General features: G+C 61.7%; 812 protein-coding genes, 17 tRNA genes, 3 rRNA genes, 1 other RNA gene, 13 pseudogenes and 2 riboswitches (2 of these 848 running past the window's edge). Of the genes and pseudogenes, 473 read left to right on the top strand and 373 right to left on the bottom strand.

What is annotated here, in order from left to right:
- From lnt to miaB, 5 genes are all read right to left on the bottom strand, one after another.
- Positions 1-210: the 5' end (the start) of an apolipoprotein N-acyltransferase gene (gene lnt / locus ABVN20_RS10250; RefSeq protein WP_368555517.1), read on the bottom strand. It extends 1,314 nt beyond the left edge of the window; the window shows 210 of its 1,524 coding nt (coding positions 1-210); the start codon lies at positions 208-210; its stop codon lies off the left edge, out of view.
- 13 nt (positions 211-223) lie between these two features.
- Entirely contained in the window at positions 224-1,063 is an 840-nt protein-coding gene (locus ABVN20_RS10245) for an HlyC/CorC family transporter (RefSeq protein WP_368555516.1), read from the bottom strand.
- Positions 1,064-1,068: 5 nt separating this feature from the next.
- Positions 1,069-1,563, bottom strand: coding sequence for an rRNA maturation RNase YbeY (gene ybeY / locus ABVN20_RS10240; protein WP_368555515.1), 495 nt, complete (start codon positions 1,561-1,563; stop codon positions 1,069-1,071).
- Complete coding sequence (locus tag ABVN20_RS10235; protein ID WP_368555514.1) at positions 1,556-2,563, bottom strand: PhoH family protein; 1,008 nt, start codon at positions 2,561-2,563, stop codon at positions 1,556-1,558. Before ABVN20_RS10235 ends, ybeY begins: the two co-directional genes overlap by 8 nt.
- A gap of 232 nt (positions 2,564-2,795) precedes the next feature.
- On the bottom strand, positions 2,796-4,124 hold the full coding sequence (gene miaB / locus ABVN20_RS10230; RefSeq protein ID WP_368555513.1) for a tRNA (N6-isopentenyl adenosine(37)-C2)-methylthiotransferase MiaB: 1,329 nt from the start codon (positions 4,122-4,124) through the stop codon (positions 2,796-2,798).
- Positions 4,125-4,259: 135 nt separating this feature from the next.
- Here miaB and ABVN20_RS10225 point away from each other — a divergent pair, with 135 nt between their 5' ends.
- Positions 4,260-4,589, top strand: coding sequence for a DUF1820 family protein (locus ABVN20_RS10225; protein WP_047736335.1), 330 nt, complete (start codon positions 4,260-4,262; stop codon positions 4,587-4,589).
- Positions 4,590-4,700: 111 nt separating this feature from the next.
- Here ABVN20_RS10225 and ABVN20_RS10220 read toward each other — a convergent pair whose 3' ends face one another.
- From ABVN20_RS10220 to ABVN20_RS10205, 4 genes are all read right to left on the bottom strand, one after another.
- Positions 4,701-5,255 carry a tetratricopeptide repeat protein gene (locus tag ABVN20_RS10220; protein ID WP_368555512.1) on the bottom strand — a complete coding sequence of 185 codons (555 nt, stop codon included), beginning with the start codon at positions 5,253-5,255 and terminating at the stop codon, positions 4,701-4,703.
- Between the two features lie 226 nt (positions 5,256-5,481).
- Positions 5,482-6,765, bottom strand: a complete 1,284-nt coding sequence (hemL, locus tag ABVN20_RS10215) for a glutamate-1-semialdehyde 2,1-aminomutase (RefSeq protein ID WP_368555511.1) — start codon at positions 6,763-6,765, stop codon at positions 5,482-5,484.
- A gap of 16 nt (positions 6,766-6,781) precedes the next feature.
- Positions 6,782-7,405, bottom strand: coding sequence for a thiamine phosphate synthase (gene thiE, locus ABVN20_RS10210; RefSeq protein WP_368555510.1), 624 nt, complete (start codon positions 7,403-7,405; stop codon positions 6,782-6,784).
- 18 nt (positions 7,406-7,423) lie between these two features.
- Positions 7,424-8,221, bottom strand: coding sequence for a hydroxymethylpyrimidine/phosphomethylpyrimidine kinase (locus ABVN20_RS10205; RefSeq protein ID WP_368555509.1), 798 nt, complete (start codon positions 8,219-8,221; stop codon positions 7,424-7,426).
- A 307-nt stretch (positions 8,222-8,528) separates the two neighbouring features.
- Between ABVN20_RS10205 and ABVN20_RS10200 the strand changes: the two genes are divergently transcribed.
- The 4 genes from ABVN20_RS10200 (at position 8,529) to ABVN20_RS10185 (ending at position 14,994) form a co-directional block, all read left to right on the top strand.
- Positions 8,529-10,910 carry a 7TM diverse intracellular signaling domain-containing protein gene (locus tag ABVN20_RS10200; protein ID WP_368555508.1) on the top strand — a complete coding sequence of 794 codons (2,382 nt, stop codon included), beginning with the start codon at positions 8,529-8,531 and terminating at the stop codon, positions 10,908-10,910.
- A 73-nt stretch (positions 10,911-10,983) separates the two neighbouring features.
- On the top strand, positions 10,984-12,630 hold the full coding sequence (locus ABVN20_RS10195) for an acyl-CoA dehydrogenase family protein (protein ID WP_368555507.1): 1,647 nt from the start codon (positions 10,984-10,986) through the stop codon (positions 12,628-12,630).
- A 160-nt stretch (positions 12,631-12,790) separates the two neighbouring features.
- A complete protein-coding gene (gene amn / locus ABVN20_RS10190; protein ID WP_368555506.1) occupies positions 12,791-14,290 on the top strand; it encodes an AMP nucleosidase in 1,500 nt (499 codons plus the stop codon).
- 68 nt (positions 14,291-14,358) lie between these two features.
- Positions 14,359-14,994 (top strand): pseudouridine synthase, encoded by a 636-nt coding sequence (locus ABVN20_RS10185; protein WP_368555505.1) that lies wholly within the window; start codon positions 14,359-14,361, stop codon positions 14,992-14,994.
- Here the strand turns inward: ABVN20_RS10185 and ABVN20_RS10180 are convergent.
- Together ABVN20_RS10180 and ABVN20_RS10175 are read right to left on the bottom strand one after the other, a co-directional pair.
- Complete coding sequence (locus ABVN20_RS10180; RefSeq protein WP_016773053.1) at positions 14,989-15,198, bottom strand: DUF2788 domain-containing protein; 210 nt, start codon at positions 15,196-15,198, stop codon at positions 14,989-14,991. The genes ABVN20_RS10185 and ABVN20_RS10180 overlap by 6 nt on opposite strands.
- A gap of 228 nt (positions 15,199-15,426) precedes the next feature.
- A complete protein-coding gene (locus ABVN20_RS10175; protein ID WP_150744035.1) occupies positions 15,427-15,906 on the bottom strand; it encodes an Lrp/AsnC family transcriptional regulator in 480 nt (159 codons plus the stop codon).
- Positions 15,907-16,343: 437 nt separating this feature from the next.
- Here ABVN20_RS10175 and ABVN20_RS10170 point away from each other — a divergent pair, with 437 nt between their 5' ends.
- Positions 16,344-17,390 carry a DUF6515 family protein gene (locus ABVN20_RS10170; protein WP_368555504.1) on the top strand — a complete coding sequence of 349 codons (1,047 nt, stop codon included), beginning with the start codon at positions 16,344-16,346 and terminating at the stop codon, positions 17,388-17,390.
- On the opposite strand, the gene ABVN20_RS10165 is transcribed toward ABVN20_RS10170, so the two are convergent.
- Together ABVN20_RS10165 and ABVN20_RS10160 are read right to left on the bottom strand one after the other, a co-directional pair.
- Complete coding sequence (locus ABVN20_RS10165; protein WP_368555503.1) at positions 17,384-18,283, bottom strand: cation diffusion facilitator family transporter; 900 nt, start codon at positions 18,281-18,283, stop codon at positions 17,384-17,386. The two genes, ABVN20_RS10170 and ABVN20_RS10165, sit on opposite strands and share 7 nt — an antisense overlap.
- A gap of 29 nt (positions 18,284-18,312) precedes the next feature.
- Positions 18,313-18,732, bottom strand: coding sequence for a polyribonucleotide nucleotidyltransferase (locus ABVN20_RS10160; RefSeq protein ID WP_368555502.1), 420 nt, complete (start codon positions 18,730-18,732; stop codon positions 18,313-18,315).
- 107 nt (positions 18,733-18,839) lie between these two features.
- Between ABVN20_RS10160 and hrpB the strand changes: the two genes are divergently transcribed.
- Positions 18,840-21,356: an ATP-dependent helicase HrpB gene (gene hrpB, locus ABVN20_RS10155; protein ID WP_368555501.1), complete on the top strand. Its 2,517-nt coding sequence runs from the start codon at positions 18,840-18,842 to the stop codon at positions 21,354-21,356.
- Between the two features lie 133 nt (positions 21,357-21,489).
- Here hrpB and ABVN20_RS10150 read toward each other — a convergent pair whose 3' ends face one another.
- Positions 21,490-22,404, bottom strand: coding sequence for a LysR substrate-binding domain-containing protein (locus ABVN20_RS10150; RefSeq protein ID WP_368555500.1), 915 nt, complete (start codon positions 22,402-22,404; stop codon positions 21,490-21,492).
- A 227-nt stretch (positions 22,405-22,631) separates the two neighbouring features.
- Between ABVN20_RS10150 and ABVN20_RS10145 the strand changes: the two genes are divergently transcribed.
- The 5 genes from ABVN20_RS10145 (at position 22,632) to ABVN20_RS10125 (ending at position 28,506) form a co-directional block, all read left to right on the top strand.
- Complete coding sequence (locus ABVN20_RS10145) at positions 22,632-24,122, top strand: aldehyde dehydrogenase (protein WP_368555499.1); 1,491 nt, start codon at positions 22,632-22,634, stop codon at positions 24,120-24,122.
- Between the two features lie 21 nt (positions 24,123-24,143).
- On the top strand, positions 24,144-25,514 hold the full coding sequence (locus tag ABVN20_RS10140; RefSeq protein WP_368555498.1) for an aspartate aminotransferase family protein: 1,371 nt from the start codon (positions 24,144-24,146) through the stop codon (positions 25,512-25,514).
- Between the two features lie 368 nt (positions 25,515-25,882).
- The gene (locus ABVN20_RS10135; RefSeq protein ID WP_368555497.1) at positions 25,883-26,869 is read left to right on the top strand and encodes an ABC transporter substrate-binding protein; all 987 of its coding nucleotides are present in this window, start codon (positions 25,883-25,885) and stop codon (positions 26,867-26,869) included.
- Between the two features lie 9 nt (positions 26,870-26,878).
- Positions 26,879-27,682, top strand: a complete 804-nt coding sequence (locus tag ABVN20_RS10130) for an ABC transporter permease (protein ID WP_368555496.1) — start codon at positions 26,879-26,881, stop codon at positions 27,680-27,682.
- Positions 27,670-28,506 (top strand): ABC transporter ATP-binding protein, encoded by an 837-nt coding sequence (locus tag ABVN20_RS10125; RefSeq protein WP_368555495.1) that lies wholly within the window; start codon positions 27,670-27,672, stop codon positions 28,504-28,506. Before ABVN20_RS10130 ends, ABVN20_RS10125 begins: the two co-directional genes overlap by 13 nt.
- A 100-nt stretch (positions 28,507-28,606) precedes the next feature.
- Here ABVN20_RS10125 and ABVN20_RS10120 read toward each other — a convergent pair whose 3' ends face one another.
- Entirely contained in the window at positions 28,607-29,686 is a 1,080-nt protein-coding gene (locus tag ABVN20_RS10120; protein ID WP_368555494.1) for an endonuclease/exonuclease/phosphatase family protein, read from the bottom strand.
- Between the two features lie 72 nt (positions 29,687-29,758).
- The gene (locus tag ABVN20_RS10115; RefSeq protein ID WP_368555493.1) at positions 29,759-30,433 is read right to left on the bottom strand and encodes a YciC family protein; all 675 of its coding nucleotides are present in this window, start codon (positions 30,431-30,433) and stop codon (positions 29,759-29,761) included.
- 178 nt (positions 30,434-30,611) lie between these two features.
- On the opposite strand from ABVN20_RS10115, the gene ABVN20_RS10110 reads away from it, so the two are divergent.
- The 5 genes from ABVN20_RS10110 (at position 30,612) to ABVN20_RS10090 (ending at position 35,218) form a co-directional block, all read left to right on the top strand.
- The gene (locus tag ABVN20_RS10110; RefSeq protein ID WP_368555492.1) at positions 30,612-31,352 is read left to right on the top strand and encodes a DUF2076 domain-containing protein; all 741 of its coding nucleotides are present in this window, start codon (positions 30,612-30,614) and stop codon (positions 31,350-31,352) included.
- A gap of 146 nt (positions 31,353-31,498) precedes the next feature.
- On the top strand, positions 31,499-31,978 hold the full coding sequence (locus ABVN20_RS10105) for an NYN domain-containing protein (protein ID WP_368555491.1): 480 nt from the start codon (positions 31,499-31,501) through the stop codon (positions 31,976-31,978).
- Positions 31,979-32,000: 22 nt separating this feature from the next.
- Complete coding sequence (locus tag ABVN20_RS10100; protein WP_368555490.1) at positions 32,001-32,612, top strand: PolC-type DNA polymerase III; 612 nt, start codon at positions 32,001-32,003, stop codon at positions 32,610-32,612.
- A 276-nt stretch (positions 32,613-32,888) separates the two neighbouring features.
- Entirely contained in the window at positions 32,889-33,815 is a 927-nt protein-coding gene (gene yedA, locus ABVN20_RS10095) for a drug/metabolite exporter YedA (protein WP_368555489.1), read from the top strand.
- 65 nt (positions 33,816-33,880) lie between these two features.
- Positions 33,881-35,218 (top strand): DEAD/DEAH box helicase, encoded by a 1,338-nt coding sequence (locus ABVN20_RS10090; RefSeq protein WP_368555488.1) that lies wholly within the window; start codon positions 33,881-33,883, stop codon positions 35,216-35,218.
- 108 nt (positions 35,219-35,326) lie between these two features.
- Here the strand turns inward: ABVN20_RS10090 and ABVN20_RS10085 are convergent, their stop codons facing one another.
- Entirely contained in the window at positions 35,327-36,565 is a 1,239-nt protein-coding gene (locus tag ABVN20_RS10085; RefSeq protein WP_368557692.1) for a TIGR03862 family flavoprotein, read from the bottom strand.
- A 271-nt stretch (positions 36,566-36,836) separates the two neighbouring features.
- On the bottom strand, positions 36,837-37,757 hold the full coding sequence (locus ABVN20_RS10080; protein WP_368555487.1) for a histone deacetylase: 921 nt from the start codon (positions 37,755-37,757) through the stop codon (positions 36,837-36,839).
- Between the two features lie 86 nt (positions 37,758-37,843).
- On the opposite strand from ABVN20_RS10080, the gene ABVN20_RS10075 reads away from it, so the two are divergent.
- The 3 genes from ABVN20_RS10075 (at position 37,844) to ABVN20_RS10065 (ending at position 39,977) form a co-directional block, all read left to right on the top strand.
- Complete coding sequence (locus tag ABVN20_RS10075) at positions 37,844-38,413, top strand: GNAT family N-acetyltransferase (protein WP_368555486.1); 570 nt, start codon at positions 37,844-37,846, stop codon at positions 38,411-38,413.
- A 104-nt stretch (positions 38,414-38,517) separates the two neighbouring features.
- Positions 38,518-39,387, top strand: a complete 870-nt coding sequence (tesB, locus tag ABVN20_RS10070) for an acyl-CoA thioesterase II (protein ID WP_368555485.1) — start codon at positions 38,518-38,520, stop codon at positions 39,385-39,387.
- Entirely contained in the window at positions 39,384-39,977 is a 594-nt protein-coding gene (locus tag ABVN20_RS10065) for an HAD family hydrolase (protein ID WP_368555484.1), read from the top strand. Before tesB ends, ABVN20_RS10065 begins: the two co-directional genes overlap by 4 nt.
- A 115-nt stretch (positions 39,978-40,092) precedes the next feature.
- Here ABVN20_RS10065 and ABVN20_RS10060 read toward each other — a convergent pair whose 3' ends face one another.
- Both ABVN20_RS10060 and ABVN20_RS10055 read right to left on the bottom strand, forming a co-directional pair.
- Positions 40,093-41,052, bottom strand: a complete 960-nt coding sequence (locus ABVN20_RS10060) for an alpha/beta hydrolase (RefSeq protein WP_368555483.1) — start codon at positions 41,050-41,052, stop codon at positions 40,093-40,095.
- Positions 41,053-41,946 (bottom strand): neutral zinc metallopeptidase, encoded by an 894-nt coding sequence (locus ABVN20_RS10055; RefSeq protein WP_368555482.1) that lies wholly within the window; start codon positions 41,944-41,946, stop codon positions 41,053-41,055.
- Positions 41,947-42,218: 272 nt separating this feature from the next.
- Here ABVN20_RS10055 and ABVN20_RS10050 point away from each other — a divergent pair, with 272 nt between their 5' ends.
- Positions 42,219-43,097: a DMT family transporter gene (locus ABVN20_RS10050; protein ID WP_368555481.1), complete on the top strand. Its 879-nt coding sequence runs from the start codon at positions 42,219-42,221 to the stop codon at positions 43,095-43,097.
- Between the two features lie 148 nt (positions 43,098-43,245).
- Here ABVN20_RS10050 and ABVN20_RS10045 read toward each other — a convergent pair whose 3' ends face one another.
- Positions 43,246-44,562, bottom strand: a complete 1,317-nt coding sequence (locus ABVN20_RS10045; protein ID WP_368555480.1) for an MFS transporter — start codon at positions 44,560-44,562, stop codon at positions 43,246-43,248.
- Positions 44,563-44,855: 293 nt separating this feature from the next.
- Here ABVN20_RS10045 and quiC point away from each other — a divergent pair, with 293 nt between their 5' ends.
- Together quiC and ABVN20_RS10035 are read left to right on the top strand one after the other, a co-directional pair.
- Positions 44,856-46,757 (top strand): 3-dehydroshikimate dehydratase QuiC, encoded by a 1,902-nt coding sequence (quiC, locus tag ABVN20_RS10040; RefSeq protein ID WP_368555479.1) that lies wholly within the window; start codon positions 44,856-44,858, stop codon positions 46,755-46,757.
- A gap of 102 nt (positions 46,758-46,859) precedes the next feature.
- Complete coding sequence (locus ABVN20_RS10035) at positions 46,860-47,537, top strand: TetR/AcrR family transcriptional regulator (protein WP_368555478.1); 678 nt, start codon at positions 46,860-46,862, stop codon at positions 47,535-47,537.
- Between the two features lie 42 nt (positions 47,538-47,579).
- Here the strand turns inward: ABVN20_RS10035 and ABVN20_RS10030 are convergent, their stop codons facing one another.
- The 3 genes from ABVN20_RS10030 to ABVN20_RS10020 form a co-directional block, all read right to left on the bottom strand.
- Positions 47,580-48,434 carry a shikimate dehydrogenase gene (locus tag ABVN20_RS10030; protein ID WP_368555477.1) on the bottom strand — a complete coding sequence of 285 codons (855 nt, stop codon included), beginning with the start codon at positions 48,432-48,434 and terminating at the stop codon, positions 47,580-47,582.
- Positions 48,435-48,439: 5 nt separating this feature from the next.
- Positions 48,440-48,880 carry a type II 3-dehydroquinate dehydratase gene (gene aroQ / locus ABVN20_RS10025; RefSeq protein WP_368555476.1) on the bottom strand — a complete coding sequence of 147 codons (441 nt, stop codon included), beginning with the start codon at positions 48,878-48,880 and terminating at the stop codon, positions 48,440-48,442.
- Between the two features lie 131 nt (positions 48,881-49,011).
- A complete protein-coding gene (locus ABVN20_RS10020) occupies positions 49,012-49,923 on the bottom strand; it encodes a LysR family transcriptional regulator (protein WP_368555475.1) in 912 nt (303 codons plus the stop codon).
- A 215-nt stretch (positions 49,924-50,138) separates the two neighbouring features.
- On the opposite strand from ABVN20_RS10020, the gene ABVN20_RS10015 reads away from it, so the two are divergent.
- Together ABVN20_RS10015 and ABVN20_RS10010 are read left to right on the top strand one after the other, a co-directional pair.
- Complete coding sequence (locus ABVN20_RS10015; protein WP_368555474.1) at positions 50,139-50,567, top strand: DUF4160 domain-containing protein; 429 nt, start codon at positions 50,139-50,141, stop codon at positions 50,565-50,567.
- Positions 50,564-51,010 carry a DUF2442 domain-containing protein gene (locus ABVN20_RS10010; protein WP_368555473.1) on the top strand — a complete coding sequence of 149 codons (447 nt, stop codon included), beginning with the start codon at positions 50,564-50,566 and terminating at the stop codon, positions 51,008-51,010. The genes ABVN20_RS10015 and ABVN20_RS10010 overlap by 4 nt, the downstream gene beginning before the upstream one ends.
- A 54-nt stretch (positions 51,011-51,064) precedes the next feature.
- Here ABVN20_RS10010 and trmA read toward each other — a convergent pair whose 3' ends face one another.
- Together trmA and ABVN20_RS10000 are read right to left on the bottom strand one after the other, a co-directional pair.
- Positions 51,065-52,144, bottom strand: coding sequence for a tRNA (uridine(54)-C5)-methyltransferase TrmA (gene trmA, locus ABVN20_RS10005; protein ID WP_368555472.1), 1,080 nt, complete (start codon positions 52,142-52,144; stop codon positions 51,065-51,067).
- The gene (locus tag ABVN20_RS10000; protein ID WP_368555471.1) at positions 52,141-53,436 is read right to left on the bottom strand and encodes an NCS2 family permease; all 1,296 of its coding nucleotides are present in this window, start codon (positions 53,434-53,436) and stop codon (positions 52,141-52,143) included. Before ABVN20_RS10000 ends, trmA begins: the two co-directional genes overlap by 4 nt.
- Before the next feature lie 222 nt (positions 53,437-53,658).
- Between ABVN20_RS10000 and ABVN20_RS09995 the strand changes: the two genes are divergently transcribed.
- Positions 53,659-54,105, top strand: a complete 447-nt coding sequence (locus tag ABVN20_RS09995; RefSeq protein WP_368555470.1) for a DUF4879 domain-containing protein — start codon at positions 53,659-53,661, stop codon at positions 54,103-54,105.
- A 66-nt stretch (positions 54,106-54,171) separates the two neighbouring features.
- Positions 54,172-54,723, top strand: coding sequence for a DJ-1 family glyoxalase III (locus ABVN20_RS09990; RefSeq protein ID WP_368555469.1), 552 nt, complete (start codon positions 54,172-54,174; stop codon positions 54,721-54,723).
- Between the two features lie 6 nt (positions 54,724-54,729).
- Here the strand turns inward: ABVN20_RS09990 and ABVN20_RS09985 are convergent, their stop codons facing one another.
- Together ABVN20_RS09985 and ABVN20_RS09980 are read right to left on the bottom strand one after the other, a co-directional pair.
- Complete coding sequence (locus tag ABVN20_RS09985; RefSeq protein WP_368555468.1) at positions 54,730-55,017, bottom strand: HigA family addiction module antitoxin; 288 nt, start codon at positions 55,015-55,017, stop codon at positions 54,730-54,732.
- 13 nt (positions 55,018-55,030) lie between these two features.
- Positions 55,031-55,309, bottom strand: coding sequence for a type II toxin-antitoxin system RelE/ParE family toxin (locus ABVN20_RS09980; RefSeq protein WP_368555467.1), 279 nt, complete (start codon positions 55,307-55,309; stop codon positions 55,031-55,033).
- A 196-nt stretch (positions 55,310-55,505) separates the two neighbouring features.
- Between ABVN20_RS09980 and ABVN20_RS09975 the strand changes: the two genes are divergently transcribed.
- From ABVN20_RS09975 to ABVN20_RS09965, 3 genes are read left to right on the top strand one after another with little or no spacing between them, the layout of a single operon-like run.
- A complete protein-coding gene (locus ABVN20_RS09975; protein ID WP_368555466.1) occupies positions 55,506-56,039 on the top strand; it encodes a (2Fe-2S)-binding protein in 534 nt (177 codons plus the stop codon).
- On the top strand, positions 56,036-57,025 hold the full coding sequence (locus ABVN20_RS09970) for a xanthine dehydrogenase family protein subunit M (RefSeq protein WP_368555465.1): 990 nt from the start codon (positions 56,036-56,038) through the stop codon (positions 57,023-57,025). The genes ABVN20_RS09975 and ABVN20_RS09970 overlap by 4 nt, the downstream gene beginning before the upstream one ends.
- The gene (locus ABVN20_RS09965; protein WP_368555464.1) at positions 57,022-59,223 is read left to right on the top strand and encodes a xanthine dehydrogenase family protein molybdopterin-binding subunit; all 2,202 of its coding nucleotides are present in this window, start codon (positions 57,022-57,024) and stop codon (positions 59,221-59,223) included. The genes ABVN20_RS09970 and ABVN20_RS09965 overlap by 4 nt, the downstream gene beginning before the upstream one ends.
- Here ABVN20_RS09965 and ABVN20_RS09960 read toward each other — a convergent pair.
- Complete coding sequence (locus tag ABVN20_RS09960; protein WP_368555463.1) at positions 59,220-60,458, bottom strand: MFS transporter; 1,239 nt, start codon at positions 60,456-60,458, stop codon at positions 59,220-59,222. The genes ABVN20_RS09965 and ABVN20_RS09960 overlap by 4 nt on opposite strands.
- A 501-nt stretch (positions 60,459-60,959) precedes the next feature.
- On the opposite strand from ABVN20_RS09960, the gene ABVN20_RS09955 reads away from it, so the two are divergent.
- From ABVN20_RS09955 to ABVN20_RS09945, 3 genes are all read left to right on the top strand, one after another.
- Positions 60,960-62,399, top strand: a complete 1,440-nt coding sequence (locus ABVN20_RS09955; RefSeq protein ID WP_368555462.1) for a cytochrome ubiquinol oxidase subunit I — start codon at positions 60,960-60,962, stop codon at positions 62,397-62,399.
- 3 nt (positions 62,400-62,402) lie between these two features.
- Positions 62,403-63,410 carry a cytochrome d ubiquinol oxidase subunit II gene (gene cydB / locus ABVN20_RS09950; protein WP_368555461.1) on the top strand — a complete coding sequence of 336 codons (1,008 nt, stop codon included), beginning with the start codon at positions 62,403-62,405 and terminating at the stop codon, positions 63,408-63,410.
- A 63-nt stretch (positions 63,411-63,473) separates the two neighbouring features.
- Positions 63,474-63,641, top strand: a complete 168-nt coding sequence (locus tag ABVN20_RS09945; RefSeq protein ID WP_368555460.1) for a DUF2474 domain-containing protein — start codon at positions 63,474-63,476, stop codon at positions 63,639-63,641.
- A gap of 88 nt (positions 63,642-63,729) precedes the next feature.
- On the opposite strand, the gene ABVN20_RS09940 is transcribed toward ABVN20_RS09945, so the two are convergent.
- Positions 63,730-64,854, bottom strand: a complete 1,125-nt coding sequence (locus ABVN20_RS09940; RefSeq protein ID WP_368555459.1) for a methyltransferase — start codon at positions 64,852-64,854, stop codon at positions 63,730-63,732.
- 157 nt (positions 64,855-65,011) lie between these two features.
- Entirely contained in the window at positions 65,012-65,740 is a 729-nt protein-coding gene (locus ABVN20_RS09935) for an autoinducer binding domain-containing protein (RefSeq protein WP_368555458.1), read from the bottom strand.
- A gap of 332 nt (positions 65,741-66,072) precedes the next feature.
- On the opposite strand from ABVN20_RS09935, the gene ABVN20_RS09930 reads away from it, so the two are divergent.
- On the top strand, positions 66,073-66,849 hold the full coding sequence (locus ABVN20_RS09930) for a ferredoxin--NADP reductase (protein ID WP_368555457.1): 777 nt from the start codon (positions 66,073-66,075) through the stop codon (positions 66,847-66,849).
- A 42-nt stretch (positions 66,850-66,891) separates the two neighbouring features.
- Here ABVN20_RS09930 and mscL read toward each other — a convergent pair whose 3' ends face one another.
- A complete protein-coding gene (mscL, locus tag ABVN20_RS09925) occupies positions 66,892-67,308 on the bottom strand; it encodes a large-conductance mechanosensitive channel protein MscL (RefSeq protein WP_368555456.1) in 417 nt (138 codons plus the stop codon).
- Positions 67,309-67,868: 560 nt separating this feature from the next.
- Here mscL and radA point away from each other — a divergent pair.
- Entirely contained in the window at positions 67,869-69,236 is a 1,368-nt protein-coding gene (radA, locus tag ABVN20_RS09920; RefSeq protein WP_368555455.1) for a DNA repair protein RadA, read from the top strand.
- Positions 69,237-69,247: 11 nt separating this feature from the next.
- Here radA and ABVN20_RS09915 read toward each other — a convergent pair whose 3' ends face one another.
- Positions 69,248-69,616, bottom strand: coding sequence for a PilZ domain-containing protein (locus ABVN20_RS09915; RefSeq protein ID WP_368555454.1), 369 nt, complete (start codon positions 69,614-69,616; stop codon positions 69,248-69,250).
- A gap of 159 nt (positions 69,617-69,775) precedes the next feature.
- Between ABVN20_RS09915 and ABVN20_RS09910 the strand changes: the two genes are divergently transcribed.
- The 3 genes from ABVN20_RS09910 (at position 69,776) to yjiA (ending at position 73,195) form a co-directional block, all read left to right on the top strand.
- The gene (locus ABVN20_RS09910) at positions 69,776-71,842 is read left to right on the top strand and encodes a carbon starvation CstA family protein (RefSeq protein ID WP_368555453.1); all 2,067 of its coding nucleotides are present in this window, start codon (positions 69,776-69,778) and stop codon (positions 71,840-71,842) included.
- A gap of 14 nt (positions 71,843-71,856) precedes the next feature.
- On the top strand, positions 71,857-72,054 hold the full coding sequence (locus tag ABVN20_RS09905) for a YbdD/YjiX family protein (protein ID WP_368555452.1): 198 nt from the start codon (positions 71,857-71,859) through the stop codon (positions 72,052-72,054).
- A 169-nt stretch (positions 72,055-72,223) separates the two neighbouring features.
- Complete coding sequence (gene yjiA, locus ABVN20_RS09900) at positions 72,224-73,195, top strand: GTPase (protein WP_368555451.1); 972 nt, start codon at positions 72,224-72,226, stop codon at positions 73,193-73,195.
- 67 nt (positions 73,196-73,262) lie between these two features.
- On the opposite strand, the gene ABVN20_RS09895 is transcribed toward yjiA, so the two are convergent.
- The 4 genes from ABVN20_RS09895 to ABVN20_RS09880 form a co-directional block, all read right to left on the bottom strand.
- Positions 73,263-73,826 (bottom strand): hypothetical protein, encoded by a 564-nt coding sequence (locus tag ABVN20_RS09895; RefSeq protein WP_368555450.1) that lies wholly within the window; start codon positions 73,824-73,826, stop codon positions 73,263-73,265.
- A 22-nt stretch (positions 73,827-73,848) separates the two neighbouring features.
- Positions 73,849-74,376, bottom strand: coding sequence for a hypothetical protein (locus tag ABVN20_RS09890; RefSeq protein ID WP_368555449.1), 528 nt, complete (start codon positions 74,374-74,376; stop codon positions 73,849-73,851).
- Positions 74,377-74,586: 210 nt separating this feature from the next.
- Complete coding sequence (gene glyA, locus ABVN20_RS09885) at positions 74,587-75,840, bottom strand: serine hydroxymethyltransferase (RefSeq protein ID WP_368555448.1); 1,254 nt, start codon at positions 75,838-75,840, stop codon at positions 74,587-74,589.
- Between the two features lie 221 nt (positions 75,841-76,061).
- Entirely contained in the window at positions 76,062-79,907 is a 3,846-nt protein-coding gene (locus ABVN20_RS09880) for an EAL domain-containing protein (protein ID WP_368555447.1), read from the bottom strand.
- Between the two features lie 282 nt (positions 79,908-80,189).
- Here ABVN20_RS09880 and ettA point away from each other — a divergent pair, with 282 nt between their 5' ends.
- Both ettA and gdhA read left to right on the top strand, forming a co-directional pair.
- On the top strand, positions 80,190-81,854 hold the full coding sequence (gene ettA / locus ABVN20_RS09875; protein ID WP_368555446.1) for an energy-dependent translational throttle protein EttA: 1,665 nt from the start codon (positions 80,190-80,192) through the stop codon (positions 81,852-81,854).
- 360 nt (positions 81,855-82,214) lie between these two features.
- Entirely contained in the window at positions 82,215-83,552 is a 1,338-nt protein-coding gene (gene gdhA, locus ABVN20_RS09870; protein ID WP_368555445.1) for an NADP-specific glutamate dehydrogenase, read from the top strand.
- On the opposite strand, the gene ABVN20_RS09865 is transcribed toward gdhA, so the two are convergent.
- From ABVN20_RS09865 to ABVN20_RS09850, 4 genes are all read right to left on the bottom strand, one after another.
- Positions 83,549-84,043, bottom strand: a complete 495-nt coding sequence (locus ABVN20_RS09865; protein WP_368555444.1) for a GreA/GreB family elongation factor — start codon at positions 84,041-84,043, stop codon at positions 83,549-83,551. The two genes, gdhA and ABVN20_RS09865, sit on opposite strands and share 4 nt — an antisense overlap.
- Before the next feature lie 70 nt (positions 84,044-84,113).
- Entirely contained in the window at positions 84,114-84,470 is a 357-nt protein-coding gene (locus ABVN20_RS09860; RefSeq protein ID WP_368555443.1) for a hypothetical protein, read from the bottom strand.
- A gap of 198 nt (positions 84,471-84,668) precedes the next feature.
- Positions 84,669-86,522, bottom strand: a complete 1,854-nt coding sequence (locus ABVN20_RS09855) for a DUF4105 domain-containing protein (protein ID WP_368555442.1) — start codon at positions 86,520-86,522, stop codon at positions 84,669-84,671.
- A 93-nt stretch (positions 86,523-86,615) separates the two neighbouring features.
- On the bottom strand, positions 86,616-87,104 hold the full coding sequence (locus ABVN20_RS09850; protein ID WP_368555441.1) for a DUF3015 domain-containing protein: 489 nt from the start codon (positions 87,102-87,104) through the stop codon (positions 86,616-86,618).
- A gap of 275 nt (positions 87,105-87,379) precedes the next feature.
- Between ABVN20_RS09850 and ABVN20_RS09845 the strand changes: the two genes are divergently transcribed.
- Positions 87,380-89,818 carry a Lon protease family protein gene (locus tag ABVN20_RS09845; RefSeq protein ID WP_368555440.1) on the top strand — a complete coding sequence of 813 codons (2,439 nt, stop codon included), beginning with the start codon at positions 87,380-87,382 and terminating at the stop codon, positions 89,816-89,818.
- A gap of 314 nt (positions 89,819-90,132) precedes the next feature.
- On the top strand, positions 90,133-90,462 hold the full coding sequence (locus ABVN20_RS09840; RefSeq protein WP_368555439.1) for a hypothetical protein: 330 nt from the start codon (positions 90,133-90,135) through the stop codon (positions 90,460-90,462).
- Between the two features lie 9 nt (positions 90,463-90,471).
- On the opposite strand, the pseudogene ABVN20_RS09835 reads toward ABVN20_RS09840, so the two are convergent.
- Positions 90,472-92,300: pseudogene (locus tag ABVN20_RS09835) on the bottom strand (hypothetical protein).
- Between the two features lie 159 nt (positions 92,301-92,459).
- Between ABVN20_RS09835 and ABVN20_RS09830 the strand changes: the two are divergent.
- From ABVN20_RS09830 to ABVN20_RS09820, 3 genes are all read left to right on the top strand, one after another.
- Positions 92,460-92,948, top strand: a complete 489-nt coding sequence (locus ABVN20_RS09830; RefSeq protein WP_368555438.1) for a TIGR00645 family protein — start codon at positions 92,460-92,462, stop codon at positions 92,946-92,948.
- A gap of 114 nt (positions 92,949-93,062) precedes the next feature.
- The gene (locus ABVN20_RS09825) at positions 93,063-93,374 is read left to right on the top strand and encodes a DUF6482 family protein (protein WP_368555437.1); all 312 of its coding nucleotides are present in this window, start codon (positions 93,063-93,065) and stop codon (positions 93,372-93,374) included.
- A gap of 106 nt (positions 93,375-93,480) precedes the next feature.
- On the top strand, positions 93,481-94,098 hold the full coding sequence (locus ABVN20_RS09820) for an FKBP-type peptidyl-prolyl cis-trans isomerase (protein WP_368555436.1): 618 nt from the start codon (positions 93,481-93,483) through the stop codon (positions 94,096-94,098).
- Between the two features lie 160 nt (positions 94,099-94,258).
- Here the strand turns inward: ABVN20_RS09820 and ABVN20_RS09815 are convergent, their stop codons facing one another.
- From ABVN20_RS09815 to ABVN20_RS09805, 3 genes are all read right to left on the bottom strand, one after another.
- On the bottom strand, positions 94,259-94,516 hold the full coding sequence (locus tag ABVN20_RS09815) for a hypothetical protein (RefSeq protein ID WP_368555435.1): 258 nt from the start codon (positions 94,514-94,516) through the stop codon (positions 94,259-94,261).
- Between the two features lie 206 nt (positions 94,517-94,722).
- Positions 94,723-95,064 (bottom strand): zinc ribbon domain-containing protein YjdM, encoded by a 342-nt coding sequence (locus tag ABVN20_RS09810; RefSeq protein ID WP_368555434.1) that lies wholly within the window; start codon positions 95,062-95,064, stop codon positions 94,723-94,725.
- A gap of 190 nt (positions 95,065-95,254) precedes the next feature.
- On the bottom strand, positions 95,255-96,223 hold the full coding sequence (locus tag ABVN20_RS09805) for a polyprenyl synthetase family protein (protein ID WP_368555433.1): 969 nt from the start codon (positions 96,221-96,223) through the stop codon (positions 95,255-95,257).
- Positions 96,224-96,462: 239 nt separating this feature from the next.
- On the opposite strand from ABVN20_RS09805, the gene rplU reads away from it, so the two are divergent.
- The 5 genes from rplU to ABVN20_RS09780 all read left to right on the top strand — a co-directional run bounded on the left by rplU (position 96,463) and on the right by ABVN20_RS09780 (position 100,224).
- Positions 96,463-96,777: a 50S ribosomal protein L21 gene (rplU, locus tag ABVN20_RS09800; RefSeq protein ID WP_007950961.1), complete on the top strand. Its 315-nt coding sequence runs from the start codon at positions 96,463-96,465 to the stop codon at positions 96,775-96,777.
- A gap of 35 nt (positions 96,778-96,812) precedes the next feature.
- Entirely contained in the window at positions 96,813-97,070 is a 258-nt protein-coding gene (gene rpmA, locus ABVN20_RS09795) for a 50S ribosomal protein L27 (RefSeq protein WP_003281574.1), read from the top strand.
- Positions 97,071-97,265: 195 nt separating this feature from the next.
- Complete coding sequence (gene cgtA, locus ABVN20_RS09790; protein ID WP_368555432.1) at positions 97,266-98,492, top strand: Obg family GTPase CgtA; 1,227 nt, start codon at positions 97,266-97,268, stop codon at positions 98,490-98,492.
- Between the two features lie 136 nt (positions 98,493-98,628).
- Positions 98,629-99,747, top strand: coding sequence for a glutamate 5-kinase (gene proB, locus ABVN20_RS09785; RefSeq protein WP_368557691.1), 1,119 nt, complete (start codon positions 98,629-98,631; stop codon positions 99,745-99,747).
- A gap of 12 nt (positions 99,748-99,759) precedes the next feature.
- Positions 99,760-100,224 (top strand): CreA family protein, encoded by a 465-nt coding sequence (locus ABVN20_RS09780; protein ID WP_192309038.1) that lies wholly within the window; start codon positions 99,760-99,762, stop codon positions 100,222-100,224.
- 183 nt (positions 100,225-100,407) lie between these two features.
- Here the strand turns inward: ABVN20_RS09780 and rpsT are convergent, their stop codons facing one another.
- On the bottom strand, positions 100,408-100,686 hold the full coding sequence (gene rpsT / locus ABVN20_RS09775; RefSeq protein WP_368555431.1) for a 30S ribosomal protein S20: 279 nt from the start codon (positions 100,684-100,686) through the stop codon (positions 100,408-100,410).
- Positions 100,687-100,938: 252 nt separating this feature from the next.
- On the opposite strand from rpsT, the gene murJ reads away from it, so the two are divergent.
- The 6 genes from murJ to ispH all read left to right on the top strand — a co-directional run bounded on the left by murJ (position 100,939) and on the right by ispH (position 108,439).
- Complete coding sequence (gene murJ, locus ABVN20_RS09770) at positions 100,939-102,477, top strand: murein biosynthesis integral membrane protein MurJ (RefSeq protein ID WP_368555430.1); 1,539 nt, start codon at positions 100,939-100,941, stop codon at positions 102,475-102,477.
- A 129-nt stretch (positions 102,478-102,606) separates the two neighbouring features.
- Positions 102,607-103,545 carry a bifunctional riboflavin kinase/FAD synthetase gene (gene ribF, locus ABVN20_RS09765; RefSeq protein WP_368555429.1) on the top strand — a complete coding sequence of 313 codons (939 nt, stop codon included), beginning with the start codon at positions 102,607-102,609 and terminating at the stop codon, positions 103,543-103,545.
- Positions 103,546-103,558: 13 nt separating this feature from the next.
- Positions 103,559-106,390 carry an isoleucine--tRNA ligase gene (gene ileS, locus ABVN20_RS09760; protein WP_368555428.1) on the top strand — a complete coding sequence of 944 codons (2,832 nt, stop codon included), beginning with the start codon at positions 103,559-103,561 and terminating at the stop codon, positions 106,388-106,390.
- On the top strand, positions 106,383-106,895 hold the full coding sequence (gene lspA, locus ABVN20_RS09755; RefSeq protein WP_368555427.1) for a signal peptidase II: 513 nt from the start codon (positions 106,383-106,385) through the stop codon (positions 106,893-106,895). Before ileS ends, lspA begins: the two co-directional genes overlap by 8 nt.
- Positions 106,888-107,340, top strand: coding sequence for an FKBP-type peptidyl-prolyl cis-trans isomerase (gene fkpB / locus ABVN20_RS09750; RefSeq protein WP_368555426.1), 453 nt, complete (start codon positions 106,888-106,890; stop codon positions 107,338-107,340). Before lspA ends, fkpB begins: the two co-directional genes overlap by 8 nt.
- Before the next feature lie 151 nt (positions 107,341-107,491).
- Positions 107,492-108,439 (top strand): 4-hydroxy-3-methylbut-2-enyl diphosphate reductase, encoded by a 948-nt coding sequence (ispH, locus tag ABVN20_RS09745; protein WP_368555425.1) that lies wholly within the window; start codon positions 107,492-107,494, stop codon positions 108,437-108,439.
- A gap of 1 nt (position 108,440) precedes the next feature.
- Here the strand turns inward: ispH and ABVN20_RS09740 are convergent, their stop codons facing one another.
- On the bottom strand, positions 108,441-108,959 hold the full coding sequence (locus ABVN20_RS09740) for a GspH/FimT family pseudopilin (protein ID WP_368555424.1): 519 nt from the start codon (positions 108,957-108,959) through the stop codon (positions 108,441-108,443).
- Between the two features lie 132 nt (positions 108,960-109,091).
- Between ABVN20_RS09740 and ABVN20_RS09735 the strand changes: the two genes are divergently transcribed.
- Genes ABVN20_RS09735 through thiO form a run of 7 tightly spaced genes read left to right on the top strand, consistent with a single transcriptional unit; the run spans position 109,092 to position 115,874 of the window.
- Positions 109,092-109,565 (top strand): GspH/FimT family pseudopilin, encoded by a 474-nt coding sequence (locus tag ABVN20_RS09735; protein ID WP_368555423.1) that lies wholly within the window; start codon positions 109,092-109,094, stop codon positions 109,563-109,565.
- Entirely contained in the window at positions 109,562-110,011 is a 450-nt protein-coding gene (gene pilV, locus ABVN20_RS09730) for a type IV pilus modification protein PilV (protein ID WP_368555422.1), read from the top strand. Before ABVN20_RS09735 ends, pilV begins: the two co-directional genes overlap by 4 nt.
- Positions 110,008-110,721, top strand: a complete 714-nt coding sequence (locus tag ABVN20_RS09725) for a PilW family protein (RefSeq protein WP_368555421.1) — start codon at positions 110,008-110,010, stop codon at positions 110,719-110,721. The genes pilV and ABVN20_RS09725 overlap by 4 nt, the downstream gene beginning before the upstream one ends.
- An 11-nt stretch (positions 110,722-110,732) precedes the next feature.
- Positions 110,733-111,194 (top strand): PilX N-terminal domain-containing pilus assembly protein, encoded by a 462-nt coding sequence (locus ABVN20_RS09720; protein WP_368555420.1) that lies wholly within the window; start codon positions 110,733-110,735, stop codon positions 111,192-111,194.
- Complete coding sequence (locus tag ABVN20_RS09715) at positions 111,181-114,294, top strand: pilus assembly protein (RefSeq protein WP_368555419.1); 3,114 nt, start codon at positions 111,181-111,183, stop codon at positions 114,292-114,294. The genes ABVN20_RS09720 and ABVN20_RS09715 overlap by 14 nt, the downstream gene beginning before the upstream one ends.
- A gap of 14 nt (positions 114,295-114,308) precedes the next feature.
- Entirely contained in the window at positions 114,309-114,710 is a 402-nt protein-coding gene (locus tag ABVN20_RS09710; RefSeq protein ID WP_368555418.1) for a type IV pilin protein, read from the top strand.
- 57 nt (positions 114,711-114,767) lie between these two features.
- Positions 114,768-115,874 (top strand): glycine oxidase ThiO, encoded by a 1,107-nt coding sequence (gene thiO, locus ABVN20_RS09705; protein WP_368555417.1) that lies wholly within the window; start codon positions 114,768-114,770, stop codon positions 115,872-115,874.
- Positions 115,875-116,305: 431 nt separating this feature from the next.
- On the opposite strand, the gene ABVN20_RS09700 is transcribed toward thiO, so the two are convergent.
- From ABVN20_RS09700 to ABVN20_RS09685, 4 genes are all read right to left on the bottom strand, one after another.
- Complete coding sequence (locus ABVN20_RS09700; RefSeq protein WP_368555416.1) at positions 116,306-117,637, bottom strand: sigma-54-dependent transcriptional regulator; 1,332 nt, start codon at positions 117,635-117,637, stop codon at positions 116,306-116,308.
- A gap of 2 nt (positions 117,638-117,639) precedes the next feature.
- Positions 117,640-119,229: an ATP-binding protein gene (locus ABVN20_RS09695; RefSeq protein ID WP_368555415.1), complete on the bottom strand. Its 1,590-nt coding sequence runs from the start codon at positions 119,227-119,229 to the stop codon at positions 117,640-117,642.
- Entirely contained in the window at positions 119,219-119,452 is a 234-nt protein-coding gene (locus tag ABVN20_RS09690) for a PP0621 family protein (protein WP_368555414.1), read from the bottom strand. Before ABVN20_RS09690 ends, ABVN20_RS09695 begins: the two co-directional genes overlap by 11 nt.
- 129 nt (positions 119,453-119,581) lie before the next feature.
- A complete protein-coding gene (locus ABVN20_RS09685) occupies positions 119,582-120,604 on the bottom strand; it encodes an outer membrane protein assembly factor BamD (RefSeq protein WP_368555413.1) in 1,023 nt (340 codons plus the stop codon).
- 151 nt (positions 120,605-120,755) lie between these two features.
- Here ABVN20_RS09685 and rluD point away from each other — a divergent pair, with 151 nt between their 5' ends.
- The 8 genes from rluD (at position 120,756) to ABVN20_RS09645 (ending at position 127,631) form a co-directional block, all read left to right on the top strand.
- Positions 120,756-121,718 (top strand): 23S rRNA pseudouridine(1911/1915/1917) synthase RluD, encoded by a 963-nt coding sequence (rluD, locus tag ABVN20_RS09680; RefSeq protein ID WP_368555412.1) that lies wholly within the window; start codon positions 120,756-120,758, stop codon positions 121,716-121,718.
- Positions 121,715-122,440 carry a peptidoglycan editing factor PgeF gene (pgeF, locus tag ABVN20_RS09675; protein WP_368555411.1) on the top strand — a complete coding sequence of 242 codons (726 nt, stop codon included), beginning with the start codon at positions 121,715-121,717 and terminating at the stop codon, positions 122,438-122,440. Before rluD ends, pgeF begins: the two co-directional genes overlap by 4 nt.
- Positions 122,441-122,569: 129 nt before the next feature.
- Positions 122,570-125,134, top strand: coding sequence for an ATP-dependent chaperone ClpB (gene clpB, locus ABVN20_RS09670; protein WP_368555410.1), 2,565 nt, complete (start codon positions 122,570-122,572; stop codon positions 125,132-125,134).
- A 298-nt stretch (positions 125,135-125,432) separates the two neighbouring features.
- A tRNA-Asn gene (locus ABVN20_RS09665) sits at positions 125,433-125,508 on the top strand.
- 9 nt (positions 125,509-125,517) lie between these two features.
- Positions 125,518-125,594 (top strand) — tRNA-Pro (locus ABVN20_RS09660).
- Between the two features lie 5 nt (positions 125,595-125,599).
- Positions 125,600-125,675, top strand: a tRNA-Lys gene (locus ABVN20_RS09655).
- Between the two features lie 95 nt (positions 125,676-125,770).
- A tRNA-Pro gene (locus ABVN20_RS09650) sits at positions 125,771-125,847 on the top strand.
- A gap of 158 nt (positions 125,848-126,005) precedes the next feature.
- A complete protein-coding gene (locus tag ABVN20_RS09645) occupies positions 126,006-127,631 on the top strand; it encodes a methyl-accepting chemotaxis protein (RefSeq protein ID WP_368555409.1) in 1,626 nt (541 codons plus the stop codon).
- A 105-nt stretch (positions 127,632-127,736) separates the two neighbouring features.
- Here the strand turns inward: ABVN20_RS09645 and ABVN20_RS09640 are convergent, their stop codons facing one another.
- The 5 genes and pseudogenes from ABVN20_RS09640 to ABVN20_RS09620 all read right to left on the bottom strand — a co-directional run bounded on the left by ABVN20_RS09640 (position 127,737) and on the right by ABVN20_RS09620 (position 131,166).
- Positions 127,737-128,135: an EF-hand domain-containing protein gene (locus ABVN20_RS09640; protein ID WP_368555408.1), complete on the bottom strand. Its 399-nt coding sequence runs from the start codon at positions 128,133-128,135 to the stop codon at positions 127,737-127,739.
- A gap of 283 nt (positions 128,136-128,418) precedes the next feature.
- A complete protein-coding gene (locus ABVN20_RS09635; protein WP_368555407.1) occupies positions 128,419-129,717 on the bottom strand; it encodes an NAD(P)/FAD-dependent oxidoreductase in 1,299 nt (432 codons plus the stop codon).
- Positions 129,718-129,777: 60 nt separating this feature from the next.
- Positions 129,778-129,951, bottom strand: coding sequence for a DUF3094 domain-containing protein (locus tag ABVN20_RS09630; protein ID WP_368555406.1), 174 nt, complete (start codon positions 129,949-129,951; stop codon positions 129,778-129,780).
- A gap of 62 nt (positions 129,952-130,013) precedes the next feature.
- Positions 130,014-130,543: pseudogene (locus tag ABVN20_RS09625) on the bottom strand (MOSC domain-containing protein).
- A pseudogene (locus ABVN20_RS09620) lies at positions 130,540-131,166 on the bottom strand (DUF1780 domain-containing protein). The pseudogenes ABVN20_RS09625 and ABVN20_RS09620 overlap by 4 nt, the downstream one beginning before the upstream one ends.
- 118 nt (positions 131,167-131,284) lie before the next feature.
- On the opposite strand from ABVN20_RS09620, the pseudogene ABVN20_RS09615 reads away from it, so the two are divergent.
- The 3 genes and pseudogenes from ABVN20_RS09615 (at position 131,285) to ABVN20_RS09605 (ending at position 132,718) form a co-directional block, all read left to right on the top strand.
- A pseudogene (locus ABVN20_RS09615) lies at positions 131,285-131,751 on the top strand (FAD/FMN-containing dehydrogenase).
- Positions 131,748-132,438 (top strand): annotated as a pseudogene (locus ABVN20_RS09610) (energy-coupling factor ABC transporter permease). Before ABVN20_RS09615 ends, ABVN20_RS09610 begins: the two co-directional pseudogenes overlap by 4 nt.
- A gap of 64 nt (positions 132,439-132,502) precedes the next feature.
- Entirely contained in the window at positions 132,503-132,718 is a 216-nt protein-coding gene (locus tag ABVN20_RS09605; RefSeq protein ID WP_368555405.1) for a hypothetical protein, read from the top strand.
- A gap of 9 nt (positions 132,719-132,727) precedes the next feature.
- On the opposite strand, the gene yacG is transcribed toward ABVN20_RS09605, so the two are convergent.
- Genes yacG through pilB form a run of 5 tightly spaced genes read right to left on the bottom strand, consistent with a single transcriptional unit; the run spans position 132,728 to position 137,345 of the window.
- The gene (gene yacG / locus ABVN20_RS09600; protein WP_368555404.1) at positions 132,728-132,937 is read right to left on the bottom strand and encodes a DNA gyrase inhibitor YacG; all 210 of its coding nucleotides are present in this window, start codon (positions 132,935-132,937) and stop codon (positions 132,728-132,730) included.
- Entirely contained in the window at positions 132,934-133,557 is a 624-nt protein-coding gene (coaE, locus tag ABVN20_RS09595) for a dephospho-CoA kinase (protein ID WP_368555403.1), read from the bottom strand. The genes yacG and coaE overlap by 4 nt, the downstream gene beginning before the upstream one ends.
- Positions 133,554-134,426, bottom strand: coding sequence for an A24 family peptidase (locus ABVN20_RS09590; RefSeq protein ID WP_368555402.1), 873 nt, complete (start codon positions 134,424-134,426; stop codon positions 133,554-133,556). The genes coaE and ABVN20_RS09590 overlap by 4 nt, the downstream gene beginning before the upstream one ends.
- 1 nt (position 134,427) lies before the next feature.
- A complete protein-coding gene (locus tag ABVN20_RS09585; protein ID WP_368555401.1) occupies positions 134,428-135,645 on the bottom strand; it encodes a type II secretion system F family protein in 1,218 nt (405 codons plus the stop codon).
- A 2-nt stretch (positions 135,646-135,647) separates the two neighbouring features.
- On the bottom strand, positions 135,648-137,345 hold the full coding sequence (gene pilB, locus ABVN20_RS09580; protein ID WP_368555400.1) for a type IV-A pilus assembly ATPase PilB: 1,698 nt from the start codon (positions 137,343-137,345) through the stop codon (positions 135,648-135,650).
- Between the two features lie 225 nt (positions 137,346-137,570).
- On the opposite strand from pilB, the gene ABVN20_RS09575 reads away from it, so the two are divergent.
- Positions 137,571-137,984, top strand: coding sequence for a pilin (locus tag ABVN20_RS09575; RefSeq protein ID WP_368555399.1), 414 nt, complete (start codon positions 137,571-137,573; stop codon positions 137,982-137,984).
- Between the two features lie 305 nt (positions 137,985-138,289).
- Positions 138,290-138,640, top strand: a complete 351-nt coding sequence (locus ABVN20_RS09570; protein ID WP_368555398.1) for a BON domain-containing protein — start codon at positions 138,290-138,292, stop codon at positions 138,638-138,640.
- A gap of 630 nt (positions 138,641-139,270) precedes the next feature.
- Here the strand turns inward: ABVN20_RS09570 and ABVN20_RS09565 are convergent.
- The 15 genes from ABVN20_RS09565 to dksA form a co-directional block, all read right to left on the bottom strand.
- The gene (locus ABVN20_RS09565; RefSeq protein WP_368557690.1) at positions 139,271-139,567 is read right to left on the bottom strand and encodes a DUF2845 domain-containing protein; all 297 of its coding nucleotides are present in this window, start codon (positions 139,565-139,567) and stop codon (positions 139,271-139,273) included.
- Positions 139,567-142,518 (bottom strand): DUF748 domain-containing protein, encoded by a 2,952-nt coding sequence (locus ABVN20_RS09560; RefSeq protein ID WP_368555397.1) that lies wholly within the window; start codon positions 142,516-142,518, stop codon positions 139,567-139,569. The genes ABVN20_RS09565 and ABVN20_RS09560 overlap by 1 nt, the downstream gene beginning before the upstream one ends.
- 93 nt (positions 142,519-142,611) lie before the next feature.
- Complete coding sequence (locus ABVN20_RS09555; protein ID WP_368555396.1) at positions 142,612-143,628, bottom strand: class I SAM-dependent rRNA methyltransferase; 1,017 nt, start codon at positions 143,626-143,628, stop codon at positions 142,612-142,614.
- Positions 143,629-143,764: 136 nt separating this feature from the next.
- Complete coding sequence (acs, locus tag ABVN20_RS09550) at positions 143,765-145,702, bottom strand: acetate--CoA ligase (RefSeq protein WP_368555395.1); 1,938 nt, start codon at positions 145,700-145,702, stop codon at positions 143,765-143,767.
- Between the two features lie 213 nt (positions 145,703-145,915).
- Entirely contained in the window at positions 145,916-147,580 is a 1,665-nt protein-coding gene (pgi, locus tag ABVN20_RS09545; protein ID WP_368555394.1) for a glucose-6-phosphate isomerase, read from the bottom strand.
- A gap of 219 nt (positions 147,581-147,799) precedes the next feature.
- Positions 147,800-148,180, bottom strand: a complete 381-nt coding sequence (gene panD, locus ABVN20_RS09540; RefSeq protein WP_119956178.1) for an aspartate 1-decarboxylase — start codon at positions 148,178-148,180, stop codon at positions 147,800-147,802.
- 146 nt (positions 148,181-148,326) lie between these two features.
- Complete coding sequence (panC, locus tag ABVN20_RS09535) at positions 148,327-149,184, bottom strand: pantoate--beta-alanine ligase (protein ID WP_368555393.1); 858 nt, start codon at positions 149,182-149,184, stop codon at positions 148,327-148,329.
- Entirely contained in the window at positions 149,181-149,981 is an 801-nt protein-coding gene (panB, locus tag ABVN20_RS09530; RefSeq protein WP_368555392.1) for a 3-methyl-2-oxobutanoate hydroxymethyltransferase, read from the bottom strand. Before panB ends, panC begins: the two co-directional genes overlap by 4 nt.
- A gap of 356 nt (positions 149,982-150,337) precedes the next feature.
- On the bottom strand, positions 150,338-150,823 hold the full coding sequence (gene folK / locus ABVN20_RS09525) for a 2-amino-4-hydroxy-6-hydroxymethyldihydropteridine diphosphokinase (protein ID WP_368555391.1): 486 nt from the start codon (positions 150,821-150,823) through the stop codon (positions 150,338-150,340).
- A gap of 4 nt (positions 150,824-150,827) precedes the next feature.
- Complete coding sequence (locus ABVN20_RS09520; protein ID WP_368555390.1) at positions 150,828-152,231, bottom strand: polynucleotide adenylyltransferase PcnB; 1,404 nt, start codon at positions 152,229-152,231, stop codon at positions 150,828-150,830.
- 672 nt (positions 152,232-152,903) lie between these two features.
- Positions 152,904-154,340 (bottom strand): sigma-54-dependent transcriptional regulator, encoded by a 1,437-nt coding sequence (locus tag ABVN20_RS09515; RefSeq protein WP_368555389.1) that lies wholly within the window; start codon positions 154,338-154,340, stop codon positions 152,904-152,906.
- Between the two features lie 22 nt (positions 154,341-154,362).
- Positions 154,363-157,317 carry an ATP-binding protein gene (locus ABVN20_RS09510; protein ID WP_368555388.1) on the bottom strand — a complete coding sequence of 985 codons (2,955 nt, stop codon included), beginning with the start codon at positions 157,315-157,317 and terminating at the stop codon, positions 154,363-154,365.
- Positions 157,301-157,477, bottom strand: a complete 177-nt coding sequence (locus ABVN20_RS09505; RefSeq protein ID WP_003176118.1) for a hypothetical protein — start codon at positions 157,475-157,477, stop codon at positions 157,301-157,303. Before ABVN20_RS09505 ends, ABVN20_RS09510 begins: the two co-directional genes overlap by 17 nt.
- Before the next feature lie 77 nt (positions 157,478-157,554).
- Complete coding sequence (gene gluQRS / locus ABVN20_RS09500; protein ID WP_368555387.1) at positions 157,555-158,442, bottom strand: tRNA glutamyl-Q(34) synthetase GluQRS; 888 nt, start codon at positions 158,440-158,442, stop codon at positions 157,555-157,557.
- Positions 158,443-158,631: 189 nt separating this feature from the next.
- The gene (dksA, locus tag ABVN20_RS09495; RefSeq protein WP_368555386.1) at positions 158,632-159,066 is read right to left on the bottom strand and encodes an RNA polymerase-binding protein DksA; all 435 of its coding nucleotides are present in this window, start codon (positions 159,064-159,066) and stop codon (positions 158,632-158,634) included.
- A 336-nt stretch (positions 159,067-159,402) separates the two neighbouring features.
- Between dksA and ABVN20_RS09490 the strand changes: the two genes are divergently transcribed.
- Positions 159,403-160,575 carry a pyridoxal phosphate-dependent aminotransferase gene (locus tag ABVN20_RS09490; RefSeq protein ID WP_368555385.1) on the top strand — a complete coding sequence of 391 codons (1,173 nt, stop codon included), beginning with the start codon at positions 159,403-159,405 and terminating at the stop codon, positions 160,573-160,575.
- Positions 160,575-161,288 carry a DNA/RNA nuclease SfsA gene (gene sfsA, locus ABVN20_RS09485; protein WP_368555384.1) on the top strand — a complete coding sequence of 238 codons (714 nt, stop codon included), beginning with the start codon at positions 160,575-160,577 and terminating at the stop codon, positions 161,286-161,288. Before ABVN20_RS09490 ends, sfsA begins: the two co-directional genes overlap by 1 nt.
- Here the strand turns inward: sfsA and ABVN20_RS09480 are convergent.
- Positions 161,285-161,602: a Rieske (2Fe-2S) protein gene (locus ABVN20_RS09480; protein ID WP_368555383.1), complete on the bottom strand. Its 318-nt coding sequence runs from the start codon at positions 161,600-161,602 to the stop codon at positions 161,285-161,287. The two genes, sfsA and ABVN20_RS09480, sit on opposite strands and share 4 nt — an antisense overlap.
- A gap of 168 nt (positions 161,603-161,770) precedes the next feature.
- Here ABVN20_RS09480 and ABVN20_RS09475 point away from each other — a divergent pair, with 168 nt between their 5' ends.
- From ABVN20_RS09475 to ABVN20_RS09460, 4 genes are read left to right on the top strand one after another with little or no spacing between them, the layout of a single operon-like run.
- Complete coding sequence (locus ABVN20_RS09475; RefSeq protein WP_368555382.1) at positions 161,771-162,643, top strand: hemin ABC transporter substrate-binding protein; 873 nt, start codon at positions 161,771-161,773, stop codon at positions 162,641-162,643.
- 50 nt (positions 162,644-162,693) lie between these two features.
- Complete coding sequence (locus ABVN20_RS09470) at positions 162,694-163,677, top strand: FecCD family ABC transporter permease (RefSeq protein ID WP_368557688.1); 984 nt, start codon at positions 162,694-162,696, stop codon at positions 163,675-163,677.
- On the top strand, positions 163,677-164,444 hold the full coding sequence (locus ABVN20_RS09465; protein ID WP_368555381.1) for a heme ABC transporter ATP-binding protein: 768 nt from the start codon (positions 163,677-163,679) through the stop codon (positions 164,442-164,444). Before ABVN20_RS09470 ends, ABVN20_RS09465 begins: the two co-directional genes overlap by 1 nt.
- Before the next feature lie 16 nt (positions 164,445-164,460).
- The gene (locus ABVN20_RS09460; protein ID WP_368555380.1) at positions 164,461-165,315 is read left to right on the top strand and encodes a ChaN family lipoprotein; all 855 of its coding nucleotides are present in this window, start codon (positions 164,461-164,463) and stop codon (positions 165,313-165,315) included.
- A gap of 221 nt (positions 165,316-165,536) precedes the next feature.
- On the opposite strand, the gene ABVN20_RS09455 is transcribed toward ABVN20_RS09460, so the two are convergent.
- From ABVN20_RS09455 to ABVN20_RS09440, 4 genes are all read right to left on the bottom strand, one after another.
- On the bottom strand, positions 165,537-166,346 hold the full coding sequence (locus ABVN20_RS09455; RefSeq protein ID WP_368555379.1) for a Crp/Fnr family transcriptional regulator: 810 nt from the start codon (positions 166,344-166,346) through the stop codon (positions 165,537-165,539).
- Positions 166,347-166,361: 15 nt separating this feature from the next.
- The gene (locus ABVN20_RS09450; RefSeq protein ID WP_007971093.1) at positions 166,362-166,634 is read right to left on the bottom strand and encodes a TfoX/Sxy family protein; all 273 of its coding nucleotides are present in this window, start codon (positions 166,632-166,634) and stop codon (positions 166,362-166,364) included.
- Between the two features lie 243 nt (positions 166,635-166,877).
- Entirely contained in the window at positions 166,878-167,222 is a 345-nt protein-coding gene (locus ABVN20_RS09445; RefSeq protein ID WP_368555378.1) for a pentapeptide repeat-containing protein, read from the bottom strand.
- 91 nt (positions 167,223-167,313) lie between these two features.
- Positions 167,314-168,870, bottom strand: coding sequence for an AAA family ATPase (locus ABVN20_RS09440; protein ID WP_368555377.1), 1,557 nt, complete (start codon positions 168,868-168,870; stop codon positions 167,314-167,316).
- A 117-nt stretch (positions 168,871-168,987) separates the two neighbouring features.
- Here ABVN20_RS09440 and mrcB point away from each other — a divergent pair, with 117 nt between their 5' ends.
- From mrcB to ABVN20_RS09425, 3 genes are read left to right on the top strand one after another with little or no spacing between them, the layout of a single operon-like run.
- A complete protein-coding gene (mrcB, locus tag ABVN20_RS09435) occupies positions 168,988-171,312 on the top strand; it encodes a penicillin-binding protein 1B (RefSeq protein ID WP_368555376.1) in 2,325 nt (774 codons plus the stop codon).
- 16 nt (positions 171,313-171,328) lie between these two features.
- Positions 171,329-172,069, top strand: coding sequence for a hypothetical protein (locus ABVN20_RS09430; RefSeq protein WP_368555375.1), 741 nt, complete (start codon positions 171,329-171,331; stop codon positions 172,067-172,069).
- Entirely contained in the window at positions 172,069-172,404 is a 336-nt protein-coding gene (locus tag ABVN20_RS09425; protein ID WP_368555374.1) for a YqcC family protein, read from the top strand. The genes ABVN20_RS09430 and ABVN20_RS09425 overlap by 1 nt, the downstream gene beginning before the upstream one ends.
- Before the next feature lie 108 nt (positions 172,405-172,512).
- Here ABVN20_RS09425 and ABVN20_RS09420 read toward each other — a convergent pair whose 3' ends face one another.
- Positions 172,513-172,935: a DUF4124 domain-containing protein gene (locus ABVN20_RS09420; protein WP_368555373.1), complete on the bottom strand. Its 423-nt coding sequence runs from the start codon at positions 172,933-172,935 to the stop codon at positions 172,513-172,515.
- 400 nt (positions 172,936-173,335) lie between these two features.
- On the opposite strand from ABVN20_RS09420, the gene ABVN20_RS09415 reads away from it, so the two are divergent.
- From ABVN20_RS09415 to ABVN20_RS09350, 14 genes are all read left to right on the top strand, one after another.
- Positions 173,336-175,060 carry an acetolactate synthase 3 large subunit gene (locus tag ABVN20_RS09415; protein ID WP_368555372.1) on the top strand — a complete coding sequence of 575 codons (1,725 nt, stop codon included), beginning with the start codon at positions 173,336-173,338 and terminating at the stop codon, positions 175,058-175,060.
- Positions 175,061-175,062: 2 nt separating this feature from the next.
- Positions 175,063-175,554: an acetolactate synthase small subunit gene (gene ilvN / locus ABVN20_RS09410; protein WP_040064172.1), complete on the top strand. Its 492-nt coding sequence runs from the start codon at positions 175,063-175,065 to the stop codon at positions 175,552-175,554.
- Positions 175,555-175,602: 48 nt separating this feature from the next.
- Complete coding sequence (gene ilvC / locus ABVN20_RS09405) at positions 175,603-176,619, top strand: ketol-acid reductoisomerase (RefSeq protein ID WP_085726188.1); 1,017 nt, start codon at positions 175,603-175,605, stop codon at positions 176,617-176,619.
- Positions 176,620-176,764: 145 nt separating this feature from the next.
- A complete protein-coding gene (gene pssA, locus ABVN20_RS09400) occupies positions 176,765-177,619 on the top strand; it encodes a CDP-diacylglycerol--serine O-phosphatidyltransferase (RefSeq protein WP_368555371.1) in 855 nt (284 codons plus the stop codon).
- A gap of 58 nt (positions 177,620-177,677) precedes the next feature.
- Positions 177,678-178,691: a protein-methionine-sulfoxide reductase catalytic subunit MsrP gene (msrP, locus tag ABVN20_RS09395; protein WP_368555370.1), complete on the top strand. Its 1,014-nt coding sequence runs from the start codon at positions 177,678-177,680 to the stop codon at positions 178,689-178,691.
- On the top strand, positions 178,691-179,311 hold the full coding sequence (msrQ, locus tag ABVN20_RS09390) for a protein-methionine-sulfoxide reductase heme-binding subunit MsrQ (protein WP_368555369.1): 621 nt from the start codon (positions 178,691-178,693) through the stop codon (positions 179,309-179,311). Before msrP ends, msrQ begins: the two co-directional genes overlap by 1 nt.
- Positions 179,312-179,854: 543 nt before the next feature.
- A 16S ribosomal RNA gene (locus ABVN20_RS09385) occupies positions 179,855-181,391 on the top strand.
- Positions 181,392-181,472: 81 nt separating this feature from the next.
- A tRNA-Ile gene (locus ABVN20_RS09380) sits at positions 181,473-181,549 on the top strand.
- 30 nt (positions 181,550-181,579) lie between these two features.
- A tRNA-Ala gene (locus tag ABVN20_RS09375) sits at positions 181,580-181,655 on the top strand.
- 245 nt (positions 181,656-181,900) lie between these two features.
- Positions 181,901-184,794: ribosomal RNA gene (locus ABVN20_RS09370) — 23S ribosomal RNA — on the top strand.
- A 141-nt stretch (positions 184,795-184,935) separates the two neighbouring features.
- Positions 184,936-185,051: ribosomal RNA gene (rrf, locus tag ABVN20_RS09365) — 5S ribosomal RNA — on the top strand.
- Together the 16S, 23S and 5S rRNA genes with 2 tRNA genes alongside form the textbook arrangement of a ribosomal RNA operon.
- A gap of 146 nt (positions 185,052-185,197) precedes the next feature.
- Positions 185,198-185,857, top strand: coding sequence for a paraquat-inducible protein A (locus ABVN20_RS09360; RefSeq protein ID WP_368555368.1), 660 nt, complete (start codon positions 185,198-185,200; stop codon positions 185,855-185,857).
- On the top strand, positions 185,844-186,467 hold the full coding sequence (locus tag ABVN20_RS09355; protein WP_368555367.1) for a paraquat-inducible protein A: 624 nt from the start codon (positions 185,844-185,846) through the stop codon (positions 186,465-186,467). The genes ABVN20_RS09360 and ABVN20_RS09355 overlap by 14 nt, the downstream gene beginning before the upstream one ends.
- A complete protein-coding gene (locus tag ABVN20_RS09350; protein ID WP_368555366.1) occupies positions 186,460-188,763 on the top strand; it encodes an intermembrane transport protein PqiB in 2,304 nt (767 codons plus the stop codon). Before ABVN20_RS09355 ends, ABVN20_RS09350 begins: the two co-directional genes overlap by 8 nt.
- A 182-nt stretch (positions 188,764-188,945) precedes the next feature.
- Here ABVN20_RS09350 and mksF read toward each other — a convergent pair whose 3' ends face one another.
- The 3 genes from mksF to mksB are packed head-to-tail and all read right to left on the bottom strand — an operon-like array spanning position 188,946 to position 193,766.
- On the bottom strand, positions 188,946-191,786 hold the full coding sequence (mksF, locus tag ABVN20_RS09345) for an Mks condensin complex protein MksF (RefSeq protein ID WP_368555365.1): 2,841 nt from the start codon (positions 191,784-191,786) through the stop codon (positions 188,946-188,948).
- Entirely contained in the window at positions 191,783-192,496 is a 714-nt protein-coding gene (mksE, locus tag ABVN20_RS09340; protein WP_368555364.1) for an Mks condensin complex protein MksE, read from the bottom strand. Before mksE ends, mksF begins: the two co-directional genes overlap by 4 nt.
- Entirely contained in the window at positions 192,486-193,766 is a 1,281-nt protein-coding gene (gene mksB, locus ABVN20_RS09335; RefSeq protein WP_368555363.1) for an Mks condensin complex protein MksB, read from the bottom strand. The genes mksE and mksB overlap by 11 nt, the downstream gene beginning before the upstream one ends.
- Before the next feature lie 238 nt (positions 193,767-194,004).
- Here mksB and ABVN20_RS09330 point away from each other — a divergent pair, with 238 nt between their 5' ends.
- Positions 194,005-194,745, top strand: a complete 741-nt coding sequence (locus tag ABVN20_RS09330) for an energy transducer TonB (protein ID WP_368557687.1) — start codon at positions 194,005-194,007, stop codon at positions 194,743-194,745.
- Positions 194,738-195,189 (top strand): annotated as a pseudogene (rimI, locus tag ABVN20_RS09325) (ribosomal protein S18-alanine N-acetyltransferase). The gene ABVN20_RS09330 and the pseudogene rimI overlap by 8 nt, the downstream one beginning before the upstream one ends.
- A gap of 102 nt (positions 195,190-195,291) precedes the next feature.
- Here rimI and ABVN20_RS09320 read toward each other — a convergent pair.
- Complete coding sequence (locus tag ABVN20_RS09320; protein ID WP_368555362.1) at positions 195,292-195,699, bottom strand: serine kinase/phosphatase; 408 nt, start codon at positions 195,697-195,699, stop codon at positions 195,292-195,294.
- Positions 195,700-195,858: 159 nt separating this feature from the next.
- Here ABVN20_RS09320 and can point away from each other — a divergent pair, with 159 nt between their 5' ends.
- On the top strand, positions 195,859-196,503 hold the full coding sequence (can, locus tag ABVN20_RS09315) for a carbonate dehydratase (RefSeq protein ID WP_368555361.1): 645 nt from the start codon (positions 195,859-195,861) through the stop codon (positions 196,501-196,503).
- A gap of 6 nt (positions 196,504-196,509) precedes the next feature.
- Here the strand turns inward: can and ABVN20_RS09310 are convergent, their stop codons facing one another.
- The 3 genes from ABVN20_RS09310 to ABVN20_RS09300 all read right to left on the bottom strand — a co-directional run bounded on the left by ABVN20_RS09310 (position 196,510) and on the right by ABVN20_RS09300 (position 199,912).
- Positions 196,510-197,034 carry an SET domain-containing protein-lysine N-methyltransferase gene (locus tag ABVN20_RS09310; RefSeq protein WP_368555360.1) on the bottom strand — a complete coding sequence of 175 codons (525 nt, stop codon included), beginning with the start codon at positions 197,032-197,034 and terminating at the stop codon, positions 196,510-196,512.
- 184 nt (positions 197,035-197,218) lie between these two features.
- Complete coding sequence (locus tag ABVN20_RS09305) at positions 197,219-198,394, bottom strand: hypothetical protein (RefSeq protein ID WP_368555359.1); 1,176 nt, start codon at positions 198,392-198,394, stop codon at positions 197,219-197,221.
- 99 nt (positions 198,395-198,493) lie between these two features.
- A complete protein-coding gene (locus ABVN20_RS09300; protein WP_368555358.1) occupies positions 198,494-199,912 on the bottom strand; it encodes a short-chain fatty acid transporter in 1,419 nt (472 codons plus the stop codon).
- Between the two features lie 278 nt (positions 199,913-200,190).
- On the opposite strand from ABVN20_RS09300, the gene ABVN20_RS09295 reads away from it, so the two are divergent.
- From ABVN20_RS09295 to ABVN20_RS09285, 3 genes are all read left to right on the top strand, one after another.
- Entirely contained in the window at positions 200,191-201,504 is a 1,314-nt protein-coding gene (locus tag ABVN20_RS09295; RefSeq protein WP_368555357.1) for an MFS transporter, read from the top strand.
- Between the two features lie 126 nt (positions 201,505-201,630).
- Positions 201,631-202,947: a methyl-accepting chemotaxis protein gene (locus tag ABVN20_RS09290; protein WP_368555356.1), complete on the top strand. Its 1,317-nt coding sequence runs from the start codon at positions 201,631-201,633 to the stop codon at positions 202,945-202,947.
- A gap of 58 nt (positions 202,948-203,005) precedes the next feature.
- Positions 203,006-203,605, top strand: a complete 600-nt coding sequence (locus ABVN20_RS09285) for a flavin reductase family protein (RefSeq protein WP_368555355.1) — start codon at positions 203,006-203,008, stop codon at positions 203,603-203,605.
- 12 nt (positions 203,606-203,617) lie between these two features.
- Here ABVN20_RS09285 and ABVN20_RS09280 read toward each other — a convergent pair whose 3' ends face one another.
- Both ABVN20_RS09280 and ABVN20_RS09275 read right to left on the bottom strand, forming a co-directional pair.
- Positions 203,618-203,986: a cupin domain-containing protein gene (locus ABVN20_RS09280; protein ID WP_368555354.1), complete on the bottom strand. Its 369-nt coding sequence runs from the start codon at positions 203,984-203,986 to the stop codon at positions 203,618-203,620.
- Between the two features lie 76 nt (positions 203,987-204,062).
- A complete protein-coding gene (locus tag ABVN20_RS09275) occupies positions 204,063-204,872 on the bottom strand; it encodes an AraC family transcriptional regulator (protein WP_368555353.1) in 810 nt (269 codons plus the stop codon).
- A 155-nt stretch (positions 204,873-205,027) separates the two neighbouring features.
- On the opposite strand from ABVN20_RS09275, the gene ddlA reads away from it, so the two are divergent.
- Complete coding sequence (gene ddlA, locus ABVN20_RS09270) at positions 205,028-206,122, top strand: D-alanine--D-alanine ligase (RefSeq protein WP_368555352.1); 1,095 nt, start codon at positions 205,028-205,030, stop codon at positions 206,120-206,122.
- Positions 206,123-206,164: 42 nt separating this feature from the next.
- Positions 206,165-206,593, top strand: coding sequence for a molybdopterin-binding protein (locus tag ABVN20_RS09265; protein ID WP_368555351.1), 429 nt, complete (start codon positions 206,165-206,167; stop codon positions 206,591-206,593).
- Positions 206,594-206,617: 24 nt separating this feature from the next.
- Here ABVN20_RS09265 and ABVN20_RS09260 read toward each other — a convergent pair.
- From ABVN20_RS09260 to ABVN20_RS09200, 13 genes and pseudogenes are all read right to left on the bottom strand, one after another.
- Positions 206,618-206,990 (bottom strand): annotated as a pseudogene (locus ABVN20_RS09260) (type II toxin-antitoxin system HigA family antitoxin).
- 221 nt (positions 206,991-207,211) lie between these two features.
- A complete protein-coding gene (ggt, locus tag ABVN20_RS09255; protein ID WP_368555350.1) occupies positions 207,212-209,038 on the bottom strand; it encodes a gamma-glutamyltransferase in 1,827 nt (608 codons plus the stop codon).
- 658 nt (positions 209,039-209,696) lie between these two features.
- Complete coding sequence (locus tag ABVN20_RS09250) at positions 209,697-212,129, bottom strand: TonB-dependent siderophore receptor (RefSeq protein WP_368555349.1); 2,433 nt, start codon at positions 212,127-212,129, stop codon at positions 209,697-209,699.
- A 130-nt stretch (positions 212,130-212,259) separates the two neighbouring features.
- Positions 212,260-213,228, bottom strand: coding sequence for a FecR domain-containing protein (locus ABVN20_RS09245; protein ID WP_368555348.1), 969 nt, complete (start codon positions 213,226-213,228; stop codon positions 212,260-212,262).
- A gap of 82 nt (positions 213,229-213,310) precedes the next feature.
- Positions 213,311-213,808: an RNA polymerase sigma factor gene (locus ABVN20_RS09240; protein ID WP_368555347.1), complete on the bottom strand. Its 498-nt coding sequence runs from the start codon at positions 213,806-213,808 to the stop codon at positions 213,311-213,313.
- A gap of 187 nt (positions 213,809-213,995) precedes the next feature.
- Positions 213,996-214,418 (bottom strand): hypothetical protein, encoded by a 423-nt coding sequence (locus ABVN20_RS09235; RefSeq protein WP_368555346.1) that lies wholly within the window; start codon positions 214,416-214,418, stop codon positions 213,996-213,998.
- 7 nt (positions 214,419-214,425) lie between these two features.
- On the bottom strand, positions 214,426-214,869 hold the full coding sequence (locus ABVN20_RS09230) for a Panacea domain-containing protein (RefSeq protein WP_368555345.1): 444 nt from the start codon (positions 214,867-214,869) through the stop codon (positions 214,426-214,428).
- A gap of 314 nt (positions 214,870-215,183) precedes the next feature.
- Positions 215,184-215,260, bottom strand: a tRNA-Met gene (locus ABVN20_RS09225).
- Between the two features lie 80 nt (positions 215,261-215,340).
- Entirely contained in the window at positions 215,341-216,801 is a 1,461-nt protein-coding gene (locus ABVN20_RS09220) for an amidase (protein ID WP_368555344.1), read from the bottom strand.
- Between the two features lie 61 nt (positions 216,802-216,862).
- On the bottom strand, positions 216,863-217,897 hold the full coding sequence (locus ABVN20_RS09215) for an extracellular solute-binding protein (protein ID WP_368555343.1): 1,035 nt from the start codon (positions 217,895-217,897) through the stop codon (positions 216,863-216,865).
- 28 nt (positions 217,898-217,925) lie between these two features.
- Positions 217,926-218,735, bottom strand: a complete 810-nt coding sequence (locus tag ABVN20_RS09210; protein WP_368555342.1) for an ABC transporter permease — start codon at positions 218,733-218,735, stop codon at positions 217,926-217,928.
- Positions 218,732-219,652, bottom strand: coding sequence for an ABC transporter permease (locus ABVN20_RS09205; protein ID WP_368555341.1), 921 nt, complete (start codon positions 219,650-219,652; stop codon positions 218,732-218,734). Before ABVN20_RS09205 ends, ABVN20_RS09210 begins: the two co-directional genes overlap by 4 nt.
- Before the next feature lie 15 nt (positions 219,653-219,667).
- Complete coding sequence (locus ABVN20_RS09200; RefSeq protein WP_368555340.1) at positions 219,668-220,786, bottom strand: ABC transporter ATP-binding protein; 1,119 nt, start codon at positions 220,784-220,786, stop codon at positions 219,668-219,670.
- A gap of 225 nt (positions 220,787-221,011) precedes the next feature.
- Between ABVN20_RS09200 and ABVN20_RS09195 the strand changes: the two genes are divergently transcribed.
- On the top strand, positions 221,012-221,917 hold the full coding sequence (locus ABVN20_RS09195) for a LysR substrate-binding domain-containing protein (protein ID WP_368555339.1): 906 nt from the start codon (positions 221,012-221,014) through the stop codon (positions 221,915-221,917).
- Positions 221,918-221,924: 7 nt separating this feature from the next.
- Here ABVN20_RS09195 and ABVN20_RS09190 read toward each other — a convergent pair whose 3' ends face one another.
- Entirely contained in the window at positions 221,925-223,982 is a 2,058-nt protein-coding gene (locus tag ABVN20_RS09190) for a methyl-accepting chemotaxis protein (protein ID WP_368555338.1), read from the bottom strand.
- A 416-nt stretch (positions 223,983-224,398) separates the two neighbouring features.
- Between ABVN20_RS09190 and ABVN20_RS09185 the strand changes: the two genes are divergently transcribed.
- Positions 224,399-225,616, top strand: a complete 1,218-nt coding sequence (locus ABVN20_RS09185; RefSeq protein ID WP_368555337.1) for an MFS transporter — start codon at positions 224,399-224,401, stop codon at positions 225,614-225,616.
- Positions 225,617-225,793: 177 nt separating this feature from the next.
- Here the strand turns inward: ABVN20_RS09185 and ABVN20_RS09180 are convergent, their stop codons facing one another.
- Both ABVN20_RS09180 and ABVN20_RS09175 read right to left on the bottom strand, forming a co-directional pair.
- Positions 225,794-227,179: an ATP-binding protein gene (locus tag ABVN20_RS09180; RefSeq protein ID WP_368555336.1), complete on the bottom strand. Its 1,386-nt coding sequence runs from the start codon at positions 227,177-227,179 to the stop codon at positions 225,794-225,796.
- Positions 227,176-227,886, bottom strand: coding sequence for a response regulator (locus ABVN20_RS09175; protein ID WP_368555335.1), 711 nt, complete (start codon positions 227,884-227,886; stop codon positions 227,176-227,178). The genes ABVN20_RS09180 and ABVN20_RS09175 overlap by 4 nt, the downstream gene beginning before the upstream one ends.
- Positions 227,887-228,113: 227 nt before the next feature.
- Here ABVN20_RS09175 and ABVN20_RS09170 point away from each other — a divergent pair, with 227 nt between their 5' ends.
- The 5 genes from ABVN20_RS09170 to ABVN20_RS09150 all read left to right on the top strand — a co-directional run bounded on the left by ABVN20_RS09170 (position 228,114) and on the right by ABVN20_RS09150 (position 234,167).
- The gene (locus ABVN20_RS09170; protein WP_368555334.1) at positions 228,114-230,501 is read left to right on the top strand and encodes a TonB-dependent receptor; all 2,388 of its coding nucleotides are present in this window, start codon (positions 228,114-228,116) and stop codon (positions 230,499-230,501) included.
- 18 nt (positions 230,502-230,519) lie between these two features.
- A complete protein-coding gene (locus ABVN20_RS09165; protein WP_368555333.1) occupies positions 230,520-231,200 on the top strand; it encodes a Fe2+-dependent dioxygenase in 681 nt (226 codons plus the stop codon).
- A 65-nt stretch (positions 231,201-231,265) separates the two neighbouring features.
- A complete protein-coding gene (locus ABVN20_RS09160; RefSeq protein WP_368557686.1) occupies positions 231,266-232,342 on the top strand; it encodes an ABC transporter substrate-binding protein in 1,077 nt (358 codons plus the stop codon).
- Entirely contained in the window at positions 232,339-233,400 is a 1,062-nt protein-coding gene (locus tag ABVN20_RS09155) for a FecCD family ABC transporter permease (protein WP_368555332.1), read from the top strand. The genes ABVN20_RS09160 and ABVN20_RS09155 overlap by 4 nt, the downstream gene beginning before the upstream one ends.
- Positions 233,397-234,167 (top strand): ABC transporter ATP-binding protein, encoded by a 771-nt coding sequence (locus ABVN20_RS09150; protein ID WP_368555331.1) that lies wholly within the window; start codon positions 233,397-233,399, stop codon positions 234,165-234,167. Before ABVN20_RS09155 ends, ABVN20_RS09150 begins: the two co-directional genes overlap by 4 nt.
- 78 nt (positions 234,168-234,245) lie before the next feature.
- Here the strand turns inward: ABVN20_RS09150 and ychF are convergent, their stop codons facing one another.
- From ychF to ABVN20_RS09110, 8 genes are all read right to left on the bottom strand, one after another.
- On the bottom strand, positions 234,246-235,346 hold the full coding sequence (gene ychF, locus ABVN20_RS09145) for a redox-regulated ATPase YchF (protein ID WP_368555330.1): 1,101 nt from the start codon (positions 235,344-235,346) through the stop codon (positions 234,246-234,248).
- Positions 235,347-235,368: 22 nt separating this feature from the next.
- A complete protein-coding gene (gene pth, locus ABVN20_RS09140) occupies positions 235,369-235,953 on the bottom strand; it encodes an aminoacyl-tRNA hydrolase (protein WP_008037207.1) in 585 nt (194 codons plus the stop codon).
- A gap of 166 nt (positions 235,954-236,119) precedes the next feature.
- Complete coding sequence (locus ABVN20_RS09135; protein ID WP_368555329.1) at positions 236,120-236,719, bottom strand: 50S ribosomal protein L25/general stress protein Ctc; 600 nt, start codon at positions 236,717-236,719, stop codon at positions 236,120-236,122.
- A 139-nt stretch (positions 236,720-236,858) separates the two neighbouring features.
- A complete protein-coding gene (locus ABVN20_RS09130) occupies positions 236,859-237,800 on the bottom strand; it encodes a ribose-phosphate pyrophosphokinase (protein WP_003171603.1) in 942 nt (313 codons plus the stop codon).
- A gap of 47 nt (positions 237,801-237,847) precedes the next feature.
- A tRNA-Gln gene (locus ABVN20_RS09125) sits at positions 237,848-237,922 on the bottom strand.
- A 36-nt stretch (positions 237,923-237,958) separates the two neighbouring features.
- Positions 237,959-238,810, bottom strand: coding sequence for a 4-(cytidine 5'-diphospho)-2-C-methyl-D-erythritol kinase (gene ispE, locus ABVN20_RS09120; protein WP_368555328.1), 852 nt, complete (start codon positions 238,808-238,810; stop codon positions 237,959-237,961).
- A gap of 1 nt (position 238,811) precedes the next feature.
- Complete coding sequence (lolB, locus tag ABVN20_RS09115; protein WP_368555327.1) at positions 238,812-239,429, bottom strand: lipoprotein insertase outer membrane protein LolB; 618 nt, start codon at positions 239,427-239,429, stop codon at positions 238,812-238,814.
- 4 nt (positions 239,430-239,433) lie between these two features.
- The gene (locus ABVN20_RS09110; protein WP_368555326.1) at positions 239,434-241,158 is read right to left on the bottom strand and encodes a tetratricopeptide repeat protein; all 1,725 of its coding nucleotides are present in this window, start codon (positions 241,156-241,158) and stop codon (positions 239,434-239,436) included.
- 235 nt (positions 241,159-241,393) lie between these two features.
- On the opposite strand from ABVN20_RS09110, the gene hemA reads away from it, so the two are divergent.
- The 6 genes from hemA (at position 241,394) to ABVN20_RS09080 (ending at position 246,759) form a co-directional block, all read left to right on the top strand.
- Positions 241,394-242,683 (top strand): glutamyl-tRNA reductase, encoded by a 1,290-nt coding sequence (gene hemA / locus ABVN20_RS09105; RefSeq protein WP_368555325.1) that lies wholly within the window; start codon positions 241,394-241,396, stop codon positions 242,681-242,683.
- Complete coding sequence (gene prfA, locus ABVN20_RS09100; RefSeq protein WP_368555324.1) at positions 242,680-243,759, top strand: peptide chain release factor 1; 1,080 nt, start codon at positions 242,680-242,682, stop codon at positions 243,757-243,759. Before hemA ends, prfA begins: the two co-directional genes overlap by 4 nt.
- Positions 243,756-244,586 carry a peptide chain release factor N(5)-glutamine methyltransferase gene (gene prmC, locus ABVN20_RS09095; protein WP_368555323.1) on the top strand — a complete coding sequence of 277 codons (831 nt, stop codon included), beginning with the start codon at positions 243,756-243,758 and terminating at the stop codon, positions 244,584-244,586. The genes prfA and prmC overlap by 4 nt, the downstream gene beginning before the upstream one ends.
- Entirely contained in the window at positions 244,580-245,335 is a 756-nt protein-coding gene (locus ABVN20_RS09090) for a molybdopterin-synthase adenylyltransferase MoeB (RefSeq protein ID WP_368555322.1), read from the top strand. Before prmC ends, ABVN20_RS09090 begins: the two co-directional genes overlap by 7 nt.
- Positions 245,328-246,119: a glutamate racemase gene (gene murI, locus ABVN20_RS09085; protein WP_368555321.1), complete on the top strand. Its 792-nt coding sequence runs from the start codon at positions 245,328-245,330 to the stop codon at positions 246,117-246,119. The genes ABVN20_RS09090 and murI overlap by 8 nt, the downstream gene beginning before the upstream one ends.
- Before the next feature lie 121 nt (positions 246,120-246,240).
- Positions 246,241-246,759, top strand: coding sequence for an acyloxyacyl hydrolase (locus ABVN20_RS09080; protein ID WP_368555320.1), 519 nt, complete (start codon positions 246,241-246,243; stop codon positions 246,757-246,759).
- A gap of 166 nt (positions 246,760-246,925) precedes the next feature.
- On the opposite strand, the gene ABVN20_RS09075 is transcribed toward ABVN20_RS09080, so the two are convergent.
- The 11 genes from ABVN20_RS09075 to ABVN20_RS09025 all read right to left on the bottom strand — a co-directional run bounded on the left by ABVN20_RS09075 (position 246,926) and on the right by ABVN20_RS09025 (position 256,582).
- Positions 246,926-247,231 carry a YkgJ family cysteine cluster protein gene (locus ABVN20_RS09075; protein ID WP_368555319.1) on the bottom strand — a complete coding sequence of 102 codons (306 nt, stop codon included), beginning with the start codon at positions 247,229-247,231 and terminating at the stop codon, positions 246,926-246,928.
- A 53-nt stretch (positions 247,232-247,284) separates the two neighbouring features.
- Positions 247,285-247,788: a DUF2878 domain-containing protein gene (locus tag ABVN20_RS09070; RefSeq protein WP_368555318.1), complete on the bottom strand. Its 504-nt coding sequence runs from the start codon at positions 247,786-247,788 to the stop codon at positions 247,285-247,287.
- The gene (locus tag ABVN20_RS09065; RefSeq protein WP_368555317.1) at positions 247,781-249,052 is read right to left on the bottom strand and encodes a class I SAM-dependent methyltransferase; all 1,272 of its coding nucleotides are present in this window, start codon (positions 249,050-249,052) and stop codon (positions 247,781-247,783) included. Before ABVN20_RS09065 ends, ABVN20_RS09070 begins: the two co-directional genes overlap by 8 nt.
- Complete coding sequence (locus ABVN20_RS09060) at positions 249,039-249,854, bottom strand: DUF1365 domain-containing protein (protein WP_368555316.1); 816 nt, start codon at positions 249,852-249,854, stop codon at positions 249,039-249,041. The genes ABVN20_RS09065 and ABVN20_RS09060 overlap by 14 nt, the downstream gene beginning before the upstream one ends.
- Positions 249,851-251,098: an NAD(P)/FAD-dependent oxidoreductase gene (locus tag ABVN20_RS09055; RefSeq protein ID WP_368555315.1), complete on the bottom strand. Its 1,248-nt coding sequence runs from the start codon at positions 251,096-251,098 to the stop codon at positions 249,851-249,853. Before ABVN20_RS09055 ends, ABVN20_RS09060 begins: the two co-directional genes overlap by 4 nt.
- Positions 251,095-251,877 carry an SDR family NAD(P)-dependent oxidoreductase gene (locus tag ABVN20_RS09050; protein ID WP_368555314.1) on the bottom strand — a complete coding sequence of 261 codons (783 nt, stop codon included), beginning with the start codon at positions 251,875-251,877 and terminating at the stop codon, positions 251,095-251,097. Before ABVN20_RS09050 ends, ABVN20_RS09055 begins: the two co-directional genes overlap by 4 nt.
- Before the next feature lie 21 nt (positions 251,878-251,898).
- Positions 251,899-253,344 carry a deoxyribodipyrimidine photo-lyase gene (phrB, locus tag ABVN20_RS09045; protein ID WP_368557685.1) on the bottom strand — a complete coding sequence of 482 codons (1,446 nt, stop codon included), beginning with the start codon at positions 253,342-253,344 and terminating at the stop codon, positions 251,899-251,901.
- A gap of 18 nt (positions 253,345-253,362) precedes the next feature.
- Positions 253,363-254,304: a MerR family transcriptional regulator gene (locus ABVN20_RS09040; RefSeq protein ID WP_368555313.1), complete on the bottom strand. Its 942-nt coding sequence runs from the start codon at positions 254,302-254,304 to the stop codon at positions 253,363-253,365.
- Complete coding sequence (locus ABVN20_RS09035; protein WP_368555312.1) at positions 254,304-255,263, bottom strand: YbgA family protein; 960 nt, start codon at positions 255,261-255,263, stop codon at positions 254,304-254,306. Before ABVN20_RS09035 ends, ABVN20_RS09040 begins: the two co-directional genes overlap by 1 nt.
- A 120-nt stretch (positions 255,264-255,383) precedes the next feature.
- Positions 255,384-255,599: a TIGR02450 family Trp-rich protein gene (locus ABVN20_RS09030; RefSeq protein WP_368555311.1), complete on the bottom strand. Its 216-nt coding sequence runs from the start codon at positions 255,597-255,599 to the stop codon at positions 255,384-255,386.
- The gene (locus ABVN20_RS09025) at positions 255,596-256,582 is read right to left on the bottom strand and encodes an NAD(P)/FAD-dependent oxidoreductase (protein ID WP_368555310.1); all 987 of its coding nucleotides are present in this window, start codon (positions 256,580-256,582) and stop codon (positions 255,596-255,598) included. Before ABVN20_RS09025 ends, ABVN20_RS09030 begins: the two co-directional genes overlap by 4 nt.
- A gap of 197 nt (positions 256,583-256,779) precedes the next feature.
- Between ABVN20_RS09025 and ABVN20_RS09020 the strand changes: the two genes are divergently transcribed.
- Positions 256,780-257,682 carry a TIGR01777 family oxidoreductase gene (locus ABVN20_RS09020; protein ID WP_368555309.1) on the top strand — a complete coding sequence of 301 codons (903 nt, stop codon included), beginning with the start codon at positions 256,780-256,782 and terminating at the stop codon, positions 257,680-257,682.
- Positions 257,683-257,695: 13 nt separating this feature from the next.
- On the top strand, positions 257,696-258,718 hold the full coding sequence (gene hemH / locus ABVN20_RS09015; protein ID WP_368555308.1) for a ferrochelatase: 1,023 nt from the start codon (positions 257,696-257,698) through the stop codon (positions 258,716-258,718).
- A gap of 87 nt (positions 258,719-258,805) precedes the next feature.
- Here the strand turns inward: hemH and ABVN20_RS09010 are convergent, their stop codons facing one another.
- Entirely contained in the window at positions 258,806-260,080 is a 1,275-nt protein-coding gene (locus tag ABVN20_RS09010) for a uracil-xanthine permease family protein (protein WP_368555307.1), read from the bottom strand.
- A 2-nt stretch (positions 260,081-260,082) separates the two neighbouring features.
- Positions 260,083-260,721 carry a uracil phosphoribosyltransferase gene (gene upp / locus ABVN20_RS09005; protein ID WP_192305009.1) on the bottom strand — a complete coding sequence of 213 codons (639 nt, stop codon included), beginning with the start codon at positions 260,719-260,721 and terminating at the stop codon, positions 260,083-260,085.
- A 162-nt stretch (positions 260,722-260,883) separates the two neighbouring features.
- Between upp and ABVN20_RS09000 the strand changes: the two genes are divergently transcribed.
- The 4 genes from ABVN20_RS09000 to ABVN20_RS08985 all read left to right on the top strand — a co-directional run bounded on the left by ABVN20_RS09000 (position 260,884) and on the right by ABVN20_RS08985 (position 262,930).
- Positions 260,884-261,441, top strand: coding sequence for a hypoxanthine-guanine phosphoribosyltransferase (locus ABVN20_RS09000; protein WP_368555306.1), 558 nt, complete (start codon positions 260,884-260,886; stop codon positions 261,439-261,441).
- A 3-nt stretch (positions 261,442-261,444) separates the two neighbouring features.
- Positions 261,445-261,918, top strand: a complete 474-nt coding sequence (locus ABVN20_RS08995) for a WbuC family cupin fold metalloprotein (protein WP_368555305.1) — start codon at positions 261,445-261,447, stop codon at positions 261,916-261,918.
- 175 nt (positions 261,919-262,093) lie between these two features.
- Complete coding sequence (locus tag ABVN20_RS08990; RefSeq protein ID WP_368555304.1) at positions 262,094-262,579, top strand: hypothetical protein; 486 nt, start codon at positions 262,094-262,096, stop codon at positions 262,577-262,579.
- A 63-nt stretch (positions 262,580-262,642) separates the two neighbouring features.
- The gene (locus ABVN20_RS08985; protein WP_368555303.1) at positions 262,643-262,930 is read left to right on the top strand and encodes a PA4642 family protein; all 288 of its coding nucleotides are present in this window, start codon (positions 262,643-262,645) and stop codon (positions 262,928-262,930) included.
- Positions 262,931-263,099: 169 nt separating this feature from the next.
- Here ABVN20_RS08985 and mqo read toward each other — a convergent pair whose 3' ends face one another.
- Positions 263,100-264,608, bottom strand: a complete 1,509-nt coding sequence (gene mqo, locus ABVN20_RS08980; RefSeq protein ID WP_368555302.1) for a malate dehydrogenase (quinone) — start codon at positions 264,606-264,608, stop codon at positions 263,100-263,102.
- 751 nt (positions 264,609-265,359) lie between these two features.
- Complete coding sequence (locus ABVN20_RS08975) at positions 265,360-265,593, bottom strand: hypothetical protein (protein WP_368555301.1); 234 nt, start codon at positions 265,591-265,593, stop codon at positions 265,360-265,362.
- Between the two features lie 204 nt (positions 265,594-265,797).
- On the opposite strand from ABVN20_RS08975, the gene ABVN20_RS08970 reads away from it, so the two are divergent.
- Positions 265,798-266,382 carry a YajG family lipoprotein gene (locus ABVN20_RS08970; protein ID WP_368555300.1) on the top strand — a complete coding sequence of 195 codons (585 nt, stop codon included), beginning with the start codon at positions 265,798-265,800 and terminating at the stop codon, positions 266,380-266,382.
- A gap of 158 nt (positions 266,383-266,540) precedes the next feature.
- On the opposite strand, the gene ABVN20_RS08965 is transcribed toward ABVN20_RS08970, so the two are convergent.
- The gene (locus tag ABVN20_RS08965) at positions 266,541-266,747 is read right to left on the bottom strand and encodes a hypothetical protein (protein ID WP_368555299.1); all 207 of its coding nucleotides are present in this window, start codon (positions 266,745-266,747) and stop codon (positions 266,541-266,543) included.
- A gap of 188 nt (positions 266,748-266,935) precedes the next feature.
- Here ABVN20_RS08965 and ABVN20_RS08960 point away from each other — a divergent pair, with 188 nt between their 5' ends.
- Positions 266,936-267,214 carry a hypothetical protein gene (locus ABVN20_RS08960; RefSeq protein ID WP_368555298.1) on the top strand — a complete coding sequence of 93 codons (279 nt, stop codon included), beginning with the start codon at positions 266,936-266,938 and terminating at the stop codon, positions 267,212-267,214.
- A 68-nt stretch (positions 267,215-267,282) separates the two neighbouring features.
- Here ABVN20_RS08960 and ABVN20_RS08955 read toward each other — a convergent pair whose 3' ends face one another.
- Positions 267,283-268,446, bottom strand: a complete 1,164-nt coding sequence (locus ABVN20_RS08955) for a 1-acyl-sn-glycerol-3-phosphate acyltransferase (protein WP_368555297.1) — start codon at positions 268,444-268,446, stop codon at positions 267,283-267,285.
- Between the two features lie 142 nt (positions 268,447-268,588).
- Here ABVN20_RS08955 and ABVN20_RS08950 point away from each other — a divergent pair, with 142 nt between their 5' ends.
- Genes ABVN20_RS08950 through ABVN20_RS08940 form a run of 3 tightly spaced genes read left to right on the top strand, consistent with a single transcriptional unit; the run spans position 268,589 to position 269,702 of the window.
- Positions 268,589-268,771, top strand: coding sequence for a CPXCG motif-containing cysteine-rich protein (locus tag ABVN20_RS08950; protein WP_007947091.1), 183 nt, complete (start codon positions 268,589-268,591; stop codon positions 268,769-268,771).
- Between the two features lie 11 nt (positions 268,772-268,782).
- Entirely contained in the window at positions 268,783-269,043 is a 261-nt protein-coding gene (locus tag ABVN20_RS08945) for a DUF2007 domain-containing protein (RefSeq protein ID WP_368555296.1), read from the top strand.
- A 35-nt stretch (positions 269,044-269,078) separates the two neighbouring features.
- Complete coding sequence (locus ABVN20_RS08940; RefSeq protein WP_368555295.1) at positions 269,079-269,702, top strand: SOS response-associated peptidase; 624 nt, start codon at positions 269,079-269,081, stop codon at positions 269,700-269,702.
- 98 nt (positions 269,703-269,800) lie between these two features.
- On the opposite strand, the gene ABVN20_RS08935 is transcribed toward ABVN20_RS08940, so the two are convergent.
- Complete coding sequence (locus ABVN20_RS08935; protein WP_368555294.1) at positions 269,801-271,942, bottom strand: methyl-accepting chemotaxis protein; 2,142 nt, start codon at positions 271,940-271,942, stop codon at positions 269,801-269,803.
- A gap of 262 nt (positions 271,943-272,204) precedes the next feature.
- Between ABVN20_RS08935 and ABVN20_RS08930 the strand changes: the two genes are divergently transcribed.
- Positions 272,205-273,023: a M48 family metallopeptidase gene (locus tag ABVN20_RS08930; RefSeq protein ID WP_368555293.1), complete on the top strand. Its 819-nt coding sequence runs from the start codon at positions 272,205-272,207 to the stop codon at positions 273,021-273,023.
- 148 nt (positions 273,024-273,171) lie between these two features.
- Here the strand turns inward: ABVN20_RS08930 and ABVN20_RS08925 are convergent, their stop codons facing one another.
- The 3 genes from ABVN20_RS08925 to ABVN20_RS08915 form a co-directional block, all read right to left on the bottom strand.
- Positions 273,172-273,756, bottom strand: a complete 585-nt coding sequence (locus ABVN20_RS08925; RefSeq protein ID WP_368555292.1) for a TMEM165/GDT1 family protein — start codon at positions 273,754-273,756, stop codon at positions 273,172-273,174.
- Positions 273,757-273,845: 89 nt separating this feature from the next.
- A riboswitch (yybP-ykoY riboswitch) is annotated at positions 273,846-273,968 on the bottom strand.
- A gap of 52 nt (positions 273,969-274,020) precedes the next feature.
- A complete protein-coding gene (locus ABVN20_RS08920) occupies positions 274,021-275,019 on the bottom strand; it encodes a methyltransferase (RefSeq protein WP_368555291.1) in 999 nt (332 codons plus the stop codon).
- Between the two features lie 33 nt (positions 275,020-275,052).
- Positions 275,053-276,018, bottom strand: a complete 966-nt coding sequence (locus ABVN20_RS08915; protein WP_368555290.1) for a 2-hydroxyacid dehydrogenase — start codon at positions 276,016-276,018, stop codon at positions 275,053-275,055.
- Between the two features lie 227 nt (positions 276,019-276,245).
- Here ABVN20_RS08915 and ABVN20_RS08910 point away from each other — a divergent pair, with 227 nt between their 5' ends.
- The 5 genes from ABVN20_RS08910 to ABVN20_RS08890 all read left to right on the top strand — a co-directional run bounded on the left by ABVN20_RS08910 (position 276,246) and on the right by ABVN20_RS08890 (position 285,511).
- A complete protein-coding gene (locus ABVN20_RS08910) occupies positions 276,246-276,875 on the top strand; it encodes a LysE family translocator (protein ID WP_368555289.1) in 630 nt (209 codons plus the stop codon).
- 254 nt (positions 276,876-277,129) lie between these two features.
- Entirely contained in the window at positions 277,130-278,812 is a 1,683-nt protein-coding gene (locus tag ABVN20_RS08905) for a fatty acid--CoA ligase (protein WP_368555288.1), read from the top strand.
- 336 nt (positions 278,813-279,148) lie between these two features.
- The gene (locus tag ABVN20_RS08900; RefSeq protein WP_368555287.1) at positions 279,149-281,086 is read left to right on the top strand and encodes a DUF1302 domain-containing protein; all 1,938 of its coding nucleotides are present in this window, start codon (positions 279,149-279,151) and stop codon (positions 281,084-281,086) included.
- A gap of 28 nt (positions 281,087-281,114) precedes the next feature.
- Complete coding sequence (locus ABVN20_RS08895) at positions 281,115-282,479, top strand: DUF1329 domain-containing protein (protein ID WP_368555286.1); 1,365 nt, start codon at positions 281,115-281,117, stop codon at positions 282,477-282,479.
- 299 nt (positions 282,480-282,778) lie between these two features.
- Complete coding sequence (locus ABVN20_RS08890) at positions 282,779-285,511, top strand: LuxR C-terminal-related transcriptional regulator (protein WP_368555285.1); 2,733 nt, start codon at positions 282,779-282,781, stop codon at positions 285,509-285,511.
- 54 nt (positions 285,512-285,565) lie between these two features.
- Here the strand turns inward: ABVN20_RS08890 and ABVN20_RS08885 are convergent, their stop codons facing one another.
- Both ABVN20_RS08885 and ABVN20_RS08880 read right to left on the bottom strand, forming a co-directional pair.
- Entirely contained in the window at positions 285,566-286,915 is a 1,350-nt protein-coding gene (locus tag ABVN20_RS08885) for a hypothetical protein (RefSeq protein ID WP_368555284.1), read from the bottom strand.
- Positions 286,916-286,927: 12 nt separating this feature from the next.
- Positions 286,928-287,623, bottom strand: coding sequence for a DUF6875 domain-containing protein (locus ABVN20_RS08880; RefSeq protein ID WP_368555283.1), 696 nt, complete (start codon positions 287,621-287,623; stop codon positions 286,928-286,930).
- 387 nt (positions 287,624-288,010) lie between these two features.
- On the opposite strand from ABVN20_RS08880, the pseudogene ABVN20_RS08875 reads away from it, so the two are divergent.
- Positions 288,011-288,184, top strand: a pseudogene (locus tag ABVN20_RS08875) (response regulator transcription factor); the annotation flags it as partial.
- A gap of 48 nt (positions 288,185-288,232) precedes the next feature.
- Here ABVN20_RS08875 and ABVN20_RS08870 read toward each other — a convergent pair.
- From ABVN20_RS08870 to ABVN20_RS08860, 3 genes are all read right to left on the bottom strand, one after another.
- A complete protein-coding gene (locus tag ABVN20_RS08870; RefSeq protein ID WP_368555282.1) occupies positions 288,233-289,279 on the bottom strand; it encodes an AraC family transcriptional regulator ligand-binding domain-containing protein in 1,047 nt (348 codons plus the stop codon).
- Complete coding sequence (locus ABVN20_RS08865) at positions 289,276-290,190, bottom strand: GGDEF domain-containing protein (RefSeq protein ID WP_368555281.1); 915 nt, start codon at positions 290,188-290,190, stop codon at positions 289,276-289,278. Before ABVN20_RS08865 ends, ABVN20_RS08870 begins: the two co-directional genes overlap by 4 nt.
- A 78-nt stretch (positions 290,191-290,268) precedes the next feature.
- The gene (locus tag ABVN20_RS08860; RefSeq protein WP_368555280.1) at positions 290,269-291,672 is read right to left on the bottom strand and encodes a metallophosphoesterase; all 1,404 of its coding nucleotides are present in this window, start codon (positions 291,670-291,672) and stop codon (positions 290,269-290,271) included.
- Positions 291,673-292,057: 385 nt separating this feature from the next.
- Here ABVN20_RS08860 and ABVN20_RS08855 point away from each other — a divergent pair, with 385 nt between their 5' ends.
- The 7 genes from ABVN20_RS08855 to ABVN20_RS08825 all read left to right on the top strand — a co-directional run bounded on the left by ABVN20_RS08855 (position 292,058) and on the right by ABVN20_RS08825 (position 300,118).
- Positions 292,058-294,523 carry a TonB-dependent receptor gene (locus ABVN20_RS08855; RefSeq protein WP_368555279.1) on the top strand — a complete coding sequence of 822 codons (2,466 nt, stop codon included), beginning with the start codon at positions 292,058-292,060 and terminating at the stop codon, positions 294,521-294,523.
- A 23-nt stretch (positions 294,524-294,546) separates the two neighbouring features.
- Positions 294,547-296,442, top strand: a complete 1,896-nt coding sequence (locus tag ABVN20_RS08850; RefSeq protein WP_368555278.1) for a phytase — start codon at positions 294,547-294,549, stop codon at positions 296,440-296,442.
- A gap of 88 nt (positions 296,443-296,530) precedes the next feature.
- Positions 296,531-297,247 (top strand): protein TolQ, encoded by a 717-nt coding sequence (gene tolQ, locus ABVN20_RS08845; protein WP_368555277.1) that lies wholly within the window; start codon positions 296,531-296,533, stop codon positions 297,245-297,247.
- A gap of 13 nt (positions 297,248-297,260) precedes the next feature.
- Complete coding sequence (gene tolR / locus ABVN20_RS08840) at positions 297,261-297,704, top strand: protein TolR (RefSeq protein ID WP_368555276.1); 444 nt, start codon at positions 297,261-297,263, stop codon at positions 297,702-297,704.
- A gap of 1 nt (position 297,705) precedes the next feature.
- Complete coding sequence (locus tag ABVN20_RS08835) at positions 297,706-298,500, top strand: TonB family protein (protein WP_368555275.1); 795 nt, start codon at positions 297,706-297,708, stop codon at positions 298,498-298,500.
- A gap of 151 nt (positions 298,501-298,651) precedes the next feature.
- Entirely contained in the window at positions 298,652-299,296 is a 645-nt protein-coding gene (locus tag ABVN20_RS08830) for an MBL fold metallo-hydrolase (RefSeq protein WP_368555274.1), read from the top strand.
- A 93-nt stretch (positions 299,297-299,389) separates the two neighbouring features.
- Complete coding sequence (locus tag ABVN20_RS08825) at positions 299,390-300,118, top strand: OmpA family protein (protein ID WP_368555273.1); 729 nt, start codon at positions 299,390-299,392, stop codon at positions 300,116-300,118.
- A gap of 459 nt (positions 300,119-300,577) precedes the next feature.
- Here ABVN20_RS08825 and ehuA read toward each other — a convergent pair whose 3' ends face one another.
- The 4 genes from ehuA to ehuB form a co-directional block, all read right to left on the bottom strand.
- Positions 300,578-301,372, bottom strand: a complete 795-nt coding sequence (gene ehuA, locus ABVN20_RS08820; RefSeq protein WP_368557684.1) for an ectoine/hydroxyectoine ABC transporter ATP-binding protein EhuA — start codon at positions 301,370-301,372, stop codon at positions 300,578-300,580.
- A gap of 80 nt (positions 301,373-301,452) precedes the next feature.
- Entirely contained in the window at positions 301,453-302,109 is a 657-nt protein-coding gene (ehuD, locus tag ABVN20_RS08815) for an ectoine/hydroxyectoine ABC transporter permease subunit EhuD (protein ID WP_368555272.1), read from the bottom strand.
- A complete protein-coding gene (gene ehuC / locus ABVN20_RS08810; RefSeq protein WP_368555271.1) occupies positions 302,106-302,765 on the bottom strand; it encodes an ectoine/hydroxyectoine ABC transporter permease subunit EhuC in 660 nt (219 codons plus the stop codon). Before ehuC ends, ehuD begins: the two co-directional genes overlap by 4 nt.
- Positions 302,766-302,827: 62 nt before the next feature.
- A complete protein-coding gene (gene ehuB / locus ABVN20_RS08805; RefSeq protein WP_368555270.1) occupies positions 302,828-303,685 on the bottom strand; it encodes an ectoine/hydroxyectoine ABC transporter substrate-binding protein EhuB in 858 nt (285 codons plus the stop codon).
- 280 nt (positions 303,686-303,965) lie between these two features.
- On the opposite strand from ehuB, the gene ABVN20_RS08800 reads away from it, so the two are divergent.
- The 8 genes from ABVN20_RS08800 (at position 303,966) to ABVN20_RS08765 (ending at position 313,484) form a co-directional block, all read left to right on the top strand.
- The gene (locus ABVN20_RS08800) at positions 303,966-305,360 is read left to right on the top strand and encodes a PLP-dependent aminotransferase family protein (protein ID WP_368555269.1); all 1,395 of its coding nucleotides are present in this window, start codon (positions 303,966-303,968) and stop codon (positions 305,358-305,360) included.
- Between the two features lie 106 nt (positions 305,361-305,466).
- Positions 305,467-306,438, top strand: coding sequence for a hydroxyectoine utilization dehydratase EutB (eutB, locus tag ABVN20_RS08795; RefSeq protein WP_368555268.1), 972 nt, complete (start codon positions 305,467-305,469; stop codon positions 306,436-306,438).
- 36 nt (positions 306,439-306,474) lie between these two features.
- The gene (gene eutC / locus ABVN20_RS08790; RefSeq protein ID WP_368555267.1) at positions 306,475-307,467 is read left to right on the top strand and encodes an ectoine utilization protein EutC; all 993 of its coding nucleotides are present in this window, start codon (positions 306,475-306,477) and stop codon (positions 307,465-307,467) included.
- Positions 307,468-307,521: 54 nt separating this feature from the next.
- Positions 307,522-308,712: an ectoine hydrolase DoeA gene (doeA, locus tag ABVN20_RS08785; RefSeq protein ID WP_368555266.1), complete on the top strand. Its 1,191-nt coding sequence runs from the start codon at positions 307,522-307,524 to the stop codon at positions 308,710-308,712.
- 4 nt (positions 308,713-308,716) lie between these two features.
- On the top strand, positions 308,717-309,718 hold the full coding sequence (gene doeB / locus ABVN20_RS08780) for a N(2)-acetyl-L-2,4-diaminobutanoate deacetylase DoeB (RefSeq protein WP_368555265.1): 1,002 nt from the start codon (positions 308,717-308,719) through the stop codon (positions 309,716-309,718).
- A 134-nt stretch (positions 309,719-309,852) separates the two neighbouring features.
- Positions 309,853-310,332: an Lrp/AsnC family transcriptional regulator gene (locus ABVN20_RS08775; protein ID WP_368555264.1), complete on the top strand. Its 480-nt coding sequence runs from the start codon at positions 309,853-309,855 to the stop codon at positions 310,330-310,332.
- 268 nt (positions 310,333-310,600) lie between these two features.
- On the top strand, positions 310,601-312,073 hold the full coding sequence (locus ABVN20_RS08770) for an NAD-dependent succinate-semialdehyde dehydrogenase (protein WP_368555263.1): 1,473 nt from the start codon (positions 310,601-310,603) through the stop codon (positions 312,071-312,073).
- 25 nt (positions 312,074-312,098) lie between these two features.
- Positions 312,099-313,484: an aspartate aminotransferase family protein gene (locus ABVN20_RS08765; RefSeq protein ID WP_368555262.1), complete on the top strand. Its 1,386-nt coding sequence runs from the start codon at positions 312,099-312,101 to the stop codon at positions 313,482-313,484.
- A 182-nt stretch (positions 313,485-313,666) separates the two neighbouring features.
- Here the strand turns inward: ABVN20_RS08765 and ABVN20_RS08760 are convergent, their stop codons facing one another.
- Positions 313,667-314,104, bottom strand: a complete 438-nt coding sequence (locus tag ABVN20_RS08760) for a YhcB family protein (RefSeq protein WP_368555261.1) — start codon at positions 314,102-314,104, stop codon at positions 313,667-313,669.
- Between the two features lie 144 nt (positions 314,105-314,248).
- Between ABVN20_RS08760 and ABVN20_RS08755 the strand changes: the two genes are divergently transcribed.
- The 3 genes from ABVN20_RS08755 to zapE all read left to right on the top strand — a co-directional run bounded on the left by ABVN20_RS08755 (position 314,249) and on the right by zapE (position 317,443).
- Positions 314,249-314,878 carry an alpha/beta hydrolase gene (locus ABVN20_RS08755; RefSeq protein ID WP_368555260.1) on the top strand — a complete coding sequence of 210 codons (630 nt, stop codon included), beginning with the start codon at positions 314,249-314,251 and terminating at the stop codon, positions 314,876-314,878.
- 24 nt (positions 314,879-314,902) lie between these two features.
- Positions 314,903-316,258 (top strand): tryptophan--tRNA ligase, encoded by a 1,356-nt coding sequence (locus ABVN20_RS08750; RefSeq protein ID WP_368555259.1) that lies wholly within the window; start codon positions 314,903-314,905, stop codon positions 316,256-316,258.
- A 90-nt stretch (positions 316,259-316,348) separates the two neighbouring features.
- Positions 316,349-317,443 carry a cell division protein ZapE gene (gene zapE, locus ABVN20_RS08745; RefSeq protein WP_368555258.1) on the top strand — a complete coding sequence of 365 codons (1,095 nt, stop codon included), beginning with the start codon at positions 316,349-316,351 and terminating at the stop codon, positions 317,441-317,443.
- Between the two features lie 342 nt (positions 317,444-317,785).
- On the opposite strand, the gene ABVN20_RS08740 is transcribed toward zapE, so the two are convergent.
- The 5 genes from ABVN20_RS08740 to ABVN20_RS08720 form a co-directional block, all read right to left on the bottom strand.
- Positions 317,786-318,766 carry an asparaginase gene (locus ABVN20_RS08740; RefSeq protein WP_368555257.1) on the bottom strand — a complete coding sequence of 327 codons (981 nt, stop codon included), beginning with the start codon at positions 318,764-318,766 and terminating at the stop codon, positions 317,786-317,788.
- A gap of 63 nt (positions 318,767-318,829) precedes the next feature.
- Positions 318,830-320,023: a hypothetical protein gene (locus tag ABVN20_RS08735; RefSeq protein WP_368555256.1), complete on the bottom strand. Its 1,194-nt coding sequence runs from the start codon at positions 320,021-320,023 to the stop codon at positions 318,830-318,832.
- Between the two features lie 15 nt (positions 320,024-320,038).
- Positions 320,039-320,926: a nitrilase family protein gene (locus ABVN20_RS08730; RefSeq protein WP_368555255.1), complete on the bottom strand. Its 888-nt coding sequence runs from the start codon at positions 320,924-320,926 to the stop codon at positions 320,039-320,041.
- Between the two features lie 203 nt (positions 320,927-321,129).
- A complete protein-coding gene (locus ABVN20_RS08725; protein WP_368555254.1) occupies positions 321,130-323,076 on the bottom strand; it encodes a flavin monoamine oxidase family protein in 1,947 nt (648 codons plus the stop codon).
- A gap of 136 nt (positions 323,077-323,212) precedes the next feature.
- On the bottom strand, positions 323,213-324,109 hold the full coding sequence (locus ABVN20_RS08720) for a GlxA family transcriptional regulator (RefSeq protein ID WP_368557683.1): 897 nt from the start codon (positions 324,107-324,109) through the stop codon (positions 323,213-323,215).
- A 242-nt stretch (positions 324,110-324,351) separates the two neighbouring features.
- Here ABVN20_RS08720 and ABVN20_RS08715 point away from each other — a divergent pair, with 242 nt between their 5' ends.
- A complete protein-coding gene (locus ABVN20_RS08715) occupies positions 324,352-325,488 on the top strand; it encodes an acyl-CoA dehydrogenase family protein (RefSeq protein WP_368555253.1) in 1,137 nt (378 codons plus the stop codon).
- Between the two features lie 108 nt (positions 325,489-325,596).
- On the opposite strand, the gene ABVN20_RS08710 is transcribed toward ABVN20_RS08715, so the two are convergent.
- Positions 325,597-326,637 (bottom strand): NADP(H)-dependent aldo-keto reductase, encoded by a 1,041-nt coding sequence (locus ABVN20_RS08710; RefSeq protein WP_368555252.1) that lies wholly within the window; start codon positions 326,635-326,637, stop codon positions 325,597-325,599.
- A 244-nt stretch (positions 326,638-326,881) separates the two neighbouring features.
- Here ABVN20_RS08710 and rplM point away from each other — a divergent pair, with 244 nt between their 5' ends.
- From rplM to ABVN20_RS08675, 7 genes are all read left to right on the top strand, one after another.
- On the top strand, positions 326,882-327,310 hold the full coding sequence (gene rplM / locus ABVN20_RS08705) for a 50S ribosomal protein L13 (protein ID WP_085724052.1): 429 nt from the start codon (positions 326,882-326,884) through the stop codon (positions 327,308-327,310).
- A gap of 14 nt (positions 327,311-327,324) precedes the next feature.
- The gene (gene rpsI / locus ABVN20_RS08700) at positions 327,325-327,717 is read left to right on the top strand and encodes a 30S ribosomal protein S9 (RefSeq protein ID WP_119427677.1); all 393 of its coding nucleotides are present in this window, start codon (positions 327,325-327,327) and stop codon (positions 327,715-327,717) included.
- Between the two features lie 266 nt (positions 327,718-327,983).
- Complete coding sequence (gene petA, locus ABVN20_RS08695; RefSeq protein ID WP_368555251.1) at positions 327,984-328,577, top strand: ubiquinol-cytochrome c reductase iron-sulfur subunit; 594 nt, start codon at positions 327,984-327,986, stop codon at positions 328,575-328,577.
- Complete coding sequence (locus tag ABVN20_RS08690; RefSeq protein ID WP_368555250.1) at positions 328,577-329,788, top strand: cytochrome bc complex cytochrome b subunit; 1,212 nt, start codon at positions 328,577-328,579, stop codon at positions 329,786-329,788. Before petA ends, ABVN20_RS08690 begins: the two co-directional genes overlap by 1 nt.
- On the top strand, positions 329,788-330,570 hold the full coding sequence (locus tag ABVN20_RS08685; RefSeq protein ID WP_368555249.1) for a cytochrome c1: 783 nt from the start codon (positions 329,788-329,790) through the stop codon (positions 330,568-330,570). Before ABVN20_RS08690 ends, ABVN20_RS08685 begins: the two co-directional genes overlap by 1 nt.
- Before the next feature lie 150 nt (positions 330,571-330,720).
- Positions 330,721-331,338 (top strand): glutathione S-transferase N-terminal domain-containing protein, encoded by a 618-nt coding sequence (locus ABVN20_RS08680; protein ID WP_368555248.1) that lies wholly within the window; start codon positions 330,721-330,723, stop codon positions 331,336-331,338.
- 16 nt (positions 331,339-331,354) lie between these two features.
- Positions 331,355-331,774, top strand: coding sequence for a ClpXP protease specificity-enhancing factor (locus tag ABVN20_RS08675; RefSeq protein WP_368555247.1), 420 nt, complete (start codon positions 331,355-331,357; stop codon positions 331,772-331,774).
- A gap of 159 nt (positions 331,775-331,933) precedes the next feature.
- On the opposite strand, the gene ABVN20_RS08670 is transcribed toward ABVN20_RS08675, so the two are convergent.
- The 4 genes from ABVN20_RS08670 to ABVN20_RS08655 all read right to left on the bottom strand — a co-directional run bounded on the left by ABVN20_RS08670 (position 331,934) and on the right by ABVN20_RS08655 (position 335,368).
- On the bottom strand, positions 331,934-332,512 hold the full coding sequence (locus ABVN20_RS08670) for a BON domain-containing protein (RefSeq protein ID WP_368555246.1): 579 nt from the start codon (positions 332,510-332,512) through the stop codon (positions 331,934-331,936).
- On the bottom strand, positions 332,509-333,102 hold the full coding sequence (locus ABVN20_RS08665) for a phosphoheptose isomerase (RefSeq protein WP_368555245.1): 594 nt from the start codon (positions 333,100-333,102) through the stop codon (positions 332,509-332,511). The genes ABVN20_RS08670 and ABVN20_RS08665 overlap by 4 nt, the downstream gene beginning before the upstream one ends.
- Positions 333,103-333,200: 98 nt before the next feature.
- Positions 333,201-333,557: a YraN family protein gene (locus ABVN20_RS08660; protein ID WP_368555244.1), complete on the bottom strand. Its 357-nt coding sequence runs from the start codon at positions 333,555-333,557 to the stop codon at positions 333,201-333,203.
- A complete protein-coding gene (locus tag ABVN20_RS08655; protein WP_368555243.1) occupies positions 333,557-335,368 on the bottom strand; it encodes a penicillin-binding protein activator in 1,812 nt (603 codons plus the stop codon). The genes ABVN20_RS08660 and ABVN20_RS08655 overlap by 1 nt, the downstream gene beginning before the upstream one ends.
- A gap of 209 nt (positions 335,369-335,577) precedes the next feature.
- Between ABVN20_RS08655 and rsmI the strand changes: the two genes are divergently transcribed.
- The 18 genes and pseudogenes from rsmI to lpxC all read left to right on the top strand — a co-directional run bounded on the left by rsmI (position 335,578) and on the right by lpxC (position 355,082).
- Positions 335,578-336,450, top strand: a complete 873-nt coding sequence (gene rsmI / locus ABVN20_RS08650; protein WP_368555242.1) for a 16S rRNA (cytidine(1402)-2'-O)-methyltransferase — start codon at positions 335,578-335,580, stop codon at positions 336,448-336,450.
- Positions 336,451-336,525: 75 nt separating this feature from the next.
- Positions 336,526-336,879, top strand: an RNA gene (gene rnpB, locus ABVN20_RS08645) — RNase P RNA component class A.
- 354 nt (positions 336,880-337,233) lie between these two features.
- Positions 337,234-337,689, top strand: a complete 456-nt coding sequence (mraZ, locus tag ABVN20_RS08640) for a division/cell wall cluster transcriptional repressor MraZ (protein WP_368555241.1) — start codon at positions 337,234-337,236, stop codon at positions 337,687-337,689.
- Between the two features lie 2 nt (positions 337,690-337,691).
- Complete coding sequence (gene rsmH, locus ABVN20_RS08635) at positions 337,692-338,633, top strand: 16S rRNA (cytosine(1402)-N(4))-methyltransferase RsmH (protein WP_368557682.1); 942 nt, start codon at positions 337,692-337,694, stop codon at positions 338,631-338,633.
- On the top strand, positions 338,630-338,923 hold the full coding sequence (ftsL, locus tag ABVN20_RS08630; RefSeq protein WP_368555240.1) for a cell division protein FtsL: 294 nt from the start codon (positions 338,630-338,632) through the stop codon (positions 338,921-338,923). The genes rsmH and ftsL overlap by 4 nt, the downstream gene beginning before the upstream one ends.
- Positions 338,923-340,662, top strand: coding sequence for a peptidoglycan D,D-transpeptidase FtsI family protein (locus ABVN20_RS08625; RefSeq protein ID WP_368557681.1), 1,740 nt, complete (start codon positions 338,923-338,925; stop codon positions 340,660-340,662). Before ftsL ends, ABVN20_RS08625 begins: the two co-directional genes overlap by 1 nt.
- Positions 340,662-342,125 (top strand): UDP-N-acetylmuramoyl-L-alanyl-D-glutamate--2,6-diaminopimelate ligase, encoded by a 1,464-nt coding sequence (locus tag ABVN20_RS08620; protein WP_368555239.1) that lies wholly within the window; start codon positions 340,662-340,664, stop codon positions 342,123-342,125. The genes ABVN20_RS08625 and ABVN20_RS08620 overlap by 1 nt, the downstream gene beginning before the upstream one ends.
- A complete protein-coding gene (gene murF / locus ABVN20_RS08615; RefSeq protein WP_368555238.1) occupies positions 342,118-343,485 on the top strand; it encodes a UDP-N-acetylmuramoyl-tripeptide--D-alanyl-D-alanine ligase in 1,368 nt (455 codons plus the stop codon). Before ABVN20_RS08620 ends, murF begins: the two co-directional genes overlap by 8 nt.
- Complete coding sequence (mraY, locus tag ABVN20_RS08610; protein ID WP_368555237.1) at positions 343,485-344,567, top strand: phospho-N-acetylmuramoyl-pentapeptide-transferase; 1,083 nt, start codon at positions 343,485-343,487, stop codon at positions 344,565-344,567. The genes murF and mraY overlap by 1 nt, the downstream gene beginning before the upstream one ends.
- A 6-nt stretch (positions 344,568-344,573) precedes the next feature.
- A complete protein-coding gene (gene murD / locus ABVN20_RS08605; protein WP_368555236.1) occupies positions 344,574-345,920 on the top strand; it encodes a UDP-N-acetylmuramoyl-L-alanine--D-glutamate ligase in 1,347 nt (448 codons plus the stop codon).
- Positions 345,921-345,922: 2 nt separating this feature from the next.
- A complete protein-coding gene (gene ftsW, locus ABVN20_RS08600) occupies positions 345,923-347,134 on the top strand; it encodes a putative lipid II flippase FtsW (protein ID WP_368557680.1) in 1,212 nt (403 codons plus the stop codon).
- Positions 347,124-348,194, top strand: coding sequence for an undecaprenyldiphospho-muramoylpentapeptide beta-N-acetylglucosaminyltransferase (murG, locus tag ABVN20_RS08595; RefSeq protein ID WP_368555235.1), 1,071 nt, complete (start codon positions 347,124-347,126; stop codon positions 348,192-348,194). The genes ftsW and murG overlap by 11 nt, the downstream gene beginning before the upstream one ends.
- Positions 348,187-349,647, top strand: coding sequence for a UDP-N-acetylmuramate--L-alanine ligase (gene murC / locus ABVN20_RS08590; RefSeq protein ID WP_368555234.1), 1,461 nt, complete (start codon positions 348,187-348,189; stop codon positions 349,645-349,647). The genes murG and murC overlap by 8 nt, the downstream gene beginning before the upstream one ends.
- Positions 349,644-350,612, top strand: coding sequence for a D-alanine--D-alanine ligase (locus ABVN20_RS08585; protein WP_368555233.1), 969 nt, complete (start codon positions 349,644-349,646; stop codon positions 350,610-350,612). Before murC ends, ABVN20_RS08585 begins: the two co-directional genes overlap by 4 nt.
- Before the next feature lie 4 nt (positions 350,613-350,616).
- Positions 350,617-351,487: pseudogene (locus ABVN20_RS08580) on the top strand (cell division protein FtsQ/DivIB).
- A gap of 14 nt (positions 351,488-351,501) precedes the next feature.
- On the top strand, positions 351,502-352,761 hold the full coding sequence (ftsA, locus tag ABVN20_RS08575) for a cell division protein FtsA (protein WP_368555232.1): 1,260 nt from the start codon (positions 351,502-351,504) through the stop codon (positions 352,759-352,761).
- Positions 352,762-352,864: 103 nt separating this feature from the next.
- Entirely contained in the window at positions 352,865-354,058 is a 1,194-nt protein-coding gene (gene ftsZ, locus ABVN20_RS08570; RefSeq protein ID WP_368555231.1) for a cell division protein FtsZ, read from the top strand.
- A gap of 112 nt (positions 354,059-354,170) precedes the next feature.
- Positions 354,171-355,082 (top strand): UDP-3-O-acyl-N-acetylglucosamine deacetylase, encoded by a 912-nt coding sequence (gene lpxC, locus ABVN20_RS08565; protein ID WP_368555230.1) that lies wholly within the window; start codon positions 354,171-354,173, stop codon positions 355,080-355,082.
- A 180-nt stretch (positions 355,083-355,262) separates the two neighbouring features.
- Here lpxC and ABVN20_RS08560 read toward each other — a convergent pair whose 3' ends face one another.
- From ABVN20_RS08560 to ABVN20_RS08535, 6 genes are all read right to left on the bottom strand, one after another.
- The gene (locus ABVN20_RS08560; RefSeq protein WP_368555229.1) at positions 355,263-356,747 is read right to left on the bottom strand and encodes a diguanylate cyclase; all 1,485 of its coding nucleotides are present in this window, start codon (positions 356,745-356,747) and stop codon (positions 355,263-355,265) included.
- Positions 356,748-357,022: 275 nt separating this feature from the next.
- Positions 357,023-357,247: a hypothetical protein gene (locus tag ABVN20_RS08555; protein ID WP_368555228.1), complete on the bottom strand. Its 225-nt coding sequence runs from the start codon at positions 357,245-357,247 to the stop codon at positions 357,023-357,025.
- A 130-nt stretch (positions 357,248-357,377) separates the two neighbouring features.
- Positions 357,378-358,742, bottom strand: coding sequence for a heavy metal sensor histidine kinase (locus ABVN20_RS08550; RefSeq protein WP_368555227.1), 1,365 nt, complete (start codon positions 358,740-358,742; stop codon positions 357,378-357,380).
- Positions 358,732-359,409, bottom strand: a complete 678-nt coding sequence (locus ABVN20_RS08545; RefSeq protein ID WP_368555226.1) for a heavy metal response regulator transcription factor — start codon at positions 359,407-359,409, stop codon at positions 358,732-358,734. Before ABVN20_RS08545 ends, ABVN20_RS08550 begins: the two co-directional genes overlap by 11 nt.
- Positions 359,410-359,419: 10 nt before the next feature.
- Complete coding sequence (locus tag ABVN20_RS08540) at positions 359,420-362,521, bottom strand: multidrug efflux RND transporter permease subunit (protein WP_368555225.1); 3,102 nt, start codon at positions 362,519-362,521, stop codon at positions 359,420-359,422.
- Positions 362,518-363,678 carry an efflux RND transporter periplasmic adaptor subunit gene (locus ABVN20_RS08535; protein ID WP_368555224.1) on the bottom strand — a complete coding sequence of 387 codons (1,161 nt, stop codon included), beginning with the start codon at positions 363,676-363,678 and terminating at the stop codon, positions 362,518-362,520. Before ABVN20_RS08535 ends, ABVN20_RS08540 begins: the two co-directional genes overlap by 4 nt.
- Before the next feature lie 161 nt (positions 363,679-363,839).
- Here ABVN20_RS08535 and ABVN20_RS08530 point away from each other — a divergent pair, with 161 nt between their 5' ends.
- Both ABVN20_RS08530 and ABVN20_RS08525 read left to right on the top strand, forming a co-directional pair.
- Complete coding sequence (locus ABVN20_RS08530; RefSeq protein WP_368555223.1) at positions 363,840-364,067, top strand: hypothetical protein; 228 nt, start codon at positions 363,840-363,842, stop codon at positions 364,065-364,067.
- Between the two features lie 120 nt (positions 364,068-364,187).
- Positions 364,188-365,771: a methyl-accepting chemotaxis protein gene (locus tag ABVN20_RS08525; RefSeq protein ID WP_368555222.1), complete on the top strand. Its 1,584-nt coding sequence runs from the start codon at positions 364,188-364,190 to the stop codon at positions 365,769-365,771.
- Here the strand turns inward: ABVN20_RS08525 and ABVN20_RS08520 are convergent.
- The 5 genes from ABVN20_RS08520 to norR all read right to left on the bottom strand — a co-directional run bounded on the left by ABVN20_RS08520 (position 365,768) and on the right by norR (position 370,200).
- Entirely contained in the window at positions 365,768-366,517 is a 750-nt protein-coding gene (locus ABVN20_RS08520; protein ID WP_368555221.1) for a YkgJ family cysteine cluster protein, read from the bottom strand. The two genes, ABVN20_RS08525 and ABVN20_RS08520, sit on opposite strands and share 4 nt — an antisense overlap.
- Positions 366,518-366,600: 83 nt before the next feature.
- On the bottom strand, positions 366,601-366,927 hold the full coding sequence (locus ABVN20_RS08515) for a hypothetical protein (protein WP_368555220.1): 327 nt from the start codon (positions 366,925-366,927) through the stop codon (positions 366,601-366,603).
- A gap of 136 nt (positions 366,928-367,063) precedes the next feature.
- A complete protein-coding gene (locus ABVN20_RS08510; protein ID WP_368555219.1) occupies positions 367,064-367,546 on the bottom strand; it encodes a GNAT family N-acetyltransferase in 483 nt (160 codons plus the stop codon).
- A 1-nt stretch (position 367,547) separates the two neighbouring features.
- A complete protein-coding gene (locus ABVN20_RS08505) occupies positions 367,548-368,450 on the bottom strand; it encodes a chemotaxis protein CheV (RefSeq protein WP_368555218.1) in 903 nt (300 codons plus the stop codon).
- 199 nt (positions 368,451-368,649) lie between these two features.
- Positions 368,650-370,200, bottom strand: a complete 1,551-nt coding sequence (norR, locus tag ABVN20_RS08500; protein WP_368555217.1) for a nitric oxide reductase transcriptional regulator NorR — start codon at positions 370,198-370,200, stop codon at positions 368,650-368,652.
- A 156-nt stretch (positions 370,201-370,356) separates the two neighbouring features.
- Between norR and hmpA the strand changes: the two genes are divergently transcribed.
- Entirely contained in the window at positions 370,357-371,538 is a 1,182-nt protein-coding gene (hmpA, locus tag ABVN20_RS08495) for an NO-inducible flavohemoprotein (RefSeq protein ID WP_368555216.1), read from the top strand.
- A gap of 141 nt (positions 371,539-371,679) precedes the next feature.
- Here hmpA and ABVN20_RS08490 read toward each other — a convergent pair whose 3' ends face one another.
- The 5 genes from ABVN20_RS08490 to ABVN20_RS08470 form a co-directional block, all read right to left on the bottom strand.
- Complete coding sequence (locus tag ABVN20_RS08490) at positions 371,680-372,306, bottom strand: transcriptional regulator (RefSeq protein WP_368555215.1); 627 nt, start codon at positions 372,304-372,306, stop codon at positions 371,680-371,682.
- Between the two features lie 90 nt (positions 372,307-372,396).
- Entirely contained in the window at positions 372,397-373,524 is a 1,128-nt protein-coding gene (locus ABVN20_RS08485; protein WP_368555214.1) for an NAD(P)/FAD-dependent oxidoreductase, read from the bottom strand.
- A 135-nt stretch (positions 373,525-373,659) separates the two neighbouring features.
- The gene (locus ABVN20_RS08480; protein WP_368555213.1) at positions 373,660-374,607 is read right to left on the bottom strand and encodes an ornithine cyclodeaminase family protein; all 948 of its coding nucleotides are present in this window, start codon (positions 374,605-374,607) and stop codon (positions 373,660-373,662) included.
- A gap of 123 nt (positions 374,608-374,730) precedes the next feature.
- A complete protein-coding gene (rhlB, locus tag ABVN20_RS08475; RefSeq protein WP_368555212.1) occupies positions 374,731-376,218 on the bottom strand; it encodes an ATP-dependent RNA helicase RhlB in 1,488 nt (495 codons plus the stop codon).
- An 87-nt stretch (positions 376,219-376,305) separates the two neighbouring features.
- Complete coding sequence (locus ABVN20_RS08470; protein ID WP_368555211.1) at positions 376,306-376,962, bottom strand: alpha/beta hydrolase; 657 nt, start codon at positions 376,960-376,962, stop codon at positions 376,306-376,308.
- Between the two features lie 469 nt (positions 376,963-377,431).
- Here ABVN20_RS08470 and ABVN20_RS08465 point away from each other — a divergent pair, with 469 nt between their 5' ends.
- The 4 genes from ABVN20_RS08465 (at position 377,432) to ABVN20_RS08450 (ending at position 381,610) form a co-directional block, all read left to right on the top strand.
- Positions 377,432-378,463 (top strand): amino acid ABC transporter substrate-binding protein, encoded by a 1,032-nt coding sequence (locus ABVN20_RS08465; protein ID WP_368555210.1) that lies wholly within the window; start codon positions 377,432-377,434, stop codon positions 378,461-378,463.
- A gap of 65 nt (positions 378,464-378,528) precedes the next feature.
- Entirely contained in the window at positions 378,529-379,710 is a 1,182-nt protein-coding gene (locus ABVN20_RS08460) for an amino acid ABC transporter permease (RefSeq protein WP_368555209.1), read from the top strand.
- Positions 379,711-379,720: 10 nt separating this feature from the next.
- Positions 379,721-380,818, top strand: a complete 1,098-nt coding sequence (locus ABVN20_RS08455; protein WP_368555208.1) for an amino acid ABC transporter permease — start codon at positions 379,721-379,723, stop codon at positions 380,816-380,818.
- Positions 380,819-380,845: 27 nt separating this feature from the next.
- On the top strand, positions 380,846-381,610 hold the full coding sequence (locus ABVN20_RS08450; RefSeq protein ID WP_034096008.1) for an amino acid ABC transporter ATP-binding protein: 765 nt from the start codon (positions 380,846-380,848) through the stop codon (positions 381,608-381,610).
- Positions 381,611-381,791: 181 nt separating this feature from the next.
- Here ABVN20_RS08450 and ABVN20_RS08445 read toward each other — a convergent pair whose 3' ends face one another.
- The 3 genes from ABVN20_RS08445 to ABVN20_RS08435 all read right to left on the bottom strand — a co-directional run bounded on the left by ABVN20_RS08445 (position 381,792) and on the right by ABVN20_RS08435 (position 384,392).
- Positions 381,792-382,274: a type II toxin-antitoxin system MqsA family antitoxin gene (locus tag ABVN20_RS08445; protein WP_368555207.1), complete on the bottom strand. Its 483-nt coding sequence runs from the start codon at positions 382,272-382,274 to the stop codon at positions 381,792-381,794.
- Positions 382,271-382,582 (bottom strand): type II toxin-antitoxin system MqsR family toxin, encoded by a 312-nt coding sequence (locus tag ABVN20_RS08440; protein WP_368555206.1) that lies wholly within the window; start codon positions 382,580-382,582, stop codon positions 382,271-382,273. Before ABVN20_RS08440 ends, ABVN20_RS08445 begins: the two co-directional genes overlap by 4 nt.
- 181 nt (positions 382,583-382,763) lie before the next feature.
- Positions 382,764-384,392: a S8 family serine peptidase gene (locus tag ABVN20_RS08435; protein WP_368555205.1), complete on the bottom strand. Its 1,629-nt coding sequence runs from the start codon at positions 384,390-384,392 to the stop codon at positions 382,764-382,766.
- Positions 384,393-384,626: 234 nt separating this feature from the next.
- On the opposite strand from ABVN20_RS08435, the gene ABVN20_RS08430 reads away from it, so the two are divergent.
- A complete protein-coding gene (locus ABVN20_RS08430; protein WP_368555204.1) occupies positions 384,627-385,286 on the top strand; it encodes a FadR/GntR family transcriptional regulator in 660 nt (219 codons plus the stop codon).
- Positions 385,276-386,583 carry a CynX/NimT family MFS transporter gene (locus ABVN20_RS08425; RefSeq protein WP_368555203.1) on the top strand — a complete coding sequence of 436 codons (1,308 nt, stop codon included), beginning with the start codon at positions 385,276-385,278 and terminating at the stop codon, positions 386,581-386,583. The genes ABVN20_RS08430 and ABVN20_RS08425 overlap by 11 nt, the downstream gene beginning before the upstream one ends.
- Position 386,584: 1 nt before the next feature.
- Here the strand turns inward: ABVN20_RS08425 and ABVN20_RS08420 are convergent, their stop codons facing one another.
- The 8 genes from ABVN20_RS08420 to ABVN20_RS08385 form a co-directional block, all read right to left on the bottom strand.
- Positions 386,585-387,235 carry a DUF1120 domain-containing protein gene (locus ABVN20_RS08420; RefSeq protein ID WP_368555202.1) on the bottom strand — a complete coding sequence of 217 codons (651 nt, stop codon included), beginning with the start codon at positions 387,233-387,235 and terminating at the stop codon, positions 386,585-386,587.
- A gap of 71 nt (positions 387,236-387,306) precedes the next feature.
- Entirely contained in the window at positions 387,307-387,927 is a 621-nt protein-coding gene (locus ABVN20_RS08415) for a DUF1120 domain-containing protein (RefSeq protein ID WP_368555201.1), read from the bottom strand.
- Between the two features lie 78 nt (positions 387,928-388,005).
- On the bottom strand, positions 388,006-389,145 hold the full coding sequence (locus ABVN20_RS08410) for a DUF1120 domain-containing protein (protein ID WP_368555200.1): 1,140 nt from the start codon (positions 389,143-389,145) through the stop codon (positions 388,006-388,008).
- A 10-nt stretch (positions 389,146-389,155) separates the two neighbouring features.
- Positions 389,156-391,621, bottom strand: coding sequence for a fimbria/pilus outer membrane usher protein (locus ABVN20_RS08405; RefSeq protein ID WP_368555199.1), 2,466 nt, complete (start codon positions 391,619-391,621; stop codon positions 389,156-389,158).
- A gap of 130 nt (positions 391,622-391,751) precedes the next feature.
- A complete protein-coding gene (locus ABVN20_RS08400; RefSeq protein ID WP_368555198.1) occupies positions 391,752-392,462 on the bottom strand; it encodes a fimbria/pilus chaperone family protein in 711 nt (236 codons plus the stop codon).
- Between the two features lie 31 nt (positions 392,463-392,493).
- Positions 392,494-393,060 carry a DUF1120 domain-containing protein gene (locus ABVN20_RS08395; RefSeq protein ID WP_368555197.1) on the bottom strand — a complete coding sequence of 189 codons (567 nt, stop codon included), beginning with the start codon at positions 393,058-393,060 and terminating at the stop codon, positions 392,494-392,496.
- Between the two features lie 141 nt (positions 393,061-393,201).
- Positions 393,202-393,825 carry a DUF1120 domain-containing protein gene (locus tag ABVN20_RS08390; RefSeq protein ID WP_368555196.1) on the bottom strand — a complete coding sequence of 208 codons (624 nt, stop codon included), beginning with the start codon at positions 393,823-393,825 and terminating at the stop codon, positions 393,202-393,204.
- 39 nt (positions 393,826-393,864) lie between these two features.
- A complete protein-coding gene (locus ABVN20_RS08385) occupies positions 393,865-394,488 on the bottom strand; it encodes a DUF1120 domain-containing protein (RefSeq protein ID WP_368555195.1) in 624 nt (207 codons plus the stop codon).
- 465 nt (positions 394,489-394,953) lie between these two features.
- On the opposite strand from ABVN20_RS08385, the gene ABVN20_RS08380 reads away from it, so the two are divergent.
- The 5 genes from ABVN20_RS08380 (at position 394,954) to ABVN20_RS08360 (ending at position 398,293) form a co-directional block, all read left to right on the top strand.
- Positions 394,954-395,586, top strand: a complete 633-nt coding sequence (locus tag ABVN20_RS08380) for a response regulator (protein WP_368555194.1) — start codon at positions 394,954-394,956, stop codon at positions 395,584-395,586.
- A gap of 125 nt (positions 395,587-395,711) precedes the next feature.
- On the top strand, positions 395,712-396,332 hold the full coding sequence (locus ABVN20_RS08375; protein ID WP_368555193.1) for a DUF1120 domain-containing protein: 621 nt from the start codon (positions 395,712-395,714) through the stop codon (positions 396,330-396,332).
- Between the two features lie 120 nt (positions 396,333-396,452).
- Complete coding sequence (locus tag ABVN20_RS08370; RefSeq protein ID WP_368555192.1) at positions 396,453-396,923, top strand: nuclear transport factor 2 family protein; 471 nt, start codon at positions 396,453-396,455, stop codon at positions 396,921-396,923.
- Positions 396,924-396,962: 39 nt separating this feature from the next.
- Complete coding sequence (locus ABVN20_RS08365) at positions 396,963-397,280, top strand: GIY-YIG nuclease family protein (RefSeq protein WP_368555191.1); 318 nt, start codon at positions 396,963-396,965, stop codon at positions 397,278-397,280.
- 77 nt (positions 397,281-397,357) lie between these two features.
- The gene (locus ABVN20_RS08360) at positions 397,358-398,293 is read left to right on the top strand and encodes a glutathione S-transferase family protein (RefSeq protein WP_368555190.1); all 936 of its coding nucleotides are present in this window, start codon (positions 397,358-397,360) and stop codon (positions 398,291-398,293) included.
- Between the two features lie 122 nt (positions 398,294-398,415).
- On the opposite strand, the gene ABVN20_RS08355 is transcribed toward ABVN20_RS08360, so the two are convergent.
- Positions 398,416-398,766 carry a glutaredoxin family protein gene (locus ABVN20_RS08355; protein WP_368555189.1) on the bottom strand — a complete coding sequence of 117 codons (351 nt, stop codon included), beginning with the start codon at positions 398,764-398,766 and terminating at the stop codon, positions 398,416-398,418.
- Entirely contained in the window at positions 398,766-399,770 is a 1,005-nt protein-coding gene (gene yejK / locus ABVN20_RS08350) for a nucleoid-associated protein YejK (protein ID WP_368555188.1), read from the bottom strand. The genes ABVN20_RS08355 and yejK overlap by 1 nt, the downstream gene beginning before the upstream one ends.
- Positions 399,771-400,164: 394 nt before the next feature.
- Between yejK and ABVN20_RS08345 the strand changes: the two genes are divergently transcribed.
- Positions 400,165-400,446 (top strand): HU family DNA-binding protein, encoded by a 282-nt coding sequence (locus ABVN20_RS08345; protein WP_368555187.1) that lies wholly within the window; start codon positions 400,165-400,167, stop codon positions 400,444-400,446.
- Positions 400,447-400,616: 170 nt separating this feature from the next.
- Here the strand turns inward: ABVN20_RS08345 and rlmF are convergent, their stop codons facing one another.
- From rlmF to ABVN20_RS08320, 5 genes are all read right to left on the bottom strand, one after another.
- Positions 400,617-401,639: a 23S rRNA (adenine(1618)-N(6))-methyltransferase RlmF gene (rlmF, locus tag ABVN20_RS08340; RefSeq protein ID WP_368555186.1), complete on the bottom strand. Its 1,023-nt coding sequence runs from the start codon at positions 401,637-401,639 to the stop codon at positions 400,617-400,619.
- Positions 401,640-401,902: 263 nt separating this feature from the next.
- The gene (locus ABVN20_RS08335) at positions 401,903-404,749 is read right to left on the bottom strand and encodes a valine--tRNA ligase (RefSeq protein WP_368555185.1); all 2,847 of its coding nucleotides are present in this window, start codon (positions 404,747-404,749) and stop codon (positions 401,903-401,905) included.
- A 220-nt stretch (positions 404,750-404,969) separates the two neighbouring features.
- Positions 404,970-405,341 carry a DNA polymerase III subunit chi gene (locus tag ABVN20_RS08330; protein ID WP_368555183.1) on the bottom strand — a complete coding sequence of 124 codons (372 nt, stop codon included), beginning with the start codon at positions 405,339-405,341 and terminating at the stop codon, positions 404,970-404,972.
- Positions 405,342-405,349: 8 nt separating this feature from the next.
- Complete coding sequence (locus ABVN20_RS08325) at positions 405,350-405,778, bottom strand: DNA polymerase III subunit chi (protein ID WP_368555181.1); 429 nt, start codon at positions 405,776-405,778, stop codon at positions 405,350-405,352.
- A gap of 60 nt (positions 405,779-405,838) precedes the next feature.
- Positions 405,839-407,329, bottom strand: coding sequence for a leucyl aminopeptidase (locus ABVN20_RS08320; protein WP_368555179.1), 1,491 nt, complete (start codon positions 407,327-407,329; stop codon positions 405,839-405,841).
- 346 nt (positions 407,330-407,675) lie between these two features.
- On the opposite strand from ABVN20_RS08320, the gene lptF reads away from it, so the two are divergent.
- The 8 genes from lptF (at position 407,676) to pdxJ (ending at position 416,064) form a co-directional block, all read left to right on the top strand.
- Positions 407,676-408,794: an LPS export ABC transporter permease LptF gene (lptF, locus tag ABVN20_RS08315; RefSeq protein WP_368555177.1), complete on the top strand. Its 1,119-nt coding sequence runs from the start codon at positions 407,676-407,678 to the stop codon at positions 408,792-408,794.
- On the top strand, positions 408,787-409,848 hold the full coding sequence (gene lptG / locus ABVN20_RS08310; protein WP_368555176.1) for an LPS export ABC transporter permease LptG: 1,062 nt from the start codon (positions 408,787-408,789) through the stop codon (positions 409,846-409,848). Before lptF ends, lptG begins: the two co-directional genes overlap by 8 nt.
- A 170-nt stretch (positions 409,849-410,018) precedes the next feature.
- A complete protein-coding gene (gene lepA, locus ABVN20_RS08305; RefSeq protein ID WP_368555174.1) occupies positions 410,019-411,818 on the top strand; it encodes a translation elongation factor 4 in 1,800 nt (599 codons plus the stop codon).
- A gap of 5 nt (positions 411,819-411,823) precedes the next feature.
- Entirely contained in the window at positions 411,824-412,678 is an 855-nt protein-coding gene (gene lepB / locus ABVN20_RS08300; RefSeq protein ID WP_368555172.1) for a signal peptidase I, read from the top strand.
- A 177-nt stretch (positions 412,679-412,855) separates the two neighbouring features.
- The gene (gene rnc, locus ABVN20_RS08295) at positions 412,856-413,545 is read left to right on the top strand and encodes a ribonuclease III (protein WP_368555171.1); all 690 of its coding nucleotides are present in this window, start codon (positions 412,856-412,858) and stop codon (positions 413,543-413,545) included.
- Entirely contained in the window at positions 413,538-414,440 is a 903-nt protein-coding gene (era, locus tag ABVN20_RS08290) for a GTPase Era (protein ID WP_368555169.1), read from the top strand. Before rnc ends, era begins: the two co-directional genes overlap by 8 nt.
- A gap of 139 nt (positions 414,441-414,579) precedes the next feature.
- Positions 414,580-415,269: a DNA repair protein RecO gene (gene recO / locus ABVN20_RS08285; protein WP_368555167.1), complete on the top strand. Its 690-nt coding sequence runs from the start codon at positions 414,580-414,582 to the stop codon at positions 415,267-415,269.
- A gap of 51 nt (positions 415,270-415,320) precedes the next feature.
- On the top strand, positions 415,321-416,064 hold the full coding sequence (gene pdxJ / locus ABVN20_RS08280) for a pyridoxine 5'-phosphate synthase (RefSeq protein ID WP_368555166.1): 744 nt from the start codon (positions 415,321-415,323) through the stop codon (positions 416,062-416,064).
- 236 nt (positions 416,065-416,300) lie between these two features.
- Here the strand turns inward: pdxJ and mltF are convergent, their stop codons facing one another.
- Positions 416,301-417,761: a membrane-bound lytic murein transglycosylase MltF gene (gene mltF / locus ABVN20_RS08275; protein ID WP_368555165.1), complete on the bottom strand. Its 1,461-nt coding sequence runs from the start codon at positions 417,759-417,761 to the stop codon at positions 416,301-416,303.
- 274 nt (positions 417,762-418,035) lie between these two features.
- Between mltF and purL the strand changes: the two genes are divergently transcribed.
- Entirely contained in the window at positions 418,036-421,932 is a 3,897-nt protein-coding gene (gene purL, locus ABVN20_RS08270) for a phosphoribosylformylglycinamidine synthase (RefSeq protein ID WP_368555163.1), read from the top strand.
- A gap of 4 nt (positions 421,933-421,936) precedes the next feature.
- On the top strand, positions 421,937-422,248 hold the full coding sequence (locus ABVN20_RS08265) for an NGG1p interacting factor NIF3 (protein WP_368555161.1): 312 nt from the start codon (positions 421,937-421,939) through the stop codon (positions 422,246-422,248).
- Positions 422,249-422,543: 295 nt separating this feature from the next.
- On the opposite strand, the gene ABVN20_RS08260 is transcribed toward ABVN20_RS08265, so the two are convergent.
- The 3 genes from ABVN20_RS08260 to ABVN20_RS08250 all read right to left on the bottom strand — a co-directional run bounded on the left by ABVN20_RS08260 (position 422,544) and on the right by ABVN20_RS08250 (position 428,579).
- Positions 422,544-427,259 (bottom strand): DUF4329 domain-containing protein, encoded by a 4,716-nt coding sequence (locus ABVN20_RS08260; protein ID WP_368555160.1) that lies wholly within the window; start codon positions 427,257-427,259, stop codon positions 422,544-422,546.
- A gap of 213 nt (positions 427,260-427,472) precedes the next feature.
- Entirely contained in the window at positions 427,473-427,979 is a 507-nt protein-coding gene (locus ABVN20_RS08255; protein ID WP_368555158.1) for a murein L,D-transpeptidase family protein, read from the bottom strand.
- A gap of 48 nt (positions 427,980-428,027) precedes the next feature.
- Complete coding sequence (locus ABVN20_RS08250; protein ID WP_368555157.1) at positions 428,028-428,579, bottom strand: NUDIX hydrolase; 552 nt, start codon at positions 428,577-428,579, stop codon at positions 428,028-428,030.
- Between the two features lie 165 nt (positions 428,580-428,744).
- On the opposite strand from ABVN20_RS08250, the gene ABVN20_RS08245 reads away from it, so the two are divergent.
- The 5 genes from ABVN20_RS08245 (at position 428,745) to purT (ending at position 432,042) form a co-directional block, all read left to right on the top strand.
- On the top strand, positions 428,745-429,344 hold the full coding sequence (locus tag ABVN20_RS08245) for a CoA pyrophosphatase (protein ID WP_368555155.1): 600 nt from the start codon (positions 428,745-428,747) through the stop codon (positions 429,342-429,344).
- 43 nt (positions 429,345-429,387) lie between these two features.
- Positions 429,388-429,912 (top strand): gamma carbonic anhydrase family protein, encoded by a 525-nt coding sequence (locus ABVN20_RS08240; protein WP_368555154.1) that lies wholly within the window; start codon positions 429,388-429,390, stop codon positions 429,910-429,912.
- Entirely contained in the window at positions 429,909-430,124 is a 216-nt protein-coding gene (locus ABVN20_RS08235) for a DUF1289 domain-containing protein (RefSeq protein WP_368555152.1), read from the top strand. The genes ABVN20_RS08240 and ABVN20_RS08235 overlap by 4 nt, the downstream gene beginning before the upstream one ends.
- Before the next feature lie 171 nt (positions 430,125-430,295).
- Positions 430,296-430,763, top strand: a complete 468-nt coding sequence (locus tag ABVN20_RS08230) for a preQ0 transporter (RefSeq protein ID WP_368555151.1) — start codon at positions 430,296-430,298, stop codon at positions 430,761-430,763.
- Between the two features lie 97 nt (positions 430,764-430,860).
- Positions 430,861-432,042 (top strand): formate-dependent phosphoribosylglycinamide formyltransferase, encoded by a 1,182-nt coding sequence (purT, locus tag ABVN20_RS08225; RefSeq protein WP_368555149.1) that lies wholly within the window; start codon positions 430,861-430,863, stop codon positions 432,040-432,042.
- A 156-nt stretch (positions 432,043-432,198) separates the two neighbouring features.
- On the opposite strand, the gene ABVN20_RS08220 is transcribed toward purT, so the two are convergent.
- From ABVN20_RS08220 to ABVN20_RS08210, 3 genes are all read right to left on the bottom strand, one after another.
- Positions 432,199-433,515: an MFS transporter gene (locus ABVN20_RS08220; RefSeq protein WP_368555148.1), complete on the bottom strand. Its 1,317-nt coding sequence runs from the start codon at positions 433,513-433,515 to the stop codon at positions 432,199-432,201.
- Between the two features lie 195 nt (positions 433,516-433,710).
- A complete protein-coding gene (locus ABVN20_RS08215; RefSeq protein ID WP_368555146.1) occupies positions 433,711-434,946 on the bottom strand; it encodes a transporter associated domain-containing protein in 1,236 nt (411 codons plus the stop codon).
- Between the two features lie 12 nt (positions 434,947-434,958).
- Entirely contained in the window at positions 434,959-435,771 is an 813-nt protein-coding gene (locus ABVN20_RS08210; RefSeq protein ID WP_368555145.1) for an inner membrane protein YpjD, read from the bottom strand.
- Between the two features lie 194 nt (positions 435,772-435,965).
- Between ABVN20_RS08210 and ffh the strand changes: the two genes are divergently transcribed.
- The 10 genes from ffh to ABVN20_RS08160 all read left to right on the top strand — a co-directional run bounded on the left by ffh (position 435,966) and on the right by ABVN20_RS08160 (position 445,047).
- A complete protein-coding gene (gene ffh, locus ABVN20_RS08205; protein WP_368555144.1) occupies positions 435,966-437,342 on the top strand; it encodes a signal recognition particle protein in 1,377 nt (458 codons plus the stop codon).
- 249 nt (positions 437,343-437,591) lie between these two features.
- On the top strand, positions 437,592-437,843 hold the full coding sequence (rpsP, locus tag ABVN20_RS08200; protein WP_262114813.1) for a 30S ribosomal protein S16: 252 nt from the start codon (positions 437,592-437,594) through the stop codon (positions 437,841-437,843).
- Positions 437,844-437,848: 5 nt separating this feature from the next.
- On the top strand, positions 437,849-438,385 hold the full coding sequence (gene rimM, locus ABVN20_RS08195; RefSeq protein ID WP_368555143.1) for a ribosome maturation factor RimM: 537 nt from the start codon (positions 437,849-437,851) through the stop codon (positions 438,383-438,385).
- A 2-nt stretch (positions 438,386-438,387) separates the two neighbouring features.
- On the top strand, positions 438,388-439,140 hold the full coding sequence (gene trmD / locus ABVN20_RS08190; protein WP_368555141.1) for a tRNA (guanosine(37)-N1)-methyltransferase TrmD: 753 nt from the start codon (positions 438,388-438,390) through the stop codon (positions 439,138-439,140).
- A gap of 45 nt (positions 439,141-439,185) precedes the next feature.
- Entirely contained in the window at positions 439,186-439,536 is a 351-nt protein-coding gene (gene rplS / locus ABVN20_RS08185) for a 50S ribosomal protein L19 (protein WP_003175895.1), read from the top strand.
- Positions 439,537-439,635: 99 nt separating this feature from the next.
- Positions 439,636-440,532 carry a site-specific tyrosine recombinase XerD gene (gene xerD / locus ABVN20_RS08180; RefSeq protein ID WP_368555140.1) on the top strand — a complete coding sequence of 299 codons (897 nt, stop codon included), beginning with the start codon at positions 439,636-439,638 and terminating at the stop codon, positions 440,530-440,532.
- A 281-nt stretch (positions 440,533-440,813) separates the two neighbouring features.
- A complete protein-coding gene (gene dsbC / locus ABVN20_RS08175) occupies positions 440,814-441,545 on the top strand; it encodes a bifunctional protein-disulfide isomerase/oxidoreductase DsbC (RefSeq protein WP_368555138.1) in 732 nt (243 codons plus the stop codon).
- A gap of 133 nt (positions 441,546-441,678) precedes the next feature.
- Entirely contained in the window at positions 441,679-442,983 is a 1,305-nt protein-coding gene (locus ABVN20_RS08170) for a homoserine dehydrogenase (protein ID WP_201194139.1), read from the top strand.
- A gap of 60 nt (positions 442,984-443,043) precedes the next feature.
- On the top strand, positions 443,044-444,453 hold the full coding sequence (gene thrC / locus ABVN20_RS08165; protein ID WP_368555137.1) for a threonine synthase: 1,410 nt from the start codon (positions 443,044-443,046) through the stop codon (positions 444,451-444,453).
- A 309-nt stretch (positions 444,454-444,762) separates the two neighbouring features.
- Complete coding sequence (locus ABVN20_RS08160) at positions 444,763-445,047, top strand: DUF3509 domain-containing protein (RefSeq protein ID WP_368555135.1); 285 nt, start codon at positions 444,763-444,765, stop codon at positions 445,045-445,047.
- Positions 445,048-445,222: 175 nt separating this feature from the next.
- Here ABVN20_RS08160 and ABVN20_RS08155 read toward each other — a convergent pair whose 3' ends face one another.
- Both ABVN20_RS08155 and ABVN20_RS08150 read right to left on the bottom strand, forming a co-directional pair.
- Complete coding sequence (locus tag ABVN20_RS08155) at positions 445,223-446,212, bottom strand: TIGR02285 family protein (protein WP_368555134.1); 990 nt, start codon at positions 446,210-446,212, stop codon at positions 445,223-445,225.
- The gene (locus tag ABVN20_RS08150; protein WP_368555132.1) at positions 446,139-447,338 is read right to left on the bottom strand and encodes a CaiB/BaiF CoA transferase family protein; all 1,200 of its coding nucleotides are present in this window, start codon (positions 447,336-447,338) and stop codon (positions 446,139-446,141) included. The genes ABVN20_RS08155 and ABVN20_RS08150 overlap by 74 nt, the downstream gene beginning before the upstream one ends.
- 147 nt (positions 447,339-447,485) lie before the next feature.
- On the opposite strand from ABVN20_RS08150, the gene ABVN20_RS08145 reads away from it, so the two are divergent.
- From ABVN20_RS08145 to ABVN20_RS08135, 3 genes are all read left to right on the top strand, one after another.
- Positions 447,486-448,028 (top strand): YaeQ family protein, encoded by a 543-nt coding sequence (locus ABVN20_RS08145; protein ID WP_368555131.1) that lies wholly within the window; start codon positions 447,486-447,488, stop codon positions 448,026-448,028.
- Between the two features lie 57 nt (positions 448,029-448,085).
- Positions 448,086-449,795 carry a single-stranded-DNA-specific exonuclease RecJ gene (recJ, locus tag ABVN20_RS08140; RefSeq protein ID WP_368555130.1) on the top strand — a complete coding sequence of 570 codons (1,710 nt, stop codon included), beginning with the start codon at positions 448,086-448,088 and terminating at the stop codon, positions 449,793-449,795.
- Between the two features lie 294 nt (positions 449,796-450,089).
- The gene (locus ABVN20_RS08135) at positions 450,090-451,196 is read left to right on the top strand and encodes an NADH:flavin oxidoreductase/NADH oxidase (protein WP_368555129.1); all 1,107 of its coding nucleotides are present in this window, start codon (positions 450,090-450,092) and stop codon (positions 451,194-451,196) included.
- Positions 451,197-451,303: 107 nt separating this feature from the next.
- Here ABVN20_RS08135 and ABVN20_RS08130 read toward each other — a convergent pair whose 3' ends face one another.
- Entirely contained in the window at positions 451,304-452,425 is a 1,122-nt protein-coding gene (locus ABVN20_RS08130) for an OpgC family protein (RefSeq protein ID WP_368555127.1), read from the bottom strand.
- 298 nt (positions 452,426-452,723) lie between these two features.
- Here ABVN20_RS08130 and ABVN20_RS08125 point away from each other — a divergent pair, with 298 nt between their 5' ends.
- Positions 452,724-453,098: a GtrA family protein gene (locus ABVN20_RS08125; RefSeq protein WP_368555125.1), complete on the top strand. Its 375-nt coding sequence runs from the start codon at positions 452,724-452,726 to the stop codon at positions 453,096-453,098.
- 16 nt (positions 453,099-453,114) lie between these two features.
- On the opposite strand, the gene ABVN20_RS08120 is transcribed toward ABVN20_RS08125, so the two are convergent.
- On the bottom strand, positions 453,115-454,734 hold the full coding sequence (locus ABVN20_RS08120; RefSeq protein ID WP_368555124.1) for an FMN-binding glutamate synthase family protein: 1,620 nt from the start codon (positions 454,732-454,734) through the stop codon (positions 453,115-453,117).
- A gap of 157 nt (positions 454,735-454,891) precedes the next feature.
- Positions 454,892-455,692 (bottom strand): response regulator transcription factor, encoded by an 801-nt coding sequence (locus ABVN20_RS08115; protein WP_368555123.1) that lies wholly within the window; start codon positions 455,690-455,692, stop codon positions 454,892-454,894.
- Between the two features lie 126 nt (positions 455,693-455,818).
- On the opposite strand from ABVN20_RS08115, the gene ABVN20_RS08110 reads away from it, so the two are divergent.
- The 4 genes from ABVN20_RS08110 to ABVN20_RS08095 all read left to right on the top strand — a co-directional run bounded on the left by ABVN20_RS08110 (position 455,819) and on the right by ABVN20_RS08095 (position 459,431).
- Positions 455,819-456,640 carry a carbon-nitrogen hydrolase family protein gene (locus tag ABVN20_RS08110; protein ID WP_368555122.1) on the top strand — a complete coding sequence of 274 codons (822 nt, stop codon included), beginning with the start codon at positions 455,819-455,821 and terminating at the stop codon, positions 456,638-456,640.
- Positions 456,641-456,862: 222 nt separating this feature from the next.
- Positions 456,863-458,188: an APC family permease gene (locus ABVN20_RS08105; RefSeq protein ID WP_368555121.1), complete on the top strand. Its 1,326-nt coding sequence runs from the start codon at positions 456,863-456,865 to the stop codon at positions 458,186-458,188.
- Between the two features lie 162 nt (positions 458,189-458,350).
- Complete coding sequence (locus tag ABVN20_RS08100; RefSeq protein WP_368555120.1) at positions 458,351-458,773, top strand: NUDIX domain-containing protein; 423 nt, start codon at positions 458,351-458,353, stop codon at positions 458,771-458,773.
- Between the two features lie 19 nt (positions 458,774-458,792).
- Positions 458,793-459,431: a LysE family translocator gene (locus ABVN20_RS08095; protein WP_368555119.1), complete on the top strand. Its 639-nt coding sequence runs from the start codon at positions 458,793-458,795 to the stop codon at positions 459,429-459,431.
- A gap of 22 nt (positions 459,432-459,453) precedes the next feature.
- Here ABVN20_RS08095 and metR read toward each other — a convergent pair whose 3' ends face one another.
- The gene (gene metR, locus ABVN20_RS08090) at positions 459,454-460,371 is read right to left on the bottom strand and encodes a transcriptional regulator MetR (protein WP_368555118.1); all 918 of its coding nucleotides are present in this window, start codon (positions 460,369-460,371) and stop codon (positions 459,454-459,456) included.
- A 215-nt stretch (positions 460,372-460,586) separates the two neighbouring features.
- Positions 460,587-465,836, bottom strand: a complete 5,250-nt coding sequence (locus ABVN20_RS08085; RefSeq protein WP_368555116.1) for a DUF6543 domain-containing protein — start codon at positions 465,834-465,836, stop codon at positions 460,587-460,589.
- A gap of 208 nt (positions 465,837-466,044) precedes the next feature.
- On the opposite strand from ABVN20_RS08085, the gene ABVN20_RS08080 reads away from it, so the two are divergent.
- From ABVN20_RS08080 to ABVN20_RS08065, 4 genes are all read left to right on the top strand, one after another.
- Positions 466,045-467,076: an alpha/beta fold hydrolase gene (locus ABVN20_RS08080; protein WP_368555115.1), complete on the top strand. Its 1,032-nt coding sequence runs from the start codon at positions 466,045-466,047 to the stop codon at positions 467,074-467,076.
- 130 nt (positions 467,077-467,206) lie between these two features.
- Positions 467,207-467,872, top strand: coding sequence for a DsbA family oxidoreductase (locus ABVN20_RS08075; RefSeq protein WP_368555113.1), 666 nt, complete (start codon positions 467,207-467,209; stop codon positions 467,870-467,872).
- Between the two features lie 100 nt (positions 467,873-467,972).
- Complete coding sequence (locus tag ABVN20_RS08070; protein ID WP_368555112.1) at positions 467,973-468,668, top strand: hypothetical protein; 696 nt, start codon at positions 467,973-467,975, stop codon at positions 468,666-468,668.
- A complete protein-coding gene (locus ABVN20_RS08065; RefSeq protein ID WP_368555111.1) occupies positions 468,665-469,573 on the top strand; it encodes a hypothetical protein in 909 nt (302 codons plus the stop codon). The genes ABVN20_RS08070 and ABVN20_RS08065 overlap by 4 nt, the downstream gene beginning before the upstream one ends.
- A 135-nt stretch (positions 469,574-469,708) precedes the next feature.
- Here ABVN20_RS08065 and ABVN20_RS08060 read toward each other — a convergent pair whose 3' ends face one another.
- From ABVN20_RS08060 to ABVN20_RS08010, 11 genes are all read right to left on the bottom strand, one after another.
- Positions 469,709-470,038: a GlpM family protein gene (locus ABVN20_RS08060; protein ID WP_368557679.1), complete on the bottom strand. Its 330-nt coding sequence runs from the start codon at positions 470,036-470,038 to the stop codon at positions 469,709-469,711.
- 8 nt (positions 470,039-470,046) lie between these two features.
- Positions 470,047-471,375 carry a sigma-54-dependent transcriptional regulator gene (locus ABVN20_RS08055; protein ID WP_368555110.1) on the bottom strand — a complete coding sequence of 443 codons (1,329 nt, stop codon included), beginning with the start codon at positions 471,373-471,375 and terminating at the stop codon, positions 470,047-470,049.
- Entirely contained in the window at positions 471,372-473,273 is a 1,902-nt protein-coding gene (locus ABVN20_RS08050) for an ATP-binding protein (RefSeq protein ID WP_368555108.1), read from the bottom strand. Before ABVN20_RS08050 ends, ABVN20_RS08055 begins: the two co-directional genes overlap by 4 nt.
- Positions 473,274-473,439: 166 nt before the next feature.
- A complete protein-coding gene (locus ABVN20_RS08045) occupies positions 473,440-474,174 on the bottom strand; it encodes an amino acid ABC transporter ATP-binding protein (RefSeq protein WP_368555106.1) in 735 nt (244 codons plus the stop codon).
- On the bottom strand, positions 474,171-474,842 hold the full coding sequence (locus tag ABVN20_RS08040; protein ID WP_368555104.1) for an amino acid ABC transporter permease: 672 nt from the start codon (positions 474,840-474,842) through the stop codon (positions 474,171-474,173). Before ABVN20_RS08040 ends, ABVN20_RS08045 begins: the two co-directional genes overlap by 4 nt.
- On the bottom strand, positions 474,842-475,588 hold the full coding sequence (locus ABVN20_RS08035; protein ID WP_368555102.1) for an amino acid ABC transporter permease: 747 nt from the start codon (positions 475,586-475,588) through the stop codon (positions 474,842-474,844). The genes ABVN20_RS08040 and ABVN20_RS08035 overlap by 1 nt, the downstream gene beginning before the upstream one ends.
- A gap of 190 nt (positions 475,589-475,778) precedes the next feature.
- Entirely contained in the window at positions 475,779-476,693 is a 915-nt protein-coding gene (locus ABVN20_RS08030; RefSeq protein WP_368555100.1) for a glutamate/aspartate ABC transporter substrate-binding protein, read from the bottom strand.
- Positions 476,694-477,139: 446 nt separating this feature from the next.
- Complete coding sequence (gene glpD / locus ABVN20_RS08025; protein ID WP_368555098.1) at positions 477,140-478,678, bottom strand: glycerol-3-phosphate dehydrogenase; 1,539 nt, start codon at positions 478,676-478,678, stop codon at positions 477,140-477,142.
- A gap of 288 nt (positions 478,679-478,966) precedes the next feature.
- Positions 478,967-479,722, bottom strand: coding sequence for a DeoR/GlpR family transcriptional regulator (locus ABVN20_RS08020; protein WP_368555096.1), 756 nt, complete (start codon positions 479,720-479,722; stop codon positions 478,967-478,969).
- A gap of 94 nt (positions 479,723-479,816) precedes the next feature.
- Positions 479,817-481,322 (bottom strand): glycerol kinase GlpK, encoded by a 1,506-nt coding sequence (gene glpK / locus ABVN20_RS08015; RefSeq protein WP_368555094.1) that lies wholly within the window; start codon positions 481,320-481,322, stop codon positions 479,817-479,819.
- A 56-nt stretch (positions 481,323-481,378) separates the two neighbouring features.
- Entirely contained in the window at positions 481,379-482,230 is an 852-nt protein-coding gene (locus ABVN20_RS08010; RefSeq protein ID WP_368555092.1) for an MIP/aquaporin family protein, read from the bottom strand.
- A 370-nt stretch (positions 482,231-482,600) separates the two neighbouring features.
- Between ABVN20_RS08010 and ybaK the strand changes: the two genes are divergently transcribed.
- Both ybaK and ABVN20_RS08000 read left to right on the top strand, forming a co-directional pair.
- Complete coding sequence (ybaK, locus tag ABVN20_RS08005) at positions 482,601-483,071, top strand: Cys-tRNA(Pro) deacylase (protein WP_368555090.1); 471 nt, start codon at positions 482,601-482,603, stop codon at positions 483,069-483,071.
- Between the two features lie 16 nt (positions 483,072-483,087).
- A complete protein-coding gene (locus tag ABVN20_RS08000) occupies positions 483,088-483,870 on the top strand; it encodes a PhzF family phenazine biosynthesis protein (RefSeq protein WP_368555088.1) in 783 nt (260 codons plus the stop codon).
- Between the two features lie 177 nt (positions 483,871-484,047).
- Here the strand turns inward: ABVN20_RS08000 and ABVN20_RS07995 are convergent, their stop codons facing one another.
- Positions 484,048-485,157 carry an ABC transporter ATP-binding protein gene (locus ABVN20_RS07995; RefSeq protein ID WP_368555086.1) on the bottom strand — a complete coding sequence of 370 codons (1,110 nt, stop codon included), beginning with the start codon at positions 485,155-485,157 and terminating at the stop codon, positions 484,048-484,050.
- Positions 485,154-486,074 carry an ornithine carbamoyltransferase gene (argF, locus tag ABVN20_RS07990; RefSeq protein ID WP_368555084.1) on the bottom strand — a complete coding sequence of 307 codons (921 nt, stop codon included), beginning with the start codon at positions 486,072-486,074 and terminating at the stop codon, positions 485,154-485,156. The genes ABVN20_RS07995 and argF overlap by 4 nt, the downstream gene beginning before the upstream one ends.
- Positions 486,075-486,479: 405 nt before the next feature.
- Here argF and ABVN20_RS07985 point away from each other — a divergent pair, with 405 nt between their 5' ends.
- The 3 genes from ABVN20_RS07985 to grxD all read left to right on the top strand — a co-directional run bounded on the left by ABVN20_RS07985 (position 486,480) and on the right by grxD (position 489,440).
- Positions 486,480-486,770: a hypothetical protein gene (locus ABVN20_RS07985; protein ID WP_368555082.1), complete on the top strand. Its 291-nt coding sequence runs from the start codon at positions 486,480-486,482 to the stop codon at positions 486,768-486,770.
- 134 nt (positions 486,771-486,904) lie between these two features.
- Positions 486,905-489,010: a molybdopterin oxidoreductase family protein gene (locus ABVN20_RS07980; protein WP_368555080.1), complete on the top strand. Its 2,106-nt coding sequence runs from the start codon at positions 486,905-486,907 to the stop codon at positions 489,008-489,010.
- A 97-nt stretch (positions 489,011-489,107) separates the two neighbouring features.
- The gene (gene grxD, locus ABVN20_RS07975) at positions 489,108-489,440 is read left to right on the top strand and encodes a Grx4 family monothiol glutaredoxin (RefSeq protein WP_368555078.1); all 333 of its coding nucleotides are present in this window, start codon (positions 489,108-489,110) and stop codon (positions 489,438-489,440) included.
- A gap of 232 nt (positions 489,441-489,672) precedes the next feature.
- Here the strand turns inward: grxD and bfr are convergent, their stop codons facing one another.
- The gene (gene bfr, locus ABVN20_RS07970) at positions 489,673-490,149 is read right to left on the bottom strand and encodes a bacterioferritin (RefSeq protein ID WP_368555076.1); all 477 of its coding nucleotides are present in this window, start codon (positions 490,147-490,149) and stop codon (positions 489,673-489,675) included.
- A 200-nt stretch (positions 490,150-490,349) separates the two neighbouring features.
- Positions 490,350-490,568 carry a bacterioferritin-associated ferredoxin gene (locus ABVN20_RS07965; RefSeq protein ID WP_368555074.1) on the bottom strand — a complete coding sequence of 73 codons (219 nt, stop codon included), beginning with the start codon at positions 490,566-490,568 and terminating at the stop codon, positions 490,350-490,352.
- 314 nt (positions 490,569-490,882) lie between these two features.
- Between ABVN20_RS07965 and ABVN20_RS07960 the strand changes: the two genes are divergently transcribed.
- Positions 490,883-491,485 carry a peroxiredoxin gene (locus ABVN20_RS07960; protein WP_368555072.1) on the top strand — a complete coding sequence of 201 codons (603 nt, stop codon included), beginning with the start codon at positions 490,883-490,885 and terminating at the stop codon, positions 491,483-491,485.
- 68 nt (positions 491,486-491,553) lie between these two features.
- Here the strand turns inward: ABVN20_RS07960 and rnt are convergent, their stop codons facing one another.
- Both rnt and pyrC read right to left on the bottom strand, forming a co-directional pair.
- Positions 491,554-492,228, bottom strand: a complete 675-nt coding sequence (gene rnt / locus ABVN20_RS07955; protein ID WP_368555070.1) for a ribonuclease T — start codon at positions 492,226-492,228, stop codon at positions 491,554-491,556.
- Positions 492,225-493,271 carry a dihydroorotase gene (pyrC, locus tag ABVN20_RS07950; protein ID WP_368555068.1) on the bottom strand — a complete coding sequence of 349 codons (1,047 nt, stop codon included), beginning with the start codon at positions 493,269-493,271 and terminating at the stop codon, positions 492,225-492,227. Before pyrC ends, rnt begins: the two co-directional genes overlap by 4 nt.
- A gap of 157 nt (positions 493,272-493,428) precedes the next feature.
- On the opposite strand from pyrC, the gene ABVN20_RS07945 reads away from it, so the two are divergent.
- Both ABVN20_RS07945 and ABVN20_RS07940 read left to right on the top strand, forming a co-directional pair.
- Positions 493,429-494,337 carry an OmpA family protein gene (locus ABVN20_RS07945; RefSeq protein ID WP_368555067.1) on the top strand — a complete coding sequence of 303 codons (909 nt, stop codon included), beginning with the start codon at positions 493,429-493,431 and terminating at the stop codon, positions 494,335-494,337.
- A gap of 129 nt (positions 494,338-494,466) precedes the next feature.
- On the top strand, positions 494,467-495,684 hold the full coding sequence (locus tag ABVN20_RS07940) for an argininosuccinate synthase (RefSeq protein ID WP_368555066.1): 1,218 nt from the start codon (positions 494,467-494,469) through the stop codon (positions 495,682-495,684).
- A 126-nt stretch (positions 495,685-495,810) separates the two neighbouring features.
- Here the strand turns inward: ABVN20_RS07940 and ABVN20_RS07935 are convergent, their stop codons facing one another.
- Positions 495,811-496,422 carry a hypothetical protein gene (locus ABVN20_RS07935; protein ID WP_368555065.1) on the bottom strand — a complete coding sequence of 204 codons (612 nt, stop codon included), beginning with the start codon at positions 496,420-496,422 and terminating at the stop codon, positions 495,811-495,813.
- A gap of 492 nt (positions 496,423-496,914) precedes the next feature.
- Here ABVN20_RS07935 and ABVN20_RS07930 point away from each other — a divergent pair, with 492 nt between their 5' ends.
- The gene (locus tag ABVN20_RS07930) at positions 496,915-497,541 is read left to right on the top strand and encodes a response regulator (RefSeq protein ID WP_368555063.1); all 627 of its coding nucleotides are present in this window, start codon (positions 496,915-496,917) and stop codon (positions 497,539-497,541) included.
- Between the two features lie 87 nt (positions 497,542-497,628).
- On the opposite strand, the gene ABVN20_RS07925 is transcribed toward ABVN20_RS07930, so the two are convergent.
- The 8 genes from ABVN20_RS07925 to metG form a co-directional block, all read right to left on the bottom strand.
- Complete coding sequence (locus tag ABVN20_RS07925; protein ID WP_368555061.1) at positions 497,629-497,808, bottom strand: PA3496 family putative envelope integrity protein; 180 nt, start codon at positions 497,806-497,808, stop codon at positions 497,629-497,631.
- Between the two features lie 107 nt (positions 497,809-497,915).
- The gene (gene nth / locus ABVN20_RS07920; RefSeq protein WP_368555059.1) at positions 497,916-498,554 is read right to left on the bottom strand and encodes an endonuclease III; all 639 of its coding nucleotides are present in this window, start codon (positions 498,552-498,554) and stop codon (positions 497,916-497,918) included.
- Positions 498,555-498,579: 25 nt separating this feature from the next.
- Positions 498,580-499,083 carry an Rnf-Nqr domain containing protein gene (locus ABVN20_RS07915; protein ID WP_368555058.1) on the bottom strand — a complete coding sequence of 168 codons (504 nt, stop codon included), beginning with the start codon at positions 499,081-499,083 and terminating at the stop codon, positions 498,580-498,582.
- Complete coding sequence (locus ABVN20_RS07910; protein ID WP_368555057.1) at positions 499,076-499,681, bottom strand: RnfABCDGE type electron transport complex subunit G; 606 nt, start codon at positions 499,679-499,681, stop codon at positions 499,076-499,078. Before ABVN20_RS07910 ends, ABVN20_RS07915 begins: the two co-directional genes overlap by 8 nt.
- Complete coding sequence (locus ABVN20_RS07905; protein ID WP_368555056.1) at positions 499,678-500,667, bottom strand: RnfABCDGE type electron transport complex subunit D; 990 nt, start codon at positions 500,665-500,667, stop codon at positions 499,678-499,680. The genes ABVN20_RS07910 and ABVN20_RS07905 overlap by 4 nt, the downstream gene beginning before the upstream one ends.
- On the bottom strand, positions 500,654-501,868 hold the full coding sequence (rsxB, locus tag ABVN20_RS07900; RefSeq protein ID WP_368555054.1) for an electron transport complex subunit RsxB: 1,215 nt from the start codon (positions 501,866-501,868) through the stop codon (positions 500,654-500,656). Before rsxB ends, ABVN20_RS07905 begins: the two co-directional genes overlap by 14 nt.
- Positions 501,865-502,434, bottom strand: a complete 570-nt coding sequence (locus ABVN20_RS07895) for an Rnf-Nqr domain containing protein (RefSeq protein ID WP_368555052.1) — start codon at positions 502,432-502,434, stop codon at positions 501,865-501,867. Before ABVN20_RS07895 ends, rsxB begins: the two co-directional genes overlap by 4 nt.
- Positions 502,435-502,565: 131 nt before the next feature.
- Complete coding sequence (gene metG / locus ABVN20_RS07890; protein ID WP_368555050.1) at positions 502,566-504,617, bottom strand: methionine--tRNA ligase; 2,052 nt, start codon at positions 504,615-504,617, stop codon at positions 502,566-502,568.
- A 185-nt stretch (positions 504,618-504,802) separates the two neighbouring features.
- On the opposite strand from metG, the gene apbC reads away from it, so the two are divergent.
- A complete protein-coding gene (gene apbC / locus ABVN20_RS07885) occupies positions 504,803-505,897 on the top strand; it encodes an iron-sulfur cluster carrier protein ApbC (RefSeq protein WP_368555048.1) in 1,095 nt (364 codons plus the stop codon).
- A 126-nt stretch (positions 505,898-506,023) separates the two neighbouring features.
- Here apbC and ABVN20_RS07880 read toward each other — a convergent pair whose 3' ends face one another.
- The gene (locus ABVN20_RS07880; RefSeq protein WP_368555047.1) at positions 506,024-506,782 is read right to left on the bottom strand and encodes an SDR family oxidoreductase; all 759 of its coding nucleotides are present in this window, start codon (positions 506,780-506,782) and stop codon (positions 506,024-506,026) included.
- Positions 506,783-506,945: 163 nt separating this feature from the next.
- Between ABVN20_RS07880 and ABVN20_RS07875 the strand changes: the two genes are divergently transcribed.
- The 4 genes from ABVN20_RS07875 to groL all read left to right on the top strand — a co-directional run bounded on the left by ABVN20_RS07875 (position 506,946) and on the right by groL (position 510,459).
- Positions 506,946-507,677 carry a HugZ family protein gene (locus ABVN20_RS07875; protein ID WP_368555046.1) on the top strand — a complete coding sequence of 244 codons (732 nt, stop codon included), beginning with the start codon at positions 506,946-506,948 and terminating at the stop codon, positions 507,675-507,677.
- 66 nt (positions 507,678-507,743) lie between these two features.
- Positions 507,744-508,220 (top strand): FxsA family protein, encoded by a 477-nt coding sequence (locus ABVN20_RS07870; protein ID WP_368555045.1) that lies wholly within the window; start codon positions 507,744-507,746, stop codon positions 508,218-508,220.
- 249 nt (positions 508,221-508,469) lie between these two features.
- Positions 508,470-508,763 carry a co-chaperone GroES gene (locus ABVN20_RS07865; RefSeq protein WP_368555044.1) on the top strand — a complete coding sequence of 98 codons (294 nt, stop codon included), beginning with the start codon at positions 508,470-508,472 and terminating at the stop codon, positions 508,761-508,763.
- A gap of 49 nt (positions 508,764-508,812) precedes the next feature.
- Positions 508,813-510,459, top strand: coding sequence for a chaperonin GroEL (gene groL / locus ABVN20_RS07860; RefSeq protein ID WP_368555043.1), 1,647 nt, complete (start codon positions 508,813-508,815; stop codon positions 510,457-510,459).
- A gap of 223 nt (positions 510,460-510,682) precedes the next feature.
- On the opposite strand, the gene ABVN20_RS07855 is transcribed toward groL, so the two are convergent.
- Positions 510,683-511,426 carry a phosphatase PAP2 family protein gene (locus ABVN20_RS07855; protein WP_368555042.1) on the bottom strand — a complete coding sequence of 248 codons (744 nt, stop codon included), beginning with the start codon at positions 511,424-511,426 and terminating at the stop codon, positions 510,683-510,685.
- Between the two features lie 219 nt (positions 511,427-511,645).
- Between ABVN20_RS07855 and colR the strand changes: the two genes are divergently transcribed.
- The 5 genes from colR to ABVN20_RS07830 all read left to right on the top strand — a co-directional run bounded on the left by colR (position 511,646) and on the right by ABVN20_RS07830 (position 515,362).
- Positions 511,646-512,329 carry a two-component system response regulator ColR gene (colR, locus tag ABVN20_RS07850; protein WP_368555041.1) on the top strand — a complete coding sequence of 228 codons (684 nt, stop codon included), beginning with the start codon at positions 511,646-511,648 and terminating at the stop codon, positions 512,327-512,329.
- Complete coding sequence (locus tag ABVN20_RS07845) at positions 512,319-513,596, top strand: sensor histidine kinase (protein ID WP_368555039.1); 1,278 nt, start codon at positions 512,319-512,321, stop codon at positions 513,594-513,596. The genes colR and ABVN20_RS07845 overlap by 11 nt, the downstream gene beginning before the upstream one ends.
- 149 nt (positions 513,597-513,745) lie before the next feature.
- Positions 513,746-514,414, top strand: coding sequence for a class I SAM-dependent methyltransferase (locus ABVN20_RS07840; RefSeq protein ID WP_368555037.1), 669 nt, complete (start codon positions 513,746-513,748; stop codon positions 514,412-514,414).
- Between the two features lie 4 nt (positions 514,415-514,418).
- On the top strand, positions 514,419-515,132 hold the full coding sequence (locus ABVN20_RS07835) for a lipopolysaccharide kinase InaA family protein (protein ID WP_368555035.1): 714 nt from the start codon (positions 514,419-514,421) through the stop codon (positions 515,130-515,132).
- A gap of 2 nt (positions 515,133-515,134) precedes the next feature.
- Positions 515,135-515,362 (top strand): hypothetical protein, encoded by a 228-nt coding sequence (locus ABVN20_RS07830; RefSeq protein ID WP_368555034.1) that lies wholly within the window; start codon positions 515,135-515,137, stop codon positions 515,360-515,362.
- Positions 515,363-515,685: 323 nt separating this feature from the next.
- Here ABVN20_RS07830 and ABVN20_RS07825 read toward each other — a convergent pair whose 3' ends face one another.
- The 10 genes from ABVN20_RS07825 to ABVN20_RS07780 all read right to left on the bottom strand — a co-directional run bounded on the left by ABVN20_RS07825 (position 515,686) and on the right by ABVN20_RS07780 (position 530,289).
- Positions 515,686-518,712, bottom strand: a complete 3,027-nt coding sequence (locus tag ABVN20_RS07825; RefSeq protein ID WP_368555033.1) for a multidrug efflux RND transporter permease subunit — start codon at positions 518,710-518,712, stop codon at positions 515,686-515,688.
- Positions 518,713-518,725: 13 nt separating this feature from the next.
- Positions 518,726-519,874 carry an efflux RND transporter periplasmic adaptor subunit gene (locus tag ABVN20_RS07820; RefSeq protein WP_368555032.1) on the bottom strand — a complete coding sequence of 383 codons (1,149 nt, stop codon included), beginning with the start codon at positions 519,872-519,874 and terminating at the stop codon, positions 518,726-518,728.
- Positions 519,875-520,007: 133 nt separating this feature from the next.
- Positions 520,008-521,108 (bottom strand): DUF1513 domain-containing protein, encoded by a 1,101-nt coding sequence (locus ABVN20_RS07815; protein ID WP_368555031.1) that lies wholly within the window; start codon positions 521,106-521,108, stop codon positions 520,008-520,010.
- Between the two features lie 14 nt (positions 521,109-521,122).
- Positions 521,123-522,187: an imelysin family protein gene (locus ABVN20_RS07810; protein WP_368555030.1), complete on the bottom strand. Its 1,065-nt coding sequence runs from the start codon at positions 522,185-522,187 to the stop codon at positions 521,123-521,125.
- 21 nt (positions 522,188-522,208) lie between these two features.
- Positions 522,209-523,636, bottom strand: a complete 1,428-nt coding sequence (locus ABVN20_RS07805; RefSeq protein WP_368555028.1) for a di-heme oxidoredictase family protein — start codon at positions 523,634-523,636, stop codon at positions 522,209-522,211.
- A 313-nt stretch (positions 523,637-523,949) separates the two neighbouring features.
- Positions 523,950-525,296 carry an imelysin family protein gene (locus tag ABVN20_RS07800; protein ID WP_368555027.1) on the bottom strand — a complete coding sequence of 449 codons (1,347 nt, stop codon included), beginning with the start codon at positions 525,294-525,296 and terminating at the stop codon, positions 523,950-523,952.
- A 235-nt stretch (positions 525,297-525,531) separates the two neighbouring features.
- On the bottom strand, positions 525,532-527,583 hold the full coding sequence (locus ABVN20_RS07795) for a putative bifunctional diguanylate cyclase/phosphodiesterase (protein WP_368555025.1): 2,052 nt from the start codon (positions 527,581-527,583) through the stop codon (positions 525,532-525,534).
- 919 nt (positions 527,584-528,502) lie between these two features.
- Positions 528,503-529,099 carry a superoxide dismutase gene (locus ABVN20_RS07790; RefSeq protein ID WP_103396359.1) on the bottom strand — a complete coding sequence of 199 codons (597 nt, stop codon included), beginning with the start codon at positions 529,097-529,099 and terminating at the stop codon, positions 528,503-528,505.
- A 179-nt stretch (positions 529,100-529,278) separates the two neighbouring features.
- On the bottom strand, positions 529,279-529,881 hold the full coding sequence (locus ABVN20_RS07785; protein ID WP_368555024.1) for a LysE/ArgO family amino acid transporter: 603 nt from the start codon (positions 529,879-529,881) through the stop codon (positions 529,279-529,281).
- Positions 529,882-529,887: 6 nt separating this feature from the next.
- On the bottom strand, positions 529,888-530,289 hold the full coding sequence (locus ABVN20_RS07780) for an ACT domain-containing protein (protein ID WP_368555023.1): 402 nt from the start codon (positions 530,287-530,289) through the stop codon (positions 529,888-529,890).
- Positions 530,290-530,385: 96 nt separating this feature from the next.
- Here ABVN20_RS07780 and ABVN20_RS07775 point away from each other — a divergent pair, with 96 nt between their 5' ends.
- From ABVN20_RS07775 to ABVN20_RS07760, 4 genes are all read left to right on the top strand, one after another.
- Positions 530,386-531,285, top strand: coding sequence for a LysR family transcriptional regulator ArgP (locus ABVN20_RS07775; RefSeq protein ID WP_368555022.1), 900 nt, complete (start codon positions 530,386-530,388; stop codon positions 531,283-531,285).
- A 94-nt stretch (positions 531,286-531,379) separates the two neighbouring features.
- The gene (locus ABVN20_RS07770; protein ID WP_368555021.1) at positions 531,380-532,372 is read left to right on the top strand and encodes an NAD-dependent epimerase/dehydratase family protein; all 993 of its coding nucleotides are present in this window, start codon (positions 531,380-531,382) and stop codon (positions 532,370-532,372) included.
- 116 nt (positions 532,373-532,488) lie between these two features.
- Positions 532,489-533,364, top strand: a complete 876-nt coding sequence (locus ABVN20_RS07765) for an ATPase (RefSeq protein WP_368555020.1) — start codon at positions 532,489-532,491, stop codon at positions 533,362-533,364.
- A gap of 91 nt (positions 533,365-533,455) precedes the next feature.
- Positions 533,456-534,310, top strand: a complete 855-nt coding sequence (locus ABVN20_RS07760) for a cache domain-containing protein (RefSeq protein WP_368555018.1) — start codon at positions 533,456-533,458, stop codon at positions 534,308-534,310.
- Positions 534,311-534,414: 104 nt separating this feature from the next.
- On the opposite strand, the gene ABVN20_RS07755 is transcribed toward ABVN20_RS07760, so the two are convergent.
- On the bottom strand, positions 534,415-535,932 hold the full coding sequence (locus ABVN20_RS07755) for an MDR family MFS transporter (RefSeq protein WP_368555016.1): 1,518 nt from the start codon (positions 535,930-535,932) through the stop codon (positions 534,415-534,417).
- A gap of 220 nt (positions 535,933-536,152) precedes the next feature.
- Between ABVN20_RS07755 and ABVN20_RS07750 the strand changes: the two genes are divergently transcribed.
- Entirely contained in the window at positions 536,153-537,049 is an 897-nt protein-coding gene (locus ABVN20_RS07750) for a helix-turn-helix domain-containing protein (protein WP_368555015.1), read from the top strand.
- Positions 537,050-537,058: 9 nt separating this feature from the next.
- Here ABVN20_RS07750 and ABVN20_RS07745 read toward each other — a convergent pair whose 3' ends face one another.
- A complete protein-coding gene (locus tag ABVN20_RS07745) occupies positions 537,059-537,262 on the bottom strand; it encodes a hypothetical protein (protein WP_368557740.1) in 204 nt (67 codons plus the stop codon).
- A gap of 196 nt (positions 537,263-537,458) precedes the next feature.
- Positions 537,459-538,364: a LysR family transcriptional regulator gene (locus ABVN20_RS07740; RefSeq protein ID WP_368555013.1), complete on the bottom strand. Its 906-nt coding sequence runs from the start codon at positions 538,362-538,364 to the stop codon at positions 537,459-537,461.
- Positions 538,365-538,603: 239 nt separating this feature from the next.
- Here ABVN20_RS07740 and ABVN20_RS07735 point away from each other — a divergent pair, with 239 nt between their 5' ends.
- Both ABVN20_RS07735 and ABVN20_RS07730 read left to right on the top strand, forming a co-directional pair.
- The gene (locus ABVN20_RS07735; protein WP_368555012.1) at positions 538,604-539,470 is read left to right on the top strand and encodes an MBL fold metallo-hydrolase; all 867 of its coding nucleotides are present in this window, start codon (positions 538,604-538,606) and stop codon (positions 539,468-539,470) included.
- 50 nt (positions 539,471-539,520) lie between these two features.
- Positions 539,521-540,135, top strand: a complete 615-nt coding sequence (locus tag ABVN20_RS07730; protein ID WP_368555011.1) for an NAD(P)-dependent oxidoreductase — start codon at positions 539,521-539,523, stop codon at positions 540,133-540,135.
- A 164-nt stretch (positions 540,136-540,299) separates the two neighbouring features.
- On the opposite strand, the gene ABVN20_RS07725 is transcribed toward ABVN20_RS07730, so the two are convergent.
- The gene (locus ABVN20_RS07725; protein WP_368555010.1) at positions 540,300-541,163 is read right to left on the bottom strand and encodes a LysR substrate-binding domain-containing protein; all 864 of its coding nucleotides are present in this window, start codon (positions 541,161-541,163) and stop codon (positions 540,300-540,302) included.
- Between the two features lie 159 nt (positions 541,164-541,322).
- Between ABVN20_RS07725 and ABVN20_RS07720 the strand changes: the two genes are divergently transcribed.
- Complete coding sequence (locus tag ABVN20_RS07720) at positions 541,323-542,960, top strand: 5-guanidino-2-oxopentanoate decarboxylase (protein ID WP_368555009.1); 1,638 nt, start codon at positions 541,323-541,325, stop codon at positions 542,958-542,960.
- On the top strand, positions 542,957-544,405 hold the full coding sequence (locus tag ABVN20_RS07715; RefSeq protein WP_368555007.1) for an aldehyde dehydrogenase family protein: 1,449 nt from the start codon (positions 542,957-542,959) through the stop codon (positions 544,403-544,405). The genes ABVN20_RS07720 and ABVN20_RS07715 overlap by 4 nt, the downstream gene beginning before the upstream one ends.
- 214 nt (positions 544,406-544,619) lie before the next feature.
- On the opposite strand, the gene ABVN20_RS07710 is transcribed toward ABVN20_RS07715, so the two are convergent.
- A complete protein-coding gene (locus ABVN20_RS07710) occupies positions 544,620-545,549 on the bottom strand; it encodes an AraC family transcriptional regulator N-terminal domain-containing protein (protein ID WP_368555006.1) in 930 nt (309 codons plus the stop codon).
- A 405-nt stretch (positions 545,550-545,954) separates the two neighbouring features.
- Here ABVN20_RS07710 and ABVN20_RS07705 point away from each other — a divergent pair, with 405 nt between their 5' ends.
- Together ABVN20_RS07705 and ABVN20_RS07700 are read left to right on the top strand one after the other, a co-directional pair.
- A complete protein-coding gene (locus tag ABVN20_RS07705) occupies positions 545,955-546,299 on the top strand; it encodes an antibiotic biosynthesis monooxygenase family protein (RefSeq protein ID WP_368555005.1) in 345 nt (114 codons plus the stop codon).
- Positions 546,300-546,340: 41 nt separating this feature from the next.
- Positions 546,341-546,574 (top strand): hypothetical protein, encoded by a 234-nt coding sequence (locus ABVN20_RS07700; RefSeq protein ID WP_368555004.1) that lies wholly within the window; start codon positions 546,341-546,343, stop codon positions 546,572-546,574.
- Here the strand turns inward: ABVN20_RS07700 and ABVN20_RS07695 are convergent, their stop codons facing one another.
- The 6 genes from ABVN20_RS07695 to ABVN20_RS07670 all read right to left on the bottom strand — a co-directional run bounded on the left by ABVN20_RS07695 (position 546,575) and on the right by ABVN20_RS07670 (position 558,810).
- Positions 546,575-547,204 carry a flavin reductase family protein gene (locus tag ABVN20_RS07695; protein WP_368555003.1) on the bottom strand — a complete coding sequence of 210 codons (630 nt, stop codon included), beginning with the start codon at positions 547,202-547,204 and terminating at the stop codon, positions 546,575-546,577.
- A gap of 177 nt (positions 547,205-547,381) precedes the next feature.
- On the bottom strand, positions 547,382-548,698 hold the full coding sequence (locus tag ABVN20_RS07690) for an MFS transporter (RefSeq protein ID WP_368555002.1): 1,317 nt from the start codon (positions 548,696-548,698) through the stop codon (positions 547,382-547,384).
- 560 nt (positions 548,699-549,258) lie between these two features.
- A complete protein-coding gene (locus ABVN20_RS07685) occupies positions 549,259-550,590 on the bottom strand; it encodes a sigma-54-dependent transcriptional regulator (RefSeq protein ID WP_368555000.1) in 1,332 nt (443 codons plus the stop codon).
- Positions 550,587-552,350 (bottom strand): ATP-binding protein, encoded by a 1,764-nt coding sequence (locus ABVN20_RS07680; protein WP_368554998.1) that lies wholly within the window; start codon positions 552,348-552,350, stop codon positions 550,587-550,589. The genes ABVN20_RS07685 and ABVN20_RS07680 overlap by 4 nt, the downstream gene beginning before the upstream one ends.
- Before the next feature lie 105 nt (positions 552,351-552,455).
- On the bottom strand, positions 552,456-557,105 hold the full coding sequence (locus ABVN20_RS07675; RefSeq protein ID WP_368554997.1) for a SpvB/TcaC N-terminal domain-containing protein: 4,650 nt from the start codon (positions 557,103-557,105) through the stop codon (positions 552,456-552,458).
- A 181-nt stretch (positions 557,106-557,286) separates the two neighbouring features.
- Complete coding sequence (locus ABVN20_RS07670) at positions 557,287-558,810, bottom strand: fumarate hydratase (RefSeq protein WP_368554995.1); 1,524 nt, start codon at positions 558,808-558,810, stop codon at positions 557,287-557,289.
- Positions 558,811-559,133: 323 nt separating this feature from the next.
- On the opposite strand from ABVN20_RS07670, the gene ABVN20_RS07665 reads away from it, so the two are divergent.
- The 3 genes from ABVN20_RS07665 to ABVN20_RS07655 are packed head-to-tail and all read left to right on the top strand — an operon-like array spanning position 559,134 to position 561,947.
- Positions 559,134-560,240, top strand: coding sequence for a diguanylate cyclase (locus ABVN20_RS07665; RefSeq protein WP_368554993.1), 1,107 nt, complete (start codon positions 559,134-559,136; stop codon positions 560,238-560,240).
- Complete coding sequence (locus tag ABVN20_RS07660) at positions 560,233-561,168, top strand: iron-sulfur-binding ferredoxin reductase (RefSeq protein WP_368554992.1); 936 nt, start codon at positions 560,233-560,235, stop codon at positions 561,166-561,168. Before ABVN20_RS07665 ends, ABVN20_RS07660 begins: the two co-directional genes overlap by 8 nt.
- A gap of 29 nt (positions 561,169-561,197) precedes the next feature.
- Positions 561,198-561,947: an enoyl-CoA hydratase-related protein gene (locus tag ABVN20_RS07655; protein WP_368554991.1), complete on the top strand. Its 750-nt coding sequence runs from the start codon at positions 561,198-561,200 to the stop codon at positions 561,945-561,947.
- 181 nt (positions 561,948-562,128) lie between these two features.
- Here ABVN20_RS07655 and pyk read toward each other — a convergent pair whose 3' ends face one another.
- Entirely contained in the window at positions 562,129-563,580 is a 1,452-nt protein-coding gene (gene pyk, locus ABVN20_RS07650; RefSeq protein WP_368554990.1) for a pyruvate kinase, read from the bottom strand.
- 172 nt (positions 563,581-563,752) lie between these two features.
- Between pyk and ABVN20_RS07645 the strand changes: the two genes are divergently transcribed.
- The 5 genes from ABVN20_RS07645 (at position 563,753) to ABVN20_RS07625 (ending at position 574,604) form a co-directional block, all read left to right on the top strand.
- Positions 563,753-564,136 carry a tol-pal system YbgF family protein gene (locus ABVN20_RS07645; RefSeq protein ID WP_368554989.1) on the top strand — a complete coding sequence of 128 codons (384 nt, stop codon included), beginning with the start codon at positions 563,753-563,755 and terminating at the stop codon, positions 564,134-564,136.
- Positions 564,137-564,368: 232 nt separating this feature from the next.
- A complete protein-coding gene (locus ABVN20_RS07640) occupies positions 564,369-564,728 on the top strand; it encodes a PilZ domain-containing protein (protein WP_368554987.1) in 360 nt (119 codons plus the stop codon).
- Between the two features lie 308 nt (positions 564,729-565,036).
- On the top strand, positions 565,037-570,145 hold the full coding sequence (locus ABVN20_RS07635) for a Tc toxin subunit A (RefSeq protein WP_368554986.1): 5,109 nt from the start codon (positions 565,037-565,039) through the stop codon (positions 570,143-570,145).
- A gap of 106 nt (positions 570,146-570,251) precedes the next feature.
- Complete coding sequence (locus ABVN20_RS07630) at positions 570,252-573,986, top strand: neuraminidase-like domain-containing protein (protein ID WP_368554984.1); 3,735 nt, start codon at positions 570,252-570,254, stop codon at positions 573,984-573,986.
- A gap of 96 nt (positions 573,987-574,082) precedes the next feature.
- Positions 574,083-574,604: a hypothetical protein gene (locus ABVN20_RS07625; RefSeq protein WP_368554983.1), complete on the top strand. Its 522-nt coding sequence runs from the start codon at positions 574,083-574,085 to the stop codon at positions 574,602-574,604.
- 1,097 nt (positions 574,605-575,701) lie between these two features.
- Here ABVN20_RS07625 and ABVN20_RS07620 read toward each other — a convergent pair.
- Genes ABVN20_RS07620 through ABVN20_RS07595 form a run of 6 tightly spaced genes read right to left on the bottom strand, consistent with a single transcriptional unit; the run spans position 575,702 to position 582,418 of the window.
- Entirely contained in the window at positions 575,702-577,033 is a 1,332-nt protein-coding gene (locus ABVN20_RS07620; RefSeq protein ID WP_368554982.1) for a DUF58 domain-containing protein, read from the bottom strand.
- Positions 577,030-578,031 carry an AAA family ATPase gene (locus tag ABVN20_RS07615; protein ID WP_368554980.1) on the bottom strand — a complete coding sequence of 334 codons (1,002 nt, stop codon included), beginning with the start codon at positions 578,029-578,031 and terminating at the stop codon, positions 577,030-577,032. The genes ABVN20_RS07620 and ABVN20_RS07615 overlap by 4 nt, the downstream gene beginning before the upstream one ends.
- On the bottom strand, positions 578,028-579,191 hold the full coding sequence (locus ABVN20_RS07610) for a DUF4350 domain-containing protein (protein ID WP_368554979.1): 1,164 nt from the start codon (positions 579,189-579,191) through the stop codon (positions 578,028-578,030). The genes ABVN20_RS07615 and ABVN20_RS07610 overlap by 4 nt, the downstream gene beginning before the upstream one ends.
- Positions 579,188-580,732: a DUF4129 domain-containing protein gene (locus ABVN20_RS07605; RefSeq protein ID WP_368554977.1), complete on the bottom strand. Its 1,545-nt coding sequence runs from the start codon at positions 580,730-580,732 to the stop codon at positions 579,188-579,190. Before ABVN20_RS07605 ends, ABVN20_RS07610 begins: the two co-directional genes overlap by 4 nt.
- On the bottom strand, positions 580,719-581,696 hold the full coding sequence (locus tag ABVN20_RS07600) for a stage II sporulation protein M (protein WP_368554975.1): 978 nt from the start codon (positions 581,694-581,696) through the stop codon (positions 580,719-580,721). The genes ABVN20_RS07605 and ABVN20_RS07600 overlap by 14 nt, the downstream gene beginning before the upstream one ends.
- Positions 581,693-582,418 (bottom strand): RDD family protein, encoded by a 726-nt coding sequence (locus ABVN20_RS07595; protein ID WP_368554972.1) that lies wholly within the window; start codon positions 582,416-582,418, stop codon positions 581,693-581,695. Before ABVN20_RS07595 ends, ABVN20_RS07600 begins: the two co-directional genes overlap by 4 nt.
- A 167-nt stretch (positions 582,419-582,585) precedes the next feature.
- Between ABVN20_RS07595 and sbcB the strand changes: the two genes are divergently transcribed.
- Positions 582,586-584,016: an exodeoxyribonuclease I gene (gene sbcB / locus ABVN20_RS07590; RefSeq protein ID WP_368554970.1), complete on the top strand. Its 1,431-nt coding sequence runs from the start codon at positions 582,586-582,588 to the stop codon at positions 584,014-584,016.
- A gap of 89 nt (positions 584,017-584,105) precedes the next feature.
- Here sbcB and mvaT read toward each other — a convergent pair whose 3' ends face one another.
- Positions 584,106-584,483: a histone-like nucleoid-structuring protein MvaT gene (mvaT, locus tag ABVN20_RS07585; RefSeq protein ID WP_368554969.1), complete on the bottom strand. Its 378-nt coding sequence runs from the start codon at positions 584,481-584,483 to the stop codon at positions 584,106-584,108.
- A 330-nt stretch (positions 584,484-584,813) separates the two neighbouring features.
- On the opposite strand from mvaT, the gene purU reads away from it, so the two are divergent.
- Together purU and ABVN20_RS07575 are read left to right on the top strand one after the other, a co-directional pair.
- Positions 584,814-585,662 (top strand): formyltetrahydrofolate deformylase, encoded by an 849-nt coding sequence (gene purU / locus ABVN20_RS07580; RefSeq protein WP_368554967.1) that lies wholly within the window; start codon positions 584,814-584,816, stop codon positions 585,660-585,662.
- 86 nt (positions 585,663-585,748) lie between these two features.
- Positions 585,749-585,928, top strand: coding sequence for a hypothetical protein (locus tag ABVN20_RS07575; RefSeq protein ID WP_368554965.1), 180 nt, complete (start codon positions 585,749-585,751; stop codon positions 585,926-585,928).
- A gap of 354 nt (positions 585,929-586,282) precedes the next feature.
- Here the strand turns inward: ABVN20_RS07575 and ABVN20_RS07570 are convergent, their stop codons facing one another.
- From ABVN20_RS07570 to ABVN20_RS07555, 4 genes are all read right to left on the bottom strand, one after another.
- Positions 586,283-587,278, bottom strand: coding sequence for a YbhN family protein (locus tag ABVN20_RS07570; protein ID WP_368554963.1), 996 nt, complete (start codon positions 587,276-587,278; stop codon positions 586,283-586,285).
- Positions 587,275-588,051 (bottom strand): DUF2334 domain-containing protein, encoded by a 777-nt coding sequence (locus ABVN20_RS07565; RefSeq protein WP_368554962.1) that lies wholly within the window; start codon positions 588,049-588,051, stop codon positions 587,275-587,277. The genes ABVN20_RS07570 and ABVN20_RS07565 overlap by 4 nt, the downstream gene beginning before the upstream one ends.
- The gene (locus tag ABVN20_RS07560) at positions 588,044-589,165 is read right to left on the bottom strand and encodes a glycosyltransferase family 4 protein (RefSeq protein WP_368554961.1); all 1,122 of its coding nucleotides are present in this window, start codon (positions 589,163-589,165) and stop codon (positions 588,044-588,046) included. The genes ABVN20_RS07565 and ABVN20_RS07560 overlap by 8 nt, the downstream gene beginning before the upstream one ends.
- Positions 589,166-589,340: 175 nt before the next feature.
- Entirely contained in the window at positions 589,341-591,230 is a 1,890-nt protein-coding gene (locus tag ABVN20_RS07555) for a methyl-accepting chemotaxis protein (RefSeq protein WP_368554960.1), read from the bottom strand.
- Positions 591,231-591,397: 167 nt separating this feature from the next.
- On the opposite strand from ABVN20_RS07555, the gene ABVN20_RS07550 reads away from it, so the two are divergent.
- Positions 591,398-592,876, top strand: coding sequence for a helicase HerA-like domain-containing protein (locus ABVN20_RS07550; RefSeq protein WP_368554959.1), 1,479 nt, complete (start codon positions 591,398-591,400; stop codon positions 592,874-592,876).
- Positions 592,877-592,935: 59 nt separating this feature from the next.
- On the opposite strand, the gene ABVN20_RS07545 is transcribed toward ABVN20_RS07550, so the two are convergent.
- Entirely contained in the window at positions 592,936-593,391 is a 456-nt protein-coding gene (locus tag ABVN20_RS07545) for a DUF721 domain-containing protein (protein WP_368554958.1), read from the bottom strand.
- Positions 593,392-593,698: 307 nt separating this feature from the next.
- Here ABVN20_RS07545 and secA point away from each other — a divergent pair, with 307 nt between their 5' ends.
- The 4 genes from secA (at position 593,699) to ABVN20_RS07525 (ending at position 599,491) form a co-directional block, all read left to right on the top strand.
- Positions 593,699-596,434, top strand: coding sequence for a preprotein translocase subunit SecA (gene secA / locus ABVN20_RS07540; protein WP_368554957.1), 2,736 nt, complete (start codon positions 593,699-593,701; stop codon positions 596,432-596,434).
- 122 nt (positions 596,435-596,556) lie between these two features.
- Positions 596,557-597,774 (top strand): bifunctional glutamate N-acetyltransferase/amino-acid acetyltransferase ArgJ, encoded by a 1,218-nt coding sequence (gene argJ, locus ABVN20_RS07535; RefSeq protein WP_368554956.1) that lies wholly within the window; start codon positions 596,557-596,559, stop codon positions 597,772-597,774.
- A gap of 137 nt (positions 597,775-597,911) precedes the next feature.
- Positions 597,912-598,544 carry a glutathione S-transferase family protein gene (locus ABVN20_RS07530; protein ID WP_368554955.1) on the top strand — a complete coding sequence of 211 codons (633 nt, stop codon included), beginning with the start codon at positions 597,912-597,914 and terminating at the stop codon, positions 598,542-598,544.
- Positions 598,541-599,491, top strand: a complete 951-nt coding sequence (locus tag ABVN20_RS07525; protein WP_368554952.1) for a Nudix family hydrolase — start codon at positions 598,541-598,543, stop codon at positions 599,489-599,491. The genes ABVN20_RS07530 and ABVN20_RS07525 overlap by 4 nt, the downstream gene beginning before the upstream one ends.
- Positions 599,492-599,658: 167 nt before the next feature.
- Here ABVN20_RS07525 and ABVN20_RS07520 read toward each other — a convergent pair whose 3' ends face one another.
- From ABVN20_RS07520 to ABVN20_RS07510, 3 genes are read right to left on the bottom strand one after another with little or no spacing between them, the layout of a single operon-like run.
- Positions 599,659-600,228, bottom strand: coding sequence for a cob(I)yrinic acid a,c-diamide adenosyltransferase (locus ABVN20_RS07520; protein WP_368554950.1), 570 nt, complete (start codon positions 600,226-600,228; stop codon positions 599,659-599,661).
- A 2-nt stretch (positions 600,229-600,230) separates the two neighbouring features.
- On the bottom strand, positions 600,231-602,267 hold the full coding sequence (locus tag ABVN20_RS07515; protein ID WP_368554947.1) for an ATP-binding protein: 2,037 nt from the start codon (positions 602,265-602,267) through the stop codon (positions 600,231-600,233).
- 46 nt (positions 602,268-602,313) lie between these two features.
- Complete coding sequence (locus ABVN20_RS07510; RefSeq protein ID WP_368554945.1) at positions 602,314-603,231, bottom strand: putative 2-dehydropantoate 2-reductase; 918 nt, start codon at positions 603,229-603,231, stop codon at positions 602,314-602,316.
- A gap of 140 nt (positions 603,232-603,371) precedes the next feature.
- Here ABVN20_RS07510 and ABVN20_RS07505 point away from each other — a divergent pair, with 140 nt between their 5' ends.
- Together ABVN20_RS07505 and ABVN20_RS07500 are read left to right on the top strand one after the other, a co-directional pair.
- Positions 603,372-603,857 (top strand): YajQ family cyclic di-GMP-binding protein, encoded by a 486-nt coding sequence (locus tag ABVN20_RS07505; RefSeq protein WP_368554943.1) that lies wholly within the window; start codon positions 603,372-603,374, stop codon positions 603,855-603,857.
- A 184-nt stretch (positions 603,858-604,041) separates the two neighbouring features.
- The gene (locus tag ABVN20_RS07500) at positions 604,042-604,884 is read left to right on the top strand and encodes a mechanosensitive ion channel family protein (RefSeq protein WP_368554941.1); all 843 of its coding nucleotides are present in this window, start codon (positions 604,042-604,044) and stop codon (positions 604,882-604,884) included.
- A 75-nt stretch (positions 604,885-604,959) separates the two neighbouring features.
- Here ABVN20_RS07500 and ABVN20_RS07495 read toward each other — a convergent pair whose 3' ends face one another.
- Complete coding sequence (locus tag ABVN20_RS07495; RefSeq protein WP_368554939.1) at positions 604,960-606,300, bottom strand: OprD family porin; 1,341 nt, start codon at positions 606,298-606,300, stop codon at positions 604,960-604,962.
- A 477-nt stretch (positions 606,301-606,777) separates the two neighbouring features.
- Between ABVN20_RS07495 and ABVN20_RS07490 the strand changes: the two genes are divergently transcribed.
- Genes ABVN20_RS07490 through ABVN20_RS07480 form a run of 3 tightly spaced genes read left to right on the top strand, consistent with a single transcriptional unit; the run spans position 606,778 to position 607,810 of the window.
- Positions 606,778-607,146: a hypothetical protein gene (locus tag ABVN20_RS07490; RefSeq protein ID WP_368554937.1), complete on the top strand. Its 369-nt coding sequence runs from the start codon at positions 606,778-606,780 to the stop codon at positions 607,144-607,146.
- A 28-nt stretch (positions 607,147-607,174) separates the two neighbouring features.
- Positions 607,175-607,600, top strand: a complete 426-nt coding sequence (locus ABVN20_RS07485) for an HIT domain-containing protein (RefSeq protein WP_368554935.1) — start codon at positions 607,175-607,177, stop codon at positions 607,598-607,600.
- A 3-nt stretch (positions 607,601-607,603) separates the two neighbouring features.
- Entirely contained in the window at positions 607,604-607,810 is a 207-nt protein-coding gene (locus ABVN20_RS07480; protein WP_368554933.1) for a SlyX family protein, read from the top strand.
- 75 nt (positions 607,811-607,885) lie between these two features.
- On the opposite strand, the gene ABVN20_RS07475 is transcribed toward ABVN20_RS07480, so the two are convergent.
- Positions 607,886-608,488 carry a cold shock domain-containing protein membrane protein gene (locus tag ABVN20_RS07475; protein WP_368554932.1) on the bottom strand — a complete coding sequence of 201 codons (603 nt, stop codon included), beginning with the start codon at positions 608,486-608,488 and terminating at the stop codon, positions 607,886-607,888.
- A gap of 307 nt (positions 608,489-608,795) precedes the next feature.
- On the opposite strand from ABVN20_RS07475, the gene ABVN20_RS07470 reads away from it, so the two are divergent.
- From ABVN20_RS07470 to nadA, 19 genes are all read left to right on the top strand, one after another.
- Positions 608,796-609,263 carry a Dps family protein gene (locus ABVN20_RS07470; RefSeq protein WP_368554929.1) on the top strand — a complete coding sequence of 156 codons (468 nt, stop codon included), beginning with the start codon at positions 608,796-608,798 and terminating at the stop codon, positions 609,261-609,263.
- Positions 609,264-609,509: 246 nt separating this feature from the next.
- Positions 609,510-609,848: a ribbon-helix-helix domain-containing protein gene (locus tag ABVN20_RS07465; protein WP_368554926.1), complete on the top strand. Its 339-nt coding sequence runs from the start codon at positions 609,510-609,512 to the stop codon at positions 609,846-609,848.
- Between the two features lie 135 nt (positions 609,849-609,983).
- Positions 609,984-610,205 carry an FmdB family zinc ribbon protein gene (locus ABVN20_RS07460; protein ID WP_368554924.1) on the top strand — a complete coding sequence of 74 codons (222 nt, stop codon included), beginning with the start codon at positions 609,984-609,986 and terminating at the stop codon, positions 610,203-610,205.
- Between the two features lie 108 nt (positions 610,206-610,313).
- Positions 610,314-612,089: an aspartate--tRNA ligase gene (aspS, locus tag ABVN20_RS07455; protein ID WP_368554923.1), complete on the top strand. Its 1,776-nt coding sequence runs from the start codon at positions 610,314-610,316 to the stop codon at positions 612,087-612,089.
- 138 nt (positions 612,090-612,227) lie between these two features.
- Positions 612,228-612,974, top strand: a complete 747-nt coding sequence (locus ABVN20_RS07450; RefSeq protein ID WP_368554922.1) for a YebC/PmpR family DNA-binding transcriptional regulator — start codon at positions 612,228-612,230, stop codon at positions 612,972-612,974.
- A 154-nt stretch (positions 612,975-613,128) separates the two neighbouring features.
- Positions 613,129-613,653: a crossover junction endodeoxyribonuclease RuvC gene (ruvC, locus tag ABVN20_RS07445; RefSeq protein WP_368554921.1), complete on the top strand. Its 525-nt coding sequence runs from the start codon at positions 613,129-613,131 to the stop codon at positions 613,651-613,653.
- 114 nt (positions 613,654-613,767) lie between these two features.
- A complete protein-coding gene (ruvA, locus tag ABVN20_RS07440; protein ID WP_368554920.1) occupies positions 613,768-614,382 on the top strand; it encodes a Holliday junction branch migration protein RuvA in 615 nt (204 codons plus the stop codon).
- Complete coding sequence (gene ruvB / locus ABVN20_RS07435) at positions 614,383-615,444, top strand: Holliday junction branch migration DNA helicase RuvB (protein ID WP_368554919.1); 1,062 nt, start codon at positions 614,383-614,385, stop codon at positions 615,442-615,444.
- 127 nt (positions 615,445-615,571) lie between these two features.
- Positions 615,572-616,039, top strand: coding sequence for a tol-pal system-associated acyl-CoA thioesterase (gene ybgC, locus ABVN20_RS07430; protein ID WP_368554918.1), 468 nt, complete (start codon positions 615,572-615,574; stop codon positions 616,037-616,039).
- On the top strand, positions 616,029-616,724 hold the full coding sequence (tolQ, locus tag ABVN20_RS07425) for a protein TolQ (RefSeq protein ID WP_368554916.1): 696 nt from the start codon (positions 616,029-616,031) through the stop codon (positions 616,722-616,724). The genes ybgC and tolQ (ABVN20_RS07425) overlap by 11 nt, the downstream gene beginning before the upstream one ends.
- Before the next feature lie 23 nt (positions 616,725-616,747).
- Positions 616,748-617,200, top strand: a complete 453-nt coding sequence (gene tolR, locus ABVN20_RS07420) for a protein TolR (RefSeq protein WP_368557678.1) — start codon at positions 616,748-616,750, stop codon at positions 617,198-617,200.
- Positions 617,200-618,279, top strand: a complete 1,080-nt coding sequence (tolA, locus tag ABVN20_RS07415; RefSeq protein WP_368554914.1) for a cell envelope integrity protein TolA — start codon at positions 617,200-617,202, stop codon at positions 618,277-618,279. Before tolR (ABVN20_RS07420) ends, tolA begins: the two co-directional genes overlap by 1 nt.
- The gene (tolB, locus tag ABVN20_RS07410; RefSeq protein WP_368554913.1) at positions 618,276-619,577 is read left to right on the top strand and encodes a Tol-Pal system beta propeller repeat protein TolB; all 1,302 of its coding nucleotides are present in this window, start codon (positions 618,276-618,278) and stop codon (positions 619,575-619,577) included. The genes tolA and tolB overlap by 4 nt, the downstream gene beginning before the upstream one ends.
- A 52-nt stretch (positions 619,578-619,629) precedes the next feature.
- Positions 619,630-620,127, top strand: a complete 498-nt coding sequence (gene pal, locus ABVN20_RS07405; RefSeq protein ID WP_150772357.1) for a peptidoglycan-associated lipoprotein Pal — start codon at positions 619,630-619,632, stop codon at positions 620,125-620,127.
- Positions 620,128-620,133: 6 nt separating this feature from the next.
- The gene (gene ybgF, locus ABVN20_RS07400) at positions 620,134-620,979 is read left to right on the top strand and encodes a tol-pal system protein YbgF (RefSeq protein ID WP_368554911.1); all 846 of its coding nucleotides are present in this window, start codon (positions 620,134-620,136) and stop codon (positions 620,977-620,979) included.
- Between the two features lie 165 nt (positions 620,980-621,144).
- Positions 621,145-621,792: a 7-carboxy-7-deazaguanine synthase QueE gene (queE, locus tag ABVN20_RS07395; RefSeq protein WP_368554910.1), complete on the top strand. Its 648-nt coding sequence runs from the start codon at positions 621,145-621,147 to the stop codon at positions 621,790-621,792.
- A gap of 1 nt (position 621,793) precedes the next feature.
- Positions 621,794-622,486, top strand: coding sequence for a 7-cyano-7-deazaguanine synthase QueC (gene queC, locus ABVN20_RS07390; protein ID WP_368554908.1), 693 nt, complete (start codon positions 621,794-621,796; stop codon positions 622,484-622,486).
- Positions 622,487-622,549: 63 nt separating this feature from the next.
- Positions 622,550-622,625, top strand: a tRNA-Lys gene (locus tag ABVN20_RS07385).
- 264 nt (positions 622,626-622,889) lie between these two features.
- Positions 622,890-623,948 carry a quinolinate synthase NadA gene (nadA, locus tag ABVN20_RS07380; RefSeq protein WP_368554907.1) on the top strand — a complete coding sequence of 353 codons (1,059 nt, stop codon included), beginning with the start codon at positions 622,890-622,892 and terminating at the stop codon, positions 623,946-623,948.
- Positions 623,949-624,904: 956 nt separating this feature from the next.
- Here the strand turns inward: nadA and ABVN20_RS07375 are convergent.
- The 12 genes from ABVN20_RS07375 to arcD (ABVN20_RS07320) form a co-directional block, all read right to left on the bottom strand.
- Positions 624,905-625,393 (bottom strand): RDD family protein, encoded by a 489-nt coding sequence (locus ABVN20_RS07375; RefSeq protein ID WP_368554906.1) that lies wholly within the window; start codon positions 625,391-625,393, stop codon positions 624,905-624,907.
- A 96-nt stretch (positions 625,394-625,489) separates the two neighbouring features.
- A complete protein-coding gene (locus ABVN20_RS07370; protein ID WP_007977299.1) occupies positions 625,490-625,702 on the bottom strand; it encodes a cold-shock protein in 213 nt (70 codons plus the stop codon).
- Positions 625,703-626,103: 401 nt separating this feature from the next.
- Positions 626,104-627,228 carry a glycine cleavage system aminomethyltransferase GcvT gene (gene gcvT, locus ABVN20_RS07365; protein ID WP_368554905.1) on the bottom strand — a complete coding sequence of 375 codons (1,125 nt, stop codon included), beginning with the start codon at positions 627,226-627,228 and terminating at the stop codon, positions 626,104-626,106.
- A gap of 33 nt (positions 627,229-627,261) precedes the next feature.
- Positions 627,262-628,638 carry an L-serine ammonia-lyase gene (locus tag ABVN20_RS07360; RefSeq protein WP_368554904.1) on the bottom strand — a complete coding sequence of 459 codons (1,377 nt, stop codon included), beginning with the start codon at positions 628,636-628,638 and terminating at the stop codon, positions 627,262-627,264.
- A gap of 211 nt (positions 628,639-628,849) precedes the next feature.
- Positions 628,850-631,702 carry an aminomethyl-transferring glycine dehydrogenase gene (gcvP, locus tag ABVN20_RS07355; RefSeq protein WP_368554902.1) on the bottom strand — a complete coding sequence of 951 codons (2,853 nt, stop codon included), beginning with the start codon at positions 631,700-631,702 and terminating at the stop codon, positions 628,850-628,852.
- Positions 631,703-631,713: 11 nt separating this feature from the next.
- Positions 631,714-632,097: a glycine cleavage system protein GcvH gene (gene gcvH / locus ABVN20_RS07350; protein WP_368554900.1), complete on the bottom strand. Its 384-nt coding sequence runs from the start codon at positions 632,095-632,097 to the stop codon at positions 631,714-631,716.
- Positions 632,098-632,532: 435 nt separating this feature from the next.
- Complete coding sequence (locus ABVN20_RS07345; protein ID WP_368554898.1) at positions 632,533-634,041, bottom strand: sigma-54-dependent transcriptional regulator; 1,509 nt, start codon at positions 634,039-634,041, stop codon at positions 632,533-632,535.
- Positions 634,042-634,253: 212 nt separating this feature from the next.
- Complete coding sequence (locus ABVN20_RS07340; protein ID WP_368554895.1) at positions 634,254-634,616, bottom strand: DUF5064 family protein; 363 nt, start codon at positions 634,614-634,616, stop codon at positions 634,254-634,256.
- A 12-nt stretch (positions 634,617-634,628) separates the two neighbouring features.
- Positions 634,629-635,558: a carbamate kinase gene (gene arcC / locus ABVN20_RS07335; protein ID WP_368554893.1), complete on the bottom strand. Its 930-nt coding sequence runs from the start codon at positions 635,556-635,558 to the stop codon at positions 634,629-634,631.
- Positions 635,559-635,707: 149 nt separating this feature from the next.
- On the bottom strand, positions 635,708-636,718 hold the full coding sequence (locus ABVN20_RS07330) for an ornithine carbamoyltransferase (protein WP_368554892.1): 1,011 nt from the start codon (positions 636,716-636,718) through the stop codon (positions 635,708-635,710).
- Positions 636,719-636,735: 17 nt separating this feature from the next.
- On the bottom strand, positions 636,736-637,992 hold the full coding sequence (arcA, locus tag ABVN20_RS07325) for an arginine deiminase (RefSeq protein WP_368554890.1): 1,257 nt from the start codon (positions 637,990-637,992) through the stop codon (positions 636,736-636,738).
- A 28-nt stretch (positions 637,993-638,020) separates the two neighbouring features.
- Positions 638,021-639,448, bottom strand: coding sequence for an arginine-ornithine antiporter (gene arcD / locus ABVN20_RS07320; protein WP_368554888.1), 1,428 nt, complete (start codon positions 639,446-639,448; stop codon positions 638,021-638,023).
- A 459-nt stretch (positions 639,449-639,907) separates the two neighbouring features.
- On the opposite strand from arcD (ABVN20_RS07320), the gene arcD (ABVN20_RS07315) reads away from it, so the two are divergent.
- Both arcD (ABVN20_RS07315) and ABVN20_RS07310 read left to right on the top strand, forming a co-directional pair.
- Positions 639,908-641,335: an arginine-ornithine antiporter gene (gene arcD / locus ABVN20_RS07315; RefSeq protein ID WP_368554887.1), complete on the top strand. Its 1,428-nt coding sequence runs from the start codon at positions 639,908-639,910 to the stop codon at positions 641,333-641,335.
- A complete protein-coding gene (locus ABVN20_RS07310) occupies positions 641,332-642,195 on the top strand; it encodes a DNA-3-methyladenine glycosylase (RefSeq protein ID WP_368554885.1) in 864 nt (287 codons plus the stop codon). Before arcD (ABVN20_RS07315) ends, ABVN20_RS07310 begins: the two co-directional genes overlap by 4 nt.
- Positions 642,196-642,316: 121 nt before the next feature.
- Here ABVN20_RS07310 and ABVN20_RS07305 read toward each other — a convergent pair whose 3' ends face one another.
- The 7 genes from ABVN20_RS07305 to ABVN20_RS07275 form a co-directional block, all read right to left on the bottom strand.
- Positions 642,317-643,666 (bottom strand): CoA transferase, encoded by a 1,350-nt coding sequence (locus tag ABVN20_RS07305; RefSeq protein WP_368554884.1) that lies wholly within the window; start codon positions 643,664-643,666, stop codon positions 642,317-642,319.
- Positions 643,667-643,824: 158 nt separating this feature from the next.
- A complete protein-coding gene (locus ABVN20_RS07300; protein WP_368554882.1) occupies positions 643,825-645,963 on the bottom strand; it encodes a methyl-accepting chemotaxis protein in 2,139 nt (712 codons plus the stop codon).
- Between the two features lie 281 nt (positions 645,964-646,244).
- Positions 646,245-646,640: a YbaN family protein gene (locus tag ABVN20_RS07295; protein ID WP_368554881.1), complete on the bottom strand. Its 396-nt coding sequence runs from the start codon at positions 646,638-646,640 to the stop codon at positions 646,245-646,247.
- A 135-nt stretch (positions 646,641-646,775) separates the two neighbouring features.
- A complete protein-coding gene (locus tag ABVN20_RS07290; RefSeq protein WP_368554880.1) occupies positions 646,776-647,375 on the bottom strand; it encodes a biliverdin-producing heme oxygenase in 600 nt (199 codons plus the stop codon).
- A gap of 112 nt (positions 647,376-647,487) precedes the next feature.
- Positions 647,488-650,079: a TonB-dependent receptor gene (locus ABVN20_RS07285; protein WP_368554878.1), complete on the bottom strand. Its 2,592-nt coding sequence runs from the start codon at positions 650,077-650,079 to the stop codon at positions 647,488-647,490.
- Positions 650,080-650,199: 120 nt separating this feature from the next.
- Entirely contained in the window at positions 650,200-651,165 is a 966-nt protein-coding gene (locus tag ABVN20_RS07280; RefSeq protein ID WP_368554876.1) for a FecR family protein, read from the bottom strand.
- An 80-nt stretch (positions 651,166-651,245) separates the two neighbouring features.
- Complete coding sequence (locus ABVN20_RS07275) at positions 651,246-651,764, bottom strand: RNA polymerase sigma factor (RefSeq protein WP_368554875.1); 519 nt, start codon at positions 651,762-651,764, stop codon at positions 651,246-651,248.
- A gap of 647 nt (positions 651,765-652,411) precedes the next feature.
- Here ABVN20_RS07275 and ABVN20_RS07270 point away from each other — a divergent pair.
- Positions 652,412-652,519, top strand: a pseudogene (locus tag ABVN20_RS07270) (outer membrane lipoprotein carrier protein LolA); the annotation flags it as partial.
- A gap of 22 nt (positions 652,520-652,541) precedes the next feature.
- On the opposite strand, the gene gap reads toward ABVN20_RS07270, so the two are convergent.
- Positions 652,542-653,543 carry a type I glyceraldehyde-3-phosphate dehydrogenase gene (gene gap / locus ABVN20_RS07265; RefSeq protein WP_368554874.1) on the bottom strand — a complete coding sequence of 334 codons (1,002 nt, stop codon included), beginning with the start codon at positions 653,541-653,543 and terminating at the stop codon, positions 652,542-652,544.
- A 219-nt stretch (positions 653,544-653,762) separates the two neighbouring features.
- Here gap and edd point away from each other — a divergent pair, with 219 nt between their 5' ends.
- From edd to ABVN20_RS07210, 11 genes and pseudogenes are all read left to right on the top strand, one after another.
- Complete coding sequence (gene edd / locus ABVN20_RS07260) at positions 653,763-655,589, top strand: phosphogluconate dehydratase (RefSeq protein WP_368554873.1); 1,827 nt, start codon at positions 653,763-653,765, stop codon at positions 655,587-655,589.
- Positions 655,586-656,535: pseudogene (locus ABVN20_RS07255) on the top strand (glucokinase). The gene edd and the pseudogene ABVN20_RS07255 overlap by 4 nt, the downstream one beginning before the upstream one ends.
- A gap of 195 nt (positions 656,536-656,730) precedes the next feature.
- On the top strand, positions 656,731-657,459 hold the full coding sequence (locus tag ABVN20_RS07250; protein WP_368554872.1) for a response regulator: 729 nt from the start codon (positions 656,731-656,733) through the stop codon (positions 657,457-657,459).
- Positions 657,449-658,918: an ATP-binding protein gene (locus ABVN20_RS07245; RefSeq protein WP_368554871.1), complete on the top strand. Its 1,470-nt coding sequence runs from the start codon at positions 657,449-657,451 to the stop codon at positions 658,916-658,918. Before ABVN20_RS07250 ends, ABVN20_RS07245 begins: the two co-directional genes overlap by 11 nt.
- 228 nt (positions 658,919-659,146) lie before the next feature.
- Complete coding sequence (locus tag ABVN20_RS07240) at positions 659,147-660,406, top strand: AGE family epimerase/isomerase (protein WP_368554870.1); 1,260 nt, start codon at positions 659,147-659,149, stop codon at positions 660,404-660,406.
- Between the two features lie 118 nt (positions 660,407-660,524).
- Complete coding sequence (locus ABVN20_RS07235) at positions 660,525-661,817, top strand: ABC transporter substrate-binding protein (RefSeq protein ID WP_368554868.1); 1,293 nt, start codon at positions 660,525-660,527, stop codon at positions 661,815-661,817.
- A gap of 161 nt (positions 661,818-661,978) precedes the next feature.
- Complete coding sequence (locus ABVN20_RS07230; RefSeq protein WP_368554867.1) at positions 661,979-662,887, top strand: carbohydrate ABC transporter permease; 909 nt, start codon at positions 661,979-661,981, stop codon at positions 662,885-662,887.
- Positions 662,880-663,725, top strand: coding sequence for a carbohydrate ABC transporter permease (locus tag ABVN20_RS07225; protein ID WP_368554866.1), 846 nt, complete (start codon positions 662,880-662,882; stop codon positions 663,723-663,725). Before ABVN20_RS07230 ends, ABVN20_RS07225 begins: the two co-directional genes overlap by 8 nt.
- Before the next feature lie 4 nt (positions 663,726-663,729).
- Positions 663,730-664,890 carry an ABC transporter ATP-binding protein gene (locus ABVN20_RS07220; RefSeq protein WP_368554865.1) on the top strand — a complete coding sequence of 387 codons (1,161 nt, stop codon included), beginning with the start codon at positions 663,730-663,732 and terminating at the stop codon, positions 664,888-664,890.
- Between the two features lie 174 nt (positions 664,891-665,064).
- Positions 665,065-666,411, top strand: coding sequence for a carbohydrate porin (locus ABVN20_RS07215; RefSeq protein WP_368554864.1), 1,347 nt, complete (start codon positions 665,065-665,067; stop codon positions 666,409-666,411).
- A 117-nt stretch (positions 666,412-666,528) separates the two neighbouring features.
- Complete coding sequence (locus ABVN20_RS07210) at positions 666,529-667,383, top strand: D-hexose-6-phosphate mutarotase (RefSeq protein WP_368554863.1); 855 nt, start codon at positions 666,529-666,531, stop codon at positions 667,381-667,383.
- 127 nt (positions 667,384-667,510) lie between these two features.
- Here the strand turns inward: ABVN20_RS07210 and ABVN20_RS07205 are convergent, their stop codons facing one another.
- Entirely contained in the window at positions 667,511-668,371 is an 861-nt protein-coding gene (locus tag ABVN20_RS07205) for a MurR/RpiR family transcriptional regulator (RefSeq protein WP_368557677.1), read from the bottom strand.
- 226 nt (positions 668,372-668,597) lie between these two features.
- On the opposite strand from ABVN20_RS07205, the gene zwf reads away from it, so the two are divergent.
- Genes zwf through ABVN20_RS07190 form a run of 3 tightly spaced genes read left to right on the top strand, consistent with a single transcriptional unit; the run spans position 668,598 to position 671,450 of the window.
- A complete protein-coding gene (gene zwf, locus ABVN20_RS07200; protein WP_368554862.1) occupies positions 668,598-670,067 on the top strand; it encodes a glucose-6-phosphate dehydrogenase in 1,470 nt (489 codons plus the stop codon).
- Complete coding sequence (gene pgl, locus ABVN20_RS07195; RefSeq protein WP_368554861.1) at positions 670,054-670,767, top strand: 6-phosphogluconolactonase; 714 nt, start codon at positions 670,054-670,056, stop codon at positions 670,765-670,767. The genes zwf and pgl overlap by 14 nt, the downstream gene beginning before the upstream one ends.
- A 17-nt stretch (positions 670,768-670,784) precedes the next feature.
- On the top strand, positions 670,785-671,450 hold the full coding sequence (locus tag ABVN20_RS07190) for a bifunctional 4-hydroxy-2-oxoglutarate aldolase/2-dehydro-3-deoxy-phosphogluconate aldolase (RefSeq protein WP_368554860.1): 666 nt from the start codon (positions 670,785-670,787) through the stop codon (positions 671,448-671,450).
- Positions 671,451-671,654: 204 nt separating this feature from the next.
- Here the strand turns inward: ABVN20_RS07190 and ABVN20_RS07185 are convergent, their stop codons facing one another.
- Together ABVN20_RS07185 and ABVN20_RS07180 are read right to left on the bottom strand one after the other, a co-directional pair.
- Positions 671,655-672,836 (bottom strand): aminotransferase class V-fold PLP-dependent enzyme, encoded by a 1,182-nt coding sequence (locus ABVN20_RS07185; RefSeq protein ID WP_368554859.1) that lies wholly within the window; start codon positions 672,834-672,836, stop codon positions 671,655-671,657.
- 9 nt (positions 672,837-672,845) lie between these two features.
- The gene (locus ABVN20_RS07180) at positions 672,846-673,082 is read right to left on the bottom strand and encodes a DUF3820 family protein (protein ID WP_368554857.1); all 237 of its coding nucleotides are present in this window, start codon (positions 673,080-673,082) and stop codon (positions 672,846-672,848) included.
- A gap of 202 nt (positions 673,083-673,284) precedes the next feature.
- Here ABVN20_RS07180 and ABVN20_RS07175 point away from each other — a divergent pair, with 202 nt between their 5' ends.
- Positions 673,285-673,752, top strand: coding sequence for a PA2169 family four-helix-bundle protein (locus ABVN20_RS07175; protein ID WP_368554856.1), 468 nt, complete (start codon positions 673,285-673,287; stop codon positions 673,750-673,752).
- Positions 673,753-673,891: 139 nt separating this feature from the next.
- Here the strand turns inward: ABVN20_RS07175 and ABVN20_RS07170 are convergent, their stop codons facing one another.
- Positions 673,892-674,362: a MaoC family dehydratase gene (locus ABVN20_RS07170; protein WP_368554854.1), complete on the bottom strand. Its 471-nt coding sequence runs from the start codon at positions 674,360-674,362 to the stop codon at positions 673,892-673,894.
- A 38-nt stretch (positions 674,363-674,400) separates the two neighbouring features.
- Entirely contained in the window at positions 674,401-675,345 is a 945-nt protein-coding gene (locus ABVN20_RS07165) for a lysophospholipase (protein WP_368554853.1), read from the bottom strand.
- Between the two features lie 268 nt (positions 675,346-675,613).
- On the opposite strand from ABVN20_RS07165, the gene fadD2 reads away from it, so the two are divergent.
- Both fadD2 and fadD1 read left to right on the top strand, forming a co-directional pair.
- Complete coding sequence (gene fadD2, locus ABVN20_RS07160; protein ID WP_368554851.1) at positions 675,614-677,302, top strand: long-chain-fatty-acid--CoA ligase FadD2; 1,689 nt, start codon at positions 675,614-675,616, stop codon at positions 677,300-677,302.
- Positions 677,303-677,790: 488 nt separating this feature from the next.
- Entirely contained in the window at positions 677,791-679,491 is a 1,701-nt protein-coding gene (fadD1, locus tag ABVN20_RS07155; RefSeq protein WP_368554850.1) for a long-chain-fatty-acid--CoA ligase FadD1, read from the top strand.
- A 122-nt stretch (positions 679,492-679,613) separates the two neighbouring features.
- Here the strand turns inward: fadD1 and ABVN20_RS07150 are convergent, their stop codons facing one another.
- Complete coding sequence (locus ABVN20_RS07150) at positions 679,614-679,991, bottom strand: hypothetical protein (RefSeq protein ID WP_368554848.1); 378 nt, start codon at positions 679,989-679,991, stop codon at positions 679,614-679,616.
- Between the two features lie 200 nt (positions 679,992-680,191).
- On the opposite strand from ABVN20_RS07150, the gene ABVN20_RS07145 reads away from it, so the two are divergent.
- The 3 genes from ABVN20_RS07145 to def all read left to right on the top strand — a co-directional run bounded on the left by ABVN20_RS07145 (position 680,192) and on the right by def (position 682,038).
- Positions 680,192-680,383, top strand: a complete 192-nt coding sequence (locus ABVN20_RS07145) for a CsbD family protein (RefSeq protein ID WP_075945392.1) — start codon at positions 680,192-680,194, stop codon at positions 680,381-680,383.
- Between the two features lie 162 nt (positions 680,384-680,545).
- Entirely contained in the window at positions 680,546-681,502 is a 957-nt protein-coding gene (locus ABVN20_RS07140; protein WP_368554847.1) for a YihY/virulence factor BrkB family protein, read from the top strand.
- Positions 681,499-682,038 carry a peptide deformylase gene (gene def, locus ABVN20_RS07135; protein WP_368554845.1) on the top strand — a complete coding sequence of 180 codons (540 nt, stop codon included), beginning with the start codon at positions 681,499-681,501 and terminating at the stop codon, positions 682,036-682,038. Before ABVN20_RS07140 ends, def begins: the two co-directional genes overlap by 4 nt.
- Before the next feature lie 127 nt (positions 682,039-682,165).
- On the opposite strand, the gene ABVN20_RS07130 is transcribed toward def, so the two are convergent.
- Entirely contained in the window at positions 682,166-682,588 is a 423-nt protein-coding gene (locus ABVN20_RS07130) for a GNAT family N-acetyltransferase (RefSeq protein ID WP_368554844.1), read from the bottom strand.
- Positions 682,589-682,718: 130 nt separating this feature from the next.
- On the opposite strand from ABVN20_RS07130, the gene ABVN20_RS07125 reads away from it, so the two are divergent.
- The 5 genes from ABVN20_RS07125 to ABVN20_RS07105 all read left to right on the top strand — a co-directional run bounded on the left by ABVN20_RS07125 (position 682,719) and on the right by ABVN20_RS07105 (position 687,411).
- Positions 682,719-683,660, top strand: coding sequence for a fatty acid desaturase (locus ABVN20_RS07125; protein ID WP_368554842.1), 942 nt, complete (start codon positions 682,719-682,721; stop codon positions 683,658-683,660).
- A 31-nt stretch (positions 683,661-683,691) separates the two neighbouring features.
- Positions 683,692-684,474, top strand: coding sequence for a phosphate/phosphite/phosphonate ABC transporter substrate-binding protein (locus ABVN20_RS07120; RefSeq protein ID WP_368554841.1), 783 nt, complete (start codon positions 683,692-683,694; stop codon positions 684,472-684,474).
- Between the two features lie 255 nt (positions 684,475-684,729).
- Positions 684,730-685,647 (top strand): IS110 family transposase, encoded by a 918-nt coding sequence (locus tag ABVN20_RS07115; protein WP_368554840.1) that lies wholly within the window; start codon positions 684,730-684,732, stop codon positions 685,645-685,647.
- Between the two features lie 220 nt (positions 685,648-685,867).
- Positions 685,868-686,401: a sigma-70 family RNA polymerase sigma factor gene (locus tag ABVN20_RS07110; RefSeq protein ID WP_368554839.1), complete on the top strand. Its 534-nt coding sequence runs from the start codon at positions 685,868-685,870 to the stop codon at positions 686,399-686,401.
- Positions 686,398-687,411 carry an ABC transporter substrate-binding protein gene (locus tag ABVN20_RS07105; RefSeq protein ID WP_368554838.1) on the top strand — a complete coding sequence of 338 codons (1,014 nt, stop codon included), beginning with the start codon at positions 686,398-686,400 and terminating at the stop codon, positions 687,409-687,411. Before ABVN20_RS07110 ends, ABVN20_RS07105 begins: the two co-directional genes overlap by 4 nt.
- A 106-nt stretch (positions 687,412-687,517) precedes the next feature.
- On the opposite strand, the gene gstA is transcribed toward ABVN20_RS07105, so the two are convergent.
- On the bottom strand, positions 687,518-688,120 hold the full coding sequence (gene gstA, locus ABVN20_RS07100; RefSeq protein ID WP_368554837.1) for a glutathione transferase GstA: 603 nt from the start codon (positions 688,118-688,120) through the stop codon (positions 687,518-687,520).
- 99 nt (positions 688,121-688,219) lie between these two features.
- Here gstA and ABVN20_RS07095 point away from each other — a divergent pair, with 99 nt between their 5' ends.
- Together ABVN20_RS07095 and ABVN20_RS07090 are read left to right on the top strand one after the other, a co-directional pair.
- Positions 688,220-689,092, top strand: a complete 873-nt coding sequence (locus ABVN20_RS07095) for a LysR family transcriptional regulator (RefSeq protein ID WP_368554835.1) — start codon at positions 688,220-688,222, stop codon at positions 689,090-689,092.
- A 410-nt stretch (positions 689,093-689,502) separates the two neighbouring features.
- Positions 689,503-690,822, top strand: a complete 1,320-nt coding sequence (locus tag ABVN20_RS07090; protein WP_368554834.1) for a methyl-accepting chemotaxis protein — start codon at positions 689,503-689,505, stop codon at positions 690,820-690,822.
- Positions 690,823-690,937: 115 nt separating this feature from the next.
- Here the strand turns inward: ABVN20_RS07090 and ABVN20_RS07085 are convergent, their stop codons facing one another.
- The 3 genes from ABVN20_RS07085 to ABVN20_RS07075 all read right to left on the bottom strand — a co-directional run bounded on the left by ABVN20_RS07085 (position 690,938) and on the right by ABVN20_RS07075 (position 693,409).
- The gene (locus ABVN20_RS07085) at positions 690,938-691,516 is read right to left on the bottom strand and encodes a hypothetical protein (RefSeq protein WP_368554833.1); all 579 of its coding nucleotides are present in this window, start codon (positions 691,514-691,516) and stop codon (positions 690,938-690,940) included.
- A 159-nt stretch (positions 691,517-691,675) separates the two neighbouring features.
- Positions 691,676-692,308 (bottom strand): glutathione S-transferase family protein, encoded by a 633-nt coding sequence (locus ABVN20_RS07080; RefSeq protein ID WP_368554832.1) that lies wholly within the window; start codon positions 692,306-692,308, stop codon positions 691,676-691,678.
- Between the two features lie 69 nt (positions 692,309-692,377).
- Complete coding sequence (locus tag ABVN20_RS07075) at positions 692,378-693,409, bottom strand: LacI family DNA-binding transcriptional regulator (protein WP_368554831.1); 1,032 nt, start codon at positions 693,407-693,409, stop codon at positions 692,378-692,380.
- Between the two features lie 215 nt (positions 693,410-693,624).
- Between ABVN20_RS07075 and ABVN20_RS07070 the strand changes: the two genes are divergently transcribed.
- Complete coding sequence (locus ABVN20_RS07070; protein ID WP_368554830.1) at positions 693,625-694,158, top strand: gluconokinase; 534 nt, start codon at positions 693,625-693,627, stop codon at positions 694,156-694,158.
- Between the two features lie 81 nt (positions 694,159-694,239).
- Positions 694,240-695,592, top strand: coding sequence for a GntP family permease (locus ABVN20_RS07065; RefSeq protein ID WP_368554829.1), 1,353 nt, complete (start codon positions 694,240-694,242; stop codon positions 695,590-695,592).
- 190 nt (positions 695,593-695,782) lie between these two features.
- On the opposite strand, the gene alaC is transcribed toward ABVN20_RS07065, so the two are convergent.
- On the bottom strand, positions 695,783-696,997 hold the full coding sequence (gene alaC / locus ABVN20_RS07060) for an alanine transaminase (RefSeq protein WP_368554828.1): 1,215 nt from the start codon (positions 696,995-696,997) through the stop codon (positions 695,783-695,785).
- Between the two features lie 139 nt (positions 696,998-697,136).
- On the opposite strand from alaC, the gene ABVN20_RS07055 reads away from it, so the two are divergent.
- From ABVN20_RS07055 to ABVN20_RS07045, 3 genes are all read left to right on the top strand, one after another.
- The gene (locus ABVN20_RS07055; protein WP_368554827.1) at positions 697,137-697,799 is read left to right on the top strand and encodes a LysE family translocator; all 663 of its coding nucleotides are present in this window, start codon (positions 697,137-697,139) and stop codon (positions 697,797-697,799) included.
- Between the two features lie 67 nt (positions 697,800-697,866).
- Positions 697,867-698,352 (top strand): GyrI-like domain-containing protein, encoded by a 486-nt coding sequence (locus ABVN20_RS07050; protein WP_368554826.1) that lies wholly within the window; start codon positions 697,867-697,869, stop codon positions 698,350-698,352.
- 97 nt (positions 698,353-698,449) lie between these two features.
- Positions 698,450-698,938 carry a GNAT family N-acetyltransferase gene (locus tag ABVN20_RS07045; protein WP_368554824.1) on the top strand — a complete coding sequence of 163 codons (489 nt, stop codon included), beginning with the start codon at positions 698,450-698,452 and terminating at the stop codon, positions 698,936-698,938.
- A 140-nt stretch (positions 698,939-699,078) separates the two neighbouring features.
- On the opposite strand, the gene ABVN20_RS07040 is transcribed toward ABVN20_RS07045, so the two are convergent.
- A complete protein-coding gene (locus ABVN20_RS07040) occupies positions 699,079-699,564 on the bottom strand; it encodes a GNAT family N-acetyltransferase (RefSeq protein ID WP_368554823.1) in 486 nt (161 codons plus the stop codon).
- Positions 699,565-699,705: 141 nt separating this feature from the next.
- On the opposite strand from ABVN20_RS07040, the gene ABVN20_RS07035 reads away from it, so the two are divergent.
- Genes ABVN20_RS07035 through ABVN20_RS07025 form a run of 3 tightly spaced genes read left to right on the top strand, consistent with a single transcriptional unit; the run spans position 699,706 to position 701,753 of the window.
- Positions 699,706-700,131 carry a nuclear transport factor 2 family protein gene (locus ABVN20_RS07035; RefSeq protein ID WP_368554822.1) on the top strand — a complete coding sequence of 142 codons (426 nt, stop codon included), beginning with the start codon at positions 699,706-699,708 and terminating at the stop codon, positions 700,129-700,131.
- A 21-nt stretch (positions 700,132-700,152) separates the two neighbouring features.
- Positions 700,153-700,503 carry a YciI family protein gene (locus tag ABVN20_RS07030; protein WP_368554821.1) on the top strand — a complete coding sequence of 117 codons (351 nt, stop codon included), beginning with the start codon at positions 700,153-700,155 and terminating at the stop codon, positions 700,501-700,503.
- Positions 700,504-700,517: 14 nt separating this feature from the next.
- The gene (locus ABVN20_RS07025) at positions 700,518-701,753 is read left to right on the top strand and encodes an RNA polymerase sigma factor (protein WP_368554820.1); all 1,236 of its coding nucleotides are present in this window, start codon (positions 700,518-700,520) and stop codon (positions 701,751-701,753) included.
- Between the two features lie 216 nt (positions 701,754-701,969).
- On the opposite strand, the gene ABVN20_RS07020 is transcribed toward ABVN20_RS07025, so the two are convergent.
- The gene (locus ABVN20_RS07020) at positions 701,970-702,824 is read right to left on the bottom strand and encodes a LysR family transcriptional regulator (protein WP_368554818.1); all 855 of its coding nucleotides are present in this window, start codon (positions 702,822-702,824) and stop codon (positions 701,970-701,972) included.
- 90 nt (positions 702,825-702,914) lie between these two features.
- Here ABVN20_RS07020 and ABVN20_RS07015 point away from each other — a divergent pair, with 90 nt between their 5' ends.
- Entirely contained in the window at positions 702,915-703,337 is a 423-nt protein-coding gene (locus tag ABVN20_RS07015) for a multidrug/biocide efflux PACE transporter (RefSeq protein ID WP_368554817.1), read from the top strand.
- A gap of 125 nt (positions 703,338-703,462) precedes the next feature.
- On the opposite strand, the gene ABVN20_RS07010 is transcribed toward ABVN20_RS07015, so the two are convergent.
- Complete coding sequence (locus tag ABVN20_RS07010; protein ID WP_368554816.1) at positions 703,463-705,076, bottom strand: inorganic phosphate transporter; 1,614 nt, start codon at positions 705,074-705,076, stop codon at positions 703,463-703,465.
- Positions 705,077-705,324: 248 nt separating this feature from the next.
- Positions 705,325-706,347 carry a transporter gene (locus ABVN20_RS07005; RefSeq protein WP_368554815.1) on the bottom strand — a complete coding sequence of 341 codons (1,023 nt, stop codon included), beginning with the start codon at positions 706,345-706,347 and terminating at the stop codon, positions 705,325-705,327.
- A 276-nt stretch (positions 706,348-706,623) separates the two neighbouring features.
- Here ABVN20_RS07005 and ABVN20_RS07000 point away from each other — a divergent pair, with 276 nt between their 5' ends.
- On the top strand, positions 706,624-708,249 hold the full coding sequence (locus ABVN20_RS07000) for a methyl-accepting chemotaxis protein (RefSeq protein ID WP_368554814.1): 1,626 nt from the start codon (positions 706,624-706,626) through the stop codon (positions 708,247-708,249).
- Positions 708,250-708,409: 160 nt separating this feature from the next.
- Here ABVN20_RS07000 and ABVN20_RS06995 read toward each other — a convergent pair whose 3' ends face one another.
- Positions 708,410-708,718: a PepSY domain-containing protein gene (locus ABVN20_RS06995; RefSeq protein ID WP_368554813.1), complete on the bottom strand. Its 309-nt coding sequence runs from the start codon at positions 708,716-708,718 to the stop codon at positions 708,410-708,412.
- 227 nt (positions 708,719-708,945) lie between these two features.
- Positions 708,946-710,073 carry a glycerophosphodiester phosphodiesterase gene (locus tag ABVN20_RS06990; RefSeq protein WP_368554812.1) on the bottom strand — a complete coding sequence of 376 codons (1,128 nt, stop codon included), beginning with the start codon at positions 710,071-710,073 and terminating at the stop codon, positions 708,946-708,948.
- Positions 710,074-710,291: 218 nt separating this feature from the next.
- Here ABVN20_RS06990 and ABVN20_RS06985 point away from each other — a divergent pair, with 218 nt between their 5' ends.
- Positions 710,292-710,618, top strand: coding sequence for a DUF2025 family protein (locus ABVN20_RS06985; protein WP_368554811.1), 327 nt, complete (start codon positions 710,292-710,294; stop codon positions 710,616-710,618).
- 127 nt (positions 710,619-710,745) lie between these two features.
- Here ABVN20_RS06985 and ABVN20_RS06980 read toward each other — a convergent pair whose 3' ends face one another.
- The gene (locus ABVN20_RS06980; protein ID WP_368554810.1) at positions 710,746-711,069 is read right to left on the bottom strand and encodes an antibiotic biosynthesis monooxygenase; all 324 of its coding nucleotides are present in this window, start codon (positions 711,067-711,069) and stop codon (positions 710,746-710,748) included.
- Positions 711,066-711,773, bottom strand: a complete 708-nt coding sequence (locus tag ABVN20_RS06975) for a CTP synthase (RefSeq protein ID WP_368554809.1) — start codon at positions 711,771-711,773, stop codon at positions 711,066-711,068. The genes ABVN20_RS06980 and ABVN20_RS06975 overlap by 4 nt, the downstream gene beginning before the upstream one ends.
- Before the next feature lie 15 nt (positions 711,774-711,788).
- Between ABVN20_RS06975 and ABVN20_RS06970 the strand changes: the two genes are divergently transcribed.
- On the top strand, positions 711,789-712,724 hold the full coding sequence (locus ABVN20_RS06970; protein ID WP_368554808.1) for a LysR family transcriptional regulator: 936 nt from the start codon (positions 711,789-711,791) through the stop codon (positions 712,722-712,724).
- Between the two features lie 213 nt (positions 712,725-712,937).
- On the opposite strand, the gene ABVN20_RS06965 is transcribed toward ABVN20_RS06970, so the two are convergent.
- The gene (locus ABVN20_RS06965; RefSeq protein WP_368554807.1) at positions 712,938-713,999 is read right to left on the bottom strand and encodes a diguanylate cyclase; all 1,062 of its coding nucleotides are present in this window, start codon (positions 713,997-713,999) and stop codon (positions 712,938-712,940) included.
- A 159-nt stretch (positions 714,000-714,158) separates the two neighbouring features.
- Positions 714,159-714,767, bottom strand: coding sequence for a TetR/AcrR family transcriptional regulator (locus ABVN20_RS06960; protein WP_368554806.1), 609 nt, complete (start codon positions 714,765-714,767; stop codon positions 714,159-714,161).
- 210 nt (positions 714,768-714,977) lie between these two features.
- Here ABVN20_RS06960 and ABVN20_RS06955 point away from each other — a divergent pair, with 210 nt between their 5' ends.
- Together ABVN20_RS06955 and ABVN20_RS06950 are read left to right on the top strand one after the other, a co-directional pair.
- Positions 714,978-716,018: an MBL fold metallo-hydrolase gene (locus ABVN20_RS06955; protein ID WP_368554804.1), complete on the top strand. Its 1,041-nt coding sequence runs from the start codon at positions 714,978-714,980 to the stop codon at positions 716,016-716,018.
- 137 nt (positions 716,019-716,155) lie between these two features.
- The gene (locus ABVN20_RS06950) at positions 716,156-717,670 is read left to right on the top strand and encodes an amidase family protein (RefSeq protein ID WP_368554803.1); all 1,515 of its coding nucleotides are present in this window, start codon (positions 716,156-716,158) and stop codon (positions 717,668-717,670) included.
- Positions 717,671-717,799: 129 nt separating this feature from the next.
- On the opposite strand, the gene ABVN20_RS06945 is transcribed toward ABVN20_RS06950, so the two are convergent.
- From ABVN20_RS06945 to ABVN20_RS06935, 3 genes are all read right to left on the bottom strand, one after another.
- Positions 717,800-718,120 carry a helix-turn-helix domain-containing protein gene (locus ABVN20_RS06945; protein WP_368554802.1) on the bottom strand — a complete coding sequence of 107 codons (321 nt, stop codon included), beginning with the start codon at positions 718,118-718,120 and terminating at the stop codon, positions 717,800-717,802.
- A 176-nt stretch (positions 718,121-718,296) separates the two neighbouring features.
- On the bottom strand, positions 718,297-718,590 hold the full coding sequence (locus ABVN20_RS06940) for an XRE family transcriptional regulator (protein WP_368557676.1): 294 nt from the start codon (positions 718,588-718,590) through the stop codon (positions 718,297-718,299).
- Positions 718,591-718,728: 138 nt separating this feature from the next.
- Entirely contained in the window at positions 718,729-719,706 is a 978-nt protein-coding gene (locus ABVN20_RS06935) for a hypothetical protein (RefSeq protein ID WP_368554801.1), read from the bottom strand.
- 240 nt (positions 719,707-719,946) lie between these two features.
- Between ABVN20_RS06935 and ABVN20_RS06930 the strand changes: the two genes are divergently transcribed.
- Positions 719,947-720,312, top strand: coding sequence for a hypothetical protein (locus ABVN20_RS06930; protein WP_368554800.1), 366 nt, complete (start codon positions 719,947-719,949; stop codon positions 720,310-720,312).
- A gap of 35 nt (positions 720,313-720,347) precedes the next feature.
- Here the strand turns inward: ABVN20_RS06930 and ABVN20_RS06925 are convergent, their stop codons facing one another.
- The 8 genes and pseudogenes from ABVN20_RS06925 to ABVN20_RS06890 form a co-directional block, all read right to left on the bottom strand.
- Positions 720,348-721,058, bottom strand: coding sequence for an HNH endonuclease (locus ABVN20_RS06925; protein ID WP_368554799.1), 711 nt, complete (start codon positions 721,056-721,058; stop codon positions 720,348-720,350).
- A gap of 115 nt (positions 721,059-721,173) precedes the next feature.
- Positions 721,174-721,658, bottom strand: a pseudogene (locus tag ABVN20_RS06920) (Bro-N domain-containing protein).
- Between the two features lie 376 nt (positions 721,659-722,034).
- Entirely contained in the window at positions 722,035-722,721 is a 687-nt protein-coding gene (locus tag ABVN20_RS06915) for a hypothetical protein (protein ID WP_368554798.1), read from the bottom strand.
- A complete protein-coding gene (locus tag ABVN20_RS06910; RefSeq protein ID WP_368554797.1) occupies positions 722,721-723,161 on the bottom strand; it encodes a hypothetical protein in 441 nt (146 codons plus the stop codon). Before ABVN20_RS06910 ends, ABVN20_RS06915 begins: the two co-directional genes overlap by 1 nt.
- A 34-nt stretch (positions 723,162-723,195) precedes the next feature.
- Complete coding sequence (locus tag ABVN20_RS06905) at positions 723,196-723,774, bottom strand: ParA family protein (protein ID WP_368554796.1); 579 nt, start codon at positions 723,772-723,774, stop codon at positions 723,196-723,198.
- A 101-nt stretch (positions 723,775-723,875) separates the two neighbouring features.
- Positions 723,876-725,123, bottom strand: a complete 1,248-nt coding sequence (locus tag ABVN20_RS06900) for a ribonucleotide-diphosphate reductase subunit beta (protein ID WP_368554794.1) — start codon at positions 725,121-725,123, stop codon at positions 723,876-723,878.
- Positions 725,124-725,640: 517 nt separating this feature from the next.
- Positions 725,641-725,976 (bottom strand): hypothetical protein, encoded by a 336-nt coding sequence (locus ABVN20_RS06895; RefSeq protein ID WP_368554793.1) that lies wholly within the window; start codon positions 725,974-725,976, stop codon positions 725,641-725,643.
- A 192-nt stretch (positions 725,977-726,168) separates the two neighbouring features.
- Positions 726,169-726,432, bottom strand: coding sequence for a DUF2790 domain-containing protein (locus tag ABVN20_RS06890; protein WP_085578243.1), 264 nt, complete (start codon positions 726,430-726,432; stop codon positions 726,169-726,171).
- A 493-nt stretch (positions 726,433-726,925) separates the two neighbouring features.
- Between ABVN20_RS06890 and acs (ABVN20_RS06885) the strand changes: the two genes are divergently transcribed.
- The 7 genes from acs (ABVN20_RS06885) to argR all read left to right on the top strand — a co-directional run bounded on the left by acs (ABVN20_RS06885) (position 726,926) and on the right by argR (position 734,888).
- Positions 726,926-728,881 carry an acetate--CoA ligase gene (gene acs, locus ABVN20_RS06885; protein ID WP_368554791.1) on the top strand — a complete coding sequence of 652 codons (1,956 nt, stop codon included), beginning with the start codon at positions 726,926-726,928 and terminating at the stop codon, positions 728,879-728,881.
- Between the two features lie 620 nt (positions 728,882-729,501).
- Positions 729,502-730,275 carry an ABC transporter substrate-binding protein gene (locus ABVN20_RS06880; RefSeq protein ID WP_368554790.1) on the top strand — a complete coding sequence of 258 codons (774 nt, stop codon included), beginning with the start codon at positions 729,502-729,504 and terminating at the stop codon, positions 730,273-730,275.
- A 91-nt stretch (positions 730,276-730,366) separates the two neighbouring features.
- Positions 730,367-731,056: an ABC transporter permease gene (locus ABVN20_RS06875; RefSeq protein WP_368554789.1), complete on the top strand. Its 690-nt coding sequence runs from the start codon at positions 730,367-730,369 to the stop codon at positions 731,054-731,056.
- Positions 731,053-731,751 carry an ABC transporter permease gene (locus ABVN20_RS06870; RefSeq protein ID WP_368554788.1) on the top strand — a complete coding sequence of 233 codons (699 nt, stop codon included), beginning with the start codon at positions 731,053-731,055 and terminating at the stop codon, positions 731,749-731,751. Before ABVN20_RS06875 ends, ABVN20_RS06870 begins: the two co-directional genes overlap by 4 nt.
- A gap of 1 nt (position 731,752) precedes the next feature.
- Positions 731,753-732,865, top strand: coding sequence for a M14 family metallopeptidase (locus ABVN20_RS06865; RefSeq protein WP_368554787.1), 1,113 nt, complete (start codon positions 731,753-731,755; stop codon positions 732,863-732,865).
- 27 nt (positions 732,866-732,892) lie between these two features.
- On the top strand, positions 732,893-733,657 hold the full coding sequence (locus ABVN20_RS06860; RefSeq protein WP_368554786.1) for an ABC transporter ATP-binding protein: 765 nt from the start codon (positions 732,893-732,895) through the stop codon (positions 733,655-733,657).
- A 250-nt stretch (positions 733,658-733,907) separates the two neighbouring features.
- Entirely contained in the window at positions 733,908-734,888 is a 981-nt protein-coding gene (argR, locus tag ABVN20_RS06855) for a transcriptional regulator ArgR (protein ID WP_368554785.1), read from the top strand.
- A 7-nt stretch (positions 734,889-734,895) separates the two neighbouring features.
- On the opposite strand, the gene ABVN20_RS06850 is transcribed toward argR, so the two are convergent.
- Entirely contained in the window at positions 734,896-739,587 is a 4,692-nt protein-coding gene (locus ABVN20_RS06850; RefSeq protein ID WP_368554783.1) for a DUF6543 domain-containing protein, read from the bottom strand.
- Between the two features lie 230 nt (positions 739,588-739,817).
- Positions 739,818-746,690 (bottom strand): DUF6543 domain-containing protein, encoded by a 6,873-nt coding sequence (locus ABVN20_RS06845; protein WP_368554782.1) that lies wholly within the window; start codon positions 746,688-746,690, stop codon positions 739,818-739,820.
- 288 nt (positions 746,691-746,978) lie between these two features.
- Here ABVN20_RS06845 and ABVN20_RS06840 point away from each other — a divergent pair, with 288 nt between their 5' ends.
- From ABVN20_RS06840 to astE, 7 genes are all read left to right on the top strand, one after another.
- On the top strand, positions 746,979-748,199 hold the full coding sequence (locus ABVN20_RS06840) for an aspartate aminotransferase family protein (RefSeq protein WP_368554781.1): 1,221 nt from the start codon (positions 746,979-746,981) through the stop codon (positions 748,197-748,199).
- A gap of 252 nt (positions 748,200-748,451) precedes the next feature.
- Positions 748,452-749,471, top strand: coding sequence for an arginine/ornithine succinyltransferase subunit alpha (gene aruF / locus ABVN20_RS06835; protein ID WP_368554780.1), 1,020 nt, complete (start codon positions 748,452-748,454; stop codon positions 749,469-749,471).
- Positions 749,472-749,542: 71 nt separating this feature from the next.
- Positions 749,543-750,571: an arginine N-succinyltransferase gene (astA, locus tag ABVN20_RS06830; RefSeq protein ID WP_368554779.1), complete on the top strand. Its 1,029-nt coding sequence runs from the start codon at positions 749,543-749,545 to the stop codon at positions 750,569-750,571.
- On the top strand, positions 750,568-752,034 hold the full coding sequence (gene astD / locus ABVN20_RS06825) for a succinylglutamate-semialdehyde dehydrogenase (protein ID WP_368554778.1): 1,467 nt from the start codon (positions 750,568-750,570) through the stop codon (positions 752,032-752,034). The genes astA and astD overlap by 4 nt, the downstream gene beginning before the upstream one ends.
- 148 nt (positions 752,035-752,182) lie before the next feature.
- Positions 752,183-753,529 carry an N-succinylarginine dihydrolase gene (gene astB / locus ABVN20_RS06820; RefSeq protein ID WP_368554777.1) on the top strand — a complete coding sequence of 449 codons (1,347 nt, stop codon included), beginning with the start codon at positions 752,183-752,185 and terminating at the stop codon, positions 753,527-753,529.
- 19 nt (positions 753,530-753,548) lie between these two features.
- Positions 753,549-753,839 (top strand): topoisomerase II, encoded by a 291-nt coding sequence (locus tag ABVN20_RS06815; RefSeq protein ID WP_368554776.1) that lies wholly within the window; start codon positions 753,549-753,551, stop codon positions 753,837-753,839.
- 12 nt (positions 753,840-753,851) lie between these two features.
- Positions 753,852-754,862: a succinylglutamate desuccinylase gene (astE, locus tag ABVN20_RS06810; protein WP_368554775.1), complete on the top strand. Its 1,011-nt coding sequence runs from the start codon at positions 753,852-753,854 to the stop codon at positions 754,860-754,862.
- A 134-nt stretch (positions 754,863-754,996) separates the two neighbouring features.
- Here the strand turns inward: astE and ABVN20_RS06805 are convergent, their stop codons facing one another.
- Positions 754,997-755,506: a 6,7-dimethyl-8-ribityllumazine synthase gene (locus ABVN20_RS06805; protein WP_368554774.1), complete on the bottom strand. Its 510-nt coding sequence runs from the start codon at positions 755,504-755,506 to the stop codon at positions 754,997-754,999.
- Between the two features lie 100 nt (positions 755,507-755,606).
- Positions 755,607-755,777: riboswitch (FMN riboswitch) on the bottom strand.
- A 187-nt stretch (positions 755,778-755,964) separates the two neighbouring features.
- On the opposite strand from ABVN20_RS06805, the gene ltaE reads away from it, so the two are divergent.
- The 7 genes from ltaE to ABVN20_RS06770 all read left to right on the top strand — a co-directional run bounded on the left by ltaE (position 755,965) and on the right by ABVN20_RS06770 (position 761,926).
- A complete protein-coding gene (ltaE, locus tag ABVN20_RS06800) occupies positions 755,965-756,969 on the top strand; it encodes a low-specificity L-threonine aldolase (protein ID WP_368554773.1) in 1,005 nt (334 codons plus the stop codon).
- 146 nt (positions 756,970-757,115) lie between these two features.
- On the top strand, positions 757,116-759,740 hold the full coding sequence (alaS, locus tag ABVN20_RS06795; protein WP_368554772.1) for an alanine--tRNA ligase: 2,625 nt from the start codon (positions 757,116-757,118) through the stop codon (positions 759,738-759,740).
- A 91-nt stretch (positions 759,741-759,831) separates the two neighbouring features.
- Positions 759,832-761,073 carry an aspartate kinase gene (locus ABVN20_RS06790; protein ID WP_192305806.1) on the top strand — a complete coding sequence of 414 codons (1,242 nt, stop codon included), beginning with the start codon at positions 759,832-759,834 and terminating at the stop codon, positions 761,071-761,073.
- A 179-nt stretch (positions 761,074-761,252) separates the two neighbouring features.
- Positions 761,253-761,441, top strand: coding sequence for a carbon storage regulator CsrA (csrA, locus tag ABVN20_RS06785; protein ID WP_002554426.1), 189 nt, complete (start codon positions 761,253-761,255; stop codon positions 761,439-761,441).
- 62 nt (positions 761,442-761,503) lie between these two features.
- A tRNA-Ser gene (locus ABVN20_RS06780) sits at positions 761,504-761,594 on the top strand.
- Between the two features lie 107 nt (positions 761,595-761,701).
- Positions 761,702-761,778: transfer RNA gene (locus tag ABVN20_RS06775), tRNA-Arg, on the top strand.
- 71 nt (positions 761,779-761,849) lie between these two features.
- Positions 761,850-761,926 (top strand) — tRNA-Arg (locus ABVN20_RS06770).
- A 19-nt stretch (positions 761,927-761,945) separates the two neighbouring features.
- Here ABVN20_RS06770 and ABVN20_RS06765 read toward each other — a convergent pair.
- Complete coding sequence (locus ABVN20_RS06765; RefSeq protein ID WP_368554771.1) at positions 761,946-762,455, bottom strand: cell envelope protein SmpA; 510 nt, start codon at positions 762,453-762,455, stop codon at positions 761,946-761,948.
- A 320-nt stretch (positions 762,456-762,775) separates the two neighbouring features.
- Here ABVN20_RS06765 and mgtE point away from each other — a divergent pair, with 320 nt between their 5' ends.
- Complete coding sequence (gene mgtE, locus ABVN20_RS06760) at positions 762,776-764,218, top strand: magnesium transporter (protein ID WP_368554770.1); 1,443 nt, start codon at positions 762,776-762,778, stop codon at positions 764,216-764,218.
- 117 nt (positions 764,219-764,335) lie between these two features.
- Here the strand turns inward: mgtE and ABVN20_RS06755 are convergent, their stop codons facing one another.
- A complete protein-coding gene (locus ABVN20_RS06755; protein ID WP_368554769.1) occupies positions 764,336-764,662 on the bottom strand; it encodes an Arc family DNA-binding protein in 327 nt (108 codons plus the stop codon).
- A 386-nt stretch (positions 764,663-765,048) separates the two neighbouring features.
- Here ABVN20_RS06755 and phnN point away from each other — a divergent pair, with 386 nt between their 5' ends.
- Positions 765,049-765,621 carry a phosphonate metabolism protein/1,5-bisphosphokinase (PRPP-forming) PhnN gene (phnN, locus tag ABVN20_RS06750; RefSeq protein WP_368554767.1) on the top strand — a complete coding sequence of 191 codons (573 nt, stop codon included), beginning with the start codon at positions 765,049-765,051 and terminating at the stop codon, positions 765,619-765,621.
- Here phnN and ABVN20_RS06745 read toward each other — a convergent pair.
- A complete protein-coding gene (locus ABVN20_RS06745; protein WP_368554766.1) occupies positions 765,596-765,775 on the bottom strand; it encodes a PA3371 family protein in 180 nt (59 codons plus the stop codon). The two genes, phnN and ABVN20_RS06745, sit on opposite strands and share 26 nt — an antisense overlap.
- A gap of 21 nt (positions 765,776-765,796) precedes the next feature.
- Positions 765,797-766,027 (bottom strand): hypothetical protein, encoded by a 231-nt coding sequence (locus ABVN20_RS06740; RefSeq protein WP_368554765.1) that lies wholly within the window; start codon positions 766,025-766,027, stop codon positions 765,797-765,799.
- 292 nt (positions 766,028-766,319) lie between these two features.
- On the opposite strand from ABVN20_RS06740, the gene ABVN20_RS06735 reads away from it, so the two are divergent.
- Positions 766,320-766,396, top strand: a tRNA-Arg gene (locus tag ABVN20_RS06735).
- Between the two features lie 138 nt (positions 766,397-766,534).
- On the top strand, positions 766,535-766,912 hold the full coding sequence (locus ABVN20_RS06730; RefSeq protein WP_368554764.1) for a c-type cytochrome: 378 nt from the start codon (positions 766,535-766,537) through the stop codon (positions 766,910-766,912).
- Between the two features lie 54 nt (positions 766,913-766,966).
- Here the strand turns inward: ABVN20_RS06730 and ABVN20_RS06725 are convergent, their stop codons facing one another.
- Entirely contained in the window at positions 766,967-768,607 is a 1,641-nt protein-coding gene (locus ABVN20_RS06725; protein WP_368554762.1) for a methyl-accepting chemotaxis protein, read from the bottom strand.
- A gap of 404 nt (positions 768,608-769,011) precedes the next feature.
- Between ABVN20_RS06725 and ABVN20_RS06720 the strand changes: the two genes are divergently transcribed.
- The 7 genes from ABVN20_RS06720 (at position 769,012) to ABVN20_RS06690 (ending at position 777,574) form a co-directional block, all read left to right on the top strand.
- On the top strand, positions 769,012-770,397 hold the full coding sequence (locus ABVN20_RS06720; protein WP_368554761.1) for a cytochrome c: 1,386 nt from the start codon (positions 769,012-769,014) through the stop codon (positions 770,395-770,397).
- A gap of 3 nt (positions 770,398-770,400) precedes the next feature.
- A complete protein-coding gene (locus ABVN20_RS06715) occupies positions 770,401-770,943 on the top strand; it encodes a sugar dehydrogenase complex small subunit (RefSeq protein ID WP_368554760.1) in 543 nt (180 codons plus the stop codon).
- Positions 770,940-772,574 (top strand): GMC family oxidoreductase, encoded by a 1,635-nt coding sequence (locus tag ABVN20_RS06710; RefSeq protein ID WP_368554758.1) that lies wholly within the window; start codon positions 770,940-770,942, stop codon positions 772,572-772,574. Before ABVN20_RS06715 ends, ABVN20_RS06710 begins: the two co-directional genes overlap by 4 nt.
- Before the next feature lie 178 nt (positions 772,575-772,752).
- Entirely contained in the window at positions 772,753-773,799 is a 1,047-nt protein-coding gene (locus tag ABVN20_RS06705) for a LacI family DNA-binding transcriptional regulator (protein ID WP_368554756.1), read from the top strand.
- Between the two features lie 253 nt (positions 773,800-774,052).
- Entirely contained in the window at positions 774,053-775,345 is a 1,293-nt protein-coding gene (locus ABVN20_RS06700; protein ID WP_368557675.1) for an MFS transporter, read from the top strand.
- Between the two features lie 26 nt (positions 775,346-775,371).
- Positions 775,372-776,532, top strand: a complete 1,161-nt coding sequence (locus ABVN20_RS06695; protein ID WP_368554755.1) for a mandelate racemase/muconate lactonizing enzyme family protein — start codon at positions 775,372-775,374, stop codon at positions 776,530-776,532.
- Positions 776,533-776,617: 85 nt separating this feature from the next.
- A complete protein-coding gene (locus ABVN20_RS06690; protein WP_368554754.1) occupies positions 776,618-777,574 on the top strand; it encodes a 2-hydroxyacid dehydrogenase in 957 nt (318 codons plus the stop codon).
- Here ABVN20_RS06690 and ABVN20_RS06685 read toward each other — a convergent pair.
- The gene (locus tag ABVN20_RS06685) at positions 777,529-778,581 is read right to left on the bottom strand and encodes a c-type cytochrome (RefSeq protein WP_368554753.1); all 1,053 of its coding nucleotides are present in this window, start codon (positions 778,579-778,581) and stop codon (positions 777,529-777,531) included. The genes ABVN20_RS06690 and ABVN20_RS06685 overlap by 46 nt on opposite strands.
- A 214-nt stretch (positions 778,582-778,795) precedes the next feature.
- Here ABVN20_RS06685 and ABVN20_RS06680 point away from each other — a divergent pair, with 214 nt between their 5' ends.
- The 4 genes from ABVN20_RS06680 (at position 778,796) to ABVN20_RS06665 (ending at position 784,009) form a co-directional block, all read left to right on the top strand.
- Positions 778,796-780,400, top strand: coding sequence for a response regulator (locus tag ABVN20_RS06680; RefSeq protein WP_368554751.1), 1,605 nt, complete (start codon positions 778,796-778,798; stop codon positions 780,398-780,400).
- Positions 780,397-781,089, top strand: coding sequence for a sensor histidine kinase (locus ABVN20_RS06675; protein WP_368554750.1), 693 nt, complete (start codon positions 780,397-780,399; stop codon positions 781,087-781,089). The genes ABVN20_RS06680 and ABVN20_RS06675 overlap by 4 nt, the downstream gene beginning before the upstream one ends.
- 196 nt (positions 781,090-781,285) lie before the next feature.
- On the top strand, positions 781,286-782,527 hold the full coding sequence (locus tag ABVN20_RS06670) for a glutamine synthetase family protein (protein WP_368557674.1): 1,242 nt from the start codon (positions 781,286-781,288) through the stop codon (positions 782,525-782,527).
- Between the two features lie 69 nt (positions 782,528-782,596).
- Positions 782,597-784,009 carry an MFS transporter gene (locus ABVN20_RS06665; RefSeq protein WP_368554749.1) on the top strand — a complete coding sequence of 471 codons (1,413 nt, stop codon included), beginning with the start codon at positions 782,597-782,599 and terminating at the stop codon, positions 784,007-784,009.
- A 76-nt stretch (positions 784,010-784,085) separates the two neighbouring features.
- On the opposite strand, the gene ABVN20_RS06660 is transcribed toward ABVN20_RS06665, so the two are convergent.
- From ABVN20_RS06660 to flgA, 4 genes are all read right to left on the bottom strand, one after another.
- Entirely contained in the window at positions 784,086-784,832 is a 747-nt protein-coding gene (locus ABVN20_RS06660) for a flagellar brake protein (RefSeq protein ID WP_368554748.1), read from the bottom strand.
- An 87-nt stretch (positions 784,833-784,919) separates the two neighbouring features.
- Positions 784,920-785,387, bottom strand: coding sequence for a flagella synthesis protein FlgN (locus ABVN20_RS06655; RefSeq protein ID WP_368554747.1), 468 nt, complete (start codon positions 785,385-785,387; stop codon positions 784,920-784,922).
- A 48-nt stretch (positions 785,388-785,435) separates the two neighbouring features.
- Positions 785,436-785,762 (bottom strand): flagellar biosynthesis anti-sigma factor FlgM, encoded by a 327-nt coding sequence (gene flgM, locus ABVN20_RS06650; protein WP_368554746.1) that lies wholly within the window; start codon positions 785,760-785,762, stop codon positions 785,436-785,438.
- A gap of 165 nt (positions 785,763-785,927) precedes the next feature.
- The gene (gene flgA, locus ABVN20_RS06645) at positions 785,928-786,689 is read right to left on the bottom strand and encodes a flagellar basal body P-ring formation chaperone FlgA (RefSeq protein WP_368554745.1); all 762 of its coding nucleotides are present in this window, start codon (positions 786,687-786,689) and stop codon (positions 785,928-785,930) included.
- Positions 786,690-786,770: 81 nt separating this feature from the next.
- Between flgA and ABVN20_RS06640 the strand changes: the two genes are divergently transcribed.
- The 6 genes from ABVN20_RS06640 to flgE all read left to right on the top strand — a co-directional run bounded on the left by ABVN20_RS06640 (position 786,771) and on the right by flgE (position 791,881).
- Positions 786,771-787,703: a chemotaxis protein CheV gene (locus tag ABVN20_RS06640; protein ID WP_368554744.1), complete on the top strand. Its 933-nt coding sequence runs from the start codon at positions 786,771-786,773 to the stop codon at positions 787,701-787,703.
- 46 nt (positions 787,704-787,749) lie between these two features.
- Positions 787,750-788,577 (top strand): protein-glutamate O-methyltransferase CheR, encoded by an 828-nt coding sequence (cheR, locus tag ABVN20_RS06635; RefSeq protein ID WP_368554743.1) that lies wholly within the window; start codon positions 787,750-787,752, stop codon positions 788,575-788,577.
- 362 nt (positions 788,578-788,939) lie between these two features.
- Complete coding sequence (gene flgB, locus ABVN20_RS06630) at positions 788,940-789,347, top strand: flagellar basal body rod protein FlgB (protein ID WP_368554742.1); 408 nt, start codon at positions 788,940-788,942, stop codon at positions 789,345-789,347.
- A gap of 3 nt (positions 789,348-789,350) precedes the next feature.
- Positions 789,351-789,794, top strand: coding sequence for a flagellar basal body rod protein FlgC (gene flgC, locus ABVN20_RS06625; RefSeq protein ID WP_368554740.1), 444 nt, complete (start codon positions 789,351-789,353; stop codon positions 789,792-789,794).
- A 15-nt stretch (positions 789,795-789,809) separates the two neighbouring features.
- Entirely contained in the window at positions 789,810-790,535 is a 726-nt protein-coding gene (flgD, locus tag ABVN20_RS06620) for a flagellar hook assembly protein FlgD (RefSeq protein WP_368554739.1), read from the top strand.
- A 32-nt stretch (positions 790,536-790,567) separates the two neighbouring features.
- On the top strand, positions 790,568-791,881 hold the full coding sequence (gene flgE, locus ABVN20_RS06615; RefSeq protein WP_368554738.1) for a flagellar hook protein FlgE: 1,314 nt from the start codon (positions 790,568-790,570) through the stop codon (positions 791,879-791,881).
- Positions 791,882-792,312: 431 nt separating this feature from the next.
- Here the strand turns inward: flgE and ABVN20_RS06610 are convergent, their stop codons facing one another.
- Positions 792,313-795,207, bottom strand: coding sequence for a ribonucleoside-diphosphate reductase subunit alpha (locus tag ABVN20_RS06610; RefSeq protein ID WP_368554737.1), 2,895 nt, complete (start codon positions 795,205-795,207; stop codon positions 792,313-792,315).
- Between the two features lie 736 nt (positions 795,208-795,943).
- Here ABVN20_RS06610 and ABVN20_RS06605 point away from each other — a divergent pair.
- Both ABVN20_RS06605 and ABVN20_RS06600 read left to right on the top strand, forming a co-directional pair.
- Positions 795,944-796,666, top strand: a complete 723-nt coding sequence (locus tag ABVN20_RS06605; protein WP_368554735.1) for a response regulator — start codon at positions 795,944-795,946, stop codon at positions 796,664-796,666.
- Positions 796,663-798,273 (top strand): ATP-binding protein, encoded by a 1,611-nt coding sequence (locus ABVN20_RS06600; RefSeq protein WP_368554734.1) that lies wholly within the window; start codon positions 796,663-796,665, stop codon positions 798,271-798,273. Before ABVN20_RS06605 ends, ABVN20_RS06600 begins: the two co-directional genes overlap by 4 nt.
- A gap of 117 nt (positions 798,274-798,390) precedes the next feature.
- Here ABVN20_RS06600 and ABVN20_RS06595 read toward each other — a convergent pair whose 3' ends face one another.
- Entirely contained in the window at positions 798,391-799,116 is a 726-nt protein-coding gene (locus ABVN20_RS06595; RefSeq protein WP_368554733.1) for a 4'-phosphopantetheinyl transferase, read from the bottom strand.
- A gap of 157 nt (positions 799,117-799,273) precedes the next feature.
- On the bottom strand, positions 799,274-800,065 hold the full coding sequence (locus ABVN20_RS06590) for a dienelactone hydrolase family protein (RefSeq protein WP_368554732.1): 792 nt from the start codon (positions 800,063-800,065) through the stop codon (positions 799,274-799,276).
- Positions 800,066-800,203: 138 nt separating this feature from the next.
- Here ABVN20_RS06590 and ABVN20_RS06585 point away from each other — a divergent pair.
- The 3 genes and pseudogenes from ABVN20_RS06585 to ABVN20_RS06575 form a co-directional block, all read left to right on the top strand.
- A pseudogene (locus tag ABVN20_RS06585) lies at positions 800,204-800,533 on the top strand (hypothetical protein); the annotation flags it as partial.
- A 39-nt stretch (positions 800,534-800,572) separates the two neighbouring features.
- Complete coding sequence (locus tag ABVN20_RS06580; protein ID WP_368554731.1) at positions 800,573-801,250, top strand: response regulator; 678 nt, start codon at positions 800,573-800,575, stop codon at positions 801,248-801,250.
- Positions 801,247-802,593, top strand: a complete 1,347-nt coding sequence (locus ABVN20_RS06575) for an ATP-binding protein (RefSeq protein ID WP_368554730.1) — start codon at positions 801,247-801,249, stop codon at positions 802,591-802,593. The genes ABVN20_RS06580 and ABVN20_RS06575 overlap by 4 nt, the downstream gene beginning before the upstream one ends.
- A 41-nt stretch (positions 802,594-802,634) precedes the next feature.
- On the opposite strand, the gene ABVN20_RS06570 is transcribed toward ABVN20_RS06575, so the two are convergent.
- Positions 802,635-803,633, bottom strand: coding sequence for an AraC family transcriptional regulator (locus ABVN20_RS06570; protein WP_368554729.1), 999 nt, complete (start codon positions 803,631-803,633; stop codon positions 802,635-802,637).
- A gap of 337 nt (positions 803,634-803,970) precedes the next feature.
- On the opposite strand from ABVN20_RS06570, the gene ABVN20_RS06565 reads away from it, so the two are divergent.
- Together ABVN20_RS06565 and ABVN20_RS06560 are read left to right on the top strand one after the other, a co-directional pair.
- Entirely contained in the window at positions 803,971-805,305 is a 1,335-nt protein-coding gene (locus tag ABVN20_RS06565) for a dicarboxylate/amino acid:cation symporter (RefSeq protein ID WP_368554728.1), read from the top strand.
- A 144-nt stretch (positions 805,306-805,449) separates the two neighbouring features.
- Positions 805,450-806,631, top strand: a complete 1,182-nt coding sequence (locus tag ABVN20_RS06560; protein ID WP_368554727.1) for a CaiB/BaiF CoA transferase family protein — start codon at positions 805,450-805,452, stop codon at positions 806,629-806,631.
- Positions 806,632-806,750: 119 nt separating this feature from the next.
- Here the strand turns inward: ABVN20_RS06560 and ABVN20_RS06555 are convergent, their stop codons facing one another.
- The gene (locus tag ABVN20_RS06555; protein ID WP_368554726.1) at positions 806,751-807,245 is read right to left on the bottom strand and encodes a SprT family zinc-dependent metalloprotease; all 495 of its coding nucleotides are present in this window, start codon (positions 807,243-807,245) and stop codon (positions 806,751-806,753) included.
- 159 nt (positions 807,246-807,404) lie between these two features.
- Positions 807,405-808,007 carry a Yip1 family protein gene (locus ABVN20_RS06550; protein WP_368554725.1) on the bottom strand — a complete coding sequence of 201 codons (603 nt, stop codon included), beginning with the start codon at positions 808,005-808,007 and terminating at the stop codon, positions 807,405-807,407.
- A gap of 298 nt (positions 808,008-808,305) precedes the next feature.
- Between ABVN20_RS06550 and ttcA the strand changes: the two genes are divergently transcribed.
- Together ttcA and ABVN20_RS06540 are read left to right on the top strand one after the other, a co-directional pair.
- Positions 808,306-809,130 (top strand): tRNA 2-thiocytidine(32) synthetase TtcA, encoded by an 825-nt coding sequence (gene ttcA, locus ABVN20_RS06545; RefSeq protein WP_368554724.1) that lies wholly within the window; start codon positions 808,306-808,308, stop codon positions 809,128-809,130.
- A 21-nt stretch (positions 809,131-809,151) separates the two neighbouring features.
- Positions 809,152-809,826, top strand: a complete 675-nt coding sequence (locus ABVN20_RS06540) for a DNA-3-methyladenine glycosylase I (protein WP_368554722.1) — start codon at positions 809,152-809,154, stop codon at positions 809,824-809,826.
- A 102-nt stretch (positions 809,827-809,928) separates the two neighbouring features.
- On the opposite strand, the gene ABVN20_RS06535 is transcribed toward ABVN20_RS06540, so the two are convergent.
- Genes ABVN20_RS06535 through arsC form a run of 3 tightly spaced genes read right to left on the bottom strand, consistent with a single transcriptional unit; the run spans position 809,929 to position 811,303 of the window.
- The gene (locus ABVN20_RS06535) at positions 809,929-810,354 is read right to left on the bottom strand and encodes a DUF2069 domain-containing protein (protein ID WP_368554721.1); all 426 of its coding nucleotides are present in this window, start codon (positions 810,352-810,354) and stop codon (positions 809,929-809,931) included.
- A 2-nt stretch (positions 810,355-810,356) separates the two neighbouring features.
- Positions 810,357-810,953, bottom strand: coding sequence for an NAD(P)H:quinone oxidoreductase (gene wrbA / locus ABVN20_RS06530; RefSeq protein ID WP_368554719.1), 597 nt, complete (start codon positions 810,951-810,953; stop codon positions 810,357-810,359).
- Positions 810,950-811,303: an arsenate reductase (glutaredoxin) gene (gene arsC / locus ABVN20_RS06525; protein ID WP_368554718.1), complete on the bottom strand. Its 354-nt coding sequence runs from the start codon at positions 811,301-811,303 to the stop codon at positions 810,950-810,952. Before arsC ends, wrbA begins: the two co-directional genes overlap by 4 nt.
- 114 nt (positions 811,304-811,417) lie before the next feature.
- Here arsC and ABVN20_RS06520 point away from each other — a divergent pair, with 114 nt between their 5' ends.
- On the top strand, positions 811,418-811,885 hold the full coding sequence (locus tag ABVN20_RS06520; protein WP_368554717.1) for a TlpA disulfide reductase family protein: 468 nt from the start codon (positions 811,418-811,420) through the stop codon (positions 811,883-811,885).
- Positions 811,886-811,930: 45 nt separating this feature from the next.
- On the opposite strand, the gene ABVN20_RS06515 is transcribed toward ABVN20_RS06520, so the two are convergent.
- The 4 genes from ABVN20_RS06515 to ABVN20_RS06500 form a co-directional block, all read right to left on the bottom strand.
- Positions 811,931-812,335, bottom strand: coding sequence for an META domain-containing protein (locus tag ABVN20_RS06515; protein WP_368554716.1), 405 nt, complete (start codon positions 812,333-812,335; stop codon positions 811,931-811,933).
- Positions 812,335-812,769 carry a hypothetical protein gene (locus tag ABVN20_RS06510; protein WP_368554715.1) on the bottom strand — a complete coding sequence of 145 codons (435 nt, stop codon included), beginning with the start codon at positions 812,767-812,769 and terminating at the stop codon, positions 812,335-812,337. Before ABVN20_RS06510 ends, ABVN20_RS06515 begins: the two co-directional genes overlap by 1 nt.
- Before the next feature lie 71 nt (positions 812,770-812,840).
- The gene (locus ABVN20_RS06505) at positions 812,841-813,839 is read right to left on the bottom strand and encodes a 2-hydroxyacid dehydrogenase (RefSeq protein WP_368554714.1); all 999 of its coding nucleotides are present in this window, start codon (positions 813,837-813,839) and stop codon (positions 812,841-812,843) included.
- 144 nt (positions 813,840-813,983) lie between these two features.
- A complete protein-coding gene (locus ABVN20_RS06500; protein ID WP_368554712.1) occupies positions 813,984-816,737 on the bottom strand; it encodes a response regulator in 2,754 nt (917 codons plus the stop codon).
- Positions 816,738-816,952: 215 nt separating this feature from the next.
- Here ABVN20_RS06500 and ABVN20_RS06495 point away from each other — a divergent pair, with 215 nt between their 5' ends.
- The 7 genes from ABVN20_RS06495 (at position 816,953) to ABVN20_RS06465 (ending at position 825,447) form a co-directional block, all read left to right on the top strand.
- Positions 816,953-817,678 carry a response regulator transcription factor gene (locus ABVN20_RS06495; RefSeq protein WP_368554710.1) on the top strand — a complete coding sequence of 242 codons (726 nt, stop codon included), beginning with the start codon at positions 816,953-816,955 and terminating at the stop codon, positions 817,676-817,678.
- Positions 817,665-819,089 (top strand): histidine kinase sensor domain-containing protein, encoded by a 1,425-nt coding sequence (locus tag ABVN20_RS06490; protein ID WP_368554709.1) that lies wholly within the window; start codon positions 817,665-817,667, stop codon positions 819,087-819,089. The genes ABVN20_RS06495 and ABVN20_RS06490 overlap by 14 nt, the downstream gene beginning before the upstream one ends.
- Before the next feature lie 189 nt (positions 819,090-819,278).
- On the top strand, positions 819,279-820,181 hold the full coding sequence (gene cysM, locus ABVN20_RS06485; protein WP_368554708.1) for a cysteine synthase CysM: 903 nt from the start codon (positions 819,279-819,281) through the stop codon (positions 820,179-820,181).
- Positions 820,181-821,533 (top strand): 23S rRNA (uracil(1939)-C(5))-methyltransferase RlmD, encoded by a 1,353-nt coding sequence (gene rlmD / locus ABVN20_RS06480; protein WP_368554707.1) that lies wholly within the window; start codon positions 820,181-820,183, stop codon positions 821,531-821,533. The genes cysM and rlmD overlap by 1 nt, the downstream gene beginning before the upstream one ends.
- Positions 821,534-821,653: 120 nt before the next feature.
- Positions 821,654-823,897, top strand: a complete 2,244-nt coding sequence (gene relA, locus ABVN20_RS06475) for a GTP diphosphokinase (RefSeq protein WP_368554706.1) — start codon at positions 821,654-821,656, stop codon at positions 823,895-823,897.
- A gap of 145 nt (positions 823,898-824,042) precedes the next feature.
- On the top strand, positions 824,043-824,876 hold the full coding sequence (mazG, locus tag ABVN20_RS06470) for a nucleoside triphosphate pyrophosphohydrolase (RefSeq protein WP_368557673.1): 834 nt from the start codon (positions 824,043-824,045) through the stop codon (positions 824,874-824,876).
- 28 nt (positions 824,877-824,904) lie between these two features.
- Positions 824,905-825,447: a DUF2058 domain-containing protein gene (locus ABVN20_RS06465; RefSeq protein ID WP_368554705.1), complete on the top strand. Its 543-nt coding sequence runs from the start codon at positions 824,905-824,907 to the stop codon at positions 825,445-825,447.
- Between the two features lie 65 nt (positions 825,448-825,512).
- On the opposite strand, the gene ABVN20_RS06460 is transcribed toward ABVN20_RS06465, so the two are convergent.
- From ABVN20_RS06460 to ABVN20_RS06435, 6 genes are all read right to left on the bottom strand, one after another.
- Positions 825,513-825,701: a hypothetical protein gene (locus ABVN20_RS06460; protein ID WP_368554704.1), complete on the bottom strand. Its 189-nt coding sequence runs from the start codon at positions 825,699-825,701 to the stop codon at positions 825,513-825,515.
- A gap of 381 nt (positions 825,702-826,082) precedes the next feature.
- Complete coding sequence (gene fabB / locus ABVN20_RS06455; protein ID WP_368554703.1) at positions 826,083-827,303, bottom strand: beta-ketoacyl-ACP synthase I; 1,221 nt, start codon at positions 827,301-827,303, stop codon at positions 826,083-826,085.
- Between the two features lie 11 nt (positions 827,304-827,314).
- The gene (gene fabA, locus ABVN20_RS06450) at positions 827,315-827,830 is read right to left on the bottom strand and encodes a 3-hydroxyacyl-[acyl-carrier-protein] dehydratase FabA (protein WP_003227150.1); all 516 of its coding nucleotides are present in this window, start codon (positions 827,828-827,830) and stop codon (positions 827,315-827,317) included.
- Between the two features lie 247 nt (positions 827,831-828,077).
- Positions 828,078-829,979, bottom strand: coding sequence for an ATP-binding protein (locus ABVN20_RS06445; RefSeq protein ID WP_368554702.1), 1,902 nt, complete (start codon positions 829,977-829,979; stop codon positions 828,078-828,080).
- Complete coding sequence (locus ABVN20_RS06440; RefSeq protein WP_368554701.1) at positions 829,976-830,908, bottom strand: ABC transporter substrate-binding protein; 933 nt, start codon at positions 830,906-830,908, stop codon at positions 829,976-829,978. Before ABVN20_RS06440 ends, ABVN20_RS06445 begins: the two co-directional genes overlap by 4 nt.
- Positions 830,909-833,032 (bottom strand): TonB-dependent receptor plug domain-containing protein, encoded by a 2,124-nt coding sequence (locus ABVN20_RS06435; RefSeq protein ID WP_368554700.1) that lies wholly within the window; start codon positions 833,030-833,032, stop codon positions 830,909-830,911.
- A 197-nt stretch (positions 833,033-833,229) separates the two neighbouring features.
- Here ABVN20_RS06435 and ABVN20_RS06430 point away from each other — a divergent pair, with 197 nt between their 5' ends.
- From ABVN20_RS06430 to ABVN20_RS06390, 9 genes are all read left to right on the top strand, one after another.
- Positions 833,230-834,255 (top strand): NAD(P)H-dependent glycerol-3-phosphate dehydrogenase, encoded by a 1,026-nt coding sequence (locus ABVN20_RS06430; RefSeq protein ID WP_368554699.1) that lies wholly within the window; start codon positions 833,230-833,232, stop codon positions 834,253-834,255.
- A gap of 31 nt (positions 834,256-834,286) precedes the next feature.
- Positions 834,287-834,634, top strand: a complete 348-nt coding sequence (locus ABVN20_RS06425) for a DUF4389 domain-containing protein (protein ID WP_368554698.1) — start codon at positions 834,287-834,289, stop codon at positions 834,632-834,634.
- Positions 834,631-835,083 (top strand): phosphohistidine phosphatase SixA, encoded by a 453-nt coding sequence (sixA, locus tag ABVN20_RS06420; protein WP_368554696.1) that lies wholly within the window; start codon positions 834,631-834,633, stop codon positions 835,081-835,083. Before ABVN20_RS06425 ends, sixA begins: the two co-directional genes overlap by 4 nt.
- 234 nt (positions 835,084-835,317) lie before the next feature.
- Positions 835,318-836,985 (top strand): AMP-binding protein, encoded by a 1,668-nt coding sequence (locus ABVN20_RS06415; RefSeq protein ID WP_368554695.1) that lies wholly within the window; start codon positions 835,318-835,320, stop codon positions 836,983-836,985.
- Positions 836,986-837,017: 32 nt separating this feature from the next.
- Positions 837,018-837,461 (top strand): hotdog fold thioesterase, encoded by a 444-nt coding sequence (locus tag ABVN20_RS06410; RefSeq protein ID WP_368554694.1) that lies wholly within the window; start codon positions 837,018-837,020, stop codon positions 837,459-837,461.
- Between the two features lie 121 nt (positions 837,462-837,582).
- On the top strand, positions 837,583-838,389 hold the full coding sequence (locus ABVN20_RS06405; RefSeq protein ID WP_368554693.1) for an alpha/beta fold hydrolase: 807 nt from the start codon (positions 837,583-837,585) through the stop codon (positions 838,387-838,389).
- Positions 838,386-839,240, top strand: a complete 855-nt coding sequence (locus ABVN20_RS06400; protein ID WP_368554692.1) for an alpha/beta hydrolase — start codon at positions 838,386-838,388, stop codon at positions 839,238-839,240. The genes ABVN20_RS06405 and ABVN20_RS06400 overlap by 4 nt, the downstream gene beginning before the upstream one ends.
- Before the next feature lie 106 nt (positions 839,241-839,346).
- Positions 839,347-840,153, top strand: a complete 807-nt coding sequence (locus ABVN20_RS06395; protein ID WP_368557672.1) for a DUF4892 domain-containing protein — start codon at positions 839,347-839,349, stop codon at positions 840,151-840,153.
- A 69-nt stretch (positions 840,154-840,222) separates the two neighbouring features.
- Complete coding sequence (locus ABVN20_RS06390) at positions 840,223-841,263, top strand: AI-2E family transporter (RefSeq protein ID WP_368554691.1); 1,041 nt, start codon at positions 840,223-840,225, stop codon at positions 841,261-841,263.
- A 176-nt stretch (positions 841,264-841,439) separates the two neighbouring features.
- Here ABVN20_RS06390 and xopAW read toward each other — a convergent pair whose 3' ends face one another.
- From xopAW to ABVN20_RS06375, 3 genes are all read right to left on the bottom strand, one after another.
- The gene (xopAW, locus tag ABVN20_RS06385) at positions 841,440-842,111 is read right to left on the bottom strand and encodes a XopAW family type III secretion system calcium-binding effector (RefSeq protein ID WP_368554690.1); all 672 of its coding nucleotides are present in this window, start codon (positions 842,109-842,111) and stop codon (positions 841,440-841,442) included.
- Positions 842,112-842,330: 219 nt separating this feature from the next.
- On the bottom strand, positions 842,331-843,371 hold the full coding sequence (locus ABVN20_RS06380) for a sensor histidine kinase (RefSeq protein ID WP_368554689.1): 1,041 nt from the start codon (positions 843,369-843,371) through the stop codon (positions 842,331-842,333).
- Complete coding sequence (locus ABVN20_RS06375; RefSeq protein WP_368554688.1) at positions 843,371-844,129, bottom strand: response regulator; 759 nt, start codon at positions 844,127-844,129, stop codon at positions 843,371-843,373. The genes ABVN20_RS06380 and ABVN20_RS06375 overlap by 1 nt, the downstream gene beginning before the upstream one ends.
- A gap of 293 nt (positions 844,130-844,422) precedes the next feature.
- Here ABVN20_RS06375 and pyrF point away from each other — a divergent pair, with 293 nt between their 5' ends.
- Positions 844,423-845,121, top strand: a complete 699-nt coding sequence (gene pyrF, locus ABVN20_RS06370) for an orotidine-5'-phosphate decarboxylase (RefSeq protein ID WP_368557671.1) — start codon at positions 844,423-844,425, stop codon at positions 845,119-845,121.
- Positions 845,122-845,250: 129 nt separating this feature from the next.
- Here the strand turns inward: pyrF and ABVN20_RS06365 are convergent, their stop codons facing one another.
- Complete coding sequence (locus ABVN20_RS06365; protein ID WP_368554687.1) at positions 845,251-846,255, bottom strand: NADP-dependent oxidoreductase; 1,005 nt, start codon at positions 846,253-846,255, stop codon at positions 845,251-845,253.
- A gap of 227 nt (positions 846,256-846,482) precedes the next feature.
- Between ABVN20_RS06365 and ABVN20_RS06360 the strand changes: the two genes are divergently transcribed.
- The 3 genes from ABVN20_RS06360 to ABVN20_RS06350 all read left to right on the top strand — a co-directional run bounded on the left by ABVN20_RS06360 (position 846,483) and on the right by ABVN20_RS06350 (position 850,945).
- On the top strand, positions 846,483-847,244 hold the full coding sequence (locus tag ABVN20_RS06360) for an SDR family oxidoreductase (RefSeq protein ID WP_368554686.1): 762 nt from the start codon (positions 846,483-846,485) through the stop codon (positions 847,242-847,244).
- Between the two features lie 254 nt (positions 847,245-847,498).
- Positions 847,499-848,875 (top strand): PLP-dependent aminotransferase family protein, encoded by a 1,377-nt coding sequence (locus tag ABVN20_RS06355; protein ID WP_368554685.1) that lies wholly within the window; start codon positions 847,499-847,501, stop codon positions 848,873-848,875.
- Positions 848,876-848,983: 108 nt separating this feature from the next.
- Positions 848,984-850,945: a methyl-accepting chemotaxis protein gene (locus ABVN20_RS06350; protein ID WP_368554684.1), complete on the top strand. Its 1,962-nt coding sequence runs from the start codon at positions 848,984-848,986 to the stop codon at positions 850,943-850,945.
- Between the two features lie 532 nt (positions 850,946-851,477).
- Here the strand turns inward: ABVN20_RS06350 and ABVN20_RS06345 are convergent.
- Complete coding sequence (locus ABVN20_RS06345) at positions 851,478-852,230, bottom strand: hypothetical protein (RefSeq protein ID WP_368554682.1); 753 nt, start codon at positions 852,228-852,230, stop codon at positions 851,478-851,480.
- A 392-nt stretch (positions 852,231-852,622) separates the two neighbouring features.
- Here ABVN20_RS06345 and ABVN20_RS06340 point away from each other — a divergent pair.
- From ABVN20_RS06340 to ABVN20_RS06325, 4 genes are all read left to right on the top strand, one after another.
- Positions 852,623-852,698: transfer RNA gene (locus ABVN20_RS06340), tRNA-Glu, on the top strand.
- 2 nt (positions 852,699-852,700) lie between these two features.
- Positions 852,701-852,776 (top strand) — tRNA-Gly (locus tag ABVN20_RS06335).
- A gap of 104 nt (positions 852,777-852,880) precedes the next feature.
- Positions 852,881-852,956 (top strand) — tRNA-Glu (locus ABVN20_RS06330).
- A gap of 3 nt (positions 852,957-852,959) precedes the next feature.
- Positions 852,960-853,035: transfer RNA gene (locus tag ABVN20_RS06325), tRNA-Gly, on the top strand.
- Positions 853,036-853,151: 116 nt separating this feature from the next.
- Here ABVN20_RS06325 and ABVN20_RS06320 read toward each other — a convergent pair.
- The 3 genes from ABVN20_RS06320 to ABVN20_RS06310 form a co-directional block, all read right to left on the bottom strand.
- The gene (locus tag ABVN20_RS06320; protein ID WP_368557670.1) at positions 853,152-853,790 is read right to left on the bottom strand and encodes a LysE family translocator; all 639 of its coding nucleotides are present in this window, start codon (positions 853,788-853,790) and stop codon (positions 853,152-853,154) included.
- A 4-nt stretch (positions 853,791-853,794) separates the two neighbouring features.
- Complete coding sequence (locus tag ABVN20_RS06315) at positions 853,795-854,565, bottom strand: 2OG-Fe(II) oxygenase (RefSeq protein ID WP_368554681.1); 771 nt, start codon at positions 854,563-854,565, stop codon at positions 853,795-853,797.
- 82 nt (positions 854,566-854,647) lie between these two features.
- The gene (locus ABVN20_RS06310) at positions 854,648-855,274 is read right to left on the bottom strand and encodes an alanyl-tRNA editing protein (protein WP_368554680.1); all 627 of its coding nucleotides are present in this window, start codon (positions 855,272-855,274) and stop codon (positions 854,648-854,650) included.
- Between the two features lie 91 nt (positions 855,275-855,365).
- Here ABVN20_RS06310 and ABVN20_RS06305 point away from each other — a divergent pair, with 91 nt between their 5' ends.
- Positions 855,366-856,304 (top strand): LysR substrate-binding domain-containing protein, encoded by a 939-nt coding sequence (locus ABVN20_RS06305; protein ID WP_368554679.1) that lies wholly within the window; start codon positions 855,366-855,368, stop codon positions 856,302-856,304.
- 193 nt (positions 856,305-856,497) lie between these two features.
- Here ABVN20_RS06305 and ABVN20_RS06300 read toward each other — a convergent pair whose 3' ends face one another.
- Both ABVN20_RS06300 and ABVN20_RS06295 read right to left on the bottom strand, forming a co-directional pair.
- On the bottom strand, positions 856,498-856,905 hold the full coding sequence (locus tag ABVN20_RS06300; protein WP_368554678.1) for a PA2817 family protein: 408 nt from the start codon (positions 856,903-856,905) through the stop codon (positions 856,498-856,500).
- 74 nt (positions 856,906-856,979) lie between these two features.
- On the bottom strand, positions 856,980-859,427 hold the full coding sequence (locus tag ABVN20_RS06295) for an acyl-CoA dehydrogenase (RefSeq protein ID WP_368554677.1): 2,448 nt from the start codon (positions 859,425-859,427) through the stop codon (positions 856,980-856,982).
- A gap of 248 nt (positions 859,428-859,675) precedes the next feature.
- Between ABVN20_RS06295 and ABVN20_RS06290 the strand changes: the two genes are divergently transcribed.
- The 4 genes from ABVN20_RS06290 (at position 859,676) to ABVN20_RS06275 (ending at position 862,834) form a co-directional block, all read left to right on the top strand.
- Complete coding sequence (locus ABVN20_RS06290) at positions 859,676-860,335, top strand: transglutaminase family protein (RefSeq protein ID WP_368554676.1); 660 nt, start codon at positions 859,676-859,678, stop codon at positions 860,333-860,335.
- A gap of 43 nt (positions 860,336-860,378) precedes the next feature.
- Complete coding sequence (locus ABVN20_RS06285; protein WP_368554675.1) at positions 860,379-861,002, top strand: glutathione S-transferase family protein; 624 nt, start codon at positions 860,379-860,381, stop codon at positions 861,000-861,002.
- A 123-nt stretch (positions 861,003-861,125) separates the two neighbouring features.
- Positions 861,126-862,058, top strand: coding sequence for an ABC transporter ATP-binding protein (locus tag ABVN20_RS06280; RefSeq protein WP_368554674.1), 933 nt, complete (start codon positions 861,126-861,128; stop codon positions 862,056-862,058).
- On the top strand, positions 862,055-862,834 hold the full coding sequence (locus ABVN20_RS06275; RefSeq protein ID WP_368554673.1) for an ABC transporter permease: 780 nt from the start codon (positions 862,055-862,057) through the stop codon (positions 862,832-862,834). The genes ABVN20_RS06280 and ABVN20_RS06275 overlap by 4 nt, the downstream gene beginning before the upstream one ends.
- A 559-nt stretch (positions 862,835-863,393) precedes the next feature.
- Here ABVN20_RS06275 and ABVN20_RS06270 read toward each other — a convergent pair.
- On the bottom strand, positions 863,394-863,912 hold the full coding sequence (locus tag ABVN20_RS06270; RefSeq protein WP_368554671.1) for a DUF2062 domain-containing protein: 519 nt from the start codon (positions 863,910-863,912) through the stop codon (positions 863,394-863,396).
- A 136-nt stretch (positions 863,913-864,048) separates the two neighbouring features.
- On the opposite strand from ABVN20_RS06270, the gene ABVN20_RS06265 reads away from it, so the two are divergent.
- The 12 genes from ABVN20_RS06265 to ABVN20_RS06210 all read left to right on the top strand — a co-directional run bounded on the left by ABVN20_RS06265 (position 864,049) and on the right by ABVN20_RS06210 (position 875,498).
- On the top strand, positions 864,049-866,271 hold the full coding sequence (locus ABVN20_RS06265) for a DNA internalization-related competence protein ComEC/Rec2 (protein ID WP_368554670.1): 2,223 nt from the start codon (positions 864,049-864,051) through the stop codon (positions 866,269-866,271).
- A 98-nt stretch (positions 866,272-866,369) separates the two neighbouring features.
- Positions 866,370-867,008 carry a MotA/TolQ/ExbB proton channel family protein gene (locus ABVN20_RS06260; RefSeq protein WP_368554669.1) on the top strand — a complete coding sequence of 213 codons (639 nt, stop codon included), beginning with the start codon at positions 866,370-866,372 and terminating at the stop codon, positions 867,006-867,008.
- Entirely contained in the window at positions 867,005-867,436 is a 432-nt protein-coding gene (locus tag ABVN20_RS06255; protein WP_368554667.1) for an ExbD/TolR family protein, read from the top strand. Before ABVN20_RS06260 ends, ABVN20_RS06255 begins: the two co-directional genes overlap by 4 nt.
- On the top strand, positions 867,436-868,446 hold the full coding sequence (lpxK, locus tag ABVN20_RS06250; protein ID WP_368554666.1) for a tetraacyldisaccharide 4'-kinase: 1,011 nt from the start codon (positions 867,436-867,438) through the stop codon (positions 868,444-868,446). Before ABVN20_RS06255 ends, lpxK begins: the two co-directional genes overlap by 1 nt.
- Positions 868,447-868,470: 24 nt before the next feature.
- A complete protein-coding gene (locus ABVN20_RS06245; RefSeq protein ID WP_187677807.1) occupies positions 868,471-868,656 on the top strand; it encodes a Trm112 family protein in 186 nt (61 codons plus the stop codon).
- On the top strand, positions 868,653-869,417 hold the full coding sequence (kdsB, locus tag ABVN20_RS06240) for a 3-deoxy-manno-octulosonate cytidylyltransferase (RefSeq protein ID WP_368554665.1): 765 nt from the start codon (positions 868,653-868,655) through the stop codon (positions 869,415-869,417). Before ABVN20_RS06245 ends, kdsB begins: the two co-directional genes overlap by 4 nt.
- Positions 869,417-869,881 (top strand): low molecular weight protein-tyrosine-phosphatase, encoded by a 465-nt coding sequence (locus ABVN20_RS06235; RefSeq protein ID WP_368554664.1) that lies wholly within the window; start codon positions 869,417-869,419, stop codon positions 869,879-869,881. Before kdsB ends, ABVN20_RS06235 begins: the two co-directional genes overlap by 1 nt.
- Entirely contained in the window at positions 869,878-870,897 is a 1,020-nt protein-coding gene (gene murB, locus ABVN20_RS06230) for a UDP-N-acetylmuramate dehydrogenase (protein WP_368554663.1), read from the top strand. Before ABVN20_RS06235 ends, murB begins: the two co-directional genes overlap by 4 nt.
- Before the next feature lie 248 nt (positions 870,898-871,145).
- Positions 871,146-871,616, top strand: a complete 471-nt coding sequence (locus ABVN20_RS06225) for a (2Fe-2S)-binding protein (RefSeq protein ID WP_368554662.1) — start codon at positions 871,146-871,148, stop codon at positions 871,614-871,616.
- Entirely contained in the window at positions 871,613-873,934 is a 2,322-nt protein-coding gene (locus ABVN20_RS06220; protein WP_368554661.1) for a molybdopterin cofactor-binding domain-containing protein, read from the top strand. The genes ABVN20_RS06225 and ABVN20_RS06220 overlap by 4 nt, the downstream gene beginning before the upstream one ends.
- Positions 873,934-874,908 (top strand): XdhC family protein, encoded by a 975-nt coding sequence (locus ABVN20_RS06215; RefSeq protein WP_368554660.1) that lies wholly within the window; start codon positions 873,934-873,936, stop codon positions 874,906-874,908. Before ABVN20_RS06220 ends, ABVN20_RS06215 begins: the two co-directional genes overlap by 1 nt.
- On the top strand, positions 874,905-875,498 hold the full coding sequence (locus tag ABVN20_RS06210; protein ID WP_368554659.1) for an NTP transferase domain-containing protein: 594 nt from the start codon (positions 874,905-874,907) through the stop codon (positions 875,496-875,498). The genes ABVN20_RS06215 and ABVN20_RS06210 overlap by 4 nt, the downstream gene beginning before the upstream one ends.
- Before the next feature lie 493 nt (positions 875,499-875,991).
- On the opposite strand, the gene rne is transcribed toward ABVN20_RS06210, so the two are convergent.
- A complete protein-coding gene (gene rne / locus ABVN20_RS06205; protein ID WP_368554658.1) occupies positions 875,992-879,213 on the bottom strand; it encodes a ribonuclease E in 3,222 nt (1,073 codons plus the stop codon).
- A gap of 702 nt (positions 879,214-879,915) precedes the next feature.
- Between rne and rluC the strand changes: the two genes are divergently transcribed.
- Genes rluC through ABVN20_RS06190 form a run of 3 tightly spaced genes read left to right on the top strand, consistent with a single transcriptional unit; the run spans position 879,916 to position 882,544 of the window.
- Positions 879,916-880,875, top strand: a complete 960-nt coding sequence (gene rluC / locus ABVN20_RS06200; RefSeq protein ID WP_368554657.1) for a 23S rRNA pseudouridine(955/2504/2580) synthase RluC — start codon at positions 879,916-879,918, stop codon at positions 880,873-880,875.
- Positions 880,862-881,524 (top strand): HAD-IA family hydrolase, encoded by a 663-nt coding sequence (locus ABVN20_RS06195; RefSeq protein WP_368554656.1) that lies wholly within the window; start codon positions 880,862-880,864, stop codon positions 881,522-881,524. The genes rluC and ABVN20_RS06195 overlap by 14 nt, the downstream gene beginning before the upstream one ends.
- Before the next feature lie 24 nt (positions 881,525-881,548).
- Positions 881,549-882,544 carry a S49 family peptidase gene (locus ABVN20_RS06190; RefSeq protein ID WP_368554654.1) on the top strand — a complete coding sequence of 332 codons (996 nt, stop codon included), beginning with the start codon at positions 881,549-881,551 and terminating at the stop codon, positions 882,542-882,544.
- 58 nt (positions 882,545-882,602) lie between these two features.
- On the opposite strand, the gene ABVN20_RS06185 is transcribed toward ABVN20_RS06190, so the two are convergent.
- The gene (locus ABVN20_RS06185; RefSeq protein ID WP_368554653.1) at positions 882,603-883,181 is read right to left on the bottom strand and encodes a nucleoside triphosphate pyrophosphatase; all 579 of its coding nucleotides are present in this window, start codon (positions 883,179-883,181) and stop codon (positions 882,603-882,605) included.
- Between the two features lie 105 nt (positions 883,182-883,286).
- On the opposite strand from ABVN20_RS06185, the gene ABVN20_RS06180 reads away from it, so the two are divergent.
- From ABVN20_RS06180 to ABVN20_RS06050, 27 genes are all read left to right on the top strand, one after another.
- Positions 883,287-883,814 (top strand): YceD family protein, encoded by a 528-nt coding sequence (locus tag ABVN20_RS06180; protein WP_368554651.1) that lies wholly within the window; start codon positions 883,287-883,289, stop codon positions 883,812-883,814.
- A gap of 13 nt (positions 883,815-883,827) precedes the next feature.
- Positions 883,828-884,010 carry a 50S ribosomal protein L32 gene (gene rpmF, locus ABVN20_RS06175; RefSeq protein WP_003179396.1) on the top strand — a complete coding sequence of 61 codons (183 nt, stop codon included), beginning with the start codon at positions 883,828-883,830 and terminating at the stop codon, positions 884,008-884,010.
- Positions 884,011-884,014: 4 nt separating this feature from the next.
- Positions 884,015-885,025 (top strand): phosphate acyltransferase PlsX, encoded by a 1,011-nt coding sequence (plsX, locus tag ABVN20_RS06170; RefSeq protein ID WP_368554649.1) that lies wholly within the window; start codon positions 884,015-884,017, stop codon positions 885,023-885,025.
- A gap of 126 nt (positions 885,026-885,151) precedes the next feature.
- Positions 885,152-886,090: an ACP S-malonyltransferase gene (fabD, locus tag ABVN20_RS06165; protein ID WP_368554647.1), complete on the top strand. Its 939-nt coding sequence runs from the start codon at positions 885,152-885,154 to the stop codon at positions 886,088-886,090.
- A gap of 16 nt (positions 886,091-886,106) precedes the next feature.
- Positions 886,107-886,847: a 3-oxoacyl-ACP reductase FabG gene (gene fabG / locus ABVN20_RS06160; RefSeq protein ID WP_368554646.1), complete on the top strand. Its 741-nt coding sequence runs from the start codon at positions 886,107-886,109 to the stop codon at positions 886,845-886,847.
- 197 nt (positions 886,848-887,044) lie between these two features.
- The gene (acpP, locus tag ABVN20_RS06155; RefSeq protein WP_368554645.1) at positions 887,045-887,281 is read left to right on the top strand and encodes an acyl carrier protein; all 237 of its coding nucleotides are present in this window, start codon (positions 887,045-887,047) and stop codon (positions 887,279-887,281) included.
- 108 nt (positions 887,282-887,389) lie between these two features.
- Positions 887,390-888,634 carry a beta-ketoacyl-ACP synthase II gene (fabF, locus tag ABVN20_RS06150; RefSeq protein ID WP_368554643.1) on the top strand — a complete coding sequence of 415 codons (1,245 nt, stop codon included), beginning with the start codon at positions 887,390-887,392 and terminating at the stop codon, positions 888,632-888,634.
- Positions 888,634-889,449 carry an aminodeoxychorismate lyase gene (gene pabC, locus ABVN20_RS06145; RefSeq protein WP_368554642.1) on the top strand — a complete coding sequence of 272 codons (816 nt, stop codon included), beginning with the start codon at positions 888,634-888,636 and terminating at the stop codon, positions 889,447-889,449. The genes fabF and pabC overlap by 1 nt, the downstream gene beginning before the upstream one ends.
- A gap of 3 nt (positions 889,450-889,452) precedes the next feature.
- A complete protein-coding gene (mltG, locus tag ABVN20_RS06140) occupies positions 889,453-890,664 on the top strand; it encodes an endolytic transglycosylase MltG (protein ID WP_368554640.1) in 1,212 nt (403 codons plus the stop codon).
- A gap of 19 nt (positions 890,665-890,683) precedes the next feature.
- Positions 890,684-891,316: a dTMP kinase gene (tmk, locus tag ABVN20_RS06135; protein WP_368554639.1), complete on the top strand. Its 633-nt coding sequence runs from the start codon at positions 890,684-890,686 to the stop codon at positions 891,314-891,316.
- Positions 891,309-892,295: a DNA polymerase III subunit delta' gene (locus ABVN20_RS06130; RefSeq protein WP_368554637.1), complete on the top strand. Its 987-nt coding sequence runs from the start codon at positions 891,309-891,311 to the stop codon at positions 892,293-892,295. Before tmk ends, ABVN20_RS06130 begins: the two co-directional genes overlap by 8 nt.
- A 42-nt stretch (positions 892,296-892,337) precedes the next feature.
- The gene (locus tag ABVN20_RS06125; protein ID WP_368554635.1) at positions 892,338-892,694 is read left to right on the top strand and encodes a PilZ domain-containing protein; all 357 of its coding nucleotides are present in this window, start codon (positions 892,338-892,340) and stop codon (positions 892,692-892,694) included.
- A 14-nt stretch (positions 892,695-892,708) separates the two neighbouring features.
- On the top strand, positions 892,709-893,494 hold the full coding sequence (locus tag ABVN20_RS06120) for a TatD family hydrolase (RefSeq protein WP_368554634.1): 786 nt from the start codon (positions 892,709-892,711) through the stop codon (positions 893,492-893,494).
- Positions 893,495-893,835: 341 nt separating this feature from the next.
- Entirely contained in the window at positions 893,836-894,474 is a 639-nt protein-coding gene (locus ABVN20_RS06115; RefSeq protein ID WP_368554633.1) for a TetR/AcrR family transcriptional regulator, read from the top strand.
- Positions 894,475-894,612: 138 nt separating this feature from the next.
- On the top strand, positions 894,613-895,581 hold the full coding sequence (locus ABVN20_RS06110) for a GTP 3',8-cyclase MoaA (RefSeq protein ID WP_368554632.1): 969 nt from the start codon (positions 894,613-894,615) through the stop codon (positions 895,579-895,581).
- A gap of 167 nt (positions 895,582-895,748) precedes the next feature.
- Positions 895,749-896,357 carry a DUF4823 domain-containing protein gene (locus ABVN20_RS06105; RefSeq protein ID WP_368554631.1) on the top strand — a complete coding sequence of 203 codons (609 nt, stop codon included), beginning with the start codon at positions 895,749-895,751 and terminating at the stop codon, positions 896,355-896,357.
- Between the two features lie 16 nt (positions 896,358-896,373).
- A complete protein-coding gene (locus ABVN20_RS06100; protein ID WP_368554630.1) occupies positions 896,374-896,934 on the top strand; it encodes a DUF1285 domain-containing protein in 561 nt (186 codons plus the stop codon).
- Positions 896,935-897,147: 213 nt separating this feature from the next.
- Positions 897,148-897,864, top strand: a complete 717-nt coding sequence (locus ABVN20_RS06095; protein WP_368554629.1) for a FadR/GntR family transcriptional regulator — start codon at positions 897,148-897,150, stop codon at positions 897,862-897,864.
- A gap of 41 nt (positions 897,865-897,905) precedes the next feature.
- A complete protein-coding gene (locus ABVN20_RS06090; RefSeq protein ID WP_368554628.1) occupies positions 897,906-898,781 on the top strand; it encodes an SMP-30/gluconolactonase/LRE family protein in 876 nt (291 codons plus the stop codon).
- Positions 898,782-898,979: 198 nt separating this feature from the next.
- Positions 898,980-899,798, top strand: a complete 819-nt coding sequence (locus ABVN20_RS06085; protein ID WP_368554627.1) for an SDR family oxidoreductase — start codon at positions 898,980-898,982, stop codon at positions 899,796-899,798.
- 124 nt (positions 899,799-899,922) lie between these two features.
- Positions 899,923-900,927, top strand: a complete 1,005-nt coding sequence (locus ABVN20_RS06080; RefSeq protein ID WP_368554626.1) for a substrate-binding domain-containing protein — start codon at positions 899,923-899,925, stop codon at positions 900,925-900,927.
- 65 nt (positions 900,928-900,992) lie between these two features.
- Positions 900,993-902,537: an L-arabinose ABC transporter ATP-binding protein AraG gene (araG, locus tag ABVN20_RS06075; RefSeq protein WP_368554625.1), complete on the top strand. Its 1,545-nt coding sequence runs from the start codon at positions 900,993-900,995 to the stop codon at positions 902,535-902,537.
- A 12-nt stretch (positions 902,538-902,549) separates the two neighbouring features.
- Positions 902,550-903,518, top strand: a complete 969-nt coding sequence (araH, locus tag ABVN20_RS06070) for an L-arabinose ABC transporter permease AraH (protein WP_368554624.1) — start codon at positions 902,550-902,552, stop codon at positions 903,516-903,518.
- Positions 903,519-903,691: 173 nt separating this feature from the next.
- Positions 903,692-904,405, top strand: a complete 714-nt coding sequence (locus ABVN20_RS06065; protein ID WP_368554623.1) for a GntR family transcriptional regulator — start codon at positions 903,692-903,694, stop codon at positions 904,403-904,405.
- Positions 904,402-905,400, top strand: coding sequence for an ADP-ribosylglycohydrolase family protein (locus ABVN20_RS06060; RefSeq protein WP_368554622.1), 999 nt, complete (start codon positions 904,402-904,404; stop codon positions 905,398-905,400). Before ABVN20_RS06065 ends, ABVN20_RS06060 begins: the two co-directional genes overlap by 4 nt.
- A 227-nt stretch (positions 905,401-905,627) precedes the next feature.
- A complete protein-coding gene (locus tag ABVN20_RS06055; RefSeq protein ID WP_368554621.1) occupies positions 905,628-907,094 on the top strand; it encodes a cytosine permease in 1,467 nt (488 codons plus the stop codon).
- Positions 907,087-908,010 (top strand): PfkB family carbohydrate kinase, encoded by a 924-nt coding sequence (locus tag ABVN20_RS06050; protein WP_368554620.1) that lies wholly within the window; start codon positions 907,087-907,089, stop codon positions 908,008-908,010. The genes ABVN20_RS06055 and ABVN20_RS06050 overlap by 8 nt, the downstream gene beginning before the upstream one ends.
- A gap of 184 nt (positions 908,011-908,194) precedes the next feature.
- Here the strand turns inward: ABVN20_RS06050 and ABVN20_RS06045 are convergent, their stop codons facing one another.
- From ABVN20_RS06045 to ABVN20_RS06030, 4 genes are all read right to left on the bottom strand, one after another.
- Positions 908,195-908,572 carry a Rho termination factor N-terminal domain-containing protein gene (locus ABVN20_RS06045; RefSeq protein ID WP_368554619.1) on the bottom strand — a complete coding sequence of 126 codons (378 nt, stop codon included), beginning with the start codon at positions 908,570-908,572 and terminating at the stop codon, positions 908,195-908,197.
- A gap of 63 nt (positions 908,573-908,635) precedes the next feature.
- A complete protein-coding gene (locus ABVN20_RS06040; RefSeq protein WP_368554618.1) occupies positions 908,636-908,890 on the bottom strand; it encodes a hypothetical protein in 255 nt (84 codons plus the stop codon).
- A 40-nt stretch (positions 908,891-908,930) separates the two neighbouring features.
- Positions 908,931-909,260 (bottom strand): hypothetical protein, encoded by a 330-nt coding sequence (locus tag ABVN20_RS06035; RefSeq protein ID WP_368554617.1) that lies wholly within the window; start codon positions 909,258-909,260, stop codon positions 908,931-908,933.
- Between the two features lie 84 nt (positions 909,261-909,344).
- Positions 909,345-910,547, bottom strand: a complete 1,203-nt coding sequence (locus ABVN20_RS06030; protein WP_368554616.1) for an MFS transporter — start codon at positions 910,545-910,547, stop codon at positions 909,345-909,347.
- A 192-nt stretch (positions 910,548-910,739) separates the two neighbouring features.
- Here ABVN20_RS06030 and ABVN20_RS06025 point away from each other — a divergent pair, with 192 nt between their 5' ends.
- On the top strand, positions 910,740-910,785 hold the 5' portion of the coding sequence (locus ABVN20_RS06025) for an N-acetyltransferase family protein (protein WP_368554615.1). 437 nt of this gene lie beyond the right edge of the window; 46 of the gene's 483 nt are visible here — the first part of the coding sequence; it begins with the start codon at positions 910,740-910,742; the stop codon falls past the right edge of the window.

Raw genomic sequence — 910,785 nt, 5'->3', positions numbered from 1 at the left:
GGTGCCGGCACCAAATAGGCCGAAACCGAAGCACCAGCCACGGCCCAGGGCCTGGCGCGGGCTCAGCTCGCGCAAGCCTGTGTAAAACAGGCCGACCGCCAGCAACGCCAGCGGCCAGATGTCGAACGGCGCCAGGGCCAGGGTCGTGATTGCACCGGCCGCCACGGCCAGCAGGTTACCGGGCCAGCCGGGGCGGGTCATACGATGCATTTCAATCCTTGGATCAGCGGGCGATAGGGGTCAGGCGCAGCAAGTGGATCCTACGGCTGTCGGCGTTGAGGATACGGAAACGGTAAGGGCCGATTTCGGTGATTTCGTTGCGCTTTGGCAGATGCCCGAACGCGCTCATCACCAGGCCGCCCACGGTATCGAACTCATCGTCGGAAAACTCGCTGTCGAAGAACTCGTTGAAGTTCTCGATCGGCGTCAGCGCCTTGACCAGGAAGTCGCCGCTGGGCAAAGGCTTGATGTAGCTGTCTTCTTCAACGTCGTGCTCGTCTTCGATGTCGCCGACGATCTGTTCCAGCACGTCTTCGATGGTCACCAGGCCTGCCACACCGCCGTACTCGTCGATGACGATGGCCATGTGATTGTGGTTGGCGCGGAACTCGCGCAGCAGCACGTTCAGGCGCTTGGACTCGGGCACGAAGGTGGCCGGGCGCAGCAGGTCCTTGATGTTGAAGTTGTCGCCGTTCTCCTTGAGGATCAACGGCAGCAGGTCCTTGGCCAACAGCACGCCCATCACGTCATCGTGGCTTTCGCCGATGACCGGATAGCGCGAGTGGGCCGAGTCGACCACGGCGGGCAGAAACTCGCGAGGTGTCTGGGTCGCCTTGATGCTGACCATTTGCGAGCGCGGCACCATGATGTCCCGCACTTGCAGGTCGGCCACCTGGATGGCGCCTTCGACGATGGCCAGCGCTTCGCTGTCCAGCAACTTGTTTTGATGCGCATCGCGCAGCAGCTCCAGCAGCTCCTGGCGGTTCTTCGGCTCGTGGGCAAAAGCCTGGGTGAGCTTACCCAGCCATGACTTTTGCCCGTTGCTCGATCGATCTTCGCTCATAGCGATTACTCTGAATCCTTTGTTGTCACGATAGTGGATGTTTCGATGTCGTCGTCCGCGTACGGATCGGGGTAGCCCAACTCTGCAAGCAAGGTGCGTTCCAGCGCTTCCATTTCTTCGGCTTCGTCGTCATCTATATGGTCGTAACCCAGCAGATGCAAGCAGCCGTGGATGACCAGATGCGCCCAATGGGCCTTGAGTTCCTTGCCTTGTTCGGCCGCTTCGCGCTCGACCACCGCCACGCAGATCACCAGATCGCCCAGCAGCGGGATATCGAGAAACTCGTCGGGCACGTCGGCGGGAAACGACAGGACGTTGGTGGCGTAGTCCTTCTGCCGCCAGGTGTTGTTCAGTTCGCGGCCTTCGGCTTCATCGACCAGACGAATGGTCATCTCCGAGTCGGCGGTCCGCTGGCGCAGGGCCAGTTCGCACCATTGGCGGAACTCGGCTTCGCCGGGGGCGGCTGCCTGTGTCGCGATTTGCAGGTCAAGCTCAAGCATCGCGGCGGCTATCCTTGGCGGCTGCATCTTCAGCCACGCGGGTTTCGAAGCGTTCATAGGCTTCGACAATGCGTTGTACCAGCGGATGGCGTACGACGTCCTTGGGCTGGAAGTGCGTGAAGCTGATGCCTGGCACTTCCTTCAGGACTTCGATCACGTGGTGCAGCCCGGACTTGGTGCCGCGCGGCAGGTCGACCTGGGTGATGTCGCCGGTGATGACGGCGGTGGAGCCGAAACCGATCCGGGTCAGGAACATTTTCATCTGCTCGACCGTGGTGTTCTGGCTCTCGTCGAGGATGATGAAGCTGTTGTTCAGCGTACGGCCACGCATGTAGGCCAGCGGCGCAACTTCGATCACCTGGCGCTCGATCAGCTTGGCCACGTATTCGAAGCCGAGCATTTCATAGAGTGCGTCGTAGAGCGGGCGCAGATAGGGGTCGATCTTCTGCGACAGGTCACCCGGCAGGAAGCCCAGCTTCTCGCCCGCCTCGACCGCCGGACGCACCAGCAGGATGCGGCGCACCTGTTCGCGCTCCAGCGCGTCGACCGCGCAGGCCACGGCCAGATAGGTCTTGCCGGTACCGGCCGGGCCGATGCCGAAGTTGATATCGTTACCGAGGATTTCCTTGACGTAGCGCAGCTGATTCAAGCCGCGGGGGCGAATCATGCCTTTCTTGGTGCGCAGGGCCACGGAAGGTTCGGAGGCAGACACGTTGTCCAGTTGCTCGACGGCCGATTCCTGCAGGAACAGGTGAACCATGTCCGGCGACAGCTCGGTACCCTTGGTTTCACGGTACAGGCGGCGCAGCAGGTTTTCCGCGGAGGTGGTGTGCTTGGGATCGCCGATCAGCTCGAATTGATTGCCGCGGTTGCGGATCTCGATGGTCAGGCGCTGTTCGATCAGGCGCAGGTGCTCGTCGAATTGCCCGCACAGATTGGCGAAGCGGCGGGCCTCAAAGGGCTCGAGAATAAAACGATGTGGTTCTATGGGTGCGTTCAAGGTCGTATTTAGCCGCCCTGGGGCAATTAAGATGAAATCAAGGATAACGCCAGTGGCGCGGGTGCGAAAGGTCTTAAACCATCCCGGTAGCAACCACTGACATTGTGGGAGCGACGGTGCGACGACTCGACCTGCTCGCGATAGCGATTTGTCAGTTTCATCAATGCTGCCTGACACTCCACATCGCGAGCAGGCTCGCTCCCACAGTTCTGGTCCACATGTTTTTGTGCCGTTATTGGATCAGCGAACCCCGCAGCGAGTGCGGTTGTGCGGAATCAATGTGCACGTCGGTGAACTGTCCGATCAGCGTCGGATTATCGCAGCGGAAGTTGACGATCCGGTTATTCTCGGTGCGCCCCTGCAATTCGCCGGGGTCTTTTTTCGAATAGTCGGTGACCAGGATCCGCTGCACCGAACCGACCATTTGTCGGCTGATCTCGAAACCCTGCTGGTTCAGGCGATGTTGCAGGGCATTCAGGCGCTCTTTTTTCAGTTCCTCCGGCGTCTCGTCGGCCAGGTCGGCGGCCGGTGTGCCCGGGCGCTGGCTGTAGACGAACGAGTAGGAGAAGTCGAAACCGACGTCTTCGATCAGTTTCATGGTCTGTTCGAAGTCTTTTTCGGTCTCGCCCGGAAAGCCGACGATGAAGTCCGAGCTGATGCAGATGCCCGGCACGGCGGCGCGCAGTTTGCGCAGCTTGGACTTGTACTCCAGCGCCGTGTGATTGCGTTTCATCGCCGCCAGGATCCGGTCGGAGCCCGACTGCACCGGCAAGTGCAGGTGCTTGACCAGTTCCGGCACCTCGGCGTGGGCCTGGATCAGGCTGTCGGAAAACTCCAGCGGGTGGGACGTGGTGTAGCGGATGCGGTCGATGCCATCGACGGCCGCAACCACCCGAATCAGCTCCGCCAGGTCTGCCAGGCGTCCGTCGTGGGTGGTGCCGCGATAGCCGTTGACGTTCTGGCCGAGCAGGGTCACTTCACGCACGCCGTTTTCGGCCAGGTGGATGATTTCGGCAATCACGTCATCGAACGGCCGGCTGACCTCCTCGCCGCGGGTGTAGGGCACCACGCAGAACGTGCAGTACTTGCTGCAACCTTCCATCACCGACACATAGGCGCTCGGGCCATCAATGCGCGGCTCGGGCAGGTGGTCGAATTTTTCGATCTCAGGGAACGACACGTCGACCTGTGGCAGTTTGCTCACGCGCGCCGCGTCGATCATTTCCGGCAGACGGTGCAGGGTCTGCGGGCCGAATACCACGTCGACATAGGGCGCGCGGTCGCGGATTGCCGCGCCTTCCTGGCTGGCCACGCAACCGCCGACGGCGATGACCATGTCCGGGTTGGCCAGTTTCAGTTCGCGCCAGCGACCCAGTTGCGAGTACACCCGGTCCTGGGCACGTTCGCGGATCGAACAGGTATTGAGCAGGATCACGTCGGCGTCTTCGGCGCGAGCGGTGACTTCCAGGGCCTGATGTTCACCCAGCAGATCGACCATGCGCGAGCTGTCGTACTCGTTCATCTGGCAACCGTGGGTTTCGATGTAAAGCTTCTTGGCCATGGATACAGTCATCACGTGATTCAAAGAACCGCGCATTATAGGGAACAAGCCCCCAGGTTCCTACCGCTGTGCGTCCGGTGGCTATGCTATAGTTCGCGCCCTCATTTTCAGCCCCCGATGTGTTGCCCGCCCGCCATGACCAAACGTGAAGCTCCAATCTACAAGGTGATTTTCCTCAACCAGGGCCAGGTGTTCGAAATGTACGCCAAGCAGATCTACCAGAGCGATCTGTGGGGTTTCCTGGAAGTGGAAGAATTCGTCTTTGGCGAGCGCACGCAGGTGGTGGTCGACCCGAGCGAAGAGAAGCTCAAGGCCCAGTTCGAAGGGGTGGTGCGCAGCTTCGTGCCGATGCATTCGATCGTGCGCATCGACGAAGTCGAGCGCCTGGGCACGCCGAAAATCAGCGAAGCCCGCGCCGGGGTTGGCAATGTGATGCCGTTTCCGATGCCGATGCCTGAGAAGTAAGGCTTAAGACCGAGTCGCGCCCATCGCGAGCAAGCTCGCTCCTACAGAAGGAAGTGGATCTCTGTAGGAGCGAGCTTGCTCGCGATGGCGCCGGCAAGACCGGCAAAAAAATCAGGGCAACGGCGCAAACGGCGTGCGCCCATCCGCGCTCTGCAATTCCATCAGGTATTTGCGGAAGATCTGCCCCAGCACCTGGGTGGCGACTTCCAGCTCTTCGCGGGGCATCTTCTCGGAGACTTCGTCGGCGGTGTCCAGCGCGTCTTCAGCGCCGTTGACCGCGGCCATTTTCAGCACGATGTAGGCCTGGACGTTATTGGCTTGTACGCCTTCGCCGTGGAAGAACATGGTGCCGAGTTTGAATTGCGCCTGGGCGTGGCCTTGCAGGGAGGCCTTTTCGAAATAGCTCAGGGCCTTGTTGAGATCGCGTGAGGTGTTTTTGCCGTCGTAGTAGAACTCACCCAACTCGTATTGCGCCTGCGCATCCCCTTCATCCGACGCTTTCTGGCAGGCAGCGAGTGCCTGTTCCAGGTCTTGCGGCTGGGTATTGAGGGTGCAGCGACCCATCGCTGGGATCAACAACGAGTTACCGCCTGCTTGTGCGAACGCGAGCAGCGGTTGAAGGAGCAACAGGCAGCCCAGTGCAAGGATGCGGCCGGTGCGGTTCATGGGAATCGACTTACCTCTGAAGGGCACGCGGACCCGTCGAGGGGATCCAATAAGCGCGCATTATGAAATAAGCAGGGCCAACCTTACAAAGTCTTTACTCGTTTTTCTGCTGCGCGGGGAATATATCGCCCGGTTGACGGGGGATTATCGGCAGATCGGTAGGAAAATACGCGCGAGTGTAGGTGGAAGCTGACGCTGGCAATCGCCAACGTCAGCGGCAGTGCGCTTACTTCAGGGCTGCGAAGGCGCGCTCGGCGGCATCCAGCGTCAGTTTCAGCTCGGCTTCGCCGTGGGCGATCGAGGTGAAGCCGGCTTCGAACGCGCTCGGCGCCAGGTACACGCCACCTTCGAGCATCAGGTGGAAGAAGCGCTTGAACAGGTTGGCATCGCTGGCCATCACGTCATCGAAGGTCACGATGTCATCGGCACCGCTGAAGTACAGGCCGAACATGCCACCGGCCTGGGTGGTCACGAACGGAATGCCGGCGGCATCGGCACGTTGTTGCAGGCCATCGAGCAGGCGGCTGGTGTAGTCGCTCAGTTCGTCATGGAAGCCTGGGCGGCTGATCAGGCGCAGGGTGGTCAGGCCAGCGGCCATCGCCAGCGGGTTACCCGACAGGGTGCCGGCCTGGTAGACCGGGCCCAGTGGCGCGATGTGCGACATGATTTCGCGCTTGCCGCCGAAGCAGCCGACCGGCATGCCACCACCGATGATCTTGCCGAAGGTGCTCAGGTCCGGGGTGACGCCGTAGTGCGCCTGGGCGCCGCCGAGGGCGACACGGAAACCGGTCATCACTTCGTCGAAGATCAGCACCACGCCGTGCTTGTCGCACAGGCTGCGCAGGCCTTCGAGGAAACCCGGTGCCGGCGGCACGCAGTTCATGTTGCCGGCCACCGGCTCGACGATGATGCACGCCACGTCCTGGCCGACTTCGGCGAGCATGGTTTCCACGGCGTCGATGTCGTTGAACGGCAGGGTCAGGGTGTGTTTGGCGAATGATGCTGGCACGCCGGCCGAGCTTGGCACGCCCTGGGTCAGCAGGCCGGAGCCGGCCTTGACCAGCAGGCTGTCGGAGTGACCGTGGTAGCAGCCTTCGAACTTGATGATGCTGTCGCGACCGGTGAAGCCACGGGCCAGGCGAATCGCGCTCATGGTCGCTTCGGTGCCGGAGCTGACCATGCGCACCATTTCCATCGACGGCACGATCGAGCAGACCAGGTCCGCCATCTCGGTTTCCATCGCGGTCGGGGCGCCGTAGGACAGGCCGTGCTCCAGTTGCTTGCGCACCGCGTCCAGCACGTCCGGATGGCTGTGGCCGAGGATCATCGGGCCCCAGGAGCCAACGTAGTCGACATAACGCTTGTCGTCTTCGTCGGTGACGTAGGCGCCTTCCGCGTGTTTGAAGAACAGCGGTGTGCCGCCCACGCTCTTGAACGCGCGGACCGGCGAGTTCACGCCACCGGGAATGTGTTTCTGGGCATTGGCAAACAGTGTTTCGGAACGAGACATGGTCGGACTCTCACTATCAGACTTTCAGTAATTCGTTGAAGGCGCGGGCGCGGCGGGTCACCTCAGCGGTGTTTTCGGCGCCAAACAGGCCGTGCACCACCGCCAGCAGGTCGACCCCGTGGGCCACCAGCGGCGCGGCGTTGTCGAGTGTGATGCCGCCGATCGCGCAGATCGGCAGGTGCAACCGGTTGCGGGCCTGGTCGAGCAGTTCGAGGCTGCAACTCGGCGCACCGGGCTTGGTACTGGAGTTGAAGAAGCGGCCGAAGGCGACATAGCTGGCACCCTCCCTGGCCGCCTGTTCGGCGAGTTCGATCTGCGCGTGGCAGGTCGAACCGATGATCGCCTTGGGGCCGAGCAGGGCGCGGGTCGGCGACAGCGGGCCGTCGGTCTGGCCCAGGTGCACGCCCACGTTCAGGCGCGCGGCCAACTCGGCGTCGTCGTTGATGATCAGTTGGGTCTTGTAGCGCTCGCACAAGTCCCTCAGCGCTTCGGCCTCCCGCAGCCGGCGGGCCTGGTCGTCACTCTTGTCGCGATATTGCAGCAGGGTGACGCCACCCTCCAGCGCTGCTTCCACGTACGAGAGGAATTTACCCGCCAGCAACTGGCTGTCGGTAATGGCGTAAAGGCCGCGTAGTTTCATCAAGCAAGCCCCATGGTGTTACGAACAGAAATCCAGCGGCAGGCGACGCGGGACGAACTGGCCTTTACCCAGTCGTTCGGCATCGCGCAGGGTGCGCCACGTGTAGTTAAGTGCAGTCTGTACCGCGCTGGCGAGGTTTTCGCCCTGGGCCAGACGGCCGGCGAGGGCGCTGGCCAGGGTGCAGCCCGAGCCGTGATAACTGCCGGGCAGACGCTGGCAGATGAAGGTTTCGCGCAGGCCGTCGCGGCTGTACAGGCGGTTGTGGATTTCGCTCTCTTCGCCATGCCCGCCGGTGATCAGCAGGTGTTTGACGAACGGCAGGAGTTTTTCCGCGCACTCGTCCGCCGTGCCTTCGGGCAGTTCGGCGAGGATGCGCGCTTCCGGGAGGTTGGGCGTGGCGATGATCGACAGGGGCAGCAGGCGTTCGCGCATGGCGTAGCCGACTTCATCCTTGCCCAGGCGTCCGCCGCCACCGGCGCGCAGCACCGGGTCACAGACCATCGGCAGGTGCGGGTGCGCCTGGAGCAGTTCGACGACGGTGTCGACCATTTCCAGGGAACCGAGCATGCCCAGCTTGACCGCTGCGACTTCGGAATCGTTGAGCACGGCATTGGCCTGGGCCAGTACCCACTCACGGTCGAGGACGCGGAAGTCCGTGACGTTGACCGTGTCCTGCACGGTCAGGGCGGTGACGGCCGGGGCCGCATGACAGCCCTGCGCGAGCAGGGCTTCGATATCTGCCTGCAAGCCGGCGCCACCACTGGGATCATGGCCGGAGAGACAGAGGACAACGGGGCGAGAGCTGTAGATATTCATGGTGCGCGAGCTTACCACCAGTCGCCCAGCGAGTCATGAAAGCGACGTCTGCGGCGGCGACAGGAATTCGCCCGGCGGTCGATGCCCCGCGGCGAGTTGACCGGTCACGCAGTTTTGACCACCTTTGCACCGCTGGAACGACCGTACTAGAGCCTTTTCAGAAAATATTTCAATGGTGTTCAATGGCCATCAATGGCTATGCTAGAGTGGATCCAAACCAATAACAGGTAATGCCGGTTTTACGTCTGCTCAAAGGGAATGAGGGGCTTTTTGAGAATTTAACCGGACAGGCCACGCTGGGGCTTCAATGCGCTATTTGCTGATGTTGCTGTTCTGCTTGCCCCTGATGGCCAGCGCAGTCGAGTTCGATGAGTTCACTCAGAGCCTGCCCCTGGGCCAGTCCCTGCAAGTATTCGAAGACGCAGGTGGCCAGGCGACCATCGACGACGTCCGTGCGCAAGCGGCGGCCGGACACTTCAAGCCCCACCACAAGGACACGCTCAACGCGGGCTACTCACGCTCGGTGTTCTGGCTGAAAATCGACCTGCACTACCGCCCGACCAACCCGGCCGCCCAGCGCACCTGGTTGCTGGAACTGGCGTACCCGCCCCTCGATCGACTTGACCTGTATTCGCCAGACGCTGCCGGTAGCTATCGCCTGGTGCGCCAGACCGGCGATGCCCTGCCGTTCGCCAGCCGCGAAATTCGCCAGAACAACTATTTGTTCGACGTGAACTTCACCGCCGATCAAGCGCAAACCCTGTACCTGCGCCTGCAAAGCGAGGGCTCGATCCAGGCGCCGGTGACCTTGTGGTCGAGCACGGCATTTCTCGAGGAGCAGCCGGTTCGACTCTACGTGCTGGGCCTGATCTACGGCGTGTTGCTGGGCATGCTGGTCTACAACCTGTTCATCTACCTCAGCGTGCGGGACACCAGCTACCTCTATTACATCTTCTACATTGCCTCCTTCGGCATGTATCAGTTGTCGGTAAACGGTGCGGCGGTCCAGTATTTCTGGCCGAACGACCCCTGGTGGGCCAACGCCGCCACGCCGTTTTTCATTGGTTGCGCCGGGTTGTTCGGCAGCCAGTTCGCTCGCAGCTTCCTGCAAACGGCCAACATCAATCGCTGGCTCGATCGCCTGTTGCTGGCGTTGATCGGCTTCGGTGCGCTGGTGGTCGGCTTGTCACTGATGACCAGTTACGCCCTGGCCCTGCGCCTGGCGACGGCGCTGGCGTTGACGTTCACCGTGGTGATTTTCGGTGCAGGGATCTTCGCCTGGTGGCGCGGCCTGCGGGTGGCGCGCTACTTCATCATCGCCTGGTCGGCGTTCCTGCTCGGCGGCATTGTCAACACGCTGATGGTGCTGGGTTACCTGCCGAACGTATTCCTGACCATGTACTCCAGCCAGATCGGCTCGGCCATCGAAGTGGCGCTGTTGTCGCTGGCGCTGGCCGACCGCATCAATGCCATGCGCGAACAGCAGGCGCAGACCTTGCTCGATGCCGGGCAGAAACTCGAAGTGCTCAACCAGCAACTGGCGCATGGCAACAAGCTCAAGGATGAATTCCTCGCCACCCTGACCCATGAATTGCGTACGCCGATGAACGGCGTAATCGGCTCGCTGGAGCTGATGCAGACCGTGGAGATGGACCCTGAGCTGGAGCAGTACCAGCAGACCGCCGCGGGGTCGGCGCGGGACATGATGCGCATGGTCAACGGCATTCTCACCCTCACCGAATTGCAGGCCGGCAAGCTCAAGGCCAACCCTTCGGTCTTCAGCTTGCGCAGCGTGATCGACGCCCTGCGTGTGCAGTTCGAAGGCAATGCTTCGGGCAAGTCGCTGGATTTGAAGGTCGATATCGCACCGGGCGTGCCCGACCGGGTGCACGGCGACAGCAGCAAACTGGCGCAGTGCCTGGAATGCCTGCTGGACAACGCGATCAAGTTCACCCGGGTGGGCGGCGTGGCGTTGCGAGTCACCGGCAAGCCCCTGGCGTCGGGCCGCCTGGCGTTGAGCTTCGCGGTGATCGACACCGGGATCGGCTTCACTGACCTGGGCGAGGCGACGTTGTACCAGCGCTTCTTCCAGCTCGATGGTTCAATGACCCGTGAATATGGCGGCCTGGGTGTCGGCCTGGCGATCTGCCGACAACTGGTCGAGTTGCTCGGCGGGCAGCTGACCCACCGCTCCGAGCCCGGTCACGGCAGCCGCTTCCAGCTCGATGTCGAATTCGACCTGCCGGTGACAGAACGCGCGGCTACGCCGATGGCACGGGACCTGGCGTGCCTGCGCCTGCCTCAGGACTGCACCGTGCTGTTGGTGGATGACAACGACATCAACCAGTTGCTGCTGCGCGGCATGTTGCTCAAGCTCGGCTTCCGCGTACGCACGGCCGACGATGGCGTCGCGGCGCTGGATTTCCTGCAACGTGAAACCTTCGACGCGGTACTGCTCGACAGCGAGTTGCCGCAGATGAATGGCGTGTCGCTGTGCTGCCAGATCCGCTCGCTGCAAGGCTGCGAGCAGGTGCCGGTCTTCATGATCGCGCAGAGCGTCGACCGCGAGCGTTGCCTGAGTGGCGATCTGATCGACTACCTGAGCAAACCGGTGAAGTTCGAAGACTTGCAGGCGGCCCTGTATCGACGGGTGCTTTGTCCACAGCAGGGCGAAAGCGCCGACAGTTAGGCGGATATGCCACTTTGTTCGGCCTCGGGGCGGTGCTTAACTGAACCCCCTGGCTGACCCAAGGAGCCCCGTCATGAACCTGCATCAGTTCGCCGAAACCCACGAAGTCACCAACCAGCCACCGTCGCTGGACGGTACCAACCTGTACCGCATCGACCTGCCTTTGCAGGAGTGGTCGCGGCGTTTCGGGGCCGGTTGGGCCGAATCGCGGATTGACGCCTACGGTGCCCTGGCCGGCGGGCCCCTGATGGCGGCGGGTTTTCTGGCCAACCAGAACAAGCCGGTGTTCGCCAGTCATGATCGTTACGGTCATCGCATCGACCTGGTGGAGTTTCACCCGGCCTACCACGAGCTGATGCGCACGGCGGTCGAGCATGGCCTGACCTCCTTGCCGTGGGCACACCCGCAATCCGGTGCGCATGTCGCCCGTGCCTCCATGACCTATCTGCACAGCCAGGCCGAAGCCGGCAGCGGTTGCCCGCTGACCATGACCTTCGCCAGTGTGCCGGCCTTGCAGCTGCAACCGGAACTGGCCGAGCAGTGGCTGCCGAAAATCCTCGCCACCGAATACGACCCGCGCAACGTCGGCATGGCGCACAAGGCGGGCGTGACCATCGGTATGGCCATGACCGAGAAGCAGGGCGGCACCGACGTGCGGGCCAACACCACCAAGGCCTATCCGGTGGGCGCCAGTGGTCCGGGCCAGGCCTACGAGCTGGTGGGTCACAAATGGTTCTGTTCGGCGCCGATGTGCGATGCCTTCCTGACCCTGGCCCAGACCGACAAGGGCCTGACCTGTTTCCTGCTGCCGCGCCACCGGCCGGATGACACCCGTAACCAGTTCTACATCCAGCGTTTGAAGAACAAGCTCGGCAACTGCTCCAACGCTTCCAGCGAAGTCGAGTTTCGCGGTGCGCTGGCGTGGATGGTCGGCGAGGAAGGGCGCGGCGTGCCGACCATCATCGAAATGGTCGCCATGACCCGCTTCGATTGCATGGTCGGTTCCAGTTCGTTGATGCGCCAGGCACTGACCCAGGCCAGCCATCATTGCGCTCACCGCCGCGTGGGCGGCAAGCCCCTGAGCGAGCAGCCGCTGATGCAGAACGTGCTCGCCGACCTGGCGCTGGAAAGCGAAGCGGCCCTGGCCTTGAGCCTGCGCATGGGCAAGGCGCTGGACCACCTGGATGACCGTCACGAGGCGAAATTCGCCCGCCTGGTGACCGCCGTGGGCAAGTACTGGATCTGCAAGCGGGCGCCGGCCATGATCAACGAAGCCGCCGAGTGCATGGGCGGCGCGGGGTATGTCGAAGACAGCATCCTGCCGCGCCTGTACCGTGAGGCGCCGGTCAATTCGACGTGGGAAGGTTCCGGCAACGTGCAATGCCTGGATGTGCTGCGGGCGCTGTCGAAGGAGCCGGGCGTGCTCGACGTGCTGTTCGGCGAGCTGGGCGACGGCCACGGCGACAAGCGCCTGGCCGCGCATATCAACCAGCTGCACGCGGCGTTCAAGGACACCAGCGACATTCAGTACCGCGCCCGCCAATTGACCGAAGACATCGCCCTGGGCTTGCAGGCCAAATTGTTGCTCGAGGCGGGCAATGCGGCGGTGAGCGACGCGTTCATTGCCAGTCGCCTGGACGGCGCGGGGCGGGTGTACGGCGCGTTGCCGCGGGGGTTGGATGTCGAGGCGATCGTGGCGCGGGCGACTCCGCTTCTCTAAACCGCACAGATAACCCCTGTAGGAGCGAGCTTGCTCGCGATAGCGGTGTGTCTGATCCACCGCTATCGCGAGCAAGCTCGCTCCTACAGGGGCTGTGTGGCGAATGGAATGAGGCACATCCGACACACCACTGTTCCCGTCGGACCACGATGCAGGCAAGATGAAAGCCTGCAAGTCAGAACACAGGATGCTGATCGTGACCGAAGCTTTTATTGTCGTCCAAACTGCCGAGCAAGCCGTGGATCGGCTTGCGTATTTGCACAATCGTGCAACCACCGCGCTGAATCAGGCGCTGATGCGTTACCTCAAGGACCGTGTCGAGCCGGACGCCGAACAGCGTGCGATGTTTCGTTATCCTGAACTGCGTCTGACCTACCACTGCCAGGGCGAAGTCCCACAGACCACGCGGGCCTACGCCAAAGTCCAGTTGCCGGGTACTTACAGTGTCACCGTCACCCACCCGGCGGCGTTCCGCAAATACCTGCTGGAACAGCTGGTGCCGTTGATGCACGACTTCACCGTGACCGTGGAAGTCGGTATCAGCCAGCAGAACATTCCTTATCCGTACGTGGTCGAGCAGGGCGATGAGCTGGCCGGCTCCGGCGTGACCGCTGCCGTGCTGGCGCGGGTGTTCCCCAGCACCGACCTGTCCGCCGCCACCGACGGCATCGCCGATGGCCTGTACGACTGGGAAAACACCGACCCGCTGCCACTGGCGCTGTTCGACGCCGCGCGGGTGGATTTCTCCCTGCGCCGCCTGGTGCACTACACCGGCAGCGACTGGCGCCATGTGCAGCCGTGGATCCTGCTGACCAACTACCACCGCTATGTCGACCAGTTCATCGTGCATGGCCTGGAACAGCTGCGCAGCGACCCGCGTTTCGTGCGCATGGTGTTGCCGGGCAACGTGATCATTGAAAAGAGCATGGACCACGGTGAAGCCTCGGCGATTGCCGCCGGCGTGGTCTGGCACCGCTACCAGATGCCGGCCTACCACCTGATCGCCAGCGACGGCCACGGCGTGACCCTGGTGAACATCGGCGTCGGCCCGTCCAACGCGAAGAACATCACCGACCACCTGGCGGTGCTGCGTCCGCATTGCTGGCTGATGATCGGTCACTGCGGCGGCCTGCGTCAGTCGCAGACCATTGGCGACTATGTACTGGCCCACGCCTACATGCGCCGTGATGGCATTCTCGACCGGGTGGTGCCGCCGAACATTCCGATTCCGGCCCTGGCCGAAGTGCAACTGGCCCTGCAACAGGCGGCCGCCAACATCACCGGCGAGAAGGGCGACGAGCTGAAGAAACGCCTGCGCACCGGCACCGTGCTGACCTACGACGACCGTAACTGGGAATTGCGCTGGGCCCAGGAGCGACCGTTGATCAACCTGTCCCGCGCCGTGGCGGTGGACATGGAAAGCGGCACCATCGCCGCCCAGGGTTATCGCCTGCGAGTGCCGTATGGCACCTTGCTGTGTGTCTCGGACAAGCCGTTGCACAGCGAAATCAAGCTGCCGGGCTCGGCCAACGCGTTCTATCAGCGCGCCGTCAGCCAGCACTTGCAGATCGGCATCGAGGCGGTGGACCTGCTGCGCACCGAGCTCAACTCGCTGCACTCGCGCAAACTGCGCAGCTTCGACGAGCCGCCGTTCCGCTGACAGTCATGGCCATTTGGCGGTTGGGGCACTAGCATGGGCAGCCCTGACCGCCAGATGTTCCAGCCCCCATGTCCCGTCCTCAACGTCCTGTGTCCCGCCGTCCCGGCGTGCACACCCCGTCATCCGCCCCGCGCCGGGTCGCCAAGGCTCCACCGGCCGAGCCGAAGCTGATCCTGTTCAACAAACCCTTCGATGTGCTGACCCAGTTCAGCGACGGTGAAGGGCGGGCGACGCTCAAGGATTTCATCACCATGCCCGGGATCTACCCGGCCGGGCGGCTGGACCGCGACAGCGAAGGTTTGCTGCTGCTGACCAACGACGGCCAATTGCAGGCGCGGATTGCCGACCCGAAGCACAAACTGGCCAAGACTTACTGGGTGCAAGTGGAAGGCGAACCGAGCGCCGAGCAGTTGCAGCGCCTGCGTGAAGGCGTTGAACTGAACGACGGCATGACCTTGCCCGCCGAGGCGCGCCAGCTCGATGAGCCGCAGTTGTGGCCGCGCAACCCGCCGGTGCGTTTTCGCAAGAGCGTGCCGACCAGTTGGCTGGAGTTGGTCATTCGCGAAGGGCGTAACCGCCAGGTGCGGCGCATGACGGCCGCGGTCGGCTTGCCGACGTTGCGGCTGGTGCGGGTTCGGATTGGTGACTGGACGATCGAAGGGCTCGATCAGGGCCAGTGGAAGGAAGTGCCGGCGCGCTTATAGCGCCCCGGATTCGATCAGGCCGATCACCACGCTCTTGATGATGAACGCCGCGACCCCGAGGCCCAGCACGAAGAACAGGATGAACGAACCGAAGCGTCCTGCCTTGGATTTTTTCGCCAGATCCCAGACGATGAAACCCATGAAAATGATCAGGATGCTGACGAGTCCAGTCATCATCCACTCTTCAAACAGTGCAGGATCCATCAAACATCTCCAGCGCGGGTGAGGCTAAAAAGGCGGGGGCGAGTATACGCCATGCGCGATTGGCACAGCATTGACCTGCGTCGGTGTGTCGCATGCACGCCCATGACCACCGCAATCCCCTGTAGGAGCGGACTTGTCCGCGATGGTAGCCCAGGCACCGCTGGCAATCAGACAGCCAGCGTTATCGTTGACGACCATCGCGGACAAGTCCGCTCCTACAGGGGGGGGTCAGCTGCGCAGATGCGTGAGCGGCAACTCGGTACTGTTGAGCACCTGGTTGAGCACGAAGCTGGAACGCACGCTGGTGACCCCGTCGATGCGAGTCAGGTGCCCCAGCAGCAGTTTCTGGTAGTGATCCATGTCCGGCACCACCACCTTGAGCTGGTAGTCGGCGTCCATCCCGGTCACCAGGCTGCATTCCAGGACCTGGGGCAAGGTGCGGATCGCCGCTTCGAAGTTCTCGAAACGCTCGGGCGTGTGCCGGTCCATGCCGATCAGCACGTAGGCGGTCAGGCTCAGGCCGAGCATCTTGCGGTCGAGCAGGGCCACCTGGCGGGAGATGTAGCCATCGTCCTCCAGTTGTTTGACCCGGCGCGAGCACGGTGAAGGCGACAGGCCGATGCGTTCGGCCAGTTCCTGGTTGGAAATGCGCGCGTCGCGCTGCAATTCCGCCAAAATACTGAGGTCGTATCGGTCGAGTTTGCTCATGAATCAGGCCTTTCTCTTATCAATTGCGGCAGATTATCTATCCAGGGTTAAAAATTGCGCAAGTCATGTTTATTTGAGCAATCTTCGCAATCCTCTGCCGGTGCCTGCGGCCTATCCTTATCACCAGAATCACTGCTCGGACACACAGTCCACGGCGACTCGCCCAATCAGGCCAGTCGCGGCCGCCACCCCCACAGGGGATGTGCCCGGCCCCCGAGCTGCACACTGTCCAGAAGACGGCGTGAGGTGAGCCGACGTCAAAAGCGTCGAGCACGGACGAAGTTCTCAAGGGGAGGCCGACGGGTCTCCCTTTTCTTTTGCCTGCGATTTAATGCTGGCCGCTCAATAAATATGTTTCACGACTGATAACCTGTTGCAGAACCGGCCTGTGCTTTCCCAGTCTTATGTACAAGCCCTAACCCGCAGTGAGGATAAGCATGAAGTCGCGCATCTGGCGTTTGGCCGGTGTTGGTGTGTTGTGTGTCAGTGTCACTGCGCAAGCGCTGGCCGATGAGCCACAGAACCGTGGCCCGGATAACGGCCAGCGCGGCGACGGCCATCAGGGCAACTATCAAGGGCATGGCGGCAACAATCAGCCGCGTCCACAGAACAACCCGCAGCAGAATCAGCCACGGCCGCAGAACAACGAGATCATTCGCGGCGACAACAGCCGTCAGTTCGAGAACAACGGCCAGCCGCGCAATGGCGGGCAGTGGCAGAACAATCCGCCGCGTGATTACAACAACCCGGTGCGCCCGCCACCACCGCCACCCCAGTTACCGGCCAATGACCTGCCGATCCAGGGCCGGCCCGACACCGTGCGCCAGACCCAGCAACCCCAGCGGGGTTACTATCAGGACGTGCCTCGGCGCAACGACTACAACCAGCACTGGCAGAACAACGGCCCGCGCCCCGACGATCATTACTGGGCCGGTCGCCCCAGCGGCCATGGCAACGGTTGGGGGCCCGGCCCGCAATACCGTCCAGGCCATGTAATCGACCGCTTCCCGGACCGTGACTACCGCGTGCCTTACCGTGGCCAGGATTACTTCTTCTCCGGCGGCTACTGGTATCGCCCGCTGGGGCCGCGCTATGTGGTGGTGCAGCCGCCGCGCGGGATTCGCATCGGCTACCTGCCCGATTACGCCCGTGAAGTGTGGGTGGGCGGAGCGCTGTTGTTCCTCGCGGCCGGTTCCTACTATGCCTACCAGGAAAGCACTCAGGACTACATCGTGGTCGAGCCGCCCGTGCAACCGCAGCCGCAACCGGCCAGCAATGGTTTTGATGTGGTGGCCTATCCGGCGGCCGGGCAGTCGCCGGAGCAGGTCAACCGGGACGGCTACGAGTGCTATCAGTACGCGGTGCAGCAGAGTGGCTTCGATCCGCGCACGGCCACCTACCAGCCGGCGCCCGAAGTCGTGCAGGCCTACCGCCAGGCTCAGGGTAATTGCCTGAGCAGTCGCGGTTATCAGGTGAGTTACTGAGCGGCCCTGGCGGCCTTCACCACTTCCTGCGGGTCGGCGTGCACCAGCACTTCGGCTCGCGGGTAGGCGTGGTGGATCGCGGCGGCGGCCTGGTCGCTGATGCCGTGGGCGACTGACAGGGTCAGTTCCCCCGGCAGCTCCAGGTGCAATTGCACGAACCACTGGTTGCCGGAAATCCGCGTGCGCAGGTCATGCGCCCCCAATACCCCGGGTACGCTGCATGCCAGTTCGAGCATGTGCTGGCTGACGTCCGGCGGCAACTCCTGATCCATCAGCACGGTGAAGCTTTCCCGTGCGATCTGGACCGCGCTCCAGAGAATGTAGACGGCGATCCCCAGGCCGAACCAGGCGTCCACCTGATGCCAGCCAAACCCGGCCAGCACCAGTGCGACCAGGATGCTGCCGTTGAGCAGCATGTCCGAGCGATAGTGCAGGGAGTCGGCACGCACCGCGTTGGAGCCGGTGGCCTTGACCACCCGATGCTGCAACATCAGCAGGGCCAGGGTCAGCACCAGGGAGAACACGATCACGCCGATGCTGAGCCACGGTGCGCCCACCGGTTCCGGATGCTTGAGCCGTTCGAAGGCCTGCAACGCGATCAGCACCGCACTGCCGCCAATGAACAGCGCCTGCGCCATGCCCGCCAGGGATTCGGCCTTGCCGTGCCCGTAGCGATGATCGTCATCGGCGGGGCGCAACGCGTAGTGCACCGCCAACAGATTGAGCAGCGAGGTGACGCCATCAAGGGCCGAGTCGGTCAGCCCGGCGAGCATGCTCACCGAACCGCTCAACCACCACGCGATGGCTTTGGCGACGACCAGGGTGCACGCCACCACCACCGAGGCGCGGGTGGCCAGCCGCAGCAGGCGGGCGTGTTCGGAGCTGGAAACCATAGGAGCGGTTTATCCTTTCAGGGGCTGGATCACGCGGCAGGTTGCAGGCCCAGGGCGGCCAGTTGCTGAGTGCTGCCCTTGTGCTGGATCAGGCGTGGATCGTCCAGCGGGAAGCTGCGGCCCAGCTCGGTTTCCAGGATGGTCTGCAACTTGTGGGTATCGACCTTGCCGTCGGCGCCAATGGCTTCCTTGAGCTTTTCCGGCGCCACGTGCGCGGTCTCGCCTGGCGCGTAGTAGATCGCGCCGGTGGCGAAGTCCACGGCAAACGCGATCAGGCCGGGAATGATGTAGAACAGCAGGCCCACGGCATCGAGCACGGCAATCGCCGGGTCGATCTTGCCATCGATCTGGCCACGGCGGTCGGGGTAGAAAATCGAACCGCAGGCGGTCACCTGGGTCAGCAGGGTGGCCACCAGTACACCGCCAATCAGGCGAAAGGGAATACGCATGGGAAAACTCCTGTCATCGGTAAACAAAGCGTCGTCGGTATGAATTAGGACCGTGATAAACGCCGGGCAGTTCGCCGTTATACTCGGCCCTCTGTTTGGGAGCCAGCATGATTTCTTTGCCGATTGATGAAGTTTTACCCGCCCTGCGTGAAGCGTTGGCGACACGCCACGAAGCCGTGCTCGAAGCGCCGCCCGGTGCGGGCAAGACCACTCGGGTTCCGTTGGCCTTGCTCGATGAGGCGTGGCTGGCCGGGCAGACCATTCTGATGCTCGAGCCGCGGCGTCTGGCGGCGCGGGCGGCGGCGGAGCGGTTGGCCAGTGAGCTGGGGGAAAAGGTCGGGGAAACGGTGGGCTACCGGATACGCCTGGACAGCAAGGTCGGCCCCAGCACGCGCATCGAAGTGGTCACCGAAGGCATCCTCACCCGGCGCTTGCAGGAAGACCCGGCGCTCGATGGCGTGGGCCTGCTGATCTTCGACGAATTCCACGAGCGCAGCCTCGATGCCGATCTGGCGCTGGCCCTGAGTCTCAATGGCCGCGAGCTGTTTCGTGACGAGCAGCCGCTGAAGATCCTGCTGATGTCGGCCACCCTCGAAGGCGAGCGCCTGGCGGGGTTGCTCGACGATGCGCCGATCCTGCGCAGCGAAGGGCGCATGTACCCGGTGGCGATGCGCTGGGGGCGACCTTTCCAGCCGGGGGAGTTCATCGAGCCGCGTGTGGTGCAGACCGTCCTCGAAGCCCTCAATGATGAAACCGGCAGTCTGCTGGTGTTCCTGCCCGGGCAGGCGGAAATCCGTCGTGTGCATCAACAACTGGCCGAGGCACTGGGCACGGACTCAACGGTGCTGCTTTGCCCGTTGCACGGCGAACTGGACCTGGCCGCGCAGCGCGCCGCGATCGACCCGGCCCCGGCCGGCAAGCGTAAAGTGGTGCTGGCCACCAACATCGCCGAGACCAGCCTGACCATCGACGGCGTGCGCGTGGTGATCGACGCCGGGTTGGCGCGAGTGCCGCGTTTCGACCCGGGCAGCGGCATGACGCGCCTGGACACCCAGCGCATTTCCCGAGCCAGTGCCACCCAGCGCGCGGGCCGGGCCGGGCGCCTGGAGCCCGGCGTGTGTTATCGCCTGTGGTCGCAGGATCAACACGAGCAACTGGCGGCCTACGCCAGCGCGGAAATCGTCTCGGCGGACCTGGCCGGCCTTGCGCTGCAACTGGGTCGCTGGGGCGTGGCGCCGCAGCAACTGGTGTGGCTCGACGTGCCGCCGGCAGCGGCTTACGCACAGGCGCAGGACCTGCTCGAACGCCTCGGCGCACTGGACGGTGAAGCGCTGAGTCGGCACGGGCAGGCCATGGCCGAACTGCCGGCGCATCCGCGCATCGCCCATCTGCTGTTGCGCGGGCAGGCATTGGGCCTGGCCGAGATGGCCTGTGACGTCGCCGCATTGCTGGGCGAGCGCGACATCCTGCGCGGTGCCGGCGCCGACCTGCACAGCCGATTGGTGCTGTTGTCCGGGCAAGAGCGAGCCGCCCGTGGTGCCCAGGGTGGGGTGCAGCGCGCCCGGCAACTGGCGCGACAATACCGGGGTTATCTGCGTGGCAAGGCGTCGGAGCCGGTCAGCGATCCGGATCACCCGCGGTGGCTGGGTGCCTTGCTGGCGCTGGCGTATCCCGACCGAGTGGCCCAGCAGCGCCGCGCCGGTGGTGCGGAGTATCGCCTGGCCAACGGCCGCGCCGCGTTGTTCGCCGAGGCGGACAGCCTGATGAAGCAGGCGTGGCTGGTGATCGCCGATCTGGGCAGTCGCCAGGGGCAGCGCGAAGAACGCATTTATCTGGCGGCGGATTTCGATCCGGCGTTGTTCGATTCGGTGCTCGCCGAACAGGTGCGAGTGGTCGATCAACTGGATTGGGACGAGCGCGAGGGCGTGTTGCGCGCCGAGCGTCAGCGCAAGGTCGGCGAGCTGGTGCTCAGCCGAGAACCCTTGAGCGGCCTGGATGAAGCCGCGCGCAGTCAGGCCTTGGTCAACCTGGTGCGGCGCAAGGGTCTGGAGTTGTTGCCGTGGACGCCAGAGCTGCGTCAGTGGCAGGCGCGGGTGGCGTTGTTGCGGCAGCTGGACCTCGATGCCAGCGGCGAAAGCGAATGGCCGGATGTCAGCGACGCCGCGTTGCTCAAGGGGCTTGAACACTGGTTGCTGCCGTACCTGGGCAAGGTGTCGCGGCTCAGTCATTTTGCCAACCTCGACCTCTCCAGCATCGTTCGCAACCTGTTGCCGTGGCCCTTGCCGCAACGCCTGGATGAGCTGGCGCCGCATCACCTGAGCGTGCCCTCGGGCTCGTCGATTCGCCTGGACTACAGCGAGCAGCCGCCGATCCTGGCGGTGCGCCTGCAGGAGCTGTTCGGCCTCGCCGAAACCCCGCGCATTGCCGGCGGCCGGCAGGTGGTGAAGTTGCACCTGCTGTCGCCGGCGCGTCGGCCGGTGCAGGTGACCCAGGACCTGGCGAACTTCTGGCGCAGCACCTATGCCGAGGTGAAGAAGGATTTGAAGGGGCGCTATCCCAAGCATTACTGGCCGGATGATCCGCTGGTGGCCGAGGCGACGGCGCGGGCCAAGCCGCGTAAGTAATTCCCCCGTATCTGTAGGAGCGAGCTTGCTCGCGATGGTCGTCAACGATAACGCTGGGCATCAGATAGCCAGCGTCGCCCGAGCTTCCATCGCGAGCAAGCTCGCTCCTACAGGGAACTGGGGCAAGGAAGGCTCAACGCACAATCTTGGCCGTCAACTGCTCCCGGCAGTAATCGGCGAACAGCTGTGCCGGTTTGGTCAGTTGCCCGCGCTTGAGCCAGGCCGCCACCAGCCCGGAGCCGGTGACGTCTTCGATGATGTCCACGCACACCACTTTCTTGCCGTCGTAGGTGCATTCCGAGTGCGGGCGGGTGACCAGGATCGAGAAGCCGAACCCTTGCCCGACCATGCCCCGGACCATCTCGATCGAGGGCGAGCTGAAGGCGATCTGCGGTTGCAGGCCCAGCTCCTCGAACAGGCTGACGAAGTAGGTGCGGCTCGGTTGCACGTCCAACAGGATCATCGGCTCCAGGCACAGGTCGCGCAGTGACACCTGCTTGAGCTGGGCAAAACGGTGGTCGGCGGGCAGCAGGGCGTAAGGGCGTTGCGCCGGCATCAGTGGCTCGGTTTCGATGGTGGCATCCAGGTCGTGCTCATACAGGATCGCCAGGTCGAAGTTGCCCGAGGTCAGGCCCTGCACCAGTTCCTGTTGTTCGCCGTCGCGGATACGGATTTTCACCCCCGGGTACAGCGCGGAAAACCCGGCGATCAATTGTGGCAGGTACAGCGGTGCGACGGTTTCGAAGCAGCCGATGTCGATCTGTCCGGCCACCACGTCGTTGTCGGCCAGGGCGTTCTGCTCGAACTCCTTGGCCATGCGCAGCAGTTCCTGGGCCTTGCGATAGAAGCGTGCGCCGCTGGGGGTCAGGGACACGCCCTGGGCGTGATGGCGGATCAGCAGTTGCACGCCAAAGCTGTCTTCCAGGCCCTTGATCGCCGTGGAAATCGCCGGCTGGGCGATGTACAGCTTGCGCGAGGCCTCGGCGACACTGCCGCATTCGACGGTGGTGATGAAGTACTTCAATTGACGCAGGTTGTAGGCAGCCACGGCAAACCTCTGGGTGGATGGACACAACATCCAGGCAAATTTTGCGCCGACTGCATCCGTTTCTGACGACGGTGTTTGTTATGCCTGAACAATAACCACATCGTGCGCCGGCAGGGAGATGACCTGCCCAGTTTTTTCATGGTCTGCGATGACATTTTTACTATTTTTGCTTGCCAGGGCCCTGAGCGACTATCCACTGCACAAGAAAGCCCATGGAGCATCTGAACGTGTTCGAGCTTGCATATTGGCAAAAGAAAGCCGCAGCCCTGGCGCTTCCCGACCAGGCCATGATCGGCGGCAAACAGCGTGCGGCGCAGTCCGGCCAGACCTTCGCGGCGATCAACCCGGCCACCGGCCAGCGCCTGGCGAACGTCGCAGCCTGCGGCTTCGAAGACGTGGACAGCGCGGTCCGCAACGCACGGCAGGTGTTCGAGGCCGGGACCTGGTCGGCGCGTGCGCCGGGTGAACGCAAGCAGGTGCTGCTGCGCCTGGCCGAGCTGATCCTCGAACACCGCGAAGAGCTGGCGCTGCTGGACTCGTTGAACATGGGCAAGCCGGTGATGGACGCCTACAACATCGACGTACCGGGCGCCGCAGGCGTGTTTCGCTGGTACGCCGAAAGCCTCGACAAACTCTACGACCAGGTCGCGCCCAGCGCGCAGAACGTGCTGGCCACCATCACCCGCGAAGCGCTGGGTGTGGTCGCCGCCGTGGTGCCGTGGAATTTTCCGCTGGACATGGCCGCGTGGAAACTCGCTCCGGCCCTGGCCGCCGGCAACTCGGTGATCCTCAAACCCGCCGAGCAATCGCCGTTCTCTGCCCTGCGCCTGGGCGAACTGGCGCTGGAAGCCGGGCTGCCCGCCGGGGTGTTGAACGTGTTGCCGGGGCTGGGCGAGCAGGCGGGCAAGGCGTTGGGCCTGCATCCGGACGTTGATTGCCTGGTGTTCACCGGCTCCACCGAGGTCGGCAAATATTTCATGCAGTATTCCGCGCAGTCGAACCTCAAGCAGGTCTGGCTGGAATGCGGTGGCAAGAGCGCCAACCTGGTGTTCGCCGACTGCCAGGACCTGGACCTGGCTGCCGAAAAAGCCGCGTTCGGCATCTTCTTCAACCAGGGCGAAGTGTGCTCGGCCAACTCGCGACTGCTGGTGCAGCGTTCGATCCACGATCAATTCGTCGAACGCCTAAAGGCCCAGGCCGAGCGCTGGCTGCCGGGCGATCCGCTGGACCCGTCGAGTCGCGCCGGGGCCATCGTCGACAGTCGCCAGACCGCACGCATCATGCAGTTCATCGAGCAGGCCGAACGCCAGGGCGCCACCCGCGTCTGCGGCGGTCGGCAGTCGGTGTTCAACGGTTCCGACAACTTCATCCTGCCGACCATCTTTACCCACGTCAGCCCGGACATGCCGCTGTTTCGCGAGGAAGTGTTCGGCCCGGTGCTGGCCATCACGCCGTTCGATGACGAGGCACACGCTTTGCAATTGGCCAACGACAGCGTCTACGGCCTGGCCGCGTCGCTGTGGACCGACGACCTCAACCGCGCGCACCGCGTGGCCCGGCAATTGCGCGCGGGCACGGTGTCGGTGAACAGCGTCGATGCGCTGGACGTGACCGTGCCTTTCGGTGGCGGCAAGCAGTCCGGATTCGGCCGCGACCTGTCGTTGCACTCATTCGATAAATACACCCAGTTGAAGACCACCTGGTTTCAACTTCGCTGACAAAAAAACGGAGAACTGGCGATGACCACCCCACGTGAAACCCGCGATTACCAGGCCGCCGATGCTGCGCACCACATCCACGCCTTCGTCGACCAGAAGGCCCTCAACGACGAAGGGCCGCGCGTGATGGTCCGTGGCGAACGCCTGCACCTGTGGGACAACGACGGTCGGCGTTACCTCGATGGCATGTCCGGGCTGTGGTGCACCAACCTGGGCTACGGTCGCCAGGATCTGACCGCAGCGGCGGCCCGGCAGCTTGAGCAGTTGCCGTACTACAACATGTTTTTCCACACCACTCACCCGCAGGTGATCGAGCTGTCCGAGCTGTTGTTCAGCCTGCTGCCGGGGCACTACAGCCACGCGATCTACACCAACTCCGGCTCCGAGGCCAACGAGGTGCTGATCCGTACCGTGCGCCGCTACTGGGCGATCCTCGGCAAGCCCGAGAAGAAGATCATGATCGGGCGCTGGAACGGCTACCACGGTTCGACCCTGGCGGCGACGGCGCTCGGCGGCATGAAGTTCATGCACGAAATGGGCGGCATGCTGCCGGACATCGAGCACATCGACGAACCGTATTTCTTCGCCCATGAAGGCAACCTGACCCCGGCCGAGTTCGGCCTGCGCGCGGCGCAGCAACTGGAAGCGAAGATTCTTGAACTGGGCGCGGACAAGGTCGCCGGCTTCATCGCCGAGCCGTTCCAGGGCGCCGGCGGCATGATCTTCCCGCCAGAGAGCTACTGGCCGGAGATCCAGCGGATCTGCCGCAAATACGACGTGCTGCTGTGCGCCGACGAAGTGATCGGCGGCTTCGGTCGCACCGGCGAATGGTTCGCCCACGAGTACTTCGGGTTCGAGCCTGACACCCTGTCGATCGCCAAGGGCCTGACCTCCGGCTACATCCCCATGGGCGGCCTGATCCTGTCGAAGAAAATGGCCGAGGTGCTGGTGGAGCAGGGCGGTGTGTTCGCCCACGGCCTGACCTATTCCGGGCACCCGGTGGCGGCGGCGGTGGCCATCGCCAACCTCAAGGCCCTGCGCGACGAAGGCGTGGTGACGCGGGTCAAGGACGACATCGGGCCCTACCTGCAACAGTGTCTGCGCGAGGTGTTCGGCAATCACCCGCTGGTGGGTGATATCCAGGGCACGGGTCTGGTTGCGGCCTTGCAACTGGCCGAAGACAAGGCCAGCCGCAAGCGCTTTGCCAACGAGAACGACATCGCCTGGCGCTGCCGCACCATCGGCTTCGAGGAAGGGGTGATCATTCGCTCGACACTGGGACGGATGATCATGGCTCCGGCCCTGATTGCCAGCCGTGAGGAAATTGACGAGCTGGTGGGCAAGACGCTGAAGGCGGTGGATCGTACTGCGCAGGAGTATGGTCGGCTCTGATTTGGTCTGAATATCCAGTAAACCTTATCGCGAGCAGGCTCGCTCCCACAGAGGTGCTGTGTACACAGTCCTGATGTGGGAGCGAGCCTGCTCGCGAGCTTTTAGCCCATTCCAGCTTTTTGCCCCCACCCTGTGCATCCCCCATCACCCCGCCCCATCCCCGCGCACGCTACCCAGTTTTTTCATCACTCCCACCGACATATTTCCTAATTTTCCTGCGCCAGGTGTTGGTCCAACATCGACCTTGCCAGCCAGCCGAACGCTGTCCGCCCTCAAGTCCGGCAGAGACCCCAGGCGAACACCCATCCCCCCGAAGCTGCTGGCCGTACTGCCCATGACAACTAAATCAACAGCTTTGGGAGTGCTTCATGATCAAGTCCTTGCTTACCGGTGTTGCGCATCCACTGGCGGTCACCGCCCTTGCCGTCACGGTCGCCAGCGGCGCCCAGGCCGGCACCCTGTCCATCGGCCATACCACCTGGGTCGGCTACGGCACGCTCTATCTGGCCCAGGACCTGGGTTACTTCAAGGAAGGCGGCCTGACCGTCGAATTGCCCGTCGTCGAGGAGGCCGCGATGTACATGGCCGCGCAGGCGTCGGGGGAGTTGTCCGGCTCGGCGTCGACCATTGATGAAGTGCTCAAGTACCGCCCGCAATTCTGCTTCAAGGCCGTGGCCGCGCTGGATGACAGCCATGGTGGCGACGGCGTGCTGGTGGGCAAGGACGTCAAGAGCCTGCAGGAACTCAAGGGCAAGGCCGTGGCGGTGAACGAGGGCTCGACCTCGCAGTTCTGGCTGTCGTACCTGCTGAAAAAACACGGCATGAGCATGAGCGACATCACCGTGCAGAACATGACCGCTGACGATGCGGCCACCGCGTTCATCGCCGGTCGCGTGCCGGCTGCCGTGACCTGGGAACCGCACCTGTCGATGGTGCGCGACAAGCAGCAGGGCAAGGTGTTGATCGACAGCAGCAGTACGCCGGGGGTGATCGTCGACGTGGTCGCGCTCAATTGCTCGGTGATCGAGAAACAGCCCGAAGACGTCAAGGCCCTGGTCGCCGGTCTGTACAAGGCCGTGCAGTACACCAAGGACCATCCGCAGGAAGCCTACAAAATCATGGCCAAGGGTGTCGGTGGTTACCTCTCCGATCCCAAGGAGCTGGAAGCTGCCGCCCAGGGTGTGCGCTTCTACGATCAGGCCATGAGCGAAAAACTCCTCGGCTCGCCGGGCAAGCCGGGCGACAGCGCACCGCTGATCAAGCTGGCCAACGAAACCGCCAGCGAATTGCAGGGCAAACCCTACAACGTCAGCAATGACGATCTGGTCGACAACCGCTTCGTCAGCCCGCTGTAGGAGGTTCCCATGTTCAAGCGCAATTCATGGCTGGGCCGCTGCATCACGCCCAAGACCGGCTTGCCGATTCCGGTTATCTGGAGCGCAAGCGGGCTGGCCTGGGTGATCCTGATCGGCTTGTGGGCGGGGCTGTCCTATGGCGGCGTGGTGCCGGGCATGTTTCTCCCCACCCCTGGTGCGGTGGCTGAAGCCGCCCTGCGCCTGGGGCGCGACGGCACCCTCGGCCAGCATGTGTGGGCGAGTGTCGAAGTGGTGATGGTCGGGTTTATCGTCTCCTCCCTGGTGGCGGTGCCGCTGGGGTTGCTGATGGGCAGCTTCCGCATCGTCCAGGCGTTCCTCGAACCGATGGTGAATTTCATCCGCTACCTGCCGGTGACCTCGTTCGTGCCGCTGTTCATCCTGTGGATCGGCATCGGCCTGGAGCAGCGGGTGTCGGTGATCATCTTCGGCGTGTTCTTTCAGCAACTGGTGATGATCGCGGACGTGTCCAAGGGCATCTCCAAGGACCTGATCAACGCCTCGTACACCCTGGGCTCCAGCCGCCGCGATGCGGTCCTGCATGTGATCGCTCCGGCCTCGCTGCCGGGCGTGCTCGACACCCTGCGGGTGACGATGGGCTGGGCCTGGACCTACCTGGTGGTCGCTGAACTGGTCGCGGCCTCCAGCGGCCTGGGTTACCTGAGCCTCAAGGCCATGCGCGGCTTTCAGGTCGACGTGATTTTCCTCGCCATCGCGATCATCGGCCTGTTGGGCCTGGTCACCGATCAACTGTTCCGTTTCCTTCGCCTGAGGATTGCCGCATGGGCTCAGTAACCGCCGTCAACCCACGTGTCGTCACGCCAATGGCTACCGCGGCACCCAGCGCGCCACGCTTGCAGGTCGACAAGGTCAGCCTGCGTTACCAGAAGCCCGGTGGTGGTGTGTTCACCGCCCTGGACCAGGTGTCGTTCGAGGTGCCGGACCAGCAGTTCGCGGTACTGGTCGGGCCCTCGGGTTGCGGCAAGTCGAGCCTGTTGTACCTCACCGCCGGGCTCAACGAGCCCACCGAGGGCGAGATCTATGTGGGCGGCCAGCAGGTGCAGGGCCCCGGTGCCGATCGCGGCATGGTGTTCCAGAGTTACACGCTGTTCCCGTGGCTGACCGTGCGCCAGAACGTCGAGTTCGGCCTCAAGCGGCGCGGCATGCCGGCGGCCCGGCGCAAGGAGATCGTCGACTACTACGTCAATGAAGTCGGCCTGGGCGGTTTTGCCGACAACTACGCCAAGCAACTCTCCGGCGGCATGATGCAGCGCGTGGCGATTGCCCGGGCGCTGGCCAACGACCCGCAAATCCTGCTGATGGACGAACCGTTCGGCGCACTCGACAGCCAGACGCGCCTGCAAATGCAGCAGCTGTTGTTGCGGGTGTGGGGCAACAGCAAGAAGACCGTGCTGTTCGTCACCCACGATATCGACGAGGCGATCCTGCTGGGCGACCGCGTCTACGTGATGGGCGCGCGACCGGGGCGGATCAAGCAGATCCTCGACGTGCCGATCGAACGCCCGCGGACCCTGGACATGGTCATGGAGCGCTCATTCATCGAGATGAAGCGCAACATTTTCGGGCTGTTGCATGATGATCTGGAGGAGGTGCATTGATCGTCCTGCCGTGCCGTTTCAACCTGTGGGAGCGAGCCTGCTCGCGATAGCGGTGTGTCAGGCACAACCATCGCGAGCAGGCTCGTTCCCACAAGGGGCACTACGGCGCTGCTGGCAACAGAAACCGCCCGATCACCGGCAGGTGATCGGATATGCGCAACGTATCGTCCTGCCGCACCGTCGCTGCGACTCGCTTGATCCGCGGGCTGTAGAACAGGTAGTCAACGGTGCGGTCCGGACCGTTCAGCCCTGGATCGTTGGGGTAATGCGTCAGCCAGCGTCCCCGGTCGATCCCGCCGGCTTCATTGTTGGTCGGGATCATCGGGTATTTGTCCCACAACAGGTGCAGGGCGCTGTCGGCGGAGTAGGGTGTGCGCTGCTCCGCGGGCAGGCGTCGGTATTGGCCCAGCGGCAGCAGATTGAAGTCACCGCCGATCAGCCATGGCGTGCCACGGCTTTCGAACCGGTCGAGCACCTTGGCCACCGCGGTTATCTGGTTTTGCAGGGTGTCGTCAGGTTGCCGGGCGCGATCCAGATGGGTGTTGAGCACGGCCATCTGGCCACCATCGCTCAGCGGAAGGTAGCTGACCAGCAGGGCGTTTCTCGGTTTGAACTGGCGACTGATGAAGTTGGCTGGCGCGAGGGGCAATTGCAGGCGCTCGGCATGCTCGATCTGGTAGCGGCTGAGTGTCGCCAGTTGCCGGCCGACGCTGCCGAAGATCGGTGGCAGGGGTACGAAATCGGCCTTCCAGTCGAAGGCATGGGTGCTGCACGGATACAGGTCGGCGACCCGCTCCTGAAGCAGTTTCAATTGGTTCTGGTAATCGCTGGCCTTGGCGCCGTCGTCGAGTTCCTGCAACAGCACGATGTCCGGCTGTTCGTCACGTATCACCCGCGCCACTTCATCGAGGCTGAAGGCCATGTCGGCGTCGGTCGGGCCTTCGTCGGTGCCGGCGGCCAGGTCGTTCCAGAACACGTAGCGTTTACCCGCCAGGTACTGGACGTTCCAGGTCATGACTTTCAGCGCCTGGCCGGGCACCAGGGATGGCGCCTTGGCATTGCAGCTGACCGGCATTGCCTCTTTGGCCTCGGGGCGCCAGGTCAGGCTGTAGAGCAGCAGGGCGAGCAGGCCGATGGCGGTCAGCAGGCCGAGCAGGGTGTAGCGCAGTAGACGGGTCATGGCTCGCTTATAGCGTTACAAAAGAAGGCCCGAGCATACCGAGGCGAAACGCCCTGCGCATCCCTTCTGTGCTCAGAGCGGCCGGTCGATTTTTTCCGGAACATCGCTGATCAGCATGAACAGACGGAACAGCACCACGCTGGTAAACAGCTGCAAAAAGCTGTGGGCGCTGTCGATCAGCAACGAAATCACCGGGTTCTGCGGGTCCGGGTATACCTGCAGGGTCAGGCCCTTGAGCACCCACAGCGGCCCCATCACACACAGAATGCACACCAGGATGCGCAGGAAATGGCCGCGGGTCAGACGCAGGCTGGCCTTCATCGCTGCCAGTGGCGCCAGGCCTCGCAGCACCAGCAAATACTCACCGAAGGCCAGGGTCACCATCAGCCAGATGCCGGGCAGGAAATACAGCGACAGCCCGAGCAGGATCAGCAAAGTGTTGAGCGCCGTCAGCAGCGCGAAGCGCGGCCACAGGCTCGCCGACATGGCCAGCAGGTCGCGGGTGCGCGGGGATTCACCGCGACTGCGGGCATCGAGAAACAGAATCAGCGCGGCGGTGTACAGCGGATACACCAGCAGACCGACGATCACACTGATGCCGGGGAAACTGTCCGGCTCGGTGGAGCGATCGACCACCTGTTGCAGCAACGCCTCGAAGACCACCAGCGGCAGGCACAGCTGCACGATCTGGCCCAGATTGCGTTTGAAGAAATACAAAGAGTCACGCAGTACATCGAACGGATTCATCAGTCGGTATCGCAGGTGGAAAGCAGTGGCCCACTTTAACCGATGCAGCGCGTGGGGGCGCAAACGTAAACGTTCAGTAAAGGTTATTGAATCAAGTTGTTTCAGCCTCCATTAAGGTCAGGCACCGTATCCTCAAGGGGGACGGGCACTGATTTCCCCGGCAATCTACGAGGTCGCCATGAATAGCGAAGAACAAACCCTGATCGACGGACTGTTTTCCCGGCTGCAACAGGCCGAAAAGGACGCAGCCCCGCGTGACGCCCAGGCCGAGACGCGGATCAAGGAACACATGACTCGCCAGCCTGCGGCGGGTTACTTCATGACCCAGGCGATTCTGGTGCAGGAGGCCGCGATCAAAAACCTCGATGCACAGAACCAGCAACTGGCGCAGCAAGTCCAGCAATTGCAGGTCGAATTGCAGTCGGCCAAGGCTTCGGCGCCCGCTGCAGCGCCGAGCAGCGGCGGCTTCCTGTCGAGCATTTTTGGTGGCAGCTCACGCGAGACCCCTGTACCAAGCGCAGCACCGTCCGGTGGCGGTTGGCGTGAGCCGGGACGGTCGTCGTTCAACGCGCCGCCGCCTCAACAGAATTACGCGGCACCGCCACCTCCACCCAACTACGCGCCGCAACAGCCGGCGGGCAGCGGATTTCTCGGTGGCGCGCTGAAAACCGCCGCCGGTGTCGCGGGTGGCGTAATGCTGGCGCAGGGCATCAGCAGCCTGTTCCACCACAACCAGCAACCGGAAGTGGTCGAAGTGATCCGCGAAGAGCCGGCCCAGGTCAACGATCAGCGCGGCGATAGCGGCTGGGGCGATGACCAGCGCGTTGCGGACAACTCCTACGACCAGGGCGGTTACGCCGATACCGACTACAGCGATGACAGCTCGTTCTTTGGCGGCGACGACGATTCCTTTGTCTGACCGGCAGGTCTGACCGGCCTGTCTGACATGCCATTCGTCTGGAGCGCTGCGGCGCTCCGGGCTGATTATTCGCGGAACAATCCTTGAGGCTGGCATACTGGGTCACTTTTCGTGCCAGGTGGCTGATTCAGCCTTGAGGACAACCGGTGAAAAAAATAGCGGTGTTCGCCGACGTTCAAAACCTCTATTACACCGTGCGTCAGGCCTACGGTTGCCACTTCAACTACGCCGCGCTGTGGGCTGATGTCAGCAAACACGGCGAGATCGTCGAGGCTTACGCCTACGCGATAGATCGCGGCGACAGCAAGCAGCAGCAATTCCAGCAGATCCTGCGCAACCTGGGCTTCACCGTGAAGCTCAAGCCCTACATCCAGCGCAGTGACGGCTCGGCCAAGGGCGACTGGGATGTGGGCATAACCCTGGACATCATGGACGCGGCGGACCACGTCGACGAAGTGGTGCTGGCTTCCGGCGACGGTGATTTCGACATGTTGCTCGAACGCATCATCAGCAAGCACGGGGTGCAGGCGGTGGCCTATGGCGTGCCGGGCCTGACCGCCAACTCGCTGATTCGCGCGGCCAGCCGCTACGTGCCGATCGAAGGCGCGTTACTGCTCAAGAATTGATCAATACGGAGTTGAAACAGGTTTGGAACGCATCGCAGTCATCGACTTTGAAACCACCGGAATCTCCCCGAGCAGCAGCTGCCGGGCCACGGAAATTGCCGTGGTGATCCTCGAACAGGGGCGCATCGTCGAGCGTTACCAGAGCCTGATGAACGCGGGCGTGCGCGTCCCGGCCTTCATTGAACAACTGACGGGCATCAGCAACGCCATGCTGCGCAGCGCGCCGTCGGCCGAACGGGTGATGAACGAGGTCAACGAGTTCGTCGGCACCACGCCGCTGCTGGCGCACAACGCCGCGTTCGACCAGAAGTTCTGGGACTTCGAGCTGGGCCGCATCAAGCGCACACGCCTGCAGAACTTCGCCTGCTCATTGCTGCTGGCCCGCCGCCTGATGCCGGCGGCGCCGAACCACAAGCTCGGCACCCTCACCACCTACGCCAACCTGCCCCACACCGGCAAGGCCCACCGGGCCATGGCCGACGCCGAGATGGCCGCCAACCTGACCGCGCACCTGGCGGATGAGCTGCGCGGTACGCACGGGCTGCGCGAACTGTCCCATGAGTTGCTGTGCAAGTTGCAGAAAGTGCCGGCGGCGAAGGTGGGGGAGCACCTCAAGCGGTATCGTGGCGCCTGAAACCAACACGACTCCTGTAGGAGCGAGCTTGCTCGCGATGGTCGTCAACGATAACGCGGGCTGTCTGGGTGCCAGCGGTGCCTGGTCCACCATCGCGAGCGTGCTCGCTCCTACAGGAGATCGCGTGCGCCATTGATTTTCTGTGGGCGCGGGGACGGGCGGGGTCGCAGCGGGATTTGAAAGTGTACCGGCGCTATAAACAGGTTTTGTAACTTAATTTTACTCGTCGGCCTTTCTAGAATAGCGATTCTTCTGCCCTGCCTGCGAGCTTCTCCCATGTCTGCCCCGCGCCGTTTTCCCTTGCCGTTGATCGCTGCCTTTTTCGCGTTGTACGTGATTTGGGGATCGACGTATCTGGTGATCCGCATCGGTATCGAGTACTGGCCACCGCTGTTGCTGGCCGGCATTCGTTTCGTGATCGCCGGTTCCCTGATGTACGCCTTCCTGCGCTGGCGTGGGGCTCCGGCGCCGACCTGGGCGCAGTGGAAAGCCGCCGGGATCATCGGGGTGCTGTTGCTCAGTTGCGGCAACGGCGCGGTGAGCGTGGCCGAGCATACGGGCGTGGCTTCCGGAGTGGCCGCGCTGGCGGTGGCCACGGTGCCGCTGTTCACCTTGCTCTGCGGTTATTTCTGGGGCGCGCGCAATACCCGCCTGGAATGGGCCGGGATTGTGCTCGGGCTGATCGGCATCGCGATGTTGAACCTGGGCTCCAACCTGCAATCGAGCCCGCTGGGCGCGATGTTGCTGGTGTTCGCCGCCGCCACCTGGGCGTTCGGTTCGGTCTGGAGCAAACACCTGCCGTTGCCGCAAGGGGCGATGGCCAGTGCCGTGGAAATGCTGGTGGGCGGCGTGGTGCTGTTGATCGGCAGTGCGGTCAGTGGCGAGCACCTGCCCGCCATGCCGCCGCTGGAAGGTTGGGCGGCGTTGGCGTACCTGATTTTCTTCGGCTCGATCATCGCTTTCAACGCTTACATGTACCTGTTGAAAAACGTACGCCCGGCGGCTGCCACCAGTTATGCCTACGTCAACCCGGCCGTTGCGGTGCTGCTGGGGATCGTGTTCGCCGGTGAGAGCATTGGTATCGAGGAAGGCCTGGCCATGTTGGTGATCATCAGTGCCGTGGTGCTGATCGGTTTGCCGCAGTGGCGTCGTACACCGCCACGACCGGCTGCGGTGGCGCAGACAGAATCGAGTGTGAATTAGGGTAAACTGCGCGGCATTGCACATCCATTTCGCATAACCGCGCTGATTTTTCCTACGGTAATCCCATGACTTTCGCCACCCTTGGCCTGATCGACCCCTTGCTGCGCTCTCTCGAGAAGCTCGGCTACCAGACCCCGACGCCGGTCCAGGCGCAAGCCATTCCGGCGGTGCTGGCCGGTCGCGACCTGATGGCCGCCGCCCAGACCGGTACAGGCAAGACCGCCGGTTTCGCCTTGCCGCTCCTGCAATTGCTGGCCATGGAAGGGCCGAAAGTCGCCGCCAACTCGGTTCGTGCGCTGATCCTGGTGCCGACCCGCGAGCTGGCCGAACAGGTTCACGAAGCTGTGCGCCAGTACGCCGAGAACCTGCCGTTGCGCACCTACGCGGTGTACGGTGGCGTCAGCATCAACCCGCAGATGATGAAGCTGCGCAGCGGCGTCGATCTGCTGGTCGCGACCCCCGGCCGCCTGCTCGACCTGTTCCGCCAGAACGCGCTGAAGTTCAACCAGCTGCAGACCCTGGTGCTGGACGAAGCCGACCGCATGCTCGATCTGGGCTTTTCCGAAGAGCTGGCGAACATCTACCGGGCGTTGCCGAAGAAACGTCAGACGCTGTTGTTCTCGGCGACCTTCTCCGATGACATTCGCCTGCTGGCCGGGCAAATGCTCAACGACCCGCTGAGCGTCGAAGTCAGCCCGCGCAACGTGGCGGCCAATACCGTCAAGCAGTGGGTGGTGACGGTGGACAAGAAGCGCAAGCCGGAACTGTTCGTGCACCTGATGCGCAAGGGCAAGTGGAAGCAGGTGCTGGTGTTCGCCAAGACCCGTAATGGCGTCGATGCGCTGGTGGAAAAACTCCAGGGCCTGGGCGTCAATGCCGACGGCATCCATGGCGACAAGCCGCAGGCCACCCGCCAGCGTGCGCTGGACCGCTTCAAGGTTGGCGAAGTGCAGATTCTGGTGGCCACCGACGTCGCGGCCCGTGGCCTGGATATCGAAGACCTGCCGCTGGTGGTCAACTTCGACCTGCCGATCGTCGCGGAAGACTACATCCACCGCATCGGCCGCACCGGGCGTGCGGGCTCGACCGGCGAGGCGATTTCGCTGGTGTGCGCCGATGAAGTGAATCTGCTGTCGGCCATCGAGATGCTGACCCGTCAGACCTTGAAGCGTCAGAACGAGCCGGAGTTCGAGCCCGAGCACCGTGTGCCGGAAACCGATGCCAGCGGCCAGGTGATCAAGAAACCGAAAAAGCCGAAGAAACCGAAGACGTCCGGCGGTGGCGGCAAGCGCAACCTCGGCAAGTGGGTGGACAGCGGCGACAGCGGGCCGGTGGAACCTTCGATCAAGCCTGTGCGAAAAGTGCCGGTGTTCAATACGGGGCCGCGTAAGCGTAAGCCTTGAAGGTTTGCGGTGCGCCCATCGCGAGCAGGCTCGCTCCCACAGGGAATTTGTGAACGACACTGATCCCCTGTGGGAGCGAGCCTGCTCGCGATGGCGGCGCCGCGGATCTCAGCCCTTGCGCCGCAACCACTCCACCATCCCCAACCCCGCCGCTCGCCCACTGGCAAAACAGGCAGTCAGCAGATAGCCCCCGGTCGGCGCCTCCCAGTCGAGCATCTCCCCGGCGCAGAACACTCCCGGCAACGGCTTGAGCATCAGGCGCTCATCCATCGACTCGAACTTCACACCGCCGGCGCTGCTGATGGCCTCGTCCAGTGGGCGGGTTTTCACCAGCGTCAGGGGCAGGGCCTTGATCGCCCGGGCCAGCAGCGCCGGGTCGGCAAAGCATTCGGCGCCGGTCAATTCCCGCAGCAGCGCCGCTTTCACGCCGTCGAGCCCCAATTGACTGTGCAGGTGCTTGGCCATCGAGCGTGACCCGCGCGGTTTGCTCAGGGCGGCCTGGATTTTATCCACAGGCCGGCCGGGCAGCAGGTCGAGGTGAACGGTAGCCGAGCCCTGTTGATTGATCGCCTCGCGGATCGGCGCCGACAGCGCGTAGATCAGGCTGCCTTCGACGCCGGTAGCGGTGATCACGCATTCACCGAGGCGGGGGATGTCGTCGTTGAGGCCGATGGCGATGTTTTTCAGCGGTGCACCGGCGAATTTGCTGACCATCAACTCGCTCCAGGCCTGCACCTCGAAGCCGCAGTTGCTCGGTTGCAGGGGCGCCAGTCCTACGCCGTGCTTTTCCAGTTGCAACATCCAGGCGCCATCCGAACCCAGGCGCGCCCAGCTGCCGCCACCGAGGGCGAGCAGGGTGGCGTCGGCCTGGATGGTTTTTTCACCGTCGGGGCTGTGGATAAGTAAATTGCCCTGTGGGTCCCAGCCCAGCCAGCGATGGCGGGTGTGGATAACCACGCCGCTGTCGCGCAGGCGCTTGAGCCAGGCACGCAGCAGGGGCGCGGCCTTCATGTCTGTGGGGAACACCCGGCCGGAGCTGCCGACGAAGGTTTCGATACCCAGGTCGTGGATCCACTGGCACAGCGCTTCGGCGCCAAAAGCGCGCAGCAGCGGGGCGATCTGTGGGGCGCGTTCGGCATAGCGTGAGAGAAACGCCGGGTAGGCTTCGGAATGGGTGATGTTCATGCCGCCGACCCCGGCGAGCAGGAATTTTCGGCCCACGGACGGCATGCCGTCGTACAGATCGACCTTGACCCCGGCCTGGCTCAGCACCTCCGCGGCCATGAGGCCCGCGGGGCCACCGCCGATGATGGCGACCTGGGAGAGGGGAGTGTCGGGCTGGGTCATGGGCAGTGCTGCGGTCTGGCGGAATAGGCCGGGCATTCTAGCAGCACATAAACCCTGTAGGAGCGAGCTTGCTCGCGATAGCGCAGTGTCAGTCGAAGTCGATGTTGACTGACACGCCGCCATCGCGAGCAAGCTCGCTCCTACAGGAGGGTTCGGGTTGATCAAAAAATGATCGCTGCTCTGCAGGCCTTGCTCTCTGTGGTCTGTACGACATTTCTCTCAGCTTATCCACAGGCAGTTCCACAGCCATTGTGGGTAAAGCATCCACAACTCAGTGACAGCCTGATGACGTCCAGACGCGCTGCGCACTGTGGTGGAGGATGCCGTGGCGGCGGGCCAGGGCCATGCGGTCCTTGCTGTAGCCACCGCCGATCACCCCCATCACCGGAATATCCCGGCCCAGGCAATGGCGCATCACGCTCTCATCCCGTGCGGCCACGCCTTCGTCCGTCAGCTTCAGGTAACCGAGGGCGTCATCCTTGTGTACGTCGACACCGGCGTCGTACAGCACCAGGTCGGGTTGATACAGCGGCAACAGGTAGTTGAGCGTGTCATCGACGATTTTCAGGTAGTCGGCATCACCCATGCCCTTGGGCAGTGGGATGTCCCAGTCGCTTTGTGCCTTGCGTGCAGGAAAGTTCTTTTCGCAGTGCAGGGAAACGGTGATCGCCTCCGGGGTATCGTGCAGGATGCGCGCGGTCCCGTCGCCCTGATGCACATCGCAATCGAAGATCAGCACCCGGTTCACCCGGCCGCTTTGCAGCAGGTAATGGCTGATCACCGCCAGGTCATTGAAGATGCAGAAGCCGGCCGGGTAGTCGTAGTGCGCGTGGTGGGTGCCGCCGGCCAGGTGGCAGGCCAGCCCGTGTTCCAGTGCCTGCTCCGCCGCCAGCAGCGAGCCGCCGACCGCGCGCACCGTGCGTCGGGCCAGGGCTTCGCTCCAGGGCAGGCCGAGGCGCCGCTGGTCTTCGCGGGACAACTCGCCGCTCATGTAGCGCTCGATATAGCCAGCGTCATGTGCGAGAGCGAGAATTTCCGGTGGGCACAGTTGCGGGCGCAGCAGGTCGGCGTCCCGGGTCAGGCCGCTGTCCACCAGGTGATCGCGCAGCAAGCGAAACTTGTCCATGGGAAAGCGGTGATCCGCCGGGAACTCGGGGCTGTAGTCTTCGTGGTAGATCAACGGCAATGGCATGACAGGACTTTCAGGGCTTCAGGCAGGAATGCAGGAAGGATCCTACCAGCGTTGTAGACTGGCAGCATGGGAAGGGGGAGAACTCGATGGAGCCAATTCTGGAGCTGGAAAGCGCTCGACTGCTGCTGCGACAGTGGCGTGACGATGATTTGCCGGCATTTGCGGCGATGTGCGCCGATCCACAAGTGATGCGGTATTTTCCGGCGCCATTGAGTCGGCTGGAAAGTGCTTCGCTGATCGGTCGTGTGCGCGGGCATTTTGCCGAGCACGGTTTTGGTTTGTGGGCACTGGAGCGCAAGGACACCGGGGCATTCATCGGATTTACCGGGTTGGGGGTGGTCGGTTTCGATGCGCCATTCACCCCGGCCGTGGAAATCGGCTGGCGCCTGGCCCGTGAACATTGGGGGTTGGGCTACGCCAGTGAAGCGGCGTGGACCGCTCTGCGCTGCGGCTTTGACCGCCTGGCGCTGGACGAGGTGGTGTCCTTCACCAGCGCCAGCAACACCCCGTCGGAAAAAGTCATGCAGGCCATCGGCATGCAGCATGACCGGGCGGATGACTTCGAACACCCCAAACTCGCGGCAGACCATCCCCTGCGCCACCATGTGTTGTACCGCATCAGTCGTGAGCAATGGCTGCAAACCTTGCATGGCTAAGCCGGCCGGGACGTTTACAATGGCCATCATTGGCCTCGGCCAGAACCTGAATAGGCCGCTTCAGCCATGGCTGCGCGGCATTGCGTTGTGTGAGGAGAGTCTGAATGAGCCACGTGTTGGAAGATCTGGTCGATTTGCTGACCCTGGAACCGATCGAGGAAAACCTGTTCCGTGGTCGTAGCCAGGACCTGGGGTTCCGCCAGCTGTTCGGTGGCCAGGTGCTCGGCCAGTCCCTGTCGGCGGCCAGTCAGACAGTCGAGGAAGCACGGCATGTGCACTCGATGCACGGTTATTTCCTGCGCCCTGGGGATGCCGGGCTGCCGGTGGTTTATCAGGTGGACCGGGTGCGTGACGGCGGCAGTTTCAGCACCCGTCGGGTCACGGCGATCCAGAAGGGCCACCCGATCTTCACCTGCAGCGCTTCGTTCCAGTACGACGAGAAAGGCTTCGAGCACCAGAGCCAGATGCCCGTGGTGGTCGGCCCGGAAAACCTGCCGTCGGAGCTGGAACTGACCCAGCAGCGGGCGCACCTGATTCCCGAGCATATGCGGGAAAAATTTCTGTGCCCCAAGCCGATTGAATTCCGACCGGTAACCGGGGAAGACCCTTACAACCCCAAGCCCAATGATCCGATCAAATATGTCTGGTTCCGGGCCGACGGTGCCCTGGCCGATTCGCCGGCGCTGCACAAATACCTGCTGGCCTATGCTTCGGACTTCGGCTTGCTGACCACGTCACTGCTGCCCCATGGCAAATCGGTGTGGCACAAGGACATGCAGGTGGCCAGCCTCGATCACGCGCTGTGGTTCCACGCCGACCTGCGTGCCGATGACTGGTTGCTCTACGCCATGGACAGCCCATGGGCCGGCAATTCCCGTGGCTTCTCCCGCGGCAGCGTGTTCAATCGCTCCGGGCAACTGGTGGCCTCGGTCACGCAGGAAGGCTTGATCCGCCATCGCAAGGACTGGGCATGAGCCTGACCGACATACGTCATTGGGTGTTCGACATGGACGGCACCCTGACGGTGGCCGTGCATGATTTCGCGGCCATCCGTGTGGCGCTGGCGATCCCGCCCGAAGACGACATTCTTACGCACCTGGCGGCATTGCCCGCCGATGAAGCGGCCGCCAAGCACGCCTGGTTGCTGGAGCATGAACGAGACCTGGCGCTGGGTTCGAAACCGGCGCCGGGGGCCGTGGAGCTGGTGCGTGACCTGGCCGGGCGCGGTTATCGGCTGGGGATTCTCACCCGCAATGCGCGGGAGTTGGCGCACGTGACGCTGCAGGCCATCGGCCTGGCCGACTGCTTTGCGGTGGAGGATGTGCTGGGTCGCGATGAAGCGCCGCCCAAGCCGCATCCCGGTGGCTTGTTGAAGCTGGCTGACGCCTGGCAGGTGCCGGCGAGCGAGATGGTCATGGTCGGCGATTACCGCTTCGACCTGGACTGCGGCCGGGCGGCGGGCGCGCGCACGGTGCTGGTGAATTTGCCGGACAACCCGTGGCCCGAGCTGACCGATTGGCATGCGGCGGATTGTGGCGAGTTGCGGCGGATGGTTTTGGGTTGAGATTTGCGGTGTCTGTGAGGGCCTCATCGCGGGCAAGCCCGCTCCCACAGAGGATCACGCCGTACCTGTAGGAGCGGGCTTGCCCGCGATGAGGCCCTTACAGACACCACAAAGCCTACTGATTGAACAACGCTTTCTGCCCCTCCACCGACATCAACATCTCCCCCCCATTGTGTCCAACCCCAGGCACTTCCAGCAGTTGCTGGTTCAACCCCTGGGGATGACGGCGCTTGAGGTACTCAAAATAATTGCGCCCGCGAGCCAGTCGGTTCGGGCCCTGGGCCTTGGCTTCGCAGCTCTTGTCCAGCGCCGGATGATTCGGGTCGATGTCCTGCTGCCCCAACAGGTAAACGATGTCGCGTTGCACGTAATTGTCTTCCAGTTGCCGGGGCGTTTGCCCTTCGGCGTAGGCGGGTAAATCCGCCAGGCCATACTTCCAGCGGTTGTAGTCCGCACAGCGTGCATGGCTGAACGCCACGGGACGGCGCTCATCGAAGTAGGCATAGGACGATGGATTGGCAACGACATAGCGCACATGCACACCCGCCGCCTCAAGCTCCGGCTGCTTATGACCGAGCATTGCGTAGCGCTGAACCACCTGGGCGCCGCCGGAGTGACCGACAATCACCACATCCTTCACATCGGGAAACTGCCGACGATCACCGAGCCGGGCGATGATCTGGTCCAGCGCGGCAAAGGAACTGACGGCGAAGGGCGCGGTGGACAAGCCGCCGGCCATCCAGTCATTGCCCTGCCAGCGCAGCACGCTGTCGGCCACGGGGTGGCTGGCCGCGTCGGTGTCATTGAGGAACTGCGGGGCGATCACCAGGGTGTTGGCGCTTTGCCCGGCCTGCTCGACGGTTCGTTCGGCGTTCTGCCGATAGGTTTCGGCATTGCGCAGGCGACCGTGGATGACGATCAGCACCCGCTCGATTTTCGTCGGTGCCGGGCCGATGCCCACCGCCATCTCGCCTTCTTTCAACAACAGCCGTCCCGGGCTGATTGCTTTGACTCCTTGTTCGACGGCCTGGGTACTTGCACTGGTCAACAACAACATCAACAGCCAATTTTTCATCTACAGGTTTTTCGCCGCAAAGGTATCGCACTGGCCCACCTGGCCTTGCGCAAATCCGGTTTTGAACCAGCGCACCCTTTGCGCCGACGTGCCATGGGTAAAGGAGTCCGGCACCACGCGGCCCTGACCCTGTTGTTGCAAACGGTCATCACCGATGGCGTTGGCGGCGTTGAGGGCTTCCTCGACGTCGCCCGGTTCCAGCCAGTTCAGGCGCTGCTGCGCGTGGTTGGCCCAGACGCCGGCCAGGCAATCGGCCTGCAACTCCTGACGCACCAGCAGCCCGCCATCACCTTCCATTTGCCGGCCTTGCTGACGGGCCGCCTGAATTTTCGCCGAGACACCGAGCAAGGTCTGCACGTGGTGTCCGACTTCGTGAGCGATCACGTAGGCCTGGGCGAAGTCGCCGGCGGCGGAAAAGCGTCGCGACATCTCATCGAAGAACGCCATGTCCAGGTAGACCTTCTGGTCCGCCGGGCAATAGAACGGGCCGGTTGCCGAGGTGGCCAGGCCGCAGGCCGAGTTCACCCGGTTGCTGAACAGCACCAGGGTCGGCTCCTTGTACTGTCGGCCGGCCTGTTGAAAGATCTGGCCCCAGGTGTCTTCGGTGTCACCCAGGATCGAGCGCACGAACTCTGCACTTTCATCATTGGCCGGTGGCGCCCTGCGCGTTTGCGTCGAGGCCGGTGCCGATGGCTCGCTCATTTGTCCGGTCAGTTGCCCGAGGATCTGCAAAGGGTCCTGGCCGGTGATCCAGCCGATGCCGACGATCAGAATGATCGCTGTCAGGCTCAGGCCCTTGCCGCCACCGAAGCGCATCCCGCCGCCACCACTGCCGATGTCATCGCCGCGGGCATCGACCACGTTGTCGCTGCGCCGGCCTTTTCTCCATAGCATGTGGGAATCCTCTGAGTATCCGTGGGATGAGTGTTGCTGGTGAGTGGGAGCCGCGCCAGTCCGGTCGTCCGGCTTTTCCGACCTCGAGTGCGTTGCCGAGTGGTATTGAACGTGGATAACCCGGCGAATTCCGTCTGGGGCCGGTTTTTTATAATCGTTCGATAAACGGCTGGAACATCTGGTCAAAGCGGCCCCGTCACGGTTACGGTAGGCGCAGTTGCAGGATGTTGCGCAACGCTACTGATCCTGATGTGGGCCACAAGGAATACCTGATGACCGTCAGCACCCCGCTTTCCGGTGTAAACCAGCCCTTCAAAGGGATTTTGCTGATCGTCCTCGCCACCTTTCTCTTTTCCAGCCACGACGCTTTTTCCAAGTACCTCTCGGGGTTCTACCCGATCGTCATGGTGGTCTGGGCGCGTTATGTGGTTCACACCCTGTTGATGGCCGGGATTTTTTTGCCGCAATCAGGGCTGCGCGTGTTGCGCACCAAAAGGCCGATCCTGCAGGTGGTCCGCGCGCTGTGCCTGCTGGGCACCAGCCTGTTTTTCACCACCGGCTTGTTGTACATCCCGCTGGCCGAAGCCACCGCGGTGAACTTCCTCGCCCCGGTGCTGGTGACCGCGCTGTCAGTGCCGCTGCTGGGTGAGCGGGTGACCCGTGGCCAATGGATCGCGGTGATCTGTGGATTCATCGGCGTGCTGATCATCGTTCACCCCGGCGGAGAGCTGTTCACGCCAGCGGTGTTGCTGCCGTTCTGCTCGGCGATGTTTTTCTGCTTCTACCAATTGCTCACCCGCAAGCTCGCCAGTGTCGACAGTCCGACCACCAGCAACTTCTTTGCCGGGCTGTGCAATACCCTGGTGATGAGCGCGTTGGTCCCGTTCTTCTGGCAGGTACCCAGCCCGGTGCACGCCCTGATGATGGTGGCGCTGGGTGCGTGCGGCATGACCGCCCACCTGTTCCTCACCCAGGCTTTCCGCTTCGCCGCCCCGGCGCTGCTGGCGCCGTTCGGTTACTGCCAGATCATCTTCGCTGGTTTGCTGGGCTGGTTGCTGTTCTCCCACACGCCGACGCTGACCACGGTGATCGGGATTGCGGTGATCTGTTGCAGTGGGTTGGCGGCGGCTTGGCAGCAGAGTCGGCGGTAGCCGCGAAACTCTTTGCCTGACTCAAAAACACTGTAGGAGCAGCCGGTCGACGCTCGATTGCTCGCGATGGCGGAGTGTCAGTCAACATTGATTTCGACTGATGTATCGCCATCGCGAGCAAGCTCGCTCCTACAGGGGGTAAATCCGGTTATTCGCTAACGGTCGGAATCTTGCGCGGTGCCATGAAGTACATCCAGGTCAGCGCAATGAAGTACATCGCCGGAATCAGGGTGAACAGCACCGTGTAGTTGTTGTTGGTGACCGTCAGGATGTGGCCGACCAGTTGGGTCATGAACATCCCGCCGATGGCCGCGCACATGCCGCCAAAGCCGAACACGGTGCTCATCATGTGTTTGGGCGTGTAGTCCATCACCAGGCTCCAGATGTTCGCCGTCCAGGCCTGGTGCGCACCGATCGCCAGGGAGATGGCGAACACCGCGACCCACAGGCTGCTGGAGCCGGCGGCCATGACCACGCCGATGATGCAGCAGGCGAACAGGAACATGGACAGCAACCGCGCCTTGATCGGGTTGACGCCGCGACCGATCAGGAACGAAGACAGGATGCCGCCGCCGACGCTGCCGAAGTCTGCCGTCAGGTAGATGATGATCAGCGGGATACCCATCTGGGTCACGTTGATCCCCAGGTTGTATTGCTGATTGAGGAACGGCGGCAGCCAATACAGGTAGAACCAGAACACCGGCGCGGTCATCGAGTAGGCGAGGGCGAAGGCCCAGGTGCCACGCATGCGCAGGATTCGCGAGAAGGGTACGCGGGTCTGCTCCGGTTCCACTTCCTTCTGGATGTAAGCCAGTTCAGCGGCATTCACGCTCGGGTGATCTTCCGGGTTGAAATACTTCAGGCCCCAGCACAGCAACCAGATACCGCCCAGTGCCGCCATGCACAGGAACGCGGCCTGCCAGCCCCAGGCGTGCAGGATCAGCGGCAACAGCATCGGCGTGAACATCGCACCGACGTTGGTGCCGGCATTGAAGATGCCGGTGGCCACGGCGCGTTCGCCGGCCGGGAACCACAGCCGCGTGGTTTTCACGCAGGCCGGGTAGTTGGCGGCCTCGGTCAGCCCGAGGATGAAGCGGCAGACCATGAAGCCGGCCGCCGAAGTGGCCAGGCCGTGGGCGCCGGTCGCCAGGCTCCAGAGCAGCACGGCGCAGAAGAACACGCGCTTCACGCCGACCCGGTCGATCAGGCGGCCTTGCAGGACGAAACCGATGGCATAACCGACCTGGAACCAGAAGTTGATGTTGGCGTAGTCCATCGCCGTCCAGCTCATTTCCTTGGCCAGGATCGGCTGCATCACGCCCAGTGCGGCGCGGTCGATGTAGTTCAAGGTGGTGGCGAAAAACACCAGCGCCAGCATGCCCCAGCGGGTCTTGCCGACCGCCATGGCACCGCGGATCTTGTCGCCGATGCCGCTGTGGGCAGAGGACATGGAGGGACGCTCCATGGGAGAGCTTTGAGAAGGAGTCATGTAGGCCACCCGATTATTTTTATGAGGTGTGGTACTTCGTTGGTAACCGAACCCGGCGATTCACGAAGGGCTCAATGTGGGATTGATGTTGCGCAGTGGACAAAAAATCGTCAATTCGCCAACGGGCATTGTGTTCGATAATCGCACGCAAAACTAACCGGATAGTACACTTTGAATTGCCCAAAGAAAAACGCAGCTCAATAATCGACTCATTCTTTCAAAAGCGGCGCGAATTCCCAGTAGCCGCAGCTTCCCCCGGGAGTCGAACCATGCAACGTTCCATTGCCACCGTGTCCTTGAGCGGCACCCTGCCGGAAAAACTCGAAGCCATTGCCGCCGCCGGATTCGACGGGGTGGAGATTTTCGAAAACGACCTTCTCTACTACGACGGCAGCCCGCGGGAAATTAAACAGATGTGCGCCGATCTCGGGATCGCCATCACCCTGTTCCAGCCGTTCCGCGATTTCGAAGGCTGCCGCCGTGATCGCCTGTCGCGCAACCTGGAACGGGCCGAGCGCAAGTTCGACCTGATGCAGGAGCTGGGCACGGACCTGGTGCTGGTGTGCAGCAACGCTTCGGCGGATTCAGTGGGCGATGAGCAGATTTTAGTCGATGACTTGCGCCTGCTGGCCGAACGCGCCGGGGCGCGGGGCCTGCGCATTGGTTACGAGGCGTTGGCCTGGGGCCGGCATGTGAACACCTATCAACAGGTGTGGAACATCGTGCGTCAGGCCGATCACCCGAGCCTGGGCGTATTGCTCGACAGCTTCCACACCCTCTCGCTCAAGGGCGATCCGCGTGCCATCGCCGACATTCCCGGCGACAAGATCTTCTTCGTGCAAATGGCCGACGCGCCGATCCTGGCCATGGACGTGCTGGAGTGGAGCCGGCATTTCCGCTGCTTCCCGGGCCAGGGCGAATTCGATTTGCCGGGGTTTCTCGCGCCGATCATCCAGAGCGGCTACACCGGGCCGTTGTCCCTGGAAATTTTCAACGACGGTTTCCGCGCTGCGCCGCCACGGGCCAACGCCGCCGACGGCCTGCGTTCGTTGCTGTACCTGGAAGAGAAAACCCGCGAGCGCCTGGCGCAAACCACGCCACCTGCGGTGAACACCGACATCCTCTTCGAGACCCCGGCCGCCTGCGAATACAACGGCGTCGAGTTCCTCGAGTTTGCCGTGGACGACGCCCTGGGCGCCAAGCTGGCCCATTGGCTGGAGCGGCTGGGCTTCGTCAAGGCCGGACTGCACCGCTCGAAAAACGTGAGCCTGATGCGTCAGGGCGACATCAACCTGATTCTCAACTCCGAGCCCTATTCGTTTGCCCACAGCTTTTTCGAGGCGCACGGTCCGTCACTGTGTGCCACGGCTGTGCGGGTCAAGGACAGCGCCAGCGCACTGGCGCGGGCGGTGGCCTACAAGGGCCAGCCTTATCGCGGGCTGGTCGGCCCCAACGAACTGGAACTGGCCAGCGTACGAGCCCCCGATGGCAGTCTGATTTACCTGGTGGACCAGCAGGCCGACGTCTATGGCACCGATTTCCATCTGCAAGCGAACGCGGTGGCTGGTGGCGGTCTCAAGCGCATCGACCACATGGCGATGGCCTTGCCGGCGGACAGCCTCGACAGTTGGGTGCTGTTCTACAAGAGCCTGCTGGATTTCGAGGCCGACGATGAAGTGGTGCTGCCAGACCCTTACGGGCTGGTGAAGAGCCGGGCCTTGCGTAGCCGCGACAGTTCGATTCGCTTGCCGCTGAACATTTCCGAGAACCGCAACACCGCCATCTCACACGCGCTGTCGAGTTATCGCGGCTCCGGCGTGCATCACATCGCGTTCGACTGCGACGACATCTTCGCCCAGGTCAGCCGCGCCAAGGCCGCCGGTGTGCCGCTGCTGGACATCCCGCTCAATTACTACGATGACCTGGCGGCACGGTTCGATTTCGACGATGAGTTCCTCAGCGAACTGGCTTACTACAACGTGCTGTACGACCGCGATACCCAGGGTGGCGAGCTGTTCCACGTGTACACCGAACCCTTCGAAGGCCGGTTCTTCTTCGAAATCATCCAGCGCAAGAATGGCTATGCCGGGTACGGAGCGGCCAACGTCGCGGTGCGCCTGGCGGCCATGGCCAAGTCCCGCAGCGGAGCGATTCGTCAGGCAAAGTTGTAGGAAATTGGTAAGCACGAGAGTAAACCCGTGCCGCGCGGCTTCCTTCGCTGTGCGGTGCGGCTCATAATCGCCAGCTTGTACAGTGATGGCCGTGAGCCCACGATGACCTTTATTTCAGAACTTTCCGCAGCGCCCGACGAACCCTTGGCCGAGCCGCGCAAGAGTCGCAAGAACAACCCGGAAAAGACCCGCGAGAACATTCTTCAAGAAGCCATTGTCGAGTTCGTCCAGCAGGGCCTTTCCGGTGCTCGCGTCGACGCGATCGCCGAGCGTATCCACACCTCCAAGCGCATGATTTATTACTATTTCGGCAGCAAGGAGCAGTTGTATCTCGAGGTGCTGGAGAAGCTCTACGGCGACATTCGCAACACCGAGAGCCGCCTCCACCTGGCCGAGCTGGCGCCGCAGGATGCGATTCGGCGCCTGGTCGAGTTCACCTTCGATCACCATGATCGCAACGTCGATTTCGTGCGCATCGTCAGCATCGAGAACATTCACAACGCCGAGTATGTGAAGCGCTCCGATGCGATCAAGGCGATGAACAACACCATCCTCGATTCGCTCGGCGAGATCCTGCAACGCGGTGTCCAGGAAGGCGTGTTCCGTCCGGGGCTGGTGCCGCTGGACGTGCACCTGCTGATCAGCTCGTTCTGCTTCTATCGCGTGTCGAACCGGCACACGGTCGGTGAGATTTTTCAGATCGAGTTGCCGGAAGAGGGCGTCAAGCAACGCCATCGGGAGATGATCTGCGAATCGGTGCTGCGCTATCTGCAAGCCTGATCGCATTTTCCCGGAGCCGGTCAACCGGCTCCGGAACGCCTGTCAGCCATTCATGCGCTGAAAATGCGCGAGCATGCGTTGTGCGTCTGGCACCACATCGCTGAACAGTTCAAACGCCTTCACCGCCTGGAACACCGCCATGTTGCCGCCGTCGAGCGTCCGGCAACCCAGGGCGCGGGCGTGGCGCAGCAGCTCGGTTTCCAGTGGGAAGTAAACGATCTCGGCCACCCATAATTGCGCCCTGAGCCATTCGGCGGGCACCGGCATGCCTGGCAGTTTCTGCATGCCCATGGGGGTGGTGTTGACCAGGCCGTCGGCCTGTTCCAGGGTCGTCGGCAAATCATGCCCGGCCACGGCGCGCCCGGCGCCAAAATGCTGATTGAGGTTGTCCGCCAGGCTTTGTGCGCGGCGGATCTCCACGTCGAAAATGCTCAGTTGTTGTACGCCTTCGCTCAGCAACGCGTGGGCCACCGCCGCACCTGCGCCGCCGGCGCCCATCTGGACGACACGTTCGCGCGCCACGTCCGGCAAGCCCCGTCTGAATCCTTCGGCGAAACCCAGGCAATCGGTGTTGTGGCCGATACGTTTGCCGTCCTTGAGCACCACGGTGTTCACGGCGCCGATGCCTTGGGCTTCGGCGGACAGTTCGTCGAGCAGGGGGATGATCGCCTGCTTGCACGGGAAGGTGATGTTCAACCCGGTGAAGCCCATCTGCTCGGCTGACTTCAACAGGTCGGGCAGGGCCTGGCTGTCGAGTTGCAACTGATCGAGGTCGATCAGGCGATAGAGGTAGCGCAAACCCTGGGCGTCACCCTCGTGTTCGTGCAGGGCGGGCGTGCGCGAGGCCTGGATGCCGGCGCCGATCAGCCCGGCCAGTACAGTGCTGTGCTGAGTCACAATGGTTACCCCTTCAAGCGCAGGCTGAAATGCTCCAGCGCCAGGCGATAGCCGTGGCTGCCGAACCCGGCCATCACCGCGGTGGCAATCGCGGAAACGAAGGAGTGATGGCGGAAAGGTTCGCGGGCATGCACGTTCGACAGGTGCACTTCGATCACGGGCAGTTCGCTGGCCACCAGAGCGTCACGAATGGCGACCGAGGTGTGGGTCCAGGCGGCGGGATTGATGACGATCCCGGCGCAACGCCCGCGTGCGCCATGAATCCAGTCGAGCAGTTCGCCTTCGTGGTTGGTCTGGCGAAACTCCACCGTCAGACCGAATTCCTCGGCGGCGCGTCCGCACAGTGCCGAGATGTCTGCCAGGGTTTCGTGGCCGTAGGTGTCTGGCTCACGGGTGCCCAGCAGGTTCAGGTTCGGGCCGTTGAGCACCAGAACGATAGGGGACATCGCATCTCTCCACTTTTTATTGTTGGAATGGGCCGGTGAACCAGCCTGTGGAGATAAAATGTACCGAATGGTTAATTTGGTCAATTGACCGACGGCCGTCTCGGGCGGTTGTGTGCGGTGATCGGACGGTTTCAGCGGGGCATCTGTTCCAGCAGAAAGTCGATGAACGCCCGCAGGCGCAGCGGCATATGACGGTTTTGCGGGTAGAGCAGGGTGAAAGGACGCGAGCGTCCGCCATAGGGTTTGAGGATTTCCACCAGCGAGCCGTCCGCCAGCTCCTTTTCGACGATAAAACGGTAGGTCTGGAACAGCCCTGCACTGTGCTTGGCCAGGGTCACGCCGCCCAGCACATCGTCCGAGCAACTGAGGTTACCTTCGGCGAGAATCTCGCGCTGTTCGCCGTTGTCATTGAACAACCAGGCAATGCGCCGGCCGCTGCTGGGCAACTCGTACTGAATGCATTCGTGTTGCTTGAGATCGTCCAGCGTTTGCGGGGTGCCGGCACGCTTGAGGTATTCGGGCGTGGCGATCATCACCAGTGCTGCATCTTCCAGCTGGCGGGCGATCAGTCCTGAATCGGGAATGGCGCGCACGCGGATGGCCAGGTCATAGCCTTCACCGACAAAGTCGATGTTGCGGTTGCTGATGTGCGACTCGACCTTGACCTGGGGGAACCGCTGCCGAAAGGCCGGGAGCAGCGGCAGGATCCGGTGATGGGCATAGGTGGTTGGAATGCTGATGCGCAAGGTGCCCGAGGGCTCCTGCTGCTGGCCCATCACTTCGCGCTGCGCTTCCACCAGCTGCGCCAGCGCCTGACGGCACTCCTCGTAATAGCGGCGCCCGCTGTCGGTCATTTTCACGCTGCGGGTGGTGCGTGCGAACAACCTGACGCCCAGGCGCTCCTCCATGCGCGACACCGAGCGACTCACCGCCGCCGGTGTGACCCCTGCCACAAGGGCTGCGGCAGTAAAGCTGCCGGCTTCGGCCGCCAGGCAAAACAGTTCGATGCTGCCGAGCTGAAGATCGTCGAAAGTGCGCTGCATGATTGATTACACCGGGGATCAAATGAAGGGGTTGAGACAGTGTTTACCAAAGAACCGAAAGGATTGCTTACCATTTTTGCGCGTAATGGGCCCACCCATGCTCGGTTCGATGGCTAGCCTGAAGGGCGGGTAATCGAATGCCGCTCTGCACCGATTATCGGATTGTTCAAGGAATGGTGAGCCATGAGGCTCAATAACCTAACGGATGGGTTAGTATGAAATTGTTCAGCTACAAAGGCCTTTCAGTCGTGATCCTGTTGCGTGATGAACACTGCCCGCCCCATGCCCATGTGGATGCCGGAGCCTGGAGTGCACGCTTCAAATTCAGCTTCTGGCGCAACAGCGTCGAGCTGTGGGATGTGGTCCCACTGTTCAAGCGGCCGCCAGTGGCAGTACTGGAAGGGTTGCGTCACGCGCTCGGGCAACCCGCCCAGTTGCGTCACGCCCGGCGTATCTGGTGGGAAAAGTTGCAAACGGTCTGTCTCGATCATCAGGTGTGGGACTGGCAGACCAGCGAAGTCGTAGTGGTGAAGCGAGTCGCCAGCACCACCCACATGATTTATTCGGCGTCTTATGAGCCCGAGACAAACAAGACCCTGCTGGCGCTGTTGGGCGCTTCGGAAGGGGTGGAGATCCAGCTATGAAAACCGTTGAAGCCGGCCTGCGGGTCGATCGTCCTGTCACCGAGGCCTCGCTGGCCGAGGCCATACAGCGTGGCCAGCTACGCCAGAAAAGCAGTTTGCGGGTCACCTCGGTGGCGTTTGTCGATCCATGCCTGGCGGTCAGTTTCATCGACGGCAGTGGCGTGCTGCTGCCTGTGCGCAACTATGCCGAGTTCGATGATTTCGACGTTGAGGACTACGCCGACCTGACGGTGGGTTTTTCCGGGACGGCTCTGTGCCATGAGCGCAAGGACCTGCAGGTGTCCATTGCCGGGATGATTTCGGCGAGCAAACCGCTGATGGACATGGCCGCTTCGGTTGTCGCCTCGCGCAATGGGCGCCAAAGCAGCGCTGCCAAGGCCGAGGCGGCAAGGGCGAATGGCCGCAAGGGCGGGCGTCCGCGCAAGGCTGAAGTCACTGAATGAGCGCGCGCAAAAAAGCCGTCTTCATGACGGCTGTTTTGTCGCGTACTTAGGCTATCAACGCCGGGTCAGCAACACGCCGGATTCCATGTGGTGAGTCCACGGGAACTGGTCGAACATCGCACAGCGGGTGATGCGATGGGTGTCGTGCAACTGGGCGATGTTGTCGGCCAGGGTCTGCGGGTTGCAGGAGATGTACAGGATGTTGTCGAAGCGCCGGGTCAGTTCACAGGTGTCCGGGTCCATGCCGGCACGCGGCGGGTCGACGAACACACTGCCAAACTCGTAGCTCTTGAGGTCGATGCCGTGCAGGCGTCGGAACGGGCGGACTTCATTCAGCGCTTGCGTCAGCTCTTCGGCGGACAGACGCACCAGCGTGACATTATCCACAGCGTTTTCGCTGAGGTTGCTCAGGGCTGCGTTGACCGATGTCTTGCTGATCTCGGTCGCCAGCACCTTGCGCACACGGGTCGCCAGGGGCAGCGTGAAGTTGCCATTGCCGCAATACAGTTCCAGCAGATCGTCGCTGCGGTCGCCCAGCGCGTCGTAGGCCCAGTTGAGCATTTTCTGGTTCACGGTGCCGTTCGGCTGGGTGAACGCGCCTTCCGGCTGGCGGTAGCTGAATGTGCGGCCACCGACTTCGAGCTTTTCGACCACGTAGTCGTGACCGATCACTTCGCGCTTGCCCTTGGAGCGGCCAATGACGCTGACGTTCAGGTCCGCGGCCAGCTTCGACGCCGCTGCATGCCAGTGTTCGTCCAGCGGGCGGTGATAGCACAAGGTGATCATCGCATCGCCGGCCAGCGTGGTCAGGAACTCCACCTGAAACAGCTTGTGGCTCAGTGCGGCGCTGGCTTGCCAGGCGGCCTTGAGCTGCGGCATCAGCTCATTGATGCGCAGGCTGGCAATCGGGAACTGCTCGATCAGGATCGGCGTGCGTTTGTCTTCCTGGGAAAACATCGCGTAATGACGCTCACCGGCTTCGCGCCACAGGCGGAATTCGGCACGCAGGCGGAAATTCTGCAGCGGCGAGTCGAACACCGCAGGCTCGGGCGCATCGAACGGGGCCAGCAGGTCACGCAGACGCGCGACCTTTTCTTCTAGCTGAACGGTGTAGGCCTGGGAATCAAAAGTCATGCGTTGAACCAACCCAACTTGATCACGAACAGAATCGACAGAATCACCAGCGCCGGGTTCAGCTCACGGCCGCGACCGGACATCAGTTTGATGGCGGTCCAGGCGATGAAGCCGAAGGCGATGCCGTTGGCGATGGAATAGGTGAACGGCATGGCCAGGGCGGTGATCACCACGGGGGCGGCAACGGTGATGTCTTCCCAGTCTATTTCGGCCAGGCCGGATGTCATCAGCACGGCGACGAACAGCAGCGCCGGCGCGGTAGCGAACGCCGGGACACTGGCGGCCAGTGGCGAGAAGAACAGCGCCAGCAGGAACAGGATCGCGACCACGATGGCGGTCAGGCCGGTACGGCCACCGGCGCTGACGCCGGCGGCGGATTCGATGTAGCTGGTGGTGGTCGACGTGCCCAGCAGCGAACCGGCCATGGCCGCGGTGCTGTCGGCGATCAGGGCACGGCCCATTTTCGGCATGTGGCCGTCCTTGCCCATCAGGCCGGCGCGCTTGGCGACGCCGATCAGGGTGCCGGAGTTGTCGAACAGGTCAACGAACAGGAAGGCGAAGATCACACTGACCAGGCCGATATCCAGCGCACCCTTGATGTCCAGTTGCAGGAAGGTCGGTGCCAGGGAAGGTGGCATCGACGTCACGCCGCCGAATGGCGTGAAGCCCATCAGGATCGAGACGATGGTCACCGCCAGGATGCCGATCAGCACCGCACCGCGGACCGCCAGGGCTTCCAGGGCCACGATCAGGGCAAAGCCGATGGTGGCGAGGATCGGCGCGGGTTGTTTCAGGTCACCCAGGCCCACCATGGTCGCCGGGTTGCTGACCACGATACCGGCGTTGTGCAGGGCGATCAGCGCCAGGAACAGGCCGATACCGGCGGCAATCGCCGAGCGCAGGGGCAGCGGGATGCTATTGATGATCCATTCGCGAATACGGAAGATCGACAGCAGGAAGAAGCACACGGCGGAGATGAACACCGCACCCAGCGCCACTTGCCACGTGTGGCCCATGTGCAGGACCACGGTATAGGTAAAGAAGGCATTGAGGCCCATGCCCGGTGCGAGGGCGATCGGATAGTTGGCGATCAGGCCCATGACCGTGGAGCCGATGGCGGCCGCCAGGCAGGTCGCGACGAACACCGCGCCCTTGTCCATGCCGGTCTCGCCGAGAATGCTCGGGTTGACGAACAGAATGTAGGCCATGGCCAGGAACGTCGTGACGCCCGCAAGAATTTCGGTGCGCACATTGGTGTTGTGTGCCTTGAGTTGAAACAGCCTTTCCAGCATGTCTGCTCCCCGTGGCGCGCCCGGCGCCGTGAATGTATCGACCTCAACAGCAAAGCACAGACCGTTACGGGCGCCTGGGAATTTTCTGTGGGTCGGAAAAAGCCGCGCATCATACCAGCAGCGTAGCGTTGTGGCTGCTTATGGCCGTGATCGTCGTCGATGTTTTGCGTTAAAGCCAAGTGCGCCATACTGCGCGCTGGTTTTGGGGCGATGGGGATTTGCATGAAAAAGTGTCTGGTTAGCTTATTGGCCGTATCGGCGGGCTTGTTGCTGGGGGCGCCAACTGCGATGGCGGCATCGGCGGCACCGCTGACCCAGGTCAAGGTGCTCAAGGTCGAATCGCCCGGCTGTGGTTTCGAGAGCATCGACGAAGGGCAGGAGAGGACCCGCTGCGATCACTCCGGGCCGAACATCAAGGTCTACGTGCTGGAAGTCGGGTATGGTCGAGCGGCCCAGGTCGGGCTGGACGGTTTTGTGGTGAACGGCACCCGCACGCCTGTCTGTGCCTACGATAATGGCAACCTCACCGAGTGCACGGTCGGGCGAAGAACGGTGGGCTACCTGTATGTCTTCGATCTGGCTGGCAAGCAGGAAGGCACGTTCACCTTCCGCAATACGTCGATCAATGCCCCGGGCAACACCCTGTCGACGCAGCTTTACATCAAGTAACGGCGCGCTCGAACGACCGTCAGCAAAGCTGGCTACGCTTTAAGGATCATCCTGCGGATTGCGCCCATGACCTTTAGAGCCCTGATTACCCTCGCCGAGGGTATTGATGACTTGCAGACCGTGACCCTGATCGACGTGCTGCGCCGCGCCAGGGTGGAAGTGGTGGTCGCGAGCATCGAGGGGCGACGCATGCTCACCTGTGCCCGTGGTACGCGTATTACGGCCGATGGCATGCTGGTGGACGTACTGGCGCAGCCGTTCGACCTGATTGCATTGCCCGGTGGTGCCGTCGGCGCGCAGCACCTGTCGGCCCATCAACCCTTGCAGCAATTGATCAAGGACCAGGCGGCCGCCGGCCGCTTGTTCGCCGCCATCGCCGAAGCCCCGGCCCTGGCCCTGCAAGCCAGCGGCGTGCTGCGTCAACGCCGCATGACCTGCCTGCCTTCGGCCAGCCATCACCTGTCCGGCTGCCATTTTGTCGATCAAGCGGTGGTGGTCGATGGCAACTGCGTGACCGCCCAGGGTTCCGCAGGCGCACTGGAGTTCGCCCTCACGCTGGTCGAGCAACTCTGCGGCAAGGCCACCAGAGTGGCCGTGGCGGGGGAAATGGCGGGGTAGAAAATCTCAGGCGTGATTGGCAAGCAGCTCGATGACCGGCTGCTCACGCTGTTCCGCTTGCCAGAGATCATAATCAGACTGCACGGCGAGCCACATCCGCGCCTTGCCAATCCCGGCGCGCTCCAGGCGAACGGCCAGGTCCGGGCTGATCGGAGCATGCCCATGCAGCACCCTCGACAGGTGCGGGCGCGCAAAGCCCAGGTGCCGGGCAAGCGCTGTCACGCTGAGACCCAACTCGGGCAGTACATCCTGCAGAAGCGTATCGCCAGGGTGTGGCGGGTTGTGCAAGGGCATCTCCTGCCTCCTGTCAGTGGTAGTCCAGATAGTCGACGCATTCGATATCCGAACCGATAAAACGAAAAATGACCCGCCAATTTCCCGAAACACTCAGGGACCAGTATTCAATCCATTGACCCCGGAGTGGGTGTAATCGCCATCCAGGGATGTCGAGATCGTCAGGCACCAGTGCCCGGTCCATGAATTGCAGCATTCGTGACAGCCGTTTTGCATGGTCTGCCCGAATTCCACGCGTCGAACCTGTTTCATAGAAGCCGCGAAGGCCTTTGTGCTGAAAGGATTTGATCATGGGGCAAGTGTAAGGCGATACATTACACTGAATGCGGTAACCATGTACCGCACTTGATCGGGAAAAACGTGCAAGGTGATCTTCGCCGAGTGCTCCTGATCAATCCCCTTGAACGCTCAAACACCCCCGAAGTCGTACCCCTTATGACGGCGGTTTGCCAAAACGCCGCGAACGTACGACCAACCGTGAGGTGTTTATGAGCGCGAGCTTTTGCGAAGCGACGCCAGCGTCGTTTGTCCGTCATCCGTTGGCCCTGACGCTCAACGGCAAGGAACTGCGGCTTGAGGTCCTGCCCTGGACCACACTGCTGGACTTGCTGCGCGAGCAACTGGACTTGATCGGTACTAAAAAGGGTTGCGATCACGGCCAGTGCGGTGCCTGCACGGTGCTGCGCGATGGTCGGCGTGTGAATGCCTGCCTGACCCTGGCAGTGATGTGCCAAGGTGCGCAACTGACCACGATCGAGGGCCTGGCGAGTGGCGATGAGCTGCACCCGATGCAGCAGGCTTTCATCAGGCACGATGCCTTTCAGTGCGGCTATTGCACGCCGGGGCAGATCTGTTCTGCGGTGGGGCTGGCCAATGAAGGTCGGGCGCATTCCACGGCCGACATTGCTGAACTGATGAGCGGCAACCTTTGTCGCTGCGGTGCCTACAGCAACATCCGTGATGCTATCGAGGAAGCGTTGCCAGCCTGCGGTTCACCCACTGAGCCTGGAGGTGAGCGATGAACCCGTTCCAATACAGCAAGCCCGAGTCGGTTCAGGAGGCGGTGCAACTGGCCGGTCCCGCATCGCGGTTCATTGCCGGTGGCACCAACCTTCTGGATTTGATGAAGGAAAACCTCACACGACCAGAGCATCTGATCAATATCACCGGGCTTGCCCTGAACAACGTCAGCGAAACCGCTGGCGGCGGGGTCATGATCGGTGCCTTGGTCAGCAATGCCGATCTTGCCTGGCATCCCTTGATCGAACAGCGTTACCCGATGCTGTCCCAGGCGATTCTCGCCGGCGCTTCGCCGCAATTGCGCAATATGGCCAGCACCGGCGGTAATCTGTTGCAGCGTACGCGTTGTTATTACTTCTATGACGCCAGCGTGCCGTGCAACAAGCGCGAGCCGGGCAGTGGTTGTCCGGCGCGGGCAGGGCTTAACCGGATTCATGCGATTCTCGGCGCCAGTGCCCAATGCGTGGCCACGCACCCTTCAGACATGTGCGTGGCGCTCGCTGCCTTGAGTGCTGTGGTGCATGTCCAGGGCCGTGACGCTGCGCGGACTATCGAGTTTGCGGACTTTCATCGTCTGCCGGGCGATGCCCCCGAGCGGGATAACCAGCTGGCGGACGATGAACTGGTCACCGCCATTGAACTGCCTGCGGCAGGTTTTGCCGAGCACAGCCATTACCTGAAAATCCGCGATCGCGCTTCCTATGCCTTTGCCCTGGTGTCAGTGGCGGCTGCGTTGGATCTGACAGGGCCGATCATCCGCGAGGCGCGACTGGCGCTGGGTGGTGTGGCGCACAAACCCTGGCGTGATGAAGCGGTGGAGCGTGCACTGGTGGGCAAGGCACCCAGCCATGAAACCTTTGGCAACGCGGCGGACACTCTGCTGCAAGACGCCGAACCACTCGATCACAACGCCTTCAAAGTGGCGCTGGCCCGTCGAGCCATCATTCGCGCGCTGAACACCGCCGCGCAGGGAGGACGGGTCCAATGAACACCTTTACCCAAGCCATCGGTCAGCCGCTGGATCGCGTCGACGGTCGCCTCAAAGTCACGGGTCAAGCCCGGTACGCCGGGGAGTTCCCCGAACAGGGGTTGCTGCATGGCAGTGTCGTGTCGAGCTCCATCGCCCGAGGCCGAGTGATCCGCATCGACGCCTCGAAGGCGCTGGCTTTGCCTGGTGTGGTCGCGGTCATTGACCACACCAATCGGCCGAGCGTCGCCAGTTACGACAAAAGTTACGAGGACGCGGATTCGGCCGATGGTTCGCCGTTCCGTCCGTTGTACAACGATAGAGTGCTGTACAGCGGACAACCGCTGGCATTGGTGGTCGCGGATAACCTGGAGCTGGCGCGGCACGCGGGTTCATTGATCAGCGTTGAATACGAAGCACAATCCCATCAGACAGATCTGTTGAGTCTGCAGGGCGATGCGCATCCAGCCCCCGCCGAATTGCCCAAGCCGCGTGGGAATTTCCAGGCGGAGTTCGCCGGTGCGGCCCTGAGCCTGGATCTGCACTACAGCACGCCCATCGAACATCACAACCCGATGGAACCGCACGCCAGTACGGTGCTGTACCAGACCGACGGCAGCCTGCACATCCACGACAAGACTCAAGGCACGCAGAACTGTCAGTCCTATGTGCAGAAAGTCTTCGGCCTGGAGAAAGAGCAAGTCAGAATCTTCGCTGCATACGTCGGTGGCGCATTCGGCTCCGGTCTGCGTCCGCAATATCAGTTGCCGCTGGCAGTGATGGCCGCGTTACACCTCAAGCGTTCTGTACGTGTAACGCTGACTCGCCAGCAGATGTTCACCTTCGGGTATCGTCCCCGCACCCTGCAACGCCTGCAGTTGGGCGCGGCGGCCAATGGGCGTTTGCTCGCGGTCGCGCACACGGCCATTGGCCAGACTTCGCGTTTCGAGGACTTCACCGAACACGTGGTCGAGTGGAGCGGCATGCTTTATCACTGCGACAACGTGCAGTTGACCTACAAACTGCTGCCGCTCGATGTATTCACCCCGCTGGACATGCGTGCTCCCGGTGCGGCGCTGGGGCTGATCGGCCTGGAGTGCGCGATGGACGAGCTGGCCTGTGCGCTGGCGATTGATCCTGTTCAGTTACGGTTGAACAACTATGCCGAGCGGAACCAGAACGAGGACAAGCCCTACTCCAGCAAAGAACTGCGCGAATGTTATGCCCAGGGCGCGCAGCGTTTTGGCTGGGAGCAGCGCAATCCCGAGCCGCGCAGCATGCGCCAGGGCCGCCATTTGGTCGGTTGGGGCATGGCCGGTGGTGTCTGGGAGGCGATGCAACAGAAAGCCAGTGCCAGGGCAACGCTCGACGAGCAGGGTAAACTGACAGTCAGCAGCGCGACCACCGATATCGGCACCGGAACCTACACGGTGATGACGCAAATCGCAGCCCAGTCGTCGGGCGTGTGCCTGGAAGACGTCACGTTCGTTCTCGGTGACTCTTCATTGCCGAAGGCGCCGTTGCAGGGCGGTTCGTTCACTGTGTCGTCGGTCGGCACCGCCGTCCAGCGGGCCTGCGCAGCGCTGAAGGAAAAACTGCTGGCCGTGGCGCGGCAGAGCTCGGCGGATTTCAGTGCCGTGACGACTGAACAGGCTGTTTTTGAAGCGGGCTACCTGTCGTGGGGAGGCGCACGAATCGAGCTGGCCGAACTGGTTCGCAACAGCGGTGAAGAGCGGATCGAGGTGCAGGTGGATGCCGAACCCGACCAAAAGCGCCAGGCCTATGCCACCGCGACCCACTCGGCGGTTTTTGTCGAAGTGCTGGTGGATGAGGACCTGGGCACGGTCAGGGTCAATCGCGTGGTCAGCGCCATCGCGGCAGGGCGGGTGGTCAATCCGAAAATGGCCCGCAGCCAGATTCTCGGTGGGGTGGTGTGGGGGATCGGCATGGCCTTGCAAGAAGAGACGCAAACCGACCATGGGCTGGGGCGTCACATGAACCACAGCCTGGCGGAATATCACATCCCGGTGAATGCCGATATCGGCGACATTGATGTGCTGTTCGTCGAAGAACGCGACGAGATTGTCAATGCGCTCGGGTCCAAGGGCGTGGGTGAAATCGGCATCGTCGGGGTCGCGGCGGCGGTGGCCAACGCCATCTACCACGCCACCGGCAAGCGGGTGCGGGACTTTCCCATCACCCTCGACAAACTGCTCTAGACTTTGGCCTCTTCCACCGGCACATGCATGCGGTCACGGTTGGCCAGGGTCGGGAACAGCTTGATCCACACCCCGGTCACCACCAGCGTGCCGACGCCGCCCATGACCACCGCCGGCACGGTGCCGAACCAGTGGGCGGTGAGGCCGGATTCGAATTCGCCCAACTGGTTCGAGGCGCCGATGAACAGGCCGTTGACGGCGCTGACCCGGCCGCGCATTTCGTCTGGTGTTTCCAGCTGCACGAAGGAGGCGCGAATGACCATGCTGATCATGTCCGCCGCGCCCAGCACCACCAGCACGCCCAAAGAAAACCAGAACGACGTCGAGAGGCCGAAGGCAATGGTGGCGACGCCGAACACTCCGACAGCGGTGAACATCACGCGACCGACATGGCGATCCACCGAGAACCGCGCGAGCCACAACGACATCAGCAGTGCGCCGACGGCGGGCGCCGAGCGCAGCAGGCCCAGGCCCCAGGGCCCGGTCAGCAGGATGTCCTTGGCGAACACCGGCAGCAGCGCCGTCGCCCCGCCGAGCAACACGGCAAACAGGTCCAGGGAGATCGCCCCGAGGATGTCCGGGCGGCTGCGAATGAAACGGATGCCGGCCAGCAGCGAGTCCAGGGTTGCCTTGCCCTTGTTCAACGGCGTTTGTCGGGCTGGCAGGTTGAGCATCAGCGTGCAGGCGATCACGTACAGGATCACGGTCGGCCCGTACACCCAGACACTGCCGAAGGCGTAGAGCAGGCCGCCCAGGGCCGGGGCGACGATGGTGGCCGACTGTTGCGCCGACTGTGCCGCGGCCACGGCGCGGGGAAACAGCGCGGGAGGCACGATGCTCGGCAGCAAGGCCTGGGTCGTCGGCATCTCGAAGGAGCGGGCGGCGCCGAGCAGGAAGGCGAGGATGAAGATCATTTCCCGGGTAACGTGGCCAGTGGCGCCGCCAATCGCCAGGGTCAGGGCGATCAGGGCTTGCAGCGACTGGCAGATGGCCGCGACCTTGCGTCGGTCATAGCGGTCGGCGACATGCCCGGTGTGCAACATGAACAGCACGCGGGGCGCGAATTCCACCAGGCCGACCAGGCCGAGGTCGAGCACGTTGCCGGTCAGCTGATAGAGGTTCCAGCCGATCGCCACGGTGAGCATCTGAAAGCCGCTGGCGGTGAAGATCCGGGCCAGCCAGAACGCGATGAAAGGGCGGTGATGACGTAACAGCAAGGGCGCTTGGCTGGGCATCTGGAGCAGGTCTTGAGCGGAGGGAAAGGCGAGGTTATCACCAACCTGTAACCAAAAGTTGCAGCGCTGAAAAAATTGTTAGCAAGACATCTATCTGGCCTAGGATCCTCTCCCCTGTAGGAGCGAGCTTGCTCGCGATGGACTTAAGGTCACCGCGGGGTACCTGCCTTTCTGCGTCATCGTTGACGACCATCGCGAGCAAGCTCGCTCCTACAGGGGAGGGCGGGGGAGGGAAAGGCACCCCGTCAAGTCGCTGAGGCAACCTGTCACGCGGCAAAAGACCACACCGTCCATCGGCAAAAACCGGACTACTCTTTTACTCAAGCTTGATCCAGATCAATGCCAGTTTCGCAATTGATCCGGCGGCCGGATGGCCAGACTCCCTACGTTGTGATGTTTGTAAAAAAAGAACGAATCGAAATTCGCCACACTCCATATCCGTGGGGGCAGTGGGTGTAGGCCGCAAGCCTTCAGCCGGTATTACCTGACAGAGGAAGACTTATGTTCGGTTTGGAGGCGCTTGATCTCGCCCGAATTCAGTTCGCGTTCACCATCTCGTTCCACATCCTGTTCCCGGCCATCACCATCGGCCTGGCGAGTTACCTGGCGGTACTCGAAGGTCTGTGGCTGAAAACCAACAACGACACCTACCGCGACCTGTATCACTTCTGGTCGAAAATCTTTGCCGTCAACTTCGGCATGGGCGTGGTGTCTGGCCTGGTGATGGCCTATCAGTTCGGCACCAACTGGAGCCGCTTCTCGGACTTCGCTGGTTCCGTAACCGGGCCACTGCTGACCTACGAGGTGCTCACCGCCTTCTTCCTCGAGGCCGGTTTCCTGGGGGTCATGCTGTTCGGCTGGAACAAGGTCGGGCGCAACCTGCACTTCTTCGCCACCGTCATGGTCGCCATCGGCACGCTGATCTCGACGTTCTGGATTCTCGCGTCCAACAGCTGGATGCAGACCCCGCAGGGCTTTGAAATCGTCAACGGCCAGGTGATCCCGACCGATTGGCTGGCAGTGATCTTCAACCCCTCGTTCCCCTACCGCCTGATGCACATGGCCACGGCGGCCTTCGTGGCCACGGCGTTCTTCGTCGGTTCCTCGGCGGCCTGGCACTTGCTGCGCGGCAGGGACAACCCGGCGATCCGCAAAATGCTGTCGATGGCCATGTGGATGGCGCTGATCGTCGCGCCGATCCAGGCGGTCATCGGTGACTTCCACGGGCTCAACACCCTGGAACACCAGCCAGCGAAGATCGCGGCGATCGAAGGCCACTGGGAGAACAAAGGTGATGAGGCGACGCCACTGATCCTGTTCGGCTGGCCGGACATGAAGGAAGAAAAAACCAAATTCGCCGTCGAGATTCCGTACCTGGGCAGCATCATCCTGACCCACTCGCTGGACAAGCAGGTGCCGGCGCTCAAGGAGTTCCCGCCCGAAGACCGGCCGAATTCGACCATCGTGTTCTGGTCGTTCCGGATCATGGTGGGCCTGGGCCTGCTGATGATCTTCACCGGCCTGTGGAGCCTGTGGCTGCGCAAGAGCGACAAGTTGTATACGTCGCGGCCGTTCCTGCACCTGGCGTTGTGGATGGGGCCGTCCGGCCTGATCGCGATTCTCGCCGGTTGGTTCACCACTGAAATCGGCCGCCAGCCGTGGGTCGTCTACGGCCTGATGCGCACGGCGGATGCGTCCTCCAATCACAGCGTCATGCAGATGAGCATCACCCTGGTGCTGTTCGTGGTGGTGTATTTCGCCCTGTTCGGCGCCGGCCTGGGCTACATGATGCGCCTGGTGCGCAAGGGGCCGAAGATCGACGAAGGCAAGGAAACCAACGACGGTGGGCCTGGCAAGAAACGCACGCCGGCACGTCCCTTGTCCGCTGCCGACGACGATGGCGCCGACGACCACCGCCCCAGCCTGACCAAGGAGATTTGAATCATGGGTATTGATCTTCCGCTGATCTGGGCCGTGATCATTATCTTCGGCATCATGATGTACGTGGTCATGGACGGTTTTGACCTGGGCATCGGCATCCTTTTCCCGTTCATTCCGGGCAAGACCGACCGTGACGTGATGATGAACACCGTCGCGCCGGTCTGGGACGGCAACGAAACCTGGCTGGTGCTGGGCGGTGCGGCGCTGTTCGGCGCCTTCCCGCTGGCGTATTCGGTGGTGCTCTCGGCGCTCTACCTGCCGCTGATGTTCATGCTGATCGGCCTGATTTTCCGCGGCGTGGCGTTCGAATTCCGTTTCAAGGCCAAGGACGACAAGCGTCACTTGTGGGACAAGGCATTCATTGGCGGTTCGGTGGCGGCCACGTTCTTCCAGGGCGTGGCGCTGGGGGCGTTCATCGACGGGCTGCCGGTGGTCGATCGCCAGTTTGCCGGGGGCTCACTGGACTGGCTGACGCCGTTTACCATGTTCTGCGGTGCGGCGCTGGTGGTGGCTTACGCGTTGCTGGGCTGCACCTGGCTGATCATGAAAACCGAAGGCAAGTTGCAGGAGCAGATGCACGACTTGGCGCGGCCCCTGGCATTCGTGCTGTTGGCGGTGATTGGCATCGTCAGCATCTGGACCCCGCTGGCCCATGAGGAAATCGCCGCGCGCTGGTTCACCCTGCCGAACCTGTTCTGGTTCCTGCCGGTGCCGATCCTGGTGCTGGTGACGATGTATGGCCTGATCCGCGCCGTAGCCCGCAATGCGCATTACACGCCGTTCCTGCTGACCCTGGTGCTGATCTTCCTGGGCTACAGCGGTCTGGGCATCAGTCTGTGGCCGAACATCGTGCCGCCGTCGATCTCGATCTGGGACGCCGCCGCACCGCCGCAGAGCCAGGGCTTCATGCTGGTCGGCACCCTGTTCATCATCCCGTTCATCCTGGGTTACACCTTCTGGAGCTACTACGTGTTCCGCGGCAAGGTCACCCACGAAGATGGTTACCACTAGTCGCCTGCCTGGATGGCGTCGCAGCAGACGCCGTCCATCTTCAATACCGAGGAGTGCAATGCCATGAGCGGTAAACACACTTTGCAGGACATCGAGGCCGCCGAGAAAAAGCCGCTGTGGAAGCGGCTGGGCTGGCTGGCGATGATCTGGGCTGGCAGCGTGCTGGCGCTGTTCATCGTCGCCAGCCTCATGCGCCTGTTCATGAACGCTGCGGGTCTGTCGACCCACTGAAGCGACACATCCCATCCCGATGCCTCAGGGCACGGATTTCACACCCTCCCGCACCGGAGGGTTTTTTTTGCCCGCTGTCGAGGGCGGGTTATTTGCGCGCCTTGAGAATGACGAACTTGGGCGTGGCCGCCACTTGTTCGACGCCCCGGAACAGCCGCGCCAACTTGCTGTGATAACCCAGGTGACGGTTGCCGACAATGTAGAGCGCGCCGCCCACCACCAGCGCTTCCCGTGCCTGCTGGAACATCCGCCAGGCGAGGAAGTCACCCACCACCTGTTGCTGGTGGAAGGGTGGGTTGCACAACACCACGTCCAGGGACTGCGCATCCTGGCCGGCCAGGCCGTCACCGGCCCGCACGATCACCTCCCGGTCACCCAGTGCGGCGTGCCAGTTTTCGGCGGCCGATTGCACCGCCATGAACGATTCGTCCACCAGCGTGTAATGCGCCTGCGGATTGTGCAGGGCGCTGGCAATGGCCAGCACGCCATTGCCGCAACCGAGGTCGGCCACGCGCGCCGTACCCAGATTGTTCGGCAGGTGCGGCAGAAATGCACGAGTGCCGATGTCCAGGCCTTCACGGCAAAACACGTTGGCGTGGTTGAGCAGTTCGATGGCGGGTGTGTCGAGCCTGTAGCGGGTCGGGTAGGGCGATGTGGCCAGGGATTTAGCCTCTGCGCTGGCGATCAACAGCCGCGCCTTCTTTACCGCCAATGAGGCTTGCACTGGGCCGATGTAGCGTTCGAGCAGATCCCCGGCGGCTCGGGGCAGGTGTTTGATCATGGCGCCGGCGATTACCTGGGCACCGGGGGCCAGTTGGGTTTGCAGGCGGATCAGTTGTTCTTCCAGCAGGGCGAGGGTCTTGGGGACGCGGATCAGCACCCGATCGAACGGGCCGCTGAGTGCTGCGCTGGCCGGTACATGGGGGACCGCATCAAACGGCTGGCCGTTACGCACGAGGTTTTTTTCCAGGCCCAGCAAGGCCAGGAACGAATCGCCGCTGCTGGTCACCTGGACCTTGCCGGCCAGGCTGGCGGCCAGGGCGCCGAAGCTGTCGTTGAGCACCAGGACGCGGGTCTGCGGGGACGGATGCTGTTCGGCCAGGTGATTGAGCAGGTATTCGTCGGCCGCATCGAAGGCTTGCAACGGTTCGTTCTGTTGTTCCGGCTGGCGGATCAGGTCGAGTCGGGCGAAAGGTGTTTCAAGCAAAGGCATGGGGCGGGGCTCTGGGTGATCAACGGGTATCCCGCGGCCCAGGGGCGTTGTAGCGGGCGAAACCGTCCGAGTGTACTGCGCCGTGGACAATGCACGTTCAACACTCTGGAGGCATCGCAAATGGTACGTTTTTTTCCCTTGGATTACTTGCAGGTTTTCATCGGCTCGGCACCGAGGGGCTATTGAGGTAGCCGGCCTTGATGGCAGCGATGATTGCCGAGATCTTGTTATTCACGCCCAGTTTTTCGATGGCGCTCTGGATGTGGAAATGAATCGTGCGCGGGCTCAGGTTGAGAATTCTGGCGCTTTCGTCTGCCGTCTTGCCTGCCGCCGCCAGTTCCAGGACGTCGATTTCCCGGGGAGACAAGTGCGGGGCGGGCGGCCGGCGAGGCAACGATTGCATGACCAGGCTATGCAGGTGGCGGCCCATGAATACTGAAAAACCCAGGTTCTCATACAGCTCCAGTGGATTGATCGGGCAATGGGTCCTGGCCAGGCTCAGAATGCTGCACAAACCACTTTCCTCGTCATGCAGCGCTTGTGACCATCCGTGCTGAATACCCTGTGCCTGAAGCGCCTCCCATAATGCGGGCGCCTTGGCGAACACTTGCTCGCTCCATAAAACCGGAAGCGCGGAATGATTGCAATGCGCCATTACTGGATCAATTGAACTCAGGTTTCTGTGCGCATGTTCCGTATTCCATCCCGCCGGGAAGTTATTACGACCAATTGTATTGGATTGGTTGTTTTTGGTTTTGTAGGTTGTTGAAAAGGCAAAAAATTTAAAGCCGATGTTTTTTGCAAACCCGAGTGCGATTTGATACGCGGAATCTATATCCGTCGTGCACGACAGTTGGGTGAGCTGAGACTCCTTCCATCGCTCCATGTTAATTCTCCACGGGGGACTTTTTATATGGGGGGTGCGTTTTGGATCCGGGATCCTGCACGACTGGAAGTGTAGGACGAATCCTATATATGAGGTGAGAATTTTTGGCTTTACACGTCCGCTAAAATTTAAATATCTGGTTCTATTAAACAGTATGTTGATGTTAATCCTACAAGCTGTATTTATTAACCGAGTATTAACTCTAGATAGATGAATGTGTTTCTCAAATGAAACTGTTTAAAGAGGGGAGGGCTTAAAGACATTACAAAATGTCCGTGTTTAAGGCGCTCGCTTTGGGGGACACTGAAGCCATCTGTCCTATGGAGCGCCCCATGACTGCCAGTGCGGAGAAATTCACTCATCAGACCCTGCTCGATGTCCGGCCGTTAACCCCGAACCTGTTTACGCTGCGCACGACAAGAGACCCGGGCTTTCGTTTCCGTGCGGGACAGTTCGCCCGCCTGGGCGTCACCAAGGCGGATGGCAGCACGGTGTGGCGCGCCTATTCCATGGTGTCTTCGCCTTATGACGAATTCATCGAATTCTTTTCCATCGTGGTGCCGGGCGGCGAGTTCACCAGCGAGCTCAGCCGTCTGGGCGTGGGTGATACCCTGCTGGTCGAGCGCCAGGCCTTTGGTTACCTGACGCTCGATCGTTTTGTCGATGGTCGTGACCTGTGGTTGCTGGCCACCGGCACCGGGGTGGCGCCGTTTCTTTCGATCCTGCAGGACTTCGAAGTGTGGGAGCGCTTCGAACGCATCATCCTGGTCTACAGCGTACGTGAAGCGGCCGAACTGGCTTATCAGGAGCTGATTGCGGGGTTGGCGCAGCGGGATTACCTGGCCGAATACGCGCATAAATTGCAGTTCATACCGACGGTGACGCGCGAGAAACACCCGGGCGCCTTGAATGGCCGGATCACCGCCTTGCTGGACAATGGCGAACTGGAGCGGGCGGCGGGTGTGGACATGACGGCCGAGCATTCCCGGGTCATGCTCTGTGGCAATCCGCAGATGATCGACGATACGCGCAAGCTGCTCAAACAGCGCGAGATGAACCTGAGCCTCAGTCGCCGTCCCGGTCAGGTGGCAGTGGAAACCTACTGGTAAAAAAAACGGCGCCCCGAAGGCGCCGTCAGGGGCTGTGTCGCGTTACTCCGGGCGTTGATTCTGTGCCTTGAGCAGATCGCGAATTTCTCCCAGCAGCTCCTCTTCCTTGGTGGGAACAGGTGGCAGTTTGGGGGCGACGGCCTCTTCGCGTTTCAACCGGTTGATCGCTTTGACGCCCATGAAGATCGCGAAGGCGACGATGATGAAGTCGATCACGGTCTGGATGAATTTACCGTACGCCAGCACGACGGCGGGGGTGGCGCCCTCGGCGGCCTTGAGCGTCACCGCCAGGTCGCTGAAGTCCACGCCGCCGATCAGCAACCCGAGTGGTGGCATGATCACGTCGCCGACGAACGACGACACGATCTTGCCGAACGCGGCGCCGATGATGATGCCGACGGCCATGTCGACCACGTTTCCCTTGACCGCGAAGGCCTTGAACTCACTTATCACGCCCATAGGTTATTTCCTTGTTACAGATGAGGTTGGTAACGCAGTGTAAGTCAGGCAAAGGCTTCTCGCTCGAAACAACTGCTTACAGGGCTTGCCTGCAGTCGACCGGCCTAGCGTTAAAAAGTTTACCCGAGGGCCTCCTCGGAGCCTCCCCGCCCGGACGGCGTGAATCGGTTTTATCAATGTGATGAATGATAGTGAATGATCCGGCAGGAAACATTATTTTACATCCTTATATTAAAAATATAATCCATTGAGTTTGGAGGAGTTTGATGGCCATTATATTGCCATTAAATAATCCGTATTCATTGAAGGGTTATCTGTGGCACGTTGTACTTCAGCTGGGAAGTCTGAGGAAGTGTTGTATAACTTTTGTCGGTTAATAATGAAGTGTGGTCAGGGGTACTCCTGTTTTTCTGGGTGGCAAACTTGTACAAGTTGCCTGGGTGGGCCGTCACACTTGCTGCGGACATTACCCGCCTTATGCAGCAAGTTTGATTCGTCCGGTGTGACGCGCCGAATCAGTCCAGCTGAGCTATCATCGCGTTTTTTTGCCGGGAGTTCAGATGGCCAAGGCCAAGCGCATGTATGGCTGCACCGAGTGCGGCGCAACGTTTCCCAAGTGGGCCGGCCAGTGCGCAGAGTGCGGAGCCTGGAACACCCTGACCGAAACCATGGTCGAGAGTGGCGGCGCCGCAGCACCCAGCGGTCGCACCGGCTGGGCTGGCCAACAGGCACAGATCAAGACCCTGGCTGAGGTCAGCGTTGAAGAAATCCCGCGTTTCTCCACCGCCTCCAGTGAACTCGACCGGGTGCTGGGCGGCGGCCTGGTGGATGGCTCCGTGGTGCTCATCGGCGGAGACCCCGGCATCGGCAAGTCGACCATTCTGCTGCAAACCCTGTGCAACATCGCCAAGGGCATGTCAGCGCTTTACGTCACGGGCGAAGAGTCCCAGCAACAGGTGGCCATGCGCGCCCGGCGCCTGGGTTTGCCCCAGGACCAACTACGGGTCATGACCGAAACCTGTATCGAGACCATCATTGCCACTGCCCGGGTGGAAAAACCGAAGGTCATGGTGATCGACTCGATCCAGACCATCTTCACCGAGCAACTGCAATCGGCTCCCGGTGGCGTCTCCCAGGTCCGCGAGAGCGCGGCGCTGCTGGTACGTTATGCCAAGCAGAGCGGCACGGCGATTTTCCTGGTCGGCCACGTGACCAAGGAGGGCGCCCTGGCCGGCCCGCGTGTTCTCGAGCACATGGTCGACACCGTGCTGTACTTCGAGGGCGAATCCGATGGACGCCTGCGCCTGCTGCGGGCGGTGAAGAATCGTTTCGGCGCGGTCAACGAGCTGGGCGTGTTCGGCATGACGGACAGGGGCTTGAAGGAAGTCTCCAATCCATCGGCGATTTTTCTCACCCGTGCCCAGGAAGAAGTGCCGGGCAGTGTAGTCATGGCGACGTGGGAAGGCACCCGGCCGATGCTGGTGGAAGTCCAGGCGCTGGTCGATGACAGTCACCTGGCCAACCCGCGACGGGTCACGCTGGGGCTGGATCAGAACCGATTGGCGATGTTGCTGGCGGTATTGCACCGCCATGGCGGCATTCCGACCCACGACCAGGACGTCTTCCTCAACGTGGTGGGCGGGGTGAAGGTGCTGGAGACCGCTTCCGATCTGGCGCTGATGGCGGCGGTGATGTCCAGCCTGCGCAATCGGCCATTGCCCCATGACCTGCTGGTTTTTGGTGAAGTCGGCCTGTCTGGCGAGGTGCGTCCGGTGCCCAGTGGCCAGGAGCGTTTGAAAGAAGCCGCCAAGCACGGTTTCAAACGCGCCATCGTGCCCAAGGGCAACGCACCGAAAGAGGCCCCGGCGGGATTGCAGATCATTGCGGTCACGCGCCTGGAACAGGCTCTCGACGCACTGTTTGAATGAACCCCGGGGGCTCAGGCTTCAATCAGGGCCCCCAACTCCCGTTCTAGTTCCTGCGGATCGCCCAGGTTGAGCTCGATCAGGCGCCGCAGGCGCTGGATGGATTCCAGGCTGATGTGTTGGCAGACGAAACCGAGCTGGCCATGGTCTTCATGGGTCAACTGCACATCCATCTTGATGTCGACGTCATCGCTCAGGTGAATATCGACGCAAAAGCCTTGTTCCCTGTCACCCAACCAGGGTTCGGGGCGTTCGACCAGCAAGCCCTTAAGCGACAGGTCGAGCAATTTCACTGGCCAGATGAATGCCCCCTGCATCAATTCGGTTCGGGCGTCGAACGCAATTCGTTTGAAGCGGCGGCGATCGGCAGGGTGCTCGCTCATGGCGCAATCCTCCAGTAGGTTCGCTGACTATAGACCCGCACAGTCCAGGCCTGCCAGCCAGGACCGGTTGCTAGACCAATGTCGGGTATGGTCTTTGGCGTCAGGAGAGCTAAACTCGGGGTGGCTGTCTTTCTTGTCCACCCTGGCTGGAATAATAAAATGAAAAATAACAATAGCCTGCTACGCCACATACCCTGGCTGCTGCTGGCAATCGTAGGAGCGTGCGCCCTCGGCGTAGTGGCATTGCGTCGAGGCGAGGCGATCAACGCCTTGTGGATTGTGGTCGCTGCGGTGGCCATCTATCTGGTCGCCTACCGCTATTACAGTCTGTTCATCGCCAACAATGTGATGCAACTCGATCCACGTCGGGCCACCCCCGCCGTGCTCAACAACGACGGTCTGGACTATGTGCCGACCAACAAGCACATTCTGTTCGGTCACCACTTCGCCGCCATCGCGGGCGCCGGCCCTCTGGTCGGCCCGGTCCTGGCTGCGCAGATGGGTTACCTGCCCGGCACCCTCTGGCTGATCGCCGGCGTGGTACTGGCCGGTGCGGTGCAGGATTTCATGGTCCTGTTCCTCTCTACCCGTCGCAACGGGCGTTCGCTGGGCGACATGGTCCGTGAGGAAATGGGCCGCATCCCTGGCACCATCGCGCTGTTCGGCTGCTTCCTGATCATGATCATCATCCTCGCGGTGCTGGCGCTGATCGTGGTCAAGGCCCTGGCCGAGAGCCCGTGGGGCATCTTCACCGTGATGGCGACCATCCCGATCGCGATGTTCATGGGCATCTACATGCGCTACATCCGTCCGGGTCGCATCGGCGAAATCTCGGTGATCGGCGTGCTGTTGCTGCTCGGTTCCATCTGGCTGGGCGGGCAGATCGCCGCCGACCCGGTCTGGGCCAAGGCCTTCACCTTTACCGGGGTGCAAATCACCTGGATGCTGATCGGTTACGGTTTTGTTGCCGCCGTATTGCCGGTATGGCTGATCCTGGCGCCACGGGACTATCTCTCCACCTTCCTCAAGATCGGCACCATCATCGCCCTGGCGATCGGTATCCTGGTGACCATGCCCGAGCTGAAAATGCCGGCGCTGACCCAGTTCGTCGACGGCACTGGCCCAGTATGGAAGGGCGGTCTGTTCCCGTTCCTGTTCATCACCATCGCCTGCGGTGCGGTGTCCGGTTTCCACGCGCTGATCTCTTCGGGCACCACGCCGAAACTGCTGGATAACGAAACGAACGCTCGTTACATCGGCTACGGCGGCATGCTGATGGAGTCCTTCGTCGCCATCATGGCCATGGTTGCCGCTTCGGTGATCGAGCCAGGCGTGTACTTCGCCATGAACAGCCCGGCCGCCGTCGTCGGCGGTGACGTGGTGGCTGTGGCGCAAACCGTCAGCAGCTGGGGCTTCACCATCACCCCGGAAGCGCTGCAAGCGGTGGCCAAGGACATCGGTGAAACCACCATCCTGGCCCGTGCCGGCGGTGCACCGACCCTGGCGGTCGGTATCGCGCAGATCCTGCACAGTGTCCTGCCGGGTGAAAACACCATGGCGTTCTGGTACCACTTTGCGATTCTGTTCGAAGCGCTGTTCATCCTGACCGCCGTGGACGCTGGTACCCGTGCCGGTCGTTTCATGCTGCAGGACCTGCTGGGCTCCTTCGTGCCGGCGCTGAAACGCACCGAATCCTGGACCGCCAACCTGATCGCCACCGCCGGTTGTGTGGCCATGTGGGGCTGGTTGCTGTACCAGGGCGTGATCGACCCGCTGGGCGGCATCAACACCCTGTGGCCGCTGTTCGGTATCTCCAACCAGATGCTGGCCGGTATCGCGCTGATGCTCGGCACCGTGGTGCTGATCAAAATGAAACGCCAGCGTTATGTGTGGGTAACCATGCTGCCAGCCGTATGGCTGCTGATCTGCACCTCCACCGCTGGCTTCATCAAGCTGTTCGACGCCAACCCGGCGATCGGCTTCCTGTCGCTGGCGAAGAAATACAGCGACGCGCTGGCCAACGGTCAGGTGCTGGCCCCGGCCAAGAGCGTCGAGCAAATGCAGCACGTGATCTTCAACGCCTACACCAACGCAACGCTGACAGCGCTGTTCCTGTTCGTGGTGTTCAGTATCCTGTTCTATGCGCTCAAGGTCGGCATCGCCGCCTGGGGCAAAAAAGAGCGTACGGATAAAGAATCGCCATTCCAGGCCGTGCCGGATGCGTGATCGAGGAGTGCAGCATGTTCAATGACCTGAGTCGCCTGGGCAAATACCTGGGGCAGGCCGCCCGCCTGATGGTCGGCATGCCCGACTACGACACCTACGTCGAGCACATGCAGAACAAACACCCGGACAAACCGGTGATGAGCTACGAGGCGTTCTTCCGCGAACGCCAGGAAGCCCGTTACGGTGGCAAGGGTGGGCCGAAGTGTTGTTGAGCCGCTGAGCGGCTCATGCAATAAGGAAAAACTATGGGAGCGAGCCTGCTCGCGATGGCAAGCTGTCAGTTGACGCATATGTCGACTGACACACCGCAATCGCGAGCAGGCTCGCTCCCACATTTGTTTAGTCTTGAATTCAGAATTTTTGCAGACAGGAGACTCGCCTTTGTCCTCCCCCATCCCCGTCACGATCCTCAGCGGCTTCCTCGGTGCCGGCAAGACCACGCTGTTGCGCCACCTGCTCAAGGCCGAACACGGGCTGAAAATCGCCGTGATCGAGAACGAATTCAGTGACGCCGGTATCGACACCCAACTGCTGGGCGACGAGCCGGTGCAAGTGATGACGCTGTCCAACGGCTGCGTCTGCTGCACCATCCACACCGACCTGACCAAGGCGCTGTATCTGCTGCTGGAGCGCCTGGACAGCGGTGAACTGGCCTTCGATCGCCTGGTGATCGAGTGCACCGGCCTGGCGGACCCGGCGCCCGTGGCACAAACCTTCTTCATCGACGAGGAACTGCGTGAGCGTTACATCCTCGACGGCATCATCACCCTGGTCGATGCGGCGCACGCCGATGTGCACCTGACCCAGACCATCGCCCAGGCGCAGATCGGGTTCGCCGACCGCCTGCTGGTGAGCAAGCGCGACCTGGTCGACGAGGCCACCTTCACCGCCTTGAGCGAGCGCCTGACCCGCATCAACCGCCGCGCGCCGATTCGTCTGGTGGATCACGGCAAAATCGACCTGGCTGAGCTGCTCGACGTACGCGGTTTCAACCTCAATGCCGATCTCGGCGGCGGCATGAGCTTGCGTCCGGTCAGCGCTGCACCGTCGGTCGATCGTATTTCCAGCCTGGTACTGCGCACCGACAAACCGCTGGATATCGACAAACTCAGCGAGTTCATGAACGAGCTGCTGGAAGACCATGGCAAGCAATTGCTGCGTTACAAAGGGGTGTTGAGCATCCAGGGCGAACCGCGACGCATGGTGTTCCAGGGCGTCCTGAAGCTCTACGGCTTCGATTGGGACACGGAGTGGGCCGAGAATGAGCCGCGTGAAAGCGTGATCGTTTTCATCGCCGATGATTTGCCGCAAGAGAAGATCCAGGCGGGGTTCGCCAGGATGGCGGCGGATTGACGGCTGGCATTGCTCCCGCGATGAAGCGGGCGAGTTGACTCGCCCGCTGAAACCGGTTCCTGGCGCATCAGACCTCGTCAGGATGGTTAATGTAAGGTGCGTTTCTTTCGAGAATCTTCAGTTTGAAGGGCAACGGCAGTCCACCGGTGTTCCCGATAAACAGGTGTTTGGAGTTATGGGAGTTTTGCACGTGAAGCACGCCGGTCTTCTTGAGTTTCAGAAAAACCGTCGTTTCATCTTCTTTTATATGGTCCAGGTTGATCGACGAGTTCTGGAAGTTCAATAAGTCGAACAAAGAGGCTTCCCCTGGCGGGAATGCGCCCACCAGATCTCTTTCATGGCTCAGGCACTTTCCGTAGTGTTGTCCGGGTGTTCGTATATAAAGCGTATAACCATAGTCGGCATGTCTGAAGTAAATCGTCAGGGGAACTTCTGGCGGTGCAGATGTCTTGGCACGCAATGACAGGAAGTGGGAGTAGTCCACTTTTCGAGGGCGGCCGGTAAAAGCACCGCCACTGAAATGTGGATTGGTGATGTAGACCGGTTCACCGTGAAACACGTCGAGAAAGTGCAAATGTCGGTTGTCGACACTCAGGGTTGCAATGAAGGATTTCTGTCTGTCAGTACTCATGGTTGGCTCCTTGCCGGTTTGATCAAGCCGCGCCGCGGCTCAGAATGTCGAGTTTGAAATCCAGCGGTTTCGAGCGGAAGGACTCGGTGCACACCAGGCCGCCGACCCGGGTCTTGCCTCGCACACTCAGGAGTTTTCCACCCCTGGTCTGGATCCTGATGGTCGGGTTGTCACCGCGTAAATCATCAAGGGTAATGATGCGCCCCTGCTCATCGAGCAGGTTGTAGGTGGTTTGCTCGCGATCGGGTGGGATGGTGGCGATGAAATCCTTGTCCTCGTTACTCAGCGCCTGACGGTGATAAGCGGCGTTGGTCAATACATAGATGGAGTAGTAGTCGTCGATACAGTAGAAGTAGAACCTGGCTCTCTGCGGTGCATCCGGCAAGACGCAAAGGTAGTTCGAAACATCCATGTTGGCTTCAAATGACAGGACATCGTAATCCAGTTTCCTGACGCGCATGGTTTTGCCGTAAGTGAGTCTGGGTAGATGCAGGTTTCCGTGATTAGTGCTGATTGTGGCTACAAACGAGCGCTCTTTATTCTGGCCCATTGAATTTATTCCATTGTTGAGTTTTTGATAATTCCGGAGTGTCCGGATAATTATTAAACTAACAGCAATGAAGTTGGGGCGAGTTGTTGTTTTGGTGATCTTATATTTCAGCTTTAACTGTCCAGGCAGCAAGCGTTGTCTTCGGTGCAGTCAAATCCCGGGCAAAAAAAATCCCGGCCACCGGGGCCGGGATTTTTCCGTGACCTGCTATCAGGCGCCGTAAACCGGCAGCTTCTTGCAGATGGCTTTGACTTTCTCACGAACGGCGTCGATCACCGCTTCGTTGTTCAGGTCAGCCAGGATGTCGCAGATCCAGCCGGCCAGTTCCTTGCACTCGGCTTCCTTGAAGCCACGAGTGGTCACGGCCGGGGTGCCGAAGCGCAGACCGGAAGTGACGAACGGGGAGCGTGGGTCGTTTGGTACGGAGTTCTTGTTCACGGTGATGAAGGCCTTGCCCAGTGCGGCGTCAGCATCTTTACCGGAGATTTCCTGCTTGATCAGCGACAGCAGGAACAGGTGGTTCTGAGTACCGCCGGAAACCACGTCGAAACCGCGCTCGATGAATACGCTGGCCATGGCCTGGGCGTTTTTCACCACTTGTTGCTGGTAGGTCTTGAACTCAGGCTGCAGTGCTTCCTTGAAGCAGATCGCCTTGGCGGCGATGACGTGCTCCAGCGGGCCACCCTGGGCGCCCGGGAATACCGCGGAGTTCAGCTTCTTCTCGATGTCGGCGTTGGCGCGAGCCAGGATCAGGCCGCCACGTGGACCGCGCAGGGTCTTGTGGGTGGTGGTGGTCACCACGTCGGCGAATGGCACCGGGTTCGGGTAGACACCGGCGGCAACCAGGCCAGCCACGTGAGCCATGTCGACGAACAGGTAGGCACCGACCTTGTCCGCGATGGCGCGGAAGCGTGGGAAGTCCAGAACCTGCGAGTAGGCAGAGAAACCGGCCACGATCATTTTTGGCTTGTGCTCGACCGCCAGGCGCTCGACTTCGTCGTAGTCGATCAGGCCGTTGGCGTCGATTCCGTACTGAACGGCGTTGTACAGCTTGCCCGAGGACGAAACGCTGGCACCGTGGGTCAGGTGACCGCCGTGGGCCAGGCTCATGCCCAGGATGGTGTCACCGGCTTGCAACAGGGCCAGGTAAACGGCGATGTTGGCTTGCGAGCCTGCGTGTGGCTGAACGTTGGCGTAGTCGGCGCCGAACAGCTCCTTGGCGCGGTCGATGGCCAGTTGCTCGACCACGTCGACGTACTCGCAACCGCCGTAGTAGCGCTTGCCTGGGTAACCTTCGGCGTATTTGTTGGTCAGCACCGAGCCTTGAGCTTCCATCACCGCAGGGCTGGTGTAGTTTTCCGAAGCGATCAGCTCAATGTGCTCTTCCTGGCGCTGGGCTTCTTGCTCCATGGCGGCAAAGAGATCGGCGTCGTACTTGGCAATAGTCAAATCACGGCTGAACATGGCGGTCCTCAAGGATCGGGGGCAGAAAAGGGGGGCATTCTAACCCAATGGGTTTTAGATGGCATATGAAAGGACGTCATGTCATGGACAAGCGGGCTTCATGAGCGGATATGTGGCGCCCGCAGCGGCCTCATCGCGAGCAGGCTCGCTCCCACAAAGGCGCAGCAGAACCCTGTGGGAGCGAGCCTGCTCGCGAGATGTCCGCCCAGGCACCGCAAAAATCAATCGAAGACGAACAACGCATCATTACTGAACTGCGCCTCGAACCGCCCAGCCGCCATCGGCCGCCCGAACAGATACCCCTGAACCTCGTCGCACCCATGCTCACGCAGGAAGTCGAGCTGTTCATGGGTTTCCACACCCTCGGCGATTACCGCCAGGTTGAGACTGTGGGCCATGGCGATGATCGCCCGGGCGATCTGCGCGTCCTGCTCGCCCGAAGGCAGGCCATCGACGAAGGTGCGGTCGATTTTCAGCACGTCGATCGGGAACTGCTTGAGGTAGTTCAGCGATGAATAACCGGTGCCGAAGTCATCGACGGCGATGCTCAGGCCGAGGTTTTTCAGGCCGTCGAGAATCTGCATCGCCTCGCTGACCTCGCGCATCAGGATACTTTCGGTCAGTTCCAGCTCCAGGCACGCCGGCGGCAGGCCGGTTTCCTTGAGGATGGTGGCGATGCGCGTCCCCAGTTGGCCGTCGGAGAACTGCCGGGCGGAAATGTTCACCGAGACCTTCGGCACGCGCACCTTGGCCTGATGCCAGGTCTTGAGCTGGCGGCACGCCTCGCTGATCACCCAGTCGCCGACATCCACCACCAGCCCCAGTTCTTCGAGCACCGGGATGAAGTCCCCCGGCGGCACCAGGCCGCGGCGCGGATGACGCCAGCGCAACAAGGCTTCGGCACCGGTCAGGCGCTTGCCGTCGCCACTGAACTGCGGCTGGTAGTAGAGGATGAATTCGTTCTGATCCAGCGCATGGCGCAGGTCGCTTTCCAGCTCCAGGCGCTCCAGGGCGCTGGCGTTCATGTCGGTCTGGTAGAACTGGAAGTTGTTCTTGCCGCGCTCCTTGGCGTGGTACATCGCGGTGTCGGCGTTCTTCATCAGCTGGCTGAGTTCGTTGCCGTCCTGCGGGCTCAGCGCGATGCCGATACTCGCCGTCACGAAGAACTCGCGGCCTTCGAGCACGAACGGCGTGACCAGGCTGGCGAGGATCTGTTCGGCCACGTGGATCGCCCGGTTCAGGGCCGCCTCACGGTTGACCCGCGGTTGCAGGAGCAGGGTGAACTCATCGCCGCCCATACGCGCTACGGTATCGTCATCGTCGACACAACCGAGCAGGCGCGTGGCCATTTCCTTGAGCATGCGGTCGCCGGCGGCGTGGCCCAGGGAGTCGTTGATCGGCTTGAACCGGTCGAGGTCGAGGAACATCAGCACCACCCACGACTTCTGCCGCTCCGCCGATTGCAGTGCGGTGTGCAGGCGATCCTGGAACAGCGTGCGGTTGGGCAGGTGGGTCAGGGCGTCGTAGTAGGCCAGGCGGTGAATGCGCTGTTCGCTGGCCTTGCGCTCGCTGATATCGGTGAAGAAGCACACATAACTGGCCAGGTCGCCTTCATCGTCGAGCACCGCGGTAATACCGACCCACGCAGGGTAGTGCTCGCCGTTGCGACGCTTGAGCCAGACTTCGCCTTCCCAGGTGCTGTTCTGGTTCAGTTGCTTGAGCACATAACGCAGGTGCGCTTCCTGCTGCTCGTCCACCGTGAGGATGTTCGGCAGCTGGTCGAGCACCTGTTCCACCGCATAACCGCTGACGCGGCTGAAGGCCTCGTTGGCCTGGACGATATAGCCGGCCGGGTCGGTGATCAGGATCGCCGAGGTCGAGTGCTCGAATACCGTGGCGGCCATGCGCAGGTCTTTCTCGGCGCGGCGTTGCTGGCTGATGTCGCGACCGACCCCGAGCACGCCCTCGAAGGCGCCGTGTTCATCCCAGACCAGTACCAGGCGCAACTCGATCGGGATCTTGCGCCCATCGCCGCGCAGGCAGTCGAACACAAACAGTTGGGTCTGCACCTGGCTGCGCAGCAGCGCCAGTTGATCAGGCTTGTCCAGCGCCTTGCTGACGCGATCCATCAGGCTGAAGATGCCGGACAGTTGCTGAGGGTTGGCAATGGTGCTCTGCCAGCCGTTCTGGAAGATCCAGTCGACGTCATAGCCCAGCACGCCTTGCACCGACGGGCTGACATAGTTGAGCGCGAGCTTGCTGTCGGTGGAGAAAATCACGTCGCTGATGCTCTCGGCGAGCATCCGGTAGCGTTGTTCGCTGTCGCGCAGCGACTCGCTGGCTTCGATCTGTTCGGTAATGTCCTTGGCCACACCGATGATCCGCGTGACCTGATCGTATTTGTCTCGCGCCAGGGCTTGTTCGCGAATGTCGAAGCGCCGCCATTTGCCGTCGCGATGACGGAAGCGCAAATGGCATTGCAGCAGTTGGGCGTAGCCCCCGTGGCGCTGGGTCTGGCGCAAGCGGTGATAATGGTCGGCGTCTTCGGGGTGCAGCAGGATTTCCCAGAAGTACTCGCCCATCTGGTGCAGCTCGGTGCGGTTGTAACCGAGTGTCTGGCCCAGGTGGTGGTTGCTGAAGATCATCCGCTGGCTGATCACATCCTGCACGTACAGGTGATCGGGTACGGTGCGCACCACGTCGGACCAGAAGCCTTCGCGTTCGAGCAAGGACAGTTCGATGAGCTTGCGACTGGTGATGTCGTTGATGCTCAGGATCACCGCCTTGTAGTCGTCCTGGTCTTCCGGCAGGCGCAGTACCAGCCACAAATGCTGGTCGCGGCCATCGGCGTCCGGCAGTTTGATTTCCAGTTCAAGCTGTTTCTGCTGATTGAGGACGGCCTCGAGCACCTGATTGCCAATGGCGGTGCTGTCCAGTGGCTGGCCGTCGATCAGCAGTTTCCAGGCCTGCTCACTGGTGCTGACGTTGAGCAGTTGCAACGCCACCTGATTGACTTCGGCGATGCGCAGCTCCTGCAGCATCTGACGTCGCTGTTCCGGTACCGCCAACCAGGCCTGCAACGCTTCGCTGTCATGCAGGTTGGCCTTGTCGAACGCGCTGCGCAGGCCCGACACATCGAGCACGCACAGCGCAACGCCGGTGCCTTCGAAAATATCCTGGTAGCGCCGGCGACCTTCCGTCACCTGGCGCTGGCGACGGCGCAGGTTCAACAGGGCGATCAGCGGCAGCAGGGAGAACGCCAGGCCCAGCAGGCATTTGCCGATGAAGGCCGGCAGCAGTTCCTCGATGACCCGCTGACGGTCGAACAGCCCGCGCAATTGCCAGTCGCTGTAGCTCAGCGGCACGGTCAGCACGCTGTTGGCCACATCGACCTCGGTCAACTCGCCGGGCTTGGTCAGGGCCCCTTCGTCGCGGCTGATCACCTGGTGATTGACGCGGTTTTCCACCAGCCACAGGGGGCGCACGCCGGCTTCGTTCTGCTGGGTCAGTACCGAGAAAAAGCCCGGTTTGAGCCGCAGCGCCCAATAACCGCGACTGCTGCCGCTGGACTGATGCAACAACAGGTGCACCATCGTGCCGTTATCGGCATTGCTGAAGTAATGGACCTGGGCACGGCTGCGACGAACCAGTTCGGCCAGGTAGTCGGCGTCCTCGCTGTCCGGGGCGCTGTCACTGAGGATTTTGCCCGAGGGGCTCAGCAGCGCGATGCTGAGCAGGTCAGGCAGGCTTTTTTGCAGCTTGCGCAACAGCTCCTGCTGTTCGTCGAGGCTTTGCGGTTGTTCGACGATCGGCAGCAGATTGAGGGCGATCTGCGCGTTGAGCGACATGTTCAGGCTGACTTGCGCGGCCAGATCGGCCGTATAGTCGATGGTGTACTGGCGCTGGTTCTTCTGGGTTTCGCGCAGTTGATCCAGCAACTGCCAGAACAGCAGGGCGAGCAGCAGCAACACCAGGGTCGCCAAGGCGCCTTTCAGGGTTCCGCGCAGGGGCGAGCCGGGCGCGGCAGTCGGGGCACGGGTGGTCAGGGGCGGCGTGACGTTGGACAAGCTGTGATCCTGGGGTTTGGCTGGACTGGCGCGACGTGCACTATAAGCCGGACGCCCGAAGGGCGGCTAGCATGCCTTGAGTTGTGGCAAAGTGCCAGCCCCGTTCGGCTGGACTGCCTCTCGTCATTCAGGTAGCTTTGCCGGTTACGCGGGAGCGTTCCAGCTCCTAGAATCAGGTTTTTTTCAGCGCGCGGCATTGATAGTCATCAAGCGACGGCGCGCACGGCCTGGCCAGGCATCGCCTGCTCCAATCATTTATCAGTCACTGACCCAAGGTTCTCCATGGCTCAATACGTCTTCACCATGCATCGGCTGGGCAAAGTTGTTCCGCCGAAGCGGGAAATCCTGAAAAACATTTCGCTGTCCTTCTTCCCTGGCGCCAAGATCGGCGTGCTCGGCCTCAACGGTTCGGGTAAATCCACGCTGCTGAAAATCATGGCCGGCGTCGACACTGAGTTCGAAGGTGAAGCCCGCCCGATGCCGGAACTGAACATCGGTTACCTGCCACAGGAACCGCTGCTGGACCCGACCAAAACCGTACGTGAAGTGGTCGAAGAGGCCGTCAGCGTGATCAAGGACGCCCAGGCTCGCCTGGATGAGGTCTACGCCGCCTACGCCGAGCCGGATGCCGACTTCGACAAGCTGGCCGCCGAACAGGCCAAGCTCGAAGCCATCCTGCAGGCGGGCGACGGCCACAACCTGGAGCGCCAGCTGGAAGTCGCCGCCGATGCGCTGCGCCTGCCGGCCTGGGACGCCAAGGTCGAGCACCTGTCCGGTGGTGAAAAACGTCGTGTGGCCCTGTGCCGCCTGCTGCTGTCCGCGCCGGACATGCTGCTGCTCGACGAACCGACCAACCACCTGGATGCCGACTCCGTCGCCTGGCTGGAACACTTCCTCCACGACTTCCCGGGCACCGTGGTTGCGATCACGCACGACCGTTACTTCCTGGACAACGTCGCCGGCTGGATTCTGGAACTCGACCGCGGCGCGGGCATTCCTTACGAGGGCAACTATTCGGGTTGGCTGGAAGCCAAGTCCGATCGTCTGGCCCAGGAATCCAAGCAGCAATCGGCTCACGAAAAAGCCATGAAGGAAGAACTGGAGTGGGTGCGCAAAGGCGCCAAGGCCCGCCAGTCGAAATCCAAGGCTCGTCTGCAACGCTTCGAAGAAATGCAATCGCAGGAATTCCAGAAGCGCAGCGAAACCAACGAGATCTACATCCCGGCCGGTCCGCGCCTGGGCGACAAGGTCATCGAATTCAAGAACGTCACCAAGGGCTACGGCGATCGCGTGCTGATCGACAACCTGTCGTTCGCCATGCCTAAAGGCGCCATCGTTGGCGTGATCGGTGGTAACGGTGCCGGTAAGTCGACCCTGTTCCGCATGCTGATGGGCAAGGAAACACCGGATTCGGGCAGCATCGAAATCGGCGAAACCGTGCAACTGGCCTGCGTCGACCAGAGCCGCGAAGACCTCGACGGCAGCAAGACCGTGTTCCAGCAGATCTCCGACGGTTCGGACCAGATCCGCATCGGCAACTACGAGATCCCGTCGCGTACCTACGTCGGTCGCTTCAACTTCAAGGGCGGCGATCAGCAGAAGTTCGTCAAGGACCTGTCCGGTGGTGAGCGTGGTCGCCTGCACCTGGCCCTGACCCTGAAAGAGGGCGGCAACGTCCTGCTGCTCGACGAACCGTCCAACGACCTCGACGTCGAAACCCTGCGTTCCCTGGAAGAAGCCCTGCTGGACTTCCCGGGCGCCGCCATTGTGATCTCCCACGATCGGTGGTTCCTGGACCGCGTGGCTACACACATCCTGGCGTACGAAGACGACTCGCAAGCGGTGTTCTTCGAAGGCAACTACACCGAGTACGAAGCCGATCGCAAGAAACGCCTCGGCGAGGCGGCTGCCCAGCCGCACCGTGTACGGCACAAGAAACTGGCCTGATTTCGGGTTGGTGGCATGAAAAAACGGAGCCTTCGGGCTCCGTTTTTTGTGCCTGGCCGTTTGACCGCAGTGGATTCATCGCGAGCAGGCTCGCTCCCACAGTAGGCTGTCTTTTGGCCTTGATTTTGTGACCATTGGGATCTTCTCTGTGGGAGCGAGCCCGCTCGCGATTACGGTGTCACTGCTGGTGCAATTCTCAAGTCGGAGCTCCTTTTTCTGGTGCAAAAACTCCTGAAAACCCCAATCAATTTATACAAATGCACCATTTAATTTCATAACTGCGACATTTTGCGCTGTTCCAGTGCGTGAATCCTTTGTTACAGTCCGGCCCAATGACAACAAATGTGCCGAGACTTTTCCATGATCGAATCCGTCGACTCCTTCCTTGCCCGACTGAAAAAACGCGACCCGGACCAGCCGGAATTCCACCAGGCGGTGGAAGAAGTCCTGCGTAGCCTGTGGCCGTTTCTGGAGGCCAATCCGCATTATCTGACCTCCGGCATCCTGGAGCGCATCTGCGAGCCGGAGCGGGCGATCACGTTCCGCGTGTCCTGGGTCGATGATGCGGGCAAGGTGCAGGTCAACCGCGGCTTCCGCGTGCAGATGAACAGCGCCATCGGTCCGTACAAGGGCGGTTTGCGCTTCCACCCGTCGGTCAACCTCGGTGTGCTGAAATTTCTCGCGTTCGAGCAGACCTTCAAGAACTCGCTGACCTCGTTGCCCATGGGCGGCGGCAAGGGCGGTTCGGACTTCGATCCGAAAGGTAAGAGCGATGCTGAAGTCATGCGCTTCTGCCAGGCCTTCATGAGCGAGTTGTACCGCCACATCGGCGCCGACGTTGACGTGCCGGCCGGTGACATCGGCGTCGGTGCCCGCGAAATCGGTTTCCTGTTCGGCCAGTACAAGCGCCTGAGCAACCAGTTCACCAGCGTGCTGACCGGCAAGGGCCCCAGCTACGGCGGCAGCCTGATTCGCCCGGAAGCCACCGGTTTCGGCTGTGTGTATTTCGCCGAGGAAATGCTCAAGCGCAGCGGCCAGGCCGTCGAAGGCAAGCGCGTGGCGATCTCCGGTTCCGGCAACGTGGCGCAGTACGCGGCGCGCAAAGTCATGGACCTGGGCGGCAAGGTGATTTCGCTGTCCGACTCCGAAGGCACGCTGTACTGCGAGACCGGTTTGACCGAGGAGCAATGGCTGGCGCTGCTGGAGCTGAAAAACGTCAAGCGCGGGCGCATCAGCGAGCTGGCCGCGGCGTTCGGCCTGGAGTTCCGTGCCGGCCAGTGCCCGTGGGAGCTGCCGTGCGACATCGCGCTGCCCTGCGCGACCCAGAACGAGCTGGATGCCGACGCCGCGCGCACGCTGCTGCGTAACGGCTGCGTGTGCGTGGCTGAAGGCGCGAACATGCCGACCACCCTGGACGCCGTGGACCTGTTCATCGAGGCCGGCATCCTGTTTGCGCCGGGCAAGGCCTCCAACGCTGGCGGTGTCGCGGTCAGCGGCCTGGAAATGTCGCAGAACGCCATGCGCCTGCTGTGGACCGGTGGCGAAGTGGACAGCAAGCTGCACGCGATCATGCAGTCGATCCACCATGCCTGCGTGCATTACGGCGAAGAGAATGGCCGGATCAACTACGTCAAGGGCGCGAACATCGCCGGTTTCGTCAAGGTCGCCGACGCCATGCTCGCCCAGGGCGTGGTTTAAGCCGGCTCGATGCGGATGATCTCGATCGTCTGATCACCGGCCGGGCGTTGCCACAGCACCTCGTCACCGAGTTGCGCCCCGAGCAGCGCCCGCCCCAGCGGCGAGCCCCAGTTGATCAGGCCGGCGGTCGCGTCGGCCTGGTCCTCGCCGACAAGTTGCACGGTCCTTTCGGTGTCATGCTCGTCGGCGAAGGTCACGCGGCTGCCGATCTGCACTTTTTGCGTTGAGCTTGGCGCCGGCACCACTTGGGCGCTTTGCACACGTTGATTGAAGTAACGCAGGTCGCGCTCCAGGTCGGCCAAGCGTTGCTTGTCGGCCTGTTCACCCTTGGCCGACTGCTCGCCGTGGCGCAGTTGCAACTCGGCGACCTTTGCCTGCAATTGGGCAAGACCTGCCGGCGTAACGTAATTGGGCTGCGCGCTGACCTGCCGTTCGACGGGCTGGTCGGCTTGCGCAGCGGCGTTATCTTCATTGACGAAGGCGCGACTCATGGTGTCCTCCCGTTATAGGGTTTGGGCCATGGTCACAGGCTATTGGTTTCAATGGATGTCTGATAGCGACTCATTGCGAGCGAAATGCCCGGGCGGTGTCCTGGTCTTTCTGCTGCTGCCAGGCCTTGTCCCGCTCGTCCCAATGACGGCTGTAATAGTCCTCGCGGTCCTGGCTCTCGCGCATGGCCTGGCACTGGCGAAAGCCATCGCTCCAGCCTTCGGCGTATTGCGCGTCCTTGAGGTAGCGCGGGACATTCTTGCGAAACTCGCCACTGATCGCCCCAGCCGCCTGGCGCCCGCTGCTGCAACCGTCATCGAAACCGTCGGCGAACGCCGGTGGATAACCCCTGGCAATCAAATCTTCGTGGGTCGTCTGGCACCCCGCGATCAACATCAACACACCCACTACCGCTGCACAACGCCACATCATCGACTCCCGGCTAATGAAGCAAGTCTAGGCGCCGGTTCGTGAGCCATTCGTGAAAGGGGTGTGATGGATCCGTTGAATGCTGATTTCCCTGTAGGAGCGAGCTTGCTCGCGATAGCGTCCGTTCAGACATCATTGAGCGCCTGATCGACCGCCATCGCGAGCAAGCTCGCTCCTACAGGGTCAGGGGCAAAATTCTTAATAGTGATACCACTTCACCTCAAGCATCACCTCGTTTTCCGGGGTGGCCAGGTGGCTGAACTCGCGCTGGGCGCTCAGGCGCAGGCCCAGGTTGCGCGACAGCTCCCACTGCTGGTTCAGGCTCAGGCTACGGCGTACTTCGCCATTGGTGAAAAAGTCGCCCTTGGCCTCCAGGCTGAAATTGCCCAGCGGGTTTTTCCACAGCAGGCCGCTGTTGAAACCGGCAGCGGGCGAGATGAATTCGGCAAAATCGTTGTTGTGCTCCACGCGCACGGTGCCCAGGGCAAACCCGAGCATGTCTTCGCTCAGTTGCCAGGTGCCGCCACCGCCACCGTTGACGTGGCTGACCAGTGTTTCATCGTCATGCTTGCCAGGCACCCGCTCCAGGCCGCCGGTCACTTGCCATGACAGCGGTTGCAGCAGCTCGTTGCGCGGCGTCAGGGAGCGGATGGTCGCCAAGTCCAGTTGCTGCAATTGCCACTCGTTGCCCTCGTACTGGCGCAGTTTCATTTGCAGGATTTCGATCTGCGCGCCCAGGGGGAAGCTCTCGGCATTGTCGTTGAGGTCGTGATAGGCCATGCGCAGGCCGTACTCGCCAAAAGCCTTGTCGCCGCGGGTGCCGAGGCCGGCTTGCCAGGTGCGGGATTCATGACCGTCCTCGGGCAGGCCGGGTTGCGCGATGTCCAGCTCCGGCGCCGGGTTCTGGTTGATCGCCCGCAGCAGCTCGAAACTGCGCTGGGCCCGTTGCGGGTCACGCTCCTGGCCGTTGGCGCGGTAGCGTTCCAGGCGGTAGGCGGCGTCGATGATCAGCGCCTGGCGTGCCCGGGGCAGGGCCTTGAACGCGGGATCCTGCAATTGTTTCTGATCGGCGCTGACCTTCAGCACCCATTGCTGTTCTTCCGGGTCCAGCGCCTCGGCGCGGCTGAGCAATTCGCGCTCGCGTGATGGCCGGTACTGGATCGACTCCACCAGGCCTGCGTCCTTCACCGCTTTCACGGTGTCGGTGGGAATGGCGGTCAGGGGGAATTGTTCGGTCAGGCGCAGGCTCGGGCGCGCCACCTGCAACAGTTCCAGCAGGCGGTAGGAGCAGTTTTCATCGAAGAAGAAGTAGTCGAACTTGATCTGCTTCAGCTCCCAGACGTGCTCGACCATGCGCTCGGTTTCCTGTGGTGTCAGGTTCAACCGGTACTCCCACAGGTCGCGGTTTTCCAGGCTGCGGTACTCCGAGAGTTTTTCCTGGTAGGGCACCAGCGCGAACAGCCCCGGATAACCGCCCATCAAGCCTTTCCAGGCGTACAGGATGCTGTTGTCCGAACCTTCGATGTAGGCGCCGAAGTTGATCGCGTAGCTGAGCAGCGAGGTCTTGTCGTTCTGCACGTCCGCCTGGTCGATGCGCAGCAGGGTGTGGCCGAACATCGACGACGGGCTGTTGAGGTAGGCCGCCGGGAAAATCATCACCGCGCTGTGGGGCGAGACATCCTTGAACCATTTCTTGAACTCGGCGCAGTCAGGCGCCGGCAGGTCGGTCAGGTTGAGTTGCGCCTTCAGCCAGCGGGTGCGCGACGGGTACACGCACTGGGCATGCTGCTCGCCGGCACTGGCCGGGGCATACAGCGCCTCTACGGTCGCCGCCAGTTCGCGGTCGGGGTGTTCGTTACCGTCGGGCGCCAGGAAGAACTTGCTGTCGCTGACATAGCTGCGCCAGCCGCCGAGTTTGGCGGTTTCGTAATGGCCTATGGAAATCCAGAAAGGGTCGTTGGCCAGTTGCTGCAAACGTTGATGGTCGAGGTGAGGCGCGGCGGACAGCGGGGCGCAGGCACACAGCGCCAGCCAGGCAAGGCGTTTGAGCATAGTGGGCAACTTAAAGTCGAAAAAACAAAGACCCAAAGAGGGGCAGGTCAAAAAAATAAAGCCCGCTCCCCAAAAGGAACGGGCGGCTCGAGCTTAAGCCTGAGTAGCGTACTTGGCCAGACGCGGATCGTTCTTCAGGACGGCCAGGGTGTTGGTATGCACGTCTTCAGCGGTCACGTCAGCCTTGCTGAAGATCTGCTGGAAGTGCTCGTGAGTCACGGCGGCGAAGTGCGCACGGTCCTCCGGCGCCACGCCCAGTACCACGGCGTAGGTTGTCAGCGCTTCGCCGTTACCTTTGGCCATGTCTTCGGACAGCTCGTTCATCATGCCATTCATGGCGAACCAGGATTTGCCGCCATAGGTCAGCGACGCATTGGTCGAGCAACCGTTGGTGCCGGAGGTCATACCGAACGTTGCGTTGCCGGAAGTGCCGTTGGTGGTGGATGCCAGGAAGTGAGCCGGAGTACCACGCTGACCTTCGAACAGCATGTTGCCCCAACCGCAATCCGGGCCGCCTGGCGCTTGTGCCATGGCGTTGAGGGATACAGCGGTGAAGAGAGTACCGAGAAGAATCCGTTTCATAGCTTTGTTCTCTTTATGTGCATACCAATGGACAAGGGTTTGGCCCGAACTGGCGCCAGTGGACCGGTTATTGTTCCAGTCGCGCAGTTTGGAGTTTAGGCACGATCCCGGGGTTCCGTTGTTTTTTGCAAAATATTCGTTGCAAACACGGATTTGGAGCCGGCCCGCCTGGGGGCGAACGGTTGGCTATGCTTTGGCACAAGGCGCGCCTTGCCAGTGGGGCATGGGCAGCGCCAGAATGCCGCTATCTGCCCCGCCTGATGTAAGGAAGCCCGATGCCTGATCCTGTTGCTGCCAGCCTGCGTCTGCCGCCTGAAGCGCTGACTCGTCCGTTTTCCGCTGAACAGTTCAGCTTCTCTACCACCAATGATCTGGAGCCCTTCCGCGGTGTGCTTGGCCAGGAACGTGCGGTCGAAGCCTTGCAGTTCGGCGTGGCCATGCCGCGCCCCGGTTACAACGTATTCGTCATGGGCGAACCCGGCACCGGCCGGTTCTCGTTCGTCAAACGCTACCTGAAGGCCGAAGGCAAGCGTTTGCAGACCCCGTCGGACTGGGTCTACGTCAACAACTTCGACGAGCCGCGCGAGCCCCGTGCCCTGGAGTTGCCGTCGGGCAGCGCCGGCGCGTTCATCGGCGACATCAACGGCTTGATCGACAACCTGCTGGCGACCTTCCCGGCGGTGTTCGAGCACCCGTCCTACCAGCAGAAGAAAAGCGGCATCGACCGCGCCTTCAACCAGCGCTACGACAAGGCCCTGGACGTCATCGAGCGCCTGGCGCTGGAGAAGGACGTCGCGCTGTACCGCGATGCCAGCAACATCGCGTTCACCCCGATGCTGGACGGCAAAGCCCTGGATGAAGCGGAATTCGCCCAACTGCCGGAAGCGGATCGCGAACGCTTCCATGACGACATTTCCGCCCTCGAAGAGCGCCTCAACGAAGAACTCGCCAGCCTGCCGCAGTGGAAGCGTGAGTCGAGCAATCAACTGCGCCACCTCAACGAAGAAACCATCACCCTGGCCTTGCAGCCGTTGCTTGCGCCGTTGTCGGAGAAATACGCCGAGAACGCGGCGGTGTGCGGCTACCTGCAAGCGATGCAGGTCTACCTGCTCAAGACCGTGGTCGAGCAACTGGTGGACGACAGTAAGGCCGACGCCGTGGCGCGCAAAATGCTCGAAGAGCAATATGCGCCAAGCCTGGTGGTGGGGCATTCGGCCAGCGGCGGCGCGCCGGTGGTGTTCGAGCCGCACCCGACCTACGAGAATTTGTTTGGTCGCATCGAGTACAGCACGGATCAGGGCGCGCTCTACACCACCTATCGGCAGTTGCGTCCGGGGGCCTTGCACCGCGCCAATGGCGGCTTCCTGATTCTTGAAGCGGAAAAAATGCTCGGTGAGCCATTCGTGTGGGATGCGCTCAAGCGCGCCCTGCAATCGCGCAAGCTGAAGATGGAATCGCCACTGGGCGAGCTGGGGCGTATCGCCACGGTGACCCTGACGCCGCAACACATTCCGTTGCAGGTCAAAGTCATCATCATCGGTGCGCGCCAGCTGTACTACACGCTGCAGGACCTCGATCCGGACTTCCAGGAGATGTTCCGGGTCCTGGTGGATTTCGACGAAGACATCCCGATGGTCGACGAGAGCCTGGAGCAATTCGCGCAGTTGCTGAAAACCCGCACTTCCGAAGAAGGCATGGCACCGCTGACCGCCGATGCGGTGGCGCGCCTGGCCACTTACAGCGCGCGGCTGGCTGAGCACCAGGGGCGTTTGTCGGCACGTATCGGTGATCTGTTCCAGCTGGTCAGCGAGGCGGATTTCATCCGTCACCTGGCCGGCGACGAAATGACCGACGCCGGGCACATCGAGCGCGCGCTCAAGGCCAAGGCCACCCGCACCGGGCGCGTCTCGGCACGGATTCTCGACGACATGCTGGCTGGGATCATCCTGATCGACACCGATGGCGCGGCCGTCGGCAAGTGCAACGGGCTGACGGTGCTGGAGGTCGGTGACTCGGCCTTCGGGGTGCCGGCGCGGATCTCCGCCACGGTCTACCCCGGTGGCAGCGGCATCGTCGACATCGAGCGCGAGGTCAACCTCGGCCAGCCGATTCACTCCAAGGGCGTGATGATCCTGACCGGGTACCTGGGCAGCCGCTACGCTCAGGAATTCCCGCTGGCGATTTCCGCGAGTATCGCCCTGGAGCAGTCCTACGGTTACGTCGATGGCGACAGTGCATCGCTGGGTGAGGCCTGCACGTTGATCTCGGCCTTGTCGAAGACGCCGCTCAAGCAGTGTTTTGCGATCACCGGCTCCATCAACCAGTTCGGTGAAGTGCAGGCGGTGGGCGGGGTCAACGAGAAGATCGAAGGCTTCTTCCGTCTCTGCGAAGCACGCGGGCTGACGGGCGAGCAGGGGGCGATCATCCCTCACGCCAACGTCGCCACGCTGATGCTCGACGAGAAAGTGCTGGCGGCGGTGCGCGCCGGGCAGTTCCACGTCTACGCGGTGCGCCAGGCAGACGAGGCCCTGAGCCTGCTGGTGGGCGAGCCAGCCGGTGCGCCGGATGAGAACGGCGAGTTCCCGGAAGGCAGCGTCAACGCGCGAGTGGTCGAGCGCCTGCGTGTGATCGCCGAGATGATCAGCGAAGAAGACCTCAAGGAAGCCGAGAAGGAAGCGGCACAGGAAGCGCTGGCGGAGGCGAAGCCGGCGTAACCGCACCTGAGGTCAACGCAATACCCTGTGGGAGCGGGCTTGCTCGCGATGAGGGAGTGTCAGCCGACATCATCGTGTCTGACACATCCTCATCGCGAGCAGGCTCGCTCCCACAATTGCTTCTGATCTGCGCTGAAAAGTGCCATCACCCTGACGTCAAAATTCACACAATGACCATTCGGCGCCTTCTGGTCTCGGTGAGCATGCGGGTCGAACTTTTCTTCTATCCTCAGCTCAAGGATAAGGAGAGTCATCACTGGATCGAGACAGCTCCCCGGGGGAGTTGAACAGCGGATCTACCGAGGGTCGCCGCCATGTCGCGCAACCTCTGCCTCACCCGTCAATGCCTGGGCCTTGTGACCCGTATCGAATGTGCCATCCGCCCTTTGGCGGGGGATACGGGCATGTGGACCCTGCTCTTCGCCGCCGGAATGGCCGGCGAACAACCTTCAGCCATCAAAGCCCAGGGGCCGTTTCCCGGACCCTTTGCAGCGGAGTCGATCCTCGACACCATTGTCGAAAGCCTGACCCTGCACGGTTACGAGCTGGCGGACGACCCGCAGATCTGGTGCCTGCACCTGCAAGCCCAGTTGCGGGAAATCAACGGCGGACGCTGCCGTAACCAGGGCGGCTTTCCGTCCTGATCGACAGGATCATTGGGCGAGGTTGGAAAGGTCGGCCTTGTCGAGCTTGACCTCGAAACCGTATTGCACGGTGGTGAGGTCGGTTCGCTGGTAGGTTTCCAGTCGGGTCGGCTGGCCGTAGAAGTAATGTACGCCGAACAACGCCGGGCCTTCCGTGCTCGCGTCATGGCTGACCGAGAGAATTTCCTTGAGATAATGGCCGCTGTCGTCACTGACGAAAAAGCGCCAGTCCTGGGCGGGGAACCGTTTCAGGTCCACCACCAGCGCATTGCCCTTGAACTCCAGCCCGTGGGGCAGTGCGTGAGCCTCGAAGGTGTTTTTGTCCACTGTGGCCAGGAACATCGGCATTGAGCCCACGGCATAGGCCGGCGTTTGTGCGAACAGGTTCAAGTCGTAAGTAATGAGGCCGCGCAGAGGATCAATTTGGTAGGCCTCTTCCGGTAACTCAATGGGCTCGTCGCGTTTGCCGCTGCTGTCCTCGGTGAAGAACGTGACCGGGCTGTCGCCAGGGTTGAAAGAGGTCCCCAGCATCTCGTCATTGAAGGTGCGGGTGTGGTCGAACTCGATCAGCGCGGCGCTTGGCTCCTCGACCGATTGCCGGATGCTGACGCTTTTTTTCAGTTGCTCTTCGCTCAGTGTCGCGCCTTTGAGCCATAGGGGAGCCTGATCGTCGTACACCACCACGGGCAGTGTCAGCGGCTGGATGGCTTTTTCGGTGGTGTGCTGATCGAAGCGGCGGACCGGCAGGTCGAGCTCTCTGCGTGTCACCGTGGCGCTCGAGAAGTCCAGCAGGCTGACTTCGAGGCGGTCGATCGGGCCGTTGAAATACACCTTGGAGTACAGGTTCTTCTGCTGTTTCTCGAAGGCCTGCTGCTCTTCTTCGAGTTGTTTTTCCAGGGCCTCGCTCCAGGCCTTCTCCTTCTGCATCCGGGTCAGTTGCTGGTGGTAGAAGGCAATTTGTGCGGCGCTCTGGTTGATCGAGCCCGAGCGCGAAAGAAATTGCCCGGTGGTGTCCCTGGCCTGGACGATCAGCGGGACCACGGGTGTCTCGGCGACCTCCGGAGCCAACGGTGCGCTGTTGTGGTATGCGATTTCCGCGTAGTTGTTGGTCAGGCTCAGCAGGGTGACGCTCAGGTTTTCGTTGCTGCGGGTCTGGCCGATGTCCTTGCTGGTCAGCTCGAAGCTGTAGAGCCGACGCGGTGCGATGACCTCTACCTTGCCTTTCAGGCTGACCGGTTGTGGCTGGTGCTGGTTCTGCACCTCCAGGCCCTCGATGAAAGGGTAGGTCACCGTGAGGTCGTCGGGGTTGGTCACGTTCGAACTCGATGGGCTCAGTTGAATGCCTGGATCGGTTTCCGACCATTCCGGCTGAAACGCAATCACGCGTTTGTTGCTCAGGGTCACCGATTGCCATTCCACCCCGTGGGGGAAGAGGAACCCGGCGGGGAGATCGAAGTTGAAGGGGAACAGCGGTTGCAGGTCGGTCAGGTAATCGGAGCTGGAATCCTTGTGCAGCACGATCAGGCCGTTGATGTAGGTGTCGACCAGCGCTTGGGGCGTGGGGTAGTGCTTGAGCACGGCAAGAATGTCCTCGCCGTATTCGGTTTCCACCGGTTTGCTGTCGAGCTTGAGTTGCGCACGTTCGAGCAATAGCAGCGAGCTGCCCAGCTCGGTCACGGCATCCTTGAGTTTGGGGTCGTGAATCGACTCCAGAGCCGTTTCGAACTGCGCGGTCTTTTCTTCCAGGCTGACCTGGCGTGCTCATCACCGGGGGAGCAGCCGCCCATCAGCAAGGTCAGACAAATCCCAAGGCTCCTCAACGGCACTCGCCCATCCATTTCCAGTCTTCCTGTCTGATATCACTTGGCTGTCAATGGTTTGGACACTAGCAGAAAAACCTTGTCATACACGTGCAGGTCGCGGATTTCCCGACGGTTTCTGGGTGTAACAGGCGACTGGTATACTCGCGGCCATTTCCAACCCACGTGTGAGATTCAATGGAACGCTTTATCGAAAATGCAATGTACGCCTCCCGCTGGCTGCTGGCGCCGATCTACTTCGGCCTGTCCCTCGGCTTGCTGGCGCTGGCACTGAAATTCTTCCAGGAAGTCTTTCACGTCATCCCCAACGTGTTCTCGATGGCCGAGTCGGACCTGATCCTGGTCCTGCTGTCGCTGATCGACATGGCACTGGTGGGCGGTTTGCTGGTGATGGTAATGATTTCCGGCTACGAAAACTTCGTGTCGCAGTTGGACATCAATGACTCCAAGGAAAAGCTCAACTGGCTGGGCACCATGGACTCGTCTTCGTTGAAGATGAAGGTCGCGGCGTCCATCGTGGCGATTTCGTCCATTCACCTGCTGCGCATCTTCATGGACGCCAAGAACGTCGATCCCGAGCACCTGATGTGGTACGTGATCATTCACATGACCTTCGTGGTCTCGGCGTTCGCCATGGGTTACCTGGACAAGGTCACCAAGCACTGATTGGCAGGCGCCACCGCTTGAAACAGACCAGCGGTGGCGCTTTTGGCTTGTACTTTGATGTTCTGACGCCTATGCCTGTAGGAGTATTGTCTCGCCTGTGCGTGGGGTGCGTTCATGAACTTTGAAGAACTACATGCTTATGCCATCGCCGGAAAGGTCGAAGAGCTGAACGTGCTCTCGCTGGAAGGCGGGATCTACCTGATCGAGGCGCGCATGCACGGTGCGGCCTACCCGCTGAGCGATGCCCGTGGCCAGATGTACCACCTGCGTTCGATCGAGCACGCGCGTGAGGTGCTGCGCTCCTTTCCTGACCTGCCACTGAACCTGGTGCACACCTCGGTCCAGGATGAAATGTGCGGCATGGCGGCAGGCGAGGAAGATTGCCTGAAGGTGCCACTGGGCTTCGGTTCCGCCTGGCATCACTGATACGCCTCATCTGTGCTAGTCTGCTGACCCTTTTTGGTTCCGGGCGCTCCGGGGTAGCTGTGCATGCGCGGCAAACCCACGGTCGCCCGCACAGCGGAGCAGTGTCATGTCTGAAGTAAATCTGTCCACCGACGAAACCCGCGTCAGCTACGGCATTGGCCGTCAGTTGGGCGACCAACTGCGCGACAACCCGCCACCGGGCGTGAGCCTGGACGCGATCCTGGCCGGCCTGACCGACGCATTCGCCGGTAAGCCAAGCCGTGTGGGTCAGGAAGAACTGTCCGCGAGCTTCAAGGTGATCCGTGAAATCATGCAGGCTGAAGCTGCAGCCAAGGCTGAAGCCGCTGCCGCAGAAGGCGTTGCGTTCCTGGCGGAAAACGCCAAGCGCGACGGCATCACCACCCTGGCTTCCGGTCTGCAATTCGAAGTGCTGACCGCCGGTGAAGGCGCCAAGCCATCCCGTGAAGACACCGTGCGTACCCACTACCACGGCACCCTGATCGACGGTTCCGTGTTCGACAGCTCCTACGAGCGTGGTCAGCCGGCAGAATTCCCGGTCGGCGGCGTGATCGCTGGCTGGACCGAAGCCCTGCAACTGATGAACGCCGGTAGCAAATGGCGTCTGTACGTGCCGAGCGAACTGGCTTACGGCGCTCAAGGCGTTGGCAGCATTCCGCCCCACAGCGTACTGGTGTTCGACGTCGAACTGCTCGACGTTCTGTAATACCCAGCCTGTCGGGTTGACGGGCTAATGTGGGAGCGAGCCTGCTCCGGGCGGCGTTCCGACGATGGCGTCCTTTCAGCCAGCGATCTGTTGTCTGAGCCATCGCCATCGCGAGCAAGCTCGCTCCTACAGGTACAGTTACAGCGTTTAACGAGGTGTCTCATGGGTGAAACTTGCCGTTGAGATCCCCCGCCGGGCGCAACGCCCGCGCATAGCAGAACAGAAACAGATTGCGCACCAGTTCCTTGAGCACCACCGGCTCGCTGGAACTCAAGCCGTTGACGTCCAGGTCACCCTGATCCTGCAGCTCGTTCAAGGCTTCCTCTTCAAGTACCGCACAGACTTCACCGGTTTCCCGATGCAGGATCCGCAGGTAAGGGTGTGGGCGGTCCAGCCAGGCATCGATCAAATAAGTCATGGGGCTCATCTCCATTGATTGGGTTCAATGAGAATAATTCTTATTCAATAAATAGCAAGGGCCTATTGGCGGTTTGTGCTTTTTTCCGGGTAAAGGTTGTGTCAGGTCAACACGGCTGGCGTTTGGCTATTGCGAGGAAAGACTGGGGGAGGCGGGGGAGGGCGAAGCTCCATCCCACGCCGGGCGCGGGATGGAATACGAAAGGATCAGACCTTTCTGACGAACTCGGATTTGAGCTTCATCGGGCCGATACCGTCGATCTTGCAGTCGATGTCGTGGTCTCCATCGCACAGGCGGATGTTCTTGACCTTGGTGCCGACCTTGACTACCAGCGACGTGCCCTTGACCTTGAGGTCCTTGATCACGGTGATGGTGTCGCCGTCCTGCAGGACGTTGCCCACCGAATCCTTTTTCACGGCGTCATCGGACGAAGCTTCTGCTTCACCGCTGGCGGACCATTCGTGGGCGCACTCCGGGCAGATCAGCTGGGCGCCGTCTTCGTAGGTGTATTCGGAATTGCATTTCGGGCAGGGTGGCAACGTGCTCACTAAAGCTCCTTGGTTTCAGGATCGCTAAAAAGCGCACATTGTATAGGGTTTTTGTTCGAGCGTGGCATAACGCAAATGCCTGTGGGAGCGAGCCTGCTCGCGAAAGGTCTATCAGGCAATAAGTGTTGTCTGACAGGACGCTATCGCGAGCAGGCTCGCTCCCACGGGTTCACCTATGCAGGCGGCAGGATCAATGCGTACGCGCGACCGCGAACTCGCTCAATTCCACCAGCGCATCGCGATATTCGCTGGCAGGCAGCGCTTCGAGGCATTTGATGGCGCGGGCGACGTAGTCACGGGCCAGTTGGGCGGTGTAGTCCAGCGAGCCCGAGGCTTCCACGGCGGCACGGATGCTTTCGAGGTCTTCGATACCGCCTTTCTGGATCGCCTGGCGCACCAGGGCAGCCTGTTCCGGCGTGCCTTCGCGCATGGTGTAGATCAACGGCAGGGTGGGCTTGCCTTCGGCCAGGTCGTCGCCGACGTTCTTGCCCAGGGTGTCCGCGTCGCCCTTGTAGTCCAGCAGGTCGTCGACCAGTTGGAAGGCCACGCCCAGGTGATCGCCGAAAGTGCGCAGGGCTTCGGCCTGCTCAGGCGTTGCTTGGCACAGGGCCGCGGCGCTGTGGGTCGAAGCTTCGAAGAGCATCGCGGTCTTGCCGCGGATGACTTCCATGTAGGTTTCTTCGGTGGTGCTGGCGTCACGCACCTTCGACAACTGCAGTACTTCGCCTTCGGCGATGATGCGCGTGGCCTGCGAAAGGATCTTCATCACCGGCATGGAGCCCAGCTCGACCATCATTTCGAAGGAGCGCGAGTACAGGAAGTCGCCCACCAGCACGCTGGGCGCGTTGCCCCACATGGCGTTGGCGGTCGAGCGGCCACGGCGCATGCCGGACATGTCGACCACATCGTCATGCAGCAGGGTGGCGGTGTGCAGGAATTCGATGGTGGCGGCCAGCAGGCGCAGGTCGTCGCCTTCGCGGCCGAGGGCCTTGCCGCACAGCAGCACCAATAAAGGACGCAGACGCTTGCCGCCAGCCGAGGTAATGTAGTCGCCGATTTTCGACACCAGCGGCACTCGGGAAGTCAGCTGCTTCTTGATGATGTCGTCAACGGCGCTAAAATCGTCCGCCACCGCGCGGTAGAAAGCTTGGGGTTGCATCAGCGACAGTCGCTCCAGAAGGGTTGCGCGGCATGCTAGGACCCACGTCCGGGCCTGTCAAGGCGCGATGGACGGCCTATTGCAAGGCGCCCGTGCCTTGCGTACAATCGCGCACCCTGAACTTCCTGGGCAGCACCTGCCTTACGCAATTGCAACGGGCCTTCCAGCCCAATGCAGCCATGCCAGCCAATACCTCTTCCTATAAAGAGCTGGGTGAGCAGGATTATCGGAGAAATACCATGTCTTATGCAGTAATCGTTACTGGCGGCAAGCAGTACAAAGTCGCCCCAGGTGAATACCTGAAGATCGAAAAACTGGAAGTCGCTACCGGCGAATCCGTTACCTTTGATCGCGTTCTGTTGGTTGCTAATGGCGACGACGTGAATATCGGTGCTCCAGTTGTTGCTGGCGCTACCGTTGTGGCTGAAGTGATCTCCCAAGGTCGTCACGATAAAGTCCGCATCATCAAGTTCCGCCGCCGTAAGCACCACATGAAGCGTATGGGCCACCGCCAGTGGTACACCGAGATCAAAATCACCGGTATTCAGGCTTAATTTCAGCCTAATTCCTCACTAGGAGAATTGAACTCATGGCACACAAAAAAGCTGGTGGTAGTACCCGTAACGGTCGCGACTCAGAAGCCAAACGCCTTGGCGTGAAGATGTATGGCGGCCAGGCTATCAAAGCAGGCAACATCATCGTGCGTCAGCGCGGCACCCAATTCCACGCTGGCTACGGCGTTGGCATGGGTAAAGATCACACCCTCTTCGCTAAAGTCGAAGGCGTGATCAAGTTCGAAGTAAAAGGCGCCTTCGGTCGTCGTTACGTGAGCGTAGTCGCAGCTTAATTGCGCACTCGCTGGAAAAGCCCTGTCTCGCGACGGGGCTTTTTCGTTTGTGGGGTGAGTCTCTTGCAAAACTGTTTGTATGGGCTGTCGGCGCGCTGGATTCGCGCTCGGTGATCGAGGTCGCTACGCTCATTTTTGCAAGAGTCTTATGTCTGGATTTTTTCGGCTCGTCCGTACGGCGAGAGGCGTTGTGTTATGAAGTTTGTTGATGAAGTATCCATTCGAGTAAAGGCCGGTGACGGCGGCAACGGTTGCATGAGCTTCCGTCGCGAGAAATTCATTGAGAACGGTGGCCCGAACGGCGGCGACGGTGGTGACGGTGGCTCGGTCTACATGATCGCCGACGAAAACCTCAACACCCTGGTGGACTACCGTTACACCCGGCACTTCGATGCTGAGCGTGGCTCCAACGGCGGCAGCACCGACTGCACCGGCAAGAAGGGTGAGGAGCTGGTGCTGCGCGTGCCGGTTGGCACCACCGTGATCGACTCCGCCACTCAGGAAGTCATCGGCGACCTGACCAAGGCTGGCCAGAAGTTGCTGGTTGCCCACGGCGGCTGGCACGGCCTGGGTAATACCCGCTTCAAATCCAGTACCAACCGGGCGCCACGCCAGACCACGCCAGGCAAGCCGGGCGAGCAGCGTGATCTCAAGCTGGAAATGAAAGTGCTGGCGGACGTGGGCCTGCTGGGTCTGCCGAACGCCGGTAAAAGTACCTTCATCCGTTCGGTGTCGGCCGCCAAGCCGAAAGTTGCCGACTACCCGTTCACCACCCTGGTGCCGAACCTCGGTGTGGTTTCCGTGGATCGCTGGAAAAGCTTTGTGATCGCCGACATTCCCGGCTTGATCGAAGGCGCTTCCGATGGTGCCGGCCTGGGTATCCGTTTCCTCAAGCACCTGGCGCGTACCCGTCTGCTTCTGCACCTCGTGGACATGGCGCCGCTGGATGAAAGCAGTGCACCGGATGCGGCCGAAGTGATCGTCAGCGAGCTGACCAAGTTCAGCCCGTCTCTGGCTGAGCGTGATCGCTGGCTGGTGCTGAACAAGTGCGACCAGATCCTTGAAGAAGAGCACGATGCGCGCGTCAAGGAAATCGTCGATCGCCTGGAGTGGACCGGTCCTGTCTACGTGATCTCGGCAATCTCCAAGCTCGGCACCGAGCGCCTGTGCCACGACATCATGCGCTACATGGAAGACCGCGCCGATCGCCTGGCGAACGACCCGGCCTATCAGGAAGAGCTGTCCGATCTCGATCAGCGCATCGAAGACGAAGCGCGCGCGCAGTTGCAGGCTCTGGATGACCAGCGTGCCCTGCGTCGCAGCGGCGTGAAGTCGGTCCACGACATCGGCGACGATGACGACTGGGACGAAGAAGACGTGGATGATGACGATGGTCCGGAAATCATTTACGTGCGCGACTGACGTGTTGCGATAAACTGAAGCGCCGCTCAATCGAGCGGCGTTTTAGTATCTGGAAATCGTATCTGGGAACTGGTAGACACGAATAACGTTACGGGCAGCGCCAGGTCGCGTTGCCCTCAAGCTAAGGTTGAAGATGATGCGGAGCAAGGTGACAGGTGCGCAGCGTTGGGTCGTGAAGATCGGCAGCGCTTTGCTGACGGCGGACGGCAAGGGCCTGGATCGCGCGGCAATGGGTGTCTGGGTTGAGCAGATGGTGGCCTTGCACGAGGCGGGCGTCGAGCTGGTGCTGGTATCGTCCGGCGCGGTGGCGGCGGGCATGAGTCGTCTGGGCTGGACCGTACGACCCAGTGCGATGCACGAGCTCCAGGCTGCCGCTGCAATCGGTCAGATGGGCTTGGTGCAGGCCTGGGAATCGAGCTTCGCCGAGCATGGCCGGCACACCGCGCAGATTCTCCTGACCCATGACGACCTGTCTGATCGCAAGCGCTATCTGAACGCCCGCAGCACCTTGCGTGCCCTGGTCGAGTTGAAAGTGATTCCGGTGATCAATGAAAACGACACCGTGGTCACCGATGAGATCCGTTTTGGCGACAACGACACCCTGGCGGCGCTGGTGGCCAACCTGGTGGAGGCTGACCTGCTGGTGATCCTGACGGATCGCGATGGCATGTTCGACGCCGACCCGCGCAACAACCCGGATGCCCAGCTGATCTACGAAGCGCGTGCCGATGATCCGGCGCTCGACGCGGTAGCGGGCGGTACCGGTGGCGCGCTGGGGCGTGGCGGCATGCAGACCAAGCTGCGTGCAGCGCGTCTGGCGGCGCGTTCCGGTGCGCACACCATCATCGTTGGCGGGCGCCTTGAGCGTGTGCTCGATCGCCTCAAGGCTGGCGAGCGCATTGGCACCTTGCTGTCGCCTGAGCGCGGCATGCTGGCGGCGCGCAAGCAGTGGCTGGCCGGGCACCTGCAAACCCGTGGCACCCTGGTGCTGGATGCGGGTGCGGTGACGGCGCTGTCCCAGGGCAACAAAAGCCTGCTGCCGGTGGGCGTGAAGCTGGTCCAGGGCAGTTTCCGGCGCGGCGAAATGGTGGTCTGCGTGGCGCCGGACGGTCACGAGATCGCCCGGGGTCTGGCCAACTACAGCGCGCTGGAAGCGCAAAAAATCATTGGTCAGTCGTCTGATGCGATTGTCGGTCTGTTGGGTTACATGGCGGAGCCGGAACTGGTTCACCGCGACAACCTGATCCTGGTCTGAGGGAATATTTGAATGCGTGTGGCAAAAGGATTGTTGGGGTTGCTGCTGGCGATGCCGCTGCTGGCTTCGGCCGAGGAGATCGGCCAGGTGTCGACGGTGTTCAAGTTCGTCGGCCCGAACGACCGTATCGTCGTTGAAGCGTTTGACGATCCCAAGGTCGAGGGCGTGACCTGTTACCTGTCGCGCGCCAAGACCGGTGGCGTGAAGGGTGGTCTGGGCCTGGCCGAAGATCGTGCCGAGGCCTCGATTGCCTGCCGGCAAGTTGGCCCGATCAACTTCAAGGGTCAGCTCAAGGATGGCGAGGAAGTGTTCAAGGAGCGCACCTCGCTGGTGTTCAAGACCATGCAGGTGGTGCGCTTTCTCGACAAGAAGCGCAATACGCTGGTGTACCTGGTGTACAGCGATCGCCTGATCGAGGGCAGCCCGCAGAATGCGGTGACGGCGATCCCGATTTTGCCGTGGGCCAGCGCGCAGTAAGTCCAGCGCAAATCTAAGTGTGGGAGCGGGCTTGCTCGCGAATGCAGTGTGTCATTCAACATTAATGTCGACTGACACGCCGCATTCGCGAGCAAGCCCGCTCCCACATTTTTTTGCGGTGATCAATAAATCACAGGCAATAAAAAACCGACCCTTGGGTCGGTTTTTTAGTGAACGCGTCGCTTAGGCAGCAGCGGCAACGTTCAGGGCCTTTACGTGGCCATTCAGACGGCTCTTATGACGAGCAGCCTTGTTTTTGTGGATGATGCCTTTATCGGCCATACGGTCGATAACTGGCACAGCCAGGGTGTAAGCGGCTTGAGCTTTTGCAGCGTCTTTTGCGTCGATGGCTTTAACTACATTCTTGATGTAGGTACGAACCATGGAACGCAGGCTGGCGTTGTGGCTGCGACGCTTCTCAGCCTGTTTAGCACGTTTTTTGGCGGAAGGTGAGTTGGCCACCGTCGAGCTCCTCGAAAGACTTTTTAGGAAATAGCAAACAAAATAGGCCGCGAATCATGCCGATGAGTTGATGTCTTGTCAAGGGCGGTTGAGACGTTCCGCTAAGTGGTAGGTATAACGAGGCGGGAGATTTATTTCCGGCGTTTGACCTGTAAACTCGCGAGCTTTGGCTCTGTGCTGTTGCGGCGCGGAGTATCGCACAAGTAGGCGCATTGTTCGCCTGCTGTTTATCGACAGGCACGAACTCTTTTAATGAATCTGCTCAAATCGTTGGCCGCCGTCAGCTCTATCACGATGATTTCCCGGGTTCTGGGGTTCATTCGTGACACCCTCATCGCGCGCACGTTTGGCGCGGGCATGGCGACGGACGCCTTCTTCATTGCCTTCAAGCTGCCCAATCTGCTGCGCCGGATCTTCGCCGAAGGTGCGTTTTCCCAGGCGTTCGTGCCGATCCTGGCCGAATACAAGAACCAGAAGGGCGAGGAGGCGACACGGACCTTTGTTGCCTACGTGTCCGGCCTGCTGACTCTGGTGCTGGCGCTGGTGACCGCGCTGGGCATGCTCGCCGCGCCCTGGGTGATCTGGGTGACCGCCCCCGGCTTTACCGACACGCCGGAAAAATTCCAGCTGACCGCCGATCTGTTGCGCGTGACCTTTCCTTATATATTGCTGATCTCCCTGTCTTCCCTGGCAGGCGCGATCCTCAATACCTACAACCGCTTCTCGGTGCCGGCGTTCGTGCCGACCCTGCTCAACGTCAGCATGATTATTTTCGCGGTGTTCCTGACGCCGTATTTCGATCCGCCGGTCATGGCCCTGGGCTGGGCGGTGCTGGCTGGTGGCCTGGCGCAGCTGTTGTATCAACTGCCGGCCCTGAAAAAGATCGGCATGCTGGTGCTGCCGCGCCTGAATCTGCGTGACAGCGGCGTCTGGCGGGTCATGAAACAGATGCTGCCGGCCATTCTTGGAGTCTCGGTCAGCCAGATTTCGCTTATCATCAACACCATCTTCGCTTCATTTCTGGTCGCAGGCTCGGTGTCGTGGATGTATTACGCCGATCGCCTGATGGAGTTGCCGTCCGGTGTGCTGGGCGTGGCGCTGGGGACGATCCTGTTGCCTACCCTGGCCAAGACCTATGCGAATCAGGACCGGACCGAATATTCACGGATTCTCGATTGGGGCCTGCGCCTGTGCTTCGTGCTGGTGTTGCCCTGCGCGCTGGCATTGGGGATTCTGGCGGAGCCGCTGACGGTCTCGCTGTTCCAGTACGGTCAGTTCAACGCGTTCGATGCGGCGATGACCCAGTGTGCCTTGATTGCCTATTCAGTCGGGCTGCTCGGTATTATTGTGATCAAAGTGCTGGCGCCGGGCTTTTATGCGCAACAAAACATCCGTACGCCGGTAAAAATCGCGATTTTCACTCTGGTCGTCACGCAGTTGTTCAACCTGCTGTTGATCGGCCCGCTGGCCCATGCCGGCCTGGCCCTGGCCATCAGCGCCGGTGCCTGCCTGAATGCCGGGTTGCTGTTCTATCAATTGCGCAAGCAGCAGATGTATCAGCCGCAACCGGGCTGGGCGAAATTCGCCGCCAAGCTGGTGATTGCCGTGCTGGTGATGTCGGCGGTGCTGCTGGTGGGCATGCATTTCATGCCGGCGTGGGACGAGGGGCACATGCTCGAACGGTTCCTGCGCCTGGGTGTGTTGGTGGTCGCGGGTGTGGTTTCGTATTTCGGCATGTTGCTGTTGCTGGGCTTCCGTTTGCGCGACTTCAATCGCAAGGCGTTGAGCTGAAGTCTTCGCCTTGAAAATCACGGGCGGGCCGGCGGTTTTGTCGGTTCGATTACTTTGGGTTACGGTGCTGCCTGTCGTCGGCCGCCGGGTGTGGTTATAATCGACCACTTTATGAGCAAGAAGCGCGTTATGCAGCTGGTTCGAGGCCTTCACAACCTGCGCCCCCAGCATCGGGGCTGTGTCGCCACTATTGGCAACTTTGACGGTGTTCACCGTGGTCACCAGGCTATCCTGGCGAGGCTGCGTGAGCGTGCGCGCGAGTTGGGCGTACCCAGCTGCGTGGTGATTTTCGAGCCGCAGCCGCGGGAGTTCTTCGCGCCTGATACGGCGCCAGCACGCCTGGCCCGCCTGCGGGACAAGCTGCAGCTGCTGGCCGGCGAAGGCGTTGATCGCGTCCTGTGCCTGGCCTTCAACCAGCGCCTGAGCAAGCTCAGTGCCAGCGAATTCGTCGATACCATCCTGGTCGACGGCCTCGGCGTAAAGCATCTGGAGGTCGGCGACGACTTCCGTTTCGGCTGTGACCGGGTAGGGGACTTCGAGTTCCTGCAACAGGCCGGGGTCATGCAGGGCTTCACGGTGGAAGCGGCGCAAACCGTCGAGCTCGATGGCATCCGTGTCAGCAGCACCCAGGTGCGAAATGCCCTGGCTGCCGCCGATTTTGCCCTGGCCGAGCGTCTGCTCGGGCGACCGTTCCAGATCACCGGGCGGGTGCTGCATGGCCAGAAACTGGCGCGTCAACTGGGTACGCCCACCGCCAACATTCAACTCAAGCGTCGTCGCGTGCCGCTGACCGGGGTGTTCCTGGTCAACGTCGACATCGACGGCAAGGCCTGGCCCGGCGTCGCCAACATCGGTGTACGACCAACGGTCCAGGGAGATGGCAAAGCCCATCTCGAAGTACATCTTCTGGATTTTGCCGGCGATCTGTACGACCGGCGTCTGACGGTGGTTTTCCACCACAAGCTGCGTGAAGAGCAGCGTTTTGCCTCCCTGGAGGCCTTGAAAACGGCGATCAACGCGGATGTCGCCGCCGCCCGTGCACTAGCCGCACCTAGCGCCCATCGCTAATGAAGAGCCTTAAATGACCGACTATAAAGCCACGCTAAACCTTCCGGACACCGCCTTCCCAATGAAGGCCGGCCTGCCTCAGCGCGAACCGCAGATTCTGCAGCGCTGGGACAGCATTGGCCTGTACGGAAAGTTGCGCGAGATTGGCAAGGATCGTCCGAAGTTCGTACTTCACGACGGTCCTCCGTACGCCAACGGCACGATTCACATCGGTCATGCGCTGAACAAGATTCTCAAGGACATGATCATCCGCTCGAAAACCCTGTCGGGCTTCGACGCGCCTTACATTCCGGGCTGGGACTGCCACGGCCTGCCGATCGAGCACAAGGTCGAAGTGACCCACGGCAAGAACCTGGGCGCAGACAAGACCCGCGAACTGTGCCGTGCCTACGCCACCGAGCAGATCGAAGGGCAGAAATCCGAATTCATCCGTCTGGGCGTGTTGGGCGACTTCGCCAACCCGTACAAGACCATGGACTTCAAGAACGAGGCCGGTGAAATCCGCGCCCTGGCCGAAATCGTCAAGGGCGGTTTCGTGTTCAAGGGCTTGAAGCCGGTGAACTGGTGCTTCGACTGCGGTTCGGCCCTGGCTGAAGCGGAAGTCGAGTACGAGAACAAGAAGTCCTCGACCATCGACGTAGCGTTCCCGATTGCCGACGAAGCCAAGCTGGCTGCCGCATTCGGCCTGCCGTCGCTGGTCAAGCCGGCCTCGATCGTGATCTGGACCACCACCCCGTGGACCATCCCGGCCAACCAGGCACTCAACGTTCACCCGGAATTCACCTACGCCCTGGTCGATATCGGCGACAAGCTGCTGGTACTGGCTGAAGAACTGGTCGAGTCCTGCCTGTCGCGCTACGGCGTCGAAGGCTCGGTGCTGGCTACTGCGCCAGGCTCGGCGCTGGAACTGATCAACTTCCGTCACCCGTTCTACGACCGCCTGTCGCCGGTTTACCTGGCTGACTACGTCGAACTGGGCGCCGGTACCGGCGTGGTTCACTCCGCCCCGGCCTACGGCGTGGACGACTTCGTGACCTGCAAGAAGTACGGCATGGTCAACGATGACATCCTCAACCCGGTGCAGAGCAACGGCGTGTACGTGCCGTCCCTGGAGTTCTTCGGCGGCCAGTTCATCTGGAAGGCCAACCCGGCCATCGTCGAGAAACTGACCGAATTCGGTGCGCTGATGCACACCACCGTCATCGAACACAGCTACATGCACTGCTGGCGTCACAAGACCCCGCTGATCTACCGCGCCACCGCGCAGTGGTTCATCGGCATGGACAAGCAGCCAGCCACCGGCGAGACCCTGCGCCAGCGTTCGCTCAAAGCCATCGAAGACACCAAGTTCGTCCCGGCCTGGGGCCAGGCGCGCCTGCATTCGATGATCGCCAACCGTCCGGACTGGTGCATTTCCCGTCAGCGCAACTGGGGCGTGCCGATCCCGTTCTTCCTCAACAAGGAAAGCGGCGAGCTGCACCCACGCACGGTCGAACTGATGGAAGAGGTCGCCAAGCGCGTCGAAGTCGAAGGCATCGAGGCCTGGTTCAAGCTGGACGCCGCCGAGCTGCTGGGCGATGAAGCACCGCAGTACGACAAGATCAGCGACACCCTGGACGTCTGGTTCGATTCGGGCACCACGCACTGGCACGTCCTGCGTGGTTCGCACCCGATGGGCCACGAGTCCGGCCCGCGTGCCGACCTGTACCTGGAAGGTTCGGACCAGCACCGCGGCTGGTTCCACTCGTCGCTGCTGACCGGTTGCGCCATCGACAACCACGCGCCGTACCGCGAACTGCTGACCCACGGCTTCACCGTGGATGAAGCCGGTCGCAAGATGTCCAAGTCCCTGGGCAACGTGATCGCGCCGCAAAAGGTCAACGACACCTTGGGCGCCGACATCATGCGCCTGTGGGTGGCATCGACCGACTACTCCGGCGAAATGGCGGTGTCCGAGCAGATCCTGCAGCGCAGCGCGGACGCCTACCGGCGTATCCGTAACACCGCACGCTTCCTGCTGTCGAACCTGACCGGCTTCAACCCGGCCACCGACCTGCTGCCGGCCGAAGAAATGCTGGCCCTGGACCGCTGGGCCGTGGACCGCACCCTGCTGCTGCAACGCGAGCTGCAAGAGCACTACGGTGAGTACCGGTTCTGGAACGTCTATTCCAAGATCCACAACTTCTGCGTGCAGGAGCTGGGCGGCTTCTACCTCGACATCATCAAGGACCGCCAGTACACCACCGGCGCCGACAGCAAGGCCCGTCGCTCCTGCCAGACCGCGCTGTTCCACATCAGCGAAGCGCTGGTGCGCTGGATCGCGCCGATCCTGGCGTTCACCGCCGACGAGCTGTGGCAGTACCTGCCGGGCGAGCGCAACGAATCGGTGATGCTCAACACCTGGTACGAAGGCCTGACCGAACTGCCGGAAGGCTTCGAGCTGGATCGTGCGTACTGGGACCGGGTCATGGCGGTCAAGGTCGCGGTCAACAAGGAAATGGAAATCCAGCGTGCGGCCAAGGCCGTCGGTGGCAACCTGCAAGCCGAAGTGACGCTGTTCGCCGAAGACGCCCTGAGCGCCGACCTGGCCAAGCTGAGCAACGAACTGCGCTTCGTGCTGATCACCTCCACCGCCAGCGTTGCACCGTTGGTGCAGGCGCCGGCCGATGCCGTGGTCACCGAAGTCAGCGGCCTGAAACTGAAAATCGTCAAATCGGCCCACGCCAAGTGCGCCCGTTGCTGGCACTGCCGTGAAGACGTCGGCGTGAATCCGGAGCATCCGGAAATCTGCGGGCGTTGCGTCGACAACATCAGCGGTACTGGCGAGGTTCGTCACTATGCCTAATGGCGTTGGTCGTTTCGGACGGCTGAGCTGGCTCTGGCTGAGTTTGCTGGTCCTGGTCATCGACCAGGCCAGCAAGTTCTACTTCGAGGGCTCGCTGAAGATGTACCAGCAAATCGTGGTGATCCCCGATTACTTCAGCTGGACCCTGGCCTACAACACCGGTGCGGCATTCAGCTTCCTGGCTGACAGTTCCGGCTGGCAGCGCTGGTTGTTCGCGCTGATCGCCATCGCGGTCAGTGCGGTGCTGGTGGTATGGCTCAAGCGCCTGGGGCGCAACGAAACCTGGCTGGCCGTCGCCCTGGCGCTGGTGCTGGGTGGCGCGCTGGGCAACCTGTATGACCGCATTGCCCTGGGCCATGTGATCGACTTCATCCTGGTGCATTGGCAGAACCGCTGGTACTTCCCGGCGTTCAACTTCGCCGACAGTGCAATCACTGTGGGTGCCGTGATGCTGGCGCTGGACATGTTCAAATCCAAAAAGACTGGAGAAGCCGTTCATGACTGAACAGGTAGTGGCTGAACAACGCATCCGCGAGCACACGGAAGTGACTCTGCACTTCGCATTGCGCCTGGAGAACGGCGACACGGTCGACAGCACTTTCGACAAGGCCCCGGCGACCTTCAAGGTCGGCGACGGCAACCTGCTGCCAGGTTTCGAGGCTGCACTGTTCGGCTTCAAGGCCGGCGACAAGCGCACGCTGACCATCCAGCCGGAAAACGCCTTTGGCCAGCCCAACCCGCAAAACGTGCAGGTCATCCCGCGCTCGCAGTTCAAGGACATGGAACTGTCGCCAGGCTTGCTGGTGATCTTCAACGATGCGGCCAATACTGAACTGCCAGGCGTGGTGAAAGTGTTCGATGACGAGCAAGTGACCATCGACTTCAACCACCCGCTGGCCGGCAAGACCCTGACCTTCGACGTGGAAATCATTTCCGTTACGGCGCTCTAACAGGCCTGACGCGGTCGAAATAAGGTGGGAGCGGGCTTGCTCGCGAAAGCGGTCTTACAGTCGACAATGATGTTGAATGTCAAACCGCTTTCGCGAGCAAGCCCGCTCCCACAGGGTGTTTTCAGCGCTTTTGCAACACACGAGGCACACCATGCAAATCAAACTCGCCAACCCCCGTGGCTTCTGTGCCGGTGTGGATCGGGCGATCGAAATCGTCAACCGCGCCCTGGAAGTCTTCGGGCCGCCGATCTATGTGCGCCACGAAGTGGTCCACAACAAGTTCGTCGTCGAAGACCTGCGCGCGCGCGGTGCGATCTTTGTCGAAGAACTGGATCAGGTGCCGGACGACGTCATCGTGATCTTCAGTGCCCACGGCGTATCCCAGGCCGTGCGCACCGAGGCGGCCGGTCGAGGCCTCAAGGTCTTCGACGCAACCTGCCCGCTGGTGACCAAGGTGCACATCGAAGTGGCGCGCTACAGCCGCGACGGCCGTGAATGCATCCTCATCGGCCATGCCGGCCACCCGGAAGTCGAAGGCACCATGGGCCAGTACGATGGCAGCAATGGCGGTGCGATTTACCTGGTGGAAGACGAGAAAGACGTCGCTGAGTTGCAGGTGAACAACCCGGAAAAACTCGCGTTCGTCACCCAGACCACCCTGTCCATGGATGACACCAGCCGCGTCATCGACGCCCTGCGTACGCGCTTCCCGGCCATTGGTGGCCCGCGCAAGGACGACATCTGCTACGCCACGCAAAACCGTCAGGACGCGGTCAAGACCCTGGCTGACGAGTGCGACGTGGTCCTGGTGGTCGGCAGCCCGAACAGTTCCAACTCCAACCGTCTGCGTGAACTGGCCGAACGCATGTCCACCCCGGCCTATCTGATCGACGGTGCCGAAGACCTGCAAAAAAGCTGGTTCGATGGCGTCGAGCGTATCGGCATCACCGCCGGTGCTTCCGCTCCGGAAGTTCTGGTGCGTGGCGTGATCCAGCAACTGCAGGCCTGGGGTGCCACCGGTGCCGATGAGCTGGCAGGGCGCGAGGAAAACATCACGTTCTCCATGCCCAAAGAGCTGCGGGTCCGCTCACTGACCTGATTCACTGCTCGCATAACGCCTGCTCGGCCCTTTCGTCGAGCAGGCTGACGCGACCGGACGGGGCCAGTACGATCTGTCGCCGGCTCACCGGTTCGCGCGTATCACACAGATGCAGCGTCCCTGCCTGAAAGGCCCGCTCGGGCATCAGCGGCATTCCCAGGCTGCTGAAACGTATATAACGCCTCACCCACCAGTTTCCCGCAATCGGCACCCCGGTATTGCTCGCGTGCTCGGCGATCAACGGATTGTCGCGGTCATCGGCGCCTTTGCCGCTCAGGTCGAGAATGATGCGCCAACCCCGGCCCCAGTCCCCGTCAATGCCATGGATCACCACGGCCTGATTTCGTGTCATCGCCAGGGTACGCGCGTTGCGAATGCCGGCGATCAGTGACCGGGAGGCCTCGTCCCGACGGCTCGATTCCGTGAACGCCGCCAGCGCCGGACTGATCAGATACAGAACAATCCCGACAATCGTCAGTCCCATAAGCAGTTCGATCAGACTGAACCCGTGCTGATGCATGGCATCTCCCTCCATGGAGTGGGGTGGCTCGCGCAATCCTTGCGTGAGTAATGGCAAAACAACCGTACATCTGTCGGTCGAATGTTCTAGCGTGTAACAGCAGGTATAGCCGACGGCAACGGAGGGCATCGAATGGATCATCGTACAAAAGGTTTCACGCTGATCGAGTTGCTGGTCGCGCTCGCGATCTTCCTGATTCTGATTACCCTGGCAGTGCCGATGTTCACCCAGTCCGTACAAGGCTCCCGGGCCGATACCGAGGTCGGTGATCTGCAGCGTGCGTTGAATTTCGCCCGGCTGGAAGCCATCGACCGAGGCGTCACTACCCGTTTGCGGCCGAAGGAACCAGGTACTCCCTGGACCGCAGACCTGGCGGTACTCGACGGTACCAGCAACGCGGCCAATGTATTGCGGATTGTGCCCGCGATGAGCAGTGGCGCCACTCTGACGCTAACCTCAGGAGTGACCACCATCGACTTCAACAATCTGGGCGGTCTCTCGGCACCTTCCACGGCGGTGGTGATCAACTATGTACTGGGGACGCAAAGCAGGACGCTGAACGTGTGTTTGAACGGACGAATTCTATTGGGTGGAAGTTGCGGATGAGGCAATGGAGCACGCGTGCACAGGAAGGCACCACACTGATCGAGGTTCTGGTGGCGTTGTTGATTCTGACGGTCGGCCTGCTCGGTGCCGCGGCGTTTCAGCTCAACGCGCTGAAATACACCGACAGTTCGCGGATGACCAGCCAGGCCAGTTTCATCGCCTACGACATGCTGGACCGGATCCGCGCCAATTCCGGTGCCGATTACACCGTTACGCCACCGACTTCCGGCAACCTGAGCGTCGCGCGGGACCAGGACCTCTACGATTTCACCTCCAACATCACCACGTTTCTCGGCAACACCGCCACCGGCACCGTCACCCTGAACCAGCGGGTGTACACCATTACCATCACCTGGGACGATTCCCGGGCTGCCAATGCCGCCAACTCCCGGCGCAGCCTGGTGGTGACCAGTCGCGCCGCCGTCGACCCGGTGGTGACACCATGAAGCAACCTAATCGTGGCTTCAGCCTGATCGAACTGCTGGTGGCCCTGGTGTTGGGGCTGATCGTGGTGCTCGGTGTGGCGCAGGTTTTCATTGCGGCGAAGAACACCTACGTCAGCCAGAATGCCGCGGCCAACATGCAGGAAGATGCGCGCTTCGTGCTGAGCAAGATGATCCAGGAAATCCGCATGGTGGGGATGTTCGGCTGCCTGGCCACGGTGACCGACTCCAGCAGCGGGTCGAGCTTCGGCACCAGCCAGCTCACGCCGATCAGTTGGGACAACACCAATCTGCGGCTGACCCTGGTCACTGCCGATGTGGGCACCTATGGCGGTACGCCAACATGGACGGTGGTGTCCGATTGCCGCAACACGGCCACGGCGTATTCCGGTGCGCAGGCCGCCACCGGACAGCTGCAGCAGTTTCCGATCCGGCGGCTGATTTACAGCCTCAGGAACAACCAGCTGACCATGGGCGTCGGAGTCGGTACGCCGACCCAGGCGGTGCTGGTCGACAACGTCAGCGCCTTCAACGTCAGCTTCGGCCTCGCCAGCTCGGCCACCGATGGCGCTGCGTCCAGCTACAGCAGCAACCCTTCGGACCCGGCACGAATCCGCAGTGTGCGCCTGTCGCTGACCCTGAGAGATCCGAACCAGCAGGTGCGCGATCAGACGTTCAGCGTGGTTGCCGCCTTGCGCAACCGACTGCCATGAGGGGAGGGCCGATGTATTCGCATAACCAGCGCGGCATGGCGCTGTTGGTCAGCCTGGTGTTCCTGTTGCTGCTGACGCTGATCGGTATTTCGTCGATGCAGAACGCCAACCTGCAGGAGAAAATGGCCAGCAGCGTGACCCAGCGCAATCAGTCGTTCCAGGCCGCCGAAGCCGCGCTGCGTGTCGGTGAAAGCGCTGTGCAAGTCAGTACTTACAGCTTGCCGGTCTGTACCGGCTCGTGTGGACCACCCAGCGAGGCACTGACATTGACCGGTGCCGGGCTCAACTCCAACTCAGGGGTAACCTGGGTCGCGGCCGCCAACGGGTTCTACGGGGTGCAGAACATCGGCACCACGCTGAACGCGGTCAATGTGCCGAGCAACACCTCTGCGACGCTCTATCGGGTCACGGCCGTGGCCATCGTCGGCAATAACGTGCGCAGTGTGGTGGAGAGCATCTATGCCAAGTACTGACAGGCTCTCGCGGATGTGGCAGTGGCTGGGGGGCATGGCGGTGGGCCTGTATCTGTCGGCCCCGGTGTACGCCTTCACGCCTTCGGAGTCGCCCTTGCTCAGCGCTGCGGCGGTGCCGCCCAACGTGATGCTGCTGATCGACGATTCCGGCAGCATGAACAACATCATCTGGGCGGCGGGGTTCGACCCGACCGTCAGTCGGCCGCAAATTGCCACCTGCAACTCCGCGTTTTCATGTTTTGGTGGCCAGAACCTGGACATGACCGACACCAACGTCTTTTTGTCGAGCCTCAACCGTGGCGGTTGCTCGACCGGCTGGTACGGTTTCAACCGCGGGCTGTTGGGGTTGGGTTCTATCTGCCTGAAACTGCCTGACCCTGTGGGTAACCAGAACACGCGGTACACGGCGAACTACCTGTCCTATCTGGTCACGCTGGCCAACGGGGTCAGCCGGGACTTCACCACGGGCAGCGGGGCAATCCCCAACGATTACCGGATCAGCGTCGCGCAGGATGTGTCCACCAGCCTGGTCAGCAACAACCGCTCGCTGCGCATCGGCCTGTCGACCTTCAACCCACCTGTCAGCGGCAACCCTGGCCCCGGTGGTTTCATCGCCCGAGGTATCAGCGACCTGTCTCCCGTCAGCGGCAGCGTCACCCAGGCGCAGGCGGATGCCAACTACAACGCACTGATCAACTCGATCAATGGCTTGAGCGCGATCGCCAATACCCCGCTGGCGGAAACCTACTACGAAATCACCCGCTACATGCGCGGCATGGCGCCGTATTACAACTCGACGCCCTCGACCTACACCAGTCCGATCCAGTACCGATGCCAGAAAAACTACGGCGTGGTGATCACCGATGGTTTGCCGACGTACGACCGGACCTTCCCCACCAACGATCCACTGGGGGGCACACGCCTGCCGAACTGGGACGGCAACAGTGCCAACGATGGCGACAACCTGAACGGGGACGGCGAAGGCGATACGCTTTACCTGGATGACATCGCCAAGTTCGCCTTCGACATCGACATGCGCAGCACCGGTACCGACGCAGCGGGCAAAAGCTGGAATGCCGTGGACTTCCCCAAACAGAACATGAACACCTACACGGTGGGCTTCACCGCCGCCAATCAGATGCTGTCGGATGCGGCGAGCTACGGCCAGGGCAAGTATTACCAGGCAACGGACAGTGCCGGCCTCAGCACGGCCCTGGCCTCGGCGTTGAGCGACATCACCTCGAAGGCGGGCTCGGGGGGCAGCGGCACCACCAGCAGCGCCATCGTCGGTACCGGCTCTGCGTACTACCAGACCAGCTACGACCCCAAGGACTGGCGCGGCACGATCAGGTCCTATGGCTTCACCTCCACCGGTACGGTCAACACCGCCTCGGTGCTCTGGACCACCGACACCGCCATCGTCCCCAGTGCCACCGCGCCGACCTACCAGTCGTGGAACACCGCGAGCACTCCCCCGGCGGCTATCACCCTGACCTACGGGAATTTCTCCGCCGCACAGAAAGCAGTGCTGGATCAGGGGCTGCCCACCGGGATCACCGGCACCGACCTGGTGGAGTGGAGCAAGGGCACCAACAAAACCGGCTTGAAAGTGCGCAGCGTATTGCTTGGCGACATCATCAACTCACCGCTGGTGCTGGCCTCGCCGACGGAACAGACCGCGTCCGATCTGGTGAACGACACCAGCTATAGCACCTATCTGGCCACCAAGGCCCGCAACATGAACAGCAGCCTGGTGGTCAACGCCAACGACGGTTTTGTCAGTGTCATCAACTCGGGCAACGGCGCCAGGCGTTATGCCTACATGCCTTCCAGCGTGCTGCCGTCGCTGCGCCTGATCGCTGACCCTGCCTACATCAATGGGGTCAGCCACAAGTTTCTGGTCGACGGCCAGGTCGGTGTGTTCGATGCGCAAGTCGAGGGTGCCTGGAAAACCCTGGCGCTGGGCGGCACCGGTGCGGGCGGCAAGACCTACTACGGGTTGCAGTTGTTCGACGCGTCGGCCGGTAACGTGACCAGGGCGCTGTGGGAAATCAGTGCGCCCGCTACGGCAAATGCCGCGAACGCTTTCAATGATTTGGGTTATGCCTACGCGCGCCCGGAAGTGGCACGCTTGCCCAATGGCAAATGGGCGGCGTTCATCTCCAACGGATACGGCAGTAACTCGGGAGTGGCGGCGTTGTATGTGGTGGATATCGCCACCGGGGCGCTGATCAAGAAAATTGTGGTCGACAGCAGCGACACCAACAATGGCCTGTCTTCGGTGGAACTCAGGGTCAATGCCCAGAACGTGGTGCAGGCCGCCTATGGCGGTGACTTGAAAGGGCAAATGTGGAAATTCGATTTGAGCAGCACCTCTACCGACAGTTGGGGAGTGGCCTTCTCCGGCAGGCCGCTGTTCACCACCGCCGGTGGTACGACTCAGCCGATCACGGCGCAGCCATTGCTGGCGGACAATACCCTGGGCGGCAAAGTGGTGTTTTTCGGTACCGGCAAATTCAACGAGTCCGTCGACAAGACCAACAAGGATCTTCAGGCGTTTTATGCCGTCTGGGATGCTGAGGGGGGCTCCGGCCAGATCACCACGTCCAGTTTGCAGGCGCAGTCGATCACGGGCGTGTTCTCGGGAAGCTCGGGGCAATTCATCACCACCAGCCAGAACGAAGTGATCTATCCGGGCAAGAAGGGCTGGTACCTGCCGCTGGTCTACAACAACCTGCTGACCGGTGAGCGGGTGATCAACCAGGCGTCGCTGGTGCTGGGGAGGATCGTCTTTACCACGGCCGCCGTCGATACCACAGACCCCTGTGCCAGTTTCGGCACCGGCAAGCTGATCGAACTGGATGCGTTCAGCGGTAAGATGCTCAACTATGCGGTGCTCGACACCAACGGCGACGGAGTTGTCGACAGCGCGGACACGATTTCCAGCGGGGTGATCTTCTCCGGCGGGATGCCCACGTTGAACGCCATCGTCAACGGCGGCGCCCGCAAAGTCGTCAACGACTCCAGCGGAACGCCCACCACGCTGGTGGAAAAAGCCGGCGGCGGCAGTCGTCGCATCATGTGGCGGCAAATTCAGTGAGTGAGAGTTCAGGCATGCGCACATCCAACCGAGGTTTTACCCTGATCGAAATCATGATCGTGATTGCGATCATCGGTATCTTGATCACCATTGGCTACCCGAGCCTCACCGAATACGTGAAGAAGGGACGTCGGGCGGAAGTGACCGGGCTGCTTTCCGAACAGGCGCAGATTCTCGAGCGGTATTACTCGAGGAATAACCTCTACACCAATGCCACCGGTCTGAGCGCCGGTAACGACTACTACACCATTACCCCGACCCTGGCGGATCAGACATTCCTGCTGACTGCTACGCGCAAGACCGGCAGCAGCATGGCCACGGACAAGTGCGGCGATTTCACCATCACCAACACCGGTGTCAGGAGCATGGTCAATGCGGCGTCCGGGGTGGGCACCAAGGATTGCTGGGGTCGTTGAGTTTCTTTTGTCGGGCGCCTTTTGTGCCCCCTGTCTATCTAACGGTTGGATTCAAGCATGACCATGCAACAGCAAGTAGTGATTGTCGGCGGGGGCGTGATTGGCCTGCTGACGGCGTTCAATCTCGCCTCCGAAGTGCAGAGCGTTGTGCTGCTGGATCGGGCGGGTGTCGGGCAGGAGTCGTCCTGGGCCGGCGGCGGCATCGTTTCGCCGCTGTACCCTTGGCGCTACAGCCCGGCGGTCACGGCGCTGGCGCATTGGTCGCAGGACTTTTATCCACAGCTCGGTGAGCGGCTGTTCGCCAGTACCGGTGTCGATCCCGAAGTGCATGTCACCGGCCTTTACTGGCTGGACCTGGAGGATGAAGCCGAGGCCCTGGCCTGGGCCAAACGGGAAAACCGTCCGTTGCGGGCTGTGGATATCTCGGCCGCCCGTGATGCGGTGCCGGTATTGGGCGATGGTTTTTCCCGGGCGATTTACATGGAAGGTGTCGCCAATGTGCGGAATCCACGCCTGGTCAAATCGCTCAAGGCCGCGTTGCAGGCACTGCCGAACGTGACGATCCATGAGCAGTGCGAAGTCAGCGGATTTGTGCGTGAGGGCGACAAGGTCGTCGGCGTACAGACCGCGACGGGCGACATTCGCGGCGATCAGGTCGTCCTGACCGCGGGCGCCTGGAGTGGTGATCTGCTTAAAAGCCTGGGACTGGAACTGCCGGTCGAGCCTGTCAAAGGGCAGATGATCCTGTACAAATGTGCCGCGGATTTCCTGCCGAGCATGGTGCTGGCCAAGCGTCGCTATGCCATCCCGCGCCGCGACGGGCACATCCTGATTGGCAGTACGCTGGAGCATGAAGGCTACGACAAGACACCGACCGACTCCGCGTTACAGAGCCTGAAAGCAACAGCCGTGGAGCTGATCCCGGCACTGGCGGATGCCGAAGTGGTCGGGCACTGGGCCGGACTGCGACCGGGCTCGCCAGAAGGCATCCCCTACATCGGCCGGGTACCGGGCTTCGACGGCCTCTGGCTCAACTGCGGGCACTACCGCAACGGCCTGGTACTGGCACCCGCCTCCTGCCAGCTGTTCGCCGATGTGATGCTGGGCCGCACCCCCATCATCGACCCAACCCCCTACGCCCCAGCCGGACGCCTGCATCTGTAGGCGCGAGCTTGCTCGCGATAATCGTCAACGATAACGCTCGGCATCTGAATGCCCGCGTCATCGTTAACGCCCATCGCGAGCAGGCTCGCTCCCACAGAAACAGAAACCGAGCCACGATTTCACAGGCGACGCAGATTGCCCCGTCGGAAGGCCGAGTGGAGGTTCTGCGCAGTGGGCAACCCGGCATGGATGCCGGGTTAGCCGCCCTCGGCCAAGGATGGCCGATGGCGGCGGGCCCACGGAGCAGGACCGGAGCGAGGGAACCCGGAGCGTCAGCGAAGGGCCGTACGTCAGGGGCCAAGCGTTTTGGTTACTTTGGCGCGACAAAGTAACCCGCCGTAAGGGCGGAACCAAAAGCGGCCGTTACCGCAGAAACGGATATGTACACCTGTCAGGCCGCCATCGCGAGCAAGCCCGCTCCCACAAAAAAATCAATCCAGCCCGAATTTCTTCAACCGATACCGCATCGACCGAAACGACAAATTCAACCGCTGCGCCGCCGCCGTCCGGTTCCAGCGGGTTTCCTCCAGCGCCTGGAGAATGAGCTTGCGCTCGACGTTATCCAGATAATCTTCCAGATTGTCGATCTGCGTCAGATCCGGCACGCCACTGTCAGCACTGCTGTTACCCTCGACCAGGCGCAGGTCTCCCGCTTCGATCTGCTTGTTCTCGCACAAGGTGTGCGCCCGCTCGAGCATATTCTCCAGCTCCCGCACGTTGCCCGGGAAGCGATAGCGCTTGAGCGCGTCGAGAGCCTGGGGGTGGAGTTTGGTGGCAGGTTGACCACTGCCGGCGGCGAGACGCTTGAGCATATGCCCCGCCAGGGATTCGATGTCGTCGCGGCGCTCGCGCAAGGGCGGCACCCTCAATTCAATGACATTGAGCCGGTAATACAGATCCTGCCGAAAGCGCTCGGCAGCGACTTCGGCATCAAGGTCCCTGTGGGTGGCGCAGAGAATGCGCACATCGACCACGGTCTCCTGCTGCCCACCGACGCTGCGCACGGCCTTTTCCTGGATCGCCCGCAACAGTTTGACCTGCATCGCCAGCGGCAGGTCCGCCACTTCATCGAGAAACAGCGTGCCGCCATGGGCCGCCTGAAACAGGCCGGGCTTGTCCTCGATGGCGCCGCTGAAACTGCCTTTGCGATGGCCGAAAAACTCGCTTTCCATCAGATCCGAGGGGATCGCCCCGCAGTTCACCGGGATGAACGGCTGGTTGGCCCGCGCACCTTGTTCGTGGATCAGCCGTGCCACCAGTTCCTTGCCGCTGCCCGATTCACCGCTGATGTACACCGGGGCCTGGCTGCGGGCCAGCTTGTCGATCTGTTTGCGCAAGCTGCGCATGGGCAGTGAGTCGCCCAGCAGGCGGCGATCGACGCTGCCGCCCGGCGCGGGCATGCGCAGGGCGCTGCTGACCAGTTCACGCAAGCGCGAGAGATCCACCGGTTTGGTCAGGAAGTCGAACGCCCCGGCCTTGAGCGCATTGATCGCGGTTTCCAGGCTGCCATAGGCCGTGATCATGGCGACCGGCAATTGTGGGTAGCGTTGCTGGATGTGTTGCACCAGATCGAGACCGTTGCCGTCCGGCAGGCGCATATCGGTCAGGCACAGGTCGAAGGTCTCGCGCTTGAGCAAGAGCTGTGCTTCCCCCAGGTTGCGAGCACTGAAGGTGTCGAGTTTCATGCGTCCCAGGGTGATTTCCAGCAGTTCGCGGATATCCGGTTCATCGTCGACGATCAGGATTTTTTGCCGTTGGCTCATGTTCAACTTTGTTTCCGTCCGTGAGCAAAGGTGATGCGAAAGCAGCCGCCGCCTTGGCGTGCCTTGAAGTCTAGGCGGGCTTGATTGCTTTCGCACAACTCACGGGACAGATAAAGACCCAGGCCGGTGCCTTGAGCGCTGGTGGTGAAGAACGGCTCGAACAGGTGCGCCTGTTGTTCCGCGGGCACGCCGGCGCCATCGTCCACCACCTCGATGATCGGCAATTGCGTGTCGACATCAATAAACAGGTCCAGCCAGACCTGCGCCTGTTCATGCAACTGGCCACTGTGGCGCCAGGCATTGCGTAACAGGTTGTCGAGGATCTGGGTGAGCTGGTTGGGGTCCATCAGGGTGTTGAAGTCCCCTTCGCCGATGCGCAGGTGGATCTGCTGGCGGTCGAGCGCGCCTTCGCGGCTTTCGGCGACGAACCGTTCCAGCCACGGCTTCAGATCGAGCCGTTGCGGCACTGTCTGTTGGCGGCGAGACAATTGCAGGACGTTTTCGATGATCCGGTTCATGCGCTGGGAATGATCTTGAATGATCTGCGTCAGACGCCGGTCCGCCGCGTTCAGTTCCTCTGATTCCTGCAATAGCTGGGCGGCGTGACTGATAGCGCCCAGCGGGTTGCGTATTTCGTGGGCGATCCCGGCGGTGAGGCGGCCCAGGGCTAGCAGCTTGAGTTGTTGCGCATGCTGGGTGATTTGCGCGAGGTCTTCGAGAAACACCAGGGTCTGGCGTTGCGCGCTCTGGTCCAGGGCAATGAAGCTCGGTTGCAGCTCCAGGCCGCTGTCGGCGACTTTCAGGCTCTGGGGCCGCAACGTCGGATTGTTCTGCCACAGTTGCAGGCGTTCTATCAGGGCGGGCGAGCAGTCGGCGATGGATTGGCCTTCCAGCGTGTCGCGACCCAGCAGTAACAGGGCGCTGTGGTTGGCCAACTGCACCCGCTGCTGGTCGTCGAGGACCAGGATGCCGGTGCGCATGCGTTGCAGGATCAGCGCATTGAGGGCTTCGAGCTCCACCACTTCACTGGCCCGTTGTTCGGCCAGTGTTTCGCTGACCTCCACGCGTTGCATCAGCCCCTGCACCAGTAACGCGGCGGCAAAGCACAGCGCCCCCAGCGTGGCCGCTTGCAGGTAGTCGTTGGGGCTGGCGGGATGATTGAGGCTCAGGAGAAACGTCTGCCCGACGATGCCCAGCGCGCCGACGGCGGCAATCAGCAGGCCGACGCGTCCTCGCAGCAGAGCATTGCTGATCGCCACCGAAACCACCAGCAAGTTGCCAAAGGCGCTGGCGACACCGCCGGCGGCATAGAACAGGCCGCACAGCAGCAGGACGTCGATCAGTGCCAGGCTGAACAATTGCGCCGGGCGGCGGATGTTCTCGAGGAACACCACCAGCAGGATGTTGAGCACCAGATACACCCAACTGCCGTTGCGCAGCAGGCTGTCATCGGTGGAGGTCAGCAACTGGTTGTCCAGGTTGCTGGAAATCAGCAGCACCAGCGTGATGCCGATGCTTAAACGATAGAGATGGTAGAGGCGCAGCAGTCGCTGGGCTTGTTTGCTGTCGGGGCTGGAGGCCTCAGCGATCACTGGAGCCCGGGCCTTGCTCAAGGTGAGCCTGGCTGCAATACCACTGTTGTTGGAGGTTCAGCGCGCGGTCACGGGGCAGGTGCACGCCACAGTGGGCGCAGCGGACCATGGGGGCTGCATCCGGTTCGGCGGAGGACTTTGGCGCGTTGGTCGGTGCCTTGAACTTGCGCCAGAACCATACGGCTGCGGCAATCAGGGCAATCCAGAACAATAAACGAAGCATGATGGGCTGCTTTATGACGAGAGATTCAGCAGTTTAGCCAAGGACATCGGCAGCGCACAGTCCATTAGCCTTCAACAGGCAACAAAAAAGGAGCCTCGGGAGGCTCCTTTTTCGTCACATCCGGCGGTGTCAGTCGAACACGCCGAAGGTCATGTAGCTGAACCACGAACGGTCTTCGTTGTTGCCTGCCGCTTCGTGCTCTTCTTCTTCGATCACGTCGCCATTTTCGTCTTTAGGCTTGAGTTCGTTCGGAATCGCGTCCTTGGCGTCCTGGAATTGCTTCTGCACGTCCTGGTTGGCGCGGGTCTCTCCCGGCGGCAGCGGCGGACGGGATTCGATCAGGCCGAGGGTGGCCTTGCTCAGCCACGAACGGTTGTCAGCTTCGTCCACCGAAGGCACGAACTGACCGTCCACCAGGCTTGGGTGGTTCGGGTAGTTGAGCTTCAGGGTTTCCAGGCTGGTGGCAGCCAGGTCGTCCAGGTGCAAGCGCTGGTAGGCTTCGGTCATCACCGCCAGGCCGTCAGCGACCGAAGGGGTTTCCTGGAAGTTTTCCACCACGTAGCGGCCACGGTTGGCGGCGGCGACATAGGCCTGACGGGTCAGGTAGTAGTCGGCCACGTGAATTTCGTAGGCCGCCAGCAGGTTGCGCAGGTAAATCATGCGCTGCTTGGCGTCCGGCGAGTAACGGCTGTTCGGGAAACGGCTGGTCAGTTGGGCGAACTCGTTGTAGGAGTCGCGGGCCGCACCCGGGTCACGCTTGGTCATGTCCAGCGGCAGGAAACGCGACAGCAGGCCGACGTCCTGGTCGAACGAGGTCAGGCCCTTGAGGTAGTAGGCGTAATCCACGTTCGGGTGCTGCGGGTGCAGGCGAATGAAGCGCTCGGCGGCAGATTTTGCAGCCTCAGGCTCGGTGTTCTTGTAGTTGGCGTAGATGAGCTCGAGTTGAGCCTGGTCAGCATAGCGACCGAACGGATAACGCGACTCCAGCGCCTTCAGCTTGGCTGTGGCGGCGGTGTAGCTATTGTTATCCAGGTCGTGTTGAGCCTGTTGGTACAGCTCCACTTCACTGAGGTTTTCGTCTACGACTTCCTTCGATGAGCAAGCGGCGGTCAATGCGAGGATGGCGATCAGCAGCAGGTGTTTCACTTGCATGGCGGCTTGCGTCCCTATGACGGCCGCTGTCTTGGGCGTGGCCGTCCTGTTATGATGAGCGCCCCGTTGAATAGCCTCGGGGCAAAAGACGCCGTATTTAACCACAAGCGCGCAGCCGAAACCAAAGGCTGTGCCGACGCCCAGTCCGAGCATGTCCGATAAAATTGAACTTCGCGCAGAGGTGCCGTCCGAATTGGGCGGCCAACGCCTCGATCAAGTCGCCGCCCAACTCTTCGCCGAGCACTCGCGCTCGCGCCTTTCCGCCTGGATCAAAGAGGGCCGCCTGACGGTGGACGGCGCGGTCATCCGCCCGCGCGACATCGTCCATGGTGGGGCCATCCTCGAGCTGACTGCCGAGCAGGAAGCCCAGGGCGAATGGGTTGCCCAGGACATCGAGCTGGACATCGTCTATGAAGACGACGACATCCTGGTCATCAACAAACCGGCGGGCCTGGTGGTCCACCCGGCTGCTGGCCATGCTGATGGCACCTTGCTCAACGCCTTGCTGCACCACGTGCCGGACATCGTCAATGTGCCCCGTGCCGGTATCGTGCACCGCCTGGACAAGGACACCACCGGCCTGATGGTGGTGGCCAAGACCATCCAGGCGCAGACAAAACTCGTCGCACAATTGCAGAGCCGCAGCGTCAGCCGTATCTACGAGTGCATCGTGATCGGCGTGGTGACCGCCGGCGGCAAGATCAATGCGCCGATCGGGCGTCACGGCCAGCAGCGCCAGCGCATGGCCGTGATGGAAGGCGGCAAGCAGGCCGTCAGCCATTACCGCGTGCTCGAGCGTTTCCGTTCCCACACCCACGTGCGGGTCAAACTGGAAACCGGTCGTACCCACCAGATTCGCGTGCACATGGCGCACATCAACTTCCCGCTGGTGGGCGATCCGGCCTACGGCGGTCGTTTCCGGATTCCGCCGGCCGCGAACCCGACCATGGTCGAGTCGCTGAAGAACTTCCCGCGTCAGGCCCTGCATGCACGGTTCCTGGAGCTTGAGCACCCGACCACCGGTCAGCGCATGAGCTGGGAGTCGCCATTGCCGGAAGATTTCGTCTGGTTGCTGACCCTGCTCAAGCAGGATCGCGAGGCCTTCGTCGGATGAGTGACTGGCTGATTCCCGACTGGCCCGCGCCTGCCGGGGTCAAAGCCTGTGTGACCACCCGCGCCGGCGGCGTCAGCCTGGCGCCGTTCGACAGCCTCAACCTTGGCGATCATGTCGAGGACAGTCCCGAAGCGGTCGCCGAGAACCGGCGGCGCCTCACCGAGCATTTTTCCATCCAGCCGGCCTGGTTGAAGCAGGTGCATGGCATTGCCGTTGCGCACGCCGACCCCACCCAAGTGGCCACCGCCGACGCGAGCTGGACCTCCACGCCCGGTATTGCCTGCGCAGCCATGACCGCCGACTGCCTGCCGGCACTGTTCTGTGACCGCGCCGGCACCCGTGTTGCCGCCGCCCACGCCGGCTGGCGCGGCCTGGCGGCGGGCGTGCTGGAAGCGACACTCGACGCTTTAGCCGTCGCCCCCGAGGACGTGCTGGTGTGGCTTGGCCCGGCCATCGGCCCGCAAGCCTTCGAAGTCGGCCCGGAAGTGCGGCAAACCTTTGTCGAACAATTGCCCGACGCCGCCCACGCGTTCGTCCCCAGCCACAACGCCGGCAAGTTCATGGCCGACATCTACCAACTGGCCCGCCTGCGCCTGGCGGCCCGTGGTGTCACCGCCGTGTACGGTGGTGGTTGGTGCACCGTGACCGATCCGCGCTTCTTTTCCTACCGCCGCAGCCCGCGCACCGGTCGGTTTGCCTCCCTGGTCTGGCTCGAACGCTAGACTAGGCTGATCTGCATCAACGTCAGGACGCTTGAAACTCCCAGAATCGACCGCATCTATAACGGTATCTGGCAGGCTTCTTCATTCAGGATGTTTATTGGTCCGGCCTGCTCCATAGGAAGGTGACCCATGCGTATAGATCGTTTAACCAGCAAATTGCAGTTAGCCCTATCCGACGCCCAATCCCTGGCCGTCGGCCACGACCATCCGGCTATCGAGCCCGCACATTTGATGCAGGCCATGCTGGAGCAGCAGGGTGGTTCGATCAAACCCCTGCTGATGCAGGTCGGTTTTGACGTCAACAGCCTGCGTAAAGAGCTGACCAAAGAACTCGACCAACTGCCGAAAATCCAGAATCCAACTGGCGACGTGAACATGTCGCAGGATCTGGCGCGCCTGCTCAACCAGGCCGATCGCCTGGCACAGCAGAAGGGCGACCAGTTCATTTCCAGCGAGCTGGTGCTGCTCGCCGCGATGGACGAGAACAGCAAACTGGGCAAATTGCTGCTCGGCCAGGGCGTGAGCAAGAAAGCCCTGGAAAATGCCATCAATAACCTGCGTGGCGGCGAAGCGGTAAATGACGCCAACCACGAGGAATCGCGCCAGGCGCTGGACAAATACACCGTCGACCTGACCAAGCGTGCCGAAGACGGCAAGCTCGACCCGGTCATTGGCCGTGACGACGAGATTCGTCGCACCATCCAGGTGCTGCAACGCCGTACCAAGAACAACCCGGTGCTGATCGGTGAGCCTGGTGTGGGTAAAACCGCCATCGCCGAAGGCCTGGCCCAGCGCATCATCAACGGTGAAGTGCCGGACGGCCTCAAGGGCAAGCGCCTGTTGTCCCTGGACATGGGGGCGCTGATTGCCGGGGCCAAGTACCGTGGCGAGTTCGAGGAACGCCTCAAATCCCTGCTTAATGAGCTGTCCAAGCAGGAAGGGCAGATCATCCTGTTCATCGACGAGCTGCACACCATGGTCGGCGCCGGTAAAGGCGAAGGCTCGATGGACGCTGGCAACATGCTCAAGCCCGCCCTGGCGCGTGGTGAGCTGCACTGCGTTGGCGCAACCACGCTCAATGAGTACCGCCAATATATAGAGAAGGATGCGGCCCTCGAGCGGCGCTTCCAGAAAGTGCTGGTGGACGAGCCGAGCGAAGAAGACACCATCGCCATCCTGCGTGGGCTGAAAGAGCGCTACGAAGTCCACCATAAAGTGGCGATTACCGACGGTGCGATCATTGCCGCGGCCAAGCTCAGCCATCGCTACATCACCGATCGTCAGTTGCCCGACAAGGCCATCGACCTGATCGACGAAGCGGCCAGCCGTATCCGCATGGAAATCGACTCCAAGCCGGAAGTGCTGGATCGCCTGGAACGCCGCCTGATTCAGTTGAAGGTCGAATCCCAGGCGCTGAAGAAAGAAAGCGACGAAGCGGCGATCAAGCGCCTGGAAAAACTCCAGGAAGAAATCGTTCGCCACGAACGCGAGTATTCGGACCTCGAGGAAATCTGGAACTCGGAAAAAGCTGAAGTCCAGGGTTCGGCGCAGATCCAGCAGAAAATCGAACAGTCCCGCCAGGAACTGGAAGCGGCCCGGCGTAAAGGCGACCTGAACCGCATGGCCGAGTTGCAATACGGGGTGATCCCGGACCTGGAGCGCAGCCTGCAAATGGTCGACCAGCATGGCCAGAGCGAAAACCAGTTGCTGCGCAGCAAGGTGACCGAAGAAGAGATCGCTGAAGTCGTGTCGAAGTGGACCGGCATTCCCGTGTCGAAAATGCTCGAAGGCGAGCGCGACAAGCTGATGAAGATGGAAAGCCTGTTGCACCAGCGCGTCATCGGCCAGGAAGAGGCGGTGGTCGCGGTGTCCAACGCAGTGCGGCGCTCGCGCGCCGGGTTGGCCGACCCGAATCGCCCAAGCGGCTCGTTCATGTTCCTCGGCCCGACCGGTGTCGGTAAAACCGAGCTGTGCAAGGCCTTGGCCGAATTCCTCTTCGACACCGAAGAGGCGATGGTGCGCATCGACATGTCCGAGTTCATGGAGAAACACTCCGTGGCCCGCCTGATCGGTGCACCACCGGGGTACGTCGGTTATGAAGAGGGCGGTTACCTGACCGAAGCGGTGCGTCGCAAGCCTTATTCGGTGATCCTGCTCGATGAGGTGGAGAAGGCCCACCCGGATGTGTTCAACATCCTCCTGCAAGTGCTGGAAGATGGCCGCCTGACCGACAGCCATGGCCGCACGGTGGACTTCAAGAACACCGTGATCGTCATGACCTCCAACCTGGGGTCGGCACAGATCCAGGAACTGGTCGGTGACCGTGAGGCACAGCGTGCTGCGGTGATGGACGCGATCTCCACGCACTTCCGCCCCGAGTTCATCAACCGGGTCGATGAGGTGGTGATCTTCGAGCCATTGGCGCGGGATCAGATCGCCGGCATCACCGAGATCCAGCTGGGCCGCCTGCGCAGTCGCCTGAGCGAGCGCGAGCTCAAGCTCGAACTCAGCCCCGAGGCGATGGACAAGCTGATCGCGGTGGGTTACGACCCGGTCTATGGCGCACGGCCGCTCAAACGAGCGATCCAGCGCTGGATCGAGAACCCGCTGGCGCAGTTGATCCTGTCGGGGCGTTTCATGCCCGGCGACATCGCCAAAGGGGTGGTGGAGAACGACGAGATCGTCTTCGTCTGATCGCTGCCTGCAAAAAAATGAAGAGGCCTCGCATTGCGAGGCCTTTTTTTCGTCAGGTTGTTGAACTCAAAGGAAAAGGCTTGTAAAGTGCGCCCCGCAGTCAGTCACCCCGAAGGGTTTCAGCTCACTGGGCAGAAATCTGAATTAAGTTGCAAATCATTAACTTGAAAGCGATTTAGGGGGTTGACAGAGGCGCTTGAGATTGTAGAATAGCGCGCCTCAGACACACGAACGCAGCGATGCGAACGGGTCGAAGAGGTGAAGTAAAGCTGCAAAGTTGTAACTTGAAATATGTAGTTCCGTGATAGCTCAGTCGGTAGAGCAAATGACTGTTAATCATTGGGTCCCAGGTTCGAGTCCTGGTCACGGAGCCAATTTCAAACCGGGGTATAGCGCAGTCCGGTAGCGCGCCTGCTTTGGGAGCAGGATGTCAGGAGTTCGAATCCCCTTACCCCGACCATATTTGGGTCGTTAGCTCAGTTGGTAGAGCAGTTGGCTTTTAACCAATTGGTCGTAGGTTCGAGTCCCACACGACCCACCATTTTTGAAACCAGTTAACCCTGGAATCGAATCTTAAGATCAGAGGCCAAAAGCGCTGATCGAAGAAGGCGCCTTTTAAAGGTGCCTTTTTTTTACCGGGGTATAGCGCAGTCCGGTAGCGCGCCTGCTTTGGGAGCAGGATGTCAGGAGTTCGAATCCCCTTACCCCGACCATATTGAAGATCCCCGTATCGAAAGATACGGGGATTTTTTTTGCCTGCGACAAAGTGGCCGCTTAAGTCGTCATACAACTTGCCGATAACGAGGCAACGGGGTACTGCCAATCAACACACCCCCACACCTGGTCATTACAAGAAAAAAGGTCGCTAGTCATGTTGCTTCGTCAGTTGAATATCGCTCCTCGGGCGGCCCTGGGGTTCGCTTTGATCGCCGTACTGGTGGCGTTGCTCGGTATCTTTGCCCTGGGGCAGATGTCGAGCATCCGTGAAAGCGAGGTGGCGGTGGAAAAACAATGGCTGCCAAGCATCCGCGGTGGTGACGAGATTCGCGAGCTGATGCTGCGTATCCGCACCATTTCCCTGCGCATGGCGCTGGACCAGGACCCCAAGAACATCCCGGTCTACCGTGGCCAGATGGACACGCGCGACAGGGAACTGAGCGAGAAAATCGCCGCCTACGACCATCTGGTCGACACCCCGGAAGGGCGCGCCTTGTATGACCAGTTCAAAACCACCTTCGCCGCTTATCGCACCGGTATCGCCCAGTCGTTCACCCTGGCCGAACAGGGACGCCGTGACGAATTGACCAAATTGCTGCTGGTGGACATGAAGACCGTGGTCGATGGCTCCGGCAAGCAGCTCAACGACCTGGCGGAGCTGTTCGCCAAGCAGGTGGTTGTGGAAAGCGAAAAGTCGGCGGCGCACTACGAAACATCGCGGACCATTGTCAGCCTGTTTATCGGCCTGGCGGCGCTGGCAACCGTGGCATTGGCGATGTTGCTGACCCGCAGTATCGTCCGTCCGTTGAACGAAGCCTTGAGCGCCGCGGAAAGCGTGGCCCAGGGCGATCTGACCCGACCGATCGCCACCCATGGCAGTGACGAAGTCAGCCGCCTGCTCAAGGCCCTGGCGACCATGCAGCAAAACCTGCGTGAAACCCTGCAGGCCATCAGCGGCTCGGCCACCCAACTGGCTGCGGCGGCGGATGAACTCAACGCTGTCACCCTCGACAGCACCCAGGGCTTGCAGCAGCAGAACAACGAAATCGAGCAGGCGGCCACGGCGGTCAATGAAATGACCACGGCCGTGGAAGAAGTCGCACGCAATGCGGTATCGACCTCCGATGCCACGCGTCAGTCCAGCGAGTCGGCGCACCTGGGGCAGGAGCGTGTCAGCGAAACCGCCCAGGCCATTGGTGCCCTGGCCAGTGAAGTGCAACACACTGGTGAGTTGGTGCAATCGCTGGCCAACCAGTCCCAGGACATTGGCAAAGTGCTGGAAGTGATCCGGGCCATTGCCGAGCAGACCAATTTGCTGGCGCTCAACGCGGCCATCGAAGCGGCGCGTGCGGGGGAGAGTGGCCGTGGCTTTGCGGTGGTGGCTGACGAAGTGCGGGCCCTGGCGCATCGCACCCAGCAATCGACCCTGGAAATCGAGCAGATGGTGCAGGGCATGCGCAGCGGTTCGAGCCTGGCGCTGGATTCCATGAACGCCAGCGCGTCCCGGGCTGCCAGCACCCTGCAACTGGCCGAGCGCGCCGGTGAGGCCCTGGTTGCCATCACCTCGTCGGTGCATGAGATTCACGAGCGCAACCTGGTGATCGCCAGCGCCGCCGAAGAGCAGGCACAAGTGGCGCGGGAAGTGGATCGCAACCTGGTGAACATTCGTGATCTGTCGGTGCGTTCCGCCACCGGCGCCGACCAGACCAGCGCCTCCAGCCATGAGCTGTCGAAACTGGCCAACACCCTGCAGGGCATGGTCCAGCGCTTCCGGGTGTAAATCCACCCAGTTGTCACTGAAGTTCCCCCTGTGGGAGGGGGTAATCACCAGACGAAAAAAAGCCGCGCTTTGCACAGGGCAAGCGCGGCTTTTTCATGTTCAGGCTCAGGCGCCGTCACGGTCCTTCAAGTGTTCGAACAGGCCCTTGGGCATTTTCTTGCCGTTGGCTTCGAAGTTGGCTTTGACGTTGTCGTAAGCCTCTTGCTCGTCGATGAAGCCATCGTGGTTGGTGTCGATCTTGTCGAAGTCGGAGTTGGGCGCGACTTTCGCGAACTCTGCACGCGAAACCTTGCCGTCGCCGTCAGTGTCGGTTTTTGCCATCGAGGCATCACCGCACTTGCCTTCGCCGCATTTGCCTTCAGGGGTTTTCACCACTTGCTCGGCCGAAGCCAGCAGGTAGCCCTGGCTCAGGGGCTGCGAAGCGAAAGCGGTGCCGGTCAACATCATGCCGCCCGCCAGGACAGCACCCAGCAGGCCAATCGTGTTTTTGGTGGTACGGGTCATTTTGATTCTCCATCACCTGAGCGGGCGGGGTTGCCTTGCTCGGATGTGGCCATTTAAAAGGCGGGGTGTATCGCTACTGTGTCGCGCAAGGGGGGAGTTTGTAAGCAAAGGGGCGAAAGGGTGGGGGAGATACACTGAGACACAGAATCTCGATCTCCCCCCAAAACTGTGACAAACAAAAACTGTGGGAGCGAGCCTGCTCGCGATAGAGGTCTGACAGTCACTGATGAAATGTCTGTGTTGCCGTCATCGCGAGCAGGCTCGCTCCCACAGAAGTAGCTAATCAGTGCAGCTTCAGGCGCGGCTCGGTGCCGCGGCCGATCTTGCTGCCCAGCATCAGCATCGCCGTGCGGAATGTGCCATACAGCGCCATCTGGTGCATGCGGTACAGCGACACGTAGAACATCCGCGCCAGCCAGCCTTCGAGCATCACACTGCCGGTGAGGTTGCCCATCAAGTTACCCACAGCGGAAAAACGCGACAGCGAGATCAGCGAGCCATAGTCGGTGTACTTATACACAGGCAGCGACTTGCCTTCGATGCGCAGCTTCAACGATTTGGTCAACAACGACGCCTGCTGATGCGCCGCCTGGGCACGCGGCGGCACGTTGCGGTCGGTGCCCGGTTGCGGGCAAGCCGCGCAGTCGCCAAAGGCGAAGATGTTTTCGTCGCGGGTGGTCTGCAGGGTTGGCAGCACCTGCAACTGGTTGATGCGATTGGTTTCCAGGCCATCAATATCCTTGAGGAAACCCGGCGCACGAATCCCGGCGGCCCAGACTTTGAGCCCGGCATTGATCACATTGCCGTCGGCGGTAATCAGGCTGTCGGCGGTCACCTCACTGACGGCCGCGTTGGTCATGACGTTGACCCCGAGTTTCTCCAGGGTTTTATGCACAGGCCCGCTGATGCGTTCCGGCAGCGCCGGGAGTACCCGTGGGCCGGCCTCGATCAAGGTAATGTGCATGTTTTCCGGCTTGATCCGGTCCAGGCCATAGGCCGCCAGTTCGTGGGCCGCGTTGTGCAGCTCGGCGGCCAGTTCCACGCCCGTGGCACCGGCGCCGACGATGGCCACGCTGATCTGTTGCACGGCGTCGGTTTGCCCGGCGTGAGCGCGCAGGTAATGGTTGAGCAGTTGCTGGTGGAAGCGCTCGGCCTGTTTGCGGGTGTCGAGGAACAGGCAGTGCTGCGCTGCGCCCTGGGTGCCGAAGTCATTGGTGGTGCTGCCGACGGCGATCACCAGGGTGTCGTAAGGCACTTCACGGGCGGGCACCAGTTCCAGTCCGGCCTCGTCGTAGGTGGCTGCGAGCTGGATTTTCTTCAGGGTGCGATCAAGCCCGCTCATGCGCCCCAGCTGGAACTCGAAGTGGTTCCATTTGGCCTGGGCGACATAATTGAGTTCATCTTCGGAAGAGTTCAAGGAGCCGGCAGCCACCTCGTGCAGCAGCGGTTTCCAGATGTGGGTCAGGTTGGCGTCGACCAGCATCACGCTGGCGGTGCCGCGCTTGCCCAGAGTCTTACCCAGACGGGTAGCCAACTCCAGACCGCCGGCGCCGCCGCCGACAATAACGATACGATGGGACATGGGGATAACTCGCAAGGCTAAAGGAAATCGGTGCGGTTACCCGAGCGAGCGCGAAGCAGCTCATAGCGTCAGGTAACTGATAAGGCGGCTCAACAGGCCCAGGCCAATGGTCACTGCCAGTACCATCACCAGGAGCATCCACGGCCGAAAAGGCCGGCGCTCGACTTGGTGCTGGGACAGTTGCAGGTACTCTTCGACATGCTTTTGGTCGTCGGGGTTCAGGCGGCTGGTCATATCGGGCCTCGTCAGGGGTAGACGTTGCTGAATGTGTGGAAGCTACATGCGAGTCGCTGCGTTCATCGACCCGCATTGAACGGAGCATAGCCGCTGGCCGGAATCGGCTCGACCTGGATGGTGTCATCCAGGCGAATGATCCCTCCTTGTAACACCCGGGCGGTGATTCCGCCATGCCCGCGCACGGCCTGGAAGGTGCCCGGCCCGAGGTTGTCCTGCAGGCGCGCGCAAGGCTGGCACCAACCAGTCGTTTCGAAAATGGCCTGGCCGATCCTGAACCGTCGGCCCTTGAGACTGAACAGGTTGATTGCGCTGACGACAATGTTGCGCCGCAGGTCCGCAGGCAATATGGGGTGATCTTCCGGGCGGCCCATCAGCGAACTGATAACGGCAAGGTGTTCCCATTGAATCAGCGTCACCTGGCGTGCATTCCGTACGCCAGGACGGGCGCGATCACCCGTCAGGCCGGCCTCCAGGCGTGCTTCCACGGCGTCCAGTTCAATCATCGGGCGTGGGGCTGTGGCCGCACGCCAATCCAGCGAACGCGACCCTGCTGTGGCACTTCGGCCAGTAACGCCTGCAATGGGCTCACAGGCTGATACCCACATCGAACAGGATGCTGCGCCCCAGGTTACTGCGCAGAAAGTCTGGCGCATCCGGGTGGGCGAACAGCACACGGGCGAACGTCGGGCCGACCAGCGACAACGAGCGCCAGCCCTGGCGCAGGTACTCGGGTAGGCGGGGGAAAATGGCTGTTGAGGTCGAGCACTTCGCGTTTGAGGCTGGTGAAGGCGATGATGTCCAGCTCGCCCAGGTCCATGCCGCGTTCCTTGTAGTTGTGCGCTTTCTTGCGCAGGGTCGGCGCCAGTCTCTGCAAGACTCATTGGCCGGAATGCGCCGGGGCTTGGCCTCGCGTCGCACCAGCGAGCTGAGGGAGAACGCACTGCGCCGGCGTTGCAGTTCGTCGCGCCATTCATCATTGAGGCGCCGGCCTTCGTCGAGCACGAAAAACACTTCGAAGTTCGCGTCGCGAAACAGCACGTCCGGCGGCTCGCCGGCCGGGGCGAATTCATCGACGCGGTAAGGAATGTTCAGGCCTTGCAACAGGCGCTGGCAGACCCAACGCTCACGCTCCCATTTGCGGGCATTGGACAGGAATGCGTTGGCTTGCTCGGCCGCGATGGTCAGCAGGCGCAGATAGTCTGAGTCATCCATAGGCCCAAGCTTAGCGTTCAATTGCGACAAGCTGAAAGCGTTTGACCGCAAAGGACATCCGCAGCGCCGGTGTAGACTGATGGCCATTACGCGCAAGCGATCGAACGAGGGATCAGACGTGAAATGTTGGCCGTTGTTGCTGCTCAGCCTCTTGCCCCTGTGGGCCCATGCATTGGAAGTCGGCGACCGGCTGGCGCCCTGGACGTTACTCGATCAGTTCGATCAGGCCTACAGCCTCGACGATCAGACGCAGACGCTGCTGGTGGCACGGAGCATGGACGCGGCCAAGTTGGTCGATGCGGCGCTGCAAGGCCAGCCAAAGGGCTACCTGGAAGCACGCCATGCCGGTTTGTCGCGGACATCGAGCGCATGCCTCGGTTGATTGCGAAGATGTTCGCGGTGCCCGCCATGCGCGGCTATGACTATCGGATCATGCTTGACCGGGACGGTCGAGTGGCGCCGCGCTATCCGGGCGCTGTGGATAAGGTGTTGTGGCTGACGCTCGAGAAGGGGCGACTGGTCGCCCGGCAGGAATTTCCCACGGCGGCGCAATTGCGTGAGGCACTGGAGCAGGCCGGTCGATGATCGGCGCGCCGTTGCTGTCGCCCGAAAGCCTGATGGGCGGCTGGCTGATCTACGTCCCGGTGATTCTCTCGGGCCGTCGCGCGCGCCCCCTGGGTCGAGTTGTTCAGCGATCGTCGACGTCAGCATCTGCTGTTCGGTACGGTCGTCGCGCTGTTCATGTTGTGGCTGGTGCGACGGGATTTCGATACCGGCGTGTCCTATCACTTTCTTGGCATGACCGCCGTGACCCTGCTGCTCGACTGGCCGCTGGCAATCGTCGGCGGGCTGGTCGCGCAAGTCGGCCTGGTGTTGCTCGGGCGCCAGGATCTCGCTGCCGTCGGGGTCAACGGTGCCCTGTTGATCGTGCTGCCGGTGCTGGTCACCGAGTGCTGCGCGATTCTGGTCGAGCGTGCGCAGCCGCGTAATCTGTTCGTCTACATCTTCGTTTCCGGGTTCTTCGCCGCGGCGCTCTCGGCGCTGTTGTGCCTGCTGCTGGCGTTGTGGCTGTTGTGGTTTGACGGCCTGTTCGCCATGCCCTACTGGCTGGAGGATTTTGTCGGTTACCTGTGGCTGATCATCTTTCCGGAGGCGTTCATCAACGGCATGGTGGTCAGCGCGCTGGTGGTGTTCTGCCCCGAGTGGCTGGAGACCTTCAACCGCACCCGCTACCTTTCGGCGCCCTGGAAGGATGACGACCCGAAATCTTGATCCACATCAAAGGCAAAAAAACCGGACGAATCCATGCTCGCGCAAAACCTTCAGGAGCATCGAAATGAGTGTCTACGAATGGGCAAGGCAGGAACTGCGCCACAGTCTGGATGCAGCGCAGGAAGTGGGGTTCGATCCGGGGCTGAGCCTGCGCGCGATGCTCAGCGCGGTGGTGCAGCAGAGCAAGAAAGTGCGCAGCGTCGAGGACCTGGCCGACGAGTTGCAGTTTCTCGCCGAGAACCTCGATGACGGTCAGGACTACGGTTTCATGCGGCCCTGACCGCTGGCCTCAGTGACGGGGCTGACGGGGTTCGAAGTCTTCGCTGAACAGCTCGTCCTCGGCGTCGGGGCCCACCGGGATCTTGTGTTCTTCCGATGCCCAGGCACCGAGGTCGATCAGTTTGCAACGGTCCGAGCAGAACGGCCGGAATTTGCTCTCGGGCGCCCATTCGACGGGCGCGCCGCAGGTTGGGCAATTGACGGTTGGGGTCTGGCTCATGACTGGCCTCCACGCAATGTTAGGTAAAAGTGATGCAGGCGCTCGACCTCGCTGTGCAGCCAGGCGAGGTCACGGTCATTGACCACCACGTCGTCGGCATGGCTCACGCGATCCTGACGGCTGGATTGCGCCTTGAGGATCGCCTGGACCTGCTGTTCGCTGGTCTGGTCGCGTTGTAGGGTGCGTTCGATCTGTAACTGTTCAGGCGCATCAATGACCAGCACGCGCTGGGTCATGGCGTATTGCCCGGACTCGATCAGCAACGGCGAAACCAGAATGGCGTAGGGCGATTGTGCCTTGCCCAGGTGTTCGGCGATTTCCCCAGCGATCAACGGATGCAGCAGCGCTTCGAGCCACAGGCGTTTTTGCGGGTCTTCGAAGATCAGCTTGCGCAGCGCCGCGCGATCCAGTTGCCCGTCCGGGTGCAACACGCCAGGGCCGAAGTGCTCGGCGATCTGCGCCAGTGCCGGGCGGCCCGGTTCCACGACCCAGCGGGCCGCGTGATCGGCATCGACCACATGGATGCCCAGGTCGATGAAGTGCTGGGCCGCCGCGCTTTTGCCGCTGCCGATGCCGCCGGTCAGGCCAAGAATCCAGGGTTTTTCCACAGGGGTATTCATTTCAAACCGACAAACTGCCAATAGAAGTCGGTTATTTGACCACCCCAGAGCAAGGCAATCCAGCCGGCAATTGCCAGATAGGGGCCGAAGGGCAGCGGCGTCGAGGTTTTTGCGTTGCGCAGCCTCAGCACAATCACCCCGACGACGGCGCCCACCAGCGACGACAGGAGGATGGTCAGCGGCAGAATCTGCCAGCCGCCCCAGGCGCCCAGCATGGCCAACAGCTTGAAGTCGCCGTGGCCGATGCCCTCCTTGCCGGTGATCAGCTTGAACAGCCAGAACACCGTCCACAGCGCCATGTAGCCGGCGATTGCGCCCCACAACGCCTCGTGCAAAGGCACGAACAGCTCGAAGCTGTTGACGATCAATCCCAGCCACAGCAGCGGCAGCACCAGGATGTCCGGCAATAATTGGTGCTCGGCGTCGATCAGGCTCATGGCCAGCAACCCCCAGCTCAGCACCAGCACCATCAACGCCTGCCAGCCGAAGCCGAAATGCCAGGCGATGAAGGCCGACAGCAGGCCGCAGGCCAGCTCGGTCAACGGGTAGCGTTTGCTGATCGGCGTTGCACAACTCGAGCAACGCCCGCGCAGCACCAGATAACTGAGCAGCGGTATGTTTTCCCAGGCCCGGATACGGTGCCCGCAGTGCGGACACTGGGAATGGGGCAACAGCAAGTTGTAGGTGGGCAGCGGCGTCTCGCCCGGTAGGCCGAGAATCTCGTTGGCCTGCAAGCGCCATTCGCGTTCGAGCATCTTCGGCAGGCGCCAGATCACCACGTTGAGAAAGCTGCCCACCAGCAAGCCCAGGACCAGGGCGATGATGACGAACGACAGTGGGTAGAAGATCAGGATTTCATTCCAGGGCATGTCAGATCGCAGCGCCGAGTTGGAAAATGGGCAGGTACATTGCCACCACCAGGCCGCCGACGATAACACCCAATACCACCATGATGAACGGTTCCATCAGGCTGGTGAGGTTATCGACCATGTTATCGACCTCGGCCTCATAGAAACTCGCCACCTTGTCGAGCATGTCGTCCAGGGCGCCGGACTCTTCGCCGATCGCCGTCATCTGTATCGCCAGGCTGGGAAAGATGCCGGAGCTACGCATGGAAAAGTTCAGCTGCATCCCCGTCGAAACGTCCTGCTTGATGCGCTGCACCGCACGCCGGTACACGACATTGCCGGTGGCCCCGGCGACCGACTCCAGCGCTTCCACCAGCGGTACGCCGGCGGCAAAAGTGGTGGACAACGTACGGGCGTAGCGCGCCACGGCGGACTTGTACAGCAAGGTGCCAATCAACGGCAGTTTCAGCAGCCAGGTGTCCATTCGGTCGCGGAACCCCTGGGAGGTTTTCAAGGCGCGGCGCACGCCGAAGATCGTCGCGACCAGCCCGCCCAGAACGACCCACCACCATTCCTGGAGGACTTTCGACAGGCCGATGACCATCACCGTGAAGGCCGGCAATTCTGCGCCGAAGTTCTTGAACACCGACTCGAACTGCGGCACCACTTTCACCAGCAGGATGCCGGTGACGATGATCGCGACCACCACCACCGCTGTCGGGTACGTCATGGCTTTCTTGATCTTGGCCTTGAGGCTTTCGCTCTTTTCCTTGTAGGTCGCCACCCGTTCCAGCAGGGTATCGAGCGCACCGGCCTGTTCACCGGCGTCCACCAGGTTGCAGTAGAGCTCGTCGAAATACTCCGGCTTCTTGCGCAGCGCGGCGGCGAAGCTGTTACCCGCCGCGACCTCCTGTTTCACCTCGTCCACCAGCTTGCGCATGGCCGGGTTATCGAAGCCTTCGCCGATGATGTCGAACGACTGCAACAGCGGCACGCCGGCTTTCATCATGGTCGCCATCTGCCGGGTGAACAGGGCGATGTCCTGGGCCTTGATACGCTTGCCGAAGCTGAGGATCGAGGCGGATTTCTTGCGCACCTTGCCGGGGTTGATGCCTTGCTTGCGCAGTTGTGCCTTGATCAGCGCCGGGTTCTGGCCGCTGAGTTCGCCCGACATTTTCGTGCCTTTGCGGTCGGTGCCTTCCCACGCGTATACGCTGACTTTCGCTGCTTTGACCGCCATGTTCAGTCCTTGGTGACCCGGTTGATTTCCGCCAGGCTGGTAATGCCCTGCATGGCCTTGATCAGTCCCGAGGTTCGCAGGTCGTTGAAACCGTCCTTGCGCATCTGGATATCAATTTCCAGCGCGTTGCCTTCGGCCATGATCAGGCGTTGCAGCTCAGCCGTGTTCTTGACCACTTCATAAATCCCCACACGGCCCTTGTAGCCGCCGTTGCAATGATCGCAACCGACCGGCTCATAGATCGTGAACTGACCGAGGCGTTCCTCGGGGAAACCCTCCGTGAGCAACACTTCGCGAGGAACATCCTGGGGCTTCTTGCAATGGCTGCAGAGTTTGCGCGCCAAGCGCTGGGCGATGATCAGGCTCACCGAGGTGGCGATGTTGAAGCCGTGAATGCCCATGTTGTGCAGGCGGGTGAGGGTTTCCGCCGCGCTGTTGGTGTGCAGGGTCGAGAGCACCAGGTGACCGGTCTGGGCGGCCTTGATGGCGATCTCGGCGGTTTCCAGGTCGCGGATCTCACCGACCATGATCACGTCCGGGTCCTGCCGCAGGAACGAGCGCAGGGCCTGTGGAAACCCCAGGCCCTGCTTGGCATTGACGTTGACCTGATTGATGCCTTCCATGTTGATTTCCACCGGGTCCTCGGCGGTGGAGATGTTGATGTCCACGGTATTGAGGATATTCAGCCCGGTGTACAGCGACACGGTCTTGCCCGAACCGGTGGGGCCGGTCACCAGAATCATGCCCTGTGGCTGCTTCAGCGCCTCCAGGTACAACGCTTTCTGGTCCGGCTCATAGCCGAGGGCGTCGATGCCCATCTGCGCGCTGGACGGGTCGAGGATCCGGATCACCACTTTCTCGCCCCAGAGGGTCGGCAGGGTGTTGACCCGGAAGTCGATGGATTTGCTCTTGGACAAGCGCATCTTGATCCGCCCGTCCTGGGGTTTGCGTCGTTCGGAAATGTCGAGGCTGGCCATGACCTTCAGGCGCGCGGCGATGCGGTTGGCCAACTGGATCGGCGGCTTGGCCACCTCGCGCAGCATGCCGTCGGTGCGCACCCGTACGCGGTAGGTTTTTTCGTAGGGCTCGAAATGCAGGTCGGACGATCCGCCCCTGATGGCGTCGAGCAGCATCTTGTGAACGAAGCGCACCACTGGCGCGTCGTCGGCATCCTGCCCGGCGATGCCGTCCTGGCGGTCGTCGATCGACTCGATGTCCACGCCATCGAGGTCGACATCGGCCATTTCCTCCAGGCCGGTAGAGTGATTGTCGAAGAACTTCTCGATGGCGTCGCTGAGTTTGTCGTCCTCCACCAGGATCGCTTCGGTGGTGAGCCCGGTGCTGAACTGGATATCGTTGATGGCCTGGTGATTACTCGGGTCAGAGACCCCGACGAACAGTTTGTTGCCGCGTCGCCACAGCGGCAGGGCATGGTGCTGGCGAACCAGTTTTTCGCTGACCAGGTCTTTGGGTTGCGCTTCCTTGTCCAGCTTGTGCAGGTCCACCAGCGGCGTGCCGAAATGCTCCGAGGCGATTTCGGCGACCTGGCGGCTCCTGATCATCTTGTTCTGCACCAGATAGCTGACCAGCGAGATCTTCTGGCGTTGGGCTTGCTGAGAAGCCTGTTGCGCGCTTTTGTCGGTGAGCAGTTCGGCGAGGACCAGTTGTTTGGCCAGGCCGCTTAGAGCGATGTCATTCATGGGAATACCGGACGCAGACAGTTCATGACTTATAGCCTAGACAACCGATCGAGCCAAACCCGCGGCGTTGAAGTGACAAAAAGTGTCAGATAGTGCGGATCCTCGGGCCGCCAGGCTGTAGGTCAGGCGCGCCGTGCCCTGTAAAAAAGGCCATGAAAGGGTTGGCATGGGCTGTGCTGAGCTTGTTCCGATCATGAGATTTCGACTCATGCATGGAGCTTGTCTATGAATACTCAGAAAGGTTTCACCCTTATCGAACTGTTGATCGTGGTGGCGATCATCGGGATTCTGGCGACGTTCGCGATTCCGGCTTACTCCAAGTATCAGGCGCGGGCGAAGGTGACGGCGGGGTTGGCGGAGATTTCTGCTTTGAAGATCAATTTTGAAGATCAGATCAATAAGGGGACTGACCCGACGCTTGCTCTGGTTGGTGGCACCCTGACCACAACAAACTGCACAACAGCCGTTACAGGTTCAGCTTCCGCGGGTACAGGTTCGCTTGAATGCACGATCCTTAATGCCCCGGCACCGGTGCTGAACAAGAAGGTTACTCTGGCCCGTAACGCGACCACCGGTTGGGCTTGTACCTCTACCGTGGGTGCCGAGTATCTGCCAGGCGGTTGCGTCGCTGTCCCATGATTTTGTGATTGTTTCCGTGAGAAGGCCTCGTCTGATGACGAGGCCTTTTTTGTTGGGCTCAACGGGTAGTCCGGAAAACCTCGACAATTCATGGCCTTACGCCCATCAAAAAATCTGCAACTTGCATGTAGAAATTTCCCAAGTCATGCAATTTGCATGATTCCGGAATTTGCGAAAAAACATAACTATTTGATTTTTATGGATTTTATCTCTGTTTCAAAACTGGCACACCGTTCGCAATGTACTGAGTAACCCTGCTGACAAAACAACCAGCAGACTTTTCCAGAAAAACAGGAGTTACTCGTATGAAGAAGTTCGCTATCGCTGCTGCCACTGCTACCGCGCTGACTCTGACCATGGCCAACGCTGCGTTCGCTGCCCAGGCAACCCAGGCTCCAATGGTGTTGGCTGCCGGTGAAATGACTCAAGCCAAGGAAGCCACTTCCGATACCTGGATCACCACCAAAGTCAAAGCTGACCTGGTTACCGAGAAAGGCATTCCGGGTACCGATATCAAGGTTGAAACCAACAAAGGTGTGGTTTCCCTGTCGTCCACCACCGCGGTGACCGAGTCGCAGAAAGACGTTGCGGTGGCTATCGCCAAGAAAATCAAAGGCGTCAAGGCGGTTTCCGCTGACGGCCTGAAAGCCGAGTAAGGCAAAGGCTTCTCGCCTGGACCGGGAGAAGACGCGGTAGACGGGCCGAGTCATACGTCTGCCGCCGTTTTTGAGTTCATGCGAACGGCCATAGGGATGTGGCCATTACAGGCCCTGGGCATTCGGTGTTCGGGGCTTGTTCTATTTGGGGGGAGGGAGTACATATCCGTTTTTTTGGTAACGGCCGCTTAGGGTTCCGCCCTTACGGCGGGTCCCTTTTGGCAAACGCCCCAAAAGGAACCAAAAGGTCTCGCCCCAGCGTACGGCCCCTCGCCAGGGCTCGGGGTTCCTTCGCTCCGGCATCCATCCGGGGACATCGCCTCCGGTTTGCTGCGCTGCACCTCCTCTCGATGTGTGCGGCTACGCCGCACGGCGCTGCGCGCCTTCTCCCCGGATGAATGCCTCCACTCAGCCTGCCGAAGGGGCGGGTGGATCAAGAGCAAGATCAAAAGCTTTCAAGGCGAGCTAACGCTCGGCCTTGTGGTTTGGTTTGGTTTGGTTTGGTTTGGCTGGCGCTGTCCCTGTGGGAGCGGGCTTGCTCGCGATGGCGGTGTGTCAGCTGCATTGAGGGTGGCTGATGCGACGCTATCGCGAGCAAGCCCGCTCCCACAGGTGATTTGTGTGGGGGGATCAGTTGCCGCGTTTGCTGGTGATTTGCCGCAGGCGGTTGCCTTCGAAGCGCAGGTATTGGTACATGCCGCCGTTGGGGCCGTAGGTCCATTCTTCGACCTGGAATTCTTCCCGGCGGTTGGCGCTGCGTTTGTAACCCAGCAGGTCACGGCTGACGGGTTCGCCGCATTTTTGCAGCACTTCGCTGGAGCGATCCCCGACGCTGACCAACTGGCTGCCGCAGCGCAGGGTGTCGGCGGCCGAGGCATGGGCCGCGGTGATCGCCAGGGTCAGGCCGAACAACAGGTGCTTGATCATCATTCGGCATCCAGGTGCATGGGTGTCACCACCCGGCCATCGCTTTCCGCCTGGCCGAGGCTGGCGTCGATGAAGTACACGCGATCGTCGGCCAGTTGGCCCTTGTCCACCAGGTAATCCTTGATGCTGCTGGCGCGGTCCTGGCCCAGTTGGCGCAGGAGCACGTCGCTTGAGCTCCAGAACTTGATCACGTCGGCGCGCATTTTTGCCGTGCGCTCTTCCTTGCCCAGATCGGTCCATTCAGCCGGTGGCTGGGTTTTCAGACGGGTCCGGTAGATGCCTTCGAGCAGCGGACCTTTCTCGCCCTCCGGGACTTGCAGCAACGATGCTTGCGCCGGCACTTTGTCGCCGCGACGCTGGAGCATTTTGTAGTAGTTGTATTGGTACTCGCGCTCCAGGCGCTGTTCGGCAATCAGCGGGCCATCGCTGCTGGCGGCGGCCGTGCCTTCGATTTCCAGGCGCAGGGCCGGACGTTCTTTCAGGGCCTGGGACAGTTTGACCAGAGAACCTTCGGCGTCTTTGCTCAGGTCGCTGGAACCCGGCGCGAACGACACCGTGCCCAGGTCTTCGGAACCGCCGCCGCTGATCAGCCCGCCAATCATTTTGAACGGTGCAGCCGCTGCCTTGACGATCAGGTTGCGCAGGGTCTGCCAGACAATCGGCATGACGCTGAATTGTGGGTTGTTGAGGTCGCCGGTTACGGGCAGTTCGATGGAAATTTTGCCGTCGACGTCCTTGAGCAAGGCGATCGCCAACTTCAATGGCAGGCTGACGGCGTCGGGGCTGTCGACCTTTTCCCCGAGCTGCAACTGCTCGACCACCACTTTGTTTTCCGCTTTCAGTTGGCCCTTGGTGATCAGGTAGTGCAGGTCGAGGTTGAGCCGGCCCTTGCGGATGCGGTAACCGGCAAACTTGCCGGAGTAGGGCGTCAGCGTGGTCAGTTCCACGCGTTTGAAGCTGGTGGCGATGTCGAGGCTGGCCATCGGGTCGAACGGGTTGACCGCGCCTTTGATGGTCACCGGCGCGTAACGGTCGACCTTGCCCTTGACGTCCACCGTCGCCGGTTTCGCCTGGCGGCTGTCGATGGTGCCGATCTGGCCGTTGAGCTGCTGGATGGCGGTGGCGAAATTCGGCGTCAGGCTGAAGTCGGCGAAGTTGGCCGAGCCGTCGTTGATGGCAATGCCGCCGATATGGATCCCCAGCGGTTTGTCCTTGCCGGCCGCCGGTTTCGCCGCAGAGGTCTTGGCGCTGGAATCAGCCGGCTGCGGGATCAGCAGGTCATCGACGTTGGTGGTGCGGTCATCGTTGATCATGAAGCGCACGTAGGGCTGGAACAGGTTGATCCGGTCGATCGACAGGCTGTCGCCATGCTGGTAGTTCAAGCCTTCGACCACCACCTGTTGCCACTTGAGGAAGTCGCGGGTTTTCAGGGTGTCGAGGGTGTGCAACTGGTCGATCTGGGCGCGACCGGTGACGCTCAGCGCCAGGGGCTCGACGCTCTTCAGGTTGACCGCCAGGTCGCTGCCAAGCATGCCGCTGCGCAGTTCAAGGCGAATGAACGGGTTGATGTAGGACTGGGCGACGCGCAGGTCGATGTCCTGGGTCTTGACCTTGAGGTTGGCGCTGACGGGCGCCAGGTTGACCTCGCCCTCGGCGTTGATCCGGCCTTGTTTGCCCACGCCGGTATCGAGCTTGAGGGTGAAGGGCGAACCGTTGAGGCTGTCGAAATTCTGCAGGTCCAGGTTCAGCGGTTTCAGGTCCAGGGCCACGGCCGGCTGTGCCTTGCGGTCGGCCAGGTGCACTTGGTAATCGCGCAACTGCACATCCTTGAGCAGCACTTGCCAGGGTTTGGCAGGGGCGGGAGGCTCTTTTGGCGAGTCGGCTGCGGCGGGTGTTTCGGCGGGTTCCGACTTGGCCTTCACGGCTTCCTTGGACGGCTGGCTGGCGAACAGCTTTTGCCAGTCGAGCTGGCCGTCGGCTTCCAGTGCCGCCCAGGTTTCCAGTTTCTGGCTGCGGATTTTGCCAACCTCCACTTGCTGTTTAGCCAGGTCCACGGTGGTGTCGGTGACGTCCAGGCGCTCGAGTCTGGCCAGCGGACGACCGTCCGGAGCCTTGATGGCAAACGGCGCGACACTGACGGCGACGTTGCTCAGCAGCAGCTCGGTTTCCTTGGACAGGTTGAGCTTGTAATCCGTACTCAGGCTGACCACGCCGTCTTCGAGGACCAGCGGCACGGCGTCACGCACGTAGGGCCAGAAGGCTTTCATCTTGCCGTCGGTGATCTTCAGCGTGCCCTCGGAAGCGATCGGGATAAGGCTGAAATTGCCGCTCCAGTCGATCTGCCCGCCGTTGGGGCCCACGGCCACCAGGGTCATGTCGGCGCTGTCTTCGGGCAGGGTGCTGAGGTTCTTCAACTCGAAGTCGAGTTTGTCGTAGACGAATTCGATCGGTTCGCTGGGGCGCTCGTCGAGAAAATGCACGGCGCCACCGGCCAGGTTGATCCGGTCTATGCGCAGCGGAAAAGGCTTGGCGTCGGGGTCGGCGGGTGTGGGCTCGCTGGCTGGCAGCTTGAACAGGCCGAGCAGATTGAGCTTGCCGTCCTTGTCGAAGAGGATTTCAGTCTTGGGTTTGTCCAGCTCGATGTCGGCCAGGTGCAGGGCCTTGGTCCACAGGCTGTCGAGTTGCAGGTTGGCGTACAGGCGTTCGAAGCCCACCTGTTCCTTGCCCGGCTCGCCAATGTTCAGGCCCCACAGGGTCAATTCGAGGCTGAAGGGATTGAGTTCGATTCGCTGTAGCGTGGCGGGCGTCGTTGCGTAGTTGGCCAACTGCTGGTTGACGATGCGCAGGGCGATGCCCGGCAAAATCAGAAAGCCCAGCAGGCTGTAGAGGGCCAGAGCAGTCAACAAGGCGCCGACGGCGCGAATCAATCCTTTGTACATGTGTGGCTTCATCTGTCTGAATCGGAGTGCCTTGGAGTATGGCACGCGTTTCCGGTTCCGAAGTAATCCGGCCACTCACGACTTTTCGGATTTATCCGACAGGGTTCACAGCTGCAGGATCAGGGTTTTCAGCGGTGGTTGCTGGTCCATCGACGGGAAGTCGGCGGCGGGCTTCATCACTGACCATTCACGCACCGGGCGCCCGGCTTTCTCGGCGCAGCGCAAGACCTGCTCGCGCCATTCGTCCATGCCGACTTTCGCCAGGTTATTGCAGCAGATCAGCACGCCGTCCTCGGCGGTGGTCAGCAGGGCGGGCTTGAGCAGGCTCTGGTAGTCGCGCAGCAGGTCGACGGTGCCGAACGCACTCTTGGCCCAGGCGGGCGGGTCGAGCAGCACCAGGTCGTATTGGCGCTGTTCCATGCGAGGGTAGCTGGGCAGTTTCTGCCCGCGACGCTGGCTGATGGGCAGGCCGGCCAGTTGGCGGATCGCCGGGAAATAATCGGACTGGATGAATTGCATGGTCGGCAATTGCGGGTTGAGCAGGCCGTTTTCGCGACCGACCGCCAGGTTGCCTTCAGCGAAATCCAGGTTGCACACCTCACGCGCACCACCGGCCGCCGCGCTCAGGCCGACGCCGCAGGTGTAGGCGAACAGGTTCAGCACGCTCTTGCCCTGGCTGTGTTCCTTGACCCAGCCACGGGTGTTGCGCAGGTCGAGAAACAGCAGCGGGTCCTGACCGGCATGGCGGCCGCGCACGCGGTAGTTCAGGCCCCATTCATGCCCGACCAGGTCTTGCAGGGCGGCGTCCTCGGCTTTGTAGACGGCGTCTTCGCGGTCGATCCGCGAGTTGCCCCGGGAACGGTCGTTGTAGACCAGCAGGGTGTCGAGCCCCAGGTGCTGATTGATGATCTGGTGCGCTTGCAGCAGCTCGTCGTGTTCCAGTGTCTGGTGAAAGCTCTGCACCAGCAATTGCGGGCCGTAACGGTCGATGGTCAGGCCGCCGGCGCCTTCCTGGCTGCCATGGAACAGGCGATAGCAGTCGGTGCCCTGCTGGTGCAGTTCGGACAGCAGCTCCTGGCGATTGTCGAGGGCGGCGCGCAGCGCCTGGTTCAAGGAAGACATGCTGGGCGCCTTGCAGGAGGAATGGGGCGCGGGAGTTTAGCAGTTTGGCGTCAGGCCGAGGTGAAGCTATCGCGAGCAAGCTCGCTCCTACAGGGGTATGCAGATTCCCTGTAGGAGCGAGCTTGCTCGCGATCTTTTACTGGTTCAGGCGCTTATCAACCAGCTCCTGCACCACGCTCGGATCGGCCAGGGTCGAGGTATCCCCCAGGCTGTCCAGCTCATTGCAGGCAATCTTGCGCAGGATCCGCCGCATGATCTTGCCCGACCGGGTCTTCGGCAGGGCCGGTGCCCACTGGATCAGGTCCGGTTTGGCGAAGCTGCCGATTTCCGAACTGACGTGGGCCAGCAGGTCCTTTTTCAGCTCGTCGCTGGGCTGGGTGCCGTTCATGGGCGTGACGAAGGCATAAATGCCCTGGCCCTTGACGTCATGGGGGTAACCGACCACGGCGGCCTCGGCGATGCTGTCGTGCAGCACCAGGGCGCTTTCCACTTCGGCAGTGCCGATGCGGTGCCCGGAAACGTTGATCACGTCGTCGATCCGCCCGGTGATCCAGTAGTCGCCGTCCTCGTCGCGGCGGGCGCCGTCGCCGGTGAAGTAGTAACCGGGGTAGGGCTTGAAGTAGGTGTCGACCATGCGTTGCGGGTCGCCGTAGACGCTGCGGATCTGCGCCGGCCAACTGGACTTGATCGCCAGCACGCCGCTGCCGGGTCCCTTGATCTCCTTGCCGACTTCGTCCAGCAGCACCGGCTGCACGCCAAACATCGGTTGTGTGGCGCAACCGGGCTTGACCTGCTGGGCGCTGACCAGGGGACTGAGCATGATGCCGCCGGTTTCGGTCTGCCACCACGTATCGACGATGGGGCAGCGCTGCTCGCCGACGGCGTTGAAGTACCATTCCCACGCTTCCGGGTTGATCGGCTCACCGACACTGCCGAGCAACCTGAGGCTCGCCCGCGAGGTTTCCTTCAGCGGTCCCGCCCCTTCGCGCATCAGCGAACGCAGGGCGGTCGGCGCGGTGTAGAAGATGTTCACCTTGTGTTTGTCGATGACCTGCCAGAAGCGTGAGCTGCTTGGGTAGCTCGGCACGCCTTCGAAGACCAGCGTGGTCGCGCCGTTGGCCAGCGGGCCGTAGACGATGTAGCTGTGGCCGGTGACCCAGCCGACGTCGGCGGTGCACCAGAAGACTTCTTCGTCGCGATAGTCGAGCACGTACTTGAAGGTCATGGCCGCTTGCAGCAGGTAGCCGCCGGTGGTGTGCAACACGCCCTTGGGTTTGCCGGTGCTGCCGGAGGTGTAGAGGATGAACAGCGGGTCCTCGGCGTCCATCGGCTCGGGCGGGCAGTCGTCGCTGACGTCGCGCAGGGCCTGGTGATACCAGATATCGCGGCCCTCGACCCAGTTCACCTGGCCCTGGGTGCGCTCGACCACGATCACCGTGCTGACGTTCGGGCAACTCAGCAGCGCCTTGTCGACTTTCTCCTTGAGGGACACGTATTTGCCGCCGCGCACGCCTTCATCGGCGGTGATCACCGTGCGGCAGTCGGCGTCGAGAATGCGGTCCCGCACCGAATCGGGAGAAAACCCGCCAAACACCACCGAATGCACCGCACCGATGCGCGCACAGGCGAGCATCGCGTAGGCGGCTTCGGGAATCATCGGCATGTAGATGCACACCCGATCGCCTTTCTTCACGCCACGGCTTTTCAGCACGTTGGCCAGGCGGCAGACGTGGTGATGGAGTTTTCGATAGGTGATCTGCGCGGATTCGGCGGGGTCGTCGCCTTCCCAGATGATGGCAGTCTGGTCGCCGCGGTCTTTGAGGTGGCGGTCGATGCAGTTGTAGCTGACATTCAACTGGCCGCCGGCAAACCAGCTGGCTTCACCGGTTTTCAGGTTGTAACGCTGGACGGTGTCCCAGGGTTTGCTCCATTGCAGAAAGCGCGTGGCCTGTTCCGCCCAGAATTTGCTGGGGTGTTCGACGGATTCTTTATACAGGCGCTGGTAGTCGTCTTGACTCAATTGTGCAGCCCGGCGGACGGCATCGGCTTTGGGGAACGTGCTGATATCGAACATGACGGTTCCTTATTCTTGTTTTGCGACAAGAGTAAAGATGCGCCGAGAAGGGAAAGGGTTCAACCCGGTTGCCCAAATCTCGGTTTCCCCGCAATACAACTGTGGGAGCGAGCCTGCTCGCGATGGGTAGTTCAGCCAACATCAATGTTGAATGAAAGACCGCAATCGCGAGCAGGCTCGCTCCCACAGGGGGGGTAGCAGTGAGGCTCTGGATCAGCCGCGGTGACGACCGCGGAAGTAGTTGATCAGGCCCTGGGTGGACGCATCCTCGGCAGCCGTTTCTTCGCTGCCGACCAGGCGGTTGTACACGCCCTTGCCCAGTTCCTTGCCCAGCTCCACGCCCCATTGGTCGAAGGCGTTGATGCCCCAGACCACGCTTTGCACGAACACCTTGTGTTCGTACATCGCCACCAGTGCACCCAGACGACGGGGGCTGATGCGTTCGACCACCAGGGTGTTGCTCGGACGGTTGCCCGGAATCACCTTGTGCGGCGCCAGTTTTTGCACGTCGGCTTCGGCCATGCCCTTGTCGCGCAGCTCGGCCTCGGCCTCGGCGCGGGTCTTGCCGAGCATCAGTGCCTGGCTTTGCGACAGGCAGTTGGCGTACAGCCACTGGTGGTGGTCAGCCACCGGGTTGAAGCTGACGATCGGCACGATGAAGTCGGCCGGGATCAGTTGGGTGCCCTGGTGCAGCAACTGGTGATAGGCGTGCTGACCGTTGCAGCCGACGCCGCCCCAGATCACCGGGCCGGTATCGGTGGACACCGAGGTGCCGTCCTGGCGCACGCTCTTGCCGTTGGATTCCATGTCCAGCTGTTGCAAGTGCTTGGTGATGTTACGCAGGTAGTGGTCGTACGGCAGGATCGCGTGGCTCTGCGCACCCCAGAAGTTGCCGTACCAGACACCGAGCAGGGCCAGCAGCACCGGCATGTTCTGTTCGAACGGCGCGCTCTGGAAATGCTGGTCCATGGTGTAGGCACCGGACAGCAGCTCCTTGAAGTTCGACATGCCGATGGCCAGGGCGATCGGCAGACCGATGGCCGACCACAGCGAGTAACGCCCGCCGACCCAATCCCACATCGGGAAGATGTTTTCTTCACGAATACCGAAGGCCACCGCTGCCGCGTTGTTGCTGGAAACGGCAATGAAGTGCCGGTACAGCTCGGCTTCCGAACCGCCCTGCGCCAGGTACCAGGAGCGAGCAGCCTGGGCATTCTTCAGGGTTTCGAGGGTGTTGAAGGATTTCGACGACACGATAAACAGCGTCGTTTCGGCGCGCAGCTTCATGGTCAGTTCGTGGAACTCACTGCCGTCGATGTTCGCCAGGTAATGGCAGCGCACGCCTTTTTGCGCGTAGGACAACAGCGCTTCGGACACCAGCTCAGGGCCGAGGAACGAGCCACCGATGCCGATGTTCACCACGTCCGTGATCGGCTTCTCGGTGTAACCGCGCCACAAACCATCGTGGATACGGCCCACGAGGTCGGTGATCTGGTTCAGTACCTTGTGAACTTCCGGCATCACGTTGACGCCGTTGACCGACAGTTTGTCGCCGACCGGGCGACGCAGCGCGGTGTGCAGGGCCGGGCGGCCTTCGGACGAGTTGACGATTTCGCCTTCGAACAGTGCCTTGATCGCGCCTTGCAGATCCACTTCGTTGGCCAGGCCGACCAGCAGGTTGCGCGTCTCGGCGTTGATCAGGTTCTTCGAGTAGTCGAGAAACAGGCCGCAACTGCTGAGGGTAAATTGAGTAAAACGCTGCGGGTCGGCATTAAAGGCCTCGCGCATGCTGAAATCCTGCATGGCTTGGCGGTGATCATTCAACGCCTGCCAGGCGGGCAGAGCGGTCACATCGTGAGGAGTGCGGTAGTACGCCATCGCTGCGGGTTTCCTTTTTACTTGAACGGCCTTTTGAACACTAAAAATCCCGGAGCGCTGCGGGTGGGCGTCCGGTCAGCTGCGTCGACACGATTTCATGGCACAGGGCGAATACAGTAAACCTCGCGCTGCAATCTGTCTTGACTTTGTCTGACCCGTTCCCGGTACTTTTTTGTACCTGAGGCCGGGAACGGTCCGACAAACGGAAAGGCGCGGCGGTCAGGCGACCTGGACCGGGATGGCGTTACTGGTGTGGCTCAGCTCATTGCCTGGCGCCATGTAGAGCATGCGCGGCTTGAAACTGGCCAGCTCGGCCTCGCTGTAGTGGGCGTAGGCGCAGATGATCACACGGTCGCCGACCTTGGCCTTGTGGGCGGCGGCACCGTTGACCGAAATGATCCGCGAACCCTCTTCGCCACGAATCGCATAGGTGGTGAAGCGCTCGCCGTTGTCGACGTTGTAGATCTGGATCTGTTCGTACTCGCGGATGCCGGACAGGTCCAGCCATTCGCCGTCGATGGCGCAGGAACCTTCGTAATCGAGAACAGCGTGTGTGACTTCGGCGCGATGCAGCTTGGCCTTGAGCATGATGGCGTGCATGAGTGTTTCCCAAGTCTAAAGGAACGTTACATCCCTGTAGGAGCGAGCTTGCTCGCGATAGCGGTGTGTCAGCCAGCCTTTTCGTGACTGACACACTGCCATCGCGAGCAAGCTCGCTCCTACAGGTTCAGGATGGATACCCAGGTTCAGGAAGCGTCGAGATCCAGGTGCAGGTTGTCGATCAGGCGCGTGGTGCCGAGGAACGCGGCCACCAGGATCACCAGGTCGCGATCCTCTGCCGTTGCCGGGCGCAGGGTCAGGGCATGCCGGATTTCCAGGTAGTCGGTGCGCAGGCCGGCGGCTTCGAGCTGCTGGCGTTGCGCGGCGATCAGGGCTGGATAGTCGCGTTCGCCCTGTTTGATGGCTTCGGCAATTGCCGACAACGTGCGATAGACCACGGGTGCCACCGCGCGCTGCTCTTCATTGAGAAAACCATTGCGCGACGACAGCGCCAGGCCATCGTCGGCGCGTACGGTCGGCTCGCCGATGATCTGGATCGGCATGTTCAGGTCCTGCACCAGCGCACGAATCACCGCCAGTTGCTGGAAGTCTTTCTGGCCGAAGATCGCCAGGTCCGGCTGGACCATGTTGAACAGCTTGCTGACCACCGTCGCCACACCTTCGAAATGCCCCGGACGGCTGGCGCCGCACAGGCCTTCGGACAATTGCGGAACGCTGACGCGGGTCTGGCCGGTCATGCCGCCCGGGTACATTTCGTCAACGGTCGGCGCGAACAGCAGGTGACAACCGGCTTCGAGCAGTTTTTCCTGGTCGGCCGCGAGGGTGCGCGGGTACTTGTCGAGGTCTTCGCCGGCGCCGAACTGCAACGGGTTGACGAAAATGCTCGCCACCACGAAGTCCGCCCGTTGCGAGGCCTTGGTGATCAGTGCGACGTGACCGCTGTGCAGGTTGCCCATGGTCGGGACGAAGGCGATGCGCTTGCCCTCGCTGCGGGCGCGAGCCACGGCTGCGCGCAGTTCACGTACGGTTTTTACGGTGTTCATGCAGAGAATCCGTGTTCGATGCCAGGGAAAGTCGTTGCCTTGACCTCGGCGACATAGGCGCCGAGCGCCGCCTGAATGCTGGTCTGGCCGTGCATGAAGTTCTTCACGAATTTCGGCACGCGGCCGGTGATCGACAGGCCGAGCATGTCGTGCAGCACCAGCACCTGGCCGTCGGTGCCGTTACCGGCGCCGATACCGATGACCGGGATGCCCACGGCCTGGGTGATTTCCTGGGCCAGTTCGCTCGGTACGCACTCCAGCAACAGCATGGCTGCACCGGCCTGCTCCAGGGCGATGGCGTCGGCGCGCATCTGCCGTGCCTGGTTTTCGCTGCGGCCCTGGACTTTGTAACCGCCCAGAATGTTCACCGCCTGTGGTGTCAGCCCCAGGTGCGCGCACACCGGAATACCGCGCTCGGCCAGCAGACGGATCGAGTCCGCCAGCCACAGCGCGCCTTCGACCTTGACCATGTGCGCACCGGCCTGCATCAGCGTGGCGCTGTTGCTCATGGTTTGTTCGAGCGTGGCATAGGCCATGAAAGGCAGGTCGGCGAGGATCAACGCGTCAGTGTTACCGCGTTTCACGGCGGCGACGTGGTAAGCCATTTCGGCAGTGGTGACCGGCAGGGTGCTGTCGTGCCCTTGCAGAACCATACCAAGGGAGTCGCCCACCAGCAGCACTTCGACACCCGCCTCATTGCAGGCGTGGGCGAAAGTGGCGTCATAGCAGGTCAGCATGGTGATTTTTTCACCTTTTTGCTTGAGACCTTGCAGCGTGGTCAGGGTGATGGCTGGCATGAAAAGTTCCTCGTTCAGGCGCTATGGAAACTACTGCGAGTAACGCGCGTGATTCTTCGTTAAATACAGGCGCACGCTCTGTTGTCGTGCTTATAAGGCCTGGATTGCGCCCTTTAGCGCCTTGTTGGCGGCAGCGGGACGCCTATAGTCGTGAGGAGAACTCGGGAAGTCAATTACGTGTGTTACCGCAATGTTACGACTGGGGTGTTACCGAAGGGGACTGATGCGATTCAGCACTGGCAGCACATGACTCCCCTGTAGGAGCGAGCTTGCTCGCGATAGCGGAGTGTCAGTCACTGCTGAGGTGACTGTCCTATCGCAATCGCGAGCAAGCTCGCTCCTACAGGGGGGCGTTTTCAGTGCTGCGGGAGGCGTTCCAGCCCGACGAACGGGCAGGCAGCGAGCAGGTCGGCCAGTGGGCGGCCATCCGCCAGGCGCAGGTCGGCGGGCGCCAGCTCGGCCAGCGGGTACAGGACGAAGGCACGTTCCTGCATGTGGTAGTGGGGCACTTTCAGGCGGGGCTCGTCGATCAGTCGATCGCCAAACAGCAGGATATCGAGGTCCAGCGTACGGGGCCCCCAGCGTTCGAGACGCTCGCGGCCCTGGCCGTTTTCGATCGCTTGCAGCGCATCCAGCAGCGTCAGCGGCGCCAGCGCGCTGTCGAGGGCCGCCACCGCGTTGGTGTAGCGCGGCTGGCCAGGCAGCAGCGAATCGCTCTGGTAAAACGCCGACACCCCGGCCAACTCGGTTTGCGGCAACTGCGCCAGCGCATCGAGCGCGCTGCGCAATTGTTCGGCAGGGTCGGCCAGGTTGCTGCCCATGCCGATGTAGATGCGCTCCATAGGGTTACTCGCCCGAGGCGCTCGGTGCACCGGCGGCGCGTTTGCGCTTGGCGCCGCTGCTGCGACGACGCTTGCGCGGAGCACCCGGAGCGCCGTCTTCCTTGCCGCTGAGGTCGCGGATCATGTCCCGACGCTCGCTGTCGTTGGCGTCCTGGTAATCGGTCCACCACTCGCCCAGGCCATCGGTCTGTTCGCCGGCGCTTTCACGCAGCAGCAGGAAGTCGTAACCGGCGCGGAAACGCGGGTTGTCCAGCAGCAGGTCGGCGCGTTTGCCGCTGCGGCGTGGCAGGCGTTCCTGCATGTCCCAGATTTCCCGGATCGGCATGGTGAAGCGTTTTGGAATCGCAATCCGCTGGCATTGTTCGGCAATCAGCTCGTGCGCCGCTTCCTGCATCGCCGGAATCGGCGGCATGCCACGCTCCTGCAGGCGCAGTACGCGAGCGGGCAGGGCAGGCCAGAGCAAGGCGGCAAACAGGAACGCCGGGGTCACCGGTTTATTCTGCTTGATGCGCAGGTCGGTGTTGATCAGCGCTTCGCTGATCAGGGTGTGGGTGTACGTCGGGTTGTATTCCAGGGCTTCGGCACTGGCCGGGAACAGCGGATCGAACAGTTGCAGGTCGACCAGCATCTCGAAGGTGTCCGCAGCGTAGCCGGAGAGGAACAGCTTGAGCACTTCTTCGAACAGGCGCGCCGACGGGATTTCGCGCAGCATCGGTGCCAGGCCGCGGATCGGCAAGGCGCTGTGTTTTTCGATGCCGAAATTCAGCTTGGCGGCAAAACGCACGGCCCGCAGCATGCGCACCGGGTCTTCCTGGTAACGCTGTTTCGGGTCGCCGATGAGGCGGATCAGGTGGTTGCGGATGTCGTGTACGCCGTTGGCGTAATCGAGGATGCGCTCGCTGACCGGATCGTAATACAGGGCGTTGATGGTGAAGTCGCGACGTTGGGCGTCTTCCTCCAGTGTGCCGTAGACGTTGTCGCGCAGAATGCGCCCGCTTTCATTACGCGAAGACTGATTGCTGTCTTCTTCCTCGTCGTTTTGCGGGTGATTGGCGCGAAAGGTTGCCACTTCGATGATTTCGCGACCGAAGTGAATGTGCACCAGCTTGAACCGGCGACCGATGATTCGCGCATTGCGGAATTCGGCGCGCACCTGTTCAGGTGTGGCGCTGGTGGCGACGTCGAAATCCTTGGGCGTGATGCCCAGCAGCATGTCGCGCACGCAACCGCCGACCAGATAAGCCTGGTAACCGGCGCTCTGCAGGCGTTCGACGATATTCACCGCGTATCGGCTGAATTGCGCCTTCTGCAGCGAATGTTGACCGCTGTTAAGCACTTCAGGCGTGCTGCGGATGTGTTGCGTAATACGCTTGGGAGAACGGAATGACTGGAACAGCTTCTTCAGCATGGGATGCACTGTTTGAAGGAATGTTCGGCCAAAAACGAAGAATGACCGCATGATGGGCGGGGATTCTAGCATTTAGTCAGAGGATGGTGTAGGAGACCGTAGGAAGAGGTCCAGGAGGGCGGAAACTACAAGGGGAGCCGAAGCTCCCCAAGAAGTAGTTGCATGCTCTATTTTTGTTATTGGTTTCGGGCTTTTTGTTTTTGTTGAGTGCCCATGCCATGAGGTTTTCCCTTCATGACCCTCCCAATCGGGAGCCAAGAGCAAACGGATTGCTTTGGTCGCTGAGTTGCAGTGATCTTGCGATCCAACCAGTACAGGCTCTGTCTTAGGACAGTTTTTGTTGTTCTCGGCCTGGTCGTGGGGCACGCCCCAAATACAACGCCTCTCCAAAAGAATCAGTTAGCTGCGCCTCTCGCCGTCTTGTTTTTATTGTGCGTGAGTCGATTCGTCTTATTTTTATTGTCTTATGCATTGCTTGTTATTGTTCTTGTACCAAACATATAGCAGGGTGCGTGCCAACTTTTGCGAAACCCAGTAAAACAAGGGGTTACGTGCATCCGGCAGGTTTTTCGGGGCGAAAAAAAGCCGGGGTTTCGTTACCGTAAGCCCCGGCTTCTGTTACGTGAAAAAACTGCGGTAACAGTTTTTTCACACAATCATGCGTTACCGCGCTCAGCTTTCGCTGGCCACTCCGGTCTTGCGCCGTGGAATGCCCAGGCGCTGGCGGCGTTCCCACAGGCATTTGCGGCTGACGCCCAGTTTGCGCGCCAGCTCGGTTTCGGTCATGTGGTCCTGGTGTTCGAGGACGAAGTGCTGGAAATAGTCTTCCAGTGACAGGTCCTCGGTCGGCTCGTGGCTGCTGTTGGCGGCGCCATTGCCCTGTTGCGGCGCCAGGCCGATGAACTCGTCATCTTCGAGGTCGCCCAGTTCGATGTCGATGCCCAGCAGTTCGGCGGAAATTTCCGGGCTCTCGCACAGGATGACCGCGCGCTCGACCGCGTTTTCCAGTTCGCGCACGTTACCCGGCCAGGAATAGTGACGAATCGCCTGCTCGGCGTCCGGGGCGAACTTCAGGTCGGTGCGGTTGATCCGCGCGCTCTGACGGGCCAGGAACGCGTTGGCGATTTCATTGACGTCGGCACCGCGCTCACGCAGTGCCGGCAGTTTCAGGGCAATCACGTGGAGGCGATAGTACAAGTCCTCACGGAACTGGCCGATTTTCGCCAGGCTCTTGAGGTCGCGGTGGGTCGCGGCGATCAAACGCACGTCAACCTTCTGCGATTGCACCGAACCGACCCGGCGAATCTCGCCTTCCTGCAATACGCGCAGCAGGCGGGCCTGGGCTTCGAGCGGCAGTTCGCCGATTTCATCGAGGAACAGGGTGCCGCCGTCCGCGGCTTCCACCAGGCCGGCACGCCCGGCGCTGGCGCCGGTGAACGCGCCTTTCTCGTGGCCGAACAGCTCGGATTCGATCAGGCTTTCCGGAATCGCCGCGCAGTTCACCGAAATCATTGGTGCCTTGGCGCGCCTGGACAGGTTGTGCAGGGCGCGCGCCACCAGCTCCTTGCCGGTACCGGACTCGCCCTGGATCAGCACGTTGGAGTCGGTCGGTGCGACTTTGCGAATCTTGCCGTAGAGGTCCTGCATCGGTGGGCATGAGCCGATGATGCCGATTTCGCCGTTGCTGCTGTCGGTGCCCGATTTCGCCGCACCATTGGCAGCTTTGCCGGCCACTGCTTCGCCGGCAACGGGGGCCGACTGGCGATCGCGCAGGATGCGGGCCACGGCCTGGAGCATTTCATCGTGGTCGAAGGGCTTGGCGATGTAGTCCACCGCGCCCATCTTCATCGAGTCGACCGCCGAGCGCAGGCTGGCGTAGCTGGTCATGATCAGCACCGGAGTGCCCTGGCCAAGCTTGATCAATTCGGTGCCCGGTGCGCCTGGAAGGCGAAGGTCACTGACGATCAAGTCGAACGTGGGAATGGTGAAGCGTTCTTGTGCTTCCTGCACTGAACCGGCTTCGCTGACCTGGTACTGGTTGCGTTCCAGCAGGCGGCGCAAGGCGGAGCGGATAATGGTTTCGTCTTCGACGATCAAAATGTGCGGCATTGATTCGATACTCTCGACGGTCTCAGTTCACAGCGGACGTCGCTTCGACATGACGCGGCAAAGTCACCCTGATACGGGTGCCGCGTTGGCTCTGAACATCAGCCGGGCTGTCGATGGTGATTTGTCCATAATGCTCTTCAACGATGGAATAGACCAGTGCAAGGCCCAGACCGGTGCCTTCGCCAGGGTCCTTGGTGGTAAAGAATGGTTCGAACAACCGGTCCATGATGTTCTTGGGAATACCGCTGCCTTCGTCCTCCACGATCAGGTCGACCGTGTGCTCGAAAGCCTCGCTCTTGACGCGCACCGCACTGCCGGGAGGCGAGGCGTCACGGGCGTTTGAGAGCAGGTTGATGAGTACCTGGGCGAGGCGCTGCGGGTCACCTTCGACCCAGTGTTCGGGGTCGCACAGGTTGTAGAACTGCACCTCGAAATTGCGTCGGTTCAGGGCCAGCAGGCCGATTGCATCCTGGGCCACTTCGGCCAGACAGACGGCTTCATCGTTGTGCTGGTGGCTGCCGGCATGGGCGAAGCTCATCAGCGACTGGACGATGCGCGACACACGTTTGGTCTGTTCGAGAATCTGCCCGCTGATTTCCTTGAGTTCGCCGTCTTCTTCGCGTTCTTCGCGCAGGTTCTGCGCCAGACAGGCAATGCCGGTGATCGGGTTGCCGATCTCGTGGGCCACGCCCGCGGCCAGCCGGCCGATGCTGGCCAGACGCTCGGAGTGCACCAGCTTGTCTTCGAGCATCTGCGTTTCGGTCAGGTCCTCGACCAGCAGCACCAGGCCGCTGTTACCCGGCGCGAGCGGCTCGTCGATGGCCGCCTTGTGCAGGTTCAGCCAGCGGGTCTGGCCATCGAGGGCCAGGTGCTGTTTGTGCAAGTGCTCGTCGGGCACGTTGATGAAGCCCTGCAGCAGGCCTTTCCACGGCTCGGCGATGGTCATCAGGCGCGAGCCGACCACGCGCTGCGCAGCGATCCCGGTCAGCTCCTCCATGGCCTTGTTCCACATGAGGATTTCCTGGTCCTTGGCCAGGGAGCAGACGCCCATCGGCAGTTCCTGCAAGGTCTGGCGGTGATAGCGGCGCAGGGCATCGAGCTCGGCGGCCAGGCCGGTCAGGCGTGAGTGGTAATCCTCGAGGCGACTTTCGATGAAGTGAATGTCTTCGGTCACGTAGTTTTCGCCGCCAGCCTTGTACGGCAGGAAGGTTTCGACCATGTCCTGCGCCACGCTCGGCCCCATCAGGCCGGAGAGGTTCGCCTCGATGCGGTCACGCAGACGGCGCAGCGCATATGGGCGACGTTCGTCGAAGGGCAGGTAGAGATCGCGCAGGGCCTGCTCGACTTCCTTCTGCGCCGCCTTGGCGCCCAGGGGCTTGGCCAGTTGCGTGGCGAACTCCTGCGGCGAGGCGGCGTGCAGTTCGCGGCGTTGCGGGCGACGCACGTTGTCCACGGCGCAGGCTTCGGCGGCGCTGGCCTCTTCGGTACTGGCATTGGTGAACAGCGAAATCAGGGTGAACATCAGCACGTTGGCGGCCAGCGAGGCGATGGCCGCCATGTGCCAGCTGGTGTCGTCCAGCACGTAGATCATGTTCAGCAGCGGAATGTAGAAGCCCTGCAGATTGCCCACCAGCGGCAACAGCATGGTCACCAGCCAGACGAAGATCCCCGCCAGCAGGCCGGCGATGAAACCGCGCCGGTTGGCGGTCGGCCAGTACAGGACCGAGAGCACGCCCGGGAGGAACTGCAGGGTGGCGACGAAAGCGACGATACCCAGGTTCGCCAGGTCCTGCTCGGCACCCAGCAGCAGGTAAAAACCGTAGCCGGCCATGATGATCGCGACGATCAGCGCGCGGCGGGTCCATTTCAGCCAGCGGTAGATGTTGCCCTCGGCCGGCGGCTGGTACAGCGGCAGGACCAGGTGGTTGAGGGCCATCCCGGACAGGGCCAGGGTGGTGACGATGATCAGGCCGCTGGCGGCCGATAGCCCGCCGACATAAGCCAGCAGCGCCAGGGCCTGGCTGTTGGCGGCGATGCCGATGCCCAGGGTGAAGAATTCGGGGTTGGTGGTGGCGCCCAGCTTCAGGCCGGCCCAGAGAATCAGCGGCACCGCCAGGCTCATCAGCAGCAGGAACAGCGGCAGGCCCCAGCTCGCGCTGACCAGCGAGCGCGGGTTGAGGTTTTCGGTGAAGGTCATGTGATACATGTGCGGCATCACGATGGCCGAGGCGAAGAACACCAACAGCAGCGTGCGCCATGGGCCTTCCTGCAACGGCGTGTGCAAGGCGGCGAGGGCGGTCTGGTTTTGCAGCAGCCACAGTTCCAGCTGTTGCGGGCCGTCGAACACGCCGTACAGCGCGTACAGGCCGACGCCGCCGATGGCGATCAGCTTGATCACCGACTCGAAGGCGATGGCGAACACCAGGCCTTCATGTTTCTCGCGGGTGGCGATATGCCGCGAACCGAAGAAAATCGTGAACAGCGTGATCAGCGCACAGAAGCTCAGCGCCACGCGATGTTGCACCGGCTCGCGGGTCAGAATGCTGATGGAGTCGGCCACCGCCTGAATTTGCAGGGCTAGTAACGGCAGCACGCCGATGAGCATGAAGATCGTGGTCAGCGCGCCCGCCCAGGTGCTGCGAAAACGGAACGCGAACAGATCGGCCAGCGACGACAGCTGATAGGTGCGGGTGATTTTCAGGATCGGATACAGCAACACCGGCGCCAACAGGAAGGCCCCGGATACCCCCAGGTAACTGGACAGGAAGCCATAACCATACTGGTAGGCCAGGCCCACCGTGCCGTAGAACGCCCAGGCGCTGGCGTAGACCCCCAGCGACAGGGTGTAGGTCAGCGGGTGGCGAATGATCGCCCGCGGGATCATGCCCCGTTCGCTGACCCAGGCCACGCCGAACAGCACCGCCAGGTAGGCGGCGCTGATCAGGATCATCTGGGTCAGGCTAAAGCTCATCGGCATCTTTTTGGCTCTGCAGGATGAAGGTCACGACGATCAGGATCAGCCAGAGCAGATAAGGGCGATACCAGGCGCCTGTGGCGTCGATCCACCAATCCATGATGGCTGGGGAGAACAGATAGATCCCCACTACCAGGAGCAGGACCAAGCGATAGATGTACATCCCGGCCTCTCTTTTTTATGTGCGTGCCCGAAAACGTGCGGCGATGGTAACGGATGGCGGCGCCACTGCAAGTCTGATCACTGTAGTTGCGCTTCCGGCAGGGTGAGTGTGCGCGGGATCTTCAACGCATCCCAGTGGGCGATGCCCCAGTCCAGCACTTCCCGCGGGGTTGCGTAGGCCAGTTCGGGCCCCGGATTCTGCCCGAGGGCGCGCAATGCCCGCAGCAACAAAGGTGTTGCCTGGTCTTTGGTCAGTGGTGGCGAGCGATAGGACTTGCCGAGTTTGTTACCGTCGGGCTGGGTGATCAGCGGCAGGTGCAGGTAACGCGGTTGCGAGAAACCGAGCAGTTCCTGCAAGTACAGCTGGCGTGGCGTCGAGTCCAGCAGGTCGGCGCCGCGCACGATGTCGGTTATGCCTTGCCAGGCGTCATCGAGCACCACCGCCAGTTGGTAGGCGTACAAGCCATCGCGGCGGCGGATCACGAAATCGCCGACCTCGCGGCCCAGGTGCTGGCGGTACTCGCCTTGCACGCGGTCGATGAAGTGGTATTCGAGTTCGGGCACCCGCAGACGGATCGCTGCGTCCTCCGTGCCGTGGCCGGCGTTGCGGCAGATCCCCGGATAGATGCCGTGATAGGGCTCGAGTTGTTTGCGCGAACAGGTGCAGGCATACGCCAGGCCATGGTTGAACAACTGATCGAGCATGTTGGCGTAGGCGTCGTGGCGCTCGCTCTGGCGGACCATGTCGCCATCCCACTCGAAACCGTAGCTTTCCAGGGCCTGGAGAATCGCCGCCTGGGCGCCGGGCTCTTCCCTTGGCGGATCGAGGTCTTCCATGCGCACCAGCCAGCGCCCACCCACCGCACGGGCGTCGAGGTAAGAGGCCAGCGCGGCGACCAGCGAACCGAAATGCAGGTGGCCGCTGGGGGTGGGGGCGAAGCGTCCGATGTAGGTACGGGATTTCATGGGGGCGATATCAATTTCAGGTGTGCACCACGCCCCTGTAGGAGCGAGCTTGCTCGCGATGCGATGTGTCAGTCACTTCCTATTTGAATGTCAGACCGCATCGCGAGCAAGCTCGCTCCTACAGGGGGCAGGGAATATCAGAAACAAAAACGGAGCGTTCGCACGCTCCGTTCTTCATTCAAGCGGCCATTACTTGCCGACTTGTTTTTCCTTGATTTCCGCCAGGGTCTTGCAGTCTACGCACATGTCGGCGGTAGGGCGGGCTTCCAGGCGCTTGACGCCGATCTCGACGCCGCAGGATTCGCACCAGCCGTATTCTTCGTCTTCGATCAGTTGCAGGGTCTTGTCGATCTTCTTGATCAACTTGCGCTCACGGTCGCGGGCGCGCAGTTCGAGGGCGAACTCTTCTTCCTGGCTGGCACGGTCTGCCGGGTCTGGGAAGTTGGCTGCTTCGTCCTTCATGTGATCAACCGTGCGGTCGACTTCCTGCATCAAGTCCTGTTTCCACTTGTTCAGGACCTTGGTGAAGTGAGCGCGCATGGGCTTGCCCATGTACTCCTCGCCCGCTGTTTCCACGTAGGGTTCGAAGCCGCTGATTGGTTGTTGCTTTGCTTGGGTGGACATGAAATAGACCGCCTCTACTCTTGTAATCCATCTGCGCAGGATTGCTCCATCACCGGCACCCGCCGGCCCTGCGGCTGCAAGCGGGCGAACTTACCAGATCAAATCGGACCGCGCTACTCCCGGATGTCGAGGGCACGGCCCGTGGGGCTTGCAAATGATTGCAAAGTCCGCTCTGGTGGTGATGGAGGCCTGATCAATTAATGATTTTAGTCAAACCTTGCGCACTCGCATGAGTCGTTTGTGGCCAGGGTTTCAAGGTGTGTGACCGCTTTTGGTTCTCGCTCGTTCCTGCGCTTGGGTAGAATCGGTTTTTTCCCCTTTGTTGAAGGAAGGCCAATGGCTCAGTCCTACAGTGCCCGCAGTCGCGCAATCGAACCGTTCCACGTCATGGCGCTGCTGGCGCGAGCCAATGAACTGCAGGCCGCCGGCCTAGATGTGATCCATCTGGAAATCGGCGAGCCGGACTTCACCACAGCCGAGCCGATCATCCAGGCCGGCCAGGCCGCTCTGTCGGCGGGAAAGACCCGTTACACCGCCGCCCGCGGCATTCCCGAGCTGCGTGAAGCGATCTCGAGCTTCTATGAGCAGCGTTACGGTTTGAATATCGACCCACGGCGCATCCTGATCACGCCGGGCGGTTCCGGTGCGCTCCTGCTGGCCAGCGCGTTGCTGGTGGATCCGGGCAAGCACTGGCTGCTGGCAGACCCGGGTTACCCCTGCAACCGGCATTTCCTGCGGCTGGTGGAAGGCGCGGCGCAACTGGTGCCGGTGGGGCCGGAGGTGCGTTATCAACTGACACCGGACCTGGTCGAGCGCCATTGGGATCACGACAGCGTAGGTGCGCTGGTGGCATCGCCGGCCAATCCGACCGGGACGATCCTGACCCGCGATGAATTGGCTGGGCTGTCGAAAGCACTCAAGGCGCGCCATGGCCATCTGGTGGTCGACGAGATCTACCACGGCCTGACCTATGGCACCGATGCCGCCAGCGTGCTGGAGGTGGATGACGATGCCTTCGTCCTGAATAGTTTTTCCAAGTATTTCGGCATGACCGGTTGGCGCCTTGGCTGGCTGGTCGCACCGGATGCCGCGGTCGGTGAGTTGGAAAAGCTGGCGCAGAATCTCTACATCAGTGCCCCGAGTGTGGCGCAGCACGCCGCGCTGGCCTGCTTCGAGCCGGCGACCATCGCCATCCTGGAAGAGCGCCGGGCAGAATTCGGCCGACGCCGGGACTTCCTGCTGCCGGCTTTGCGAGAGCTGGGCTTCAATATCGCCGTGGAGCCGGAAGGCGCCTTTTATTTGTACGCCGATATCAGCCAGTTCGGCGTCGATGCCTTCGCGTTCTGCAAACATTTCCTGGAGACCGAACATGTGGCGTTCACCCCGGGTCTGGACTTCGGGCGCTACCAGGCCGGCCATCACGTTCGTTTTGCCTATACCCAGAGCCTGCCGCGCCTGCAGGAAGCGGTGGAGCGCATCGCGCGCGGTTTGCGGAGCTGGCAAGGCTGATGCGTTTTGATCCTCCACTGGAAGAAGGGCGCCTGATCCGGCGCTACAAGCGGTTTCTCGCGGACATCGAAACCGTCCACAGCGAGCTGTTGACCATTCACTGTCCGAATACCGGCTCGATGCTCAATTGCCAGGTGGCAGGCGGGCAAGTCTGGTTCAGCCGCTCCAACGACCCGAAACGCAAATTGCCGGGGACCTGGGAGATCGGTGAAACCCCGCAGGGCCGGCTGTTTTGTGTGAACACCGGACGCGCCAACGGCTTGATCGAAGAGGCGCTGCGCAGCGGCATCATTACCGAACTCGACGGCTTCACCGGGCTCAAGCGTGAAGTGGCCTACGGCCAGGAGAGCAGTCGTATCGACTTCCGTCTCGATTACCCGGCCGGGCCGGCGTACGTGGAAGTCAAAAGTGTAACCCTGGGTTTCGATGGCTCCTCGGTCGCGGCGTTTCCCGATGCCGTGACCCAGCGCGGCGCCAAGCATTTGCGCGAGCTGGCTCACCTGGCGCGGGACGGCATTCGTGCGGTGCAGTTGTATTGTGTGAGTCTGACCGACATTGATGCCGTGCGTCCCGCCGACGAGATTGATGCGGCGTACGCGTCGGCCTTGCGTGAAGCGGTGGCAGCCGGGGTCGAGGTGTTGGCTTATGGCGTGCGTTTGAGTCACGAGGAAATGCGTGTGGAGCGGCGTCTGGACGTGTTGCTCGGCGGTTAAAGGCCGACCCAGATCCCTTGCTCGTCTTCTCGGCTGTCCACGCGGCTCAAGGATTGTCCGGCGCAGGGGCCGGCCACGCACTCGCCGTCCTCGATCAGGAACAGTGCGCCGTGGGTGGCGCACTGGATCAGGCTGTTGCTGGGGTCGAGAAACTGGTCGGGCGTCCATTCCAGCCCCACCCCACGGTGCGGGCAGCGGTTGAGGTAGACGTAGACCTGGCCGCTGCGGCGCACGGCGAACAGCTTCTGGCCATCGACGTCGAACCCGCGGCTGCTGGAGTCGGCCAACTCGGCGCCTGCGCAAAGAAACTTCATGGCTATCCTCAACGTCGGTGGCTCGTGACCAGATATGTCCGAGCTTGACGTTCAAATGCAAACAATTATCAAATGGCCGCCTTGTCCGCAGGACAGAGGTGCCAAACGCCGAGGATACTTGGCTCGACACCTCAATGCCTGGGAAAAACCCTACAAAGGAAGCTGTTTATGCGTCTGAGTGCCCGCGTTGTTGCGTTTTGTGTCGGACTTATCGTCAGCCACCACGCCGCAGCGGATGAGCTGCCGCAACGTTGGGTCAGCGCCGGTGGTGCGCTGTCGGAGTGGGTCAGCGCGCTGGGCGGCGAAGCGAAACTGGTCGGTGTCGACACCACCAGCCAGCACCCGGAATCGCTCAGGGCGTTGCCCAGCATCGGCTATCAGCGGCAGTTGTCGGCGGAGGGCGTCCTGAGCCTGCGCCCGCAAATACTCGTGGGCACTGAAGAAATGGGGCCGCCACCGGTGCTGTCGCAGATCCGCACGGCGGGTGTGCAGGTCGAGTTGTTCTCCGCCCAGCCTGATCTGCCGACGTTGCAGGGTAACTTGCAGCACCTGGGCAAGTTGCTCGGCGCCGAAGCCAAGGCAGGGCAGGTGTTCCAGGATTATCAGCAGCAACTTCAGCAGCAGAAAGTCCGTGTGACCAAGGCTCAGTTGACCCAGGCATCACCCGGTGTGCTTTTGCTGGTCGGTCATGCCGGCGGCAAACCGCTGATTGCCGGCAAGGACACCGCGGCCGATTGGCTGATCCAGCAGGCCGGTGGGCATAACCTGGCGACTCACACCGGCTACAAACCTTTTTCCAACGAATCGCTGATCAGCCTCGATCCCCAGGTATTGGTGTTCGCCGACCGTGCGCTGACGGGCGAGGCGGCCCGCGCTGCGTTGTTCAAGGAAAACCCGATCCTGTCTTCGACCCGCGCGGCGAAGGATGGGCGCGTCATGGAGCTTGACCCGACGCTGCTGGTGGGTGGCCTCGGCCCGCGACTGCCCGTTGCGCTGAAAAAGGTCAGTGACCTGTTTTACCCCGGCACCCCCACCCCATGACCGTACTGGTCAAACCCCGTGCATTGTTCATCGGCCTGAGCCTCCTGTGTCTGCTGGCGATCTGGTTGTCACTGGCGTTGGGGCCGGTGAGCCTGCCGTTGTTCGACACCTTGCGCGCAACGTTGCGCATGTTGGGGCTGCCGATCGCCGCTGATGGCTTGGAACAGGCCGAGCTGATTCTCGGGCAGATCCGCCTGCCACGCACCCTGCTGGGGCTGGCGGTGGGCGGTGTGCTGGCGCTGTCGGGCGTGGCGATGCAGGGCCTGTTCCGCAATCCGCTGGCCGATCCGGGCCTGGTAGGTGTTTCCAGCGGTGCGGCATTGGGCGCGGCGATTGCGATCGTCGGTGGCTCGGCTTTCGGTGGTTTGCCCGAGTCTTTCGGCCCGTACCTGTTATCGCTGTGTGCGTTCCTCGGCGGCCTTGGCGTGACTGCGTTGGTGTATCGGCTGGGGCGCCGCAACGGCCAGACCAATGTCGCGATCATGCTGCTGGCCGGTATCGCCCTGACCGCACTGGCCGGTTCTGCGGTCGGGCTGTTCACCTATCTGGCGGACGACGCAACCCTGCGCACGCTGACCTTCTGGAACCTGGGCAGCCTCAACGGTGCCAGCTATGCGCGACTCTGGCCGCTGTTATTGATCAGCGTCGGCGTAGCGTTATGGCTGCCGCGCCGGGCCAGGGCGCTGAATGCGTTGTTGCTGGGCGAGTCGGAAGCCGGTCACCTGGGTATCGACGTCGAAGGGCTCAAGCGTGAACTGGTGTTCTGCACGGCACTGGGCGTCGGTGCGGCCGTGGCGGCAGCGGGGATGATCGGTTTCGTCGGGCTGGTGGTACCGCATCTGGTGCGTCTGCTGGCGGGGCCGGATCACCGCGTCCTGTTGCCGGCCTCGGTCTTGGCGGGGGCCAGCCTGCTGCTGTTTGCCGATCTGGTGGCACGCCTGGCGCTGGCGCCGGCCGAACTGCCGATTGGTATTGTTACCGCGTTTATCGGGGCGCCGTTCTTTCTATATTTGCTGCTGCGGGGGCGTGCCTGATGTTGCGAACGCAAGACCTGCACATCCGCCGTGGCCAGAAAACCGTGCTGACCGACATCACGCTCGAGCTCAAACCCGGCGAAGTGCTCGGTGTGCTGGGGCCCAACGGTGCGGGCAAAAGCACGTTGCTCAGCGCCCTGGCTGGCGAATTGCACGCGGAGCGACCCAGCGTATGGCTCGATGATCGCGAGTTGCGCGAGTGGACCGGGGCCCGACGTGCACAGCGCCTGGCGGTGTTGCCGCAGGTGTCGACCCTGGACTTCGCCTTTCGCGTCGAAGAGGTGGTCGGCATGGGGCGCCTGCCGCATCAGAGTGGCCGGGCCAGGGATGAGGAAATCGTCGCCGATGCGTTGCGCGCGGCCGATGCCGGGCATCTGATGGGACGAAGTTATCTGGCGTTGTCCGGCGGGGAACGTCAGCGGGTGCATCTGGCTCGCGTCCTGGCGCAACTCTGGCCGGGTGAAACGGGGCAGACATTGCTGCTGGATGAACCCACCTCGATGCTCGATCCGCTGCATCAGCACACCACCCTGCAAGCGGTGCGCGAATTTGCCGACCGCGGCGCTGCGGTGCTGGTGATCCTGCATGATCTGAACCTGGCGGCGCGCTATTGTGATCGTCTGCTGTTGCTCGAAGGCGGGCGCCCGGTGGCGCTCGACACACCCGAGCAGGTGTTGCGTCCGGAGCCGCTCAAGGCCGTGTTCGGGCTGGACGTTCTGGTACAACGACATCCGGAGCGCGGGCATCCGCTGATCATCGCCCGCTAAGTGGAAGGGTAAGCCCATGCGTCTGATGGTGATTCTGGCTGTATTGATGCTCAGCGCCTGTCAGCATGTGACAGCACCTGCGCCGCCGGTGGTCGGCCAGATTGTGGATTTGCGCAGCGGTCAGGTATTGACCGCGCAGGAGCTGATCGGACAACTGGCGCCCTCGTCGCGATTGATCGTGGGCGAGCAGCATGACAACCGCGATCACCATGAATTGCAGCGTTGGCTGTTGCAGGCACTGGGGGACCAGCGAGCGCAAGGCAGTCTGTTGCTGGAAATGCTCACGCCGGATCAGCAGGCGCGAGTCGATGACGTGCGCCAGGCGGCCAGCTTGCCGGCGGATTTGCCCGGCGCCTTGGCCTGGCAGGCGGGGTGGGACTGGGATTTGTACGGGCCGATCGTCCGCTTCGCCCTGACCCAGCCGTACCCCTTGCTGGCGGCCAATCTGCAAGCCACCGAGGTTCGCGCCATCTACGCCGATCCGCCGACGTTGAGTGGCACGCGCAGCAATGCCGCGTCGGTCTGGACGCGGTTGTTGGCCCAAGTCAGCGAATCCCATTGCGGTCTGCTGCCCGAATCGCAGATGCCGGCGATGCTCGCCGTCCAGCAGCAGCGCGACCGCCGGATGGCCGAGCGACTGCTGGCAGCGCCTGCGCCAAGCCTGTTACTGGCGGGTGCTTACCACGCACGCAAGGATGTCGGTGTACCCCTTCACGTGCTGGATCTGGGGGCAGCCCAGGCGCCAACTGTATTGATGCTGGCGCAGCAGGGCAGTGAGGTCACGGCGGCGATGGCCGATTATGTCTGGTACACGCCTGTAATACCGGCCCCGGATTACTGTGCGCAGATGCGCAAGCAGTTCGGACAATAGACGCGGCTTTTCTGCGGGCAAAAAAAGACCCGGCAAGAGCCGGGTCAAATAACCGTGATTAGCCTGATGAGGAGATATCTGAGAGTCCGAACCAAGGGCTTTTCAAATATCGACCAGTCTCGCGACCAGTTGTGATAATCATAGCGATTCTCATTACCAAGTCAACTGGTGATTCTGCATTTATTTGAAATTCTCCACCCAAATCCTGCACGGCCGCGTATTCATTGGCTTGTGGGCGTGTTTTTCGACGTGCTCAGATATGTAACCTGTTTATTCAGCAGGTCGATTCTGCGGGCCATGCTCTCGATCAGGCTGTGGGCGATCCGGGGGTTGCTGCGGGTCAGGCTGAGAAACTGGTCCTTGGGAATGAGCATGACGGTACTCGGTTCGCTGGCGATCACGCTGGCATTGCGTTTTTCTCCGGTGAACACCGCCATCGCGCCAAAAATCTCGTCCCTGGGGATGTCTCCGACCTTGTGTCCGTCGACGAACGCTTCGGCGTGGCCTTCGATGATCACGAACACGTGATCGGCTTCATCGCCTTGATGGATCAGCGTGTCGCCCCGCGCAACGCGCTGGAAACCGTTGGTGCTGCGAAATTCCGGTTGTTTGAGGCGGGCGACGGCATCGGACAACAACGCGTTCTGGCCGGACAGGTATTGCAGGAACAGCTCCGAGCGCTGCGGGTCGGCGTAGATGTGCCGGAAAACCTCGGAGCGCAGATAAGGGGTCAGGGCCATGGGGCTGTCGGTGCACAGCCGGCAGCGCGGGAGATCGGCGTCCTGGCGCAAGCCGACCAGATCACCTTCATGCAGATAAAACAGCGGGCGCTCGTCGATGCATCCGTGCAGCAAGCCGTTTTTCAGGACAAACAACTGATCGCCAGGCAGCTCGGCGGCCAGGTCGTCAACCGCCGAGAACTCCAGCGCCGGGCCACACGGGGATAATTGTTCCAGCAGGCGCGCCGGAATGTTTTGCAGGCGGTTGATGAGTGCGTCGGCGTAGGCCGGTTGTTCCCCAAGCAGATACATGGCGGCAGAACCCGTTCAGTTCTTGTGGCGTGACGAAATGGCTTCCAGCTGTTTGTTCAGGGCTTCCTTGCGCTCGGCGGGGATGTCGTTCCAATGCACATCCATCAATGCCCCTTCGATTGCATACAGCAACACCTTTGACGCCCGGAACCCGCGGGTGCGCACGGCTCGATAGGCATCTACCGCGCCCAGGCGACGCAAGTCCGAGGCGCTGTGGATGCCCACGGCATGCAGCCACTGCGCCGACGTCTTGCCAAGATTCTTCAGATGCTGCAGTTCATCATTCATCAAGCCTCCTTGCGACGGCCGAACGGTGCGTGGGCGAGCTTCTGAGGAGTGTAGCCATCAGTAGGAAAAGCGTGATTGTTTGGCGAGTTTCGGAGCAAAAGCTTCTAAGAAACAGGCTGAGCGAGGGGCATGCAACTGCGCGGAGGCAGTGAAAAAGGTGGGATGCAGTCAGGTTTCGGGCGGGAAACTACTCGCCGTCCAGCGCAAAGCGGGGGCGCCGGACTTTTTAATGGCCAGATGTGGTTAGCGTGGGCGATAGCGCAGGCGAGTACCGAAATTCATCGACATGAGAATTTCGTCGGCACTCAGCTCTGGCGGGAAGTAAGCACCGGAGATTTGCGCGTGTGCCAGGCTTGCGCCTTCCAGCTTCGAGCGGGTGAAGTCGATGCCACGAAGGTCGGCGGAACGGAAGTAGGCATTGGTGAAGTCAACGCCTTCGGCATTCAACTCGCGCAGGTCCAGGCCACGGAAATCACCACCGACCATGTCGATGGCGCCGTCTTTCGGGCGTTCGTTGTTGAAACCTTTGATGTCGTCCTTGTGCAGCAAAGCGTACAGCGGAGTGTCGAGAAGTTTGGGCTGGCTCATGTCACGTCACCTGTTGGTTTTATGACGCCAGTATAATGCCACCACATTACAGTCGTGAAGCCGGCAAGGGCCTCACGACTGAAATAGTTTTTTACAGGCCCGGCAAGCGCTGGCGGATTTGCGCAACGACGGTGTCGAGGGTCCCGCTTTCGTTGGTCTGGACGCGTTTGCTGCACAGAATCTCCGCAGGCGTCAGTGCTTCACGATTGGCCTGTTGCGCGGCGATAACGGCCAGGTTGGCGTCGGAAGGGTCCTTTTTGTCCGCCTGGCGCATCGCCAGCCAGCTTTCGATCACGGCTTGTGGGGCATTGCAGTCGAGGATCAGGAAAGGCGCACCGGTGGCTTCGGCGATTTGTGCGGCGCCGTCACGCTGATCGCGCTTGAGGTAAGTGGCGTCGATCACTACCGGGAAGCCGGCATGCAGGATCTCGGCGGCGATTTCATGCAGGCGGTCGTAGGTCGCGGCGCTGGCATCAGCGCTGTAGATGCCGGCCTGCGGGTCGTTGGCCACGGTTTGCTCACCGAACAGGCGCTTGCGCTCGACGTCGGAACGCAGGCGAATGGCTCCCAGTGCTTCGACCAGGCGCATCGCGACATGGCTCTTGCCAACGGCGGAAACCCCGTGGGTGATGGCCAGGAAGCGTGAAGGAATGGTGCTGTAGCTTTCCGCCAGGTTGGCGTAATTGCGGTATTGGCGCAGCGTGGTGGCGCGCTGTACCGCGTTGGCCTCGGCCGGCATGCTGAACAGGCTGACCTTGGCACGAACCAGGGCGCGGTAAGCCTTGTAGAAGTTCAACACCTCGAGGCCCTGGTAATCGCCGGTCAGCTCCAGATATTGGCTGATGAAACGGCGGGCCAGGCATTTCAGGCCGCGGTCTTCGAGGTCCATCGCAAGGAAGCCGGTATCGGCGTAAACGTCGGTGAAGCGAAACGGTTCGTTGAATTCGATGCAGTCGAAAATCACCACCTTGCCGTCGATCACGGTGGCATTGCCCAGGTGGATGTCACCATGGCACTCGCGGGTGTAGCCCTCGGCCTTGCGTTGGGCGAACAGCGGCTTGAGGCGATCGAAGCTGCTTTCGGCCCAGGCTTGCAGTGCGTCGAGTTGCAGCAGGTCGGCCTTGTCCGTGAGGAACGGGCGGATTTGCTCGAAGTTCTGACGGACCGGCGCCATCACGCTGTCCGGGGTGCCGGCTTCGTGCTCGGCCGGGACCTTGGGAGCGTTGAGGTGGAAATGCGCGATCTGCGCCGCCATTTCGTCGATGTGCTGGGTGGTCAGTTCGCCGTTGGCTTGCAGGGTGCTGAGCAATCCGCTTTGCGGGAACTGGCGCATCTTCAGCGCATAGTCGAGGACCGGGCCGTCGCCGCCCAGCTGTGGCGCTTCGGCACTGCCAGTGATTGGCAACACTTCCAGATACAGATCATCGGTCAAACGCTGGTTCAGGCGCAGTTCTTCAGCGCAGAAATGTGCGCGGGCGTCGAGGCTGGTGAAGTCGAGGAAGCCGAAGTTCACCGGCTTCTTCACTTTATAGGCAAAGGGACCTGTGAGAATGACCCAGGAAATGTGGGTCTCTATGACCTGGAACCCGTCTACCGGATGCGGGTAGAGGGCCGGGTTTTGCAGGGCAGTGATCAGGGACTGGCTCACAGGCTTTCCTTTGGAGTTTGGGGAATTTAATGGCCGTTATTATGTCCACAACTGCGCTCGAGGCAAACCTCGGAGCGTTCCTGTTGACTATGAATAAAGTGCGTATAATCCGGCGCCATGACTCGTACCCGATCCCCCCGTACCCCAAAAAAACCACCTTCCCGGGGCCTGCGTCCCTGGCTGGGCTGGGCCATTAAACTCAGTCTGGTGGGCCTTGTGCTGCTCGCCGGGTTTGCCGTTTATCTCGACGCTATCGTCCAGGAGAAGTTTTCCGGCAAGCGCTGGACCATTCCGGCCAAGGTATATGCACGCCCGCTGGAGCTGTTTACCGGGCAAAAGTTGAGCAAAGAGGACTTCCTGACGGAACTCGATGCCCTGGGCTATCGCCGTGAAAGCGTGAGCAACGGCCCCGGCGCCGCGTCGGTGAATGGCAACACGGTCGACCTCAACACCCGCGGCTTCCAGTTCTATGAAGGCCTGGAAAAACCGCAGCCGGTGCGCGTGCGCTTCTCCGGCGACTACGTGGCCGAGCTTTCGGCGACCAACGGTGCTAAGTTGTCGGTGGTGCGTCTGGAGCCGCTGCTGATCGGCGGGATTTACCCGAAAAACCTCGAAGACCGTATCCTGATCAAGCTCGACCAGGTGCCGCCGTACCTGCTCGAAACCCTGGTGGCCGTGGAAGACCGTGATTTCTACAGCCATTGGGGCGTCTCGCCCAAGTCGATTGCGCGTGCCATCTGGGTCAACACCTCGGGCGGCAAGATGACCCAGGGCGGCAGTACGCTGACACAACAGTTGGTGAAGAACTTCTATCTGACCAGCGAGCGCAGCCTGACCCGCAAACTCACTGAAGCCATGATGGCGATGTTGCTGGAGCTGCACTACGACAAGCGTGAAATCCTCGAGGCTTACCTCAACGAAGTGTTCGTCGGTCAGGATGGGCAGCGTGCGGTGCACGGTTTCGGTCTGGCCAGCCAGTTCTTCTTTGGTCAGCCATTGTCCGAACTCAAGCTGCATCAGGTGGCCATGTTGGTGGGGATGGTCAAGGGGCCTTCCTACTACAACCCGCGTCGCAATCCCGAGCGTGCGCTGGAGCGCCGCAACCTGGTGCTCGATGTGCTTGAGCAACAGGGCGTCGCCACGGCGGAGCAAGTCGCGGCGGCGAAGAAGATGCCACTGGGCGTGACCACTCGGGGCAAGCTGGCCGACAGCTCGTTCCCGGGCTTTATCGACCTGGTCAAACGTCAATTGCGTGAAGACTACCGCGACGAAGACTTGACCGAAGAAGGCCTGCGGATTTTCACCAGTTTCGACCCGATCCTGCAGATGAAGGCCGAAGCCTCGGTCAACGACACCTTCAAACGGCTGGCCGGGCGCAAAGGCTCGGATGACGTGGAAGCGGCGATGGTCGTGACCAACCCGGAAACCGGTGAAGTCCAGGCCATGATCGGCAGCCGCCAGGCCAGCTTCGCCGGCTTCAACCGCGCGCTGGATGCGGTGCGGCCGATTGGTTCGTTGATCAAGCCGGCGGTTTATCTGACCGCTCTCGAGAAGCCGAGCCAGTACACCTTGACCAGTTGGCTGTCAGACGAGTCGTTCTCGGTCAAAGGCGCTGACGGACAGGTCTGGAAACCACAGAACTATGATCGTCGCTCCCATGGCACGGTATTCCTTTACCAGGGGCTGGCGCATTCCTACAACCTGTCGACCGCGCGCCTCGGACTGGCGATCGGCGTGCCCAATGTCTTGAAGACCCTCGGGCGGCTGGGCGTGAATCGCGAGTTTCCGGCCTTCCCGTCGATGTTGCTGGGGGCCGGTGGCATGACCCCTATCGAAGTGGCGACGATGTACCAGACGCTCGCCAACGGTGGTTTCAACACGCCGATGCGCGGCATCCGCAGCGTGCTCACCGCCGAGGGCGAACCGCTCAAGCGCTACCCGTTCCAGATCCAGCAGCGCTTCGATCCGGCCGCCATTTATCTGATTCAGAACGCCATGCAGCGGGTCATGCGTGAAGGTACGGGCAGTTCGGTTTACAACGTGTTACCGAAAACCCTGACCCTGGCCGGCAAGACCGGTACCAGTAACGATTCGCGCGACAGCTGGTTCGCCGGGTTCAGCCAGGACTTGCTGGCGGTGGTCTGGTTGGGCCGCGATGATAACGGCAAGACGCCGTTCACCGGGGCCACCGGTGCGTTGCAGGTGTGGACCAGTTTCATGCGCAAGGCCGATCCGCTGCCGCTGGATATGCCGCAGCCGGATAACGTCGTTCAGGCCTGGGTCGACTCGCGTACTGGCCAGGGTTCCGATGCCAATTGCCCGGGCGCCGTGCAGATGCCGTATATTCGCGGCAGCGAACCGCCTCCCGGCGCCGCGTGTGGTGGCGAAAGTCCTGCTTCCGGCGAAACGGTGATGGATTGGGTCAAAGGCTGGATGAACTAAGCAAAGAGGGTTTCAAGTGAACAAGTGGTTGATTCCAGCGGTTACCGCCGTGGCTTTGCTGAGCGGTTGCTCCACGGTACAGCGTGGTTCCATTCCGGTGGTGGATTCCGGCAGCGCCGTATCCAACAGTGAGCGGGTATCGGCCAGCGGCGGCTACCGGCAGACGACGGTGCAGCGCCCTGTGCAATCCCAAAGCCAGGCAATTCCGCAGGGTGATTCCGGTGTCGTGGTGATGGTGCCGGGTGGCGGTGCGGTGACATCGACGCCGATCAGCACTTCGCCGATCACTCCGGGCCCTGCAAGCTCTGGCCCGATCACGCCAGGTCCGATCGACACTTCGCCGGCGCCGATCAACCAGGGCAGCTACAGCATGCCGTCGACCCCGAGCGGGATTCCTTCGGCGAGCGCCGGTGGCCTGTCCGCCGACGAGCAACTGGACGGCCCGGTGCTGGCCTTGCTGACAACGGCACAACAGCAACAGGCCGGTGGCGACCTCAATGGCGCGTCTTCCAGCCTGGAGCGCGCCCAGCGCGTTGCGCCCCGTGAACCACAAGTGCTTTATCGCCTGGCCCAGGTGCGTATGGCTCAAGGCGATGCGCCGCAAGCCGAGCAATTTGCCCGTCGTGGCCTGACGTTCGCCAATGGTCGTCCGGCGCTTCAGGCCAGCCTGTGGGAATTGATCGGTCAGGCGCGTGAGAAGCAGGGTGATTCGGCCGGCGCTGCACTGGCCCGTCAAAAGGCCAAGGTTGCTTCGTGATGGACGTACGCTTTCCACAAATCGCCGAACAGCTGCTGCTGATCGAGCGTGAGTTGCGTGTTCAGGGCTGGTGGGACGATGTCCAGCCGTCCGCCGAAGCGCTGTCCAGCGTCGAACCCTTTTCGGTCGATACGCTGGATTTCGAGCAATGGCTGCAATGGATCTTCCTGCCGCGCATGAAAATGATCCTGGAACAGGATCTGCCGCTGCCCAATGCCTCGGGCATCCAGGAAATGGCCGAGATGGTTTTCGCCTCGCGCAATGTCCAGGGGCGGGACCGGCAGTTGCAGGCGCTACTCAAAGAGTTCGATCAACTGATCACCGCCACCCGCTGAAATCCCGTACCTGTAGGAGCGAGCTTGCTCGCGATGAACGCCCAGACACTGCTGGGTGTCTGACACTCTGCAATCGCGAGCAAGCTCGCTCCTGCAGGGGCGGTGTCGTTATTGGCAATTCTCGTCAATCTGCCGCCGCGTCTCGGCCGTGCGCTCCTGACGTTGTTCCTCGCTCAGGCGGCGTAATTCCCCATCGACATCCTCGCGCAATCGCGGATTGTTCTGCAGTTGAGCCAGGTTCGTCCGGGCCTGCTCGCAGAACACCTTCAGCTGCGCCTGCTGTTCGGAAACCTGCTGTTTGACGGACTTGTCGATGGCCTGCTGGTCGCCGATGGTGGTGTCGGGTGCAGGCCGCGACGGCGCGCTCGTGGCGGGGGAGGGCGTGACCACGGTTTCGGCGCTACGGCCCTGTGGCGGCTGCGCATCGAAGTGGGTGACACCCTGCTCATCCACCCATTTATAAATCTGCGCGGCCATGCACATTGGGCTCAGGCCAATCAGCAGGCCGGCGGTCAGGAAAAACGTTCGCATGCCATTTCCTTGTGTTGGGTTGCGCAATTGAAGCTAACACAGTTGCGGTTTCGCGGTTTTTTCTTGCTTTCTCATGTGCTTACTTCAATAAAGCACATACACGACTTGACTTGCAGGGGACGAAACAGAAGAATCCAAAGTCCGCTGTAGAGGGACTGCCAGAAGCAGACCCACTCAGCAGATCATGAGGCGCACATCCGCGTCGACCTGTTACACCCGCAACGCGTTACCTCGCGCTGGGTGGGAAAAGCCCGCAACACTTGGGACGATCCCAATACTTGCTCAGTCAGTGCTGACGTAGTCGGCGACCACCGTCGCTCATGCTCTGCCGAGAAGTAAACCTATTAAGACCCGTCCTTTCTGACATGGACGGTATTCTGGCGTTTTAGAGGTGAACAACGTGGAGCTTTTATCTGGCGGTGAGATGCTCGTCCGCTTCTTGCGTGACGAAGGCGTCAAATATATCTACGGGTACCCGGGTGGTGCTCTTCTTCATGTCTACGATGCCCTGTTCAAAGAACCGGAAGTGACCCACATCCTGGTTCGTCACGAGCAAGCGGCGACCCACATGGCTGACGGCTATGCCCGTGCCACCGGTAAAGCCGGCGTGGTACTGGTTACTTCCGGCCCGGGCGCAACCAACGCCATCACCGGTATTGCCACGGCCTACATGGACTCCATTCCGATGGTGGTCATTTCCGGCCAGGTGCCGAGCACCATGGTGGGTACTGACGCGTTCCAGGAAACCGACATGATCGGTATCTCCCGGCCAATCGTGAAGCACAGCTTCATGATCAAGCACGCCTCGGAAATTCCGGAAGTCATGAAGAAGGCTTTCTACCTGGCGCAATCCGGTCGTCCTGGTCCGGTCGTCGTCGACATTCCGAAAGACATGACCAACCCGGCCGAGAAGTTCGAATACGTCTTCCCGAAAAAAGCCAAGCTGCGTTCCTACAGCCCGGCCGTTCGTGGCCATTCCGGGCAAATCCGCAAGGCAGCCGAAATGCTCCTGGCGGCCAAGCGCCCGGTCATGTACTCCGGCGGCGGCGTCATCCTCGGTGGTGGCTCCGCGCCGCTGACCGAACTGGCGAAGATGCTCAACCTGCCAGTGACCAATACCCTGATGGGGCTCGGTGCCTACCCTGGCACTGACCGTCAGTTCATCGGCATGCTCGGCATGCACGGCAGCTACACCGCCAACCTGGCGATGCACCATGCCGACGTGATCCTGGCGGTCGGTGCGCGTTTCGACGATCGCGTGATCAACGGCGCGTCCAAGTTCTGCCCGAATGCCAAGATCATTCACATCGACATCGACCCGGCTTCGATTTCCAAGACCATCAAGGCCGACGTGCCGATCGTTGGTCCGGTGGAGAGCGTCCTGACCGAAATGGTCGCGATCCTCAAGGAAATCGGCGAGACCCCGAACAAGGACTCCGTTGCCAGCTGGTGGAAGCAAGTGGATGAGTGGCGCGGCGATCGCGGCCTGTTCCCTTATGACAAGGGCGACGGCAGCTTGATCAAGCCGCAGACCGTGATCGAAACCCTGTGCGAAGTGACCAAGGGCGATGCCTTTGTTGCCTCCGACGTGGGTCAGCACCAGATGTTCGCGGCGCAGTACTACAAGTTCAACAAGCCTAACCGCTGGATCAACTCCGGTGGCCTGGGCACCATGGGCTTCGGTTTCCCGGCGGCCATGGGTATCAAGTTGAGCTTCCCTGACTCCGATGTCGTCTGCGTGACGGGCGAAGGCAGTATCCAGATGAACATCCAGGAGCTGTCCACCTGTCTGCAATATGGCCTGCCGGTCAAGATCCTCATCCTGAACAACGGCGTTCTGGGTATGGTTCGCCAGTGGCAGGACATGAGCTACGGCAGCCGTCATTCGCACTCGTACATGGAATCGCTGCCTGACTTCGTCAAGCTGGCCGAAGCCTATGGTCACGTTGGCGTGCGCATCACCGAATCGAAGGATTTGAAGTCGAAGCTGGAAGAAGCGTTCGCCATGAAGGATCGCCTGGTGGTGATCGACGTTGCGGTCGACACCAGCGAGCACGTCTACCCGATGCAGATCAAAGACGGCTCGATGCGCGATATGTGGCTGAGCAAGACGGAGCGTACCTAATCATGCGGCACATTATTTCCTTGCTTCTGGAAAACGAACCTGGCGCTCTGTCTCGTGTAGTCGGCCTGTTCTCGCAGCGCAACTACAACATCGAAAGCCTGACCGTGGCCCCGACCGAAGACCCGACCCTGTCGCGTCTGACGCTGACCACCGTAGGGCACGATGAAATCATCGAGCAGATCACCAAGAACCTGAACAAGCTGGTCGAAGTGGTCAAGCTGGTGGACCTGTCGGAAAGCGCTCACATCGAGCGCGAACTGATGTTGGTCAAGGTCAAGGCCACTGGCGCCCAGCGCGCCGAGATCAAACGCACGACCGATATTTACCGTGGGCAGATCGTCGATGTCAGCGCTAGTGTCTATACCGTTCAACTGACCGGTACCAGCGATAAGCTCGACAGCTTCATTCAGTCCATCGGCACCGCTTCGATCCTGGAGACCGTCCGTAGTGGCGTCACCGGTATCGCTCGCGGCGACAAAGTACTCAGCATCTAAACCAAATTAGCGAATGGCCTGAACGGCCTGGATATATAGGGGAAATTCATGAAAGTTTTCTACGATAAAGACTGCGACCTGTCGATCATCCAGGGCAAGAAAGTTGCCATCATCGGTTACGGTTCCCAGGGTCACGCTCAAGCGTGCAACCTGAAAGATTCCGGTGTCGACGTTACCGTTGGCCTGCGTAAAGGTTCGGCCACCGTTGCCAAGGCTGAAGCTCATGGCCTGAAAGTGGCTGACGTGGCTACTGCCGTCGCCGCTGCCGACCTGGTCATGATCCTGACCCCGGACGAGTTCCAGGGCGCGCTGTACCGTGACGAGATCCAGCCGAACATCAAGAAAGGCGCCACCCTGGCCTTCTCCCACGGCTTCTCGATCCACTACAACCAGGTTGTGCCGCGTGCTGACCTCGACGTGATCATGATCGCGCCGAAGGCTCCAGGCCACACCGTGCGTTCCGAGTTCGTCAAAGGCGGCGGTATTCCTGACCTGATCGCGATCTACCAGGACGCCTCGGGCAACGCCAAGAACGTTGCGCTGTCCTACGCTGCCGGCGTGGGTGGCGGTCGTACCGGCATCATCGAAACCACCTTCAAGGATGAGACCGAAACCGACCTGTTCGGCGAACAAGCCGTTCTGTGCGGCGGTACCGTCGAGCTGGTCAAAGCCGGTTTCGAAACCCTGGTTGAAGCGGGCTACGCGCCAGAAATGGCCTACTTCGAATGCCTGCACGAACTGAAGCTGATCGTTGACCTCATGTACGAAGGCGGTATCGCCAACATGAACTACTCGATCTCCAACAACGCCGAATACGGCGAGTACGTGACCGGTCCGGAAGTGATCAACGCCGAATCCCGTCAGGCCATGCGCAACGCCCTGAAACGTATTCAGGACGGCGAATACGCCAAGATGTTCATCAGCGAAGGCGCAACCGGCTATCCTTCGATGACCGCCAAGCGTCGTAACAACGCTGCGCACGGCATCGAAATCATCGGTGAGCAACTGCGCTCCATGATGCCGTGGATCAGTGCCAACAAGATCGTCGACAAAGCCAAAAACTAAGTCGAACTCTTGTGCGAAAAACGCGGCCCAGGCCGCGTTTTTTCGTTTGAGGGGGTTGGTTCTGGTATAAAGCTGCTTCGTTTGCGGCCGAACCGTCGTCCCAGACACTTGTCGAAACTTTCCACCCCGTTGCAAGGTAATGTCCATGAGCGAACGCCCCGAAGAGCCAAACCAGGCTTCCGACGCCGAAAGCCTGTTGCCCATCGATGAGCACGTCGAAGAAGGGCATGACGCCGAAGGCCGTAAAGTCAGGCATCGTGGTATCTATCTTCTGCCGAATCTTTTCACCACGGCGAACCTGTTCGCCGGGTTCTATTCCATCATCAGTTCGATGAGTGCCCAGAGCGCGTTGAGCGCTGGCGATGCCGCCGGTGCCAGCAAGTATTTCGCCTTTGCCGCCATCGCGATTTTCGTGGCCATGGTGCTTGACGGCCTGGATGGCCGTGTTGCCCGCATGACCAACACCCAAAGTGCTTTTGGTGCCGAGTACGACTCGTTGTCGGACATGGTCGCCTTCGGTGTTGCGCCGGCCTTGCTGGCGTTCGGCTGGGCATTGGGCGATATGGGCAAGGTCGGCTGGATGGTCGCCTTCATTTATGTCGCGGGTGCGGCACTGCGCCTGGCACGTTTCAATACCCAGGTCGGCACCGCCGACAAGCGCTATTTCATCGGTCTGGCCAGCCCGGCTGCGGCGGGTGTGGTCGCCGGTATCGTCTGGGCATTCAGTGATTACGGCATCCAGGGTTCCAAGATGTCTTTCCTGGTGGCGCTGCTGGTTGCGGCGGCCGGCATGCTGATGGTCAGCAACATCAAGTACAACAGCTTCAAGGAGCTGGACCTGAAAGGGCGCGTGCCGTTCGTGGCCATTCTTGCCGTGGTGCTGGTGTTCGCCGTGGTCTTCAGCGATCCGCCGCGCATCCTGCTGCTGGTGTTCCTCGCGTATGCGGCGTCTGGTCCAGTGCAATATCTGTTACGTCTTCGCCGGAACAAAAGCGCGTAATTTCCTCCATACTCCGCAGTCTATTGGTGCATCTGTTCTCCAATGCTGCGGAGTTACCATGCTGATCAAAGTTCCCAAGGCGTCCGACTGCCATGAGTCGGACGTCACGCCTGAATCGCTCTATCTCTCTCGCCGAAATGTCCTGGGTGCTGCCGTTGCCGGTCTGGCAGTGAGCACTCTGCCGCGCTGGGCCGGTGCTGCCGATGCTGCGCGTTATGCCGATGTCGAGCCTGGCAAGGCGCCGGCCTGGTTCACCGAGAAGCTTTCTTCCGTTCAGTGGGGAGCGGTCAACGTCAAGGACGAGGCCATCACACCGTTCAAGGATGCGACCCACTACAACAACTTCTATGAGTTCGGCGCCGATAAAGGTGATCCGGCGGCCAATGCCGGTGCGCTGAAAACGGAGCCGTGGAGTGTGGTGGTGGACGGCGAGGTGGCGAAGCCCGGGCGTTATGCGCTGGAAGACTTCATGAAGCCCTACCAGCTGGAGGAGCGTATTTATCGTCTGCGCTGTGTCGAAGCCTGGTCGATGGTCATTCCCTGGATCGGTTTCCCGATCTCGGCATTGCTAAAGGAAGTCGAGCCGACTTCCAAGGCTAAATTCATCCGCTTCGAAACATTGCAGGACCCCAAGAGCATGCCGGGGCAGCGGTCGGGTTTCGCCCTGATCGACTGGCCTTATGTAGAAGGGTTGCGATTGGATGAAGCCATGAATCCCTTGGCCATTCTGGCGGTGGGCATGTATGGGCGCGAACTGCCCAACCAGAACGGTGCGCCTTTGCGCCTGGTGGTGCCGTGGAAGTACGGCTTCAAGAGTATCAAGTCCATCGTGCGCATCAGCCTGGTCAGTGAGCAGCCGAAAACCACTTGGCAAAGTATCGCGGCGGATGAGTATGGCTTTTATGCCAACGTGAACCCGACGGTCGATCATCCGCGCTGGACGCAGGCGCGTGAGCGTCGGTTGCCCAGCGGACTGTTCAAACCCAATGTGCGCGACACCCAGATGTTCAATGGCTACGCCGATGAAGTCGCTTCGTTATACACAGGGCTCGATCTGCGGAAGAACTACTGATGCGTTTTGCGTTGTGGCGGGTGGGTGTCTTTATCGCAGCAGCGGTGTGGCCGCTATTGTGGCTTTATCAAGCGTGGACCGATGCACTGGGGCCGGACCCGGGCAAGGTGCTGGTCGACCGACTGGGGCTGGGCACGCTGGTTCTGTTGCTGATCACCTTGAGCATGACGCCGTTGCAAAAGCTCAGTGGTTGGGCAGGGTGGGTGGCTGTCCGGCGCCAACTGGGTTTGTGGTGCTTCGCTTATGTGCTGCTGCATCTGTGCAGTTACATGGCATTCGTTCTTGGCTTTGATTGGTCACAGCTGGGGGTGGAGCTGCGCAAGCGACCGTACATTATTGTCGGCGCGCTGGGCTTCCTGGGTTTGCTGGCGTTGGCGCTGACCTCCAATCGTTATAGTCAGCGGCGCCTGGGCGCTCGCTGGAAGAAGTTGCATCGACTGGCCTACGTGATTCTTGGGCTCGGATTACTGCACATGTTGTGGATTGTGCGCGCTGACCTGGAAGAGTGGGTGGTGTATGCCTCTATAGGGGCGCTGCTATTAGTGTTGCGCCTGCCGCCGGTTGCTCGCCGAATTCCCCGTTTAATGGGCAAAAAAACATCTTCTGCAAGAAAAGCGTAATAAAGGGTTGACGGCAGATTCTGGAGGTCTATAATTCGCCCCACTTCCGGCGCAGTCGAAACGGAAAACTCCTTGGTAAACAACGAGTTACGCGAATTTCGGCAGTGTTCGGCTTCAAGTTATCGAGGCCTGGAAGGAGTCGGTCAGGCAGCAAGTTGTCGCTTGATTGACGGTTCGGTCTTCTCGATCGAAAGCGGAGAAAAATAGGTGTTGACAGCAGCGAACAACGCTGTAGAATTCGCCTCCCGCTAACGAGAGATCGGAAGCGCAAGTGGTTGAAGTTGCAAAGGAAACTTTGAAAACTTCTTAAAATAACCGCTTGACAGACACGGGGGACGCTGTAGAATGCGCGCCTCGGTTGAGACGAAAGATCTTAACCAACCGCTCTTTAACAACTGAATCAAGCAATTCGTGTGGGTGCTTGTGGAGTCAGACTGCTAGTCAACAGATTATCAGCATCACAAGTTACTCCGCGAGAAATCAAAGATGTAACCAACGATTGCTGAGCCAAGTTTAGGGTTTTCTCAAAACCCAAAGATGTTTGAACTGAAGAGTTTGATCATGGCTCAGATTGAACGCTGGCGGCAGGCCTAACACATGCAAGTCGAGCGGTAGAGAAAAGCTTGCTTTTCTTGAGAGCGGCGGACGGGTGAGTAATGCCTAGGAATCTGCCTGGTAGTGGGGGATAACGTCCGGAAACGGACGCTAATACCGCATACGTCCTACGGGAGAAAGCAGGGGACCTTCGGGCCTTGCGCTATCAGATGAGCCTAGGTCGGATTAGCTAGTTGGTGAGGTAATGGCTCACCAAGGCGACGATCCGTAACTGGTCTGAGAGGATGATCAGTCACACTGGAACTGAGACACGGTCCAGACTCCTACGGGAGGCAGCAGTGGGGAATATTGGACAATGGGCGAAAGCCTGATCCAGCCATGCCGCGTGTGTGAAGAAGGTCTTCGGATTGTAAAGCACTTTAAGTTGGGAGGAAGGGTTGTAGATTAATACTCTGCAATTTTGACGTTACCGACAGAATAAGCACCGGCTAACTCTGTGCCAGCAGCCGCGGTAATACAGAGGGTGCAAGCGTTAATCGGAATTACTGGGCGTAAAGCGCGCGTAGGTGGTTTGTTAAGTTGGATGTGAAAGCCCCGGGCTCAACCTGGGAACTGCATTCAAAACTGACAAGCTAGAGTATGGTAGAGGGTGGTGGAATTTCCTGTGTAGCGGTGAAATGCGTAGATATAGGAAGGAACACCAGTGGCGAAGGCGACCACCTGGACTGATACTGACACTGAGGTGCGAAAGCGTGGGGAGCAAACAGGATTAGATACCCTGGTAGTCCACGCCGTAAACGATGTCAACTAGCCGTTGGGGACCTTGAGTCTTTAGTGGCGCAGCTAACGCATTAAGTTGACCGCCTGGGGAGTACGGCCGCAAGGTTAAAACTCAAATGAATTGACGGGGGCCCGCACAAGCGGTGGAGCATGTGGTTTAATTCGAAGCAACGCGAAGAACCTTACCAGGCCTTGACATCCAATGAACTTTCCAGAGATGGATTGGTGCCTTCGGGAGCATTGAGACAGGTGCTGCATGGCTGTCGTCAGCTCGTGTCGTGAGATGTTGGGTTAAGTCCCGTAACGAGCGCAACCCTTGTCCTTAGTTACCAGCACGTTATGGTGGGCACTCTAAGGAGACTGCCGGTGACAAACCGGAGGAAGGTGGGGATGACGTCAAGTCATCATGGCCCTTACGGCCTGGGCTACACACGTGCTACAATGGTCGGTACAGAGGGTTGCCAAGCCGCGAGGTGGAGCTAATCCCACAAAACCGATCGTAGTCCGGATCGCAGTCTGCAACTCGACTGCGTGAAGTCGGAATCGCTAGTAATCGCGAATCAGAATGTCGCGGTGAATACGTTCCCGGGCCTTGTACACACCGCCCGTCACACCATGGGAGTGGGTTGCACCAGAAGTAGCTAGTCTAACCTTCGGGGGGACGGTTACCACGGTGTGATTCATGACTGGGGTGAAGTCGTAACAAGGTAGCCGTAGGGGAACCTGCGGCTGGATCACCTCCTTAATCGACGACAGCAGCTGCTCCATGAGCTCCCACACGAATTGCTTGATTCATTGAAGAAGACGAAAGAAGCAGCCCGAAATTGGGTCTGTAGCTCAGTTGGTTAGAGCGCACCCCTGATAAGGGTGAGGTCGGCAGTTCGAATCTGCCCAGACCCACCAATTTTGTGTGGGAAACGCCTGTAGAAATACGGGGCCATAGCTCAGCTGGGAGAGCGCCTGCCTTGCACGCAGGAGGTCAGCGGTTCGATCCCGCTTGGCTCCACCACTACTGCTTCTGAAGTGTAAAGCTTAGAAATGAGCATTCCATCGCCGCGATGATGAATGTTGATTTCTAGTCTTTGACTAGTTCGTTCTTTAAAAATTTGGGTATGTGATAGAAAGATAGACTGAACGTTACTTTCACTGGTAACGGATCAGGCTAAGGTAAAATTTGTGAGTGACTCTTAAGAGTTTTGCGAATTTTCGGCGAATGTCGTCTTCATAGTATAACCAGATTGCTTGGGGTTATATGGTCAAGTGAAGAAGCGCATACGGTGGATGCCTTGGCAGTCAGAGGCGATGAAAGACGTGGTAGCCTGCGAAAAGCTTCGGGGAGTCGGCAAACAGACTTTGATCCGGAGATCTCTGAATGGGGGAACCCAGCCAGCACAAGCTGGTTATCTTAAACTGAATACATAGGTTTAAGAGGCGAACCAGGGGAACTGAAACATCTAAGTACCCTGAGGAAAAGAAATCAACCGAGATTCCCTTAGTAGTGGCGAGCGAACGGGGACTAGCCCTTAAGTGGCTTTGAGATTAGCGGAACGCTCTGGAAAGTGCGGCCATAGTGGGTGATAGCCCTGTACGCGAAAGTCTCTTAGTCATGAAATCGAGTAGGACGGAGCACGAGAAACTTTGTCTGAATATGGGGGGACCATCCTCCAAGGCTAAATACTACTGACTGACCGATAGTGAACTAGTACCGTGAGGGAAAGGCGAAAAGAACCCCGGAGAGGGGAGTGAAATAGATCCTGAAACCGTATGCGTACAAGCAGTGGGAGCAGACTTTGTTCTGTGACTGCGTACCTTTTGTATAATGGGTCAGCGACTTATATTCAGTGGCGAGCTTAACCGAATAGGGGAGGCGTAGCGAAAGCGAGTCTTAATAGGGCGTTTAGTCGCTGGGTATAGACCCGAAACCGGGCGATCTATCCATGGGCAGGTTGAAGGTTAGGTAACACTGACTGGAGGACCGAACCGACTACCGTTGAAAAGTTAGCGGATGACCTGTGGATCGGAGTGAAAGGCTAATCAAGCTCGGAGATAGCTGGTTCTCCTCGAAAGCTATTTAGGTAGCGCCTCATGTATCACTGTAGGGGGTAGAGCACTGTTTCGGCTAGGGGGTCATCCCGACTTACCAAACCGATGCAAACTCCGAATACCTACAAGTGCCGAGCATGGGAGACACACGGCGGGTGCTAACGTCCGTCGTGAAAAGGGAAACAACCCAGACCGTCAGCTAAGGTCCCAAAGTTATGGTTAAGTGGGAAACGATGTGGGAAGGCTTAGACAGCTAGGAGGTTGGCTTAGAAGCAGCCACCCTTTAAAGAAAGCGTAATAGCTCACTAGTCGAGTCGGCCTGCGCGGAAGATGTAACGGGGCTCAAACCATACACCGAAGCTACGGGTATCATCTTCGGATGATGCGGTAGAGGAGCGTTCTGTAAGCCTGTGAAGGTGAGTTGAGAAGCTTGCTGGAGGTATCAGAAGTGCGAATGCTGACATGAGTAACGACAATGGGTGTGAAAAACACCCACGCCGAAAGACCAAGGTTTCCTGCGCAACGTTAATCGACGCAGGGTTAGTCGGTCCCTAAGGCGAGGCTGAAAAGCGTAGTCGATGGAAAACAGGTTAATATTCCTGTACTTCTGGTTATTGCGATGGAGGGACGGAGAAGGCTAGGCCAGCTTGGCGTTGGTTGTCCAAGTTTAAGGTGGTAGGCTGAAATCTTAGGTAAATCCGGGGTTTCAAGGCCGAGAGCTGATGACGAGTTACCTTTCAGGTGACGAAGTGGTTGATGCCATGCTTCCAAGAAAAGCTTCTAAGCTTCAGATAACCAGGAACCGTACCCCAAACCGACACAGGTGGTTGGGTAGAGAATACCAAGGCGCTTGAGAGAACTCGGGTGAAGGAACTAGGCAAAATGGCACCGTAACTTCGGGAGAAGGTGCGCCGATGAGGGTGAAGCACTTGCTGCGTAAGCCCACGTCGGTCGAAGATACCAGGCCGCTGCGACTGTTTATTAAAAACACAGCACTCTGCAAACACGAAAGTGGACGTATAGGGTGTGACGCCTGCCCGGTGCCGGAAGGTTAATTGATGGGGTTAGCTAACGCGAAGCTCTTGATCGAAGCCCCGGTAAACGGCGGCCGTAACTATAACGGTCCTAAGGTAGCGAAATTCCTTGTCGGGTAAGTTCCGACCTGCACGAATGGCGTAACGATGGCGGCGCTGTCTCCACCCGAGACTCAGTGAAATTGAAATCGCTGTGAAGATGCAGTGTATCCGCGGCTAGACGGAAAGACCCCGTGAACCTTTACTATAGCTTTGCACTGGACTTTGAATTTGCTTGTGTAGGATAGGTGGGAGGCTTTGAAGCGTGGACGCCAGTCTGCGTGGAGCCATCCTTGAAATACCACCCTGGCAACTTTGAGGTTCTAACTCAGGTCCGTTATCCGGATCGAGGACAGTGTATGGTGGGTAGTTTGACTGGGGCGGTCTCCTCCTAAAGAGTAACGGAGGAGTACGAAGGTGCGCTCAGACCGGTCGGAAATCGGTCGTAGAGTATAAAGGCAAAAGCGCGCTTGACTGCGAGACAGACACGTCGAGCAGGTACGAAAGTAGGTCTTAGTGATCCGGTGGTTCTGTATGGAAGGGCCATCGCTCAACGGATAAAAGGTACTCCGGGGATAACAGGCTGATACCGCCCAAGAGTTCATATCGACGGCGGTGTTTGGCACCTCGATGTCGGCTCATCACATCCTGGGGCTGAAGCCGGTCCCAAGGGTATGGCTGTTCGCCATTTAAAGTGGTACGCGAGCTGGGTTTAGAACGTCGTGAGACAGTTCGGTCCCTATCTGCCGTGGACGTTTGAGATTTGAGAGGGGCTGCTCCTAGTACGAGAGGACCGGAGTGGACGAACCTCTGGTGTTCCGGTTGTCACGCCAGTGGCATTGCCGGGTAGCTATGTTCGGAAAAGATAACCGCTGAAAGCATCTAAGCGGGAAACTTGCCTCAAGATGAGATCTCACTGGAACCTTGAGTTCCCTGAAGGGCCGTCGAAGACTACGACGTTGATAGGTTGGGTGTGTAAGCGCTGTGAGGCGTTGAGCTAACCAATACTAATTGCCCGTGAGGCTTGACCATATAACACCCAAGCAATTTGAGTCGAACGACCAGATTGCGGTGTTGTGAAGACGAAACAAACCGAAAGTTTGCAACTCACAAAACACCAAGTCACATACCCGATTCGCTGGAATGTCGAAAGACACGTCAGCTCAAGAATTTCTTGACGACCATAGAGCATTGGAACCACCTGATCCCATCCCGAACTCAGCAGTGAAACGATGCATCGCCGATGGTAGTGTGGGGTTTCCCCATGTGAGAGTAGGTCATCGTCAAGATTAAATTCCGAAACCCCAATTGCGAAAGCAGTTGGGGTTTTGTTTTTGCCGGAACAAAATCCGGCTTCGACCCCTCACAAATTTGCACAGTTATTTTCACCCCGTGACACTAGAATAGGTCGATCTTTTTCGGAGCCAGAGCCTTTATGCCAGATCCGGTTGGCGCCTGTGGGCTGTCAGAATTACCACTGGACGACTTGGTAGCGTGCCATGAGTGCGACCTGCTGATGCGCAAGCCTGTGCTTGCCCATGGTGAGAAAGCCCTTTGCCCGCGATGTGGTTACGAGCTCTACGCGCATCGGCACAATGTGGTGCACCGTAGCCTGGCCCTGGTCATCGCCGCGCTCTTGCTGTACGTACCGGCGAACTTTTTACCCATCATGCAGCTCAATCTACTCGGGCAGGAATCGCAAGACACTGTCTGGACGGGTGTTGTCGGCCTGTTCGATACCGGCATGCAAGGTGTTTCGGTGATCGTCTTCCTGTGCAGCATGGCTATCCCGTTACTCAAGTTGTTGTGCCAGTTGGCCGTGCTGTTGAGTATTCGGTTTGATGTCGGTCGTAGCTACGGACTGCTGCTCTATCGGATTTATCACCACTTGCGTGACTGGGGGATGCTTGAGGTCTACCTCATGGGCGTCCTGGTGGCGATCGTCAAACTGGCCGATATGGCAGCGCTGACGGTCGGCCTTGGTTTGGCGTGCTTTATCGGCTTGTTGTTGGTCCAGGTCTGGCTGGAGGTGGTGATGTCGCCGCACCAGATCTGGCAGGCGCTGTCAGGAGAAGATGCCCATGCGGGCGATTGATGCAGGCATTCTGATCTGTACCGAATGCCATGAGCTGAACCGGCAGGAAGCCGGCACCGATGAACAGGTCTGCACCCGATGCGGTGCGCGGGTTCACGCTCGCCGGCCCAACAGTATCGTGCGTACCTGGGCGTTGCTGATCACCGCGGCGATTCTCTACATTCCGGCCAACGTCCTGCCGATCATGACGGTGCGCTCCCTCGGTCAGGGCGATCCCAGTACCATCATGTCCGGGGTGATCCAGCTGGTTCAGCACGGCATGATTCCTATCGCGGCCGTGGTGTTCATTGCCAGTATCCTGGTGCCCACGTTCAAGCTGGTGGGCATCGCGCTGCTGTTGTTTTCGGTGCAACGCCACCAACCGCTGTCGGCCCGCCAGCGTATCTGGATGTACCGTTTCATCGAGTTCATCGGACGTTGGTCGATGCTCGATATTTTTGTGATTGCGATCCTTGTCGCAGTGGTGAATTTCGGCCGGCTTGCCAGTGTCGAAGCCAATCTTGGCGCCATCGCTTTTGCCAGTGTGGTGATTCTGACGATGCTTGCCGCAGTAACTTTCGATCCCCGACTGATTTGGGATAACACGGAGTCGGACGACGACCATGACTGATTTGCCTACCGCAAGAACCCGACCGGCTTCGAACTGGTCCGCTATCTGGGTGTTGCCCCTGATCGCCCTGATCATCGGAGGCTGGCTCGGCTGGCGTGCCTATAACGAAACCGGCATTGAGGTTCAGGTGCGTTTCGAAAGCGGCGAGGGCATTCAGGCCAATAAGACCGAGGTGGTCTACAAAGGCATGTCGGTCGGCAAGGTGAAAGCCCTCAAGCTCGATGATGAAGGCGCCTCCAAGGCGGTGATTGCCACCGTCGAGATGAACAAGGACGTCGAGCAATACCTGCGTACCAGCACACGCTTCTGGCTGGTCAAGCCGAGTGTGACCCTGGCCGGTATCTCCGGTCTGGAAACGCTGGTCTCCGGCAACTATGTGGCGATCAGCCCGGGCGAGGGGGAGCCTGCGCGCAAGTTCAAGGCGTTGTCCGAGGAGCCGCCGTTGTCAGACGCGCAACCGGGCCTGCACCTGACCATCAAGGCTGATCGCCTCGGCTCGCTCAACCGCGGCAGCCCGGTGTTCTACAAGCAGATCCGCGTGGGTCAGATCAAAAGCTACGTGTTGTCCGAAGATCAGAGCACCGTTGAACTCAAAGTGTTCATCGAGCCGACCTATGCCAAGCTCGTGCGCAAACACACGCGTTTCTGGAATGCCAGCGGCATCAGCATCGACGCCAACCTGTCCGGTGTGAAAGTGCGCAGCGAGTCCCTGGCCAGTATCGTCGCCGGCGGTATCGCCTTCGCCACACCGGAGAATCGCAAGGACAGCCCGCCCACCGATCCGAGCCTGCCATTCCGCCTCTACGAGGACTTCGATGCCGCGGCCGCCGGGATCAAGGTCAAGGTCAAGCTCAGCGACTTCGAAGGCCTACAGGCCGGCCGTACGCCGGTGATGTACAAGGGCATCCAGGTCGGCAGCCTGAAGGCATTGAAGATCGACCCCGATCTGTCCGGCGCCTCCGCTGAGTTGACCCTGGACCCACTGGCCGAAGATTACCTGGTCGAGGGCACTCAGTTCTGGGTGGTCAAGCCGTCGATCTCCCTGGCGGGGATCACCGGCCTGGAAGCGCTGGTCAAGGGTAACTACATTGCCGTGCGCCCAGGCGACAAGGGCGCGTCGCCGCAACGTGAGTTCGTCGCCAGGGCCAAGGCGCCGCCGCTGGACCTGCGCGCACCTGGCCTGCACCTGGTGTTGTTCACCGAAAACCTCGGTTCGCTGGATGTCGGCAGCCCGGTGCTCTACAAACAGGTCAAGGTCGGTTCGGTACAGAGCTATCAGTTTTCACGCACCAAGAAACAGTTGGTGATTGGCGTGCACATCGAGAAGGAATACGAAGGGCTGGTGAACGCCTCGACCCGTTTCTGGAATGCCAGCGGCATTACCCTCACCGGCGGCTTGACCGGTGGCATCCAGGTCAAGAGCGAGTCGCTGCAAAGCCTGATGGCCGGCGGTATCGCCTTCGAAACCCCGCTGGCGAAAGCCCCCCTGCAAAAACGCATTCCGCGTTTCCGCCTGTTCGCCAACCATGACGAGGCCAACCAGAAAGGCGAAATGATCACCATCAAGGTCGACCGCGCCGATGGCCTGCGCAGCGGCACGCCGATCCGCTTCAAGGGCCTGGATGTCGGCAAGATCGAAGATGTCGACTTGAGCGATGATCTGCAATCGGTGCTGCTCAGCGCCCGCATCACCGAGGTGCCGGAGCGCATTGCCCGGGCCGGCAGTCAGTTCTGGGTGGTCAAACCCGAGCTGGGCCTGATCAAGACGCAGAACCTGGAAACCCTGGTGACCGGCCAGTACATCGAAGTGCAGCCGGCGGCGAAGAACACGGCACCGCAGAAGAACTTCGTCGCGCTGGCCACGCCACCGGAGATTGCCAAGCCGGAAGACGGGCTGAGCCTGGTGCTGAGCGCCGCCCGCCGTGGTTCGTTGAAGATCGGCGTGCCGGTCACCTACCGCGAAGTCACGGTGGGCAAGGTCACGGGGTACGAGTTGGGGCAGACGGCGGACCGCGTATTGGTGCACATCCTGATCGAGCCTAAATACGCGCCGCTGGTGCGCAGTGGTACGCGCTTCTGGAATACCAGCGGTTTTGGTTTCGACTACGGCTTGTTCAAGGGCGCGACGGTCAGGACCGAGTCGCTGGAAACGTTGTTGCAGGGCGGGATCGCTTTCGCCACGCCTGATGGGGATCGCATGGGCGGGCCGGCGCGGCCGGAGCAGACGTTCCCGTTGTTCGACAAGTTCGAGGATGAGTGGTTGACCTGGGCGCCGAAGATCTCGCTCGGCAAGTAGGGCGCTATCGCGAGCAGGCTCGCTCCCACAGGGGGAGGTGGTGTGTATTTAATCCAGGACACACCACAAAAACTTGTGGGAGCGAGCCTGCTCGCGATGGAGCCAGCACAGGCAATCCATAACCACAAGACAAAAAAAGGGCCGCCATCCAATGGACAGCGGCCCTTTTTTATTGCCTCGGATCAGACCGCATCCAGCTCCGGCTCATCCGACTCGACATTGACCACGGCCTTCACCTGGTCGTGACGGCGGATGTACTTCCAGTCCGCCTCGTCGATGTAGATGCCGTTCGGCCCGCTGCCGCCTTCCAGGTCGATGGCGACACTGGCGCAGACCTGTGGCTTCACACTCGCCAGGATCGGCACGAAGCCCAGTTGCAGGCTGGTTTCCAGCAGCGCCGCCTGGTTGCGTTCGTCGATGTCCGCCGCCTCGTCGAGGTAGTACGGCAGGCGCACGCGACCGGCCTGGTCGCGGTCCATCAGGTGCAGCAACAGGTACATGTTGGTCAGCGCCTTGATGGTCATCGTCGTGCCGTTGGACGCGGCGCCGTCGATGTCGGTGTGGATCACCGGCTGGCCGTTGACCTTGGTGATTTCGAACGCCAGCTCGAACAGGTCCTTGAGGCCGAGCTGGTTGTGGTTCGCCGCCACCAGGCGCGCCAGGTATTCCTTGGCTTCCTCGTTCTTGTTGTCCTGCTCGGCGCTCTGGCTCAGGTCGAACACGGAAAGGGTCTCGCCCTCTTCGTACTGGCCGGCACTGTGGATGATCTGGTCGATGTGCTTGAGCGCTTCCTTGTTCGGCGCGAGCACGATGCGGAAGCTCTGCAGGTTGGACACCTGACGCTTGTTGATCTCGCGGTTGAACAGCGCCAATTGATGTTCGAGGCTGTCGTAGTCGCTGCGGATGTTGCGCAGGGTCCGGGCGATGTCGGTCACCGCCGCGCGGCGGGCCTTGCCCAGGGTCAGGGCTTCGTCGGTACGGTGCGCGTAGGCGTTGATCAGCAATTGCAGGCGACGCTCCATGTCGTCTTCGCTGTCGAACTTGGCCACGCCCTTGAGGCGCACCTGCGCGTACAGCGCCTCGATCTGACCGTCGGCGCGTTGCAGGCCTTGCCAGCTGTCCTGGTAGTCGTTGAGCAGCGGCAGCAGGTTGTCCATGGAATCGTCGATCGGGTCCATGAACGGCGTGCCGAACGGCAGGTCGGCCGGCAGCAGTTGGCGGCGACGCAGGGCGTCGTCGAGGGTGCGCTGCTTGGCTTCCATGTCGCCGATCTGCCGACCGACCAGTTGCAGCTTGGCCGAGAGTTGCTGGACGCGTTCGGTGAAGGCATCGCTGGAACGCTTCAACTCGTCCTGGGCGGCTTCCATCTGCGCCAGTTGCTCGAGCTTGTCGCCTTCTTCGGCACTCAGGGTTTGCGAACGGCGGAAGTCTTCCAGGGCTTTCTGTGCATCCAGCACCTGCTGGTACAGCGCTTCGGTCTGGGTCTTGCTCGCCGCACGGTCGGCGGCCACGGCCTGCTGGGTCTTGAGTTGCTTGAGTTCTTTTTCCAGGCGCTCTTTCTGATCGCGCAACGCGGCGCGGTCGGCCAGGGCTTGCAGTGCCGGAGGCTCGATGTGCGAAAGGTCGATGGACAGGCCCGGCACTTCGAAGCGCTCGCCCTTGAAGCCATCGAGGATCAGTTCCATGGACTTGACCCACTCGCCGTCCTCGTCCAGCGCAATCCCGTGCTCGCCCAGCGGCAGGCTGAACAGGGCGCTGTTGAACAGGCGCATCAGGCGCTCGACGTCCTGCTGCGAGAACTCTTCACGCAGGCGCGCGTAGCTGTTGTTGTCGGCGTGATCGAGTTGCTGCTTGACCGACTTCAGGCGTTTTTCCAGGTCGCGCAGACGTTCGTCCAGGTCTTCGGCGGAGAACTGCCGCGACTGCGCCAGGGCGCCGGCCAGTTCGTCGTGGGCGTCCTTGGCGGCGAGCAGTTGCTGCTCCAGCACCTTGACGTCATCGACCAGGGCGAAGCGGTTCTTCAGTGCCGAGAGTTCGCCGAGCCAGCGCTGGATGCCGGTGATTTCCCGTTCCAGGCGCATCAGTTCCTGGGTGCCGCTGCGCTGGTCGTTCTGCAGGGCGTCCTGTTCGTTGCGGTAGTGCTCGGCCTGGATGGTCAGCTCTTCCTTGCGGGCACTGGCGTAATCCGACCAGGTGCCGAGCAGCGAGTCGAGCACCGGCGAGATGCTGTGCAGCTTGCCGCGCAGGATGTTGCGCTGGGCCACGCCCGCCGACAGGGCCTCGACCAATGGGCCGGCGGTGACCAGCGAGTTGTAGTCCTGCTCCATGCGGCGTACGTCGCGGAACGCTTCTTCGCACGCGGCGATGTAGTCGACGCTGCCGGAGCGCAGGCTGTGTTCGAAGGCATCGAGGAACAGCTGCTTGAGCTTGGCCGCGGTGATTTCACGCATGTGCAGCAGGTTGATGAACAGGGCGCGGAAAGTCTTCAGGCTCTGTTCACTGGTGGAGCGCAGCGGGATCAGGGTCAGGTCCAGCGGAATCGAGGTGTGGCCGCCAACCAGCAGGCGCCGCAGTTCATCCGGTTTGAGCTCGTAGGCTTTCAAGCCTTCGCGCTCAAGATTGGTGAACAGCTCTTTCTGGCGCAGGCAGGTGTCGTTCTTCTGGTAGTGGGCCAGGTCGAGCTTGCCGGCGTAGGCGAAGAACTGGTGACCGAAACCGCCACCGGGGCCGCGACCGACCACGCCGATCACGTGCGGGCCGTGGGGCAGCGACACTTCGACGAGGATGTAGCTGGTGTCCGAGGCGAAGTAGAAACGCCGGGATTGTTCCAGGCTGTACTTGCCGAAGCTCATGTCCGACATGCGCGCCAGGATCGGGAACTGCAAGGCGTTGATCGACGCGGACTTGCCGAGGTTGTTGGCGCCGTAGACCGACAGCGGTTCTTCCAGCGGGAACAGGCCAAGGCTGTAACCGGCGGTGTTCAAAAGGGCAAAGCGGCGGATGCCGTAGCGTTCCTGGCTCATGCATCGGACTCCTGTTCTTCGGCAATGGCGCGGGCCAGAGCGTCTTCTTCGCTTTCCTCGGCGCTCTCGCCGGCAAATTCGCTCAAGTCCAGCGGGTCATCGGTTTGCAGCAGTTTCTCGTCGCTGTCTTCATCAATCAGCACCGGCGCCGGCAACGGCAGCACGCTGTGCAGGCTGGCCGCCAGGTCGCGGTCCTGCTGGACCGACAGGCAGACGTCGAGGAAACGGTGCATCGGCGGCAGGAAACGATAGATCCCGTTTTCTTCACTGGCGAAACCGAGCTGGGTCATGCGGCGCATGATCTTTTCTTCGAGCTCGTCCTGGGTCTGCACTTCGGCCTGGATGAACAGGTCGCGGTACTTTTCCAGCAGTGACGGCAGTTCGTCGCGACCGAGGCTGCCGCCGTCGAGTACGGCGATCGGGTCGCGGCCCTGGTCGGCCAGGTGCTCGACGAGGATGAAGGTGAACAGCGCCAGGCGTTGCGCGGTCTTGTTCACGGCCGCTGCGGCGAGGTCCGGCACGAAGTAGTAGAAACCACGGGTGTCGCACACCAGCTCGAAACCCAGGGCCTTGAACAGCGTTCGGTACTGGTCCTGGAAGTTGGACAGTTGGGCGTACAGCTCCGGATCGCGGCGGCTGACGTGGTAACCCTTGAACAGCTCGCGAAAGATCGGCGCCAGCTGGGACAGTTCGGATAGATCAAGATGCATGTGGTTTGCTCGCAGAATTCTCGGTGGCATCGGCAGCGGCCGAGAGCAGGGCGAAGGAGCGCAGGCTGACCTGGTGCTCATGTGTGTAGTAGTCGCGGCGTTCCAGACGCTCGCGCTTGAAGCGTTTCTCGCGGGACAGGCGCGAGAACCAGTAGAGCAATTCGTCGGTGGCGCCGTCCGGTTCCTGCTCCAGCAGCCAGGTCATCAGGTCCGGCATCGGCAAGGCGTCTTCGCAGCGGTCGAGCATCTCCCGGACGGTGCGTGGCGCGCGTGGGGCGCCAACGCCGCTGTGGGCTTTGTGGGCCTTGGGGAAACGCGCCGGTTTCGGCTCGAAGCGGGCCAGGGCGTAAACGTAGGCCTCCACCTGGCTGGCACTGCCGAGGAAGGTGCTTTGCGGCCGGGTGAACATCGGCATGGCCGCTTGCGGCACCGCGTCGATGCCCTTGCGCCGGATGGCCGCCAGCGCCAGGGCGGCACCGCGGGTTACTGCGTTGTGGCGGCGCGCTTCTTCGCGCAGTGGCAGCAGCAGCTCGCGGGCGTGACGCAGGGTCAGCTGGGCGCTGGTCTGCATTTCGAGAATGCGCGCGTGGGTGCGCAGCAGCATGTCGTCGTCGACCAGGTGGCCGAGGCGTTGCTGTTCGGTGAGCATTTTCAGCAGCACCGTTTCGACCTTGCGCACGCCTTGCTCGAAGGCGCCGTCGGCGTTCACCAGTTGAATCATCGGCTCGACGTATTCATCCCAGGTCGCCAGGACTTCGGCGTAACGCTGGCGCAGCGGAATCTGCCGGTCGCTGGTCTTGGCCCGTTCGGCGACGGCCACCAAAGCCTGTTCGTCGTTGGCGAGTTTTTTCAGTACATCGCGTACGCGCATATCGAGCAGGCGCAGTTGGCGCGCCAGGTCATGGCCGTCGCGCACGTCGAAGGCATCCTGGATGTAACCGGCCAGGCGTTCGAGGTGGCGCAGGTAGGCTTCGATTTCCAGGCACAGGCCCAGGCGGTGTTCCCGGCGCAGGTAGGCGAGGAAGTCATGGATCTGCGCATTCAGCTCGAAACGGTTCGGGCTTTTGGCCACGGGCACCAGGATGTCGAGGCGGATCCACACGTCCAGCAGGTTGGTGATGTCCTGCGGGGTGCTGTCTATTTGCTGGCTGGCCAGTTGCGTGCGCAGTTCGTTGAGGCTCAGTGTGCCCTGGTCGAAGTGCTCGCACAGTGGCTCCAGAAGTGCCCAGTGTTCAGCGAGGGCGCGCAAGACGCGCTTGGGTTCGATCATCGGAATGGCCGGCTGGTTGGCAATTAAAAGCCGCGATTGTACTGCATCGCAGCGGTGTCCATTCATTCTCGGGACGGGCTGTCGCCATTTTTCGCGGCTGCAAGGGCTCCCGGTGAAGTCAATTCGATCAACAGCGGGCGATCTTGAGCGAAGGGCGGTAGAATCAGCGCACTTTCAGTTATCCACAAGTGGCCGACCCTTGCTTATCGAGTCCCGTCGCCGCGCCTATCTGACCGCCATGCAGGTGGTCAACTGGCTGCCGCGTACCGAATTGCCCTTTGCCGCCCCCTCGCGGCCCGAGCTGCTGGAAATGCCGGCGCCGATGGCCGAGGCGCCGGTCACGCCGGTTGTCGTGGCGGATGCCCCTGCGCAGCCGGTAGCCCGGCCGGCGGAACGGGTAAAGATCGAAGCGCCGCGGCCCTCATCGCCAGGCACGCGCGCCGTCGCACCGCCGGTCGAGGAAGAGGCACCGGTGGTGGCCAAGCCCGCGCCCGTGCCGCCGCCGCGCTTCGCCCTGCAATTGCTGCGAGCCGGTCGTTGCCTGCTGCTGGTGGAGTTGCCCACGGGCGAAGCCTTCCAGAGCCGCGACCCGGCCTACCTGCTGCTCAAGGACATGCTGCGCGCCGCAGGCCTGCCGGACAGCCCGCAGATCATCGGCGAACCGATGCGCTGGCCGCTGCTGGTGCGGGGCAACATGGACCAGGGGCCGGAAGCGGCACGCGATTTCGTCCAGGGATTTCTTTCGGCCCGGCTGGAGGATGCGCCCTGCGTCTGCGTGTGGCTGATCGGTCTGCCCGCCGTGCGTTTTGCCGGCGAGGCCAACGCCGAATCGTATAACCGCGAGCTGCAGGTCGAAGGCCTGGGTTCGGTCTGGGCCTTGCCGGGTCTGGAATTGTTGATGGAAGAGCCACAGCGTAAGGCTGATGTCTGGCAAGCCATGCGTCGGCTGATGGCGCGCTGGAAAGAATCGAATGAATGACGCTGTAACGTTCCGCCCGATGACCGAGGCGGACCTCGAGGCTGTGCTGAAGATCGAATACGCGGCGTACAGCCATCCCTGGACCCGCGGAATTTTTCTCGACGGGCTGGGCAAGTACCAGATCTGGCTGATGTTCGAAGGTTCGCAGCAGGTGGGGCACGGGGTGGTGCAGATCATCCTCGATGAGGCGCATCTGCTGAACATTACCGTCAAACCGGAAAACCAGGGCCGTGGCCTCGGGTTGACGTTGCTCGAGTACCTGATGTCGATCGCCTACAAGGCCGATGCCCGCGAGTGTTTCCTCGAGGTTCGCGACAGTAATACTTCGGCGTTCAGGCTTTATGAGCGTTTTGGATTCAACGAGATTGGCCGGCGCCGGGATTATTACCCGGCGGTGGGGGGCGTGAGGATGCGGTGGTGATGGCCTGTACTCTGGTTGAGTGAAGGCCCAAAAGCATCGCGAGCAGGCTCGCTCCCACAGTGGGCCGGGTTTCTTCAAGTGAAATGCGGTCAAAATGTGGGAGCGAGCCTGCTCGCGATAGCGATCTACGAGCGCTTACCATCCAAAGGCCTGCGCCGCGCCAGCTCCGCCTCATCCAGCCCATCGCCGGCGCCGATCTCATCCTCGCCGACAATGCTCAAATCCCAGTCGGTCCGACGATCATCCCCAGCCTCATGGGCATCGCGCGCGCCATCCTCGCGGATCAGGGTTTCCGGGCTCAGGTCGTCGTCAGTGACCTCGTGATCGGCGGTCGAAGCGCCCGTCATCCCGGCTTCGCGCACACGCTCTTCGGGCAGCAGGTGCCTGCGCTCCTTTTCCGGCAGTTCATCGCCGATCTTCGCGCTGGGCTCTTCATCGTCGAAATCCAGCTCATGCACCGAGCCCATGCGGTCTTCGTTGTCGTCGATGGGCTCGGGTTGCGCTGCGTCAAACGGACGTCGTGAATCAGTCATGGCAATTCCTCATACTGTGATCCTTACTAGGGGTGGACCCACTGGGTTGCCCAGAATTCCGCCGGCATGGAACACCGGTAATCGGCAATCTGCATCGGATGCGTGACCCCGACGGACGGTTGTCTGTCATACCTGCGCATCATTATCGAGGCTTCATGCATGAACGAATTACAAGATCTGATTGATAACAATGAGCGTTGGGCTGACGCGATCAAGCAGGAAGATCCTGATTTCTTCGCCAAACTGGCCCGTCAGCAAACCCCGGAATACCTGTGGATTGGCTGCTCCGACGCCCGTGTGCCGGCGAACGAGATCGTTGGCATGCTGCCCGGCGACCTGTTCGTACACCGCAACGTCGCCAACGTGGTGCTGCACACCGACCTCAACTGCCTGTCGGTGATCCAGTACGCTGTTGACGTGCTCAAGGTCAAACACATCCTCGTCACTGGCCACTATGGCTGCGGTGGCGTGCGGGCCTCGATGCAGGACCGCCAGTTCGGCCTGATCGACGGCTGGTTGCGCTCGATTCGTGACCTGTACTACGAAAAGCGTGAAGAGCTGGCCACGTTCGCCACCGAGGAAGAGCGGGTCGATCGCCTCTGTGAACTCAACGTGATCCAGCAAGTGGCCAACGTCGGGCACACCAGCATTGTGCAAAACGCCTGGCACCGTGGGCAGAAACTGTCGATCCACGGCTGCATCTACGGCATCAAGGACGGTCGGTGGAAGAGCCTCAACGCCACCATCAGCGGTTTCGAGCAATTGCCGCCGCAATACCGCTTGCGTCCGATCGACGCCCCGTAAGCCGTTTCAGCCCTTGCCGGGGCGACGCCGGTTGCGAAAATACAGCTGGCCATTGGCATTCGGCAGCTCGTCGTAGCCAGTGATCCAGCCCCGGCAGCCTGGACAACCGCAGCGGCAGGCGAACTGCCGTTGCAGTTTGTCTTCCGTCGTGGCGAAGTCCATCGTCAAGCGGTCGCCTTTGTGGATGTCCTTCAACGCCCATAACCACAATTCACTCATGTCGAGAAACACGTTGGGGTCGCAGCTGTGGTTGAGCAGGCTGCAGAACAGCGGGTCGAAGACGTGAATGCCCGGCGCGAGCTGGCGGGTATGTCCGCAACGGTAGGGCAACAGTTGGCCTGAGACCCGGCAGATCCGGCCAAGGCGCAGGAAATCGCGTCGGGCGATGAGCGCGACGGAGAAGCCTTTGGCGTTGTAGACGACTTCGAAATCGTCCTTCGACGGAAAACCACGGTGAACAGGCAGGTGCCTGGACGGATAGATTCCGTCGATGGGTGGTTTGATCAGCGACTGCTTGGTGTGGGCTGTCATAACGGTCCCTGTTGGCTGAGTGCTGCGACCTCCGTCCAGCTGACATCCTGTCAACCCCTGCGGCACATGGGTGTGGCGCAAGACTCTCGCAATTCGGCCAATGGGTCTACTGTCACATCTGACAGGCGAAAAACGCGCCTTTACGTGTCAGCCAGGGCTTACACGTAAAGGCGCGTTCGTGGTTTTACAGGTGCGCGCCGGCCGGTATCGCGGTCACGGGTGTCGGCGTCTTGAGTTGCTTGAGCTGAGGCTTGATGGTTGCCGAAGCGCATTTGGCTGCGGCTTGCGCCGGCGTCAGTTCGCGGATCGAGGTGTAGAACAGCTGGCAGGTTTTCTCGGCCTGGGCGACTTGCCAGGTCTGGGTGCAGCTTTTCAGTTCCAGGTCCGGGTTGCTGTCGAGGTCACGGGCCATTGCGGCCTGCCAGCACGAAGCGCTCAAGTCCTGGCCCATGACTTTCAGGCCGGCCGCGTCGGCCTGCGCCTGGGCATCCTTGCCGGTGTAGCTGGCCGGGTCGGCGGCGTACCAGATGTAGCTCGGGTGGTTGGCGCCCAGGACCGGCACCTTGAGCGACCCGGTCGGGTTGATGCTGACCAGGCCCAGCACGTTTACGGTCGGCCCGTATTGCTCTTTGATCCAGGTGCGCACGGGGGAACCGAAGGCGACCATGGGCAAAGCCACCCCGCTGGCTGTCTGGCTGAGCTGCTTGACCATGGTGGTCTGGTAGTCCTTGAAGTAGTCGTAGACGCCTTCCAGGTCCTTGCCGGCATTGGACGGTGCGGCAATGGGTGCGATGTCGATGATGGTCTGGTAGGCCGGTGTCTGTTCGGCCGCGACACCGTTGACCGTCAACAGCGAGGCCCAGCGATCAGTGGTGGCCGACTTCAGGTAGTCCTGCGCCTGGGTCAGCGAATAATCCGGCGGGAAATGCAGCAGCTCGACACTTCTACGGTTTTCCAGGGCCATGCCCAACGGCAGGAACAAGTACCAGTTGTAGGCCCATTTGCCGTCGGCGTTGAGCTTGCTGGCGCCGTTGTAGGCCAGGTCGCCGGCATCGAGCAACGCTGTCAGGGGTTTGGCATAGCTGGCGGGCACGCCGATGATTTCGGCGTGGAGCTGGCCGTTATCGGTTTTGACCTGGACCTTCGCGTCGCTATAGCCATCGCGCTGCACGCTTTGCGTCAGGTAATGCTCGACGGTCTGCTCCAGTGTCCAGTTGCGAAAGCAGATGACGTTGCAGTTGTTGGGGTAGGCGAACAGGCGGGTGACGCGCTCGGTGCTGCCCAGCTTGAGACCGACTTCCGCTTGGGCAGCGGTGCTCAGGGCGAGGGCAGCGAGGGTAAGTCCAGCGAGTTTCAACATGCTCAGATCCTTGTCAGCGTGTGGGCCCGATAGAGCGGGCGGACAGAAACAGACCAGCCAGAAGTGGGGCCGATAGCACTATCGGCCCTTATTTTTACGTTATGGCATGACGGGTGGCGTGTAGGCCAGCGTCGTGCCCAACGCCCAGAGCAAAAACAGCACCAGCGGCGTGTGCACCAGCAGTTGCACGAAGGAGAAGCCGATCAGGTCGCGCGCCTTCAGGCCCAGCACGCCGAGCAGCGGCAGCATGTAGAACGGGTTGATCAGGTTCGGCAGCGCCTCTGCGGCGTTGTAGATCTGCACCGCCCAGCCCAGGTGATAGTTGAGGTCGGTGGCCACCTGCATGACATACGGCGCCTCGATGATCCATTTGCCGCCACCCGACGGAATGAAGAAACCGAGGATCGCCGAGTACACGCCCATCAGCAGCGCGTAGGTGTCATGCGATGCGATCTGTACGAAAAAGGTCGAGATGTGGTGCGCCAGGGTTTGCGCGTCGGTGCCTTTGACGGTGGTCATCAGCGCCGCGATCGAGCCATACAGCGGGAACTGGATCAGCACGCCGGTGGTGGTCGGCACCGCACGCGCCACGGCATCGAGGAAGCTGCGTGGGCGCCAGTGCAGCAGCGCGCCGAGCATGATGAACAGGAAGTTATAAGTGTTCAGCCCGGAAATCGCGGTGATCGCAGGTTTGGTCGAGAACTCGTGGAACAGCCAGCCGGCAGCCAGCAACACCAGCACGATGATCAGCAGCGGGCTGTGTTCCAGCCATTCGCCGGGACGGGTGCGCGGTTGCAGCGGCGGCAGGTTGAAGCTCGGGTCGATGCCACAGGCCTTGGCATCACGGGCCGAGTTCGGTCCCGGCGCGGTGGCGTAGGCAATGATCAGCGAGATCACGATCAGCGCCAGCAACATCACCCCCGACTGCCACAGGAAGATGGTTTGCGTGAAAGGAATCACCCCGGTGATCGACAGAATCGACGGCGGCAGGCTGGCCGGGTTGGCCTGCAGTTGCGCGGCGGACGACGACAAGCCCAGCGCCCACACGGCCCCCAGGCCCAGGTAGGCGGCAGCACCGGCGGCGCGGTAATCCATTTTCAGGTCGGTGCGGCGGGCGAGGGCGCGAACCAGCAAGCCGCCGAATACCAGCGACAGGCCCCAGTTGAGCAGCGACGCGACCATGGAGATCAGCGCCACCCAGGCCACGGCGGAGCGGCCGTTTTTCGGAATGCGTGCCAGACGGTCGATCAGCTTCACCGCCGGTGGCGAGCTGGCGACCACATAACCGCCAATCACCACGAACGCCATCTGCATGGTGAACGGGATCAGGCTCCAGAACCCGTCACCGAAGGCCATGGCGGCATCGGTGGGTTTGGCGCCCATGAACAGGGTCGCGACGGCGACGATGATGACGGCCAGGGCGGCGAACACCCAGGAGTCGGGGAACCAGCGTTCGGCAAAGTCGGAACAACGCAGGGCAAAGCGGGCAGAGCGGGTATCTTCGATATCAGCGGCCACAGGCGTACCTCGATTTTTATGTTTGTTATGGTCTTGAGGGCTGCAATGGCCCCTTTGGACAGGTGCCCACAGTAAAACAATCGGTCATGTTTTGTGACGAAGTTTCTGTGCAACAGGACTTTGGTCTAACGTGGCGGTTGCAATCCCATCGTCGGAACGCCGCCCGGAGCAAGCCCGCTCCTACAGGTTCGTCAACGATATCGCGCAGCGGGTTGTCCATTGGCGCATTTGCGTAGACCATGGGCGCCTTGGTTTTTGCCTACGCCAGAGTTCTTTAAATGACTGCCCATCACGAATCGCGCCCGGCCCCGTTCAGCCGCTCGGACTACAAGACCCTGGGTCTTGCGGCCCTGGGCGGTGCGCTGGAAATCTACGATTTCATCATTTTCGTATTTTTCGCCCTGACCCTCAGTCAGCTGTTCTTCCCGCCGGAAATGCCCGAATGGCTGCGTCTGCTGCAAAGCTTCGGGATTTTCGTCACCGGTTACCTGGCGCGGCCGCTGGGCGGGATTCTGATGGCCCATTTTGCCGACCGGCTGGGGCGCAAGAAGGTGTTCAGCCTGAGCATCCTGATGATGGCCTTGCCCTGCCTGCTGATCGGCATCATGCCGACCTACGCGCAAATCGGCTATTTCGCACCGCTGCTGCTGTTGCTCCTGCGCGTCCTGCAGGGCGCAGCGGTGGGCGGTGAGGTGCCGAGTGCCTGGGTGTTCGTCGCCGAGCATGCGCCGGCCGGACATCGCGGCTACGCCCTGGGCTTTTTGCAGGCCGGGTTGACCTTTGGTTATTTGCTGGGCGCATTGACCGCGACGTTCCTGGCGCAGGCTTTCACCCCCGAACAGATCCTCGATTACGCCTGGCGTTACCCGTTCCTGCTGGGCGGCGTGTTTGGCGTAATTGGCGTGTGGCTGCGCCGCTGGCTCAGCGAAACGCCGGTGTTCATGGCCATGCAGGCCAAACGCGAGGCCGCCGTGGAGCTGCCGCTGCGCACAGTGCTGCGCGAACATCGCCTGGCGATCCTGCCGGCGATGATCCTCACCTGCGTGCTGACCTCGGCGGTGGTGGTGTTCGTGGTCATCACGCCGACCATGATGCAGAAGACCTTTGGCATGACCGCCAGCCACACCTTCGCGCTCAGTGCCCTGGGCATCGTGTTCCTCAACATCGGTTGCGTACTGGCCGGCCTGCTCGTCGACCGCATCGGTGCCTGGCGCACGGTGATGCTCTACAGCCTGCTGCTGCCATTGGGCATCGGCCTGCTTTACACCTGCCTGATCATCGGCGGCAGTTGGGTCGGCCTCGCCTATGCCGTGGCCGGGCTGTGCTGCGGGGTGGTTGGCGCCGTGCCATCGGTGATGGTCAACCTGTTCCCGGCGCGAATTCGCGTCTCGGGGATTTCCTTCACCTACAACATTGCCTACGCCGCGTGGGCGAGTGTCACGCCGCTGGTGTTGATCGGCCTGATGCCTTGGAGCCCGTGGATCTGTGTGATTTTCTGCAGCGTAATGGGGGCTGTGGGGATCAGCAGCGCGATGTACTTCGGTGCGCGGATGCCGACGAGCGGTCGTTGCCCAGCGCCCGAAGCTGTTTGAGCCCGATGGAGCATTGCGCTGTAACACTATTTGCGCAGGACAACCCTGAAAGGCGCTTCAGAAAATACCCCGAGTGCCGATGGTTAAGCTGTAAGCCGCTTTTTTTCCAGCCCATCGGTGCTTTCCATGTTCAACAAACGCTTGAAGCAAGAATTGTCGGATCTTCGCGAAGAACTGTCCTGCCTGAAACAGGTCAAGGAGAGCCTGGAAAGCGAGATGCTGGTCTTCACGCTGGATGCCGATGCACGGATTCAATCGGTGAACCCGAACTTCCTCAACGAGATGCTCTACAAGGAGAATGATCTTGTAGGTCGTCCTCTCGAGGAGTTCGTGCCGGCCCACGTCAAGTCGAACGAGTTCCACATTCGCTTCCGGCAAGCGCTGACCCGTGGCGAGCACTTCGTAGGCGCGGTGCGCCTGTTGCGCGGCAATGGCCAGGAAGCCTGGTTGCGTTCGATCCTGCAACCGGTGCGCACTTCGGACGGAAAGATCCGCAGTTTCTCGATTTTCTCCAGCGACCTCACCCGCACCATCGAGGCATCGCGTGAGCATGAAAACCTGATCGGCGCCCTGGTGCGGTCGACCGCGGTGATCGAGTTCGACTTGCAGGGCAACGTGCTGACGGCCAATGACCGTTTTCTCAACGCCATGGGTTACAGCCTGGCGCAGGTCAAAGGCAAACATCACCGCACTTTCTGCGAGGCGCAGGAATACAACAGCCCCGAGTACCAGGAATTCTGGCGTCGCCTGAATTCCGGTGAATTCGTCGCAGGACGCTTCAAGCGTCTCGATAGCCACGGACGTGATGTGTGGCTGGAAGCGTCGTACAACCCGGTGATCGACGCCAACAACAAGCTCTACAAAGTGGTGAAATTCGCCACGGTGATTACCGATCAGGTCAATCAGGAACTGGCTGTGGCCGAAGCGGCCAACATCGCCTACGGCACCTCGCAACTGACCGATCAAAGTGCCCAGCGTGGCACCACCGTGGTGACCCAGGCCGTCAACGTGATGCGTGACCTGGCCAGGCACATGCAAACCGCCGGTGATGGCATCGAAGCGCTGAACGAGCAGTCGATCGTGATCGGCACCATCGTCAAGACCATCAGCGGCATCGCCGAACAGACCAACCTGCTGGCGCTCAACGCCGCTATCGAAGCGGCCCGCGCCGGTGAGCAAGGGCGCGGTTTTGCCGTGGTCGCCGACGAAGTCCGGCAACTGGCCTCGCGCACCAGCCAGGCCACCGATGAAATCGTCCTGGTGGTGCGGCAGAACCAGGACATGGCGCGCAATGCCGTGTCGCTGATGACCGACGGCAAGCTCCAGGCCGAACAGGGGCTGGCGCTGGCGGCCGAGGCGGGCACGGTGATCGTCGAGATTCAGGATGGCGCGCAGAAAGTGGTGAATGCCGTCGGGCAGTTCGCCAATCAGCTATCGAGTTGATACCTGCCAACCGGGCGGAAATCGCTACAATCGGCTCTTTTCCCAGGAGCAGATGTCCATGAGCGCTTCCCACCGCCGCCCGGTTCCCTTGGCCAAGGCCTACCGCCTGCTCAATCACGGGCCGACCGTGCTGGTCAGCGCGGCCCACGACGGGCAGCGCAACATCATGGCGGCGGCCTGGGCCATGCCGCTGGATTTCGAGCCCCCCAAAATCGCCGTGGTACTCGACAAGTCCACCTGGACCCGACAACTGCTGGAAGCCTCGGGCACGTTCGTGTTGAACGTGCCTTGCGCGGCCCAGGCCGATATCGTGCAAACCGTCGGCTCGACCTCTGGCCTGGAACTGACCCGGGACCAGGGGCACGACAAATTCCAGGCCTACAACCTGCAAACGTTCAGTGGCGAACTGATCGACGCACCGCTGCTCGAAGGTTGCGTAGCCTGGCTGGAATGCCGGCTGCTGCCGGAGCCCGGCAACCATGAGCGCTACGATCTGTTCCTGGCCGAGGTGATCGCCGCTCACGCCGACGAGCGTGTGTTCAGTGACGGTCGCTGGCACTTCGAGGGGCACGATTCACTGCGCACCTTGCACCACGTCGCGGGCGGGCATTTCCTGACCATCGGCGATGCCATCGACGGCAAGACACTGGCGCCTTGACGTCCAGGCCCCTCAGATCCAGACGTCGTTCTGCGCTGTGCGTTCTCCGCCTTCGGCACCGGTATTCAACACGCCCCGGGGTTCGATCAACAGGAGTTTCACCTCCTGCGCGGCGGACGGTTTGTGCTCGATGCCCTTGGGCACCACATACAGTTCGCCGGCATTGACCAGCACGTGGCCGTCACGAAAGTCGATGCGCAACTGGCCTTCAAGGACGATGAAGGCTTCGTCGGTATCGACGTGGTCATGCCAGATGAAATCCCCCAGCAACTTCACCACCTTGAACTGGTAGTCGTTCATCTCGGCAATGACCCGCGGACTCCAGTGCGGGTCGATCCGGGCGATTTTTTCGGCGAAATTCAGGCTTTGATAGGCGTTCATGCAACGGTACTCGTGGTTGTTGGTGCGACCACGGTAGCCAGTGCGCCGGCGGCTTTCTTGAACGATCGTGCGTGGCTCAGCGGCGGTGCATCTTCATCCAGCGCGCCGGCGACAGGCCATAGGCCTTGCTGAACTGGCGGGTCATGTGGCTCTGGTCGGTGAAGCCGGCGATCAATGCCGCGTTCACCAGCGGCTGGCCCTGAATCAACAGCGAGCGGACCAGGTCGAGGCGGCGCATGGTCAGGTAGCGATAAGGGCTGGTACCGAACAACAGGCGAAAATCCCGCGACAGGCTCCAGCGGTCCCGGCCACTGTGATGCTCCAGTTCTTCGAGGGTGACCTTACGCTCCAGTGCGCTGTGCATGTACTCCCGTGCGCGCTGCGCCGCCACATAGTCGAAGTTGTGGTGTTTGGCGGGGCTGCCGCCGGCGCTGTTCAAGGCCTGCGCCAGATCGAACAGCGCATCCTGCGCTTCCAGGGGTTCGAGCGGGCAGTCAAGGCTGCGCAGCAATGCCGCGCTGGCGGCGAACAGGCGTGGGTCGTTCGACATCCCGTCCTTGATGAACGGAAGCGGTTGACCACCGAGCATCTGCTGGATCAGCGCCGGTTCGATGTACATCATCCGGTACTGAAAGCCTTTTTCGGTCCCGGCTTCGCCGTCGTGGGCTTCATCCGGGTGCAACACGATCGTCCCGCCGGGCAGGCTATGGCGCCAGCCGCCGTGATACTGAAACCGTTGCACGCCGGACAGGGTATGGCCGATGGCGTAGGTGTCGTGGCGATGCATCTCGTAACCATGGCCGGCAAAGAACGCCTCGAAGCGCTGCATGCCGCCGACGTCGGGCGCGCGGTGGAACCAGTCATTGCGCGGTATGGGGCTGGCCATGGCAGGTCGGGTCCTGAACGTGATGCGCACTACGGTAACCCACTGAGCCGCCGACTGTCTTGCGGCTGGGGGAATGGCTCGCCTCAGTGGCAAATCCACGGCAAATGTTGCACTGTGTGGCGAGAATCCATGGTGGTGGTGCAGGGGCGGTTCGAATGAGCAAGCTGCGGGTAGGCATTATTTTTGGTGGCCGTTCGGCTGAACACGAAGTGTCGCTGCAATCGGCGAAGAACATCGTCGATGCGCTGGATCGGTCGCGCTTCGAGCCGGTGCTGATCGGTATCGACAAACAGGGCCACTGGCATCTCAACGACCCGTCCAACTTCCTGCTCAACCAGGAAAACCCGGCCCTGATCGCCCTCAACCAGTCCAGCCGTGAACTCGCCGTGGTGCCTGGCAAGCCCAGCCAGCAATTGATGGAAACGTCCAGTCAGGAGCTGCTCGGCCACGTCGATGTGATCTTTCCCATCGTGCACGGCACCCTTGGCGAAGACGGTTGCCTGCAAGGCTTGCTGCGCATGGCTGACCTGCCGTTTGTCGGCTCGGATGTGCTCGGTTCGGCAGTGTGCATGGACAAGGACATCAGCAAGCGCCTGCTGCGTGATGCCGGGCTGGCGGTGACGCCGTTCGTGACGCTCACGCGCAGCACGGCCAAACGTCATGGCTTCGCCGAAGTCCAGGGCAAGCTGGGCCTGCCGTTGTTCGTCAAACCGGCGAACCAGGGATCTTCGGTGGGCGTGAGCAAGGTCAACGACGAAGCGCAATACCTGGCGGCAGTTGAGCTGGCCCTTGGTTTTGACGAAAAGGTGCTGGTGGAATCCGCTGTCAGCGGACGCGAGATCGAATGCGCGGTGCTGGGCAACGAAGATGCCATCGCCAGTGGCTGCGGAGAAATCGTGGTGAGCAGCGGTTTCTACTCCTACGACAGCAAATACATCGACGCCCAGGCCGCACAAGTGGTGGTGCCCGCGGACATCAGCGTCGCCGCCAGCGAGCGCATTCGGGCCATGGCCGTCGAAGCGTTTCAGGTACTGGGCTGTTCCGGCCTGGCGCGGGTCGATGTGTTCCTGACCGACAGCGGTGAAGTGCTGATCAACGAGATCAACTCGCTGCCGGGCTTCACCCGCATCAGCATGTACCCCAAACTGTGGCAGGCCACCGGCATGACCTACAGCGAACTGGTCACTCGCATGGTCGAACTGGCGCTGGAGCGGCACAAGACGCGACAGGCCTTGAAGATTTCCCGCTAGTGGGCAAGCGTCAAAACACATTCAATGTCAGGAGACAACATCATGAAGGTCAGTGCACGTAACGTATTCAAAGGCACCATCAGCCAGTTGCTGCCCGGTGCAGTCAACGCCGAGGTTTCGCTGAAGCTGCCGGGCGGTAACCAACTGGTGGCCGTCGTGACCATGGAAAGCGTGAAGAGCCTCGGCCTGGCCGTCGGCAAGGAAGCCATCGCACTGGTCAAGGCGCCGTGGGTGATGCTGATGACCGAGTCCAGCGACATCCGCCTCTCGGCGCGCAATTGCCTGGAAGGCAAGGTCACCAGCGTCATCGACGGCGCGGTGAATGCCGAAGTGGTCATCCAGCTCGATGGCGGCGACGAGGTGTACTCCATCGTCACCCGCCAGGCCGTGGCCGAACTGGGCCTGGCAGCCGGCGTGAGCGCGACAGCCGTGATCAAGGCCTCGCATATCATCCTCGGCGTCCCGGCCTGATCCGAGGCCTCGACCGGTGGTGGATCAAGCCTGTTTGACAGGCTTGATCAGGCTTTCGGCCGGGATGCCGAACAGGTCATGCAGTTTCCAGATCATTGGGAGTGTCAGTGCTCGTTTGCCGTTCAGCACTTCATACACCCGGTTGGTACGGCCAATGGCAGGAGCAAGGTCTGCAGCTCAAAGCCCCGATTGCTCCATACGGAATTTGATCGCATTCGATCGGATTGGGTAAGTCGACCGGAAACTGCCTGGCCTCATAGGCTTCAATCAGCGTGATCATGATGTCGAAGTAATCACCCTCGGGGGTTCCGGGCTCAGGCTCGTTATCGAACAACACTGAAACACTCTTCAGGGCGGCACGATAATCCTCGTCAGTGTGGATCGGGCGAATGTCCATGATTTACTCCATCTCGACGGTGTTGGCGTCGATCGCGTCGTACTGCTTGTGAGTGCCGACAAATTTTCTGAACTGGAAAAGAGAAAGTTGCTCTCCATGTACTCTATCCAGGCAGCAATCATTTGCGGGTAGGAAAAAGCAGCGCGAGTCCGGCGATCTGTATTTGTTACCCATAAAAAAGGGCCTACCTCTTGGTAAGCCCTTTCAAGGTTGTGTGGAACTCAATCCCCCAACGCCTCTCCTTCCCGCCGCGGGTCCGCGCCGCCGGCAAGCGTTGCATGGCCGTTTGCATCCCTGACCCGGACAATCGCCTGGGTGCCGCTGGTCATGTCGATCTCGGTCACGTTGTGGCCCTTGGCTTTCAATGCCTGAATCAAGCCAGCGCTGAACTGCCCTTGTTCCAGTTCGGTCGGGCCGTTGCGGCTGCCGAAATTGGGCAGGTTGATGGCGGTTTGCGCGTCGAGGTTCCAGTCGAGCAGGCCGATGGAGGATTTGACGACGTACTCGATGATTTGCGAGCCGCCGGGAGAGCCGAGGGTGGCGAGGAGTTCGCCGTTCTGGCGGTCGAAGATCAGGGTCGGCGCCATGGAGGAACGTGGGCGTTTGCCAGGTTCGACGCGGTTGGCGACTTTTTTCCCGTTTTCTTCGGGAATGAATGAGAAGTCGGTCATCTGGTTGTTGAGCATGAAGCCCTGGACCATCAGGTGAGAGCCGAAGGCGGATTCCACGGTGGTGGTCATCGACACCGCGCCACCCTGGTCATCCACCGCCACCACTTGTGAGGTGGAAATGCGCAGGGGTGAGCGGTCAGGGGCGTAGGCGACCTGAATGCCGGGCGGGGTGCCGGGTTTGGCGGTGCCCATGCTGCGTTCGCCAATCAGGGCGGCGCGGCTGGCCAAATAAGTGGAGTCCAGCAGACCTTTGACCGGGACCGGTACGAAGTCGGTGTCGGCGACATACTGCGCGCGGTCGGCATAGGCGAGGCGCTCGGCTTCGGCAATCAGATGCACGGCTTCGGGGGCGGGTTCGATGCCGGCCGGTTGGGCACTCTTCACCGGTTTCAACGCAGCCAGGGTGTAGCGCGGGTCGCGGGCCTCCAGTGCTTGCAGGGTGCCGAGGGTCTGCGCCACGGCGATACCGCCCGAGGAGGGGGGCGCCATGCCGCACACCTGCCAACGTTTGTAGTCAGTGCACAGGGGCGCACGTTCCCTGGCGACATAACCTTTGAGGTCGTTCAACGACAGGCTGCCGGGGTTGGCGTGGCCCTGCACCTTGGCGACGATTTCTTCGGCGATGGGGCCTTGGTAGAACGCATCGGCCCCTTCGTTGGCAATGCGCTTGAATACCGCGGCCAGCGCCGGGTTTTTCAGCGGTGTGCCAACGGCCTTGGGGCTGCCGTCGGAGTTGCGAAAGTACGCCATCATGTCCGCTGAGCGCGTCATCGACGAATCGGCAGCGATCAACTGATGCAGGCGTGGCGAGATGGGGAAGCCTTGCTCGGCGAGTTTGATCGCAGGCTCGAACAGTTGCGCCCAAGGCAGGCGACCGTATTGCCGGTGGGCTAGCTCCAGCGCCCGCAGGACCCCCGGGGTGCCGACGGAGCGCCCGCCAATCTGCGCCTGGGTGAACCCCATCGGTTGCCCGTCGGCTTGCAGGAACAGTTTCTCGGTGGCGCCGGCCGGCGCTGTTTCGCGCCCGTCGAAAGTGCGCACCTGCATACCGTCCCAGAACACGATAAAAGCACCGCCGCCGATGCCCGATGACTGCGGTTCAACCAGGGTCAGCACCGCCTGCATGGCAATGGCCGCATCAATCGCCGAACCACCCTGGCGCAGCATTGCGCGTCCGGCTTCGGCGGCGAGCGGGTTCGCGGCGGCGGCCATGTGCCGGGTGGCGTGGCGGGTTTGCAGGTCGGTACGAAAACCCGATGCGGCTTCCGGTGCGATGGGCAACGTCGAGGCGGGTGGAGCGTTGCACGCCGTCAGCGTGACAGCGAGCAGCGAAAGGGCTGACAGGCGAAAGCGATTCAGGTGCAGGGCTGAAATCACGCGAGGGCACTCCGTCCGTGGGAAAGGTCACAGGACTGTATCGGCGGACGCCAAACGACGCAAACCTCTGTAGGAGCGAGCACGCTCGCGATGGAGGCTCAAACACCGCGGGGTGTCAGGCTGTCAGCGTTTTCGTTGACGACCATCGCGGGCAAGCCCGCTCCCACAGGGGAATGTGTATGCCTGTCTGTAGGAGCGAGCTTGCTCGCGATGGCCGGCTCAAACACCGCGGTGTATCAGGCTGTCAGCGTTATCGTTGACGACCATCGCGAGCAAGCCCGCTCCCACAGGGGAGTGCGTATTCCTGTCTGTAGGAGCGAGCTTGCTCGCGATAAAGGCTCAAACACCGCGGGGTGTCAGGCTGTCAGCGTTATCGTTGACGACCATCGCGAGCAGGCTCGCTCCCACAGGGGAGTGCGTATTCCTGTAGGAGCGAGCTTGCTCGCGATGGAGGCTCAGGCACTGCGGTGTATCAGGCTGTCAGCGTTATCGTTGACGGCCATCGCGAGCAGGCTCGCTCCCACACGGGAATGCGTATGCCTGTCTGTAGGAGCGAGCACGCTCGCGATGGAGGCTCAGGCGCCGCGGGGTGTCAGGCTGTCAGCGTTTTCGTTGACCACCATCGCGGGCAAGCCCGCTCCTACAGAGGGGGCGTGGGTCAATATTTCCAGGTCAGCGACGCGGTCAGGTTGCGCGGTGCGCCGTAGTTGGTGGAGCCCGCGGCCTGGTACAGCGACAGCAGGTATTTCTGGTCGGTGACGTTGTTCATGTTCAGCGATGTGCTCCAGTGCTCGTCGAAGTCATAGCTGGCCATCAGGTCCACCAGGGCATAGGCACTCTGTTTCACCCGGTCGTTGCTGTCGACTTCGGTCGAGCCTTGCCATTGGACGCGGGTGCCGACCTTGGCCTGAGGCAGGCTCGGCAGGCGGTAGGTCAGGCTGCCACGCAGGCTCTGGGTGGGCACGTAGCGGCGGGCTTTTTCACCCTGGTTGTCTTCGATGTGCACGTAGGTGTAACCCCCTGCCAACTCGAGCCCCGGCAGCAGCTCGCCGGACGCTTCCAGCTCCAGGCCGTTGCTCTTGAAGTCCACGCCGCGATACAGGTACTGGCCGCCGACGATTTCCCCGGTGGTTTCGGCGACGTTCTGCTGTTCGGTCTTGAACACCGCAGCGGTAACGGTCAGGCGCTCGTCGAACAGTCGGCCTTTCACACCGGCTTCAATGCTGGTGCCTTCCAATGGCTCGATCAGGCCGCCGGCCGTGCTTCTCAGGTATTGCGGCTTGAAGATCTCGGTCCAGCTGGTATACAGGCTCCACTGAGGAGTCAGGTCATAGACCAGCCCGGTGTAGGGCGTCACCTTGCCGTGAACGCGGGTGTCATGGGGCGAGCCATAGCCCGCGCCGTCGCCATCGGCGCTGAGCATGCGTGCCCCGGCGATCCAGTGCAGGTCGTCGGCCAGGCTGAAGCGCGCCCCGGCGTACAGGCTTTTCTGGCGGTCGGTGAACAGCTGGGTGTTGAGGTCGTCGGTGTAGTTCATCTCGGGCTGCACCACGTTGCCGGCCAGCACGTCGGCCAGGCTTTCAACCTGATTGCCGGAAGCATCGCGATAGTGACCGCGCTCGGTGTGATGCAGGCGACCGTAATTGGCGCCCAGGGTCAATTCATGTTCGCGGCCAAGCAGGCTGAAAGGCCCGGACAATTGCGCCTCGCCGGTCAACTGGGTTTCACGGCTGGTGGTGCGGTTGATGTAAGCCAGGACCGAGTCGGCAGTGAAGGGAATGGCGTACAGCATCTTGGTATCGGAATGCTGTTTGGTCCCGGTCAGGGTGATCGTGCTCGCCCAGCCATTATCGAATTCGTGCTTGAGCTCGGCGAAGGCGCGCTGGGTCTGGATGTTCCAGTAGGTCCAGGGCTGGCCGACGCTGGAGCTGCGGCTGCTGTAGTGAATGCGGTTGCCGGCGTAGTCGGCGATCGGCAAACCACCCCAGGTACTGCCGTTGGAATAGCTGTCCTGCTGGGAGAAACCCACGGTCAGGGTGTCGGCGTCGGACAAGTCGAAGGCCAGCAGCCCGGCCATTACGTTGACCTCGTGGCTGTAGTGGTCCAGGTAGGAATTGCCCTTGTCGTGAGCGGTGATGAAACGTCCGCGCACATTGCCGCTTTGCGTCAGCGGGCCTGCGACGTCGAGCCCCAGGCGGCGGTTGTCCCAGGAACCGATGCTGGTGTCGATTTCCGCCTGGAAGGTGTCGGTCGGGCGCTTGCGCACCAGGTTGACCGTCGCCGAAGGATCGCCAGCTCCGCTCATGAGGCCGTTGGCACCGTGCAGCACGTCGATCTGCTCGAACTCGGTCATGTCCTGTTCGCCCATCAGCACACCGCCGGAGAAGGGCATGCCCATGCCATCGTATTCGAAGTTCTCGATCTTGAAGCCGCGTGAGGTAAACGCGGTGCGGTCGGTTTCGAATTGCTCAACGGTGACCGACGGCGCGCTGCGCAACGCATCCTTCACGCTGTTGAGCTTGAAGTCGTCCATTTGCTGGCGGGTCACCACGGTGATGGCTTGTGGGGTTTCCCTGTCGGTCAGGCCGAGGCGGGTGGTGCTGGAGACGGGCTTGCCCTGATAGCCCTCACTCTGAACGCCGTCCTGGGTGGTGTGGGAGTGGATCTGCGTGGCGGGCAGGGTCATTTCACTGGCCTGGGATGAAGCACTCTTGTCGTTCGCCACCGGCACCAGGTAGACCGTGACCGCATCGGTGCGCGCGTAACCGTAGCCACTGCCGCGCAGCAAGGTGGCCAATGCATCCTCGGCGGAGTACGAGCCCACCACCGCCGAGCTGCGCAAGCCGGCATCGAGGTTGCCGTCGAGCAGCACGTTCTGCCCCGATTGCTGGCTGAACATCAGCAGCGCCTGGCGCAAGGGCTGGGCAGGGATGTTGAGTGACAATTTATCCACAGACGTTGCGCTCGCCGGCGCCGGTGCGCCGTGCGCCTGGACGGTGCCGACAAGCAGGGTGCAGGCCAGTGCCGCGCGCAGGGCGTTGGAGCGCCATTGCACGGCAGGTGTGCGTCCGGGTTGGTAGTGCTTTGCCATTCAGGTGTTTCCCCGTGAGAAAGTGCGTGAGTATGCGAATCAGTCCCATTAGGACGGATGAGCTGTCGCGATACCTGATGGCAATGTGAAATTTGTCCGCGGGGGTGTATCGGGCCTGTGGCGAATGGGCTCAGGCGGAATGAATCAGCGTGACCAGGTCGGTGTACTGCGTCATGCGTACCGCCAGGGCTCTGGACAGCACGTCGAGCATCTGGTCGGGGCGATTGAGGTTGAGGATCAGGCTCACGCGTCGTGCGGCAAGCTTCTGGTCGGGGATAAAGATTTTCCCTTCGCGCCAGCGTTGCAGTTCATTGACCACCGTGAGCAGCGGGGTGTCGAAGAACACCAGGCGACCATTGCGCCAGGCGAGCACCTGATCGAGTTCCGCCCGTTGAATCGCCCCGGTTTGCATGGCGCTGAAGCGCAGGGACAGGCCTTCGCCCAACTCCGTCTGCTGGTTCGTGGTGATGACTTGCACCGCGTGACGACTCACCGACAGCGTCGCCGTGTCGCCATCGCAAGACAGGCAGAACTCACCTTCGCGGGCCAGCACTCGCCCGGCTTCGGTGTTGATCGACAGGTCACCGCTGGCGTCAGGCACGACATTGAAAAACGCCTCGCCCCGAAGCAACTCCACCGAGCGCCGCGTGCCGGAAAAATCCAGGTTCAGCGCGGTATTGCCGGCCAGTTCGACGCTGGAGCCATCAGGCAGTTGCAACGTGCGGCGTTCGCCGACGGCGGTGCGCACGTCGGCGAATGGCGAGCCCGCACCCTTGAGCCAGAGAGTGGTGGCGCTGGTGGTCAGGGCCGCGGTGCAAGCGGCGATGCCCAGGCCGACAAACCGCCGTCGTGACAAGGCTGGCGGCTGTGCGACCGCTGGGCGCGGCTGCGCCAGCAGTGCGGCCGAGGCTGCCCATAACCTTTCCAGGTCGGCAAAGGCCTGCGCATGCCGAGGGTCGGCTTGCAGCCAGGCCGCCAGTTGATCTCGCTCGGCCTGACTCGGAGTGTCGCCCTGGATCAACGCGAACCACTCACTGGCCTGATGGCTTATGTCATCAGGCTGGGCAGGAGAGGGCATGCGTGCAGGTTCAACGCTCATGGGGTCATCAATTCAGGCGAGGGCCATTCGGGCGGCCGATTATAAGCCAGCGCGAGGGCAGAAGTCCGAAAGCAGCGGGCAATCACTCGGACATTCCCTGCTTCAACAAATCCAGCGCCCTGACCATGCGGCTGTAAGCGGTCTTCGGAGAAATCCCCAGGCGCTCGCCAATTTCCACATACGTCAGGCCTTCGACCCGTACCAGCAGAAACACCTCACGGCAAATCTGCGGCATGTTCTGGATCACCTCGTTCAAGGTCGACAACTGCTGGTTGGCGATCGCCGCCTGTTCCAGCGTCGGGCTCGCCGGTTCGACGGTGGCCGGTTCCTGCAAATCCAGCGACTCGGCCTGGCGGTGTTCCTGGCGACGGGTGTAGTCGATGAACAGATTGCGGGCGCTGGAGAACAGGTAGGCGCGAAAATTCTTGATGGGCGTGTGGCCCATCTGCTCGGACAGGCGAATGAAGGTGTCTTGCGTCAGATCGGCGGCGGTCTCCTTGCAGCGCAGGCGACGGTCCAGGTACGCCTGGATTTCTCCGCGATGGGCGAGGTACAACGCCTTGAGATCTGAGCCGGACATAACCCTACCTGACAGCCATGGAAACCAGTGCGGCGCAATATAGCAAACGAGAATCATTTGTAGTATTGAATTGTCATCGCATTGGGCATGCAGGATGGCTGGGCACGTGCGGCCTGTGTTTTTTTACCTGCCTCAAGCACAGGAAAACCGCTGAGGGTGCGCTTCTTTGGAGGTTCTAGGAGCAGCGTCAGCCGTGGTCGTAAAGGTCGCCGAATTGCTGCTCTATCCAGAGGATGTTTAGAACCCTTCCATCCCGGAACCCTACGAAAGGCAATTTCCCTTTCCAGCGGAAAACCAGCAGGTTGACGTCCGCAGTGACACAGGAAGGTATTTTGGCCTTGATTTGTCTGGCCGGCATGCGCTCGGTGCCCAATCCATGTCGAGGTGCCGAGTTGATCTGCGACCAGGACATGCGGCTCAGTGTGAAGAGTGCGTCCATGAACAAGCCGCGCTCTGACCTGTCGACAATTTCTGAAACGCAGTGGCTGGCCTGCAGGTGTTCAAGTGAAAAAATCGGTGAAAGCTGCTCGGGGCTGCGCTTTGTCGAAGCATCTTTGGATTTGAGTAGCTTGCTGTGTCTTGAAGGCGAAGACCGAATCCTTTTGGTCATGGCTCACTCAATGTATGACTTGGGTCTCAAAGTATCGGGTCATGGAATCCTGGCTGATCACCCGATTGTTTCCCTCTCTGTAGTTTTCAATCCAGGGGGATTCATCGTGAGTCAATTGACGGAGTCTCCAGGCTGAATACTGACCGTAGGCCTCATACACCTCGTCAAGCAGTTCCCGTTCTTCTGCGGAAAAAGTGCCAAAGTCGAATGCTTCCGGATGAGGAATATGGCCTGACCCGAACGCTTTGTAATGATGATAAAGATCCGGAACGACAGGACCGTGAAGCCAGGCCTCGATCCGCTCGGCGAAGAGCGGTTGACCGTTAAGCGCGAGGCTGAAGCCTTGGGCGTAGTACACCAGTTTCTGCAGCTTGAGGTTCGAGATCAGGTCGCCAGCATCCTCGCTGGATTGAGCAAGGAAATACTTGGCCACGTCAAAGCAGTTGTGCATAACCTCTCCTTGTTTGAGCAGCTGCGCTTCATTGCGTAGCAGAAGACATCGAGTGGCCGATTATCGTCGCGACTGTTTCACAGTCAACGCAATGCCGACGCAGGGCCAGACTTTACTGAGACAAAGCATTGCTTGCTGCGAACCTGGGCGCGCAATCGAACGGCAACTGTGCATGCCGACCCAGCTTGTTGCCGGTCGTGTGAATGAAATAGACAGAGCTGGCGAAGAGAAAAGAAAACACCCAGGCACAAAAAAGCCCGCGCAAGGCGGGCTTTCCTGTTTGATCTACAGAGCGAGGTCTGTAGATCGGTACTTGGTGGCTACACAGGGACTTGAACCCCGGACCCCAGCATTATGAATGCTATGCTCTAACCAACTGAGCTATGTAGCCAAGTGGCGCGCATTATTCGCGGGAAACGAATATGCGTCAAGCGCTTTTTCAAAAAATTTATCTACGCTATCAACCGTTTATCAAATTCCTCCCCTCAACAACGGCGAAGGGCAACGCTGGAACCAGCGGCTGGCCTGTTCGTAGGCGTGGGCCAGTTGCAGGACGGCGAAGTCGGCGTGGTGGCGGCCGATGATCTGCAGGCCCATCGGCAAGCCGTTGGCGTTGAAGCCGGCCTGGACGTTGGCCACCGGGCAGCCGGACAGGGTGGCCGGGATCACCACTTCCATCCAGCGGTGATAGGTGTCCATTTCCACCCCTTCGATGGCGGTCGGCCAGGGCAGGGTCTTGTCGAACGGGAACATCTGGGCGCTGGGCAGCAGCAGGTAGTCGAAGCGTTCGAACAGGCGCGAGATCGCGCGGTACCAGTCGCTGCGTTGTGCCGAGGCGGTGAACACCTCGCTGGCGGACAGTTTCAGGCCGTTTTCGATTTCCCAGCAGGCTTCCGGTTTCAGTTGGGCGCGTTTCTGCGGGTCGGCATAGGTGGCGCCCAGGGAGCCGGCGACCATCCAGTGACGCAGGGTGCGCCAGCTGCTCCACAGCGTTTGCGGAGCGAAGTCCGGCTGCACCGCTTCGATCTGGCAGCCCAGGCTTTCAAAGTCGGCGAAGGTTGTTTCGCAGAGTTCGACAATGCCTTTTTCCATCGGCAGGTAGCCGTTGAAGTCCCCCAGCCAGCCCAGGCGCGTGCCTTTGAAGTCGCGTTCCAGTGGCGCGGTGAAGGCGCTGCCGGATTCGGCGATGGACAGCGGTGCCCGCGCATCGAAACCGGCCTGGACCGACAGCAGCAGGGCCGCGTCGCGCACGCTGCGGGCCATGGGCCCTTCGTAACCCAACTGGTCGATGAACAGGTCGGCGCTGTCGTCGAAGGGCACTCGGCCCTGGGATGGGCGGAAGCCGAAAATATTGTTGAAGGCCGCCGGGTTGCGCAGCGAACCCATCATGTCGCTGCCATCGGCCACGGGCACCAGATGCAGCGCCAGTGCTGCGGCGGCACCCCCGCTGCTGCCACCGGCGGTCTTGCTTGGGTCGTAGGCGCTGCCGGTGGCGCCGAACAGCGGGTTGTAGCTTTGCGAGCCGAGGCCGAATTCCGGGGTGTTGCTCTTGCCGATGATGATCGCCCCCGCCGCCTTGAGGCGCTCGACCATGATGCCGTCACGGTCGGGGATGTAGTCCTTGTACAACGGCGAGCCCAGGGTGGTGCGAATGCCCTGGGTCAGCGACAGGTCCTTCACCGCGTGGGGCAGGCCGTGCATCCAGCCACGGTACTCGCCGCGGGCCAGTTCGGCGTCGCGCTGGTCGGCCTGGGCCAGCAGGTCCTCGGGCGATTGCAGGCTGATCAACGCGTTGACCTGCGGGTTGAAACGATCAATGTGGGCCAGGTAAGTCTGCATCACTTCCCGGCAGGAAACCTGGCGCAGGCGAATGCGTTCGGCGAGTTCATGGGCCTGCAGCAGGACCAGTTCGCTGATGTTATTGGATGTCATGGCAACGCTGCCTTTCGAACGGCTTGGAAAAACACCCCGCCACGGGACGGGGCGGTAGAGATCAACGCATCAGACTGGTCCAGAGACGGTCGGCCAGACGGATCGCGCCTTCGCCACAGGTCTTGCTGAACACCACCGGAGTGCCTTCTGGAATGTGCAGCTCCGGGGCCTCCTTGAGGCTGGCGTCGAGGAACGGTTCGACGCCCTTGATCGGGCTCTGGTGCTTGAGGAAGTTCTGGGTCATCGCGGCGTTTTCAGGCTGGCTGAGGAAGGCGATGAAGGCCTTGGCGTTCGCCGGGTTCTTGCTGCCGGTCGGGATCACCATGTTGTCGACCCAGGCCAGTACGCCTTCTTTCGGGTACAGGTATTTCAGGCTCGGTTTCATCTCGCGGGCACGCATCGACGAGCCACCCCAGAAGGTCGACATGTCGATTTCACCGGAAGCGAGGTTCTCACGTATCGAGCCGGCCTTGGAGCTGTAGGTCTTGACGTATGGCTTCTGCGCCTTGAGCAGGGTCAGCACCTGTTGCATCTGCTTGGGGTCTTCGCTGCACAGCGGGATATTCAGGTACAGGCTGGCCATGTCGATCACGTCGCTGACCGAGTCGAACATGTTGATCCGCCCCTGCAACTCGGCCGGCGGTTCATACAGCACCTTGTAGCTGTCGGTCGGGCCCTTGTAGCGCTCGGTGTTGAGCACCACGCTGGTGGTGCCCCAGATGAAGGGTACGGAGTAGCCGCCCTCCGGGTCCCAGGTCGGTTTCTTCAAGTTGTCGGCGATCCCGGCGTAGTAGGGCTCCTTGATCGGGTCGAAGCGCTCCAGCAGGTTTTCCTTGATCAGGATCGGAATGAACTGGTGCGACGGGATCGCCACGTCGTAACCGGCGCCGCCCTGTTTGAGCTTGGCCAGCAGGGTTTCGTTGGAATCGTAGGAGTCCACGGTGACTTCGATGCCGGTCTGCTTCTGGAACTTGGCGAGAATCTGCGGCGAAAAGTAGCCGCTCCAACTGACCACGTTGAGCTTTTCGGCGGCCTGGACGCTGCCGGCCAGGGTGAGTAACAACGAGGTTCCGATGCCTGCAATCAACTTGCTCATGCTATTTCCCCACGGTACTTGAAAAGGTTCAGTTGTGTTTTTTGCCCAGCAGATACGAGAGGCTGACGAACAGCACCGAGACGCCCAGAATCAGGGTCGACACGGCGTTGACGTCGGGTGTCACGCCCATGCGCAACAGGCCGAAAATGAAGATCGGCAAGGTTGTGGTGCCGGCCTGGGAGACCATCATCGAGATCACGAAGTTATCCAGCGAGACGATGAAGGCCAGCATCAGCCCGGAGAAAATCCCTGGCATCAGCAGCGGCAGGGTGACCTTGCGAAAGGTCCGCCATGGCCCGGCGTAGAGGTCGGAGGCAGCCTGTTCGAGCGACAGGTCCATGTCGTTGAGCCGGGCGCGAATCGGCAGGTAGGCGAACGGAATGCAGAACACCGTGTGGGCGATAATCAGGTTGCCGTAGCCCAGGGACAGACCCAGGGTGGAGAACAGCGCCAGGGTGGCGACGCCCACGACGATCTCTGGCAACACCAGCGGCAGCATGATCGCGCCCATCGACAATTGCAGGCCCTTGAACTTGGCCCCTCGCGATGTGCCAAGGGCGGCGAGGGTGGCAATGGCCGTGGCGATCATGCTCGCGCACACGGCGATCAGCAGGCTGTTGCCGGCGGCCTGGCGCAAGGCCTGGTTGGCGAACGCGGCGCGGTACCAGTCCAGGCTGAAGCCGGTCCACACGGTGGCGGACTGGTTGGCGTTGAACGAGAACACCACCAGCACCACGATCGGCGAATAGAGGTACAGATAGAACAGGAAACTGAAGCCGCCGAAGCCGGGAAAGTCCTGCACACCCAGGCCGCTACGTTTGAACAGACGCATCATCATGCACCTCCCTTGGCGATGCGCTGGCGTTCGGCCCGCAGGGCATACACGGTCAGCACCAGCATCACGGCCGCCATCAACACCAGCGACAAGGCCGCGCCGAACGGCCAGTTACGCGCATCGCTGAACTGCCGGAAAATCAGGTTGCCGAGCATCATGCGCGTACCGCCGCCGAGCAGTTCCGGCGCGATCATCGCCCCCAGGCACGGCACGAACGTGAGGATCGCACCGGCCAGAATTCCCGGCTTGGCAATCGGCAGCACCACTTTGCGCAGGGTGCGCAGGCGCCCGGCGTAGAGGTCCTGGGCCGCTTCGAGCAGGCGGGTGTCCATCTTTTCCAGGGTCGCGTAGATCGGCAGCACAACGAATGGCGCGTAGGTGTAGACCAGGCCCAGCAGCACCGCGCCGTCGGTGTAGAGCAGTTGCAGCGGCTGGTCGATCAGCCCCAGGCCCATCAGGCTGTTGTTGATCACGCCGCTGTTACGCAGCAGCAAAATCCAGGCGTAGGTGCGGATCAGCAGGTTGGCCCAGAACGGCACGGTGATCAGGAAGATCAGCAAGCCGCGTCGATGGGCCGGCTGCATCGCCAGCCACACCGCCACCGGAAACCCGATCAGCAGGGTGATGACGGTGGTCATGGCGGCGATGCCGATGGAGCGCAGGGCAATCAGCAGATAGGAGTCGGCGAAGGCCAGGCTGTCATCCAGCTGGCGTTCGAACAGCAACGAGGTGTAGGCGTCGCTGCTGAACACCCGGTTGACCCCGCCGTAGGGGTTGGCCTCCATCAGCGAGTAGCCGATGACGATCAGGATTGGCACGAGCAAAAACAGGCCGATGGCGATCAGCGCCGGGCTGACCCCAAGGAAGTTCTGGAAGGCCCGACGGCGCTCCAGGGTGTTGGCAATCGGTAAGGCGTGCATGGTCAATCCTCGGGCTCAATCGTGCAGGACGCTGGCGCTGCCGCTGTCGAACAACAGGCCGGCCTGGGTACCCACGGCAAAGCGCAGGCTGCGGTCGACGCAGTTGGGGGTGCGCACGGTGAGCCGCGAGCCATCGTTGAGGCTGACCTGGTATTGCAGGTCGGTGCCGAGGTAGATCTGCGCTTCGACCTGACAGGGCAGTGCGCCCGGCGTGCCGACGGGCACCAGGTGCAGGCGCTCGGGGCGTACCGACAAGGCGACGTTGCTGCCGACTGAAACATCGCTGCACGGTTGTGCCGGCAGCGGATGCCCGGCGGGACCTGCGAACCAGGCCTGCCCGTTTTCAACGCGGGTGACCGTGCCTTCGATGAAGTTGGTTTCGCCGATGAAGTCCGCGACGAAGCGATTGCGCGGGCGTTCGTAAATGTCCTCCGGGCGCCCGACCTGCTGCACTTCGCCTTCGGACAGCACGGCGATGCGGTCGGACATGGTCAGCGCTTCTTCCTGGTCATGGGTGACGAAGATGAAGGTGATGCCGGTCTTGGCCTGGATGGTCTTGAGTTCTTCGCGCATGGCCTGGCGCAGCTTCAGGTCCAGGGCCGACAGTGGCTCGTCGAGCAGCAACACCTTGGGGTGCGGCGCCAGGGCCCGGCCCAGGGCGACGCGTTGTTGCTGGCCGCCGGACAGTTGCGCCGGCTTGCGATTGGCGAAGCGTTCCATCTGCACCAGGGCGAGCATCTCGCGCACCCGCTCGGCGATCTGCGCCTTGTTCATGACCTTGCCCATCGGGTGCGATTCCAGGCCAAAGGCCAGGTTTTCGGCGATGGTCATGTGCGGGAACAGGGCGTAGTGCTGGAACACCGTGTTGACCGGGCGCTCGAATGGCGGGCGGTCGGCGATGTTTTCGCCGTAGAGCAGGATCTCGCCCTGGGTCGGAAATTCGAACCCGGCGATCATCCGCAGCAGGGTGGTCTTGCCGCAGCCGGAAGGGCCCAGGAGGGTGAAGAATTCGTTGTCGTGGATGTCCAGGTCGATGCTTTTCAGCGCCACCGGACCGGTCTGTGGATCACCGTAGACTTTGCGTACCGAGCGGATCGACACCGCCAGCGTTTGCAGCGAATGCAGGGCATTCATGCGTTTCCTCCGATTCCCCCATCGCCTGTGAAACGCCAATACCGGCGTTGCCATCGGGCCATGGATATTATTTTTTTGGGCAGGATCGAGATGAGTACAGGTGTAGCCAGCCAGCTGTTTTTTGTTGTGCTGTGTCTGGATTATCAGTGAGGGGTTGCGGGGGCGAAACTTCAATTTTAACATACGAGCTGTTAAATAATTTAATGGCCAGGGGTGTGCGCGACCATGTCGGATCACCGTTTGCCGCCGTTGAATGCCGTGCGAGCCTTTGATGCGGCCGCGCGTTTGGGGAGCTACGTCGAGGCGTCCAAGGCGCTGCACGTGACCCAGCCGGCCATTGGTCGCCACGTGAAATTGCTGGAGGACTGGCTGGGTGTGCAACTGTTCGAGCGCACTTCCCGTGGCGTGACCCTGACCCTGGCGGGCGAGAAGTACCACCGCAAGATCGCCGCCGCCCTGCAACTGATGATCGAGGCGGGGAAGGAGGTTCGCCCCCGGGAAGCCGAGCGCTGGTTGCGCATCATGGTGGTGCCGGGCTTCGCCAAGCGCTGGCTGATGCCGCGCATCGAGGCCATGCGCCATTTGCGCCCCGGCCTCAAGTTCGCCATCGAACCCAACTCGACCTTCACCGATGTCGATGGCAAGAGCGCCGACCTGGGCATCGTCTACGGCCTGGACGGGCAGTACGCCCATTCGCGCGTGAGCCTGATCTGCCCACGGGTGTTCCCGATCTGCACCCCGGGTTACCTGGCGAGCATCGAGCCCATCGACGCCGTGGCCGACCTGATGCAACACAACCTGATCCACGTCGACGACGGCGAATGGTGGAACCTGTGGTTCGCCGCCCACGACCTGGATGCGCACCTGAGTTCGGACATGCTCTACGTCAACAATGACCACGCGTTGTCGGTGGCCGAGAGCGGGCAGGGCATCGCCCTGGCCAACGAGGTGCTGGTGCGCGAAGAGCTGCGCAGTGGTGCGCTGGTGCGAGTGCTGCCGGCGCAGGTCAAGCTGGAAAGCTATCGCGTGCTGACGCCATCCGCCGAACTGTCGGCGGATGTGGCGTGGTTCATCCAGTGGCTGAAGACCGAATTGGAGCAGGACTTCCCGCAAGCGGTCATCAGCGCCTGAGATCGCCTCAGCTCAAGCGGAAGCGCCCGGTGTTGTCGCTGAGCACCTTGCTGCCGTGGCTCAGGGTGTCCGCCGCCAGGTTCACTGCCCGCGCGCCTTCGAGCAAGCGTACCGCCGCCTGATCGACCTGTTGGATATTGCCGCTGACCTCGTCGGCGGTGCTGGCCTGTTCGTCCACCGCCGTGGCGATCTGCGCCAGGGTGTCGGTGACGCTCTGCACCGCATTGGCAATTTCCCCCAGGCGTTCGCCCAGGCCGGTGACCGCTTGCGCATCGGATTGCGCCTGGCCGCAGGCTGCTTCCATCAGGCTCACGGCTTCGTTCACCGTGTTACGCAGGCTGTCGACGGTGCCGGCGATTTGCGCGGTGGATGACTGGGTACGTTGCGACAGGCTGCGCACTTCGTCGGCGACCACCGCGAACCCACGGCCCTGTTCCCCGGCCCGCGCCGCCTCGATGGCGGCGTTGAGCGCGAGCAGGTTGGTCTGCTCGGCGACCCCGCGAATGGTATCGACCACCAGCTGGATCTGCTGGCCCTGTTCACTGACGCGCCCGAGTGCCGCCGCCGTGTCGTTCAGGCGCTGGTTGAGTTGCTGGATGCTCGCGGTGGTGCGTTGGCTGTCGCGGCTGCTGTCGGCAGCGATGCGCCGGGTGTGCTGGGCGCTGCCGGAGGCCTGCTCGCAACTGGCCGCCACGCCCTGGGAGGTGGCGGCCAGTTGCGTAGCGGCGGCGGCAATCTGGCTGATCTGCAATTGCTGCGCTTCGACTTCGCTCAGCGCACCGCTGGAGTGCTGATTGAGCGTACGTACGGCATTACTCAGCTGCAGGGTTTCGTGATCCACCCCCAGCAGGCTGTTGCGCAACTGCACCACGGCGACGTTGAGTGCGGTGCTGATTGCCGCCAGCTCATCGCGACCGGTCACCGCCACTTGCAGGCTCAGGTTACCGTCACGCAGGGCTTCGGCCAGCAGGGTGATGCCGCTGGCACTGCGGCGAATCGAAGCCTGCAGGCAGATGAACAGGTACAGCGCCGCCAGCAGCAGGCAGCCGAAGATGGCCGCCACCACGATGAACTGGCGGATGGCCGAGCTGTAGTAGTAATCCAGACGCTGATCCAGCGACACCAGCGATTGCTGGCGCAAGGTCGCGAGATCGCCGAGCAGGGCGTCCAGGCCACGCTCGAACTCCTCGGGCTTGAGCTGGATGCTGCCGCCAAACACGCCGTCGTCGAGGACTTTGAGCTCGGCATCGAGGTTTTTCAGGCTTTCATGGTACTGCCCGGCCCAGGTTTGCAGGGCGCTGGGCAGACGGGCTTCCAGCAGGCTGGCAGTTTTGACCAGTTGCTCGCGGGCGTCGCCGATGCGGCTGCGCAGGTCGCGCAATTGCAGGCGGCTTTGCAGGGTGAACTGTCCGGACACCACCGACGCCTGGCCGACACTGGCCAGGCGGCCAACGCGCTCGATCAGGTCCGGTGCATGCTGGGTCGAGATCTGCGTCAGCAAATAGGTTTCCAACCACGGCGCCAGGGTCAGGCGGTTGTCCATGGCGATCTGCTCGCGCAACGCTTGCAAGGCACTCAAGGCATTGGTGAAGCGCTCGTAGCCGTCCGGCCACCAGCCCACGCTGCTCAGGCTTTTCGAGTCCAGGCCGTTGAGCGCGGTTTGCAGGGCTTGATAGCGCGCCAGGGTTTCACCTTCGGCGCCTTCGGTTTGCAGGGTATTGGCCAGGTCCGTGGTGGCCTGGACGACCGCCGGCTGCACCGCGTCGAATGCCGACACGGCCGCGAGGGTGGCGGGCGTCGGCTGGCGATTGGTCTCGGTGGCGCGCCAGCGGGCGGCGCGGTCACGTTGGGCAGACAGCAGGTTATCCAACGTATCGAGGGCCAGCAGTTGCCGCACGCCGGCCCGTTCGCCGGAGATCAGACTCAACTTGGCCCGGTAGTCCTGGCCAATCATCAGCAGGCTGCCCGCCAGCGGCAGGATAAACAGCAGGAACAACAACTGAAACTTGCGGGCAAAGCCAAAACGGCCCAACAACGAGATACCCGGAGATAAAAAAGCCTGCATGCCCCACGACTCCTGTGGGCACCACGCACCAATGGCGTGCGTCGAAGTCGTTGCGACCGCGACTCGTGCCCCTTTTAAAGGCCTCGAAAGTTCACCCTGGTCAGCTCTGTAGGCCGATTCTGTAGCGAAACTTCCCATTCTCGGCGCCCTTTGTAAGGCCACCGCGTTGAAGCCAATAACAAGGCAAGATTCAGACCATGGCGATGGGCTATTACCCTGTGGGAGCGGGCTTGCTCGCGATTGCGGTGTGTCATACGCAAATGAATGGCCTGACACGCCGCCATCGCGAGCAAGCTCGCTCCTACAGGTCAACATGTTCCGTTCGTTAGCTGCCTAAGGGGATGGCGCATCTGCACCGAAAAATGGCACATTGACGCACCTGCCTGTGTGCACCCATCTGTTGTACGGAAATTCCCATGGCTATCAGCAATGCCCAGACCGGCACGACGCCGGCGTCCGCGACCCCACAAAGCAGTCCCCTGGTCATGTCCATCATCGGCGCCGTGGCGCTGGCGCATTTGATCAACGACCTGATCCAGTCGGTCCTGCCGTCGATCTACCCGATGCTCAAGGACAATTACGGCCTGACCTTCACCCAGGTTGGCCTGATTACCCTGACCTTCCAGTTGACCGCCTCGCTGTTGCAGCCATGGGTCGGCTACCACACCGATCGCCACCCCAAGCCCTGGCTGTTGCCGGCCGGCACGGTGTGCACGCTGATCGGCATCCTGATGATGTCGGTGGTCGGCAGCTTCCCGCTGATCCTGCTGGCGGCCGGGTTGATCGGTATCGGTTCGTCGACCTTCCACCCGGAAGCCTCGCGCATCGCACGCCTCGCTTCGGGCGGGCGCTTTGGTCTGGCGCAGTCGACCTTCCAGGTCGGCGGTAACGCAGGTTCGGCGTTCGGCCCGTTGCTGGCGGCGGCGATCATCATTCCGTTCGGCCAGGGCCATGTGGCGTGGTTCGGCCTGTTCGCAGTGTTTGCCCTGTTCGTGCTGTACCGCATCAGCCGCTGGTACGCCAACCACCTGAACCTGTTCAAGCTCAAGCAAGGCCACGCGGCCACCCACGGTCTGTCCAAGGGGCGGGTCATCAGTGCCCTGGTAGTGCTGGGCCTGCTGGTGTTCTCCAAGTACTTCTACATGGCCAGCCTCACCAGCTATTTCACCTTCTACCTGATCGAGAAGTTCGACCTGTCGGTGGCCAGCTCGCAACTGCACCTGTTCCTGTTCCTCGGCGCGGTGGCGGCGGGCACCTTCTTCGGCGGGCCGATCGGCGACAAGATCGGCCGCAAGGCGGTGATCTGGTTCTCGATCCTCGGCGTGGCACCGTTCACCCTGATCATGCCGCACGTCGACCTGTTCTGGACCAGCGTGCTCAGCGTGGTGATCGGCTTCATCCTCGCCTCGGCATTCTCGGCCATCGTGGTGTACGCGCAGGAGCTGGTGCCGGGTAACGTCGGCATGATCGCCGGGGTGTTCTTCGGCCTGATGTTCGGCTTCGGCGGGATCGGCGCGGCCTTGCTGGGGCACCTGGCGGACATCCACGGCATCGAGTACGTGTACTACCTGTGCTCGTTCCTGCCGTTGTTCGGGGTGCTGGCGATTTTCCTGCCGAGGACCAAGAAGGTCTGATAGGCCCTGCCTGTGAAAAATCCCCGTGGGAACAGGACCTGTGGGAGCGAGCCTGCTCGCGATTGAGGTGTGTCATTCAGCAATGCAGTACCTGACACACCGCCATCGCGAGCAGGCTCGCTCCCACAGGAATTGCTCCCACAGGGATTGCTTCCACAATTTCAGATAGTGCTCAGTTCAACCATCCGCCTTGAGCCTGATCGTCGCATCCAGCCCACCCTGCTCGCGGTTGTACAGCGACAGGTGACCGCCATGGGCCCTGGCGATGGTTTGCGCGATGCTCAGGCCCAGGCCGTAGCCGCCGGTGTCGCTGTTGCGTGAGTTTTCCAGGCGGTAAAACGGTTCCATGACCTGCAGCAACTTGGCCACCGGAATTCCCGGGCCGCTGTCGCGCACGGTGATCAGCAGCCAGCCCGGCTGCTCCTCGATGATCAGTTCGACATCGCGAGCGTAGCGCAGGGCATTTTCCACCAGGTTTTCCACGCAGCGCTTGAGGCTGCGGGCGTAGCCGGAGATCGGGCGCGAGGCCTGCCCCGTCACGCTGATGACCTGGCCGACATCCTGCTGATCGACCTGCACGCTCTGCAGCAGCGCATTGATGTCGATGCTGCGCCGCTCTTCATGAATCTCACCACTGCTGACGAACTCCAGCGTGGCCGAGACCATCGACTCCATGTCTTCCAGGTCCTTGCGAATACGTTGCTTGACGCGGTCATCGGCGAGCATTTCGATGCGCAGCCGCAGACGCGTGATAGGGGAGCGCAGGTCATGGGAAACGGCGGCGAGAAAGCGCGTGCGCTCGCCAATGTTGGTCAGCAGTTGCTGCTGCATGCGGTTGAACGCTTCGGCTGCGCGCCGCACTTCCCGTGGGCCCTTGAGTGACAGCGGTGGGCGTTGGATGTCGTGCCCCAGGGCCTGGGCGGCGAGCGCCAGTTCCTTCAAGGGGCGGATCGCCAGGCGCACGGCGAGCAGGACGATAATCACCACCAGGATGATGCGCACCAGGTAGATGCGCAGGAAGTAATCGAGCACCACATCCTTGGGCGCCAGGCTGGTCCAGCCCTGGTCTTCGCAGGCTTTGACATGCAGCCAGCGGCCATCGGGCAGGCGCAGCTCCAGGGTGAACTCGCCCACGGCGGGGCTGGAGCCGAACAGCGTGCCGATCCCGGCTTTTTTCCCCTGGTCATCGCGTAGGGCCAGGTTGAGCAGGTTCAGCTCGACCTGGCGGTTGGTCTTCTTGTCGATGACATCGCGCAGCAGGTGTTCGGTGGCGGCATCCTGGCGATTGAGCGGCGGGCGTTCAGGCGCCGGCTCCTGCTCGATGCTCAGGAGAAAGTCCGCGGTGTTCAGGCCCTGGATCAATTGCGCCGCGCCTTGCGGGTCGCTGGCGCTGATGCGCACGATGTCGGCCAGGCGACTGGCGATCAGACGGGTGGGAATCTCCAGCACCTGGCTGTGGCGCACGTCATACCAGATGCTGCTGGTCAGTACCTGGGCCGCGAGCATGCCGGTCACCAGGATGAGCACCAGCCGTCCGTACAGGGTGCGTGGCAGCAGGTTCATGACTCGCTCGCCACGGTCGCGCAGGTCAGCATGTAACCTTCGTTGCGCACCGTCTTGATCAGGCCGGGGGCGAGCTGCTGGCGCAAGCGGCTGACGCAGACGTCGATCGAGCGGTCGAAGGGCGTGCTGTCTTTTTCGAACACGTGGTTGAGCAAAAAGTCGCGGCTCAAAGGCCGGTTGGGGTGCTGCAACAATAGGCGCAGCAGGCGATAGTCGGAGTTGCCCAGGGAAATCACCACACCTGACGGCGACAGCACCTGCCGCGCACGGGTGTCGAGCTGCCAATCGTCGAAGCGCACGAAGGCCGCCTCGTCGACCCGCGCCCGGGTCGGGAAACTCTGCACCCGGCGCAACACCACCTTGATGCGCACCAGCAGTTCGCGCGGGTCGAACGGCTTGGGCAGGTAATCGTCCGCGCCCATCTCCAGGCCGATGATCCGGTCGATCAGGCTGCCCCGCGCCGTCAGCATGATCACCGGCGTGTTGGACGTCAGGCGCAGCTGGGTGCACAGGCTCAAGCCGTCTTCGCCCGGCATCATCAGGTCGAGCACGATCAGGTCGATGACGTTCAGCTCCAGCCGCCGGCGCATTTCCTTGCCATCGCACGCCGTGGAAACCTGGTAACCGGCGTCGCGCAGGTACTCGGCCAGCAACTGACGGATTTCAGGGTCGTCGTCGACGATGAGCAGATGATCGGGTTTGGACATGGCAGTGAATGACACCTTGGATCGGTTGAGCGAGCGGCGGTGAGGGCACCGTGCGGGTCGCAGATATAGCGAATCGACCAGGGGCTGGCCGGGCGAAATGTAATGGAATGTGTTGAGCGTGCTTATTCGTGCATGACCGATACAAAGTCCGGCAATCGACGAGGGCGGCTCTCATTAGACTTCAAAATCTAAATGCGAGTCATTGTAATTAAGGATTGAAGAGTCAGATGCCATCGTCACCTGTCATGCCGGTCGTTCGCAACACCCCCAATGCCTTGAACCGCACCCTCGCGCCGTTGCTGGGCGTGGTGGCGATGGGCGGTATCAGCCCGATTACCCAGGCGGCCGAGCAGGCAGCGGCGGAGCCGGGCGTGCTGAACCTGCCGGACGTCACCATCCAGAGCACCTACCAATCGCCGTTCAAGGTCGATGAAGTGCAGTCGCGCAAAGTCATGACGCCGCTGCTCGATGCGCCGCAGAGCATCACCATCGTCCCGGAGCAGGTGCTCAAGGAACAGAACGCCCAGAGCCTGCAGGACATCCTGCGCAATGTGCCCGGCATCACCTTCATGTCGGGCGAGGGCAACCTCGGCTGGGGCGACCTGTTTTCCATTCGCGGGTTTTCCTCGGAACAGAGCCTGACAGTGGACGGCGTGCGCGATGCCGGCATGTCCAGCCGCAACGACACCTTCAACCTGCAACAGGCCGAGGTGTTCAAGGGCACGGGCGCCATCGAGTCGGGCATTTCCGCGGTCGGCGGCAGCGTCAACCTGGTCAGCAAGGAAGCGCACCTGGGCGACGCCAACCGCGTCTTGGCGGGCGTCGGCACCGACGGTTATCGGCGCCTCACCGCCGACCTCAACCATGAGCTGAACGACACCAGCGCCCTGCGCATCAACCTGATGAAGCATGAAAACCAGGTGGCCGACCGCGATGTGGTCGACTACGACCGCTGGGGCATTGCCACGTCGCTGGCGCTGGGGCTCTCGACCCCGACCCGCGCCTACCTGAATTTCTTCTACCAGAAGGATGACAACACCCCGGACGGCGGCCTGCCGATCCTGCGTGGCAGCAATGGCAAGCGCATGCCGGGGGTCAAGCGCGACAACTGGTATGGCGACTCCAGCCTCTACACCCAGCAGACCGAAACCACCTCGCTGACCGGGCGCCTGGAACACGACTTCGACAACGGTGCGCAGTTGAGCAACCAGTTGCGCTGGCAGCGCACCGACAACTTCTCGGTGCTCTCGCCCGCGCGGTTCACCGCGGCGAACGCCGATGGTTCGAAAACCTGCACCGGCGCACGCTGCGCGACCCTGGGTTATGTCGGCGTCGGACCGGTGTCGAACATCAATGGGGTGAACAGCTACACCCAGTACAACAACACCGGCAACACTGCCTACGGCATCCTGCGTGGCAGCGACTTCGGCCTGTCCAAGCGCTACACCATCGTCGATAACCAGACCGACCTGAAGTTCGCCTTCGACACCGGCAGCCTCAGCCACAAGGCGGTGGCCGGCCTGGACCTGTACCACGAAACCTACGGCGGCCTTAAACGCAACGCCGAGGTGCCGGCGGCGAACATGCTGTTCGACATGGCCGACCCCCAACATCATTTCGACTCGGTCTACACCACGAAGGGCGTCGGCGAACCGCGTTCGGCCGTGGACAACGCCGGTGCCTATTTCGGCGACACCATCACCCTCAACCAGTGGTGGCAAGTGATGGGTTCGTTGCGCTACGACCGCTGGACCGCCGAGACCACGCAGCGTGGCCAGGCGGACATCAAGGACACCTCGGGGGCCTGGAGCGGGCGCACCGGCATCGTCTTCAAGCCGCAACCCAACGGTACGATCTACGCCTCCTACAGCGAGTCGGCGCAACCTTCGGCGCTCGGCGCCTCGACCAACAACCAGATCTACGGCGCGGCCAGCACCACCAGCTACACACCGGCCAAATCCAAGACCTATGAACTGGGCACCAAGTGGGAGCTGTTCGACAAGGCCGTGAGCGTCACCGGCGCGATCTTCCGTACCGAGCTGGAAAACTCCTGGGAGTACGCCGAAGGCGAAGCCTCTCCGGTGCGGGCGTTGCCGGCCAAACGTGTCGACGGCGTGGAACTGGGCCTGCAAGGCAACCTGACCGATCGCTGGACAGCCTACAGCGGCTTCTCTGCGCTCAAGAGCAAGCAGACCAAAGGCGTCAACAAAGGCGCCGAGGCGAAGAACGTGCCCGACCTGACCGCCAACCTCTGGACCACCTACGCCCTGAGCGACGACCTGAGCCTGAGCTACGGCGCCAACTACGTCGGCCGTCGCCGCTACAGCGACAACGAATACGTCGGTGGCCTGAACAACAACAGCAGCTACGCCAACGGTCCGTCCGGCGTGCTCGCCATCTACACCCGCGACCGCGAAAAAGCCCCGGGCTACTGGGTGCACTACGCCGCCGCGCAGTACCAGTTGAACAAGCAGACCACGCTCAACCTGAACGTCGACAACCTGTTCAACAAGTTCTACTTCAGCCGCGTCGGCGCCTCGCTGGACGGCTTCCAGCTGTATGGCGTGCCGGGGGCCGGGCGGACGCTGACGGCGAGTATCGACTATGACTTCTAAGACGTTTGGCGGTGCCGCATGCTGATCGAGATCGCCAGCCTGTTCACCCCCGATGAAGCGCAAGCCATGCGCCAGGCCTTGCTCGAACGGCCCTGGGTCGACGGCAAGGTCACCGCCGGGCAACGCTCGGTGCGCGAGAAGTACAACCGCCAGCTCGCCGAGGATGACGAGCTGGGCATACGCCTGGGCGAGCGGATTCTTCAGCGTCTGTCCGACAACGCCTTGTTCATGTCGGCGGCGTTGCCCAAGCGCATCTACCCGCCGCTGTTCAACCGTTACGGCGGTGGCGAGGCCTTCGGGTTTCACATCGACAATGCCATTCGCGGCATCAAGGGCGTGCGCGAAAGGGTGCGCACCGATCTGTCCGCCACGTTGTTCCTGGCCGACCCCAACACCTACGACGGCGGCGAACTGGTGATCCGCGACACCTTCGGCGAGCACAGCGTCAAGCTGCCCGCCGGGCACATGGTGCTGTACCCCGGCACCAGTGTGCACAAGGTCAATCCGGTCAACCGTGGCGAGCGCATCGCTGCGTTCTTCTGGATCGAAAGCCTGGTCCGCGAAGACAGCCAGCGCAGCCTGTTGCTGGACATGGACGTGGCGATCCAGCGCCTGAGTGCGCAACAAGCCGATGACGACTCACTGCTGCAATTGAGCGGCGTGTACCACAACCTGCTGCGCCGCTGGAGCGATGTATGAAGCGCGCATTTACCCGGAGAAACCCTGTGTTCAAATCGTTTTCGCAACTCTGCGCCACGGCGGCCCTGTGCCTGGCGGGCACCTTCGGCGCGGTGGCGGGCGCTGCCGCCAAGGATGTCACCGACGTGCTCGGACGCACGGTCCACGTCCCCGATCATGTGCAGCGGGTGGTGCTGGGGGAGGGCCGACTGATGTCGGCGTTCGCCCTGCTGGATCGCGACAAACCCTTCGAGCGCATCGTCGGTTGGCAGAACGACCTGCGCAAGCTCGACCCCAATACCTACAACGCCTACGTGGCGAAGTTTCCCGAGGTCAAGGACATCCCGTTGATCGGCCAGGCCTCGGAACAGAGCGTCAGTGCCGAGCAGATTCTCACCCTCAAGCCTGACCTGGCGGTGTTCAGTATTTCCGGGCACGGGCCGACCGAGCACAGCCCGGTGGCCGATCTGTTGGAGAAAGCCGGAATCGCGGTGTTGTTCGTCGATTTCCGCATCAACCCGGTCAAGGGCACCGAAACCAGCCTGGCCGCACTGGGCCAGGCATTGGGACGCGAAGCCCAGGCCAGCGAGTTCCTCGGTTTCTACCAGGAGCACGTCAAGCGCATCACCGACCGCTTGGGCAAGCTTGAGAACAGCAAGCGCCCGAGCGTTTTCCTCGAATTGCTCGCCGGTGTCTGGGCAACGCCCGGGCACACCACCGGCAAGAGCGGCCTGGGCGAGCTGATCGACATGGTCGGCGGGCGCAACATCGCGGCGAACGTGGTGCCGGGTGCCCTGGGCGACGTCAGCGTGGAGTACGCGCTCAAGTCCGACCCTGACATCTACATCGTCACCGGCAACCAGAAGCCGGGCGTGATGCTGGGCGCCGGCATCGACGAAGCGACCGCGAGCTCGACGCTGAAAACCGTGCTCGCCCGTCCGGAGTTCGCCGACCTGCGCGCGGTTGAGCAGGGCAACGTGCACGGCCTGTGGCATGACTTCTACAACTCGCCCTACAACATCCTCGCCATCGAGCTGCTGGCCAAGTGGATTCATCCCGAACTGTTCGCCGATGTGGACGCGCAGCAGACCTTCGAGGACATCAATCGCCGCTTCCTCGACACGCCGCTGGCGGGCCATTACTGGATCAGTGCACGGCCATGACCGCCACACTCGATCCGGCGCTGATCGGTGTCAGCCAGGGCTATCGCCGCCTGCTGCTCAGGCGTAGTGCCTGGCTGGGCGCGATGGGCCTGGCGCTGATCGTCGCGCTGCTACTCGACCTGTCCACCGGCTCGTCCGGCATGGGCCTGGGCGATCTGCTCCATGGCCTGTTGCACCCGCAGGCGCTGTCGGTGACCGACCGCATCATCATCTGGAACTTGCGCCTGCCGTACGCGCTGATGGCGATTCTGGTCGGGGCGTCGCTGTCGCTGGCTGGCGCGGAAATGCAGGCGATCCTCAACAACGCGCTGGCCAGCCCGTTCACCCTCGGGGTGTCGTCGGCGGCGGCGTTGGGCGCCTCGCTGGTGATCGTGTTTCCGCTGGGCGGTGCGCTGCTCAGCCAGGACAGCGCCGTGGCGTTGTCGGCATTCGTGTTCGCCTGTTGCTCGATGTTCCTGCTGCATGGCCTGTCGCGCCTGCGTGGTGCCGGGGTGGAAACCCTGGTGCTGTTCGGCATCGCTCTGGTGTTCAGTTGCAACGCACTGGTGGCCTTGCTGCAATTGCTGGCCACCGAGGATGTGTTGCAGCAACTGGTGTTCTGGAGCCTGGGCAGCGTGGCGCGGGCCAATTGGGACAAGCTGGGGATCCTTGCGTTGGTGCTGTTTCTCACCGCACCGTTTTCCTTCCAGGCCTCGGCGAAAATGACCCTGCTGCGCATGGGCGAAGATCGCGCCCAGAGCTTCGGCGTGGACGTGCGCCGCCTGCGCTTTTTCTCGTTGCTGCGCATCAGTGTGCTGGCGGCCACGGCCGTGGCGTTCGTCGGCACCATCGGTTTCATCGGCCTGGTCGGGCCGCACATCGCGCGCATCCTGATCGGCGAAGACCAGCGCTTCCTGTTCCCCGCCAGCGCTCTGACCGGCGCGTTGCTGCTGTCGCTGTCGTCGGTGGTGAGCAAGCTGATCATGCCGGGCGTCATCGTGCCGGTGGGCATTGTCACCGCGTTGGTGGGTGTGCCGATTTTCGTGGCGCTGGTGTTCAAGCGCGGGAGGCAGTTATGAGTGCACAGGGCCTGTTGATCGAAGGCATCAACGTCAGTTACGCCCGCCGGCCGGTGGTGCACGACGTGTCGTTGCCAGCCTTGCGGCCCGGCACCCTTACGGCGTTGATCGGCCCCAACGGCGCCGGCAAGTCCAGCCTGCTGCGGGCCCTGGCCGGGCTCGAACGCATGAGCGGCAGCGTGCGGCTCAAGGGGCAGGAGTTGACCGGCACCTCCATCGCCCAGCGCGCGCGAAACATCTGCTACATGCCGCAGAATCTGCCGCCGGGGCTGGCCCTGAGCGTGATCGAAAGCGTGATCGCCTCGGTGCGGGTCGATGGCGGTGGCGATGTACTGTCGCGTTCCTGGGCGGCGTTGCAGCAGATCGGCATCCAGCACCTGGCCGATCAGTGGCTCAATGCCCTGTCGGGCGGGCAACGCCAGTTGGTCAGCCTGGCGCAACTGATTGCCCGGCGCCCCAGCGTCATGCTGCTGGACGAACCCACCAGCGCACTGGACCTGAGCTATCAGTTGCGGGTGATGGAGTGCGTCAAGGTGCTGGTGCGCCAGCACCACCTGATCGCGGTGATCGTGCTGCACGACATCAACCTGGCCGCGCGGTATGCCGACCACATCGCCGTGTTACGCGAGGGCAGGGTGATGGGGTTTGGCGAGCCCGAGCAGGTGCTGTCCGAGCAATTGTTCGCCGACGTCTACGGCGTGCGGGCGAGGATCGAGCGGTGCAGCCGGCAGACGTTGCAGGTACTGGTGGATACGCCGGCGCGGTAGTGATTCAGGGGCAAAGAAAAACCCCCTGGGAGGTTGAGTCCCAGGGGATTTTGTCTGTCCGCCGTGTAAGAAAGCGACTTACACGTTGAAGCGGAAGTGCATCACGTCGCCGTCTTTGACGATGTAATCCTTGCCTTCCAGGCGCCATTTACCGGCTTCCTTGGCACCGGCTTCACCCTTGAACTGGATGAAGTCGTTGTAGGCGATCACTTCGGCACGGATGAAGCCTTTTTCGAAGTCGGTGTGGATCACGCCGGCAGCTTGTGGTGCGGTGGCACCGACGCGCACGGTCCAGGCGCGGACTTCTTCGACACCGGCGGTGAAGTAGGTCTGCAGGTGCAGCATTTCGTAGCCGGCGCGGATCACGCGGTTCAGGCCAGGTTCTTCCAGGCCCAGGGCCTCGAGGAACATGTCTTTCTCTTCGCCGTCGTCGAGCTCGGCGATTTCCGCTTCGATCTTGTTGCACACCGGTACAACCACGGCGCCTTCTTCTTCGGCGATGGCCTTGACCACGTCCAGGTGCGGGTTGTTTTCAAAGCCGTCTTCAGCGACGTTGGCGATGTACATCACAGGCTTGGTGGTCAGCAGGTGGAAACCCTTGATCACTGCCTTCTCGTCGTTGCCCATGTTCTTCATCAGGCTGCGCGCTGGCTTGCCTTCGGTGAAGTGAGCGATCAACTGTTCCAGCAGGCCTTTCTGGACCACGGCGTCCTTGTCACCACCCTTGGCGTTGCGCGCGACTTTCTGCAGTTGCTTCTCGCAGCTGTCGAGGTCGGCGAAGATCAGTTCCAGGTCGATGATCTCGATGTCGCGTTTCGGGTCGACGCTGTTGGAGACGTGAATCACGTTCTCGTCTTCGAAGCAGCGGACCACGTGGGCGATGGCATCGGTTTCACGGATGTTGGCCAGGAACTTGTTGCCCAGGCCTTCACCTTTCGACGCGCCGGCCACCAGGCCTGCGATGTCGACGAATTCCATGGTGGTCGGCAGGATGCGTTTTGGGTTGACGATGGCGGCCAGGGCATCCAGGCGCGCATCCGGCATCGGTACGATGCCGCTGTTCGGCTCGATGGTGCAGAAGGGGAAGTTCTCGGCCGCGATCCCGGACTTGGTCAGGGCGTTGAACAGGGTGGACTTGCCGACGTTAGGCAGGCCGACGATGCCGCAATTGAATCCCATGGTGTATCCCCTCGGGTAAGAGTCAGGCCTTCTGGCTGTGCAGGTTTTTCATCGCGCGGTTCCATTCACCGGCGAGGATATCCGGCAGCACGCCGAGGGCAAAGTCGATGCTGGCATCGAGTTTTTCCTGTTCGGCGCGAGGCGCGCGACCCAGGACGAAGTTTGAAACCATACTGGCTACGCCCGGATGGCCAATGCCAAGCCGCAAGCGGTAGAAGGTATTCTGATTGCCCAGTTGCGCAATGATGTCGCGCAACCCGTTGTGACCGCCATGGCCGCCGCCCTGCTTGAGCTTGGCAACGCCCGGAGGCAGGTCGAGTTCGTCGTGTGCCACCAGGATTTCTTCGGGCTTGATGCGGAAGAAACCAGCGAGTGCCGCCACGGCCTGGCCGCTGCGGTTCATGTAGGTGGTGGGAATCAGCAGACGAACATCCTGACCCTGATGCGAATAGCGTCCGGTCAGGCCGAAATATTTGCGATCGGCCACAAGGTTGACCCCTTGGGCGTTCGCGATGCGCTCAACAAAAAGGGCCCCTGCGTTATGCCGGGTCTGTTCGTATTCAGCGCCTGGATTTCCCAGGCCAACGATCAGTTTGATGGCAGTCACGATAGGGGCCCTTCCTTGAAGTGGTGGATAACATCGCCGCCTGTGCCAGCGGCGAAAGTGGACGAAAAGTGCTCATTTACCATGAATGTAAACTCCGCGTTCCCGCCCGCTTTCTCGCTACGTTCCAGTCCGCGATGTTTCCGTCACTCCGGCGTACAGAGTGAAATTACTCTGCAGCGCCTTCTTCGGTAGCTTCTGGAGCAACACGTGGAGCGTGGACGTTGGCAACAGCCTTGTCATCGCCGTGTGCCAGAGCTACGAACTCAACGCCTTTAGGGGCTTTGAGGTCGGACAGGTGAATGATCGCGCCGACTTCGGCGTTAGCCAGGTCAACTTCGATGAATTCAGGCAGGTTCTTGGCTTCGCAGGAAACTTCGATCTCGTTCACAACGTGAGAGATTTCGCCGCCTTTCTTGACCGGGGCTTCTTCGTTGATGAAGTGAACCGGTACTTTGGCAGTCAGTTTCTGGCCAGCAACAACACGCACGAAGTCAGCGTGCATGATGAATTGCTTGGCTGGGTGACGCTGCATGGCTTTAACGATGACGTTTTGCTTTTTGCCGTCAACGTTCAGCTCGATCACGTGGCTGTAGGCAGCTTCGTTTTCGAACAGTTTGGCGATTTCCTTGGCCACGATGGTCAGGGATTCAGCAGGCTTGTCACCACCGTAGACAACGGCAGGGATGTTCAGAGCGTGACGCAGGCGGCGGCTCGCACCTTTCCCCAGGTCAGTACGCGCTTGAGCGTTCAGAGTAAAGTCAGTCATTTTGTATCTCCAAAATAGCCATTACCGGTTGGCGTTTGCGACCAGCGCCAGACTCGGTATGGGCAAAAAAGCCCCGCCCCGGCAGTGATGCCGGGGCGGGGCGCTTTTCGTCAACGGGTTGTTCGAAAGGGCAGGGCCCTTAGCGGAACATCGCGCTGATCGATTCTTCATTGCTGATGCGGCGGACCGCCTCGGCAACAACCGGTGCGATATCCAGTTGACGGATACGCGCACAGGCTTGTGCTGCAGCGGACAACGGGATGGTGTTGGTCACCACCAGTTCGTCCAGCACGGAATTTTCAATGTTCTCGATCGCCCGACCCGACAGCACAGGGTGCGTGCAGTAGGCGAAAACCTTGGCTGCGCCATGCTCTTTCAAGGCCTTGGCCGCGTGGCACAGGGTGCCGGCGGTGTCGACCATGTCATCGACCAGAATGCAGGTACGCCCTTCGACATCACCGATGATATGCATCACTTCAGAGTGATTGGCTTTCTCACGGCGTTTGTCGATGATCCCGAGATCCACGCCCAGGGATTTGGCCACGGCACGTGCACGCACGACGCCGCCAATGTCCGGGGACACGATCATCAGGTTTTCGAAGCGCTGATCTTCGATGTCATCCACCAGAACCGGGGAGCCGTAGATGTTATCTACCGGAATATCGAAGAAGCCCTGAATCTGGTCAGCGTGCAGGTCAACCGTGAGAACACGGTCGATACCCACCACGGTCAGCATATCAGCCACGACTTTCGCGCTGATGGCCACACGTGCGGAACGCGGACGGCGATCCTGACGGGCATAACCAAAGTAAGGAATAACAGCAGTGATACGAGTAGCCGAGGAGCGGCGGAAGGCATCAGCCATCACTACCAGTTCCATCAGGTTATCGTTGGTCGGAGCGCAAGTCGGCTGAATAATGAAGACATCTTTACCGCGGACGTTTTCATTGATCTCGGCAGTAATTTCACCGTCGGAGAACTTACCGACAGAGATGTCACCGAGAGGGATATGCAGCTGACGTACGACACGCCGAGCCAGATCGGGGTTAGCGTTCCCCGTAAAGACCATCATCTTGGACACGCGCAGTACCTGAAGGCTGAGGGTATACCTGGATGAGTATAGGAAAATGGCAGGGGCGGCTGGATTCGAACCAACGCATGGCAGGATCAAAACCTGCTGCCTTACCGCTTGGCGACGCCCCTGTATCTGTTGCAACGAGTACCTGGTACTCGGTTCCTTTAGAGCAGACTTTGCAGCTTGCGATGCAACATCGAAACGTTGCTTCCTTTTGCTACAAACCCTGTAAGGGTCTCTGTAAGAAGGGCCGAGACTTTATCAGCTTCAGCTTTGCTTGGGAAGCCCCCAAACACACAACTTCCAGTTCCGGTGAGTTTTGCTTCGGTAAAATTACCTAACAAATTCAATGCGTTACGAACATCTGGGTAACGCCTTGCTACCACCGGTAAGCAGTCATTTCGACTGTTTCCCTTGGGAACGGGGCGCACTTTAATGGGAGGAGAGTTACGTGTCAACAGTGGATCTGAAAAAATTTCTGCTGTACTTACAGATACTTGCGGCACAAGCACGAGATACCACGGTTCCTCGGGCTCTACCGGGGTGAGTTTCTCGCCCACGCCCTCGGCGAAAGCCGCGTGGCCACGCACGAAAACCGGGACATCGGCCCCCAGCGACAGGCCCAGCGCGGCCAGCCGATCCTCATTCCAACCCAGTTGCCAGAGATGATTGAGGCCGAGCAAAGTGGTCGCGGCATTTGAACTGCCGCCGCCGATACCGCCGCCCATGGGCAGGATTTTTTCGATCCAGATGTCGATCCCCAACGTACAACCGGATTGCTCCTGAAGTTTTTTTGCTGCGCGAACGATCAGGTTGCTGTCGTGGGGCACGCCTTCGAATTCGGTGTGCAGTCGGATCACGCCGTCGTCGCGTACGGCAAAAGTGATTTCATCGCCGTAGTCGAGAAACTGAAAAATCGTCTGCAGCTCGTGATAACCGTCGTCGCGACGGCCGAGGATGTGCAGCATCAGGTTGAGTTTGGCCGGGGAGGGCAGGGTCAGGCGTGCAGCGGTCATCTCATTGCCCCAGCTTGCGCGGTTGCCATTCCTTGATCACCAGGGTGACATCAAGGTCGGCGCCATGCAGTTTGATCCGCTCCGGCAGCCAGAAGCCGTTCTGTTCGGCGTAACTCAGGTACTCGACCTGCCAGCCGTCCTGGTCCAGATTGGCCAGGCGACTGTCGGCATCCAGGGTCAGGCGACTCTTGCTGTCCGGTGCCGGCAGCCCGCGTACCCACCAGTTCAGGTGCGACACCGGCAACTTCCAGCCCAGTTGTTCTTCGAGCAGCACTTCCGGCGTCGGCGCTTCGTAGCGCCCCTGGTTGGCAACCTCCAGCGACACCTTGCCCGGCGAACCGGTCAGGCGCGCCGCGCCGCGGCCCAGGGGGCCAGCGAGGCGAATGTCGAAGTAATCCTGGCGTTGCAGCCAGAACAGCGTGCCGCTGCCCGAGTCCTTCGGTGCGCGAATGCCGATCTTGCCGTTGATCTGCCAGCCGTCGATGCCGGTCAACTGTTCCTTGTGTACGCGCCATTGGGCCTGGTTGCCCTGGCCCTGGACCGACTCACGGGCGCCGAAGCCCGCGCAACCGGCGAGCAGGGCGATGAAGCTGAAAACGATGAGGTGGCGCAAAAACATAGTCTTAAAGAGTCTCTGATCCGGTCAGGCGCTTGATGGTGTCGCGCAGGATGGGGCTGTCGGGCTGTTCCGTAAGGAATTTGCTCCAGATTTGCCGGGCTTCGCGTTGCTTGCCGTTGACCCACAGGACTTCACCCAGGTGAGCGGCCACTTCCTGGTCGGGGAAGCGCTCCAGGGCCTTGCGCAGCAAGGCTTCAGCCTCGTCGAGGTTGCCCATGCGGAAATTCACCCAGCCAAGGCTGTCGAGTACCGCCGGATCTTCCGGGTTGATCTGGTGCGCCTGCTCGATCAGGGCCTTGGCTTCGACGTAACGCGTCGTACGGTCGGACAAGGTGTAACCGAGGGCGTTCAGTGCCATGGCGTTGTCGGGGTCGCGCTTGATGATCAGGCGCAGGTCTTTTTCCATCTGTGCCAGGTCATTGCGTTTTTCCGCCTGCATGGCGCGGGTGTACAAAAGATTCGGGTCGTCCGGGTATTGCTGCAGCGCCTTGGCCAGCACGCCCCAGGCCTTGTCTTCCTGCTTGTTGGCCGACAGGGTCTCGGCTTCGATCAGGTACAACTGAATCGCGTAGTCGGGCTGTTCGTCACGCTGGGCCGCCAGGCGGCTTTGCGCTTCGGCGGTGCGGCCATTGTTCATCAGGATATCGGCCTGACGCAGTTGCGCCGGCAGATAGTCGTTGCCAGGTCCCACCTGGGCGTATTCGATCAGCGCGCCCTGCGGGTCGTTGCGTTCTTCGGCGATGCGACCCAGGTTCAGGTGCGCCGAGTCGACATGGCTTTCCCGGGCGATCAGGTCTTCCAGATAACCCTTGGCTTCTTCCCAGGCCTTGGCTTCCAGGCACACCAGCGCCAGCGAATAACGCAGTTCGTCGTCTTCCGGGTATTGCTGGACCAGGCTGGAAAACTCGACCTTGGCGTCGTCCATGCGGTCCTGTTCGACCAGCATGCGCGCGTAAGTCAGGCGCAGGCGCTTGTCGTCCGGGTACTGCTTGATGCTTTTGCGCAGCAGCGGCAGGGCTTCATCGCCACGCCCGAGGGTTTGCAGCAGGCGCGCCCGCAGCAGGATCGGCGCGATTTCGCCTTCGTCCGGGGGGTTGTCTTCCAGCAGGGTCAACGCACCTCGACTGTCGCCGTCCTGTTGCATCAGCAAGGCCTTGCCGAAAATCAACTGGCTGTTGTTCGGGTGGCGTTGCAACAAACGGTCAAAACTTTTCATCAGGCCGTTGCGGGTTTCCTGATCGGTATCGGCCGCCGACAGGGCGAGAAAGTCGAAATGCGTGTCGCCCTTGCCTTGCAGGACCTTCTCCATATAGACCATGGAGTCGTCATAACGCCCGGCGCGGGCCAGTTGCACGGCGGCGGCGCGCTGCGCCTCGAGGTCGTCCGGGGCGTTTTTCGCCCAGATCAGCGCCGTATCGAGGGCGGCCTGGTCGGCGCCCAGGTATTCGGCGATGCGAAAGGCCCGCTCCGAGATGCCCGGATCCTGGGTGTTGATGGCCTGGGTCACATAGTTGTCCAGGGCAATGTCGAAACGATTGCGCTGGCCAGCCAGTTCGGCGCTCAACAGGCTGAAGACGGTTTCTTCGCTGAATGAGCTGTAGACCTTGGGCTTTTCAGGGGTCGGAGTGCTGTCTTCGACCGGCGGCGTACCGTCCGACGAAACGGGTGCCATGGCCTGGCAGCCGCTGAGGAAGACAAAAGCGAGGAGCAACGCGGAAGATCTATTCATATAGGAAGAGGACGACTAACCTGCGGTCGGGCCATCATGACACAAGCCATCTTGCAAACATAACCGCCCAACCAATTTCCCGTTTGCACGGAGGATGGCGGGCATGGACCTCGTGTAAACGAGAAGCGCTCGCAAACCGGGGCGCTGCCTACCGGGTCAATAGAAATCGGGTAGTTGTTCTCGTTGTGTCGAAGTAGGACAATTGCCGGCTTCACGTCACCATCAGCGACTTTGAATGGCCTTCCTTGCACTCGGTATTAACCACAAGACTGCTTCAGTAGACGTCCGCGAGCGCGTGGCCTTTACCCCTGAGCAACTGGTTGAGGCCTTGCAGCAGCTCTGCCGACTCACCGACAGCCGCGAAGCTGCGATCCTCTCCACCTGCAATCGCAGTGAACTGTATATAGAACAGGATCAGCTTTCGGCTGACATCGTGCTGCGCTGGCTGGCCGATTATCACCAGTTGAGCCTCGATGAGCTGCGTGCCAGCAGTTATGTGCACGAAGATGATGCGGCAGTTCGTCACATGATGCGGGTCGCCTCCGGGCTCGATTCGCTGGTGTTGGGCGAACCGCAGATTCTCGGTCAGATGAAATCGGCCTACGCGGTCGCGCGGGAGGCCGGTACCGTCGGTCCGCTACTGGGGCGCCTGTTCCAGGCGACGTTCAACGCCGCCAAACAGGTGCGTACCGACACCGCCATCGGTGAAAACCCGGTGTCCGTGGCGTTTGCCGCGGTCAGCCTGGCCAAACAGATTTTCAGCGACCTGCAACGCAGCCAGGCCCTGCTGATCGGCGCCGGCGAGACCATCACCCTGGTCGCCCGCCATTTGCACGACCTGGGGGTCAAGCGCATCGTCGTCGCCAACCGGACCCTGGAGCGCGCCAGCATTCTCGCCGAGCAGTTCGGCGCCCATGCCGTGCTGCTCTCGGACATCCCGGCAGAACTGGTGCGCAGCGACATCGTCATCAGTTCTACCGCCAGCCAGTTGCCGATCCTCGGCAAGGGCGCGGTGGAAAGCGCCCTGAAGCTGCGCAAGCACAAGCCGATCTTCATGGTGGACATCGCCGTCCCCCGGGATATCGAGCCGGAAGTCGGCGAGTTGGACGACGTTTACCTCTATAGCGTCGACGATCTCCACGAAGTGGTCGCCGAGAACCTCAAGAGTCGCCAGGGCGCCGCGCAAGCGGCCGAGGAAATGGTCTCGGTGGGTGCCGAGGACTTCATGGTGCGCCTGCGCGAGCTGGCGGCGGTAGATGTGCTCAAGGCTTATCGTCAACAGAGCGAGCGCTTGCGCGACGAAGAGTTGCAAAAGGCCCAGCGCTTGCTGGCCAACGGCGGCAACGCCGAAGAGGTGCTGGTGCAACTGGCCCGCGGCCTGACCAATAAACTCTTGCACGCGCCAAGCGTTCAATTGAAAAAGCTCTCCGCCGAAGGTCGCCTCGATGCGCTGGCCATGGCCCAGGAACTCTTTGCCCTCGGTGAGGGCTCATCGAACAGCTTTTCGGATAAAAAACCGCAATGAAAGCGTCACTGCTCAGTAAGCTGGACGTGCTCCAGGATCGTTTCGAAGAATTGACCGCGTTGCTGGGCGACGGCGAAGTCATCTCCGATCAGACCAAATTCCGCGCCTATTCCAAGGAATACGCGGAAGTCGAGCCGATCGTCGCTACCTATAAACAGTTGCTCAAGGTGCAAGGCGACCTCGAAGGCGCCCAGGCCCTGCTCAAGGACAGCGACGCCGACATGCGTGAAATGGCCGTGGAAGAAGTCCGCGAAGCCAAGGAGCAACTGGTCGAAATCGAAGCCGAACTGCAACGCCTGCTTCTGCCCAAGGATCCCAACGACGGGCGCAACGTCTTCCTGGAAATTCGTGCCGGCACCGGTGGCGACGAGGCGGCGATCTTCTCTGGCGACCTGTTCCGCATGTATTCGCGTTACGCCGAGCGGCGCGGCTGGCGGGTGGAAATCCTCTCGGAAAGCGAGGGCGAACATGGCGGCTATAAGGAAGTCATTGCCCGGGTCGAAGGCGAGAACGTCTACGGCAAGCTGAAATTCGAATCCGGCGCGCACCGTGTGCAACGGGTGCCGGCCACCGAATCCCAGGGGCGCATCCACACCTCGGCCTGCACCGTGGCGGTACTGCCCGAGCCGGACGAACAGGAAGCGATCGAGATCAACCCGGCGGACCTGCGCATCGACACCTACCGCTCTTCCGGTGCGGGCGGCCAGCACGTCAACAAGACCGACTCGGCGATCCGCATCACCCACTTGCCGTCCGGCATTGTCGTGGAGTGCCAGGAAGAACGTTCCCAGCACAAGAACCGCGCCCGGGCGATGGCCTGGCTGTCGGCCAAGCTCAACGACCAGCAGACCAGTGCGGCGGCGAATGCCATCGCCAGCGAGCGCAAGTTGCTGGTGGGCTCGGGCGACCGCTCCGAGCGCATCCGCACCTACAACTACGCCCAGGGCCGGGTCACCGATCACCGGATCAACCTGACCCTGTATTCGCTCGACGAAATCCTTGCCGGTGGCGTCGAGGCGGTCATCGAACCGCTGCTGGCCGAATACCAGGCCGATCAACTGGCGGCCATCGAATGACGATCATCGCCAGTCTGTTGCGCGCCGCCGAGCTGCCTGACTCGCCCACCGCGCGCCTGGATGCCGAACTGTTGCTGGCCGCCGCGCTGGGCAAGTCGCGCAGTTTCCTGCACACCTGGCCGGAGCGCATCGTTCCCAGCGAAGCGGCCTTGCAGTTTGCCGAGTACCTGCAACGCCGTCGCAGCGGCGAGCCGGTGGCCTACATTCTGGGCCAGCAGGGTTTCTGGAAGCTCGACCTGGAAGTCGCGCCGCACACGCTGATCCCGCGCCCGGACACCGAGCTGCTGGTGGAAGCCGCGCTGGAATTGTTGCCAGCGACTCCGGCCAGGGTCCTCGACCTCGGCACCGGCACCGGTGCCATCGCCCTGGCCCTGGCCAGCGAACGCCCTGCGTGGCAAGTCACCGCCGTGGACCGTGTACTCGAAGCCGTGGCCCTGGCCGAACGCAACCGGCAGCGCCTGAACCTGGGCAACGCCACGGTGCTCAGCAGCCACTGGTTCAGCGCCTTGGCCGGTCAGCGTTTTACCTTGATCATCAGCAACCCGCCCTACATCGCCGCGGCCGATCCGCACCTGGTGGAAGGCGATGTACGCTTCGAGCCGGCCAGTGCGCTGGTCGCCGGTGACGATGGGCTGGACGATCTGCGCCTGATCGTCGCCCAGGCGCCGGATCACCTGGACGCGGGCGGCTGGTTGATGCTCGAACACGGTTACGATCAAGCCGGCGCCGTGCGCGATTTGTTGCAGACCCGCGGTTTTGTCGACGTTCACAGCCGCACCGACCTGGGCGGCCATCAACGAATCAGCCTGGGACGCCTGCCGTGCTGAATGATCAGGAGTTGTTGCGCTACAGTCGGCAGATTCTGCTGCAACACATCGACATCGACGGCCAGTTGCGCCTCAAGCAAAGCCGCGTACTGATCGTCGGCCTGGGCGGGCTCGGTTCGCCCGTGGCGCTATACCTCGCCGCTGCCGGCATCGGTGAGATGCACCTGGCGGACTTCGACACCGTTGACCTGACCAACCTGCAACGCCAGATCGTCCACGACACCGCCAGTGTTGGCCTGACCAAGGTCGATTCGGCGATGGCCCGCCTGAGTGCGATCAACCCCGAGATTCAACTGGTCGCCCATCGCCAGGCGCTGGACGAAGATTCCCTGGCCGCGGCCGTAACGGCGGTGGACCTGGTGCTCGACTGCTCGGACAACTTTTCCACCCGTGAAGCGGTGAATGCCGCGTGCGTCGCCGCCGGCAAACCCCTGGTCAGCGGCGCGGCGATCCGCCTTGAAGGGCAGTTGTCGGTGTTCGACCCCAGGCGCGCGGAAAGCCCGTGCTACCACTGTTTATATGGGCACGGCAGCGAAGCCGAACTGACCTGCAGCGAAGCCGGGGTGATCGGGCCGCTGGTGGGGCTGGTCGGCAGCCTGCAAGCGCTGGAGGCGATGAAGCTGCTGGCGGGCTTCGGTGAGCCGCTGGTAGGCAGGCTGTTGTTGATTGACGCCCTGGGCTCGCGTTTCCGTGAGTTGCGGGTCAAGCGCGACCCGGCTTGCAGCGTTTGCGGGCCCAAACATGCGTGAAGCGCCAATCGGCGTATTCGACTCCGGCGTCGGTGGGCTGTCGGTGCTGGCCGAGATCCAGCGGCTGCTGCCCAACGAAACACTGTTGTACGTCGCCGATTGCGGCAATGTCCCCTACGGCGAGAAAACCCCGGAATTCATCCGCCAGCGTTGCAGCGTGATGGCCGGCTTTTTTCAGGAGCAGGGCGCCAAGGCCCTGGTGCTGGCCTGCAACACGGCGACAGTGGCCGGGGTGGCCGACCTGCGTCGAGATTACCCCGACTGGCCCATCGTCGGCATGGAACCGGCGGTCAAGCCGGCAGCCGCCGCCACCCGCAGCGGTGTGGTCGGCGTACTCGCCACCACCGGCACCTTGCAGAGTGCCAAATTCGCCGCCTTGCTCGATCGTTTCGCCACCGATGTGCAGGTGATCACCCAGCCCTGCCCGGGTCTGGTGGAACTGATCGAAAACGGCGACCTGCACAGCCCCGCCCTGCGCCAGTTGCTGTCCAGCTACGTTGCGCCGTTGCTGGCCGCCGGTTGCGACACGATCATTCTGGGCTGCACCCATTACCCGTTCCTGAAACCGTTGCTGCGGCAGATGATCCCCGAGGACATCAGCCTGATCGACACCGGGGCCGCCGTGGCGCGGCAACTTCAACGGCTGTTGTCAGCGCGCGACTTGCTCGCTGAGGGCTCGGCCCGGGAAGCGCAGTTCTGGACAAGTTCCGATCCGGTTCATTTCGGTCATATTCTGCCGATACTGTGGAAAGGGCTTGGTGTTGTGGATCGTTTTGGCCGATAAACAAATATTGGGGAGAGCGTTAATTAGAATGAACTTCTGATTAAACGCCGATTTCTATAGGCTGGTTCTGCTCAACAAAGAAAAAAATCTAACGTGATGGGTTCGGAAAAGGAAGTTTCTAATGAAGCGACTGTTCTGCTTGGCCGCGATTGCGGCTGCATTGGTGGGGACCAGTTTTACCGCTCAGGCGGCAGGTGTGGAGTTCGCAGTCGGCCAGACCAGCGATTCGACCATGACCTATCGACTGGGGATGAACTTCGATTGGGACAAGAGCTGGCTGCAAAGTGACGTCGGTCGCCTGACCGGTTACTGGAGCGGCGCTTACACCTACTGGGAAGGTGACAAGACGTCCAGCAACAACAGCCTGTCGTTCTCGCCGGTGTTCGTTTATGAATTTGCCGGGCAGAACGTCAAGCCGTATGTCGAACTTGGGGTCGGCGTGGCGTTGTTCTCCAACACTGAACTTGAAGACAACAAATTGGGTGGTTCCTTCCAGTTCGAAGACCGTTTCGGTTTCGGCCTGCGCTTCGCCGGCGGACATGAAGTCGGGATTCGTGCGACGCACTATTCCAATGCCGGGCTCAGTAGCGACAACGACGGCGTAGAAAGTTACGCGCTGCACTACACGATGCCGTTGTAATTGGTAGCTGCTCGAACCCTGTAGGAGCTGGCTTGCCAGCGATGGCGGTCTATCAGTGACGTCAGCGTCAACTGACACTCCCTCATCGCGGGCAAGCCCGCTCCTACAGGTTCAGCGGTCCTGTAGGAGCGGGCTTGCCCGCGATGGCATCAGCCCAAAACATCAATTACCGATACGCCGTACTTATCCCCCGACGCTCCTCGATGCACTCCGGTGCCCCCATCTCGAACTCCCGGCAAATCAGCGGGCGCTTCTCGTAGATCGTGCACAGCATGCTGTTGCGATCCAGCGCCGCACACCAGCCATCGTCCAGACGCAGCATGACTTCCCCGCCCCAATCATCGGTGTCGATAAACCGTTCGGGCACGCCCGTGTCGGTGATCAGCATGACTTCGAGCTGGCAGCAGCAGGCGGCGCAGGTCGAGCAGGTGACTGCAGGCTCGTCGATTTGCTTGTGGGGGATGGTGTTCATGGCGCGCAGTTTAAGCGAGCCGCCCCTTGCTGTGTGAAAGGTCTGACAGACGCTCAAGTCCGATCGTTAGCCGCCAGCCGTTGCGCCATGAAATGCAGCGTCGGAAACAGCAGCGCCCAGAGCAGGCCAAGACCGATCAATGTCGGCCATTGCCCGTAGGGAAAATTCACACCGGCCAATCGCCCTCCGGCGTAGTACGACAATGGCCCGCCCACGGCGCCCAGCAGGCTGCCCAGCCACCACGGGCTGGCGGTCCATTTCAGGCAATGGCGCAAGGTGGTGGCCAACAAGGCCCACAACAGCATCAGCCACAGCGGAATCAGCGGCGCGACATCGTTGAAGTCGAACACTCCCAGCCAGCGCAATGAGCTGTCGACGGTGGTGCCGAGCAAGACCACGCTGAGGATCAGCCGGCCTTCGTCCGCCCAACGACTGATCCACAGCAGATGAACCACCAGCATGCCCAGTGCCGCCAACAGCCACAGGCTGTTGCCACCCAACACGCAGGCCAGCCAGCCGAGCTGGAACAACAGCGCGTTGATCAGACGCTCAGGCATCGAAACGCCCGAGCAGCGGTGCCGGCATCGCCCCCGGTTTGGCCAGCAACAATTGCGCGGTGCCGATGGTGCGTTCCAGGAAGCCGCCTTCGCAGTAGCACAGGTAAAACTCCCACAGCCGCAGGAAGCATTCGTCGTAACCCAATTCGCGCAATTGCCCTTGGGCACGACGAAAATTCTCATGCCACAGACGCAGGGTTCGTGCGTAATGCAGGCCGAAATCCTCCATGTGCAGCAGGTTCATGTCGGTGTCGCGGCTGACGATTTCCAGCATTTTCTGCACGCTGGGCAGGGCTCCACCCGGGAAGATATAGCGTTGAATGAAATCGACACTGCGCCTGGCCTGTTCGTAACGCTGTTCACGGATCGTGATCGCCTGCAACAACATCAAACCGTTGCTCTTGAGCAGATGCGCGCATTGCTTGAAGTACACGGGCATGAAGCGATGGCCCACCGCTTCGATCATCTCGATCGACACCAGTTTGTCGTACTGTCCGGTGAGGTCGCGATAATCCTTGAGCAACAACGTGACCTGGTCTTGCAGCCCCAACGCTTCGATGCGGCGGGCGGTGAAGTCGTACTGTTTCTGCGAGAGCGTGGTGGTGGTGACCGTACAGCCATAGTGCTGCGCCGCGTACAGCGCCATGGTGCCCCACCCGGTGCCGATTTCCAGCAGGTGGTCGCTCGCTTTCAGGTCGAGCTTGCGACAGATTCTTGCGAGCTTGTTCAACTGAGCCTGTTCAAGGCTGTCCTCGAAGCTGTGGAATTGCGCCGCTGAATACATCATGGTCGGGTCGAGAAATTGTTCGAACAGCTCATTGCCCAGGTCGTAATGGGCGCTGATGTTTTTCCGCGAACCCTGCCGCGTATTGCGGTTGAGCCAGTGCAGCCCCTGGACGAACGGCCGGCCCAGTTTGGCCAGGCCACCTTCCAATGCGTCCAGCACGTCCAGATTGCTCACGAACACCCGGACCACCGCGGTCAGATCCGGTGAACTCCAGTAACCATGGATGAACGCTTCCCCGGCGCCGATCGAGCCGTTGCTGGCCACCAGTCCCCAGGCGGCTGCGTCGAGAACATGAATTTCGCCCTGCAACGCGCTGCCGGCACTGCCGAACACGCGCCGTTCACCGTCTTCAACGATCACCAATTGCCCCTGCTTGAGGTGTGCCAGTTGGCGCAGCACGCCGCGGCGCAGCAGTGAGCTGCTCAAGCTGTTGATCGCCAGTAGGTTGGTTCTGGCCGAAACGCTAATGGATTTCATGGCGGCGATCTCTGGGCGCAACTTTGGCGGTCTGGAAGCTGCCGTCGGCAGGTTCATGGGTAAAGATCGGCAGGCGTTTTAACAGCAGGCGCAACGCTTGCCAGTAAATCGCCAGGCAGGTTTTCGCCGTCATCCACGGGAAGCGCCGCAGGTAACGGTGCAGGCTGGCGCTGTCGAGCGCTTCGCGTTTGAGGTTGAGCGTGGCGTCGAACAATTTCAGGTCGCCTTGCCAGTCGGCCATGTGCACGCCGATTTTTCTCGCCACCGGGCTGAAGCTCATGCGGTGTTCGAGATCGCGCGGCAAAAAGGGTGACACGTGGAAGGCTTTCGCCACGGCAAAATGCTGATGAAAGTCGTGCAGGTCTTCGGGTGTCCTGGCCGGCAAGACGTAGTGATAGCGTTCGCCCCAGGGGGTGTTGGTGACTTCGGCGAGAATCGCCGCCAGTTGGCCATCGACTTCGTAGCAGTAGAAAAAACTCACCGGGTTGAAGGCCAGGCCCCAGCTGCGTGGTTGGGTCAGCAAGCAGATTGAGCCTTGCGGCGCATGGCCCGTGGCCTGGCGAACCTGTTCACGCACGGCATCAATCAGGCGAACGCCGTTGCCGGTAAACATCTTGAGGTAGTCGTGTTCGCGAAATGAAAAAGGCGAGAAGCGCCGTTTGCCGGACAGCGGCGACAGCGCGAGTACCGCCTCTTGCTCGTCGAGATCCAGATACAGCAGGCCGATCCGATAGCGGAACTCATGCGCCTTGGGGGCGAACCGCCGATGATGGATCCAGCCGCTGTAGAGGGCGCTGTTCATAGCGATTGCCCGAACGAGTGCGCCACGCGCAACGCACTCACCACGCCATCTTCATGGAAGCCGTTGGCCCAATAGGCGCCGCAATAAAACGTGTGTCGTGCGCCGTTCAGCTCTTCCCAGCGTTGCTGTGCGCCCACTGCGGTCACGCTGTATTGCGGGTGCGCGTAGGTAAAGCGGTGCAGCACTTTCGAGGGGGTGATGCCGGCACTCTGGTTCAGGCTGACGCAGAACGTGGTGTCGCTCTCGATGCCTTGCAGAATGTTCATGTTGTAGGTCACGGCGGCGTGCGTGTGGCCGCTGCCGCCCAGGCGGTAATTCCAGCTGGCCCACGCCAGTTTGCGCATGGGCAACAGGCGAGTGTCGGTGTGCAGCACCACCTCGTTGTTGGCGTAGGGCAGGGCGCCGAGGATCGACTGTTCGGCGGCGCTTGGGTCGGCCAACAGGTTCAACGCCTCATTGCTGTGGCAGGCGAACACCACTTTGTCGAAGTGCTCGCTGCCGCCGGCGCTGTGGATCAGTACGCCATCGGCCGTACGCTCGACTCGCGTCACCGGGCAGTTGAGGCGGATGCGCTCGCTGAAGCTGGCGGTCAAGGGTTCGATATAAGCGCTCGATCCGCCCTCGATCACGCACCATTGCGGGCGATTGCTGATGGACAGCAAGCCATGGTGGTCGAAGAACCGCACGAACAGTTGCAGCGGAAAACCGAGCATGTCCGCCATCGGCATGGACCAGATCGCCGCCCCCATCGGCACGATGTAATGCAGGGTGAAGCGCTCGCCGTAGCCGTTGACTTGCAGGTAGTCACCGAGCCGGGTGTCGGCGCTGATCCGGCCTTCTGCCAGGTCACGTGGCGCTTCTTTATTGAAGCGCAGAATATCGCGCAGCATCCCCAGGAAACCGGGCGAAAGCAGGTTGCGGCGCTGGGCGAACAGGCTGTTGAGGTTGTTGCCGTTGTATTCCAGGCCGCTGTCGGGGTCGGTGACCGAGAAGCTCATCTGTGTCGGCTTGAAGCGCACGCCGATCTGGGCCAGCAGGCGCATGAAGTTCGGATAGGTGCGGTCGTTGAACACAATGAAACCGGTGTCCACGTTGTACGTCCGCCCTTCGACGGTCACGTCCACGGTATGGGTGTGGCCACCCACCCGGTCATCGGCCTCGAAGAGGGTGATGTCGTGGTGACGATTGAGCAGGTAAGCGCAGGTCAGCCCCGAGATACCGCTGCCGATGATCGCGACTTTCATGTCCGGTCCTTGATCGGCGGGCTGCTGCGCACCATGCGTTTGCCGATCGCATACTTCACGCCGTTGGGCATTTTCGACAGGGGCCAGAGTGCCGCCATGAACAGCGCGGGAAAGGCGATCTCCAGCGGCCGATCCTTGAGCTTGGCAAAGATGTGCCGTGCCGCCTTCCCCACTGGCCAGCTGAGGGGCATGGGGAAATCGTTTTTCGCCGTCAGCGGGGTCTCGACGAAACCCGGGCTGACCACCGTGACTTCGATGCCTTCCGGTGCCAGGTCCAGGCGCAGGGATTCGAACAGGTAACGCAGCCCGGCCTTCGAGGCACCATAGGCTTCGGCCCGAGGCAGCGGCAGGTAGGTCACGGAGCTGGCGACGCCCACCAGGTGCGGCGCGACGCCTTTGCGCAACAGGGGCAGGGCGGCTTCGATGCAGTAACTGCTGGCCAGCAGGTTGGTGCGCACCACGTGCTCGATGATCGACGAGTCGAACTGGTGGGCATCGACGTATTCACAGGTGCCGGCATTGAGAATCACCGAGTCCAGGGCGCCCCAGAACTCGGCGATCTCTTCGCCGATTTCGCGCACGGTCTGGCTGTTGGTCAGATCGCCGGGCACCACCAGCACTTGCCCCGGATAGCGCTGGGACAGAACCTTCAGCGGCGCCACCGAGCGTGCGCTGACTGCCAGCTGCGCACCGGTTTTCAGAATCTCTTCGGCCAGCGCGGCGCCAATGCCGCTGCTGGCGCCGGTCAGCCAATAACGTCTCGGAGGTGTACGACTCATCCCATTCTCCTTTTCAGCAAATCAATCATTTGGCTCTGCGGCGCTCTGGCGTGACGGCAGGTCCTTGAACGCCGCCAGTGCGCGGGCACGGGAGGTGCTCAGGTTGACAATCGGCGAGGGGTAGTCCGCCACGCCGAACAGGCCGCCAAGGTTGGCCGGGTTGTGCACATCCTTTTTATTCAGTTCGGCCAGCTCCGGCAGCCAGTGCTTGATGAACAGGCCCTCGCGGTCGAATTTTTCCGATTGGCTGAGCGGGTTGAAAATCCGGAAGTAGGGCGCCGAATCGGTGCCGGTGGAGGCGCTCCACTGCCAGCCACCGTTGTTGGCGGCGAGGTCGCCATCAATCAGGTGGCGCATGAAAAATCGTTCGCCTTCGCGCCAGTCGATCAGCAGGTTCTTGGTCAGGAACATCGCCACGACCATGCGCAGGCGGTTGTGCATCCAGCCGGTTTCCAGCAATTGGCGCATCGCCGCGTCGATGATCGGCAGGCCGGTGCGGGCTTCCTGCCAGGCCTGCAGTTCCTTGGGCGCCTGGCGCCAGGCCAGCGCTTCGGTTTCCGGGCGGAAGGCGCGATGCCGCGAGACACGCGGGTAACCCACCAGGATGTGTTTGTAGAACTCGCGCCACAGCAACTCGTTGATCCAGGTGACCGCGCCGACCTTGCCGCTTTCGAATTCGCCCTGATTGCTTTGCAAGGCCGCGTGCAGACACTGGCGCGGGGAAATCACCCCGGCGGCGAGGTACGCCGAGAGCTGGCTGGTGCCGGGTTTGGCCGGGAAGTCGCGCTCGCTCTGGTAGTAGTCGATCTGCTGGTCGGCAAAGGTGTCGAGGCGGCGCTGCGCTTCGGCTTCGCCGGCGGGCCAAAGGGCGCGCAGGGTGTCGCTGGGGAGCTCGAAACCTTTGACGCTGGCGGGGATTTCATCGCTTTTGATGTTCAGCTTCTGCTGCGCCATCGGCGCCTTAACCCGGCCCGGCAGCGACCGATGCAGGCGTTCGTAACACACTTTGCGGAACTGGCTGAACACCTGAAAGTACGTGCCCGTCTTGGTCAGCACACTGCCGGGTTTGAACAACAACTGATCCAGATAACTGTTGAAGGCGATGTCGTGACGGCCCAGCAGATCGGCCACTGCCGCGTCGCGATCACTCTCGTTGACGCCATATTCCTCGTTGACGTGCACCGCCTCGACGTTCAATTCGCGGCAGACATCGAGCAGCACCCTGGGCGCCTTATCCCAATGCTCGGCCGTGCGGATCAGCAACGGAATGTGCAGCTTGCCCAATGCCTTGCTCAAGTGAGCGAGGTTGCGCAGCCAGAAATCCACCTTGCACGGCGCGTCGTCATGGGCCTGCCATTGTCCGGGGCTGAGCAGGTAAATCGCGACACAGGGGCCACGGTCCGCTGCCGCCGAGAGGGCGGTGTTGTCATGCAGGCGCAAGTCGCTGCGCAGCCAGATCAATTGCATGGTGGTGTCGGCACTCATCTAGAGAAGTTCGCGCCGAACCCATTCCTGGTGTGCCGAGAGCGGGTCTTCGGCCAGGAACAGATCAGCGATGTCAGAGGTTTTTGCGGCCAGCTCGGCGTGATGGATGCACACCGCCGGGCCGGCGATCATTTTCGGGCAGCCGACGCCGTGCAGCAGTTTGGGTAACTGCGCCAGGTTGATGGCTTTGCTTGAATACAGCAGCACGCCACGGGCTTGCAGGTGATCGACGGCCAGCGCCAGTTCGCCGGGCGGCAGTGGCCAGTCGAACACTTCCACCGGGCAATCGGCGCTGCTGAACAGCCACGCGGTCAGCCACAGATGCGGCTCCAGTGGCCGGTCCGAGTGATTGACCAGCAGCAGCGGCGCGCTGCGCAACTGGCGATTGTTGTGATAAAGGCGCGCGCCGAACTTGCTGCGCAGCCAGGAGTGAAAAAACACCCGCTCCATCTGCGCACCGAACTGACCTTGCCAGCGTTGTTCCAGTTCGGTCAGCAGCGGCATCAGCAGGTGTTCGCACAAGGTCCGTGGCGGGTACAAGGCAATGGCCTGGTTGACGGTGTCATCGAGACTGCGTTCATTCAATTGCGTGATCGCTTGCAGCAAGGTGTGGCGCAGCACGTGCCAATCGTTTTCCACCGAGGCGCTGGCGGCCTGGGGGGTGTCGAGCAGGTGTTTGACCTGGCTGACGGCCACACCGCGATTGAGCCAGGTGAGTATCGTCAGGATGCGTTGCACGTGTTCGGCGCTGAACAACCGATGCCCCTTGGGCGTGCGTTGCGGCACGATCAGGCCATAACGACGTTCCCAGGCACGCAGGGTGATGGCGTTGACGCCGGTGCGTCGGGCCACCTCACGAATCGGCAGCCAGCCTTCGTCCAGGGCTTTCTTGAAATCGGCGCCAAGGTCTTCGCCGGCGCTGCTGTCGATGGCGGTTTTCATCAGATGGCGTTTCGCAGGCTGAGGTTTTCCGGGTGCGGTTGCAGGTAAACCTGTTGCGCGATGTACGGATCGGGGTGTTGGCGGAAGTAGTGCTTGAGCAGCGTCAATGGCACCACCAGCGGCACGATGCCGAGGCGATACTGGCCAATCACGTGCTGCATTTCCTGCTTGTCTTCGGCACTGATGCACCGCTTGAGGTAACCGCTGAGGTGTTGCAGGACGTTGGTGTGCGTGCCGCGCGTGGCGCACTGTTTCAACGCGGCCATCAGCGCGCTGAAATAGCGCGGGCCGAGTTCCTGTGGATCGGTGTGGCCCATGTTGCCGAGCAAATTGCCCAGGACTTTGTACTGCTCGGGATGGTGGGCCATCAGCAGGTATTTGTAGCGCGAGTGAAAGTCGGTGAGGGCGCGGCGGGAGAGACCCTCCCGGCGTAGTTGTTGCCAGTCGCTGTAGGCAAATACGCGGGTGAGGAAGTTTTCCCGCAACACCGGGTCATTCAAACGACCGGCTTCTTCCACCGGCAAATCCACATGCCGGGCGCAGAATGCTTCGGCGTAGATGCCGCGGCCACCGCCATCGACCGGGGCGCCGTTGGCGTGATAGACCTTGACCCGCTCCAGCCCGCACGACGGCGATTTCTGCATGAAGATATAGCCGCAGATATCGTCCAGCTCGGTGGCCATCTTTTCACCGAACTCAGCCAGCGGCCGGGTGACGTTCAACGCGGGGTCAACGGTGCCTACGGCTTCGGGGTGGCGGGTGTCGCCGACCAGGCGGATCGGCTGGCGAGGGATGCCCAGGCCGATCGCAACCTCGGGGCACACCGCAACGAAATCAAAGTAGTCGGTGAGGGTGTGACTGCACAGCTGCGATTGCTTGTGCCCGCCGTTGAAGCGCACCTCGGCACCCATCAGGCAGGCGCTGATGGCGATTTTAGGTTTCACACGGGTGTCGGACATCTGAGCACCTCGAATCAGAACCTGTACAGATTGATTATTCTGTACAACATAACTTCATCATAGATTCAAAGGTGTACAAGTCAAATTGTTTGTATAGCTTTTCGGCGCGGCGCCAGCGGATCACTTCCAGCCCGGCATCCAGACGTCGCTGTCTTTCAGGGCCTTCCAATCCAGGCGTTCACTGCGCCTGGTCAGCACTGCCTGCAATTCCACGTGCAGCACCGTGCCGGCATCATCGCGGTACAGGTCGGTCACCAGAAAGTGTTTTTCGCGGTTTTGCGGATGGGCTGCTGTCCATTTCGACAGCAGCAATTTACTCGGGTTGATCGGGTTCACTGCAGGTGTGCGTGCAGGCGACGTGCGGCTTCCTGACCACTGAGCCAGGCGCCTTCGACACGGCCCGACAGGCACCAGTCGCCGCAGGCGTAGAGACCCAGGTCGGCATCGGCCAGCGTGGCCCATTCATGGCTGCTGGCGGGGCGGGCGTAGAGCCAGCGGTGGGCCAGGCTGAAGGTGGGCGCAGGCATGCTGCTGTGCAGCAGTTCGGCGAACGCGCCGTGCAGGTGCTCGATCACGGCTTCCTTGGACAGGTCGATGTGTTGCCGGCTCCACGCGCTGGTCGCGTGCAGTACCCAGGTGTCGAGGATGTTGTCGCGCCCGGGTTTGCTGCGGTTTCGGGCCAGCCAGTCGAGCGGGCTGTCCTGCACGAAGCAGCCTTCCATGGGGGTGTCCAGCGGTGTTTCGAACGCCAGCGCGACCGCCCAGGTGGGGTCCATTTTCACCCCGGCGGCGGCACCGGCGAGCTTCGGCGCGCTGGCCAGCAGCGCCGTGGCCTGTGGGGCCGGGGTGGCGACGATGACATGGCTGAACGGGCCGTGGGTGAAGCCCTCGGCATCCTGCAGATGCCAATGCTCTTCACCGCGATAAACCTCGGTGATGCGGCAGGCGAACTGCACCTGCAAATCGCCCAGCAGGCCCCGAGTGATGGCGCTCATGTGCGGGCTGCCGACCCAGCGAGTCTGCTCGTCCGGCGACAGATTCAGTTGCCCGCCATGGTAGGTGTAGAGCTGCGGTGCCCATTCGGCGACCCAGCCTTTGCTTTGCCAGCGCTGGACTTCGGTGACGAAGCGGCGGTCGCGCGCGGTGAAATATTGCGCGCCCATGTCCAGGGCCCCCGCATCGCTGCGTTTGCTCGACATGCGTCCACCGCTGCCACGGCTTTTATCGAAAAGTTGAACGACATGCCCGGCCTCGGTAAGGGCCTGGGCGGCTGAGAGTCCGGCGATGCCGGTGCCGATGATTGCGATAGGTACAGTCATAGGGGCCTCGTTTGCCTTTCTGTACAGACTACGCCGCGGTTTAAACCTGTACATAATTATTTTTTGGTATAGCTTTTGATGTTCTCGTTCTGACAGCTTGGCCTATTGTTAAACACAGAGCCTGCTCGATATCAAAGATTCCCTGCTTATAAAAATAGACTAGTGATCAGGGGAAAACGCCACGCGAGGAAGAAGTCATGCACATATTGCTGACCGGCGGTACTGGTTTGATAGGACGCCAACTCTGCAGGCACTGGTCGAGTCAGGGCCATCGCCTGACCGTCGTGAGCCGTACGCCTGACAAAGTCGCGAAAATCTGCGGGCCCCAGGTTCGCGGTATCGCGCTGTTCGAAGACCTGGGACAGGAACCGGTGGATGCGATCATCAACCTCGCGGGTGCGCCGATTGCCGATCGCCCGTGGACATCACGGCGCAAGGCGCTGCTCTGGAGCAGCCGGATTACCCTGACCGAAACCCTGCTGGCCTGGCTGGAACACTGCGAGCAAAAACCCCAGGTGCTGATTTCCGGCTCCGCCATTGGTTGGTACGGCGATGGCGGCGAGCGTGAGTTGACGGAAGACTCGGCGCCCGTCATCGACGACTTTGCCAGCCAGTTGTGCATTGCCTGGGAAGAAACCGCGCAGCGTGCCGAGGCGTTGGGCGTTCGGGTCGTGTTCATTCGCACCGGGCTGGTACTGTCTGCCGAGGGCGGCTTTTTGTCGCGGCTGTTGCTGCCGTTCAAACTGGGGCTGGGCGGGCCTCTGGGCAATGGTCGGCAGTGGATGCCCTGGATTCATATCGACGACGAAATCGCCCTGATTGATTTTCTTCTGCATCAGAAAAGCGCCAGTGGTCCTTATAATGCCTGCGCGCCCAAACCGGTGCGCAATCGCGAGTTCGCCAGGACGCTGGGCAGCGTGCTGCACCGACCGGCGTTCATGCCGATGCCGGCGCTGGCGTTGAAAGTCGGCCTGGGGGAATTGTCATCGCTGTTGCTGGGCGGCCAGAAAGCCTTGCCGGCTCGCTTGCTGGAAGCGGGCTACACCTTCAAGTTCACTGATCTGCGCGCGGCACTGGACGACTTGTCCCGCCGCCTTTGAAATAGGATGTTGCATGACCGATCACGCGTTGCTTCTGGTCAACCTGGGCTCTCCGGCCTCCACCTCGGTGGCGGACGTGCGCAGCTACCTCAATCAATTTCTGATGGACCCGTATGTGATCGACCTGCCCTGGCCGGTGCGTCGTTTGCTGGTCTCGCTGATCCTGATCAAGCGTCCGGAGCAGTCGGCCCACGCCTACGCCTCGATCTGGTGGGAGGAGGGGTCGCCGCTGGTGGTGCTCAGCCGCCGCCTGCAACAGGCCATGACCGCCCAATGGCGCCATGGGCCGGTGGAACTGGCGATGCGTTATGGCCAGCCCTCGATCGAGTCGAAACTGCTGCAGTTCGCCGCCCAGGGGCACAAGCGCGTCACCCTTGCGCCGCTGTATCCACAGTTCGCCGACAGCACCACGACCACGGTGATCGAGGAAGCCAAGCGGGTGATCCGCGAGCACAAGCTCGACGTCACGCTGTCGATTCTCGAACCGTTCTACGATCAGCCGGAATACCTCGATGCCCTGGTGGCGAGCGCCAAACCGCATTTGCAGCAGGACTTCGATCACCTGTTGCTGAGCTTCCACGGGTTGCCGGAGCGTCACCTGAAAAAACTCAACCCCGGCCACCGCTTCGACGGCGCGGGTGATTGCTGCGCCGGAGCGCCGCCGGAGGTGGTTGCGACCTGCTACCGCGGCCAGTGCCTGCGCACGGCGGCCGAGTTCGCCAAGCGCATGGGCCTGCCGGACGGCAAGTGGTCGGTGTCCTTCCAGTCGCGCTTGGGCCGGGCGAAGTGGATCGAACCCTACACCGAAGCCCGTCTGGACGAGCTGGCCAAGAGCGGCGTGAAGAAAGTGCTGGTGATGTGCCCGGCGTTCGTGGCCGACTGCATCGAGACCCTGGAAGAGATCGGTGACCGCGGCAAGGAGCAATTCTGCGAAGCGGGAGGGGAGGAGTTGGTGCTGGTGCCGTGCCTCAATGATGATCCGCAGTGGGCGCGGGCGTTGAGTGCGCTGTGTGAAAGAGCGCCGTTGGCCCTTTAAAAGCATCGCGGGCAAGCCCGCTCCTACACCTGTAGGAGCGAGCTTGCTCGCGATAGCTATCTAACTGACAACCAATGACTTGAAACCTTACAACAGCGGCTCATCCGCCTTGTTGTTCTTCCAGCCATCATTGCCCGGCAAAATCAGGTTCAGCGCAATCGCCACAATGGCGCACAGCGCGATGCCCTTCAGGCCGAAATCGTCCGGACCCGTGCCGGTACCCACCAGCACACCGCCAATGCCGAACACCAGCGTGACCGAGACGATCACCAGGTTGCGCGCTTCGCTCAGGTCGATCTTGTGGCGAATCAGCGTGTTCATCCCCACGGCCGCGATCGAACCGAACAGCAGGCACAGGATCCCCCCCATCACCGGCACCGGGATGCTTTGCAGCAGCGCACCGAACTTGCCGATGAACGCCAGGCTGATGGCGAAGATCGCCGCCCAGGTCATGATTTTCGGGTTGTAGTTCTTGGTCAGCATCACCGCGCCGGTCACTTCGGCGTAGGTGGTGTTGGGCGGACCACCGAACAGGCCGGCTGCGGTGGTGGCAATGCCATCGCCGAACAGCGTGCGGTGCAGGCCAGGTTTCTTCAGGTAGTCGCGACCGGTCACGCTGCCGACTGCGATCACGCCGCCGATGTGCTCGATGGCCGGAGCCAGTGCCACCGGAACGATGAACAGGATCGCCTGCCAGTTGAACTCCGGCGCCGTGAAGGCCGGGATCGCGAACCAGGGGGCCGCGGCGATCTTCGCCGTGTCGACCACACCGAAGTAGAACGACATGGCAAAGCCCACCAGCACACCGGAGATGATCGGCACCAGGCGGAAAATGCCCTTGCCGAACACGGCGACGATCAGGGTGGTCAGCAGCGCTGGCATCGAGATCATCATGGCGGTCTGGTAATGGATCAGCTCGGTGCCGTCGCCGGCCTTGCCCATCGCCATGTTGGCGGCAATCGGCGCCATGGCCAGGCCGATGGAGATGATCACCGGGCCAATCACCACTGGCGGTAGCAGGCGGTCGATGAAACCGGTGCCCTTGATCTTCACCGCCAGGCCCAGGAAGGTGTAGACGAAACCGGCCGCCATCACGCCGCCCATGGTCGCCGCCAGGCCGAACTGGCCCTTGGCGAGAATGATCGGGGTGATGAAGGCGAAGCTCGATGCCAGGAACACCGGCACCTGACGCCCGGTGACGATCTGGAACAGGATCGTGCCCAGGCCCGCAGTGAACAGCGCCACGTTGGGATCGAGGCCGGTAATCAACGGCATCAACACCAGGGCACCGAACGCCACGAACAGCATCTGGGCGCCGGACAGCACCGTGCGCCAGAGCGGATCGTTGAACTCTTGCTGCATGCTTACGCGTCCTTCTGCTTGGTGCCGAAGATCTTGTCGCCGGCATCGCCCAGGCCCGGGATGATGTAGCCGTGTTCATTGAGTTTCTGGTCGATGGACGCGGTGTAGATGGTCACGTCCGGGTGCGCCTTCTCGACGGCGGCGATACCTTCGGGGGCAGCCACCAGCACCATGGCGCGGATGTCGCGGCAACCGGCCTTTTTCAAAAGGTCGATGGTGGCGACCATGGAGCTGCCGGTGGCGAGCATCGGGTCGATGATCATCGCCAGGCGCTCGTCGATTTCCGGCACCAGTTTTTCCAGGTAGGTGTGGGCCTGCAGGGTTTCTTCGTTGCGGGCCACGCCCACGGCGCTGACCTTGGCGCCCGGGATCAGGCTCAGCACGCCTTCGAGCATGCCGATGCCGGCACGTAGGATCGGCACGACGGTGATCTTCTTGCCGGCGATTTTTTCCACCGACACGGTGCCGCACCAACCCGGAATATCGTAGGTTTCCAGTGGCAGGTCTTTGGTGGCTTCGTAGGTCAGCAGGGCGCCGACTTCCTGGGCGAGTTCACGAAAATTCTTGGTGCTGATGTCTGCGCGGCGCATCAGGCCAAGTTTATGACGGATCAGCGGATGGCGGATCTCGAGGATGGGCATGGGAAAGGCTCCGGCGGCGGGCAAAAAAACCGGCCTAGATTAATCTATCCGAGGGTGTTGTCCTATAGACATTAGAGTACGTTAGTCCACAAACGCTTGATCTGACCGGGCGGGATGCGTACCTTTGCCCGCTTTTCCCAACTTGCACCCCTGGAGAGCGCCATGTCCGCTGATCTCGAGCATATCCGTCAAATCATGCGAGAGGCTGACTGCCTGTACACCGAAGCTGAAGTCGAGGCGGCCATCGCCCGCGTCGGTGCTCACATCAACGAGCAGCTGGCTGACAGCAACCCGGTGGTGTTCTGTGTGATGAACGGCGGCCTGATTTTCGCCGGCAAGCTGCTCACCCATCTGCAATTCCCGCTGGAAGCGTCCTACCTGCACGCGACCCGGTATCGCAATGAAACCAGCGGTGGCGACCTGTTCTGGAAAGCCAAGCCGGAAGTGTCGTTCATCGACCGCGACGTGCTGATCATCGACGACATCCTCGATGAAGGGCATACCCTGGGCGCGATCATCGACTTCTGTCGGCATGCCGGCGCGCGCAAGGTGCATACCGCCGTGCTGATCGACAAGGACCACGACCGCAAGGCGCGTCCGGACCTCAAAGCCGATTTCGTCGGCCTGCCGTGCATCGACCGCTACATCTTCGGCTACGGCATGGATTACAAAGGCTACTGGCGCAACGCCAACGGGATTTTTGCCGTTAAAGGAATGTAAGCCATGAGCACGCCGCGCTTTCTTGACCAGACCCTGTTTACCGAACTTGCCGAGAAAGCCGCGGCCAACCCGCGTGGACGCCAGCATCACAACTTCCATCAGATGGAAGAGGCCTGCCATCGGATGGCCGTGGGCTTGCAACCGAGCACCTACATTCCACCTCACCGTCACCTGGGGGAAAACAAGGCCGAGACCTTGCTGGTGCTCAAGGGGCGGCTTGGCGTGTTGATTTTCGACGAGAGCGGTGCGGTGGTGCGCAAGCAGATCCTGCAGGCGGGCGGTGATTGCGTGGGGGTGGATTTGCCCACCGGGGTGTTCCATGGCCTGGTGGTGCTGGAAGCCGACAGCCTGATGTTCGAGTGCAAGGCCGGCCCCTATCGCCCGGTGGGCGAGGGTGAACTCGCCCCTTGGGCGCCCCGTGAAGGCGAGCCAGGTGTGAGCGAATACCACGCCTGGATGCGCGCGCAGTTCGATTGATCCCCCCCTTTCCAACCTGTGGGAGCGAGCCTGCTCGCGATAAAACGTCAACGATAACGCGGGCGTCCTGAATGCCCGTGTTGTGCGGATGTTTTTCGCGAGCAGGCTCGCTCCCACGGGGGAAAGTGTGCGCCTGCACATGGTAAAGTGCCCGGCCTCGCCCCCGGAGCCCGTCATGAGCCTTTTGATCCGCAGCTGTGCCGCCCTGTTGCTGACCCTCAGCCTGCCGCTGGCTGCCGCCCCGGCACCGATGCACGCGCAGTTTCTGCCCCCCGACGACCTGACCCTGCGCGACGCCGAGCCTGAGCAGCAGCAATTGCTGCAGGTCACCGAGTATTCGGTGGTGGTCGGCAGCCAGCGTCAGTCCAACCAGCAGCCGATCCCGGTCACCTCACCGCTGCTGATCCGCCTCAAGGGCAAGTCGCTGAACAAGGGGGCGACCATCACCCAAGTGCTGGTCAACTTCGATGGCGAAAGCAAAAGCCTGAAAAAACCGATCTACGACGACCAGAGCAAAACCCTGACGCTGTATTACCCGTTGACTCAATACCGTACGGTGATTGACCTGTTGCGCAATGAAACCGTGTATTGCCAGTTCCTCAGCTACGCCAATGGCCACGTGTGGGCCGATTTGCACACCGGTGCCGTGCGCCCGCGTTGAGCCTGGCGGCCTGTGAGGGGTAAACTGCCGTCCCCGTGAAATGTCTGTGAGCTGGAGTCGGCAATGCGTAAAGATAAGAAGCAAGTGATTGGTGACGAGATCGGCGACGAGCAGATCAGGTTGTTTCTCGATTTCGAACCGGTCGATGCCACTTCGCCGTCCCTGCACAAACTGATCAAGGCCTACCGTGGCCTGCGCATCGACGATTTCGAGCGTTTCCTGGTGTTCTTCAAGGCCGAAGGCCTGGACCTCGATGGCAAGGACGAGCATGGCAATGATTTCGTCGCGTTGATCAAGGATCAGCGTAACGCCGCCGATTACATCGAATTGATCAACGCCGCCCGCGGTTGATGACTCTGTAGGAGCGAGCTTGCTCGCGATGGGGCCAGCAGGTTCACCCTCGTCGTTTGACAGGACGCCATCGCGAGCAAGCTCGCTCCTACAGGTACAGTCGATTGTATCCAGGCATAAAAAAACGCCCCGCTCTCATTGAGAGCGGGGCGTTTTTCATGGCGTCGAATCAAGCGAAGCTAGGGGTTTCGCTGCTTTCTTCAACCAGTTCCAGCGCGACGTTGTTCTGCGCGTTGATCTTGCGGTACAGCGCAGCGTCGGTTTCCAGTTGCTTCTCGCGAGCCGGGAAGATTTCCGCCAGTTTGGCGGCCCATTCGCCGGAAGCTTTGCCCGGGAAGCATTTTTCGATCAGTTCCAGCATGATCGAAACCGTCACCGAAGCACCTGGCGAAGCGCCGAGCAGGGCTGCCAGGGAACCGTCCTTGGCCGCGACCAGTTCGGTACCAAATTGCAGGATGCCGCCTTTTTTCGGGTCTTTCTTGATGATTTGCACCCGCTGGCCGGCCACTTCCAGGCGCCAGTCCTCGGCTTTCGCCTCGGGGTAGAAGCGACGCAGGGATTCCAGGCGCTGCTCCATCGACTGCATCACTTCGCTGACCAGGTACTTGGTCAGGTCCATGTTGTTTTTTGCCACGGCGAGCATCGGGCCGATGTTACCGGCGCGAACCGACATCGGCAGGTCCATGAACGAACCGTGCTTGAGGAACTTGGTGGTGAAACCGGCATACGGTCCGAACAGCAGGGATTTCTTGCCGTCGACCACGCGGGTGTCCAGGTGCGGCACGGACATCGGTGGCGAACCCACGGCGGCCTGGCTGTAAACCTTGGCCTGGTGGTGCTTGACCACTTCCGGGTTATCGCAACGCAGCCACTGGCCGCTGATCGGGAAACCACCGAAGCCTTTGCTTTCCTCGATGCCGGAAGCTTGCAGCAGCGGCAATGCCGCGCCGCCCGCGCCAAGGAACACGAACTTGGCGTCGACTTCACGGGTGTTGCCGTTGTTGACGTCCTTGATGCTGACGGTCCAGCCACCGTTGTTGCGCTTGAGGCCGGTCACGCGCTTGCAGTATTTGACCTGGGCATCGGGGGCGCTGGTCAGGTGCTTGAGCAGCTGGTTGGTCAGTGCACCGAAGTTGACGTCGGTGCCATTGATCACGCGAGTGGCGGCGAGGACTTCGTCCTTGTCGCGGCCAGGCATCATCAGCGGCATCCATTCGGCCATCATGGCCTTGTCTTCGGTGTACTCCATGTCAGCGAAGGCGTGGTGCTTGCTCAGCACCTTGAAGCGTTCCTTGAGGAACGACACGCCATTGTCGCCCTGCACGAAGCTCAGGTGCGGCACCGGACTGATGAAGGATTTGCACGAACCGAAGGTGCCTTGTTTGGTCAGGTAGGACCAGAACTGCTTCGACACCTCGAACTGGGTGTTGATGTGCACGGCTTTCTTGATGTCGACGACGCCGTCGGCAGCCTGCGGCGTGTAATTGAGTTCACACAGCCCGGCGTGACCGGTACCGGCGTTGTTCCACGGGTTGGAACTCTCCGCGGCACCGGAATCCATCAGCTCGACGACTTCCAGCTTGATCGCGGGGTCGAGCTCTTTGAGCAGTACCGCCAGGGTGGCGCTCATGATGCCGGCCCCTACCAGTACTACGTCGACTGCTTCGTTATGCGCCATTTAACGCGTCTCCAAAATCTGCAGCACCAAATTGTCGGCATGGCTGCCAGGAGTGACGGGGCGTGTCAGTGATGCCCCAGGATACCCATGGCAGGATCGCCATGTCCGAATCTTCGCAATTTATCGCAACTTCGACGGACGCTACCGGCCGGGTCAATGAGGTCTATGAACTCATTTCGACGCACGACTGGCAATTCGACTTATGGTCGAGACATCCGTTTGTGCAACCAAATCCGTAGCGGACAGGCTTCAGGCTCCGGTGTTCGAGGCGTACTCGGTCCTGTGTCGTTGGGCTGTTCCAGACGCTAATGGTGCATATTCAGACGCAAAACTATTCATTTGCTCGCCACACTCTTGTGAAGTTGTGAAAACCCGTTTTTTTCACGCTCTTTTGAAGACGTGAACCTCAAAAAAGGGCTGTCCCAGCCTGGCACCGTGCCCGGATGGATGGCCGCCATGGGATGCATGACAGACAAAACGGGCAAACAGCTCAGTGACCGAGCGTAATGACAGCTCTGCAGATTCGTAATAAAGCGGGGTTTTGCTCAAGGAACAGCAAGCGCGCCAGCTTCACTCGATCTGTGTGGGCGGCTCTCTGTGGGGCGGTGCGGGGTGTCAATTCCCAGGTTTTGCCCAAGGCATTGACGGTGCTGCGAGGCCCGATCAGGAGACGTCCTTATAATCGGGGGGAGATTGTATCTAAGAAACGCAGGGAAATGGGCGTGTTTAATGACTTTTATTAGGCGTCTGGTCAGGTCGCCAACAGTTGCTGGGCACGGGCACGCGGGCGACGCTGGATGACACGGGCACTGGCGGGCAGTGGCTGGTGCAGCCAGTTCAGACGGATTTCTTCGATTTCGACCCAGCCTTCGCCCATTGGCTGCAGGCTGCACTGCTTGAACGCCTGGCAATGACCGTTGCGATCCAGGAGCGCGAAGCAGCGATGTTGCGGGCGTGGGGTGAACAGCGAGATGAGAAAGCGCATGGCAAATGACCTTTTGGCTAATTGTTGCCTACGTTGTCAGCGCGGCGTGACGCGCTTGTGAAAAGCGCATGAAAAGTGTGTGACAGGAACCGCCATCCACGGGGCAGGTCAGAGATTGCAGTAATCGCTGCGCGACGCTAGTTAGCCGACATGGCGCACCGCTATACTGCCGGCCTGTTTGTGCCTGATGATGGAGAGATGAGCATGTTGCAACGCCTGTTGTTCGGTTTGATCACTGTGACTAGCTTGACGCTGGTTGGCTGCGCCCACAGCCCGCAACAACTCAACCCCGAGCCGAAGCTGACCGCTCAGCTGGCGCCGGTCGGCCGTGGCCAGCCTGTGGTGGTGCGTGTGGTGGACGGTCGTCCTTCGCCGACCCTGGGCACCCGCGGCGGTCTGTACCCTGAAACCAGCGCAATCACCGTGCAGGGCCAACAGATCCTGCCGAAGCTGCAGGCCCAGGCCGAAGCAGCGGTACGCCTGCTGGGCTTCACCCCGACGTCCAATGCGATGAATGCTCCGCAACTGACCGTGACCCTGGCGGAACTGAAATACCAGTCGCCCAAGGAAGGCATGTACGTGACCGAAGCGACCATCGGCGCAACGTTCCGCTCCGACGTGCAGAACGCCAACCGCCGTTACAGCGGGCGCTACGGTGCGTCCCTGGACCAGCGCTTCGGCATGGCGCCGAACCAGGAAACCAACACCAAGCTGGTCAGCGACGTGTTGAGCGATGCGCTGACGCGCCTGTTCAAGGACCCGACTGTGGGTCAGATCCTCGGCGAGTAACTTCCAGCCAGATGCATTTTGTGGGAGCGAGCCTGCTCGCGATGATCGTCAACGATGACGCGGGCAGTCTGACGCCCTGCGGCGATCTTGGGTCCATCGCGAGCAGGCTCGCTCCCACAGTTACTCTGCACAGCCAGGTATCTGGGTAAACACTCAGATCAAGCCGCTTCGCAATAAAAATCCAGCACACTCACACCCGTCAGCAAGTCCGTTTCGGGCAAGTCCGCGTGTTGATGCCCTCCCAGCGCGCAATACACCAGCCAATGACGATCCTGAACGTTGAAGGCAAGGCTGCCGACCAGCGCTTGTTGTTCTTCGCTTTGGGCAATGAGGTAGAGGCGATCCTGGTTTTCTGCGTGCAGCATGACAATGTCCGTGTCGGTTTTGGTGGGGCGAGAGACTGGCCTATTCAGATGACGAAGCCGTGACGCAGGGCAGGAATCTGCCAGATGGTGAGTTATTTGTCGTAAAACCTCGGGCAGCCGGGGCGTCTTTGGGTAGAATTCGCGCCGCGGTCGTCGATCCGGCGCCGGTCAACCGTCCGAGGTTTGTGATGTCGCTGCATTTGATGACGCTGTTTACTGCCCATCCCGCCAAGTTGATCAATCTGCTGGCCTTGCTGTTTGCGTTTCCGGGCAGCTGGCTGCTGCACGCCACGCGTCGCCGTGAATTGCGCGCGCAGGCCAATCTGCTGGCGCAGCGTCAGAGCCGTCCGAGCGAGGAGCCAAACATTGATTGGGCGACCTTGCGCATGAACCGGTTTTTCTACCGATTCGGCTTTGCCTGCCTGGGGCTGGCACTGCTGGTGTCGTGGATCAGCACGCGGGTCTGAACGGCGTGTAAAGAAAGCCCCATGCAAAACGGCGCCCGAGGGCGCCGTTTTCGTTCCAGCCAAATGCCTTATAGCGACAACCCGGCCTTCACCCGGTACTGATTGCGCACGGGCGTTGCGTATTGCAGCACCAGGAACGGGCGATGCTCTTCAGGGCAGGCATCCAGGCGCTGTTGCCATTGCGCCTGGGCCTTGGCCAGTTCGTCGGCACCGAACACCTCGGCGGCCTTGGGTACCTGCAACTGCGGATCGGCGTCCTGCCACTGCGCGTACGCCAGGTAGTGCACCGGGAACAGGCGATAGCCCCCCAGGATCTGCTTGTCCATCTCGACCGCCAGTTGCTTGGTGTCTTCGAACAATTCAGTGATCGGCGCGGCGAAGTTCACGTGCACCCGGCCCTTGTAGCCGGTGATGCCCTTGGCGATGCTCACGTCATCCTCGCCCGGTACTTTGGTGTAGCTGCCGGTGGTGGCGCGGATGTACAGCTCGCGGGCCTTGGCCTGGTCGCACGGGTCGTATTCGTAGCTGATCGACACCGGGGTCAGGTTCAGCGACTTGATGACCTCGCCGAATGGCTCGTCCTTGCGGCTCATGTGGAACATCTTGAGGATCGCCGACTCGGTACGGTCATCGCCGTCCTTGGCCCGGCCTTCGGCCTGGGCGATCCAGATCGAGGCGCAATCGTTGCGGATCGAGTGGTTGATGTACGCGGACAGCAGCTGGTAAGCGGCCATTTTTTCCCGGCGCCCGGTAATCGAACGGTGCACGATGAAGCTCTTGTTCAGGCGCATCAGGTCGCTGACGAAGGGCTTTTGCAGCAGGTTGTCGCCAATCGCGATGCGCGGCGTCGGCAAGCCGGCGTGATACACGGCGTAGTTGACGAAGGCCGGGTCCATCACGATGTCGCGGTGGTTGGCGATGAACAGGTAGGCGCTGCCGGACTTGAATTGCTCGACGCCCGTGTAGGTCACCCCGTCGGTGGCGCGGTCGATGGTGTGGTCGACGTAATACTCGACCTTGTCCTGCAGCGTGGCCACCGAATCGACCCCGGCGAACTCACGGCGCAGGCGGGCCGCAATGAGCGGTTTGAGCATCCAGCCGAAGGCACCGGCAAAACGCGGAAAGCGGAAGTGGGTGAGGATATCTAGAAACGCCTTGTCGCTGAGCAAACGTGCCAGCACCGCTGGGACTTCGCTATCGTCGTAAGGTCGGATGGCATCGAATTCGCCCATCATGCTCTCTTGTTGGAAACGGCTAGGGTAAGTAAAGGTTTTGATCGAAAACCGGCGGGGCACGGTCTGAAAAGGTAGCCAGACACCAATAGCCCTGCAAATAGACCGGCGATTATACGCACAAGTCACCCTGGAGACCGCGATGCTGGAAACCGAGCGCTACGAATGTCCTTATTGTGGAGAAGAGGCCGAGGCCGTGCTGGACCTGTCCGGCGGTGACCAGACCTATATTGAAGACTGTCCGGTGTGTTGCCGGCCGATTACCTTTGTACTGCAGACCGATGGTCAGGAATGGATGCTCGAAGTTCACAGCGAAAATGAATGAAGGGGCATTTCATGCAGCGAATCTATGAGCCGGAAAGCCTGATGGAAGGCGAGTTGCTGCAACGCATGCTGGAAAGCGAGGGTATCGAGGCGCATCTGGTCGGGCGGGATTTGCTCGGTGCCAGCGGCGAGCTGCCCATCTTCGGTCTGTTGGGGCTGGCGGTGGAAGACGATCAGGCCGCCAGCGCCCGCGCGCTGATCACGGCGTACAATGCCGCGCTGCCACTGCCGGGCGATGAACCGGACAGTTTTCCCGGCACGCTGGTCTGTTAGGCTGGCGGTCGTTTTATCAAGAGTCGTGCTACCCCATGTGTGGACGTTATGCCCTGTTTCGCTGGAACCCCGCCTTCGCGGCCCTGCCTGGCTTTCCGGCCGATCAGCAGGCCCAGTGGAACATTTCCCCCAACGATTCGGTGTTGATGATTCGCGCCGACGCCGACGGCCAGCGCACGTTGGCCCGTGCGCGCTGGGGATTGACGCCGCCGTGGCTGACCGACCTGTCCCGCACCCCGGCCCATGCCCGGGCCGAAACCGTGGCCGAGCAACCGATGTTCCGCCAGGCCCTGCGCGAGCGCCGCTGCCTGCTGCCGGCCAACGGCTTTTACGAATGGCGCGGCGGCACCCGCAAGCGCCCGTACTGGTTGACGCCGGGGGAGGGCTCGTCAGTGTTTTTTGCGGCGATCTGGGAAGCCTACCCGGTGCAGGAACAGGTGTGGCTGAGCACGGCGGTGATCACGCAGCCGGCCATGAACCAGCGGCGGCCCCTGATCCTCGATGCGGCAGGGCAACAGGCCTGGCTCGATCCAGAAACACCCTTGCATGTGCTGCAGGGGCTGTTGGCCAGCGAGCCGGTCGCGTTGCGCGAGCGGGTGCTGGCTAATCTGGTGAATGATCCGAAATTGAATGGGCCGGAGTGTCTGACTCCGGCTTGATGGGGTGTTTCGGCCGGCCCTATCGCGAGCAAGCTCGCTCCTACAGTGAACGCAGATCCCGTGTAGGAGCGAGCCTGCTCGCGATAGGGCCCTGAAGATCAAACCTTGAACTGATTGATCAACCGCCGCTGCTGCTCGGCCAACTTGGTCAACCCGGCACTCGCCGCGCTCGACTCATCGGCACCGCCCGCCACCTCGTTGGCCACCTGGCCGATGTTGATCACGTTGCGGTTGATGTCATCGGCCACCGCGCTCTGTTCCTCCGCGGCACTGGCGATCTGGGTGTTCATGTCGTTGATCACCGACACCGCCCGGGTGATCGCGTCCAGCGCTTCGGCCGCCTTGGCCGCGTGTTGCACGCTCTCATCGGTGCGGTTCTGGCTGTCTTCCATCACCCGCACCACGTCGCGCGTGCCCTGTTGCAACTGCTGGATCATGGTCTGGATTTCTTCGGTGGCCTGCTGGGTTTTCTGCGCCAGGTTGCGCACTTCATCGGCCACCACGGCAAACCCGCGACCTTGTTCCCCGGCGCGCGCCGCTTCGATGGCGGCGTTCAAGGCCAGCAGGTTGGTCTGTTCAGCGATGCCGCGAATGGCGGTGAGGATGGCGTTGATGTTCTCGCTGTCCTTGGCCAGCGCTTGCACCACATTCACCGCCTTGCCGATTTCCACGGCCAGCACGCCGATCGAGTTCGAGGTGTCCTGCACGATCTGCTTGCCCTGGGCCGCCGACTGGTCGGCGTGGCTCGCCGCTTGCGCCGCCTGGGTGGCGTTGCGCGCCACATCCTGGGCGGTGGCGGTCATCTCATGCACGGCGGTGGCGACCTGGTCGATCTCGACCATTTGCTTCTGCACGCCGATGTTGGTGCGGATGGCGATGTCGGCGGTGTGTTCCGACGAGTCGCTGACGCTCTGCACCGACGTCACCACCTGGGTGATCATCGCCTGCAACTTGGCCAGGAAGGTGTTGAAGCCCTTGGCGATCGAGCCCAGTTCATCGGCGCGATCGCTGCTCAGGCGGCGGGTCAGGTCGCCTTCACCCTTGGCGATGTCGTCGAGCATGGCCACCATCTGCCGCAGCGGGCGGGCAATGCCGTGGCCCACCAGCCAGATCACCAGCAGGCCGATGCCGGCAATCACCAGGCCGACCATGGCCATGCCGAAGGTGTCGGACTTGCGCTGGCTATTGAGGTCGGCCTGCAGCTTTTGCAGGTCGGCCATCACCGCGTCCAGCGGCAGTTGCAGCATCAGCGTCCAGCGCGCGTCGGTCTGGCCGATGCCGAATGGCAGGTACAACTCGATGCGGCCCTGGGCCTTGTCGACGGTGTAAGTCACTTCGCCGCGCTTGAGATTGGCCATGTTGGCAATCTGCTGGCTGTCGAGGATGTCGCTGACCTTTTCACCGAATTTGCTCGGGTCCTTGGTGTAGGCGACGATCCGGCCATTGCCTCCGATCAGCGCCATTACGCCCGAGCCGTTGTACAGCTTCTGGTTGGCGCCCAGGAGCATTTCCTGGATGAAGTTCACCGACAGGTCGGCGCCGACGATGCCCTGGAAGGCGCCGTTGAGCATGATCGGTTCGATGAAGGACGCGAGCATGACGATCTTGTCGCCGACCTTGTAGGGCGCCGGATCAATCACACAGGACTTTTTCGTCTCTTTCGAGCACAGGTAATACTCGCTGGCACGCACCCCGGTGGACAGGGTCTTCTGGTCGTCGACATCCACCAGTTTGTCCAGGCCCAGGCTGCCGTCGGCATTGCGGAACCACCACGGCAGGAAACGGCCGTTGGCCGGGTCGATGCCTTTGACCTGGGTGCCGATGTAGGCCGCGTCATTGCGGTCCAGTACGTTTTGTTCCCAGGCGATGTAGGTGCCGAGAATCTTCGGGTTTTTCGCCACGTTTTCCTTGATCAGGCTGATCAATTGCTCGCGGTTGAGGCTCAACTGCGGTTGGCCGTCGGCACCCGGCGTGCCGATCAGCGCGTTGACCCGCACCAGGCCGCCGGCAATCAGCAGGGGCGCTTCGAGTTCACGCTGGATCTGGCTGACCTGGGTTTGCGCCAGGGACGTCAGGCGCTGTTCGATGACTTGTTCGAATTGCGCCTGGGTTCGCTCCTGGACCATGTCCTGGGTGCGGGCACCGGAGAACAGCGCGTACAGCACCAGCGCCGCGACGACACTTAATACGATGGCACCGGCCAGGGCTGCCACGGAAAACTGGATCGACTTGAACTTCATGGGGACTCCGCACGCAAGAGGATATCTGCGGTGCTGTATCGGCATTGGCACTGAGGGCCATGAGCGCGGGGCGATGAATTGACTGTTTTGGAGAGGTTGATGTCGCATTTGAAGCATGGCCGGCTGCGGCCGGCCGGTGATGTGAATTTTTTCCTACAGCACACGGGGCTTCATCTGAAATGTTTGCTTGTGTGTCTGTTGTATCTGGCGCCAATACAAATGGGCGCCTAGGATAGCCGGCATGTTTTCAAGGAGTTTATTGATGAACAAGCGATTGGTTGTGTGTGCTCTGGGCGCGGGTCTGTTGCTCGCCGGGTGTCAGTCGGTCAACACCACCAGCGGTGGGGCCGTGGGCGTGGAGCGCAAACAGTACATGTTCAGCATGTTGTCCACGGACGAAGTCAACCAGATGTATGCCCAGTCCTACCAGAAGACCGTGGGCGAGGCGAGCAGCCAGGGCGTGCTGGACAAGACCAGCGCCGAGGCCAAGCGTGTACAGACGATTGCCAATCGGCTGATTGCCCAGGCACCGGTTTTCCGTCCGGATTCGGCCCAGTGGAAATGGGAGGTCAACCTGATCAAGAGCGACGAGCTCAATGCCAACTGCGGGCCGGGCGGCAAGATCATTTTCTACACCGGGCTGATCGACACCCTGAAACTCACCGACGATGAAATCGCGGCGGTCATGGGCCATGAAATTGCCCACGCCCTGCGCGAACACGGCCGTGAAGCCATGTCCAAGGCCTACGGCATCGAGATGGCCAAGCAGGGCGCCGGCGCCTTGTTCGGCCTCGGCCAGGACAGCCTGGCGCTGGCCGACACCGTTGCCAACTACGGCATGACCCTGCCCAACAGCCGCGCCAACGAAAACGAAGCGGACCTGATCGGCCTGGAACTGGCCGCTCGCGCCGGCTACAACCCGAACGCGGCGATCACCCTGTGGAACAAGATGAGCAAGGCCTCGGAAGGCTCGCCACCGGAGTTCATGAGCACTCACCCGAACTCCAGCAGCCGGATCGCTTCCCTGGAAGCGGCGATTCCGAAGGTGATGCCGTTGTACGAGAAAGCGCCGAAGTCCTGATTTTGCGTTGTTGCGGCTGACCTAATCGCGACGGTTCGACGCCTCGACAGGCTCGCTCCCACAGTTGATTTTCATTGAACACAAATGTTGTGTCCGACAGAGAGCCAATGTGGGAGCGAGCCTGCTCGCGATGAACGATTACACGGTTTTAAACCCACCCACTACTCTGCATCGCCTTGTAAACCGCCACCACCGCCAGGATGAAGAACGCCGACGCCGCCAGGCGACGGATCAGGGTCAACGGCAGTTTCTCGGCAGCGAAGTTACCCGCCAGTACCACCGGCACGTTGGCAATCAGCATGCCGACGGTGGTACCAATGATCACCAGCCACAGTTCCGGGTATTGCGCGGCGAGCATCACCGTGGCGATTTGCGTCTTGTCACCGATTTCCGCGAGGAAGAACGCGATCAGCGTGGTCAGGAACGGCCCGAACTTGCGGGTCGTGCTGGCTTCGTCGTCATCCAGTTTGTCCGGCACCAGGGTCCACAGCGCGGTTGCGGCAAAACTGGCGGCGAGAATCCAGTGCAGCATCGCATCCGAGAAGAAACTGCCGAACCAGGCCCCGACTGCACCGGCGGCTGCGTGGTTGGCCAGGGTGGCGGCGACGATGCCGGCGATGATGGGCCACGGTTTACGGAACCGGGCAGCCAGAATCAGCGCGAGCAGTTGCGTCTTGTCGCCGATTTCGGCCAAGGCAACGATTGCGGTGGGAACGAGAAGTGAATCCAGCATCAGGGTTTTCCTAAGGGGCGGGTCGACACGGCTATGACACGTACAGCCTTCCCGCCCCGGGTAAGGTGTGCGTGTCATAGGTCTTGTCAAACCCTGCGCTCCGTCTGATGCGGAGGCTTGGGTCGCATGCGCCATGGTCTGAGGACCAAGTATGTTGACGCACGCCGGACGAGCATGGCGCTCGTGGGAGACTACTCCCCTAGGACGGAGCGGATTCTGCCTAGGCAAATCCGATTGGGCAAGCCCCTTTTTTGAAAAGACGTGTCAGCCGCGCTTGGCCCGGTAGATGCGGAAACCCTGTCCTTCGGCCTTGATCGCACACACGCCAAGATGCTCTTCGATCAGTGGCTGGTACTTCAGGAAGCTGTTGGCGACCAGGCGAAGTTCGCCGCCGTTTTTCAGATGTTTTGCCGCTTTTCGCAGCAAATTCTCGGTAGCCTGGTAGTTGGTGTGCACCCCGACATGGAACGGCGGGTTGCTCAGGATCGCACTCAAACCCATCGGTGCGGCGTCGATGCCGTCACCGGTAATCACCTCGGCCTGCAGGCCGTTGGCCGCCAGGGTCAGGCGACTGCTGGCCGTGGCAAAGGCATCGACATCCAGCAGGGTCAGTTGACTGTCCGGGTAGCGACGCTTGACCGCCGCCCCCAGCACGCCGGCGCCGCAACCGAAGTCCAGCAAGTGGCCGCTCGGCAACTTGTCCAGGTGCTCCAGCAACAACGCACTGCCGCGATCCAGCCGGCCGTGGCTGAACACGCCCGGCAAGCTGATGACGGTCAACGGGCCTTCGGCCAGTGGCAGCTCATAGGTCTGAGCCAAGCTTTCCAGGGGTTTGGCCGCTGGCGCGTCGGCCACGGTGACCTGCCAGAGTTGGCAATGCCGGGCACTGTCGAGCTTGCGCGGTTTGCCGAACGGGTTCAGTTGTTTGGCCGCGCCTTCGATACCGCTGCGCTTTTCTCCCACCAGAAACAGCTCGCGCCCGGCCAGGCGCGAGGCGAGGGCGTTGAGCAGGTAATCGGTGAGGTCGCGGGCCTTGGGCAGGAACAGCACCGCAGCCTCGAACTCGCGCTCGGGAGCGTTCACGCCGAAATGGCTGCGCCCGGCGAAACGTGCCTCCAGCCCGGCCTGATCGCCGGCATGCCAGCACCAGCCGTGGGCGTCGGGCAGGCGCCCGAGCAAATCGTCGGCGGGCAAACCGGCCAGCAACACCGAGCCCTGGAACAACTCGGCCTGACGAAGCAGTACTTCACTGCGCGGATCCATACTCTGCTCCCTGAAAAAATGTGCGGCAGTTTATCAACTGACGACCCGCAGTGCCTTACCGCTGAAGTAGCCCTGTGCGTTTTCGGTCAACTGGCCGACGATCCGCTGGCGCGCCTCGCGACTGCCCCAGGCGTTGTGCGGGGTGACGATCAGGCGCGGGATGTCGTCGGCGAGCAACGGGTTGCCGGCCGCTGGCGGTTCGACGCTGAGCACGTCGGTGGCCGCGCCGCCGAGGTGGCCATTGCGCAGGGCATCGGCCAATGCCTGTTCGTCGATCAGGCCACCGCGCGCGGTGTTGACCACGAACGCGCCCGGTTTCATCGACGCCAGTTCGCGGGCGCCGATGAAGTGGCGGGTGTGTTCGTTGAGCGGGCAGTGCAGGGTCAGCGCATCGACCTGCGGCAGCAATTCATCCAGCGGCAAACGGTCGGGGCGGGCAGGGCGGCCTGGAATCTGCCCGAGCAGCACGCGCATGCCGAACGCTTCGGCCAGGCGGGCCACCGCGCCACCCAGTTCGCCGTGGCCGAGCAGGCCGAGCGTCTTGCCTTCGAGCTCGACGATCGGGTAATCGAGCAGGCAGAACTGCTTGGCCTGTTGCCAGCGACCTTCACCGACGGCTTTCTGGTAATCGGCCAGGCGTGTGGCCAGGTTTAGCAGCAGCATGATCGTGTGCTGCGCCACCGACGGCGTGCCGTAACCCTGGCAATTGCACACCGTGACGCCATGGGCGCGGGCGGCGGCGAGATCGACGTTGTTGGTGCCGGTGGCCGTGATCAGGATCAGCTTGAGCTCGGGGCTGGCGGCGATGGTCGCGGCGTCGATCAGGATCTTGTTGCTGATGGCGACGGTCGCGCCCTTGAGGCGTTCGGCGACCTGTTCCGGCGTGGTCTGGGCGAACAGCTCCAGTTCGTCGAAACAATCGCGCAAGGGGGTGAGGTCCAGGTCACCGAGGTCGAGCGATGGATGGTCGAGGAAAACGGCGCGGCGAAAGTTCGTCATCAACTGTACCTTTTGTGCAATGAACTGAAAGCGTAATCTGCCGAGCCTACCAGATAGAAACAAATGGTTACTCCCTGCCGGCCTACACATCCCCCTGTAGGAGCGAGCTTGCTCGCGATGGCGGTCTGTCAGTTAACGACAATATCGCCTGACACACCGCCATCGCGAGCAAGCTCGCTCCTACAGGGGGTAATAGGTTTTTCGACCGACCACCCCGAGGTATCCCCTTGTACTGGACAGAATTCCTGACCGTCGCCCTTATCCATCTACTGGCCGTGGCCAGCCCAGGCCCGGACTTTGCCGTGGTGGTGCGTGAGAGCGTGACCCACGGCCGCCGCGCCGGTACCTGGACGGCGCTGGGCGTGGGCACGGCGATTTTCCTGCATGTCGGCTATTCGTTGCTCGGTATCGGCCTGATCGTGTCGCAGTCGATCATGCTGTTCAATGCCTTGAAATGGGCGGCGGCCGCCTACCTGCTGTACATCGGCTTCAAGGCCCTGCGCGCGCAGCCGGCCAAGCCGGTGGCCGATGACCTGCACAAGGAAGCGGGCGAGCGCACCGCCCGTGGCGCGTTCACCTCGGGCTTCGTCACCAACGGCCTGAACCCCAAGGCCACGCTGTTCTTCCTGTCGCTGTTCACCGTGGTCATCAACCCGCACACGCCGCTGGCGGTGCAGGCCGGCTACGGCATCTACCTCGCCGCCGCGACGGCGACCTGGTTCTGCCTGGTGGCGATGCTGTTCAGCCAGCAGCGCGTGCGCGCCGGTTTTGCCCGCATGGGCCACTGGTTCGACCGGACCATGGGCGCGGTGCTGATCGCCATCGGGGTGAAACTCGCGTTCACCGAGATGCACTGACCGCGGCCCCCTATCCCTGTAGGAGCGAGCTTGCTCGCGATAGCGGTGTGTCAATTAACGACAATGTCGCCTGATCCACCGCAATCGCGAGCAAGCTCGCTCCTACAGGGCGGGTGTTTAAGCCTGTGAATGCTGGCGCAAAGCTAGCATTTACGCGGCTCTGCAAATCATTCCTTTGGCTGATTTGGCCGGCGTGCAAGGGCACTAGAGTGCTTACTTTCAGCCACGACCGTGCAGTCAGAAAAGGGATTCTTATGTTGCAGACTCGCGTTATCCCCCCAGCCGAAGGCGCTTACCAGTACCCATTGCTGATCAAACGGCTGCTGATGTCCGGGGCTCGCTACGAGAAAACCCGCGAGATCATTTACCGCGACCAGCTGCGCTACACCTACCCGACCCTGATCGAACGGGTCGCGAGGCTGGCCAATGTGCTGACGGCGGCCGGGGTCAAGGCCGGTGACACCGTGGCCGTGATGGACTGGGACAGCCATCGCTACCTGGAATGCATGTTCGCCATCCCGATGATCGGCGCGGTGATCCACACCATCAACGTGCGCCTGTCGCCGGAACAGATCCTCTACACCATGAACCACGCCGAGGACCGCTTCGTGCTGGTCAACAGTGAGTTCGTGGGGCTGTACAACGCCGTGGCGGGCCACTTGACCACGGTGGAGAAAACCCTGCTGCTGACCGACCTCCCGGAAAAAACCGCAGACCTGCCCAACCTCGTCGGCGAGTACGAGCAATTGCTGGCGGCTGCGAGCCCGCAGTACGACTTCGAGGATTTCGACGAGAATTCGGTCGCCACCACCTTCTACACCACGGGCACGACCGGCAATCCCAAGGGCGTGTATTTCACCCACCGGCAACTGGTGCTGCACACCATGGGTGTGTCGACCATCATGGGCGCCATCGACAGCGTGCGCCTGCTGGGCACCAACGACGTGTACATGCCGATCACCCCGATGTTCCATGTGCACGCCTGGGGCCTGCCGTATGTCGCGACGATGCTCGGCCTCAAGCAGGTCTACCCTGGCCGCTACGACCCCGAGTTCCTGGTGGAGCTGTGGCGCAAGGAAAAGGTCACCTTTTCCCACTGCGTCCCGACCATCCTGCAAATGCTGCTCAACGCCAAGGCGGCGCAAGGCACGGATTTCAACGGCTGGAAAATCGTCATTGGCGGCAGTGCACTGAACCGGACGCTGTACGAAGCCGCCAAGGCCCGGGGCATTCAATTGACCGCCGCCTACGGCATGTCGGAAACCGGGCCGCTGGTTTCCTGTGCGCACCTCAACGACGAGCTGATGGCCGGCACCGAAGACGAGCGCACCACCTACCGGATCAAGGCCGGCGTGCCCGGCCCTCTGGTGGAAGCGGCGATCGTCGACTGTGACGGCAAATTCCTGCCCGCCGACGGGGAAACCCAGGGCGAACTGGTACTGCGTGCGCCGTGGCTCACCGAAGGTTATTTCAACGAACCGCAAAAAGGTGCCGAGCTGTGGGCCGGCGGCTGGCTGCACACCGGCGACGTGGCGACGCTCGACAGCATGGGCGTGATCGACATCCGTGATCGCATCAAAGACGTGATCAAGACCGGCGGCGAGTGGATCTCCTCGCTGGACCTCGAAGACCTCATCAGCCGCCACGTAGCGGTACGCGAAGTAGCAGTGGTGGGCATCGCCGATCCGCAATGGGGCGAGCGTCCGTTTGCCTTGCTGGTGATCCGCGAAGGCCATGCCATCGGGGCCAAAGAGCTCAAGGAACACCTCAAGCCGTTTGTCGAGCTGGGGCACCTGAGCAAGTGGGCGATCCCGAGCCAGATCGCCCTTGTTACTGAAATTCCCAAGACCAGCGTCGGCAAGCTCGACAAGAAGCGCATCCGCCTCGACATCACCGAATGGCAGGCGACCAACAGCACTTTCCTCTCGACACTCTGAGTGTCATTTGGCGTGCCCAAAAGGGCACGCCACCCCCACCAAGCAAGCGCTTGGCTTGTCAAATCCGAATTTTCAGCCATTCTTCCCGTGCCGACAGGGGTCGGCCTGGCGAAAGGACTGTTCCAGAGTGGCTGGCAGCTCAAATCACACTTTAGAGGGATCAAGCTCTACTACCTGCTGGCTATAGTCCGCTCAAGGATTTTTAAGAACGGGGCACACGCACTAGACGGGGCGATGCAATTTTGGAGTGACTTCGGGAGGCCTTTGGCGCCCGGTCAACCAGGCGTTTTTAAAAGTACTCACTGCCATAACAATAATGCACATGGAGTAGCGTCGATGACATCAGCAAACCAGTTCTGGCGCCGGGCGAAACTGCCTCTGGCGGTCAGTCTTGCCTCCACGCTCGCCGGGCCCGCATTCGGCGTCAGTTTCAACATCGGTGAAATCGAAGGTCAATTCGACTCGTCGCTGTCGATTGGTGCCAGTTGGTCGACCGAGAACGCCAACAAGAACCTCATCGGCGTCAACAACGGTGGGCGCGGCCTGTCCCAGACCTCTGACGACGGTCACCTGAACTTCAAGAGCGGTGACACCTTCTCGAAGATCTTCAAGGGCATCCATGACCTTGAACTGAAATACGGCGACACCGGCGTCTTCGTCCGTGGCAAATACTGGTATGACTTTGAACTCAAGGACGAAAGCCGTCCGTTCAAGGACATCAGCGACAGCAACCGCAAAGAAGGCGCCAAGTCCGCCGGCGGTCAGATCCTCGACGCCTTCGTCTACCACAACTACTCGATTGCCGATCAGCCGGGTTCCGTGCGTCTGGGCAAGCAGGTGGTGAGCTGGGGTGAAAGTACCTTCATCGGTGGCGGCATCAACTCGATCAACCCGATCGACGTGTCCGCGTTCCGCCGTCCAGGCGCCGAGATCAAGGAAGGCCTGATCCCGGTCAACATGTTCTACGTGTCCCAGAGCCTGACCGAGAACCTCTCGACCGAAGCGTTCTATCAACTGGAATGGGACCAGACCGTCGCCGACAACTGTGGCACGTTCTTCTCGCAGCCGGACGTGATTGCCGACGGTTGCGACAACAACCTCGCGGTGCTGCGTACCCGCAACGGTCTCAACAGCTCGCTGGCAGCCGCCGGTTTGCCAGCCCCGGCGCGTAACGCTGTCCTCAATACCCTGGGTGCCCGTGGCGTGACCTGGGGTAACCCGGACGAAGGCGCGATCGTTCGCCGTGGCCCGGACCGTGATGCCCGCGACAGCGGCCAGTTCGGCGTGTCCTTCAAATACATGTTCGAGCCGCTGGACACCGAGTTCGGTGCCTACATGATGAACTACCACAGCCGTGCGCCAATTTTCAGCGGCAAAGGCGCGCCGGCGAGTGCCTATAGCGGCGCGGGGCTGGTTGGCTCATTGGTCGGTGCAGGTATTCCCCTTGCTACCGCAACTGCGTTGGCTCCATCGTTGCTGCCATTGCAGGTGGCGGGCAACTCCAGCTACTTCGTCGAGTATCCGGAAGACATCCGCCTGTACGGCCTGAGCTTCTCCACCACCTTGCCTACCGGCACCGCGTGGAGTGGTGAGTTCAGCTACCGTCCGAACGCGCCGGTGCAGCTCAACACCACCGACATCCTGTATTCCGGCCTGACCCCGCTGGACCCGCGCGTGTCCGTACTGCAAGGCCGCCCGAATACGGATCAGCACGGCTATCGCCGCAAGGAAGTCAGCCAACTGCAAACCACCTTCACGCACTTCTTCGATCAGGTGATGGGCGCCTCGCGTCTGACCGTGGTGGGCGAGGTGGGCTGGACTCACGTAGGCGGCCTGGAGAGCACCTCCAAAGCTCGTTACGGTCGTGACCCGAGCTACGGCCCTGGCCCACTGCCAGGCGGTCAGTGCCAGGCGCTGAACGCTTCAACCCTGGCCGGTGGTCCGCAAAACAACGTCAGCCGCTACTGCGAAAACGACGGTTTCACCACCAGCGATTCGTGGGGCTACCGTGCTCGCGCCATCTGGGAATACAACGACGTGTTTGCCGGTGTGAACCTCAAGCCGAACATCGCCTGGCAGCATGACGTCGATGGTTACTCGCCTGGCCCTGGCGGCAACTTCGAGGAAGGCCGCAAGGCGGTCAGCCTGGGTCTGGACGCCGAGTACCAGAACACCTACACCGCGTCGTTGGCCTACACCAACTTCTTTGACGGCAAGTACACCACCGTGGATGACCGCGACTTCGTTGCGCTCAGCTTCGGCGTGAACTTCTAAGCACTGAATTTTCAGGACGAACACACTTATGAAAACAACAAAGAGTCTGTTCCACGCGGGTGTTCTGGGGCTGACACTGCTGGCCACCAGCGTGATGGCTGCGGTCCCGGCGGCCGAAGCGGACAAGCTGGGTAAAAGCCTGACGCCGATGGGCGCCGAGATGGCGGGCAATGCCGACGGTTCGATCCCGGCCTGGAAGCCGATGGCGAAAAACGCCGGCAGCGTTGACAGCCGGGGTTTCCTGGCCAACCCGTTCGCCAGTGAAAAACCGCTGTTCACCATCACCGCGCAGAACGTCGATCAGTACAAGGACAAGCTTGCACCGGGCCAGTACGCGATGTTCAAACGCTACCCCGACAGCTTCAAGATGCCGGTCTACACCTCCCATCGTGGTGCCACGGTGCCCGATGAAGTGTTTGCCGCCATCAAGAAAAACGCCACCAACACCACACTCGTGGGCGGTGGCAACGGTCTGGAAAACTTCGATACCGCTGTGCCGTTCCCGATTCCAAAGAGCGGTGTAGAGGTGATCTGGAACCACATCACCCGCTACCGCGGCGGCAGCGTGACCCGTCTGGTGACCCAGGCGACCCCGCAGGCGAATGGCTCGTACAGCCTGGTGTACTTCCAGGACCAGTTCGTGTTCCGCGACCGGATGAAGGATTACGATCCGGCGAACCCGGGCAACATCCTGTTCTACTTCAAGCAGAAAGTGACCGCGCCGGCGCGTCTGGCCGGTGGTGTGCTGCTGGTGCACGAAACCCTCGACCAGGTGAAGGAACCGCGCGCGGCGTGGGTCTACAACGCCGGTCAGCGCCGTGTGCGCCGGGCACCGCAAGTGTCCTATGACGGTCCGGGTACCGCAGCCGATGGCCTGCGTACCTCCGACAACCTGGACATGTACAACGGCGCGCCGGATCGTTACGACTGGAAACTCGAAGGCAAGAAAGAGATGTACATCGCCTCCGACAGCTACAAGCTCGACGATCCTACACTGAAGTACTCGGACATCCTCAAGGCCGGGCACATCAACCAGGACCTGGCGCGTTACGAGCTGCGTCGTGTCTGGCACGTGGTCGCCACCCTCAAGGATGGCCAGCGTCACATCTACGCCAAACGTGACTTCTACATCGACGAAGACACCTGGCAAGCCGCGGTGATCGACCATTACGACGGTCGTGGCCAGCTGTGGCGCGTGGCTGAGGCGCATGCCGAGAACTACTACGACAAGCAAGTGCCGTGGTACGCCCTGGAAACCCTGTACGACCTGCAATCGGGCCGTTACCTGGCACTGGGCATGAAAAACGAAGAGAAGCAGGCGTACGACTTCGGCTTCACCGCCTCCGTCTCGGACTTCTCCCCGGCCGCGCTGCGTCAGGAGGGTGTCCGCTAACCGTCACTGAAGAGGCCGCATCCTCGAAAAAAGCCCCGACCTGTTCGGGGTTTTTTTTGTGTCACAGAAAGCCCTGTAGGAGCGAGCTTGCTCGCGATGGCGTCAGAACATTCAACATGATGTTCGTCTGAAAAGGCCCCATCGCGAGCAAGCTCGCTCCTACGGGTTAAAAGAAATGTCATCCCGCCTTCGTAGACTTTTTGTAGCCATTTGTAGCAATAACCTTCATTCCCCGCGCGTTTACCGCTAGTCTGCAAAAATCTGCAACGCCGCCACCGTAATCCAAACAAGAGCCGGCCATGACTGATCTGTCCCCCATCCCGGGCCCTGCCAGCGCTGCCGTCGCAACGTTGGACGGACGTTTTTTCCGTCCGCCGTTGCCCGACGGTTACGTGCTGCGCCCGCGTTTATGCGAGCGTTTAAGCGCCGGGCTCGGTGGCAGGTTATTGCTGGTCAGTGCACCGGCAGGGTTTGGCAAGAGTTCGCTGGCCGTGGAGTTCTGCCAGGGTTTGCCCGGTCACTGGCAAAGTTTGTGGCTGGGGCTGAGCCCACGGGACAATGACCCGGGCCGGTTTCTCGAACGATTGCTCGAAGGCCTCCAGGACTTTTTTCCACAACTGGGCCGTCAGTCCCTCGGCCTGTTGAAAATGCGTCAGCGCCACCAGCCCTTCGCCTTTGAAGAATGGCTCGACGGCCTGCTCGACGAATTGGCCGTGCACCTGTTGCCGACGGCACCGCTGCTGCTGGTTCTCGACGACTACCACCTGGCCCAGGGCCCGGTGCTCGACCGCTGCCTGCAATTTTTCCTCAATCATTTGCCCGATGGCTTGCTGGTGATGGTCACCAGCCGCCAGCGTCCGGACTGGCACCTGGCGCGCCTGCGCCTGTCCCGCCAGCTGTTGGAGCTGCATGAACAGGACCTGCGCCTGACCCACGAAGAAGCTTCGACCCTGCTCGATCGGCACAGCACCTCCCTGCGCGGCGAGGCGCTGGAGAACCTGATCCAGCGCAGTGAAGGCTGGGTCGCCGGCCTGCGTTTCTGGCTGCTGGCGGCCTCCGAAGCGGGCGCCGAAGGGGCGTTGCCGCAGTCCCTGAACGGCGGGGAAGGGCTGATCCGCGATTACCTGCTCGAAGAGGTCATCGACTGCCTACCCGCCGACGTGCAGGCGTTCCTCTACGACACTGCGCCCCAGGAGCGCTTTTGCAGCGAGCTGTGCGACGCCGTTCGCGAGGCTCATGACAGCGCGGAGATCCTGCGTTTCCTGCTGGCGCATCAGGTGTTCCTGGTGCCGCTGGACGAGCATGGCCACTGGTACCGTTATCACCATCTGTTTTCCGATCTGCTGCGTACCCGACCCACCCGTCAGGCAATGGTGCCGGCGGCCAGCCTGCACTTGCGCGCCTGTCGCTGGTTCAACGCCCAGGGCCTGCTCGATGAGGCCGTAGAGCAGGCGTTGCGCGCCGGGCACCTGGATGTCGCCGCCAACCTGGTGCAGAACCTGTCCGAAGAACAACTGCTGGCCGAACAGAACGTCGGCATGTTGCTGCGCTGGAAGATGGACTTGCCCGACAGCCTGCTGATCAGCACGCCCCGGCTGATCGTGCTGTACAGCTGGGCGTTGGGGCTGGCCTGTCAGCTCGACGCCGCCGAGGAACTGGCCAGCCACCTCAGCCGGTTCCTGCCGGCGCCCTCGGCCACCGCGCAGAAATCCATGCTCGCGCAATGGCTGGCCCTGAGCGGGATCATCGCCCGCGGGCGCGGCAACCGGGCGTTGACGCTGCTCTATTGCAGCGAAGCGCTGGAGAGCCTGCCCGCCAAACGTTATGGCCAGCGGCTGATGTGCCTGTCGACCCTGTCCAACCTGGCCATTGCCGACAGTGACCTGTGGCGCGCGCGCGGCTTGAATCGCGAGTCGCTGGAGCTGGCGCAACGGGTCGGCAATCCGCTGTTCGAGGCCCTCGCGCATTATGACCGCGCGCGGGTGTTGCAGGCGCGGGGCGAAATCCTGCGTTCACTGGAAGAAGTACGCCAGGGCCTGCAACGCTTGCAGGGCCTGTCGTCCCAGCGGCTGTACGCGGTGCGCGCGCGATTGACGCTGTACGAAGGGTTTCTGTTGGCGCTGCGCCTGCAACCGCAAACCGCGCGGCTGCGTTTACAGACCGGCCTGAGCGAAGCCCGCGCCTGTCGCGACATCAGCGTATTGATCGGCCATTGCGTGGTTGCCCGGCTCGAAGGCAGCAGCGGCGAATTCGCCAAGGCCTTTGCCGAGCTGGCCGAAGCCGAACGGTTGATGCACATCTGGGACGTGCCGCCGATTTATTACCTGGCGATGATCACCCTGGTCAAATGCGAGCTGTGGCTGGCCCAGGGCCGTACCGACCTGGCCGAAGCCTGGCTGGCGCGCCTGGGCCAGACCTACAACGGTGAACAACCGGCGGCGCCGCCGGAGTTCCATCCGCAATTGCCGTTGCACATCGAATTGCAACAGGCCTTGCTGGAAGCCATCCAGAAGCAACCGATGCTCGCCGAAGGGCGCTTGCATGCGCTGCTCGAACGTGGCCAGCAAACCGGCCATCAACTGCTCAGCACCATGGCCCTGGCGCAACAGGTTGAACTGTTGCTCGATAACGGCCGCGAGCCGCAAGCGCGACAGGCCTTCGCCCAGGCGCTCGACACCGCCAGCGGTGGTGCATTGCAGCCTTTCGACAGCCTGTTGAACAAGCACCCGGACTGGCTGCGCGAACAGCTGCAGCACTGCGCGACGGCGACGTTGACCCCGAGCCTGTTGGAGCGTCTGCCCGTAGTGGCAGCCCGGATCTCCACGGAGCCGGCCTGTGAGCCGCTCAGCTCCCGTGAACTGGCGGTACTCAAACTCATCGCCCAAGGCTGCTCGAACCAGGAAATCAGCGATCAGCTGTTCATTTCCCTGCACACGGTCAAAACCCACGCCAGCCACATCAACAGCAAGCTGGGGGTCGAGCGACGGACCCAGGCGGTGGCGCGGGCCAAGGAATTGGGGGTGTTGGCTTAGTCACATGTCTTAACGGTCAGCAAATCCGTTAATGCTCTCATGTGCAAAAGCCACTCAAAGACTCGAAACTGCCCGTCCCTGCCGAACGTGACGCACTTCGACGATGATGATTTGCTTTGCGGCTTTATCGAGTAGAGAGTCGATTGCGTTGCTGTTGTCTTCGTCCAGGTTGGCATCCCATTCATCCAGTAAAAGGATTGGAGCCCCTGAAGAAAGTGCATTCTCGACTTCTTGAATCCGCAACTGTCCAGTCGACAATCCCTCCCCCTTGCCTGAAAATTTTGCGTCTGGAGTCATCAACAGCGCATCAGGGAGGCCTTGTTTGATCAACTTCAAGAATGTTGATTTGCCCGACCCGTTCTTGCCAGTCACGGTATACCTGCCCCCGCCGATCTCGGGACTGGACAGCCGTTGAATGAGCGCTAATGGCAGAATAATCCTGGTCGAATCGGTTTCGCAGACACTGACAGCTTGAAGGGAAGTCAGGCTCATATTGTAGTCATCCAGTGTGCTGGAGAACGCCTCGAGATTACGTAGCTTCGCCCGCACCAAATAAAACTGGCTCAAATAGATGCTCAATGCGTGAACGCTGCCAAAGACTTGCAAGCTGCGAGGGAGTACGGCCACCAGCGCACCCATTGAGGCCAACGTGAACAGGCTCGAGTACTCAAGCAGCAGCATCACGGACACGGTGGCGACGATGATGGGAAGACACGCGACGGCTTGTTCTAAAGCCACGTATCGGTTGACCTCGGCAAAATACCGGCCGGTTTTGTCGTCCAGTTCACTGAAACCCTGTTGACGCATCGCCCGACTGCCGAACATAGCGAGTCCCCACGTCCACTCGACCGTGAGCAGTGCTTCTAACTTACGACGTTGCATTTCCCCTGCTGACCGCTCAATGCGATGACGCAAAACAATTACGAACAACAAAGAGACCGTCAATGAGGCCGCCATGACGAGGGCGATTTGCCAACCTATGGAGATGTAAAAGACCAGCAGGGTTAACGCTACGTTCAAACTTACTGAAACAAACCCAATATAGAACTCACAAGCGTAGCCCAGGGTTGATAGTGCTTCGCCGCCGAGCCACTGAGAGATGGCTTTGCGATTTTTGTCGCTGGCGTAACGTAGACTCGCGGTCGATTTTACCAGCGTTGAAAAAGAATACCGATGCCACGCGGCATTTGATGCAAGGTTGGTAAAGAGGCTAGCAGCTGAGCTGGCCACATAGCCTAGCAAGGCTAACAGGAAGAACAGAGTCACAAAGACAAACACTTGTTCCACACGCCCATCACCCAAGGCCAGACCTGCTTGAGCAATGTAATACGTTGAAAGAGCGAGTAACACCTGTTGGGTAATGGTGAACCCAAATGCAGCGACCATCCGCCAATCACTATCCATGAACGTCCCCACTCAAATCCAGAACACGCTGCACAGTGACGCAAGCAATATGACCAGGCTCCCGCCAATTCCCAGTTTCAGTAGATAGCGCCGACGAAGTATCACCGCCTCCGAAACCTTCGCTTTGGCGTATCCCTTCAAATGCGCCCCCGAGAATTTCCCAATGAATGAATTCAGAAACTTCAGTTTGGAGAACAAACCGTAATGACCTGGGGTCAGGAACTGGAGGTCCTGAGCAGTGAGGTCCCTGAGCACCAGTGTGGGACTTGGCGTGCGTAGCGGGAAATAGTTATTAGCGTGGAGACTCGGAGCCTGGCTGTCTTTGTACAAGGCTCCAATCATCAGCTCTTCTCTGATGCAGTCAGGTTTAGCGGCAATGTGTACGCGCAGCAAACGGACAATATCAAAACCTTCTTCCAAAAGTATGATTACAGCGCCGAACGATGGGGTCGTCCGCTGCTTGTAGAATGCCACGCATCCACGAATCAGCTCGAGCAGTTGCTTGTCAGTGCCTTGCGTCTCGAAATAGGTGAGATGAATATTGTTGTCTGCCAAAGCCTTGGGCATGAATGGACACATCACACCATTCCTATGAGGATGCTGCGCAGTCAAGAAATTACGCAGATAGGGAGACACGCCCTCGAAGCTGGTTTTTACAAACTCTGGCAAACCCGTCGGCACGGGCTCATTGATCGACCATACACGCATACGTTGTCCTTAACGTAAAAGCCCCCCTGTTTCAGGAGGGCCTTGATCTCATTGACTTACCAGTTCCAGCCACAAGGGGGACGGAGTGGGTGAACAGGCACACCGCATCCTGCGGCTATCGCGATGTACAGGTTCTTGAGCATTGTGTTACGCCGAGCATCATTGAAAGTCTTGCCTTGGCGAGCTTGTGTGAAGGCGTCGGAAAGCGGGTCAGCAAAGTTTGCGTCCATGTAAAAACTCCATTTATTGAATGACTATCAAGCGCTGTTGATAGTCATTCAAGGTTAGATGCGATTCTATCTTCCCGCAAGATTTTTCAATCGGATCACCAGTACTGACCGATTCCCTCGTACCTCGCCGGTCTCTGTCCGACTGCGCGTGAGAAATCTGGCAGTACTCAAACTCATCGCCCAAGGCTGCTCGAACCAGGAAATCAGCGATCAGCTGTTCATTTCCCTGCACACGGTCAAAACCCACGCCAGCCACATCAACAGCAAGCTGGGGGTCGAGCGACGGACCCAGGCGGTGGCGCGGGCCAAGGAATTGGGGGTGTTGGTATAACCGTTCACTGGCCGCGGCAGGCAGGGCGCTCACGGCGCAATGTCGGCCTCAGGTCCAGAGCATCCCGCCCAGCTCACTGGGTGTCCGCCCCGTCCAGCGCTTGAACGAGCGACGGAAGTTGGTCACATCGTTGAAGCCCAGGTGTAACGCCACTTCTTCATTGCTGTAACCCTTGACCTGATAGAGGTACAGCGCGAGATCGCGCCGGCTCAGGTCGAGTTGTTCCTGAAAGTGCGTGCCGTGCCTGGCCAGCCGCCGCTTGAATGACGCCGGGCTGGTGTCGAACGCCGCCGCTACCCGCTCCAGGCTCAAGGGCTGGCGAATATGCCGGTTGAGGTGTTCGTGAACCCTGTCGAGGAAACTGCATGACCAGCCCCAGGCCTGCAACTGCTCGTTGCAGCTTTGCCGGGCTACTTGTGCGGCGGTCGAGCCGCTGCTCGGCCAAGGGCGCAGCAGGTACTCGCGGGGCAGGCTCATGACCGTGGAAGGGCGGTCAAAGCTCAGCTCGTCCCCCAGATGCACCCAGTACTGTTCCACATAGCCGGGCTCTGGATAGGCAAACTGGAAACGCCAGGGCAGGCGCTCGCCCTGCTGGCGACGGGCGAGGGCGACGATGCCTGTCATGCTCGCTTCCAGGAGGAAGGTGCTCAGGTCGTCCGCGCCGCAGCTGTCGCGCCAGTACAGATGCAGATGGTGATCGTCCAGGTGCATCACGGGCGTCAGCAAGGGCGACAGTAACGGGCGGTAATCGCGGATCAGCTCCAGGGCCTGGAGCAGGTGGTCAGCCTGCTCCAGCAGGGCGCTGCTCGCGCCGTAATGGCCGGGCCACAGGCGTTGGCCGAACAGGAAGCTGGTGTCGGCGGCGTGCAGCAGGCGACGCGCATTGGCGAACAGACGCAGGCACTGCCGTGGGCTGATCAGTGCGCGCCCGGTCAGGATGTCCTCATAGAACAACTCGCTGCCGCGCAACAGATGATGGGTGTCGATATGGCGAGCGCGCGCCATATCAATCAGCACCGCGGGTAGATGATGGGCGGCAATGAAGCGCTGGTCGCAGTCGTAGGCGCCATCGGCATCCGGTGCAAGGCCTGTCATGCGCTGCGCGCCAGGCGAGGCTTGGCTTGCGCCAGCGCGGTATTGAGGCGCTTGAGCAGCTGCGCTTCATCTTCATCCTGTGCCATCACCACCGCCACGGTGGCTTGCAGGTGCAGGCGCTCACCATCGCGCTGGGTGCGGTGGCCCAGGCTGGCGATGCTCTGGCGCATGTCTTGCGCGATTGTTCTTGCCTGGGCTTCGCCCGTGTCGGGCAATACGGCGACGAAGCGGTCGCCGGCCAGGCGGCAGAGCATATCGCGCTGGCGCAGGTTGAACAGCAGCACCTGTGCGGTGACCTGCAACACCTGGTCGCCTTCTTCCTGGCCGTGGCGCTGGTTGATCAGGCTGAAGTCGTCGAGGTCGATGGCAATCAGTGACAGCGGCCGCTCACGGTTTTCCGCCTTGTCCAGGACCTGGCGCAAGTGCTGGCGCAAGTACTGGGCACCCGACAGCGGCGTCAGATGGTCAAACAGGCGATGGTCGCGAAACAGTTTTTCGCGCTTGCTCATCTGCACGTTGATCGCCTGCTGTTCGCGATGCAGGTGATACATGCCGAGGGTCAGCAACAGCATGCCCAATGGCATCGGCGCGGTTTCCAGCCAGTTATCCCAGGTGGCCTCGGCAGGCAGGCGGATGAACTCGTCGAGGGTGTCCATCCACATCGAGAAGGTCAGGCAGCACAAGCCCAGGGCCAGTTGCCGCGTCACGCTGCCGGCGGGGCGAGCGCGCAGCAACATGATCAGCCAGCCGAACCAGATGACCGCCGTACCGCCTTCGCCGGCCACGTCCATCCAGTTGATCTCGGCCCAGTGCTTGGTTTCACCGGCTGCCAGGTAGATCAGCAGGCCGCAGTTGGCGGCCAGGAACAGGCCGACCAGAGTCAGGCTGTGCATCTTCAACTGCGACTTCATGCTGCGCCTCCTTGCACGCAGCAGGGGCTGCGCCGAATCCTGGGAGGATGCGCGGCGAATATTGCAAACCGATTGCACTTACTTGGCCCTCCCGGTGCACGGCAAGCCATCGGGGCCGGTCTCGCCGTTGCAAAAGCGTTCAGCCTGTTTGTGCAGCTTGGGTTCGTGCAGGACTTTCCTGCCCTTGGCGTCGCGCTGGATATCGAAGGCGTCGTACAGCCGGTTGTCGGCGGTGTAGGTGCGAATGCCGAGGCGGTTCTGTTCCACCGCAATGGTCTGGAACAGTTGGGTGTCTTCGGCGCTGCGATCAGGCTGGGTACGCGCGCGATCGTTGAGGCCGTACATCTTCGAACCGGTGACCGAAACCATGTAAACCGGCCCGATCGCCTGGTTGGCCTTGAGCGCCTTGCGCGTCGCATCGCGGCCCTCGGCGTGGGTCAGGCGGCTGTAGCAATGGTCATGGCCTTGCAGTACCAGATCGACCTTGTAGCGATCAAACAGGGGTTTCCACGCCGTTTTCAATGGCTCGGTGTCTTCCGGACGCGCGCAGGTGAAGATCGGCTGATGCATGACCACGATGTTCCAGGTGGCCTTGCTGGATTTCAGGGCCTCTTCCAGCCAGTGCGTTTGCGCCGGCAGAGTGCCCAGGTCCAGTGCCGACGTGCCGTCCAGCACCACGAAGCGCACCCCCTGGAAGTCGCTGACGTAGCTGGTGTCGGGCACGCCCTGGGCACCATTGCGGGGCAGGGCGAACTGCGCCGGGAAGTGTGGGCTCAGGTTGCGGCCTTCCGAGCCGTCGGGCAGCAGGGTATCGAGGTATTCGTGGTTGCCGGCCGCCGTCAGTTGCGGGATGGCCGCATAGGCCCAGCCGCCCGCCTGGTTCCATTCACCCCATTCATCGTCGTGGGCCAGTTCTTCGCGCGAGGCCACCAAGTCACCGGCATGTACCACCAGCGCCGGGTGCGCGACGCTGCGCAATGCCTGGCGAATGGTGCGCGATGCCTTGGCCAGAATGTCATTCTGGGTGTCGCCCAGATACAGGAAGGTGAACGGGGCGAAGCTCGCCCTGGCGGTACGGAACTGCTGCCATTCGCTCCAGCCCGCACTGCCTTTGACGCGATAGACGTAGGCGGTGTCCGGCGTGAGTTTCTCCAGGCGCACCTGATGGAACAGCGATGGACCGTTCTCGCCGTCCAGCCTGCGTGTTTCGCCGGTCAGCTGTTGCACCTGGGCAGTGACCTGTGGCCCCGCCAGGGCAGGACCGAACTCCAGCAGGCCGGTGGCTTGCTGCAGATCAGTGCGGAAGGTCACGGCCATTTGCGTTGACGCGTTGGCCCCCGGCGTCAGCACGATACGGTCGGCCAGGCTGCCGGCTGCATAGGGTTGCCCGACGGAGCGCGGCACCGGGTTTTCGTTTGCCTGGGCGGCGGGAGTGAGCAGGGCGCAAGTGATGAATGTGGCCAGTAAAAGGGGGCGATGCATGCAGGGGTTCCTCGATGAATCCGATGACTTGATGGGGCGTCACGGAAACAAAGCCACATGACGGTGCGGTTACCGGGAGGGGGGTCGATTGGGCTCAGGCAAGGTGGGGCGATCCGTGGCTTTTTTTCAGGTTGAATTCAGCGAGGGGTGCTGTGCGCCTGGGTTTGCACGCGAAGATCACGACGAGCAGGTCTATGGATAGATTGCGCACCCCGTCAGCGTTGGGGGTCATTTGAGCTCAAATGGCGCTGAAAACCGGCAAAAAATAGCGATTTAGAGCCTGTGCGCCGAATCGTGTCACGTGAATGCCACAAAGGATTTCTAACGTCCGCTGCCATTCCTGGTGTCGCCAGGGGCTATTGGAATGAGGGAATTCAAGGTGGCAATGCCAGTTCGTCAAACCCGTATTACCGGATTCAAGGTCAGCCTGCTGACCTTTGCCATCAGTGCGGCACCAGCCTGGGCTGAAGAAGCGATCGAGCGCGTCGATGTCATCGGCCAGGCCGCGAGCATCGAAAAAGCGCTGGCCGAGCAGAAAAACTCGGACTCCATCAAAAGCGTCGTGCACGCCGATGGTGTCGGTCAATTGCCGGACGACAACGCCGCCGAAGCCCTGCAACGCATTCCGGGGGTGTCGGTGGAGCGCGATCAGGGCGAAGGTCGTTTCGTCAGCGTGCGCGGCGTCGCTCCCGATCTGAACAGCGTGACCATCAACGGCACGCTGGTGCCGGCACCGGAAGGTGATCGACGCGCGGTGGCGCTGGATGTGTTGCCGGCCGAACTGGTGCAGTCGCTGTCGGTGGTCAAGAGCCTGACCCCGGACATGGATGCCAACTCCCTGGGTGGCACCATCGAGGTCAAGAGCCTGTCGGCCTTCGACCATGAAGGCCTGTTCTACACCCTCTCCGGCGAAGCCAGCCACGACACCAATGTGAGCAAGGACAGCCCGAAATTTTCGGGCGCGATCAGCGATCGGTTCAGCCTTGGCGATGGCACCGATAACTTCGGCGTGGCGACAGCCTTCAGCTGGCAAAAGCGCAAGTTCGGTTCGGAGAACGTCGAGACCGGCGGCGCCTGGGACTTCGATGACGGCGGGCTGGAAGAAGTGGAACAGCGCGACTACCAGATCACCCGCGAGCGTACCGGCCTGGGCCTGAACTTCGATTATCAGGCCGACGACTACAGCAGCTATTACCTACGCACCCTTTACAGCAAGTTCAAGGACACCGAAACGCGTAACGCCGCGGGTGTTGAATTTGCCGATCCCCAGGCCCCCGGCGCGCTGGGCGACGCCGAGGGCTGGCGCGACCTGAAATCGCGCAAAGACACTCAGGAAATCCAGTCTTACGTGCTCGGTGGTGAACGCCTGATCGACCTCTGGACCATCAGCGCACAGGCCGGCTACAGCCAGGCTACCGAGAAAGATCCGGGCGGTATCGCCGGTGCCAAGTTCGTCGGCGACTTTACCGATGTCGGCTTCTACGGCACGCGCAAACCGCGGCTCAGTACCGGCAGCGCCTTCTACGATCCAGCGTCCTTCACCCTCGATGAGGTCGAAGTCGAGAAGGTCGATGGCAAGGACAAGGAAAAGAACGTGCGCCTGGATCTGGCTCGTGACTACGACCTGCGCGGCAATGCGGCCCAGGTCAAGTTCGGCGGCAAGCTCAGCCGCCGTGACAAGACCAGCGATAGCGAAGTCTATGTTTACGATGACTTCGACGACATCAGCCTGGCCGGCTTTCAGGGCAGCAATGTCGATTACTCCCTGGGTAACTTCGGCAGAGGCATCAGCGCCGGCGCGGTCAAGAACCTGATCGGTGGCCTGGATCGTAATGATTTCTACGACGAAGAGAAATCGCGCATCAACGACTTCGACATGCGCGAAGACATCAACGCCGCCTACCTGATGAACACCCTGGACGTCGACGACTGGCGCTTCATCGCCGGGTTGCGTTACGAGGGTACCGAGTTCGAAGCCAAGGGCACCGGCCTGCGCGACGAGAACTTTGAAAGCACCCACAGCAAAAACCGTTACGACCACTGGCTGCCGGGCCTGCACGCGCGCTACCAGATCACGCCGTCAACCGCCGTACGCGCGGCCTGGACCAACACCGTGGTGCGTCCGACGTTCGGCCAATTGGCGCCGGGCTTCGTCATTGATGGCTTCGATGCCAGCTTTGGCAACCCGGACCTCAAGCCCCTGGAGTCGATGAACTTCGACCTCGGCATCGAGCACTACATGGGGCGTGCCGGCGTGGTGTCCGGTTTCCTGTTCTACAAGGACATCGAAAACTTCATCTACAACACCGACCTGGCCGGCACCGCAGGGTGGGCCGATTTCGACGAAGCGCTGAGTTTCGAAAACGGCAAGAGCGCCAAGCTGTATGGCCTGGAACTGGCCTACTCGCAGAAATTCGACTGGTTGCCGGCGCCGTGGAACGGCGTTCTGGTAGGCGCCAACCTGACCATGAGCAAATCCGATGCGGACATCCAGGGCCAGGGCGCCAAGCGTTCCATCGACCTGCCGAACCAGTCCGATACCGTCGGCAACTTCATGGTCGGCTGGGAAAACGATCAATTCAACATGCGCGTGGCGGCCAACTACAAGTCCAGCTACCTGTATGAAATCGGTTCGGTCGCCGACAAGCGCCAGGATCAGTATGTCGATGACCAGCTGTTCGTCGACTTCAAGGCTGGCTACTTCATTACGCCCGAACTGCAACTGACCTTCGAGGCGCAGAACCTGACCGACGAGTCCTACTACGTCTACACCGGTCGCCGCCAATACAACGCCCAGTACGAAGAGTACGGCCCGACCTACAAAGTCGGCCTGACCCTCACGCACTTTTGATCACCGGTTGGAACCCTTTTTTCATGCGTAAGTTAACTCGGTCCCTGTCGGGACTCTGCATCGCCCTGGCCGCGTGCCAGGGATTTGCATCGCCAGTGCCGGCGATCACCGTCGATCCGGCCTTGCTGGCGACACAGAACACTCAATGGTTGGCGGTTGGCTCATCGCGGACGACGGCCGAAAGGTTGCAGGTCGCTGACAAAGGCCTGCAGGTCATTGACCGCAACGGGCAGGTGCTCGGTGAATTGCCGGGGCGTTTTGAAGCCTTCGACCACCGCAGCGATGACGGTGGCGTGCTGGTCGCCACCCTGGACAAGAAGAAACAGCAAGCCTTGCTGGTGCGCTGGGAAGGCAATCGCTGGGGCAATACGCATTACCTGCCGAAAACCCGCTTCGCCATCGAAGGGCTGTGCCTGTTCCGCGACAGCGCGCGCAACGACTTTATGTTTTTGGTGGGCGAAGAGGGGATTGGCGAGCAATGGCTGGTGGCCCGCAACGGTCGCCCGCTGGACGAAGCGCTCAGGGTCCGTGCCCTGAGCCTGCCGCCGCAAAGCGGCTTCTGTCAGGTCGATGACCGCAGCGCCAGCCTTTACGTGAACGAAGAAAGCGTCGGTCTCTGGCGTTACCCGGCCGATGCCGAAGCGCCGCTGGAGCGTGAACCGGTGGAGCTTGTCGCGCCTTTTGGCGAGCTGGCAACCTCGGCTGCCGGGGTAGCGGTATTGCCCGAGGCGTTGTTGCTGCTCGACTCGAGCGCCGGCAACCTGCACCTGTTCCAGCGCACGGCCGAGCAGTGGCAACGGGCCGGCGTGGTCAAGCTGCAGGACTTCGACGAGCCGGAGCAAGTGAGCGCCCGCGCCACGAGCGAAGGCCTCGAACTGCTGCTGGTCGATGATGAGGGCGCCCGCAAAGCCGCCCTGAACTGGAAGCCGGCGCCGGTCGCGCAGGCGCCGGACATCGTGCACGTTGCTCCGCAAGTGCAGACCGACGGCGTCGCCAGCCTGGGTGATGCTGCCGACGATCCGTCGATCTGGGTCAACACGCGTCAGCCCGAGCGCAGCCGGGTGATCGGGACCGACAAGAAGGGCGGCCTGCTGGCCTATGACCTGGCCGGCAAGCAAGTACAAAGCCTGCAAGTCGGGCGCCTGAACAATGTTGATGTGCGTACCGGATTCCAGCTGGGCAAGCGGCAGGTGGACCTGGCCGTGGCCAGCAACCGTGACCACAACAGCCTGCACCTGTTCGCCATCGACCCGGCAAGTGGCCAACTGAGTGACATTGGCCAACTGCCGACCCCGTTGCACGAGATCTATGGCCTGTGCCTGTTCAAGGACCGTCAGGGCGCGATCCACGCCATCGCCAACGACAAGGACGGCACCTTCCTGCAGTACCGCCTAGCCGGCGACAGTGGCAAGCCGAGTGCCGAGCTGGTGCGCCGGTTCAAGACCCAGACCCAGCCCGAAGGCTGCGTCGCTGACGACCGCAACGAGCGCCTGTACATCGGCGAAGAAGATGTGGCGGTCTGGACCCTGGGCGCGCGCGCGGACGCTTCGACCGAGCTTGCGAAGGTCATCGCCGTGGGAGGCCCGCTCAAGGACGACATCGAAGGCCTGGGCGTCTATCACGGCAAGCAGCGCGACTATCTGTTGATCTCGAGCCAGGGCAATGACAGCTACGTGGTGCTCGAAGCACAGGCACCGTACCGGCTGCGGGGCAGCTTCCGGGTCGGCCTCAATGCCGAGCTGGGCATCGACGGCGCTTCGCAGACGGACGGCCTGGAGGTGACTTCGGCCAACCTCGGTGGCCCCTGGAGCGACGGCCTGCTGGTAGTGCAGGACGGCCGCAAGCGGATGCCCGAAGGCACCCAGAACTACAAGTACGTGGCCTGGTCGGCGGTCGCCGAAGCGCTGGGCCTGGAGTGACTGGCGCGGCGTTGCGCCTGTCATCAGCGCGCAACGTCGGGGCCTTCAACTATGAGCCGGGTGGCTCGCGACAACCAAGGAAATCGTCATGCAAAACCAAGCTCATCTCGAACATATGACCGTCTGGGGCCTGATCGGCGACGCCAGCCTCGTTGTCCAGGCCGTCATGGCGTGCCTGGTATTGGGCTCGCTGATCAGCTGGTACCTGATTGTCCAGCGCGGCGGCGTGCTGCGCCGCAGTGAGCGACTGTCCAGGGATTTTCTCAAACGTTTTCGCACCGAGGAAATCGGAGCCCTGTACCGCGAGAGCGCGCAGGAGCAACTGCCGGCCGATGCGGCCTTGCAGCGCATTTTTCAGGCGGGCTACCAGAGCTTCAACCAGTTCCAGCCGTACGCGGCCGGCCACCCGGACACGGTGCTCGAAGGCGTGGAACGCAGCCTGGCGGTGGTGATCGCCGAGCAGGAAGAACGTCTGGAAAAAGGCCTGCCATTTCTCGCCACCGTCGGTTCGGTGAGCCCCTACATCGGCTTGTTCGGCACCGTATGGGGGATCATGAATTCCTTCCTCGGCCTGTCCATGGTGCAGCAGGCGACGCTGTCGACCGTCGCGCCGGGCATCGCGGAAGCCTTGATCGCCACCGCCATCGGCTTGTTCGCCGCCATTCCGGCAGTGATGGCCTACAACCGTTTTTCCGCGCGCAGCCAGACCCTGATCGCCCGTTACTACGCATTTGGCAACGAACTGCAGGGCCGTCTGCACCGTCGCCTCAATGGGGCGACGTCGAGCATGGCCGCGGCCGCATAAGGAGGGTGTGACGATGCTGGTTCGACCGATTCGCAAACACGGCCTGAAGGCCGAAATGAACGTGGTGCCCTATATCGACGTGATGCTGGTGCTGCTGGTGATCTTCATGGTGACCGCACCGATGCTGGTGCAGGGCGTACAGATCGAACTGCCCAAGGTCGCGGCCCAGGCCCTGCCGACGCCGGGCGAACAGCGCATCGTCACCCTTTCGGTGAAAGCGGACGGCAGCTACTACTGGAACCTGGGCAGCGAAGTGGACGTCGTGTCGCAGACCGACACTGCCGTGAACAAGGAACAGATGGGCGAAAAAATCGCCGCCATCGTCGCCCGCTACCCAGAGGCCCAGGTGTACGTGCGTGCCGACCAGCATGCCGACTACGCCGCCGTGGTGGCCGGTATCGCCGAACTGCAGCGCGGTGGCGTCAGCCGTCTCGGGCTGATCACCGAGGCTCCCTGACATGAGCGCCATGACCATGACCCTGGACCTGCATGCACCCCGTTTTGCCTGGCGTGAACATGGCGTCGCCCTGGGCGCTGCGGTGGCCTTGCACCTTGGCCTGGCACTGTTGCTGCTCAATCTGTCGCAGACTTCGCCGTTAACGCCGGCCGTGTCGGTGGTCATGACCACCCAACTGATTGAACTCCCGGCGCCCGTCGTGGCGCCGCCAGCACCGCCACAGCCCGTCATCACCCCGCCGGCCCCTGCGCCGGAGCCGGTGGTCGCGGCGCCGCCCGTGGAACAGGCAGACCTTGCGTACAAACGGGTCGAGCAGGAGCGCCAGGAAAAAGCCCGCCAGCTCAAGCGCGAACAACAGCAGCGCGCTGAAGAAACCCGGCGCCAGGAGCAACTGGCGCGCGAGACGCAGCAGCGACAGGCGCAGGAACGCGAGCGCGAACAGCAACTGGCCCAGGCCCGCCAGGCCGAGGCCGACAGCCGAGCCGCTGCCGCTCGCGCCCAGGCCCAAGCCGAGGCCGAGGCGGCGAACAGCCAATACCTGCCGATTGCCAAGCAGGCCCCGGACTATCCGCAACGCGCTCTGGACCGCAAGATCGAAGGCGAATGCACCGTAGCCTACCGGGTAAACGCCCAGGGTCGGGTCGAAGATCCCCAGGTGCTGGGCGACTGCCATCCGTTGTTCGTCAAACCTTCGCTGGCGGCGGCCAAAAGTTTTCGCTATCAACCCCGGATCGTGAATGGCCAGGCGGTGGCCGTGGCGAGCGTGAAGAACACGTTCAGCTTCAAGATTCGCTAGGCAGGAGGGCCGTTCGGCAAGCAGAAGCGCAATTTCCGTCCATTGAGGTAAGCTGGGTGGGTCTTTTCGAGAGCGGCGGTAAACGCCTGGATTGCAGTGGCTGCAAGCCGCGTGCCTGTCGTGCTCGAGCCCGTTTTTTTCAGGAATACCCATGGACGCTGCAAACACCAAGCTGATCCGCGAAACCTTCCCCGTCGGCCCGTTGCAGTGCAACTGCACGATCATCGGCGATCCGGTGACGAAAAAGGCCATCGTCGTCGACCCAGGGGGCAATCATGAGTTGATCCTCGCCCGCCTCGACGCCCTGGGCCTGAAGGTGGTCAGCATCATCCACACCCATGCGCACCTCGATCACTTCCTGGCGTCCGGCCAGTTGAAGGAAAAGACCGGCGCGACCCTGCACCTGCACAAGGAGGATCAATTCCTCTGGGACAACCTGGAAATGCAATGCCAGATGTTCGGCGTGCCTTATACCCCGGTGCCGCCCCCTGATCGCTGGTTGGCCGATGATGAAGAACTGGCCTGTGGCTGTGGCGTGGCGCTGCATACTCCCGGGCATACGCCGGGCTCCATGAGCTTCTGGTTCTCCGACGCCAAGCTGCTGATTGCCGGCGACACGTTGTTCCGTCGCGGTGTTGGTCGCACCGACTTGTGGGGCGGTGACCAGGCGTCCATCGTGCGTTCGATCAAGCAGCGCCTGTATACCCTCGACGAGGAAGCCACCGTAGTGGCGGGGCATGGGCCGGACACGCGGCTGGGCGATGAAATGCGCGAGAACCCGTTCGTGCGGGCCTGATTTGTAACAAGCGGAATTTTCATCGGGCGAAATGATCAAACGCCCGCAAGGCCGATGTCTTGCACCACAGAATGAAAAACCAGGAGCACCTTCATGTTCACCAAAAGTCGTCTGATCATTGCTGCTACCGCCGTGGCGATCCTGTCCGGTTGTGCATCGCCCAACCCATACGACAACCAGGGGCAGGCCGACACGGGCTCCCAAGGCATGAGCAAAACCGCCAAATACGGCGGCCTGGGCGCATTGGCCGGTGCCCTGGCCGGTGCCGCGATTGACCACAACAACCGTGGCAAGGGCGCGCTGATCGGCGCAGCAGTCGTCGGTGCGTCGGCTGCCGGTTACGGTTACTACGCCGACCAGCAGGAAAAGAAACTGCGCGCCAGCATGGCCAACACCGGTGTTGAGGTGCAGCGTCAGGGTGACCAGATCAAGCTGATCATGCCGGGCAACATCACCTTCGCCACCGATTCGGCGAACATCGCCCCCAGCTTTTACCAGCCGCTGAACAACCTGGCCGGCTCGCTGAAGGAATTCAACCAGAACCAGATCGAGATCGTCGGCTACACCGACAGCACCGGCAGCCGCCAGCACAACATGGACCTGTCCCAGCGTCGGGCCCAGAGCGTGGCGACCTACCTGACCTCGCAGGGCGTCAGCGGTGCCAACCTGAGCTCCCGTGGCGCCGGCCCGGACAACCCGGTGGCCAGCAACGCCGACGTCAACGGCCGCGCCCAGAACCGCCGCGTAGAGGTCAACCTCAAGGCGATTCCGGGTCAGCAGTATGGTGGTCAGCAGCAGGGTAACGTTCAGCAGTACCCTTGATACCCGGCTCAATGAAAAAGCCCGATCTGATGATCGGGCTTTTTTTTTGTGTGAATTTTACCGGTCCCATCGCGAGCAGGCTCGCCCTGAGGCCGGCACATCCAACATCACCATTGCCTGACACACCGCTTTCGCGGGCACATGCAACATCACCGTTACCTGACACACCGCTTTCGCGAGCAGGCTCGCTCCCACAGTAGATTGCATTTGCCTGACACAACCCGGGCACCTGTGGGAGCGGGCTTGCCCGCGAATGGGCCGGCACATTCAACATCACCGCTGCCTGACACACCGCTTTCGCGGGCAAGCCCGCCCTGTAGGAGCGAGCTTGCTCCGGGCGGCGTTCCGACGATGAGGCCAGCACATGCAACATCACCGTTGCCTGACACACCGCTTTCGCGAGCCTGCTCGCTCCTACAGGGCGAGCAGGCTCGCGATGGGGCCAGGTCGGCCAACCGCTCAGTTAGCCTCCTTCACCGCACTGAGAAACGCGCAGGTCCTTTCCTGCTGCGGATGCTCGAAGATCTGCGCCGGGGTGCCCTGTTCGTGGATCTGCCCCTTGTAGAAGAAGCACACGCGATCAGCGAACTCGCGGGCGAAGCCCATCTGGTGGGTGACCATCAGCATCGTCAGATTGTGTTCGGCGCCGAGCTTGCGGATCACGTTGAGCACTTCGCCGCACAGCTCCGGGTCGAGCGCCGAGGTGACTTCGTCAAACAGCATGACCTTGGGCCGCATCGCCAGCGCGCGAGCAATCGCCACCCGTTGTTGCTGGCCGCCGGACAGCTGCGAAGGGTAATGCCCCAGCTTGCTGCCCAGGCCCACCAATTCCAGCAGGTCCGCCGCGCGCTCGCGGGCTTCGGCCGGTTTCATGCCCAGTACCTGCACGGGGGCCTCGATCACGTTCTGCAACGCGGTCATGTGCGGGAACAGGTTGAAGCTCTGGAACACCATGCCGATCTTGCCGCGCACCCGGCGGATGTGCCGGTCGTTGGCCGGCACCAGCACGCCATTGCGATTGGGCATGTGGGTCAGCAAGTCATCTTCGATGCGGATCACCCCGTCGTCGATGCCTTCCAGGGTCATGAGCACCCGCAAGAGCGTGGACTTGCCCGAGCCACTGGGGCCGATGATCGCGACTTTCTCACCGGGCGTGACATCCAGATTCAAGTGGTCGAGCACCGTGAAGTTGCCATAACTCTTGGTGACGTCCTGGAAACTGACGATGGGCTTGACCGCTTTCGGTTGATGCATGGCCGGGGCCTCCTGCGGATGCAGCGGTGTCAGGTTGCCGCGCCGGGAAAGGTCGTGGGAAGTCGAGAGTGGAGAAGTCATTAGCGTAGCTCCAGGCGCAGTTCGAGGCGCCGTACCAGATAAGCCAGGGCGATGCTCAGGGCGAGGAAAAACAGGCCGACCATGGTGATCGGTTCCAGGTAGCGGAAGTTCTCGGAGCCGATGTTCTTGGCCTGTTGCATGATTTCGACCACGGTGATGGCCGACAGCACCGGCGTGTCCTTGAGCATCGCCACCAGGTAGTTGCCCAACGGCGGCAGGATCGGCCGCAGGGCCTGGGGCAGGATGATGTTGCGGTAGGCGCTGTACGGAGCGATGTTCAGCGCGGTGACGGCTTCCCATTGTGCCCGTGGCACGGCGTCCAGCCCGCCGCGATAGACCTCGGCGATGTAGCAGGCGTAATGCACGCCGATGCCGACGATCCCGACCTGCATGGCCGACATGCTCACCCCGTAGTTGGGCAGCACGTAGTAGAGGAAATACACCTGGATCAGCAGCGGTGTGCTACGGATGAATTCGATGGTCCCGGCAATCGGCCACGACACCCAGTACAGGCGGCTGCGCCTGCCAATGGCGAGAAACAGCCCCAGCACGATGGCGATCAGGAAGCCGATCAGGGTAATGCCCACGGTGTTGAGTGAGGCGCGCAGCAGGTCGGGCAGGATCTGCCAGGCATACGTCCAGTCGAACAGGGTCATGACAGACCTCCACGCATCCGGCCGCGTGCCAGGCGACGCTCGATGCCGCGCATGCCGAGGTTGATGGCCTGGGCGAGGATGAAATACATCACCAGCGCCAGGCTGAAGATTTCCAGGGTCTGGAACGTGGCCTGATCCAGTTGCCGGGCGCGAAAGCTCAGGTCGGACAGGGTGATCAGCGACACCAGCGAGGTGTTTTTCAACAGTTCGATCAACAGGTTGGTGCCGGGAGGAATCGCGGCCAGCAATGCCTGGGGCAGAATGATCCGGCGAAACCGCTTGTAGCCACTGAAATTCAACGCGGTGGCCGCTTCGTACTGACCCTTGGCCACGGAGCTGATCGCACCGCGCATCACCTCCGCACCGTAGGCGCCGATGTGCAGGCCGAGTCCGACGATGGCCACGGCATAAGGGCTCAGTTCAATGTTGAACGGTGGCAATGGCAGTACGAAAAACAGCCAGAACAGTTGCACCAGCAGCGACGTGCCGCGAAACACCTCGATGTAGGCCACCGAAAACCAGCTCAGCAACCGCCAGGGCGACATGCGCCCGAGCGCGGCGAGAATGGCCGCGACAATCGCCAGCAACGAACCGAAGAAGGTCACCTGGAGCGTGACCCAGGCGCCTTGTATCAACAGCGGAAGTAATTCACCCATGGTTCAACATCCCGATTAAGCAGGGAAATAGGCATCACGCCGCAGCGCCATGCCTGTTTCGGCTATTGAGCGCAGAGCTCGGCGGCCGTTTTGCTTGTCACGTTGGATTTGTCGAAGCCAAACGGCGCGACTGTCTTGAGGTGGTCTTCGGAGCCCAGCCATTTTTTCAGCTCGGCATTGACCGCATCGCGCAGGTCCTTGTCTTCGGGGCGGAAGGCGAGGGCGCCGTAGCCGGTGTGCGCCGGGTCATCCTTGAACTCGGTGACCGCCTCGACCTTGTCACCGCCCTTGGCGGCCAGGCCTTTCATGGTCAACTGAGTGCCCACTGCGGCATCGGCACGACCGGCGCGCACGGCCTGCAACTGGGCGGTGGTGTCGGGCACCTGGAGGATCTGCGCGTCTTTCACGCCGGAATCCCGGGCATATTTGAGGTTGACCGTGCCGGCCATGATCGCCAGTTTCACCTCCGGATTCTTCGCGATGTCTTCATAGCTGTGCAGGTTTTTCGGGTTGCCTTTGGCGGTCAGCAGGGCATCGGGCAACTGATATTGAGGATCGGTGAAGATCACCTGCTTGCAGCGCTCGGGGGTGATGTACATGCCGGCGGCAATCACATCGAAACGTCCGGCGCGCAAGCCAGGGATCAGCGAGCCCCATTCGGTCAACACACCGTTGACCTGCTTGATGCCCATTTTGGCGAAGATGACCTTGGCGATTTCCGGCGACTCACCGGTGACGCGGCCATCGGTCTCGGTAAAGGCGAAGGGCGTTTCGTTGGCGTAGCCGATGCGGATGCTGCTGTTGCTGGTGATGTTTTCCAGTGTGGTCGCGGCATGGGCGCCAGCGGCCAGGCCGAACATCGTGCACGCCAGGAACAGGCGACGCAAAGCATGAGAATTGCGGGGAAGGGAATTGCTCATCGATAAAATCTCCTGTTTCTTGTGGACCCGTCGTTGACGGCTCTGTGTTAGGAGGCAGTGTGACAAGAGCAAAGCGTACGAGCGTCGATGTCAGGTTTGGACAGCGCACCGGTACAGATCGATTGGTTTTATTTTGCAAACCTGCTGACAAGCCAGGTGGTCGACCTTGGACCGAGCATACAAAAGCCCTGTGCCACATTGCATTGCACTAGGACAATTGCTTTGCACGGATTCTCGGGAGATCCTGTCGGCACGGTCAATCACGCGGGTTCCAGCGTTGATGAATAAGTGGAAAGCAGCCCTGGATGTCGCCCGCAGCGGCGAATCCAAATACAAGATCCTGGTGCAGGCCATCGCTGCCGATATCGAGCAGGGCGTGCTGGCCAACGACCAGCGTCTGCCGCCACAGCGCAATGTGGCCGATGCCATGGGCATCAGCGTGCAGACGGTGACCAACGCTTACAAGGAGCTGGAGCGCCAGGGCCTGGTGCGTTGCGAAGTCGGGCGTGGCAGTTTTGTCTCGCGGCGCATGAGCGACCGGGTTGCCACCTACATCCTCGACAGCCCCGAGCGAGCACTCGTGGACTTTTCCATCGCGCGCATCCTGCACACCCGCGAGCACGACCAGTTCTGGCGCGACACCTGCCGGGAGCTGAGCACCGAGGAGGATCAGCCGTGGATTCACGCGTTTCGCCCGATTGCCGGGTTCGAGTCGCACCGTGAAGCGGCGATGCACTGGATCGCCCGCCAGGGCCTCAAGGTCGAGCGTGACGATATCCTCATCACCAACGGCGCCGCCCACGCGATATTCCTGGCGTTGGCCTCGCTGGCCGGGCCCGATGATGTGGTGCTGTGTGAAGGCAGCACCGACCATGGGGTGATCGGCAATTCCCAAGTACTGGGGTTCACCCTCAAGGGCCTGGAAATGGACCGCTACGGCATCGACCCGGAACACTTCGAGGACATGTGCAGCAACGAGCGCATCACCGCACTGGTGTGCACGCCGAACCTGAACAACCCGACCACCACACTAATGCCCGACAGCCGCCGTCGGGAGATCGCCGAGATCGCCCGGCGCTTTGGCGTGCACATCATCGAGGACGACGTGTACGGCCCCTTGCTCGAAGAGCGCCATGCGCCGCCGATCAGTCACTATCTGCCAGAGCTGTCGTTCTACTGCACCAGCATGACCAAATCGGTGCTGACCGGTTTGCGTGTGGGTTACCTGGTCATGCCCAAGCGCCTGGCCCTGCGCACCGAGAGCATCCTGCGGGTCAACAGCTGGATGGGTACGCCGATGGTCTCGGAAATTGCCACGCGCTGGATTCGCGATGGTCGCGCCGATACGCTGCTGCGCTTGCAGCGGCAAATGTTGTCCGCGCGCCAGGCGATGGTGACCGAGCACCTGGGCGAGTATGTGCTGGGCCAGCATCCGCATGCCCTGAATGCCTGGGTCGCGATACCGCCGCACTGGGAGGTCGACAGCCTGGTCCGGGCCCTGCGCCATCGGCACATCGCGGTGACATCGCCCGATCCATTCACCGTGCGTGGCACGCCCAAGGCACGGGCGGTAAGGGTGTGTGTCGGCGCCGAATGCAGTGATGAGGAAGCGCGCGAAGCCTTGATCAACATGCGCGAAATTTTCGGCCAGTACCCGCGAATCCACGATTTCTGAGCAAGAAAAGCTTGGCGAAAAATTTGTCGGCTAAATTGCCCTAGTACATTCAGTGTGACAATCCTGCCCTCTTAGACTGCGCCCAACACCTCATCGGGACGCGGTCATGCCAGTGCTACAGCTCAACGATGTCTACCTCGCCCGCCAGCGAATCGAACCGCTGGTGCGGCGCACGCCCATGGAGCATTCGCCCAGCCTGTCGCGGCTGCTGGGGGTGCCGGTTTATCTCAAGCTCGAATCGCAGCAGATTACTGGCAGCTTCAAGTTGCGCGGTGCGAGCAACGCCGTGGCGCAACTCAGTGCCGAGGAAAAGGGTCGTGGCGTGGTCGCCGCGTCCACTGGCAACCACGGGCGGGCGCTGGCTTACGCCGCGTCCCGACTGGGGGTGAAGGCCACCATCTGCCTGTCGCAACTGGTACCGGGCAACAAGGTCCAGGCCATCCGTGATCTCGGTGCCGAAGTCTGCATCGTCGGCCATTCCCAGGACGATGCCCAGCGCGAAGCCCAGCGGATCGCCGCCGAGCAAGGCGCGACGCTGCTGCCGCCGTTCGATCACCCGGCGATCATTGCCGGGCAGGGCACGCTGGGGCTGGAGATCCTCGAGCAGCAACCGGACGTCGCCCAGGTGTTGGTGCCGTTGTCCGGTGGCGGCCTGTTCGCCGGTGTGGCGCTGGCGCTGAAAAGTGCCCACCCGCAGGTCATCACCCACGGCATCAGCATGCAGCGTGGTGCGGCAATGCACGCCAGCCTCTCGGCCGGGCACCCCGTGGAAGTCGAGGAGCTGCCGACCCTGGCCGACTCCCTCGGCGGCGGTATCGGCCTGGACAACCGTTACACCTTCAACATGACTCGCGCCACTTGCGATCACCTGCACCTGCTCAGCGAAACCGCCATCGCCAATGCCCTGCGCCATGCCTACCGCGAAGAACGCCTGGTGCTCGAAGGCGCTGCTGTCGTGGGAATCGGCGCCTTGCTCGAAGGCCTGATCGAGCCGTTGGGACCGGTCGTGGTGGTGGTCAGCGGGCGCAATGTCGACACCGACCAGCACCTGCGGGTGCTCGCCGGTGCTGAGGCATGAACACCCACCATAACGACTCCACGGGAGCACGCGTCGATGAGTGAAATCACGTTGTTGAGCGAAGCCGATCTGCGCGCCTGTGTGGCGCTGGATTTGCCCAGTATCGAAGCCGTCGAGCAAGCCTTCGTGCTGCTGGCCACTGCTGCGGTGGCAATGCCGCCGATCCTGCGCCTGGACATTCCCGAGCACAACGGCGAGGTGGATGTGAAAACCGCCTACCTGCCGGGCCTCGAGCGCTTTGCGATCAAGGTCAGCCCGGGATTTTTCGATAACCCGAAACTCGGCCTGCCCAGCCTCAACGGCATGATGATGCTGCTGTCGGCGCGCACCGGCCTGCTCGACGCCTTGTTGCTGGACAACGGTTACCTGACGGCCGTGCGCACGGCGGCGGCCGGGGCGGTGGCGGCGCGGGCGCTGTCGCGGGCCGACAGCCGCAGCGTGGCGCTGATCGGCGCCGGCGAGCAGGCCGCATTACAGTTGCAGGCGCTGCGCCTGGTGCGTCCCATCGACAACGTACGGGTGTGGGCACGGGACTCGGCCAAGGCCCAGGCCTTCTGCGTCGAATTGGCCCGCGACAGCGGCCTGGACGTGCGGCCCTGTGCGAGCGTCGACGAGGCCATGACCGGGGTCGATATCGCCATCACCTGCACACCGAGCCGTGAGCCGTTGATCGACGTGCGCCATTTGCATCCTGGCCTGCACATTACCGCCATGGGGTCGGATGCCGAGCACAAGAACGAAATTGCCCCGCAGGCGTTGGCGCAGGTCGACCGCTACGTGGCTGATCGCCTGAGCCAGACACGCATTCTCGGCGAGTTGCACCACGCCTTGGCCGCGGGCGTCATCAGCGATGAGGCGGGCTTTGCCGAGCTGGGCCAGGTGCTGGCCGGCCAACGACCCGGTCGCACGCAGGCCACGCAAGTCACCCTGTGTGACCTCACCGGTACCGGCGCCCAGGACACGGCCATGGCCAATCTGGCGTTCGAGCGTGCGCGCTCGGCCGGCAAAGGGTTTCAGTTCGGCAGCTGACTGTTTTTTATCCGCGCGTCATTTATCCCGCTTCATCTACACGAGGGCAGGTACATGTCTCAGATAGTCGTCAATCTCCCGTTCAGCCGGGAGGAATATGCGCAGCGGCTGGCCAAGGTGCGAGTGGCCATGCAGGCCCAGGGCATCGAGCTGTTGCTGGTCACCGATCCATCGAACATGGCCTGGCTGACCGGCTACGACGGTTGGTCGTTTTATGTTCACCAGTGCGTGCTGCTGGCGCTGGATGGCGAGCCGGTGTGGTTCGGACGCGGCCAGGATGCCAACGGCGCCAAGCGCACGGTGTTCATGCAGCAGGACAACATCGTCGGTTACCCGGACATCTACGTGCAGTCCCGCGAGCGCCATCCCATGGACTACCTGTCGCGGGAAGTGATCGCCGCCCGGGGTTGGGAGGCGCTGACCATCGGCGTTGAAATGGACAACTACTATTTCAGCGCTGCAGCCTATCTGTCGCTGCAGAAGAATCTGCCCAAGGCCAGGCTGGTCGATGCGGTCGGGCTGGTGAACTGGCAGCGGGCGGTCAAGTCGCCACAGGAAATCGCCTACATGCGCATCGCCGCGCGCATCGTCGAAAACATGCACGGGCGGATCCTCGAACGGATCGAGCCGGGCATGCGCAAGAACGAGCTGGTGGCCGAGATCTACAGCAGCGGCATCCAGGGCGCCGACGGCCATGGCGGTGATTACCCGGCCATCGTGCCGTTGTTGCCGACCGGTGCCGATGCCAGCGCGCCGCACCTGACCTGGGACGATTCGCCATTCGAAACAGGCGCCGGCACCTTTTTCGAGATCGCCGGTTGCTACAAGCGTTACCACTGCCCGTTGTCGCGCACGGTGTTCCTGGGCAAGCCGCCACAACATTTCCTCGAGGGCGAGAAAGCCGTGGTCGAAGGCATCGCCGCCGGCCTGGAAGCGGCCAAGCCGGGCAACACCACCGGTGACATCGCCGTGGCGTTTTTCAAGGTGCTGGAGAAGTTCGGCATCCACAAGGACAGCCGCTGCGGCTACCCGATCGGTATCAGTTATCCGCCGGACTGGGGCGAGCGCACCATGAGCCTGCGCCCCGGCGACACCAGCGTGTTGCAACCAGGCATGACGTTCCACTTCATGCCGGGCCTGTGGATGGACGATTGGGGGCTGGAAATCACCGAGAGCATCCTGATCACTGACACCGGCGTCGAGACGCTGTGCAATGTGCCACGCCAACTGTTCGTGAAGGATTGAGCCCATGAGCGATCTGCCTGCCAACCCGATCAGTGCCACGCTGGATTTCAGCCGCGAAGGCGTGCAGCACGGGTTTCTCAAACTGCCGTATTCCCGGGACGATTCGGCCTGGGGCGCGGTGATGATCCCGGTCACGGTCATCGCGAACGGCGAAGGCCCGACCGCGCTGCTCACCGGCGGCAACCACGGTGACGAGTACGAGGGCCCGGTGGCCCTGAGCAAATTGGCGCAAGGCCTGACGGCCGCCGAGGTCAGCGGGCGGGTCATCATCATCCCGTTCATGAACACCCCGGCGTTTCACGCCGGGCGGCGCACGTCGCCCATCGACAAGGGCAACCTCAACCGCAGTTTTCCCGGCAAGCCGGACGGCACGGTGACCGAGAAGATCGCTGACTACTTCACCCGCACCTTGCTGCCCCTGGCCGACATCGTGCTGGATATCCACTCCGGCGGGCGCACCCTGGATTTCCTGCCTTTCGCCGCGTGCCATGTGCTGCCGGACAAACAGCAGCAGGCACGTTGCGAGGCGGGCATGCGCGCGTTCAACGCGCCGTACAGCATGCGCATGCTGGAGCTGGATGCCGGGGCGATGTACGACACTGCCGCCGAGTCGCAGGGCAAGGTGTTCGTCACCACCGAGTTGGGCGGTGGCGGTTCGTCATCGGCACGCAGTGTGGCGATCGCCGAGCGGGGCGTGCGCAACCTGCTGGTGCATGCCGGGATTTTGCAGGGCGAGGTGCAGACGGCGCCGTCGGTCATGCTCGACATGCCCGATGGCGATTGCTTCATCGCCAGTGAACACGACGGTTTGCTGGAAATGTGCCGCGACCTGGGCGACACCGTGGACCAGGGCGAAGTCATCGCCCGGGTCTACGACGCCACCCGCAGCGGCGTGTCCCCGGTGGAGTATCGCGCTGCCCGCAGTGGCCTGTTGGCAGCCAGGCATTTCCCGGGGTTGGTGCAGTGTGGCGACACCATTGCAGTGATTGCGGACATACTGGACTGACGCCATGTACCCCTGTAGGAGCGAGCTTGCTCGCGATGCGGTGTGTCAGTCGAGATCAATGGTGACTGATACACCGCCATCGCGAGCAAGCTCGCTCCTACAGGGGGCCTTATTGATTCGGGAGCCCTTCGCCCATGCACAAACTCGATCGCTATGACCTGAAAATCCTGCGGATCCTCGCTGACGACGGGCGTATCACCAAGTCGAGCCTGGCCGAGGCGATCAACCTGTCGGTCACCCCGGCCTGGGAGCGTGTGCGCAAACTGGAAGCCCTCGGCCTGATCAAAGGGTACCGGGCGCAGATCGACTGGGGCGCGGTGTTCAAGAGCCAGCAGGTGCTGGTGGAAATCACCCTGGCCCGGCACACCGCGCAGGACATGCGCCGTTTCGAACAGCGCATGAGCGACGCGCCCGAAGTGGCCTTCTGTTACGCGACCGGCGGAGGGGTCGATTACATGGCAATGATCCAGGCGCCGGACATCGACCATTACCAGCGCTTCATCGACCAGTTGCTGCTCGACGACCTGGGCATCGAGCGGTACTTCACCTACATCGTCACCAAGACCATCAAGACAGCCGGGGCGTTGCCGGCGGAGCTGGCTCAGGAGTCCTGATCTCCAGATCACCACACAACAAACTGTGGGAGCGAGCCTGCTCGCGATGCGGTATCTCATGCAACAGTGATGTTGAAATTGCTGGCCTCATCGCGAGCAGGCTCGCTCCCACAGGGGGGGATTGATGTTGGTAGCCCCACCGCAAAAACCTCTGAATCACCCCCGCTCAATCAGAAAAAACCACCTGCCCACCCCCCACCAAACCGCAATTGCCCAACCCCTCGCTGCCCTAGCATGGACTCCACGCACACGGTTCGGAGTTCACGCCATGACCTACAAACATCCCTTGCTGTTCAAAGCACTTTGCTACGTCGATGGCCATTGGGTGCACAGCGACAGCGGCCACAGCATCGCCGTGCACAACCCGGCGGACCAGACGTTGATTGGCCATGTGCCCATGCTCGATCAGCCGCAGATCGTCGCGGCCGTCGATGCCGCGCACCGGGCGTTCGCCGATTGGCGCGAGCAGAGCCTCGAAGCGCGCGGAGCGATTCTGCGGCGTTGGGCGGCGTTGATTCTCGAGCATCAGGAAGACCTGGCGCGGATTCTCAGCCTGGAGCAGGGCAAATCCCTGGCCGAGTCCCGCGGTGAAATCGCCTATGCCGCCAGTTTCATCCCGTGGTTTGCCGAAGAGGCCCGACGCCTGTATGGGCAGAACATTCCCAGTCACATCCCCGGTGCTCACCTGGGCACGGTCAAGGAGCCGGTCGGCGTCTGTGCATTGCTGACGCCGTGGAATTTCCCTTCGGCGATGATCACCCGCAAGGCTGCCGCAGCCCTGGCGGCCGGTTGCACCGTGGTCATCAAGCCGGCCCACGAAACCCCGTACTCGGCGTTCGCCCTGGCGCAACTGGCGGAAGAGGCGGGGTTCCCCGCTGGTGTGTTCAACGTGGTGTTGGGCGAGCCGCAGATGGCCATGCAGACCCTGGTGCAGGACAAGCGCGTACGCTCGGTGAGCTTCACCGGGTCCACCCGCGTCGGTCAACTGGTGCTGCAAGCCGCTGCCCAGGACGTGAAGAAAGTCGCGCTGGAACTGGGCGGCAATGCGCCTTTCATTGTCTGCGCCGATGCCGATCTGACGCTGGCCGTGAAGGTGGCGGTAGAAGCCAAGTTCCAGACATCCGGCCAGGATTGCTGCGCCGCCAACCGGATCATGGTCGAGCGCTCGATCTATCCGCAATTTCTCCAGCGCTTTGCCGCGGCAGTCCGTGAGTTGCGTGTCGGCCCGGCCATGCTCGGTGAGCGTGAGCAGCAGGTCGATATCGGTCCGTTGATGCACCAGGCCGCCTTCGACGTAACCGCCGAGCGCGTGGCCGATGCCTTGCAGCAGGGCGCACAACGGCTGGTGGGGGGCGAGGCCCACGCACTCGGCGGGCTGTTCTACCAGCCCACGGTGCTGGCGGATGTCACCCCGCAAATGCGCATTTACCGCGAAGAGAACTTTGCACCGATTGCCGGGGTGATGCCGTTCGACACCCTCGACCAGGCCATCGAGATGGCCAACGACACCGAATACGGTCTGGCGGCCTACATTTGTTCCAATCGCCTGGACCTGATCTACCCGCTGATCCGCCGGCTCGACCACGCGATGGTCGCGGTCAACGGCGTCAAATTCACCGGCCATCCGATCCCGTTCGGGGGCATGAAAGCCTCGGGGCTGGGCCGTGAAGGCGGCACCGAGGGCTTCGAAGCCTTTGTCGAGACCAAATACTTCTGTCTGCACCATCAAGGCCAGTTCTGAGGCCCGACTTTTTAAGGAGATTGCCATGAACCAAGAATTCGACGCGCTGTTCGAGCAAGACCGTGCCCACTTCATGCACCCCTCGACCCACGCCCATGACCATGCCAGCGGTGCGCTCAAGGGGCGCATCATCAAGAGCGCGTCGGGCATCCGCATCCGCGACCATGAAGGCCGTGAACTGATCGACGCCTTCGCCGGGCTGTATTGCGTCAACATCGGCTACGGCCGTACCGAAGTGGCCGACGCCATCTACAAGCAGGCCAAGGAGCTGGCCTACTACCACACCTACGTGGGCCACTCGACCGAGGCCATCATCGAACTGTCGAGCCGCATCATCGACTGGGCGCCGGAAGGTATGAAAAAGGTCTATTACGGCCTGTCCGGTTCCGATGCCAACGAAACCCAGATCAAGCTGGTGCGCTATTACAACAACGTGCTGGGGCGGCCGCAGAAGAAGAAAATCATCTCCCGCGACCGTGGCTATCACGGCTCGGGCATCATGACCGGCAGCCTGACCGGCCTGCCCAGCTTCCACCAGCATTTCGACCTGCCGGCCGAAGGCATCAAGCACACCGTTTGCCCGCACTGGTATCGCAAGGCGCCGACCGGCATGGATGAAGCGGCGTTCGTCGGTTATTGCGCCGACGAGCTGGAAAAAATGATCCTGGCCGAAGGCCCGGACACCGTGGCCGCGTTCATCGGCGAGCCGTTGATGGGCACCGGCGGCATCATCGTGCCACCGGCTGGCTATTGGGCTGCGATCCAGGCCGTGCTGAACAAATATGACGTGTTGCTGATTGCCGATGAAGTGGTCTGCGCCTTTGGTCGCCTGGGGTCGAAGATGGGCAGCCAGCGCTACGGCATGCGCCCGGACCTGATTACCACCGCGAAAGGGCTGACCAGTGCCTATGCACCGTTGTCGGCGGTGATCGTCGGCGAAAAGGTGTGGGATGTGATCGAAAAGGCTTCCGAGTCCCAGGGGCCGATGGGGCATGGCTGGACCTACTCCGGGCACCCGGTCTGCGCGGCCGCCGCCCTGGCCAACCTCGACATCCTCGAGCGGGAAAACCTTACGTCCAATGCCGACAAGGTCGGTGCGTACCTCAACCGGCGGCTGCGCGAAACCCTCGAAGGCCACCCGCTGGTAGGCGAAGTGCGCGGTGACGGCATGCTGGCGGCGGTCGAGTTCATGGCGGACCGCGAGCAGCGCACGCCCTTCGATGCCGCCTTGAAGGTGGGCCCGAAGGTTTCGGCGGCTTGCCTGGAACGCGGCATGGTCGCCCGGGCGATGCCCCACGGCGACATCCTGGGGTTTGCACCACCGCTGGTACTGACCGAAGCGGAGGCGGACCTGATCGTGGGCATCACCAAGGAGGCGATTGATCAGGTGGCGGGGGAGGTGTTGGGCTGAGGGTTGTGAGTTGATGCTTATGGCCCTATCGCGGGCAAGCCCGCTCCTACAAGAGCACCGCTGGCCCCTGTAGGAGCGAGCTTGCTCGCGATAGGCCAGACCTGCCACCCTAAAACCACCAGACACAAAAAAGCCCCCGGACAATCACCTGTCCGGGGGCTTTTCATTGGCGTGAACGCTGCTTACTTCTTCAAGCCATAATGCTCATCGAGCATGCCCGGTGCGTTCGGGGCTTTTGGCGCGTAGTCGCGCGGCGGCTCCTGGTTGCGCGGCGGTGTCAGGCGCTCGCGTGGCGCGGCCACGCTCGCCTCGGAGTGCAGCGAAGCCAGCAGGCGTTGGCGGGTCTGCTCGTCCAGGGCCAGGCGGTTGGCGCCCTCGGCAAGATGATCCTGCACTTCCTGGTAGCTCTGAGTCAGTTTCTTGACCAGCGATGCGGTGCTGTTGAAGTGGGTGACCACCTCGTTCTGATAACTGTCGAAGCGTTCCTGAATGTCATCCAGCTGACGTTGCGTGCTGCTCGGGGCCGCGTTCGGCACCAGGCGAGCGATCAGGAAACCAATGGCGACACCCACGACCAGGGCAAGAGTCGGCAACAACCAAACTAAGAGCGAGTGTTCCACGAGTCCTTCCTCTATAAACGGCTTTGCTTTACGTTAACGGCTCGAACCTGCGCTGTATACCGCGATTCACTCGCAATACACTGGCACAGACAATTTGCTAGACGAGTCGACCCGAATCAAGGTCACGGAGTTCCTTTCTTGCTTATGCGCGAAACCCCTGTAGTGATTGATGGCCCGGTGGGTCAACTGGAAGCCCTTTACCTGGAAGTCGAGGCCCCGTGTGGCGTGGCATTGATCTGCCATCCCAACCCGGTGCAGGGCGGCACCATGCTCAATAAAGTCGTATCGACCCTGCAGCGCACCGCACGTGATGCCGGCTTGATCACCCTGCGTTTCAACTACCGTGGCGTCGGCGCCAGCGCCGGCAGCCACGACATGGGCACCGGCGAGGTCGATGATGCCCAGGCCGCGGCGGCATGGCTGCGGGCCAAGCACCCTGATCTGCCACTGACCCTGTTCGGCTTTTCCTTCGGCGGTTTTGTCGCCGCCAGCCTCGGCGGGCGCCTGGAAGCCGGCGGCGAGCAGCTCAAGCACCTGTTCATGGTGGCGCCGGCGGTCATGCGCCTGGGCGATGCCGATCCACTGCCGCAGCACGGTGAACTGACCGTGATCCAGCCGGAAACCGACGAAGTCATCGAGCCGCAAGTCGTCTACGACTGGTCTGCGCAACTCCAGCGCCCCCATGAGCTGCTGAAAGTGGCAGAATGCGGACACTTTTTTCATGGCAAGCTGACCGATCTCAAGGATCTTATCCTGCCGCGTCTTTCGAATTGATTGCAGTCTGACAAGCGATTACCCATGACGACTCGTACCCGTATCCTCACCGGCATCACCACCACCGGCACGCCGCACCTGGGCAACTACGCTGGCGCCATCCGCCCGGCGATCGTCGCCAGCCGTGACAGCAATGCCGATTCGTTCTATTTCCTGGCCGACTACCACGCCCTGATCAAGTGCGATGACCCGCTGCGCATCCAGCGCTCGCGCCTGGAAATCGCCGCGACCTGGCTGGCCGGTGGCCTGGATGTGGAGCGCGTGACCTTCTATCGCCAGTCCGACATCCCGGAAATCCCCGAGCTGACCTGGCTGTTGACCTGCGTCGCCGCCAAGGGCCTGCTCAACCGCGCCCACGCCTACAAGGCCTCGGTGGACAAGAACGTCGAGACCGGCGAAGACCCGGATGCCGGGATCAGCATGGGCTTGTACAGCTACCCGGTGCTGATGGCGGCGGACATCCTGATGTTCAACGCGCACAAGGTGCCGGTCGGTCGTGACCAGATCCAGCACGTGGAGATGGCCCGCGACATCGGCCAGCGCTTCAACCACCTGTTTGGCCAGGGCAAGGAGTTCTTCACCCTGCCTGAAGCGCTGATCGAGGAAAGCGTGGCCACCTTGCCGGGCCTGGACGGCCGCAAGATGTCGAAAAGCTACGACAACACCATTCCGTTGTTCAGCAGCGCCAAGGACATGAAAGACGCGATTTCGCGGATCGTTACCGACTCCCGTGCCCCGGGCGAAGCGAAAGATCCGGACAACTCGCACCTGTTCACCCTGTTCCAGGCCTTTGCCACCCCGGCGCAAGCCGACGAGTTCCGCAGCGAACTGCTGCAGGGCCTGGGTTGGGGCGAGGCGAAAAACCGCCTGTTCCAATTGCTGGACAACGAGTTGGGCGAGTCCCGTGAGCGTTATCAACAGCTGATCGAGCGCCCGGCGGACCTGGAAGACATCCTGCAACACGGTGCGAAAAAAGCCCGTGCGGTGGCCACGCCGTTCCTCAACGAACTGCGCGAGGCCGTGGGCCTGCGTTCTTTCGTCGCCCAGGCGCAAGTGGCGGCGACCACCAAGAAGAAGGCCGCGAAGGCAGCACGTTTCGTCAGCTTCCGTGAAGACGACGGCAGTTTCCGTTTCCGTCTGTTGGCGGCCGATGGCGAGCAACTGCTGTTGTCGCGCAACTTCGCCGACGGTAAAGCTGCCGGCCAGGTGAGCAAACAACTGCAAGCCGGCCAGCCATTGGACGTGCGCAGTGAAGCACTGAGCTTCAGCGTGTGGCTGGAAGGCGAGTGCGTGGCCGACAGCCCGACCTTCGCCGACAGCGCCGCTCGCGACAGTGCGATCGACGCTTTGCGGGTCGCGCTGACACCGGTTCAGGAATAAACGACGGCACGGCCCGACCAAGGGCTGATTGCCATTCCCCCGGGCCATCGCTAAAGTGACGGCCCGTTTTTGTTGCCTTGCTAACGAATTATGACGCCCCTAGAACGATATCAAGCTGATCTGAAACGCCCGGAATTCTTCCATGACGCCGCGCAGGAAACGGCTGTGCGTCATTTGCAGCGCCTGTACGACGATCTGATCGCTGCCGATCAGAACAAGCCGGGCCTGCTGGGCAAGCTGTTTGGCAAGAAAGATCAGCACCCGGTCAAGGGCCTGTATTTCTGGGGCGGCGTCGGGCGCGGCAAGACTTACCTGGTCGACACCTTCTTCGAAGCGCTGCCGTTCAAGGAAAAGACCCGTACGCACTTCCACCGCTTCATGAAGCGCGTGCACGAAGAAATGAAAACCCTGGGCGGCGAGAAAAACCCGCTGACCATCATCGCCAAGCGTTTCGCCGCCGAGTCGCGGGTGATCTGCTTCGATGAATTCTTCGTTTCCGACATCACCGACGCGATGATCCTCGGCACGCTGATGGAAGAGCTGTTCAAGAACGGCGTGACCTTGGTCGCCACCTCGAACATCGTGCCGGACGGCCTGTACAAGGACGGCCTGCAACGTGCGCGTTTCCTGCCGGCCATCGCGCTGATCAAGCAGAACACCGAGATCGTCAACGTCGACAGCGGCGTCGACTATCGTCTGCGTCACCTCGAACAGGCGGAACTGTTCCACTACCCGCTGGACGAAGTGGCCCACGAAAGCCTGCGCAAGAGCTTCCGCGCCCTGACGCCGGAATGCACGGCGGCGGTGGAGAACGATGTACTGATCATCGAAAACCGCGAAATCCGCGCCCTGCGCACCTGCGATGACGTGGCCTGGTTCGACTTCCGCGAACTGTGCGACGGCCCGCGCAGCCAGAACGATTACATCGAACTGGGCAAGATCTTCCACGCCGTGCTGCTCAGCGGTGTCGAGCAGATGAGTGTGACCACCGATGACATCGCCCGCCGGTTCATCAACATGGTCGACGAATTCTATGACCGGAACGTCAAGCTGATCATTTCCGCGGAAGTCGAGCTGAAGGACCTGTACACCGGTGGTCGTCTGACCTTCGAATTCCAGCGTACCCTGAGCCGCCTGCTGGAAATGCAATCCCACGAATTCCTCTCCCGGGCCCACAAACCCTAAGCCACTCGCGCCCCCTGTAGGAGCGAGCTTGCTCGCGATGGAAGCCCAGACACCACGGGCTTCAAGACTCTCCGCGTCATCGTTGACGACCATCGCGAGCAAGCCCGCTCCCACAGGGAAATGCATGCCTCTGTAGGAGCGAGCAAGCTCGCGATGGAAGCCCAGACACCTCGGGCTTCCAAGTTCTCCGCGTCATCGTTGAAGACCATCGCGAGCAAGCCCGCCCCCACAGGGAAATGCATGCCTCTGTAGGAGCGAGCTCGCTCGCGATGGAAGCCCAGACACCGCGGGCTTCCAGGCTCTCCGCGTCATCGTTGACGACCATCGCGAGCGAGCTCGCTCCTACAGGGGGGTGAGGTGGTGTTCCAATTCGTCCTGCCGTTGGCAGCCGATCAGCAGCCACAGCAGGATCCTGGCCTTGCGCGGGCAGAGAAATCCGGCCATGAAGGCGCCTTTGTCGATCAGGTCCCGTTCGCTGCCGATGAAACCGTAGCTCGATCTGGCCGTCGAGCCGGATCCGGTGCGTGTGGCGATGACCACCGGGATCTTTTCGGCGATGTGCACGATGGCGTCCGCCCAGCGCTCGGAAGCATGCCCGGCGCCGAACCCGCCGATCACCAGCCCGTCGTAACCCAGGGCGACGATGTTCTCCAGCAACAGGCTGTCGGCGGACAGTGACGCTTCCAGCAAGGCAACGTTCTGGGACGTGCGCTGTGGCACCGGCAGGACGGTGCGTTGGCCGGGTGGGCGCAGGTAGTGAACGTTGCCCTCTACCATCAACCCCACCGGGCCGACGATGGCGGAGGAGAATGCCTGCAGCGCCAACGAGTCGGTCTTGCGCACGGCCCCGGCCGAGTGAATTTGTCCGTTCATCACGACCTGGACGCCTCTTCGACGACTTTCGACCGCCAGCGCTACCCGGCAGCCGTCGAGAAAATTCGCCGGGCCGTCAGCCCCGGCCTGGTCTGCCGAACGCATGGCGCCCGTCAGCACCAGCGGTTCATCGTGCGCCCACAGATAGTCGAAGAAGGCCGCGGTTTCTTCCAGGGTGTCAGTGCCCTGGGTGATCACCACGCCCGTTGCGCCTTGTTCGACCTGCTCGTTGGCCCAGCCGAGCACGCTGAGCAGGAACTCGAAATCCAGGGAAGCGCTGGGCAGCAGTCCGAGGGTTTCGACCGTTACCCGCGCCATGGCCCTCAATTGCGGCAGGGACGCCAGCAGGGTTTCGCCACTGACGGTCGGGATGACACCTTCTCCGGCGCTCCTGGCCTGCATGCTGACAGTACCGCCGAGCGCGGCGATGGCCAGTTTGGGCAAGTCCATGTGATACCTCGCTTGCTTGTGATGAGCGTGACTGTACCGCGCCTGCGGCACAGCCGTGAGGGCTCAGTGGGCGATCAGAAAGCCGATGAACGGAATGATCAGCAGGGTACTGATCGCCATGGACAGCACGTTGGCGATGAAACCATGCATGTCGGCGGGCAGCCGCTTGCCGATTTCGCAGGCCAGCGGCGGTGCAATCAAGGCACCCAGCAGCGCGCTCATGACGATCACCTGCCACGACCCGCCGTAACTCAACAGTGCGGCGGGCACCACCGAGACCAGGGGAATGTAAGTCGGGTACCAGCCATGGGCCATCCAGTGTCGACGCCAGATCAGCACGCCCAGTGCCGAGGTCAGCGCCTGGGCGCCAATCAGTTGCGGCAACAGCATCGAGCCATAGGCCGGGCTCGCCGGGTTCAATGTGAACGCCAGCAACGCACCGAGAATCAGGCCGAGGCTCGCCCATTCATTGCCGTAGAACGGTGCTTCGGAAAAGTCCGCGAGGACTCGACGCAGGTACCAGACGACCCCGTAGTCCGGCGATTGCACGGGGGCGGGCGCGGCAGGTGGCTCGCCAGCAGTCGCCGACTTCACCAGGCCGGGCCAGTAACGACAGAGCAGAAAGGCCAGTACGCTGGCAACCGCCATGCCCGTGACATTGCCAATCACCACCGGTAATGCCAGCGGGTTGCACAGGTAGTTGACCATCAGCAGGCACATCGGCGTCACCAGTGCGGCGCCCATGATCGCGCCGTTGATCGTGACCTTCCAGCCGCCACCGAACATCAGCACCATCGCTGCCGGCAGTGACACGAACGCTGCAAAGGTGGGCTGCCAGCTCGTCGCGGTCACCGTCCAGCCCCACAGCAGGTTGCTCAGCAGCAACCCGAGCAGCGAACTGGTCACCAGCCACGGCCATAACCCGCTGCCGTAGGAGATGGCAAACCCTTGCCAGCGCCGCCGGGTGCGGTTGGCCCACCAGGCCAGGTACGCGCCGGCCAGCAGGCCGATGGAGGCAAACTCGTGTTTGTAGAACGCCACCTCGCTGATGTCACCCAGGACCCAGCGCAGCCAGGCGCTGGGGGCGGGCAGGGTCGTCAGCAAGTCGCTGTAACCTGGCCAGTGAGCCGACCAGTGCAGGCGATTGCTGATTGATATCCAGGCCACCATCAGCGCGCTGGCGATGATCAGCAGGACGACCGCGGTATCGAGCCGCGACCAGTGGGACAGGCGGTTTTTTCCGGTTGTCGTGTGCATGACTCGGGCCCCCTCTCAGCGTGGCAGGCAGCAATGCTGGCGGTAGCCGAGCATCTGATCGTAGAGGTCGGTCCTGCGATCGCGATGCAGGTCGTTGAGGTCGTTCCAGATCGGCGCACTGCGGGCGCTGGTCAGGTCGATGTCGGCAAACAGGATTTCCTGCCGGTCGGCCGAGGCCACCGCCCCCAGCGGCCAGCCGTTGGTGCCGGCGATCAGTGAGCAGCCGAGGTAACGCGCACCGCGTTCTTCGCCGATCCGGCTGGCGGCGGCGATAAACACGTTGTTTACATGGGCGGCGGTCATCGTCAGGTACGAGGCCATGCATTTGCCCGCCTCGTCGAACAGCGGCGGCGGTGTCCAGACCCAGTTGTTCAGGCTGCAAATGATGTCCGCGCCTTGCTGGCTGAGGATGCGCGGCACTTCCGGGAACCAGATGTCCCAGCAGATCAGCAGGCCGATGCGGCCGATCGGCGTGTCGAACACCGGAAAGCCCAGGTCGCCCGGGGTGAACCAGAGCTTTTCCAGGTTCCACAGATGGGCCTTGCGGTACTTGCCGATAAAACCGTCGGGCCCGGCCAGCACACCGGTGTTGAACAGGCGCGTGCCGTCGCGTTCGGCCAGCCCGACGACCAGGTAGATCCGGTGCCGGCGGGCGAAATCTATCCACAGGCGCACGCTCGGCCCGTCGGGCACCCCTTCGGAATGGGCAAACGCGTCCTGGCGGTTGTTGAAGAAGTAACCCGTATTGGTCAGCTCAGGCAGGACGATGAGATTGGCACCTCCTTTCACCGCCTCTTCGGCCAATGCCAGGCTTTGATGCAGGTTGTCCTGACGATTGCCGACGCCGACCTGTGGATCGAATTGCACCACTGCTACACGAACAGGGCTTGCTGGCTCGCTCATTCCGATGACCTCTTTTTATTGTTATTCACGTTGTTTAACAGCGTGTTTATTAGGTGTTGAAACGGCGGGCGAGAAACAGTCAGCGGTTTCCGGGAAGGGCGTAGGCCTAATCCGAGAGTGCGTGAAGTTTTTTTACCGAGCGGGCGGGGAAGGTTGTAAGACAGAGCCAAGGCATAAGCTGCATGGCTCTGGAATGCGGGTTGTCAGGCTTCGAGCTGGTAGTGCGGAAGGTCACTCATGGAAAAGCCGCCGTTAAACGTCGCGGCGGTCCTGTTGCAAATGTGGATGACCGCATCCACCGCTCCGCGAAAGCAGGGTTCGGTCCAGCCGGCGTCGACGGAAAACGATTCGCCGGAAAAATACAGGCCGGAAACATGGGCGAAGTCGCGGTTGTATTTCATCAGGCGCACCGCGTCGTAGTAGGCGCCGGGCCGATACAGCTTGGCGCAGCCCAGCGCGTTGCGGTCGGTGATCCAGCGCTGCACCACGGCCTGGTCCAGGCCGATGTAGGGCGAGATTTTCTCCCTGATGTTGCGGGCGTTCATCAGGATGCGATCCAGCTCATTCACGCAGCGGCTGATCAGCTCCTTGTCGCTGAAGGCGCAGAGTTTGGTCGCATCGTCCTCCCAGGTGTAACTCAGGAGGATGCAGTCGTAGCTGTAGCGCTCGTTGTAGCGGTAGGTGTAGACGTCATGGATGAAGCTGTCGGTGACGATGACCTGGGGAATGCTGGTGTTCTTCGACAGAAAGGATTTCTTTAACGGCGCGAACACTTTGCAGCTGGTTTCCCAGTGTGCGGTCTTGTAGGCATTGATGGTTTCGAACGGCAGCATCTGCGGGGTGAAACCTTCCAGTTGCAGGCGCGTTTCGATCAGCCAGGAGGGCAGTGTCATGATCACCGAGTCGAAATCGTCGAACTCTTCCCGGACCTGATCGGGCTGGCTGTGGTGCCAGTCGAAAAACACGCGGATCTTGCCGTTGGCGAGTTTCCTCAGGCGGGTGACGGAACTGTCGGTCAGCAGGCCGTTGGTGGTTTCGCGGCTGTGTTCATGCACGGATTTGCCGGTCTCGGCGATGTTCATGAACAACAGGCATTCGCCCAGCGCCGCCAGGCCGATGTAGCGGGGCCGTTCAAAGGCCAGGCCTCTCGAGTCCAGGGCCGCTTCACCGTCGAGATAGGGCGCCTGCAGAGGATCGCCCTGGGCATCGACCCGGCCATGGATCAGTTGCAGTTGGCTGCTGAAGCCGAAGATGGCGGTGCGCAGGGGGTAGAGGCAGCAGACGTCGTAGAAGGCGCCCCAACTGCCATCGCCGATACCGATTGCATAGAAAATCGCCGACTCTTCGGCCGACATGCCCATCCCTCCGAAATCCCCCGGCGCCAGCGCGTCCCAGGCTTGCAGGACGGGCAGGCTGACCAGATCGCGGAAGGACACACGCTGGTACTTCTCGACGATGGCGGCCCACATCGCCTCCCACTCGGGGCTGCCGTACACCTGGGCCACGTGCTGGGTCATGCGGTCGGCGAAGGTCTTCCATTTGCCGAAGACCCTTTGCAGCGCTTCGCCGGGCGGCGGCGTGCGGCCATCGGGGTTATTCCAGATCAGCATCTGCGGCGCTGGCCCTTCGCCCATGCTGCCTTCTCGCAGGTAAATGCCGGTCGAGCGCACCCAGGGGCTGCCGGGGTTGGCGAAGTCGGAAAACTTCAGGTCGAAGGCCTGGGTGTAGTAGGCCATCAGTGATCGGCCTTCGGTGGGTGGTTCGCCGGCCCGGTTGAAGAAAGGCATGCGCATGGCGCCCATTTCGAACGGTGTGTGGCTGCGCGAGGAATGACGGCTGCCGGGAACGGTCAGGTGCCGGCCACCGATCCGCCGGGCTTGCTCCATGAGGGATATTTGGCTGAAGCCTGCGCGATAGAGTTCTCGGGCGGCGGTCAGCCCGGTGATGCCGGCACCGATGATGCAGATTTTGTGTTGTGGGTCCGTTGACCGGGCGATGCCGTTTTGCTGTTCGACCAGCGCGCGGTAGTCGAAGCACAGGTCAGGCGGGTTGGGAAAGCGCCCGGCCCATTTGTTGGGCGTCGAGCGCTTGGCGCGCGCGGTCTCGCGGCTGACGAAGGCGGGGTACTCGTAGCTTGATCCGATAGTCACTGTTGATCTTCCGTGAGGGTGAATACCCGGAAGATGGTGGTGCTTTCACCAGCGTCTGTCTGTGAGCCGAATCGGGGGCCGGGCCGTTCTGCATTCCCTTTTTACAGTGGGAAAACAGTCCTCCGGCCCCGTTCGTTCAAGCCGCCTGCTGGAATTGCTGGCGATACTGGTTGGGTGACAGCTCGGTGTGCTGACGGAACAGCCGTGCGAAGAAGCTCGCATCGTCGTAGCCGACCTCATAGCTGATGGTCTTGATGCTTTTGCGGCTGCCGGACAGCAGTCCCTTGGCCGTCTCGATGCGCAGGCGCTGCAGGTAATGCAGCGGCTTGTCACCGGTGGCGCTCTGGAAGCGGCGCATGAAGTTGCGGATGCTCATGCCGTGCTCGCGCGCCACGTCTTCGAAGCGGAACTTGTCGGCGAAATGCTCTTCGAGCCAGTGCTGGATCTGCAGGATGATCACGTCCTGGTGCAGTTTCTGCCCACCGAAGCCGATACGGCCCGGCGCATAGCTGCGCTGCACTTCATAGAGAATGTCCCGGGCCACGGCCTGGGCGACATTGGCGCCACAGAAGCGCTCGATCAAGTAAATGTAGAGGTCGCACGCCGAGGTGGTGCCGCCGGCGCAATACAGGTTGTCGGCGTCGGTCAGGTGTTTGTCCTGATTCAGATGCACCCTGGGGAAGCGCTCGGCGAAGGCATTGAAGAAGCGCCAGTAGGTGGTCGCTTCCTTGCCGTTGAGCAGCCCGGCCTCGGCCAGCCAGAACACCCCCGTGGCCTCGCCGCACAGCACCGCGCCACGCGCATGCTGCTGGCGCAGCCATGGCAGCACCTGTGGATAACGTTGGCACAGGGTGTCGAAGTCGTCCCAGAACGCCGGAAGGATAATGACGTCGGCATTTTCCAGGCCGCCGTCCACCGGCATGATCACATCACTGAAACTGTTCACCGGTTTGCCGTCGGGGCTGACCAGGCGTATTTCGAACGCTGGTGTCAGGCCCAGGCCCAGTTGTTTGCCGTAACGCAGGCTGGCCAGATGGAAGAAATCCTTGGCCTGCATGAGGGTGGAAGCGAAAACCCGGTCGATGGCCAGGATGCTGACGCGCCGCAGGGGCGTGGAGGCTTGGTTAGACATAATTCAAACTTATTCTTATAGGGGAAAGTGGTCACCAGACGGCTGGATCGTCTTATTTTTTGTCGGATGTGTCCAGTGTCCTGTATCGGTCGCGCACCTTAGGCTCTGGAGATTCATCCTCTAACAATAACGACAGGTGCCGCATGATCCCCAGAACCTTGTTCAGTCCCGAGCACGAACTGTTTCGCGACAGCGTACGCACGTTCCTCGAAAAAGAGGCCGTGCCGTTCCACGCCCAATGGGAAAAACAGGGCTACATCGACCGTCAGTTGTGGAACAAGGCGGGGGAGGCGGGAATGCTCTGCTCGCACCTGCCCGAGACCTACGGCGGGCTGGGCGCGGACTTCCTCTACAGCGCAGTGGTGATCGAGGAAGTGGGGCGGCTGGGACTGACCGGCATCGGCTTTTCCCTGCATTCGGACATTGTCGCGCCGTACATCCTGCATTACGGCAGTGAAGAGCTGAAACACAAATACCTGCCCAGACTGGTGTCAGGTGAAATGGTCACCGCGATTGCCATGACCGAGCCGGGCGCCGGCTCCGACCTGCAAGGGGTGAAGACGACGGCGGTGCTCGACGGTGACGAGTACGTGATCAACGGCTCGAAGACCTTCATCACCAACGGCTATCTGGCGGACCTGGTGATAGTCGTCGCCAAGACCGACCCGAAGGCGGGCGCCAAGGGCACCAGCCTGTTCCTGGTCGAAGCCGACACGCCGGGCTTCGCCAAGGGCAAGCGCCTGGAAAAAGTCGGCATGAAGGCGCAGGACACCTCCGAGCTGTTCTTCCAGGACGTACGCGTGCCCAAGGAAAACCTGCTGGGGCAGGCCGGGATGGGCTTTGCCTACCTGATGCAGGAATTGCCCCAGGAGCGCCTGACTGTGGCGGTGGGTGGCCTGGCCTCGGCCGAAGCGGCATTGCAGTGGACGCTGGACTACACCCGTGAGCGCAAGGCGTTCGGCAAGTCGATCGCGGACTTCCAGAACACCCGCTTCAAGCTGGCGGAGATGGCCACCGAAATCCAGATCGGCCGGGTCTTCGTCGATCGCTGCCTGGAACTGCACCTGCAGGGCAAGCTCGACGTGCCGACGGCGGCGATGGCCAAGTACTGGGGCACCGACCTGCAATGCAAGGTGCTCGACGAGTGCGTGCAGCTGCATGGCGGCTATGGCTTCATGTGGGAATACCCGATTGCACGGGCCTGGGCGGATGCGCGGGTGCAGCGAATTTATGCGGGGACCAATGAAATCATGAAGGAGATCATTGCCAGGGCGCTGTGATCGGCTTTTGATCGGGGTTGCTTCATCGCGAGCAGGCTCGCTCCCACAGGGTTTCTACACCGAAAACCTGTGGGAGCGAGCCTGCTCGCGATGGGGGCTACCGATCAATCAAGGCGCCGGATTCGGGTGATCCTTGTGAATCGCCTCGATCCCCGCCAGTACTTCATCCGACAGTTTCAGGTCGAAACTGGCGATGTTGCTGTCCAGTTGCTCCAGGGTCGTGGCGCCGATGATGTTGCTGGTCACGAACGGCTGCTGGGTGACGAAGGCCAGGGCCATTTGCGCCGGGTCCAGGCCGTGTTCACGGGCCAGGGCGACATACCGGCTGCACGCCGCTTCCGACTGCGGGTTGAAATAGCGGCTGAAGCGGCTATAGAGGCTCAGGCGACCTTTCGGCGGGCGCGCGCCCCCTTCGTATTTACCCGACAGGAAACCGAACGCCAGCGGTGAATAGGCCAGCAGGCCGCATTGTTCGCGGATGGCGATTTCCGCCAGGCCCACTTCGAAGCTGCGGTTGAGCAGGTTGTACGGGTTCTGGATCGACACCGCACGCGGCCAGCCACGGGCTTCGGCCAGGGCGAGAAAGCGCATGGTGCCCCACGGCGTTTCGTTGGACAGGCCGATGTGGCGGATCTTGCCGGCCTTGACCTGTTCGTCCAGCGCTTCGAGGGTGTCCTCCAGCGGGGTCAGGTTGGCTTCGATCTTGTGCTTGTAGCCGAGCTGGCCGAAGAAGTTGGTGCTGCGCTCGGGCCAGTGCAACTGATAGAGGTCGATGTAGTCGGTCTGCAGGCGCTTGAGGCTGGCGTCCACAGCTTCGCTGATGTGCTGGCGGTTGTGGCGCAGGTTCTTGTCGCGGATGTAGTCGATGGTGTTGCCGGGGCCGGCGATCTTGCTGGCCAGGATCCAGTCGGCACGGTCGCCGCGGCTCTTGAAGTAGTTGCCGATGTAGCGCTCGGTGGTGGCGTAGGTCTCGGCCTTGGGCGGCACCGGGTACATTTCGGCGGTGTCCATGAAGTTGATCCCGGCGCCCTTGGCCCGTTCGATCTGGGCAAAGGCTTCGGCCTCGCTGTTCTGCTCGCCCCAGGTCATGGTGCCGAGGCAAAGGGCGCTCACGTTGAGATCGGTCCGGCCTAGCTGGCGGTATTCCATCAGGTGCTCCTTGGGCAAAACAATCATAAAAGCAGGTTGAAATATTTTTCGCAATCTGGATAATTGCGCACCTCTTTCTGCAGTGGAAGTGATGCGCCGCCGCCGAAGAATCTTGCCGTTGAACGGACGCGCCGACCCGAGCCCCCGAAAGCGTCTGTATCCGGCTGCCTTTGACTTGTCAAAGTACGCACTATTCAGTAAGATCCGCCGTCTTATTTACAGGCGGCCCCTGAGGCTATAAAGAATGAAAACTTTTACTGCTAAACCGGAAACAGTAAAGCGCGACTGGTTCGTCGTCGACGCTGCTGGTCAGACCCTGGGTCGTCTGGCCACCGAAGTCGCTAGCCGTCTGCGTGGCAAGCACAAACCTGAGTACACTCCTCACGTTGACACCGGCGACTACATCGTCGTTATCAATGCCGAGCAGATCCGTGTTACCGGTGCTAAAACCACTGACAAAATGTACTACTCCCACTCCGGTTTCCCGGGCGGCATCAAGTCGATCAACTTTGAAAAGCTGATCGCCAAGGCCCCTGAGCGCGTGATCGAGACCGCGGTCAAAGGCATGCTGCCTAAGAACCCGCTGGGTCGCGACATGTACCGTAAGCTGAAAGTCTATGCGGGCGCTGCACACCCTCATACTGCTCAGCAGCCCCAAGAACTGAAGATTTAACGGAATAGTTCATTATGTCGGCGACTCAAAATTACGGCACTGGCCGTCGCAAGACCGCAACCGCACGCGTTTTCCTGCGTCCGGGTACTGGTAACATCTCCATCAACAACCGTTCGCTGGAAACCTTCTTCGGCCGCGAAACTGCCCGCATGGTAGTTCGTCAGCCGCTGGAGCTGACCGAGACTGTCGAGAAGTTCGACATCTACGTCACCGTGATCGGCGGTGGTGTAAGTGGTCAAGCTGGCGCAATCCGCCACGGTATCACCCGCGCTCTGATGGACTACGACGAAACCCTGCGTAGCGCTCTGCGCAAAGCTGGCTTCGTTACTCGCGACGCCCGTGAAGTTGAACGTAAGAAAGTCGGTCTGCGTAAAGCGCGTAAGCGTCCGCAGTACTCGAAGCGTTAATTCGCTTTCTCGTTCAAAAAGAACGCCCAGCCCCTCACGGAGCTGGGCGTTTTTTTATGTGCGCGATTTATCAAAGAATTGCGCTGTGACAACGTGCCACATCCGTAGAGGCCCTATACTACAAGGCTTGGCACTGGAGCCCTTCGGTAATTACCTTGTCAGGATTGGGGCTTTTCATTACCATTCGGCAAAATTTTTATAAGTACATAGTTTTATTTAGTAGATGCCTGATTTAACAGGCCACAAAGCTGATGGGAGAGGACTGAATGAGCAATGACGGCGTGAATGCAGGCCGGCGTCGCTTCTTGGTAGCAGCCACATCCGTGGTGGGTGCTGCAGGAGCGGTGGGGGCTGCGGTCCCGTTCGTGGGGTCATGGTTTCCCAGTGCCAAGGCGAAAGCCGCCGGTGCACCGGTGAAAGTGAATGTCAGCAAAATCGAGCCAGGTCAGCAGATGGTTGCTGAGTGGCGCGGTCAGCCGGTGTTCATCGTCCGCCGTACTGAGGAAATCCTGGGGAATCTGAAAAAGATCGAGGGCCAGCTGTCTGACCCGACCTCCAAGAACTCGGTTCAACCGACGTATGTCGATCCGGAAGTGCGTTCGATCAAGCCCGAGATTCTGCTGCTGATCGGCATTTGTACGCACCTGGGTTGCTCGCCAACCTTCCGTCCGGAAGTGGCGCCCGCGGATCTGGGTAAAGACTGGGTAGGCGGCTATTTCTGCCCTTGCCACGGCTCCCACTACGATCTGGCTGGCCGTGTCTACAAGTCGCAACCTGCGCCTTTGAACCTGCCAGTACCCCCGCATTCCTATGAGTCCGACGAGATCATTGTCGTTGGCGTCGATACGGAGAAAGCGTGATGAGCAAGTTCATGGATTGGGTTGATGCACGCTTTCCCGCGACCAAAATGTGGGAAGACCATCTCAGCAAGTACTACGCCCCGAAGAACTTCAACTTCTTCTACTTCTTTGGCTCCCTGGCGCTGCTCGTTCTGGTCAACCAGATCGTCACCGGTGTCTGGCTGACCATGAGCTACACCCCGTCGGCGGAAGAAGCATTCGCTTCCGTCGAATACATCATGCGCGACGTCGAGTACGGCTCGATCCTGCGTCTGCTGCATTCCACCGGCGCTTCGGCGTTCTTCATCGTGGTTTACCTGCACATGTTCCGTGGCCTGCTCTACGGTTCGTACCAGAAGCCGCGTGAGCTGGTGTGGGTGTTCGGCATGCTGATCTACCTGGCGCTGATGGCGGAAGCCTTCATGGGCTACCTGCTGCCATGGGGCCAGATGTCCTACTGGGGTGCCCAGGTGATCATCTCGCTGTTCGGTGCGATCCCGGTCATCGGTGACGACCTGACCCAGTGGATCCGTGGTGACTACCTGATTTCCGGCATCACCCTGAACCGCTTCTTCGCACTGCACGTGGTGGCCTTGCCGATCGTGATCCTGGGCCTGGTGGTGCTGCACATCCTGGCGCTGCACGAAGTGGGTTCGAACAACCCGGATGGCGTGGACATCAAGAAGCTCAAGGACGAAAACGGCGTACCGCTGGACGGCATTCCGTTCCACCCGTACTACACCGTGAAAGACATCGTCGGCGTGGTGGTGTTCCTGTTCGTCTTCTGCTCGATCGTGTTCTTCTTCCCGGAAATGGGCGGCTACTTCCTCGAGAAGCCGAACTTCGAAGTGGCGAACGCCTTCAAGACCCCAGAGCACATCGCTCCGGTCTGGTACTTCACGCCGTTCTACGCGATCTTGCGTGCGGTTCCGGACAAGCTGCTGGGTGTTATCGCCATGGGTGCGGCCATTGCCGTGCTGTTCGTCCTGCCGTGGCTGGACCGTAGCCCGGTCAAGTCCATGCGCTACAAGGGCTGGCTGAGCAAAATCTGGCTGTGGGTGTTCTGCATTTCGTTCGTGATTCTGGGCGTACTGGGTGTATTGGCCCCAACCCCTGGCCGTACGTTGCTGTCGCAGGTCTGCACCTTCCTGTACTTCGCCTACTTCATTTTGATGCCGTTCTACACCAGGCTCGAGAAGACCAAACCGGTTCCGGAAAGGGTGACTGGCTGATGAAAAAGCTATTTGCTGTACTGATTCTTGCTGCTTTGCCTGTCCTGTCGTTCGCGGCTGAACACGGTGGTCCGGAACTTGAAAAAGTCGATATCGACGTTTCCGACAAGGCTGCCATGCAGGATGGCGCGCGTACGTTCGCCAACTACTGCATGGGCTGCCACAGCGCCAAGTTCCAGCGCTATGAACGCGTTGCGGACGACCTGGGCATTCCCCATGAGCTGATGATGTCGAACCTGGTGTTCACGGGCGCCAAGATCGGTGACCACATGAGCATTGGCATGCAACCGGCCGACGCCAAGACCTGGTTCGGTGCTGCGCCGCCTGACCTGACCCTGGTGGCTCGCGTTCGTGGTACCGACTGGCTCTACGGTTACCTGAAGTCGTTCTATGAAGACCCTGCGCGCCCTTGGGGTGTGAACAACAAGGTCTTCCCGAACGTGGGCATGCCGAACGTACTGGTGGGCCTGCAGGGTCGCCAGGTCGTCGGTTGCAAACAAGTGCAGATCGTCGAAGACGGCAAGAAGCAATATGATCCGCTGACCGGTACCGCGCTGACTCATGAAGCGTGCGATCAGCTGACCATCGTGCCGAAAAGCGGTGCTCTGACCGAAGAGCAGTTCGATGAGAAGGTCAAGAATCTGGTAACCTTCCTGGCTTACTCGGCTAACCCGGTTAAGCTGCAACATCAGCGCATTGGTACCTATGTCTTGCTGTACCTGGCGTTCTTCTTCGTATTCGCTTACCTGCTCAAGCGCGAATACTGGAAAGACGTGCACTGATAACGCTTCAAGCAATTGCTGTTAATCGCGCGCGCCCAAGGGCGCCTCTGAAAGTGTAACGAGCCTGGTCCGCCAGGTGTTACGGGAGGCGCCCTCTGGGCGCGCTCGTTTTTCCGCTTCCGATAACTTCAACAAGCGAGGAGGACCGCCATGGGCGTGACCAATCGGTTGGCCTGTTACTCCGACCCCGCCGACCACTATTCCCACCGGGTGCGCATCGTACTGGCAGAGAAGGGTGTCAGCGCCGAGATCATTTACGTGGAAGCTGGCCGCCAGCCGCCTAAACTGATCGAGGTCAACCCTTATGGAAGCCTGCCCACCCTGGTCGATCGCGACCTGGCGTTGTGGGAGTCGACCGTGGTGATGGAGTATCTGGATGAGCGTTACCCGCACCCGCCCTTGCTGCCGGTTTACCCTGTGGCGCGTGCCAACAGTCGACTGCTGATTCACCGTATTCAGCGTGACTGGTGTGGCTTGGTGGATCTGATCCTGGATTCGCGGACCAAGGAAGCTGCTCGTGTCGTGGCTCGTAAAGAACTGCGCGAGAGCCTGACCGGCGTGTCGCCGCTGTTCGTCGACAAGCCGTTTTTCCTCAGTGAGGAACAAAGTCTGGTGGATTGCTGCCTATTGCCAATACTCTGGCGCTTGCCGATTCTGGGTATCGAACTGCCGCGGCCAGCCAAGCCGCTGCTTGATTATATGGAGCGCTCGTTTGCGCGTGAGGCATTCCAGGCGAGTCTGTCTGGTGTCGAACGCGAGATGCGCTAAGGCTTAAGGAGCCGCTATGAACTCCAGTCGACCTTATCTGGTCCGCGCGCTCTACGAGTGGATTGTGGACAACGACTGCACCCCGCACATGCTGGTCAATTCCGAGTACCCGTCGGTGCAGGTGCCGCAGGGTTTCGCCAGCGACGGGCAGATTGTCCTGAACGTTTCCCCGGCTGCCGTGCGTCATCTGCACATGGACAACGAAGCCGTCAGTTTCGAGGGGCGTTTCGGTGGCGTGCCGCACACCCTGTACGTACCTATCGCGTCGATCCTGGGTATTTATGCGCGGGAGAATGGCCAGGGCATGGTCTTCGATCTGGAATCGCCCCTGGGCGACGAGGATGAGGACGAGATCGAACCGGACGACGATCTGCCGCCACCGGACAGCGAACCACCGCGCCCCAGCGGCCGGCCGAGCCTGAAAGTGGTGAAATAAAAAAAGGCGATCCTTCTGGATCGCCTTTTTTGTATGTATGTAGCGGTACCTGTAGGAGCGAGCTTGCTCGCGATGGGAGTGTCAACGATAACGCTGGGCTGTCGAATGCCTGCGGTGTCTGGGCTACCATCGCGAGCAAGCTCGCTCCTACACCTACAGTCAGTCGATGTATTCGAACAGCTTCACAATCTTCTGCACCCCGGAAACACCCTGCACCAGATTGGTCGCCTGCGCCGCTTCCTGCTTGGTCAGCAGGCCCAGCAGGTAGACGATGCCGTTCTCGGTCACTACCTTGATGCGCGAGCCCGGAATGTTCGGGTCGGTGAGCATCTGGGTCTTGATCTTCGAGGTCAGCCAGGTGTCGTTCTGGCGTGCCAGGAAGCCGGACGGTGGCAACACTTGCAGTTCGTTATGGACCTTTTTCACCCGCTGGACCGCAGCCGCGGCTTGTTCAGCCTTGGCCTTGAGGTCTTCGCGCGGGGTTTGCCCGGCGAGCAGCACGATACCGTTGTAGCTGGTGACGACGATGTGGGAGTCGTTGTCCAGGGCCGGATCGGCCTTGCGCACGTTCACGCCGACCTTGGTGTCGATCAGGGAATCGTCGATCTTGCTGCCCAGGGTGCGCGTGCCACGGTCGTCATCAATCGGTGCTTCACGGCTGGCATTCACCACCGAGGTGCAGCCGCTGATGCCAAGGCACAGGGTCAAGGCCAGAAGGCCCAGGCGATTAGGGGTCATTCTTCACTCCCGAACAGTTGGCTGTCGATCAAGTCGCAAAGGCAATGGATCGCCAGCAGGTGGACTTCCTGGATACGTGCGGTGACGTTGGCCGGTACGCGAATCTCCACGTCCTCGGGCAACAGCAGCGACGCCATGCCGCCGCCGTCACGTCCCGTCAATGCTACGACAATCATTTCGCGATCATGTGCGGCCTGGATCGCTTGAATTATGTTGGCCGAGTTGCCGCTGGTGGAAATCGCCAGCAACACATCGCCGGGCTGGCCGAGCGCGCGGATCTGTTTGGAAAACACTTCGTTGTAGCTGTAATCGTTGGCGATCGAGGTGATCGTCGAGCTGTCGGTGGTCAGGGCGATGGCCGGCAGGCTCGGGCGCTCGCGCTCGAAGCGGTTGAGCAGCTCGGACGAGAAGTGCTGGGCATCGCCGGCAGAACCGCCGTTGCCGCAGGAGAGCATCTTGCCCTCATTGAGCAGGGCGTTGACCATGACCTGGCTGGCTTGCTCGATGTGCGGTGCAAGTACGTCCATCGCCATTTGCTTGGTATCGATGCTGGCCTGAAAAAGCTGGCGAATTCGGGATTGCATGTCCATCTGTGTGACCTTAATTGGCGCGGCCCACATGAATGTGCAGCCCGCAAAGCAAAGAGCAAAATTGTTGGGTGGAGGTGTCTGGCGCAGGACGCCGATAATCAGCTGTCGAAGGCATTCTGCAGCCAGTTCAACTGATCGTGATCGCTGTCGATGGCAACCACGTCGAAACGGCAAGGGGAATTGGCCCAACGCGACTCGCGCTGAAGAAAATACTGCGCGGCAATGATCAGTTTCTGTCGTTTGCGCTCATCAATGCTATCGAGCGCGCCACCCCATTGAGTGTTTTTTCTGTAGCGAACTTCAACGAATACTACTGTATCGCCCTCCAGCATGACCAGATCAAGCTCGCCGCGTTTACACAACCAGTTCTGCGCCAGCAGGCGCAGACCCTGTTGTTGCAGATGCTCGAGCGCGTGGCGCTCGGCATCCTTGCCGCTTTGCTGGCGGTCCGGCATCAGCGCGGGGTGTTCGGCAGGCGCTGGACCTGGCCGTTGACGAACTCGGCCCATGGCAGCTGACGCACCACACGCTGGTTCTGGGTCATGCCCAGGCTGCCCGACTGGCCTTCGATGCGGCTGTCCGGCAGGGCCTTGAGTTGCCCCAGGCGCGGCGCCAGGCGGTAGGCGTCGACACCCATCGCGTACAGGCGGCCGAGGCTGCCGGCAGCTTGTGGCCATTGTGCGGTCACTTGCTTGCGCAGCGGGTCGTTGACATCCAGCAGCCATGGGGTTTCGCAGAAGCGAATGCCGTTCATGTCGTTGTACTGGTTGACGTCGCCACTGGCGCTGAACACGTGGGAGGTGGCGTAGACCGGTACGTCGCCTGCGTATTGGAAGTTCAGGGTCGGCTTGATCTGCTGGGCCTGCTGAGGCGTGGCAGCGAGGAAGATGAACTCGATGTCCTGGCGACGCGATGGCTGGGCAGCGACCTGCGAGCCGACGGTGCTTTGCAGGCTCTTGGCGCGGCCTTCGCTCTGGCGCAGCTGGAACATGTCGGCAATCTGCTGGGCCAATTGCACAGGCTGGTCGACCCGTTCGGTGGCCACCACGCTGCCGCCGTTGGCTTGCCAGTCCTGGCTGAATGCACGCAGGACGCGGTCGCCCCATTCGCCTTTCGGCACCATGATGGCGGCGCGATGCAGGCCGTCGGCGCGAGCGCGGCGGGACACTTCGCGGGCTTCGTCTTCAGCGGCGAGGCCGAACTGGAACAGTTGCGCCGGACCCTGCTCACCCTCGCTGTAGTTCAGTGCCAGGGTGGTGATCGGCAGTTGCGGGCGGGTGCTCAGTTGCTTGACCAGTGGCTTTTCCAGCGGGCCGACCACCAGTTGCACGCCATCGGCCTGTGCCTTGCGGTAGAACTCGTCGAGCGAGGTCAGGCGCGAGCTGTCATAGAAGGCAATGGCGGGTGGCTTCTGGCCGGCCTGTTGCGCCTGGTAGTGAGCCGCCATGAAACCTTCGCGCAGCGCTTTGCCCACCGATGCCAGCGGGCCGTCCTGTGGCAGCAGCAGGGCAATCTTGCTCAGGGGCTGGCTGGCCAGTTCCTTGAGATTGGTCAGCGCTTGCGGCAACTGGGCGGCGGCCGGGTGTTTCGGGTTCTGCGCACGCCAGTTGTCGATGGCCGCTTGCTGTTGTTCCAGGGTGCCGGCGGACTTCACGGCCAGCGCCAGGGCCATCCAGCCGCTGAGGTCGTCGTTGCCGGTCGGTTGCAATTGCTCGGTAGGCAGCGAGGCGATCAAGGTCCAGATGGCTTCGTGATTTTTGCTGGCGGCTTCACCGCTGAGCATCGGCGCGATGAAGATGCGCTCGCGTGCGGCGGCCAGTGTCTGGCCGTCGGCTTCCAGGGCGCGGGCATGCACGGTGCCGGTGCGCACCTGCTGCTCGACCGGCAGTTCGCCCAGTTGCTGCATGCTTGGGTGGCTCAGGGCGCTCAGCGCGGCTTTCGGCTGATTGCGGGTCATGGCCAGTTCGGCGGCCAGGGTGCTGGCGAATACCTGCTGGCCGGGCTTGAGTTGCTCGACCGGTACCTGTTGCAGGATTTGCGCGGACTGGCCGGCATTGCCCTGGCGATAAGCCAGGTCAGCCGCACTCAGGCGATACAGCGCAGCCTGTTCCGGCGTTTTGCTTTTGCTCGCCTGATCGAGCAGTTGCTCGATGCTGGCATCGGCGGTCCGTGGGATTTCGTCCAGGCTGGAGGAAGGCGAGCTGGCGCAGGCCGCCAGCAGGGCAGCGAGGCAGAGGGCAGTAAACAGCCGCAGGCAAGCGATCATGTAGTGTTCCTGATACTCGATCAAATTAGCGTGGAATTGTACCCAAGCACTGGCCGGGGCGCGATGTTACTGGCGTGATTCGAGCAAATTAGCTCACGCCCATGTCGCTGCACGGCATGAATCAGCAAAAAAACCGCCGCCGCTGGCGCCTGTCGAAAGCGTCGCTACACGTTACAATGGCGGCTTTTACCGATCATGAGGTGTGCGCTTTGACTGCCCAGGGTGCTTTGAATTCCGCCGTCGGCTCGCTTTATGTGGTGGCGACGCCCATCGGCAACCTGGACGACATCAGTGCGCGTGCGCTGAAAATCCTGCGCGAAGTGGCTTTGATCGCCGCCGAAGACACGCGCCATTCCCAGCGACTGATGCAGCATTTCGGTATTGCCACGCCGCTGGCGGCCTGCCACGAGCACAACGAACGCGACGAAGGTAACCGCTTCATCGCCCGCTTGCTGGCGGGTGACGACGTGGCGCTGATTTCCGACGCCGGCACGCCGCTGATTTCCGATCCGGGTTATCACCTGGTTCGCCAGGCGCGCGCCGCGGGGGTCAATGTGGTGCCGGTGCCGGGGGCCTGTGCATTGATCGCGGCACTGTCGGCGGCGGGCCTGCCGTCCGACCGTTTCATCTTCGAAGGTTTCCTGCCGGCCAAGGCTGTCGGGCGACGCGCCCGCCTGGAGCAGGTCAAGGAAGAGCCGCGCACGCTGATTTTCTACGAGGCGCCGCATCGCATCCTCGAGTGCCTGCAAGACATGGAGGCGGTGTTCGGCCCCGAGCGTCCGGCCTTGCTGGCGCGGGAGCTGACCAAGACCTTCGAAACCCTCAAGGGGTTGCCGTTGGCCGAGTTGCGCGGGTTCGTCGAGGCGGACAGCAATCAGCAGCGCGGCGAGTGCGTGGTGCTGGTCGCCGGCTGGTCGGCCCCCGAGACCGAGGACGCCGTCAGCAGTGAAGCCATGCGCATTCTCGACCTGTTGCTCGAAGAAATGCCGCTCAAGCGCGCCGCCGCCCTGGCCGCGCAAATTACCGGCGAGCGCAAGAATGTGCTTTACCAGGTGGCCCTGGATAAACAGAAAGGCCAGTGAAACCCGACGTGCAGCGGCGGCTGACGGCGTTTAGCGCTTGTTCTTCGGGCGCTCTGCCGTTAACCTTCGCGGCGGAGAGTCGATCGGACAGTCGCTGCCCTCTATGAAAATTAGAGGGGGGAGGAAAGTCCGGGCTCCATAGGGCGAAGTGCCAGGTAATGCCTGGGAGGCGTGAGCCTACGGAAAGTGCCACAGAAAATAACCGCCTAAGCGTTTCGGCGCCGGTAAGGGTGAAAAGGTGCGGTAAGAGCGCACCGCACGTCTGGCAACAGTTCGTGGCTAGGTAAACCCCACTTGGAGCAAGACCAAATAGGGTCCCAAGGCGTGGCCCGCGCTGGGACCGGGTAGGTTGCTAAAGATGTCCAGTGATGGCCATCGTAGACGAATGACTGTTCAAGACAGAACCCGGCTTACAGATCGACTCTCCACCTTTTCCCCTTCCTGTTTGAAACATTTGAGCAGGACGCCCGTAATGGCAATTTCCCTCCTTGTAAATGATTCGCAGAACCTCTCTGGTAATACCGAAAAAATCTTACTCTTAACAAATTACTTTAACTTCTGAATGCAGCCTTCTGTGCTGATTCGAATTGTTGTGCCGTTTCCTCCTCCAGATTCTCGTTACCCCTCCTGATGTGCTCCTAAATCTCAGTTCTGTAAGGGTTTTCCTTTAATCCGCGCCTTGACGGTGCAGTGGCCGCATTCCTATAGTGTGCACAAGTGGCGGAAAGTGGCATGAAGTGGGTTTTTTGAGCGCAAAACGCTAACATTTGGAGAAACGCTGACGTGTTTCGCGGAGCTAACGCTATCAGTCTCGACGCAAAGGGCCGTCTCGCCATGCCGAGCCGGTACCGTGACGAGCTCGTTTCGCGTAGTTCCGGGCAGTTGATCGTGACGATTGATGCCGTTGATCCGTGTTTGTGTGTTTACCCACTCGATGAGTGGGAAATTATCGAAACCAAACTGCGCGCACTGCCTTCGCTTCGCGAAGAGAACCGTCGCCTGCAACGTTTATTGATTGGTAATGCCGTCGACCTCGAACTCGATGGCAGTGGTCGTTTTCTGGTACCGCCGCGTCTTCGTGAATACGCCAAGTTGGATAAGCGCGCGATGCTGGTGGGCCAACTGAACAAGTTCCAATTGTGGGACGAAGATGCCTGGAATGCAGTGGCTGCTGCGGACCTGGAAGCTATTCAACAACCGGGCGCCATGCCCGACGAACTGCGTGATTTGATCCTGTGACTATTGATAGCGGCTTTAACCACATCACCGTACTGCTTGACGAGGCTGTCGAGGCCCTCGCCGTGCGTACTGATGGCTGCTATCTGGACGGCACGTTCGGCCGTGGCGGGCACAGTCGCCTGATACTCAGCCAGCTCGGGCCCGATGGTCGGTTGCTCGGATTCGACAAGGATCCTCAAGCGATTGCCACCGGGCAGACGCTAGCGGCCGAAGACGGCCGCTTTGTCGTTGTGCAGCGCAGCTTTGCCGAGCTGGGTGCAGAGGTCGCCGAGCGCGGTCTTGCGGGCAAGGTCAGCGGCATCCTGCTCGACCTCGGCGTGTCCTCGCCGCAGCTCGATGACCCTGAGCGTGGCTTCAGTTTTCTCAACGACGGTCCGCTGGACATGCGCATGGATCCGTCTCGCGGCATCAGCGCGGCCGAGTTCGTCAACACCGCACCGGTGGAAGAAATCGCCCGGGTGTTCAAGGAATACGGCGAAGAACGTTTCTCCGGACGCATGGCCCGTGCCGTGGTCGAGCGTCGTGACATCAAGCCGTTCGAGCGTACGGGTGACCTGGCCGAAGTGCTGAAAGTCGCCAACCCGGCGTGGGAGAAGGGCAAGAACCCGGCGACCCGCGCGTTCCAGGGCCTGCGCATTCACGTCAACAACGAACTGGGCGATCTGGAGGCCGGCCTCGATGCCGCCCTGGAGTGCCTGGAAGTCGGTGGTCGCCTGGTGGTGATCAGCTTCCACTCGCTGGAAGACCGCATCGTCAAACTGTTCATGCGCAAGCTGGTGAAAGGCGAAGCCGATAACCTGCCGCGCAACCTGCCGGTTCGTCACGTCGCTTTCGAACCGAAAATCAAAATCCATGGCAAGGCGCAGACCGCCTCCGACACCGAACTCAAGGCCAACCCTCGTGCTCGCAGCGCTGTGATGCGCGTCGCGGAGAAGTTGCGGTGAGCAAGCTTTTCGCCAAGCCACTGCCCGGCGGCAGCTTTTTCATGCTGCTGCTGTTTGTCGGCGTGCTCGTGTCGGCCATCGGCGTGTCGTATAGCGCCCACTGGAACCGCCAGTTGTTGAACACGCTGTACAACGAGTTGAGCGTGCGCGACAAGGCGCAGGCCGAGTGGGGCCGGTTGATTCTCGAACAGAGCACCTGGACCGCCCACAGCCGGATCGAAGTGCTGGCCACCGAACAACTGAAAATGCACATTCCCGGCGCGGCTGACGTGCAGATGGTGGCGCCATGATGAAGCTCGAAGGCGCACTGTTTCCCTGGCGGTTCCGCCTGGTGCTGGGCCTGCTCGGCGTCATGGTGGCGGCGATCTGCTGGCGGATCATCGACCTGCAGGTAGTCGACCGTGCCTTCCTGAAAGGCCAGGGCGATGCGCGCAGCGTTCGTCACATTCCGATTCCGGCGCACCGTGGCCTGATCACCGACCGTAACGGCGAGCCGCTGGCCGTCAGTACGCCGGTCACCACGCTGTGGGCGAATGCCAAGGAAATGCAACTGGCCAAAGAGAAGTGGCCGGCACTGGCGGCTGCCCTGGGTCAGGACCCGAAAGCCCTGGCCGAACGCCTCGAAGCACAAGCCAATAAAGAGTTCATCTACCTGGTGCGCGGGCTGACGCCTGAGCAGGGCCAGGCGGTACTCGACCTGAAAGTACCGGGCGTCTACGGCATCGAAGAATTCCGCCGTTTTTATCCGGCCGGTGAAGTCACGGCCCACATGGTCGGCTTTACCGACATTGATGATCATGGTCGTGAAGGGGTGGAACTGGCCTACGATGAATGGCTGGCCGGTGTGCCCGGCAAGCGACAGGTCATCAAGGACCGGCGCGGGCGACTTATCAAAGATGTGCAGGTGACAAAAAACGCCAAGGCCGGCAAGCCCTTGGCGTTGTCGATTGACCTGCGCCTGCAATACCTGGCCAACCGCGAACTGCGCAACGCGATCATCGAGAACGGCGCCAAGGCCGGCAGCCTGGTGATCATGGACGTGAAGACCGGCGAAATCCTCGCCATGGTCAACCAGCCGACCTACAACCCGAACAACCGCCGCAACCTGCAACCGGCGATGATGCGTAACCGCGCGATGATCGACGTGTTCGAGCCGGGCTCGACCATGAAGGCGATCTCCATGAGTGCCGCCATCGAAACCGGGCGCTGGAAGCCGAGCGACAGCGTCGAGGTGTATCCGGGTACCTTGCAGATCGGCAAGTACACCATCAAGGACGTGTCCAAGACCGAAGGTCCGGTGCTGGACATGACCGGCATCCTGATCAACTCCAGTAACGTGGGTATGAGCAAGGTCGCCTTCGACATCGGCGGTGAAACCATTTTCCGTCTGGCGCAGAAACTTGGCCTGGGCCAGGACACCGGCCTGGGCTTCCCGGGCGAGCGTGTCGGCAACCTGCCGAACTATCGCGAATGGCGCAAGGCCGAGACCGCCACGCTGTCCTATGGCTACGGTATTTCGGTGACCGCGATCCAGTTGGTCCATGCCTTCTCGGCGCTGGCCAACAATGGTCGCCTCGCGCCGCTGACCCTGATCAAGACCGACAAGGCACCGCAAACCACGCAAGTGCTGCCGGAAAACGTCGCGAAAACCATGCAGACCATGTTGCAGCAAGTGATCGAGGCGCCGCGCGGTGTATTCCGTGCCCAGGTGCCGGCTTATCACGTGGGCGGCAAGTCCGGTACCGCGCGCAAGACCTCGGTCGGCACCAAGGGCTATGCGGAAAACTCCTATCGCTCGCTGTTCGCCGGCTTCGGCCCGATGAACGACCCGCGTTACGCCATCGTCGTGGTCATCGACGAACCGACCAAGGCCGGTTACTTCGGTGGTCTGGTTTCGGCGCCGGTGTTCAGCAAAGTGATGTCCGGGACGCTGCGCCTGATGAACATCACGCCGGACAACCTGCCGCCGGTCCAGCAGGCCAATGCGGTTCCGCCCGTTCCACTGAAAGCCAATGGAGGGCGCGGCTGATGTCCCTGAGCCTGAACAAGATTTTCGCCCACGCCGGCCGCGACCTGCTGATTCGCGAGTTGACCATCGACAGCCGCAATGTGCGCGCCGGCGACCTGTTCCTGGCCGTGCCGGGCGGGCGTTTCGATGGTCGTGCGCACATTGCCGACGCCTTGCAGCGCGGCGCCGCTGCGGTGGCTTATGAAGTCGAAGGCGCGACCGTGCTGCCAATCACCGATGTGCCACTGATCCCGGTCAAGGGGCTGGCGGCGCAACTGTCGGACATCGCCGGGCGTTTCTACGGCGAGCCAAGCCGCCACCTGAACCTGGTGGGCGTCACCGGCACCAATGGCAAAACCAGCGTGACCCAACTGGTGGCCCAGGCGCTGGACCTGCTCGGCCAGCACTGCGGCATCGTTGGCACCCTGGGCACCGGTTTCTACGGCGCGCTGCAAAGCGGCCTGCACACCACGCCGAACCCGATTGCCGTGCAGGCGACCCTGGCCGACCTGAAAAAGGCCGGTGCCAAGGCCGTGGCCATGGAAGTGTCGTCCCACGGCCTGGATCAAGGTCGCGTGAGCGCGCTGGCCTTCGATGTGGCGGTGATGACCAACCTGTCCCGCGATCACCTGGATTACCACGGCACCATGCAGGCTTATGGCGAAGCCAAGGCCAAGCTGTTTGCCTGGAACGATCTGAAGTGCCGGGTGGTGAACCTCGATGACGATTTCGGCAAGCAACTGGCTGGCGAAAAACGCGAGTCGCGGCTGATTACCTACAGTTTGCTGGACCGCAGCGCGCACCTGTATTGCCGCGATGCGCAATTCGACGATGAAGGCGTGCGCGCCACCCTGGTCACGCCGCAGGGCGAACACCATCTGCGCAGCACCTTGCTCGGTCGTTTCAACCTGAGCAACGTATTGGCCGCCATTGGCGCCTTGCTCGGCCTGGACTACGCGCTGGACGAAATCCTCAAGGTCCTGCCGAAACTCGAAGGCCCGGCCGGACGCATGCAGCGACTGGGCGGCGGCGCCCAACCGCTGGTGGTGGTCGATTACGCCCACACCCCGGATGCCCTGGAAAAAGTCCTCACGGCACTGCGTCCCCACGCCAAAGGCCGCTTGCTGTGCCTGTTCGGTTGCGGCGGTGATCGCGATCGCGGCAAGCGTCCGCTGATGGCCGAAGTGGTGGAGCGCTTGGCCGATGGCGTGCTGGTGACCGATGACAACCCGCGCACCGAAGACCCGTCGGTGATCTTCGATGACATCCGCGCCGGTTTCAGCAACGTCGATAACGTGACCTTTGTCGCCGGTCGTGGCCTGGCCATCGCCCAGCTGATCGCCGGTGCCTCGGCCGATGACGTGATCGTCCTGGCCGGCAAGGGTCACGAGGATTATCAGGAGATCAACGGCGAACGCCATGACTTCTCGGATCTGGTCGAGGCCGATCGTGCCCTGACCGCGTGGGAGGTGGCGCATGCTTAAGCCTTTGAAACTCAGTGAGCTGACCAACGCCCTCAGCGGCCGCCTGGTCGGCAAGGACGCCACCTTCAACGGCGTCAGCATCGACAGCCGGGCCATCAAGCCGGGCCAGTTGTTCATCGCGCTGACCGGTCCGCGTTTCGATGGTCATGACTATCTGAATGAGGTCGCGGCCAAAGGCGCCGTTGGCGCGCTGGTCGAACGGGAAGTTTCTGACAGCACCTTGCCGCAACTGCAGGTCGGCGATACCCGCCAGGCGCTGGGGCAACTCGGTGCGTTGAACCGTGCTGCCTTCGACAAACCCGTCGCTGCCGTGACCGGTTCCAGCGGCAAGACCACGGTCAAGGAAATGCTCGCCAGCATCCTGCGTACGCGCGGGCCTGTGCACGCTACCCGTGGCAACCTGAACAACGACCTCGGCGTGCCGCTGACCCTGCTCGAACTCGCGCCGGAGCACAGCGCCGCCGTCATCGAGCTGGGGGCGTCGCGCCTTGGCGAGATTGCCTACACCGTCGCCATGACCAAGCCCCACGTGGCCATTCTCAACAACGCCGGGACCGCCCACGTAGGCGAGTTCGGCGGCCCGGACAAGATTGTCGAGGCCAAGGGCGAGATCATCGAAGGGCTGGCCGCCGATGGCATCGCCGTGCTTAATCTCGACGACAAGGCGTTCGATATCTGGAAAAAACGTGCAGCCGGCCGCAAGGTGCTGACGTTCGCCCTGACCAACAGCCAGGCGGACTTCCATGCCAGCGACCTGGCGACCGATGCCCGCGGCTGTCCGTCGTTCAAGCTGCACAGCCCCGACGGCGTGGAGCACGTTCAACTCAACCTGCTCGGCACCCACAACGTGGCCAATGCCATGGCCGCTGCCGCCGCCGCGCATGCCCTGGGCGTGTCGGCGTTCGGCATCGCCACCGGCCTGGGCGCGGTTCAGCCGGTCAAGGGCCGCACCGTCGCGCAATTGGCCCGCAACGGCATGCGCGTGATTGATGACACCTACAACGCGAACCCCACCTCCATGTGTGCCGCCGTCGATATCCTCGCCGGCTTTTCCGGTCGAACCGTCCTTGTGCTCGGGGATATCGGCGAACTGGGCGACTGGGCGGAGCAGGGGCACCGGGACGTGGGTGAGTACGCCCGTGGCAAGGTGGACGCACTGTATGCGGTCGGTCCGATGATGACCCACGCCGTGAAGGCTTTTGGCGACCAGGCCCGCCACTTTGGCACCCAGGCTGAGCTGATCGAGGCCCTCGGCGCCGAACAAGACACAAACACCACCATTTTGATCAAGGGTTCGCGCAGCGCGGCGATGGAAAACATCGTTGCGGCCCTGTGCGGGTCCAGTCTGGAGAAACATTAATGCTGCTGCTGCTAGCGGAGTATCTGCAACAGTTCTACAAAGGCTTCGCGGTCTTCCAGTACCTGACCCTGCGCGGGATTCTGGGTGTGTTGACCGCGCTGGTCCTGTCGCTGTGCTACGGCCCGTGGATGATCCGCACCCTGCAAAACCGCCAGATCGGCCAGGCCGTTCGTAACGACGGTCCGCAATCGCACCTGTCCAAATCCGGTACGCCGACCATGGGTGGCGCGCTGATCCTGTCGTCCATCGGCGTCAGCACCTTGCTGTGGGCGGATCTGAGCAACCGTTACGTGTGGGTCGTGTTGCTGGTGACCCTGCTGTTCGGCGCCATCGGCTGGGTCGATGACTACCGCAAGGTGATCGAGAAGAACTCCCGTGGCCTGCCGAGCCGCTGGAAGTATTTCTGGCAGTCGGTGTTCGGCCTCGCGGCCGCGATCTTCCTGTACAAGACCGCTGCCACGCCGGTGGAAACCACGCTGATCCTGCCGATGCTCAAGGATCACAGCATCGCGCTGGGCGCGGGTTTCATCGTCCTGACCTACTTCGTGATCGTCGGTTCGAGCAACGCGGTCAACCTGACTGACGGCCTCGACGGCCTGGCAATCATGCCGACCGTGATGGTCGGTGGTGGCCTGGGCATCTTCTGCTACCTGTCGGGTAACGTGAAGTTCGCCGAATACCTGCTGATCCCGTACGTACCGGGCGCCGGCGAGCTGATCGTATTCTGTGGCGCGCTGATCGGTGCGGGCCTGGGCTTCCTGTGGTTCAACACCTACCCGGCACAGGTCTTCATGGGTGACGTCGGCGCACTGGCGCTGGGCGCGGCCCTGGGCACCATTGCCGTGATCGTCCGCCAGGAAATCGTCCTGTTCATCATGGGCGGCGTGTTCGTGATGGAAACCCTGTCGGTGGTCATCCAGGTCGCGTCCTTCAAGCTGACCGGTCGTCGTGTGTTCCGCATGGCGCCGATTCACCATCACTTTGAACTCAAGGGCTGGCCCGAGCCGCGCGTGATCGTCCGTTTCTGGATCATCACCGTGATTCTCGTGCTGATCGGCCTTGCCACCCTGAAACTGAGGTAGAAACGCGTGTCCCTGATCGCTTCTGACCACTTCCGCATCGTTGTCGGCCTCGGCAAAAGCGGCATGTCCCTGGTTCGCTTCCTGGCGAACCGGGGCACGTCGTTCGCCGTGGCCGATACGCGGGAAAATCCACCGGAACTGGCCACGCTCAAGCGTGACTATCCGCACGTGGAAGTGCGTTGTGGCGAGCTGGACGTCGAGTTCCTGTGCCGTGCCGACGAGCTCTACGTGAGCCCCGGCCTGGCGCTGGCGACCCCGGCCCTGCAGGCGGCGGCTGCCCGTGGCGTGAAGTTGTCCGGCGACATCGAGCTGTTCGCGCGTCACGCGAAGGCGCCGATCGTGGCGATCAGCGGTTCCAACGCGAAAAGCACCGTGACCACCCTGGTGGGCGAGATGGCAGCGGCAGCCGGCAAGCGTGTCGCCGTCGGCGGCAACCTCGGCACCCCGGCGCTGGACCTGCTGGGCGACGATATCGAGCTGTACGTGATGGAGCTGTCGAGTTTCCAGCTGGAAACCACTGACCAGCTCAACGCCGAAGTGGCGACCGTGCTCAACATCAGCGAAGACCACATGGACCGCTACAGCGGCCTGCCGGCCTATCACCTGGCCAAGCACCGGATCTTCCGCGGTGCCCGGCAATTCGTGGTCAACCGCCAGGACGCCCTGACGCGTCCGTTGATGGGCGAAGGCCAGCCATGCTGGACGTTCGGCCTGGGCAAGCCTGATTTCAAGGCATTCGGTATTCGTGAAGAGAACGGCGAGAAATACCTGGCCTTCGAATTCCAGAACCTGATGCCGGTGCGCGAGTTGAAGATTCGCGGCGCCCACAACCAGTCCAATGCCCTGGCGGCCCTGGCCCTGGGACATGCCGTGGGCCTGCCGTTCGATGCCATGCTCGCGGCCCTGCGTACCTTCGCCGGCCTGGAGCATCGCTGCCAGTGGGTCCGTGACCTGGACGGCGTGAGTTACTACAACGATTCCAAGGCCACCAACGTGGGCGCCGCACTGGCGGCCATCGAAGGCCTGGGCGCGGACATCGACGGCAAACTGCTGCTGATCGCCGGTGGCGACGGCAAGGGCGCAGAGTTCAAGGACCTGCGCGATCCGGTGGCGGCCAACTGCCGCGCTGTGATCCTGATGGGCCGTGACTCCGACAAGATCGGCGCCGCCATCGGTGATGCCGTGCCCCTGATCCAGGCCGCTTCCCTGGTCGAGGCCGTGGAAAAGTGCCGCGCCGTGGCGCAACCGGGCGACGCCGTGCTGTTGTCGCCAGCCTGCGCCAGCTTCGACATGTTCAAGAATTACGAAGACCGTGGTCACCAGTTCGTCCGCGCAGTGGAGGATCTGGCATGAGCCTGATGAACATCATCAAGCCTTACCCATCGCCGATCATCACCGGCCGCGGGATCGACCTCGACTTCCCGATGCTCGCCGGATGCCTGGCGTTGCTCGGCCTGGGCCTGGTGATGATCGCCTCGGCGTCCACCGAAGTGGCGGCCGTGCAGTCGGGCAGTGCCCTGTATTACATGATCCGTCACCTGATCTACGTGGCGCTGGGCCTGGGTGCCTGCATCGTCACCATGATGATTCCGATCGCCACCTGGCAGCGCCTGGGCTGGCTGATGCTGATTGGCGCCTTCGGCCTGCTGGTGATGGTGATCATTCCGGGCATCGGTCGTGAAGTGAACGGCTCGATGCGCTGGATCGGTTTCAGTTTCTTCAACGTGCAGCCTTCCGAGATCGCCAAGGTGTTCGTGGTGATCTACCTCGCCGGTTACCTGGTGCGTCGCCAGAAAGAAGTGCGCGAAAGCTGGATGGGGTTCTTCAAGCCGTTCATCGTGCTGTTGCCGATGGCCGGCCTGCTGCTGATGGAGCCGGACTTCGGTGCCACCGTGGTGATGATGGGGGCGGCGGCGGCCATGCTGTTCCTGGGGGGCGTCGGGCTGTTCCGTTTCTCGCTGATGGTGGTCCTGGCCGTTGCGGCGGTGGTGTTGCTGATTCAGGTGCAGCCGTACCGGATGGCGCGTCTGACCAACTTCGCCGACCCGTGGGCCGACCAGTTCGGTGCCGGCTATCAACTGTCCCAGGCCCTGATCGCGTTCGGTCGCGGCGAATGGCTGGGGGTTGGCCTGGGCAACAGCGTGCAGAAACAGTTCTACCTGCCCGAAGCGCACACCGACTTCGTGTTCTCGGTACTGGCCGAAGAACTGGGCGCCGTGGGTTCCCTGTGCACCGTGGCGCTGTTCGTGTTCGTCTGTATTCGCGGCATGTACATCGGCTATTGGGCCGAGAAGGCCAAGCAGTTCTTTGCGGCCTACATCGCCTACGGCCTGTCGTTCCTGTGGATTGGTCAATTTCTGATCAATATCGGCGTGAACGTCGGCCTGCTGCCGACCAAGGGCCTGACCCTGCCGTTCCTCAGTTACGGCGGCAGTTCGCTGGTGATCTGCTGTGCCTGTCTTGGCCTGTTGCTGCGCATCGAGTGGGAGAGTCGAACCCATCTGGGCAGCGAAGAGATGGAATTCCATGAGAGCGACTTCGCCGAGGAGCCGAATCATGGGCGCTAACGTTCTGATCATGGCGGGCGGCACCGGCGGCCACGTGTTCCCGGCGCTGGCCTGTGCCCGTGAATTCCAGGTGCGCGGTTACACCGTGCACTGGCTCGGCACGCCGCGCGGTATTGAAAACGAACTGGTGCCGATGGCCGGCATCGAGCTGCACCGGATCCACGCCACCGGTCTGCGTGGCAAGGGCAAGTTGTCGCTGCTCAAGGCGCCGCTGATGCTGCTCAAGTCGATCTGGCAGGCGCGGGCGGTGATTCGCCAGTTGCAGCCGGTGTGCGTGGTCGGCTTTGGCGGTTATGTGACCGGTCCTGGGGGCGTTGCGGCCAAACTGGCCGGCGTGCCGGTGATCGTTCACGAACAGAACGCGGTGGCCGGTACCGCCAATCGGTTGCTGGTGCCGTTGGCCGCCCGAGTCTGTGAAGCGTTCCCCGACACCTTTACCCTGTCGGACAGCCGACGGACCACCGGTAACCCGGTGCGCACCGAGCTGTTCCTCGACACCCCGCGACCAGCCCTGGCCGGTCGCAAGGCGCGTTTGCTGATCCTGGGCGGAAGCCTGGGCGCAGAACCGTTGAACAAGTTGCTGCCTGAAGCCCTGTCGCAAGTCGCCCCCGACCTGCGTCCGGAAGTGTTTCATCAGGCCGGCAAAAACCACGATGAAGTGACTGCAGAGCGCTATCGCGCGGCTGGCGTCGAGGCGCAAGTGCAGCCCTTCATCAAAGACATGGCCCAGGCCTATGGCTGGGCCGACCTGGTGGTGTGCCGTGCCGGCGCATTGACCATCAGTGAACTGGCCGCCGCCGGTCTGCCCTCGATGCTGGTGCCCTTGCCCCATGCGATCGACGATCACCAGACCCGCAACGCCGATTATTTGGCCCGTGAAGGCGCTGCCTTCCTGATGCCGCAAAGAACGACTGGTGCTGCGGATCTTGCCGCACGCCTGACAGAGGTTTTGATGCAACCACAACGACTCACCGACATGGCGACCGCTGCCCGTCGCCTGGCCAAACCCGACGCTACCCGTAATGTGGTCGATACCTGCCTGGAGGTGGCCCATGGTTGAGAATCAGAAAGCCATGCCACAACCGGAAATGCGCCGCATCCGTCGCATCCACTTCGTCGGGATCGGCGGCGTGGGCATGTGCGGGATCGCCGAAGTGTTGCTGAACCTGGGCTATGAAGTGTCCGGTTCGGACCTTAAGGCATCGCCGGTGACCGAGCGCCTGGAGTCCTTCGGTGCGCAGATCTTCATCGGCCACCGTGCCGAGAACGCCGCGGCGGCCGACGTGCTGGTGGTATCGAGTGCGGTGAACACCTCCAACCCGGAAGTCGCCAACGCCCTGGAGCGTCGCATTCCGGTGGTGCCGCGTGCCGAAATGCTCGCCGAGCTGATGCGCTATCGCCACGGCATCGCCGTTGCCGGTACCCACGGCAAAACCACCACCACCAGCCTGATCGCTTCGGTGTTCGCCGCCGGTGGCCTGGACCCGACGTTCGTCATCGGTGGTCGCCTGAATGCGGCGGGCACCAATGCGCAGTTGGGCACCAGCCGTTACCTGATCGCCGAAGCCGATGAAAGCGACGCCAGCTTCCTGCACCTGCAACCGCTGGTGGCCGTGGTGACCAACATCGACGCCGACCACATGGCGACCTACGACGGTGACTTCAACAAACTGAAGAAAACCTTCGTCGAGTTCCTCCACAACCTGCCGTTCTATGGCCTGGCCGTGGTGTGCCTGGACGATCCGGTCGTGCGTGAAATCCTGCCGCAGGTCAAACGCCCGGCCGTCACCTACGGTTTCGGCGAAGACTGCGACGTGCGTGCGATCAACGTGCGCCAGCAGGGCATGCAGACCTTCTTCACCGTGCTGCGCCCGGACCGTGAACCGCTGGACGTCTCGGTCAACATGCCGGGCAATCACAACGTGTTGAACGCACTGGCGACCATCTGCATCGCCACTGACGAAGGTGTCAGCGACGAGGCCATCGTGCAGGGCCTGTCCGGCTTCCAGGGCGTCGGCCGACGCTTCCAGGTGTACGGCGAACTGCCGGTCGAAGGCGGCAACGTGATGCTGGTCGACGACTACGGCCACCACCCGACCGAAGTCGCTGCGGTGATCAAGGCCGTGCGCGGTGGCTGGCCGGAGCGTCGTCTGGTGATGGTCTATCAGCCGCACCGTTACAGCCGGACCCGCGACCTGTACGACGATTTCGTCCAGGTGCTGGCCGATGCCAACGTGCTGTTGCTGATGGAAGTGTATCCAGCGGGCGAGGAGCCGATTCCGGGCGCCGACAGCCGCAAGCTGTGCAACAGCATCCGCCAGCGCGGCCAACTCGACCCGATCTACATCGAGCGCGGTGTCGACCTCGCGCCGGTGGTCAAGCCGCTGCTGCGTGCCGGCGACATCCTGCTGTGCCAGGGCGCCGGTGATGTGGGCGGTCTCGCCCCGAGCCTGTTGAAGAGTCCGTTGTTCACCGGTGCCGTGGCGGCGCCGGCCGAGGGGAAATTGAAATGACTGCTGCATACGCCAACCTCGTCTCCACCGTCGCGCCGAAGGACTTCGGCCGCGTCGCCGTGCTGTTCGGCGGCAAGAGTGCCGAGCGCGAGGTGTCCCTGAAGTCGGGCAATGCGGTTCTCCAGGCGCTGCAAAGCGCCGGTGTGGACGTGTTCGGCCTCGACGTCGGTGACGATCTTTTGCAGCGTCTGCAGAGCGAAAAAATCGACCGTGCCTTCATCATCCTCCACGGTCGTGGCGGTGAAGACGGCAGCATGCAGGGTTTGCTCGAATGCCTGGGCATTCCTTACACCGGCAGCGGCATCCTCGCGTCGGCGCTGGCCATGGACAAGCTGCGGACCAAGCAGGTCTGGCACAGCCTCGGCATCCCGACGCCACGTCACGCGGTACTGAGCAGTGAGGCCGATTGTATTTCGGCGGCGACGGAACTGGGCTTCCCTTTGATCGTCAAACCGGCCCATGAAGGTTCAAGTATCGGTATGGCCAAAGTGACTTCCAGCGACGCGTTGATCGACGCCTGGAAAGCGGCCAGTACCTACGACTCGCAAGTGTTGGTCGAGCAATGGATTCAAGGTCCTGAGTTCACCATCGCCACGCTGCGCGGCCAGGTGTTGCCACCGATTGCCCTGGGCACCACGCACAGCTTCTACGACTACGACGCCAAGTACATCGCCAACGATACCCAGTACCGCATTCCGTGCGGGCTGGACAGCCGCAAGGAACAGGAACTGATGGACCTCACGGCGAAAGCCTGTGAGGCGCTGGGTATCGCCGGTTGGGGCAGGGCGGACGTGATGCAGGATGCGGACGGCCAGTTCTGGTTCCTTGAAGTCAACACGGCACCGGGCATGACCGACCACAGCCTGGTACCGATGGCGGCCCGTGCTGCCGGCCTGGATTTCCAGCAACTGGTTCTGGCAATCCTGGCGGCGAGCATCGCCGACAACGAAGAGCCGCGAGGGTAAGACCATGCGAGGCGCTCAGCTGCGACATCAGCCCCCACCCGCACCCGGCCGCAAGCCGGTGCCACGGGGTGCCAGCCGAATGGTGGCAAAGGAGCCGATGTCCGCTCGCCTGCCGAAAGCCAATTTTGGTTTTCTCAAAGCCTTGTTCTGGCCAGTGCTGCTGGTCGGCCTGGGGTTCGGCACCTATGAAGGCGCGCAGCGTTTGCTGCCCTACGCCGACCGGCCGATCAGCAAGGTCGCGGTGCAGGGCGACCTGAGTTACATCAGCCAGCAGGCGGTGCAGCAGCGGATCGCTCCTTACGTGGCGTCGAGCTTCTTCACCATCGACCTGGCGAGCATGCGCACCGAGCTCGAGCAGATGCCATGGATCGCCCACGCCGAAGTGCGGCGGGTGTGGCCGGACCAGGTGGTGATTCGCCTGGAAGAACAACTGCCGGTGGCCCGTTGGGGTGATGAGTCGCTGTTGAACAACCAGGGCCAGGCGTTCACCCCGCGTGAGCTGGCCAACTATGAACACCTGCCACAGCTGTTCGGCCCACAACGGGCCCAGCAGCAGGTGATGCAGCAATACCAGGTGCTGAGCCAGATGCTCAGGCCGCTGGGCTTCTCGATCGCGCGCCTGGAGTTGCGTGAACGGGGCAGCTGGTTCCTGACCACCGGTGCCGGCAGTTCGGGCCCGGGGATCGAGCTGCTGCTGGGTCGCGGTAACCAGGTGGAAAAGATGCGCCGCTTCATTGCCATCTACGACAAGACGCTTAAAGAACAGATTACGAACATCGCGAGTATTCGATCTGCGCTACGCCAACGGCCTGGCTGTTGGCTGGCGGGAACCGGTAGCGCCCACGACAGCCGAACCCGCTGTCGCGAAGAATTAAGAGAGGCAGGACCCATGGCAAACGTGCAAAGCGGCAAAATGATCGTCGGTCTCGATATCGGCACCTCCAAAGTGGTGGCGCTGGTCGGTGAGGTCGGCGACGACGGCACGCTGGATATCGTCGGGATCGGCACTCATCCGTCCCGCGGCCTGAAGAAGGGCGTGGTGGTGAACATCGAGTCCACCGTGCAGTCGATCCAGCGCGCCATCGAAGAAGCGCAGCTGATGGCCGGTTGCCGTATTCACTCGGCGTTCGTCGGCGTGGCGGGCAATCACATCCGCAGCCTGAACTCCCACGGCATCGTGGCGATCCGTGATCGCGAAGTCAGCTCCGCCGACCTCGAGCGCGTGCTCGACGCGGCCCAGGCCGTGGCGATTCCGGCAGACCAGCGCGTGCTGCACACCCTGCCGCAGGATTACGTGATCGACAACCAGGAAGGCGTGCGCGAGCCGCTGGGCATGTCCGGCGTGCGTCTGGAAGCCAAGGTCCACGTGGTCACCTGCGCCGTCAATGCGGCCCAGAACATCGAGAAGTGCGTACGCCGCTGCGGCCTGGAAATCGACGACATCATCCTCGAGCAACTGGCGTCCGCGTATTCGGTACTGACCGACGACGAAAAAGAACTGGGCGTGTGCCTGGTGGACATCGGTGGTGGCACCACCGACATCGCGATCTTCACCGAAGGCGCGATTCGCCACACCGCGGTGATCCCGATTGCCGGCGACCAGGTGACCAACGACATCGCCATGGCGTTGCGCACCCCGACCCAATACGCCGAAGAGATCAAGATTCGCTACGCGTGCGCCCTGGCCAAACTGGCCGGTGCCGGCGAAACCATCAAGGTGCCAAGCGTGGGGGACCGTCCACCGCGCGAGCTGTCCCGCCAGGCCCTGGCCGAGGTGGTCGAGCCGCGTTACGACGAGCTGTTCACGCTGATCCAGGCCGAGCTGCGCCGCAGCGGCTACGAAGACCTGATCCCGGCCGGCATCGTGCTGACCGGCGGTACTTCGAAAATGGAAGGTGCCACCGAACTGGCCGAGGAAATCTTCCACATGCCGGTGCGCCTGGGCGTGCCCCATGGCGTGAAAGGCCTGGATGACGTGGTGCGCAACCCGATTTATTCCACTGGCGTTGGCCTGTTGATGTACGGCCTGCAGAAGCAGTCCGACGGGATTTCCTTCTCGGGCATCGGCAGCCGCGACAGTTACAGCAACGAAGAACCCAAGGGTGCCCTGCTCGATCGCATCAAGAGCTGGGTACAAGGCAACTTTTAATGCCGCCTGAAGCGATGAGCTTCATGTGGCAGGTGCAGAGCAAGCAGCAACACGCAGTAAAGCAGTAGGCGAGAAAAACTAGAGAACGTAAAGGAGAGGGAAAATGTTCGAACTCGTAGACAACGTCCCCGCAAGCCCGGTCATCAAGGTTATCGGTGTTGGCGGCGGCGGCGGCAATGCCGTCAATCACATGGTCAAGAGCAACATTGAAGGCGTTGAGTTCATCTGCGCCAACACTGATGCCCAGGCGCTGAAGAGCATCAGCGCGCGGACCATTCTGCAACTGGGTACTGGCGTGACCAAAGGTCTGGGCGCCGGTGCCAACCCTGAAGTGGGCCGTCAGGCCGCTCTCGAAGATCGTGAGCGCATTGCCGAGGTCCTGCAGGGCACCAACATGGTGTTCATCACCACTGGCATGGGCGGTGGTACCGGTACCGGTGCTGCGCCGATCATTGCCGAGGTCGCCAAGGAACTGGGCATCCTCACCGTTGCGGTGGTGACCCGTCCGTTCCCGTTCGAAGGCCGCAAGCGCATGCAACTGGCCGACGAAGGTATTCGTCTGCTGTCCGAAAGCGTCGACTCGTTGATCACCATCCCCAACGAGAAGCTGCTGACCATCCTGGGCAAGGACGCCAGCCTGCTGTCGGCTTTCGCCAAGGCTGACGATGTACTGGCCGGTGCCGTTCGCGGTATCTCCGACATCATCAAGCGCCCGGGCATGATCAACGTCGACTTTGCCGACGTACGTACCGTCATGAGCGAAATGGGCATGGCGATGATGGGCACTGGCTGCGCCAGCGGTCCGAACCGTGCACGCGAGGCCACCGAAGCGGCCATCCGCAACCCGTTGCTCGAAGACGTGAACCTGCAAGGTGCACGCGGCATCCTGGTGAACATCACCGCCGGTCCTGACCTGTCCCTGGGTGAATACTCCGACGTGGGTAGCATCATCGAAGCCTTCGCTTCCGAGCACGCGATGGTCAAGGTCGGTACCGTTATCGATCCGGACATGCGCGACGAGCTGCACGTGACCGTGGTTGCCACCGGTCTGGGCGCGAAAATCGAGAAGCCGGTGAAGGTCATCGATAACACTGTTCACACTTCCATGGCGTCCCAACCGCAGCCAGCGGCTCCCGTTCGTCAGGAAGCACCAGCGGTGAACTACCGTGACCTGGACCGTCCGACCGTCATGCGCAACCAGGCTCAGGCCGGTGCTGCGACTGCCGCGAAGATGAATCCGCAGGATGATCTGGACTACCTGGACATCCCGGCTTTCCTGCGTCGTCAGGCCGATTGATGGAATGTATCAGGGCTATGAAGGTGATTGGTGTTCAGCAAAGGCGTGGTCTGCTATTATCGCCAGCCTTTGTTGATACCAGTTCGCAATTTGCGCTGAAGCGGCCCAAGCCATGATTAAACAACGCACACTGAAAAATATTATCCGTGCCACAGGTGTTGGTCTGCACTCCGGCGAGAAGGTCTACCTGACCCTCAAGCCTGCACCGATCGACACCGGCATCGTCTTTCGCCGTGCCGACCTCGATCCTGTGGTCGAGATCCCGGCTCGTGCAGCCAACGTCGGCGAGACAACCATGTCGACGACGCTGGTCAACGGTGACGTGAAAGTGGATACGGTTGAGCACTTGCTCTCGGCCATGGCTGGCCTGGGCATCGATAACGCCTACGTCGAGCTCTCCGCGTCCGAAGTCCCGATCATGGATGGCAGCGCTGGACCCTTCGTATTTCTGATCCAATCGGCTGGCCTGGAAGAACAGGACGCCGCGAAGAAATTCATTCGGATCCTGCGGGAAGTGACTGTGGAAGACGGCGACAAGCGCGCCACTTTCGTCCCTTTCGACGGGTTCAAGGTGAGTTTCGAGATCGACTTCGATCACCCGGTTTTCCGTGATCGCACCCAAAGTGCAAGCGTGGACTTTTCCAGCACTTCGTTCGTAAAAGAAGTCAGCCGCGCACGTACCTTCGGGTTCATGAGTGACATCGAGTACCTGCGCAAGCACAACCTCGCACTCGGCGGCAGCGTTGAAAACGCGATCGTGGTCGATTCGGATGGTGTACTGAACGAAGACGGCCTTCGCTACGAAGACGAATTCGTGAAGCACAAGATCCTCGATGCAATTGGTGACCTCTACCTGCTGGGCAATAGCCTGATTGGTGAGTTCAAGGGCTTCAAGTCCGGCCACGCACTGAACAACCAGCTGCTGCGCAAGTTGATTGAGCAGAAAGATGCTTGGGAAGTCGTGACGTTCGAAGACGCCAGCACCGCACCAATCTCTTACATGCGCCCTGTTGCGGCTGTGTAAGTAAAAAACCTCTCTAGTTTTTTAAAGGCTGCCTTCGGGTGGCCTTTTTTTATGCCTGTGGATTTGTGTTGTCTGGTTGGGCCTCATCGCGGGCAAGCCCGCTCCTACAGGGGGGCTGCTCACACCACCTCTGTAGGAGCGAGCTTGCTCGCGATGGGGCCAGCGAATTCAGCGAAACTTTCAGGGAACAGCCACCACCCGATTCCGCCCCCCATCCTTGGCCTGATACAACGCCCGGTCCGCCGCGACAAGCAATTGCTCCAGGCTTTGATGGGTGGCCGTGGTCCAGGTGCTGATGCCGATACTGACCGTAATCGGCGACTCGAGTCCCGTCACGCAGGGCAACTGTTCCACCGCCGCACGGATGTGCTCGGCAATCAACTGCGCCCCCGCGCTGTCCGTCTCCGCCAGTACCACGGAAAACTCTTCGCCGCCGTAACGCGCCACCAGGTCGGCCGGTCGCCGGACATTCTCGCCGATCACCCGGGCCAGCACCCGTAGCGCATCATCGCCTGCCTGGTGGCCATGCTGGTCATTGAAGGCTTTGAAGTGGTCGGCGTCTATCATCAGTACAGACAGTGGCTTGCCCGAGCGCTGGGCGCGAAACCATTCGTGGCGCAGGGTCTGGTCGAGCATTCGCCGGTTGGCGACACCGGTCAGGGCGTCGGTGGCGGCCAGTTGTGCCAGTTCCTGCTCGGCCAGGTGGCGCAGGCGCAGCTCGCGGCACAGCAGCCAGGTCAGCCAGAGCAGGCCGATGCACAACACCCCGGTCGCGCCGCTGATGATCAGGGCCGTGCGCCTCCAGGACGCGAACACGTCGTCGCCGGACAGCGCGACGATGACCGTCAACGGCAGGTTGCCGACCCTGGAGAAGGTGTACAGGCGTGGTTGGCTGTCGATGCTCGACACACTGTCAAAGCTGCCGTTGCGCTCGCTCAGGATGCGCTGGACATTGGGGCGGTCGGCGAAGCTTCTGCCGATGGGATCATTTTCCAGGTGGGGTTTCTGCGCCAGCAGGATGCCGTCGTCGCTGATGATCGAGAGGATGCCACCTTCGCCGATGTCCAGGCTTTTGAACAATTGATCGAAGTAGCTCAGGCGCATCGACGCCACCGCGACCCCGAGAAACTCACCGGTGGCCGACGATATCCGCCGGCTGAAACTGATCCGCCAGCCGCCGTTATCGTTGCGTGGCCGGCTGATGAACATGCCGGTGTCGGGACGGCTGGCGTGGGCGAGAAAGTAATCCTGATCGGCGTAGTGGCCCGGCTTAGGGTCGATCCGCGATGAATCCGCCAACACTTCGCCCTGGGCGTCCAGCAGCAGGATATCGCCCTTGAAACGTGCGGTGGTGGAGCGATCGAACAGCGCCAGATGGCGAACCTGCGGTGAAACCTGCTTGAGGTCATCGCGTTGCGACGCGGCAATCAGGCCTTGCAGGGTCAGGTCGTAGAGTTCGACGGTGCGCAGTACATCGGCGTCGATCAGTTGGGCAATGGTGGTCGCGCTGCGGGTGGCGGCCTGCTGGGCACCTGCGTGTTCGCGAATCAGCAGAAAGGTGACGATGGCAAGGATGGCGATGACGGTCAGGGAGCTGCCGAGGATCGCCAGGCGTTCGGAGTGTGCGTTGCGGCCTGAAGGCGTCTGGGTACGGCTGGCGGTCATTGGGGATGGCTTGTCTGCGGGAGTGACAGACTAAGCGTAGCCCCCAGTTCCTGTAGGAGCGAGCTTGCTCGCGATGGCGGTGGTTCAGATACGTAAGTGTTGACTGGTACACCGCAATCGCGAGCAATCGAGCGTCGACCGGCTGCTCCTACAGGGGACGGGTTACCTTTGCGTAGCGTGTAACAAAAGAAAAAAAGCCGCTGACAGGCAGCGGCTTCGAAGACAACTTTTCAAAGGGAAGAGCCGATGAAGAGTGTCGCGGGAAAACCGGGCGATCAGCTGTCTTTTTCGACCTGTGGCTGGGCCTGTACGCTGGAGGCTTGAGGGGCTTGCGCAGCGCCGGCCGCCTTGGCGGTCATGTCGTTCTGGTGCTGTTCGAACGCCGCGGCACGGGCCGCATTGTGCGCAGCGAAGGTCTGCGACTCTTCGGCCATGACCATCGGCGCGACGAACAGGGAAGACAAAACGAAAGCGCTGGCAATACCCATACTGTTGGACATCTTTAAAACCTTCTTGCTTGGCAAGTGCTGTTTGGTGCGGGCAAAGATAAGGGGCATCGAGGCGGGGAAAAAGAGCGGATTGTTGAAAGGACTATTGCCTTATAAGCAACAGTCCAGGGGTGGCGGGCGGTCAGACGGGGAGGTGGATGCCGAAGGTGTTCATGCCGTGATCGCTGCGCACGAACACATCGCCGCCATGCATCAGCGCGATGGCCTTGACGATCGCCAGGCCCAGGCCGTGGTTGTTGCCGCTGTTGCTGCGCGAGGCATCGACCCGGTAGAAACGCTCGAACAGTCGTGGCAGGTGTTCGCTGGCAATGGGCGAACCGGGGTTGGCGACACCGATGCTGACCTGATGGTCCTGGGCCTCGATCCGCACTTCGATGACCTGGCCGGGCGCAGTGTGTTGCACCGCATTGCTGAGCAGGTTGATCAATGCCCGGCGCAGGTGCGCGATCTCGATCCGCACTTGGGCGTCACCGCGCACCTGCACCTGTACCTGGGCGTCTTCGAGGATGAAATCCAGGTACTCCAGGGTGGTCGCCACTTCATCGGCCAGCGAGGTGCTGGTCAGTTTGGTCGCCTTGCTGCCCTGATCGGCGCTGGCGAGGAACAGCATGTCGTTGATGATCGAGCGCAGCCGCTCCAGCTCTTCGAGGTTCGATTGCAGCACTTCGAAATAGTGTTCTGCCGAACGCCCGCGGGTCAGCGCCACCTGGGTCTGGCCGATCAGGTTGGTCAAGGGTGAGCGCAGTTCGTGGGCAACGTCGGCGTTGAACGATTCAAGCCGCGAGTATGCCTGCTCGACCCGTTCCAGGGTGGCGTTGAACGAGCTGACGAACTGATCGAGTTCCGGCGGCAGTGACGACAGCCGCAAACGCCCGGAGCGCAACGGTGGCGCCAGGCGCCGGGCTTCGTGGGACAGTTCGATCAAGGGCTTGAGGCCGATCCGCGCGACCCAGTACCCCAGCACGGACGCCAGCAACACACCGATGATCGCCAGGCTGATCAGGGCCACCAGCAGGTGATGCTGGGTCTGGGAAAACGTCTCGGTATCGACCGCGATCATGAAGCGCAGCGGCGGGCGCTGGTCCTTGGCCGGGAATTGGCTGACCAGCACTTTCAGCGGGTAGGGATGGTCGGGCAATTGCAGGTCGCGCATGCCCAGAGGGCCTTCGGCCAAGGCGCGGATCTGCGGCGTCGGGTTGCCGTATTCGTAGTGCGGGTCGCCACTGACGACCCAGAAGCTGATGCGCTTGTCTTCTTCACTCAGCAGCTTGAGTTTGTTGTTGATCTTCACCCAGTGTTCCGGCGTGCCGTAGCGCCCGACGGCGGATTCCAGCACGCTGTAACGTGCGTCCAGCTCCGCCTCGGGCAGCAGGCCCAGGCCCTTGTCGACCTGTTGATACAGCGCGCCGCCGATCAGCAGGAACACCAGCAGCGCCACCAGGGTGAACATGCCGCTCAGACGCAAGGCAATACTGTTACTGGACACCACGGCTCTCCAGCACATAGCCCATGCCACGAATGGTGTGCAGCAGTTTCTCGTCGAACGGCCCGTCGATCTTGGCGCGCAGGCGCTTGATCGCCACTTCGACGACGTTGGCGTCGCTGTCGAAATTGATGTCCCAGACCATTTCCGCAATCGCCGTCTTCGACAGGATTTCCCCCTGGCGGCGGGCCAGCACGCTGAGCAGCGAGAACTCCTTGGCGGTCAGGTCCAGGCGCGTGCCGGCGCGGGTGGCCTTGCGGCTGATCAGGTCGATCCACAGGTCGGCGATGTTCACCTGCACCGGTTCATGGCCGCCACTGCGCCGGGTCAGCGCTTGCAGGCGCGCCACCAGTTCGAGGAAGGAAAACGGTTTGCCCAGGTAATCGTCGGCGCCGTCACGCAGGCCCTTGATGCGATCTTCCACGCGCTCACGGGCGGTGAGCATGATCACCGGTGTCTGCTTGCGCGCACGCAACGCGCGCAGCACGCCAAAGCCGTCTAGGCCCGGCAGCATCACGTCGAGGACGATCACCGCGTAATCGCTTTCCAGCGCCAGGTGCAGGCCTTCCACGCCGTCGCGGGCCAGGTCCACGGTGTAGCCCTGTTCAGTCAGGCCACGGTGCAGGTAGTCTGCGGTTTTTTCTTCGTCTTCGATAATCAGGACACGCATAGACCAGGCCTCAGTCTGTGGTCGCCAGCGCCGCCACGGGCGCCGGTTTGGGTCTATGAAAGAGCCGCTCAAGCCACAAGTATATGACCGGCGTGGTAAACAGCGTCAGCACCTGGCTCACCAGCAGGCCGCCAACCACCGCAATCCCCAGCGGCTGGCGCAGCTCGGCGCCGGTGCCGTAGCCGAGCATCAGCGGCAGGGCGCCGAGCAGGGCGGCGAGGGTGGTCATGATGATCGGCCGGAACCGCGTGACGCAGGCCTGGAAAATCGCTTCTTCAGGGGACAGGCCACCCTTGCGCTGCGCTTCCAGCGCGAAGTCGATCATCAGGATGCCGTTTTTCTTGACGATACCGATCAGCAGCACGAGGCCGATCAGCGCCATGATCGAAAAGTCCTGGCCGCAGATCCACAGCATGATCACCGCACCCAGTCCCGCCGCTGGCAACGTCGAGATGATGGTCAGCGGGTGCACGAAACTCTCGTAGAGCACGCCGAGAATGATGTACACCGCCACCAGCGCCGCGAGGATCAGCCAGGGCTGGCTGGCCAGCGAACTCTGGAACGCCTGGGCCGCACCCTGGAAGTTGCCGCTGATCGCCACCGGCATGCCGATGTCGGCTTTGGCCTGGTTGAGCAGGATCACCGCGTCGCCCAGTGCCACGCCGGGGGCGAGGTTGAACGACATGTTGGCGGCCGGGAACATGCCGTCGTGGGCAATCGACAACGGGCCGACCGTCGGCGGATCGAAGCGGGCCAGGGCCGACAGCGGCACCATCTCGCCACTGAGCGGCGAGCGCAGGTAGAAGTAATTGAGGCTTTCGGCCTTGCCGCGCTGGCGGGTGTCCAGCTCCAGGATCACGTTGTACTGGTTGACCTGGGTCTGGAATTCATTGATCTGGCGCTGGCCGAAGGCGTCGTACAGCGCCTCGTCGACATCGCTGGCGGTCAGGCCGAAGCGCGCGGCGGCGCTGCGGTCGATGCTGATGTGGGTGATGCTGCCGCCCAGTTGCAAGTCGTTGGACACATCACGGAACGCCGGGATGCTACGCAGTTTTTCCGTCAGGCGTTGGGTCCAGGTACTCAGCACCGCACCGTCGTTGCTCTTGAGCACGTACTGATACTGGGCCCGGCTCGGACCGGAGCTGAGGTTGATGTCCTGGCCGGCGCGCAGGTACAGGACGATGCCCGGCACCTTCATCAGTTGCGGGCGAATGCGGTCGATGAATTCACTGGCGGAGACATCGCGGTCACTGCGTTTTTTCAGGGTGATCCAGAAACGGCCGTTGGCGATGGTCTGGTTGCTGCCCGACACGCCCACCGAGTGGGAGAAGGTCTCGACTGCCGGATCCGCCGCGACGATTTCAGCCATGGCCAGGTGCTTTTTCACCATGTCGCCGTAGGAAATGTCCGCAGCCGCTTCGGTGGTGCCGAGGACGAAGCCGGTGTCCTGCACCGGGAAGAAACCCTTGGGAATGAACACATAGCCGCCGACGGCCAATGCCACCGAAAGACCGAAGATGCCGATCATCAGTTTCTGATGGGCGAGGGCGCGGCGCAGGCCTTTTTCGTAGCCGTCCAGCAGGCGCTCGCCAAAGCCCTTTTTGCCGTGGGCGTGATGCACCGGGGCGCGCATGAACAGCGCGGCCAGGGTTGGCGCCAGGGTCAGCGACACCACCACCGAAATCAGGATGGTCGAAGTGGCGGTCAGGGCGAACTCCTTGAACAGCCGCCCGACCACGCCGCCCATGAACAGCAGCGGAATGAACGCCGCCACCAGCGAGAAGCTGATCGACACCACGGTGAAACCGATTTCGCCGGCGCCCTTGATCGCAGCTTCGCGCATGCCGTCGCCGGCTTCCAGGTGCCGGTGGATGTTTTCCACCACCACGATCGCATCGTCGACCACGAACCCCACGGCCACCACAATCGCCACCAGCGTCAGGTTGTTGAGGCTGAAGCCCATGACGTACATCAGGGCGAAACTGGCGATCAGCGACACGCCGAGCACCGCCGAGACGATCAGGGTGGCCGACAACTGACGCAGGAACAGCGCCATCACCGCCACCACCAGCAGCACGGCGATCAACAGGGTGATTTCCACTTCATGCAGCGAGGCACGGATGGTCTGGGTGCGGTCGATCAGCGTCTTGACCTGCACCGAGGCCGGCAGCATGGCTTCCAGTTCCGGCAGTGCGGCCTGGATGCGATCCACGGTCTCGACGATGTTTGCCCCCGGCTGGCGGAAGATCACCAGGTTGACCCCTGGCTGCGAGCCTGCCCAGGCCTGCACGTAGGCATCTTCCGAACCGTTGACCACCTTGGCCACGTCCCGCAGGTGAACCGGTGCACCGTCCTTGTAGGAAACGATCAACTGGCTGTAGTCCTCGGGGTGGAACAGCTGGTCGTTGGTGGACAGTGTTGAAATGCTCGATTCCCCGTACAGCGCACCCTTGGCCAGATTGAGGCTGGTCTGCTGGATCGCCAGGCGAATGTCCGCCAGGGTCAGGCCGATGGCGGCGAGTTTGTCCGCGGATACTTGCACGCGAATGGCCGGACGCTGCTGGCCGGTGATGGCGACCTGGCCGACACCGTCGATCTGGCTGATCTGGCGCGACAGCAGGGTTTCGGTCAGGTCGCTGAGTTCCGGGCCGGGCATCAGCGACGAGTTGACGCTGAGGATCAGCACCGGGCTGTCGGCCGGGTTGACCTTGCGCCAGGTTGGCAGGTTGGGCATGTCCTTGGGCAGCTTGCCGGCGGCGGTGTTGATGGCGGCCTGGACTTCCTGGGCGGCGGTGTCGATGCTCTTGTCGAGGGTGAATTGCAGGGTCAGGTTGGTCGAGCCCAGGGCACTGCTCGAGGTCATCTGCGTGACCCCGGGAATGGCGCTGAACTGCACCTCAAGCGGTGTGGCCACCGACGAGGCCATGGTTTCCGGGCTGGCGCCGGGCAGTTGCGCGGCCACCTGGATGGTCGGGAATTCCGCCTCGGGCAATGGCGCCACCGGCAGGCGCGGAAAGGCGATGGCGCCCAGCAGCACCAGGGCGAAGGTCAACAGCACCGTCGCCACCGGGTGATCAATGCACCAGGCGGATACCGAGCCATGGCCCTTCATTGCGCGGCCTCCGACTGCACCACTTGCGGCGGCTCGGTCAGCACCTGCACGGTGGAGCCGGGCTTGAGGCGCGACTGGCCATCGCTGACCAGCACGTCACCCGGTTGTACCCCGGTGATGATGTTCTGGCCGCTGCCCTGGTGAATCATGCGCACCGGCACGGTTTCGACCTTGTCGTCCTTGACCCGGTAAACGAAGGGTTGATCGAGGCCGCGCTGGACGACCGTGGGCGGGACGACCAGCGCGTCCTTATCGAGGGCCGTCTGGATTTTTACCGTGACCAGCAGGCCCGGCCAGAGCTTCTGCCCGGCGTTGTCGAATTCGGCCTTGGCACGGATGGTCCCGGTGTTGGCGTTGATCTGGTTGTCGATCAGGGTCAGGTGGCCTTCGCCGAGCAGGTTGCCGGTCTCGCCGTCGGTGTCGGCACCGATGTAAGCCTTGACCGGGGCGTGCTGCGGGTCGCTGATCAGGCCTTGCAGGGTCGGCAGCATCTGTTGTGGCAGGGAGAACTCCACGGCGATAGGGTCGATCTGGGTCACGGTGAACAGGCCCTGAGCGTCGGTCATGCGCAGGAAGTTGCCTTCGTCCACGGTGCGAATACCCACACGACCGCTGACAGGCGAGCGAATCTGCGTGTAGGAGAGTTGCACCTGTGCCGAGTCAATCGAAGCCTGATTGCCCTGGGCCGTGGCCTTGAGCTGATTGACCAGCGCCTGTTGCTGGTCGTAGGTCTGCTTCGACACGCCATCGTCGACGCTGAGCAGCTTGTAGCGCTTGAGGTTGACCTGCGCCACCTGCAACTGCGCCTGGCTTTCGCCCAGTTGCGCGCGGGCCTGGTCGAGGCTCGCGCGAATCGAGCGGTCGTCGATGGTGGCGAGCAGGTCACCCTTGCTGACCAGTTGACCTTCCTTGACCAGGATTTTGGTGAGGATGCCGTCGATTTGCGGGCGAACCACCACGCTGTGCAGGGACAGTACCGAACCGATGCCGCTGACGTAACGCGGCACGTCCTTGGCGGCCACGTTCACCACCCGCACCGGAATCGCGCTGGACACGGTGAGCCGGGGCTTGGCCGGTTTGGTCAGATACCAGGTGCCCATCGCGGCCAGGATGATCAACAGGCCTGCAATCAAGGCGGGTTTTTTCGAAATTCGCATGCGAGTGGGGCGCCGGGGAGGTTGGACGGATTCGAATACAGATATCGTTCGTATGATAAATACCTTTATAAACCCGTTCGCCGGTCAGGAAGGTGACTGCTAACTGACGGCGCTGTCAGTTTGGGTATACTGCCCGCTCCAACGCACCACCCGGAGCTCCCATGACTTCCCCGACACAACCGCCGGTTGCCGACGCCCCTGGCGACGAACAGGCCGACAGCGAAACCACTTCCAGCATTCCGGCCTTCAAGTTTCCGTTCAAACCCGGCGAACTGGCCGCCGCGAAGACGCCCAATCAGCCCTGGTACAAAAACGGCGCGAAGAACGGCCACACCAAGGTTCCCGGCGCGGCACCGCCCGGCACACGTCGTTCGATGGGCAAGCGCTGAGTGCTTCAATCACGCTAATGGCTAAGTGCTCATATCCTGAGCCAGATCAAGGTTTGTGTAATCAGTGCGCTTAGAGTCAGCAGCTTTGCCGACTCTTACCCTCCAGCGAGCGCGCTCCCCATGAAGATCAACCTCCCGGTGACTGGCCGTCATGTCGACGTCGCGGCTGATGCGAACATCCTCTCGACCACTGATCTGAACAGCGCGATCACTTACGCCAACGACGATTTCATCAAGATCTGCGGCTACAGCCGCGAGCAGTTGCTCGGTGCCAAGCACAACCTGCTGCGTCATCCGGACATGCCCCAGGCCGCGTTCGCCCACATGTGGCAAACCCTCAAGAGCGGCCGTTCGTGGATGGGAATGGTGAAAAACCGCTGTCAGAACGGCGACCATTACTGGGTCAGCGCCTTCGCCACGCCGATGACCCAGGATGGCCAGGCGGTGGAGTACCAGTCGGTGCGCACCCGGCCGTCGGCGGAGCAGATCGACGCGGCGGAAAAAGCCTATAGCCAGATTCGCAGCGGTCGCACGCCGCTGTTGCAGCGCCTGCCGGTGCTCGGCCCGAGAGTGAAGCTGACCTTGCTGTTCAGCGCGATCCTGGCCGGTGTCGTGGGGCTCGAGGCGTGGCTGAACCCTTCGTCATGGCTGGTCGGTTTGCTGGCCTTGATGGCGGGCAGCGCGCTGTTGGCGGCCGGCACCTGGTGGATGTTGCGCCCGCTGGCGGCGCTGTCCGAACGCGCCCGGCAGATTGTCGATAACCCGTTGAGCCAGAGCATTTACACCGGCCGGCGGGATCAGTTCGGCCAGATCGAGTTCGCGTTGCAGATGCTCGAGGCGCAGATCGGCGCGGTGGTGGGGCGCATCGGCGATGCCTCGCAACGCCTGGCCGGTCACGCGGCGGAACTGGTCGAGCACTTGCAGGGCAGTCACAGCAGTACCCTGGATCAACAGGCTGAAACCGATCATGTGGCGGCGGCGATCAACCAGATGTCCAGCAGCGTCGCCCAGGTGGCCAGCCATGCGCAACAGGCCGCCGTGGCCGCGGACATGGCGGGCAGCGAGACCCTCGAAGGGCATCAACTGGTGAGTGAGAGCCGACAGGCGGTGTTACGTCTGGCTGACGAGCTGACGCACGCCACCGAGGTCATCCATCAACTGGAAGGGCACAGCGGCGAAATCACCGGGGTACTGGAAGTGATCCGCAGCATCGCCGAGCAGACCAACCTGCTGGCGCTCAACGCTGCCATCGAAGCAGCGCGTGCCGGGGATGCCGGGCGCGGCTTTGCGGTGGTGGCCGATGAAGTGCGCGGCCTGGCCCAGCGCACCCAGCAATCGACCAACGAGATCGAGCGCATGATCAACACCCTGCAAAACGGCACGCGCGATGCCGTGCTGGCGATGCAGCAAAGCAGCGCGCAGGTGCAAAGCAGCGTCGAACAGGCCCGGCGCGCCGCCGAGGCGCTGGACGGCATCAGCCGGCGGGTCAACCAGATCAGCGAAATGAACCTGCAGATCGCTTCGGCGGTGGAAGAACAGAGCACCGTCAGCGAAGACATCAACCGCAACATCAGCAGCATCCGCTGCGCCTGCGAAGTCACGGTCAGCGAAGGGCAGCGCAGCCAGGCCAACTCGGCGGATGTCGCCGGCCTGGCGGGCGATTTGCGGCGTCTGGCGCAGGAGTTCTGGCGAGGACGACGTTAAGCCGCGCGCAGGGAAATGAAGGTGTAGTCGAGCGGGGTTGCGGTGGTGACCTCGGCGCCGCTCGCCAGCACCTGACGGGCAATATCGTCGCCTGACACGTGGAACTGCCAGTCGCCGCCGGCAGACGCCAGGGGTTGTTGCGTCACCTGATCGAGGGCCGCTGCAAACGTGCCCATGTCCGGCAGATAGGCGGTGAAACCGTCGCCCTTGAGCGCCGTGGTGCGAATGCCCAGAGCGGCGCAAATCGCGTCCTTGGTGCGGATGTCGTCGCGATCGGCCTGGCGGGAACGCTGGATCAGCGCTGCCAGTTCGTGGTCGACCAACTCCCCGCCAATGATCAGGTCCGGGCCTTTTTCCCACGACTCCGGCGGACATTCCTTGATGCTCGGGTTGAGTGGAATGTGCGGGTTGATTTCCATCGGATAGATGCGGCACACCAGCGGCCGGCGTTCGTAGATGCGGCAGAGGTTGTCGTCGTCAAGATTCCGGCAGCGACCGGCGTTGTAGGCGGCAAAGGTGATTGCCACGTGGGCTTGCGAGGTGCCGCTTGCAACCTTTGCCGAACGGCGCTCGGCGTGTTCACGTTGTTGCGCCGGCAGACCCAGGCCATTGGCCAGAAAGCCTTCTACCAGCACGATCACCTGGCCGCCGTCGTTTGCCCACATCCGTGCTTCTGCCAGGGTCAGGGGGACGTGGTGGTCAGTGCAGCATTTGCCGCAGCCTACGCAGGAAAACGTGGTGTTCATCGAAGGATCGGTCGCTATCAGAGGCTTGAAATGGCGACAGAATGCCGCCGTAAAAAACTCTGCTGAAGCAAGTTATGCGCCATTCACTTGGACTTGGCGGGGGCGCGGATGGAGTCCCATTCGGTGACGTAGGCGGTTTTGTCTTTCTTGCTGAACAGGCACAGCTCGGTGCCCTGCTGGTTCTTCATGTGTTTTTGCGGGTAGCGACCCTGCAGCAGGACGGCGGTGTAACCGACCCGGTCGTCGAACTGAGCGATATTGCCGACCGGCGCCACATTCTTCAGGCCGCTGGCCTTGGTGCAGCTGGCGAGCACGGTTTTGTCATAGGCGGCCCAGGCTTCATCGCTGGAGGCGTGCGCCTGGCCGGCGAGGGCGGTGAGGCAGAGGAGGGTCAGGGTGGTGGCTTTCATGGGCAGGCATCCTTTGGAGGTATTTGGACTGAGTATGCCTGATGTTGTGGAGTCGACCCCATCGCGGGCAAGCCCGCTCCTACAGTTGATCTTCGATGCCCCTTGTAGGAGCGGGCTTGCCCGCGATAGCGGTCTATCAGTCCGGCACCAGCTCCCGGCGGACCACGACCATCCCCACACCTTGATACAAACGCTGCGCCCGCAGGTTGTTTTCCAGCACCTTCAAATCCACAAAGCCTTCGCGGCGCTGCGCGAACGCCTGGAAGGCATGCAGCAGCAGGGCACGGCCCAATCCCCGGCCCTGGGCATCGGGGTGCACCACCAGATTCTTGATGTAGGCGCTGGTCCAGCACTGGCAGACGCCAACGATTGCACCGGCCTCAAGGGCAACGAAGCACAGTTGGGGATCGTATTCGGCATCGGTCTCGAACCGTTGCTGCCAGATCTCCAGCGTCGGCACGCGACCGCCGCCGTGCTGGTAACCCAGTTGCATCAGTCGATGCACGGCGAGTGCGAGTTCGGGGCGGTAGGTCTGGACTTCAATGCCCGAGGGCCAGTGGCTTGCCGGTACAGCCTCGGCGAGGTTGCGCCGCATCAGCAGGCAAAAGGCCTCGGTCATCTCAATGACCTTGTTCGGCGATGGTCCTGGCCGCCTCGATCAGGCATTTGGTCAGTTCGGGCGAGGAGAACTTGGTCAGCACCGCATTGGCCCCGGCCAGTCGCGCCTTCTCGCTGTTCATCGCGCTGTCCAGCGAGGTGTGCAGCAGCACGTAGAGGTGCGCGAAGTCCGGGGTTTCGCGCAGCGTGCGGGTGAAGGCATAGCCGTCCATCTCGGACATTTCGATATCCGAGACGATCAGGTTGATCTGCTGCGCCGTGCCTTGCAGGTCCAGCAGGCAGTCGATGGCTTCCTTGGCGCTGCGCGCGGTGTGGCATTGCAGGCCGAGGTTGCGCAGGGTGTGCACCGACTGTTGCAGGGCCACCTGGCTGTCATCGACCACCAAAATACGGGCGTTGCCCAGCACTTCGGCGTCTTCCATGCTCAGCTCGGTAGGCGCCATCTCGATTTGCGCCGGGGCGATGCCGTGGATGACCTTTTCGATGTCCAGCACCTGCACCAGTGTGCCGTCCACCGAGGTCACGCCGGTGATGAACGAGCGAATGCCGCCGGAGCCGAAGGGTGGCGGGCGGATGTCGGTGGTCAGGCAGTGGACGATTTTGCTTACCGCCTGAACGTGCAGGCCCTGCTTGGAACGGCTGATGTCGGTGACGATCAGGCAGCCGCCGTTCGGGTCTTCCAGCGGTCGCTCGCCAATGGCCCGGCTGAGGTCGATGACCGACAGTGACGCACCGCGCAGCGTGGCGATGCCCTGCACATGAGGGTGCGACTCCGGCAGCTTGGTCAGCGGCGGGCAGGGGATGATTTCACTGACTTTGAGCAGGTTGATCGCCATCAACTTGCCGCTGCGCAAGGTAAACAGCAGCAGCGAAAGTGAGTCTGCGCGGGCTTTGGTGGACGACATAAAAACCTTCTGTGGAAAAAGGTGATGGGCGATTTCAAGGTTCGCCGACAGCTATCAATGCCGGGTTATCGACTTGAAGGGGGCAGGCTTTAGGAAATTGGCTGAATGGTCGGACGCCATCGCGGGCAAGCCCGCTCCTACAGGTGATTTGTGAGCGACACAGAACCCTGTAGGAGCGAGCTTGCTCGCGATAGCGGTTTCACTTGATGCCCAACCGCTTGGCCATCCGCCCCAGGTTCGCCCGGTCCAGCCCCAGCTCCCGCGCCGCGCTTGCCCAGTTGTTGTGGTGGCGTTCCAGGCAGGCGTTGATCAACTGCCGCTGATAGCGCTCGGTCGCCTCACGCAAATCCCCGGTCACCAGTGCGGCAGGAACGACGGCGGAGGGCTCCTCGGTCGCTTCGATGCTGGCATTGGGCAGGTCCAGGTTTTCCGCGCCCAGGCTGAGGATCTTCGGGCGTTCCCGGCAATTGCCCAGGGCCTTGAGCGCGCTGCGGCCGATCAAGTGCTCCAGTTCGCGCACGTTGCCCGGCCAGTCGTAGGCCAGCAGGGCGGCCTGGGCATCGCTGCTCAGGCGCAGGCTGTTGAGGCCCATGCGCGAACGGTTCTGTTCGAGGAAGAAACCGCTGAGCAGCAGCACGTCACGACCGCGATCGCGCAGGGCCGGCACCAGCAGCGGGTAGACGCTCAAGCGATGGTAGAAGTCGGCCCGATAACGACCGCTGCGCACTTCTTCGGCCAGGTCGCGGTTGGTCGCGGCGATGAGGCGTACGTCGACCTGGTGCTCCTTGTCCGAGCCCAGGCGCTGCAACTGGCCGCTCTGCAATACGCGCAGCAGTTTGGCCTGTACGGTCAGCGACAACTCGCCCACTTCATCGAGGAACAATGTGCCGCCATTGGCCAGTTCGAACTTGCCGCGGCGGTCGCTGGTGGCGCCGGTGAAGGCACCGCGCACATGGCCGAACAGCTCGCTTTCCACCAGGGTGTCTGGCAGCGCCGCGCAGTTGAGGCTGATGATCGGCTTGTCGGCGCGAGGCGAGGCGGCGTGAATCGCCTGGGCCACCAGCTCCTTGCCGACCCCGGTTTCACCGGTGATCAACACGGTCAGGTCGCTGCCGCCGACCAGATTGATTTCTTCCACCAGGCGTTTGTGCGCCTTGCTCTGGCCGATCAGTTCGCGGTTCTGCTGACCGCTGGCCTGGCGGTACAACTCGGCGCGCTGATGTTCGTCTTCGGCACGGTTGGCCAGGCGCTCGATGCGCTCGGCCGCGTTGACCGTGGCCGCGGCGAGGCTGGCGAAGGCTTCCAGGGCGTCCAGTTCGACCGGTTCGCGGCTTTGCGGGTCCAGGGCATCCAGGGTCAACAGGCCCCACGGGCGCTCGTCGATGAACAGCGGGCAACCCATGCAGTCGTGGACTTCCAGATGATCGTCGAGGCCATCGACTAAACCGTCATAGGGGTCGGGGAGGTCGCTGTTGGCGGCGAAGCGGGTGGGGCCGTGGCTGCTGAGCAGCACTTCGAAGCGCGGGTGTTCGCTGACCTTGAAGCGTCGGCCGAGGGTGTCGGTGCTCAAGCCGTCGACGGCCAGCGGCACCAGCCATTCGCCATCCAGGCGTAGCAGCGCGGCGGCGTCGCACGGCAGCAGGGCGCGCATGGCTTCGAGCAGGCGTCGATAGCGCTCACCCTCCGGTAATTCCCGGGACAGGTCGGCGACCAGCGGAAGCAGTGTAGTGAGCAGGGATTTTGCAGTCATAGTGACTCCATGTAGTCCGGATGACTATAAGCCAGGCGCTGTCGATATGACTATAAAGTTATCAACGTATTGATTTATAAGGAATAAATTTCTGGCACGGAAACTGATAAATAAACGCAAACCCATTAGAAACCCAAGTGGCTCAGGAGTCACCTTATGCTTAGCGTTCAAGACCGTGCAATCATCAAATCCACCGTGCCCCTGCTGGAAAGCGGCGGTGAGGCGCTGATCACCCATTTCTACCGCATGATGCTGTCCGAATACCCGGAGGTGCGTCCGCTGTTCAACCAGGCTCACCAGGCCAGCGGTGACCAGCCTCGCGCCCTGGCGAACGGCGTACTGATGTACGCGCGCCACATCGATCAGCTCGACCAACTGGGCGATCTGGTGGCCAAGATCATCAACAAACACGTGGCCCTGCAAATCCTGCCGGAGCACTACCCGATCGTCGGCACCTGCCTGCTGCGCGCGATCTCCGAAGTGCTCGGTGACGAGATTGCCACGCCGCAGGTCATGAGTGCCTGGGCGGCAGCCTACGGCCAACTGGCCGACATCCTGATCGGTGCCGAAACCAGCATCTACGACCAGAAAGAACAGGCCCACGGCGGCTGGCGCGGCGCGCGGGAATTCATCGTCGCGGACAAGGTCGAGGAAAGTTCGGAAATCATTTCGTTCTACTTCGAACCTGCGGACAAGGGCCCGATCCTCGCCTCGGAACCGGGTCAGTACATCGGCATGCAGCTGTTCCTCGACGGTGAAGAAATCCGTCGTAACTATTCGCTGTCGTCCCTGACCAACGAAAAGCACTACCGCATCAGCGTCAAGCGTGAAGCCGGTGGTCGTGCGTCCAATCACCTGCACGATGAGCTGCATGTCGGCGACAGCATCCAGCTGTACCCGCCATCGGGCGAGTTCACCCTCACCGAAAGCGACAAACCGCTGGTGCTGATCAGTGGTGGCGTGGGCATCACCCCGACCCTGGCCATGCTCGAAGCCGCCCTGAAAACCGAACGTCCGGTGCACTTCATCCACTGCGCGCGCAACGGCACGGTTCACGCCTTCCGCGACTGGATCGATGACCTGGCCGAGCGCCACCCGCAACTGCAGCGCTTCTACTGCTACGCCGAAGACGATGGCGTGAGCCCGGCGGCGCACAAGGTCGGCTTGTTGAGCGAGGAGCAACTGGGCGAGTGGATGCCGGAGCACCGCGATGTGGACGCTTACTTCCTGGGGCCTAAAGGCTTCATGGCAGTGGTCAAGCGCCACCTCAAGGCCCTGGGCGTACCGGAGAAGCAAAGCCGCTACGAGTTCTTCGGCCCGGCTTCGGCGTTGGAATAAGCCTGGAGTAGATGGCCTTCCCCGTGGGAGCGAGCCTGCTCGCGATGAGGGTGTGTCAGTCAGCTGGTTTGTTGGCTGACACACCGCTATCGCGAGCAGGCTCGCTCCCACAATTGAATGGGGCATTCAGGTATCGGGATATCAGGCTTTCAGTTCCTTGAGGTGCTTGTACACCGTCGCCCGTCCCATATTCAGCACATTGGCGACGTAGTTGGAGGCGCTTTTGCCCTTGAAGGCGCCTTCGGCGTGCAAGGCCAGCACCAGCTCGCGTTTGTGGTCGCGGGTCAGCAGGTTCAGGCTCAGCTGCCGTTCGCGCAGCCAGCCGTGCAGGAAGGTGTTAATTCGCTCCTGCCAGTCGTCGCGGAACAGTGAGTCCGGTTGCGGGATCAGCTTGCTCGGCGACAGGAACAGGTCCAGCGCCGCCTTGGCGTTTTCGAACAACGAAATATTCAGGTTGATGCACAGCACCGCCAGCGGATGACCGTTGCTGTCGCGCAGCACGCTGCTCAGGCTGCGGATCTTCTGACCATCCCAGTTCAACTTTTCGTACGGCCCGATGTTTCGCTCGCTGATGTCTTCGCCGAGCATGTCGTCCAGTGCGGCATCGTCGCCGACTTCGCGCTTGGACAGGTTGTTGGCGATGTAGTCGATTTTCTGCGTACGCAGGTCGTGCAGCACCACCTCGGCATGGGGAAAGAACAACGTGGCGATGGCATCGGCGATCGCGCGAAAGTTATCCAGGGCCGGGTCTTTGACAGGTGCATTCATACAGGGGGCTCCAGGCAGCGGTCAGCGCCCTGCAAGGCAGGACGCTGCAAGTGTGCCGCAATCGGCTGGGCACGTCACGGCGACCGCCGTTCAGCCCAGGCGCGCGGGGGAGAGCATCGCGGCATCGAGGCCCACGCGGGTGAGGGCTTCGGGCAGTGGTTGGCCGCGCACCAGGGCGGCGCTGGCCTGGCCCATGGCCGGCGAGGTCTGGATGCCATAGCCGCCTTGCGCCGCGACCCAGAACAGCCCCGGCACCTGCGGGTCGAAGCCCGAGAGCAGATCACCGTCGGCGACGAAGCTGCGCAACCCGGCCCAGGTGCGCGTCGGGCGGCGAATGGTCAGGGTGGTGGCTTCTTCGATCTGGTAGATGCCCATGGCGATGTCCAGCTCTTCGGGCTGCACGTCGTGGGGCTCGACCGGGTCGGCGTTGGCGGGCGAGCCGAGGAACATACCGGCGTCCGGCTTCATGTAGAACGATTCGTCGAGGCTGACCAGCATCGGCCAGTGATGCGTGTCCAGCCCGTCGGGGCCGGCGAAGATGAAGGCCGCGCGACGCTTGGGTTGCAGCCCCAGGCGTCGGGCACCGGCCAGTTCGCCGATCTGGTCGGCCCAGGCGCCGGCGGCGTTGATGATGATTGGTGCGTTGAACGTCTGGCTGGCGGTTTGCACTTGCCACAGGCCTTCGGCATCGCGGCTCAGGCTCAGGACTTCCGTGTCGGTGTGCACCTGGCCCTGGTTGCGGCGGATGCCGCGCAGATAGCCTTGGTGCAGGGCATCGGTGTCGATGTCGCTGGCGGTCGGGTCGTAGATCGCGCCGTGGACTTTTTCCCGGCGCAGGATCGGCAGGCGTACGCAGGCTTCTTCGGCGCTGAGCAACTGCATCTCGGGCACGGTGGCCTTGGCGCTCAGGTATTGATTGTTCAGCTCGGCCGGATCACCGGTGAAGTCCACGGTCATTTCGCCGCGCGGGGTCAGCAGCGGGTGTTCGCAGAAACCGGCGGGTGGGGCGTCGAAGAATTCGCGACTGGCCAGGGTCAGCGCACGCACCTGCGGGGTGCCATAGGCGGCGGTGAACAGCGCCGCCGAGCGTCCGGTGGAGTGATAGGCCGGATGGGATTCGCGCTCGAGCACCACCACGCGACCGTGTTGCGACAGCCAGAAACCGGTGGAAGCGCCGGCAATCCCGCCGCCGATGATGATGAAGTCTGCGTGGCTCATGTGGGTCTCCTGGATGGGCCGCGATGCCATGAATGTCTGTGAACCGACCCCTTGTAGGAGCGGGCTTGCCCGCGATGGCAGTGTGTCAGATACACCGCCATCGCGAGCAAGCTCGCTCCTACAGGGGCGAGTGTGTCAGTGCTGGAGTTGGTACAGGGCATTGGCCAGCGCAATGTCTTCCAGGCCCAGGCCGATCGAGCGGAAAAACACGTGGCGCTGGTAGTCGGGCCGCGGCACCTTGCCACTGAGCAAATCCGGCAGATCACCCACGATCCGTCCAGAATCCCAGCCATGTCGCTCGCCGGCAATCAGCATTTCCCCGGCCGAGCCCGGCGTGGTCAGGCGATAGTCGCAAAACACGTGCATGTCATCGAGGCTCTGCGGCGGCACTTCATGGGCGCGCGGGGCGTTGGTGCTGATAGAGGTGATCAGCGCCGGTTTACGCAAAGCCGATGGGTCGATCACCGGGCCGGCAGACGAGGTGCACAGCATGATCACGTCGGCGTCCTCGATGGCGGCTTCGCGGCTGTCCGCGAGAGTCAGGCGCGGGTCGAGGCCGCTGATGCGGGCCCGTTCTTCGCTGCTGCTGTCGTTCAGGCCCGGCGAATAGATGCGCATCTCCTGCCAGTCGCGCAGGCCTTTGACGTATTGCACGTGGGCTTGGGCCACCTTGCCGCTGCCGATGATCGCCAGGCGTCGTGCGTTCTTCGGCGCGAGGGCATCGACCGCGACGGCGGTGGTCGCGGCGGTGCGTGCGGTCGTCAGTTCGCCGGCATCACACAGCATCAGTGGCTGGCCGGTCTGCATCGACATCAGCAGGGTCCAGGCGGTCACCAGCGCGCCTTGTTCACGCACGATGTAGGGCGAGGTCTTCACCCCATACACGCCGTCCTCGGCCAGCACGCCCAGGTAGTTGATGAAGTCGCCTGCGCCCTGGGGAAACTCCACCAGTTGCTGCGCCGGCTGCACTGCTTGCCCGGCCGCCAGGTCACGGAACAGCTTGCGCAGGATCTGCGGTACGTCGACCTGTGCCAGCAGTTCGCGGGCCTGGGCCTGGTGGATCAGGTAAGGGGTGCTGGACATGGACGGCTCCGGGTGCATGTAAACTAATTTGTCCATTATGGACTTTTAATTATCGCTGGCAACGCCCACGCAAAAAAAAGGCGCAGTCCGTTGCCGGCTGCGCCTTCTCTTGCAAACCGTCTTTTAGTGACGTTTGCGCTCAACCGCCCGCAACAGATGGGTCGGCGGCATCTCACAGCTGATCTTCTTGCCCAGCAATGCCTCGATGGACGGTAGCTGGTAGGAGTCGTCTTCACCGGCAAAGCTGATGGACACACCGTCGGCGCCGGCACGACCGGTACGGCCGATACGGTGCACGTAATCGTCCGGGACTTCCGGCAGGGTGAAGTTGATCACGTGGCTGATGCCGTCGATGTGGATGCCGCGACCGGCCACATCGGTGGCCACCAGCACGCGGATCTTGCCTTCGCGGAAGCCTTCCAGGGTCTTGATGCGCTTGTGTTGCGGCACATCGCCGGACAATTGCGCGGCGTTGATGCCATCGCGTACCAGGCGTTCTTCGATGCGGCGCACTTCGTCCTTGCGGTTGGCGAACACGATGACCCGTTCCCAGCCGTTGTCGTTGACCAGGTTATAGAGCAGCTTGTACTTGTCGGCGCCGGCCACGGCGTAGATGTGCTGCTCGACGTTTTCGTTGGCCACGCTGGTGACCTCGATCTCGACGATGGCCGGGTCCGTGGTCCACTGCTTGGCGAGGTTCATCACATCGTCGGTGAAGGTTGCGGAGAACAGCAGCGTCTGGCGCTCGGATTTCGGCGGGGTCTGACGAATGATCTGGCGCACCTGCGGGATGAAACCCATGTCGAGCATGCGGTCGGCTTCATCGAGCACCATCACTTCGACCATGTCCAGGTGCACGTCGCCGCGCTGGTTGAAGTCGAGCAGGCGACCCGGCGTCGCGACGAGGATGTCGCAGTGACGGGCTTCGAGGTGCTTGAGCTGCTTGTCGAAGTCCATGCCGCCGACGAACGTCATGACGTTGAGGCCGGTGTACTTGGTCAGGTCGGCGGCGTCCTTGGCGATCTGCACCACCAGTTCGCGGGTCGGCGCGATGATCAGGGCCCGTGGCTCGCCCATGTAGCGCTCTTTCGGCGGCGGGGTTTGCAGCAGCTGGGTGATGATCGAAATCAGGAACGCCGCGGTTTTACCGGTGCCGGTCTGGGCGCGGCCGATGGCGTCCTTGCCCGCCAGGGTGAACCCCAGCACCTGGGCCTGGATCGGCGTGCAATACGGGAAGCCGAGATCGTGGATCGCGTGCATCAGCTCTGGCGCGAGCTTGAAATCGTGGAAGCGGGTTTTGCCTTCCTGGGGCTCGACGACGAAGTCTGCGAGTTTCCACGGGATGACCGCTGCTTTCGGTTTGGGCTCGCGACGTGGACGGGCAGGTTTCGCGGCTTCGGTGCGCGGTGCCTCGACAGGCGCCGGCTGGGCCACGGGGACGGCCGGTGCGGCTTTTGGCGCGCGCTTGGCGGCCGATTCGGCGACGTTGCGTTCAGGCTGGCGAGCGTCGGTGCGCTGGCTTGGGGCCTGAGGCGCAGCGCTTGGGGTGGGGGCGAACTGCTCGGTCTCGCTTTTGCCGAACATTTTCTTGAGTGCTTTGAGCACGATCATCTCATCAATAGGTTAAGTGCCGGCCAGTGTAATGCAAGAATCGGGCGCGGCGTAGTGGGAGGGATCAATGGGGGTGTTACGCCTGCATTAACGCAGACGCTCGGCCAGCCACACACTGATGTCGCGAATCTCCTCGGGTAACACTTCGTGGCCCATTGGGTATTCCTGCCATGTCACGGTGACACCATGCTTCTTCAAATACTCGTAGGCGCTGCGCCCCATGGCGTTCTGCACCACGTCGTCGTACTGGCCGTGCAGGCACATCACGGGAATACGCTGCTGGCTGGCGGACAGTTCCAGTTCGTCGCTGAACGTCGGTGCGTAAGTGGAGAGGGCGAGTACGCCGCCCAGCGGGCCCTGCCATTTCAGGAACGTGGTGTGTAACACCACGGCGCCGCCCTGGGAAAAGCCTGCCAGGAAGATCCGCGAGGCGTCTATTCCGCTGGCGCGCTGGGTTTCGATCAATTCAATGACCCGGTCCGCCGAGGCTTCCAGCTGTTCGCGGCTGATCGCCCGTGCCGGGCTCATGGCCAGAATGTCGTACCAGCTCGGCATTTCGTAGCCGCCGTTGATGGTCACGGCACGGGTCGGTGCCTGGGGCAGGACAAAACGCGTGCTCAGCAAGCTTTCCTGCAAGGCTTCGGCCACCGGCAGGAAGTCATAGCGGTCGGCGCCCAGGCCGTGCAGCCAGATAACGCAGGCATCCGCGGTTTTAACGGGTTCAAGTATCAACGGCTCGGTCATGGCTGCTCCAATTTTGTGCGTGCGCTCTTATTGAGTGCGTGATCTGAGTGCGTGAAGGGCTTGTCAGTTACGAAGATGTCGCAAGGCTGAAAGTTTAGCTATTGACCTGTCGGTGAAGTGCTCCGACGAGCGGTCTGGTACGGGGTTTGCTATGAGGTTGTTCGTAAGATTAATCCCACGCCTGTCGGTAACACTATCAGGCCATTGTTCCTGGTGGGATAGCAAAAAATCCGGTGATGGATGTTCGCCAGTGGCCAACTCGGGCTTAGCGAACGTGAAAGGGCTACAGCCCGTTCGGCCGACTGGTGAGAAGTGAGCGATCCATTCTGTGGATTTTCTCCTACTAGACTCATAGCGCGGTCTCTTAAGTCGGTTGACTCAAAAACAAGCCAGCACGGGTCAACAACGCCTCAAAAGGGTGCGACAGGAATCACGCTCCGACACAACAAGAGCAAAACTGGAGGTTTGAATGAAGATGTTGAAATCCACCCTGGCCGTCGTCACTGCAGCCGCAGTACTCGGCGTCAGCGGGTTCGCTCAGGCGGGTGCAACCCTGGATGCAGTGCAGAAGAAAGGTTTCGTGCAGTGTGGCGTCAGCGATGGCCTGCCAGGCTTCTCGGTTCCGGACGCTACCGGCAAGATCGTCGGTATCGATGCTGACGTCTGCCGCGCCGTGGCCGCTGCCGTATTCGGCGACGCGACCAAGGTCAAGTTCAGTCAGTTGAACGCCAAAGAGCGCTTCACTGCGCTGCAGTCGGGCGAAATCGACATCCTGTCGCGTAACACCACCATGACCAGCTCCCGTGACGCCGGCATGGGCCTGAAATTCCCGGGCTTCATCACCTACTACGACGGCATCGGCTTCCTGGTAAACAACAAGCTGGGCGTGAAAAGTGCCAAGGAACTGGATGGCGCAACCATCTGCATCCAGGCCGGTACCACCACCGAGCTGAACGTTTCCGATTACTTCCGTGGCAACGGCCTGAAGTACACCCCGATCACTTTCGACACCTCCGATGAAAGCGCCAAGTCGCTGGAATCCGGTCGTTGCGACGTGCTGACCTCCGACAAGTCCCAGCTGTTCGCCCAGCGCAGCAAGCTGGCCGCGCCGAAGGACTACGTGGTCCTGCCAGAAACCATTTCCAAGGAGCCATTGGGTCCGGTCGTGCGTAATGGCGACGACGAGTGGCTGGCCATCGTACGCTGGGTTGGCTACGCCATGCTCAACGCTGAAGAAGCCGGCATCACTTCGAAGAACGTCGAAGCCGAAGCCAAAGGCACCAAGAACCCGGACGTCGCTCGTCTGCTGGGTACCGATGGTGAATACGGCAAAGACCTGAAAGTGAAGAAAGACTGGGTCGTGCAGATCGTCAAGCAAGTCGGCAACTACGGTGAAGTGTTCGAGAAAAACCTCGGCAAGAGCACTCCGCTGGAAATCGACCGCGGCCTGAACGCGCTGTGGAACGCTGGCGGCATTCAGTACGCACCACCAGTGCGCTAATGGTTCTATCACCCGGCAGGCCAACTGCCGGGTGATGTTCTGTTCCATTCTTTGCGGGGCACTTCATGCAAAATTCAATCGGCGCACCAAAGCAGAGGTTCAGCCTCAGCGATCCAAAAGTGCGTGCGTGGCTCTTCCAGATCATCACCATTGTCGCGGTGGTCTCGATGGGCTGGTACCTGTTCGACAACACCCAGACCAACCTTCAGCACCGGGGCATTACCTCCGGTTTTGACTTTCTGGAGCGCAGTGCCGGTTTCGGCATCGCCCAACACCTGATCGACTACACCGAAGCGGACAGCTATGCCCGGGTGTTTGTCATCGGCCTGCTCAATACCTTGCTGGTGAGTTTCATCGGCGTGGTGCTCGCGACCATCCTGGGTTTCATCATCGGCATCGCCCGCCTGTCGAAGAACTGGATCATCGCCAAACTGGCGACCGTCTACGTCGAGGTCTTCCGTAACATTCCGCCGCTGCTGCAGATCCTGTTCTGGTATTTCGCGGTGTTCCTGACCATGCCGGGACCGCGCAACAGCCACAATTTCGGCGACACCTTCTTTGTCAGCGCCCGTGGCCTGAACATGCCGGCCGCCCTGGCTGCGGACGGCTTCTGGCCATTCGTGCTGAGCATCGTGCTGGCCGTCCTCGCCATCGTGATGATGAGCCGCTGGGCCAACAAGCGCTTTGAAGCCACCGGCGAGCCGTTCCACAAGTTCTGGGTCGGCCTGGCCCTGTTCCTGGTAATCCCGGCGCTGTGCACCCTGGTCTTCGGTTCGCCCGTGCACTGGGAAATGCCGGAACTCAAGGGTTTCAACTTCGTTGGCGGCTGGGTCCTGATCCCTGAACTGCTGGCCCTGACCCTGGCCCTGACCGTCTACACCGCGGCATTCATCGCCGAGATCGTGCGTTCGGGTATCAAGTCGGTCAGCCACGGCCAGACCGAAGCGGCCCACTCGCTCGGCCTGCGTAACGGCCCGACGCTGCGCAAGGTGATCATCCCGCAAGCCCTGCGCGTGATCATCCCGCCGTTGACCAGCCAGTACCTGAACCTGGTGAAAAACTCCTCGCTGGCGGCCGGTATCGGCTACCCGGAAATGGTTTCGCTGTTCGCCGGTACCGTGCTGAACCAGACCGGTCAGGCGATCGAGGTGATTGCCATCACCATGAGCGTGTACCTGGCGATCAGTATCAGCATTTCCCTGCTGATGAACTGGTACAACAAGCGCATTGCGCTGATCGAGCGGTAAGGAAAAGCGCATGAGCACTCATACTTTCAAACCTGACATGCCACCACCGAGCAGCAGCATCGGGGTAGTGGCGTGGATGCGCGCGAACATGTTCTCCAGCTGGCTCAACACCCTGCTGACCCTGTTCGCGTTCTACCTGATCTACCTGGTGGTGCCACCGATCCTGCAGTGGGCGATCATCGACGCCAACTGGGTCGGCACTACCCGCGCCGACTGCACCAAGGAAGGCGCCTGCTGGGTGTTCATCCAGCAGCGTTTCGGCCAGTTCATGTATGGCTACTACCCGCCGGAACTGCGCTGGCGCGTGGACCTGACCGTGTGGCTGGCGGTCCTGGGCGCGGCACCGCTGTTCATCTCGCGCTTCCCGCGCAAGGCGATCTATGGCCTGTGCTTCCTGGTCCTGTACCCGATCATTGCCTGGTGCCTGCTGCACGGCGGCGTGTTCGGCCTGCAACAGGTAGCGACCAGCCAGTGGGGCGGCCTGATGCTGACCCTGGTGATCGCCACCGTCGGTATCGCCGGTGCGTTGCCGCTGGGGATCATCCTGGCATTGGGGCGTCGTTCGAACATGCCTGCGATTCGTGTGGTCTGCGTGACCTTCATCGAATTCTGGCGCGGTGTGCCGTTGATCACGGTGCTGTTCATGTCCTCGGTGATGCTGCCGCTGTTCCTGCCTGAAGGCATGAACTTCGACAAGCTGCTGCGGGCACTGATCGGCGTGATCATGTTCCAGTCGGCCTACGTGGCCGAGGTGGTGCGTGGCGGCTTGCAGGCGATTCCGAAAGGTCAGTACGAAGCGGCCGCCGCCATGGGCCTCGGTTACTGGCGCAGCATGGGCCTGGTGATTCTGCCGCAAGCCCTGAAGCTGGTGATCCCGGGCATCGTCAACACCTTCATCGCGTTGTTCAAGGACACTAGCCTGGTGATCATCATCGGCCTGTTCGACCTGCTCAACAGCGTCAAGCAAGCCGCCGCCGACCCGAAATGGCTGGGCATGGCCACTGAAGGCTACGTGTTCGCCGCCCTGGTGTTCTGGATTTTCTGTTTTGGTATGTCGCGCTACTCCATGCATCTGGAACGTAAGCTCGACACAGGCCACAAGCGCTAAGTCGCTACCTATTTAGGAAGTTTTCCGATGAGCGAAGCAATCAAACAGCCTGTGGGCCCTGAAGGCATTATTCAGATGCAGGGCGTGAACAAGTGGTACGGCCAGTTCCACGTGTTGAAAGACATCAACCTGAACGTCAAGCAGGGCGAGCGTATCGTGCTGTGCGGCCCGTCGGGTTCGGGCAAGTCCACCACCATCCGCTGCCTCAACCGCCTGGAAGAGCACCAGCAGGGCCGCATCGTGGTCGATGGCGTGGAACTGACCAACGACCTCAAGCAGATCGAAGCGATCCGCCGTGAAGTCGGCATGGTGTTCCAGCACTTCAACCTGTTCCCGCACCTGACCATCCTGCAGAACTGCACCCTGGCACCGATGTGGGTCCGCAAGATGCCCAAGCGCAAGGCCGAGGAAATCGCCATGCACTACCTGGAGCGCGTACGCATTCCGGAGCAGGCGCACAAGTTCCCGGGGCAACTGTCCGGCGGTCAGCAACAGCGTGTGGCGATTGCCCGTGCGCTGTGCATGAAACCGAAAATCATGCTGTTCGACGAACCGACCTCGGCCCTCGACCCGGAAATGGTGAAAGAAGTACTGGACACCATGATCGGCCTGGCCGAAGACGGCATGACCATGCTCTGCGTGACCCACGAAATGGGCTTCGCCCGGACCGTGGCCAACCGCGTGATCTTCATGGACAAGGGCGAAATCGTCGAACAGGCTGCGCCGAACGACTTCTTCGACAACCCGCAGAACGACCGCACCAAACTGTTCCTGAGCCAGATCCTGCATTGATTGGCCTTGGGCACTGAAATGAACCCGGACTTGTTCCGGGTTTATTTTTGCCCGAAAAACACACAACCCTCCTGTAGGAGCGAGCTTGCTCGCGATGTTCGTCAACGATTACGCTGAAAGTCTGACACCCCTCGGTGGCTGATCCTCCATCGCGAGCAAGCTCGCTCCTACACTACAGGCTTCAGGAATCCGTCAGGATTTCGTGCGCTTCGTGCGTGACACGCTTGAAACCGCGGAAGTCCGCACCTTCGGCCAGTACCTTCGCATCGCTCAGCAAATACGGGTACCGATCGAGCAGCCGCATCAGCAGTATCAACGTCCTGGGGGCGGTGAGCTCGCCGCGCTCATAGCGGGAAAATGCGTTGTGCCCGCCCCCGGAAAGCAGCTCCACCGCTTGCTTTTGCGTCAGGTTGAGTTTGCGGCGGATACGCTTCATCTCCGCGCCGATCATCTGGCGGCCGGCGATGATCAGTTCATCACCCGCATCCGCGTAACGCCCAGCGGATTCGCTATCGTAGATGACTTCCCCGCACTTCTGGCATTCCCAACCACAGAGGTTGTCGAGCCGCCGCTCCATGCCTTTCACGCTCATGGTCTCGCCGCGACCTTCGAAGCGAATCATCCCCTTGCGCGCTCCGCAGGAGTAGCATTGTTCAGTTTTCATGTGTTTTTCTCCTTGAAGGAGATCACTGGAGGCTTACCGTCGGAACGATAGGTAACCTTGATGTAGATCTCCAGACCACGTGATTGGGTGTGATAGACGTCCTGCCATACCCGATGATCGTCATAGCTGGTCATCGACTTGTACAACATGCAGCGTTGGAGTCCGAAGACGGTTTCCTGCGCCTGATCGAGTGTGAATCCGAGACCAAAGGCGCTACTGAGCGCTGACCCGGTAAACCCGTACTTTCCAAGCCGCCTGACATCCGCCTTGATCACAGCCAAGTCGTAATGGGGTGTGTTCTTTTCCATAAGAAACGTAAACCCTGTCCCTGAAAAACTACCCTCAAAGGGTAATTTTGACTAATCGAAAATACCGCTCGTTTTGCCTCCTTCTGACCCTAGGTGTTTGCCTTCCTACGCGAAGCTGATTACCCCGTCAGACGATTCCTCGACTGATGGGGCGCAACGCCCAGACCGCTGTCGGAATGGTTCAGCCAACCTGTTCCTGCCGGCGCTTGATCGCGATCTGCACGGCGCGCAAGGCATTGAGACGACCATGGCCGTAGTAGTGGCTGTGACCGTCCTGATCGTATTGGCCCAGTGGGCCATCGTCGGCGTGGCCGATTTTGTCGCAGCATTCGGCGAGAATCCGGCGCACCGATTCGCGGTCCAGCGCAGGGTTGGCGCTCAGTATCAGGGCCGCCACGCCGGCGGCCCCGGGGCAGGCACTGGAGGTGCCACTGAACGATTCGATGAAAGCCGGGTGGGCGGCATCGGCGAATTTGCCGGACAGGTCCGTGGTGCGAATGCCTCGGGTCTGCGGGATCGAAGTGGCGGGTTTGTACTTGGGGTCAGGGTGCTGCTGATCGCCACTGGGAAAGCAACACCACAACGCCTTGCCGTAGTCGCTGTAGGCACTGCGGCGACTCTGGTCGTTGCAGGCGCCCACGGCAATCACCATGGGGTGGCTGGAATAACCATCGTTGTCCAGGCTCTCGTTGCCGTTACCCGCACCAAAGAAAATCACGCAGCCTTTGCCCGAGCGCCCCTTGGTCGCAGCGTATTCGATGGCCAGGCGTGTGCTGGCGGCCAGTGGAAACACCTGGGTGTGCCTGGGGTCGGTAGGGTCGGCCCAGTGCCCTTCGAGCGGTCCCCAACTGCAGGAAATGATGTCCGCGCCTTGCTCCGCTGCCCAGTAGAACGCGTCCGCCTCGGCTCGCGCACCCAAAGGCTTGGTCAGCTTCAACGGCATGAGGCTGGCCCGGGGAGCCACGCCGCAGGCACCGGCATCACCATTGGCGCAGGCAACGCCTGCCGCTGCCGTGCCGTGGCGCTCAAGGGCATTTTTCGGTCGTGGGCCTCGCGCGGCGTTACGCCGATCGAAGTTCTGTGCGCCGATGATCTTGGTGGGGCCGGCAAACTCGGGATGGTCGATGTCAAAGGCATCGTCGATGATTGCGATCACCACGCCCTCGCCCTGGACCAGGGCGTGAGCCGCCTCGACGTTGGCGCTGGCGTCGATCTCGAACTGATAGCTGACGATGGTTTTCTTCAGGTGCCACTGGTTGTGATGGATCGCCCGGCGTTGGCCCTGGCGCAGCATTTCCGGATGGCAATACTCAACGTCGTCGCGTTCGAGCAGTTGCCGGCTCAACGAGCAGACGTGCGTGCCGCGACAGTCCCGATGATGAACGAAGAAGGCGTTCTTCGCGTAGGGCACCTGTTGTTTGATCTCAAGGTTCAGCGCATCGAGGATCTTCAGGCATTGCACCGACGTGAGCGGGTCGATGAACTTCAGGAACAGGTTCTCGGTGTAGAGAATCGGGTCCCCGGTGTGAGGCTCCACCAGTACGCTGCCGGCGAAACGTACGTCCGGCAACGCTCGCAACATGGCTTTGCAGTGTGTGGCGTCGGCATGCTCCGGTAACTTGAAGACCTGCACATCGGCGTCCTCCACGTTCAGCAGCAGCTCGCTGTCAGTCAATGCCTGGCGTGCGGCTTCGCAGCAGAGTGTGGTGGCCAGAGGGCTGCCGGTTACTCCGCGTATGGCGAGCAATTGCCGATCTTTTTTCAAAGCGACCAGGCGGCTGTGTTTTTTACCGAAATTGACTTCTTCCATGGGCGGATCCCGTTGACGGTCAGGGCCGGGGCGAAAGCGCCCGCGTTCAATGTCCGAAAGTCTGCCGCCTCGTTACCTTGGGAGATGTAGGACTGAGCGCTTGGGAGGGGTGAGAAACGACTCGTGATGGCGACGAAATTTGCCGCGCTTTGCAGGCTGGTGGTTGCTGTTTCGTTTGAAGCTGACTAGCATGTCAACAAATTCATCCTATGATTGGATGAAAGGACGAGGTTCATGTCAGAAATTTCCCCACTCATCAAACGGTCCCTGGTCGATCAAGCCCTGGACCAACTGCGGCTGCGCATCACCCAAGGCATATGGGCCGTGGGTCAGCGTCTGCCCACCGAGCCCGAGCTGTCCGCCGAGCTGGGTATCAGCCGCAACACCGTGCGCGAAGCCATGCGTGTTTTGGCGTTTTCCGGGTTGATCGAGATTCGCCAGGGTGACGGCAGTTACCTGCGCGCAGTGGTCGATCCGCTGGACACGGTAAAGGCGTTGTCGCGCTGCTCCCAGGAGCAGGCGCGGGAGACCCGGCACATTCTCGAGGTGGAGGCGATCGGCCTGGCCGCCCTGCGCCGCACCGACGAAGACCTGGTGGCGCTGCGTGAAGCACTGGGCGTCAGCGGCAGCCATTACCACGGCGACCTCGATACCTACATCGCCTGCGACCTGGTGTTCCACCGCCGTCTGGTGGACGCCGCGCACAACCCCACGCTCAGCGAGTTGTATCGCTATTTCTCCAGTGTCGTCGGCGCGCAATTGCGCCACTGCCTGAACATTACCCCGCGCCGTCAGGAAGTGTTCGACCTGCACATCGAGCTGCTCGATGCCGTCGAACAACGTGACCCGGAGCGGGCCAAAGCGCTGTCGAGGCAGTTGATCAATGAACCCTGAAACTGAGAACACGATGTCCTGCCGCAATACCCCGAACACCGAAACCAGACGCACAGCGGAACTCGACGAGCTGCTGATCGACGCCGAGGCCGATGATGAGCAGGTCCAGCAAAGCCATCCGCTGCTGCGTCGTCCGTGGTTACTGTTGCTTGGCCTGATTCTGGTGGCGTTGAACCTGCGTCCGGCGCTGTCGAGCATGGCGCCGATGCTCAGCGACGTGTCGAAGTCCCTGGGCCTGTCGGCCGCGCAGGCCGGGTTGCTGACCACGTTGCCAGTGCTCTGCCTGGGCCTGTTCGCACCGCTGGCGCCGGTGCTGGCGCGACGCTTCGGCGCCGAGCGGGTGGTGCTGGGTATTTTGCTGACGCTGGCGGGCGGGATCGTCCTGCGCAGTTCGTTCGGTGCCATCGGCCTGTTCAGTGGCAGCGTGCTGGCCGGTGCCAGCATCGGCATCATCGGCGTGCTGTTGCCGGGCATCGTCAAGCGTGATTTCCCGAAACAGGCCGGCACCATGACCGGTGTCTACACCATGGCCCTGTGCCTGGGGGCGGCGATGGCGGCGGGCGCGACCGTGCCGTTGAGCGAACACTTCGATAAAAGCTGGGCCCTGGGCCTGGGCTTCTGGGTGATTCCGGCGCTGGTCGCCGGGGTGTTCTGGCTGCCGCAAGTCGGCCAGAAACACGGGGCGCACAATGTCGCTTACCGGGTGCGCGGTTTGCTGCGCGATCGCCTGGCCTGGCAGGTGACGGCCTACATGGGCCTGCAATCGTCCCTGGCCTACATCGTGTTCGGCTGGTTGCCGTCGATCCTGATCGGTCGCGGCCTGACGCCGACCCAGGCTGGCCTGGTGCTGTCGGGTTCGGTGATCATCCAATTGATCAGTTCCCTGAGCGCCCCCTGGCTGGCCACTCGCGGCAAGGATCAACGCCCGGCCATCGTGATCGTCATGCTGATGACCCTTGGCGGCCTCATGGGTTGCCTGTATGCGCCGATCGAAGGCCTGTGGGGTTGGGCGATTCTGCTCGGCCTGGGGCAGGGCGCTACCTTCAGCCTGGCGCTGACCCTGATCGTGCTGCGCTCGCGTGACTCCCATGTGGCGGCGAACCTGTCGAGCATGGCCCAGGGTTTCGGTTACACCCTGGCGTCCCTGGGGCCGTTCGCGGTCGGTATCGTGCATGACTGGACCGGCGGCTGGAACGCCGTGGGCTGGATTTTCGGCGTGATCGGCCTTGGCGCCATCGTCGCCGGGCTGGGCGCCGGGCGTTCGTTGTACGTCCAGGTGGTCAGCGAAAAAGTCTGATTCACAGGTACAGCACATCCAGTGTCGCCGAGCCGTCGAGCTGGATCTCGGCGCTCACGTCCAGTTCGGAGGTGGGCGAGATGACGGTCTCGATCGTCACCCGGCTGCTCAGGTTCTGGATGGCGATGGGGCCTGCGCTGCTGCCGGAAACATCGGTGAAGCCCAGGTAGCTGCGGGCGCCAATCGGAATCGGCCGGCTGTTCGAGGTGCTCCAGGCCTGGCCGCCGGTGGTGGAGTCGGTGCGAAACACCTGCGCCAGGTCATCCGCCACGGTTTGCGTGGGGTCGAAGTTCAGCGAATACAGGCCGATCTTGTTGCCGCTGTTGTCGTGGTTCAGCCCGTAATAGATCTCGCTGTTGACGATGGCCGAGCCGTCGCGGTTGTCGCGCATGATCAAGGCGAAACGTGCGGGGCCGTTGCACTGCAGGGTGAAGTCCAGGTACTTGTCGCGCAGTTGCGTACGTTTATCGGCACTCAGGTCCTTGTAGGAGATTTTTCCGTAATCGACCAAACCGTTGTTGGACAGCCCCGGGGTGCAGGCAATCGGGGTGATCTGGCCTCTGACGGTCAGGTCGACGGTCGAGGCGGCGAGTGCGCCGGGGATGTTGATCAGTACTAACGTGGCCCAGAGGGCGGCGAGGTGCTGTGTCATGTCCGAATCTTCCTTTTCGTTATCCGGGTGTGCAGCCCAGGGCCTGGCGCCCTGGGTTGCGTCAGTTGGCGTCAGAGGTATTTCATTTCCAGCGTCGCCGAACCGTCGAGGTTGACTTCATGGGTCAGGTCCAGGTCGTTCGCCGGGGAGATGGACGCGCTGATCAGCAGTTCCATTTCCATGTCTTTCACCGGGATCGGTGTAGTGAGGTCAGCCCTGTCTGCGACGGAGACGTAGTAACCCGGGTTCCAGAACAGATGGCCAACCCAGCCGGTCTGGCCATCCGCGGATTTGATCGCCTGGACCCCGACGCCGTCTGCGACCGCGCTGGCCATGGCCAACACGAACCGCCCCAGGTTCTGGTCTCCGTTGATCTTGCCGAGGCCGAACGAGGTTGCCTGGTTGCTTGAGCCCAGTCGGTTGTCGTGGCCCTGCAGCGCGAAGCGGGTGGCCGCCTCACAGTTGACGTTGAGGAAAATCGTGCGTGGCTCAAGGTTGGTGCTGGTGGTCGGATTCAGGTCCCTGGCGGAAATCTTGCCGTAGTCGATGTTGCCGTTTTCGGTCAGGCTCGGGGTACACGCGCTCGGCGTGATACTGCCGGTCACCGTCAGGTCGGTGCTCGATGCTGCCACGGCATGAGGTGTCATGCCGATGAGCGCGAGGGTGGAAAGGGCTGCAAGGTACTTTTTCATTTTCAGTGCTCACTTTCAGGTTGGTTGTCCTGCCGGCCAGGGCGATGAGGCCAGGACTTGGCAGGCTCGTTTCAGGTGCTACAGGTAAATGATCTCGATCGTCCCCGCGCCATCCAGGTCGATGGCGTTGCTCAGGTCCAGGTCGTTGGTGGGGGCGATCACGGCGTCGACGGTCACGCGGGTGCTGAGGTTCTGGATCATTGCCGGCCCTGTGTGGCGGCCGCCGCTGTCGGTGAAACTCAGGTAGGTGTTTTTGGCCAGGGCGATCGGGTTGGCGCTGGCGCTGCTCCAGCCCGCGCCACCGGTGCTGGAGTCGGTTCGGTAGAGGCGTGCGAAGCTGTCCGCGCGGGTGTGGGCAGGGTCGATGTTGACCGAATAAAAGCCGATGCCGTTGTTGCGCCCGTCGGTACCCAGGCCGTAATGGCTTTCACCGTCGACCGTTGCCGAGCCGGCACGGTTGTCGTGCATGATCAGGGCGAACGCCGTGGGTGCGTCGCAGCCCACTCGCAGCAGCAAGGGGCGCGACGGCAGGTGGGTGATTTTGTTCGCGTTCAGGTCGTTGATCGTCAGGTTGCCGAAATCGACCACGCCGCCATTGGACAACGCCGGTTCGCACGCCGCCGGAGCGAAGCGTGCACGCAGGGTGGCTTCGCGGTGACGCCCGGCACCGACGGCGTCGAATACCCCGCTGGCTTCCCAGCTCACCGCGTCCCGCACCTGGCCTTGCTCCTGCACCCAGGCCGTGAGCTCCAGTTGCGCCGAGAACGTGTTGCCCTGGGCCGGCACGCCGGAGCGCAGGGGGACCACGCCATGTTCTGGTCGCCAGATCAGTTGCGACTCGATCTGCGACGGCGCCTGACCCACACCGGCAATCAACCCAAGGTCGACTGACTGGCCGTCCAGCACCGCGTCACCAATCCGTATCTGATAGGTGCCACGGTCGGCGAAATGAAAGCGCTGGGTGGTCGCCGCCATGGCCCGATAGAACAGGCTCATGTCGGTGGCGGTTGCGCAGCTCATGGTCAGGCTCAATCGGCGCTCGCCCAGGTTGCGTTCGGTGGCGGCGCCAGGGCGGATCGCCCGGTTCATCAAGCCGAAATCGAGTTCGGGCTGGCTCAGGTTGAGCTGGCAATCATCGCCTGCGGCCTGGGCCGATGAGGTGAATGCGCCGAGTGACAGCAAGGCGCCAGTGGCCAACCAGTAACGGGACAGTTTCATCAGGTGATCCTCAAAGAGCGCGGCACTTGGCAGGGGCGGTTTCGTAGTACGCGTCGGTGTCGGGGTCCTGCGGCAGCTCGAATTGCAGCTCGCATCGCTCAAGCCCCGGTGCCTGGATAAACAGTGCGCGGGTGTCGAGGACGTTGGGCAGGAACACCAGCCCGCCTTCCTGGACCAGCGTGACGAACTCGCCATCCTGGTTGTTCACCGAGGCGCCGCGGGGCAGCGGGGCGCCGTTGGCGGTGGTGGCCTTGAGCAGGGCGCGGCGCGTCAGGTTGACGCCGAACTCGACCTTGTCGACCGCCCCGCGTCCGGCGGAAACCACCGCCAGGCCGTTGCTGATGTCGGCGTTGCGCGGCAGGGTCTTGGTGTCGACTTCCACCGGGCTTTTGCCGTAGGCCGAAAGCTGTGGCACGACGGCCTGGCCTTGCCAGTCGGTCCAGACCGGCCCGCTGGGGGTCGACACCTTGATCGCGCCCATCTCGCCGACGGAGAGCAGGGCAAAGGTGTCGCTGATCGGATACGGCGACAGCGTCAGGCCGCCACCGTGCAGTACGGCGCCGCCGCGGGCGCTGGCCTGATAGCTCGAGCGGTCGGCATCGGCGCGGGTGTAGTTCAGGTCCAGTTGGGTGTAGCGCGGCAGCAGCGATACCCCGGCGGTGGACTGCACCTGTTTGTCGCGGGTGTCGTGCTCGACCCCGACGCGGTACGCCAGTTGATCGTTGACCTGCTCGCTCAGCCCCACGCCGCTGCGGTACTCACCCCCGGTGCTGCGCACCCAGGTGCGTCCCCGGCGCGTTTCGCCCAGCGGGATGCTGAGGTTCAGGTAGACGCTGTCATCGTTGCGATCGCTGCCACTGACTTGCCATTCGGCTGTCGCGGAGACCGACACCCCGGCGATGGTCGTGCCCCACGACGCGAGGGCGCGGCTGCTGCTGTGGCCATCGAACGAGCTGGATCGGCTGGCACCACCGCTGAAGGCGCCGAGCCACGGGTGGGCCCAGGACAGGGACGCGCTCTGCTGGTCGCGGTAGCGCGATTTGCGGTCATCGCCGGTGCTGTCGAACGCCGCCTCTTCCAGCTCCCGAAAGCCCAGGGTCCGATAGGAGCTGCCGGCATTCATCGCCCAACTGTCGCTCAGGCGATGCGATAGGTTCAGGTCGGCTTGAAGGCCCTGGCTGGCGTCATGCCCGGTGGCTTGCGCGCCGGTCAGGGTGGCTTGCACCTGAGTGTCAGGGGTGGGCAGCAGGCCGAGGCTGCCACCGGCGGCGCGATAGTCGGAAGCACCGGTCACACCGCCGCTGATCAGCACTTGCGGATGCAGCGCGCCACTCCAGCCGCCACTGATCACCCAGGGTTCGTCGGCCTCTTCGTTGCCGATGTTGCGCACGCGGCCGGCGGCCAGGGAGAACCCCGGCGCAGGCAAACCGACACCGAGCATGGCGGCCGGGATGGTGAAGCTGCGCTCGCTGCCGTCCGCTTCCTTCACCGTGACTTCCACGTCGGAACGGGTGTTGAGCCGGCGGACGTTGTTCAGGGCAAACGGGCCGGCCGGAACCACGGTGGAATAGATCAGCGAGCCGTTCTGCCGGACTTCGACCTGCGCCTGGCTGTTGGCGATGCCTTCGATGACTGCGCCTTGTCCTTCAACTTGCAGGGCCTGTTCGTTGAGCACTTGCACGCCGGTGATCTGGGCACCGGCCAGCACCGGGTTGTAGAGGTTGATCTGGCCCGCCTGCAATACCGCCTCGTGCTGGGCGAAGGTGCGTTGGGCGTAGGCGGCGATGTGCGTGGTGCGGGACACATCGTCCTGCCAGGTCTGCACCTGGCGGCTGCGCACGATCCAGTCGCCGGCATTGAACCCCAGCTCGGTATTGGCCGAGGTATAGCGGCTCGAATCATCGCCAAAGCGGCTGTGCTGACCGGTCACGTCGTAGTTGATCAGCGCGGCGAAGCCACCGGTCTGATAGCCCGATACATCCCGCACGGTCGGGCGGATGGCGTCGGTGGGGACGATCAGGGCCAGGGCCAGGTTGGCCGGGTCCTGCTCGATGGCCGTTTGTGGCCAGGCACCCTGGAAATCGTGGCAGCGGCCATCGCCCAGGGTGGGCTCGGGCACGACGAGGTTAGCCCTGTCGAGCAAGCTGCGATCGAAGCACAGCGCGCCCCGGCGATCGAACGCGATGTCGACGCGCCCCTGGCGCTGGCCATTGACGGTCAGCGTCACCGAGTGCCGGCCGGCGGTGAAGCGTGGCGCTTGCATCAGCAGGGTCGCCAGGGCCGGATCAATGCCGCGCTGGCGCAGCGTATTGGTGTCGAACTGCGCGAGCAGCAACTCATCTCCGTGGGCGTCGAGCACCGTCAGCGCGTTGACCAGCAGCAAGACCGCCAGGGTCCGCCAGCCTTTGCGGCGGGTGCGCGGGCGCCGAATGTCGGGCACGGCTTCGCCGTCACGGTAAATAGATACTGTGTTCATGAGGTTCACTTGGGTTATGCCGGCCTGACCGGTTTGTCGGGGTCAGGCACGCGAGAGGCGACGGCTGAGGCTCGTCACCCGGAAACTTCAGCGCTTGGCGTTCCTTCGTCGCGCAGTCGTGATGTGTGGATCAGGAACCGATCGGCGCCTCGAAATGCGGCACGGCAAAGCCGTACACCGTGGCCGGCTGCAACCGCACCCGCGTGCTGGCGGCACCATCGGTCGCCACGCTCAGGGTTTCCCCCGGCAGCACATAGGTGCGCGGCAACAACGCCGAACCGTTACCGGGCAGCAACGTCAGTTCCTGGGCCAGGCGCACGACGTAGGGCGTCGGGTTGTGCACGCTGAGCCGGTCGTTTTTCAGGCTCCAGGCCAGGCCGGTCCAGGGCGTGCGGTTGGGCGCCAGGCCTTTGGGATGGAGGATCACCGGCAGGTTCTGCCGCACCGTCACACCGACCCGCGCATGCCCGGCCTGTGCCGGCGGGCGGTCCTGGGGCATGCCTTCGAAAATCACCCGCTTGAGCCGCTGGGTGGTCAGGGGCGCAGACGATTGCAGGATGAAACGCACCAACTGGCTCTTGGACGGCTCGACCCGGGCCAGCGGCGGGGTGACGAACAATAGCGGATCCTTGTCCTCTGGGATGTCTTCGAGGGTGACGTGCAGCAAGGCCAGCGTCGAGTCGGTATTGGTCACCGACACCGCGGCTTCGCCGTCGGCTTCGTTGACGATGACCACCGAGGTGTCTGGCACCATGCCGTCGGCATGCACCTGGCCGCCGAGAAGCAAGACCAGGGTGCCCAGGTACAGACTCAGGCATCGAGTGCCGTTGAAAAGGTTCATGGTTAAGCCCTGTATGAAAGAACGAACATGACTAGAGGTATCTCAGGTCGAGCACGATTGCGCCGTCCAGCGGCACTTCCTGGTTCAGGGTCAGGAAGCTTGCGGCATTGATCGAGGTGTTGATGTGCAGCGTGGCGGTCACCAGGCGATGGGGTTCCGGCACCAGCGTGCCGGGCCTGGCGAAACCCATGTAGTTGTCGGGGTAGACATTGGTTTCCGGGAACCAGGTGAGGCCCTGGTTGCTGGACGCCAACACCAGCGCCGGACCGCCATCGGCGACCGCGCTGCGCAACGCCAGGCCCACCGCCCCCAGACGTTCGTCGGGGGCATGGGCGTTCCATCCCAGACCGTAATAAAACCCTGGCCCCAGTGAGGAGTCGGCGCGGTTGTCCCGGCCCACGAGCACGAACAGCAGGGCTTCGTTACAGCTCACGTGCAGTTCCAGTTGCCGGCTGGGCAAGGGGCTCAACTCGTACTGATTGAGGCTGCGCGCCGGCACCATGCCGTGGTCGACGATGCCGTCATCCGACAGCAGAACGTCGCAGGCGTTGGGGGTGATGCTGCCCACCACGTTCAGTTCGACATCGGAAGCGGCCATCGCCTCTTGCCTGATGCTCAGCAGGCAAAGAACGGCGAGCAGGTGTGAAGTCGCATGTTTCATAACGGTCTGAAATCCTTGTCAGCTCGGTGCAGGTGAGGGCGGCAGGGACGTCCGTGCCGCTCTCGGTCCATCGTTGAATTACAGGTAACGCACGGTCATGGTTACGGAACCGTCGATGGCTACTTCGTTGGTCAGAGTCAGTTGGTTGGTCGGAGCGATGCGCGGGGCAATCTGGAGATCGGAAGTCCATCTCTGGAAAGGAACAGGCGTCACCGCGCTGGCATCGGCGACCGACATAATATTGCTGCGCATGAGATAACGTTCTGCATACCAAGTGGCGCCACCATCCTCGGAAGCAACGGTTCGGACGCCGATGTCGTCGGCAACGGGTGAGAGCAATCTGAGCGTCATGGCGCCAAGCTTTTCGTCGCCATTGATCAGCCCCAGGCCGTACTCCATAGAGTCGTTGTTGAAATCAGTGCCGTCACGATTGTCCTTGGCTTCAATGGCGGCGAGCGTCGCGGCGTCGCAAGTGAGGATGAACTGCAGGGTTTTTGTATCGAGCGCAGTAGGTCGGTCAGCATTCAGGTCCTTGGCCGACAGCTTGCCGTAATCCACCAATCCGCCTTGGGACAGGGTCGGTTCGCAGGCACTGGGGGTGATGATCCCGGTGACGGTCAGGTCGACGCTGGAGGCGGCGAAGGCGCTGGCACTGCCGACGAGCAACATGGCGCCGAGCAGGGTGTTGAGGGTCTTGTTCATGATGAGGCTCCTGAGTCGAAACGAGTGAAAGGTTCGGATTTAGCGGTAGGTGATTTGCATCGTGACGTGCCCGTCGATCGGCACTTCGTCGAGCACGGTCAGGTCCTTGGCCGGGACGATGATGGTCGAGGCCCGCAGGCGCGCATTCAGGCGCTGCACGGCAATGGGCGTGCGCGGATCGCTCGGGTTGGCGAATGCGGTCAGCGCGGCGTGGCCCAGATAGGAAGAAGGCCCCCAGCTGACGCCGTTGTTGCGCGACATGATGGTGATCACCGGGGTGTCGTCGGCCTGGGGTTCGAATATCCCGAAGCCCACGCTGCCCAGGTTCTGGTCATCGTTGACGGTGCCCAGGCCGTGGTAGGCGGCAATCACGGCCGAGGTGCCGGCGCGGTTGTCCAGGGTGGTCAGGGTGAACAACGTCGGGCCCTCACAATCGACCTGAAGGGTCAGCTCGCCGGGCGGCAGACGCGTCGGCAATTGAGCGTCGAGGTTTTTCGAGGTCAGTTTGCCGTGATCGACGATGCCGCCATCCGACAGCGACGGCGTGCAGGAGCTGGGCGTGATGGTGCCCGTGATGCTCAGGTCCGTGCTGCTGGCGGCCAGCGCGGGTGGTGTAAAAGCCAGCAGCAGGCTGGCCGAAAGTGCAAAAGAGTATCTGTCCATGATGGGTCGTCCTTTGATGGAGTGGGTCATGCCGGAATCGACGCGGCCGGTTGCAGGCGGCGTTACACAGACTCGTTTTGCAATGGGGCAAGCAGCCCGGAATAACGATGGTTCATGAATGGCCTTTTCCTCGAATGATTGGCGATTGCCCACGGTGGGGCTCGGCGCAATTTATCGACCGGGACAACGGGGTGAAATGCAACTAATACGAAAATGGTTGAGTCGATGTGGGAAAGTTTGTGATGGACTACAGTTTGTATTGCTTGAAGGGAAGTTCTGTAGGTTCTGTAAGTAGTCCATCGCGCTTGTGTAACGTAGGGCAGTTCTTATTGTTTTATAGGATAAAGAGCGATGCCCTGAATACATTGGGTCAGGCTTTTTTTGGCGCCGGATTGGCCGTTGTGATGGCAACAAGATGGCGCTACTTTTCGCGCATTCCAGTCACCCAACAGGATAAATCTGACAATGCGCGTAATCATTGCTGACGACCATCCTGTCGTTCGAATCGGCATGCGAATGCTCACCGATCTGAGCGGCACCTGTGTGATCGTGGGGGAAGCAGAAGGGCCCGACAGCCTGCTGAGCCTGCTTTCCACCACGACCTGCGAGCTGTTGATCACCGACTACTGCATGCCGGGCAACGTACAGGCTGACGGCTTGAAGATGCTCAGTATGGTGCGGCGTCACCACCCTGGAACGTCGATCATCCTGGTGACGATGTTCACCAACGTCATGGCCTTGCGGGCTGCGCTCGCTCAAGGGGTGATGGCGATCATCGCCAAGGATGCTTCGGCGAAGGAGCTGCCCATGGCCATCAAGGCGGTGCACGAAGGGCGGCGGTTCATCAGCGAATCCTTGCGCGCCGTACTGCTCCAGGCAAACGCCGAAACCCGCTCGGGTCCGCCTTCGTTATCGGCCAAAGAGCACGAAGTGGTGAGAATGCTCGCCAGCGGCATGACCGTCAGTGAGATTGCCGACCACTTCAAGCGCAGCGTATCGACCATCAGTAAACAAAAAAACATGGCGATGCAACGGCTCGGTATTTCCACGGATGTCGACTTGTTTGCCTACGCCCGAGACTCCGGGATGGTGCATTAAATTCTGCGCAAGTTTTATTACAGTCCTGGAGTTTCGTATTAGTTGTATTTTTTGATGTTTGTTGCAGGTTTATATTTTGCGCTGTCACCGCAACTGAATAAAACCTCCGACCAGGATTGAGAAGTATGAAAAATCGTCTAAGTTGTATCGCAGCCAGTTTGTATATATTGGCAGCCTCGAATGTGAATGCAGCCTCCAGTGTCGACCTGAGTGTCACGGGCACGATCACCCCGAGTGCCTGCACCCCCGTGCTATCCAATGGCGGTGTGATCGATCACGGGAAAATCTCCATCAAGGACATCACCAGCAAACCATTGCCAGCGATGACCCTGCAGTTAGGCGTCAATTGTGACGCGGCAACTTTTTTTGCGATCCAGGGCACTGATAATCGCGAAGATAGCGCGTCGAACAACAGTCCGGATTCCTTCGGCCTGGGCCTGGGTGAAAACAACCACAAACTCGGGTTTTACCGTTTGTTCATGGAGCTGGCGATGGCGGATGGTGTGCTGCATCCGATTGTGGAGTCGGTTGATGGCAGCACCTGGTTCCCGGTGTCTTCCGGCCAGATCTGGCAGCCTCGCTGGTTGAGGTCTGTCAACACACCCGGCAGTCCGGATCACGCACCCGTTGCCGTGAAGGAATTCCTGGCCGATGTGACGGTTCAGACGACCCTGAACAAGCCCAGAGTGCTCACCACCGAGACGTCATTGGACGGCAGCGCCACGCTGGATATCGTCTATCTGTAATCGGCGGGGCCACACTCGCGGGTATTCGGTGGCACTATTTTTATAGTGAATAGCCATGGTTATTCGCGGCCCCGCAGATTATCGTGCTGGCCAATTGACCATTTTCCAAGGAGGCCGCCCATGAGTGATGACCACAACGCCCTGATCACCCGGTTCTACCAGGCGTTCCAGCGTCTGGATGCCGAAGCGATGAGCGCCTGCTACACCGACGACGTGGTGTTCAGTGACCCGGCGTTTGGCGAGCTGCGTGGGCGTGATGCTGGCGACATGTGGCGGATGCTCACCACCCGGGCCAAGGATTTTTCCCTGACCTTCGACAGCGTGCGCAGCGATGAGCGCGGCGGTGGTGCACATTGGGTGGCGACGTATCTGTTCAGCCAGACCGGCAACACCGTGGTCAACGACATCCAGGCGCGTTTCGTGTTTCGCGATGGCAAGATCTGCGAGCACCACGACCACTTCGACCTGTGGGCGTGGTCGCGTCAGGCCCTGGGGTTCAAGGGCCTGTTGCTGGGCTGGACGCCGCTGGTGCGCAATGCCGTTCGCGCCCAGGCGCTGAAGGGGTTGAAGGCATTTCAGGCCGGTCGCTGATAAGATCGCGGCTTGTTTCCTGCAAGCCTGTATCGCCACGTGAACACCTCAAGCGAATCCTGCGACGTTGTCGCCGAGCCGATCCCCGTCAGCAAACCCTGGTTTGTCTACCTGGTACGGGCGGCCAATGGCTCGCTCTACTGCGGGATCAGCGATGATCCCGTGCGCCGGTTCGCCAAGCACCAGAGTGGCAAAGGCGCGCGCTTCTTTCTGTCCAGCCCGGCCATGGCGCTGGTCTACACCGAAGCCTGTCGCGACAAAAGCGAAGCGTTGCGTCAGGAACGGTTGATCAAAAAACTGCGCAAAAGCGCCAAGGAGTGCCTGGTGGCTACCTACGCCAGCGGCTTATCACTCTGACTGATGGGTTCCCATCAGGCCAATCGGCAAAGCGCTGGGTTAAGCTGCGGGTTCCCATTGCAGCGGCGGAGCCGAGCATGTCCGTGTTGATTCTTCATCATTACCCGACGTCCCCTTTCGCCGAAAAGGCCCGCCTGTTGCTGGGCTTCAAGGGCTTGTCCTGGCGTTCGGTCAAGATCTCGCCGGTGATGCCCAAGCCTGACCTGACCGCCCTGACCGGCGGCTACCGCAAGACACCGGTGCTACAGATCGGTGCGGACATCTATTGCGACACCGCGTTGATCGCCCGCCGCCTGGAACAGGAAAAGGCCCTGCCGGCGTTTTTCCCCGAAGGTCAGGAAATGATCGCCGCCACCTTCGCGGCGTGGGCCGATTCGGTGGTGTTCCAGCATGCGGTGAGCCTGGTGTTCCAGCCAGAGTCGATTGCCGTGCGCTTCAGCGGTTTATCGCCGGAAGCCATCAAGGGCTTTCTCGCTGATCGCGCCGGGCTGTTCAGTGGCGGCAGCGCCAGCAAGCTGTCGGCGGAGCAGGCCCGGCACCAGTGGCCGACGATCATGGCGTGCCTGGAACAACAGCTGCAACGCGAGCCGGGTGATTTCCTGTTCGGCGAGCCCTCCATCGCCGACTTCTCATTGGCCCATTGCCTGTGGTTCCTCAAGGCTACGCCCGTGACGGCGCCGTTGGTCGATACCTACCCGGCGGTGGCCGCATGGCATGCGCGAGTACTGGGCTTCGGCCACGGCGCGCCCAGCGAAATGACCTCCGAGCAAGCGCTGGACGTGGCGCGCAATACCGCGCCGGCCGAGTTGCCGGATGAGTCATTCGAGGAACCGAACGGGTTTGCAGCGGGGCAGCAGGTGATCATCGCCGCGACTGACTACGGCGTTGACCCGGTGGCCGGGGAGCTGCTGTTTGCCGGGCGCGAAGAGCTGATCCTGCGCCGCGAGGACGAACGCGCCGGGGTGGTGCATGTGCACTTTCCGCGGTTTGGCTTCCGTATCGAAAAACGCTGATAAACAATTGTGGGAGCGGGCTTGCTCGCGAAAGCGGTGTGTCAGGCGACATTGATATTGCCTGACACACCGCCTTCGCGAGCAAGCCCGCTCCCACAGGTACTAGCCAGCATCCAACAGCGTTATTTCAACGCCGCCATGATCGCATCCGGGTCATACCCGCGAATCAGCGTGCCGTTCACCTCGATGAACGGAATGCCGCCGCCCCCCAGCGCCTCATAGGCCTTGCGCGCCTGGGCGTCCTTCTCGATGTCGAATTCCTTGTAGGGAATGCCCTTCTGGTCGAGAAAGCGCCGGCTCAGTTTGCAGTAGCCACACCACTCGGTGCTGTAGAGCACGACATTGGCGCTGGCCTGGATCTGCTCCGATACCACCTCTGAAGGGTTGAACACCCGCTCGATCTTGCCCCAGTTCTGATAGACCACGACCACCAGCAGGATCAGCAGGAATTTCTTCAGCACGCTGCCCAGCATCAGTTACGACGCTTGAGCTGATCGGTGAGCGAGGTTGGCAGGCCCTTGATGATCAGCGTGCCGGCTTCTTCGTCGTACTCGATCTTCGAGCCCAGCAAGTGCGCCTCGAAGCTGATCGACAAGCCCTCGGCACGGCCGGTGAAGCGGCGGAACTGGTTGAGGGTGCGTTTGTCCGCCGGGATCTCCGGCGACAGGCCGTAGTCCTTGTTGCGGATGTGATCGTAGAACGCTTTCGGGCGGTCTTCGTCGATCAGCCCGGACAGTTCTTCGAGGGCCACGGGCTCGCCCATCTTCGCCTGGCTGCTGGCGTATTCCACCAGGGCCTTGGTTTTCTCGCGTGCGGAGTCTTCCGGCAGGTCTTCGCTTTCGACGAAGTCACTGAACGCCTTGAGCAGCGTGCGGGTTTCGCCGGGGCCATCGACGCCTTCCTGGCAGCCGATGAAATCACGGAAATACTCCGAGACCTTTTTGCCGTTCTTGCCCTTGATAAAGGAAATGTACTGCTTGGACTGCTTGTTGTTCTGCCACTCGGAAACGTTGATCCGCGCCGCCAGATGCAATTGGCCGAGGTCCAGGTGGCGCGATGGCGTCACGTCCAGCTCGTCGGTCACGGCAACGCCTTCGCTGTGGTGCAGCAGCGCGATGGCCAGGTAATCGGTCATGCCCTGTTGATAATGGGCAAACAGCACGTGGCCGCCGGTGGACAGGTTCGATTCCTCCATCAGCTTCTGCAGGTGCTCTACTGCAACGCGGCTGAACGCGGTGAAGTCCTGGCCGCCGTCGAAGTATTCCTTCAGCCAGCCACTGAACGGATGCGCCCCCGACTCGGCATGGAAGAAACCCCAGGCCTTGCCTTGTTTGGCGTTGTAGCTCTCGTTGAGGTCGGCGAGCATGTTCTCGATGGCGGCGGACTCGGCGAGTTCGGAGTCGCGGGCGTGGAGAACTGCGGGCGTACCGTCAGGTTTCTTGTCGATCAGGTGGACGATGCAATGACGGATCGGCATGGGCTTCTCGGCTGATTGGAGTGAGGAGGGCGTGCTCCCCAAAAAGTGCCCAGTGTACCGCAACCACTGGTTTTGGCGCGGTGCGAAGGGCAATTCCCGGGCTTGCGACAGCCCTTATGCAGTTTTTTCCCGATTTAGAGCAATAAAGCTGACCAAATGGGTAGGGAGAAGCGGATATTTCCTTGTCTCTGTGCTAGTTTTGCCCGGTCTTACGCGAAGTCACTGCGTTAAGCGTGCAGTCAGCAAATGTCAGGTCGAACCAAACCCTGATTTCGGCATCTATAACCCGACTCGTCGCGGTTATTGGTCGAGGGTGCCAGATCCAGAAGATCGGGCTCGATGGCTGACACTGCACTCTGCAATCCATATGAATTTGATAGGGAAGGAACACTACATGGCTCTTACTAAAGACCAACTGATCGCCGACATCGCTGAAGCTATCGACGCGCCAAAAACCACCGCGCGTAACGCTCTGGAGCAACTGGGCCAAATCGTTGCTGATCAGCTGGAAAACGGCGGCGAAATCACTCTGCCAGGTATCGGCAAACTGAAAGTGACCGAGCGTCCTGCCCGTACTGGCCGTAACCCTTCGACTGGCGCTGCCATCGAAATCCCTGCCAAGAAAGTGATCAAGCTGGTTGTGGCCAAAGGCCTGACCGACTCGATCAACAAGTAAGATGCAGTAAAAAGCCGTGCTCCGGAGCGATCCGGGCACGGCTTTTTTGTGCCTGCGATTTACGTTTCCCCCTGTAGGAGCGAGCTTGCTCGCGATGCGGTGGGTCAGGCGCTTAATGTGGTTACTGATACGCCGCCATCGCGAGCAAGCTCGCTCCTACAGGTTCAGCATTAAGCTCTGGCCGCCCACCGCTGCCGCCAGGCCTGCTGCTGCGCAGGGGTCTGGAACGTCCACGCCACAAAGCGGCTCTGCTTCTGCCCCTGGGACATCTCCACCACCTGGCTCTCCAGCGCGCCGGCCTTTTTCAGGGCCGCCTGGATCGCCGGCAGGTTCGAGGCCTTCGATACCAGGGTGCTGAACCACAACACCTGTTGGCCCACCTGCGCGCTCTCGCCGATCAACTGCGTGACAAAGCGTGCCTCGCCACCCTCGCACCAAAGCTCGGCGGCCTGGCCACCGAAATTCAGCACCGGCAGTTTGCGTTTCGGGTCGGCCTTGCCCAGTGCCCGCCATTTACGGCTGCTGCCGCGCGTGGCTTCTTCCAGGGAGGCGTGGAACGGCGGGTTGCACAGGGTCAGGTCGAACCGTTCGTCCTGTTCCAGCAGGCCCAGCAGGATGTGCTTGCGATCAGCCTGCTGGCGAATCTGGATGGCTTTGTTCAGGCCGTTGGCGGCGACTATGGTTTTGGCGGAAGCGATGGCGATGGCGTCGATGTCCGAGCCGAGGAACTGCCAGCGGTAGTCGCTGTGGCCGATCAACGGGTACACGCAATTGGCGCCGGTGCCCACGTCCAGCACCTTCACGGCGGCGCCACGGGGAATCACGCCGTCATTGCCGTTGGCCAGCAGATCGGCAAGAAAGTGTACGTAGTCGGCGCGCCCCGGCACCGGCGGGCACAGGTAGTCGGCGGGAATGTCCCAGTGAGTGATGCCGTAGAACGCCTTGAGCAGCGCCCGGTTGAACACCCGCACCGCGTCGGGGCTGGCGAAGTCGATGCTTTCCTTGCCGTACGGATTGATGATCACGAACTTGGCCAGCTCCGGCGTGCTTTTGATCAATGCCGGAAAGTCGTAGCGACCCTGATGGCGATTGCGCGGGTGCAGGCTGGCCTTTTCCCGAGGCTCCACGGTTTTGGCCGGGTTCGCCGGGGCAGGCTTCTTGCGCGCAGGTTTGGGTGTACGAGGGGCGGTCATGGCAGTGGTCGATTCGGGCATGGCTGAAAGTGGGGGGGCATTGTCCCATATCCGGGTGATGTGAACCCAATCTCTGAACCAACCAAAATCCTCTACTGTGGGAGCGAGCCTGCTCGCGATGGTGTATCAGGCACATAGGTGTCGAATGACACACCATCGCGAGCAGGCTCGCTCCCACAATGGTTTTTCAGTGATTTGCAGGGAAGGCCAGGCACAAAAAAGGGAGGCCGTCGCCGGCCTCCCTTTTTCGTCGCAGCGTGCCGTTACAGGCTGGCAATCCGCGCGTGTTGCTCGGCCAGCTTGCCCAGGGCCTGTTCGGCCTCGGCCAGCTTGGCGCGTTCCTTCTCGATGACTTCGGCCGGGGCCTTGTCGACGAAACCGGCGTTGGACAGCTTGCCGCCCACGCGCTGGACTTCACCCTGCAAACGCTGGATTTCCTTGTCCAGGCGCGCCAGTTCGGCGCCCTTGTCGATCAGCCCGGCCATCGGCACCAGCACTTCCATTTCGCCCACCAGCGCGGTGGCCGACAGCGGTGCTTCTTCGCCAGCGGCCAGTACGGTGATGGATTCCAGGCGCGCCAGCTTCTTCAGCAGCGCTTCGTTCTCGGTGAGACGACGCTGGTCCTGGGCGCTGACGTTCTTGAGGAACAGCGGCAGCGGTTTGCCCGGGCCGATGTTCATTTCGCCACGGATGTTACGGGTGCCGAGCATCAGGCCCTTGAGCCATTCGATGTCGTCTTCGGCGGCCGCGTCGATGCGCTCTTCATTGGCCACTGGCCACGCCTGCAGCATGATCGTCTTGCCTTCGATGCCGGCCAGCGGCGCGATGCGCTGCCAGATTTCCTCGGTGATGAACGGCATGAACGGGTGCGCCAGGCGCAGGGCCACTTCCAGTACGCGAACCAGCGTGCGACGGGTGCCGCGCTGGCGTTCGACCGGAGCGTTTTCGTCCCACAGCACCGGCTTGGACAGTTCCAGGTACCAGTCGCAATACTGGTTCCAGATGAACTCGTACAGGGCTTGTGCCGCCAGGTCGAAGCGGAACTGGTCGAGCTGACGGGTCACTTCGGCTTCGGTGCGCTGCAACTGCGAGATGATCCAGCGATCAGCCAGCGACAGCTCGTAGGCTTCGCCGTTCTGGCCGCAGTCTTCGCCCTTGTCCAGCACGTAGCGTGCGGCGTTCCAGATCTTGTTGCAGAAGTTGCGGTAGCCTTCCACGCGGCCCATGTCGAACTTGATGTCGCGACCGGTGGACGCCAGCGAGCAGAAAGTGAAGCGCAGGGCGTCGGTGCCGTAGCTGGCGATGCCGTCGGCGAACTCGTCGCGGGTGGCTTTCTCGATCTTCTTCGCCAGTTTTGGCTGCATCAGGCCCGAGGTGCGCTTCTGCACCAGGGTTTCCAGTTCGATGCCGTCGATGATGTCCAGCGGGTCAAGCACGTTGCCCTTGGACTTGGACATCTTCTGGCCCTGGCCATCACGCACCAGACCGTGCACGTAAACGGTCTTGAACGGAACCTGCGGGGTGCCGTCCTCGTTCTTGATCAGGTGCATGGTCAGCATGATCATCCGGGCAACCCAGAAGAAAATGATGTCGAAGCCCGTCACCAGCACGTCGGTGGAGTGGAATTTCTTCAGGAACTCGGTTTTTTCCGGCCAGCCCAGGGTGGAGAACGTCCACAGGCCCGAACTGAACCAGGTGTCGAGAACGTCGTTGTCCTGTTGCAGCGCAACGTCGGCACCGAGGTTGTGCTTGGCGCGCACTTCGGCTTCGTCGCGACCGACGTAGACCTTGCCCGACTCGTCGTACCAGGCCGGAATGCGGTGGCCCCACCACAGCTGACGGCTGATGCACCAGTCCTGGATGTCGCGCATCCACGAGAAGTACATGTTTTCGTACTGCTTGGGCACGAACTGGATGCGGCCGTCTTCCACGGCGGCAATCGCAGGTTCAGCCAAAGGCTTGGTCGACACGTACCACTGGTCGGTCAGCCACGGCTCGATGACGGTGCCCGAACGGTCGCCCTTCGGCACTTTCAGGTTGTGATCGTCGACGCTGACTAACAGGCCCGCGGCGTCGAATGCGGCAACGATCTGCTTGCGCGCCTCGAAACGGTCGAGGCCGGCGTATTCGGCCGGGATCTTGCCGTCGATGCTCTCGTTCAGCGTGCCGTCCAGGTTGAACGCCTGGGCAGCCGGCAGCACGTTGGCGTTCTTGTCGAAGATGTTCAGCAGCGGCAGGTTGTGGCGCTTGCCGACTTCGTAGTCGTTGAAATCGTGGGCCGGGGTGATTTTCACGCAGCCGGTGCCGAATTCAGGGTCGCAGTAATCGTCGGCGATGATCGGGATGCGACGGCCAACCAGCGGCAGCTCGACGAACTGGCCGATCAGGGCCTTGTAGCGTTCGTCGTTCGGGTTCACCGCGACGGCGGAGTCGCCGAGCATGGTTTCCGGACGCGTTGTGGCGACGATCAGGTAATCCTTGCCCTCAGCGGTCTTGGCACCATCGGCCAGCGGGTACTTGAGGTTCCACAGGAAGCCTTTCTCGTCGTGGTTTTCCACTTCGAGGTCGGAAATCGCCGTGTGCAGCTTGGTGTCCCAGTTGACCAGACGCTTGCCGCGGTAGATCAGGCCGTCTTCGTGCAGGCGTACGAACGCTTCCTTGACCGCTTCCGAGAGGCCGTCGTCCATGGTGAAGCGCTCGCGGCTCCAGTCCACGGACGAGCCGAGGCGGCGGATCTGGCGGCTGATGTTGCCACCGGATTGATCCTTCCATTCCCAGACTTTCTCGAGGAATTTTTCGCGACCCAGATCATGGCGATTCTGGCCCTGGGCTTCGAGTTGACGCTCCACCAGCATTTGCGTGGCGATACCGGCGTGGTCGGTGCCCGGCTGCCACAGGGTGTTGCGGCCCTGCATGCGACGGAAACGGATCAGGGCGTCCATGATCGCGTTGTTGAAGCCGTGACCCATGTGCAGGCTGCCGGTGACGTTCGGCGGCGGGATCATGATGGTGTAGGACTCGCCCGCGCCTTGCGGGGCGAAGTAATTCTCGGACTCCCAGGTGTTGTACCAGGAAGTTTCAATGGCGTGCGGCTGGTAGGTCTTATCCATGCGCGGCGGGACCCTATTGGCATCAATTCAGGAAAAGCCGACGAGTATAGCGGGGCGCGGGGCAATGGGCGAGCGGGGGCGGACGGGGTGGGGGCTCAGAGGCGACAAAAATCCCGCCCTCTGTGGGAGCGAGCCTGCTCGCGATGGTGTGTCAGATAACGAGTGTTCCCTGATAAACCATCGCGAGCAGGCTCGCTCCCACAGGGTGGGCGGCGGTCGGTCAGTCTTGGTACTGGCTCAACAACCGCTGCATTCGCGCATCGAGGCGGCGCTTGATTTCGGTTTCGATGTGCGGGGCAAAATCGTCGATCACGTCCTGCATGATCAATTGCGCGGCGGCGCGCAGTTCGCTGTCCAGGTGCAGCAGGGCGTCGGGGCCCTTGTCTGTCGTGGCGGCGGGTGGGGCGGGTTCGAGGGTCGGCTGGCTGGCGCTGACCGTGTCGAACAGCATCGGAATCTGTTCCTGTTCACCGGCCTCGACCGTATCGGTCAACAGCGGTGGTTGCAGGTTGTCGTCGCCCAGCAGCTCGCGGATCGACTCCAGGTCGTCCAGCAGGTGCGTCGGCTTTTGCAGCGGTTTTGGAGTGTCCATCGCCATGCTCAGAGTCGCTGTAAACGGTGATCTTGCAGAGGATAGCCCTGTTCGCGGTAGAAACGGAAACTCTCGCGCGCGGCGGCGCGGATCGTCGGGTCTTCCACCACCACTTCCGCCACGCGGGCGAATTGTCGGGCAAAGGTCGGGACTTTCAGGTCCAGGTTGACCAGCAGGTCCTGGTGTTGCCCGCAGTCATTGCCAACCCCCAGCACGATCAAGCCGTCCGGCTCGCTGTCGGCGGGGCCGTGGGGCACGAAGCTTTCGCCCTTGAAGGACCACAGGCGCGCATCGAGCTCATCGCGCTGGGCGGCATCGCTGCAATGCAGGTAGATGCGGTGCCCCATGCGCCAGGCTTTCTCGGTGAGCTTGCAGGCGAAATCCAGGCGTGCCGAAGGGTCGGCGCTGGGCAGGATATAAAAGTCGACTTTGGTCATTGCGGTTCCTGAGCCAGGGGCGGCGCCGCTCGCAGGCGGCGCCACCCCGGGTCATCGGTTTCAGGCTTTGGCGCGGTCCAGCAGGTATTGAGTCAGCAGGGGTACCGGACGGCCAGTGGCGCCCTTGTCCTTGCCGCCGCTGGTCCAGGCGGTGCCGGCGATGTCCAGGTGCGCCCAGTTCAGGTTCTTGGTGAAGCGCGACAGGAAGCAGGCTGCGGTGATGGTGCCGGCTTTCGGGCCGCCGATGTTGGCGATGTCGGCGAACGGGCTGTCCAGTTGCTCCTGATACTCATCGAACAGCGGCAGTTGCCAGGCGCGGTCGTCAGCGGCCTTGCCGGCGCTCAGCAGTTGCTCGATCAGTTCGTCGTTGTTGCCCAGGAGGCCCGAGGTATGCGCGCCCAGTGCGACGACGCAGGCGCCGGTAAGGGTGGCGATGTCGATCACCGCTTGCGGCTTGAAACGCTCGGAGTAGGTCAGGGCATCGCACAGTACCAGACGGCCTTCGGCGTCGGTGTTGAGGATTTCCACGGTCTGGCCGCTCATGGTGGTGACGATATCGCCCGGACGCGAAGCGGTGCCGCTTGGCATGTTCTCGGCGCAGGCCAGGATGCACACCAGGTTGATCGGCAGTTTCAGTTCGAGCACGGCGCGCAGGGTACCGAAGACACTGGCGGCGCCGCCCATGTCGTACTTCATTTCATCCATGCCGGCGCCCGGCTTGAGGCTGATGCCGCCGGTGTCGAAGGTGATGCCCTTGCCGACCAGTGCGTACGGCTTCTCGGATTTCTTGCCGCCGTTGTATTGCATGACGATCAGGCGCGGCGGCTGGGCGCTGCCCTGGCCGACGGCGTAGAACGAACCCATGCCCAGTTCCTTGATTTTCTTCTCATCGAGGACTTCGACTTTCAGGCTCTTGAATTCCTTGCCCAGGTTCTTGGCCTGTTCGCCGAGGAACGTCGGGTGGCAGATGTTCGGTGGCAGGTTGCCCAGGTTGCGGGTGAACGCCATGCCGTTGGCAATCGCGCTGGCGTGGGCCACGGCGCGCTCGACTTCAGCCTGGGCGGCCTTGATGGTCACCAGGGTGATTTTCTTCAGGGCGCGAGGTTCGGCTTTCTGGCTCTTGAACTGATCGAAGGTGTACTCGCCGTCGACCAGGGTTTCCGCCAGCAGGCGGGTCTTGCCATAGCTGTCACGACCCTTGACCACGACTTCGTCCAGGGCCAGCACCGCGTCGCTGCCGCCCAGGCCCTTGAGGGTGTTGAGGATGCCGGCAACGATTTTGCGGAACGGGCGGTCGCCCAGCTCGGTGTCCTTGCCCACACCCACTAGCAGCACGCGCTCGGCCTTGAGGTTGGGCAGGCTGTGCAGCAACAGGCTCTGGCCGACCTTGCCAGCCAGGTCGCCACGCTTGAGCACGGCGCTGATCGCGCCACCGCTCAATCCGTCGATTTGAGTGGCGGCGGCACCGAGCTTGCGGCCTTCGCCGACGGCGACCACCAGGGTGGCGGTTTTCAACGTTTCGGGGTTGACGCTTTTTACAACCAGTTCCATGTCCGGTTCCCTGAGTGAGTGAGCTGCGAGTTGCCAGATGCAAGCGGCAAGCGGCGGCAAAGCCCGCAGTTTGAACCTCGCTACCGGCGTGTGACAACCCCTGTAGGAGCGAGCTTGCTCGCGATGGACGTCAAGGATAACGCGGGGCATCAGGTATCCAGAGGCGTCTTTGTGACCATCGCGAGCAAGCTCGCTCCTACAGGGGCGGTTGCGGATGCATTGCGCAGTGACAGGCGCGCTCAATCACAGGATAATGCGCGAAATTTTTTCGGCGGCTCTGTCCTGCGGGCTGTCGATACGTTTGCTTGTTTGGCCGCCTTAGCCTGACAACCCTGGAGTGTCTGGTTTGATCGTCTTCCGTTATCTATCCCGCGAAGTCCTGTTGACCTTGAGTGCCGTCAGTGCGGTGCTGCTGGTCATCATCATGAGCGGACGCTTCATCAAATACCTGGCGCAAGCCGCGGCGGGCCAGTTGGACCCGAGCTCGCTGTTCCTGATCATGGGCTTTCGCCTGCCGGGCTTTTTGCAACTGATCCTGCCCCTGGGGCTGTTCCTCGGGATCCTGCTGTCCTACGGCCGCCTTTACCTTGAAAGCGAAATGACCGTGCTGTCGGCCACGGGCATGAGCCAGCAGCGCCTGCTTCGCATGACCCTGTTCCCGGCCGCGATCGTGGCACTGGTGGTCGCCTGGCTGAGCCTGAGCCTGGCGCCGCAAGGGGCCAATCAGTTTCAGTTGCTGTTGAACAAGCAGGATGCCCTGACCGAGTTCGATACGCTGGAGCCCGGCCGTTTCCAGGCGCTGCGCGATGGCACCCGTGTGACCTACACCGAGCAGTTGTCGGATGATCGCGTCAACCTGGCGGGCGTGTTCATTTCGCAGAAGAACCTCGGTGCCGATAACAAGGATCGCGGGATTTCCGTGCTGGTGGCCGAAAAAGGGCGCCAGGAAGTCCGTCCTGACGGCAATCGCTACCTGATTCTCGACAACGGCTACCGCTACGACGGTAACCCCGGCCAGGCCGACTACCGGGCGATCAAATACGAGGAATACGGCGTATTGCTGCCCAAGCCGGAAGTGAGTGACGAAGTCACCGACCGTGATGCCATGACCACCGCGTCCCTGTTCGGCAGCGACGACATCCGTTCGCGCACCGAGCTGCAATGGCGCCTGTCCCTGCCGTTGCTGGTGTTCATCGTGACCCTGATGGCGGTGCCGCTGTCGCGGGTGAACCCGCGTCAGGGCCGTTTCCTCAAACTGCTGCCGGCGATTCTTCTTTATATGGCTTACCTGACCATCCTGATTGCCGCTCGCGGCGCCCTTGAAAAGGGCAAGATCCCGCCTGCGCTGGGGTTGTGGTGGGTTCACGGGATATTCCTGGTCATTGGTCTGGGCCTGCTGTACTGGGAACCCCTGCGCTTGAAGATGGCAAGCCGTCGCAGCGCGCTGGAGGTGGCCCGTGGTTAAGCTCGACCGCTACATCGGCAGCAGCGTGTTCATGGCGATCCTCGCCGTGCTGGGGATCATTCTCGGCCTCGCTACATTGTTTGCCTTCATTGATGAAATGGGCGATGCCAGCGACACCTACACGCTGCTCGATATCCTCAGCTATGTCCTGCTGACCGCTCCGCGTCGTTTGTACGACATGCTGCCAATGGCGGCGCTGATCGGTTGCCTGATCGGCCTCGGCAGCCTGGCCAGCAACAGCGAACTGACCATCATGCGCGCTGCCGGCGTGTCGATCGGCCGGATCGTCTGGGCGGTCATGAAGCCGATGCTGATTCTGATGCTGGTCGGGCTGCTGATTGGCGAGTACGTGGCCCCGGCCACGGAAAGCACGGCCCAGGCCAACCGCTCGCTGGCCCAGGGCAGCGGCGACGCGCAAAGCGCCAAGCACGGTCTGTGGCACCGTCAGGGTGACGAGTTCATTCACGTCAACTCCGTGCAACCCAACGGTGTTCTGTACGGCGTGACCCGTTACCACTTCGACAAAGAGCGCCATATGCTGTCGGCGAGCTTTTCCAAGCGTGCCGAATTCGACACGGACCACTGGCAACTCAGTGACGTCACCACCACGCTGTTCCATGAGCGCAGCACGGAAGTGGTGAACACCCCGGTCGAGCGCTGGAACGTCGCCCTGAGCCCGCAGTTGCTGAGTACCGTGGTGATGGCACCCGAGTCGCTGTCGATCACCGGTTTGTGGGGTTATATCCATTACCTCGCGGACCAGGGCCTGAGCAATGGCCGCTACTGGCTGGCATTTTGGGTCAAAGTGTTGCAGCCGCTGGTCACCGCCGCGCTGGTATTGATGGCCATTTCCTTCATCTTCGGCCCGTTGCGCTCGGTGACCCTCGGTCAGCGGGTGTTTACCGGCGTACTGGTGGGCTTTACCTTCCGGATTGTCCAGGATCTGCTGGGGCCTTCGAGCCTGGTGTTCGGCTTCTCGCCGCTGTTTGCCGTGCTGGTGCCGGCGGGTGTCTGCGCCCTGGCCGGCTTCTGGTTGCTGCGCCGAGCCGGTTGAGACCGGCCGTTTACGGCCTGCGGAACCGAGCAAAACGCCCCTGTCGCCAGATCGGGGCGTTTTTGTAGGTGCCGTCTGACCTGCGAACGTGACGCTGGCGCCGAGGATCAGGTACAATTCCCGGCTATTTTTCGGCGGGCTATGCCTGCAGCCTTTTTGAGTGTTGACCCGTGAGTGATTTGAGTCATATCCGCAATTTCTCCATCATCGCCCACATTGACCATGGCAAGTCGACGCTGGCCGATCGCTTCATCCAGATTTGCGGCGGCCTGGCCGAGCGTGAAATGGAAGCCCAGGTACTGGACTCCATGGATCTCGAACGTGAGCGCGGGATCACCATCAAAGCGCACAGCGTTACCCTGTACTACAAGGCTCAGGACGGTATCACCTACCAGCTGAACTTCATTGACACCCCCGGCCACGTTGACTTCACCTATGAAGTCAGCCGCTCGCTGGCGGCCTGTGAAGGTGCGCTGCTGGTGGTCGATGCCGGCCAGGGCGTGGAAGCACAATCGGTTGCCAACTGCTACACGGCGATCGAGCAGGGCCTGGAAGTCATGCCCGTGCTGAACAAGATCGACCTGCCACAGGCCGAGCCTGAGCGGGTCAAGGAAGAAATCGAGAAAATCATCGGCATTGATGCCACCGATGCGGTCACCTGCAGCGCCAAGACCGGCCTGGGCGTCAACGAGGTGCTCGAACGCCTGGTGACCACCATTCCGGCGCCGACCGGCAACGTCGAAGATCCGCTGCAAGCGTTGATCATCGACTCCTGGTTCGACAACTACCTGGGCGTCGTGTCCCTGGTGCGCGTGCGCCATGGCCGCGTGAAGAAGGGTGACAAGATCCTCGTCAAGTCCACCGGCAAGGTTCACCTGGTGGACAGCGTCGGTGTATTCAACCCGAAACACACCGCCACCACCGATCTGAAAGCCGGTGAAGTGGGCTTCATCATCGCCGGTATCAAGGACATTCACGGTGCGCCAGTGGGCGATACCCTGACCTTGAGCTCCACCCCCGATGTCGACGTGCTGCCAGGCTTCAAGCGCATTCAGCCGCAGGTCTACGCCGGCCTGTTCCCGGTCAGCTCCGACGACTTCGAAGACTTCCGCGATGCGCTGCAAAAGCTCACCCTGAACGACTCGTCGCTGCAATACACGCCGGAAAGCTCCGACGCACTGGGCTTCGGCTTCCGTTGCGGCTTCCTCGGCATGCTGCACATGGAAATCATCCAGGAGCGCCTGGAGCGCGAGTACGACCTGGACCTGATCACCACCGCACCGACGGTAATCTTCGAGCTGCTGCTCAAGACCGGTGAGACGATCTACGTCGATAACCCGTCGAAACTGCCGGATCTGTCGGCCATCGACGACATGCGCGAGCCGATCGTGCGGGCCAACATTCTTGTGCCGCAGGAACACCTGGGCAACGTCATTACCCTGTGCATCGAGAAGCGTGGCGTGCAGCACGACATGCTGTTCCTCGGTAACCAGGTGCAAGTGACCTACGATTTGCCGATGAACGAAGTGGTCCTGGACTTCTTCGACCGCCTGAAATCCACCAGCCGCGGCTATGCTTCGCTGGACTACCATTTCGATCGTTACCAATCGGCTAATCTGGTGAAGCTGGACGTGCTGATCAACGGCGACAAGGTCGATGCCCTGGCGCTGATCGTGCACAAGGACAACGCGCACTACAAAGGTCGCCAGTTGACCGAGAAGATGAAGGAACTGATTCCGCGGCAGATGTTCGACGTGGCGATCCAGGCGGCCATTGGTGGCCAGATCGTGGCGCGGACAACCGTCAAGGCACTCAGAAAGAACGTATTGGCCAAATGCTACGGCGGTGACGTAAGCCGTAAGAAAAAGCTGCTTGAAAAGCAAAAGGCCGGTAAGAAACGCATGAAACAGGTCGGCAACGTGGAAATTCCACAAGACGCCTTCCTCGCCGTGCTCAGGTTGGATAGTTAGGTCCTATGTCGCTAAATTTCCCGCTGTTGCTGGTCATCGCTGTTTTCGTCTGCGGCCTTCTGGCGTTGCTCGATCTGGTTTTCCTGGCGCCGCGTCGGCGTGCCGCCATCGCCTCCTATCAGGGCAGCGTCAGCCAGCCTGACGGGATGGTGGTCGAGAAACTGAACAAGGAGCCGCTGCTGGTCGAGTACGGCAAGTCGTTCTTCCCGGTGCTGTTCATCGTACTGGTGCTGCGTTCGTTCCTGGTGGAACCGTTCCAGATCCCGTCCGGCTCGATGAAACCGACCCTGGACGTGGGCGACTTCATCCTGGTGAACAAGTTTTCCTACGGGATTCGCTTGCCGGTGATCGACAAGAAAGTCATCGAAGTCGGTGATCCGCAGCGCGGCGATGTGATGGTGTTCCGCTACCCAAGCGACCCGAACGTCAACTACATCAAGCGTGTGGTTGGCCTGCCGGGTGATCAGGTTCGTTACACCGCCGACAAGCGCCTGTTCGTCAATGGCGAGTCGATCGCCGAGCAGTTGGTCGGCTCCGAGCCGGGTACGCTGGGCAGTGCCGAGCTGTACAAGGAAAAACTCGGCGTCGCCGAGCACCTGATCCGCAAGGAAATGAGCCGTTATCGCGCAGCGCCCGACCATACCTGGACCGTGCCTGCCGGGCACTACTTCATGATGGGCGACAACCGCGACAACTCCAACGACAGCCGGTACTGGGATGACCCGACCATTCCCAAGGACCTGCTGGGCATGGTTCCCGACAAGAACATCGTCGGCAAGGCCTTCGCCGTCTGGATGAGCTGGCCGGAACCCAAACTCAGCCACCTGCCGAACTTTTCGCGGGTTGGCCTGATCAAGTAAACACATGCGGCGCTGTTGAACACAGCGCCGAATGCATTTCTGGAACCGCCACAAACGGCCCCGGATGCACGAACATCTCAGGACGTCATTTTTGAACACTGCGTTAATTGTCCCAAGCCTGCGCCGCACCCTGGTGATGGCGCGAAAATCCAGCCACGAACTCAGCGTGGGTAAACCGTGAGCGCCTCATTAAGTCGTCTGGAGCGTCAGCTCGGCTACACCTTCAAGGATCAGGAACTGATGGTCCTGGCCCTCACTCACCGCAGTTTTGCCGGGCGCAACAACGAGCGCCTGGAATTCCTCGGTGACGCCATCCTCAACTTCGTCGCCGGCCAGGCGCTGTTCGATCGCTTCCCGCTGGCCCGCGAAGGCCAGTTGTCGCGTTTGCGCGCCCGTTTGGTCAAAGGCGAGACCCTGGCGGTCCTGGCCCGTGGTTTCGATCTGGGCGATTACCTGCGCCTGGGTTCCGGCGAGTTGAAAAGCGGCGGCTTTCGTCGCGAGTCGATCCTGGCCGATGCCCTCGAAGCGCTGATCGGCGCAATCTACCTGGACGCCGGTATCGAAGTGGCGCGCGAGCGTGTACTGGCCTGGTTGGCGGGTGAGTTCGAAGGCCTGACCCTGGTCGACACCAACAAGGACCCGAAAACCCGCCTGCAGGAGTTCCTGCAATCGCGTGGTTGCGAACTGCCGCGCTACGAAGTGGTGGATATCCAGGGTGAACCGCATTGCCGAACGTTTTTCGTCGAATGCGAAGTTGTCTTACTGAATGAAAAAAGCCGGGGCCAGGGTGTGAGCCGTCGTATTGCCGAACAGGTAGCGGCCGCCGCAGCTTTGATTGCCCTGGGTGTGGAGAATGGCAATGACTGATACAAACGCAACGCGCTGTGGCTATGTTGCCATCGTCGGCCGTCCCAACGTGGGCAAGTCCACGCTGCTCAACCACATCCTCGGCCAGAAACTGGCGATCACCTCGCGCAAGCCGCAGACCACTCGCCACAACATGCTGGGCATCAAGACCGAAGGCGACGTGCAAGCGATCTACGTCGATACCCCAGGCATGCACAAGGGCGGTGAAAAGGCCCTGAACCGCTACATGAACAAGACCGCCTCGGCGGCGTTGAAAGACGTCGATGTGGTGATCTTCGTGGTGGATCGTACCAAGTGGACCGAAGAAGACCAGATGGTCCTCGAGCGCGTGCAATACGTGACCGGCCCGCTGATCGTCGCGCTGAACAAGACCGACCGCATCGAGGACAAGGCCGAGCTGATGCCGCACCTGTCCTGGTTGCAGGAACAACTGCCGAACGCGCAGATCATCCCGATCTCGGCGCAGCACGGGCACAACCTCGACGCGCTGGAGCGAGTGATCGCCGAGCAGTTGCCGGAAAACGATCACTTCTTCCCGGAAGACCAGATCACCGACCGCAGCAGCCGCTTCCTCGCCGCAGAACTGGTGCGCGAGAAGATCATGCGCCAGATGGGTGCAGAGCTGCCGTACCAGATCACCGTGGAAATCGAAGAGTTCAAGCAACAGGGCAAGACCCTGCACATCCATGCGTTGATCCTGGTCGAGCGTGATGGCCAGAAGAAGATCATCATTGGCGACAAGGGCGAGCGCATCAAGCGCATCGGCACCGAGGCGCGCAAGGACATGGAGCTGCTGTTCGACTCCAAGGTCATGCTCAACCTGTGGGTCAAGGTCAAGGGCGGCTGGTCCGACGACGAACGCGCGCTGCGTTCGCTGGGTTACGGCGACTTGTAAAGGGTCCCAGGACACCTACAGCCACTGTGGGAGCGAGCCTGCTCGCGATAGCGGCCTGTCAGTCGACATAAATGTTGGCTGCCAGAGCCAATCGCGAGCAGGCTCGCTCCCACAGTGGTATTTGCTCATCGAGACTTACATGTCGCAAACCCCGCAACCCGGCCAACCCGCCTACGTCCTGCACACCCGCGCCTACCGCGAAAACAGCGCGTTGGTGGACTTCATCACGCCGCAAGGGCGGTTGCGGGCGGTGTTGCGCAGTGCGCGGGGCAAGGCGGGGACGCTGGCGCGGCCGTTCGTGCCGCTGGAAGTCGAGTTTCGCGGGCGCGGCGAGTTGAAGAATGTCGGGCGCATGGAGAGCGCGGGTGTGTCCACCTGGCTGCACGGCGAGGCGCTGTTCAGTGGCCTGTACCTCAACGAACTGTTGATTCGCCTGCTGCCGGCCGAAGACCCGCACCCCGGCGTGTTCGATCACTACGCGGCGACGCTGCTGGCGCTGGCCGAGGGGCGGCCGCTGGAGCCCTTGCTGCGCTCCTTCGAATGGCGCCTGCTCGACGATCTCGGCTACGGCTTTGCGCTGTCCACCGATATCCACGGCCAGCCCATCGACCCGCAGGGGCTGTACCGCCTGCAAGTCGATGCCGGCCTGGAACAGGTCTACCTGCTGCAACCGGGCCTGTTCAACGGTACCGAGCTGTTGGCCATGGCCGAGGCCGACTGGTCGGCCCCCGGTGCGCTGTCCGCGGCCAAGCGTCTGATGCGTCAGGCGCTGGCCGTGCATCTGGGCGGCCGACCGCTGGTTTCCCGAGAGTTGTTTCGAAAGCCCTGAATTCAGCGTGTATGCTGTGCACCGAACTCTCTCTTCTTCTGGAGCATTTTCGTGACCACCAGCACCCGCATTCTCCTTGGCGTGAACATCGACCACGTTGCCACCCTGCGTCAGGCCCGGGGTACTCGCTACCCGGACCCGGTCAAGGCTGCGCTGGACGCGGAAGAGGCGGGCGCTGACGGCATCACCGTGCATCTGCGCGAAGACCGCCGGCACATCCAGGAGCGCGATGTGTTGGTGCTCAAGGACGTGCTGCAGACCCGCATGAACTTCGAAATGGGCGTTACCGAAGAAATGATGGCCTTCGCCGAGCGCATTCGCCCGGCGCACATCTGCCTGGTCCCGGAAACCCGCCAGGAGCTGACCACCGAAGGCGGCCTGGATGTGGCCGGGCAGGAAGCGCGGATCAAGGCGGCGGTGGAACGCCTGTCCAGGCTCGGCTCTGAAGTCTCGCTGTTCATTGACGCCGACGAACGGCAGATCGAAGCCTCGCGCCGTGTCGGTGCCCCGGCCATCGAGCTGCACACCGGACGTTACGCCGATGCCGAGACGCCGACCGAAGTCGCCGAAGAACTCAAGCGAGTCGCCGACGGCGTGGCCTTCGGCCTGGCCCAGGGGCTGATCGTCAATGCCGGCCATGGCCTGCACTACCACAACGTCGAAGCGGTCGCGGCGATCAAGGGCATCAACGAACTGAACATCGGCCACGCGCTGGTGGCGCATGCGTTGTTCGTCGGCTTCAAGTCCGCCGTCTCCGAAATGAAAGCGCTGATCCTGGCGGCCGCCAAGGCCTGATGCCCTGGCCCCTCACCCTGTGGGAGCGAGCCTGCTCGCGATGATCGTCAACGATAACGCGGGTTGGCTGACACCCCGCGGTGTCCGGGCATTTATCGCGAGCAGGCTCGCTCCCACAGGAACCACGCCGTACCTGTAGGAGCGAGCACGCTCGCGATGGTCGTCAACGATAACGCGGGTTGGCTGACACCCTGCGGTGTCCGGGCATTCATCGCGAGCAGGCTCGCTCCCACAGATCAGAGCGGCGGCGTTTCCTGGGCCGGCTTGCTCTTGTCGATGCCGGGCACATGCAGGTTGCCTTCGGCGACCTGGTTGCCTTCCAGCTGCGGCTGGGTCACCCAGGTGAGGATGTCGTAGTAGCGACGGATGTTCGCCACGAAATGCACCGGCTCGCCACCGCGGGCGTAGCCGTAGCGGGTCTTGCTGTACCACTGCTTCTGCGACAGGCGCGGCAGGATTTTCTTCACGTCCAGCCACTTGTCCGGGTTCAACCCTTCCTTGGCGGCCAGCTTGCGGGCGTCATCGAGGTGGCCGCTGCCGACGTTATAGGCGGCCAGGGCGAACCAGGTGCGATCCGGCTCCTGGATCGACTCGTCCAGTTGATCCTTCATGTAGGCCAGGTACTTGGCGCCGCCCATGATGCTTTGCTTGGGGTCCAGGCGATTGGACACGCCCATGGCCTGCGCAGTGTTCTGGGTCAGCATCATCAAGCCGCGCACGCCGGTCTTCGAGGTGACGGTGGGCTGCCACAGCGATTCCTGGTAGCCGATGGCCGCCAGCAGGCGCCAGTCGACCTTTTCTTTCTTCGCGTAATTCTTGAAGTGCTGCTCGTACTTGGGCAGGCGCTGCTGCAAATGCTGGGCAAAGGTGGTGGCGCCCATGTAGCCGAGCACGTCGACATGCCCGTAGTAGCGGTCCTTGAGCCGCTGCAGGGTGCCGTTCTTTTTCACCTTGTCGAGGTAGGCGTTGATCTCGTTGAGCAGGCTGTTGTCTTCGCCGGCAGCCACCGCCCAGCTCTGTTCGCTGGCGTCACCCAGGTCGAAAGCCACCCGGATGTTGGTGAAATACACCTGGTTCATCGCCACTTCGTTGGAATCGACCAGGGTCAGGTCGATCTGGCCTTCATCCACCATGCGCAGCAGGTCGACGACTTCGACCGCGTCGGACTCTTCGTATTCGATGCCGGGAAACTTCTGTTTCAGCTCCGCGAGTTGCCCGGCGTGGGTGCTGCCCTTGAGCACCATGATCTTCTTGCCGACCAGGTCCTTGGCATCGGTCGGCCGCGACTGGCCGTTGCGATAGATGACCTGAGGGGTGACTTCGAGGTAGGAATGGGAGAACCGCACCTGTTTCTTGCGCTGTTCGCTGCTGACCAGGCCGGCCGCCGCGATCACCGGACCGTTGGGCTTGCCCACCTGGCTGAACAGGTCGTCGAGGTTGTCGGCGGTCTCGATCTTGAGTTCGACCCCCAGATCGTCGGCGAAGCGCTTCACCAGCTCGAATTCGAAGCCGGTTTCACCGTTGCGATCCTGAAAGTAGGTAGCGGGGCTGTTTCGGGTGACCACCCGCAGCACGCCATCCTCCTTTACGCGCTCGAGGGTGTTGGGTTTATCAACACAGCCACTGAGCATCAGGAAGAGTCCGGTTGCGATGAGCCATTTGGCGTATCGCGGACGCAAAGCCGTTGGGGAAAACATCTGCGCAGTATACGCAAAGGACCACGGGCGCCATATATCGACAGCGAGGGCCTTGTCTGCTAGCAGCGGGCAAACCCCTCTGGAGCCCGCGGGAATGGGCTCTGATGGCCATTTGTGACAGTAAAAATATCCATTGGCGAACCACCTTTTGGGGCGCAAAAAGCCGGTTCGGCGCGCGGGGGCGACCGTGTGTACCGTTTCGGGTGATGTCGCGGGCGGTTTAGGCTAGAATGCACGGCCTCAAAGCACACCCCTTCCCGAGGCTGTCCCGAAGATGTTGATCCTGCGCGGCGCTCCTGCCCTTTCTGCCTTTCGCCACAGCAAACTCCTTGAGCAACTGAGCCAGAAGGTTCCGGCTGTCAGTGGCCTGTATGCTGAATTCGCTCACTTCGCCGAAGTTACCGGCGTCCTGACCGGCGACGAACAGCAGGTGCTCGCGCGCCTTCTGAAGTACGGCCCAAGCGTTCCGGTACAGGAGCCGACCGGTCGTCTGTTCCTGGTACTGCCGCGTTTCGGCACGATCTCGCCGTGGTCCAGTAAAGCCAGCGATATCGCCCGCAACTGTGGCCTGAGCAAAGTCCAGCGCCTGGAGCGCGGCATCGCGTTCTACGTCGCCGGCCAGTTCAGCGACGCTGACGCCCAGCTGATTTCGGACGTGCTGCACGACCGCATGACCCAGATCGTGCTGGGTAACCTGGAACAGGCTGCCGGCCTGTTCAGCCACGCCGAACCGAAGCCGCTGACCGCCATCGACGTACTGGGTGGCGGGCGCGCCGCGCTGGAAAAAGCCAACGTCGAGCTCGGCCTGGCCCTGGCCGAAGACGAAATCGACTACCTGGTCAACGCCTTCGTCGGCTTGAAGCGCAACCCGCACGACATCGAGCTGATGATGTTCGCCCAGGCGAACTCCGAGCACTGCCGTCACAAGATCTTCAACGCCAGTTGGGACATCGACGGCCAGAGCCAGGAAAAAAGCCTGTTCGGCATGATCAAGAACACCTATCAGATGCACAGCGAAGGCGTACTGTCCGCTTATAAGGACAATGCCTCGGTGATCGTCGGCAGCGTCGCCGGCCGCTTCTTCCCGGACCCTGAAACCCGCCAGTACGGCGCGGTGCAGGAGCCGGTGCACATCCTGATGAAGGTCGAGACCCACAACCACCCGACCGCGATTGCCCCGTTCCCGGGCGCTTCCACCGGTTCCGGTGGCGAAATCCGTGACGAAGGTGCCACCGGTCGTGGCGCCAAGCCAAAGGCCGGCCTGACCGGTTTCACCGTATCCAACCTGCAGATCCCGGGCTTCGAACAGCCATGGGAAGTGCCGTACGGCAAGCCGGAGCGCATCGTCACCGCGCTGGACATCATGATCGAAGGCCCGCTGGGCGGCGCCGCGTTCAACAACGAATTCGGCCGTCCGGCACTGACCGGCTACTTCCGTACGTTCGAGCAGTCGATCGCCACCCCGCATGGCGACGAAGTGCGCGGTTACCACAAGCCGATCATGCTGGCCGGCGGCATGGGCAACATCCGTGAAGAACACGTGCAGAAGGGCGAGATCGTCGTCGGCTCCAAGCTGATCGTGCTGGGTGGCCCGGCGATGCTGATCGGCCTGGGTGGCGGTGCCGCTTCCTCCATGGCCACCGGTGCGAGCTCGGCTGACCTGGACTTCGCCTCGGTGCAGCGCGAAAACCCGGAAATGGAGCGTCGCTGCCAGGAAGTCATCGACCGTTGCTGGCAGTTGGGTGACAAGAACCCGATCAGCTTCATCCACGACGTCGGCGCGGGCGGTCTGTCCAACGCCTTCCCGGAACTGGTCAACGACGGCGACCGTGGTGGCCGTTTCGAACTGCGCAACGTGCCAAATGACGAGCCGGGCATGGCCCCGCACGAAATCTGGAGCAACGAATCCCAGGAGCGTTACGTCCTGGCGGTCGGCCCGGCCGACTTCGAGCGCTTCAAGGCGATCTGCGAGCGCGAGCGTTGCCCGTTCGCCGTGGTCGGCGAAGCCACTGCCGAACCGCAACTGACCGTCACCGACAGCCACTTCGGCAACAGCCCGGTGGACATGCCACTGGAAGTGCTGCTGGGCAAACCGCCGCGCATGCACCGTTCGGTGAGCCGCGAAGCCGAACTGGGTGACGATTTCGATCCGTCGACCCTGGACATCGCCGACAGCATCGAGCGCGTCCTGCATCACCCGGCCGTGGCCAGCAAGAGCTTCCTGATCACCATCGGCGACCGCACCATCACCGGCCTCGTGGCCCGTGACCAGATGGTCGGCCCATGGCAGGTGCCGGTGGCCGACGTTGCCGTTACCGCCACCAGCTTCGACGTCTACACCGGTGAAGCCATGGCCATGGGCGAGCGTACGCCGCTGGCCCTGCTGGACGCTCCGGCGTCGGGCCGCATGGCCATTGGTGAAACCCTGACCAACATCGCTGCCTCGCGCATCGGCAAGCTCTCCGACATCAAACTGTCGGCGAACTGGATGTCCGCTGCCGGTCACCCGGGTGAAGATGCACGCCTGTACGACACCGTGAAAGCGGTCGGCATGGAACTGTGCCCTGAGCTGGGCCTGACCATTCCGGTGGGCAAGGACTCCATGTCCATGGCCACCCGCTGGAACGACAAGGGCGAAGACAAGACCGTCACCTCGCCGATGTCGCTGATCGTCACCGGTTTCGCGCCAGTGACCGACATCCGCCAGACCCTGACCCCGCAATTGCGCATGGACAAGGGCACCACCGACCTGATCCTGATCGACCTGGGCCGTGGCCAGAACCGCATGGGCGCCTCGATTCTCGCCCAGGTTCACGGCAAGCTCGGCAATCAGGCACCGGACGTCGATGACGCCGAAGATCTCAAGGCGTTCTTCGCGGTGATCCAGGGCCTGAACGCCGACGATCACCTGCTGGCTTACCACGACCGCTCCGACGGTGGTCTGCTGACCAGCGTGGTGGAAATGGCCTTCGCCGGTCACTGCGGCCTGAGCCTGAACCTCGACAGCCTGGCGGACAGCGCCGCGGACATCGCCGCGATCCTGTTCAACGAAGAGCTGGGCGCGGTGATCCAGGTTCGTCAGGACGCCACCCCGGACATCCTCGCGCAATTCAGCGCGGCTGGCCTGGGCGACTGTGTGTCGGTGATCGGCCAGCCGATCAACAATGGCCGGATCAACATCACCTACAACGGTGACAACGTCTTCGAAGGCGAGCGTCGTCTGCTGCAACGCCAGTGGGCCGAGACCAGCTACCAGATCCAGCGTCTGCGGGATAACGCCGAGTGCGCTGAGCAGGAATTCGACGTGCTGCTGGAAGAAGACAATCCGGGCCTGAACTTCAAGCTCAGCTACGACGTCAACGAAAACGTCGCCGCGCCTTACATCAAGAAAGGCATTCGCCCACAGGTTGCCGTGCTGCGTGAGCAGGGCGTCAACGGTCAGGTGGAAATGGCGGCCGCGTTCGACCGCGCCGGTTTCAGTGCGATCGACGTGCACATGAGCGACATTCTGGCCGGCCGTGTCGACCTGAACGAGTTCAAGGGCCTGGTGGCCTGCGGTGGTTTCTCCTACGGCGACGTGCTGGGTGCCGGCGAAGGCTGGGCCAAGTCGGCTTTGTTCAACAGCCGCGCCCGCGATGCGTTCCAGGGCTTCTTTGAACGTACCGACAGCTTCACCCTCGGCGTGTGCAACGGTTGCCAGATGATGTCCAACCTGCACGAGCTGATTCCGGGCAGCGAGTTCTGGCCGCACTTCGTGCGTAACCGTTCCGAGCAGTTCGAAGCGCGTGTGGCGATGGTCCAGGTGCAGGAGTCGAACTCGATCTTCCTGCAGGGCATGGCCGGTTCGCGTATGCCGATCGCCATCGCCCACGGTGAAGGTCATGCCGAGTTCGAAAGCGAAGAGGCACTGCTCGAAGCCGATCTGTCCGGCTGCGTGGCCCTGCGTTTCGTCGACAACCACGGCAAGGTCACCGAAACCTACCCGGCCAACCCGAACGGTTCGCCGCGCGGGATCACCGGTCTGACCAGCCGCGACGGTCGCGTCACCATCATGATGCCGCACCCGGAACGTGTGTTCCGCGCCGTGCAGAACTCGTGGCGTTCCGATGACTGGAACGAAGACGCACCGTGGATGCGCATGTTCCGCAACGCCCGCGTCTGGGTGAACTGAGGCGGTGTACAAGCTCTGCTTCTTTGTGCCCGACAGCCACGTCGAGACGGTGAAAACCGCCGTCTTCGAAGCCGGCGGCGGGCGCATCGGCGACTACGACCACTGTGCCTGGCAAGTGCTGGGTCAGGGCCAGTTCCGCGCGTTGGACGGCAGCCAGCCGTACATCGGCAAACTGGGTGAAGTGGAAGTGCTCGATGAATGGAAAGTGGAGCTGGTGGTGGCGGACGAGTGGATCAAGGCGTGCGTAGCGGCCTTGAAACTCAGTCATCCCTACGAGACACCGGCTTACGAGGTGTGGCGATTGGAAGATTTCTGATCGCCCTGCCGCAATAAAAACCCGCTGGGCCGTTATGGCCAGCGGGTTTTTTAATGCCTGCACCCCGCCCCTGTAGGAGCGAGCTTGCTCGCGATTGCGGTGTGACAGTCAACATTTACGTACCTGACCCACCGCCATCGCGAGCAAGCTCGCTCCTACAGATTCTATGCCGCCCAAAAATTCCACGACTGACCCGGCCCCTGTAGGAGCGAGCTTGCTCGCGATTGCGGTGTGCCAGTCAACATTTACGTCCCTGATCCACCGCCATCGCGAGCAAGCTCGCTCCTACAGGGTTTCAGAGTTCGTCACGGGTGTGCACGACGCCCAGGTTGGGTGACTGTTGGCGCTGCTCCCGCCACTGCTTGCCCATGCGCCCGGTCTGGCGCCAGTAATGCCCGGCGATCAGCACGCGAAAATCGCCGAGTTCGACCAGTCGGGTGATGAAGTCTTCGGGGCCGAGTTTCGTGATCCACCTGCCGCCTTCGAAGGCCACCGGCGCCGTCGACAGCAACGCCTTTTCGGCTGCCGAGTATTGCGGGGTGTAGCGCAGCAATACGCCGTGAGGGCTTGTGTAGTAGTGGTAGCGAATGTCGAAACCTTTGTCTTTCAGGTCGTGGGTGCGCTCGCGAACCATCAGCGGCGAGGCGTAGTTGGCGTAGACCTGTTCGTTGTCCGGCGCTTGTGTCGTGTTGCCGGACAGGAACAACTGATGCGCCGCCACCGGTTCGTAACCCTCGGGATACGTGGGGTAGCGGTCGATCGAAGTCCTGGAAGGATCCTGCCGTGGACGGAAGATGCGATTGACCGAGTTTTCCCCACTGGCATTGCTGCCCAGGGCCTCCAACGGCACGAACCGACGGGCAGCGTCGGCAGACGAAGTCGGACGCGCGAGAATCGCGCTGTCGAAACCCGAGTCGATGTCGTGGGAATACCCGCTGCCAGCGCGTTGCTGGATGTAGCGGGCGGCATCATCACAGTCATCGAACAGCGGCCCCAATGTCGGCTCGGGATCGACCGCCCAGCGTTGCTGCGTCAACAGGTCGGCCATGCGCGGCTGCCAGTTGGCATCGACCCGGCCATGGCGCGACCAGTAGGGGCTGGTGATGATCACCTCGAGCGTACCGGCCCGTGCCATGCGCCGGATGTAGTCCGGCAGGTCGAATCGGCCCTGTGCCAGGTCATCCTCATCCTGAGTCGCCTGCACCTGGGTGGCGAACTGGTTGGACCGCAACTCCACCTGACCCTGGGCGTCGAGGAACTCACCCTGCTCGTAGCTGCTCATGGCGAACCGCAGCAGCGCTCCATCGGCGCAGGACAAGTACACCACCCGATAACCCTGAGGCGTGTAAGCCGCCGAACACACGCCGTGCATGTCCAGTGGCGAGAACAGGAACCGCCGGCAGTCATGCGCCTGATCGGCGGCGCGTTGGGCGCACAGGTACAACGCGTGCACCGTGGTGTGGGCAGGTGGCGTGCCTCGCGGCAAGACTCGGTCGACGGACAGGGGCGAAGCCTGCACCGGCAGCGGCAAGCTGGCGTAGAACAGGCCATCGCGGGCGCCCGACAGCATCAGGCCGAACGTCGCAACGGCCCGCTCGCCGGCAGCCTCGTGAACATGCCGGGCCGCCGCATTGGCCTGCAGGAACATCGGGCTGCACAGCGGCGCGGACCTGGCCTTGGTCTCGAGTGTGGTCACCACAGGGTAGGGCTGCCAGCCGCTCACCGTGCGCGGCTTGCCCCAGAAGGGGCTGGCGGCGACGACCTGCAAACTGCCTGCGCCGATCAGGCAGTTGAGCCAGGCACCGGGCTTGAGTTCGCCGCTGTAGAGCAGTTGCCTGACGGTGCCGGCGGTCAGTTGCGCAGCATCCCCGGCCAGGCCCGGCACCACGCTCTTCAATTGGCCATGCAGGTCGCCCAGCAGCCGGCTGCGATAACGAATGATCGCGCCCTGGGGGCCGAACAGGTATTCGTCGAGCGCCGGATCGGCCTGGGGCGCCGGAATTCTTTTGCGGTTGAATGCGGTGAACAGGGTGTCAACCGTCGGCAGATTCAGGTACGTCTGTTTCTGCAAATGCGACAGCACCAGCGAAGGTTCACCCACGACCCGGCTGCGGTAGCGACCGGCAACCTTGCACCCCGCGGGAAACAGCCCGGCGAGGATACTTTGCGCGGGGTAGATGACACTGACGTCGAAATCCTCACTGGTCACTTCGGCAGGCTCGGTGCTCAGGTACAGCCCGTCGGCGCGGATCAGCAGCAGGCCGGCGAAGATCCGCCGTGGCTCATCGGGCATTCGCGAACGGGCGTAGGCTGCCGCGTCGTCCATGCTCTTGAAGGCAGGGCTGAGTTCGCGCCGTTGCAGGTTCTCGAACGGGCGCCAGTGCACATCGACCGGCCCGGGCCGGTCCCAGCACAAACTGGTGCGCATGACCTGCAGCCCGCCATGCTTGATCATGGCGCGAACAAACTCGTCAGGCTGCATTTTGCCGCTGCTCAGCAGGCTCTTGAAGTCATCGAGACCCAGGCCCGGCGCGTCGTTGTCGAACAGCCGGTTACCCTTGCGATTGTCGAATTTGAGCAGCGCGCCATCCTGGGTGCTGATGTACAGCGCGATGGGGTCGGGCGACTCGGCGACTGGCCGGCGCCGTGAGTAATACACCGCGGAATAAAGGTCATCGGGCAGGATGAAATACTGCGACAGCCAGGACGTGGGCTGTTCCAGCGAACGCTTCAGGCGTTGGCGCGAGTAGAAGAACGCATGACGTTGGAAACCCGCTGGATAGGTGTACCAAGGTGGCGTGCGGCTGACCCCGAACAGGCTTTGCGGCTGGAACACGTCGTTCCTGGCCTCGCCGACCGGGATCAATTCGCTGGCGACGTACTCCTCGCGCTCCTTGTGTTTGAGGATGAAGCCAAACCAGGCTTTTTCCTGATCGTGCAGGCGCACATCCCGCGAATACTGGTCCTCGGCGGCGGCATCGGCGCTGTAGAACACTGCGCCAAACGCCACTTGCTCGGGACGTTTCCATTGCGAAGGGGCCTGGGCCGCCGCCCAGTTGGATGTCACCAGACCACGGGGGCCCCACATTTCGCTGTTGACGATCATCGTCAGGCGCCCGGCGGCGGCCTGCTCCTTGATGAAGGCATGGGGCAAGGTCAGGCCGGTTTCCAGCTCCTGCACCACCGGCCCTGGGTGCTTGTGTGTCCCCAGACGTTTTACAAGCGATTGGGCGGTGCCGGTTTCACCGGGCTCGAAGCGCAACAGGGTCCTGGCAGAACCGGATAAATACAGGGGCAGTTGATCGAGCAGCACCTGGCGCGTTTCTTCGACGCTGAACATTTGCAGGCTCAGGGCGGCGTCCTGTCGGGACCATTTGCGCTTCTGCACGTTCTCCGGGTCGAGCCGCGACAATGCCTCGTGGGAAACGTAACGAGCGTGCAAAACCAGGCCGCTGGGGAAAATCGACCGGCCAGCGTTGTCCTGGGGGTAGAGTCGGCCGCTGCTGAGCGCCTCGATACCGCCTTCGAGCGCGAGTGTGGCGACGAACCGCTGGTCGCCGCGTTGAAAGATATAGCCGGCGAAACGCCGGTCCCGACGCTGCCCGATCTGCCGATGCAGATAACGGGCGGCGTCGTCAGCGGACAGGAACAACGGGCTGAGGACCGGCCATGGAAAACCGGCGAAGGCTTGCCACTCGCTGCCGACAATCCCGGGACGTGTCCATAACGCGCTGGCGCGCAGCACTTCAAGCGGTCCGGCCTGGGCGACTTCGGCCACGTAATCGCTGGGTTTGAGTGCTCCGGTGCGTAACCTGGCCTGGCGGCCACCGTTACCGATGGAGCCGTCGGGATTGTCAGTGCTCAGCGCAACTTCCTGTGCCGAGCCGCTGAAACTGTACTTGAGCATGGCCGCGTCCCCGGCCTGCATGTACAGCGAAAACGGTTGGCCGGGCTCACGCGGCACAGCGCGCTGGCAGGCAACGGCCACGGCCAGGTCGGCCGGGGTGAAGAAGTTCTCGTAGAGCCAGGGCTCCTGGGGCGGAGACTGCGCCGGGTCAGGCCGGGATGCGTAGTAGAAACCGTCCAGCAGATAGTCGGCCGGCAACGTCAACTGGCCGTCGTCGCCCGTGGGGAAATACAGCGCCGGGGTCCAGGCGGCACGGCCGGCGGGGCGTGCCTGGGTGGCGACGAAGGTGGGCGACGAGCGGTGTCTGAGCACCAGCCCCCAGGACTGCGCGCTCTTGGGTTTCAGCGCCGCCAGCACGGCGTGCTCGGCGCTGACACACAGGCGAGTCAGTGCCGGCATTTGCGTGATCCGGCTCCTGGAAAAGCCCCGGCCGGGCTTCCAGTCGGTCGGTACCTTGCCCACCGAGTCGCCCCAGTCCTTGTTTGAAACCACCACCGCCAGCTCGCCGAGGGCAGCGACTTTACGGATGACATTGGCCACCCCGTACACGCCTGCCGGGTCGCCCTTGGGGGCGCCGGCCTTGAGCCAGCGTAAATAGTCGAGTTCTTCCGCCGAGCCGCTGGGCGTGTATTTCAGCAGCGAACCATCAGGGCCGCTGAGATAGGCGCTCTGAAAGAAGCGGCGTTCGGAGACGTCGGCGACGAAGTCGATTTCGGAGAAGAAGCCGAGGAACAGCCTGAGCGTGAGCTCATCCTGACCCGGATTGGCGGCGCGGACTTTGTCGTGGGCCGGCGGGTGGGAATGCACGTTGGCCACACAGGTGTAGCCCGGTGGGTGCAGGTAGTTGCCCAGGGCATCGACGTCGAGGAGGTTGCGCAGGTCAAAGCGGTTCACGGTGCCGGGCACTGGCTCGGTCGCCTTGAATGGGCCGTCTGGCTGACGCAGGATCAGGCTGCCTTGTTCGCGGTCGGAGTTCGCTGGGATCTGCTGGTGAACCCAGCGTGCGGCATCTTCTTCAGTCAAAAAGCCCGGGCTCAGGGGCGGCAGGTTTTTTTCAGGGGGCGATAGAGCGGCGCGGGTTTCGCGGCCGGACACGTCATTCATGATCAAAATCCTTTTTGAAAATCGGGATAGTTATCGAATGAGTGTGTGGCGGAGGGGGAGGGGGTTAGCGGTACATAGTTGTTGGGTGTGTGTCAGGGGGTTTTTGTTGCCTGGTCTGGCGCTATCGCGAGCAAGCTCGCTCCTACAAGGATCGCGCTGAACCCTGTAGGAGCGGGCTTGCCCGCGATGGCGTCGGAACAGTCACCGCAAATATCAAGGCCGAATCTCGATCATCGTCCCATCCGGCACCAGGTTCCACACCTCGCGCATATCAACGTTGCGCAAGGCAATGCAGCCGTCGGTCCAGTCCAGGGTGTGGAACAGGTCTTCGGGGTTTTCCTCGGAGTCCGGCGTGCCGTGGATCATGATCATCCCGCCCGGATCGACGCCTTCACGCCGGGCACGGGCCGAGTCGCTGATGTTCGGGTAGGAAATGTGCATCGACAGGTTGAATTTGTCGCTGGTCTTGCGCCAGTCCAGCCAGTAGAAGCCTTCGGGCGTGCGTTTGTCGCCTTCGATCAGCTTGGGGCCTTTTTTCGCGCCTTTGCCCAGGGAGATGCGATAGGTCTTGAGTGGTTTGCCGTCGTTGATCAATTGCAATTGATGGGCGGACTTGAGCACCAGGACTTTCTCGATGACTTTGCCGTCGTAGGTGCCCACGGCGGAAGCCTGGGACACAGCAGCGAGCGACAGGCAGAACAGGGCAAGCAACCAACGCATTGAAACAATTCCCCAGAAGTGACGCCGATATTTTCGTTATTGAGTGTTTCAGGTGATGGCAGGCTGGACCAGCGGCGGGATCGACTCGGACCGCACGGGGTAGACCTCGGCCCGCCGGTCAGCGAAGAAGCATTCTAAGGTACGGCCCACCGTGCGGAAAGCCAGCTCGGACCACGGGATCTCGTCTTCGTCGAAAAGGGCCACTTCGAGGCTCTCGGGGCCGGCGGAAAAATCCAGATCCGCGAGTTCCGCGCGGAAAAACACGTGCACCTGGCTGATGTGCGGCACGTCGATCAGGGTGTAGATGCTCAGATTACGGACGCGCGCGCAGGCTTCTTCGGCGGTTTCGCGAATGGCCGCCTGCTCGATGGTCTCGCCGTTTTCCATGAAGCCTGCGGGCAGGGTCCAGTAGCCGAGCCTTGGTTCGATGGCGCGACGGCACAACAACACTTTCGAGCCCCAGGTCGGTACGCAGCCGGCGACGATATTGGGATTCTGGTAGTGAATGGTCTGACAGCTGTCACAGACATACCGCAGGCGCGAGTCGCCTTCGGGAATGCGTTGGGTGACCGTGTTGCCGCACTGACTGCAAAATTTCATGCTCGGGTTCCTGGGGCCGCGGCTATGGCGCGTATCTTGCCGTGCATCTTGGCGTGTGGCGGTGCCTGTCGCAAGTTGTCGTTTAGCGACACGTGGCCGTTCGGGGGTTGGGCGGTCGGTGTGATTGGTGCATGATGCAAGGCAGAGAACGAATCGAGAAGACTCATGCTGGACGAGCTACTGCATCGAGTAAGTAACCACACCCCCCGCACACTGGAGACCGACAAGCGGTTCCCCGAGGCCGCGGTTCTGGTGCCTATCACTCGCAGTGACGAACCGGAACTGGTCCTGACCCTGCGCGCCAGCGGGCTCTCGACCCATGGCGGCGAAGTGGCCTTTCCCGGCGGGCGTCGCGACCCTGAAGATCCGGACCTGATTTTCACCGCCCTGCGTGAAGCCGAAGAGGAAATCGGCCTGCCGCCGGGGCTGGTCGAGGTGATCGGCCCGCTCAGTCCCCTGATCTCGCTGCACGGGATCAAGGTCACGCCTTATGTGGGAGTGATCCCGGATTTCGTCGAATACCAGGCCAACGATGCCGAAATCGCCGCCGTGTTCAGCGTGCCCCTGGAGTTTTTCCGCGAGGACCCGCGCGAGCATACCCACCGCATCGACTATCAGGGGCGTAGCTGGTACGTGCCGAGTTATCGTTACGGCGGATACAAGATCTGGGGGCTGACCGCGATCATGATCGTCGAGTTGATCAACCTGCTGTACGACGCCCGCATCAGCCTGCATCAGCCGCCCAAGAGTTTTATCAATACCTGAAGCCATCGCTCGTATGGCCAGCCCGAGCCCTGAGGACATAACAATGAAATATCGCCTGGGCGACGCCCGCGTCGAAACCCACCCACAGAGCTGGGTTGCTCCCAACGCCGTGCTGGTGGGCAAGGTCAAACTGGAAGAGGGCGCCAACGTCTGGTTCAACGCCGTGCTGCGGGGCGACAACGAGCTGATCCTGATCGGCAAGAACAGCAACGTCCAGGATGGCACGGTGATGCACACCGACATGGGCTACCCGCTGACCCTCGGCACCGGCGTCACCGTCGGCCACAACGCCATGCTGCACGGCTGCACGGTCGGCGACTACAGCCTGATCGGCATCAACGCGGTGATCCTCAACGGCGCAAAGATCGGTAAAAACTGCATCATCGGCGCCAACTCGCTGATCGGCGAAGGCAAGGAAATTCCCGACGGTTCGCTGGTCATGGGCTCGCCCGGCAAGGTCGTGCGCGAACTGACCGAGGCGCAGAAGAAAATGCTCGAAGCCAGCGCCGCCCACTATGTGCATAACGCCCAGCGTTACGCCCGTGACCTGGCCGAGCAGGAACAATGACCACCCCGGAACGCCCGGTCCTGTCGCCCTGCGTGAGCATTTGTGCGCTGGACGACGATGACATCTGCATCGGCTGCCAGCGCACGGTGCAGGAAATCACCGGCTGGAGCCGCATGGATAACGACGAGCGGCGCCGGGTGCTGGGGTTGTGCCATGAGCGGGCCAAAGCCAGTGGGGTGCTTTGGATGGTGGGGGACAAGTCCGGGAATTGAGGTGTGCCCATCGCGAGCAGGCTCGCTCCCACAGGAGATCTTCTGAGCACTGAAGACTCCCTGTGGGAGCGAGCCTGCTCGCGATAGGGCCTTCACAGTCGCCGCATCACTTGGCCCCAACCCCCGCTCTCAAGTACCCTGCACCACCCGTTCCAGATACCCCAACCTCAAATGCTCTTCCTGATCGCCTACATCAGCAGCGTCGTGCTGATCAACTACGCCTTTTCCACCGCTCCCCACCTGGACATCATCTGGTCCGCCTGGGGCGGGCTGGTGTTCGTGTTGCGCGACATGGTGCAGATCCGCTTCGGCCATGGCGCGATCGTGGCCATGCTGGTGGCGCTGGTGCTGTCGTATGTCACCTCCGACCCGTCCATCGCCCTGGCCAGCGCCACGGCGTTCGCCGTCTCGGAGTGCATCGACTGGCTGGTGTTCACCATCACCAAGCGCCCGCTGCACGACCGCCTGTGGATAAGTTCGGCCCTGAGCATTCCGCTCGATACCTTCATCTTTTTCGGCATGATCGACGCCTTCACCGCACCGGTGATCCTCACTGCCATGGGCTCGAAATTCGCCGGGGTCACCGCCGTCTGGCTGATCATGGCGTGGCGCAACCGCAAACAGGCTGTCGCCAGCTGAAGCCAAACCCTGCGGTTCATGTAAAATGCCGCGCTTTCTTCCCTTGGAAAGCGCGCCTGGCGCTTTCCTCGATGATCCGCTTCTTCGAGGACCTGAGATGACCCGTATCGGAACTCCATTGTCGCCCACCGCGACCCGCGTATTGATGTGTGGCTGTGGCGAGTTGGGCAAGGAAGTGGTGATCGAGCTGCAACGCCTGGGCGTTGAAGTGATTGCCGTGGACCGCTACGCCGACGCGCCGGCCATGCAGGTGGCGCACCGCAGCCACGTGATCAACATGCTCGACGGCGCCGCCCTGCGTGCGGTGATCGAAGCCGAGAAGCCGCACTTCATCGTGCCGGAAATCGAAGCCATCGCCACCGCGACCCTGGTCGAACTGGAAGCCGAAGGTTTCACCGTGGTGCCGACCGCCCGCGCCGCGCAACTGACCATGAACCGTGAAGGCATCCGTCGCCTGGCCGCCGAAGAGCTGGACCTGCCGACCTCGCCGTACCACTTCGCTGACACCTTCGAGGACTACAGCAAGGCCGTCGAGGACCTGGGTTTCCCGTGTGTGGTCAAACCGGTCATGAGTTCGTCGGGCAAGGGCCAGAGCCTGCTGCGCAGCGCCGATGACGTGAAGGCCGCGTGGGATTACGCCCAGGAAGGCGGTCGCGCTGGCAAAGGCCGCGTGATCATTGAAGGCTTCATTGACTTCGACTACGAAATCACCTTGCTGACCGTGCGTCACGTCGGCGGCACCACCTTCTGCGCGCCGGTCGGTCACCGTCAGGAGAAGGGCGACTACCAGGAATCCTGGCAGCCACAGGCCATGAGCCCGGTGGCGCTGGCAGAGTCCGAGCGCGTGGCCAAGGCGGTCACTGAAGCCCTGGGCGGCCGTGGCATGTTCGGTGTCGAGCTGTTCATCAAAGCCGACCAGGTGTGGTTCAGCGAAGTATCGCCGCGTCCGCACGATACGGGCCTGGTGACCCTGATTTCCCAGGACCTGTCGCAGTTCGCCCTGCACGCCCGCGCCATTCTCGGCCTGCCGATTCCATTGATCCGTCAGTTCGGGCCATCGGCTTCGGCGGTGATCCTGGTGGAAGGTCAGTCGACCCAGACCGCGTTCGCCAACCTGGGCGCAGCCCTGAGCGAGCCAGATACGGCGTTGCGCCTGTTCGGCAAGCCTGAAGTCAACGGCCAGCGCCGCATGGGCGTGGCCCTGGCGCGGGACGAGTCGATCGAAGCGGCACGCGCCAAGGCGACCCGTGCTTCGCAAGCGGTCAAGGTAGAGCTCTAACCGCTGTACCTGCACCTGTACCTGTAGGAGCGAGCTTGCTCGCGATGCGGTGTGTCAGAAAAGTTGATGTGACTGACACACCGCATCGCGAGCAAGCTCGCTCCTACAGGGGATTTATGCCCTTGTAGGAGCGGGCTTGCCCGCGATAGCGATCTATCAATCCACCCGATTCAAATCGTTATTGCGTGTCTCCTTCAGGCACAGCACCGCCAGCAGGCTCAGCACCGCTGCCCCAGACACATACCCGCCGACATAACTCAACCCGCCCATCGCCACCAGCTTCTGCGCGAAGAACGGTGCTGCCGAGGCGCCGACGATGCCGCCCAGGTTGTAGGCCGCTGACGCGCCGGTATAACGCACGTGGGTCGGAAACAGTTCCGGCAGCAGCGCGCCCATCGGGGCGAAGGTCACGCCCATCAGGAACAGTTCGATGCACAGGAACAGTGCCACGCCCCAGGTTGAGCCCTGGGTCAGCAGCGGTTCCATCAGAAAGCCCGACAGGATCGCCAGCACGCCGCCGAGGATCAGGATCGGCTTGCGCCCGTAACGGTCGCTGGCCCAGGCCGACAGCGGGGTGGCGGCGGCCATGAACAGTACGGCGAAGCACAACAGGCCGAGGAAGGTTTCACGGGTGTAGCCCAGCGTCGACACGCCGTAGCTCAGGGAAAACACCGTGGAGATGTAGAACAGCGCGTAGCACACCACCATCGCCCCGGCACCCAGCAGGACCGGTGCCCAGTACTGGCTGAACAGTTCGATCAGCGGCATCTTCACCCGTTCCTGGCGCGCCATGGCGTTGGCGAAAACCGGGGTTTCGTGCAGTTTCAGGCGAACATACAGGCCGACCATCACCAGTGCAGCACTGAGCAGGAAGGGAATCCGCCAGCCCCAGGAACGGAACTGTTCGTCGTCCAGCCCCATCGCCAGGGTCAGGAACAGGCCGTTGGCAGCCAGAAAGCCAATCGAAGGGCCCAGTTGCGGGAACATGCCGAACCAGGCGCGTTTGCCCTTGGGCGCATTCTCCGTGGCCAGCAGCGCTGCGCCGCCCCATTCACCACCCAGGCCCAGGCCCTGGCCGAAACGCAGCACACAGAGCAGGATCGGTGCCCAGGCACCAATGCTGTCGTAGCCCGGCAGCACGCCGATCAACGTGGTACACACGCCCATCAGCAGCAGCGAGGCGACCAGTGTCGATTTGCGCCCGATGCGGTCACCGAAGTGGCCAAACAGCGCCGAACCCAGGGGCCGCGCGAGGAAAGCGATACCGAAGGTCAGAAACGCCGACAGCATCTGTGCGGTGCCGGAGGTCTGCGGGAAGAACACCGGACCGATCACCAGGGCGGCGGCGGTGGCGTACACATAGAAGTCGTAGAACTCGATGGCGGTACCGATGAAACTGGCGGTGGCCACGCGGGTGGCCGAGTTCGTCGGTTGTTCAGGCGTGGTTTCGGTATAGGTCGTGCTGGTGGTCATGCGGTTGTCCCTGACAGTCATGTGCTCCAGTGGAGCGAATTATTATGTTCGAACACCCAGGGATGTGGGTTTGCAGCGGGGGTGCGGGTAGCACGGGGTAAGGCGGGGCTTGGGTAAGCGTGGTGGGATTATAGGAAGGCGGCTAACGATTGAACAAGGGCGAACCCGTGCAGGAGCGGGCTCTATCTGCGGGGCTTACTGCGCAGCGGGGACCGGGCTGGTGTGCCAGATCAGTACGCGGGTCACGCGGTTGTCTTCGGTTTCCAGGATTTCCAGTCGATAACGCCCGATGTTCAGGCAGACCGAGCTGTCCGGAATGGTCTCCAGCGCCTCGGTGACCAGCCCGTTGAGGGTTTTCGGGCCGTCGCTGGGCAGGTGCCAGCCCAGGCTCTTGTTCAAGTCGCGGATCGAGGCCGCGCCGTCGATCACCAGGCGCCCGTCGGCCAGCGGGTGGATGTGCGGATTGTGCAGGCTGTGCTGGCTTTCGAATTCGCCGACGATTTCTTCGAGGATGTCTTCCAGGGTGACGATGCCCAGCACTTCGCCATACTCGTCGACCACCATGCCCAGGCGCCGTTGCTGCTTGTGGAAATTCAGCAGTTGCAGCTGCAGTGGCGTGCTTTCCGGCACGAAATACGGGTCGTAGCTGGCGGCGAGCAACGCTTCGCGTGTCAGGTTGCCGTCGGGCAGCAGGTGGCGGATCTGCCGGGTATTGAGCACGGCCTCCACCTGATTGATGTCAGCGTGGAACAGCGGCAGGCGTGTGCGCCGGTTGTTGCGCAGTTGCTCGATGATCTCTTCGAGGGAGTCGTCCAGGTTGATCCCGTCGACTTCACTGCGTGGCACCAGAATGTCGTTGACCGTGATGTTGTCCAGCGCGTGGATGCCCGGCAGCGCGTGCGGGCGGCAGACCGGGTTGTCCGGGTCGTCGTGACGGTCCTGCGGTGGCTCTTCTTCGCTCTGCTGCACCACCTTGGCTTTGCGGGCGAACGGGCGCATCAGCAGCTGGCTGAGGCCATCGAGCAGCCAGGCGGCGGGGTAGATGATTTTCAGCGGAACGCCGAGCAGGGTATTGCCCAGTGACAGGGTCGCGTCCGGGTAACGGGCGGCGAGGGCGCGTGGCAGGTAGTCGGCGAACACCAGCAGCAGCGCGCCGGCGCCGAGGCAGGCGGCCCACGGACCCTTTTCCGCCCAGGAGAACAGTGCCAGCAGGGTACTGATGACCACCACCAGCGCCCGGCACAAGGTATTGCAGAAGATCAGGCTGCTGAGCGGGAAGCTCAGTCTTGCCACCGGCTTGTCACTGGAGCGCGAAGCCGTGCGTTGCGCCAGCAAATGTTGCTGTGCGGCCTCGATGGCCGTGAACAGCCCCGACCATAAAATCAGCAGGGCCACTACGGCGAGCATCGGTCCTATGGGCAAGTCGTCCATTAATGCCGCCTGTCAGATGTGCAGGATGTATTCACGAACCAGCTTGCTGCCGAAATACGCCAGCATCAGCAGGCAGAAGCCGGCCAGGGTCCAGCGAATGGCCTTGTGGCCGCGCCAGCCCAGGCGATTGCGCCCCCAGAGCAGCACGCTGAACACCACCCACGCCAGGCACGCCAGCAGGGTTTTGTGCACCAGGTGCTGGGCGAACAGGTTGTCGACGAACAGCCATCCGGAAATCAGCGACAGCGACAGCAGGCTCCAGCCGGCCCAGAGAAAACCGAACAACAGGCTTTCCATGGTCTGCAGGGGCGGGAAGTTTTTGATCAGCCCGGACGGGTGCTTGTGCTTGAGCTGATGGTCCTGGACCAGCAGCAGCAACGCCTGGAACACCGCGATGGTGAACATGCCGTAGGCAAGGATCGACAGCAGGATATGCGCGAGGATACCCGGCTCTTCGTCGATCACCTGCACCGTGCCGGCGGGGGCGAACTGCGCGAGCAGCACCGTCGCCGCGCCCAGCGGGAACAGCAGGATCAGCAGGTTTTCCACCGGAATGCGCGAACAGGCCAGCAGCGTCAGCGCGATGACCGCGGCGGCGATCAGGCTGGCGGCGCTGAAAAAGTCCAGGCCCAGGCCGATGGGGGTCAACAGGTGGGTGAACAGGCTGGCGCTGTGTGCCAGGACGGCCAGCACGCCGAGCGTGACCAGCAGACGCTTGTTCGCCTTGGCGCCGGAGGCCAGGCGAGTGCCCTGATAGATAGTCGCAGCGGCATACAAACAGGCGGCGGCGAGCGTGGTAAGCAAACTGGGTGACAAGGGGAGCATAAGTCCTGTTAGGCAAGCCCGAAAGGCGCTGAGTTTGGCATAGAACCCCCACGGCACGAAAGTGCGAGGTGTGCGCCAGACGCAGTCTTCGCTATAATCCGCGACCTGCCCACGCCGCAGGCTCGCCGAGCACCCGTTTTTTCGCTCAGGGCCGCCATTATCCCGGTCTACACAGGGCCTGAAAGGATCGCGCAATGTTTGAAAACCTAACCGACCGTCTCTCGCAGACGCTGCGCCATGTCACCGGCAAGGCCAAGCTGACCGAGGACAACATCAAAGACACCCTGCGTGAAGTGCGCATGGCGTTGCTCGAAGCCGACGTTGCCCTGCCGGTGGTGAAGGACTTCGTCAACTCGGTCAAGGAACGTGCCGTCGGCACCGAAGTGTCGCGCAGCCTGACCCCGGGCCAGGCCTTCGTGAAAATCGTCCAGGCCGAACTCGAAAGCCTGATGGGCGCGGCCAACGAAGACCTGAACCTGAGTGCCGTTCCACCTGCCATCGTCTTGATGGCCGGTTTGCAGGGCGCTGGTAAGACCACCACCGCCGGCAAGCTGGCGCGCTTCCTTAAGGAGCGCAAGAAGAAGTCGGTAATGGTCGTGTCTGCGGACGTGTACCGTCCGGCGGCGATCAAGCAGCTGGAAACCCTGGCCAACGACATCGGCGTGACGTTCTTCCCGTCGGACCTGAGCCAGAAGCCGGTCGAGATCGCCCAGGCGGCTATTAAAGAAGCGAAGCTGAAATTCATCGACGTGGTCATCGTCGACACCGCCGGTCGCCTGCACATCGACGAAGAGATGATGGGCGAGATCAAGGCCCTGCACGCCGCGGTCAACCCGGTCGAAACGCTGTTCGTGGTCGACGCCATGACCGGCCAGGACGCCGCCAACACGGCCAAGGCCTTCGGCGATGCGCTGCCGCTGACCGGTGTGATCCTGACCAAGGTCGACGGTGACGCCCGTGGCGGTGCCGCGCTGTCGGTGCGTTCCATCACCGGCAAGCCGATCAAGTTCATCGGTATGGGTGAGAAGAGCGAAGCGCTCGAACCGTTCCACCCCGAGCGTATCGCCTCGCGAATCCTCGGCATGGGCGACGTGCTCAGCCTGATCGAACAGGCCGAAGCGACCCTCGACAAGGAAAAGGCCGACAAACTGGCCAAGAAACTGAAGAAGGGCAAGGGCTTCGACCTCGAAGACTTCCGCGATCAGTTGCAACAGATGAAGAACATGGGCGGCCTCGGCGGCCTCATGGACAAACTGCCGAGCATCGGCGGTGTCAACCTGGCGCAGATGGGCAACGCCCAGACGGCGGCAGAGAAACAGTTCAAACAGATGGAAGCCATCATCAATTCCATGACCCCGGCCGAGCGCCGCGACCCTGAGCTGATCAGCGGTTCGCGCAAGCGTCGGATCGCCATGGGTTCCGGCACCCAGGTGCAGGACATCGGTCGCTTGATCAAGCAACACAAGCAGATGCAGAAGATGATGAAGAAGTTTTCCGCCAAAGGCGGCATGGCCAAAATGATGCGCGGCATGGGCGGTATGTTGCCCGGCGGCGGCATGCCGAAAATGTAAGGAATTCGCGCCGGCAGCCTGTCGGCGCTGATCCACAGAAATGTGGGACAAACGGTAAACCCGCGCTTGGCGGGAGCCGACAGGCCGTTTTCAACGACGGCTCTATAGCAAATCTGCAAGGCGTCCGATAGGTCGCCGGAAAAAGTCATTTGCAAAAGTCCGGATATTCCTTAGAATATGCGGCCTTTCGGGCACCCATGCCCGCTGTGCCTTTAGATTTGCAGCACCGACTACAGGAACGATGTTCACATGCTAACAATCCGTCTTGCCCTTGGCGGCTCCAAAAAGCGCCCGTTTTACCACCTGACCGTAACCGACAGCCGCAACCCGCGCGACGGTTCGCACAAAGAGCAGGTTGGTTTCTTCAACCCTATCGCTCGTGGCCAGGAAGTTCGTCTGTCCGTGAACCAAGAGCGCGTAGCCTACTGGCTGAGCGTTGGTGCACAACCTTCTGAGCGTGTTGCTCAGTTGTTGAAGGACGCTGCCAAGGCTGCGGCCTGAGCAATATGAACGCGACGCCAGCTGTTGCTGATGATTTGATCGTTATCGGCAAAATTTATTCTGTTCATGGCGTTCGCGGCGAAGTGAAGGTGTATTCCTTTACTGATCCGACAGAAAACCTGTTGCAATACAAGACCTGGACGCTCAAGCGCGAAGGTAGTGTGAAACAGGTCGAGCTGGTCAGTGGACGCGGGAGCGACAAGTTCCTGGTCGCGAAGCTCAAGGGTCTTGATGATCGAGAAGAAGCACGTCTTCTGGCCGGTTATGAGATCTGCGTGCCGCGCAACCTGTTCCCTGAATTGACCGACGGCGAGTACTACTGGTACCAGCTGGAAGGTCTCAAGGTCATCGACACCCTCGGGCAATTGCTCGGTAAGGTCGATCACCTTCTGGAAACCGGCGCCAATGATGTAATGGTGGTCAAGCCTTGCGCTGGCAGCCTGGATGATCGCGAACGCCTGTTGCCGTATACCGAGCAATGCGTGTTGGCCATCGACCTGGGTGCGGGCGAGATGAAGGTGGATTGGGACGCGGATTTCTAAGCGTGGCTAACTTGCGCGTAGAAGTGATCAGTCTGTTTCCCGAGATGTTCTCCGCCATCAGCGAGTACGGCATCACCAGTCGGGCGGTGAAACAGGGGCTGTTGCAGCTGACCTGTTGGAATCCGCGAGACTACACGACGGATCGACATCACACTGTGGACGATCGCCCATTTGGCGGTGGTCCGGGCATGGTGATGAAGATCAAGCCCCTGGAAGATGCTCTGGTTCAGGCCAAGGCAGCAGCCGGGGAGGCGGCGAAGGTGATTTACCTGTCCCCCCAAGGCCGTCAACTGACTCAGTCGGCGGTACGCGATCTGGCGAATCTGGATGCATTGATCCTGATTGCCGGTCGTTATGAAGGCATTGACGAGCGTTTTATTGAGGCTCATGTCGATGAAGAGTGGTCGATTGGCGACTATGTACTGTCTGGCGGCGAGCTGCCGGCGATGGTCCTGATTGATGCGGTTACACGACTGCTGCCTGGAGCTTTAGGGCATGCGGACTCCGCCGAGGAAGATTCCTTTACGGATGGTCTGCTGGATTGCCCGCATTACACCCGACCTGAGGTGTATGCGGATCAGCGTGTACCCGACGTATTGCTAAGTGGCAATCACGCGCACATCCGGCGTTGGCGTTTACAGCAGTCCCTTGGTCGGACCTATGAACGACGCGCCGATCTTCTGGAAAGCCGCTCGCTTTCTGGAGAAGAGAAGAAGCTGCTCGAGGAATATCTCCGCGAGCGGGACGATAGTTAACAACGTATTGATGGTAGATCAGACGATTTACCTTAGGAGCACAGCATGACTAACAAAATCATCCTTGCACTCGAAGCAGAGCAGATGACCAAAGAGATCCCTACCTTTGCCCCGGGCGACACCATTGTCGTTCAGGTGAAAGTGAAGGAAGGCGACCGTTCGCGTCTGCAAGCGTTCGAAGGCGTTGTAATCGCCAAGCGTAACCGCGGCGTAAACAGTGCATTCACCGTTCGTAAAATCTCCAACGGTGTTGGCGTAGAGCGTACTTTCCAGACCTACAGCCCGCAAATCGACAGCATGGCTGTCAAGCGTCGCGGTGACGTACGTAAAGCCAAGCTGTACTACCTGCGCGACCTGTCGGGTAAAGCAGCTCGCATCAAGGAAAAACTGGCTTAAGTCCAGCTTCCGATGCAGAAAAAAGCAGCCTACGGGCTGCTTTTTTGTTGCCCGCGATTTATCGTTCCCGACCGTATTGCCGCTTTCGCCCGAGCCTCCATGCCTGCCATTGATCATCCCCTCATAGACCAGTTCCTCGATGCGCTGTGGCTGGAGAAAGGTCTCTCCGACAACACCCGTGACGCCTATCGCAGTGACCTGGCGTTGTTCAACGGCTGGTTGCAGGACAAGGACCTGGAACTGATCAACGCCGGTCGCGAGTTGATTCTCGATCACCTGGCCTGGCGCCTGGAGCAAAACTACAAGCCGCGTTCCACCGCGCGCTTTCTCTCCGGCGTGCGTGGCTTCTATCGCTATCTGCTGCGGGAAAAGCTGATTGCCGTCGATCCGACGTTGCGCGTGGACATGCCGCAACTGGGCCGGCCGCTGCCCAAATCCCTGTCGGAAGCGGATGTGGAGGCGCTGTTGAAGGCGCCGGACCTGAGTGAAGCCATCGGCCAGCGTGATCGCGCCATGCTCGAAGTGCTCTACGCCTGCGGCCTGCGGGTGACCGAGCTGATCAGCCTGACGCTGGAACAGGTCAACCTGCGCCAGGGTGTGCTGCGGGTGATGGGCAAGGGCAGCAAGGAGCGGCTGGTGCCCATGGGCGAGGAGGCGATCGCCTGGGTCGAGCGCTACCTGCGTGATGGCCGTGCCGAGCTGCTCGGTGGTCGCCCCAGCGATGTGCTGTTCCCCAGCCAGCGCGGCGAGCAGATGACCCGCCAGACCTTCTGGCACCGCATCAAGCACCAGGCCAAGGTCGCCGGGATCGGCAAGTCGCTGTCGCCGCACACCCTGCGTCACGCCTTCGCCACGCATTTGCTCAACCACGGCGCCGACCTGCGGGTGGTGCAGATGCTGCTGGGCCACAGCGACCTCTCGACCACCCAGATCTACACCCACGTGGCGCGGGCGCGGTTGCAGGACCTGCATGCCAAACACCATCCGCGCGGGTGAAGATGTTCCACCCCTCACTGTGGGAGCGAGCCTGCTCGCGATAGCGGTACATCGGTCAAAAACGATGTTGACTGACACTCCGCTATCGCGAGCAGGCTCGCTCCCACAGACAAGCGGTTCCTCACGGCAAACGATCGCTGAGCAATGCCTTGCATCACCGGCATTCGGCCCCACGCGCCTTACTGTGGTAGGCTTTGCCGGTTTGCACGATGGAAGGTTGAGACCCGGTGTTCCGGCACGGGCGTTCTGATCGTTCCATCTGTCCGCCTTCAGGAGTTCTCATGCGTCTGACCCAGATTTTCGCCGCCGCAGCCATTGCGTTGGTCAGTACCTTTGCCGTCGCCGACGATGCGGCAGACAAAGCCATTCGTAAAAGCCTGGAAAACCTCCAGCTCGAAGTACCGGTAGAAAGCATCTCCGCCAGCCCGTTGCCGGGCCTGTACGAAGTCAAGCTCAAGGGCAGCCGCGTGCTCTACGCCAGCGCCGACGGCCAGTACGTGGTGCAGGGCTACATGTTCCAGCTCAAGGACGGCAAGCCGGTCAACCTGACCGAGAAAACCGAGCGCCTGGGCATTTCCAAGCTGATCAACGACATTCCGGTCGCTGAGACAGTGGTCTACCCGGCTGTCGGCGAAACCAAGTCGCACATCACCGTGTTCACCGACACCACCTGCCCGTACTGCCACAAGCTGCACGCCGAAGTGCCCGAGCTGAACAAGCGCGGCATCGAAGTGCGCTACGTGGCGTTCCCGCGCCAGGGCCTGGGTTCGCCGGGTGACGAGCAGTTGCAGGCGGTGTGGTGCTCCAAAGACAAGAAAGCGGCCATGGACAAGATGGTCGATGGCAAGGAAATCAAGGCCGCCAAGTGCGATAACCCGGTTTCCAAACAGTTCGCCCTGGGCCAGTCGATTGGCGTGAACGGCACGCCGGCCATCGTTTTGGCCGACGGTCAGGTGATTCCGGGCTACCAGCCTGCGCCACAAGTCGCCAAACTGGCGTTGGGCGCGAAGTAATTTCGCATCGTCGGGGCCTGTCCCCGGCGATCATGGTCCGGCGGCAGCATTGCCGGGCCATCAATAGAGAGCCGCGAACCTGCGGCTGTTTTCACGGCCGGCCTCGTGTCGGTCGTTTTATGGGGAGTTCACAGTGAAACCGGTCAAAGTAGGCATCTGTGGGTTAGGGACCGTCGGTGGCGGAACCTTCAACGTACTTCAGCGCAACGCCGAGGAAATTGCTCGTCGTGCCGGGCGTGGGATCGAAGTGGCGCAAATTGCCATTCGCACGCCAAAGCCTCAGTTCCAAACGACCGGTATTGCGATTACCACCGATGTCTTCGAAGTGGCCACGAACCCTGAGATCGACATCGTCATAGAGCTGATGGGCGGCTATACCGTTGCCCGCGAGCTGGTACTCAAGGCCATCGAGAATGGCAAGCATGTGGTCACCGCGAACAAGGCGCTTATCGCCGTTCACGGTAATGAAATTTTCGCCAAGGCGCGTGAGAAGGGCGTGATCGTTGCGTTCGAAGCCGCCGTGGCCGGTGGCATTCCGGTGATCAAGGCGATCCGCGAAGGCCTGTCCGCCAACCGCATCAACTGGGTGGCGGGCATCATCAACGGCACCGGCAACTTCATCCTGACGGAAATGCGCGAGAAGGGTCGCACCTTCGAAGACGTGCTGGTCGAGGCCCAGGCACTGGGTTACGCCGAAGCCGACCCGACGTTCGACGTCGAAGGCATCGACGCGGCGCACAAGCTGACGATCCTGGCGTCCATCGCGTTCGGTATCCCGCTGCAGTTCGACAAGGCGTACACCGAAGGTATCACCAAGCTGACCACCGCCGACGTGAACTACGCCGAAGCGCTGGGCTATCGCATCAAGCACCTGGGCGTGGCGCGCAGCACCGCTGCCGGCATCGAGTTGCGCGTGCACCCGACGCTGATTCCGGCCGATCGCCTGATCGCCAACGTCAATGGCGTGATGAACGCGGTAATGGTCAACGGCGACGCTGCTGGCTCGACCCTATTCTACGGCGCTGGCGCCGGCATGGAGCCGACCGCTTCGTCGGTGATCGCCGACCTGGTGGACGTGGTTCGCGCCATGACCTCCGACCCGGAAAACCGCGTGCCGCACCTGGCGTTCCAGCCGGATTCGCTGTCGGCCCATCCGATCCTGCCGATCGAAGCCTGCGAAAGCGCCTACTACCTGCGCATCCAGGCCAAGGACCATCCGGGCGTACTGGCCCAGGTGGCGAGCATCCTGTCGGAGCGCGGCATCAACATCGAGTCGATCATGCAGAAAGAAGTCGAAGAGCATGACGGCCTGGTGCCGATGATCCTGCTGACCCACCGTGTGCTCGAACAGCACATCAACGATGCCATCGCCGCCCTCGAAGCCCTGGCGGGCGTGGTCGGGCCGGTGGTGCGGATCCGCGTCGAGCACCTGAACTAAGCCATTGACCGGGCCTGCTTGCGGGCCCGGCTTTGCGAACACTGTCCATTGGAGTCAGTCATGCGTTACATCAGTACCCGCGGCCAGGCACCGGCCCTGAATTTCGAAGACGTCCTGCTGGCTGGCCTGGCCACCGACGGCGGTCTGTACGTCCCGGAAAACCTGCCACGTTTCACCCAGGAAGAAATCGCTTCCTGGGCCGGCCTGCCGTATCACGAGCTGGCCTTCCGGGTGATGCGCCCGTTCGTCACCGGCAGCATCCCGGATGCCGATTTCAAGAAAATCCTCGAAGAAACCTATGGCGTCTTCGCCCACAACGCCGTGGCGCCGCTGCGCCAGTTGAACGGCAACGAGTGGGTGCTGGAGCTGTTCCACGGCCCGACCCTGGCGTTCAAGGACTTCGCCCTGCAACTGCTCGGCCGCCTGCTCGACTATGTGCTGGCAAAGCGTGGTGAGCGCGTGGTGATCGTCGGTGCCACCTCCGGCGACACCGGTTCGGCTGCCATTGAAGGCTGCAAGCACTGCGAAAACGTCGACATCTTCATCCTGCACCCGCACAACCGTGTATCGGCAGTGCAGCGTCGGCAGATGACCACGATCTTCGGCGAGAACATCCACAACATCGCCATCGAAGGCAACTTCGACGACTGCCAGGAAATGGTCAAGGCGAGCTTCGCCGACCAGGGTTTCCTCAAGGGCACTCGCCTGGTGGCGGTGAACTCGATCAACTGGGCGCGGATCATGGCCCAGATCGTCTACTACTTCCACGCCTCCCTGCAGTTGGGCGGCCCGGCGCGTTCGGTGTCGTTCTCGGTGCCGACCGGCAACTTCGGCGACATCTTCGCCGGTTACCTGGCACGCAACATGGGCCTGCCGATCAACCAGTTGATCGTCGCCACCAACCGCAACGACATCCTGCACCGCTTCATGAGCGGCAACCAGTACGTCAAGGAAACCCTGCACGCCACGCTGTCGCCGTCGATGGACATCATGGTTTCGTCGAACTTCGAGCGCCTGCTGTTCGACCTGCACGGTCGCAACGGCGCGGCCATCGCCGGGCTGATGGACAGCTTCAAGCAGGGCGGCGGCTTCTCCGTCGAGCAGGAGCGCTGGACCGAAGCGCGCAAGCTGTTCGACTCGCTGGCCGTGGATGACGCGCAAACCTGCGAAACCATCGCCGAAGTGTTCGCCCAGACCGGCGAAGTGCTGGACCCGCATACCGCCATCGGCGTCAAGGCCGCGCGCGAATGCCGCCGCAGTCTGGAGATCCCGATGGTGATCCTGGGTACCGCACACCCGGTCAAATTCCCGGATGCCGTGGAAAAGGCCGGCGTTGGCAAGGCCCTGGAACTGCCGGCGCACCTGGCGGACCTGTTCGAGCGCGACGAGCGTTGCACCGTACTGCCGAACGACCTGAAAGCCGTGCAGAGCTTCGTCAGCCAACACGGTAATCGCGGCAAGCCGTTGTAATTTCGGCCCCCTGTAGGAGCGAGCTTGCTCCGGGCGGCGTTCCGACGATAGCGGTGTATCAGTCAACTCAGTGCTGCCTGCACACCGCGATCGCGAGCAAGCTCGCTCCTACAGGGAGGGCGGCGTGCAGCTAACCTCCCGACCAACGCCCCCCCGCTGTTTTTTCCCTGTCATCTTTGCCATGCATCCTCCGTAGACCAGAGACGCGAACGCGTGCTCTGCATCCCGAACTTTCTTCTCGTGCTGGCGGTCATTTACTGTAGACACGCCCCTGGCACTTCGTTTTCGGACTATTGAGTGGTGATCGAGATGGAAAGTATCTGCCTATTGCTCGGTGAGGCTCTGAGCCCGTATCAGGTGACATTGACCCCGTCGGGTGCCCATGGCGAATGCCTGGTGACATTGAAGAGCGCCACGGGCGCTATCGTGGTCGAGCGGGAATTCAACCAGTCTCAGCTGACGGACAAACGCCTGCTGACCGATGTGGTCGACGGCCTGCACCGCGACCTGCTGATTGCCGAAGGGCGCCTGGAGCCCTGCGTGATCGCCGCCTTGCGCAACGCCGCGCAGGAAAAGCTCCCAACCCACGCGTAAGTGAATTTTTTTTCACGGGAACCTTACTGGCCCAAGGTCAGTCAGAGCATGTAACAGCAGGACACAAGCATTGTGCTCCGGTGTTTGTCGCTTGCTGCTACTGGTCTTTGTACAGGCCACGTTTAACCCCGAGTCGTCTCCCCACTTCTCGGGGTTTCTTTTTGCCTGCGATTTGTCATGGCCGCCCTTGTTGCTCGAAGTACGCCCTGGACTCTTCCAGGTAGGCGCTGCGGCTCTCCGGGTCGAGCCAGGCGGCGTAGGCCTGGCTCAATTGATCGTGGGGCAGCTTGCGCAGCAGCTGGTTGATTTCGCTGATGGCCTGCCGCCCGCCCGGGGTGTCGTTGCAGCCGATGTAACCCGACAGATACTTCTCCGCGCCGAGAATCGGATAGAACTGCAATTCATCCTCGGCAATCCCTTGCTGTTGGGCCTGATAGCGGATTTCCGAGCGATAGCCCAGCAGGAACCGCAGGCGCCCCAGGCGTTGCATCTGCAACAGGCTGCCCAGGGCATCGTTGCCATAGTGCTGGGTCAGCACCTCGGCCGGTGCCTGTTTGAGCAGCGAGTCGAGGTAGGTGCCGTAGTTGCGCTCGCCGATGATGCCCAACTGTTCGCGGCCACTGTTCAACAGGGCCGCCAGGTCGACCTCGCCGTTCTGCAAGTAAGGTTCGATCACTTCATGATCGACCCGGCGTACGGCCAGGCCATTGCTCATGGCGCGGAACACCGGGAGCGAGAAGACGATCCAGCGCTCGCGTTCCTTGCTCCAGTTCAGGGCCGCATCGCACGTCAGGGACGGTTCGTGGAGCATCTGCAGGGCGCGGGCGCGATTGACCCGCAGCAGGATGTGCCGGTACTGGGGCATGCTGGAGGTCAGCAACGGCATCAGTTGGTCGATGACGCCCTGGCCTTTTTTCGGACCTTCGAAAATCATCAGCGGCGGCAGGTCGCGCAACAGCCAGATCATGGTTTCCCTGGGCTGGGCCAAGGCCGGCGGCACGGCGAACAGCCATACCAAAGCGCACGCGCAGACCGCCCTTGCCCCGTGCGCCAGCAAGTGCGGGGCGAGTGGTGAGCGCGGGCGCCTCAGCTTAGATGGCCCCGTCTTGACGCAGCTGTTCGATCTGTTCCCTGTCGTAGCCAAGATCGTTGAGTACCTGCACATTGTGTTCGCCCAACTGCGGCCCGACCCATTGCGAAGTGCCAGGTGTTTCAGAGAGTTTCGGCACGATGCCCGGCATCTTGAAGTCTTTGCCATCGGGCAGCTTGGCCTTGAGGAACATTTCCCGGGCCAGGTACTGAGGATCGTTGAACATGTCTTCGGCGCTGAAGATCCGGCTGGCAGGCACCTCGGCCTGATTCAGGTGCTGCATGACGGTGTCCAGCGGCAATGAATTGACCCAGCGATCAATCACCCCATAGAGCTCGTCGCGACGACTGTCGCGCCCGTCGTTGCTGGCCAGCTGCGGGTCATTGGCCAGGTCGTCGCGGCCGATCACCTGCATGAATCGCTTGAAGATCGCGTCGCCATTGGCACCGATCTGCACATGTTTGCCGTCGGCACTGGTGTGGATCGAGGAGGGCGTGATGCCCGGCATGATGTTGCCGGTGCGTTCGCGGATAAAACCGAACACGTCGAACTCCGGGACCATGCTTTCCATCATGGCGAAAATGGCTTCGTACAGCGCCACGTCCACCACTTGCCCGAGGCCGCCGTTGACTTCACGATGACGCAGGGCCATCAGCGCACCGATCACGCCCCACAGCGCGGCAATCGAGTCGCCGATGGAGATCCCGGTGCGCACGGGCGGGCGGTCCTCGAAACCGGTGATGTAGCGCAGGCCGCCCATGGATTCACCCACGGCGCCGAAACCTGGCTGGTCTTTCATCGGCCCGGTCTGGCCGAAGCCCGACAGGCGCACCATGACCAGTTTCGGGTTCAGCGCGTGCAAGACGTCCCAGCCCAGGCCGAGCTTTTCCAGCACGCCCGGGCGGAAGTTCTCGATCAGGATGTCCGCTTCGCCCAGCAGTTTCTTCAGGATCGCCAGGCCTTGCGGGTGTTTCAGGTTCAGGGTCAGGGATTTCTTGTTGCGCGCCTGGACGAACCACCACAGCGAAGTACCTTCATACAGCTTGCGCCACTTGCGCAGCGGATCGCCGCCATCGGGGGATTCGATCTTGATCACCTCGGCCCCGAATTCGCCGCAGATGCGCGAGGCAAACGGCCCGGCGATCAACGTACCCAATTCAATGACTTTCAGACCGGAGAGAGGTTTGGCGGCGGACGACATGCTGGATCCTGTAGGACAAAGGCTGGGCTGGTAGAGCGTTTTAGCACAGCCAGCCGTCAGACGCGCAATGATGATGGTCAGCAATTCGTTGATTAGTCGCCGCATCGGTTAGACTTGCCGCCTTTCCACGTATCAAGAAGCCCGTTCATGGCCCAGCCGTCCACGACCTACAAGTTTGAACTGAACCTCACCGACCTCGACCGCAGCATCTATGAGTCGGTGAAGCAGACCATCGCCCGTCATCCGTCGGAAACCGAAGAGCGCATGGCCGTGCGCTTGTTGGCTTACGCCCTCTGGTACAACGAGCAACTGTCGTTTGGCCGTGGTCTGTCGGACGTCGACGAGCCGGCCCTGTGGGAAAAGAGCCTGGATGACCGTGTCCTGCACTGGATCGAAGTCGGCCAGCCGGACGTCGACCGCCTGACCTGGTGCTCGCGCCGCACCGAGCGCACTAGCCTGCTGGCCTACGGCAGCCTGCGCGTCTGGGAAGGCAAAGTGATCCCGGCGATCAAGAACCTGAAAAACGTGCACATCGCGGCCGTTCCCCAGGATGTGCTGGAGACCCTCGCCCAGGACATGCCGCGGGTGATCAAGTGGGACGTGATGATCAGCGACGGTACGGTGTTCGTCACCGATGACCGTGGTCAGCACGAAGTCCAGTTGCAGTGGCTGAGCGGCGAACGCGGCTGATTTCCAGCGCGTCGCTCAGGTTTACCCTACATCTTCAAGAGAAGCATCTGTCACCCCATGCGTATCGAACCTCGCCTGTTGCCCGAAACCCTGCCATTTCTCGGCGATCTGCCGCCGCTGCTGACGCGTCTGTATGCGGCGCGGGGCGTGTCGAGCGAAGCTGAACTGGACAAGAGCCTGGCGCGGCTGATTCCGTTCCAGCAGCTCAAGGGGATCGACGCGGCGGTGGATTTGCTGGTGACAGCGCTGGAGCAACGCCAGCGGATTCTGATCGTCGGTGACTTCGACGCGGACGGCGCCACCGCCAGTACGGTCGGCACGCTGGGTTTGCGTCTGTTGGGCGCCGCGCATGTCGACTATCTGGTGCCGAACCGCTTCGAATACGGTTACGGCCTGACGCCGGAAATCGTCGACGTGGCGTTGACCCGCACGCCGCAACTGTTGATCACCGTGGACAACGGCATTTCCAGTGTCGAAGGTGTGGCGGCAGCGAAAAAGGCCGGTCTGAAGGTGCTGGTCACCGACCACCACTTGCCAGGCGACGAACTGCCGCTGGCCGATGCCATCGTCAATCCGAACCAGCCTGGGTGCGACTTTCCGAGCAAGGCGCTGGCGGGCGTCGGGGTGATTTTTTATGTGCTGATGGCCTTGCGCGCGCGTTTGCGCAGCCTTGGCTGGTACGACAGCAAGCCACAGCCGAACATCGGCGAATTGCTCGATCTGGTGGCACTGGGCAGCGTGGCCGACGTGGTGCCGCTGGACGCCAACAACCGCATTCTCGTGCATCAGGGCCTGGAGCGCATCCGCGCCGGGCGCGCGCGGCCGGGGATCAAGGCGATCCTCGAAGTGGCCAAGCGTGACCACGCACGCATCACCTCCACCGACCTGGGCTTTATCGTCGGCCCGCGCTTGAACGCGGCGGGGCGCCTGGATGACATGAGCCTGGGCATCGAATGCCTGCTCACCGACAACGCCGGTCTGGCCCGGGAAATGGCCGCACAACTGGACGGCATGAACCAGGACCGCAAGTCCATCGAGCAAGGCATGCAGCGCGAGGCCATGGCGCAGCTCAAGGACCTGCCGGTGGAGTCGATGCCATTCGGCCTGTGCCTGTTCGATCCGGAGTGGCACCAGGGGGTTATCGGTATCCTCGCCTCGCGGATGAAAGAGCGCTATTTCCGCCCGACCATCGCCTTTGCCGATGCCGGCGATGGTTTGCTCAAGGGCTCGGGGCGTTCGGTCCAGGGGTTTCATATCCGCGATGCCTTGAGCGTGGTCGCGGCGCAGCACCCCGACCTGATCAGCAAATACGGCGGCCATGCCATGGCCGCGGGCCTGACCTTGCCTGAGGCGAATTTTCCCTTGTTCGCCGAAGCCTTCGACGCGGAAGTGCGCAGGCAATTGCGCGAAGAAGACCTGACCGGGCGCCTGCTGTCGGACGGCACATTGGCCGTCGAGGAATTTCACCTCGAACTGGCCCGTGCCTTGCGCCACGCCGGTCCCTGGGGCCAGCACTTTCCCGAGCCGCTGTTTCACGGGGTGTTCCAACTGGTGGAGCAGCGTGTCGTCGGTGAACGTCACCTCAAGGTGGTGCTCAAAAGCGAGTGTGGCACGGTGAAGCTGGACGGCATCGCCTTCGGCATCGACCGCGACATCTGGCCGAACCCGACGATCAAGTGGGTCGAACTGGCCTACAAACTCGACCTCAACGAGTTCCGTGGCGTGGAAACCGTGCAGTTGATGATTGCCCACATCGAACCGCGGTAGGAGCGAGCTTGCTCGCGATGCGGTGTGTCAGACACATGTGTATTGACTGACACACCGCCATCGCGAGCAAGCTCGCTCCTACAGGGGAGTCGGGGTGTCGGGGGAATCGGGCAAACCGGTAGGAACCCCGCAATCCTCTCTGATGTCGACTAGGCTCTAAGCACTGCTTGATTGGCCTTGTGACGTCTTGTCGAATCTTTTGCCCGCGGGGGCGGGTGCTGCGCCTTTTTCCTGTCACTCGTCGACTTGTCAAACAGAACCCTGGAGCCTGACCACTGATAAGAGAGGTGCCCCATGAGTCTGCTGCTCGAACCCTTTACCCTTCGCCAACTGACCCTGCTCAACCGCATCGCCGTGTCGCCGATGTGCCAGTATTCCAGTGTCGATGGCCTGGCCAATGACTGGCACCTGGTACACCTTGGCAGCCGCGCCGTGGGTGGGGCGGGGCTGATTTTCACCGAGGCCACGGCGGTCGCCGCCGACGGGCGCATCACCGCCGAAGACCTGGGCTTGTGGAACGATGAACAGATCGAGCCGCTGCAACGCATCACCCGGTTCATTGCCGCGCAGGGGGCTGTGGCGGGCATTCAACTGGCACACGCCGGGCGCAAGGCCAGCACACACCGGCCGTGGATCGGCAAGCACGGCAGCGTAAAAGTCGAAGACGGTGGCTGGACCCCGGTCGGCCCGTCGCCGATCGCATTCGACCCGCAACACACCCAACCCAAACAGCTCGATGAAGGCCAGATCGCCGACGTCATCCAGGCCTTCGTGGCCTCGGCCAAACGCGCGTTGACCGCCGGTTTCAAGGTGGTGGAAGTCCACGCCGCCCATGGCTATCTGCTGCATCAGTTTCTGTCACCGCTGAGCAACCAGCGGCGCGATCAATATGGTGGTTCGTTCGAAAACCGCATTCGCCTGGTGTTGCAAGTCACCGAAGCGGTGCGCGCGGTGTGGCCCGAAGAGCTGCCGGTGTTTGTCCGGGTGTCGGCCACCGACTGGGTTGAGGACGGCTGGAACCCTGATGAGACCGTCGAACTGGCTCGCCGCTTGAAAGACCTGGGGGTGGACCTGATCGACGTGTCCTCGGGCGGTACGGCGGCCAACGCCGAAATCCCCACGGGCCCTGGTTACCAGACCCGTTTCGCCGAACGTGTACGCAAGGAATCCGGTATGGCCACCGGTACGGTCGGCATGATCACCGAACCGGCTCAGGCCGAGCACATCCTGCGCACCTGCCAGGCCGACATCATCTTTCTCGCCCGCGAGTTGTTGCGCGATCCGTACTGGCCGCTGCACGCCGACGACGACCTGGGCGGGCGCAAGGCCACCTGGCCAGCGCAGTACCAGCGCGCGACGCACCGCGATCAGCCGATTCATGAGTCGGATTTGCGGGATTGATGTCCACCTGTGGGAGCGGGCTTGCTCGCGAAGGCGGAGTGTCAGTCAACTAATTCTTGACTGATACACCGCCTTCGCGAGCAAGCCCGCTCCCACAGAAACCTTGTTCAGGCCGGTACGGCGTGCGCCCTGTTCAGGTGTTTGTTGAACTCCAGCCACGCCCCCAGCAGCGCCATCAACCCGGCGCCCACCAGGGCGGTGAAGATCTGCATGGCGAAGGCATCGTCGGTCATGGCGTTGATCATGTCGGCCAGTGGTGCCAGCAGCACGCCCAGGCAGAAAATTTCCAGGGAGTAACGCCCCATGCGGCAGGATTGCTGCGCCCACCAGTTCTGCGTCCAGCCGGTGTCCGGCAGCAGTTTCGCCGTCACATAGGCGATTGCCAGGAAATGCACGAGTCGCACCGGTGACAGGTCGGTCTTGCTGATCGGGTACAGCAGGTTGCTCAGCCAGGCCGGCATCACGGCGTCGTGAATCTCGGGCCAGCGCCAGGACAGGGTGATCACGCCCGTGACGACCACGTAGATTGCCGCGCTGACGAACAGCGGCTGGCGCATCAGCGGCCGGGTGTCCGGCGCGCGCGCCTGCTGGCCATGGCTCGCGGCGGCGCCGCCGAGGACAAACAGCAACTGCCAGACCACCGGGTTGAAGTACCACACGCCGTCCTTGATGGCCGCCAGGTTCCAGCCGAACCACGGCGCCAGCAGGTACACCGTCAGGGACATCGCCACCACCGTCCAGGCCTTGTGCACCAGCAGCGGCAGCGCCAGCGGCAAACCCGCCAGCAGCACGATGTACAACGGCAGGGGGTCCATCAGGTTGGGTTTGAAACGCAGCAGCAGTTCATCCATCAAGGCCTGCTGCGGGTCGGTGATGAAATGGTGCATGCCCATTTCTTCCACCAGGTCGCGGGTTTCCACGTGGCTGTTGGCGAAGAACACGATGCCCATCAACATCGCCAGCAGGAAAATATGCACGACGTAGAGCACCCAGGCGCGGCGCAGGATCTTCAGGCAGGCGAACAGGTAACCGTCGCGCTTGAGGATCTTGCCGTAGGCCAGCACCGCGGCATAACCGGCGAGGAACACGAATATCTCGGCGGCGTCGCTGAAACCGAAGTTGCGCGGGGTGATTTGCCCGAGTGGATTGTGCGGCACGTGATCCCAGAAAATGAAGATCAGCGCCAGGCCTCGGAAAAAGTCGATTCGGTGATCGCGTTCGGACGTCATGACAGCGGTCTCGGGAACGGGTGTTGAAATAAGGAGTGGCGGGCCGCGCCAAAAGTTGCGCGCCGCACAACGGCGGCGCGCAGGGTGGCCTTATTTTGTGACAATTGCAAAAACCCGATATTACTGAATGTCTCAGGCACCTGGGGTCTTCATGGTTGAAGCAGGCTGCCGGTTTCCCTGGGATGACCTGTGACCGCTGGTCAGGAATAGGCCAGCACCTGTTATTTCTGACAGTAGACCCTCACCCCAACGCCTATTAGCGTGAACCGATCTGCAGCCGGAAACTCACGGGTACGGCATGAAAGCCTTTTGGAAAGGGTTCGCGAGCTACGCGGTTATAGGCTTGGCCAACATGCTCATTCATTGGCAGGTGTTTTTCGTCCTGACCACCGCAGCCGAACTCAACCAGGCGCTGGGTAACTTCCTGGCATTCTGTGTCGCCGCTTCCTTCAGCTTTTACGTGAATGCGCTGTACACGTTCGACGCGCGGGTTTCGGTGCTGCGCTACCTGCTCTTTGTCGGTCTGATGGGGGCCATGAGCTTCGGTATCGGCTTCGCGGCGGACAGTTGGGGGATACGTCGCCTGGTGACGGTGGCGACGTATTCATTGTTGAGCCTGCTGTTAGGTTTCCTGTTCTCGCGGTTGTTCATGGTCCGTGAGCCTGAGGCGTGAATCTGTTTCGTGTGGATTACGCCGCTACGATTTCATTAGGCTCAAAACTATCCGCCCGCGCCATCTGCCACATGCGCGAATAGAACTCGCCGTTGACCTCGCCGGTGAGCAATTCCCCGGGTTTGAGGAACACGTGCAACTGCGAGAACAGCTTGATCTCGGTGGCTGACATGCGTCGCACCAGGTGCTTGGCCGACAACTGCGAAGGGTGATCCAGGCCGGCGGCAGCGAGCATTTCGGCCAGGCCCTTGAGGGTGTTGCGGTGGAAGTTGTAGACGCGCTGGGCTTTGTCCGGCACCACCAGGGCGCGCTGGCGCAGGGTGTCCTGGGTGGCGACGCCGGTCGGGCATTTGTTGGTGTGGCAGCTTTGCGACTGGATGCAGCCGATGGCGAACATAAAGCCGCGCGCCGAGTTGGCCCAGTCGGCCCCGATGGCCAGGACGCTGGCGATGTCGAAGGCGCTGACGATCTTGCCGCTGGCGCCGAGTTTGATCTTGTCCCGCAGGTTCAGGCCCACCAGGGTGTTGTGCACGAACAGCAGGCCTTCGCGCATCGGTACGCCGATGTGGTCGGTGAACTCCACTGGCGCGGCGCCGGTGCCGCCTTCCTTGCCGTCAATGACGATGAAGTCCGGGAGGATGCCGGTTTCCAGCATCGCCTTGGCAATGCCCATGAATTCCCACGGATGCCCCAGGCACAGCTTGAAGCCCACCGGTTTGCCGCCGGACAGTTCGCGCAGTTGCTTGATGAAGTGCATCAGTTCGATCGGCGTGGAGAACGCGCTGTGGCGCGAGGGCGAGATGCAGTCTTCACCCATGAGGATGCCGCGGGTCTCGGCGATTTCCCGGGTGACCTTGTGCTTGGGCAGAATCCCGCCGTGGCCGGGCTTGGCGCCCTGGGACATCTTGATTTCGATCATGCGCACTTGCGGCGTCTGCGCCTGGGCGGCGAAGCGTTCGGGGTCGAAACGCCCGTCCGCTGTGCGGCAACCGAAATAACCGCTGCCCAGCTCCCAGGTCAGGTCGCCGCCGTTTTCCCGGTGATAGGCGCTGATGCTGCCTTCACCGGTGTCGTGGGCGAAGTTGCCGAGCTTGGCGCCCTGGTTCAAGGCGCGAATGGCGTTGGCGCTGAGCGAGCCGAAGCTCATCGCCGAGATGTTGAACACCGAGGCCGAATACGGCTGCGTGCACTGTGGGCCGCCGACCGTGACGCGGAAACTGCTCGGGTCGCTCAACGGCGCCGGGCGCATCGAGTGCCCGATGAACTCGAAACCCGATTGATAGACGTCGATCAGGGTGCCGAAGGGTTTGTCGGCGGTTTCGTTCTTGGCCCGCGAATAGACCAGCGAGCGCTGGGCGCGGGAGAAGGGCAGGGCGTCGCTGTCGGACTCCAGCAGGTACTGACGGATTTCCGGACGGATGCCTTCCACCAGATAGCGGATGTTGCCCAGGATCGGGTAGTTGCGCCGTACCGCGTGCGGGCTTTGCAGCAGATCGAACACGCCGATCAGGCTCAGGACCCCGGTCACGGCGGTGAACGGCCAGAGCCAGTCGTGCTCCAGGAAGGGCAGGCTGGCGAGGGTGAAAATCACGCACGCGGCAAAGAAGGCATAACGGCTCAGGAGTGACAGGCTCATACGGTTTCCCTGGGTTCGGACTCGGTTATTGCATACACCAGTACCTGTAGGAGCGAGCTTGCTCGCGATGCGGTGTGTCAGTTGAAATATTGTTATCTGACACACCGCATCGTCGGAACGCCGCCCGGAGCGAGCTCGCTCCTACAGGGTGTTGGCATCAGGCGTTTTGCGCTTGCAGAAAAATCGAAAACAGCTCGGACTGGGACTTGATCCCCAGCTTGCTGTACATGTGTTTCTTATGGACTTTCACGGTTTCCACGGAGATTTCCAGCTTGCGGGCGATTTCCTTGCTGGAGCAGCCGCTGAGCATCAAGCGTCCGACGTCCAGCTCCCGGGCGGTCAGTTGCGCCCCCTTGAGTTGCTGCACCGACGCCTCCAGTTGCACCCGCCAGTCGCCCTGCGCCGGCGCGGGGGCCAGGGCCACGATTTCGTTGATTTCGTAGGGCAGGCGTTGGCGCAACAGGCCGAGCACCCATGGCTGGATCAACGATAGCAGGGCAATCTGCTCGGCGCTGAAGTGGCGTTTGCTGCCCAGCGACAGGCACAGCGTGCGTTCGCCTTCGAGCTGGCAATTAAACTGGATTTCGTCAGCCACGACATTCACACGAAAGTATCGTTGATAGTACTCGGTGAGTTCGAAATGCTCCGGCGCCACCTCCGATAAACGGTACAGACCGGTGCGCGATTGCTCGCGGCAGGCGATGTAGAACGGGTCGAGCAGGTACAGGCCGCGCAGATAGTCCTGGAACAACGGATCGGGGCCGCCATCCTCGCCCGGGCATTCGGCGAACACCTGCGGGTGCTGGTCGGCGCTGAACAGCAGTGCCACCCAGCTGTCGCATGGCACGTACTGGTCGAGCAGGCGCACCAGTTGCGCCCAGAAATTGGGCTTGTCCAGGGCGTCGATCAGTTGCCCCACCGAGCGGTGCCAGGCGATGTCGTCCAGCGAGAGTGTCATGGCTCTACCCCTATGGTGTTACCCCGGCCGCGTGATTCCCTGACCGGTTGCTTGCTGCGCATACTGGCGCACAGACACCGACCGGGCAATCTTTCTGGCGCCCGGCCCGCAGAACAAGGAATACCGATGAAGATCGAACTCGCCCAATTGGCGGGCCGTGACAATGCTACGGCTTACAACCTCGAACGCGCACTGGCAGCGATTGCCGCCTGCGCCGCCGACACCCGACTGATCATGTTTCCGGAAAGCCACCTGATGGGCTTCCCGTCCGCCGACACCGTCGCCCGTGTCGCCGAACCGCTGGACGGCCCGACCGTCAGCGCGATTGTCGCCGCTGCCCGTGAGCGCAATGTGGCGGTGGTGATCGGTACCGCCGAAAACGACAACGGCCGCTTCTTCAACACCACCCTGTTGATCACCCCCGAGGGTATCGCGCTGAAATACCGCAAGACCCACCTGTGGGCGTCGGACCGCGGCGTGTACGAAGCGGGCGACCGCTACGCCACCTGCCTGTGGAACGGTGTGCGGGTCGGGCTGCTGATCTGCTACGACATCGAGTTCCCGGAAACCGCCCGCGCATTGGCACAACTGGGCGCCGAACTGCTGATCGTCACCAACGGCAACATGGACCCCTACGGCCCCACGCACCGCACCGCGATCATGGCCCGCGCCCAGGAAAACCAGGCCTTCGCGGTGATGGTCAACCGCGTGGAAGAGGGCGATGGCGGGCTGCTGTTCGCCGGCGGCAGCGCGTTGGTCGATCCGCTGGGCACGCTGCTGTTCGAGGCTGGCCGCGAGGAAGGGCAGTTCACCGTGGAGCTGGACCTGAACCAGCTCAAGGCGGCGCGCCAGGATTATCGCTACCTCGATGACCAGCGGCTGAAGTTGCCGGGGGAGCTGGTCGAGCATGCGGGTGGGTTGCGGGAGTTGATGATTCCCAAGGGCTGATCCGGATTTTGTGCTGTTCGGGCCGGCCCTATCGCGGGCAAGCCCGCTCCCACAGGTTTTGTGAACGCCCAAGATCCCTGTGGGAGCGGGCTTGCCCGCGAAGAGGCCCGCACAGCCAACACAACTGTTTGACCTTCACCCAATAACAACAAGGCAACACCCAAAAAAAACTGCACCGAACTCGGTTCTGCCATAAATCTAATAATTGCGGAGTAGTCGCTCATGGCTCGTTTGCAACGCACCCTGTCACTGGGGTCGGTGGTGCTGTTTGGCATCGCCTACATGACGCCGATCATCGTGCTCGGCACGTTCGGTATCCTCGCTCAATCCACCGAAGGCATGGTGCCTGCCGCTTACCTGGCAGCCCTGGTGGCGATGTTCTTCACCGCCATGAGCTACGGGCGCATGGCTTCGGCGTTTCCCGTGGCCGGTTCGGCCTACAGCTATGTGCGCAAGGCCATCAGCCCCAAGCTCGGCTTCATCGCCGGTTGGGCGGTACTGCTCGATTACCTGTTTTTGCCGATGGCCATCTGGCTGATCGGTGCGGCGTACCTGTACTCCGCGTTCCCGGCGGTGCCGCAGTGGGTGTGGGTGCTGGCCTTCATCGGCATCACCAGTGCGATCAACATCGTCGGCCTGAAACTGGCCAATGGCGTCAATGCCCTGTTGATGCTGGTGCAGTTTCTGGTGCTGATCGCGTTCGTCGCGCTGTGCGTGCATTACGTCGCCGGGGATGCGAGCACGCCGTTGTGGTCGCTCAAGCCGTTCTTCAACGGCGACATGCAGATGCCGCTGATCATGAGCGGTGCCGCCATCGCCTGTTACTCGTTCCTGGGCTTTGACGCGGTCAGCACGCTGACCGAAGAAACCCGCGACCCGCGCCGAACCATCCCACGGGCGATCATGCTGATCACCCTGATCGGTGGCCTGATCTTCGTCGGCGTGTCGTACTTCGTGCAGGTCGCGCACCCGTCGTTCCAGTTCGACAGCGTCGACTCGGCGGCCTATGAAATTGCCCGCAACATCGGCGGCGACCTGTTCGTCTCGATCTTCCTGATCGGCCTGATCGTCGGCCAGTTCGCCTCGGGGCTGTCGGCCCAGGCCAGCGGCTCGCGCCTGTTGTTCGCCATGGGCCGCGACGGTGTGCTGCCCAAGTCGTTCTTCGGCACCCTGCACGAACGCTTCGGCACGCCGATCAACAGCATCCTGCTGTGCGCTGTGGTCGCCTTGCTGGCGCTGAAACTGGACGTCACCACCTCGACCTCGTTCATCAACTTCGGCGCGTTCCTGGCCTTCAGCCTGGTCAACCTGTCGGTGATCTTCCATTACTGGATCGGCGGCGAGAAAAAAGGCCTGCGCGAGTTCGTGCTGTTCCTGCTGTTCCCCTTCATCGGCCTGGCGGCGGACCTGTGGCTGATGGTCAGCCTCGACCACCTGGCGATCTACCTCGGCCTGAGCTGGCTGGCGATCGGCGTGGTGTACCTGGCGGTGCTGACCGGCGGCTTCCGTCGCCAGCCACCGGAGATGGATTTCCAGGAGGCGGCGTAAACGGCTACCCGATTCAACCCTGTTCCCTGTAGGAGCGAGCTTGCTCGCGAAGCGGTGTGTCAGACACAAGTGCATTGACTGACACGGCGCCATCGCGAGCAAGCTCGCTCCTACAGGGGGACTCATGCGATCCTTGCGGCTTTTTCCAAGGTCGCACCGCTCATGACTTCTTCCGCGCACATCATCCGCATCGCCGCCGCCCTGTTGATCGGTCCCGACGGCCGCACCCTGCTGGTACGCAAGCGCGGCACCGAAGCCTTCATGCAGCCGGGCGGCAAGATCGAGGCCCACGAACAACCGGTGCAGGCGCTGGCCCGTGAACTGGAAGAAGAACTGGGCCTGATCGTCGATCCGGCGCACGCCACTTACCTGGGGCCGTTCTCGGCGCCGGCGGCCAATGAGCCGGGTTTTGTCGTACAGGCCGAGGTCTTTCAACTGGCAATTGATGTCGCTGTCACCCCGGCAGCGGAAATCGAAGAAGTGCGCTGGATCGACCCGACCACTGACGGCGGCCTGACCCTGGCGCCATTGACACGCGACCTGATCCTGCCGTTTTATCGAGCTGCGTTGACCACGACTGCCTGATCACCCACGGACGGTGCCCATGATCCCTCTTCACGATTTGCTGATTTTCGCCGCAGCTGCCTTGCTGATGGTGCTCACGCCTGGGCCGAACATGATCTACCTGATCTCCCGGTCGATCTGTCAGGGGCGCAAGGCCGGGGTGACGTCGCTGCTCGGGGTGGTGGCCGGGTTTTTCGTGCACCTGTTCGCTGCGGCCGCAGGTTTGACTGCGGTGTTCCTGGCGGTGCCGATGGCCTATGAGCTGTTGAAGTGGGCGGGGGCGTTGTACCTGCTGTGGCTGGCCTGGCAGGCGGTCAAGCCGGGGGCGCGGTCACCGTTCGAGGCGCAGCAGTTGCCGCCGGACTCCTCGCGCAAGCTGATCACCATGGGCTTTTTGACCCGCGCCCTGAACCCGAAGATTGCGGTGTTCTACCTCTCGGTGTTCCCGCAATTCATCTCGCCTGAACACGGTTCGGTGTTCACCCAGAGCCTGCTGCTGGGCCTGACCCAGATCAGCGTCAGTTTCTGCGTCAACCTGCTGATCGCGCTGTTCGCGGCGGCCATTGCGTCGTGGTTCGTCAACAACCCGACCTGGCTGTCGGTGCAGCGTTACTTCATGGGGTTCGTGCTGTCGGGGCTGGCGGTGCGGTTGATGCTGGAGCAGCGCAAGGCAGCGTGAGTTATCCCCCGAATGGTGTTGGCTATTTGACCGCGCTGACCCCGTCCAGGGTCGAGAACGAGGTGTCCTTGGCCGTCAGCAGGAAGTCGCGCATGTACGGTGCATCCAGCATGTCCGTGCGCACCGCCGCGTACAGCGTGGCGAACAAGCCTTTCTCACCCAGGCGCTTGGCTTTCACGTAGCCCCGCGAGCTGTATTCATGCAGCGCCCAGTGCGGCATGCCACACACGCCGCGGCCGCTGGCCACCAGTTGCATCATCATCACCGACAACTCCGAGGTGCGCACTTGCGCCGGTTCGATGTCGGCCGGTTCCAGGAAGCGGGTGAAGATGTCCAGGCGATCGCGTTCCACCGGGTAGGTGATCAGGGTTTCCGTGAGCAGGTCCTCGGGAACGATGTAGGCCTTGCCCGCCAGCCGATGTTGGTTGGCCACCGCGAGCATGGCTTCGTAGGTGAACAGCGGCACGTAGGTGAGGCCGGCGATTTCCAGCGGGTCGGAGGTGACCACCAGGTCCAGATCACCCCGGGCCAGGGCCGGCAACGGCGCGAAAGAGAAGCCGGAGGCCAGGTCCAGCTCGACTTCCGGCCAGGCGTCGCGGAACTGGTCGATGGTCGGCATCAGCCACTGGAAGCAACTGTGGCACTCGATCGCCATGTGCAGGCGCCCGGCGGTGCCGCCGGCCAACCGCGCAATGTCGCGCTCGGCGCTGCGCAGCAGGGGCAGGGTCGCGTCGGCCAGTTGCAGCAGGCGCAAACCGGCGCTGGTGAAGCGCACCGGTTTGGTTTTGCGCACGAACAGGGGCATGCCCATGCGTTCTTCCAGTTCCTTGAACTGGTGGGACAGCGCCGACTGGGTCAGGTGCAGGCGGTCGGCCGCGTCCACCAGGCTGTCGGCTTCGCGCAGGGCGTGCAGGGTTTTCAGGTGGCGAATTTCAAGCACCGGGGGCTCCATGAGGGAAATTTGATGTCAGTGCGGATATGTTGAGTTTGTCTCATGTTGTGGCTGTCTGTCGATAACCGTCTTGCTGCGGTGCCCCTGTGGGAGCGAGCCTGCTCGCGATGATCGCCCGGCCAACGCTGGCATTCAGACAGCCCGTGTCATCGTTGACGTTCATCGCGAGCAGAGGGAATGCATGGTTAGCGAGCCAGGTTTTTTCAGAGTTTTTCGAAATACGGCAATACCGCCGACTTCCGACCAATGTCCGCATACGGCAGGTCGGCATTGTCGACGTGGGTCAGGAAGCGATGCTCCGGCAGTTTCAAGTGGGCTTTCTCGAAGGCGCCCAACGCCGCCGTGGCCTTGGCGTAGTGAAAGTGCGCATACCACAGCACTCTCGCCGGCGTTGGCGACAGGTCCCAGATTTCGTACTCCTGCAGGTAATCGGCGCGTCCGTCACGGCGTTTGCCCAGGTTCTTCAATGGGCTGACCTTGCGAATCTCCACCACGGCCTGGCCGAGCAGGTCTTCGAGCATGCCGTCGGTGGGCGTGCGGGTCTGTAGCGACTGGCGGGTTCGCAGCGCGCGCCCGGTGGCCGTCAGTTCGGTGGCCTTGTCGCGCAACGGGGCAATGAGGGCATGGTCCGGCGCCAGCTCTTCGATGCTGCGGGCACGCAGGATCAGTTCGTTGGCCTCGCTGAGCATCATGTGCTCCAGGTCGATGGGCAGCATGTCCTGGGACGCGTAGGACTGCACGCGTGTTTCATAGGCCGCCTGCGCGCTCAGGCGTTTGCGCGCCTCGGCCTCCAGCGATTCCAGGTTCCGGCGAATCGGTGGGGGCGGCTGTGGGGTCTGCGGGTTCAACAGACGCGATTTGCCGTTCGAGGCCGGCTCCCAGATTTCCATATAGCCGTCTTGCCCGGTGAAGGTGAATTGACGCTGGCCGGTCACCGGTTCGGTGCGCTCGGTACCGATCAACAATTGGTCGTTTTCGGTCAGGAAGACCTTTTTCGTGCGCTGACCGGCCGTGGCGGCGGGTGGCGATATGTCGAGCGCCTTGCGCGCCCGCTCGCTCATTTTCTCCAGGGCTTCCAGCAGCAACGGCACAGCGTCCAGATGGAAATGCTGCGGGTAACTGGCGGTCCAGGCTTTCATGTCGCGGCGAAACGCCAGGTACTGCTCGATGCAGTCGAGCAGGATCTGATTGCGCTGCGCCCGGGTAGCGGTCACCTCCGGCAGGCTGAATTGCGTGAACAGGGCCCGGTCGATCCGCGCGCGTTTGAGTTGTGCCTGGTTTTGCAACAGGAACCACGACAGGTCCGTGGTGCTGTCGTAGCGCGTCACGCTTTCCAGCAGGTGTCCGGCCCTGAGGTAGAGAATGTTCGATTCACTCAGGCGCGCGTTCAGTTCGCTGACTTGCTGGGTCATCTGGGCCCTGTCGCTGCCGAGGGTGATGCGCTGATACCAGTGATTGAGATTGCCCCGGCGGACCTCAATCGTGTCGAACGACTTGAGGATGTCCAGGCGCAGTTTCCTGATCTCTTCCAGCAGCGCCAATCGCCGCGCAAGGGCTTCGACCGGCGTCGTGTCCAGCGTTTCGGTGAGTTCATCGGCACGGTCCAGCAGCGGCTGGACCCGGTGATTGTCGAAAATCAGGCGTCGTCTGTAGCGGTCGGTCAGCAGCAACGCGCCGTTGCTTTGCAACTCCAGCAGCACCCGACGCTTGTTGCCATGGGTGAGGGGCAGCAATTCGCCAAGCGTCTGATAATGGCGGTTGCCCAGTTCGATATCGACCCCGCAGGCCGCGTCGGCAGCCTCGATCAAGGCCGGAACACGCTGCGCGCTGGCGTCGTAAGCCGCCAGCCGGGCATCGGTGCGTTTGACCTGGGCGTCGATCTGCAGGGCGATGTCATCGGCCGTCTCGGTCAATTCATGGTGGCGACGAAAGGCCCGATCCACCCACCAGCGCGGCAGCCGTTGGCGGATCGCCTCTGGCCACAGCGGGTCCAGCGCGTTGGCGAGGTGGCCGGGGAGATTCCCACTGGCCAGGCCGCCACCTTCGAAGGTCGTGCCGTAGACGCCGAACCAGGTGTCCCAGCGCCCTGATTCATCCAGGGCAATGGGCTGGCGGTAGGTTTTTTGGCGGTTGCCCGACAGGCGCCACTGGCGTTTGTCCTTGCTCAGTTGCACCTGATAGATGCGGCCCTGGCGCACGATGAAGTCGCCGTCGGCGTGCCGGTAGACATTGCGGTACAGGCCATGGCTCGCCGGTTGCAGCGCCCATAACTCAATCGGCCGCTCGTATTCGTAACCCGCGAAACGCGCGGCCAGATGACGGGCCTGGCGTGTCGATGACTCGCGCAGTGAGCCGGCGCCAGCGCTCAGTGCGCGCAGCTGGCGAGCGCGGGTCAGGTGGCGTGCGGTGGGGGCCAGCGAGGACGCGGCGGCTTCGCCGGGAATCAGGTCCAGGGCGGCGTCGATCAGGCACAACAGCACGCTGCGCAGTTCCGCCAGGCCATCGCCGACATCGCCGCGCAGGAACGCCGACGCGGCCTGGTTCGCCGCCGCCCAGGCATCGTAGAGGGCAATAGCGCTGCCCACGAACGGCAGCATGCCCAAGGCCATCTTGATGTAGTTGAAGGCACGCGGGCCTTCCAGTGCGTAGTGCTCCAACTGCAACGAGGCGTTCGAGCGCGAGGTGTCGCGATGGGCGATGATCAGCCGGCCCATGTGCGCGTCGAGCAAATGCGCGGCCAGCGAGGTGGATGCCGGCCACGGCGCGCCGACGCCGATCATCCGGTCGAAGTGCTTGAGCGCCGCCTCATTGAGACGGCTGGCGTGGCTGCGGGCATCACCGTGCAGGGCTCGGCCGGCCAGGTAATGCAGCATCCTGTCTTGCAGGCACAGGTTGAACAGCGCCTTGCGTGCTGTCTCCAGGTTGGCATAGCGACGCAGGAACTGGCCGTCGGGGCTGTCGGGCAAGTACAGCAGGGTCACGCCGCTGACCTGCTCCTGGATGAATGTCACGCCGGACAAGGTCACCGCCCCTTGATCGGGGGTGTCCTTGCCGCCCACGGTCAGGCGCGCCGGCAGTAGAGCGATGCGTTGACCGGAGGACGTGGCAGGGTCTATGGCAATGTCGAGGATCTTCAGGTCGTCGCGCTCGATGTGCTTTTGCAGCCTTGCACATTCACCCTGCAACTTGAGCATCAGCCGCCAGGGTTCGATCAGGCATTCGCGGCGGTGCTCGCGCACGAACGGCGCTTCGCTGGCCGCGCCCTTGAAGGCGCCGAGAATCCGCTGCTCGTAGGCGTTGGGCAGGTCCAGTTCCGGGAGGATCTTGCGCAGGTAGGTTGGCGTGATGCCGTTGAGCAGGCGAATGCGTTCCTGGTCATCGTCGGCGGTGACTTCCCGATGCATCAGCACCAGGCGCTGGGACAACGGGTCCTGCTGGACCGACTGCGCGCTGTCGATGTTGAGTTGGGCCAAGGCTTCGAGCGACATCCTGCTACGCTTCTTGCCGGCGACCATGACCGAGGTCGGCACTGGTCCGGTGGGGCCTGCGCTGTAGCGGGTTTCCCAGGTGACGGTATCGGGGATGTGCAATTGCACATCGAACGAGCCCTTGATCGAGAAGTCTTTGCGCAGGCGGGCTTGCAGGTATTTGCGGGTGAATTGCTGGCGGGGTTCGAGGGCCACGGTCAGTAGCTCGTGACTGCGTTTCATCGCCGGCAGATACGCTTCGATCAGGGACCTGAGTTCGTTGCGATCGGGCGTCGGCAGTTTGTCGAGCCAGTCGGGCAGATGGTCGGCGAGGGCGGCACTGCGGTCCTGTTCCAGTCGATGGGCGAAGACCAGATTCCTGGCGGCGTGTACCGGCACCTGCAAGGTCGCCAGGGCGCTGGCGCGTAACGTTTCCAGTTGTTCGTCACGCCCAGGCGCTTCGTCGGCAAGGGCTCTGGCCCGTGTTTCGAAGTCGTGGAACAGTTGCCGCAAACCGTGCTCCAGCGCGTCGCCGCTGATGGTCTGCGTGTGCAGGCTGGCGCCGTTGTCCGCGGGTGCGAGTTTGAGCACGCGGCGTTCAAGCTCGCGACGGTCGGCGAAACGTTGCAGGCCACCGCCAGTGCCCGGCCAGTAGAGCAACACGCTGGGGGGCGAAGCCGCCACGGTGACAAGGAAGGCGCCCGCCAGTGCATGGGACGTGGCGCTGTCAGTCGTGTTTGCCAGGCTGAGGCTGGCGGCAACCGAGTGGGTGTCGAGCGCCGCCAGCAGCTGCCGGTATTGCTCCTCATCGAGTTGCTTGAGCAGCCGTTGCAGTTGGGCTTCGGCCTTTAGCCCGGCCTTGTGCGCTGCGCACAGCGTGGTGAACTCCCGGTCGAAGGTTGCGGGGCGCGGATGCTGAAGCAAGGTCGAAGCTGCCTTGTTCGCGTCCTGCTCGGCCTTCTCCAGCGCGTTGAGCGAATCCTTGAACGGTTGCAGGCCGGCGCCATCGCCGACCTCTTCGATCAGCGCGTCCAATGCCTCGCGTTGCTGGTGCAGTGCAGCCTGACGCTCGGACCAGGGGATGTCGGCGTACAGGCTGCCGAACAGCGCAGGTTCGTCGCTCTCGGGGGGCGGGGTGTCGAGCCTGGGCGCTGAAGCAATCACCGGGCTGTTGCTGCGCTGGCGATCCACCTCTTCAGCCTGGGCCAGGGCTTGCGCGCGCTGTTGCGCGTCCGGTTTGCCTCGACTGCCTTGGCGCAGCGCATCGGCCTGCGCCTGCTGGTGGACGGCGAACAGGTCACTCGCGCCGACGCTGATGGGCTGGGTGTGCGCGCTGTACTCGACACGCAGGTTATCCCTGGGCAGGCCCTGCGGTACCAGCTGGGTCAGCCAGGCGTGCAGGGCACTGCGCCGTTCGAAGTGGACAATTGCGATGGCGCGACTGGGCAGGTACAGCAACTGGCTGCCATTCAGCGCGTGTTCGGCGGTGATGACCCAGGCGCCCGGGAGTTTGATGCGGCTTTCATTGCCTAGCACCAGCGCCGGTTGCTCGATGCGGATGGACGGGGGGTCGGGCTTCGCCCTTTCGGGATCGCTGATCGACAGCAACGTCCCGTGCTGTTGCGCGGTGATGATTCGCTGGGCGAAGGCCCAATCGGCGGCCGCCTCGAAATGCTGGCGGTAAAGCTCGATGGCCTGTGTTTGCCGCGAGACCGCGGTGCCGGGAGCGCGAGTGTTCCAGAAGTCGCGCCAGCGTTCACTGAGTGCTTGCTGCGGGTTCGGGTCCTCTTGCCTGAGCAGGCGCTCAACCATGGCGCGGCTGGACGGTACGCTGGCAAGCAGCTTTCGCAGACCCTCGGCGCTGTCGCGCCAACGCGTCAGCGCGCCGAGCATCAGGCTTTCATCCTGGTGCCGGGGCAGGGCTTTCAGGGGCGGCAGGGCGAGCAGTGCGGGGGAGGGTAGCCGGGGCAGGCGTCTATCGGTCATGGGCTTGGCTCGGTAGGGGCGGGAAGTCCGTCCGTGAGCGAGCCATTTAAGAAAACTGCCGTTAGGCGTTGGCACTACATAGTTATTGCAGGCGCGCAGGCGACCACTCGGCAATCTTCATCAAACTGTCACGCAACTGTGGCAGCGCGCTTGAACAAACTTCATCAGACTCGCGCTCTACTGGGGTTCTGCGTTTCGGTGTTTTTTCATGTGTGCACGATTTTTTTCCACTGTGGTGTTTTTGGCCGCGTGTTTGTTCGGCCTGCCGTCCCTGGCGGCGTCTCGATGTGATGTCAACGTACCGACCGAACGGGTCGATCTGGCGCAGGTGAGCCTGGCGTACCAGAGCATCGGTCGTGCCTCGGATCCGGCCCTGCTGCTGGTGATGGGCCTGGGCGGGCAATTGATCCACTGGCCCGATGAAGTGGTGGTGGCGCTGTGTCAGCAAGGTTTTCGGGTGATTCGCTACGACAATCGCGATGTCGGCCTGTCGACCTGGCGCCAGGCGCCCATCGACGCCAACCTGGCTTTCGAAGTGCTGCGCTACAAGCTCGGCCTGCCGGTGGCGGCGCCGTACTCGCTGACCGACATGGCCGACGACGCCCTGGGCCTGATGGATGCCCTGCACGTCGAGCAATTCCATGTCCTGGGCGCGAGCATGGGCGGCATGATCGCCCAGCATATGGCGGCCATGGCGCCACAACGAGTGGAAAGCCTGACCCTGATCATGACCACCTCCGGCGCCGAAGGGTTGCCGGCCCCGAGCGCGGCGCTGGTGCAACTGCTGTCGCGTCGCGGCGCACCGAATCGTGAGGTGGCGCTGGAGCAGCAAGCCGATCTGCTTGCGGCACTGGGCAGCCCGACCGTCAGCGACGACCGCCAGGCGTTGTTGCAGCAGGCCGCCGTGGCCTACGACCGCGCCTTCAACCCCGAGGGCGTGAAGCGCCAGATCATGGCGATCCTGGCCGAGCCGAGTCGGGTGGCCTTGCTCAACCAACTGCGCGTGCCGACGCTGGTGGTGCACGGCACCGCCGACCCGTTGTTGCCGGTGATGCACGGCGTGCACCTGGCGGCGCATATCCAGGGCAGCCAGCTGCGCCTGATTCCGGGGTTGGCGCATCGGTTCCAGGAAGCGTTCAAGGCGCCGCTGCTGGCGGCGGTGCTGCCGTACTTGCAGGCGCATCGCGAAGACACCTCGCACTGGGCGCAGATCACCGTCGCGCAACCACTGTCCCTGTAGGAGCGAGCTTGCTCGCGATGGCGGCGCATCAGTCGATAACTGTGTCGCCTGACACACCGCCTCGCGAGCAAGCTCGCTCCTACAGGGGATCCGGGTGTATGTTTGGGCTTTGCACCCTGCGAGGTCCGTGATGAGCGCTCCCTTGAAAATTGATTTTGTCAGCGACGTGTCCTGCCCCTGGTGCGTCGTCGGTCTGTACGGCCTGACCCGGGCCCTGGAACAACTGGGCGATGAGGTGCAGGCCGAGATCCGCTTCCAGCCGTTCGAGCTGAACCCGAAGATGGGCGCCGAAGGGCAGAACATCACCGAACACATCGGCGAAAAATACGGCTCGACCCCTGAGCAATCGCAGAAAAACCGCGAGATGATCCGCGCCCGTGGCGCCGAGGTCGGATTCGCTTTTCGTACCGATGGCAACAGCCGCATCTACAACACCTTCGACGCCCATCGCCTGCTGTACTGGGCCGGGCTGGAAGGGTTGCAGTTCAATCTGAAGGAATCGCTGTTCAAGGCGTATTTCACCGATGGTGGCAACCCGTCCGATCACGCCCAACTGGTGCAGATCGCTCAGGACGTCGGCCTGGATCGACAGCGTGCCGAGGCGATACTGGCGTCCGACGAGTTCGCCAAAGAGGTGCGCGAGGAAGAGCAGTTGTGGCTGTCGCGAGGGGTCAATTCGGTGCCGACGGTGGTGTTCAACGGGCAGTACGCGGTGACGGGCGGGCAGCCGGTGGAAACCTTTGTCGGCGCTATCCGGCAGATCATCAGCGAGGCAAAGGACGGCGCTGACCGTTGATCTTGAGCAGTTGAACAGAAATATATCAATGTGCCACTATGGCTGATGCTCGTGGCTGCCGATACAGACAGCGACGTTTTCAATCATAGGGATTTGATCCATGACTCTTCACGCTTTTCGAACGTGGGCGGCGCTCACTCTGCTCGCCTGCCTGACCCTCACCGGCTGCGCCAACATTCAACCCCCGGTGCCACTGGATCAACAGTTCTGGGATGCCAAGGAACCAACCATCGGTGTGGCGATCACGGCAGTACCGCCGCCGGTACTGGCACTCACCGGTAATCAGGGCATTCTCGATTACGCCATCAACAAGGGCGTGAACAGCAAACTCAGCGACAACGTCGAAAAGTGGCAGGTTCGCGACCTCAACACCTTGCCCGATGTCATCATCGCCAAGCTGGAAGCCAAGGGCTACAAGGTCAAACGCATCAACGAACCGGTCAACCTCGAGTCCTACAAGAAAACCAGTTTCCGTGAAGGTTATACCGTGCGCGACCTGACACCGATCAAGGCCACCTACGGCGTCGACCGTCTGTTGCTGGTGAACGTCTTCGCCACCGGCGCTACCCGCAGCTACTACGGTTTCGTGCCGACCAGCGTACCGATGGCGCAAGTGACCGGCCAGGGCATGATGGTCGATCTGGCGGACAACAAACTGCTCTGGTTCAAACCTTTTGCCGTGGTCCAGGCCGCTCAGGGCGAGTGGGACGAACCGACCTACACCAACCTGTCCAATGCCTTCTACCAGGCCATGGACACCAGCCGTCAGCAAATGATCACGCCGTTCGAACAATGAAATGTTCGTTCAGGGTGATCGCGGCGTCGGCCCTGTTGACGCTGGCCGGCTGCGCACAGAAACCGGCGCCTGAAGCCGGTTTCAGGTCCCTGGGGGCGGCGTCCTATGTCCAGGCCCACGGGCTGAAGGTGGACATGCAACTGCCAAAGGCGTTTGTCGGCGCGAGCACGGTGATCGACGCCAAGGTGGCGCAGGACGCCGCGTCGTCGAGTCATAACCTGATCGCCAGTTCCGGCAACACCGCCGGGCTCGCCGGCCTGCTGGTGGCAAGTCTGATCAACACCCAGATGGGCAGCGGCAGCCTGCAGCGCGATGCGGAAAATGTGGCTTTGAAGGAGGCGCGGCCGATGGCCGACCTGCTGGCCGGGGTGCCGTTGCAGGAGCGCCTGCAACAACGTTATCAACAGGCCTCGCAAGCCGCCGGGTTGAAGCAGGGCGAGGGCGCGGTCACTGCACGTCTGGTGATCGAACCCAAGCTGATGCTGACCCCGGACCGCGGCAGTTTCATGCTGGTCAATCAGGTACAGGTCCAGGACATCGCAGGTTCGGCGCTGTACCGCATGCGCATCGAAGTGGCCAGCCAGCCGATTCGTCGTTGCGGCAAACAGTGCATCGACGACGGCAGCCTGGAGCTGGCCAAGGTTACGGCGGTGCTTGACGAGTGCATCGACGAATCCATGCGCGTACTGGCTGCCGACCTGATGTTGCCGGCGCCACCGGAAGCCGCCCAGGAAACCTTGCGGTACGTGCTGGATGGCCAGCGCGTGGTCGAGCGCGGTTATCAACTGACCAACCAGGGCAGCTACTGGCGTTACCGCAACCTGTACGGCGCGGTGAAATCAGTGCCGGTGCCCTTCGAAGACGCGCTGACCCAGTCGCAGTTGCAGAAGGTGTACGGGCAATAGCTTGTTCAGCGCTTTAAAAGAACTGTGTGGGAGCGAGCCTGCTCGCGATGGTGTGTCAGTCAACTCCGTGTTGCCTGATATACCATCGCGAGCAGGCTCGCTCCCACAGGGTTATCCACAGGGTTGAAAGGGTGATCAGCCGTGCACCCGCACCCAAACGCTGACCAGCACCGTCGCCGCCATCAACCACGCCACCGCCGCCACTGCCAGCGACGCTTCCAGGCGCATCCGGTCGACCATCACATACAAGGTCGCCAGGTAGATGAAATACGGAATGATCGACCACATGCCAAACACGATGGTGGTCTTCAGATCGTCCACCGAACGGCCCTTGCCGACGATGTAGTGGGCGATCAGCGCGAAGGTCGGGAACAGCGGCACCAGGCCGGCGATGTAGTAGTTGCGGGTCTTGGCCAGGGTGGCGAGGATCACCACCACCGCTGCGCCCAGGGTTGCTTTGAGAATCAGGTCCATCAGTGGCTCAGCCCGTACTTTTTCACTTTGTCGAACAGGGTGGTCTTGGCCATGCCCAGCTCCAGGCTGGCCTGGGTCAGGTTGCCGCCGCTGCGTTGCAGGGCATCGCCGAGCAGGTTGCGTTCGAAGGCTTCCACCGCTTCGGCGAAGGCCAGGCCCTGGGTGCCGGCGCTGGCGCCGGACTTCTTGAAGGCCGGCAGACCGAGGGCGAAACGTTCGGCGACGTTGCGCAGCTCGCGCACGTTGCCCGGCCAGTCGTGGCTCATCAGGTGCGACAGGGTCTGGTTGTCCAGCTCCGGCGCGGCCCGGTCGAAACGCAGCGACGATTGCTGCAGGAAGTGTTCGAACAGTTGCAGGATGTCTTCGCGGCGTTCGCGCAGCGGCGGCAGTTCCAGGGTCACCACGTTGAGGCGGTAGTACAGGTCGCTGCGAAAATCGCCCGCGCGGCTCAAGTCGTCGAGGTCGGACTTGGTCGCCGCAATCACCCGGCAATCCACCGCCACGCTCTGGTTCGAGCCGAGGCGTTCCAGGGTGCGTTCCTGCAACACCCGCAGCAGCTTGATCTGTAATGGCAACGGCATGCTTTCCACTTCATCCAGGAACAGCGTGCCGCCGTCAGCGTGCTCGATCTTGCCGATCCGGCGTTTGCCGGCGCCGGTGAAGGCGTTGGCTTCATGGCCGAAGATTTCGCTTTCGAACAGATTCTCCGGCAGGCCGCCACAGTTCAGCGCGACGAATGCCTTGGTGTGGCGGCGACTGAAATCATGCAGGCACCGCGCGACCAGTTCCTTGCCCGTGCCGGTCTCGCCTTCGATCAGCACGTTGGCCGAGGTGTCGGCGACGTTGGCGATCAGCTCGCGCAGGTTCTGCATCGCCGGTGAGCGGCCGATGATCCGGCCTTCCAGGGAATCGCGCTCGGCCAGTTGCCGGCGCAGGGAAGACACCTCCCGCGCCAGGCTGCGCTGTTCCAGCGCGCGCCGGGCCACGTCCACCAGGCGTTCCGGGGAGAACGGTTTCTCCATGAAGTCGTAGGCGCCTTTCTGCATTGCGCCGACCGCCATGGAGATGTCGCCGTGGCCGGTGATCAGCACCACTGGCAGGCTGCGATCGCGGGCCTTGAGACGGGTCAGCAGTTCGAGGCCGTCGATACCCGGCAGGCGAATGTCGCTGATGACGATCCCGGCAAAGTTGTCGCCGACCTTTTCCAGCGCGTCTTCGGCGCAGGTCACGCCGATGCAGGGAATGTCCTCCAGGGCCAATGCCTGTTGGCAGCCCAGCAGCACATGGGGGTCGTCTTCGACGATCAGCACACTAAGGTCGTTGTTCATATTGGCTCGGCAGGAGTAGGGCTTACCAACGGTAAACTGAGGACGAAGCTGGTGCCACCGCTGGCCGGGTGTTCGACACCCAGGTGCCCGCCCGTGGCGGCGGCCAGGCTGGCGGACAGGGTCAGGCCAAGTCCCAGGCCCTGTTCGCCCGGTTTGGTGGTGAAGAAGGGTTCGAACAGGTGCTTGCGCGCATCAATGTCGATGCCGTGGCCGTTGTCGCGCACCCGCAGGCGATATTTGCCGTCCAGCGCTTCACCTTCCAGCCACAGCTCCGGCAGCGGCTGGGCCTGCATGGCATCGAGGGCGTTACCGATCAGGTTGACCAGAATCTGCTCCAGGCGAGTCTGGTCGATTTGGACCTGCACCTCTTCGAAGCGCCGATGCACCTGCAAGTGAGCGCTTTCGACCCGCGAGCCGAGTAGTTGCAGGGCGGCATCCACGCCCTTGCCCAGGCAGGCCTGGCCCTTGTCGTCACCGCGCCGGGCGAACGAGCGCAGGCTGGCGGTGATGCGGCCCATGCGGTCGATCAGATCGTTGATGGTCTTGAGATTGGTGCTGGCCACGTCCAGCTGGCCACGCTCCATGAAGCGCACGGTATTGCCTGACAGGGTACGCAGCGCCGCCAGTGGCTGGTTCAGTTCGTGGGCGATGCTGGTGGACATCTGACCGATGGCCGCGAGTTTGCCGGCCTGCACCAGTTCGTCCTGGGCGTGGCGCAGGGTCTCTTCGGCGTGCCGGCGTTCGCGGATCTGGCCCTTGAGGCGTTCGTTACTGGCGCGCAGGTCGCTGGTGCGTTCGGTAATCCGACGCTCCAGTTGATTGTTGGCTTCTTCCAGGGCCTCGCGCGCGGCGAGACGGGTGGCAATCACCTTGCGCCGCTCGTTCCAGGCGATCAGCAGGAACGCCACGAGGGCAAAAGCCACGGCCACCAGAATCCCCTGATTGATGGCCTGGCGACGCAGGTCCTGCAAGGGCGTGAGCAGGGTGAAATTCCATGGCGTGTCGCTCAACTGGCGGGTCTGCGACAGGTAGCTGATGTCCTCTTCGTCGGACTCGACCTCGCTGTTGGCGGGGAAGGTCAGCTTTTCCTCGCCTTCGGCCAGCTTCTCCCGGGCCAGGGGTTGCAGCTCATTCAACGGGAACCAGTAGTACTGAAGGCTGCGGGCGAGTTTTTCCTTGGTATCTTCGCTGAGCGGCACCACGGATTTCAAGCGTCGCGACGGGTCACTGGAGAGAATGATGATGCCATTCTCGTCGCTGACGAAGGCTTCCAGGCGCGCCCGTTGCCAGCGTTCTTCCATGGCTTCCAGACGGACCTTGACCACTGCCACGCCGATGATCTTGCCGTGTTCTTCCAGGCCGTGGGCCAGGTAGTAACCCGGCTCGCCATTGGTGCTGCCGATGCCGTAGAAACGGCCCGGCTGACCGCGAACGGCGTTCTGGAAATAGGCGCGGAAGGACAAATCTTCACCGAGGTAACTGTCGACGTCGCGCCAGTTGCTGGTGGCCATGACGCGGCCGGTGGTGTCCATCACATAAATGGCCCGGCTGCGGCTGCGCCGGTTCAGGCCTTCGAGGTAATCGTTGACCACTTGCCGGTGCTCCGGCGTCGGATCGGCCAGCAGCGTGGAAACACTCGATTCGAGTTCCAGCAGGCTGGGCAGGTAGGTGTATTTGCTGATTTCGCTTTCGACGGCACGGGCGTGCAGCTCGAGCTGACGCTGGCCATTCTCGCTGAGGCTGCGAATGCCGTAGTGCTCACTGAGCCAGAAGCCCAGATAACCCAGCCCGACCATCAGGGCGATGATCAGCGGTGGCAGCAGCAGGTGACGAATCAGACGGGGTTTCACGGCGAGTGATGGCGGCGCGGCGCGATAAAGATTGGGGTCGCATTTCATCACAGATGCCTTGGGTCAACCAGCGCTTGCCGTCCTTCCCCCAACTGTGGGAGCGAGCCTGCTCGCGATGGACTCGAAATCGCCGCGTACATTCGGTATATACGCGTCATCGTTAACGACCATCGCGAGCAGGCTCGCTCCCACAGGAAGGGGAGGGAGCGCGCTTTTAGTGCTGCAAGATCTTGTTGAGGAAGTGCTGGGTACGCTCGGCACGGTGGCTGATGTCGCCGAAGAACTCCTCTTTCGGGCAGTCTTCGATGATCTTGCCGGCGTCCATGAAGATCACGCGGTCGGCCACTTTGCGGGCGAAGCCCATTTCGTGGGTCACGCACATCATGGTCATGCCTTCATGGGCCAGTTGCACCATCACGTCGAGCACTTCGTTGACCATTTCCGGGTCCAGCGCCGAGGTCGGTTCGTCGAACAGCATGACGATCGGGTCCATCGCCAGCGCACGGGCAATCGCCACACGCTGCTGCTGGCCACCGGACAATTGGCCGGGGTGCTTGTGGGCGTGGGCCGAGAGGCCGACGCGGTCGAGCAGGGCCAGGCCTTTCTTGGTGGCTTCTTCCTTGCTGCGGCCCAACACCTTGATCTGCGCGATGGTCAGGTTCTCGGTGATGGTCAGGTGCGGGAACAGCTCGAAATGCTGGAACACCATACCCACGCGCGAACGCAGCTTGGGCAGGTCGGTTTTCGGGTTGGCGATGGAGGTGCCATCGACCACGATGTCACCCTTCTGGAACGGTTCCAGGGCGTTGACGCATTTGATCAGGGTCGATTTGCCCGAGCCGGACGGCCCGCACACCACGATCACTTCGCCTTTCTTGACCTCGGTGCTGCAGTCGGTCAGCACCTGGAAGTCCCCATACCACTTGTTGATGTTCTTGATAGAGATCATACGGCGAACCTTTTTTGCAGACGCTTGACCAGCTGCGAGGCGGCAAAGCTGATGATGAAGTAAACGAGACCTGCGAAGATCAGGAACTCATTGGCGCGACCGATGATGTCGCCACTGGCGCGCGAGGCGTTGAGGAAGTCCACCAGGCCGACGGCGTAGACCAGCGAGGTGTCCTGGAACAGGATGATGCTCTGTTGCAGCAGCAACGGCGTCATCTTGCGGAACGCCTGCGGCAGGATGATCAGGCGCATCATCTGGCCGTAAGTCATGCCCAGTGCCTGCGCGGCGCCCATCTGGCCCTTGGGAATCGACTGCACGCCGGCCCGCACGATTTCACAGAAGTAGGCCGCTTCGAACATCATGAACGCCACGATGCACGAGGTGAACGCGCCGATCGGCGTGTCTTCGCCGGTGATCCAGCGCAGCACGAACGGCACCGCCAGGTAGAACCAGGTGATGACCAGCAGCAGCGGGATCGAACGGAAGTAGTTGACGTAGGCGCCAGCCAGGTTCGAAAGCAGTTTGTTGTGGGACAGGCGCATCAGCGCCAGGATGGTGCCAAGGATGATCCCGCCGATGACGCCCATGGCCATCAGTTTCAGGGTCATGACCATGCCGTTCCACAGGCCTGGCAGGGCCGGGACGATACCCGAGAAGTCGAATTCCATCATTTACCCCCTGCGGAGATCAGGCCCGGTACGGCGACTTTCTTCTCGACCATGCGCATCAGCAGCATCAGGCTCATGTTCAGGGTGAAGTAGATCAGCGTGGCCAGGGTGAAGGCTTCGAACAGGTTGGCCGAGAATTCGGCGGTCTGTTTGGTCTGCGCGAGCAGCTCCATCAGGCCGATCAGCGACGCCACCGACGAGTTCTTGAAGACGTTGAGGAATTCCGACGTGAGCGGCGGAATGATGATCCGGTAAGCCTGGGGCAGCAGCACGTTCCAATAGATCTGCGGCAGCTTGAAGCCCATGGCGCGAGCGGCGGATTCCTGGCCCTTGGGCAGCGCCTGGATACCGGTGCGCACCTGTTCGCAAACGCGGGCGGCGGTGAACAGGCCCAGGCACACGATGACGCTGAGGAACGCCGACGTGGTCGGGTTCAGGTCCTGTTTGTACCACTCCTGCAGGTTTTCCGGCAGCAGATCGGGCACCAGGAAGTACCAGATGAACAGCTGCACCAGCAGTGGCACATTACGGAAGAGTTCGACGTAGCAGGTCGCGATGCCCGATACGATGCGATTCGGTACGGTGCGCATGACGCCCAGGATCGAGCCCAGTGTCAGGGCAATGATCCAGGCCACGATGGCGATGGCGATGGTCCAGCCCAGGCCGGAAATGAACCAGTCGAGATAGGTCTCGCTGCCCACGCCGGTGGATCTGAAGAATACGCCCCAGTCCCAGTTGTAATTCATCAGGGTCTCCCCTCGGATTCTATCGATGTACTAATGCCCGCTTGGGGAACTCCGTTCCCACCCCGACCTCGATGGTCGGACACACACGAGCGGCTCGACAGCCACCGGTTCGAGTGTTTCCAGAAAATGCCAGCAGGGAGTAGCTCCTGAAAGGGCAATGGCCCTCTCAGGAGTTAAGGTTAGACAGAAATCAGGATTTCTTGTCGTCAGCCGCTTTATCGGTTGGAGTGGCGATCAGGGCCTTGAGCTCGTTGCTCATCGGGAATTCCAGGTTCACGCCTTTTGGCGGCACTGGCTGCTGGAACCACTTGTCGTAGATCTTGTTGATCTCGCCCGATGCGTAGGTGGCCTTGATGGCGTCGTCCACGACCTTCTTGAATGGCGCATCGCCCTTGCGCACCATGCAGCCGTAGATTTCGTACGACTGTGGCGTGCCGGTTACGGCCCAGTCAGCAGGCTTCTTGGCCTTGGCCATTTCGCCGGCCAGCAGGACGTCGTCCATCATGAAGGCAACGGCGCGGCCGGTTTCCAGCATCTGGAAGGACTCGCCGTGGTCTTTGGCGGAGATGACGTTCATGCCCATTTGCTTGTCGGCATTCATCGCCTTGAGGATGCGCTCGGACGTGGTGCCGGCGGTGGTCACGACGTTCTTGCCTTTGAGGTCGTCGAAATCCTTGTAGGACGAATCTTTCTTGGACAGCAGACGGGTGCCGACTTCGAAGATGCCCACGGAGAAGTCAACCTGTTGCTGACGCTCGACGTTGTTGGTGGTCGAACCGCATTCCAGGTCCACGGTGCCGTTCTGTACCAGCGGGATGCGGGTCTGCGAGGTCACCAGGTTGTACTTGACCTGAAGGTTAGGCAGGTCCAGCTCTTTCTTCAGGGCTTCGACGACTTGCAGTTGCAGGTCGTGGGAGTAGCCGATCGGCTTGCCGGTGGCGTCCGCGATGTAGGAGAACGGAATGGAAGCGTCACGGTGGCCGAGGGTGATCGTGCCGGAGTCTTTGATCTTCTTCAGGGTGCCGGTCAGTTCGGCGGCGAAAACTGGAGTGCTGATCAGAGCGGCAGCGATGGCTGCGCCCAGGATGTGGGGAACGATACGCATCAAATTGTCCTCGACATTGTTTTTTTTATGAAGCCGGTTAATCGGCCCTTTGAGCTTCGAGCGTTTGCTGGCTTTCAAGGTTCCGCGCAGCAAAGCATTCGTCGAAAAGTGTAGAGCATGAGTCGTGCCAGGCCAGGCGAACCTAGGTAATTTATTGATTTATAAGGATTATTAAATTTATCTGATGTTTTTTTGATATCAGATAATCCGGTTAACCGAATCGACGGGCAGGTCGCGTTCGGAAAACCGAATGCGTTTCTGGCGGGTGGCTGTCCCCTGTGGGAGCGGGCTTGCTCGCGAAGGCGGTGGGTCAGCCTGCATCTCAGTCGACTGACCCACCGCCTTCGCGAGCAAGCCCGCTCCCACAGGGGGGATGAGGTGTGCGACAGAACGCAAAAGCCCCTGAATCGCGAGATCCAGGGGCTTCGGGTTCAGCAGGCGGGCAATCAGGCCGCTTCGATCTTGCGGCGGTTCTGCTCGACTTTGCTCAGGTAGTCCGCGAGCTTCTGCTGCTCAGCCGCTGTGGTGAACAGGCCCAGCTTGCTGCGCCGCCAGAGGATGTCCTGTGCGGTGGTCGCCCATTCTTCGCTGCACAGGTAATCGACTTCGCGGGTGTAGAGGCCACCGCCGATGTGTTCGCCCAGGTCACTGAGGTTCTGCACACCTTCGAGCATGCGCCAGGTGCGGTTGCCGTAGGTGGTGGACCAGCGGCGGGCAATTTCGCTCGGCACCCAGTCGAACTGATCGCGAATCCGTGAGCTCAGGGCTTGCGGGGTGGTCATGTCTTCACCGCCCGGCAAGGTTTCGTTGGCGGTCCAGCTTGGTTTGATATGCGAGAAGTACGGGGCCAGTTGCGCCAGGGCCGACTCGGCCAGCTTGCGGTAGGTGGTCAGCTTGCCGCCGAACACCGACAGCAGCGGTGCTTCTTCGCCGGAGCCCGACAGCGCCAGGGTGTAGTCGCGGGTGACGGCCGAGGGGTTGTCGGATTCGTCGTTGCACAACGGGCGTACGCCGGAGTAGCTGTGCAGGATGTCGTCGCGGCTGATCTGCTTTTTGAAGTGGGCGTTGACCACGTTCAACAGGTAGTCGGTTTCGCCATCGGTGATCGCCACGCTGGCCGGGTCGCCGGTGTATTCGCGGTCGGTGGTGCCGATCAGGGTGAACTGGTTCAGGTACGGAATGGTGAACACGATGCGCTGATCTTCATTTTGCAGAATGTGCGCGTGGTCGCCTTCATACAGTTTCGGCACGATCAGGTGGCTGCCTTGAATGAGGCGGATGCCATAGGGCGATTCCATCTTCAGGTCATCGCGAATGAACTTGGCGACCCATGGGCCGGCCGCATTCACCAGTGCCTTGCTGCGGATCGAAAACAGGCTGCCGTCGGCGCGCTCCAGATGCAGGTGCCACAGGCCCTTGGTGCGTCGGGCGCTGACACAACGGGTCTGGGTGTGAATGTGCGCGCCTTTTTCGCGGGCGGCCATGGCGTTGAGGACCACCAGGCGGGCGTCGTCGACCCAGCAATCGGAGTATTCGAAACCCTTGGTGATTTCGCTCTTCAACGGGCTGTCCGGGCCGAACTTGAGGCTGTTGGAGCCTTGCAGTTTTTCCCGCTTGCCCAGGTTGTCATAGAGGAACAGGCCGGCGCGGATCATCCAGGCCGGGCGCAGGTGCGGGCGATGCGGCAACACGAAGCGCATCTGCTTGACGATGTGCGGCGCCTTGGCCAGCAGCACTTCGCGTTCGGCAAGGGCTTCACGCACCAGGCGGAATTCGTAATGTTCGAGGTAGCGCAGGCCACCGTGGATCAGCTTGCTGCTGGCCGACGAGGTATGGCTGGCCAGGTCGTCCTTTTCGCAAAGGAACACTGACAGACCGCGACCGGCGGCATCCGCTGCGATGCCTACGCCATTGATCCCGCCACCGATGACGGCAATGTCGTAGACCTCAGCGATAGGGGGCGTGGGCAAGGTAGTGTTGGGCATCGCATGGCCTCGGGCTTTTTTTGATTTTCGCTATTTGAATTCGAACATGAATGTTCATTTGCGAAAATGGTAGCCCAATAAGCGGCGCACAGCCAGTGTGCTTCGATTGAAAAAACTGATCGAAGGGTGGGGAAAGGAAAATTTTCGAACATGCGAGGGTGCGTTTTAGCGCGAAGAACGAGGTGATCTTATCGCGAGCAGGCTCGCTCCCACAGGTTGCATGCAAAAACTGTGGGAGCGAGCCTGCTCGCGATGGGGTCGGTACAGCCTACAAATGATCTGAACTGATCAAACCACTTCCAACCGAATCTTGTGCTGGCTGAGCAACTGCGCCAGCGCCGGCACCGGCTGCTGGTCGGTCACCAGGCAGTCGATCAGGCTGATCGGGCCCAGGCGAATCATGGCGTTGCGCCCGAACTTGCTGGAGTCCGCCGCCAGGATGACCTGCCGCGCATTGGCGATGATCGCCTGTGACACCCGCACTTCCTGGTAATCGAAGTCCAGCAGGCTGCCGTCTTCGTCGATACCACTGATGCCGACCAGGGCGAAGTCGACCTTGAACTGGTTGATGAAATCAACGCTCGCCTGGCCGACCACACCGCCGTCACGGCGCACATTGCCGCCGGTCAGCAGCACGTCGAAGTCATCCTTGGCGCTGAGCATCGAGGCGACATGCAGGTTGTTGGTGATGATCTTCAAATGGCTGTGGTTGAGCAGCGCACGGGCAATCGACTCGGTGGTGGTACCGATATTGATGAACAGCGAGGCGTGATCGGGGATCTGCGCGGCAACGGCTTCGCCGATACGCTGCTTTTCATCGCGCATCTGGTCGGCGCGCATGGCGTAGGCGGTGTTTTCGACACTGGAATCGTAGGCGGCGCCGCCGTGATAGCGACGCAGCAGATTGGCTTCGGCGAGCTGGTTGATGTCGCGGCGGATGGTCTGGGGTGTCACGACGAACAGCGAGGCCATTTCCTCGATACTGACGTAGCCGCGTTCGCGAACCAGTTCGAGGATTTGCTGCTGACGGGGAGGCAGATTCATGGGGCTTCCTTTGGGCTGCCGTGCAAAATTTGCCCATGATGCCGCAGGAATCTGCTCCCTGCCAGTTACATACTGAAGCGGTATGCAGGTTGGCTTATTCGGCGCCTTCCTGCGGCTCCCAGTCGCGGGTGCGGCTGACGGCTTTCTTCCAGCCGGCGTAGAGTTTTTCCTTGGCGGCTTCGTCCAGGCTCGCTTCGAATTCGCGCTCGATCACCGCCTTGTCGCGCAGCTCTTCCAGGCTGCCCCAGAAACCACAGGCCAGGCCCGCCAGGTAGGCCGCGCCCAGTGCCGTGGTCTCGCGCATTTTCGGGCGCTCGACCTGGGTGCCGAGGATGTCGGCTTGGAACTGCATGAGGAAGTTGTTCGCCACCGCGCCGCCATCCACGCGCAGCGCCTTGAGGCGTTCGCCGGAATCCTGCTGCATGGCGTCGAGCACGTCGCGGGTCTGGTAGGCGATCGACTCCAGCGCGGCGCGGATGATGTGATCCACGCGAACGCCACGGGTCAGGCCGAACAGCGCGCCACGGGCGTACGGGTCCCAGTAGGGCGCGCCGAGACCGGTGAAGGCCGGCACCAGGTACACGCCGTTGCTGTCCTTGACCTTGCTGGCGAAGTACTCGGTGTCGTGGGCGTCGTTGATGATCTTCAGTTCATCGCGCAGCCACTGCACGGTCGAGCCGCCGTTGAACACTGCGCCTTCCAGCGCATAGGCCACTTCACCGCGCGGGCCGCAGGCGATGGTGGTCAGCATGCCGTGGTTGGATTTCACCGCCTTGGTGCCGGTGTTCATCAGCAGGAAGCAGCCGGTGCCGTAGGTATTTTTCGCCTGGCCCGGCTCGACGCACATCTGGCCGAACAGCGCGGCTTGTTGGTCACCGGCGATGCCGCCGATGGCGATGCCGCTCTTGGTGTGGCCGTAGATTTCCGAAGAGGATTTCACCGGCGGCAGCATTTCCCGCGGGATGTCCAGCAGCTCGAGCATCTTCGTATCCCACTCCAGGGTGTGGATGTTGAAGAGCATGGTGCGCGAGGCGTTGGTGTAGTCGGTGACGTGCACCTTTCCGCCGGTAAATTTCCAGATGAGCCAGCTGTCGACGGTGCCGAACAGCAGCTCGCCGTTGCGCGCGCGCTCGCGGCTGCCTTCGACGTTGTCGAGGATCCATTTGAGCTTGGTGCCGGAGAAATACGGGTCGGTGACCAGGCCGGTGGTTTCGCTGATGTATTGCTCGTGGCCGTCGCGCTTGAGCTGCTGGCAGATCTCGGTGCTGCGCCGGCACTGCCAGACGATGGCGTTGTAGATCGGGCGGCCGGTGGTCTTGTCCCAGACCACGGTGGTTTCGCGCTGGTTGGTGATGCCGATGGCAGCCACCTGGTCATGATGCAGGCCGGCTTGCGCCAGGGCCTCGACCATCACTGCGCTCTGGGTGGCGAAGATTTCCATCGGGTCATGCTCGACCCAGCCGGCCTGCGGGTAATGCTGGGCGAATTCGCGCTGGGCGGTGCAGACCACGTTGGCGTCGCGGTCGAAAATGATCGCGCGCGAGCTGGTCGTACCCTGATCGAGGGCAATGATGTAGTTCTTATTCTGTAGGTCGGTCATGTCGATTGCCTTGGACGAAATAAGGGAGTGAGATCAGGCGCGTCGCGCCAAAGGTATCAGGAAGTTCTGGGTTTGCCGTCAATGGCCGGTGTTGTGTCCTTTGTAGCAGGTTCGGTGGCCGGCAGATGACGGGCAATCAGCCCGCGATAGGCCGCGGCACCGAGGCAGGCACCGACAATCGGCGCAAAGATCGGGATCAGGAAATACGGAATATCACGTGCGCCAGTGAGGGAGACTTCACCCCAGCCGGCGAAGAAGGTCATCAGTTTGGGGCCGAAATCCCGCGCCGGGTTCATCGCAAAGCCGGTCAGCGGTCCCATCGAACTGCCGATCACCGCGATCAGCAAACCAATCAGCAGCGGTGCCATCGGTCCGTTCGGCAAGCCATTGTTGTCGTCGGTCAGGGCCATGATCACGCCCATCAGGATCGCCGTGATCACCACCTCCACCAGGAATGCCTGGGCGGTGGACAGTGACGGGTTGGGGAAGGTGGAGAATACCGACGCCAGTTCAAGGCTGGCCTCGGTGCCACGAACCAGTTGGTGGGCTTGTTCGTAATCGAAGAAGAGATTGCTGTACAGCGTGTAAACCAACAAGGCGCCGCAGAACGCGCCAGCCACCTGGGAAAGAATATAGAGCGGCAGTTTGCGCTTTTCGAAGTCGGTGAAAATGCACAGGGCGATACTGACGGCGGGGTTCAGATGGGCCCCGGACACTCCGGCGGTCAGGTAAATCGCCATGCTGACGCCCACGCCCCAGATGATGCTGATTTCCCACAAGCCAAAGCTGGCACCCGCGACCTTGAGCGCGGCAACGCAACCGGTACCAAAAAAGATCAGCAGCGCCGTGCCCAGAAACTCAGCCAGGCATTGGCTGGAGAGCGACGGTTGTTGTAAAGCAGTTGTCATCGAAAACCTCTTTGTTTTTTTTCTTTCAGCGCCTTTCTTGATCCTGATCAAGGCGCGATTTTCACCGGGAGGGTCCCCACCCTGAGCCCCGGTTTACTGCTGGGGGATGCGTTGTCGCGTTATACGGTATTCGTAATCGAAAAAATATAGTCAGGAAACATAACTGTCAAAGATCGAAAGTGAACGGTCAGTCAGTTCCGAACTATTAGTCAGGTGAATGATCATTTTGTTTGCCGGGAGCCTGAAGCACTGACGAACGGTAAGAGGCGTTCGTGCGCCCTGGAAGCGTTGCCGGGATAGAGCGTTTTGCCCGGCAATGACCTAGAATCGGGCGCAGTATTTTTTCTCTGCTGCCCAGTCTGGAGCTGTCATGACCCCCGCATTGGATTTGTTGAAGAAGGTTCGTGCCGAACATCAGGTGCACAGTTACGAACATGATCCGAAGGCAGCGTCCTACGGGCTCGAGGCTGCAGAGAAACTCGGCCTGGACCCGGCGCAAGTATTCAAGACGCTGCTGGCCGCCAGTGAGAAAGGCGAACTGCTGGTGGCCGTGGTGCCAGTAGCCGGAACCCTGGATCTGAAAGGCCTGGCGCACGCCGCCAAGGTCAAGAAAGTCGAAATGGCCGACCCGGCCGCCGCGCAACGATCCACTGGTTATCTGCTGGGCGGCATCAGTCCGCTGGGGCAGAAAAAGCGCCTGCGCACCTTTATCGACAATTCGGCTCAGCCGTTTGCGAGCATTTTTGTCAGCGCCGGTCGTCGCGGTCTCGAAGTGGAGTTGGCGCCAGCGGTGCTGGCCGAACATACTCAGGCCACGTTCGCCGATATTGGCCGCGCCTGAATCAGGGAGAAGATTTATGCAGCTTGAGTTTCACCAGGTAGATGCGTTCAGCGACAAGCCGTTCAGTGGCAACCCGGCGATGGTCTACCGGCTCGACGCCTGGCTGGCCGACGAGTTGATGCAGAAGATTGCCGGCGAGCACAACCTCGCCGAAACCGCCTTCGTGGTGCGTGAAGGGCAGGGCTGGCGCATTCGCTGGTTCACCCCGACCACCGAGGTGCCCCTGTGCGGGCACGCCACCCTGGCCAGTGCCTATGTCCTGTTCGAGATCTACAAGGAGCCGGCCGAGCGCCTGGATTTCATCTGCAAATCCGGCCCGCTGAGCGTGAGCCGTGAAGGTGATCGGCTGTGGCTGGACTTCCCGGCCATCACTCCCTCGGAAGTGGGGGTGACCCTGGATGTCGAGCGCGCATTGGGTGTGGAAGCGGTCGATGTGCGCGGTTCGAATGAGTTGTTCGTGGTGCTCGAGTCCGAGCAGGCGGTGCTCGATTGCCAGCCAGACATGATCGCCCTGGCCAAATTGCCGTGGCTGGGCGCCATCGTCACTGCCAAGGGCAGCAAGCATGATTTCGTGTCACGCTACTTCGCGCCTGCTATTGGTATCAATGAAGATCCAGTGACCGGCTCGACCCATTGCAGCCTGATTCCGTACTGGTCCAAACGCCTGGGCAAGTCGAGCCTGACGGCGTACCAGTGCTCGAAACGCGGCGGCGAGTTGTTCTGCCGGCTGGAAGGGGATCGGGTGAAGATCGGCGGGAACGCTACGCTGGTGGCCAGTGGCACGCTGATGCTGGGCTAAGCGATGAACCTGTAGGAGCGAGCTTGCTCGCGATGGCGGTGTGTCAGTTGATACTTGATTCGACTGACACACCCCATCGCGAGCAAGCTCGCTCCTACAGGTCTGGCGTCAATCAGATGATTTGTGTGCGACACAAAAACCTGTGGGAGCGAGCCTGCTCCCACATTGATATTGCATTCAGCCTGCCGTGCTGTAGCGCCGCACGCCCGATTCCACCGCCGGGATCTGCGCCGCGGTGCTGCCCGACGCCTGGAACAGCACCAGGTGATCGGCCGCCACGCGAATCCCGACATCGGCGCCGACCTGATGATCGACGTGGCTCGGGAAAATCGACTCCAGTTGCGCGCCGGTCGGCATCTGCAAGCGATACAGGGTTGATGCGCCCTGGAAGGATTTGCCGACAATCCGCGCCTTCAATGCGCTGTCCGGGGCATAGACGATGTCGTCCGGGCGCAGCAGCACGTCCACGGCGCCGCCGGTGGGCCAGGTGTAGGCACGGTTGCCGCGCAGTTCACCGAGTTCGGTCTGCACCGATTCCGGGCTGCTCAACTGGCCGCGAATGAAATAACCCTGGCCAATGAAGCTGGCGACATAGGGCGTCTGCGGTTCGTGGTACAGGTTGTAGGGGGTGTCCCACTGTTCCAGGCGACCCTCTTTGAACACGCCGATGTGATCGCTGACCGCAAAGGCTTCTTCCTGGTCGTGGGTCACCAGAATCGCGCTGGTGCCACGGGCCTTGAGAATGTCGCGCACTTCGTGGCTGAGCTTGCGGCGCAGTTCACCATCGAGGTTGGAGAAGGGCTCGTCGAGCAGCAGCAGTTGCGGCTCGGGCGCCAGGGCGCGGGCTAGGGCCACACGCTGTTGCTGGCCGCCGGACAGCTCATGCACGAAGCGTTTGCCGAGGTTCTTCAGGTTGACCAGTTCGAGCAGTTCTTCGACGACGCGGTCCTTGTTCGGATGCTTGCGAATGCCAAAGGCGATGTTCTCGGCCACGCTCAGGTGCGGGAACAGGGCGTAGTCCTGGAACACCATGCCGATGCGGCGCTTTTCCGGGGCCAGGGTGAACCCGGCGCTGGAAATCGTTTCGCCGGCCAGGGTGATTTCCCCTTCGTGCACCGGTTCGAAACCGGCAATCGCCCGCAGCGTGGTGGTTTTGCCGCAACCCGACGAACCGAGCAGGCAACCGATGTCGCCGGCATTCAAATGCAGGTTGAGGTTTTGCACCACGCGCTGGTCTCGGTAGCCGCAGGCGAGGTTGCGCAGGTTAAGCAGTAATGGCTGGCTCATGCGTGGTGGTACGCCGGCTCGACGAGGAATTCGAGCAGGGCCTTTTGTGCGTGGAGTCGGTTCTCGGCCTGATCCCAGGCGACGGAGCGCGGGTCATCGAGCAGGTCGAGGCTGATTTCTTCGCCGCGGTGGGCGGGCAGGCAATGCATGAACAGCACGTCCTCGGCGGCCAGGTCCAGCAGTGCGCGATTGACCTGGTAGGGCGCGAACAGTTGCAGGCGCTTGGCGGTTTCTTCTTCCTGGCCCATGGAGGTCCAGACGTCGGTGCTCACCAGGTGAGCGCCGCGCACGGCTTCCTGCGGGTCGCGGACGATGGTCACGCGATCGCCGGCCCTGGCCACGAATTCAGGATTGGGCTCGTAGCCTTGCGGGCAGGCCACGCGCAACTGGAAGTCGAACTGGATCGCCGCTTCTATATAGCTGTTGCACATGTTGTTGCCGTCGCCGATCCAGGCCACGGTCTTGCCCTGAATCGAGCCGCGATGTTCGAGGAAGGTCTGCATGTCGGCTAGCAACTGGCAAGGGTGCAGGTCGTCGGACAGGCCGTTGATCACGGGCACGCGGGAGTTGGCGGCGAATTCGGTCAGGGTGCTGTGGGCGAAGGTACGGATCATCACTGCATCGAGCATGCTCGACATGACGATGGCGGCGTCGCCGATCGGCTCGCCACGGCCCAGTTGCGTGTCGCGCGGCGACAGGAAGATCGCCTGGCCGCCCAGCTGGATCATGCCGGCTTCGAATGAAATACGGGTGCGGGTCGAGGACTTCTCGAAAATCATCCCGAGCACGCGGTTTTTCAGTGGCTCGAACAGTACGCCGCGGTTACGCAGGTCTTTGAGCTCCACGCCTCGACGGATCACGCTGACCAGTTCGTCGGGCGTGCAGTCCATCAGGGAGAGAAAGTGCCTAGCGCTCATCATTGACTACCTTTTTGCAACAGACCGCAGATACTCAAAGCCTTGTTTTACGGAACAACGGGCGAGACCTGCGGCGTAAGCCGCACGGGGGCGACGAAATAGGGAAGGCGCGATCTTGACACTAAATGTCGCGTTTTTCCAATAGGCTACGGTGTATGCGGATTTCAGAGGGGCCGGGACGGTGACCGTCGTGGCGCGTTTGAAGTGTTTTCCTGACAGCAGCCCGTCATTTGTACACTGGCCTTGCGGGCCTTGGCAATCAAGCAGGGCGGGGATGGCGCGGTGGTTGTCGGTTTACGATCCGTGACCTCTCATCGTTAATGGCAATGTGCTTCGTCTGAAACACTTGCTAATGCAATGTGCTGGGTTATAACTAAGTCACGATTGACGCAGGAAGCCTCTGGAATGGAATCGAAAGAACAGCAACTCATGGAATTGCTCGGCCTCACGGCGCGGGCGTTGACACACCTCACCGCTTCCATGACGTCGATGTCCTTCGAACTCTTGCGTAGCAACGACGAGGTCACCAAGGCCGCCGGCCGGCGAATGATCGACCGCATGGCCACCATCAGCGCCGGTCTCGACGAACACTGGCGCCTCATCGGTGAGCTCACGGGCGTGCCCCTGGCCCACGAGCAGATCGAAACCATCCAGGAAATCCAGATGCAGGCGCCGCCGCGGCTGCCGTCGAACTGACTCGCTGCGGCCATCGGCTGGGCTGATGGGGGCCGATTCACGATTCGAACATCGCTGGCGCCGGGAACGGGTGCGGGCCATAGTTTTGTTCCCGCGGCTGCCGCTGCCCGCCCCGTACAAGAAAGAGACTGGCCATGACCAAGACTCTCCATCACCGTGCCTGCCATCTGTGTGAAGCCATTTGCGGCCTGACCATCGAGACCACCGAAACCGATGGCGCCGTGCAGATCACCTCGATCAAGGGCGATGCCCTGGACACCTTCAGCCGCGGGCACATTTGCCCCAAGGCTGTGGCCTTGCAAGACATCCAGAACGATCCGGACCGCCTGCGCCAACCGATGCTGCGGGTCGGCAGCGAGTGGCAGCCCATCGAGTGGGACGCGGCGTTCAACCTGGTCGCCGAACGCCTGGCCGATATCCAGGCGCGCCACGGCCAGAATGCGGTGGCGGTGTACCAGGGCAACCCCAGCGTGCACAACTATGGGCTGATGACCCACAGCAACTACTTCCTGGGCCTGCTCAAGACCCGCAACCGGTACTCCGCGACCTCGGTCGACCAGTTGCCGCACCACCTGACCAGCCATCTGATGTACGGCCACGGTTTGCTGTTGCCGATCCCGGACATCGACCACACCGATTTCATGCTGATCCTGGGCGGCAATCCGCTGGCGTCCAACGGCAGCATCATGACCGTGCCGGACGTGGAGAAACGCCTGAAGGCCATCCAGGGCCGCGGCGGCAAGGTCGTGGTGGTCGATCCACGGCGCAGCGAAACCGCGGCGATGGCCGATCAGCACCTGTTCGTGCGCCCGGGTGGTGACGCGGCGCTGCTGTTCGGCCTGCTCAACACTCTGTTTGGTGAAGGCCTGACCCGCGACAGTCATTTGCCGGTGGACGGCCTGGAGCAGGTGCGCGAGGCGATCGCAGGGTTCACCGCCGAGGCCATGAGCCCCTTGTGCGCGGTGCCGGCAGAGCAGATCCGCCAACTGGCCCGCGACTTCGCGGCAGCGCCGACGGCGGTCTGCTACGGGCGCATGGGCGTCTCGACCCAGGCTTTCGGCACGCTCTGTCACTGGCTGGTGCAGTTGATCAACCTGGTCACCGGCAACCTCGACCGCGTGGGCGGTGCGTTGTGCACCGAACCTGCCGTGGACCTGGTGGCGACCACCTCGGGCGGGCACTTCAACCTGTGGCAGAGCCGCGTTTCCGGGCGCCCGGAATATGCCGGCGAGCTGCCGGTGTCGGCACTGGCCGAAGAAATGCTCACCGGTGGCGAAGGGCAAGTGCGCGCGTTGATTACCGTGGCGGGCAACCCGGTGCTGTCGACCCCCAATGGCCGGCAACTGGAGCAGGCACTGGACGGCCTGGAGTTCATGGTCAGCGTCGATCTGTACATCAACGAAACCACGCGGTATGCCGACCTCATCCTGCCATCGACCTCCGCTCTGGAAAACGATCACTACGACACCACGTTCAACCTGTTCGCGGTGCGTAACGTCACCCGCTTCAACCGCGCGATCCTGGCCAAGCCGGAAGGCGCCTTGCACGACTGGGAGATTTTCGTCGGGCTGGCCAAGGCGTTTGCCGCCAGGACCGGCAAGGAGCTGAAGCCGACGATGCCGCCGGCGAAGATGATCGACATGGGCCTGCGCATGGGCGCCTATGGCGATGCTTCCTCGCACAAGTTGTCGCTGGCGACGCTGTTCGACCATCCCCATGGCGTTGATCTGGGGGCACTGAAATCCAACCTGGCCGGGCGACTCAAGACCGCCGAGCAGCGCGTCCAGGCGGCGCCCGCCGTGATGCTCGCCGACCTCGCTCGCTTCGCGGCGTTGCAGGCACCCCACGCCGATGAGCTGCTGATGATTGGCCGGCGTCATGTGCGCAGCAATAACTCCTGGATGCACAACTATCACCGACTGGTGAAGGGCAAGCCGCGCCATCAATTGCTGATGCACCCTGATGACCTGGCCAGCCGCGGGCTTAATGACGGGCAGCGGGTGAAGGTCAGCTCGCGGGTTGGCGTGATCGAGGTGGAAGTGCTGGGCAGCCTGGAAATGATGAAGGGCGTGGTCAGCCTGCCGCACGGTTGGGGGCATGCGCGACCGGGCGTGCAGATGACCATTGCCAGCGGCCAGCCGGGTTCGAGTGCCAACGACCTGACCGACGAATGTCAGCTCGACGAGCTGTCGGGTAACGCGGCGTTGAACGGCGTACCGGTGACGGTAGCGGCGGCGTGAACGGCTCTGTCGGGGAGACCGAGCATGGCGCTCGGCTTTCCGTTACAATGCGTCACCGTGCCGACCCCGGGGTCGGAAAGTTCAGCTGAGGTGCTCCATGGATATCATCGAAACGATTAAAGAGCAGATTGCCAACAACACCGTTCTGCTTTACATGAAAGGCTCGCCGAATGCCCCGCAGTGCGGCTTCTCCGCAAAAGCTGCGCAGGCCGTGATGGCATGTGGTGAAAAGTTTGCGTACGTGGACATCCTGCAGAACCCGGAAATCCGCGCCAACCTGCCGAAATACGCCAACTGGCCAACCTTCCCACAACTGTGGGTGGCCGGTGAGCTGGTCGGCGGCAGCGACATCATGATCGAGATGGCTGCAGACGGTTCGCTGCAGACCACCATCAAGTCGGCTGTTGAAGCGGCTGCTGCGAAGGCCTGATTACCGCCCGCGCAAGCACAAAAAGCCCCGCCTCTTGAGAGCGGGGCTTTTTTATATCCCCCTGTAGGAGCGAGCTTGCTCGCGATGGTCGTCAACGATTACGCGGGACATCAGGTAATCCGCGTTGTCTGGGCCTCCATCGCGGGCAAGCCCGCTCCTACAGGGGCGGGGGCGCATAAAAAATGCCCCGCCTCTGGGAGAGAGCGGGGCATTTTTTTGCGGGTCGAGAATGTTACTCGTCGTCGCCCATCTGCGATTGCAGGTAGTTCTCGATACCGATCTTGTCGATCAGGCCCAGCTGGGTTTCCAGCCAGTCGATGTGTTCTTCTTCCGACTCGAGAATGTCTTCGAGCAGTTCACGGCTGCCGAAATCGCCAACGGTTTCGCAATGGGCGATCGCGACCTTGAGGTCAGCGTGGCCGGTCTTCTCGATACGCAGGTCGCACTCCAGCATTTCCTTGGTGTGCTCGCCGATGTGCAGCTTGCCCAGGTCCTGCACGTTCGGCAGGCCTTCCAGGAACAGGATGCGCTTGATCAGCTTGTCCGCGTGTTTCATCTCGTCGATGGATTCGTGGTACTCGTGCTTGCCCAGCTTGTTCAGGCCCCAATCTTCATACATGCGCGCATGCAGGAAATATTGGTTGATCGCGACCAGCTCATTGGCAAGGATCTTGTTGAGATGCTGGATGACTGTAACGTCGCCTTTCATGATGGGGTCCTGCCCTGAGTTAGCTGTCTATAGGGCAGAGTTTGAGCCGCATAATTCGGGGTGTCAAACCTAAGTTATTGAATAATAAATGAAAATTAATCGGAATAAGAATGTTTGTGTTCCGCGTCTTGAGCGTAAGCAATTGATTTTCAGGCATAAAAAAACCGGACATTAAGTCCGGTTCTTTGAAATGCAGTTAGTTACGCCGCATTAAATTCTACAGGAAAAGGAATCGCAGCCTGGGCTGTTTGCAACTTGGTCAGGGTTTCACGCACCACTTCCTTGGCCAGGCAGGCGCATTTACCGCATTGGCTGGCTACGCCAGTAGCCTGACGGACTTCCTTGTAGCTGCAGCATCCTTCATAGATTGCATCGCGGATTTGACCGTCGGTGACGCCAGTGCAGAGGCAGACATACATAAGTGAAAACCGTCGCTGGTTGTGACTCAATTGCGATGGATCTTAATGTTAACGAGAATGATTGTCAAAGTGGTTTCTGACAGCTTTGCCTGAATTCGCGCCATCGCTGACGAACGGTTTTCTTCTGGGCAATCTGCCAGTAACCGTTACGGCGCCCATTCAGCGCTCCGGTGAAAATCCATGGAGGACAGGTGAAAAACGCAGTGTATGATGGCCGGTCCTTATGAAGGGGGTGAGTGTCACAGGGCTGTCGCCTGAGGGTGACAGGCTGGCGCAAACCCGGAACTTCACGTTTTTACACCAGGAGATATTCAATGAGCGTACTCGTAGGCAAGCAAGCCCCTGATTTCACCGTACCGGCCGTTCTGGGCAATGGCGAAATCGTCGACAGCTTCACCCTGTCCTCGGCCATCAAAGGCAAATACGGTCTGGTGTTCTTCTACCCGCTGGACTTCACCTTCGTATGCCCATCGGAGCTGATCGCTCTGGACAACCGCATGTCTGACTTCAAGGCACGCAACGTGGAAGTGATCGCCGTTTCGATCGACTCGCACTTCACCCACAACGCCTGGCGCAACACCCCGGTCAACAGCGGCGGTATCGGTGAAGTCCGTTACACCATGGCTGCCGACATGAAGCACGAAATTGCCAAGGCCTACGACGTTGAGTCCGAAGGCGGCGTGGCTTTCCGTGGCGCGTTCCTGATCGACGACAAAGGCATTGTCCGTTCGCAGATCATCAACGACCTGCCGCTGGGCCGTAACATGGAAGAGCTGATCCGTCTGGTCGACGCCCTGCAATTCCACGAAGAGCACGGCGAAGTCTGCCCTGCCAACTGGAAGAAAGGCGACAAAGGCATGAACGCTTCGCCAGAAGGCGTTGCGGCTTACCTGACCGAGCACGCGGCTGCCCTGTAAGGCGCGTTCGAGGTACAAAAAAACCGGCCATCATGGCCGGTTTTTTTATGCTCGAAAGGGCAGACGACTCAATCGTCGAAGTCTTCCCAGCCGCCCATTTGCTTCCAGCGATTGACGATGCCGCAGAACAGCTCGGCGGTCTTCTCGGTGTCGTAGCGGGCCGAGTGGGCTTCGCGACCGTCGAAGTCGATGTCCGCGGCCTGGCAGGCCTTCGCCAGCACGGTCTGGCCATACGCCAGGCCGGCCAGGGTGGCGGTGTCGAAGCTGGAGAACGGGTGGAACGGGTTGCGCTTCATGTCCAGGCGCGCCACGGCGGCATTGAGGAAGCCCAGGTCGAAGCTGCTGTTGTGGCCGACCAGGATCGCCCGCTTGCAGCCGTTGGCCTTGAGCGCCTTGCGCACGCCACGGAAGATGTCGTTCAGGGCCGTCTCTTCGCTCACGGCCATGCGCAGTGGGTGATCGAGCTTGATCCCGGTGAACTCCAGCGCCGCCGCTTCGATGTTCGCGCCTTCGAAAGGCTCGACGCGGAAGAAGTAGGTGTGATCAGGGTAAACGAAACCCTTTTCATCCATGGCGATGGTGGTCGCCGCGATTTCCAGCAGGGCGTCAGTCGCCGAATTGAAACCACCGGTTTCTACGTCGACGACAACCGGCAGGTAACCACGAAACCGGGCCGCCATCGGATGGCGCGAACCACCTGAACTCGAACCGTCCTGTTCGTCGTCGAAATGGTCTTCACTCACGCGTGTTCCTCCAGCAGGCGCCAGCGCAGTTTTTCACCGGCGCGCAGCGGGATGACGTTCAGCTCGCCAAACGGCAGGCTGGCAGGGGCGGTCCACTCTTCACGGACCAGGGTGATGCGATCGGTGTTCACCGGCAGGCCGTAGAAACGCGGGCCGTTGAGGCTGGCGAAGGCTTCGAGCTTGTCCAGCGCGTTGCGTTGCTCGAACGCTTCGGCGTACAGCTCGATGGCCGCATAAGCGGTATAGCAACCGGCACACCCGCAGGCGGCTTCCTTGGCATGCTGGGCATGCGGCGCCGAGTCGGTGCCGAGGAAGAACTTGGCGCTGCCGCTGGTGGCGGCGTCGAGCAGGGCTTCCTGGTGGGTGTTGCGCTTGAGGATCGGCAGGCAATAGAAGTGCGGGCGGATCCCGCCAACCAGCATGTGGTTGCGGTTGTACAGCAAGTGGTGCGCGGTGATGGTCGCGCCGACGTTGGCCGAAGCCTCGTTGACGAACTGCACGGCGTCGCCGGTGGTGATGTGCTCGAACACCACCTTGAGCGTCGGGAAGCGCTCGACCACGCGGCGCATGTGCTCGTCGATGAAGATTTTCTCGCGGTCGAACACGTCGACATCGCCACGGGTGACTTCCCCGTGGATCAGCAGCGGCATGCCGACTTCGGCCATGGCCTCGAGCGCCGGAAAGATCTTGTCGATGCTGGTCACGCCAGAATCCGAGTTGGTGGTCGCGCCAGCCGGGTACAACTTGGCGGCGTGCACGAAGCCGGTGGCCTTGGCCGCGCGAATTTCTTCAGGCTGGGTGCGGTCGGTGAGGTACAGGACCATCAACGGTTCGAAACGGCTGCCGGCCGGACGCGCCGCGAGGATGCGCTGACGATAGCCGTCGGCTTCAGCGGCGTTGCGCACTGGCGGTACCAGGTTGGGCATGATGATGGCGCGACCAAAGGTGCGCGCGACATCCGCAACGGTATTGGTCAACACGGCACCATCGCGAAGATGAATATGCCAGTCGTCGGGACGCAGCAGGGTCAGGCGGTCGGACATGAGGGGATTCCAGGCGGGTCAAACTCTGGGGAATGCTACCGGAAAAGACTCTCTGGGGCACCCGCTATCAAGTTTTGTGGGAAGCGTCCGATACCCAACTGGTATGCCGTAAAAATATGTGTGTGTCTTTTTGTTGTAGAAGCCAGTGGAGCCGCCCGTGCGCCAGCGTTATCTAGCCTTGCTCAGTGTGTTTGCCAGCCTTCCCGCGATGGCGCTCACTTTCCAGACTCGCCTGGAGAGCATCGAGTGGACGGTCGAAGGGGACAAGTTCGAGTGTCGCCTGACCCAGCCGATCACCGATTTCGGTTCGGGCGAGTTCGTGCGTCGCGCTGGCGAGCAGGCGACATTTCGTCTGAAAGCCTACAACTCGATGGTCGGTGGCGGCTCGGCGACCCTGTTGGCGGCGGCTGCGCCGTGGCAACCGGGGCGGGGCGACATCAATCTCGGCTCGGTGAGGATCGGCAGTGGCAACGTGCTGTTCAACAGTTCGCAAGTCCAGGCCGGACGCCTGATCAGCGGTCTGATGGACGGGCGCAGCCCGGTCGTGCGGCACTACTCGAGCGATGGCCGGGTGTCGGAAGTGCGCCTGCTGCCCGTCAAGTTCAGCAAGGCGTTCAACGATTACCAGGGTTGCGTGGCAAAGCTGCTGCCGAAGAACTTCGAACAGGTCAAGCAATCGCAGATCGGCTTCCCCGGCGAAGGCATCGAACTCGACGCACAGGCCAAGGCCCAGTTGCAGGTGATGCTGGACTTCATGAAAGCCGACCCGACGGTCAACCATATCGAGCTCGACGGCCACTCGGACAACAGCGGCAATCGCCTGACCAACCGTGAACTGTCGCGCCGTCGTGCACTGGCGGTCATGGAATACTTCAAGGCCAACGGTATCCAGGAATCGCAGATCACCGTGCGTTTCCATGGCGAGCGTTATCCGCTGGCGCCCAATACCTCGGCGGCCAACCGGGCGAAAAATCGCCGGGTAAACGTCCATCTCGCCCGCGTTGCGCCAGTCGAAACGCCGGCACCCCCGGCCACGGCATCGGCGAGCGCGGCGAAGACTTCCTGAGCCGCGACGGATCGTCGCGCGCTCGACATAATCTGTCGCTTCGTCGTCATAAGCTGTCGCGCCACTGTAAATTATTCTGCATGACCGGTAGACTTGACGGCTTTCCGTAGAACCCCGTGGAGTGATGGCATGGCGGACGTAAACAAGGTCGTTCTGGCGTATTCCGGCGGCCTGGACACTTCGGTGATCCTCAAGTGGCTGCAGGATACTTATAACTGTGAAGTGGTGACCTTTACCGCTGACCTGGGTCAGGGTGAAGAGGTCGAACCTGCTCGCGCCAAGGCGCAGGCCATGGGCGTAAAAGAAATCTACATCGACGATCTGCGCGAAGAGTTCGTGCGAGATTTCGTGTTCCCGATGTTCCGCGCCAACACTGTTTACGAAGGCGAGTACCTGCTGGGTACTTCCATCGCTCGTCCGTTGATCGCCAAGCGCCTGATCGAAATCGCCAACGAAACCGGCGCCGACGCCATTTCCCACGGCGCCACCGGCAAGGGTAACGACCAGGTTCGTTTCGAACTGGGCGCCTATGCCTTGAAGCCAGGCGTGAAAGTGATTGCTCCATGGCGCGAGTGGGACCTGCTGTCCCGCGAGAAGCTGATGGACTACGCAGAAAAGCATGCGATCCCGATCGAGCGCCACGGCAAGAAAAAATCGCCGTACTCGATGGACGCCAACCTGCTGCACATCTCCTATGAAGGCGGCGTGCTGGAAGACACCTGGACCGAGCACGAAGAAGACATGTGGCGCTGGACCGTCTCCCCGGAGAAGGCCCCGGACAAGCCGCAGTACCTGGAACTGACCTACCGCAACGGCGACATCGTGGCACTGGACGGCGTCGAAATGACCCCGGCCACCGTGCTGGCGACCCTGAACCGTATCGGTGGCGAACACGGCATCGGTCGTCTGGACATCGTGGAAAACCGTTACGTGGGCATGAAGTCCCGTGGCTGCTACGAAACCCCGGGCGGCACCATCATGCTGCGCGCTCACCGTGCGATCGAGTCGATCACCCTGGACCGCGAAGTGGCTCACCTCAAGGACGAGCTGATGCCGAAATACGCCAGCCTGATCTACACCGGTTACTGGTGGAGCCCTGAGCGTGTGATGTTGCAACAGATGATCGACGCGTCCCAGGTCAACGTTAACGGCGTCGTCCGCCTGAAGCTGTACAAGGGTAATGTGATCGTCACTGGCCGCAAGTCCGACGAATCGCTGTTCGACGCCAACATTGCGACATTCGAGGAAGATGGCGGCGCTTACAACCAGGCCGACGCGGCGGGCTTCATCAAGCTCAACGCCCTGCGCATGCGTATCGCGGCGAACAAGGGTCGCAAGCTTTTCTGAAGTTTTTGACTCGGTAGTACGATCTGGGGCCTTGTGTTCGACAAGGCCCCAAATCTGAACATAGGGGTTTTATCTCGGACATTGCGATTCATCTTTCTTGTCGTTTCAGCATTACTCCCACCTGCTTCATTGCCGTTGATCCTGGAACGTCACTGACCGTTGCGCGTCAGATTGGCCGGGTTGATCAATGAGCGTCAGTTCATGAGAGCTCAAGTTGTAAGCCATGCAAATCGGTGAGCCGTTGTGTTTTCTGGCTTGCCTGAAATACTTTCCGGCGATCTCTTTCAACACATTCTCCGACTCGTTGTTGATCAGAAACACCACAACTTGCGCCGAACCTGCGTCGGTGACTGGCCGAGTCCTGCTCAGAAGCTCGCGGACATCGAGTTTTCTGTTCAGGTTGCGTGCATCGACGATGTGCAGGTCATCCAGGCGCTCCGGCAGTTCGATCCGGTGGCGCACGCAAAGGTTCTTCCAGACGCGGATCTGGCTTGGCGTGCCCTGGATTGTCTGGGCTGCATCCAGCGCATTGATGAAGTGCTCACCCTTCTCATAATCGGAAGGCGCATACAGCGAGCGATAGTTGAAGTTTAGTGTGGCGAAAAACAGAAACAGCAAATAAAAAGGGAAACAAATCAAAAACCATATATACATCGCGCGCTCTTCATTATCGAGGAAGGGCAAGGAGACGGCTGCCGAAGTTTCAGACAGTGTTGCGAATATGGTGATGACGGTCATGGGTGTCGATAATTTTTTCTTTGATCTCATCATAATGATTACTCATATCAAATAGTCTTCTCGTTTGGTTTATGGGAATAGGGTCGAAATTTATATTAGCGATTGGCTGTAACTGGGTACAGCGTTGTTTTTTTAGTTTGTTTTTTATTTTTGGTTTTCATCTGTGGTGGCGTGGGGCAAGTGCCAGCTGACGGGAGGGTCTTATCGTGAAAGAGTAGCCCAGCTATCCTGTGGCGTCGCAAGCGGTTAATCTATTAATTATTTGCTTTTGTTTTTTGTAACCTGATACAAAAATGTGCGGCCGAGGGGCGATAAAAGTCGCATAAAGTTACCGGTGCGCAGATTTCCAAGATTTCCTGTAAGAATTTTCCGCGTTATTTGTAGGGGATGTCTCTCGCTGCGGGTGGCTGGGGGTGACGGCATGCCATGGGTGAAATGACTAGGCTATTGTGCGGGCTCTAAAAATTCGAACAGCGAAAACTGGACCTGCCCATGAATAAAGTGCTGATCGTGGATGATCATCCCGTCATTCGTCTTGCGGTACGTATGCTGATGGAGCGTCATGGCTATGAAGTCATTGCCGAAACGGACAACGGCGTTGATGCATTGCAACTGGCTCGTGAACATATGCCGGATATCGTCATTCTGGATATAGGAATACCGAAGCTGGATGGACTGGAAGTCATCGCACGGCTGGTATCGGCGGCCCTGCCGATGAAAGTGCTGATATTGACCTCCCAGGCACCGGGACATTTTTCGATGCGTTGCATGCAGTCGGGGGCGGCCGGGTATGTTTGCAAACAGCAAGATCTCACTGAATTACTCAGTGCGATAAAAGCCGTGTTGTCCGGCTACAGTTATTTCCCCAATCAGGCATTGCATACCGTGCGCTCCAGTCTGGGCAATGCCAGTGAAGCCGATATGGTGGATCGTTTGTCCGGGCGGGAAATGATGGTGTTGCAACAGTTGGCCAGGGGAAAGACCAACAAGGAAATTGCCGATGGCATGTTTCTCAGCAATAAAACCGTGAGTACTTACAAGACTCGCTTATTGTTGAAACTCAATGCGCGTTCCCTGGTGGACCTGATCGAGTTGGCGCAACGCAATGGATTGGTGTGACGCTGCTGGCAGGTAGGGGCGTTTGCCAGGCAGGCGCTTGCAGTCTTCGCACATGAAAAAGCCTCCGTTCAGGGAGGCTTTCAGATGTCATAGATCAAAATCGTAATCGGCCAATTGCTTTTGCAGTCGGCGCTCCTCCAGCAGGTTGTCGATGGTGCGGCGTTTGCTCAGGTTGGTCTTCGCTACTTCAACCACCGGTTCCGCTTCGTCGGCTTCAGCGGGTGCGAAGTCGTCTTCTACGTCCAATTGCTCTTTACCAGTACTCATAAGGTTAACTCCAGGCTTAGACTGCCTTTGGCGCCCCTTATATCGACAATCTCATGCCGGGTAAAAAAGATTTTTTCAATCGGTAAATCAATAAAACCAATAGCGCTTCAATCGTCCGATGTCTTGTGCTTGTATTCGCACAGGTCCTCGATCCGGCAGCTGCCGCAGCGAGGCTTGCGCGCCAGGCAAACGTAACGTCCGTGAAGTATCAGCCAATGATGGGAGTCGAGCAGGTATTGCCGGGGCACAAACTTCATCAGCTTGTTTTCCACTTCCACCACATTCTTGCCGGGGGCAATGCCGGTACGGTTGCTGACGCGGAAAATGTGCGTGTCCACGGCCATGGCCAGTTGGCGGAATGCCGTGTTGAGCACCACGTTGGCGGTCTTGCGGCCCACGCCAGGCAGGGCTTCGAGCTCTTCGCGGGTCTGCGGGACTTCGCCGCCATGGCGCTCCACCAGCAGGCGACAGGTCTCGATCACGTTTTTCGCCTTGCTGTTGAACAGGCCGATGGTCTTGATGTACTCCGACAGGCCTTCCACGCCCAGCGCATGAATGGCTGCCGGAGTATTGGCCACCGGGTACAGTTTGGCCGTGGCCTTGTTGACGCCGACATCGGTCGATTGTGCCGAGAGAATCACCGAGATCAGCAATTCGAACGGCGTTGAATAGGCCAGCTCGGTCTTCGGCTCCGGGTTGTCTTCATGCAACCGGCGGAAAATTTCCAGGCGTTTTGCAGCATTCATGGACAGTGAGTTTCCTCGAAAGCGTTCAATGTGAAGGGGTCGCGCGGGACCAGGCTTGCCAGGCGGCAATCAGCAATCCCAGCAGGATGAAACCGCCGGGCACCAGTGTGGCCAGGTGCAGCCCGCTGTAGCCGATGAGCTCGCGCAATGCGCTCAAACCCAGCAGCAATCCACCAAACAGGGCGCACAGGCGCAGGCGATCACGCCATGCGCTGTGGAAAAAGCCTGTGTGCTCCAGCACGACACACTGCAAGGCGATCAATGCGGTGTAGATTCCTGCGTGCTGATACCACTGAATTGACCAGGCCTGCGCCGCCATGAGCGCGCAACTGGTCAGCGTGGCCGCGAGCAGGGTGCTGGCAATCAGCCGTGCCGTCGGGACGAGTCTGAGGCGCAGCAGCGCCATGCCTGCGCCGTAGGCATGGATGATCACGACAAACATCACCCAGAGGCCCAGCGCCGTCAGCCACGAACCGGTCGCGCCGATTAGCGGAGGGAGCATCAGCGAGTGTTGCAGCGATTTATTCATGGGGCGCGTCCCCGATCAATTGTTGCCGGTGTTCATCGAAGTAGCGCAAGGCGTCGTGGAGGGCATTGATCACGGCTCTTGACGTGATGGTCGCGCCGGCGATCTGGTCGAACGAGCCCTGATCCTGTTTCAGCGCCCAGTCGGCGGGTTCGTTGCGGGATTTGCCGGCAAAGCTCATCAACCAGGCATTGGGCCACTCGGCGATGCGAGCTCCGAGCCCCGGTGTCTCGGTTTGCCGGAGGGTTTTGACCCCGACCAGCTTGCCATCTGCGTCGATGGCGATCAGCAAGTCGATGCTGCCCACATAGCCGATGGTCTGGCTGCGCAATAAAACGGCGCTGGGTTGGCCCGCCCGGGTCGCCAGGTAGCCGCCCAGCAGTCGGCTGTTGCTCAGCACGCGGTCGTTGAGCGTCAGGGGATGTTCCAGCGGTTGATTGTCGTAACGCTCGGCCGGCAGCAGGTCCAACAGGTTGCGGCTGTCGATCTGGCGCTGTTCGGCGGCGATGCGTGACGCGCTGACCTGCTGCACCAGGTACGTCGCGCCGACGCCGAGCATGGCCAGCACTGCGATAATCACCACGCTGGTCGCTCGGTTCATGATGCCACTCGCTCCTGCCGGGAGGCGACGAACCGGTCCAGTGCCGGTACGCACAGGTTCATCAACAGCACCGCGAACGCCACGCCGTCCGGGTAGCCACCCCAGGTGCGAATCAGGTAGGTCAGCAAACCGACGCCCGCACCGAAGAGCAGGCGTGCGCCGGGGTTCCGGGCGCCGGACACCGGTTCCGTGACGATGAAGAATGCCCCCAGCATGCTCGCACCGCTGAGCAGATGAAACAGCGGCGAGCCGTGGGAGTCGGAGCCCGAACCGTTCCAGCACAACAGGCTGATCACGAACAGGCTGGCCAGCATGCCGACCGGTGCGTGCCAACTGAACACCCGTCGTTGCAGGAGAAACAGGCCGCCGGCCAGGAACGCCAGGTTGGCCCATTCCACACCGCGGGCACCGAAATGACCGAATGCCGGGTGGCGGGCGAACAGTTCGTCGATGGTCAGGCTTCTGTTGATGCGCAAACTGTCCAGTGCGGTGGCCTGGGCCCAGGCGTCCGGCGTCGGCTCCAGGCTGAAGCCGAACACATGCTGCAAACCGGCCAGCAGATCAATGCCATGGGATGCCGGCCATTGCGCCATCTGCTGGGGAAAGCTCACCAGGACCACGGCCAGGCCGAGCATGGCCGGGTTGAACGGATTCTTGCCGACGCCGCCATACAGGTGTTTACCCAGCAGGGCGAACGCCACGGCGCACACCGTCAGCCACCACGGGCAATACGGCGGCAGGGCCACGGCCAGCAGTGTCGCGCTGACCAACGCACTGCCGTCGCTCAAGGTCGAGCGAAGCGGCCGCTGGCGCAGCTTCAGCACCACGGCCTCAACGGCCAGCGCGGTCGTGCCGGCCAGCACCAGGTTGATCAATACGCCCCAGCCCTGCCACCAGACCAACGCCAGCACCCCCGGCACGGTGGCCAGCAAAACCAGCTTCATGGCCTGCTGAAGGCGTTCGTCGACCGGTTCAAGGGGCGACATAGGCGTCCACCCGGCGCTCGGCTTCCTGCAGGCGAGCTCGCGCCTTGTCCATCTGTTCGGCGGACGTGTCGGTGCGTCGTTCAAGTTTGCTGACGTCGGCACGGGCGTAGGCCAATTCGGTTTTCAACTGACGAAGCTGGCTGTCGATGGGGCGCTTTTCGATGCGCACCAGGTCGGGCAGCGGCTGGCCGCTGGCGTCCTCTGTCGCGTGCAGGGCCCGTTCGGCGTCGGCCAGGGCGCGTTCCAGGACCTCGATCTGTTCGGCGGGCGCATCGCTGGCCTGGGCTTTCTTGAGCTCGGCGCGGCGCGTGGCCAATTGGATTTTCGCCCGTTTCAGCTCGGCGTCCTTGGCGGGGGCAGCAGGTTTCGGTGCGGGCGGCATGGTGTTCTCCAACTGCGACAAGGCCTGTTCGGCGGCTTCGAATTGCTGTTGCAGGATGATCAGTTGCGACTGTTGCTCGAACGTTGGCGGATGGCCGAACGCCTTGAGCGATTTGTGCAGTTGTGCGCGACTCATCGCCAGGTCGACCTTGGCTTTTTTCAACGCGGCATCGGCGCTCGCCGCCTTTTGCGCACGAACCCGTTCCAGTGCGGCCTGCACCGGGTTGAGCGCCGCCGCTTCGGTATGCTCTGCTGCGCGATTGGCCCGCGCCTGACGCTCGGCGAGCTTGTGTTGTTCCTCGCGTTGCAAGCGGGCGTTGCGCCGTTCGAAGCGCTGGCGCGCGTGATTGCGTTTGGCGGTTCGCGCCTGTCGCGCTTCGGCACTGAACGCCAGGCCACCGACGATGGGCACGACCGTGGCGGCCGGCAATGGGCGCATTTCGATGCAGTCCACCGGGCAGGGCGCTACGCACAGGTCGCAACCGGTGCACTCGTCGACGATCACCGTGTGCATCCATTTGGCCGCGCCGACGATGGCATCGACCGGGCAGGCCTGGATGCACTTGGTGCAGCCGATGCACTCGGCCTCGCGGATGTACGCCACTTGCGCCGGGGCCGAGCCGCGACTCACGTCCAGTTCCACTACCGGCACTTTCAACAGCTCGGCCAGGGCCGTGATGGTTTCGCTGCCACCTGGCGGGCACTTGTTGATCGGTTCGCCGCTGGCCATGCCTTCGGCGTAGGGTTTGCATCCGGCGTGGCCACACTTGCCGCATTGGGTCTGCGGCAGCAGGGCGTCGATGCGTTGAATCAGACTCATGTTTTGATCAGTCCGTTGAAACCGAGAAAAGCCACTGCGATCAATCCGGCGCCGATCAGGTCGATCGGCAGGCCGCGAAAGGGCAGGGGAACATCGTTATCGAGGGTGCGCTGGCGCAAGTCGCAGAACAGGCTGAGCACCAGCCAGAAACCCAGCCCTGCACCGAGACTCAGCGCTGCCGCGAAGAACACACCGTGATCGTCGCGGGCGTTGATCAAGGCCAGCCCGAGAATGCCGGCGTTGCCCAGCAACAGCGGCCAGAGGCCCTGGAACGACAGCGTCGAAAACACCCTGGCCAGCACCCGTAGCAGCGGCGCGATCAACAGCACGCTCAGCGGCAGGAACACGAACAGGCGCAGCGAATCCAGCCCCAGCGGCACCAGCAGCCAGTAATAGAGTACGTGGCTGAGCACGCCAACGATCAGCATCAGGCACGTTGTGGCGATACCCAGTGCGTGAACCTGCTGTCGCTGGGTGGCCACAAGCGAATCGACGCCCAGGGGCCAGTGCAACACCAGGTTGTTGATCAGGGCAGTGCTGATGATTACAAGAACAATCTCGGTCATGATCGTGCCGGAACAGGGGCTTTCTGACGGGCTGGTCTGAAAAGCTTAGGCATTATCCGACAAGGACAGCCAGATATGAAAATCCCACAGGCGCGCCAGGCACGACTGTGGGATCGGTTCAGCGCGAAGACTTACTTGATGCGCTGGCCTGGCTTGGCGCCGCTGTCGGGGCTGAGCAGGTAGATCTCTTCACCGCCAGGGCCGGCCGCCATCACCATGCCTTCGGAAATGCCGAACTTCATTTTCCGTGGCTTGAGGTTGGCGATCATCATGGTCAGGCGACCATCGAGCTTGGACGGATCCGGGTAGGCGCTCTTGATCCCGGAGAACACGTTGCGTTGCTCGTCGCCGATGTCGAGGGTCAGGCGCAGCAGCTTGTCAGCACCCTCCACGGCTTCGGCCTTGACGATCAGGGCGACGCGCAAGTCGACGGCGGCAAAGGTGTCGAAGTCGATTTCCGGCGACAGTGGATCCTTGGCCAGCTCGCCATTGCCGGCAGGCGCGGCTGCGCCGGTGTCGGTCTGGCTGGCGGTCAGGTCTTCTTTCGAAGCGTCGGTCATGGCTTGCACTTTCACCGGGTCGATACGGGTCATCAACGCCTTGAACTCGTTGAGCTTGTGGTTGGCCAGCAACGTGGTGTGATCGTTCCAGGTCAATGGCGCGACGTTGAGGAACGCCTCGGCATCGGCGGCCAGCAGCGGCAGCACCGGCTTGAGGAAGATCACCAGCTGGCGGAACAGGTTGACGCCGGTGGCGCAGATGGCCTGGACTTCATCCTGCTTGCCTTCCTGTTTGTTCAACGACCACGGGGCCTTGTCGGCGATCCAGGCGTTGGCGCGGTCGGCCAGGGCCATGATTTCGCGCATGGCGCGGGCGAAATCACGTGCCTCGTAGGCGTCGGCGATGCCCGGCGCGGCGGCCAGGAAAGCCTCGGTCAGTTCCGGAGAGGCGTTGGTGTCGACCATCAGGCCGGCATTGCCCTTGTGGATGAAACCGGCGCAACGGCTGGCGATGTTGACGACTTTGCCGACCAGGTCGGAATTGACCTTCTGCACGAAGTCTTCGAGGTTCAGGTCGAGGTCATCGACGCCACGGCTCAGCTTGGAGGCGTAGTAGTAGCGCAGGTATTCCGGCGACAGGTGATCCAGGTAGGTCCGGGCCTTGATGAAGGTGCCACGGGACTTGGACATTTTCTGGCCGTTGACGGTCAGGTAGCCGTGCACGTTGATGCCGGTCGGCTTGCGGTAGCCCGCGCCTTCGAGCATCGCTGGCCAGAACAGCGCGTGGAAGTTGACGATGTCCTTGCCGATGAAGTGATACAGCTCGGCGGTGGAATCCTTGCCCCAGAACGCGTCGAAGTCCAGCTCCGGCGTGCGGTTGCACAGGTTCTTGAAACTGGCCATGTAGCCGATCGGCGCATCCAGCCACACGTAGAAATACTTGCCTGGCTCGTCCGGGATCTCGAAACCGAAGTACGGTGCGTCGCGGGAAATGTCCCACTGTTGCAGGCCGGCATCCAGCCATTCGGCGATCTTGTTGGCCACGGCGTCCTGCAGGGTGCCGCTGCGGGTCCAGGTCTGCAGCATTTCCTGGAAGTCCGGCAACTTGAAGAAGAAGTGCTGGGAATCCTTGAGCACCGGGGTGGCGCCGGAGATCGCCGACTTCGGATCCTTCAGGTCGGTTGGCGCGTAGGTCGCACCGCATTTTTCGCAGTTGTCGCCGTACTGGTCTTCGGTGCCGCATTTCGGGCAGGTGCCCTTGATGAAGCGGTCGGCCAGGAACATTTTCTTTTCCGGGTCGAAATACTGGGTGATCGAACGCGTGGCAATGTGCCCGGCGTCACGCAGCTTCAGGTAGATCTGGCTCGACAGCTCACGGTTTTCTTCGGCGTGAGTGGAGTGGAAATTGTCGAAATCGACCAGGAAGTCGGCAAAGTCGGCGCTGTGTTCAGCCTGGACGTTGGCGATCAGCTGTTCCGGCGTGATGCCTTCCTTTTCCGCGCGCAGCATGATCGCCGAACCGTGGGCGTCGTCGGCACAGACATAAATACATTGATTGCCGCGGTGCTTCTGGAAACGCACCCACATATCGGTCTGGATGTATTCCAGCATGTGGCCAAGGTGGATCGAACCATTGGCATAGGGCAGGGCGCTGGTGACGAGGATCTGGCGTGGCTCGGACATGGGGCTCGGCTACTTGATGAAACGGAGGTCGGCCACTATAAAGCGCCGTCGCATATTTTTCACCCCCGGCACGGGGCTGCATGGACCGCTGGCAGGTGTTCGTCACCTCCTGAAAGCGTGCCGCCGGGGCGAGAGAACGGGTAGGATAGCTGCCTGATTTTCCAGTCTTGCTATTGGAGTTGCCCATGAGCGCCGTCAATCGCGCAGCGGTGGAAGCCGTCCTTCGTCAATACACCGACCCTTATTTGAACCAGGACCCGGTCAGCGCCGGGTGCGTGCGCAGCATCGACATCCAGGGCGATCGCGTCAGCGTCCAGTTGGTGCTGGGTTACGCCGCCGGTCTGTTCAAGAGCGGCTGGTCGCAGATGCTGCAAATGGCCATCGAAGCCCTCGACGGCGTCGCCAGTGCCCGCGTCGACATCACCAGCGTGATTGCCGCGCACAAGGCCCAGGCGCAGATTCCGGGCCTGGCCAACGTCAAGAACGTCGTGGCCGTGGCCTCCGGCAAGGGCGGGGTGGGCAAGTCCACCACCGCCGCCAACCTGGCCCTGGCCCTGGCCCGTGAAGGCGCCAAGGTCGGGATTCTGGACGCGGACATCTACGGTCCGAGCCAGGGCATCATGTTCGGCATTGCCGAAGGCACCCGGCCCAAGGTCAAGGACCAGAAGTGGTTTGTGCCGATCGAGTCCCATGGTGTTGAAGTGATGTCCATGGCCTTCCTGACCGACGACAACACGCCGATGGTCTGGCGCGGGCCGATGGTTTCCGGTGCGCTGTTGCAACTGGTGACACAAACTGCGTGGGGCGACCTGGATTACCTGGTCATCGACATGCCTCCGGGCACCGGTGACATTCAATTGACCCTGGCGCAGAAAGTCCCGGTGGCTGGCGCGGTGATCGTCACCACCCCCCAGGACCTGGCGCTGCTGGACGCACGCAAGGGCGTCGAGATGTTCCGCAAGGTCAACATCCCGGTGCTGGGCGTGGTGGAAAACATGGCCGTGCACATCTGCTCCAACTGCGGGCATGCCGAGCACCTGTTCGGCGAGGGCGGCGGCGTGAAGCTGGCTGAGCAGTACGGCGTCGAGCTGCTGGCGTCGTTGCCGCTGTCGATGGTCATCCGCGAGCAGGCCGATGGCGGCAAGCCCACGGTGATTGCCGAGCCTGAAAGCCAGATCGCCATGGTCTATCAGGAACTGGCCCGCCACGTTGGCGCGCGGATCGTGTTGCAAGAGGCGGCGACGCCGGCGATGCCGAACATCAGCATCAGCGACGATTGATGGCCTGAAACGCATAACCCTGTGGGAGCGAGCCTGCTCGCGATGACGGAATAACATTCAACAGATTCGTTGACTGAATGACCGCCATCGCGAGCAGGCTCGCTCCCACATTGGTTTGTGGTGGGCTTAAATGCGCAACCCACCATCCATCTCCAGAATCCGCCCGGTGTAGTAGTCGTTCTCAAAGATATACGCCGCCGAATGGGCGATTTCTTCCGGCTTGCCCATACGCTTGAGCGGGATCCCGGCGGTCATTTTCTCCAGGGCCTCGGGTTTCATGCCCAGGGTCATCTCGGTTTCGATGAAGCCCGGTGCAATGCCGGCCACGCGGATGCCGTAGCGCGCCAGTTCCTTGGCCCAGGTCACGGTGGCCGCGGCGACCCCGGCCTTGGCGGCGGAGTAGTTGGTCTGGCCGATGTTGCCGGCGCGGGAAATCGACGAGATGTTGATGATCGCACCGCTGTTGTTCAGCTCGACCATTTTCGCCGCGACTTCACGGGTGCACAGGAACACGCCGGTCAGGTTGACGTCGATCACCGCCTGCCATTGGGCCAGGCTCATTTTCGTCATCTCGCCATCCTTGACCTTGAGCAGCAGGCCGTCGCGCAGGATGCCGGCATTGTTGATCAGGCCATGGATCGCGCCGAAGTCTTCGGCCACCTGGGCGACCATGTGCGTCACCTGCTCTTCATTGGCAACATTGCACAGGTAGGCGCGGGCCTCTACGCCCTTGGCCTTGCAGGCCGCGACGGCTTCATCGAGCTTTTCCTGGTTGAGGTCGACCAGCGCCAGGCGCGCGCCCTTGCCGGCGAAATACTCGGCCATCGAACGGCCCAAACCCTGGCAACCGCCAGTGATAATGATTACTTTGTCGTTAAGTTGCATGTGCGGGCCCCGGTAGCAGATGGAGTGGTCTTCCTTTTCGGGCGTCTCTCGATCTGCGCCCGACGTGGCCTGGCTGCACATGAGAATTGTCCCGATGGCGCACTGAAACTTTCATCAGTCGCCTGTCCGTTTTTTCGACGGATTCTTGATAAGGAGTCATAAATTGAGCGTTGAAGCGGCCAAGAATGCCCGAGAATTACTTCTCAAGGAATACCGTGGGGTGCTTTCCACCCACTCCAAGGCCATGCCCGGTTTCCCGTTCGGCTCCGTGGTGCCGTATTGCCTGGACGAGCAGGGCCGCCCGCTGATCCTGATCAGCCGCATCGCCCAGCACACGCATAACCTGCAGAAAGACCCGAAATGCTCGCTGTTCGTCGGCGAGCGCGGTGCCGAAGATGTGCAGGCGGTCGGACGCCTGACCTACCTCGCCGAGGCGCAGCAGTTGCACGAAGTCGCCGAGATCGACGCCGCTGCCGAGCGTTACTACCGCTATTTCCCGGATTCGCAGAACTACCACAAGGCCCATGACTTCGATTTCTGGGTGCTCAAGCCTGTACGTCATCGCTACATCGGCGGTTTCGGCGCGATTCACTGGGTCGACCAGTTGACCCTGGCCAACCCCTTCGCCGGCAAGGCGGAAATCAGCATGGTCGAGCACATGAACGCCGATCACGCCAAGGCCATCGCCCACTACGTCGAGCTTGCCGGCTTGCCGAAGAGCGAGCCGGCACAACTGGCCGGTATCGATACCGAAGGCATGCACCTGCGCATCGGCCAGGGGCTCTTCTGGTTGCCGTTTCAAGCGCCATGTAACACGCCGACACAAGTGCGCGAAGCCTTGGTTTTCCTGGCTCACGCCGAGCAATGGCCGAAAAATGCGCTGGCCGGCGCTTGAATTCACGAATCGGCGACGTCATCTAAGGAACACTGGCAAGGAATTCTTGCGTTGAGGAACCATTTGATGCGCCCTTTTTTGTTGCTCTTTGTACTGTTCCCGGTGTTGGAGCTGTTCGTATTCGTCAAGGTCAGCGGTGCGATCGGGTTTTTCCCGGCGCTGCTGCTGGTCATTCTCGGCTCGATGTTCGGCGTGTTCGTGCTGCGTATCGCCGGGCTGGCCACGGCGCTGCGTGCCCGTGAAAGCCTGAACCGCGGCGAGATGCCCGCGCAGACCATGCTTGAAGGCCTGATGCTGGCCCTGGCTGGTGGCCTGTTGATCCTGCCGGGCTTCGTCACCGACGTGCTGGGCCTGATTCTGCTGTTGCCGTTCTCTCGCCGACTGCTGGCCAACAAGATGCGCCAGCGTGCCGAAGAGGCGGCGATGCGCCAACGCGCTTTTGCCGACGACCTGCAGCCACGTGGCGGCCCTGCGCCGCGCGAGCCACTGGGCCGTGAGCCGAACGTGATCGAAGGCGAGTTCGAACACCGCGACAACAAGTAAAACGTTTCACCTGCACGGCACCTTCGGGTGCCGTGCTCGTTTTCGGCCTGTCGATTAAAAAAATTCGATGGCCGCCCTTGTAATAAGCTTATGCGCCCCTATGTAACGGTCACCGCAAGGTTTCTGGCGCGTTACGCCAGACAGACTTCAGCGGTTCGCTTGCCGAACCGCACCCGGCACCGCCGGACTTTTGTTAAACCCGCCGGGACTACACCGGCCGATGAAAACCACAATTAGGAGAGATCGACAATGAAGCTTCGTCCTCTGCATGACCGCGTCGTAATCCGTCGCAGCGAAGAAGAAAGTAAAACCGCTGGCGGTATCTATCTGCCTGGTTCGGCTGCCGAAAAAGTCAACAGTGGTGAAATTGTAGCTGTTGGCACTGGCCGCGTACTGGACAACGGTGAAGTGCGTGCACTGTCCGTAAAAGTGGGCGACAAGGTTGTGTTCGGTCCTTACTCCGGCAGCAACACTGTGAAAGTCGACGGCGAAGACCTGCTGGTAATGGCTGAGAACGAGATTCTCGCTGTAATCGAAGGCTGATTCCCCGCTCATTTTCCCGCTACTTCAAAGTATTTAAGGAATATCGATCATGGCTGCTAAAGAAGTTAAATTCGGCGACTCCGCCCGCAAGAAAATGCTCGTTGGCGTTAACGTCCTGGCTGACGCGGTAAAAGCGACCCTGGGCCCGAAAGGCCGTAACGTGATCCTCGAGAAGAGCTTCGGCGCTCCGACCATCACCAAGGACGGCGTTTCCGTAGCCAAGGAAATCGAGCTGGAAGACCGTTTCGAAAACATGGGCGCGCAGCTGGTTAAAGACGTTGCCTCCCGTGCCAACGATGACGCCGGCGACGGCACCACCACCGCTACCGTCCTGGCTCAGGCCATCGTCAACGAAGGCCTGAAAGCCGTCGCTGCCGGCATGAACCCGATGGACCTCAAGCGCGGCATCGACAAAGCGACCATCGCTGTCGTCAAAGAGCTGAAAGCTCTGTCCAAACCATGCGCTGACACCAAGGCAATCGCTCAGGTAGGCACCATCTCCGCCAACTCCGACAACTCCATCGGCGACATCATTGCCGAAGCCATGGAAAAAGTCGGTAAAGAAGGCGTGATCACTGTTGAAGAAGGCTCGGGCCTGGAAAACGAACTGTCGGTTGTAGAAGGCATGCAGTTCGACCGTGGCTACCTGTCCCCATACTTCGTCAACAAGCCGGACACCATGGTTGCCGAGCTCGACGGCCCGCTGATCCTGCTGGTCGACAAGAAAATCTCGAACATCCGCGAAATGCTGCCAGTGCTGGAAGCCGTTGCCAAAGCCGGCCGCCCACTGCTGATCATTGCCGAGGACGTCGAAGGCGAAGCCCTGGCGACCCTGGTCGTGAACAACATGCGTGGCATCGTCAAAGTCGCTGCCGTCAAGGCACCAGGCTTCGGCGACCGTCGCAAGGCCATGCTGCAGGACATCGCCGTCCTGACCGGCGGTACCGTCATCTCCGAAGAGATCGGTCTGAGCCTGGAAAGCACCACCCTGGAGCACCTGGGCAACGCCAAGCGCGTTACCCTGTCCAAGGAAAACACCATCATCGTTGACGGTGCTGGCGTTCAGGGCGACATCGAAGCGCGCATCTCCCAGATCCGTGCCCAGGTTGCCGAGACTTCCTCGGACTACGACCGTGAAAAACTGCAAGAGCGTCTGGCCAAGCTGTCCGGCGGCGTTGCAGTGATCAAGGTTGGCGCTGGCTCCGAAGTCGAAATGAAAGAGAAGAAAGCCCGCGTTGAAGACGCCCTGCACGCTACCCGCGCAGCCGTCGAAGAAGGCGTGGTGCCTGGCGGTGGCGTAGCACTGATCCGTGCTCTGGAAGCGCTGACCGATCTGGAAGGCGACAACGCTGACCAGAAAGTCGGTATCGCTGTTCTGCGTCGTGCGATCGAAGCACCGCTGCGTCAGATCGTTGCCAACTCCGGCGACGAGCCAAGCGTGGTGGTCGACAAGGTCAAGAACGGCCAAGGCAGCTTCGGCTACAACGCTGCAACCGGCGAATACGGCGACATGATCGAAATGGGCATCCTGGACCCAACCAAGGTCACCCGTTCGGCTCTGCAAGCTGCAAGCTCCATCGGCGGTCTGATCCTGACCACCGAAGCTGCGGTCGCTGACGCACCGAAGAAAGACGCTCCAGCTGGCGGCGGCATGCCAGACATGGGCGGTATGGGCGGCATGGGCGGCATGATGTAAGCCGGCCTTACCCCTGTAACGAAAAACCCCGCCGGCGAAAGCCTGCGGGGTTTTTTATTGCCTGTCATTCCTTCTACAGGGGATCGCGGTTCGCTTTTGATCTTTTGTGGGAGCGAGCCTGCTCGCGATGGGGCGTCAACGATAACGCTGACAATCTGGCAATCCGCGGTGCCTGATCTGCCATCGCGAGCAAGCTCGCTCCTACAGGGGGCAGGGTTCGGTGTCAGGCGCTGGCTGGTTGTGCCTTGCCCACGCGCTCAGCCTTTCTGGCCGGGCGATACAGAATCCAGTAATACGACCCCAGGCAAATCAGCCAGCAGAACACCGCCGTCCATACGTTGTGCGAGAAAAAGTGCGCGCCTTGCAGCATTCGCCCCACGGAAAACACCGTGCCCAGGCTGAACGCGAAGATGAAGGCCGCGCGGGCCAGGCGTGGGCGGCGGTCGCGCAGCACGAAGAACAGCGCAAACAGGGTGAAGCCGGTGGCGGCGTGGCCGCCTGGCCAGCAGCGGCCGGGTTTGTCGGTCGGTGGGCGGGGGCTCAGCAGTTCGCTGTAGGTCTCATGACCGCCGAACTGTTCCAGGCTCCACGGACACTGCACCGCCGTGACCACTTTCACCGGCGTAACAAAGGACGTGGCCAGGCCAAGCGACAGCACCAGGCAGCCCAGTTCGCGTTTGAACGGTTTGAGCCTGGCGATGAAAAATGCGCCGATGAAGCCGAGGATGGCGAATACCGAAAAGGCGATGACCACTTGCTTGGCGCGGTCATGCAGGATGTTTTCGAGGAAGTAACTGTGGCGTCCGATGAAATCTCCGGCAGCCGGGTCGTAGAACAGTGTGGCCAGATCCATGTCCAGGGACGTGAGTTCGAGCAACACCAGAATGATCGCCGCAACGGCGGGAACACCCAGGCACACCCACAGATTGAGCGGGCGAGAAGCGGGGCGGGCAGTGGTCGAAACCATGGCAGTTCCTTGGTCGGTTGAAAGGTCTTGAAAGCGCAGCCGCGCGCAGTCTGCACCGGTCGCTGTCGCCTGTTCGTGAACCGAGGGTGAAAAAGTCGTTAAGCACTGAAAGTGTCGAAAAGGCGGGATTTGTTCTGCACGTGGTCCTAGCCCTGAGCCACACTTGGCCTTAAGCTGCGCGGGCCAAGACGGCCGTTACTGTGTACGGAGAAGGTGCCCATGCGAATTCTACTGGTTGAAGACAACCGCGATATCCTGGCCAATCTGGCCGATTACCTGGGGCTCAAAGGCTACACCGTGGACTGTGCGCAGGACGGTTTGTCGGGCCTTCATCTGGCGGCCACCGAGCACTACGACCTGATCGTGCTCGACATCATGCTCCCAGGCATCGACGGTTACACGCTGTGCAAACGTCTGCGCGAAGACGCCCGTCGCGACACCCCGGTGATCATGCTCACCGCCCGCGATCAACTGGACGATCGGCTGCAAGGCTTCAAGTCCGGCGCCGATGACTACCTGATCAAACCGTTTGCCCTGTCCGAGCTGGCGGCGCGGATCGAAGCCGTGATGCGTCGCACCCAGGGCGGCGGTCGGCGTACCCTGGAGGTCGGTGACCTCAGCTACGACCTCGATACCCTGGAAGTCAGCCGTGAAGGTCGCTTGCTGAAGCTCAACCCGGTCGGCCTCAAATTGCTGGCCGTCCTGATGCAGAAAAGCCCGCATGTGCTGCGCCGGGAAATCCTCGAAGAGGCCCTGTGGGGCGATGATTGCCCGGACAGCGACAGCCTGCGCAGCCATGTCCACCAATTGCGCCAGGTGATCGACAAGCCGTTCGCCAAACCGTTGCTGCACACCGTGCACGGTGTGGGTTACCGCTTGGCCGAGGGCCGTGATGGAGTTTAAGCAGAGCCTCGCTCAACGGATCATCATCGCCTTTGCGCTGATGAGCGCACTGGTCGCCGGGGCTTTCGCCATGGGCATTGTCGCGACCGTGCACCTGGTGGAGGAAAAGCTGATTTCGGCGGGCCTGGGCGGGGACTTGCAGCGCCTGTTGCTGATGGACAACGTCTCGGACTGGAGCCATCGTCCCGAGCCGGATCAACTGTTCTACTTCAGCGGCGGCCCGGGTGATTTCGAGCTGCCCAAAGATTTGCGCCATCTCGATCCGGGGTTTCACGAGGTGTTTCGCGAGCAGCTGTCCTACCACGCGATGGTCGAAGTCATCGACGGCCGGCACTACGTGCTGTTGCAGGACCAGAGTGATTTCGAGGAACGCGAGCGCGTGTTGTTCGCCGTGGTACTGGTGGGCTTCGTCCTGAGCCTGGCGCTGGCGGTGTTTCTCGGTTGGATACTGGCGCGCAAAGTCATGGCCCCGGTGGTGCGGCTGGCCCGCCAGGTTCGCCACCGGGACCAGTTGCTCGGCCTGGCGCCACCGCTGGCTCCGGATTACGCCGCCGACGAAGTGGGTGAGCTGGCGGTGGCTTTTGACGCCACGCTGGGCCGCCTGCGTCAGGCGTTGACCCGCGAGCGGCTGTTCACCAGCGACGTCAGTCATGAATTGCGTACACCGTTGATGGTGCTGGCGACTTCGTGTGAGCTGCTGCTGGAAAATCCCGGCATTGATCAGCGTGGCCGAGCGCAGGTTGAACGCATTGCCCGTGCCAGCGAAGAAATGCGTGAGCTGGTGCAAACCTTCCTGATGCTCGCCCGTGCCCAACGGGAAGATGCCAGCATGGCGCCGCAGCAATCGCTCAAACAGGTCAGCGACGAACTGCTCAACCTCTGGCGCGAGCCGATCGAGGCCAAGGGCCTGTCGTTGATCGTCGAACCGGGTGAGCCGGCCAGTACGTGTTACAACGCCACCTTGCTGCACGCGGTCATGGGTAACCTGCTGCGCAATGCCCTGCATTACACCGAGCGGGGTTTCATCCGCTTGACCCTTTCGGCCACGGGGTTCCGGGTCGAAGACAGTGGTGTCGGGATTCCCGAAGAAAAGCGTGAAGCGATGTTCGAGCCATTCGTGCGGGGCGACGAGAAGCGGGGGGACGGCCTGGGGTTGGGTCTGTCTCTGGTGCAGCGTATCTGCGAGAACCAGGGATGGACGGTCAGCCTGACGCACATGGAGCCTAACGGCTGTCGTTTTCAGGTTGACCTGAACCCGGCTGGCTAAATCTGAGGCCCTTGGCCATCATTTTCGAACTGTAAAACCTTGAAATAGTAAAGGGTTTTACATGACAATTTTTTCACAAAGGCATGACCTGACGCTGACATGGCTGAACTTAACGTGGTTGCCATCAGACGTTAAGGAGTGCCTTGTTGATGGCCGGCCCGATAAAACTCGATTTTTCCGAAAAGTACGACGATAAACACGCGCAGAAATACCTGCAAAAACATCAGGACGGCGTGGGGCGACGGTTGTCTCACTGGCGTGATGTGCAACTTGCGCGCAAAGCATTGACCCTGGTCGGTGAGCCCGGCCTGGTGCTTGATCTACCCTGTGGTGCCGGGCGTTTCTGGCCCATGCTCGCGGAAAAACCCAACCGGGTGATCATCGGTGCGGATAACTCCGAGTCGATGATCAAGACCGCAATGGCGGCTCAACCGGCCGAAGTGGTGAAACGGGTACAACCCTTGCACACTTCTGCGTTCGACATCGCCTTGCCTGATAACGCCGTCGATAGCATTTTTTGCATGCGCTTGTTGCACCACATCGGTGAAGCCGAGCATCGACTGGCCATTCTGCGTGAATTCGAGCGCGTCAGCCGTGACAGCGTGATCTTGTCGTTGTGGGTCGACGGCAATTTCAAGGCGTGGAAGCGCAAGCGTTCCGAGCTTAAACGTGAGCAGGAAGGTTACCAAAATCGGTTTGTGTTACCGGCTGCTACGGTTGAACAGGAATTTGAGCAGGCGGGTTTCCGGATCCAGGAACGATTGGACTTTCTACCGTTCTATGCCATGTGGCGGGTCTACGTATTACGCAAGAGGTAACAAAATGGCAGTGCAGTACGCAGCAGAAGCAGCAGTCGCTGGCGAAGATCGTTTCGATTATTACTGGAATCAGAAAGGCGAGTGGGTTGAAGAACCCAATGTCCGTCGTGGCGGCGAAAGTGGTGTGCAGCGCGTGAAAGACAGCGACGGGCAGCTGTACTACGCCAAGCGTCAGACGGGGCATATCTACCGCAGCTGGCTGCACCCGTTCGGTCGACCGACGGTCCTGCGTGAACGTGATGCACTGATTGGCGTCAGCCGGATTGGCGTGCGTGTGCCCGAAATGGTGTTCTGCGGCGCACAGCGCGACCCTGTTCACCAGTGGCGCGCGTTGCTGGTGACCAAGTCGCTGGATGGCTTCGAGGAAATTGCCCACTGGTATGCCGGCGGTGGCCGTGAACGTCACGGTGAGGCCGTGCATGATCGCGTGCTCAAGGATGTGGCGGACAACCTGGCGCTCATGCACATGGGTCGCTGGCAGCACAGTTGCCTGTACATGAAGCATATTTTCGTCCGGGTGACTGGCGAGGGTGAGGCGGCCCAGGTTGAAACGGCCGTGATCGACCTGGAGAAATGCCGTCAGCGCTTGACCGCCTATCGCGCCGCCTCCCATGACCTGAAGCAGCTGCGTCGCCATTCGTCGTTCAGCGCGGCGGAGTGGAAGAAACTCGTCTACTTTTATGAGACGGCGTTTGGCAGCGCTATCAAAGGTTTATAGCGATGAAACTCGAAATTGCACGAGGTTTGTTCCTGGTTGGAGCCTTGGCAGTTGCTTCACTGGCGGTGGCGGCTTGGGAGCAGCCGCGCACACAGGTTCTCAGTTCAGTGAACGGGGACGAACAATGCCCGATGCCGAGGGTCGCCAAGGCATCGGTCGCCGCACAACCCGATCATGATTTGCTGCTGTTCATGTTCGGACTCTCTCAAGGACTGAGGCCACAGAGTTGACCCCATTCAACCCCCCCGAAAAAGGCCTCGCCAGATGCGAGGCCTTTTTTTGTGCTGTAGAAACGCTTTCACCTGTAGGAGCGGTGGGAGCGGGCTTGCCCGCGATGGTCGTTAACGATAACGCTGGCTGGCTGAATGTCCGCGTTGTTTGGGCCACCATCGCGAGCAAGCTCGCTCCTACAGGGGGTCGCAGTTCGCTTTTGATCTTCTGTGGGAGCGAGCCTGCTCGCGATGGTCGTTAACGATAATGCTGGTCGTCTGAATGTCCGCGGTGTTTGGGCCATCATCGCGAGCAAGCTCGCTCCTACAGTTGATCAGGGTGGTCAGGGTTTGTCCGGTTTGGCCAGGACTGTGTACACGCATGGCAACACGAACAGGGTGAACAGGGTGCCGATCGACATGCCGGTGGCGATGACGGTGCCGATGTCGAAGCGGCTGACGGCGCCGGCGCCCGTGGCGATGATCAGCGGGACCATGCCGAAGACCATGGCGGCGGTGGTCATCAGCACCGGGCGCAGGCGGATGGAGGCGGCTTCCTCGACGGCTTCGCGGGGTGTCAGGCCCTTGTCCTTGCGCAGCTGGTTGGCGAATTCGACGATCAGGATCCCGTGCTTGCTGATCAATCCGATCAGCGTCACCAACCCGACCTGGGTGTAGATGTTCATGCTCGACCAGCCGAGGAACAGTGGGATCAACGCCCCACAGATCGACAGCGGCACCGTCACCAATATCACCAGTGGGTCGCGGAAGCTCTCGAACTGGGCCGCCAGCACCAGGAAGATGATCGCCAGGGCCAGGGCGAACGTCACCCACAGCGCACTGCCTTCCTGCACGTACTGGCGCGACGCCCCGGCGTAGTCAACGGCGAAACCCGCCGGCGCCTCTTCCCGGGCGATCTGCCGCACCGCTTCGAGGGCTTCGCCCATGCTCACCAGCGGCACCCCGGAAAGGATCGCCGAGTTGAGCTGCTGGAACTGGTTCAACTGACGCGGTCGTGCGCGGTCGCTGACGGTGATCAGGGTCGACAGGGCCAACAGCTCGCCCTTGGTGTTCTTCACGTAATAATTGTTCAGCCAGTCGGGGTTGTCGCGGAAGGGCCGTTCGACCTGCGCGATGACCTTGTAGCTGCGGCCTTCAATGGTGAAACGGTTGATTTCCGCCTCGCCCAGCAAGGTGGCCAGGGTGCCACCGAGGTCCTGCATGGACACGCCCATCTGCGCCGCCTTGGCGCGGTCGATGTCGACCACCACTTCCGGTTTGTCGAACGCCAGATCGACGTCGACGAACGCAAACTTGCCGGACTCCATCGCCCGTTTCTTCACCCGGTCCATCACTTGCAGCAGCGACTCGTAATCGTTGGCGGTGTTGATCACGAATTGAAACGGCAACCCCTCACCCGTACCCGGCAGGGACGGCAGGTTGAAGCCGAACACCTGCAAGCCGGCAATGCCCTCGAGTTTGCCCTGCACCTCGGGGAGGATTTCCATCTGCGTGCGGTCACGCTCGTTCCACGGTTTGAGCAGGAAGCCGCCGACCCCCGATTGCACGCCGTTGAAGCCGTTGATCTGGAACGACGAGTAGTACTCGGGGAACGCCTTGAAGATGTCGATGAACTCGTTCGTGTAAGTGTTCAGGTAATCGAGGTTGGTCGGCTGCGGGGCGTTGGCCAGCATGAAGATGATGCCCTGGTCTTCGTCCGGGGCCAGTTCCGATTTGGTGAAGGTCAGCAATGCCGGAATCAGGCACAGCACGATGACGGCGAACACCAGCACCACCGGCCGGGTGTTCAATGTGCCGTGCAGCAGGCGCTGGTAGCGGCGCTTGAGGCTTTCGAAAATCAGGTCAAGGCGATGGGCCAGGCCCGTGGGGTTTTCATCGTGGCGCAGCAGCACCGCGCACATCATTGGCGACAGGGTCAGGGCGACGATGCCGGAGATCACCACCGCACCGGCCAGGGTCAGGGCGAATTCCTTGAACAGCGCGCCGGTCAGGCCGGTGAGGAACCCGATGGGGGCATACACCGCCGCTAGGGTGATGGTCATCGACACCACCGGCATGGCGATTTCCCGGGCACCCTCGAGGGCTGCGTCCAGCGGCGTCTTGCCTTCCTCGATGTGCCGGTGGATGTTTTCCACCACGACAATGGCGTCGTCCACCACCAGGCCGATGGCCAGCACCATCGCCAGCAACGTCAGCAGGTTGATCGAGTACCCCATCATCTGCATGAAGAACATCACGCCAATCATCGACAGCGGGATGGTCACCACCGGGATCACCACCGAACGCAGCGCCCCGAGGAACAGGAACACCACGACAATCACGATCAGCACGGCTTCGAACAGGGTTTTCACCACCTCGTCGATGGACGCCTGGATGAATAGTGTGGCGTCGTAGGCGATTTCCCCCTTGAGGTTGGGCGGCAACTGGGCCTCGAGGTCCGGCATGATCTTGCGCACTTCCTTGATCACGTCCAGCGGGTTGGCGCCGGGTGTGGCCTTGATGCCGATGTACACCGACGGCGTACCGCCAAAGGAGCTGATGCTGTCGTAGTTTTCCGCACCCATCTCCACCCGTGCGACGTCGCTGAGCAGTACGCGGCTGTCACCGTCGACCTTGACCGGAATCGCCGCGAAGGCCTCGGCGGATTTCAGTTCGGTGCTGGCGTTGATGCTGGTGACCACGTACTCGCCTTTCACCTCGCCGGCGGCGGACAGGAAGTTGTACTGGCGCACCGCGTTGGTCACGTCGCTGGCGCTCAGGCCGAAACCGGCCAGCTTGACCGGGTCGAGCCACAGGCGCATGGCAAACACCTGGTTGCCGAGAATCTCCGCTTCGGCCATGCCCGGCAGCGTCGCCAGCTTCGGCTGGATGACCCGTGACAGGTAATCGGTGATCTGCGGGTTGCTCAGTTCCTTGCTGAAGAAACTGATGTACATCAGCGCCGAGGCGTCGGCGGCTTCCTTGCTCAGCACCGGGTCTTCGGCGTCCTGGGGCAACTGGTTCTTCACCTCGTTGGCCTTGGCCAACAGCTCGGTGAACAGGCGGTCGCTGTTGGAGCCGATGCGCGCGTAGATGGAAATGATCGAGAAATTCTGCCGGCTCACCGAGGTCATGTAGTCGATGCCTTCGGCACTGGCCAGGCTCTGCTGCATGGGTTGGGTAATGTAGCCCTGGATGGTCTCGGCGTTGGCGCCGGGGTAGGCGGTGGTCACCGTGATCAGGGCGTTTTCCATTTGCGGGTACTGGCGCAGCGGCAGCTTGCTCCAGGCCTGGAAACCCAGCAGCACAATCAGCAGGCTGACCACGGAGGCGAGCACCGGGCGGCGGATGAACGGGTCGGTAAAAGCCATGGGGATTCCTTGATCAGTCCGCACGCGGCGGGCTGTTCTTCTCGCCTAGGGTCTTGTCGTCGCTGATGGCAATGTGTGCGCCGTTGTCCAGTTTGATCTGGCCGGCGGTCACCACTTTTTCGCCGTCGTTCACACCTTTGGTAATCATCACCGCGCCTTCGCGGCGTTCGCCGGTTTCGATGAAGCGCCGTTCGGCGATCAGGATCGGCTTACCCTTGTCGTCTTTTTCCACCTCGCCTTTTTCGTTCTTCTTCTGCGCGACGATGTACAGCGAATTGCCGTACAGCGTGTAGGTCACCGCGCTTTCCGGTACGACGATGCGCGGCTGCGGATCGGGCAGCATCACCTGCAGGTTGGCGAACATGCCCGGCAGCAGCTTGCCGTCGGGGTTGGCCAGGGTCGCGCGAACCTGCATGTTGCGCGTGCTGTTCTCGAGTTTCGGGTTGATCGCGCTGATCCGGCCGGGGAACGTCTGCGCGGGGTACGCCGCGACGAGGATCTCCACCGGCTGGCCGAGGGCGATCTTCGGCACCGACTGCTCGGGCACGAAGAAGTCGACGTAGAGGCTGCTGAGGTCTTGCAGGGTGGCGATCACGGTACCGCTGGCCAGGTAGTCACCGACATCCACCTGGCGAATGCCGATGGTGCCGGTGAACGGCGCGGCAATGCTCTTCTTGGCCAGGGCGGCCTTGAGTTGGTTGACCGTGGCCTTGCTCTTTTTCAGTACCGCCGAGAGGCGGTCGAATTCACCTTTGGAAATCGCCTGGCTGCCCACCAGTTGGCTGCCGCGACCGTAGTCGAGCTGGGCCAGCCCGAGGTCGGCCTCGGCGGTTTCGAGCAGGGCGCTTTCCACCTTGCTGTCCAGACGCAGCAGTGGCTGGCCGACCTTGACCTTCTGCCCGGACTCGAACTGCAAGTCGATCACGGTGCCGTCGGTCTCCAGGCTCAGGTCAACGCCCTGCAGGGCCTTGAGTGTGCCGACGCTGGGCAGGCGCGCCTGCCATGGCTGTTCGCTGGCCGTGGCCACTGCGACGCTGATCGGTGGTTTCGGCGCGGAGAAGGCCTGGATCATCGTGTAGATGGACCAGGCCTTGTAGCCGGCCAGGATCAGCACGATCAACAGAACAACACCCAACATGATCAGCATGCGGCGACGCAGCATATTTCCAGTTCCTTGGATAAATCAGGCGAGACAGACCGGCACATTACCGCGAGTGGGGAGGGGATTGCACCTGATAGAAATCACGGCAGCCCCCGCAGCCACCGGCGCAGGCGCGCCAGTGGCTACAGGTGAGTCACGCCATCAGGTGAAGATGGTTGTCCCAGAGCCCCGCCGGCAATTCCAGCGGTTTTGCTACAAGGTTTGTCTGGCGACAATCGTAGTAGCGGCAGCGACCCTGGCCCGAGGTCACGACAAAACCGTCGGCCACCGCACCGACCCCGGCGCAGTCTGGCAATGGCGCATCCAGGCGCACTTCGCCGCTGTCCAGGTCCCAGATGAAAAAGCGGTTGCCGCGGGGCGCGGTCAAGGCCACCAGGCGTAAGTCGCTGTGTACGGCGACGCTGGCGGTGTAATGCCCCATGGCTTGCAACTGGTGCTCAGGCACCGGGAACGCCACGAACGGTTGGCCGGGACGCTTGATCGCCAACAGCTCCGAGGACTCGTGGGACGGGCCCATGAACTGCTGGCCGGCGACGATGGTGCCGTCGCTGGCAATCCCCAGGTGCCGCACGCTGTTCATCTGTTGTGCGAGGGTTTCCTTGCTCAGCAGAGTGCCGTCGCGTTGCATCAGCACCAGGCTCGGTTCCATGGCGTCGAGGTTCATCTCGACCCGGCTTTCGGCCTCGGTGCGAATGCCGCCGTTGGCCACCACCAGGGTTTCGCCATCGGGCAGCCACGACACCTGATGCGGGCCGATGCCGTGGGTCGAAATCTCGCCGCTGTGCACCAGGCGCTCGCCTTCGAACTTGTACACCCCGAGCAGGCCACGACCCGGGTCGGAGGTGTCGTTCTCGGTGGCGTACAGCCAGTCGCCGCTTTGATGGATCACCGCGTGCCCATAGAAATGCCGGTTCGGCTGCGACACCACGGTCTGCAACAACGTACCGTCGCGCAAATCGACCAGGTAGCTTTCAGTACCGGGGCGCCGTGCGACGAACAGGGCGATCGGCAACGTCGGGTGATTGATGATGTCGTGGCAGCGCTGGCCGACCTGGGTGGCGAACACCCGGGTGCCGTCCAGCCGATAACCGACGGCGTAATGCTTGCCATCGCCATCGTCCCGCGCCGACAGCAGCAACGGGCTCTGGTCCTTTTGCTTGAACAGCTTCCAGCCGCCCAGTGTCACTGCTCCCAGCAGCAAACTACCTAACGTCAGAGCCTGTCGTCGCAGCATGGCACTCGCCCTCATCAGTCACCGTCGTTGGCATTGAAGCCCAGTTGGATGCCCAGCGCCTTGGCCAGTTCGCCTTCGTGCAGGCGATGGACGACGTTGAGGCTGTCGTAGAGATCGTTGAGTTGCTGGCGGCCGGCGTCGTCTTCGAGCATTTCGGTGAGCGAGCGCTGGTTGCTGGCGAACAGCTTCAGCGAGGCTGCGTACGCGGCATCAATCTTGTCGGCCAGGGGTTTCTGTTCGCTCGGCAGCAGGCCGCGCAGGCCTTTGTTGTCGACGCCTTCCCAGACGGTCTTGGCGGCGGCGAGGCTGGCTTCCAGGCCGGTCAGCGACGATTTGCTGCGCCAGGCATCGGCCTGGAACGGCTGCGGCACGCCCTTGGTCTGGCGGCCCATCGGAGTGCCGAGTTTTTTCTTCAGGGTGTCGAGGGCGGTCACTTGTACGCGCAAAAGATCAGCGATGGCTTCGTGGGAATCGGCGTAGCGCTGGTTCGGGAATTTGCTCATCTGCGCGAGCATGCCGTCGGTGTTGTTCCAGCCCTTGAGGATCTCTTCAGCCAGTTGCTTCTGGCGCTCGCCGATGGCGACCAGCAGCGGGCAGTACTTGGCTTTCTGTTCGGCGCTGGCCACGTCGGGCTTGCTGTCGAAGAGGATGTATTCGTAGGCGGACAGGCCTTGCACCACCACGCTGGACTTGGCCAGGGCTGCTGCGTCGATCTGCGGTTGTGCAGTGACCAGTTGCTCGACCTGACGGCCGACGAGGTTTTTCTTGTCCGGCCAGAACTGCACCTGCCAGGAGCGATTGCCCTCGGCCAGCGGGCCGATCAGCAGCGGTTGCAGCTCAGCCCAGGCTTTTTGCGCATGGAGGAAATCGGCACGGGCGGTGTCCAGGTTTTCCTTGCCTTCGCAGTAGGCCAGGGCGCTCACGGCCAACTGGCGATCAGCCTCGACCCAACGGGTGTAGGTCGGCAGGATCACCGACTTGGCGATGGCCGCCGAGGTGACGGCTTGCGGGTCCTGGGGGGAGCAGGCGCCGAGGGCGATAGCGGCAAGGCTGGTGAACAGCAATTTGGGGCGGAACATGTCGGGCTCCCTATTCTGGATTTAAAGAGAATTCAAAAAGGCCAGCAACGCGCTGCGCTGCTCGGCGTTAAAAGACAACACCTGTTGCTGCGCCGCCTGTGCTTCGCCGCCATGCCAGAGCACGGCTTCGAGCAGGTTGCGGGCGCGGCCGTCATGCAGGAACTGGGTGTGGCCACTGACCGCCTGGGTCAGGCCGATGCCCCACAACGGCGGCGTGCGCCAGTCGCGGCCACCGGCCTTGAATTCAGTGCGGTTGTCGGCCAGGCCGTCGCCCATGTCATGCAGCAGCAGATCGCTGTAGGGGCGAATCACTTGATTGGCCAGTTCAGGTTCGGCGGCGTTGGCGGCGGTGGTGTATTGGGGGGTGTGGCACGACTGGCAACCGGCCTGGAAGAACAGGTTCTTGCCGGCCAGTACGTCAGGTGCGCCGACATCGCGGCGCGCCGGTACGGCGAGGTTGCGGCTGTAGAACAGCACCAGGCGCAGGATGTTGTCGCTGACTTCCGGTTCGCCGTCGGCGCCATTGCCGTTCGGCGCCTGTTTGCAGGCGGTTTGCGTGTCGGTGCAGTCATCAATGGGTCTCAGGCTGGTCGTGAGGCCCATATCACCAGAAAACGCGTGAACGTTTTGTTGATTGAGGTTCGGTTGCCCGGCTTTCCAGCCAAATCGGCCGAGGACGGTCTTTTGCAGGGCGTCGTCCCAGACCTGGTTCGGCCGGCCGGCGATGCCCTTGTTTTCCTTGGCCTGCGCCTGGGCATTGGCCAGGATCGCCTCTTCGGGAATGGCTTCGAGCAGGCCCAGGCCGATCATCGGCGGCGCCACCCGCGCGGAAAAACGCGTGTCGGGGTGCATCGGGCCGTAGCCCAGTTGCGTGATGTTCAGGCTCGGCTTGCGCAACTCGACTTCGGTGCCGTCCTTGAAGCGCACCATCACGGGCGTGTAGTCGACTCGCACCTTGCCTTCCGGCACCACGCCGGGGATGGCCATGTCCTGGAATTGCCCGCCGTAGACTGGCTCCGGCACCACGCCCAGGCGTTCGATGACCTGCGCATACGCCGGTGCATCGGGGATCGACAGGCGCACCAGCATCGACACGGCATTGTTGGCATCGGGCTCGGGCGGATGGCCGCGACCGTCCTTGATGTGGCAGTTCTGGCAGGCGTTGGTGTTGAACAACGGGCCCAGGCCGTCACGGGCGGTGGTGGTCGACGGGGCGATCACCCAGGGATTGCGGAAAAAACTGTTGCCGACGCTGAAGTCCACGCGCCGTGACGGTGGCAGGTTGGCGGAAGGCAGGGAAAAGGCGTTCTGATCGGTCTTGCGCACGGTCGTCTTGCCGCCGGAGCGGGCTTCGCCGGGTTCGGCCTTGGTGAAACGCGGGGCGTCATCGCAGGCACTCAGGCCCAGGGCCAGAACCAGTGCGGACAAGCGAAGAGGCAGCGGGGGCATCAGACATCCTGCAAGACGAGCAAAACAAGGGCGCAAAGTCTAACAGGGCGGGGGAGTTTGAATAAGAGGAATTATCGTTTGATTGATCCACAGCACCCCCCCTCACCCCGCCTCTGTAGGAGCGAGCTTGTCGAGGCGTCGAACCGTCGCGATGGTCGTTAACGATGACGCTGGTTACCTGATGCCCCGCGGTGTTCTTGCGTCCATCGCGAGCAAGCTCGCTCCTACAGGGAAGAGGGAAGAGGGAAGCGCGAAGTGGGAGGTATAAAAAAGCCCCGACGAGTCGGGGCTTTTTTCAGGCAACGAGCGTTGATCAGAACTCGTGATCAGCGTTGTCCGGGTTCAGGTCGGTGATGCCCAGCTTGCCAGCGGCGGCTTCGATCGAACCGGTCTGCTTGACCAGGGAGGCGATGGCGTCTCGCACGATCTGGTTACCTGCGGTGTTGCCCGCGGCGATCAGCTGGTCGTAGTGCTCACCCTTGAGGGCGTGATCGACGATGACCTGCATCTTCGCTTCGGTGGCTTCCAGGTCCGCTTTCAACGCGGTGTCGGCGGCCGGGTCGGCCTTGGCCACCAGGGACGACAGGCTGGCGCCGGTCATTTTGGTGCCGTCGACGCGGGTGTATTCGCCCAGGTACACGTTACGGATGCCTTTGGCATCGTAGAACTGCGAGTAGTGGGTGTTGTCGCTGAAGCAGTCGTGTTCGTCTTCAGGGGAGTTGGCTTCCAGGGAAACCTTCATGCGCTCGCCCGCCAGTTCGCCCAGGGACAGGCTGCCCATGCCGAACAGCATTTTGCGCAGGCCGATGTCGCCTGGTTCCGCTTCCAGGGTGGCGCGGTAGTTGTCGGCCACGTTCGGCTTCCAGTTACCGACCATTTCTTCCAGGTCGCTGACCAGCAGTTGGGTCACGGCCTTGAGGTAGGCGCGACGACGATCGTTGTGGCCGCCAGTGGCGCCGGTGCCTTCCAGGTAGTCCGAAGCCGGACGGTTGCCGGCGCCAGGGCCGGTGCCGTTCAGGTCCTGGCCCCAGAGCAGGAATTCGATGGCATGGTAGCCGGTGGCGACGTTGGCTTCCGAACCGCCCAGCTCGTTGAGGCTGGCGAGTTTTTCCGGAGTGATTTCCTTGACGTCGATCTTGTCTTCGCCGACCTGGATCTCGGTGTTGGCGATGATGTTGGCCGTGGCGCCCGGGTTACCCAATGCGTGTTCGTAGGATTTGTCGACGTAGTCGATCAGGCCTTCGTCCAGTGGCCAGGCGTTCACCTGACCTTCCCAGTCGTCGATGATGGTGTTGCCGAAACGGAACGCTTCGCTCTGCAGGTAAGGAACGCGGGACGCGACCCAGGCAGCCTTGGCGGCTTTCAGGGTGTCGGCATTCGGCTTGGCGAGGAAGGCGTCGATCGCGGTCTGCAGGGTTTTCGCAGTGGATTCGGCATCGCTGTAGACGGCGTAGACGATGTCGGCGTAGTGAGCGACAACGGCCTTGGCCGCGGCTTCGTCGACTTTACCGGCAGCGGCAGGCGCGGCGGCTGGAGCGGCAGCGGTGCTGGCGGCCGGCGCAGGGGCGGCGGCTTTTTCTTTGTCTTTGCCTTCGCCGCAACCGGCGAGGGAAATAGCGATGGCCAACAGACTGGCGGTAGCCAGAGGCATACGAATCATGGCGAACATCCTGCTTCGAGAGGGGTGGAGTCGCGCACTCGGCGCGCAAAACTGCCACATAATGCAAATCTTTCGCATTATGTGTAAAGGGTTGTGGCTGGAAATATTTCCTGTTCGGAAGAGACTTGCTCCCCTGTAGGAGCGAGCTTGCTCGCGATCGCGATGGGTCAGTTGCCGGTGGTGTGCCTGGCAGATCGCTATCGCGAGCAAGCTCGCTCCTACAGGGGTGGGGGGATCAGAGGATCGCCGCGTTACTGCGTTGGGCCTGCTTCATGTAGGCGCCCAGTTCCCGTGCCGGCAGGGGTTTGCTGTAGAAGTAGCCCTGGCCTTCATGGCAGCCTTCGGAAATGATGTAAGCCTCCTGCTCGGCGGTTTCCACACCCTCGGCGATCACCTGCATGCCCAGGCTCTTGCCCAGCTGGATGATGGCGCGAACGATGGTGGCGTCGTCATCGTCGTCGAGCAGGTCCTGCACGAAGCTCTTGTCGATCTTGATCTTGTCCAGCGGCAGGCTCTTCAAGTAACTCAACGAGGAATAGCCGGTACCGAAGTCGTCGATGGCGATCAGCGCGCCGGAGCGGCGCAGGCTCAGCAGGTGCTGGGCGGCGGTGCTGATGTCTTCCATCAGGCCGGTTTCGGTGACTTCCAGTTCCAGGCTGCGCGGTGGAAGGCGGTACATCTGCAACAGGTTGTTGACCACCCGCGGCAGCTCGGCGTGGTGCAGTTGCACGGTCGACAGGTTGACCGCCATGCGCAGTTCGGTGAAGCCCTGGTCGTGCCAGTCGCGCAGTTGTTTACACGACTGGTCCAGCACCCATTCGCCGATGGCGATGATGGTGCCGTTCTGTTCGGCCAGCGGGATGAACAGGTCCGGCGGCACCAGCCCGTGCTCGGGGTGCTGCCAGCGAATCAGCGCCTCTACCCCCACCACGCGCTGGTCGCGGTAGCTGATCTGCGGTTGGTAGACGAGGTAGAACTGATCCCGGGTCAGGGCGTCGCGCAGGTCTTTTTCCAGCTCGCGACGGCGGCGCATCTCGGTGTCGACGCTGGCGATGTAGAACTGGTAGCGGTTGCGCGAGCGGGTCTTGGCCAGGGTCATGGTCTGCTCGGCCTTTTGCAGCAGCTTCTCGGTGCTGTCGCCGTCTTCGGGGAACAGGGTGATGCCGATGGTAGCCCGCAGGCGAATTTCCTGGTGATCGAGGGCGAAGGGCGCTTCCAGGTCGTCGAGGATGCTCTGCGCCAGTTCCGCCGCTTCGTAGGGTTGTTCGATATCGGCCTGGACCAGGGCGAACTGGTCGCCGCCCAGGCGGGCGAGGGCACCCAGACGTCCGCTGTGACCGCGCAGGCGGTCGGCCAGGGCCAGCAGCAACTGGTCGCCGGTCTGGTAGCTGAACTGTTCGTTGATGCCCTTGAAGTCATCCAGGCCTACACACAGCACCGCGACCCGACGCTGCAACTTGCCGGCGTCGACCAGGATCTTGTCCAGTTGCGTCTGCAATTGCTGGCGGTTGGGCAGGCCGGTGAGGAAGTCGTACTGGGCCATGCGCAGCAGGCTGTTTTCCGCCTCATGGCGCAGGTGCGTGTTGCGCTCGATGGACTCGAGCAACTGGTTGGCGGTGTTGATCCAGATCCCCAGTTCGTTTTTTTCGTGGCCCTTGAGCTGCGGGATTTTGTGCTCGCTGGGACGGTCGGGGTTGATTTCGGTCAGGTGCTCGATGATCCGCGACAGCGGTTTGGTCAGCAGCCAGTGATAGACCAGGTACAGCACCAGGCCCATGGCCAGGGCGCGCAGCACGCCGGAAATGAAGATGATCACCGAACTGACGATAAAGCCCTGGCCGTAGGTGGCGGTGTCGAGGGTGATGCTCAGGTCGCCGTAGTACTCGCTGTAGGGACCGCGGCCGACCAGTTGAGTGGTGAAGGTGCGTTCCTGGCCGAGGATAAGGTCGGTCAGCCAGCGGCTGCTCGATACCTGCAAGTCGCGGGACTTTTGCGCGAGCATGGCTTCATTGGGATGACCGATGGACGCCTGGCGCACCGCATCATCCTGAAAAAGGCCTTCGATAACCTGCATGCCCATCTCCCGGTCCAGGCTGTAGACGGCCTGGGTCGAGGGATCGCGAAACATGTCGAGGATGCGCTGGGCATCGTTGGCCACGGCCTGGTGTGTTTTATAGGCATCGAAAACGATCTGCGCGCAGCTCAAGACCACGCCGACGATCAATGCCGACAGGAGCACGACCCGGAGCAACTTCACCGACAAGCTGTTCTTGAGTTCCAGCTTCAAAGAGTCATTCCTTGTTCCGTGCAGGTAGCATCAAGTAGCCATGAGTATTGGCAATCCCGTGATGGCAGTCAAAGGGACAATCGAACACAGGATTATTTACCTGCGGGTTGGCCGAAATGCTGTTCTCTGGAGTAATTGCGCTAATTAGTACTGTTTCGGTAGTCGAGTCCTTCAACTTGAGGGGGGCGGGGAGAAAATTCCTTCAGGTTGATGGTAGACGGGTCTGGCGTGGGGGCAAGGGGAGTGGGGGTGGGTTTCATTTTTGCGGCTGGGCGCTGACCCCCTGTAGGAGCGAGCTTGCTCGCGATGGCGGCCTGACGGTGTACATATCCGTTTCTGCGGTAACGGCCGCTGATGGTTTCGCCCTTACGGCGAGTCCCTTTTGGCAAGCGCGCCAAAAGTAACCAAAAACGCTCGCCCCAGCGTACGGCCCCTCGCTGACGCTCGGGGTTCCTTCGCTCCGGCATCCATCCGGGGACATCGCCTCCGGTTTGCTTCGCTGCACCTCCTCTCGATGTGTGCGGCTGCGCCGCACGGCGCTGCGCGCCTATTCCCCGGATGAATGCCTCCACTCAGCCTGCCGAAGGGGCGGGTGGATCAAAAGCAAGATCAAAAGCAGGATCAAAAGCTGCTGCTCTACCTGTGGGAGCGGGCTTGCTCGCGATGGTCGTTAACGATAACGCGGGATGTCTGGATGCCCGCGGTGCCTGGGCTACCATCGCGACGGTTCGACGCCTCGACAAGCTCGCTCCTACAGGGGAACCCGGTTCGCTTTTGATCTTGATCTTCTGTGGGAGCGAGCCTGCTCGCGATGGGCGTCAACGATAATGCGGGCGATCTGGATGCCTGCGGTGCCTGGGTGCATGGCGAAGGCATAAAAAAACCCGGCCAAGGCCGGGTTTTTTGTCTGGCATCGAGCTTAAGCGGTGAAGGTTTTGCCTTCGAACTGCTCAGCCACGAATTTCCAGTTGACCAGGTTCCAGAACGCTTCGACGTATTTCGGACGAACGTTGCGGTAGTCGATGTAGTAGGCGTGTTCCCAGACGTCGCAGGTCAGCAGCGGGGTGTCGCCGTTGGTCAGCGGGTTGCCGGCGCCGATGGTGCTGGCCAGGGCCAGGGAACCGTCAGCTTTTTTCACCAGCCAGCCCCAGCCGGAACCGAAGGTGCCGATGGAAGTCTTGCTGAACTCTTCCTTGAACTTGTCGAACGAACCGAAAGCCGCGTTGATGGCTTCAGCCAGTGCGCCGGTTGGTTGACCGCCGGCGTTTGGCGCCAGGCAGTTCCAGTAGAAAGTGTGGTTCCAGACCTGAGCGGCGTTGTTGAAGATACCGCCCGAGGAAGTCTTGACGATTTCTTCCAGGGTCTTGCCTTCGAACTCGGTGCCAGGCACCAGGTTGTTCAGGTTCACGACGTAGGTGTTGTGGTGCTTGTCGTGGTGGTATTCCAGGGTTTCCTTGGAAATGTGCGGCTGCAGGGCATCGTGGGCGTAAGGCAGCGGCGGCAATTCGAAAGCCATGATCATTCTCCTAATCAGGTCAGTTTGCGGTGGTCGCAAGGCCGATCACGGGCGGCCAGACAAAGCGCCGGGGAGTTTATACTCTTTGCGGCGCATCGAACCGGATCATAGCACCGGGGGTGCGGCATAACCACGCAACAACTGTGTGGAATAGAGGTTCCAGAGCCTTTTGGAATAAATCAGGCGCTGGTGATCAATTGCGTGGCCACGGTGAACATCATCACCGCCACCAGCAGGTCGAGAATCCGCCAGGTGCTCGGGCGTGCCAGCCACGGGGCCAGCCACGCGGCCCCCAGTGCCAGGGTGAAGAACCACAGCAGCGAAGCACTGGCCGCGCCGACCACATAGGCGCCCGGTTCAGTCTGCTGAGCGCCCAGCGAGCCGATCAGCAATACGGTATCCAGGTAGACATGCGGGTTGAGCAACGTCACGGCCAGGGCGCTGAGCATGACGGCGCGCAACGAGCGCACGGTCTGGTTTTCCCCCTGTTGCAGGCTTTGTTTCGAGCAGGCGCGGCGCAGCGCCAGGCTGCCATACCATAAAAGGAACGCCGCGCCGCCCCAGCGGGCGATGGCCAGCAAGGTCGGGTTCTGTGCCAGCACGGTGGCCAGGCCGAACACCCCGGCGGCCACCAGCAGCGCGTCGCAGGTCACGCACAGCGCGGCCACCGGCAGGTGATGTTCGCGCCGCAGGCTCTGGGCCAGGACGAAGGCGTTCTGGGTGCCGATCGCCATGATCAGCCCGGCGGCGACCAACAGGCCGTTTACATAGCTTTGCCACATGACTGCTTACTCCGCGTTGGCTGCCAGTTCGCGCAGCACCTGCATGGCACGCTCGGCATCGGCCTGGCCGACGAACAAATGGTCGTGGTAGTAGCCGGCGATCACGTTGCAGCTGATGCCGGCCTGGCCCAGCGCCGTGGCGAAGGCGGCGGTCAGGCCGACGGCTTCGAGGGCCGAGTGCACGTTGAGGGTGATCCAGGCCGCGACGTAGTCGAAATTCAAGCCGGCCTGCTGCGCGTGGGCGCGTGGCAGGATCACGGTCAGGCCTTCCTGTTCGCGAAAGCTGCCGACGACGTCCAGGCCGTGGGGCAACTGACCATCGGGCAGCGTGCAGAACACGTATTCGCCGTCATTGAGCTGCGGGCTCATGCTGCGCAGCAGGGTTGCCAGGGAGGTTTCGCCAGCCATCGGGGTGATCCTTGTCGAAGAGTTCTTGCTGGCTATTGTCCGTCCCGAGGTTGTATAAGAAAAACCAATCTTACTGATCGCTCATTAGGAAAACTGATGTTCGACTACAAACTGCTTTCGGCCCTGGCGGCGGTGATCGAGCAGGCCGGTTTCGAACGCGCCGCCCAGGTGCTCGGCCTGTCGCAATCGGCCATCTCGCAGCGCATCAAGTTGCTCGAGGCACGGGTCGGCCAGCCGGTGCTGGTGCGCGCCACGCCACCGGCGCCGACCGACATCGGCCGGCGCCTGCTCAACCATGTGCAGCAGGTGCGCCTGCTCGAGCGCGACCTGCAAAGCCTGGTGCCGGCGCTGGATGAAGAAGGCCTGCCGGAACGCCTGCGTATCGCCCTCAACGCCGACAGTCTGGCCACCTGGTGGGCCGGGGCGGTGGGGGATTTCTGCGCCGAGCAGCATGTCTTGCTCGATCTGGTGGTCGAAGACCAGACCGTCGGCCTCAAACGCATGAAGGCCGGCGAAGTGGCCGCCTGCCTGTGCGCCAGCGAGCGCCCGGTGGCGGGTGGTCGCAGCGTGTTGCTGGGGGCCATGCGTTACCGCGCCTTGGCCAGCCCCGAGTTCATCGCCCGGCATTTTCCAGACGGCGTGCGTGCCGAGCGGTTGGCGAAAACGCCGGCGCTGGTGTTCGGCCCGGACGATTTCCTCCAGCATCGCTACCTTGCGTCCCTGGGTGTCGACGGCGGTTTCGAACATCATTTATGTCCGTCGTCCGAAGGTTTCCTGCGCCTGGCCGAAGCCGGCCTGGGCTGGGGACTGGTGCCCGAGTTGCAGGTTCGTGACCAGTTGCAACGCGGGCTCTTGCGCGAGCTTTTGCCAGATAAGCCCATCGACGTGCCGTTGTACTGGCATCATTGGCGCAATGGCGGTCAGTTGCTGGGCTTGCTCACGGAGCAATTGGTGCGCGCGTCGAAGCATTGGTTGGTGCCTCTGGAGCAACCCTGAGCGTCAAGCTCCAAGCGGCAAGTGAAGCGCTTGCGAACTGTTTTAACCATCAGCTTGAAGCTTGCAGCTTGAAGCTGTTTCCGAAGGAAACCTCATGAAGATTCTGGTCACCGGCGCAAGCGGCTTCATTGGCGGGCGCTTTGCGCGTTTCGCCCTGGAGCAGGGCCTGGATGTGCGGGTCAACGGTCGCCGGGCCGAAAGCGTCGAACACCTGGTGCGTCGTGGCGCCGAGTTCGTGCCGGGGGACTTGAGCGACCCCGATCTGGCGCGTGAACTGTGCCGCGATGTCGAGGCCGTGGTGCATTGCGCCGGGGCGGTCGGGGTGTGGGGACGTTACCAGGACTTCCATCAGGGCAATGTGCAGGTCACCGAAAACGTGGTCGAAGCCTGCCTCAAGCAGCGGGTGCGGCGCCTGGTGCACCTGTCTTCGCCGTCCATCTACTTCGATGGCCGCGACCATCTGGGTTTGACCGAGGAACAGGTGCCCAAACGCTTCAAACATCCTTATGCCGCCACCAAATACCTGGCCGAGCAGAAGGTCTTCGGCGCCCAGGAATTCGGCCTCGAAACCCTGGCCCTGCGCCCGCGTTTCGTCACCGGTGCCGGCGACATGAGCATCTTCCCGCGCTTGTTGAAGATGCAGCGCAGAGGTCGCCTGGCCATCGTCGGCAACGGCTTGAACAAGGTCGACTTCACCAGTGTGCAAAACCTCAACGAGGTGATGCTCAGCAGTTTGCTGGCCACCGGCTCGGCGCTGGGCAAGGCCTACAACATCAGTAACGGCACGCCGATTCCGCTGTGGGACGTGGTCAATTACGTGATGCGCCAGATGGATGTCCCACAGGTGACGCGCTACCGCTCCTACGGCCTGGCCTACACGGTGGCGGCGCTCAACGAAGGCGCTTGCAAGCTCTGGCCCGGTCGTCCCGAGCCGACCCTGTCGCGCCTGGCCATGCAAGTGATGAACAAAAGTTTCACCCTGGACATCAGCCGCGCGCGGCATTATCTGGACTACGATCCGAAGGTCAGCCTGTGGGCCGCCCTCGACGAGTTCTGCAGCTGGTGGAAGGCGCAGGACATTCGTTGAAACACAAGCCGGGCCGATACTGAACCGAGCCAGGGAATCAAGGGTCAATCCATGCGGCTGACGGGTTTATACTTGGCCCCATAATGCCATCACCGCGTTCCATAAAGGTTGCCTCAATGTCCATGCGTAACGATGCCAACGACGACTTCGACGACGTGCCGAGCCTGCGGGCCGACGTTCTCGATGACGATGATTTTCCAACGACTGCGCGCACCACGGTGCATTCGCGCACGCCACCGGTGGTCAAGGTCAGGGCGGCGAGCACCGGCCCGTTGTGGGCGCTGGTCGGCGCACTGTTCTTCGCGTTCGTCGGCCTGGCCTGGTGGAGTTTCCAGCAGATCTCGCTGATGGAGCAGCAACTGGTGGCGACCCAGGAAAGCTTCGCGCGCATCAGTGAGGAAGCGGCGGGGCGCCTGCAGGACATTTCCGGCAAGGTGGTCGCCAGCCAGACCAACGTCACCACCGACAGCGAAGCGCTGAAGTTGCAGATCCGCCAGTTGGAAAGCCGCCTGCAGGATCAGGGCAAGCAGCAACAGGGTGTGGCCGGTCAGGCCTCGGACCTCGACAAACGACTGGCGCAGATGACCGCGCAAACCGCCGAGCTGGACAAGCGCCTGGCGCAGGCCAGCGCCCAGAACACCGAGCAGCAGGCGGCCAATACGCAATTGCAGGCCCAGGTCAAAGCCCTGAGCGGTGAACTGGCGGCGCTGAAAAGTGCGCCAGCGGAGTCCGACAAAATCGACGCCCAGTTGAAAAGCCTGGGTGCCGACATCGCCGCCCTGAAAAAACAGGGCAACCCGAGCGCCGCCATCGAGCGCCTGGAACAGGACATCATCGTGCTCAAGAGCGAGCAGGACAATCGTCCGGCCGTTGCCCCCGGCGTCTCCAGCACCGCCGAGTTCGACGCCTTCCGTGGCCAGATCACCCGTAACATCAATACCCTCCAGGCGCAGATCCAGAACCTGCAGCAGCAGTTGCGCGCCAAGCCGTAAGCACAGGGTTGTTACTGCGGTTTGCTGAATATCCATACATGCCCCATTGCCGTCTACGCTCTTGAAACACTGACAGAACGAGGGATGCGCAATGGGGTTTTTGCACAGGTTGGCCCTGCTGGGGGGCATGCTGTTGTTTTGCCTGGGACCGCTACAGGCACAGGCGGCCGCGACCGAAAAGGATGACAGCAAGGCAGCCATCGCCCTGCTGGAAAAGGCCCTGGCCTACTACCACGACAACGGCGACAAGGCGTTTGCCGCGTTCAGCCGGCAAGGCGAATTCGTCGACAAGGACCGCTATGTGTTCGTGGTCGATACCCAGGGCGTGATGCTCGCCAGCGGCGGGCCATCCTCGGCGCTGATCGGCCGTGATGTCTCCCAGGTGCTCGGGCCGGATCTGCAGAAAGCCTTCAAGAACGCGCTGAAAGTGCCGGAAGGCAACGGCATCCAGGAAGCCGAGTACCGCTGGCAGAACTGGAGCGATGGCAAGGTCGAGCGCAAGCACGTGTATTACCAGCGAATCGGCCAGCGCATCCTCGCGGTGGGCTACTACCTGCCACGTGCCTCGGCGGAGCAGGCCATGGCACTGCTGAACAAGGCGGCCACCGACCTTGGCAAAGACGAGAAGGGCACGCTGAGCGCGATCAACTCGCTCAAGGGCGGTTACCTGCAGGACGACCTGTACGTGTTCGTCGTCGACCTCGACACCCAGCGCTACGTCGCCCATGGCACCAACCTGCGCCTGGTCAACACCGATTTCGGCAAGATCAAGGACCCGGAAGGCAAGCCGGTGGGTGAACCGATCCTGGCTCTGATCGGCCAGCAGGAATACGGCGAATACAGCTACAAGTGGAAAAACCCGGTGACCGGCAAGGTCGAGGACAAACATGCCTACCTGAAAAAGGTCGGGCATTTCCTGGTGGCTGTGGGGTATTACAGTCCTTGAAACCGAGGTGTGCCCATCGCGAGCAGGCTCGCTCCCACATTGGATTTATGAACACTGGCGATCTTCTGTGGGAGCGAGCCTGCTCGCGATAGGCGCGCCCCGGTCTACCTGACCTTATCCTCACGCCCCCGCAACAACCGGTTCGGCATCGCAATCGCCGCCGCCAGCCCCAGCAGTGAAACCCCCGCGCTGACCATCAGCAAATGCCGGAACGTCAACAGCAATTCCGCACGCAGGGCATTCTGCGCATCTCCCGGTGCGGCGTTCAGGCCGTCGAGCAGCACGTTGCCGGAGTGCCCTTCGGCCAGCAGTGTCGAACCCGCCAGGTGCGAGAAACTCGATTGCTGCAACAACGCCAGCAACAGCGCCGACATCACCGCCACGCCCACCGCGCCCCCCAGGGAGCGGAACAGGTTGGTGGTGCTGGTGGCGACGCCGATGTCGCGCTGATCCACGGCGTTCTGTGTGCCGACCAGCGACGTGGGGAACTGCATGCCGCCGGAGATCCCGTTGAGCAACATGAACAGGCTGCTCAGCCACAGGGCCTGGGGGGCGCTGAAGGCCATGCCGAGGATCGAGATCGGCATCAGGATCGCACCGGCGAGAATCTGCGGTTTGTAGCGCCCGGTGATCGAGGTGCGACGGCCGGCGAAATAGGCGCCAATCGGCAAGCCCATCGCCAACGGCAGCAAATGCAGCGCCGCGCTGTCGGCGCCGGCGCCGGTGACGCTCTGGAAGCGCAACGGCATCAGCACGATCAACGAAATCGCCTGGAAGCTGGTGAAGAAAATCGTGCACCAGCACAGCAGCGCGGCGCGGTTGGCGAACAGGTGCATCGGCAACAATGGCTCCCGTGCACGGCGCTCATGCCAGACGAATATCGCCAGTATCATCACCGCGGCGGCGAACAGCCCGAGCACTTCATCGCTGCGCCACGAGTGCCCCTGTCCGACCTGGGTGATACCGAGCAGCAGCGCGGTCAGGCCGATGATCATCAACAGCGTGCCGAGGTAGTCGATGACGGGTTTACGCTGGGGAATCGGCAGGCCGACCAGATTGCGCCGGGCCACCCAGTACGCACCGAGCCCCAGCGGCAGGTTGATCAGGAACACCCAGCGCCAGGACAGGTATTCGGTCATGTAGCCGCCGAGTACCGGGCCGGCGACGCTGGCCACCGCGTACATGCTGCTGAAGTAGCCCTGGTAGCGACCGCGCTCGCGGGGCGGCACGATGTCGCCGATGATCGCCTGGCTGACCGAAATCATCCCGCCGGCGCCAATGCCCTGGAAAATCCGCGCCAGCACCAGTTGCTCCATGCTCTGGGCCATGCCGCAGAACAACGAGGCGAGGGTGAACAGCCCCATGCCGAACAGCATCAACTTGCGCCGCCCATACAGATCGCCGAGCTTGCCGTAGATCGGCACCGCCACGGTCATCGCCACCATGTAGCCGGAAATCACCCACGCCAGCAGACTGACATCCTTGAACTGTGCGGAAATGGCCGGCATCGACACGGCAACGATGGTCTGGTCCAGCGCACCGAGAAAGATCGCCAGCATCAGCGCGATCAGCACATTGCGAATGGCCGGTCTAGGCGTGTCGGGCTGGTTCAGATTGGTCACGGTAAAACCTGTGGGCAGTGAAAGGCGCGCCAGGCACAAGGCGCTCGGGAATGCCTGTCAGTGTAAGTCGGTAGCAAGCTATTCGATAGCCGCGTATGAAAGTCCGACGCATTTTTCACTTGCGAGCCTGCCGATTGAGGGTGAAAACTGGGGCGTAAACTGTGCATTCCGTCAATCGGTGCGATTATCGCCCGCCACCTGCGAGGCCTGGATTGAAGTGATGAACAAGCCTGACCTGCCTTCGATACCGGTATTCAAGTTGTACGGTGAAAGCCTGGACTGGCCGACGCCTGATCTATTGCACTGCGAAACCATCTCCACCCGCAGTCGTGAACACCAATGGGAAATCAAACCCCATCGCCACGCCGATTTATGCCAGTTGCTCTTCGTTTTCAAAGGTCAGGCAGAGCTTGAAATCGAAGGACAACGCACACAGTTGAGTGAGCCGACCTTGCTGGTCCTGCCGCCGTTATCGGTGCATGGCTATCGTTTTTCCGAAGATGTCGAAGGGGTTGTCGTGACCCTGGCCGCGCCGCTGGTCGCTCATCTCCAGGCGCAGTTGGGGCACTCGATCAATGCCCTGGCCCTGGCCGACAGTTACCCGGCGGGCCCGGACAGTGCCTACCTCGACAGCCTGTTCAATGCCTTGCAGGCGGAATACACCCGCCAGCAACCGGCGCGGGAAATGCTCATGCATTCGCTGGTCAGCGTGATCCTGGTGTGGGTCAGCCGCCAGGCGCTGCAGCGTCGCAGCGCCACTCAGCGCCCGCAGCGGACGCGGGAATACCTCAACGGGTTTATTCAACTGGTGGAAGAGACCTATCGCCAGCACGTCAAGGTCGAGGACCTGGCCCATCGCCTGGGGATTTCCGTGTCCCACCTCAACAGCACCTGCCGCGAGTTGGCGGGACAGCCGGCCTTGCAGATCGTGCACGAGCGGCAATTGCTGGAGGCCAAGCGGTTGCTGACCTACACCAGCATGACCATCTACGAAATGTCCGATGTGTTGGGGTTTTCCGATCCGACCAACTTCACGCGCCTGTTCCGACGCCGGGTGGGGATCTCGCCCAAGACCTTCCGCGACCGCTTGAAGGCCGATCAGGGTAACGAAAGCTGACGGCGTTCGTTACCGCAGAGCGTTGAGTGTTGCGTTGTGGGGAATGCAACGCTCGAAGTTGCAGCTGGCGTAGTCGCGGGGCAGTTGCCGCAACTGCTCGACGCGCCAGGCGGCGGTTCCGTACAGCGCCAGCGTGGCGGCGCAGGTCAGGAAAATCGCGAGGTATCTTCTTGTTTTGATGTTCATGGCGTTGACCTCTGAACGAATACCCATGGGTACTACCTTGAGCATAGGTCAGTGGTGGTGGGTTGCCAGTGATGATGGTTTGCGTGTGATGCGGTATTCAGAGCGTTGATATCCGCCAAATCCTGTGGGAGCGAGCCTGCTCGCGATGGCGGACTGACATTCAGCGTCGCCTGATCGGCCGTCATCGCGAGCAGGCTCGCTCCCACAGTAGGAATGTGTGTGTTTAAAGACCCTTATCCCACTCCGGTTCCAGGGGAAACCTCTCCACCAGAAAATCCAGCAGGCTGCGCAGCGCCGCCGGCATGTGCTTGCGCGAGGCGTACACCGCGTAGATGTTCATCTGCCGGGGTTCGGCGTGGGGCAGCAGGCGCAGCAGTTCGCCGCTTTGCAGGTGCACTCCGGCCTGGTAGGTGGGCAGCATCGCCACCCCGGCGCCGGCGAGGGTGGCGCGCAGCAGAGTGCTGGCTTCGTTGGCGCTGATGTTGCCCTGTACGGGGATCGACAGCGGTTCATCGTCCTGTTCGAAATGCCACAGGCTTTTGCCGACGTAGGCATGGGTCAGGCAATTGTGCTGGCTGAGGTCCTCGACCCGCTGTGGCGCCCCGTGCTCTTGCAGGTACGCGGGTGCGGCGCAGACCACCGAGCGGCACACGGTCAGCCGCCTGGCGATCAGGTTGGGGTCGAGGTCGTTGCTGGTGCGAATGGCCAGGTCGATGCGTTCGTCCACCAGGTTCACCGTGCGATCGAGCATCTGCAATTCGATGCTGACGCCGGGGTAACGCTTGACGTAGGCCGCCACCGCGTCGGCCAGTTGCGCCTGGCCGAACGAGGTACTGACACTGATCCGCAGCAGGCCGCGCGGTGCGTCGTCGGGCTCGCTGACGGCGGCCTGCATGTCGGCCGACAGTTCGAGCATCTGCCGGCAACGCGGCAGGATTTCACTGCCGGCGGTGGTCAGGCTCAATTTGCGCGTGGTGCGGTGCATCAGGCGCGCGCCCACCCAGTCTTCCAGCTCCGCGAGATAACGCGAAACCACCGGCCGTGACAGCTCCAGGTGATCGGCGGCGGCTGACTGGCTGCCCAGGTCGACCACCGTGACGAACACGCGCATTGCTTGTAGACGATCCATGATTTGCCCGGTTTCAGAAACAAACTATGTCCCAGCATCGCATTTTTTGTACTGAGTTGGCCAACTAAGCTCTGCTCCATTCCTGGCAACACTGCCCGCCCTGTAGGAGCAGCCGGTCGACGCTCGATTGCTCGCGATAGCGGTGTATCAGTCGGAAATGATGGTGGCTGATACGCCGCCATCGCGAGCAAGCTCGCTCCTACAGGGGACGGGATCGAATTCATTTAATGGAGTTTCACATGTTGTTCAAACGCATCCTCCTGGCCACCGCCGCTTTCGCTTTCGCCGCCCACGCCAGCGCTGCCACCCTGAGCCTGGACGTGTACAACCCCGGTGAGAAGGCGATCTTCCCCGTGACTTCGGTGCTGGTCAGCGGCGAGAAGGACGCGATCCTGGTGGACGCGCAATTCGGTCGCGAGCAGGCCGCCCAGGTGGTGGAGAAAATCCGCGCCAGCGGCAAGCGCCTGACCACCATCTACATCAGCCACGGCGACCCGGATTACTACTTCGGTCTGGACACCCTGACGGCGGCGTTCCCCGAAGCGAAGGTGCTCGCCTCGCAGCCCACCGTGGATCACATCAAGCAAACCGTGGAGGGCAAGCTGGCCTACTGGGGACCGAAGATGGGCGCCGATGCGCCCGGCAAGACCCTGGTGCCGGGCGTGCTCAAGGGCGACAGCCTGATGCTCGAAGGGCAGAAATTGCAGGTGGTGGGCCTTGAAGGCGCGCAACCGGATCGCACCTTCGTCTGGATCCCGTCGATCAAGGCCGTGGTGGGTGGCGTGGTCGTCGCCGAAAACATCCACGTATGGATGGCCGATACCCAGACTGCACAGTCCCATGCCGATTGGTTGGCTACGCTGCACGCTATCGAAAGCCTCAAGCCGAACATCGTCGTGCCGGGCCATTACCTGGGTGACAGCGCCCGCTCGCTGGCGGCCGTGCGCTTCACCGCGGATTACATCAAGGCCTTCGACGAAGAAACCGCCAAGGCCAAGGACAGCGCTGCACTGGTCGCCGCCATGAAAAAACGCTTCCCGAACCTGGGGGACGACAGCTCGCTGGAGCTGAGCGCCAAGGTCGCCAAGGGCGAGATGAAGTGGTAACGCGCCACGGCTGATCACCCACAACCCATTCAAGCCAACTGGAGTACGTCATGAGCAACATCGCAATCATCGGTGCCACCGGCCGCGCCGGCAGCCAACTGTTGGAAGAAGCCCTGCGACGCGGTCACAGCGTCACGGCCATTGCCCGCGATACGTCGAAGATCGGCGAACGCGCCGGCGTGGTCAGCAAGAACGTCGACGTGCTGGATGCCGACGTCCTGCAAGCGGCAGTGGCGGGCAGTGATGTGGTGATCAGTGCGGCCCACTTCGCCACGATCCCCAGCGCTGCGGTGCTTGGGCCTGTGAAAAAAGCCGGGGTGAAACGCCTGCTGGTGGTCGGCGGTGCCGGTTCCTTGCTGTTGCCGGGCGGTACCCGGGTGATCGACAGCGAAGGCTTCCCCGAGGAATACCGGGCCGAGGCGAGTGCCGGTGCGGTGTTCCTCGACGACCTGCGCCGCGAGCAGCAACTGGACTGGACATTCCTGTCGCCGTCGGCGGAGTTCGTCGAAGGTGAGCGCACCGGCGCGTTTCGCCTGGGCAAGGATGACCTGCTGGTGAGCAGTGCGGGGCGTAGCTGGATTACCTTTGCTGATTATGCGATTGCGCTGATCAATGAGGTGGAAGCGCCGAAGCATTCGCGGCAGCGGTTTACGGTCGGCTACTGAAAAAGCTCGCGAGCAGGCTCGCTCCCACAGGTGATCACACACGGCCCCCTGTAGGAGCGAGCTTGCTCGCGATGGTGGTCCAGACGACGAGGGGTACCTGATGCCCCGCGTCATCGTTAACGACCATCGCGAGCAAGCCCGCTCCCACAGGGGAATTGCATGCTTCAGCGACTACGCGCCTGCTCCACCAACCACCCCATCAACTCACGCAACGGCGCCGACGGCGTGGCTTTTTCCGGGCACACCAGGTAGTACGCCAGCCCGGTCCTGACCTTCAATTCAAACGGCATGACCAGCCGCCCGGCGCTCAGGTCGTCGCCGATCAGCGACCAGTCGCCGATGGCCACGCCCATGCCCTGGGAGGCCGTCGACATCGCCAGGTCCAGGGTCTCGAAGTGCTGGGCGCGGGCGTTGCTCAATTGGAGGTTGGCGGCTTGCAACCAGGCATTCCAGTCACGTTCATCGCGTGTCGGATGCAGCAGCAGGTGCTGTTGCAAATCGGCCGGTGACTGCAACGCCATCTGCGGCGAACACACCGGCGTCAGTTGCTCGTCGAACAACAGGCTGGACGCCAGCGCACTGTCGGGCGCTGCGCCATAGACCACCGCCGCATCGAACGGCTCGCGGTGAAAATCCACGCCATGTTTGACCGTGGTGGTCAGCGCCACCGGCACATCGGGCCGTTCTTTCTGCCATTGCAACAAACGCGGCAACAGCCAGCGCATGACACAGGTCGGCGCCTTGAGTTGCAGGGTTTCACGCGGTTCGCCGATCTGCTCGACACCCTCGGCGATCAGGTCGAACACCTGCTGCACCCGTGGCAGCCATTCCTTGCCTTGTGCGGTCAGGTCCAGCCCGCGGGCCTGGCGAATGAACAGCTCATAACCCAGGTGCGCTTCCAGCCCGGCGATCTGTCGGCTCACCGCACCCTGGGTGATGAACAGTTGCTCGGCGGCACGGGTGAAGTTGCAGCACTGCGCGGTAATCAGAAAAGTGTGCAGCGCCGGCAGGGGAGGCAGTCGTTTCATTGAGACCCAAGGTATGACGTAAGGACATGGCTGGCATGATTTTTTATCCATTGTTGCGGCAACGTGTCGACCGTTCCAATGAGGCCATCCCTGGACCTGCCCGCTCATCATAAACACTGCGCAGGCCCGGCGTCTCAAACGAACAAGAAGGGCAAAGACATGGCGACGTGTGGCGAAGTATTGGTCAAGTTACTCGAAGGTTACGGGGTCGAGCAGGTGTTCGGCATTCCCGGCGTGCACACCGTCGAGCTGTATCGCGGGCTGGCCCGTTCGCGCATCAACCACGTCACGCCGCGTCATGAACAGGGCGCCGGCTTCATGGCCGACGGTTATGCCCGCACCAGCGGCAAGCCGGGGGTGTGCTTCATCATCACCGGCCCCGGCATGACCAACATCACCACCGCCATGGGCCAGGCCTACGCCGACTCGATCCCGATGCTGGTGATCTCCAGTGTGCAGACGCGCAGCCAGTTGGGCGGTGGTCGCGGCAAGCTCCACGAGTTGCCGAACCAGAGCGCACTGTGCGCCGGTGTCGCGGCGTTCTCCCATACCCTGATGTCGGCCTCGGAGTTGCCGGCGGTGCTGGCCCGCGCCTTCGCCCTGTTCCAGGCCGGGCGTCCGCGTCCGGTGCACATCGAAATCCCGCTGGACGTGCTGGTCGAAGACGCCGACGACCTGCTCGCCAGTCTGCCGGTGCACATCGAGCGCGCCGGTGCTTCGCCCACCGCGATCAGCCGCATGACCGACCTGCTGGCCGGTGCCAAAAAGCCGCTGATTCTGGCCGGCGGCGGGGCCATCGACGCGGCGCCCGAACTGACGAAGCTGGCGGAGCTGCTGGATGCTCCGGTGGCGCTGACCATCAATGCCAAGGGCATGCTCGAATCCACGCACCCGCTGCTGATCGGTTCGACCCAGAGCCTGGTGGCGACCCGCGCCCTGGTGGCCGAGGCCGACGTGGTGCTGGCCATCGGCACCGAACTGGCCGAGACCGACTACGACGTGACCTTTGCCGGTGGTTTCGAGATTCCTGGCAAGTTGCTGCGTATCGATATCGACCCCGACCAGACCGTACGCAACTATCCGCCGCACCTGGCCCTGGTGGCCGACTCGCGCAACGCCGCGCAGGCCTTGCTCAGCGCGCTGTCGCACAAGGTCCTGGCCGAGCGCCGCACCGACTGGGGCCAGGTGCGTGCCGCCCGTTTGCGCCAGGAACTGGCGGACAATTGGGACGCGCCGACACTGGCCCAGACCCGATTCCTCGAAACCGTGCTGCACGAGTTGCCGCAGGCGGTGTTCGTCGGCGATTCGACGCAACCGGTGTACACCGGCAACCTGACCTTCAACCCGCAGCACCCGCGCCGCTGGTTCAACTCGTCCACCGGTTACGGCACCCTCGGCTATGCCTTGCCGGCCGCGATCGGTGCCTGGCTCGGTGGCCGCATGGAAGGCGGCGCGCGCCCGCCGGTGGTGTGCCTGATCGGCGACGGCGGCCTGCAATTCACCCTGCCGGAACTGGCCAGTGCCGTGGAGGCGCGTACGCCGGTGATCGTGCTGCTGTGGAATAACCAGGGCTACGAAGAGATCAAGAAATACATGGTCAACCGCGCCATCGAGCCGGTCGGCGTGGACATCTACACCCCGGACTTCATCGGCGTGGCCACGGCGCTGGGTTGCGCCGCGCAAGCCGCAAGCGATGTCGAAACACTGCGTAGCGCCCTGCGTGCCGCCGCCGACCGTCAGGGCCCGACCCTGATTGAAATCGACCAGAGCCAATGGACCAAGGCGGTGTCGCAATGAGTTTCCCGACCACACTCGACGGCCTGTACATCGACGGCCAATGGTCCGCGGGCAACGAACACCTGCGGGTGATCAACCCGGCCACCGAAGCGCTGCTGACTACGGTCAATGGCGGTGACGCGCAGGCGGTCGAGCAGGCGGTGAGCGCCGCCGTCGCTGCCTTCAAGGGCTGGTCCGCGACCAGCGGTGCCGAGCGCGGCGCACTGTTGCGCAGGATTGCCGCCGGGGTCGCGGCCGGTCGTGAACAACTGATGCACTTGCAGTCGAGCAACAACGGCAAGCCGCAGTTCGAGGCGGCCATTGATGTCGATGATGTGATCGCCACCTTCGAATACTACGCCGGCCTGGCCGAAGGCCTCGACGCACGCCAGGACAGCAGCGTCGAACTGCCGACCGATGACTTCAGCGCACGGCTGCGTCGTGAGCCGTGCGGCGTGATCGGGCTGATCGTGCCGTGGAATTTCCCGATGGTCACCACCGCCTGGAAACTCGCCCCGGCACTGGCCGCCGGTTGCTGCGTGATACTCAAGCCGTCCGAGGTCACGCCGCTGCCGGAGCTGGAACTGGCCGCGATCATCGCCGAGGCCGGGCTACCGAAGGGCGTGCTCAACGTGGTCTGCGGCACCGGCCTGGCCGTGGGCGCACCGCTGACCGCGGACCCGCGCATCGCCAAGGTGTCCTTCACCGGCAGCAATGCGGTGGGCGTGCAGGTCATGCAACGCGCGGCCGAAACCGTCAAGGGCGTGAGCCTGGAACTGGGCGGCAAATCCTCGCTGCTGGTGCTCGCCGATGCCGACCTCGACCTGGCCGTGGAGGTTGCCTGTGGTGGCGGCTTCTTCAACGCCGGGCAGATGTGTTCAGCCACCAGCCGCGTGCTGGTGGCCGATACACTGTTCGATGAGTTCCTCGCGCGTATGAAGACCCGCGCCGAAGCGATCCGCGTGGCCGACCCGTTCGAGCCGAACGTGGAAATGGGCGCGCTGGTCAACCAGGCGCAATACCAGCGGGTGCTCGGGCACATCGACCGTGGCCTCAATGCCGGGGCGAAGCTGGTCTGTGGCGGCAACCGCCCGGCGCACCTGACGCGTGGCTACTTCCTGCAACCGACGGTGTTCACCGACGTGCCGCTGGACAGTGCGCTGTGGTGTGAAGAGATCTTCGGCCCGGTGATTTGCGTGCGCCGCTTCAGCCAGGAAGCCGAGGCGGTTGCGCTGGCCAACGACAGCCGGTTCGGCCTGGTCGCGAGCGTGGTGACCCGTGATGCCGAGGCGGCGGATCGCGTCGCCAATGCCTTGCAGGCAGGCCTGGTGTGGATCAACGCGCCGCAGGTGATCTTCCCGCAGACCGCCTGGGGTGGCTACAAACAGAGCAGCATCGGCCGCGAACTGGGGCCGTGGGGGTTGCAGGCGTTTCAGGAAATCAAGCATGTGATACGCGCTGTCTGACGCCGCCCACACCACACCCTGTGGGAGCGGGCCTGCTCGCGATGAGCCTGAGAACGCCGTGGAGTGTCAGGCAGCCCACGTCGTCCTTGCGACCATCGCGAGCAGGCTCGCTCCCACAGGGGTGGGGGTGTTGTCGGAAATTGAATTCAACACAAACCCCTGTAGGAGCGGGCTTGCCCGCGATGAGGCCATCAGCCCCAACACAAAAACCGGATCAAACCGACAACCGCAACCGCGCCAAATCCCGCAATGGCGGCGCGCCGAACAACCGGCTGTACTCGCGGCTGAACTGCGACGGGCTTTCGTAACCGACGCGATACCCCGCCGCCGAAGCCTCCAGCCCTTCGGCCAGCATCAAGCGCCGCGCCTCCTGCAGGCGCAACTGTTTCTGATACTGCAACGGGCTCATCGCCGTCATCGCCTTGAAGCGGTGATGCAGGGTCGACACGCTCAGGTTCACCTCCCGGGCCAGCTCGTCAATGCGCAACGGCTGCTCGAAATTGCCGTTGAGCCACTTGATCGCCTGGCTGATGCGGTGGCTCTGGCTGTTGGCGATGGCGATTTCGTACAGGCGATGGCCCTGGGGGCTGCGCAGCAGGCGATAGAGAATCTCGCGGCGGATCAACGGCGCGAGCATGGCGATGTCCTTGGGGGTATCGAGCAGGCGGGCCAGGCGCAGTACGGCGTCGAGCATCGCCGTGTCGATCTGCTCGACATACAGGCCGCGCCCGGTGGGGCGGGTCGGTACGCCCATGGGGCCGGCGTCGGCGATCAGGGCGGTGATTTCGGCCGGGTCGATGTCCAGGCGCACGGCCAGAATCGGCTCCTCGGACGTGACATTCACCACCCGACCGCTCAGCGGCATCGAAACCGACACCACCAGGTAATTGAGCGGGTCGTAATTGAAGATCTCATCCGACAGCCGTACTTCCTTGCGCCCCTGCGCCATGATGCACAGCGCCGGTTGCGCCAGCACCGAGGCAAAGTCATGGGACTGGCTGTAACGGGACATGAACAGTGAATCGACCGCTGTGGCGTAGTTGCCATCCTCGCTGGTGGTGCGCCGGATGATGTCGGCCAGTTCCACGCGTTGTTTTTCCAGGTCGGCGTCCAGCGGGGCTTGAAGGTGATCGAACGACGTCATGCCGGGCATCCTCGCAACAGCGGTGAAAGTCAGTTGAGCATAAGTTTGTGCAAGAAGAAGCGGTAGACACATCCTGCGAAATGCTTGCCTGATTCTGCACGGGGACGGCTCACCCAGGTTCCCTGTAGGAGCGAGCATGCTCGCGATGAACGCCCGAACACCGCGCAGTATCAGGTGCCCAGCGTCATCGTTGGCCACCATCGCGAGCATGCTCGCTCCTACAGAACTCGTTGTTGCAGTCCCATGACAGGTTTTACACATTGTTACAGGTGCTGGAAACAGCTTCGCAGGAATGTGCAAAAAGCCGGCAGGAATCGACTAACGCGCCAGCGCCACGGCGATTAACCTTTGATCCTGTCGCAGCCCGTCCCACGGCTGCCTCCCGCGTACCCCGGAGGGTTGAACATGTCTACACACAGTCATATGGCTTTTGTGCGCGCCCGGGCAGGGCGCTCGACGGAACTGGGAGCGCGCCTGAGTGCGCTGATCGAACCGACCCGCAGCGCCCCCGGCTGCCTGAGCTTTTCCCTGCAGCATTCGCAAGGTGATCCTGACCTGTGGCTGGTGTCCGGTTTCTGGAGCCATCAACAAGCCATGACCGCCTACTTCGGCACGCCTGCCATGCAGGTGTTCGCCGAGCTGGTGCAGGAGCTGGTGGTCGACAGCCTGGATTTCCACACCTTCAAGGAAGTGTCCGCCGTCCAGGCGCTGGGGCAGACCCAGTCCTGGGTACACAAAATGGCGGGTTGAGGGTTTAATGGCGCCATTTCCCACCAGCCAGGAATCCCGACATGGCACGCAAAGCCTTTGAACACTTCGAAGCCGTATCCGCTGTAGTCCCCCGCGAAGGCGGCGGTTACTACGCGGCGATTGCCACCAAAGCGATCGGTGGCTCGGGCGCGCCACGCTTTCACAAATTGCTCGAAGAGCAGACCTTCAAGACCGCCATGGACGCCGACGCCGCGGCCGCCGTGGAGCTGACCCGCCTCAAGGGCGTCGGCGAAGAAGGCGAGCTGGTCTGGTAATTACCTGACCGCCCCCGGGCGATACATCTTGAACAAGGCCTCCGGGCCCAACTGGAAGTAATCCGCCGGCCCACCCCCGCGCAGGATCGGCTCGGCCGCGGCGGTGTCGTACACGCCGTCCTTCAACAGCCATTTGGCAATGTGCACGGCCACCACCTCGCCGAGGATCAACCAGCTCGGCACCACATTGCCGTCGGCGCGTTGCAGCTGGATGATCTGCGTGACCTTGCACTCGAACGACACCGGGCTTTCGGCCACCCGTGGCACCTGGATGACTTTCGACGCCAGCGGGGTCAGCCCGGACAACTGGAACTCATCGACCTCGGGCCCGACCATCGCGCAGCTCTGGTTCATCTGCTCGGCCAGGGGCCGGGTCGCCAGGTTCCAGGCGAACTCGCCGGTCTGCTCGATGTTGTTCAGGCTGTCTTTACGCCCGACGCTGGAGAAGCCGATGATCGGCGGAATGTAGTTGAAGGCGTTGAAAAAACTGTAGGGCGCCAGGTTCAGGCGGCCCTGGGCATCCTGCGAAGAAATCCAGCCAATGGGGCGCGGGCCGACGATGGCGTTGAACGGATCGTGGGGCAGGCCGTGGCCGTTGGCGGGTTCATAGAAGTGGATGTCGTCGGGCATGAAGGGCGTCCTGGGCAGGGGGCGGGCGGCGATCATAGTGCAATGATCGACAGCTGATTGCCATGGGACGCTGGATTTTCAGCTTCTTCCTTGAAGAGCATCGCGAGCAAGCTCGCTCCTACAGGTCTGGCGTACGCCGATTACTGTAGGAGCGAGCTTGCTCGCGATCAGGGTCTATCAGTCCGTCACAATCCGCGAATGCTTACGGGTGTCCTTCATGGTGATGTACACCAGCAACGACACGGCGATGCACGCGGTCACGTACCAGTAGTAGCCGGTTTCCATGCCGATGCTCTTGAACCAAAGCGCGACGTATTCGGCGGTACCGCCGAAGATCGACACGGTCAGTGCGTACGGCAGGCCGACGCCCAGGGCGCGGATTTCGGTGGGGAACAGTTCGGCCTTCACCACGGCGTTGATCGAGGTGTAGCCGCTGACGATGATCAGGGCGGCCATGATCAGGAAGAACGCACCCCACCAGGTCTGGATGGTGTGCAGGGTCATAAGGATCGGCACGGTGAAGATCGTGCCCAGCACGCCGAAGGCGATCAGGATCGGACGACGACCGATCTTGTCGGACAGGCCACCGATGATCGGTTGCAGGCACATGAACAGGAACAGGGTGGCAGCGGAAATGGTGGTGGAGTCGGAGATGCTCATGCCGACGGTGTTCACCAGGTATTTCTGCATGTAGGTGGTGTAGGTGTAGAACGCCAGCGTACCGCCCATGGTCAGGCCGACCACGGTCAGCAGTTCCTTGGGGTGACGCATCAAGGTGCGCATCGCGCTTTCCTTGGCTTTTTCTTTCTTGGTGAACGACTCGGTTTCTTCCATGCCGCGACGCAGGTACAGCGCGACCACCGCACACAGGGCGCCGATGGCGAACGGAATACGCCAGCCCCAGGCGTACAGCTCTTCGGTGGTGAGGAAGTTCTGCAGCACGATCAGCACGCCCAGCGCGATGAGCTGACCGGAGATCAGGGTCACGTACTGGAAGCTGGAGAAGAAGCCGCGACGATCCTTGGTCGCCATCTCGCTCAGGTAAGTGGCCGAGGTGCCGTACTCACCGCCCACCGACAGACCCTGCAACAGACGGGCGAAGACCAGCAGGATCGGTGCGCCGATGCCGATGGTTTCATAACCCGGGCTCAGGGCGATCAGCAGCGAACCGAAGCACATCAGGTAAACCGAAGCCATCAGTGCGCGTTTACGTCCGGCGCGGTCGGCGTACAGGCCCATCAGCCAGCCACCGATCGGACGCATCAGGAAGCCCACGGCGAAGATCGCAGCGGTGTTGAGCAGTTGTGCGGTGGTGTCGCCCTTGGGGAAGAAGGTCTTGGCGAAGTACAGCGAGAAGGCGGCATAGACGTACCAGTCGTACCACTCGACCATGTTGCCGACCGAACCGCTGAAGATCGACTTGATCCGGCCGGCGGTCGTTTTGGGTGCGGCCACGGCAGCCGACCCAAGGGGCAGGGTGTTGGAGTTATCCATTGAAGGATCCTTCGTTTAATTGTTTTTAGTGAGGCGTGTTTAAACGCAGCCTGCGGGGGCTATAGCAGGAGGTGTGCCAAGGGGCGAAGGGCCGGTTTAGAGGGGTTGCGGGGATGGGGTGAGCGGAAATCCGCTTATGAATGGTGGGGTGTGAGCGGAAATTTGCTTATGTCGGGGGTGTCAGTGCGGGCCTCATCGCGAGCAGGCTCGCTCCCACAGTGGGATGGTGGTGTTTGATGAAATCGAGTTCCACACAAAAAACCTGTAGGAGCGGGCTCGCCCGCGAAGGGGCCCTGCCATTCAACATCCTGGTTGGCTGATCCGCCGCCATCGCGAGCAAGCTCGCTCCTACAGTGGGTGGGGGTGCTGGGAAATTGAATTCGACACAAGACCCGGTGGGAGCGGGCTCGCCCGCGATGAGGCCCTGTCATTCAACATCCTGGTTGGCTGACCCGCCGCCATCGCGAGCAAGCCCGCTCCCACAGTGGGATGGTGGTGTTTGATGAAATTGAGTTCGACACAAGACCCTGTGGGAGCGAGCCTTGCTCGCGATGGGGCCATCAGTCGCTCAGCAGGAACATCTCCCGGCTCAGCCCATGCCGCTGCATCTTTTCATTGAAGGTACGCCGCGGCAGTTGCAGTTCTTCCAGCACGGCCTTCACATCGCCCTTGTGCCGGGTCAGGGCCGCGCGCAGGCATTGGGCTTCGAAGGCTTCCTGTTGCGCCGCCAGTGATTGGCCGGCTTCGACGCCCACCGGTTCCGGTTCGCCCAGGCCCAGTACCTGGCGCTCGGCCACGTTGGCCAGTTCGCGTACGTTGCCCGGCCAGTCGTGGCTCAGCAGGCGGCTCAGTTGCGGTCCGCTCAGGGGCGCGACGCTGCGGCCCAGGCGCTCGGCGGCGTGGCGGGCGAAGGATTCGTAGAGCAGCGGAATGTCCTCGCGGCGGTCACGCAGCGGTGGCAGGCGCAGTTCGGCGACGTTGAGGCGATAGGCCAGGTCTTCGCGGAAACGCCCGGCACGGGCTTCGTCCAGCAGGTCGGGTTTGGTCGCGGCGATGATGCGCAGGTCGACGCGGATGCTCTGGTTCGAACCCAGGCGCTCGAGTTTCTGTTCCTGCAACACCCGCAGCAGTTTCACCTGCTGGGCCAGCGGCATGCTTTCGATTTCATCGAGGAACAGCGTGCCGCCGTCGGCGTATTCGAGCTTGCCGATGCGTTTGCCCTGGGCGCCGGTGAAGGCGCCGCTCTCATGGCCGAACAGCTCGGCCTCGAACAACTGCTCGGGAATCGCCGCACAGTTGAGCGCCACGAACGGCCGCTCGGCCCGCGGCCCGAAATCATGCAGGCAACGGGCGACCAGCTCCTTGCCGCTGCCGGTTTCGCCACGGATCAACACATTCACCGGCAGTGTCGCCAGATCCAGCACTCGCTGGCGTAGGGTCTGCAAACCACGGGACACGCCCAGCAACGTCGCGTCGAGTTTCGCCCGGTTGTCGGCCTGCTCGTGCAGGGCGCGGTTTTCCAGGACCAGCCGCCGTTTGTCCAGCGCGCGGCGCAGGCTGCCGAGCAGGGTCTCGGGGCTGAAGGGTTTTTCCAGGAAGTCGTAGGCGCCATCGCGCATGGCGTCCACCGCCATCGGCACATCGCCGTGGCCGGTCAGCAGGATCACCGGCAAATCGGCGTCGCGCCGCTGCACCTCGGCCAGCAACTCCAGGCCCGTCATGCCCGGCATGCGCACGTCGCTCAGGATCACGCCGGGGAAATGCCGCGGCAGTTGCGCCAGGCAATCTTCGGCGCGGCTGAACAGTTGCACCTCGAACCCCGACAGGCTCAGCCATTGTTCGACGGCGCTGCGAATGCTGCTTTCGTCGTCGACTACCATCACGCGATTCATGCGTCAGGTGCCTCCAGGTCGATGGGCAGGGTGACAGTGAACACCGCGCCATTGGCATGATTGCCGGCGCTCAGGCGTCCACCCGATTCATGAACGATAGCGAAGGATACGGCCAGACCGATGCCCAGGCCATCGCCCACGGGTTTGGTGGTGAAGAACGGATCGAACACCTTCGTCAGGTTTTCTTCGGCGATGCCGCTGCCATTGTCGATGACGCTCAGGCGCCACAACTGGTCGTCGGCTTCGAGGCGGATTTCCAGGCGCTTGCAGGGTGTTTCCTGCATCGCGTCGAGGGCATTGCGCAGCAGGTTGATCAGCACCTGTTCCAGGCGGATCGCATCACCGCGCACCCACGCCGGGCGGGTCAGGTGCAGCACGGTGCTGACCTGTTCGTCGCGCAGGCGGGTGTCCAGCAGGTGCAGCGACTGGTCGATCACCGCCGCCAGGTCCAGGCGCTCGCGCAGGCCGCTGGGGCTCTTGCGCGCGAAGGTTTTCAGGTGGCCGGTGAGGGCGGCCATGCGTGTGAGCATCTCGTCCAGCGGTTTCAACGCCTTGTAGGCGTCGTCGACCCGGCCGTGATCGAGCAGCAGGCGCAAGGTCGCCAGTTGCATGCGTTGCGCGGTCAGCGGCTGGTTGATTTCGTGGGCCAGCGCCGCCGACATCTGCCCCAGCGCCGCCAGCTTGGCCGATTGCACCAACCCGTCCTGGGCCGTGTGCAGGTCGCGGGTACGTTCTTCCACCAGGCGTTCGAGTTCTTCGCGGCTGCGCTGGCGCATTTTCGCCAGGCGCCAGCGCTGGTAGAGAAACAGCAACAGAAACACCAGCGTCAGCCACAGGCCGGCGGCGGCCAGCGCGGCATTACGCGTGTCTTCGAAGGCCACTTGCGGGCGACGCAGCAGGTGCAGCGTCCAGCCTTCGGCGGTCAGCGGCAGGGACTCCCACAGGTACTCGGCCTTGCCGTCGGGACCTTGCACCCGCGCCAGCCGGCTGGTGTCGTCGAAATGGCGCAGGGTCTGATAATCCAGCAGGGTGAGCGGCTGCTTGTCGTATTGGCGAGTGCTCTTGAGTTCGGCCTGGTCGCTGTCGTTCAGCGGTTTCAACAGGCGATACCGCCAACCCGGCTGGTTGGCGATGAACACGATCCCCCGTGCGTCGCTGACCAGCAGTGTGTCGGTGCCCTGGCGCCATTCGCGCTCCAGTTCGGGAAACTCCAGCTTGACCACCATCGCCCCGAGGAACTCGCCGTCGTCACCGGTGACGGCGCTGGACAGGAAGTAGCCGGGAATCCCGCTGGTCACCCCCACCGCATAGAAGCGCCCGGTGCCCTGGGTGCGGGTCTGGCGGAAATACGGGCGAAAGCCATAGTTGTGGCCGACGTAACTGCTGGGCAGGCGCCAGTTGCTGGCGGCCACGGCCAGCCCGGTCTGGTCGAGCAATTCCAAGGTCGAGGATTGCGCCGCGCCGTTGATCTGTTCCAGTTTGCGATTCAGCGCGTCCTGCCGTTCCGGCGACACCGGCCCCTTGAGTGCCGAACGCAATTCCGGGTCCAGCGCCAGCACGGCGGGCAGGGCGCGGTAGCGTTCGATCAGGGTGTGCAGCGAGTTGGCGTACAGGCCCAATTGCTGGTTGGCGCGCACCGCGTCCTCGACCAGCGCCGCACGTTCGGCGTGGCGCATGGCCAGGGTGGCGGCGAGGACAGTGCCAGCGAGAATCAGCAGGGTGTAGACCGTCAAACGCAGGGCACGGTGAGTCGCAATCATGGGGCGTGAGTCGAACCGGGTGATGGGAGGCGCAAGATAGCATGCGGGCTACCTCGCGCCATTGATCATCGTCCGGTTCGAGCGTTCACGGCGCTCCGGTCTGGATCAATGCAACGTCCAGGGGTTTTTCCTTTTTTTCGCCGGTGGCGGGTTGAAGTTGTCGTTCGCATCAAACGTGGCGTTGAACCAGCCGTAGTATTTGATTTCCTCACGCAAATGTTGAGGTTCGGCGTTGGGCCCCTGGGGCATTTTTTTTGCCAGGATGGTTTCTGTGGGGCGGCCCAGCGAGTCGTAATATTGCCTGTCATGGTGCTGGACTTCGCGTAACGATTCGTCCTTGATCCAGCTGGCACTGTCGGCGAAATAAGGCCGGTAGATCCGCACCGGCAACCCCTTGTTGTTGCGCTCCTGGCGCGCGCTGACCCGGAAGCGTCGTGCGGCCTGGGCTGTTTCCGGCCTGCCGTCGGCCTTGAGTTTCAGGGTGCCGTCGGGGAGCACCACCCAGGCTTCGCCGGGCTCCACTTCCTGCTTGGTCTGCAGTTCGCGATCAAAACCGTCGTGATGGGTGATCGCAATACGCACCTGCTTTTCAGGATCCCCCGGATAGCGATCAGCAAGGAGCACCGCTGCGTGCCTGGGTTGCCGAATGGCGCTGTCGACATACTGCTTGAGCAGCAGTTCGTGGGCGTTCGGGGTCGGCAGTTCCAACAGATGCTGACGCGCTCGATCACACAGATGCCCACTGGGCAGTATGAAACCGGCGGCCAACGCCCAGTCGTACCATTCGCCTTGCAGCGGCTGGGTCGCGGGAACACGGCCCATCCAGGCGAACAGGTCGGTGAAGAGAGCCGAGGCGTAGTTGCCGATGGCCTCGTAGGGGTTCTCGATGGCGTGCCCCGGGCTTTGATCTTCTGGCGGCACATAGTCGTCCAGTGGATAAAAGCCTACAGGTTGACCCAGTTCGGTGCCGAAAAAACTGGTGACCTTTACATCACCGAAGGCGTTGTAGCTTGCTTGCTGTAGGTTCTGATTGGGGTCGATGATGGTTTTGGGCAGAAAGGTGTAGTAGTCGATGTCCTTGATCCGGGTAATGCAACCGTCGGGCAGCTCCACTGACTCATGTACGCAGTAGTACGCGTCGTGAGTCACTTTGGTAATACCGTGGCTCCTGGTCTGCTGGAAGTAGTCGACGTTGTAGAAACCCGCCTCGTCGAGGTAATGCAGGAAACCCCGGTGGATCGACCACAGGTAGTTCTTCGCGTCGCCGGGGTCCTCGGGCGCCGGTTGGTCAACCTCGGGCAGAAACCAGTCCATGATGTGATAACCCACTTCGCGGGACTCGAGCTTTTCCTTGAGATTGAACGGCATGTTGCCGTTTTCATCCTTGAGCTTGTCGTACGCGCCGAGGGCTTTTCTGTCCAGCTCGGCGATCTCCACGTAACCCGGCAGCGCCTCGACAGTCGCCACGCCCTTGGGCAGCGTCTGATTGGTCGCCGGGTCGACGTAGAACTGCATGGACAGGCTGGCGAGTTCCGCTCGCTGCGCCCATTCCCCTTTTTCATCGGTGTGCTCGACGAAGTACTCATGGTTGATGTTTTCGGGGATCAGCTCAGCCTTTTCCAGTACCAGCGCGTTGGTACGCTCCCGAAAGGGGATCGCCAGTCGATAGGGCATTCCTGATTTCCAGTTCGCCTCGTCATACAGGTGGATGAGTTCGGCTTTGGTTTCGGTCATGTAGTGGCATTGTTGAGCCTCATCGTGAGCGTCGCTCCAGTAGCGGTTTTCATGCTCGTCCTCGAAAGGCGGATTTTCCGGGGTTTTGCGGCGCGCGTAGTAAACGACGCAAGCGTGAAGCGCATTGCCATACTGATCCCGACTGAGGCTTATTTGGTGTTCACAGCGCGGGTCATCCGGCAGTTGGGGTTCGTATTGGTAGCTGATCGACTCCAGGCCCATGGCTTGCAGCACGGAATAAGGGTCGTGTTCGCCTTTGGCGCGCAGCAGGCGCACGTGCAAACGGTTTTCTGTCACCAGGTAGGGAACACGCGGGTCGTCAGCCGCGAACACTTCGGTGCGCAGGACTGAGCCGGCGAGGGTGCGGGCAATTTCGGCGGCAGTTTCCTCGTCAGGCTCAAAGAGCTCCGCTGCGCGATCGCGTGTGTGATAGCGCTCCAGCCGGGTCGATTTGAGGTCCACGGCTTTGTCGTCGCCCGTGTAATAGCCGTCCCTCGGCGGATCAATGAACTCGCCCGTCGAGTACCAGGTCTTGGTCAGGACCGGCGCGGTGAATCCTTCCATTTTCCGTTGCGCCGGGGTGCCTTCGGTGTCTTGTTGCATGAGCAGGCGAAAGCCGCGGAACTCGCGCTCGATGGGATCGTAAAACCCCTCGCGATAGCTCATGAGTTGGGCCAATTGATTGCCGGTGATTTCATCGAGCTGGTTCTGTTGCTTGACCAGGTGCATGGGGAACGGCAATTTGGAAACGACGACCTTGTCCCGGTCGATCAGATGTTGTTCGAATTCATCGTCCAGCTGCTCCTGTGCGGAGCTGCGATAACGGATCGTACTGACCGCGCCCATGTTGTTATTGCTGCGATTGATCAGGTACGGCTTGATGCGCACGAAGTCGTAGCGCCAATGGCGTGGCGACATGTGCGGGACGGTCAGGACGATGCTGGTGCAGCCCAGCCCCTGCAGGTCGGCGGTGGTGACCTGGCACAGCGAGTCATAGCGCACGCCTTGCGGCCAGGGGATATCAATGGACTCGGTGGCGAAGCCCTTGCCGGCGTGATTCATGAACACGCGCATGCGGTCTGATTCCACATAAATCAGGTCACCGGCTCCTGATCCGTCGGTGTCTGCCATCAGCACCCGCGCGGCATTAAATTCGTCGTAATCGCATGTCGGTGATTGCAGCACCATGGGCTGGCCGAATCGCCCATGCCCAAGGTTGGGCCAGCATTCCAGGCGATTGTGACGCAGACGGAACAGGTGCTGTTTACCGCTGCCCAATAGATCGCCGAAGCCCACCACCTCGGTTTGCCAGTCGCTGCCCGGTTGAGGCAGCGCATAGTCACCTTCATGAGGAACATCGCGGGCGCTGGTGAAGCCTTTGTCGTTGCCCAGGTTGGTGTACAAACGCACGCTGTTATTGCCGATCATCGCTACGTGCGTGCGGCCGTCCCCGATCAGATCGACCATCTGTGCCTTGGGATGAAAGAACTCGGCAGGAAAGGATTTATAGGACACGAACTGTGACCAGTCGCGCTCCGGGGTCATGGAGATGAAGCCGTTCATGGACCGTGAGTGATAGCCGAACTCCAGTTTGCCGTCACCATTCAAGTCACTCAGTGTCTGCCGGATCGGTTGGCGGCTGTCGCCCACCGGGATCGAGGGCAGTTCCTTGAAGCCGCCGTAGCGTATTTCATCGGTGCCCGCTTCTTTCCTGAGTGGCTCGCTGAAGTACCAGGCCTTGTCGTCGCGGTACAAGATCCCCGGCATGCCTTTGTTATACAAATCGACCAACTGATAGCGCTGACCATCGTTGAGCCCCGGCATTTCGGGGAAAGCCTGCCAGCCGGGCTGGCGATCCGGGCTGGCCTCGAAAGGGGCGTAGCGAAACTCCATAGGCGGCCGGCTTTCGACCCTGCCGTAGTGGTCGTACGCCTGGAAATGGGCGGCGTTCAGCTCGGTGTAGCCGAGGTCTGTCTCCTGGTGTTGCAGGAACAGCCGTTGAACCAGGAACGGTGGATCGGTTTCCTTGACCCGGAAATGGTGAAACATCAACACCTGACGGCAAAGCCGGCGGGTGTGTACACCAAACCCATAGTCATAGTTGGTGAACGGATCGGAGCGCACCTTCCATTCGCCATATTGATCATCTGGCTGCGAGTACGGCGGGCCATAGACCGGCTTCTTCATCAGGTCGTGTTCGCGCTCGCCGTAGTCGAACAGGAGATGAAACAGGAAGTGCACATCGGCCCAACCTTCGGCCTTTAACGAATACAGTTCGGGCTCGGCCTCTGCGTTGCCGTACAGCACCCGATGCAGGTAACGCTGGGAGCGGTAGTCACGTCCCTGGTTGTCTTCGGGGCCACCGGTGTCCGCTTTGTACTCGCAGACAATGTGCTGACCGTACAGGTCGCTTTCCTCCTCGAGCATCCACACCCCGGTGCGATCGACTGCCGTGGGCTGGTTGTCGTCGCGGGGCTCGGCCCGGCGCGCGTTAAGCGACTTGCCGTAAATACGGGTGCTGCCATCGGCGCTCTGGATCCTGAAGAAGCCGCCGACATCCTGGTCATTGAACCAGCGTTCGACCTGGTTGAACGCGCCTTCATTCCGTGTCTGATAGCGCAGCACTTGGTAATGGGTAGTGCCGATCTGGTCGGTCCTGACGATGATTTCCCCATCCGTCCCCAGCTCCGGCATCAGCACCTCACCGCCGGGGCCGACGATGATGTCCTTGTTTTTTTCGTAGACGGGCACGCCTTTGCTGGTCCGCACAGTCAAGGCCATGACGTCCGCGTGCCAGCCCATGCCGAAATTCCCGCTGCCCACCTGGCTGCTATAGCGCAGGCCGATCTGCGGCACCAGGCTTCGATTGGGTGCGCTGGAAATGGGCAGGGGCAGGGACATCTCGGCGGAACCGTTGGGGCCTGCCGGCGACCAACTGCCGAAACTGGCAATCGCGCCGCCCATTTTCGGCTGGACGGGGACGGCGATGTTGATCGTGCCTTTTTGTTCTTCTGTGGCCATTTCTGTTTCCACCTGACAAGGACGCAACGTGCACTCAACTTATCAGCGGATCCATTGGCTGTGACCTGTCACATCTGACAGGTCGGCCACATAAAGGGTGAAAATCGCGGTTCTCCAGGCGAAAAAAAAACCGCCCTGTCGTGACCGGCAGGGCGGTTTTTTTCAGGGGTTTCAGTGCAACTTACTGCACTTCTACCGCCAGGTTCTCACTGATCTTTTTCTGCCAGATGGCAGGGCCAGTGATGTGTACCGACTCACCCTTGCTGTCGACCGCAACGGTCACGGGCATGTCCTTGACCTCGAACTCGTAGATCGCTTCCATGCCCAGCTCGGCGAAGGCCACCACGTGGGACTTCTTGATCGCTTGCGCCACCAGGTAAGCCGCACCACCCACTGCCATCAGGTAAACGGCCTTGTGGTCCTTGATCGCGTCGATGGCGGTCGGGCCGCGCTCGGATTTGCCGATCATGCCCAGCAGACCGGTCTGCTCGAGGATCTGACGGGTGAACTTGTCCATCCGCGTCGCGGTGGTCGGGCCGGCCGGGCCAACCACTTCTTCGCGCACCGGATCGACCGGGCCGACGTAATAGATGAAGCGACCCTTGAGGTCCACCGGCAGGCTTTCGCCCTTGTTCAGCATCTCGACCATGCGCTTGTGCGCCGCGTCGCGACCGGTGAGCATCTTGCCGTTGAGCAGGATGGTTTCACCCGGCTTCCAGCTCTGCACTTCTTCCGGGGTCAGGGTGTCGAGGTTGACGCGACGGGCCGACGGGCCGGCTTCCCAGACGATTTCCGGGTAGGCGTCCAACGGTGGCGCTTCCAGCGAGGCCGGGCCGGAACCGTCGAGCACGAAGTGGGCGTGACGGGTGGCGGCGCAGTTGGGGATCATGCACACCGGCAGCGAGGCGGCGTGGGTCGGGTAGTCCATGATCTTCACGTCGAGCACGGTGGTCAGGCCACCCAGGCCCTGGGCGCCGATGCCCAGCTGGTTGACCTTCTCGAACAGCTCCAGGCGCATTTCTTCGAGGCGGTTCTGCGGGCCACGGGCCTTGAGCTCGTGGATGTCGATGGATTCCATCAACACTTCCTTGGCCATCACCGCGGCTTTCTCGGCGGTGCCGCCGATGCCGATGCCGAGCATGCCTGGCGGGCACCAGCCGGCGCCCATGGTCGGAACGGTCTTGAGCACCCAGTCGACGATCGAGTCGGACGGGTTGAGCATGGCCATTTTCGACTTGTTCTCGGAACCGCCGCCCTTGGCTGCCACGTCCACTTCCACGGTGTTACCCGGAACGATGGAGTAGTGAATCACCGCCGGTGTGTTGTCCTTGGTGTTCTTGCGCGCGCCCGCCGGGTCGGCGAGGATCGAAGCGCGCAGGACGTTTTCCGGCAGGTTGTAGGCGCGACGCACGCCTTCGTTGATCATGTCGTCCAGGCCCATGGTGGCGCCATCCCAGCGCACGTCCATACCGACGCGCACGAACACGGTGACGATGCCGGTGTCCTGGCAGATCGGGCGGTGGCCGGTGGCACACATGCGCGAGTTGATCAGGATTTGCGCCATGGAGTCACGGGCTGCCGGCGATTCTTCGCGCAGGTAGGCCTCGTGCATCGCCTGGATGAAATCCACGGGGTGGTAATAGGAAATGAACTGCAGGGCGTCGGCAACGCTCTGAATCAGGTCGTCTTGCTTGATCACGGTCATGAGTCGCGTTCCTCGATTCTTAAGGCAGCTATGAGCTTTCAGCTTCAGGCGGCAAGATGAAGCTGCAGGCGTACTGCTCTGAGCTGGCTGCTTGAAGCTGAAAGCTTGCAGCTGCTCTTCTGGCTAAAACGGCGCGGCAGTATACCGCGCCTCGGTAGCGGGCACACGCGCCAAGGGTTATTCGTTGGTCGCATGACGGGCGGGGTTCGGACGGCCGGCGGCCCAAAAATTGAATGGTCATTTATCCGCCTCGCCACTACAGTGGCAGCCGGCCTGTAGAGTAGGACACTCGATCAGCTTCTTTTCGCACGGTGAGTCAACGATTGACCCATAACGCCATCCAGCGCCTGTTGCTCAAACGATTTGCCCTCGCAGCCGGCACCTACGCCCTGGCCCTGATGTTGCTGTGGCTGGGGTTTTTCACCGGGCATTATCACCAGCCCCTGACAAATGTCGCCGTCGGCAGTGCGCTGGTGGTCATCAGCCAGGCGGCATTGTTCGCGGTGTTCTACAGCGGCTGGAATCTGCGCTTCAGCGACCCCAGCCTGACCGAAGCCCAGGTATTGCTGGGGCTGGGCTGGCAATCCTGGCTGGTCGCCAATCTGGATGAAGCCCGTGGGGCCTTCCTGGTCTTCTATGTATTGATTCTGCTGTTCGGCCTGTTTCACCTGTCGCGCCAGGCGTTCGCCCGGTGTGCGCTGCTGGTGTTCGCCAGTTTCAGCGCGATCACGTTGTGGGAGGGCTACCACTTGCAGTTGGCCGACCCGGCCCTGGCCGCGTTGCAGGTGTGCGTGCTGTTGATCGTGCTGGTGTGGCTGGAACTGTACGCGCGCTATGTCCAGGCCTCCCGGCTGCGGATGCGCCAGCGTCGGTTCGCCCTGCAGGCGCATCAGGACACCCTGCGCGGCATGATGCGCCAGCTCGAAGACCTGGTGGCCACCGACGAACTGACCGGGTTGTTCAATCGCCGGCACTTCCTGCGCCTGGCCTCACGGGAGCTCGACACCCTGGAACCGGGCGTCGCCCATGGCCTGGCGCTGATCGACCTCGACCATTTCAAGCGCATCAATGACATGCATGGTCACGCGGCGGGCGATCAGGTGCTGCAAGCCTTTGCCGGTGTCGCCAGCGCCTGCCTGCGTGAGGGGGACGTGCTGGCCCGTTATGGCGGCGAAGAATTCGTGCTGCTGTTGCCCGATTGCACCCCGGAGCGCCTGACCGCCTGTTGCGAGCGTTTGCGAATCGCCTTTACCGACGTGCAGTTGATTGGCTTGAAAGTCGGCAACCTCAGTTTGTCCGGTGGCATGACCCTGCTTGAACCGGGTGACGATCTCGATGACGCCCTGCAGCGTGCCGACCAGGCGCTGTATCGCGCCAAGCGTGACGGCCGCAATCGTTGCGCGGCGGCGTGGGAGAACGTCGATGCCTGAATTGCGCGTGGGCGACCGTGGGTGGCCGGTGGCGCCGGGCAGCAACCTGCTCGATGCCTTGAATCAACAGGGCGTGGCCGTTCCTTACAGTTGTCGCGCCGGCAGTTGCCACGCCTGTCTGGTGCAATGCACCCAGGGCTTGCCCAGTGACAGCCGGCCGGATGCACTGAGCGCCGAGCAACGTCAGCAGGGCTGGCGCCTGGCCTGCCAGTGCCAGGTGGTCGAGGATCTGCACGTCCATGCCTTCGACCCGTTGCAGGACGGGCGCCCGGCCGAGGTCGCCGCCGTCGACTGGTTGAGCCGCGACGTGCTGCGCCTGCGCCTGACCCCGCAACGCCCCTTGCGCTACAGCGCCGGCCAGCATCTGGTGCTGTGGGCCGGCCAGGTGGCGCGTCCGTATTCCCTGGCCAGCCTGCCCGAGGAAGACCGTTTTCTGGAGTTTCACCTGGACTGCCGCCAGCCGGGCCAATTCAGCGATGCCGCCCGTCAACTGAACATCGGCGACGGCCTGCGCCTGGGCGAGTTGCGTGGCGGGGCGCTGCATTACGACCCGGACTGGCAGGCCCGGCCGCTCTGGCTGTTGGCGGCCGGCACCGGGCTGGGGCCGTTGTTCGGGGTGTTGCGTGAAGCCTTGCGCCAGGATCACCAGGGCGACATCCGGGTGATTCACCTGGCCCATGATGCCGAGGGCCACTACCTGGCCAAACCCTTGCAGGCCATGGCCGCCAGCCGTTCGAACCTGAGTGTCGAGTTGTGGACAGCGACCGAGTTGCCGGCGGCTTTGGCGCAACTGCGGCTTGTTTCCCGGCAAACCCTGGCTTTACTCTGCGGGTCACCCGACAGCGTCGACGCCTTCGCCCGGCGCCTGTATCTGGCGGGAATGCCGCGCAATCAACTGCTGGCCGACGTCTTCCTGCCTCGCGGTTGAACGCTGACCTTTCAGACGCGAGACCTTCCATGACCGATGCCATCCAGATCGAACACGAACGCGGCCTGCTGACCCTGCGCCTGAACCGCCCCGACAAGAAAAACGCCCTGACCCGGGCCATGTACAGTCAGTTGGGCGAGGCATTGAGGCAGGCGGATGCCGACCCGCACATCAATGCCGTACTGATCACCGGCTCCAGTGAATGCTTCACCGCCGGCAACGACATCGCCGATTTTCTCCAGGAACCGCCGAGTGCGCTCGACAGCCCGGTGTTCCGCTTCATGCTGGCCTTGCTCGACTGCCGCAAACCGGTGGTGGCGGCGGTGGCCGGCGCGGCGGTGGGCATTGGTACGACGTTGCTGCTGCACTGCGACCTGGTGTATGTCAGCCGCGATGCGCGACTGCGCATGCCGTTCGTCAACCTCGGGTTGTGCCCGGAGTTCGGCTCCAGTCTGATCCTGCCGCGGTTGCTCGGGCAGGCCAGGGCGGCCGAGTTGCTGCTGCTTGGTGAAGGTTTCAATGGTGAGCAGGCGGCGGCCTGGGGCATTGCGTCCGAAGCCCTGGGCAGCGGCGAAGAGGCCCTGACCAGGGCGCGGGAGATGGCGCTGCGGTTCGAGTCCCTGCCGCCGCAAGCGGTGCGCATCAGCAAACAACTGATGAAAGCGCCGGATCGGGAGCACCTGCGCATGGCGATAGAAGAGGAGGGGGCGCTGTTCATCCAGCGGCTGCGCTCGCCGGAGGCGGTGGCGGCGTTGTCGGGGTTCATCAACAAACGTTGAGTCTTCGTTGACTGGCCGACCCCATCGCGAGCAGGCTCGCTCCCACAGGAGATTTGTGAATGACGCAAATCCCCTGTGGGAGCGAGCCTGCTCGCGATAGGGTCAACACATCATCAGAACCAGAAAACAAAAAGCCCTGCCATTCACATGGCAGGGCTTTGGTCTTTCAGCAACCGGTCACTCAGACCATCGGGTCGCCAACATGCAGGATCTTCATGCCGTTGGTGCCGCCGGTGGTGTGGTAGCTGTCGCCCTTGGTCAGGATGACCCAGTCGCCTTGTTCCACCACGCCGCGCTTGAGCAGTTCGTCGATGGCGGCCTGGCTGACCTGGCTCGGCGGCAGGGATGCCGGGTCGAACGGGATGGTGTACACGCCACGGAACATCGCCGCGCGAGCCTGGGCTTCGCGGTGCGGGGTGAACGCGTAGATCGGTACCGACGAACGGATACGCGACATGATCAGCGGGGTGTAGCCGCTTTCGGTCAACGCGATGATCGCCTTCACGCCCGGGAAGTGGTTGGCGGTGTACATGGTCGCCAGGGCAATGCTTTCGTCGCAGCGCTGGAATTCCTTGCCGATGCGGTGGCTGGAGGTCTTGCCAGTCGGGTGCTTCTCGGCGCCGACGCAGATGCGCGCCATCGCCTGCACGGCTTCCAGCGGGTACTGGCCAGCGGCACTTTCGGCCGAGAGCATCACGGCGTCGGTGTAGTCGAGCACGGCGTTGGCCACGTCGGACACTTCGGCACGGGTCGGCATCGGGTTCTGGATCATCGACTCCATCATCTGGGTCGCGACGATCACGGCCTTGTTGTGGCGGCGTGCGTGCAGAATGATTTTCTTCTGGATGCCCACCAGCTCGGCGTCGCCGATTTCCACACCGAGGTCACCACGGGCCACCATCACCGCGTCGGACGCCTTGATCAGGCCGTCGAGGGTTTCGTCGTCGGCCACGGCTTCGGCGCGTTCGATCTTGGCCACCAGCCAGGCCGTACCGCCGGCCTCGTCACGCAGTTGACGGGCGTATTCCATGTCAGCCGCGTCACGCGGGAAGGACACGGCGAGGTAGTCGACTTCCATCTCGGCAGCCAGCTTGATGTCGGCCTTGTCCTTGTCGGTCAGGGCCGGTGCGGTCAAGCCACCGCCACGCCGGTTGATGCCCTTGTGGTCCGACAGCGGACCGCCAATGGTCACCACGCAGTTGAGTTCGGTAGAGGTGGCGGTTTCGACGCGCATCACCACGCGGCCGTCGTCGAGCAGCAGCTCGTCGCCCACACCGCAGTCCTTGACCAGGTCCGGGTAGTCGATGCCGACCACTTGCTGGTTGCCTTCGGTCAACGGATGGCTGGTGGAGAAGGTGAACTTGTCACCGATCTTCAGCTCGATCTTCTTGTTGGCGAATTTGGCGATACGGATTTTCGGACCTTGCAGGTCACCCAGCAGGGCGACGAAGCGACCGTGTTTGGCGGCCAGGTCACGCACCAGCTTCGCGCGAGCCTTGTGCTCGTCGGGCGTGCCGTGGGAAAAGTTCAGGCGGGCGACGTCCAGGCCAGCCAGGATCAGCTGTTCCAGTACTTCCGGCGAGTTACTGGCCGGGCCAAGGGTAGCGACGATTTTGGTACGACGGACGGACATGCAAAGACTCCTGAGTTCAAGCGCTGAGTGAGGCTACTATGCTCTTGGGGTGTAGTCATTGTTCATCTGCACTACTTATTCGTTTGTTTATTGAACCGAACACTTTTGGTGACCGACAGCCTGAAGATTTCCGTCGACGGGTCGATACACTGCTCAAGACAGGAGAACCCCCATGCGATTCGTGCCCATAGCCGCCCTTGCCCTTGCTGTAGTCAGCGTCACGGGCTGCACCCGTTGGTCGATGAACCATCATTTGAATAACGCCTACAGCGCCTATGATCGTGGCAATTGCGACCAGGTGACGCTCGAATTGTCCAAAGTCGAACGCGCCAGTCGTGCCCGGTCATACGTGTGGCCGGAAGTTTCGATGCTGCGCGGTTTGTGCCTGGAGCGGCAGAAACTGTTCGTCGATGCCGGCCAGACTTACCAGTTCATCATCGCCTCGTATCCGCAGAGCGAATACGCCTACCGCGCCAAGGCGCGCCTGGAAACCTTGCAGTCGCTGGGGCATTACCCCCTGCGCAGCGCAGCCGCGGTGCGCCCGACCCGGTTCTGATGGCAGTTGTCATTCAAAGATGTCTCACGGGCGACGGTGAGCTATAGTCGAATCAACCGGTTCGCAAAATCCTTGCGAGCCGCGGTAACACCTGGGATCGGCAGACGTAAGCGACAGCGGCCACACGGACTGTCGCACCGTGATCGGGGAGAGCGCGCCTGGCCTTGCAGGGCTGGCCCGTTCCGAAGCATTGGTGCGGCCCTGGACAAGGGCCTGGCATAGCGAATTCAGCATGTTCACTGACCGCCGGATCGAGCGGCATCAACTGCCGTATTTTCTACGAGTGTTCAACAGCGTGACCGACAAGCCGATCGGCTTCCTGGGCAACGTCTCCGAAGACGGGCTGATGCTCATCAGTCAATTGCCGATGATGATCGGTGCCGATTTCGAGCTGCGCCTCAAAATCCCGATGGCCGACGGCCGCCTGCAAGTCATCGACTTCAGGGCCTGTTGCCTGTGGTGCCATGAAGACGCCACGCCCCGGCATTACGACGCCGGGTTCACCTTGCAGCGCGCCCCGCCGGAGTTTGCCGACCTGGTCCAGGCGTTGAAGCGCTACTTCAGTTTCCAGCCGTTGTCGGCTTCCGCCTGATCTGATCCCGCCAGGCCGCTCCCCCGGTGTTCGTCGCGTTCGCCTTCCGGCCGGACGCCTTTGAACGCTGGGTGAACGGCTTTTTTCTGCCCGCCGTTTCTGTGTCTTCCACACCCTCTTCCAGCCTTGCACTACGGTGCCTTCGCCCTTCTTGTCAGTACCCGTTTGCGGTCCTCAGCGAGGTCTACCGTTCGTCGGCACTGTCAGTTCTCACAGGTGTGACGCTTCCGGCCCCCGGCGTAAAAAGGTCGTGCACATAACCGACCCTTCGCGTTCATCGGGCGCCGCCCCTGGCAGGGAGAACAACAATGAGCAAGGCCTTCACCAATCCACCGCTCAAGCAATTACTCGATTCCGTGCCCACGAAACGAGGTGCCAGGACTCGCTCGAAATGCACCAGTTTCATAGCGAAAGGCGGCTCGGTTTTCGGCATTCTGAAGATGGATCAGCAGAGTCTGATGGATACCTTTGGTGTGTCCGGTGACGACGCGCAGGCCTTGCGCGACAGAGCCGCAAGCCTGGCGCTGCACGCCGCCCGGCAATTTCGCGAACAGCAACTGGTGCGGCAAGGGCCGGAGAACCCGCTGCACCGGTCGGGCCCCAGCGCGCTGACTAAAATGCCGAACTTCAACGATCTGTTCGATCCGGATTGGGAGAGGGCCAGCCCCCCCAATACCATGAGCGCGAGAAACTTCGCAGTCGCCTATTTCGTCCACCTGATCACGCTGGCGCGGGACCTGGAGGCGCGGGCGGCGGGTGGGGCCGGGCTGATCACGCTGGACCAGCGACGCCCCGATCTGGCCAACCTGGTCATCGACGCCACCGCGACATTCCAGGTCAAACCGACGGTCAAGCTGTTCAACGAAATACTGGAAAAGATCATCGAGGCATACCTCGCGCCTGCGCTGGAGGACAACAATCAGGTGGTCGATGACGTGCTCCGGGTGACCCGCTTTCCCCATCGGTCGATGCCGTTCGAGTGGTACAAGGAGCAATACACCGGGGTGCTGGACCAGAACCAGTTATTGCTGGGCCATGTCGTTCGCGCCATCGACCCTCCCGCACCGTACTTCAAGGAACCTGGCGTGCGCGGGCCGCTGTCGGATATCGCGCTGCAGTTGTCCTGCAGACTCGGGCCGCAACAGCAGCAATTGTTGACCGAGCGATTCGTGGTCGCCGGCAACGAAGTGAAGTTCTACCTGGACAACTTCAATTCCACGGCGGCCAAACTACTCGACTCGGTGCATTTCTGCGCCAAGGCCGATATCGACGCGCTGAGGTTGACCCAGTTGCTGTCGATTGAAACCTTCGCGCCGACCCGATCCCCCAACGTTCCGGTCGCAGCGCCGACACCCAGGGAGTTCGGCTCGACGTACATCAACTCCGGCAACACCAAGTCGATCGACTTGTCCGCGCCTGTCGAGGGTTCGACCCGTCAGTTCCTCAACATTACGCTCAACGGCATGGACCGGATCAACCGGATGCTGCGCTTGAGCCGTTGGCTGGACTTGCCACCGTACGAAGTCGATCGCCTGCTTTGGGCCTGTCACCGTGCCGAGATCCGTGGCGAAACGGTCGACCCCGCCGCCCGCACCAAGGCATTGGCGGAAAAGCCGATCAAAATCACCAACAACACCCTGCGCGCGCTCGGCCTGTTCCGCGAGTTTCAGTTGCTGTTCCGTTGCACGATTGATCAATTCGTCGTACTGATCGACGAAATTCTCCCCTTCGGCACAGGTGACGAAACACCGCAGTTCGACCGGATCTTCAACCAGGAAGGCCTGTTCGATACCCCGCTGAAGGCGGATGGGCGGTTTTTCTTCATCGAACCGAAAAGCCGCGACGACATACGCATAGTCGATCAGATTTGCCGACCTCTGGGCTTCAACCTGGAGATCTGGCGCTACCTCTCGCGTTTCGTCGCCAAGAGTTACAACTACACCGACGAACTGCCGTGCAGCCTGCCGGTGTTTTCGTCGTTTTACCGGCTGGCCCTGCTCGCATCCTTCTTGCGGCTCAACCCGATCGAGCTGGCGGCCTTGCTCGAAACCTTGAGTGAGCGAGGCGCCAGTGAGGTGCTGCAACGCATTCTCGGCGAGTCGCGCCTGTTGATCAGTGGCACCAGCGGCGTGGGCGATGTGTTGAGCGTGATGCACGCGGCGCAGTCCTGTACCCAGTGGCTCAAAGACAATGACCTGAGCGTGCCCTGGCTGGTCGCCCAGGTAAGGGCGGTCGTAACGCCGCCCATCGCCACGGATGAAGAAATCATGCTGCTCCAGGAGATGTACACCCGAGTGCAGCCCACCCTGCTGTCGGAAAGCGTTTTCCGCGCGGCCGGCATCGGGCTGAGTGATGACGCCGAAACGACTGAATGGATGACCTTGCTCGATCAACTGGTCGATGAACAGGGCCTGATATCGAGCCTGACCAACGACGAGAGCGATTACACACGGGTGGTCGCCGAAGTTGAAGCGGCGATGGCGCAGGCCGGTATTTCCGCCAGCGATGAGGAGCGGGTGCGTACGGTCCTGGTCGCGGCGGTGTTGCAGACGCGTGATGCGCAAATCGCCGTGGTCGTGGAAAGCCTGGCGACGATGTTGAAGTGCGCCCAGGACCTGGTGCTGCCGCTGCTCAAATGGGTCGACACCGGCAGCGTCTATGTGCTGCTCAAGGAAACCGTGCGCGCGCTCGAGGAAGTGAAGCTGCCCACCGACAGGATCAACCCCGGAGACCGGGTGCTCAACCTGCTCGGGCACCTGGCCCGGCGCGCCGAAGTGGCGCGCAAACTGGCGCTGACTTCGGCCATGCTGGCAACCCTGACCACCGCGAGGAACTTCGAATGGTTCGGCCTGCAGGATGCCCAGAGCCTCAACCTGGCAACGCTGTACAAACTGACCCAGGTTCAGCGGGCAGTGAAGCACACGGGGCAACCGGCGGAAAAACTCCTCAACTACCTGAGAATGGTCAACAGCCTGCCGCTGGTCCTCACGCCTGAAGATGAGCGGTTGATCCGCGACTCCGCCGCGACCCAACTGGCGCACGTCTTGAACTGGGGCGTGCGGGAAGTCATCGAGTGCATCCTCTATCTGGGCAAGCTGGTGATCCGCGATACCGACGATATCGACACGCTGCTGCACATTCGTGAGTTGGCGACCCGGAGCAAGCTGGATGCCAAGGCTCTGATTCAACTGGGCCTGCTCACCCCCAACAGTGACAAGGACGCTTACCGCACCGCCGCGGAGCGCGTCATGGAAGTGCTGTCCGGCGCCGCATTCGAGGGGCAAATCCAGGAGGTCGGCGAGGTCGGCCAGAGCGTGACCCACGAAATCCGGTGCATCAACGACACCCTGATCGCCAACGTGAAAGGCCAGGTGGCCCTGATCGAGGTGTGGATACGCGACCTGGCGGGCAAACCCATGTCGAACATCACCATCACCTGGGAGGCGGACCAGCCGGGTCTGCTGCAAGAGCGCTCCACCACCGACAACGACGGACGTGCCGTGGTGCACTTCCAGCCCGAGGTTTCCAAATGGCAGGGCGAGGTGCTGGTCACGGCCCGCTATGGTCTGGATATGAAAGCTGTTGGGCCGAAGATCTTTGTCGCAAGCGATGAACTGACCCTGGGCTTCACCCCCGGAGGCACGCAGAACCCTCGCCCTGACGAACAATTCCTTGCCGGCGGCAAGGAAAGCTTCCCGGTCCACGTGATTCTGATGGACCACTACGAGAACCCGGGTATCGGACGCACCGTGACCTTTACCGGCGATGGGCTCACCGCCACACCGCCCAGCACGACAACCGATGAAAACGGCATTGCCAGAACCCTCGTCACCAGTATGGCGCCCATCAGTGACGCGATCCTGGTGGCCACATACGCCAGTAAGGACGCCAGGGTCATCACCAACATCGACTTTATCGACAGCCCCTCGATCACCCGCCTGCAGGTGGCTTCGGTCGCGCTGGTCGAGCAACCGCTGCTGCTTCACTGCCATGTAGTGCGCCTGGACAAAACGCCGGCGCCGGATGTGGAGGTCAAGCTGTATGCCGGGGCCGGTACGACCCCGATCGGTACGGCCACCACCAACCAGGACGGCATCGCCGAGTTCACCGTAGCGGCGCCGGCCGCCGGCAAGCAGGCCTACACCGCCAAGGTCATCATGGACGAGCAGCAGATCGAGGTAGACGTCGCGCCGACGGCGGTGATCCATGGGCAATCGGTGCGGCCGGAATTTCCCGGGGTGGGCACTCCCCACCTGTTGTTCGTCACGGTCCGGCAGGCGAACAACAACCAGTCGCCGCCGGTGCCCAATTGTGACGTGTTGTGGAGCTATACGGGGCCCGGTCCGGCTTCGACGCCGGTCAATATCCCGACCGGCAGTGACGGGCAATCCTCGTATGCGTTCGTGGGCGAGGCCGTCGGTGATTACGTGGTGACGGCCGATCGCAAGACCGTCGCGGCGGAAAAACGCACGTTCAACGTCAAGGTGGTTCCGGCCATTGCCTGGGAGTGGGAATTGGTCGAGGCGCCTGCCGGGGCCGTGGTCGGCCAGACGTCTGCCAGTGCACCGCTGGAGTTTATCCGTGGCCGGGATTACATCCTCACCATCAAGATGCCTACGGGCATGGACCTCACGGGCGCGCTCGGCATGCTGGCGTTCGAGGGGGCGTTGTCGGCGAAGGCCCTGGGCATGGACATCGAACCACGGGAAGGGGCCGTCGTCGCCATCGGCGCGCAGACCCGCCTGCAGTGGCGCATCAACTGTCGGGACCTGCGCAATGGCACGTTCAGGCTGATCTTCTCCTGCGACCGATTCAGCCAGCGCCTGGCCCTGGACGCCCGTCTGGGGACGCCGGCACCGGCGCTGCTGTCTCCGGTCAATGGTGCCCCGAACGTCGAGGTTCAACCCTTGCTGCACGGCACGGGCACTCGGTCGGCGCAGATCATCATCTACGGCGGCGCCGGCGCGGTATTGGCCAGGACCAGCGTGGGCGACGATGGCAAGTGGGCCGTGAGGTTAGCCGAGAAGCTGTCACCGGGGCCGCATACGTTCGTGGTGACGCAGCGCAACATTGATGCGACCGAATCTTCGGCGGCGCCTGTGCAGGTGACGGTGGTGCCTGACTATGCCGCGCATCCGGTCATTCTCAAACCGCTCTCGGGCAGCAAAGTGTATGTCCAGTCCTGGCTTGAAGGGATCGGCCTGCCCGGCGTGGAAGTGAGAATAGTCCGGACGGGAGCAGCGGGAACGATTTATGCGCAGGGCATGGTCAATGCGGACGGGCGTTGGCGAGTCCAGTTCAAGCCCGAGTGGGGACCAGGACCCTACAGGTGCGGTGCGGGCTTTTACATGAATAACACGCTGATTTCGCCCTGGATGCCAGAAAACATTGAGTTGGAATTGATTGCCAGAGGTTAGACGCCTGAGGTTGCCGGACGAGTCTGATCAACAGGCTCGTCCGCAGGCGTCAGCTGTTCGTCTCGAGTCACTGCCGGATGCACACCGCATTCCAGGGGTTATAAAAGTGGACACTACCGTCATTGGTACATTGCAGGAACTGCGTTGCTCGGCCCTGGCCGATTACTTTCTGGGGCACATGGCGCCGAATATGGAGGCGACCAAGCCACTGGACCTTTCCTCGCCCGAGGACCTGTATGCCTACCTGTTGCTGGACTCGCAAATCGGCCAGCAACCGGAGTCATCGGCCCTGGCCGAAGCGATTGCCGCGGTTCAGCAGTATCTGAATGCGGTCTATCACAGCATGGAGCCCGGTCATAATCAGGAGTTCGGCAAGGATGAGCTGGATGCCTGGCATATCTGCAACAGCAACATCGGCAATTGGGCCGGTTTCGAGAAGTTGAAACAGAACCCGGAAAACTACATAGACCCGATGTTGCGTCTAGGAAAGACAGCCCCGTTCGAGGAACTGGTAACCAACTTCAGCCAAGGCGGCGTGGAAGACCGCTATGTACAAAAAGCGTTGCACCAACACCTGACGCAGTTCGAATTGATATGCAACCTCTCGCTGAAAGCTGGGTACATCAACAGCACTTACACCAACGATCCTGCCAAAGGCAAAAATTTCTCCAATGCTGATTACTATCTGATTGGCCAGCAACGGGTTCCGCCTTTCAATCATTACTGGCGCAAGGCCGAAGTAGAGTTGAACGAAAGCAGCACGTTTCTTCCTCCAACTGCCTGGAGCGACTGGAGTGAAATCGCGATTCCCCAAGCCAGAATTCTGCTCGGGATCCGGCCGGTGTTTTTCGCCAACCGCTTGATGGTGGTTGTGGTCGAGGGCGATGAGCGCGAGGAGCAAACCCAAGTAGTCGGTGATGTCACGATCACAATACCTGGGGGCTGGTTGTACGAAATTAAAGTCGCCTACCTTGACGGGAGCGGATCATGGTCCATGCCCCTGAGTCTGAAAAAGGGCAAGATGAATTACCGGACCGGCGAACTTACGCAGCTGGTGGTGACAACGTTTGTCGATGACGAAGCTGATCCGCAGCTGCAGTTGGCCTTTGCCGCTCAAGACCCCAAGGAGGGTGGGACGCTGCAAATATTTTATGCCGCCACCGATAAACTGTTCACGCCCATAGAGCCGCACTTCCATACGCTGAATGTCCTTCTGGACAGCTACTTCTCCAATCCGATGACATTGCAGTACAACTTTACCGACCACGACATCGCTGAAGATACACCGATGATCAGAGAGGAGGCGTCAGGCGCTCAATTTCTGGACATGCGCATACTGGGAATTCCGGGTGTTCCGTGGATACGCCTCAATTCGCTGTTTGGTCCTCGCCTGGTGGCCAGCGCCGCCGTATCGGTAGATGAACTTCTGTCCCTTGCCACCCAGAATACCCTGGAGCCTCCACCGGACGGTTCACCTACCCCATGGGCGCCCATCGACTTCAACAGTGCTCACGGACTATTTTACTGGGAGTTGTTTTTTCATATGGTGTTCCTGATTGCGTGCCGGTTGCGTGATGAGGGCAAATACCTGGATTCGCAGCGCTGGTTTCACTACCTCTTCAACCCGCATATCCGCACCCCGCGGGAGGGTGAAGACGATCCGATAGCCAAGCATTGGTTGTGCCGTCCGTTGCTGGAAGACGGCACTTCCCATTTCGAATCCAAGAATCTGGTAGACCCGGACGCCATCGCCCTTGCGGATCGCATTCACTATCGCAAGGCCGTGTTCATCAATTACGTGCGCTGCATCCTCGCTCATGCCGACTCGTTGTACCGCCAGCTGACTCGCGACAGCCTGGCTGCAGCCAAACTGCAATACATGCGTGCCCTGGCGTTGATGGGCCCGGAGCCGACCGGGAAGGCCATGGACCATTGGGTGCCGCGATCCGTCAATGAGATTCTCGAGACCAAGGCCCAGACCGTCTCTTCACTGGAATCCTATGCCGCTGCGTTGGCGGTCAACATTTGGGACCTGCCACCGCGGATCACAGGCACGGCCGATTACACGGTTCTGAAACTGGATGTCTTCCGTCCCTTCGCCAACGATGAGGTGCTGAATTTCTGGAAGTACATCAACGAGTGCCTGTTCAACATGCGGCACAATCTGACGATCGACGGCAAGGAGATGAGTCTGGATCTGTATGCACCTCCGACCGATGTACGTCAGTTGATGCTGGCACAGGCCGGTGGTTCATGGGGGGCCCTGCGTAACGCTGGCGGCTGGAAGGCCATCCCGCATTATCGGTTCCGCCCGCTCCTGGCCATCGCACAAAACGCGGTGCAGATGTTGATGAACTACGGCAGAGAAGTGCGGCTGTTGATGGAGGCTGGTGATCGCACGGAGTACGAAGAACTGAGTCAGGTCCATGGCGCTGAAATGTCAGCGTTTGCCATCGACATTCAGGGCGAAGCAATCAAACAGATCCAGGCCTCTCTGAAGGGGCTGGAAGAAAGCAAAAGGGTGGTGGAGGACCGGGCGAAGTATTACCAGGGGCTCGATGAGAGCAGGCTGGTCGCAAAGGAGATAAAAGCGGACGACAAGGTATTGGATATCAAAGGCGTTCAACACAAGATTCGAATAGCGCATCTTGTTGCGGGGGTGTTGGATGCCGCACCGAACATGTTTGGTATGAGTAGCGGTGGCTGGAAGTTCAGTTCTTTAACAGCAGCGGCCGGTGCCGTTACCAACCTGGTTGCCGAGGCGTATGCCTTGGATGCCGAGTCAATGCACAAAACCGCTTTCTACGAACGGCGCTCACTGGAATGGAGATTCGCGTCACAGCAGGCCAAGAGCGAAATGCTGGTTCTTGACCAGCAAATCCTGGCCATGCAGCACTCGCTCACCGGCGCCACCGCCAGTCTGGCGCAAACTCGCAGGGCCCATGCCCAGGCCGAAGCGGTATTGAGCTTCTACAAGACCCGCTCGACCAATCGCGAGCTCTACCGTCATTTGCTCGGCCAGATGTCCACCCTGTTCTTCCAGGCCTACGACACCGTTTTCGCGATGTGCATGATGGCGGAGTCCAGCTTGCAGTACGAGCTGGGCGATTACAGGTTGAATGTGATTCAAGGCGGAGCATGGCAGGACAGGCTGCATGGCCTAGGTTCCGGGGAAATTCTGCAGGGCTACCTGACCCGCATGGAGCGTATTCACCTGGAGCGCAATGAACGGCGGTTGGAATTGACCAAAACCATTTCCCTGCGCCGATTGTTCGAACGGGGCGTGTTCGGGCCCGAGACCGAGTGGCCCGATGTGATCGCCGCGCTCATCGCGGGCAAGGTGGATTTCGAGATTCCCCAGCGGCTGCTCGACGAGGATTACCCGGGCCATTACTGCCGACAGGTCGTCATGGCCTCACTGTCGGTGCCGGCAGTGCTCGGTGCTTATGTCGACTTGAAATCGACACTGACGCAGTTGCGCAGCGTCACGGCCCTGGAGCCCAACCCCGACAGTCTGCCTTATCTGTATCGCGAGGAAGGTCACGAACTGCCGCCGCCGGACGTCGTGTTGAACCTGCGTAATAACCAGCAGATTGCGATCAGCAGCGGTGTGGACGATGCCGGCATGCACCAGATGTCGATGTCTGACGACGGGCGTTACTTCGCCTTCGAAGGCACGGGGGCTGTCAGCACATGGCGCCTGGAATTCCCGCGTTCGAATACGGAGGAGCAGCAGAAGATCATTAACAGCATGACGGACGTGATCATGCACCTGCGCTATACGGCGAAATCGGGTGGGCCGGCGTACAAAGCGGCGGTGCTGGAAAAACTGGAAGGTTGATGACTGCCGCCCCGACGGAAATCGGGGCGGCTCTTCAGAATGCCGAGGACGCCGCCGGCGCCCCGGGAACGTTTGACCATTCGAGGTGAACACATCATGAGCGATGAAGAAATCCCGGGCCGCAACCTGGTGAAATCCAGCCATTTCGAACCCAACTGGGAGGCAGACTGGAAACATGATGGAACCGGCTTTGCCGGTGTATACATAGACGACACGTATGGATTCTACATGCAGCTCAATGGCAGCGCGCAGGTGCTCCAGAAGGTGACGGTGCCGCGTTTTACCGTGGCCCAGTGGCCGGAGGTGAAGTTCCGCCTGGGATGCCAGTACGAAAACCTGGCCAACGGCAAAGAGTCCAGAATCGTCGTCACCACCAGCTCCAGCCTGGAAACGATCATCGACCTGAGCGGCATCCCCGCGAACGCCGAGTGGAACAAGTATCCGCAGCGGCATCTGGAGAAAATGGCACAAGATGACGAGAGCCTCGACATCACCCTGCACGGCCCGAGCATCGGCGGCTCGGGCGGGCTGCGGCTCACCGCGATCATCTGCGACGTACTGATCCCGCCGCTTCGAGTCAAACAACTCAAACTCGACAACAAAGAGTACAACCCCTGAGCCCTGTACCTGTACCTGTACCTGTACCTGTAGGAGCCAGCTTGCTGGCGATAGAGGCCCAGACATCGCGGGCCTCCAGACAACCCGCGTCATCGTTAACGACCATCGCGAGCAAGGAACGCGTTCCCCTGTAGGAGCGAGCCTTGCTCGCGATGAAGGCCCAGACACCGCGGGCCTCCAGACAACCCGCGTCATCGTTGACGACCATCGCGAGCAAGCCCGCTCCCACAATGGATCGGCGCCGTCCTGTAGGAGCGAGCCTTGCTCGCGATGGAGTCCCAGACACCGCGGGCCTCCAGACAGCCCACGTCATCGTTAACGACCATCGCGAGCATGCTCGCTCCTACAGTGGATCAGCGCCGTCCTGTGGGAGCGAGCCTTGCTCGCGATGGAGGCCCAGACACCGCGGGCATTCAGACAGCCCACGTCATCGTTGACGACCATCGCGAGCAAGCCCGCTCCCACAGTTTGATCGGCGCCGTCCTGTGGGCGCGAGCCTTGCTCGCGATGGAGGCCCAGGCACCGCGGGTATTCAGACAGCCGGCGTTATCGTTGACAACCATCGCGGGCAAGCCCGCTCCCACAAGGAACGCGTTCCCCTGTAGGAGCGAGCCTTGCTCGCGATGGAGGCCCAGGCACCGCGGGCATTCAGACAGCCCACGTCATCGTTAACGACCATCGCGAGCAAGGCTCGCTCCTACAGTTTGATCGGCGCTGTCCTGTAGGAGCGAGCCTTGCTCGCGATGGAGGCCCAGGCACCGCGGGCATTCAGACAGCCAGCGTCATCGTTGACGGCCATCGCGAGCAGGCTCGCTCCCACAGTTTGATCGGCGCCGTCCTGTGGGCGCGAGCCTTGCTCGCGATGAAAGCCCAGGCACCGCGGGCCTCCAGACAACCCGCGTCATCGTTAACGACCATCGCGAGCATGCTCGCTCCTACAGTTGATCGGCGCCGTCCTGTGGGAGCGAGCCTTGCTCGCGATGGCGGCCCAGGCACCGCGGGTATTCAGACAGTCAGCGTCATCGTTGACGACCATCGCGACGGTGCGACGACTCGCCAGGCTCGCTCCCACAGTGATCGGCGTTGTCTTGCATACTTCAGAACACCCCGGCCTTTTTCCATTCCAGGTAGCGTGTCACCAGCGCCGCGCCCAGTTCGTGGGGGGTGGCGTCCAGTACGGGGACGCCGTGGGCGTTGAGGCGTTCGTGGACGTCGGCGCGGGCGTTGAGGAAGTCCACGGTGCCGCAATACGTCAAGGCTTGCGACAAGGTTTGCACCGGTGTCTGACGCAAGCTGTCGAGCAGTTCTTCGCGCAGGCTGGTGACCAGCACCCGGTGCTGCTGGCCCAGTCGCTGCACGGCGGTGAGCAATTCTTCATCGTCTTCATCGCGCAGGTTGGTCACCAGCACCACCAGCGAGCGGCGTTTCTGTCGGGCCAGCAGTTGCGTGACCGCTGCCTGATAGTCGGCGCTGCGCTGGCTGCTGTCGAGGTCATACACGGCGTTGAGCAAAACGTTGAGCTGGCCGGCGCCCTTGACCGGCGCCAGGTGGCGCGGCTGCTCGGTGGCGAAGGTACTCAGCCCCACCGCATCGCCTTGACGCAGGGCGACGTAACTCAACAACAGGCACGCATTGAGCGCATGATCGAAATGCGTCAGCTCGCCGTCCTGGCTGCGCATGCGCCGGCCGCAATCGAGCAGGAAGACGATCTGCTGGTCGCGCTCGTCCTGATACTCGCGGGCAATCGGCGTGCGTTGTCGGGCCGTGGCTTTCCAGTCGATCTGGCGCAGGCTGTCGCCTTCACGAAATTCCCGCAGTTGATGAAACTCCAGACCCAACCCTCGCCGTTGTCGCTGGCGCACGCCCAGTTGGCTGAGCCAGTTGTCCACCGCCAGCAATTGACCGCCGTAGAGGCGGGCGAAATCCGGGTAAACGCGGGTACTGCCGGGCACCTCGGGCAAGCGCTTGTCGGTCCACAGGCCCAGGGGGCTGGGCAGGTTGAGCTCACAATAAGCAAAATCGAAGTGGCCACGATTGAGTGGACGCAGACGATAACCCACGTGGCTGTGCAAGCCGGGTTGCAGCTCGACCGCCAGCGGCAGGTTTTCGAAGCTCAAGCCGTCGGGTACATGGTCGAACAGTTCGATGTTCAGGGGCTGGTTGAAGTCATGCTCGACCTCCAGCCGCACTTCGCTCCAGCGCCCGAGCGCCAGGCTGCCGGGCAACTGGCGTCTGATCCGCGGCGATGGCAGGCGCCTGACCCGCAGTCCATCGAGCAGCGCCAGGGCCAGCAGCGCCAGGAGCAAGCCCCAGTTGATCGACAGCAGCGTCGCGGGAACGCTGACGTCCAGCGCCTGCAACGCGCCCAGCACCACGGCAACGGCCAGCAGCAACGCCAGCCAGATCAGCAGCAGGCGCGAGGGTTTCACAGGCGCGGTGCCGGCACTTGATCGAGCAGCTGGCGCAACACCTGATCGACCTCCAGCCCTTCGATGTCCAGCTCCGGGGCAATGCGCACGCGATGGCGCAACACCGCCAGCGCGCTGCCCTTGATGTCATCAGGAATCACGAACTCACCGCCGCGTAACAACGCCCGCGCCCGTGCGCAGCGCACCAGCGCGATGGACGCCCGCGGCCCGGCGCCGAGGCTCAGGCCCGGCCAGCTGCGGGTGGTGCGCGCCAGGCGCACGGCATAGTCGAGCACCTGATCGTCCAGCGGCAGCTCGCTGGCGATGCGCTGCAAGGCCAACACGTCCTTGGCCTGCAACACCGTGCGCAGCGGCTGCACATCGAGCATGTCGGCGCGGGTCGAGCGGCTGACCTGACGGACCATTTGCAATTCCTGCTCGGCATCCGGGTAGTCCATGCGCACCTTGAGCATGAAGCGATCCAGCTCGGCTTCCGGCAACGGGTAGGTGCCTTCCTGTTCGATCGGGTTCTGCGTGGCGAGCACCATGAACGGCTGCGCGATGGGCAGGGCGCGACCTTCAAGGGTGACCTGGCGTTCCTGCATGGCTTCGAGCAGCGCCGCCTGGGTTTTCGCCGGGGCGCGGTTGATCTCGTCGGCCAGCAGCAGGTGGGTGAACAGCGGCCCCTTGCGCAGCTTGAATTGCTCGGTCTGCAAGTCGTACACCGCATGCCCGGTGACATCGCTGGGCATCAGGTCCGGGGTGAACTGGATGCGCGCGAACTCGCCGCCAAAGCAGCGGGCGAGGGCGCGCACCAGCAGGGTCTTGCCCAGCCCCGGCACGCCTTCGAGCAACACGTGGCCGCCGGCGATCAGCGCACAGAGCACGTCGTCGATCACCGCGTCCTGACCGATCACGACTTTTTGCAGTTCACCCCTGATCGCCTGCGCCAACTGGATGGCGCGCAGGCGTTGCTGCTCTGCGTGGCTCGGCGTGCCGGGCTCGATCTGTTCACTCATAAGGCATTCCTCAAGGTTTGCAGGTGGGCGACCTGACGGCTGAATTCAACGCTGGACAGCCGTTGTTTCGTACGGGGGCCCATGGCCTGGCTGATGGCGCGTGTGGGCTGGCCGGTCAGGCGGGCAATGACCAGCCATTGTTCGGCGACACCCAGTTGTTCGAAGCCGGGGTGACGGCGTCGGACCCGGCGCAGGATGTCCTGCTGCAAGGCCTGCAACAGGCTGGCCTGACCGCTGCGGCGCCACATGAAGTCGGCGCTGGCGCGCAGGTGTTCGTGCAGTTGCCGGCGGGCCCGTGGCGTCGCCCCGATCAGCGGCCCCTGGCGCACGCCGACATGCCACAGAGCCAACATGATCAGGGCGGCGAGGGCGACCAGGGCCTGGGGGAAATAGCGCAGCAACAGGGTCAGCAGGCCGTCGTGATCGGTGTTGAACATCAGCGTTACGCGGGTATCGGCGGTCAGGTACCAGAGCAGCCAGGCGTTGTCGTAGCGCTCGATGGCATCGTTTTTCCACAGGTCGGCATCGGTGACGACGATGATCGAGCCGAGCCCGTGGTTCAGTTGCATCATGTGCGTGGCCTTGGCGCTGTTAGCCCAGGCCTGCACGAGGTTGTGCGGGTCTTCGAGGTGGAAGGTGGTGCGAAAACTCGCATAGGCGGGGGCGTCTTCGTCCTCGATGTAAAGCTTGGTCAGTTTCGGGTAGGGGTCCTGCTCGGCCTGTGGTGGCGCATCCTTGAGATCGTCGCTGAGCAACTGGTGAATCTGCACGCGGTCGAGCAGCGGGTCGTGGCTGCGCCCGAGTTTTTCATCCCAGATAGACTCGGCGATAAACAGCAGGCGTCCGCCGGCGCGGGTCCAGTTCAGCACTTGATCAATCTGCCGCGGGCTCATGCTGGAGCGGTCGCCGAGCAACAGCAGGCTGTGCTGGCGCGGTTCCAGGGTCGGCAGAACGTCCAGGCCATTGGCATGGCTGACGCTCAAGCCCTGTTTGCGCAGAAAGTCTTCGGCGGCCAGGTACGGGTTGGCAGCCGCCTCGGGCGCAGGGCCGTGATCGACTTCCTCCTGATAGGGCGTCGCCTTGCCATACAGGTACACGCTCAGCGCCGCCAGCAGCAGCGCAATGACGATGCCGGCGAGCAGCCCGAGGCGCCGGTTCAACGTGGTGCTCCCACACCAAAAATGCTGCGCCAGCCCTGGCATAACTCCTGTTGCACGGAGGGGGCGGGCAGGCGATGCCCGTAGGCCATGTTCTGCCAATGGCGGGTGAGGGTTTGACTGAAGGCCATTAACTCGGGGCGTTGCAGGCGCTCGATGCGCGTCAGTACCTGGCCTTCGGTGTCGGCGGGTGTCAGCGCCAGATGATAGTCGTGCAGCAAGTGGCTGAGCAGCGCGCGGTAGAGCAGGCCGAGCGCCTCCCGGGGGTTGGATTGCCACAGCTCTTCGGCGCTGGTGGCGATGTCGGCGGGCAGGGTGTCGCGGTTCAGGTCGAGGCCGAACGCCTGCTGCGGTAACGTGCGTGATGCCTTGCCCGGTAACTTCGGACGACGACTGACGAACGCCTGCAACCAGTCACGGTAACGCCAGGCCAGCAAGGCGATCGCGCCGATGACGAAGCTCCACAGCAACACTTCGATCACGCTGGCCAGGGTGCCGAGATGCTGGCTGTTCAGCCATTTTTGCAAAAACTTCAACCACGCGGGACTGTGACCTTCGTCCGCGGTTTCGGCCGCCGGTTTGTCTTCGCCGAAGCGATAGCGGGTGACCGTTTCCCGGTTCTTGAACGGTGGCTGGTCGAGGATCGCCCGGATGCCGTCGCGCGACGCCTGGCTGGTCAGCGGCTGGTTCAGCAGGCGCGGGCTGTCGGGGCCCGTGGCCGGCTCTTCGGCCCATACGCTGGGCGTGCCCGGCACCAGGAGAACCGCCGCCAGCAGCAGGAGCACGGCGGTGCCGCTCAGGCGTTGGCGCAGGCGGCGGAACACCAGCTCGATGTCCCAGGCCTCCAGCACCGTGCGCCGGTTCAAATACAGGCTGAAACCACACGCCACGTAGATCGGCTCCCACACCACCAGCACCAGCACGTAGAACGCATTGGTCAGGTGTTCCAGCCAGCGCCAGTCCTGGGTGGCGGCGGACAGCAGGGTCTGCCAGCCCCAGTCGATTTCCACCTGCGAGGGCAGCAGCAGATAGAACAACGCCATCAGGCCTATCCATAACGCGCCTTCCAGATGCACGCCAATGATCGTCAGCCAGCGCGCCGCGCCGGCGTCGCGCTGCATCAGGACCAGCAGGCGCTGTTGCCGCTCCAGGCCGTCCAGGCCTTCGAGCTGCACCACCGGCAGCAAAAAGCTGCGACTCAGGCTCAGGCGACGCCAGGTCAGGCTCGCCAGCAACTGCGGTTTGAGCAAGCGTGGCCATTGGCGCAACGCCTGCCTGAGGGTGGGCGTGTCACCGAACATGGCCTTGGACAGGATGTACAGCGGCAGGCGTTCGAATGCCGGTTTCAACCACCAGAAAATCAACACCGCCAGCGACGGCGAATCCCACAGCAACGCGCTCAGCAGGGCGAACACTGGCAGGGTGACGATCGCCCAACTGACCATCAACAGGCGGCGATGGCGCTGGCTCAGCAGCACGCCGAGGTCCATGGCTTCCCAGGTGCTGCGCGGGCGGATAACCACGGTGGCGTCACTCAGGCGCATGACGGCTGCGTCCGGCAAACAACAGATAGATCGCCACCAGCACCCACAGCGCCGCGCCCACCAGGTACTTGGTCAGCGGTGCCGGTGCGGTCATCGACGACCAGTAGGCTTCGATGAACGCCGCGATCAACAGAAACAGCATGACCCCGCAGATCAGCAGCACGCTTTTGCGTGCCGCCAGGCGTAACGCTTCGGCGCGGGACAGGCGTCCCGGTGCGATCAGTGCCCAGCCCAGTTGCAGGCCGGCGGCACCCGCCAGGGCGATGGCGCTGAGTTCGAAGGCGCCGTGGCCGATCACGAACGACCAGAAGGTCTGCCCGTAGCCGATCTGCGTCAGGTGCCCGGCCACGGCGCCGATCATCAGGCCATTGAAGAACAGGAAGAACGCACTGCCCAGGCCGAACAGCAAACCGCTGGCGAAGGTCTGAAAGGCGATCCCGATGTTGTGCATGATGTAGTAGCCGAACATCACCCAGTCTTCACTGGCCGCCCGTTCTTCCGGGCGACCCAGGTGGCCGGCGACTGGGTCGTACATGTCGTGCATCTGGCTGATCTGTTCGAACGGAATCAGGTTGTAGACCAGGTCCGGGAACAGGTACACCAGCACGGCAAAGCCGATCAGGCTGCCGAAGAACATCAGGCTCGCCGCGAGCACGAAGCGCCACTGCTCGCGCACCAGGCGCGGGAAATCGGCGAGGATGAAACCGGCGATGTTCGCCCCCAGGCGGCTGCGATGCCGGTACAACTGTTGATGTCCGCGTAGCACTTGCTGTTGCAACGAGTCGATCAGAAAACTGCTGTAGCCACGCTCCTGAGCCAGCGCCAGTTGCTGGCAGAGCCGCCGGTAGTCCCTGGGGAAACTGGCGACGCGCGAGGCGTCCTTGTTGCGCTCGAGCCGGTCGAGCAGCAGCGAAAACTGCGCCCATTCGGCCTTGTGGCGATGTTCGAAAAGACTTTGCTTCATGCCGGCCCCAGCAAGCCACGGGCGACGCCATTGAGTTGTGCCAGCGCCTGGGGCGGCGGCACCTGCAACGGTTGGGCGAGGATCGCCGAGAGCTCATTGACCCGCGCGGGCGACAGTTCAGCCTGGCGCTCGGCAAAGCCGAGAACGGCGCGCTGTTCGCTCAGTGTCAGGGCGAACGGTGCACGCCGAGGTTCGACATCAGGCACCTGGGGCCGGGTGATCGGCTGTTCGCGGTAGATCACCAGCGTGCCGGCGGCGAGGTCACCCAGGCGCTTGAAATTGGGGTGTTGCAGGCAACTGAGGGTGCCCAGGAAATAGCCGAAGGGCAGCATGTCGACAAAGCGCAGCAGATTGCGCAACAACGAAGCGGACCAGTCGATTGGCGTGCCGTCGTCCTGCACCACCCGCAGGCCCATCCATTGCTTGCCGGGCGAGCGTCCCTGGTTGAGTACTTCGAACAGCACCATGTACCACCAGCTCACCACGAACAGCAGGATCGCTCCCAGCCCGGCACCGAGCTTGCCGAGGAAGGCCAGGACGATGAACAGCAGGCCGAGGATCAGCCCGCGCAAGCCCAGGTCGATGGCGAAGGCCAGCGCACGAACCATCAACCCCGCCGGGCGCAGTGGCAGGTCGATGCCTTCCGGCGTTTCAACCTGATGCCGCGTATCCAGTGGCGGGGACAGCGGCGCTTTCCTTGGCAGTGCTGTGGTCTCGAGCATGGGCAACCTGATGTTGTGGCTGTCACCGATGCTAGCAGCCTCTTGGGGGAAAACGACATAGCTGATTCGTGCTTGTTGCCTGGCCAGTCGTGTCTGGATGCAAGATCGCTGGCCGGGGCGGGATGCAAACGCCTAGACTTTGTCGATCTTCAGTTCAGGAACAGCCCGTGACCTCGATCTTCTGGTACGACTACGAAACCACCGGCATCAACCCTCGTTGCGACCGCCCGCTGCAAGTGGCGGGGCTGCGCACGGATTTCGATCTCAATGTCATTGGTGAGCCGGTCAACCTGTATTGCCAGCTCGGTGACGACATCCTGCCGCATCCGGCGGCGTGCGCGATCACCGGGATCACGCCGGGCCAACTGAGCGAACGCGGTTTGAGCGAAGCCGATTTCATGACCCGGGTGCACGCCGAACTGGCGGCGCCGGGCACCTGTGGCGCGGGTTACAACACCTTGCGTTTCGACGACGAGATGACCCGCTACAGCCTGTACCGCAATTTTTTCGACCCCTACGCCCGTGAGTGGCAGGGCGGTAACAGCCGCTGGGATCTGATCGACGTGGTGCGCGCAGCGTATGCGCTGCGTCCCGATGGCCTGATCTGGCCGCAGGATGACGAAGGGCGGGTGACCCTCAAACTCGAACGCCTGACCGCCGCCAATGGCATTGATCACGGTCATGCCCACGAAGCGCTGTCCGACGTGCGCGCCACCATCGCGCTGGCGCGGCTGATCCGCGAGAAGCAGCCGAAGCTGTATGACTGGTTGTTCCAGTTGCGCAGCAAACACAAAGTGATGGACCAGATCCGCCTGTTGCAGCCGATGGTGCACATTTCCGGGCGCTTCTCCGCCGCGCGCAGTTATGTAGGGGTGGTTTTGCCGCTGGCCTGGCACCCACGCAACAAGAATGCGTTGATTGTCTGCGACCTGCATCTGGACCCTCAAGGCTTGCTCGACCTCGATGCCGAGACCCTGCGCCAGCGCCTGTATACCCGGCGCGAGGAGTTGGCCGAGGGCGAGTTGCCCGTGCCGCTCAAACTCATCCACATCAACAAATGCCCGGTAGTCGCGCCGCTGTCGGTCCTGCGCCCGGAGGATCAGCAGCGCCTGGGCCTGGACATGGCGTTGTACCAGGCGCGGGCATTGCGACTAAATGACGCACAGCCCGTTTGGCGAGACAAGCTCCAGGCCATTTATGCCAGTGAAGATTTCGCCCAGAGCCAGGACCCCGAACAACAGTTGTACGACGGTTTTATCGGTGATCGCGATCGGCGTCTTTGTGAGCAAGTCCGCGCGGCGGACCCGCAGCAATTGGCCCGCGAGAAGTGGCTTTTCGATGATGAACGTTTACCGGAATTATTGTTTCGCTATCGAGCACGTAACTTTTTCGATACGTTGAGTTTCGAAGAACAAGAGCGCTGGCGATTATTCTGTCAGCAACGTTTGTCAGACGTTGTTTGGGGGGCGCCGAATACCCTGGAAACTTTCGTACAGGCCGCGGCCCAGTTGAATTTGACTGCCACACCGTTTCAGCAGGAAGTACTCGGTGAATGGAGCAGTTATGTCGAGGTATTGCGAGAGCGATTCAATCTTTGAAAATGAAAATAGCCATTGCCGAACTCCAGGAATAAAAAAACGCCAGCATTTGCTGGCGTTCTTTTTGTCGCGGTTTCAAGCGGTGAGGCTTAGCCCAGCAGGGTGGACCAGCCTTCAACCACGTCACCGCCCCACTTGGCTTTCCACTCTTTCAGAGTCTTGTGGTTGCCACCTTTGGTTTCGATGACTTCGCCGTTGTGCGGGTTTTTGTATTGTTTAACTTTGCGCGCGCGCTTGGTGCCGGTGGTTTTCACTGCGCCGCCACGAGGTGCCTTGGTTTTGGATTCTGGATCCAACAGCGCGATGATGTCACGCAGCGACTTGGAATATTCGGCCATCAGGGCGCGCAGTTTGCCTTCGAATTCCAGCTCGGTTTGCAGTTTGTCGTCTTGCGACAGGTTCTTCAAACGGGCTTGAAGCTCTTTGATGGCTTCTTCTGTGGCACGATATTCGTTGATCAAGGACATGGGGACTACCTTATGTTGTGACGCTGAGTGTCAGGGGACAGTGCGGCAATAATAGTCAGGCTGTTTCATCAAGTAAACATTAAACCGGGCTTTTATTTAATTGAATTGTGATCAATAGGCCGAGAACTGGCCCGTCGTTAAATAATGACGCAGATAATCACAATTGAGTACTTGAAGAATCCCGGCAAAAGTACTCGCCTGCCAGCGCAGGCGAAGCCTCCGGTGGCAGGCTCGAGCACCGTCTGGCGACGCAAGGTGTCATCCATACTGCAGTTTTGCTGCGCAGCCGCTAGAATGGCGGCCTTTGCGAAGTTCTGGAGTTCCCCCCTCATGCGCACTTTTCGGCTGGTGATTTCTTGCCCGGACCGCGTTGGTATCGTTGCTAAAGTCAGTAACTTTCTGGCGTCTCATAACGGCTGGATCACTGAAGCGAGCCACCACTCGGACAATCAGAGTGGCTGGTTCTTCATGCGTCACGAAATTCGGGCCGATTCGTTGCCTTTCGGAATCGAAGCCTTTCGCGAGGCATTTGCGCCGATTGCCGAAGAGTTCTCGATGGACTGGCGCATCACCGACACCGCGCAGAAAAAACGCGTGGTGCTGATGGCCAGTCGCGAGTCTCACTGCCTGGCCGACCTGCTGCACCGCTGGCACAGCGATGAGCTGGATTGCGAAATTTCCTGCGTGATTTCCAACCACGACGACCTGCGCAGCATGGTCGAGTGGCACGGCATTCCTTACTACCACGTGCCGGTCAACCCGCAGGATAAAGAGCCGGCATTCGCCGAAGTGTCGCGCCTGGTCAAGCAGCACGATGCCGAAGTAGTGGTCCTGGCCCGCTACATGCAAATCCTGCCACCGGCGCTGTGCAGCGAGTACGCGCACAAGGTGATCAACATTCACCACAGCTTCCTGCCGTCGTTCGTCGGCGCCAAGCCGTATCACCAGGCGTCGATGCGTGGGGTCAAGCTGATCGGCGCGACCTGCCACTACGTCACCGAAGAGCTGGACGCCGGTCCGATCATCGAGCAGGACGTGGTGCGTGTCAGCCACAGCGACAGCATCGAAGACATGGTGCGTTTCGGCCGTGACGTCGAGAAGATGGTGCTGGCCCGTGGCCTGCGTTACCACCTGGAAGACCGCGTGCTGGTACACGGCAACAAAACCGTGGTGTTCTGACCGCGCTACAACAAGGTTGAAATTCGAAGGGCCTGGGCGTTCAATCGCTCCAGGCCCTTCGCCGTTTCAGCATCGAGGAAATGATCATGGCTGACCCCCTGGACAAAGCCACCTCCCGGGCACCCGCAACCCTGGGAGAGGGTTGCCTGAGCCGCTACGACCCGGACGACCTGAGCCCGGAAGACGGCACGGAATTCCCGGATGCGCAGGCGTTGTGGGAGCAGTTGAACCCCCAAGCCGAAAAAGTACCGGCGAAACCCGACTGAATTGTGGGAGCGAGCCTGCTCGCGATGGTCGCCAACGATAACGCTGTCAATCTGACACCCTGCGGTGCCCGGTCCACCATCGCGAGCAGGCTCGCTCCCACAGGGGACCCGTTCTTGATCTTCTGTAGGAGCGGGCTTGCCCGCGATGGTCGTTAACGATAACGCTGGCCGCCTGACACCCCACGGTGCCCGGTCCACCATCGCGAGCATGCTCGCTCCTACAGGGACCCCGTTCTTGATCTTCTGTGGGAGCGAGCCTGCTCGCGATGGTTTTCAACGATGACGCGGTCAATCTGACACCCTGCTGTGCCCGGTCCACCATCGCGAGCGGGCTCGCTCCCACGGGTGCCGGGGTTACGCCTGCTTCGGTCTCATTAGCTTCTTGAGCAACGGCCGTCCCAGCATCAGCAAAAACACCGGGCCACCCACCACCAGGTAGAAGTAATAGGTCACTGCCCGCCAGATCAGGATCGCCGCGGCGGCGGTGGATTTGCCGACCATCGGCGTCAGCAGTGCCGCCGAGGTCAGTTCCGCTGCGCCGGCGCCTCCAGGCAACAGGCTGAACTGACCCGCGCTCAGCGAGAGCATCTGGATCAGGAAGCTCCAGGCCCATTGCAGGTCCGCCCCCAGCCCGCGCAACGCCAGGTACAGCACGCTGTAGCGCAGCAGCCAGTGCACACAGGTCAGGGCGAACACGGTGATCAGGGTATTGAAAGGCAACTTCAGCGTATCGGTGAACGCCGCGAGAAAATGCAGGAGTTTGCGCGCCCAGCGCAGGCGGGTGCTGCCTTTGACATTCAGGCGTACCAGCAGCCGGCCGCCCAGGCGGATCAGCAGGCGGTGGTAACGCGCGATCGCCACGCAACTGAGCAAGCCGCCGAACAGAGAAAGCGCGCTGACCATCAGCAACCACTCCATGCGCTCGCTGAGGTGCTGGAACAGCGCATAAATCAGAATCCCCACCAGTGCGCAGAGGAAAAACAGCAGGTCGCTCAGTTGATCCATGGCGAACACCGCGCTGCCCCTGGCCGGTCGCACGCCGTTGCGGGCCAGCAGTGCCATGATGGTCAACGGCCCGCCGCTGCCGCCCGGTGTGGCGCAGTAGGCGAATTCGGCCGCCATCACCACGCCCAGGCTTTTCACCGGGCTGACCTTGGCGCGCTGATCGCCCAGCAGCAGGCGCAGGCGCTGGGTGTTGACCAGCCAGCACAGCAGGATCATGGCAAACATCACCAACAGCCAGTTCAAGGGGAACGCCTGCAAGCGCGCCCAGGTCTGGTTGCCGCCGAGCAGCAGTGGAATCAGCAGGGCGGCCAGCAGCGCAACGAGCAGCAGGATGCCCCGGCTCATGCGGCACGACCGCATCGCTGTCCCTGCATTGCCAGCCAGCGCGCCTTGGTCAGCGGCACGCGGCCCTCGGCCAGCAGGCGCTTGAGGGTACCCAGCCAATACTCGCGGGAGAAACCATGACGCATGTCCACCGGGTGCACGCCCAGGCGAATCACCGGCGCCTGGCGCCAGCGTTGCTCGCGCTGATCGCTGAGCAGTTTCGAGACCCCCCGGCGCCAGGCACTGCGGGCACTCCAGACCAGTCCCGGCGCCTGCACCTGGGTGAAATCCGGCAGGTGATACAAATGCTGCGGGTCACTGGTGTAGCGCAAGGGCGACTGGCGCAACGCCTGGCGCGTGCCCTCGCTCATCAACCAGGCCGGCGCGACAAACCCGTGCAGCGGCCATTGATAGCGATCGAACAGCTCGATGCCGGCCCACAAACGGGCGAGGGCAGCTTCCCGGGACAGGCTGTAAAACTCGCCTTCGTGGGTGTAGATCCGGCGCATGAACCAGTCTCGTGGCGTAGTGGGTGACGGGCTTTCGTCACAATGAAAGTAGCCGTGCAACGCCAGTTCGTCACCCCGCGCCAGGCGCTCGCCGAGCAGGCGACGAAACGCCGGGTGGGCGTTGAGATCGTTGCGGCGATGAAAGTCCGGCACCACCAGCCAGGTCATCGGCACTGCGCCGAGGGCGTCGACGGCTTCGACAAAGGGCTGGTAATCGGCCCAGGTCTGCGGCGCGACGTCGTGCAACACCAGTAACAGGGCAGGGGCGTTCATCGGCTCAGCCATTGGCGACCAGCGGCCATTGATGGCCGAGCACGGCGCGATAATGGCCCAGCAGGCTGTTGACCACGGTGTCCCAGGCGTAATGCCGCTCGACATGGCGGCGCGCCTGCCGCCCCCGATCGACGCTGCCGGCGGCGAACAACTCGCGGACCGCGTTCGCCATCGACAGGGCGTCGTTGGGTGTGCACAGCACACCGCAATCGGCGCTGATGATTTCCGGAAAGGCGCCGGCGGCCACGGCCACCACGGGAATGCCACAGGCCATGGCTTCGAGCGTCACCAGGCCGAAGGTTTCCTGATCGCCGGCATGCACCAGCGCGTCCGCGCTGGCCATCAGCCTCGCCACCTGCGCGGCCGGGCAAAAGTCATCAATCACGGTCACGTTGTCCGGCACTGCCGTTGGCATCGACGAGCCGACCAGCAACAGGTGATAACGCCTTCCCAGGTGTTTCATGCAGTCGAGCAACACCTGCAGGTTTTTCTCCTTGGACCCGCGTCCGGCAAAAATCAGCAGGTGCGTGTGCTCGTCGATCCCCAGTTCCGCGCGCAGGCCGGGGTCGCGCGCGTCCGGGTGGAAAGTATGCAGATCGACCCCGAGGGGCTGCACGAACACATTGCGCACGCCCAGGCCAATGAGTTTGTCGGCCATGATCCGGCTGGGCGCGAGCACCCGGTCGAAATTGCCGTACAGCTTGCGGACATAGGCCTCGACGTTGTTGGTCAGCCAGTGGCCCATGCGGTTGCTGACCAGCAGCGGCAGGTCGGAGTGATAGAAACCGATCACCGGCACATCGAGCTGGCGACGGGCATCCAGCGCCGCCCAGGCGGTGAGGTAAGGGTCGCCGACTTCGATCAGGTCAGGCTGCAAATCGTGCAGGACATTACGCCAGGGCGCGAGACGCACAGGGAACCGATAACCTTTGCCAAAGGGCAGGGCGGGAGCCGGGACGGTGTAGACGCCATCGGTTTCACTCAAGTGCGAACCGGGAATCAGCAGACTGTGGCGAATGCCTGACTTGATCCCCAGGCGACGATGCTTGGCATCCAGATAAGTGCGCACGCCACCGCTGGCAGGGGCGTAGAACATGGTTATGTCAGCGATATGCACGATGAGCATCCCTCCGGCCGGTTCTCTCCCTTGGTTGACCTTAATGAAGAATAGATGTTCGGTTGGGCTTTGCGGTGCCTGGACCGACCTCATCGCGAGCAGGCTCGCTCCCACCTGGATTGGTGTTGGTCACAATTCCAATGTGGGAGCGAGCCTGCTCGCGATGGGGCCATTTGCAGCACCCTTAGATCCGGAAGCCCCCCACCAACTGCTGCAACCGCGCCGCCTGCCGTTCGAGATCCGCACACGCCCGCAACGTCGCCTGCAGGTTCTCCACACCTTCCTGGTTCAGCGTGTCGATCTCGATGATGTCCGCATTGATCGCCTCGACCACCGCCGTCTGTTCCTCGGTCGCCGTGGCCACCGACTGGTTCATCCCGTCGATTTCGCCGATGCGTTCGGTGACGCTGTGCAGTCGCTCGCCAGCCAGATTAGCGATGTGCACGCTGTCCTGGCTTTGCCGCTGGCTTTCGCCCATGGTGCTGACGCATTCGCCGGCACCGATTTGCAGCTCGTCGATCATGCCCTGCACCTGTTCCGCCGATTGCTGCGTGCGGTGTGCCAGGTTGCGCACTTCATCGGCGACCACGGCAAAACCGCGTCCGGCTTCACCGGCACGGGCGGCTTCGATGGCCGCGTTGAGCGCCAGCAGGTTGGTTTGTTGGGAGATACTGCTGATCACATCGAGGATTTGCCCGATGTTCGCGGTTTTGTCGTTCAGCGACTCGATGTGCGTGCTCGACGCGCTGAGCAGGCTCGACAGCCGATTCATCGAGACAATGTTGCGATCCACCACCTGCTGGCCGTCCCCGGCGAGGCTGCGTGCCTCGCTGGCCTGACTCGATGCCTGGGCGGCATTGCGCGCGATGTCCTGGGCGGTGGCGCCGAGCTGGTGGATGGCGGCAACGACACTGCTGGTGCGTGAAGCCTGCCGATCGCAATTGAACATCGACGAGTTGGAGGCCGCCACCACCCGCAGCGCCACCTCATTGACCTGCCCGGTGGCCGAGCACACTTCGCGGATGGAACCGTGGATACGCTCGACGAAACGGTTGAACGCCAGGCCCAGCAGGCCGAATTCGTCGTGGTTGTGGACGGCCAGGCGCCGGGTCAGGTCGCCCTCGCCGTCGGCAATGTCGATCATGGCGCGGGTCATGACGTGCAGCGGCCGGATCAGCAGGCGGATCAACAGGCCCAGCAGGGCAATGATGATCACCACGGCAATGACGGTCGCCACCACGGCCGAGGTGCGAAATTGGTTGAGCATGGCAAACGCCTGGTCCTTATCCACCGACAGGCCGATGTACCAGTTCACCGACGCCAGCCCCTTGATCGGGGTGAATGTGACGATGCGGGTTTTGCCATCGACCTGGACTTCGCTGATGTCACTATTGATGCGCGGCGTGTGATCCGGGTAGGCCTGGGCCACGGACTTCATCACCAGGCTTTTGTCCGGGTGCACCAGAATCTTGCCGTCGGCGTTGACCAGGAAGGCAAACCCCATGCCGTTGAAATCCAGCGCATTGAGGCTGTCGATGATCATTTGCAGGCTCAGGTCGCCGCCGACCACGCCGATGTGCCGCCCCTGCACAGCGATGTTCTGCACGATGGAAATCACCTGCTTGCCGGTCGAGACATCGGTGTAGGGCTCAGTCAGCAGCGCAACGCCGCTGTTCTGCGCGCTCTTGTACCAGTCCCGCTCGCGAGGATCGAAGCCTTCGGGCATCGCGTTGTCGGGCCGCATGATGAAAAAACCATCGCTGGCGCCGAGAAAACCGGCGACGAAGGCGCGGTTGAGGGTCTTCTGCTCCAGCAGTTGGGTGATATGGCCCCGGCGTGGGTCGAGTGCGATGTTTTGTGCGAGGTTTTCCACCAGCAGGCTGCGCCCGTTCAGCCAGCTCTGGATATTGTTGGCCGTCACGCTGCCCATTTCATGCAGGTAGTTGTTCAGGTCATTGCGGATCGCGTGGCGTTGCATATAGTCGTTGTAGGACGTGAACGCAGCGAAGGCGAGGGTGACGATGAAGGCGGCCACAAGCAGGATCTTGTGACTGAAGCGCATATTTTTATGCATGGATCGAATGTCCCGATAAGGTCTTGGGACCCACGACGTGCTTTTATATAGGCACGCGACATGGGCGACGGATGAAGTCACGTTGATACGTCCGTCTTCGCCTTAGGGGATTACCAACAACCCTGTTATCGGTCGTCAGCGATCAAAGTTTAATCGAGGCGGGCAAAATGCACGATTCATCGCAACTCGTTATGGGGGCCGACCCTTCAGGCCAGCCGATTGCCCAGGCCATGCGCCTGGCCAACCGCCACGGGCTGGTGGCGGGCGCCACCGGGACTGGCAAGACCGTGACCCTGCAACACCTGGCCGAAGCGTTCAGTGACGCTGGCGTGGCGGTGTTCGCCGCCGACATCAAGGGTGACCTGTGCGGGCTTGGCGCGGCAGGCAATCCCCAGGGCAAGGTGGCCGAACGCATCAATGGCATGCCCTGGCTTAACCACACGCCCCAGGCTTACCCCGTGGCCCTGTGGGACATTCACGGTCAGACCGGTCATCCGTTGCGCACCACCCTCAGCGAAATGGGCCCGTTGCTGATCGGTGCCCTGCTGGAATTGACCGACAGCCAGCAGTCGGCGCTGTACGCCGCGTTCAAGGTCGCGGACCGCGAAGGCCTGCTGCTGCTGGACCTCAAGGACCTGAAGGCGCTGCTCAACCACCTGCGCGAGCACCCTGAATTGCTCGGCGACGACGCCGCGCTGATGACCACGGGTTCGAGCCAGGCGCTGTTGCGGCGTCTGGCGGTGCTGGAGCAACAGGGGGCCGACGCGCTGTTCGGCGAGCCGGCGCTGCAACTCGAAGACATTCTGCAGCCTGCGGCTGATGGTCGCGGACGCATTCACCTGCTCGATGCCAGCCGTCTGGTGCATGAAGCGCCGAAGGTCTACGCGACCTTCCTGCTGTGGCTGCTGGCCGAGCTGTTCGAGCAACTGCCGGAGCGCGGCGATGCCGACAAGCCGTTGCTGGCGCTGTTTTTCGACGAAGCCCATTTGTTGTTCACCGATACCCCAAAAGCCCTCCAGGAGCGTCTGGAACAGGTAGTACGGCTGATTCGCTCGAAAGGCGTGGGGGTGTATTTCGTCACCCAATCACCGGGCGACCTGCCCGATGACGTGCTGGCGCAACTGGGCCTGCGTATCCAGCATGGCCTGCGCGCCTTCACGGCCAAGGAGCAGAAAGCCTTGCGCGCAGTGGCCGACGGCTTCCGTCCGAACCCGGCGTTCGACGCCCTGACGGTGCTGACCGAGCTGGGGATTGGCGAGGCGCTGGTGGGCACCTTGCAGGAAAAGGGCACGCCGGAAATGGTCCAGCGCGTGCTGGTGGCCCCGCCGCAATCGCGGATCGGACCGCTGACCGAGACCGAGCGCACCGTGCTGATCGCCGGCTCGCCGTTCAAGGGGCGCTACGACAAGCCGATCGACCGCGAATCGGCCTATGAAGTGCTGATGGGCCGCAAGGACCTGGCACCGCCCGCCGAAGCGACGCCGGACAAGGCCGAGCCGAGTTTCACCGAACAGGCCGGGGAATTCCTCGGAACGGCGGCGGGGCAGGCCTTGAAATCGGCGATGCGACAGGCGGCCAACCAGTTGGGGCGCCAGTTGGTGCGCGGGCTGATGGGCTCACTGCTGGGCGGCAACAAACGCCGCTGATTAGCTTTCTGTAGGAGCGAGCTTGCTCGCGATAAGGCGATCAGGCGTGCAGGATCAGCTCACGCCTTGGGCCTGGCATGCGCCGCCAAACGCTCCAGCGCCGCCCGCAGATTGGGATCGCTGATGCCCTCGGCCGTGGCCTGGATAGTGGCGGCGGCATCGGTCGACAGGTCGACCGTGTGCCCGACCGCGCCGCGCTGGACGGTCGGCGGCTGCACCTTGAACAGGATCCGGGTCAGGTTGGAGAATTCCTCGAACATCTGCAGTTGCCGTTGCAGGCGCTTTTGCTGATAACGCAAACGGGTCGCCCAATGACCATCGGTGACAATCAGCAACAAACTGCCTTCGCGCCACGACGCCACATGGCAATGCTCGCGAGCGGCCGGTTGCAACTGGCTGTCGAGCAGCCGCTGCAGATGACCCAGGCGTTGAGCGTGACCGAGGATGGCCTTGAGCGGCTTGGCTTCGCGAAGCAGAACGGCGGGTGCTCGGGCTGTGAGAGGGCGAAATGCCATTATCCGACACCTGAAGTAACAGAGCCGCCATGGTAGCAGAAAGCAGCGGATGCGCCCGACCCATTGCTTTGCGCGCGCTTTACCCATTAAATCAACAGGTAACTTCTGCTGTCAGCGGCTTGAAGTTCAGCAAAAAGCCCTTATTTTAAGTGAGCCCCGTCATAGCGCAGTGCATGCATCGTGGAATAACGCCACTATCCTCACCTTCGTTTCCGGGTAGAATGCTCGTTCGCATGCGGCCATGAGGGCTGCACGGGCGACTCACGGGGCCGCCCTCCATCCCTTTAGTGTGGAAGATCCTGCCGATATGTTTGCGCCTTTGTTAAAGAAACTTTTTGGAAGCAAGAACGAGCGTGAAGTCAAACGCATGCTCAAGACGGTACAAGTCGTCAATGCCTTCGAAGAGCAAATGGTGGCCCTTTCGGACGATCAATTGCGTGCCAAGACGGAAGAGTTCAAGGCCCGCATCGCCAAAGGGGAAACCCTCGACAAACTGCTGCCAGAAGCCTTTGCGGTCGCTCGCGAAGCCGGCAAGCGCGTCATGGGAATGCGTCACTTCGATGTCCAGCTGATTGGCGGCATGACCTTGCACGAAGGCCGGATCGCCGAAATGCGCACCGGTGAAGGCAAGACCCTGGTGGGTACCCTGGGCGTTTACCTCAACGCGCTGTCCGGCAAGGGCGTGCACGTGGTAACCGTGAACGACTACCTGGCCCGCCGTGACGCCAACTGGATGCGCCCGCTCTATGAATTCCTCGGCCTGACGGTCGGCGTGGTCACGCCGTTCCAGCCGCCGGAAGAAAAGCGTGCCGCTTACGCCGCCGATATCACCTACGGCACCAACAACGAATTCGGTTTCGACTACCTGCGCGACAACATGGCGTTCAGCATGGAAGAAAAATTCCAGCGCGAACTCAATTTTGCCGTGATCGACGAAGTCGACTCCATTCTCATCGACGAAGCCCGTACCCCGCTGATCATTTCCGGTCAGGCCGAGGACAGCTCCAAGCTGTACATGGAAATCAACAAGCTGATTCCACAGCTGGAACTGCACGTTGAAGAGGTCGAAGGCGAAGTCACCAAGCCTGGCCACTACACCGTCGACGAGAAGACCCGTCAGGTCGAGCTCAACGAAGCCGGTCACCAGTTCATCGAAGAAGCGCTGACCCGTCTCGGCCTGCTGGCTGAAGGCGAGAGCCTGTACTCGGCGCACAACCTGAGCCTGCTGACCCACGTCTATGCCGGCCTGCGTGCGCACAAGCTGTTCCATCGCAACGTCGAGTACATCGTGCAGGAAGGCCAGGTCGTACTGGTCGACGAACACACCGGCCGTACCATGCCGGGCCGTCGCCTGTCCGAAGGCCTGCACCAGGCCATCGAAGCCAAGGAACACCTGAACATCCAGCCAGAAAGCCAGACCCTGGCGTCGACCACGTTCCAGAACTACTTCCGTCTGTACGACAAGCTGTCCGGCATGACCGGTACGGCCGACACCGAAGCGTTCGAATTCCATCAGATCTATGGCTTGCCGGTGATCGTCATCCCGACGAACAAACCGCTGGCCCGTAAGGACTACAACGACCTGGTGTTCCTGACCGCCGAAGAGAAGTACGCGGCGATCGTCAACGACATCAAGGAAAGCATGGCCGCCGGCCGTCCGGTGCTGGTGGGTACCGCGACCATCGAAACCTCCGAGCACATGTCCAACCTGCTCGTGAAGGAAGGCATCGAACACAAGGTTCTGAACGCCAAGTTCCACGAGAAGGAAGCCGAGATCATTGCCCAGGCCGGTCGCCCGGGCGCACTGACCATCGCCACCAACATGGCCGGTCGTGGTACCGACATCCTGTTGGGCGGTAACTGGGAAGTGGAAGTCGCCTCCCTGGAAGATCCAACGCCTGAGCAGATCGCCCAGATCAAGGCCGACTGGCAGAAGCGCCACCAGCAAGTGCTCGAGTCGGGCGGTTTGCAGGTGATTGCTTCCGAGCGTCACGAATCGCGCCGTATCGACAACCAGCTGCGTGGTCGTGCCGGTCGTCAGGGTGACGCCGGTTCCAGCCGCTTCTACCTGTCGCTGGAAGACAGCCTGATGCGCATCTTCGCCTCTGACCGGGTGAAGAACTTCATGAAGGCCCTGGGCATGCAGTCCGGTGAAGCGATCGAGCACCGCATGGTGACCAACGCCATCGAGAAGGCCCAGCGCAAGGTCGAAGGCCGCAACTTCGATATCCGCAAGCAATTGCTGGAGTTCGACGACGTCAACAACGAACAGCGTAAAGTGATCTATCACATGCGTAACACGTTGCTGGCCGCCGACAACATCGGTGAAACCATCGCCGACTTCCGCCAGGACGTGCTCAGCGCCACCGTCAGCGCACACATTCCGCCGCAATCGCTGCCTGAGCAGTGGGACGTGGCCGGTTTGGAAGCCAGCATCCAGAGCGATTTCGGTGTGGCCCTGCCGATCCAGCAGTGGCTCGACGAAGACGATCACCTGTACGAGGAAACCCTGCGCGAGAAGCTCATGCAGGAACTGATGGCCGCGTACAACGAGAAGGAAGACCAGGCCGGCGCCGAAGCGCTGCGCACCTTCGAGAAGCAGATCGTCCTGCGCGTGCTCGACGACCTGTGGAAAGACCACCTGTCGACCATGGATCACCTGCGTCACGGTATCCACCTGCGTGGCTACGCCCAGAAGAACCCGAAGCAGGAATACAAGCGCGAGTCGTTCACGCTGTTCTCCGAGCTGCTCGATTCAATCAAGCGCGACTCGATCCGTGTGCTGTCGCACGTTCAGGTGCGTCGCGAAGACCCGGCCGAGGAAGAGGCGCGCCTGCGCCAGGAAGCCGAGGCACTGGCCGCGCGCATGCAGTTCCAGCACGACGAAGCGCCGGGCCTGGAGCAAACCGAGCAACTGGGTGAAGAGGTCGATGTTGCCCTCGCCACCGCGCCGGTACGCAACGAGCAGAAGCTGGGCCGCAACGAGCTGTGCTACTGCGGTTCGGGCAAGAAATTCAAGCATTGCCACGGGCAGATCCAGTAAAGGCCCGTTTCATACGCTGAAATACCCGCGCCGCGACCGGCTCATGCCGTCGCGGCGTTTTGCCATTTACACCACCGCTCCTGCCGAGCGGTGAAAGACATCATCTAGTGAGGAGCGCATTCATGGCTGTTGGTCTTGGTCCTTTGCCTACGTTGCACCCGGTTGCCGGTTTTGAACTCGGTATCGCATCGGCCGGTATCAAGCGCCCAGGGCGCAAGGATGTCGTGGTCATGCGCTGTGCCGAAGGTTCGACCGTCGCGGGCGTGTTCACGCTGAACGCCTTCTGCGCCGCCCCGGTGATCCTGGCCAAGCAACGCGTGCAAGGCCCGGTCCGTTACCTGCTGACCAACACCGGCAATGCCAACGCCGGTACCGGCGAGCCAGGCCTGGCCGCCGCCGAGCGCACCTGCGCCAAGCTGGCTGAGCTGACTGGCGTGGATGCCAGCCTGGTGCTGCCGTACTCCACCGGTGTGATCGGCGAACCGCTGCCGGTCGAGAAAATCGAAGGCGCGCTGCAAGCTGCCCTCGACGACCTGTCGGTGAACAACTGGGAAGCAGCCGCCACCGGCATCATGACCACCGACACCCTGCCAAAAGGCGCGAGCCGGCAGTTCCAGCATGACGGCGTGACCATCACCGTCACCGGCATCAGCAAGGGTGCCGGCATGATCCGCCCGAACATGGCGACCATGCTCGGCTACATCGCCACCGACGCCAAAGTCGCCCGGGATGTGTTGCAGAACCTGTTGCTGGACGGCGCCAACAAGTCGTTCAACCGCATCACCATCGACGGCGACACCTCGACCAACGACTGCTGCATGCTGATCGCCACCGGCCAGGCGGCCCTGCCGGAAATCACCCGCGCCGAGGGCGAATTGTTCGCCAAGCTCAAGCAGGCGGTATTCGAGGTGTGCATGGACGTGGCCCAGGCCATCGTTCGCGATGGCGAGGGCGCCACCAAGTTCGTCACCGTCGAAGTCAACGGCGGCGGCAACCACCAGGAATGCCTGGACGTCGGCTACACCGTGGCCCACTCGCCACTGATCAAGACCGCGCTGTTCGCCTCCGACCCGAACTGGGGTCGTATCCTGGCGGCCGTTGGCCGTGCCGGCGTGCCGAACCTGGACGTGAGCAAGATCGACGTGTTCCTCGGCGAAGTGTGCATCGCCAGCCGTGGCGCCCGTGCCGCCACCTACACCGAAGCCCAGGGCGCGGCGGTGATGCAGCAGGAAGAAATCACCATCCGCATCGAACTGGGTCGCGGCGATTGCAGCGAAACCATCTGGACCACCGACCTGTCCCACGAGTACGTGAAGATCAACGCTGAGTACCGTACTTAAGACCGCGTCGACCCCATCGCGAGCAAGCCCGCTCCTACAGAGGTCTGCGTTGTCCCTGTAGGAGCGAGCTTGCTCGCGATGGCGGCCTGCCAGTCACTGAGTAACTGGCCTGCTTATCCCATCAAAAGGTCCCGAACATGAGCCTCCACCTGATCATCGGCGACAAACTCTATTCCTCCTGGTCCCTGCGCGGCGCCCTGGCCCTCGACCTGACGGGTGCCGAGTACACCGAAGAACTGATCAAACTGAACCAGCCGGACACCCGCGAGCGCATTCTCAAACACTCGCCGACCGGCAAGGTCCCGCTGCTGGTGACCGCACACGGCACCGTCGCCGACTCCTTGGCGATTGCCGAATACCTGGCCGAACAGTTCCCCGGCGCCGGGCTCTGGCCCAAGGACGTCGCGGCCCGTGCCCAGGCCCGTTCGGCCTGTGCGCAAATGCATGCCGGTTTCTTCGCCATGCGCGGCAACATGCCGTTCGACCTGAGCCGCGATGCGCCGCTGTCACCCGTCCCGGCGGACGTGCAGGCGGACATCGAGCGCATGCTGGCCCTGTGGGCCGAATGCCGCGCCAAAGCCACCGAAGTCGGCCCGTTCCTGTTTGGCGGCGCGACGGTCGCGGACGCTTTTTTTGCACCGATTGCCGTACGCCTGCGTACCTATCAGGTGCCGTTGTCGGCGGCGGATGCCGCCTATGTTGAAACGATCTACCAGTGGCCGGCCTTCAAGGCCTGGCAGCGGGCGGGTCTGGAGGAGGTTGGGCAGTGAAACGAGTTCATGTCGCCGCAGCGGTCATTCGCGACCCGAGCGGCAAGATCCTGATCGCCCGCCGTGCCGATACCCAGCACCAGGGCGGTCTGTGGGAGTTTCCCGGCGGCAAGGTCGAGGCGGACGAGTCGGTCGAGCGCGCCCTGGCCCGCGAACTTCACGAGGAGTTGGGTATTGTGGTAGTCGCGGCGCGTCCGCTGATCAAGATCCACCACGATTACCCGGACAAGCAGGTGTTGCTGGATGTCTGGGAAGTCAGCGACTTTACCGGCGAACCCCATGGCGCCGAAGGCCAGCCATTGCAGTGGGTCGCGCCACGGGACTTGCCGAGCTATGAGTTCCCGGCCGCCAATCAACCGATAGTTGCCGCCGCACGGCTGCCTGCGCAGTACCTGATCACCCCCGAAGACCTGGAAGCCCCGGCGCTGTTGCGCGGCATGCAGAAGGCCATTGCTGGCGGGATCAAGCTGGTCCAGTTGCGCGCACCCAGCGGTTACGACCCCAAGTACCGCGACCTGGCGGTGGACGCGGCGGGTCTGTGTGCCGGCAAGGCGCAGTTGATGATCAAGGGGCCGTTCGAATGGCTGGGGGATTTCCCGTCGGCCGGTTGGCACATCACCTCGGCCCAACTGCGCAAGTACGCTGCGGCCGGTCGCCCGTTGCCGGCGTCGCGCTGGCTGGCGGCGTCCTGCCATAACGCCGAAGAACTGGCGTTGGCCGAGCAGATGGGCGTGGACTTCGTGACCCTGTCGCCGGTGCAACCGACCTTGACCCATCCGGATGCGCAGCCGCTGGGCTGGGAACAGGCATCGAGCCTGATCGAGGGGTTCAGCAAGCCGGTGTTTCTGTTGGGCGGAGTTGGCCCGGCAGAGCAGCAAAAGGCCTGGGAGGCGGGGGCGCAGGGTGTGGCGGGGATTCGGGCTTTCTGGCCTGATTCTCTGGTCTAGCGACTGGCCTCATCGCGAGCAGGCTCGCTCCCACAGAGTTGGCTGTATTCCTTCCGATGGAACTCGGTCAGCTGAGGGAGCCCCTACAATTGGCTGTATTCCTTCTGATGGAACTCGGTCAACTGTGGGAGCGAGCCTGCTCGCGATGGCGGCCTTCAAGGCGCCACTTAAACCTCAGGCTTCCCCGCCGCCTCCCACAAAATCTCCGCCACCCCCTGCCTGCGCGCAATCACCCGCGCCACCACAAACAGCAGATCCGACAACCGATTGATGTAGGCCAACCCCACCCCGGCCAGCGGCTCCAGCGCATTCAACTGCTGGCAGCGCCGCTCGGCACTGCGCGCGAGGCTGCGGCAGACGTGCGCCTGGGCAATCAGCAGGGAGCCGCCAGGCAGGATGAAGTTCTCCAGTGGCCCCAGCTCTTCATTCCACACGTCGATCGCCGCTTCCAGCCTGTGGATTTCCGCGGTATTCAACGCCTGATACTCCGGCATCGCCAGCTCGCCACCGAGATCGAACAGGCGGTGCTGACAGGGCGCCAGCACCTCGATCACTTCGTTCAGCGCAGGCTCGGCGGCCAGCCCGGCGAGCAGCACGCCCAACTGGCTGTTCAAGGTATCCACCTCGCCAATCGCCTCGATGCGCGGGTGGTCCTTGGGCACGCGGCGCCCGTCGCCCAGCCCGGTTTCGCCTTTGTCGCCGGTGCGGGTGTAAATCTTCGACAAGCGAAAGCCCATGGTTACCTCGATAGCTGATTGAGTTCTTGCGAGACCAGCGGCGTGCTCGTCAACGGCAGGCGCAGGGTGAAACAGGTGCCCTGGCCGAGGGTCGATTGCACTTCCATCTGGCCCTTGTGGTTGTTGGTGATGATGAAATACGAGACCGACAGGCCAAGCCCGGTGCCCTGGCCGATTTCCTTGGTGGTGAAGAACGGTTCGAAGGTGCGTTTGCGCACGTTCTCGCTCATGCCGATGCCGTTGTCCTCGACCTGGATTTCCGCCCACGGCGGATTGAGCCGGGTGCGCAGGATGATCCGCCCAGGTTCGCGGTCGTCTTCGCGCTGGTGAATGGCCTGGGCGGCGTTCTTCAGCAGGTTGAGCAACACCTGTTCCAGTTCGTTGGCGGTGCCCGGCACCGGGCCCAGTGCCGGGTCGAACTGGCGGATGATCGCCTGTCCCTTGAAGTCGAAACCGATGGCCAGGTCGAAGTCGTTGCCGGCGATTTCCACGGCCTGGTCGATCAGCGCCGGCAAGTCGCACGGCGCCATCTGCCGCGTGCTGCGACGGCTGAAGCTGAGCATGTGGGTGACGATCTTCGCAGCCCGGGCACCGGCCTGCTGGATGCCGTCGAGCAGCTGCGGCACTTCACGGGCCTGCAAGTACTGATTGACCGTGTCCAGTTGAATGCCGATCTGTTCGGCCTGCTCGAGGTTTTTCGGCAGTTCGGTGGACAGGCGCCGGCGGATGTTTTGCACGTTGTGCAGGATCGCCCCCAGCGGGTTGTTGATTTCGTGGGCCATGCCGGCGGCGAGGCCACCGACCGAGAGCATTTTTTCCGACTGCACCATCATTTCTTCCAGCGACAGGCGCTGGGTGATGTCGTCGATGCGGATCACCACACCACGCCCGGCACCACCCATCAGCGGGTAGAAGGTCAGGGCGTAATGCTTGGGTTCGTCGTCCTTGACCCAGGTGACGCGCTCGATCTTCGCCACGGTGTGCTGCTCGACGGTCTGCTTGAGCTGCGGCAGGAACGGCTTGAGCGGTTCGAATGCGAGGAAGATCGGCTGGTTCAGGGCTTCGTCCAGGCGGGTCCCGGAGAGGGCGCTGGCCTCCTGGTTCCACTGGGTCACGTAGAGCTGCTCGTCGAGGGCGATCAGCGCCGAGGGCATGGAGTCGATGATGCTGTTGAGGTAGTTCTGGAAGCCGGTGAGCTTTTTCTCGATCTTGCTGCGCACCTGGACTTCCAGTTCCAGCTTGCGGTTGGTGTGCCGGGTTTCCTCGGCCAGGCCCTGGGCCTGGTCATAGGCGGCTTGGGAGTCGTCCCGCGCGCGCTTGAGTTGCTGCTCGCGCGCCTCGATCCGCGACAGCATGGTGTTGAAGGCCTCGGCCAGGCTGCCGATTTCGTCGTGGTTGCCGCGGGAGGCGCGCAGGGCGTAGTTCTCTTCGCGGGTCACCTGGCGCGACAGCTCTTCGAGCTGATGGATCGGCCGGGTGATCAGGCGCTTGATCTGCCGGGCGATCATCAGCCACAGCAGCACACTGAAAATCAGAATGCCGAGGCTCGCGGTCAGGGTCCCGGTGTAGAAGGCCACCGGCAACTCGCTGCTGGCCACCAGCAGCAGATGGCCAGGCGCGGTGCCGGGGCGGGGCAGGGTGATCAACTGATTGCTGCGAAATTCGGTGGCCTGCCAGGCTTCGATGTGGCGGTAGCGCTCGGGCAGCTTGAGTTTGTCGCCATGCTGCAATTGCGCCAGGCGTTCGCCCTTGCCGTCATACAGGGCCGCGGCGCGCAGCGGTGAGTAACTGTTGAGCTCGTTGAGCAGGCGTTCGGCGCTTTGCGGCGATTGCAGGGCTTCAGACACCAGGCTCGGGTTGGACACCAGCCGGCCGATGGTCTGCAAGGCCTGGGGCGCCATGCTTTCCTGGGAAATGTAGTACGCGGCGCTGATGAAGGTCAGGTTGGCGACCAGCAGAACGGTGGTCAACAGCACCAGCAGGGCGGCCAGCAGTTTCTGGCCGACCGGAAGGTTTTCAAGGCGCTGGCGCAATGGCATCAGTGTGATCGCTGCACAAGGAACAAGTGGCCAGCGTAGCCGCTGCTCAGTCGCTGGGCAATCCGAGGCTGTGCAGATGGGCGATCAGGCGCTGCTGCAACTGATTGAGGTGCGGCAGGTTCAATTGATGCCGCGCCGCCACTTTGCAGGCATAACCCAGCAGGTAGCTGATTTCGGTGCGACGCTGGTGGGCGACATCCTGATACATCGAGGAATAGTTGGCAGCGGTGGCGTGGATCACCCGTTCGACTTCCTGCGCCAGATCCTGCGCGGCGGCAGGTTGGCCGCAGCGTTCGAGCAATTCGGTCAGTTCACCGCACAGGGTGGCGACTTCGCAGTGATGATCCTGTAAACCGCCGTTGCGGCAATCGTGCAGCACGGTCAGCGGGTTGATCGCACAGTTGAGCGCCAGCTTGCGCCACAGCCGGGTGAGGATGTCGGTGCTCCATTCGTGGGGAATGCCGGCATCGACCAGGTCGTCCAGCCAGATGGGCGCCACCGGATGCCCGCTATCGCCCAGCCAGGTGTAGCCGTGGCCGGCGAACACCACGCGCCAGTCACCTTCGCGGAATGCGCCTTCGGTGCTCGATGCACAGATGCAGCGCGCTTGTGGCACCTGGGCGGCAACAGCGTCCTGGCTGCCCAGGCCGTTCTGCAACAGGATCAATTCCGCGCCGGGTGCCAGGCGCGGCGCCAGTCGGGCCACGGCCTGTTCGGCATCGTAGGCCTTGCAGGCCACCAGCAGGCGGCTGATCGGTTCGCCACTTTCTGCGGTTTCGCCGGGAATGTTAAAGCGTTGCGCTTGTCCATGTTCCACCAGCGTCAAGCCGCCGGCCGCCTGATAGGCCGCCAGGCGCTGCGGATCGCGCACGATCAGCCTGACCGGTTTGCCGGCCCGCGCCAGGCGCGTGGCCCACAAGGTGCCGAGGCTGCCGGCGCCCAGCACATGCCAGGGAGTGCTCATCGGCTTTTTGCTCTGTTTGAGGCGCGCATCGTGGGCTCGCAGTGAATGATGGGAAAGACCCGTTATAATCAGCGCGGATTTTAACCGCAAGCCAGGCGCGCTCCATCGTTACCGAGCGCGCCCTTTATTGGAGAAATTACATGCCGTCGTTCGACGTGGTATCCGAACTGGACAAACACGAAGTCACCAACGCCGTCGAGAACGCCGTCAAGGAACTCGATCGTCGCTATGACCTGAAAGGCAAAGGCAGCTTCGAGTTCAAGGAAAAGGACCTGACCGTCAACCTGACCGCTGAAGCGGATTTCCAGCTTGAAGCGATGATTGAGATCCTCAAGCTGGCGTTGGTCAAGCGCAAAATCGACGTGCAGTGCCTGGAAGTCAAGGACGCCTATGCGTCGGGCAAGCTGATGAAGCAGGAAGCCGTGCTCAAGGAAGGCATCGACAAGGAGCTGGCGAAGAAGATCGTCGCCCACATCAAGGACGCCAAGCTCAAGGTGCAGGCCGCCATCCAGGGCGAGCAGGTGCGCGTGACCGGCAAGAAGCGTGACGACCTGCAGGAAGCCATTGCGGCGCTGCGCGCGGCGACGTTCGACATGCCGCTGCAGTTCAACAACTTCCGCGATTGATGTTTTTGTGTGTGTGAGCGAGCCTGCTCGCGATGGCAATCTTTCAGACGATTCATTGATTACTGACTCACCGCTATCGCGAGCAGGCTCGCTCCCACAGTTGGGGAATCGTGTGTAAACCCGAGGGGCATTTTTGCCCCTGATTTTTTTGTGTGCCGTATGGCCACCAATCAGGAGAACCTGGATGGACTTGAATGCTGAAGTGGACAACCTGGTCAAGGTGTCCCAAGCCTGGATTCCGATGATCATGGAATACGGCAGCCGTGTGTTGCTGGCCGTCATCACGCTGGCCATCGGCTGGTGGCTGATCAACAAGGTCACGCGCAAGCTCGGCGGCCTGATCGCCCTGCGCAATGCCGACCTGGCGTTGCAAGGTTTCATCAGCACGCTGGCGAACATCATCCTCAAGGTGTTGCTGATCGTCAGCGTGGCCTCGATGATCGGTGTGGAAACCACCTCGTTCGTCGCCGCCATCGGTGCCGCCGGCCTGGCCATCGGCCTGGCGTTGCAGGGCAGTCTGGCGAACTTCGCCGGTGGGGTGCTGATTCTGCTGTTCCGTCCGTTCCGCATTGGTGACTGGATCGAAGCCCAGGGTGTGGCGGGTACGGTCGACAGCATTCAGATCTTCCACACCGTGCTGCGCACCGGTGACAACAAGACCATCATCGTGCCCAACGGTAACCTGTCCAACGGCATCATCACCAACACCAACCGTCAGCCTACCCGCAAGGTGGTATTCGATGTCGGTGTGGATTACGAAGCGGACTTGCAGAAAGCCCGTCAGGTGCTGCTGGACCTGGCCAAGGATGAGCGCATCCTCAATGAACCGGCACCCCAGGCTGTCATTTCTACCCTGGGCGACAGTTCCATTACTGTTTCTCTGCGGGTGTGGGTAAAAACGGCGGACTATTGGGATGTGATGTTCATGTTCAATGAACAGTCCCGTGATCGTTTGAAGGCGGCTGGCATTGATATTCCCTTTCCACAGCGAGTGATTCGCGTGGTGCAGGAATCGGCAGTGCAGTAAGTAACAAACTTGTAACAAAAAGGCCCATCCGAAGATGGGCCTTTTTATTTGTTATCGCAAACTAACTGGATGCGATTACAACAGCGACAGCGGGTAGTCGACGATCAGACGGAACTCTTTGATGTCGCCTTCGCCTTGGTCAGCGTTAGCTTGGTGCCACGCTTGACGAATGCGGAAGGAGAGATCTTTTGCCGGGCCAGTCTGTACTACGTACTTGGCTTCGAAGTTGGTTTCGTTGTGTTTGCCGTCAGCACCGTACAGTGGGTCACCGTTGGATTTACGGTAAACGCTGTTAGCTGCCAGACCGGTACCGTCGATGTCCCAGCCTTTAACGTAACGGGTCATGAAGCTCAGACCTGGAACGCCGTACTCAGCCATTTTCAGATCGTAACGGATCTGGGCAGATTTCTCTTCCGGACCGTTGAAGTCAGAGTACTGGATGGAGTTGGCGAGGAAGATCGAGTCGCCACCACGGTTGTTCTTGCCCACGCCGATGTAGTCGAATGGCGTGTCACCGTTGACCTTTTGGAAGGCTACGGTAAGGGTGTGTGCTTTCAGGAACGAGAAAGCAGCGGCCAGCGAGTAGGTGGTGTTGCTGATATCACCGGCTTTGGCATCGCCAGTGTCCGAGGTGCGGTAGATGTTACCGTCCAGGTTCAGCGACTGATCGCCACCCATTGGGATGGTGTAGTTCGCGTTCGCGTAGTACTGGTTCCAGATGTCTTCCAGCTTGGCGCCGTACAGGGAAACGCTCAGTGCGTCGGAGATGCCGTACTTGCCACCGAAGTAGTCGATGGTGTTGGCTTCTTCACCGGCGTAAGTGGCGTACAGGCCGCCATCACGCGAGTTACGGTCCTGGCTGGTCGACGAGTAGAAGTGACCGGCTTCGAGGTCAAGGTCTTTGACTTCGCTGCTCTGCAGTTGGAAACCGCTGGCAGTTTGCGGGAGGATACGGGAACCGCCGACAGCGAACACTGGAGCAGTGCTTGGCTGCATGTCGCCGACTTTCAGCTCGGTTTTCGATACGCGGAATTTAACAGCACCACCGGCTTTGCCCTGGCTGTCTTGTACGCCGTTGGCGCCCACTGGCATGTTGCCGGTACCGCCGGTACCGTCGCCACCGTCCAGTTTGATGGCCAGGTAACCGAATGCATCAACGCCGACGCCTACGGTGCCTTGGGTGTAACCGGAGCTGAAGTTACCCCAGAAACCCTGGGTCCAGTCTTTCTGGTCGTTGCCGCCGTCTTTGTTGTTACGGTTGAAGTAGTAGTTACGCAGCAGGATGTCTGCTTTTGCGTCTTCAACAAAACCTTTGGCTTCTGCCTGGTCACTTACGAAAGGTGCTGCTGTTGCCACTTGAGTACTGGCTGCTGCTGCAACTGCCAGTGCGATCATGCTCCACTTCATCACGCGCATCGTGATTTGCTCCTTTGGTTTTGAAGAGTACTGCCGTCCCACCTGTTTTTTTATCTGGGCGGCTCTTTCTTTTTGTGTCGGCGCAAACTTATATCACGCCGACCCTATTGGCGATACTTGCGCTTTCATCCTTTCAGCTTCTTTACGACGCTGTCGCAAATGGCTTGATAGATGTCGCAAATTTACAGCCCCAATGCAATAGGAATGGCAACTACAGCGCTATTTTCCAGTGCTCGAGCATCGGTTAAAAAGAGTCCTTTGGTGAAGCGTTTGAATCTCCATCGGGCAACCCTGCCACTGTTTTTATTGCCTTCGGACCTTCCACTTCCCGTGGCGGCCATAAGGCGATGTGAGTGTGAATGCAACAAGCGTGCACAAATCGCTGATTCGCTGTTTTTTTTTCTGAACGGCTGTCCGTTAGCGTAAAAACCTCATAAAACCGGGGGTTACAAGCACCTTCTCAAGGGGCTTGACGACATGCCCGGCTTGGTGTTGCAACCTCCTGTCGAACAGCGCGACAACGAAAAACGTTACCGGTTCACCCCTTCGGTGAGTAATTGGCGGATGCCAGACGCACTGAGCGTAGACCCGCTGTGCGGTTTTGGTGCAAAAAATATTATTCGCTGTACTGATTTCATACAGTCGGCACTGTGGTGGAAAGTGAACAAGCCCCGGATTGCGGGTCACTTCGGTGCTCTGTCGCCGCTCGTCGGTTCTGTAATGGTGCGTGCGCGCCAAAAATGGCTCATCTCGGGGCGGGGATGGGTCGTGAAGCCTGAGGCGTTCGCAGGTATGCTGCCGTCCTGTCGCCTGGTGCGCCGTCGGTCTGGACGGGCGCTAAGCTGAAATTGATGAACAACCGGGAGTGCGCACAGTGTTCGCTTTAGATTCACGACTTCAACAAGACACGCTGCCGATCGGCGATTTCCCGCTCAGCCGGTTGCTGCTGTCCAATGACTCGAACTACCCCTGGTTCATCCTGGTGCCGCGCCGTGAAGATATCAGCGAGATCTTCCAGCTGGATGCCGCCGATCAGCGGCAACTGTGGCAGGAGACGACCACACTGGCGGAACTGCTCAAGGATTCGTTCGACGCCGACAAGCTGAATGTCGCGGCCCTGGGTAACGTCGTCAGCCAATTGCACATGCATGTCATCGTGCGCAGGCGCGAGGACGCCGCATGGCCCGCGCCGGTGTGGGGCAAGCACCCGGCGAAGCCCTACACGCCCGAGCAGGTCGCGACGATCCGTGAGCGGCTGCGCTTGATCCTGACCGACAATTTCACCTTTGCGGAGGTGTGAGGCATGAACCTGGAACAACGCGTCACCGATCTGGAAACCCAACTGGCGTTTCAGGATGACACCATTGCGGCGCTCAATGATGTCCTCACCGCGCAACAGCGCGACGTCGAACGCCTGCAATTGCAGATGACGGCCTTGCTCAAGCGGCAAGAGGAGATGGCCGGGCAGTTCGGCGTCTTCGAAGAAGATGCGCCACCGCCGCATTACTGAGCCGTATCACCGAACGGCAGGCATGAAAAAACCGCGACCAGCCAGGCTGCTCGCGGTTTTTTTTTTGGCCTTGAGTCAGCGTCGCGGCAGGGCGGCGATGACGTCTTCGGCTTGCAGGCCCTTGTCACGATTCATCACGGAAAACTCCACGCGCTGGCCTTCGACCAGGACGCGGTGGCCTTCGCCGCGAATGGCGCGGAAATGCACGAAGATGTCATCGCCGGAGTCACGGGAAATGAACCCGAAGCCCTTGGAGGTGTTGAACCACTTGACGGTGCCGGTATCGCGGTTGCTCATGTCGTAGCTTGGCGAGGCGGCCGCGGGTGTCGACTTGTAGAAGCTGACGGCCAGGTGCACCACGACGGCGATCAGGGCCGCCACCAGGCTGAACAGCACGGCCGGTTGACCGGCGATCACCGGCATCGGCGCGAACAGCGTCAGGGTTTGCAGGACCACGGCCAGTACCAGCAGGGCGCTGACCAGGTTTTGCAATTGATGACGCGGGCCTTTGTTCCAGTAAGGAATGACAGGCGCGAGGGTGAGGTTGAGCAGGCCGAAAAAGGCCAGGTACAGCGCATCGGGTTGTTGCAGGTAAGGAACAGCTTCGGACCGCAAGCTGGGAATGAAGGACAGCAGCAAGGCCGCTGCGCCCATTACGAGGTGGACGATTTTTAACATTTTGATTAACTCACGTTCAGGCGGATCACAAGGAAGAGCTGATCGGGTACGGTTCGCTTCGAAACAAAGAGAGGCGTTGGACACGCACCGGGGTATCAGCCTATGCGCAGGGCCCGGAAAAGAAGGCGCCCACGACACCTTGTCTATTTAACAGCAAAGCTGGCGGCTACTCAAATCAGGGTGTCCAGCGGTGCAGCGGGGCGATTTGTCACACCGGCAGGGCACCCTCGAGGCTGTGAATGTGGAGCGCTCTTGCTAGAGTGGTCCTGCACCTGTTGGATGAATTCATCACCGTTAGGGGAAAAACATGGCAATCGATATCGGTATCAGTGAAGAGGATCGCAAGTCCATCGTCGACGGGCTTTCGCGTCTGCTGGCAGACACGTATGTGCTGTATTTGAAAACCCATAACTTCCACTGGAATGTCACCGGGCCGATGTTCCGCACCCTGCACTTGATGTTCGAGGAGCAATACAACGAGCTGGCCCTGGCGGTCGACTCGATTGCCGAGCGGATTCGCGCGCTGGGCTTCCCGGCACCGGGTGCCTATTCCATTTATGCGCGTCTGTCTTCCATCAAGGAAGAGCCGGGTGTGCCCAGTGCCGATGAAATGATCAAGCAACTGGTGGAAGGCCAGGAAGCGGTCACGCGCACGGCGCGGGGGATTTTCCCGCTGCTCGACAAGGTCAGTGACGAACCGACGGCCGACTTGCTGACTCAGCGCATGCAGGTTCACGAGAAGACCGCGTGGATGTTGCGCGCCTTGCTGGACTGACAGCCCTTGCAGTGCGCGGACCGCCCTGCGGGTAGGGCTCGCGCACTGTGTTGTGTAGGACCTCGCGTTTCCTTCTGTAGGGGATGGGCCTGACTAGGACGGTCTCCATGATCCGCCTGAAGTTGTTGGCTTATCCTACGTTCGGTGGTCATAAAGTCATCTGGATATAACCGTACGCCTGCGTTTTTATAGGCCTCGCAACAAGGCTTTTATAGAAACCAGGTATGGCAAAGGAGTGTCAGCAGTATGGTTTATGACGGCAGATTGAACGAGGGGAGGTTGGGTCCGTTAAAGGAAGTAAGGATCGACCCGTTTGTCAGTGAATTCGATATGGGACTGGCCCGGCCATTATCCCGTTCGGTTCGTCTGAATGGCTTTGCCACCTGTTTGCGGCTTGAACAGGTTTACTGGGATATTCTGGGCGAGATGGCGAAAACCAACTGCTGTTCGGTCAGTGCCCTGTTGTCCCATGTCGATCGCCAGGTGCACTTGCGCCATGGCGGGGTGAAAAATTTCAGTGGATTGGTGCGGGTGGTCTGCGTTGTGCACAGTCGCAACGAGGAGCGCGGCAGCGTCCTGGCATAGTCCCGACGGCGAAAAGCATCGAGTGTCGGCCTGTGCAGTCTTACGGCTGCACAGGCCGCATTTAATGGATATAATCCCGCTCTTTGCCGCAAAACCCAGCGTGTGCGGTAGCATTCTGATCGCCGAGACAACCCGATGCCGATGTACGACTACCAATGTGCTTCCTGTGGTCATCAGTTGGAAGCCATTCAAAAGATCAGCGCAGCACCGCTGGTCGACTGCCCTGCCTGTCAGGCGCCAGAGCTCAAGAAGATGCTGTCCATGCCGGGTTTCCGCCTCAGCGGCAACGGCTGGTACGAAACCGATTTCAAGACCGGTGCCAAGAAGAATCTGGCCGGTGGCGATAAAGCCGACTAAGGTCTGCAACCCGATTGAACGACACGCGCGAGCTCTTGCATCATTCAGCACTTGAAGTACGCAAGGCCTCCAACCGAATTTCGAATTACGAGAAGTGAAACCACGACCATGATGCGCAGCCATTATTGCGGCCAACTGAACGAAAGCCTGGACGGCCAGGAAATTACCCTTTGCGGCTGGGTTCACCGTCGCCGTGACCACGGTGGGGTGATTTTCCTCGATATCCGTGATCGTGATGGTCTGGCCCAGGTGGTGTTCGACCCGGATCGCGCCGAGACCTTCGCCGTGGCCGACCGTGTGCGCAGCGAATACGTGGTCAAGGTGACCGGCAAGGTGCGCCTGCGTCCGGCCGGTGCCACCAACGCCAACATGGCGTCGGGCATGATCGAAGTGCTGGGTTATGAGCTGGAAGTGTTGAACGAAGCGGAAACCCCGCCGTTCCCACTGAATGAGTTCTCCGACGTTGGCGAAGAAACCCGCCTACGCTATCGCTTCCTGGACCTGCGTCGTCCGGAAATGGCCGAGAAGCTGCGCCTGCGTTCGCGCATGACCACCAGCATCCGTCGCTATCTGGACGAAAACGGCTTCCTCGACGTCGAGACGCCGATCCTGACTCGTGCCACCCCGGAAGGTGCCCGCGACTATCTGGTGCCAAGCCGTACCCACGCCGGTTCGTTCTTCGCCCTGCCGCAATCGCCACAGCTGTTCAAGCAGCTGCTGATGGTGGCCGGCTTCGACCGTTACTACCAGATCGCCAAGTGCTTCCGCGACGAAGACCTGCGTGCCGACCGTCAGCCTGAATTCACCCAGATCGACATCGAGACCAGCTTCCTCGATGAAAACGAGATCATGGGCCTGACCGAAAACATGATCCGCAACCTGTTCAAGGAAGTGCTGGGTCTGGAATTCGGCGAATTCCCGCACATGACCTTCGAAGAAGCCATGCGTCGCTACGGTTCCGACAAGCCGGACCTGCGTAACCCGCTGGAACTGGTCGATGTCGCCGACCAACTGAAAGACGTGGAATTCAAGGTCTTCAGCGGCCCGGCCAACGACCCGAAATGCCGCGTGACCGCCTTGCGCGTTCCTGGTGCGGCGAGCATGCCGCGCAAGCAGATCGACGACTACACCAAGTTCGTCGGCATCTACGGTGCCAAGGGCCTGGCGTACATCAAGGTCAACGAGCGCGCCAAGGGCGTCGAAGGCCTGCAGTCGCCAATCGTCAAGAACATCCCTGAAGCCAACCTCAACGTGATCCTCGATCGCGTGGGCGCGGTTGACGGCGACATCGTGTTCTTCGGTGCCGACAAGTTCAAGATCGTCAGCGAAGCCCTGGGCGCGCTGCGGATCAAGCTGGGTCACGACCTGAACCTGCTGACCTGCGAGTGGGCACCGATGTGGGTCGTCGACTTCCCGATGTTCGAAGAGAACGAAGACGGCAGCTTCAGCGCCTTGCACCACCCGTTCACCGCGCCGAAGTGCACGCCGGCAGAGCTTGAAGCCAACCCGGCGACCGCGCTGTCCCGTGCCTATGACATGGTTCTGAACGGCACCGAGCTGGGTGGCGGTTCGATCCGTATCCACCGCAAGGAAATGCAACAGGCGGTGTTCCGTCTGCTGGGTATCCAGGAAGCGGAACAGGAAGAGAAATTCGGCTTCCTGCTCGACGCCCTGAAATACGGTGCGCCGCCGCACGGTGGCCTGGCCTTCGGCCTGGACCGTCTGGTGATGCTGATGACCGGCGCCCAGTCGATCCGTGAAGTGATCGCCTTCCCGAAAACCCAGAGCGCTGCCGACGTGATGACGCAGGCTCCAGGTGTGGTCGATGCCAAGGCATTGCGCGAACTGCACATTCGTCTGCGCGAAACGCCAAAAGCCGAGTAAGGCTGACCAGAAGGGCGCATCTTCGGATGCGCCCTTTCTTTATGGGTCCCTTTCTGGATGGGCTCATCGAATTTTTGTTTGCCGGCCGGCGCCTCGGGGCGCGGCGGGCAATGTTTCAAAGAGAAACTGGAGCGAGTTATGGCAGGTCATTCCAAGTGGGCGAACATCAAGCACCGCAAAGAACGTCAGGATGCCAAGAAGGGCAAGATTTTCACCAAGTGGATTCGTGAGCTGACCGTCGCTGCCCGCCAGGGTGGCGGTGATCCGGGTTCCAACCCGCGTCTGCGCCTGGCCCTGGACAAGGCGCTGGGGGCGAACATGAGCCGCGACATCATTGATCGCGCCATCGCTCGCGGTGCCGGTGCGGCCGACACCGACGACATGGTCGAGCTGACCTATGAAGGTTACGGCCCGGGCGGCGTGGCGGTGATGGTCGAGTGCATGACCGACAACCGCAACCGTACCGCGGCGGCCGTGCGTCACGCGTTCAGCAAGTGCGGCGGCAACCTGGGTACCGACGGTTCCGTGGCCTACCTGTTCGAGCGCAAGGGGCAGATTTCCTTCGCACCGGGTGTCGATGAAGATGCGCTGATGGAAGCGGCGATGGACGCCGATGCCGATGACGTGGTGACCAACGAAGATGGCTCCATCGACGTGTTCACCTCGTTCGCCGGTTTCTACGCGGTGCGCAACGCCCTGGAAGCCGCCGGCTTCAAGGGTGACGACGCGGAAATCGTCATGCTGCCGACCACCAGCGCCGAGCTGGACCTGGAAGGCGCCGAGAAGGTGCTCAAGCTGATCGACATGCTCGAGGACCTCGACGACGTGCAGAACGTCTACTCCAACGCGGACATCCCTGAAGACGTGGCTGCGCAGCTGGGCTGAAAACACCCTGAACCTACTGTGGGAGCGAGCCTGCTCGCGATGCGGCCTGTCAGCCAGCATTAATGTGACTGACAAACCACATCGCGAGCAGGCTCGCTCCCACAGTTGTTATGTGTTGTATTTGATATCGACCACCACTGATCCCGAATTCGTTATGACTTTAATCCTAGGCATCGACCCCGGTTCGCGCATCACCGGTTACGGCGTCGTCCGCGACACCGGTCGTGGCTGCGTCTACGTGGCTTCCGGTTGCATCCGCACCGGTGCCGGCGAGCTGCATGAACGCCTGCAAATCGTCTACCGTGGGGTGCGCGAGATCATCCAGACCTACGGTCCGGTGACCATGGGCATCGAGCGGGTGTTCATGGCGCGCAACGCCGACTCTGCCCTCAAACTGGGGCAGGCCCGCGGTGCCGCCATCGTCGCCGGGGCTGAAGAAAACCTGGAAATCGCCGAATACACCGCGACCCAGGTCAAGCAGGCGGTGGTGGGCACGGGTGCCGCCAACAAGGAGCAGGTGCAGATGATGGTCATGCACATGCTCAAGCTGACCAGCAAACCGCAGATCGACGCCTCCGACGCCCTGGCCATCGCCATTTGCCATGCCCACACCCGTGCCAGTCTGTTGCCCCACGGCCTGGGCACCGCACGCAGTCGTGGCGGACGCCTGCGTCTCTGATAGCATCAGCAGTCAATTTTGCCGAATGAGGGTTTCGCGCCTGTGTCGCCGGCGTGAAACCCTTGTTCCGTCAGTCGCCAGTACCCTGCTGGCCAATGCTCAAGGATCTGTAACGTGATTGGACGCTTGCGCGGCACCCTGGCTGAGAAACAGCCGCCGCACCTGATTCTCGATGTAAACGGTCTGGGCTATGAGCTGGAAGTGCCCATGACCACCTTGTATCGCCTGCCGTCGGTCGGTGAACCGCTGACGTTGCACACCCATTTGGTCGTACGGGAAGACGCGCAGTTACTCTATGGCTTCGCCAGCAAGCGCGAGCGAGACTTTTTCCGTGAGTTGATCCGTCTCAATGGTGTGGGGCCGAAACTGGCGCTGGCCTTGATGTCGAGCCTGGAAGTCGATGAACTGGTACGTTGCGTGCAGTCCCAGGACACCTCGGCGCTGACCAAGGTGCCAGGTGTGGGCAAGAAAACCGCCGAGCGCCTGTTGGTGGAACTCAAGGACCGCTTCAAGGCCTGGGAAACCGTGCCGGCGATGTTCGCCCTGGTGCCGAACCAGCCGGGCGGACCGGACGTCGAGCCGGTCGCCAGCGCCGAAACCGACGCGGTCAGCGCGCTGATCTCCCTGGGCTACAAGCCGCAGGAGGCCAGCAAGGCCGTTTCGGCGATCAAGGAGAAAGGTTTGAGCAGTGAAGACATGATTCGTCGTGCCCTGAAGGGAATGATCTAAGTGATTGAAGCCGATCGACTGATTACCGCTACGCCTGGCCCTCGCGAGCGCGAGGAAGTCCAGGACCGGGCGATTCGTCCTGTCAGCCTGGCGGATTACATTGGCCAGCCGACGGTTCGCGAGCAGATGGAGCTGTTCATCCAGGCCGCCCGTGGCCGCAACGAATCCCTGGACCACACACTGATCTTCGGCCCGCCGGGCCTGGGCAAGACCACCCTGGCGAACATCATCGCCCAGGAAATGGGCGTTTCGATCAAGAGCACCTCGGGGCCGGTCCTGGAGCGTCCGGGCGACCTCGCCGCGTTGCTGACCAATCTCGAACCTCACGACGTGCTGTTCATTGACGAAATCCACCGGTTGTCGCCGATCGTCGAAGAAGTGCTGTACCCGGCCATGGAAGACTTCCAGCTGGACATCATGATTGGCGAAGGTCCGGCTGCCCGCTCGATCAAGCTCGACCTGCCGCCCTTCACCCTGGTGGGGGCGACGACCCGCGCCGGCATGCTGACCAACCCGCTGCGTGACCGCTTCGGCATCGTCCAGCGCCTGGAGTTCTACAACAACGCCGACCTGTCGACGATCGTCAGTCGCTCGGCGACCATCCTCGGTTTGCCTCTGGACCCGGACGGGGCTTTCGAAATCGCCCGCCGCGCCCGCGGCACGCCGCGGATTGCCAACCGGCTGCTGCGCCGGGTGCGCGATTTCGCCGAAGTGCGCGGCAAGGGCCACATTACCAAGCCGGTCGCCGACCTGGCGTTGAACCTGCTGGACGTCGACGAGCGTGGTTTCGATCATCAGGACCGGCGCCTGCTGTTGACCATGATCGAGAAGTTCGACGGCGGGCCGGTGGGGGTCGACAGCCTGGCAGCAGCCATCAGCGAAGAGCGCCACACCATCGAAGACGTGCTGGAGCCGTACCTGATTCAACAGGGCTACATCATGCGCACGCCCCGGGGGCGGGTGGTCACGCGCCACGCCTACCTGCATTTTGGCTTAAACATTCCGTCACGATTGGGCGAAATGCCTGTGGTAGACGAGTTCCTTGATGGCGCTGATGATTAATTAACGTTTGCGTGCTGATTTTTCGGGCATTGTGCTGTCCTAGGACGGTACTTTTGCCGGCAGAGCCGCAGAACCATGAAAAACAGTTGCCTGGCCGATTGGCAACCCGAGGAGTAAGCACTAGAGTATGCGCGCGCAAAACGGGCTTGGGCCGTTCGCACATCGTTGTCGCGTTTATTACGAGGACACCGATGCCGGCGGCATCGTGTATTACGTTAATTACCTCAAGTTTATGGAACGGGCTCGAACCGAGCGGCTCCGGGAACTGGGCTTTGCCCAATCCCAGCTGGCCGGGGAGGACCTGTTGTTCGTCGTGCATTCCAGCGAAGCGCGCTACCACGCGCCGGCGCGACTGGACGACGAACTGCTGGTAAGCGCTGAAGTAATCGAATTGAACCGTGCCAGCCTGCGCTTTAAACAGCAGGTCAGGCGGGCTGCGGATGATGTGCTGCTCTGCGAAGGGCAGTTCCTGGTGGCCTGTGTGCGCACCAACAGCTTGAAACCCCGGGCCATTCCCGAAACTCTACGTACGGCCTTTGCCGGCGTGAGCGGCGCGGGTACACACTCAACGCAGGAGATAAAGCGTGGAAGCTAACGTCGTCGACCATTCCTCCATGTGGAGCCTGGTCAGCAATGCCAGTATCGTGGTGCAACTGGTGATGCTGACCCTGGTAGCCGCATCGGTGACCTCATGGATCATGATTTTTCAGCGCAGCAACCTGCTGCGCGCCGGTCGACGTGCCCTGGAGAGCTTTGAAGAGCGCTTCTGGTCCGGTATCGACCTGTCCAAACTGTACCGCCAGGCCGGCAGCAACCCGGACCCGGATTCGGGTGTCGAGCAGATCTTCCGTGCCGGTTTCAAGGAATTCTCCCGTCTGCGCCAGCAACCAGGCGTTGACCCGGAAGCGGTCATGGAAGGCGTGGCCCGTGCCATGCGCGTCGCCATCTCCCGCGAGGAAGAAAAGCTCGAGCAGAGCCTGCCGTTCCTGGCCACTGTGGGTTCCGTGAGCCCGTACATCGGTCTGTTCGGTACCGTCTGGGGGATCATGAACTCCTTCCGTGGCCTGGCGACTGCCCAGCAGGCGACCCTGGCCACCGTGGCTCCGGGTATCGCCGAAGCCCTGATCGCCACCGCGATCGGTCTGTTCGCGGCCATCCCGGCCGTTATCGCCTACAACCGTTTCTCCGCCCGCAGCGAAACGCTGATCGGCCGCTACTACACCTTCGCCGACGAATTCCAGGCGATCCTGCACCGCAAAGTGCACACCAGCGAAGACTGAGCAGGTAATTTCCAATGGCTTTAATCGCTCGAGCCCGAAACAAGCGCAAGCCGGTCGCCGAGATGAACGTGGTGCCTTACATCGACGTGATGCTGGTACTGCTGGTCATTTTCATGGTGACCGCGCCGATGCTCAATCAGGGCGTGAAGGTCGATCTGCCCAAGGTTTCCAGCGAAGCCTTGCCGCAGGACAACAACACCCAGGTCCTGACCATTTCGATCAAGGCTGACAAGACCTACTACTGGAACCTTGGCAGCGAAGTCGATACCGAGAAACAGCAGGATCGCGCCATGACCCTGTCGCAGATGACCGATGCGGTGACCAAGATCATTCGTAACGGCAACGAAGGCGGCAAGCACACCCAGGTGTTCATCCGTGGAGACAAGAGCGTCGACTACGGCGCCGTCATGGGGGCGATGGGCGGGTTGCAGAAAGCCGGGGTCGGTAACGTTGGTCTGATTACCGAGGCGCCCTGATGCAGCAACAGCGAGAGCCAACAGCCTCGGAAAGCTACTTCTGGCCCAGTGTCTGGGCGATCTGCTTGCACGTGCTGGTTTTTGGCATGTTGTTCGTCAGTTTCGCCTTCACGCCTGAGCTGCCGCCGGCCAAGCCGATTGTCCAGGCGACCTTGTACCAACTGAAATCCAAGAGTCAGGCAACCACCCAGACCAATCAGAAGATTGCGGGTGAAGCGAAGAAATCCGCCGCGCGCCAGACCGAAGTCGAGCAGATGGAACAGAAGAAGGTCGAGCAGGAAGCGATAAAGGCTGCGGAACAAAAGAAAGAAGAAGCGGCTCAAAAGGCCGAGGAAGCCAAGAAGGCCGACGAGTCGAAGAAAGCGGAAGAGGCGAAAAAGGCTGATGAAGCCAAGAAAGCCGATGAAGCGAAGAAGGCTGCCGAAGCCAAGAAGGCAGAAGAGAAACAATTGGCTGATATAGCCAAGAAGAAATCTGAAGAAGAAGCCAAGAAGGCTGCTGAAGAAGAGGCCAAGAAAAAAGCCGAAGAAGAAGCGAAGAAAAAGATCGTCGAAGACGCGAAGAAGAAAGCCGCGGAAGACGCCAAGAAGAAAGCTGAAGCTGAAGAGGCGAAGAAGAAAGTCGCCGAAGACGCGAAGAAGAAAGCTGCTGCCGATGCTGCGAAGAAGAAAGCGCAGGACGCGGCACGTAAATCCGCCGAGGATAAAAAGGCTCAGGCCCTCGCCGATTTGCTTTCCGACACGCCGCAGCGCCAGCAGGCCTTGGCGGACGAGCAGGGTGACGAAGTCGCCGGCAGTTTCGATGACCTGATTCGCGCTCGTGCAGCGGAAGGCTGGGCTCGCCCACCGTCGGCGCGCAAGGGCATGACAGTGGTGCTGCAGATCGGCATGTTGCCGGACGGTACGGTGACCTCGGTCAGCGTGGCCAAGTCCAGTGGCGACGGTCCGTTCGACGCATCGGCTGTGGCAGCGGTGAAGAATATTGGTCGTTTGACAGAAATGCAGGGAATGAAGCCGAGCGATTTCGCTCCGTATCGTTCGTTCAAGATGACATTTACACCTGAGGATCTAGCCTTGTGAGAAACCTTCTTCGAGGAATGCTGGTCGCGATCTGCTGCATGGCGGGTCTGGCGATGGCAGATGAGAAAAACATCCTGGTCACCAGCGGCAGTGACCGGGCCACCCCGATCGCTGTCGTGCCTTTCGGCAACCAGGGCGGCAGCGTGCTGCCGGACGACATGGCCGAGATCATCGGTAACGACCTGCGCAACTCGGGTTACTACGCGCCGATTCCGAAGCAGAACATGATCAGCCAGCCGAGCCAGGCCAGCGAAATCATCTTCCGTGACTTCAAGGCGCTGGGCGCCCAGTACGTCATGGTCGGCAGCATCGCTCCGGCGGGCGGTCGCCTGCAGGTGCAGTACGCTCTGTTCAACGTCGCCACCGAGCAGCAAGTGCTGACCGGCAGCGTGTCGGGCGGCGTCGATCAACTGCGCGATATGGCGCACTACATCTCCGACCAGTCGTTCGAAAAACTCACCGGCATCAAGGGTGCGTTCTCCACGCGTCTGCTGTACGTGACGGCTGAGCGCTTCTCCGAGAAGAACACCCGTTACACCCTGCAACGTTCGGACTATGACGGCGCCCGCGCCGTGACCCTGCTGCAATCGCGCGAGCCGATCCTGTCGCCGCGTTTCGCACCGGACGGCAAGCGCATTGCGTACGTGTCGTTCGAGCAGAAGCGTCCTCGCATCTTCATGCAGAACATCGACACCGGTCGCCGTGAGCAACTGACCAACTTCGAAGGCCTGAACGGTGCACCTGCCTGGTCTCCGGATGGCAATCGCCTGGCGTTCGTGCTGTCCAAGGACGGCAACCCGGACATCTATGTGATGAACCTGGGCTCGCGTCAGATCACCCGTGTCACCGCAGGTCCCGGCATCAACACCGAACCGTTCTGGGGCAAGGATGGCTCGACCATCTACTTCACCTCCGACCGTGGCGGCAAGCCGCAGATCTACAAAACCAGCGTGGGTGGTGGCGGCGCCGAGCGTGTCACTTTCGTCGGTAACTACAACGCCAACCCGAAACTGTCGGCGGATGAAAAGACCCTGGTCATGATCCATCGCCAGGATGGTTTCACCAATTTCAAAGTGGCGGCCCAGGATCTTCAGCGAGGAAGTGTAAAAATCCTCACTGATAGCACTCTGGACGAGTCGCCTACTGTTGCGCCCAACGGCACCATGGTAATCTACGCCACCCGCCAGCAGGGCCGGGGAGTCTTGATGCTCGTGTCCATTAATGGACGCGTAAGGCTCCCGCTTCCTACCGCACAAGGCGAAGTCAGAGAACCTTCCTGGTCCCCTTACCTGAACTGACGCGGCGCTTTACGTTTTACTTAACACACTGGGGTTCATTAGGAGTTTCACGATGGAAATGCTGAAGTTTGGTAAATTTGCTGCGCTGGCTCTGGCCATGGCCGTAGCTGTAGGTTGCTCGTCCAAAGGCGGCGACAACGCCGGTGAAGGCGCTGTTGATCCAAACGCTGGTTACGGCGCTAACACTGGTGCTGTTGACGGCTCCCTGAGCGAAGAAGCTGCTCTGCGCGCAATCACCACCTTCTACTTCGAATACGACAGCTCGGACCTGAAGCCAGAAGCCATGCGCTCCCTGGACGTTCACGCCAAAGACCTGAAAGCAAACGGCGCTCGCGTTGTTCTGGAAGGCAACACCGACGAACGTGGTACTCGTGAGTACAACATGGCACTGGGCGAGCGTCGTGCGAAAGCCGTTCAGCGCTACCTGGTACTGCAAGGTGTTTCCCCAGCTCAGCTGGAACTGGTTTCCTACGGCGAAGAGCGTCCAGTTGCTACCGGCAACGACGAGCAGTCCTGGGCTCAAAACCGTCGCGTCGAACTGCGTAAGTAATTCGATATGCGAACTTGCCGTCGTGCTGTAACTATTTTGGCTCTCAGCCTCGCGCCGCTTGCGGCGTGGGCTGCGGTTCCTGTGGTCGATAATGACTCCGGCTATGACAATAGCGGGAGCAATTCTCCGCCAGCGGGTTACGGTACGAACGGCGCCTATGCCGGGGGAGGGGTTACGGCCCCTGCCTCGGCACAGGGCATGCTGTTCAATCAGCTGCAACAAATGCAGGATCAGATTTCGCGTCAGCAGGGCGTGATTGAAGAGCTGCAGAACCAAGTTTCGCGCATGAAGCAGGAATCCCTGGAGCGATACCAGGATCTTGATCGGCGCATAGGATCCGGTGTTGCACCTGCCGCGACTCCTGAGAATTCTTCCACCGGCGGCGACTTGAACGCCCCCGGCGCCGCAGCCGGCGCAGGTGCGGGAGCGGCAGCCGCTGCTACCCAGGCGCCCGCCGCAGGCAGCGAACCGGCTGATCCGGCCAAGGAAAAGCTGTATTACGATGCAGCCTTCGACCTGATCAAGGCCAAGGATTTCGACAAGGCCAGCCAGGCCTTCAGCGCTTTCCTGCGTAAGTACCCGAACAGCCAGTACGCCGGCAACGCCCAGTACTGGTTGGGTGAAGTGAACCTGGCCAAGGGTGATCTGCAGGGTGCAGGTCAGGCGTTCGCCAAGGTTTCGCAGCTGTACCCCAAGCACAACAAGGTGCCTGACTCGCTGTACAAGCTGGCTGATGTAGAACGCCGCCTCGGTCATCCGGACAAGGTAAAAGGTATTTTGCAACAGGTTGTGTCCCAGTATCCGGGCACTTCCGCCGCTCAGTTGGCTCAACGCGATCTGCAACGCATGTAAGGTTGCTTGACCCGATTTGAAGAAACCCGCGCCTGTCGCGGGTTTTTTCGTTAGAATTCACGCCCTTTTATGAAACACGCTTCTTGGGATCTACGCGTTGGCGGGGTTGCTTGAAGTGCCTGACGGAGGCGGACAGCCTGTTTAGCTGTTACGCCCGTGGCGACTATGCAAGACACATTGAGAATCACCGAAGTTTTCTACTCGTTGCAGGGGGAAACGCGGACTGCCGGGCTGCCCACTGTTTTTGTGCGCCTGACCGGTTGCCCGTTGCGTTGCCAATACTGCGACAGCGCCTATGCCTTCTCTGGCGGCACCGTGCGCACCCTCGACGATATCCTCGAGCAGGTTGCCGGTTTTCGCCCGCGCTACGTCTGTGTCACCGGCGGCGAGCCGTTGGCGCAACCCAATGCCATCCCGTTGCTCAAGCAGTTGTGCGACCTGGGCTACCAGGTGTCGCTGGAAACCAGCGGTGCCCTGGATATTTCGGCGGTCGATCCGCGGGTCAGCCGGGTTGTCGACCTCAAAACCCCGGATTCCAAGGAATCGCACCGCAACCGCTACGAGAATATCGAGCTGCTCACTCCCAACGATCAGGTGAAGTTTGTCATCTGCTCGCGGGAGGACTATGACTGGGCCGTCTCCAAGCTGATCCAGTACGGTCTGGAGCGGCGTGCCGGTGAGGTGCTGTTCTCGCCCAGCCACCACGACTTGAATGCCCGTGACCTGGCCGATTGGGTGGTGGCGGACAACCTGCCTGTGCGCATGCAATTGCAACTGCATAAATATCTTTGGAACGACGAGCCGGGGCGCTGACATGACTGAACCAACCAACACTGTGCAAAAACGTGCGGTCATCCTGCTGTCCGGTGGCCTGGACTCGGCAACGGTCGTGGCCATGGCTCGGGCGCAGGGCTACGCGTGCTACACCATGAGCTTCGACTACGGCCAGCGTTCCCATGCGGAGCTGCATGCCGCCGAGCGCGTCGCCCGTGACCTCGGTGTGATCGAGCACAAGGTCATCGGCTTGAACCTCAATGGCATGGGCGGTTCGGCGTTGACCGACACCAGCATCGACATCCCGGAAGAGGCGGGCGAGGGCATTCCGGTGACCTACGTGCCTGCACGCAACACGGTGTTTCTGTCCCTGGCCCTGGGCTGGGCCGAAGTGCTCGGCGCCCGTGACATCTTCATCGGCGTCAATGCCGTGGATTACTCGGGCTACCCGGACTGCCGTCCCGAGTTCGTCGAGGCGTTCGAGCGCATGGCCAACCTGGCCACCAAGGCCGGTGTCGAAGGCAACGGTTTCCGCATCCAGGCGCCTTTGCAGAACATGAGCAAGGCGCAGATCGTCGAGGCGGGGGTGAAGCTCGGCGTCGACTACGGCCTGACCGTTTCCTGCTACCAGGCCGACAATAGCGGGCGCGCCTGCGGTAAATGCGACAGCTGCCGACTGCGTGCAGAAGGCTTCGCCGCGGCCGGAATCAGCGACCCAACACCTTATTTTTGATTATTTTCAAATAAGGTGTTGATTAGTCTATAAAAATCAGTATTATACGCGCCACCACACAGCGGGTCGTTAGCTCAGTTGGTAGAGCAGTTGGCTTTTAACCAATTGGTCGTAGGTTCGAATCCCACACGACCCACCATTTTTAGCAGTTTTAAAAGTCTGGAAGGCCCACGAAAGTGAGGATTTCCGGATTTTTTTTTGCCCGCGATTTATGGTCTGCCCGGCCCAGGGCTGCACCGCATGACACAAGTCAGAATGATCTTTTGCATCCTGCGGATATTCTGTAGCCTTGCCCAGCTTCACCGTGCCTGATGAATACCCACTTTCCCGGCGGTGCCCTGAAGGGTCCGGAGCCGGGTGTATACTCGACTTTCGCGCGAATGCGCCTGCAGGTCTTGCGAACATGACGCAAATTTCCGAACGCCTTCTGGTTCAAGCCCACCTCGATGCCAAGCAGCCCAAGCCGCTGTCGGCCGAGGAAGAGGCTTACTACCGTGCTGCCATCGCTGCCGAGCTCAAGGCTCAGGATGCGGTGCTGGTGGCCCACTTCTATTGTGATCCGATCATCCAGGCGCTGGCCGAGGAAACCGGGGGCTGCGTCTCCGACTCGCTGGAGATGGCCCGCTTCGGCAACGCGCACCCGGCCAAGACGGTCGTGGTCGCTGGCGTCAAGTTCATGGGCGAAACCGCCAAGATCCTCAACCCCGAGAAGCGCGTGCTGATGCCGACGCTGGAGGCCACCTGCTCGCTGGACCTGGGTTGCCCGGTGGACGAGTTCTCGGCGTTCTGCGACCAGCACCCGGAACGCACCGTGGTGGTCTATGCCAACACCTCGGCGGCGGTCAAGGCGCGGGCGGACTGGGTGGTGACGTCCAGTTGCGCACTGGAAATCGTCGAAAGCCTGATGGACAACGGCGAAACGATCATCTGGGGCCCGGACAAGCACCTGGGCACCTACATCCAGCGCAAGACCGGCGCGGACATGCTGCTGTGGGACGGTGCCTGCATCGTTCACGAAGAGTTCAAGTCCAAGCAGCTCGAAGACATGAAGGCGTTGTACCCGGATGCAGCCATCCTCGTGCACCCGGAATCGCCGACCTCGGTGATCGAACTGGCCGATGCGGTCGGCTCGACCAGCCAATTGATTGCAGCGGCGCAAACCCTGCCGAACAAGACCCTGATCGTGGCCACCGATCGCGGCATCTTCTACAAGATGCAGCAGCTGTGCCCGGACAAGGTCTTCATCGAGGCACCAACAGCCGGTAACGGCGCGGCGTGCCGCAGTTGCGCGCATTGCCCATGGATGGCGATGAACACGCTGGAACGCACCCTCAAGAGCTTGAAGGAAGGCGCCAACGAAATCTTCGTCGACCCGGCGCTGATCCCCCAGGCAATCCGCCCACTCAAGCGCATGCTCGACTTCACCCAGGCAGCCCGGATGAAACTGGCGGGTAACGCCTGACACCGCCTCGCGAGCAGGCTCGCTCCCACAGAAGATCAACCCCCTGTAGGAGCGAGCATGCTCGCGATGGCGGCACATCAGCCATATCAATGCCGGCTGACATACCGCATCGCGAGCAAGCCCGCTCCCACAGAAAATCAAGATCAAAAGGCGAGCACGGCCCACTGTAGGAGCGAGCATGCTCGCGATGGTAGTCCAGGCACCGCAGGCATTCAGACAACCCGCGTCATCGTTGACGACCATCGCGAGCAAGCCCGCTCCCACAGAAAATCAAGATCAAAAGCCGAGCACGACCCCTGTAGGAGCGAGCTTGCTCGCGATGGCGGCGTATCAGCCATATCAATGCCGGCTGACACACCGCATCGCGAGCAGGCTCGCTCCCACAGAAACAGAAACCGAGCCACGATCCCACAGGCGCCGCAGATTGCCCCGTCGGAAGGCCGAGTGGAGGTTCTGCGCAGTGGGCAACCCGGCATGGATGCCGGGTTAGCCGCCCTCGGCCATGGATGGCCGATGGCGGCGGGCCCACGGAGCAGGACCGGAGCGAGGGAACCCGGAGCGTCAGCGAAGGGCCGTACGTCAGGGGCGGGGCGTTTTGGTTACTTTGGCGCGACAAAGTAACCCGCCGTAAGGGCGGAACCTTAGGCGGCCGTGACCGCAGCAATGGATATGTACGCCTTGAGGCAGCCATCGCGAGCAAGCTCGCTCCTACAGGGCTCCGAAGTCACCCGCCGTAAGGGCGGAACCTTAGGCGGCCGTGACCGCAGCAATGGATATGTACGCCTTGAGGCAGCCATCGCGAGCAAGCTCGCTCCTACAGGGCTCCGAAGTCACCCGCCGTAAGGGCGGAACCTTAAGCGGCCGTTACCACAGAAACAGATATGTACACCGGAAGGCCGCCATCGCGGGCAAGCCCGCTCCCACAGAAAATCAAAATCGGCAGGAGCGGTCGGGAATTACTTCTTCTGCTTGGGAATCCGCACCAATTCAGTGCCCGAGTACATGTCGTGCCAGCTGCGTTTTTGCTTGTCGAACAGCGACCAGACAAACCCCAGCCCCACGCACAGCCACGAAGCAATCGACACGATAAAGCGCAGCAACGCCTGCCACAGACTGATGGACGAGCCGTCAGCGTTCTGAACGCGGATACACCACACCTGCATGCCCAGGGTCTGGCCGGACATGGTCCAGAACTTGGCAAAGAACCCGAACAGCACAAACAGCAGCACCGTCGACAGCAGCGGGTCGCCATCCAGTGCGCCGGCTTCGGTGAGGGTGCGCATGCGGTCTTCGCCGATGATCGCCATCTGGATCATCTTGTACACGCCGCTGGTCACGATCAGCAGGGCGGTGCACAGCAGGAAGTCATAGAACATCGCTGCCAGGCGACGACCCAGGGTCGCGGCAGGAAAATCGCCCTGTGGTTTGAGCAGGTGTTTGGGCATGACAGGGTTCCCTGAAAAAAAGAAGCCCATTTTACGGATTTGCGCGCACAAAAAAGCCCCTGATGTCAGCATCAGGGGCTTTTTCGTTACAGAAGTTTAGGCTTCTGCTTGTACTTCGTCAGCCTGCATGCCTTTCTGGCCTTGCACGGCGATGAAGGTCACTTTCTGGCCTTCTTTCAGGCTCTTGAAGCCGTTGCCCTGAATAGCGCGGAAATGTACGAACAGATCCGGACCGCTTTCTGGAGTGATAAAACCAAAACCTTTCTCGTCGTTAAACCACTTGACGGTACCGCTCTGACGTTGGGACATTTCTTATTTCCTTTGACGCTAAATTAATGACAGCCTCCTTCTCATGAAAGAGTACTGGGGCTGGTTGCAGGAGAGTAAGAAGACGTCGAACGGGATGTAGCTAACTTGTAGGCTACTGCCCAGGTCACGATTCCAAGCGACCCATGCAAACACAGTGAACAAACTTTACGCCAACTACGGGAGAAAAAACAAGCCCTGTGAGAGGCCCGGTTTTGCTCGGGTTGATGGCGTTAGTCGTCCACTAGTGCCTGCTTATTCGAGGATGTTGTTCAATCGTTTTCGATCGTTATAAGCAACGTTCATAAACGAAGGTAACTCTCGAATAATGCACTGTTTTATGGCGGTTACGTTACACATTAGTGCACTGTTTGCGCAACCGCGTTACTTATAGAAACAGTCAATCAACCACGATAGTAGCGTTGTGGCACAAATGGCATTTTGCTTACAAGCAAAGACACCTTTTTCCCACGGACAATCGCCCAGACCGGTGTGTCCAAGGCTATGTAGGCGCTGTCGAGGTAACCCATGGCCAGCGGGCCACCCAGCGTCGGGCCGAACCCGCCGCTGCACACGCTGCCAATGATGTCGCCGGCTTCGTTGACGATTTCTGCGCCTTCACGTACCGGGGTGCGTTCTTGCGGCAGCAGGCCGACACGCTTGCGGCTGACACCGGCTTGCTGCTGGGCGAAGACCGTCTCGGCGCCGGGGAAGCCACCGGCACGCGCGCCATCGGCACGGCGTGGCTTGGAGATGGCCCACAACAGGCTGGCTTCGATCGGGCTGGTGTCGGTGTTCATGTCGTGGCCGTAGAGGCACAGGCCCGCTTCCAGGCGCAGCGAGTCACGCGCGCCCAGGCCGATGGCTTCGACTTCCGGTTCGGCCAGCAGGGCGCGGGCCAGGGCTGTTGCACTGGCGGCCGGTACGGAGATTTCGAAACCGTCTTCACCGGTGTAACCCGAACGGCTGACGAAGCAGTCGACGCCCAGCAGCTTCACGCGGTTGAACTGCATGAAGGTCATCTTCGCCACTTCCGGCGCCAGGCGTGCCAGCACGGTCACGGCGGCCGGACCTTGCAGCGCCAGCAATGCACGCTCTTCGAACAGCGGCTCGATGGTGCACTGGTCGCCAATGTGTTTGCGCAGGTGCGCCAGGTCCTGGTCCTTGCAGGCGGCGTTGACCACCAGGAACAGTTCGTCGTTACCCAGGTTGGCGACCATCAGGTCGTCGAGGATGCCACCGGTTTCGTTGGTGAACATGGCGTAACGCTGCATGCCCACCGGCAGGTCGATGATGTCGACCGGCACCAGGGTTTCCAGGGCCTTGGCGGCGTTGGCGCCGGTGAGGCGGATCTGGCCCATGTGCGAGACATCGAACAACCCGGCCTGGTCGCGGGTGTGCTGGTGTTCCTTCATCACGCCCAGCGGATATTGCACGGGCATGTCGTAGCCGGCGAACGGCACCATGCGGGCGCCGAGTTCGATGTGCAGTGCGTGCAACGGGGTTTTCAACAGTTGTTCGGTGGACATATGAAGCTCCTGGAAATCGTGCCGATGCGCGCATCAGCACTCGATAATGTTGACCGCCAAACCGCCACGGGCGGTTTCCTTGTATTTGCTTTTCATGTCGGCGCCGGTCTGGCGCATGGTGCGGATGACCTTGTCGAGCGAGACGAAATGTTGTCCGTCGCCGCGCATGGCCATGCGGACCGCGTTGATGGCCTTGACCGAGCCCATGGCGTTGCGCTCGATGCAGGGCACCTGCACCAGCCCGCCAATCGGGTCGCAGGTCAGGCCGAGGTTGTGTTCCATGCCGATTTCGGCGGCGTTTTCCACTTGCTGCACGGTGCCGCCGAGCACTTCGCAGAGCGCGCCGGCCGCCATCGAGCAGGCCACGCCGACTTCACCCTGGCAGCCCACTTCGGCGCCGGAGATCGAGGCGTTTTCCTTGTACAGAATGCCGATGGCCGCCGCAGTCAGCAGGAAGCGCACGACGCCGTCTTCGTTGGCGCCGGGGATGAAGCGCATGTAGTAATGCAGCACCGCCGGGACGATGCCCGCCGCGCCATTGGTGGGGGCGGTGACCACGCGCCCGCCGTTGGCGTTTTCTTCGTTGACCGCCAGGGCGTACAGGTTGACCCAGTCGAGCACCGACAGCGGGTCGCGCAAGGATGATTCGGGGTTCTTGCACAGTTGCCGATGCAGCGCCGCCGCCCGGCGCTTGACCTTCAAGCCGCCCTGGAGGATGCCTTCGTTGCGACAGCCGGCATCCACGCAGTCCTGCATCACTTGCCAGATTTTCAGGAGACCGGCGCGGGTTTCCGCTTCCGGGCGCCAGGCACTTTCATTGGTCAGCATCACCTGGCTGATCGACAGGCCGTAGGTGGTGCAATGACCGAGCAGGTCCTTGGCGCTCTTGAACGGAAAGGTCAGTACGGTGGCGTCTTCGACGATGCGGTCGGCACCGGCCGCGTCCTCATCGACGACAAAACCGCCACCCACCGAGTAGTACTCGCGGCTGCGAATCTGCAGGCCGGCAGCGTCGAACGCGCGAAAGATCATGCCGTTGGGGTGGTAGGGCAGGGGCTTGCGGATCATCGCCAGGTGTTCTTTCTCGTTGAACGCGATTTCGTGTTCGCCGAGCAGGTTCAAACGGCCGCTGCCACGGATCTCTTGCAGGCGGGCAGCCACGGTTTCGGTGTTCACGGTATCCGGGTGTTCGCCTTCCAGGCCCAGCAGCACGGCCTTGTCACTGCCGTGACCCTTGCCCGTGGCGCCGAGCGAGCCGTACAGCTCGACCTTGACGCAGGTGGTGGCGGCCAGCAGCCCTTCACGGCGCAGCCCCTCGACAAAGCGGGCAGCGGCGCGCATCGGGCCGACGGTGTGGGAACTGGAGGGACCGATGCCAATCTTGAACAGGTCGAACACGCTTAAAGACATGGTTGTTCTCCGGTTTCTTGTTATGGGAATTGGCGGGTAATAAGAGTACGCCTGGCCCCTGTAGGAGCGAGCTTGCTCGCGATAGCGGTCCATCAGTCGACGACGGTGTTGAATGTCAGTCCGCCATCGTCGGAACGCCGCCCGGAGCAAGCTCGCTCCTACAGGGGTAGAGGTGTTCCAGCGTGGGGCGGATTAACCGCCCCACATCCGTTTAAGCGTAGCTTTCGATCGACGGGCAGGCGCACACCAGGTTGCGATCGCCGAAGACGTTGTCCACACGACCGACCGGCGGCCAGTATTTGCCTTCGATCAACGACGCCACCGGGTATACCGCCTGCTCGCGGCTGTACGGGTGCGACCACTCGCCAACCAGCTCCTGTGCGGTGTGTGGAGCGTTCTTCAGCGGGTTGTCGTCCTTGTCCAGGGTGCCGTTTTCCACTGCGCGGATTTCTTCGCGGATGCGGATCATTGCGTCGCAGAAGCGGTCCAGTTCTTCCCTGGATTCACTTTCGGTCGGCTCGATCATCAGCGTGCCCGCTACCGGGAACGACATGGTCGGGGCGTGGAAGCCGAAGTCGATCAGGCGCTTGGCCACGTCATCGACGCTGATGCCGCTGCTGTCCTTGAGCGGGCGCAGGTCGAGGATGCATTCGTGCGCCACCAGGCCGTTGCTGCCTGTGTACAGCACCGGGTAGTGCTCTTCCAGGCGACGGGAAATGTAGTTGGCGTTGAGGATCGCCTGCTGCGAAGCGCGCTTGAGGCCGGCGCCACCCATCATGCGAATGTACATCCAGGTGATCGGCAGGATGCTCGCGCTGCCGAACGGTGCCGCGCAGACCGCGCCTTCCTTGCGTGCCATCTGGGCGTGGCCCGGCAGGAACGGTGCCAGGTGCGATTTCACGCCGATCGGGCCGACGCCCGGGCCGCCACCGCCGTGGGGAATGCAGAAGGTCTTGTGCAGGTTCAGGTGCGAGACGTCGCCGCCGAACTTGCCCGGTGCGCAGAGGCCGACCATGGCGTTCATGTTGGCACCGTCGATGTACACCTGGCCGCCGTTGTCATGAATGATGCCGCAGATTTCGCGAATGCCTTCCTCGAACACGCCGTGGGTCGACGGGTAGGTGATCATCAGCGCGGCGAGGTGTTCGCGGTGCTCGATGGCCTTGGCGCGCAGGTCTTCGATGTCGACGTTGCCGCGTGCATCGCAGGCGGTGACCACCACGCGCATGCCGGCCATCTGGGCGGTGGCCGGGTTGGTGCCGTGGGCGGACGACGGGATCAGGCAGATGTCGCGACGGTCTTCGCCACGGCTCTGGTGGTAGGCGCGAATCGCCAAGAGGCCTGCGTACTCACCCTGGGAACCGGCGTTCGGTTGCAGCGAGATCGAGTCGTAACCGGTGGCGGCGCAGAGCATCGCTTCCAGTTCATCGGTCAGTTGCTGGTAACCGGCGCTTTGCTCGGCCGGGGCGAACGGGTGCAGGGCGCCGAATTCGGCCCAGGTCACCGGGATCATTTCGCTGGCGGCGTTGAGCTTCATGGTGCACGAACCCAGCGGGATCATGGTGCGATCCAGGGCCAGGTCCTTGTCGGCGAGCTTGCGCAGGTAGCGCATCAGCTCGGTTTCCGAGTGATAACGGTTGAACACCGGGTGGCTGAGGATCGGCGATTGACGCACCAGTGCCGCCGGCAGGGTGGCTTGCACCGATGCGGCGAGGGCGGCGAAGTCCGGCAGCGCCTTGCCTTCGGCCAGCAGTGCCCACAGGTTTTCGACATCGGCCTGGGTGCTGGTTTCGTCCAGGGACAGGCCCAGGCGTTGTGCGTCGACCACGCGCAGGTTGATCTGCCGGGCGTGCGCTTTATCGTGCAGCTTGGCGGTGTTGGCGCCGGTGTTCAGGGTCAGGGTGTCGAAGAAGTGCGCTTGCTCGACGCCAAGGCCCAATCCCTCCAGGCCCTTGGCCAGGATCGCAGTCAGGTGATGCACGCGCTGGGCGATCTGCGTCAGGCCCTTGGGGCCGTGGTAGACGGCGTACATGCTGGCGATGTTGGCCAGCAGCACTTGCGCGGTGCAGATGTTGCTGGTGGCTTTCTCGCGACGGATGTGTTGCTCGCGGGTCTGCATGGCCAGGCGCAGGGCCGGCTTGCCGAAACGGTCCACGGAAACACCGACCAGGCGGCCTGGCATGTCGCGCTTGAACGCGTCCTTGGTGGAGAAGTACGCCGCGTGCGGGCCACCGAAGCCCAGCGGTACACCGAAGCGCTGGGCGCTGCCGATGGCCACGTCGGCGCCGAATTCGCCCGGCGGGGTCAACAGGGTCAGGGCCAGCAGGTCGGCCGCTACGGCTACCAGGGCGTTGGCCGCGTGGAAGCGCTCGGTCAGCTCACGGTAGTCGAACAGGTCACCGTTGCTCGCCGGGTATTGCAGCAGGGCGCCGAAGAACGGGGTCACGTCGCTCAGCGTACGCTCGTCGCCGACCACCACGTCGATGCCCAGTGGTTCGGCACGGGTGCGCAGCACGTCGAGGGTCTGCGGGTGGCAGTGGACGGAGGCGAAGAACTGGTGGCTGCCCTTGTTCTTGCTCAAACGCTTGCAGAAGGTCATGGCTTCGGCGGCCGCGGTGGCTTCGTCGAGCAAGGATGCGTTAGCGATCGGCAGGCCGGTCAGGTCGCTGATCAGGGTCTGGAAGTTCAGCAGTGCTTCGAGACGACCCTGGGAGATTTCCGGCTGGTACGGCGTGTAGGCGGTGTACCAGGCCGGGTTTTCCAGCAGGTTGCGCAGGATCGGTGCCGGCGTGTGGGTGCCGTAGTAGCCCTGGCCGATGTAGGTCTTGAACAGCTGGTTCTTGCCGGCGATGCCCTTGATCATCGCCAGGGCGTCGGCTTCGCTGAGGCCGTCGTCCATGTCGAGCACGCTGGTGCCCTTGATGCTTTCCGGGATCACGCTGGCGCTCAGCGCTTCGAGGGAGTCGAAGCCGAGGCTGTTGAGCATGGCCTGCTCATCACCCGCACGCGGGCCGATGTGACGGGCGATGAATTCGTTGGCGGTGCCGAGGTTTACTTGAGACATGTGCGAATTCCTCAGGCTTGGGCGTTGGCTTTGATCAGGCGGTCGTAGGCGTCCTGGTCCAGCAGTTGGGCGACAGCTGCAGCGTCGGTCGGCTGGAAGCGGAAGAACCAGCCTTCGCCCAGCGGATCTTCGTTGACCAGCTCCGGGCTGCTGTCCAGCGCCGGGTTGACTTCCAGCACTTCGCCGTCGAGGGGCATGTACACGCCGCTGGCGGCTTTCACCGATTCGACGGTGGCGGCTTCGGCGCCTTTTTCATAAGCCTGCAGCTCGGGCAGTTGTACGAAAACCACGTCGCCCAGGGCGTTCTGTGCGAAGGCCGTGATGCCAACGGTGACGCTGCCGTCAGCTTCGGCGCGCAGCCATTCGTGATCTTCAGTAAAACGCAACTCGCTCATGGAAACTCCTAAGGGGGCCAGACTCGTCTGGTGGACGCGGTTGGAAGGCTGTGGGCTAGAGGCCCTGCTTTTAATGAGTGTGATACTTAGCAAGAACGCGGCCAATGTTGTTTTATCGTTATAAAACAATGAGTTATGTGTTTTTGGTGGTGGGCGTGATGGCGCGGGTGTAGCGAAAACGCTACAGGCTGGGGCGCGGAAAAAAGCGTAGCGGGATCAAAGCCTTGCACGGCGCTGATTGGGCAGGGGTGTAGCGATTTCGTTCCGCTGTAGCGCTTTCAGTACAGTGGAGGTCGTTTTTGGTATGGGTTCGAGGATTTACTCGTCCACTGTGGGAGCGGGCTTGCCCGCGATGACGGTGTGTCAGGCAATTTTTTGTACCTGATGCACCGCAATCGCGGGCAAGCCCGCTCCCACAGTGGCCGGTGTGTGCCCTCAAGCCTTGTTGGGAATCCCATACTTGCGCAACCGATGGGCGATCGCGGTATGGGAGGTCTGCAGGCGGCTGGCCAGTTGGCGGGTCGAGGGGTAGCTGACGTAGAGTTTTTCCAGCAGGGAGCGCTCGAACTCTTCCACGGCCTGTTCCAGGCTGTCGACATCGCTGTCGCTCTGGCGGGCCACGGAGGTGCCAGCGATGTCGAGGTCGCCGATGTCCACCAGGCTGCTCTCGCAGATCGCGGCGGCGCGGAAGATCACGTTCTGCAATTGCCGCACGTTGCCCGGCCAGCGGTTGCCCAGCAATGCCGGGTAGGTGCCGGGGGCCAGGCGGCACACCGGGCGCTGGATCTGCGCGCAGGCCTGCTGCATGAAGTAACGGGCCAGCAGCAGGATGTCCTGGCCGCGCTCGCGCAGCGGCGGGACTTCGACGTTGAGCACGTTGAGGCGGTAGAACAGGTCTTCGCGGAAGGTGCCTTCAGTGACCATCTTTTCCAGGTCGCGGTGGGTGGCGCTGAGGATGCGCACGTTGACCTTGACCTCGCGGTCGCCACCGACCCGGCGGAAGCTGCCGTCGTTGAGGAAACGCAGCAACTTGGCCTGCAGGTACGGCGACATTTCGCCGATCTCGTCGAGAAACACCGTGCCCTGGTTGGCCAGCTCCATCAGCCCTGGCTTGCCGCCCCGTTGCGCGCCGGTGAAGGCGCCGGGGGCGTAGCCGAACAGCTCGCTTTCGGCGAGGTTCTCCGGCAACGCCGCGCAGTTCAGCGCGAGAAACGGCGCGCTGTGGCGTGCGCTGATGGCGTGGCAGGCGCGGGCCACCAGCTCCTTGCCGGTGCCGGTTTCGCCCTGGATCAGCAACGGTGCGTCCAGCGCCGCCACCCGCTGGGCACGGGCCTTGAGGGTGCGAATCGCCGGGGATTCGCCGATCAGCGCATCGAACCCTTCGGCGTGGTCATGGTGCAATGCCGAGAGCTGTTCGCCGATGCGGTTGGGCTGGTAAAGCGTGAGCAGCGCGCCGGCATCGGTGATCGGCGTGGCGTCCAGCAGCAGGGTCTGGCCGTTGAGCGTGATCTCGCGCAGCGGCAGGCGAAAACCCTGTTCCAGCAAGGTGTCGAGCAGTGCCGGGTCGGCGAACAATTCGGCCACGCTAAGCCCGGCCGGTTCGCGACCATACAGGGCGATCAGCGCGGGGTTGGCCAGCAGCACTTTGCCGGCGCTGTCCAGCGCCAGTACCGGATCGGTCATGGCGGCCAGCAAGGCGTCGAGCTGCAAGTGCCGGCGCTGGCCGGGCAAAATATCGACCACCGTCATCGCCTGCACGCCGCGCACGCTGAGCAGCGCATCGCGCAGTTCTTCGAGCACTTCGGGGCTCAGGGTCGGTGCGTCGATGTAGACGTTGGGCGGCACCATTTCCACCGCATCCAGGTTGAGATTGCGCCCACCGAGCAGAGCCAGGACTTCCTGGGTGATGCCGACGCGGTCGATGAAGCTGACGTGGATACGCATGGGGCGTGACTGGATTCTGCAGTGCGGAGGGTGGCCAGTATGCCTTGGGGCGGGGGATTGGTGAAATGTTGTGGGTCAATTCACTCAATGGAGGCGAGCCACTGTGGGAGCGAGCCTGCTCGCGATGGCGGGATGTCAGTCGCCTCTTTTATCGACTGACACTCCGTCATCGCGAGCAGGCTCGCTCCCACAGTAGATTCCGTTGTGTGGGGTTACTCCAGATGCTCGGGTTTTACCGGGTCTCCGGATTTCATGTTCAGTTGCACCCGCACATCTTCGAACATCCTGTCGTAATGCTTGTGAATCGAACCGATGTTGCTGTGGGACTTGGGAATCCCGTACTTCTCGGCGATTTTCGTCACGTTGCTGGCAAAGTTGTACGCCTGATCCTTGGGCAGGAAAAACGATTCCTTCATGTCCTTGCCCTGCATGCTGCCATGCAGGGTGAACGTCATCCCCTTGCCTTCCTTCGGGTCCTGCGTGACTTCGTAGTCAATGTGCAGGTTGTAGCTGACATCATCAGGCGTCAGCGCATGACGCTCTATGTGCAAATGACCCGGCTCGAACGTTGCCATGGACGGTTCCCCTTATATGTAAGTTATCCCAGGCTTCGCGGTACTGATGCGCGTGCCAGCCGTGCCCTGGACGATCGACTCGATGTCGGCCAGTGATCCGATCACCGCCGTTTTCCCAGTATGGCGCGCAAACTCGCAGGCTGCCTGAACCTTTGGTCCCATGGAGCCGGCGGCGAAGCCGAGTTTTTCCATTTCGTCCGGATGAGCGTAGCTGATGGCTTTCTGGGTGGGTTTGCCGAAGTCGATGTAGGCCGCGTTGACGTCGGTGGCGATCACCAGCAGGTCGCTTTCCAGTTGCTCGGCCAGCAGCGCCGAGCACAGGTCCTTGTCGATCACCGCTTCCACGCCTTGCAGCTTGCTGTTGGGGCCGTACAGGGTCGGGATGCCGCCACCGCCGGCGCAGATCACGATGCTGCCTTTTTCCAGCAGCCATTTGATCGGGCGAATTTCGAAGATGCGCTTGGGCCTTGGGCTGGCCACTACGCGGCGGAACTTGTCGCCGTCCGGGGCGATTGCCCAGCCTTTTTCGGCGGCGAGTTTTTCCGCCTCGGCCTTGGCGTACACCGGGCCGATGGGTTTGGTCGGGTTCTGGAAGGCCGGGTCATTGGCATCGACTTCGACCTGGGTCAGCAAGGTGGCGAACGGCACTTCGAAGTCCAGCAGGTTGCCCAGTTCCTGTTCGATGATGTAGCCGATCATGCCTTCGGTCTCGGCACCGAGCACGTCCAGCGGGTAGGGCGAAACCGAGGTGTAGGCGGCCGCTTGCAGCGACAGCAGGCCCACCTGCGGGCCGTTGCCGTGGGCGATCACCAGTTGGTTGCCGGGGTGGATCTTGGCGATTTGCTCGGTGGCGATGCGGATGTTGGCACGCTGGTTGTCAGCGGTCATGGGCTCACCGCGGCGGAGCAGGGCGTTACCGCCCAGAGCTACGACGATACGCATAATGCAGTCCTTCTAAACAAAGAAATATGCGGCCTACCCCACCCCTTGTAGGAGCGGGCTTGCCCGCGATGGCATCGCTGCGGTGCCTCAGATGTACCGAGGTGCTGCCATCGCTGGCAAGCCAGCTCCTACAGGGGCCGGGTGAGTCCTTAGAGATCAGCCAGGGTCGAGACCAGGATCGCCTTGATCGTGTGCATGCGGTTTTCCGCTTGCTCGAAGGCGATGCAGGCCGGGGACTCGAAGACGTCATCGGTGACTTCGATGCCGTTCTTCAGGTTCGGGTACTGCTCGGCAATCTGCTTGCCGACCTTGGTGTCGCTGTTGTGGAACGCCGGCAGGCAGTGCATGAACTTGGTGCGCGGGTTGCCGGTGGCCTTCATCAGTTGAGCGTTGACCTGGTAAGGCAGCAGTTGCTGGATACGCTCGGCCCAGGCTTCGACGGGCTCGCCCATCGACACCCAGACGTCGGTGTGGATGAAGTCCACGCCCTTGACCGCGGCCTTCGGGTCTTCGGTGAGAGTGATGCGGGCACCACTTTCTTCTGCGTACTTATGGCAGCGCTCCACCAGGTCGTCGTGGGGCCATAGGGCCTTCGGTGCGCAGATACGCACGTCCATACCGAGCTTGGCGCCAATCAGCAGCAGTGAGTTGCCCATGTTGTTGCGGGCGTCGCCCAGGTAGGCGTAGCTGATCTCATGGATCGGCTTGTCGGCGTGCTCGCGCATGGTCAGCACGTCGGCGATCATTTGCGTTGGGTGGTACTCGTCGGTCAGGCCGTTGAACACCGGCACGCCGGCAAACTTGGCCAGTTCTTCGACGATCTCCTGCTTGAAGCCACGGTACTCGATGGCGTCGTACATGCGCCCGAGCACGCGGGCGGTGTCTTTCATGCTCTCCTTGTGGCCGATTTGCGAAGAGTTGGGGTCGATGTAGGTGACATTGGCCCCCTGGTCATAGGCCGCGACTTCAAAGGCGCAACGGGTGCGGGTCGAGGTTTTCTCGAAGATCAGCGCAATGTTGTTGCCCTTCAGGTGCTGCTGTTCGGTGCCGGTGTACTTGGCGCGCTTGAGGTCGCGGGACAGGTCGAGCAGGTAGCGCAATTCGCGAGGCGTGTGGTGTTCCAGGCTCAGCAGATTGCGGTTATGGATATTGAAAGCCATGGTGTGTCTCCCTGTAATCAGTAGTCGATCGGGTCGCGGACGATTGGGCAGGTCATGCAGTGGCCGCCGCCACGGCCACGGCCCAGTTCGCCGGCGCTGATGGTGATGACCTCCACCCCGGCCTTGCGCAGCAGGGTGTTGGTGTAGGTGTTGCGGTCGTAGCCGATCACCACGCCGGGCTCGACGGCGACCACGTTGTTGCCGTCGTCCCACTGTTCGCGTTCGGCGGCGAAGCTGTTGCCGCCGGTTTCCACCACGCGCAGCTTCGGCAGGTTGAGCACGTCGGCCACCACCTCGATGAACGATTTGTTCTCCCGTCGCACGTCCAGGCCGTAAGGCTTGCTTTCATCGGGACGGATGATGAACGGCACGATCTCCTTGACCACTTCCGGGAACACCGTGACCAGGTCGCGATCGCAGAAGCTGAACACGGTGTCCAGGTGCATCGCGGCGCGGGACTTGGGCAGGCCGGCGACCACCACTTTTTCCACCGCGCCCTTGGCGAACAGCGATTGCGCCAGTTGACCGATGGCCTGGCGCGACGAGCGCTCGCCCATGCCGATCAACACCACGCCATTGCCGATGGGCATGACGTCGCCGCCTTCCAGGGTGGCCTTGCCGTGATCCTTGTCGGGGTCGCCGTACCAGACTTCGAACTCAGCCTTGGTGAAGTCCGGATGGAATTTGTAGATGGCGCTGGCCAGCAGGGTTTCCTGACGGCGCGCCGGCCAGTACATCGGGTTGAGGGTCACGCCGCCGTAGATCCAGCAGGTGGTATCGCGGGTGAACTGGGTGTTGGGCAGCGGGTCGAGCAAAAAGCTCGAGTGGCCCAGGTAGTCGCGGTACATCTTGATCACGCCCGCGCCTTCGCTGTCGGGCAGGTCTTCACCGGCCACGCCGCCGATGAGGAACTCGGCGAGCTTGCGTGGCTCCAGGCCTTCGAGCCAGCTGCGTACTTCGTTGGTCAGGCCGACGCCGACGGTATCGGCAGTGATCTTGCGATCCAGGATCCATTTCAGCGCTTCAGGGTTCTGCACCGTCTCGGTCAGCAGGTTGTGCATTTCCAGTACTTCGATGCCGCGCTCGCGCATCTTGGTGACGAAATCGAAGTGATCGCGCTTGGCCTGGGCGACCCAGATCACATCGTCGAACAGCAGGTCATCGCAGTTACTTGGGGTCAGCCGCGTATGGGCCAGGCCGGGGGAACACACCATGACTTTGCGCAGTTTGCCGGCTTCGGAGTGGACGCCGTACTTAACTTTTTCCGTGGTCATTACAGATCCTCCAGTGACAGAACAATCGTTACAGGGTCAGGAAACCGTCATACAGCCCGTAGGCCGCCACCAGGGCGCCCACGACGACCGCAGCGAAAATCAGCTTCTCGACGTTGGTGAAAACCGGTTTGTTGATTTCCAGCTTGGCCTTGGCGAACAGGATCACGCCGGGGGCATAGAGCAGGGCCGACAGCAGCAGGTACTTGACGCCGCCGGCGTAGATCAGCCAGACCGCATAGACCAGCGCGATCACGCCGATCAGCAGGTCCTTGCTGCGGTCGCGAGCGTCGTTCTCGTAGCTTTCGCCGCGTATCGCCAGCAGTAGTGCATAGGCGGCCGACCACAGGTAGGGCACCAGGATCATCGAGGTGGCGAGGTAGATCAGCGACAGGTAGGTACTGGCCGAGAACAGGGTGATGATCAAGAACAACTGGACCATCGCGTTGGTCAGCCACAAGGCGTTGACCGGCACGTGGTTGGCGTTTTCCTTGCGCAGGAACTCCGGCATGGTGTGGTCTTTGGCGGCGGCGAACATGATCTCCGCGCACAACAGCACCCACGACAGCAGCGCCCCCAGCAGCGAGATGATCAGGCCGACGCTGATCAGCACCGCCCCCCAGTGGCCGACCACGTGCTCCAGCACCGCCGCCATCGACGGGTTCTGCAGCTTGGCCAGTTCCGGTTGGGTCATGATGCCCAGCGACAATACGTTCACCAGCACCAGGAACAGCAGCACGGTGATGAAGCCGATCACGGTGGCTTTACCAACGTCGCTGCGTTTTTCTGCGCGGGCCGAGAAGATGCTCGCGCCTTCGATGCCGATGAACACCCAGACGGTGACCAGCATCATGTTGCGCACCTGGTTCATCACGCTGCCCAGGTCAGGGTTTTTCACGCCCCAGATGTCGGCGGTGAAGATGTCCAGCTTGAAGGCGAAAATCGCGATCAGCACGAACAGCAGCAGCGGTACGACCTTGGCGACGGTGGTCACCAGGTTGATGAACGCCGCTTCCTTGATCCCGCGCAGCACCAGAAAGTGCACGGCCCACAGCAGCACCGAGGCGCCAATCACCGCCGCGACCGTATTGCCCTCGCCGAAGATCGGGAAGAAATACCCGAGGGTGCTGAACAGCAGCACGAAGTAGCCGACGTTGCCCAGCCAGGCACTGATCCAGTACCCCCAGGCCGATGAGAAACCCATGTAATCGCCGAACCCGGCCTTGGCGTAGGCATACACCCCGCCGTCCAGATCGGGTTTGCGATTGGCCAGGGTCTGGAAGACGAAGGCCATGGTCAACATGCCGACTGCGGTGATCGCCCAACCGATCAGCACGGCTCCGACGTCGGCACTGGCCGCCATGTTCTGCGGCAGGGAAAAGATCCCGCCGCCGATCATCGAGCCAACCACCAACGCAACAAGTGCACCAAGTTTCAGTTTTCCGGGGGCTTCAGACATCACATGACTCCAGTGCAGGAGAAGAGAGACAACAGATTAAATCTGCTAGCTTTTCAATCGGCTGACATAGATCAGTGCATGGGTGCATTCCATTGTTGATGAAGCACTTATGAAAACTTCCAGGACATAAGCGTACCGCCGGAAAAGCCCTGCCTAGAGGCCTCGGTAAGATAAAATCGAAATAACAGCCATTACGTTGAACTTTTACGCTAGTTTGTTTTCCGTTTTCCGCAAATTTTTCCACGGGCTTTTCGTAATGAAATCTTTTCTTACGAACAGCCTCACGCAATCGAACTTTAGAACGACGCTTATAGAATGATTCGCTATAAATAAAGCTGGCACTTTGGCGTTATTCAATAAACGTTATTACGCTGTAATTGTTTAGTTGAAACCCATCGTGTGACGATTAATCGAGCGGGGGCATCCCCCGGCCCGGTCGGGGAAAATGGAGACGCAGGCATGTCGCAACCGACGCAAAAGCTTCGCCTGGGTGCGCTGATCGCGCTGGTGGTGGGATCAATGATTGGTGGCGGGATTTTCTCCCTGCCACAGAACATGGCGGCACGGGCCGATGCCGGGGCGATCCTGATCGGCTGGGCGATCACCGCCGTGGGCATGCTGACCCTGGCCTTCGTGTTTCAGACCCTGGCCAATCGCAAGCCCGAGCTGGACTCCGGGGTGTACGCCTACGCCAAGGCCGGGTTCGGCGACTACATGGGGTTCTCGTCAGCCTGGGGCTACTGGATCAGTGCCTGGCTGGGCAACGTTGGCTACTTCGTGCTGCTGTTCAGCACCCTCGGGTATTTCTTCCCGGTGTTCGGCCAGGGCAACACGCCCATCGCCATCGGCTGCGCGTCGGTGTTGCTGTGGGCCGTGCATTTCCTGGTGATGCGCGGGATCAAGGAAGCGACCTTCATCAACCAATTGACCACCGTGGCCAAGATCGTGCCGCTGGTCATGTTCATCGTCATCGCCGCCGTGGCCTTCAAGGCCGACATCTTCACCCGTGACATCTGGGGCCACGGCAACCCGAATTTCGGCAGCGTGATGGACCAGGTGCGCAACATGATGCTGGTCACCGTGTTCGTGTTCATCGGCATCGAAGGCGCCAGTGTGTATTCGGCGCGGGCGGAAAAACGGGCCGACGTCGGGCGCGCCACGGTCATCGGTTTTCTCGGGGTGCTGGCGTTGCTGGTGCTGGTCAATGTGCTGTCGCTGGGCATCATGAGCCAGCCGGAACTGGCCGACTTGCAGAACCCGTCGCTGGCGGCGGTGCTGGAGCATATCGTCGGGCCCTGGGGGGCTCTGTTGATCAGCATCGGCCTGGCGATTTCGCTGCTCGGTGCGCTGTTGTCGTGGGCGCTGCTGTGCGCAGAAATCCTCTTCGCCACGGCCAAGGACCGGACTATGCCGGCCTTTCTGAAAAAGGAAAATGCCAACCACGTGCCGGTCAACGCGTTGTGGCTGACCAACGTGATGATCCAGATTTTCCTGCTGATCACGCTGTTTTCCGCCGGCACCTACACCAGCCTGATCTACCTTGCGTCCTCGATGATCCTGGTGCCGTACCTGTGGTCGGCCGCCTATGCGGTGCTGTTGAGCGGGCGCGGCGAAACCTACGAGCACGCCTCGGCGGAACGCACCAAAGACCTGATGATCGGGGCCATTGCCCTGGGGTACGCGGTCTGGCTGCTGTACGCCGGCGGGATGAAATACCTGCTGCTGTCGGCGCTGCTGTATGCCCCGGGGGTGATCCTGTTCGCCAAGGCCAAGCATGAGCAGGGCGAGCCGTTGTTCACCCACATTGAGAAAGGCATTTTCACCGGTGTGATCATCGGCGCCGGGTTGGCGGCCTACGGTCTTTACAGCGGCCTGCTGAGCCTGTGAGGCTGACGCTGGGGTATCGAGGGCTTTACGACTGGCCGGCGATGCTGGATTTTCTGTCGGCGCGGGCGGTGACCGGTATGGAAACCGTGGTCGACGACACTTACTCGCGCAGCATCGGCCTGGACGGTGTCCACGGCTGTTTTTCGATTCGGCCCGGTGCGGGCAATGCCCTGCAAGTGACGCTGGATTTTCCCGACCCGGCTGCCGTCCCGCAGATCGAGGCGCGGCTGCGGCGCCTGTTCGATCTGGATGCGGATTTGCCGACGATTCATCGGCACCTGTCGACCGACCCCTTGATGGCGCGTTTGATCGCCCGGCGGCCGGGGCTGCGGGTGCCGGGTGCGTGGGACGGGCTGGAGCTGGCGATTCGTGCCGTGTTGGGGCAACAGATCACGGTGACGGCGGCGATCCGTCTGGCGGGGAAGTTGTTGGCGCAGTATGGGCAGCCGCTGGATTCAGGGAGGCCCGGCATCACTCATGTGTTTCCCCAAGCCCAGGTGTTGGCGCAGGCGGGCCTGGCGACGCTGGGCATGCCCAAGAGCCGTGGCCGCACGTTGTCCGGGGTGGCCCAGGCGCTGCTGGATGATCCCTCGCTGATGACGCCGGGGAGTGAGGGTGGCGTTGCGCGGTTGCTGGCGTTGCACGGGGTGGGCGACTGGACGGCGCAGTACATTGCCTTGCGACAGTTGCGGGATATGGATGCGTTTCCGTCGGGGGACATCGGCTTGATCAGGGCGCTGGAGGTGGCAGAAGGCGAACCGGTGACGCCTCGGCAATTGCTGGCGCGCGCCGAAGCGTGGCGGCCTTGGCGGGGGTATGCGGCGCAGGTGTTGTGGAGTTCGGTGGGGCGGGGGGATTGATCCGCCGGACGCCTTCCTGACCCTGTAGGAGCGAGCTTGCTCGCGATGGTGTATCAGATACACATGTGTCGACTGACACACCATCGCGAGCAAGCTCGCTCCTACAGGGTCAGTGGTGAGGTCACCACCACTGCGCCCGATGTGCCCCCAATTCCCCGGCCGGAATGGTCCATTGCAGCGGTGTCCCGGTGATCTTCAGCGGCACCTGCAACCGATGCGCCGGCCCCCAGGCGGTTTGTTCGACCACCAGGCCCTGGTCGTTTTCATCCTCGGCCCGCAACGCCGCTTCAGGCCCTGCGCCGTGCTCGACCAGCAGTTTCGCCGTGCGCGCCAGCGACAGTCGCGCCGAGCCGCCCAGGCCTTCGCTCAAACGCCTGGCCAGCAAGGTGAGCGCCGCTGCGGCCATCAGGTATCCGGTGCCATGATCGAGTGCCTGCACCGGCAGCGGCAGCGGCTTGTCGGCGTTTTTCCAGCGTTGGCCCGCCTCGGCGATGCCGCTGCTCATCTGCACCAGGCTGTCGAAGCCGCGACGGTTCTGCCAGGGGCCGCTCCAGCCGTAGGCATTGAGGCTGACGTCGATCAGGCCGGGGGCGAGTGCCTGGCGTTCGGCGGGGCCGTAACCCAAGTGTTGCAAGGCGTCGGCGCGGTAGCCGTGCAGCAGGATGTCGGCGTCCTTGAGCAGGCTTTCGAACAGCAGGCGATCCGCCGGGTCGTGCAGGTCCAGGCGCGCGCAACGTTTGCCCAGGGTCATCTCCGGCACTACGCCGGGTTCGTTCCAGGTCGGTGGGTCGATGCGCAGCACTTCAGCGCCCAGGCCTGCGAGAAAACGGCTGGCGACGGGGCCGGCGAGCACGCGGGTCAGGTCCAGCACCTTGATCCCGGACAGGGGGCGTGCCACCGAACCTTGCCAGGGTTTGCCGGGGTGGTGGGCGCCTGCGGTGAAGGCCACTAGCGGCTCGGCGTTGACCGCCAGGCCCTGGGGATGCGCCTGCCATTGCGCCCAATTGCGCATCTCGGCGGCACAACCGCCGGCGGCGACCACCGCTTGCTCCAGATCGGTCTTGTTCCACTGCGCGACCTTGCTCGCCATCGCCGCGCGATCGGCGCAGGCGCCCAACACGCTTTCGGCGGCCGCACGGTGATGCGGCGCGTTGGTGTGCAGGCGAATCCAGCCGTCGCGGGTGGCGTAGTCGCCGGCAATCGGGTCCCACAGGGGCGGCACGCTCCAGCCCGAGGGGCGGATCGAGGAGGCGAACCAGAACGAGGCCAGGCGTCGGTCGACTTCCACGTCGGGCAGGCGGCCGGTTTGTTGGTGGAGCAATTGGCTGACGGCCTGACCGGCAGCGGCGATGCTGGCGCTGGCCAGGTCAGTGACGGCAAAGGCCGAGGGCAGGGCGCCATCGCTGGTGAAGGTGATCGCGGTGTGGGGCAAGCCGAGTGCGGCTTGGATGGATGTGAGTAAACCAGTCATCGAAGATCCTCCGGAACGCCAAGCCCATTGTAGGAGCGAGCTTGCTCGCGATGGCGGTTTGTCAGTCAACATTGATGGTGACTGATACTCAGCATCGCGAGCAATCGAGCGTCGACCGGCTGCTCCTACAGGGTTTGGTGGTGTTCTTGGGGGTGGGATCACACCCTGAACTGATCCATCAACTTCATCTGCTGGGTGGTCAGGGCGTTGAGTTGGCTGCTGATTTGCGCCGATTCGGTGGCCTGGCCGGTCAGGGTTTCGGTGACGGTGCGGATCGCCGAGACGTTGCGGTTGACCTCTTCGGCCACGGCGCTTTGCTGTTCGGCGGCGCTGGCGATTTGCAGGTTCATGTCGCTGATCACCGTGACCGCGTCGCTGATCTTGCTCAGGGCCTGTACCGCCTGCTGGATCTGCCCGGCGTTACTGTGGGCCTGGGTCTGGCTCGAGTGCATGGTGGCGACCACGCCACGGGTGCCGCTCTGGATGCGTTCGATCACCAGGCGGATTTCCTCCACCGAGTCCTGGGTGCGCTTGGCCAGGTTGCGCACTTCATCGGCCACCACCGCAAAACCGCGACCGCTTTCGCCGGCCCGTGCCGCTTCGATGGCGGCGTTGAGGGCCAGCAGGTTGGTCTGCTCGGCGATGCTGCGGATGACTTCCAGCACCGAACCGATCTGCTCGCTGTTGACCGCCAGTGCCTCGACTTCGGTCACGGCCCTGCTGACTTCATCGGCCAGCTGATTGATGTCGCGGGTGCTGCGCTCGATGATCGACATGCCATCGCGGGCCGACTGATCAGCGCCCTTGGCGGCATTGGCCGCGTTGGAGGCGCTGTTGGCGACGTCGTGGGCGGTGGCGCTCATTTCGTTGGACGCGGTGGCCACCTGGTCGATTTCGCGGAACTGCACCTGCATGCCTTCGCTGGTCTGGCGGGCAATCTCCGAAGACTGGTCGGCGGTGCCGCGGGCGTCGTTGATGCTCTGCTTGATCTGCGCGATGGTCGGCTGCAATTTGTCGAGGAAGCGGTTGAACCAGCTGACCAGTTCGCCCAGCTCGTCTTTCTTGCTGTAGTGCAGACGCTGGGTCAGGTCGCCGTCACCGCTGGCGATTGCCTTGAGCATCTGCGCCACGCTGTTGATCGGCCGGGTCACGCCCGAGGCCGTCAGCCAGATCAGCAACAGGCCGACCAGGCCGGCCGCGATGGCCACCAGTACCGCCTGGATCGTGCCGGTCTGCTGGGCGTCATCGAGCACCGCCTGCAACTTCACCGAGTCGGCCAGCAGCACTTGCTTGGGCAGGTCGATCACCACGCCCCAGGCCTTGGCGTCGGCAATCGGGCTGACCGGGAATACCGCGCGAATCAGGTCGCCCTGTTGCAGGATCGCAGGCTTGCTGGAGCCCAGTGCTTGCAGAATGTCCTTGCCTTCAGCACCCAGGGTGTCGCTGATGTTCTTACCGACCTTGCTGGCATCGACACTGTACGCCGCGAGCACGCCGCTGCCGGAGACGATCAGCATGTGCCCGGCGTTGTTGAACAGCTCGCGCTGGGAATCGACGGCCGCCGCTTGCAGCGCATCGAGGGCGATGTCGATGCCGACCACGCCGATGGACTTGCCGTTCACCAGCAGTGGCAGGGAAATGGTGGTCATCAGCATTTCCTTGCCATTGACCGTGTCGGCATACGGGTCGAGCAGGCAGGTGCGCTGGGTGTCGCGAGGGCAGGTGTACCAGATGTTGTATGGCGTGCCGTTGATGTTCTGGGTGGTTTTGGTCATGTCGTCTTCGACCATGATCGTGTTGGCCCCCTCGCCACCGGCACGGCTCCAGTACGTGGCGAAACGACCGATCTCGTTGGACTGGCGGGCGGCGTCATTGACGAATTCGCTGTCCTTGCCATCCAGGCCATTGGGCTCGAACGCCAGCCAGATGCCCAACACTCCGGTGTTGCGCTCGAACGCGGTTTTCAGGCGCTGGTTCAACTCTTCACGCACGGCGCCTGCTTCCAGCGAGCGCTTGGCCGCCATGCTGCGCATGTCCTTGATCTGATCGGCCAGCGCAGTCACCACCAGCAGGCTTTCGCCGAAGGTCTTCTGCACGCGCACCGCTTGCTCGGCCGCCTTGGTCTGCAGCAGTTCCTGAACGCTGTCGGTGAGCATTTTGCTGCTGGCAGCACTGACCAGTTCATCGTTCTGGTTGGTCTGGTAGAAGTTCATGCTGACGATCAGCACGACCACGCCCAGCAGGCACAGGCCGGAGAGCAGGACGATTTTCAGGCGAATGGACAGGGAGTCGAACATGGGGCGAACTCGAGGAGGAATGGAGTAATGGCGATGGGTCCAAGCCTGACCCGATTCGCCGAGTCCATTCAGCGCCATTGACTGCACATCGGCGCGGCCTGAAGGGAAATGAGGCGGCTGCCGACGAACGGTCATGGTTAAACGTTTGCGTGGGGGAAAGCCCTGAAAAGGCTTATAAAACAGGAGAAATACGCGGTGTATTGCGAGGGCGAGCAGGTGCCGAAAGCCAAGATGCCTGTGCGCTGAAACGGATCATGAAACGGGAAAATACGTGGTGGGATTCAGCAGGTTTGCGGTGCGGATTCCGGGCGGGACCAGATCCACAGATTGCCCAGGCTCATGCCTGCGATGGCGAGGTAGATCGGCCAGCCGTGGTCGAGCATCACCAGCATCAAGCCGGCACACAGCAGCATGCTGACGGTGGCGCTGACCTTGGCGCGGCGCGCGATGATCTTGCCGTTGCGCCAGTTATGCAGGATCGGCCCGAACAGCCGGTGGTTTTCCAGCCAGGCACTCAAGCGCGGCGAACTGCGGGTGGCGGCCCAGGCGGCGAGCAGGATGAACTCGGTGGTCGGCAGGCCAGGCACGACAATGGCCACCAGGCCGATGGCGAGGCTGGTGTAGGCGAGGGCGCCGTAGAGGACGCGGGCGAGTCTGGAGTGTGCAGGCATGGGCATATTTTTATCGTCGTCCCCGATCCCCGGCCCCTGTAGGAGCGAGCTTGCTCGCGATGGTGTGTCAGTCGACATCTACGTATCTGACACTCCCATCGCGAGCAAGCTCGCTCCTACAGTACAGAGGCGGGTCTAGGTTCAGGCCAGTTCAGTGGCGTAAGCCTGCTCCAGCAACACGGTGAACCGGTTGAACGCGTCGATGGCGCCCTTGTCCAGTTCGGCTTCTTCCTGGGCGCTGAACTCCAGTTCGTCGAGGGTCTTGACGAAGTTTTTCCAGCCCTGCGCACGGCCGCCGGCCGGTTCGCCGAGGTGGCGGGCGCCGAAGGTTTCGCTCAGGCCCAGGCCGACAGCGCGCTTGATCAGGAACGCCGCGCCCAGTTTCGAGCCTTCGGACACGAACAGCCAGCCCAGCGCCTCGGCCTTGCTCGGGTTGTTCACCGCGCCCGCTACCGGGGCCGGCACCTCGGTGTCGAGGTCGGCCAGGTCGGCCTTGGCCGCTTCGGCGCGGCAGCGTTCTGGCAGGTCAGGAACGATAGCGGTCAGCTCGGCATCGTTGTACAGCGCCACCAGTTCCGACTGGAACAGGTACTGCGCCACCACGAAGCGGGCGAAATTGGCCTGGGTCTCGAACGGTGCGTGGGCCTTGACCAGGGCGTCGAGCTTGCTGTGCGGCTCGTGGGTGATCTGGTTCAAGCGCTGCGAACGCAGGGCAGGGCGTTGGGTGTCCTGGGTAGTCATGGGAATTCCTGGAAGAAGAGGGGCACTTGGTAACGAGACGAACAAGAAGACGCCTCACAGTAAAAAAACCTCACTGTGCCTGGAATAAATCCGCACAGTGAGGTCGGCAGGATCAGATGTCCCAGACCAGATTGACCGCGAAGTTGCGACCCGGCTGGGTCAGGCGATCGAGGTTGGCTGGTTGCGTCACCGAGGCTTCGCCGACGTTGTCGTAGCCGCGCACGTCATCCCACAGCCAGTACTTCTTGTCGGTCAGGTTGTAGACCCCGCCGCTGACGGTCACGTCGTCGGTCACCTTGTAGTACGCGCTCAGGTCCAGCACGCCAAAGCCCGGCGTCTTGAACTGGCTGCTGACACCGTCAGGCGATTTGAAGTTGCTGTCGTCGACGCGGTCCTTGCGCTTGACCAGGGTCCAGCTGAGCAGGCCACCGTAGTTGTCCTGGTCGTAACCCAAGCCGAACACGCCGGTCAGCGGGTTGACGCTGTTGATCGGCTCGCCATTGTCGTTGTTGCGACCGTAGGCATAGGCCACCGAGCCTTGGGTGTAGAGGCCCTGCGGCGCGCCGAAGGCGTCGAGGTTCAGGCGGCCCTTGATCTCGGCACCCTTGATGGTGGCGTGCTTGATGTTGGCGCTCTGGAAGGTCGGTTCGTCGTAGCCCGGAGTGACCGCGTCCTCGTTGATGAAGTCGCGATACTTGTTATAGAACACCGCCACATCGAAGGAGCCCTGCTCGAAGTTGCCGCGCAGGCCGGTTTCATAACCCTGGCTTTTTTCCGGCTCCAGGTCCGGGTTCGGTTCTACGCGATAACCGGCGGCGGTGTTGTCGAAACGCCCGTACAGCGCTTTGGCGGTGGGCGTGCGGAAGCCTTCGGCGTACTGGCCGTACCAGGTGTAGTTATCGTTGAAGTCGTAGGTCACGCCGAACTTGGGCGAGACTTTTTCCCAGGTCTTCTTGTCGTTGGGGACGGTGCCTCGGCCATCGGCGGCCACGGTGTTGAGGAACTCCTGGGTGATGTGCGGCTTGAGTTCGGTGTAGTCGTAGCGCAGGCCCGGGGTGAAGGTCCATTTATCCCAACGGATCTGGTCCTGGGCGAACAGGCTGTAGGTGTTGATGGTCGGGTCCGGGAAGTCGCTGGATTTCACCAGCAGGTCTGCCGGGCTGGCGGCGCCTGCTGCGGTACAACGTACGCCCGCTGCCAGGCAGATGCCGTTGCCGCTGCGCGAGCCGGTGACTTCCTGCTGCTTGATCGTGGTGCCATAGGTCAGCAGGTGGTCGGTGTCGGCAATGCTGAACGCCTTGTCCAGTTGCGCATCGAACACCCATTGTTTTTCTTCGTACAGCGTCTCGCGGGTGCGCAGCACTCGACGGGTGATCGGGTAGTAGAACTCCTCGGTGCTCTGATCGGTCTTGGCGATCTGGTAGTTGAGGCTCCACTTCACGTTGTCCGCCAGCAGGCTGTCGAGGGCGAAGTTGTGCTCGATGCCGAAACGCTCACGGCTGATGGTGTCGTTGCCGTTACGCCACTGGTACATGCCGCCCGGCAGCACGTTGCTCGGGATGGTTGGTTTGCCGGCGTTGTACGGGCCGCCATAGGCGCTTTTCTGATCGGTATCGCGGTCGTCCTTGTACTTCTCGTAGACCAGACCCAGGCGCGAGTCTTCGTTGTAGTTCCAGCCGATCTTGGCCAGCACGTTGTAGGTCCGTACGTCTTCCGGGTTGGCTTCGGTGCGGGTCAGGCCGGTGCTGTTGTTGCTGCCGTAGGATTCGGTCTCGTGGCCGTCGCGCTGGCTGTAGTGCAGCAGGCCGTCGAACTGCTCGGCGCGGCCGGCGACGGTGGCCGACTTGAGCCAGCTGTCATCGGCCGAGCTGTAACCGGTCTTCAGGCGTGCGCCGACGTCCTGGCCGGGCTTGATGATGTCATCCGGGTCGAGGGTGAAGTAGCTGACCGCGCCGCCGATGGCGTTGCTGCCGTACAGCACCGAGGCCGGGCCACGAAGAATTTCCACGCGTTTGATGATTTCCGGGTCAACGTAGTTACGCTGACTCTTGGCGTAGGGGCCGTTGAAGAAACCGTTGGGAATTTCCACGCCGTCGACCTGCGTCAGCACACGGTTACCGTCGATACCACGGATGTTGTAACCGCTGATGCCGCCACGGGTGCCGGTGCCGCCGACCGAAACGCCCGGCTCATAGCGCACCAGGTCCTTGATGGTGTTGACGTTGTTGCGGTCCAGCTCTTCGCGGGTGTGCACGGTGACGGTGCTGGGCACGCTGTTCACGCTCTGCTCGTTACGCGTGGCGCTGATGGTCACCTGTTGCAGGTTGAGGGTGCCGGCACTGGTGCGACGTTCGAGCACGATGTTGTTGTTGCCCAGCTTGCGGTAGCTCAGGTTGGTCCCCACCAACAGGCGCTCCAGGGCTTTTTCCGGCGGCAGCGAACCGCGTACGCCCGGCGAGGACACGCCCTGCGCCAGCTCGGCGGAAAAACCGACCTGCCAGCCGGTGACGCTGGTGAAGGCATTGAGTGCCGAAACCAGTGGCTGTTGCGCGATGGCGAAGTTGTAGTCGCCCATGCTGCGGGCTGGCTGCTCGGCGGCGGTCGCGGCCAGCAGTGGCGCGCTGCCGGCCATCAGGATGGCAGCGGTCAGCAGGGACAGCACGCGGGACGGTGAGGAAGAGGCGCAGGTAAGGCGAGAGGACATTGATAGTGCTCCGTGTCGCACGTTGTTATAGGTGCAGATAGGCATCCGAGGATGCGAATCAATTGCATTGGCTATAACGAGACGTACGGGCTGGAGCTATCGAGTAAAAATAATTCTCATTCAGTTCAAAATAACCAGCGCCGGGAATTCCTGCAGCCGTGCGGAAGTGATGTGCGCCAGCGAACGGACCACGTCCAGCGGCTGATCGAGGCGGTAATTGCCGGTGACCGTAACGTCGGCCAACTGCTCGTTGGTGTTGATGATGAAGCCCGGGTAATAGCGGCGCAGTTCGGCGAGCACCTGGCTCAGTGGGCAGTTTTCGAACACCAGGCGACCCTGGACCCAGGCCAGGTCCGTGGCGGCATCGAGCTTGGCCGGGCGGTCGAAACCGTTGGGGCCGATGCGGATGCTTTCGCCGGCGGACAGGCGAATGCGTGCATCGTCGCGGGTCGCGCGCAGGTCGACGTCGCCGCGCTGCACCCGCACCTGCGCCACACCATCGAGGTAGCGCACGGCGAAGGCGGTGTCGTGCACGCTGGCCTTGACGGGGCCTGCGTCGATTTCCAGCGGCTGGCCCTGGTGGGCGGGCACCTCGAAAAACGCCTCGCCCTGATACAGGCGGGCGACGCGCTGACGGTCGTTGATGGTGCTGGAAAACGCCGAATTGGTATTGAGCAGGACTTTCGAGCCGTCCTCCAGTTGCACACGCTGGCGCTCACCGACCACCGTCAGGTGATCGGCCTGCAGGCGCATGGGCAGGTTGCTGAAACTGAACAGGCCAAGGATCAGCACCGCGGCGGTGGCCAACGGTTTCCAGTGCGGGCGCAGGCGCGTCAGCACGCTGACCTTGGGCGGTCGGGCGGCGAGGGTTTGCGCACATTCCACCACTTGCGGGCCATTCCACACGGCCTGGGCCTTGGCAAAGGCTTCGGCGTGCAGGGGCGAGGCAGCCAGCCATTGGCTGAATTGCTGGCTCTGCTGCGCGCTTGGACTCTCCATCACGATCAGCCAGTCCAGGGCCTGGTCCATCGCGCTTGCGGAGTCCTGCGCGGGAGGCGGCGCAGAAGTGTGGTGGATGTCCGTCACGGTGTTTCCTCGCAGTGTCTATGCACGGCTGTTTTATGAGTGAAGCCTGAAAGTGGCCAAGGGTAGCAAAGCCCGCGGGCTCAGTCGTTGTTCAAGCGTTCGGCGACGCCGACGCAGATGGCCATGATCAGCTTCAGTTCCTTCTGCACGGTGCTCAGCGACACGTCGAGCTTCTCGGCGATTTCCAGGTAACTGTGCCCGTGCAGGCGGCTGAGGATGAAGATCTGTTGCTGACGGCTGCTGAGTTGACTGAGGCTCACATTCAAACGCTCCAGCAATTGTTTGGCATGGGCGGCGTCCTCGGCACTGCTGACCGGCGCGGCGACGCTTTCGACCACATCCGGCGGGACGTCGTCTAGCATCGTGCGCGACTGGATGCGGCGCGCGCGCAGATGGTCCAGCGCCAGGTTGCGGGCGGTCTGGAAAACGAAAGGTTCCAGATGGTCGATGGGCCGCTCGCTGAGTGCCCGTGTCACGCGCAGGTAGGTCTCCTGCAACAGGTCTTCGGCGGTGCTGTGATTGTTGACCATCCGCTCCAGCGTGCGCAGCAGCGAAACCCGCTGGGCGATGAAGACGTGATTGAAGCGCGATTGACTCACGGGGGGACCTGATCCATTTCGAGTGAATGATAATGCTTATCATCCGCTGGGTTGGTCAAGTGGGGATTTGTATTAACAATGTTGGAATGGCGACCTGATTTCCCATAACACCACCGTCCCTGTGGGAGCGGGCTTGCTCGCGATGGCGGCCTTACGGTGTACATATCCGTTTCTGCGGGTGCGGCGGCTTAAGGTTCCGCCCTTACGGCGTGTGACTTTGAAGTCCTGTAGGAGCGAGCTTGCTCGCGATGACGGCCTCGCGGTGTACACATCCGTTTCTGCGGGTGCGGCGGCTTAAGGTTCCGCCCTTACGGCGTGTGACTTTGAAGTCCTGTAGGAGCGAGCTTGCTCGCGATGACGGCCTCGCGGTGTACACATCCGTTTCTGCGGTAACGGCGACTAATGGTTCCGCCCTTACGGCGGGTTACTTTGTCGCGCCAAAGTAACCAAAACGCCTGGCCCCTGACGTACGGCCCTTCGCTGGCGCTCCGGGTTCCCTCGCTCCGGTCCTGCTCCGTGGGCCCGCCGCCATCGGCCATCCTTGGCCGAGGGCGGCTAACCCGGCATCCATGCCGGGTTGCCCACTGCGCAGAACCTCCACTCGGCCTTCCGACGGGGCAATCTGCGGCGCCTGTGGGATCGCGGTTTTGCTTTCTGTAGGAGCGAGCTTGCTCGCGACGGTCGTCAACGATGACGCTGGCAGCCTGACACCCCGCGGTGTCTGGGCCTCCATCGCGAGCAAGCTCGCTCCTACAGGGGGCGGTGTGGGCCGGTTTTTTACTCGGCGTTACACAGCGCCAGGCAGTTGTCGAGCATCCGGTTGGAGAAGCCCCATTCGTTGTCGTACCAGGCCAGCACCTTGAGCAGTTTGCCGTTGGCCTTGGTGTGGTTGGCGTCGAAGATCGACGACAGCGGGTTGTGGTTGAAGTCGCTGGAGACCAGCGGCAGGGTGTTGTAGCCGAGGATCTTGGAATGCTGGCTGGCCTGCTTGAGCAGGTCGTTGACTTCCTCGGCCGTGGCTTCGCGCTTGAGCTGCACGGTCAGGTCCACCAGCGACACGTTGATCACCGGCACGCGCACCGCCATGCCGGTCAGCTTGCCCGCCAGTTCCGGCAGCACCAGGCCGACCGCTTCGGCGGCGCCAGTCTTGCTCGGGATCATGTTCTGCGTGGCCGAGCGCGCACGGTACGGGTCGGTGTGGTAGACGTCGGTCAGGTTCTGGTCGTTGGTGTAGGCGTGGATCGTGGTCATCAGGCCACTTTCGATGCCCAGCTCGCGATGCAGCACCTGGGCCACCGGGGCCAGGCAGTTGGTGGTGCACGAAGCGTTGGAGATGATCTGGTGCGACTGGCGCAGGATGTCGTGGTTGACGCCGTAGACCACCGTGGCGTCGGCGCCTTTGGCCGGGGCCGAGATGATCACTTTGCGGGCGCCGGCCGTAAGGTGCGCCGCTGCCTTGGCCCGGTCGGTGAACAATCCGGTGCATTCGAACACCACGTCGATTTTTTCCGCGGCCCAGGGTAGCTCGGCCGGGTTGCGGATGGCGCTGACCGCAATACGGTCACCATTGACGGTCAGGCTTTCCTGATCGTGCTGGACATCGGCATCGAACGTGCCGTGAACGGTGTCGTACTTGAGCAAGTGCGCGTTGATCGCGCTGTCGCCCAAATCGTTGATGGCAACGATCTGCAAATCCTGACGGTAGCCCTGGGTATACAGTGCGCGCAGCACGTTGCGGCCGATGCGGCCAAAACCATTGATTGCGATTCGAAGAGTCATTTACAGGGCCGCCGTCGATTTGTTGTTGGAATTACAAGATTATTCGCAAAAAAATAGAAAACAAGCCTTTTTAGTGGCAATATTTTATTCAATCTACAACGAGTGACCTGAATCAACTGGTCCGAATGATCAACAAAACCGTCCGTCATCTCATCGACACCGGTATTTGGTCAGCATAGACAATCAGGTCGCCACATCCGTTAGCCTGGAGTTCTACACATGCATCCCCGCGTCCTAGAGGTCACCGAACGGCTTATCGCTCGCAGTCGTGCCACCCGTGAGGCTTACCTTGCGCTCATTCGCGGTGCCGCCAGCGACGGTCCGATGCGCGGCAAGCTGCAATGCGCCAACTTCGCCCACGGCGTGGCCGGTTGCGGCAGCGAGGACAAGCACAGCCTGCGGATGATGAACTCCGCCAACATCGCAATTGTTTCGTCATATAACGACATGCTTTCGGCGCACCAGCCGTACGAAGTGTTCCCGGAACTGATCAAGAAGGCCCTGCGCGAAATCGGTTCGGTCGGCCAGTTCGCCGGTGGCACCCCGGCCATGTGCGATGGCGTGACTCAGGGCGAGCCGGGCATGGAGCTGAGCCTGCCGAGCCGCGAAGTGATCGCGCTGTCTACCGCGGTGGCGCTGTCGCACAACATGTTCGACGGTGCGCTGATGCTCGGCATCTGCGACAAGATCGTGCCGGGCCTGATGATGGGCGCGCTGCGTTTTGGCCATCTGCCGATGGTGTTCGTGCCCGGCGGGCCGATGGTCTCGGGGATTTCCAACAAGCAGAAAGCCGACGTGCGCCAGCGCTATGCCGAAGGCAAGGCCACCCGCGAAGAGTTGCTCGAGTCGGAGATGAAGTCCTACCACAGCCCTGGCACCTGCACCTTCTACGGCACGGCCAACACCAACCAGTTGCTGATGGAAGTCATGGGCCTGCACCTGCCGGGCGCTTCTTTCGTCAACCCGAACACACCGCTGCGCGATGCCCTGACCCGCGAGGCGGCGCACCAGGTCACGCGCCTGACCAAGCAGAACGGACAATTCCTGCCGATCGGTGAAATCGTCGACGAGCGCTCGCTGGTCAACTCTATCGTCGCCCTGCACGCCACCGGCGGCTCGACCAACCACACCCTGCACATGCCGGCCATCGCCATGGCGGCGGGTATCCAGCTGACCTGGCAGGACATGGCCGACCTCTCCGAAGTGGTGCCGACCCTCAGCCACGTCTACCCGAACGGCAAGGCCGACATCAACCACTTCCAGGCGGCGGGCGGCATGTCGTTCCTGATCCGTGAGCTGCTGGAGGCCGGCCTGCTGCACGAAAACGTCAACACCGTGATGGGTCACGGCCTGAGCCGCTACACCCAGGAGCCGTTCCTCGATAACGGCGAGCTGGTCTGGCGCGAAGGCGTCACCGAAAGCCTCGACGAAACCATCCTGCGCCCGGTGGCCCGCGCGTTCTCGCCGGAAGGCGGGCTGCGGGTGATGGAAGGTAACCTCGGTCGCGGGGTGATGAAGGTTTCCGCCGTGGCCCTGGAAAACCAGATCGTCGAAGCGCCGGCCATGGTGTTCCAGGATCAGCAGGATCTGGCCGATGCGTTCAAGGCCGGTTTGTTGGAGAAGGACTTCGTCGCGGTGATGCGCTTCCAGGGGCCGCGCTCCAATGGCATGCCCGAGCTGCACAAGATGACGCCGTTCCTGGGCGTGTTGCAGGACCGCGGCTTCAAGGTCGCGCTGGTCACCGACGGGCGCATGTCCGGGGCCTCGGGGAAAATCCCGGCGGCCATTCACGTCAGCCCCGAAGCCTACGTGGGCGGTGCTTTGGCGCGGGTGCAGGAGGGCGATATCATCCGCGTCGATGGCGTCGAGGGCACTCTAGAGCTTAAGGTAGACGCCGAAGAATTCGCAGCACGCACGCCGGCCAAGGGGTTGCTGGGCAACAACATCGGCACCGGGCGCGAGCTGTTCGGTTTCATGCGCATGGCTTTCAGCTCCGCAGAGCAGGGGGCCAGCGCCTTCACTTCTGCCCTGGAGACGCTTAATTGAAACTGGCTTTGGTCGGTGACATCGGTGGGACCAACGCACGTTTCGCGTTGTGGAAAAACCAGCAGCTGGAATCGGTCCAGGTCCTGGCGACGGCCGATCATGCCAGCCCGGAAGAGGCCATCGCCCTCTACCTGGGCGGGCTCGGGCTGGCGTTGGGTTCGATCGGTTCGGTGTGCCTGTCGGTGGCGGGCCCGGTGGGGGGGACGAGTTCAAGTTCACCAACAATCACTGGCGCCTGAGCCGCAATGCGTTCTGCCAGACCCTGCAAGTGGACCAGTTGCTGCTGGTCAACGACTTCTCGGCCATGGCGCTGGGCATGACCCGTTTGCAGCCCGGCGAATTCCGCGTGGTCTGCGAAGGCACGCCGGAGCCGTTGCGCCCGGCGGTGGTGATCGGCCCCGGCACGGGCCTGGGGGTTGGTACCTTGCTTGACCTGGGCGCGGGGCGTTTCGCCGCCTTGCCGGGGGAGGGTGGTCACGTCGACCTGCCCTTGAGCAGCCCACGGGAAACCCAGTTGTGGCAGCACCTGTTCAATGAGATCGGCCACGTCAGCGCGGAAACTGCCTTGAGTGGCGGCGGCTTGCCGCGTGTCTATCGGGCGATCTGCGCGGTGGATGGGCACGAGCCGGTGCTCGACACCCCGGAAGCCATCACCGCCGCCGGCCTGGCGGGCGACCCGATCGCCCTGGAAGTGCTGGAGCAGTTCTGCTGCTGGCTCGGTCGCGTGGCCGGCAACAACGTGCTGACCACCGGCGGGCGCGGTGGCGTGTACATCGTCGGTGGCGTGATCCCGCGTTTTGCCGACTTCTTCCTCGAAAGCGGCTTTGCCCGCTGCTTCGCCGACAAGGGCTGCATGAGCGATTACTTCAAGGGCATACCGGTGTGGCTGGTGACGGCGCCGTATTCCGGTTTGGTCGGCGCGGGAGTGGCTCTCGAACAAGCCTGATCAACACCCCGCCCTGTAGGAGCGAGCTTGCTCGCGATGGCGTTAAGTCAGTCGCCATCTGTTTATCTGGCACACCGCTATCGCGAGCAAGCTCGCTCCTACAGTGGAGTCGTGTCGTGATGTGTTGTGCAGTGTTTGCAAGGTCAGCGCTTAAGGCATAATCCGCCCCAATTCAAACAACAAGGACGCCGCCCCGTGAGCTCAGCCAGGTCGATATTGTTGGTCGATGACGATCAAGAGATACGCGAGTTGCTGGACACCTACCTGACCCGCGCGGGTTTTCAGGTGCGGACCACGCCCGACGGCGCCGGTTTTCGCCAGGCCTTGAACGACGCGCCGAGCGATCTGGTGATCCTCGATGTGATGCTGCCCGACGAAGACGGTTTCAGCCTGTGCCGCTGGATCCGCCAGCATCCGCGCCAGGCGCAGGTGCCGATCATCATGCTGACCGCCAGCTCCGACGAAGCCGACCGCGTCATCGGCCTGGAGCTGGGCGCCGACGATTACCTGGGCAAACCCTTCAGCCCCCGCGAATTGCAGGCCCGCATCAAGGCCTTGCTGCGGCGTGCGCAGTTCGGCCAGGAACGTTCCGGTGGCGAAGTGCTGGCCTTCGATGACTGGCGACTGGACATGGTCAGCCATCGGCTGTTCCACACCGATGGCGAGGAAGTGATTCTCTCCGGCGCCGATTTTGCCCTGCTCAAACTGTTCCTCGATCACCCCCAGGAAATTCTCGACCGCGACACCATCGGCAACGCCACCCGTGGCCGCGACCTGATGCCGCTCGACCGCATCGTCGACATGGCCGTCAGCCGCCTGCGCCAGCGCCTGCGCGATACGGAAAAGCCACCGCGGCTGATTCGCACCGTGCGCGGCAGTGGCTACCAGTTGGCGGCCAATGTGGTTGCCAGCAATGGTCACTGAGTTTTTCCGCAGGCTGGCCAGCAAGGTCCCCGTGCCGCGTTCGTTGCTCGGGCGGATGTTGCTGCTGACGCTGTTGGCGGTGTTGTTCGCCCAGGCGTTGTCGAGCGTGATCTGGGTCTCGCAGTTGCGCGCCACCCAGCTCGAAGGCCTGGTCACCAGCGCCCGCAGCCTGGCGCATTCGATGACCGCCAGTGTCAGTTACCTGCGCTCGTTGCCGGTGGCCTATCGCCCGTTGGTGCTCGACCAGTTGCGCAGCATGGGCGGCACGCGGTTCGTGGTGACCCTCAACGACAAACCCTTGGGCATGGAAGTGCTGCCGACCACGCCGCGCAAACTGGCGGTGATGAAAGCCGTGGACGAAGTGCTGCGCCAATCCCTGGGGCTGGACACGGACATCTCGGTGTCGTTCGTCAGTCCCGAAGACCTGCGCATTTTCAACGGCGGCCTGAAACTCGACGAGCTGCCACGCTCCTGGGCGCACTACGCGTTGACCCTGGAGCCGGTGAATCCGCCGGTGCTGGTAACGCAGATCCAGATGGCACCGGGCGAATGGCTGTACATCGCCTCGCTGCTGCCCGAGCCCTACACCAGCCTGGAAGAACAGGGCCTGCCGGCGCAGCAGGTGTGGTTCATCATCCTCACCAGCGGTTTTCTGCTGTTGTTCATCGGCCTGTTGGTGCACTGGCAGAGCCGGCCGCTCAAGCGCCTGGCGCGGGCGGCGCGGGAAATGTCGCTGGGTGCGGACGTCGAGCCGGTGGCCCAGGGCGGTGGCAGCGAAGTGGTGGAAGTGGGCCGCGCGTTCAATGCCATGCGCGAGCGCATCAGCCGTTACCTGACCGAACGCGCGCAGTTGTTCAGCGCGATTTCCCACGACCTGCGCACGCCCATCACTCGCCTGCGCCTGCGTGTCGAGCTGCTCGAAGACGAGAAATTGCAGGCCAAGTTCGGCCGTGACCTGGATGAGCTGGAGCTGCTGGTCAAGGGCGCGCTGCAATGCGTGAAAGACACCGACATCCACGAGAACATCGAGCCGGTGGACCTCAACCATGTGCTCGACTGCCTGGTGGAACCTTACCTCGCACCCCAGGGCAATGGCCGCGTGACCCAGCACGGTCGAGCCCTGGCGGCTTACCCCGGCAAACCGCTGGCGCTCAAGCGCTGCATCGGCAACCTGATCGACAATGCGCTCAAGTACGGGCAGAACGCGCACCTGCATATCGACGATGACGAGAACGCGTTTGTCCTGCACGTCGATGACGAAGGGCCGGGTGTGCCGGAACAGCGCCTGGAGCAGGTGTTCGAACCGCACTTCCGCCTGGCCGGGCAGCAGCAGGGCTATGGCTTGGGCCTGGGGATCGCCCGCAACATTGCCCACAGCCATGGCGGTGAAGTCAGCTTGCAGAACTTGCGTGAGGGTGGGTTGCGGGTGACCTTGCAGTTGCCTCGCAGTGCTGACTAGATAGACCGCGTTATCGTTCTTCGCGAGCAGGCTCGCTCCCACAGTGGACTAGTGCATGACACAGCTCCCCTGTGGGAGCGAGCCTGCTCGCGATAGCGTCAGCCCATTCAACACATCCTTAAACAGCCAATGTCACAGATCGGTGACATTCCCCACCCCCTTCGTTACAAGCCCGCCCACCCCCGTTGTTTAGACTGCCCGCAATCAAAACAACAAAAAAGGCAGCCCATGGACACCTCGCAAATCCCCGGCGGCAGCTGGCTCAAGGCCCCGGCGCACCAGCAATGGCTGGCCGATGAAGGCCTGCGCCTGCTGGCGTTCGCCAAGGCTTCGAAGCTCGCCGAAGGCTTTGGCAACCTGGATGAAAAAGGCCGGTTGCCGGCCGATGCCCAGGCCGAAACGATGAACACCGCGCGCATGACCCACAGCTTCGCCATGGCGCACATCCAGGGCTTGCCCGGCTTCGCCGAACTGGTGGACCACGGCGTCCAGGCGTTGCTCGGTCCGCTCAGGGATGCCCGCCACGGCGGCTGGTTCGCGGTGGCCGAGCACCGCGATGGCAACACCGGCAAGAATGCCTACCTGCACGCCTTCGTGGCCCTGGCCGCAAGCTCCGCGGTGGTCGCGCAACGGCCCGGCGCCCAAGCCTTGCTCGATGAGGCGATCGCCATCATCGACCGGTATTTCTGGAGCGAGGAGGAGGGCGCCATGCGCGAATCCTTCAACCGCGACTGGACTGACGAAGAAGCCTATCGCGGTGCCAACAGCAACATGCACGCCACCGAAGCCTTCCTCGCCCTGGCCGATGTCACCGGTGATCAGCGCTGGTTGAACCGCGCGCAGCGCATCGTCGAACGGGTGATCCATGGTCACGCCGCCGCCAATGGCTACCTGGTGGTCGAGCACTTCGACCGCGACTGGCAGCCGTTGCGCGAGTACAACCACGACAACCCCGCCGACGGTTTCCGCCCCTACGGCACCACGCCCGGGCACGGTTTCGAATGGGCGCGGCTGGTGCTGCACCTGGAGGCCGCACGAGGCCAGGCCGGCATGCTGACGCCGGGCTGGCTGGTCACCGACGCGCAGCAACTGTTCGCCCAGAACTGCCGCCATGGCTGGGACATCGACGGCCTGCCGGGCATCGTCTACACCCTCGACTGGGACAATCGCGCCGTGGTGCGTCACCGCCTGCACTGGACCCATTGCGAAGCCAGCGCCGCGGCCAGTGCGTTGCTCAAGCGCACGGGCGAGGCGCAGTACGAAACCTGGTACCGACGATTCTGGGAGTTTTGCGAGCAGCATTTCATCGACCGTTGTGATGGCAGCTGGCATCACGAACTCGACCCGCAAAACCGCCCGAGCGCCGATATCTGGGGCGGCAAACCCGACCTCTATCACGCCTGGCAAGCCGTGCTGATCCCGCGCCTGCCCCTGGCGCCAAGCATGGCGACCGCTCTGGCTGAGGTGTCCCAAGGCATTTCCATGTAACCATACGGTGACATTCACGCGTCCCTTCGTTACCTGCGAGGGGAATGCTCCTGTTTAAAATCCCATGCAGCGCAAGCACCAGACTTGCAATGCATAACAACAAGAAAGGTACTTCTAGATGAATGCGATTTCTCGCCTCGCTACTGTCATTTCTATCGCCTCCCTGTTCCCGCTGACTGCACTGGCCGACGCTACCAAAGGTTCCGTGGAAGTCGTTCACTGGTGGACGTCTGGTGGTGAGAAAGCAGCGGTCGATGTGCTCAAGGCCCAAGTCGAAAAAGACGGCTTCACCTGGAAGGACGGCGCCGTCGCTGGCGGTGGCGGTTCGACTGCCATGACCGTTCTGAAAAGCCGCGCCGTCGCCGGCAACCCACCGGGTGTGGCCCAGATCAAGGGCCCGGACATCCAGGAGTGGGGCAGCACCGGCCTGCTCGCCACCGACACCCTGAAAGACGTCGCCAAGGCGGAAAAATGGGATGAACTGCTGTCGAAGAAAGTCTCCGACACGGTGAAATACGAAGGCGATTACGTGGCCGTGCCGGTGAACATCCACCGCGTCAACTGGCTGTGGATCAACCCGGAAGTGTTCAAGAAAGCCGGGATCGAAAAAGCCCCGACCACCCTCGAAGAGTTCTACGCCGCTGGCGACAAGCTCAAGGCCGCCGGCTTCATCGCGCTCGCCCACGGTGGCCAGCCATGGCAGGACAGCACCGTGTTCGAAGACGTGGTGCTCTCGGTCATGGGCGCCGACGGTTACAAGAAAGCCCTGGTGGACCTCGACCAGAAAACCCTGGCCAGCGCCGACATGACCAAGGCATTCACCGAGCTGAAAAAGATCACCACCTACATGGACCCCAACCGTGCCGGTCGTGACTGGAACATCGCGGCGGCCGACGTCATCAACGGCAAGGCCGGCATGCAGATGATGGGTGACTGGGCCAAGAGCGAATGGACCGCCGCCAAGAAAGTCGCCGGCAAGGACTACCAGTGCGTAGCGTTCCCGGGCACCGACAAGTCGTTCACCTACAACATCGACTCGCTGGCGGTGTTCAAGCTCAAGGCCGATCGCAAGGGTGACATCGCCGCACAGCAGGACCTGGCCAAGGTCGCGCTGGGCACCGATTTCCAGAAGGTCTTCAGCATCAACAAAGGTTCGATCCCGGTTCGTACCGACATGCTCAATGACATGGACAAACTCGGTTTCGACTCCTGCGCACAAACCGCCGCCAAGGACTTCCTGGCGGACGACAAGACCGGCGGCCTGCAACCGAGCATGGCGCACAACATGGCCACTTCCCTGGCCGTGCAAGGCGCGATCTTCGACGTGGTCACCAACTTCATGAACGACAAGGACGCCGACCCGGCCAAGGCCAGCGCGCAATTGGCCTCGGCGGTCAAAGCGGCGCAGTAACGCTCCTACTTTGAGTACCCCATGTGGGAGCGAGCCTGCTCGCGATAGCTGACTGACATTCACCATTGATGTCGACTGATACACCGCTATCGCGAGCAGGCTCGCTCCCACAAAAGAGGGGCAGCTCCTGTGACCTTTACTTCTTCACCTGGATTATCCCGATGAGCTCTGTGGCGGTTTTCAGCAAAGCCTCACCGTTCGATGCGCTGCAGCGCTGGTTACCCAAGTTGGTACTCGCGCCGAGCATGCTGATCGTGCTGGTTGGCTTCTACGGTTACATCATCTGGACGTTCGTTCTGTCCTTTACCAATTCCAGCTTCATGCCGAGCTACAAGTGGGTCGGCCTGCAGCAATACATGCGCCTGATGGACAACGACCGCTGGTGGGTCGCGAGCAAGAACCTCGCGGTCTTCGGTGGCCTGTTCATCGGCATCAGCCTGATCCTCGGCGTGTTCCTCGCCGTGCTGCTCGACCAGCGCATTCGCAAGGAAGGCTTCATCCGCACGGTTTACCTGTACCCGATGGCGCTGTCGATGATCGTCACCGGTACCGCCTGGAAATGGCTGCTCAACCCGGGCCTGGGCCTGGACAAGATGCTGCGTGACTGGGGCTGGGAAGGCTTTCGCCTGGACTGGCTGGTGGATCAGGATCGCGTGGTCTACTGCCTGGTGATTGCTGCCGTGTGGCAGGCCTCCGGGTTTGTCATGGCGATGTTTTTGGCCGGCCTGCGCGGTGTCGATCAGTCGATCATCCGTGCCGCGCAGGTCGACGGTGCGAGCCTGCCGACCATCTACCTGAAGATCGTCCTGCCGAGCCTGCGCCCGGTGTTCTTCAGCGCCTTCATGATTCTGGCGCACATCGCGATCAAGAGCTTCGACCTGGTGGCGGCGATGACCGCCGGTGGCCCTGGCTACTCGTCCGACCTGCCGGCGATGTTCATGTACTCCTTCACGTTCAGCCGTGGCCAGATGGGCATCGGTTCGGCCAGTGCCATGCTGATGCTCGGCGCCGTGCTGACCATCCTCGTGCCGTACCTGTACTCCGAGCTGCGAGGCAAACGTCATGACTGATCAACTCGGCAAACCGAAGCTGGGCTTCAGCCGCATCGCCATCTACGCCACCTTGCTGCTGGCAGCGGCGGTGTACCTGGTGCCGCTGGTGGTGATGCTGCTGACCAGCTTCAAGACCCCGGAAGACATCCGCACCGGCAACCTGTTGAGCTGGCCGGCGGTGATCGACGGCATCGGCTGGATCAAGGCCTGGGACGTGGTCGGCGGCTACTTCTGGAACTCGGTGAAAATCACCGTGCCGGCCGTGCTGATCTCCACGTTCATCGGCGCCATGAACGGCTACGTGCTGTCGATGTGGCGTTTCCGTGGTTCGCAACTGTTCTTCGGCCTGTTGCTGTTCGGCTGCTTCCTGCCGTTCCAGACCGTGCTGTTGCCGGCCTCGTTCACCCTCGGCAAGTTCGGCCTGGCCAACACCACCACCGGCCTGGTGCTGGTGCACGTGGTCTACGGCCTGGCGTTCACCACGCTGTTCTTCCGTAACTACTACGTGAGCGTGCCGGATGCCCTGGTGAAGGCGGCGCGCCTGGATGGCGCGGGCTTCTTCACGATCTTCTGGAAGATCCTGCTGCCGATGTCGATCCCGATCGTGATGGTCTGCCTGATCTGGCAGTTCACCCAGATCTGGAACGACTTCCTGTTCGGCGTGGTGTTCGCCAGCGGCGATGCCCAGCCAATAACCGTGGCCCTCAACAACCTGGTCAACACCAGCACCGGGGCCAAGGAATACAACGTTGATATGGCCGCCGCGATGATCGCCGGGCTGCCGACACTGCTGGTCTACATATTCGCTGGCAAGTATTTCCTGCGTGGGCTGACGTCCGGCGCGGTCAAGGGGTAGAAACATGGCAACTCTCGAATTACGCAACGTCAACAAGACCTACGGCGCCGGTTTGCCGGACACCCTGAAAAACATCGAGCTGAAGATCAACGACGGGGAATTCCTGATCCTGGTCGGCCCGTCGGGTTGCGGTAAATCCACGCTGATGAACTGCATCGCCGGCCTGGAAACCATCAGCGGCGGCGCGATCCTGGTGGACGACGCCGACATCAGCGGCATGAGCCCCAAGGATCGCGACATCGCCATGGTGTTCCAGTCCTACGCGCTGTACCCGACCATGAGCGTGCGCGACAACATCGCTTTCGGCCTGAAGATTCGCAAGATGCCGACCGCCGAGATCGACGAGGAAGTCGCCCGCGTCGCCAAGCTGTTGCAGATCGAACACTTGCTGGGCCGCAAGCCTGGCCAGCTCTCCGGCGGCCAGCAACAGCGGGTGGCGATGGGCCGCGCTCTGGCACGGCGGCCGAAGATCTACCTGTTCGACGAACCGCTGTCCAACCTCGACGCAAAGCTGCGGGTCGAGATGCGCACCGAAATGAAACTGATGCACCAGCGCCTCAAGACCACCACCGTCTACGTGACCCACGACCAGATCGAAGCGATGACCCTGGGTGACAAGGTGGCGGTGATGAAGGACGGCATCATCCAGCAGTTCGGCACGCCCAAGGACATCTACAACAACCCGGCCAACCTGTTCGTGGCGAGCTTCATCGGTTCGCCACCGATGAACTTCATTCCCCTGCGTTTGCAGCGCAAGGACGGTCTCCTGCTGGCCCTGCTCGACAGCGGCCAGGCCCGCTGCGAACTGCCGCTGGGCATGCAGGACGCCGGCCTCGAAGACCGCGAAGTGATCCTCGGCATCCGCCCGGAACAGATCGCCCTGGCCGCCAGCGACAGCAACGGTCTGCCGACCATTCGCGCCGAAGTACAGGTCACCGAGCCGACCGGGCCCGACACCCTGGTGTTCGTCAATCTCAACGACACCAAAGTCTGCTGCCGCCTGGCCCCGGACGTGGCACCGCAGGTGGGCGAGACCCTGACCCTGCAATTCGATCCGTCGAAGGTGCTGCTGTTCGACGCCAAGAGCGGGGAGCGTTTGGGGGTGGCGGGGGTGCCACATACCGATACCCGGACCGCCAACGTCACTCAGTTCAAGGGCCGCTGAAGATCAAAGAAAACTGTGGGAGCGAGCCTGCTCGCGATGGAGTGTCAGTCGACATCGATGTAGCTGCAAGGACATCGCGAGCAAGCCCGCTCCCACAGGGAAATCGTGGGGCCTGCCTAAACCGTTGTAACCGCGTTAAACAAAGTTAATAACAATAAAACGAGGAATGTAGGGATGAAGAAGAACAAAAACGCCCAGTTGATCTGCCAGTTATCGGCAGTCGCGGCAATGATGCTGGCCGGTAGTGTCCAGGCGGCTGACGCGTTCGCCGCCGATTCCGAATGGATGACCGGTGACTGGGGTGGTGAGCGGACCCGGCTGATCGAGCAGGGGATCGACATCAAAATGGACTACGTCGGTGAAGTGGGCGGCAACCTGCACGGTGGCTACAACAACGACAAGACCGCACGTTACTCCGACCAGTTCGGCCTGGGCGCGGCGCTGGACCTGCAAAAACTGTTGGGCTGGGACAACACCCAGGCCAAGATCCAGCTGACCAACCGTAACGGCGAAAACATTTCCAACGACCGTATCGGCGACCCGCGCGCCGGCACCCTCAGCTCCTCCCAGGAAGTCTACGGCCGTGGCCACATGGTTCGCCTGACTCAACTGTGGATCAAGCACCAGTTCTTCGACGGCAAGCTGGACGTCAAGGCCGGTTACTTCGGCGAAGGCGAAGACTTCAACACCTTCCCGTGCGAATTCCAGAACCTGGCGTTCTGCGGCTCCCAGGTGGGTAACTGGGCGACCAACATCTGGTACAACTGGCCCGTCAGCCAGGCGGCGATTCGCGTCAAGTACAACATCTCGCCGGAGTTCTATGCGCAGATCGGTGCGTACAACCAGAACCCGTCGCAGCTGGAACACGGCAACGGCTTCAAGCTCAGCGGCAGTGGCACCAAGGGTACCGTCCTGCCGGTGGAACTGGTCTGGCTGCCTAACCCGAACAACCTGCCGGGCGAGTACCGTGTCGGTTACTACAAGAGCACGGCCGATGCCAATGACGTGCGCGAAGACATCAATGGCGATGACGCAGCCACCAGTGGCAACGCCTACCGCAGTCACAGCAGCAAGCACGGCTACTGGTTCGTCGCGCAGCAACAGCTCACCAGCCACAACGGCGATGCGTCCCGTGGCCTGACCCTGTCCGCCAACGCGACCTTCCACGACAAGGACACCAACATCGTCGACAACTATCAGTCGCTGATGCTGGTGTACAAGGGCCCGTTCGATGCACGTCCAAAAGATGACGTCGGTATCGGTTTCGCCCGTATCCATGTCAACGATGACGTGAAGAAAAACGCCGAGCTGACCAACGCCGCCAATGGCGTGGCCGACTACCAGGACCCACTGTTCTCGCCACTGCGCGAGACCGAGTACAACTACGAAATCAACTATGGTTTCCACGTGACCAACTGGCTCACCGTGCGTCCGAACCTGCAATACATTACTCACCCAGGTGGTGTGGATGAAGTCGACAACGCGCTGGTCGCCGGTCTGAAAATTCAGTCGGTGTTCTAACGCTGTTGCGATAAGCTCCTCTCTATGTGCGCATTTTTGCGGACGGCCCAGGCTGTCCGCTTTTTTTTGGAGGGTGGCGCACCCAGGTGAAGATGACATTCAGGACCGTGGCACAACATGCATGAGCATCCGCTACAACGCTTCTTCAAATCCTTGCGCGCACGTCCCGTGTTTGCGTGGGAGCGCTATCAGAAGCGCGATGTGCTGGTGATCGACCACCCGCTATGCCAGGCGGTGTTCAGCCGGCAGGGCGCGCAATTGCTGCACTTCCAGCCCCGTGGGCAAAAGCCCTGGCTGTGGTGTGCGGCGCGCTGGCCACACGTGGGTGCCATTCGCGGCGGCGTGCCGGTGTGCTGGCCCTGGTATGGCCGGCATCCGAGTGAAAACGCCTGGCCGTCCCATGGCTGGGCTCGATTGCTCGACTGGAAACTGCTCGACAGCAGCCACGACGACGAAGGCGTGCGTCTGCACTGGCGCCTGGAGCTGTGCGACTGGCAGGTGGACCTGCATGCCCACCTGGGCGAACGCATGGATTTGCGCCTGAGCACCGAGCATCAGGACAGCCTGCCGTGCCAGTTGAGCCAGGCTTTGCACGCCTATTGGCGTATTGGTGACGTCGGTGAGGTAGCGCTGTCTGGGCTCGAAGGTGCGCAGGGTTACGACCAGCTCAACCGCCAGGTTTGCCAGCAGGAAGGCGAGTTGCGAGTGGATGGCGGCTGCCAGCGGGTGTTCCAGCACGAAGGCGAATTGCAGCTCAAGGACCATGCCTGGCAGCGCGCGTTATGCATCGACACCGGCGAGACGGCCGACACGGTGGTCTGGCATCCGGGCTCGCGCCCGCTGCTGGGGGTGAGCTGGGATGAGGTGTCGGAGTTTGTCTGTGTCGAGGCGGCCAGCGGTGGCACGGACAGTGTGTGCCTGAAGCCGGGGGAGAGGGCGCATTTGAGTTTGCAGGCGCGGGTGGGGGCTTAGGCTGCAATCTTCGGTGGGGCTGCTGGCCCTATCGCGAGCAAGCTCGCTCCTACAGGTGGATGCATTCCAAACTGTAGGAGCGAGCTTGCTCGCGATGAGGCCAGATCAGGCAATAAAAAACCTGACCTCAGTTGAACTCATCCCCCACCGGATACCGGCTCGCATTCAGGCTCTCCTTGATCTTGCGCAAATGCGGCTGGAAATCCACGCCACGGCGCAAGGTCATGCCGGTGGCCAGCACATCGAGCACGGTCAGTTGGATGATCCGCGAGGTCATCGGCATGTAGATGTCGGTGTCTTCCGGCAGCGGAATGTTCAGGCTCAGGGTGCTGGCCTTGGCCAGCGGTGAGTTCTCGGCCGTCAGGCCCAGCACCGAGGCGCCGTTTTCCCGGGCGATGCGCGCCACTTCCACCAGTTCGCGGGTGCGTCCGGTGTAGGAGATGATCACGAACAGCTCGCCGGTGTGCGCCACCGAGGCGATCATGCGTTGCATCAGCACGTCGGCGTGGGCGGTCACGGCCAGGTTGAAGCGAAAGAACTTGTGCTGCGCGTCCAGCGCCACCGGCGCCGAGGCACCCAGGCCAAAGAAGTGGATCTGCCGGGCCTGGATCAACAGGTCGACGGCGCGGCTGATCAGGCTCGGATCGAGGGCTTGCAGGGCGCTGTCGAGGGAGGCGATGGCACTGCCGAAAATCTTCTTGGTATAGGCTTCCGGGTTGTCGTCGGCTTCCACCGCACGGCTGACGTACGCGGCGCCGCTGGCCAGGCTCTGGGCCAGTTGCAGCTTGAGCTCGGGATAGCCGCTGACGCCGAACGAGCGGCAGAAGCGATTGACCGTCGGCTCACTGACCGAGGCGGCCTGGGCGAGGGCGGCGATGCTGAACCGGGTAGCCTGCTGTGGGTTCTGCAGGATCACCTCGGCGACTTTGCGCTCGGCCTTGTTCAGCTCTTCGAGGCGATTCTGGATCTGCTCCAGTAAATTTCGCACGCGGTCCATATAAGTATCCTTTACACCTGCGCCGAATAGGCGCGCGGCTATGCAAAATGGGCCTTTGATGAGGCCCGTCACGGTGGCCTATCCTACTGATGGCTCCGATTGACCACCACTCGGAATCTGCATTTTGCGAAAATGTTGTGGTTATTACTACATTTTCCCTTGAGTGATGCCTTGAAAAAAGGTATTTGTAGCTTAACTTGATAAAAGAACAAACATCATGCTCTCGATTACGGTTGAACCGTGCACTTTCGCCTTGTTCGGCGCCTTGGGCGACCTGGCCCTGCGCAAGCTGTTTCCTGCCCTGTATCAACTTGATGGCGCGGGCCTGCTGCACGAGGACACGCGGATCATCGCGCTGGCCCGTGAAGTGGGCAGCGAGCAGGAGCACCTGGCGTTCATCGCCTCCGAGCTGCGCCGCTACGTCGGTGCCAAGGAGCTGGACGAAGCGGTGGTCGAGCGCTTCCTCGCGCGCCTGAGCTACCTGCATGTCGATTTCCTCAAGCCTGAAGACTATGTGGCCCTGGCCGAATCGGCCGGCAGCGTCCAGCGCCTGATCGCCTACTTCGCCACGCCGGCGGCCGTCTACGGGGCGATCTGCGAGAACCTGGCGAAAGTCGGCCTGGCGGACAACACCCGCGTGGTGCTGGAGAAACCGATCGGCTCTGACCTGGAGTCCTCGCGCAAGGTCAACGACGCCGTCGCGCAGTACTTCCCCGAGAATCGCACGTACCGCATCGACCACTACCTGGGCAAGGAGACCGTGCAGAACCTGATCGCCCTGCGGTTCGCCAACAGCCTGTTCGAAACCCAGTGGAACCAGAACTACATCTCCCACGTGGAAATCACCGTGGCCGAGAAAGTCGGGATCGAAGGTCGCTGGGGTTACTTCGACAAGGCCGGCCAGCTGCGGGACATGATCCAGAATCACCTGCTGCAACTGCTCTGCCTGATCGCCATGGACCCGCCGGCCGACCTGTCCGCCGACAGCATCCGCGACGAGAAGGTCAAGGTGCTCAAGGCCCTGGCGCCGATCAGCCCGGAAGGCCTGACCACCCAGGTGGTGCGTGGCCAGTACATCGCCGGCTACAGCGAAGGCAAGCCAGTGCCGGGCTACCTCGAAGAGCCGAACTCCAACACCCAGAGCGACACCGAAACCTTCGTCGCACTGCGTGCCGACATCCGCAACTGGCGCTGGGCCGGCGTGCCGTTCTACCTGCGCACCGGCAAGCGCATGCCGCAGAAGCTGTCGCAGATCGTCATCCACTTCAAGGAACCGTCGCACTACATCTTCGCCCCGGAGCAGCGCCTGCAAATCAGCAACAAGCTGATTATTCGCCTGCAACCGGACGAAGGCATTTCGCTGCGGGTGATGACCAAGGACCAGGGCCTGGACAAGGGCATGCAACTGCGCAGCGGCCCGCTGCAATTGAATTTTTCCGACACCTGGCGCAGCGCACGGATCCCCGATGCCTACGAGCGGTTGTTGCTGGAAGTGATGCGCGGCAATCAGAACCTGTTTGTCCGTAAAGATGAAATCGAAGCCGCGTGGAAGTGGTGTGACCAGTTGATCGCCGGGTGGAAGAAGTCCGGCGATGCGCCCAAGCCGTACGCGGCGGGGTCGTGGGGGCCGATGAGCTCCATTGCACTGATCACGCGGGACGGGAGGTCGTGGTATGGCGATATCTGATTTGAAACTGCCCCAGGGCGTCAACGCCCATGGGTTCAAGAGCCCGGTGCTGCTGGCCGAGAGCCTGGCGCTGAACGTGGCCAAGCAATTGAGCGCCGCCATCGACGCCCAGGGCACCGCGACCCTGGTGGTGTCCGGTGGCCGCAGCCCGGTGGCGTTCTTCCAGCACCTGGCCAAGCAGGCGCTGGACTGGTCCAACGTGGTCGTGAGCCTGGCCGACGAGCGCTGGGTGCCGGTGGAGCACGCCGACAGCAATGCCGGCCTGCTCAAGAAATACCTGCTGCAGGGCCCGGCGGCCAAGGCACAGTTCCTCAGCCTGTACAGCGCGGCGGCCAACCTGGAACAGGCGGCCGAGCATGCCGATCGCCTGCTCTCGGAGCTGCCGGTGATCGACGTGCTGGTGCTGGGTATGGGTGACGACGGCCACACCGCCTCGCTGTTCCCCGGCAGCCCGAACCTGGCCGAAGCCCTGAAGGCCGATGGCACCCGTCGTTGCTACCCGATGATGGCGCCCACCGTGCCACGTCAGCGCCTGACCATGAGCCGCGCGCTGCTGGCCAGCGCCAAGCACAAGATTCTGTCGATTTCCGGTCAGTCCAAGCTGACTACCCTCGATACCGCACTGGCCGGTGACGATGTCGCCGCATTGCCGATTCGCGCGTTTCTGCAACCCACGTTAGAGATTTACTGGTGCCCATGAGCCAAGGAACAGCCGCTATGACAAACCCATCCCCGACCGTTTCCATGGCGGATAAAGTTGCCCTGATCGACAGCCTCGCCGCCAAGGCGCGGATCCTGCCGGTGATCACCATTGCCCGCGAACAGGACGTCCTGCCGCTGGCCGATGCCCTGGCCGCCGGTGGCCTGACCGCCCTGGAAGTGACCCTGCGTTCGCAGTTCGGCCTCAAGGCGATCCAGATCCTGCGCGAGCAGCGTCCGGAACTGGTCACCGGTGCCGGCACCGTGCTCGACCGCCAGATGCTGGCCGCTGCGGAAGCTGCTGGTTCGCAATTCATCGTCACCCCGGGCATCACCCGCGATCTGCTCGAAGCCAGCGTCGCCAGCCCGATCCCGCTGCTGCCAGGCATCAGCAATGCCTCGGGCATCATGGAAGGTTATGGCCTGGGTTATCGCCGCTTCAAACTGTTCCCGGCGGAAGTCAGCGGCGGCGTAGCAGCCATCAAGGCCCTGGGCGGCCCGTTCGGCGAAGTGAAGTTCTGCCCGACCGGCGGCGTAGGTCCGGCCAACATCAAGAGCTACATGGCATTGAAAAACGTCATGTGCGTGGGCGGTAGCTGGATGCTTGACCCTGAGTGGATCAAGAACGGCGACTGGGCCCGCATTCAGGAATGCACCGCCGAGGCGTTGGCGCTGCTGGACTGATTCATCCCGACACTTCGTTGTGTGTTCTACGGCTTTTCGGTGCGCTTGGTCGGCGCACCTTTTTTTTGCCCGAAAAATGACAACTGTGGGAGCGAGCCTGCTCGCGATAAATATCAAAAACACCGCGGGGTATCAGGTATCCCGCATTATCGCTGACGATTATCGCGAGCAGGCTCGCTCCCACAGAATCAGTGCGATTGAGCATCAACTCAGATCTTTCAACGCCCTCACCAACTGCTTCATATGCTCCGCCGTGGTGGTCAGCCCCGGCGTAATGCGGATGCATGGCCCACACGCCGCGCCGCTGCGCACCACGGTGAACAGGTTGTATTCCTCTAGCAGCCTTTGCACCATCACCTGCTGATCCGCCTGCGCGGTAAAGCGTAGCGAAGTGATGCCGCAATACAGTCGTGGATCATCCGGCGTCAGCACTTCGATGCCCGACAGTTCCCGTGCTGCGCGAACCCACAGATTGCGCAGGTAGTTGAGCCGTGTGCCTTTGGCCGCCGCGCCGCCCATGGCCTGATGTTCCTCGAACACCAGCGGCAGGGTCAGCAGCGCCGGGATGTTGGGGGTGCTGTAGGGCGTGCGGCCGAGAATGTCGGTGACCGGGAAATGCATCTCGCCCATGTCCGGGTCGATGTCGGCCAGGCGGTGCGGGGCAATGTAGAGGAAGCCCAGGGTCAGCGGCGCACCGAGCCACTTGTGCAGGTTGAAGCCGGCGAACTCGATGCCCAGCTCTGCCAGGTTGAAGTCGATCTGCCCCAGTGCGTGCGCGCCGTCGAGGATCACATCGACCCCCTGTTCGCGGGCGGCCGCGGCAATCGCCTGCACCGGCATGACCAGTCCGGTGCGATGGGTAACGTGGGTCAGGGCCATCAGTTTGAGCCGCGGATAACGGGCGAAGGCGTCTCGATACGCACCCAGCAAACTGTCGAAGCTGGCCGGGTGCGCATGCTCGATCTCGATCACTTCGACGCCCCGATGGCGCGCCAGCCAGCGCATCGCACCCTTGACCGTGTCGTACTCCAGATCACAGATCAGCACCTGGTCACCCGGTTGCAGGCGGTTGTAGTTGCGAATCAGCGATTGCAGGGCGTCCGACGCATTGCGGGTGAACGCGACGCTGTCCGCCGGCACGTCGATCAGCTCGGCGAGCTTGCCGCGAATCCGCGTGCCGTCGCTCTTCTCGAAACGCTGGCGCACATACACCGAGTTGCTGCGGTTGATCAGCTCGATGTTGTGTTGGTATTCCTCGACCACCGTGCGCGACATACGGCCGAAGTAACCGTTTTCCAGGTTGATCGGCCCGGACTCGACGGCGTAGCGGTCGGCGAAGGTTTGCCAGAACAGTTCATCACGGGCGCGGCGGGTGTTATCGGGCATGGGGAGGACTCAATGGCGAGGGGCGGGTTTACCGTGTTTGACGCGCAGCGGCTCGAGCAGATCCGCCAGGCCGTTGTGATCGACTTCATGCATCAGCGCCAGCAAGCCGCCCAGTTCGCCATGGGGAAAACCTTCACGGGCGAACCAGTTCAGGTACGGGCCTGGCAGGTCGGCGATGATGCGGCCCTTGTATTTTCCGAAGGGCATTTCGCGGGTAATCAACAGTTCGAGCTTTTCAGGATTCATCGTTCAGTTGTCACAATTGGGTCACCTGAAAATACAGGCATTCTGCATGCAGGCCAAATGACAGATCATGCAAAAAAAGCGGATACAGATTTCGCTGTAAATCATAACCAATTGAAAAATAAGAAATAAATAATCAATTCAAAGATGGCATGTCGACTGCAATGTCTATTGCAACTTTCATCAACCCGCGAGGAATTGAAAAATGACCGACATGAATAAAGAAGCGATCTCTGTACTCAACGACCTGATCGAAACCAGCAAGGACGGTCAGGAAGGGTTCAAGACCTGCGCTGAAGACATCAAACACCCAGAGCTCAAGTCGCTGTTCACCCAGCGTTCCGCTGACTGCGCCGCTGCCGCTTCCGAGCTGCAAGCCGCCGTTCGCTCGATGGGTGGCGATCCGGAAACCTCGACCAGCGTCAGCGGAGACCTGCACCGTCGCTGGGTCGACGTCAAAGCGATGTTCACCGGCAAGGATGAAGAAGCCGTGCTGAACGAAGCCGAGCGCGGTGAAGACCACGCCCTGAAGGCCTATCGCGAGGCGATCGAGAAGATCAACAAGCACAACCTGGTGGGCATTCGTGACCTGGTTGAACGCCAGTACCACGGCGTGCAACGCAATCACGATCAGGTCAAGGCGCTGCGCAACCAGGCGCGTGCTCGCTCGTAAGCTGTAGCTTCATCTCCCTACTGTGGGAGTCCCCTGTGGGAGCGGGCTTGCCCGCGAAGGCGGCATGTCAGTCACATCATCGGTGTCTGGCACGACGCTTTCGCGAGCAAGCCCGCTCCCACATTTTTTTTGCTTGCAATCAGCCAATGCTGATCGCTGGCAACGTCGGCAGGGTCACCGTCTGTTGTTTGCGCGGTGCGAGGATTTCCGCTTCACCGTCCACCACCAGCTCATCGCGCTGGTTGAACACGCGGGTGGCGATGCGCACGCGGAATTTCGGCAGCTTCTCGAGGATTTCCAGGCGCACGGTCAAGGTGTCGCCGATCTTCACCGGCTTCTGGAAGCTCATCTGCTGACCGATGTAGATGGTGCCAGGGCCAGGCAATTCGCAGGCCACCGCCGCGCTGATCAGGGCGCCGCTGAACATGCCGTGGGCGATGCGCTCCTTGAACATGGTGGCGGCGGCGAATTCGGCGTCCAGGTGCACCGGGTTGTGGTCACCGCTCATGGCGGCGAACAGTTGAATGTCACGCTCTTGGACCGTCTTGCTGTAGCTGGCGGTCTGCCCGACTTCGAGGGCTTCGTAAGGAGTGTTGGTCACCTGGGTCATCGGTTTGAATTCCTGTAGCAAATAAAAAAACGGAAAAACTATTCGGATCTGGGCGGACGTCGATGGCTCAGGGCCTGTGCGATCCAGCCCAGGACATCGGCCGTCACTTCATCGCGATTGCTTTCGTTGAACAGTTCGTGCCGGGCCTGCGGGTAGATCGTCAATTGCAGGTTCTGGCAGCCGGCGGCGCGCAGCGCATCGGCCAGATCAGTCAGACGCTTGCCTTCACTCACCGGATCACATTCGCCGCCAATCACCAGCAACGGCAGACCCGGATCGATCTGGGCGAGATTGGACGCTTTGCTGATCTGCTGCAAGCCGCCGAGCAGGTCGATCCACAATTGGTTGGTGCAGCGAAAGCCGCACAGCGGGTCGTCGGCGTACTGGTCGACTTCGGCCGGGTCGCGGCTGAGCCAGTCGAACGGCGTGCGCACCGGCTTGAATTTCTTGTTGAACGAGCCGAACGACAGCCACTCGATCAAGGCACTGCGGCCCGTGGCGCCCTGGCGCAGGCGTTCGAAGCGGGCGATCTGGCGTGCCGCGCGATACAGGGCCACCGGTTGGAAGTTCGAGCCGCTGAGCACCGCGCCATGCAGGCTGGCACTGTGATGCAGCAGGTAGGCCTGGGCGATGTAGCTGCCCATGCTGTGGCCGAGCAACACGATCGGCACGCCGGGATGCTGTTGGCCGATGTGCTGGTTGAGGCTGGCCAGGTCGCCCACCACCTTGCACCAGCCATCGTCGTCGGCGAAATGGCCGAGGGTGCCGTGTTCCGCGGTTTTGCCATGGCCACGCTGATCCGGGGCATACACCCCGTAGCCCTGATCGCAACAGGCTTGCGCCAGGCGGGCATAGCGGCCGCTGTGTTCGGCCATGCCGTGGGCCAGCAGAATCACGGCCGTGGGCGGCGTGGCCGGCAGCCACAGATTGACGAACAGGCGGCTGCGGTCACTCGCGGTCAGCCAGAAGGTGTCGTGGATCATGGCGATTCCTTTTGCATGCACGTACCGGGTATGGACTCGTTGGCGTGGGGCTCGTTGCATTGTATAGCGCATCCTTCGCCCGGCGTCCGATCAGCCCACACCATGGCACCAAGATTCATACGATCAATGTCGCCTGTTGCCATATTTGCCTGTTTGGCCATAGCTGCTAGTGTCCGTGAAGCTCCGCTTTTTGCTTTCTGTTTGAGGGAAACGAAAGCAAGGACACAAAAGCGGCCCCGGATAGGTTCAGGTAAAGAGGACAAGAACAATGCAACCTGATTTCTGGAATGACAAACGCCCGGCCGGCGTACCCCTGGACATCGACCAGGGTGCGTACAAGTCGGTGATCGAGGTGTTCGAGCGTTCCTGCAAGAAATTTGCGGACCGACCCGCCTTCAGCAACATGGGCGTGACCCTGACCTACGCTGAACTGGAACGCCAGAGCGCGGCGTTTGCCGGTTACCTGCAAACTCAAACTGATTTGCAACCGGGCGATCGCATCGCGGTGCAGATGCCCAACGTCCTGCAATACCCGATTGCCGTGTTCGGCGCGATGCGCGCCGGGTTGATCGTGGTCAACACCAACCCGTTGTACACCGCGCGGGAAATGCGCCATCAATTCAAGGACTCCGGTGCCCGGGCACTGGTGTACCTGAACATGTTCGGGCAGAAAGTCCAGGAGGTGCTGCCCGACACCGACCTGCAATACCTGATCGAAGCGAAGATGGGCGACATGATGCCCACCGCCAAGGGCTGGCTGGTCAACACGCTGGTGCGCAAGGTCAAGAAGATGGTCCCGGACTACTCCTTGCCCCAGGCCATTTCCTTCAAGAGCGCGTTGCGCATGGGCCGTGGCCAGGGCATCAAGCCTTTGAACGTCGGGCTCGACGACATCGCCGTGTTGCAATACACCGGCGGCACCACCGGCCTGGCCAAGGGTGCGATGCTGACCCACGGCAACCTCGTGGCGAACATGCAGCAGGCGCGCGGCTGCCTCGGGCAATATGGCAGCGACGGCCAGCCGCTGTTGCGCGAAGGCCAGGAAATCATGATCGCGCCGCTGCCGCTGTATCACATCTATGCCTTCACCGCGAACTGCATGTGCATGATGGTGACCGGCAACCACAACGTGTTGATCACCAACCCACGGGACATCGGCGGCTTCATCAAGGAGCTGAAGAACTGGCGGTTCTCCTGCCTGCTGGGGCTCAACACGCTGTTTGTCGCGCTGATGGACCATCCGGACTTCAAGACCCTGGACTTCTCCAGCCTCAAGCTCACCAACTCCGGCGGCACCGCGCTGGTCAAGGCCACCGCCGAGCGCTGGGAGCAAATGACCGGTTGCCGCATCACCGAAGGCTACGGCCTGACCGAAACCTCGCCGGTGGCCTGCACCAACCCCTATGGCGACAAGTCGCGGATCGGCACCGTCGGCCTGCCGGTGCCGGGCACCACGTTGAAAGTCATCAACGATGAGGGCGTCGAGCAGCCGTTGGGCGAGCGTGGCGAACTGTGCATCAAGGGCCCGCAGATCATGAAGGGCTACTGGCAGAAACCCGAAGCCACCGCCGAGGTGCTGGACGCCGAGGGCTGGTTCAAGTCCGGCGACATCGGAGTGATCGACCCGGACGGCTTCGTGCGCATCGTCGACCGCAAGAAAGACATGATCATCGTCTCGGGTTTCAACGTGTACCCCAACGAAATCGAAGACGTGGTCATGGCCCACCCGAAAGTCGCCAATTGCGCGGTCATCGGCGTGCCGGACGAGCGTTCAGGCGAAGCGGTGAAACTGTTCGTGGTGGCGCGTGAATCTGGGGTCAGCCTCGAAGAGCTGAAGACCTACTGCAAGGAAAACTTCACCGCGTACAAAGTGCCCAAGCACATCGTGTTGCGTGAGTCGCTGCCGATGACGCCGGTGGGCAAGATCCTGCGGCGGGAGTTGCGGGATATTGCCTAACCGTTGAATAGCACAGGCCCCCTGTAGGAGCGAGCATGTCGAGGCGTCGAACCGTCGCGATGGTGGCCCTGGCACCGCGGGGCATCAGACACCCCGCGTCATCGTTAACGTCCATCGCGAGCAAGCTCGCTCCTACAGGGGATCACCGCCATCCCTGTAGGAGCGAGCTTGCTCGCGATGCTTTTTTCAGCAACACCGCAGAACGCAAGGCCACCCACACAGAAATTCTTGTAGGACAAAGCCCCGATTTCCGCGGCCTCCAGCCGCATATAGAATTTTTGCTCTAAAATGACCGCTTGTTATTCTTGAGTCACGAAAGTGACTGTAGGGGCCACGTTTGGCCCTAGTCGGCCCTTGGCAAAGCTGATAATCTCGGCCCGCTTTGTGACCTCTCGGCCTTCAAAAAAAGCCCGGACTCACCCATACACCAATAATAATCGCATCAAAATGCGGTAATTGAATTTCGCGTTGCTGAGGAGTGGGCTTCCATGATCGAAGACTTCTGGAAGGATAAGTACCCTGCCGGGATTGCTGCCGACATCAATCCGGACGAGTACCCGAATATTCAGGCAGTGTTGAAGCAGTCCTGCCAACGCTTCGCCGACAAGCCGGCTTTCAGCAACCTGGGCAAGACAATCACCTACGGTGAACTGTACGAGCTGTCCGGTGCCTTTGCCGCTTATCTGCAACAGCATACCGATTTGCAGCCCGGCGATCGAATCGCCGTGCAATTGCCCAACGTTCTGCAGTACCCGGTCGCCGTGTTCGGTGCTATCCGCGCCGGGCTGATCGTGGTCAACACCAACCCGCTGTACACCGCGCGGGAAATGGAACACCAGTTCAACGACTCCGGCGCCAAGGCCCTGGTCTGCCTGGCCAACATGGCGCACCTGGCCGAGGCCGTCGTGCCCAAGACCGGCGTCAAGCACGTCATCGTCACCGAAGTGGCCGACCTGCTGCCACCGCTCAAGCGCCTGCTGATCAACAGCGTCATCAAGTACGTGAAGAAGATGGTCCCGGCGTACCACTTGCCCAAGGCCGTCAAGTTCAATGACGTGCTGAGCAAGGGCCAGGGCCAGCCGGTGGCGGAAGCCAACCCGGCCAGCGGCGACGTGGCGGTGCTGCAATACACCGGTGGCACCACCGGCGTGGCCAAGGGCGCGATGCTGACCCACCGCAACCTGGTAGCAAACATGCTGCAGTGCAAGGCGCTGATGGGCTCCAACCTCAATGAAGGTTGCGAGATCCTGATCACGCCGCTGCCGCTGTACCACATCTACGCCTTCACCTTTCATTGCATGGCGATGATGCTGATCGGCAACCACAACATCCTGATCAGCAACCCGCGCGACCTGCCGGCCATGGTCAAGGAACTGTCGAAGTGGAAGTTCAGCGGCTTCGTCGGCCTGAACACGCTGTTCGTGGCCCTGTGCAACAACGAAGGCTTCCGCAAGCTGGATTTCTCGGCGCTGAAGGTCACCCTGTCCGGCGGCATGGCCCTGCAACTGGCTGCGGCCGAGCGCTGGAAAGCGGTCACCGGTTGCGCCATCTGCGAAGGCTACGGCATGACCGAGACCAGCCCGGTGGCCACCGTCAACCCGATCCAGAACATCCAGATCGGCACCATCGGCATTCCGGTGCCTTCGACCCTGTGCAAAATCATCGACGATGCTGGCGTCGAGCGGCCGTTGGGCGAAATCGGCGAACTGTGCGTGAAAGGTCCGCAGGTGATGAAGGGCTACTGGCAGCGCCAGGAAGCCACCGACGAAATGCTCGACAGCGAAGGCTGGCTGAAAACCGGCGACATCGCGCTGATCCAGCCCGATGGCTACATGCGTATTGTCGATCGCAAGAAAGACATGATTCTGGTCTCCGGTTTCAACGTGTACCCCAATGAGCTGGAAGACGTGCTCGCGACCCTGCCGGGCGTGCTGCAATGCGCGGCCATCGGTGTGCCGGACGATAAGTCGGGCGAGGCGATCAAGATCTTCATCGTTGCCAAACCAGGCGTGACCCTGACCAAGGAGCAAGTGATGGAGCACATGCGCGCCAACGTCACCGGCTACAAGGTCCCGCGTTCGGTAGAGTTCCGCGATGCCTTGCCGACCACCAACGTCGGCAAGATCCTGCGCCGCGAACTGCGCGATGAAGAGCTGAAGAAGCTCAACGCGAAGAAAGCCACCGCGTAAAACAAAACGCCCCGCAGATGCGGGGCTTTTTGTTGATTGAAGCGAAAAACTCGCGAGCAGGCTCGCTCCCACAGGGTTACGCATTCTCCTGTGGGAGCGAGCCTGCTCGCGAGTTTTTGGGGTTACTGGCGGAACGCGGCGAAGTTGACGTTGGTCCCGTTCGGGCGCATGTCCTGCAAATAGGAATCCTTGTCCGCACTCAACTCAAGGCTCAGCGCCGCCTTGCGCTTGCCTTCGTTGCGTACCACCAGCCCTTCGAGCTTCTCGCGCAGGAACACCGTCGGCACTTTCAGGTGCAGCAGTTCGTCGGTGGCGGGGGTGTGCATCAGCAGGTGAATCCATTCGTACTGACCAATGGCCAGGCGCGACACCGGAATATCGAACCACCAGATGTTGCGGTTGCGGTTCAATTCGGTGAAGTGGCAGTTGTTGACGCCCAGCACGGCACCGCCAAGTTCCTGGTTTCTGCGGGCAATGGCCTGCTTTTTATCGAGTTTCATAACATTCCTACGGGGTTGGATCTTCAGCGCCATGGCCTGAGTACGTGGTGCATTCTCGGGGGTATGCCTGCAAACATAAAGCTCAACCTGCGCGCTGCGATGAAATGTCTTTGGGCAAAATAAATGAAACTTGGCGCAAACCCGCCCGGTCAATCCTTGTGTAAGCACTCAAGTGTTCAATTGTTCACAGGAGACACACCATGGGCAGCACTGGCGATAAAGTGAAAGGCATGGCCAACGAAGCCGTCGGCAACGTCAAGCAGGGCGTCGGCAAGGCCACCGGCAACGACAAAATGCGCGCCGAAGGCGTGGTGCAGGAAAAGAAAGGCGAAGCGCAGCAGGCGGTCGGCAAAGCCAAGGATGCGGTGAAAAAAGGCGTCGACAAGGCCTGATGCGGTCTTCGATGATCGAACGAAACGGCCATCCGCGGATGGCCGTTTTTGTGTCAGCGTTTATTTGCACGAGATCAAAATCGCCATTTAGGCTAATTTGATGTAGAAAACGGCCCCTGAGTCGCCACCACTTCCAGCGATTTGCGGCGAAAGGAGACGCTCATGATTTTCCCCGACATGAAAGGCTTGCCACTGCACCGGGTGATGGTGCGCACGGTCAAGGAATTCGTCGACGACGAAATGTCCACCTATGCCTCGGCATTGGCCTATCAAATGCTGTTTTCGCTGTTCCCGTTCATTCTGTTCCTGATCGCCCTGATCGGTTTTCTGCACCTGCCGGACTTCTTCTCCTGGCTGCGCCTGCAATCGGAACTGGTGCTGCCCCCCCAGGCCCTGGAGCAGGTCAACCCGGTGATCGACCAGTTGCAGCAGTCCAAGGGTGGCTTGCTCTCGATCGGTATCGTCATCGCGCTGTACACCGCGTCCGCCGGCGTGCGCCTGATGATGAGCGCGATGAACGCCGCCTACGACGTGGTGGAAGGGCGCCCGTTGTGGAAGCGTTTTCCGCTGTCGATCATCTACACCGTCGGCATCGCCGGCATGTTGCTGGTGGCCGCCGCGCTGATGGTGCTGGGGCCGCAGGTGATGGGCTGGATCGCCGCGCAGGTCGGCCTTGAGGATTTCATCGTCACGGTCTGGACCATCGCCCGTTGGCCGGTGATCGTGATCCTGATGATGATCGCCGTCGCGCTGACCTATTACGTGATGCCCGACGTGCGCCAGGAGTTTCGCTTCATTACCCCAGGCTCCGTGCTGGCGGTGGTGGTGTGGATCATCGCGTCGCTGGGGTTCGCGTTCTACGTCAAGACCTTCGCCAACTACAACGCCATGTATGGCAGTATCGGTGCGATCATCGTGCTGTTGCTGTACTTCTACATTTCCTCGGCGGTGCTGTTGCTGGGCGCGGAGATGAATGCGGTGATCGAACACATGTCCAGCGAAGGCAAGGACCCCGGCGAAAAAGTCCCCGGCGAACTCGACGAAACGCCCAAGCAACACGTTTCGGGACTGGGTCGGGATCACTCGATCAAACCCAACACTGACGAAGCCATCCCATGATCCGTGAAATCCTCAAGATGGGCGACGAGCGCCTGCTGCGTATCGCGCCACCGGTGCCCGCCGAGATGTTCGACAGCCCCGAGCTGTGGCAACTGATCGACGACATGTTCCAGACCATGGAAAGCGTCGGCGGGGTAGGGCTGGCGGCCCCGCAGATCGGTGTCGACCTGCAACTGGTGATCTTCGGTTTCGAGCACAGCGAGCGTTACCCGAATGCCGAGGCCGTGCCGCAGACCATCCTGATCAACCCGCTGATCACGCCGTTGAGTCCGTTGATGGAAGAGGGCTTCGAAGGCTGCCTGTCGGTGCCGGGCCTGCGCGGTGCGGTGGACCGCTATCAGCGCATTCGCTACGAAGGCGTCGACCCCAAGGGCGTGCCGATCGTGCGCATCGCCGAAGGTTTCCATGCGCGGGTGGTGCAGCACGAATGCGATCACCTGATCGGCCGGCTCTACCCGTCGCGGATCACCGATTTCAGCAAGTTCGGCTTCACCGAGGTGATGTTCCCGGACCTTGATCCGAATGCGGATGATTGATTCACCACCGACTCACCGCAATTCCCCTGTAGGAGCGAGCTTGCTCGCGATGCGGTGTGTCAGTCGCAATTGAGGCCGGCTGACATACCGCTATCGCGAGCAAGCTCGCTCCTACAGAAATAGGGGGTCACGGCAAGATCTGCGGCTCACGCCCCATCGCAATCATCGGCTTGCTACGCGCATACCGGCTCAACCGCTCGACCATCGCGTAAGGCATCTCTGGATCAAAGCTGAACCCGCACCCCTCATAAAACCCGCGCAAATCCGGATGGCAATACAGCCACACCGGCAGCTCCAGGCCCTGCACCGCCGCGTCGATCAACCCCGCCGCCACCCCTTGCCCGCGACACGCCGGGTCGACGAACAGCCCTGTCAGCCAATACCCGCCCGCCACCGGTCGCAAGCACAGCGCACCGACGATCTCCTCGCGGCGGGCGACCCACAGGCGCGCATCGCGCACCGCCTTCATCGACGACTGGTGGGCGCGGTAGAACTTGTTCATCAGCGGCCATAACGGCTCGTCGAGCAAGGTGTACTGGGTGTCAGGCATGGCGTGGATCTGTCGCGGGGCAAGGCGGGGGATTATAGAGAACACGGGCCTCGCGAGGTGGCACAAATAAACTGCAAGATTTTCCGCTGTCGTTGCACAGAGAGGGACAAGCCCTGATCCGAGCAACGCCATGCCCCATTACTTCGATAGCGCCCACCGAGAAGAAATCGAAACCCTGCGCCAGCGCCTCACCGCTCGTACCGAGTGGCCGACCTGGCTGCTGCTGATCGGCGTGTACGTTGGCTGGTTCAGCCTGGTGCTGGGCAGTGCCCGGTTGGGGGTGGGGTGGAGCACGCTGTTGCTGATCCCGCTGCTGGTGCTCTGGTTGTCGGTGCAGCACGAATTACTGCACGGCCACCCGACCCGCTGGACCGCGCTGAACAAGGTGCTGGGTTATGCGCCGTTCGCCGTCTGGTATCCGTACACCCTGTATCGCGACAGCCACCTGCTGCACCACCGCGACGAGGACCTGACGCTGCCCGGCATCGACCCGGAAAGCCGCTACCTGAGTGTCGGGCAGTGGCAGGGCAGTTCATGGTTCGAACGGAGCTTGCACTGGCTGAACAAGACCGTGCTCGGGCGCTTCCTGTTGGGGGCGCCGCTGGCCTTGCTGGCACTGGCGCGCGAGGAGCTGCAACGGCTGAAGAACGGTGAGCGCCAAGCCTGGTCGATGTGGCTCAGCCACGGTGCGCTGACCCTGTTGATGCTGCTGTTCATCGCCCGTTACAGCGTGTTGCCGGTTTGGCATTACCTGTTGCTGATCAGCGTGCCCGCGCTGTCGATTGCGATGATCCGCTCTTACTACGAGCACCGTCCCCATGCACAACCCGAACAGCGCACGGTGCTCAATGAGGCGGCCTGGCCGTGGCGCTGGCTGTTTCTGAACCTCAATTTCCACCTGGTGCACCACGACCTGCCGAGCCTGCCCTGGTACGACTTGCCGCGTGCCTACCAGGCCCGCCGCGAACAATGGCTGGCGCGCAGTGGCGGGTTCCTGGTGCGCGGTTATGGCCAACTATGGCGGGAGAATGGGATAAAGGCGATCGACAGCCCGAAACATCCATTTCACTGATGGCCGAGCCTTGGGCAGAGGAGGTTTTCTGGTGACCCAACAGATCGCCGAGTTATTGATGTACGTCGCGCCGCAGCCCATCCGTCAGGCCAACGAGCGTTGGCTGGCAAGGATCCTCGAACGCCTGGGCGTCACCCGCATGGATGCCGAGGGCTTGTCGCTGATGCAGCTGTGGTTATCGCCGCAGCTGCTGCTGACGCAAACCTGTGGTTACCCGCTGATGACAGCGCTGCGTGGCCGGGTGCGGGTGGTTGGTCGACCCCGCTATGAGTTGCCGCACGCCAGTGCCGGTAATCATTGCAGCCTGCTGTTGAGCCGTGCCGATGATTCACGCCGCAGCTTGCCCGAGTTCCTTGGCAGCCGTGGCGTGATCAACAGTGAAGACTCCAACAGCGGCATGAACCTGCTGCGCCATCGTCTGGCGCCGCTGCACCGCGAGGGGCAATTCTTTTCCACCGTCGGCATCAGCACAGGCCACCGCGAAAGCCTGCGCTGGCTGCGCGAAGGCCTGGCCGACCTTGCCGCCATCGACAGCGTGACCTTCGCTTACCTGGCGCGGCATGCCGAGGCGGAGGTGGCGGGGTTGCGGGTGGTGGAGTGCAGTGCGTTGAGCCCGACGTTGCCGTTTATCACCACGCAGACGGCCAGTGATGAGCAGGTGGAGAGGTTGCGCGCGGTGATGAACGAGACATTGCCCGAGGTGGCTGAGATCCTTGGTTTACGCGAGGTGTTGCCGGCTGGCGAGGGGGACTATCAGGTGATTCTTGATTATCAGCGGGAGGCGCAGGAGGCGGGGTATAGGTGGGTGCGGTGATTGGGATTTGTGGTGCCCGATCCATTGCTATCGCGGGCAAGCCCGCTTGTGTCTTGATCAGGGAATAAAATCAGAGGTGAGAGGGGTGGATGGCAAGCTGTGAGTCCGCGGTGCTTGAAGCACGTGTGGGAGCCGAGCTGCCATCCACCTTTCCACTCTGGCCCATAAGCCCGAACAGTTAGACGAGCGCCACTCGAATCACAAGCGTGGGCAAAGCCAGAGCACTCTCACTTCTGAGTGTAAGAGGGTTTTGTCATGATTTCCTGGGTTGGCATCGATATCTCCAAATCAAAGCTCGTTGTCTGGGTTCAACCACAGAACGACGGCTTTGATGTTCCAAACAGTTCTGAAGGCTTCGTTGAGCTGATCCAGCGCTTGAACCGTTACGAAGTTGGCCGGGTTCTGCTGGAAGCTACGGGCGGTTATGAGCGCCAGAGCATGGTCGCCTTGCAAAACGCGCACTTCAACGTGCTGAGGATCAATCCCCGGCGAGCCAGAGCCTTTGCTGTGGCAATGGGCAAAAATGCCAAGACCGATCCGATCGACGCCGCTGTCCTGGCCGCGTTCGCCGAAGCTCTGCATGCTCCCTGCGACCCAGTAATCTCGCCCCAGCGAGAGGCTCTACGCGAGCTGATTCAGCTACGCGAACACTTGGTTCAGCAGCGAGACGACAACAAGCGTCGGCTGCAACAAGCCCAGCTGCCAGCGGTTGTCGGCATGATCGAGGAACACATTCGCTATTTGCAGATACAGATCAGGCAACTCGGCAAGGCCATCAACCAAAGCATGCGCGACCTGGATGCAGAGAAAACCGAGCGGCTGATTGCTGTTAAAGGCATAGGCACAGTGGCTGCCGCCAGTTTGCTGGTTTACTTGCCCGAACTTGGTGAGCTGAATCGTCGGGAGATCGCGGCGTTGGCCGGCATCGCGCCATACAACGATGACAGCGGTAATCACAGCGGGAAGCGCCAGATTTACGGGGGACGAGCCCGAGTCCGCCGTGCACTCTACATGTCTTGCTGGGTCGTAATCCGCCACCAGGCAGACTTCAAGGCACGCTACGAGGCTTTACGCGAGCGAGGCAAGAGCGCGAAAGTCGCGCTCATCGCCTGCATGCGAATACTGCTGATTAGACTCAACGCCATGCTGCGAGACGGAACAGAGTGGCGGTGATGAGCGGTATGGGTAAGACAGTTGCTCCCACAAATTCTGCAAACGCCGCGAATCCCTGTAGGAGCGGGCTTGCCCGCGATAGCAATAGCCCGGTGACAGCATAAATTCCATAAAAGAATATAAAAATGAATTTTAAGTATTATTAACGAATAAGGCTCCTTGCTAGGATCCCCCTCACCGGACCACCGGACATTCAGCGACCCTAACCCCTGGAGCCTTTATGTCCGGCACCGATTTGTCCCATCGTCACGATGTGGGTGGCTTGTTCCGCGCCCATTACCCCTGGTTGTGTGCTCGCTTGCGCCAGCGACTGGGCGGCCGCTCCAGCGTCGAAGACATCGCCGCGCAAACCTTCCTGCAACTGCTCGAATCGCCGAATCTCGCGCCGATCCGCGAGCCCCGTGCCTTGCTCACCACCATCGCCCAGCGCCTGGTTTATCAGCATTGGCGGCGCGGTGATCTGGAGCGTCGTCACCTCGAACACCTGCAACAACTCGATCAGCCGCACGCTGCCTCGCCCGAGGCCCTGTGGCAACTGACCGAGAACCTGCGGCGCCTCGATCGAACGCTGCAACGTCTGCCGGGCAAGGTGCGCGCCACGTTCCTGTTGTCGCGGGTCGACGGCCTGAGCTACCCGCAAATCGCCGCCGAACTGGGCATTTCCCAGCGTTCGGTCAGCGACTACATGACCCGCTCCCACGCCTTGTGCCTCCAGCACAGTGCCAATGAACCCCTGCATCAGAGGTCTGCATGAAAACCATCAAAAGTCTGCTCGGCAGTTCGCTGCTGGCCCTGAGCCTGGTGGCCGGCCAGGCATCCGCCGCGGAAAAAACGGCGCCGATTCACTTTGGCGACATCACCTGGGAAAGTGGCAGCCTGATCACCGAGGTCCTGCGCCTGATCGTCGAAAAAGGTTATGGCTACCCCACTGACACCTTGCCTGGCAGCACCGTCAGCCTCGAAGCGGCGCTGGCCAAAAACGATATTCAGGTGATCGGTGAAGAGTGGGCCGGGCGCAGTCCGGCCTGGGTCAAGGCGGCCGCCGAAGGCAAGGTGTTTGGCCTGGGCGACACGGTCAAAGGTGCCACCGAAGGTTGGTGGGTGCCGGAATACGTGATCAAGGGTGACCCGGAGCGCGGGATCAAGCCGCTGGCGCCGGAGTTGAAGTCGGTGGCCGACCTGGCGCGCTACAAGGACGTGTTCCGCGACCCCGAGGATCCCAGCCGTGGACGCTTCCTCAATAGCCCGACCGGCTGGACCTCGGAAATCGTCAACAGCCAGAAGCTCAAGGCCTATGACCTGACCACCAGCTTCGTCAACTTCCGCACCGGCTCTGGCGCGGCGCTGGACGCCGAAGTTGCGTCGTCGATCCGGCGAGGCAAGCCGGTGCTGTTCTACTACTGGTCGCCGACACCGCTGTTGGGCCGCTACAAACTGGTGAAGCTCGACGAACCGCCGTTCGATGCCGAAGCCTGGAAGACCCTGTCCGATGCCAATCACCCGCACCCCAAGGGCACGCGCTCGATGCCGGCGAGCCTGGCCATCGGCGTGTCCGCACCGTTCAAGGCGCAGTATCCGGAACTGGTGACGTTCTTCGAGAAAGTCGATTTCCCCATTGATCTGCTGAACCAGACACTGGCGCAGATGGCCGAGAAGCGTCAGCCACCACGCCAGGTCGCACAGGCCTTCTTGCGCGACCAGCCGCAGGTGTGGAAAGGCTGGGTGCCGGGCGAGGTGGCGGCGAAGGTGAGTGCCAGCCTCTAACCCTGCTGTTGCCTTCCTGTAGGAGCGAGCTTGCTCGCGATGGCGGTGTGTCAGCCACACTGATATCTCTGACACACCGCATCGCGAGCAAGCTCGCTCCTACAGGTCACGCCAGCTCCGCGGCCAACGCTGCACTGACCGATGGGCGCTGGCCGATTCGCGCCTGAAATTTCGCCAGCGCCGGCCACCGCTGCAGGTCGATGGCAAACCCCGCTGCCCAGCGCAGCACCGTGAACAGGTACGCGTCAGCCACGCTGAAGCCGCTCGCCAGCAGATAATCCTGGCGCTCCAGGGTCTGGCACAACACGGCAAAGCGCTTGAACAGTTTCTCTTTGATCTGCGTTTTTACCTCCTCGGCAAATCGCTCGTTGAACAGCCAGCCCAGCCCGCCATGGATCTCCGTCGAGACGAAGTTCAGCCACTCCTGCAAGCGCACCCGTTCGAACGTTCCGGTTGTCGGCGCCAGGTGGGCTTCGGGGCGCAGGTCCGCCAGGTATTGCAGGATCGCCGGGCCTTCGGTCAGCACCTGGGCGTTGTCCAGTTGTAACGCTGCTACGTAGCCCTTGGGGTTGATGGTGAGGAAGTCGGCACCGTCGGCGGTTCGTTTGCTGCGGTTGTCGACGCGGATCAGTTCGAAAGGCAGCTCGAGTTCGCGCAACACAATGTGCGGCGCCAGCGAACAGGCCTGGGGGGCGTAATACAGCTTCATCGGCAGGTCTCTGGTGAGGGAGTGGCGCCAGTGTCATAGTGCGCGCCACCCTCGGTAAAATTAATCTTTCAGGGTGCTGCCATAAGGAGAGCTACTGCCATGATGAACCTGATGCACTGGCGAATGGTTGTGGCCGTGGCGGACACCGGCAACATCACCCGCGCCGCCGAGCGCGTGGGCATGACGCAATCGGCCGCCAGCCAGGCGCTGGCGTTGATCGAGCAGACCCTGGGCGTGCAATTGTTCAGCCGGGAAAACCGCCAGACCCTGCCCACGGCCGTCGGCCTGTCGGTGATCGAGCAGGCGCGCAGCATGCTCGGCGCTCTGGAGAGCATCCGCAGCACCGTCGATGCGGCCAAGGGCGTGCAGCGCGGCACGATCCGCCTGGCCAGTTTCCCCATGGTGCTGGCGACGTTCCTGCCGCCCTTGCTGCGCGAGTTCAACCGGCTTTATCCGGGAATCGAGGTGGTGGCACTGGAGGTCAGCGACGACGAAGTGGACAGTCTGCTGACCGCCGGCCTGGTGGATGTCGGCGTGGTGTTGAACCCGCCGCCCGAGCGCAATGCTGGCCGCCTGGGCTGTGATGCCTGGATGGCCGTCGTGCCCACCGGCCATGACCTGGCGCGGCGCTCGACGGAAGAGGGCGTCACGCTTGCGGAACTGGCGCAACAGCCCTTTGTACTGGCCACGGGTGGCTGCTCGACCAACGCCCGCAGCCTGGCCCGCGATGCCGGCCTGCAGCTCGACGACGTGCGGGTCGAGGTGCGCGAATGGAACAGCGCCTTCACCTTGGTGCGGGAGAACATCGGCGTGACCCTGGTGCCGGAGATGACCCTGCCCAAGCAGCTCCAGGGGCTGCGGGTGATGCCGCTCAAGCCGCGCATCGACCGTGAATTCGCCCTGGTGGTGGCGCCAGGCAAGCCACCTTCGGCAGCCGTCGAGGCGTTGTTGGCGATGCTGGCGACTCGCTGAAAAAAGAATAGCGCTGAACCGATTTTGTCCCAGATGCTGGCCGACTAGTGGCCTTGCGTGCTATGGGCGACTGTCTATGCTGACTCGTAACTAACTGTGTCGGACAGGTCGTCCGCGCAGGCTCGAGAGTGCGCAAGCCAAGGCACCGCAACGAGCGCCAAGGAGCCTTGCCTTAAATGGAGTTTGCTATGAAAACATCAGGGTTGGCCCGGTCCCGGGCTTTCAAGAGACGGATGTCTTGAGACGAGCGTTGCCAAATGGACTCTCCGATTCAAATCATTTGATCACCTGACCAGTCCCTCCCGTGGAGGGACGCGTGTGCCTGTTCCTGGGGAACGTTGTGGTGGATGCAATGAAAGGCCGAAGCACTTTCATCTATCAAAAAAAACCGCGCTTAGGGTGATACGACCATGTTCAATCTGCATCACAAGGCTGACCTGCTGGAAATCGAACGTTTCAGCTGTGCGCTGGGCGAGGCCAACGCCAAACTGGCGGCCATCTGCCGTTCCATGGCGATGATCGAGTTCACCCCGGACGGCTTCGTCATCGAAGCCAACGATAATTTTTGCGCAGCCATGGGTTACAGCGCCGAAGAGGTGCGCGGCAAACATCACCGGATCTTTTGTGAAGAGTCGTTCTACCGCAGCGAAGAATACGCCAGGCTGTGGCGCGACCTGGCCCGTGGCGAACCGGTCAGCGGCACGTTCCCGCGCCTGGACAAGAGCGGCCGGGAAGTGTGGCTCGAAGCCAGTTACATGCCGGTGTTCGGCGCGGATCGTCAGGTAAAAAGTGTGATCAAGGTGGCCTCCGACATTTCCGAACGGGTGCACGAGGAACACGAGAACAAAAGCATGCTGGCGGCCATCGGCCGGTCCATGGCGGTGATCGAATTCACCCCGGATGGTCGCGTGATCACCGCCAATGACAACTTCCTCAACGCCACGCACTACTCGCTGGGCGAGATCGTCGGCCAGCACCACAGCCTGTTCTGCCACCGTGCTGAAGCGGAATCCACCGGTTACAAGGCGTTCTGGGCGTCACTCAATCGCGGCGAGTATCACTCGCACCGTTTCGAGCGCAAGGACAAGCACGGTCGCACCATCTTCCTCGAAGCGTCCTACAACCCGCTGTTCGACACCAAGGGGCGTCTGTACAAGGTGGTGAAGTTCGCCAGCGACATTACCCATCAAATGACCACCCTGCAAACCGCCGCCGAGTCGGCCCACAGCACCTCGGTGCAAAACGACGCCTGTGCGCAGAAGGGTTCGCAGGTGGTGCAGCAGACGGTGCAGATCATCCAGGACATTTCCCGCGACCTGAACCAGGCGGCGCTGAGCATCGACGCGGTGAGCAAGCAGTCGGACATCATCGGTACCATCGTCCAGACCATTCGCGGCATTGCCGACCAGACCAACCTGCTGGCGCTCAACGCGGCCATCGAAGCGGCGCGCGCCGGGGAACACGGGCGCGGGTTCGCGGTAGTGGCCGATGAAGTACGCAGCCTCGCCGCCCGCACCAGCCAGGCTACGGTGGAGATCGTCGATGTGGTACGCAAGAACCACGACCTGTCGGTGAGTGCGGTGTCGAGCATGCAGTCGAGCCTGAGCCGAACCGGGCTTGGGGTCGAGTTAGCGAATGAGGCGGGGGAGGTGATCCTGGAGATCCAGCAGGGCTCACGGCATGTGGTGGATGCGATCAGCCAGTTCAATTCGACATTGCAGTTGAATTGATCCCTGTAGGAGCGAGCTTGCTCGCGATGGCGGTGTGTCAGCCACACTTATATCTCTGACACACCGCATCGCGAGCAAGCTCGCTCCTACAGGGGCGGTGTTGTGCCTGGTGTGATTACAACGACGCCAGGAACTTCTCGACCACCGGGGCCTTGCTTGGGTCACCGCTTTCCTGCGCCTGCTCGGTCTTGGCAATGGCGGCCTTGTCCTGCATGCGCTGGGCGATTTCCTCACCGATAGCTTTTTGCTTTTCCGGCGGCATTTCGGCGATTTCTTCCTCAGTCAGCCCCATCTCTTCGAGAATCGCATCATGAATGCGTTCTTCCGGGGACTTGGCCATCCAGTCCTTGAAGTCCTGGGTGGCGCTACCGCTGGTGCCGATGCGCTCCTTGGTGCCTTCCGGCAGTGGCGCGTAAGTCGCTTGCAGCTCGACACGGGTTTTCGCGAACGCCTCGTCAACGTTGTCGCTGATTTTGGCGGCGGCGTTGACCTGCTCGGTGCTCAGCTTGGAAACAGCGGCCTGGACGTTGCCGGCCTCTTTGCTGTTTTGCAGCTGGAGGTTGTTTTGCACGTTCTGCATCAGCATGCCTTGCAGGCCGCCCTGCAGGCCGGCAGCGGCATCGGTGGTCGGATCTTCGCCGGGCTTTTTGAGGAACAGGGGTGTAACCAGGTTCTGTTGTGCACTGACCAACATGATGAGTAGACCTTGTAGGTGGTTGCGGTACAGAGCGAAGAGCAATTAGCGTGCCCAAGCCATAAAAGTCTTTAATTACAAAGGCTTGGCTTGTGGCGTCGGCTGTACATTCAAGGACGAGCGGTCATCTTTTGCCGCCGGGCGGCAGCGGCCGACCGATCAGGGCAGGCCGTTGCAGACGTGTTTGAGAAAACCGGGGCGTTGCGCCAGTCGCTGGAAATACTCGTCGATGGCCGGAAAGTCAGGGCGCTCCATCGGCGTCATCAACCAGCGATTGATCGACAGCCCGATGACGATATCGGCGAGGGTGAAGTGCGCGCCGACCACAAACGCCTGGGTGCTCGCCAACTGATGTTCGAGGATCGCCATTTTCTGGTTCCAGCCGCGCAGGCCGTGGGCAATGCGCTGCGGGTCCTGGAACTCCGGGTCCTTGCGCACCAGCGCGGTAAAGGCGTAGCTCCACGAACCGTTGAGGTCGGTGGCCTGCCAGTCCATCCACTTTTCCACCTGGGCCCGCGCCGCCGGATCCGTCGGCAGCAACTCGCTGTTGTGGTGTTTGCCGGCCAGGTAGCGGCAGATGGTGTTGGACTCCCACAACACCCCGGCCTCGTCGATGATCACTGGCACTTGCGCGTTGGGGTTCAGGCGCAAGAATTCCGGGCTGTGGGTCGAGGCGAACCCGCTGCCCCAGTCCTCGCGCTCATAGCTGATGCCCAGCTCGTCGCAGGTCCACAGGACTTTCCTGACGTTGATGGACGAGGCTTTGCCAAGAATCTTCAGTGCATGTTCCATAAAGCCACTCCTTTAGCGCCAGAACGGGGGCTTACCTTCAAGGTTAGTTGAAAAGCCCCGGCGAGCGGGTCAGGTGCTTTCCCGCACCATCAATTCGAAGCCCATGTCCTGCACGGGCCGGGCCACGGTGTTGCCGGCCATCAGGGTCAGCATTTGCTCGGCAGCCCGGCGACCAATGGCTTCACGCGGGGTGTTGATGCTGCTCAGGCGCGGGACCATGTGCGCCGACATCGGCAGGTCGTTGAAACCCAGGATCGCCACCTGCTCGGGGATCTTGATGCCGCAGCGCATCGCTTCCAGCAGCGCGCCCTGGGCCAGGTCGTCGTTACCGAAGAAGATCGCATCGACATCCGGATGGCTGGCGATCAGTTGCAGGAACAGTTCACCGCCCAAACCTACGGAGGAGGCGCGCGGGGTCAGCACTTCCAAGTCGGGGTCGTAACGACCGGCCGCTTGCAACGCCTTGCGAAAGCCTTCGCCACGCAGCAGGGTGCGTTGGTCGAGTTGCGCGCCAATGTAGGCTAGGCGCTTGCGCCCACGGGACAGCAGGTGCTGAGCCGCCGTTTCGCCGGCCGCCAATTGCGAGAAGCCGACGCAATTGAGCCCGGCGGCGCTGTCCAGCTCCATCATGTAGACGCAGGGAATGTTGCTCGCTTCGATCATCCGCCTTGAGCTCTCGGTGCGATCGAAGCCGGTCAGCAACAGGCCGCGCGGCTGGTAGGCCATGTAGTTGCGCAACAGGTTTTCTTCTTCATCACGCGAGTAGTGGAAGTTGCCGATCAGCACTTCGAAGCCCTTGGGGCGCAAAACCTGATGAATGGCTTCCAGGGTGTCGATGAACAGAAGGTTGGACAACGACGGCACCAGCACCACCACCGAATGGCTCTGGGCCGAGGCCAGGGCGCGGGCGGCGGGGTTGACCACGTAGTTGAGCTCCTGCGCGGCTTTCTGCACTTTTTCCACCAGCTCAGTGGCGACCGTGCTGACCCCGCGCAACGCGCGCGAAGCGGTGATCGGGCTGACGCCGGCCAGTCGGGCCACTTCATTGAGGGTCGGACGGCCAGTGGTTCGAGTATTTTTATCGTTTTTAGGGGAGGTCATCGGGCGGCTTGCCAAACAAAATTCAAGGCACTAAGGTAGCGCTGTCCCGAAGCAGCTGCAAATGCGTAAGCGAGTTTGACCTGAAGCTCGCTTTTCGGCGTTGGGACGCAATTGGCTGCAAACCACAAAAATGACAAGAAGGCGTCGGCAACTTCTGCTTTTGGTCTAGTGTCATAACTGGCAAAGGTAGCGCTGTCTGCGCGCTGAGGTGTTACATGACTCATCCCATCACCGCCCTGGTCATCATGGGCGTCGCCGGTTGCGGCAAGACCTGCGTCAGCGAAGCTCTCTGCGAGCTCAGCGGCGCCACTGCCATTGAAGGCGATACCTTTCACCCTGCCGCCAATATCGAAAAAATGAGCGCGGGCATCCCCCTGAACGACGACGACCGTGCCGGCTGGCTCGACACCCTGTGCGCCGAACTGCGCCGGGTCGATGCCGCAGGCCAGCGTCCGGTGCTGACCTGCTCGGCGCTCAAGCACATTTATCGCGAACGCCTGCGCAGCGCTTTGCCCGGCCTGGGCTTCGTGTTCCTCGAACTGACCCCTGAGGTGGCCGCTGACCGCGTCTCCCATCGGCCGGGTCATTTCATGCCCTCGACCCTGATCGACAGCCAGTTTGCCACCCTCGAATCACCGGTGGGCGAGCCGCTGACCCTGGCGCTGGACGCCTCCAACCACAGCGTCGAGCAGTTGGCACAACAGGCGCATGCCTGGTGGCTGGAGCACGGCCTGAAACGCGCCGGTTGATTTTTCCCGTAGAGATAGCGCTGTCCTTTCAGCGTTCGAATAACCCGCTTTAATAACAACAACAACCAGGAGACACCCCTAATGTTTGGCATGTCCCACGAAACCTTCCTGCTGCTCGATGCAGTGGTGACGGTGATCGGGCTTATCGTCCTGATCACCAAGTTCAAGTTCCACCCCTTCATTGCCCTGATCATCGCCGCCGCTTTCCTCGGGCTGACCTCCGGCATGCCGATCGGCACCATCATCAAGGCGTTCCAGGACGGCTTCGGTGGCGTGCTCGGTTTCGTCGGCATCATCCTCGCGCTGGGCACCATGCTCGGCAAGATGATGGCCGAGTCCGGTGGGGCGGACCAGATCGCGCAGACGCTGATCCGCGCCTTCGGCAAGGAAAAAGTGCAGTGGGCGATGATGTTCGCCGCGTTCCTGGTGGGCATCCCGCTGTTCTTCGAAATCGGTTTCGTGTTGCTGATTCCGCTGGTGTTCATCGTCGCCCGGCGCACCGGCGTGTCGATCATCAAGATCGGTATCCCGCTGCTGGCCGGCCTGTCGGCGGTACACGGCCTGGTGCCTCCGCACCCGGGCCCGCTGCTGGCCATCGGCGTGTTCGGTGCCGACATCGGCAAGACCATCCTCTACGGCCTGATCGTCGCACTGCCGACCGCCATCATTGCCGGCCCGATCTTCGGTACCTTCATTGCCAAGCACATTCCCGGTCACCCGAACCAGGAACTGGTGGACCAACTGGCCCGCGAGACCGACTCGGCCAACCTGCCAAGCTTCGGCATTACCCTGGTCACCGTGCTGTCGCCGGTGTTCCTGATGCTGCTCAAGACTTTTGCCGACGTGGTGCTGCCCGACGGCAACTTCTTCCGCACCTTCATGGACCTGATCGGTCACCCGATCTCGGCACTGCTGCTGGCCTTGCTGCTGTCGCTGTACACCTTCGGCTACAAGCAGGGCATCGGTTCGCAACAGATGCTCAAGTGGCTGGATGCCAGCCTGGCGCCGACCGCCGCAATCATCCTGATCATCGGTGCCGGTGGTGGCTTCAAGCAGATGCTGGTAACCAGCGGCGTGGGTGACGTGATCGGCCACATGGCCGTGGCGGCGCAGATCTCGCCGATCCTGCTGGCGTGGCTGGTGGCCGCGGTGATTCGCATTGCCACCGGTTCCGCTACCGTGGCGACCATTACCGGCGCGGGCATCGTGGTGCCGGTGGTGGGGATGATCCCGGGCGTCAACCGCGAGCTGCTGGTGCTGGCCACCGGTGCCGGTTCCCTGATCCTGTCCCACGTGAACGACGCCGGTTTCTGGCTGGTCAAGCAGTACTTCAACATGACCGTGGCCGAAACCTTCAAGACCTGGACCGCGATGGAAACCATCCTGTCGGTGGTGGGCCTGGGCTTTATCCTGTTGTTGTCGCTGTTCGTCTAAGGGCGGATGGCAGGCACAAAAAAACCGCAGCGATGCGGTTTTTTTGTGGGTGATTGATGTGCAGAAAATAGCCCTTGTGGAGATCCCCTGTGGGAGCGAGCCTGCTCGCGATAGCGATCCATCTGTGACATCTACAGTGAATGACACACCGCAATCGCGAGCAGGCTCGCTCCCACAGTAATGCTGTGTGTCAGCTGGTTTTCTGCACCAACCCATCCGCCCGAAACATCCCGCGAATCCCCCGCACAGCCTGGCGGATTCGGTCCTGGTTCTCGATTAGGGCGAAGCGCACGTGGTCGTCGCCGTACTCACCGAAACCCACGCCCGGCGAGACGCAGACCTTGGCCTCGGCCAGCAGCTTCTTGGCGAACTCCAGCGAGCCCAGGTGCGCATAGGCCTCGGGGATCTTGGCCCAGACGTACATCGAGGCTTTCGGGTTTTCGACCATCCAGCCCAGCTCATGCAGGCCCTTGACCAGCACGTTGCGCCGCTGCCGGTATTGCTCGGCGATGTCGCGCACGCATTGCTGGTCGCCTTCCAGGGCGGCAATGGCGGCCACTTGCAGCGGGGTGAAGGTGCCGTAGTCGTGGTAGCTCTTGATCCGCGCCAGGGCGTTGACCAGCTCCGGGTTACCGACCATGAAGCCGATGCGCCAGCCCGCCATGTTGTAGCTCTTGGACAGGGTGAAGAACTCCACCGCGATATCCTTGGCACCCGGCACTTGCATGATCGACGGGGCTTTCCAGCCGTCGTAGACGATGTCGGCGTAAGCCAGGTCGTGGACCACCAGGACGTCATACTGCTTGGCCAGGGCGATCACGCGTTCGAAGAAATCCAGCTCCACGCACTGCGCGGTGGGGTTGGACGGGAAGCCGAGGATCATCATCTTCGGCTTTGGAATCGAACCGCGAATCGCTCGCTCCAGTTCGGCGAAGAAATCCACACCCGGCACCAGCGGCACCGAACGCACCTGGGCACCGGCGATTACCGCGCCGTAGATGTGAATCGGGTAGCTCGGGTTGGGCACCAGCACGGTGTCGCCCTGGTCCAGGGTCGCCAGCATCAGGTGCGCCAGGCCTTCCTTGGAACCGATGGTGACAATGGCTTCGCTCTCGGGGTCGATCTCGACCTCGTAGCGTTCCTTGTACCAGTTGGAAATCGCCCGGCGCAGACGCGGAATACCCTTGGACGTCGAGTAGCCGTGGGTGTCTTCGCGCTGGGCGACGGTCACCAGTTTCTCGACGATATGCGGCGGGGTGGCGCCGTCGGGGTTGCCCATGCTCAAGTCGATGATGTCTTCACCACGACGACGGGCGGCCATCTTCAGCTCGGCAGTGATATTGAAAACGTAAGGGGGGAGTCGATCTATGCGCGCAAAGCGGCGCGGCGAACCTTGTTCGGCCATTGTTGCCTCGATAACGTAAGCGCCCGGAACCGTCCGAGCGACGCTGGCCACTGCGGTGGCCTGGGGCGCAATGTACGGGCAGCTGTGACAGACTGTCCAGCCTCAATGACAACATTTTTTTCCCGAAGGAAATCGGTCGATGGAATTTAGCAGCGGCTTCCTGCTGAGCCTTTCCCTGTGCCTGGACATTGGCGTGGCCAACATCGCCATGATCACCCTGGCCATGCAGCGCGGCTATTTTCAAGGCTTTGCCCTGGGCCTGGGCACCTGCGTGGGCGACCTGATCTACGCGGTGCTGGCGCTGGCCGGCATGACGGTTTTGCTGCAATACGAAACCGTGCGCTGGGTGCTGTGGATCGGTGGCTCGGTGCTGCTGGTGTACTTTGCGGCGAAGATGATCTATTCGGCGATTCACCACGAGGCACTGCTGGCCGAGACCGCCGAAGTGGGGCACAACTCCCATCGCAAGGAGTTCTTTCGCGGGATCTTCCTGGCCATGTCGTCCCCCAGCGCGATCCTCTGGTTCGCGGCGGTCGGTGGCACCCTGATTGCCCGTTCCGGTGGCGGTGGGCCGCTCAGTTCGGCGCTGTTCCTCGGCGGTTTCCTCTGTGCCGGGCTGTTGTGGTCGGCCGGCCTATGCTTCGCGGCGAGCCATGGCGGCAAGTTGCTGGGCGACAAGCTGCTGCGTTACTCGTACCTGGCATCGGCGGCGATCTTCTGTTATTTCGCGGTGTACGTGATCCTATCGGGGTACAACGAGTTTGTCGGCACCGCGGCCGTGGAGGCGTTGCACAGCCTCTGACTTGGCGAATCGGGTTTGGCCTCTATACTCCCAGCCGAACCCATTTTTTCGCATCAGGAGTCGAGCCATGGATGAGCCAAAATCCGTCGAACTGGCTGAACCACGTATCGAACATGGACACTTCCGATTGATCGCAGGCCTTGGCGGGCGCTTCAACCAGCAAACGGTCAAGGACATCGTCACGCTCTGGGATCAATTCGTGCCGCACATTGGCCGGATTCCTGGTCAGGTGGGAGGCGAGACCTACGGCGTCGGCTGCAATTTCGGCGACAACGACGAATTCGACTACATCGCCGGTGTCGAGATCAGCAAGCTCGACGACCTGCCGGACACCTACCGCTGGGTCGAACTTCCGCCCCAGCGTTACGTGGTGTTCGACTACAAGGGGCCGCTGAGCCAATTGCCGCAGGTCTTTCAGTACATCCACGGTACCTGGTTGCCGCAGTCCGGGCACGAGCTGCTGCAGACCCCGGAGTTCGAGCGCTACAGCGACGATTTCAATCCGCAGCTCAACACCGGTACGCTGGAAATCTGGCTGCCGATCAAGGCGTAGAAGGGCAGCGAGAGGCGGATCCGCCGATTCGTCTCTCGATGTCGCCGGGTGGCTGATCTATCATCCCAGGCTTTCTTCCTGCCAAATCCGAGCTGCCATGAACACCGTCATCCGCAACGTCACGCCCGCCGACCTGGACCGCTGCTACGCCATCGAAACCCAGGCCTATGAAGGCGACGAAGCCGCCACGCGTGAGAAAATCGCCACACGCATCGCCACCTGGCCTGAAGGTTTCATCGTCGCCGAAGTGGACGGCGTTGTAGCCGGTTTCATCAATTCCGGTGCGGCGTTCGAGGTGGAAATGTCCGACGAGGCCTTCAAGGAGCTGATCGGCCACGACCCGGCCGGGCCGAATGTGGTGATCATGTCGGTGGTGGTGCACCCGGACTTCCAGGGCCAGGGCCTGGCCAAGCGCCTGATGAGCGAATTCATCGAACGCATGCGCGGCCTGGGCAAGGCGACCATTCACCTGATGTGCAAGGAACGGCACATCCCGCTGTACGCCGGCTTCGGCTTTGCCTATATCAAGCCCTCGGCGTCGGACCATGGCGGGATGGCTTGGCATGAGATGGTATTGAGTCTCTGAGCCTCCACAGCATTTTTACTGTGGGAGCGAGCCTGCTCGCGATGGCGTCGTGTCAGTCACTGAACATCTGACAGGCAGAGCGCAATCGTCGGAGCGCCGCCCGGAGCAGGCTCGCTCCCACATTTGTATTGGGGGCGGGTTTAGAAACTCATCCCCATCCGCCGCTCATACCCAATCCGCCCCTTGTACGCCTCGCCGCTGTCGACAAAACCATACTTGGCATACAGCCCGATCGCCTGCGCATTGTCCGCATCCACCGACAACTCCAACCCCCTGATCTCCGGCCACGCCTCGCGCGCCACTGCGGGCAGCGCCAGCAGGCACGCCTTGCCGTAACCCTTGCCCTGCTGACGCTGGTCGACTTGCAGCGCGTGCAACGTGGCGCTGTGTTCATCGGCCCAGACGGGCAGGGCGGGTGGGCGCTTGAGCAGCAGGAAGGCCACCGGCACGTCTTCGGCCAGCAGGGCAAAACCCTTGACCCCAGGCCCCGGTTTGGACAGCAGCGTGTGCAAGGCGCCGTGAATGTCGCCGGAAAACTTGATCTGATCCTGATGAACTTCGATGGCCTCGACCTGCTGTCTCTGTCGCGGGTTCAGGCTGTCGTAAGAAACGAGCTTTGCTGACATGGGATTGTCCTTTTTCCTACATGGAAGAGGCTCGAATTCTAGCGACTCTGAAGATTTGGATTACTTTTATTTCAACTGTCGAATTGCAGGATCTCCAGACGACTAGGGATGTCTTCACAACAAAAGCAGCGGAGAACCACCATGAGCGCGACCCACGAAATCGAGAAATTGATCGACACCTATCGCCAGGCAGTGATGGCCAAGGATGTCGATAAGATCATGGCCCTGTATGGCGACGACATCGTCTCCTTCGATGCGGTCAAGGCCCTGCAATTTCGCGGCAAGGCGGCCTATCGGGCGCACTGGCTCGAATGCATGGAAATGTGCCAGGGCCCGCACACGTTCGACTTCGACCACATGAACGTCGTCGCCGACGAGCACATCGCGTTCGCCCACTGGCTGGCCCATTGCGGCGGGGCCAACGAGCAGGGCGAAGTCCAGGCCTGCTGGATGCGGGTGACCGCCTGCTATCGGCGCGACGGCGGGCAATGGCGCATTGTCCATGAACACTGGTCGGCGCCGTTCGACATGCAGAGCGGCACGGCGCTGTTCGACTTGAAGCCCTGACGGTCTGATGCGGAGAGCCCCATGAAGTATCTATGCCTGGTCTACAGCAACGAGCAGGAGCTGCACTCCCTGCCCGAAAGCCCCAAGGACGCCGAGTGCATGGCTTACGCCGAGTCGATTCAGGGCAGCGGCCGGATGCTGGCGGCCGAGGCGCTGGAGTCGGTGCAGACCGCCACCACGGTGCGCATGCGCAACGGCAAGCTGTCGATCACCGACGGCCCGTTCGCCGAAACCAAGGAGCAACTGGCCGGTTTCTACCTGATCGACGTCAAGGACCTTAACGAAGCCCTGCAGGTCGCCGGGCACATTCCGGCGGCCCGGGTCGGTTGCGTCGAGGTGCGCCCCGTCCGTCAATTGAACCTTGAGGGTTAAGGCATGCGCCACCGATGAGCGGGATGTCAGTCAAGGCCCGGGTCGAGCAGGTGTACCGCGAGGAATCGCGGCGCATTCTGGCGACCCTGATCCGCTTGCTTGGCGATTTCGACCTGGCCGAAGAGGCGCTGCACGAGGCGTTTTTCGTCGCGGTCGAACGCTGGCAGCGCGACGGTGTGCCGGACAACCCGCGCACCTGGCTGGTGTCCACCGGGCGCTTCAAGGCCATCGACGTGCTGCGCCGGCGCGCGCGCTTTGCCGCCTCCCGACCGCTGTTGATCGCCCAGGCCGAGGCGCTGGAACAGAGCGACTGGAGTGACGACGATGTGGAAGACGACCGCCTGCGCCTGATTTTCACCTGCTGCCACCCGGCCCTGGCGGCGGACGCCCAGGTGCCGCTGACACTGCGTGAAGTCTGCGACCTGACCACCGAGGAAATAGCACAGGCCTTTCTCTGTGCGCCGGCGACCATTGCCCAGCGCATCGTGCGCGCCAAGGCGAAGATTCGCGACGCGAAAATCCCCTATCAGGTGCCGACCCTGGCCGAGTTGCCCGAACGGCTCGACAGCGTGTTGCGGGTGATTTACCTGGTGTTCAACGAAGGTTACTCGGCGTCGGTGGGCAGCGAGTTGACCCGCGAGGAACTGACCCGCGAAGCGATCCGCCTCGGGCGCTTGTTGATGGAACTGTTGCCCGAGCCCGAAGTGATGGGTCTGCTGGCGATGATGCTGTTGCATGAGTCGCGGCGCACGGCACGCACCTCGCCCAGTGGTGAGTTGATCCTGCTGGATGAACAGGATCGGTCCTTGTGGGATGCCGACATGATTGCCGAAGGTTGTGCATTGATCGAGCGGGCCCTGGGCATGCGTCGCTTCGGGCCTTACTGCCTGCAAGCGGCGATCTCGGCGGTGCACGCCGAGGCGGCGACGGCAGAGGAGACCGATTGGGAACAGATCGTCGGGTTGTACGGAGTGTTGCTGGCGGCGATGCCGTCGCCGGTGATCGAACTGAACCGCGCGGTGGCGATTGCCAAGCGCGATGGGCCATTGGCGGGGCTGACGCTGGTCGAGGCGATTCTTGCGCGAGGGGATTTGCAGGACTATCACCTGGCGCACTCGGCGCGGGCGGAGTTCTGTCGGCAGTTGGGGCGGGTGGAGGATGCGCGAGCGGCGTATGAGCGGGCGTTGGCATTGACTCAGCAGGTGCCGGAGCGGCGGTTTATAGAGGGGCGGATCAAGGGGTTGGAGTGAGGTGAATGTGCTGGCCCCATCGCGAGCAGGCTCGCTCCCACACGGTCTTGCGTCGAACACAACCTCAAGGACACCCAGCGACCCTGTGGGAGCGGGCTTGCTCGCGAAGGCGTCGTGTCAGTCACCCATTATGTTGGATGGGCGGGCCCCTTCGCGAGCAAGCCCGCTCCCACAGGGATCCCCGGTGTACATAAAGTGATAAGGTCCCAAGGCCCTTCACTCCAACATTTTCCCCAACAACCAACTCCCCGCCGGCCCCGGTGGGTGCAGGCGCGACCACAGCGCATCGACGAACAGCGGCTTGGGCCAGCCGCGCACGTCCAGCTCCTGCAAGGTCCCGGCGCCGAAGCGCCCGACCAGCCAGCGCGGCAGTGGCGCCCAGCCAAAGCCACCCTCGGCCATTTCCAGCAGCATCAGGTAACTGGGCGCTGACCACACTCGCCCCTTGGCGCGGGTTTCGTACGGGTTGACGATGGCCGCCAGGCGCAATTCGCGGTGCTGCTGCAACTCCGCCTGGTCGATGCCCGATAGCGCCGCCAGCGGATGATCGCGGGACACGAACAAGGCAATGTCCGTGCGTTCCTGCACCGTGGCGCTTTCCAGGTCCGGCGGATAACTGGGCTGCTGCTCGGCGAACGCCACCTGGGCCCGGCCGCTTTGCACCAGGGCGATCAGGTCGTCGCATTCGGCGATCAGACATTCGAATTCCAGCTCCGGGTAACGCTGCTCGAAGGCACTGAGCGCCGCCTCGAAACGGTCCGATTGATAGGTGTCGGACATCGCCACCGTCAGCTTCGGCTCCACCCCTTGGGCCAACTGGCTGGCGCTCATCTCCAAGCGACTGGTGGCGGCGAGGATTTCCTCGGCGCGCTGCAACATCACATGCCCGGCCGGGGTCAGCGTCGGTTTGCGGCTGCTGCGGTCGAACAGGATCAGGTCGAGGTCGATCTCCAGGCTCGCCACCGCCGCGCTGACGGTCGACTGACTGCGCCCGAGCTTGCGCGCCGCCGCCGAAAACGAACCTTGGGTCGCCGCCTGGACGAACGCCTGCAACACTTCCTGGGAGGCCATGAACTATCGCCTTGCTCGATGGTTATTGGTTATGAAGTATCGGTGTGGGAAGGGATGATGACAACCACATTCACTCACGGAGCGCAGGTCATGAACACCCGCAAATCCCTTACCGAACGCATCTGCCAGGCTATCGGCTTCGAACTGCTGGCGATCCTGATCTGTACGCCGCTGCTGGCCTGGATCATGGACAAACCGATGCTCGACATGGGCGCGGTAACCATGGCGCTGGCCTTCCTCGCCCTAGGCTGGAACGTGGTGTTCAACGGCGTGTTCGACCGCGTGTTGCAGCGCTTTGCCATCGTCCACAACGCCTGGACGCGGGTGGTGCACGCATTGCTGTTCGAAGGTGGCCTGGTGGCGGTCGGCGTGCCGCTGATCGCCTGGTGGCTGGACGTCAGCCTGTTGCAGGCGTTCGTGATGGACATCGGCGTGCTGCTGTTTTTCTTGCCGTACACCTACGTCTACCACTGGGGTTACGACGTGATGCGGGCGCGGATGGTCGGTGCCTGAACCCCGCCCCCCAGTGACGACCCCCTGTAGGAGCGAGCTTGCTCGCGAAGCGGTGTGTCAGCCGACGCATATGTATCTGACATACCGCATCGCGAGCAAGCTCGCTCCTACAGGGGATCAGGTGTCTAGAAGATCTGGGTAAAAAGCCAATACAAACTCCCCGACAACACGATCGCCGCCGGCAAGGTCAGCACCCAGGCCATCACCAGGTTGCGGATGGTCTTCATCTGCAAGCCGCCGCCGTTGGCGACCATGGTCCCGGCCACGCCCGAGGACAGCACGTGGGTGGTCGACACCGGCAGGCCGAACATGTCCGCCGCGCCGATGGTCAGCATCGCCACGGTTTCGGCCGACGCGCCCTGGGCGTAGGTCAGGTGGGTCTTGCCGATCTTTTCGCCGACCGTCACCACGATGCGTTTCCAGCCGACCATGGTGCCCAGGCCCAGGGCAATCGCCACGGCGATCTTCACCCACAGCGGAATGAAGCGTGTGGCGTTGTCGATCTGCTGCTTGAACAGTTGCAGGTTGGCCGTGGTGTCGGCGTCGAAGTTGCCGACCTTGTTCTTGTCCATCAGGCGAATGGTTTCGCTGGTCAGGTACATGTCGTTACGCACGTTGCCCACGGACTCCGCCGGCACCTTGGACAACGAGCCGTAGCCCTTGACCGCCGAGCCGATGTTGCCGGTCAGCGCAGCCAGCGCCGGCACCAGTTGTGGCGTGACCTGCTTGGTACTCACGTAAGCGGACAGCACCGGGCGCGGATCGGCCGGTGCTGCCTGCGGCGAATGCTTGACCAGCGCCTGCTGGGTGACTTCGGCCACGGCGGCAAACTGCAGCGACTGATCGGCCGGCATGGTGCGGTTCAGCGCGTAGGCCATCGGCAGGGTACCCACCAGGATCAGCATGATCAGGCCCATGCCCTTCTGGCCGTCGTTGGAACCGTGGGCGAACGACACACCGGTGCAGGTCACGATCAACATGCCGCGGATCCACCACGGTGGCGGCGTGTTGCCTTCCGGCGCCTTGTACAGCGAGCGGTTCTTGACGAAGGCGCGCAGGGCCAGCAGCAACAGCGCGGCAAAACCGAACCCCACCAGCGGCGACAGCAGCAACGCATAACCGATCTTGGTCGCCTGCGCCCAGTCCACGCCGCTAGTGCCGTCGCGCCCGTGCATCAGCGCGTTGGCCACGCCGACGCCGATGATCGAACCGATCAGCGTGTGCGACGACGAGGCCGGCAAGCCCAGCCACCAGGTGCCGAGGTTCCACAGGATCGCGGCGATCAGCAGGGCGAAGATCATGGCGAAACCGGCGGACGAACCGACTTGCAGAATCAGCTCCACGGGCAGCAGGGCGATGATGCCGAACGCCACCGCGCCGCTGGACAGCAGCACGCCGAGGAAGTTGAAAAAGCCCGACCACGCCACCGCGAAGTTGGGCGGCATCGAGTTGGTGTAGATCACCGTGGCCACGGCGTTGGCGGTGTCATGGAAGCCGTTGACGAACTCGAAGCCCAGGGCGATCAGCAGCGCCACGCCCAGCAACAGGAACGGCGTCCAGGTGGTGACCACCGTGCCGAGTTCGTGCATGTCGTGCATCAGGCTGTAGGCGGTGAACAACAGGCCGCTGGCCAGGACACCGAAGAAAATCACCAGGGTGAAGGCGCTGGGTTTCTTGTCGAGTTGCGGCCGGCCGCTGCTGGCAGGGGCCTGGGCGGTGCTGAAGGAAGGAGTTGCCATGACGGACAGTCCTGAGGGGAAAGGTAACTGTCATAGTCGTTGCGAAATATTACAGAGAGGCTGCCTCAGGTCAGTGTTTGGGGGATTGGGTGGGGCCGTTGATCTGAAAACTGTTCCCCGCCTAGGCTTTCTGTGGGAGCGAGCCTGCTCGCGATGCGGTGTATCAGCCATCATAGAGGTGACTGACACAACGCATCGCGAGCAGGCTCGCTCCCACAAAGGGGCCATGCAAAGTTTTGCAGATGAACTCAATAATCCTGCCGCTTGCGAAACGCCCACCGCCCCGCAATCACGGTAAACGTCACCACCAACGCCACCAAAATCCAGAACCCCTCCGGGTCCCCCGCCAGCGGCACGCCCCCAACGTTCATGCCAAAAAAACCGGCAATGATGTTGATCGGCAACGCCAGCACCGTCACCACGGTCAGGGTGAACAGCGTGCGGTTGCTCTGTTCGTTGAGATTGGCGGCGATCTCTTCCTGCAACAGCTTGATGCGCTCGCCCAGTGCCGTGAGGTCGTTGATGATCAGCGCAAACTCCTCGGTGGATTTGCGCAACTCCTTCACGTCTTCCTTCTGCAGCCACGGCGGCGGGCGGTTGAGCAGGCGCAGCAACGAGCCCGGCTCCAGGGCCAGCAGCCGTTGCAGGCGCACCAGCACCCGGCGGTTGGTGCCCAGTTCCGCGCGGTTGGTCGACAGGCGCGAGGACAGCAATTCATCCTCGATCTGATCGACACTCTGGCTGGTCTTGCGCACGATCTGGGTCAGCACTTCGCCCTGGTCGCGCAGCAGGTGCACCAGCAACTCCAGCGGCGAGCGAAAGCTCTCGCCGGCCTTCACCGAGCTGCGCAGCTTGTCCACCGAGTGCAGCGGTTGCAGGCGCGCGCTGATGATCAGCCGGCTGCGCACGCACACCCACAACGTCGACACGTCGGAGGAAACCATGCTGCTCAAGTTGAACACCACGTCGTTGACCACCGCCAGCAATGCCGAATCGACATGCTCGATGCGCGTCGAGCGCGAGCCCTCATGCAGGGCCTCGAAAAACTCGTCGGGCAATTCCAGGTGGTTTTTCATCCAGCGCTCGCACGCGGCATGGGCGAGGTTGAGGTGCAGCCAGAGAAATTCTTCGTCGTCGTCCGACTGTTGCAGGCGCCGTAGCGCCATCGCCGAGTCGATCTCGCGACCGCGCTCGCCAGGGCGAAAACTGAAGCCGTAGAGCAGACCGAACAGGTCTGGATCGCGATGACTTTGATCGATGCTGTGGTTCATGAAGGCTCGCTGCGAGGAGGGCGCCTGTCGCGGGTTTCACAGGTTCACTTGAGCCGAATCATCGCAAGGCAAGATGACGTTTTTGTGACATGAATATGGCGCAAACGATTGCTCTACCGATGGTCGGATTTGCTTCAAGAACCGCTCTAGCACGCCGATCACGCATGGGTTAAGTTGCGCGCCTTCGCGGCGTACAGCCGCTGTCGCAGACAGGACGTCCGCACCACTTTCACGCCTCTCTGAAGCGTGCCGAATTCCTGTCATGAGAACTTTCCGATGTCTTTGCAAAAGTCCTTGAGAGCTCAAATTCTCGCCCTGCTCAGTGGCAGCCTGCTGGCGATGCTGTTGATCGCGCTGGCGTGCTTTCACTTCCTGTCCAACGGTGTGAAGAGCTATGCGAACCTGATCGAAGGCCCGCTGCACACTTCGCAATTGATCGACGAAGCCAACCTGCAATTCAAGATCCAGGTCCAGGAATGGAAAAACGTGTTGCTGCGCGGCAAGCAACCGGCGGACCTGGACAAGTACTGGAAACAATTCGAAGACCGCCAGCGCGACGTGCAAGGCATCCTCGGCGAACTGGCCGGGCAGCAGGGCATCGAGTCATCGCTGAAAACCCGCATCGAGCGTTTGCGTGAAGAACATCGCCTGCTCGGCGCTGCGTATCAGAAGGGCCGCGACGCCTACGTCGCTTCCGGTGGCGACCCGGCGGCGGGTGATGCGGCGGTCAAGGGCGTGGACCGCGCCAGCAGCGAGCAGATGAGCGCGCTGGTGGCCGAGTTGCGCAAGCTGGGTAACGAGCAGTCGGTGCTGATCAGTGCCAGTGCCAATCACACCGTGCTGCTGGGCATCATCGTCATGCTGGTTTCCGGTTTGTTGATCGGCCTGCTGAGCCTGTGGCTGGTCAACCGCAACCTGGTGGCGCCGATCCAGAAACTCATCGAATACGTGGCCCAGCTCAGCCAAGGCAAGTTCGCCGAGCGTGTCGCCAGCAACCGCCAGGATGAACTGGGCAAACTGGCCACCGCCGCCAACACCCTGCGTGATTTCCTCGCCGACACCTTCAGCCGTTTGCAGGTCAGCACCCAGGACCTGGACAGCGCCAGTGGTGAGTTGAAGTCGATTGCCGGGCTGATGGCCAGCGGCACCAACGAGCAGTTCAGCCGCACCGATCAGGTGGCCACGGCAATGAACGAAATGTCCGCCACCGCCCAGGAAGTGGCGCGCCACGCCGCCGACGCCGCACGGGCCGCCGACGATGCCGACCACTCGGCGCAGCAGGGCGAGAAAGTCATGCAGGGCACCATCCACACCATCACCCGCATGCGCGGCGAGATCGCCAACACGGCGACGGTCATCCGCCAACTGGAAACCGACAGCGGCCGCATCGGCAAGGTGCTGGAAGTGATTCGCGGCATCGCCGAGCAGACCAACCTGCTGGCGCTCAACGCGGCCATCGAAGCGGCGCGTGCCGGTGAAGCCGGGCGTGGTTTTGCCGTGGTGGCCGATGAAGTGCGCAGCCTGGCCCAGCGCACGGCGGCTTCGATCATCGAGATCAACCAGATCATCGAAACCGTGCAGACCGGTGCGGTGGATGCCGCTCACGCCATCGAAAGCGGCCAGTCGCGCAGCGAAGAAAGCGTAAAGCAGGTGACCGAGGCCGGCGCCATGCTCGAGCGCATCACCCACGCCGTCGAAGCCATCCGCGACATGAACCGCCAGATCGCCACGGCCGCCGAAGAACAGACTTCGGTGGCCGAGGATATCTCGCGCAACCTCACGGAAATCACCAGCATTGCCAGTACCAACCTGGACAACGTGCAGCGCACCGAGGCCGCCAGCCACAACCTGCACGGGTTGTCGGGGCAGCTCAACGAAGTGACGGCGCGCTTGAGCGCGTGATCCAGCGGGTGCCTTTGGGGGAGCGGGCTTACTCGCGATGCGGCGTGTCAGCCGACATCAATGTGTCTGGTAGAACACATCGCGAGCAGGCTCGCTCCCACAAGTGGATTTCTCACAGGGTTGTTGCAGATTCAACAGGTGGGGCGAGCCTGCTTCGGCCTCAATTGTCCTGTTTGTTCTTCAGGACTTCACCCGTGGCCGCATTCAGGTCCACATCCCATTCCACGTTCTTGGCATCACGCAGCTCGACTTCGTACTCGTAGAGGTTGGTGTGCTGATCCAGATCGCTGTCGGTGATGGTCGCACCTGGGTGCAGTTTCAGGACGATCTGGTTCAGCTCTTCGAGCGGCTTGATCTTGCCGTCCTTGACCAACTGAGGGATTTGATCCACAGGCACATCGGCTGCTTGCGCCAGGCCGGCGGTGAGGGTCAGGGTGGCAGCGGTGAACAGGGCAGTCAGGGTTTTCATGGGGGCATTCCTTGTGTGCTGTTTAAGTAAGTCCAGACTAGCGTTGGTAACTTAATCCACCCTTAAAATTCCCTTTCCCCTTTCCCCTTTCCCCTTTCCCCTTTCCCCTGACACCTGCCTCCTGTCTCCTGTCTCCTGTAGGAGCGAGCTTGCTCGCGATGCGGTGTGTCAGCCAACATTGATACCGGCTGACACACCGCCATCGCGAGCAAGCTCGCTCCTACAGATCAATACCCATTGTTCTGCAAAATCTGCCCAACACTCGCTGCTGCCGGACGCTTGTAGAACTTCAGCAACTCGCTCGCCCGGTTGGTGAAGATGCCATCGACACCCGCCGCCATGACCTTCTGGTAATCCACCGCGTCATCGACCGTGTACACGTGCACCAGCAAGCCCTGATCGTGGGTGTACTGGTTCATCCACGGTTTCGCCAGGTCGGCGTAGCTCTGGTCGCCACCGTGGGTCAGCGCCGCGGAAGGGCCGGTGCCGATGGCGCCCTGGGCCTTGGCGTAGTCGACCCATTGCTGGAATTCGGCTTTGCTCTTCGGTTCCTGCCTGGCGTAGTACGCCGCGTGATCCTTGTCGCCCGACTCGGCGAAACTCACCTTGGACTTGGGCTCGATATTGCCTTCGCCCACCCACAGCAACAGGATCTTCGGCACCTGCGGCATTTCTTTTTCCAGCAGTTCCAGGCTGCTCTTCTCGAACGTCTGCAACACCACGCGGCCCTTGCCCTGGCCGACCGCCAGTTCCTTGCGCTTGCCCTTGGCCCCGGCCGGAATCAGCCAGCCGCGATCCTGGAGTTTTGCCTTGAGGTCACGCTCGATACCGGGAAACTGCTTGGGCTCCTTGGTCTCGATGTACAGGCCGGGTTTGTGCAGCGGATTGGCCTGGGCGATGTCGATGATTTCATCGAGGGTCAGGATCTTCAGGCCGACGAAGGACGGGCGTGCACGGTCCGGGTAGGCGGCGTTGAACCAGCTGCCGGCGTCCAGGGTTTTCAGTTCGGCCATGGTGAAGGCATTGGCCGGGCTGTCCTTGCGCTCGGGGAATTTGGTGGCGACGTCGGTGGTGCGTTGCAGGTTGTTGTCGTGCAGGGCGAAGAGCACGCCGTCCTTGCTGCGTTGCAGGTCCATTTCCAGGTAATCGGCGCCCAGGTCGCGCGCGGCCCGGTAGGCGGCAGCGGTGGATTCCGGCGCGTCGTAGGAGGCGCCACGGTGGGCGATCACCGCCGGGTGCGGGATGCCTGATTCGGCGGCCAGTGCCACAGGGCCTGGCCCGCTCGCGGCCTGGGCCTGGGCGAAACCGAGCATCAGGCTCAGCAGCAGGGCGCGCTTGGTAAAAGGTGCAGGCATGGTCGAGATCCTTTCGCAGAGGTTTTCAAAGACGTCCCTTTTAACAAGTGAGCGCCGCTTGCGCTATCGCGAGACCGACATAAACGTGTTTAAAGGGCAATTTTTCAGCGCATCTGTGTCGTGCTTTGCAGTACTCTTGGCCACGGCAGTTTCCCCGGCAGAGGGAACGCCGACCCTCAAGCCTTGCGTGTAAACCATCGTTCTTTTGTGAGGTTTATATGCGCATCACTTCCCAGCTCATCTGCCAGGCCGCCGACCAACTCAAGGGCTTCGTCGGTCTCAACCGCAAGACCGGCCGCTACATCGTGCGCTTCAGCGAAGACTCCTTCGGCATGGACGTGGCGGATGACGGCATCATCCCGGCCAGTGAATTCGTCTGGGCCGCGGGACCGGAAAACGCCATGACCCTCAAGCGCGAGCTGATCCAGTTGTTGCTCGATCAGCACATCGATGACCGGATCAACATCACCGAGCCGTTGCGGGTGTACATGAATCGGGTGGAAGTGCCGGAGATTTCGGCGGTTCGCAGTTTGGTGCAGGGCTGAGGGTTTGCGGTGACAGTGATGGACCCATCGCGAGCAGGCTCGCTCCCACAAAGGATCTCCAGTACACCCTCGATCCACTGTGGGAGCGAGCCTGCTCGCGATGAGGGCTACAAAAACACCACCCAACTCAAAGGCCGAACCCATACCCCCGCTCAACCCGACAAACCCGCGTATGACACCGCGCATACCACGTCGACCGCCCACGCTCACGAATCGCGCTGTGCTCCGGATGCTCCTTCCACGCCACAATCGCCGCCTCACTGGCCCAGTACGACACGGTAATCCCCAACCCATCCTCGCCCCGCGCCGATTCCACCCCCAGGAACCCCGGCTGCTGGCGCGCCAGTTCGACCATGCGCGCGGCCGCCTCGGCATATCCCTGATCCCCTTCGGTGCGCAGCGAGGTAAAGATCACTGCGTAATAAGGCGTGGCCGGCGTGTCGGCAATCATGCTGACCTCCCCACGCAAGCCGCCACCAACGCCCGCACCAACGGCGGCAGTGCACCCTGAAGCGCTGCCCGTTCCGGCTGGAACAGCGTGGCGACAAAAAACGGATGGCCCTTGAGTTCAACGGCGCGCAAGCCCTGCTGCGAGTCATGCCCGACAGCTTGCAACTCCTCGGCGAACAACGCCTGCTCGAACGCCGGATTCACACCATAGCGGCAGCGATAACCTTCCCTGATCTCGGACGTTTCATACGCCTGGGCGATCAACGAACCTTCGCGCAGGCGAATGCCATCGACTGCCTCCACCAGCGCGCAGGTGAGCGGGGTAATCAACGCTCGCTCGGCCTCGGGGTTTGTCTCGCCATGCTCGGCATCCGACCAGCCCAGCACGTTGCGCGCATATTCCAACACCGCATGTTGAAAACCGCCGCAGGTGCCGAGGAAAGGTCGTCGCTGCTCGCGGGCAAAGCGGATCGCCCGCAGCGCCCCGTCCATGCTGCGATAGGGACTGGCCGGCACGCACCAGAAGCCGTCGAAGCCATCGAGCGGGGTGCTGGCGTCGATCTGCTCGGTGGCCAGCCACTCGCCCACAACGTGATGGCCACTGTGCTCGGCGGCCATGTCGAGTGCCACGGGGATGGCCTGGTGGGCGGTGACTTGCGGATCGTAGTCGCCGACCAGGGCGATGCGAATGACGCGATTTTCCATGAGTAGCCTCTGCGCTTGTTGATTGCTGGCAGCCACTATAGATTGGCGTTCACGCACTCAATATTGGCTGTTTCGCAAATGATCAATGCGCCGGCGCACTATCGCCTCGACTACCCGGACCTCGCCCTGATTCTTGCGCTGGTGCGTGGCGGCTCCCTGGCCCGGGCCTCGCAGCTGATGAAGGTGGATGTGTCGACGGTGTTTCGCGCGGTGCGTCGCCTCGAAGGTGCGCTGGGCCAGCAATTGTTCGAGAAGAGCCGCGCCGGTTACCTGCCCACGACCCTGGCACAGACGCTGGCCGAGCAGGCGGAGCGGGCCGAACAGGCGCTGGAAGCGGCGCGCATTGGCGTGGAGCAGGGCGGAGATGTCATCAGCGGCACCGTGCGCCTGACCTGCACCGATTCGGTGTTGCAGGGCCTGCTGTTGCCGGCGCTGGCGCAGTTCATGCCGAACTATCCGGCGCTGACCCTGGAACTCAGCACCTCCAACGATTTCGCCAACCTCACGCGCCGTGACGCTGACATTGCCCTGCGCTTGACCAGCACACCACCGGAACATTTGGTGGGGCGGCATCTGGCGCAAGTGTCCTACCGGGTGTGCGCCAGCGCGAGTTACCTGCAAGCCGTCGACCCGACAGACCTGGCGGCACTCACCTGGATCGCACCGGATGGTTTCCTGCCCGATCACCCAACCGTGGCGTGGCGGCATCAGGCGTTGCCGGGCGTGATGCCGGGGTATCGCTGCAACAGCATGTTGTCGGTGACCGAACTGGTGCGCGCAGGAATGGGCGTGGCGGCGTTGCCGGACTTCCTGATCGGCAATGGCTTGCAAGCGATCAGCGGGCCGCTGCAAGGATGCGACACAGCACTGTGGCTGCTGACCCGCCCGGATTGCCGGGCGTTGCGCTCGGTGGTGACGTTGTTTGATGAGTTGGGCAGGGCGTTGAAATGATCGGTGTGAGTGCGGACCCTATCGCGAGCAAGCCCGCTCCCACAATGGACCACATCTTTCCCGAAAGAACTCGGTCTACTGTGGGAGCGAGCCTGCTCGCGATGAGGCCAGCCCAAGCAACATCAAGTCTCCTGAATGCACCCGATCAACTGTGGGAGCGGGCTTGCTCGCGATAGGGCCCGCAAAACCACCCCATCATTCCCAAGCACCCCCTCAAACCACCACAGCAGCCCGCTCACCTTCGGCCAAACTGATCTTGTTCCGCCCCGTATTCTTCGCCGTATAAAGCGCCTTGTCCGCCTCATCAAGCCAGGCAATCGAATCGGTAAACGACGAATCAAAAGCCGCCAAACCAATACTCAAACTAATCCGCAAATCCGGCACCTCATCATGCCGAAAATCATGCAGCACCTCGCGCAATCGCTCCATCACCTCCCGCGCCTGGAGCACCGGCATGTCGGGCAGGATCACGCAAAACTCATCCCCACCATACCGCCCAGCCAGATCCGATTCGCGCAGGTTGCGCTTGAGCTCAGCGCTGAGCTGGCGCAACACCGAATCACCGACGATATGCCCATGGGTGTCATTGATCGGCTTGAAGTGATCAATGTCGATCAGCGCAATCACAGCCGGGTGTTCTTGCAGGCGGCTACGCTGGAATTGCAGTTGCAGCGAATCCTTCCAGGCACCGTGGTTGAGCAGCCCGGTCAGGCTGTCGGTGCGGTTCAGGGCACTGAGGATGCGTTTGTGTTTGGCCAGCTTGATCGCCAACTGGTAACTGACCATGCCCACCGCAAACGGGTAGAGCGTGAGCATCGGAATCGACGCCCAGATCTGCATCGGCGTGGTCTGTGCGTTGAAGGCGATACCGAACACCAGCCAGCCAATCAGCACGCCCACGGCTTGCGCCACCGAGCCAAAGGCAAACAGACGCAGCCCGCCCATGGCCACGTTGTGCATGGCCATCATCGCCAGCACGGTGACCGTTGTCAGCGGATTGAACTGCACCGTCGCCGCCCAGAACCCGCCCCATAGCGAGTCGAAGAGCATGTTGCGCAACTCGGCCTTGTAGGGAAAGTTCGCCCGGGACGACAGCTGATAGGCAATGTGCGGCCAGACGTAGGCATTGATCACCAACAACGCCCACACCCAGGAGGGCAGGTTCATCGGGGCCAGGGCAGCGGCCACACTCAAGCTGCCAATGCACAGCCCGATGGCGCGAGGCAAATAGATGCGTCTGGCAAATGACAAGCCCTTGCCGCGTTGGTTTTCCATAGTGTCCTGCGCCGGATTCATCCTGAAACACACTGCCGTGATGCCACTAAGCTACCATTCATCGGCAAAAAAAGGCGCACATTGTCATTTATTCCAGCAGGAATAATCAGTGTCTCTCGAAGCCATTTAATGGTGGCAACGCGCAAACGCAGAAAGGTTTCAGCACTGATAGCAGGCCAGGAACATGTCCAGCGCCGATTCCACCACGGTGTTTTGCATGTCGGCGGACAAGCCCGCTTGCCCCATGGAGATCTGCGGCCAGAAGGCAAAGGACTTGAGCAGGCCCTGCACCTGTTGTGCGGCGAACTCCGGCGCCACCGTTTTCAAGCGCCCATCGGCCTGAGCCGCACGAATCCACACGGTCAGGCCTTCTTCGCGCTGGCCCATCCGGGCCACCATGTCCTGCGCCCGTTCCGGGGAATGAATCGTCGCCGCGATGGCCACCCGCGCCAGGTCGAGGAAATTGTCATCGCCCAACATCTGCAACTTCGCCATGAGCATCCGGCGCATTTGCTCGCGCAGAGGCAGGTCGGGGCGGTAAGCCGCTTCCTGTTCGGCGGTCACTCGTGCCCACAACTGATTGAGGATTTCGGCGAACAACTCTTCCTTGCTGGGAAAGTGGTTGTACACCGTGCGTTTGGACACGCCGGCGGTGGCGGCGATCTTGTCCATGCTGGTGATGTCGAAACCGTTGGCACGGAATTCGGCAATCGCCGCCTGGATGATCGCTTCGCGTTTTCGGTCGGTCAGACGCTGTGGAGCTGTCATAAGTGGGCTTCGGCAAAAAAATGGATTAACTACACTAGGTAGTTTACTTGTGATGAATATTGATGCAACCTTGAAACTACACTGTGCAGTGTAATGTTTCGTTAATCCTGCCCAGCAAAAATAGAGTGTCCGGCTGATGCTTGCGTGCCTTGGCCATTTATCGAACATCGCAGACGCCGCCACCGGCGCGGCGTCCTGGAGTCATCCGTCATGGCCAATGCCACAACCGCTAATGAACCTGAGGCCTCCCGTCGGACCGATGGGCTGTTCCGCAACCATGCGCCGGTGCAACGCGAGGGCCTGCGCAAAATGCTGCGCATCATGTGGAACATGATTTTTCACAAACCGCGCGACACCAAGCCAACCGCTGCGGTGCCGGTGCAACGCCTGACCCATGACGCGCTGATCGCCGCGCCCAACCACAGCGTCTATCGGCTGGGCCATTCCACGGTCCTGCTCAAGTTGCAGGATAAATTCTGGATCACCGACCCGGTGTTCGCCGAGCGCGCCTCGCCGGTGCAATGGGCCGGCCCCAAGCGTTTCCACCAGCCGCCGATCAGCCTGCAAGAGCTGCCGCCGATCGAGGCGGTGATCCTGTCCCACGATCACTACGACCACCTCGATCATCAGGCGGTGCTCGATCTGGCGGACAAGACCCAATACTTCCTCACGCCGCTGGGCGTGGGTGACACCCTGATCAAGTGGGGTATCGACGCCAGCAAAGTGCGCCAACTGGATTGGTGGCAAAGCACCGAAGTGGCGGGCATCCGTTTCGCCGCCACGCCCTCGCAGCACTTTTCCGGGCGTGGCCTGTTCGATGGCAACAGCACGCTGTGGGCGTCCTGGGTGATCATCGACGGCGACACGCGTATTTTCTTCAGCGGCGACAGCGGCTACTTCGACGGCTTCAAGCGCATCGGCCAGCAGTACGGTCCGTTCGACCTGACGCTGATGGAAACCGGCGCCTACAACGTCGAGTGGCCACACGTGCACATGCAACCCGAGCAGACCCTGCAAGCGCACATCGACCTCAAGGGCCGCTGGCTGCTGCCGATCCACAACGGCACTTTCGACCTGGCGATGCACGCCTGGTACGAACCCTTCGACCGCATCCTGGCCCTGGCCTGGGACCGTAACGTGTCGATCACCACGCCGCAGATGGGGCAGGCGTTCAACGTGATGCACCCGCAGCGAGGCAGTGCCTGGTGGTACGAGGTGGAGCAGCAGGTGTATCAGCAGAGCATTGGCTAATCGGGCTACTGACTGGCGCGAAGATTCATACAAGGTCTGGCGACAAGTGATGACGGACATTTCCAGGTGCCTCGGTAGGCTGGAAATGGAGTGGGTTTTTTCACTCATTAACCGTCATTACAAAGGATCTTTTTCTCATGGACGTAACATTAAACGGCCGCCTGAAATGGCTGGTCAGGATCATCCTGCTTTCGCTCGCCAGTTCCGCGAATGCCCAGGCACCGACACCTGAAACGAGGTTGGAGTTTCTCAGTGTCGACGAACTCACCCAGCGCATGGAGCGCAAGGAAACCAGCGCCGCAGCGCTCGTGATGCATCTGCAACAACGGATCCATGCGCTGGATGAGCAGGGACCGATGATCAATTCCATCATTCAACTCAACCCTGATGCACTGGACATCGCCTACGCCCTGGACCGTGAGCGGCAGTGGGGCTACGTACGGGGGCCACTGCATGGCATTCCTGTATTGCTCAAGGACAACATCGACACCTCCGACCAGATGCAGACCAGCGCTGGCTCCCCGGCCATGATCGGGAAGCCGGCGGCAAAGGACGCCTTCATCGTGCAGCGCCTCAGGGAAGCGGGCGCTGTCATTCTCGGCAAAACCAACCTCAGTGAATGGGCGGCCTTCCGCGACCCGGCCCTGCCTTCCGGCTGGAGTAGCCGCGGTGGCCAAACCAAAAACCCTCATGTGCTGAGCGGTGACGTCTGCGGCTCCAGCTCAGGCTCTGCCGCCGCCACCGCCGCAGGCTTTGCTCCGCTGGCCATCGGCACCGAAACCTCCGGCTCGATCATCTGCCCGGCGTCGCTGAACGGCGTGGTCGGCATCAAGCCCACCGTGGGCCTGCTCAGCCGCAGCGGCATCATCCCCGTCACCCATAAACTCGACACGCCGGGCCCCATGGCGCGCACCGTTCGTGAAGCCGCCCAGCTCATGAACGCCCTGCGCGGCTACGACGCCGCCGACCCGGTGCAAAAGCCCCATGGCCAGGACACCGTCGATTACACCGCGCTGTTGCGCCCCAACACCCTGGTGGGCAAACGCATCGGCTACCCGGTCAAGTTCGATCAGAGCGGAGAGCCATTGATGATCGACCCACAGTTCTCCAAGGCCCTGGAACTCATGCAAGCCGCCGGCGCAACGCTGATCCCGGTAGACCTGAAAGATCCATTGTCAGAGCGGGTCGACGACGCCTTCCACATGGGCATCAAACGTGAACTGCCACGCTACCTGGCGACACGCTCCGGAATCCCGGCGAAAAGCCTGCAAGACCTCGTCCTGTTCAACGCCGCAAACCCCGAAGCCCTTGGCCAGGACACCCTGATCGCAGCCAACGACGTGGTGTACGACGAACAAACCTACAACCAACTCTGGCGCAAGATTCAAAGCGAAAACGCCGCGGCCATCGACCTGCTGCTGATCACCCATCAGCTCGATGCCCTGGTCTCGGACGTCGCCTCACCGGCCATGAACGTTGCCCCACTGGCCGGCTACCCCGGCGTCATGGTGCCCTCGGGCATTGACCCGGACGGCCTCCCAACTTCACTCTTCTTCTTCGGTCCGCGCTGGAGCGATGCCGAAATGATTGCCCTGGCATATGGCTACGAACAAGTCTCCAACGCCCGCCAGACCCCAGCCTTCAAACCCTGACCCTTGACCCCTGACCCTGTAGGAGCGAGCTTGCTCGCGATGCTAGCCCAGACACCACTGGATACCTGACAGCCAGCGTCATCGTTGACGACCATCGCGAGCATGCTCGCTCCTACAGAATCGAGGTCCTCAACTGAACACCACCTCAATCAACCCCTCTTTCCTGGAACGAGGAGCCGACTTGACCACGATCTGAATGTCACGCCCAAGCAGGGAAAGACACTCCATCATCTTGGCTTCACTGATTCCGCGGAATTTGCCGCGCAGCATTTCAGAGAGCTTGGGTTGGGACAGGCCGAGGATCTCGGAAGCTTGAACCTGAGTTAAATGCCGCGCCTTGATGATCTCGCCAATTTTTGCCGCCAATTGGGATTTGACGCGCATTTCACTGGCGTTGGGTGTCGAGAGATCCTCGTAGACGTTCCCGCTGCTTTGTTCTATTTCAATCATGACCTGGTTACCAGAGCGAATTCCTCGTACAAACGGAATATACCCATATGGTAATAATCATCAACCGAAAGTGCTCAACCCTGTAGGAGCGAGCTTGCTCGCGATGGTAGCCCAGACACCACTGGGTACCTGACAGTCAGCGTCATCGTTGACGGCCATCGCGAGCAAGCTCGCTCCTACACAACAGGTTCTGCCGCTGCGACTTTCCCGTTCATCCCACGCCCCGGCGCAAACCCCGGAAAGAACATCAGCCCCTCCGACTCAAACCGATAAGCCAACGCCAACCGATCCGCATCCGCCACTTCACGCCGAGCCTCGAACAGCTCGATCTCGCCAGCCGCAACTCCGGCCTCGCGCGACAACTGCTCCACACTCCAGCCCAACATCGCCCGGGCCTGGGCGCAATGGGCGGGGGTGAATTGGAAGAGGGCGATACGTTCCAGGGTGATTTTCATCGCATAAGAGGCCATGGTGTGCTCCGGGCTCGAAAGTGCTGATTCAAAATATACTGTGTTTTTGTACAGTTGTTTTGAATCGGGAGCAAATGGATTTTTGTATTTCTGCGCGTTCGTCTCGGCCAACCTGACAGACGGCGCATATCAGGCAGGCTAGTCGCCCATCCCCGGCGCCTCCCGAATAATGAAGTGATCCAGGTTCTCGATGTTCGCGCTGAACACCCCAAACTTCTGCTCGGGATTCTTCTTGCTCGGCACCTGCTTCAACTCCGGCGTCACGCCATAAAAGAAGCAATACAACTGGGCCTCGCTGTCGATCGCATGCTTGATCTCCTCCAGGAACGCCTTGCGCTTGCGGTAGTTCTCGATCAGTTTCTTGCTCAGGTAAACGTTCACCGAATACGGCTTCTTCTTCGCCTCATCCGCCTGCTTGAACCACACCTTCTGCTCGAAGTCGATGCGAAAGCTCTGGTTGTAATCCTTGATCTCCTTGATTCGCCCCCAGTAGATCAGCCCCTTGTTGTCCGTCAGGTATTCCACCTTCTTGAAGAACGAAGCGTAAGGCGCCGTGTGCTCGCCCACCTTCAGCGGCATGCGCTTGAGCAGCTCCTTGTCGGCGAAATTGGAAACAAAACACTCCACCGGATGAGCAAAGACACTGGTCTTGTCCGGCGCCGTCTCGCGCCCCGGCTGCTCGATACTGGCCGTCTCAGAAGTAACCATCGACGCCACCGGCCTATCCTGCGTCGCAACAGCCGGACTCGACGGCTTACGCACATACTGACGCCGGGTCAGCAACAACTCCGACGGAAAATGCTCCTCCCGCCCGTCATCCGTTTCCGCCCCCTCGACACCCGCCGACGCCTTGAGGCTCGCATAAGGACAATCCGCCACATGCCGCGTGCTCGGCGTGTTCTTGAAGTGCGGGGTGCGCACGTAATTCACATTCTTGGCATTGAACGTGGTCAACACATTCGCCGCATCGAACGCCAACCGACAGGCATCGTTGGGGCACTGGAAATCTTCCTTCGCCGAATCGAATGCCACCGTCTCGTCGAAATTGAGATCGCGCACGTCATAGATCGACAACTTGTCGTCGAGGCTCAGGCAATAGGCGAGATCGAATTTCATGACAGGCTCGGGTCCTTGAGTGGGAAGGGTATTAATAGCGGCAGGCGGCCCAGGTTGCACCCCCTGTTTTCAAAACACTGCTATCCCCAATCACGACGGGCCCGCTCTGGGAACACTCTCTGTGGGAGCGAGCCTGCTCGCGATAATTTCCATGTCCACCACTAGCTCCACTGACTCCCCAAAAATCCGCTTAAGATACCCAACCCCAAAATGGACCCACTCAACCAAGGACCGGCCCCCATGCAACTCCCTCACAACCAAATCACCGAACGCCTGCACAACCGCCGCTTCACCGTAGCCGGCAACACCCATGGCCTCTCAGGTACCGGCACCGTCTTCCACTACCAAGTCGAAGGCAACGCAATAACCAGCACCTATCAAGGCGGCCGCATCCTCACGGGCCACCAGGTTGGCCGCGTCACAGGCCCCGAAACTATCGAACTGCTTTTCCACTGCATCACGAATGAAGGTGAGATTCTGTCCGGCTGGTCGCGCGGTAAGGTGGGTGTCGATGGGGCAGGGCGCACAACGCTGGCGTTTGTATGGGGTTGGTTGTCGGGCGCGGAGGGTGGTGGGGAGTCGAGTTATGTTGAGTTGGTGGAGTAACAGGATGGGGTTCGCAGACCCCATCAATTACCCGCTTACTCGCGAACCAACCGCCCAACCTTCTGATAGAGCGACTCGGTAAATGCCGCACTGTCATCCGAATGATGACAACGACGATGACAGTTCGGGCATAGCGCTACGGCGTTGCTGGTGCGGTCCGAGCCTTCGTGCGCTAGATGCTTGACGTGATGGACCTCAAGAAACGGTTGGCCCGATTTTTCGAATGGGGCTGGCTCACCACAACCTTCACATTTCCCCGCGGCCTGTTGTCGAACCCATGCCCTGACTCCAGGATCTCGGATAAACGACTTTGTGCTCGACTGGGCCTGTTGTGGTTTTTCGATTCCTTTTGGCTCAACCGTAATAGGCTGTTGCTCAAGCTTTGTGGCTCGCTGCTCGAGTGTCGCCTCGTCTGCCGTTGGTACGAAATCCTCGGGAGTCGGTGTAGAAGCGTTGAGTGCTTTAAGAATGCTCTTAGCAACATTGGCACCCACATTTTTAGCGGGCTTATAGCCCTCAATGCGCCTACGCCCCAATTCGACCAACACGGTAGAAATGTTCTGCATCCGAAATTCGACGGAGCCTTTGGTACGACCTGCTAATAGCCCTTCACGTAGGACTCGGTTTTCATGAGCTTTATTGATCGACTGACCAGCCTGCTCGCGTGCGAGCATGCTCAAGTAAGCATCTACTGCGGCCTGAATTTCCGCGTCGTTCCAATCGCTATTGCTCTTAAGCGTGTCCATACAATCGCCGAGGGTTGAAAACCCTCGGACGATACTGAGTGGTCATTACTGTTGTCTACGAAAATTCCTACAGAAAGAAAAGATGTTCCCTGCGAGCAATCCTACAGGTGTATCACTATCCCAACGAATGCTTGGATGGCTGAAAAATGTCCATGATTCTGCGCCGCCAAGGCTTAGCCGCTTTTATCGGGCTCTGTGTGCGGTCTTCCAACAGGTAAGGCATATCCCGCAGCCTAATCCATCCCTCGCCCTGCCAATGCAACATGCTCAGCGACATCTTCGGCCAATCCAACAAACTCAGCATCGGGCGATCCGAATCGTCAGAAGCCTGCGCGTCACGTAACGCTGGTACCATCTGATGGGTCAACCATTCACGCAGTAACCGATTCTCTGGAGCATAGTGATACACCAACAGCGCATACACACCGGACTCGCTGAGCATTAGTTGCTTTTCTAGTTGGTGGTACTAACCATGCGATCATTGAGATGGAAACCCATCAAACGACCGATATCACGTGCGCAGAACCATGGCTGGTTCTCGATGAGGAGTGCGTGAAGAGAAAGGTTGTGACGCGTGAAAACTGTGGTGGAGTCAGACATGGTGTGCCTCCAAGCTTGGAAGCATGCAGGCGAAAGGGTGGCTTAAGCTGTTTGCCTTCGTACTGAAGGCTATACTTTTAGGCATATCCTATACCTCTGTGTGATGTCAGCTTTCTTAGGGCTGGGTGCCGGGAGTTAAGAAACCCCACACAGAGGGCCGGACGTATTCCCCTTTCGGGTCTTGTATTAGCCCATTCACGGCATAACAGAGATTTTTATAAGCAGGGCTAAGCCGTAAGCATAAAAAATCCGCTACTCTCGGGTGCGGTCGCTCCGCTGTGTGAAGTGTTTCTTAGGCACTGATTTCAGGGTAAATAAATCTAAATAGACAGTCAACGTTTTATTGGTATGCATCGCGATGGTGCTCGAAATATACTCAGTCCAGAAACTGGAATGATTCAATATATTTCTGTTTTTTGCTACGTAATGGTTTGAAATAAAATATGTAGTTTTGAAGCCAAGTATGGTATTCGAATATCTTTGGGTCTCTTTTTATATCTGCTTCATTTTCAAAATAAGTGGATCTGGCGTTTTCATAAACATTTTTCCAGTTCTGGGGGTCAACAATATGGAGTTGGTAATGTTCTCCACATTTCAGGATTAGGTTTTGGTCGATTAACTGTTCGAGCTCTTGGCTTTGAGCTTCACCTCGACTTTCGTTTTCCAGCTTTTCTATAACTGATTTGTGAATTAATACTCGTGGAAATAATGATTTTGAAGACTCGAGGTTGTATGCATCAGTTAGAGCATGACTGTACGTGATATGTTGATTTTCAAAATGTTTGTTGTATGCAATGCCCCCTCTGATTAGAAGGCCGTTCTCCAAAAATCTCAAGTAAACGTCTTTTGTTGCTTGCAAAAAGCCAACAATGTTTGATGAGGAACTCATGAAGAGAGAGTCTGAAATGCTCTTATGTCTCAGCGTTGCGAGATCAATTTGTTCAAATGCTCGGTATGATGTAATCAATTTCTCCTTAAAAACTTCAGTTCCATTTTTTTCGTCCTTGCTAAGGTAGTATCGGTAGCCCATGACATCCAGGAATGCAAAATAAGAGTAGGCCATCAATCAATAGCCTCGGTGATTTTCTGTATTTCGCTTCGATAAGCTTTGATTTTTTTCTCCCAAGGCTCCCAAACGCTTCCATAAAATTGTATGCCACTTTTTGAAGCTAATGCTGAATCGGATTGGGTGAGATCAAAGATTGCTTTTCCCAGCATTTGAGAGACGGGTACAAGCTGTCCAAGATTTTCAATGGAGCATATTATCGGATCTGAAATGTTATTTTTGATACGAATAATTTTGGAGCCCATTAGTTTTGATTTAATCTCGGTCTTTATTTTCTTTGACCATTTTTGATACGACTCTTTGATCAGTGATTTGTGAACCTGAAAATTCTGATTGATAATTCCACAAAATTCAGGGGTACTATAATTGCTCTCAAGTCCGTAGGGTTCCAGGGTGCTGAGAATTATTTTGTCATGCTTTATCCAGTCTTCAATCAATTTTGGTAAGGTGTTGATTCCGAGGTAGCAGAATCTATCGGGGGTTACCGGTATTATGAATTTGTCGGATGCCAGAAAGGCGAGCCGGGTAATCGCACCTGTACTCGGTCCAAGATTCGATAAGTATGTAGTCTAGCCCTAGTTCCTCACCTAGGTCTTTTATAAGGCGTCGAAAGCTGATATATGTGTTTTTTTCATTTATGTTTGTTGTGATAGCTTGGTTTATAGAAGCGCCGAAATAGGGTTCGGCTTGTGCGCTAAATTCTATATCTCCTCTCATTAGAAATAATTTTGAGTAAATGTTAGATTCGGCAAGCTCTATTGTTTTAACATCTATCCTAGCTGCTGCGCCATCCAATCTTGGTCTGAATACCTCCAGGATTGAGTGGCCGGGAAGTTTTTTGGAAGGGTTGTCGAAATAGTCGGTGTCATTTGCAAAAAACAATTCTGTGAGATTGCACTGGGAGTCGGCATCTATGAATAGTACTTTTTTGCCTAACTTTGAAAGGTATGCCCCAACGTTAAATAATGTAGTGGTTTTTGATACTCCACCTTTGTTGTTGTAGAACGTGAGAGTTTTAGTTTCCGTTTTGACTTTCTTTGCTCTAGGCATTCTTTGGCTCCAGATAATAAAAAGCCCCGCATGTGCGGGGCTTTACAGAGCTCACCACAATCCATGTAGGTGACCTCTTATATCATGGCGCTACGCCACCATCAATCCCAGCTCAACGCCCCACCAGTCTGATACTCAATCACACGAGTCTCAAAGAAGTTCTTCTCTTTCTTCAAGTCCATGATCTCGCTCATCCATGGGAACGGGTTAGTGGTCCCTGGGTACTCTTCCTTCAAGCCGATCTGCGACAGGCGACGGTTGGCGATGAATTTGAGGTAGTCCTCCATCATCGCTGCGTTCATGCCCAGCACGCCGCGAGGCATGGTGTCGCGGGCGTATTCGATTTCCAGTTGGGTGCCTTGCAGGATCATTTGCGAGGCTTCTTCCTTCATTTCGGCGTCCCACAGGTGTGGGTTTTCGATCTTGATCTGGTTGATCACGTCGATGCCGAAGTTCAGGTGCATGGATTCGTCGCGCAGGATGTATTGGAACTGCTCGGCGACGCCGGTCATTTTGTTGCGGCGGCCCATGGAGAGGATCTGGGTGAAGCCGCAGTAGAAGAAGATGCCTTCCAGTACGCAGTAGTAGGCGATCAGGTTGCGCAGCAACTCTTTGTCGGTTTCGACGGTGCCGGTTTCGAACTTCGGATCGGAGATCGAACGGGTGTACTTGAGGCCCCAGGTGGCTTTTTTCGCGACCGATGGGATCTCGTGGTACATGTTGAAGATTTCACCTTCGTCCATGGCCAGCGATTCGATGCAGTACTGGTAGGCGTGGGTGTGGATCGCTTCTTCGAACGCCTGGCGCAGGATGTACTGGCGGCATTCCGGGTTGGTGATGAGGCGGTAAACGGCCAGCACCAGGTTGTTGGCGACCAGGGAGTCGGCGGTGGAGAAGAAGCCCAGGTTGCGCATGACGATGCGGCGTTCGTCGTCGGTCAGGCCTTCCGGGTTTTTCCAGAGGGCGATGTCGGCGGTCATGTTGACTTCTTGCGGCATCCAGTGGTTTGCGCAGCCGTCCAGGTACTTCTGCCAAGCCCAGTCGTACTTGAACGGTACGAGCTGGTTGAGGTCGGCGCGGCAGTTGATCATGGCTTTTTCGTCGACGGCGACGCGTGCGGAGGCGCCTTCGAGTTCGGCCAGGCCTTCGGCGATGTCGAGGTTGTCGAGCGAAGCCTTGGCGCGTGCGACGGCAGGCGAGTCAGTCGCGGTTACGGCGCGGGCTTCCAGGGCGGCGGCACCGCCGGCGCTGTCGAGACGGTCCAGGTTGGCTTCGGTGGCTTGGCCGGCATTGGCGGTCTTGGCCACAACTTCCGTGTCTTCTTTGTCGAATTCGTCCCAGCTCAGCATGACGTGTCGTCTCCTGCGTGAGGGCCAGAGTGCCCGTGTGAAATTGGATGTCTGTACTTTTCACACGGCCTCGTTGGCCGCGTTGATAGCGTTTTTTGCAGCGGTACACGCAGGCAAATAAACATAATTTTGTACCGGGTTCCGAGAGCCGCTGACGGGCGCAGAAATCGCCGAGGATGGCTGCGTGGGCTTCAGACTGGCAGTCCTCCCTGTAAGGGAATATTGCAGGCCGGTTTAGGCGGCATTATAGGGAAATTTTTGCGGCCGTGGTGGGGCGAATCCGCGCATCGGGCGGTCGAGCAGAAGGGTTTTTCGGTCGGAGCGAGGGTTTACAGGGCTTTGCTGGTGGTCGCGGAATCGTATTTTTTTTCGATTATTTTTTTGGGGCGTTTTTTTTGATCAAAAAACAGCCAAAAAAACCGGTTTTTTACTACATCTTGTGTTTTTGATCGGTTTTTGACCGGCCTGGACACAACTAAGCCCGACCGAAGTCGGGCTGTGAAGTCATGCTCGTTGATCAGCTGAGGCGAACGGCACCGACGTGGTCTGCACCATCGGCAGCGAGTTTGCCTACGCCAACATGATCGGCACCATCGGAAGCCAGTTTGTTCGCACCCACGTGGTCGGCACCATCGGAGGCGACTTTGCTTGCGCCAACGTGGTCGGCACCGTCGGCAGCCAGCTTACCTACGCCTACATGGTCAGCGCCATCGGCGGCGAAGGTTGCCGAGCTGACAGCAGCGGCCGAAGCGGTGGTGAAGGCGGCCGAGCCAGTGCGGTCGTAACCGTCGGCGGCGAAGGTGTTGGCGGCCAGTACAGAAAGGGTCAGGGCGAGGATCAGTTTGGTTTTCATGGTGGTTGCTCCAGTTCGTAGTCGTTGTATGCCTTGGTGTGGAATTCATACTACGCCGAACAATTAGATTAAAAAGCGCAAATAATGGCTTAAACCAATCGTATAATTCGATCTATACGGTTCGGCGCTTCATCTGCCCTGGGCGGCGGGGCGAATGGGTCGAACCGTATAAGAAGGAAGGAGGGGAGGTGATCAGCCGTTGGAGCAGCCGTTGCCCATGACGCTGTAGCGCAGGATGTGGCGTTGGCCTTTGGAATCGTCGTATTCCATTTTCATTGGAACGACTTCGCAGACATTTGGCACTTCGCTCATGGACACAACTTTGGCGATGTCCAGATGGGTGGAGTAAGTGTATTCCTCGATAACCGGTTGTTGCTGTGCGACATCAGTCGGGACCTCGTCTGCCATGGCGGTTGCGCACAGGCTGGAGAGGGCCAGAACTAATAAAGCTTTCATTTCGTTTTTACCTTTTAGAGGTCGAGTGGGTTCACGCAACCTTTTTGGGGTTGCGTGTGGAACTTTGATTTTCAGGTGTTTGATTAACGGCCTTCGTGGGGGCTGCAACTGGGTTAATCAGGGTTTGCCTTGTTGCGGGGCGGATTCTAGGCGTGGGGTGGGGAATCATATAGGTGGGGTTTTGATAAACACCTTTGGCAGATTTTGTAACAATCGCTGAATAGGGTGTTTTGGTGTGCCTGTGGGGCTGATGGTGTTCCGCTTTTGTGGGAGCGGGCTTGCTCGCGAAAGCGGTGTGTCAGTCGCTGAAACCTTTACAGACAGTCCGCTTTCGCGAGCAAGCCCGCTCCCACAAAGGCAGGGATGTGCGCTGTTTTGTGTTGCCATGACGTTTTGTAGGGGATTGTTACTACCATCGTCGAATGGTTCTATGGTGCCGGGCCGGCTACAACTGGACCCATACAAAAACAACTATTCCACCGAGGTAAGAAAGATGAGTGCGGCTTCTCTGTATCCCGTTCGTCCCGAGGTTCTGGCCAATACGCTGACCGACGAGGCAACCTACAAAGCCATGTACCAGCAGTCGGTCGTCAACCCTGACGGCTTCTGGCGCGAGCAAGCCAAGCGCCTCGACTGGATCAAGCCTTTCACCACGGTGAAGCAGACGTCGTTCGACGATCACCATGTCGACATCAAGTGGTTCGCCGACGGCACCCTTAACGTTTCCTACAACTGCCTCGACCGCCATCTGGCCGAGCGCGGCGACCAAGTCGCAATCATCTGGGAAGGCGATGACCCTTCCGAAAGCCGCAACATCACCTACCGCGAACTGCACGAGCAAGTGTGCAAGCTGGCCAACGCCCTGCGCGGCCAGGACGTGCACCGTGGCGACGTGGTGACCATCTACATGCCGATGATCCCCGAAGCCGTGGTCGCCATGCTGGCCTGTGCCCGCATCGGTGCGATCCACTCGGTGGTGTTCGGTGGTTTCTCGCCGGAAGCCCTGGCCGGTCGCATCATCGACTGCAAGTCGAAAGTGGTGATCACCGCTGACGAAGGCATCCGCGCTGGCAAGAAGATTTCCCTCAAGGCCAACGTCGACGACGCGCTGACCAACCCGGAAACCCACAGCATCCAGAAAGTCATCGTGTGCAAGCGCACCGGTGGCGACATCAAGTGGAACCAGCACCGCGACATCTGGTACGAAGACCTGATGAAAGTGGCGGGCACCGTGTGCGCGCCAAAAGAGATGGGCGCCGAAGAAGCGCTGTTCATCCTCTATACCTCCGGTTCCACCGGCAAGCCCAAGGGTGTGCAGCACACCACCGGCGGCTACCTGTTGTACGCGGCCATGACCCACGAGCGCGTGTTCGACTACCGTCCGGGTGAAGTCTACTGGTGCACCGCCGACGTCGGCTGGGTCACCGGCCACTCCTACATCGTCTACGGCCCGCTGGCCAACGGCGCGACCACGGTGCTGTTCGAGGGCGTGCCGAACTATCCGGATATCACCCGGGTGGCCAAGGTGGTCGACAAGCACAAGGTCAACATCCTCTACACCGCGCCAACTGCGATCCGCGCGATGATGGCCTCCGGCACCGCCGCCGTGGATGGCGCCGATGGCAGCAGCCTGCGCTTGCTGGGTTCGGTGGGCGAGCCGATCAACCCGGAAGCCTGGGACTGGTACTACAAGAACGTCGGCAAGTCCCGTTGCCCGATCGTCGACACCTGGTGGCAGACCGAGACCGGCGGCAACATGATGAGCCCGCTGCCGGGCGCCCACGGCCTGAAGCCGGGTTCGGCGGCACGTCCATTCTTCGGTGTGGTGCCGGCGCTGGTCGACAACCTGGGCAACATCATCGAAGGCGAGGCCGAGGGCAACCTGGTGATCCTCGATTCGTGGCCAGGCCAGGCGCGCACGCTGTATGGCGACCACGACCGTTTCGTCGACACCTACTTCAAGACCTTCCGCGGCATGTACTTCACCGGTGACGGTGCGCGTCGTGACGCCGACGGTTACTACTGGATCACCGGGCGTGTGGACGACGTGCTCAACGTGTCCGGCCACCGCATGGGCACCGCCGAGATCGAGAGCGCGATGGTGGCGCACCCGAAAGTCGCCGAGGCTGCCGTGGTCGGTGTGCCGCACGACATCAAGGGCCAGGGCATTTATGTCTACGTCACCTTGAACGGCGGCGAGGAGCCGAGCGAGCAACTGCGCATCGAGCTCAAGAACTGGGTGCGTCGCGAGATCGGCCCGATTGCCTCGCCGGATGTGATCCAGTGGGCGCCGGGGCTGCCGAAGACCCGTTCGGGCAAGATCATGCGCCGCATCCTGCGCAAGATCGCCACCGCCGAGTACGACGGGCTGGGTGATATCTCGACCCTGGCTGATCCGAGTGTGGTGCAGCATTTGATTGATACGCACAAGACCATGAACGTGGCGTAAGCGCCTGGTCTGAGTGGGAGAAAGCCCTGTCAGTGTGAGCTGATGGGGCTTTTTGTTGTCTGTGAGGGCCTTATCGCGAGCAGGCTCGCTCCCACAGGGGATCTCCAGTGCTCAGAAGATCCCTGTGGGAGCGAGCCTGCTCGCGATGGGGCCCACCAATAATTATCGACATCTCCTGTCATCCATTTCCCACTGTTACCCCGCGTGTAACCACCCGCACCGCCGCGGGGCATCTCGAAACGTTTATGCCCCAATCAGGCCCACAAAATCTCCCGGAAAAAATAACCTCCCACGCTGCGCTTGCCGGATTAGAAGGCTTTGCCAATAATAGGCCCGCAATTTGCAGCATAGATCGGTTCACTGCCTTTCGCCCTTGCACGAATTTGCAGGGCTGTCAACGTGCCCGAGCGGCTATCTCTACGCATCTGTAACTAGTTGTCGCATTGAAGAAATATCGGCCTCGGACCTGTCGTTAGAATGCCGATCACTCGCTCGTCGTTGCCCGTGTTGAAAATCACACCGGCTTCCTAGGACGTAGCAACACCATTGCCGTCCACTCATTCGCATATTGGGCTGTCGCTCACTCTGCCGTTTTAGCCCATTACCGATGGAGTCCCAAGATGAAGAAACTCGTGCTGCTTGGCGCCCTGGCACTGTCCGTGCTGTCCCTGCCAACCTTCGCCGATGACAAGCCAATCAAGATCGGTATCGAAGCGGCGTACCCTCCGTTCGCCTCCAAGGCACCGGATGGCAGCATCGTTGGTTTCGACTACGACATCGGCAACGCCCTGTGCGAAGAGATGAAGGTCAAGTGCGTGTGGGTCGAGCAGGAATTCGACGGTCTGATCCCGGCGCTCAAAGTGCGCAAGATCGACGCGATCCTGTCCTCGATGTCGATCACCGAAGACCGCAAGAAGTCCGTGGACTTCACCAACAAGTACTACAACACCCCGGCCCGCCTGGTCATGAAGGAAGGCACCCAGGTCAGCGAAGGCCTGAGCGAGCTCAAGGGCAAGAACATCGGCGTACAGCGTGGCTCGATCCACGAACGTTTCGCCCGCGAAGTCCTGGCCCCGCTGGGTGCCGAGATCAAGCCATACGGCTCGCAGAACGAAATTTACCTGGACGTCACCGCCGGCCGCCTCGACGGCACCGTGGCAGACGCTACGCTGCTTAATGACGGTTTCCTGAAAACCGACGCAGGCAAAGGCTTCGCGTTCGTCGGCCCGGCCTTCACCGACGTCAAGTACTTCGGCGACGGCGTCGGCATTGCCGTGCGCAAGGGTGATGCGCTCAAAGACAAGATCAACAGCGCCATCGTGGCCATCCGTGAAAACGGCAAATACAAGCAAATCCAGGACAAGTACTTCGCCTTCGATATCTACGGCAAGTAACACGTCCCGGCGACAAGTCCGAAATGGCGCAAGCAACAGGATCTCTGAGGTTTGCGCCATTTTTTCATCCCTACTTTCGAGGACCTGAATCATGTTGAAAGGCTACGGGGCTGTCATCCTCGATGGCGCATGGCTGACGCTTCAGCTCGCCTTGTCGTCCATGGCGCTGGCCATCGTCCTGGGGCTGATCGGCGTGGCGCTGCGTCTATCGCCGGTGCGCTGGCTGGCCTGGCTGGGCGACCTGTATTCCACGGTGATTCGCGGTATTCCCGACCTGGTGCTGATCCTGCTGATTTTCTACGGCGGCCAGGACTTGCTCAACCGCGTGGCGCCGATGCTCGGCTATGACGACTACATCGACTTGAACCCGCTGGCCGCCGGTATCGGCACCCTGGGTTTCATCTTCGGTGCGTACCTGTCGGAAACCTTCCGTGGCGCGTTCATGGCGATCCCCAAGGGGCAGGCCGAAGCGGGCATGGCCTACGGCATGAGCAGTGTCCAGGTGTTCTTCCGGGTGATGGTGCCGCAGATGATTCGCCTGGCGATCCCTGGCTTCACCAACAACTGGCTGGTGCTGACCAAGGCCACCGCGCTGATTTCGGTGGTGGGCCTGCAAGACATGATGTTCAAGGCCAAGCAGGCGGCGGATGCCACCCGCGAGCCTTTCACCTTCTTCCTCGCAGTGGCGGCGATGTACCTGGTGATCACCAGTGTCTCGTTGCTGGCATTGCGTCACCTCGAGAAGCGCTACTCGGTAGGCGTAAGGGCGGCTGAGCTATGATCTTCGACTACAACGTCATCTGGGAGGCCCTGCCGCTGTACCTCGGCGGGCTGGTCACTACCCTCAAGTTGCTCGCACTGTCGCTGTTCTTCGGCCTGTTGTGCGCCTTGCCGCTGGGCCTGATGCGCGTGTCGAAGAACAGCGTGGTCAACGGCATCGCCTGGCTCTACACCTACGTGATCCGTGGCACGCCGATGCTGGTGCAGCTGTTCCTGATCTACTACGGCCTGGCGCAATTCGAAGTGGTGCGCGAAAGCTTCCTCTGGCCGTGGCTGTCCAGCGCCACCTTCTGCGCCTGCCTGGCCTTTGCCATCAACACCAGCGCCTACACCGCCGAAATCATCGCTGGCAGCCTGCGCGCCACGCCGCACGGCGAGATCGAAGCGGCCAAGGCCATGGGCATGTCGCGCTTCAAGATGTACAAGCGCATCCTGCTGCCGTCGGCCCTGCGCCGGGCGCTGCCGCAGTACAGTAACGAAGTGATCATGATGCTGCAGACCACGAGCCTTGCGTCCATCGTCACCCTGATCGACATCACCGGCGCCGCGCGCACGGTCAACGCCCAGTATTACCTGCCGTTCGAGGCGTACATCACCGCCGGCGTGTTCTACCTGTGCCTGACCTTCATCCTGGTGAAGCTGTTCAAGATGGCCGAGCGCCGCTGGTTGGGCTACCTGGCCCCACGGAAGCACTGATATGCAACGTATTGATCATGTATTGCCGTGGAGCCACCTCGGTAGCGAGCGGCATATTTCGGTGTTCCGCTTCGGTAGCGGCGAGCGCAAGGCCTACATCCAGGCCAGCCTGCACGCCGATGAACTGCCGGGCATGCGCACCGCCTGGGAACTGAAAAAACGCCTGGGCGAACTCGAAGCCCAAGGCCTGCTCAACGGCGTCATCGAACTGGTGCCGGTGGCCAACCCACTGGGCCTCGGGCAACTGCTGCAAGGCAATCACCAGGGGCGTTTCGAGGCGGGCAGCGGCAAGAACTTCAACCGTGATTTCGTCGAACTCAGCGCGCCGGTCGCGCAAGCGCTCGATGGCCGCCTGGGCGATGACCCGCACGCCAACATCCGCCTGATCCGCCAGGCCATGAGCGAAAACCTGGCTGCGTTGCCGGCCGCGGCGAGCCAGTTGCAAGGTATGCAGCGCATCCTGCTCAGCCACGCCTGCACCGCGGATGTGGTGCTGGACCTGCACTGCGATGCCGAGGCGGCGCTGCACATGTACGCCTTGCCGCAGCACTGGCCGCAGTGGCGTTCGCTGGCCGCGCACCTGGACGTGAAGGTCGGCCTGTTGGCGGAAGACTCCGGCGGCAGCTCGTTCGACGAAGCCTGCTCGCTGCCCTGGCTGCGCCTGTCGCGGTTGTTCCCCGACGCGCAGATTCCGCTGGCGTGCCTGGCGACCACCATTGAACTGGGTGGCCAGGCCGACACCGCACGTGACGATGCCGAACGCTACGCCGCAGGCATCCTGGCGTTCCTCGCCGAGCAAGGGCTGATCGGCGGCGAGTGGCCAACACCGGCACAGGAGCCGTGCGAAGGCATGCCGTTCGAAGGCACCGAATTGCTCCTGGCGCCGCATCCGGGCGTGGTCAGTTTCCTGCGTCAGCCCGGCGAATGGGTGGAAGCCGGCGACGAGATTTTCGAAGTGATCGATCCGTTGGCGGATCGGGTCAGCACGGTGTGTGCTGGTACGTCCGGGGTGCTGTTTGCCGTCGAGCGGCTGCGATATGCCCAACCCGGTTTCTGGCTGGCCAAGGTGGCGGGGCGCGAAGCGCTGCGTCACGGGCGCTTGCTCAACGACTGACTGACTGTTTTTGTGAGAACCGACAGCATGTACAAACTTGAAGTCCAAGACCTGCATAAACGCTATGGCAGTCACGAAGTGCTCAAGGGCGTGTCCCTGAAAGCGGCCGCCGGCGATGTGATCAGCATCATCGGCTCCAGTGGCTCCGGCAAAAGTACCTTCCTGCGTTGTATCAACCTGCTGGAGCAGCCGCACGCCGGCCGCATCCTGCTCAACAACGAAGAACTGAAGCTGGTGGCGAACAAGGACGGCGCGATGAAGGCTGCCGACCCCAAGCAGCTGCAACGCATGCGTTCGCGCCTGTCGATGGTGTTCCAGCACTTCAATCTGTGGTCGCACATGACCGCGCTGGAAAACATCATGGAAGCACCGGTCCACGTGCTGGGCGTGCCCAAGGCCGAAGCCCGCGAGAAAGCCGAGCACTACCTGAACAAGGTCGGCGTGGCCCATCGCAAGGACGCCTACCCTGGGCACATGTCTGGCGGCGAGCAGCAGCGCGTGGCGATTGCCCGTGCACTGGCGATGGAGCCGGAGGTGATGCTGTTCGACGAACCGACCTCGGCACTCGACCCCGAGCTGGTCGGCGACGTGCTCAAGGTCATGCAGTCCCTGGCCCAGGAAGGCCGGACCATGGTGGTGGTGACCCACGAAATGGGCTTTGCCCGTGAAGTGTCGAACCAGCTGGTGTTCCTGCACAAAGGCCTGGTGGAAGAAAGCGGCAACCCGCGCGAAGTGCTGGTCAACCCGCAATCGGAACGCCTGCAGCAATTTCTCTCGGGTAGCCTGAAGTAATCGGGGCTGCCGTTGTGCACTTATTTAGTGCATGATTTGGCCCGCCTCAATTCCTTGTGGGAGCGAGCCTGCTCGCGATGCGGTATGACATCCACCAAAGATGTCGACAGACCCACCGCTATCGCGAGCAGGCTCGCTCCCACATTGGATTCCCCGCAAGGATCTCCACCGGTTTTGAGATTTGTGTGCGTTTACGGGCTAGCATTGGCCCATTGCCTTCAACGCTGTTCATCGCTTCGGATTGCCCACCATGACTGCCCATCGAATTGGTTTCCTGATTTGGCCCAGCACAAAAGCCCTGACGCTTGCGCTGGCTGAGGAGGCCTTGCGTGTTGCCCAGCGTGTGCATCCCGAAGTGGTCTACGAGTTGTCGTTCCTGCAGGCCGAACCGCCGGCCGAAGGCGCCTGGCAATTGCCGGGCGAGGCCTGGACCGGCAAGCTCGAGAACTTCCAGAAACTGTTCCTGCTCGCCGATGAACCACCGACCGCGATGACGCCAGCCCTGAGCGGCGCGCTCAAGCAACTGGTGCGCGCCGGTTGTGTGATCGGCGGCCTGTCGGCCGGGGTCTACCCGCTGGCGCAGCTCGGCCTGCTCGACGGTTATCGCGCCGCCGTGCACTGGCGTTGGCAGGATGATTTCGCCGAGCGTTTCCCCAAGGTCATCGCCACCAGCCACTTGTTCGACTGGGATCGCGACCGCCTGACCGCCTGTGGCGGCATGTCGGTGCTCGACCTGTTGCTGGCGGTGCTGGCCCGTGACCACGGCGCCGAGCTGGCCGGTGCGGTCTCCGAGGAACTGGTGGTCGAGCGCATCCGCGAAGGCGGCGAACGCCAGCGCATTCCGTTGCAGAACCGCCTGGGTTCCAGCCATCCGAAGCTCACCCAGGCCGTGCTGCTGATGGAGGCCAACATCGAAGAGCCGCTGACCACCGACGAAATCGCCCAGCACGTGTGCGTGTCCCGTCGGCAGCTGGAACGCATCTTCAAGCAATACCTCAACCGTGTGCCGAGCCAGTACTACCTGGAACTGCGCCTGAACAAGGCCCGGCAGATGTTGATGCAAACCAGCAAGTCGATCATCCAGATCGGCCTGTCGTGCGGTTTCTCCTCGGGGCCGCATTTCTCCAGCGCCTACCGCAACTTCTTCGGCGCCACGCCGCGGGAAGACCGCAACCAGCGGCGCAGCAGCAGCCCGTTCGAGCTGTCGTCGGTGCCGGCCGAGCGCGGCTGATCCCGCGCTACTCGTCGGCCTGGGTTTCCCTGGCCGCCAACGGCGGGCTTTCACCGCGCTCGTTCACCGCATCGACGCTGAAACTGATGCCGGTCCTCTCGTAATAATCCACCAGGCGCTGCAAGGCCGCTTCGCTCAGCGGGTTGTTGCGCAGGTGCAGGTTTTCCGCCAGCGCCGTGGGCATTTCCGAGAGGTCGCTTGGCACCTCGGTGATGGCGTTGTTGCTCAAGTCCGCCCAATGCAATTCGGCCCTGTTGAGCAAACCATTGGGCAGCTCGGTGATGCCGGTGTGATCCAGCAGCAGGTTGATCAGGTCCGGCATCTGGCCCAGGTCCGGCGTTCGACCGAGCGGGTTGGACGCCAGGTCGAGGTAGTCCAGCAGCTCCAGGCCGGCCAGGGCGTTGGCGGATTCCTCTGTCAGCGTAATGCCGCAATTGGGCAGGGCCAGGGAGTACAGGCGACCCAGTTTGAACACGGTATTGGGGATGTTGCCGAGGTCGAAGTTGCGCAGGCGCAGGCGCTTGAGGTGCGCGAAGGCGTCGAGGAAACGGCCGATGCGTGCCAGGCCATCGACACCGCGCAGGTCCAGCACCGACACATGACTGAAGTCGGCGCGCAGGGTCGGCAGCTCACCGAGGATCGGCGCGTCGAGGCTCAGTTCATAGGTGGGTTCCAGGTGGTCATCGAAGCCATCGAGCTGCGTTTCATGGCGCCAGCAACGCAACAGTTGCTGCATGAAGCGCTCACGATTGAGGTGCTCGACAAACAGTTGCCCGGCATCGAGCGCTTCGCCCGTTTGCGGGTGCAATTGCGGCAACTCGGTGGCCCAGTTGTCCAGGTCCTGGCTCAGGCGTGACAGTTCTTGTTCAAGGCTGTCGAGCATTGATCGTCCCTGGGTGAACGTGCCCGGCAATTCGTAGACGAAGTCGCTGGCCTGCGTGGCATCCAGCGTCGGGTACAATGCCATCACCCGTTGCACATCCGCTTCGGGCGCCGCCACCCCCAGATCGTAGGAGGTTTCGAAGTACTGCTGTTTGATCTGTTCCCATGACGCCTCGTCGAGGGGATTGTTCGCCAGGTTCAGGCCACGCCGTTCGTACACCTCGCTCTCGAACAGTTCGGCCGGCAAGTCACCGATGGCGTTGTTCATCAACAGCAGGGTCTTGAGCTCTGGGTGTTGCCAGGTGCCATGGGGCAGGGCGGTCAGGCCGGTATTGCTCAGGTCCAGATGCTCAAGCGCTGGCAACGAGTCGATGCTCGGCACGCTGGTGAAGCGATTGGCGGCCAGGTCCAGTTGTTTCAAATGGCTCATCGACGCCAGGCTTTTCCAGGCCCGCTCATCGAGTGTGATGCCGCAGTCACTGAGGATCAGTGTTTGCAGTTGGCTGTTGCGGCCGATGGCTTGCGGCAGCGAATCCAGGGTGAACCCGTGCAGCTCCAGACGGCGCAGACCGGTGAACGATTGCAGGAAATCCGGCAGGCCATGGGCGGCCTTGTCACCGGTGAGGGCGAGTGTGGTCACGTGGCTGAAGTCGGCGCGCAACGCCGGCAGGTCGCCCGGAATCGGCTCGCCGAAGCTTAGCCTGTAACGCTGGCTGCCATCGGCGGCATCGACATCACGCTCGGACTGGCGCTGCCAACTGCGCTGGATTTCCTCTGCCAGCAAGCGGCGATTGTGGCGCATGGCCCGGCGTTCCAGTGGCTCCAGTGGCAGGCCGGTTTGCGCGTTGACAGTGGGCGCTTGGGCGACCCAGCGCTGCAGATCGACATTCAAAGCATCCGATTCGCTGGTCAGGCGTGAGAGCACCATACGGGCGCCGTCGGGGTGGTTTTGCAGGCGTAGCACCATGGCTCGCAGTTCTTGCGGGTCAAGGTTGGGGTACACCTCGCGCACGCGCATATCCAGGGTCGGGGTAGGGCTGGTGCTGCGAAAGTAACCCTCGGTGCCACCGGGCAGTCGCATGGTCGATGGGTCATACAGGGTTTTGCGGTTCGGGTGTTTGGCCAGCAGTGTGCGCAATGACGGCGTGCGCGTGGCCTGGATGATCACCTGTTGTTTGAGGGCTTCGCCGTGGGTGCCGGCAACGCCCAGGGCTTCGCGTTGCTGCCGGGTCAGGGTGTGCAGAATGGCTTGGTAAAAAGTACCGCTCTGTGCGTTGTCGTCCGCCAGGTGAACCGCGCCGTCCGCCGTGCACACCAACGCCTTTTGTGTGGGCGCGTCGGCGGGGCCGATGCTGTCCAGTACCTCACCGCTGGCCGAATAGGCACGCAATTCGATACGCAGGTCGGCGGGCCAGCCCGGCAGGGATGGCAGGCTGTGCAGGGTCAGGCGGTGGGTGTCCAGGGTTTCGCCCGTGCGCAGGTAGAAGCCCTCGAAGGCCCTGGCGGTACGCACGGCTTCCATGGCTTTGATCGCCACGTCCTTCAGGCGCCGAGGGACTTGCCCGGCCTGCAATTGCCTGAGTTCGCTGCCGGTGGCGTTGTCTACCAGTTCCTGGGCGATGTCCGTGGGCAGCCCGCGTTCCTCGCCTTGCAGGCGCTGGACGAGGCGGTCATCGGTTTTTTCCAGTGCGTCGTAGCGGTAGCCGAAGACCGTCAGCGGATTGGTCAGGGCTTCCTCGCGTTCAGGGTGCCCGGGCTGGTCGAGCAGGGCGCGGATGTCGCGGTCGATCCTGAAGCGCTTGATGGTATCGGTCAGCAATGAGGGCGGCCGCTGATGCTCGACGTGGGTTTCACGCAGGACATTGTCGTGAAAGCCGCTGATGCGCAGGATCAGTTCGCGCTCGAAGGGGCTGAATGATTCAACGCTGTGACCCAGGCGACGCAGCACTGTCTCGCGGTCCCAGGCCAGGGGATCGTCGAGAACGGTCTGCCAGGCGCCGTGGCCGTTGTGGCGCAAAACAGGTTGATAGGCATCGGCGCGGTGGGGGTGCTCGATCCGATAGCGCCCGGTGTTGATGTCGACCTGGACGGTGTACAGCTTGTTTTCAAGGCGCAGCACGGTATTGCCCTGGTGCTGGTACAAGCCCCGTTGATCGGGCTTGAGGCCTTTGGGCAACTCGATCGCTTGCTCGTAGGGGGTGAGGTCCGGGCGCCAGTAGCGTGTTTTTCCAGCGTCGGTCTTCACCGCCTTGAGTGAGTCGAACAGGGCCAGGGTCTGGGGCGACAGCACGCGGCTGAAGGTCTGGCTGGCGATGGCGCCGCCGACGGCGAACAGGCCGAACTGCACCGCCGAATCGGTGAGGGCGAGCAATTGCCCGAGGGCTTCGCTCTGCAAACCTTCGGCCCAGTCGATGATGCCTTCGAAGCTGTCGTCGAGCAGCTGCCAGGCCATGTAGCCGAGCATCAGTTCGCCCAGGAACGGCACGAAGGGCAGGGCGACGAACGAGGCCACCTGCACGATTGCGCTGGCGACTTTGCTCAGTGCGTCCCAAAGCGCCCAGCGGGCGGCTCGGTCGGCGCTGGCGGTGGGCACGGCGATGTGGCTGGCGTCGTTGAGGATTTTGTTCAGTTGCCGTTGGTAGAGGTGGGTCCACAGGTCGGTGTTGATCGGGTCCACTGAGAAGCGCAGGTTGGGCTGGTCGATGGGGGTGTTGCGCCAAGTGGGCATCGGCTCGCCGCGCGTGTGCGGATGCCAGATCACACGGGTCAGGCGTTGGTTCAGGCCGGCAAAGAAATGCCCGCGTTCGGCATGGTCGACAAAGCGGCTGAAGAATGCCTGGTAATCGGGCTCGCGCAACTTGAGGGTCAGCGCTTGAACGAACGCCGAAGGGCTGTCGTAGAGCTTGAGCGGATGCTCTGGGTCGTCCGGGATGTAGACCACGATCCGCGCGGTTGGCCTGGGGTGCATGGCATCGGGGGCGAACACCACAATATTGGTCAGGGTCGACGACATCATCGTCAGGTCGTGGCCAAGCATCGGCTGGCCGTCCAGTTGGGCAACCGCGCGACCTTCGGCGTGGTCGAGCATCGACCGGTAGAGGTCAGTGGGCAGGTCCTGGCGCAGATGGGCCAGATGCAACGCCGCACGGAGGGCGCTGGTGTGGCTGTGGATGACATCGGCCTTGATCACCTCGCTGGCCACCGGGCAGGTCAGGCCGAGCATTTCCTTGAGGTAGGCCTGGTACTGGCCGCCGATGTCCAGTTCGCGGCACAACTGGGTAAAGCGCTGGATCGACAGTTGCTGTTTGACCGCCGGCAAGATGTCGAAATGGCCCTGGGGCGAGGGCCGGGTGATGTAGGTCGAGTCTGGCTCGAAGGCGCCGGTGTGGGTTTCCGATTCCTGGAAATTGTGCAGGGCGGCGTCCAGCAACGAGACCGTCCAGGCGCGCGCGGCACCGGAGGGGATCGGGAACCAGGGAATGTGCCGGGGAATGTACAAGCGCAGGAAAGTGGTCCTGACATCCAGTTCGAGGCCGAAGCGGGTTTTCAGTGCCGCTGTGAGCAGCGGGGCGGCGAAGTCCTGAGGGTTGCGCAGATTGGCCAGCCGCGATTCGATGCGATTGCGCCATGTCAGGTGATCGGCACAGGCAGCTTGCAGCGCCGCATGTTGTGCGGTGGCGTGCGGTTGCAGCCGTGCGGTTTTCAATGCATTGCGCGTGGCGGGTGTGCCCTTGAGCAGCCAGTCGGGCAGATTGTTGAAGGCGTGATGAAAATGCGCGTCGGGCTGAGCCGCCGCTTCGAGTTGCCGCTGATTCATGGCTCCAGTCCTTGAGCGTGGGAAAGCTCAAGCAAACCAGATGGGGCGGGGTGGGGTGCGGTAGATAGTTACCACACCCCGATATGTGCCTATGGACGGGCTGAAAACCTACAACCCTGTAGGAGCGAGCATGCTCGCGATGGTCGCCAACGATGACGCTGGCTGCCTGAATGCCCGCGGTGTCTGGACCTTCATCGCGAGCATGCTCGCTCCTACAGGTACGGGTTGTGTCAGGTGGCCTGGTTTTTTTCGTTTTGACGCCGCATCAATTCGGCGCGAGCGTCGGCCTGTGTGCCGGGTAATTCGAAAAACAGGTTGCTGGCTGCTTCGCTGGTCAAGTCCGGGTACAAGGCGATGACCTGTTCGATGTCCGCGGGGGCCGCCCAGGCGCCGAAATCGCTGCCAATTGTTCGCCGATAGGTTTTGACCCGCTCCAGCGTCTCGGCGGACAGCGGGTTGTTGCTCAGATCAAAACCATCAGCGGCAGTACGGGACAAGGCAAAGATCGCCTCGGGCAGTTCGCGGATGCGGTTATCGCGCAACAGCGCCGTGGCCAGGTGTGGCAACGTCAGCAAGCCGTCCGGGAGGCGATCGATGTCGGTGCTGGACAGGTCGATGAACGTCAGTGATTTCAGCGCAGTGGTATCCGGCACCGTGCCCAGCGGATTATCGTACAGATCGAGCATCTTCAATCGCGGCAACGACGCCAGGGCTGTGCCCCCTTGCGCATCGAGCACCAAGGCGCAGCGGCTCATCACCAGGAAGTTGAGCGACGGCATGGCACTGATCGCAGCAGGCATCCGGCCGAGGGCAAAATTGCGCAGTTCCAGGTGTTGCAGGCCGGTAAAGCATTCCAGGAACGGCGAGGCAATGCCCAGGGCGTCGTGACCGGTCAGGGACAGCAGGGAAACATGGCTGAAGTCCGCCGTCAGGGCTGGCAATTCACCGAGGAACGTCGGCCGGGCAATCAGCGAGTTGTCCCGCAACTCGGTGGCTTGCGGCAGCCGGTGGCGCCAGAAGTATTCGAGTTTTTCTGCGAACTCGCTGCGCTCGATCCGCTCGGCCGCGATTTCCTCGGCGTTCAGGACATGCCCGTCCACCGGGTGTTGCGTGGGAATCTGCGGGATCCAGCGGTCGAGGTCGAGGCTCATTTGGGTAATGTCTGCTTCCCAGCGCGTCAACTGGGCGCGGCCGTCTTCCAGGGTGCCGGGCAATTTGTAGAACACATGGCTGGCGTCTTCCTCATCCAGTTCCGGGAACAACCCCCGCGTGCGCTGGATGTCGGCCGCTTCGGCCCGCACGGCGAAGTCATTGCCGGTGGTGGCATAACCGCGCTTGATGCGCTCGCGGCTGGCGGCCGACAGCGGGTTGTTGGCCAGGTTGATGCCTTCGGCGCTGTCCGGCTCCATGGCAAACAGGGCTTCGGGCAATTCGCGGATGCGGTTGCCGTGCAGCATGGCGAGGTTCAGGTTCGCGAGCTCGGTCATGCCCGCGGGCAGGTGCTCGATGTCGGTGTTGGGCAGGCGCAGTTCGTTCATCAGCGGCATGCCTTCGACACTCGGCGCGACGGTCAGCGGGTTGTCGCTCAGGTCAAGCGCTTCCAGGCCGTCCAGCGTCGACAGCACCGCCTGGCCTTGCGGGGTCAAGGCCAGCTGGCAATTGCTCAGGACCAGTTCCTTGAGCACCGGCATGCGCGTGATTGCCGGGGGTACCTGGCCCAGGGCGAAGTTGCGCAGGTCGAGGACGTGCAGGTTGGCGAACAACTCAAGAAAGGGATCGACCGCGCCAATGGCCGGGTTGCCCCGCAGGCTTAAAAAGGACACGTGGCTGAAATCTGCCGTGAGGCGTGGCAGGTCGCCGAGAAAGGCCACTTGCAGGGCGTAGTGGTTTTCGCGCTTGAGATCGGGGCCAGGTCGATCACGCCAATGGCTCTCCAGGATCCGTGCGAACTCGGCGCGGGTGACGTGGTTGGCCAGTCGATCCACGGCGTTCAACGGCTGATCAGTGAGTGGGTGCCGCTCGGGTGCTTGCAGTGACCAGGCCTGGAGGTCGGCGTTCAGTTGCGTCAGTTCTTCGCGCCAGCGCTCCAGCTGTAGGTGGCTGTCCTGCAGGGTGCCGGGCAGGTTGTAGATCACGTCACTGGCAGCCTGAATGTCCAGCGCCGGAAACAGCGCCTGGGCCCGGGCAATGTCGGCTGCATCGGCGTGCACGCCAAAATCCCGGCCGATTTCGCGAAAGCGCGTCTTGATTCGCTCGCGGGTTGCGGCCGACCAGGGGTTGCCTGCAAGCTCGAAACCGTCGATACGCTCGGCGGGCAGGTCGAGTATGGGCTCCGGCAGTTCACTGGCCTGGTTGTCGCTGAATACCAGCGTCTTGAGCTGTGCATGCTCGACAAGCCCGGCCGGCAGTGTCGACAGGCCGCTGTTGGAGACATCCAGGTAAAGCAAGCCTGGCAGGGCGGCGAGGTCGGGGGTGGTGGCCAGCGGGTTGTTGGACAGTTCGAGGATTTTCAGCCGGTTCAGCGTGGCCAGCGCCGATTGACTCTCGGGGGTGAACACCACACCGCAGCGATTCAGTATCAGGGTATCGATGCCCGGCATCTGCGCGACAGCCGCAGGCACCCGCCCCAGGGCGAATTCACTGAGTTGCAGGGTGTGCAGGCGGGTAAAGCGTTGCAGGAACGGCTCGACGCCGGTGATGTGGATGTTGCCGATCAGGCTCAGGTTTGGCACGTGGCTGAAGTCTGCGGTGAGCGTCGGCAACTCGCCAATGAACTTCAGTGCCGCGCTGAACGTGTCGGGATGAACACGGTGGCGGGTACGCCAGAAGCGCTCCAGTTGCCGGGCGAACACTTCCCGGGACACGTGCTCGTAGAAGGTCTCGTTGATATTGAGCAACTGGCCGGAGGCCGGGTTGCGGTCGGGAATGTCGTTTTCCCATTGCGCGAGGTCCGCCAGCAGGCGGGTGAGTTCCTGCTCCCAGCGGCTGAGCTGCTGCCGCCCGTGCTCCAGGGTGCCGGGTAACCGATACAGCAGGTCGGTGGCCTGGAGCACATCCTGCTCGGGGAATAGCAGGCGAACCCTATCGGTGTCGACGGGCTCGGCCAGCACCGCAAAGTTCTTGCCGGTGCGGCCGTAGTGAAGCTTGATTTTCTCGCGGGCGGCGGCAGACAGCGGATTGTTGGCGAAGTTGAAACCGCTGCTCAGCTCCGGCCCGAGGGTAAACAGCGACTCGGGCACTTCGCTGAGGCGGTTGCCAAAGAAGTTCACGGCGATGAGCCGTGAGTGACTGAGCAGGTCCTCGGGGGCGCTCAGCAGTCCGGTATTGGCCAGGTTGAGTTCACGCAGTTCGGGCATGGCATGCACATTGGGGGCGCGCGCCAATGGGTTGTCCTGCAGGTCGAGAATCGACAGCGTCGGCAAAGCGGCCAGCACCTGCTGGTCGGCGGGCGACAGGGTCAGGCCGCAGTTGCGCACCACCAGTTGGCGCAGGTCGGGCATCGAGGTCATGGCGCTGGGCAATTGGGGTAGGGAAAAGTCCTGCAGTTCCAGGTGCATCAGGCCGCGCATGCTCTGCAAGAAGCCATCCAGACCTGCGGTGCCGGCTCCGCCATTGATCTGCAACCAGGCGATATGGCTGAAGTCGGCATTCAGGGGTGGCAACTCGCCGAGTATCGAGCCTGGGATGAACAGCATATGTCCGACTGGCCCTTCTGTTTCCCGGCGCCAGCATTGCTTGAGTGTGCGCTTGAGGAAGCGCCGGGTCAGGCGCACATCCTGAAGCTCGGCATCGGTCAGGGCGATGCCGTTGCGGTCGGCGGTCGGTGTCGCATTGGCCCAGCGATTCAAGTCCTGGGTCAGCCGGGCATATTCCTCGCGCAGACGCGACAGCTCGGCCCGGGCGCCCGCCGGGTGATTTTGCAGGTTTGCCAGCGTTGCCTGGATCTGCTCGGCAGAGTAGCGCGGGTACAGCACCTGGACCCGTTGCTCAAGGGTCAGTGGCAGCTCATTGGAGGTGCGCAGCATCCGCGGGTAACCATCAAGCCCGACCAGGCGCAGGGTGTCCACGGCTGGGGCAATCATCGCTGTGCCCGACAGCGTCACGCCAAGCTGCTCACGCGCCGCTGGGCGCTCACGGATTACCGCGCGCAAGCGTTCGCCCTCGCCGATGTGCAGGCCCAACACCTGGCGCTCACTGTCCGGCAGGGCGTACAGGACGCTGGCGTATACATCGCTGAGCGAATGCAGGGCCTGGCCCTGACGGTCGTGTGGCTGATAACGGCCATCGGACCCTCTGACCAACACTTTCAGTTCAGGCGCATCCGCCGCGCCGATGCTCGACAGCAGCGGCCCTTCGAAGGTCAGGTCGCGTACCTCTAAGCGCACTTCGCCGCTCCAGCCCGGCAGGCGCGGCAGGCTTTGCAGGGCGAGGAGGTCGGTGTCGGGGTTGCGCACCGAGTCCAGCGCCAGCCCCTCGAACGCGCGGGTGATGCGCAGTTGCTGGCGGGCGTGGGCGATCAGTGCCTGCTGGCGCTCGGGCACCTGGCCCTGGCGCAGTTGCTGGCGTTCTTCGGTGGTGGCGGTGTCGAGCAATTCGCGGGTGAGGCTGGCGGGCAGGGGGGGTTGGTGCTGCGCGGCCAGGGGCTCGTCGCTGCGTTCGAGTGCCTGGTAGCGGGTTTCGAACAGCTCGGTGCGTCGCTCATGAGCCAGGCGCAACACCTGCTCGCGCAACGTCTGGCTGCGCACGTCGAGCGCCAGGGTCGGTTGGCCGAACTCCTCGCCGAGCAGGGTCTTGATGTCACCTTCGTCGAGGTTTTGCAGCAGGGTCTTGAGCAGGTCGCCTTCACTGAGGTTGTCCTGGCACATCTCAATCAATGGCAGGCTTTCATCGGTTGAAGAGGTCCAGGCGAGCTGGCCCTGGGCGTCGATGAAATGCAGGCGTTTACGGGTTGGCCAGCGCTGATGTTGATCGAGCAATTGCAGTTGCGTCAGCGGATCGGCCCGGCGGTATTGCTCGGGCTGGTCGCTGCCAAGCTGGGCGATGAATTGCCCAAGGTCACGGTCGATGCGAAAACGCCGCAGGCTATCGGCGAGCAATGGCGGCAGCGGTTCCTGGTTAACGTGCATCTTGCGCAGTGCATCCTCGGAGTAGCCGCTGACCTCAAGTATCTCCTGGCGCTCGGCAGCCGTTAAGCCATCGACCCGGTGACCGATGCGGCGCAGCAGGGCATCGGCGTCCCACTCCAGCGGCTGTTCGAGTTCGCTGTGCCAGGCGCCGTCGCCGTTGTGGTGCACCTGCGGTTTGTACGCCTCGGGGTAGTTCGGGTGTTCGATGTGGTACTGGCCCGTGGTCGGGTCTTCGCTCACGAGGTAATGCACCTCTTCGATGGGCAGCCACTGCTTGCCCTGATGCTGACGCAGGCCCAACTGATTGACCGGCGCATCGGCGGGTGGCGCCGGCTGCTGGTAGGCGTCCAGGTCCGGCTTCCAGTAGCGGGTTTTCCCGTTGCCCAGCTCGACCGGCTTGAAGCGGTCGATGAAGGCCACGACCTCGGGCGGCAGCACCTGGCGATACAGGCCGGCGGCAATCACCGAGCCCTCGGCGAAAATGCCCAGTTGCACCAGCGATTCCATGACGCTCATCAGGTGGTCGAAGGCTTCACCCGTTTGCCCCTCGGCCCAATCGACGATGCCTTCGAAGGTGTCGTCGAGCAGTTGATAGGCCATGTAGGCCATCATCAGGCCGCCCAGCACCGGCACGAAAGGCGCGGCGATGAAGGCCGCAGCCTGGATCAGGCTGGAGGCCAGGTTGAGCGCAAAATCCCAACGCCTCCAGCGGGCTTTCTGATCGACGCTGGCGGTCGGCACGGCGAGGCTGCGGGCGTCGTTGAGGATCTTGTCCAGTTTGCGCAGGTATTGGTGCTGCCACAGTTCGCCGCGCAACGGCGTGGCGACGATTTGCAGGTTCGGCGTGGCGATGGGCTCCTCGCGCCAGGGCGGCAGGGCGCTGCCCTTGACCGGTTCGTGCCACGTCACCTCGCTCAGACGCTGGTTCAGGTTGGCGAAAAATTCCCCCAGGCGCTCGTGGTCGATGAAACGGCTGAAGAACTGTTGATAGTCCCTGGCCCGCAGTTGGCGCAGCAGCTCGTTGGCCATCTCCTGGCTGGAGGCGTATTGCTTGATCGGGTGCTCGGGGTCGTCGGGAATGTAGGCCACCACCGTGCCCGCGGGCTGCCCCGCTTCCAGGTCGGTGGCGAACACCACGATGCCGGTCAGTCGTGCCGACATCATTGTCAGCGTGTGACAGCGCAGCGCCTGGCCGTTGATGCGCATGCCTTGCAGCCCGCCGGCCAGTCCGCCGATCAGGCGCACATAGGCCTCGTCGATGTCGCCGTTCATTCGCGCGTATTGCATGGCAACCTGCAGTGCGGCTTGTTCGCTGGCCTGGATCTTCAGGCGCAACACGGCGGCGCCCACTGGTTCGGTAAAGCCCAGGCTGTCTTTCAGGTAGGCCTCGTACTGGGCGCCAATATCAAGCTCGCGGCACAGCTTGATGAGCGCCGGGATGCTCAACTTCTGTTTGATTGACGGCAGGGTGTCGAACTGGCCGCTCGGGGTGGGCGCGGTGATGAAGGTCGAGGTGCTTTCATAGGTGTCGCTTTCCTGCTCTTCGAAGTTGTGCAGGGCGGCGTCCAGCAATGAAACCGTCCAGGTGCGCGCACCGGTGGTGATCGCAAAGCCGGGCACCGTGACCTTGATGTACAGGCGCAGAAAGGTGTTGCGCACATCCAGGTCGAGGTCGAAGTGGTTTTTCAGCGCGTCACGCAGCAGCGGCTCGGCGAAGGCAGCGGCGTCCTGCAACTGGGTCAGACGCTGCTCGACAGCGCTGTGGGCGGCCCAATGGCTGGCGGTCAGCGCCTTGAGTGTCTGGTGCTCGGTGCTCGACGCGGCCTTGAGGCCGGCCGCGAGCTGCGGCGCGCTGGCCTTGAGCGCCTGGCGGTGGGCCGGGGAGAGTTGGCCGAGCCAGTCGGGCAGGGCGCTGGCCAGGTGCTGGTAATGGCTGTCCGGATGTTCCGCCGGCGAGGAATCGGGTGACGCCTGCATCGTGCTGTTCCTTGAACGTTGAAAGAACGCAAAAGGAAATCAGGGATCGGCGGGCCATCGGCGGTACATATTTGTCGGATCGGCCGGCGTGACCCTGCCTCTGAGCCCGCCAGCAGTTTAAACTGCGCCTTTGCGACCCTATTTGTCGCATTGCCGTAAACCCGGCTGAAACCGGGGTTTGCGCTATAAGAAGTTGTCGCTTGGCGACAAGGACAGGCTGAAAACTGTCCTTACAATCCCCCCATCGCTCGCCAGTTTCAGGCGGGTGTTCCTCTTCAGGAGACTCCGATGTCCGTTGAGCACGCTGCGGTAGAACGCGCCGATTTCGACCAGGTAATGGTTCCCAACTACGCGCCTGCCGCTTTCATTCCGGTACGTGGCGCCGGTTCCCGCGTCTGGGACCAGTCCGGCCGCGAGCTGATCGACTTCGCCGGCGGGATTGCCGTTAACGTACTGGGCCACGCACATCCTGCGCTGGTCGGTGCCTTGACCGAACAGGCGAACAAGCTGTGGCACGTGTCCAACGTGTTCACCAACGAGCCGGCCCTGCGCCTGGCCCACAAGCTGGTCGACGCGACCTTCGCCGAGCGTGCGTTCTTCTGCAACTCCGGCGCCGAGGCCAACGAGGCCGCCCTGAAGCTGGCCCGTCGTGTCGGTTTCGACCGCGCCGGCAGCGAAAAATACGAAATCATCGCCACCGTCAACAGCTTCCACGGCCGTACCCTGTTCACCGTGAACGTCGGTGGCCAGCCGAAGTACTCCGACGGCTTCGGCCCGAAAATCACCGGCATCACCCACGTGCCGTACAACGACCTGGCCGCCCTCAAAGCCGCCATTTCCGACAAGACCTGCGCGGTGATCATCGAGCCGATCCAGGGCGAGAGCGGGGTGATCCCGGCTGAACTCGAATACCTGCAAGGCGCCCGTGACCTGTGCAACGCCCACGACGCGCTGCTGATCTTCGACGAAGTGCAGACCGGCATGGGCCGCACCGGCCACCTGTTCGCCTACCAGCACTACGGCGTGATCCCGGACGTGCTCACCAGCGCCAAGAGCCTGGGCGGTGGTTTCCCGATCGCGGCGATGCTCACCACCGAAGCGCTGGCCAAGCACCTGGTGGTCGGCACCCACGGCACCACCTACGGCGGCAACCCGCTGGCGTGCGCCGTCGGCGAGGCGGTGATGGACGTGGTCAACACCCCTGAAGTACTGGCGGGCGTGAAGGCCAAGCACGACAAGTTCAAGGCGCGCCTGGAGCAGATCGGCGAGAAGTACGGTCTGTTCACCAAGGTACGTGGCATGGGCCTGCTGATCGGCTGCGTGCTGACCGACGCCTGGAAAGGCAAGGCCAAGGACGTGTTCAACGCCGCTGAAAAAGAAGGCCTGATGATCCTGCAAGCCGGCCCGGACGTGGTGCGCTTCGCCCCGAGCCTGGTGGTGGAAGACGCCGACATCGACGAAGGCCTGGACCGCTTCGAACGCGCGGCGGCAAAACTGACGCAAGCTTGATAGACCCTTCGACGCCTGGCGATGTCGGGCGTCGATCAGAATTTTGTACGCCGGACCCGTAGTTCTCCCTGTGGGAATTTCCCACTGTGGAACACCCTCTGTGGGAGCGAGCCTGCTCGCGATGGTGTGTCAGTCGACACCAATGTGTCTGATCCACCATCGCGAGCAGGCTCGCTCCCACAGAAGGGGCCACAAGGGGCTGAAGGGCCCGGCTTATTTTCCTCAAAGAGTTGAAAAAAAAGGAGTGACACCATGCTGGTGATGCGCCCCGCGCAAATGGCTGATCTGGGCGAGGTACAGCGTCTGGCTGCGGACAGTCCGATTGGTGTCACTTCCTTGCCGGATGACGTTGAACGCCTGAGCGACAAGATCGCCGCGAGCGAAGCCTCGTTCGCCGCCGAAGTCAGCTTCAATGGCGAAGAGACCTACTTCTTCGTCCTCGAAGACACCGCCACCGGCAAGCTCGCCGGGTGCTCGGCCATCGTCGCCTCGGCCGGCTACTCCGAGCCGTTCTACAGTTTCCGTAATGAAACCTTCGTGCACGCCTCCCGCGAGCTGAAGATTCATAACAAGATCCACGTGCTCTCGCAGTGCCACGACCTGACCGGCAACAGCTTGCTGACCAGTTTCTACGTGACGCGCGACCTGGTGGGTTCGCCCTGGGCGGAACTCAATTCCCGTGGCCGCCTGCTGTTCGTTGCCAGCCATCCGGAGCGCTTCGCCGATTCGGTGGTCACCGAGATCGTCGGCTACAGCGATGAAAACGGCGACTCGCCGTTCTGGGATGCCATCGGGCGCAACTTCTTCGACCTCAACTACGCCGAAGCCGAGCGCCTGTGTGGCCTCAAAAGCCGCACCTTCCTCGCCGAACTGATGCCGCATTACCCGATCTACGTGCCCCTGCTGCCGGACTCCGCGCAGGAGGCCATGGGCCAGGTGCACCCACGGGCGCAGATCACCTTCGACATCCTGATGCGCGAAGGCTTCGAGACCGACCACTACATCGACATCTTCGACGGTGGCCCGACCCTGCACGCACGGGTGTCCGGGATCCGCTCGATTGCCCAGAGCCGCGTGGTGCCGGTGAAGATCGGCGAGACGGTGAAGGGTGTGGGGCGTCAGTACCTGGTGGCCAATGCGCAATTGCAGGACTACCGCGCCGTGTTGCTCGAGCTCGATTACGCGCCCGGCAAACCGGTGACCCTGGATCTGGAAGCGGCCGAAGCCCTGGGCGTCGGCGAAGGTGCCAGCGTGCGCCTGGTGGCGGTTTAACAGCGGCTTGTCCAACTGCAAAGCAGCATGAGTTTCGCGGGTGGCGCAGGCGGCCCGTTTGAGGAGATAGCATGATCGTTCGTCCCGTACGCAGCAGCGATTTACCCGCTCTGATCGACCTGGCCCGCAGCACCGGCACTGGCCTGACCACCTTGCCGGCCAACGAAGAGCGCCTGGCCCATCGGGTCGGCTGGGCCGAGAAGACCTTTCGCGGCGACGCCGGGCGCGCGGACGCCGACTATCTGTTCGTGCTCGAAGACGACGATGGCCGGGTGGTGGGCATTTCCGCCATCGCTGGCGCCGTGGGCCTGCGCGAGCCGTGGTACAACTTCCGTGTCGGCCTGACCGTCAGCGCCTCGCAGGAACTGAACATCTACCGCGAAATCCCTACGCTGTTCCTGGCCAACGACCTGACCGGCAACTCCGAGTTGTGCTCGTTGTTCCTGCACGCCGATTACCGCAGTGGCCTCAATGGCCGCATGCTGTCCAAGGCGCGGTTCATGTTCATCGCCGAGTTCCCGCAACTGTTCGGCAACAAGATCATCGCCGAGATGCGCGGCGTGTCCGACGACGCCGGCCGTTCGCCGTTCTGGGAAAGCCTGGGCCGGCACTTCTTCAAGATGGAATTCAGCCAGGCCGACTACCTGACCGGCGTGGGCAACAAGGCGTTCATCGCCGAATTGATGCCCAAGTTTCCGCTGTACACCTGCTTCCTGTCGCCGGACGCGCGCAACGTCATCGGCCAGGTGCACCCGGACACCGAGCCGGCGCTGTCGATGCTGCGCAGCGAAGGTTTCAGCTACCAGGGTTACGTCGACATCTTCGACGCAGGCCCGGCCATCGAGTGCGAGACCGCCAAGATTCGTGCGATCCGCGACAGCCAGGCGCTGGTGCTGGCCGTTGGCACGCCGGGCGACGATGCCACGCCGTTCATCATCCATAACCGCAAGCGCGAAGACTGCCGCATCACTGCCGCACCGGCACGCTTCGCCGCCGGCACGCTGGTGGTTGATCCACTGACCGCCAAGCGCCTGCAACTGACCGCAGGCGATCAGGTGCGCGCCGTTCCGTTGTCCGCTGCCCGGGAGTCGAAACAATGAATTCGCTATACATCGCAGGTGAATGGCTGGCAGGCCAGGGCGAAGCCTTCCAATCGCTGAACCCGGTGACCCAACAGGTGCTGTGGGCCGGCGAGGGCGCCACCGCCGCCCAGGTCGAGTCGGCCGTGCAGGCCGCCCGCCAGGCGTTCCCGGCTTGGGCGCGTCGCACCCTGGAAGAGCGCATCTCGGTACTGGAGGCTTTCGCTGCCGCCCTGAAAAGCCACGCCGACGAACTGGCCCGCGCCATTGGTGAGGAAACCGGTAAACCGTTGTGGGAAGCGGCCACCGAAGTCACCAGCATGGTCAACAAGATCGCCATCTCGGTACAAAGCTACCGCGAGCGCACCGGCGAGAAGAGCGGCCCGCTGGGCGACGCCACCGCCGTCTTGCGCCACAAGCCCCATGGTGTGGTGGCGGTGTTCGGCCCGTACAACTTCCCCGGTCACCTGCCCAACGGCCATATCGTGCCGGCGTTGCTGGCCGGTAACAGCGTACTGTTCAAACCCAGCGAGCTGACGCCGAAAGTCGCCGAGCTGACGGTCAAGTGCTGGATCGAAGCCGGCTTGCCGGCCGGTGTGCTGAACCTGTTGCAAGGCGCGCGGGAAACCGGGATCGCCCTGGCGGCCAACCCTGGCATCGACGGGTTGTTCTTCACCGGTTCCAGCCGCACCGGCAACCACCTGCACAACCAGTTTGCCGGCCGTCCGGACAAGATCCTCGCCCTGGAAATGGGCGGCAACAACCCGCTGGTGGTCGATCAGGTCGCCGACGTGGACGCAGCGGTCTACACCATCATCCAGTCGGCGTTCATCTCCGCCGGCCAGCGTTGCACCTGTGCGCGCCGCCTGCTGGTGCCGCAAGGCGCCTGGGGCGATGCGTTGCTGGCGCGCCTGGTGGCCGTGAGTGCGACCATCGAGGTGGGCGCCTTCGATCAACAGCCGGCACCGTTCATGGGCTCGGTGATTTCCCTGGGCGCAGCCAAGGCCCTGATGGATGCCCAGGCGCATCTGCTGGCCAACGGCGCCACGGCGTTGCTGGAAATGACCCAGCCCCAGGCCCAGGCGGCGTTGCTGACCCCAGGCATTCTCGACGTGACGGCGGTGGCCGAGCGTCCGGATGAAGAGCTGTTCGGCCCGTTGCTGCAAGTGATCCGCTACGCTGATTTTGAAGCAGCCATTGCCGAAGCCAACGACACCGCCTACGGCCTGGCCGCGGGCCTGTTGTCGGACTCCGAAGCGCGTTACCAGCAATTCTGGCTGGAAAGCCGCGCCGGTATCGTCAACTGGAACAAGCAACTGACCGGCGCCGCGAGCAGCGCCCCGTTCGGCGGCGTCGGCGCTTCGGGCAACCACCGCGCCAGCGCCTATTACGCTGCGGATTACTGCGCGTACCCGGTGGCCTCGCTGGAGACGCCGAGCCTGGTGTTGCCGGCGGCCCTGACACCTGGCGTGAAGATGGCGTGATGCCCAATCGCGAGCAGGCTCGCTCCCACACTGGATGTGTGTCCGACACATGACCCCTGTGGGAGCGAGCCTGCTCGCGATGGCCGCGCCGCGGTCTCAAATATTGTTACTGAAGCCTATAACAACAGATCCACGTGGAGCCTCGCTGATGAAATCCTGTGAAGTCAATTTTGACGGTCTAGTGGGGCCGACCCATAACTACGGCGGGTTGTCCTACGGCAACGTCGCCTCCCAGAGCAACAGCCAGCAGTCTTCGAACCCGAAGGAAGCCGCGCTGCAAGGCCTGGCGAAAATGAAAGCGCTGATGGACATGGGCTTTACCCAGGGCGTGCTGGCGCCGCAGGAGCGCCCGGATGTCGCCGCCCTGCGTCGCCTGGGTTTTGCCGGCACCGACGCGCAAGTGATCGAGCGTGCCGCCAAGGAAGCCATGCCGCTGCTGGTCGCTAGCTGCTCGGCGTCGAGCATGTGGGTGGCCAACGCTGCCACGGTCAGCCCGAGCGCCGACACCTTTGATGGCCGCGTGCATTTCACCGCCGCCAACCTCAACTGCAAATACCACCGCAGCATCGAACACCCGACCACCAGCCGCGTGCTGGGGGCGATGTTCGCCGACCAGAAACACTTCGCCCACCACGCCGCGTTGCCGGCGGTGGCGCAGTTCGGCGACGAAGGCGCGGCCAACCACACACGTTTCTGCCGCGAGTACGGCGAAGCGGGCGTGGAGTTCTTCGTGTTCGGGCGCAGCGCGTTCGACACCCGCTACCCGGCGCCGCAGAAATACCCGGCCCGCCAGACCCTCGAAGCCTCGCAAGCCGTGGCACGCCTGCACGGCCTGAAGGATGACGGCGTGGTCTACGCCCAGCAGAACCCGTCGGTGATCGACCAGGGCGTGTTCCACAATGACGTGATCGCGGTCGGTAATGGCGAAGTGCTGTTCTATCACGAGGATGCATTCCTCGAGACCGACCAGATGCTGGCCGAACTGTCGAGCAAGCTCGCCAAAGTCGGTGGGAAATTTCAGGCAGTGTGTGTACCGCGTTCGGCGGTGACCGTGGAAGATGCGGTTCGCTCCTACCTGTTCAATAGCCAGTTGCTGTCGCGTCCTGACGGCTCGATGCTGTTGATTGTGCCGGAAGAATGCCGTGGCAATGAGCGCGTGTGGCAGTACCTGCAGGGTTTGACCAGCTCCGGCGGGCTGATCCGCGAGGTCAAGGTTTTCGATCTCAAGCAAAGCATGCAGAACGGCGGTGGCCCGGCTTGCCTGAGGCTGCGCGTGGCGCTCAACGAAACCGAACTGGCGGCGGTCAACCCAGGGGTTATCATGACGGCACCGTTGTACGGCACCCTGACCGCCTGGGTCGAGAAGCACTATCGCGACCGCATGACCGAAAGCGACCTGGCGGACCCGCAGTTGCTGCTTGAGTGCCGGACGGCACTGGATGAACTGACACAAATCCTTAAACTGGGCGCGGTTTATCCTTTCCAGATCAATTGAAGTCGAGAGCGTAAAAAACATGAGCGATACCCTGCAGCTGATCCTTGAAGATACCGACGGCACGCAACTGGAAACCTCCTGCACCCGCGTCGCGGTCCTGTGGCAAGGCAAGGAGCTGTGGATCCAGCAGGACGGCCGCGGCCAGTTGCTGATCGGTGTGGACGTTGAAGAAGGTGACGCCGAATACGCCAACCTGCTGCTGCGCCCATTGGCGACTAATCTGGTAAGTCTGCAACTGGAGATGGAACCGGCCGACCTCGGCGACGAAGACGGCCACGTTCACGGCCCGGATTGCAATCACGACCACTAAGGAAACCGCTCTATGCTCGCCCTCGGCAAACTGCTTGAACTGACCCTCGCCGGCCGTGAACCGGCGGAGAAGACTCAACTGACTGTCGAAGGCGTGCGCATGCGCTGGTTGAGCGAGGGCGCGCTGGAAGTACGGCCGCCCGAAGCCCGTGACAATGGCCTGGACCTGCTGCTGTCGGCCGGTATCCATGGCAATGAAACCGCGCCGATCGAGTTGCTCGACCGGCTGCTGCACGACATCGCCCGCGGCGACTTGAAGCCGCGTGCCCGTATCCTGTTCCTGTTCGGCAACCCGGAAGCGATTCGCAAGGGCGAGCGCTTCGTTGAGCAGGACGTCAATCGGCTGTTCAATGGCCGTCACGAACAAAGCAGCGGTTCAGAGGCCTTGCGCGCCTGTGAGCTGGAGCGCCTGGCGGCGAGCTTCTTCAGCCTGCCGGATCGCCAGCGCCTGCACTACGACCTGCACACGGCGATTCGTGGCTCGAAGATCGAGCAGTTCGCGTTGTACCCGTGGAAGGAAGGTCGCCAGCATTCCCGCCAGGAGCTGGCGCGCCTGCGTGCCGCCGGGATGGAAGCGGTGCTGTTGCAGAACAAGCCGTCCATCGTCTTCAGCGCCTACACCTACGACAAGCTGGGTGCCGAGTCCTTCACCCTGGAACTGGGCAAGGCGCGGCCGTTCGGACAGAACGCCGGGGTCAACGTCAACCTGCTGGAAACCCGCCTCAAGCAGATCATCGAAGGCAACGAACCCGAGCTTGCCGAGGCTCAGCTGGACGGCCTGCAGCTGTTCAGCGTGGCGCGGGAAATCATCAAGCACAGCGACAGCTTCCGCCTGAACCTGCCGGCGGACATCGAGAACTTCTCGGAACTGGAAGTGGGCTACCTGCTGGCCGAAGACATCGCCCAGACCCGCTGGATCATCGAGGAAGAGGGCGCCCGCATCATCTTCCCCAACCCGAAGGTCAAGAACGGCTTGCGTGCGGGGATCCTGATCGTGCCGGCGACTGACGAAAACCTGGCCTGAGTGCGGCTGAATCCCTGTTGAATCTCAATGTGGGAGCGAGCCTGCTCGCGATGGCGGTGTGTCAGTCAACTGATTGATCGACTGATACACCTATCGCGAGCAGGCTCGCTCCCACATTTTTGGGGCGGGGGGAGTTACACCGCTACCGCACGCGGCTCACTGCGCCGCAGCGCACGGGTCTTGGCCAGCGTATCGGCACAGGTCTTCGCCGCTTCCTCGCCCTTGTGCACAAAATGCTCGAAGAAGAACTTCTGGTGTTCTTCACCGGCATGGAAGTGGTGCGGGGTCAGGACCACCGAGAACACCGGCACTTCGGTTTCCAGCTGAACCTGCATCAGGGCGCTGATCACCGACTGGGCGACGAACTCATGGCGATAGATGCCGCCATCCACCACCAGGCCGGCGGCGACGATGCCGGCGTAACGGCCGGTCTTGGCCAGCAGCTTGGCGTGCAGCGGGATTTCGAAGGCGCCGCCGAGTTCGAAGAAGTCGATGTCCGATTCCTGATAACCCTGGGCAATCATCTGGGCGACGAAGCCTTTGCGGCTCTGGTCGACGATTTCCTTGTGCCAGCAAGCCTGGATGAACGCGATGCGCTCGCCCTGAGGGTGTTTGCCTTTGCTATCGAATGCAGTGGGTTGCATGTTCTGACTCCTGTTTAATTAAAAAACAGGGCATATGAATCGAATGGGATTCAAGGGTACGCACGCGCACGAGTGCGCGCAGACGGCCCTTTGGCGTCAATCCCGTTCTCTCTTCATCCGGACTGTGACCGTCGGCCCCGGAATCACACCGGGTCTGCTGACCTTGTCGCCAGGCACCGCCAAAGCCGTGCTGCCGCCAAGCGCTCGCGGGCTATGCGCCTTGCGCGCAATTACCGCCGGTGGGGAATTACACCCCGCCCTGAGAACGTTGTGCCGACAGAATGTCTGGCGGCGCAGCGTTTTTAACACAACTTTCGGCCACGTGCATTGATGCTTTCAGATGATTGTCATCGGTTTTTTTGTTGAATCCGCCGCTTTCAAGGGTTGATTAATCGTGCTGATGACCGCAGTAATCCCTCTCTGACAATAAATTCCCCGTGCTAACCGAGGCCTGATTCATGAGCGTTATCGATCTTCGCAGCGACACCGTCACCCAACCGACTCCAGGGATGCTCGACGCAATGGCCGGGGCGGCCACCGGTGACGACGTCTACGGCGAAGACCCGACGGTCAATCGCCTGGAGGCCGAGCTGGCCAGCCGGCTGGGTTTTGCCGCCGCGCTGTTCGTACCGACGGGCACCATGAGCAACCTGCTGGGCCTGATGGCCCATTGCGAGCGTGGCGACGAATACGTGGTGGGCCAGCAGGCGCATACCTACAAATACGAAGGTGGCGGGGCGGCGGTGCTCGGGTCGATCCAGCCGCAGCCACTGGAAGTGCAGGCCGACGGCTCGCTGGACCTGGCCCAGGTGGCGGCCGCGATCAAGCCCGATGACTTCCACTTCGCCCGCACGCGTCTGCTCGCCCTGGAAAACACCATGCAGGGCAAGGTCCTGCCGCTGGCTTATCTGGCCGAGGCGCGCCGTTTTACCCGTGAGCACGGCCTGCAACTGCACCTCGATGGCGCCCGGTTGTACAACGCCGCCGTCAAGTTGGGGGTGGACGCCCGCGAGATCGCCCAGCATTTCGATTCGGTCTCGGTGTGCCTGTCCAAGGGCCTGGGCGCGCCGGTGGGTTCGGTGTTGTGCGGGTCCAGCGAACTGATCGGCAAGGCCCGGCGCCTGCGCAAGATGGTCGGCGGCGGCATGCGCCAGGCCGGCATCCTCGCTGCGGCCGGCCTCTATGCACTGGATCACAACGTGCAGCGCCTGGCCGATGACCACGCCAACACCCAGCACCTGGCTGAAGGCCTGCGTGCCGCGGGCTACGCGGTCGAGCCGGTGCAGACCAACATGGTCTACGTGCAGATTGGCGACCAGGCCGAGGCGCTCAAGGCGTTTGCCGCCGAACGCGGGATCAAGCTCAGCGCTGCCGCCCGTCTGAGAATGGTCACCCACATGGACGTCAGCCGCGCGCAAATCGAGCAAGTGGTCGCGACATTCGTCGACTTTTCACATAAGTGATAGCGTTAGCGGTCCAATTGACCGTTTCTATCGTATAAACACGCTGTACCCCGCGCGCAGGGCCGATATAATGCGGCCCTTTGCCGTCGTTTCGTCTGGTGACGTTTCGAACAGGCCTTTGGCCGCAGCCTCCGTGGAAGAACCTAATGAAAAGCGCAGAAATCCGTGAAGCCTTCCTTCGCTTCTTCGAAGAGCAAGGCCACACCCGTGTAGCCTCCAGCTCTTTGATTCCGGGCAATGACCCAACCCTGCTGTTCACCAACGCGGGGATGAACCAGTTCAAGGATTGCTTCCTGGGCCAGGAAAAGCGCGCGTACACCCGCGCCGTCAGCAGCCAGAAATGCGTGCGCGCCGGCGGCAAGCACAACGACCTGGAAAACGTCGGTTATACCGCTCGTCACCACACCTTCTTCGAAATGCTGGGTAACTTCAGCTTCGGCGACTACTTCAAGCGTGATGCGATCACCTACGCCTGGACCTTCCTGACGTCCGACAAGTGGTTGAACCTGCCGAAAGAAAAACTCTGGGTCACCGTCTACGCCAGCGATGACGAGGCCTACGACATCTGGACCAAGGAAATCGGCGTTCCGGCCGAGCGCATGGTCCGTATCGGCGACAACAAGGGCGCGCCTTACGCCTCCGACAACTTCTGGACCATGGGCGATACCGGCCCGTGCGGTCCTTGCACCGAGATTTTCTATGATCACGGCGCCGACATCTGGGGTGGCCCACCGGGCTCGCCGGAAGAAGACGGCGACCGCTACATCGAAATCTGGAACAACGTGTTCATGCAGTTCAACCGCACCGCCGATGGCGTGTTGCACCCGCTGCCAGCGCCGTCGGTCGACACCGGTATGGGCCTGGAGCGCATCAGTGCCGTGCTGCAGCACGTTCACTCGAACTATGAAATCGACCTGTTCCAGAGCCTGCTGAACGCATCGGCCAAGGCCATCGGTTGCACCAACGATGCCCAGGCTTCGCTGAAAGTGGTAGCGGACCACATCCGTTCCTGCGGCTTCCTGATCGCCGACGGCGTGCTGCCTTCCAACGAAGGCCGTGGCTACGTGCTGCGTCGCATCATCCGTCGTGCCTGCCGTCACGGCAACAAACTGGGCGCCAAGGGCAGCTTCTTCTACCAGATCGTCGCGGCCCTGGTCGCCGAGATGGGCGAAGCCTTCCCGGAACTCAAAGCCCAGCAGGCGCACATCGAGCGCGTCCTCAAGGCTGAAGAAGAGCAATTCGCCAAGACCCTGGAGCAGGGCCTGAAAATCCTCGAGCAGGACCTGGCCGAACTCAAGGGCGACGTGGTCCCGGGCGACGTGGTGTTCAAGCTCTACGACACCTACGGTTTCCCGATGGACCTGACGGGCGACATCGCCCGCGAGCGTAACCTGACCCTCGACGAAGCCGGCTTCGAACGTGAAATGGAAGCCCAGCGCGTACGTGCCCGTGCTGCCAGTTCCTTCGGCATGGACTACAACAGCCTGGTCAAGGTCGACGTCGACACCGAGTTCACCGGCTACCACGCCACCAGCGGTGCGGCGAAAGTCATTGCCCTGTACAAGGACGGGCAATCGGTCGACGTCCTCAATGAAGGCGACGAAGGCGTGGTCGTGCTCGACCAGACGCCGTTCTACGCCGAATCCGGTGGCCAGATCGGCGACTGCGGTTTCATCCAGGCCGGCAACGGTCGTTTCGACGTGCGCGACACCACCAAGACCGGCGGCGCGTTCCTGCACCACGGCGTCCAGGCGCTGGGCAACCTGACCGTTGCCGCGCCGGTGGAAACCCGCGTCGAAGCCGAGGTGCGTCACGCCACCTCGCTGAACCACTCGGCCACTCACCTGCTGCACGCCGCGCTGCGCAAGGTGCTGGGCGATCACGTCCAGCAGAAAGGTTCGTTGGTCGACAGTCAGCGCCTGCGTTTTGACTTCAGTCACTTCGAGGCGATCAAGCCAGAGCAGATCAAGGCCCTGGAAGACATCGTCAACGCCGAGATCCGCAAGAACTCCGCCGTTGAAACCGAAGAAACCGACATCGACACCGCCAAGAAGAAAGGCGCCATGGCGCTGTTCGGCGAAAAATACGGCGACAACGTGCGCGTGCTGAGCATGGGCGGCGATTTCTCCGTCGAGCTGTGCGGCGGTATCCACGCCAACCGTACCGGCGACATCGGCCTGCTGAAAATCATCAGCGAAGGCGGTGTGGCGGCGGGTGTGCGTCGTATCGAAGCGGTCACTGGTGCAGCCGCACTGGCGTACCTGAACGCTGCCGAAGAACAACTCAAGGAAGCGGCCAGCCTGGTCAAGGGCAGCCGTGACAACCTGATCGACAAGCTGTCGGCTGTGCTGGAGCGCAACCGTCTGCTGGAGAAGCAACTCGAGCAGTTGCAGGCCAAGGCGGCCAGCGCGGCGGGCGACGATCTGTCGGCTTCCGCCCTGGACGTCAAGGACGTCAAGGTCCTGGCTGCGCGCCTGGACGGCCAGGATGGCAAGGCGCTGCTGGCGCTGGTCGATCAACTGAAAAACAAACTCGGCCGCGCAGTGATCCTGCTCGGCAGTGTCCATGAGGAAAAGGTCGTACTGGTTGCAGGCGTAACCAAGGACCTGACTGGCCAACTCAAAGCCGGTGATTTGATGAAGCAGGCCGCTGCGGCAGTGGGCGGGAAGGGCGGTGGTCGTCCGGACATGGCGCAAGGCGGCGGTACCGACGCTGGCGCACTGGACGCGGCCCTGGCCCTGACCGTTCCATTCGTAGAGCAGGGTTTATAAGGCAGCGTGTCCGGCCCGCAGTCCAGTGGCGGGCCGGCACGTTGTTTGAGTGATTATTTGGGCGCCCTTCATGGGCAGAGGCGGCTTTGAAATGGCTTTGATCGTACAGAAATTTGGAGGCACCTCGGTCGGTACTGTCGAGAGAATCGAGCAGGTCGCCGACAAGGTTAAGAAATTCCGCGATGCCGGCGATGACCTGGTGGTTGTGCTGTCTGCAATGAGCGGCGAAACCAACCGTCTGATCGATCTGGCCAAGCAAATCAGTGGCGAAGATCAGCCGGTTCCGCGTGAGCTGGACGTGATCGTCTCCACCGGCGAGCAGGTGACGATCGCACTGTTGGCCATGGCGCTGATCAAGCGCGGCGTGCCAGCGGTGTCCTACACCGGCAACCAGGTCCGCATCCTGACGGACAGCGCTCACAATAAAGCGCGTATCTTGCAGATTGATGACCAGAAGATTCGTGGTGACCTGAAGGCCGGTCGCGTGGTGGTTGTCGCCGGTTTCCAGGGCGTCGACGAGCACGGCAACATCACCACCCTCGGTCGTGGCGGTTCCGACACCACCGGCGTGGCACTGGCGGCGGCCCTCAAGGCTGACGAATGCCAGATCTACACCGACGTCGACGGTGTCTACACCACCGACCCGCGTGTGGTGTCCGTGGCTCAGCGCCTGGACAAGATCACCTTCGAAGAGATGCTGGAAATGGCCAGCCTCGGTTCCAAGGTGTTGCAGATCCGTGCGGTCGAGTTCGCCGGCAAGTACAACGTTCCGCTGCGCGTACTGCACAGCTTCAAGGAGGGTCCGGGCACCCTCATTACTATTGATGAAGAGGAAACCATGGAACAGCCGATCATTTCCGGCATCGCCTTCAACCGCGATGAAGCCAAGCTGACCATCCGTGGCGTGCCAGACACCCCGGGCGTTGCGTTCAAGATTCTCGGCCCGATCAGCGCCGCGAACATCGAAGTCGACATGATCGTGCAGAACGTTGCGCACGATAACACCACCGACTTCACCTTCACCGTGCACCGCAACGACTACCAGGCCGCCCAGGGCGTGCTGGAAAACACCGCGCGTGAAATCGGTGCCCGTGAAGTGGTGGGCGACACCAAGATCGCCAAGGTCTCGATCGTTGGCGTCGGCATGCGTTCCCACGCAGGCGTGGCCAGCCGCATGTTCGAATCCCTGGCCAAGGAAAGCATCAACATCCAGATGATCTCGACTTCGGAAATCAAGGTTTCCGTGGTGATCGAAGAGAAGTACCTGGAACTGGCCGTGCGCGCTCTGCACACGGCTTTCGAACTGGACGCACCGGCCCGCCAGGGCGAGTGATGCGTTTGCCAAAGGGCGCGGTCTGACCGCGCCCTTTTGTTTTTTTGAATGGCGCAGCGTTCTTTTGCCTGCGCTGGTCAATACTCAGGCATGTAGGGCTGCGATCGTTTCGGTTGTCGGTCGAATGCCTTTTTTTTGCAGACTGTTGTTCCCGAAATGAAATGCGTGAGGAGAAAGGTATGCTGATTCTGACTCGTCGGTGTGCAGAAAGCCTGATTATCGGAGATGGCGAAATCACCGTGACCGTGCTCGGCGTCAAAGGAAACCAGGTTCGCATCGGCGTCAACGCACCGAAAGAGGTTGCGGTGCACCGTGAGGAAATTTACCTGCGTATAAAGAAAGAGAAGGACGAAGAACCAAGCCATTAATTTTTATCGTTTTTTATGTTTGCAAACGGGGAAGAAGCTGGTTAATATACGCCCCGTGTTGCGGAGAGCTGGCCGAGTGGCCGAAGGCGCTCCCCTGCTAAGGGAGTACACCTCACAAGGGTGTCGGGGGTTCGAATCCCCCGTTCTCCGCCATTATTTGCTTAGTACGTTGTAATCTGGCTTCTTCGGTAAGTTGTTGAAATTACTAGAAAAAGTGCTTTACAAAAAGATTTGACGGCCTATAATGCGCGGCAACAAATGCACTCGTAGCTCAGCTGGATAGAGTACTCGGCTACGAACCGAGCGGTCACAGGTTCGAATCCTGTCGAGTGCACCATTTAAGAGTTGTTTGCAGCAATGTAAATGACTTGGCTCCAACCAGTTGTGATCTGGTATAAAACCACAAATGCACTCGTAGCTCAGCTGGATAGAGTACTCGGCTACGAACCGAGCGGTCACAGGTTCGAATCCTGTCGAGTGCACCATATACCAAAAAGCCCGCGTTTAACGCGGGCTTTTTGCTGTCCGGGATTTGGCTTTTCCTTTCGTACATCCTTTCTCATCGAATTCTATGTGAGCACTACGACCCCGCCGGGTGTCGTAGCGGTAGCTCATGGCTGAATTGCGCACGGAGACCTTGTCGGGTTTGCCGAGTGCGCTTTCGACATCCTGCTGGCTCATGCCGGCGACAATCCGTTTATGCAGGATGGCATCCCGGCGTTCCCGGGCCGTGATCAGGTTGCCGCAGCTGTCCTGGGCCAGGCCTACGACTGTGGGCTCCCTGGCGGTGGTGGACGTTTTGCGTGCATCGGCTGCTGGCATCAGCGCGACCGTGCTGCCTGGCTTGTAGGTGCGCACTTCCTGCAGCGACGGGTTATCCCCGCTCGCGCAGCCCAATGTGGTGAACGTGACTCGGCCATTGGCGGCCTCGCAGCGGTGAACGGTTGTTGCGGTGGCTGCGAGCGGTGGGCAGAGCAGGGCGATCATTAAAAAAGAATGGGCATTGGATGGCATCAAACGTCCTCCATGACGGTCTGACTCAAGGTTAGCCGGTACATTTTTCGGCGCGGGTGTGTTTTCTTTTCAGAATGAGTCGTCGCATTTTCATGGATCAGGATGGCGCTCAGGTTTGTCTCGCAAGCGCTTGTTTCAGCCAAGATTTTTTAACGTTTAAAACTGTCGGGCGGTGTATCATTGCGCCCGTCAGCCCCGCCGGGGCTTGTGGAATACCTCCATGGACTTACCCAGTAGAAATTCAGTAAACCGTTGTTCCAATCAAGAATTGACTGATTGATCCTCCCGGCGTGCTCCGCTGCTGGGAGTGGAGTTCGCCTATGTCCGAAGTTGAAGTAAAGAAAACACAGGAAAGTCTGCAGGATCGCCTCGCGCAGGTCGTCGAGCTGTTGCAGCGTCAGCGCATGGTCGAAGACCTGACGCATCGCGAGCAAGGCCCCAATCAGGATCGGGTCGAGAGCCTGGTCCACCGGCAGAACCTCGTCGAGCTGCAACGCAAGCTCGACGACCTGCACTCCGCCGACGTCGCCTACATCCTTGAAGCACTGCCGCTGGACGATCGTCTGACGCTGTGGCAACTGGTCAAGGCCGATCGCGACGGCGACATCCTCCTTGAAGTATCCGATTCGGTCCGTGAAACCCTGATCGCCGACATGGACGATCACGAGCTCCTGGCGGCGGCCAAGGACATGGACGCCGACGAACTCGCCGACCTGGCCTCCGAGCTGCCGCGTGACGTCGTCCATGAGCTGATGGAAACCCTCGATGCGCAACAGCGTGAGCGCGTTCGCTCCGCGTTGTCCTATGACGAGGAGCAGGTCGGTGCGCTGATGGACTTCGAGATGGTGACGATCCGCGAGGATGTCAGTCTCGAAGTGGTCCTGCGTTACCTGCGTCGTCTCAAGGAGTTGCCGGGCCACACCGACAAACTGTTCGTGGTCGATTACGACGGCATCCTCAAGGGCGTGCTGCCGATCAAGCGCCTGCTGGTCAACGACCCGGACAAGCAAGTCGCGGAAGTCATGGCCAGCGATCCGGTGAGTTTCCACCCGGACGAAGACGCCTACGACGCCGCCCAGGCGTTCGAGCGTTACGACTTGATCTCGGCGCCGGTGGTCGACAAGAACGGCAAGCTGATTGGTCGTCTGACCATCGACGAAATGGTCGACCTGATCCGTGAAGAGAGCGAAAGCGAAGTGCTCAGCATGGCGGGTCTGCGCGAAGAAGAAGACATCTTCGCCTCGGTCTGGAAATCCCTGCGCAACCGCTGGGCCTGGCTGGCGATCAACCTGATCACCGCGTTCGTGGCCTCCCGGGTGATCGGCCTGTTCGAAGGCTCGATCGAAAAACTGGTAGCACTGGCGGCGTTGATGCCGATCGTGGCGGGGATCGGTGGTAACTCGGGCAACCAGACCATCACCATGATCGTTCGCGCCATGGCACTCGACCAGGTGAGCACCGGCAATACTTCGCGGCTGATGCGCAAGGAACTGGCGGTCGCCCTGATCAATGGCCTGGTGTGGGGCGGGGTGATTGGCGTCGTGGCCTACTTGCTGTACGGCAGTTGGTCGCTCGGCGTGGTGATGACCGCCGCCATGACCCTCAACCTGTTGCTGGCGGCGTTGATGGGGGTGCTGATCCCCATGACCTTGGCCCGCCTGGGTCGCGATCCGGCGATGGGTGCCAGTGTGATGATCACGGCCATGACCGACAGCGGTGGCTTCTTCATCTTCCTGGGCCTGGCGACGATCTTCCTGCTCTGAAGCCCACACCGAAAAACCCGCCCAATGGCGGGTTTTTTTCTGCCTGGCTTTTTCCGGTACAAAAAATCAGGGCAAAAAAAAGCCAGCGATCAGGCTGGCTTTGAGAATTCGGATGAATCAGGAGGCGTCTGCGGCCATTTCGGCGTCATGCGCAATCAGCGAAACGAGGGCGTTCTGCTGGCGATGGGAGAGTTGACGGAAGCGTTGCAGCAATTCGCGTTCATGCAGGGACAGTTCCGGGCTGTCCAGGCGCATGCTCAGCTCTTCACCCAATGCGCCTTCCTGAATAAGACTCTGCTCCAGGCGCGCAATGATTTCGGAGTTCATGCTGCGATGATGGTTGCGGGCTACGTCGGCAATGCGCTCACGCATTCCGTCTGGCAGACGTACGACGAACTTGTCAGCGGTACGGCTGGAGTAAGCTATCTGTTTCGCTGGGCGCATATATTTAACCGGTTAGTTCAGGGGAGCGGTTCTCGGGATTGGCCGCACGATGTCTGATAGGACAAGGTCCATGGCCAAATGTTCAACCTGAATTGAAAGAGGCTCGCATCATGCCTCAAACTTGCCAGTTCATTGGCGTCAATTCTGTGACAAATATTGAACTGGATAAAGGCGTTATGCCAGCACCAATTATCAGAAATGCGGACTGGTTTGAAAAGCAGGCCAGATCCGTACCGCTGATCGCATTCTGTAGACCGACAGGTGCTGTCCGAAGACGTCCGAGGGTCCAAGCTATGCGAACTCCATCACATTTCCTTATTTTATACAGAATAGTGGCAAATGGCCGATTTACTAGTGGCAATTTGATCATCGGAGGCTGATTCAGGATGGATGGCAGGCTGATTTACCTGATGGGGCCCTCCGGGTCGGGCAAAGACAGCCTGATAGAGGCGGCCCGCGAGCCTCTGTTGGCTCAAGGTTGCGAAGTGGTGCGCCGTGTCATCACCCGTTCGGCGGAATCGGTGGGGGAGGACGCCATCGGCGTTTCCCCTGAAGAATTCGAGCGCCGGCAACGCAACGGCGACTTTGCGCTGTGCTGGAAGGCCAACGGACTCGATTACGGAATTCCTCGGGTGATCGACCAATGGCTCAAGGAAGGGCGCCATGTCCTGGTCAACGGCTCTCGTGGGCATCTGGCCCAGGCCTCGTCGCGTTATCCGACCCTGCTGCCGATCCTGCTGGTCGTGAACGAGAGTGTGCTGCGTGAGCGCCTGCTGCGCCGAGGGCGTGAAAACCTTGCGCAGATCGACGCCCGGCTGCGTCGCAACGACGACTTCGCGGCTGACACCTCAGTGGATCAGCCGCGCCTCTATCGGCTCGATAACTCCGGCGACCTGGCCAGCACGGTCGCCCGGTTGTTGAACCTGCTGCGAATCAACGCAGTACCGGATCAAACTTGAACTTGCGACCGGCGATCAGCGCCAGGACAAACAACGTGCTGAAAACGCCGCAGGCAATCAGCGGCAGGGTGATGAGCGAGTCCTGGAACAGTGAAAAATGAAGAATGGCGCTCAACAGGGCGAGTATGAAAAAACCTGCGGCTGATCGGGACATGCTGTACTCCTGAGGGTTTGATCAAAATACCAGGCGTTCTGAAGCAGGCGCGGACAAGCGAATGTCCTCGCTCACCTCCTGGCTGGCAAAACCGTGTTGATCACTCAACACCGCCCACTGCGGCGCCTTCTGCAACTGAAGGTAATGTGGCATGTGCTGGGCCACCGGCTCGGTGCCGCGTTCAGGGGCAAAATGAAATCCCAGCAAAGTCGCCAGGGCGATCGCATTCGCAAAGAGAAGGGCGCGGGTCATGAGGCTGGCCTCCATTGTTCTTTGGGAACAGATAAAGCAGCCGACATGCCAACAGTCTAACGGCTATTAAGTCATTTAAAAACAGTGGGTTAGGAGGGTCTTGAATAAAGCGCCCGTTGCAAATTGCATTGATAGCATTTTGCAGTGATGCATTTTGCCCGATGAACAAATCCCGCGTGGGCCACAGGCGCCTGCCTACACTTAAAAAGCACTACGGACGACATGACAAAAGCAGACCTGCCCGTTAACATGCACGCCGTCCATCGCACCGCGGTCCTCGTGGTCGACTCGTGTCTCAGTAGCTCAATTGGATAGAGCATCCCCCTCCTAAGGGGAAGGTTGGCAGTTCGAACCTGCCCTGGGACACCAAACAATTGCGGCCTGTATGGCCTTTTTTCTACCGGCTCCATGCTGCTTCAGCGGTGTCGACAGAAAAAACAAAGCCCCTCCCGGATCAACCTGGAGGGGCTTTTTCGTATCAACGGCTCAAGGAAGGCCGCCTCAGAAATGAAAATATTACTCATCGCCTCGCTCGGATTTTTCTCCCTCGTCCAATCGTCACTGTCCTGTGCGGAAAATGCGAACGGGAAAAATCTCTACCTGCAACGGTGCGCCATCTGCCATGGCCCCGATCTCAAGGCGACAGGACCGTTGGCAAACAAAAGCACACCGCCGACGCCAGACCTGACAACCGCCAGCTTCAAGAAGCGCCTGGGTGAATACCCCGGTGTGATCGTCTCTTCGATCATCCTGCGTCCCAACGGCGACCTGATTCCAAGGACATTACGGGAGAACGGAGTGAAGCTGCCGCCGCATGCCTGGAGCGTCCAGGACCTGCGCGATTTGAATCAGTACATGGCGGGTGTGATCGCAAAAAGTCGTTGATGGTGCGAGGCGAGTCCAGCGCATTGCACGCTGGCCTCATGCCTCATCACCTGATTACAACCGAAACCGACTCACCAACGCATTGAACGAAGTCGCCAGGTTCGACAATTCCTGGGTCGAAGCGCTCGTCTGATGCGCACCTGCTGCTGTCTGGGTCGACAGGTCCTGGATGTTGACCAGGTTGCGATCCACCTCGCGAGCCACGTGGGCCTGTTCTTCCGAGGCGGTGGCGATGACGAGGTTGCGGTCGTTGATTTGTGCGATGCCGTCGGCGATCTGTTCCAGGGCCTGGCCGGTGGACTGGGCCAGGGCCTGGGTTTCGCTGACCAGTGACTGGCTTTTGCCCATGGCGCCCACGGCTTCATCGGCGCTGCTGCGCACGCTGTTGATCATGCCTTCGATTTCGCCGGTGGAGGCCTGGGTTCTGGCAGCCAGGGCGCGGACTTCGTCGGCGACCACGGCGAAGCCCCGGCCCTGTTCGCCGGCGCGTGCGGCTTCGATGGCGGCGTTCAGGGCCAGCAGGTTGGTCTGTTCGGCGATGCCGCGAATCACGTCCAGTACTTTGCCGATGTCGCGCACTTGTTCGGCCAGGTCCTTGACCATGGTGGTGGAGGTGGCGATTTCGCTGGTGGCGTTGTTGATCGCGGCGACGGCGTTTCGTGCCTGGTCGCGGCCTTTGCTGGCTTGCTCGCTGGTGGCCTGGGAGGCTTGCGAGGTGGAGACGGCGTTGCGCGCGACTTCTTCGACGGCGGAGGTCATTTCGGTGACCGCGGTGGCAGCCTGTTGGATCTCGTCGTTCTGGCGCACCAACCCGCGACTGCCATTGTCGGTGACGGCGGTCAGCTCTTCAGCGGCGGAAGCCAGTTGATCGGCCGCGCTGGCGATCTGCTGGATGGTGTTTTTCAGGCTGCCCTGCATCTCGGCCAGGGCGGTGAGCAGTTGGCCGGCTTCATCGCGACCGGTGCTGGTGATGTGTTGGGTCAGGTCGCCACCGGCAATGCTGCGGGCGCTCGCCACGGCGTAGCCGATCGGGCGGCTGATCAGTCGGCTGATGAACAGGCCGAGCAGGATGGCGGCGATGAAGGCGACTACGATGCCGATGTACAGCGAGGTCCTGGCCGACGACTCGGTCAGCAGCGCATTGTTCGCGGCCTCGCTGACTTGCTGGTCGTTGGAGTTGTTCATCAGGGTCAGTTCGTCCATGACCACGCGGTAGTTCTTCTGCAGATCACCGAGCAGCAGGGCGCGGCCGTTTTCCACATCGCCGGCCTTCATCAGGTCCAGGTACTTCTGCACGATCGCCTGGTAGACGGGCCAGGCTTTTTCCATTCGATCGGCGGCGGCGCGTTCGTCGTCGGCCAGTGGCGTGCGCCGGTATTCGGCGAAGGCTTTCTCGCTGGCCAGTTTGTTGGCGGCCAGCGAGGCGAGGAATTCGTCTTTGCTGCTTTGGGGCAGCCCGGCAGCCGTGGCGACGTAGAGTCGATACATGTCGCGGGTCTGTCCGACCGCCTTGATTTTCGTCTGCGCGATGTTCATCACGCCGACCAGGTTGTTGTTGAACACGGATCTGAGGCTGTTCGAGAGTTCACTCACTCCCCGGCTTCCCAGCAGGCCGACGCCGAGTGTGATGAAGGCACACACGGCGAAGGCGGTGATCAATTTGGTTGAGAGCTTTGCGTCATTTATCCAACTCATAAGGCATCCTGCGGGTATGTGGGGGACGGAGTTTTCTCGGTCGAAACTCGTAATGAAAAGCGGAGGTCGTCGTACATCTTTCGGCCGCAACGTCCACAACTGTAGGGTTACGAAAGGTTTCTTTCGTAATAAAAAGTCGCACATTCGTGGCGAATGGCCGGCATGGTAAAACGCAGGTTGTCCCCTAACAATCGTTGAAACCATTGATCTAGAGCATTCAGCACAAATATACAAAAGATGGCCATTGGCCTTTTCTTTCTGTTGCCAAGTGTTACATTGTGTGAAATATTCCCCGCAAATTCATACGACATCGTACCTCTTCATGCTGATTTTTCAGGATGACGGGGACAGGTGTTCCCGCTTTTCACCACCGTGAAAAAAAGCAGTTGCCTGGGGAAGGACTCATGCCGCGTCGCATTGATAAAGGAAAGAGCAGGGCGTATGCCTTTGCAGGATTGATGACCCTGGCGTTCGCCACGGTCGCCCAGGCGGAGGCGCTCGATAGCGGCGCATCCGCCGGCAAGCGCCTGGCGGTCGCCGCCGACTGCGTGGCTTGTCACACGGCACCGGGCGGCAAGCCGTTCGCCGGGGGCTACTCGCTCAGCTCGCCGATGGGCACCATCTACTCGACCAACATCACCCCGTCGAAAACCGCGGGTATCGGCAATTACACCGCCGAGCAGTTTGCCCGTGCGGTACGGGACGGGGTCACCCCGGATGGCACTCACCTGTACCCGGCGATGCCGTACACCTCGTACTCGAAGATGACCGACAGCGATATCGCCGAGCTCTACGATTACTTCATGCATGAAGTGAAGCCGGTCGATACGCCGAACCAGAAGACCGCCCTGGACTTCCCGTTCAGCGTGCGCATCTCGATGATCGGCTGGAACGCGCTGTTCCACAGCGACAAGCGTTTCACCCCGGACCCGGCCAAGTCGGCCGAGGTCAACCGTGGTGATTACCTGGTCAACGGCCTGGCGCATTGCGACACCTGCCACACCCCGCGCAACCTGTTGATGGCGGCGGACAGCAGCAAGCCCCTGGCCGGTGGTTCGCTGGGCAGCTGGTATGCGCCCAACATCACCTCCGACAAGGTCAGCGGCATCGGCGCCTGGTCCAGTGACGAGATCGTCGCCTACCTGCGCACCGGCCACGTCGAAGGCAAGGCCCAGGCCGCCGGCCCGATGGCCGAAGCGGTGGAGCACAGCCTGCAATACCTCGGCGATGCCGACCTCAAGGCCATCGCCGCCTACCTGCAACAGACCACGCCGATCAAGACCGGCGAAGCCCGCGCCCGTCACGAATACGGCCAGGCTTCGGTCGATGAGCTGACCCTGCGCGGCGGCAAGCCGGAAGACAACCCGGGCTGGCACATCTTCAGCGGCACCTGCGCCAACTGCCACCAGCCAAACGGCCAGGGCAACAAGGAGTTCCCGTCGCTGTTCCACAACACTGCCACCGCTCGCACGGACAACCTGATCGCGACCATCGTCTACGGCGTGCACCGCGAAGTCGACGGCGTGGCCATCGACATGCCCGGTTTCGGTCCGGACGCGCTGTTCACCGACCGCCTGAACGACCAGCAGATCGCCGACGTCAGCAACTACGTGCTGTCGCGTTACGGCAATGCCGAAGGCGTCGTCACCGCCGCCGATGTCGCGCAGGTCCGCGAGGGCGGGCCCAAGGCACCGTTGGCGGTGCTGGCGAAGTACACCATCCCGGCAATCATCCTCGTGTGCGTGCTGATCGGCCTGTTCGCGATTTCCCGTCGTCGCAAGGGAGCCTGAGTAATGGACATGACGAACAAACAGACTCAATCGCAAACCCCGGCGGGTTTCTCGCGCCGTAACCTGTTGCGCGGTTCCGTGGCCCTGGGGCTGACGGCGCTGGTCAGCGGCGTGATGCCCTGGCAGTCGGTGCTGGCCGCGCAGGTGTCCAGCGAAGACTTCATCGCGCTGTCGCAGTTTCTGGTCAGCCGCCCGGTCAACCCGGTGCTGGCCGCCCGTTACTTCGCCGCGCTGGACAAGCGGGCGCCGAACTTCTCGACCAACGCCATCGCCCTCAAGCAATTGATCGACGCCCGTGGCTACAAGCATGTCGATGAGTACCTGGCGCAGCCGGACCCGGATGCTTCGCTGAAGGCCACGGCCACCAGCATCATTTCGGCCTGGTACCTGGGCATCGTCGGCGAGCCGGTGGATGCCGAACTGATCGCTTACTCCCAAGCCATGATGTACCAGCCGACCCACGGCATTCTCATCATCCCAACTTACGGTGGCGGCCCGGCTACATGGGGCGCCAAACCAGCAGCTACTAAAGGTTCGAAAGTATGAGCAGCGATCAATTCGATGCCGATGTGGTCATCATCGGCTCCGGCGTCATGGGCGGCCTGATCGCCACCGGTCTGGCCAAGGCGAACAAGTCGGTGATCGTGCTCGAAGCCGGTCCCCGGGTGAACCGCCGTGACATCGTCGAAACCTTCCGCAATGCCCCGGTCAAGCTGTCGCTGGCCAACGCCAAGCTGCAAGGTGCCGGTTCGCCTTACCCGAGCCTGCCCCACGCGCCATCCACCTACGGCGACTACCTGCAGCAAGTCGGCCCGGTGAAATACAACACTTCCTACCTGCGTGTGGTTGGTGGCACCACCTGGCACTTCGGTTCGTCGCTGTGGCGCATGCTGCCTAACGACTTCCGTCTGAAGTCGTTGTACGGCCGTGGTCGTGACTGGCCGATCAGCTATGACGAACTCGAACCGTTCTACGCCCGCGCCGAAACCGAGCTGGGCGTGTCCGGCGTCGATGGCCAGGATGAAAGCGGGCAGGGCGGCGACGCGTTCCCGCCGCGCTCGATTCCGTACCCGATGGAAGGGCTGAAACCGAGCTACATGTTCAAGCGCCTGTCCGAGCTGTTGAGCAAGGGCGGCTACAACCCGATCCTCGAACCCAACGGCCGTGCGACCCGCCCTTACGGCAAGCGCCCGCCGTGCGCCGGCAACAACAACTGCAACCCGGTGTGCCCGACGGCGGCCAAGTACGATGGCTCGATGCACATCGACGAAGCCGAGCGCCATGGCGCCAAGGTCCTGGACAACTCGGTGGTGTACAAGATCGAGGCCGGCGACGACGGCAAGATCACCGCGGTCTGGTACATGACTCCCGACAAGACCAAGCACAAGCTGACCGCGCGGGCCTTCGTGCTGGCCGCCTACGGCATCGAATCGCCGAAGCTGTTGCTGATGTCGACCTCCGAGAAATACCCCAACGGCATTGCCAACTCCTCCGACCAGGTCGGGCGCAACCTGATGGACCACACCGGCATCAGCATGAACGTCATGACCAAGGAAGACATGTGGCCAGGCCAGGGGCCGACCCAGTTGCTGGTCTACCTGAACAGCCGCGACGGCGCGTTCCGTGAGCAGTACCCGAGCTACAAGATCAAGGTGCGCAACACCGTGCCGACCTCGCAGATCACCTCGAACCTGATCGCCAAGGGCGTGCTCGGCTCCAAGCTCGATGAGCAGATCCAGCTGCAATCGGCGCGTTCGCTGAACTGGGCGGTGGACTTCGAAACACTGCCGCTGCCGGAAAACCGCATCACGCCGAGCAAGACCAAGTTCGACGCGATCGGCCTGCCGGTGCCGGAGATCTACTACAGCGTTCCGGATTACTGGCACGCCGGTAAAGAGAAGGCCCTGGAAGACTTCAAACAGTTCGCCAAGCTGCTCGATGCTGACATTCTCAGCACCGACGTGGGCTTCCAGAACCGTCAGCACATCATGGGCACCACCATCATGGGAGACGATCCGAAGGACTCGGTGGTCGACCGCGATTGCCGCACCCACGACCACCCGAACCTGTTCATCGCCGGTACCAGTGTCATGCCGTCGTCGTCCTGCGTGAACCCGACGCTGACCGGCGCGGCGTTGAGTATCCGCATCGCCGACGTACTGGTGGGCGAGGTCTGATCCTCAGGCGTTGATTGACCCGAAACGGGGCCAGGGAAACCTGGCCCCGTTTTGCGTCGTGGCGCAGGAATTGAAAGCCGTATCGTGAATAATGCGCCGACCTTTGCTAAGTTTGGCGCCCTCACACACACGGCTTCATCGCCGCGCCCGACATCGGGGCGCGCATTCGGACAGGTTCATGGCCAAGAAACCAGCAGCGCCCTCCACTGACACATCGGCTTCCCGGACCCCCTCCAGTCTGACCTTGATTGATGTGGCCAAGGTCGCCGGGGTGTCGCCGATGACCGTGTCCAGGGCGTTGCATCGGCCGGAACTGGTCTCCGAGAACACCCGGGAAAAGGTCCGCGAGGCCGTGCGCCAGACCGGTTACGTGCCGAACATGCTGGCCGGTGGCCTGGCGAGCAACAAAAGCCGCCTGGTGGCGATTTTTCTGCCCACCATCGCCAACTCGATTTTCGCCGATACCGTGCAAGCACTGATGGACCGCCTGACCCAGGCCGGTTATCAGACGCTGTTGGGCCTGACCGGCTACTCGGCGCAGCAGGAAGAAAACCTGCTCGAGGCTGTCCTCGGCCGGCGCCCGGATGGCATCGTCCTGACCGGTACACTGCACACCGAGTCCAGCCGCTTGCGACTGGCGCAGGCGGGCATTCCGGTGGTCGAGGCCTGGGACTTGAGTGAAGATCCTTTGGACATGCTGGTGGGCTTTTCCCATGAGAAGGTCGGGGAGGCGACCGCCCGGCATCTGGTGGGCAAAGGTTACAAGAACTTTTCTGTGGTCAGCATCAGCGACCCCCGCGGCCTGCGCCGTTGCCAAAGCCTGATTGCCGAACTCAAGCGCCTGGGCGTGGGCGAGGTGCCAATGGAAGTCCTCGCGCCACCCGCGACCCTGGCCGTCGGGCGAGAAGGGCTTCAGCGTTTGCTCGATCAGCCCGGCAAGCCCGATATTGTCGTGTGCAGTTCCGACACCGTCGCCCAAGGGGTACTGGCCGAAGCCGCCAGTCGTGGACTGAAGGTGCCGACGGATCTGGCTGTCATGGGCTTCGGTGACTTGAGTAGCGCAGCCCATGTGCATCCGGCGCTGTCGACCGTCAGCGTCGACGGCAAAACCATCGGCCTGCAAGTGGCCCAGGCGCTGCTCGAGCGCTTCGACAACCCGGCGTCCCGCCAGGCTCCCGTACGGATCGACACCGGTTTCACCCTCATCGACCGCGCCAGCACCTGAAGTGAAAATCACCGTTTGCCGATAAGCGCAGGGTTGAATGATTGCGCAATCAGTGTACTATCGGCTCGAAGGTCGCCCGCTTTGCCCGCGTGTGACCTTTTTAAGATTTAAGGATGATTGCGCAATCATCACTATCAACAGGAGCGTCAAGAGCCATACGGATTCACCCGCTGCATTCACAATAAGGAAAACAACAGTGATCAATCCCACGCAGTCGATAGCCAGGACCAACGTCCGCTATCTCATCCTGGTGATGATTTTCATCGTCACCGTATTCAACTACGTCGACCGGGCCACGCTGTCGATTGCGGCCCCGAGCATGCGCACCGATCTGGGTTTCGACGCCATGACCATGGGCATCGCCTTTTCGGCGTTCGGCTGGGCCTACACCTCGATGCAGCTTCCCGGCGGCATCATCCTCGACCGCTTCGGCTCGCGGCTGGTGCTGGGCATGAGCCTGATCATCTGGTCGGTGTTCACCTTTCTGCAGGGTTACGTCGACCTGTTCAGCTCGGCTTTTCTCGCCCTGTTCGTTTTGCGCTTCATGATGGGCATCGCCGAAGCGCCTGCCTTCCCGGCCAACAACCGCCTGACGGTGATGTGGTTTCCGCGACACGAACGTGGCCTGGCTACGGCGGTGTTCCAGTCGGCCCAGTATTTTGCCCTGGCCGCTTTCACCCCGTTGATGGTCTGGCTGGTCAGCACCTGGGGCTGGCAGCACGTGTTCTGGGTGACCGGTGGTGCCGGCATCCTGATTGGCCTGCTGTGGTTTCGCATGGTCCATGAGCCGCGCAAGGACAAACGCGTCAACCAGGCGGAAATCGACTACATCGAAGCCGGCGGCGGCTTGCCCACCATCGGTGACGTGAAGACCCCCTTCAGCTGGAAACGCATGAAAGCCATTGGTGGCAACCGCATGATGGCGGGCATTTACCTGGGCCAGTTCTGCCTGACCTCCATCACCTGGTTTTTCCTCACCTGGTTCCCGACTTACCTGATCGAAGCCAAGGGCATGACCATGCTCAAGGTCGGCCTGGTGGCGGCGATTCCCCCCATCGCCGGTTGCCTGGGCGGCATGGTCGGCGGCGTGTGGTCGGACTGGATGCTGCGCAAGGGCTTCAGCCTGACCGCTGCCCGCAAGACGCCGATCATCTGCGGGCTGCTGCTCTCCAGCAGCATCGTGGTCGCCAACTACACCCAGTCGATCACCCTGGTGATTCTGGTGATGTCGATCGCTTTCTTCGCCAAGGGCGTCGGCAACCTCGGCTGGTGCATCGTCGGCGACGTTTCCCCGGCCCGGGCCATGGGCGTCAGCGGCGCGATGTTCAACTTCTGCGGCAACCTCGCCAGCATCGTCACCCCGATTGCCATTGGCGTGATGATCAATCAGTTGGGCTCTTTCGATGTGGCGCTGATGTACGTCGCCGGCATGGGCCTGCTGGGCGCGTTCGCCTACCTGTTCATCGTTGGCCCCCTCAAGCGCCTGGAACTCGACGACTTCGAAGACGTTCCGGCCAACACCGAACTCAATCCTCAGCGTTCCTGAACCTCACCCCATTGAAGGAGAGCCCCATGCTCGCACAACAAGCCACCCTCAAATCTTCCGACGACGACCGTATCGCCTGGGTACGCGTGTCCTCGGTGATCCTGCCGCTGGCCAACCCGATCAGCGATGCCAAGGTGCTGACCGGTCGGCAGAAGCCGATGACCGAGATCGCCATCCTGTTCGCCGAAATCGAGACCATCGACGGCCATCGCGGTTTGGGCTTCAGCTACTCCAAGCGTGCCGGCGGGCCGGGTCAGTTCGCCCACGCGAAGGAAATCGCCCCGGCGCTGATCGGCGAGAACCCCAGCGACATCGCCAAACTCTGGACCAAGCTGTGCTGGGCCGGTGCATCGGTGGGTCGCAGCGGCATGTCGACCCAGGCCATCGGTGCGTTCGACGTGGCGCTGTGGGACTTGAAAGCCAAGCGCGCCAACCTGTCCCTGGCGCGTCTGCTCGGTGCCCAGCGGGACTCCGTGCGCTGCTACAACACCTCGGGCGGTTTCCTGCACACTCCGCTGGATCAACTGATGAAAAACACCGACCTGTCCCGTGAAAAGGGGATCGGCGGCATCAAGCTCAAAGTCGGGCAACCGGATTGCGCCATCGACATCCAGCGTGTCAGCACGGTGCGCAAACACCTGGGCGACAACTTCCCGCTGATGGTCGATGCCAACCAGCAATGGGATCGCCCGACGGCCCAGCGCATGTGTCGTCAGTTCGAGGAGTACAACCTGATCTGGATCGAAGAGCCGCTGGACTGCTACGACGCCGAAGGTCATGCGGCACTGGCGCAGCAGTTCGATACGCCGATCGCCACCGGTGAAATGCTCACCAGCGTCGCCGAGCACGCCGAGTTCATCAAATTGCGCGGTGCTGATTTCCTGATGCCCGACGCCCCGCGCGTGGGGGGCATCACGCCGTACCTGAAGGTCGCTGCGATGGCTGAACAAGCGGGGCTGATGCTGGCGCCACACTTTGCCATGGAGCTGCACGTGCACCTGGCGGCGGCGTACCCGACCGAGCCTTGGGTCGAGCACTTCGAATGGCTGGAGCCGCTGTTCAACGAGCGCCTGGAAACCCGCGATGGCCGCATGCTGGTGCCCACCCGCCCAGGGCTGGGGCTGACGCTGAGCGAGCAGGTCAAACCGTGGACGGCGCAGGAAGCCGAAGTCGGCCAGCGCCCCTGACCAACCTTTTGGTCCGTTGATCGCTCCCACGTCGAACCCGGCGTGGGAGCGCAGCGGGCCCTGTCACTTTCAAGGAAGCGTAACCATGACCGGTAATACAAGTGATGTCCTGGTGTGGGGGCCAATGCACCCGACCTTGATGCAATCCCTGGAAGAAAACTACCGCGTGCACAAACGCTGGGAAATGCCCGACTTCAAGCAATGGGCCGGCGTGCACGGGGATACGATCCGCGCCGTGGTCACCAGTGGAGTCTACGGCGCAGACAACGCCAGCCTTGAGCAACTGGCCAACCTCGAAGTGATCACCAGCTTCGGCGTCGGCCATGACCAGGTCGATAGCGCGTACCTGGCCGCTCGCGGTATCCAACTGAGCAACACGCCGCAGGTGCTCAACAACAGCGTGGCGGAAACTGCCCTGGCATTGATGCTGTGTGTGTCGCGCCGCATCAGTGAAGCCGAGCGCTTTGTCCGTGCCGGCAAATGGCAGCAGGGTAAATTCCCCCTGGGCAACGACCTGCATGGCAAGACCTGCGGCATCGTCGGCCTGGGGCAAATCGGCAAAACCATCGCCGGCCTGGCTTCGGCGTTTTCGATGAAAATCGCCTACTACCGACCCGGCGGACCTTATACCGACGTGGCCTACACCCATTATTGCGATCTCGAGGCGTTGGCCAGGGCGTCGGACTACCTGATCGTCATCGTGCCCGGTGGCCCGCAAACCCGGCATCTGGTCGATCGCCAGGTCCTGCGCGCACTCGGTCCCACCTCGTTCCTGATCAACGTTGCCCGGGGCACTGTGGTCGATGAAGCGGCGCTGGTCGCGGCACTGCTCGACGGCAGCATCGGCGGTGCAGGGCTGGATGTCTTCGAGGATGAACCCAAGGTTCCGTCCGAGCTGCTGGATCTGGACAACGTCGTGCTGCTTCCGCACATCGGCAGCGGCACGCACGAGACGCGCCAGGCCATGGCGGATCTGGTCTTCGACAACCTGCGCAGCTACTTGGCTGACGGTGTGCTGGTGACGCCGGTCGCACTTGGCTGAGCTTCGCCACCCAGTAACACGCCCTCCACGGTTTGCCCGTAATAGCATTGCTCAGCGCCGTGGAATGCATGGGCGGTGCTGGTCAGGTTGCCGTTGAATCTCGGGTCCTGCGGGCGCTTCTGACTGTTGATGTACGCCGCAACATCCCAGGCTTGCGTGGGCGTAAGCTGGATGGGTTTGCCCAGCGGCATGTTCTCCGAGATGAACTGGGCGGCGGTGTCGATCCGATGCATGCCCGCGCCCCAGTTGTAGGAGTGCTCACCCCAGAGCGGCGGCATGCCCGTCATGCCATTGGCGTAGGTTCCATCGCCGTTCGCGCCATGACACACCGCGCAATGCTGGGTGTAGACCTGCTGCCCTTGATCCGGGGAGGGCGCTGATGCGGGGGCCGGCAGGGCAGGAAAGCCACGGCCTGGCAGTTTTTGCCGGCCCATTTGCTCGATGGTTTTCGCGATCGGCTCGGGCAGCACGAAGGATGGGTCGTTGCCACCCTGTTGCAACTGCTTGTCGCTCAGCTCAGGGACGGGCGCGCCGACCTGGCCGGACAGGTCCAGCAATCCTCCCATCAGCAACCAATAGGCATAGGCGGAGATTGCCACCACTTCCGGCGAGTCCAGCGCTGGCGCCTTGCCGTTCATTGAATAATTGAAACAGCCCTGGACGCGCTCTGCGAACGTGTCGACGTGATGGTCTTTGGCGCGGTAAGCGGGGTAGGCGAGATAGCCGGCCCATAACGGCGTCGAGTAGGCCTGGGCGCCGTTGTTCAAATGGCAATTGCTGCAATTGAGATGGTTGCCGACATACCGTCCCTGAAGCTGCTGGGTGTTGACCATCAAGTCGTAGCCCTTGCGCACCTTGTCGCCGAATTCCCCCGGCGGGATCTTCGCCGGGTCCCGTGGCACGAAGTCGAACGCGGCGACCGCTTTGGGCTGTGCCTGAATCGGCGTGCTCATGTCGGGTTGCGCGGCCCATGCCTGCAAGGCGCAGGGTGCCCACAGCGTTAGCATGAAACGTCGTAGAATCATCGACCCTGGCCCCTTCTCGTTGAGCACGCGTGCCGCTTGCAGTATCAAGCTAGTACACGCCCGCGCGGGATGCTGCTCGATTTGCCAGTGGCGACACGATGGGCGATTTCACTGCCATCGCTTCAAGAGAATGACCTTGCTGGCCGATAACCCGGACAGCCATGATCTTCTACTTAAAACTGCCTGGAAATCTTCGATGTCGTCGTATCACCAAAAGCGCTTTCTGATCGTCGATGACTTCTCCGATTTCCGCAGCTCCGTGCGTTCCATGCTGCGTGAGCTGGGCGTCAAGGATGTCGATACCGCTGACACCGGCGAGCAGGCGCTGAAGATGTGCTCGCAGAAGTCGTACGATTTCATCCTGCAGGACTTCCACCTCGGCGACGGCAAGAAGAACGGTCAGCAGGTACTCGAAGACCTGATGTTCGAGAAGCTGATCAGCCACGAGGCCGTGTTCGTCATGGTCACCGCCGAGACCAGCCAGGCCATGGTGCTCAGCGCCCTGGAGCATGAGCCCGATGCCTATCTGACCAAGCCGTTCAACCGCTCGAGCCTGGCCCAGCGCCTGGAACGCCTGGAACAGCGCAAGACCTTGCTCAAACCGATCCTGCAGGCCCTCGACCGCGGCAAGCCGGCCGAGGTGCTCAACGCCTGTATCGCTTTGTGCAAACAGGACATCCGTTATTCGCCGTTGTGCCTGCGTTATCGCGCCGACGCCCTGCGTGACCTGAATCAGAACGAAGCGCTGGAGCGTCTCTACGACAGCATCATTGCCGACCGGCCCTTGCCGTGGGCGTTTGCCGGGTTGGGCAAGTTGCTGTTCAAGCGCGGCCAGGTCAGCCAGGCCAAGGGCGTTTACGAAAAAGCCCTGAAAGTATTCCCGATGATGCCCGCGCTGTATGACGGCATGGCCGATGTGCTGGTCGCCGAAGGTGACACCAAGGGCGCGCAACAGGTGCTCGAGGAGGCGATTCGCCTGTCGCCTCTGGCCGTGCGCCGGCAAGCCTTGCTGGGCAAGCTGGCGATGACCAACGAAGATTTCGATACCGCCTCCAGGGCTTACCGGCAAGCGGTGAACCAGGGGGCGCAGTCGCGCTTCAAGGATGCCGAGAGCAACCTGGGCCTGGCCCATGCCTTGATCAGCAAGGGCAGCGAGCGCGGCCTGGACACCCGCACGCGGCTGGAGATCAACACCACCCTCAGTGCCGTGGCCAAGGAAAACCCCAGCGACCCCGGCCTGCAGATTCGTGCGCGGTTGATGAAGGCCACCAGCCTGTTGCTCAACGACGCCGAAACCGCCGACAAGCTCACCGAGCAGGCCCTGCTGCGCCTCGATGGCATGGAGCAGTTCATGAGCCCCGAAGCCGCGCTGCTGGTGGCCAAGCAGTTGCAGATGCTCGGTCAGGCCGATGCCGGCAATTCGATGCTGAAAAACTGCGCGGAAATCTACGGCGACGACCCGTACGTGATGAAAGGCATTGCCAAGCTGACCGATGACCCGGCGATCCTCAATTCCAGTAACGCCGCCGCCGACCTCAACCGCCAGGGCGTGCGGGTGTACAAGACCGGCAATCTGGTCGAGGCGCGCACGGTGTTCCGCAAAGCGCTGGCGATGCAACCGAAAAACATCAGTATCGCGTTGAACCTGGCGCAGTCGCTGCTGCACGGCACGGACACCAGCGTGCCGTCGGCGGAGCTCGAAGAATGTCGGGCCAGCCTGAAAATGGTTGGCCTGATGCCTGACACCGATGCGCGCTACTCGCGATATCAGAAACTGAAAATCAAGGCGTTTGGCGAATGAGCAAGGACGACCCGGCACTGGACTTCTCCACGGTGATTGCTTCTACCGTGCACGACATGAAGAACTCACTGACCCTGCTGATGCAGGCTCACAGCCAGTGGCTGGAGCGCCTGCCCGACCCCGCCCGGCAGACGCCGGAGCAGGGCGTGATCGAGTTCGAGTTCGCCCACCTCAACGGCATGCTCGTGCAGTTGCTGGGGTTGTACAAACTCGGCGTCAACCAGATGCCGTTGCAACCGGCTTATCACGAACTGGATGATTTCATCGAAGCGCAACTGGCCTGCCATCAGGATGTGTTCGCCAGTCGCGGCATCATGGCCACCTATGAAGTCGACCCGCTGAGCCCGCTGGGCTTCTTCGATCGCGAGTTGATTGCGTCGGTGCTGGCCAACTGCATCAATAACGCCGTGCGTTACGCCCGTCACGCGGTGCTGATCACGGTCAGCGATGAAGCCGGGCAACTGGTGCTGACCATCAATGACGATGGCGACGGCTATCCGGCCGACATGATCGAGCGCCAGGCCGATTACGTGCAGGGCATCAACCACAGCAGCGGCAGCACGGGCCTGGGCCTGTACTTCGCCGGGCGGATCGCCGCGCTGCACCAGCGCAATGGCGTGGGCGGGCATACGCGGATCAGCAATGGCGGGCCGTTGGGCGGCGGCGTTTTCAGCCTCTATCTGCCGTAACGATGATTTTGTTTGCCGCTGCTTGAAATTGCGAACAGGCGCAGCCTATTTTGTACGGTCGCCGTTCGCGGCTCGCACTACAAGGGATTGCGTCATGATGACCGATGGCCAGGGTTCACTCGCACAGCGATTGACCGGCATTGATGAGATTGAATGTGTCACCCCGGACCTTAACGGTGTGCCGCGCGGCAAGGTCATGACGACCGAAGGGTTTCTCGAAGGACGGCGTTTGCAGATGGCGCGGGGTGTGCTGCTGCAATGCATCATGGGCGGTTATCCGGCCGCACAATTTTATGGCAGCGATGATGGCGACCTGGCGCTGGTGGCCGATCCTGCGCAGATTCACCGCTTGCCCTGGAGCCAGCCGCCGCGGGCCTTCGCCATTTGCGATGCCGATGAGCTGACGGGCGAAAGTTCGCGGCTGTCCACCCGAGGCCAGCTCAAAAGCGTGATCGCCCGTTATGCCGCGCTGGGCCTGGCGCCGGTGGTGGCCACGGAGCTGGAGTTCTTCGTCTTCGCCCCCAACCCCGACCCGACGCAACCGTTCCAGCCGCCGCTGGGCCTGGACGGTCGGCGCGAGGACGGGCATTCGGCATTCAGTGTCAGTTCCAACAACGGCCTGCGTCCATTCTTCCAGGAAGTCTATGAAGGCATGGCGGCACTGGGGCTGCCCCGCGATACGTTCATGCACGAGATGGGCGTCAGCCAGTTCGAAATCAATCTGCTGCACGGCGATCCGCTGTTGCTCGCCGACCAGACATTCCTGTTCAAGCACCTGCTCAAGGAAGTCGCGCTCAAGCACGGCCTGACCGTGGTCTGCATGGCCAAGCCGCTGGCGCACACGCCGGGCAGTTCGATGCACATCCACCAGAGCCTCGTCGAGATCGCCAGTGGCAGGAACGTGTTCAGCGACGACGCGGGGGAGCCGACCGCGACCTTCCGGCATTTCATCGGCGGGCAGCAGGCGGCGATGGCCGACTTCACCGCGCTGTTCGCGCCGAACGTGAATTCCTATCAGCGCCTGTGCCACCCGTTCGCCTCGCCCAACAATGCCTGCTGGTCCCACGACAACCGTGCGGCGGGCTTGCGCATTCCCGCGAGCGCGCCGGTTGCCCGTCGGGTCGAGAATCGCTTGCCGGGGGCCGACGCCAACCCCTACCTGGCGATTGCCGCCAGCCTGGCCGGGGGGTTGCATGGCATTGAACAGCAACTGGAGCCGAGTGCCGTGATCCAGGGCGAGTTCGAGGTGCCGGATCATCTTTCACTGCCCTGTACCTTGCATGCCGCCCTTGAACGTCTGAGCCGTAGCCGGTTGGCGAAGGAACTGTTCGGCAAGGAGTTCATCGAAGGCTACGTGGCTACGAAGACCCTGGAATTGACCAGCTTCTTTGATGAAATTACCCCCTGGGAGCGCCGTGTCCTGGCTGCCCAGGCCTGACGAACCTTTGTCTTCGGGCTATCTTTCGGGAAGCCCGTTTCTCACCGCAAGGAGCCGCTCGGAACGCCGATGCGCCAGATCTGGAAAGCTTTTCGAGCGCTGTACTTCGCTTCGCTGATGATGCTGATCGGCTCCGGCCTGTTGAGCACTTACCTGGGCTTGCGCCTGGCAGCCGACCACGTCAACAGCCTGTGGGTGGGTGCCTTGATGGCGGCCAACTATTTCGGCCTGGTGCTGGGCGGCAAGATCGGCCACCGGCTGATTGCCCGGGTCGGGCACATCCGGGCTTATTCGGCCTGTGCCGGGATCGTCGGCGCGGCGGTGCTCGGGCATGGCCTGGTGGATTGGCTGCCGGCGTGGATCTTCCTGCGGGTCATCGTCGGCCTCGGCATGATGTGCCAGTACATGGTGATCGAGAGCTGGCTCAACGAGCAGGCCGACGCGCCGCAGCGCGGTACGGTGTTCAGCGGCTACATGATCGCCTCCTACCTGGGGCTGGTGCTCGGCCAACTGATTCTGGTCATGCACCCGGCGCTCGGTCCGGAGTTGCTGATGCTGGTCGCCCTGTGCTTTGCCCTGTGCCTGGTGCCGGTGGCCCTGACCCGACGCATTCACCCGGCGCCCCTGCGGCCGGCGCCGATGGAGCCACGGTTCTTCATCAAGCGTGTGCCGCAGTCGCTGAGTACGGTGCTCGGCGCCGGGCTGATCATCGGCTCGTTCTACGGCCTGGCACCGCTGTATGCGGCGCAGCAGGGCTTGTCCACCGAGCAGGTCGGTCTGTTCATGGGTACCTGCATTTTTGCCGGCCTGCTGGTGCAGTGGCCGTTGGGCTGGTTGTCCGACCGTTATGATCGGGCCGTACTGATCCGTTCTTTTGCCTTGTTGCTCGCGGTGGCGGCGTTGCCCCTGGCGATCATGCAGCAGGTGCCGCTGGAAGTGCTGTTCATCACCGGCTTCATTTGCTCGCTGGTGAAGTTCTGCCTGTACCCGCTGGCGGTGGCTTTCTCCAACGACCACGTCGAGGCGGATCGCCGGGTGTCACTGACGGCCATGCTGCTGGTCACCTACGGCGTTGGCGCGAGTATCGGGCCGCTGGTGGCCGGGGTGCTGATGAAGATGTTCGGCAGCCACATGCTGTACGCCTTCTTCAGTTTCTTTGCTCTGGTGCTGGTGTGGCGGATCCGCCCGAAAGCGGTCACCAACCTGCACCAGGTGGACGATGCGCCGCTGCATCACGTCGCAATGCCGGACAGCATGGCGAGCTCGCCACTGGCCGCAGCCCTTGACCCGCGGGTGGATGAACAGTCGGTGCAGGATCGGATGCAGGTTCCAGTCACGCCAGAGCCTGAACCCGAGCCCGAGCCGACACCGGCGGAGGAGGCCAAGCCCGAGGCTGAGCCTGAGGTGCAAAAGCCCGCGTCCGTGCCCGCGCAAGATTCGCAAAAGGGTGATGAGCCCAAGGTCCCGGATGCCATTCCCTGACGCCCGGCTTGAACAGCGGCCATAAAAAAACGGGCAGTCTCCACAAGGAGCTGCCCGTTTTTATTGACGCCTGATCTTACATGTCGTCTTTGTCGAAGCGGCGTGCTTCACGTTGCAACTGGTAGACGAAGCGCTCGACCTGACGCTGCACCAGCCCGCTCATGTTGTGAAAGCGGATGCCGGCGAAGGTGGTGGAGATTTTTTCTTCGAAGTGCAGGTAGCGCAGTTCGACCGGTGCGGTCATCTTGCCGAAGGGCAGGGCGGCGGCAAAGCGATCGTAGACCTGGCCCAGTTGCAGGCTTTCGGTGATGTCACCATCGAAGCGCAGCTTGCAGCCGGTGGCGGAAATGTCCAGCAGCTTGCCACGGATCGGGGACTTGAGCTTTTCCCCGTCCAGGTCGATGTCGACCAGTTGTGCCAGCTTCAGGGCCGCGCGGAAGGCATTGCGGCGCTGGTGGTAAACCACTTCGTCGGGCAGCGGGGCGATGTAGCAGCGCTCGTCACCCGAGTCGCTGAGGGTCGGTGTGCCGTTGCTTTCCCAGGCGATACGCACGCCTTCATGAAAACCTTCGACCTTGTATGGCTCGCCGGCCAGCATGAAGCGTTCGCCGTCGCGCGGGATCATTTCATCGAGCTTGATGGTGCCACTGTCGCGGTCAACGTCCACCAGGTAGCTCTGGAAGCGCTGGGTGCGTTCGTGGAAGGTGATAATCAGCGGATCATGGCTGTCTTGCAATTGGCGCAGGTTGCCGGAGATCTCCAGAGGCGTGGTAAGCACCTTGGGTGGCTGCGGGGAATCTTCCGCATTTAAGGCATTGGACACATCAATCTCCAGGCAAAATATGACTTCGGCTGGCCACTATAGTGCCAGCATGTTGCGAGTCTTCATAGGGCGTGATCATTTACAGGCTCAAGCCTGACTGAGCGGACGCGGCTTCGCAAGCTTCGCGGTTGATCCGCGTGCATCATAAAGTGCTGGCGGTTCACCGCCGGTGAGGATTTTCAGCTGGTTGGCCGTGGCGGCCTGCTGCACCAGAATCGACTGGCCATTGTTGGCGTTGGCCGCCTGGCACTGAGCCAGAAGGTCTGTCAGCACGTCACTTTGTGCCAACAATTGTTCGCCCACGCTGGATTGGCTGGCCAGTTGTTCCAGGCCGCTGCGGTTGAGCGGCAGGTTCAGGCTGGCGAGGATTTCACTGCGCTTGCGGCCATGCTGTTCGAGCAGAATGATCATTGCCTGCTTCTGCGCCAGAATGTCTTCGAGCAGCGGCATGTCGCGACCGTGCAAGGCGAGGGACTCGGTTTGCAGTAACTCCAGCAGGTGTTGAGCTGGAGCAAAGTCGTCGGTGATCAGTTGCAATAAATTAGTGTCGTGCATGGCTGGCCTTGGTTTTTAAGCGTCCAAAAGCCTGGCGCGGGGCGTGCCCTAGCGCTGGGCTTCGAAGTTGAGCAGTTTGCTGGCTACACGGTTGCTGTCGACTTTGTAGCTGCCATCGGCAATCGCTGCTTTCAACTCGGCCACGCGGGCTTTATCGACGGCAGGCTGATCACGCAGCTTGTCAGTGACCTGTTGCAACTGTTGAGCCTCATTGCTGAGGTGTACCGATTCCCCGCTCTTTACGGTGCTGGCCTGCTCGGCCGGAGTATTCAGCGCTGCGGATTTGCCGGTTTCGGCTGGATCCTTGGCGGCGCTGGTACGTGTATTGCCCGTCAGTGACGAGGTGCTGTTCAAACGGCTGAAATCGATGACCATGGTAAAAAACCTCTGAATATTTGGACGCTTGCCATGTTCTCGGCCATCCCTGTGAAAACTTTAGACTCATTTTATCAATGAGCCTGCAAGCGCCAGCACGTCTGCTGCATGCGCCACAGTTTAGGGAACCGCCTCGGCCTGCGCCACTTCTTCACGAATAGAGTTTTACATGGACACTTCCACCTGGCCCGGCGCGATCACTTGCGCCTTGATGACCCTTTTGGAATTGAGGTTTTTCACCCGTATCTGTTCGCTCATCCCGCCGTTGGACAGGGCTTCGCCCGGCATTCGCACGCTCAGCGTGCCGCTGCGGGCGGTGATGACCACCTGATCGCCCTTGCGAATGACTTCGGTCTGTTCAAGGTTGACCAGGGTCACCACCTGATCGGCGACCATTGGTCGGGTAAGTCGTTGTCCGATCGCCTGGTCCAGGGTGGTCAGGTAGCCCTGGGTGATCAGGCTGATATCACGCTCGCGCAGCAGGACGTCGGCGGGTTCGACAATGTCGGCGCGGCGCAGGGGCCGGCTGGTGGTCACGACATCGCGAAACAGGCGCACTTGAGCGGGCACGAAGACCGTCCACGGGGAGCTGCCTTCGCAGCGGACCTTGACCGTGACGCGGCCCAGCGGCTTGGCCGGGCTCTCAAGGCTGGCTGTCAATTCCTTGTCGCACATGGGCATGCGCAGGCGTGGATCGAGCTGCTTGACTTCGATTTCGTAGCGACCTTCCGTTTGACTGGTGGCCAGGTAGTCCTCTACGGTGAATTCAAGAAAGCCCTGGGTGACGCCGATAAGCATGTCAGGCAAGGTAACTGCGTCAGCAAGGGCAGGGCTGCCAGCGTTGAACAGGCAGACGGCCGACACCGCGCAGAGCGTTCTGCGGAAGGCGGATGTCAGGCGTCGGAAAAATGTCGGTTCTGTGTTCATAAAAGTTAAAAAGCAAGCGCCGTGCCGTTTAGTGATGAATGTGCGTCGCAACACAACTAGCGTTGGTGTGGGAGTCTGGGCATGGCTGGTGTAATGGATTCGGTAAACCAGCGCACGCAACTGGTAGGGCAGAATCGCCTGGAGCTGTTGTTGTTCCGTCTTGACGGCCAGCAGCTCTACGGGATCAACGTATTCAAGGTTCGCGAGGTGCTGCAATGCCCCGCGCTGACCGTGATGCCCAAGTCCAGTCCTGTCGTGTGCGGTGTGGCAAATATTCGCGGGGCGACCATTCCGATCCTGGATCTGGCGATGGCGACCGGTGCCGGTGCGTTGAAAGATCAAAGCAGTCCGTTCGTGATCATCACGGAGTACAACACCAAGACCCAGGGTTTCCTGGTGCGCTCGGTGGAACGCATCGTCAACATGAACTGGGAAGAGATCCATCCGCCACCCAAGGGGACGGGGCGCGATCACTACCTGACCGCTGTGACCCGGGTCGACAATCAGTTAGTCGAAATCATCGACGTCGAGAAGGTGCTGGCAGAAGTGGCGCCGACACCGGAAGCGATTTCGGTCGGTGTGGTCGATGAACAGACCCAGCACAAGGCCTTGTCGTTGCGAGTCCTGACGGTCGATGATTCGTCGGTGGCGCGCAAACAGGTCACACGTTGCCTGCAGACGGTCGGTGTGGAAGTGGTGGCGTTGAACGACGGGCGGCAAGCGCTGGACTACCTGCGCAAGCTGGTCGACGAGGGCAAGAAGCCGGAAGAAGAGTTCCTGATGATGATTTCCGACATCGAGATGCCGGAAATGGACGGGTACACCCTCACGGCCGAAATCCGCAACGACCCGCGCATGCAAAAGCTTCATATCATCCTGCATACTTCGTTGTCGGGTGTATTCAATCAGGCGATGGTCAAGAAGGTCGGTGCCGATGACTTCCTGGCCAAATTCCGTCCTGATGACCTGGCATCCCGGGTGGTTGACCGGATCAAAGCAGCAGACATCAGCTAGGGGCCTCCTGCCCCTGGCGGTTAACACGATTTAAGAGGCGGCATCATTGTCTACGGGTAATTTGGATTTCGAACAGTTCCGGGTCTTCCTGGAAAAAGCCTGTGGCATTTTGCTGGGTGAAAACAAGCAGTACCTGGTCTCGAGCCGTCTCAACAAACTGATGGAGCAGCAAGGCATCAAATCCCTGGGTGAGCTGGTCCAGCGCATCCAGACCCAGCCGCGCAGCGGGTTGCGCGAGATGGTGGTCGATGCCATGACGACCAACGAAACCCTGTGGTTTCGTGACACCTATCCGTTTGAAGTGTTGAAGAGCAAGGTGCTGCCCGAGGCCATCAAGGCCGCTCCCGGCCAACGGCTGCGGATCTGGTCGGCGGCCTGTTCGTCGGGGCAGGAACCGTATTCGCTGTCGATGGCCATCGACGAGTTCGAGCGGACCAATATCGGTCAGTTGAAAGCCGGTGTGCAGATCGTTGCCACCGACCTGTCCGGCTCCATGCTGATCAACTGCAAGACCGGCGAATACGACAGCCTGGCCATCGGCCGCGGTTTGTCGCCGGAGCGCCTGCAACGCTACTTCGACCCCAAGGGACCGGGGCGCTGGGCCGTCAAGGCACCGATCAAGAGCCGCGTGGAGTTCCGCGCCTTCAACCTGCTGGACAGCTACGCGAGCCTCGGCAAATTCGACATCGTGTTCTGCCGCAACGTGCTGATCTACTTCTCCGCCGAGGTGAAGAAAGACATCCTGTTGCGCATCCACAGCACGCTCAAGCCGGGCGGCTATCTGTTCCTCGGCGCTTCCGAAGCGCTGAACGGTCTGCCGGATCATTACCAGATGGTCCAGTGCAGCCCGGGGATCATTTACCAGGCGAAGTGATTGCTTGTGACAAAAAACGGGGGTCCGAGAGGGCTCCCGTTTTTTTATGCCCGTAATTTACACCATCACCGCATCCCCCTGTAGGAGCGAGCTTGCTCGCGATGCGGTGTGTCAGACGACGCATGTATTGACTGACACGCCGCCATCGCGAGCAAGCTCGCTCCTACAGGGGGGGCGGTGGCGGATTCGAAATCGGCACAAAGCGGCAGAAAAGCGGCAGACGGCGGAAACCCGTTGCCGCTTTTCTGGCATTGCCGCCCGGTTGCCGCTGGCAAGGCCCCGCAATCCGGGGCTTTGCCGAGTTGGCACGCGGCTTGCTAAATCCATCGTACGAAAAATCAGGTCACCCGAAGGTTTCCGACATGAGCATCAGCTTCGATAAAGCGCTCGGTATCCACGAACAGGCTCTGGGCTTCCGCGCCCAGCGTGCCGAAGTTCTGGCCAACAACATCGCCAACGCCGACACCCCGAACTACAAGGCCCGGGATCTGGACTTCTCGAAAGTGCTCGCCGAGCAGAGCGAGAAGACCAAGAACGGCACGTTCGCCTTGAACATGACCAACAGCCGTCATATCGAAGCGCAAGGTCTGGGCAACGGCGACGAGTCGCTGATGTACCGCACGCCGATGCAGCCGTCGATCGACCAGAACACCGTGGACGCTCAACTGGAACAGTCGAACTACGCGGAAAACTCGGTCAACTTCCAGGCCAGTTTCACTCTGCTCAACAGCAAATTCAAAGGGCTGGTATCGGCCCTGCGTGGAGAATAAGTCATGTCGCTAGCCAGCGTTTTCAACATTGCCGGTAGCGGCATGAGCGCCCAGACCACCCGTCTGAACACCGTGGCCTCGAACATCGCCAACGCCGAAACCGTCTCGTCGAGCATCGACCAGACCTACCGCGCACGTCACCCGGTGTTTGCCACCATGTTCCAGGGCGGCCAGAGCGGCGGCAGCGATTCGCTGTTCCAGAACCAGGACGCGGCAGGCCAGGGCGTGCAGGTACTGGGCGTGGTCGAAGACCAGAGCAACCTGGAAGCGCGCTACCAACCGAATCATCCGGCGGCCGACGCCAAGGGCTACGTCTACTACCCGAACGTCAACGTGGTGGAAGAAATGGCCGACATGATTTCTGCGAGCCGTTCGTTCCAGACCAACGCGGAAATGATGAATACCGCCAAAGCCATGATGCAGAAAGTCCTGACCCTCGGTCAGTGATAAGGGGCGACTCAGATGAGTGTTAGCGATTCCACCGGCGGCCTCAGCATGAATGACATCCTGGCCAACTCTTCGGTCAGGACCAACACCACCAACAACGATGGCCTGGCAGGTGCGGCGGGTGCCGCGACCGGCAAAAAGGCCCTGGGCAAGGACGCGTTCCTGCAGTTGCTGGTAACGCAGTTGAAGAACCAGAACCCGCTGGAGCCTCAGGACAACGGCGAGTTCGTTGCCCAGTTGGCGCAGTTCAGCAGCCTGGAAGGCATCACCACGCTCAACGACACCGTAGCCGGCCTGGCGGCCAACTACAGCTCGTCGCAGGCGTTGCAGGCTTCGTCGCTGGTGGGCCGTTCGGTCATCGCGCCGGGCAGCAAGGCCGTGGTCGATACCTCCAAGAGCTTTACCGGCACCATCGCCGTTCCGGCGTCGGTCGACCCGGTCAAGGTCAAGATCACAGATGCCGACGGCAAAGTCGTCCGCACCCTCGACCTGGGCAGCCAGAAGGCCGGCGAAGCCAGCTTCATCTGGGACGGCAAGAACGATGCGGGCGAAGTGGCCGCAGCGGGCACGTACACCTTCGATGCCACCGCGACTTACGACGGCAAGGCAACATCGTTGGTGACCTACCTGCCTGCCACCGTCAACAGCGTGACCATCAGCCAGACCGGCGGTGAGTTGATGCTCAATCTGGCCGGGTTGGGCAGCATCGCCCTGTCCAAAGTGCAAACCATTGGTATGTAAGAGCCGACTAACCCGGCACAAAGGAGTGGAAAATGTCTTTTAACATCGGCCTTAGCGGTCTCTATGCAGCCAACAAGCAACTGGACGTGACCGGCAACAACATCGCCAACGTGGCGACCGTCGGTTTCAAATCGTCCCGTGCGGAATTCGAAGACGTGTACTCGGCGACTCGTCTGGGCAGCGGCAGCAAAACCATCGGTAACGGTGTGCGCCTGGCCAACGTTTCGCAGCAGTTCACCCAGGGCGACATCAACAACACCGGCAACGTGCTGGACATGGGTATCAACGGTTCCGGCTTCTTCGTGCTGAACGAAAACGGTTCGATGTCGTACACCCGTGCCGGTACCTTCAAGGTCGACAAGGACGGTTACGTCACCAACTCCGACGGCACCGCGCGCCTGCAAGGCTATGGTGTGGACGCCAATGGCAAGATCATCAACGGCATCCTGACCGACCTGCGTATCGACACCTCGAACCTGGCGCCGAAGACCACGACCACCATTTCGTCGACGATCAACCTGAACTCCACGGCCACCGCGATCAACCAGACGACCTTCCCGTTCGATCCGGCCAAGCAGGAATCCTTCACCAAGCAGTTCACCACCCCGGTCTATGACGCCCAGGGCAACCAGCACTCCATGGACCAGTACATGGTCAAGACGGGCGATAACACCTGGAATGTGTACACGCTGATCGACGGGCGCAACCCGAATGGCACCGATCCTACCGATCCGGCGACACCTCCGGTGGCTTCGACCATGGCGTTCGACACGTCTGGCAAGCTGGTGTCGGTGACCACCCCTGGTACTCCGCCAGTGGTCAGCCCTGACCTGAAAATCACCGGCTGGGTGCCGGGCAAGGTGACCAATGGCACTTGGAGCCCGAACGGCGCAGCCGCCGATCCGGCCGGCATCACCGTGTCCATGTCCAACACCACTCAGTTCAACGCCGATACTGCCCGTTCGATTCCGGTCCAGAACGGTTACGCCACTGGCCAGATCACCAACCTGACCATCGACGGCAGCGGTGTGTTGCTGGCCAACTTCAGCAACAACCAGACCAAGGCCATTGGCCAGATCTCCCTGGCCAGCTTCACCAACGAGCAAGGCTTGCAGCCAGTGGGCGGCACCAGCTGGAAAGAGACCTACGCGTCGGGTATCCCGGGTTACGATGCTCCGCAAACCGGCACCCTGGGCTCGATCAACTCCAACTCGCTGGAAGAGTCCAACGTCAACCTGACCAGCGAACTGGTCGACCTGATCAAGGCGCAGAGCAACTACCAGGCGAACGCCAAGACCATCTCGACCCAGAGCACCATCATGCAGACCATCATCCAGATGACCTGATGCTGCCTGGCGCTGCATAAAAAACCCCTCGCAAGAGGGGTTTTTTTATGACCGGCGTTTTGTCTTGCCTGACCGCGAACCTGTAGGAGCGAGCTTGCTCGCGATGGTGGATCAGGCACCGCGGGGCATCAGGCAGCCCACGTCATCGTTAACGACCATCGCGAGCAAGCCCCCTCCCACAGGGTTTGGCGCACACCGCAAAATCTTGGCATACCGCAACCCCTGTAGGAGCGAGCTTGCTCGCGATGGTGGGTCAGACACCGCGGGGCATCAGGCCGCCTGCGTTATCGTTAACGACCATCGCGAGCAGGCTCGCTCCCACAGAGGCGGTGGTGAATCTGCAGGGACGGGCAAAAGAAAACCCCCGACAATCCAGAGGATTGGTCGGGGGTTGTCGGGGCCGGCGCCGGGAGGGCGCCGGCCTGCTCAGCTTATTGGCAAGCTTCGCAATCCGGCTCGTCGATGGCGCAAGCCTTCGGCACTGGAGCAGGACCGGCTGGCGCGGCCAGGACCGAGTCGTCACCGTGGTTGCCGCCGCTGGAAACAGCGTTCAGCTTGCCGGTGTTGATGGTCGACTTCTCGGTGCTGGTCGCGGCCAGGGCACGGAGGTAGTAGGTGGTTTTCAGGCCACGGTACCAGGCCATGCGGTAGGTCACGTCCAGTTTCTTGCCCGAAGCGCCGGCGATGTACAGGTTCAGCGACTGAGCCTGGTCGATCCACTTCTGACGACGGCTGGCGGCGTCGACGATCCACTTGGTGTCCACTTCGAACGCGGTCGCGTACAGGGCCTTGAGCTCTGCCGGAATGCGCTCGATCTGCTGCACCGAACCGTCGTAGTACTTCAGGTCGTTGATCATGACCGAGTCCCACAGGCCGCGGGCCTTGAGGTCGCGAACCAGGTACGGGTTGATCACGGTGAATTCGCCCGACAGGTTCGATTTCACATACAGGTTCTGGTAGGTCGGTTCGATCGACTGCGAAACGCCAGTGATGTTGGCGATGGTCGCGGTCGGTGCGATGGCCATGATGTTCGAGTTACGGATGCCTTTCTGTACACGGGCGCGAACCGGTGCCCAGTCCAGGGTTTCCTTGAGGTCGACATCAATGTACTTCTGGCCACGGGCCTCGATCAGGATCTGTTGCGAATCCAGCGGCAGGATGCCTTTGGACCACAGCGAGCCCTGGAACGTCTCGTAGGCGCCACGCTCGTCCGCCAGGTCGCAGGAAGCCTGGATCGCGTAGTAGCTGACCGCTTCCATGGAAGTGTCGGCGAACTGCACGGCCGCATCGGAACCGTAAGGAATGTGCTGCAGGTACAGCGCATCCTGGAAGCCCATGATGCCCAGGCCAACCGGACGGTGCTTGAAGTTGGAGTTCTTCGCTTGCGGCACCGAGTAGTAGTTGATGTCTATCACGTTATCGAGCATGCGCACGGCGGTGTTCACGGTGCGTTGCAGCTTGGCGGTGTCGAGCTTGCCGTCCACGATGTGGTTCGGCAGGTTGATCGAGCCCAGGTTGCAAACGGCGATCTCGTCCTTGTTGGTGTTCAAGGTGATCTCGGTGCACAGGTTCGAGCTGTGGACCACGCCCACGTGCTGCTGCGGGCTGCGCAGGTTGCATGGGTCCTTGAAGGTCAGCCATGGGTGGCCGGTTTCGAACAGCATGGACAGCATCTTGCGCCACAGGTCTTTGGCCTGGATGGTCTTGAACAGCTTGACCTTGCCTGGGTACTCGGTCAGGGCTTCGTAGTACTCGTAGCGCTCTTCGAAGGCCTTGCCGGTCAGGTCGTGCAGGTCCGGTACTTCGGATGGCGAGAACAGGGTCCACTTGCCGTCATCGAAGACACGCTTCATGAACAGGTCAGGGATCCAGTTGGCGGTGTTCATGTCGTGGGTACGACGACGATCGTCACCGGTGTTCTTGCGCAGCTCGATGAACTCTTCGATGTCCATGTGCCAGGTTTCCAGGTAGGCACACACAGCGCCTTTGCGCTTGCCACCCTGGTTAACGGCGACGGCGGTGTCGTTCACTACCTTGAGGAACGGAACCACGCCCTGGGATTTGCCGTTGGTGCCCTTGATGTACGAACCCAGCGCACGAACCGGCGTCCAGTCGTTGCCCAGGCCGCCAGCGAATTTGGACAGCATGGCGTTGTCGTGGATCGCGTGATAGATGCCCGACAGGTCATCCGGCACGGTGGTCAGGTAGCAGCTCGACAGCTGTGGACGCAGGGTACCGGCGTTGAACAGGGTCGGCGTGGACGCCATGTAGTCGAAGGACGACAGCAGGTTGTAGAACTCGATCGCACGGGCTTCGCGGTCTTTCTCTTCGATGGCCAGGCCCATGGCCACGCGCATGAAGAAGATCTGCGGCAGTTCGAAACGCACGCCATCCTTGTGGATGAAGTAACGGTCGTACAGGGTTTGCAGGCCCAGGTAGGTGAACTGCTGGTCGCGCTCGTGGTTGATTGCCTTGCCCAGTTTTTCCAGATCGAAGTTGGCCAGCTCAGGGTTGACCAGTTCGTACTCGACACCCTTGGCGATGTAGGCAGGCAGAGCCTTGGCGTACAGGTCGGCCATTTCGTGGTGGGTAGCGCTTTCGGCCACACCGAGGAAGCCCAGGCCTTCGGCACGCAGGGTGTCCATCAGCAGGCGGGCGGTCACGAACGAGTAGTTCGGCTCGCGCTCTACCAGGGTACGGGCGGTCATCACCAGGGCGGTGTTGACGTCGTTCAGGGCAACGCCGTCGTACAGGTTCTTCAGGGTTTCGCGCTGGATCAGGTCGCCGTCGACTTCTTCCAGGCCTTCGCACGCTTCGCTGACGATGGTGTTCAGGCGGCCCATGTCCAGCGGCGCCAGGCTGCCGTCGGCACGGGTGATGCGGATCGACGGGTGAGCGTTGACGGTGGCTTCGACCGGAGTGTGCGCAGCACGCTCCTTGGCGCGCGAATCACGGTAGATCACGTAGTCGCGGGCGACTTTCTGCTCGCCGGCACGCATCAGGGCCAGTTCGACCTGGTCCTGGATTTCTTCGATGTGGATGGTGCCGCCCGATGGCATGCGACGCTTGAAGGTCGCGGTGACCTGCTCGGTCAGGCGCGCCACGGTGTCATGGATTCGCGACGAAGCGGCAGCGGTGCCGCCTTCAACTGCGAGGAACGCCTTGGTGATGGCGACGGTGATTTTGTCATCGGTGTAAGCAACGACAGTGCCGTTACGCTTGATCACGCGCAACTGGCCAGGCGCGGTGGCGGACAGATCCGAATTCGAATCCACGGCCTGCGGCAAGGTGCCTTGCGGGTTCTCGCGAGTTGTGTCGGTTTGCATGGGGGGTTGTCTCCACATTCTCTATGTTTTGTTTGGGCACCATCACGGTGCCCACCGTTCTGTCCTGAAGCACTACAACCGACACGCGTCGGGCATAACAACTTCGGGACAGTAGGAAAAAGGCTAATGATGCCGCGTCCTTGCCGAAGTCTTTGACGATGAGCCTGGGCTCGTCGCCGGATTCCATTCCGGGTGACAGTCATGACTGCAACACCCGTACCGTTGTGGCCCTGCTGACCTGAAAAAACGGTGCCATCCGCGGGAGCGGTTTGGGCTTGTAAAATCACGCTGGGTTCAACCGGAAACAGGCAATAAAGCGCTTGAGTTTCCGCTCTGAAATGTGGTTGGCCCTTATCAGGGAAAACCCTACATGTAGGGTTTTTTTTGCGCCGTGCTACAAGATAATGCGTTTTGGGGGGTGTTGCAACGTGCTGCCTGTGGATAACCCTGTGCGTAAATTGTGTGTGAAGGGTCGAATGCGCGTGTAGGCCGCGAGCCTGCTGGATCGAGCGATTTTTCACTGATTTTCAATGAGCGAAAACGGCTGTCCGGATTTCGAAGGGCGCGAACCGTATCACAAAAAACCGGGCGGTCCGAACGCATTTGCCGGCTTGTGTTCTGGACGAGTGGCGTTTATACAATCGGCCGGTGCGTACGCATTCTTATCCTCCCCAATCATTACAAAAAGACGGGCGGATCCTTCCTTTTTCAGTGTCGTTGGCAAGCAGAGGTCACCGTGGAGCAAGAAGCCTGGCAGGTATTGATTGTCGAAGACGACCAGCGTCTGGCCGAATTGACCCGCGAATACCTGCAAGCCAATGGCCTGCGCGTGTCGATCGAGGGCAACGGTGCCCTGGCGGCCGCGCGCATCATCAAGGAGAAGCCGGACCTGGTGATCCTCGACCTCATGCTGCCCGGCGAAGACGGCCTGAGCATCTGCCGCAAGGTCCGCGACAAGTACGATGGCCCGATCCTGATGCTGACCGCGCGTACCGACGACACCGATCAGATCCTTGGCCTGGACCTGGGCGCCGATGACTACGTGTGCAAACCGGTGCGCCCGCGCCTGCTGCTGGCGCGCATCCAGGCGTTGTTGCGCCGCAGCGAGCCAGCGGAGCCGGTGGCAGAGAAAACCCGGCGCCTGCAATTCGGCCCGTTGGTGGTGGACAACGCCTTGCGTGAAGCCTGGCTGCATGACAACGGCATCGAGTTGACCAGTGCCGAGTTCGACCTGCTGTGGCTGCTGGTGGCCAATGCCGGGCGAATCCTGTCGCGCGAGGAAATCTTCACCGCGCTGCGTGGCATCGGTTATGACGGCCAGGACCGCTCCATTGACGTGCGCATCTCGCGCATCCGCCCGAAAATCGGCGACGACCCCGACCATCCGCGCCTGATCAAGACCATCCGCAGCAAGGGTTATCTGTTCGTACCTGAAGCCTGTGTAGATTCGCCGCTGTGAATTCGATCTTCCTGCGCATCTATGGCGGCATGTGCGCGGCGCTGATCCTGGTGGCGGTGCTCGGCGTGCTGGCGTTGCACATGCTCAACCAGGTGCGCAGCGAGCAGTACCGCGAACGCCTGGCTCACGGCACGTTCTCGCTGATGGCCGACAACCTGCAGCCGATGAACGAAACCCAGCGCCATCGCGCCTTGCTGGTGTGGGAGCGCTTGCTGGGTATTCCGCTGTCACTGAAGACGTTCGCCCAGACGGATCTCGACCTGACCCAGCGCACCCGCGTGCTGCATGGCCAGGCACTGGTCGAGCAGACCGGCCCGCACGCGGCCAAGGTCTATCGACTGGTCAGCGAAAAGGAACAGTTGATGCTCGCCGGTGAGGTCCAGCAGATCAGCGAGCAACTGGCCCGGGCGACGATCTACCTGCTGACCGACGAGCTGGTCCGCGTCCCCGTGTCGGAACAGGCCAAACGCCTGGCGCAGATAAAGGAAGAGAAGGGCTTCGGTTTTGACCTGCGGCTGGTGACGGTCGAAGAGGCCGACATGGACGAAGACCAGAGCCGTCGCGTGTCGGAAGGCGACACGGTGATGGCGCTGGGCAAGGAGGGTGATTCGATCCGTGTGTTTGCCGGCATGGTCGGAACGCCATGGGTGCTGGAAATCGGCCCGTTGTACCAGATGAATCCTTACCCGCCGGAATGGCTGGTGCTGATTGCCGCCCTGGGTTTGAGCCTGATCGGCTTGATCGTCTATTTATTGGTGCGGCAACTGGAGCGGCGCCTGCGCGGCCTCGAAGCTGCCGCCACGCGCATTGCCAAAGGCAGCCTGGAAACCCGGGTGCCGGCGCGTGGCGCGGATTCGGTGGGGCGCCTGGCCGCAGCTTTCAACGGCATGGCCGAGCACTTGCAGCAGTTGCTGGCGGTGCAGCGCGAACTGGTGCGCGCCGTGTCCCATGAATTGCGCACCCCGGTGGCGCGCCTGCGTTTCGGCCTGGAGATGATCGGCTCGGCCACCACGCCGCAGGCCCTGGAAAAGTACTGCGAAGGCATGGACCACGACATCGAAGACCTCGACCGGCTGGTGGACGAGATGCTCACCTATGCGCGGATGGAGCAGGGCTCGCCGGCGCTGAACTTCCAGCGCATCGACCTGGATGCCTTGGTCAACCAGGTGATCGAGGAACTGGCGCCGTTGCGTGCCGACGTCACGGTGCAGCGTGGCCTGTGCCTGTCGGCGGCCGAGTGTGACGATGCCTGGGTCGAGGCGGAGCCGCGTTACCTGCACCGGGCCATCCAGAACCTGGTGAGCAACGCCATGCGCCACGCGCAGTCGCGGGTCACCGTCAGCTACCAGGTGGGGCAGCAGCGATGCCGGGTGGACATCGAAGACGACGGGCCCGGCGTGCCCGAGTCGGCCTGGGAAAAGATCTTCACCCCCTTCCTGCGCCTCGACGACAGCCGCACCCGCGCCTCGGGCGGGCACGGCCTGGGCCTGTCGATCGTGCGGCGGATCATCCATTGGCACGATGGGCGGGCGTTGATCAGCAAGAGCAAGAGCCTGGGCGGGGCGTGTTTCAGCTTGAGTTGGCCGAGGAACCAGGAGAAGCGCTGAGTGCTTTGCTGTCTGGTCGGGCCTCATCGCGAGCAAGCTCGCTCCTACAGTTTGGAATGCGTCCCCCTGTAGGAGCGAGCTTGCTCGCGATGGGGCCGGCCAATACAACAAACCTCTTCAGCCTTTAATGCTGACCAAACTCAACAACTGCCCATCCTTAACCCCAAACTGCGCCTCCAGCTCAGTGCCATGCCGCCACTCTGCGGACAAGTCCGTGAGCAACCGCAACCGCACCTGCCCGGCCTCGCTCCACTCCAGCACCTCGGCATGCTCGAAATAAAAGCGCTGCTGCACAATCGGGTACAGCGCCTTGAACAGGCTCTCTTTGACGGAAAACGTCAGGGTCACCAGCAGCGCCAATTGATCGTGGCGGCCGGCCGCCATGCGCTGCAATTCGGCGGGGGTGAGGATCTCCCCGGCCAGGCGCTGTGCCCGTTCCGGGTTGAGCAGGTTTTCCAGGTCCATGCCCAGGCCGCGCCAGGCGCTTTTGCGCGCGACAATCGCCGCGGCCCGGCCGGTGCTGTGGGTAATGGAACCGGTGATGTGCGCCGGCCACACCGGTGCCCGGTCCTCGCCAATGGCCGGGACCACATTCAGCCCTTCCAGTTGTTGCAGGGCGGCCCTTGCGCAGATCCGCCCGGCGAGGAACTCGGCCTGACGCTTGGCGACGGAACGCTGGATGGTGGCCGGTGGCTCGATGGCGCTGCGCTGGAAGTCATCGCCGGCCAGTCGCGTACTGTCGAAATGGGTGCTGAGCAGCACGGTATCGGGCAGCACGAAGGGCAGCGGCCAATCGGCATCGAGCGGGGTGCAGCAGGCGGGTAGAGCGGGGAGGGGATTCATGCAGGGCATTTTGCCGGGTTGGTTGGGGGCTGGGTAGTCTCATTCGGGACCGAGGTGACCCCAATCGCGGGCAAGCCCGCTCCCACAGTGATCGGCGGTGTTCACAAAACCTGTGGGAGCGGGCTTGCCCGCGATTGGTGCAACTCGGTCTAAGGAATCAACCGAAAAGCTTCTTGAAGAACGCCTGCATATCCGCCCACGACTTGTCATCCGCCGCCTTGTTGTAACCGATATCCGGCCCACCATGGTCGCCGTGGCTCAGGCGATCCGCATCCGGGTTGCTGAAACCATGCTTGGCGCCGTCCAGGCTGACAAAGGTGTAGTCGGCCCCGGCCTTGTCCATCTCGCTCTTGAACGCCGTGACATTTTCCGCCGTGACCATGCTGTCCAGTGCGCCATGCTCGACCAGGATTTTCGCCTTCACCTTGCCCGGCTCGGCCGGGGTCTTGGTCGCCAGTGCGCCGTGGAAGCTGACCACGCCCGCCAGAGGCACGCCCTGGCGCGCCGCATTCAGCACCACGGCACCGCCGAAGCAGTAACCGATCGCTGCCACCTTGGTCGGGTCGGTTTGTGCCTGTTTCTTCAACAGGTCGAGCCCGGCCTGGAAGCGCGCGCTGGAGGCGTCGGCGTCCTTCAACGCGGCCTGCATGAAGGCCATGGCGTCCTTGGGATGCTCGGTGTTCTTGCCGTCGCCATACATGTCGATGGCCAGCGCGCTGTAGCCCAGGGCCGCGAGGTCACGGGCGCGGCGCTTGGTGTAGTCGTTGAGTCCCCACCATTCGTGGACCACCACCACGCCCGGGCGTTTTCCCGAGATGGCATCATCGTAGGCGTAGTAACCGATCAGTTGCGTGCCGTCGGCGCTTTTGTAGGGAATCTCCTGGGTCTTGATCGCGGCGTGGCCAAGCCCGCTCAAGGTCAGTAAAAGGACAGCGAGGAATACGCGCATGCTCGAATCTCCTGTAACAAAGTCTGGTCGTCGATCTGGTTCAGCTCAGGTTCAGCGTATGTTCAGGGGCAGTTCAGGGCCAGGTGGGTAACCTTGCGCCATACCCGAAAAGCACATTGCACCTGAGGAAACTCGTCAATGACTACGTTGAAGAAACTGCTTCTGGCTTTCACGGTGATGGGCGCAAGCGTAGCTGCTCATGCAAGCGACGATAACTTTTCCAGCCTGACGTTCGGACAGAACAACAAGCTGAAGAAGGCCAACGCGTTCAACTTCAACTATCCCGATGCCGGGGGCGCGGTCAAGGACAGCGCCTGGGGCGTGCACCTGGCACAGCAAAACAGCCGGGGGCATTACTACGCCACTTATGACAATGTGTCGGGCACCTACAATGGCATTAAACTGCGTCAGGAAAACCTGCTTGGCGTTTACGATCTGTCTGACCCGGTGGGCGGCAGCACCCATGTGGTAAACCTCTGGAGATGTTGATTTGCCCGGGAGAGCGTTATGAAACTGCTGGTCGTCGAAGATGAGGCGCTGTTGCGCCATCACCTGCAAACCCGCCTGACGGACAGCGGTCATGTGGTCGAGTCGGTGCCCAATGCCGAGGAGGCGCTGTACCAGACCGAGCAGTTCAACCATGACCTGGCCGTGATCGACCTGGGGTTGCCGGGCATGGGCGGGCTCGACCTGATCCGGCAGTTGCGTTCGCGTGGCAAGACCTTCCCGATCCTGATCCTCACCGCCCGCGGCAACTGGCAGGACAAGGTCGAGGGACTGGCGGCCGGTGCCGACGACTACGTGGTCAAGCCGTTCCAGTTCGAAGAGCTGGATGCGCGTCTGAATGCCTTGCTGCGTCGTTCCAGCGGTTTCACCCAGTCGACCATCGTCGCCGGCCCGCTGTTGCTCGACCTCAACCGCAAGCAGGCGTCCCTCGACGATCAGCCGCTGGCGCTGACGGCCTATGAATACCGCATCCTCGAGTACCTGATGCGCCACCATCAGCAGGTCGTGGCCAAGGACCGCCTGATGGAGCAGCTCTACCCGGATGACGACGAGCGCGATCCGAACGTGATCGAAGTGCTGGTCGGCCGTCTGCGGCGCAAACTCGAAGGCCCGGCGGGGTTCAAGCCGATCGACACCGTGCGCGGCCTCGGCTACCTGTTCAATGAGCGCTGCACTTGATCCGCTCGCTTCGTGTCCGTTTGATGCTCGCCGCCACCCTGTTGGCGGTGTTGTTCATGTTGGCGCTGTTGCCGGCGATGCAGGGCGCGTTCAGCCTGGCGTTGCAGGACTCCATCGAGCAACGCCTGGCCTCGGACGTCACCACGCTGATTTCCGCCGCACGGGTGGAAGGCAACCGCCTGCAAATGCCGGCGCAATTGCCCGACGAGCGCTTCAACCTCACCGACAGTCGCCTGCTCGGCTACATCTATGACCGCGAAGGCCATCTGGTCTGGCGCTCCAAGGGCACCCGCGAAGAGCACATCAACTACAAGCCGCGCTACGACGGGCGCGGCAATGAATTCGCCAGGATCAGCGAGGTCGACGGCCAGGATTACTTCGTCTACGACGTCGAGGTCAAACTGCTGGGTGGCAAGAGCGCGGCGTTCAGCATCGTCACCCTGCAACCGGTGCGCGAGTACGAAGTCACCCTCGAAGGCCTGCGGGAAAATCTCTACCTGGGCTTCGGCGCCGCGCTGCTGGTGCTGCTGGCGCTGCTGTGGATCGGCCTGACCTGGGGCTTGCAGGCGTTGCGCCGATTGAGTCAGGAGCTGGATGAAATCGAAAGCGGCGCGCGCGAAAGCCTCAGCGAACAGCACCCGCGCGAGCTGTTGCGCCTGACCGGCTCGCTCAACCGTTTGCTGCACAGCGAGCGTGAACAGCGCAGTCGCTACCGCGACTCCCTCGACGACCTGGCCCACAGCCTGAAAACCCCGTTGACCGTGCTGCAAGGGGTCAGCGAAGACATGGCGCAGCGGCCGGCCGATCGTGACCAGGCCTGGGTGCTGCAAACCCAGATCGAGCGCATGAGCCAGCAGATCAGCTACCAATTGCAGCGCGCCAGCCTGCGCAAAAGCGGCCTGGTGCGCCATCAGGTGCGCTTGCAACCGGTGTTGCAGAGCCTGTGCGACACGCTCGACAAGGTCTACCGCGACAAGCGTGTGCGGGTCGCCTTCGACCTGCCACAGCCGTGTTACGTGCCGATCGAGCAGGGCGCCTTGCTGGAAATGCTCGGCAACCTGCTGGAAAACGCCTATCGCCTGTGCCTGGGCGAAGTGCGCATCAGCGTGCGCGAGAGCCTCAGTGGCATCGAGCTGTGTGTGGAGGACGACGGGCCGGGCGTGCCGCCGGACCAGCGTGCACGGATTCTGCAACGGGGCGAACGACTGGATCGCCAGCATCCTGGGCAGGGCATCGGGTTGGCGGTGGTCAAGGACATCATCGAAAGCTACAGCGCACGGTTGACCCTGGGAGATTCGCCGATGGGCGGGGCGGCGTTCAGAATTCATTTCCCGGTGGTGTAGGAGCGGGCTTGCCCGCGATGGCATTTTTCACTTCACCACATTCAAAATTCCTGCGCCCGATAAGCCCCCGGCGTCAGCCCCGTCCACTTCTTGAACGCCCGATGAAACGCCGAAGGCTCGGAAAACCCCAGTTGCTCGGCGATCTGCTGCAATGACAGATCGGCACGCCCCAGGTGATAAATCGCGATGTCCCGGCGCAACTGATCCTTCAACTCCTGAAAACTCGAACCCTCTTCGCGCAGGTGCCGGCGCAGGGTCTGCGGGCTGATGTGCAGGTGCGCGGCCACCGCTTCCAGGTCCGGCCAGCGGGCGCTGTCGCGGCTGAGCAGGCGGCGCAGGCGACTGCTCAGGCTGTCGCCGTCATCCGGGCGCGACAGCAGGTCGGCGGGGGAGCGCTCGAGGAAATGCTTGAGGGTTCGTTCATCCTGCAACAGTGGCATGTTCAGGTAGCGACTGTGGAACAGCAGGCTGCTCTGCGGCGCGCCAAACACCATGGGGCAGGGAAACATCAGGTCGTACTCGGCGCCGTGGGCGGGCTTCGGGTAGCTGAACGTCGCCTGCTCCAGGCGGATGCGTTGGCCGATCAGCCAACTGCCCAGTCGATGCCATACCACCAGTTGGCTCTCGGTGAGAAAGTGGTCCGGGTCGTGGAACTGCGAATCGTCGAGGCTCAGGCGCACCCATTCGTCTTCGCGGGTCAGGGTCAGGCGCGGACCGGTGGGGAATAGGCTATAAAACAATAAGCCACGGTGCAGTGCCCGATCGAGGTTGCGGCAGTGAATCACCGCATGGCACATCATCGCGAAGCTGCCGGTCTTGCTCGGGACCGGTCCGAAGCCGAGGTACTCGTCATCGAGCGCCAGCCACAACCCCTGAATCAGGCGGGTGAATTGTTCCGGCGCAATCCGGGCACGGGGCTCATCCAGCAGCTCGGGGCTGATGCCCAGTGAGTGCAGCAAATCCGAGCAGTCATGACCCAGGCGACGCGCGCCTCCGAGGGCGGCGCGGGCGAAATGGCTGGCGATGGTGCGTTCGCGCATAACAGGCAGATCCGTCATTGATCGACGAATGGTAATGACACCGTTTGCCGGGGGACAAGGCGGATATCCGCCAAATTGTAGGACGCGATATGAGAGATGGGCGGAAATCCGCCACTGTTTTGTAAGGAACCTGTGCCACGCTTAATGGGTAACCCCTGATGGCAAAAGGCTTACAGGCGTTTTTACAAAAGTGGCACGCCACTTGCGATACAACCGGCAGATGCCTGCCTTGGTGCAGCTCGAAAAAACAAATCCCTCCAGTGCAGGAGGGTTCGCAAATGAGGTGTCGTCGACAACAGGTGGATGTTGTCGCGGGACGCTCCTGAGGAACTTTGCAATGACGACTCGTCAGCCACTGTACAAATCCCTGTATGCCCAGGTGATCGTTGCCATCGTTATCGGCATTCTGCTCGGTCACTACTATCCTCAGCTCGGTGTGGCGGTAAAGCCACTGGGTGACGGGTTCATCAAACTGATCAAAATGGTCATCGCCCCGATCATCTTCTGCACCGTCGTCAGCGGTATCGCTGGCATGCAGAACATGAAGTCGGTCGGCAAGACCGGCGGCTACGCGCTGCTGTACTTCGAAATCGTTTCGACCATCGCCCTGATCGTCGGCCTGGTCGTGGTCAACATCGTCCAGCCGGGTAACGGCATGCACATCGACGTGACCACCCTGGATGCCTCGAAAGTGGCCCAGTACGTCTCGGCCGGTGCTGACCAGAGCGTTGTCGGCTTCATCCTGAACGTGATCCCGTCGACCATCGTTGGCGCCTTCGCCACCGGCGACATCCTGCAAGTGCTGATGTTCTCGGTGATCTTCGGTTTCGCCCTGCATCGCCTGGGTGCCTACGGCAAGCCAGTGCTGGACTTCATTGATCGCTTCGCCCACGTGATGTTCAACATCATCAACATGATCATGAAGCTCGCGCCAATCGGTGCCTTCGGTGCGATGGCGTTCACCATCGGTGCCTACGGTGTCGGCTCGCTGGTGCAACTGGGTCAACTGATGGCCTGCTTCTACATCACTTGCCTGCTGTTCATCCTGATCGTGCTGGGCGGTATCGCTCGCGCTCACGGTTTCAGCGTCCTGAAACTGATCCGCTACATCCGTGAAGAACTGCTGATCGTGCTGGGTACTTCCTCTTCGGAATCGGTACTGCCACGCATGCTGATCAAAATGGAGCGTCTGGGCGCGAAGAAATCCGTCGTGGGTCTGGTGATCCCGACCGGTTACTCGTTCAACCTCGACGGTACCGCGATCTACCTGACCATGGCGGCCGTGTTCATCGCCCAGGCGACCGACACCCACATGGACATCACTCACCAGATCACCCTGCTGGTCGTGCTGCTGCTGTCCTCCAAAGGTGCTGCTGGCGTGACCGGTAGTGGCTTCATCGTGCTGGCCGCTACCCTGTCCGCGGTAGGTCACCTGCCGGTTGCCGGCCTGGCGCTGATCCTCGGTATCGACCGCTTCATGTCCGAAGCCCGTGCCCTGACCAACCTGGTTGGTAACGCCGTTGCTACCGTTGTTGTGGCCAAGTGGGTCAAGGAACTGGACACCGACGTACTGCAGGCCGAACTGGCTTCCGGCGGTCGCGGTATCGCTGAAGAACGTGCTGAAGACGACCTGGGCGTGGCCGAAGGCCCAACCCCAAGCAGCGTCAAGTAAGCGCTGATGGTCAGGAAAAACCCGCTTCGGCGGGTTTTTTCATGCCTGCGATTTGAGCGCAACGGTCACAGTTGCTGACACTTCGGGTGATTGCTGCAATGCCCTCGGCTGCCTAGGCTTGAGCTATCGCAATGGAGGTCGCTCATGCTCGGTCCACTGGCATCGCTGAAAATTCTGGATTTCTCGACACTGCTGCCGGGGCCCTTCGCCTCGCTGTTACTGGCCGACATGGGCGCTGAGGTGTTGCGCATCGAGTCGCCCACCCGCACCGATCTGCTGCGCGTGCTGCCACCTCACGATCAGGGCGTGTCGGCGAGCCATGCCTACCTCAACCGCAACAAACGCAGCCTGGCGCTGGACCTCAAGCAACCCGAGGCCGTGGAAATCATCCAGGCCCTGTTGCAGGACTACGACATTGTTCTGGAGCAGTTCCGCCCCGGCGTGATGGAACGCCTGGGGCTGGGTTATGAAGCGCTGAAGGCAATCAACCCGAAGCTGATCTATGTGTCGATCACCGGCTACGGGCAGACCGGACCCTACCGGGATCGCGCCGGCCATGACATCAATTACCTCGCACTGGCCGGTCAGGCGAGCTACACCGGCCGCGCCGACGCCGGGCCGTTGCCGCTGGGCATGCAGGTGGCGGATGTCGCCGGTGGTTCATTGCATGCGGTCGCGGGCCTGCTGGCGGCGGTGATTTCCCGTCAGCACAGCGGGCAGGGGCAATACCTGGACGTGAGCATGACCGACTGCGCCTTCAGCCTCAACGCCATGGCCGGGGCCGGGTACCTGGCGTGCGGCGAGGAGCCGGGCCGGGAAACCCAGGTGCTCAATGGCGGCAGCTTCTATGACTATTACCGCTCCCGGGACGGGCGCTGGCTGTCGGTGGGCAGCCTGGAGCCGGCCTTCATGAAGCAACTTTGCACGGCGCTGGGGCTGGAGGAACTGGCGGCCCTGGGCCTGTCGCCACAGCCGGCGCGGCAAAGGCAGCTCAAGGAGGCATTGAAGACCGAGTTCGAGAAGCACGACTTTGCCGAATTGTGCGCGTTGTTTGCCGAGCTGGATGCCTGTGTCGAACCGGTACTCAGCCTGGGGGAGGCGGTGCAGCATCCGCAATTGCAGGCCCGGCAGGTGGTGACCCAGGTGCCGCGGGGGGATGGTTCGAGCCAGGCGCAGATGGCGTGCCCGCTGAAGTTCTCAGGTGGGTTGCCTGAGCCTCGGCATATCGGGGCGGGTCTGGGGGAGCACACGGCTCAGGTGTTGGGGGAACTGGGGTTCAGTGAGCAGCGGATTGCGCAGCTGCGGGGGGCCAAAGTAATTCTTTAGAGACTGCACCGGCCCCATCGCGGGCAAGCCCGCTCCTACAGGGATCTATGGCGTTCACAAAACCCCTGTAGGAGCGGGCTTGCCCGCGATGGGGCCAGTCCAGCCACCACAAAAACCAGTTACTCCACCCGCATCTCCCCACTGAACACCAGTGTATTGCGGCACCGCCGGCACAGATACCGCCGCCCCTGGCGCACCAGGCTGTGGCGCTGGGCCGAAAAGGGGAAGTCGCTGTCGGCGCACGGGCACTTGTAGATGTAGCGGGTCACGCTGCGACGCTTGACGTCATAGGTGTGGCAACGGTTGGGCGGCAGTTCGTACACGCCGCGCATGATCAGTTGCCACTCCTCGCCGTGGGGCTGGATGCGATCACCGAACAGCTGATGGGCGATCAGGTGCGCCACCTCATGGGCCACGGTCTGCTTGAGAAAGTCTTCGGTGTTTTCCCGGTACAACTGCGGATTGAAGCGCAGCAGGTTCTCGTGCAGATGCGCGACACCGGCTTTTTGCCCGCGCAGCTTGAGGCTGACCACCGGGCGTTTGAATGTTCGTTTGAAAAAGGATTCGGCTTGCAGGAAACAGTCTTCGACGCGGGTGTTGAGTTGCTCGGGCATGCTTGATGGATCTCCAGAGACGTCGAGTATGCCGCAAGCGTTGGGTCTTGCGAATCGCCAAGGCGCCGAATGGTCATGACGCCACAGGGTATTGCAGACAGTAGAAGGCCGCCTTGCGGCGGCCTGTATTGGCAGATCTTCTTATTGGGTGACGTGTCGCTAATTGGTATAGACCGGCCCCACGCCGAGCCCCCAGACGATGACCGTGAACGCCATGATGGCCACGAGTACGACCAGGCCGACGGCGAGTACCGAGCTTGAAAACAGGAAACCCTCGTCCGATGGAATGTTCATGAAGGTAGGCAGCCCCACATACAGCAGGTACACCGTGTAGCAGATGGCCGCCGTCCCGACGATCATCCCCAGCCACATGTGCGGGTACAGTGCCGCGAGGCCGCCGATGAACAGCGGGGTCGCGGTATAGGTCGCAAAGGCAACGCAGCGGGCCAGGCTCGGATTGGCATCATAGGTGCGCGCCATCCAGTGGATGAATGCGCCCATGACGGCAACGCCAGCGAGCATCGCCAGGTACGACATGATCGTCATCCATAGCGCGCTTTCCATCGTCAGCATCACCGGTGGCCGGTTACCGATGACCCAGCCGACCTGCGTGGTGCCGATAAACGCCGACACGGCGGGGATCGCCGCGAGAATCAGCGTGTGGGTCAGGTACATGTGGCTGATGCTTTCCTCCTGGTCGCCACGGATTTCTTTCCATTCCTGGTCGGGGTGGGTGAAGAGCCCCACTACGTGATGGATCATGCCAGTCACTCCTCTTGTTTTTACCGTCGCCCCCCAGTGGAGCGCTTACAGGCCAAGGCGGCCAGGTAAGAAAGGTCTGGATATCTATGCGACCTTATGTCGCAGTATAGAAAGGACTTACCCGTGATGGTGCAGGGGGGTTAGAGCAAATCGCGCTGTAAACATGACTGTTAATCGCCGTCGGATCTGTCACAAGACATTTTTATGGCAACTCACACAGCAGACAGAGAGCGCTTCGCCAGCCCGGCGTTTATGCGTAAAATGCCGGCCTTTCGTCACACCTCACGGATTTCGCGTCATGGGCACTCTCTCGGTCAACCAGAACAAACTGCAAAAGCGCCTTCGCCGGCTGGCCGGTGAGGCCGTCACCGATTTCAACATGATCGAAGACGGCGACAAGGTCATGGTCTGCCTGTCCGGTGGCAAGGACAGCTACACCATGCTTGATGTGCTGATGCACTTGCAGAAGGTTGCGCCGATCAAGTTCGAGATCGTCGCCGTGAACATGGACCAGAAGCAGCCGGGCTTTCCCGAGGACGTGCTGCCGGCCTACCTGAAGACCCTGGGTATCGAATACCACATCGTCGAGAAGGACACCTACTCGGTGGTCAAGGAACTGATCCCGGAGGGCAAGACCACTTGCTCGCTGTGCTCGCGCCTGCGTCGCGGCACGCTCTACACCTTCGCCGACGAAATCGGCGCGACCAAGATGGCCTTGGGGCATCATCGCGATGACATCGTCGAGACGTTCTTCCTCAATATGTTCTTCAACGGCTCGCTCAAGGCCATGCCGCCCAAATTGCGCGCCGACGACGGCCGCAACGTGGTGATCCGCCCGCTGGCCTACTGCAACGAGAAAGACATCCAGGCCTACTCGGACTTCAAGCAATTCCCGATCATCCCGTGCAACCTCTGTGGTTCCCAGGAAAACCTGCAGCGTCAGGTGGTCAAGGAAATGCTCGTGGACTGGGAGCGCAAGACGCCGGGCCGCACCGAGAGCATTTTCCGCAGCCTGCAGAACGTGATCCCGTCGCAACTGGCCGACCGCAACCTGTTCGACTTCACCAGCCTGAAGATCGACGAAACCGCGGCTTCGCGCTTCGTCAACGTTGTGAATCTCTGATCAAACACCCCAGGAGAGGGCATGCGCGATTACAAGTGGCTGAACGAATACTGCCTGAACCGCTTCGGTTCGGCGGCTGAACTGCAAGCCCATCTGCCTGTTCCCAATACCCCGGCGCAATTGCGCGACATCACTGACGATCGCTACCTCTCGACCATGGCCCTGCGGGTGTTTCGCGCAGGGCTCAAGCACAGCCTGGTGGATGCCAAGTGGCCGGCCTTCGAGGAAGTGTTTTTCCGTTTCGACCCGGAAAAGGTCGTGCTGATGAGCGCCGAACACCTGGAGCGCCTGATGCAGGACGCGCGGATCATCCGCCACCTGGGCAAACTCAAGAGCGTGCCGCGCAATGCGCAGTTCGTGCTGGACGTGGCCCATGAGCAGGGCAGCTTCGGTAACTTGATCGCCGACTGGCCGGTGACCGACATCGTCGGCCTGTGGACCCTGCTGAAAAAACGCGGCAGCCAGTTGGGCGGGTTGTCGGCACCGCGCTTCCTGCGCATGGTCGGCAAGGACACCTTCGTCCCGAGCTACGACGTGGTCGCGGCGCTCAATGCGCAGAAGATCATCGACAAAGTCCCCACCAGCCTGCGCGACCTGGCCCTGGTGCAGGACGTCTTCAACCAGTGGCACGAAGAAAGCGGCGGGCGGGCGATGAGCCAGATTTCGATGATGTTGGCTTATACCGCCAATCACTGATCCCTGTAGGAGCGGGCTTGCCCGCGATGGCGGTATGTCTGACACATTGATGCTGGATGTGCCGCCGCCATCGCGAGCAAGCTCGCTCCTACAGGGTGGCTGTCAGGCGACAGAGACCTGCCCTTCACCCGCCAGCTTGCGGTTCAACTGATGCCGCCACCGCACATACAGCAGCGCCGAGCAGAACACCGCCAGGCTCGCGCCCATCTCCAGCAGGCCGAACAGTTGCCGGTTGGGGTCGTAGGCCGCCAGTGCGCCCTTGATGAAATACAGGTTCACCGCAAAGCACATCCATGAATGCCCACGCGGGCTGCCCATGAGCATGCCGGGTGCCAGCACCAGTAACGGCACCAGCTCGATCAGCAGGATCACCCACGGCCGGGCGCCGTGCAGGTTGGCCACCAGCAGGTAGTAGACGCACAGCAATCCCACCAGGCCGAAAAAGCACAGCAGGGCGATGATGCGCATGGCTCGCACGCGGGGTTCGAGCCATTCGAGGGCGGGCAGGACCTTGGGCTTTCTGGCCATCCTCAGTTCCCCAGTTTCTGCGCGGTCTTGGCCAGGCGCATGCCCAGCGCGCGGCACAGCGCCACTTCGTGGGAATCCAGGCCGCTTTTGCCGTCGGCGCCGGCGTGGTGGCTGGCGCCATACGGCGTGCCGCCGCCCTGGGTTTCCAGCAGGGCCGATTCGCTGTAGGGCAGACCGGTAATGAGCATGCCGTGGTGCAGCAGTGGCAGCATCATCGACAGCAGCGTGGTTTCCTGGCCGCCGTGCAGGCTGGCGGTGGAGGTGAATACGCCCGCCGGTTTGCCCACCAGGGCGCCGGTCAGCCACAGGTTGCTGGTGCCGTCGAGGAAGTACTTGAGCGGCGCCGCCATGTTGCCGAAGCGCGTCGGGCTGCCGAGGGCCAGGCCGGCGCAGTTTTTCAGGTCATCGAGGCTGGCGTACAACGCACCTTCGTCGGGAATGTCCGGGGCCACTGCTTCACACTCGGTCGAAATCGCCGGCACGGTGCGCAGGCGCGCTTCCATCCCGGCCTGCTCGACACCCCGGGCAATCTGCCGGGCCATCTCGTTGGTCGAGCCGCTGCGGCTGTAATACAACACCAGGATGTACGGCGCACTCATGGCAGCAGTTCCAGGATCTGCTCCGGCGGACGGCCGATGACGGCCTTGTCGCCGACGGCGAGGATCGGCCGCTCCATGAGTTTGGGGTGCGCGGCAATGGCGGCGATCAACTGCGCTTCGCTCAGGGATGCGTCGGCGAGGTTGAGGGTTTTGTATTCGTCTTCGCCGGTGCGCAGAATCTGCCGGGCGCCGAGGCCGAGCTTTTTCAGCAGGCTCTGGATTTGCGCGGCGTCCAGCGGCTCATCGAGGTAGCGGACCACGGTCGGGGTCAGGCCACGGGCTTCGAGCAGTTCCAGCGCGCCACGGGATTTCGAGCAGCGCGGGTTGTGATAAAGCGTCAGATCGGTCATGTGCGGGTCGCATTTGGCGTATGGTGGCGGCTATTCTAACTGTGCAGCGCGCAATCCTGAACCTTGGGAGGCGATGGGTCGCAGGCGCATTCCATTTTGAACAAGGATTACGACATGACAAGGCGATTGGCAGCGGCATTCGCGATTTTCGCAGCGCTGATGCTGGGGGGCTGCGGCAACGATTACGGGATCGACCAGAACGGCCAGAAAGTCGCGGCCGAGCGCCTGGACAAACAGTGGCTGGTGCTCAATTACTGGGCCGAGTGGTGTGGTCCATGCCGCACCGAGATACCGGAACTCAATACCCTGGCCGAGCAATTGAAAGGCAAGAAAATCGGCGTGTTCGGGGTCAACTTCGACAACGTGCAGGGTGAAGAGCTCAAGGGCGCCAGTGAAAAACTCGGTATCAAATTCACCGTGCTGGCCCAGGACCCCAGCGAGATTTTCGACTTGCCGCGCAGTGAGGCGCTACCGGTGACCTACATCATTGATAACAAGGGCAAGGTGCGCGAACAGTTGATGGGTGAACAGACCGCAGCGGGCGTCATGGCCAAGCTGGAAGCGCTGCAAGCCACCAACTGACAGGGGGAGGGCCCACTTGAACAAGTGGGCCTTTGGGAAAAGGGTTCAACCCTCTTCGAGCCACCAGCGCAGCGGCTTGCCTTCGGCCGGCCAGAAGCGCATCTGGTCGATGGCCGACACATCCCAGCGCTGCACACCCTCCAGTGCCTGGAGGAAGCGCTTTTCCTGCTCCATGAGCGCGGGTGCGCACAGTTTGCGGGTGCTGCCGATCTTGCCGAAACTCAGCTTGTCACCGTCGAGCGTGTAGGGTGCGAACCAATGGTTGCAGCCACCGCTGCCATAGGCCCGGCCGTCTTCGCCGAGGGTGATGGTCAGGTGGCTGTAGTCCATCAACGGCCGCTCACCGATCCATTCCAGGATGTAGCTGCGGTTCTGTTGCAGTTGCACCGGCTCGGCGGCGCAGCCCAGCAGGCTGGCACCGACCATCACGGTCAGGGCAAGGCGTTTCATCACGCAGGCTCCTGGCATTTCGGGCACAGGTGCTTGTCGCCAACGCTTTTCCAGCCCAGCTCGGCAATCCGCGCGGTGGCGGCTGGCCTTTCAGCCTTGTTGCCCAGCTTGGCGTCGACCGCGAACTCGAAGCTCAGCTCTTTGGCGCAGCTGTCGCAGTTGACCTTCCAGGTGTGGATCGCCAATTCGCCGAACACCGGGCCACTGGCCACCGCGACCCATTGGCCGGGCGGGTTGATCAGGTGGCGAACGGTTTCGACGGTCAGGCGCATGGACAGGTCCTTGGCGCCCTTGAGGGTCACGACCAGCACGTCATTGTTGCGAATCGAGCCACCGTTGCCGGTGACTTGATAACGCCCCGGCACCAGGGCGCGGCATTCGGTGAGGGTGTGTTGCGGGTTCATCAGGTTATAGCGGAAATCGTGTTCGACCATGGGTCCTCCAAATCTGCGCGGAATGCTAGCACGGACATCATTGCAGCACTGCGCGCAGAAGCGACCTTCGATCAGGTTGAGGCTACATCCACCTGATTTTGCGGGTTGCCTTCGGCCCATGCGGCAATATTTTGCAAAGTAGTCATGGCAATTGCCGCCAGCGCCTCGCGGGTCAGGAAGGCCTGGTGCGCCGTGACGATCACGTTGGGGAAGGTCAGCAGCCGTGCCAGCACATCGTCCTGCAACGGCAGATCGGAGCGGTCTTCGAAGAACAGTTGGGCTTCTTCTTCATAGACATCCAGCCCCAGGTAACCCAGCAGCCCGTCCTTCAGGGCGTCGATCAGCGCTGGCGTGTCCACCAGGCCGCCGCGCCCGGTGTTGATCAGCATGGCGCCGGGTTGCATGTGCGCCAATGACTCACTGTTGATCAAGTGCTTGCTTTGCGCGTTCAGCGGGCAATGCAGGCTGATGATCTGCGACTCGGCGAGCAACTGCGGCAGGTCCATGTACCGCGCGCCGAGGGCCTGGACCTCGGGATTGGGGTAGGGGTCGTAGGCCAGCAGCTGGCAGCCGAAACCGTGCATGATTTTCGCGAAGGTCGCGCCGATCTGCCCGGTGCCGACCACCCCGACGGTCTTGCCCACCAGATCGAAACCGGTCAGCCCGTGAAGGGTGAAATCACCTTCGCGGGTGCGGTTGTAGGCACGGTGCAAGCGCCGGTTGAGGGCCAGGATCAGCGCCACCGCATGCTCGGCCACGGCATGGGGCGAGTAGGCCGGGACCCGTACGATCGTCAGCCCCAGGCGCCTGGCCACGGCCAGGTCGACATGGTTGTAACCGGCCGAGCGCAGGGCGATCAGGCGCGTGCCGCCAGCGGCCAGGTGTTCGAGCACCGGAGCGCTGAGGTCATCGTTGATGAACGCGCAGACCACCTCGAACTGGTCGGCCAGCGCCACGGTGTCCAGGCTCAGCCGCGCCGACTGGAAATGCAGCTCGATACCGGCGGGAAGGTCGACGCCCAGAAAACTGTCGCGGTCGTAGTTCTGGCTGCTGAAAAGAATCGTACGCATGAGAACTCCTTAGGGGAAAACGGCAGACCTGTAGGAGCGAGCTTGCTCGCGATGAGGACATCACATTCAGCATCTGTGGTGCCTGACACAACGCATCGCGAGCAATCGAGCGTCGACCGGCTGCTCCTACAGGTTTCGGTTTGATCACGCATTGATCCGCGCATGGGCCGCCAGCCGATTGATCGCCCGGTCGAGGTCTTCCAGCGCGACGGAGGCTTTCGGGTCCTGCTGCTTGAGCAGGGTTTCGCTGCGTTGGCAGGCGGCGCGCAGTTGCGGCACGCCGCAGTAGCGGGTCGCGCCATGCAGGCGATGCACCCGTTCGATCAACGCGGTGTGATCATGGGTTTCCCGGGCGATGCGGATGGCTTCACGGTCGGCTTCCAGCGACGCCAGCAGCATGGCCAGCATGTCCGCCGCCAGATCTTCCTTGCCGGCGGCCAGGCGCAGGCCTTCTTCAGCGTCCAGCACCTGCAGCTCCTGGCCGTTGCCGTGGCTGTCGTGGGTACGTTCCGGCCCTTGATTACGCAAGGCCAGGCCGGTCCACTTCAAGACCACCTGGGCCAGTTGCCGCTCACTGATCGGCTTGGTCAGGTAATCGTCCATGCCGCTTTGCAGCAGTGCGCGCTTTTCGTTGGCCATGGCGTGGGCCGTGAGCGCCACGATCGGCAGCGGCGTGCTATGCCGTTCACTTTCCCACTGGCGGATACTCTCAGTGCTCTGGCGCCCGTCCATGCCGGGCATCTGCACGTCCATCAATACCAGGTCGAAGGTTTCGCTCTGCACGGCCTTCACCGCCGCGTAGCCGCTTTCCACCGCGAGCACCTTGGCGCCCAGGTCTTCGAGCAGGGTTTGCACCAGCAGCAGGTTGGCCGGGTTATCGTCCACGCACAGCACTTTCGGCGCACGGCTACTCACCGGCTCGCCTGGCTCGCTGCGCTGCTGGCGCGGGTTGACAAGGTCGGACAGGGACCGGCGCAGCTTGCGGGTGCAGGCCGGTTTGGCCTGAAGCTGGCTGTGGGGGTTGGGGACCGACAGGTGAAACAGCGTCTGTTCGGTGGTCGGGCACAGCACCAGGACCTTGCAGCCCAGGTGTTCGAGGTCCCAGATGTGTTGGTTGAGGCGCTCGGGCGGCAGGTCGTTGCTGGTGATCCCGAGCACGGCAAGGTCGATGGCCTGATCGGTCTGGTGTGCGCCCATCACGCCGTTGGTCAACCGTTCCAGGGTGTTGAACGGCGTGACCTCCAAGCCACAATCCTCCAGTTGATGTTGCAGTGCCTGGCGCGCCAGCTCGTGGTTTTCCAGGACGGCGACCCGACGTCCGAGCAGTGGCGCGGCAGGCAGGTCTTCGGCGTCGTCACGGGTTTTCGGCAGGCTCAGGCTGATCCAGAATTCCGAACCTTCCCCCGGCGTGCTGTCGACGCCGATCTCGCCGCCCATCTGTTCGATCAGGCGCTTGGAAATCACCAGGCCCAGGCCGGTGCCGCCGGGCTGGCGAGAAAGCGAATTGTCAGCCTGGCTGAACGCCTGGAACAACGCACGCACGTCTTCGTTGGACAGGCCGATGCCGGTGTCCTGAATGCTGATACGCAGTTGCACGCTGTCTTCGTGTTCGTCTTCGAGCATGGCGCGGGCGACGATGGTGCCTTCGCGGGTGAACTTGATCGCGTTGCTCACCAGGTTGGTGAGGATCTGCTTGAGTCGCAGCGGGTCGCCCACCAGCGACAGCGGCGTATCGCGATACACCAGGCTCACCAGTTCCAGTTGCTTGGCGTGGGCGGCGGGGGCGAGGATGGTCAGGGTGTCCTGGAGCAGGTCGCGCAGATTGAACGGAATATGGTCGAGCACCAGCTTGCCGGCCTCGATTTTCGAGAAGTCGAGGATCTCGTTGATGATCCCCAGCAGGCTGTCGGCAGACTTTTCGATGGTGCCCAGGTAATCGAGCTGGCGCGGGGTCAGCTCGCTTTTCTGCAACAGGTGGGTGAAGCCGAGGATGCCGTTGAGCGGTGTGCGGATTTCATGGCTCATGTTGGCCAGGAACTCGGATTTGATCCGGCTCGCCTCCAGGGCCTCCTTGCGCGCCAGGTCCAGCTCGATGTTCTGGATTTCGATGGTTTCCAGATTCTGCCGCACGTCTTCGGTGGCCTGGTCGATGCTGTGCTGCAATTCTTCCTGAGCATTCTGCAGGGTGCCGGCCATACGATTGATGCCGGACGCCAGTTCATCCAGCTCCTGACTGCCCAGCGGCGGCAGGCGGGTTTCCAGATGACCGTCCTTGAGTTGCGCTACTGCCTGCTGGATCTGGCTCAGCGGACGGTTGATCGTGCGGCCCATGCGCAAGGCCAGCAACGCCGCACCGGCCAGCCCGGCGCCGATCAGCAGCAGGCTGGCGAACAGGCTGCGATAGCCGCGCAACAGCATGCCGTTGTGTGACAGTTCGAGTTCGACCCAGCCGAGCATGCGCTCGGATTCCTCGGGAATCACTTCACCGGCCAGGTTGCGGTGTTTGCCGAACACCGGCAGCAGATAGCGGGTGGCATCGTTGCCGCTGCGTCGCAACATTTGCGAGCCACTGCCAAAGGGCGCCTGATTGAGCATGGTCGGGCCGGCATGGGCCAGCGGCGTGCGGTCGGGGGCGAGGAAGGTCACCGCGCGCACGTCGGTGGTTTCCAGGGACTGGGTGGCGATGCGTTCCAGCAGGTCGGTGTCCTTGTTGCCCATGGCCGGGGCGACGAGGGGAGCGAGCTGTTCGGCGATCATTTCGCCGCGCTGCATGAGTTGGGTTTGCAGGTCCGACTGCTGCATCCAGGTGAAATAGCCGCCCAGCACCAGGGCCATCAGGCTGGTCGGAAGCAAGGTCAACAGCAGCACGCGGCCTTTAATTCCCAGTTTCTTGAGCACGCAACTCTCCTGCATCCAGCCATTTGAGGAACCTGCGCGCACATCCGGTACGCGCCACCTGCGCAGTGTAGCGATTTGCTTGCGGGCAATCTTCGTAAAATTGATGTCGCCATTCGTCGGGCCGCTCGACACACGAGTGCCACGATCCAACCTTGGCTTGCCCCTGGCGAGGCAATCTTTAATAATTGCCAACTGAGAATTATTTGCAGATAGTCATGACTCCCAGCACTGTTGGCCATCCCCGAATCCTCTCCATCGAAGACGACCTGGTGCTCGGTGCCTATGTGCATGAGCAACTGGGCCGCAGCGGCTTTCAGGTCACCTGGTGCCAGAACGGCCAGGAAGGCCTGGCGATGGCCCGCCAGAACACCTTCGACGTGGTGTTGATGGACATTCTCTTGCCAGGCCTCAATGGCCTGTCGGTGCTGACCGAATTGCGCCAGAGCCATTCCACGCCGGTGCTGCTGATGTCGGCCCTGGGCGCCGAGGCGGATCGCATCAGTGGCTTTCGCCTCGGCGCCGACGATTATCTGCCCAAGCCTTTCAGCATGGCCGAATTGCACGTACGCATCGAAGCGATCCTGCGCCGTGTCGCGCTGGACCGGCGGCCGGCGGTCGCCCCGGTGGTGCAGGCGGCGGTGGACAGTCTGCGGTTCGACGAGGAATGCTTCGAAGTGTTCTTCGGCGAGCAGGCGGCCGGCCTGACCCGCAGTGAATATCGCCTGCTCGACACCCTCAATCGCAACGGCGATGAAGTGTTGAGCAAGGCCTTCCTTTATCAGCATGTATTGCAGCGCGGTTATGCGGCTCACGACCGCAGCCTGGACATGCACATCAGCCAGATCCGCCGCAAGCTCAAGGCCATCGGCTACACCGAGCGTGAAGTGCGCACGGTCTGGGGCAAGGGCTACGTGTTGAGTGCCGACCATGAAGTGGGCTGATCTGCCGGGGCGCCATTCATTGTTCTGGAAACTGGCCTGCCTGCTGGTGGCGTTCTGTCTGCTGATGATCTGGCTGAGCTGGTCCTGGGGCCGCTACATGGAGCAGCGCAACCAGTTTCTTTCGGACGAAGCCCGCGGCACCCTGACGCGTTACGCCGCCGAAGCCGAGCAGGCGTGGCTGCAAGGCCAGAGCGATGGCGTCGATGCCTGGCTTGAGGGCATGCGCAAGCGCGAACGCGGATGGTCCGGCGTGATCAGCGGTGATTTGCAGTCGTTGAGCAACCAGCCGCTGACCGATCGACAGATCGAACGCCTGACCTTCCTGCGCGGCCTCGACTGGCCGATCCACAAGAACAACCTGCCCTGGATGCGCGTGCCGTTCCCCGGCGATCCTTCGGCCGGCAGCCTGGTGATCGAACTGCCCAAGCGCTTCCAGCCCGGGCGCTACCAGATGTTCTGGCGCGTGATCACCAATGGCGTCATCCCCGGCTTGTTCACGCTGCTGTTGTGCGTGGGCCTGTATCGGCTGCTGGTGGTGCCGCTTAATCAATTGCGCGAGCAGGCCAACGCCTGGCGTGCCGATCAATTGGGCGTGCGTCTGTCGCGTCGTACCACCAACCGCAGCGATGAACTGGGCGAGTTGGGGCGTGCCTTCGATCACATGTCCGAACGCCTGCAAAGTACCGTGGCCCTGCAACAGCAACTGCTGCGCGACCTGTCCCATGAACTGCGCACGCCCTTGAGCCGCCTGCGCGTGGCCAGTGAAGGCGAGCAGAACCTTGCGCAACTGCGCGAGCGCATCGGCCGCGAAGTCGACGGCATGCAGCGCCTGGTCGAAGACACCCTGCAACTGGCCTGGCTCGACACCGAGCGCGCGCCGTTGCCTGACGAAGCGATCCAGGTCCAGGCGCTGTGGGAAATGCTCACGGAAAACGCCTGCTATGAAAGTGCTTGCCCACCCGGTCGCCTGCAGTGCCTGGTGGACTCTTCCTGCTGGGTGCGTGGCAACCTCAACACCCTGGCCCAGGCCCTGGAAAACATCCTGCGCAACGCCATCCGCCACTCGCCGACGGGCGGCATCGTGCGCCTGGATGGCCGGCGCGACGGTAACTTCTGGCATCTGTGGCTGGAAGACGAGGGCGGCGGGGTGGCCGAACAGGACCTGGAACGCATCTTCTCCCCCTTCATCCGCCTCGACGGCTCGCGCCCGGGCAACGGCGGCTTCGGCCTGGGCCTGAGCATTGCCCGCAACGCGGTACAACGCCAGGGCGGGCAACTGTGGGCCGAGAACACCGGCAGCGGGTTGCGCCTGAACATGCGCCTTTTAGCCGAGGGCGAGGTTGCTGCTGATGGCGTCATCGCGAGCAAGCCCGCTCCCACAAATTTCGTGAACGCCACCCACCCGCTGTAGGAGCGAGCTTGCTCGCGATGAGCCTGAAAGCGCCACCGTTTTCCTGACACCCCTCGCGAGCAGGCTCGCTCCCACAGGTTTTACAATCGCTTATTCCCATAAGCCATAAGCACCACACTTTGCGTGATATGGCCTGCCCACGTTTGCCGGTATGATAGGCGCCCCCGCAGTCTGGATTGCGAATACGCCATGACCTTGCAGTACCCAACCATCGCCGATTGCGTCGGCAACACTCCGCTGGTCCGTTTGCAGCGCCTGCCTGGCGCCACCAGCAACACCCTATTGCTCAAGCTTGAAGGGAACAACCCGGCAGGTTCGGTCAAGGACCGTCCGGCGCTGTCGATGATCACCCGTGCCGAGTTGCGCGGGCAGATCCACGCCGGCGATACGTTGATCGAAGCGACCTCGGGCAACACCGGGATCGCCCTGGCGATGGCCGCCGCGATCAAGGGCTACAAGATGATCCTGATCATGCCGGACAACTCCAGCGCCGAACGCAAGGCGGCCATGACCGCCTATGGTGCCGAGCTGATCCTGGTCACCCAGGAAGAAGGCATGGAAGGTGCCCGCGATCTCGCCCAGCGTATGGAAGCCGAAGGCCATGGCAAGGTGCTGGACCAGTTCGCCAACGGCGACAACCCCGAGGCGCACTACACCACCACCGGCCCGGAAATCTGGCGCCAGACCCAGGGCACCATCACCCACTTCGTCAGCTCGATGGGCACCACCGGTACCATCATGGGCACGTCGCGTTACCTGAAAGAACAGAACGAAAACATCCAGATCCTCGGCTTGCAGCCAATGGAAGGCGCGTCGATCCCGGGCATCCGCCGCTGGCCGCAGGAATACCTGCCGAAGATCTACCAGGCCGATCGCGTGGATCGCATCATCGACATGGCACAAAGCGAAGCCGAAGACGTGACCCGTCGCCTGGCTCGCGAAGAAGGCATCTTCTGTGGCGTGTCCTCGGGCGGTGCCGTGGCCGGCATGCTGCGCCTGTCCAAAGAAGTTGAGAACGCGGTGATCGTCGCGATCATCTGCGACCGTGGCGACCGTTACCTGTCGACCGGCATATTCGACGCGCCCAACTGATGGCCAAACATGAGAGAGGCCTGCGCTTCCAGCCCACCGGCGGTAGCAAGGCCGCGCAAATCCCGACCGGCAAAAAGCAGCGCTTGACCATCGAGCGCCTGTCCAATGACGGTCGTGGCATAGCGTTTTTCGAAGGCCGTACCTGGTTCGTCCTCGGCGCCCTGGCTGGCGAGGAAGTCGAGGCGCGGGTGCTGGGTGCCCACGGCAAAGTGGTCGAGGCGCGCACTGAGCGGGTGTTCAGCGCAAGCGACCTGCGTCGTCCGGCACCGTGCAAGCATGCCGGGCGTTGCGGTGGTTGCAGTGTCCAGCATCTGCCCCACGACGAACAGCTTGCCCTGAAACAGCGCATGCTCGCCGAGCAATTGTCCAGGGTCGCAGGCGTCGAGCCTGAAGAGTGGGCGGCGCCGTTGACCGGTGCCGAGTTCGCCTACCGTCGTCGCGCCCGCGTGGCGGTGCGCTGGGACGCCAAGGCGAAAAACCTCGAAGTCGGTTTTCGTGCGGCCGGCAGCCAGGACATCGTCGCCATCGACGAATGCCCGGTGCTGGTACAGCCCTTGCAGCCGATCATGACGCGCCTGCCGGAAATGTTGCGACGCTTGAGCAAGCCGCAGGCCTTGGGTCACGTGGAACTGTTCAGCGGTTCGAAACTGGCGGTGTTGCTGCGGCACATGGCGCCGTTGTCCGACGCTGACATGACCATCCTCAAGGATTTCTGCACCTTCCATGAAGCGCAATTGTGGCTGCATGGCGAGGGCGAGCCGCAACCGGTAGACGCCGATCAGTCGTTGGGCTATCGCCTGGAACAATGGGACCTGGAACTGGCCTACCGGCCAGGTGACTTCGTCCAGGTCAACGCGGCGGTCAACGAGGCGATGGTTGCCCAGGCGCTGGAGTGGTTGCAGCCGACAGCGGATGAACGTGTTCTGGATCTATTCTGTGGTTTGGGCAACTTCGCCTTGCCGCTGGCCCAGGCCGTTCGTGAAGTGGTGGCGGTCGAGGGTGTACAGGCGATGGTCGATCGGGCTGCCGCGAACGCCGCGAGTAACAATCTGCATAATGCGACGTTTTTTCAGGCCGATTTATCCCAGCCTTTGACCAATGCCGAATGGGCGCGCGAAGGCTTTTGTGCGGTACTCTTGGACCCACCGCGTGACGGCGCTATCGAGGTGGTGCGCAAGCTCAGGACGCTAGGCGCCGAACGGTTGGTGTACGTGTCGTGCAACCCTGCAACTCTGGCGCGCGATACGGTCGAATTGATCAAGCAGGGCTACCGGTTAAAACGTGCCGGGATTCTCGATATGTTTCCTCAGACGGCACATGTCGAGGCCATGGCGTTATTTGAAGCGAGCTAGGAAGGCTCGTCTGGTCCGCTGACCCGCCCGCGCAGCACGCGTCTTGCCCCGCGCGTGCCGCGGCAACGAAGGTCAGCGATTTGACGCATTGAATCTGCGTCGTAGGGAAGGTAAAGCAAGATGGTACAGGTGAGAGCACACCAGCCGATCAACACCGACGGCAGTATCAATCTCGAGGCTTGGCTCGATCATGCGGTCAGTGTCGACATGGCACTGGATCGCGAAGCCTTGAAAGACGCGTGCGAGTTCGCCCGCGAATCCGAACAACAGGCCAATGCGGCAAAGAACCTGTGGTCCGAAGGGACCTCGAGTTTCAGCACGGGCCTTGAGATCGCGGAGATTCTCGCCGACCTCAAACTCGATCAGGACTCCCTGGTCGCAGCCGTCCTGTACCGTGGCGTGCGCGAAGGGCAGATCGCATTGCCCGCCGTGAGCCAGCGTTTCGGTCCGGTGGTGGCCAAGCTGATCGACGGCGTGCAGCGCATGGCGGCGATCAGCGACAGCCTGAGTCCGCGCAAATCCATGGTAATGGGCACCCAGGGCCAGGTGGAAAACCTGCGCAAGATGCTCGTGGCCATGGTCGACGACGTGCGCGTCGCGCTGATCAAGCTGGCCGAACGCACCTGCGCGATCCGCGCGGTGAAAACCGCCGACGACGAGAAACGCAACCGCGTTGCCCGCGAGGTCTTCGACATTTATGCGCCCCTGGCGCATCGCCTGGGTATCGGTCACATCAAGTGGGAGCTGGAGGATCTGTCCTTCCGCTACCTCGAACCCGATCAGTACAAACAGATCGCCAAGCTGCTGCATGAGCGGCGCCTGGATCGCGAACGTTTCATCAGCGACGTGATGAGCCAGCTGAAAAACGAGTTGCAGGCCACCGGCGTCGAGGCCGACATCAGCGGCCGGGCCAAACACATCTATTCGATCTGGCGCAAAATGCAGCGCAAGGGTCTGGAGTTCAGCCAGATCTACGACGTGCGCGCGGTGCGTGTGCTGGTGCCGGAGATGCGCGACTGCTACACCGCGCTCGGCATCGTCCACACCCTGTGGCGACACATCCCGAAAGAATTCGACGACTACATCGCCAACCCGAAAGAGAACGGCTACCGTTCGCTGCACACCGCCGTGATCGGGCCCGAGGGCAAGGTGCTGGAAGTGCAGATCCGCACCCACTCCATGCACGAGGAAGCCGAGCTGGGCGTTTGCGCGCACTGGCGCTACAAGGGCACCGACGTCAAATCCAGCTCCAACCACTACGAAGAGAAAATCTCCTGGCTGCGTCAGGTGCTCGAGTGGCACGAAGAGTTGGGCGACATCGGCGGCCTGGCCGAACAGCTGCGCGTCGATATCGAGCCGGACCGGGTCTACATCTTCACCCCCGACGGCCACGCCATCGACCTGCCCAAGGGCGCCACGCCGCTGGACTTCGCCTATCGCGTGCACACCGAGATCGGCCACAACTGCCGTGGCGCGAAGATCAACGGGCGCATCGTGCCGCTCAACTACAGCCTGCAAACCGGCGAGCAGGTGGAGATCATCACCAGCAAGCACGGTACGCCGAGCCGCGACTGGTTGAACCCGAACCTGGGCTACATCACCACGTCCCGGGCGCGGGCGAAGATCGTCCACTGGTTCAAGTTGCAGGCCCGTGACCAGAACGTCGCGGCCGGCAAGACCCTGCTCGAACGCGAACTCAATCGCCTCGGCCTGCCGGCGGTGGATTTCGAGAAGCTGGCCGACAAGGCCAACATGAAAACCGCCGAGGACCTGTTCGCCGCCCTCGGTGCCGGCGACCTGCGCCTGGCGCAACTGGTGAACCTGGCGCAGCAACTGGTCGAGCCGGAGCGCGGCAACGAGCAGTTGGAGCTGATCCCGCGCAAGGCCAGCGGCTACAAGCCGGGCAAGCGCGGCGACATCCAGATCCAGGGCGTCGGCAACCTGATGACGCAAATGGCCGGCTGCTGCCAGCCGCTGCCGGGGGACGCGATCGTCGGCTACATCACCCAGGGCCGTGGCGTCAGCATCCACCGTCAGGACTGCGCCTCGGTGCTGCAACTGGCCGGGCGCGAGCCGGAGCGGATCATCCAGGTCAGCTGGGGCCCGGTGCCGGTGCTCACCTATCCTGTGGACATCGTCATCCGTGCCTACGATCGCTCGGGCCTGCTGCGGGACGTCTCCCAGGTGCTGCTCAACGAGCGCATCAACGTGCTCGCGGTCAACACCCGCTCGAACAAGGAGGACAACACCGCGCTGATGTCCCTGACCATCGAGATCCCGGGGCTGGACGCACTGGGGCGGTTGCTGGGCAGGATTTCCCAGCTGCCCAACATCATCGAGACGCGGCGTAACCGAACCCCTTGATGAGGCTGATCGGCACCAACTGTGACTCAATGTGGGAGCGAGCCTGCTCGCGATGAGGGCGTATCAGTCAACTTCAATGGCGACTGATGCACCGCCTCGCGAGCAGGCTCGCTCCCACGATTTGGATTTGTGGTGAGAATGAATGATGTACAGCCTTGAAGACCTGCTGCACCTGATGAGCCGTCTGCGCGACCCGCAGTTCGGTTGCCCCTGGGACATCAAGCAAACCTACGCCACCATCGTCCCGCACACCCTCGAGGAAGCCTACGAGGTCGCTGACGCCATCGAGCGTGGCGACTTCGATCACTTGCAGGGCGAGTTGGGCGACCTGCTGTTCCAGGTGGTTTATTACAGCCAGCTGGCCCGGGAAGAAGGGCGTTTCGAGTTCGCCGGCGTCATCGACAGCATCACCCGCAAGCTGATCCGTCGTCACCCGCACGTGTTCCCCACCGGCGACCTGTATGCGCCGCTGGATGTGCCACGCCTGAGCGAAGAGCAGGTCAAGCAGCGCTGGGAAGAGATCAAGGCCGAGGAGCGCGCCGAAAAGTCTGCGGCGCCGCAGCAACTGTCCTTGCTCGACGACGTGCCCGCTGCACTGCCGGCGTTGTCCCGCGCGGCCAAGCTGCAAAAGCGCGCAGGGCAGGTCGGGTTCGATTGGCCCGACGCGTTGCCGGTGCTGGACAAGGTGCGCGAAGAGCTCGACGAAATCCTCGAAGCGATGGCCGATAACGATCCGGCGGCGGTGGCCGATGAAGTCGGTGACCTGCTGTTTTCGGTGGTCAACCTGGCGCGTCATTTGAAAGTCGACCCGGAAACCGCGCTGCGCGGCGCCAATGGCAAGTTCGAAAGACGCTTCCGTTTTATCGAACAGGCATTGCGCGACACCCACCGACCCATGGAAGATTGCACCCTCGAAGAGTTGGACGCCCTGTGGGGCGAAGCCAAACGTCAGGAAAAGAATTTGCCCAGCTGCGGTTGAGCAGCGGCCCAAGTGAGAAACAAGCACCATGAGCATTTCCCTTCGCGACCAGTTGCTCAAAGCAGGGCTGGTCAACCAGAAGCAGGCCAAGCAGGTCGGCAAAGAGAAGCAGAAGCAGCAGCGCCTGGCCCACAAGGGGCAGATCGAACTCGATGACTCGCAGCAGCGTGCCGCCCAGGAAGCCAAGGCCGAGAAGGTCAAGCGCGACCAGGAGCTGAACCGCCAGCAGCAGGAGAAGGCTGAGGCCAAGGCCCGTGTCGCGCAGATCAAGCAACTGATCGAAGCCACGCGCCTGCCGAAGCTGACCACCGAGGACTACTACAACTTCGTTGACGACAAGAAGGTCAAGCGCCTGTCCGTCAACGCGCTGATGCGCAACAAGCTCAGCAACGGCTCGCTGGCGATCGTCCACCATGCCGGCGGTTACGAAGTGATCCCCCGTGAAGCGGCCCTGAAGATCCAGGAACGCGACCCGCAGCGCATCGTGCAGATGAACGTGCAGACCGAAGAGGCGGCGGCTGAGGACGATCCGTACGCAGCCTTCCAGATCCCTGACGATCTGATGTGGTAAGCCTGCCGGTATAACAACAAACCCCGCTCATGGCGGGGTTTGTCGTTTTCAATGCTGTGCATGGATCAGGCGGAGCGCAGCTCGCGTTGGCGCTCCTGCAGTTCCAGTTCGGCCTTGTAGTTGTGGGCATCCATCTCGTTGTGGAACATCCCGACCAGCAAGTCTTGTTGATGCACGTCCCAGATCCGGATACCGGCGGCTACGCCTTCATGGGACATGTGTGAATCGTCGCGTTCAGTTACTTTTACAGTCATCTGCTAGCTCCAATCTCTGTTATCTGCAGCAAGGCGTGTGCAGGACTCTGTTATAGAATTTGATAGCCAGCTAAGTAAACGCGCGAAACTGGTAAAGATTCATTGCGAAATTCGCAACAGTGCTGCAGCCCGCGAAATCCGCGACATTCGGTCGCAGGGCGATTGGTTGCATGACAAAAGCTTCATGTTTTTGCGCAGGATTTTCATCAGCGCACACCCATTCCTGTGGGAGCGAGCCTGCTCGCGATGCGATCTGTGTCTGTAAAACCGCTATCGCGAGCAGGCTCGCTCCCACAGTGGAGAGGCCGCATCGTATTTTCTTCAGGCAAAAAAAACGCCCCGAACCAGTCGGGGCGTTTTCAGGTACGGCTCAGCGGCGAATTACTTGCCAGCCCAGCGCTTGAGTACCAGCGTTGCGTTGGTGCCACCGAAACCGAAGCTGTTGCTCATCACGGTGTCGATCTTGGCGTTTTCCTGGGTCTTGGTCAGGACTGGCAGGTCAGCCACTTCAGGGTCCAGTTCGTCGATGTTGGCGGAGCCGGCAATGAAGTTGCCTTCCATCATCAGCATGCAGTAGATCGCTTCGTGAACGCCGGCGGCGCCCAGGGAGTGACCCGACAGGCTCTTGGTGGAGCTGATGGCCGGAGCCTTGTCGCCGAACACTTCACGCACACCTTTCATTTCCGCGACGTCGCCGACCGGGGTCGAGGTGCCGTGGGTGTTCAGGTAGTCGATCGGGGTGTCGACGGTGGACAGCGCCTGCTGCATGCAGCGGATCGCGCCTTCGCCACTTGGGGCAACCATGTCGTAGCCGTCGGAAGTCGCGCCGTAGCCAACGATTTCCGCGTAGATCTTCGCGCCGCGGGCCAGAGCGTGTTCCAGCTCTTCGACCACGACCATGCCGCCACCGCCGGCGATGACAAAACCGTCACGGTCGGCATCGTAGGCGCGGGAGGCTTTTTCCGGAGTGTCGTTGCGCTTGCTGGACAGGGCGCCCATGGCGTCGAACAGGAACGACTGGCTCCAGTGCTCTTCTTCACCGCCGCCGGCGAACACGATGTCCTGCTTGCCCATCTGGATCTGTTCCATGGCGGTACCGATGCAGTGAGCACTGGTGGCGCAGGCAGAAGCGATGGAGTAGTTCAGGCCCTTGATCTTGAACGGGGTGGCCAGGCACGCGGAAACGGTGCTGCTCATGGTCCGCGTTACGCGGTATGGGCCGACGCGCTTCACGCCTTTCTCGCGCAGGATGTCCAGCGCTTCCATCTGGTTGAGCGTGGACGCGCCACCGGAACCGGCGATCAGGCCGGTACGCGGATTGGACACTTGCTCTTCGGTCAGGCCGGAATCGGTGATGGCGTCTTTCATGGCCAGGTAGGCGTAAGCCGCTGCATGGCCGACGAAACGATAGATCTTGCGATCGATCAGTTCTTCAAGGTTGAGGTCGATGGAGCCGGAAACCTGGCTACGCAGACCCATTTCGGCATATTCCGGGTTGAACCGGATGCCCGGGCGGCTTGCACGCAGGTTAGCGGAGACGGTCTCTTTGTCATTGCCCAGGCACGAAACGATGCCCAGACCAGTGATAACGACGCGGCGCATGCGGATAACCCTTAGAAGTTGTCAGTGGAGGTGAAAACGCCGACCCGGAGGCCTTCGGCGGTGTAGATCTCGCGACCGTCGACAGTCACCGAACCATCGGCGATGGCCAGGTTCAGCTTGCCCTTGAGGACGCGTTTGATATGAATGTTATAGGTGACTTTCTTGGCGGTCGGCAGGACCTGACCGAAGAACTTCACTTCGCCCGAACCGAGGGCGCGGCCGCGGCCCGGCAAACCTTGCCAGCCGAGGAAGAAACCGACCAGCTGCCACATGGCGTCGAGGCCCAGGCAACCTGGCATCACCGGGTCACCTTCGAAGTGACAGGCGAAGAACCACAGGTCCGGATTGATATCCAGCTCGGCGACCAATTCACCTTTGCCGTACTTGCCGCCTTCCTCGCTGATCAGGGTGATGCGATCAACCATCAGCATGTTCGGGGCGGGCAGTTGCGCGTTACCTGGGCCGAACAGCTCACCGCGACTGCAGCGCAGCAGGTCTTCCCGGGTAAAGGCGTTTTGTTTGGTCATGCGAGCTCCTCAATAATCCCATGCGGCAGGTGGGGCAAATCTTCCCGGCCGATCGAAGCGTTCATGCCTCGAGTCGGCAGCCTACTCATAGACTATTGCGTTGTAGTGAAAGTCACAGCACCAAGGACATGAATGTACACTTGTGCACTGAAATTATTATTCAAGCCCCTTTTCGAGGCTATTCGGGTGCCTAAGACTGCCGCAATTTCGCCTTACACGCCAGTCGCAGATGCTCGAAAGGCCTGTACTACTGCACCCATCGTTGGAGAATCTGCTGCAAATCCGTACGTTTGAACGGCTTGGCCAGGTAATCGTTCATTCCCGCCGACAGGCAGGTTTCCCGGTCGCCCTGCAAGGCGTTGGCCGTCAGCGCGATGATCGGCAGATCACTGCAGCCGGGCAGTTGGCGAATTTGTCGGGTGGCCTCGTAGCCGTCGATGATCGGCAACCGGCAGTCCATCAGGATCGCATCGAAAATCAGGCTTTCGGCGCTGCGTATCGCCTGGGCGCCGTCCGTGGCGACGCTCACGGTGAACCCCAGGCTGCGCAGCATGGCTTCGATGACGGTCTGGTTGACCGGGTTGTCCTCCACCAGCAGCACATTGTGACCGGCGCCGTCACCCGCGCCGGCGGGGGCGCGGGGCGTCAGCACCGGTAGCGTCTGTTTGTAGCGCGCCAGCGGGATTTCCAGGGTGAACGCCGAGCCGCGACCTTCTTCACTCTGGGCGCGCAACGTGCCGCCCATGCGTTCGGCCAGTGTGCGGGCGATCGGCAGGCCCAGGCCGGTGCCACCGTAGCGGCGGGAAATCGAACTGTCGGCCTGCTGGAAGGCGTTGAACATCGACTCCAGGCTTTCGGCCGGAATGCCGATGCCGCTGTCGCGCACGGTGCAGGTGAACCACAGCAGTTCGTGATCCAGCGATTGCCATTGCGCTTCGATGCTGACGCGGCCCTGCTCGGTGAACTTCAGCGCGTTGCCGACCAGGTTCACCAGGATCTGGCGGATGCGCGTCGGATCGCCCTGAACCTGCAAAGCCTGCATGTCTTGCGGAATCTGCAACGCCAGGTGCAGCCCGCGTTGCGCCGCGCTGTGCTGGAACGACTGGGCGCAACTGCCGATCAGGTCCGCCAGGTTGAACGCAATGTGCTCCAGTTCCAGTTCCGAGCGTTCGATGCGCGAGAAGTCGAGAATGTCGTTGATGACTTTGAGCAGGTGCTCGGTGGACTCCGAGGCCAGCGCCGCGTAATCGACCTGCTCTTCGGTCATCTCGGTGGTTTCCAGCAACTGCAACATGCCGAGCACGCCATTCATCGGTGTGCGCAACTCGTGGCTCATCATCGCCAGGAAATCGGATTTGGCGTTGTTGGCCTTTTCCGCCTCTTCGCGGGTCTGGATCAGTTGCGCCATGGCCTGATGCTGTTCGCGACTGGCCTGTTCGAGGCCGGCGGCCAGGTTATTGATGTGCTGCGACAGGGCGCCGAGTTCGGCGTCGTCGACAATCGGCAGCGGGGTGGTGTAGTCGCCGCTCTGGATCGCCTTGACCGCATTGCCGATATCGCGGATCGGCTGTGACAGGCTGCCGGCCAGGCGCCGGGCGATCAGGTAGGTGAACAACAGGGCAAACAGCGCAAGGATGCCGGCCTTGAACAGGATTTCCTGCTGGCGCTTGCTGAAGGCGTCGCTGGACAGGCCTACGATCACCCGGCCCAGGTAATCCTCGCCGGGTAGGGTACTGGCGACTTTGCTGCCCTGGAAAAAATCGCTTTGCAGCGCGATCCGTTGCAGCCGCACCGGTGCCTGGAACACTTCGACCTGTTGCGAGCGGTTATGGCTTTCCGCCGGGTGTTCGACGTACACCAGAATCCGGTTGGCACTGTCCTGGATTTCCAGAAAACGCACGTTCGGCGTGGCCAGGGTGGCCTTGAGCAAGCTGTCGAGCACTTCGTTGTTGCCGGAAATCACCCCGTATTCCGCCGCCGGTGCCAGTTGGTTGGCAATCAGTTGGCCGGTGTGGTTGAGCTCCTGGCGCAAATCCTGGATCCGCACGAAGGTGAAGAAACTGATCAACAGCAAGGTCAGCAGCAGGGCCGGGCCGAGGCTGATGATTTGCGTGCGGGTGTTGATGTCCCAACGACGACGGAAAGTCATGGGCGGCTTTCTCCTGCGGCCAACTGTGTTGCGACCAGCGCTTCGTCGATCTGTTCAATCCCCAATGAACGAGCCACTTGCGGGTTGCTCAGGACTTTGAAGTGTTCGGCGTAATGCGCGCGTGGCCAGGTGGCCGGGGGGCGGTCGAGCAGTTCATCGAGTATGGCCAGCCAATCGTTCTGGTCGGAGTAACTGGTGGCGAGGCTGCCGGCCTTGACGAATGCCGCGTTGGGGCCGATCAGTGCAGTTTGTCGCGCGTAGCTGCTGAGCAGCAGGTTTTTCGCGGTCTTGGGGTTGTACAGGTCCGGGTCATCAAGACCCAACAACACGTCGCTTTTTTTCAGCAGGCTCTGTAGCGGGCGGCTGTCATGGATGTTGTCCCAGCGCTCGCTGATGATTTGCAGGCCGAGCGCATCCGCGGTTTGACGCAACTCGCCGAGGAGAAATTCGCTGTGCTGGTCATACAGCACGCCCACCCGTCGGGCTTGAGGCAGCAGGGCGCGGGTCAGCTGCAATTGCCGTTGCGGCGGCGGATCGCTCCACAGCAGGCTCAAGCGTGCGGGCAACGTAGTGCCCAGGCGCTGCCGGGCTTGCAGGCGGCTGATGCGCAGCACCAACGTCGCCGGGCCCTGGGTGTCCTGCAGGCGCCAGTCGAGACTCGGCAGGTCCAGCAGGATCAGGCGGGTCCTGGCGGGTAACTGGCTCGGTGCCGGCAGACTGGCCAGCGGTTGAAAACGTACGGTGTCGCCGGGGCGCAGTTCACCAAGGGCCGTGGCAAACGCGTGAACGCCGGGGCTGTCGTCGGCGCCGGTGAGCACAATGTCTTCGGCACCGGCCGACAGGCTCGCCAGCCAGCCGACCAGCACCAGGTACAATCCGGCGAGCAGGCGGCGAGGGGGTGAGGTCTTGCGGGACAGGCGCGAGTTCATTCAGAACACCAGCTCAGCGCTGAAGTACATCACCCGGCGCTGGTCATAGCGGTTGTCGACGAAGGTGGTGGGCTGGTGATCGAGGCGTTGCTGGAGCACGCCGGCCAGTTCCAGGCTGGCCTTGCCCAGCCGGATGCGTTTGGCGATGCGTGTGTCGACCCGTTCGAAACGATAGCCGTTGAGCGCGTCGTCACCATAATAGAAGAGCGCGCTGTTCCAGCCCTGGCCCCAGTTGCGCAGCCAGCCGGCAGAGCCACTGTTGCGCGCCGTCTGCCAGGCATCGAGCGGGTTGCTCGCCTGGGCATCGACGTAGGCGTAGGTCAGGCGCAACCGATCGGCACTGCTCAGGCGCCAGTCGATCTGGGTTTCCGCGCCGGAGAAGCGCGAGCTGTTGGCGTTGCTGGCGATGTACTGATTGTTGCGCAGAGGCTCGCTGATCATGCCGGTGATCTCGTCGTGGAACACCTTCACGTCCACCGCCAGTCCCCAATCGACGAAAAAGCCGTTGTAACCCAGTTCCCGCGAGCGCATGCGTTCCTTGTCGAGGTCGCCGGGGCCGCGGGTCCTGACGAAATAGCGGGCGCTGCCTTGGCCGTAGGCCGCGGGCTGCAGGTTGGTCACCCGGTAGCTCCAGTTGACGTTGTTCTCGAACATGTCCGGCGAACGGATCGCTTCCGAATACACCGCGCGCAGGCCGTGACGCGGGTTGATCAGGTAGTTGACCGCCATTCGCGGCGTCAGCGAACTGCCTGTCAGCCGGGTGTCCTCGAACATGGCGCCGCCCTGTAACAGCCAGTGCTCGGTGGCGCGCCACTCGAGCTGGCCGAAAGTGCGCCAGGTGGTGTCATCGAACTTGCCATTGAAATACGTCTCGGAATCGGCCCGGTCGTAACGATAGTTCACGCCACTGACCAGCCGCAGGCTGTCGGACAGGCTGAGGGTGTCCTGCAGTTCGAGGTCGTAGCGCGACTCGCGGATGCTCTGGTCGATATCCCCGCACAGGGTTTGCCCGGCACCGGCGCGCCACTGGTCCAGCACATTGTTGGCCAGGGCCTGTTCCGCCGCGGTTCCGGCCGGTGCGCCGGCACCCAGGTAGCGCGGCATGTTGCGTGCCAGGCGTTCGGTGTAGTTCGGGTTGAGCTGCCAGAGTTCGGCCAGTTCGGGACTGAACGAAACCTCGGCGTCGCAGGCGCGCCACGTCTGCTGGCGGTCCCAATGCTGGGCCGAACCCTGGATATAAAGGCTGTGCTCGGGACTGATGTCGAGGTTCCAGCGCAGGGAGCCGGCGTAATCCTTGGCATTGACGTCAGAGTTGTTACCGGCAGCAGTAATTCCCGAAAACACCGGGCGGTAGGTGTAAGGCCGCTGATTACTGCCTTCCTTGGCGTTGAATTGCCAATCCAGGCTTTGCCACTCGTCGAGTACCTGGCTGATCGCCAGATTGATCCGGTTCAGCCGGCGACTGTCGCGGTAATCGGCACCGCGACGGTCGGAATCGAAGCCATCATCCTGCTGGCCGGACACCGACAGGCGCAGGTCGCCGCTGTCCCAGCCCACGCCCTGGCTGGCGTAGAAGTCGTCGATACCGCGCTGGCCGCGGGTGACTTTCAGGCGCGTGCCGAGGCTGTCAGCCGGGTTGCGGGTGATGATGTTGACCACCGCCATCAGCGCATTGGCGCCATAGCTGACGGTATTCGGGCCGCGGAACACCTCGATGCGCTCGATGTCTTCCATGGCCACCGGGATATCGCTCCAGTCCACCGTGGCCAGGCCGGCGCGGTACACCGAGCGGCCGTCAATCAGCACTTGCAGGCGCCGCGCGTCGCTGGCGTTGGTGCCGTGGTAATTCACCGTGGGCTGATTGCCGGTGATGTTGCCGACCATCATGCCCGGCACCAGACGTAACAATTCGCTGATGTCGCGGGCGCCACTGCTGTTGATCAGTTCGCTGTCGATCACCGTCATGCTGCCGGGCACAGCGGCCGGCGACTGTTTCAGGCGGGTGGCGGTCAACACCTGGGGCAGCGGTTCGCTGTCTGCGAACAGGTCTTCGGCCAGCAGCGGCGGGCTGAAGAGCAAGGCCAGGACCAGGGGCGAACGAGATGAAACAGGGCCAAACGACACGACACATCCTTGATAGCGAATCACTGGCGCGCATGTTAACCGAGACGATCGACTTTTCCAGTCACGATGACCGCATTTTCCTCGCAATTATTGGTCTTCTTCTGACAAGTGCCGGTAATTGACGCGGGGGCTGTCCGTCACTGGGCCGCTCCGTATAATGCCGGGCATCGCCACTGGTATGGATTAACGGATTGCATATGACTGAACAGCGCCCGATTGCGGTCCTGGGAGGCGGAAGTTTTGGTACCGCCGTGGCTAACCTGCTGGCCGAGAACGGACATCAGGTCCGTCTGTGGATGCGTGACCCCGAGCAGGCCAAGGCCATTGCGGTCAATCGCGAGAACCCGCGCTACCTCAAGGGCATCAAGGTGCTGGCGGCCGTGGAGCCGACCACCGACCTTCTGGCCACGCTGCAGGGCAGTGAGCTGTGCTTCGTCGCGCTGCCGTCCAGCGCGTTGCGTTCGGTGCTCGCCCCCCACGCGCAGCTGCTGAGCGGCAAGATGCTGGTGAGCCTGACCAAAGGTATCGAAGCCCACACCTTCAAACTGATGAGCGAGATCCTCGAAGAGATCGCTCCGCAGGCGCGCATCGGCGTGCTGTCCGGGCCCAACCTGGCCCGTGAAGTCGCCGAGCATGCGTTGACCGCCACCGTGGTCGCCAGCGAAGACGAAGAACTCTGCCAGAAGGTCCAGGCCGCTCTGCATGGCCGTACTTTCCGTGTGTACGCCAGCGCCGACCGTTTTGGCGTGGAACTGGGCGGGGCACTGAAAAACGTCTACGCGATCATCGCCGGCATGGCGGTGGCTTTGGGCATGGGCGAAAACACCAAGAGCATGCTGATCACCCGGGCCCTCGCGGAAATGACCCGTTTTGCCGTGAATCAGGGGGCCAACCCGATGACCTTCCTCGGGCTGGCTGGCGTCGGTGACCTGATCGTCACCTGTTCCTCGCCCAAGAGTCGCAACTATCAGGTCGGGTTCGCCCTCGGTCAGGGCTTGAGCCTGGATGAAGCCGTGACGCGCCTGGGCGAAGTCGCCGAAGGCGTGAACACCCTCAAAGTGCTCAAGGCGAAGGCCCAGGAAGTGGGGGTGTACATGCCGCTGGTCGCCGGGCTGCACGCCATCCTGTTCGAAGGGCGCACGCTCAATCAGGTGATTGAACTGCTGATGCGTGGCGAACCCAAGACCGACGTCGATTTCATTTCCACCAGCGGTTTCAACTGATCACGCTTTAGACAAGGGCAGGGCATTGCGCATGAACGATCCGAAAACAGAAGCCAAATACGAGTCCATCCTGCTGCGGGTGTTGTGGATGATCGTCTTCCTGCTGGTCTGGCAGGTGGCGCAGTTCATCCTTGGCGCCGTGGTGCTGGTGCAACTGGTCTATCGTTTGTTTTATGGCGCCCCGAACGCCAGCCTGATGAATTTCGGCGACAGCCTGAGCCAGTTCCTGGCCCAGATCGGTCGTTTCGGCACCTTCCACAGCGACCAGAAACCCTGGCCGTTCGCCGACTGGCCGGCGCCGCGTGCGCCGGAAGGCGAAGCGCCACACACCGTGCCGCCTGCGCCGCATCCGGCCCGAGATGAGGAACCCAAGCTATGAAACTCTGGGTATTGCGTCATGGTGAGGCCGAGCCTTACGGCAAACGTCCGGACTCCGAGCGAGCACTGACCGACCACGGTCGCGAAGAAGTGCTGCGCGCGGCGGCCGAATTGATGGGCAAGCCGATTACAGCCATCTATGCCAGCCCCTACCTGCGTGCGCAGCAAACCGCCGAGATCGTGCGCACCGCCCTGGGTTTCGCGCCGGACATCCGCACCGTCGAATGGCTGACCCCGGACAATCGCCCGCAAAGGGTGGCCGAGCAGCTGGTGTCGGTGGACAACGTGCTGCTGGTCAGCCACAACCCGCTGGTGGGGAACCTGCTGGGCTTCTTGCAGCACGGTCATGTGCAGGAGCCGGAAACCGTGAAGACCGCTGGCCTGGCCGAGCTGGAAGGTGACTTGCCGGTGCCGGGGAGCATGAAGCTGAACGGGATCAAGCACCCTTAAACCTGGGTGCACTGTTCCCCACCCCCTGTGGGAGCGAGCCTGCTCGCGATTGCGGCGTGTCAGGCACCTGCAATGCCGACTGGAGCACCGCCATCGCGAGCAGGCTCGCTCCCACAGTTTTTCGGCGGTGGCTGTTTCAGGCAGTTATGTATCTTTTTGTGAAACAACCAACCAAGCAACCGCTTGGTTGGCTACGCTTGCTCCCAGACAAAAAACAACAAAGGAGCGAGTCGCATGCCTGCTGCTTTTCGTTTGCCGCTGGACGTCTTCTACGAGCGTGAAGCCCGTCATCCCCGTCAGCGCTATCTGGTTCAGCCAGTGGGCGGCGGCAAGGTCGAGACGCTGACCTGGGAAGACGTCGGTCACCAGGCCCGTTGCGCCGCGCACTGGCTGCGGGCACGCGAATTGCCGCCGGGCAGCCACATCGCCCTGATCTCGAAAAACTGCGCCCACTGGATCATCGCCGACCTCGCGATCTGGATGGCCGGGCATGTGTCGGTGCCGCTTTACCCCAACCTTACTGCCGAGTCCGTCGGGCAAGTGCTGCAGCACTCCGAAGCGGCGCTGGCGTTCATCGGCAAGCTCGATGACTGGCCCGCCATGTCCCGTGGGGTCAGCCCCGACCTGCCCACCATCAGCCTGCCGCTGCATCCGCCGGGCGATTTCGCTTTCAGCTGGGCCGACCTGCAAACCTGCTCGCCGATCCAGGACAACCCGACCCCCACCGTCGATCAACTGGCGACCATCATCTACACCTCCGGCACCACCGGCCTGCCCAAGGGGGTGATGCACACCTTTGGCAACCTGGGGTTCGCCACCAGTCGCGGTACGCAGTTGTTCGGTCTCAACGAGGGCGACCGGCTGCTGTCGTACCTGCCGCTATGCCATGTCGCCGAGCGCATGTTCGTCGAACTGGCGTCGATCTATACCGGGCAGACCGTGTTCTTTGCCGAGAGCCTCGACACCTTCCTCACCGACATGCAGCGCGCGCGGCCCACGGCGCTGTTCGGCGTGCCGCGCATCTGGACCAAGTTCCAGATGGGCGTCTACGGCAAGATCCCGGCCAAACGCCTGGATTTCCTCCTGGGCCTGCCCTTCATCGGCAAGCGGGTCGGGCACAAGGTGCTCGCCGGCCTCGGGCTGGATGAGTTGCGGGTGGCCCTGTCCGGCGCGGCCCCGGTGCCGCAGACCCTGCTGCTGTGGTATCGCAAGCTCGGTCTGGACGTGCTGGAGGTGTACGGCATGACCGAAAGCTGCGGGTATTCGCACATCGGTCGGCCCGGCGAATACAAGAGCGGCTGGATCGGCAGGCCGTGCCCGGAAGTGGAAGTGAAGATCGACGAATCCGGCGAGGTGCTGGTACGCAGCGGCGCGACCATGCTCGGCTATTTCAAGGAGCCGCAGAAAACCGCCGAGACCATCACCGAGGACGGCTTCCTGCGCACCGGTGACAAGGGCGAACAGGACGCCGACGGCAACCTGCGCCTGACCGGGCGTCTCAAGGAAATCTTCAAGACCAGCAAAGGCAAGTACGTGGCACCGGCCCCGATCGAAAACCGCCTGGCGGTGCATTCGCGGATCGAGCAGGTCTGCGTGGTCGGTGACGGCCTGATCGCGCCGCTGGGCTTGTGCGTGCTCTCGGCGGTCGGCCAGCAGGACGCCGATGGCGCCGCACGGGCGGGCCTGCATTCGAGCCTGGAAAAACTGCTGGAGGAGGTCAACGGTGTGCTCGACAAACACGAGCGTCTGCGCCGGCTGGTGGTGGTCAAGGACAGCTGGGCGGTGGAAAACGGTTTCCTCACGCCGACCCTGAAGATCAAGCGCAACGTGATCGAAGCGGCGTACGGGGCGCGGTTCGAAGAATGGAGCGAGCACAGCGACGCGGTGCTGTGGCAGGATTGAGGCACGAACAAAACCAATAAAGGATGCCTGCGATGAGTTTGTGGCGTACCACTCCGAACATCGAACAGTTGAACGCAATTCAGAAAAACACCATTGGCGAGGTGCTGGACATCCGCTTCGAATCCTTCGATGACGAGTCCCTGACCGCCAGCATGGTCATCGACCACCGCACTCACCAGCCTTATGGCCTGCTGCACGGTGGCGCTTCCGTGGTGCTGGCCGAGTCCGTCGGTTCCATGGCCAGTTACCTGTGCATCGACGCCAGCAAGTTCTATTGCGTGGGCCTGGAAATCAACGCCAACCATTTGCGCGGCCTGCGCAGCGGGCGGGTGACCGCAGTGGCCAAGGCCATTCACCTCGGGCGTACCACCCACGTCTGGGACATTCGCCTGACCAGCGATGAAGGCAAGGCCAGTTGCGTGTCGCGCCTGACCATGGCGGTGGTGCCCCTGGGCGAGAACCCGCCCGGACGCTGATTGCAGGCGGCCCCGCTATCAGCCTGACCGGACTGTCATCATTCCTGGCAGTTACGGTCATTGCTGCTGGCCGCTGTCTTGCGGACAATCGACACCTGTCTTTGCCTATGGATTTGCCGGTATGTCGCAGCAGATATTTTTCGCCCACGCCAATGGATTCCCGTCGGGGACCTACGGCAAGTTGTTCGCGGCGTTGGCGCCCGAGTATCAGGTCGCGCATTTGCAGCAGCATGCCCATGACCCGCGTTTCCCGGCGGACGACAACTGGAACAACCTGGTCGATGAGCTGATTCACCACCTCGAACAACAGGCGCAGCCGGTGTGGGGCGTGGGGCATTCCTTCGGTGGCGTGCTGCACCTGCACGCCGCATTGCGTTGCCCGAAGCTGTATCGCGGCGTGGTGATGCTCGACTCGCCGGTGCTGACCCTTGCTGATCAGTGGGTCATCCGCGCGGCCAAGCGTTTTGGTTTCATCGACCGCCTGACGCCGGCGGGGCGTACGCTGGGGCGCAAGGAAGAATTCGCCGACCTCGACAGCGCCCGCCGTTATTTCGCCGGCAAAACCCTGTTCCGTGGTTTTGACCCGGACTGCTTCGATGCTTACCTGCAACACGGCCTGGAGCAGGTCGGCGACAAGTTGCGCCTGCGTTTCGACCCGGCCACGGAAATCAGCATCTACCGTGGCGTGCCCCACACCAGCCCAGGTCGCGCACGACACTTGAAAGTGCCACTGGCGGTGGTGCGCGGGCACGACAGCCGCGTGGTCATGCGTCATCACGCCAGTTCCGTCGGGCGCCTGCCGCTGGGTGAATCCCTGAGCATGCCCGGCGGGCACATGTTCCCCCTCGAACGCCCGCAGGATACCGCCATCCTGCTCAAGGACCTGTTCAGTCGCTGGGATGGTCGTCGCCAGCAGGATTGCGCATGAGCCCGGTGGTTGAGGAAGTCCGCCTGAGCCTGCCGCACATCGAGCTGGCCGCGCATCTGTTCGGCCCCGAGGACGGCTTGCCGGTGATCGCCCTGCATGGCTGGCTGGACAACGCCAACAGCTTTGCCCGCCTGGCGCCGAAGCTCGACGGGTTGCGCGTGATTGCCCTGGACATGGCCGGCCATGGCCATTCCGGACATCGTCCGGTCGGTGCCGGTTATGCTTTGTGGGACTACGCCCATGACGTCTTGCAAGTGGCCGAACAACTGGGGTTGAAGCGCTTTGCCCTGCTCGGACACTCCATGGGGGCGATCACCTCGCTGATCATCGCCGGGTCGATGCCGGAGCGCGTGACCCATCTGGCCCTGATCGACGGCATCATCCCGCCGACCGACAAAGGCGAGAACGCCGCCGAGCGCATGGGCATGGCCCTGCAGGCGCAACTGGACCTGCGCGAGAAACGCAAACCGGTGTATGCCACCCTCGACCGCGCCGTTGAAGCCCGCATGAAAGGCCTGGTGGCGGTCAGTCGCGAAGCCGCCGAACTGCTGGCCCAGCGCGGCCTGGTGCCGGTGCAGGGCGGTTACACCTGGCGCACCGACAGCCGCCTGACGCTGCCATCGCCCTTGCGCCTGACCACGGAACAGGCGATGGCTTTCGTCCAGCGGGTCAGTTGCCCGGCGCGGCTGATCGTCGCTGCCGATGGCATGCTGGCCAAACACCCGGAGCTGCTGGAGCGTCTACCCTTCAGCCATGAGCAGTTGCCGGGCGGTCATCATCTGCACCTGAACGACGAGTCCGGGGCCGCTCTTGTAGCAGACTGTTTCAATCGGTTCTTCGCCATTCCTTGACTTGCGTCGGGCAACTGTCGAGGCTGGTCGGGTTGAATGGGGAGACAACCATGAAAGATCTCTACACCGAGGGTGCCCGGGCGATGCTGATCCGATGAGCCTGTCCATACGTTCACTCAGTCTGCTGGCGCTGTGCTGTTTCAGTCCTCTGTCATTTTCCGCCGATGTGCCGGGCAGTCAGGACCTGCCGATCGTGCCGCGCATGATCGACTCGCAGATCGTCGACTATCGCCCGGCGACCGAAATGGAGCGCATCTACCCGATGGGCTCGATTCGCAAGATCAGCGGCCAGTTGCGCTTTGACGGCCAGGTCAACGCCCGCGGGCAAACCACCTCGGTGACCTACGAGCTGCCCGCGGAGCAGACCTCTAACGCGGCCTTCACTGGCGCCCGCGAGGCCTTGCAAAAGCAGGACGCGCAGTTGCTGTTCTGGTGCCAGGCCCGTGATTGCGGGGAAAGCAGCCTGTGGGCCAATGAAGTCTTCGGCAACGCCAAGCTCTATGGTTCCGATGACCAGCAGGCGTACCTGTTGCTGCGTCTGGCGGCACCGAACGACAACACGCTGGTGGCGCTGTACGGCATCACCCGCGGCAATCGCAAAGCCTACCTGCATGTCGAGCAGTTCACCGCAGGCGCGCCACTGGGGGAGTTGCTGCCGACCTCCGCGACCTTGTTGCGTGAGCTCAGGAGCACTGGTGAGCTCGACTTCCCGACACTCACCGATGCCCCCGACGAGACCTGGCTGCGCCTGCTGTCCCGTGGCCTGAACCTGGACACGGGCCTGCGGGTGAGCGTGTCCGGGCCGAATGCCGAAGCCTGGCGCCAGGCGCTGATTGGCCAGGGCGTACGCGCCGCGCGTCTGGAGACCGGTAGCGTCGAAGGCTCTAACCTGCGCATCGAACTGTTGCGATAAGCTGTACCGGGCGAGCGCGCTGGCCGCGTTCGCCTACTCTTGTGCAGATGGACTTTTCTCGAGATTCGGATGATCAATAACGATCGGCTGTTGGTGCAGATCCTGCTCCTGGTGTTGTTTGGTGCGAGCGTCTGGGTGATGGCGCCGTTCTGGTCGGCGTTGTTCTGGGGCGCGGTGCTGGCCTTTGCCAGCTGGCCGTTGATGGTGCTGCTGACCCGCTGGCTCAGGGGCCGTGAAACCCTGGCGGCCTCGGTGCTGACCCTGGGCTGGATATTGCTGGTGGCGTTGCCGCTGGTGTGGCTGGGGTTCAACCTGGCCGACCATGTGCGCGATGCCACGGCGTTCATCAAGGATGTGCAGATGGACGGCCTGCCCGAGGCGCCAAGCTGGCTGGGCGGCATTCCGCTGGTGGGCGAACGGCTGGTGGTGATCTGGAACAGCATCGACCAGCAGGGCGCGGCGCTGATGGTGTCGCTCAAGCCTTACCTGGGGCAGGTCGGCAACTGGCTGCTGGCGCGCAGCGCACAGATTGGCGGGGGCATTCTGGAGCTGACGCTGAGCATCGTCTTCGTGTTCTTCTTCTACCGCGACGGCCCGCGCCTGGCGGCCTTCGTCCACACGCTGTTGCAGCGCTTGATCGGTGACCGCGCCGGTTATTACATCGAATTGGTGGCGGGCACGGTGCAACGGGTGGTGAACGGGGTGATCGGCACGGCGGCGGCCCAGGCGATCCTGGCGCTGATCGGCTTCCTGATTGCCGGCGTACCCGGCGCGCTGGTGCTGGGTATCGTCACCTTCCTGCTCAGCCTGATCCCCATGGGACCGCCGCTGGTATGGATCCCGGCCACCGCCTGGCTGGCCTGGAAAGGCGAGTACGGGATGGCGGTGTTCCTCGGCATCTGGGGGACGTTCATCATCAGCGGCGTCGACAACGTCCTCAAGCCCTACCTGATCAGCCGGGGCGGCAACCTGCCGCTGGTGATCGTCCTGCTCGGCGTGTTTGGCGGCCTGATCGCATTCGGCTTCATCGGCCTGTTCATCGGCCCGACCTTGCTGGCCGTGGCGTACAGCCTGCTGAACGACTGGAGCAAAAGCCAGGCAAAACCCTGAAAACACCCCCACCCCCTGTAGGAGCGAGCTTGCTCGCGATGGAAGATCAGGCATCGCGGCATGTCAGGCACCCCGCGTCATCGTTAACGACCATCGCGAGCAGGCTCGCTCCCACAGGAGAACGCGACCCCCTGTAGGAGCGAGCTTGCTCGCGATGGCCTCAAGGGCGCCGCAGATTACGTCGCCACGTCGAGGTATTTGCCCACGGTGGCGACGTTGTCGAGCGAATACTGCTTGCTCAGGTTGGCGATCATTTTTTCCAGGGCCTGGGCCACGTTCGCCTGGTTGGTCGAGCTGTCGCTGTCGGTATCGAGCTGGCTGAACAGCGCTTCGCTGGAGGCCTGCTGCGGTGGCGGCGGTGGCGGGGCAAGGCTGGCGGCCAGTTCGTCGTTGCTGACGACCCCGTCCTCGTTCTTGTCCAGGGCGGAAAAGATCTCGCTGCTGTCGGCACTGCTGCCGGCGCTGGTCAGGCCGCTGCTCAGCTCGTCGCTGCTGATGGCGCCGTCACCGTCGGTGTCCAGCGCGCTGATCAGCGCATCGGCCAGTTCGGTATCCGCTGCCTGATCACGGGGAGGTGGCGGTGGTGGCGCCATCGCCGCCATTTCTTCACTGCTCAGGCTGCCACTTTCATCACTGTCCAGATCGGCAAAGTTTTTGCTCAGGCTGACCAGCAAGCCGTCATCGGACTTCTGCGACAGGGCGCTTTGCAGCTCGTCCTGATCCACGGTGCCGTCGCTGTTGCTGTCGAGTTTGCTAAACAGATCTTTCTGGAACTGCTGGCTGCGGGTGTTACTGATACTGCTGACGCTGCTGGTATAGCTCGTGTAGTTGCTCACGCTACCGATCATCGGGCTCACTCCCTGGAATGGAAAACCGGCGGGTGCACCGGCTTGTGCAGCCTCGGGGAGCCGTTTGTCGTGGGTATATGAGATTTGTACCGATGCTCACACACACGGACAATTGTGGGAGCGGGCTTGCTCGCGAAGGCGGTGCATCAGTCAACTTATTCGCAGGCTGACACACCGCATTCGCGAGCAAGCCCGCTCCCACAGGGTGCGCCGTAAGGCTCAAGATCTCGGCAAGCGAATCACCGCGGTCAAACCACCACCCGGTGTCTCATGCAGGGTCAAGTGCCCGCCCATCCGTTCGGCGGCCTCGCGGGCGATGGTCATGCCCAGGCCGACACCCCCGGAGTTGCGGTTGCGCGAGCCTTCCAGGCGGAAGAACGGTTCGAACACCGCTTCGCGTTTGTCTTCGGCGATCCCCGGCCCGTGGTCGATGACCCGGATCATCAGCCGTTCGCGGCTGTCCTCAAGCTCGATCCGCGCCTGACCGGCATAGCGCAGGGCGTTGTCCATCAGGTTATTGATGCACGAGCGCAGGGCCATCGGTTGCACTTGCAACGGTGCGCAATGTCCGCTGGCCTGGACATCGGCACCCTGATCCTGGGCGTTTTCACTCAGGGACTCGACCAGCGCCTGCACGTCCATCCATTGCGGGGCTTCGCTGGTGCGCTGCTCGTGCAGATAGGTGAGGGTGGCGTCGAGCATGCTGATCATGTCGTCCAGATCCTGGCGCATCTGGCCTTGCAGTTTGTCGTCGTCGATCTGTTCCAGGCGCAACTTGAGCCGTGACAGCGGTGTGCGCAGGTCGTGGGAGACCGCGCCGAGCATGCGCGAGCGTTGCTGCACCTGTTCGATGATGCGTTTTTGCATCAGGTTGAACGTGGACGCCGCTTGCCTGGCCTCCCGTGGACCGGACTCGTCCAGCGGCGGGCTGTCGAGGTCTTCGCTCAGGCGCTCGGCGGCGTCGCTCAGGCGCTGGATCGGCCGGCTGAGCAGTTTGGCGCCGTACCAGGCGGCAATGATCAGCGTGACCAACTGGAACGTCAGCGGCACCAGCGGCCCGCCGAACCAGGGGCGTGGCGGGCGGTGTTCGAAGCGCGGGTCCGGCCTGCCATCCGGGCCTTGGGTGAATTCGGGCGGCGGCGGTGGGGGCGGCGGACCGTAATGATGGAACCAGGCAAATGCCAGCAGGTGCGCCAGGATGATCGCTACCAGCAGCACGCCAAACAGGCGGCCGAACAGCGTATCGAAGCGCGCTCGCATCAGCCGATATCCCGGGCGTCGAACAGGTAGCCTTCGCCGCGAACGGTCTTGATCAGTTGAGGGGCTTTCGGGTCGTCACCGAGTTTCTGGCGCAGGCGCGAGACCAGCAGGTCAATGCTGCGGTCAAAGGCTTCGATCGAACGACCCCGGGCCGCGTCCAGCAGTTGTTCGCGGCTGAGCACCCGACGCGGGCGCTCGATGAACACCCAAAGCAGGCGAAACTCGGCGTTGGACAACGGCACCACCAGGCCGTCGGCCGCGATCAACTGGCGCAGCACGCTGTTCAGGCGCCAGTTGTCGAAGCGCACATTGGCGCGCTGTTCGGTGCGGTCGTCGCGCACCCGGCGCAGGATGGTCTGGATCCGTGCCACCAGTTCCCGGGGCTCGAACGGTTTGGCCATGTAATCGTCGGCGCCCAGTTCCAGGCCGATGATCCGGTCGGTGGGTTCGCAACGGGCGGTCAGCATCAGGATCGGGATATCCGACTCGGCGCGCAGCCAGCGGCACAACGACAGGCCGTCTTCGCCGGGCAGCATCAGATCGAGCACCACCACATCGAAATGTTCTGCCTGCAAGGCCTGGCGCATGGCCGCGCCATCGGTGACGCCGCTGGCGTGGATGTTGAACCGGGCCAGGTAGTCGATCATCAGTTCACGGATCGGGACGTCATCGTCGACGATCAGCGCGCGAATGCTCCAGCGTCTGTCGTCGCCGGGCGCTTTTTGATCGTCGTTCAAGGGGGCTTGGGTGCTGTGCATGCGTGCGTTCATCTGCCAGGGAGGCTGCCAACCACAAAGATGGGCTGCGAGGTTGTGGTTCCAGCATAGGCGTCCGGCCCGAGGGCGGGAAGTGCTGTAAGGACGTGTTGCGGCTGCCGAGGGTAGCGGGCAAGGATGTTGTGGGCGTGTCGTGAGTGTATCGGTCTCGACACAATTGGCCAAAGGGCTAAGCTTGGCGGGGCTCGCGTGATGTTTTACCGATCATCGGGTCCCGCAGCCGCGCAGGTTCCGCTACAATGCGCGCCGATTTCGTCCTGCCTGAGAGCCCGCACATGTCCGCCTGCCAGACTCCTATCATCGTCGCCCTGGATTTCCCTACCCGTGACGCCGCGTTGAAGCTGGCCGACCAGTTGGACCCGAAACTGTGCCGGGTCAAAGTCGGCAAGGAACTGTTCACCAGTTGCGCCGCGGAAATCGTCGGCACCCTGCGTGACAAGGGTTTCGAAGTGTTCCTGGACCTCAAGTTCCACGACATTCCCAATACCACCGCGATGGCAGTCAAGGCGGCGGCGGAGATGGGCGTGTGGATGGTCAACGTGCATTGCTCCGGTGGCCTGCGCATGATGGCGGCCTGCCGTGAAGAGCTGTCCAAGCGCAGCGGGCCGCAACCGCTGTTGATCGGCGTGACCGTGCTGACCAGCATGGAGCGTGAAGACCTGGCCGGCATCGGCCTGGACATCGAACCGCAGGAGCAGGTACTGCGCCTGGCGGCCCTGGCGGAAAAAGCCGGGATGGACGGCCTGGTGTGCTCGGCGCTGGAAGCCCAGGCGCTGAAATCGGCTCACCCATCGCTGCAACTGGTGACCCCGGGGATTCGTCCGGCGGGCAGCGCCCAGGACGACCAACGCCGCATCCTCACCCCGCGCCAGGCGCTGGACGCCGGTTCCGATTACCTGGTGATCGGCCGCCCGATCAGCCAGGCGGCAGATCCGGCCAAGGCGCTGGCAGCGGTGGTTGCAGAGCTGGCCTGACGCCATAACCCCCTGTAGGAGCGAGCTTGCTCGCGATGGCGATGTATCAGATGACAGATAAGTCGACTGACATACCGCCATCGCGAGCAAGCTCGCTCCTACAGGGGTGTGATTAATCCGGGTGCCGGATCACACCTTCAACACCAACTTCCCGAAATTCTCCCCGCTGAACAATTTCATCAGCGTCTCGGGGAAGGTCTCCAGTCCTTCGACGATGTCTTCCTTGCTCTTGAGCTGCCCCTGGGCCATCCAACCGGCCATTTCCTGGCCGGCGGCGGCGAACTGGGCGGCGTAGTCCATCACCACGAAGCCTTCCATCCGCGCGCGATTGACCAGCAGTGCCAGATAGTTGGCCGGGCCCTTGACCGCTTCCTTGTTGTTGTACTGGCTGATGGCACCGCAGATCACCACCCGCGCCTTCATGTTCAGGCGGGTCAGCACGGCGTCGAGGATGTCACCGCCGACGTTGTCGAAATACACGTCGACGCCTTTCGGGCACTCGCGCTTGAGGCCGGCGAGCACGTCTTCGCTCTTGTAGTCGATGGCGCCGTCGAAACCCAGCTCTTCGACCAGGAACCTGCATTTATCCGCGCCACCGGCAATGCCAACGACCCGGCACCCCTTTATCTTGGCAATCTGCCCGGCAATGCTGCCGACCGCACCCGCCGCGCCGGACAGCACCACGGTGTCGCCGGCCTTGGGCGCGCCGACGTCGAGCAGGGCGAAGTAGGCGGTCATCCCGGTCATGCCCAGTGCGGAGAGGTAACGCGGCAGTGGCGCCAGTTTCGGATCGACCTTATAGAAACCGCGCGGCTCTCCGAGGAAGTAATCCTGCACGCCCAGGGCGCCATTGACGTAGTCCCCGACCGCAAACCCCGGGTTGTTCGACGCCACGACCTTGCCCACGCCCAGGGCGCGCATGACTTCGCCGATACCCACCGGCGGGATATAGGACTTGCCCTCGTTCATCCAGCCGCGCATGGCCGGGTCCAGGGACAGGTATTCGTTCTTGACCAGGATCTGACCCGCGGCGGGCTCGCCCACCGGCACCTCCTGATAGGTGAACGTCTCACGGGTAGCCGCGCCCACCGGACGTTTGGCGAGCAGGAACTGACGATTGGTCTGGGAAGTCATGACAGGCACTCAACGGTGAATGAAGCCTTTGTGATAGCCCGCCCGCGCCAATGCCGCAAGTTTGGCTGATGCGGCGAATGCAGCTTGATCCAGTGTGGTGATAGTTGGGGTGCAGGTTTCATCACTGCCAGTCATGGGCGCACAACCGGCCCTCTGATAGTGCTGCCGCGAAGGCAGTGCCTGTGGCTAGACTGGCTTCACGCATTCATCACTTCGAGGACCACACAATGAGCATGACGTTTTCCGGCCAGGTCGCTGTTGTCACGGGCGCCGCCAACGGTATCGGTCGGGCGACCGCCCAGGCGTTCGCGGCCGAGGGCCTCAAAGTGGTGGTGGCCGACATGGACACCGCAGGGGGCGAAGGCACCGTGGCGTTGATTCGTACCGCTGGCGGCGAAGCGACCTTCGTACGTTGCAACGTTACCGTGGAAAGCGACGTGAAAAACCTGATGGACGAAGTGGTGAATACCTACGGCCGTCTGGATTACGCCTTCAACAATGCCGGCATCGAAATCGAAAAGGGCAAGCTGGCTGAAGGCACTGCCGACGAGTTCGACGCGATCATGGGCGTCAACGTCAAGGGTGTGTGGCTGTGCATGAAGTATCAGTTGCCGTTGCTGCTGGCCCAGGGCGGCGGCGCGATCGTCAACACCGCTTCGGTGGCAGGCCTGGGGGCCGCGCCGAAGATGAGCATTTATGCGGCGTCCAAGCACGCGGTGATCGGCCTGACCAAATCGGCCGCCATCGAGTACGCCAAGAAGAAAATCCGCGTCAATGCCGTATGCCCCGCCGTGATCGACACCGATATGTTCCGCCGGGCCTATGAAGCCGACCCGAAAAAGGCTGAATTCGCCAACGCCATGCACCCGGTCGGCCGCATCGGCAAGGTCGAGGAAATCGCCAGTGCCGTGCTGTACCTGTGCAGCGATGGCGCCGCCTTCACCACCGGCCATTCGCTGGCGGTGGACGGGGGCGTAACGGCGTTCTGATTTCTCGCTATTTCCCTTCCTCCCCCTGTGGGAGCGAGCCTGCTCGCGATGGGTTCAGTGCATGAAACATTGATGCCAACTGACCCACTGCCATCGCGAGCAGGCTCGCTCCCACAGTCGATGTTCTCTTCGCCATCCCCGGCATTTTTGTTTCAAACAGTTAGAACCGCAGATTTTGGCGGCGTTGTCGCACATCCCATCGAGCACGCCTGTGATTAACTGTTTCGGTCAAACGAACAGGAGTTTGCTTGCTCATGGAATTGAGAATAGATCGACAGGCCCTGGTGCCCGTCGTGCAACAAATTGTCGATGCGCTGGCGTACTGGTTGCGTCAGGGCGACATAGAACCGGGAACGCGCCTGCCCTCCGCCCGGCAAATTGCGCGTACCAACCTGCTCAGCCAGTCCAGCGTGGTCGAGGCGTGTGATCGGCTGGTGGCGCAAGGCGTGCTGGCGTCGCGTCACGGTACTGGCTTTGTCGTCGCCGCGCCGCTGATGACCGCCACCGATGCACTCTGGTTCGAGGGGGTGGAGTCGCAGCCCGTCGTCGCGGCCGCCGAATTGAAGCTGGGGGGCGGCGGCCTGCCGGAGAGCTGGCGTGAGACGGATGACCTGACTTACGCGATTCGCGAGGTCAGTCGAACCGACATGGCCAGCCTGTTCAACTACAGCACGTCGCTGGGCCTGCCTGCACTGCGAGGGCAGATCAGCAAACGCCTGGGCCTGCTCGATATCGCCGCGCAAGACCAGCAAATCATGACCACGGCGGGGGCCAGCCAGGGGCTCGATCTGATCGCGCGGACGCTGTTCAAGCCAGGCGATTGCGTTGTGGTCGAAAGCCCCGGTTATTCCCAGTTGTTCGAGCTGCTCCGGTTGCAGGGCGTCTCGATGCTCGAAGTGCCGCGCACCCCCCGCGGTCCTGATCTTGAAGTGCTCGAGGCATTGCTGCTCGAGAAAAAACCGCGAGCCCTGTTCATCAACAGCTTCTACCACAACCCGACGGGCAGCAATCTGGCGCCCCTGGTGGCGCAGCGGGTCCTGCAACTGAGCAAGCGCCATGGCGTGCAGGTCATCGAGGACGATGTCTACGCAGACCTGCATAGCGGCCCCGGCACGCGGCTGGCGGCCCTGGATGACCAGGTCATCTACGTCGGCAGTTTCTCCAAGACCCTCAGCAGTTCCTTGCGGGTCGGCTTCGTCATGGCCGGTGCCGACGTGATCTCGCGACTGGCCGAGGTCAAGCGCGTCAGCAGTCTCGGGGCTTCCGGGTTTTGCGAGGCGGTGTTGGCTCGCCTGTTGGCCAGCGGCGCCTATCGCAAATTGGTGCTGCGCCTGCGCCAGCGCTTGCGGCATGACCGCGAGGCCGCACTGCAAGCGCTGGAAGACGCCGAGTGGGAGGTCTTCGGCAAGCCCGTGGGCGGCCTGTTCATCTGGGCGCGACCGCGCCAGTCCGACTACGCTCAGTTACGGATCCAGGCACGGCGATTCGGTGTACGGTTGTCATCCTCGACGGCATTCAGCCCAACCGGCCAGGCCAGTGACTGGCAGCGGATCAATGTGGCCTGCGCCTGTGATCCGCGGGCCCGGGCGTTCTTTCAAGCCACGGCTTCGGATCGACCTCAAGCGTTCTGAAAACGACGTTGGCGTAGCTTTTTGCCATTATTCCGACGCCAGAGACTTGTGCTCGCACAGGCCCGTTGCGAATCTGCGCCAACAGACTATGTCAGGGGACTAAGTGCAATGATTTCGGCCGTGCAAGGACGTTTTGCCAACCTCGGTATGGCGAAAAAACTGGGTATCGGATTTGTGCTGGTCCTGTTGTTGACCGCGTTGGTCGCGGCCATCGGTGTCTGGTCCCTGCAAACCATCAGCCAGCGCTTCGACGGGCTCAAGCAGATGTCTTCGCTCAACAGCGGCCTGCTCAAGGTGCGCTTGCTCGAGCAGGAGTACGCCTTGCACGGCAACCCGAAAATCGTCACCGCGCTGCATGAGGGCGTCGATGGTCTGGTCGCCCTGGCCAATCAACTCAAGGCCCAGTCGCCGGCCAATGTGCCGGTGATGAACGATGTCGAGCAGTCCCTGGGCGCTTATCGCCAGGCTTTCGATGAGTTCGTCTCGCTGAGTCAGGCCAAGGACCTGGCGCTGGAGATGGCCAGTTGGTCGGTGTCCAGCGTCGCCAATAACCTGGATGTGCTGCAATCCGGTCTGGCCGATGACGGCGCCTATACCCTGAAGGATTCCGAAGGCAAGGACGGTTCCCAGTTCATCGAACAGGCCAGCCAGGTCAGCCAGGTGTCGCGGTTGATGCTGCAGGCCATGAACGAAGCCCGTGTGCGCCTGGACCAGAGCCGCAAGGGCGACGACAGTGCCCAGGGCAAGATCGAGCAGGCCGACCAGGCGCTGGTTCAGGCCGAGCAACTGAAAACCACGGTCAAGGATGAAGGTTACCTGACGGTGCTGAATGAAGTGGTCGGGCATATCGGCGGTTTCAGCGAAAAACTCGCGGAATACACCGATCTGCTGGCTCAGGAGAAAACCGTTTACGGGCAACTCAATCAGCGGGCGGCAGAAGTGATGGCGCGGGTCGATCAGGCCTATCTCGCCGAAGACCAGTCGATGCAGGCTGAACTGAACAAGAACTCGATGTTGATCATCGGCTCTTCGGCGCTGGCGTTGCTGGTCGGCTTGATCGCGTCGTGGGTCATCACTCGTTTGATTGTCGGGCCGCTGCGCAGGGTGATCGGTGTCGCCCAGCAGATCGCGGCGGGCGATTTGAGTGCCACGGTCGAAGTGACGCGCCGGGACGAAATCGGCCAGTTGATGCAGGCTATGCAGCAGATGGGGGAGGGGCTCAGCAGCATCGTCAGCGGGTTGCAGGCGGGTATCGAGCAACTGGCCAGTTCGGCGCAGTCGCTGTCGGCGGTGACCGAGCAGACCAACCTTGAGGTCAGCAGCCAGAAAGAGGAAACCGAACAGGTCGCCACGGCGATGAATCAGATGACTGCCACCGTGCACGATGTGGCGCGCAATGCGGAGGAAGCGGCGCTGGCTGCGCAGACGGCAGACGACAAGGTCGAAAGTGGCCAGGTGGTGGTGCGCCAGAGCATGGCGCGGATCGAGCAACTGGCGGACTCGGCGTCCTCGGCCAGTGCCAGCATCGAGAGCCTGAGTGCGGAAATCCAGAACATTGGCACGGTGCTTGGTGTGATCAAGAGTGTCGCCGAACAGACCAACCTGCTGGCGCTCAATGCCGCCATCGAGGCGGCGCGGGCCGGTGAGCAGGGCAGGGGCTTCGCGGTGGTTGCCGATGAAGTGCGCGCCCTGGCCCGGCGCACCCAGCAATCGACCGAGGAAATCGAACGGCTGGTCAGCGCCCTGCGCTCGGCGGCGCAGTCGTCGGTGCAGCAGATCCAGAGCAGTGGCGAGTTGGTGAAGCTGGCGGTCAGTGACGCGCTGCAAACCGAGAGCGCCCTGGGCAGCATCGCCTCGGCGGTGTCATTGATCCAGCAGATGAACCAGCAGATTGCGGCGGCGGCCGAGGAGCAAAGCTCGGTGGCCGAAGAGATCAACCGCAGCGTAACCAGCATCCGCGCCAGTGCGGATCAGTCTTCGATGGCGATGCAGGGCAACGCGGCGTCGAGTATCGAGCTGGCGCAGTTGGGGAGTGAGTTGAAGGGGATGGTGGGGCATTTCAGGCTCTAGCCGACACCCCCAACTGTAGGAGCGGGCTTACCCGCGATGGTGGCGCAGGCACCGCGGGCATTCAGACAGCCCACGTTTTCGTTAACGACCATCGCGAGCATGCTCGCTCCTACAGGTCCGGTGGGGCATTTGTAGGAGCGGGCTTGCCCGCGATGGTGGCGCAGGCACCGCGGGCATTCAGACAGCCCACGTTTTCGTTAATGACCATCGCGAGCAAGCTCGCTCCTACAGGTCCGGTGGGGCATTTGTAGGAGCGGGCTTGCCCGCGATGGAGGCCCAGACACCGCGGGCATTCAGACAGCCCACGTTTTCGTTGACGACCATCGCGAGCGAGCTCGCTCCTACAGGTCCGGTGGGGCATTTGTAGGAGCGGGCTTGCCCGCGATGGTGGCGCAGGCACCGCGGGCATTCAGACAGCCCACGTTTTCGTTGACGACCATCGCGAGCGAGCTCGCTCCTACAGGTTCGGTGGGCATTTTGTGGGAGCGGGCAAGCCCGTTCCCACAGGATATTGCGGTGTTCGAGCGATCAATCAGTCGTAGATCACGCGCTTCTTCCAGTCCGCCTCGTCTTCCTTGAGGCCTTCGTTCAACTGGTTGGCCTCGTCTTCAGTCTGTGCACGTTCGTCCATGACTTGCGCATTGGCGCGGGCCAGCAGTTTTTCTAGGTACTCGAGCTGTTCGGCATAGACCTGTGGCTCCTGCTGTTTGCGCAGGTATTGCACGCCGCGTTCGAAGGCCAGGCGAGCCTGGCCGGGCTGGTTCTGTTGCAGGCAGTGCTGGCCCAGGTTGTTGAAGAATTCGATGTGCAGCAAAACCAGGATGTGGCGAACCTCGCGGATCCAGCGTTTGGCTTCGTTGGGCATCAGGAAACCGTCCTGCGCCGCGCGGGTGATCTGGCCATGCAAGGCTTCGAGCAGGAAACGCACATCCTTGGCCTTGGCTTCGGTCTGGATCGGCGCGGGCGGGTTGTTGACCGGGATCGACTCACCCTGGCCGATCAACGCGTTCAGCTCGGTGATCCGCGCCTTGAGGATGGCGCTGGTTTTCTCCAGGTTCAGCAGGCGCTGGCAGACGTTCAGTTCCAGGCGGGTCAGCAACAGCTTGAGGGCCGGCGTCATGAACTGGCCTGGGAAGGTCTCGGTGATTTCGCCGCACCGGCGCAGGCGGTCGTTGAGTTCAACCTGAGTGCGGGCCCGTTCCAGCTTGTTGGCTTCCACCACATGGTTCATGTACCCAATGGCGATCAAGAGTGCAATCCCGGCTACGACGAGCAGGGTGATCATGAGTGGCGTCAACGGTAAGACCTCTTTATGGGATTCGCGAGCGAGTTTAGTGGCTTGGCATGGGGCCGCATAGGGCCGCTCGACGGGTTGAATCGAACGCGCTTGTCACTGTATCGACCGCAACGCTGCTTATATAAGCAATTACAATCGAGTTGCACATTGCCATCATGTTTTGCATGGGTGGACTATAACGTCTTGGCGAGCGTCAGAATATAGGCGTCAGACAGCGGTCGCCCAAAAAGCCGTTTTCACCGTTCAAAGCAGGGCGAAGTCATTGATTTAAATAAATTTATATTCGGGGGTTGACGACCTCTCAATCCATCCATAGAATGCGCGCCACTTGCAGCGTAAAGCACACAGCGAAACGCGGCAGGGAGTGAATGTTGTAGTGTGTCCCCTTCGTCTAGTGGCCTAGGACACCGCCCTTTCACGGCGGTAACAGGGGTTCGAGTCCCCTAGGGGACGCCAATGCGGGAATAGCTCAGTTGGTAGAGCACGACCTTGCCAAGGTCGGGGTCGCGAGTTCGAGTCTCGTTTCCCGCTCCAATTTTAAACAGCGTTGCTTTCGAGCAGGGCTGAGTGAAACCAGAACCCGGTCTTCGGACAGGGATCTGGACACCGAAACACACACCATGTGTTCCGGGTAGCGTGTCCCCTTCGTCTAGTGGCCTAGGACACCGCCCTTTCACGGCGGTAACAGGGGTTCGAGTCCCCTAGGGGACGCCATTTGCGGGAATAGCTCAGTTGGTAGAGCACGACCTTGCCAAGGTCGGGGTCGCGAGTTCGAGTCTCGTTTCCCGCTCCAAATTCACAAAAAACGCCGCTCACTGAGCGGCGTTTTTGTTTGCCTGCGATTTGTCCCAAGCCCCCGAAAGGCCCGCCAGTCAGACTGAGCGGGCCTTTTTCGTGCGGATGCCGGTGTTACATCGACAGAATCAGGCGCCCGGCGAACAGAATCAGAATCACCCCCATGGTGCGCTCGAACCAGTGCCCCATGCGCATGAACTGCAACCGGACCCGGTGGCTGGAGAAGAACAGCGCGACAATCACGAACCACAGCGCATTCACACAGCACATCCAGACCCCGTACAGCGCCTGGATACCGAGTGGCGTCGAGGTACTGATCAGGGTGGTGAAAATCGCCAGGAAAAACAGCGTGGCCTTGGGGTTGGTCGCGTTGGTCAGAAACCCGGTGGTGAAGGCCTTCAACAGGGTTTGCTCGACCAGCGGTTCATCGGCCTCTTTCTCACCTTCAAGCACCGACTTGGGCTGGCTGCGCAACAGGCTGACGCCGAGGTACAGAATGTAGGCGCCGCCGACGACCTTGGCCACGGTCAGCAGCCAGGGCAGGGTATGCATCAGTGTGCCAACGCCCAGCAGGGTGTAGAGCACATGCACGGAAATGCCGGCGCCAATGCCCAGCGCGGTGCAAATGCCCACGCCACGACCGAAGCGTACGCTCTGGCGGATGGTGACGGCGAAATCCGGTCCGGGGGCGACCACGGCCAGAAAGTGAATGGTTGCCAGGGTCAGGAATTCACCCAGGTAATTCGAAAACAGCATTTCAACTCCAGAACGTCAGGGGGGAAGCATTGCCGCGATAGCCGACAAAGAAGGAAAGGCTCAGGCGCGGATGCGCTACGCCGGGTGTCACTGCGTGCATGCGCCGCGAATTGAACATGATGAAATCGCCCGGCTCGGGACGTACCTCGAGGGTCGGCTCGCCCAGCAACGCCGGGTCGATGCCGTAACTGTCGCCGCGCATGTCGTCGAACTGGTCCGGGGAAATGTCGTGGTCCCACATCTGCAATGCGCCGCCTTCGCTGGGCATGTTCAGGTACACGTTGCAGGCGAATTGCGCATCGAGGCTGTGCGCCTGGTAGCTGTCCGGGGCGTCCTTGGCAAAAATGTCGTGATGGGCCAGGAAGCACACGCCGGGTTTCACTACCCGGGACAGCCCGACGTACATCTTGCGGCCGTAGAGGTTTTCCAGGTGGGCGCCGGCCGGCCAGGATTCGTCGAGCATGCAGCGCAGGGTGTCGACCGGCGACGAATACGGCGCGCAGCGATTGCGCAGTTCCGCGATGTTTTCGGTGGCGCGCTCGAAGTAATCCTCGATCAGCAGTGGCTGATTTTCCGCCTCATAAAAAGCCATGCCGATACGACCGATACTCGGCGCGTTGATATAGCCTTCAAAGCCGGGCTCAAGAATCTTGTCGCCGATCTGACGAGCCAGTGGCGGCGCCAGGAAGCGCTTGACGCGAATGGCGAGCACTTCTTCGTTGGCGAGTTTTTTTATGCACGTCTCATCGAGACGCTCGACATCAAGCATCATGGTCAAGGTCCATCTATGGGGGTAATGAGGAACCGGGTGTTCCCGGCGTCGGGCGATACAGGGTCCGGTATCGCCCGCAGGCTCAATCCACGCTGTAGTGGACTGAAAGCGTGCCTTTCTTCTGTGAAACGGCAGCGATCGTGACTTTGCCCAACTCCTTCAGGCTACGCACGTGGGTGCCGCCACAGCCATAAGCCGGCAGTTCACCGAAACCGATTTCCCGCGAGCCTTCGCGCAGCGAGGTCAGGCGTGGCAGATCATGGGCGATCCATTGTTCGAGGCCGAACTCGATCATCCCGGCGTCTGCCTCCTGGGCACCCTCCGTCGGCTTGAACTGCACCCGGCCTTCGCCGGGCCAGTGATGCGCCTTGACTGGCATCCAGCCCATCGCCTGGACGAAATGGCCGATCAGATGACCAGCCGAGTGCATCCGCGTGTTGAACTGACGGCGCGGCTCATCGACGCGAATCGGGGTCATGCCCAGCGCCACGGGACGGTCCACGAAGTGCAGGATGCGCTCGGGATCCTGCACCACGCGCAGGACCTGGCTGTCGCCAATCCAGCCGGTATCGAAGGGTTGTCCACCGCCCTGGGGGTGAAACAGTGTGGCGCGCAACTCCACCGCGAATTCATTTTCGTGGGGGGTGCATTCCAGTACTTCCACGTTGGCCTTGAGGTCATCACTATGGAAAAAGAGGCGAAGCGTCATATTCCATGCCCTCACTAACGGTTATGTATTTCATTATATGAAGCGCACAATGGCGTGATAATCCGTTCAAACATCAAAGGACTGTTGTGCCGTGAGCATAAATCTCCCCTTGCCGTTGCTCGGTGAAATGGCGATTTTCGTCAAGGTCGTCGAGACCGGAAGCTTTTCCGAAGCCGCACGCCAACTGGGCAGTTCGCCGTCGGCGGTCAGTCGCAGCATTTCACGTCTGGAGAAGGCGCTGGCCACGCGCCTGTTGCAGCGCACCACGCGCAAGCTGCGTTTGAGCGATGGCGGGGAAGAGGTGTTCAAGCGCTGTCAGGAGATGGTCAACGCCGCCAGATCGGTCATGGAAATCAGCGGCCAGTTCACCGATGAAGCGCAAGGCCTGGTGCGGGTGAGTGTGCCCAAGGCGGTCGGGCGATTCGTGATCCACCCACATATGCCGGAGTTTCTGCGACGCTATCCCAAGGTGGATGTGGAGTTACTGCTGGAGGATCGTCAGGTCGATTTGATCGACGATCACGTCGATCTGGCGATTCGCATCACCGACCATCCTCCCGCTGGCCTGGTGGGGCGGCAATTGCTGACCATCGACCACCTGCTTTGCGCGACTCCCCGGTATCTGGCCGAGCATGGTACACCGACCCATCCGCACGATTTGCTCAACCACAGTTGTATCTACCTGGGCGAAACGCCAAGCGATGCGCGCTGGAAATTCAAGAAGGGCACCAAGGCCGTCACCGTCGGTGTGCGCGGACGCTACGCCGCCAATCACACCGGTGTGCGGCTGGACGCGGTGTTGCAGCACATCGGGATCGGCAGCCTGCCGTACTTCACCGCGCGTCATGCGCTGGAGCAGGGCTCGCTGGTGCAGGTACTGCCGGACTGGACGTTCCTGGCCTCGTACCACGGCGGTGCGTGGCTGTTGCATTCGCCCACGCGCTACCTGCCGCCCAAGCTGCGGGTGTTGATCGACTATCTGGTGGAGTGCCTGGAGAAAGAGCCAACCCTGGGCAAGCCCGGCAAATAGCCCCCACCCCCCATCCTGTAGGAGCGAGCTTGCTCGCGATGGTCGTCAACGATAACGGTGGCTGTCTGAATGCCCGCGGTGCCTGAGCCACCATCGCGAGCAAGCTCGCTCCTACAGGAGACAGGAGAAGGAAGAAGGAAGCGGGAGGGCCGACCGGGCCATAAAAAAGGCCCGCAATGCGGGCCTTTGTCTATCAGTGCCGGCTCTCGTCGTTCGACATCGCCAGCAGCTGTTTTTCCTGGTGCCAGTCGAACGGTTCGTCGTTCTGTTCGGCTTCGTAGCGGCGCTCTTCCAGGGCCTGGAACAGGTTGATTTCCTCGTCAGGCATGTAGTGCAGGCAGTCACCGGCGAAGAACCACAACAGGTCACGCGGAACCAGGTGGGCGACTTGCGGGTAGCGGGTCATCACCTGGCAGAGGATGTCCTGGCCCAGGTACTGGCTTTCGATCGGGTCGACCGGCAGCAGGGCGCGCAGTTCGTCGAAGCGTTCCAGGAACAAGGCATGGCTTTCTTCGGGAACCTGTTCGGCCTCACCCACGGCGACCAGGATGCTGCGCAAGTGGTCAAGCAAGACGAGATGATCGGCAACGACGTTGGACACGAGATAAGTCCTCAAGAGCAAAACGGGCGCGGGAGTATAAGGCTCCCACGCCGGTTTTTACACCGCTGGCAGGATCAGCGGACCTTTCCGGGCGCCAGGGCCAGTTCTTCCTTGTCGAAATCGTCCACGTCGATCACCTTGCGCCGCGCCGCTTCGGCCTCACGCAGGTTATGCGCCTCCATCGGCTGCAATACGCCGGCTTCCAGGGCTGCATCTATGGTGTGCTCCCCGGCGACGGGCTTGAATTGACCGCCCTTGAGGGCCACGTGCAGCTTTTTCTGTACCGGCTGTGCCGCGTTCAGCAGGTCGCAGGCGTGTTGCAGTGCGCCGACGGCGTCATCGGCGGATTGCGGACGGAAGCAGCCGCCGAGCAGTTCTTCCAGGGCCGGATCGCCCTTGGCCCGGCCGATCACCCCGGCCACTTCGGCACCGAGCTTGTCCGATGGGCCTTTGTGCCGGCGACCGAACGGGAACACGATCACCCGCAGCAGGCAACCGAGCACCCGGTTGGGGAAGTTGGTCAGCAGTTCATCCAGGGCACGTTCCGACTGACCGAGGCTTTCTTCCATGGCCCAATTGAACAGCGGCGCCATATGCTCCGGTGAGTCGAGGTCGTGATAGCGCTTGAGCGCGGCACTGGCCAGGTACAGGTTGCTGAGCACATCGCCCAGGCGCGCTGACAGGCGTTCGCGGCGCTTCAACTCGCCGCCCAGCAGCATCATGCTGAGGTCGGCGAGCATGGCGAACGCGGCGGCCTGGCGATTGAGCGCGCGGAAATAACCCTGGCTGAGCTTGTCGCCCGGCGCCCGCTCGAAATGGCCGAAGCCCAGGTTCAGCACCAGCGTACTGGCGGCGTTGCTCACGGCAAAACCAATGTGCTTGAGCAGCAGGCCGTCGAATTCGGTGAGGGCCTGCTGCTTGTCTTCGCGCCCGGCCAGGGCCATTTCCTTGAGGACGAACGGATGGCAGCGGATCGCGCCCTGGCCGAAGATCATCAGGTTGCGCGAGAGGATGTTCGCGCCTTCCACGGTGATGAAGATCGGCGCGCCATTCCAGCTGCGCCCCAGGTAGTTGTTCGGCCCCATGATGATCGCCTTGCCGCCATGCACATCCATGGCGTGGCTGATGCATTCACGGCCGCGTTCGGTGAGGTGGTACTTGAGAATCGCCGACAAGACCGACGGCTTCTCGCCCAGGTCCACCGCGTTGGCGGTGAGCATGCGCGCCGCGTCCATCATCCAGGCGTTGCCGCCGATCCGCGCCATCGCTTCCTGGATGCCTTCGAAGGCTGACAGCGGCACGTTGAATTGTTCACGGATCTGCGCGTACTGGCCGGTCACCAGGCTGGTGAACTTCGCCGCGCCGGTGCCCACCGCCGGCAGCGAGATCGAGCGCCCGACCGACAGGCAATTCATCAGCATCATCCAGCCTTTGCCGAGCATGGGCTGGCCGCCGATGAGGAATTCCAGCGGGATGAATACATCCTTGCCCGAGTTGGGGCCGTTCATGAAAGCAGCGCCCAGGGGCAGGTGGCGACGGCCGATTTCCACGCCGGGGGTGTCGGTGGGGATCAACGCCAGGCTGATGCCCAGGTCGACTTCATCGCCGAGCAAATGGTCCGGGTCATACGCCTTGAACGCGAGGCCGAGGAGGGTGGCGACCGGGCCCAGGGTGATGTAGCGCTTTTCCCAGTTCAGGCGCAGGCCGAGGGTTTCTTCACCCTGCCATTGGCCTTTGCAGATGATGCCGGTGTCGGGCATGGCGCCGGCGTCGGAGCCCGCCAGTGGCCCGGTCAGGGCGAAGCACGGAATGTCATCGCCGCGTGCTAGGCGCGGCAGGTAGTGGTTGCGCTGTTCGTCGGTGCCGTAGTGCAACAACAGTTCCGCGGGCCCGAGGGAGTTGGGGACCATCACGGTGGAGGCGAGGTCGCCGCTGCGGGTGGCCAGTTTCATCGCCACCTGGGAGTGGGCGTAGGCCGAGAAGCCCTTGCCGCCGTATTCCTTGGGAATGATCAGGGCAAAGAAGCCGTTGTCTTTGATGTGTGCCCAGGCTTCGGCGGGAAGGTCCATGTCCTGGCCGATCTGCCAGTCAGTGACCATTGCGCAGAGCTCGTCGGTCGGGCCGTCGATGAAGGCCTGTTCTTCTTCGGTCAATTGCGCCTTGGGGTAGGACAGCAGTTTGTCCCAGTCCGGGCGGCCACTGAACAGCTCGCCGTCCCACCACACCGTACCGGCGTCGATGGCATCTCGTTCGGTTTCCGACATTGGCGGCAGGGTTTTCTGGAACCAGTCGAACAAAGGCGCGCTGAAGTATTTGCGGCGCAGGTCCGGCAGCAACAGAGGGGCTGCGACGGCGGCGATCAACACCCACAGTACCAGCAGCAACCAGCCTGGCGCGCGGCTGAAGGCGCCCATCGCCACCACATAAACGGCAACGATGCACAGGGCGGGCAGGGGGGCGATACGGCGGTGGGCTAAATACGCAATCCCGACAACCAGAACCAATATCCACAACAGCAGCATATTTAATCCTCCGTGAAACAAGGGCAAAAACAACCTTCAGAGCTTAGACGGCATCCGCGAAAGAGGGTGGTCAGAGCGGTGTGATTGAAATCGTGGGAAACCTTTAATGAGTTTGTAGGAGCGGTTGGCAGCAAGCGGCGCCAATCGTTCGAGAGGTGGGCGACAAAGCGTCCAAGTTTGGCCGAAACGTCGTTATCTCTGTGCTGAACCTCTCGCTAGACTCGTGGCTTGCCCAGGAGATTGATCCCATGCACGAGTATCTGAGACCCGGCCGCTTCACCGATAGTGACCATCCGTCGGTGGTGGAGTTCGCCGAAAAACACCGCGGAACAAGCCGCGATCCGCTGGAGCAGGCGATCAATCTGTATTACGCGGTGCGCGAGGCCGTGCGCTACAACCCTTACACCTTCAGCCGTGATCCGGACACCCTGCGCGGCAGTCATGCGCTGGCCGCCGGGGAAAGTTACTGTGTGCCCAAGGCCACCTTGCTGGCCGGCGCGGCCCGCCATTGCGGGATTCCCGCGCGGATCGGCCTGGCGGATGTGCGCAATCATTTGTCGACCCCGCGTTTGCTGCAGTTGCTCAAGAGCGATGTGTTCGCCATGCACGGTTATACCGAACTGTTCCTGAACGGCCGCTGGGTCAAGGCCACGCCGGCATTCAACGAGCAACTGTGCGAACTGTTCAACGTGGCGCCGCTGGAATTCGATGGCATTAACGACAGTGTTTTCCACCCGTTCAATCGCGATGGCGAGCACTTGATGGAATACCTGATTGATCACGGCCAGTTCGCCGACGTGCCGGAAACCTTCTTTTTCGAGCACCTGCAAAAGTGCTACCCGCATCTGTTCAGCGAAGCATTGCCAGCGCTGCTGGGTGATATGCAGAGCGATTTGAGTCGCGCCTGATCCGGCGTATGCTGCCTGCGCATTCATCCATAAAGAGGCAGACATGCTGAAGATCTGGGGTCGGAAAAATTCGTCGAATGTCAGGAAGGCGTTGTGGGCCGCCGAGGAGCTCAATCTGCCCTACGAATCCATCGACGCGGGCGGCGCCTTCGGTGTCGTGGACACGCCGCAGTACCGGGCGATGAATCCCAACGGCCGGGTGCCGGTCATCGAGGATGAAGGGTTCGTGCTGTGGGAATCCAATGCCATCGTGCGTTACCTGATGGCCAGCCATGCTGGCTACACCGCGTGGTACCCCACCGATCTCAAGGCGCGCGCCATTGCCGAACAATGGATGGACTGGACCACGTCCAGTTTTGCCGGCCCGTTCCGCACGGTGTTCTGGGGTGTCCTGCGCACGCCGGCGGAGCAGCAGGACTGGCCCGCCATCCATGCCGCGATCAAAGAGTGCGACACACTGCTGGCGATGGCCGATGAGGCGCTGGCACTCAAGCCTTACCTGTCCGGTGACGAGATCGGCATGGGCGATATTCCCCTGGGCAGTTTCATTTATGCCTGGTTCGAAATGCCCATCGAGCGTGCCCCGCAGCCTCATCTCGAGGCCTGGTACGCACGGCTGAAAGCGCGTGCGGCGTATAAAAAAGCCGTCATGACCGCGTTGACTTAATACTTACTATCGACACACTTCACTGTACTTGTGTGGCGGCGGCAAGCACCATTGCGTCAATTCGCCGCGGTGCCTTGCGCGTCGCCCACCCTCATTTTTTCTTTTCCGGTGCGTAAATCCGATATGAGTTCCGCTCTGTCCATCCGGCAGCTAACCAAAACCTACGGCAACGGTTTCCAGGCCCTGAGTGGTATCGATCTGGACGTCGCCGAAGGTGACTTTTTCGCCTTGCTCGGCCCCAACGGCGCCGGCAAATCCACGACCATCGGCATTCTTTCGACCCTGGTGAACAAGACCAGCGGCACGGTGAATATCTTTGGTCACGACCTGGACAGGAACCCTGCACAGCTCAAGCGCTCCATCGGTGTGGTGCCGCAGGAATTCAACTTCAATCAGTTCGAAAAGACCTTCGACATCGTCGTGACCCAGGCCGGCTATTACGGCATCCCGCCCAAAATCGCCAAGGAACGCGCCGAGCAGTACCTGACTCAGCTTGGCCTGTGGGACAAGCGCGATGTGCCGTCGCGGTCCCTGTCCGGTGGCATGAAGCGGCGCCTGATGATTGCCCGCGCCCTGGTCCACGAACCGCGCCTGCTGATCCTCGACGAGCCGACGGCGGGGGTGGACATCGAGCTGCGTCGCTCGATGTGGTCGTTCCTCACCGAGCTGAACCAGAAAGGCATCACCATCATCCTCACCACGCATTACCTGGAAGAGGCCGAGCAGTTGTGCCGCCACATCGGCATCATCGACCACGGCACCATCGTCGAGAACACCAGCATGAAACAGCTGCTCGGCCAGTTGCATGTGGAGACCTTCCTGCTCGACACCAAGAACGCCCTGAGCGTTGCCCCGCAGTTGCTCGGTTACCCGAGCCGATTGCTCGATGCGCACACCCTCGAGGTGCAGGTCGAGAAGACCATGGGCATCACGGCGCTGTTCACCCAGCTGGCCCAGCAGAACATCGAAGTGCTGAGCCTGCGTAACAAAACCAATCGCCTCGAGGAGTTGTTCGTGTCCCTGGTGGAGAAAAATCTGTCGAAGGTGGCGGTATGAATTCCGAGCTGCGACCCAACCTCGTCGCCCTCAACACCATCGTTTACCGTGAGGTCCGGCGCTTCACCCGCATCTGGCCACAGACCTTGCTGCCACCGGCCATCACGATGGTTCTGTACTTCGTGATCTTCGGCAACCTGATCGGCCGGCAGATCGGTGACATGGGTGGCTTCAGCTACATGGAGTACATTGTGCCGGGGCTGATCATGATGTCGGTGATCACCAACTCCTACGGCAACGTGGTATCGAGCTTCTTCGGCAGCAAGTTCCAGCGCTCCATCGAGGAACTGATGGTGTCGCCGGTGTCGCCGCACACGATTCTGATCGGCTTTACCCTGGGCGGCGTGCTACGCGGGTTGATGGTCGGGCTGATCGTCACGGTGTTGTCGATGTTCTTCACCCATTTGCAGGTGCATCACCTGGGCGTGACCATCCTGGTAGTGGTGCTGACGGCGACGATCTTCTCGCTGCTGGGCTTTATCAACGCCGTGTTTGCGCGCAACTTCGATGATATTTCGATCATTCCGACCTTTGTCCTGACGCCGCTGACGTACCTGGGTGGGGTGTTCTATTCGATTTCCCTGCTGTCGCCGTTCTGGCAGACCGTATCGTTGGCCAACCCGGTGCTGCACATGGTCAATGCGTTCCGCTTTGGCATCCTGGGGGTTTCGGACATCAGGATCAGTGTGGCGATTACGTTCATGCTGGTGGCCACGGTGGTGCTGTACATCGGCTGCGCACGACTGCTGGTGAGTGGGCGGGGGATGCGGACTTAACCCCCAATGCTGCGCATTCCCCCCTCTGTGGGAGCGAGCCTGTCGAAGCGTCGAACCGTCGCGATGGTCGCTAACGATAACGCTGGCTGTCTGAATGCCCGCGGTGCCTGGGCCACCATCGCGAGCAAGCTCGCTCCTACAGGGGACCGCACAACGCTTTTGACCTTGATCTTCTGTGGGAGCGGGCTTGCTCGCGATGGTCGTTAACGATGATGCGGGCTGTCTGGATGCCTGCGGTGTCTGGGCTTTCATCGCGAGCAAGCTCGCTCCTACAAGGGACCGCACAACGCTTTTGATCTTGATCTTCTGTGGGAGCGGGCTTGCTCGCGATGGTCGTGAACGATGACGCGGGCTGTCTGGATGCCCGCGGTGCCGGGGCCACCATCGCGAGCAAGCTCGCTCCTACAGGGGACGGCGTAACGCTTTTGATCTTGATCTACTGTAGGAGCGAGCTTGCTCGCGATGCCCGTGGTGTCTGGGCCACCATCGCGAGCGTGCTCGCTCCTACAGGGGTTGTGTTGTGCAATTGAAAAGGCCTCCAGATGGAGGCCTTTTGTGTTCATTGCATACGCTTTTTCTTGCGCCTGGCCCACTGTCGGCTGACCCACCAACGCCAATACACCATCACCAGGCAATAGGCGAGTGCACCCAGCAGCAGGCCGGTGACCACCGAGCCCAGCAGGAACGGCTGCCACAACGTCGACAGTTCACCGCTGATCCATTCCCAGGTCAGTTCGTCGGGCAAGGTGCGGGCGGGGACGTTCATCAGCCAGGCGCCCATCTGGTAGGTGCAGAAGAACACCGCCGGCATGGTGATCGGGTTGGTCAGCCAGACCAGGCTGACGGCAATCGGCATGTTGCCGCGCACCACGACCGCGAGGGCCGCAGCCACCAGCATCTGCATGGGGATCGGCAGGAACGCCGCGAACAGGCCCACCGCCATGGCCCGCGCTACCGAGTGTCGGTTGAGGTGCCAAAGGTTCGGGTCATGCAGCAGGGTACCGAGAAAGCGTAAGGATTGATGTTCCCTGATGCTGGTCGGGTCTGGCATGTAGCGTTTGAATAAGCGCCGGGGCATAAGGCTTCTCGGTCGGTCAAGGCGGCAAGTATGTCTGGATTCTAAGAGCCGCCTATTCAGAGTTTGTGACAATTATTAACCATGCTCGTGCCGCAAGCCGGCTATGACTTGGGAGGGAACTCTCAAGGACGGGCTTATGCGCACAGGGATGATGGCGCTGGCGCTGGGTTTGCTGGCCCTGCGTTTTTTGCCGGCGCTACCGCCGGCGGGGTTGTGGTGGGCGTTGCCCGTAGTGGGTTTGATGTTGCTGCCGTTCAGGACCTACCCCCTGGCGTTTTTCCTGTTCGGCTTGAGTTGGGCCGGCGCCCAGGCGCAGTGGGCGCTGGACGATCGCCTGCCGGCTGAACTCGACGGTGAAACCCGTTGGGTCGAGGGGCGGGTGGTGGGGTTGCCCGCGAGCAGCGATCAAGTGGTGCGCTTTGAGTTGGCAGACGTGCGCTCACGCCAGGAAAACCTGCCACCACGGCTGCGCCTGGCCTGGTACGGCGGGCCGCCGGTCAGCAGCGGCGAGCGCTGGCGGCTGGCGGTGAAGTTCAAGCGCCCGTCCGGGCTGCTCAACCCCCATGCCTTCGATTACGACGCCTGGCTGCTGGCGCAACGCATTGGCGCCACCGGCACGATCAAGGATGGCCAGCGCCTTGCGCAAGCGCGTTGGGCCTGGCGCGACAGCGTCCGCCAGCGTTTGCAGGCGGTGGACGCCCAGGGCCGGGCGGGCGCGCTGGCGGCGCTGGTGCTGGGCGATGGCGCCGGGCTTGATCGTGAAGATTGGCAGGTGCTGCAAGACACCGGCACCGTGCATTTGCTGGTGATCTCCGGGCAACACATCGGTCTGCTCGCCGGCGTGGTGTATCTGCTGATTGCCGGGCTGGCCCGCTACGGTCTGTGGCCGGCGCGCCTGCCCTGGTTGCCCTGGGCCTGTGGGCTGGCATTCGCCGCAGCGCTGGGCTATGGACTGCTGGCCGGGTTCGAGGTGCCGGTGCGGCGGGCCTGTGTGATGATCGGCCTGGTGCTGCTGTGGCGCCTGCGCTTTCGCCATCTGGGGGCCTGGTGGCCGTTGCTGCTGGCGCTCGATGCAGTGTTGCTGCTCGATCCTCTGGTCAGTCTGCAGCCGGGTTTCTGGCTGTCCTTCGCGGCGGTGGCGGTGCTGATCTTCACCTTTGGCGGGCGCCTGGGCCCATGGCGATGGTGGCAGGCCTGGACCCGCGCGCAATGGCTGATTGCAATCGGCCTGGGGCCGCTGCTGCTGATATTGGGACTGCCCATCAGCCTCAGCGGTCCGCTGGCCAATTTGCTGGCGGTGCCCTGGATCAGCCTGCTGGTGTTGCCACTGGCCCTGCTCGGGACCTTGTTGTTGCCGCTGCCTTATGTAGGCGAAGGCCTGCTGTGGCTGGCGGGCGGGCTGATCGACAAGTTGTTCATGGCCCTTGGGTGGCTGGCCGGGCAAGTACCGGCATGGCAGCCCGTCGCGATCGCGCCTTGGGTATGGGCGCTGGGTTGTCTTGGCGCGATTCTGCTGTTGCTGCCCCGTGGCGTGCCGTTGCGTCCGTTGGGATGGCCGCTGTTACTGTTGCTGGTGTTTCCCCCCAGGTCGACGCTGCCGGAAGGCGTCGCCGAAGTCTGGCAACTGGACGTCGGCCAGGGGCTGGCGATTCTGATCCGAACCCGCCATCACACGCTGCTGTATGACACCGGGCCGCGTTTCGGCGACCTCGACCTGGGTGAGCGCGTGGTTGTGCCAGCCTTGCGCAAGCTGGGCGTCAGCGGGCTCGACCTGATGCTGATCAGCCACGGCGATGCCGATCACGCGGGAGGGGCCAGGGCCGTCGCCCAGGCAATGCCGGTCGCGCGAACCCTGAGCGGTGACCCGCTGGCACTGCCCGCCGAATTGAACGCGCAGGCGTGCGCCAGTGGGGAGCAATGGACCTGGGACGGTGTGAGGTTCCAGCTCTGGCAATGGTCCGGGGCGACCGACAGCAACCAGCAATCCTGCGTGCTGCAAATCGAGGCCAACGGCGAGCGCCTGCTGCTGACCGGCGACATCGACGTCGCGGCCGAGCAGGTCCTGCTCGACAGCCCCCTGGCCGTGCCCACCGACTGGTTGCAGTCGCCCCACCACGGCAGCCGCAGTTCGTCGTCGATGGCGCTGCTCGCGGCGTTGCAACCCCGGGCGGTGCTGATCTCGCGCGGCCATGGCAATTCGTTCGGCCACCCGCACCCTACGGTCACGGCGCGCTATCGAAAACGCGGCATGACTCTCCACGACAGCGCCGAGCAGGGCGCCATTCGTCTGCGCCTGGGGCTGTTCGAACCGGCCTGGACGATGCGTCAACAACGGCGTTTCTGGCGAGCCCCGCCATAACCACCGGTTATTAAAGCCCGACCGGATGCGACATCACGGTCTTCGGTGCGCCGACCCCCTATGTTAGAGTGGCGCACTTTTTCGAGGGGACTGTCACTGTGTGGGAATTGGTCAAATCCGGCGGCTGGATGATGCTGCCGATCATTCTGAGTTCCATCGCGGCCATGGCGATTGTCGCCGAGCGCCTGTGGACCCTGCGCGCCAGCCGTGTGACCCCGGACTATCTGCTCGGCCAGGTCTGGGTGTGGATCAAGGACAAGCAGCTCAATAAGGAAAAGCTCAAGGAACTGCGCGCCAACTCGCCACTGGGCGAAATCCTCGCGGCGGGCCTGGCCAACTCCAAGCATGGTCGCGAGATCATGAAAGAGTGCATTGAAGAGGCCGCCGCGCGGGTGATTCACGAACTTGAACGCTACATCAACGCACTGGGCACCATCGCCGCCATGGCCCCGCTGCTGGGCCTGCTCGGTACGGTGCTGGGCATGATCGACATTTTCAGCGCCTTCATGGGCACCGGCATGACCACCAACGCCGCCGTGCTGGCCGGGGGTATTTCCAAGGCCCTGATCACCACCGCAGCGGGCCTGATGGTCGGTATCCCGTCGGTGTTCTTCCACCGTTTCCTGCAACGGCGCATTGATGAGCTGGTGGTGGGCATGGAACAGGAAGCGATCAAGCTGGTTGAAGTCGTGCAGGGCGATCGTGACGTGGACCTGTACGAGGGCAAAAAAGCGTGAAATTCCGCCGCAAGCAACGGGAGAACGTGGACATCAACCTCGCGTCGCTGATCGACGTGGTGTTTATCCTGCTGCTGTTTTTCGTCGTGACCACCACCTTCACCCGCGAGACCCAGTTGCGTGTCGAACTGCCGGAGGCGGTCACCGGTGCGTCGGCCGATGATCAGCAGGCCAAGCACCTGGACCTGACCATCAATGCCGACGGCGTGTTTTCGCTGAATAACCAGATCCTGCCAAAGAGCGACCTGGCGACCGTCATTGACGCGTTGCAGAAGGAATCCGGTGGTGACACCAACCTGCCGTTGTCCATCAGCGCCGATGGCAAGACCCAGCATCAGTCGGTGATCACCGCCATGGACGCCGCCGGCAAACTGGGCTTCAGCCACCTGCGCATGACCACAGTCGAGGCGGCGCCGCCCGCGCCCTGATGGCCATGTCCGATCGTTTGCTTGCCGCGTGGTATCAGGGCCATCCAGCCCTGAAACTGTTGCGGCCGCTGGAATGGCTGTACCGGCGTGTGGTCACGCGCAAGCGCGAGCGCTTCCTGGCGGGCGAGGGTGACATCTATCAACCGCCGGTGCCGTTGATCGTGGTCGGCAACATCACCGTCGGCGGCACCGGCAAGACGCCGCTGATTCTGTGGATGATCGAACATTGCCAGCGCAGCGGCCTGCGGGTCGGTGTGGTCAGTCGCGGCTATGGCGCCAAGCCGCCGCAACTGCCGTGGCGCGTCGCGGCCGATCAGGACGCCGCCGTGGCTGGCGATGAGCCGCTGTTGATCGTGCAGCGTACCGGCGTGCCGCTGATGATCGACCCGGACCGCAGCAGTGCGGTCAAGGCGCTGTTGGCCAGTGAGCCGCTGGACCTGATCCTCTCCGACGATGGCATGCAGCATTACCGCCTGGCCCGTGACCTGGAACTGGTGCTGATCGACGCCGCCCGCGGCCTGGGCAACCAGCGCTGCCTGCCGGCCGGGCCACTGCGCGAGCCGGCCGAGCGCCTGCAAAGCGTCGATGCCGTGCTGTACAACGGCGCTGCCGATGACCGTGCGGACGGCTTTGCCTTCACCTTGCAGCCCAGTGCCCTGGTCAACCTGCAAAGCGGTGAACGACGGCCCCTCGATCACTTCCCGCCAGGCCAGGCGCTGCACGCGGTGGCCGGGATCGGCAACCCGCAGCGTTTCTTCACGACCCTCGAAACGCTACACTGGCGGCCTGTTCCCCATGCGTTTGCCGACCACGCCGAATACAGCGTGCAGGCCTTGAATTTCACACCGTCATTGCCGTTGGTGATGACTGAAAAGGACGCGGTGAAGTGCCGTGCCTTCGCCGCTGCCGATTGGTGGTACCTGACCGTCGATGCTGCGCCATCACCGGCCTTCGTGGCCTGGTTCGATACGCAGTTGATGCGTCTGCTGCCGGCTCGTCTTTTGCCTTAAATCGTTGTTCTCCAGGGAATGCTCATGGACACCAAACTGCTCGACATCCTCGCTTGCCCGATCTGCAAAGGCCCGCTCAAACTCAGCGCCGACAAAACCGAGCTGATCAGCAAGGGCGCTGGCCTTGCGTACCCGATCCGCGACGGTATCCCGGTGATGCTGGAAACCGAAGCCCGCACCCTGACCACCGACGAGCGCCTGGATAAATGACCACCGCCTTCACCGTTGTCATTCCTTCGCGTTACGCCTCCACCCGCTTGCCAGGCAAGCCACTGCTGCTGATTGCCGGCAAGCCGATGATCCAGCACGTCTGGGAACAGGCGAGCAAGAGCAGTGCCCAGCGGGTGGTGGTGGCCACCGACGATGCGCGCATCGTCGAGGCCTGCCGGGGCTTTGGCGCCGAAGTGGTGCTGACCCGCGAAGACCATAACTCCGGTACCGATCGTCTGGCCGAAGTGGCAACCCAGCTGGGCCTGGGGCCCGATGCCATCGTGGTCAACGTCCAGGGCGACGAGCCGTTGATCCCGCCGAGCGTGATCGACCAGGTTGCTGCCAACCTGGCCGCCCACACCGAGGCACGCATGGCCACCCTGGCCGAGCCGATCGAAGACGTGCAGACCCTGTTCAATCCCAACGTGGTCAAGGTGGTCAGCGACCTCAACGGCCTGGCGCTGACGTTCAGTCGCGCAACCTTGCCCTGGGCCCGCGACGCCTTCGCCAAAAGCCAGGAGCAGCTGCCGGAAGGCGTGCCGTATCGCCGCCACATCGGCATCTATGCCTATCGCGTCGGTTTCCTGCATGACTTCGTCAGCTGGGGCCCGTGCTGGCTGGAAAACACCGAGTCGCTGGAGCAATTGCGGGCCCTGTGGCACGGCGTACGGATTCACGTGGCCGATGCGCTGATCGCCCCGCCCGCGGGTGTCGACACGCCCGAAGACCTCGAACGCGTTCGTCGCCTGCTGGAGGCCTGATGCGGGTTCTGTTCGTCTGTCTGGGCAACATCTGCCGTTCGCCGACGGCTGAAGGTGTGTTGCGCCATAAGCTGCGTGAGGCCGGGCTGGCCGATCAGGTCGAAGTGGCCTCGGCCGGCACCGGTGACTGGCACGTCGGCAAAGCGCCGGACAAACGCAGCCAGGCCGCTGCCAGGCTGCGTGGTTACGACCTGTCCGCCCAGCGCGCTCAACAGGTCAGCCGCGCCGACTTCGCCACTTATGACCTGATCCTCGCCATGGATCACAGCAATCTGCGCAACCTCAAGGCCTTGCAGCCCGGCAAGGGCAGGGCCGAGCTGGACCTGTTCCTGCGCCGCTATCAGTCGGAGATCGACGAAGTCCCGGACCCGTATTACGACGGTGACCAGGGCTTCGAGATTGTGCTCGATCTGATCGAGCGCGCCAGTGATCAGTTGGTCATCGAATTGAAGGGCCGGTTATGAGTTTGCAGCTACAGCGCGAGGTTTCCCTCAAGCCGTTCAATACCTTTGGCGTGGATGTCCGGGCGCGGCTGTTCGCCGAAGCCCACAGCGATGCCGATGTGCGCCAGGCACTGGCCTGTGCCGTGGAGCAGGGCGTGCCGCTGCTGGTGATCGGTGGCGGCAGCAATCTGCTGCTGACCGCCGACATCCCGGCGCTGGTGCTGCGCATGGCCACCCGGGGCATTCGCATCCTCAGCGATGATGGCCGTCGTGTGGTGATCGAAGCCGAGGCGGGTGAACCCTGGCATCCCTTCGTTCAGCACACGTTGGCACAGGGGCTGTCCGGCCTGGAAAACCTGAGCCTGATCCCCGGCACCGTCGGCGCCGCCCCGATGCAGAACATCGGCGCCTATGGCGTGGAGATCAAGGACGTATTCGCCGGCCTGACCGCGCTGGACCGCCAGACCGGCGAGCTGCGCGACTTCAGCCTGGACGAATGCAACTTCGCCTACCGCGACAGCCTGTTCAAGCAGCAACCGGGGCGTTGGTTGATCCTGCGGGTGCGGTTTGCCCTGAGCCGCGTCGAGCACCTGCATCTGGAATACGGCCCGGTGCGTCAGCGCCTGACCGAGCAAGGCGTCGACCAACCCACCGCCACCGATGTCAGCCGGGCGATCTGCAGCATCCGCAATGAAAAACTGCCGGACCCGGCGGTACTTGGCAATGCCGGCAGCTTCTTCAAGAACCCGCTGGTGTCGGCCGCGCAGGTGGCACGGCTCAAGACGCAATACCCCGACCTGGTGGCGTACGCCCAACCCGATGGGCAAATGAAGCTGGCGGCTGGCTGGCTGATCGAGCGTGCCGGCTGGAAAGGTTTTCGCGAGGCCGATGCGGGTGTGCACAAGGCGCAGGCGCTGGTGCTGGTCAACTACGGCGAGGCGACGGGGCTGCAATTGCTGAACCTGGCGCAACGCATCCAGAAAGACATTTCAGAACGTTTCCAGGTTGAGCTGGAAATGGAGCCCAATCGGTATTGAAGCTACGCTTTCAAGACTGCCTTCAAAGCCCTGTACAACTTCACGTGTGCAGGGCTTTTTTGTTAATGCCGGGTTAACCTGGCGGGCAAACGATAACCACCATTTGTTCCATCAAAGGCCCGGTGCAGACGCTCCTGTCTGCATAAGAGAGCCCCTTTAGCCTGAGCCGATCTGCGTGATGCCAACCGCTGTCCATCCAGCGGCAGATTGCTCGACCCCATAACCATGACAAATATGCGGGCGTGCCCATGATTACCCTGAAACTCAATGGTCAAGACCATCAACTCGACGTCACCGAGGACATGCCGCTGCTCTGGGCGATCCGCGATGTGGTCGGCTACAACGGCACCAAATTCGGCTGCGGCATGGGCCTGTGCGGCGCCTGCACCATTCATATCGAAGGTTTGCCGGCGCGCAGTTGCATCACGCCCATCGGCTCGGTGATCGGGCAGAACGTCACCACCATCGACAACCTGCACGCCGACCCGGTCGGGCAGGTCGTGCAACAGGCCTGGCTCGACAGCGCCGTGGCGCAATGCGGTTTCTGCCAGGGCGGGCAAATCATGTCGGCGACCGCGCTGCTCAAGACCAACCCCAACCCCAGCGACGAGCAGATCGAAGAGGCGATGGTCGGCAACATCTGCCGCTGCGGCACCTACAACCGGATCAAGACCGCGATCCGTCAGGCATCCACCCACCTGAAGGAGGCCAAGGCATGAGCCAGTTACCGAATGATTTTGCCCTGAGCAACCTGAGCCGCCGGGGCTTCCTCAAGGGCGTGGGCGCCACCAGTGCGCTGGTGATCGCCGCCAGTTGGGGTTGGCAGGATGCATTCGCCGCCGAAACGGAGAAAAAGTTTGGCGCCGACGGCATGCCCAATGGCTGGATCGACGACCCGAAGGTCTACGTCAGCATCGCCGCGGATGGCACGGTGACGGTCATGTGCAATCGCTCGGAAATGGGCCAGGGCGTGCGGACCAGCCTGACCATGGTGGTGGCCGACGAGCTGGAGGCCGACTGGGCGATGGTGAAGGTGCAACAGGCACCGGGTGACGAAGTGCGTTTCGGCAACCAGGACACCGATGGCTCGCGCAGCATGCGTCACTGGTATGAACCGATGCGCCGTTGCGGCGCCGCCGCGCGGACCATGCTCGAGCAGGCGGCGGCCGACCAGTGGAAAGTCCCGGTGGGCGAGTGCCACGCACAGTTGCACAAAGTCATCCATAAACCCTCCGGGCGCGAGCTGGGCTATGGCGCCCTGGCCGCTGCCGCGGGTGCCCTGGCGGTGCCCGCGCGCGACAGCCTGCGGCTCAAGGACCCCTCGCAATTTCGCTACATCGGTAAAGAGGGCACTCGGGCCATCGACGGCGCGGATATCGTCAACGGTCGCGCGGTTTACGGCGCCGACGTGCATTTCGACGGCATGCTCTACGCTACCATTGCCCGTCCGGCCGTGTATGGCGGCAAGGTGAAATCGCTGGATGACAGCGCGGCGCTGAAAGTCCCCGGCGTGATCAAGGTCCTGCAGATCGAAGGCCGGCCGTTGCCTTCGGAATTCCAGCCCCTGGGCGGCGTGGCGGTGGTGGCCAGCAACACCTGGGCGGCGATCAAGGGCCGCGAGGCGCTGAAAATCGAGTGGGATGACGGCCCTAACGCCAGCTACGACTCGATTGCCTACCGCAAGGAACTGGAAGCGGCGTCCCTGAAACCGGGCAAGGTGGTACGCAACACCGGTGACATCGACAAGGCCATCAGTACTGCCAGCAGCACACTCGAAGCGTCCTACTACCTGCCGCACCTGGCACAGGCGCCCATGGAGCCGATGGTTGCCATCGCCCGTTACCAGGACGGTGTCTGCGAAGCCTGGGGGCCAAGCCAGGCGCCGCAGGTCACCCGCGAGCGCATCGGCGAACGCCTCGGCCTGCCTTTCGACAACGTCACGTTCAACGTCACCCTGCTGGGTGGCGGGTTCGGGCGCAAATCCAAGCCGGACTTCGTCATCGAAGCCGCCGTACTCGCCAAGGAGTTTCCGGGCAAGGCGGTACGGGTGCAGTGGACCCGTGAAGACGACATCCATAACTCGTACTTCCATACCGTCTCGGCGGAATACCTCAAGGCCGGCCTGAACAAGGAAGGCCTGCCGTCCGGCTGGCTGCACCGTACCGTGGCGCCGAGCATCACCGCGCTGTTCGCGCCGGGTATGAACCACGAAGCGGCCTTCGAGCTGGGCATGGGCTTCACCAACATGGCCTACGCGATTCCCAACGTGCGTCTGGAGAATCCTGAAGCCGTCGTGCACACCCGTGTCGGCTGGTATCGCTCGGTGTCGAACATTCCCCATGGTTTCGCCATCCAGAGCTTTGTCGATGAACTGGCGCACAAGGCCGGTGAGGACCCGCTCAAGTACCAGATCAAGCTGCTCGGCCCGGACCGTAAGATCGACCCGCGCACCTTGAGTGAAGAATGGAACTACGGCGAGTCTCCCGAGCGTTATCCGATCGACACCGGGCGCATGCGTACCGTGCTGGAAACCGCCGCGAAAGCCGCCGGTTGGGGGCGTCAGTTGCCCAAGGGGCGCGGGCTGGGGCTGGCGGTGCATTACAGCTTCGTCACCTATGTGGCGGCCGTGATCGAAGTCGAGGTCAAGGATGACGGCACGTTGATCGTGCACAAGGCCGACATCGCGGTCGATTGCGGTCCGCAGATCAACCCCGAGCGCATCCGTTCGCAGTTCGAAGGCGCCTGCGTGATGGGCCTGGGCAACGCCGTGCTGGGCGAGATCAGCTTCAAGGATGGCAAGGTCCAGCAGGATAACTTCCACATGTACGAAGTGGCGCGCATGTCCCTGGCGCCGAAGGAAGTCGCGGTGCATCTGGTGACCCCGCCAGGCGAGGTACCGCTGGGTGGCGTCGGCGAGCCGGGTGTGCCGCCGATTGCGCCGGCCCTGTGCAATGCGATCTTCGCCGCCACCGGCAAGCGCATCCGTAACTTGCCGGTTCGTTATCAGTTGCAGGGCTGGCAAAAGGCTGAGGCTTGATGGACAGCGTCGATCTGAACGTACTGCGCAGTGTCTTGCAGTGGCGCCAGGCGGGGCAGCGGGTGATGTTGTACAGCGTGGTCCAGACCTGGGGCACCGCGCCCCGGGCTCCGGGCGCCATGCTGGCCCTGCGTGAAGACGGCGTGGTGATCGGTTCGGTGTCCGGCGGCTGCATCGAGGACGACTTGATCGCCCGGATGCACGATGGGCGCATCGCGCCGGACGGGCCGCCGGTGCAACTGATCACCTACGGCGTGACCCAGGAGGAGGCCGCACGCTTCGGTTTGCCCTGCGGTGGCACCTTGCGCCTGACCGAGGAACGGGTCGGCGATCCGGCCTGGGTCGCGCAACTGCTGGCCCGTTGCGAAGCCCATGAAGTCGTCGCGCGGGTGCTGGACATCGCCAGTGGTGAAGTCCGCTTGCAACCCGCCGGCAAGGGTGACGTGCTGAGCTTCGATGGCCACACGTTGCGTGGGATCTACGGTCCGCGCTGGCGCTTGCTGTTGATCGGGGCGGGGCAGTTGTCGCGGTATGTCGCCGAGATGGCGCGGCTGCTGGATTTCGAAGTGCTGATCTGCGATCCGCGCAGCGAATTCGTGCATGGCTGGGAAGAACAGCACGGGCGTTTTGTCAGTGGCATGCCGGATGACGCAGTGTTGAGCATCCAGACCGACGAACGCACGGCCATCGTTGCGCTGACCCACGATCCACGGCTGGACGACATGGCGCTGCTCACCGCGCTCGACTCCAGGGCTTTTTACGTTGGTGCGCTGGGTTCGCGGGTCAACAGCCGCAAGCGCCGGGACAACCTGCTTCAGCTAGGCTTGTCCGAGGAAGCCATCGAACGTTTGCACGGCCCGATCGGTTTACACATCGGCAGCCATTCCCCGGCGGAAATCGCTCTGTCGCTGCTGGCTGAAATCGTGTCGATCAAGAATGGCGTCGAGTTGAAGCAGAAAAAGGAGAGCGCATGAGCGAGCCGGTGGGTGTCATCGTATTGGCTGCCGGGCAGGGCAGTCGGTTCCGGCAGATCGCGGGTGCCGACCGGGACAAGCTCCTGGCCGACTGCACTGGACGCGATGGCAGCGTGCGTTCGGTGATCGAGCAGGTGCTGGTGAGTGTGCCGGCCGGGCTGACCAAGCGTGTGCTGGTCACCACCGAAGACCGCCCGCAAGTCATGCGCATGGCCCAGGCCTATGGTTTTGAAGTGGTGCTGATCGAGTCGACCGGGATGGGCGACAGCATTGCGGCGGGAGTCGCGGCGTGCCCGGAGCTCGCCGGATGGTTGATCGCCCTGGGAGATATGCCGTTCATCCTGCCCTCCACATTCGAGAAAGTGCTGGCGGCGGTGACGGAGGATGGGATCAGCGTGCCGGTGATCGGTGGCGAGTATGGCCATCCTGTGGGGTTTGGGCGTGCGTTCGCTTGCGGTTTGACGGCGTTATCCGGAGATCGGGGCGCCAAACCACTGTTCGCCTCGGCGAAGGTGCTCGAAGTGCCAGTCGATGACCACGGAGTGCTGTGGGATGTCGACACACCCGAGCGCCTGACCTTCACCGTGTAGGAGCGAGCTTGCTCGCGATGGTGGCCCAGACACCGCGGGCATTCAGGCATCCCGCGTCATCGTTCACGACCATCGCGGGCAAGCCCGCTCCCACAGAAGATCAAAGGCACCACGATCCCCTGTAGGAGCGAGCTTGCTCGCGATGGAGGCCCAGACACCGCGAGCATCCAGGCATCCTGCGTTATCGTTAACGACCATCGCGAGCAAGCCCGCTCCCACAGAAGATCAAAGGCATCCCCGATCCTATGTAGGAGCGAGCTTGCTCGCGATGGAGGCTCAGACACCGCGGGCATCCAGGCATCCCGCGTTATCGTTAACGACCATCGCGACGGTTCGACGCCTCGACAGGCTCGCTCCCACAGAAGATCAAAGGCATCCCCGATCCCCTGTAGGAGCGAGCTTGCTCGCGATGGAGGCCCAGACACCGCGGGCATTCAGGCATAAAAAAGCCCCGCCTGGCATCACCAGGCGGGGCTTTTCGTTACCGCGGGAATCAGACGAGCGGTTTAGGCTCGTGTTCTTTTTCCTCGGCTTCGTGCTGCACAACGGCTTCCTGGACGGAGCGTGGTGCTTCGTGGATCACCGCTTCAGCAGCCTCGGCAGCTGGCTCGGCGATCGGGGCGGGGGCCTCGATCACTTCAGCCACGACCGGTGCTGGCTCTTCAGCTACCACCGCTTCAACCGGAGCAGCAGCGGCAGCCAGTTCGGCTTCCTTCTGCAGGCGCTCTTCCTCACGCTTGCGACGACGCACTTCACGTGGGTCGTTCGGCGCGCGGCCACTTGGGGTCAGGGCGCTGACTGGAGCCGCCTCGACCACTGGGGCAGGTGCTTCGACTACCACAGGTGCTTCAACCACTGGCGCTGGAGCGGGCTCGGCGGCCGCCACGACGGGTTCGGAAACCATGGCTTCGGCAGTCTCCGGCTCGGCGACTGGCGTCGGCGCTTCGACGACGGCTGGCTCGGCCACCCAGTTGAACGCCGTTTGCTCTTCGCGAACTTCACGAACAGTTTCAGTCACGGTTTCAACGACGGTTTCAGCAGCTGGCTCTGCAACCACGGCAGGTGCTTCTTCAACCACGACCGCCGGTTCCACGGCAGCTTCAATCTGAGGCTGGGCTTCGACATGGGCCGGGGCCACTTCGATTTCCGGCGCGGCAGTCGCTTCAACCGGGGTAGTCGCTTCAACGACCGGTGCTTCGACTGCAGCGGTTTCCAGCGTGGCAGCGGTGGCGCGTTCGGCTTGCTCGTTGGCCTGTGCTTCGGCCGGAGCGCTGATCACGGTGCTGGCGACAGCGGCGGTGACCGCCAGGCCAGCGGCCAGGTCAGCGGTGCTCGGTGCTTCGCTGCCTTCGTTGGTTGGCGACTCTTCCGAACCTTCGATCACGTTGCCGTCGGCATCGCGTTGACGCTCGCGACGGTTGCTGCGACGACGCTGGCCACGGGAACGACGACGTGGACGATCGCCTTCGGCGCCTTCCTGACCGTCTTCACCCAGTTGCTCTTCGTTGCCGGTCAGTTCTTCTTCGGCTACGGCAGCAGCGGCTTGTTCGGCACGCGGTTGACGCTCTTCACGCGGTGGGCGTGGAGCGCGCTCTTCGCGCGGCTGACGGGCCGGACGTTCTTCGGCAGCGGCAGTTACAGCGGTTTCCGGCGCAACGGTATCCAGCGGCTCGCGCAGGACACGCACGCGTTCTTCACGCTCGCCACGTGGCTTGCGGTCTTCGCGAGGCGCGCGCGGTGCACGTTCTTCACGCGGGGCGCGTGGTGCGCGTTCTTCGCGGGCGGCCGGTGCTTCTTCACGAGCTTCACGGGCTTCGCGCGGCTCACGTGGTGCGCGCTCTTCACGCGGTGCACGTTCTTCGCGAGGCTTGCGTTCTTCGTCACGGCGACCGTTACGGTTGCGGCTCTGCTGGCGGCCGTTGCGACGCTCTTCGTTGCGCGCTGGACGCTCGGTGGCGGCTGGTTTTTCAACCACAGCCGGAGCCGCCGGCTCTTCCTTGGTGGCGAACAGGCTGACCAGCGACTTCACCAGGCCCTTGAACAGGCTTGGCTCTGGCGCGGCTACCGGAGCTGCGACCGGTGCGGCAGGCACTTCGGTCGGTACCGGGGCGTTGGCACGGGCCGGGGCGGTCTTGACCGCCGCTTCCTGGCGAACCAGGGTGCGGGTCGCTGCAGCCGGCTGGACTTCTTCGACTTCGGCAGCGGCTGCGGCGATTTCGTAGCTGGACTGGTTGTTGGCCGCTTCCGGGCTGTCATCACGCAGGCGCTGAACTTCGAAGTGCGGGGTTTCCAGGTGATCGTTCGGCAGGATGACGATACGGGCACGGGTGCGCAGTTCGATCTTGGTGATCGAATTGCGTTTTTCGTTGAGCAGGAACGCTGCAACCGGAATCGGCACCTGGGCGCGAACTTCGGCGGTGCGGTCTTTCAGGGCTTCTTCTTCGATCAGGCGCAGGATCGCCAGCGACAGCGATTCAACATCACGGATGATGCCCGTGCCGTTGCAGCGTGGGCAGACGATGCCGCTGCTTTCGCCCAGCGATGGACGCAGGCGCTGACGGGACATTTCCAGCAGGCCGAAGCGCGAGATGCGACCGACTTGCACGCGGGCGCGGTCGGCTTCCAGGCATTCGCGGACTTTTTCTTCCACGGCGCGCTGGTTCTTGGCCGGGGTCATGTCGATGAAGTCGATGACGATCAGGCCGCCGATGTCGCGCAGGCGCAACTGACGGGCGATCTCTTCGGCCGCTTCAAGGTTGGTCTGCAGGGCGGTTTCTTCGATGTCGCTGCCTTTGGTGGCGCGCGCCGAGTTGATGTCGATGGACACCAGGGCTTCGGTCGGGTCGATGACGATGGAGCCGCCGGAAGGCAGCTCGACGACGCGCTGGAAAGCGGTCTCGATCTGGCTTTCGATCTGGAAACGGTTGAACAGCGGAACGCTGTCTTCGTACAGCTTGATCTTGCTGGCGTACTGCGGCATCACCTGGCGGATGAAGGTCAGGGCTTCGTCCTGGGCTTCGACGCTGTCGATCAGCACTTCGCCGATGTCCTGGCGCAGGTAATCGCGGATGGCGCGGATAATGACGTTGCTTTCCTGGTAGATCAGGAACGGCGCGGAGCGATCCAGCGAGGCTTCCTTGATCGCGGTCCAGAGTTGCAGCAGGTAGTCGAGGTCCCACTGCATTTCTTCGCTGCTGCGGCCCAGGCCGGCAGTGCGCACGATCAGGCCCATGTCGGCAGGGGCAACCAGGCCGTTCAGCGCTTCGCGCAGTTCATTGCGCTCTTCGCCTTCGATGCGGCGCGAGATGCCGCCGGCACGCGGGTTGTTCGGCATCAGGACCAGGTAACGACCGGCCAGGCTGATGAAGGTGGTCAGGGCGGCGCCCTTGTTGCCACGTTCTTCTTTTTCGACTTGAACGATGACTTCCTGGCCTTCGCTCAGGACGTCCTTGATGTTGACGCGACCTTCAGGGGCTTTCTTGAAGTACTCGCGGGAGATTTCCTTGAGGGGCAGGAAGCCGTGGCGCTCGGAGCCGAAATCGACAAAGGCAGCCTCAAGGCTCGGTTCGATGCGAGTAATCCGGCCTTTGTAGATGTTGGCCTTCTTCTGCTCGCGTGCACCGGATTCAATGTCCAGGTCGTAGAGGCGCTGGCCATCTACCAGTGCAACACGCAACTCTTCGGGTTGAGTTGCGTTAATCAGCATTCTTTTCATGTAGTACCGTCGGTTTCCGGGCTGCCGGAAACGGCGTTCGGCACACACGACTTCTCACGGTCGGTGTCAGGTGCGTCGGGAGTGGTTGGCCATTCCCGTGTCCAGCGAGGTCCGGCCAATGTGGGCCTTCGTCGCGACGTACGCGTCCTGCTTGCTGTGGCTACTTAAGCACTCAGTCAGGAGGAGGAATCAACCGGCGGCTGTGGACGAGATGAAGCGTCTTGATAAAGCCTATTGCTACACAGTCCAGCGGTTGTGCATCTCCACCCTACACGTATCCCTGATAATTCGGGTGCTGCCGCGCGCAGAATCCGCAGCGGGTTGGCATTTACCGTGAGCTCCGAAAGGGGAGGTCACGCATCATGGCTAAATTCAGGCGTTGTTTCCGAAGCCTTCGCTCGGGGTCATCCGCAGCTGACTGCACTTTGTGAACTGGCCGTGAATATTGGCTCGCGTGGCGAGTTAAAACTCTGCTTTGCGGCGTGATTCAGGCCTCATGTCACCTGCGCTCGTTACAGCTGCAAACTCCACCGTTACGTAGCGAAAGCCCCGTAGGACGGCCTTGCGTCCTGGTGAATTGCTTTGGTCAGGGTCGGTTTTTGACCGTTAATCCGCTGTCCAGGCCGCTTTTGGCGGCGTTCGCGACTATAGCAGTAATGATTAAGTGCTTCAATTCCATAAAAAATTGATATCATCCGCGCCATGACGACTACTGCCCCCTCGACTCCAGGCGTTCAAATGCTTGAGGTCTCGCCGGAATATGCCGGCCAACGTATTGATAACTTCCTTCTCGCCCGGCTCAAAGGCGTGCCCAAGACCTTGATTTACCGCATTTTGCGCAAGGGCGAAGTGCGCGTGAACAAGGGTCGGATCAAGCCCGAGTACAAGCTGCAGGCGGGCGATATCGTGCGCGTGCCGCCGGTGCGCGTGCCTGAGCGCGACGAGCCGGTGCCGGTGGCCCAGGGCCTGTTGCAGCGCCTGGAAGCCTCGATCGTCTACGAAGACAAGGCGCTGATCGTGATCAACAAGCCGGCCGGGATCGCGGTCCACGGCGGCAGCGGCCTGAACTTCGGTGTGATCGAAGCCTTCCGTCAGTTGCGCCCCGATGCCAAGGAGCTGGAGCTGGTGCACCGCCTGGACCGCGACACCTCCGGCCTGTTGATGATCGCCAAGAAACGCAGCATGTTGCGTCACTTGCACGAGCAACTGCGCGGTGACGGTGTCGACAAGCGCTACATGGCACTGGTGCGCGGCAACTGGCCGTCGTCGATCAAGCAGGTGCGTGCGCCGTTGCAGAAGAGCAACCTGCGCTCCGGCGAGCGCATGGTCGAAGTCGACGAAGAAGGCAAGGATGCTTTGACGGTGTTCAAGGTTCTGCGTCGTTTTGGCGATTTTGCCACCATGGTCGAAGCAAAACCGATCACCGGGCGTACTCACCAGATCCGCGTCCACACCTTGCATGCCGGGCACTGCATTGCCGGTGACACCAAGTACGGCGAAGAGGGTTTCAGCAAGGAAATCCGTGACCTGGGTGGCAAGCGCCTGTTCCTGCACGCGTACATGTTGACTGTGCCGCTTCCCGACGGTGGCGAATTGAAGCTTCAAGCGCCAGTTGACGAGATGTGGGCCAAGACCGTGGAGCGTTTGAGTGCGCCCATCTGACTACAAATTGCTGATATTCGACTGGGACGGCACCTTGGCCGATTCCATTGGTCGGATTGTCGAGGCCATGCACGTGGCCTCCGAGCGTTCCGGTTTCCCGTTGCGTGATGATTTTGCCGTCAAGGGCATCATCGGCCTGGGCCTGCCGGAAGCCATCCGTACGCTGTACCCGGAAATCGCTGACGACGAGCTGATTGCCTTCCGTCAGCACTACGCCGATCACTACATCGCCTCGGAAGCCGTGCCTTCGCCGTTGTTCGAAGGTGTGGTGGAGTCGATGGAGGCCTTCCGGGCCCAGGGTTATCACCTGGCCGTCGCGACCGGCAAGGCGCGGCGCGGGCTGGATCGGGTGCTCAAGTCCCATGGTTGGGAACACTATTTCGACGCCACCCGTGCCGCCGACGAAACCGCCAGCAAGCCGCATCCGCTGATGCTCGAGCAGATCATGGCGCATTGCAAAGTGGCGCCTGCGCAGGCGCTGATGGTCGGGGATTCGTCCTTCGATTTGCAGATGGCGCGCAATGCCGGCATGGATTCGGTAGCGGTCAGCTACGGTGCCCAGTCGATCGACGCACTGAAGCTGTTCGAGCCGACACTGGCGATCGACCGTTTTTCAGAACTGCACGCCTGGCTGAATCAGCGGGCCTAATGGATTTTTGCTGGGGTAGATGGCATGACCGACGAATGGAAGGCGCCCAAGGCGAACGAAGAGAGTGCCGAGGGCGGTGACGCAAAAAGCTGGAAGCTCCTGGAAAAGACCTTGCTGGCCAGTGTGCAGGAGCAGCGCCGGTCGCGGCGCTGGGGGATTTTCTTCAAGCTGCTGACCTTCGTGTATCTGTTTGGCGCGCTGGTGCTGTTCACGCCGCTGATGGACATGGAGAAGGCCGCCACGCGCAGCGCCAACTACACCGCGCTGATCGACGTGACCGGCATGATTGCCGACAAGGAACCGGCCAGTGCCGACAATATCGTCGGCAGTCTGCGCGCGGCCTTCGAGGACAAGAAGGTCAAGGGCGTCATCCTGCGTATCAACAGCCCGGGCGGCAGTCCGGTGCAGTCGGGTTATGTCTATGACGAGATCCGCCGCCTGCGTGGCCTGCATCCGGACACCAAGCTGTACGCGGTGATCTCCGACCTGGGGGCGTCCGGTGCCTACTACATCGCCAGCGCTGCCGACCAGATCTACGCCGACAAGGCCAGCCTGGTCGGTTCCATCGGTGTGACCGCGGCCGGCTACGGCTTTGTCGGTACCATGGAGAAGCTCGGTGTCGAGCGTCGTACCTACACCTCGGGCGAGCACAAGTCGTTCCTCGATCCGTTCCAGCCGCAAAAGCCCGAAGAGACGGCGTTCTGGCAGGGTGTGCTGGATACCACGCACAAGCAGTTCATCAACAGCGTCAAGCAGGGTCGTGGCGATCGCCTGAAGGATGCCGAGCATCCGGAGCTGTTCTCCGGCCTGGTCTGGTCCGGCGAGCAGGCCTTGCCGCTGGGCTTGATCGACGGGCTGGGCAACGCCAGTTCGGTGGCGCGTGACGTGATTGGCGAGAAGGAGCTGGTGGACTTCACCGTGCAGGAGTCGCCGTTCGACCGCTTCTCGAAGAAGCTCGGTGCCAGTGTGGCCGAGCATCTGGCGATGTGGATGGGGTTCCAGGGCCCTTCGCTGCGCTGAGAACCTTGGTTGCATGAAAAAAAACCGGCTCCAGTGGCCGGTTTTTTCATGCGTGGGTTCAGGGTATTTCGACCCCTTCGACCATCAGCATGTCGATCAGGCGAATCAGCGGCAGGCCGATCAGGCTGGTGGCGTCCGGGCCTTCGGTGCTTTGGAACAGGCTCACGCCCAGGCCTTCGGCCTTGAAGCTGCCGGCGCAGTCATAGGGCTGTTCGGCGTGCAGGTAGCGTTCGATGCGCGCGCTGTCCAGGGTGCGCATGTGCACGGTGAGCGGCACGCAGTCGACCTGGCAGTCGCCGGTCTGGCTGTTGAGCAGGGCGAGACCGGTCAGGAAGGTCACGCTGGCGCCGCTGGCGGCGAGCAGTTGTTCGCGGGCTTTTTCGAAGGTGTGGGGCTTGCCGATGATGCGCTCGCCCAGCACCGCGACCTGGTCGGAGCCGATAATCAGATGAGCGGGATGGCTGGCGGCCAGGGCCTGGGCTTTTTCCCGGGCGAGGCGCTTGACCAGCTCAACGGCGGGCTCGTCGGGGCGGCGGCTTTCGTCGATATCCGGCGAGCTGCAGATGAACGGCAGTTGCAGGCGCGCCAGCAATTCCCGGCGATAGGTCGAGCTTGAAGCGAGTAATAAAGGCAGCATGGGCATCTCCGAACGACAGGCGCGAATTCTAGCGAGGCCTGCAGGTGACGGACAGGGCCGAATTTCCTTTGACATGGCCGGGGGCATCCCTATAATGCTGCGCCTATGTTGAATGACCCGATTCCACCTCACGTTGACCCGCGCAAATTGGCTGACCGTGGCACCACCCTTCAAGGTGAATTGCTGCTGGCCAATTTGGAGAGACTTTGCGACCCGCTTTCCGACACTGTCGGTACGGTGCAGGCTAAACTCGTTTTTGAGCGAGATGAACGTAAATCTGTGGTGATCCACAGCTTTATCGACACCGAAGTCAAAATGGTTTGCCAGCGTTGTCTTGAGCTGGTCACCCTGCCGATCCATAGCGAATGCAGTTACGCTGTGGTGAAGGAGGGTGCGAATACCCAGTCGTTGCCGAAAGGTTATGACGTGCTGGAACTGGGCGAAGATCCTTTGGATCTGCAGTCACTGATCGAGGAGGAGCTTCTGCTCGCCTTGCCCATTGTGCCTGCTCATCATCCGGAAGAATGCCAGCAGCCGGCGGGTGCAGATGAACCCGAACCGAGCGAGGACGAGGTAACGCGGTCCAACCCGTTCAGTGTATTGGCGCAGTTAAAGCGTGACCCAAACGTTTAGGAGTTAATCAATTATGGCTGTTCAGCAGAACAAAAAATCCCGCTCTGCCCGTGACATGCGTCGTTCGCACGACGCTCTCGAGGCTAGCACCCTGTCTGTAGAAAAAACCACTGGTGAAGTTCACCTGCGTCACCACGTATCGCCAGAAGGCGTATACCGTGGCCGTAAAGTGATCGACAAGGGCGCTGACGAGTAATCACTTGTCCGCTCAAGTCATCGCGATTGACGCAATGGGCGGGGACTTCGGTCCCCGCAGCATTGTCCAGGCCAGCCTTGCTTGCCTGTCTGCTACTCCCTCGCTGCACCTGACCCTCGTCGGTCAACCCTCCCTCCTTGAAGAACTGATCGCTGGCCAGCCGGCTGTGGATCGCTCGCGCCTGTCGATTGCCCCGGCATCCGAAGTCATCACCATGGACGAAAAACCGTCCCAGGCCCTGCGCGGCAAGCCGAACTCGTCGATGCGCGTGGCCCTTGAGCTGCTGCGCGACGACAAGGTCCAGGCGTGCGTCAGTGCCGGCAACACCGGTGCGCTGATGGCGCTGTCGCGCTTCGTGCTCAAGACGTTGCCGGGCATCGACCGGCCGGCCATGGTGGCGGCCATTCCGACGCAGAAGGGTTATTGCCAGTTGCTCGACCTGGGCGCCAACGTCGATTGCAGCGCCGAACACCTGCTGCAATTTGCCGTGATGGGCTCGGTGGCGGCTGAAACCCTGGGCATCGTTCGTCCGCGCGTGGCCTTGTTGAACATCGGCACCGAGGACATCAAGGGCAATCAGCAGGTCAAGCTGGCGGCGACCTTGTTGCAGAACGCTCGCGGCATCAACTACATCGGTTTCGTCGAGGGCGATGGCCTGTATCGGGGCGAGGCGGATCTGGTGGTGTGCGACGGTTTTGTCGGCAACATCCTGCTCAAGTCCAGCGAGGGGCTGGCGACCATGATCGCCGGGCGCATCGAGGCGCTGTTCAAAAAAAACTTTGCATCAAAAATGGTCGGCGCCATGGCGCTGCCGTTGATGAAACGCCTGCAGGCGGACCTCGCTCCGGCGCGGCATAACGGCGCAAGTTTCCTCGGTTTGCAGGGAATTGTGGTGAAAAGCCATGGATCTGCCGGAGTTCAGGGGTTTCAGAGTGCTATTTCGCGAGCCCTGATCGAGATCCAGGAAAACCTGCCGGAACGCATTCACGGTCGCCTCGAGGATTTGTTGCTTTAGGCGTTTTCGTCGGACAATGCTTAAATGTGACCGCTTGGTTCAATTGGCCATCCAAACTGTCAGTTTCTGGTGCCCCCAAAGCGGGACGCCATTTCTTCGACGACAAGATCATTAGGGGCTTGTTTAATGTCTGCTTCCCTCGCATTCGTCTTTCCAGGACAGGGTTCGCAGTCCCTCGGCATGCTGGCCGAGCTGGGCGCGGAACATCCAGTGGTCCTCGAAACCTTCAAAGAAGCATCCGATGCGCTCGGCTACGACCTGTGGGCACTGACCCAGCAGGGGCCGGAAGAGCTGCTCAATCAAACCGATAAAACCCAACCCGCCATCCTGACCGCCTCCATCGCCCTGTGGCGCCTGTGGCTGGCCGAAGGGGGCGCGCGTCCTGCGTACGTCGCCGGTCACAGCCTGGGTGAATACAGCGCGCTGGTCGCTGCCGGCAGCCTGACCCTCGCTGAAGCGGTCAAGCTGGTCGAACGTCGTGGCCAGTTGATGCAGGAAGCCGTTCCGGCCGGGCAGGGCGGCATGGCTGCCATCCTCGGCCTGGAAGATGCCGACGTCCTGGCTGCCTGCGCTGAAGCCGCGCAAGGCGAGGTGGTCAGCGCCGTCAACTTCAACTCCCCTGGCCAGGTGGTCATCGCCGGTGCCAAGGCTGCGGTCGAGCGCGCCATCGAAGGCTGCAAGGCCCGTGGTGCCAAGCGCGCCATGCCGCTGCCGGTCAGCGTGCCGTCGCACTGCGAACTGATGCGCCCGGCGGCCGAGCGTTTTGCCGAGGCCGTCGCGGCCATCAACTGGCAGGCGCCGCAGATTCCACTGGTGCAGAACGTCAGCGCGCAGGTGCCGGCCGATCTGGAGACCCTCAAGCACGATCTGCTGGAACAGCTCTACAAGCCTGTACGCTGGGTAGAATCGGTTCAGACCCTGGCTGCCAAAGGCGCGACCCAGCTGGTCGAATGCGGTCCTGGCAAAGTACTGGCCGGCCTGAACAAACGTTGCGCCGAAGGCGTATCGACATCCAACCTCAATACCCCAGATGCCTTCGCTGCCGCCCGTGCAGCGCTGGCCTGAATCAGGAGAAGCTTGCATGAGTCTGCAAGGTAAAGTTGCACTGGTCACCGGCGCGAGCCGCGGTATCGGCCGGGCCATCGCCCTGGAACTGGGTCGTCAGGGTGCCATCGTTGTCGGCACCGCGACCTCCGCCTCGGGCGCCGAGCGCATTGCCGCCACCCTGAAGGAAAACGGTATTCAAGGCACGGGCCTTGAGCTCAACGTCACCAGCGACGAATCCGTCGCGGCCGTGCTGGCGAGCATCCAGGAGCAGTTCGGTGCGCCGGCGATCCTGGTCAATAACGCCGGTATCACCCGCGATAACCTGATGATGCGCATGAAAGACGACGAGTGGTACGACGTGATCGATACCAACCTGAACAGTCTATATCGGCTGTCCAAGGGCGTTTTGCGTGGCATGACCAAGGCGCGTTGGGGTCGAATTATCAGTATTGGCTCTGTTGTGGGTGCCATGGGCAACGCAGGCCAAGTAAACTATGCCGCCGCCAAGGCAGGCCTGGAAGGTTTCAGTCGTGCCATGGCGCGTGAAGTCGGTTCGCGTTCGATTACGGTCAACTCGGTGACCCCTGGGTTCATCGACACCGATATGACCCGCGAACTGCCCGAGGCACAGCGTGAAGCCTTGCAGACGCAAATTCCGCTGGGCCGTCTGGGGCAAGCGCAAGAGATCGCGTCCGTGGTCGCTTTTCTTGCATCCGACGGTGCGGCTTACGTTACTGGGGCTACAATCCCGGTGAACGGCGGGATGTACATGTAGGTTAAAATGTGACGGATTGCTTCAAAAAAATGTCATACGAGCTGTCTAAAATCCGTTATAAAGCTGCAATCTATTTATAGGCAGAGGGTCACCGGGTACGGGGAGCGAAGCTTTCAGTTGAAAAGCTGAAAAGCCTTTCTATACACTTACCCACTGGCCAGCTGCCTGAATTTGTCCATTAGGAGTGAAAACAAGGTATGAGCACCATCGAAGAGCGCGTCAAGAAAATCGTTGCCGAGCAACTGGGTGTTAAAGAAGAAGAAGTGATCAACACTGCTTCCTTCGTTGAAGACCTGGGTGCCGACTCCCTTGACACCGTTGAGCTGGTGATGGCTCTGGAAGAGGAATTCGAGACCGAAATCCCTGACGAAGAAGCTGAGAAGATCACTACCGTACAAGCTGCAATCGACTACGTTAACTCCCACCAGGGTTAATCGTTTGTAATCGTTGCTTGCTGTCGTGGAAAAACCGCACTGCCGTCACGGCGTGCGGTTTTTTCTTTAGGCCTGATGCAAAGTCGTCATTAGAAAAAGGAGAGTGTTGTGTCGCGTAGACGCGTCGTAGTCACCGGTATGGGTATGTTGTCGCCACTGGGCACCGATGTGCCAAGCAGTTGGCAGGGCATTCTGGCTGGCCGCAGTGGCATTGGTCTGATCGAACACACCGACCTTTCTGCCTATTCCACCCGTTTTGGCGGCTCGGTAAAGGGCTTCAATGTCGAGGAATACCTGTCGGTCAAGGAAGCTCGCAAGCTTGATCTGTTCATTCAGTACGGTCTGGCGGCCGGTTTCCAGGCGGTGCGTAATGCCGGCCTCGAAGTCACCGATGCCAACCGTGAACGCATCGGCGTGGCCATGGGTTCGGGTATTGGCGGTCTGACCAATATCGAAGACACCAGCCGCACCCTGCATGATTCCGGCCCACGGCGGATTTCTCCGTTTTTCGTGCCTGGCTCGATCATCAATATGATTTCCGGTTTCCTGTCCATCCACCTGGGCGCACAGGGACCCAACTACGCCATCGCCACGGCCTGCACCACCGGTACGCACTGCATTGGCATGGCTGCACGCAACATCATGTACGACGAAGCCGACGTGATGATCGCCGGTGGCGCCGAGATGGCCGCTTGCGGCCTGGGCATGGGTGGCTTCGGTGCCTCCCGCGCGCTTTCCACCCGCAATGACGAGCCGACCCGTGCCAGCCGTCCATGGGACAAGGGCCGTGACGGCTTCGTCCTGTCCGACGGCGCTGGCGCGCTGGTGCTCGAAGAGCTCGAACACGCCAAGGCTCGCGGTGCGACCATCTATGCCGAGCTGGTTGGCTTCGGCACCAGTGGTGATGCGTTCCACATGACCTCGCCACCGGCGGACGGTGCCGGCGCCGCGCGCTGCATCAGCAACGCCCTGCGCGATGCGAAGATCAATGCCGATCAGGTCCAGTACATCAACGCCCACGGCACCTCGACGCCGGCCGGTGACCTTGCTGAAGCCTGCGCGATCAAGTCGGTGTTCGGTGATCACGCCTACAAGCTGGCCGTGAGCTCGACCAAGTCCATGACCGGTCACCTGCTGGGTGCGGCGGGCGCGGTCGAGGCGATCTTCAGCGTGCTGGCGATCAACAGCCAGGTAGCACCGCCGACCATCAACCTGGATGAACCGGACGAAGGCTGCGACCTCGATTTCGTGCCGCACACCGCGCGCAACATGGATATCGACGTGGTGATCTCCAACTCCTTCGGGTTTGGCGGTACCAACGGCTCGCTGGTGTTCCGCCGGTTCGCGGGCTGATGGACTGCTGGGTCGACGGTCAGCCGGCGCAGGCTCTGTCGCTGAAGGATCGCGGCCTGGCCTACGGCGATGGCCTGTTCGAGACCATTGCCGTGAAGGGCGGCCAGCCGCTGCTGCTGGACCGCCACCTGTCGCGCCTGGCACTCGGCTGTTCGCGACTGGCGATCAATGCCGATCAGGCGCTGATTCGCGACGAGCTGCTGGCCTATGCCGGCGCATTGGGTGAGGGCGTGCTCAAGCTCATCGTCACCCGTGGCGATGGCCTGCGCGGCTATGCCCCCGACCCCTCGGCCCAGGCCCGACGCATTCTCCAGGGTAATCCGCCGGCGGCTTACCCTGCCATTCACGCGCAGCAGGGCGTGCGCCTGTTCCCCTGCACCACGCGCTTGTCCGCGCAGCCGCTGCTCGCCGGGCTCAAACACCTGAATCGACTGGAGCAAGTGATTGCCCGTGCCGAATGGCAGGACACCGAGCACGCCGAAGGCTTGATGCTGGATGAAGCCGGGCGGGTGATCGAAGGCGTGTTCAGCAATCTGTTCATCGTGCGCGACGGCGTGCTGATCACCGCCGATCTCCAGCGCTGTGGCGTTGCCGGGGTGATGCGTGCCGAATTATTGTTTCAAGCCGAGTCATTGGCGATCCCCGCGCAAATCACCGACATCAGCCTCGAACAGCTGCACGGGGCCGATGAAGTCTTTGTCTGCAACAGCGTGTATGGCGTTTGGCCGGTGCGCGCCTATGGCGACTGTCACTGGCCGGTTGGGCCGCTCACCCGTAAACTCCAAACCCTTTCCCGCGCGCTACTGGATGCTTGATACGTGAGACGTAAACTCTTGCTGTTGCTGGAAACCGGACTGGTTCTGGCGGGGTTGTGTCTGGGCGCTTCGGCCTGGAAGATCCACTCGGCACTGCAACAGCCACTGAACATTACCCAGAAAGAGCTGCTGGACGTGCCCAAGGGCACCACACCGACCCGCACCTTCTACCGCCTCGAAGCCGACGGCGTCATCAAGGACGCGTTCTGGCTGCGTGTGTACTGGCGCTTCAACCTGGCCGGCCAGCCATTGCACAGCGGCGAGTACCGCATGCAACCGGGCATGACCGTCGACGGCCTGATCGACCTGTGGAAACGTGCGGAAATGGTTCAGTACAGCCTGACCCTGGTCGAAGGCTGGAATTTCCATCAGGTCCGTGCGGCCCTGGCCAAGGCGGAAAAACTCGACAAGACGCTGGAAGGCTTGAGCGACAGCGAAGTGATGGACAAGCTCGGCCACAAGGGCATCTTCCCCGAGGGGCGATTCTTCCCGGACACTTACCGTTTCGTGCGCGGCATGACCGATGTCGAGCTGCTGAAAAAGGCCTATGATCGCCTCGATGAAGTGCTGGCCAAGGAGTGGGAGCAGCGCTCGGCGGACGCCCCCTACACCGAACCTTATCAAGCGCTGATCATGGCTTCGCTGGTGGAGAAGGAAACCGGTGTGCCGCAGGAGCGCGGGCAGATCGCCGGCGTGTTCGTGCGCCGCCTGGGCCTGGGCATGTTGCTGCAGACCGACCCGACCGTGATCTATGGCCTGGGTGATCGTTACAACGGCAAATTGACCCGTGCCCATCTCAAGGAGGTCAACCCGTACAACACCTACATGGTCGCGGGCCTGCCGCCGACACCGATCGCGATGGTCGGCCGCGAAGCGATCCATGCGGCGCTGAATCCGGTGGCCGGTGACAGCCTGTATTTCGTGGCGCGCGGCGATGGCAGCCACGTGTTCTCCGATGACCTGGATGCCCACAACAACGCGGTCCGTGAATTCCAGCTCAAGCGTCGCGCCGACTATCGCTCCAGCCCGGCGCCCGTTGCGGCACCGGCGGCGAACGGCGAGACGAATGGCGAGCCGGCAGCGATTCCACCGGCTTCGCCAGACACCGCTCCGCAGGCGTTGCCACCGGTGACGCCTGCGCCAGCCGAAGAACCGGCCAAAGAACCTGCTGACGCGCCTGCACCTGCCGACGCCGCGCCGCAAGGCTCGCAATGAACATGACTAAGGACTGCCTGTGACTGGCTTGTTTATTACTCTGGAAGGCCCTGAAGGCGCCGGCAAAAGCACCAACCGCGAGTACCTCGCCGAGCGCTTGCGCGCTGCCGGTCTTGAAGTGGTGCTGACCCGCGAACCGGGCGGCACGCCCCTGGCCGAACGCATTCGCGAAGTGCTGCTGGCGCCGCTCGACGAGACCATGGACGCGGACACCGAGCTGTTGCTGGTGTTCGCCGCCCGTGCCCAGCACCTGGCCGGGGTGATCCGCCCGGCACTGGCCCGTGGCGCCGTCGTGCTGTGTGATCGTTTTACCGATTCGACCTACGCCTATCAGGGCGGTGGCCGTGGCCTGTCGCTGGAGCGCATCGCCACCCTGGAAACTTTCGTCCAGGGTGACCTGCGCCCGGACCTGACCCTGATTTTCGACTTGCCGGTGGAAGTGGGCCTGGCCCGCGCCAGCGCTCGCGGACGCCTGGACCGTTTCGAACTGGAAGGCCGGGCGTTCTTCGATGCCGTGCGCGGGGCATTCCTCAAGCGGGCCGAGGCGGATCCGGCGCGTTACCTGCTGGTGGACGCCGCGCAGCCGCTGACACAGGTTCAGCGGTCGCTGGACGACCTGCTGCCGCGTCTGCTGGAGCTGACCCGTGGCTGAAGCCTACCCGTGGCAGGACGGCCTCTGGCAGCAACTGGCCGGTCGCAAGCAGCATGCTCACGCCTATTTGCTGCATGGCCCTGCGGGGATCGGCAAACGCGCGTTGGCCGAACGCTTGATGGCGCAGCTGTTGTGCCAGCAGCCGACGGCGCTCAATGCCTGTGGTGAGTGCAAATCCTGCCTGCTGCTCAAGGCCGGCAGCCACCCTGACAACTATATTCTCGAGCCGGAAGAGGCGGACAAGGCGATCAAGGTCGACCAGGTGCGTGATCTGGTCAGCTTCGTGGTGCAGACCTCGCAGTTGGGCGGGCGCAAGGTGGTGCTGATCGAGCCGGTCGAGTCGATGAACATCAACGCCGCCAACGCCTTGCTCAAAAGCCTTGAGGAGCCGTCCGGCGATACCGTGTTGCTGCTGGTGAGCCACCAGAGCAGCCGTTTGCTGCCGACCATCAAGAGCCGTTGCGTGCAACAGGCCTGCCCGTTGCCGAGCGAGGCCGCGAGCCTGGCCTGGCTGGCGAACGCGTTGCCCGATTGCAATGAGGAACAGCGAATCGAACTGCTGACCCTGGCGGCGGGTTCGCCCCTGGCAGCGGTCAGCCTGCATGCCCAGGGTGTGCAGGAGCAACGGGCGCTGGTGGTCGATGGCGTGAAGAAACTGCTCAAGTCACAGCAATCGCCCACGCAACTGGCTGAAGGCTGGAATGCGGTACCGCTGTTATTGCTGTTCGACTGGTTCTGCGACTGGTCGAACCTGATCCTGCGCTACCAGTTGACCCAGGATGAAGCGGGGCTGGGGCTGGCTGACATGCGCAAGGTCGTGCAGTACCTGGCGCAGAAAACCAGTCAGGAAAAGACCCTGAATATCCAGGACTGGATCCTCGCCCAGCGCCAGAAAGTCCTGAGCAAGGCCAACCTCAATCGCGTGCTGCTGCTGGAAGCCCTGTTGGTGCAATGGGCGTCTTTACCTATCCAGAAGTGATCGACTGTGCCTAGACTCTGAGTACCAGCAGTGGAGGTCAGCATGAATGAAACCGAGAATCAGGGGCCGCGCAACGGCATTTTGTCCTTGACCATCAAGGACAAATCCGTGCTTTACGCCGCCTACATGCCTTTCATCAAGAACGGAGGCCTGTTCATCCCGACCAACAAGAGCTACAAGTTGGGCGACGAGGTGTTCATGCTGCTGAACCTGATGGACGAGCCGGAGAAAATCCCGGTGGCCGGCAAGGTCGCCTGGATCACGCCCAAAGGTGCCCAGGGTAACCGCGCCGCTGGCGTCGGCGTGCAGTTCAATGACGGTGACAATGCCGCGCGCAGTCGAATCGAAACCCATCTGGCCGGAGCCCTGAAATCCGACCGTCCCACCCATACGATGTAAGTTGCCCCTTTTTTATGCTTGTAGATTCCCATTGCCACCTCGATCGCCTTGACCTCGCCGCCCACGACGGCTCCCTCGACGCCGCACTCGAAGCGGCCCGGCAGCGCGGGGTAGGGCACTTCCTGTGCATCGGCGTCAGCGCCGACAACGCCGCCGACGTCAAGGCCCTGGCCGAACGCTACGACGATGTCGACTGTTCGGTGGGCGTGCATCCGCTGGACGTGCAGCCCGGTGCCGCCCCGGCGCTGGACTGGCTGTTGCAGGAGCTCAATCACCCGCGCGTGGTGGCGATCGGTGAAACCGGCCTGGATTATCACTACGAACCGGAAGCGGCGCAGTTGCAGCAGGAGTCGTTCCGCCTGCACCTGCAAGCGGCTCAGCAGACCGGCAAGCCGGTGATCATCCACACCCGGGGCGCCCGCGCCGATACCCTGAACCTGTTGCGTGAGGCTGCGCTGCCCCAGGCCGGCGTCCTGCACTGTTTCACCGAAGACTGGGAGATGGCCAGGGAGGCTCTGGACATGGGTTATTACATTTCTCTGTCCGGCATCGTCACCTTCCGCAACGCCGATGCACTGCGCGATGTCGCCAGTAAAGTGCCTGCCGATCGTTTGCTGGTGGAAACCGACTCGCCGTACCTGGCGCCGATTCCCCATCGGGGCAAGCCGAACCTGCCGCAATATGTGCGGGAAGTGGCAGAGTTCCTGGCGATGTTGCGCGGGGACTCCTATGAGCGATTTGCCGAGCAGACGACTGAAAACTTCAAGCGCCTGTTCCCGCTGGCACACGTGAAAGGCTGAATTTCAGGCAAAAAAAACCCGGGTTCTGGGGGGTGAATCCGGGTTAAGACCATTAGGAGTAAAACAATGGTACGCGGTCCGTTGGTACCAATATCGTCGCGGCACTTGGGGGAGATGCCCCGCCGACAGTTGAAGTATTGATCAGGATTGCGCCGAGTCCAGTTCACCGGTCGCGGTTTTTAAACAATTTTGGAATACGCCCGCTTCGGAAGCGTTCTCATTAAAAGCTGACCTTGTCACAAATCATCGCGAAACACAGATATGCGCCGATGATCCGTGCATTTTTGCGCAAGTTAGGCATAATACGCGGCTTCGAATTTTGACCCCGACAGACCTTTCTCATGCATAAAGAACCTCGTAAGGTCCGTGAATTTCGTCGCCGTGAGCAGGAAATTCTCGATACCGCGCTCAAGCTGTTCCTCGAACAAGGTGAAGACAGTGTCACCGTCGAGATGATTGCTGATGCCGTCGGTATCGGCAAAGGCACGATCTACAAGCACTTCAAGTCCAAGGCCGAGATCTACCTGCGCCTGATGCTCGACTACGAGCGTGATTTGAACGAGCTGTTGCATTCGGCCGACGTCGACAAGGACAAGGAAGCCCTGTCCCGGGCCTACTTCGAATTCCGCATGCGCGATCCGCAACGCTACCGCTTGTTCGATCGTCTCGAAGAGAAGGTGGTCAAGGGTAACCAGGTGCCGGAGCTGGTCGAGGAGCTGCACAAGATTCGCGCTTCGAACTTCGAACGCCTGACCCTGCTGATCAAGGGGCGGATCAGTGAAGGCAAGCTCGAAGACGTTCCCCCTTATTTCCATTACTGCGCGTCCTGGGCGCTGGTGCACGGCGCGGTGGCGCTGTATCACTCGCCGTTCTGGAGCAATGTGCTGGAGGACCAGGAAGGTTTCTTCCAGTTCCTGATGGACATCGGCGTGCGCATGGGCAACAAGCGCAAGCGCGATACCGACACCCCGAGCAACTGAGTTATCTGGTTGCGTCATCGCGCCATGATTTTGCTATATGGCGCAGTACCTCAGGAATATACTCAGGCATAGGACTTGCTAAAACTTGATTTGTGAGTCAAGTTTTGTCGTGTCCGATTTCCCTGTGCCGGAGTGATCATGATCGTTGACCGTCAAGGCAGGCGTTTCCGCAATCTGCGAATCAGCCTGACCTCAGCCTGCAATTACGCCTGTACCTACTGCGTGCCTAACGGTAAGCGGCTGGTGGCTGCGCAGGATGAACTGTCGGCCGAGGCCATGGCGCGCGGTGTGGCGTATCTGATCGAAGCTGCCGGCATCGAGCGTTTGCGCATTACCGGTGGCGAGCCGCTGGTCAGTCCCAAACTCGAAGCGTTCATGGCCGCCGTTGGGCAGATGGGGCTCGAAGACATCAGCCTGACGACCAATGGTCAACTGCTGGCGAAAAAGCTGCCGTTGCTGGTAGACGCCGGCATCCGCCGCCTCAACGTGTCCCTCGATACCCTGGATGCCGGCGCGTTCCGCGGCATTGCCCGTGGCGGCGATCTGGCCACGGTGCTCGACGGCATGGCTCAGGCCAGCGCTGCCGGGATGAAGATCAAGGTCAACATGGTGCCGTTGCGCGGGCAGAACCTGGATCAGGTGATGCCGCTGCTCGATTACTGCCTGGAGCGCGGCTATGAGCTGCGTTTCATCGAGTTGATGCGCATGGGCCACCTGGCCAGCGATTCCAACGCATTCCTGCAACAGTTTGTCAGCCTGCAACAGTTGCTGAGCCTGATTGGCGAGCAGTACGAATACCTCCAGGCCGACGCGCCTGTGGATGCCACGGCGGTGCGCTACGAGATCCCGGGGCAGGGCTACTTCGGCGTGATTGCCAACGAAAGCGTGCCGTTCTGCCGTACCTGCTCGCGCTTGCGCCTGTCGTCGACCGGCTGGCTGCATGGCTGTCTGTCGTCGAGCAACCGTCACTATGTCGGCGATTTGCTGGACAAACCACGCCACCAGGCCTTGCCGGCCTTGCAGCGCCTCCTGGTCAAGGCCCTGGGCGACAAGCAGGACGTGGCTTTTTCCGGTGGTGCGACCGTCATGAAGATCATCGGCGGCTGATCCATTTTTCGCGAGCAGGCTCGCTCCCACAGGGTTTAATCCAGACCCTGTGGGAGCGAGCCTGCTCGCGATTGCGATTCAACAGTCACCTCATCTGTTGAGCTGGCGCGGAAGCTGCATCCCCTGGCCATTCGCCGGTTTTCCGACACCGGCCTCTGGAGGGTAGGATGCGTAGCCTGGTTTTGCTGCTGGCCGTTTTGGCGCTTGGTGGCTGCATGAATGTCAGCGATATGGCCGAAGGGACTCGCTACCACATGAGCGATGCGGGCCTGCTCGACCATAGCGACAGCCGTCGGGTGAACAACCTGCGCATTCAGCCGGACTCCTTCGTTTACATTGCCCAGGGTGCCTTCGCGCCGCCCAACAGCGCCGTGTATCCACGCCCCAACGTCATCGCCGAAGTGGCGTTCGACGGTTTCATCGAATACTTCCCGATGGTCCGCCGCGCGCGGGCGCCGGAAGGCCTGGACGAAGCCATGGGCGAGGCCCGCGCGGTGGGCGCGCACTATCTGCTCTACACGCGTTTCGCCAAGGCGGACGACCGTATCGGCAACTCCGATGAATGGCTGGACCAGGAGGCCGTGGATCGCCTCGGTGTCGATACCGGCGTCATTCAGATCATGTTGATCGAGACCAGCACCCAGTATTTGATTGATACTGCACGCATCAAGAGTCGTGGCGGTTTACTGACGTTCCACGACAAAAAGCCGGAAGACCTGATGGGCCCGCCGCTGGAACAGTACGCGCGCAGCCTGCTGGGGCTCAGCGACCAATAAATTTCAGGAGAACGCCATGAGTGGCCCGCAAAAAGCCAACGACTTGCTGGGGCAGATCCCCAAGACCCAAGGCTTGCCACCGGTCCACTTATGGAACCCCGCGTTCTGCGGCGACATCGACATGCGCATCGCCCGCGACGGCACCTGGTATTACCTGGGCACGCCGATCGGACGCAAGCCGATGGTCAAGCTGTTCTCCACCATCATCCGCCGCGACGGCGATGATTACTTCCTGGTGACCCCGGTCGAGAAGGTCGGGATCACCGTCGATGACGCCCCCTTTGTCGCCGTCACCCTGCAAGTGCAGGGCGAGGGGGAGGCGCAGGTGCTGAGCTTCACCACCAATGTCGAAGAGACCACCGAGGCCGGCGCCGAGCACCCGATTCGCGTGATGATCGACCCGGCGACCCAGGAGCCTGCCCCCTATGTCCATGTGCGCAGCAACCTCGAAGCGCTGATTCATCGCAATGTGTTCTACCAGATGGTGGAACTGGCGGTGAGCCGGGAGATTGACGGGCAGCGATGGTTGGGGGTTTGGAGTGGGGGGCAGTTTTTCCCCATTGGTCTTGAGCCCTGAAGACCCCGCGCATCAAGACATCCCTCACTGTGGGAGCGAGCCTGCTCGCGATTGCTGTCTGCCAGTTGTTGAAGTAGTGACTGACACACCGTAATCGCGAGCAGGCTCGCTCCCACAGTGGGTAATGTTCGCCAAATCCTGAAAATTCAAATTGACACCCAATCGTATGATGATTAGCGTGGGCCACCACAGCGATCAGCTTTCGAGGTGTCCATGTCCAGCAGCTTTCACGCATCGACGGTCGATTGGCTGGGTCGCCGGATTGCCGCGGGCCAGGTGAAGCCGGGCGAAACCCTCAAGGTCGAAGCCGATCTCGGCGAACAACTGGGTGTCAGCCGCACCGTCATCCGCGAAGCCATCAAGACCCTGGTCGCCAAGGGCATGCTCGAAGTCGGGCCCAAGGTCGGCACGCGGGTATTGCCGGTGCGCCGCTGGAACCTGTTCGATCCGCAAGTCGTCGGCTGGCTGTCGCGCAGTGGCCTGCCGGAAAATTTCGTCGACGACCTGCTCGACCTGCGCCGCACCATCGAACCCATGGCCGTGCGCTGGGCCTGCGAGCGCGCGACAGTGGAGCAGGTCGACGCCATTCTGCTGGCCTACAACGCCCTGGAGCGTGCCGTCAGCAGCGGTGTCGACTACAACCGCGCCGATCGCTTTTTCCACGAATGCATCCTGGCCGCCAGCCATAACCAGTTCATCGAACAGATGGTTCCGGCCCTCGGCGCGTTGCTGGCGGTGTCGTTCGAGGTGTCCGCCGCTGACCCCGACGAGCTGCGCCGCACGTTGCCCACCCACAAGGAAATGGCTGATGCCATCGCCGGCCGTGATTCGGCGCGAGGTGTGTGGGCCTGCATGACCCTGATCGACAACGCCGACCTGGCCATCAAACGGTTTTACCCACAAGTCATGGCCGACAAAAAAGCCGGTTGACCCCGCTTGCCCCCTATAAGAACAACAATGCCGGAGGTTTCATGAGTTGGACCGCAGTCACCGAACACCGCGCGCAACTGGGCGAAGGCCCGTTCTGGGATGCCCCCACCCAGGCGCTATACTGGGTCGATATCATCGGCCGTCAGGCCCTGCGTCTCATCGGCGCCAATGTGCAGATCTGGCAGATGCCCGAGCACGTGTCTGCGTTCATTCCCTGTGAACAGGGTGATGCGCTGGTGACCTTGAGCAGTGGCGTCTATCGGCTGGATCTGGATTCGCCAGGGCTCGAACCGCGGCTGACACTGTTGTGTGTCGCCGATCCGCAACCGGGCAACCGTGGCAATGAGGCCCGTTGCGATGCCCAGGGCCGGCTCTGGCTGGGCACCATGCAGAACAACATTGGTGAAAACGGCGAGGACCTGCCGCTGGTGCGACGTTCCGGTGGCTTGTTTCGCATTGACCGTGATGCACGGGTTACGCCATTGCTGCGCAGCCTGGGCATTCCCAACACCCTGCTGTGGGGCGACGACGGCACCACGCTGTATTTCGCCGACAGCCTGGATGCCACGATCTACCGGCATTTCATCCGCACCGATGGCAGCCTCGAGCCGGCACAGGCATGGTTCGGCCCGCATCAGCGCGGCGGCCCCGACGGCTCGGCGATGGACGCCGAAGGTTTTATCTGGAATGCGCGCTGGGATGGCAGTTGCCTGCTCCGGCTGACGCCCGAAGGGCAGGTGGATCGGATCATCGAGCTGCCGATCAGCCGCCCCACCAGTTGCGTGTTCGGTGGTCCGGAACTGAAAACCCTGTACATCACCAGTGCTGCAAGCCCGCTCGGGCACCCGCTGGATGGGGCCGTACTGGCGCTTGAGGTGGATGTGCCAGGAAAACGCTGTACGAGATTTGCCGGTTAAATCCCAAAATATGGGATGTAAAATTATATATTGAGATTATTTGCCGGTCAGGTTTATAGTCGGCTCCATCAGTTGCACGCACTCACACTTAAAAGAACAAGACGGGTGAAGTGATGAAACGATTTACCTACAGGTTTTTCAACCGGACATCGACCGATGCCCGGTTTTTGTCGTGCCTGAAAAAGGGAGTTCGGGCACATGGCTGAGCGTCTTTCGCTGCCTGCGGTGCCCGAGCCGCCGAAGGGCGAGCGCCTGAAAGACAAGGTCGTGCTGCTGACCGGCGCCGCCCAGGGCATCGGTGAGGCCATTGTCGCAGCCTTCGCCTGCCAGCAGGCCCGTCTGGTCATCAGTGACATCCAGGGTGAAAAAGTCGAAACGGTGGCGGCGCACTGGCGCGACCGGGGCTTCGATGTCCAGGCAATCCGCGCCGACGTGTCCAGCCAGCAGGACCTGCACGCGATGGCGAAGCTGGCGGTCGAGCGCCATGGCCGCATCGACGTGCTGGTCAACTGCGCCGGCGTCAATGTGTTCCGCGATCCGCTCAAGATGACCGAAGAGGACTGGCGCCGCTGCTTCGCCATCGACCTGGACGGCGCCTGGTTCGGATGCAAGGCGGTGCTGCCGCAGATGATCGAGCAGGGCGTCGGCAGCATCATCAACATCGCCTCGACCCATTCCAGCCACATCATTCCCGGCTGCTTTCCTTACCCGGTGGCCAAGCATGGCCTGCTCGGCCTGACCCGCGCGCTGGGCATCGAGTACGCGCCCCAGGGCATCCGGGTCAACGCCATCGCTCCGGGCTACATCGAAACCCAGTTGAACATCGACTACTGGAACGGTTTTGCCGACCCGCATGCCGAACGCCAGCGCGCGCTCGACCTGCATCCGCCGCGCCGCATCGGCCAGCCGATGGAAGTGGCGATGACCGCCGTGTTCCTGGCCAGCGATGAAGCGCCGTTCATCAATGCTGCATGTATCACCGTCGATGGTGGTCGCTCGGTGCTGTATCACGACTGAGTAACCGGGCCTACAGGCGCAGAAGTACGCCTGTAATCCAATCATCATACGATATGACTATTCGCTGTAACGCTTGATTGGCTTTTCAACTAAACGCTCAAAAAAAATAACAAGGAGTCAGCTTATGAATCGTCGTCGTGGGATCCGTTCCCTGTGCCGTGTCGCCCTGGCGGTCACTGCGGTCAGCCTGAGCAGTTCGCTGCTGGCAGCCGAGGAAGTGAAGATCGGTTTTCTGGTCAAGCAGGCCGAGGAGCCCTGGTTCCAGACCGAGTGGGCGTTCGCGGAAAAAGCCGGCAAGGACAAAGGCTTTACCGTGATCAAGATCGCCGTGCCGGACGGTGAGAAAACCCTGTCGGCCATCGACAGCCTGGCCGCCAACGGCGCCAAGGGCTTCGTGATCTGCCCGCCGGACGTGTCCCTGGGCCCGGCGATCATGGCCAAGGCCAAGCTCAATGACCTCAAAGTGATTGCCGTGGACGACCGCTTCGTCGACGCTAGCGGCAAGTTCATGGAAGACGTGCCTTACCTGGGCATGGCCGCCTTCGAGGTCGGCCAGAAGCAGGGCGCGGCGATGGCCGCCGAAGCGAAGAAGCGTAACTGGGACTGGAAGGACACCTACGCGGTGATCAACACCTTCAACGAGCTGGACACCGGCAAGAAACGCACCGACGGCTCGGTCAAGGCCCTGGAAGACGCCGGGATGCCGAAAGACCACATCCTGTTCTCGGCCCTGAAAACCCTCGACGTCCCGGGCAGCATGGACGCCACCAACTCGGCGCTGGTGAAACTGCCGGGTGCGGCGAAGAACCTGATCATCGGCGGCATGAACGACAACACCGTGCTGGGCGGCGTGCGCGCCACCGAGAGCGCCGGTTTTGCCGCGGCCAACGTGATCGGCATCGGCATCAACGGCACCGACGCCATCGGCGAGCTGAAAAAGCCCAACAGCGGCTTCTTCGGCTCGATGCTGCCTAGCCCGCACATCGAGGGCTACAACACCGCCGCCATGATGTACGAGTGGATCACCACCGGCAAGGAACCGCCGAAGTACACGGCAATGGACGACGTGACACTGATCACGCGGGACAACTTCAAGCAGGAACTGGAAAAGATCGGCCTGTGGAACTGAGGCACGGTTGATTTCCTCGGCGGCCCCGGCGACGGGGCTGCCCGATCCGTGGGATGAGGTGGTTTATGCACGCGCAACTACAGACACAACAGGACAGCGCCGGCGGCAGTCTGCGTTTCAACGGGATCGGCAAGACCTTTCCCGGCGTGAAGGCGCTGGACGGCATCAGCTTCGTCGCGCATCCGGGCCAGGTCCATGCCTTGATGGGCGAGAACGGCGCCGGCAAATCGACCCTGCTGAAAATTCTCGGCGGAGCCTACACACCGAGCAGCGGTGACTTACAGATAGGTGAGCGGACGATGGCGTTCAAGTCCACCGCCGACAGCATCGCCAGCGGCGTGGCGGTGATCCACCAGGAACTGCACCTGGTGCCGGAAATGACCGTCGCCGAAAACCTGTTTCTCGGGCATCTGCCCGCCAGTTTCGGCCTGATCAATCGCGGCGCCTTGCGTCAGCAGGCGCTGGCTTGCCTCAAGGGCCTGGCCGACGAAATTGATCCGCAGGAGAAGGTCGGGCGCCTGTCCCTGGGCCAGCGGCAACTGGTGGAAATCGCCAAGGCGTTGTCCCGTGGTGCGCATGTGATTGCCTTCGACGAGCCGACCAGCAGCCTCTCGGCGCGGGAGATTGATCGGCTGATGGCGATCATCGGTCGCCTGCGCGATGAGGGCAAAGTGGTGCTCTACGTCTCCCATCGCATGGAAGAGGTGTTCCGCATCTGCAACGCGGTGACGGTGTTCAAGGATGGCCGTTACGTGCGCACGTTCGAGGACATGAACGAGCTGACTCACGATCAACTGGTCACTTGCATGGTCGGTCGCGATATCCAGGACATCTACGATTACCGTCCGCGCAAACGCGGCGCGGTGGCGTTGCGCGTTGCCGGCCTGCTCGGGCCGGGCCTGCGCGAGCCGGTGAGTTTCGATGCGCACAAGGGCGAGATCCTCGGCTTGTTCGGTCTGGTGGGGGCCGGTCGTACCGAGCTGTTCCGCCTATTCAGCGGCCTGGAACGCAGCACCGCCGGGCGCCTGGAATTGCGCGGCCACGAACTCAACCTGCGCTCGCCACGGGACGCGATTGCCGCCGGCATCCTGCTGTGCCCGGAAGACCGCAAGAAGGAGGGCATCATTCCCCTGGCCAGCGTTGCCGAGAACATCAACATCAGCGCGCGTCCTGCCCATTCCGGTTTGCGCTGCCTGATTCGCGGCCTCTGGGAAAAGGACAACGCCGACAAGCAGATCAAGGCGCTGCGGGTGAAGACGCCGCATGCCGGCCAGCAGATCAAGTTCCTTTCCGGAGGCAACCAGCAGAAGGCGATCCTCGGGCGCTGGCTGTCGATGCCGATGAAGGTCCTGCTGCTCGACGAGCCCACCCGTGGCATCGACATCGGTGCCAAGGCCGAGATCTACCAGATCATCCACAACCTGGCCGCCAGCGGCATTTCGGTGATCGTGGTGTCCAGCGACCTGATGGAAGTGATGGGCATTTCCGACCGCATCCTGGTGATGTGCGAAGGGGCGATGCGCGGCGAGCTGAGCCGCGAACAGGCCAATGAATCCAACCTGCTGCAACTGGCTTTGCCGCGCCAACGCGCTGACGGCGTGGCGAACTGAGAGGTGACTATGATGACGACCCAAAACGAAACCCTGCCGACGGCGCGCAAACCCCTGGACCTGCGTCGCTTTCTCGATGACTGGGCGATGCTCGCGGCGGCCATCGGGATCTTCGTGCTCTGCACGTTGCTGATCGACAACTTCCTTTCGCCTTTGAACATGCGTGGCCTGGGCCTGGCGATTTCCACCACCGGCATTGCCGCGTGCACCATGTTGTATTGCCTGGCATCGGGGCATTTCGACTTGTCGGTGGGCTCGGTGATCGCTTGCGCCGGCGTGGTGGCAGCAGTGGTGATGCGCGACACCGACAGCGTGTTCCTTGGCGTGGCGGCGGCGCTGTGCATGGGGCTGATCGTCGGGCTGATCAACGGCATCGTGATCGCCAAGCTGCGGGTCAACGCCTTGATCACCACCCTGGCGACCATGCAGATCGTGCGTGGCCTGGCCTACATCTTTGCCAATGGCAAGGCGGTGGGCGTGTCGCAGGAATCGTTCTTCGTCTATGGCAATGGCCAGTTGTTCGGCGTGCCGGTGCCGATTCTGATCACCATCGTCTGCTTCCTGTTTTTCGGCTGGCTGCTGAACTACACCACCTACGGGCGCAACACCATGGCCATCGGCGGCAACCAGGAAGCGGCGCTGCTGGCCGGGGTCAACGTTGACCGCACCAAGATCATCATCTTCGCCGTGCATGGCGTGATCGGCGCACTGGCCGGGGTGATCCTGGCCTCGCGCATGACCTCTGGCCAGCCGATGATCGGCCAGGGTTTCGAACTGACGGTGATCTCGGCCTGCGTATTGGGCGGCGTGTCGTTGAGCGGCGGGATCGGCATGATCCGCCACGTGATTGCCGGGGTGCTGATCCTGGCGATCATCGAGAACGCGATGAACCTGAAGAACATCGACACCTTCTACCAGTATGTGATTCGCGGTTCGATCCTGCTGCTGGCGGTGGTGATTGACCGGTTGAAGCAGCGCTGAGTGTTGTGTTGATCTGATTTGCTATCGCGAGCAAGCTCGCTCCTACAGTTGAAATACGACCCCCTGTAGGAGCGAGCTTGCTCGCGATTGACCGCGCAGCGGTCAGCCCTCCACCTGTCACCTCTCTTAATATTCCTTGCCCGTAACATCATGTTTCGGGTATCAATTTGTACATGATTAGACAGGTACGATTCGACAAGAAACAACGGGTGGTCGACGAGCTCATCCGGCGCATTGAAAGCGGTCTGCTGGAAGACGGTTTTCTGTTGCCGGGCGAGCATCAGTTGGCTCAGGAATTCAAGGTCAGCCGCGGCACGCTGCGTGAGGCGCTGGCCGAATTGAAACGGCGCAAATACATTGCGACGCAAAGCGGGGTAGGTTCCATCGTCACCTTCGACGGCGTGGTGCTCGACCAGCGCAGTGGCTGGGCGCAGGCATTGGCCGACAGCGGGGCGCTGGTCAATACCGAAGTGCTGCGCCTGGAGGCGGTCACGCGACCGGACCTGCTGTCGCGCTTCGGCACCGACCAGTTCATCACCCTCGACCGCCGCCGTCGCGCCAACGACGGCACGCTGGTCTCCCTTGAACGCTCCCTGATGCCCGCCACCGGAGGCCTGGAAAGCCTGCCGCGGGTTGGCCTGATCGACAATTCCCTGACCATCACCCTGGCCGCCTACGGCTACATCGGTGAGCGTGGCGATCAATGGATCGGCGCCGAGCCTTTGAACGCCGAAGACGCCGAGCTGCTCGGACGCCCAACCGGTACCGTATTCCTCAAGGCCCTGCGGACCACCTACGACCGGCAGAACCGTTTCATGGAGCAGGTCGAAAGCCTGCTCGATCCCGTGCACTTTCGCCTGCACCTGCAATTTGGAAATACACCATGACTGCGCTCGACCGTGCCCTGGGCGCGTTCTACGGACTGGCCCTGGGCGATGCGCTGGGCATGCCGACCCAATCCCTGAGCCGTGCCCAGATCCAGGCACGCTTCGGTGACATTACCCGCCTGGAAGACGCCGGCCCGCATCAACCGATCGCCGCGAACATGCCCAAGGGCTCGATCACCGACGACACCGAACAGGCGATCCTGGTCGGCCAGTTGTTGATCGACGGCAAGGGCAGCATCGAGCCGGCGGTGCTGGCCCAGCGCCTGATCGAATGGGAAGCGGTGATGCAGGCCAAGGGCTCGCAGGACTTGCTCGGCCCTTCGACCAAGCGCGCCATCGAGATGATCCTCGCCGGGCACTCCCCCGAGGAAGCCGGGCGTTACGGCACCACCAACGGCGCCGCGATGCGCATCACTCCAGTGGGCATCGCCGCCGATGTGTCCGCGCCGCAGACGTTCATCGCCGCCGTGGTGCAGGCCTGCCAGGTCACCCACAACACCACCCTGGGCATTTCCAGCGCGGCGGCGGTGGCGGCGGTGGTCTCGGCCGGCATCAATGGCGTGGACCTGGGCGAGGCCTTGAATCTTGGCCAGCAGATTGCGCAGCAGGCCGAGGAACATGGTCACTGGGTCGCGGGCGGACGCATTGCCTCGCGCATCAGTTGGGCGCGTACCATCAGCGTCGACCATGACAAGGCCTTGCTCGCGGACCTGCTGTACGACGTGATCGGCACCTCGGTGGCGTCGCAGGAATCGGTGGTGGTGTCCTTTGCCCTGGCCCAGCAAGTGGCCATTGGCGAGATGAACGCCTTCGACGCGCTGTGCATGGCGGCGGGCCTGGGTGGCGACACCGACACCATCGCCGCGATTCTCGGGGCTATGCTGGGGGCCTGCCTGGGCCTTGAAAGCTGGCCGGCCGCGATGATCGAACAGGTCAAGGCCGTCAACGGGTTGGAGCTGGAGCCTTTGGTGCAAGGGCTGCTCGCACTACGCTGACCTGTAGGAGCGGGCTTGCCCGCGATGGTCGTCAACGATAACGCGGGATGTCTGAATCCCTGCGGTGTCTGGGCCACCATCGCGAGCAAGCTCGCTCCTACAGGGGCGCGCCGCTTTATTGAATTATTCACCGCAATGGATCGCACAACACGGCCAGGACCGCCGGGATGTTTTGTCGATTTCTGCAATTGCCCACAACCACAAAAATGGCAACAGGAGCCTTTTACATGAGTTCATCTAACGCCGGGCAAAGCGCCGGGCAGCTGGAAACCCGGGGGATCGAGCCGGTCCCGGAAGCGGAGTGCAACGGCCATCCGCTGCAACTGTTCTGGGTCTGGTTCGCCGCCAACATTTCCATCCTCGGCTTGCCGCTGGGGGCCACGCTGGTGGCGTTTCGCGGATTGGCGATCTGGCAGGCGATCATCGTCGCGATTCTCGGCGCTGCTGGCTCCTTCGCGGTGGTCGGCATCATTTCCATCGCCGGTCGTCGTGGCCGCGCACCGAGCCTGACCCTGTCGCGGGCGATCTTCGGCGTGCGTGGCAACATCGGCCCGACCCTGGTGTCGCTGATGTCGCGCCTGGGCTGGGAAACCGTCAACACCACCACCGCCGCGTTCGTGCTGCTGTCGCTGTGCTCGATCCTGTTCGGCTCGCCGGTGGAAGCCAAAAGCGCGCCGCTGCTGACCCTGGTGTTCATCGCGATCTTCGTGCTGCTGACCTTGTCGGTGTCGGGCCTTGGCCATGCGACGCTGCTGGTGATCCAGAAGTGGGCGACCTACGTGTTCGGCGCGCTGAACATCCTGGTCGGTGGTTTTCTCTGCGCCACCATCGACTGGAGCGCCGTGTTCAACGCCACGCCAGCGCCGATGAGCGCGATGATCATCGGCATCGGCACCATGGCGGCGGGCACCGGTATCGGTTGGGCCAACGCCGGTGCGGACATGTCGCGCTACCAGCATCGCAGCGTCAAGGCCGTGCGCCTGGTGGCGTCGGCGGCGTTCGGTGCGGGGATTCCGCTGGTGCTGCTGATCACCCTCGGCGGTCTGCTGTCGGTGGGCAATAACGACCTGGCCTCGGCCACGGACCCGATCGTGGCGATCCGCGACATGCTGCCGACCTGGATGGCCGTGCCGTACCTGATCACCGCGTTCGGCGGCCTGCTGCTGTCGAACAACCTGTCGGTGTACTCCGCCGGCCTGACCACGTTGACCCTGGGCCTGAAGGTCAAGCGCGTGTACGCGGTGGTGGTCGACATCGTGGCGATCTTCGCCGGTTCCATCTACTTCATGCTGATCGCCGACAGTTTCTACGGGCCGTTCATCACCTTCATTTCCCTGCTGGCGGTACCGATCACGGCGTGGGTGGGGATCTTCGTCGTCGACCTGATCCACCGTCATTACTACAGCCCCACCGACCTGCTGGACGTCAGCCCGAGCAGCGCCTACTGGTATCGCGGCGGCGTCGAGTGGCGTGCGTTCGGGGCCTGGGCGGTGGCGATCGTGCTGGGCTTCAGCTTCACCACCATTGGCACCACCGAGCAGACCGTGTGGTTCCGTGGTTTCCTTTCCGATTCGTGGCTGGGCCATAACGGCCTGGGCTGGATCGTGACGTTCCTGGTGGCCGGCGGAATCTACTTCGTCCTCGGCGGGGCCAGGGATCGTCGCGCCGCTGTCATCGAGAATGCCCATGCCTAAGATGTTGCACACCGGCCAGGTCATCATCGACCTGGTCTTGGCTGTAGACGAGCTGCCACCACCGGGTGGCGATGTGTTGGCCCAGTCCGCCGGTTTCGAAGCCGGCGGCGGCTTCAACGTGATGGCGGCGGCACAACGTAACGGCTTGCCGGTGGTGTACCTGGGCCGCCATGGCACCGGTCGTTTCGGCGACCTGGCCCGCGAGGCGATGCAGGCCGAGGGCATTGGCCTGGGCATTGCGCAACCGGCCGAGCGTGACACCGGACTGTGCGTGGCGGTGACCGATGCGTCGGCCGAGCGCAGTTTCATTTCCTACATTGGCGCCGAGGGCGAGGTAAGCGCTGAAGAGTTGGCGGGCGTCGCGGCCGAGGCCGGGGACTACGTCTACGTCAGCGGCTACAGCTTGCTGCAGGTCGGCAAGGCCCAGGCGCTGGTGGATTGGGTGCTGGGGTTGCCCGCTGCCGTCAAGGTGGTGTTCGACCCGGGGCCGCTGGTGGATTCACCGGATGCGCCGTTGCTGCGCGCGTTGTTGCCGCGCATTGATGCGTGGACCAGCAACAGCGTCGAGGCGCTGAAGGTTACCGGCGCGGCGGACATTGGCGTGGCGCTGGAGCGTCTGGCGGCGCTGCTGTCGCCGTCGGTGTTGCTGGTGGTGCGTGACGGGCCTCGCGGGTGCTGGATCGAGCAGCGTGGCGAGCGTTCGCATGTGCCGGGGTTTGCGGTCGAAGCGGTGGACAGCAATGGCGCCGGGGATGCCCATGCCGGGGTGTTCGTCGCAGGGTTGGCGCATGACTTGCCAGCACTCGAAGCGGCGCGCCGGGCGAATGCGGCAGCCGCCCTGGCGGTGACGCGCTGGGGGCCGGCGACGGCGCCTGGGGGGGATGAGGTGGATGCGTTTATCAGCGAGTCCTTGTAGAGCCTGAGCCGGCCCCATCGCGAGCAAGCCCGCTCCCACAGAGGCTCGCGGCGAACCTGTAGGAGCGGGCTTGCCCGCGATGAGGCCATCAGCATCATCATAAAACTCTGGTGTCTGAACCGGCCCCATCGCGAGCAAGCTCGCTCCTACAGGGGTGGCATCAGCACTTACACAAAATCCAACCTCAACCCGCCTTGCGCAACGCCTCGATCAACTCCTGCTTGCGCATGGTCGAGCGCCCGGGAATCTTTTTCGCCGAGGCCTCTTTCTTCAGGCTGGCGACGGTCTGGGTGTCTCGCGATGCCTGGCTGCCCCGCGAGTGTCCCTCGCGGCTGGCCACTGCCCGCCGTGCGGATTCCTGGCGGTCTTCGGCCTTGGCCCGCGCCGGTTTCTTGCGGCCCGAGCCGCTGCGTTCGCCGCCGCCCGATTGCTTGTTGACCGTGGCCCAGGCGCGCGCCTCGGCCTCATCCTTCGAGACTCCCTTGTGCTCGTAACTCGCTTCGATGTGCTCGGCCTTGCGCTTCTGTTCGGCGGTGTATTTGTCTTTGCTTCCACGAGGCATGGCAGTTCTCCCGGTGTTTGCATCGAAGGTCGCCACCCGCGGCAGCGACCTGATTTCGTCGCGTCAGACGTCCAGTTTACGGGCCGCCTCGACCCCGGCGGCGCTCAGCTTGATCGGCAGGTTCAGCGAGTGTTCGCCAGCCTCGTTGCACACCACATGCCCCTGCTGGATCAGACCGCGCTGCTGCAACGTGGCAAGGGTGCTGGCCACGACTTTCTCGCCCCGGTAATTGTCCAGGACCTCCTTGCCCAGGCCGCTCGGGTGGGCATGCAGCAAACGGGTCAGGACTTCTTTCTCAAGGGTTTCATCGACGTTCATGGTTACCTCTTTCATGGCAGTGGATTACTGGCGTGACGATTTACTGATTGCTGCCGCCTTCGGAGCCCGAACCACCGGTGGTGGTTTTCGAGCCGGTGCCGGGGCCGGCGTTGTCCGGTGTGGTGCCGTCGGGTACGCCCTGACGACCGGTGTCGTTGCCTTGGGTGCGTGGGTCGGTGCCGGTGGACGGCGGCAGGTTGTGATCGACGCTGCCGCCATCGGTGTTGATACCGGGCGCGCTCTGGATGGCGGGGGATTTGGGTTTGGTGATCGGGTCGGTTGGACCGGTCCCCGAGGCGGTGGTGTCAGCGAAGGCCGCAGAGGACAGCAAGGCTGTGAAGGTGAGGGCGATCAGTCGGGACATGAGCATGGTTTATCTCCATTTCAATTGAAGTCCTTACCTGATGTTGGTCCGCCCCCGCTTCGGATTGGTGCCTGATGAACGACGAACGGTTCAGGCCGGCTGCGCTGTCCTGACGTTGAACCGACGCCAGAGCAGGCGGCCCACGGTGATCAACCAGTTCAACAACGCCACCGCTAGAATTGTCAGCAAAAGTGTACTCATGCCCTGTTCGACGATGATCTTGCCGGCCAGCAACGGAAAGCCGAACACGCCGATGAAGTACGACAAGCTGAACAACAGCAACGCTTGTGCGGTGGTGCCGCTGGGGGCTTCGTTGGCCGCCAGGCCGTTGATCACCGAGTACGTCAGCCCGTAGCCGACGCCGAGCGTCATCGCCGCCAGCACGTAGGTGACGCCGCTGTCGACGACAAACCCGAACAGCACGATCGAGCCCATCATCAGCCCCGACAACAGGCAGGAGGCGCGCAACGGATCGCGCTTGACCACGAAGCCGGCGATCAGCAGGCGGCTGCTGATGGCCGCGCCCATGAAGCCGAAAAAGAACAGCGAGTAATCCAGCGAGCGCGACACCGCGTAACTGGTTTGAAAACTCGACAGGCCACCGAAGACGCAACCGCCCAGGCCCACCATGACAATCGGCAGCACCGCCCTGGACGACAGCACTTCAAACGTGGCGCGCCTGGAAATGCGCGCGACGCTGGCGGTGGGCGAGGGGGCTTTTTTCAACTGCGCGTCCAGGCGCCAGAACAGCAGCACGCCGATCAGGCTGGCAAGGGCCGCGAGATAAAACGCCGACGTCAGCGGGTAGCCCAAGGCACTGGCCGCACGCCCCAGCAACGGACCGCTACCGATGCCGGTCATCATGCTGCCCGACAGCAGGGCGAAGTATTTGGCGCGCTGTGCCGGCGCGACCAGGCTGGCGACGATGATCGGCCCGAGCGTATAGAACACGCCCCAGCCCAACCCCAGCAGCAAGCCGAAAAACAGCAGCAGCTGACCGAAGCCCGGCGTCAGGGCGAACCCCAGGCTGGCGGCCACCAGCAGCACGCCGAACAGCGCAATCGAGCGCGCCGCGCCGAATGCATCGGACAAATGCCCGGAGACGATCACCGCCGCGAACGTGCTGAGCATCGCCGCGGAAATCACGCTGCCGGCGTCGTGTTCGTTACCACCGCGCGCGCCGATCAGCAGTGACAACAGAAACGTCGAGCCATAGGACAGCGACAACAGATAACTGGCCAGGCAGAAGATGCCGAACAGCTTGCGCGAGACTTGCGGTGGAGCACTGGACATGACGCGGTTCCTTGACCCGTTGATGCGAAGAGTCATCTATCTATCACGCAAGCCGAGCATGTTAGGTCTGTGGTTCTCGATTTCAGGATGAGCAATGGCCGGAGTAATGTGCCAGGGCTGGCGACAAATCCCTGTGACGCGTGCGCCGCATCGACATACCATGGCGTTTTCCATTTTGACGAAGGCCCGTCCATGACCATCGAGATCCGCCCGGCGACCCCGAGCGATGCCCCGCAAA

The organism is Pseudomonas sp. MYb118 (assembly GCF_040947875.1).
In the GTDB taxonomy this organism is placed as follows: domain Bacteria; phylum Pseudomonadota; class Gammaproteobacteria; order Pseudomonadales; family Pseudomonadaceae; genus Aquipseudomonas.
The sequence above is the reverse complement of the archived record's forward strand: the minus strand, read 5'-3'. Positions and strand labels throughout refer to the sequence as shown.

Bases quoted from the DNA above. Each gene is read 5' to 3' on its own strand.
- ABVN20_RS08830 (WP_368555274.1), top strand. From the start codon at position 298,652: ATGGACGCTGCAAACACCAAGCTGATCCGCGAAACCTTCCCCGTCGGC.
- ABVN20_RS07695 (WP_368555003.1), bottom strand. From the start codon at position 547,204: ATGCCCGACGACATCCACTTCTATGAACCCGCCAACGGCCACGGCCTG.
- can (WP_368555361.1), top strand. From the start codon at position 195,859: ATGAACGAATTACAAGATCTGATTGATAACAATGAGCGTTGGGCTGAC.
- ttcA (WP_368554724.1), top strand. From the start codon at position 808,306: ATGGGCACTCTCTCGGTCAACCAGAACAAACTGCAAAAGCGCCTTCGC.
- arcD (WP_368554887.1), top strand. From the start codon at position 639,908: ATGTCGCAACCGACGCAAAAGCTTCGCCTGGGTGCGCTGATCGCGCTG.
- arcD (WP_368554888.1), bottom strand. From the start codon at position 639,448: ATGTCTGAAGCCCCCGGAAAACTGAAACTTGGTGCACTTGTTGCGTTG.
- ABVN20_RS07815 (WP_368555031.1), bottom strand. From the start codon at position 521,108: ATGCTGCGACGACAGGCTCTGACGTTAGGTAGTTTGCTGCTGGGAGCA.
- ABVN20_RS10120 (WP_368555494.1), bottom strand. From the start codon at position 29,686: ATGACCCGTCTACTGCGCTACACCCTGCTCGGCCTGCTGACCGCCATC.
- ABVN20_RS06515 (WP_368554716.1), bottom strand. From the start codon at position 812,335: ATGAAACGCCTTGCCCTGACCGTGATGGTCGGTGCCAGCCTGCTGGGC.
- ABVN20_RS06895 (WP_368554793.1), bottom strand. From the start codon at position 725,976: ATGAAAACCAAACTGATCCTCGCCCTGACCCTTTCTGTACTGGCCGCC.
- ABVN20_RS07805 (WP_368555028.1), bottom strand. From the start codon at position 523,636: ATGCCCCCGCTGCCTCTTCGCTTGTCCGCACTGGTTCTGGCCCTGGGC.
- ABVN20_RS06570 (WP_368554729.1), bottom strand. From the start codon at position 803,633: ATGCGCGAACGCACCATCGCCAGCCATTTCGCCCGCGCCGCCCTCGGA.
- ABVN20_RS08770 (WP_368555263.1), top strand. From the start codon at position 310,601: ATGACCTACAAACATCCCTTGCTGTTCAAAGCACTTTGCTACGTCGAT.
- ABVN20_RS06870 (WP_368554788.1), top strand. From the start codon at position 731,053: ATGATCTTCGACTACAACGTCATCTGGGAGGCCCTGCCGCTGTACCTC.
- ABVN20_RS08115 (WP_368555123.1), bottom strand. From the start codon at position 455,692: ATGACACTCTCGCTGGACGACATCGCCTGGCACCGCTCGGTGGGGCAA.
- ABVN20_RS08510 (WP_368555219.1), bottom strand. From the start codon at position 367,546: ATGACCGAGGCCTTTTGCCTGCTGATGCGGCGCAACCTCGCCGAGGCT.
- ABVN20_RS06925 (WP_368554799.1), bottom strand. From the start codon at position 721,058: ATGGACACGCTTAAGAGCAATAGCGATTGGAACGACGCGGAAATTCAG.
- ABVN20_RS07995 (WP_368555086.1), bottom strand. From the start codon at position 485,157: ATGAGCCAGCCATTACTGCTTAACCTGCGCAACCTCGCCTGCGGCTAC.
- ABVN20_RS07940 (WP_368555066.1), top strand. From the start codon at position 494,467: ATGGCGGACGTAAACAAGGTCGTTCTGGCGTATTCCGGCGGCCTGGAC.
- ABVN20_RS06550 (WP_368554725.1), bottom strand. From the start codon at position 808,007: ATGATCCATCACGTAGTGGGGCTCTTCACCCACCCCGACCAGGAATGG.
- ABVN20_RS07105 (WP_368554838.1), top strand. From the start codon at position 686,398: ATGAAAACCATCAAAAGTCTGCTCGGCAGTTCGCTGCTGGCCCTGAGC.
- ABVN20_RS06210 (WP_368554659.1), top strand. From the start codon at position 874,905: ATGAGCGAGCCGGTGGGTGTCATCGTATTGGCTGCCGGGCAGGGCAGT.
- ABVN20_RS07375 (WP_368554906.1), bottom strand. From the start codon at position 625,393: ATGCCCAAACACCTGCTCAAACCACAGGGCGATTTTCCTGCCGCGACC.
- mqo (WP_368555302.1), bottom strand. From the start codon at position 264,608: ATGGCGCATAACGAAGCAGTCGACGTAGTACTGGTAGGGGCCGGCATC.
- ABVN20_RS08345 (WP_368555187.1), top strand. From the start codon at position 400,165: ATGGCTCTTACTAAAGACCAACTGATCGCCGACATCGCTGAAGCTATC.
- nadA (WP_368554907.1), top strand. From the start codon at position 622,890: ATGACGCAAATTTCCGAACGCCTTCTGGTTCAAGCCCACCTCGATGCC.
- ABVN20_RS06805 (WP_368554774.1), bottom strand. From the start codon at position 755,506: ATGCAACCCACTGCATTCGATAGCAAAGGCAAACACCCTCAGGGCGAG.
- ABVN20_RS06190 (WP_368554654.1), top strand. From the start codon at position 881,549: ATGACCGACGAATGGAAGGCGCCCAAGGCGAACGAAGAGAGTGCCGAG.
- ABVN20_RS06265 (WP_368554670.1), top strand. From the start codon at position 864,049: ATGCGCACAGGGATGATGGCGCTGGCGCTGGGTTTGCTGGCCCTGCGT.
- ABVN20_RS06880 (WP_368554790.1), top strand. From the start codon at position 729,502: ATGAAGAAACTCGTGCTGCTTGGCGCCCTGGCACTGTCCGTGCTGTCC.
- ABVN20_RS08410 (WP_368555200.1), bottom strand. From the start codon at position 389,145: ATGAAACTGTCCCGTTACTGGTTGGCCACTGGCGCCTTGCTGTCACTC.
- ABVN20_RS07020 (WP_368554818.1), bottom strand. From the start codon at position 702,824: ATGGCCTCCCAGGAAGTGTTGCAGGCGTTCGTCCAGGCGGCGACCCAA.
- ABVN20_RS09205 (WP_368555341.1), bottom strand. From the start codon at position 219,652: ATGCACGCCTTACCGATTGCCAACACCCTGGAGCGCCGTCGGGCCTTC.
- ABVN20_RS09165 (WP_368555333.1), top strand. From the start codon at position 230,520: ATGCTGATCGAGATCGCCAGCCTGTTCACCCCCGATGAAGCGCAAGCC.
- hemH (WP_368555308.1), top strand. From the start codon at position 257,696: ATGACCGATCACGCGTTGCTTCTGGTCAACCTGGGCTCTCCGGCCTCC.
- ABVN20_RS09460 (WP_368555380.1), top strand. From the start codon at position 164,461: ATGCGTCTGATGGTGATTCTGGCTGTATTGATGCTCAGCGCCTGTCAG.
- acpP (WP_368554645.1), top strand. From the start codon at position 887,045: ATGAGCACCATCGAAGAGCGCGTCAAGAAAATCGTTGCCGAGCAACTG.
- ABVN20_RS06715 (WP_368554760.1), top strand. From the start codon at position 770,401: ATGGACATGACGAACAAACAGACTCAATCGCAAACCCCGGCGGGTTTC.
- ABVN20_RS07055 (WP_368554827.1), top strand. From the start codon at position 697,137: ATGGAATTTAGCAGCGGCTTCCTGCTGAGCCTTTCCCTGTGCCTGGAC.
- ABVN20_RS08095 (WP_368555119.1), top strand. From the start codon at position 458,793: ATGATCCCTCTTCACGATTTGCTGATTTTCGCCGCAGCTGCCTTGCTG.
- ABVN20_RS07490 (WP_368554937.1), top strand. From the start codon at position 606,778: ATGCCCGGCTTGGTGTTGCAACCTCCTGTCGAACAGCGCGACAACGAA.
- ABVN20_RS07085 (WP_368554833.1), bottom strand. From the start codon at position 691,516: ATGTTGGTCAGTGCACAACAGAACCTGGTTACACCCCTGTTCCTCAAA.
- ABVN20_RS10055 (WP_368555482.1), bottom strand. From the start codon at position 41,946: ATGCTATGGAGAAAAGGCCGGCGCAGCGACAACGTGGTCGATGCCCGC.
- ABVN20_RS09510 (WP_368555388.1), bottom strand. From the start codon at position 157,317: ATGCCGATGAGCTTTAGCCTGACCCAGATGATCCTGATCAGCGCCGCC.
- ABVN20_RS10245 (WP_368555516.1), bottom strand. From the start codon at position 1,063: ATGAGCGAAGATCGATCGAGCAACGGGCAAAAGTCATGGCTGGGTAAG.
- ABVN20_RS06940 (WP_368557676.1), bottom strand. From the start codon at position 718,590: ATGGCCTCTTATGCGATGAAAATCACCCTGGAACGTATCGCCCTCTTC.
- ABVN20_RS08960 (WP_368555298.1), top strand. From the start codon at position 266,936: ATGTCGCTGCATTTGATGACGCTGTTTACTGCCCATCCCGCCAAGTTG.
- ABVN20_RS09080 (WP_368555320.1), top strand. From the start codon at position 246,241: ATGAAGCGACTGTTCTGCTTGGCCGCGATTGCGGCTGCATTGGTGGGG.
- ABVN20_RS09505 (WP_003176118.1), bottom strand. From the start codon at position 157,477: ATGTACATCTATCGCTTGGTCCTGCTCCTGGTAGTGGGGATCTATCTG.
- ABVN20_RS07720 (WP_368555009.1), top strand. From the start codon at position 541,323: ATGGCGACGTGTGGCGAAGTATTGGTCAAGTTACTCGAAGGTTACGGG.
- ABVN20_RS06730 (WP_368554764.1), top strand. From the start codon at position 766,535: ATGAAAATATTACTCATCGCCTCGCTCGGATTTTTCTCCCTCGTCCAA.
- ABVN20_RS07220 (WP_368554865.1), top strand. From the start codon at position 663,730: ATGGCAACTCTCGAATTACGCAACGTCAACAAGACCTACGGCGCCGGT.
- ABVN20_RS07960 (WP_368555072.1), top strand. From the start codon at position 490,883: ATGAGCGTACTCGTAGGCAAGCAAGCCCCTGATTTCACCGTACCGGCC.
- ABVN20_RS07780 (WP_368555023.1), bottom strand. From the start codon at position 530,289: ATGGCTGGCGAAACCTCCCTGGCAACCCTGCTGCGCAGCATGAGCCCG.
- ABVN20_RS08420 (WP_368555202.1), bottom strand. From the start codon at position 387,235: ATGACACAGCACCTCGCCGCCCTCTGGGCCACGTTAGTACTGATCAAC.
- ABVN20_RS07625 (WP_368554983.1), top strand. From the start codon at position 574,083: ATGAGCGATGAAGAAATCCCGGGCCGCAACCTGGTGAAATCCAGCCAT.
- panB (WP_368555392.1), bottom strand. From the start codon at position 149,981: ATGCCAGCCATCACCCTGACCACGCTGCAAGGTCTCAAGCAAAAAGGT.
- ABVN20_RS06380 (WP_368554689.1), bottom strand. From the start codon at position 843,371: ATGCGAGCGCGCTTCGATACGCTGTTCGGCCGCCTGTTTGGCGTGCTG.
- ABVN20_RS06565 (WP_368554728.1), top strand. From the start codon at position 803,971: ATGACGACTCGTCAGCCACTGTACAAATCCCTGTATGCCCAGGTGATC.
- ABVN20_RS09220 (WP_368555344.1), bottom strand. From the start codon at position 216,801: ATGACATCCAATAACATCAGCGAACTGGTCCTGCTGCAGGCCCATGAA.
- eutB (WP_368555268.1), top strand. From the start codon at position 305,467: ATGCCAGTGCTACAGCTCAACGATGTCTACCTCGCCCGCCAGCGAATC.
- gap (WP_368554874.1), bottom strand. From the start codon at position 653,543: ATGACTCTTCGAATCGCAATCAATGGTTTTGGCCGCATCGGCCGCAAC.
- ABVN20_RS06270 (WP_368554671.1), bottom strand. From the start codon at position 863,912: ATGCCCCGGCGCTTATTCAAACGCTACATGCCAGACCCGACCAGCATC.
- ABVN20_RS09155 (WP_368555332.1), top strand. From the start codon at position 232,339: ATGACCGCCACACTCGATCCGGCGCTGATCGGTGTCAGCCAGGGCTAT.
- ABVN20_RS07010 (WP_368554816.1), bottom strand. From the start codon at position 705,076: ATGGCAACTCCTTCCTTCAGCACCGCCCAGGCCCCTGCCAGCAGCGGC.
- ABVN20_RS06555 (WP_368554726.1), bottom strand. From the start codon at position 807,245: ATGCCCGAGCAACTCAACACCCGCGTCGAAGACTGTTTCCTGCAAGCC.
- mgtE (WP_368554770.1), top strand. From the start codon at position 762,776: ATGTCCGAAGTTGAAGTAAAGAAAACACAGGAAAGTCTGCAGGATCGC.
- ABVN20_RS06520 (WP_368554717.1), top strand. From the start codon at position 811,418: ATGACAAGGCGATTGGCAGCGGCATTCGCGATTTTCGCAGCGCTGATG.
- doeA (WP_368555266.1), top strand. From the start codon at position 307,522: ATGTCTCAGATAGTCGTCAATCTCCCGTTCAGCCGGGAGGAATATGCG.
- ABVN20_RS06540 (WP_368554722.1), top strand. From the start codon at position 809,152: ATGCGCGATTACAAGTGGCTGAACGAATACTGCCTGAACCGCTTCGGT.
- ABVN20_RS07470 (WP_368554929.1), top strand. From the start codon at position 608,796: ATGGCAATCGATATCGGTATCAGTGAAGAGGATCGCAAGTCCATCGTC.
- ABVN20_RS06930 (WP_368554800.1), top strand. From the start codon at position 719,947: ATGCAACTCCCTCACAACCAAATCACCGAACGCCTGCACAACCGCCGC.
- ABVN20_RS06060 (WP_368554622.1), top strand. From the start codon at position 904,402: ATGACTGCGCTCGACCGTGCCCTGGGCGCGTTCTACGGACTGGCCCTG.
- ABVN20_RS08435 (WP_368555205.1), bottom strand. From the start codon at position 384,392: ATGGAAGAAGTCAATTTCGGTAAAAAACACAGCCGCCTGGTCGCTTTG.
- aruF (WP_368554780.1), top strand. From the start codon at position 748,452: ATGCTGGTGATGCGCCCCGCGCAAATGGCTGATCTGGGCGAGGTACAG.
- mksE (WP_368555364.1), bottom strand. From the start codon at position 192,496: ATGCATCTTGATCTATCCGAACTGTCCCAGCTGGCGCCGATCTTTCGC.
- ABVN20_RS07735 (WP_368555012.1), top strand. From the start codon at position 538,604: ATGTTGTTCAAACGCATCCTCCTGGCCACCGCCGCTTTCGCTTTCGCC.
- ABVN20_RS06460 (WP_368554704.1), bottom strand. From the start codon at position 825,701: ATGACTGTAAAAGTAACTGAACGCGACGATTCACACATGTCCCATGAA.
- ABVN20_RS08390 (WP_368555196.1), bottom strand. From the start codon at position 393,825: ATGAACAAGACCCTCAACACCCTGCTCGGCGCCATGTTGCTCGTCGGC.
- ABVN20_RS08040 (WP_368555104.1), bottom strand. From the start codon at position 474,842: ATGGAATTCGACTTCTCGGGTATCGTCCCGGCCCTGCCAGGCCTGTGG.
- ABVN20_RS10130 (WP_368555496.1), top strand. From the start codon at position 26,879: ATGTTCAAGCGCAATTCATGGCTGGGCCGCTGCATCACGCCCAAGACC.
- ABVN20_RS08885 (WP_368555284.1), bottom strand. From the start codon at position 286,915: ATGGATAGTGATTGGCGGATGGTCGCTGCATTTGGGTTCACCATTACC.
- gluQRS (WP_368555387.1), bottom strand. From the start codon at position 158,442: ATGAAATCCCGTACCTACATCGGACGCTTCGCCCCCACCCCCAGCGGC.
- ABVN20_RS09295 (WP_368555357.1), top strand. From the start codon at position 200,191: ATGACTGCCCATCACGAATCGCGCCCGGCCCCGTTCAGCCGCTCGGAC.
- rplS (WP_003175895.1), top strand. From the start codon at position 439,186: ATGACTAACAAAATCATCCTTGCACTCGAAGCAGAGCAGATGACCAAA.
- ABVN20_RS09195 (WP_368555339.1), top strand. From the start codon at position 221,012: ATGTCGGATCACCGTTTGCCGCCGTTGAATGCCGTGCGAGCCTTTGAT.
- ABVN20_RS07555 (WP_368554960.1), bottom strand. From the start codon at position 591,230: ATGCATAAAAATATGCGCTTCAGTCACAAGATCCTGCTTGTGGCCGCC.
- ABVN20_RS09050 (WP_368555314.1), bottom strand. From the start codon at position 251,877: ATGAGTCGTACACCTCCGAGACGTTATTGGCTGACCGGCGCCAGCAGC.
- ABVN20_RS08890 (WP_368555285.1), top strand. From the start codon at position 282,779: ATGACTGATCTGTCCCCCATCCCGGGCCCTGCCAGCGCTGCCGTCGCA.
- ABVN20_RS07680 (WP_368554998.1), bottom strand. From the start codon at position 552,350: ATGATTGCGACTCACCGTGCCCTGCGTTTGACGGTCTACACCCTGCTG.
- ABVN20_RS07000 (WP_368554814.1), top strand. From the start codon at position 706,624: ATGTCTTTGCAAAAGTCCTTGAGAGCTCAAATTCTCGCCCTGCTCAGT.
- ABVN20_RS09280 (WP_368555354.1), bottom strand. From the start codon at position 203,986: ATGAACGCCTATCAAAGCCTGAATTTCGCCGAAAAAATCGCCCGGATC.
- rluC (WP_368554657.1), top strand. From the start codon at position 879,916: ATGACGACTACTGCCCCCTCGACTCCAGGCGTTCAAATGCTTGAGGTC.
- ychF (WP_368555330.1), bottom strand. From the start codon at position 235,346: ATGGGATTCAATTGCGGCATCGTCGGCCTGCCTAACGTCGGCAAGTCC.
- ABVN20_RS07370 (WP_007977299.1), bottom strand. From the start codon at position 625,702: ATGTCCCAACGTCAGAGCGGTACCGTCAAGTGGTTTAACGACGAGAAA.
- rpmA (WP_003281574.1), top strand. From the start codon at position 96,813: ATGGCACACAAAAAAGCTGGTGGTAGTACCCGTAACGGTCGCGACTCA.
- ABVN20_RS08560 (WP_368555229.1), bottom strand. From the start codon at position 356,747: ATGACCGCCAGCCGTACCCAGACGCCTTCAGGCCGCAACGCACACTCC.
- flgA (WP_368554745.1), bottom strand. From the start codon at position 786,689: ATGAACACAGAACCGACATTTTTCCGACGCCTGACATCCGCCTTCCGC.
- ABVN20_RS08965 (WP_368555299.1), bottom strand. From the start codon at position 266,747: ATGCTGCACGCAGAAAACCAGGATCGCCTCTACCTCATTGCCCAAAGC.
- ABVN20_RS08675 (WP_368555247.1), top strand. From the start codon at position 331,355: ATGAACTCCAGTCGACCTTATCTGGTCCGCGCGCTCTACGAGTGGATT.
- ABVN20_RS09570 (WP_368555398.1), top strand. From the start codon at position 138,290: ATGAAGAAGTTCGCTATCGCTGCTGCCACTGCTACCGCGCTGACTCTG.
- ABVN20_RS09685 (WP_368555413.1), bottom strand. From the start codon at position 120,604: ATGCAAGTGAAACACCTGCTGCTGATCGCCATCCTCGCATTGACCGCC.
- ABVN20_RS07640 (WP_368554987.1), top strand. From the start codon at position 564,369: ATGTTCACTGACCGCCGGATCGAGCGGCATCAACTGCCGTATTTTCTA.
- tolR (WP_368555276.1), top strand. From the start codon at position 297,261: ATGCTGGTTCGACCGATTCGCAAACACGGCCTGAAGGCCGAAATGAAC.
- ABVN20_RS10140 (WP_368555498.1), top strand. From the start codon at position 24,144: ATGACCACCCCACGTGAAACCCGCGATTACCAGGCCGCCGATGCTGCG.
- ABVN20_RS06415 (WP_368554695.1), top strand. From the start codon at position 835,318: ATGCCTGCTGCTTTTCGTTTGCCGCTGGACGTCTTCTACGAGCGTGAA.
- ABVN20_RS06350 (WP_368554684.1), top strand. From the start codon at position 848,984: ATGATTTCGGCCGTGCAAGGACGTTTTGCCAACCTCGGTATGGCGAAA.
- pgi (WP_368555394.1), bottom strand. From the start codon at position 147,580: ATGGCGTACTACCGCACTCCTCACGATGTGACCGCTCTGCCCGCCTGG.
- ABVN20_RS06410 (WP_368554694.1), top strand. From the start codon at position 837,018: ATGAGTTTGTGGCGTACCACTCCGAACATCGAACAGTTGAACGCAATT.
- ABVN20_RS07840 (WP_368555037.1), top strand. From the start codon at position 513,746: ATGGCCGGCCCGATAAAACTCGATTTTTCCGAAAAGTACGACGATAAA.
- ABVN20_RS08160 (WP_368555135.1), top strand. From the start codon at position 444,763: ATGGAAAGTATCTGCCTATTGCTCGGTGAGGCTCTGAGCCCGTATCAG.
- ABVN20_RS06815 (WP_368554776.1), top strand. From the start codon at position 753,549: ATGAGCGATACCCTGCAGCTGATCCTTGAAGATACCGACGGCACGCAA.
- ABVN20_RS07115 (WP_368554840.1), top strand. From the start codon at position 684,730: ATGATTTCCTGGGTTGGCATCGATATCTCCAAATCAAAGCTCGTTGTC.
- ABVN20_RS09455 (WP_368555379.1), bottom strand. From the start codon at position 166,346: ATGTATCTGCTTGGGGAACAACCGGCCTACGCCGACGCACTCATCAAC.
- bfr (WP_368555076.1), bottom strand. From the start codon at position 490,149: ATGAAAGGCGACGTTACAGTCATCCAGCATCTCAACAAGATCCTTGCC.
- ABVN20_RS07745 (WP_368557740.1), bottom strand. From the start codon at position 537,262: ATGGGTATTCGTTCAGAGGTCAACGCCATGAACATCAAAACAAGAAGA.
- ABVN20_RS08895 (WP_368555286.1), top strand. From the start codon at position 281,115: ATGAAAACAACAAAGAGTCTGTTCCACGCGGGTGTTCTGGGGCTGACA.
- prfA (WP_368555324.1), top strand. From the start codon at position 242,680: ATGAAAGCGTCACTGCTCAGTAAGCTGGACGTGCTCCAGGATCGTTTC.
- rpsP (WP_262114813.1), top strand. From the start codon at position 437,592: ATGCTAACAATCCGTCTTGCCCTTGGCGGCTCCAAAAAGCGCCCGTTT.
- ABVN20_RS08255 (WP_368555158.1), bottom strand. From the start codon at position 427,979: ATGCGTTGGTTGCTTGCCCTGTTCTGCCTGTCGCTCGCTGCTGTGTCC.
- ABVN20_RS08380 (WP_368555194.1), top strand. From the start codon at position 394,954: ATGCGCGTAATCATTGCTGACGACCATCCTGTCGTTCGAATCGGCATG.
- ABVN20_RS09185 (WP_368555337.1), top strand. From the start codon at position 224,399: ATGGCTATCAGCAATGCCCAGACCGGCACGACGCCGGCGTCCGCGACC.
- ABVN20_RS06535 (WP_368554721.1), bottom strand. From the start codon at position 810,354: ATGGCCAGAAAGCCCAAGGTCCTGCCCGCCCTCGAATGGCTCGAACCC.
- def (WP_368554845.1), top strand. From the start codon at position 681,499: ATGATCCGTGAAATCCTCAAGATGGGCGACGAGCGCCTGCTGCGTATC.
- ABVN20_RS07495 (WP_368554939.1), bottom strand. From the start codon at position 606,300: ATGCGCGTGATGAAGTGGAGCATGATCGCACTGGCAGTTGCAGCAGCA.
- ABVN20_RS06580 (WP_368554731.1), top strand. From the start codon at position 800,573: ATGAAACTGCTGGTCGTCGAAGATGAGGCGCTGTTGCGCCATCACCTG.
- ABVN20_RS06275 (WP_368554673.1), top strand. From the start codon at position 862,055: ATGAATTCCGAGCTGCGACCCAACCTCGTCGCCCTCAACACCATCGTT.
- ABVN20_RS07565 (WP_368554962.1), bottom strand. From the start codon at position 588,051: ATGGCTGAGCCGATGAACGCCCCTGCCCTGTTACTGGTGTTGCACGAC.
- ABVN20_RS07550 (WP_368554959.1), top strand. From the start codon at position 591,398: ATGCACGATTCATCGCAACTCGTTATGGGGGCCGACCCTTCAGGCCAG.
- ABVN20_RS07180 (WP_368554857.1), bottom strand. From the start codon at position 673,082: ATGAATCCTGAAAAGCTCGAACTGTTGATTACCCGCGAAATGCCCTTC.
- ABVN20_RS09850 (WP_368555441.1), bottom strand. From the start codon at position 87,104: ATGAAACGGATTCTTCTCGGTACTCTCTTCACCGCTGTATCCCTCAAC.
- ABVN20_RS07030 (WP_368554821.1), top strand. From the start codon at position 700,153: ATGAAGTATCTATGCCTGGTCTACAGCAACGAGCAGGAGCTGCACTCC.
- ABVN20_RS07145 (WP_075945392.1), top strand. From the start codon at position 680,192: ATGGGCAGCACTGGCGATAAAGTGAAAGGCATGGCCAACGAAGCCGTC.
- ABVN20_RS08460 (WP_368555209.1), top strand. From the start codon at position 378,529: ATGCAAAATTCAATCGGCGCACCAAAGCAGAGGTTCAGCCTCAGCGAT.
- sfsA (WP_368555384.1), top strand. From the start codon at position 160,575: ATGCGTTTTGATCCTCCACTGGAAGAAGGGCGCCTGATCCGGCGCTAC.
- ABVN20_RS07040 (WP_368554823.1), bottom strand. From the start codon at position 699,564: ATGTCAGCAAAGCTCGTTTCTTACGACAGCCTGAACCCGCGACAGAGA.
- ABVN20_RS08240 (WP_368555154.1), top strand. From the start codon at position 429,388: ATGAAATATCGCCTGGGCGACGCCCGCGTCGAAACCCACCCACAGAGC.
- purL (WP_368555163.1), top strand. From the start codon at position 418,036: ATGTTGATCCTGCGCGGCGCTCCTGCCCTTTCTGCCTTTCGCCACAGC.
- ffh (WP_368555144.1), top strand. From the start codon at position 435,966: ATGTTTGAAAACCTAACCGACCGTCTCTCGCAGACGCTGCGCCATGTC.
- gdhA (WP_368555445.1), top strand. From the start codon at position 82,215: ATGATCGAATCCGTCGACTCCTTCCTTGCCCGACTGAAAAAACGCGAC.
- ABVN20_RS08130 (WP_368555127.1), bottom strand. From the start codon at position 452,425: ATGACGTCCGAACGCGATCACCGAATCGACTTTTTCCGAGGCCTGGCG.
- panC (WP_368555393.1), bottom strand. From the start codon at position 149,184: ATGAACACCGTAAAAACCGTACGTGAACTGCGCGCAGCCGTGGCTCGC.
- ABVN20_RS08935 (WP_368555294.1), bottom strand. From the start codon at position 271,942: ATGAAGTTCAAGTCGATCCAGTTTTCCGTGGCAGCCCTGGCCGGTGCC.
- ddlA (WP_368555352.1), top strand. From the start codon at position 205,028: ATGAGCAAGCTGCGGGTAGGCATTATTTTTGGTGGCCGTTCGGCTGAA.
- ABVN20_RS07245 (WP_368554871.1), top strand. From the start codon at position 657,449: ATGGTCACTGAGTTTTTCCGCAGGCTGGCCAGCAAGGTCCCCGTGCCG.
- ABVN20_RS07880 (WP_368555047.1), bottom strand. From the start codon at position 506,782: ATGCAACTTAACGACAAAGTAATCATTATCACTGGCGGTTGCCAGGGT.
- ABVN20_RS09855 (WP_368555442.1), bottom strand. From the start codon at position 86,522: ATGCTCAAACGCCTTGCCTGGCTGGCGCTGTGTGCCTGCGCCCCGCTG.
- ABVN20_RS09275 (WP_368555353.1), bottom strand. From the start codon at position 204,872: ATGGCCAGCCCCATACCGCGCAATGACTGGTTCCACCGCGCGCCCGAC.
- ABVN20_RS09815 (WP_368555435.1), bottom strand. From the start codon at position 94,516: ATGACTTATTTGATCGATGCCTGGCTGGACCGCCCACACCCTTACCTG.
- ABVN20_RS06740 (WP_368554765.1), bottom strand. From the start codon at position 766,027: ATGACCCGCGCCCTTCTCTTTGCGAATGCGATCGCCCTGGCGACTTTG.
- ABVN20_RS07670 (WP_368554995.1), bottom strand. From the start codon at position 558,810: ATGACCGTGATCAAGCAAGACGACCTGATTCAGAGCGTTGCCGACGCC.
- ABVN20_RS07715 (WP_368555007.1), top strand. From the start codon at position 542,957: ATGAGTTTCCCGACCACACTCGACGGCCTGTACATCGACGGCCAATGG.
- ABVN20_RS08440 (WP_368555206.1), bottom strand. From the start codon at position 382,582: ATGGAAAAGAACACACCCCATTACGACTTGGCTGTGATCAAGGCGGAT.
- coaE (WP_368555403.1), bottom strand. From the start codon at position 133,557: ATGAATACCCCTGTGGAAAAACCCTGGATTCTTGGCCTGACCGGCGGC.
- ABVN20_RS07965 (WP_368555074.1), bottom strand. From the start codon at position 490,568: ATGTATGTCTGCCTCTGCACTGGCGTCACCGACGGTCAAATCCGCGAT.
- aspS (WP_368554923.1), top strand. From the start codon at position 610,314: ATGATGCGCAGCCATTATTGCGGCCAACTGAACGAAAGCCTGGACGGC.
- ABVN20_RS06845 (WP_368554782.1), bottom strand. From the start codon at position 746,690: ATGCAGGCGTCACCCGATTCCTCGCCGGCGGAACATCCGGACAGCCAT.
- ABVN20_RS09025 (WP_368555310.1), bottom strand. From the start codon at position 256,582: ATGACTGTACCTATCGCAATCATCGGCACCGGCATCGCCGGACTCTCA.
- rplM (WP_085724052.1), top strand. From the start codon at position 326,882: ATGAAAACTTTTACTGCTAAACCGGAAACAGTAAAGCGCGACTGGTTC.
- eutC (WP_368555267.1), top strand. From the start codon at position 306,475: ATGAGTGAAATCACGTTGTTGAGCGAAGCCGATCTGCGCGCCTGTGTG.
- ABVN20_RS06105 (WP_368554631.1), top strand. From the start codon at position 895,749: ATGCGTAGCCTGGTTTTGCTGCTGGCCGTTTTGGCGCTTGGTGGCTGC.
- ybeY (WP_368555515.1), bottom strand. From the start codon at position 1,563: ATGCTTGAGCTTGACCTGCAAATCGCGACACAGGCAGCCGCCCCCGGC.
- ABVN20_RS06235 (WP_368554664.1), top strand. From the start codon at position 869,417: ATGCGGGTTCTGTTCGTCTGTCTGGGCAACATCTGCCGTTCGCCGACG.
- ABVN20_RS07605 (WP_368554977.1), bottom strand. From the start codon at position 580,732: ATGCGCCTGAGTGACGCCACCGTGGTTATCCGCCCGCGCAGCACCTGG.
- ABVN20_RS09070 (WP_368555318.1), bottom strand. From the start codon at position 247,788: ATGCCTGAGCGTCTGATCAACGCGCTGTTGTTCCAGCTCGGCTGGCTG.
- fabB (WP_368554703.1), bottom strand. From the start codon at position 827,303: ATGCGCCGCGTCGTTATCACTGGTCTGGGCATCGTTTCGTGCCTGGGC.
- pyk (WP_368554990.1), bottom strand. From the start codon at position 563,580: ATGTCCGTCCGTCGTACCAAAATCGTCGCTACCCTTGGCCCGGCCAGT.
- rsxB (WP_368555054.1), bottom strand. From the start codon at position 501,868: ATGAGTCTGATTCAACGCATCGACGCCCTGCTGCCGCAGACCCAATGC.
- ABVN20_RS08735 (WP_368555256.1), bottom strand. From the start codon at position 320,023: ATGCACACGACAACCGGAAAAAACCGCCTGTCCCACTGGTCGCGGCTC.
- ABVN20_RS08555 (WP_368555228.1), bottom strand. From the start codon at position 357,247: ATGTCCAACAGTATGGGTATTGCCAGCGCTTTCGTTTTGTCTTCCCTG.
- ABVN20_RS09740 (WP_368555424.1), bottom strand. From the start codon at position 108,959: ATGCATCAGCACGGGTTCAGTCTGATCGAACTGCTTATGGGACTGACG.
- ABVN20_RS07930 (WP_368555063.1), top strand. From the start codon at position 496,915: ATGAATAAAGTGCTGATCGTGGATGATCATCCCGTCATTCGTCTTGCG.
- ABVN20_RS06700 (WP_368557675.1), top strand. From the start codon at position 774,053: ATGATTTTCATCGTCACCGTATTCAACTACGTCGACCGGGCCACGCTG.
- ABVN20_RS07150 (WP_368554848.1), bottom strand. From the start codon at position 679,991: ATGAAACTCGATAAAAAGCAGGCCATTGCCCGCAGAAACCAGGAACTT.
- murG (WP_368555235.1), top strand. From the start codon at position 347,124: ATGGGCGCTAACGTTCTGATCATGGCGGGCGGCACCGGCGGCCACGTG.
- arsC (WP_368554718.1), bottom strand. From the start codon at position 811,303: ATGACCGATCTGACGCTTTATCACAACCCGCGCTGCTCGAAATCCCGT.
- ehuB (WP_368555270.1), bottom strand. From the start codon at position 303,685: ATGAGCAATTCCCTTCCCCGCAATTCTCATGCTTTGCGTCGCCTGTTC.
- ABVN20_RS06400 (WP_368554692.1), top strand. From the start codon at position 838,386: ATGAGCCCGGTGGTTGAGGAAGTCCGCCTGAGCCTGCCGCACATCGAG.
- ABVN20_RS08245 (WP_368555155.1), top strand. From the start codon at position 428,745: ATGCTGGACGAGCTACTGCATCGAGTAAGTAACCACACCCCCCGCACA.
- ABVN20_RS06510 (WP_368554715.1), bottom strand. From the start codon at position 812,769: ATGGTCGAACACGATTTCCGCTATAACCTGATGAACCCGCAACACACC.
- ABVN20_RS06040 (WP_368554618.1), bottom strand. From the start codon at position 908,890: ATGAACGTCGATGAAACCCTTGAGAAAGAAGTCCTGACCCGTTTGCTG.
- murF (WP_368555238.1), top strand. From the start codon at position 342,118: ATGCTTAAGCCTTTGAAACTCAGTGAGCTGACCAACGCCCTCAGCGGC.
- ABVN20_RS08825 (WP_368555273.1), top strand. From the start codon at position 299,390: ATGTTCACCAAAAGTCGTCTGATCATTGCTGCTACCGCCGTGGCGATC.
- ABVN20_RS07810 (WP_368555030.1), bottom strand. From the start codon at position 522,187: ATGTTCCGCCCCAAATTGCTGTTCACCAGCCTTGCCGCTATCGCCCTC.
- ABVN20_RS06990 (WP_368554812.1), bottom strand. From the start codon at position 710,073: ATGCCTGCACCTTTTACCAAGCGCGCCCTGCTGCTGAGCCTGATGCTC.
- flgD (WP_368554739.1), top strand. From the start codon at position 789,810: ATGAGTGTTAGCGATTCCACCGGCGGCCTCAGCATGAATGACATCCTG.
- ABVN20_RS06245 (WP_187677807.1), top strand. From the start codon at position 868,471: ATGGACACCAAACTGCTCGACATCCTCGCTTGCCCGATCTGCAAAGGC.
- ABVN20_RS07190 (WP_368554860.1), top strand. From the start codon at position 670,785: ATGACAAACCCATCCCCGACCGTTTCCATGGCGGATAAAGTTGCCCTG.
- ilvC (WP_085726188.1), top strand. From the start codon at position 175,603: ATGAAAGTTTTCTACGATAAAGACTGCGACCTGTCGATCATCCAGGGC.
- ABVN20_RS09020 (WP_368555309.1), top strand. From the start codon at position 256,780: ATGCACATATTGCTGACCGGCGGTACTGGTTTGATAGGACGCCAACTC.
- ABVN20_RS06875 (WP_368554789.1), top strand. From the start codon at position 730,367: ATGTTGAAAGGCTACGGGGCTGTCATCCTCGATGGCGCATGGCTGACG.
- ABVN20_RS09425 (WP_368555374.1), top strand. From the start codon at position 172,069: ATGGACGTACGCTTTCCACAAATCGCCGAACAGCTGCTGCTGATCGAG.
- astD (WP_368554778.1), top strand. From the start codon at position 750,568: ATGAATTCGCTATACATCGCAGGTGAATGGCTGGCAGGCCAGGGCGAA.
- ABVN20_RS09935 (WP_368555458.1), bottom strand. From the start codon at position 65,740: ATGGAGCGATGGAAGGAGTCTCAGCTCACCCAACTGTCGTGCACGACG.
- ABVN20_RS07910 (WP_368555057.1), bottom strand. From the start codon at position 499,681: ATGAACCGAGCGACCAGCGTGGTGATTATCGCAGTGCTGGCCATGCTC.
- fadD1 (WP_368554850.1), top strand. From the start codon at position 677,791: ATGATCGAAGACTTCTGGAAGGATAAGTACCCTGCCGGGATTGCTGCC.
- amn (WP_368555506.1), top strand. From the start codon at position 12,791: ATGAAAGCCTGCAAGTCAGAACACAGGATGCTGATCGTGACCGAAGCT.
- pilB (WP_368555400.1), bottom strand. From the start codon at position 137,345: ATGAATGACATCGCTCTAAGCGGCCTGGCCAAACAACTGGTCCTCGCC.
- upp (WP_192305009.1), bottom strand. From the start codon at position 260,721: ATGCCCATCCTCGAGATCCGCCATCCGCTGATCCGTCATAAACTTGGC.
- wrbA (WP_368554719.1), bottom strand. From the start codon at position 810,953: ATGAGTGCGCCGTACATCCTGGTGTTGTATTACAGCCGCAGCGGCTCG.
- ABVN20_RS07905 (WP_368555056.1), bottom strand. From the start codon at position 500,667: ATGTCGCCCCTTGAACCGGTCGACGAACGCCTTCAGCAGGCCATGAAG.
- metG (WP_368555050.1), bottom strand. From the start codon at position 504,617: ATGTCCGAGCCACGCCAGATCCTCGTCACCAGCGCCCTGCCCTATGCC.
- ABVN20_RS10200 (WP_368555508.1), top strand. From the start codon at position 8,529: ATGCGCTATTTGCTGATGTTGCTGTTCTGCTTGCCCCTGATGGCCAGC.
- ABVN20_RS08075 (WP_368555113.1), top strand. From the start codon at position 467,207: ATGAGCGCTCCCTTGAAAATTGATTTTGTCAGCGACGTGTCCTGCCCC.
- ABVN20_RS08850 (WP_368555278.1), top strand. From the start codon at position 294,547: ATGCGTAAGTTAACTCGGTCCCTGTCGGGACTCTGCATCGCCCTGGCC.
- ABVN20_RS06695 (WP_368554755.1), top strand. From the start codon at position 775,372: ATGCTCGCACAACAAGCCACCCTCAAATCTTCCGACGACGACCGTATC.
- ABVN20_RS07505 (WP_368554943.1), top strand. From the start codon at position 603,372: ATGCCGTCGTTCGACGTGGTATCCGAACTGGACAAACACGAAGTCACC.
- ABVN20_RS09965 (WP_368555464.1), top strand. From the start codon at position 57,022: ATGAACACCTTTACCCAAGCCATCGGTCAGCCGCTGGATCGCGTCGAC.
- ABVN20_RS07660 (WP_368554992.1), top strand. From the start codon at position 560,233: ATGCCTGAATTGCGCGTGGGCGACCGTGGGTGGCCGGTGGCGCCGGGC.
- mvaT (WP_368554969.1), bottom strand. From the start codon at position 584,483: ATGTCCTTGATCAACGAATATCGTGCCACAGAAGAAGCCATCAAAGAG.
- ABVN20_RS09215 (WP_368555343.1), bottom strand. From the start codon at position 217,897: ATGAGCAAGTTGATTGCAGGCATCGGAACCTCGTTGTTACTCACCCTG.
- ABVN20_RS08355 (WP_368555189.1), bottom strand. From the start codon at position 398,766: ATGCTGGGCAGCGTGCTGAAGAAATTCCTGCTGATCCTGCTGGTGGTC.
- ABVN20_RS09955 (WP_368555462.1), top strand. From the start codon at position 60,960: ATGTTCGGTTTGGAGGCGCTTGATCTCGCCCGAATTCAGTTCGCGTTC.
- ABVN20_RS08870 (WP_368555282.1), bottom strand. From the start codon at position 289,279: ATGACAGGCCTTGCACCGGATGCCGATGGCGCCTACGACTGCGACCAG.
- ABVN20_RS07690 (WP_368555002.1), bottom strand. From the start codon at position 548,698: ATGGATAACTCCAACACCCTGCCCCTTGGGTCGGCTGCCGTGGCCGCA.
- ABVN20_RS09350 (WP_368555366.1), top strand. From the start codon at position 186,460: ATGACTGATTTGCCTACCGCAAGAACCCGACCGGCTTCGAACTGGTCC.
- colR (WP_368555041.1), top strand. From the start codon at position 511,646: ATGCGAATTCTACTGGTTGAAGACAACCGCGATATCCTGGCCAATCTG.
- ABVN20_RS08050 (WP_368555108.1), bottom strand. From the start codon at position 473,273: ATGAAATGCGACCCCAATCTTTATCGCGCCGCGCCGCCATCACTCGCC.
- ABVN20_RS06365 (WP_368554687.1), bottom strand. From the start codon at position 846,255: ATGACTTCCCAGACCAATCGTCAGTTCCTGCTCGCCAAACGTCCGGTG.
- fabA (WP_003227150.1), bottom strand. From the start codon at position 827,830: ATGACCAAACAAAACGCCTTTACCCGGGAAGACCTGCTGCGCTGCAGT.
- ABVN20_RS07530 (WP_368554955.1), top strand. From the start codon at position 597,912: ATGAGCCTCCACCTGATCATCGGCGACAAACTCTATTCCTCCTGGTCC.
- ABVN20_RS08835 (WP_368555275.1), top strand. From the start codon at position 297,706: ATGAGCGCCATGACCATGACCCTGGACCTGCATGCACCCCGTTTTGCC.
- ABVN20_RS08405 (WP_368555199.1), bottom strand. From the start codon at position 391,621: ATGAACACAGTATCTATTTACCGTGACGGCGAAGCCGTGCCCGACATT.
- glpD (WP_368555098.1), bottom strand. From the start codon at position 478,678: ATGCCCAACACTACCTTGCCCACGCCCCCTATCGCTGAGGTCTACGAC.
- ABVN20_RS09065 (WP_368555317.1), bottom strand. From the start codon at position 249,052: ATGAAATCCATTAGCGTTTCGGCCAGAACCAACCTACTGGCGATCAAC.
- ehuA (WP_368557684.1), bottom strand. From the start codon at position 301,372: ATGCATCAACCGAAAGCGGTCAAGCCCATCGTCAGTTTCCAGGACGTC.
- ABVN20_RS08045 (WP_368555106.1), bottom strand. From the start codon at position 474,174: ATGATCTCTATCAAGAACATCAACAAGTGGTATGGGGACTTCCAGGTG.
- ABVN20_RS06950 (WP_368554803.1), top strand. From the start codon at position 716,156: ATGGACGTAACATTAAACGGCCGCCTGAAATGGCTGGTCAGGATCATC.
- edd (WP_368554873.1), top strand. From the start codon at position 653,763: ATGCATCCCCGCGTCCTAGAGGTCACCGAACGGCTTATCGCTCGCAGT.
- ABVN20_RS09075 (WP_368555319.1), bottom strand. From the start codon at position 247,231: ATGAACACCATCCCCCACAAGCAAATCGACGAGCCTGCAGTCACCTGC.
- ABVN20_RS06595 (WP_368554733.1), bottom strand. From the start codon at position 799,116: ATGAATCCCCTCCCCGCTCTACCCGCCTGCTGCACCCCGCTCGATGCC.
- ABVN20_RS07515 (WP_368554947.1), bottom strand. From the start codon at position 602,267: ATGCCATTGCGCCAGCGCCTTGAAAACCTTCCGGTCGGCCAGAAACTG.
- ABVN20_RS08755 (WP_368555260.1), top strand. From the start codon at position 314,249: ATGCGCGAAACCCCTGTAGTGATTGATGGCCCGGTGGGTCAACTGGAA.
- ABVN20_RS06975 (WP_368554809.1), bottom strand. From the start codon at position 711,773: ATGGAAAATCGCGTCATTCGCATCGCCCTGGTCGGCGACTACGATCCG.
- ABVN20_RS07210 (WP_368554863.1), top strand. From the start codon at position 666,529: ATGCATGAGCATCCGCTACAACGCTTCTTCAAATCCTTGCGCGCACGT.
- ABVN20_RS06465 (WP_368554705.1), top strand. From the start codon at position 824,905: ATGAGCATTTCCCTTCGCGACCAGTTGCTCAAAGCAGGGCTGGTCAAC.
- queC (WP_368554908.1), top strand. From the start codon at position 621,794: ATGACTGAACCAACCAACACTGTGCAAAAACGTGCGGTCATCCTGCTG.
- ABVN20_RS06285 (WP_368554675.1), top strand. From the start codon at position 860,379: ATGCTGAAGATCTGGGGTCGGAAAAATTCGTCGAATGTCAGGAAGGCG.
- msrP (WP_368555370.1), top strand. From the start codon at position 177,678: ATGCTGATCAAAGTTCCCAAGGCGTCCGACTGCCATGAGTCGGACGTC.
- ABVN20_RS10010 (WP_368555473.1), top strand. From the start codon at position 50,564: ATGAAAACCGTTGAAGCCGGCCTGCGGGTCGATCGTCCTGTCACCGAG.
- ABVN20_RS07545 (WP_368554958.1), bottom strand. From the start codon at position 593,391: ATGGCATTTCGCCCTCTCACAGCCCGAGCACCCGCCGTTCTGCTTCGC.
- ABVN20_RS09830 (WP_368555438.1), top strand. From the start codon at position 92,460: ATGGAACGCTTTATCGAAAATGCAATGTACGCCTCCCGCTGGCTGCTG.
- ABVN20_RS09780 (WP_192309038.1), top strand. From the start codon at position 99,760: ATGCGTGTGGCAAAAGGATTGTTGGGGTTGCTGCTGGCGATGCCGCTG.
- rluD (WP_368555412.1), top strand. From the start codon at position 120,756: ATGTCCGATAAAATTGAACTTCGCGCAGAGGTGCCGTCCGAATTGGGC.
- ABVN20_RS08000 (WP_368555088.1), top strand. From the start codon at position 483,088: ATGCAGCTTGAGTTTCACCAGGTAGATGCGTTCAGCGACAAGCCGTTC.
- fabG (WP_368554646.1), top strand. From the start codon at position 886,107: ATGAGTCTGCAAGGTAAAGTTGCACTGGTCACCGGCGCGAGCCGCGGT.
- ABVN20_RS09895 (WP_368555450.1), bottom strand. From the start codon at position 73,826: ATGAGTACTGACAGACAGAAATCCTTCATTGCAACCCTGAGTGTCGAC.
- ABVN20_RS08690 (WP_368555250.1), top strand. From the start codon at position 328,577: ATGAGCAAGTTCATGGATTGGGTTGATGCACGCTTTCCCGCGACCAAA.
- ABVN20_RS07775 (WP_368555022.1), top strand. From the start codon at position 530,386: ATGTTCGACTACAAACTGCTTTCGGCCCTGGCGGCGGTGATCGAGCAG.
- ABVN20_RS07740 (WP_368555013.1), bottom strand. From the start codon at position 538,364: ATGGATCGTCTACAAGCAATGCGCGTGTTCGTCACGGTGGTCGACCTG.
- ABVN20_RS08330 (WP_368555183.1), bottom strand. From the start codon at position 405,341: ATGGACACTCCAAAACCGCTGCAAAAGCCGACGCACCTGCTGGACGAC.
- ABVN20_RS08035 (WP_368555102.1), bottom strand. From the start codon at position 475,588: ATGAATTACAACTGGGACTGGGGCGTATTCTTCAGATCCACCGGCGTG.
- rplU (WP_007950961.1), top strand. From the start codon at position 96,463: ATGTCTTATGCAGTAATCGTTACTGGCGGCAAGCAGTACAAAGTCGCC.
- ABVN20_RS06915 (WP_368554798.1), bottom strand. From the start codon at position 722,721: ATGGCCTACTCTTATTTTGCATTCCTGGATGTCATGGGCTACCGATAC.
- ABVN20_RS09715 (WP_368555419.1), top strand. From the start codon at position 111,181: ATGCCAAGTACTGACAGGCTCTCGCGGATGTGGCAGTGGCTGGGGGGC.
- ABVN20_RS07760 (WP_368555018.1), top strand. From the start codon at position 533,456: ATGGGGTTTTTGCACAGGTTGGCCCTGCTGGGGGGCATGCTGTTGTTT.
- rlmF (WP_368555186.1), bottom strand. From the start codon at position 401,639: ATGACCGCCCCTCGTACACCCAAACCTGCGCGCAAGAAGCCTGCCCCG.
- ABVN20_RS06960 (WP_368554806.1), bottom strand. From the start codon at position 714,767: ATGACAGCTCCACAGCGTCTGACCGACCGAAAACGCGAAGCGATCATC.
- argF (WP_368555084.1), bottom strand. From the start codon at position 486,074: ATGAGCGCTAGGCACTTTCTCTCCCTGATGGACTGCACGCCCGACGAA.
- pabC (WP_368554642.1), top strand. From the start codon at position 888,634: ATGGACTGCTGGGTCGACGGTCAGCCGGCGCAGGCTCTGTCGCTGAAG.
- ABVN20_RS06840 (WP_368554781.1), top strand. From the start codon at position 746,979: ATGTCCGTTGAGCACGCTGCGGTAGAACGCGCCGATTTCGACCAGGTA.
- ABVN20_RS09150 (WP_368555331.1), top strand. From the start codon at position 233,397: ATGAGTGCACAGGGCCTGTTGATCGAAGGCATCAACGTCAGTTACGCC.
- ABVN20_RS07070 (WP_368554830.1), top strand. From the start codon at position 693,625: ATGACTCATCCCATCACCGCCCTGGTCATCATGGGCGTCGCCGGTTGC.
- ABVN20_RS08145 (WP_368555131.1), top strand. From the start codon at position 447,486: ATGGCCCAGCCGTCCACGACCTACAAGTTTGAACTGAACCTCACCGAC.
- ABVN20_RS09180 (WP_368555336.1), bottom strand. From the start codon at position 227,179: ATGAACCTGCTGCCACGCACCCTGTACGGACGGCTGGTGCTCATCCTG.
- dksA (WP_368555386.1), bottom strand. From the start codon at position 159,066: ATGTCCACCCAAGCAAAGCAACAACCAATCAGCGGCTTCGAACCCTAC.
- ABVN20_RS08370 (WP_368555192.1), top strand. From the start codon at position 396,453: ATGAGTGATGACCACAACGCCCTGATCACCCGGTTCTACCAGGCGTTC.
- ABVN20_RS09585 (WP_368555401.1), bottom strand. From the start codon at position 135,645: ATGGCGGTCAAAGCAGCGAAAGTCAGCGTATACGCGTGGGAAGGCACC.
- ABVN20_RS08855 (WP_368555279.1), top strand. From the start codon at position 292,058: ATGCCAGTTCGTCAAACCCGTATTACCGGATTCAAGGTCAGCCTGCTG.
- ABVN20_RS06055 (WP_368554621.1), top strand. From the start codon at position 905,628: ATGAGTTCATCTAACGCCGGGCAAAGCGCCGGGCAGCTGGAAACCCGG.
- ABVN20_RS06115 (WP_368554633.1), top strand. From the start codon at position 893,836: ATGCATAAAGAACCTCGTAAGGTCCGTGAATTTCGTCGCCGTGAGCAG.
- ABVN20_RS10225 (WP_047736335.1), top strand. From the start codon at position 4,260: ATGACCAAACGTGAAGCTCCAATCTACAAGGTGATTTTCCTCAACCAG.
- ABVN20_RS08930 (WP_368555293.1), top strand. From the start codon at position 272,205: ATGAACAAGCGATTGGTTGTGTGTGCTCTGGGCGCGGGTCTGTTGCTC.
- ABVN20_RS06850 (WP_368554783.1), bottom strand. From the start codon at position 739,587: ATGAATCAGCGGCAACTCGAAGCGGCGGCTCAGCCCGACGCGCATTTT.
- ABVN20_RS06900 (WP_368554794.1), bottom strand. From the start codon at position 725,123: ATGCTGAGCTGGGACGAATTCGACAAAGAAGACACGGAAGTTGTGGCC.
- flgC (WP_368554740.1), top strand. From the start codon at position 789,351: ATGTCGCTAGCCAGCGTTTTCAACATTGCCGGTAGCGGCATGAGCGCC.
- ABVN20_RS06725 (WP_368554762.1), bottom strand. From the start codon at position 768,607: ATGAGTTGGATAAATGACGCAAAGCTCTCAACCAAATTGATCACCGCC.
- ABVN20_RS09230 (WP_368555345.1), bottom strand. From the start codon at position 214,869: ATGCACAACTGCTTTGACGTGGCCAAGTATTTCCTTGCTCAATCCAGC.
- ABVN20_RS10170 (WP_368555504.1), top strand. From the start codon at position 16,344: ATGAAGTCGCGCATCTGGCGTTTGGCCGGTGTTGGTGTGTTGTGTGTC.
- ABVN20_RS07045 (WP_368554824.1), top strand. From the start codon at position 698,450: ATGAACACCGTCATCCGCAACGTCACGCCCGCCGACCTGGACCGCTGC.
- ABVN20_RS07130 (WP_368554844.1), bottom strand. From the start codon at position 682,588: ATGCCTGACACCCAGTACACCTTGCTCGACGAGCCGTTATGGCCGCTG.
- ABVN20_RS06995 (WP_368554813.1), bottom strand. From the start codon at position 708,718: ATGAAAACCCTGACTGCCCTGTTCACCGCTGCCACCCTGACCCTCACC.
- ABVN20_RS10220 (WP_368555512.1), bottom strand. From the start codon at position 5,255: ATGAACCGCACCGGCCGCATCCTTGCACTGGGCTGCCTGTTGCTCCTT.
- ABVN20_RS10035 (WP_368555478.1), top strand. From the start codon at position 46,860: ATGACCTTTATTTCAGAACTTTCCGCAGCGCCCGACGAACCCTTGGCC.
- recO (WP_368555167.1), top strand. From the start codon at position 414,580: ATGTCGCAAACCCCGCAACCCGGCCAACCCGCCTACGTCCTGCACACC.
- ABVN20_RS07215 (WP_368554864.1), top strand. From the start codon at position 665,065: ATGAAGAAGAACAAAAACGCCCAGTTGATCTGCCAGTTATCGGCAGTC.
- mrcB (WP_368555376.1), top strand. From the start codon at position 168,988: ATGACTCGTACCCGATCCCCCCGTACCCCAAAAAAACCACCTTCCCGG.
- ABVN20_RS07855 (WP_368555042.1), bottom strand. From the start codon at position 511,426: ATGGTTTCGACCACTGCCCGCCCCGCTTCTCGCCCGCTCAATCTGTGG.
- rlmD (WP_368554707.1), top strand. From the start codon at position 820,181: ATGGCCAAACATGAGAGAGGCCTGCGCTTCCAGCCCACCGGCGGTAGC.
- ABVN20_RS08940 (WP_368555295.1), top strand. From the start codon at position 269,079: ATGTGTGGACGTTATGCCCTGTTTCGCTGGAACCCCGCCTTCGCGGCC.
- ABVN20_RS09820 (WP_368555436.1), top strand. From the start codon at position 93,481: ATGTCTGAAGTAAATCTGTCCACCGACGAAACCCGCGTCAGCTACGGC.
- ABVN20_RS08860 (WP_368555280.1), bottom strand. From the start codon at position 291,672: ATGCATCGCCCCCTTTTACTGGCCACATTCATCACTTGCGCCCTGCTC.
- ABVN20_RS08775 (WP_368555264.1), top strand. From the start codon at position 309,853: ATGCACAAACTCGATCGCTATGACCTGAAAATCCTGCGGATCCTCGCT.
- argJ (WP_368554956.1), top strand. From the start codon at position 596,557: ATGGCTGTTGGTCTTGGTCCTTTGCCTACGTTGCACCCGGTTGCCGGT.
- ABVN20_RS07170 (WP_368554854.1), bottom strand. From the start codon at position 674,362: ATGACCCAGGTGACCAACACTCCTTACGAAGCCCTCGAAGTCGGGCAG.
- ehuC (WP_368555271.1), bottom strand. From the start codon at position 302,765: ATGGGTGAATTACTTCCGCTGTTGATACAAGGCGCCTGGGTCACGCTC.
- ABVN20_RS08485 (WP_368555214.1), bottom strand. From the start codon at position 373,524: ATGAGCCACGCAGACTTCATCATCATCGGCGGCGGGATTGCCGGCGCT.
- argR (WP_368554785.1), top strand. From the start codon at position 733,908: ATGACTGCCCATCGAATTGGTTTCCTGATTTGGCCCAGCACAAAAGCC.
- gcvT (WP_368554905.1), bottom strand. From the start codon at position 627,228: ATGTCCACCGAACAACTGTTGAAAACCCCGTTGCACGCACTGCACATC.
- ABVN20_RS06985 (WP_368554811.1), top strand. From the start codon at position 710,292: ATGCGCATCACTTCCCAGCTCATCTGCCAGGCCGCCGACCAACTCAAG.
- ABVN20_RS08400 (WP_368555198.1), bottom strand. From the start codon at position 392,462: ATGAACCTTTTCAACGGCACTCGATGCCTGAGTCTGTACCTGGGCACC.
- ABVN20_RS09360 (WP_368555368.1), top strand. From the start codon at position 185,198: ATGCCAGATCCGGTTGGCGCCTGTGGGCTGTCAGAATTACCACTGGAC.
- rhlB (WP_368555212.1), bottom strand. From the start codon at position 376,218: ATGATCGTGCTCAAAGCACTCAAGAAAATGTTCGGCAAAAGCGAGACC.
- ABVN20_RS09330 (WP_368557687.1), top strand. From the start codon at position 194,005: ATGCAGGTGGTCAACTGGCTGCCGCGTACCGAATTGCCCTTTGCCGCC.
- ABVN20_RS07475 (WP_368554932.1), bottom strand. From the start codon at position 608,488: ATGTTAAAAATCGTCCACCTCGTAATGGGCGCAGCGGCCTTGCTGCTG.
- ABVN20_RS09710 (WP_368555418.1), top strand. From the start codon at position 114,309: ATGCGCACATCCAACCGAGGTTTTACCCTGATCGAAATCATGATCGTG.
- ABVN20_RS09805 (WP_368555433.1), bottom strand. From the start codon at position 96,223: ATGCAACCCCAAGCTTTCTACCGCGCGGTGGCGGACGATTTTAGCGCC.
- ABVN20_RS09890 (WP_368555449.1), bottom strand. From the start codon at position 74,376: ATGGGCCAGAATAAAGAGCGCTCGTTTGTAGCCACAATCAGCACTAAT.
- ABVN20_RS08715 (WP_368555253.1), top strand. From the start codon at position 324,352: ATGATCCCCAGAACCTTGTTCAGTCCCGAGCACGAACTGTTTCGCGAC.
- ABVN20_RS08920 (WP_368555291.1), bottom strand. From the start codon at position 275,019: ATGGATCCGCGCAGTGAAGTACTGCTTCGTCAGGCCGAGTTGTTCCAG.
- ABVN20_RS10065 (WP_368555484.1), top strand. From the start codon at position 39,384: ATGAGCCTGACCGACATACGTCATTGGGTGTTCGACATGGACGGCACC.
- ABVN20_RS06215 (WP_368554660.1), top strand. From the start codon at position 873,934: ATGGACAGCGTCGATCTGAACGTACTGCGCAGTGTCTTGCAGTGGCGC.
- ABVN20_RS07570 (WP_368554963.1), bottom strand. From the start codon at position 587,278: ATGAGCCGGGGCATCCTGCTGCTCGTTGCGCTGCTGGCCGCCCTGCTG.
- mraY (WP_368555237.1), top strand. From the start codon at position 343,485: ATGCTGCTGCTGCTAGCGGAGTATCTGCAACAGTTCTACAAAGGCTTC.
- mazG (WP_368557673.1), top strand. From the start codon at position 824,043: ATGTACAGCCTTGAAGACCTGCTGCACCTGATGAGCCGTCTGCGCGAC.
- ABVN20_RS06085 (WP_368554627.1), top strand. From the start codon at position 898,980: ATGGCTGAGCGTCTTTCGCTGCCTGCGGTGCCCGAGCCGCCGAAGGGC.
- ABVN20_RS07075 (WP_368554831.1), bottom strand. From the start codon at position 693,409: ATGACCTCCCCTAAAAACGATAAAAATACTCGAACCACTGGCCGTCCG.
- relA (WP_368554706.1), top strand. From the start codon at position 821,654: ATGGTACAGGTGAGAGCACACCAGCCGATCAACACCGACGGCAGTATC.
- ABVN20_RS08110 (WP_368555122.1), top strand. From the start codon at position 455,819: ATGAAGATCGAACTCGCCCAATTGGCGGGCCGTGACAATGCTACGGCT.
- ABVN20_RS09040 (WP_368555313.1), bottom strand. From the start codon at position 254,304: ATGAAAACCGCCATCGACAGCAGCGCCGGCGAAGACCTTGGCGCCGAT.
- ABVN20_RS08765 (WP_368555262.1), top strand. From the start codon at position 312,099: ATGAACCAAGAATTCGACGCGCTGTTCGAGCAAGACCGTGCCCACTTC.
- zapE (WP_368555258.1), top strand. From the start codon at position 316,349: ATGACGCCCCTAGAACGATATCAAGCTGATCTGAAACGCCCGGAATTC.
- ABVN20_RS06955 (WP_368554804.1), top strand. From the start codon at position 714,978: ATGGCCAATGCCACAACCGCTAATGAACCTGAGGCCTCCCGTCGGACC.
- ABVN20_RS10060 (WP_368555483.1), bottom strand. From the start codon at position 41,052: ATGAAAAATTGGCTGTTGATGTTGTTGTTGACCAGTGCAAGTACCCAG.
- ABVN20_RS09945 (WP_368555460.1), top strand. From the start codon at position 63,474: ATGAGCGGTAAACACACTTTGCAGGACATCGAGGCCGCCGAGAAAAAG.
- ileS (WP_368555428.1), top strand. From the start codon at position 103,559: ATGACCGACTATAAAGCCACGCTAAACCTTCCGGACACCGCCTTCCCA.
- ABVN20_RS08445 (WP_368555207.1), bottom strand. From the start codon at position 382,274: ATGAAAACTGAACAATGCTACTCCTGCGGAGCGCGCAAGGGGATGATT.
- ABVN20_RS07830 (WP_368555034.1), top strand. From the start codon at position 515,135: ATGAAACTCGAAATTGCACGAGGTTTGTTCCTGGTTGGAGCCTTGGCA.
- ABVN20_RS08710 (WP_368555252.1), bottom strand. From the start codon at position 326,637: ATGGAATACCGCCAGCTAGGCCGGACCGATCTCAACGTGAGCGCCCTT.
- ABVN20_RS09975 (WP_368555466.1), top strand. From the start codon at position 55,506: ATGAGCGCGAGCTTTTGCGAAGCGACGCCAGCGTCGTTTGTCCGTCAT.
- ABVN20_RS10165 (WP_368555503.1), bottom strand. From the start codon at position 18,283: ATGGTTTCCAGCTCCGAACACGCCCGCCTGCTGCGGCTGGCCACCCGC.
- ABVN20_RS07345 (WP_368554898.1), bottom strand. From the start codon at position 634,041: ATGCGTATCCACGTCAGCTTCATCGACCGCGTCGGCATCACCCAGGAA.
- phrB (WP_368557685.1), bottom strand. From the start codon at position 253,344: ATGCAATTGATCTGGCTGCGCAGCGACTTGCGCCTGCATGACAACACC.
- ABVN20_RS09970 (WP_368555465.1), top strand. From the start codon at position 56,036: ATGAACCCGTTCCAATACAGCAAGCCCGAGTCGGTTCAGGAGGCGGTG.
- ABVN20_RS08625 (WP_368557681.1), top strand. From the start codon at position 338,923: ATGAAGCTCGAAGGCGCACTGTTTCCCTGGCGGTTCCGCCTGGTGCTG.
- ABVN20_RS07295 (WP_368554881.1), bottom strand. From the start codon at position 646,640: ATGCCCATGCCTGCACACTCCAGACTCGCCCGCGTCCTCTACGGCGCC.
- ABVN20_RS06095 (WP_368554629.1), top strand. From the start codon at position 897,148: ATGTCCAGCAGCTTTCACGCATCGACGGTCGATTGGCTGGGTCGCCGG.
- ABVN20_RS09995 (WP_368555470.1), top strand. From the start codon at position 53,659: ATGAAAAAGTGTCTGGTTAGCTTATTGGCCGTATCGGCGGGCTTGTTG.
- zwf (WP_368554862.1), top strand. From the start codon at position 668,598: ATGCTCTCGATTACGGTTGAACCGTGCACTTTCGCCTTGTTCGGCGCC.
- ABVN20_RS10015 (WP_368555474.1), top strand. From the start codon at position 50,139: ATGAAATTGTTCAGCTACAAAGGCCTTTCAGTCGTGATCCTGTTGCGT.
- ABVN20_RS06705 (WP_368554756.1), top strand. From the start codon at position 772,753: ATGGCCAAGAAACCAGCAGCGCCCTCCACTGACACATCGGCTTCCCGG.
- ABVN20_RS06045 (WP_368554619.1), bottom strand. From the start codon at position 908,572: ATGCCTCGTGGAAGCAAAGACAAATACACCGCCGAACAGAAGCGCAAG.
- ABVN20_RS06295 (WP_368554677.1), bottom strand. From the start codon at position 859,427: ATGCTGCTGTTGTGGATATTGGTTCTGGTTGTCGGGATTGCGTATTTA.
- ABVN20_RS08545 (WP_368555226.1), bottom strand. From the start codon at position 359,409: ATGCGTGTCCTGATTATCGAAGACGAAGAAAAAACCGCAGACTACCTG.
- ABVN20_RS06745 (WP_368554766.1), bottom strand. From the start codon at position 765,775: ATGTCCCGATCAGCCGCAGGTTTTTTCATACTCGCCCTGTTGAGCGCC.
- ABVN20_RS09690 (WP_368555414.1), bottom strand. From the start codon at position 119,452: ATGCTTCGTTTATTGTTCTGGATTGCCCTGATTGCCGCAGCCGTATGG.
- hrpB (WP_368555501.1), top strand. From the start codon at position 18,840: ATGATTTCTTTGCCGATTGATGAAGTTTTACCCGCCCTGCGTGAAGCG.
- ABVN20_RS08905 (WP_368555288.1), top strand. From the start codon at position 277,130: ATGTTGCAGACTCGCGTTATCCCCCCAGCCGAAGGCGCTTACCAGTAC.
- ribF (WP_368555429.1), top strand. From the start codon at position 102,607: ATGCAGCTGGTTCGAGGCCTTCACAACCTGCGCCCCCAGCATCGGGGC.
- ABVN20_RS06445 (WP_368554702.1), bottom strand. From the start codon at position 829,979: ATGACTTTCCGTCGTCGTTGGGACATCAACACCCGCACGCAAATCATC.
- ABVN20_RS09445 (WP_368555378.1), bottom strand. From the start codon at position 167,222: ATGAGCCAGCCCAAACTTCTCGACACTCCGCTGTACGCTTTGCTGCAC.
- rimM (WP_368555143.1), top strand. From the start codon at position 437,849: ATGAACGCGACGCCAGCTGTTGCTGATGATTTGATCGTTATCGGCAAA.
- proB (WP_368557691.1), top strand. From the start codon at position 98,629: ATGCGGAGCAAGGTGACAGGTGCGCAGCGTTGGGTCGTGAAGATCGGC.
- ABVN20_RS09010 (WP_368555307.1), bottom strand. From the start codon at position 260,080: ATGCAGCAAGAGTTCAACGATCCGCTCTGGCGCACGGTGCTGTCCGGC.
- ABVN20_RS09985 (WP_368555468.1), bottom strand. From the start codon at position 55,017: ATGCCCTTGCACAACCCGCCACACCCTGGCGATACGCTTCTGCAGGAT.
- ABVN20_RS10080 (WP_368555487.1), bottom strand. From the start codon at position 37,757: ATGCCATTGCCGTTGATCTACCACGAAGACTACAGCCCCGAGTTCCCG.
- ABVN20_RS09700 (WP_368555416.1), bottom strand. From the start codon at position 117,637: ATGAGCCAACGGCAAAAAATCCTGATCGTCGACGATGAACCGGATATC.
- ABVN20_RS10180 (WP_016773053.1), bottom strand. From the start codon at position 15,198: ATGGATCCTGCACTGTTTGAAGAGTGGATGATGACTGGACTCGTCAGC.
- ABVN20_RS08990 (WP_368555304.1), top strand. From the start codon at position 262,094: ATGAGCCTTTTGATCCGCAGCTGTGCCGCCCTGTTGCTGACCCTCAGC.
- ABVN20_RS08125 (WP_368555125.1), top strand. From the start codon at position 452,724: ATGAAAGCCTTTTGGAAAGGGTTCGCGAGCTACGCGGTTATAGGCTTG.
- ABVN20_RS09245 (WP_368555348.1), bottom strand. From the start codon at position 213,228: ATGAGCGTTGAACCTGCACGCATGCCCTCTCCTGCCCAGCCTGATGAC.
- thiE (WP_368555510.1), bottom strand. From the start codon at position 7,405: ATGAAACTACGCGGCCTTTACGCCATTACCGACAGCCAGTTGCTGGCG.
- yedA (WP_368555489.1), top strand. From the start codon at position 32,889: ATGTCTGCCCCGCGCCGTTTTCCCTTGCCGTTGATCGCTGCCTTTTTC.
- ABVN20_RS07110 (WP_368554839.1), top strand. From the start codon at position 685,868: ATGTCCGGCACCGATTTGTCCCATCGTCACGATGTGGGTGGCTTGTTC.
- era (WP_368555169.1), top strand. From the start codon at position 413,538: ATGACTGATACAAACGCAACGCGCTGTGGCTATGTTGCCATCGTCGGC.
- ABVN20_RS08520 (WP_368555221.1), bottom strand. From the start codon at position 366,517: ATGAACACCACGTTTTCCTGCGTAGGCTGCGGCAAATGCTGCACTGAC.
- ABVN20_RS06655 (WP_368554747.1), bottom strand. From the start codon at position 785,387: ATGCACGACACTAATTTATTGCAACTGATCACCGACGACTTTGCTCCA.
- ABVN20_RS06765 (WP_368554771.1), bottom strand. From the start codon at position 762,455: ATGCCATCCAATGCCCATTCTTTTTTAATGATCGCCCTGCTCTGCCCA.
- fadD2 (WP_368554851.1), top strand. From the start codon at position 675,614: ATGCAACCTGATTTCTGGAATGACAAACGCCCGGCCGGCGTACCCCTG.
- hemA (WP_368555325.1), top strand. From the start codon at position 241,394: ATGGCCTTCCTTGCACTCGGTATTAACCACAAGACTGCTTCAGTAGAC.
- ABVN20_RS06710 (WP_368554758.1), top strand. From the start codon at position 770,940: ATGAGCAGCGATCAATTCGATGCCGATGTGGTCATCATCGGCTCCGGC.
- ABVN20_RS09250 (WP_368555349.1), bottom strand. From the start codon at position 212,129: ATGGCAAAGCACTACCAACCCGGACGCACACCTGCCGTGCAATGGCGC.
- ABVN20_RS07820 (WP_368555032.1), bottom strand. From the start codon at position 519,874: ATGCTGCGTCGCCGCATGCTGATCATGTTGGGTGTTGTTCTGTTGATC.
- ABVN20_RS08105 (WP_368555121.1), top strand. From the start codon at position 456,863: ATGGCTCGTTTGCAACGCACCCTGTCACTGGGGTCGGTGGTGCTGTTT.
- ABVN20_RS09640 (WP_368555408.1), bottom strand. From the start codon at position 128,135: ATGACCCGTACCACCAAAAACACGATTGGCCTGCTGGGTGCTGTCCTG.
- flgM (WP_368554746.1), bottom strand. From the start codon at position 785,762: ATGGTCATCGATTTCAGCCGTTTGAACAGCACCTCGTCACTGACGGGC.
- sixA (WP_368554696.1), top strand. From the start codon at position 834,631: ATGAAACTCTGGGTATTGCGTCATGGTGAGGCCGAGCCTTACGGCAAA.
- ABVN20_RS07980 (WP_368555080.1), top strand. From the start codon at position 486,905: ATGACCAAGACTCTCCATCACCGTGCCTGCCATCTGTGTGAAGCCATT.
- ABVN20_RS09450 (WP_007971093.1), bottom strand. From the start codon at position 166,634: ATGAATGATGAACTGCAGCATCTGAAGAATCTTGGCAAGACGTCGGCG.
- ABVN20_RS06680 (WP_368554751.1), top strand. From the start codon at position 778,796: ATGTCGTCGTATCACCAAAAGCGCTTTCTGATCGTCGATGACTTCTCC.
- ABVN20_RS07065 (WP_368554829.1), top strand. From the start codon at position 694,240: ATGTTTGGCATGTCCCACGAAACCTTCCTGCTGCTCGATGCAGTGGTG.
- ABVN20_RS09310 (WP_368555360.1), bottom strand. From the start codon at position 197,034: ATGACAGCCCACACCAAGCAGTCGCTGATCAAACCACCCATCGACGGA.
- ABVN20_RS08120 (WP_368555124.1), bottom strand. From the start codon at position 454,734: ATGAGCCTGTCACTCCTGAGCCGTTATGCCTTCTTTGCCGCGTGCGTG.
- alaC (WP_368554828.1), bottom strand. From the start codon at position 696,997: ATGGCCGAACAAGGTTCGCCGCGCCGCTTTGCGCGCATAGATCGACTC.
- arcA (WP_368554890.1), bottom strand. From the start codon at position 637,992: ATGACCACGGAAAAAGTTAAGTACGGCGTCCACTCCGAAGCCGGCAAA.
- ABVN20_RS08150 (WP_368555132.1), bottom strand. From the start codon at position 447,338: ATGTCGTCCGCCGCCAAACCTCTCTCCGGTCTGAAAGTCATTGAATTG.
- lepB (WP_368555172.1), top strand. From the start codon at position 411,824: ATGTCGCTAAATTTCCCGCTGTTGCTGGTCATCGCTGTTTTCGTCTGC.
- lspA (WP_368555427.1), top strand. From the start codon at position 106,383: ATGCCTAATGGCGTTGGTCGTTTCGGACGGCTGAGCTGGCTCTGGCTG.
- ABVN20_RS07080 (WP_368554832.1), bottom strand. From the start codon at position 692,308: ATGGAACATGCACTGAAGATTCTTGGCAAAGCCTCGTCCATCAACGTC.
- ABVN20_RS07835 (WP_368555035.1), top strand. From the start codon at position 514,419: ATGGCAGTGCAGTACGCAGCAGAAGCAGCAGTCGCTGGCGAAGATCGT.
- ABVN20_RS06690 (WP_368554754.1), top strand. From the start codon at position 776,618: ATGACCGGTAATACAAGTGATGTCCTGGTGTGGGGGCCAATGCACCCG.
- ABVN20_RS09630 (WP_368555406.1), bottom strand. From the start codon at position 129,951: ATGACCAGCCGCCTGAACCCCGACGACCAAAAGCATGTCGAAGAGTAC.
- ABVN20_RS08685 (WP_368555249.1), top strand. From the start codon at position 329,788: ATGAAAAAGCTATTTGCTGTACTGATTCTTGCTGCTTTGCCTGTCCTG.
- thrC (WP_368555137.1), top strand. From the start codon at position 443,044: ATGCGTTACATCAGTACCCGCGGCCAGGCACCGGCCCTGAATTTCGAA.
- ABVN20_RS06290 (WP_368554676.1), top strand. From the start codon at position 859,676: ATGCACGAGTATCTGAGACCCGGCCGCTTCACCGATAGTGACCATCCG.
- rpsI (WP_119427677.1), top strand. From the start codon at position 327,325: ATGTCGGCGACTCAAAATTACGGCACTGGCCGTCGCAAGACCGCAACC.
- ABVN20_RS07450 (WP_368554922.1), top strand. From the start codon at position 612,228: ATGGCAGGTCATTCCAAGTGGGCGAACATCAAGCACCGCAAAGAACGT.
- ABVN20_RS09240 (WP_368555347.1), bottom strand. From the start codon at position 213,808: ATGTCCGGCTCAGATCTCAAGGCGTTGTACCTCGCCCATCGCGGAGAA.
- tolQ (WP_368555277.1), top strand. From the start codon at position 296,531: ATGCAAAACCAAGCTCATCTCGAACATATGACCGTCTGGGGCCTGATC.
- ABVN20_RS10135 (WP_368555497.1), top strand. From the start codon at position 25,883: ATGATCAAGTCCTTGCTTACCGGTGTTGCGCATCCACTGGCGGTCACC.
- ABVN20_RS10115 (WP_368555493.1), bottom strand. From the start codon at position 30,433: ATGAATCCGTTCGATGTACTGCGTGACTCTTTGTATTTCTTCAAACGC.
- gstA (WP_368554837.1), bottom strand. From the start codon at position 688,120: ATGAAGCTGTATTACGCCCCCCAGGCCTGTTCGCTGGCGCCGCACATT.
- ispH (WP_368555425.1), top strand. From the start codon at position 107,492: ATGCAAATCAAACTCGCCAACCCCCGTGGCTTCTGTGCCGGTGTGGAT.
- glpK (WP_368555094.1), bottom strand. From the start codon at position 481,322: ATGACCGACCTACAGAATAAGAACTACATCATTGCCCTCGATCAGGGT.
- pyrF (WP_368557671.1), top strand. From the start codon at position 844,423: ATGTCCGCCTGCCAGACTCCTATCATCGTCGCCCTGGATTTCCCTACC.
- pssA (WP_368555371.1), top strand. From the start codon at position 176,765: ATGAGCGAACGCCCCGAAGAGCCAAACCAGGCTTCCGACGCCGAAAGC.
- ABVN20_RS09720 (WP_368555420.1), top strand. From the start codon at position 110,733: ATGTATTCGCATAACCAGCGCGGCATGGCGCTGTTGGTCAGCCTGGTG.
- ABVN20_RS09930 (WP_368555457.1), top strand. From the start codon at position 66,073: ATGACTGCCAGTGCGGAGAAATTCACTCATCAGACCCTGCTCGATGTC.
- cysM (WP_368554708.1), top strand. From the start codon at position 819,279: ATGACCTTGCAGTACCCAACCATCGCCGATTGCGTCGGCAACACTCCG.
- ABVN20_RS08360 (WP_368555190.1), top strand. From the start codon at position 397,358: ATGTCCGTGTTGATTCTTCATCATTACCCGACGTCCCCTTTCGCCGAA.
- ABVN20_RS06590 (WP_368554732.1), bottom strand. From the start codon at position 800,065: ATGCGCGTATTCCTCGCTGTCCTTTTACTGACCTTGAGCGGGCTTGGC.
- ABVN20_RS09845 (WP_368555440.1), top strand. From the start codon at position 87,380: ATGCCTGATCCTGTTGCTGCCAGCCTGCGTCTGCCGCCTGAAGCGCTG.
- ABVN20_RS09860 (WP_368555443.1), bottom strand. From the start codon at position 84,470: ATGTGGCGTTGTGCAGCGGTAGTGGGTGTGTTGATGTTGATCGCGGGG.
- ispE (WP_368555328.1), bottom strand. From the start codon at position 238,810: ATGACCGCTGCACGCCTGACCCTGCCCTCCCCGGCCAAACTCAACCTG.
- fkpB (WP_368555426.1), top strand. From the start codon at position 106,888: ATGACTGAACAGGTAGTGGCTGAACAACGCATCCGCGAGCACACGGAA.
- ABVN20_RS10050 (WP_368555481.1), top strand. From the start codon at position 42,219: ATGACCGTCAGCACCCCGCTTTCCGGTGTAAACCAGCCCTTCAAAGGG.
- ABVN20_RS08220 (WP_368555148.1), bottom strand. From the start codon at position 433,515: ATGACCACCAGCACGACCTATACCGAAACCACGCCTGAACAACCGACG.
- ABVN20_RS06050 (WP_368554620.1), top strand. From the start codon at position 907,087: ATGCCTAAGATGTTGCACACCGGCCAGGTCATCATCGACCTGGTCTTG.
- ABVN20_RS10125 (WP_368555495.1), top strand. From the start codon at position 27,670: ATGGGCTCAGTAACCGCCGTCAACCCACGTGTCGTCACGCCAATGGCT.
- ABVN20_RS07730 (WP_368555011.1), top strand. From the start codon at position 539,521: ATGAGCAACATCGCAATCATCGGTGCCACCGGCCGCGCCGGCAGCCAA.
- ABVN20_RS07050 (WP_368554826.1), top strand. From the start codon at position 697,867: ATGGATGAGCCAAAATCCGTCGAACTGGCTGAACCACGTATCGAACAT.
- trmA (WP_368555472.1), bottom strand. From the start codon at position 52,144: ATGACTTTTGATTCCCAGGCCTACACCGTTCAGCTAGAAGAAAAGGTC.
- ABVN20_RS08680 (WP_368555248.1), top strand. From the start codon at position 330,721: ATGGGCGTGACCAATCGGTTGGCCTGTTACTCCGACCCCGCCGACCAC.
- ABVN20_RS06125 (WP_368554635.1), top strand. From the start codon at position 892,338: ATGAATGAAACCGAGAATCAGGGGCCGCGCAACGGCATTTTGTCCTTG.
- ABVN20_RS07305 (WP_368554884.1), bottom strand. From the start codon at position 643,666: ATGACTGGTTTACTCACATCCATCCAAGCCGCACTCGGCTTGCCCCAC.
- ABVN20_RS09590 (WP_368555402.1), bottom strand. From the start codon at position 134,426: ATGCCCTGGAATGAAATCCTGATCTTCTACCCACTGTCGTTCGTCATC.
- ABVN20_RS07025 (WP_368554820.1), top strand. From the start codon at position 700,518: ATGAGCGGGATGTCAGTCAAGGCCCGGGTCGAGCAGGTGTACCGCGAG.
- ABVN20_RS09735 (WP_368555423.1), top strand. From the start codon at position 109,092: ATGGATCATCGTACAAAAGGTTTCACGCTGATCGAGTTGCTGGTCGCG.
- ABVN20_RS08480 (WP_368555213.1), bottom strand. From the start codon at position 374,607: ATGTCCAGCACCCCTTACCTGATCCACCAGGCCCAGGCCCGCGAACTG.
- ABVN20_RS08085 (WP_368555116.1), bottom strand. From the start codon at position 465,836: ATGACCGATAGACGCCTGCCCCGGCTACCCTCCCCCGCACTGCTCGCC.
- ABVN20_RS07235 (WP_368554868.1), top strand. From the start codon at position 660,525: ATGAATGCGATTTCTCGCCTCGCTACTGTCATTTCTATCGCCTCCCTG.
- ABVN20_RS08505 (WP_368555218.1), bottom strand. From the start codon at position 368,450: ATGTCGTCCACCAAAGCCCGCGCAGACTCACTTTCGCTGCTGCTGTTT.
- mksF (WP_368555365.1), bottom strand. From the start codon at position 191,786: ATGAGCCAGGAACGCTACGGCATCCGCCGCTTTGCCCTTTTGAACACC.
- ABVN20_RS08010 (WP_368555092.1), bottom strand. From the start codon at position 482,230: ATGACAACTGCTTTACAACAACCGTCGCTCTCCAGCCAATGCCTGGCT.
- ABVN20_RS09465 (WP_368555381.1), top strand. From the start codon at position 163,677: ATGTTGCGAACGCAAGACCTGCACATCCGCCGTGGCCAGAAAACCGTG.
- ABVN20_RS08730 (WP_368555255.1), bottom strand. From the start codon at position 320,926: ATGAGCGAGCCAGCAAGCCCTGTTCGTGTAGCAGTGGTGCAATTCGAT.
- ABVN20_RS06610 (WP_368554737.1), bottom strand. From the start codon at position 795,207: ATGCAAACCGACACAACTCGCGAGAACCCGCAAGGCACCTTGCCGCAG.
- mksB (WP_368555363.1), bottom strand. From the start codon at position 193,766: ATGATCGAACCCAAGCGCGTCTTGCGCGCCCTCGCTGAACACTGGGCA.
- ABVN20_RS06100 (WP_368554630.1), top strand. From the start codon at position 896,374: ATGAGTGGCCCGCAAAAAGCCAACGACTTGCTGGGGCAGATCCCCAAG.
- ABVN20_RS08800 (WP_368555269.1), top strand. From the start codon at position 303,966: ATGAATAAGTGGAAAGCAGCCCTGGATGTCGCCCGCAGCGGCGAATCC.
- ABVN20_RS08525 (WP_368555222.1), top strand. From the start codon at position 364,188: ATGAAGATCAACCTCCCGGTGACTGGCCGTCATGTCGACGTCGCGGCT.
- ABVN20_RS06090 (WP_368554628.1), top strand. From the start codon at position 897,906: ATGAGTTGGACCGCAGTCACCGAACACCGCGCGCAACTGGGCGAAGGC.
- ABVN20_RS08670 (WP_368555246.1), bottom strand. From the start codon at position 332,512: ATGACCCCTAATCGCCTGGGCCTTCTGGCCTTGACCCTGTGCCTTGGC.
- ABVN20_RS06905 (WP_368554796.1), bottom strand. From the start codon at position 723,774: ATGCCTAGAGCAAAGAAAGTCAAAACGGAAACTAAAACTCTCACGTTC.
- ABVN20_RS09560 (WP_368555397.1), bottom strand. From the start codon at position 142,518: ATGAAGCCACACATGTACAAAGGATTGATTCGCGCCGTCGGCGCCTTG.
- ettA (WP_368555446.1), top strand. From the start codon at position 80,190: ATGGCTCAATACGTCTTCACCATGCATCGGCTGGGCAAAGTTGTTCCG.
- doeB (WP_368555265.1), top strand. From the start codon at position 308,717: ATGAGCGATCTGCCTGCCAACCCGATCAGTGCCACGCTGGATTTCAGC.
- ABVN20_RS08535 (WP_368555224.1), bottom strand. From the start codon at position 363,678: ATGCGAATTTCGAAAAAACCCGCCTTGATTGCAGGCCTGTTGATCATC.
- ABVN20_RS06755 (WP_368554769.1), bottom strand. From the start codon at position 764,662: ATGCGCCCAGCGAAACAGATAGCTTACTCCAGCCGTACCGCTGACAAG.
- ABVN20_RS06035 (WP_368554617.1), bottom strand. From the start codon at position 909,260: ATGCTCATGTCCCGACTGATCGCCCTCACCTTCACAGCCTTGCTGTCC.
- ABVN20_RS08065 (WP_368555111.1), top strand. From the start codon at position 468,665: ATGAAATGTTCGTTCAGGGTGATCGCGGCGTCGGCCCTGTTGACGCTG.
- ABVN20_RS08925 (WP_368555292.1), bottom strand. From the start codon at position 273,756: ATGCTGGATTCACTTCTCGTTCCCACCGCAATCGTTGCCTTGGCCGAA.
- ABVN20_RS08655 (WP_368555243.1), bottom strand. From the start codon at position 335,368: ATGATCGCTTGCCTGCGGCTGTTTACTGCCCTCTGCCTCGCTGCCCTG.
- ABVN20_RS06375 (WP_368554688.1), bottom strand. From the start codon at position 844,129: ATGCACAGCACCCAAGCCCCCTTGAACGACGATCAAAAAGCGCCCGGC.
- ABVN20_RS09605 (WP_368555405.1), top strand. From the start codon at position 132,503: ATGAGTGTCTACGAATGGGCAAGGCAGGAACTGCGCCACAGTCTGGAT.
- ABVN20_RS08100 (WP_368555120.1), top strand. From the start codon at position 458,351: ATGACTTCTTCCGCGCACATCATCCGCATCGCCGCCGCCCTGTTGATC.
- ABVN20_RS07125 (WP_368554842.1), top strand. From the start codon at position 682,719: ATGCCCCATTACTTCGATAGCGCCCACCGAGAAGAAATCGAAACCCTG.
- cgtA (WP_368555432.1), top strand. From the start codon at position 97,266: ATGAAGTTTGTTGATGAAGTATCCATTCGAGTAAAGGCCGGTGACGGC.
- glyA (WP_368555448.1), bottom strand. From the start codon at position 75,840: ATGTTCAGCCGTGATTTGACTATTGCCAAGTACGACGCCGATCTCTTT.
- ABVN20_RS08210 (WP_368555145.1), bottom strand. From the start codon at position 435,771: ATGCTCCCCTTGTCACCCAGTTTGCTTACCACGCTCGCCGCCGCCTGT.
- ABVN20_RS08455 (WP_368555208.1), top strand. From the start codon at position 379,721: ATGAGCACTCATACTTTCAAACCTGACATGCCACCACCGAGCAGCAGC.
- ABVN20_RS06225 (WP_368554662.1), top strand. From the start codon at position 871,146: ATGATTACCCTGAAACTCAATGGTCAAGACCATCAACTCGACGTCACC.
- pyrC (WP_368555068.1), bottom strand. From the start codon at position 493,271: ATGTCCGACCGCCTGACCCTGCTGCGTCCCGACGACTGGCATATTCAT.
- ABVN20_RS07285 (WP_368554878.1), bottom strand. From the start codon at position 650,079: ATGTCCTCTCGCCTTACCTGCGCCTCTTCCTCACCGTCCCGCGTGCTG.
- ABVN20_RS08030 (WP_368555100.1), bottom strand. From the start codon at position 476,693: ATGCGTATCGTTCCCCACATCCTGGGCGCAGCCATCGCTGCCGCTCTG.
- ABVN20_RS09825 (WP_368555437.1), top strand. From the start codon at position 93,063: ATGAACTTTGAAGAACTACATGCTTATGCCATCGCCGGAAAGGTCGAA.
- ABVN20_RS08230 (WP_368555151.1), top strand. From the start codon at position 430,296: ATGCTCTTCCTGATCGCCTACATCAGCAGCGTCGTGCTGATCAACTAC.
- ABVN20_RS09175 (WP_368555335.1), bottom strand. From the start codon at position 227,886: ATGTCCAAACCCGATCATCTGCTCATCGTCGACGACGACCCTGAAATC.
- ABVN20_RS06505 (WP_368554714.1), bottom strand. From the start codon at position 813,839: ATGCGTACGATTCTTTTCAGCAGCCAGAACTACGACCGCGACAGTTTT.
- ABVN20_RS06440 (WP_368554701.1), bottom strand. From the start codon at position 830,908: ATGAACTCGCGCCTGTCCCGCAAGACCTCACCCCCTCGCCGCCTGCTC.
- ABVN20_RS09940 (WP_368555459.1), bottom strand. From the start codon at position 64,854: ATGCCTTTGCTTGAAACACCTTTCGCCCGACTCGACCTGATCCGCCAG.
- mltF (WP_368555165.1), bottom strand. From the start codon at position 417,761: ATGTTTTCCCCAACGGCTTTGCGTCCGCGATACGCCAAATGGCTCATC.
- ABVN20_RS10185 (WP_368555505.1), top strand. From the start codon at position 14,359: ATGTCCCGTCCTCAACGTCCTGTGTCCCGCCGTCCCGGCGTGCACACC.
- grxD (WP_368555078.1), top strand. From the start codon at position 489,108: ATGGATATCATCGAAACGATTAAAGAGCAGATTGCCAACAACACCGTT.
- ABVN20_RS09555 (WP_368555396.1), bottom strand. From the start codon at position 143,628: ATGTCTTCCTTGAACCAGGCGCTGCGCGCCGCCCTCGACAATCGCCAG.
- ABVN20_RS07770 (WP_368555021.1), top strand. From the start codon at position 531,380: ATGAAGATTCTGGTCACCGGCGCAAGCGGCTTCATTGGCGGGCGCTTT.
- ABVN20_RS06945 (WP_368554802.1), bottom strand. From the start codon at position 718,120: ATGATTGAAATAGAACAAAGCAGCGGGAACGTCTACGAGGATCTCTCG.
- ABVN20_RS09055 (WP_368555315.1), bottom strand. From the start codon at position 251,098: ATGAAAGTCGCGATCATCGGCAGCGGTATCTCGGGGCTGACCTGCGCT.
- ABVN20_RS10045 (WP_368555480.1), bottom strand. From the start codon at position 44,562: ATGGAGCGTCCCTCCATGTCCTCTGCCCACAGCGGCATCGGCGACAAG.
- ABVN20_RS08385 (WP_368555195.1), bottom strand. From the start codon at position 394,488: ATGGACAGATACTCTTTTGCACTTTCGGCCAGCCTGCTGCTGGCTTTT.
- ABVN20_RS10020 (WP_368555475.1), bottom strand. From the start codon at position 49,923: ATGCAGCGCACTTTCGACGATCTTCAGCTCGGCAGCATCGAACTGTTT.
- ABVN20_RS09475 (WP_368555382.1), top strand. From the start codon at position 161,771: ATGCGTCTGAGTGCCCGCGTTGTTGCGTTTTGTGTCGGACTTATCGTC.
- ABVN20_RS08915 (WP_368555290.1), bottom strand. From the start codon at position 276,018: ATGACGAACTTTCGCCGCGCCGTTTTCCTCGACCATCCATCGCTCGAC.
- ABVN20_RS08395 (WP_368555197.1), bottom strand. From the start codon at position 393,060: ATGGCCGCTTCCGATGTCGAACTGAACGTGGTGGGCAGCATCACCCCC.
- ABVN20_RS07750 (WP_368555015.1), top strand. From the start codon at position 536,153: ATGAACAAGCCTGACCTGCCTTCGATACCGGTATTCAAGTTGTACGGT.
- ABVN20_RS06310 (WP_368554680.1), bottom strand. From the start codon at position 855,274: ATGACGCTTCGCCTCTTTTTCCATAGTGATGACCTCAAGGCCAACGTG.
- ABVN20_RS07360 (WP_368554904.1), bottom strand. From the start codon at position 628,638: ATGTCTTTAAGCGTGTTCGACCTGTTCAAGATTGGCATCGGTCCCTCC.
- ABVN20_RS08155 (WP_368555134.1), bottom strand. From the start codon at position 446,212: ATGTGCAGGTACTCAACGATCTTGGCTACGACAGGGAACAGATCGAAC.
- ABVN20_RS09840 (WP_368555439.1), top strand. From the start codon at position 90,133: ATGTCGCGCAACCTCTGCCTCACCCGTCAATGCCTGGGCCTTGTGACC.
- ABVN20_RS09200 (WP_368555340.1), bottom strand. From the start codon at position 220,786: ATGAATGCCCTGCATTCGCTGCAAACGCTGGCGGTGTCGATCCGCTCG.
- ABVN20_RS07725 (WP_368555010.1), bottom strand. From the start codon at position 541,163: ATGAAACGACTGCCTCCCCTGCCGGCGCTGCACACTTTTCTGATTACC.
- ABVN20_RS08335 (WP_368555185.1), bottom strand. From the start codon at position 404,749: ATGGATAAGACCTACCAGCCGCACGCCATTGAAACTTCCTGGTACAAC.
- ABVN20_RS09905 (WP_368555452.1), top strand. From the start codon at position 71,857: ATGTTCAATGACCTGAGTCGCCTGGGCAAATACCTGGGGCAGGCCGCC.
- ABVN20_RS07015 (WP_368554817.1), top strand. From the start codon at position 702,915: ATGAACACCCGCAAATCCCTTACCGAACGCATCTGCCAGGCTATCGGC.
- alaS (WP_368554772.1), top strand. From the start codon at position 757,116: ATGAAAAGCGCAGAAATCCGTGAAGCCTTCCTTCGCTTCTTCGAAGAG.
- ehuD (WP_368555272.1), bottom strand. From the start codon at position 302,109: ATGACCCTGTTCGACTGGACGTATGCCTGGCAGATCCTGCCCGACCTG.
- ABVN20_RS09290 (WP_368555356.1), top strand. From the start codon at position 201,631: ATGTTCAACAAACGCTTGAAGCAAGAATTGTCGGATCTTCGCGAAGAA.
- ABVN20_RS07340 (WP_368554895.1), bottom strand. From the start codon at position 634,616: ATGGCAACGTTCGAGCCGGGTCATTTGCACATAGAGCGTCATGCGCTG.
- ABVN20_RS06360 (WP_368554686.1), top strand. From the start codon at position 846,483: ATGAGCATGACGTTTTCCGGCCAGGTCGCTGTTGTCACGGGCGCCGCC.
- folK (WP_368555391.1), bottom strand. From the start codon at position 150,823: ATGGAGCGCATCTACATCGGCATGGGCAGCAACCTGGCCGACCCTGCC.
- ABVN20_RS09355 (WP_368555367.1), top strand. From the start codon at position 185,844: ATGCGGGCGATTGATGCAGGCATTCTGATCTGTACCGAATGCCATGAG.
- purU (WP_368554967.1), top strand. From the start codon at position 584,814: ATGCGCACTTTTCGGCTGGTGATTTCTTGCCCGGACCGCGTTGGTATC.
- ABVN20_RS06490 (WP_368554709.1), top strand. From the start codon at position 817,665: ATGAAGTGGGCTGATCTGCCGGGGCGCCATTCATTGTTCTGGAAACTG.
- ABVN20_RS06110 (WP_368554632.1), top strand. From the start codon at position 894,613: ATGATCGTTGACCGTCAAGGCAGGCGTTTCCGCAATCTGCGAATCAGC.
- ybgF (WP_368554911.1), top strand. From the start codon at position 620,134: ATGCGAACTTGCCGTCGTGCTGTAACTATTTTGGCTCTCAGCCTCGCG.
- ABVN20_RS07895 (WP_368555052.1), bottom strand. From the start codon at position 502,434: ATGACCGAGATTGTTCTTGTAATCATCAGCACTGCCCTGATCAACAAC.
- ABVN20_RS09725 (WP_368555421.1), top strand. From the start codon at position 110,008: ATGAAGCAACCTAATCGTGGCTTCAGCCTGATCGAACTGCTGGTGGCC.
- ABVN20_RS07600 (WP_368554975.1), bottom strand. From the start codon at position 581,696: ATGAAGCAAAGTCTTTTCGAACATCGCCACAAGGCCGAATGGGCGCAG.
- ABVN20_RS08900 (WP_368555287.1), top strand. From the start codon at position 279,149: ATGACATCAGCAAACCAGTTCTGGCGCCGGGCGAAACTGCCTCTGGCG.
- ABVN20_RS06560 (WP_368554727.1), top strand. From the start codon at position 805,450: ATGCTCGGTCCACTGGCATCGCTGAAAATTCTGGATTTCTCGACACTG.
- prmC (WP_368555323.1), top strand. From the start codon at position 243,756: ATGACGATCATCGCCAGTCTGTTGCGCGCCGCCGAGCTGCCTGACTCG.
- ABVN20_RS10110 (WP_368555492.1), top strand. From the start codon at position 30,612: ATGAATAGCGAAGAACAAACCCTGATCGACGGACTGTTTTCCCGGCTG.
- ilvN (WP_040064172.1), top strand. From the start codon at position 175,063: ATGCGGCACATTATTTCCTTGCTTCTGGAAAACGAACCTGGCGCTCTG.
- thiO (WP_368555417.1), top strand. From the start codon at position 114,768: ATGACCATGCAACAGCAAGTAGTGATTGTCGGCGGGGGCGTGATTGGC.
- ABVN20_RS09110 (WP_368555326.1), bottom strand. From the start codon at position 241,158: ATGAATAGATCTTCCGCGTTGCTCCTCGCTTTTGTCTTCCTCAGCGGC.
- ABVN20_RS06065 (WP_368554623.1), top strand. From the start codon at position 903,692: ATGATTAGACAGGTACGATTCGACAAGAAACAACGGGTGGTCGACGAG.
- xopAW (WP_368554690.1), bottom strand. From the start codon at position 842,111: ATGATCGGTAGCGTGAGCAACTACACGAGCTATACCAGCAGCGTCAGC.
- ABVN20_RS07460 (WP_368554924.1), top strand. From the start codon at position 609,984: ATGCCGATGTACGACTACCAATGTGCTTCCTGTGGTCATCAGTTGGAA.
- ABVN20_RS07035 (WP_368554822.1), top strand. From the start codon at position 699,706: ATGAGCGCGACCCACGAAATCGAGAAATTGATCGACACCTATCGCCAG.
- ABVN20_RS06185 (WP_368554653.1), bottom strand. From the start codon at position 883,181: ATGCTGCCTTTATTACTCGCTTCAAGCTCGACCTATCGCCGGGAATTG.
- ABVN20_RS09520 (WP_368555390.1), bottom strand. From the start codon at position 152,231: ATGCTGAAGAAGCTGTTCCAGTCATTCCGTTCTCCCAAGCGTATTACG.
- kdsB (WP_368554665.1), top strand. From the start codon at position 868,653: ATGACCACCGCCTTCACCGTTGTCATTCCTTCGCGTTACGCCTCCACC.
- ABVN20_RS06280 (WP_368554674.1), top strand. From the start codon at position 861,126: ATGAGTTCCGCTCTGTCCATCCGGCAGCTAACCAAAACCTACGGCAAC.
- ABVN20_RS07635 (WP_368554986.1), top strand. From the start codon at position 565,037: ATGAGCAAGGCCTTCACCAATCCACCGCTCAAGCAATTACTCGATTCC.
- nth (WP_368555059.1), bottom strand. From the start codon at position 498,554: ATGAATGCTGCAAAACGCCTGGAAATTTTCCGCCGGTTGCATGAAGAC.
- apbC (WP_368555048.1), top strand. From the start codon at position 504,803: ATGAGCGCCGTCAATCGCGCAGCGGTGGAAGCCGTCCTTCGTCAATAC.
- lolB (WP_368555327.1), bottom strand. From the start codon at position 239,429: ATGTTTTTGCGCCACCTCATCGTTTTCAGCTTCATCGCCCTGCTCGCC.
- ABVN20_RS07615 (WP_368554980.1), bottom strand. From the start codon at position 578,031: ATGAGTGAACAGATCGAGCCCGGCACGCCGAGCCACGCAGAGCAGCAA.
- ABVN20_RS09060 (WP_368555316.1), bottom strand. From the start codon at position 249,854: ATGAACAGCGCCCTCTACAGCGGCTGGATCCATCATCGGCGGTTCGCC.
- ABVN20_RS07330 (WP_368554892.1), bottom strand. From the start codon at position 636,718: ATGGCTTTCAATATCCATAACCGCAATCTGCTGAGCCTGGAACACCAC.
- ABVN20_RS07140 (WP_368554847.1), top strand. From the start codon at position 680,546: ATGATTTTCCCCGACATGAAAGGCTTGCCACTGCACCGGGTGATGGTG.
- mscL (WP_368555456.1), bottom strand. From the start codon at position 67,308: ATGGGCGTGATAAGTGAGTTCAAGGCCTTCGCGGTCAAGGGAAACGTG.
- ABVN20_RS06355 (WP_368554685.1), top strand. From the start codon at position 847,499: ATGGAATTGAGAATAGATCGACAGGCCCTGGTGCCCGTCGTGCAACAA.
- ABVN20_RS09135 (WP_368555329.1), bottom strand. From the start codon at position 236,719: ATGACTGACTTTACTCTGAACGCTCAAGCGCGTACTGACCTGGGGAAA.
- ABVN20_RS07225 (WP_368554866.1), top strand. From the start codon at position 662,880: ATGACTGATCAACTCGGCAAACCGAAGCTGGGCTTCAGCCGCATCGCC.
- ABVN20_RS07240 (WP_368554870.1), top strand. From the start codon at position 659,147: ATGGACACCTCGCAAATCCCCGGCGGCAGCTGGCTCAAGGCCCCGGCG.
- ftsZ (WP_368555231.1), top strand. From the start codon at position 352,865: ATGTTCGAACTCGTAGACAACGTCCCCGCAAGCCCGGTCATCAAGGTT.
- ABVN20_RS07510 (WP_368554945.1), bottom strand. From the start codon at position 603,231: ATGAGCACTCCCTGGCATGTGCTGGGCGCCGGCAGCCTCGGCACCTTG.
- ABVN20_RS08135 (WP_368555129.1), top strand. From the start codon at position 450,090: ATGAGTCTGCTGCTCGAACCCTTTACCCTTCGCCAACTGACCCTGCTC.
- astA (WP_368554779.1), top strand. From the start codon at position 749,543: ATGATCGTTCGTCCCGTACGCAGCAGCGATTTACCCGCTCTGATCGAC.
- flgB (WP_368554742.1), top strand. From the start codon at position 788,940: ATGAGCATCAGCTTCGATAAAGCGCTCGGTATCCACGAACAGGCTCTG.
- araG (WP_368554625.1), top strand. From the start codon at position 900,993: ATGCACGCGCAACTACAGACACAACAGGACAGCGCCGGCGGCAGTCTG.
- astB (WP_368554777.1), top strand. From the start codon at position 752,183: ATGAAATCCTGTGAAGTCAATTTTGACGGTCTAGTGGGGCCGACCCAT.
- ABVN20_RS09000 (WP_368555306.1), top strand. From the start codon at position 260,884: ATGTCCGCTGATCTCGAGCATATCCGTCAAATCATGCGAGAGGCTGAC.
- murJ (WP_368555430.1), top strand. From the start codon at position 100,939: ATGAATCTGCTCAAATCGTTGGCCGCCGTCAGCTCTATCACGATGATT.
- ABVN20_RS08955 (WP_368555297.1), bottom strand. From the start codon at position 268,446: ATGGGCGAATTCGATGCCATCCGACCTTACGACGATAGCGAAGTCCCA.
- ABVN20_RS06675 (WP_368554750.1), top strand. From the start codon at position 780,397: ATGAGCAAGGACGACCCGGCACTGGACTTCTCCACGGTGATTGCTTCT.
- ABVN20_RS06965 (WP_368554807.1), bottom strand. From the start codon at position 713,999: ATGGAAAACCAACGCGGCAAGGGCTTGTCATTTGCCAGACGCATCTAT.
- ABVN20_RS06120 (WP_368554634.1), top strand. From the start codon at position 892,709: ATGCTTGTAGATTCCCATTGCCACCTCGATCGCCTTGACCTCGCCGCC.
- ABVN20_RS07870 (WP_368555045.1), top strand. From the start codon at position 507,744: ATGCGCCCTTTTTTGTTGCTCTTTGTACTGTTCCCGGTGTTGGAGCTG.
- clpB (WP_368555410.1), top strand. From the start codon at position 122,570: ATGCGTATAGATCGTTTAACCAGCAAATTGCAGTTAGCCCTATCCGAC.
- ybgC (WP_368554918.1), top strand. From the start codon at position 615,572: ATGCGCGCGCAAAACGGGCTTGGGCCGTTCGCACATCGTTGTCGCGTT.
- petA (WP_368555251.1), top strand. From the start codon at position 327,984: ATGAGCAATGACGGCGTGAATGCAGGCCGGCGTCGCTTCTTGGTAGCA.
- ABVN20_RS06860 (WP_368554786.1), top strand. From the start codon at position 732,893: ATGTACAAACTTGAAGTCCAAGACCTGCATAAACGCTATGGCAGTCAC.
- ABVN20_RS08665 (WP_368555245.1), bottom strand. From the start codon at position 333,102: ATGGACATGCAATCCCGAATTCGCCAGCTTTTTCAGGCCAGCATCGAT.
- phnN (WP_368554767.1), top strand. From the start codon at position 765,049: ATGGATGGCAGGCTGATTTACCTGATGGGGCCCTCCGGGTCGGGCAAA.
- ABVN20_RS07765 (WP_368555020.1), top strand. From the start codon at position 532,489: ATGTCCATGCGTAACGATGCCAACGACGACTTCGACGACGTGCCGAGC.
- ABVN20_RS07520 (WP_368554950.1), bottom strand. From the start codon at position 600,228: ATGGGCTTTCGCTTGTCGAAGATTTACACCCGCACCGGCGACAAAGGC.
- acs (WP_368554791.1), top strand. From the start codon at position 726,926: ATGAGTGCGGCTTCTCTGTATCCCGTTCGTCCCGAGGTTCTGGCCAAT.
- ABVN20_RS07645 (WP_368554989.1), top strand. From the start codon at position 563,753: ATGCGATTCGTGCCCATAGCCGCCCTTGCCCTTGCTGTAGTCAGCGTC.
- groL (WP_368555043.1), top strand. From the start codon at position 508,813: ATGGCTGCTAAAGAAGTTAAATTCGGCGACTCCGCCCGCAAGAAAATG.
- ABVN20_RS09210 (WP_368555342.1), bottom strand. From the start codon at position 218,735: ATGATGATGCGTCTGTTCAAACGTAGCGGCCTGGGTGTGCAGGACTTT.
- ABVN20_RS07790 (WP_103396359.1), bottom strand. From the start codon at position 529,099: ATGGCTTTCGAATTGCCGCCGCTGCCTTACGCCCACGATGCCCTGCAG.
- ABVN20_RS08970 (WP_368555300.1), top strand. From the start codon at position 265,798: ATGTTGCAACGCCTGTTGTTCGGTTTGATCACTGTGACTAGCTTGACG.
- ABVN20_RS09035 (WP_368555312.1), bottom strand. From the start codon at position 255,263: ATGTCCGACACCCGTGTGAAACCTAAAATCGCCATCAGCGCCTGCCTG.
- ABVN20_RS06220 (WP_368554661.1), top strand. From the start codon at position 871,613: ATGAGCCAGTTACCGAATGATTTTGCCCTGAGCAACCTGAGCCGCCGG.
- ABVN20_RS07500 (WP_368554941.1), top strand. From the start codon at position 604,042: ATGGACTTGAATGCTGAAGTGGACAACCTGGTCAAGGTGTCCCAAGCC.
- ABVN20_RS08995 (WP_368555305.1), top strand. From the start codon at position 261,445: ATGAGCACGCCGCGCTTTCTTGACCAGACCCTGTTTACCGAACTTGCC.
- ABVN20_RS09515 (WP_368555389.1), bottom strand. From the start codon at position 154,340: ATGCCGCACATTTTGATCGTCGAAGACGAAACCATTATCCGCTCCGCC.
- ABVN20_RS08415 (WP_368555201.1), bottom strand. From the start codon at position 387,927: ATGAAAAAGTACCTTGCAGCCCTTTCCACCCTCGCGCTCATCGGCATG.
- rne (WP_368554658.1), bottom strand. From the start codon at position 879,213: ATGAAAAGAATGCTGATTAACGCAACTCAACCCGAAGAGTTGCGTGTT.
- aroQ (WP_368555476.1), bottom strand. From the start codon at position 48,880: ATGTCCCCTATCGTTCTGGTGCTCAACGGCCCGAACCTGAACCTGCTG.
- ABVN20_RS07865 (WP_368555044.1), top strand. From the start codon at position 508,470: ATGAAGCTTCGTCCTCTGCATGACCGCGTCGTAATCCGTCGCAGCGAA.
- ABVN20_RS09915 (WP_368555454.1), bottom strand. From the start codon at position 69,616: ATGAGCGAGCACCCTGCCGATCGCCGCCGCTTCAAACGAATTGCGTTC.
- pilV (WP_368555422.1), top strand. From the start codon at position 109,562: ATGAGGCAATGGAGCACGCGTGCACAGGAAGGCACCACACTGATCGAG.
- ABVN20_RS07845 (WP_368555039.1), top strand. From the start codon at position 512,319: ATGGAGTTTAAGCAGAGCCTCGCTCAACGGATCATCATCGCCTTTGCG.
- ABVN20_RS09980 (WP_368555467.1), bottom strand. From the start codon at position 55,309: ATGATCAAATCCTTTCAGCACAAAGGCCTTCGCGGCTTCTATGAAACA.
- ABVN20_RS08235 (WP_368555152.1), top strand. From the start codon at position 429,909: ATGACCACCCCGGAACGCCCGGTCCTGTCGCCCTGCGTGAGCATTTGT.
- ABVN20_RS08750 (WP_368555259.1), top strand. From the start codon at position 314,903: ATGACGACTCGTACCCGTATCCTCACCGGCATCACCACCACCGGCACG.
- hemL (WP_368555511.1), bottom strand. From the start codon at position 6,765: ATGTCTCGTTCCGAAACACTGTTTGCCAATGCCCAGAAACACATTCCC.
- gcvH (WP_368554900.1), bottom strand. From the start codon at position 632,097: ATGAGCGAGTTGCGTTTTACTGAAGATCACGAATGGCTGCGCGCCGAA.
- ABVN20_RS09910 (WP_368555453.1), top strand. From the start codon at position 69,776: ATGAAAAATAACAATAGCCTGCTACGCCACATACCCTGGCTGCTGCTG.
- acs (WP_368555395.1), bottom strand. From the start codon at position 145,702: ATGTTCGATATCAGCACGTTCCCCAAAGCCGATGCCGTCCGCCGGGCT.
- murC (WP_368555234.1), top strand. From the start codon at position 348,187: ATGGTTGAGAATCAGAAAGCCATGCCACAACCGGAAATGCGCCGCATC.
- ABVN20_RS08660 (WP_368555244.1), bottom strand. From the start codon at position 333,557: ATGCCGGACCGCCAGCAAAGCGGCAAGGATGCCGAGCGCCACGCGCTC.
- ABVN20_RS07700 (WP_368555004.1), top strand. From the start codon at position 546,341: ATGGCACGCAAAGCCTTTGAACACTTCGAAGCCGTATCCGCTGTAGTC.
- ABVN20_RS07675 (WP_368554997.1), bottom strand. From the start codon at position 557,105: ATGGCCACAGAAGAACAAAAAGGCACGATCAACATCGCCGTCCCCGTC.
- ABVN20_RS09575 (WP_368555399.1), top strand. From the start codon at position 137,571: ATGAATACTCAGAAAGGTTTCACCCTTATCGAACTGTTGATCGTGGTG.
- ABVN20_RS08215 (WP_368555146.1), bottom strand. From the start codon at position 434,946: ATGGACGACTTGCCCATAGGACCGATGCTCGCCGTAGTGGCCCTGCTG.
- ABVN20_RS06030 (WP_368554616.1), bottom strand. From the start codon at position 910,547: ATGTCCAGTGCTCCACCGCAAGTCTCGCGCAAGCTGTTCGGCATCTTC.
- ABVN20_RS06665 (WP_368554749.1), top strand. From the start codon at position 782,597: ATGCGCCAGATCTGGAAAGCTTTTCGAGCGCTGTACTTCGCTTCGCTG.
- ABVN20_RS08055 (WP_368555110.1), bottom strand. From the start codon at position 471,375: ATGAACAACGACCTTAGTGTGCTGATCGTCGAAGACGACCCCCATGTG.
- miaB (WP_368555513.1), bottom strand. From the start codon at position 4,124: ATGGCCAAGAAGCTTTACATCGAAACCCACGGTTGCCAGATGAACGAG.
- ABVN20_RS10195 (WP_368555507.1), top strand. From the start codon at position 10,984: ATGAACCTGCATCAGTTCGCCGAAACCCACGAAGTCACCAACCAGCCA.
- ABVN20_RS08515 (WP_368555220.1), bottom strand. From the start codon at position 366,927: ATGAAAGCCACCACCCTGACCCTCCTCTGCCTCACCGCCCTCGCCGGC.
- ABVN20_RS09265 (WP_368555351.1), top strand. From the start codon at position 206,165: ATGAAGGTCAGTGCACGTAACGTATTCAAAGGCACCATCAGCCAGTTG.
- ABVN20_RS07165 (WP_368554853.1), bottom strand. From the start codon at position 675,345: ATGATCCACGACACCTTCTGGCTGACCGCGAGTGACCGCAGCCGCCTG.
- ABVN20_RS08020 (WP_368555096.1), bottom strand. From the start codon at position 479,722: ATGAATCTGCCTCCCCGTCAGCAGCAAATCCTCGAACTGGTTCGCGAA.
- ABVN20_RS09480 (WP_368555383.1), bottom strand. From the start codon at position 161,602: ATGAAGTTTCTTTGCGCAGGCGCCGAGTTGGCCGACTCCAGCAGCCGC.
- ABVN20_RS07465 (WP_368554926.1), top strand. From the start codon at position 609,510: ATGGTTTATGACGGCAGATTGAACGAGGGGAGGTTGGGTCCGTTAAAG.
- ABVN20_RS08945 (WP_368555296.1), top strand. From the start codon at position 268,783: ATGCAGCGAATCTATGAGCCGGAAAGCCTGATGGAAGGCGAGTTGCTG.
- ABVN20_RS07595 (WP_368554972.1), bottom strand. From the start codon at position 582,418: ATGCTCGAGACCACAGCACTGCCAAGGAAAGCGCCGCTGTCCCCGCCA.
- ABVN20_RS07915 (WP_368555058.1), bottom strand. From the start codon at position 499,083: ATGAATAAATCGCTGCAACACTCGCTGATGCTCCCTCCGCTAATCGGC.
- ABVN20_RS09285 (WP_368555355.1), top strand. From the start codon at position 203,006: ATGAGCGCTTCCCACCGCCGCCCGGTTCCCTTGGCCAAGGCCTACCGC.
- norR (WP_368555217.1), bottom strand. From the start codon at position 370,200: ATGACTGCAAAATCCCTGCTCACTACACTGCTTCCGCTGGTCGCCGAC.
- ABVN20_RS07705 (WP_368555005.1), top strand. From the start codon at position 545,955: ATGTCTACACACAGTCATATGGCTTTTGTGCGCGCCCGGGCAGGGCGC.
- ABVN20_RS06890 (WP_085578243.1), bottom strand. From the start codon at position 726,432: ATGAAAGCTTTATTAGTTCTGGCCCTCTCCAGCCTGTGCGCAACCGCC.
- dsbC (WP_368555138.1), top strand. From the start codon at position 440,814: ATGCGTCTGACCCAGATTTTCGCCGCCGCAGCCATTGCGTTGGTCAGT.
- yejK (WP_368555188.1), bottom strand. From the start codon at position 399,770: ATGCCGATCCGTCATTGCATCGTCCACCTGATCGACAAGAAACCTGAC.
- ABVN20_RS07095 (WP_368554835.1), top strand. From the start codon at position 688,220: ATGATGAACCTGATGCACTGGCGAATGGTTGTGGCCGTGGCGGACACC.
- ABVN20_RS07685 (WP_368555000.1), bottom strand. From the start codon at position 550,590: ATGAATCGCGTGATGGTAGTCGACGACGAAAGCAGCATTCGCAGCGCC.
- ABVN20_RS09320 (WP_368555362.1), bottom strand. From the start codon at position 195,699: ATGACTGATTCACGACGTCCGTTTGACGCAGCGCAACCCGAGCCCATC.
- ybaK (WP_368555090.1), top strand. From the start codon at position 482,601: ATGACCCCCGCATTGGATTTGTTGAAGAAGGTTCGTGCCGAACATCAG.
- ABVN20_RS07575 (WP_368554965.1), top strand. From the start codon at position 585,749: ATGGCTGACCCCCTGGACAAAGCCACCTCCCGGGCACCCGCAACCCTG.
- ABVN20_RS06425 (WP_368554698.1), top strand. From the start codon at position 834,287: ATGAACGATCCGAAAACAGAAGCCAAATACGAGTCCATCCTGCTGCGG.
- lpxC (WP_368555230.1), top strand. From the start codon at position 354,171: ATGATTAAACAACGCACACTGAAAAATATTATCCGTGCCACAGGTGTT.
- ABVN20_RS06685 (WP_368554753.1), bottom strand. From the start codon at position 778,581: ATGCTAACGCTGTGGGCACCCTGCGCCTTGCAGGCATGGGCCGCGCAA.
- ABVN20_RS09645 (WP_368555409.1), top strand. From the start codon at position 126,006: ATGTTGCTTCGTCAGTTGAATATCGCTCCTCGGGCGGCCCTGGGGTTC.
- ABVN20_RS10205 (WP_368555509.1), bottom strand. From the start codon at position 8,221: ATGAATATCTACAGCTCTCGCCCCGTTGTCCTCTGTCTCTCCGGCCAT.
- ABVN20_RS08325 (WP_368555181.1), bottom strand. From the start codon at position 405,778: ATGACCAAAGTCGACTTTTATATCCTGCCCAGCGCCGACCCTTCGGCA.
- ABVN20_RS08865 (WP_368555281.1), bottom strand. From the start codon at position 290,190: ATGAAGTCGCAGTTGAAGATGCACAGCCTGACTCTGGTCGGCCTGTTC.
- ABVN20_RS07710 (WP_368555006.1), bottom strand. From the start codon at position 545,549: ATGACGTCGTTCGATCACCTTCAAGCCCCGCTGGACGCCGACCTGGAA.
- ABVN20_RS08375 (WP_368555193.1), top strand. From the start codon at position 395,712: ATGAAAAATCGTCTAAGTTGTATCGCAGCCAGTTTGTATATATTGGCA.
- ABVN20_RS07480 (WP_368554933.1), top strand. From the start codon at position 607,604: ATGAACCTGGAACAACGCGTCACCGATCTGGAAACCCAACTGGCGTTT.
- murI (WP_368555321.1), top strand. From the start codon at position 245,328: ATGCGTGAAGCGCCAATCGGCGTATTCGACTCCGGCGTCGGTGGGCTG.
- ABVN20_RS07655 (WP_368554991.1), top strand. From the start codon at position 561,198: ATGACCGATGCCATCCAGATCGAACACGAACGCGGCCTGCTGACCCTG.
- purT (WP_368555149.1), top strand. From the start codon at position 430,861: ATGACCCGTATCGGAACTCCATTGTCGCCCACCGCGACCCGCGTATTG.
- ABVN20_RS07230 (WP_368554867.1), top strand. From the start codon at position 661,979: ATGAGCTCTGTGGCGGTTTTCAGCAAAGCCTCACCGTTCGATGCGCTG.
- ABVN20_RS08070 (WP_368555112.1), top strand. From the start codon at position 467,973: ATGACTCTTCACGCTTTTCGAACGTGGGCGGCGCTCACTCTGCTCGCC.
- flgE (WP_368554738.1), top strand. From the start codon at position 790,568: ATGTCTTTTAACATCGGCCTTAGCGGTCTCTATGCAGCCAACAAGCAA.
- ABVN20_RS10090 (WP_368555488.1), top strand. From the start codon at position 33,881: ATGACTTTCGCCACCCTTGGCCTGATCGACCCCTTGCTGCGCTCTCTC.
- ABVN20_RS08490 (WP_368555215.1), bottom strand. From the start codon at position 372,306: ATGAATGCACCTGTCAAAGACCCGGCCCTGGATAACTTTCGCGCGATC.
- panD (WP_119956178.1), bottom strand. From the start codon at position 148,180: ATGCACGCCATCATGCTCAAGGCCAAGCTGCATCGCGCCGAAGTCACA.
- ABVN20_RS08530 (WP_368555223.1), top strand. From the start codon at position 363,840: ATGACTTCCCCGACACAACCGCCGGTTGCCGACGCCCCTGGCGACGAA.
- gcvP (WP_368554902.1), bottom strand. From the start codon at position 631,702: ATGTCTCAAGTAAACCTCGGCACCGCCAACGAATTCATCGCCCGTCAC.
- ABVN20_RS07090 (WP_368554834.1), top strand. From the start codon at position 689,503: ATGTTCAATCTGCATCACAAGGCTGACCTGCTGGAAATCGAACGTTTC.
- ABVN20_RS07925 (WP_368555061.1), bottom strand. From the start codon at position 497,808: ATGAGTACTGGTAAAGAGCAATTGGACGTAGAAGACGACTTCGCACCC.
- ABVN20_RS09170 (WP_368555334.1), top strand. From the start codon at position 228,114: ATGCCATCGTCACCTGTCATGCCGGTCGTTCGCAACACCCCCAATGCC.
- xerD (WP_368555140.1), top strand. From the start codon at position 439,636: ATGCCTGCCATTGATCATCCCCTCATAGACCAGTTCCTCGATGCGCTG.
- tolA (WP_368554914.1), top strand. From the start codon at position 617,200: ATGCAGCAACAGCGAGAGCCAACAGCCTCGGAAAGCTACTTCTGGCCC.
- rpmF (WP_003179396.1), top strand. From the start codon at position 883,828: ATGGCTGTTCAGCAGAACAAAAAATCCCGCTCTGCCCGTGACATGCGT.
- ABVN20_RS06180 (WP_368554651.1), top strand. From the start codon at position 883,287: ATGTTGAATGACCCGATTCCACCTCACGTTGACCCGCGCAAATTGGCT.
- ABVN20_RS08985 (WP_368555303.1), top strand. From the start codon at position 262,643: ATGCGTAAAGATAAGAAGCAAGTGATTGGTGACGAGATCGGCGACGAG.
- ABVN20_RS07935 (WP_368555065.1), bottom strand. From the start codon at position 496,422: ATGACCGTCATCACCATATTCGCAACACTGTCTGAAACTTCGGCAGCC.
- ABVN20_RS08430 (WP_368555204.1), top strand. From the start codon at position 384,627: ATGTCAGAAATTTCCCCACTCATCAAACGGTCCCTGGTCGATCAAGCC.
- ABVN20_RS08950 (WP_007947091.1), top strand. From the start codon at position 268,589: ATGCTGGAAACCGAGCGCTACGAATGTCCTTATTGTGGAGAAGAGGCC.
- fabD (WP_368554647.1), top strand. From the start codon at position 885,152: ATGTCTGCTTCCCTCGCATTCGTCTTTCCAGGACAGGGTTCGCAGTCC.
- ABVN20_RS09190 (WP_368555338.1), bottom strand. From the start codon at position 223,982: ATGCAGGCTTTTTTATCTCCGGGTATCTCGTTGTTGGGCCGTTTTGGC.
- ABVN20_RS06865 (WP_368554787.1), top strand. From the start codon at position 731,753: ATGCAACGTATTGATCATGTATTGCCGTGGAGCCACCTCGGTAGCGAG.
- ABVN20_RS07985 (WP_368555082.1), top strand. From the start codon at position 486,480: ATGGAATCGAAAGAACAGCAACTCATGGAATTGCTCGGCCTCACGGCG.
- ABVN20_RS09865 (WP_368555444.1), bottom strand. From the start codon at position 84,043: ATGAGTCGCGCCTTCGTCAATGAAGATAACGCCGCTGCGCAAGCCGAC.
- murB (WP_368554663.1), top strand. From the start codon at position 869,878: ATGAGTTTGCAGCTACAGCGCGAGGTTTCCCTCAAGCCGTTCAATACC.
- ABVN20_RS10175 (WP_150744035.1), bottom strand. From the start codon at position 15,906: ATGAGCAAACTCGACCGATACGACCTCAGTATTTTGGCGGAATTGCAG.
- ABVN20_RS08260 (WP_368555160.1), bottom strand. From the start codon at position 427,259: ATGAATGACGTGTCCGGCCGCGAAACCCGCGCCGCTCTATCGCCCCCT.
- secA (WP_368554957.1), top strand. From the start codon at position 593,699: ATGTTTGCGCCTTTGTTAAAGAAACTTTTTGGAAGCAAGAACGAGCGT.
- ABVN20_RS09305 (WP_368555359.1), bottom strand. From the start codon at position 198,394: ATGTTGAAACTCGCTGGACTTACCCTCGCTGCCCTCGCCCTGAGCACC.
- ABVN20_RS08425 (WP_368555203.1), top strand. From the start codon at position 385,276: ATGAACCCTGAAACTGAGAACACGATGTCCTGCCGCAATACCCCGAAC.
- ABVN20_RS10000 (WP_368555471.1), bottom strand. From the start codon at position 53,436: ATGCTGGAAAGGCTGTTTCAACTCAAGGCACACAACACCAATGTGCGC.
- ABVN20_RS09990 (WP_368555469.1), top strand. From the start codon at position 54,172: ATGACCTTTAGAGCCCTGATTACCCTCGCCGAGGGTATTGATGACTTG.
- ABVN20_RS06315 (WP_368554681.1), bottom strand. From the start codon at position 854,565: ATGATGCTTGATGTCGAGCGTCTCGATGAGACGTGCATAAAAAAACTC.
- ABVN20_RS08975 (WP_368555301.1), bottom strand. From the start codon at position 265,593: ATGCGCTTTCTCATCTCGCTGTTCACCCCACGCCCGCAACATCGCTGC.
- ABVN20_RS08250 (WP_368555157.1), bottom strand. From the start codon at position 428,579: ATGAAATTTTGCAGTCAGTGCGGCAACACGGTCACCCAACGCATTCCC.
- ABVN20_RS07185 (WP_368554859.1), bottom strand. From the start codon at position 672,836: ATGCCCGATAACACCCGCCGCGCCCGTGATGAACTGTTCTGGCAAACC.
- msrQ (WP_368555369.1), top strand. From the start codon at position 178,691: ATGCGTTTTGCGTTGTGGCGGGTGGGTGTCTTTATCGCAGCAGCGGTG.
- ABVN20_RS06720 (WP_368554761.1), top strand. From the start codon at position 769,012: ATGCCGCGTCGCATTGATAAAGGAAAGAGCAGGGCGTATGCCTTTGCA.
- ABVN20_RS08540 (WP_368555225.1), bottom strand. From the start codon at position 362,521: ATGAAGGGCCATGGCTCGGTATCCGCCTGGTGCATTGATCACCCGGTG.
- ABVN20_RS06390 (WP_368554691.1), top strand. From the start codon at position 840,223: ATGATCAATAACGATCGGCTGTTGGTGCAGATCCTGCTCCTGGTGTTG.
- lpxK (WP_368554666.1), top strand. From the start codon at position 867,436: ATGGCCATGTCCGATCGTTTGCTTGCCGCGTGGTATCAGGGCCATCCA.
- pgeF (WP_368555411.1), top strand. From the start codon at position 121,715: ATGAGTGACTGGCTGATTCCCGACTGGCCCGCGCCTGCCGGGGTCAAA.
- ABVN20_RS09490 (WP_368555385.1), top strand. From the start codon at position 159,403: ATGGCTCAGTCCTACAGTGCCCGCAGTCGCGCAATCGAACCGTTCCAC.
- recJ (WP_368555130.1), top strand. From the start codon at position 448,086: ATGCGTATCGAACCTCGCCTGTTGCCCGAAACCCTGCCATTTCTCGGC.
- ABVN20_RS08470 (WP_368555211.1), bottom strand. From the start codon at position 376,962: ATGACCGAGCCGTTGATACTTGAACCCGTTAAAACCGCGGATGCCTGC.
- ABVN20_RS09420 (WP_368555373.1), bottom strand. From the start codon at position 172,935: ATGCGAACGTTTTTCCTGACCGCCGGCCTGCTGATTGGCCTGAGCCCA.
- ABVN20_RS08585 (WP_368555233.1), top strand. From the start codon at position 349,644: ATGACTGCTGCATACGCCAACCTCGTCTCCACCGTCGCGCCGAAGGAC.
- ABVN20_RS06935 (WP_368554801.1), bottom strand. From the start codon at position 719,706: ATGAAATTCGATCTCGCCTATTGCCTGAGCCTCGACGACAAGTTGTCG.
- pal (WP_150772357.1), top strand. From the start codon at position 619,630: ATGGAAATGCTGAAGTTTGGTAAATTTGCTGCGCTGGCTCTGGCCATG.
- ABVN20_RS06080 (WP_368554626.1), top strand. From the start codon at position 899,923: ATGAATCGTCGTCGTGGGATCCGTTCCCTGTGCCGTGTCGCCCTGGCG.
- ABVN20_RS07005 (WP_368554815.1), bottom strand. From the start codon at position 706,347: ATGAACCACAGCATCGATCAAAGTCATCGCGATCCAGACCTGTTCGGT.
- tesB (WP_368555485.1), top strand. From the start codon at position 38,518: ATGAGCCACGTGTTGGAAGATCTGGTCGATTTGCTGACCCTGGAACCG.
- ABVN20_RS06345 (WP_368554682.1), bottom strand. From the start codon at position 852,230: ATGATCACCCTGCTCGTCGTAGCCGGGATTGCACTCTTGATCGCCATT.
- cydB (WP_368555461.1), top strand. From the start codon at position 62,403: ATGGGTATTGATCTTCCGCTGATCTGGGCCGTGATCATTATCTTCGGC.
- astE (WP_368554775.1), top strand. From the start codon at position 753,852: ATGCTCGCCCTCGGCAAACTGCTTGAACTGACCCTCGCCGGCCGTGAA.
- pgl (WP_368554861.1), top strand. From the start codon at position 670,054: ATGGCGATATCTGATTTGAAACTGCCCCAGGGCGTCAACGCCCATGGG.
- ABVN20_RS08320 (WP_368555179.1), bottom strand. From the start codon at position 407,329: ATGGAACTGGTTGTAAAAAGCGTCAACCCCGAAACGTTGAAAACCGCC.
- ABVN20_RS07300 (WP_368554882.1), bottom strand. From the start codon at position 645,963: ATGTTCGACTCCCTGTCCATTCGCCTGAAAATCGTCCTGCTCTCCGGC.
- ABVN20_RS06790 (WP_192305806.1), top strand. From the start codon at position 759,832: ATGGCTTTGATCGTACAGAAATTTGGAGGCACCTCGGTCGGTACTGTC.
- ABVN20_RS06405 (WP_368554693.1), top strand. From the start codon at position 837,583: ATGTCGCAGCAGATATTTTTCGCCCACGCCAATGGATTCCCGTCGGGG.
- ltaE (WP_368554773.1), top strand. From the start codon at position 755,965: ATGAGCGTTATCGATCTTCGCAGCGACACCGTCACCCAACCGACTCCA.
- ABVN20_RS08450 (WP_034096008.1), top strand. From the start codon at position 380,846: ATGAGCGAAGCAATCAAACAGCCTGTGGGCCCTGAAGGCATTATTCAG.
- ABVN20_RS09960 (WP_368555463.1), bottom strand. From the start codon at position 60,458: ATGCCCAGCCAAGCGCCCTTGCTGTTACGTCATCACCGCCCTTTCATC.
- ABVN20_RS07785 (WP_368555024.1), bottom strand. From the start codon at position 529,881: ATGTGGCAAAGCTATGTAAACGGCCTGTTGGTCGCCGCCGGGCTGATC.
- araH (WP_368554624.1), top strand. From the start codon at position 902,550: ATGACGACCCAAAACGAAACCCTGCCGACGGCGCGCAAACCCCTGGAC.
- ABVN20_RS06430 (WP_368554699.1), top strand. From the start codon at position 833,230: ATGACTGAACAGCGCCCGATTGCGGTCCTGGGAGGCGGAAGTTTTGGT.
- ABVN20_RS07290 (WP_368554880.1), bottom strand. From the start codon at position 647,375: ATGACTACCCAGGACACCCAACGCCCTGCCCTGCGTTCGCAGCGCTTG.
- arcC (WP_368554893.1), bottom strand. From the start codon at position 635,558: ATGCGTATCGTCGTAGCTCTGGGCGGTAACGCCCTGCTCCGCCGCGGT.
- csrA (WP_002554426.1), top strand. From the start codon at position 761,253: ATGCTGATTCTGACTCGTCGGTGTGCAGAAAGCCTGATTATCGGAGAT.
- ABVN20_RS10085 (WP_368557692.1), bottom strand. From the start codon at position 36,565: ATGACCCAGCCCGACACTCCCCTCTCCCAGGTCGCCATCATCGGCGGT.
- ABVN20_RS08465 (WP_368555210.1), top strand. From the start codon at position 377,432: ATGAAGATGTTGAAATCCACCCTGGCCGTCGTCACTGCAGCCGCAGTA.
- ABVN20_RS09635 (WP_368555407.1), bottom strand. From the start codon at position 129,717: ATGTCCCATCGTATCGTTATTGTCGGCGGCGGCGCCGGCGGTCTGGAG.
- ABVN20_RS06640 (WP_368554744.1), top strand. From the start codon at position 786,771: ATGGCTGGTGTAATGGATTCGGTAAACCAGCGCACGCAACTGGTAGGG.
- ABVN20_RS08080 (WP_368555115.1), top strand. From the start codon at position 466,045: ATGTGTGCACGATTTTTTTCCACTGTGGTGTTTTTGGCCGCGTGTTTG.
- ABVN20_RS07825 (WP_368555033.1), bottom strand. From the start codon at position 518,712: ATGGCTTTTACCGACCCGTTCATCCGCCGCCCGGTGCTCGCCTCCGTG.
- ruvC (WP_368554921.1), top strand. From the start codon at position 613,129: ATGACTTTAATCCTAGGCATCGACCCCGGTTCGCGCATCACCGGTTAC.
- ABVN20_RS09565 (WP_368557690.1), bottom strand. From the start codon at position 139,567: ATGATCAAGCACCTGTTGTTCGGCCTGACCCTGGCGATCACCGCGGCC.
- ABVN20_RS07560 (WP_368554961.1), bottom strand. From the start codon at position 589,165: ATGCTCATCGTGCATATCGCTGACATAACCATGTTCTACGCCCCTGCC.
- ABVN20_RS08740 (WP_368555257.1), bottom strand. From the start codon at position 318,766: ATGGACTTGCCCAAACTGGCCATCGCCGCGCTCGGCGGTACTGTCAGC.
- yacG (WP_368555404.1), bottom strand. From the start codon at position 132,937: ATGAGCCAGACCCCAACCGTCAATTGCCCAACCTGCGGCGCGCCCGTC.
- ABVN20_RS06980 (WP_368554810.1), bottom strand. From the start codon at position 711,069: ATGATTGCCGACACGCCGGCCACGCCTTATTACGCAGTGATCTTTACC.
- ABVN20_RS07800 (WP_368555027.1), bottom strand. From the start codon at position 525,296: ATGATTCGTATGCCTCTGGCTACCGCCAGTCTGTTGGCCATCGCTATT.
- ABVN20_RS07175 (WP_368554856.1), top strand. From the start codon at position 673,285: ATGACCGACATGAATAAAGAAGCGATCTCTGTACTCAACGACCTGATC.
- ftsA (WP_368555232.1), top strand. From the start codon at position 351,502: ATGGCAAACGTGCAAAGCGGCAAAATGATCGTCGGTCTCGATATCGGC.
- ABVN20_RS06495 (WP_368554710.1), top strand. From the start codon at position 816,953: ATGACTCCCAGCACTGTTGGCCATCCCCGAATCCTCTCCATCGAAGAC.
- queE (WP_368554910.1), top strand. From the start codon at position 621,145: ATGCAAGACACATTGAGAATCACCGAAGTTTTCTACTCGTTGCAGGGG.
- ABVN20_RS06670 (WP_368557674.1), top strand. From the start codon at position 781,286: ATGACGACCGAAGGGTTTCTCGAAGGACGGCGTTTGCAGATGGCGCGG.
- ABVN20_RS09235 (WP_368555346.1), bottom strand. From the start codon at position 214,418: ATGACCAAAAGGATTCGGTCTTCGCCTTCAAGACACAGCAAGCTACTC.
- ABVN20_RS08880 (WP_368555283.1), bottom strand. From the start codon at position 287,623: ATGCGTGTATGGTCGATCAATGAGCCCGTGCCGACGGGTTTGCCAGAG.
- ABVN20_RS10160 (WP_368555502.1), bottom strand. From the start codon at position 18,732: ATGCGTATTCCCTTTCGCCTGATTGGCGGTGTACTGGTGGCCACCCTG.
- hmpA (WP_368555216.1), top strand. From the start codon at position 370,357: ATGCTTAGCGTTCAAGACCGTGCAATCATCAAATCCACCGTGCCCCTG.
- radA (WP_368555455.1), top strand. From the start codon at position 67,869: ATGGCCAAGGCCAAGCGCATGTATGGCTGCACCGAGTGCGGCGCAACG.
- quiC (WP_368555479.1), top strand. From the start codon at position 44,856: ATGCAACGTTCCATTGCCACCGTGTCCTTGAGCGGCACCCTGCCGGAA.
- ABVN20_RS08620 (WP_368555239.1), top strand. From the start codon at position 340,662: ATGTCCCTGAGCCTGAACAAGATTTTCGCCCACGCCGGCCGCGACCTG.
- ABVN20_RS10075 (WP_368555486.1), top strand. From the start codon at position 37,844: ATGGAGCCAATTCTGGAGCTGGAAAGCGCTCGACTGCTGCTGCGACAG.